Source organism: Phocaeicola dorei (assembly GCF_013009555.1).
Taxonomy (GTDB): domain Bacteria; phylum Bacteroidota; class Bacteroidia; order Bacteroidales; family Bacteroidaceae; genus Phocaeicola; species Phocaeicola dorei.
In genome coordinates this window covers 3,063,738-3,986,483 of record NZ_CP046176.1, presented here as the reverse complement: position 1 = coordinate 3,986,483, position 922,746 = coordinate 3,063,738, and the positions used below count along the sequence as shown (strand labels likewise).

Below are 922,746 nucleotides of genomic sequence, written 5' to 3'. Positions count from 1 at the left end.
AGGAAAGTGCAGTATGTGCAGAATAAGAATGTAATTACGTTTACGCTGGACAAACCTCAGTATCTGTCTGTGGAGTTTAATGGCGACCGCCTGCATAATCTCCATCTTTTTGCCAATCCGATGGAAACGGAGACTTACTCGAAAGAAGAGAAAGGAGTGATGTATTTCGGGCCGGGAGTGCATCGTCCCAAAGATCTGCCGAACAATCAGATAAGAATACCAGGCAATACGACGGTTTATCTGGCACCGGGAGCTGTTGTGAAAGCGAAGTTGCTGCTGGATAAAGTGGAGAATGTACGGATCATTGGGCGTGGCATTTTGGACCATCCTGTTCGTGGTATCGAAATCACTGATTCTAAAAATATAGTGATAGATGGCATAACAGTGGTCAATCCTGATCATTATACCGTATTTGGCGGAGGTGCTGAGGGGGTGACAATCAAGAACCTGAAATCATTCAGTTGTAAAGGTTGGAGCGATGGCATCGACATGATGTGCTGTCACGATGTATTGATAGACAATGTGTTTATGCGTAATAGTGATGACTGCATTGCTTTATATAATCATCGTTGGAACTGGTGGGGCGGTTCGGACAATATCACTGTACAGAATTCCATTCTTTGGGCGGATATTGCTCATCCTATCAATGTAGGTGGTCATGGTGATCCGAATTCTCCGACAGGAGAGATTATTGAGAATCTGGTTTTCCGCAATATTGATATTTTGGAACATGATGAAGATGATGTGCCTTATCAGGGATGTATGGCTATAGATGCAGGCGACAGGAACAGGGTGAAAAATATATTGTTTGAGGATATTCGTGTGGAAAGTATTCAAGAGGGGAGGCTGTTTCATATCAATGTCCGTTTTAACGGGAAGTATGACAAACAACCCGGACAAAGCATTGATGGAGTGATTTTCCGTAATATTACTTATAACGGGGTGGGAGAGAACCCGTCACTGATAAAAGGATTGGACAAAGACCGGATGGTACGGGATGTGACTTTTGAGAACGTTGTGGTTAATGGGAAGAAAATGAAAGATTTAAGTGGTTTTATAACCAATGAATATATTGAAAGAATTGAAGTCAAATAGTATCTTTTATGTAAATCATAGGAATATGAGGATTCTGGCATTTATTTGTTTATTAGTATTATCCGGTTTGACCGGATTATATTCACAAGATACCGGCGATGTACAGGTGAAGAGTGGTTATGTGAAGGTTCCGGAAGGTTCTTTGTATTATGAAGAAGCAGGTACGGGAGAGCCGCTTATTTTTATTCACGGACACTCTTTGGACCGTAGAATGTGGAATGAACAGTTCTTTAAGTTTGCAAAGCATTATCGAGCTATACGATATGATTTGTGCGGATATGGCATTTCATCCAAACAAACGGAAGATTTCCAATTTACCCATGCAGAAGATCTGGTTGCTTTGATGGATGCTTTGCATATACGGAAAGCGCATATTGTAGGTTTGTCTTTGGGGGGATTCGTTGGTGCGGATATGCTGGGATGTTTTCCGGACCGTATGTTGTCCGCTTTCTTGGCCAGCGGAAATATCCGCAAATCAAAAGGACCCAGTGAGCCGATGACAAAAGAGGAAGCGGCAAAACGGGATGAAGAAATCGCAGCACTGGAAAAGAAAGGAGTGGATGTGATGAAGAAGGAATGGTTTTCCAGCACTTTTGGGATGTCGTTCTCCCGGTAAAGAGTCTTGCCGCCCAACGGAGGGATATATCCGTCGGCAAGCCTGTCTGCCATTTTCAGAGTACAGGCGGGTGGGCGAACTGTACAGCTTCCCATCGAAGTGATTAGCTAGCTGACTGACGATCAGGGACGAACTGGAGTTTGCCGACAACCGTTTCGTAGTTGCAGGCAATTACAGGTACAACTACAACGACGGGCATCAGGCGATGGCGGACACGCACGCCGCTACCACGAACTTCCTGAACGCGCTGGAGAAGATTCCGGTCATCATTGACCAGTACCGGAAGAAAAATGAGGTGCTGGGACAGGAAATTCCTCAACTGGAAGCGATAGCCGGCAAGGAGTGGAAGAAGGAAAACGAGCTGAAAAGACTGAAATCCGAGCTTGCCGCACTGGACCGCAAGATACTATAGCTGGAGCTGTCCCGCTGATACCGGAGAAGACTGAGGAGAATATTCCTAATGCCGTACAACCGATGCAGACACGGAAAAGTCCGCATGAGGATTTTGTACACGGCCATCTGATTGTCAGAAGACTGGGACTGACGGAACCGAAGGGTATGAAACTATAGAGGCCTGCATTGTTCGGATACAATTCGTGGACGGCTGTTTTGTAACCAAAAGCAAAGCAGCCGTTCGTTTTCATTTAAGACAACAGGTCATTCCAAGTATAATTTTTGTACATGATAGCTAATCATATTGCAAAATCACATAATTTATTGTTATTAAGTTGTTATTAAGTCAGAAATCTCGTAAAATGGCAGGCAATTTTCATACATTTGCAAAAATAATTAGCTAATATGACTATATCAATAGATAATATAATACTTCAACTCCAGCAAGATAATGAGTACGCATTTAAACAACTCTATGAACAATATTATTCAAGAGTTGTAGTTTTTATTGTTGGAATGATAAAAAAAGAAGATATAGCCAATGATTTGGCACAGGATGTGTTTGTTGATTTATGGCTTGGCAGAAAGAGGTTAAATTTATCCCAAAATCTCCAGAATTATATTTTCGTTGCATCCCGTAATGCAGCCATTAACTATTTGAAGAAAGAATTGGCTCATGTGCATGAACAAATTGAAACTGTGCAGGAAAAAATATACGCAGACTCAAATGTTGAAGATTCAATATTTGCCAGAGAAATTAATTTGTTAATTGAAATGGTTGTTTCAGAAATGCCAAAACAACGGCAGCTTATTTATCGGATGAGCCGAGAAGAAGGTCTAAGCAATAATGAAATTGCCAATATGCTGGGAATATCAAAAAGAAGTGTTGAAAATCAATTAAGTTTAGCTTTGAAGGAAATCAAGCAATCTATATTGACTTATATTATTTTTCTGCTTTATACGTTATAATAAGTTAAAAACGTATCTTGTAGATGTGAGTATATCCATTGATTCTTGTACATTAAAAAAAGAGAATTATGGACTACATTCATGAAATCATAAAACGTTATTTAAAAAACAGGTATCCACAAAATCTGGAAACAAAAATCCAACAATGGCTTTGTGAGGACAAATTTTCAGAAGATAAGAATAAAGCCTTGTTTCAGTGTTGGAATGAAATAAAGTCGGATTCTGAAAGCTATTGTTCACAAAATTCGTGGGAGAATATTTCTATCCGTTTAGGTTTTAAGACATCTACTGTTTCTTGGAAAAAGTACGGATATGTTGCTGCTTCCTTCCTGTTGTGTGCTTTTATGGCTACAGTATGGTTCTTGCACAACTATGACACTACAAAAACACTGATTGTAAGAACAAGTGAGGGGGGATATAAAACAATAATCTTATCCGATAGTTCTACTATATGTCTGGGACCATCTTCCGAAATAATTTGCGCAGAAAATTTAACTGATACAATTAGATTAGTCCAGCTGAAGGGTGATGCTTGGTTTGAGGTTACTCATATATCAGATAAACCTTTTATTGTAAAAAGCACGAATCTGGTAACAAAAGTTATAGGAACCAAATTCAATGTGAGAGACTATCAAGAAGATACTTGTGCTATTGCGTACCTACTCACAGGATCAATTGAAGTTCTTACGCCAGAAAAAACGTCAAGCTGTATATTAAAACCCGGTGAGTTTTTTTCTTACAATAAGTTGACACACCAGATACATATCTCTACCCGAGAACAAGTCGGTTTGTCATTCAAAAATGCAACATTGGAAGACATAAAGAATACTTTAGAACAGAGGTTTAAGATCTCAATAAAGTTAAGCGGCTATTCAAGTGAAAGGTATACTTTTGATTTTGAAACGACTACATCAATTCAGGAAGTCATGGAAACATTGTGTTTATTGGATGACAACTTATCATGGGAAAAGGGGAATGCAGGACAGATAATTATTTATGTAAAATCAGAATCACGATGAAGACAAGAGTACTTGCTTTGATGTTTTTGTTAGGATTTGTTATTGAATATCCTATAAATTCTCAAGAATGTAATGGTAGAACCTATACGATAAAAGGGGCTTATAATTTAGTCGAATTTATAGAAATGCTAAAAGAAAAGACCGATTGTAAAATTGCCTACAAGGAATCGGATGTAAAAAAGAGAAAAAGATTAGTGTTGATTACAAAAATGCCCTCTTGGGGGTTATTCTTAAAAACGTATTGAAAAAATACGGATTAACCTTTATACAACAAGGGGATAGGATTATAATTAAAAAGGAATATATACATTCAGAAGGAGGTATAAGAGGGTCAGTTAAAAACAAGTTGTCTTTAACACCTTTAGAATATGCCAATGTCATATTGTTGGATGCTAACAATAATCAAATAGATGGCACTTCTACTGACAGCTGTGGAATTTTTAAGTTCCCTAATCTCAAAGTAGGACGTTATCTTATAAAAACAAGTATGCTTGGATATACTTCTGTATTATCAGATTATAGTATAGTTTCGTCAGCGAAAACAAGCAATTTGGAGTTGTTTTTAGAGGAAAGTTCAGAGAATCTTGATGAAGTGACCATCATTGCATCAACTCCAAGAAATTATCCTCAGAATGTAATGTCACTTACTGGAGGGAGGGTTTTGAGTATTGAAGAAACAAACAGATTTGCAGGTAACTTTGATGACCCTACAAGGTTGGCGTCTTCATTTACCGGCATTGCATCTGGTAGCGTAAACTCAAATGCTATGGAGATAAGAGGAAATTCTCCACAATTTGCCCAATGGAGAATGGAAGGTATTGAAACACCTAATTTGTCGCATTATGCGGATATGTCAGGTTTAGGTGGAGGTATATTGACCGGATTAAGTTTACAGACAATGGCAAATTCGGATTTCTATTACGGTGCTTATCCAGCAGAATATTCTAATTCGCTATCCGGAATTTTTGATATGAAAATGCGAAATGGCAATACTACAGACTTTGCACATTCCGTTCAATTAGGTATTTGGGGACTTGATTTGTCATCAGAAGGGCCAATAAGCAAGAAAAACGGAAGTTCGTATCTCTTCAATTACCGTTATTCATATTCTGGTTTGGCAGATAAGATTAGTGGTTCGGACGAGGGGCTTAATTATCAGGATTTGGCTTTTAAGATAAATTTGCCAACAAAAAAGATGGGAACTTTCACATTCTGGGGTATCGGACTCTTGGATAAAATAATTCAAAGACCGGAAGATGATCCTAAACAATGGGAAACATCCATAGAAAGACAAGAACAGAAAGCAAACTTCCAAAAGGGTGTAATCGGAATGGCACATATTCTATCTTGGAATGACAATACATATCTGAGAAGCAATGTAGGTATAACCTTATTCAGGAATCAAAGCTGAGAATCATATTTATGATAATGGATTAAACAGAATACCTGTCGCATTTGCTACAAAGCATGAAACCAATCTTCAAATCAATACATTTGTCAATAAACGTTTCAACGCTTTCCATACGAATCGAACTGGAATAAGTTATACAGGAATATTCTATAATTTGAATTTTAATACAAGCCCCAATGTCGGATTATTCTATCCAATGGAACGCTATGCTTATGGGAAAGGACAGAATAATGTATTATACATATATTCAAATTCCCTTTTTCAGTTAACAAATAAACTGAAAATGAATGTAGGTGTAGGTACTCAGTATTTTGATTTAAATAAAACATGGACTATTGAACCGCGTCTAAGTTTTAAATGGAACTTTCATCCAAAACAATATCTGTCATTCGGATATGGACTTTCTAGCAGAAGAGAGAGGATTGAGTGTTATTATACTCATGTTCCCAATCAAAAAGATATAGACAATACTCGGTTAGGTATGGGTAAAACGCACCAACTAAATCTGACATATGACTGGATGATAACAAACAATCTGAATTTAAGAATTGAGCCTTATTTTCAATATTTATATAATATTCCAGTAGAAGAGAACTCTTCTTTTTCCATTATTAATTTTAATGCTTTTATTCTTGACAAGCAATTAGTTAGTACAGGAAAAGGAAAAAACTATGGTATTGATATATCATTGGAACATTACCTGAAAAACGGTTGGTATTGGATGATAAATGGCTCCTTATTCAAATCAAAGTATATGGGAGGAGATAATATTTGGAGAAACAGCCGTATGGACAGAGATTTTGTTATTAAAGCTCTTGCCGGGAAAGAGTGGACTTTAGGCAAAAAAGGAAACAAGATATTAGGTGTTAATGTGAAATTGACCTATCAAGGAGGAGAGCGATACTCGCCTATTGATTATGTTGAATCCGAAAAGAATCATCTTATCAAGGTTGATGAGACAAAGGCATATTCTCTTCAACAGATTCCTTCTTTTATTTCAGATTTATCGATAATTTATAGAATAAACAAGAAAAAAGTGTCACATGAGTTCTCTGTTCAGTTACTAAATTTGAATGGTTTTAAGAATACATATTATCAATATAATATATTAACAAATCAGGTGGAAAAGAAACATAGTGCATCACTTGTTCCCAATCTACGATATAAGCTGTATTTTTAACAAATAAATAAAACGTATGATAGTAAGAACATTCCAAAATAAAAGAACAACGGATTTACCTTATGACATGAAGGTAATTCACTGCTATTGTCCGTTTAAAATGCATTTTTTCGAAAAAATTATAGTATTCATTGTTCTTTCTTTTATTGCGGACATCCTCTGTGCACAAGATATATGGACAAAGGAAGATTCAGTTAAACTGTCTAAAATATTGAATAGTGAAACCCCTATTAGCATAAACAGTGATTTTAAAAGGGAATTGGAAAAAAGCTCTATCGGTGAGCCAATAAGGGAGAGTTATGGTTCTTGGAATGATTTTATACTGGATGTCAAGACTTACGATTTTGATATATCGAAATATCAATCCATAAATATGGGCCATATCTTCAACAAACCTACTTCAGTAAAATTTTTCAATTTAAACAATGAATATCTCAAACATAACAAGTTTACAATTGACGGTCGAATAGATGTGGATAATCCTTTAATATATTTACAACGAAATACGAAACTTACTTTTCCATTGGACAGGAAATTACATTTCAATATATCTGGCAGCTATGCCTTGGATAAATCTCATAGTCCTATACTTCCGATAAATCCTACCCCCTATTCTTGGGGAGCAGGATTTTCCTATGACATAGGAAAAGATATTGCGATTGGTTCCCAAGCAAACTATCAGTATAATATTATACAAAAAAAATGGGAGTGGTTTTGGGTATTGAAAATATCAATAATATTCTAAGAACTGTATTGAAAGATGTAGAAAGATTTATCAATGAATAAACACGTTTATTTATAGAATATAAAAGAATTATAATAGGTTTCTTGATTTGTACAGGGTTTTCAACATTTGCTTTCAGTCAGACAACAGGAAAAATAGTAGATGCCAACCGGTAGCTGGTAGAAGGTGCGACCATCATCATGTAGCTTCCGGATTCAACCTATTTGGGTGCAGCCATATCTGCAGTCGACGGAACTTTCATGCTTGAACCGGAGCAGGAGAGTTATCAGTTCATCGTACAACATTTGCTTTATCAGACCAGGCAGGTAAAGGACCAGGCGCGTGATGCCGGTATCATCACACTGGAGCCGAAAGACTATAATCTGGAAGAAGTGGTAATAAAGGGAGAAAGATCATTGGTTAAAGTAGAAGACGGGCGGCTTGGTTATAACCTTTCAGCACTTTCGGAGAAACAGGCTGTAAACAATATATACGAGGCTATAACCAACTACCAGGTGTGCAGGAGAGTAATAGCGCACTTTCTCTTGCTGGAGCAAGTTCACTTACAATGTAGTGAACGGTAAGCCTACAACTATGACAGCATGATGAATATGGAGCAACCGGAAGCATTTAATGAAGCATTGGAAGAATTTTTAAATGACTTGGAATAAAAGTGGTTGGACTGCTGAAAAAGGAAGAGGTATTTTGAGTGCTCTCTTCCTTTTTTTCGTATTATAAAATAGAGATTCCAATAATCGGATAGTAAATGAAAAAATACAATGATATGAAGAGGAAAGTATTTATAGCGGTTATGTCGCTAGTTGTTTCAGGTGGTTTGTCTGGCCAATCAGTTTATCCCGGCCAGCATTCCGGAAAATTGAAAAAAGAAACCATAGCTCCGATGCAAGTCAGGAGCTTTGATTTGAAGGATGTCCGTTTGCTGCCGAGTCGTTTTCGTGAAAATATGATGCGTGATTCTATGTGGATGGCTTCTATAGAGGTGGACAGGCTGTTACATAGTTTCCGTACTAATGCGGGTGTGTTTGCCGGTCGGGAAGGTGGTTACATGACAGTAAAGAAATTAGGCGGATGGGAATCCTTGGACTGTGAATTGCGTGGACACACCACAGGGCACTTGCTTTCTGCCTACGGCCTGATGTATGCGGCGACAGGCAGTGAACTGTTCAAACACAAAGGAGACAGTTTGGTAAGTGGTCTGGCTGAAGTGCAAAACGCATTGGGTAATGGTTATTTGAGTGCTTATCCTGAAGAATTGATTAATCGTAACATCCGTGGCACCAGTGTATGGGCGCCGTGGTACACTCTTCATAAGCTTTTTTCTGGGTTGATAGATCAGTATCTTTACAGTGACAATCAGAAAGCTTTAGAGATTGTTACCCGCATGGCCGATTGGGCCTATCATAAACTCAAACCGCTGGATGAGGTTACACGCCGAAAAATGATACGGAATGAATTCGGAGGAATTAATGAGTCTTTCTATAATTTGTATGCGATAACCGGAGATGAGCGTTACCGGTGGCTGGCACGATTTTTTTATCATAATGAGGTGATTGATCCGTTAAAGGAGCTGCGTGATGATTTAGGGACTAAACATACCAACACGTTCATCCCGAAAGTGTTGGCTGAAGCTCGTAATTATGAACTGACGGAAGATGAGGACAGCAGAAAGTTGTCCGGTTTCTTTTGGCATACTATGATAGACCGTCACACATTTGCTCCCGGATGCAGTAGTGACAAGGAACATTATTTTGATCCGGACCACTTCTCCAAGCATATATCAGGCTATACCGGGGAAACCTGTTGTACTTATAATATGCTGAAACTTTCCCGTCATCTGTTCTGTTGGACAGCCGATGCTGCCGTTGCGGATTATTATGAACGGGCTCTTTATAACCATATTTTGGGACAACAAGATCCTCATACAGGCATGGTGACTTACTTTTTACCGTTGCTTTCAGGTTCACATAAAGTGTACAGTACCAAGGAAAATTCTTTCTGGTGTTGTGTGGGAAGCGGTTTTGAGAACCATGCTAAGTATGGAGAAGCTATTTATTATCACAATGACAAAGGCATTTATGTGAATCTTTTTATCCCCTCGGTGGTTAATTGGCGCGAGAAAGGATTGACTCTCCGGCAGGAAACGGATTTTCCGGCAGAGGAGACCACTGTTCTGACCATAGGAGCCCAAAATCCTGTAGAGACTACGGTTTATCTTCGTTATCCTTCATGGAGCAAGGGAGTGAAAGTATTTGTGAATGGCAAAAAGATAGCGGTGAAACAGAAGCCCGGTTCATATATCGCCATTACTCGTCTATGGAAGGACGGTGACCGTATTACGGCTGATTATCCTATGTGTCTCCGTGTGGAAACGACCCCGGATAATCCTCAAAAGGGAGCTTTGATTTATGGACCGCTTGTTTTGGCCGGTGAACGGGGAACGGATGGAATGCAGGCACCTGCTCCCGATTCCAATCCTGCTTTATACAATGATTATTATACGTATGATTATCATATTCCTGCGGGACTTCGCACCACGTTAAAACTCGATGTCGAACATCCTGAACGCAGTGTACAGCGTGTCGGCACGGAATTAAAGTTTACGACTTCGCAAGGAGATGTGATAGAACCGTTGTACAATATTCACCGGCAGCGTTACGTGGTGTATTGGGATCTGGAGAAAGAATAAATTTTATTGTAATATGAGTAAACGAATCCTTTGGTTCGTATTTATATATGGTTTGACTAATCAGATGATATAGAAATATGAATAAAGGATTCGTTTTTATTTTTATGTTGGTTGTAGGTTTGATGGTGACTTCTTGCTTGCGGCAAAGTAAACAGGGTGCAACTTATGACTTTACACCTTTGGATTCGATAATCAGCAGTTGGATGGACAAAGGATATTATCCGGGTGGAGCAATATGTGTAGTAAAGAATGATTCTGTACTGTTTGAAAAGGCGTATGGCTCTTTCACCGGAGATACAAAAGTGTATGTCGCTTCTGCCGGCAAGTGGGTGGCTGCTGCCGTAATTGGCGCGGTAGTGGACCGGACAGATTTGAGCTGGGATGATCCTGTAGAGAAGTGGTTACCGCAATTCAGGGGCGATGCGAAAGGCGGTATCCTTTTGCGTCAACTCCTCTCTCATACTTCCGGTGTACGTCCTTACCTGCCTGCTCCCCGGGTGGACAATTATAACCATCTGGATTCGGCTGTCACAGAAATATTGTCTTTGGATACTGTTTTCACACCGGGAACCCGGTTTGAATATGGAGGACTGGCCATGCAGATAGCCGGACGTATGGCAGAAGTAGCCATGGGAAAGGAGTTTGAACCTTTATTTCAGGAACTGATCGCTGCTCCTTTGGGGATGACTCATTCTCATTTTGCTCCGGTTAATACTGACGGGGGGCATGCTCCTATGTTGGGAGGCGGATTGTGCACTACGCTGAACGATTATATCCGTTTTTTGAAAATGATTTATCATAACGGACGTTCCGGGAACAGGGAGATACTGAAACCGGAAACAGTTCAAACTATGCAGGCAGATCAGGTGCGGAATGCTGTTGTTGCTCCCGGTGAGTATGTTGAGAAAGCGTTAGGGCAACATCACACAAGCATCTACGGACTGGGTGAATGGCGTGAATTGGTTGATGAGGCTACAGGGGAAGCTTATCAGATCAGTTCTCCCGGATGGGCCGGTGCTTACCCGTGGATAAACAAACGTGATGGCGTGTATGGTTTCTTTATAGCCCACGTACAAGGAGAAGCCAATAAAAAAGACGGCTTTTCTTCTTTCTATGGCAGTCCTGTCCTGTCTGAAACGGTAACCAAGATAGTAAATCAATAAATGAGTATGAAAAATATTTTAGTAATCTTTATTTTTTGGATGGGATGTATGTTGGCTGTTCAGGCGCAGCAACACCCTTGTGTCTATGTTTCTCCCTCGGATAAAGTGACGGTCCGGCAAAAAGTGAAAAATGAGCCTTGGGCTGGGGAAGCCTTTGCGGCTATACGCTCTAAGGTGGAAAAATATGTGGATCGTCATCAGACCGATCCCGAGTGGATCATTTCCCGTCTGGCCATGTATTGGAAAGAGGGGGAGCGTTATACCCAATGTTATCTGAAAAAACAGAATTGGGACCGTGGTGAGGGTAATGCTCCTGTCCCCACAGTACGGATGCCGGGTATGCGTACCTGGAATAAATATGCTAATGTACCGTTGGAACAGCGTATTCCCTATAATGAGACCGGAGATATGCTTGGCATTAACAAATTGAATCCTTCGGAACCTCCTGTGAAAGTGCCCTATAAGGAAAGCGGGCATATGGTACGGGGGAATAATGTCGAGATCCTGACATTGGCGGAAAATGCCGCTTTTGTTTATTGGGTGACAGGAGAAGAGAAGTTTGCTCGTTTTGCCACAGATATATTCAATGTATGGCTGGTGGGAACTTATTATATGAATCCTATTCTGGACCCCGGAAAATCATGTGGCAGTAGCGGTGGTTGGGAGCCGGGAGGCATTTGCGGGTATTATGATTATGAACAGATACATGACGATTTGGCGATGCACGCGGCAATGGTGTATGATTTTGCTTTTGATTATTTGAGCCGGCATCCTCATGCACACCTGAAGGAGATTGGGAAAGATACGAAGAGTGTAGCAGTTGAAGTATTCAAGCGTTTTATCAATATAGGACTGGTGCGTGGCGGAAAATCGGGTAACTGGAATGTGAACGGATGGAATATGATGTTGCGTCCCGTACTGGTACTCGATAGTAATGAGGCTTATCCTGACGGCAAAGGAAAAGAATATTATTTGAATCTGCTGGTCAACGAATCCACTCCTTACCATGATGCTATTCCCGATATGTTGAAAACTTATGACCCGGTGACAGGCTTGTGGCCCGAATCTCCAGGATACTCTTTCGGTACGATACAGATGTTGCTTGATTGGGCGGCTCCCTTAAAACGTGCCGGAATAGATATTATAGCCGGCAATCCCATTTTACAGAAAGCGGCAATGGCGGTATTTCCTTGGATGGATGATGCTGCCAACATGGTGGTTTTCGGTGATTCACGTGGAGGAAGCGCTAATTTCCAGACTTTTGAGAATTTGTTGGCTTACTATGCCGGGATTACTGATAAAGCGGGTATGGAAAAAGTAGCGAGTGCCTTGAACAAGGGGATTTCTCAAAAAAAATATACTAGAAATAATGCCGGTTGGACAGGGCTGTGTACCTATACAGCTACTATTCCATCTGTGTGTACAGAGAACAATGAGCGTGCCTCTTATTCTCCTCATCATCGTTTCATCACGATGAAGAACTGGGAGGGGGATTATAAAATGATGTTCAATCTGTATGGTGGTAAAAAAGGATATCATCTCACTCCGAATGGGCTGGCTTTACAATTCTATGCGTATGGTTATGCGCTGGCTCCGGATGCAGCGGCTTATGAGTCCTATTGGAGTAAAGATCACGTGTATCATCAATCTCCTGTAGGTTCTAATACAGTGTTACCCGGATATACGGAAGGGGATATCACTGTTCATGCCATGGAACCTATGGTAAAGGAAAGCGAATTCGTAAATGATAGGGAATTAACTCCTTATATCAACTTTGCCGATGTGTCTGCCGGTGAGAAAAGGAGAATGGTCGCTATGGTCCGTACTTCGGGGAATCGTGGTTATTATGTGGATATTTTCCGGTCGAATCTGATGGATAATAATTATTTGTTCCATCATGTAGGTACTTCTCTGACAGTTACCGATGCGGAGGGGAACAAGCTTCCTGATAAAGCTTTGGAGAAGTTTGACAAGACGTGGCATGAAGGATATCATTGGTTTTCCAATCTGCGTAAATCCGATTATAACCAGAATTTTATCGCTTCATGGAGTATGCCCGAAGATATTACGGCACGTTTATGGATGACAGGAGGTGAGGGGCGTGAAGTTTATCGGGTGGATGCTCCCCCGACTACGATGAATAAAGGGTTGACTCCCGGCGATATCTGTATGCCTCCTATGCCGACTCCTGCTTTGATTGTCCGTCAGGAGGGTAATAATGCTCAGACTCATCCTTTTGTATCTGTTTATGAAGCGTATAAAAAGAGTAGTCCGAATGTACTCGGTGTAGAAGCCTTGCAGGGAGATGATGATTGTACCGGGCTGAAAGTGAATACAGCGGACGGGTATGCGGATTATCTGTTCAGTGCGACAGATATGCAGGCTCATCATCCTTCCGGACATGTGTCATTCTGTGGCAGTTTAGGAGTAATAAGGGAAAAAGAAGGCAAGCTTCAACTGATGTATCTTGGCTGTGGCCGTTCACTAAAGAAAGGTAACTTTGTTTTAGAGTCGGATCGTGACGTATATGCTGCAATTTATATGCGGCATGGTGTGTGGTACTATTCAGCTACCGGTCCTGTACGGGTGAAAATGGGAAAAGAAACCAAAGATCTGGATGAAGGTTACAATCAAAAATTATAATTTTTTTGTGCTTCCTTATTCACCGCAGGGATATTCAGCATGAGTCTCTGCGGTGAATTGTTTTTTTACTGGTATATTTTATTTTTCCTTTCATTGAGTGAGTTTTCCGGTTCATCCGTACTACCAATATAAAAAGTAGTCATTATCATTATGAAAAAAATAGTATTCATAGCATGTGCGTTGACCTGTACGGTTTCACTTTATGCAGGTCATTCTAAAGAATTGAAATTGATGTCCCCGGAGGGAGTTCATGAAGTCATGTTCAGGCAGGAGAGAATTTCTTCTTCGGTAAATGAGATGGTATATCAGGTAAAATATAGAGGCAGAGAGGTTGTCGGAAACTCCCGTGCCGGTCTTCAGCTGGATAACCGTACTTGGGAACTGGCGCTTGCCCGTAAAATTAATCAGGCAAATTGTTGGATGGACAATCTGGAAGTGGACAGTGTTATTTATCAACCTGCCGTTGACAAGACATGGCATCCTTTGTATGGAGAGCGCAGCACGATACATGACGCTTATAATGCAGCTACCATGTACCTTTCTAAAAAGGATGGTTCTAATTATCGTTTGAACATAGAAGTACGTGCGTATGATGAAGGCATCGCTTTCCGTTATTTTTTTCCTGAACATCCACAGGCCATTTTTCATAAAGTGGTGGGGGATCTGACTGAATATACGTTTTCCCCCGGTGCGGTGGCGTGGACGGAGCAATGGGCGCAAGCTCCTTTTGAGCGCCTTGCCATTAATGACATCAAATTGCCGGTAGAACGTGCCTTGACCGTAGAACTTCCCAATGGGCTGTGGGTAGCTTTGACTGATGCCGATGTAGATGACTGGTGTCTGACTAAGTTTGTAGCTTCTCCAACTAAACAGAATACACTGACTTCGGTCATGTATAGCCCTGTGGATATTGTTACTTATTATGCTACTCCATGGAAAATTATCATGGCGGCTGATAAGCCGGGGGAATTGCTGGAACACAACGACATCATCCAGAACCTGAATCCTCCTTGTGAGATAACCGATACGGATTGGATAAAGCCGGGTAAGATTATGCGTGAGACCACCATTACTACTGAAGGAGCCATAGCCACGATTGATTTCTGTGCCGCCCATCATATCCCCTATATGCTGTTTGATTGGCAATGGTATATGCCCTGTACCTCTCATGACGGAGATGCCACGAAGGTCGTTTCCAAATTGGACATGCCTCGTGTCATAGCATACGGGAAAGAAAAAGGGGTAGGTGTATGGGTGTATGTCAATCAGCATGCCCTGATGAAACAGATGCATGAGCTTTTTCCATTGCTGCATAAGTGGGGAGTCGTAGGTGTGAAATCCGGTTTCGTACAGTATGCCAGTCATCGATGGGCTACTTGGTTACATGATATGGTTCGTCTGGCTGCCGAGAATAAATTGCTGATTAATATTCATGATGAGTTCCGTCCTTCAGGCTTTAGTCGTACTTATCCCAATTTACTTACTCAGGAGGGGATACGTGGAAACGAGGAATTTCCAGACGCAACGCATAATACCATTCTTCCTTTCACTCGTATGATTAATGGGGCGGCAGATTATACCATCTGTTATTTCGACAAACGCCTGAAGAACACCCATGCTCATCAGTTGGCGGCTTCATTGATTTTTTATAGTCCTTTACAAACTATCTTCTGGTATGACCGCCCTTCATTCTATCAAGGGGAGCCCGAAATAGAATGGTTCGAGAATCTGCAAACCGTATTTGATGATACAAAAGTATTAGAAGGTGCTCCGGGTAAGTGTATAACTATGGCGCGTCGCAAAGGTAATGACTGGTTTGTAGGAGCTTTGACTAATAATGAAGGTTCTGCTCAATCGGTAAATCTTTCATTTTTAGATAAGGGAAAGACCTATCTGGCCCGTATTTATACAGATGGGGGAGATAAAATGAAGACTCGTACTCAGGTGAAATGTACCCGTTTGTTGGTGGATTCTTCTCAAATCATGCAGTTCGCATTAAAGCCTGGAGGTGGTGTGGCCATGCAACTCGTGCCAGCGACGGATCAGGAAATAGAAGAATATAAAAAGTATAGAGGACAAGTATTATAAAAATAACCACTTTCGTTGAGTGTATTGGTTTTCTTGTCCGTATTATAGATAGATTAGGTTAACAAAAATGAAGGTTAGGTGATTTTTTAGTTTAATAGAGTACGTTTTTTAAGGTAAGAATGATTGTTTCAGGGCATTTTTATAATAGGTAAGAATGAAAAAGATAGTGATTATAGCGGCTTTAGTATGTGGTGCATGGCAACAGGCAGATGCTCAGTATGTATCCAAGGTATGGGTGCCCGATCAGAAAGACGGTACGTATATTAATCCGATTATTCATGCGGATTACTCTGATCCGGATGTTTGTGCCGCAGGTGATGATTTTTACATGACCGCTTCCAGTTTTGGCTGCGCTCCGGGATTGCCCATTCTTCATTCAAAGGATTTGGTCAACTGGCGTTTGGCAAACTATGCCTTGAAGGAGATAGAGCCGACCGGCTTCTTTAACGCTCCTCAACATGGAAAAGGGGTATGGGCTCCTTCTATCCGTTACCACAACGGTGAGTTTTTTATCTATTGGGGAGATCCCGATTGGGGTATTTTCATGGTAAAGACTAAAGATCCGTTGGGTGAATGGGAAAAGCCGGTCTTGGTAAAGGCCGGGAAAGGAATGATAGATCCTACTCCGTTGTGGGATGAGGATGGAAAAGTGTATTTGGTACATGCGTGGGCGGGCAGTCGTGCCGCATTCAATAGTGTGATTACGGTTTGTGAGATGAATGCGGGAGGTACAAAAGTCATTAGTGAACCTGTATTGGTTTTTGATGGTAATGATGGGGTGAATCACACCATCGAGGGGCCTAAGTTTTACAAACGTAATGGATATTACTACATTTTGGCTCCTGCAGGAGGGGTGGTGACAGGTTGGCAGTTGGCACTTCGTTCTCGTAATGTGTATGGCCCATACGAATCGAAAATTGTTATGGCTCAGGGAGATACAGATATAAATGGTCCTCATCAGGGAGGATGGGTGGAAACTTGTACAGGCGAGTCTTGGTTTATCAATTTTCAAGATAAAGCTATGTATGGTAGAGTTTTGCACTTGAATCCTATGAAGTGGGAAAATGATTGGCCCGTGATTGGGGAGGACAAGGATGGAGATGGGTGTGGTGAACCTGTAAAACGATATAAAAAGCCGGATGTAGGCAGGACTTATCCTATAGAGACACCGATTGAGAGTGATGAATTCAACACAAGGCAATTGGGCTTGCAATGGGAATGGCATGCCAATTACCAGGATACGTTTGGCTTTACCTCTGATTTGGGTTACATTCGTATATATGGACATATTTTGTCCAAGGATTTTGTGAATTTTTGGGAGGTGCCGAATCTCTTGTTACAAAAATTCCCTGCCGAAGAATTTACAGTGACTGCCAAACTGAAAGTTTCGGCGAAAGCAGACGGACAGCAGTCCGGACTGATAGTGATGGGGTGGGATTATGGCTATCTGGGTGTAGTAAAAGAAGGTGATAAATTTATATTGAATCAAGTGGTCTGCAAGGATGCGGAGCAATGGTCTCCTGAAACAGTGACCCGTCTTGCGGAATTACCTGTAAGCCGCCGGTTCGGAGCCGGGCTCTATCCCAATTATGAGCGTGATATTTATTTGCAGGTGAAAGTAACTGGGGGAGGTATCTGTTATTTCAGCTACAGTCTGGACGGCAGGAAATATACATCGGCCGGAGTGCCTTTTACCGCTCGTCAGGGTAAGTGGATAGGAGCGAAAGTAGGATTATTCAGTACAGCTCCTTATGGTAAGGAAAGAGGTTGGGTAGATGCCGATTGGTTCCGTATCAATAAGTAAAAAAGAAAGGATAATTATGAATACAAAAAATCTATTAGTAGGTATAGGGTTATGTCTGCTTTCAGCCTGTACTGAAGTAGACAACAAACTGGAGGTGGACAGAGCTTTGGAATATTGTGATCGCCAGGTACATCGTACTTTGGAGGTTATGCATGGAAAAGGGCGGGAGGTAGATTACACTATGATGCCTCGTAACATAATGGATGGCCAGTCTGACTGGAACTATCGTAAAGTGAGTAAGGAAGAATGGTGCGGAGGTTTCTGGCCGGGCATCTTGTGGTATGATTATGAATATACACAAGATCCGAAAATAAAGGAAGAGGCCGAAAAGTTTACTGCTTCTTTGAAATTTCTCTCGGAGATTCCTGCATACGATCATGATTTTGGTTTTTTGGTTTTTTGTAGCTATGGTAACGGTTATCGTCTGACCGGTAATCCGGAATATAAGCAAGTTATAATCAATACGGCTGATTCGTTATCAGCATTGTTCAATCCCCGTGTAGGTACTATGCTTTCATGGCCTCGCAATGTGAAAATGTTTGGCGGTCATAATACCATCATGGACAATATGATCAATCTGGAAATGCTTTTCTGGGCAGCCAAGAATGGAGGTAATCCTTATTTGTTTGACATTGCCGTGGCTCATGCGGATAAGACGATGAAATATCATTTTCGTCCGGATTATACCTCTTATCATGTAGCAGTGTATGATACTCTGACAGGTGAATTTATCAAGGGAGTGACCCATCAAGGTTATTCGGATGACAGTATGTGGGCTCGTGGTCAGGCATGGGCTATCTATGGTTATACAGTCGTTTATCGGGAAACAAAAGATGTCCGTTACCTCGATTTTGTACAAAAAGTAACGGATGTATATCTGAAAAATCTGCCCGAAGACTATATTCCTTATTGGGATTTTAATGATCCGTCCATTCCCGATGCTCCCCGGGATGCTTCTGCCGCTTGTGTGGTAGCTTCTGCTTTATTAGAATTGTCCGGTTATCTGCCCGCTGAAAAAGCATTGGAATATAAACAGGCGGCTGTAAAAATGCTAACCAGTCTGAGTTCTGACAAATACCAGTGTGGTGAAAGTAAACCTGCTTTCCTGCTTCATTCCACAGGACACTTGCCTGCCGAATCAGAGATTGATGCATCCATCATTTATGCTGATTATTATTATATGGAGGCACTTCTCCGCCTGAAAAGGCTGACGGAGAATAAACCGGTCATTGACGAATAATAGATTGTTCAGGGAAGTATAAAGTATATAGAGATCTGTAGTTTCCTTATAGGTGGATTATTTATGATAAGTATATCCCGTTTTCACCTACTGATGAAAACGGGATATACTGTTTTACAGCAGGTAACTAAAGCTTTTAGTTTACTTTAACTATGAAAATTAGTTTTATAACTAAAAGTTTTAGTTCTTTGTGATAATCAAAAGAAAGATTATGAAAATGTTGACAGCAAAGGAAGAAGAGATTATGGGTTATTTTTGGGAAAAAGGCCCGTTGTTTGTAAAACAGTTACTTGATTTTTATGATGAACCGCGTCCACATTTCAATACTCTGTCTACCATTGTGAGAGGATTGGAGGAAAAGGGGTTTCTCAGTCATGAGGTATTTGGAAATACCTATCAGTATTATGCGGTGGTAAGCTGTGATGATTTTAAGAAGAAGACGTTGAAAGGGGTTATCAGTAAATATTTCAATAACTCTTATTTAGGAGCGGTTTCTTCACTGGTGAAGGAGGAGGAGATTTCTCTGGATGAATTGAAGCAGCTTATCCGGGATGTGGAAAAGGCGCATGAATAATCCGGATAAAGAGAATAATTAAAGATACATACTATGGGAGCATTTTTTGTATATATTGTAAAGTCGGCAGTCTGTCTGGCGGTATTCTATTTATTTTACCGCCTGTTGCTGAGCCGTGAAACATTCCATCGTTTTAACCGTATTGCTTTGTTGGGAATACTGATATTGTCCTGTGCCATTCCCTTTGTGGAAGTGACCATGAAAGAACCGATGGAAGTCAGCCAACAATTGCTGACTTGGGAAGAACTGCTGCTTATGGCTAGTCTTAATCGGACTGCTACTATAGAAACTGCTCCCGAATCTGCTATTATGTGGCGTGAAGCGCTGCTGATGGTTTATTTGTTGGGTATTGTATTCTTCTTTTTACGTAATGTATGGTCGCTGACCCGTATGTTGAGGCTGATAAAGGGTAGCACCCTTGTCCGTCAGGAAAATGGTATTACGCTGATAACCCACCAAAAAGAAATCGCTCCGTTCAGTTGGATGAAGTTTGTAGTGATCTCTGAGAAAGACCTGAAGGAAAACGGTGAGGAAATACTGACGCATGAATACGCTCATATACGGAAGAGACATTCCATAGATTTACTTATAGCGGATATCTGCATCTTTTTCCAATGGTTCAATCCTGCTTCCTGGTTATTGAAACAGGAACTACAGAACATACACGAGTTCGAAGCGGACGAAAGCGTGATTGCACAAGGTATTGATGCAAAGAAATATCAGTTGTTATTAATAAAAAAAGCTGTTGGCACAAGGCTCTACTCTATGGCCAACAGCTTCAATCACAGTTCACTTAAAAAACGTATTACTATGATGTTAAAAAAGAAATCCAATCCGTGGGCACGACTCAAGTACCTGTATGTGCTTCCATTGGCAGTCATTGCCGTGGCAGCCTTTGCCCGCCCCGAAATCTCTAGTGAGTTAGATGAGATTTCAGCCGTCAAAGTTAATGATTTAACGGCAATTATGAAAACCGAAGAGGTTAAAAGTCCCGAAAAACATCCTGCAAAGGAAATAAAAGTGCAAGGGCAGGTATTAGAAAAAAGTACAAACACTCCGGTTGTAGGTGCTAATGTGATTATCAAAGGTACCACTTCAGGTACGATCACTGATTTAGATGGAAATTTTGTTATTTCAATGCCTGTTGGGGCTACTTTGAGTGTTTCATATATAAATATGAAAACAAAGGAATTGACTATTACAGAGAAACTTATTGGAAAAATTAAATCTTTAAAAGTGTATTTGGAGGGAGAAATCACAACTAAGACACAGGAAGTGGTTGTAGTAGGTTATGGAGGTGGTGAAGAAGCTTCTGATGAAGTTCCGGTTTTTCAGGTTGTTGAAGAGATGCCTGAGTTTCCGGGTGGTATGGGAGAATGTTTGAAATTCTTGGGGAAGAATATCAAATATCCAGTGGAGGCTCAGAAAGCTGGAGTACAGGGAAAGGTTATTGTACAATTTGTAGTTGAGAAAGATGGTAATATAGCCAATCCCAAAGTTGTCAGGAGCATTGATCCGGATTTGGACGGTGAGGCCATCCGAGTCATTTCCATTATGCCGAAATGGAAACCGGGTATGCAGAAAGGCCAGCCTGTGCGTGTGAAATATACGGTTCCCGTCACTTTCAGACTAGACGGTAAAGATACAAAATCAAATGAAACACGTCATTTGGAGTTGAGGACAGACTCTGTTTTTCAAGAAAATCCATTGCGGATAGGTAAGGAAACTTTTTCGTTGAAAGATTGGAAGGAAAAACCATTGCTTATAGTTGATGGGATAGAAAAGCCTTATAGTCAAATGGAAAAAATGAATGCTTCGGATATTGAATCTATTTCGGTGTTGAAGGATGCGGCAGGTACTGCCATTTATGGAGCCAAGGCCAAGAATGGCGTGATATTGATTACTACAAAGAAACAATAAGAATAAAGATATGAAGAAATTTGTAACACTGCTACTATGTATGCTCCCCATTTCGTTGTTTGCCCAGGTGAATGATGGGATTCGTCAGGCAATGGATAATTATGATTATGAGACAGTAGTTATGCTGATTGAATCCGATTGTCAGGATTCTTTATTGCTTATTACCAAAGCTCAGGCGCTGAAAGCGATGAACCGTTATCCGGAAGCCATAGGGGTATTGAACTCTCTTATCTTGAAAGACAGCACAAACACAAAAGTTTTGATCGACCTTGCCGAGTGTTACAAATTGACGGGTAACTCCCGTCGGGCGGCCAACTGTTATCAGAAGGCAATGAATTTGCAACCGGAAAATAAATTTTTCCGGTTGCAGTTCATACGCTCTTTATTAGCCTCCGAAGATTATGAAGAAGCACGTACGGCTTGTCATGGCTGGTTGGAGCGCGATTCCTTGTCGGCCACCGGATACAAATATCTGGGACAGGCATACGAGGGATTGCAGGATGCCGCCAGTGCCTTTCTTAGTTATAACATAGCCTATCGGCGTGATTCGTTGGATGCCCAGACAGTGGCACGCATTGCCGGTATTTTTAATAACAATCAGCAGTTTAAAGATGCTGTTGATGTGACGGAAGTTTATCGTTTGTCCGATACCACCAATATAGATGTGAACCGCCAGAATGCGAAAGCTTATTGTATGCTGAAAGAGTACGGAACAGCGGTAAAACGCTATGAGTCATTAAAAGAACTGGGTGATCGTAGTTTTCTCACTCTTTACTATTTAGGTGTATCCCATTATGGGGATAACTGGTTTTATGGTGCATACGATAATCTGAAAGAAGCCTATCAAAAAAATCCGATGGATGTGAATGTGCTCTATTATCTGGCAAAAGCTTCGGCACGCACTTCCTGGAAAAAGGAGGGTGTGGAATATATGGAAGAAGCCTTCCGCATAGCGGTTCCTTCTGATAGTATGATGGTACGTCTTTATGACGGGTTGGTAGAATGTTACGATTATGCGGGGGATACAAAGAAAGAGGTGGAAGCCTTGGAGAAGTTATATATTTATACAAAGAAAAACTCCATTCTTTATAAAATAGCCTGTCTCTATGATTGGAAAGAAGATGAGAAGAATGCCATTCGCTATTATAAGAAATACATGGCTACTGTTCCCGAAGATCAGCGTTATGCTTTGGACGAAGACGGGAATCCGGTGGAAGACCGCATAACACTTTACCAGCAGGCATGGAAACGTATCAAAAAAATAAAGGAGGAAGGTTTCTTTAGAGGTGATATTCCGACAAAGTCATTTCCTGTAGAGAAAAAAGATACGTTGGCACTTCGTCATGCAAAATAACGGAAGTCATTTATATAAAAGTAAGAATATATGAAGAAAATTTTGGCTTTGGCACTCTTTGCAGTGGCTCTAGTATCATGCCGGCAAACTATGCAGACCGATGGCTTTAAACTATCCGGTCATTTGGAAGGGCTTCAGGTCGGAGATACTCTTTTTCTTAAAACTTTTTTATTGCCCGATTGGAAAGAAGACGGGACAGATACCATATTGGTGGAAAAGGAGGGAACTTTCTCGGCTTTTATTCCTATGGAACATACTACTTTTTATTTATTGATGCATCAGCCTAAAATGGGTGAACCGTTACGGAGTTGTATTCGCGGAGCTGAGATTATAGCTCGTGTAGGTGATGATATAAAACTGAAAGGGTCTTTGGATTACTTGGGTGCGGTTCGTCATTCGGGTGGTTTTTATGACAATTCGTTGGTGGCTAGGTACGATAGCCTGACTGCGTCTTCCAATACTGAAATGATTGATATCTTCAGTCAGATACTGAAATATCAGGATACAAAGCAAAATGATAGTGTGGCAAAATACGGGCAAATGTATAATGAATATCATCGTCCGCTAATACTGAAGACTGTTCGTGATAGTCTGGCATTGAAAGTGAACGATATGGAATATGCCGCTTTTATGTATGCATCCGCTTTTGTTTTTGATGCTACTTATAAGGATGTGAAAGAGCGTTTGGCACAATTTACTCCAGAGGTTCAAAATTCATATTTTGGACAAATACTTGACAAGCAATTGCTTGTATTGAAGAATATTGAAGTAGGCTTTGCGCCAGCGGAGTTTACAGTGACAGATAAAGATGACCGGAAGGTGTCTTTGTCTGATTATAAAGGCAAATATGTGTTGATTTATCATTGGGGATTATGTCCTGGTACTTTTTGGGTAAATCCTAAAATAATGGATCTCTATCAAAAATATCATGAAAAAGGTTTGGAGGTATTGGGATTTACCCGTGATGATTTATTGAAATCGTTGCAGGGAAGTTCTGAAGAGTTTAAGAAAGATGAACGGGTACAGGGATTGCTAAGCCATCCGTGGACTACAGTTTACACAGAGGAGGAGGGTAACGGCTTTATAGTGAAAGACCTTTATTTTTCAGGAGTTCCCATTCTTATGTTAATCTCTCCGGATGGTATTACTTTGGTCCGTGGATATACAAAGGCATACGAAGAAGTAAAGAATATTTTGGATAGGAACTTGGGAAATAAGTAAGTATGTTAAAAAAAAATACAATGAAAAACTTTGGTATTCTATTGCTTGCTATGGTGAGTTGCTGCCTTTTGCAGGCAAAAAACCGGGTGGTTAAACAGCCGCCTTTCATCGCTCGTAGTTCTTCTACTATTGAGATAGACAGAGTGGTGGTTTCGGATACGGCAACCGTATTGGATATAAAAGCCTTTTTCCGTCCTCATAATTGGATTCAGATAAGTAATGAAAGTTATTTGTTGGCTGATAATGGAGAGAAGTATCCGATTCGTTCCGGTAATGGAATCACTTTGGGTGAAAAATTTTGGATGCCCGATAGCGGCGAAGCTTCTTTTAGTCTTATTTTTCCGTTATTGCCCCCCACAGTGAAAGTGATTGATTTCATTGAAAGCGATTGTGAAGATTGTTTCAAGGTATGGGGAATCCATTTGGATGGAAAATTACCGGAATTAGATTTATCGGATGATGTGAAGAAACAGAAATTGAATTACGATGAACCGTTGCCTAAGGCTGAATTGAAAGATGGCAAATCAGTGATAACCGGTCGTTTGTTAGGCTATGAGAAGCACTATGCACTTCCGTTTTCTTGTAGGACTTGTGATTTGTTGACGGCTAAATTTGAGGATACTGAAATTAAGGTGAATGAAGACGGAACATTTCGGACAGAGATTGAACTTTGTACTCCGACTACGGTCAGTTTTTCTGTGGGACGTGATATTTATTTTGATGTATTTTTAGTTCCCGGTGGTGAATTGGATATGGCTGTCAACTTGCGTGAGTTGAGTCGTTCTGAAAGCAAATTGTTGAAAGGGAAGCGTGCTGGTGGAAAGAAAGTCTATTTTTCAGGTACTATGGCGGCTTTGAATGATGAAATGATAACCGATGATGAACATTTGATGGATGTATGGGGAATGGTTCATTGGAATATGAATGATTTATATAATATGACTGCCGGTCAGTATAAAGCTTATTGGTTGAAAAAATATGAAGAAACCAAATCTGCTATCTGTTCCGATAAGAAAAGAAGTCAGGCATACCGGAATCTTTTATTGGCTCAGAATGATTTGCTTTGTACTTTGACATTGACCCGTGTAAGCTCTAATTTAGCCTATGCTTATGTGCAGTGCAGTGGATTACCGGCTCGTGAAGCTTATCAAAAGTTTAAACAACCGGAATTGAGTGATGATTTCTATGACTATATCCGGCAGCTGAATATACTGAACTCGCCTGTCATGCTTTATACCAATGGTTATGCTGATTTGGTGAGAGGAATGGGCTATATGAGGGTGAAGATGGATGATAAGTTGAGTGATATATTTGCGTTTATTCTCTCTTCCGATAAAGTTTCTGTTGAAGATGCTGAGATAATACGTGAGTTCAAGGCTAATACAGATGCCGGAAAAATATCTGTCTATCGGGAAAAAATGGGAGAATTGCGAATAAAATACGATGATTTGTTTAAAGAATTCAGTTCTATGCAGCAAGACTATATCTTGAAAAAGATTATAGCCGGATATTTGGGTACAGAGCAAGGACTTTTTTTCGATCTGCAGAAAATGATGAAATATGCTCAGAAAATCAGTGACTTCACTCCATTGACTATACATGATTTTGAGGAGATACGGAAGATGAGTGATCCTTATTATCTCAGCAGACTGACAAGGATGAACAACCGTCTTTTGGAAACGATTGAAGCTAATAAGAAAAAGAAAGGTTATACTGTTAATGAATCCGGAGAAGTAAAAGATGAAGATTTATTTTATTCTATCACTTCTAAATTTAAGGGTAAGGTGATTTTGGTCGATTTTTGGGCGACTTGGTGCGGTCCTTGCAAAATGGCTATGAAACAGATGAAACCGATGAAGAAAGATCTTGAAGGTAAAGATATTGTATATGTTTTTATTGCCGGAGAGAACTCGCCCAAAGAAACGTGGGATAACATGATTCCGGATATTCATGGAGAGCATTACCGAGTAACGGCGGCTCAGTGGAATTACCTGAGCAAGCAGTTCAGCATACAGGGGGTTCCGACTTATATTATTGTCGATAAAGAAGGGGGTATTATTCAAAAATACACCGGTTTCCCAGGAGTGGATACCGTAAAAAAAGAATTAATAAAAGCATTAGAGAAATAAAGAACGTGTTCGTCTTGCAAGAATAAAGTGGAAAAGGATCTGTAAGCTGCTGTAAGCATTTACAGATTCTTTTTTTGGATTTATATTACTATCTTTGGCAAGACAAAACTAATATTGAATAATGAAAAACTGGGTCGTTAAGTTATTGGTATTACTTTTCATTCCTTCTTTAGCAGGAATCTTGTTCACTGTTGCTCTTGGTTTTAATCCGGGGGGCTGGTTACAAATTACGACGTATGCTTTCCCTCCGTTACTCACTCTCGCCGGAGGGGCTTTTATCATTGCTTCAAGATGGAAAATTCCTTTTCTTATATTGATGGCGGCTGCCAGTATGGCCTTTAATATTCCTTTACAGAACTGGCTTTTTCATTCGGCAGATGAAGTGGTGCGTTATCATGCTGTTACCGATTTATATAATGGGGGGAATAATGCTCTGTATTTTACTTTCGATACTCTGGAGGTGGATTATGCCCGAAGGAGCAGTGTGACTGTCACTCGTGAGGTGACACGAAGTATGGGCAGACACCGCTATCGTAAGGAACAGAAGCAATATCATTTCTCTGTAGCTCCTGCATTTACCGATTCATTGCCCCGTCATAAGTATGAGGAGCGGGAAGTTAAGGCATGGGTTATTCCGGTGAGGCATGAGAAAGGACAAGCCGTTGTATGTTATGAGCGTTGTATTTTTGATTTAGATGATTATCAAAGGGCCATTGATCGGTCCCGCTGTAAACTCCACCATCCTCAAGCTCCGATTATACGACCTTTGTATTCACAGTTCATTACCCGGCAGGAATGGAAAGGAATCTTTCTGAATGTTGCATGGATTGTACTTTCTGTACTGATGGTACTGGGGGTAATTTTGAATTATCAAGCAGACAGAAAGAAAGCATAATATCGGAACAGACTGTATGAAGGGTACTTTATGAATATTATGATTTTCATGCATGTGACCTGTCAATGTTATTAGTAAATTCTAGAATGATGTTTTCTTTATATAAAACTTTCCCCGGACATTTCATGACAGAAACATCCGGGGAGAGGCATTTCGCTTTTTATTTATTGCAGAGTTTTATTTTGCCTTTACATTCAGATTGGATAATTCTGTGTCCTTATGGATGGATGGCAGATTATTCTGTTTTACAACAACAGTATGAACTTTCCCTTTTGCCACTTGCGGCAAAGTGAATTTCTGTTTGTAGATAACCTGTTCCGCTGATGGGCGCAGCAGATAGCCTGTTTCTTTTTCAAAGCGGTTGTATATTCTTACCACAATTTGGTTACTGCCTTTTTGAAGTGGTAGCAGCACCTTTTCCTCACGGAACTTGCAGCGGTAAGGGTTGAGGTGTTTCATTACAGACTTGCCGTTCAGATAGATTTCGATACCGTTTCCAGCACCTACATCTACTAGAATATCTTGTGCTTTGGGCGATTCTACCTGCTGCATTAGGAAGTAACTTTCCAGAATATTGCTGGGGAACATGGCTTTTTCCTCATTCACTTCTTTCCATTGTCCTTTTCTTACCGGTGCTTTTTCCGGATCAGTATGGATGGTGGCAGGAGCATCGAACAATCCGCTGCCCGGCCCGCAGAAGTAACGCTGACCCCATACGGCCTTGGAAGATAGGTTTAGTGCCTGTGCCTTGCTTGCGTCAAGGGTTACTGTGTAAGGTGTTCCATCTACTTCAACCAGTAATTCCTTACCGTTCTCCTGCGGAGTATAGGTAAATTCCAATGCGTTGAGGTTGGATTTGTTGATGCTCCATTGATAGCTCACCGTACTGCGGTAGTTGCTGTAATAATCGAAACAGGAATAACTATAATTAGGAGTGCGCTGTGCAGCTATAGGTTGTGGTTTCACCGGTTGGTCGAACGTGGCGCAAATCACTTGGATATCTTTTCCATATGCGTCGGCGGGCAGTGTGAAGATCATCTCCTGTCCTTTCTGAATCGCTTTAATGTCTGCTTTTTGCAGTTTGCATCCCGGTATGTTCAAAGTGATTTTATCATCGGCAGGACGGTTGCCCGATAAGATGAGGTAGAGGTTATTGCCTTTGCGGGTAATGGTTCCCCATTCGAATTGCTCGCGGAAAGGAGAGGCTTCTGTACCATAAATGGCTTCACCGTTTTTCTTCAACCAGATACCGATTTCTTTCAGCACTTCTCTTTCAAAGGGTACTACGGAACCGTCGCCTTTGGGACCGATGTTCAGCAGGAAGTTTCCACCATGGGAAACTACATTGATCAGGCTGCGCAGTTTTTCCATCGCTTTGGTGTGAACGTCCCCCCTTTTTTGCCAGGAACGGTAGCTCCAGGTTTCATCGAACATGGAAGCTGCTGTTTGCCATGCGGTCTGCAAAGAGCCTTCGGGATATGTGTTGTCTGCCATGACACTGAAGTCATACTGATCGTTGCCCAACCGGCCGCTTACCATACAGTCTGGTTGCAATCTGTGCACTAGTTGATACAGTTCTTTGCTTTGTTCAGGAGTGTTGGAACCCATGTCAAACCAAAGTTCAGAAATGGGACCGTAGTTGGTCAACAGTTCGGTAACTTGTGCTTTGGTGAATTCATGGTGTTGTGGGGTGATGAAATCACAGTTATGGCTGGAGATGGGATAGGCTTGTGGAAAATGCCAGTCTATCAGTGAGAAATAGATGCCGAAGTTGATTCCGCCACGTTTGCAAGCTTCCGCCATCTCTTTTATAAAGTCGCGTTTGCCAGGGGTGGCATCGTATGAATTATAGTCGGTGGTGGCTGTACGGAACATACAGAAACCGTCGTGATGCTTGGTGGTAATGATGATGGAGCGCATACCGGCTTCTTTGGCCAGTGACACAATAGCGTCTGCATTGAACAGGGTGGGATTGAAACGCAGAGCGGTATCTCCATACCAATCACTGAAGATTCCCGCAAACGACTGGATTTGTTCACTGTATCCTCGGGTGACGGGGCTGCCTTCCCATACGCCTCCCAGTTCGGAATAAAGACCGAAGTGGATGAACATGGAATACTTGTTTTGATGCCATTTCTCAAATGCTTCTTTCGAGATTTGGGCGGTTACACCCAGGCTGATGACGCAAGCCATGATGAAGGTTAGTAATTTTTTCATGATTGTAATTAGTGGTTAACTGAATGAATATATTGCATAATTTCTGTTTGCTGGTCGGGATGGAACCAAACGATGTCTTTGTCTCGTTTGAACCAGGTCATCTGTTTACGAGAGTAGATACGGGAATTTTGTTTGATTTTCCCGATAGCGAATTCCAATGTCCATTCTCCATCCAGATACTTGAATATTTCTTTGTATCCTACGGTATTGAGCGAGTTCAGATGCCGGAAAGGATATACCTGCCGGGCTTCTTCCAACAAGCCGTCCTGCATCATGATGTCCACGCGGCGGTTGATGCGGTCATACAATTCTTCGCGGTCGCGAGTTAGTCCTATCTTGATGATGCGGAAAGGGCGTTCCTTGTGAGTGCGGGTACGAAAGGAAGTATAAGTTTTTCCAGTCATGTAGCATATTTCCAATGCATGTATTACTCGTTTGGGATTTTTCAGATCCACTATTTTGTAATACTCGGGGTCCAGCAGCTTTAGTTCGGCGCAAAGAGTGTCCAGTCCTTTTTGTTCGTAACGGTGTAGCATCAGCTGGCGTGTTTCGTTGTCTACAGTGGGGATATCATCTATGCCTTTGCAGATGGCATCTATATACATCATGGAACCTCCGGTCAGTATTACAGTGTCATGGTTTTGGTACAGGATTTCCAGTTGTGCTAACACATCTGCTTCGTATTGTGCGGCGCTGTAATAATCTGTTAGTTGTAATGTTCCGACAAAGTAATGAGGAACACGCGCCAGTTGCTTGGGAGTAGGGGCGGCAGTTCCTATCTTCAGGTTTGCATATAATTGGCGTGAATCTGCCGAGACAATGGAAGTCCGGAAGTGTTCGGCAATGGAAAGGCTTAGTTCGGTCTTTCCTACACCGGTAGGGCCGATAAGGACGATAAGGGTGTCAGGCATGGTGTTTATAAAAAGAGAGGGGCAGACGTTTAACGTCCGCCCCCGTTAAGATTAATAGTTTTCTTGCTCATAAGGGTCCGGTGAGGAGGCACCGCCCATATCAAATCCTTCGGGATCAAAGTCTTCCATATCGAAGTCTTGATCACCATAAAAATTCTCGTCTATATCCAGATTTCCGCTATTGCTTTTTGCCATCATTTCGTCAAAGTCGACGGTTTGTTTAGGGGCTTCTCCAGCTTTGCGCGAACATACTGCTTTGTCAAGGTCTTTGCCGGTGATGATTTCCGATAGTTCAATGAAAAACACTCGTTCTGCCAGCGGGTCGAATACATACAGCAATTTTTGCTTTTCGTCTTCCACCAAATCACTCAAGCGGGTTTCTCTCATGATGTAGCTGTCTTCTTCCGAACTACTTCCCATATCTTCCAGTGTGATTTCTTGATCTTTCTCCCAGTCGTCATCACAAATGAAGAAAGAGGTCATCTGGTCATCTTTATATCCTGCCGCTTTCAATATCGCTTCGTGCAAATCAAAGAAAGTTGCTTCCGAGTCTATCTTTATTTCTCTTATAAAATCATCGACTTCGTCAGAGATTATTGTAAATCTGTAAATCATATATTTTACTGTATATACTATATAACTTTTTTTTCGTGCAGTAAAGTTATAAAAAACTTTGTTATCTGATGATACCTCTTTGAGAATTTTCTATGAAAGAAATAATATATTCTATTTCTTTGCTCATAGGTATTTCTTTGCGTACTTGTTCCAAGGCATCGGTAACGTTCATACCATTTTGATAAATAATGCGATAGGTGTTGTGTATATTCTCTATTAGTTCATTAGAGAATCCGCGGCGGCGGAGTCCTACGATATTGATTCCTGCGTAGGCGATGGGTTCGCGCCCCGCTATAATATAAGGAGGAATGTCCTTGCTGAAACGTGAACCGCCCTGTACCATTACATAACCGCCTACCCGGCAGAATTGGTGCATCAATACGGCACCGCTGATAATGGCGTTATCATCAATGATAATTTCACCTGCCATCTTGGTGGCATTGCCTATGATGCAACCGCTGCCTATGATGGCATCATGTGCTACGTGTACCCCTTCCATCAACAGGTTGTTACTGCCCACTATGGTTTTGCCTTTAGCCGCTGTACCACGATTGATGGTTACATTCTCGCGAATGGTGTTGTTATCACCTATTTCGGCAGTCGTTTCTTCACCGCGGAATTTCAAATCCTGGGGAATAGCGCCTATAACAGCTCCCGGAAAAATGGTGTTGCCGTTCCCTATGCGTGAGCCATACAGTATATTGGCGTTAGGCATGATTGTGTTGTTATCGCCGATAACTACATTCTTGTCGATAAACACAAAAGGACCGATTTCTACATTCTCACCAATTCTTGCCTCGGGATGTATATATGCTAATGGACTAATCATGTTGTTTTTTTAGTGGTTATTTATTTTTTACTATTTGTGCCATAAACTCGGCTTCGCAGACTACTTTCTCGCCTACAAACACATATCCTTTCATTGTGGAGATGCCCCGGCGGATAGGAGCCAACAATTCAACACGGAACAATAAAGTGTCTCCCGGCACTACTTTCTGACGGAACTTCACTCCGTCTATCTTCATGAAGTAGGTGGAGTACCTTTCGGGTTCATCCACTGAGTTCAAAACAAGCAGACCGCCGCATTGTGCCATGGCCTCTACTTGAAGTACACCAGGCATGACAGGTTCCTGCGGAAAATGTCCCTGGAAGAAAGGTTCGTTGGCTGTTACATTTTTCACACCGACAATGTGGTTCGCGCCGATGGCAACGACTTTGTCCACCAACTGGAACGGATAACGGTGCGGGAGCAGCTCGCGAATGCGGTTTACGTCCATGATGGGGGATTCATTGCAGTTATAGGATGGGGCCTGTATTTCGTGAAGTTTGATTTCTTTGCGTATTTGGCGGGCAAACTTGTTATTAATGGTGTGCCCAGGACGGGTGGCGATGATACGGCCTTTGATGGGCTTGCCTATCAGTGCCAAGTCACCGATGATATCCAGTAGCTTGTGACGTGCCGGTTCGTTGTCCCATACCAGAGGGATATGATTGATATAGCCCAGTTTGGTGGCGTCCATGTGGGGAACACCCATGACATCGGCCAGCTTGTCATAATTTTCTTGGCTCATCTCTTTTTCGTAAATTACGATGGCGTTGTCCAGATCGCCTCCCTTGATCAGTCCGGCACCCAGCAATGGTTCTATTTCGCGGACGAATACAAAGGTACGCGCGGAAGCTACCTCGGTGGGGAATTTAGCCATGTCTTCCAGTGTGGCGAACTGATTGGACAGTATTTTAGACTGATAAGAGATCAGTGCGTTCACACTGAAATTTTCGTCCGGAAGAACAATGATGGAAGATCCGGTTTCCTCGTCCCTAAATTCGATTTTTGATTTTATAATATAGTAATCCTTGACAGCATTCTGTTCTTCGATTCCTACACGCTGTATATTTTCTACATACGCTTTAGCACTGCCGTCCAGAATAGGGAATTCGGGACCGCTTACCTGAATCAGGCAGTTGTCTATACCAGCTGCATAAAGAGCTGCCAAAGCATGTTCTACTGTACTTACTTTTATTCCGTTTTTCATCAGCACAGTGCCGCGGGTGGTATCACCTACATTTTCTGCTACGGCATCAATTATTGGTTGTCCTTCAAGATCAATTCGTTGGATTTTATACCCGTGGTTGTCCGGTGCAGGATTGAATGTCACCGTCAAGTTTACTCCGGTGTGAAGGCCTTTTCCATTTAAAGAAAAACTGCCTCTTAATGTCTTCTGTTTCAACATGGGGTTTATTTATTTAGTTGTTTTTTTAATTCTTCTATCTCTTTCTGCATGGCGTTCAGTGTGGCGTACATTTCGGGTAGTTTTTTGTATACGGCCGATGATTTCATGAAATTCTTGGCGTCGATGGCCGGAGTGCCTAGAATTTGCTCGTTGGATTTCACGTTGCCGGGAACGCCTGCTTGTGCGCCGATACCTACCTTGTCACCTATCTTAATATGTCCGGCTAGTCCTACTTGTCCGCCAAACATACACCATTCACCTACTTTGGTAGAACCTGCAATACCCACCTGTGATGCCATGACAGTGTGGCTTCCTACTTCCACATTGTGTGCTATCTGGATCAGGTTGTCCAGTTTCACCCCTTTATGTACAATGGTGGCACCCATGGTGGCACGATCTACGCAAGTATTAGCACCAATCTCCACATTATCTTCTATGATGGCAATGCCTATTTGTGGAATTTTTTCGTACCCTTCGGGAGAAGGTGCGAATCCGAATCCATCAGCACCGATTACGCAGCCTGCATGCAGGGTACAGTTGTTTCCTACCAAGCAGTCGTGATAGATAGTGGCATGTGGATAAAGTGTACAATTATTACCTACTTTGGCATGACTTCCTACAGTAGCGTGCGGATGGAGGGAAGTGTTGTCCCCAATCTCAGCACCATCGCCTACGCAGGCAAACGGAGCGATATATACATCCTTCCCCAACTTCGCAGTGGGGGCAACGTATGCCAGCGGATCTATACCGGTCTTTTTAGGTTTGCTCATTTCATAGAGCGTCAGTAATTTAGCCAGGCTTTCGTAGGCGTTGTCTACCTTGATTAAGGTAGCTTTTACTTCTTGCTCGGGAACGAAATCTTTGTTTACCAACACAATGGTAGACTGAGTATCGTAAATGTAATGAGTATACTTAGGATTTGAAAGAAAAGAAATCGCTCCCGGCACGCCTTCCTCTATTTTAGCAAAAGTATGCACAGTTGCGTTTTCATCGCCAACAATAATTCCCTGGATGTATTCCGCAATTTGTTTAGCTGAGAACTCCATAATACTGTCTAATTCTTTATGTTCTAAATGTTTCAGTTTTGTTACTTGCGTGTTACATGTTAGTGTAAACACATCATTAATTATGCGAATTACGCATTTTTTTTTTATATATCCGTACAATTCGCTAATTATTTAATGTCCGTCGTTTTCGGAACGCAGGTAACATATATAATATTTCTTGACTTTTCGGGAGAGGAGAGAGATGTTGAGCATATCTGAAGCCTTGGCTATATCACAGGTGCTGCCATCTTTATAGATGATTTCAATACTGTCATCCTCCTTTTTATACATATTGTTTTCTATACTGGATATAGATAGGAAGTATTTTGCTTCTTTTTTGTTGATATTCAGTTGTTTACTTATCCTAGAAAGAATTTCTTCTTTTCGCGTTTTTGTGATAGAAGAGGAGGTCACCTCTACTTTGAATAGTCTCCTGTTAATCATTCCACGGCTCAGAGTGGACAATACCACATCGCTGTGATTGCTCCAAACTTTCAGTGCGGTCCATATATCATTATCATCTAATTGAATAAAATTTTCAAGACAATCCGGGCTGTTATAAAATTCTTTTTTATCAATAGAGTGGTATAAAAAGAATCTTAAAGCGGGTGAGGCGAACAGCTCCACGCCACGTAAAGCTAATTCCTTTGCTCGTGTCAGAGTGTTGATCAGCATTTTTTCACTGGCAACGGATGTCTTGTGCAGATATACCTGCCAGTACATCAGGCGGCGGGACATCAGGAAATTTTCGATGGAGTAAATACCTTTAGACTCTACTACCAGGTGATCGTCTTTTACATCAAGCATTTTGATGATGCGGGCGGACCCGATATTGCCTTCGGATACACCGGTATAGAAACTGTCACGCCGCAAATAGTCCAAACGATCCATATCCAATTGGCCACTGACCAGTTGGTGCAGGAATTTCTTGGGATATTCATCTTTGAATATCTGTATGGCAAGATTGAGTTGACCTTTCATGTCCTTGTTTATTCGTTCCATCAGCATCAAGGAGATTTCTTCATGTGAAACACCTCCTACCAATGTGTTTTCCAGCACATGGGAGAAGGGACCGTGTCCGATGTCGTGTAACAGGATGGCAGCTTGTACGGCTTCCGCTTCGCTGTCAAAGATGAAGTTACCTTTGGCGGTAAGGTGTTTGATAGTTTCACTCATTAAGTGGAAAGCACCTAATGAGTGTTGGAAACGGGTATGTTGTGCTCCCGGATATACAGCAGAGGACAGGCCCAGTTGCTTGATGCGGGTAAGACGTTGCAGCAATGGGTGACATACAATGTCATATAGTAACCCCTTCGGGATGTTGATAAACCCGAAGACGGGGTCATTTATAATTTTTCGGTCACTCATGGGGAATGATTATTCAGTGTGCTGATATGCTAATAAACCAATGTACTACGCTATGTATCTACCTGGTAATTTGCATATTAGCACATTGTTTTATTGGCACATTATTTTCTCCATCTGTGCCTGGACTTTCTGAGCTTCTTGTCCTGCTACAGTCGCAAAATTCTCAGTTTTATCCGCATAGATAATGGCACGGCTTGAATTAACAATAAGTCCACAGGTACTATTCATGCCATATTTGCAGACTTCCTCTAGAGAACCTCCTTGTGCACCGATTCCAGGTACAAGCAGGAAGTGGTTGGGGACAATTTTACGGATGTCTTCGAAAGCACGTCCTTGTGTGGCGCCTACTACATACATCATGTTTTCATCGTTGGCCCATTCTTGTGATTTGCGCAATACTTTTTCGAAAAGGCGTTCGCCGTTGGTGTCTTCGGTCAGCTGGAAGTCGTGGGAACCCTTGTTGCTGGTAAGTGCTAGCAGGATTACCCATTTGCCTTCGTAACTCAGGAAGGGAGTCACGCTGTCTTCACCCATGTAAGGAGCTACGGTGACTGAGTCAATGTCCAGCTCTTCAAAGAATGTGCGGGCATACATAGCCGAAGTGTTTCCAATATCGCCACGTTTTGCATCGGCAATGATGAATTGGTCGGGATAGTTTTCCTTGATGTAGGATACAGTCTTTTCGAAAGCGATCCATCCTTTTACGCCCATGCTTTCATAAAAGGCCAGATTGGGTTTATAGGCGATGCAATAAGGGGCAGTAGCGTCAATGATAGCTTTATTGAAGGCGAAAATCGGGTCTTCTTCTTTTAACAGATGTTCGGGAATTTTCTTTATGTCGGTATCTAGCCCTACACAGAGGAATGATTTTTTCTTTTGGATATTTTCAAATAATTGTTGCTTGTTCATTATTATATTTACAGTTTATGGTTTACGATATTTTAATTATAATTCGCTCTCTTTCAAACGTTCTGCATTCTCGGCTACAGTCAAATGGTCGATACAGTCTTGAATGTCTCCATCCATAAAGGCGGCCAAATTGTAAATGGTATAGTTGATGCGGTGGTCGGTGATACGTCCTTGTGGATAATTGTAGGTACGTATTTTTGCCGATCTGTCTCCGGTAGATACCATCGTTTTGCGTTTGCTGGCAATGTCGTCAATGTACTTTTGGTGTTCTTTATCATATATAAAGGTACGCAGGCGAGAAAGGGCTCGTTCTTTATTCTTCGGCTGGTCACGGGTTTCGGTACATTCTATCAGGATTTCCTCTACTATCCCGGTGTTGGGATTCTTCCAGTTGTAGCGCAGGCGTACTCCGGATTCCACCTTATTTACGTTCTGTCCGCCGGCACCACCGCTTCGGAAAGTGTCCCACTTGATTTCCCCTTCGTTGATTTCCACATCAAAAGGCTCTGCTTCGGGTAAAACGGCGACTGATGCGGCTGAAGTATGTACACGTCCTTGGGTTTCGGTGGCTGGTACACGTTGTACACGATGTACGCCCGATTCATATTTCAAAGTGCCATATACTTTATCTCCGGTTACGGAGCAGATAATTTCCTTAAAACCTCCTGCTGCTCCTTCATTGGCGCTGGATACTTCCAGTTTCCAACCTTTTGTCTCGCAGTATTTGGAGTACATACGGAACAGGTCACCTGCAAAAATGGCGGCTTCATCACCTCCCGTACCACCGCGTATTTCCAGAATAGCATTTCGGTCATCTTGCGGATCCGCAGGAACGAGTAGTAGTTTGATTTCCTCTTCCAGTTCTGGAATGCGGACTTCGCAGAGATTTGCCTCTTCGCGTGCCATTTCTTTCATCTCCGGGTCGGATTCGTTAGTCATGATTTGTTTGGCCTCTTCCAGTCCATTCAGGCATTGTATATATTCTCTACGGGCTTTCATGATGTCATTCAAGTCCTTGTATTCCTTGGTGAGCTTGACATAACGTTTTTGGTCAGCTATGACATTAGGGTCTGTAATGAGGGTGGAAACTTCCTCAAAGCGAGCCACTAACCCGTCTAATTTCTCAAGTAATGTATTATTGTTTTCTGCCATTCTTTTCTAAACATTTATTTGCGACATACCAAGTGAGTAATATCCACCCAAGTATGGCAAGTACTTTTCTTACTATATATAGTATGTCATGCCAAGTTGCTTCATGACCCCATGCGGTAGAGATGAAATACAACTCGCGTGTTGTATCAATTGTAACTAATGAGCATATTATTGCTCCCATGCCATAAAAAAATCTTTTTTTTAATGTAGCATGCTTGGAAGCGTTATTATAATATTGCTTGTCAGTATTTGAATTCTCCAAACTCACTTTTGATAATTAGTTCCTTCTTGTCACTTTCTTCTATACGTCCCACAATCTTCGCGTCAATATTGAATGACTTGCTGATGGCGATCACCTCTTCGGCATGTTCGGGTGAGAGGTAAACTTCCAGTCGGTGGCCCATATTAAATACTTTGTACATTTCTTCCCAATCGGTGCCGCTTTGTTCCTTGATGGTTTTGAACAGAGGGGGGACAGGGAACAGGTTGTCCTTTACTACACGGCAATTGTTTCCTATAAAGTGCAGGACTTTGGTTTGAGCACCGCCTGAGCAGTGAACCATTCCGTGAATTTCAGGTCGGAGCGCATCCAGTAATTTCTTCACTACCGGAGCATAGGTACGGGTAGGTGAGAGTACCAGCTTTCCTGCATCCAGAGGACTTCCTTCTACAGTATCGGTCAGCTTCAAATTGCCACTGTATACTAGTTCTTCAGGTACTGCCTTGTCATAGCTTTCGGGATATTTCTCAGCCAAGTATTTTGCGAACACGTCGTGGCGGGCGCTGGTGAGTCCATTGCTGCCCATGCCTCCGTTGTATTCTTTTTCATAAGTAGCCTGTCCGTAAGATGCCAGACCTATGATGACGTCACCCGGGCGAATATTGGCATTGTTAATGACATCGGTACGTTTCATGCGGCATGTTACGGTAGAATCTACGATGATGGTACGAACCAAGTCACCTACATCAGCAGTCTCGCCTCCGGTAGCGTATACGCCTACACCCATTTCGCGAAGTTCGGCCAACAGTTCATCCGTTCCGTTGATGATAGCGGAAATTACTTCACCCGGAACGAGTAGCTTATTACGGCCGATAGTTGATGAAACCAGAATATTATCTACTGCACCTACACACAACAAGTCATCGATGTTCATAATCAGTGCATCTTGTGCAATGCCTTTCCATACGCTTAAATCGCCGGTTTCTTTCCAATACAAATAAGCCAGTGATGATTTGGTGCCTGCACCGTCAGCGTGCATAATGTTGCAATATTCAGGATCTCCGCCTAGAATATCGGGGATGATTTTACAAAAAGCTTGTGGAAAAATACCTTTGTCAATGTTCTTAATGGCGTTGTGCACATCTTCCTTGGATGCTGACACACCGCGCTGCATGTATCGTTGATTGCTCATGAGTTATATATTTTATTCAATTGAATGTGCAAAAATAGTTATTATTTTGCTTATAGCCTTGAGTTTTATGAAAATAAAAGAGGAGAAGAGATTTATTCTGTTTCCATATTATTGCCGTTCCTGTTTTAGATTTATTGCTATACTCTTATTTTTTAGACGAGTAAATTTAATATTTATATCGAACTGACATTGATATCATACATTATTTATATGTTACAATGCCTTATCAATATAACGCCATAAAGAAAGACGCATAGTACAACCACCTCTATTAATATCAAATATCTTAAAAACTATAAAAGAAAACACAGCCTAATTTAACGTGAAATATAAAATTTCCCCGTCACTTCATCGTCTTCATTACCAGTATGTTCCGGTGTGAAAATATCTATAAAGGCCCCGAAACGGTAGGTAATCGCGGTCAATGTACAACATTGCGATCATCGCACCCATAACGGCAAAATTCCAACAGATGTACTTTTGCCGGCAGTATGTTACCATGAAAACAGCTTTATGGCTTTATTGCTTCACCTGTGTGAAGCGGCGGTTTCACACAGGTGACAACGGCTCTTCACCCGAATGACAGGGCCTGTTCACCTGAGTGATGGTACAGATGGTGCACTCTTCTTGCACGGATACTGCCGTAAATATATCAAGATTATGTATCCAATATGACAACCGGCATCTGACGAGCTGGCTTCCGCAAGGAAAAACGAAAAAAACACTTTGTGGGGATACAGAAAATTACGTCACCATATATCGCTGTATATCAGCATAATGCGGTGACGGGACAAAAAACATTGCAGTGCGGAAACGAAAAATAACAGTATGTAAAGTTTTATCAGATTATAACTTAACAACAAAGATGGAGATTCCCGGCAGACAAACTTTTTGAGAGCCGGGCATCTGCAACGACATAATGTGTCATACCAAAAAAACAGTTTGCATTTTTTATTTTACGATTGTTCCGACAAAGGTTTGTGCTCCTGCATTATTCAAGATATATACTGTATAGAATCCGCCAGGTAATGAGGCTATGGACATTTGGGGTGCATAAACAAAATATTTTATTTCTTCACCGGTAGCAGTAAATATTTTCACTGTTTTTGCTTCTTTTATTTCAGGCAGGGTGAGAATATCTCCGTCATTTAGTAAAGGCATGTCCGTTTCTGAAATTGCATTCAGTTCCAAGGGAGCGCTTTCGTTTCCGAAACGGTCGGCAGCAGTTACGGCAAAATAACGTTTTTGTCGCCAAGGTGAAATAGGGGTATATTCGTATTCCGTATGGGTGAGATAGGTTTCCAGTAAGTTTCCGGCATCTGTGATATCTACTGGATAGGTATCTGAGGCATAAAGATGATAGGTGACAAGACCTCCGTTGTTATCTGTGGAAATCTGCCAGCTCATGTGCATTTTTCCGTCCGGCAACAGTTGCAGGGAAGGCATGGCCGGAGTGGATGGGGGGATGCTGTCCATCCAGGTCATTGGGGGAATCAATGCCGGAGTGGTATAGAAATTCTCTTGGAGTTCGTCCCAAATGCCTTTGGTGTTGTTTAATAGAAAACGATTGCGGAAATAGGCTTGTCCGTTTAGTTTTATCTGACGGGTGAAATAAAGTTGGCGGACTATTTCGTCCAACGGCCAATTTTGTTCGTTGGGAGAGAGGAAATAAATACCCAAACCAGGTATTATCCAGCGGTTACCACAATTCTCTTTCCAATCCAATGCAAAAGGATAGAAATTATTTCCCTGAAAATACATCATCGGGAACAATGCATCATGAATACCTTCTTTTAGCCATTTCTGAGCATCTTGGTAAACTACATGATAAGCGTTCCATCCACGGGAGGGGTATCGGTTGGTATCTCGGTATTTGCCAATAGGGGAACTGCTGACTTTCACCCAGGGTTTGATAGTCTTGATGTCGGTATAGAGCCTATGCACAATATCTGTGATATTATCACGCCGCCATTGTTTCAACTCCTTACCTTTACCGTATTTCCGGTAGGTGTCCTTGTCAGGAAAGTTATCGGCTTGCTCGGGGTAGCGGATGTAATCGAAATGAATGCCGTCTATATCATAACGGGAAGTTATTTCTTTTACTATGCATGACAGATATTCTTTGGTTCCCGGATTTCCCGGGTCCAAGTACCAGTTACCTTTATAAAGTTTGCAAATTGTCCGGTTTTTCCGTACTACGGAGCTACGTCCTTGCAATTGTACTTGACGGGTATTTCCGGCAGGAATCGTAACAATCCATGCATGTAGTTCCATGCCTCGTTTGTGGCATTCTCCGATGGCGAAAGCCAAAGGGTCATATCCGGGATTCCCTCCTGTGCTACCTGTCAGTGATTCGGCGAAAGTTTCTATGGCGGAAGGATAAATCATATCTCCGCGCAGACGGGTTTGCAACAATACCGTATTGAAATTGGCGGCTTTCAGACGATCCAGTATATCACATAATTCTTTTTGCTGACGCCGGATGCCTGATGCGTTTATTGCCTTGTTACGAGGCCAGTCCATTCCTCCAAGCGTAGTGAGCCAGGTGGCACGGATTTCATATTTAGGTTGTGAGAAAACTGATAAGAAACTCACTATGACTAGTAATAAAGTTATAAAGAATGTTCGCATTTACTTTAATTTTAGGGCAAAGATACGAAGTAATCAATTAATTCGTTACTTTTGCCCCAACAAAACAAAAAATAGAATATGATAACCTTTATTATTGCATTATTGGTTCTTGTAGGCGGATACTTTTTGTATGGAAGTTATGTGGAACGTGTGTTCGGTCCTGACAAGATTAGGAAGACACCTGCCCTGACCATGGCGGATGGTGTTGACTTTATTCCACTTCCTACTTGGAAGATTTTTATGATTCAATTTTTGAATATAGCCGGCTTAGGACCTATTTTCGGTGCTATAATGGGAGCGAAGTTTGGTACGGCGTCTTATTTGTGGATTGTTTTAGGTACCATTTTTGCCGGGGCGGTACACGATTATTTGTCCGGAATGCTTTCCATTCGGCATGAGGGCGAGAGTTTGCCGGAAATTATCGGTCGTTATTTAGGGCTTCCCACAAAGCAGTTAATGCGTGGTTTTACGGTTGTGCTGATGATATTAGTCGGAGCGGTTTTTGTGGCAGGACCAGCCGGATTGCTTGCCAAACTTACTCCGGAGTATATGGATGTTACTTTTTGGATTATTGTTGTGTTTTTCTATTATATGTTGGCTACATTGTTGCCGGTAGATAAGATTATAGGAAAAATATATCCATTGTTTGCCATTGCTTTATTGTTTATGGCAGTGGGGATTTTGGTGATGTTGTTATGGAATCATCCGGCATTGCCCGAAATTACGGATGGTCTACATAATACCCATCCTGCCGGATTACCAATTTTTCCTATAATGTTTGTTTCTATTGCTTGTGGGGCAATCAGTGGCTTTCATGCCACACAATCTCCACTGATGGCACGTTGTATGAAGAATGAGAAGTATGGTCGTCCTATTTTTTATGGAGCGATGGTGACCGAAGGGATAGTGGCATTGATTTGGGCTGCTGCCGCTACTTATTTTTTTCATCAAAATGGTATGGAGGAGAGTAATGCTTCGATTATTGTGGACAGCATAACCAAGGAATGGTTGGGTACGATAGGAGGTTTATTGGCTGTACTGGGGGTAATTGCCGCTCCTATTACCAGTGGAGATACCGCTTTGCGTTCAGCTCGTTTGATTGTTGCCGATTTTATGCATTTGGAACAAAAAAGTATAGCGAAACGTTTATTGATTTGTATTCCTATTTTTGCGGTAACTATCGGTATATTATTGTACAGTCAGCGTGATGCGGCGGGATTTGATATGATATGGCGTTATTTTGCCTGGTGTAATCAGGCTTTGTCTGTGTTTACTTTGTGGGCGGTCACTGTTTTTCTAGTACGTGCGAAAAAGAATTATTATATCACCTTGTTTCCTGCCCTGTTTATGACGGCTGTATGTTCTACTTATATTTGCATAGCCCCCGAAGGATTAGCGTTTTCGGATTATGTATCTTATATAGTTGGTAGTCTTTGTACGTTGGTAGCCGCTATAGGGTTTGCAAGTTGGTATAGGAAACAAAACAGCATAGTTTATGAAAAAATATAGAAAATCGATTTGGTTGCCTGTAGCTTTATTGGTCTATACTACAGCGATGGCCGTTTATTTTATTCCGCGCAATACGGAAATAAGTGATACGGAAAAGTATCTCACAGTAGGTTTATCCTATATGATTATAGCGTTGTTATGGATTGTCCTTCGTAAGAAAGAAAAGGCGGAGGAAAGACGTGAACGTGATTTGGAAAACAAAAAATAACTATTAAACGACAACATTATGAAGAAAATTTTAGTCAGCTTGATGCTGTTGGTAATGACTGAACTGAGTGCACATGCTCAATTTGAGAAGGATGTATGGTATGTGAATGCTTCATTGACAGGGCTTGACCTATCTCATAGCAAGAATGAAGGAACAAATTTTGGTTTTGCTTTAACCGGCGGCGCATTTGTAGCCGATAATGTGGCTGTGTTGCTGAATTTTAAAGGCAATTATGTAGAACATGGAATGGATGAAACCAGTATTGGTGCACAGGGACGTTATTATTTTTCCAGTTGCGGTATTTATGGAGGACTAGGAATGGCGTATAAACACCTTTCTTGTGTAGGATTTAAAAAGAATCTGGTTTGTTTGACACCGGAAGTCGGATATGCTTTTTTCTTGGGTAGAAATGTGACTATTGAACCGTCTGTATATTATGACTTGAGTTTTAGTGATACTTCAGAATTTAGTAAATTAGGATTCAAGATAGGATTCGGGGTTTATTTCTGATTGATTTAATTCCACCACAGATTACGCAGATTATTGAATGGGAGAATTCATTGAAATTCAATCTATGTAAATCTGTATAATCTGTGGTGAAAAACTTTTTATGTAAGATTAATGCGCATAGAGATGCGTGAACGGAATTTCTTTACCATCACTCCCTGTTACTTTTAATTTCAGTTGTCCTCCGTTCTGGTCGAAATAACGTAATTCCATTGGATGATATCCTTTTGCCAATGCTTTTTGCCCCACTATTTCTTTAGGCCCGTGAGGTCCGTCATTGTCTACTATCTGTTCACTGTCTATAGTTAATGTACTACCATCATCGGATAGGAGTGCAAAAGTGTAGATATCGTCTTGAGGAGCATTGAAATATCCTTTGATAATCAGTCCGATATTTCCTTTTACTTTTTTAGGAATCATAACATCTTCCACTGGATAAGTACCATTGACCGGAGCTTTTTCTATTTCACTGCATTTATTTCCTTTAAATTCGTGCCATGTAGCTTTCAAACCCGGATTGGAAGGAGCGGCAGTTACAGAGGGAGTATATTCACTTTTGATGAAACGGGTCTTGACTATGTCACCTTTCTTTCCATTAGGGCGGAAGGTGCAGAAAGTAAAGTCTGTGGTTTCAGTCACTTTGATGGGACCTTCATATATGGGAGATTGTAAAGTAGGAGTACTGCCATCAGTGGTATAGTGAATTTCCGCAGTGGGGTCAAGGCAAGTTACATTGATGGCTCCTTCACCGATAAAGGCGTTGACGGCATTAAAGCCTTCCAAATCGGGTATACGGTAATTGATACCCATGATATTGAGACGTTCAAACTGATCAGACAGGCGTTGTTGGAAGGCACTCCAATCTTTTTGCTCCGGTTTGCTCCAACCTAGTTCGGCAATAGCCAGCAAACGTGGAATGGCCATATATTGCATACGTGCGTTGGAAGGAATCCATTCGCACCAAATATTTCCCTGCACTCCTAAAATCAGCGACTGTTGCTCGGAGGTCAGGTTGTCTGTCGTATCCAGATTATAAATACTTGCCATAGAGTTCTTATCTTCTGCATAATCCAAATAAAATTGTCCGTTAGGAGTGAAAATGACAGGGTTGCCTTGTGCTGTTGTCTTGGTTGCTGCATCTTTTACCCAGCTGCGCCACCACATTACGGTAGCTGTTTTAGACAATCCGCCTTCAATGATTTCATCCCAGCCTATCATTTCTTTGCCTTTCTCGTTAAAGAATCTCTCCATGTCATGAATGAACCATGATTGCAGTTCTTCTTCAGTTTTCAGATTATTGTCATGCATACGTTTCTGACAGTCCGGACATTTTTTCCAATTAGTTTTTTCTACTTCGTCACCTCCTATATGTACATACTTATAGGGGAAAAGGGCTATCAGTTCTGTATAAACATTCTTGCAGAATTCCAATGCGGAGTCTTTCCCCGGACAAACAGGTGAGGAGAAGACACTTCCCCAACCGGTTTCGTTAAAACAGGAAACACCTTCATAGTTACTTACAGCTGCCAGCATGTGTCCCGGCATATCAATTTCGGGAATAATATCTATGCCTCGTATTTTGGCGTATGCTATGACATCCTTGATATCTTCCTGAGTGTAGTAGCCTCCATATAAGGTGTCACCTTCTACGATGCGTATCTTGTCTTCAGGAATTGCCATATCCGGGTTGTTATTAGTCTTTGACTGACGTATGCATTCGCGATCATGAGAATTGAATTTGCGCCATGCTCCTTTTTCCGTCAGTAAAGGATATTTCTTGATTTCAATACGCCATCCTTGGTCGTCGGTAAGATGCCAGTGGAATTTATTCATCTTGTAAAGGGCCATGACATCCAGTAATTCTTTCACCTCACCTATTGTGTAGAAATGGCGGGATACGTCCAGCATAATGCCTCTCCATTCAAAGCGGGGGGCATCTTGAATGTTAACGGCCGGTATGGCCCAGTCTGTACCTTTAACAATTTCCTTAGATTCTATTTGCGGGGGAAACAGCTGTCTGAGTGATTCGATACCTGCAATGACACCTCCGTAAGAGTTACCTGTAATGTTGACCTTATCGCTCTCGGATGTCAGGGTATAAGCTCCTTCTTTTCCTTGAACATCACCCAAGGCAAGGGTGATGGTTCCTTCGCCTTCTTTGACTTTAAGGTCGTAGCCTGTGGCTCTGGAAAGCATATCGGCCAAATACTCGGCTGCGGGAATTAGTTCGGCGTCAATAACACCGATGGAGGTATTACTTTTCAATACAAAAGCACCGTTTGTTTCCTCCAGATGGTTGGTTATGGGTACAATGGATACCTCTTTTGTTACAGGGGGAGTACCGGTACATGCTCCCAACATCAATGTGCCTGCTAACATACAGGCGGTCATTAACTGTTTATGTGTACATTTGGTCATAGGATAATAAATTAGGTTATTGGACAAAGATAACAGAAATATTGGGAAAAACGATATTATTTGGCGGGATATTGGAAAGTAACCAGTACTCCTTTATGGTCTGTAGGCCATACGCCCAATGGTTCTATAAACTTGTCTTTAGATGTTTCCTGAACACGCTGTGCACGGACTATAGAATTTTTCGGACCGAAAATGGCGGCGTCTTTCACTTTCAACCCCTTTTCGGGATAATACCAAATGTAATCTATACGGTCGCGTTCATCTGCTTTGGGAGCCCAGGTTATTTTGTCGGCGGGCTTTGCCGGATTATCCGAAGGATAAGTGAAGCCGGGATAGTTTAATACATCTGGATAGAATTCTCGATAGGCGTCTTTCAATCCGGCTTCGTCTAACAGGACAGGAACTGTCCAGGGGATTACAAAGCCATGATGGTCATACAGGTCTTTGGTCTCTTCAGTCCAATCTTGATGTGAAGGTTCATTAAAATCTCCTCCTAAAATGATGGTGTAGCCGGCTGCACGATCTTTTTTTGCCTGTTTAATGAATAGTCTGATGGCGTCATCGCGTTGTGAGGCTACATTTCTCTTTAATACTTCTTCTACGGTAGTGGGGATAGGGATTTCTTCCCAAGTAGAACCATCATATCCGCGTACATTATAATAGGCGTCATCCAAATAATCAAGATGAGCGGTGTAGACTGCTATTTTCTGTCCGTTCATATCGGCTGTAAGGCGATAGATACTGCCGTGGTCATTCTTTTCGGGGAAAACGGTTAATGAATCAGTGATGGGGTATCGGCTTAACAGACCTGTATCATAGGTATAGAAGGAATAATAGGTTTCTCCTTTTTCCTTTAATGATTGCACTAGGCGGGCAGTGAAATTGGTGTTTTCGTAATTACGTACTTCGCTCAATGTGACGAAGTCCGGACGAAGACGGGCTATTTCATTCACAATAGCGTCGTAACCACCGGGAATTACAGTTCCTTCTTGCCAAATGTTCCATTGAAGAACGGTGAATTCTTTCTCTTTTTGTGAACATCCCAATAGGAAAGGGAACAGCAAGAGTAGTAAAAAAAGTTTTTTCATATTCTGTTGATTTATAAGGTTATTAATTCAATTCTAAATTTACTCATATTTTCGTTTAGATTTAGATTGACAATGCGGAAAACATTAAAACAGATTTTTAGTAAAATGATTCTGCAATCATACCACAAAATGCTAAATTTACAGAACGGAATAAATCACTTTTAAATTCCCATTTATCATCTAGTGGTATATTGCGTATAATCATATTTAATAATTTGTGTCAGTTTGGACAATCAGCGGTGAATAAAAAATCAATCAGGAGAATCCATCGCCAGTTTTTCCTTCAAAAACTGTCCCGTATAAGATGCCGCACATGCTGCAACCTCTTCCGGAGTGCCCGCAACTACCAGATTTCCTCCCATATTTCCTCCTTCGGGCCCTAGGTCAATCACATGGTCGGCACATTTTATCACATCCATATTATGCTCGATAATGATAATGGTATGTCCGCGGCTGATTAAGGCTTCAAATGCTTCCAGCAGTTTCTTGATATCATGAAAATGCAGACCTGTGGTTGGTTCATCGAATACAAAAATAGTGGGTTGTGCTTTCTCTATGCTCAGAAAATAGGCTAGTTTTACGCGTTGATTCTCGCCACCGGAAAGAGTGGAGGAGGCTTGTCCCAACTTTATATATCCCAATCCCACTTCTTGTAATGGGGTTAGTTTTTTCACTATCTTTTTTTGATTGTATTCGGTGAAGAATTCGATAGCTTGATTCACTGTCATTTCCAGAATATCATAGATGTTCTTATCTTGAAATTTTACTTCCAGTGTGTCGCTCTTGAAACGTTTTCCATGACAAGATTCACATTCTAATACCAAATCTGCCATAAATTGCATTTCAACGGTTACCGTACCGTCACCTTTACATTCCTCACAACGACCGCCTTCGGTATTGAATGAGAAATATCCGGCAGTATATCCCATTTGTTTGGCAAGAGGCTGTTCGGCAAAGAGTTTGCGTATTTCGTCGTATGCTTTTACATAGGTCACCGGATTGCTGCGTGATGATTTTCCGATAGGATTCTGGTCTACAAATTCAATATCTTTCACTAGCTGTACATCCCCTTCCAAAGAGATGAACTCACCCGGCCGTTCGCTAGCTTCACTATATTCGCGTTTCAATGCCTTGTAAAAGACATCACGTACCAACGTACTCTTTCCCGAACCGCTGACCCCCGTAACTACCGTCATTACATTCAGTGGAAATTTTACGTCAATGCCTTTAAGGTTGTTTTCACGTGCACCTTTTATTTCTATATAATTGTTCCACGGACGATGGCATCGGGGGATCTCTATGTTTTCTTCTCCCAACAAATAGCGTACCGTATAACTATTACTGTTTCTTTGAAGATCGTTCATGCTGCCTTGATATACTATCTGTCCTCCTAAACGTCCTGCTTGAGGACCGATATCAATGATATAATCGGCAGCACGGATTATTTCTTCATCATGTTCTACCACTACTACGGTGTTTCCCAGTTCCTGTAACTGACGAAGTACTTTTATCAGCCGGTCAGTGTCACGGCTGTGTAATCCGATACTGGGTTCGTCTAGAATATAGAGTGAGCCTACCAAGCTGCTGCCTAATGAGGTGGCCAGATTGATGCGCTGACTTTCGCCGCCGGAGAGTGAGTTGCTGAGACGGTTCAGTGTAAGATATCCCAAACCTACATCCATGAGGAAGTTGATGCGGTTGGTAATTTCCGTTAAGATCCGTTTGGCGATGGCTGTATCATGTGCATCTAGTTCTAGAGTGCGGAAGAATTCTTTTAAGTCATGAATAGGTAAGTCAACCAGTTGAGAAATGGATTTTCCACCTACTTTTACATAACCGGCTTCTTTTTTCAAGCGTGTTCCATGGCAGACAGGACAAATAGTTTTTCCCCGGTATCGTGCCAGCATCACACGATATTGTATTTTATATTGATTTTCTTCCAGCATTCTGAAGAAAGAATCTATACAGGCCTTATTTCTAGGTCCATGCCATAAATAATCTTTTTGTTCCTGTGTCAGTTCATAATAAGGGGCAAAGATGGGAAAATCGTGGGCGGGAGCTTCATGAATGAATTCTTGTAACCATTCCCCCATCTTTTCTCCGCGCCAGCAGAGGACAGCTCCGTCATATACACTTAGAGCACGGTTTGGAATCACCAGATGTTCATCTATACCTATCACTTTACCGAAGCCTTCGCATTCGGGACAAGCTCCGAGAGGGGAATTGAATGAAAACATTTGGTCATTCGGTTCTTCGAATTTAATTCCGTCGGCTTCGAATTTAGTGCTGAAAGAGAATAGCTGCGTACTTCCGTCAGCAGAGTAGAAGCGGAGGAGGCAATTTCCGTCTCCCTCGTACATGGCTGTTTCGGCAGAATCGGTGAGGCGACTGATACTGTCTTTGCTATCATCGGCTGTCATGCGATCTACCAGCAGATAGATGTTTTGTCTTTTATCTTCGGCAGCTGTTTGTTGCAGAAAATCTTCTATACGAACTATTTCACGGTTAACCTCTACACGGGTGAATCCTTGTTTAAAGTCCATTTCTAGCTGTTGACGCAGTGTACGGCCTTCACGGGGCATCATAGGAGTGAGAACCGTGTATTTCGTTCCTTTAGGAAAGGAGAGCATACAGCTTACAATATCTTCAATACTATGCTTTTTCACCAGTTGCCCGCTAATGGGAGAATAAGTCTTCCCCACGCGTGCATAGAGTAGTCGCAGATACTCATATATTTCGGTGGAAGTCCCCACGGTGGAACGTGGATTGCGGCTGTTCACTTTTTGCTCTATGGCGATAGCGGGTGGTATACCTTTAATGAAATCACACTCAGGTTTGCTCATACGGCCCAGAAATTGGCGGGCGTATGATGATAGGCTTTCTACATAGCGTCGCTGACCTTCAGCGTATAATGTATCAAAAGCCAATGATGATTTTCCGGAACCGGATAGGCCCGTGATAACGACCAGCTTATTGCGTGGTATGTTGACATCGATGTTTTTGAGGTTGTTTACCTTTGCTCCTTTTATGGATATATAGTTACTTTCTGACATTCTTTATTGAATTTGGTTTAATATGCAAAGATAATTATAAGTTTTCTTATCTTTGCAAGCGTATTAAACAAGAATAACAAAATGAGAGCAAAAACTATTCTTCTTTTATTGATAGCACTACTTTTTACTTCTGTTGTCAGTGCTCAGACACGTTATCCTAAACGTGAGTTCCGCGGTGCATGGATTCAGTGTGTGAATGGACAGTTCCAAGGGATGCCGGCAGAGAAGATGCAGCAGCTATTAATAAATCAACTAAACAGTCTGCAAGGCGCAGGCATTAATGCGATAATTTTTCAGGTACGTGCAGAAGCCGATGCCTTGTATAAATCTTCTTATGAGCCGTGGAGCCGCTTTCTTACGGGAGTGCAGGGTAGAGTGCCTTCACCTTATTGGGACCCGATGCAGTTCATGATTGATGAATGCCATAAGCGTGGAATGGAGTTCCATGCCTGGATTAACCCTTACCGTGCCAAGACAAAGGGAACTACTGCCTTATCACCCATTCATCCGTATAATAAGAATCCGGAACGTTTCGTGAATTATGCTGGTCAGCTTTATTTTGATCCGGCTTTGCCCGAAAACCGAAAATATATTTGTAAGATTGTGCGCGATATTGTTACTCGTTATGATGTGGATGCCATTCATATGGATGATTATTTTTATCCTTATCCCAACCCGGGCGAGGATTTTCCTGATCATGTCAGTTTTGCGCAATATGGTCGCGGATACAGTAATAAAGCCGATTGGCGCCGTGACAACGTGAATGTGCTGATAAAGGAAATCCATGAGACAGTGCGCGAGTGTAAGCCGTGGGTGAAGTTCGGTGTTTCTCCTTTTGGTATCTATCGTAACAAGAAAAATGATCCGAATGGAAGTGATACACGTGGTCTTCAGAATTATGATGATTTATATGCAGATGTGCTGATGTGGATTAATAATGGTTGGGTAGATTATAATATCCCTCAGATTTATTGGGAAATAGGTCATCCTGCTGCCGATTATGACAACTTGATACATTGGTGGGCAAAACATGCCGCTTCGCGTCCGTTATTTATCGGTCAGGATGTGATGCGTACGGTGAACAAGGCGGATGCCCGTAATCCATTACAAAACCAGATGCCTGCCAAAATGAAGTTGCAACGGTCGCTTCCTACCGTGCAGGGAAGTTGTCAATGGTATGCTGCAGCAGTGGTGGATAACGCCGGTAATTACCGCACTATGTTGGAGAAGGAGTATCATCGTTATCCGGCTTTGATTCCTGAATCTCCTTTTATGGACGATAAGGCTCCAGGTAAAGTAAAGAAGGTAAAGATGGTATGGACGTATGAAGGTCCAGTACTCTTCTGGACAGCTCCGAAGGCAAAGGACGAGATGGACAAAGCTGTACAGTATGTGGTTTATCGCTTTGATAAAAAAGAAAAAGTCAATTTGGATGATGCTTCCCATATTGTAGCCATTACCCGTGATCATTTTTATCCATTACCTTATAACGATGGAAAAACGAAGTACCAGTATGTGGTGACAGCGTTGGATCGTTTGCACAATGAGTCGAAAGGTACTAAAAAGAAAGTGAAACTGTAAGAAGCGGGAGTGTTTCTTTTAGATTTTATTTCTACTGCCACTGCCTGGGTATTTATTCATGTAATATCGATGAATAAAGAATTCTAGGGTAGTGGCAGTTGATTTGTATGCTGCCATATCTTCCGAGTACGATATTGTTTATGTTGAGATCAATGAAAAAAGGTTATAACATCTGCATCCATCTTATGGCTTTCTCTAATCAGTGATAAAAAGTATCTGCAATAAATATATCAAGTAGTGATATAAATTCTATTGATCTCTTGAATTTATTTCCGTCATATATAAAGTCCCGTTGGCAAAATTGATTTTTTTCAGATTGTGTTATGAAACTTAAGAAGCTTTACCAACGGGGAATGTATTTATAATTTCACATTGACTTGTTTCCCTTTATAGGAAATAGATTGGTCAAAGGTGGGGCTATCCTCATCTCCACATCCTTTCCCCGGTTCAACAAGTATGATGTTGAATTTGCGGTTTTTCAGCATACCTTTGTAGTTGCCTTTTCGCTCGTTAATAGTCAGTGTGCGCTCTTTGTCATCCCATTTCATCAGGATGGTTGTGTAAGCACCTTTTTCATAATTATAATTATCAAATTCATCTTCATAAAGGGTAAATTCCGCATCAGCACCCGGATAGATGCGAATCGTCAGATTATCCCACTTCTTTTCTGTAGAGTATTGCACTGCTGGTCCCCAAGGAAGGATAGATCCCGCACGTACATAAATAGGCATAATATCAATGGGTACTTCCCGTTGGATCGTTTGCCCGCCTTCCAAAGTTTGCCCGGTCCAAAAGTCTGTCCAGTTTGCTCCTTTAGGTAAATATACCTCTGTATTTCCAATCTTTTTTAAATCTTTTAAGTAACCGTTCTGATTTTTGTCTTGCCATGTATAAAGCGAGTCTGTAACGGGACGTACTAGGAAATTATGTCCGAACATATATTCGGTATCCATATCAAGTACTTTGGGATCTTTCGGGAAATCCATCATTAATGGGCGGATAAAGCTGCCTGCTTTGCTGGTTACCTCCCAGGAAGTGCTATAAAGATAAGGTAGCAGGCGATAACGCAGGTGAGTATATTTTTCTAACGCATCATAGGCCCAGTCGCCTTTTTGGCCGAATTGGTATATTTCGATTGCTACCGGACTAGAATTGTGTGAGCGCATAATGGGTTGAAACACTCCCCATTGATACCAGCGGACATGTAACTCGTGATAAGCTATGTTGTTTACATTATTATTGTATTTCCAGGCAAAGAATCCTCCCAAATCTGTATTCCAATAGGGAATGCCGCATAATGAGTAATTCAATCCGGCTGCTAATTGTTTGCGCATGACTTCCCAGGTAGAAACTACATCTCCGCTCCACGAATGAGAAGCATAGCGTTGCTGTCCTAGGAAAGAAGAACGAGTGAGTAGGAATACTCGTTTGTCCGAAGTAGTAGCTCGTTGATGTTCATATACTCCTTTATTGGACATTAACGGGAAAGCATTATGTACTCTGCGGAAAGTTCCCAAATAGGTGAGAGTATTAAAATCCTGGTCCTTCAGATTCATGTGATCGGGTTCAGTAGAGTCTAGCCACCAACCGTCCATGCCCAGATCGAATATGTTCTTTTTCATCTCTGACCAATAGAGATCACGTGCAACAGGATTATAAGGGTCGTATGGCCTGACTCCGGCATTGTTGGGCCAAGTATCAAATTGAAGAAGTGCTTTCAGACTGTCCATTTTTTGATACATTTCAGTCCAAGGGCCGAAAGAAGCCCATACGGAGATCATGATATGTGCATTTTGTTTGTGCACATAGTCAATCATTTCTTTGGGAGTTTTGATTCTTGGAGTACCGTAACGTGCGCTTTTATCTTCTCCGTTTGGAAGATATTTCATATATTCTTTATCGCCCATTTTGTTGATGTAACGGGGATTTTGGAACTTCATGGCATTCCAGTTAGAGTCGCATCCCCAATATTGCCAATCCTGTATAATGCCATCCAGAGGGACTTTCAGTTTACGGTACTTATCTACAACTTCGCATAATTCATCCGGGCTTTTATAACGTTCGCGACATTGCCAGAATCCTAGTGCCCAAAGCGGATAGAGAGGAGCCTGTCCAGTCAGTTCGCGTACATTGGCTATTACTTTATCTGCATTGCCGCCGTAAATGAAATAATAATCTGCACAATCACCTACTTCCGAGTCAAAAGACATTTCTTGTGGATTGTCTACAAAAGTGGTGGGGGAGTAATTGTCCCAATAAAGGGCATATCCTTTTATTGAATGAATAAACGGAATGCAAATGCTCATGTTTTGGTTACGGAGAAATAGTTTCTGATTCCGTTGGTTCACTTTTCCTGTTTGTTGCTGTCCTAGTCCGTAAATCACTTCATCTTTGTCCAGTAAGAAAGCTTGACGAACATTATATGATGGAACGCCGGCGTCATCGAAGGGGGTGAATTGGGTACCATAATCTTTATCAGTCAGTAATAATTTTCCTTCTTTGTCGGAAAAACGGATACCTCCGGTTTCAGGATTTACTTCTACTTGTATAACATTGCTGCTGAGTGTTACATTTTTCCCTTTCTCACCGAAAGTTACAGAGGTGGTTTCCGGTGTTTTGATAATGACCAGACTTTCTTTTTTATAAGGTTTCTTAATGGGGGTTTTATAAATACGGACAATGGTGGGAGAGTAAAATTCTACTTTGACATCTATTTCTTGTGTAGTATACGTTATTCCTTGTGTGGTGTGTTGTACACTCTGTGCGATGCCATTTGTTGCAATGATAGTTGCTCCAATTAGGGTTAGAGTCATTTTTTTAATAAAATTCATATTCATAGTATTTTAGTGTTTTGTACTGTTACAAAGGTAAGGCGAAAAGCTTTAAATAGGCAACAATGAGGTTGAATCCAATAATAATCAGGTTGATTTCTTTATTTTTCTGGCGTATTCGGAGGGGCGGCATCCATACATTTCTTGGAAGCACTTACTTAGATAGCTGGAACTGCTGAAGCCTGTGCGTTCTGCTATTTCTGCAATACTGAGTTCGTTTTCAGTAAGTAGTTGCGCAGCTCGTTGTAAACGGATGTTACGGATGAAAAGGCTGGGAGACTGATCTAATAAATTTACTAGTTTGCGATAAAGTCCTGTTCTTTCCATGCAAAGGTCTCGACTTAGCTGTTCTACTGAATAACCGATGACATGCATATTCTTTTCTACCTGTTCTATAGCCCGTGCTAAAAAAGCGGATTCGGTATTGGTTGTTTTAGGATGATCCGGTTGCTTGTCGTTTTCAAAGCAAGTGGAGGTTGCTGTGCCATTCTTTTCCAGACGTGCTTTTTGTTCGGCTTCGTAATTGTTGCATTGCTCTATCAGGTTGCGGATGCGGAGTAGTAGAATTTCCTCTTTATGCCGACGCTCTATTTTTTTTCGGGTCCAACATATGTAAAGACGGATACTTCCTACTGTAATAAATAGTAAAATGAGCAGGTAAATAGTATAAGCGGTGGTTGTTTTCCACCAAGGGGCATGGATGGTGAGTTTTATAACGGTTATTTTTTCATTCCACTGGAGAGGGGTATCGGATGCCATAACTTTGAATGTGTATTCTCCGGGAGGTAAATTAGTATAGGACGCTTGAAGCATACCATTACCTGCTGTGGTATTGCCTGGTTTGCTGGTGAAAACATTCATCCAGTTTTTATCAATACCTTCTAATTGATAACGATAATAGGTGCGTTCACTATTGATATAGTTCAAAGCAGAGAATTCGAAAGTGAGGAAATTCTGATTGTAGCCCAGTTCTATTTCTTTTGTATAAGGGCTGGCTTGGGGAAGTTTTATCTTTTTGCCGTATAGCCGCAAACAAGTGAACACTGGGGAATAGGGGAGTTCCGGAGTGATTGATTCATTATCAGGATTGAAGATATTGAATCCGTCTATGCCACCGAAGTAAAGTGTACCGTCCGATGCTTTGAAAACAGCCTTTGTTAGATATTCCCCTTCTAATGCGCCATCCTGTTGATTGAAATTGGTGAAGTATGGTTCTTTATTTTTCTGATTGATGTGGATACGTGAGATTCCATTGCTTGTAGTTACCCAGATATCATTGTGATCATCTTCAATAATGCCTTGTACAAAGTTATTACTTAATCCATTTTCACGATAAAAAATGCGTGGGGTTTGCTCGTCCGGTATAAAAAGTTCCAGACCATCTGCTGTCCCTGCCCAAGTCCAGCCTCGTGTGTCAGTACATAGGGCCGTATATGTTTTTCCCTTGAAAAAGGCAGTTTCTGTTCCTCTGTTGAATTTCTTTTTTACTTCGGCAGGGATAGATGAATTATGTTCGGAGATAAGGGTGCGTGTTCCATCTTTTTCAGTGGACAAGCGGTAAATATGAGTATGTTCTTTCAGATAGATCATTCCTTTATTGTCTTCGGCAAAACTTTCTACTGCAATATCTTTTTCAGGAGCAACTGGAAAATTGTTACGGTTTATTTGGGTAAGTTTATGCATGGACGGATGGTAATATAGTAATCCTCGGTTGAGAGTTCCAATCCATAATCCTCCTTGTCGGTCTTGGAATATAGTGCTGATTTCTGTTGAGAGTCGTTGTCCGTTTTTAGTTTCCAAAATAGGAATATATTGCAGTTTTTCCTTAGTAAGATCCAGTATCCAAAAACCATGTACACAGGTTATATACGCTTTTTGATTGTCGGGGGTGATGATTAAAGTATTAAGTGCATAGTTTTCTTCAAGTATCTTTTTCCATGTCCGTTGGCATGTGTTGAAACAGAACAAACCACCTTTATATCCGTTGCGTAATTGGTAAAAGCTGTTTGGAGCTTTGACAACCAAGGAGGTTCGGGCAAAGTATTGTTGCTCGGTTTCCGCATAGGCAGCAGCACTGTATAGTCGTTTTCTGCTTGTCATGTCATAACAATCTACTTCTCCCGTATTATAGAACAGGTAAAGTGAATCATTCTCCGTATTTAGATCTTGTAGTTGGCGGGTATCATTGGGGGATAAAGTTATATGGATTCCGGTTTGTAATTCTTGTAATTTATGGTCTGTCAGTATCCAAATGTGTCCTGCACAGTCGGCAAAAAGATTTTCTATCGGTTCCGGTATATTTTTATTTTGGAAATAAGATTCTAAATCTCGGATATATTCCTCTTTGTAGAGATTGATTCCCATTAGTTTGTGATAGTCTTTCACCCAAAGTAGGGAGTCTCCACTTTGATAAATGCGGTAGAACCCGTCATATTGTTTTAAAGGATATACATTTTTATCCGTCCGATGCAGATAACTGAAATGTATACCATCATATAAATTGATGTTGCCATTAGTAGTAAACACCATTCTTCCGTCAGGTAGTTGTAGGATATATCTTATCTGGTTGTCGCTTAATCCGTGTGAAGTATTGATGGAAGTAAACAGGAAATCATTGGCATATAGTGGCAATATTATACTGATATATAAACAGATCAGTAGGCTTATTTGTTTTTTTTGATGATTTCCCATAATCTTCCTATTTTTAGTAAAGCAGGAATCCTGCCACTCCGCAAAGTATAATCATTAATATAGGATTAATTTTGTATTTCCGTGTACCTATAAAGGTTACTAGAAAAATAATTATACTGATGATAAATTGATACAAATCTATTTGATAGCTACTGAAGTTTTCAGCATTCATCAAGACGAGTGCAGCCGCTGCCAGCAGACCTACCACTGCCGGACGCAACCCTTTGAATACGGCTTCTACAACCGGATGCTTTTGGTATTTCAAGAAGAACCGGCTGATGATTACCATTAATATGAATGATGGAAAAACTACAGCAAAAGTAGCTATACAAGAACCGAATATGGCCCAGTTTTCATTGTAGCCTGCATTCAATACTGCAGTATATCCCACATAAGTAGCAGAGTTGATACCAATGGGGCCTGGTGTCATCTGGCTGATAGCGATGATATCTGTAAATTCGCTGGCACTGACCCAATTATATCTTGTTACTACTTCTCCTTGTATCATGGACAACATGGCATAGCCTCCTCCGAAACCGAAGAGACCTATTTTACAGAATGTATAGAATAAATATAGAAAAATCATTTGGATGAATATTTATGTTTGTACTTGCCATATATAAAACCCCCCACGCCCGCTATTATGATAATGTAGACAGGGGATACGTCCAATACCCAGATAAGTAATGCGGATACTATTGGTATCCAGATAGTGTAACGGTTTATCTTGGCCGATTTTGCCATGGAGAAAGTTGGAGCTGCAATAAGGGCTACTACTGCCGGACGGATTCCCTTGAATATATTCTCTACAATTTGGTATTGTTTGAACTGTTGAAAGAATAAGGCAATTGCCAACATAATAAAGAAAGAGGGGAGTATTGTGCCTAAAGCCATTGCCAATGCTCCACGGAAATTACGCAATTTATATCCGATAAATATGGCAATATTTACAGCAAATATTCCAGGTACAGACTGAGCGAGGGCTAATAAATCAATAAAATCCTCTTTGTCAATCCATTTTCGTTTGTCCACTATTTCATCTTGAATTAGGGGAACCATGGCATATCCTCCGCCAATGGTAAATAGTCCTATCTTTAAGAAGATAAGAAATGATTGTAAATAGAAATTCATTTTTTTAATTTTGTTTCATATAAGTGCTTGGTGGAACTCTGTAGTATTTCTTAAATGTATCCGTAAAATATTTGGGATCACTGAATCCCATCATATCCGAAACTTCGGATACAGTATAACGTTTGCTTTTTAATAAAATGCTAGCCTCGTTCATACGTACTTTACGTATAAAATCACTGGGCGAATCATTGGTTAAAGCCTTTATTTTATTGTATAAACTACTCCGGCTCATATTCATTGCATCACATAGGTTTTCTACGTTCATTTCTTTGTTTATACTACTTTTTATGATGTTGGTGGCTTTTAAAAGAAATTCTTGTTCCAAACTGATCGTCGGATCATCTGAAACCTCGTCTGCATTGAATTTGAATTGTGAGAAACGCTTTTTCATGATTTCCCTGTTCGCCAGAACATTGGCTATATTTGCTTTCAGTACTTCCATGTCAAATGGTTTGACTATATATTTATCGGCTTTGGTCTGTAAACCCTTGATGATACTTTCTTTATCGTTCAATGCGGTCAGCAATATGATAGGTATATGACTGGTTTCAATATTATTTTTCAATATATTGCACATTTTGTCTCCATTCATGATAGGCATCATTACATCCGACAATATCAGATCCGGTTGTCGTTCCTTGATAAAATCCAGTGCTTCTTGCCCATTTCCTACATCAGAAACATTATAGTCTTCCGATAGCGTATGCAACAGGAAAGTACGCAATTCCATATTATCTTCCACTATCAGAATGGAAGCGGCATGTGTTTTGGCTGGCTTGTTTTTGATCTCTTTCACCAGTTCTTCCGGATTGCCTTCGATAACAGGCAGAGGATCAATTACATCAGCTTTTTTGAATATACGGTAGTTGTATTTCCGGCTTTTGATAGGGAATGCCAGTTTGAAGGTAGTTCCTACATTTTCTATACTGCTCATTGATATTTTGCCGGCATGGCTTTTGATCAGTTTGTAGGTAAGCAGCATACCGATGCCGCTTCCTGTGATTTGCAGATTGATGGCATTATTTCCTCTGAAGAGGCTTTTGAACATTTTCTTTTGTTCATTGGCAGGGATTCCGATTCCTGTATCTGTAATAGTGATGAACCAATGACTTTTATTTTTCTGAGTTTGTACAGTGACATTGCCCCCTTGACAGGTATATTTCAAGGCATTTGTCATCAGGTTACGGATGATGGAATCCATCTTATTTCTGTCCAGCCATACTTCCTGGCTTTCAAAATTAGTTTCAAATATTATATTTATCTGTCTTTTGCGAGCATATAAATTGAACTGTTCCAAATAGTTTTTGATATAATTGTTCAATTCGTATCGGGATACATATACAGTGGAGGTATATAGTTCCTCTTTTTCAAAATTAATCAGATTACTGGCTAACTCAGACAGGTTGTCCGTATTTTGTATAGCTAGGTTGATATTGATTCTTCCCTGTTCGGATAGGTTTTCGTTTTTAAGGATCTCTCCCAAAGGAGCTTTTATCAAAGTCAGCGGTGTACGTATATCATGTGCCGTGTTGATAAAGAACCGGATTTTTTCTTTTGAATTGTTTCTGTCTTTCCTAAGCCACAAATAACGCAAAACAATTACTCCGACCAGTATAAAAATGATCAGATAAAGAATTCCTGCCCAAAAAGTAGCCCACCAAGGTGGGGTTATGGTAATGAAAAGTGAACGTTCTTCTAACAAATGGTGGTCATCCATCAGGATGGCTCTCACTCTTAATTTATATTTACCGGGACTGATGTTAGTGTAACGTATGCGGTTATCATTCGTGAGTGAAGTCCATTCATCATAAAATCCTTCCAGTTTCCAAGAATAGACTATGTTGGAGGGATTATCATAATTAATGGAAGACACATCCAGTGAAAAAATATTCTGGTCGTAATTCAGTATGATGTGCCGGGTATCATCAATTTCTTCTTTTAAGGGGGAACCTTTTTCACCAGGCATTACTTTCTGGTAGAGCAGTCGGAAATTGTCAAATACCATTTTGGATTTAAATTGATGAGGCAGCGTGACAGTATCTGCCAGTTCAATGGCTCCGTCTCCACATCCGAAGATAAATTTTTTATCGCGTGTATGTACTCCGGCAGCTTGGTTAAAGCTGGTAGACATCAAGCCTTGTTCTTTTGTCCAGTTAGAGAATATTTTTTCTTTTGTTTTGAAACGGGTCAACCCTTTTTCTGTACTAATGATTAAATCGTCTTCCAGAGCAGGCAGTATGCAATGAATATTATTAGATATCAGAGCTGAATTATTGATATGGTAATTAGTTACTTTTTCTGTATAATTATTGTAAATCCACATACCGGAACCATGTGTACCAATAAAAGTGATGTTCTTTTTACTTTGATAAATAGTATTTATACAGCCTAGCTCGGAGTCTAGATTCACCGCTTTGAGCTCTTGATTGACCTTATTGAACTGATACAATCCATTGATAGTTCCTATCCATAAATTATGGGCGTCCTTATTGGTGATATAGGTGATAGGGAAGTCCATATTGTAACAATGCATTTCCTTTGTATCCAGATCGTAACTTTTCAAGTTGTAATATCCTCCGGCCCAAATCAGATTATCCCAATCCTTATAAATACAACGAATATATTTATCCGGTTTTACGGTGTCATCATTCAATGTTTGGGGAATAAAATATTGTGTGGTCATGTTTTTCTTATCTATTTTGTACATTCCCGACATATATCCACCTACTAAAATAACTCCCGGTCGGGATTCACATATAGAGATAAATACATGATTCTGATTAGGCGTGTCATGCTGATAAGTTGATAATAAATTCGTCCATTGTTTGGTAGAAGGACTGTAGCAACATACGCCATTATTGGTTGCATACCAAATGTCTCCTTCAGAATCTTCCAATATATAATTCACTTGATTATCTATCAGTGAGTTAGGGTTGTCATAAGAGTGCTGTATCCATTGATATCCGGGATATTTCTCGGAATATACAGTGATGCCTATAGGATAGACTGCCATCCATAATTTTTGATCATCATCAATATAGATATCATTAATGATATTACCGTTCATTTTGTTGGAATGGTTGTGGTCGGCATTTAGAAAATTTGTCAATTCGTAAGTGCCCAAGTTTAATTTATATACGCCTGCGCCGTTAGTTGCTATTAACACCTCGTTTTCATTTTCTTTACTTGCTATGATAGAGTTGACATTAATGTCTTGTAGTCCGTTGTGTACATCAATCAGTTGGCGGCTATGGATATTGTATAGATAAATACCATCCAATAAGGTACCTATTACTAACATTTGGGTTTCCGGATGAAAATAGATGTAGTTTACTATATGGAAATTATCCAGTTCCGGATGCTTGATTACTTCTAATCGCCCATGATTCAGTCTTGCACAGTAAATCTTGTGGCTGGAGGCTAGAAAATATTGATTGTTCGTAGATTTCGCAATATATGTGATTTCTTCCTTGATAGGACTTTCCAGTTGAATAAGTTCATGGGTATCTATGTCGAAAAGATATTGTTTGTTTTTGGTGCAAAGCAATATATTATTGTCTTTGGAGTCAAGAAATGAAGCGGTGAGTGGCAGCCCGCTGTTGCTTTTGTCCTTACTGGCAAAATCGCAAACTAGTTCAAATTTGTCTTGTAGAGAATTGTATTTGAATAGATGACCGGTTTTTCCTATCTCCCAAACCACTCCTGCCGTATCTATCTGCAAAGTGTTCAAGTTGGGAAAAAAGTTCAGTAGTTTTCCATTGGCTGTTAAGCTATAGTGTCTGTATTGTTTTCCGTTATACCTGTCTATTCCTTCGTGAGTGAGAAACCACATATAGCCTTTTTTATCTTTTCGTATAGATAGAACTCTACGGCTGCTCAAACCATTCTGAGTATCCAGATACTGGTATAGTTGAGCAACGGCAGGTGTTACCAAAATAACAAAAAGGCATATAAGTAAAAGAATTCTTCTCATATTATTAGGAGGCAAAATCCTTACAAAGTTCGTAATTTCCCTTAACATATCAAAATCTGTTATATACAAAAAAAGCGGTAATCAGTCCGACTCACCGCTTTTTTAGTAAATATAACAAATCGTTTTTATTTTTTGTTCATTTCAACCCATTTTCTAGCATTGACAAATGCTTCCATCCATGGAGTAATCTGATCGTTCTTTATTCTATCAGCCGGATAATAAGCATTTTGCCATGGGAAACAAGAGCGTTCCAAATGAGGCATCATGGCCAAATGGCGGCCGTCAGGACTGGCCAGACCGGCTACGCTGTAATCCGAACCGTTTGGATTGCCAGGATACTCATCGTATGAGTATTTCAATACAACATTGTATTGATCTTCATCATATGGCAATGAGAATTTACCTTCTCCATGGGCTACCCAGATACCAAGCTTACTTCCGCTTAACGAACCGAACATGACGCTTCTATTCATAGGAACGGTAACACCTACAAACTTGGATTCGAATTTATGTGAATCATTGTGCAGCATTTTCGCTTTTTGGGTGAAGTCGGGGTTAATCAGGTTTAATTCTATCATCAGCTGGCAGCCGTTACATACGCCCAATGACAATGTATCTTTGCGTGCATAGAAGTTATCCAATGCAGCTTTGGCTTTGGGATTGAACAAGAAAGCTCCGGCCCATCCTTTAGCAGAGCCTAAAACGTCCGAATTAGAGAACCCACCGCAAAATACGATGAAATTGATGTCCTCCAATGTTTCACGTCCGCTAACCAAATCAGTCATTGTTACATCTTTCACATCAAATCCTGCCAAATAGAGCATATAGGCCATTTCGCGTTCGCCATTGGTTCCTTTTTCACGGATAATAGCCGCTTTGATACCTGTCGGAGTACGACGGTCGGGGTTAAGGCCGAATTGTGAAAGTTTGCCGGTGAATGATTTGTCGAATACAAATTCCAAAGGTTGTTTCTTGTAGTTCTCGAAACGTTTTTTGGCACAGTCGTTCATGCTCTGCTTGCAGTCTAGCAAGTAAGAGGTAGAATACCATATATCGCGCAGATAGTCTATGCCGAACTGGTAAGTTGCATCTCCCTTTTCTACCAGGATATGCCGTTCTTCAGTCGGTTTACCTAATTTTACGTAGCCTATGCCTGCGTCTTCCAAGATCTTTTTTACTTCTTCTTTGTGCTTATTTTTTACCTGGATAACAATACCCGGATTTTCGGCGAACAATATCTTGATGATGTCATCCTCCTTAATCTTGTTCAGGCTGATTTCCATACCACCTTCCATATTCGAGAAGCACATTTCAAGCAGTGTGGTAATAAGACCACCGGCAGAAATATCGTGACCGGCCATAATCAGACCTTTATTTACTAATTCTTGTACTGCCAGGAATGCGTCACGAAAATATTCAGGATTTTGTACAGTCGGTACATCGTCACCTATTTTATTCAATGATTGTGCAAAAGCAGAACCTCCCAGACGTAACTTGTCAAAACTGAAATCAATATGGTAGATAGTGCTCTTTTCATCATTTACCAATACAGGAGAAACCACTTTCTTCACATCCGAGACTTCGCCACCGGCTGAAACGATGACAGTTCCCGGACTAATGATCTTCTCACCGTTAGGATATTTCTGGGTCATAGATAAAGAATCTTTTCCGGTCGGTACATTGATTTGCAATGAGCAGCAGAAATCGGAAAGGGCTTTTACGGCAGTGTACAGGCGGGCGTCTTCACCTTCCTGTGCGCGACATGGCCACATCCAGTTGGCAGATAAGGAAACGCTGTCCAATCCTTCTGCCATCGGGGCCCATACGATATTAGTCAGTGCTTCGGCTACCGACAAAACAGAGCCTGCGGCCGGATTGGCTAAGGCGGCTTGGGGAGCATGGCCTAGAGAAGTTGCTATACCTTTTTCGCCACGATAGTCGAGGGCTACTACACCACAATCGCTCAGAGGCAGCTGGATTTCACCTTGACATTGCTGGCGGGCGATTTTACCGGTTACGGAACGGTCTACTTTATTGGTTAACCAATCTTTGCAAGCAACAGCTTCCAGCTGAAGTACGCGGCGGATATATTCATTTAATTTGGAAGTTTCGTATGAAACATTTTCATAATGGCGTTCTACAGTCTTGTCAACCATGTAGGTCTTCGGAGAAGAACCGAACATTTGATCTACTGCCAGATCGAACGGACGTACCCCATCGGCCTGTTCGAAAGCAAAGCGGGCGTCTCCGGTTGTTTCACCTACGGTATACATCGGCGCACGTTCGCGATCAGCAATTTTTTGTACATGTTCAATAGCCGATTCGTCAATCAGCAATCCCATACGTTCCTGAGATTCGTTGGCGATAATTTCTTTGGCAGACAAAGTCTGGTCACCGATAGGTAATTTGTCCATATGAATTAATCCACCGTTTTCTTCTACCAATTCGGATAAACAATTCACGTGGCCGGCCGAACCGTGGTCGTGAATGGAAACAATCGGGTTGTTATCTTCTTCACACAATGCGCGGACTACATTATAGGCACGTTTTTGCATTTCCGCATTGGCACGCTGGACAGCGTTTAGTTCGATTCCCGATGAGTACCGGCCTGTTTCAACAGAAGAAACTGAACCTCCACCCAAGCCGATGCGATAGTTATCACCACCCATTACAACGACTTTGTTTCCTTTTTCGGGATGTCCTTTCAGACAGTCGCGCTGAGTACCGTAACCTACCCCTCCTGCCAGCATAATCACTTTGTCGTATGCATACTTCTCGCCGTTTTCCTGGTGCTCGAATGTTAGTACAGAACCACAAATCAGCGGTTGACCGAATTTGTTACCGAAATCGGAAGCACCGTTGGAAGCCTTGATTAAGATCTGTTCCGGAGTCTGGTATAACCATTGGCGGACAGGAAGGATATCTTCCCACTCGCGTCCCTCATCAGTACGGGGGTAAGAAGTCATATAAACGGCAGTACCAGCAATGGGCCATGAGCCTTTACCACCGCCCATGCGGTCACGGATCTCACCACCAGTACCGGTGGATGCACCGTTGAATGGTTCTACGGTTGTCGGGAAGTTATGTGTCTCGGCTTTCAGTGAGATAACAGTCTTGATATCTTTGATAATGAAATAATCGGAAGTGGAATGATCGGCCGGAGAGAATTGCTCTACTATCGGTCCTTCGGCAAATGCTACATTATCTTTATAAGCAGAAATAATCTTGTTGGGATTTTCAGCAGTAGTTTTCTTGATCATCTGGAACAAGGAAGACTCCATTTCCTGACCATCAATAATGAATGTTCCGCCGAATATCTTATGGCGGCAATGCTCGGAATTGATTTGCGCGAAGCCGAATACTTCGGAATCGGTTAATTTACGTCCCAAATCTTTTTCAACCTTCAGCAAATAGTCCATCTCCTCACGAGAAAGTGCCAGACCTTCTTTTTCATTGTATTCTTCGAGGTTCTCGATGTGAACAATCGGCTGGGGTTTGATGTTGACTGTGAAAATCTCCTGGTTCAATCCCTTATACATACGTTGCAGCATAGGATCGTACTCGGCGTTTTCGTCTTTTACAGGGAAATATTCCTCAATGCGTAAAACACCTGTAAGACCCATGTTCTGAGTGATTTCTACAGCATTTGTACTCCAGGGAGTGATCATTTCCCGACGCGGTCCGATGAAGCAACCTTTCAGGTTCTCTTCGTTCTCTACAGTGGCTTCACCATAAAGCCAGCTTAATTTCTGAATATCCTCAGAAGGCAGTTCCTGGCTGACTTCTGTTGCTATTACACTTTTAGTGGGTGTTCTGAAAAATAGAATCATAGCACTTTTATAGTTGTTTTGTTAATTGAAAACTAGTTCTAATATCAAGGGTCTATTAATAAGGTGCAAAGTTATATAAAAGAGACGGGGTATGAAAGAATTTTGAGTGTAAATATAGGTACTTTCGTAAAAAAGTAGCATCTTTGCAGCATGAATTGGATAGAACAAGTAACCATACTCGATTTATTGGTGAAAGGGCTTATCGTCGGCGTAGTGGTTTCTGCGCCGCTAGGTCCTGTTGGGGTACTTTGTATACAGCGCACACTGAACAAGGGACGATGGTATGGATTTGTTACTGGTCTGGGAGCTGCCCTTAGTGATATAGGCTATGCCTTGATTACAGGTTATGGCATGAGTTTTATGGATGATTTCTTGGCAAAGAACCAAGTATTGTTACAAATTATCGGCAGTATCATGCTGTTCTTTTTCGGTATTTATACTTTTCGTAGTAATCCTGTCCAGTCTATCCGTCCTGTATCCTCTACCCCGGGCAGTTATCTTCATAATTTTGTTACTGCTTTTTTTGTGACTCTCTCCAATCCCCTCATTATATTCCTGTTTATAGGTTTGTTTGCCCGTTTTTCTTTTGTGATGCCGGGCAGTCCCATAGGCTTTCAACTGGTGGGGTATTTGGCTATTGTATTGGGGGCGCTTCTCTGGTGGTTCGGAATTACGTATTTTGTCAATAAAGTACGCACCCGTTTTAATTTACGCGGCATTTGGATTTTGAACCGTGTGATTGGTATTGTAGTGATGCTGATTTCAGTCGCAGGTTTCATTTATACTATTTTAGGAAAAACGATGTACTGACAAAGAAACATATCTTGATGTATCATACGTTGGTTTTTTGATTTTTAATTATTAATTTTAATTTAAAAAGTATGTTCGTTTCCAAGCAGTTGAAAGAAAAGAATATAGCCGAGTATCTTATATATATGTGGCAGATAGAGGATTTAATCCGTGCCAACGGCTGTGATATAGAAAAGATAAAAAGCACCATCATAGCTCCTTATCCGTTAACGGAAGAGCAGAAAGCGGAACTCACTCAATGGTATATGGATTTGATTGAGATGATGCGTCATGAAGGGATTATGGAAAAAGGCCATTTGCAGATTAATAAAAACATTATAACTTGGCTTACCGACCTTCATTTGCAGTTATTGCGTTCCCCTAAGTTTCCTTATTATAATTCTGCTTATTATAAAGTATTGCCCTATATTGTGGAGTTACGCGCTAAAGGTGCGGATAAAGAGGAGCCTGAGCTGGAAACTTGTTTTGAGGCGCTTTATGGTATCTTATTGTTGAAATTGCAAAAGAAAGAAATCAGTGAGGAAACAAGAAAGGCACAAGAAGCAATCTCGACATTGCTGGCTATGTTGTCAAACTACTATATAGAGGATAAAAAAGGAGAATTGGAATTCTAATAAATGAAATAGAAATGAAGAATATATTGGTGACTGGTGCCAACGGTCAATTAGGAAATGAAATGCGTGTGCTATCGGCTGAATACAAGGAATATACTTGTTTTTTTACGGATGTAGCCGAATTGGACATTTGTGATGAGCAGGCGGTGATGACTTTCGTGAAAGAGAATAATATTCATGTCATAGTGAACTGTGCGGCCTATACGGCAGTAGATAAGGCAGAGGATGATATAGAGTTATGTACCAAGCTGAACAAGAACGCTGTGAGCTATCTGGCGAAGGCGGCTGAAGCCAACTGGGGTGAGTTTATTCAGATATCAACGGATTATGTGTTCGATGGCACGAAATATCTTCCTTATAATGAGGGAGATGTTCCTTGTCCCAATTCCGTTTACGGCAAGACCAAACTGGCCGGTGAAACGAATGCATTGGAGTATTGCAAAAAAACAATGATTATCCGTACCGCATGGCTTTATTCTACTTTTGGGAATAATTTTGTAAAAACGATGATCCGTCTGGGAAAGGAAAAGGAAACTTTGGGTGTAGTCTTTGATCAGATTGGTACACCGACATATGCTCGTGATTTGGCACGTGTCATCTTTACAGCCATTTATAAGGGAGTGGTTCCGGGAGTTTATCATTTCAGTGATGAAGGGGTATGCTCCTGGTATGATTTTGCCAAGGCTATCCATCGTATTGCCGGTATCACGACCTGTAAGGTTAGTCCCTTGCATACAAATGAATATCCGGCAAAGGCTCCCCGTCCCCATTATTCCGTATTGGACAAGACCAAGGTTAAAACTACTTATAACATTGAGATTCCTCATTGGGAAGAGAGTCTGGAAGCATGTATCAAAGAATTAAATGCATAATAAAATATGAATAGTGAAATAGAAAGAAGACGGACGTTTGCGATTATAGCACATCCGGATGCCGGTAAGACCTCTCTAACTGAAAAATTGTTACTTTTTGGCGGACAGATACAGGTGGCCGGAGCCGTAAAGAGCAATAAGATAAAGAAGACCGCCACATCCGACTGGATGGACATTGAAAAGCAGCGTGGTATTTCTGTGACCACTTCTGTGATGGAGTTTGATTACAATGATTATAAAATCAATATTTTGGATACTCCGGGCCATCAGGACTTTGCCGAGGATACTTATCGTACTTTGACAGCCGTAGATAGTGTCATTATTGTGGTGGATGGTGCGAAAGGTGTGGAAACGCAGACACGTAAGTTGATGGAGGTATGCCGTATGCGTAATACTCCGGTAATCATATTTGTCAACAAGATGGACCGTGAGGCGAAAGATCCGTTTGATTTGTTGGACGAACTGGAGGAGGAACTTATTATCAATGTACGTCCTCTGACGTGGCCTATTGAAAGCGGTCCCCGTTTCAAAGGTGTGTATAACCTTTATGAACATAAACTGAATCTTTTCCAACCTTCCAAACAGGTGGTAACAGAAAAAGTGGAGGTTGATATCAATACGGAAGAACTAGACAACCAGATCGGTGCTCCTTTGGCTGAAAAATTGCGCGGAGAACTGGAACTGGTTGACGGTGTTTATCCTGAATTCAATGTGGAGGAGTACCTGAAAGGCGAGATGGCTCCTGTATTTTTCGGGTCGGCATTGAATAACTTCGGTGTACAGGAACTGCTGGATACATTTGTGGAAATTGCTCCGAGCCCCCGTCCTACCAAGACAGAAGAACGTGAGGTGGAACCCGATGAACCGAAATTTACCGGATTTGTCTTTAAGATCACAGCTAATATTGATCCTAATCATCGTTCATGTATTGCATTTTGTAAAATTTGTTCGGGAAAATTTTCCCGTAATACTCCCTATTATCATGTACGTCATGACAAGACGATGCGTTTCTCTTCTCCCACTCAGTTTATGGCACAGCGTAAAACAACAGTAGACGAGGCTTGGGCGGGAGATATCATTGGTTTGCCGGATAACGGAACGTTCAAGATCGGTGATACATTGACTGAAGGTGAGAAACTTCATTTCCGTGGAATTCCCAGTTTTTCGCCCGAGATGTTTAAATACATTGAGAATGCTGACCCTATGAAACAGAAACAATTGGCTAAAGGTATTGACCAGTTGATGGATGAGGGTGTGGCACAGTTATTTATCAATCAGTTTAATGGACGTAAGATTATCGGTACGGTAGGGCAGTTGCAGTTTGAAGTGATCCAGTATCGTCTGGAAAATGAATATAATGCAAAATGCCGATGGGAGCCTGTCAGCCTATACAAGGCATGTTGGGTGGAAAGTGATGATCCGGAAGAGCTGGAAGCTTTCAAAAAACGTAAATATCAGTATATGGCCAAGGATCGTGAAGGAAGGGATGTATTCTTGGCTGATAGCAATTATGTACTTCAAATGGCACAAATGGACTTCAAGCATATTAAGTTCCATTTTACCAGTGAGTTTTAATTTTTTGTTGGAGGTGTGTCAAAAATCCCTAAGGGGATGGACACACCTCCTTCTTATTTTCACGAAATATTCTTTTTTACTTTATTCCTCTGGCTTTATAAATTCGTTCTTTAGCGTTATTAATTTGTTGAAACTTCTCTTCTGCCGCTTTTTTCACATCTTCACCCAATGTAGCAACACGGTCAGGGTGATGTTTTAATGCCAGGCGGCGATAGGCTGTACGTACTTCCTCATTGGTGGCAGACGGGTCAATTTCAAGTACTTTGTAAGCTTCTTCCAATGAGTTTCCGCTAAGGTTTAGCATGGATTCCACTTCTTTGGGTGACAGTTCCATGCATTGTGCCACTTCTTTTAATGCTGCTATTTCCTCAGAGCATACGCTTCCGTCACTTTTGGCTATGTTTACCAGAAAGTCCAACAATTGCAACCGTTGTTCGTAAGGCAGGTTCGCGGCAATCTGTGCACCACATTCATGGATGGTATTTTTAAATGCCATCGGATTTTGACGCTCCATCTGTTTGCGCTGTTCAAAAAGATTCAGCAAAATCTGTTCTCCTTGGATGACTGCCTCTTCGCCGAAATTCATTCTTAAGAATTGGCGTACATATTCCATTTCGCTGTGCATGATGCGTCCGTCTGCACGGATGATGTAAGACGCCATAACCAACATGGAGAATAAAAAACTATTCCGCTGGCCTTCATCATAGTTTCCAGCTTCCACCTGTCCTTTTTCGTATGTATTGCCAAAAAGTCCGTTGTTTCCATCCAGCAATGAGCCTAAGGCAAATCCGGCCAAAGCTCCCAGTGGTCCCATAGTCATGAATCCTAGAATACCACCAATCCATTTTCCTGCTCCCATTATTCTTTTAATTTTTTCGTTTTGGATGCAAAAATAAACAATCTTGGATGAAAAAAGTCTCTTTGCCGCATTTTTTACTATCTTTACCAATCAAATTAAAAATACTATGTTTCAGAAACTTGTAGCAATAGAACCTGTCAGTTTGGTTCTGTCAGCAGAAAAAACGTTATATTCTTTTGCAGATGAGGTTGTTATGTACTCTGATATTCCAGCGGGAGATAATGAGATTATTGCTCGGATCGGAGATGCGGATGCTGTATTGTTAAGTTATACATCACAAATAAACCGGTATATTTTAGAGAGATGTCCGAATGTCCGGTATATCGGTATGTGTTGTTCACTATATTCTCCCGAAAGTGCGAATGTGGATATCCGTTATGCTAATGAACGCGGTATTACGGTGACGGGTATTCGTGACTATGGTGACGAAGGGGTAATAGAATATGTAGTCAGCGAACTGGTGCGTTGTCTTCATGGATTTGGTCAGAAGCCGTGGGAAGGGATTCCCCGGGAGATTACCGGCTTGAAAGTGGGTATTGTAGGCTTAGGAAAATCTGGTGGTATGATAGCGGATGCAATGAAGTTTTTTGGTGCGGATATAGCTTATTATGCCCGTAGTGAAAAAAAAGAAGCCGGTGCGAAGGGTTATCGTTTTATGCCTTTGAATGAACTTTTGACATGGAGTGAAGTGGTATGCTGTTGCTTGAATAAGAATACGGTTTTGTTGCATGAGGAGGAGTTCAAGGCACTTGGAAATAGAAAGATACTATTTAACACAGGATTGTCACCTGCGTGGGACGAATCTTCGTTTACCCGATGGTTGGAGGAAGATAATCTTTGTTTTTGTGATACATTAGGAGCATTGGGGAGTACGGCATTGCTTACCCATCCGCATGTGCGTTGTATGCAAGTATCAACCGGCCGTACTCGTCAGGCGTTTGACCGCCTGAGCGAGAAGGTGCTGGCCAATTTGTCAGAATACAATGGGTGAAGTGATATTGAGCAGGGTGTTTACTACAGACCATCCTGCAATCTCTGATGTAGCACTGTACACTTCTACTACTGCGTGTACTTGTTCATTTTTGATTTCCACTTTTTGAGTATCACTTGTAAATCCAGGGGTGGACTGTATGGATACCTGCATATTGTCCGGTCCTACGGAAGCCAATGAGGCTGCGACAGATACATTTACTTTGGTTGGAAAAACATTTATAGCCTCTGTTGCATTGCCGGAAAAGACAATGCATCTTTCCTGTTGCAGCTCTTCCTTGTAAACCGATGTGCCTTTCAAAGCATCAGGTCCTTTTTCATTGAAAAAACGAGCTGTAGCGTTTCCCATCAAAGAGGTGGTTCTTAATACATCAAATCCTCCGATGGCTCCGGATACCAAGTAAACCCGTGTATCGTTTGCCTTGGCTGTTTCTTTGACTTTCTCATAAAAAGAGGTGTCTGCCAAAGCTCCTATGGATAGGGTGATAATGGAAGTTCCGTTTTCCAAGGTAGGTAAGGCCAGTTCTTTCATTGCGGCAGGCGAGGCTGATTCCACTAGATAATCAGGTTTTAACTCCAACAGTTCTTTTAAAGTGTGACAGGCTGCACACATTTTTCCGTGTTGCCTCATTTTATTCGCAATGCGTTCGGCCTTTGATGCTGTACGCGAATATACGCCTACTAACTCATAGTCGGGCAACATTCCTTTGACAACTGCGTTTGTTATAATTTCAGCAAGTCGTCCACATCCTACTATAACTAATTTATTCATAGAACAAAGATAGGTATTTTCATCATATAAACCTATTTTGTGAAAAATGGAATTTATTGTGATATGTTTCTTACTCTATAGGTATGTCTGTCCGAGCTGTTTTTAGTGTGCTTCTTAATCCCCTGTCTGATACATTAAAAAATTATACTTGTAATTTAAAAATAGTATGAGGAAGATTCGTCCTGATCAAGAATATTTTTTAAGGAATAATATTTACGTTTTATATAACAGACAGCATTATTACCTGACAGAATAAATGAAAAGTGATGGTTCAGAGTCGAATGGAAAAATTTCTTGTAAAACCAATATGATTGCATACTTATTCCTTAATACATGTTTTTTAGCATATTTTTGATGAATATTGCCCATTAAATTTGATAAATTTCGCCTTATGCGAGAATGCGGAAAAGTTTATACTTGTATTGAGAAAAAATGAATGATATACTATTAATAAAATGTTGTATTGTCTATGAGGAAATTATTTATTTTAATTCAATATTAGTATGAAAAAAACTTACTTAGATGCTTTAATGAGTATTTTTACACCTATTCCTTTGAATAATGGTTTTTATTTTGTGGATAACAACGGGACGATTGATTGGATTCTGTCGAATATATTCCTTTTAGGGTACGTGCTACCTGTAGAGGGGGTGATGATAGGTATCTTTTTCTATCTTTTATTATCTCATGCCATAGAACATAAAACTCAACTGATGTTCCGTGAAAAGTTCAAACTTGTTATTAATTTGTTCCATTATACACATACGCCTTTGGTGGTGTTACGGAATCAATTGGAAGAAATTGTGGTTGGTAATCTTCCTGAATCTGCTGTTACAAAGTTACAGCAGGCTCTGAAAAATGCCAATCAGGTTATTGATTGCAGCCAGAGTGCTATTTCACTTGGTAAAGCGGATTGGAAAACGATTCCTCGTGCTTCTGTGGTAGAGTTTGAGCTTTATGCCTATATCATGTCTGTTGTCGGTCTATGCCATCTTTATGCCGATTCGCGTCATATTCAGTTAAAAGTTACTGCCTGTTCTGATTATATCAGTTGCAGGATCAATGAAACCGTGATGACGGTAGCTCTTCAGCACCTTTTGAACAAAATGATAGATAACACACCTCCTGACGGTTGTATAAATATTATCCTTTCACATTCGGCAAGTTCTTGGGAGTTGCGTATCAGCAATTGTGAAAAGATAAGAAATGGAATTTTAAAGATGATTCCGGCCATGCCTGCCTTCTCTTCCATATATAATTATGGTGACTTATGGACGGTAAAGAAAATAATCCGTTTGCATGGCGGTAAAATAATCGGTTATGGATACGGAAAAGTGGTTACTTACCAGGTTATTATGCCGAAATATTTTCAATCCCAATCCGAGGCAGATACCGGTATGGCGCTATCTGTAAAGAAGCAAAAGGTTTACTTGGAAGAAACCGTATCTACAGCAGAAGGAAAGAGCCGGACTGATAAAAAAGAGAGTAAATCTTGTATTTTGTTGGTTATGGCAGACAAAAAGTATAGTGATTATTTAAGGATGACTCTTTCGGAGTATTTCAGGTGTATTGTTCTGGACGCTCCCGATAGAATAATAAGTGCCTCTGTTCAAAATAACCCTGATGTGATTGTTGTTGACGAAACTGTGAATGGAGTCTATGGAGAGGAACTTTGTTCTAAAGTTAAAGCAGACAAGGCCATAGCGAATATTCCGGTTATTCTTTTAATTAAGTCGGCAGATAATGAAAGCTATTTGTCGCATGTGGGGAGTAAAGCCGACCGGCTGGAATTGCGGAGTGCGAATATTTGGAAATTCCGGACGGACATTACTATGCTTATAGATAATAATTTGGTCAGACAGGAACGGATGAGGCGATTTATAGCCGATACGGTTGCTCCTACACTTCCCGAGAAGATAAGAAAGGACGATGCTTGTCTGAAGTTTATAAATAAAGTCCGGCAGTTGTTGGAACAGAATTTGGCGGAAGAGTCATATACCGTTGATGCGCTTAGTGAAGATATGGGAATGTCCCGCACTGCTTTCTATAATAAGATGAAGAAAATGACAGGACAGGCGCCGGCCGATTATATGTTGACATTCAAAATGGAAAGAGCAAAGAGATTATTGGCCTCTCAAGATTACTCTATCGGAGAAATTGCAACGATGTTGGGCTTTTGTGACAGTCGGTATTTTGCAAAAAGGTTTAAGGAAGCGTGTGGTATATGTCCGTCAAAGTATATCGAAACCATAATAGGCTGATGTGATATGATGCGGATTCTCCATACCTTATTTTATGATAGGCTGTTTTGACATGTTTTCATTGTAGAGGTGGCAAAGTCCCTGAATTTCGATGAAATGGGAAGAAATGAAAATCTACTCGTGAAAAAGAGATGTCTATGACGAATCTAAAATGAAGATTTAAGGTAAATCTAAGGTTGTTTCTTCTTGTTTTTATGAATAGTTTGTTTACTTTGTGCCAGATAAGTAAATATAGAAATCAAATGAAAAACAAACAACTATTATGCGTTTTATTCCCTTTGTTGGTGGCGTGTACCGGGCAACGCCACCAACAGCAGGTATCCAGTGAGTCAATCATAGAAGAAGCGGTGCGGAAGGGAGAAGTTCTGAAAGGGGAGATTGTTCCCATTGATACGGCTCTGTTCCGGTATGCCTATCGTATGCGTGTACAGGGTGACAAGGCGGTGATATTGGATTTGCACAATGCCGATTACTATTATCATGTATTTACTTATCCCGATTTTCAATATCAGTCTTCTTTTGGAAAGCGTGGGGAAGGTCCGGGTGAGTCCATTTATGCGGCGAATATCCGTTTTGCAGGGCAGGACACGGTGTGGGTGCTTGATGACGGCAAGGGCAGGATGTATCAATATAGCGGTATAGCCGGGGGGAAAACTCCCAAACAGGAAAAGGATATTTTGTTGGATAAGCGCTTGTTCCGTTCCCTTGATTTTGATTTGAAGGATGCCTCTACTGTTGTTATCCCCGATTATTCCGGTGAGAACCGTTTTGGTTGGGCTGATATCCATTCCGGTGAATTACTCCGTAAATCAGAACATATCCCCGTATCCGATCAGAAATTATTGAAAGAGAGTGCACCTGCCGTTGCGCAAGGCTGGAATAGTTTTATAGCATTCAGTCCGGATAAAAAGATATTGGTTTCTGTCACTCAGTTTGGGGATAGGCTTGATATTTATGATATGCAGTCACAAAAGCATATAGGAAAATTGGGTGAGGATGGAGAGCCCCAATTTAAAGTGAGTTCTGAAGGCTACGGACTTCCGGCGGGGAGAATCTGTTATTATGATGTGCAGGTGACTGACCAATACATTTATACCATTTATGACGGTCGTAAATTTAAGGATATTATGAAGTTGGCCGATGCCTATCAGCAGGGTGGTAAAATATTACGTATATCCACCCACGAGGGCGATGTGGTGAAAACCTATGTATTGGATCGTCCTATTGCCGGTATTTATGTAGATGAGGCTGCCGGTATGTTATTCGGTTTGGATGTCAATGCTGACGAGCAGATAGTGAAATTTCCCCTTGAATTGGAATAGAGGAAGTTTTGAAAAGAAATCACCGTGTTATCCTATAATGGCGGATAATTTATTGTAGTGTATGGTTGGAAAAACATAAGTTCGTTTTCCGAAAAGAACCGGATCTTTTTTGAAAAGAACAGGGCCTTTTTTAAAAAGGTTCTAGTGTTTTATGAGCTGGACTGTCTGCTTATACCAATTTAGAATTCATGCGTTTTTTCTTTCAAATCCTTCATCCTTATGTAAGATGTTAGTTCTTAGCTGATTATAATGACGGATTTGTACCCGGAAAGCTTCAGCCAAAAAAAATCCTTCAGGGTGAAGGAATATGGATGATTTTCAAGTTTGCTTTCATAGAGTTTAAAAGTGAGAATTATCTGTCACACTGTCACAGTACTAATTATTTTGCTGAAAAACAGGTTGTTAAGATGTGACAGATAGCGTGACGGAGAGTGTGACAGATAAAAGTCTGTCACAGTGTTATTGTCCTGCACTGCATTGTCCTGTGGCCTATAATGAATGAATCAGAATATAGTAACGAGAATCTCTTTGTTTCCCGTGTATTACAGTGTGTTCCACTGTTTGGTACAATTAATTTTATATGGTGGAACAAATAGTTTTATATGGTGGAATATTTAGTTTTACCTTGATGAAATAAATTATTCCACCTTAATGAAACAACTCGTTCCGCTGTGAGAAATGCTTTGTTCCTGCTGCGGTGGGTTGGTGATTTTAAGTAAGATTGTATACCTTATGTATGCTTATTATTGGAAATAGGAGCTATTCATTCGTTTGAGGAGATAACCAGTCGGTATCCTCCTTTTTCTGTCACTATCTGATATTCGGGAAAGTCCTTGAGTGAGGATTTAAGGGTGGAGATATGACTATATATTTTATTTTCGGGATTGTTATCTTTCGGCCAGAAAGCATTTTTAATATCTTCTTTAGTCAAAAGATGCTTGGGCGTTTTGATAAACAGTTCCAGCAGATTGAAATCTGCCGGTGCTATGTGGCAAAGCCGGTTGCCAATATATAGTTTCTTGCTTTCCAACTTTAAAGTCATTTTCCCCAATTGTATGTAGTCCGGATTGTCAGGAATTTCTTCACATGGTATGCAGTCCGGATTGGCGGGAGTTTCTTTTTTCTGTGGTTTTTTCAGAAATGACAGAGACACCCATATCAAGACAATGAAATAAGCAATGATACTCCATAACACTTTTGGAGTGGTATGTTTTACTATTTCTGTCCAATGAATCATAGCCCATGCCTGTACGCCGGCGGTTCTTTTAGCGTCTATTGCTTGTACAGGGGTGACAAGAGCTTTCTGGAAAGAGATTGAATCATTGTCACTGAATACCTTTTTCTTGTTGTAGCGGTAAATGATTCCCGTCTTAGCGGCGGAAACTCCATTCTTTTCCCATTCTTCTTGGAAGATCTTATTGAAATTGTCTGGATTGACGGGGATAATCCTTGTCATCACATACTGGTTGGCCAGTTGGGTAGCCAGTGACTCATGGGTGCTGTCTTCAAAATAAATGATTTCTAGACTATCACCGTATTCTATTTGGACACCTTTTACCTTTCTGCCTAAAGGGCGATAATGAATAAGAATCTTGTTTAAGCGTTCTTGATAATCAATATTGATTGCTTCACGTAGGCTGTCCTTCATTGTTATCAGAACATTTGTTTTTTCATCTTTAAAAGCAACATAACATAGCAGGATGAATACAATCCATCCCAATGCAATAAAGCTAAACTTGAATAAGTTTGTCGGTATTTTCATGTTTCTTGTTCATGTTAGAGATTGCAAAGATACGCATATTTATAAAAAAGGAACTTATAAGTTAAAAAAAGAATATGATTTAATTGGATGAACCTTATGATTTGGAGATCAGGGCATTAAAATAATCCTTCCGATGAAATGGGGATTTTTTGAATCTTAAGAAAACTTTAAGGTCACCTTAAGATCAATTTAAGGGAAAAAATTTGCGTGCCCGATAGATGTTCTCTACCTTCACACAAAAAATGATAAACCAATGAAAAAAGTATTTGTGTTATTTACCGTTGTTATGCTAATGGCGGTAATGGCTTGGGAAAAGCAATCCGGAAAGCCGGTAGAGAGTGAGTTTCTTTTAGATAATGTGGAAGCATTGGCTGCAGGAGAATCCGGGTATGATACATGTCTGGGTAGTGGGAATGTGACTTGCAGTACCGGAGAAAAAGTAGAGTGCGTAATTAGACCTTTTGGCTTGGATTAATCAATGAGATACCTTTGTCTATTACTATGTGTTTTTGCTCTTTTTCCCTCCTGCAAGGAATCAGAAAAAGATAAAATCGCTCGTTTGGTTGAGGAATGGGAAGGGAAAGAAATTCTCTTTCCTACCCATTCCATCTTTACTATTCAAGGGAAGGATACAGTGGACTTTTCTTTAGCGGATGCGGATTATAAGGTAGTGACTTATATCGATTCTGTAGGCTGTACCAGTTGTAAGTTACAATTGCCTCGCTGGAAGCTGTTTATGCAGGAAGTTGATTCAACGTTGAACCGTCCGGTTCCCTTTGTCTTCTATTTCCACCCGAAAGATATGAAAGAACTACGTTATATCACCCGTCGTGATGCATTTATCTATCCTGTTTGTTTCGATGAAAAGGACGATTTTAACCGATTGAATCACTTTCCGGATGAAATGACTTTCCAGACATTTCTATTGGATAAAGACAACAAGGTGGCGGCTATAGGCAATCCTGTTCACAATCCAAAGGTGAAGGAACTTTATTTGAAAGTATTGACAGGTGGTGAAGTTGTAAAAGCGGAAACACCGATAACGAAAGTCAGTCTGGACGTAACAAGCATAGACTTCGGTTCATTTCCTCAGTCGGAGAAGCAGGAACGCAAGTTCACACTGACCAATACGGGACAGCATGTACTGGTGATATATGATGTCATCACTTCCTGTGGATGTACCAAGGTAAACTATAATAAGGAGGGTGTTCGTCCGGGAGAAAAAGCGGAACTGACCGTGATTTATGAAGCCGAAAAGGCTGAGCATTTCAGTAAGACGGTTACCATTTATTGCAATGCAGATAATTCTCCACTTCGTTTGAAGGTAACGGGGAATGCTGAATAAAGGATGAAGTATGAATCAATGGGAGTAAAAAGCGGATGGAAAGAAATTCATTTTCTTTGCCGAAAGTCGATTCTTTCCACCCTGTGGCTCTCTCCTAAAAGAAAAGGAGGTTAAGTCCGATGTAAAAGTAGTGTAAATAATCAGAATAAGCAAGCGGTATTTTTGTTTTTTCTGCGGTGGAGTTCTTTCCGAGAATAAGATGAAAATATGAATAATAATAATTTTTTTTACTAGAAATAAGATGAAGAAGAATATTTTGAAGGCAACTTTGGTTGTTGCGTTTGCTTTGATAGCAGGAATGAATGTGTATAATGCTCAGCAATCGGATATAATGTCTGATTTGGTACTGGCTAATGTAGAAGCGTTGGCTAGAAATGAAATTTCCAATTGTGATAATGGCTGTTGGGATAATGGAAGTGGGTGTTTGTGTGGAGTTTGGTATCCTGGATGGAAAGAAGCACAATGATTGATTGAGAGCATGTTCAATATTTAGTATGAAATCGTCTTAAACTGATTTCAATAGGTTTTTCTGTCTTTATATTATGGATGTTATTATTCATTATATTCGGATTTTAGTTTAAGACGATTTTATTAATGAATTATTATATAGACTTATTGTTGAATTATGAGAAATATATTGTGTGTGACATTAATCGCTTTATTGGGAGGTTGCACTTCTACTTCCGTAACGGAAAAATATCAAGATAAGCGTAATGATATTATTAATGTAAAAGATAAGGTAATAGAGTTCGAGACTGGAAATGTTTTAATAGGTTCTGTTTCGCGTTTGTATATGTCGAATAAGTGTTTGTTAATAGCTGATCATAAGTCTGTTGATAAACAGATACATATATTCAATAAAAATGATTTTAGTTATCTTACCAGCATTGGAAATTTCGGGGAGGGGCCTGAAGAAATAACAGTGATGGGATGCTTAGCCATAGATGAGGCTCATCATCAATTATATGTTTCAGATCATGCCAAACAAAAGATATTTAGTTATGATATGGATAGTGTAATGGTGGATTCTTTGTATAAGCCTCAAGTAAAGACTGCGATGAACGAAACTTTATTTCCTTCTGAATATCAGTATATAAATGATACTTTATCAATTGCTGTATTAATAAAGCCAACCAGTACTTCTACTTTTAATCAGTTTTTAGGTAGATGGAATATGAACACAGGCGAAATGATTCCTATGAAATACACTCATCCGGATATTCAGAAGAAACGAATAACTTTTGCTGCTTCGGAGAAAGCGGGAATATATGTAGAATGTTATACCCGACATGATTTGATGACCATTTGTTCTTTAGATGGAGAATTGCTATATAATATATATGGTCCTGACTGGGATGGTGGAAATGGCAATAAACTTCAATCCTTTGGTACGGTGATGATAGGAAATGACAAAATATTTGTTTCTTATTGTGGAGAAGATTATGCCAGAGATTCTTTTCCGACAAAGATTCTGGTCTTTGATTTGGAAGGGAATTATCTTAAAACCTTAGAGACTGGATATAAAATATCAGACTGTTGCTATGACTCATTCAATAATAGAATTATTTTGTCTTTGAACGATGTTGTTCAATTTGCCTATTTAGATATTGACGGAATAATATGATGTATTTAATGTAAAATTTGGTAATAATGAAAAGTAAAAAAATGTTTTTGAGTCTTGTGGCTATTATTTTTAGTATATTTATTGGTTATAATATATATAGCGTGGAAAATAGTCAACAGACATTTGATGTTTCTTTTTTGAATATTGAAGCATTGGCGAGTGGCGAAAGTTCCGGTAATTGCCCAGAGTATGGATCTGGTTGTTTAGATGGTGTATGGTGGCCTTCAAAGCGGGAAAAATGGTAACTTACTATTTTTCTTGAAAAAGTATATTAAAAAGTTTTTATACTGCTTTGGATATATTTTGAAGCTAGTATATTTACTTATAGATGCTATAGTTTTGGATTTTGTTGAAGAAGGAATGATATTTTGTTTTTCTGATTATAACGAAATTTTATATGGTAGCTTTTGTAAGGACTATGATTACAAAGAGTGTTAATAAATTAATCTTATTCCTTTTTGTAATTTGTGTTATTGGAATAGTATGGATAACTAATCCAAGTGATTACTTTAGCTTCATTTAAAATATCTTCTGACTCTATAAATCGATCCTATTACTAGTGGACAATATTTTAGTAAATAAATGAGTAAAGGGAGGACGACTCTTTAATATTGGGGAAACTTCGGCAAAAAATGATGTGACTTAAAAATTACCGGACGATTTTTGGTAGCCATAAAGCATTGATAGAAGATGAAATAAATGTTTCCCCTTTATTTAAAAATAAAAAGGTGATAGACGTTCCCTATGAATATTTGCCGACAGCCGTAATTAATTTGTTTGAATCTGGAAGTGTGGGAAAATCGACTGTGGAGTAAATATTATAGTTTTGAAGATTTTTGTGAGTATATCTTCGCTTATATGATAGAAAATGAGCCATTGGAATCCTAAAGAAGAACGTGCTTTTTATATGAAACAAGGTAAACAGGTATTTCTATAAAATGAAAAACAGGACAGAACATTGGGTTAGTATAAAAAAAGGACTTGATAAATTATTATCAGTAGCTTTTTTCTTTTGCATAATTGTAATCGTATGGTTATTATTTCAGGTGATTGGTTTTGTTTCGTTTAAAATTCCTTCTGACTCCATGGAGCCTGCCCTGTTTGCCGGAGATAATATATTGGTGAACAAGTGGGTGATGGGAGGACGCCTATTTGACATTTGGGATGCTTCCGAGAAAAAGAATGTAGAAATATCCCGTTTGCCCGGCTTCGGGAAGGTAAAGCACAATGATGTATTGGTTTTTAATTTCCCTTATCCCGGCCGATGGGACAGCCTGGGACTGAATTTAAAGACTTATTATGTAAAGCGCTGTGTGGCTGTGCCGGGTGATACCTTTGAAATTAGAAATGCACACTATAAGGTGCGTGGATATACGGAAACTCTAGGATGCGTAGCTTCACAGGACAGGTTGCAACAGCTTCAGTTGGCCGGAGAGGAACGAAATTGGGGCATAGTGATGAGGGCTTATCCCAATGATAGTTTGGTGAATTGGACGATAAAGGAGTTCGGCCCTTTTTATATTCCGGCTAAAGGTACGAGTGTGAAAATGAATACTGTTAACCGGATATTGTATAAGAATGCGATAGAGTGGGAGCAGAAAAAGAAATTGGTGCAACAGGGAGATTCATTTCTGTTGAACGATAGTATCATACAGGAATATCAGTTTAAGGAAGATTACTATTTTGTAACAGGCGACAAAGTAATGAATTCCAAAGATTCCCGTTATTGGGGATTGTTACCCAAAAAGTTTATTGTGGGAAAAGCGACATTGATATGGAAGTCCGTTGATTTGGATACGGATGAGATTCGTTGGAACAGGGTATTTAAAAGAATAGAATAATAGTAAGAAGCCAGATGAAATATTGTATAGTCAGCATCATGATAATTTGCTCTTCCTTCCTTTCGGTAAGTTGTACGGATAAGGCATTGGAAGACTCTTTGAAGTTGAGTGGTGAAAATCGCGCAGAATTAGAGCGTGTACTTTTACACTACAAAGACAATCCTAAAAAGAAGAAAGCTGCTGAATTCTTGATACGGAACATGAAATGGTGTCATGCCGAGGATTCTCCGTTTATGGATATATATTACAAGCAAGTAGATCGTTTACAGGCGAATGACAGCATATATGCAGAAGAGATGATTGCTTTCTATGATTCGATTTATAAACCGGAGTGGTTTCAAAATATGACTGTAACTTTCGATTTATGTACCATGAAGGCGGATTATTTAATAGATCACATAGACAGGGCTTTTCAGGCATGGCAGTCGCCTTGGGCAAAAGCATTGTCATTGGATGAATTTTGCGAATATATTCTTCCGCATCGTTTAGGGAATGAACCATTGGAGCCGTGGATGGCCATGTATCAGAAAACGTTTAAGTCTGTAGCGGATACAATGTATAATAGGAAGGTGGACGAGTTGTATGAAGTAATCAGCTGGATGGTTGTGGGGCACAGATATTATACACCTTCGTATGTGCCCGATCTAAGGCCTTCATCTTTGTTAGGGATAAAAGTGGGGGCATGTCCGGCCTATACGGCATTGGGAAGGTACATTTATAGAAGTATCGGTGTTCCCGTTGTTTCTGACTTTACTCCGAACTGGGCAAATCATGCCATGGGGCATGAATGGATTTCTATTATGGCAGATGGTAAATGTTATCCTATAATGCCGGGGAGTCCCTGCCGTTTTGGAAATCATATAAAAGGCGGAAGCTATCGCATGTCTAAGGCTTACCGCAATACTTACGGTGATCAGGGAGGACTTATAAAGGATGAAGAGGACATACCGCCCTTCTTTAAAAATCGCAGGATAATAGATGTGACGAATCAGTATATAGAGACAACGGACGTAGAGCTTGCTGATTGTTTTGATACAGAAACCAATACGCATTATGCTTATCTGTCTGTTTTTGACTTACGTGACTGGAAAGTGGTGGCGTATGGTGCGAAAAAGGGGGCGGGATATGTGTTCAAAGATATGGCTCGTAATGCAGTATATTTACCGGTTTTTTATTCCAAAGGGAATTATACTCCTGCTTATTATCCTGTAAAGGTGGATGAAAAAGGAAGAGTTTCATATCTGAATCCGGATGTAAAGCATAAGCGGAGAGTTGTTTTGACAAGGAAGTTTATGGATATGAATCCTAAGAAATGGATAAAGGCGATAATAGGAGGGTATTTTGTATTAAGCAGGGAAGCAGCTTTTGCGAATGCTGATACTATCCATATTGATTTATTGAAAGAGTGCAATTATCAGACGGTGACATTGAACAAAGCATATAGGTACATGAAGTACGTGCCACCGGTAAAGACAGAAGGAAACATGGCAGAAATAGAACTATATGATGAAAAAGGGCAGAAGCTGGCCGGTAAGGTTATTGGTAATTATAGACCGGAAAGAATGGATGCTATGGAAACGATGAAAAGGGCTTTTGATGGCAATGTGTTAAGTTCTCCCAAAACGGTGAAAACACAAACTGATGCTTGGGTGGGGCTTGATTTAGGACGTGTCGTTTCTGTTTCGAAATTGGTTTATCTACCCCGCAATGATGATAACTTCATTAAGGAAGGTGAGCTATATGAACTTTTTTACTGGGATAGAGAGTGGAAAAGTTTAGGAAGGCAGGTCGGTAGCAGGCAATTACAGTACCTGGAATATGATAATGTTCCTGATAATGCTTTATTGCTTTTGCGCAATCTGACAAAAGGGAAAGAAGAGCGGATTTTTACATACGAGGACGGGAAACAAGTTTGGTGGTAGAGATGGAAAATAAATGGTCGAAATATGGAATGGCATTGGTAGCAGGCATACCGGTTGCCCTGTGCCTCAGCGTGGTGTGTTGTGGTACGTCTTCACTGCCTGCCGATATATTGGAAGATGACTGGCGGTGGATGTATGGCTGTGGTGTACTCTCCTTGGCAGGCCTTGCACTGCTTGTACTCCTGTTCCCGAAAAGGGTAAAGGAATGTCTGTCGGCTGTCGTTTCATGGGTGTTTATTCTATACGGAGGTATAGAAGCCGTTTGGGGCATCCGCCAGGTATACGGATTTACCTATTCCAACCATTCCCTCTATGCCTTGACCGGCTCGTTCTATAATCCCGGTCCTTACTCAGGCTATCTTGCCATGATATTCCCTGTTTGTCTGCACGAATGGTTAGAGCGGAAAGAGCATAAGAAAACCGTACCTTATTATATTGCAATAGCCGGAATGCTATTGATTCTTTGTGTGTTGCCTGCCGGAATGAGCCGCTCGGCATGGATAGCCGCGGCGGTCTCTTTCATTTATGTTTGTGGTATGCACTATAAGATGGAAATTCAGCATTATATCAGGCATCATCGTAAGCAGGCAGTGTCTTTTGCCATAGTAACCTTTATTTTGGGCGGTATAGCATTGGGTGGCATTTATCAAATGAAAAAGGATTCGGCAGACGGCCGTCTGTTTATGTGGAAAATTGCTGCCCAAGCTGTCAGTGAGCACCCATGGACAGGATGCGGATGGAACAGTGTTCCGGCTGCTTACGGACAAGCGCAGGAGAATTATTTTGCAGCCGGAAATTATACGGCAACGGAGGAACTTGTGGCAGGTGCTCCCGAATATGTTTTCAATGAATATCTGCAAGTAGCCATTGCCTGGGGAATACCTGTGCTTTGCATCGGGTTGTTGATACTAGGTGGGAGCATGTACATAGGTCATAAACAAGGCATCTATGGACTATGCGGCGCATTGCTATCTTTAGCGGTATTTGCGTTTTCTTCTTATCCACTACAATTTCCGGCGTTTGTTTCGGCTTTGATTATATCGGTGCTGGCTTGCAGTATTCGTGTTCTTCCTTTAGAGAAAGTCTGGTTTCGCCTTTTGTTTACTATCTTATTGTTAATCGGAAGCTATGGCTGTTTCTGTAAATATCAGCAGAAATCCAAGACTGTAGAAGCTTGTAAGCAATGGACCAAAAGCCGTATGTTTTACCATTCGGGAGCTTATCAGCAAGCAGTAGAAAGTTATGCTGAAATTCAGAAAGAAATGAAAGGGAATGCTCGCTTTATGTTTGAGTATGGCCATGCTTTGCATAAACTTCATAAGCCTGAAATATCAAATAAAGTACTGAAAGAGGCCTTGAAAGTGAGTGGTGACCCCATGATACTGAACATTATCGGGAAAAACGAACAGGAAATGAAGCACTATGATAGTGCGGAATATTGGTTTATGCGTGCTGTCCATCGGTTACCCGGACGAATTTATCCTTATTATCTATTGGCTCATTTATATGCGGAACCGGCTTTTTATCAGTGTGACAAATTGGAGCAGATGGTACAGACTGTATTGGAGAAAGAACCGAAAGTTCAGTCTACCGCTATCAAGCAGATGAGACGGAAAGCACGGGAATTATTAAAAAAAGTACCCGAAAATTAGTTTTTTCAAAATAAAAAGTTTTTATTTGTTATAGATATCACAAAATATGACCATGAAATTACACATATTTGCATCAGGCTTATTATTAGCCGTTTCTTTCACTGCCTGCTCGGGAGAAAAAAAGGAAACAACGGAAAAAGAAGGGGTGGAAACAGTTCTTCCTTCTTTACCCAATGAGGTGACGGTGATGCCGCTGAAAAAGCAGGTTTTCAATCATGAATTGATCAGTAACGGGAAAGTGACGGCACAGGATTATGCCGACCTGTATTTTCGTACCTCGGAAGTGGTGGCGAATATCTGGGTAAAGAACGGGGATATAGTGCGGAAAGGTCAAAAAATAGCCCAATTGGATTTGTTTAAGTTGAACAATACGTTGGTACAGAATAAAAATAGTTTGGCACAGGCTACCCTGGAGATGCAGGATGTGTTGATAGGACAAGGATATGCTCCCGATAATCTGAAGGTGATACCTGCTGATGTGCTGGAACTGGCAAAAGTAAAAAGCGGGTATGAGCAGAGCAAAGCTCAATATGAATCTGCTCAATATGATATGGAACAAGCTACGTTGACTGCTCCTTTCGATGGAGTGATTGCCAACCTTTTTGAAAAGAGATATAATATGCCCAAAACTTCCGAGCCTTTCTGCCGGGTAATCAATACCGGAAATATGGAGGTGGATTTCACCGTACTTGAAAATGAACTGCCGTTACTGAAAGTGGGGGATAAGGTGGAGATTACTCCGTATGCCTCGGCAGCAGGTGTACGACAGGGAAGCATCAGCGAGATTAATCCGCTGGTGGACGAGAATGGGATGGTACGTGTAAAGGCGCGGGTGAACGGTAGTAATAAGTTGTTTGACGGCATGAATGTAAGGGTAAGCGTGAAGCGTTCTGTGGGCGAACAACTGGTTATCCCAAAAACGGCAGTTGTACTACGTTCCGGCAAACAAGTGGTATTTACACTGAAGGAGGGTAAAGCTATGTGGAACTATGTGCATACGGGATTGGAGAATATGGAGGAATATACTGTCACAGACGGACTGGAAGAAGGTATGGAGGTGATAACTACCGGAAATGTGAATCTGGCTCATGAAGCACCGGTGAGGGTGATTAAAAATTAAAAGTATGGTTAAGTTTTTATTACAACGTCCTATTGCGGTGCTGATGGCCTTTACCGCCTGCTTTATTGTTGGGTTGGTGACTTACTTCTCGCTGCCTGTATCTTTGCTGCCCGATATTGCCATACCGCAGATTACCATACAGGTGACGGGTGAGAATTCATCGGCACGGGAATTGGAGAATACGGTGGTTACCCCTGTGCGCAGGCAGTTGCTGCAAGTGGCCGGACTGAGAGAAATAAAAAGTGAAACTCGTGACGGGGCGGGCGTTATCCGTCTGGAATTTGATTTTGGTGTGAATACCGATCTGGCATTTATAGAGGTGAATGAGAAGATAGATGCCGCTATGAACAGTCTTCCCAAGGAAGTGACGCGTCCCAAGGCTATCAAAGCGAGTGCAACGGATATTCCTGTACTTTATGTCAATATGACTTTGAAAAACGACGGTGCTTATCAGGAAACCGACGAGCAACAATTTCTGGAGTTGTGCGAATTGGCGGAGAATGTGGTGAAACGCCGCATCGAACAGTTACCCGAAGTGGCTATGGCGGATATAACCGGAGTGCCCGGAAGGCTTTTGCAAATTGTTCCTGATAAAGATAAACTGGCCATGACGGGTATCAGTGTGGAGGATATAGAGAATACACTTTCCGCCAATAATGTAGAGCCGGGAAGCATGTTGGTGAGGGATGGTTATTATGAATATAATATTCGCATAGCTACCCTGCTTCGTACCCCGGAGGATGTGAAGAATATCTATATCCGCAAGGGGGAACGTATTATGCAGTTGAAAGAGCTCTGCAAAGTAGATATTGTTTCGCAAAAAGAGATGGGACGTTCCGTAGCCGGAGGAAAAAGGGCGGTAACGCTGGCCATTATCAAGCAGAGCGATGAAAATATGGATGTCATGAAAGAGAAGCTGAAAGAAACAACCGATTATTTTGCATCCCTGTATCCGGATATTGAGTTCAGCGTGAGCCGTAACCAGACGGAATTGCTGGACTACACCATTTCAAATTTACAGCAGAATCTTTCTTTGGGCTTTCTATTTATCTTTATTGTAGCTGTGCTGTTTCTGGGGGATGTCCGTTCACCGTTGATTATCGGCATCAGCATGGTTACTTCTATTGTAATCACATTCTTTTTCTTTTATTTCTGTCATGTGTCGCTGAATGTGATATCACTTTCGGGCTTGATTCTGGCAGTAGGTATGATGATAGACAGCGCCATTATTGTAACGGAAAATATTTCGCAGTATCGTGAACGGGGGTATTCTCTGAAACGTTCGTGTGCCGTGGGCACGACGGAAATGATTACACCGATGCTCAGTTCGTCCCTTACAACCATTGCGGTATTTGTGCCTTTGATATTTATGAGTGGCATAGCCGGAGCTATTTTTATGGATCAGGCTTTTTCTATCACGGTGGGATTGATGATATCTTATATTACGGGTATTATGTTGCTGCCCGTATTGTATCTGTTGTTTTATAAGGTCGGTATCCGCAGTAAGGGATTTCTTTCCAGACGTTTTGACAATCTGCTGAAAAATGAGTGGCTGGAAAGCTTTTATGATAAAGGGATTGACTGGGTGTTCTCACATAAAAAGCTTTGTGTGGCCGGCACGCTGGCAACCCTTCCACTGTGTGTGTTTCTTTTTTATGTAATGGAAAAAGAGCGTATGCCGCAGATTGACCAGAATGAACTGGTGGCAAGGATAGAGTGGAATGAGAATATCCATGTGGACGAGAACAACCGCCGGGTGGATGATTTAATGAAACAGGTGGACGACCGGGTAACGGAGCATGCTGCTTATGTGGGTATGCAGGATTATATATTGAACGGGGGCAGTGAACTTTCGTCTACCGAAGCGGAACTTTATTTCAAGACGGAAAAGCCATCCGGAATCTATTCATTGCAGGAATTATTAGAGAAGGAGATAAGAGAGAAATATCCGTTGGCTGTGGTTACTTTCTCACCTCCCGAAACAATCTTTGAAAAATTGTTTGTGACAGGAGAAGCGGATGTGGTAGCGGAACTCCATACGGCGAATAAGTCGCAGGCACCGGATGCGGAGCATTTGCAGCGGTTGGAAAAGGAAATTACGCGGGTGGCGGGTAATGTTCCGACGGGCATCGCTTTCCGGAATCAGATGAATCTGATAATCAATAAAGAAAAACTGTTGTTGTATAACGTATCATATGATGAATTGACGCGGGTGCTCCGCACGGCTTTCAAAGAAAACAAGGTTTCCGTTTTACGCTCTTATCAGCAATATCTGCCTATCAGTATTGCCGGAGAGGAAAAGAGTGTAAATAGTGTATTAAGTGAAACTTTGGTGCGGACGATGGCGGATGGTAACGGAGAGGTGAATCATATTCCTTTGAATAATCTGGTGACGGTAGTGCCCGCCGAAGATTTGAAGAGTATTACGGCGGGAAAGAACGGAGAATATATTCCTTTAAGTTTTTATGATGTGAAGGATGCACCGGAACTGATGCGGAATGTAAAAGAGGTGGTTAGTGAGGAAAAGGAATGGGAAGTGGATTTCTCGGGTAGTTTCTTTTCGAATGAAAAAATGATGGGGGAATTGACTGTGATTCTTTTTGTTTCTTTGTTGCTGATGTATTTTATCCTTTGCGCGCAATTCGAGAGTTTCCTGCAACCGCTGATTGTCTTGATGGAAATTCCTATTGATACGGCTTTTGCTTTGCTGGCATTATGGGTTTTCGGTCACACGTTGAATTTGATGTCTGCCATAGGCATTATCGTGACTTGTGGTATTGTGGTGAATGACTCTATTTTAAAAATGGATGCCATCAATGAATTACGGAAAGCGGGGATGCCTTTGGTGGAAGCCATTCATACAGCGGGCAGGCGCAGGTTGAGAGCGATTATCATGACTTCGCTGACAACTGTCTTTGCAATGGTTCCGTTGCTGTTTACCTCGGATATGGGGTCGGAGATGCAGAAGCCTTTGTCTATTGCCATGATTGGCTCTATGGTGGTGGGAACTTTGGTCAGCTTGTTTATCATTCCTTTAATATATTGGTTTATTTATAGAAAACATGACAAAAATGAAGTACATTAGCATATGGATGGTGGGGTGTATGCTGTTGTCTCTCGGAGCAAAGGCGCAGCAGGTGGTGAAGCTGGATTTGCAACGCACGATAGAGATTGCGAATGATAGTTCCTTGTCCGCTTTCAGATATCAGAATCTTTATTTGTCGGGATATTGGGAATATCGTACTTACAAGGCGAACCGTTTGCCGAGTCTTACGCTGGATCTGACTCCGGCTAAATATTATCGCTATATCACCCAGCGTTATGATTCGAATGAGGATATGGATGTATATCGTGAACAACAGATGTTCAGCGCATCGGGTGGATTGAGTATCAAACAGAATCTGGACTGGACGGGCGGTACTTTCTATATTGATTCGGAACTGGACTTTATGCGTAATTTCGGTGACTCAAAGTCTACACAGTATTCCAGTATCCCTGTGCGTGTGGGATATCAACAGAGCCTGTTGGGATATAATGCTTTTCGTTGGGACCGGAAAATAGAGCCGTTGAAGTATGAAAAGGTGAAGAAGCAATTCATTTATAACACGGAAATGGTTTCAGAAGAAGCGGTGACTTATTTCTTTGCGTTGGCTATGGCACAGGCGGATTACCGCTTGGCGGAGGAGAATGTGGCGTCCAGTGATACCCTTTATAGCATCGGACTCCAGCGTCATAAGATAGCAGCCATATCACGTGCCGATTTGCTGACATTGCAGCTGGACAAAGTGAATGCGCATAATACGTTGCAGAATGCGCAGATTGCTTTGAAACGCGCTATGTTTTCATTGGCTTCCTTTCTGAACCTGGATAAGAATACTGTGATTGAATTGGATATACCGGGACGTCCCACAGGAAAGATGATTCCCGTAGATGATGCGTTGATGCGGGCCAAAGAGAATAATCCTACTTTCCTGGAACAACGGCAGAATGTGCTGGAAGCGGAACAGAATGTGGACAAGACAAAGAAAGAATCCCGTTTCAATGCCAGCTTTAATGCCAGTGTGGGCTTTAACCAGGTGGCGGATAAACTGGGAGATGCTTACAGGCATCCTTTGCAACAGGACTTGGTTTCTGTCAGTGTTTCTATTCCTTTGATTGACTGGGGGGTGAGAAAGGGTAAATATAATATGGCGAGAAATAATCTGAATGTGGTGAGGATTGCCGCCCGTCAGGAAGAACTGAGTGTGGAGGAAGAGGTGATTATGACGGTGAATGATTTTAACATTCAGCAGAGTTTGATTGCGAGTGCGGAGGAGGCTTTGGATCTTGCCGTAATGGCATACGAGCAGACACGCCAACGTTTTATCATCGGAAAGGCGGATGTGAATAGTCTTACTCTTTCGTTGAACCGCCAGCAGGAGGCGCAGAAAAATTATATTTCGGCTTTGCAGAATTATTGGTTGAATTATTATAAGATACGTAAACTGACGCTGCACGATTTTGAGTCCGGTTTTTCCCTTGCGGACAAGTTTGATTTTAATACAGGAATTTATCGATGAGTAATCCGCGTAACCTCTCCTCGTTTACCTTGATAGTGACATTTGTCTGCCTGTCACTGATAGGGGTGGTATTAGTACCGCTGTTGCCGGTTAAGCTGGCGCCGTCGCGTACCTTGCCCGGTCTGACTGTTTCTTTCAGTATGCCCGGCAATTCGTCACGGGTTATTGAGGCGGAGGTTACCAGTAAACTGGAGGCGATGATGGCCAGAGTAAAGGGAATCAGGAAGGTGAACTCTACTTCGGATAACGGCAGCGGCTCAATTTCTTTGGAACTGGACAAGCATGCGGATATTGACGTTACCCGCTTTGAAGTGTCTACCATCATCAGACAGACCTGGCCTCAGCTGCCCGAGGGGGTGAGTTATCCTCAAATCAGTACGCGACGTTCGGATGATAAGGCATCCAGACCTTTTATTACTTATACACTGAATGCGCCTGCCAATCCTATTTTGATTCAGCAGTATGCGGAAGAGAATATCAAGCCGGTATTGGGACAGTTGAAGGGGATTTATAAAGTGGAACTGAATGGAGCTACACCTATGGAGTGGCAGTTGGAGTATGACAGTGACCAGCTTTCGCGTTTGGGAATCACACTGCAGGCTGTGCAACGGGCCATTAACCGCCATTATGAAAAAGAGTTTCTGGGGATCTGTTCTATTGAAAAAGGTGCGGAGGGCAGAGAGTGGATCAGACTGGTACGTACATCTACTGAAAAAGAAATGGAATTTGAACCGGGAGCCATTCAACTGCAAGCCGAAGATGGAACGATGGTTACGCTGGATAAACTGATAAAGGTAAGGCATGTGGAAGAACGACCGCAAAGTTATTACCGGATAAACGGGCTGAATTCTGTCTACCTGTATATCACGGCCGAGGAAACTGCCAATCAATTAAATTTAAGTGGGGAAGTGAAGCACCTTATGGGTGAGTTGCAACAGAAGATGCCTCCGGGCTATGAGGTACATATCAGTTATGACGCTACGGAATATATTCAGAAAGAATTGGATAAGATTTATTTCCGTACCGGACTGACCGTATTGATTTTATTGCTGTTTGTAGCGTTGATAACACGAAATCTGCGTTATCTGTTCCTGATTGTGACCAGTCTGGCGGTTAATATATCTGTTGCCGTCATTCTTTATTATGCATTTGGTCTGGAAATGCAGCTTTATTCATTGGCGGGTATTACCATCTCATTGAATTTGGTGATAGATAATACGATAGTGATGACAGACCATATTCTGCATCGCCGCAATCTGAAGGCGTTTGTTTCTGTACTGGCGGCCACGCTGACTACTATCGGGGCATTGGTTATTATTTTCTTTCTGGATGAGAAGATACGTCTGAACTTGCAGGATTTTGCAGCGGTGGTCATTATCAATCTGGCAGTATCTTTGTTTGTTGCATTATTCTTTGTTCCGTCCATGATTGATAAAATAGGTTTGGAGAAGAAAAAGAGAAGAAAAAGAAGACGTTTTCTGCTCAGACCCACTTTTATGAAACGGTTGACTGTCTATTTTACCCGTTTCTATCAAGGGGTGATTTATTATTTATGCCGTTTCAGGGTGATAGCTTGCCTATTATTGCTGCTGGGGTTCGGTCTGCCTGTATTTATGCTGCCCGAGAAGATGGAAGGAGAAGGTAAATGGGTGGAATATTATAATAAGGTATTTGATAATCCTACCTTCAAGGATAAGGTAAAGCCGGTAATCAACAAGGCTTTAGGTGGCAGCCTCCGTCTTTTTGCGGAAAAAGTATACGAGGGAAGTTATTTCAATCGTGATGAAGGTGAAGTGGTGCTTTCCGTTTATGCTACGTTGCCTAATGGCAGTACATTGGAGCAGATGAATGTGCTGATTAAGAGGATGGAAACTTATCTGAGCGATTTCAAGGAAATCAGGCAGTTTCAGACGTATATCTATAATGCGCGTCAGGCTAATATTCAGATTTATTTTACAAAAGAAAATCAGCGGAGCGGATTCCCGTATACTTTGAAAGCTAATATAATCAGTAAGGCACTGACTTTGGGAGGTGGTAGCTGGAGCGTATATGGTTTGCAAGATCAGGGATTCAGTAACGATGTGCGTGAGAGTGCCGGCAGTTTCCGTGTGAAACTGTATGGGTATAATTACGACGAACTTTCTTATTGGACGGAACGGCTGAAGGAGAAGTTGTTATTACACCGCCGTATCAAGGAAGTGACGGTAAATTCGGAGTTTTCTTGGTGGAAAGATGATTATAGTGAGTTTTATCTGGATTTGGACAAGCTGAGGATGGCGAAAGAGAATGTTACAGCCACGCAGCTGTTTACCGCTTTGCGCCCTGTATTCGGACGGGATATTTATTGTGGTAACGTGTTGTTTGATAATCAGACGGAACAACTGAAGCTTTCATCGCTCCAAGGGCAGCAATATGATGTATGGGGCTTGGTTAATATACCGTTTTTCATCAATGGCCGTTCTTATAAACTGGCCGATTTCGCTACTGTTCAGAAAGGACAGTCACCCCAGAAAGTTGCAAAAGAAAACCAACAATATCGTCTTTGCCTGCAATATGAATATATCGGTTCATCCGAACAAGGAAAAAAACTGTTGAAGAAGGACTTGGAGGAATTTAATAAGGTATTACCTATGGGATATACAGCCGAAAATGATCAGGATTATTGGTCATGGAATAAAAAAGATAACAAGCAATATGCATTGTTGTTGATTGTAATCGCCATTATTTTCTTTACGACGGCTATTTTGTTTAATTCTTTGAAACAGCCTTTGGCTATCATTTTTGTCATTCCGATATCCTACATTGGCGTATTCCTTACGTTTTATCTTTTCGGACTGAATTTTGATCAGGGTGGATTTGCTTCTTTTGTATTACTTTGCGGTATTACAGTGAATGCCAGTATTTATATTCTAAATGAATATAATGCGATAAGAAAAAGATATCCTCTGTTATTACCGGCACGTGCTTTTACCAAAGCGTGGAATTCGAAAATTATGCCTATTTTTCTGACGGTTGTTTCTACTATTCTGGGGTTTATTCCTTTTATGGTGGGGGATGGAAAAGAGGCTTTCTGGTTTCCTTTGGCGGCGGGTACTATAGGCGGGTTAGTTATGTCTATACTTGGAATATTTTTGTTTTTGCCTATATTCTCATTGAAGAAACAAAAAAGATAATGAAGAATTTACTTTTCTTTCTCGATAGAAGTGTTTACTTTTGTTGTTACAAAAAGCATTAAATAAATATTATCTAATACTCGCTAATCATGTTAACTCAAATTATTAACGGCAAGATTTTTACTCCGCAAGGTTGGTTGGACGAAGGCTCTGTACTGATACGGGATAATAAAATACTGGAAGTGACTAACTGTGACCTGGCACTGATCGGTGCGAAACTGATTGATGCTAAAGGGATGTATATTGTACCCGGATATGTGTGTATGCATGCTCATGGCGGTGGTGGCCACGATTTTAATGAATGTACGGAAGAGGCGTTCCGTGCAGCGATAAGAGCTCATCAGAAGCATGGGGCGACCAGTATTTTCCCAACGTTGTCTTCTTCTCCTTTTTCAGAAATCCGTAAGGCGGTAGCTGTATGCGAAACTTTGATGAACGAGAAGGATAGTCCTGTCTTGGGGTTGCATGTAGAAGGCCCTTACCTGAATCCGAAAAGAGCAGGTGAGCAGTTTGCCGGGAAATTGAAGAATCCTGATAAAGAGGAATATACTTCTTTATTGGAAAGTACTGACTGCATCAAGCGTTGGGATGCTTCACCTGAACTTCCGGGTGCGTTGGAATTTGCCCGCTATTTGAAGTCAAAAGGAGTATTAGTGGCTGTGTCACATACAGAATCAGAATACGGGGGGATAAAAGCTGCGTTTGAAGCCGGCTTTACTCATACTGCCCATTTCTATAACGGCATGCCGGGATTCCATAAATGTCGTGAATATAAATACGAAGGGACAGTGGAAAGTGTTTATCTGACAGACGGAATGACTATCGAATTGATTGCTGACGGTATCCATTTACCTGCTACTATTCTTAGGCTGGCTTATAAATTGAAGGGAGTGGAAAAAACTTGTTTGGTTACAGATGCTTTGGCATATGCCGCTGCTGATGGAATGGAAATAACAGATCCTAATGTAATTATTGAGGATGGTGTGTGCAAAATGGCTGATCATTCTTCATTGGCAGGTAGTATAGCAACCATGGATATATTAGTACGAACAATGGTAAAAGCTGGTATTCCGCTGGCTGACGCCGTACGGATGGCTTCTGAAACTCCGGCACGAATTATGGGAGTGGATGACCGGAAGGGGGCATTGCAGAAAGATATGGATGCCGATGTGTTGATTTTGGATAGAGAACTGAATATCCGGGCGGCTTGGGCTATGGGCAGGCTGGTGGAGGATACGAATACTTTGTTTTAAAATAGAAGATAACGGGAGAATAAAAGTATCCTTATTGTTTGGACAAGATGCCTTGATTGTTTTCCGAAACAGTCAAGGCATCTTTTTTTCAAGTTTAACTCGTCATTATCAAGAGGATTTGCTACATTTGCAACTTGTTGAAATGAGAACCAAATAATAAAAAACGATATGAACGAAGATTTTAGAGAGGATTTGAAGAAAGCCTGTGAAGTGATGCAGAAGGGAGGAGTGATTCTTTATCCTACTGATACTATTTGGGGAATAGGTTGTGATGCAACTAATCCGAAGGCGGTAAAACGAGTTTATGATATAAAGAAGCGTGCTGATAGTAAAGCGATGCTTGTATTGGTGGACAGTACGGTAAAAGTAAATTTTTATGTTAGTGATGTACCTGCGGTAGCTTGGAATTTGATTGAGTTTGCCACAAAACCATTGACTATTATTTATGATGGGGCACGTAATCTGGCAGAGAATTTGCTGGCTGAGGATGGCAGTGTTGGTATTCGTGTTACGGCTGAGGAATTCTCCAAACAACTTTGTTTCCGATTTCGTAAAGCTATTGTGTCGACTTCTGCCAATATCAGCGGTCAGCCTTCACCTGCCAACTTCAGTGAAATCAGTGAAGAAGTAAAACAAGCTGTAGACTATATTGTGGAGTATAGACAAGATGAAGTGGGGCATCCCAAACCATCCAGCATTATCAAACTGGGTAAAGGGGGAGAAGTGAAGATTATTAGAGAGTAAAAAAAGGAATGGACGCAATTATAGATGAAAATAAGAAAAGTTGGTTACAGCGCTTTATCTTATGGCGCGAAAAGAAGATAAGAGAGAAACACTTTATTCTTATATTAAGTTTTCTTGCTGGTATTTTTACGGCATTGGCCGCGTGGTTTTTGAAGTTTCTAGTAGAATGGATCAAGGAATTTCTGACTGAAAATTTTGATTCTACAGGAGTCAACTGGTTGTATTTGGTGTATCCGGTTTTTGGAATCTTTCTTACCGGATTGTTCATTCGTTACATTGTGAAAGATGACATCAGTCATGGGGTGACGAAAATATTATATGCCATATCCCGTCGTCAAAGCCGCATCAAGCGGCATAATACATGGTCGTCTGTGATAGCTAGTGCCATTACTATCGGTTTTGGTGGTTCCGTAGGTGCAGAGGCTCCGATTGTGTTGACCGGATCGGCTATCGGTTCTAATTTGGGAAGTGTATTCAAGATGGAGCATAAAACTCTGATGCTGTTGGTGGGGTGTGGTGCGGCAGGTGCTGTGGCCGGTATTTTTAAGGCTCCTATTGCAGGCTTGGTTTTTACTTTGGAAGTCTTGATGATTGATTTGACGATGGCATCATTGTTGCCTCTTCTTGTTTCCTGTGTCACGGCAGCTACTGTTTCTTATATTCTTACCGGTCCTGATGCCATGTTCAAGTTCCATATGGATGAACCGTTTTTGATGGAGCGCATTCCTTCGGCAATTCTGTTAGGCATTGCGTGCGGATTGGTTTCTTTGTATTTTACGCGGGCTATGAATTCTGTGGAGAATATATTTCGTCGATATAATAATCCGTATATCAAGCTGGCTATAGGCGGTGCAATGCTGAGCATATTGATTTTCTTATTTCCTCCATTATATGGTGAAGGGTATGATACTATTAATTTATTGCTGAATGGCGTAACCAATCATGACTGGAATACAGTAATGAATAACTCTATCTTTTATGGGTTCGATAATTTGTTACTAGTCTATTTGGCCATGATTGTACTTTTCAAAGTCTTTGCTTCCAGTGCAACGAATGGCGGTGGTGGTTGTGGGGGTATTTTTGCTCCCAGTTTGTTCTTGGGGTGTATCACCGGGTTCATCTTCGCTCATTTTTGTAATGAACTGCATATAGGTCCTTATATTCCGGAGAAAAATTTTGCTTTGTTGGGAATGGCGGGATTGATGTCGGGAGTAATGCATGCTCCGCTGACAGGTATTTTTCTGATTGCAGAATTGACTGGTGGGTATGATTTGTTCCTTCCGCTGATGATGGTATCTGTCAGTTCTTATCTTACCATTATGATATTCGAGCCACATAGTATTTATTCTATGCGTTTGGCTAAGAAAGGTGAATTGATAACACATCATAAAGACAAGGCCGTATTGACTTTGATGAATATTGACAGTGTGGTTGAAACTGATTTTGAGAAAGTGCGTCCTGATATGGATTTAGGTGAAATGGTTAAAGTCATTTCGCAGGCTAAACGCAATTTGTTTCCGGTAGTGGATGTCAATGGAGAACTTTTGGGCATTGTGGTATTGGATGATATCCGTAATATTATGTTCCGTCAGGAATTATACCATCGTTTCAAGGTAGAAAAATTTATGATTTCTCCTCCGGCACGGATCAATGTTACTGATTCAATGGAAGAAGTGATGAAGAAGTTTGATGATACAAAGGCCTGGAACCTGCCTGTGATTGATGAAGAGGGAAAATACAAAGGGTTTGTTTCCAAGTCGAAAATATTTAATTCGTACCGGCAGGTATTGGTTGATTTCTCTGAAGATTAAATAATGTAAGTATATGGAAAAGAAAGATTTGCGGATCGTATATATGGGTACTCCCGATTTTGCGGTGGAGAGCCTGAAAAGATTGGTTGAAGGAGGCTACAATGTAGTAGGTGTGATAACTATGCCCGACAAACCGATGGGACGACATGGCAGTGTGCTACAACCTAGTCCGGTGAAAGAATATGCTGTTTCTCAAGGTCTGAGGGTACTTCAGCCGGAGAAATTGAAGGATGAGGCTTTTGTAGAGGAACTCCGGTCTTTACAAGCCGATTTACAAATTGTAGTTGCTTTCCGTATGCTTCCCGAAATAGTATGGAATATGCCGCGTTTGGGCACATTTAACTTGCATGCATCTTTATTACCTCAATATAGAGGAGCTGCTCCTATTAATTGGGCGGTGATAAACGGAGATACGGAAACTGGTATTACGACTTTCTTCTTGAAACATGAGATAGATACCGGTGAGATTATCCAGCAGGTGCGTGTTCCTATTGCTGATACGGATAATGTGGAAATAGTACATGATAAGCTGATGTATTTGGGGGGAGATTTGGTTTTGGAAACCGTGGATGCTATTTTGGATGGAAGTGTGAAACCTGTTCCTCAGGAAAATTTGATCCGGCAGGAAACGGAATTGCGCCCGGCGCCGAAAATATTTAAAGAGACCTGCCGTATAGACTGGAATAAAGGTGTGAAGCAGATTTATGACTTTATTCGTGGGCTATCTCCTTATCCGGCTGCATGGACCGAGCTTTGTGTGGCTGATGGAACACGTCAGGTTTTGAAAATATATGAAACGGAGAAAGTTTTTGTTTCCCATGAGATGAATATAGGCGATATCCGTACGGATATGAAGACTTATTTTCAGGTGGCTGTAAAAGATGGTTTTATTAATGTGCTTATTTTGCAGCTGGCAGGAAAGAAACGTATGAATGTGGCTGATTTTTTGAGAGGCTACAGAACTTCGGATAATAATAAGGTGGAATAAATGATACGTTAGTATGTGTGTTGCTGATGTATTAACGGTATAATCTTAGTACACTATAAGTCGGTATAAATGATAAAGGCTGTATCGAAAGATTTTCGGATACAGCCTTTTCGTTACAATAAGACAGACAAGGAGTTGTTAAGAATCATTTAATTTTTGTGTTGGATATATCTTTCTGTATGAACGGAAAGTTTGTAGATTTACTTTTATTATAACTTACTGTAACGGTTTCTTCGCCATTGTTAATGGTATTCATTTTTATTTTAAATCCTTGTAGCTTACCCTCTTTATATCCGGGAACATCCAATAAAGGGAAGGATACATAACCAGGACTCGGATATTCCTGTCTGTCACCTTCGGCATTGTGGCGTAATTCTACGGCCATATATCCGTTTGCGTCAGGAACGGTTCCTTCTGTGGCTACAAGGCTGATCCGATGTTTGATATTAGAGTTGAAACCTAATATTTGGAACATAAGGGTCAGGTGTGTCTTACCCATAATGGGAGTGATGAGGTTGATTCCATCATGTCCGTAAATATCTTCATCGTTTTCTTTTAGTGTATCCATTGGTTTGGTTAAGATCTTCTGCAAGTAATCTATAGAAATAAAAGGTCCTTTCTTACTTGCATCTCCGGTCGGATTGGCTGCATTTATATAGGTATAAAAAATACGTTGTCCCGGATTATTTGTTTCAAAACGTGTTAATTTATCGGGATTCACTACGTATGCGATTCCATCATTATCGCTTTCTATCACTGCTTCACCGGGTACTTCACTGGGAGTTACTACGGTTGCTAAAGCGGCGTTAAAAGGCATTTCTGCTTGTATGTCGTAGATGTCATCATCATAGTCATTCAGGCAAGACTGAGTAAATGGAATCAGCATTACCATAATTATTACAAGAACTGTCGCTTTATATTTTCTCATATTTTCTGTTTCTAGAATTGTTTCTATCGCTTAAATGCGAAGATAGTAAGTTTACTGCTTGTAAAAATGTTAAATCTGCTTAAGCAAAAATTTTATTCTTCCGGATGCAGTATTTTTGCAGTCTTATCATTTATTCAATAAAGAAGTGTCACAAACAATGAATGAAACAGAATTGGTGGAACGTTGCGGCAAGGGCGATAACCTTGCACGCAAGCAATTGTATGAGCGTTATGCCGGGCAATTGATGGCCATTTGTGTTCGTTATACAGGTGATAGGGAAGTGGCACAGGATGTCTTACATGATGGATTTTTGAATATATTTCGTTCATTCAGTCAATTTACTTATAAAGGAGAGGGGTCATTGAAAGCATGGCTGGCACGTATTATGGTAAATGAAGCACTGGGCTATCTTCGCAAGAAAGCTTCTACCAATCAGGAAGTGATAGTCGAAGAGTTACCCGATGTGATAGATGGAGATGAGGATGATTTTGAGCAAATACCCCAATCTGTTTTAATGCAATTCATTAAAGAACTTCCGGATGGATATAGAACGGTCTTTAATTTATATGTATTAGAAGAAAAGGGACATAAGGAGATTGCTGAAATGCTAGGAATTACAGAACATACTTCATCGTCTCAATTATATAGAGCCAAAACCTTATTAATGAAAAAAATAAATGATTATAGAAAGAGGATATAGGAATGAAAGAAAAAGATAAATGGATAAAAAATTTCCGCACTCGGATGGAAGGCTATTCGGAACCGGCTCCTGCTGATCTTTGGGAACAGTTGGAAAAGGAGCTGGATACGGTTCCGAAAGTAATTCCGATGTGGCGCCGCTGGCAGGCTGCAGCAGCTGTTGCTTTGTTAGTGGTTGTGTCTTCATTGACTGTATGGTTTTGGCAGTCACCTTCAGCAAACTATTTGGAGCAACAATCGGCAGGGTTGAATGTAATGCACGAACCCGATGAGTTGGTGCCGGGATCAATCACTCCTGAGCAACCTATGGCCTTGGTAGTTCCTGCTGCCCGTTCTGAGGAAAAGAAACATGTAAAAGTTGTTCGGTCTGTTACGGCAAAGGCGTTAGCCGCCGAACAGGAGGTTTTGCTAAATAAAGAGGTAGAAGAGATACAGATAGAGGAAAATTATATTGAAGAGCAAAAAGAGGAATCTGTTATAGTGGAACAAAAACAACAGAAACAGGCCGGCAGATCTTCCTATTCGGCTGCCAAAACGAATTACGCTTATGTGGCTCCTCATAGAAAGAAGGACAGAAACTGGTCGATAGGACTTTCTACCGGTAATGGAACCTTTTCATCCTCGACTAGTATGGATGGATATTTGCCTTTGCCTAATGGTGCAAGGAACGCAACAATGAATAGTGCTTATGGAGTGGAAACAAGGGCTGAAATTGATAAGCTGGTTCAGTTCAATAACTTGTCGGAAGGACAGAATGCGCAGTCTGATATAAAATATCGTATGCCTGTTACTTTTGGAGCTTCCCTTCGTTTTGATTTAAGTGATGATTGGGCTGTAGAAACTGGGGTGACTTATACCCAGCTTTCATCCGAAACACGTTCGGGAACTCAAAAAAACAATTATGGCTGGGAAGAGAAACTGCATTATGTGGGTATTCCTTTGAAAGTGAACCGGAATATATGGAGTAACAAGCGGTTTGAAGTGTATGCTTCGGCAGGTGGAGCGGTAGAAAAATGTGTATCTGGAAAGCGAAGCATTATCGGCAGTGTTTCTACATCAAATGCAGGAAAAGATGAACAATTTTCGGGAGGGGAAGAAGATGTCAAAGTGAAACCTTTGCAATGGTCTTTGTCCGCAGCGGCAGGTGCGCAGTTTAAGATTACAGAGAAATTGGGTATTTATGCGGAGCCGGGAGTTGTTTATTACTTTGATGACGGCAGTAATGTAAATACGATTCGCAAAGAACATCCTTTTAATTTTAATATACAGTTGGGTGTGCGGTTTACTTTGCCGAAATAAAATGAATTTTTTCACTGTTCTTATATAAAATATGGTTATCTTTGTTCTGTATAAAAAGAATAAGAACAGTGAACCATGAATAGACCTCTGATATCCCCTTCTTTATTGTCTGCCAATTTTGCTAATCTACAGGCAGACATAGAACAAATAAATCGTAGTGATGCCGACTGGTTGCATATTGATATAATGGATGGTGTGTTTGTACCGAATATTTCTTTTGGTTTTCCTGTATTGAAATATGTAGCCGAGTTGTGTGAAAAACCTTTGGATGTACATTTGATGATTGTTAATCCCGAGAAATTCATTAAAGAAGTGAAAGATTTGGGAACAATGATGATGAATGTGCATTATGAAGCTTGTGTACATTTGCATAGAGTGGTGCAACAAATAAAGGATGCCGGAATGAAAGCGGCTGTCACATTGAATCCGTCTACTCCTGTGGCTATGTTGGTCGATATTATCCGTGACGTGGATATGGTATTGCTGATGAGTGTGAATCCCGGTTTTGGTGGTCAGAAATTTATTGTACATACCCTGGATAAGGTGAGGGAATTACGTGAGTTGATAACGAATACAGGTTCGCAGGCATTGATAGAGGTTGACGGGGGAGTGAACCTGGAAACCGGCAGACAGCTTGTAGAGGTTGGAGCGGACGTGCTGGTGGCAGGAAATGCTGTGTTCAAAGCTCCTGATATGTCAGACATGATACATCGGTTGAAATCTCTTTGAACTTAAAACCAAAGTGCGAAATATAGCGGCTGTAAAGCCTTGTTCCATGTTCCGGTTGACTATACCTCTAGTCGCCGGAATTTTTGTATCCGATCATTTTTTTCAAGGCGCCTTGCCTGTGCTTGTTTCTGGCACGGGAATATTGGGGTGCTTGATTGGCTTGATTGTATTGGTGAAATGGCAAGGCTACCTTTCCCGATGGTTATTTGGAGGCATGGTTTTTATGTTTCTATTTTGTGTAGGGGCATTGTTGCTACAGCAAAAATGGCAACGGGTGGACTATGAATGGTCATCAGGGAAGAATATGTATCAAGGGGTGATAGTGGATGTTCCACAAGAAAAGGCAAAAACATATCTCTGTAAATTGCGGATAGATAAAGAAATGTCTGAGAGGGGGATAGTTCCTGTTAATCGTATGATACTAGTCTATATTATGAAAGATAGTCTTTCTGTAAATTTACGATGTGGAGACCATTTGAACTTTTATACACGTATCTCGACTCCTGAAAGAGAGGTGATTCCGGGAGAATTTGATTATGCGGCTTATCTTTTCAGACAGCAAATTAGCGGAACGGCCGTAATCTTTCCGGGGTATTGGCAATGGACAGGCAAGAAATCGGCATTGACATGGAAACAGCGGACAGGTGTATGGAGAGAGAAAATACTGAACAGTTATCGGAAATGGGGGTTCTCGGGAGATGAATTTGCCGTATTGTCCGCTTTGACTGTTGGCTATAAGGAGGAACTGAGTGAGGATTTACGTGAAACTTATCAAGTGGCGGGAGTGAGCCATATCTTGGCTTTGTCAGGAATGCATATAGCTGTTTTGTGGGGATTATTGTGTTGGATATTGCGTCCGCTGGATAGAAGTTGTTTGCTGCGATGGGTAAAGTGTGGCATTATTGTGTTGTTGTTATGGACATTTGCTTTTTTAGTGGGGTTGCCCCCCTCGGTTATACGGGCGGTGGTAATGTGTATGTTAATGACAGTGGCACGTGCGGCAGGAGAACGGACTTTGTCATTGAATACTTTGGCTATAGCGGCATTCTTTATGCTGCTTTATAATCCTTTTTATCTTTTTGATACCGGGTTCCAGCTATCATTTCTGGCTGTATTTTCAATTTTGTTTATTTATCCTGTCATTTTTCGGTGCTGGCGGGTGCATCACCCTGTACCTCGTTATATTTGGGGGATAGTGGCGGTTTCGCTGGCGGCACAGTTAGGGACAGCTCCTGTGGTTATTTATAAATTCGCTTATTTTCCTGTTTGTTTTTTACCGGCCAATTTGATAGTGGCACCTTTAGTATTTGTTATAATTTATGGATCGGTAGCAAGTTTTGTGTTGTCTCCTTTTACGGTATTGCATATATGGGTGGTAAAAGGATTGAACGGGGTGTTGTGGTTGCTGAATAACAGTATGCAATGGGTGGGGGATTTGCCTATATCACATTCCGGCGATATACATTTGTCTTTGTTTCAGGTTGGTATTCTTTATGTATTATTATTTGTGTTATTATCTTATCTGTTATCTCCTTCACGGAAATTGTTGATTACTGTTTTGTGTGGAATCAATTTTTTTATAGGATTTTCAGGTTGTCTATATTATATGAAAGAGGAGTCTTTTCAGTTAATCCTGGCCCATTCGCAAGTAAAAGTTTCCCCTCAAAAAGATGTTTGGCAACAGGATAGCATTTATCATTATAAAGGTCTGAATATATGTGTTTTGGTTGATAACCGCTGGCGGAGCAGATCGGTTGATTGTTTGTTGGATATTGATTATATGTACTTGTGTAAAGGTTTTAAAGGAAAAATTGCCCCATTACAAAAAATATTTAAAATTAGGAAGGTCATACTGGATGCTTCGCTCGGTGGGTATAGATTGAATTTGTTAAAGGACGAGTGTAGAGGTTTGGGATTGGATTATATTGATATATCTCCGAAAGGTTCTTACCGTATTCTTCTGTGAATAAAGAATTAATTTGTAAATTTGCCATTTCAAAAGAAAAAGATTGAATATGTTATCAAAAGTAATTGCACAGGCTAATATAGACCATGCCGAAAAATGGTTTGAAAGAGCTGATAAAATAGTTATTGTTACCCATGTGTCACCGGATGGTGATGCCATTGGCTCCTCATTAGGATTATGGCATTTTTTAGAATCACAGGAAAAAACGGTGAATGTCATTGTTCCCAATGCTTTTCCGGATTTTTTGAGATGGATGCCGGGAGCCAAGGATATAATCCGGTACGATAAATATACTGAATTTGCCAATAAACTGCTGAATGAGGCAGATGTGATCTGTTGTCTGGATTTCAATGCTTTGTCTCGTATTGATGCGATGGCGGATGCTGTGGCTCAGTCGCCGGCACGTAAAATGATGATTGACCATCATCTTAATCCGGAAGCCTTTTGTAAAATCATTATTTCTCATTCTGAAATATCTTCTACATCGGAATTGGTTTTCCGGTTGATATGCCGTCTGGGGTATTTTGAGGATATCACCAAAGAAGGTGCTGAATGTATTTATACGGGGATGATGACCGATACAGGTGGCTTTACTTATAATTCTAATGACCGTGAAATTTATTTCATTATTAGTGAACTGCTTTCAAAAGGCATTGATAAGGATGAGATTTATCGTAAAGTTTATAATACATATTCTGAGGGACGTTTACGCCTGATGGGATATGTGCTGTACGACAAGATGCAAGTATTCCCTCAGTTCAATTCGGCATTGATTTGGCTGACAAAAGAGGAACAAAGTAAATTCCAGTATGTAAAAGGAGATACGGAAGGGTTTGTGAATATTCCGCTTTCCATAAAGAATATTATTTTCTCCGTATTCTTGCGTGAGGATACGGAAAAGAATATGATAAAGGTATCTCTGCGTTCTGTAGGTACTTTCCCTTGTAATAAAGTGGCTGCCGAATTTTTTAATGGAGGTGGTCATTTGAATGCATCCGGTGGTGAGTTTTATGGTACAATGGATGAAGCTATCGATCTGTTTAAACAGGCTTTGGTGAAATACGAGGAACTGCTTCTGGCAAAAAAATAGTTATTTTAGTATAATTGCATACAAACAATATAAAAGTTAGGGGCTTATTTATTAATTTTGCCCGAAAATAACAGAACTTAGAATGAAGAAATTAGGTATATTGTTCGCATCTGTGTTTCTTTTAGGGCTGGTCTTCCAGTCTTGCAATAATGGAAAGACCTATGCTGAAATGAAAGAAGAAGAGAGAGAAGCTATCAAACGATTTATTGAACGGGAAGATATCAATGTGATCAGCTTTGAACAGTTTCAGGAACAGGATTCTACAACCAATGTGGATGAAAACCAGTTTGTCCTTTTCTCGGAAACAGGTGTTTATATGCAGATTGTGGCAGAAGGAAATGGTGAGCGTTTGAAAGACGGTCGCTATGAGATTTTGGCCCGGTATGTGGAGGAACAGATTACTTCGGATGGAATAGATTCTTTGTCTTGGAATACAGACTATGGGAATTCTCAAATGGTTTATCCGGATGCTATGATGCTGACAAAAAGTGGAAAATCTTTTTCAGCTACATTCACCTCCGGTATAATGTATACAGTTTGGGGGACACCTTACGTACCTTCAGGATGGTTGATTCCATTCAATTACATAAAGGTCGGCAGAGAGATTTCCGGTCGTTCTAAGGTCAGACTGATTGTACCTCACAGTGAAGGACAATCTGACGCTTCTGCTTCTGTCTATCCTTGTTACTATGAAATAACTTATCAATTAGCACGATGACATTAATTAAATCAATATCCGGAATTCGTGGAACCATTGGAGGACACGTGGGGGAAGGTTTGAACCCGCTGGATATAGTGAAATTTACATCAGCTTATGCAACGCTGATACGTAAAACAACTACAGTAAAGAGCAATAAAATTGTAGTAGGACGTGACGCACGTATCTCCGGCGAAATGGTGAAGAACGTGGTATGCGGTACTTTAATGGGAATGGGATTTGATGTGGTGAATATCGGACTGGCATCTACACCGACTACAGAATTGGCTGTAACCATGGAAGGAGCGTGTGGTGGTATTATTTTGACTGCCAGCCACAATCCCAGACAATGGAACGCTTTAAAGTTGCTGAATGAGCATGGAGAATTTCTGAATAAAGAAGAAGGAAATGAAGTGCTGCGTATAGCAGAAGCGGAAGCGTTTGAATTTGCCGATATCGACCACATCGGAAGTTATCGCGAAGACAATACCTACAATCAGAAACATATAGATAGTGTTTTGGCTTTGAAATTGGTAGACGTGGATGCTATCCGTAAGGCCAATTTCCGTGTAGCTATAGATTGCGTTAATTCAGTTGGCGGTATTATTCTTCCTGAATTGTTGGAACGATTGGGAGTGAAGCATGTAGAAAAGCTCTATTGTGAAGCGACCGGTGATTTTCAGCATAATCCGGAACCCTTGGAAAAGAACCTGGGGGATATTATGGGGTTGATGGCCAAAGGCGGTTGTGACATGGCTTTTGTTGTAGACCCGGATGTTGACCGTCTGGCTATGATCTGTGAGGATGGAAAAATGTATGGCGAAGAATATACATTGGTGACCGTGGCAGACTATGTATTGAAACATACTCCCGGAAATACCGTTTCTAACTTGAGTTCTACCCGTGCTTTGCGCGATGTAACCCGTAAATATGGTTGCGAATACAATGCTTCGGCTGTAGGGGAAGTGAATGTGGTTACCAAGATGAAAGCGACTCATGCAGTGATTGGAGGTGAAGGAAATGGTGGAGTAATCTATCCTGAAAGCCATTACGGACGTGATGCATTGGTGGGAATTGCTTTATTCCTGAGCCATTTGGCACACGAAGGGAAGAAAGTCAGTGAACTGCGTGCTACTTATCCTCCTTATTTCATTGCCAAGAATCGCATTGATCTGACTCCGGAAACGGATGTGGACGCTATTTTGGCCAAAATAAAGGAACTGTATAAGGATGAAGAGATAAACGACATAGACGGTGTGAAAATCGATTTCCCAGACAAGTGGGTACATTTGCGTAAGAGTAATACTGAACCTATTATCCGTGTTTATTCTGAGGCTGCAACCATGGAAGCGGCAGATGAAATAGGCCAGAAGATAATGGATGTGGTTTATAGCTTGGCGAAATAAATACATTATTAATAGATAAATTAGCCGTATTGAATGAGATTATATTTCGTTTGATACGGCATTGTTTTTTTATCAGATAGAAATAAATACTATGAGAAAAAGCCTTTTATTTGTTTGGGCCTGTATGGGGCTGGTTTGTTTGGTGAGTGCTTGTAAGACATCGGTTAAAAGTAAAGAATGGAAGCTGGTATGGGTGGAGAATTTTGATCAAAAAAACAGTTTTGACGAATCGGTATGGACTAAGATACCTCGCGGAACATCCGATTGGAACAACTATATGTCTTATTATGATTCATGTTATGCTATGCAGGATGGAAATCTGATACTTCGTGGAATAGCCAATCATACTCAAAAAAATGATACGGCTCCTTATCTGACGGGAGGTGTCTATACCAAAGGAAAGAAATTGTTTACAGGGGGAAGAGTGGAGATACGTGCTAAATTGCAAGCCGCTAAGGGGGCATGGCCGGCTATATGGATGCTTCCCGAAAAAGCGGAGTGGCCCAAAGGAGGTGAGATTGATATTATGGAACGGTTGAATCATGATCGTATTGCTTATCAGACTACCCATTCTTACTATACACATGTCTTAGGTATAAAGGATAATCCGCCTCACGGAGGTATTAATAAGATAAATCCTGAGGAATACAATATCTATTCGGTAGATATTTATCCGGATAGCCTGGTGTTTGCTGTCAATCATCGTCATACCTATACTTATCCGCGCATTGATACGGACAAGGAAGGGCAGTTCCCTTTCTATCAACCTTACTATTTATTGATAGATATGCAGTTGGGCGGTTCATGGGTTGGCGCTGTGGACCCGAAAGAATTACCTGTGGAAATGTGGGTGGACTGGGTGAAGTATTACGAGAAACGCTGAATGCTGTTTGTCGGGAAACGGGGGGCTGTTCAATGTTGAACAGCCCCCCGTTATGTTTAATTATAAGGTAAATAGGCCTGGATGTAACATCATCAAAGAAAAATGTTACAGGCGGAGCACGTCTGTTCTGCCTGTAAAGATGCGTGTATCATTGTGATTACAGGAATCATAAAGCTTTGTGTACTTTTGTTTCGTCTGGAATAAGATTCTAAAGATTGGAGCAGGGACAACATTTTGTTTAGCTCATTTTTGTTTTCAATAGGCATAAAGTAATTCCAGCCAATGGATGGAATTACTTTTTATGGAAGATATTTTAATGTAATAACCATGAATACACAAAGTCAAAAAGTTTCGATGGCCGAGAAAATCGGTTACAGCCTGGGGGATTGCTCGGCTAATCTGGTCTTCCAGATGATGATGATTTATCAGACAAAGTTTTATACGGACATATTCGGTCTGGAAGGTGCCATTGCCGGTACGGTGATGTTGGTGGCGCGTATCACGGATGCCTTTGTCGATCCTACAGTGGGGTTATTGAGTGACCGCACCAAGACACGTTTCGGGAAATATCGTCCGTGGGTGCTTTGGACTGCGTTGCCTTTCATGGTTTTCTATGTGTTGGCTTTCTATAATCCGGGCATTGAAGATAAAGGGCTGGTAGCATTGTATGCTACGCTGTCTTATACCTTGCTGATGAGCCTTTATTCTTTTAACAATACGCCGTATGCTTCTTTGGGCGGAGTGATGTCCGGTGATATAAAGGAACGTACCAGTATCACTTCCATTCGTTTTGTGGCGGCTACCATTGCCCAGTTTGTGGTGCAGGGACTTACGCTCCCTTTGGTAAGCAAGTTTTCGGATGGTGGAGACAAAGCGCATGGCTGGTTATGTACCATCTCTTTGTTCGCTTGTATCGGGTTCGTTTTTCTGGTCATTACTTTCTTTTCAACTCGTGAGCGCATAGAGCCGCCTGCCAGTCAAAAGACAGATACGCGTCAGGATATAAAGGATGTGTTTGGAAGCGTTCCTTGGCGGGCTATGTTCATACTTACGCTTTTCATTTTTATTACGCTTGCCATGTGGGGTAGTGCCATGAACTATTATTTTGAGAATTATGTGGATGCCGGAGCATTGTATGCCTTTCTTGACCGTCTGGGACTGGTGGCAATGGAAACGGATGGCAGCGCGGGGTATGCTGTGTTGAATGCTTTCGGGCTGGTAGTCAATTCTTCCGATAAGGCATACGAGGTAGGATTTGGAGTGTTTAATATGTTGGGAGCACTTGTCCAGTTCTTTGGGGTGATTCTCTTGTCCGGCTTTTTGGCAAATCGTTATGGTAAGAAACGCGTTTTTATCGTTTGCCTCTCACTTACGGCCATTTTTACAGCTTTGTTCTATTTCCCGGGAAAAGCGGATGTGGAAACGATGTTTGTACTGAATTTCCTGAAGAGTTTGGCATACGCGCCGACTGTACCTTTGTTGTGGGCGATGATTGCGGATGTAGCCGACTATTCAGAATATAAAAATTACCGTCGCGCCACAGGCTTTGTGTTTGCTGGTGTAGTTTTTGCCTTGAAGGCCGGGCTGGGTATCGGTGGGGCCATCCTGGGGTTTCTGCTTTCAGGATTTGGGTATGTGTCCGGTATCGGGGCAGAGCAAAGCGGTACGGCTATAAGGGGGATTGTACTTTCCTCCAGTCTGATTCCGGCTATGATATTTGGAATGGGAGTAGCTGCCTTATGCTTCTATCCTATTACAAAAAAATACAACGAACAGATGCAGGCGGAACTTGCTGACCGTCGCAGTAAGGCCGGTTATTGTATAAAAAGAACAAGTTATTTACCTTAAAAACTTTGTAATATGAAAATAAGATATGTAACATTATTGGCTGCCATTGCCGGATTAATGGCCGCTTGCGGCAATGACCGGAAGGCCGGTATGCAGCCGGATCCTTCGCTGAAGGAAGCAGCTTCGGGCAAGTTTCTGATGGGGGTAGCGTTGAATGTACGTCAGGCAGCAGGTCAGGATACTTGCGCCTCGAAAGTGGTAAAACGTCATTTTAATTCTATTGTGGCCGAGAATTGCATGAAATGCGAAGTGATTCATCCGGAGGAAGACCATTTTGATTTTACGGAAGCGGACCGGTTGGTTCGTTTTGGCGAGGAGAACGATATGGCTGTTATAGGGCATTGCCTTATCTGGCATTCACAGCTGGCACCTTGGTTCTGTGTGGACGAACAAGGAAAAACAGTAAGTGCCGACATCTTGAAGGAGCGTATAAAAAAACATATCCAGACTATTGTGACGCACTATAAAGGGCGTATAAAGGGCTGGGATGTGTTGAATGAAGCCATTGAATCGGACGGCTCCTGGCGTAAATCTCCTTTTTACGAGATATTAGGCGAAGAGTACATCCCGCTTATTTTTCAGTATGCTCATGAGGCAGATCCGGAAGCCGAACTTTACTATAATGATTATGGCATGGACGGGAAGGCTAAGCGTGACAAAGTAGTCGAATTGGTAAAGATGCTGAAAGACCGTGGACTGCGCATCGACGCGGTAGGTATGCAGGGACACATGGGAATGGATTATCCGTCAGTGTCCGAATTTGAAGCCAGTATACTGGCATTTGCAGCTGCCGGAGTAAAGGTGATGGTAACCGAATGGGATATGAGTGCATTGCCCACGGCACGGATGGGAGCCAATATTTCGGACACGGTGTCTTATAAACAATCCCTGAATCCCTATCCCGACGGTTTGCCCGACTCTGTGTCTGTGGCATGGAATAACCGGATGAAGGAATTTTTCGGTCTTTTCCTGAAACATTCGAATATCATTACCCGTGTGACGGCGTGGGGGGTGACGGACGGTGACTCATGGAAGAATAATTTCCCTGTGCCCGGACGTGTGGATTATCCTTTATTGTTCGACCGTGATTGCCGGCCGAAACCTTTTGTGGAAGAACTGATTGGAAAACAGAACATTTAATAACGTAACGATATGGAAAAGAAATTCAGATACTTGGTGCCTGGAGACTATATGGCAGATCCTGCCGTACATGTTTTTGACGGAAAGCTTTACATTTATCCTTCTCATGACCGTGAGAGCGGAGTGGAGGAGAATGACAATGGTGATCATTTTGACATGTGTGACTATCATGTCTTTTCTACAGAAGATGTGATGAACGGAACAGTGACCGATCACGGAGTCGTACTGAAAGTTTCGGATATCCCTTGGGCCGGGCGTCAGTTGTGGGATTGTGATGTGGCTCGTAAAAACGGGAACTATTATATGTATTTTCCATTGAAAGACCGGAACGACATCTTCCGTATCGGCGTGGCGGTGAGCGATTGCCCCGAAGGGCCGTTCATTCCCCAGCCCGATCCCATGCGTGGAAGCTACAGTATAGATCCGGCGGTATTTGATGATGGTAATGGGAACTATTATATGTATTTCGGCGGTTTATGGGGCGGGCAGCTTCAGCGTTATCGCAACAACAAGGCATTGGAGTGTGCGGCTTTTCCGGCTGATGGTGAACCGGCTTTGCCTTCACGTGTGGTGAAACTTTCGGACGATATGCTTCAGTTTGCCGAAGAGCCGCGGCCTTTGGTTATTCTGGATGAACACGGACATCCGTTGACTGCCGGTGACAATGCGCGCCGCTTTTTCGAGGCTTCATGGATGCACAAGTATAACGGGAAATATTATTTTTCTTATTCTACGGGAGACACTCATCTGCTTTGCTATGCCACAGGAGATAATCCGTATGGTCCGTTCACTTATCAAGGGGTTATTTTGCAGCCTGTGGTAGGTTGGACTACTCATCATGCCATTGTAGAATACAAAGGAAAATGGTATCTGTTTCACCACGATTGTGTCCCTTCGGGGGGAACCACTTGGTTGCGCAGCCTGAAGGTGTGCGAATTGGAGTACGATGCGGAAGGGAAAATAAAGACCATAGAATCTGTCTAAAAATAAATCAGTGATACATCATCCGGACAGATTGGACCGGTTGCTTTGCCGGGTATTGTCCAAACAGACCGTTTGCAGAGATTCCGTTCGTCGTCCGGGACTTACAAACGGTCTTTTTATATCCGTGTTCTTCAATTACAGTATCTGGTGGCGTAATTATAATTTGTTGTAATATAGTATGTTATGTATGTATTGTAACGCAAATAAAGATTCATGTAACACGTTTGAAGCAAGATGTAACTCTACGAAAGATGCGTGTATCATGCAGAGAATTTATATTCGGCGACACTTTCTATATTTGCGTCTGAAATCCGTAAAGGAATTGGTCAATTATAATACTAGAAAGACAATGAAACAAAAACAAAAGCTGAAAAGATGGTCGGGCGTGCTGATCGCTTTAGGGGTGTTGGGCTCCTCCTTTACCTCATGTAGTTCGATCAAGAAAGGAAATGATTTGCCAGTTGTAGGAAAGTCTGTCGCTCTTTTCGATTACTTTAATTATAAAGGTGAGGATGATGTCTATATTTCCAATCCGCTTCCGGGAGATGATTATTTTTATAATCCCATTCTGCCGGGATGGTATTCCGATCCCAGCATTTGCACCAATGGCGAAGGCGATTATTTTCTGGCTGTTTCCACCTTTACTTATTATCCGGGTGTGCCTCTTTTCCACAGCAAAGACTTGGTGAACTGGAAGCAGGTAGGACATATCTTGAATCGTCCTTCTCAATTAGTCAACATGGAGGGGCAACACGTAAGCGGAGGAATTTTTGCTCCGGCCATATCCTACAACCCGCATAACAAGACTTATTATATGGTTACTACCAATGTAGGGGCCGGAAACTTCTTTGTGAAGACACAAGATCCTTTTGGCGAATGGTCTGATCCTATTATGTTGCCCGAAGTGACAGGCATTGATCCCTCTTTCTTTTTCGATGAAGATGGGAAGGCCTACCTTGTCAATAATGATGACGCGCCGGACAACAAGCCCGAATACAGTGGACATCGTACCATCCGTGTGCAGGAATTTGATGTGAATGCGGACAAGACGGTGGGACCGCGCAAGATTCTGGTGAACAAGGGAGCTCGTCCGGAGGACAAGCCCATCTGGATTGAAGGTCCGCACCTTTATAAAATAAACGGGAACTACTTCCTGATGTCTGCCGAGGGTGGAACAGCCGGATGGCATTCGGAAGTAATTTTCCGTGGTGATTCTCCGACGGGCAAATTCATACCGTGGAAGAATAACCCTATTCTGACCCAGCGTCAGCTGGATGCGGAGCGTCCCAATCCGGTGACGTGCGCCGGACATGCCGACTTGGTTCAAACCCGGGAAGGGGATTGGTGGGCAGTCTTTCTGGCTTGCCGTCCCATAAACAACACGTTCGAGAATTTAGGACGTGAGACTTTTATGATGCCCGTCAAGTGGAGTGAGGATGGTTTCCCCTATATGACGCAGGGGGATGATCTGGTGCCAGTCATTGTCCGCCGCGAAGGAGTGAAGCGTGACGAATCTGCCACCTTCGGAAACTTTGAAATGAATGACGGTTTCGACGGACAAACATTGGGTATGGAATGGATGACTTTGCGTGCTCCTGCTACCGGACTTTACTCGCTTTCCCAGACTCCGGGTTATCTCACTTTGAAATGTGATTCAGTCAGTGCTTCCGAAAAGAAGGTGCCGGCTTTTATATGCCGCCGGTTGCAGCATCATAAGTTCGAATGCAGCACGCGTATGTTGTTCTGTCCGCAGAGCAAGGCGGAGCAAGCGGGCATATTGTTGTTCAAGGACGAAAAGCATCAATATTTCCTGGCTGTAGGCAGGGATGACCAAGGTGAATGTATTTCCCTCAGGCAGATAGGCGATGGGGAAAGTAAGATGCTGGCTTCCGTTCGCTTGGACGACAGAGGAGTGCTTACCGACCTGAAGGTGGTTTCGCGCGGAACACATTATGATTTCTACTATGCTCGCCAGGAAGGTGTGTGGAACGTGTTGTGCAGGAACGTGGACGCCGGGTATCTGTCAACGGCCACTGCCGGAGGCTTTACCGGAACAACGATAGGCATGTATGCCACCTTAAAATAAATGACTATTTGATTTTTTGTATAACTTAAATTAATGTATTAATGAAAAATGCTATGAATTTTAGGCCGGTGGGGCTGATGCTTCTGTTCTGTCTCATTCCTCTGTGGGCATTTGCACAGAGCGTGATGGTAAAAGGTGTAGTAAAGGACACAAGTGGTGAAGCTATCATCGGAGCCAGTGTCTTGGAAAAAGGCACTACCAACGGTACGATTACCGATTTTGATGGTAACTTTGCATTGAATGTATCGAAAAACGCCGTGTTGGTGGTGAGTTTTGTCGGTTACAAGAACGAGGAAATCCCGGTAGCGGGAAAGAGTTCTTTAAAGATTACATTGAAGGAAGATTCCAAAGCTTTGGAAGAAGTGGTGGTGATTGGTTACGGTAGCGCCCGCAAGAGTGACGTGACCGGATCTATTGCATCGGTAGGCGGAGAGAAGCTGCGTGAGATGCCTGCCACCAATATTACATACGCTTTGCAGAACCGCGTGGCAGGTGTGGATATGGCTCAGACTTCTTCCGCACCGGGCGCTTCCATGCAGATTCGTATTCGTGGTACCCGTTCGTTGAACGCCAGTAACGACCCGTTGGTAGTATTAGACGGAATCCCCTTTATGGGTAATTTGTCCGATATCAATCCCGGAGATATCAAGAGCATGGATATCTTGAAGGATGCATCTTCTACTGCTATCTACGGTTCGCGCGGTGCCAATGGTGTTATCCTGATCACTACACACAAAGGTGCACAGGGTAGTCCCGCCCGGTTTACTTACAATGGGTATGCAGGTATGAAGAAAGTATTCTCCAAATATCCCATGATGAACGGCAGCAAGTTTGCCGAAATGCGTAAACTGGCAGGCAAGTTCGAGAATTCGGTGGACGAGTCGGACGATGTGGATACTGACTGGCAGGACTTGATGTTCCGAGACGGTTATGTAAACAGCCACGATGTCAGCGTGTCCGGTGGTACCAACGGTGGAGGCTACAGCTTTGGCGCGGCTTACTATAAGGATCAGGGTGTCATTCCTACTCAGAACTATACCCGTTACTCTCTGCGTGGTTCTTTCGATCAGGGTGTGGGAAAATATTTCCGCTTCGGACTGGTGAACAATACCAACTATAACGTCACCAAAGGTTCCAATATCGGACTGTATGGTGTGCTTGCCATGTCTCCTATCGCTAACCCCTATAATGCGGACGGCACATTGAAACGTACCGTGAAATACAACAGTCAGGATGAGTCATTTGTATTGACCAGAGGCGTTGTGGAAGAATTGGAAGACAGTTGGCTGAGCAAGACCGAAGGCTTCGGTACGTACAACAACCTGTTTGCCGAAGTGAAATGCCCGTGGGTGGAAGGTTTGAAATACCGTGTCAACCTGGGTTTGAACTATCGTTCTACTAAAGGTGGATCGTTCACCGGCGAAGGCATCAACAGCACTACGGCCGACACTCCGTCTACCGCTTCGCTGAACCACTCGGAAACAACCAACTGGACTGTGGAGAACCTGCTGACTTACGACCGTACTTTCGGAAAACACCAGCTGAACGTTGTCGGTATGTACTCTGCCGAACAGACTGTCTATACACGTTCGGACGTTGCCGGACGGGATATTCCTGCCGAATATTTCCAATTCTACAACATCGGGCGTGCGGAAGGCACCATTACGGTGAACCCCGACAACTGGAACTATCAGAAGAGCGGTCTGATGTCTTGGATGGGCCGTGTGATGTACACTTACGACAATCGCTATATGTTGATGGCGACTGTACGTGCCGACGCTTCTTCACGTTTGGCAAAGGGACACCAATGGCACACTTATCCCGCCGTATCGGCAGGATGGAACATTCGTCAGGAAGAGTTTATGGACGAGGTGGACTGGATAGATATCCTGAAACTGCGTGTAGGTTACGGACAGACCTCCAACCAGGCTGTTGATCCTTACAAGACCTGGGGACGCTTGGCAACCCGTCCTTATAACTTCGGTCCTACCGGCTATGTCACCGGTTACTATGTATCCGAACTGCCTAATGCCGAATTGGGGTGGGAATATTCTTCTACATGGAACTTCGGTCTGGACTTCACCTTGCTGAGAGGACGCCTGTCCGGTACATTTGAGTATTACATTCAGAAAACCACCGACTTGCTGCAAAGCGTAAGCCTTCCTTCCACTTCGGGAGTAAGCAGCTATATGGCTAATGTGGGAAAGACGGAAAACAAAGGTTTTGAATTTACCTTGAACGGAACGATTCTGGACAACCATAACGGATGGACATGGGAGGCAAGCCTCAACCTGTCTGCCAACCGTAACAAACTGACCGAACTGGCTTCGGGCTCCAAAGATGATAAAGCGAACAACTGGTTTGTAGGACATCCCATCGACTGTATCTACGACTATGAAAAAGTAGGCTTATGGAACAGTGATGATCCCGATTTCCAATACTTGGACATTCTGGAGCCAGGTGGCAATGAAGGTATGATCAAAGTGAAATATACCGGTGATCGTGATGCCAGCGGCAAGCCGACTCGCGCCATTGGTCCTGAAGACCGTCAGATTATCAGCTTGGAACCTAAATTCCAAGGAGGTTTCAGCACTCGCGTGGCCTATAAAGGCTTCGACTTGAACGTTATCACCGCCTTCCGTTGCGGAGGCAAGCTGATCAGTACGCTGCACCACAGCAACGGTTACCTGAATATGCTGACCGGTCGTCGCGGACAAGTGGATGTAGACTACTGGACACCGGAGAACAAGGGTGCCAAGTACCCGAAACCGGGTGGTATCCAGAGTGGTGACAATCCGAAATACGGAAGCACATTGGGTTATTTTGACTCTTCTTACTGGAAAGTGCGCAACATCACATTGGGCTACAACTTCGAGAAGCAGGCTTGGCTGACCCGCATGGGCGTACAGAGCCTGCGTGCTTACCTGTCCGTACAGAATCCGTTCATCATCTGTTCTCCTTTCCATAAAGAAACCGGACTGGATCCCGAAACCAACTCTTACGGTAACGAGAATGTAGCTGTGACAGAAGGTATTCAGAAACGATTCCTGACAGTAGGTACTAACTCACCGTCCACCCGTAACTATTTATTCGGTATTAACTTAACATTCTAAATGAAAGCATGACTATGAAACCTATATTTTCAAAAATAAGAGTTTTGGGAACAGCCGCACTGGCTTTGTTCCTGACAGCATCCTGTTCAGACATTCTGGACGAGCAGCCGCGCAGCAGTTATGATCCTACTTTCTTTAAGACAGAAAAGGGGGTGGAAGGCGGTGTGACCTCCATGTATGCACACTTGCGCTATATTTACGGACAAGCTTATTATTATAATTCCTGTCTGACGGGAACCGATGAGGCAACCTGGGGATGGAGTGCCGATGGTAACTTCAAGGATGCCGACCTGTCCGGAGTAGGCAACCTGACTGCCACGACTTGCCGTTCCGACGCCTTGTGGGGAACCGCTTTCTCGAACATCAACACCGCTAACGGAGTGATAGAGAACGGTGCCGAAGTAGGAGTCAATGAATCATTGGTTTCCGAAGCCCGCTTCTTCCGTGCGTTCGATTATTTCCTGTTGGTGCAGACCTTCGGCGGAGTGCCTCTGGACCTAGGTTCCGGCGAACTGAAGTTCAATATCACTCCTTCACGTACCTCCGTGCGCAATACCGTGCCCGAAGTGTACACCAAGGCCATCTTCCCCGACTTGCTGACCGCTATCGAGAACTTGCCCGCTAATCCTCGTGTGACGGGCGGAGTGACCAAGACCGTTGCCCGCCTGTACTTGGCAAAGGCTTATCTGACTTATGCCTGGTGGCTGAAGAATCCGAATAACATTCCTACTTATCCCGAGTGCCAGCGTACGGACCCCGACGGACACGATGCGGCATGGTACTTCCAGCAGGCATACGATGTGGCGGTTACTGCTATCGAGAACCCCGGTCCTTTCGGCTTGCAGGAAAGCTTCTGGATGGTGAATGCCGGACCCAATGACCGTAACATGGAAATCCTGCTCTATGCAGACCATACGCAGGAAGACGAGTATTATAATGGTGGCAGCCTGAGCTACGGTGGCGGTGGTGCTCCCGATAACTTTGCCGGATGGATGATGAACTGGAACTATACCGACGCGCGTTCGGCTGATAATCAGGCTGTCATCAACCGTATTGCCGAGCAGTGTTATGGCCGCCCTTGGACCCGTATGGCTCCTCCGTTGGGTGTGTTTACCAAGACGTTTGCCGACAAGGTGAACGACTCCCGTTACGACGGTACTTTTACTACTGTTTATCGCGGCAACTGGTCTACAGCCGGACAGAACTGGGAATCGGTGACCAATGCCAACGGAATGAAAGTGAAAGAACGTGAACCTATATTCTCTTTCGTATTCCAGGATATGGATAAGATAGACTATGCAGGAGAAGGTTCTAAAAGCAATCTGGGAGCAGGTACGTTGCCCGGTCGTGCCGACTGGGTATTGGGACTGGATGCGGTAGGCCGCTATGTATATCCCGGTCTTTGGAAACTCGGCCCGTATCGTACAGACAACGGCTCCGGAGCAGGACAGCCCAATGCGGGAAGTACCCGTCCGTATAACATCGCCAAGTTCTCCGAACTTTATCTGGTTGCTGCCGAAGCTGCCGTAGAAGGAGCTGCCACACAAGCCGGCAAGTCTGCCCGTGACCTGGTGAACGTGCTTCGTGCCCGTGCCGGTCGCTGGACTTACAGCAATGCCGAGTACAAGGAAGTGGATCGTGATTTCAGTGCTGAAATGACAGCCGCCACTCCGGCAACCATTGACATCAACTATATTCTGGATGAACGCAGCCGCGAGTTCTATGGCGAAGGTTATCGTTGGTTCGACTTGGTTCGTACTCAGAAATGGAACGAATATGCTGACAGTTACGTGATTTGTGGAGGCAAGGGTGATCACAATCCGCAGACTTACAGCCGTACCATCGAAGCGTTCCATTATCTCCGTCCTATCCCACAAGGACAGTTGGATGGCATGGAAATGACAGAGGAGGAAAAAGACGCTTATCAGAATCCGGGATACAGAGATTGATTTTTTGTTTTTTAAGAGTACCCGCCGTTTCTTTCTGTTTCTGATGGAAGAAGCGGCGGTCTTTTTATGGTATGGACTGCTGGGTAGGTTATCATCTTCCCATAGAATATATGTTTTCAGTTTGATGAGTATGTGGCTTCCTTCTGATAAATTTACTGTTTCACTTAGGTGGGTAAGTTTTATCACTTAAGTGATGAGGATTCTTTACTAAGGTGATGCAATTTCATCACCTTAGTGAAACGATAAATTTATCAAGAGGAATTAGGGTATTCATCAGGCTGGTAAAGGATACTTGTACAGCTTGTTGCTGCTTGTAGTTTGCGATTGGTGGATATGGGGTCTGTCTGTTCCTGTCGGATATGTTTTGAAGTAAGGAAAGAGCTTGGGAAATATTTTTCCATCGGCTGAAAGGACTGATAGCAGACTGAAAGGACTACTGTCAGCCTTATGCATTGTGTAATAGTGAGTTATGCCGGCTGAATGGACTGAAGAAAGGTTCGTGAAATAGGTATATGTAAGAGTGTTTTGTAGGAAAAGTGTATTTGTTCATACCATTGTATCCGCAAAGTTTGCATTCGGCGGAAACTGGGTCTGTACTTGGTGGAAAAGAGAACCGGAAATTATTTTCAGTTCTCTTCCTTATTCTTATCCTGTTTCAAATGTTGTTCCATGTATATGCTGGGAGGCATTCCGTACAGATCCTTGAAAGCGGTCGAGAAATTGTTGGGATTGGTGAATCCGGTCAAGTCCGCCACTTCGGCTATGGTGTACCGTTTCTTCGACAACAGTTCTGCCGCTTGTTTCAGTCGGATGTTCCGGATAAAATCCCGTGTGGTCTGGTTGGTCAGTTCTTTCAGTTTACGGTGCAAGTGCACGCGGCTGATGCCTACCTCGGTGGTAATCATCTCCACGGTGAGGTTCGGGTTGCTCAGGTTTTCGTTGATGACCCGCATGATTCGTTCCATCAGTTTGTCATCGGGGGACTGTACTTCTATTGGTTGTACCTTATCTCCTTGGGTCTGTTGTCCGGTATAGGTATTGCGTAGCCGTTCACGACTGCGGATCAGGTTGGCGGCCGTTTTCCTCAATATCTCCATATGGAAAGGTTTGGTCATGTAGGCGTCGGCTCCTGTTTCCAGACCTTCCAGATTGTCTTCCTCCCGTGTCTTGGCGGTGAGCAGTATTACCGGGATGTGGTTCAGGTTCACATTTTGCTTTATTTTGTGGCATAAGGTAAGTCCGTCCATTTCGGGCATCATGACATCACTTATTACCAGGTCCGGGGTTTTATTGAAGATGCTTTCCAGTGCCTCCTTGCCGTTGCAGCTTTCCAGGGTATGGTAATCGCTTGCCAGTTCACGGCAGATATAGCGGCGTATATCTTCATCGTCTTCTACCACCAGTACTTTGTATTTCGTTTTGGTTCGTGTTTTTCCGTTTTCTTCTTCCTCGGTTTCATAAGGAACAGGAAGGACCGGAGCCGGAGTGTGGAAGAGAGGAGCTTTGTCGGCTTCCATTTCTTCTTTGCGCAGATGGGCGCATCCCAGAGGCATACGGATGATAAAGCTGCATCCCGGTTGTCCGTCCGGATTATTTTCTACACGGATGTCTCCGTGATGAAGTTCCACCAGTGAGCGGGTGAGGTGCAGCCCGATACCGGTACCTATGTTTGAGTTGTTTTGGCTATTCCGTATCTGGTAAAAGCGTTCGAATATGTGTTCTGTTTCTTTGGGGGCGATTCCTATTCCGCTGTCGGTCACGGTAATTTCGGCATACTGTTGTAATGGTTTCGGCAGGGTGGAGTCCTTACCGGTGCGTAGCCGTATGTCCACACTGCCTCCTTCGGGGGTGAATTTGAAGGCATTGGACAGGATGTTCAGGATAATTTTGTCGAAGTTCACCGGGTCCACCCACAACTTTAAGTGGTCGGCGCCCTCGTGGTGGAACTGCAAAGTAATTTGTTTTTTGTTCGCTTGTTCTGTAAAGGTTTCACACAAATCATTAATGAATCCGGTCATTTCGGTTTCACGGAAAACGAGTGACATCTGCCCTTTGTCTATCTTGCGTATATCCATCAATTGGTTTACAAGCCGAAGGATTCTTTCGGAATTGCGCCAGATGATGCGGTAGTTCTTTTGCCGTTCGTGGTCTGTATCGTTTGTCATCAGTTTTTGCAAAGGACTGATGATGAGCGACATCGGAGTACGTATCTCGTGGGAGATGTTGATGAAAAACTGTAGCTTGGCTTCGTTTATCTGTTCAGCATGGATATGTTGCATCATTTCCTGCCTTATGCGGTAACGGTGTCTCACTTGCAGGATGATGCCATAGACGGCTGCTACTGCCAATAAGGCATAGATCAGCATGGCCCAGCCCGATGCCCACCATGCCGGTGCGATGTGAATGGTGATTTCATCGGTGTCGGATTCCAGCAGATAATCTTCGGCTTTGATCCGGAAATGATAATCGCCGGGGGGAAGGTCGCTGAATGACACTCGGTTGACTCCTTTGGGAAGCTTGACCCAGGGGGTGTTGTTTATGGTATATAGATACGTGATACGTTCGGAATTATTTAGTTCGCGGGTAGAGAACTCGATGCTGAAAGCGTTGTCGTTATGTGACAAGTGGAAATCCCGGGCCTCAAAGACGGAGGTGTTTATGATTTCTTTTCCGCCCGACAACATTCCTTTCCTTATGGGCTGGTCGTGCAGATAGAAGTCGATGATGCGTACGTTCCATTTTTTTGCGGGATTTGTAATCTCTTGAGGATTGAAATAGGTAATTCCATTTGTACCTCCAAACCAGAGTATGCCGTTGTGGTCGGCAAAAGAGGCGTTTTTGCTGAATTCATTTCCTTGCAGGCCGTCGTCTGCATAGAAATTGCTGAACGTGTGGGTATTCAGATTAAAACGTGACATTCCGGCATTGGTGCTTATCCATAAGTTGTCCTGCCCGTCTCCTTTGATGGCATATACGGCGTTACTGGATAGTCCGTGGGCGGTGGTGTAGGTCTTTAGTTGCCGGGTTTGGGGATTCCATTCCGCCAGTCCGTCGGAACTGCCTATCCAGATGTTGCCTTGGGGGTCTTCATAAAGGGAGTGGATGATGTGTCTGGACAGGATTTCCTCAGTCTTGAAGTCGTCGGTGCTCAGGTCTATACATCTTATTCCGTCATACGTTCCTACATAAAGGTGGTTGTCACCGGCATACAGAAGACAGCTTATCCATTTATATTTTTCGGTGGCAGCATTGAATTTAGGATCATATACAGACTGTCCTGTCTTCAAGTCATAATAGAAAAGTCCGGCTCCCATGGTGGCTATCCAGAGTCGTTTGTCCTGGTCTTCAACCAGATCATACACGCGTTGGATACGGTTTCCATGCTTGTCTGTCAGATTCTGCAGATAGCTGCACTGTCCTGTTTTCTTATCCAGTCTGCCTAGTCCGTTGGTATAGGATCCGAACCACAGATTACGTTCAGAGTCTTCATACAGGCCGAAAACGGTGGAAGGAACCGAAGAAGGGCTGTCATGTGGGGCATAATGGACTCTTTGCTTCAGTTCTGTGGTGATACCGTATATGCCGTCGTTGTCAGTACCTATCCATAATATGCCTTCGTGGTCGCGGCAGAGTGAGGTGATACAGTTGGAGCCGATGATATTCTTGTTTATTGATTTGTAGCCTATGTACTTGAAACTGTTGGGCTGTGCGGGAATCATCATAACCCCTTTCTGGTAAATGGCTATCCATAGGTTTCCTGCATTGTCTTTCAGGACGGAGTGTACTTTGGAGGTACCGGAGTCGAGGTAATTATTATCAAAAGGGTAATCCGTGATGAGCTGTTTGGGGATGTTGAAAATCTTGGCGCCTTTCCCGTCCGTGCCCAGACAAAGCTCGTTCTGGCTTATCTGGCAGATGGATTTGATAGGCAGGTTTTGTTTTCCTTTATAAAGGATAGGAATGAACTCTTCTGCCGGTTGGTTATATTTCAGCAATCCTTTGCCTATGGTTGCCAGGTAGATGTCTCCGTAGTTGTCTTCATAGAGGTCCACAATGGTCATTCCCTTCTCTTGTTTCAGAAAGTGCTTGCTTTTATTGTCCGCAGAGAGGCGGTAGATACCATTCTCACCCTGTGTTACCCAAAGATTGTGTTGTCTGTCCTCTATCATGTAGTCTGTCATTTGGGTGGGGATAGGTAAATCCAGTTTGTGTGCAGTCAGTTTCCCCTGTGTGATGGTTATGGTACACAAGTTGTTTCCCGATACCCATATTTCTCCGTTCCTACACTCCAGAATGGACATGATATTGCTGTCAAAAGTCTTTCCGTCTTCCCATTGCGCCTGTGTGCTGAAGCTGTCGGTGGCGGGATCGTATAACTGTATTCCATTATAGGTTCCTACGAACAATCGTCCCTTGCTGTCTTCATACAGGGCGCGTACGTAGTTGTGGCAGAGAGAGTGCTCGTTTTCCGGATCATGCTTGTAGATGACGAATTTGGCTCCGTCGTAGCGGTTCAGTCCGTCTTCGGTGGCGATCCAGATCATACCGTTCCGGTCCTGATATATCTTGTTGATCAGACTGCTGGACAGTTCCCTGTCTGTTGTGAAGAATTTATATGATTGTCCGTGACATAATAAAGACAGGAACATAAATAGTGTAAGAAGTGTATGTTTCATCATAATATAATATCTCAGATTGATTCAGGCGCACAAAAATAATTCAAAAAAATATATATAGCCTAATAAAAAAGAGGTAATTTCTATACTTCCCGCCATAATAGGGTGAGTTTGTAACATGGGAAAAGGACTATGTAACATAGTTCCGCCCGAAAATAAAGCGGATGTCTTTATCTTTGCTCTTGTTGAGCCGTGAAGAACGGAAAATAAAAACAACCTTGTGAATTTAATACCATGAATATGAAACTTGAATGTGATTTATCCGGTATCCGGAAATGTATGATGAGTGGCTTGTCCCTGTTGCTTGCCGGAGTGTTGCAGGCGCAGAATCCGATTGTGAAACTGGCTATAGTTAAAAAATAGAAAGTAGAAAAAGAAATGAAGAAGATCATCATTATTATTACCTGCTTCATTGGTTTGTCGGGGGCGTTTGCACAACAACGGGGAATGTTCCATAATCCGGTGATTGAGGCGGATGTACCTGACCCTTCCATGATAAGGGTGGGAAACTACTACTATCTGGTAAGCACCACTATGCACCTGATGCCGGGTTGTCCGGTGATGCGTTCAAAAGACTTGGTGCATTGGGAAACGATCAGTTATGTGTTTCAACGGCTTACTGACTTGCCCCGTTATGATTTGAAAGAAGGCACGGTATATGGTCGCGGACAATGGGCTTCCAGCCTCCGCTATCATGACGGACGGTTCTATGTATGGTTCTCACCCAATGATGAACCCCATCGTGGTTATATCTATACCGCCGAAGATCCGGCGGGCGAATGGACATTACTTTCCCGTCCGCCTCATCATCATGATGCTTCTTTGTTTTTTGATGACGACGGCAAAGTTTATCTGTTTTATGGCACCGGGCAACTTCGTCAGCTCAAGAGCGACCTGAGCGATGTGGAACCGGGAGGTATAGACCAAAAGATATTCGAGCGGGACGCCGACGAGCAGGGACTTCTGGAAGGAAGTCAGGCATTCAAGCATAACGGCAGATATTATGTGATGATGATTTCCATGGACTGGAGCATTCCCGGACGGTTGCGTCGTGAGGTGTGCTACCGTGCCGACCAGATAACCGGTCCGTATGAGAAAAAGGTGATTTTAGAAACTGAATTTCAAGGATATGGTGGCGTGGGACAAGGCTGTATAGTCGATACTCCTGACGGAAACTGGTATGGCTTTATTTTTCAGGATAGAGGCGGTATAGGGCGTGTACCCACATTGATGCCCTGCCGCTGGGAAGACGGTTGGCCGATACTGGGTGATGCGGACGGACGTGTGCCCGAATGTATGGAGATGCCTGTTTACGGAGAGGAATGTAAAGGAAGTATCATGGGAAGTGATGGTTTCGACACCGATCAGTTGAGTTTGAACTGGCAGTGGAACCACAATCCGTTGGACGATTGCTGGTCACTGACGGAGCGTCCGGGTTTCCTGCGGTTGAGGACCGGAAAGGTGGTGGACAATCTGTTTCTGGCTCCCAATACCTTGACTCAGCGTATGAGCGGACCGAAGTGCAGCGGTGTGGTAGCTATGGATATCTCGAAGATGAAAGAAGGAGATGTTGCGGGCTTCTGCGCTTTCAATGGGTTGTCCGGGGTACTGGCTGTGGTCATGGAGAACGGGAAAAAGCAGTGGGTGATGTCACATCAGTCTGTCAGTCTTTCGGACCGGGAAAAAAGGGTGACTGCTGTGGAAGTACTGGAGAAGGAACGCATGGATTGTGAGAAAGAGGTGGTCTATCTTCGTATGGAGGGCGATTTTGCAGATAAAAAAGATGAAGCCACTTTTTATTACAGTTATGACAAGAAAACGTGGAAACGAATAGGAGAACCTTGTAAAATGGTTTTTGATTATACCAAATTCTTTATGGGAAGCAAGTTTGCTATTTTTAATTATGCTACTAAAGATTTGGGAGGATATGTGGATATAGATTATTTTGAATACGGTAACTAAAAAGTGAATAGAATGAAACTGAAAAAATGTGTGGGGATATTCTTGTTCTCCACCTTGTGCCTGAATGTAGGAGCTATAGATCATAAAGGGATTACTTTTGACCAGCTGGCTCCCGACCGTTTCACTCTGATGGAAAACGGAGTGGCCAATGAAATATTGGTGGACGAGCAGGAGGATGCTGGTGTGATGATAGCAGTAAGGAATCTTCAGAATGACTTTAAACGGGTAAGTGGCCGGGCTGCCGGGTTATGCTATACTCCCGGCGTAAAGCGCATGATTATGGTAGGTACGTTGAAAAGCCGCTATATCAGAGAATTGGTAAAAGCGAAAAAGATAGATGCTTCGTTGCTGGAGGGCAAGAATGAGAAATACCTGATGACCGTGGTGTCTGCTCCCTTGAACGGAGTGGATGAGGCGCTCGTCATTGTGGGAAGTGACAAACGCGGAACGATTTATGGGATTTATGAGCTTTCGGAGCAGATTGGTGTTTCGCCGTGGTACGACTGGGCGGATGTGCCGGTGATGTTCCGGCAGAATCTTTCGATGACGCGTGGAAGTTATACGGCGGGAGAACCGGCGGTGAAGTATCGGGGTATCTTTTTGAATGACGAGGCTCCTTGCCTGACCGGATGGGTGAAGCACACTTATGGCACGAATTATGGTGATCATCGTTTTTATGCTCGTGTGTTCGAACTGATTTTGCGTCTGCGTGGTAACTTTATGTGGCCTGCCATGTGGGGTTGGAGTTTTTATGCGGATGATCCGGAGAACAGCAAGACCGCTCATGAGATGGGGATTATAATGGGAACCTCACACCATGAACCTATGGCACGCAATCATCAGGAATGGGTGAGAAAGCGCAGCGAATATGGGGCATGGGACTATGCTTCCAACCAGCAAGTGATTGACCGTTTTTTCCGTGAAGGTATGGAGCGTGCCGCCGGTACGGAAGATTTGATTACCATTGGTATGAGAGGTGACGGTGATACTCCGATGGGTGGAAAGGAGGGGGAAGATGACAAATATGTGCCGCGTGATGAGGAAAACATGCGCCTGATGGAGAAGATATTCCGGAACCAGCGTCGTATTATTAAGGAAGTGACGGGAAAAGTGCCGGAGAAACGTCCGCAGGTATGGGCTATTTATAAAGAGGTGCAACGCTTTTATGATATGGGACTCCGTGTGCCTGATGATGTGATTATGTTGCTGAGTGATGACAATTGGGGGGATGTGCGCCGATTGCCGGATGCAAAAGAACGGAAACGTGCCGGTGGCTGGGGGATGTATTACCATGTGGACTATGTGGGGGCCCCCCGTAATTCCAAATGGTTGAATGTAACTCCCGTACAAAATATGTGGGAGCAGCTTCAGTTGACTTACAGTTATGGGGTGGATAAGCTTTGGATATTGAATGTGGGGGATTTGAAGCCGATGGAGTATCCTATCACTCTTTTTATGAATATGGCTTGGAATCCGGAACGCTATGCGGCAGGGGATCTGTTGGAGCATACACGAGTGTTCTGTGCGCAGCAGTTCGGTGAGGAACAGGCGGATGAGGCCATGCGTATTTTGAACCTGTATTGCAAGTACAATGGACGCGTGACTCCCGAGATGCTGGATAAGGATACTTATCACTTGGCTTCGGGGGAATGGAGGCAGGTGGCTGATGAATATGTGAAGCTGGAGGCGGAAGCCTTGCGGCAGTATTTGAAACTGGATACCGCTTACAGAGATGCCTACCGACAACTGATTCTTTTTCCTGTGCAGGCGATGGCCAATCTGTATGAAATGTATTATGCACAAGCCATGAATCACAAATTATACAAGGAGAATAATCCGCAGGCGAATGAGTGGGCCGACAAAGTGGAGCAGGCATTCCGGCGTGATGCGGAATTGTGCAGGGAATACAACGAAGAAATGTCGGGAGGCAAGTGGAATGGGATGATGACGCAGAAACATATAGGCTATACTTCGTGGAATGATGATTTCCCGGCCGACCGTTTACCGGAAGTCTACCGGATAGAACAACCGGAAGGGGCTGTAGGAGGATATTTGTTTACCGGTGACAAAGGGGTGGTTTCTATGGAGGCGGAGCATTACTTTACATCATCCGTTGCACCGAAGACCGCCTGGACAGTCATACCGCACATGGGACGTACGCTGAGCGGAGTGGCTTTGATGCCTTATACACAGTCTGCGGAGGGGGCTTCGCTCTCTTATAAAATGAAAATACCGCAAAAAGTAGATACAGTAAATGTGTATGTCATTGTGAAATCCACACTGCCCTTCCTCAGACGGGAAGGTCATCGCTACACGGTAGGTTTTGAAGGAGCGGAGGAGCAGACTGTCTGTTTCAATGCGGAGTTGAACGAACATCCGGATAATGTATATCGTGTACTGTATCCCACAGTGGCCCGTCGGGTAGTGAAGACCCGGGTGAAGTTGAGCCTGCCCGACTGTGCGGACGGAACCTATACATTGGTTCTAAAACCGGTGGAGCCTGCCATCGTATTTGAAAAGATAGTGGTGGATTATGGCGGTTATGAGGATAGTTATCTGTTTATGAACGAATCTCCTTGCCGGAGAAATAAGCTGAATGAACAATGAAAAATATGAGATTGACAGTTTGTATAGGAATAATGTGCGGATGGTTGGCAGCAGGAATGTTGCATGCAGGTACACGGCCGGACCATGTTCGCCCGGTGGAAGAAGATGGTAGCCACTTGTGGCTACCGGTGATACGTCCGGTGGAAGGCGCGGAGGTGGAAATTACTTATAAAGGAAAAGTGTCACCCACCATAGCCATTGCCATTGCTGAATTGAAAAACGCTTGGAAGGGAGATCCTGTACTTTTAGAGAAAAAGAAAACAGGGCGTGGGGATGGGTTTGCCATCACTTCTTCAGAACATCAGGTTCGTATTCTTTCATCCACCGAAACTGGATTGCTTTATGGCGTTTATAGTCTGCTGCGTATGCAGGCGGCGGGGCAGCTCACTGTACCTCTGTCGGTTACTGAACAGCCTGCGTATGACTTGCGTATTCTGAACCATTGGGATAATCCGGATGGTACGGTGGAGCGTGGTTACGCTGGTCGTTCTTTGTGGAATTGGGAGGAACTTCCCGGAACTTTGTCGCCACGTTATGAGGCATACGCCCGTGCCAATGCTTCTGTGGGTATTAATGGAACGGTACTAAATAATGTCAATGCCTCACCTCAAGTGCTGACAACTGGTAGTTTGGAGAAAGTGAAAGCATTGGCTGATGTCTTCCGGCCTTATGGCATAAAGGTCTATTTATCGGTTAATTTTGCATCTCCTATCCGGTTGGGCAAGTTGGATACGGCAGATCCGTTGGACAAGGAAGTCATTGGATGGTGGAAACAAAAAGTAAAAGAGATCTATGCGATGATCCCCGACTTTGGCGGTTTTTTGGTGAAGGCCAATTCGGAGGGGCAACCGGGACCATGTGATTTTGGACGTACTCATGCCGAGGGAGCGAATATGCTGGCGGATGCGTTGAAACCCTACGGAGGAATCGTGATGTGGAGGGCGTTTGTTTATAGTCCTACCGACAGTGACCGTGCCAAGCAGGCTTATTTGGAGTTTATGCCTTTGGATGGACAGTTTCGCGAGAATGTAATTGTACAGATAAAGAACGGACCGATTGATTTCCAGCCTCGTGAACCTTATAGTCCTTTGTTCACGGCTATGAAGCAGACTCCCATGATGGTGGAGTTTCAAATTACTCAGGAGTATTTAGGCTTTTCCAATCATCTGGCCTATTTGGCTCCTTTATGGGAGGAGTTCTTTGGCGAGGTACGTCCGGACAGGTTAAAAGCTGCGGCGGGTGTGGCAAACATCGGTACGGATGCGAATTGGTGCGGACACCATTTTGCGCAGGCCAACTGGTATGCTTTCGGGCGTTTGGCATGGAATCCGTTGTTGACTTCAGACAGGATTGCCGATGAGTGGTTGCAGCAGACATTTACTTCCCAGTCGGCATTTGTCTGCCCGGTCAAGGCGATGATGTTGCAGAGCCGGGAGGCGGTGGTAGACTATATGATGCCATTAGGACTGCATCATCAGTTTGCATGGGGCCACCACTATGGTCCCGAACCGTGGTGCAGTGTACCCGGTGCCCGTCCGGATTGGCTACCCTCTTATTATCATAGGGCGGACAAAGAGGGAATCGGTTTCGACCGTAGCAGCAAAGGGAGTAATGCCGTTTCTCAGTATCCTGATTCACTTCGTCTGATTTACAATGACAAGACAACTTGCCCTGAAGTTTATTTGCTTTGGTTCCATCATGTGCCCTGGCAGTATCGGATGAAAAGCGGACGTACGCTTTGGGGGGAGTTGTGCCGTGCATACGATAGAGGTGTACGACAGGTACGTGGTTTTCAGGAAATATGGGACAGTGTGGAACCTTTTGTAGATGCACGCCGGTTCAGGGAAGTGCAGTCGAAATTGAAAATCCAGATGCGTGACGCCGTGTGGTGGAAAGATGCCTGTCTGCTTTATTTCCAGACTTTCTCAGGGATGCCTATTCCGGCTGGCATAGAACGTCCGGTACACGAGTTGGAGGACATGAAACGCTTCCGGTTGGAAATCTCGAACTATGAATGTCCTGAGAGTGGGTTTAATAAATAAAATACGGTACTTAGCTTTAGAAGAAACATGAAATATAAGTTAGCTTTAGTGATGTCAGCTTTTTGTGCGTTTTCCGTATGGACCGAAGCAAAGGTGAAATTGCCTGCCATCCTATCGGACGGTATGGTGTTGCAACGTGAGCGGTCCGTTAAAATATGGGGAAATGCCGATAAAGGAGAGAGTGTGACCGTTGTTTTTAAAAAGAAGAAATTCAGTACGGTAGCCGGGGAAGATGGAAAGTGGCTGGTGGAACTGCCTCCCATGAAGGCAGGTGGCCCTTTTGAAATGATCGTGAATGATATTCGGTTGAAAAATATTCTAGTGGGTGATGTCTGGCTTTGTTCCGGACAGTCCAACATGGAATTGACCGTCGGACGGGTGACTGATAAATTTGCCGAGGAAATAGCAAGGGATGAGAATCCGATGATACGGTATGTGAAGATTCCTTTAGGCAATGATTTGCATGGACCTAAAGACGATTTGCCGGGAACGGACTGGATGTCGCTGACTGAAGAAACCGCTCCTTCCTTTTCTGCTTTGGCTTATTTTTTTGCCAAGGAGATGTATAGGGAAACCCAAGTACCTGTGGGCATTGTTAACTCTAGTTGGGGGGGAAGCTCCGTTGAGGCTTGGATGAGTGAGGAGGCCTTGCAGAAGTTTCCGCGTCAGTTGCACGAGCGTGATTTGTTTAATTCGGACGAGTATCGTGAGTTGTGCAACCGTTCGGGACAGATGATGAACCGTTTTTGGGATGCTGCTTTGTACAAAGGAGACCAAGGACTTCATGACGGGATATGCTGGAATCGTCCGGAACTGGATGATACGGACTGGCAGACGGTAGATACGTTTTCCAAAGAATGGGGCAGGAAGAATGGATATCCGGTGAGTGGCTCTCATTGGTTCCGTCAGAAAGTGAATGTATCAGCGGAACAAGCCGGAAAAGATGCTGTCCTGCGTTTGGGATGCATGGTGGATGCCGATTCGGTATTTGTAAACGGTACCTTCGTAGGTAACACTTTCTATCAGTATCCGCCACGTATTTATCGGGTGCCGGCTTCTTTATTGAAACCCGGTGAGAATCTGGTGACTGTCCGGCTGATTAATTACGGAGGCGCCGCCAGCTTTGTGCCCGATAAGCCCTATTGTCTGGTATGGGGGACAGATACAGTCCATTTGTCTAGCCGATGGAAATATCAATTAGGTTGTGAGATGCCTGCACGCACTAACAGTGTCTCTTTTCAGAATATTCCTACCGGTATGTATAACTCCATGATTTCTCCTCTGCGTAATCTGGTCTTTACCGGTGCGTTGTGGTATCAGGGAGAAACGAATACGGGCCGTCCTAATGAATATGAGGAATTGCTGACTGCCATGATTGCCGATTGGCGTGAGAAACTGGCCGATAAAGAACTGCCTTTCTTCATTGTACAGTTGGCCAATTTCATGCAGACACATCCACACCCGGTAGAAAGTAATTGGGCGGCTTTGCGTGAAGCGCAACGGCGAGTGGCGTTGAAAGTCCCGAATGCAGCTTTGGCGGTGGCGATTGATTTGGGCGAGTGGAACGACATTCATCCATTAAACAAAAAAGAACTGGCAAGACGTATCTCCCTGTTGGTGAAAAGAAGGGTGTATGGTGATAAAAAGAGTGTGCACAGTGGGCCTATGTGTACGGGTATGACTGTCAATCATGAAGGAAAGGCTGTTCTTTCTTTCGAAGCCGGGACTGATAAATTATGGGCGGTAGATGAATTGAAGGGATTTGCGATAGCCGGTGCCGATGGGCATTTTCAGTGGGCGGAAGCAGTTGTCGTTAATGGGAATCAGGTGGCGGTATGGCATAAAGATATCCCTCATCCTGTAACGGTACGTTATGGTTGGGATGATAATCCGGTTCATGCGAATTTGAAAAATAGAACCGGACTACCGGCTTCTCCTTTTCAGATTTCATTGGAAGATAAATAATTTAACAGAGATCCGAAAGTGGCAAAGCTTTCTAATAATCTTCGATGGATTTTAAAGGAATGCTTGTTTCTGTCGGATTTTCTATGGCAAAAATACCTATTCCTCCTTTGATGTTATTGGGAAAGATGACAGGTGTTTCCAACAGGTTGCTACTGTCATGGTCGGCATATGCATTGGCGGCTCGTAAATATTGATATTCAGCCGGGGATATGGCATAATATTGTATGATAGCTTTTCCAGTTATCTTTTTAATTTTATATAGTTTATTGTCTAATAGGAAACTATACCAACTGTCTAAAGTCATGGTATATTGGTTGTTGGTAAAGTAAGCATCATTGAATACATTATAATAGTTGTTTATAGTGGGGATGAAATTAATGATAGGATCAGAGTTGTTGGGAGTGCCAGGTTTTCCGTCCATTAATGCAGTGTCATAATATCCGCTACATTCCCATTGGGTGGAGATAGCAGTGGAGTCTTGTAAAGTTTTGCGGTTAGTAAGGTGGTAAGTATATGTTTGTTTTATGTTGACCCGGTAATATTGGGAATGGTTTGTGGTGGGAGTTTGTAATTTTATTTTCCACTTTGTTGCTTGATATATCCAAAGGCTTTCCGAAGTCTCTGATAGAGAATGATTAGATTCAATGGTGTCCGCTTTGATAATTTCAATGGGCTCATATACTGTTGCTTCTGCATTCGCTTTATATTTTCCGTCTTTGGTTTCTACTTCGATACGTACTTGATCACCGGTTTTAAAACGGCTGCTTATCTGGTAAAAATAATTTTGATAGTCTAACGGTGAATCATTGTTAGGACGATAGGTACATTCCGAAATTGTTTCCGATAATACATTATTGATATAAAGGTGAATAATTCCATTTTTTACTACTTGGGGTTCGTGATAGCCGGATAAAGCTAAAAAGATAGCATTGTTCGTTTTGTTTGCGTTTATCAGAGCGTTGACGATGAGCTTTTGAGATTCATCATTAGGCAATATTTCTATATCATTGGTACAGGCGGCCAATAAATGAACAAATGAAAGGAGTAAAAGTGCTTTTTTCATTATTGCTTAAAATTTATAAGTATATGAGAATGAAGGTAAGAAGGGAAGGAGAGTGACTTTTTGTATCACAGGAATCTTTTTTCCTTCCGATTGCTCATCCGTGTAATAATCTATAAATACATGATTGGGATTCAAAGAGTTATAGGCATTCATAATACTGACGTTCCAAATCCGTTCTCCATGTTTTGTCTTTTTGTGAAAGTTGAATCCTAGATTCAACTGATGACTGGCGGGCAGACGGTAGTTATTTCGAGAAGAGCTATATTCAATGGGAAAAACAACCCCGTTGCCTGTATTTCCCATATGTCCCCATCCATAGCTTCCTTCGGGGAGAATGATGGTTGCTTTCTCTTTGGGCAGGGTGGCAGTATTTCCTGAAGCGTAAATCCAAGAAGCGCTCATGTATACTTTTTTGTTGAGGCGCCTGTTTATCGTGATGTTCACGGAGTGGCGTCTGTCGTATTTATAGGGAAAACGTTTCCCTCCATTTACATTTCCTTTACTGAATATACGGTCGGCTTTAGCCAAAGTATAATTTATCCATCCGGTAGTACGTCCGGTTTTCTTTTCCAGCATGAATTCTATGCCGAAATTGCGTCCTTTGCCCATTTCTACTTTCTCTTCCCAATGAATGGAATTACCGACTAGAGTATTACCATCTTTGTATTCCAATACGTTTTTCGTTATTTTGCTATAGCCTTCTACAGAAAACTCCCATCCTTGAATACCTGTATAGTAACCCCCGATAGAAAATTGGCATGCTCGCATCGGGCGGATCTTCTGTGTGACCGGTACCCATAGATCAGTGGGGAGAGAGAGATTGGATGAAGAAAGTAAATGTACATATTGTGTCATGTGGGTATAGGCCGCCTTGAAAGTAAGGTTGGGACTGGTTTTGAAACTAACGGTAATGCGAGGTTCCAAGGAGGCATAAGTGTGCTTTTGTACTTGGAAGAGTGAGAAATGTGCGCCTATATTTGTTTTCCATTGTTCGTTCCATTTGAAATCATCTTCTACATAAAGGGAAATTTCGTGTGAGTGTGTCGCTTCATTTCCTCCGATGGTGTATGTTTTATCAGGTTGTTCTTGTTCATTCGGAGAGTGCACAAATGTATGTTGGGTTTCGGGGCGGAACGTATGGTAGAGATAGTTTCCTCCGAATTTGATGAAATGGGAGGGGGATGGATGAAAGTCGAAGTCAGATGTTAATCCCCAATCTTCTATACCGGAATAATATTGGCTGTCAAGGTGTTTGTTGGCGGACGTGAAATTGTTTTTTATATTGAATCGGAAACGGTTATAGGATAGGGTGATGTTATGGAACAGACGATTACTGACTATGTGGTTCCAACGTAATGCCCCTAATGTACTTCCCCAAGCCATGACTTGTCTCTCTCTTGTGTCTGTCTCCTTTTCTTCTTCAAAGTAATAAGAAGAAGTATTTGTAAAGCTGGCATGATCTTTGCCATGATAAAAGGAGAAAAACAGGCGGTCACGGTCACTGAATCGATGATTTAGTTTTGTGTTGATATCATATAAGTAGTAACCTCCTTTCGTATCTTTATCCATGAAAGGCTTGATAATTAAATCGGCATAACTGCGTCTGGCAGAAATAATAAATGATGTCCGGTCTTTCCATAGAGGACCCTCAAAGTGCATTCGGGAAGTCAGCAGCCCGATGGTCAGACTGCCGTGATAATTCCTCATATCTCCATCGTTAGTGCGTACATCAATGACGGAGGACAGTCTTCCTCCGTAACGGGCAGGAAAACTGCTTTTATACAAATCGACTTTCTTGACCGATTCTGGGGTAAAGATGGAGAGAATACCTAGTGTATGGTCCACATTATATAAGGGTACACCGTCTAGCAGATAAAGATTCTGATCGGGACTTCCTCCACGTACATACAGGCCACTGGTACCGGTTATACCTCCTTGTATACCGGGCAGAAGCTGGATTGATTTTAATACATCTGCCTCACTCAGTAAAGCAGGGGTATTTTTAATATGTGTCAAAGGTATATTGTTTGCTCCCATACGGCTACTTTGAAAGCCTGTTTCCATTTTATCAGAAAGGACAACGATTTCTTCCAATGTATTATCGTTTTTAAGTTGGACAGTCAGCAGCGTATCTTTACATAAATACAATGCTATTTGTTTTGAACCGTAACCTATATAGGAAAAATTCAGTTCAGTGTTTCCTTCGGGCAGTGTGATACTGAAGAATCCGAATGGATTTGTGATTGTTCCTTGTTTATTTTGCTGGTCATAGATATTGGCACCTATCAGTGTTTCTTTCGATATTTCGTCCAATACATAACCGTTTAGTGTAAAATGTTGTTTTATAGGAAGTGACGTTGTTTTTTTCAATATGATATGGTGTTTGGTAATCTCGAAACTGATGTCTTGTTTAATGAAAGCTGTTTGTAGAATAGTTGTTAATGGGGTTTCTTTCAGATCGAGAGTTATGGGATGTTTGAGTACAACTTCTTCGCCATAAATAAAAGAATACTCTGACAGTTGTTCTATTTTAGCTGTAAACTCCTTTAAACTAGCCTGTTTCAGATAAATATTAAAAGGCATATCCGGAGTTTGTGCTGATATGAATGAATGGGAAAAGACTAGTAACAGCATTAAGTAAAAAAAAGTGATACTGTGTTTCTTATAAAGTGAAGAAATCATTTGTTTTTTAGTTTTCTTGCTTTAGTTCAATAAGATTGGATTGGGGCATGTGATAAGTAAAACCTACGATGGGAGCCAACATTTCTAGAATTTCTTCCAACGTTTCGTTTTGCTTGAAACGTGCATTTAATTTATAATTACGTAACTGTTCGCTTTTTATCTGTATGGTGACATTAAAATGATGGGATAGTTGACGAGCGATTTCTCCCATAGATATGTCATTAAAAGAAAGAACACCTTCACGCCAACTTATTTCGTTCTGTGCATTTGCATTAATGTGCATAGACAATATTCCAGTCGATTTACGATAAATGGCTGTTTCATTGGGCTTTAATATCATTTGTTTACCGTTGGCATTGTTACTGACGGATACACTACCTTCCAGCAGGGTTGTTTCTACTAAAGAATCGGAGGCATAGGCATTGACATTAAAATGCGTGCCTAATACCCTGATGGTAACTCCGTTTGCTTTGACACGAAATGGTTTTTTAGGATTTTTACTGACTTCAAAATAAGCTTCTCCATTCAGCTTTACGATTCGTTCCTTGTTGAAAGTTTCCGGATAGCTCAATTGGGAATGTCGGTTTAGGGTTACTTTAGAGCCATCCGGTAATTGGATGCATTGAGTTTGTATATTGGTGGAAACAATCAGTGTACGTACCGGACGTTGGTAAAAATAAAACATCCAACCGAAACCTATAAGCAGGACGAAACCGGCAGCCACAGCAACTGTATACCGAATGGAAAGTATTTTGTGCTTGCGGTATGCCGGTTGAAGACGTTGTTGCAATATATTATAACTTTTCTCCGCCGAGAATTTTCCCTGCGGTGAATGAGTGGAAGAAGATAATAATTCCAACCATTCGTCCAGTTCTTTGTCTGATTTCGGTGAATTCATGTTATTTTATTTGCTGGACAAAGATACTACTTCTTTTGCAGACGGATAGAAATTTCAGAAATTTTTGCGTCTTTTCCGTCAGGAGTACAGATCAACCGTATGATACGTTGTACGCTTTTTATTTGTTTAGGATAAAGAATGATATCTATTTTTACTGATTTCTTTCCTTTCAAGATGACCGGATGGGCATTTTGAATGTGGAAGCTATTGTTACTTGTAGAACTGCTAATGGTCAGTTTACGGTCTGTGTCTTGTTTTTCGGCAGCTATTATTTTTAAAGTAAGGGTTTCTTCCTCGTTCTTTGTATCATAGGTGTGTGATATGAATTGTTTTTCAAAGCCTATATACTCTTTGGGATAGTTGTCGTTGTTACTACATGCACTTATAAGCAGGGCATAAAAAAATGGTAATACTAAACGTGTATTTGTTCTCATGTCTTTTTAGTTTATTAGTTTCTATTGATAAAGACAGGAGAATCTGGAAAACTCCCTATCGTCTATTTCTAAAATAATTGTTAATTTTTTCTTTGAGTCGGGTTACAGCTTTTTGTAACTGGGCATCTACTGTTTTAGGGCTTATATTAAGTTCTTCGGCAACGGAAGCATAACTTTGTTTTTCTTCGCGGACTTTAATAAAGATTGTTCGGCAACGTTCAGGTAATTCATTCAGTGAGTTCTCATAAATGTTAAATAACTCTTCATTCATCATTTGTTCTTCAGGAGAAAGGTTGGAAGAAGATATTTCCGGCATATTTTCCAGAGGCGAGGCTTCCCTCCTTTGTTCTTTTTCCAAATAGTTCAGAGCGGCATTTCTTATTAATATATAGCTGTACTTATTAAAATCATCGGGAATAAGCTGACTTTTTCGATGATTCCAAAGCGTGGTAAAAACATCTAAAATTACTTCTTGAGCCCATTCATCCCGTTGAAGGTAATAAAAGGCGATACGAAAGAAACGGTCATAATACATATCGTATAAAGACCGGAAAGCCTGTTGGGAATCATGCTTCTGTATTTCTTTGAGTAGTTCAGTTGCCTCCATTGCCGTGTTGGGCATGTTTGTTAATGTTATAATCGGATGCAAAGCTACTAAAATGTAAATAGATGTGCTATTCATTTTAGAACTTTTAGTTTTGATTTATTGTATGAGAGGAACTGAAGCCTTCTTCTTAGTATCTGTCTTGGCAATTTTCTTCTTTCAATTTATATTCTACTTGGTTGGCAATACTGAATATACCTATTCCTCCTTTTATATTATTGGGAATAAGGGGAACTGCATAAATAAAATTTTCGGCATCAAAATCTAATGCAGAGGACATGGCATACAAATATCTATGTTCACTTTCTGAAATACTGTAAAACCGGATACTGATATATCGCTCTGCTTTCTGAGAATCTATATGTATATAGTTGATGTCTTCTTTTAAATCTATCGTCATGTTATATTCCCTGTTTTTAAAATAACAGCTTTTAAAAAGGCCAAAATAATTGTTCCATTTCTGAATAAGCTCGAATCCTTCATCTATAGCATGTCCGGGTTTGCCGTCTGTCAAGGCGGTGTCATAAATATAATTATAGTTATAAGTCGTGTCAATACTGAGAGTGTCCCTGCCGTCATGCCATTTATGAGAATAAAAAATCTGTTTTATTTCAAGACGATAGTATGTATTCTCTGCCTCTATATCGGGTTGTTTTAATTGAATGTTAAGCCGAAGATAATTGTCATATACAGGCTTGCCTCCTACCCAGCTGTTATAATCTCTTAAACTTATATAGGTTGTATCTACATTTATAATCTGTAAGGGTGCACTGATGCGTGTTTCCGCTTTTGCTTTATATTTACCATTTTCTGAAGAAGCCTCTATTTTCACTTTATCTCCTGTTCGGAATATGCTTTTTACTGGGTAGTAATCATCTTCCGCAGTGATTGTTTCTGACAGTTTTCCGTTGATATACAGGTGTATGATACCATCGGTGACAGGAGTGGTAGCTGTCCATCCTGTGTAATGCAGATAAATCCGGTTATCGTTATTTTCAGTTTGCATCATGGCATTTACGATCAGTTTTTTAGGTTCATCATCGGGTAAATAACCAATGGTATTGGTACATGCGCTTAAAATAACAAATACACAAAGAAATAAAAAGTATTTTTTCATTGGATTTTAAAATTTATAAGTGTATGAAAATGAAGGAATACATGGCAAGATTGTCATTTTTTTCAATATAGGCTTTCCTGTTTGTGCTTCCCTGCTGATATAGACAAAGTTGGGGTTCATGGCATTGTAGGCATTTAGGATACTGATATTCCATATCCGTTCTCCGTGCCGGGTCTGTTTATGGAAGTTGAATCCTATATTCAATTGGTGGCTTGCAGGCAATCTGTAGTTATTTCGTGAACTAGAATGATCCATATCTCCTTTGTTCAAATTATCCATAATCCAGGAAGGTGGTACATTGGTAGGTGGTAGTTCTGTATGTGTCTTCTCTGTAGGAAGTGTTGCCATGCAACCTGATGCATAAGTCCATGACATATTGAAGTCGATCCGTCGTGTCAATTGATAATTTAGAGTGAGATTCAAGGTATGTCGGCGGTCATATTGGTAAGGGAAACGTTTACCATTATTGATCCCGTCCGTACTGAATTGCCGGTCGGATTTGGATAGGGTGTAATTAATCCATCCAGTAAGGAGCCCTGCAGTTTTTTGTGCCATAAACTCCACTCCGAATGAACGTCCTTTGCCCATTTCTACTTTGTCTTCCCAGTTATGGGAAGAACCTAGAAAACTTTCTCCGTCTTTATATTCTAATACATTATACATATCTTTATAGTATCCTTCTATGGAAAATTCCCAATTCTTGATACCGGTATAGTATACTCCTACAGCATATTGAAAAGATTTCATGGGGCGGATGTGGCGTGTGACGGGCACCCAAAGGTCGGAAGGCATGGCCAGTGATGCAGTAGATAATAATTGGGTACACTGGCTCATCTGTGAAAAAGAACTTTTTAAGATGATATTTGAGGTCGCTTGGAAACTTATGGAAAGACGGGGTTGCAAAGAAAGATAAGTCTGTTTTTGTACATTAAAAAATGAAAAGTGCAATCCGGCATTTATTTTCCAATGTTCGTTCAGAATAAGATCATCTTCGGCATACAAGGAAAAGTCATGAGCATGGATATGAGAATTGTTCAAACTATAATTGTCGTTAGTTTGTGGATATCCATTGTCGGAATTGTGTTGATTTACGGTCTGCACTTCCGGAGCGAACTGATGATATATGTATTTCGCTCCAAATTTGATGTTGTGTGCCGGTAACGGATGATAATCAAAATCCGTACTAATGCTAAGATCACTGATGCCGGAGTGAAACAGATTGTTGGAACCATTGATGATTGTGGAACCATCAGGTTGTTGTATGCTGGAAGTTTCCTCTTGTCTGATATCAAAAACATAACGATTGTATGCCAGCGTAGTATTACTGAATAGTTGGGGTGTGAAAACATGATTCCAGCGTGTGTTCAGTAATATGTTTCCCCAATTGTGAGTTTGCTTGAACTTATCTTCATCTTTGTATTTATAGTAGACGTGGTCTTTTCCTTTATAGAAAGAGATGAAAAGGCGATCTTGTTCACTAAAGCGATGATTTAGCTTGGCGTTGATGTCATACAAACTATAACCGCCCCGTTCGTCCTTTGGCATAACTAGTGGGAGGAAACAGTCAATATAACTGCGTCGTGCTGAGATAATGAAGGAAGTATGATCTTTCCATATAGGTCCTTCAAATTGCAGATGTGAAGTGAGAAGACCGATAGTCAAGCTTCCATGATAGAGCTGCATGTTTCCGTCATTGGTACGGACATCGACAATAGATGAAAGACGTCCGCCGAATCGTGCCGGAAAGCTACTTTTGTATAAATCGACTTTTTTCACGGCTTCCGGAGTGAAGACCGATAACAGGCCCAGTGTATGATCTACATTATATAAAGGTACACCGTCTAATAAATAAAGATTTTGGTCCGGACCTCCTCCGCGTACATATAACCCACTGGTTCCGTTCATTCCGTTTTGTACACCGGGCAGTAGTTGGATGGATTTTAGTACGTCTGCCTCACTCATCAATGCCGGTGTGTTTTTTATGTGGGGAATAGGAATACTGCTTGCTCCCATACGACTGCTTTGAATACCCGTTTCGGGTTTGTCGGACAAGATAATGACCTCATTCAGTTGGTTGTCATTGTGGAGTTGGATGGTCAGCATAGTATCTTTCCATAGGTGCAAAGACACTTGTTTTACTGCATAGCCTATATATGAAAAGTTTAGTTTAGTGCCTCCCTCAGGCAATGTGATGCTAAAGTATCCGAAAGGATTGGTAGTAGTACCCACTCCGTTTTTCTGATCATAAATATTGGCACCTATCAATGTTTCTTTCGATATACTGTCCAATACATACCCGTTCAGGGTAAAAGATTTCTTGCTGGATTGTAGAGCGTATTTTTTTAATATAATGTGATTTTTGTTTATTTTGAAACTGATATTCTGTCCAGCAAAAGCTTTCTGTAAAATCAGGCTTAATGGAGCTTTTCTTAGACTGAGGGTTATAGGATGTTTAAGGATGATTTCCTCTCCATAAATAAAAGAGTAGCCGGAGGCTTTTTCTATTTCAAATATGAATTCTTTCAGATTCGCTTTTTTTAAGTGAATGCTGAAAGAAAGATCTGCTTTTTGGGCCTGTATGAATGTAGTGGAAATCATTAGTAACAGTATCAAGAAAATTCCCCTGATACTGTATTGATTGCAAGTTGAAGAAATCATTTAGTTTTTAGTTTTCTTTTATTATTCAATAATTTATATGCCTTTATTCAGAGTCTGTTATCCTCTTTGTAATATTTGGAGAAAGAGTTTCCAAAATTTGATTTGTGTTATGGTTGCATTCGGAACTCTTTTGTTCCGTTTTCCTGTGTTCTTCAGAATCGTTTTCGCTATTGTAAGCATAAGCTTCCATTAATGCGTAGAAGAATGGAAGAACTATGCGCGTACTTGTTTTCATATCTTTTTAGTTTATTGGTTTATATAAGTAAAGACAGGGAAACTTGAAAATCTCCCTATCGTATTTTATAAAATTATTCATTTATTTTTGGGGGATGCTTTTAAAATAGCATATGTGAATATTCGCTGAAGTATTAGTTACTCCACCCAAAGCATGTCGCTCATGATCCCGTCTGATATAAAAACGCCTTTACGGGTCAGTTTCAGCGTATCGTTTTTTATTTCCAGTGTTCCTTGTTGTAAATGTGGAGTGGCCATACGTAGGCAGTATTTGTACAGTTCTTCTCCGTATTGTTTCCCGAGTTTGGGCAGTGGCATTCCCCATTGTGTACGTATGTGGGTAATGACAAAATCATTGTAACGGGTATATAGGTCAAGTTCTTCTACTTCGAATGTGGGATTTCCGCTTGAGATCCCCTCTATATATTTATCTAGTGAAGCTACATTCCATTGGCGTGAAATGCCATTATAGGAATGTGCGGAAGGACCGCAACCTAAATATTGCTTTTCTGTCCAGTAACTGGAATTGTGCCGGGAATGAAGACCTGGCAAACAGAAATTGGATATTTCATAATGCTCGTATCCGGCAGTAGTGAGCTCGTCGATTAGTGTACCGAACAGGGAAACGCTTAAGTCCTCGTCTGCTTCTTCTACTTTATGTTGTTCGCGGAGTTTCCACAGGGGAGTTCCTTCCTCATAAATAAGATGATAAGCGGAAATATGTTCCGGGTGTAAGGAAAGGGCTTGTTTTAAATCTTTTTTCCATGAGGTGAGCGTTTCGCCGGGCAGCCCATACATCAGGTCAATACTGATATTTTGGAAACCTGCCGTGCGGCAGCCTTGGAAGGCACGAATGGCTTGGTCGGCGGTATGTCGTCGTTGGAGTTGTTTTAAAGTCGTTTCCTGGAAAGTTTGAATTCCCATACTTATCCGGTTGAAAGGAAAGGTGCGTAGCATAGAGATATACTCCGATGTTAAGTCATCGGGATTAGCTTCTAAAGTAATTTCGGCATTGGGGGTTACTTTATACACCTTATAAATATGGGAGAAAATAGCTTCGAAATCCTCTTTAGCCAATTGTGAGGGAGTACCGCCACCTAGATAAATCGTTTCTATGGGTTCTCCTTTCAGATAGTCTTTCCGGTTAGTTAGTTCGTGGCACAATGCACGGATGTATGCTGTTTTCTGTTCTTTACGAGTAGTAGAGAAAAAATCACAGTAAATGCAACGCTTTTTGCAGAAGGGTATATGTAGGTAGATGCCTGCCATGATAACTTATTTTGTGGCAAAGTTACAAAAAAATAATGCTAATATAGAATATCTGTCGTAAAACATAGTTTAGTAACACTATCCTTTAAGTTGTTTTTTTTCTCTTTATTTTCTAATTTGCGCTCCACATTTTTAGGAGATATGAAACACATATCCGTTTGTTAATAATTAAACCTTAGATATCATGAAAGTATATCAGACTAACGAAATTAAAAACATTGCACTTCTTGGCAATGATGGCTCAGGTAAAACCACCCTCACAGAGTCTTTGCTCTTTGAGAGTGGTATTATAAAACGTCGTGGCAGAATTACTGCCAAAAACACGGTTAGTGATTATTTTCCGGTAGAGCAAGAATATGGTTATTCAGTGTTCTCTACCGTTTATCATGTAGAGTGGAATGGAAAAAAACTAAATATAATTGACTGTCCGGGCAGTGATGACTTCGTAGGGGCTGCCATAACCGCGCTTAATGTAACCGATACTGCTATTTTGCTACTGAATGGACAATACGGTCCCGAAGTAGGCACTCAGAACCACTTCCGTTATACAGAAAAACTAGGCAAACCAGTTATCTTTTTGGTTAATCAGCTTGATAACGAGAAATGTGACTATGACAATGTACTCGAACAGTTGCGTAGTATTTATGGCTCTAAGGTAGTTCCCGTGCAATATCCTCTTGAAACGGGACCTAATTTTCATGAACTCATTGACGTGCTGTTGATGAAGAAATATTCATGGGGACCAGAAGGAGGTGCTCCTACAATTGAAGAAATTCCTGATTCTGAGAGAGAAAAGGCATTGGAGATGCATAAAGCTTTGGTAGAGGCTGCTGCTGAAAATGATGAGACATTGATGGAAAAATTCTTTGAATCGGAATCATTGACTGAAGATGAAATGCGTGAAGGCATCCGTAAGGGATTGGCTGCACGTGGTATGTTCCCTGTTTTCTGTGTATGTGCAGGTAAAGATATGGGTGTCCGTCGTCTGATGGAATTTTTAGGTAATGTTGTTCCATTCGTATCAGATATGCCTGTAGTTCATAATACTCGTGGTGTGCCTGTGCCTCCCGATGCTAATGGACCTACTTCTCTTTATTTCTTCAAGACTGCCGTTGAACCCCATATCGGTGGTGTGCAGTATTTTAAAGTGATGAGTGGAAAGGTACACGAAGGTGATGATTTAACTAATGCTGATCGTGGCTCTAAAGAGCGTATGGCACAGCTTTTTGTTTGTGCCGGAGCTAATCGTATTCCGGTGCCGGAGCTGGTAGCCGGAGATATTGGTTGTACTGTGAAATTGAAAGATGTAAAGACTGGAAATACCTTGAACGGCAAAGACTGTGAAAACCGGTTTAATTTCATTAAATATCCTAATGCTAAATACTCGCGCGCCATCAAGCCTGTAAATGAGGCTGATGTAGAGAAGATGATGGTTATATTGAACCGTATGCGTGAGGAAGATCCTACTTGGGAGGTAGAGCAATCCAAAGAATTGAAACAGACTATTGTGCATGGACAAGGTGAGTTCCATCTCCGTACCTTGAAGTGGCGTTTGGAGAATAACGAAAAATTGCAGATTAAGTTTGAGGAGCCTAAGATTCCTTATCGTGAAACAATCACTAAAGCAGCTCGTGCCGATTATCGTCACAAGAAACAATCAGGTGGTGCAGGGCAATTTGGTGAGGTTCATCTCATTGTTGAACCTTATTATGAAGGAATGCCTGTACCCGAAACGTATAAGTTTAACGGTCAGGAATTCAAGATAAATGTGAAGGGGACTGAGGAAATACCTTTGGAATGGGGTGGTAAATTAGTCTTTATTAACAGTATTGTGGGGGGATCTATTGATGCTCGTTTTATGCCTGCTATCTTGAAAGGGATTATGAGCCGGATGGAGCAGGGTCCGTTGACTGGTTCATATGCGCGTGATGTACGAGTGATTGTTTATGATGGTAAGATGCATCCGGTAGACTCAAATGAAATCTCCTTTATGCTTGCAGGACGTAATGCATTCAGTGAGGCATTTAAGAATGCTGGGCCTAAGATTCTAGAGCCAATTTATGATGTGGAAGTTTTCGTTCCTAGCGACAAAATGGGTGATGTAATGAGTGATTTGCAAGGTCGTCGTGGTATGATTATGGGTATGAGCAGTGAAAGTGGATATGAAAAACTGGTTGCGAAAGTACCTCTGAAAGAAATGTCTTCTTATTCCACTTCTTTGAGTTCCTTGACAGGTGGGCGCGCTTCGTTTATTATGAAGTTTGCCAGCTATGAATTGGTTCCGACGGATGTACAAGAAAAATTAATGAAGGAATTTGAAGCTAAAGAAAATAAAGATGATTGATAAAGTGTAAGATTTCATACTTAGAGGAGACGTATTTCGTTAAAAATACGTCTCTTTTTATTTAAGATAACTTAAACTTTTAGGTTTGTTATTTGGTTTTGAACTTAATTTTTTATTATTTTTGCAAACCAACTGGCGTAAATTTTGTTATAATAGTCAGAATCTTAGCTTAAATGACTTTTTCGGTTAATTATAGAGAATAGCCGTTTAAATTTGGTTAATCTATTATGTAATGAGATTTAGCGCTTTTAATTTTGCTGACATGAAAAAGTCTACTATTTGGGTATTAGGTATTGTAATGGGACTATCATTTCTTAGTTTATTGTATTTGCAGGTAAGCTATATTGAAGAAATGGTGAAAATGCGCAAAGGACAATTTGATGAGTCTGTTCAGCGCAGTTTAGTCCAAGCGTGTCGAAATATTGAGTTGGTGGAAACTAAAAAGTACCTTGAGGATGATGCGATTGCTACAGAAAAAGCAGCACAGTTATCCAGGGAGCAGTCCGAAGAAAAAAAGGGGGAGGGAAGTGGTAATGTGGTAGCGCATACACATGAGTACTCCATAACTTCCGATGGATTGAACGGTTACTCTACTTTTGAATTGAAGATGAGGTTCAGTGCGAATCGTCCTTCTAATATTCCTAAAGCGATTATTTCGACTGGTAAGAATATTCCTCAGACTTCAAGAGCCTTGCAGGAAATAATTAAAGACAGATATGTGTACCAACGTGCATTGTTGGACGAAGTGGTCTATAACATTTTGTATACAGCTAGTGACAAACCCTTGAACAAAAGAATCAACTTTAAACAGTTGGACTTGTTTTTAAAGACAGAATTGCTGAATAATGGCATTGATATTCCTTACCATTTTACGGTGACAGACCGTGACGGGACGGAAGTTTACCATTGCCCTGATTATACCAAAGAGGGTAGTGAGAATACATATCCGCAGGTTTTATTTAAAAATGATCCTCCGGCTCGTATGGCAACAGTAAATATTCACTTCCCTACATTGAACAGTTACATATTCAGTTCTGTTAAATTTATGATCCCGTCACTGATCTTCACATTTGTATTGCTTGTGACGTTCATTTTTACTATCTATATCATCTTCCGTCAGAAGAAGTTGACCGAGATAAAGAATGATTTCATAAATAATATGACACATGAATTCAAGACACCTATCTCTACCATATCGTTGGCAGCTCAGATGTTGAAAGATCCGGCAGTGGGAAAATCTCCTGCTATGTTCCAGCATATATCCGGAGTGATAAATGATGAAACCAAGCGTTTGCGTTTTCAAGTGGAAAAGGTGTTGCAGATGTCTATGTTCGAAAAGCAAAAAGCGACGCTGAAGATGAAAGAGGTGAATGCAAATGATTTGATAGCCGGTGTTGTCAATACTTTCACGTTGAAGGTAGAGAAATACAATGGTAAAATCACTTCGAATTTGGATGCGGTAAATCCGGATATATTTGTAGACGAGATGCATTTTACAAATGTTATTTTTAATTTGCTGGACAATGCAGTGAAATATAAAAAACAGGAAGGCGAATTGTTGTTGAATATACGTACTTGGAATGAATCGGGTAAGCTTTATATCTCTATCCAGGATAATGGAATAGGTATTAAGAAAGAAAACCTGAAGAAGATATTCGATAAATTCTATCGTGTGCATACTGGTAACCTGCACGATGTGAAAGGCTTTGGTTTGGGACTGGCTTATGTGAAAAAAATAATTCAAGATCACAAAGGGACTATACGTGCCGAGAGTGAATTGAATGTAGGAACTAAATTTATAATTGTATTACCTTTATTAAAAAATGAATAATATGGACGAGAAATTGCGTATCTTGTTATGCGAAGATGATGAGAATCTTGGCATGCTATTGAGAGAATATTTGCAGGCAAAAGGCTACTCGGCCGAACTTTGCCCGGATGGTGAGGCTGGCTACAAGGCTTTCCTTAAGAACAAATACGACTTATGTGTATTGGATGTGATGATGCCGAAGAAAGACGGGTTTACTTTAGCACAGGAAATTCGCCAGGCTAATGCTGAAATTCCTATTATCTTCTTGACTGCTAAAACTTTGAAAGAGGATATATTGGAAGGCTTCAAGATTGGTGCGGATGATTATATTACTAAACCGTTCAGTATGGAAGAGTTGACTTTCCGTATCGAGGCTATTTTGCGTCGTGTACGTGGTAAGAGAAACAAGGAAAGCAATATCTACAAGATTGGTCGTTTTACTTTTGATACTCAGAAACAAATTCTGGCTATCGATGGAAAACAGACTAAACTGACTACGAAAGAATCCGAATTATTGGGCTTGCTTTGTGCTCATGCTAATGAGATTCTGCAGCGTGATTTCGCATTGAAAACTATTTGGATTGATGATAATTATTTCAATGCACGAAGCATGGATGTGTATATTACTAAGTTGCGTAAACATTTGAAAGAAGATGATTCTATCGAGATTATCAATATCCACGGGAAGGGGTATAAACTGATTACTCCCGAAGTAGAATAAGAGGATATCTGATATTTAGTAGTAACATTTAGTTGCAAGTAGATGAAAAAATCAGCTCGTTCTTGAGAACGAGCTGATTTTTTGTGTAGAAATTATTGTTTAAAGTAGGTTGTAAAATTCATGTTATATTTCCGTCAAAAGCTTCATGTCTTTATAAATAGCTTATTATCAGATGATTAAGGTGAAGAATTCGTAGCTGGAAAGCTTCAGCTGTAAAAAATCCGTAAGCAAGACAGGGGAGTATGATCCGTAGTCAGAAAGAGTTAGTATTATGACTGTTTATGTTTGTGTCGGTTGAAAGATTACTAATGTTACAGTTGAAAGATATATAATCTAACAGGCATTACATATATAAAGATTAGAAGAAAAGGACTTTTCTTTTCGGCAATCTGGAATAAAGTGAGTAAAGTCGATAAAATAAAAAAGTCCGGAGTTCTACCCGGACTTTTTTATTTTTGTTCTCTTATACTTTAATCAACAATGCGTTTGTTTAATACAATATAAACGATTAAACCTATAACGATAAGGGCGGCACTTCCACCTAAAACACCGTTGTCGTTAATTGCTGCACTTCCGGTGAAGAAAACACCGACTAAAATAGCGGCGCCGATGATCATCAGTATCAGACCTAAATTCTTAAGTAAGCTTTTCATGTGTGTATTTTATTAATAGATTATATTTATTCTTGTGTACAAATTAAAGCATAATTCTCTTATCATGGAAATTATTTTAGGAAAAAAAGATGAAAACCTTGAAAAACTTTAGTCTTTGATGTTGGTGAATACCTTTCTTAATACATCTTGGCTGACTTTCAGTTCTTCCAATGTTAATCCTTGTAGTGCTTCTTTCAATGTCTTGTTTGCGATGAAACGTGCTTTACCTTCTAATTCTCTGCCGGTTTTGGTCAAATGAATTAAATTGGTGCGTCGATCTCTTTTGTCGGCGATGCGTACCACCAGATGCTGGCGTTCCATATTGTCTATTAAGCGGGTCATGCTGGGTTTGTCTTTAAAAGTGGCATTACATAGTTCTTGCTGTGTGACACCATCTTTTTCCCATAGAAAAAGAAGGACTGTCCACTGTTCAGGGGTAATTTCTACACCATTTTGGCGAAAATTCCGGCTTAGTTTCCGGTTGATGGCTGCAGATACTTTGCCATTTAATATGGCAAATATTAATTGGATATCAAAACTAAATTGTTCTATCATGGAATTATTGTTTAAACAACTTTGCAAATATACAATTCTTGGCGGATATAACTTATCTTTTACAGATAAAAAATATAAAAAGGAAGATTAATTGTAAAATGAAACTATATTTTTTGAAGAAAATTGCGATAACTCTTTGTAGATTAAGATAAAATATCTACTTTTGCACTCGCATTTGAAATTTAATTTAATAATTTAATAAACGTAGTATGAATCAATACGAAACCGTTTTCATTTTAACTCCCGTTTTATCTGACGTTCAGATGAAGGAAGCGGTAGAGAAATTCAAAGGTATTCTGACTGCAGAAGGTGCAGAGATTATCAATGAGGAAAACTGGGGCTTGAAAAAGCTGGCTTACCCCATCCAAAAAAAGTCAACTGGTTTCTATCAGTTGATAGAGTTCAAAGCAGAACCGCAGGTTATTAAAAAATTGGAAATTAACTTCCGTCGTGACGAACGTGTTATCCGTTTCTTAACTTTTAAGATGGATAAATACGCTGCTGAATATGCTGCTAAGAGAAGAAATGTTAAATCAACTAAAAAGGAGGATTAATCATGGCACAGCAACAATCAGAAATCAGATATTTAACTCCGCCCTCAGTAGACGTTAAGAAGAAAAAATACTGCCGTTTCAAAAAGAGTGGTATTAAGTACATTGATTACAAAGATCCTGAATTCTTGAAGAAATTCTTGAACGAACAGGGTAAGATCCTTCCTCGCCGTATTACAGGTACTTCTCTGAAGTTCCAACGTCGTATCGCGCAGGCTGTTAAAAGAGCACGTCACTTGGCGTTACTTCCATTTGTAACTGACATGATGAAATAATAAGGAGGAATAAGTATGGAAATAATTTTGAAAGAAGACGTAGTGAACTTAGGCTACAAAAATGATATTGTAACTGTGAAGTCTGGTTACGGTCGTAACTATCTTATTCCGACTGGTAAGGCAGTGATTGCTTCACCTTCAGCTAAGAAAATGTTGGCAGAAGAGCTGAAACAACGCGCTCACAAATTGGAAAAGATTAAGAAAGATGCTGAAGCTATGGCAGAACAGTTGAAGGATGTAACCTTGACTATTGCTACTAAAGTGAGTGCCACAGGTACTATCTTCGGCTCTGTTAGCAACATTCAAATTGCTGAAGAATTGGAAAAATTGGGTCATAAGGTTGACAGAAAGATTATCGTTGTGAAAGATGCAGTGAAAGAGATTGGTTCTTACAAAGCTATCGTTAAACTTCACAAGGAAGTTTCTGTAGAAATCCCGTTCGAAGTAGTTGCTGAATAAAATCTGTAAATACTTTAAAGTATAATGATGCTGAAAAAGCCCGGTTCGTAAGAGCCGGGCTTTTTCTTTTTAATATGTTTGATTTGTTAATTCAATCGTTTCTTTTATAATTTTTTGAGGAGTGGTAAAAGGATTTTCGTCAAAAGTGTTTGGCATAGTGAGGATCAGTTGTTTGATATCATATTCTTGTATCCTAGCTACCCATACTTTATAAATATTGTTATAATTTTTATGAATATTATAAATGGTTAGGTGAGAGAAGTAGCTGGTTATATAATCTTGTTTGTATTTATAATAGTCTTTGTTGTCCTCAGTTATTTTTCTACATCCTTTTATAGGTTTGTAAAAGTTTTGAAATGAACTCTTTGTCAGGTATCTGTTGCATCAATGCTGAACTTTTCAGTACTTCTAGCACATCTTCCGAATACTCATAATCTTTTACGCAAAAGGAGAATTGGCATTGTTTTTTAAAATAGAAGCTTTAGTTGTTTGAAGTGAATCCTGTTTTACGTTAGCAATCGGAAGAAACTGATTTCATTTAAATACGCGACTTTGGCCTGATTGATACTTTTCAAATTTTCTTCTAATTCCATTTTTATCATTTGCATACTTTCTTTTATCTGCTTTTCTTGTGAGGAATTGCTTATGAAATCAGTTCGGCAAGAGTGATAAATACTCCAGTGATAACAATAGATAATTCACGGAAATAGTTTCCCAACTTCCAGTTTTGAAGTGTTTCTTTTAGATTTGTCTTTTTCATATCCTGTTTTTGTTTGTGGTTTGAGAAACAAAAGTAGATAATTTGTATTGCAAAACGATGGAATATTGGCAGAAAAGGGAGGAGTAAAGACATAAAAAAAGTCTGTTGCGCTTTCGCACGGCAGACTTTCAATTCTCTTTAGAGTTCGTACTGAATTATTCAGCTTTAGTAGAGTCACAGCAAGCAGCTGTAGAGTCACAAGCAGCTGAATCTGCTACAACTTCTTCTACAACAGCAGCTTCTTCTACTACTGCAACTGAATCAGTTGCTTCTGTGTTGTTGTTAGCAGCTTTGTTTCCGCAAGATGCGAAAGATACAGCTGCGAAGGCTACGAACAAAAATACTAATTTTTTCATTTTCTTTGCTTTTTAAATCTGTAATACTAATGTTGCTTTCTTAAAACGATGCAAAGGTATACACTTTTTCAATACGTTGTACCAAAAAGAACAACTTTTTTTCTAGTTTTTTATGTTATACAACCTATTTTGCTGATTAGTAGCATGTTTTATAACATATTTATTCTTCAGTAATGCTGTTATATAAGAATCGTTTGATGCTTTTTTTGGGAGTTTTTTCGAACTCTGTAGGATAAAGTTGTATTTTACTCACTTGTTCATAATTTCCTACCAGTTTATTCAGATTCTTCAAGTTTTCATCCATTACTGTTTTTAGGTTTTCGGGGGTATTGAGTCCCAGACTGTCCAGACTTTCATAATCAGGATATACTAAAGCTACCAGTTTCTTGTTGCGCTCTATGATTAAACTTTCTAGAACGAATGGCATATTATTTAGTTTGGATTCTATCTCTTCAGGAAAAATATTCTGTCCATTAGAACTCAGAAGCATGGTTTTACTACGGCCTCTTATATAAATGAATCCGTTAGCATCTATTGTACCTAAATCGCCTGTTTTCAACCAACCATCTTCGGTAAATACCTCACGGGTAGCTTCTTCATTCTTATAATAACCTTTCATTACGTTTTCACCACATACCTGTATTTCTCCAGTAATGTTATAGGGATCATCCGAGTCGATACGGACTTTCATGATATCCAGTATCTTTCCGGCAGAACCAGGTATAAATTCATTCCATGGAGCATAACTGATCAGTGGGGCACATTCGGTCATTCCGTAACCGATGGTGAACGGAAATTTTATTTTGTAGAAAAAATCGGTGACTTCCGGGTTCATGGCAGCTCCACCGATAATGACTTCTTTAAAACGTCCGCCTAATGCGTCAATCAGTTTTTTGCGAATTTGTGCATAAATCTGGTTGTCTAGTAAAGGTATGTTAAGCGCCCATTTCATGCTGCGTTTGTTAATGAGCGGCTGAATTACATTCTTATAAATTTTTTCTATAACCAATGGTACTGTAATAATAAGGTTGGGTCTTACCTCCTCAAAAGCTTTCATCAATATTTTGGGAGAAGGTGTCTTTCCTAATAAGGTGACATGTGTACCGACAGCAGTAGCGGTTAGAAAATCAAAAGCACATCCGTATGCATGGGCCAAGGGAAGGAAGGAAAGTACTTTTTCTCCTTTCTTTAAAAGTTCTGTACGGATACCAAAGGTAACGTTTCCTGCCAGATTATTGCCCGTAATCATTACTCCTTTACTGAATCCGGTAGTTCCTGAAGTATAATTCAGTAACATGACCTTCTCGTTGGAGAGTTCTGTGTAATTGATATTTTCCTTATAGAAGCCTTTGGGGAAGTTCTTTCTCATAGCTGCATCAATATTCTTCATGAATTTTTGGACGGTTTCACCGTCACGTTGATGCAGGCATCTGAAATCCGTTAGAGAAAATACAGCGCGTAATCCACTTAATGCCTCTTCTTCCAAATTTTCCCAAATATTATCGCTGGTAAACAGAAATGTGGATTCAGAATGATTTACAATATGATGGACATCATTTGGCTTGAAGTCTTGTAAAATAGGAACTACAATAGCTCCGTATGTAACAGTTGCCAAATAAGCGATACACCAACGGGAGGTATTCTTACCTATAATAGATATTTTATCGCCACGGCGCAGGCTGCAATATTGGAATAATAAGTGTATCTTAGCTATTTCTTCCGCTACTTGTCCGTATGTAAACGTGGTATCTTCACCATAATCTGTGTAACAGGGCAGATCCCAGTTTTCTTTGAAGCTATTCTCATATAGCTTGATAAAGTTTTCTTTTATCATTGCACAATTTTTGATGTAATGTGCAAAAATAAGCATAATTATTGGTATTCTAAAGAATTTAAGCAGAATAATATGTACCTTTGCTCGCTAATTAGATAAAAAGGTATGATTGATACGATAATTTTCCAGGATAAAACGGCTGTTTATTATACATTAGGCTGCAAATTAAACTTTTCAGAAACTTCAACCATCGGTAAAACACTGAAAGAAGCAGGTATACGTACAGCACGTAAGGGTGAGAAAGCTGATATTTGTGTTATTAATACTTGCTCTGTGACCGAGGTTGCGGATAAGAAATGCCGTCAAGCCATTCATCGTTTGGTTAAACAGCATCCGGGTGCCTATGTAGTAGTGACGGGATGCTATGCCCAGTTAAAACCTGACCAGGTGGCTAATATAGAAGGTGTGGATGTTGTTTTGGGAGCTGAACAAAAAGGAGAGTTGATGAATTATCTCGGAAATTTGGAAAAGCATCCTCAAGGTGAGGCGATTACGACAGCTGCAAAAGACATACGTAGTTTTTCACCTTCGTGTTCTAGAGGTGACCGTACTCGTTATTTTCTGAAAGTGCAGGATGGTTGCGATTATTTCTGCTCTTATTGTACAATTCCGTTTGCTCGTGGGCGTAGCCGTAACGGACGTATTGAAGAGATTGTGGAACAGGCACGGCAGGCTGCTGCTGAGGGAGGAAAAGAAATTGTTATTACTGGGGTGAATATTGGAGACTTCGGAAAGACAACCGGTGAAAGTTTCTTTGATCTGGTAAAGGCTTTAGATCAGGTGGCAGGGATTGAACGTTATCGTATCTCGTCTATTGAACCCAACTTGTTAACGGATGAAATAATAGAATATGTGTCACGTTCACGTGCATTCATGCCGCATTTTCATATTCCTTTGCAGTCGGGCAGCGATGATGTGCTGAAATTGATGAGACGTCGATATGATACCGCATTGTTTGCTTCCAAGATACGCAAAATTAGGGAGATCATGCCGAATGCGTTTATTGGCGTGGATGTAATTGTGGGAACACGTGGTGAAACAGAGGAATATTTTGAAGATGCTTATCATTTTATTGAAGGGCTTGATGTGACGCAGTTACATGTTTTCACTTATTCGGAGCGTCCCGGTACGCAGGCCTTGAAAATAGAGTATGTAGTGAGTCCTGAGGAGAAACATCGCCGTAGTCAGAGATTGTTGGTTTTATCTGATGAGAAGACAAAGGCGTTCTATACCTCTCATATAGGAAAAGAAGCTTGGGTATTAATGGAAAAATCTAAGGTTGGCACTCCTATGCATGGATTTACTGATAATTATATCCGGGTGGAGATGGACCACGATGATCAATTGGATAATCAGTTGATTCGTGTAAGAATGGGAGGCTTTAATGAAGAGGGTACAGCGTTGAAGGGTGTTTTAGTCTGAAAAGAAATGAAAAGGGTGTCTGTTGTCATATTGAATTGGAATGGGGTAGATATGCTCCGTAAGTTTATGCCTTCTGTTATAGATAATTCAGTAGGAGAGGGGATTGAAATTTGTGTGGCTGATAATGCGTCCTCTGATGGGTCGCTTGAAATGCTTCGTACTGAATTTCCTGTAGTCCGTTTGATTGAGTTGGATCGAAATTATGGCTTTGCCGAAGGATATAACCGGGCTTTGGCGCAAGTTGATGCAGAATATGTAGTTTTACTGAATAGCGATGTGGAGGTTACTTCGCATTGGTTGGAACCTTTGTTGGATTATATGGATACCCATTCCGGAACAGTTGCCTGTCAACCTAAACTGTTAAGTTGGCATAATAAGGAATATTTCGAATATGCCGGAGCGTCGGGGGGATTTATTGATCGATATGGATATCCTTTTTGCAGAGGGCGTATTTTTGATGTTGTTGAAAAGGACTGCGGACAGTATGATACGGTAACGGAGGTGATGTGGGTAACGGGGGCCGCTCTTTTTATCCGGTTGGCTGATTATCGTGAAGTTGGAGGGTTGGATGATCATTTTTTTGCTCACATGGAAGAAATTGACTTGTGTTGGCGTTTGCGCAGCCGGGGAAAAAAGCTTGTCTGTATTCCGCAAAGTGTGGTATATCACGTAGGAGGGGCTACGTTGAAAAAAGAAAATCCGAGAAAGACTTTTCTGAATTTCAGAAATAATCTGTTGATGCTTTATAAGAATTTGCCGGATAAGGAGTTAGAACATGTACTTTTTATACGTGGTATACTGGATAGAGTAGCTGCCCTTGTTTTTTATCTGAAAAAGGATAGAGCGAATGCGCGTGCTGTAATGCAGGCGAGGAGAGAATTTGAGGATATAAGATATTCTTTTGCTGCTTCTCGTATAGAAAATATAATGAAGTCTACAGATGAAATGATCCCGGAACGGACTCATTTTAGTATTCTTATGAAATATTATTTGTTGGGTAAAAAACATTTCTCTCAGTTGAAACTTTTTTAAATTGCTTCTCTTTATATTTCTTTTTATAGCATTATTCCCGTATCTTTGTTTGGTGAAATTGGATCAAAAAAGAAAAGGAGCTGTAAATGAATGTTCATGAGGTGAAATCTATTGAAACAAAGTCTATTCTGTCACGTTTGAAAAGTAAAGATAATTATTGGGGTATTGCTTATAACATGAATTTGTATAGAGGGTGCCAACATGGTTGCATTTATTGTGATACACGTAGTTGTTGCTATGGTATTGGTGATATTTCTCATATTTCTGTAAAGAAGAATGCTTTGGAATTACTGGATCATGAACTGGGAACGAAACGTGGAAAAGCGACCATTGGTACAGGCTCAATGAACGATCCTTATATGCCGTTGGAAAAACAGATGAAGCTGACTGGAGGTGCGTTGGAACTTATTGCCAAACATCGTTTTCCTGTTCATGTGATAACAAAGAGTAGTCTTGTGACTCGTGATGCCGATTTATTGCAGGATATAGGGCGCACTTATGCTGCCGTTAGTTTTACTATCACTACAGCGGATGACGAGATGGCGCGAAAACTGGAGCCTAACGCACCGACCTCTTCCGAGCGTTTTAAGGCGATGAAGATATTGTCCGATCGGGGTATATATACAGGAGTGGCATTGATGCCTGTTTTGCCTTTTATAAATGATTCTATAGAAGATATTGAGGAAATAGTGGAGAAGGCTGCCGAAGCGGGAGCGTCCTATGTGCTTCCTTTGTTTGGGGTAACTTTAAGACGGGGCTCCCGTGATTATTTTTATGATAAGGTAGAGCAGATTTTTCCAAAGATGGCCAAGCGATATCAAACTTATTTTGAAGACCGTTCTGAATGCACTTCTCCTAATGCACCCTATTTGAATGAGGTCTTTTATCGCAGAATAGAAACATTAGGAATCAGTGCTACCATGAAATTCTATCATTCTGAAGGAAGAAAACAACTTTCTTTATTTTAGTAAGTAGAGCCATGAACATTGTCTGCATATTCATTATTATTGGTTTGTGTTGTTATTTGCATGATAGTATATTTGCCTTTTAAGAGGTAGGCATACAATAGGGTAAATTTTTAATTAAATGACTGGATGTTTGTCAGATAATTTTTTTCATCGTGTATAATGTACTTCTACTCCAACATTTCTGCAATCACTTCCCATAGGCGGATTTTCTTTTGATAACCGGATGATTATTTCCTGAATAGTTGGAAATTCACTAAATAGTCTTTGCCCTATGCGTTCACAGACATGTTCTAAAAGTTTGGATGAAGCTTTCATTTCTTTTTTGACAACTGCATATATATCAGCATAACTTACGGTACCTTTCAGTTCGTCTGTTTGTGCTGCATGGGTGAAATCAGTTCTTAGTTTTAAATCAATTATAAAATTAGCTCCTACTATTGTTTCTTGTGGATCGACTCCGTGGTGAGCGAAAAACTTGGCACCTTCCAAATAAATATACATAGATGTTGCTTTCATATTTTTTCAGTTTGAAAAACAAAAGTAGAACTTTCACTTCATATCTCAAAATTAAAAATTATTGTTCTTGTTTTCTTTTTTATCTGTTTTATTGGTCTATTTTATAGTATTAACACGAAATAGAGTCGATGGCATGGGTGTTTTCATTAATTTCGCATAATATGGAAAGAAGGATTCGTAAATTAATAAGGGTAAGTGCCATTACAGTGGGAGCCTTGCTGTTTACTGCGTTTGTGGTAGTGGCTTTTGTGATTAACTATGTATTTACATCAGATAAATTAACTCCAGTAGTGTTGAATGTTGCTAATCGTTTACTGGATGCTGATTTGAAGATAGAAAGAGTCGAATTGACTTTCTTTTCTACTTTTCCTCAATTTGGGTTAAAAGTTGATGAAGGTTTTTTGGTTTCTAAGGTCTTGAACGATAGTCTTCCACAAAAAACTGATTCTTTATTGGCATTTAAAGAATGTGTGTTGACAGTAAATCCTTTGGATTATTTTTTGAAAAATAAGATTAGTGTCCATAATCTATCTTTGAAGAATGTTGCTGTTTATGCTTATCGAAATAAAACAGGTAAGGCAAATTGGGAGATTGTGAAAACTTCTTCGGATACATTGGCTGTGGAAAAAGATACTATTCCACAAAATAAATTTGATAGCGAGATAGATATCCGTCAGGTTGAATTAGAACATGTCAATTTGATTTTTGACGATCGTAATACAGAGGTTTATTCACGTATAGATGATGCTGATTTGCGCCTAAAACTGGCGTTGACAAAAGGAGCTTCTTCATTGGGAGTAGAATTTGAAAATAAAAATATTCTTTTTTGGCAGCAAGGTGAATTATTGATTAATAAAGTAGCCGTTTTCTTGCAGACTGATATTGAGGTAGACAGGTCTACGGCATTGTGGACATTGAAAAATACAGGGTTGACTATAAATGGTATCCGGATGGATGTAAACGGTGAATTAAGACGTGATACAGTTACAAAAACGGTGGGTATGAACTTGAAATATGGATTACATGCACCTTCCATGGAAACCGTTATGAATATGATTCCCGAGGCTTATGTGAAACGTGGACAAATTTCGGCAAAAGGTGAGGTTAAAGTTAATGGAACATTGGAAGGTAATTATGGAAACAAGCAGCTTCCGGCGATATCATTGAATATAAAGATAAATGATGCATCCGCCCGATATGAAGGACTTCCTTATGGTATTGATAATTTTACGGCTGATTTTGAATCGTATATTGATTTGATGCGTCGCAACCCTTCTTTTTTGAACTTGAAAATTCTTCATTTTGAGGGAGTACATACTAAGATTCTAGCAGATGCGAAAGTGGAGGATTTATTGATAGATCCATTTATAACGCTTCATACTGAATCTACTGTTGACCTGGATGCTTTAGCTAAAACCTTTCCTTTGCAGGAAAGTGTAACTATCCGCGGTAAATTAGATGCGGGTTTAAACTTAAAATGCCGTCTCTCTTCTTTGAAAAAACAGGATATTGGGCGTATCAGGTTAGGTGGAAGATTGGCTTTAAAGGATTTTGAATTAAAAGATACTGCAAAGAATTTTAATTTTTTAGGTAATGCCGATTTAAAATTCAGTGATAGTGAAACTTTGCAAGCTGAATTGGAAATCAGAGAAATACTATTGAATAGTAGGAAATTATCTTCAGAGATAGATCGGATGAAAGCGAAGGTTGTTTCAACCAATCCTCAAGATACCACAAAGATTGTTACTTTACAATGTGAATTGGAAATGAATAAATTGCGTGCGAATATAGGAGATTTGCTCAAAATATATAGTGGCAAGACTACTGGAACTGGCGAACTTGCTCCGAAGGAACAAAATCCGGCGATGCCGATGATTAATTTTTCCATGCGTACGGATTCTCTTTTCTTTAATGCTAACGAAACGAAATTAGCATTAGGCGTGGCAGGCATAAAAGTGAAATTAGAAAAGAAAAATGATTCGTTATGGACACCTCGGGGGATTATCGGTTTTGATAGGTTGTTGGTACGTGCTCCTGAATTTGGTTTACCTCTGCGAGTACGTAAGACAGCTGTAACAATAGATGGTCCGAGAATAACATTAAGAAATGCTTCTTTGAAAATAGGGCATTCAGATATGGTTGCTACCGGGGAGGTAATAGGATTATATCGTGCGATGGCTAAAAATGAAATTTTAAAAGCGCGTTTAGCAATATCTTCTGAGATGATTGATTGTAACCAATTGATTAATTCATTCTCTTTATCTGAAGATTCAGCATCTGTGGCGGTGACAGATACAGTGCCTCCAACAGAAATGAAGCTGTTTGTGTTGCCGGGTAATTTGGATTTTGAATTACAGACAGATTTGAAAAAAGTAGTGTTTGAACAGGTGGAATTTGAAGATGTGTGTGGAAAGGTGGATTTGAAAAATCGTACATTACATTTAAGGAATTTGGGAATGCGTGCATTAGACGCTGATATGAAGGCCGTTATGGTATACCGTGCGGATTCAGTCAGAGGAGGATATACAGGCTTTGACTTTAAAATTAGGGATATAAATATAGCTAAGCTGGTAGATTTTATACCTTCAATGGATACCATTGTACCTATGTTGAGATCTTTTAAAGGAAGGGTTCAGTTTGATGTGGCTGCAGAGGCACGTCTGGATTCAAATATGAATATTCGTATACCTACTTTACGTTCGGCCATGCATATAAAAGGGGACAGCTTAGTATTGATGGATGGTGAAACCTTTGCCGAAATATCAAAGATGTTGATGTTCAAAAATAAAAAGAAGAATGTATTTGATAGTATTTCGGTTAATATAGTTGTCAATGACGGTAGTGTTCTTGTTTATCCATTTCAAGTGTCTATAGATCGTTATAAAGCTGCTATAGGGGGAGAGCAAGGGTTGGATATGAATTTTAAATATCATATATCCATTTTGAAGTCACCCTTGCCCTTTAAGGTCGGAGTGAATATTTCCGGTAATCTGGATAAGATGAAAATACGCGTAGGTAAAGCTAAATATAAAGATGATGTGACTCCTGCTGCCATTCATAAAGTAGATAGTACGCGTATGGATTTGGGAAGGCGTATTGTGGAACGGTTTCACCGTATTGTAGGGGTGAGATAGAAAAAGAATTTACTTGGTTTATATAAAAAGCTCCTTCATGACTTTCGTGAAGGAGCTTTTCTTTTGTGTTGTTACATTATATAATAAACCATTATCCACATCTTGATGTGCCACAAGTCTTGCAGATCAAGCATCCTTCTTGATATACGAGAGTTTCGTTGCCGCAATTGGGACATTTTTGTCCTTCAGCACTAGTACCATCTGTTACATATTTTTTCAGTGCTCGTTCTACACCGTTTTTCCATGTGTTAATGTTTTCACTGTCAAGTTGCAGAGAATCTACCAGTTTGATAACACGATCAATAGGCATCCTCCAACGAAGTACACCCGAAATTAATTTTGCATAGTTCCAATATTCCTTGTTGAACTTTTCGGACAAACCTTCAATGGTTGTTTTATATCCACGTTTGTTTTCGAACTGGAAATCATATCGTTTGTTGCCTTCTTCATCAATGTTTTTGATGATGCGTCCGGTAGTGACTGATTTGGGCAATGAAATACCTTCTTCATCATCTTGCAGACCGGTAAAGATCTCGTATGGATGTCCATCCAACAAGCCTACAAATGCGACCCATTTTTCTTTGTTGTTTTGGAAGCGTACTACTTCCGCTTCCAGTACTTTGGGGCGCACTTCTACTACCGTAGGTGGTTTGCAAGGAGGAAGTTCTTCTTTTTTGTCTTTCTTGTCCTTTTTGGTAGAAAGTAAAACTCCAGAGCGAGAGCCATCACGATAAACGGTACATCCTTTACATCCTGAACGCCATGCCTCTACATACAAGCGGTTTACCAATGCTTCATCTACGTCATTGGGCAAATTGATAGTTACACTGATTGAATGGTCAACCCATTTTTGGATGCGTCCTTGCATTTTTACTTTCATCAGCCAGTCTACATCATTTGATGTGGCTTTATAATAAGGTGACTTTTCTACCAATTCATCAATCTCTTCTTGCGTATAACGCTTGGTGGGATCGTAACCGTTTACTGTCATCCATTCCACAAATTTATGGTGGAATATAATATATTCCTCAAATGCATCTCCTGTTTCATCTACAAAATCTACATGAGTCTGAGGATCATTCGGATTGACTTTTCTTCTACGTTTGTATACCGGCATAAATACCGGCTCTATGCCAGAAGTTGTTTGGGTCATTAGGCTGGTAGTTCCAGTGGGGGCTATGGTCAAGCAGGCAATATTACGTCGTCCGTATTTTTTCATCTCCTCATATAAATTAGGATCAGCTTCTTTTAAACGGTTGATAAACGGATTATTTTTTTCTCGTTCACTGTCATAGATAGCGAATGCTCCACGTTCTTTCGCCATGTTAACAGATGAACGATAGGCTTCCAGAGCGATTGTTTTATGTACTTGTTCAGAAAACTCTGTTGCGTCTTCTGTTCCGTAGCGTAACCCCATAGCGGCAAGCATATCCCCTTCAGCTGTGATACCGACACCTGTACGTCTGCCCTGTCCGCTCTTTTTATAAATCTTTTCCCATAAATGTTTCTCTGCTTCTTTTACTTCCTCACTTTCAGGATCGGAATCGATTTTAGCTATGATCTTCTCGATTTTTTCTAGTTCCAAGTCAATAATGTCATCCATAATGCGCTGGGCCAATGCTACATGCTTTTTGAACAAGTCGAAATCAAAGTAAGCATCCCTTGTATAAGGGTTTACTACATATGAGTATAAGTTGATAGCTAATAAACGACAAGAATCGTAGGGACACAGAGGAATTTCACCACAAGGATTGGTAGAAACTGTACGATACCCTAAGTCGGCATAACAGTCTGGCACGGATTCACGTATAATGGTGTCCCAGAATAATACACCGGGTTCAGCAGACTTCCATGCATTATGGACAATCTTTTTCCATAAAGCAGATGCGTCAATTTCTTTCGTGAAAACAGGTTGATCGGAATCTACCGGATATTGCTGTTTGTAAGGAGTGCCATTTACAGCTGCCTGCATAAATGCATCATCTAGTTTCACGGATACATTAGCACCGGTTACTTTGCCTTCGGTCATTTTGGCGTCAATAAATGCCTCCGAGTCTGGATGTTTGATGGATACGCTTAACATTAAAGCACCACGACGCCCGTCTTGTGCTACTTCACGTGTTGAATTGGAATAGCGTTCCATGAAAGGCACCAGTCCGGTTGAGGTCAGTGCTGAATTTTTAACTGGGGAACCTTTAGGTCGTATATGAGATAAATCATGTCCTACGCCACCACGACGTTTCATTAATTGTACTTGTTCTTCATCAATGCGGATTATAGCTCCGTATGAGTCGGCTGCTCCATCAATTCCAATGACAAAGCAGTTCGATAAGGAAGCCACTTGAAAATCGTTCCCGATACCTGTCATGGGACTACCTTGCGGAACAATGTACTTAAAGTGATCCAATAACTCGTAAAGCTGCTGTGCGTTTAATCCGTTCTTATATTTTGCTTCAATGCGGGCTACTTCATTTGCAATGCGCCAATGCATGTCTTCGGGAGACTTTTCGAAAATGTTCCCGAAAGAATCTTTTACTGCATATTTGTTTACCCAAACCCTTGCAGCAAGTTCATCACCTTTGAAGTATTGTAAAGATGCTTCAAAAGCTTCGTCATAGGTGTACGTTTGTTTTTCCACTTTTATTTTTAGATTTACTATAATATCAATAAGTTGTTTTAGTGTAGAAGCCGCAACTCATTATAACAAAAGTTTCGGCAAAGCTATATATGTTTTTTCAATTAACAAAATAAAAAGTAGATAAGTTTTCAACAAATTGAAAGTTATCCAAAAATATTTGTTAATTTATTGATTATCAAAAGATATATGTGTTGGTTTATTTACGGAAGTTTTCTATTTTGAAAATTTCAATGAAGGAAATAAGTGATTGACTAGTTGAAAAGACCAAATTCTTAGCATATATTATTTTGCAAAAAATGAATTATTACTCTTTTCTTTTTTTATCTTTGCAAGAAAAATATATATGGAATCGATAAATAATAGACGGACGATCCGTAAATATAAGCAGGAAGATATTTCTGCTTCTTTGTTAAATGATTTGCTTGAAAAGGCATTCCGTGCTTCTACAATGGGCAATATGCAATTATATAGTGTGATTGTGACCCGTGACAAGCAGATGAAAGAGAGATTGGCACCTGCTCATTTTAATCAACCGATGGTAACAGGTGCTCCGGTTGTACTGACTTTTTGTGCGGATTTTAACCGTTTTAGCAAATGGTGCAGAGGGCGTAAGGCGGTACCGGGTTATGACAATCCCATTTCTTTTCTGAATGCTGCTACGGATGCATTACTTGTGACTCAGAACTTTTGTACATTGGCGGAGGAAAATGGATTAGGTATTTGTTATTTGGGAACAACGATTTATAATCCTGATCAAATTATTGATATTCTTCGGTTGCCGGAATTGGTTATGCCAGTGGCTACTATTACAGTAGGATATCCGGACGAATGTCCTTCACAAGTCGATCGTCTTCCTATAGAGGGTATTTTGCATGAAGAAGTATATCATGATTATACCAAAGAAGATATTGATCGTATCTATAGATATAAAGAGTCACTTCCGGAAAATCATCAGTTTATTAAAGAAAATCATAAAGAAACATTGGCTCAGGTATTTACTGAGGTCAGATACAAGAAGTCGGATAATGAATGCATGTCTGTAACTTTGAAAGAAACCTTGAAGAAACAGGGCTTTGAAAAATGAGTTACCGGAAACTATTAACCTTAAAACTACAGAAGTGCGCAGAGGGAAATAAAGAAAATACCCTTTGCGCACCTCTGTAGTTTTATTTCTATTTTCTTTTGAGAGAAGCTTCAATTTCCTCAATATCCGCTTTAAATGTTTTATCAACCTCCACTTGGTCTTTTACTATTTTACAAGCGTGCAATACGGTTGCATGATCTTTATTACCTATTAATTGACCAATTTTGGAAGAAGAGGAGTCTGTATGTTTTTTGGCCAGATACATAGCTACCTGACGTACTTGTACCACTTCTCTTTTTCTAGTTTTGGTATGGATGGCAGATTCCTCTATCTCGTAATGGTTGCATACTTTCTGTATGATATCTTCCACTGTGACAGGCTTGCTTTCACAACAGCGTACAGCTTTTCGTACAATTCTTTCAGCCAAATCCAAATCGACATCACGCTTGAAGATAATGGATTGTGCCAGAAGTGAATTAATGATGCCCTCTAGTTCACGTACACTTTCATTTACGTTTTCAGCAATATAATTAATTACTGTTTCCGGTATATTCAAACCGTCACGACGTATTTTATTGCGTAAGATATTCTTTCTCAATTCTACATCCGGTTTTTCCAATTCGGCCACTAAGCCCCATTTAAAGCGGGTCAGGAGACGTTCTTCCATACCTTGTAGCATTACCGGTGCGCGGTCAGAAGTCAAAATAAGTTGCTTACCGTTCTGGTGCAGATGGTTAAAGATGTGGAAGAACGTGTTCTGAGTTTTGGTTACTCCTGCGAATTCTTGAATATCATCAATAATCAAAACATCTATGGTTTGATAAAAACTGATGAAATCATTGAAATGATTAGTACGCACAGAGTCGGTATATTGCACCTGAAACAGATGTGCTGATACGTACAATACTCTTTTTTCAGGATATAATTCCTTGATACGAGTACCAATAGCATTAGTCAAGTGAGTTTTACCCACGCCGGACGGTCCATACAAAAACAAAGGATTGAATGTTTTTGCCGGATTTTTAGCTACAGTTTCCCCTACCGTACGTGAGAACTCATTACTATTTCCTTTTATGAAATTCTCAAAGTTGTAATTTGGATTCAAATGTGGGTCTAAATCCTGCGGAGCTGGTGCCTGCATTGGATTAGGTGCCTTGTTACCATCTCGTATAACTGTTTGTGTGGGTAGTGCTGAAGAGCGTTTGCTTCCCTCCATGTTTACAGTTATATGGTTGGTTTTATCGGTCAAGATACAATACATAAGCTGCGTTCCCTCCCCAATTTCTTTATATAGGGCAGCGCGCAGCAAGTCCACAAACTTTTCTTCTAAAAATTCATAGAAGAATGGGCTGGGGACGCCAATTGTCAGTGCCTTGTCCTCATATTTAAGCGGTACGATAGGCTCAAACCACGTTTTAAAGGTCGTTTCAGGTACGTTGTCTCTGATAATGTTCAGACAACGACCCCATAAAACGACGTGATCGTTTTCAATCATATGAAACATTTATTATAAAAAGCGAAACTTCTACAATGCAAATTTCGAAATGAATTTCTGAAAAAACAAATCGCTTTTTTCTTGCTTTTTATTTTTAAAGAGTAATCTATTTAGTTTCAGTAACTTATAAAAAACTCTATCTAAAGGCTTCTGAAATATTTTTGTTATTTGATAATTGGCTGATTTATAGCTGACTATCTGTCAAAATAGGCTTTTATTTATTTTAAATGAAATAAGTCTACATGGTATTTCTGCCCTATTTGCAGTCATTTACTGAAAAAAGGTAGAAAAATGGTTAAGTAGACTTATTTAGAATCTTTTTAAATTAACAAATCTGTTACTTATCTTTCTTCCCAAACAAAGAGAAATGTACATAACGTTTAGGATGCGCTTTCAAATCCTCCAATAAGGTTGCAGCATTTGCTGTTGTCGCACTCAGATTTTGGTAGAAGGTAGGATCATTGAATAGTAAGCCGATACTGTTGTCCTTGCGATTGAGTTTTTCTGTCAGCATTTGTACATTATATAAAGTGGAATCTATTTTATTGAATGTTGATGCATAATCAATACCTTTCAAGTTGTCGCTGATAGTAATGAAATTATCAGCAATCGTGTTTAGTTTTCCAGTAAGTTGCGGAAGATCCCTTTGCATTAATATGTTTAATTGACGTGTTGTCACATCCAGATTGGCTGTCAGTTTTTCTGCGTTGTGTAAGGTTGCACCCAATGCAGGATCAGCTAATATTTTATTTAATGAATGTAGGATAGAATCCATTTTGGGCAGCATCTGCTCTATTTGAGGAACTAGCTTTTCTTCAGCGGCTCCCATGAGTCCCGCATTCGTTTTGCCAGGCAGTGTATCCCCCGGTTGATAGTATTCTGTAGAATTAAAGTTAAGGAGTAAGTTCATCTTTACTGTTCCCAGCATTTCTGTAACCAATTCTCCTGCACTTCCTTTAGGGATACGCATTTCCTTGTCTACTTCCACTTCTACTGTGACATGTCCCGGTTTAGCATAGTTGTAATTGATATTTCTTACTGTACCTACTTTGTAACCATTGGCAAAGACGGGGCTTGATCCGGCTAATCCGTTTATATTGGTATATTCTACATAATAGTAGTTGGCAGATTGGAACATATTTATTCCTTTCAGGTAGTTGATACCAAAGATCAGCATAGCCAATGCAGCGATGCCTATTAATCCTATTTTTACCTCTTTCGTCATTTCAATTGTACCTTTTATATTATCTATTCTTTTTAAATTCTTTGATGGCTTCGTTCACGTTCATTTTCTCTCCGTTTTTGAAAGCGATAATGAAAGCGTCCTTAAATTTAGGAGTAATATTACGTTTCATGCGTAGTATTTTATTATAATCCGTACTTTCTCCGTAAGTATATTTATAAAGTCCTTTTTCACGGTAATAGCTAACGGGTGATACACCTTTCAGTTGTTTGCTTCCTTTGGGTAATATTTTGTTTGATACCAATATTTGTATTTTAAATACAGGCTTGGCAGATGTTCGGGCTTGGTCGCCTGTGATCTTTTTTTGTGTGGCAGGCACAGGCTTTTTGGTAACTTTGTCAGGTTCCGTTGCAGTGTCTGGTTCCGCAGTTTGTATTTCTATTCTTGATTCTTTCGGTTTGTTTTCTGGTTCCGGCAATTCTTGTCCTTGTACTCTGCTGCGACCGGTGGGGGCATCATGTTCGCGCTTGTAATTGAGGAATGCTTTATAAATGCTGTTAGATAATGCCGTAGTGCCTGCATCGGATAAAAGATATTGTTCTTCATCCGGTGTTGAGATATAACCTAATTCAACCAAAACACTAGGCATGGAAGTGGCGCGTAGAACTAGAAATCCGGCTTGATGTACTCCTTTGTCTATCCGTTTGGCTGTATTCTTGAATTGTTTTTGGATAAGAGTGGCTAATTTTACACTCTTCTCCATATTTTTGTCTTGTACAAATTCAAAAATAATATAGCTTTCGGAAGAATTTGGATTGAATCCGGCATAACGTTGTTCATAATTATCCTCTATCAAAATAACCGAGTTCTCCTTTTTAGCAACTTCCAAATTTTCTTCAGTACGGTGAAGTCCTAACGTATAAGTTTCTGCTCCCCGTACAGTTCTGCTACGGGCTACAGAATTGGTATGTATAGAGATGAATAAGTCGGCCTTAGCATTATTAGCTATTTGTGCACGACGGTCTAAAGGGATAAAGACATCTGTCTTTCGGGTGTATATTACCTTTACGTCATTACAGTTATTTTGGATCAGTTGTCCTACTTTTAAAGCTACGTTCAGATTGATATTTTTTTCTTTTCCACGTCTGCCGATGGCGCCAGGATCATGTCCGCCATGACCGGGATCAATGACGACTATAAAATCCTTTCCCTTTGCCGCCAGGCAGAAACAGGGGAGGACCAGCCACAGGCTACACAACAGGAATATTATTTTAAGTCTATCGGTTTTCATATCAATCAAGTTGCAAATGTAGCGATTTTTAGTGAAAACTCGGCTTTTGTCTTTAAGTTTTGCGTTTTTTATTCGAAACTTGCCACAAAACCCGAAAAATAGACGAGTATTTGGACTAAATTCTTTTATTTTGTATCCCAAAATAAGTATTGAAAGATGGATTTGCTTAAGTTTATGAAGAATTGGACGTTACCTTTAGCTATGCTTGCAGGGGTTATCGGCTATTTTGTTTTTGCCAACTTCACTTTTCTGGAGCCGACAAAGCCATTTATGAATGGGTTGATTTCTTTTCTAACTCCTTCCTTGATTTTTGCCCAATTGTTGCTTACATTCTGTAAAATTGAACCAAAAGAGTTGGTCCCTAGAGTATGGCATGGCTGGTTGTTGGCTATTCAAGCTATTTCTTGTGGTATCATTGCGTTGTTGTTGATATTTTGTCCGATGGACGAATCTTATAAGGAGATATTCGAGGCGGCTATGGTTTGTCTTATTTGTCCTACTGCTACGGCAGCGGCAGTAATTACGGGGAAATTAGGTGGAAGTGCTTCCAGTTTGACTACTTATACATTACTTTCAAATATTTTGGCTGCAATAGCAGTTCCTTTGGTATTTCCATTGGTTGAGCCACATACGGATGTTACTTTTGGTATTGCTTTTCTTAAGATTTTAAGTAAGGTTTTCCCATTGTTGCTTGCGCCGTTTTTTATCGCTTTATTATTCCGTTATTATATCCCTCGATTCCATAAGTTTTTACTGGAATATCATACTTCAGCTTTTTATTTATGGGCGATAGCATTGACCATTGTAATGGGGCAGACTACTCGTTCTTTGGTTAACAGTACAGCTGATGTAACGGTAGAGATGTTGATTGCTTTTGCTGGTTTAGTAACTTGTTGTTTACAATTTTATTTTGGTAAAAGAATTGGTAGTGCATACAATGACCGTATAAGTGCAGGACAGGCATTGGGGCAAAAAAATACTGTACTAGCTATTTGGATGGCGGTTACGTATCTTAATCCTTTATCATCTGTCGGTCCAGGTAGTTATGTGGTGTGGCAAAACATTATCAATAGTTGGCAATTATGGAAAAAGAGAAAGAATGAGATAAAAACTTAAATATAAGATATTGATATTTAGTGATTTGTATTTTATTATTGTAATTTCCTTTATTTTCCATGTTTTCTCGTTTAGTCTAATAAATGCCTTTATTTTGTTACTATTTTGTTACCCATATTCGTTGGAACAACAAAATAAATCGCTATATTTGCATTGGTAACAAAATAAGAACATAATTATGGCGAAGAAGAAACAAGAAGTTAAATTGAAAGAGCCTGTAAGGATTAGATTCAAGCAGCTTGCCAATGGTAACCAGTCCATCTACTTGGATTATTATACAGGTGATGTCATTAGAAAGGAAAATTATGTTGGCGGTAAACGGCAATATGAATTTTTGAAGTTATACCTTATACCCGAAAAAACGAGAGAGGATAAGGCGAAGAACGAAACTACATTAGCTCTTGCAAAAGCTATTCAAAGCAAGCGGATAGTAGAGTTACAGAATGATGCACACGGCTTTCAGAACACAAATAAATCAAAGGCGAATGTGATTGATTATTTAATGAACATGAGAAGCCAATCCAAAGAGCGTGGCAGTCTGAACTATGAAAAAACAGTCGGTAATACTATCCGTGAGTTAAAGTTGTTCAGAGGGGACTATATCGCTTTTCGTGATATAGATAAGGACTTCTTAAATAGCTTTGTGGATTTCTTGAAACAAGCGAAGAAAGCAAGCAAGTTTGGTTTGTTAAAGGCTGGGGGCGTATTAAGTAATAATTCCGTTATTGCTTACTATGGAGTGCTGCGTACCGCTATAAATAGAGCCTATAAAGAGGGGATTATTACGGTTAACCCAACGAAAGAGTTTGATTTTGCCAGTAAGGTAAAAGCGGAAGTCAGCCGCAGGGAGTATTTGACAATAGAGGAATTGAGGCAGCTTATCGGAACAGAATGCAAGTATGAGATAATGAAACAAGCCTTTCTTTTCAGTTGTTTGTGTGGATTGCGTGTAAGCGATATAAGAAAATTGAAGTGGAACGATTTACAGAAAAGCGGTGAAAGAATAAGAATTGAAATCAAGATGCAGAAAACCAAAGAACCGCTTTATCTTCCTATATCCGATGAAGCGTTAAAGTGGCTACCGCAACAAAATGAAGCAAAGGGCGATGATTTGATTTTTCCTTTGACGCATGAGGGAACTATAAATAAAATACTTCAAAAATGGGCGAAAGATGCAGGAGTTACTAAGCATATCTCGTTTCATCTTGGAAGACATTCAAGTTTTCTTTTCTAATTGAAATACAGACAATTGGAAAATATCTATACTATAATAGGTAACGATTTAGAAACGAGCGAACTACGTATATTTGTCATGTTTTGCATTAAGTCTAAAGAACACTTTTATTACACTGCAAAGATAGTATTTTTTTGTTTATCTGCAATTTCCCTGATTGTAATTTTAACTGGCAATAGCAGGTGCTACAGCAGGTTCAACAGGCAATTTTGATAAACCTTATTTCATATTTTCCTAATTAATGTAGCAAATCCCATTCAGGGCTGTTCATCAACTCCACGCTGACGCAACTCGGGTGCAATATTTTATGGAAGATGTTTCGCAACGGAATGCTGGAACATTACGGGCTGTTTCTGAATCTGGAGACGATGAAGGTGAATCCAATATCTGTGTAGGTTTACCTTATAGAAATGAAAGGTATTAAATGATAACCAAGCAGAGATGCAATCACATAATCTCTTATGATGACGGTGAAGATAACCTGCTCAAATTCGATTAGAGCAAGGCTAAGATTTCTGAAGAGATTCTATCTTTATCATGTTCTTGACAAAGTAGCACATTCCCGTCCAGCATTGTAATGTGTTTGATTGCTTAGTTCTTATCTAAACTTTGAAAATTTCATTGATAATCAACTGGCTATATTCGCCTATTTTGCTATAATGTCCTTTAGTTTTAATCTTTCAAAACGACATTTTTTTGTACTTCAGCATTGAATAGATGTCTGTTATTTAAATGAAGTTTTGACATTATCATTTCTCCTTGGCACTAGCAGTTTGTATACGTTTCATAAAGAAATAGTATCCAATTATTATTATTTATTCGGTAAACACTAATTATATTCTGATGGCAGACATCCATATTCTTCCTTAAAGTACTTGGCAAACTGCTTGGGGGACAGCCCCACCTGATAAGCTATTTGAGAGATACTGAGTTGACTCTTCTCCAATAATTGTTTTCCGCGTTTAAGACGTAAGATTCTCATAAACTCCAAAGGAGACTTCCCCGTAATAGACATCAACTTCTTATATAGACCACTCCGGCTAATACCTATCTGCGCGCTGAGCTCCTCAACGGAAAACTCTGAGTTATCCATATTTTCTTCCACAATGCGAATAGCCTTCTCTATTAATTGTTCATCCAGACTGCTAATCGTTATTTCGGATGGAGATACCTCCATCTTGCCGAACTTTTCATGGTTGCTCTGTGTCCATTGCAGCAACTTCTGAATCCGCAACAATAGGATGTCGAGGTTGAAAGGCTTGGTGATGTAGTCGTCGGCTCCTTCGCGCAATCCGCCCAACACATGTTCTTCGGCGGTGCGGGCGGTCAGCAGGATGACGGGGATGTGCGAGAACCGGATGTCCGTCTTGACGGCATGGCATAATTCCAGCCCGTCCATGACAGGCATCATCACGTCGCTGATTACCATTTGTACAGACTGCTGCGACAGGATCTCAAGTGCTTCCTTGCCGTTGGAAGCCTCGAACACCTGATAGTGTTCTTTCAGGCATCCCACTAGGAAACGGCGGAAATCGTCGTTGTCCTCCACCACAAGAACCGATATGCCTTCCTCTTGGGAGCCGTGGCAAAGCTGCCTTTCCTCATTCGTCCCGCCCACGACAGGCAAGGTAATGACAAAGATGCTTCCTTGCGGCCGATTATCGGTTATCCGGATGGTACCTTGGTGCAAGGTCACGTATTCTTTAACGATATGCAATCCGATGCCGCTGCCTACATACGTTGTGGCGGCGTGCTGTTCCTGAAAGAAACGGTCGAACACTTTTTCCTTGTTCTCGTCCTTGATGCCAATGCCTGTATCGGCCACTTGTATGCGTACATGTTCTTTTTCCGACACACGTATTTTATCGACCGTAACCACCACGCTTCCATCTTCCCGATTGTACTTGGCGGCATTGGACAGAAGGTTGAGCAAAATGCGTTGCATCTTGTTTCGGTCAAAGGACATGCTGATATCGGCATCCATCAGGTTTAACTCCAACTGTATGCCGTTTTTAAGAGACAGTTCCTTGAAGGAATCGCAAGTCTCTTTGACAAAATCCGACAGGTTACCGTATGAAAGAGAGAGTTGGGCTTTCTGCTTATCCAGTTTTCGGAAGTCAAGCAACTGATTGACCTCGTCCAGTAAAGCCACCGCATTGCGATGAATCAGCTCCAAGTCTGCTTTCAGGTTTCGGGCCGACTCCGAAGCCAGCAACTTTTCGAGCGGAGTGATAATCAAAGCCAGCGGAGTACGAAGGTCGTGACTGACATTGGTGAAGAAACGCATCTTCGCCTCATCCATTTCATGCTGTTGCGTTATCTCCATCTCATGCTTTTGTTGTTCCATCAAGCGTTTGTGCTTTCTTTGGGTATTCCTTAATATGAGAAGGAAAAGAAAAATGACCATCAGCGCATAACACCCATACGCCGGCAACGAAAGCCAAAACGGAGGACGGACGTGAATAAGTAAAGAAGATACAGGATTGTCGTATCCGTTAGGCTCATACACTTTTACTTGCAATCGGAAGGTCCCGTAAGACAAACGGTTGAAATGAATGCGGTTTCCCTCCAGCTTCACCCATTCCTCCTGTTCTCCCAAGCGATAGGCAAATTGCTGCTTGTGCCGATTCTGATAATCCATGGACGATACCTCCAGCGCAAAATTACTATCGGAATAGTCCATGGTTATCTCCTCTAATAGCTGAATGTTTTTGGGGAGCAGGATGCGTCCGTTGGAAGTACGGGAACCGACTTCCATTTTCTGATTCGCCAACAGCAAGTCGGTAAATACAACAGGATTCCCGGAACGATTGTAGAAGTCGGTTGGCCGGGGAGTTATTTTCAAATATCCGCCAATGCCTCCCATCAGGATTTCCCCTTGCCCGGTGCAGGTAATGGAATGTGAGTTAAAAGTCATATCGCCAATACCGTCTTCTTCAAAATAGGGGTAACACAAGTAGGATGAAGACTTTCCCGTCGGAGAGGCCGCCACCCAAATATTTGTTATTCCATGATCGGTCGCCACCCAAATGTTCTTATACTTGTCTTCCGTCACGGCACGAATGCACTGGTGCGACAGCCCGTCTTCTATAGAAAGGTGTATCATTCCATCCTTTTTCTCGTCAAAAACAGTCATTCCGGTACGAGTACCAATCCACAACAATCCACGACTGTCATAAAACAGACAGGTGATATAAGAATCGGGCAAGGACTGAGTCCCAGCTTTATTCCCTGTTAGGGGAACCATCTTTCGCGTATAGATATCCATGGAATAAAGTCCGCTGCTGGTTCCGACATACAGGTTACGTCCTCCCGAATAAGCCAGATCCATGATACTGTTCGTTTGGAGGATGGAAGAATCCATCGTATAGGCGGTAAAGTTCCCATCGGCATCCATGGCATACAATCCTTGCATAAACGTACCGAACCAAATGGTTCCGTTCGCATCTTCCGCTATGCGTCGGATGTATTTCAATGAAGCGGGAGCGGCATTACGCAAGGGAATGAACGTTCCTCCTTGTTCATAAAAAGCTCCTCCTCCATAAGTTCCGAACCAAAGCCTGCTCTTGGCATCCAGACACGAACAAATAATCAAATCGGAAGGGATGGAGTGTTTTTTCATTTTAAAGCGCGTATAAGAGGCCTTGCCCGCATCCTGTCGGATTAGCCCCTCTCCATCGAACCCCATCCACAGGTTTCCTTCCTTGTCTTCCTGCAAGCATTTCACGTCTTCCTGTTCCGGCAAGAAACAAGTGTTGAAGGCTATTTTATCCAAAGCGGCAAAAGATACTCCCTGTTTGCCCGTTCCTACCCACATGGTGTTCTGATTGTCTTTGAAAAAACAATTGATATGATTGTCGGCCAATGAAAAAGGATTCTCTGATTTCTTGTTTATCCGCACCAATTGCTTGTCTTGATTGTAACTGATATAAACTCCTTTGTCATCCGTTCCAATCCATAAATTGCCGTCCCCGTCATCCATTACGGCAGTTATCAACGCATCTGTCACTTCCTGCCTACCCACGTAATCTATCCATTGTTTTTGATTGGTATCATAACATTGCAAGCCCGAAGCATGCGAAGCGTAAAACCAAAGCCTGTCCACCGTATCTATATAAAGGTTATATTGCAAACCGGAAGAGAGGGTTCTTCGTGTTTCCGGACGGATATGTTGAAAGTTTGAATCGATGCGGGCTATTTCTCCATTCGAGAAGAGCAGATAGGCACACGAACGCCGACAAACAACCTGTTGCATTTTTTCCTTTCCAGGCAGTTGAAAGGTATGCAACTTACTCTTTGCAAAATCATAATGGAACAACGTATCCATCACGGTACACCACAGGTTGTAATCCTTATCGACAGTAAGATAGCTCACCTCTCCCGTTATTCCATATTTATTTAAGACAGGCTGTATCTTGTTCTCCAATTTATCTTGTTCCCGATCGTAGATATAATAACTGACGGGACCTTTTATCCAAATATTGCCTGCCGCATCTTCTGCGATAGATTCAATGTCATTGTTGTAAGCCCCTAATTGGGTCGTTGTGTATTTCTTGAACTGATAACCATCGTATCTGTTCAGACCGTTGAGCGTGGCAAACCACATGAAGCCATACTGGTCGCGCAGAACAGACCGTACATAATTATCCGAAATCCCGGACTTCACATCAAGATTTCTAAAGTTTAATCCGTCGTGCGCATATACAAGCCCACAGACAAAACACATCAAAATCAGGAGCAAGTTCTTTTTCATCATATCAGTATTAGGTTTAACGCTGCAAAGTTATAAAAATCAAATGGGATAATAGAGGCAAACACTATCCCAAATGAGTAAAAACACTTCCCAAATTGATAAATACACAATACGGATAGTCTGATAATCAATTGAAGAAGCCGATCTATATCTTTCCTCATACATTTGCCAGCACAAAAAGAACCGAATTTAAATTTAATGAATAACATGAAGAACACCCTTGTAACCCTATGTCTTTCCGCAGTACTCTGCGGTGCGTGTTGTACAGAAACGCAACAGCAGGCATCTCCCTTTGTACAAGTTGAAAAGGGAATGTTTGTCCGTGATGGCAAACCTTATAAATATATCGGTGCCAACTTTTGGTATGGAGGCATTCTTGCTTCCGAAGGTGAAGGAGGAAATCGTGAACGCTTGGTTCAGGAACTGGATTCCTTAAAGAGTATAGGTATAGACAATTTAAGAATACTGGTAGGCAGCGACGGTGCCCGTGGAATTACCTCGAAAGTAGAGCCTACGCTCCAGACAGCACCGGGTGTTTACAACGATACCATTCTTGCCGGGCTGGACTTTCTTCTTTCTGAAATGAAAAAAAGAGACATGCTGGCAGTTCTCTACCTGAACAATTCCTGGGAATGGAGCGGCGGGTATAGCCAATATCTGGAATGGGCCGGAAAAGGAAAAGCCCCTGTCCCAAGCATAGACGGATGGCCGGCATTCATGGATTATGTTAAGGAATTTCCAAACAACAAGAAAGCAAAATCACTTTTTGCCGACTATGTAAAGGATATCATTACCCGAATCAATAGGTATACAAACATAAGTTATGTGGAAGACCCCACAATCATGTCATGGCAGATAGGCAACGAACCTCGTGCGTTCTCGGGAGAAAACAAAGAGGCTTTCGCTATCTGGATGGCTGAGGTTAGTCGTTTCATCAAGTCGCTCGACCGGAATCATCTGGTCTCAACAGGTAGCGAGGGCAAACATGGCTGTGAGGAAGACCTCGCCCTGTTCGAGCGAATCCATGCCGACAAGCACATTGACTATATGAACATTCATATCTGGCCCTACAACTGGGGATGGGCGCCGGCAGACAGTTTGTCAGAAAAGGCAGAGGCAGCGCAGTTGCAATCGAAACAATACATAGACGAGCATCTGGAAATAGCACAAAAATATGGCAAACCGTTGGTTTTGGAAGAATTCGGTTATCCAAGGGACGGGTTCCGGTTTGACAAATCAGCTACAACACAGGCACGAGATACCTACTATCAATACATATTCAGCCTGATAACCGATAGGACCGCGCAATCAGCCGGACTGACTGGATGCAACTTCTGGGCATGGGGCGGACTGGCTGCCCCCAAGCACTTATATTGGCAAAGAGGAGATGACTATACGGGCGATCCGGCGCAAGAGCAGCAAGGCCTGAATTCGGTATTTATGTCCGACAGTACCACTATAGCCATTATCCGTACTGCCAACCAACAACTGAAACAACATTCATTTTAACTATTTATACCATGAACAGAAACAGAAAAATTTGGATTGCCGGCTTCATGCTGTACCTGTGTACCGCATCCATGTTTGCACAAATCCGCGGAAATGAAATCCGCGTGGTGGTCTCGCCCGATCATTCGGACTGGACATACCGACTGAAAGAGAAATGTACTTTCACCATTCAGGTGTACAAAGCGCAGAATGTATTGCCCGATGTGAAAGTGGACTATGAACTAGGCCCTGAGTGGTATCCCACAGAAAAGAAAGATGGAGTATCACTGAAGGATGGAAAGCTGACTGTCAGCAGCAGCATGAACACTCCCGGTTTTCTTCGTTGCAAAGTGAAGGCGTACGTTGGCAACAAGACATACGACGGCATGGCAACCGCCGCATACGCTCCGGAATCCATCCGGGCACATGCCGTAAACCCAAGCGACTTTGACAACTTTTGGGAAGGCACTTTGAAAGAAGCCCGCCAGGTACCTTTGTCTTCCACCATGGAACTGCTACCGTCACGCTGCACCGAAACGGTCAATGTCTATCAGGTCAGTTTCCAAAACATCCGTCAAGGCTCGCGTACTTTCGGTATTCTCTGCATGCCTAAAGCTTCCGGCAATTATCCGGCACTGCTCCGTGTACCCGGTGCGGGAGTGCGTCCCTACTACGGCGATGTGGAAACAGCTGCCAAAGGTGCCATTACTTTGGAAATCGGTATTCATGGCATTCCGGTAACCATGCAGCAGTCTGTCTATGACGAACTGGCATACGGGGCACTTTACAATTATCAGTATCAAAATGATGACAATCGTAACTACAGTTATTACAAGCGTGTATTTGTGGGTGCCCTGCGGGCGGTCGATTTCATAACCTCTCTTCCCCAATACAACGGCAAGGCCTTGGGTGTAACCGGTTCCAGCCAGGGCGGTGCGTTGTCTATGGTTACAGCCGCATTAGACAAACGGGTTACGTTCTATGCCGCCATTCATCCTGCCATGTGCGACCATCGGGCACACTTGCAGAAGGTAGCCGGAGGCTGGCCGCATTATTTTTACTATTTCCCGACTCCTACCCCGCAACGAATCCAAACGGCAGATTACTATGACATGGTCAACTTTGCCCGCCGGATTATGGTGCCCGGCTGGTTCAGTTGGGGATACAACGACGATGTGTGCCCACCTACTTCCACATACGCCGCTTACAACAGTATCACCGCTCCCAAGGAACTTCACCCCTATCTGGAAACCGGACACTACTGGTATCAGGAACAATACGAGCAATGGAGCCAATGGCTGTGGGCGCAAATGGGATTATAAACAAGAAACATTTAATTTTATAGAAAGACACAATATGAAAAGAAATCTTCAAAAAGGCATATTAGTCACCAGTGCTTGTGCCGCATTTTTATTGGGCAATGTACAGCAGGCTTACGCCGTTGCAGCAGATGCCATCGAGATTGTACAACAAAACAAGAAGATTGCCGGTATCGTGGTTGACCAAAACGGTGAAGCGGTAATCGGTGCCAATGTAATACAGAAAGGAACAACCAACGGAACCATCACCGACATTGACGGTAAGTTCACCTTGGAAGTGCCTGCAAAAGCCGTACTGACCGTCAGCTTTATCGGATATCAATCGCAAGATGTAGCTTTAAAAGGAAATGAAACTCAACTTACGGTTACGCTCAAAGATGATACAGAGGTATTGGATGAAGTGGTAGTGGTGGGATATGGTACGATGAAGAAGAGAGATTTATCCGGTGCGGTATCTCAGATCAAGAGCGATGACCTGATGAAAGGAAATCCGACTGACTTAAGCCAAGGCTTGGCCGGTAAGGTAGCTGGTGTACAGATCAATGCCGCCGATGGTGCTCCCGGTGGTGGGGTAAGCATTCAGGTACGCGGAACCAACTCGTTCTCTACCAGTTCGCAGCCTTTGTTTATTGTGGACGGAGTTCCTTTTGACGCCGGTTCCACTCCGGCCAGCGATGCCAATCAGAACAGCAATAATACTTCAAACCCTTTGTCGTTCATCAATCCACACGACATTCAAAGCATTGAAGTGTTAAAGGATGCTTCCGCCACAGCCATCTATGGTTCACGTGGAGCCAATGGTGTGGTGATTATCACAACCAAACGGGGCGAAGCCGGTTATGAGCAAGTGGAATTTTCAAGTAATTTTTCTTTTTCACGCATAGCCAACAAAGTGAAGGTGCTTGATGCTGCGACTTACGCCAGCTATATAAACGAACAAGACCTGAACAGCTACCAATACGATGGCAAGCCTTATGCCCAACTGTCTTATCCCGGAATGTGGAGCTATCCTTCATTGCCCAACGGAACACTGGATTATGAAAACGGCAAATACCTGCCTTCTCCTAAAGATTACCGTAATCCGGGTTATTATACCGATGAATACGGCAACCAGACTTGGGTGGGAGGAGCCGACTGGCAAGACCTGATTTATCAGAACGGCTTTTCGCAAGAATACAACTTGAGTGTAAGCGGCGGTTCGGAAAAAGGATGGCATGCCTTCTCCGGTAACTTCCTGAATCAGGATGGTATTATCAAAGAGTCCGGTTTTACCCGTTATGCACTGCGTGCCAACATCGGTCGCAAAATGTACAAATGGCTGGAAATGGGAATGAACATGAACTTTACCCACACTGAAACCGATTTCAGCAAAACAAACTCCAATGACTATGGTGTGATTCGTTCGTCATTGATTTTCCCGCCCAATTACGACCCGACACACATGGACCAGACAACCAATGACGAATTGAGCTGGCTGGCATCCAATCCATACGCTTACATCAATGATACAAAGGATCACCTGAAGGCCATCAATGTATTCACGTCATCGTATGCAGAAGTCAAGTTGTTCCCTTTCTTGAAATTCCGTCAGAATTTAGGTATCAGTTATACCAACCACAATCGCGGTACTTACTTCGGTCAGCAAACCCAAGAAGGATCGGGACAGAACGGCATCAACGGTAAAGCAGGACAATCGGACAATTGGTACATGGGAATCACGACCGAATCTTTGTTCACTTTTGACAAGACTTTCGGAGTGCATGGCATCAATGCCGTAGTAGGTTTCACGGCAGAAAAGACCAATTGGGGCAGCAAGTCAATGAGCGCCACCGGATTTCCCAATGACTTGACACAAGACTATGACATGAGCCTCGGTACCAAGCCCGGCAAGCTGCAAAGCGACCGTGGCGATGCGGCATTGGCTTCTTTCCTCGGCCGTATCAATTACACCTTGCTGGACAAGTATATCTTTACCGCCTCCTACCGTACCGACGGTTCCAGTAAGTTTACTGATGCCAACAAATGGGCCGGTTTCCTTTCGGGTGCCTTTGCATGGCGCATGAGTGAGGAGAAGTTTATCAAGGACTTGAACATCTTCAGCAATTTAAAGTTCCGTGCCAGCTATGGTGAAACGGGTAATCAAGGTATCGGCAGCTATCGTACCCTGCCTATGCTGAGTGTTGCTAATTATCCGTTTGCCGGTGGCATCAACAGCGGTTTTGCCCAAGTAGACTGGCGTGGACCGGTAGCCGATGACTTGCGTTGGGAAACGACTGCACAATACAATGTAGGCCTCGATATGGGTTTCCTGAATGGACGCATCAATCTGACGGTGGATTATTACCACAAGAAAACCCGCGACCTGTTGCAAGAAGTGAAGATCCCTTTGAGTACAGGTTTTGCCAACATGATGGTAAACAGTGGCTATGTAACCAATGAAGGTCTGGAAATCTCAGGTAAATTCTACCTGTTGCAAAACACACCGTTGAAGTGGAACATTGATGCCAACATCTCTTTCAACAAGAACCAGATCGGCGGTCTGGAAGCCGACCAGTTCGCTACCCGCTTGTGGTATAAGGCCGACGAGGTGTTCTTGCAACGCAACGGTTGCCCCATCGGTACCATATTTGGCTATGTAGAAGATGGCTTTTATGACAATCTGGCTGAAGTGATGGCCGACCCCGATCCCGCCGTTCGCGCCAAAGGACAGAAAATGATAGGCGAAATAAAGTATCGCAATTTCGATGATAATCCTGCCATCACCAATGCCGACCGTGTTATCATCGGCGACACGAATCCGGACTTTGTATATGGCATCACCAATAACTTTTCTTGGAAGAACTTCACATTGAGTTTCTTCTTCCAGGGCAGCCAGGGCAACGACATTTTCAACGGTAACTTGATGGATGTGAAAATGGGTAATGTAGCCAACATTCCGCAAGCCGCTTACGACACCCGTTGGACTCCTGAAACAACCGCAATCGCCCAATGGCCGAAAGCCGTATCAAGCTACGAACGTAATATGCTTATCAGCGACCGGTATGTGGAAGACGGCTCTTACCTGAAGTTGAAGAACTTGAACATTGGCTATAACTGGGCCAATCCTTTCAAGGGTATCAAGAACTTGAACTTTTATGCCAGTGCCACCAACCTGTTTACCATTACGGACTATAGCTGGTTCGACCCCGAAGTAAACGCCTTCGGTTCCGATGCTTCCCGTCGTGGAGTGGATATCTATTCTTATCCGAGCAGCCGGACTTATTCCATCGGAATGAAGGTCACTTTTTGATTGTGAGATATCAATAGCAAACAATAACTTAAAAGAAAAAGAACAATGAAATTCAACCATATATTTCTCAGTGTCGCTCTTTCTGCTGCCTTAATGGGTAGCTTTACATCTTGCGATGATTTTTTGGCCGAAGATCCGTACGCTTTCGTAGGTCCCGACCAAGTAGGTAATGACAATGTTGCCGTGAATCTTTGGGTGACAGGCGTATATAGTAAATGGGCCAATGACATGTTCCGTTGGCAGAACTTCCCCCGTGTCCTCGAAATGGACTGTGATTATACAAGCGGTCCCGATTGGGCATTCAGTAATCTGGGAGCCGGCAACTTTCAAGGAGACGAAGTGGCCGATGCCGTTTGGAAAGGTTGCTACAGCTTAATCAACCGGGCCAATGTAGCTTTAAACTATGTGAACCAAATTACGGGAGCGGATGAAAAGGTCAAAGCCAACGCCATCGGGGAACTGAAGTTCAACAAGGCTTTTGCCTACTTCATGCTCACCAAGGCATACGGCGATATTCCGATGTTCAATGTGGCTATCAGCGAAGGTGCTTCTTATGAACAGCCCCGCCGCCCTATTGCAGAGGTATATGCCGAAATCATCCGCTTGCTTGAAGAAGCCATTCCTGTGATGTACAAGAATACAGATGTCGATTTCCAGGAAGGGCATGTAGCACAGGGTGCCGCAGCCGGTCTCTTGGCCAAAGTGTATGTCACGATGGCTTCCGGTTCCATGACTGCCGGCGAAGAAATGATAGTAAAGACCGGTGCCAGCTATGAGTTCAATAACGGTGAGAAAGTGCTGGTTCTCCCCACGAGCAAGACTTTCAGAAAGACGCAAGTCGCCGGATATGAAAGTTTCGACACCAAAGACTGTTACACCAAAGCCGCACAATATGCCAAGGACGTGATGGGTGGAAAGTACGGCAGCTATGACTTGCTTCCTTATGATGAACTGTGGAAACGCAGCAACTATAACAAGGCAGAGCACATGTTCATGCTGCAAACCTTGAACAACGACGAAGAGTATGGCAATACCATTCACCGTTGGTTTAGTGGAACGGAAAATGCCCAAGGTCTGATTCAGCAAGGCCAATGGATTGGCAACCGTTATCATTGGTACACGCTGTTCGACAGCAAGGATTATCGTATCACCAAAGGTGTGAAACACCGTTTTCGCTATTCTTATCAAACCAGCGACAATTACGGTTTCTATTATCCCAATACGCCTGAATACAAACTCATGGCAACCGGTTATGATGAAAACGGAAACAAGGTGGCAGATCCTGTGGCTCCCTACAACGACGGTGTGCAATACACCTTCAATGTAAGCAGCTCCACATTGGCCTACAGCACCAAGTATTCCGATGTAACCGACCCCACCGTAGAGCGTTCGGATGCCTACTGGCCGTTCCTGCGCTATGCCGATATTGTGCTGATTTATGCTGAGGCTATGTGTGAGTTGGGCAGCGGTGTTGATAGCGAAGCCATCAAAGCCCTGAATGCCATCCGCACCCGTTCAAATGCCAATCCGGCTGTCACTTCGGGCAATGGTGCCATTGATTCGAAAGTCGCTTTACGTTCGGCTATCTTTGAAGAACGTGCCAAGGAACTGGCATTGGAAGGCGACCGTCGCTGGGACTTGATTCGCTGGGGACTGTATCTGGATGTCATGAACTCCATTGGCGGAACCAACGAAGACGGTACGAAAACCAACTACGATGAAGCATCGGTGAACAAACACCGTGAAGCCAAGCACTTGCTTTTCCCCATCCCGTCGGCCGAGATTTCGACCAACGATGCCATTGACAGCAACAACCCGGGCTGGAGCTAAACACATAGAAAAAGAATTGTCGTACAATCAAAAAATAAACAGAATATGAAAAAGCTGAATATAGCTGTCTGCGGGCTGATGTTTGCCGCTGCCACAGCAACGCTGGTTTCCTGCCAGGATATAGTGACTTATAATGATGGATATGATGACGGAATGACTTCAAACGGTGCTCCATCCATCTCCGCCATTTATCGTGCCGACGATACGGAAATGACTGCTCCACTCACCGGAGCAGCCTTTGAAGACATGATCAAGCTGACCGGCGAGAATCTGAGCCACGCAAGAAAGGTGATGCTGAATGATGTAGAGATAGCACTGAGCGAAGTCTATGCCACCGCTCATGCCGTCTATTTTCCGATACCCCGCACCATCCCCGGTGAAGTGAACAACAAGCTTTACTATGAAACGGAATTGGGAAACACCTCGGTAGACTTTACGGTCCAGATTCCCGAAGTCAGTATCTCGGGATTGTATAATGAGTTTGCCCTGCCGGGAAGCTCCATCAAAGTAAACGGTGCTTATTTCGACCTCTATGGATTCGGGGGCGGCACGGAATCCTCCACCATCACGATGAACGGAGTGGCCTTGGAAGTAGATTCATTGACCGAACAATATATGTCCATTGTCATACCCGAAAATACTTCGGATAACTCTACGATCGTTTTCTCTTGGGAAAGTGCAAGCGGAACAAAGACAGTCAGTGTTCCTTATCGCAATACAACCGGTATTCTTTGGAATCTGGACACTCCTGACGCCTACGGCTTTTGGGCGGGAACCGAACTGATTACTACCGGAAACGGATCCAACGAGCCCGCTCCTTTGAACGGTTCTTATTTCCGCGTCAAAGGATCGTATGCCGCATGGAGTTGGAACAGCCTGTTGTGCGGAGGATGTGACATCCCGGCCGAAGCCGCTGCCAATCCTTCGGACTATTGGTTCAAGTTCGAAGTAAACTCCGCCAACGGCAATCCGTTCTACGATTCCGCTTCTGTCGGTTATCTCATTCAGCTGAACGGAGGGCAATATGCTTGGAATCCCTCTGCTAACGGAAGTTTTAATACTTATGGCAACTGGTGTACCGTTCGGCTGGAGCTGTCGGAAGTGGCTACCAATGGAATCAATGCCGGATGGAACAATCTCTTCTGGATTATGCAGCCCAACTCGGACTGGAACACAGATCATAGTTTTGCCAATATCCGAATCGAGAAAAAACAATAAGCCATGATGAAAGATATAAGAATGATGATAACAATCGTGGTGCTGGCAGGCGGAATGCTTGCCTGCACCAGCCCAAACACGTCCTCGGGGCGTACTCCCGAAGCGGAGCAGATGCTTACGGAACTGAAAGAAGTCTCTCGGCAGAACCATTTCCTGTTTGGTCATCACGACGACCCTGTATATGGCATCGGGTGGGATGGAGACGAGAACCGCAGCGATGTGAAAAGCGTATGCGGAGATTACCCCGCCATGATGTCCTTCGACTTGGGACGCATTGAACTGGGCGGCGACAAGAACCTGGACAATGTTCCCATAGAACGCCTTCGCCGCGAAATCATCGCACAGTATGAACGCGGCGGCATGGTGTCGCTCAGTTGGCATACGGACAATCCTGTTACAGGGAAAGACGCTTGGGATGTAAGCGACTCTACCGTTGTGGCCTCGGTGCTGCCGGGAGGAGCGCAACATGATAAGTTCATGGGCTGGATGGGCACAATAGCCGATTTTATGAACTCGCTCACCACAAGCGACGGACGGAAAGTGCCCGTTCTGTTCCGCCCGTGGCACGAACATACGGGAAGCTGGTTCTGGTGGGGACAGGCCCTGTGCAGCGCCACCGAATACAAAGCCTTGTGGCGCATGACTTATGAATTCATGCAGCAGAAAGGTGTGAAGCATTTGCTTTATGCCTATTCGCCGGGAACGGAACCGAACAATACCGCCGAATATCTGGAACGCTATCCCGGAGACGACATCATCGACCTGATAGGCTTCGACACGTACCAGTTCGACCGCCGGGAATATCTGAACAATATGGAAAAGGCGCTGACCATACTGACGGAAGTAGGACAATCGCACGATAAGCCGACCGCCGTTACCGAAACGGGATACGAAGCCGTGCCCGACTCTACCTGGTGGACGGAAACGCTGATGCCGGTCATTAGCAAGTATCCCATAAGCTACGTATTGGTGTGGCGCAACGCACGCGAACGCCCCAACCATTACTATGCCCCTTACCCCGGACAAGCTTCGGCCAATGACTTCGTGAAGTTCCATGCCGACCCGCGCACGCTGTTCGTCCGTGATATGAAAACAAAGAAATAACACCCCTTTAAATAAACGAGAAGATATGAATTTCGAAGATAAAGTAAAACAATTGTTCGATGAGCATGAAGTGTTGCTCTCACGTCGTAATGAACCGCAGGAAAAAGAAAACGGCATTATCACCCGTTATAAGCATCCGATACTGACCGCCGCACACACGCCCGTGTTTTGGCGTTATGATTTGGACGAGAAGACCAACCCCTACCTGATGGAACGCATCGGAATGAATGCTACCCTGAATTCGGGAGCCATCAAGTGGAACGGAAAGTATGTATTGGTGGTGCGCGTGGAGGGAGCCGACCGCAAGTCTTTCTTTGCCGTGGCCGAAAGCCCCAACGGCATTGACAACTTCCGCTTCTGGGACTATCCCGTCACGATGCCCGAAGATGTGATTCCCGCCACCAACATTTACGACATGCGTCTCACGGCGCACGAAGACGGCTGGATATACGGCATTTTCTGTGCCGAACGCCACGACCCCTCCGCTCCGGCAGGCGATTTGTCATCGGCTACCGCCACCGCCGCCATCGCCCGTACCAAGGACTTGAAGAATTGGGAGCGCCTGCCCGACCTGAAGACGCGCAGCCAACAGCGCAACGTGGTGCTGCATCCCGAATTCGTAAACGGCAAGTACGCCCTATACACCCGTCCGCAAGACGGATTCATCGATGCGGGAAGCGGAGGCGGAATCGGCTGGGCGTTGGTGGATGACATGACGCAAGCGGAAGTAACCGAGGAAACCATCATCGACCAACGCCATTACCACACCATCAAGGAGGTGAAGAACGGCGAAGGACCTCATCCCATCAAGACTCCCCAAGGCTGGCTGCATCTGGCACACGGCGTGCGCGGTTGCGCCGCAGGTTTGCGCTATGTGTTGTATATGTACATGACCGCCTTGGATGATCCTACCCGCGTGATAGCCTCGCCCGCAGGCGCTTTCATGGTACCCGAAGGCGAGGAACGCGTGGGCGATGTATCCAACGTGCTGTTCACCAACGGATGGATTGCGGACGAGGATGGAAAAGTGTTCATCTATTATGCTTCCAGCGATACCCGTATGCATGTGGCGACTTCTACCGTGGAGCGGCTGGTGGACTATTGCATGAACACGCCCCGAGACGGATTCTGTTCATCGGCTTCGGTAGAGACCTTGAAAAAACAGATAGAAAAGAACCTTCGGCTGATGCGGGAATGAAAAACGCCCGACAAGCACCGCCGACAATCGTCGATAGTGCTTTTTCTTCGGAAAAAGCACCGTTGACTGCAATCGACAGCACTTTTTCTTCGGAAGAAGCACTATCGACTCCGATAATCATCCATAAAAATCGAATTACCATGATAATGCTCAAAGAAAAGATAGGTTACGGACTGGGAGACATGGCCTCGTCCATGTTCTGGAAGCTCTTCGGTTCCTATCTCATGATATTTTATACCGACGTGTTCGGTATGCCTGCCGCCGCGGTAGGCACCATGTTCCTGGTCACCCGGGTATGGGATTCCGCCTTCGACCCCGTAGTCGGCATCTTGGCAGACCGCACCCATTCGCGCCGGGGCAAGTTCCGTCCCTACCTGCTGTTTCTTGCCGTGCCGTTCGCGCTCATCGGCATCCTTACGTTCACCACTCCGCAGTGGAGCCTGACCGCCAAAATCATCTATGCCTATGCCACTTACTCGCTGATGATGATGGTCTATTCTGCCATCAATGTGCCCTACGCCTCCCTGCTGGGAGTCATCAGCGCCGATCCGCACGACCGCAACCTGCTGGCCGTCTATCGCATGCTGTTCGCCTACCTGGGCAGCTTCATCGCCCTGTTGCTCTTCATGCCCATGGTGAATGTGTTCAGCCGGGGGCATAGCGAACAATACGGCTGGATGATGGCGGTGGTGGTGATAGCCGTGGCGTGCGCCGCTTTGTTTTATGGCTGTTTCGCCCTGACCCGCGAACGGGTGAAACCGATAAAGGAGGTGCAAAACCCGTTAAAAGAAGACTTGAAGGACTTGTTTCACAACCGCCCTTGGTGGATATTGCTGGGCGCGGGCATTGCCGCCCTGGTGTTCAACTCCATCCGCGACGGTGCCACGGTGTACTATTTCAAATACTTCATCGTCGAAGAGAACCATGAAACGGTTTCCCTGTTCGGACTGTCCTTTGTGCTGAGCGGACTTTATCTGGCCGTCGGGCAAGCCGCCAATATCATCGGCGTGATGCTTGCCGCCCCGGTGAGCAACCGCATCGGAAAGAAAAAGACCTACATGTGGTCCATGATATGCGCCACGCTGCTCAGCATCGTGTTCTACTGGCTCGACCGCGACGACATCGCACTGATATTCACCTTCCAGGTGCTGATCAGCATTTGTGCGGGCAGCATTTTCCCGTTGCTTTGGAGCATGTATGCCGATTGTGCGGACTACTCGGAACTGAAGACAGGCAACCGCGCCACGGGGCTTATCTTTTCGTCCTCGTCCATGAGCCAGAAGTTCGGTTGGGCCATCGGAAGCGCCGTTACGGGCTGGCTGCTTGCCTATTTCGGTTTCCGGGCCAATGCCGTGCAAAACGAGCAGGCCATTCAAGGCATTAAAATGTTTCTGAGTTTCCTGCCTGCCGTGGGAACCATGCTGAGTGTCGCGTTCATCAGTCTCTATCCGCTGTCCGAGAAGAAAATGAAGGAAATCACGGAAGAGCTGGAAGAACGAAGAAGAAATTAATATTTGATTATGAAAAAGAGAATGGAAACAACGATATTTCAACTCAAGAAAGAGGTGGAGGAAATACTTACCACCAACATCCTTCCCTATTGGATGGATAAAATGATAGACGTACAACATGGCGGATTCTATGGCCGCATCAACGGACAAGAGGTATTAATGCCCGAAGCTGAGAAAGGAGCCATCTTGAACGCACGTATTCTTTGGACTTTCTCTTCGGCTTACCGCCTATTGCATAAGCCTGAATATTTGGAAACTGCCACCCGTGCCAAGCGTGAAATCATCGACAGATTCTACGACAAGGAATTTGGAGGAATTTATTGGAGTATCAGTGCCGAAGACCGCCCGCTAGACACCAAGAAGCAGATCTATGCCATTGGGTTTGCCATCTACGGACTCAGTGAATACCATCGTGCTACGGGAGACAACGAAGCGTTGGAATACGCCATCCGTTTGTTTCACGACATTGAGGCGCACAGCTTTGACCGAAAGAAAAACGGATATTTCGAAGCACTGACCCGAGAATGGGAAGAATTGGATGATATGCGTCTCAGCAACAAGGATGCCAACGAACGCAAGACCATGAATACCCATTTGCACATTCTTGAGCCGTACACCAACCTGTTCAGGGTATGGAAAGACGATTACCTGAAACATCAGCTGTACAACCTCGTTCGCTTGTTCATCGATCGCATACTGGATACAGACACATCGCATCTACAGCTCTTCTTCAATGACGATTGGGAAAGCCAATACCATATCATCTCCTACGGACACGACATTGAAGCGTCCTGGCTCCTTCACGAAGCTGCCATGGTGCTAGATGACAAAACACTATTGGACGAAGTGGAGCCTCGTATCATTGACATTGCCGAAGCTGGCACCGAAGGTTTTCTAACCACTGCGGGTATGCTATATGAACAAAATGTGGACACGGCTTCAATAGATGCCGACCGCCATTGGTGGGTTCAGGCAGAGACCATTGTGGGCTATATCAATTTGTATCAGCATTTTGATGACAAACTGTCTTTATCCCGTGCCTTACAGTGTTGGGAATTCGTCAAACGGAATTTGATAGACCGCGAGAATGGAGAATGGTACTGGAGTCTCCGAGCCGACGGCAGTGTGAATCGAAATGAAGACAAAGCGGGATTTTGGAAATGTCCTTATCACAATGGACGCATGTGTATGGAAATTATGGAAAGATTTGTTTAAAAACTGTCATTCATTATTTTTGAGAACGATTTTAAACATTGAAAAGGTATGAAAAGAATAATCATAGCGCTTTGTATGCTGTACCTCTTCGGAGGAAATTTATCAGCCAAAGTAGTTTTACCCCAAATTCTGAGCGACCATGCGGTATTACAGCAACAGACAGAAGTGAAGCTATGGGGTAAGGCAGTACCGAACACTACGGTCAACGTAACTCCTTCATGGAATAATCAGACGATAACCGCTCAATCCGATAATGAAGGAAGATGGCAGGTAAGCATACAGACTCCTGCCGCCGATTTCACTCCATACAGTATTGAGTTTTCAGATGGAGAAATAACTCGCATCCAAAACATACTAATTGGTGAAGTTTGGTTCTGCTCTGGACAATCGAATATGGAAATGCCGCTGAACGGTTTCTGGAATTGTCCGATAGAGCATGCTAACGAAACGATAGCCACCTCTGGCGAATGGAACGCTATTCGTATGGCTACCATTCCCAAGACCGGTGCATTGACTCCCCAAGAACATGTAGCGGGTAGTTGGAAAGAAAGCAATCCTTTCAACGCACCTTATTTCAGTGCAACCGCTTTCAACTTTGCCAGGATGTTGCACCGGGTGCTTCGTGTACCAGTAGGCATTATCTCGTGCGCTTGGGGTGGCTCGCGTGTAGAAGGCTGGCTGCCTCGTGAGGTAGTGGAAGGTTTTCGGGATGTTGACTTAAAAAAGGAAATCAAGAAGCCAGAAAAAGGGAAAGAATGGGATTACTATACACCGACAGTTATGTATAACGGCATGCTAAAGCCCCTTCAACGCTATACCATTCGTGGATTTCTTTGGTATCAAGGAGAATCGAACGTAGGTAAAGAGAAAACATATGTCGAACGTCTGCGAATCATGGCTGAGCTTTGGCGCAAAGAGTGGGGAAAGAGAGAACTTCCTTTTTATTTGGTAGAAATTGCTCCATATGATTATGGTGAAGGAATCAGCGGAGCATTATTACGCGAAGCACAGTTCCAAGCATCTTCTCTCATTCCCAATAGCGGTATGGTATGTACTAACGATTTGGTTTATGCCTACGAAAAGTCGCAAATTCATCCCTGCCAAAAAGAAGAAGTGGGCAAACGATTGGCTTATCTTGCACTGAACAAGACCTATCAGTATGGAAGCATAGCCTGCGAATATCCTTCTTATTGGAACATGAGTATACAAAGTGACACAGTAGAACTGACTTTTCACCATGCAGATGAAGGACTGAGTCCGTGGAAAGATATAAAAGGTTTCGAGATAGCCGGAGCAGATAAAGTGTTTTATCCGGCCGTAGCCGTTCTCGTCCCTGAAAAGAAAACCATCCGGGTACATTCGGATAAAGTGAAACATCCGGTGGCTGTGCGTTATTGCTTTCATAACTTCCAACCCGGCAATTTAAAGAATCATCGCGGTATGCCCGTCATTCCATTCAGAACAGATCATTGGTAAACAAATAAATTAAACCAGCATGAAAAATATATTAGTAGCAACAGTATTATCTCTCAGTATGGCAACAAACGTATGTGCCCAAGTGCAACCGGCCATTCCTTCGGATGCCCGGATAGAAAAGAAAGTGGAATCTCTTCTGAAAAAGATGACCCTGGAAGAGAAAGTAGGACAGATGTGTGAAATTACCATCGATGTAATAACCGATTTCAGCAGCCCGAATGACTTTAAGTTGAGCGAAGCCTTGCTCGATACCGTCATCGGGAAATACAAAATAGGTTCCATCCTGAATGTTCCCCTCAGTGTGGCACAGACCAAAGAAAAGTGGGCGGAAACTATTCGCCAAATCCAAGAAAAGTCATTACAAGAGATTGGCATCCCTTGTATCTATGGTGTAGACCAAATTCATGGTACAACCTATACCCTTGACGGTACCCTCTTTCCACAAGGAATTAACATGGCGGCCACCTTCAACCGCGAACTGGTACGCCGTTCGTGCGAAATATCTGCCTACGAGACAAAAGCCTGTTGTATCCCTTGGACATATGCTCCTGTTATGGACCTGGGACGCGATCCGCGCTGGCCGCGTATGTGGGAAAGCTATGGTGAGGACAGTTACGTCAATGCCCAAATGGCCGTCGAAGCAGTAAAAGGATTCCAAGGAGAAAATCCGAATCGAATAGACAAGTACCATGTGGCAACCAGTTTGAAACATTTTATGGGGTATGGCGTACCTGTTTCGGGCAAAGACCGTACTCCCTCTTCCATTTCGGAAATTGATTTGCGCGAAAAACATTTCGCTCCTTTTTTGGAGTGTATCCGCAACGGTGCGCTAACTCTCATGGTCAATTCGGGTGTGAACAACGGAATGCCTTTTCACGCCAATAAGGAACTGCTCACTGGATGGTTAAAAGAGGATTTGAACTGGGATGGCATGATTGTAACAGACTGGGCCGATATTAACAATCTTTGTACCCGCGATCACATTGCCGCCACCAAGAAAGAAGCCATCAAGATTGCCATCAACGCGGGCATTGATATGTCCATGGTTCCTTATGAGGTGAGTTTCTGTACGTGGCTGAAAGAACTAGTGGAAGAAGGTGAGGTATCGATGAGTCGTATTGATGATGCTGTGCGCCGTGTGCTCCGCTTAAAGTACCGTTTGGGGTTGTTTGAAAATCCTTATTGGAATATTGAAGAATACAATAAATTTGGCAGCAGTGAATTTGCCCAAGTAGCACAAAAGGCAGCCGAAGAGTCATTGGTACTATTGAAGAATGAAGAAAATGTACTTCCCTTAGCTCAAGGAAAAACAATTTTACTAACCGGACCCAATGCCCATTCCATGCGTTCACTAAATGGAGGATGGTCATATTCCTGGCAAGGTGACAAGGCCGATGAATGTGCAGAAGCTTATCATACCATTTACGAAGCCTTATGCAATAAATATGGCAGAAATCATATTATTTATGAACCAGGCGTTACCTATGTCACCGGGAAAGGCTCTCTGTGGTGGCAGGAGAACCAACCGGAAATAGAGAAGGCAGTACAAGCAGCTAGTAAAGCGGACATTATCATCGCCTGCATCGGAGAGAACTCTTATTGTGAGACACCGGGTAATCTGACTGACTTAAATCTTTCAGGTAACCAAAAAAAATTGATAAAAGCTTTGGCTAAAACAGGGAAACCGATTGTCATGGTGCTGAACGAAGGTCGTCCGCGTATTATCAATGAAATTGTTCCGCTAGCAAAAGCTGTGGTACATATCATGTTGCCTGGCAACTATGGGGCTGACGCACTTGCAAACCTACTGGCAGGTGATGCGAATTTCAGCGGTAAATTGCCGTTCACTTATCCTCGTTTGATTAACTCACTAGCTACTTATGACTACAAGCCTTGTGAAAACATAGGCCAAATGGACGGAATTTACAACTACGATGCTGTAATGGATGTACAATGGCCATTCGGTGCCGGACTGAGCTATACTACTTACCGTTACAGCAACTTCCGTGTGAACCGTTCTTCTTTCACCGCTGATGATGAACTTGTTTTCAGTATTGATGTGACCAACACAGGCAAGATGGCAGGAAAAGAAAGCGTGCTTCTCTGCTCCAGTGACTTGGTGGCCAGTCTTACACCTGACAACATCCGTTTGCGCGGATTCGAAAAAGTCTCGTTGCAACCGGGCGAGACCCGGACAGTCAGTCTGAAGTTGAAAGGCAGCGACCTCGCCTTTGTAGGTTACGACGGAAAATGGATACTCGAAAAAGGAGAATTCAGAATGACTTGCGGCAGTGAGCAAATCATAATTCAATGCAGCGATACGAAGAAATGGGAAACTCCTAATAAATAATTTTTAGCGACAATATCATAAGCCCCCAATTACCAGACACAGTACGATGCAGGATGGGCATGTGCTATTTTGCCAAGAACGTGATGGGGTCTTTAAAGAGACTTTATTTTACTCTAACCGAACTTCGTCATCATAAGAGGCTATATCTGTTAGCCTCTATGTGTGGCGAAATATTTATTCAGCCGACACTAAATAAAAATCTATGACACCACTATGTTAATTATTAGTGGGATAGATGTGCAAGAAGTATGGTTTGCATTGGTTGTTCTACAGCTTTTTCGATGGATAGAAGATAACCAAACTGATAAAAAGTATCTGTAAAGGAGTATGTTCCTTCAAGGACGAAGTGAACAATGTCGAAAAAGAGATAGACGAAATCAATGACTCCGAACAAAAGAAGTAAGTATATGGCAACTGATAAGAGCATACAATCCCTCAGGAAACATTTGGAGGTTCTGTGGATGACAGTCATGAAGATCGTCGCCGTAACCGTCGTGTTCGTTATTACGGCATTCTTCTTCAAGGAGCAGCTGTTTGATGTTATACTTGCTCCGAAAAACGGTAAATTCATCACTTATCGGTTACTCAACCGAATAATTTTATGGACAGGAAACAGCATACCTCCATTCTCAATCAGGTTTATCAACACGGAGTTTGCTCAGCAGTTCATCATTCACATGAAGACGGCATTGTGTGCCGGTATGTTGTGTACCTCTCCTTACATACTTTACCAACTGTTCCGATTTGTATCTCCTGCGCTTTATGATAATGAACGGCGATATGTAATCCGAATGGTCGGAGGTGGCTATGCGATGTTCTCTCTGGGGGTACTCGTCAGCTACTTTTTAATCTTTCCGCTGACATTCCGTTTCTTGGGAACTTATCAGGTGAACGGTGATGTGGATAATCTCATCACGTTTGATTCGTATATCTCAACACTCGTTATGATGTGCCTTGCGATGGGTGTTATCTTCGAGATATCTATCCTCTCGTGGCTGTTTGCCAAACTGGGTTTCCTTTCAGCTGATTTCATGCGCAAGTACCGCAAACACGCCATTGTGATAATCCTTGTGGTTGCTGCGATTATTACGCCGACATCGAACGTGTTCACGCTTTCGCTGGTCGCCCTGCCGATGTGGGTACTTTATGAAATGAGTATATGGATTGTAAAAAACTCAAAGATGAATGAAGATACTGTTGCAACATAAGATATTCATTGGATATTTCCTTTTGATGGCGATCATCGGCAGCATGGTCGCTATTGTTCTCCATGAGCGTAACCGGGTACAGAAGATAGAAAACGAATCAATCGCCATTTTCCAGACCCAATATGACATCAACACCGCCCACCGCTATGTTACCGCATTGGTGACTTATGGCGAATCCGTCTTGGTGTGGAACAATGAGGATTCCCTGGCTTACCGGAAACGTTGTGTGCAGACCGATTCCATGCTGCAAATCTTACGAGTGCAATGCGAGGATTTCATACGACTCGCTCAGATTGATTCGCTCCGCACATTGTTAGCCGCCAAAGAAGAGCATCTGTTCCAAATCATGGAAGCCTCACGGAAACAAAAAAGAACAGACACTCTCTTGTTCAATCTGAAGCCAACCGTGACGAAACAAACAACTACCCGGACAGTTACCCGTAAAAAGAAAGGCATCGCCGGATTCTTCGGAGGCAAGGAAACCGTACAGATACCCGTTGTCACAACCCGGCAAACCTCGTTGGATAAAAACTTGATTTCCTTGATGAATGAACAGCAACGGGACATAGATGCCTATACAGACAGCCTGCGGTTATGTAACAAAGAACTCAACCGTAAACTGCGAATGCTGATTACAAGTCTGGATGAACAGACATGGACTGCTTTCCGAAACAAGGAGGCGCGTCTGAAAGCATCCTACGAACATTCGACTTTGGTCATTACCGGCTTGATTATATTCTCAATCATCCTGTTGTTCATTTCATATCTTGTCATACAACGGGATATTAAGGTCAAGGCAAAAAACAAGAAACACCTGGAGGAAACGATAGAGCAGAACATCGCGCTGTTAGAGATGCGGAAGAATATCATCCTGACAATCTCCCATGACATCCGTGCCCCTCTGAACGTAATCAGCGGTAGCGCGGAACTTGCCGTGGATACTAGGGAAAAGAAACGAAGAAACACGCACCTGAACAACATCAGGATCGTGTGCCGACATATTGTACATCTGCTTAACAACCTGCTGGACGTGTACCGCCTGAACGAGGCAAAAGAAACCCGCAACGATGTGCCGTTCAACCTGAACGCCCTGTTGGAACGCATTGCCTTTGGCTTCTCCCATGTGGTCAACAACAAAGGCATCCTGTTCAGCCACGACTTTACCGATACCGATGTCAAACTTTGCGGTGACGTGGACCGTATCGAGCAGATTCTGGACAACTTGCTCAGCAATGCCGTCAAATTCACGGAAACCGGCACGATCAGTTTGAATGCCCGTTATAACGAAGGAAAGTTGCTGTTGGAAGTCAAGGATACCGGCATAGGCATGAGTAAAGATGCGCTTTCTCGTATATTCCGTCCGTTTGAACGATTGGGTTCCGTCAGGAACGCGGAGGGTTTCGGATTAGGCCTGCCAATAACAAAAGGTCTTGTCAACCTGCTTGGCGGGACAATAGACGTTACGAGTGATATTGACCGTGGCAGCACGTTCCGCGTGACGCTCCCATTGAAAACCACGGATGAAACAATAGAGAGCGAGAGCCTGACAATACCACACCCTGCACATCTGCCTCAGAATGTGCTTGTCATTGATGACGATGCGATGCTATTGGACGTGATAAAGGAAATGCTGGAGCGCAACGGCATGAATTGTACGGCCTGCACAACCACCAAAGATATAGTCAAGGCGATGCGGGGCAAGGATTATGACCTGTTGCTTTCCGACATTCAGATGCCGGGAACCAACGGCTTCGACTTGCTGACCCTGTTGCGTCGTTCGAATATCGGGAACTCCCGCACGATCCCCATTATCGCCATGACCGCGCGTGGTGACAGGGACAAGGAGGCTTTTCTCCATGCCGGATTTACGGACTACATTTATAAGCCGTTTTCTTCCTCGGAACTGCTCGGACTGTTTTCGAGGATAAAGACAGACAGGCGGGAGGAAAAGCCGGAGGTTGATTTCAACATGGTACTTTCCGAGGTCAGTGACAAGTACAAGGCACTGCTTTCCTTCATATCCCAGTCGGAAAAGGATAGGGAGGAACTTGATGCCGCCATAAAAAACAGCGACCGGCATAAGTTGCGTGAAATCACCCACAGGATGCAACCGATGTGGGAGTTACTGCGGATGGAAGAGCCCCTGCTGGCTTACCGTACTTTTCTGAAGGACAGAGAAACAAGCGACAAAGAGTTAAATGAATATACCCAGCAGATAATAGACAGCACCGCCACGCTAATCAGGGCGGCGGAAGCCGAGATAAAAAGACTGACGAATGAAACGGAAAATACTGATAGTTGAAGACAATGTGGGGCTGTCACAAATACAGAAAGACTGGCTTTCCCAAGCCGGTTATGAAGCGGTGACAGCCATGAACGAGCCGATAGCCCGCTCGCTGATACGCAAAACGCTGTTCGACCTTATATTGTCGGACGTGCGGTTGCCGGAAGGCGACGGCATTTCCCTGTTGGAATGGCTGCGCAAGGAGAAGAAGGACATCCCGTTCATCATAACGACCGAATACGTTTCCGTCCCGGACGTTGTGCGCACCATCAAACTGGGAGCCAGGGACTACCTGCCTAAACCGGTACACAGGGATTACCTGTTGGAACTGGCGGAAGATATATTCCATCCCGTAGCCACCGTGAGAAAGCAGGAGAGGCAGTTGTTTCACCGCACAAGCCCCATGATCCTGAAAGTGGAAAAGTTTGCCAGACTGGTCGCCCCTTCCGAGATGTCCGTGATGATACTCGGAGCCAACGGGACCGGTAAGGAATCGGTGGCACAGACCATCCATGACAACAGCGAACGATATGGCAAGCCTTTTGTCGCCGTAAACTGTGGCGCATTGCCCCGTGAGTTGGCCGCCTCGTTGTTTTTCGGGCACGAGAAAGGCGCGTTCACCGGTGCGGATACGGCAAAGAGCGGATATTTCGACCTGGCGAAAGGCGGCACGCTGTTCCTTGACGAGATAGGCACCATGCCGCATGAAATCCAATCCATGCTTCTTCGGGTATTGCAGGAGAATGTATATACCCCGATCGGTAGCGGCAGGGAACGGATTTCGGATGTCAGGGTCATTTCCGCGACAAACGAGAATATGGAACTGGCTATCAAGGAGGGGCGGTTCAGGGAAGACCTTTACCATCGTCTGAACGAGTTTGATATCCGGCAGCCTTCTCTGGAGGAATGCCCGGAAGACATCCTCCCGTTGGCAGAGTTTTTCCGTGAACGCTTCTCGAAAGAACTGAAAAGGGAGACACGGGGATTTACGGAGGATGCCAAACGCAGGATGCTTGCCTACCGGTGGCCGGGCAACGTGCGCGAACTGCAAAACCGTGTCAAGCGTGCCGTGCTGGTTTCGGAAAATCCTTTATTGGAACTTCCTGAGTTAAATACAGGAGGTCAAATGGAGCACACGAATGGGGAGATCGCCTCTATCATGTTACCATTGAAAGACGAGAAAATAGAAAAAGAATCCATCATAAAAGCCCTGCAAATATGCAACGGACATCGTGAACAAGCGGCGCGGTTACTGAAAATAAATCCCGCGACATTGTATCGGAAGATGAAAAAATACGGACTGCGGTAGGTTGAAAACACGAATAAAGTTCATTCTCTTTTCAGTAGCGGCCATTTTTTGAGAGGCCGACTGTATATATTATTACGGTCATTTTTCAAGTTTTTGTTCCTGATTTTCCGTCTTCAGGCGCAACGACTTCGGAGTGAAGCCCGTCCCGAGCCTTCAGGCGAGTGGCAAGTTGTTTTGGGGTGCCGGAAATAATTTCGGGTGCCCCAAAACACAACTTGCCATGTTCGCTTGAACATGAATTTTTCTTCCGAAAAATCAAAATGTGGCATTCTATCCGCTTTCCGCCAATAAACCCCTTCTACCGCCATCTTTATCATTCCTTGAATACCCAAAACTGGAGCCATCGAGACACTTGGGCGGTGTAACAGGATGACACACGGTGTCACAGACCGTCAGCAGACCGCCATGATAGTGGCAATCCGGAAATTTTATCGTTATTTTGCCGCATGTCAGAACGCGTCCGGTCGCACAATTATCCATGTGTTCGTCAAGTACGGGGTGTATTATTGCATCCGCCCATTGGGTAACGGGTGAACGGAAACATATAAGAACATAATAATGCGTCCACTCCCCCATGTATGAATGCGTGACCGTCTTAATGCCGGACGGAACACATGAGGGATTGGGTACGTGACCGACTTATTTGGTGGATGTACATACCCGTTCAGCGATACTCACATGCGGGAATGGTCATATGGTCGCATTCACGACATGAGGGAAATGCAAGATTGCCGGAAAAGAATTGTCCAACTATCTAAAATATATAATTATGGCAAAGAGAAAAGAGGTTAAAATCAACGAGGAGCAGATACGCGACATGATGATTGGGGACATTCCTGCCGTCTTCATGGAAAAAAATCATGGAAACAACGCTGCCGACTCCCCCAAAGAAGGTGGCAAGGAACCAAAAACGGAAAATCAATCCGGGATTCCTGCCGTACCAAACAAAGTGGAAGATTCCGGCATATCTACCGGTGAAGAAGTACCGACCCCGGTCCTCCGAGAGAAAACACGCCAGAAAAGGAACGGCTTGCAGGATTATCCCGAACATCTGTTTGATAACAACGTTGTAAGGGAGCGCCGACAGACCTATGTCAGCAGTGACAACTACGAACGGGTGCGCATCCTGCTTTCCGTGATAGCACCGACCGTCAGCATCTCGTGCTATATAGACAATATCCTCTCGGCCCACCTGGAACAGTACCGTGACGAGCTGAATGCCCTATACAGCAGCCGTATCAACCTGAAACCGTTATGATTCTACATGTGGCCGCATGAGAAAAGGGACACCCGGCTGTCGGAATCTCTTCCTTCAGCCGGATGCCCCCCGTTTCTCTTTAACGGTCCCGTGTTCATCTCGTACCGGTGGCTCTCCTTCCTTTCGGTATCGGATTGTCAAGGATTATCCTGTAACAGAACTTTCCGTCCACCTTCACCGGCTCCCTTGCCACCATAAATCCGGCACATTTCTCCACCTTCGCGGCATCGAGTATCATTCCGGCTATGAAGCTGTTGGAGAAACGGGCGCAACGTGGGTCATTCCATATCATGAAGCCGTTTTCGTCATCCGATACGAACATGTACCAGTCTTTCGGCCTGTCATCGTCCCTGGCGATTCCCAGCCGGTTTCCGGCGTGCAGTTTAAGTTCCCTGCTCAATATCTTACTCAGGTACATGCTGCCGTCACGGCATACCGTGATGATCCGTTTTCCCTTGTAGGTCAGTGCCGGATGTGAATTGCTCTTGTCATAAACTGTCAGTTTCATAATCAATCATGTTTTTAGTGATACATTTATTTTCTGTCATGCCGCCTCGCCGGCCATAATCAGTCTTCTTTGGGCAATGAATCTCCGGTTCGCCCGGACGGATTCCATCATGGTCTGTGCCCTACGTGCCACCACCGATGTTTTCTCGCCCATGTGTCTGGCGATGGTACGGAACGAGCTGCCGGTCTCGTAAAACCGCAGCATGAATATCCTGTAATCCTCGTAGGAGAAGTGCCGCCTGAGGAATTTCTGTATGTCCCTTACCAGCCTGTCGCACCTGGTAAGCATCTCTTCCCGCTCATCGGTCTCTTCCGTGCAGTCCGCCTCACCCAGTCTTGAGAAATACTCGTCCCCGGGGTTGTCGTAACGGCTGTCTTCCCTTGTTCCCGATTGCAGGATTTTCCGATAACACCCGAAGAAGTAGGATTCCAAGTCCTCTATTCCGTTGTTTGAGAACATCACCTGCTTCCTGACTGCCAGATACGCGTCATGGAACGCGTCCTCGTTGATCTTTCCATAAAGGGACACGCTCTCTTTCAGTCTCGCGTATGAACGGTTGAACCATCCGTTGAATTCTTTCACGTCTTTTGTTGCCATATCCTTTGATTTTTATCTGTTAGACATCCGGCCTGCGGTGCAGGCACTCTTGTTTCTTTGTATGCTTTACAGCCGTTCTCCCGCCGGAAAGGTGTCAAGGCTCGGCAGGAAAAAATACCGGAGCGCGGAGCGTGAGGATGATTTTTTCCCAGCCGACCCGCAGGGCCCAGCCTTGCGCCCCGGTGGGGAACGGCTACCTTTGCTTCAAAGAAATAAGGGTGTCCTTTGAGGTTTCCACCTTTGATTTTTTCACCTGACGGTGAAAAAGAATGTCTGTTGGAGACACGTGCCGTCCGGTTTGTAGGCGATTCCCGTTTTTTTATTTTCTTCGCTTCCGAAACGGTTTACGGGCACATGAATCCCTTTCAGATACCATCTGTCTGCCATTCCGTTTTTACAATAAAAAATCAATGTTAAACTTAAAATTACAGGAATATGGAAGTAGTGGTCATAGACAAGGCGACTTTCGAGAGGATGCTCTCGGAGTTCGAGAATTTCGCGGGAAAGGTGGAACGTCTCTACCGGGAACATGAGGATCTGGGAGAGAGGGAATGGCTTGACAGCGATGACGTGTGCAGGCTGCTCGGTATCAGTCCGAGAACCCTACAGACGATGCGGGAGAATGGGACGCTGGCTTACACCAAGATAAGCCACAAGGTGTATTACAGGCCGGAGGATGTGAAGACTGTCTTTCCCGTGGTGGAGATGAAACGGTGTATTGTAGCCAATAAAGGAAGAAATTGTAATACTGATACAGTTAATCATAAATATCGTGCTTATGAATGACAATGGCAACATCCGGCTGCTGACACCGGAAAACGACATGCGTGTGAGAGCCTTTTTCTCGTCGCTGGAAGACCTTTCAAAAAGGGTGGAGAAAATATGCGACAGCAACAAGCCGTCACTGGACGGGGAACTCTATTACAACGACAAAGAGCTGGCGGTGAAACTGAAGGTCAGCCGCAGGAGCCTACAGGATTACCGCAACAATGGCATACTGCCATATGTCCGGGTAGGCGGAAAGATTCTGTACAGGGCTTCTGACATAGAGCGTGTCTTGATGGACGGGTACAAGGAAGCGTACTGATGAGAGTGACTGAATCATCTTGTTAGACTCTACATCATTTCGCAGGTAAACGATGTAGAGTCTAACCATTTGGATATACAACCTCCTATCATATCGACAAATCTCGAATTTCCTTATTCTGCTAATAGGTTACAAAAAATATTTGAGAAAAGAACTATGATCTTCCTATATATAAGAAAAACAAAGAAGGACATCCATTGCCAATATAGTAAAATTGAGTACTTTTGCAATGGAAATTAACTTATTTTCTGAAGATATAAATATGCTTGATCAGTCCTTTTCTGCACATAATTTTGAAACTATTTATTGCCTTGAAAGTCGCAAAGGCAATATAAATGTACAGACTATGCCAGAACAGTATCGTGAAGTCTTGGTAAATTTAGAGGAGATTAAAAGAAATTTGTCAATACTCAAGCATAAGAAGAATAAGACACAAGATGAAATGTTAGAACTTGATGCAAAAAAAACTGAATTTAAAAATCTTGTGGAGCAGAAAAAAGATGTATTACGCAATTATTTGGAAACTCTTGATAAACAGATAAATGCTTATGGCTTCAAGTTCTCATTGAACAAATTTGTTGCTGATAATGACAAAGAAGTATATACGCTGGATATAGCATCTCACACACATCTATTTGCAATCAAGCAACTTCAGTATAATATTCGGCACACGTTCAAGGTAAAGCAGTCTAACAGACATAGTATCTTAGCAAATGTTAAGACTTTCTTGAATTCTAATATTCCTGTTTATGTCATCCGAACAGATATATCGAGTTTTTATGAATCTATACCTCATAATCGACTAATGCCAATGATATTTGGTAACACTTTACTATCCAATAAATCTAAGGCATTCATTAAAGGTATATTAGGAGAATACGAGAATATAAAGGATCATGCTTTAGTGTCTCCATTTCAAGGGATACCTCGCGGTATTGGAATCAGTTCATACTTAAGTGAGTTGTATATGAGGGATATTGACACTAATATAGCTTGTCGAAAGGAAGTGATGTACTATGCGAGGTATGTTGACGATATCTTTATTATTCTTACCTCATTACCTGTTGGAACTTCTATAGACCAGTATTATGCTGATATGACGAGATTTTTCCAAACTTATGGTTTATCACTGAAACAGCCTGGAGATGAGTCTGGCAAGTGCCGTATCATAGATTTTACTAAAGATAATTGTGTTGAAGCTCCCATGAACTATCTAGGATATTGTTTGTATATGAACAGAAACACCAAGAAACTATCAGTTGTATACGGTCTTTCAGACACAAAAAAAGCCCGATATCGTAAAAAAATTGATAATGCGATAAATCATTTCGAGACTCTCTGCAAGTGTAATATTAAGCAAGCATATTGTGATCTATTTGACTCATTGAATATGATTACCGGTAATTTCAAACTATTCAAATCCAAAAGTAGTGTGAAGGTTGGCTTGTTCTATAATAATGATTTACTTGATCGAAAGGAAGATCTTGATGAACTTACGATATATCTGAAAGAACATCCCATTGAACCTTATGCAGGATTAAAAGATTGTACTAATGTGAAGGCAAAGCTCGTCAAGCGTATATCAAGCATAGACTTCAAGCAAAGGTGGCAAGAACGTAAAATGTTTTCCTTTAGTCTTCAACGTATTCAAGAAATAGAAGAATGGTTATAAAGAGAAAGAAAATCAGACTTCGCTACAAGAAAGAGCGTGTAGTATTCTCGGATGTTCTGCCATACGAACTTCCATTGATTTTTAGCAATCGTTACTTTTATCGATTCTTGGTGCGTAATGGCATCTGGATAGAGATAAGTAGGGAAGGGCAAGACACGTTACATTGGAATAAAACAGAAGACAAAGGTATATTGGGATTGTTGGCAATAATATTTTGTCGTAAGATTTCTGAGTTTGAGGGTAAAGACTCTTTGTTACTTAATGTACACGACCTTAAACGTATTCCGTTCGTGTATAGCATACAGCATAAACCTCTGAAACATAGGTTCCTTTCATTGATACACCCTGCCAATCAAATTAAAGTAGTTGATTTATACAACAGATATAAGGATGCTATCATATATCTTTGTTCTAAAAGTAACTTTTCTATACGATATCCCAGCAAAGTGGCTTGTTATTTCTATTATAAGGATAGGCTTCATCATGTGCTTATGGGAAAGAAGACGGATAAAATGGAGATGTACTTCAACGAATATGAGAACTTGAAAACATTTTTCAGCTATAAACGCTATACCAATATCTATAAGTTTTATGAAGATTATAGATATCAACGTGCGGAAAAGAAGTTTTCTCGTTTGCTAAAAATGGATGTACAGAATTGTTTTGACAGTATATATACACATTCAATAGCTTGGGCTATTAATGGTGGTGTGGATATATATAAAGACACATTCGAGGGTAAGTGTGATGGCTCCGTTGGAGTGTTATGGGATAAGATGATGCAAGAAATGAACTATAATGAAACAAATGGCATAGTCATTGGCCCAGAGTGCTCACGTATATTCGCAGAGGTTATTATGCAATATGTTGACCAGATGGTAGAGCAGCAGTTGCTAATAAAAGGCTACCGAAACAAGGTAGATTATGAGTGCTATCGCTATGTGGATGATTATTTCTTTTTCTATAACAGCGAAGCTGTCAAGGTTGATGCAGAACAGTTATTTCAAATGTATCTCAAAGAGTTTAAGCTAAGTCTTAGTCAAGAAAAAAATAAAACTTTTGAACGTCCTTTTGTCACAGAGATAACAAAAGCAAAAATCGCGATAGATGATTTGCTCAACAATACTGTCAAACTGTATACCAATGAACCTGAATCTGAACTATCTCTTGAAGAAGAGATGGAGCAAACAGAACAGGATATGTCGCAAGAAGCAGAGGAGCCACTTCTAAAGGTTGACCGCCCAAAAGTAACAGACTGTTTAGCTACCGATGTCTATTTTTGCTTGAACGCAACTGATTTCAATAAGCGGTTCAAGGTACTTGTATCAGCTAATAGTGTTGAACCCAAAGATGTTCTGAACTATACAATAGCTCGATTGGCTATTAGATTGGAGAGAGCCTTGAAGAAGTTTGACCGATATTATAAAACTTTATGTTTGGCAATTGTTGAACCGGAATTGGTGGACTTATATTCCCAAGTGGAGAAGAAAAGAAAGCAACTAGAAAAGGATTTATCAAAATATCTATTCAATATTCTTGATTCAGTTTTCTTTCTCTATGCAAATAGCAAGCGTATCAATACCACCCTTAAAGTAATGCAAATTCTAAATATTATTTGGATTTATCTGGATAATGATTATAGCTTGGAGGTGGGTAAGAAGAAGTCGATGGTTCGCCGTTTTACTGAATATGCTCGTGAGATTGTGTTCAAGAAGATACGCGATGAGATAAGCGTAGTACTGCAAACAGCCCCTATGGACGAACATGTCCAGTTGGAAACATTATATTTCTTGTTGATACTACGCAGTATGAATGGCAAATACCATTTGTCCCGACCTGAGATGGAAAAATACTTAAAAATTGGCTATAATGAAGATGGAACAGTAAAAACACTCCCGAAGTTGAATATGCTGGCTGTTACAATACTAATATATTACTTTGGTAATGCGAAACAGTTTGTGGACCTGAAGGATATTATTGTTAACCATACTCTGAAAAGAATAAATGAAATACCAGCTAACAGAAGACGTATATCCGCAGAATATATTATATTTGCTTTGGATATGGCTGCCTGTCCTTATATTAAACCAAGCATGAGAGTAAAGTACCTTCAATCAGTAGGTGCTTCAAGAACAGAAGGAGCACAAGTTCTCAAATATATGAAGCAACAAAAGTACATGTTTACAAAATGGACAGGTGTTGATATTACAAAAGAACTAAATGCAAAAATTAGTCAAGAGGTGTATTCTTGATAGATGTATGAAATCCAATAAGCATAGGGTATAGAACTCAAAGAATATTCACACACATAACCCTATGTAGAGACTTATGAAGTCTCACAATAAGAGCCTAGAGTTCGGGCTCTTATTTGTTTTTTACTAAATTCACACATAATACATAAAATAAACTAGTTAATTAAAATTTTCAAGCGATTGATTTTCAATTGGAATGTTGGCGAATCTGCAAAAGAATTAATCGTAGTGAAACATTTCCCATTTCTTTATTTGTGTTGGCTCCAGCCACACTATTGTATATCAAAGTTTACCAATATTCTCGTCAAGCAGATTTTGAAGAAATATAGGTTGAGGAAAACATATCTTGCGAGGGTAACTATATATTGCCTTATTGTATGAATTTTTGTTAAGCAATAGTGCATCTTGAAATTATAAGTTTCACTCTAAGTATTATATAGTCAAATAGAAATATATTGCAAATTATATCTCTCACAACTATCTGTATTTCAGATTTAAGTTGAAGCGGCTTTTCGCAAATCAATTATGTTTGACCATAATTGTTCATAGGAGGATTTACTGTAAAAGATTGCACCCGGTTACTAAAGAATGCCAGGATATTAATTGGAAATTTGAAGTGTATTTTCACAATCATATTTGTAATCATAGAACAATGCGAAAGGGGAAACTTTGTAATGATAATAAAGGCCATAAGAGCAGAGACATGGACACCATAAAAAGCAAGCACATTCTCGCCAGAACATTCCAAAGTTTCGGAATAGCAATGCTTTGCGTACTACTGGCAGCAAAGTAAAATTGATTTTTCTGGAGGGAGCGCAGTTTACCGCCTGCCTTTTTCCTGGTGTTTCAAAAAACATCCCTCCTGTAGAATATCGGAACAGCATACAGACCGGTAGTATCCTACTGTCAGTATGCTGTTTCCCTTTTGGTTGTTTTTATATCGACTTTTCCGTCAGTCGCTTGTTTCCGCTGCCGTCAGCGTCCATTGTACAGACGTGAAAGGGGAAAGGTTTTCGGGCTGAATACCCTTTGCCCGCAAAGGAAGATTCTGCCCGAAACGGCACAGCCGCCTGACCTTTCCCCTTTCAGAAAAGTCTGTACTAACTTCCATGGACGGCGAGGAGACAGGCGGCTGCGAAACTGTCATTGGTTGTCATGGCCGGAATGTGTGCGGTGTTTGCTTCTTTTTTCCATCAGTTTGTCCATTTCCTTTGAGATTTTGTCCTCCGTTATCCTGGCATATCCCTGGGTGGTGGTGATATTCGAGTGCCCCATCATCTTGGCTATGCTTTCGATTGATACGCTCTCTGAAATGAGGAGAACCCCGAACCCATGACGGGCCTGGTGGTAGGACAAGTCATCGTTCCTGCCCAGAATCACGCCGATTTCCCGTATCTCGTGCCAGATGGAATCCCGGCTTGGCAACGGGAACACGAGATTGTGCATGTCGGTGGTGTTGTATAATGCCAATATCTGTTCGGCTATCGGGTGTAAGGGGATAACCGCCTCCACTTCGGTTTTCTTGCGGCAAATACGGATGAACCGCCTACCATCCGCTGTCGTCTCGATATGGCGCGGATGGAGCTGTTTGATGTCGGCATAGGCAAGTCCCGTCAGGCATGAAAAAATGAACGCCCGTCTGCCCAGTTCCGCCCGTCCGTCATTCAAGGGCATGGCCATGATCCTTTTCATTTCCTCACGGGTGACGTACTTGTGCTTGGGTGCGGGCTTCTTTTCATATTCGACATCCTCCACCGGATTGGTACGCAGTATCTCGTTGTCCACGGCAAGATAAAGCAGCCTGTTCAGCCAGCAGAGGCAACGGTTGGTCTGTGTGGAACTGAAATTCTTGTTCCGTACAAGAAATGCCTTGTAACCTTTGCCGAAGTCTTCCGTTATCTCCTCAAAGGCAATCTCCTTCCTGCCCAAAGAGGTAAGGTAGTCCGTCAGGTATTTCTGGAAGTATTGGGAGTTCCGATAGGTAGAGATGGAATTTATCTCTTTGCTACGTATTCTGAGACGTTCACGCTCTATCTCGCCCATCTGCAATAAACGGGTGGGAACCACGAACTGTCTTGTCACCCGGGTCTTGATGATTTCCGCGCTGACGACACCCTGTGTCCTCAGAATATCCTCGTAAGTCTGTTCAATATACTTCCGGTACTCTTGCAGTCTGGCGTTTTCCCTTATCGTGCGTATTGTTCCGGTTTTGGCGTTCCAGTCTTCCGGTCTGCAATATATATCGGTAGTGATGGCGGTACTCTTGCCGTCAATGGTGATGCGGCACATGACAGCCGTGGTTCCGTCAGCCTTTATCTTGCCGCGGTTGATGTAGAATAATATGGAAAATGTACTTCTCATGATGTCCGTTATTTGGTGGTTATAAAACAAGTTTGAAATCTTTGGTAGCCTCGATAAGCCTGTCCATGTCCTCGAAGAGCTTTTTAGGTGTCACGCGGGCATACACCTGGGTTGTCTGTATATTACTATGCCCCAACATCTTGCTGATGGTCTCAATCGGGACACCCGCTTCAAGGGTGACGAGCGAGGCAAACGAGTGGCGCCCGACATGGTAGCACAGGTTCTCCTTTATCCCTGCCAGTACGGCCAGTGCCTTCATGTGGTTTCTCAGGCTTGGGTAGTGGATCATCGGAAACAGGGTGTTCCTTTCATCGTCATGATATTTTTCTATCAGGTCAACGGCTTCCGGCAGCAGTTTTACGCTTGCACGGAGTTCGTTCTTTTTCCGGCGGTATTTCAGCCACAATTTACCGTCTTCATCTGTATGCAGGTTTTCTTTGGTGATTGTCACGGCATCACTGTAGGCTACCCCGGTATAGCAGGCAAAGAGAAACAGATCCCTTGCCAGGCGGTGGGTCGTGCGGTGTGGGGCTATCTCGACATCCCGTATTTTCTCGAAACTTTCCCGGCTCAATGCCTTTGGCGTCTTGACGGTCTGTTTCGGGAGGACATAATGCTGGAACATGAACCGCTCGGAATGACCTTCCTTATAGGCTTTCCTGCAAGACTTCTTGACAATTGCCAGGTAATGACGTGCGGTATCAACGGCATGTCCTTTCTCGTCAAGGATGAAATTCTCATAATCGTGGATGAATTGCTCGGTGAGCTGCCCGAAAGCCAGATCCTTTGTCTTGAACTTGGCTTCAATGAATTCACGCATGGTACGGCAGGTATAGTCGTATGCTGGATATGTCCCTTTGGCCCGGTCTATCCCGATACGGCTCTTCACTTCATCCCTGACGGCATCCAGCATTTTCATCAGGGTCATTTGGACGCTCATGCTGCCCTGAAAGGCATCCTTGACGGAAGCGGCATCAAAATCAGTCTTTCGTTCCAGAAGGGAGTCGAATGCGGCATTGATGTCAAGCAGCAGCCTGTCGATTTTGGCATTGGTTTCAACGGCCTCCCTGCTTTTGCCGTTCAACCGGCTTTCGCGGGGATTCCACAGTCCGGGAGTACAGGAGAGCTTGCAGCTGAACTGCGCCATCGTCCTGTTCACGGTGATACGTCCCATTATCGGGGCTTTGCCCGACTTGTCCAGTCCGCTCTTTTTGAGGTAGAGCAGAACCTTGAATTTTTCTACTTTCATACGCTTATAATTTTAGTGGCAAATTTACCTGTTTTACAAGCGTCCTTTGGTATGCAAAACTATGACAACCAGTGTAATATATCGTCGTTTCAAATTATCTGATCCGCTTCGCGTTACCTTGATTCCTTCCGGTAACTGTCCGGCTAACGGTTTGGTAACTGAACATCTGCAATAATCCCCACTTTTTTTGCTTTTTTCTTGTGTGGAAGAATATAGAGAAATAGTTAATTACCAGCAGATTCCGTTTTGTTCTCTTCTCGTTTCCATTGCTTGTATCGCTTCTCTATTTCCATGTTGCCCGGCATACCCATGCTACTATGATGCTTACATTGGGGGCTGATTTGTACACGGTTAGCAAACTGTTAGGACATAAAAATATCGCCACAACCCAAATTTATGCGAAGATTGTTGATAAGAAAAAAGAAGAAGCTATAAGTTTGATACCGAATTTGACGGACTGATTCAAAAAGAAAGTACGGAACTCTGATATAGCCGTACTTTCTTTCTTTTTTTGCCTTTGTTTAGTCGGAAAAATATATCTTTGTTTCTACTAACTGAAACATAGAATATTATGACAGAAGAAGAACTGAAAATAAAATTCGACCATATACAAGGTATATTTAACCGTTGCATTAATCATGCCAGCCAAGTTTTGACAGACAGCATTGCCGCTAAATCTGTATATCTTAATGAAGAACAGGCTGATAAGCTGGAACAGCAGGAATATATTCGTACCGCTGATGAGTTAGTACACTTATATATACGCTATTCTGTATTGAATGATATTCAAAGTTTTTATTCTACATCCGATTTTTTTTGGGAAAGTGGCTTTTATGAATCCTTGAAACCCGATGAGAAAAGAAAATACATGGCATTTAATCCTCTTTCATTTGATTATGCCCGGTATGAGCAAGATAATACGGCTTATGATGAAGAACTGCCTTATTTCTCCGTAGTAGTCAAAGTTGTTGTGTTAGAAAGATATTCGGCATACTTGCGAAAAAAGAAAGAAAATAAGGTGCAAGCGGAAATGCAACCACAACAGGAACGGGAAGAACCGCAACCAATTCAAGATAAATACCAAGAGCCTAAAATTATACCCCATATTGCTAAAACTGAAAATCCTTTTAAGTCTGTTTTAAACGATAGGCAAATAGAGTTATTGGTAGAGTGTATCAATGAAGTAGAGATTTTCAATGCCCCTATGACTTTTGAGGATTTGAAAGCGATACTTTCCTGCAAACCTAAAGTTATATTCAGGTCTAATAATAATAGGCTGGTGGCTTTTCTTTTTTCAGAATTAAGTAGTCGTGGCTTGATAACAGCTAACTGGCAATCGGTTATAGCAAATAATAAGTTGTTTGTTACAAGGAATACGAAGAAAGATAAATACCTAAATCAAGGTGATTTAGCTACTGCCGCCAATTATGTAAAAGGGTTGGAGCATGAAAAAGATTATGCAACCATTAGTAATTACATCAAGCAACTGAAAAAACTTTAAGAATAGGTTAAGACCTCAAACATAGCTTAATCCGCTATCAAGCTATTCCTCAATACTTTTGCCCCCGTAATCGATTACAAGTAACCGGAGGGCATGCACTCCATATTGTCTAACGCAAATACTTTTGTTATATGGAAACAAGTATTGAGAAGCGAGTTGCAGAACTCGAAAATTTAGTGTTCCTTTCAAAGAATGTGCTTAGCTTCGATGAAGCGAGCAAGTTTTTGAACCTTTCAAAAAGTTACCTGTACAAGTTGACTTCGGGTAACTTGATACCCCATTACAAGCCGCAGGGTAAGATGCTTTATTTTGAGAAAACGGAACTGGAAGCGTGGTTGCGTCAGAACCCGGTCAAGACACAGGCGCAGATAGAACAGGAAGCGCAGAAGTATATCCTTAACCGTCCTCTAAAGAAATAACGGCTATGGAAAATAAGAAGAAAGAGGAGACCAAACAGGACGCTCCCATGACGAAAGAGGATTTTGCAGCCCTTTGGAAAAGCATCCACCTGAAAGTCACGGACACTTACGAAGTGCCGCCCGAAATCCTTTGGGTGAACGGCTCCACTATCGGCACGTTGGGCAATTTCAGCGCATCCACAGGCAAAGCCAAGAGCAAAAAGACGTTCAACATTTCCGCTATCGTTGCGGCAGCGTTGAAGAATGACGAGGTACTGCAATACTCGGCATACCTGCCACCGAACAAACGGAAAATACTCTATGTAGATACCGAGCAGAGCAAATACCATTGCCACAAGGTCATGGAGCGTATTTTGCGCCTTGCCGGACTGCCTACCGACAAGGACAGGGACGATTTCGTCTTTGTCGTGCTAAGGGAGCAGACACCCGACAGGCGGAAACAGATTATCGGCTATATGCTGGAGAATATGCCTGATGTGGGGTTGCTCATCATTGACGGAATCCGTGACTTGATGTACGACATCAACAGCCCCAGCGAATCGACCGACCTAATCAACCTCCTAATGCGCTGGTCAAGCGGCTATAACCTGCATATCCATACCGTATTGCATTTGAACAAGGGGGACGACAACACAAGGGGGCATATCGGTACGGAACTGAACAACAAGGCTGAAACCGTCCTGCAAGTCACCAAGAGCACACAGGACGGCAACATAAGCGAGGTAAAGGCGATGCACATACGTGACCGGGAGTTTGACCCGTTCGCATTCCGCATCAATGACAACGCCTTGCCCGAAGTCGTGGGCGGTTATGTATTCCAGCAGCCCAAGCAGGACAGGAACTTTCCGCTGACGGAACTGACGGAACAGCAGCACCGGGAAGCGTTGGAAAACGGTTTCGGCAAGCAGGCGGTACAGGGTTACTCCAATGTCATAGCGGCATTGAAACGGGGCTATGCGAGTATCGGCTACGAGCGTGGGCGCAATGTCCTTGTGTTGCTGAACAAGTTCCTTGTGAAAAAGCGCATGATTGTGAAAGAGGGTAAGGGCTACCGCTACAATCCCGATTTCCATTATTAAAATCCGGTTTGGTTTAGTCCGGGCGTATATATAAGCGGAACAGACTTGCTATTTTCCAGCATTGGCAACAGGCAGGTTTAGTATGGTACGGGCATATATATAACGGACTAAACAGGACTGTTTTCAATTATTCTTCCAACCGTTAAAAGACAATGTTATGAACATCGAAGATGCAAAGAAAATATCCATTGCGGACTATCTGCACAGTTTAGGCTACTCTCCTGTCAAACGGCAGGGCAACGGCTTGTGGTACAAATCACCGTTGAGGGAGGAACACGAAGCGTCTTTCAAGGTGAACACCGACCGCAACCTATGGTATGACTATGGCGCAGGCAAGGGTGGCAACATCATTACACTGGCAAAGGAACTTTACTGTTCCGACCATGTGCCATACCTGTTAGACCGGATAGCGGAGCAGACACCGCACGTCCGTCCGGTCAGTTTCTCTTTTCCCCAACGTAGGACAGAGCCGAGTTTCCAGCATTTGGAGATACACGACCTTGCCCATCCGGCATTGCTCCACTACCTGCAAGGACGGGGTATCAATATCGAACTGGCGAAAAGAGAATGTAAGGAACTCCATTTCACCCACAACGGCAAGCCTTATTTCGCTATCGGCTTCCCGAACATGGCAGGCGGCTACGAGGTGCGCAACTCCTTTTTCAAAGGCTGCATCGCCCCGAAAGACATCACCCACATACGGCAGCAGGGAGAGCCGAGAGAGAAATGTCTGGTGTTTGAGGGATTTATGGACTACCTCTCTTTCCTCACGCTCCGGGTGAAGAACTGCCCGAACATGCCTTGCTTGGAAGGTCAGGATTACGTCATTCTCAACTCCACCGCCAACGTGTCGAAAGCCATTGACGCATTGTCCCCGTATGAACGCATCCACTGTATGCTCGACAACGATGCGGCAGGGTATCGGACGACACAGGCTATCGCATTGGAATATTCCTACCGTGTGCGTGACTTCTCAGACAATTACAGGGGTTATTCGGACTTGAACGATTACCTGTGCGGCAGGAAGCAGGAACAGAAGAACAGCACCAGCCAAGCGCAGGAAGTAAAGCAGGAAACCGGACAACGCACAGCCCCAAGACAGAAAAGGGGCAGGGGCATTTAGTCCGGCGGCATTGCCAACGGCAGGCGGTTTAATGGGGAGAGCAAGGTTATGTTTCGGTAAACCGAAACTACCTTGCTTTGCTCACCGCAAAGAAAATTTCTCCCGTTGGTCGCAATTTTTAGGACACCATTTAAACGTAAAAGACTATGACGAATATAAAGGATAAGCCGGGGGGACGTCCGGCAAAGAAACGGATAGAGAAACAGCAACGGGTAGTCAGCACGAAACTGACCGAGTTGCAGTATTATGCCATCAGGAAGCGAGCCGGAGAAGCCGGGTTGCGTGTCAGTGAGTATGTACGGCAGGCGGTTGTTTCGGCAGAGGTCATACCTCGACTGAACAGGCAGGATGCGGACACCATCCGCAAGCTGGCAGGGGAAGCCAACAACATCAACCAGTTGGCGCACCGGGCAAATGCCGGAGGTTTCGCACTGGTGGCGGTGGAACTGGTGAAACTCAAAAACAGGATTGTCGAAATTATAAACCAGCTATCGGATGATTGGAAAAATAAAAAAAGGAAGCGGGTTTAAGGGTTGCGTGAACTATGTGCTTGGCAAGGAACAGGCGGCTTTGCTCCATGCGGACGGGGTACTGACAGAAAGCCGGGGAGATATAATTCGCAGCTTCTGCATGCAGACCGGGATGAATCCCGACTTGAAAAAGCCAGTCGGACACATTGCATTAAGCTATTCGGCAGTGGATGCGCCCAAATTGACAGACGAGAAGATGATACAGCTTGCGCAGGAATATATGCGTGAAATGAAAATCACCGATACGCAGTACATCATCGTGCGCCATCAAGACCGGGAACACCCACATGTGCATATCGTATTCAACCGTATAGACAACAACGGCAAGACCATTTCGGACAGGAACGACATGTACCGCAACGAGCAGGTATGCAAGAAGCTGAAAGCCAAGCACGGTCTTTACTTCGCTGGTGGTAAGGAACGGGTAAAGCAACACCGCCTGAAAGAGCCGGACAAGTCGAAATATGAGATTTACACGGCTGTAAAGGATGAAATCGGCAAATCCCGGAACTGGCAGCAGTTACAGGGGAGGTTAGCGGAAAAGGGTATTACAATCCGGTTCAAGTGCAAGGGGCAGACAAACGAAGTGCAGGGCATATCCTTTTCCAAAGGTGAATACACGTTCAAGGGTTCGGAGATAGACCGCAGTTTCAGTTTTTCCAAACTGGATAAATGTTTCGGGGATGCAGGTCTGAATACAGCAGGAAGCCGGCAGCAGACAGCTTTCGCGTCCGTTCGGGAACAAGCACCGACACCGGGCAAGGCTGACAGCCCGTTGATAAGCGGCTCACTGGGGCTGTTTTCCGCATCTTCGCCCCCAGTGGATGAAGAACCAAACTTGAATTTGAGAAAGAAGAAGAAAAAGAAAAAACAACTTAAACTGTAATTGAATGGAGGAAAATTTGATTTTGGAGGGGCTTCTCTCAATGGTTACGGAACTGAAAGAGAAGCAGGAAGCGCAGGTAACGCCAGCCAGCCGGGAGGAAACCATCGGACGGTTGGACGCAATCGGACAGGCATTGTCGGAACTGCACCGTAACTCGGCAATCCCTGAAAAGGACTTGCAAGTTGTCCGGCAACAGCTTGACGACATTAGGAACGGGATGCAAGGTCAGCAGAAGCACATCGAGGACACCAAGAAAATAACATTGGAAACCTACCGTTGTTTCAAGGCAATGATTGATACTTTTGGCTCTTGCAAGCCGGATAAAGAGGAAGCCACGCCCTTACCGTTTTATCAACGGATTTACAACAAGGTCGTTTCGTGGGTACGTCCGGGAGTGTTCCTTTTCTCGGCAGTGCTGGTTGTCTGTTCCGCTTCCCTGTTTTTGAATGTCCGTTTGGCTGGGCGTATGCAGCAGTTACAGGACAACGATATGAAGTACCGCTATTTGCTGATGCAAGGACAGGCAGACGGGGAAACTTTCGATATGCTGGAAACCAAATTCAAGTGGCAACGGGACAACGCCTTTGTCCGAAGCCTGACCAATACGGTGACAGATTTCGAGTACCGCAGCCAAAAGCAGGCAGAAGCGTTGGAGCGTGCAAGGCTGTTGAACGAGCAAGCCGAACAACTGAAAAAAGAGGCTGATAAGTTGGGTAAGCGATAAACAGTGAAAGCCGGAACGGATGAAACATAGTCACCGTTTCGGCTTTTAAATTCACGTCTTTTTCTTCGTGCAGTGTTCTTTCTCGAATTTGCGCAATGTAGCTATAAGTGAAGTTTTAAAAACTGCTTTTTAGATATTATCAAGGTGCTTTATTATTCGGCAAGGATTACCTACTGCTACACAATTTTCGGGAATTGAGCGAGTTACTACACTACCAGCACCAATCACACTATTTTTTCCAATAGTAACACCTGGTAGTAAAATAGCGCCACCACCAATCCAGACATTATCTTCTATTGTGATTGGTTTTGAATAAGTGCGGCAGAAACAACCGGATAATCTTTTATTTTCAGGAGTATTAGTACGTCCGGCTACATCAGTCGTGTGTGTAGCGGTGTACATCTTAACATCTGAAGCAATGAGTACATTGTTGCCAATGTTGATGCGATTGTTGTCTACGAATGTACAATTCATATTGATGATGACATCATTGCCACAGTGTATGTTAATACCATATTCGCAATGAAAATCGATGTCAACGTGTACATTATCTCCTATCGAGCCGAACAGTTCACCCATAATTTTTTTACGTTCACTTGTATTTTCCATATCAGTATCGTTAAGACTTCGGACAAGCCGTTTGCAGTGGTACATGATTTGTGACATTTCCGCATCGGCAGTGAAAAATTCACCATCCATACATTTTTGATATTCCGTTTTCATACTACAATAAATTTATAATTAACACTATTTAACTGTATTCTGTTTAAAAACCAGCGTAACGTGAGAATTGAAGCCTATGCGGTTTTTAATGCCTATTTCTCAATATCATTTATAATTAATCCTAATTGCGCATAAATCCGCATGATTAGTTTTGAATTCTCTATAAAATACTGGTTCTTTGTTTGAAAATAAGTATATTTGCGGAAATACGCAATATTAGTTATGCAGAATTATGCTGAAAGAAGAAAGACATCGGTACATTATAGACCGGATAAACAGAGATAGCCGAATATATGTTACAGGATTGAGTGAAGAACTAAAAGTATCTGATGATACGTTAAGGCGAGACCTTGTAGAATTAGAAAATTTGGGTTTACTTACTAAAGTACATGGTGGGGCTGTTGCCAAGTCTAATATATCCATAAAGTTTTTAGAGAGGTTGAATACTTCTACTCTCATAAAACAAGAAATGGCTGCAAAATTAGTTCCTTTGTTCAACGAAGGAGATGTGATATTGATAGACGGAGGAACCTCGAACCTTGAAGTAATGCGGCAGTTACCGAAAGACAAGCATTTTACAATATATACCAACTGTTTGCCTATAGCCAGCGAACTGTCCGGTTATCCTAAAGTAGATTTAGTGCTTTTAGGAGGAACGGTATTTCCTTCTTCCCAAACAACGGTAGGCGTATCGGTATTTCAAATGGTACAATCTATTTATCCGGATTGGGTTATCGTAGGTGTAAGCGACCTTCATCCTCAAAAGGGTTTGACTACATCGGACAGAGAAGAAGCCATCATTAAGCGTTGTATGATTAAACAAGGAGGAAAACGGGTCGTACTTGCAACTGGCGAGAAACTGAATACCGCAAGAAATTATCATGTCGCTTCTTTGGCTGAAATAGATTATATCGTTACAGAGAATAGCAAAGTAGATTATATTAAGCAACACTGGACTCCTTACACGTATCAAATTTTATAAGTTTAGTCCATTCCTTTGTCTATATATTCAAACCAACTTAAACCTATTCTTATTACCAACAATATATAGAGGTATTGGCGAAAAAAGAAAAAGCAAACTTTTATTCTCTTTTCGCCAGTATTGTGTTTATGGTTAAAGGGCTTTTGTTACCTTTGCACATGAAGCCTACCACAAAACGATTTCTTCGTTTTTTTTTGTTACTATTTTGTTACCCGCTATTAGTAATTGGTAGGCTTTTCTTTTGATAATCAGTATTATATAATGCTTTGTGTATAATATGTGGCAAAACATCATCAATAGTTATCAGTTGTGGAAGAAAAGAAAAAATGAGATGAAAAATTAAGTCGCAGCTATTTACTTTGTTATACGTAATGCTTGGTATAGTAAAGTATATAGCTGCGTTCCATTAAAAATGAATTTGCCGTATATATCTCTTAAAGATTTCTTACGAAACCTGCAAAACGCTTCAATCCTTCTGCCAGTGTAGTACGTGGGCAGGCGATGTTCCAGCGCATGAATCCTTTTCCTTCAGTCCCGTACATTGCTCCTGCATTGAGCCATAATCCAGCTTCGTTAACCAATCGCTGTTCGAGTTCCTGCGAGTGTATGCCGAGTCTGTGACAGTCCATCCAAACGAGATAGGTTCCCTCCAATGCCGTGATAGGAAACTCGGGCAGATGCTCCCGACAGAACTCCTGCATATAGAGAAAATTGGCCTGTAAATATTTGATGAGTTGGTTCAGCCACTCTTCCTCTTCGTTGTAAGCTACTTGAGTAGCAATTACACCAAAAGGATTGACATCACATACTTCGTTATCGTTAATGGCCCGATCGATTTTCGCCCGACGGTCAGCATCAGCACATATAATGTTCGCAATCTGTAATCCGGCAATATTGAACGCTTTACTGGGAGATATACAGACGAATGGTGACGGAAATTTTCTGAGATGGAAGCAAACGGTGTGTAACGGTACTCTGGAAAAACCAGTTCGCAATGAATCTCATCCGAAACGACCGTAACATCGTGGCGAATACAAATTTCACCAATACGTACCAATTCTTCACGTTTCCATACTCTTCCGGCAGGATTGTGAGGATTGCACAGCAGCATCACCTTCACTTTCGGATCAGCAGTCTTACACTCTAAATCTTCATAATCGATGGTGAAAGTATTACTTGCAAAGATCAACGGTGATGATACCATTTCACACCCATTGTTACAGATTGAAGAAAAGAAACAATTATAAACCGGAGTCTGCACCAACACCTTATCTCCCGGAACGGTCAAAGCCTTGATGACTGCCGAGATGGCCGGGACTACGCCTGATGTGTAAATTATCCATGTGCAGTCAATCGTCCAACTGTGACGGCGTGCGAACCAATCTGTAACAGCCTCGTAATAACTGTTGGGCACACGGGTATAACCGAAGATACCGTGTTCCACCCGTCGGCGTAAAGCATTGACGATAGCGGGGGCTGTACGGAAATCCATGTCAGCCACCCACATCGGCAATACATTTTCGCTTTCTGAGCTATCCCATTCTTTTTCTTGAAGTCTTCTATTTTAAGTATTCTTTGAAAAATTCCTCCAGCTTATCGAATGGAATAATGTCTGTCCGGTCATATAAATCCGTATGTACGGCACCGGGAATAATCATCAGTTCTTTATTGTCGCCTTTCAGCTTCTTGAAAGTATCCTCACTAAAATAGCGGGAGTGAGCTTTTTCTCCATGAATGAGCAACACGGCACTGCGGATTTCATCGGCATACGCAAGGATAGGTGCGTTGAGAAATGCAAGATTGGAGGTTTTGTTCCAGCCCAAACCGGAGTTGATGGAACGGGGATAATAACCTCGTTCGGTCTTGTAATAATCGTAATAATCCTTTATGAACTGTGGTGCATCACCGGTAGGCTCCGGGTTCATCACGGTGCGGGGATAAGTGTCGGTACGGTAGTCTTCCGTGCGCTGGGTGTTAAACTCCTGACGTATTTTGTAGCGTGCATCCGCATTGTCTGCGGCATCGAAATAACCGTTTGCTGTACAGCGACTGATGTCGTACATAGTGGAAGCTACCGTTGCCTTGATACGTGTGTCGTTGGCAGCCGCATTGATAGCAAAACCACCCCAACCACAAATGCCAATGATGCCGATTCGTTCGGCATCCACATCCGGACGTGTCGCAAGGTAATCCACCGCCGCCGAGAAGTCTTCGGTGTTGATGTCCGGTGAAGCCACGCTGCGAGGCTGTCCACCGCTTTCACCAGTAAACGAAGGATCGAAAGCAACCGTCAGGAATCCTCGTTCGGCAAGTGTCTGGGCATACAGTCCCGACGACTGTTCCTTTACAGCTCCAAACGGACCGCTGACAGCAATGGCCGGCAGTTTACCTCCGAAAATCGTTTTCGGTGCATACAGGTCGGCGGCGAGCGTGATGCCGTAACGATTTATGAAAGTCACTTTGCTATGGTTCACCTTGTCGCTCTTCGGGAACGTCTTGTCCCATTCCTGTGTCAGATTTAACTGTTCCATATTTTTGTGAGTGTTTTGTGCCGGGCTTTCCGTCAGGCCGAAGAGGCAGAGGAAAGCAGCCATTAAAATAGTTGTACGTTTCATAACCGATGTAATTTAAATTTTTATTGTTTTCTTTATCATAGTGCAAAATTACAGCGGATTACAGGAAAAGCCGGTAGATGGATTACTGATTGTATAACCTCAATTACAGACATTTTTTTACATGTGTCTCATCCAACGTTCTCGCTTCAAGCGGACCAGGAAAATCAGCCCCCTGAAACACAGCTTGATGCACATGGCAACCCATACACTTTTCAGACCTAATGACGGGGCGAGCAAGGCGGCTAATGACAGACGCACCGCCCGGATATTGAAGAAATTCATCAAGCACGGGACAAGCGTATCCGCTGCTCCGACAAAGACACCGTAAGTGATAATCGAGGCTGCAAACATCGGCTCAGCGAACGCTTCGATGCGCAGTGCCATTATGCCCAATTCCCGAATCTCCCCGACGGGGGCATCTAACCGATAATTTGGGGGGCGAACAGATACATGAGTACACCTATAACCCCATAACGGTCATACCATATAAATATGGTAATGCGGGCGAAACTTCGGACCAGTTTCCGGCGATCGGCACCGATACTCTGCCCAACCAGTGTCGTGCAGCATCGGCAATCCCATACTGGGCATATGCAGAGGCTTTCGGCTGTAATGGCAAATGAATTGGCTGCGATGGCGAAGACGCCCAACGGAGTCACGATAACTGTTGTCATGATTTGCGTACCACAAATGACGATATGCTCTAAACCGGATCGGATTGTGTTATGGCAGTTGTTCCTATAACAAATAAACTTGCAATCATGATGACTGATATACGTTTCATTATCACTTGATTTTATTAAGTTTTGAATTTCAGAATCTTGATGCAAAGATAAATACATGACTGAAAATACAGTGTAGATAAATTACAGATATTATAACCCTAATGACATGATTTCCGGAAAGAATAGTATAAATCTGTAGCCAAGGTTGATACAATGTCTCAACCTGTTATTCTAGAAAATGATAAGTATAGAGTTTGAAATCTTAAATTGATGTTAAACAGGAAATTAGGCAAGGATTACAGCTACGTAATACCCCGGAATCGAGCGAGTGACTACACTATCAGCATCAGTTATGTTATTTTTACCAATAGTAACCGGAGCGTATTTGCAACAGGTGAGAAACTGAATACTGCAAGAAATTATCATGTTGCCTCTTTGGTTGAAATAGTGCTATGAAATAGAGATTTTAACCCATCGAAAATGGCAGGAAGAGCAATAGTGCCATGCACCTCGTCGGGAAATTTTTTATAAATGACATGCAAATGCTTGTTTTTCATTTCAGGGATGATCTTATTTTTTAAGCTGTCGGCCAATGAAAACTGAATAAGTTTGATTGCAGGACGTTGGCGGGTGGCGAAAGCAACATACAAATGTTTGCCGGAGAAGTCTTTTTGATAAACATTCTTTGCAGCTTGTTGTAGAAAAACTCCTCGGTCCCACCATAAGCTTGGATCTATTGCTATATACGAGTCAAAAGACTCGGGGTGATTTGACAGTGTCTGTAGGGTAAATAAACCTGCGTATGAATGTCCGACAAGAAAGTTTGTACCGTTGGCAGGAACTTTATTTTCCACTTCCAGACGTAGTTCCTCTATCAGAAAGCGATAGAACTGTTCAGCTCCACCACCTGCCGGCTTATCATAGGGACAAATAGTACCATCCCGGCGGGCGGCTGAGCAGGTAGGAGTGAAATCTCTGGTCCGGTCTGTGTTTAAGACAGCAACAACGATGCAAGGAGGTAAATTTGAGGTTTTAGAAGAAGAGAAGAAACGCGTAAAGCCAACCACGGAATGAAAGAAGGAATCTCCATCCAATAGATAAAGAACCGGATAAGCCTTTCCTTTTTCACCTGCTTTGGTCTCAGGTACATAAATCCAATATTTTCTTTCTTCATTCAGTATTTCAGAAAACAATGTATGACGCGTTCCGATATAAATGGAATCTTGTTTTTGTGCGGAGAGCGGGAATATCCATCCTATTTGTATAAACAGTATTATATAAAGTTTCTTCATTTATTCGTTTTTTGGGGTTGCAAAGTTCGATGAAAATGTGGAAATGGACAATCCCTATTTTTAGGTATTTCAGAATATCTCCGATGGAAATTCCCTCTATGTTTTATGATTTGGTGGAGGTGGCACCGGATGCATCGGAAGGAATTGATTGAACCGGATTTTTAAGTAACTTCTTAGGGGAATTCATTAAAATATCCTATCACTTCTAACATTTCCCGATTAATTTTGTATTTTTACAGACATACAAAGATTAACTGTAACAAGATATGATTATTTCTGTCGTCTTAGTATCTATGATGGTGGTTTTCGTAACAGTTTATCATTTTGTTACAAAGCCGAAAAAGCAGCAAGAAAAGATTTATTCGGCGATGACCACCGATGAGCTTATCAGGTTCGTGCAGTCCATGCACTGTGAACTAGTGAAGAGAATTGATGCTGATGCCATTATCATCGGTTTTCAAGGAGGTTATTTTCATTTATTAAGAGAAAAAACAGGTCAGAATATTCAGTTATATTATAAAGATTTCTATGCATGTAGCTATGAACAGTCTAAAAAAATAGTTTTTGACATTAACAACATTAACTGCCGATACACAGCTTGGACTTGCTATTTGCGTAAAAGTCATGAGGACGGAGAAAGTGAGACACCTTTTACGGCTTGTCTGTCTGCCTGTCTGTTCTTGTCGGGCAGTGAAACTCAGTTAAAACAACATTTGCGGGTATTGCTTGAGTCATCTTTTATGATAGCCCGTAGTTTTAAAGAGTTGGCAGAACAATCTGCTTCAATACAAGACGTGTTGGTGAAAAAAGAATTCGAAAATCGTTTAGCTTTGTTAAGACGAAAATTGGAGATTGGACATGGTAAGCTGTTGGAACCTGTCGATGTTTCCCGGCAAGATATGGATCAGATAGAGGATATTCTTTCTCTTTTTGGTACAGTGAAACAGGAAGATATAAAGGGAATGACACTGGTTTGCAATGGGCGGATAGAGAGGCGTACCGAATTATTGTCTATTCTTTCTTTTCGGTTGAAAGATGCTGTGATGGATGAAAAAGGACAGGCGGGAAAAGATGCTCTGATCTGTATCACACTTGCTGAAGGGCAGTTGGTGATTGCGTTGGAGAAAGCTGAAGGCAGTAATGAACGATCTCTTTATTATAAGTTGTCGGCTATGCGGACGGACAGAGTGGATGCTTTTTTCGATGAAACCCAAAAAGGCAGAGTATTCAGTAGTATGATTGAGGTTAGATTGACAACGGATCATGATGATTATTGGGAGTTGAAATATATGTTGGACGATGCTAAAGAAAAAGCGGAAAACAAACAGTTTGACGAACTGACGGAGGAACAACAGGCGTTGCTGGCTTATACCGAGCCTACCTTGCAGACTACTATTTATTGGGGGAAGAAATTTTTCAGGCAGCAATGTTATCTTCAGGCGTTGGGGTGTTATCTTTCTATTTTTCGGTATTATCAAGTCCACTGGACGGAATTGCCGGAGCGTGGCAAGGAAGAATATTATGTGATTTGTTATCATATCGGTTTTGTTTATCTCACATTAGGGCATTTTGAAAAGGCTTATTATTATTTGACTAATGCTAAAAGAAATTCATCCATTCATGCGATTCGTGATTTTACCAACTGTCTCGTCGAAATGAAGGATACAGGAGCTCTTGAGTATATTTATTCTATGGTGAGTTTGGTTGGCAGTCAGATAAAGATGTATGGTGATGAAAAGAATACCTTGTTTCCACTTTATCATTTTCTTCGGCGCAGGGCAGCACAAGTATTAGTAAACTTGAAATATTATTCGCAAGCTAGGGAACTGCTCTATCAAATGCTGGGAGAGGAGGAGAATCGTGAGTTTGCGGAACGGGAATTGCAGTATCTTGAGAGTATGGGTGCAAGTGATGATGCGAAGCGGAACGAGTGAGAAGAATGTGAGGAGGTTGAATGAAAGTTTCATGGAATTTCATAATGGGATGTTGCTAGGAGTAAAGCAGAAATGTGGAAAATGTTCTGTAACATGGGCTGCTCTTCATTGAACTCTGTGAAGTTACATTTTGTTTGTATTGATGATAAAGTGTAATCCCTATACCGTCCTTCTGAGCTTTTGATCTGATGGTATCTTGTCAAGTATCCTTGGATGAGTAAAGGTTGTTTATCTTTCTCATCTCTGAAAGAAAAGGTATAGGAGTAGAGTTGTCCGATGCAGCATATTATGCTAATTGATTGTCATTAGTTTACATCAAAAGATAGAAGCCTCTAAAATTTACTTGTTTTTCGCAACAAATTGATGATTTAACGATTTTTTTCATCCTCTTTCTCCAAACAGAGAGAAAAAAGGCAAAACCGTCTTTTCGGCTCCCGACTTTTTGTTGGATCTTCGATCAGAGGGTGAGTACAAGGGTCGGCCAGTCAGCCAGTTGTTTCCGGTTTCTCCTTCGGGACATCCTTGGGTTTCCAGGCTACGATGAAGCTAACAGTTGTGGATTTGATCTAATAACTTTTTGCAAACCAATCGGTGAGTATCTTTTGCATTCGCATCGAGAGCTTGGTTACGGGAAGGTCTGTCTTTTCGGTAAAGAGCTTAAAGCTGCGGTCTTGCATAGAAACACCGCTCTGCAGTGCCAACACCTCGTATTTGATTCTCTTGAAGGACCCTAGGCGGTCGCCCCTATGAAGAGAGTTTTATACTTGATTTTTTTTAACCCGATACTCTTGTATGCCGTTGATGTGATTAGTGTTTCCTCTATAGCTCTGCCGTATAAAATAAGCATTCCCTATAGAATTAGGTAAAGTCGCTCTATAATTGAAGAGAGCGACTTTACTTACGATTTAATACTAACCTTCCTGATATATCCAGTAATCATTATCCTTTCTATTATCTTTGAAATATTGAATACGGTCAACGATGTCAATGCCTTCTTTGTTTTGTGGAATGATAAATCTGGCACGCTCTTTATTGTCCTTCAAAGAGTATGATACAAAAGCATTGTTTTCACATCTCAACAGCCCTTTTCTGTAAGAGAGCGCACGGATATCATATCGTTCTACAGAATTTGCTACTGCTTGTCCTTCAATGAGTGCTTGAAGCATACATTGGTAGGCATTAGATGATTCACGCTTTTCAGAGTGCAATGCCACAAGAGCGTATGGTTGTTCATCATACATAGTATATTTGCCATAACGCTCGGGGCGGAAGCATGGATACGCGATATAATAATATCGCCAATCGTATTGACTTTTAGTCTTGCATTCTGTTAGATACGCATCAATTTTTTCTTGTAAGTAAATGTCGTCTATTTCTATATCAATCTCAAGCAGAGAACGTAATGATTTTTTTGTCTTATTAAAATCTGGATTTTTGCCTGTCGGATGAAATAATGCATACCAAGCCTTATTGCCAATTTCATCCTGATTCCCAGAACCAAGTTGAATGCACCAATTATTTATCCTTTGGCTATAATCATACGTTGCTAACATTGCACAGTCAATAATATCGCGAGAGCATCTATCAAAGACATGGATGAATCGCTGATAAAGATGAGTATTCTCATACCCAACAACATCTGTACGACCCTGAAGCAGATAGTGATCCTCCAACTGAAAAAGACCAGCAGAATGCTCGGGATGTTCTTTGGTAAACTGGAGCTTTTGACGCTCCTCTTCCATCTGAATTACATTGAAATTCAGTCTCACGTCATTATCAATCATTATACTATCTGCAATTTCCCCAGAAAGAATAATATTTTCTACCTGACGAAGATTTGCGGGCATACGGTTTCCTGCATCACCATTAGGGGTATCGACAACTTCGTTTCTGGAATTTTTGAGCAGATTCACTACCACACGCAAGCGTCGACGGAAATCCATTTCTTTTATCTTATCATAGTTCATTAAATAGATAAGAAAGGAGTAGAGCATTATTAACCAATAGGTAGTATTTTTACGCAACGCGGCTCCGGTCAATACCCCTTTGAAAATATTGAGATCTGTAATTTGTTGAGATACGACAACTTTTTCGTGTTCATGATAATCTTTTGACAGGTAAGAGTTGAAAAAAATATCAATTGGGTTAAGTATTAATGAATTAGAACGTTGCGCTTTGTTTTGAATATTGACCATGCAATCAAAGGCTTGTTCAAAAAACACTACATTTTTTGGTTGATTCTTATAAAGCCTTTCCAGTAAACTGAAATCATCTTCTAAATCAAATTCTGATGAAGAGCGATCTGACTTATAGACAAGAATAAGGGAAATCATATGGAAAAAGTTTAGAAAACCGCTATCGACGAGATTATACTCATCCCTATAAATCCAAAGTAAATCGGTCCATTCGCGGTCTATCTTAAGGCCAATGCGTTTAGCAGTAGCTTCATCGTCATTTTCAGAACGCATAACCTTTAAGAGTTCTGCCTTAAAATGTTCAAAGTCAGTGAGTGGTTTTCCACGGGAGTTCATCTTGATGTAAATGTCATCGGTTAACTTCATCTCCTCAATATCGCGGAAATAGAAATTAATTTTATCCAATTTGTTCCATAAGTCATTAATATCGGCAAAACGCTTTTGGATTTCATCAAGCATTGTGAGCATTCCTCTAACCGTAGGATCGTTGCTCCATTCCATTGGAAACCATCCCTCATTTTTAATTTCATCACTAAGATGTGTTTTCCATGTAGGTTCGTAGTTAACGAGCTTTATAAGAAAATCTCTCGCGCTATAACGTGTGTTGTATGAAAACCTCGCAAGTCGCTTATCGTTGATGCCCTCTTTTTTATCTGCATACCAATGAAGTAGCCAAAGAGTAGTTAGTCGTTGCTGTCCATCAAGAGGAATCAGCTGACCATTCTGAATATTACCATAAATGAAATCGAGGGTTAAACCATTGTTTATTAATCCAGCATGTATTGCTGATAGAAAACGTTCACGAGTCTTTACTGCATGTGCATCAGATCGGCCTTGTGCATAAGCACGTTGAATCCGTGGTATAGTGATTCCACTTATTCCGTAAGGATTGTTTTCAGAAATCAGATTCTTCAGTGTCGTAGTTTCCATTTGTCAAGTTGGGTATAGTGGTATCGTTATTATCCTGTTTATAGTAAGGTGAAATTTTCTCATTAAGGGCCTCGGCATAATCTCTTCGGTCTGTCTCTCCCCAAAAGAAAAGCGATGGACCCTCTTGAGTATAGTACTTGAAGAATACGTGTTTTGTACAAATTGGAATGTATCTTCCTTCTTTATCATAATTAATGACACGGTGTCTTTTAACATCAAAAACGGAGTTGCTAAGAGCCGCGTTTTGAGATACATCTAGCAGTGCCATATTTGCTAATCCATGCGAGTAGCTATTCTCCTTAACGACATCTTCCTTAGACGTGAATATGATAATTACTTCCTTCTGAATCTCATTAAAGCGTTTACGCACATTCCCTGGATCCTTATCGCTATGAAGTTGTTCAATCAATATCTCCATTTTCTCTATAAGTTCATTATTTACCTCAAAAATAGAACTTTCAGAAGATTTCAAAAGTGCAATATGACTTTCTAGCCATGTAAGAATATCTTTATTCTTTTTAAGGCTTTCGGCATTTTGAGCGTGGATATGCTCCAAACTCCATATAGAATCTTTATGTTTGTCAAATGGGAACCTTCGTTTACCATCGTCCATCAGACGTTCTGTTTCCACATTAAACAAAGTCAATACCTTTTGTAGTTTGTCTTTCCTTGTATCGTATGATAAGTTAAGTAACTCTTCTTTATCTTTAATGCTTATTGATTCTGAAATCATTTTGTCGAGCTCGCTAAGAAATATATCCTTAGCAAGAGGAGTGTTGCCATCATTTTGCCATACGGTATAAATTTTCCTTAGTGGAACTCCTATAGTAATCAGATAACCAATTTTATGGTAAAAGTCATGGTTCGTATACCATTCGCGGAGTGTAAGAAACACATGATAGATGCGACTCCATATCTCAAGAAGCGGATTTTCTGTGGTGGTTTCCGATAGAGACTTTATTTGTCGATCAAAGTAAAAGAATGTACGATACTTTTCACGATCATTCCCTGATTTGTCTACCATCAGATCAAGGATAAGATCTATACGAGTTGGCATTTGATCTCCATCAATATTGGACAAAAAGCCCCAAAATGATGGATTTTGTAGTTCTTGCTCAATCATGTCCCACTGGAGTGAGATTTCCTCCTGTCGTCCTGACATCTTGTCTCGCACACTGTCTTTAAGAAACAAGGCTTTGACAAGTTCCGAGCTTGTCAGTGGAATTTTTCCAATGTTTAGACGCTCAAATAGCTCAATACCATTCTCAGCAGAATCCACTTCGTACCAAATGACGTTTACTGATGATATGAAATATTCATTGAGTTTGGTCAGGTAAGCTGCCATTTCTCGACGCTCACCCTGTGTCTTTTCTGTAAAATATTGCTCTATATATTCGTATGCAGATGCGATAAAATAATAATCTATATTCAGCTCTCTAAGCGAAAGATCAATATTACCAAGAAAGTTTGCTGATTCTTTACGAGTTTCATACTCTAACTTAAAGCTAGGTTCATATAGATCTCCCAGTTTTGCTTCCATATACTTGCAGATGAGGTATATGGTTGTAAGACGTTGCTGCCCGTCAATGAGCTCGAACCTCTCATTGCTTTTCTTTACAACAATTGGTTGTAAGCAATATGGCTTTCCCGCACTTTCATAAATGTCATCGAGAAGGAGTTTTATTTCCTCCGAGGTCCATCTATAACCCCGTTGATAATCGGGGAGGTAGAAAAGGCCCTTGATCTTCCCTACATTTTTTGTATCAAGAATAATGTTTGACATATTGTAGTATCTTAATATAATTTTTTATACAATGTAATATCGTATGCTGACTGATTTTCGCTAGTTTGTATTTAAAAGGTGGAAACTTTACGAAGTTACTTGTTTTTTCGCTAAGAACCGATGTTTTAATGTTTTTTATCGTTTCTCTTCGAACAGAGGGAGAAAGGGTAAAAACTGCCTTCTAGGGCTTCGATAGATCTTGTTCACAAAGATAGGGTATGTTGGAGTTCGTTTTGCCCAAAAGGGTAGTAAAATCGAGGATAGATTCACAGGTATTTTCTGGTTCCCATGCGAGTGTTATGTGTTCTATTCGGAGTTGTATTTTGTTCGATCTTTACACTCGGTTACTCTACGTTTTGCAGCCAAAAGAAAAATGATTGAAGTTATTTCATCATAGTGCAGCCATCTCTTCTCCCTTATTTTGACTTTACTTTATTGAACGTATATAGGAATACGGGGATAAAGTAAAGTTGGTTTTCATTTGAATAGCAAACTAATCTTGAATATATGTTGTAAGGTAATTTTTGTAGAATAGACATTTAATTCGCTTGGAAAAATGTCGTGTAATGGGGATGATTCGTTTGAAAAAGTGTAGAGCCTTTATACTGCTGTGTCTTCTAGTCTTGCGATTTTGTCTGCAATATATCATTAAATAGATAAAAAGTAATATTTTTGCATATTATATGATAAGTTGATTATGACAAAGAATACAATGGGGATTAAGTTGCCTCGAAAATTGGGGCAGAAGATGTCGGTTGTGGGAGAGCAGATAAAACTGGCTCGATAGCGGAGGAATTTGAGTGTGGCTCAGATGGCGGAACGGGCACTTGTTCCCCGTTGACTGTGTTCCGAATAGAGAAAGGCGCACCGACGGTAGCAATCGGAATATACTTGCGAGTGCTGTATGCTCTGCAGCTTGGTGATGATATTCTGTGGCTGGTCAAAGAAGATAAATTGGGAAAAGCTTTGCAGAATTTGAGTTTGAAGACAAGGGAACGTGCTTCGAAGAAAGAGTAAGCGATGAAGACGCTATATGTATATGCCGATTTTGATTGGATCGAAGAAACAGAACTCGTTGGTGAGTTAGGCTATGAATCTCTTCGTAGCTCGGATTGCTATTGTTTTACTCTCAATGATGGATGTTTTGAAAAAAACACGGAGATTTGTTTCTGAGCGATGATCTGAATAATTATCAGGGACAGCAATATACGCAATCGGAGAAAGATATATTTGGATGTTTCTCGGATGCTTTGCCGGATCATTGGGGGGCGAACGTTGTTGCTGCGACGTGAGCAGATTGTAGCGATGGAGGAGAAGCGACCGGTACGAAGACTGTTTCCTTTCGACTATTTGATAGGTATCGATGACTTTTCCCGAATGGGGGCTTTCTATTGTAGAAATGATTTTCCGTTCGGTACGAAGCTCGGCTAAATCAAGGAATGCGGTTTTTCTTCCATAAGAGAGCCTTTGGGAACTATTTCGTAGGAATAGGCTTTCTCAAAGGCTTGGTGTCCGGCATCTGTTATAAGTCCTCGGTCTTCAAGATTGATACAACGTTCTTTGTTTAACTCAGTCCAATGACTTCCTTTGCGATGAGGTGAAAGCCGCTGTGCAAGGCATCCGTCTGGCAATTTCTTTAGAGTTGAATCAATCCACCCGAAGCACAATGCTTCTTCAACAACTTCAATGTATGGAATACATTCGTATGTGGGCTGTTTAGAGCGTGAAGTTACAACCCAACACGATTTCACCCGATTATGGTTGACCTTCAGCCATTCTCTCAACTCGATGCGGTCTGTGAAGTCTAGTAGATTGATAATTTCCATATTTGCCTCCAACTGATATGTTATTAATCCAACTGTTTTCTATAAACTGAGTCCAATGTATTTCCTTCTTTATCTTTCCATACCAACCAGCCGTTGTTGCTGCTACCAATACAGAAATCTGCGGCAGTACTGGGACTTGAAAAAGTTTTATCTGATGTCAATACCAATATTCCGTTCTCAGTAGAAGTGTAATCTTGAAGCATCTTTTCTCGTTTTTCTTTCCAGTTGAAAGACGGAACCATTGTTTTGGCAACAGTACTTCCTTTTAGGACTGTGAATCCATCGGAACTGTAGAAACCTTTTGCATTGCATCCTCTACCTTTGGTGTAGAATAGATGTTCTTCTTTGGGTTGTGATACTTCAAAAATATTGCAACCGATAAATGATGCCAAAAACTTCACATCTTCGAAAAATTCATTCATTGAGTCCTGTTGATGCTCCGGTAGGTTAGGGGCTTTAGGAATTTGTTTATTATCGCTTAAAACAAAAGCGTTTGCTTTCTTGGCTTCGGCTATAGCTTTATGTTCTAGGTATTGCACATCAACTTTAGTCATATCGGCGTCTTTCGATACAAATATGAGTGCTTTTTGCCAAAACGATTTTTTGCTATCGTGGTCTTTTACACGTTCTTTAAAGTTCTCCGTTTCACCTATATACGCCTGCGGCTTGGTTGATTCATCTTCCCCCAGCAATATATAGAATGCAGGTTTTTGTAACTTCTCTTGTGTATTCAAATAAGAGAGATTAGAACGTGGTACGACAAACATTTGGCAAATTTTGTTGCTAATGAATGCGTATTGAGTTCCTTTTGGGTCTCCATCAATGAGATATGTTGTTACTGTCTTTCCCATAAATATGTCTAAATTCAATTACTTTGAGGTATAACTCATTTAAGAACTGACTTTTCTTAATGCAAATATACACTATTATCGAATATAATTCCCTATATTTGTCTAATAAAATCATATCAAGTAATGAAACTGAATAGAATAAAGACTGTTTTATCCGAAAAAGGTATTTCTCAAACGTGGTTAGCTAAACAGCTAGATAAGAGTTTCAGTATGGTCAATGCCTATGCCTGTAATCGGATTCAGCCTAATTTGGAAACCTTGCAACGGATTGCGGAGATATTACAAGTTGATTTGAAGGATTTGATAACCGATAAAAAAGAAAGGTTACAATAAATTATTTAATACGGTTAGGAGGTTCTGGTTCCTTTTGTAACCTGTTGCAGATGTGCCTATGAACTTCTGATAATATATATTATTAAGAACATGACTCCTGAAGAAAAAGCAAGAATAAAGATAGACCAGTGGTTTGCCGATGCTGGTTGGAAAGTAGTCAACAGGGAGGATTATGAACCTACTTGTACGGCTGTAGCCATAAGAGAAGGTTTATTGAAAGGAAATCTTGAGGCAGATTATTTCCTTTTCATTAATGGAAAAGCAGTAGGGGTACTTGAAGCTAAGCGTGAAGAAACGGATGCTTTTGCTTCAGAGGTATGCGAGCAAGCAGCCTTATATGCAAGAAGTGTTCCGAATATCTATCAGGCATATCAAAAGCCATTGCCTTTTATCTTCACTTCGAATGGTAAGGAACTATATTGCTGTGATTTTCGTGAACAAGATTCTTGTTTCAGGCAGGTCATGAATATCCCTACACCACATGAATTGGTAAAGAGGCTGGGAATTGAAGATGCATTTGCCGGACTCCCTACATTGAAAAAGAAAGGGCTGCGTGATTGCCAATATGAGGCAGTGACAGAACTTGAAAAGAGTTTCCGTGCCGGGCAAAATCGGGCGTTGATGGTTCTTGCCACCGGTGTGGGTAAAACATATACTGCTTGTCTTGCTGCCTACCGGATGCTTTCTTATACACCAATGCGTAGAGTGTTGTTTCTTGTAGACCGAAATAATCTTGGAAAACAAGCAGAAGGAGAATTTGGGACCTTCCGTCTGACAGAGAACGGGGAGGCTTTCAATACTATCTTTACGGTCAATCGCCTTCGCTCGTCTTCTATTCCTTCTGATAGCAATGTCGTTATTTCTACAATACAACGTCTATTCTCATTCTTGAAAGGAGAAACTATTGAGGATAATGATGATGACGAGAATGAACCTATAGAGGAAGTAACCTTGCCTCCTAATCCCAACTTACCGCACGACTACTTTGATATGATTATCATAGACGAGTGCCATCGCTCCATTTATGGGAACTGGCGCAAGGTGCTGGAGTATTTCGATACGGCAAGATTGGTTGGTCTGACCGCAACTCCTATCCCTGAAACAATGGCATTCTTCAATAATAACTGCATTGTTAACTACACATTGGAAAAGAGTATTGTTGATGGCGTGAATGTGGATTGTCGGGTATATAGAATAAAAACGCAAGTCACAGAAACGGGTGGGGCTATATTAGAGGGTGAGAAATTTAAAGAAGAAACAAGATATACAGGTGAGGTTAAGATTGTAAGTAGTAAGGAAACCAAAATCTATACAAATAAAGAACTTAATCGGAGTATTATCAATCCGGCACAGATAAAGTTAGTCCTTTCGACCTATCGGGATGTGGTTTATACGGAATTGTTTAATGACCCGCAACGTGAACCAAATATGGACTTTTTGCCCAAAACATTGATTTTTGCTCTCAATGAAGCTCATGCTACAAATATCGTACAAATAGCTAAAGAGGTGTTTGGACGAACTGATGACCGCTTTGTTCAGAAAATTACCTATTCGGCAGGCGACAGTAACGAACTGATACGCCAATTCCGTAACGACAAGGATTTCCGTATTGCTGTCACCTGTACGTTGGTTGCCACCGGAACAGATGTAAAGCCGCTGGAAGTGGTGATGTTCATGCGTGATGTGGAGTCATTGCCTTTGTATATTCAGATGAAAGGGCGTGGAGTACGTACTATTGGTGATGAGCAACTTCGCAATGTTACCCCGAACGCATTCAGCAAGGATTGTTTTTATTTGGTTGATGCGGTAGGCGTGACGGAACATGCGCAAACAGTGGCACCTATAGATGATGCTCCTACAACAAAGACGATTACTCTAAAGGAGCTATTAGAACGTATTAGTCATGGCTATATTCCTGACGAGTATCTCAAACGGCTTGCTGCAACGCTTGCCCGAATATACAACAAGGCGGATGATCCGCAACGGAAAGAGTTTGTCCGTTTGTCTCATGATGACATGAAGGAACTTTCTGCCAGAATATACGATGCACTGGAGAAAGGCATTCTTCCACCGTTTGTAATCACTGATGAGCCTAACAATGAACGTAAGGGGCTAGTCGCTCCGCTTGCCAATCATGCAGATGCTCGGAAATACCTTCTTATACTTGCAGCCGGATTCGTCAATACATTGATGCCGGGTGAAGATACGCTTATCTCCAAAGGGTTCTCCATTGAGGAAGCAAAAAATACGACAGAGGCTTTTGAAGATTTTTGTAAAAAGTACTATGACGAAATAGAGGCACTGCGCATCATTTACAACAATGAGGGAGAGCCTATAACCTATTCGATGCTAAAGGATTTGGAGAACAGACTTAAAATGGCAAACAATCATTTTACATCCAAACAACTCTGGAACTCTTATGCCATAGTTAACCCTAAAGTGGTAAGGCGTTCCATTACCAAAGAAGAAAGCGATGCATTGACCAATATCATACAACTTGTGCGCTTTGCTTTCCACCAAATCGAACGATTGGATAGCGTAGTTACTACCTCTAAACAGTTTTTCAATCTTTGGTTAGGGCAAAACCAGCGTGAAATAACTGACAAACAGCGAGAGGTTATCAGTCGTATTGTGGATTACATCGCTTCTAACGGAGCTTGTACTATCAGAGATATTCGTGAAGATGATGCTACCCATGCAGCCCAAATGATTAGAGCGTTTGGCAATATGCAGAAGGCGGACGAGGCACTTCATTCACTTTACACATTTGTAGTTTTAAGAAAAGCAGCATAAAGAAATGGCAACAAATAATACAACAGAGCAATCGCTCACCAAAAAAGTATGGAATCTGGCAACCACTCTTGCCGGACAAGGAATTGGATTTACTGATTATATTACCCAACTGACCTATCTTTTATTCTTGAAGATGGATGCCGAAAATGTAGAAATGTTTGGAGAAGAGTCGGCTATTCCAACTGGTTATCAGTGGGCAGATTTGATAGTACTTGATGGCTTGGATTTGGTAAAACAATATGAAGAGACCCTTAAATTGCTTAGTGAGCAGGATAATCTGATAGGTACGATTTATACGAAGGCGCAAAACAAGATAGACAAGCCTGTTTATCTGAAAAAGGTCATCACCATGATTGATGAGGAGCAATGGCTCATTATGGACGGTGATGTGAAAGGAGCTATCTACGAAAGCATTCTTGAAAAGAATGGACAAGACAAGAAAAGCGGGGCAGGACAGTATTTTACTCCTCGTCCACTTATTCAGGCAATGGTAGATTGTATCAATCCGCAAATGGGGGAAACGGTTTGTGACCCGGCTTGTGGAACGGGTGGATTCTTGCTTACAGCTTACGATTATATGAAAGGTCAGTCAGCAAGTAAAGAAAAACGTGATTTCTTGCGTGACAAAGCTTTGCATGGTGTGGATAATACGCCTTTAGTGGTGACGCTTGCTTCCATGAATCTTTATTTGCATGGTATTGGTACAGACCGTAGTCCGATTGTTTGTGAGGATTCTTTGGAAAAAGAACCGTCAACTCTTGTAGATGTGATTCTTGCCAATCCTCCTTTTGGAACTCGTCCGGCTGGATCGGTGGATATTAACCGCCCGGATTTTTATGTAGAGACCAAGAATAACCAGTTAAATTTCCTCCAGCACATGATGCTTATGCTCAAAACGGGAGGACGTGCAGCAGTTGTACTTCCTGATAATGTTCTCTTTGAGGCTGGAGCAGGTGAGACTATTCGTAAACGCTTATTGCAGGATTTTAATTTGCATACTATCTTGCGTTTACCTACAGGTATTTTCTATGCCCAAGGCGTAAAAGCCAACGTGTTGTTTTTCAGCAAAGGACAACCGACCAAGGAAATATGGTTTTACGACTACCGTACAGATATAAAGCATACGCTTGCCACCAATAAACTGGAACGGCATCATTTGGATGATTTTGTTTCTTGCTATAATAATCGAGTAGAGACATACGATGCAGAAAATAATCCGCAAGGTCGTTGGCGTAAATACCCTGTAGATGAAATTCTTGCCAGAGACAAAACAAGTCTTGACATTACTTGGATAAAGCAAGGTGGTGAGGTGGACAACCGTTCATTGGCAGAGCTGATGGCTGATATAAAGGATAAAAGCCAAACGATAAGTGCTGCTGTGGTTGAACTTGAAAAGCTACTTGCGAATATTGAAGAAAATTGAGTTATGGGAAAAGAGATTTTCACAAATGATAAATATATAAACGACCTGTTCTTGAAGGTTGTTAACCTTGTCACGCAGGCAAGGGAACGTGTGGCAACAGCCGTCAATATAGCTGAGGTTTATACTAAGTTCCATATCGGACAATATATAGTAGAATATGAGCAAAAGGGGGAAACAAGAGCCGAATATGGAAAGGCGGTGCTGAAAGAACTCTCCAAACGTCTGACTGATAGGTTGGGAGATGGATGGTCATATTCAACGCTTAAGAATATACGGCAGTTTTATATTGTTTTTTCTAAAGGGCTAACCAGTGGTTGTCCAAAGCCGAGTCAAAAGGCTAACCAGTGGTTAGCCGATTATCCGAAGTCAGAGGAATGTATCTCTGAGCCGACATTCGCTCTCTCATGGTCTCATTATCTTATACTGATGAGGGTGGAAAATCCGGATGCCCGCAGTTTCTATGAAATAGAATGTACTCAACAACAATGGTCTAAAAGACAACTCAGCCGTCAAGTAGGAAGCTGTCTTTATGAGAGATTGGCTTTGAGCCGTAACAAAGATGAAGTAATGCGGTTGGCTAAGGAAGGACAATCTATTGAGAAACCATCAGACATTATCAAGAATCCCATCACATTAGAGTTTCTTGGTCTAAAACCCGATGCAGTTTATTCAGAGTCTAAATTAGAGAATGCCATTATCAACAAGATGCAGCAATTCCTATTAGAACTTGCAAAGGATTTCTATTTGAAGCAAGGCAGAAAAGGTTCACATTTGATGAGCAGCATTTCTTTGTTGACTTGGTGTTTTACAATCGTTTGCTACAATGCTATGTGCTTATAGATTTGAAGATAGACAAACTAACTCACCAAGACCTTGGGCAGATGCAGATGTATGTCAACTATTACGACCGCTATGTCAAACAAGACTTTGAAAAGCCGACAATTGGTATTCTACTGTGTAAGGAGAAGAACGATGCACTAGTGGAACTTACCTTGCCTAAGGATGCTAACATCTATGCTTCTGCTTATCAACTCTATCTCCCCAACAAGGCTTTATTGCAAGCTAAGGTGAAGGAATGGATTGAAGAGTTTGAAGAAAATGAGGAATTAAAGAGACTGGAAGAACATGAATAGTAATTGTGCAGCCAAAACTGCACAATTACAAACAGAAATATAACGATGGATACAAAAGCGTTACGTCAAAAGATACTCGACCTTGCGATACATGGAAAACTTGTACCCCAAGATCCCAACGATGAACCAGCATCAGTTCTGCTCGAACGAATCAAGGCTGAAAAAGAACGACTGATAAAAGAAGGCAAAATCAAACGGAGTAAGAAGTCTGCAAAGTCTTCCGATACGCCCCATTATCCCTATTTGTTACCAAATGGGTGGGAATGGTGCAATTTAGAAGATATTGTGTGCGAATTGAAATACGGAACTTCAGAGAAGTCTTTAAGTGTGGGAAAAATAGCTGTCTTGCGAATGGGGAATATTACTAATGTCGGTACAATCGATTATTCTAATTTAGTGTATTCGTCAAATAATGAAGATATTAAGCTGTACTCACTTGAAAAAGACGATTTACTGTTCAATCGCACAAACAGTAGTGAATGGGTAGGGAAAACGGCAATCTATAAGAAAGAACAACCAGCCATATATGCTGGCTATCTTATTCGCATTAGACCGATATTGATTTTTTCAGACTACCTTAATACTGTAATGAATAGCAGCTATTATCGTAATTGGTGCTATAATGTAAAAACGGATGCTGTTAATCAGTCTAATATCAATGCTCAAAAGCTTTCGCAATTAATGATACCTATCCCACCCTTAAAGGAACAAGAAAGAATTGTTGTAGAGGTGGCCAAGTGGATTTCTTTAATTGATACTATCAAGAATAGCAAGGAAGATTTACAAACAACTATCAAGCAGGCAAAAAGTAAAATCCTCAATCTTGCTATTCACGGCAAACTCGTGCCGCAAGATCCGAATGACGAGCCAGCCATTGAACTGTTGAAGCGCATAAATCCCGACTTCACACCTTGTGATAACGGGCATTATCCCGTTGGATGGATAGAAACTATTCTAGGAGAACTTTTTAGCCACAATACAGGCAAAGCACTCAATTCGTCAAACAAAGAAGGTATATTCAAGGATTATTTAACCACATCCAATGTGTACTGGAATAAGTTTGATTTTACAGCAATAAAACAAATGCCATTCAAAGAAAGCGAATTGAATAAATGCACTGTTACGAAGGGTGATTTACTTGTATGCGAAGGTGGAGATATTGGACGCTCTGCAATATGGAATTATGATTACGATATTTGCATTCAAAATCATATTCATAGACTTCGTCCAAAGATAGATTTATGTGTGCCATTTTATTACTACACATTTGCATATTTAAAGGAAAACAATCTGATAGGAGGGAAAGGTATTGGATTACTTGGACTATCTTCCAATGCTTTACATAAAATTGAAATGCCACTTCCTCCACTTGCCGAACAACAACGCATTGTTCAAAAGATAGAAGAACTATTCTCTGTTCTTGATAACATTCAAAATGCCTTAGAAGTGTAAATGAATACACTTCTAAAGGCTGATGCGACTTTACCAGTTAACCACTTTATCCACAATCTTCTGCTGTTCGCTGGCAGTGCGACGTAGATAGATGCGTGTAGTTTCTATGCTTTCATGCCCCATTAGGTCGGCTAGTAGAGCAAGGTCATTAAAGCGGTCAAGGAAGTTTTTGGCAAAACGGTGACGGAACGAATGAGGATAAACTACCTCCTTGTTCATTCCGTATTTTTCTGCAAAATGCTTGAGTTGGGAAGCGATTCCGCGAGTAGTAATACGCTGTCCGAAACGATTCAGGAAGATGTAACCGGATGTCAAGCCTTGGTTTTTCAACCATTTTTCAGATTCTGTCCGTAGATTCTTGGGGATGTATAGTCGTCGAATCTTTCCGCCTTTACTATATAAATCAAGATAGCCCACTTTAATGTGTTCCGCTTTGATGTGGAGTAATTCACTAACACGTGCTCCGGTAGCCGCCATAAACCACACAATAAAATACCACTCCTCATAACCATCTACTTTAAGTTGGGCTTTAAGAAATTTATAATCAGCATCGCTGATTACATTTTCCAAGAAGTTCTTTTGCTGTACTTTTACGAACTTCACTTTTAGTTTTTCTTGTTTCGTAAACTCCAGATACTTGTTAATTCCTTGCAATCGCAGGTTAACCGTCTGTGGTTTGAAGTTCTCCACCAAATACCCCTTGTATGCCAAAAGGTTCTTCTTGTTTACTTCTCCATAATGATTGAGGAAATACTGTACCGTCCACACATACGATGTAACGGTGTTCTTGGCGAGATTAGTCTTTGCCAAATGATTTTTGAATTTTGTTACCATACTACATTGATTTATAATGAATACAGTAACAATATAAGAGAATATATCGAACATGATAAGAAGTTGCCTGAAGGATGGGCTATGTGCAGGCTTGAATAAGTTGTAGATTATGAACAACCTACTGCTTATATTATAAATTCAACGGCTTATGATGATTCCTACTCAATACCAGTCTTAACCGCAGGTAAGTCTTTTATAATTGGTTATACCAATGAAACGACAGGGATATGCTCAAATCTTCCTTGTATAATCTTTGATGATTTTACAACAGATTCAAAACTAGTTGTTTTTCCTTTCAAGGTAAAATCATCAGTAATGAAGATTCTAAAAATACACAGTGATATTGAGATTGATTATGTGGCAATGTTTATGAGTGTAACCAGATTGATAGGTGACACTCATAAACGATATTGGATTTCTGAATACTCAAAATAAGAGATACCTATACCACCGAAGGCAGAACAAAAACGGATTGTTTATACAGCCCGTAATATTTCATTCATCGTATCAAGCACCATATCTATTTTAGCCACAATTCGTTCTTGCTCTTTATATGGCGGTATGGGTATTAAAACATTACCAATAGATGTTTTTGTTAAACTGGGCATAGCCGTACTTTTATCTAATTTGCTAAAATCAAATGATAAGCAGAAATAATACAGATATTTATCAAGTATAGCATCATTAGCCTTCAAGCCAAAAGCTGTATCAACGTTCCAAAAATGTTCCTCTACGAATATAGGATTATTAATTGTACCTTTTCTTCCAATTATTGTAGAACCTGCGATGCAAAGATACTGATTAGCTCTACCTATAACACCGCCACTACCATAAATTGGATATATACCGTTAAGTGTTTCAACATTTTTTTGAGACTTCCCATTCGTTATACTTGTAATCTGTTTCATTTTACAAATAGCCCATCCTTCAGGCAACTGTGTATAATGCCCGTTATCACAAGGTGTGAAGTCGGGATTTATGCGCTTCAATAGTTCAATGGCTGGCTCGTCATTTAGGTCTTGCGGCACGAGTTTGCCGTGAATAGCGAGGCCAAGAATTTTACTCTTAGCTTGTTTAATTGTAGTTTGTAAGTCGACTTTTCCTTGTTCGACTTGGTCAATCAAAGCAAACCAACGCTTTGTCTCAACAATTATACGTTTTTGCTCTGCGATAGGAGCTAAAGGAATCGGTAAGCATCTGAACTTATCAAAATCAATACTATCTACTGTCGTTCCATCTTTATGATATTCTTTTAAGATAAAGTGTTCGTTAGCTTTAATAACAACATACAGATATTCAGAAAGCTCCTGTATATGGGGTGAAATAGTTTTTAAATCTTGGTTAACTGTAGCTGGCTTTTCTAATATAGAAAGAGGAAGAGTATGTCTTAATATGCCACTACGTGTTACTACAAGTAACGTACCTTTCTCATATATTGTCATTACTTCCAAGGCCTTATCTGTGATTTTCATCAGGGAGTTTGTAATATAGCTATACTTCATATCTTTAGAAGTTACCCATAGATGATTCCCATTATCCCAATATTCTTTATTATCCATTGACGGAGTTTTACCTCCACCAAAAGAAACAATATCTTCTAAATTGCACCATTCCCACCCATTTGGTAACAAATAGGGATAATGGGGCGTATCGGAAGGAAAAAAGGAGAGGAAAAATCCTCTCCTTAATCTAAACCATGTATTAGACATTTAAGTTTTTCATCGGCAATCCATAATTGTTTTGGTTGAAAATTTATATGCAGCATATTCACATTCATACTAATCAGCCTTCTTCATTCTAATGGTACAAGTTACATTTGATAAATAGAATAAGAAACAAAGCACTTATTCTTCATTTATCCGATAAATAACCATCGGAAACAATGCTGTCATTGCAGCAGGTTTGATCGTGACAAGAGAGGTTCCGGCAAATACAGTTGTGGGCGGTGTTCCTGTCAGACATATCCGTAATATCAAGGAATAAAGAAAGGAGAAAACAATAGAAAGTTATAAGCAAATATGCCCTCATGCTCTCATTATGCATATAATCAATTGATAATGAGTGTTGAATGAATGATGGTAGCATATTTTTGAAGAAACAATTTGCCCTCATGCTCTCACTGTTTAATTATACTGATTACTATATAATGTGTTTATATTCAATGTGATATAGCTGAATTCGTTTCAAAATCACTCAGGTGAGAAAAGAGTCTATTTTGCCGTTTTAGGTGAAGAAAAGTGGCATAATGCCTACAAGATCTCTTTTATATACACGAATCTTATCATATTTTGCTAGGAGAAACAACGGTAACTACTACATTTTAGGGAGTTCTTGATAGTTTATATAGAGATCATTATATGATAATCGGGCATTCATATTGCAGTTCTTTACTATTATAAATTGCTTAATCACAGTTGTGATTAGAGTTAATCACTATCGTGATTAATTTTAGTCACAAAGGTGATTAAACTTAGTCACAGTCGTGGTTAAGTAATTTCAAATAATAGAAAAAACAAATAGGAAAGTACGTTGAGTAGAACTTATCAGCATGAAAATGTAATCGGATGCTTATAAAATAGGGTACACTGTGATGAAAAAGCTTAAAATGCAATGAATGATAAACTTTTGAATTAAGACTTTGTATGTGTTTATGTTGTTGATTATAAGATAGATATACTCTTTTTGTTTGTTCTGTAGAATGAGGGCATGAGGGCAAAGATACTTTTTGAAATATGCTATTATTATTCGTTTTGTATTAATTATCAATATGTTAACTTCTTAGTGAGAGCATGAGGGCATAATTGCTTATAACTTTCTATTAATATTGGTGTTATGTTGAGTCGATTTATTGTGAAATACAGAAGTGTTTTTAATGCTTGTTGTAGCAATTATTAAAAATAATCGCTAAGAAACGTTTTTCCTATTTAAGAAATTATTATATTTGTACCGACTATTCTACTATGGCGTAGTAGAACGTTATATATTTTAAGAAGCGTTATTGAAATTATCTTCTATCATCAAACTTCGCAACTTTGATAAAGGTCTGAAGATGATAACAACAACGCTCACGTCTGTGTTATATACCTGCCATTACTGTGGCATCTATATACCTAATGGCGTGGGTGGCTGTTGTTTATCTAGACCAAGGCAATGCGAAGGCCCGATGATAAGATAAACAAGATACAGCCCTCACGCTTTTTTTATTAACCGCCGAACAGAGGAGGGGGAGTTAGGCAAAGTCTTTTGACAAGATAGACTGATCTAACATTTACAGACGTATGAAAACAACACTGCAAGCGGGAATGCGTATCCTTATTTCCCGTTATCTGTCAAGTCGAGGTTGCGGAGACAAAGTGTATGTCACCGGACCGCCAGGAATCTTCTGCCCACAGACGGCAATTATAGCATCTTTCTATAAAAAATATTCTATGGTATATAATTGGGGCGTATAATGTCTGAACAGAATCATTGAAAAATTATAATCTAAATTTATTGTACGGAAATTATGGAAACAAACAATATGGAAATGTATGAGGCTCCTAAAGTGGAGATTATCGAAGTAGAAGTGGAAAAAGGATTTGCAGTAAGTGGTGGAACAGAAGACTATGACCAACATCCTTGGTAATTGAAATAAATAATTTAAAAACATACACGTATGAAAAAGATATTGTTCACATCTTTGGCTGTTCTTGGATTAGGAATAACCGGTTGTTCCAATGAAGATTTGGGCGTGGCGAAAAGTGGCGTTGATGAAGTATGTGCCACTATGGGAGATGCTGAATCGCGTACTGCTATGAATGGCAATTCTGTCGTTTGGAGTACAGGTGACGAGATTGGCATTTTTGTAACGAATGGAAGTTCTTCTACATATACTAACACTAATTATTCATTATCCAGTGGAGCCGGGACCAAGAACGCAGGGTTCTCAGGAGTACTGGAAGGTGAGAATCCTGTAAAGAAAGCTGCTTTTTATCCTTATGGCAGCGATGCTTCTTATGATGGAAGTAAAATATCATTAACGTTGAAGGATACCTATAATTATAAGGAAGGAGAAAACAGCAGTGCTCTTATGGCTTGCCAAATAAATGAGAGCGCACAGGATGTCTTGGCATTTAAAAATGCAGGTGCTTTGATGAGCGTAACTGTCAATAATATCCCGAAGGACTATATTTGGGCGAAATTGACTTCTATGACCGCTCGAGAAAGAACTACTGCTCCAGCCATTGCAGGAAATGCACAAATAGCATTCGCCGAAGGTATCCCTACATTGACAACCACAGGAACATTAAATTCCTCTTCCATAACTATAAACTTTACTGCTGGCAATGACGTGACCAGTAAAACATTCTATTTCCCGTTGCCTGTAGCCGAGTATCCTGCCTTGGAACTTTCCATTGGTAATGGCTCTACAAGCCAGGTTTTAAAGACAAAAGCTTTAGATGCTAAACGTAACGAACGTTATACCACAACTATAACGTTGGACGAAGTATCCGGAAGTGTACCGACAACAGTTGAAAGTGTATCAGCGGTAGCCGATGCTTTAGCAACAACTAATTCGGTTTCTGTGACTGATGTGGCTCCAACTGAAGCCAGTCCTACAGTTTCAATACCGAAAAAAAATACACCGGCAGAAAATGTCAGCATATCCTTTGAAAATATTTCTACTACTGCTACTGTTGCTATAAAAGAAGCGAGCACTGGCGCTAGTGGTAATTCAGCACCTGAAAACGTGTTGGTATCTGTACCGCAATTAGATACTGCGCCTAAATTTGAGATAGAGCTGCCTTCTTCTACCGTAACTTTGGCTGCCAATGGCGAAACAGCTACTTATGATGAAGTAACGGCAACTACTGCTGCAAATACATTGGTTCTTGATAAAGGGATTACGGTTAATACATTGAAGGTAAAAGCCGGTAATGTAAGAGTGAAGAGTGGTGCCAAAGTAACAGCCATTATTCGTGAAAGCGGTAACACTTCAACTGTCATTATTTATAAAGAAGAGGGGGCTGAATTACCCAATCTGTCCGGTAATGACGCATTTGAAGTAGTTGATGCTGCCGTAGCCGACTTGCAAAATGTCGCAAAAAATGGTGGAACTTATACTCTTGCCACAGACTTGACGGGAGATTTTACTATTTCCGCAACAAAGGAAGTTATCATCAATTTGAACGGTCATAAAATTACCAACAAATCTGGTGATACATTTACCGTAAATAAGGATAGTAAACTGACAATCAACGGAAATGGTACAGTGGATAATGTAAGTCATGGGAAGACTTGTATCTATAATAACGGTACAGTAATTCTTAATGACGGAACCTATATTAGAAGTAAGGAAAACGGTCAGAATTCAGAAAGTTCAGGTGGTAACAGCTATTATAATATTCTGAATCATGGCGAGATGACGATTAATCCAAATGTGGAGATATCGCAAAACGGGCATTATTCTTCGATGATAGCCAATGGGTATTATGATTATACCAATACGAATCCGCGAAATGGATATGTAAGTGGTACCAATCATCAGAATCCTTCACTTATCATAAACGGTGGTACATTTGCCGGAGGTCTTAATACCATTAAAAATGATGATGGAGCCCAGCTTGTCATCAACGACGGTACGTTCACCAATATGTCTCAGGCAACCGTACAGAATCATCATGTGGCTGAAATCAAAGGAGGTACATTCAATACGACTGGTTCCGCTCAGTATGTGGTGGATAATGAAGGTCATAATGGTGCAGCCAATGACTTGGGACAGATGACTATCAGTGGTGGTACACTGAATGGCAAGATTTATGTGGTTGGTGCAGGTGCATCGCTGGCTGTTACCGGTGGTACTTTTTCCGATCCGTCCGCACTTTTATACTTAAGCGGTAATGCTAACGTGAAGATACGTTTGAATGGAGACGCTACTTGTAATGGCTTTAAAACGCAAAGTGGACAATCTGTAGAATTGGACTTGAACAACCATGTGCTTACACTTGCTAAACCGACCGTTGGCTCGGCTGGCACAGAAACGAACAGTTGTCAATTGTTGAAAGGTTCTACCGTTACTATGAAAAACGGAACACTGGCAAGTGATAATGATAAAATTATGATTCAGAACTACTGTAATTTGACGTTGGATGCTATGACAGTGAAGGGGCTAAATGCCTTATATGTATTGAGTAACAATTGTGGTAATATTTTGATTAGCAATACTACGATTAATGCCGGAACTGGTGCATATGCATTTGATGTTTGCGGCTATTCAACCTACACTGACGGAGTTAAAGTAACTGTTAAAGGTACTAGTATTATTAATGGTAACGTGGAATTATCAAAAAGTACCGGAAACACCGAACCTATGGAATTGAATATTGAGGGTGGTACTTTTAACGGCAATTTGGTTGTTGATTCATCGATAACAAATGCTTCCTCTATCATTAACGTGACTGGTACTCCTTCTTTTAAAGGAACCGGTTGGGATAGTTATAAAAAATAAGAGAATTATTTGCTATCATGTTATTAGTCATGGCAGAAAGTGATTTGTAATAAAAGAAGGTCGTCCTGTCTCGAAAGGTCGGGCGGCTTTCTTTTTTTAAGATTAGAAGATTATGAAACTTAATCCCCATTTCAAACTCCGCTCCATAGCCGGAGAAATAATAATTGTGAACCAAGGTGTTCCCGATACTGATTTGACCCGTATTATTTCCTTTAATTTTTCCGCTTGCTTACTTTGGAAACGACTTTCGGGAAAGGATTTCACTTTACAAGAGGCAGCCTTGGTGTTGGTGGAATCTTATCATATTCCTCAAGAGCAGGCCGAAAGAGATGTGGTGATTTGGGCAGATGCACTAAAAAAATGTTCAGCCTTACTTGATTGATATAACAATGGATATAATACTCGATAAACCGGAGCAAATGCTATTTGCCTTGCTCCGATCCGCGTTGAACAGCACAAAGCCGGTTAGTGAAATCCTTTTTACCGATATATCTCCTGCCCTTTGGCAGGCGTGTTACAAACTAGCTTGCACTCAGGGAGTGATGGCCTTGGCATGGGACGGAATACAGACCCTGCCGGCCTGTTTGCAACCCCCGAAGGCTTTGAAATTAAACTGGGCGATGGCGGTAGAGAACTATGAAAAACGCTACCGGCGGTACTGCCATACTATAGCCGAACTTTCAGCTTTTTATAAAACGCATGGCATTACCACGGTCCAGTTGAAAGGAGTGGGCCTCTCCACCTATTATCCCATTCCTTCGCACAGGGAAGGGGGAGATATAGACATCTTCACTTATTCGGCAGACCATTCCCGGAAAAGTGATGCCGAGGCCAACCGGCTGGCAGACCGGTTAATGGAAGAAAAAGGAATAGAGGTAGACCTTGAACACTCCGAAAAGCATAGTATGTTTTACTATAAAGGTATTCCGATAGAAAATCATAAAACCTTCATTAATTCGGAAACATACCATATAGCGGTGAAGATGGATAAGCTCCTTCAAGAACTGCTACGACCCGTATCGGCGGAATTGGACGGAAAATACCCCATTTTCATTCCATCTTCCACTTTTAATACTGTATTTCTCGCTTTTCATGCCGCCCAGCATTACGCACGCGGCCTGGCGCTTCATCATCTTTGCGACTGGGCTTGCCTGCTGAATAGATACGGCCTGCATATTCCTGAGGAAGTGACGGATATTCGTTTTAGAAATATGATGCTGGCAATGACTCACCTTTGTAATGATTATTTAGGAACTTCCGTTCCTGTATATGGAGGAGAAGGGTTGGCGGAGGAAATCTTGCGGGAAATCATCCGGCCACCCTATACTAAGTTTGTTCCGGCGAAGAATAAATGGAGTATTCTGGTTTATAAAACCAAACGTATGCTGCATACTCATCGTGCGTGTAACAGCGTGTTGCGCATTTCACTGTGCAAATGGGTTGGAATTTCTATTCTGTTGCATCTGCGCTCTCCCCATACCATCTTCCAAACGGAACGAAAATAGGCGGTTTATGTTGAAAAGAATCTGCCGTTTGTTGTTGCCTGATGAAAGGAAAATGGGGATAAGGGTGGTTTGTGCCGTATTTCTTTGCGCATTACTTGACTTTGCCGGACTCGCTGCCCTGTTGCCTGTCTTGTTTTTTCTGTTGGATGACGGGAGGGATAAAGATGCCGCCCTGTTATTTTGTCTGGTGGCAATAGTCTTTATTTTGGTGAAAAACGCTTTGGTAGCGGGGCTTTCACGTTTTCAAAACCATTTTCTGATGTCTCTTTACCGTCGGCTCAGCTTTTCTCTCTTTACTTCTTACTATCAACGGGGATTATTGTTTATACGCAGCAGGGGGAGTATCCGGCTGGGATATGAGGTAAATTATATTTGTTATGCTTTTTCTTTAAATCTTCTTTCCCCCTTGCTTCGCATGACAGGAGAACTGCTGCTTATTTTATGGGTGACGGCAGCTTTGTTGGTTTACGCTCCGTTGACGGTACTGATGCTGTATATTGCCTTTCTGCCTTTTATGTTGATTTACGGATGGGGGATCAGGAAACCGATGCGCCGTTATGGTGAGCAGGAGCAGCAGGCTCGTCGTGAGCAGTCCCGGCTGGTCACGGAAACGATGAAAGGGTATGCCGAATTGGAACTGAATGCGGCGTTTCCTTTTTTTCAGCAGGCATTCGCCGAGAGGATAAGGAAAATCAGTGAGAGCCGTTTGAAACTGGAAATGATACAGCACCTTCCTTTTTGCCTTTCCGAAATGGCAGTTATATCGGGACTGACCTTGCTCACCGTTTTCGGAACAGGGGATATCAAAGCGCTGGTAGGTGTCTTTGCTGTGGCGGCTTTCCGGCTGTTACCCGCTTTGCGCGGCATCTTAGGTGGTTGGACACAAGTACAGAATGCGGTCTATTCTCTGCGGATTATAGAGGAAGGGTTGGGGGATAAGGGGATAGAAGCAGTTTCTCCATCATGGGGGCAGGAAGCGTTTTCTTTTCAAAAAGAGATACGGATAGAACACCTCACCTATGCTTATCCTGAAAGTAAAGAGGTTCTAAAGGATTTTTGTTGTACTATTCGTAAAGGGGAATATGTAGGTATCTGTGGTGAGAGTGGCGTGGGTAAGTCTACCTTGTTTTATCTGCTTTTGGGATTTGTCACTCCGGATAAAGGCGCTATTCGGATAGATGGCAGGCCGCTTGTCGATGTGCCGAGGCAGGAATGGCATCGCAAGGTGGGATATGTGCAACAGGAAGTGTTTGTGCTGGATGGGACCTTGGCGGAAAATATTGCTTTGGGATGCCGGTTTATAGATAAGGAATGGGTAGCGGAGATAGTGAGGCAGGTGAGATTGGATGCTTGGGTGGATGAATTGCCGCAAGGAATGGATACTCCTTTGGGTGAAGGGGGAGGAAGGCTTTCGGGAGGTCAGAAACAACGGGTAGGCATCGCCCGTGCTTTGTATAAGAAAGCGGAGGTGCTTCTACTGGATGAGGCTACTTCTGCATTGGATAATGAGACTGAACGGGCTGTCAATGAAATGCTTCTCAGTCTGATGAAGGAGTGTAGGGGGCTGACTATTCTTACGATAGCCCATCGGGAAAGCTCATTGGCATATTGTCATCGTGTAATCAGATTAAATGGAAAAGACAATGGATCAAATTTATAAAATAGGTGGCCACTGCTTCGCATTGCCGGACGAAAGGTTGATGGAGGTGGTGGATGGTATCAGCGGTTTCAAGCCTTTTATTTGGCAACCGGATCTGGTTTTGGTAAAAGATGTATACGAGGGTGCTTGGTTGCCGGATTTTACTGTTTGGGAGGGAAACGGTTGGGATTTTCCGGCTTTTCAGAGAAAGTCCTATGGGTTCGGATATGAAGATGTAACCGGTACTTTCGGTGTGAGTGGGGATAGTTTTTTGTTGGAACTGGCTCCGCAGGGAGAACCGTCGCTTTATCTCCGGACGATGGGTGAAACTGGGAAAGGTATCTGTTTATATGGTCATTATTCTCCCCGTCTTTTAAGATTTGCCTTATGGATGGGGTATGGTCTGATGACGGTACGGAAAGATACGGTTGCCTTGCATGGCAGTTGTATTGTTTATAAGGGGAAAGCGGTTCTTTTTTTAGGTGAAAGCGGAACCGGCAAAAGTACCCATACTCGTTTGTGGAGGGAAAATATAGCAGGAAGTAAGTTGCTGAATGATGACAGTCCCATTGTGCGTTATGAAGAGGGGGGCGTGTGGGTATATGGCAGCCCGTGGAGTGGGAAGACTCCTTGTTATAAGGCGGAATGTTATCCGTTGGCCGGATGTGTACGTTTGTCACAAGCACCGTATAATAAGATACGGAGATTGAACACTTTGCAGGCTTATGCAGCTTTGCATCCGTCTGCTCCTCCTGCATTTGCATACGAGGAGGAATTATACAGTGGGGTTTGTAGTCTGTTGGAAAAGATGGTTTCATCCATTCCTGTTTATCATCTGGAGTGTTTGCCCGATGCGGAGGCGGTGAAATTAGTATGTCGTACTTTATATGGAGATGGGTATGAAGCGGATAGCGAATGAATGTTTCTTTGCGTGGGTGGAGTCGGAAATCAAAAGTGGCAGGAGTGTGAAGTTCCGGGTGAAAGGCAATTCCATGATGCCTTTACTGAGAAATGGGAAGGATGAAGTGGTGGTGGGGCCGTATGATAAGGAGGAGTTGAAACTTTTTGATGTCATTCTGTTCCGGCAGACAGACCGGTATGTATTGCATCGGATTATTCAAAAAAGAGGCAGTCGTTATTTGATGCAGGGAGATGGCGTTTGTCGTTTTTATGAGGAATGTGAGGACACGGATATCATCGGGGTGGTGAGAAGGGTATGCAGACCTTCCGGAAAGAAGATTGAAACAGATTCCGCCTGTTGGCGGTTGGAAAGCCGTTTGTGGTTGGGACTTGGTGGATGCAGAGGAATGGTGTTGCGTGTCCTGAATAGATTGGGTTGTTGGCTCCTTTTTTGACGAAAGCCGTCAGCTTGGAAGGAAATATTATTCATAAAGCAGGTATTTCTCTCTCATCTTTTTGTAGGCTTCCAGTTCATTCTGCCATCCTGCACGGATTTCTTCTTCACTGGCTCCTTTCGTGATTTGTTCCCTTACGGTACGGTTCCCTATCAACAGGTCGAACCATTGTGGGCGGGTAAAGAACTTGTCCGCTTTTCCAAGGTCTTGATAAGCTTGATAATAGGTGATGATGTATTTTAAAGAGAATCCTTTCGGGGCGGTGATATGGCGGAGATTATTGCCATAGCAGTATTGGTTTTTATACATCGGATTCTTATCAAAGCCTTCCAAGGCTTCCGGTCTGAAAGAAAAGGAGGAGATGCGGATATCCGGTGAACCGATTACTTGAAAAGGATAAAGAGTACCTCTGCCCACACTGATGGCTGTACCTTCAAACGGGCAGAGTGAAGGATATAAGGCAATTGCTTGGTCGTTGGGCAGGTTGGGAGAGGGCTTTACCGGAAGCGAATAGGGTTGTCCGTGTTTCCAACCTTCTACGGGGATAACGGTCAACGCGCATTTTTTGCCATTGGATAACCAGCCTTCACCATTGATCATTTGAGCCAACTCGCCTACAGTGCAACCGTGTAAAATAGGTATGGGATGCATGCCCACGAAACTTTTCTGATTTTTCTGTCGCACAGGACCGTCCACATAATCGCAAGGATTGGGACGGTCTGTGATGACCAGTTGTTTCCGGTTCTCGGCACAAGCTTCCATTATATACTGCATGGTGCTGATATAGGTATAGAAACGGGCGCCTACATCCTGAATGTCAAACACAATCAGGTCTATATCCTGTAGCTGTGCCGCAGCCGGCTTTTTATTTTTACCGTAAAGGGACAGGATGGGTACTCCTGTACGGGTATCTTTTCCGTTCTTGATGGTTTCTCCGGCATCGGCGTCACCCCGGAAGCCGTGTTCGGGAGCGAATACCTTTTTTATTTGTATATGCGCTGCCAGCAGGGTGTCCAACAGATGAGTTTCTCCTACCCTGGAGGTTTGGTTTACAACCAATGCTACACGCTTCCCTTTTAATATAGGTAAGAGGTGGTCCATCTGTTCGGCTCCGGTAATAACTTTTTGCGCGGTCACGGCGTTGAAAGTAAACAAGAGGCAGCATAGGAAAATGTATTTTGTTTTCATGATATGTGGTGATTATTTTGTAATATTGCACAAAAATAAGAATTTAATTGAGAATGGACGCACTTGCTATCATTAATAAATATTATCCTGAAGATAATGAACTGAAACATATCCTGCTGACGCATAGCCGTTCGGTGGCCGATAAAGCGTTATGGATTGCCGGCAAGCATCCGGAATTGAATCTGGACAAGCAATTTTTGGAAGAAGCGGCAATGCTGCACGATATCGGTATTTTTATGACAGATGCTGATGGTATTTGTTGTTTCGGATCTTATTCTTATATTTGTCATGGATATTTGGGGGCTGATCTGATGCGGAAAGAAGGATTCCCGCGCCATGCGTTGGTCTGTGAGAGACATACGGGGGCAGGTATATCTTTGCAAAGTATTATTGACCAGCAATTGCCCGTTCCTCATCGGGATATGGTTCCGGTATCACTGGAGGAACAGGTTATCTGCTTTGCCGACAAGTTTTTTTCAAAGACACATCTGGACAAGGAAAAAAGCGTGGAGAAGGCGTTAAAGAGTATTTCACGTTATGGGGAAGATGGGATAATCCGTTTTAACCATTGGTGCGAATGTTTCTTGTAAGCCTTAAAAATAAATTAAATATCCGCTAAATAGTTCATTATTGGCGGATAATGCTTAATTTTGCCCCTCAAAAGCGTAAATGATTTGTGAATGACGCCACTAAAACGACATAGATTTATAACATTCCTACTACTATTTGCATGCCTGTTGCTTTCTTTAAGTACGGGTGCTCAACGCAGAAAGCGGAATTCTGCATCCGGCAATGATTCCCTGAAAGTAGATAGTACTTTGGTAGATACGTTGTCTATTGATACGGTTGCACCTAAAAAGAAGCAGCCGTTGGATGCGCCTGTTATTTATGAAGCAAATGACTCTATCGTATTCACTGAGGGCGGATATGCCCATCTGTATGGTGACGGTAAGGTGAACTATGAGAAAATTGAATTGACCTCTGCTGTGATTACAATGAACATGGATAGCAGTACGGTGTATGCCCGTGGTGTTCCCGATTCGGTTGGCGTGGAAAAAGGTACTCCTATCTTTAAAGATGGCGAGACTCCGTACGAGTCAAAAATCATGCGTTATAACTTCAAGTCGAAGAAAGGTTTCATCAATAATATTGTAACTCAGCAAGGTGAAGGGTATGTAACCAGTGAAGAATCAAAGAAAGGTTCCAATGATGAGCTTTATCTGCGTCACGGACGATACACTACGTGTGATAATCACGAACATCCTCACTTTTATCTGAAGCTTTCTATGGCGAAAGTACGTCCCAAGAAGAATGTAGTATTTGGTCCTGCCCAGTTGGTGGTAGAGGATGTGCCGTTGCCTCTTGCTATTCCTTTTGGTTTTTTCCCGTTCAATAGCAGTTATTCGTCAGGATTCATTATGCCTACATACGGTGATGAAATGAATCGTGGTTTCTATTTACGTGATGGTGGATATTATTTTGCTATCAGTGATCGTATGGATTTGAAAGTGCTGGGTGAGATTTTTACAAAGGGCTCATGGGGACTTTCCACGCAGTCCAATTATAATAAAAGGTACAGATATAGTGGTAATTTCAATGCCAGTTATTTGGTAACGAAGACAGGTGAGAAGAATATGCCGGACTATATGGTTACAAAAGACTTCAGAATTGCATGGAGCCACAGACAGGATGCCAAGGCCAGTCCCAACAGTTCTTTTTCGGCTAATGTGAACTTTGCAACCAGTAGTTATGACCAGCGTAACCTGAGTAGTTTGTATAATCCGCAGCAATATTCAAATAATACCAAGACGTCTAGTGTGAGTTATTCGCGTAACTTTCCCGAGATAGGATTGAATTTGTCCAGTACATTCAATATTTCTCAGAATACACGGGACTCTTCTATCAGCGTGACGTTGCCGGACTTGAATATTTCATTGAACCGTATTTATCCGTTCAAGCGTAAGAAGGCGGTAGGTGATGAACGTTGGTACGAAAAAATCTCACTTCAGTATACCGGTCAGGTGACGAACTCTATTAATACCAAGGATAATCTGATTCTGAAGCAAGGATTGAATAAATGGACCAATGGTATGCAGCACAAAATTCCTATCAGTGCTACATTTACTTTATTCAAATATATCAATATCGTGCCTTCTTTTAACTATACCGAGCGTTGGTATATGCGCAAGGTAGAGCAGAGTTATGATCCGTCGGCACCTAATAATGTGCGGAGAGATACAATCAACGGTTTCAACCGTGTGTATAACTATGATTTGAGTTTGCAGGTGAATACCAAGATGTATGGTTTCTACAAACCGTGGAAGAAATTGTTTGGTGACAAGATTGAAATGATCCGTCACGTCTTTACTCCTTCGGTTAGCATGAGTTATGCGCCGGATTTCAGTACGTCTAGGTATGGATATGTGGGAACGTATACTTATACTGATACGGATGGAGAGGTACGTACTCAGACTTATAATCCATATGAAGGTTTGCCTTACTCCTTCTCACCCAGTGGTAAATCCGAGAATTTTACTTTCTCTATAGACAATAATGTGGAAATGAAAGTGAAATCCGATGCGGATACTACCGGAGTGAAGAAAATCAGCTTGATTGACCAGTTGGGGGCCAGCATTTCTTATAATGCAGCAGCTAAAGAGAAGCCGTGGGGAAACTTGAGTATGAATCTGCGTTTGAAACTGACCAAGAGCTATACTTTTAATATGAACGCCCTGTTTGCTACTTATGCTTATGAGTTTGATAAAGATGGTAAGGTAGTGGAAGGTAATCGTACAGAATGGTCATACGGACGTTTCGGTCGTTTTCAGGGGTATAGCGGTTCTTTCTCGTATACATTGAATAATGATTCGTGGAAAAAATGGTTTGGCCCGAAAGATGAAAAGGACAGTAAAGGGGATAAAGACAAGAAGAATGAAAATCTGGATGAGTACAGTGATGATGACAATGAAAACAAGGAGGAAGAAGATAATTCCGGCTTGAGAAAGACAGAGAAGGCGGCTATAGATCCGGATGGCTATATGGCTTTCAAGATGCCATGGTCATTGAGTTTGAGTTATAGTTATAGTATTCGTGAGGACAGAAGTAAGCAGATTAATATTAAGACGATGCGTTATCCTTATTCAATAACCCATTCATTGAATGTTTCCGGTAATGTGAAATTGGGTAGCCGCTGGAATGTGAATTATTCTTCAGGATATGACTTTAATACGAAAGAGATGTCAATGACAACGGTCAATATCAGCCGTGACCTGCACTGTTTCAATATGAGTTGTGGCTTGGTATTTGGTCCCTTTACTTCCTATAACTTCAGTATTCGTGCTAACTCCAGTATGCTGACCGATGCTTTGAAATGGGACCAGCGAAGCAATACGGGTAGTGCAGTGAATTGGTACTAGGAGAAACTGAGAATAAAAAATAAGAAATGGTTGCATGTTGTTATCGGCAACCATTTCTCATTTTTTTATTCTGGTCTTTAATTTATGTCTACCACTCAATCGGTGTTTGCCCGTGTGCTTGCAAGTATTCGTTGGTGCGGCTGAAGTGCTTGTTGCCAAAGAAACCATTATAGGCTGACAGGGGTGACGGATGTGCGGAAGCCAGTACCAGGTGTTTGTTGCGGTCTATGAAGGCTCCTTTTTTCTGTGCATAAGATCCCCATAAGATGAATACAATATTTTCACGTTGTTCTGCCAGTATACGGATGGCGGCATCTGTAAATTCCTCCCAGCCCCGTCGTTGATGAGAGCCTGCTTGATGGGCACGGACTGTCAGTGTGGCATTGAGTAATAATACTCCTTGATTCGCCCAGCGGGTCAGATTGCCTGAAGTGGGGATGGGAGCACCCAAATCGCTTTGTATTTCTTTGAAAATATTTTGTAGGGAAGGGGGAAAAGGTACTCCGTCATTAACGGAAAAGCAGAGTCCGTGCGCCTGGCCGGGACCATGGTAGGGGTCTTGGCCGATAATGACGACTTTCACTTTATTAAACGGGCACAGATTGAAGGCGTTGAATATAAATCTACCCGGTGGGTAAATAGTGGTAGTCTGGTATTCGCTTCTTACAAACTCTGTGAGTTTGATAAAGTAATCTTTTTCAAATTCGGGTGCCAGATGTTGTTTCCAGCTTTCTTCTATTTGTACGTTCATAGGCTTTCTTTTTATTAAAAATGTGCGTTAAAGATAGGGGTTATTTGTAAAAATGACAAATAAAAAGAGGATGACTTTTGTATCACCCTCTTCTTCGATTGCTGATAGATTATAATCAAATAAGTTGCATACCCAATTGAGCGCATTCTTTTCTCATATCTTCGGGCCATATACTGGCTTGGATTTCACCTATATGGGCTTTCTGTAAATAAAGCATACAGAGTCGTGATTGTCCTATACCACCGCCGATACATAAAGGCAGAGTTTCATCCAACAAGCGTTTGTGGAAGTACAATTCTTTACGCTTTTCCTGTCCGCTGAGTGTCAGTTGGCGGAGTAACGCTTCTTTGTCTACACGGATACCCATAGAGGAAAGCTCAACAGAACGGTCTAATATTTTATCCCAAACCAACAAGTCACCATTCAGACCGGGGAGTCCGGTTTCCGGATTAATTGTGGTGTAGTCATCATAGTCAGGTGCACGCAGATCATGTTCTTTACCGTCACTCAGTTTACATCCTATACCTATAATAAATACAGCACCATATTTTTGCGCAATAGCATGTTCGCGTTCTTTCGGAGTTTTGTCGGGATACATTTGGCAAAGCTCTTCTGAGTGGATGAAATGAATGTCATGTGGCAGGAAGGGTTTGATCTGCGGATACATTTCGCATACCATATATTCTGTGCGGCGCATGGCTGCATAAATACGGGTTACTATTTGTTTCAGGAAATCAACTGTGCGTTGTTCTTTGGTAATTACACGCTCCCAGTCCCACTGGTCTACATATAGTGAGTGGAGATTACCTAATTCCTCATCAGCCCGGATGGCGTTCATGTCGGTATAGATGCCATAACCCGGTTCTATATTGTAATCGGCCAAAGTCAGCCTTTTCCATTTTGCCAATGAATGGACAACTTCGGCCTGTGCGTCTCCCAAGTCTTTAATAGGGAAAGATACCGGCCGTTCGGTTCCGCTCAAGTCATCATTGATACCCATTCCCTTCAATACAAATAGCGGGGCGGTGACACGGCGCAGACGTAATTCTGACGACAAGTTCTGTTGAAAGAACTCTTTTATTTGCTTAATGCCTAACTCTGTTTGTTTTAAATCAAGCAAGGCTTTATAGTTAGCTGGTTTAATTAGGTAACTCATTGTAAAATAGATCTAATTGTTTTAATTGCTTGCAAATATAGAAATTATTTGTGATATTGTTATATATTTGGGTAAAAATATAATCAAATTGATTGTTTTGTTCTTAAATTAATGTGCAAAATATTATTTTGATAGATAAATATCTCAAATTATTAGGAGAAAGACAATATATTTTGTACTTTTGCACGTCCAAGTTTCAGACGCACCCGTAGTTCAATGGATAGAATACCGGATTCCGGTTCCGACGATATGAGTTCGATTCTCATCGGGTGTACAATTCAGTAACCTCTTTGCAAAGAATTGCAAGGAGGTTTTTCTTGTTATATCTTCTCCGTATGAACTTTTTTTTCTTTTTTGAGTTATTCCCTTATGTAACTTTTTAAAATATGCCTTAATATTTAGTTTATTCTAAAAAACAAACACTAATAAAGGATATAGTTCCTTTTATTCCTTGTATATACTAAATATGCGTGCATATATTCGCTGTTGATTTTAAAATTATTTTCTTTTTGAGGTGTTTTAAAACTAACGCTTAATTAAACTTTTTTATTTAAACATTAATTTATCAACCAAATCTGAGATTCATGAAGAAAGCTCTCTTTTTTATCGTATGCCTCTGTTTTGCAATAAACATGATGGCGCAAACAAAAACGATAACGGGGGTAGTGGTAGATGCCACTGGTGAACCTGTTATCGGAGCGAGTGTCCTGGAGGTGGGGACAACAAATGGTACAATAACTGATGTAGACGGTAACTTCACTATCCAAGTACCTGTGGGGGCGAAACTGGATGTAAGTTATATAGGCTACAAAACACAACAAATTGTTGTGGGAGTGCCAAACATCTACAAGGTTGTTTTAAAAGAAGATGCAGAAATGCTGGATGAGGTCGTGGTGACTGGTTATGGAATGAGTCAGAAACGTTCGTTGATGACGAACTCTATTTCGAAGTTGGACGATAAAGTGTTGCAGAATGCGGCTATGAGTAATGCGGCTCAATCCTTGCAGGGGACTGTCAGTGGGCTGCGTGTGACAAATACTTCGGGTAAACCGGGTAGTTCGCCCAATATCGTATTGCGTGGTGGTGCTTCCATAAACAAGAATCTGGAAGGTCCGTTGGTCGTGGTGGATGGCCTTGTGCGTTCTATGGATGATATCAATCCTTCGGATATTGAATCCATACAGGTGTTGAAAGATGCGGCTTCCACAGCTATTTATGGTGCCCGTGCCAATAATGGTGTGATTCTGGTGACAACCAAGAAAGGGGTGGAAGGCAGAACACAGATTACTTACAAGTTCAAAGGCGGTGTGAACTTTGCGCGTGAAGGATATAAATATCTGGATGCCGGTGACTATTTGTATTATCAACGTTTGGGATGGCAGCGTACCAATGGCGGTACAAGTATGGAGAACCAGAAAGGTTTTGGAGTTAACTCCGGAGTGGATCTGGCTTTCATGACAGAGGCCAACAAGCATTTATTGAATGAAGGATGGCAATTTATGGCGGACCCTACAGATCCTGATAAAACTTTGATTTTTAGAAATCATGCCGGTGAACTGCATGACCTGACTTTCCGTAATGCCGCGTTTACCCAAGATCATTATTTGAATCTGTCGGGAGGTAATGACAAAGGAACATTTTCTTCATCTTTGGGATACTATTCAGAAGATGGTCAGATTATTTCCACCAATTATCAGCGTGTGAACGGGACTATCAACGGTTCATACAAGTTGTTGCCCGTTTTGACAGTGAATGCCGGTGGTAGTTTTTCATGGTCTAAGATGCCCGATTTATGGACTTACGATCTGAAAAGCCCTTGGAATGGAGAAACGGGAGAGTATGAGTTGTTCTATCGTACTATGAGTATGTTTCCCACTTGGAACCCGTGGAATGAGGATGGAAGTCCTGCTGCCGGATGGAGTAATCAGGATGGTAATCCTTATTATTGGAAAGATAAGCTGACTCGTTCTACGACGAACCGTAAGACTTCGTTTAATATTGGTTTTGCTTTAGAAATTATTCCGCAGCAATTGTTTCTGAACGGAAACAGCTCTATGTATTATACCGATTATCAGTTTGAATTGTTCGAAAAGAAGTATCAGCAGATAGGTCAGGCTCCTAACACCAATCGTAATGCTTCGCAAACAAATACAAAAGTATTTCAACAACAACATGCATTGACTTTGGAATATAAAAAAGGTTTTAGCGGACATAATATCAATGCTATGCTAGGTGGCGAGTATTTTGATTATCAGTATCAGAACTTGGAGGCGCGTGTCTCCGGTGCTCCTACAGATGATATACCTACTTTGAATGCGGGTACTAATCGTACTTATACTACTTCCATCAAGACCGGTTATCGTATTCTTTCCGGTTTTGCCCGTGTTAATTATGATTATAATTATCGTTATATGGTGTCGGTGGTAGCCCGTTATGACGGTATCTCTAAACTATCTGACAATCGTTGGGGATTCTTTCCGGGTATATCCGCCGGTTGGAATGTGCATGAGGAAGCTTTCTTTAAAGATTCAAAGTTTGCGGAAGTAGTATCCTTGATTAAACCGCGTATCAGCTATGGGTTGAACGGGAATGTAAATGGTATTGGTAACTTTGATGTATATGGTAAATACGGTTCGGTGGGTGCTTATAATGGTAATCTGGGTTATTTGAATACCGGAGTGGTTAATAGTAAATTGCGTTGGGAAAAGAGTCATACGTTTGAACTGGGTCTTGATCTGGGCTTTTTCAATAATCGGGTTCACATGATTATGGACTATTATAACCGTACGACTTCCGATTTGCTGACTGATGTGAATTTGCCGGAATATACGGGATTCCCTTCGTTCAAAACGAATCTAGGTACTATCAGTAACCGTGGTTTCGAACTGGAAGCCAAGGTGAATCTGCTGACAAAGAAGGACTGGTCATGGGATGTCACCGCTAATACTTCGTTTGTGAAGAATATGGTGAAGAAGCTGCCTTTTAATGGGAATGTGAACAACCGTCAGGGGGGTGAGCAGATATGGGATCCAAAATCCAACTCATTGGTTTGGGTAGGCGGTATTCAGGAAGGAAAAAGCTTGGGTGATATCATTGCTTATAAACAAGTGCGTATCTTGCGTGACTGGGATGATGTGAGAAACCATGCCGGTGATTTTGTGGATGAAGTTGCCAACCTGTATGGGCCGAATAAAGCTGCCGAATATGCAGGAAAGCCGGGATGGAAGCCTATTGAGCCTGGAGATGTATTGTGGGATGACAAAAATGGTGATAACATTATAAACTCATACGACCGTCAGGTGGTGGGTAATATCTATCCGAAATGGACAGGTGGTTTCTCTACCACGCTGAATTATAAAAACTGGTCTTTGTATGGTCGTTTTGACTATGCGGTAGGTCATACCATTTACAATGATTTGAAAGCAAGAATCTTGGGGCAGTATAACGGGTCGTTCAATTTGATTACGGATGTCAGAAATTCGTGGTCTGAAAACAATACGGAAACTAGTATTCCTAAATTTTATTGGGCTGACCAGAATGCGAAAAAGAACATTACCCGTTCCAATAATGGTACAACGAATCTGAACAATAATAACTCTACTTTCTATGAAAAGGGGGATTATTTGTGTCTGCGTGAGGTAACCTTGAGTTATAAATTCCCGAAGAATCTTATAAATAAGGTGTTCTTGACCGATGCGTCCGTGTATGTTACGGGACAGAATTTATTCTATATTACCGGATATGATGGAACTTCTCCGGAACCGGTTATGGATATTCAGGCAAATGGTCGTGGTGGTATAGACAATGGACGTTATCCTACACCAAGAACCGTTTTGTTTGGTTTACAATTGTCATTTTAATATGTAAAAAAGAGAAAGTATGAACATAAAAAAGGTAATGTTGGCTTTTGCCGCATCGGCTATGTTGGCCGGTGGATGTACTTCGTTGGATATGGACCCGGTGAGCGATATCACTGACTTGAATTACTGGAAAACTCCGGAACAGTTTGATTCATTTGTTTTTGGACTGCATAGTCGCTTCAGAAGCCATTCGTGGAATATGTTTTTATTGGGTGAGGCAAGAAGTGATGTCTTTGGGGGAACTCCTTTTGGTGGAGAAGCCACCCAGGGGATGGAACGTTTTCCTTATAATACATTGAATGCGGAGAATCCCGGAATCAGCGGATTTGGTGATTTGTATCAGAATATTAACCAGATGAATTTGTTTATCAGCAGGACCCTCCATACGGATGTTCTGACTGAAAGTGCTAAGAACTATTATTTAGGACAGGTATATGGATTGCGTGCCTACTATATGTATCAGTTATACCGTTCATGGGGAGATGCCGTGTTTACGGAAGAGCCCAGCTTGGGTTTTGAAGTGGGTAAATTGGCAAAGGCGGCGACTCCGGCTGCCGAAATTTTTGAGCAGGTAAAAAAAGATATAGAATCTTCATTAAGTTATTTTGGGCCTGATTATACCATAAAGGAAAAAAAATCGCTGTGGTCAAAGGCTGCCACATTGATGCTGAAAGCGGATGTATATTTGTGGAGTGCCCATCGTGACGGGGGAGAAGGAGATGCCCGGACAGCAAAGAATGCGTTGGTTGACATACAGAATAATATCAGCCGTAGCAATCTGGACTTGATGGATACTTACCAGGGAGTGTTTGCTTATGATAATAAAGGTAATAAAGAGATTATCTTTACCATTCATAATGAGTTGTTTGAATATAACCTGTGGAATGGAAATAATGATTTGTTTCCGCAGGCGGATTATTTAGGGAAATTCTATAATGCGGATGGTACTTTGATAAATACGTCTGTCGAGAATAATTTCGGTATCATGCGCCTGATGGTGAAATTGGAAAACTTCAAGAAATTTCTGCCGGGAGACACTCGTCGTGACGTTACATTGAAAGATGTATATAATAAGGTGGAAAATGGCGAGTTGGAATTGGTGGGGCTGTATCCGCATAAGTATTGGGGAGTTATGAATGGAAGTACACGGGTGAGATGTGATGATTATCCTATTTATAGATATTCGGATTTGCTATTGATGCTGGCTGAGGCGAAAGTGCTTTTGGGTGAGGATCCGGCTACAGAGATAAACCGGGTGCGTCAGCGTGCGTTTGGTGATGCGTATGATGCTTCAACAGTGGGATTCCCCAATCAGGAAATTGATAAGTATCCGGCGGATGCTGTTCTGCAGGAACGTTTGTTTGAATTTATGCTGGAAGGAAAACGATGGTATGACTTGCGGCGTTTTGGCGATTCGTACGTACTTGACTATACTCCGGCGGAGTCTGCCCGTCTGCTTTGGCCTATCAACCAAGGAGCTCTTACTAATAATCCATTGTTGAAACAGACGGTTGGTTATTAAATTTTTGTCTGATAAGTATCCTTAATTGCATAAAAAGACGGTATTCTTTATGAAATTAATAAAGAAACCGTCTTTTTATTTTCTAATTTCAATAAAAACTTTTATTTTTACACCCGTAAAATTATAAATATTATGAGAAACCCTAGCTTATTACTGCTAATTGTTGTTTTTATATTAGCACCCTTCAAGTTAAGTGCGGCGGCAGATACGGTTGCTGTCCGCGAAACCCGGATTCCTGTGTTGATTGAAAGGCAGGATAATGAGTTGTTTCATTTACGTATAGAGGCTGCTCAAAGTCAGATGCTGAATGAAGTGAAGTTGGACTTCGGCAAAGACGTGAATTTAAATGAAATTGAATCTGTGAAACTTTATTATGGTGGAACTGAAAGCGTGGAGAGGAGAGGAAAGACTTATTTTGCTCCGGTAGATTATATATCTAATAATACTCCGGGAAAAACATTGGCTGCCAATACTTCTTATTCCGTTTTGAAGTCGGAAGTAAAGGCCCCGAAGCGCGAGGTTATATTGAAAGCTGACCAAAAATTGTTTCCGGGAGTGAATTATTTTTGGATTAGCCTGCAAATGAAGCCTATTGCTTCTATCTTGTCTAAAGTGTCGGCAAAAGTGGTGGAAGCTAAGATTGACGGACAGATTGCTCCTTTGAAGATAGTTCGTAAGGCGGATACCCATTATATGGGGGTAGGCGTGCGCCATGCCGGTGATGACGGGGCTGCTGCTTATCGTATTCCCGGGTTGGTCACTTCAAATAAAGGAACCTTGTTGGGGGTATATGATGTACGCTATAATAATAGTGCGGATTTACAGGAGTATGTGGAAATAGGTCTGAGCAGAAGTACGGACGGAGGGCAGACTTGGGAGAAAATGCGCATTCCGATGGCATTTGGTGAATATGATGGTCTGCCTAAAGCACAGAATGGAGTAGGTGATCCTGCCATTTTAGTTGATAAAAAGACAGGAACTATCTGGATTGTTGCTGCCTGGACACATGGTATGGGGAATGGTCGTGCGTGGTGGAATTCACAAACAGGTATGGACCGTAATCATACAGCGCAATTAATGATGGTGAAAAGTGATGATGATGGTAAAACCTGGTCGGAGCCTATGAATATAACAGAACAGGTGAAAGATCCGTCATGGTATTTCTTGCTGCAAGGTCCCGGTAGAGGTATCTCTATGGAAGATGGAACATTGGTTTTTGCCAGCCAGTATATTGGCAGTGATCGTATTCCTAATGCCGGTGTTATATACAGTAAGGATCATGGAAAGACATGGAATATCAGCACATTGGCACGCACTAATACTACTGAATCTCAGGTAGTGGAAGTGGAACCGGGAGTGCTGATGCTGAATATGCGTGATAATCGTGGCGGCAGTCGTGCCGTTTCTACAACTACAGATTTAGGTAAAACGTGGAAAGAACATGAATCTTCACGTACAGCCTTACAGGAACCGGTTTGTATGGCCAGTTTGATTAGTGTTAAAGCTAAAGAGAATGTATTAGGTAAAGACATTCTTTTGTTCTCTAATCCGAATGATACCAAGAACCGTCATAGCATTACAATCAAAGCAAGTCTGGATGGCGGGGTGACTTGGTTGCCCGAGAATCAATTGTTGTTGGATGCCGGTTGGGGTTGGGGATATAGCTGCTTAACTATGATTGACAAGGAAACAGTAGGGATTTTATATGAAAGCAGTGTGGCCCACATGACTTTCCAAGCGATAAAATTGAAAGATATTGTAAAGACCAAATAAATAATGAAACGCTGGTTTTCTAGTTTTATTGGTATGATACTGGTTTGTGCTATAACCATAGCACAAACCAGTATCTCATTACTTCCTAAACCTCAGTTGTGTAAGGATACGGGGAAGAACTTTACTATGGGAAAGGTGAAACTTTCTACTCCGGTATTGAGGCCGGAGTGGGAAGTTTTTATCATGAATGCGGGTGGTGAGATTGTTGAACACTCATCATCGGTGATTGAAGTGGAACTGGTTCCGTCTATTGATGAAGCTAGGTTAAACCGGGATGAAGCCTATCGTCTTTCTGTTTCAAACAAGCGAATAAAGATAGAGGCTGTAACAGAACAGGGTGTGTATTGGGCTATGCAGACACTTCGGCAATTGGAGCAGAAAAAAGGGAAAAGAAGCTCTGTTGCCGGATGTGAGATTGTAGACTGGCCGGCATTCAGGATACGCGGATTTATGCAGGATGTGGGACGCAGTTATATTTCAATGGAAGAATTGAAAAGAGAGATAGAGATTTTATCCCGGTTTAAGATTAATGTATTTCATTGGCATCTTACGGAAAACCAGGCATGGAGATTGGAAAGTAAAATTTTTCCTATGCTGAATGATAGTGTGAATACTATCCGTATGCCGGGTAAATATTATACGCTGGAAGAGGCACGCGATTTGGTGGATTTTTGTAAGAAACATCAGGTGTTGTTGATTCCTGAGATAGATATGCCAGGGCATAGTGCTGCCTTTGTGCGTGCTTTCCGCCATGATATGCAAAGTCCGGAAGGGATGAAAATATTGAAACTGTTACTGGATGAGGTGTGTGAGACATTTGATGTGCCTTATTTACATATAGGTACAGATGAGGTGGAGTTTACCAATCCGCATTTTGTACCCGAAATGGTGGCGTATGTACGCTCAAAAGGGAAAAAAGTAATATCCTGGAATCCGGGCTGGCACTATAAACCGGGGGAAATAGACATGACACATTTGTGGAGTTACCGTGGAAAGGCGCAACCGGGTATTCCTGCTATCGATTCCAAATTTCATTATCTGAATCATTTTGATGTTTTCGGTGATATTGTAGCTTTGTATAACAGCCGTATTTATGATCAGGCAGAAGGCAGTGAGGACGTTGCGGGAACTATATTGGCTTTGTGGCACGATCGTTTGATTGACAATGAGTGGAATCTGGTTATTGAAAATGGCTTGTACCCCAATATGCTTGCTATTGCCGAGCGTGCCTGGAGAGGGGGAGGTACGGAATATTTTGACGGACTGGGTACGATACTTCCCTCCGAAGACACGGAAGCATTTAAAGAATTCGCTGATTTTGAAAAGCGTATGTTGTGGCATAAGGAGCATACGTTTAAAGGATATCCTTTCGCCTATGTAAAACAGACTAATGTAAAATGGAATATTACGGATGCTTTTCCTAATGGGGGCGATATGGATAAGGTGTTCCCGCCTGAACAGGAATTAAAGGATATCTATCATTATAACGGGAATACGTATGGTGTACGTCAGGCAATGGGGGCAGGTATTTATTTGCGTCATGTCTGGGGGGATATGGTTCCTGCTTTTTATGCTGATCCTAAGGAAAACCACACGGCTTATGCATATACTTGGGTGTATTCGCCCAAGGATCAGGAGGTGGGGCTGTGGGCGGAATTCCAGAATTACAGTCGTTCGGAAATGGATCTGGCGCCATTGCCTGGCAAATGGGATTATAAGGGAAGCCGCATCTGGATTAATGGTTGCGAAATATTACCTCCTGTATGGACTGCTACGCATAAGGTGAAAAGTTATGAAGTACCTTTGGGAAATGAGAATTGCGTAGGAAGATCTCCATTGGCGGTGCATTTAAATAAAGGTTGGAACAAAGTTTTCTTAAAGTTACCTATCGGTAAGTTTAAGATGGCTGAGACGCGTCTTGTGAAATGGATGTTTACCACTGTCTTTGTGACTCCTGACGGAGAAAGGGCGGTAGAAGGATTGATTTATTCACCAGATAAACAAAAATAAAATGAAACGTATTGTCTTATTGTTATTGGGATTATTATTAGCGTTACCCCAGTTTGCTCAGGAACGCAAGTATTCTACTTTTTATGAGCAGAGAGCGACTTTGTTTGAAGAACTTCCGGTTACTTCAAAAGATATTATTTTTTTAGGGAACAGTATTACCAACGGTTGCGAGTGGGCTGAGTTGTTCCAAAATAAGAATGTGAAGAACAGGGGTATCAGTGGAGATATCTGTATGGGGGTATATGACCGTTTGGATCCGATTGTAAAGGGAAAACCGGCAAAGATTTTTTTATTGATCGGTATCAATGATGTTTCTCGGGGAACGTCTGCGGATAAAATTATTTCAGAAATAAGTATGATTGTTCGGAAAATAAAGCAAGAATCTCCAAAAACAAAATTATATTTGCAAAGTGTATTGCCGGTGAATGATTGTTACGGTATGTTTAACGGGCATACATCACGCTGGCAGATGGTAAAACAAATTAATGATTTGTTGGAACCATTGGCGGTAAAGGAAGGAGCTGCCTATATTGATTTGTATAGTCATTTTGTGGAGAAAGAGACAGGCAAGATGAATCCAGTATATACTAATGACGGATTACATTTATTAGGAAAGGGATACTTGCTGTGGCGTGATATTGTAAAACCTTATGTTGACCAAAAATGAAGAAGACATTAATACTGATTTTATGTTTGTTTCTTTGTACCGTTTCATTTGCACGGAAGCGGGTGAAGGTTGCTTGTGTAGGTAATAGCATTACCTATGGCATAGGTGTATCCGATCCTGATAAGGAGTCCTATCCTGCCCGGTTACAGCAAATGCTGGGTGAAGGGTATACGGTGGAGCGTTTTGGAAAGCCGGGAGCTACGTTGCTGAACAAGGGACACCGGCCTTTTATGCAACAGAAAGAGTTTAAGGATGCATTGGCTTTTGCTGGTGATGTAGTGGTTATTCATTTAGGAGTGAATGATACAGATCCGCGTGATTGGCCCAATTACCGTGATTTTTTTATAGCGGATTATCGTGCACTGATTGATTCGTTCAGAGTGGCGAATCCTGAATGTCGTATTTTGATTGCCCGTCTGACTCCGATTGCCGACCGCCATCCGCGGTTTGAGTCCGGCACACGCGACTGGCATGATGAGATTCAGCTGGCTATAGAAACGATAGCGAAATACGCACAAGTACAGTTGATAGATTTTCATGCACCTTTATATCCATATCCTTTTATGTTGCCCGATGCTGTCCATCCCGATAAGGAAGGTGCGGCTGTCTTGGCAAAAACGGTGTATGAAGGCATAACCGGTGATTTTGGCGGTTTGCAAATGCCGGAAATTTATACGGACAATATGGTATTGCAGCATGGACGTCTGCTGACTATTCAGGGAAAAGCGGATGCCGGTGAGAAAGTAACTGTTTCCATAGACAGGCAGCAACTTCAGGCTGTGACGGGAGCAGATGGAAAGTGGGCGGTGGATGTCCGGCCATTGAAGGCGGGCGGTCCATATACACTGACTGTTTCTACAGAAAAACGGAAACTGGTCTATGAAAATGTGTTGGCGGGAGAAGTGTGGCTCTGTTCCGGACAATCGAATATGGAGTTTTATCTGAATTGGAGTGCGACTGCCGCACAAGATGTTCCTCAAGCTGCAAATAGCAATATCCGTTTTTATGATATGAAAGCCCGTTGGCGTACGGATGCGGTGGAGTGGGATGCTTCGGTACTCGATTCATTGAATCATCTGCAATATTATAAGGATACACGGTGGACAGTTTGTTCGCCTGAAACAGCCGGTAATTTTTCGGCGGTGGCTTACTATTTCGGAAAGAAATTGCAGGATAGTTTGCAAGTCCCTGTAGGACTGATTTGCAATGCCATTGGCGGATCTCCTACTGAAGCATGGATAGACCGTAGTACATTGGAATATCGTTTTCCGGCTATTTTACGTAATTGGATGCAGAATGATTTTATCCAAGACTGGGTGCGTGGGCGTGCTGCCTTGAATGTAAAGAAGTCTTTCAATAAATTGCAACGCCATCCTTATGAGCCTTGTTATTTGTATGAATCGGGTATCCGTCCTTTGGAACAGTTTCCGGTCAAAGGCTTTATTTGGTATCAGGGTGAGTCTAATGCCCATAATCGGGAGACTCATGAAAAGTTGTTCAGATTGTTGGTGGAAAGTTGGCGCAAGAATTGGGGGGATGCGGAACTTCCATTCTATTTTGTCCAATTGTCCAGTATAGACCGTCCGTCATGGACTTGGTTCCGTGATAGCCAGCGTCGTTTGATGGCGGAGATTCCTCATATCGGTATGGCTGTCAGTTCAGATAGGGGAGACTCATTGGACGTACACCCCAAACAGAAAAGAGAAGTCGGTGAACGGTTAGCTGCATGGGCTTTGAATAAAACATACGGATATAAAAATGTCATTCCTTCGGGACCGCTTTATAAATCAGTCGTATTTAGTGGAGGTGCGGCTTATATTTCTTTTGATTATGCGGAGAAGTTGTCCACTTCGGATGGGAAACCGGTTCGTACATTCGAAGTGGCAGGTGATGATGGATTATTTTATCCGGCACAGGCTGTTGTTGAAAACGGTAAAATAAAAGTATGGAGTGATAAGGTGAAAGAGCCGGAAACGGTTCGTTACGGATGGCAGCCATTTACCCGTGCCAATCTGGTAAATGGCGCCGGTTTGCCTGCTTCCACATTCCGGGCTGAATAGTATATAAATTAATAAAGATAGGTAAGATGAAGAAAACATTAAAAGTTTTGATGATGTTAGGATGCTTTCCGATGATGCTCAGTGCAAAGGAGTATAAGAAGTCAGAGAGTCTGAGTCTTGATAAGGGATGGGAGTTCGCCCAGGTCGGCCGGAATGAATGGTTGCCGGCTACGGTGCCCGGAACGGTACATCAGGATTTGATTTCTCATAATAAACTGCCCAATCCATTTTATGGGATGAATGAGCAAAAAGTGCAGTGGGTGGAGAATGAGGACTGGGTCTATAAAACTACTTTTAATGTGACAGATGAGCAACTCTCGCGGGATGCTGCCTTGTTGATTTTGGAAGGATTGGATACGTATGCAGATATTTACCTGAACGGCTCTTTGTTGGAACGTACGGACAATATGTTTGTCGGCTATACTCTTCCGGTAAAAGAGGTGTTGCGGAAGGGAGAAAACCATTTGCAGATTCTGTTTCATTCACCTGTCAAGCAAACGTTGCCCCAATGGGAAACCAATGGCTTTGATTATCCTGCTGATAATGACCATAGTGATAAGCGGGTCAGTATCTATAGCCGTAAAGCGCCTTACAGTTATGGCTGGGATTGGGGAATCCGCTTGGTAACCAGTGGTATCTGGCGGCCTGTGACACTGACTTTTTATGATGTGGCACGCATTGATGATTACTATGTACGTCAGGCTTCGGTAACAAAAGATCTGGCGAAAGTTGAAAACCTCCTGACTGTAAACAGTGTTTCTGCAACTCCTCAGAAAGCGGAAGTAACCGTTGCTTATTCTTATAAGGAGGGTGAAAAGGTAACCGAACAGAAAGAGGTGACATTGCAGCCAGGAACAAACCATATTCTTCTTCCCATAGAGATACGGCAGCCTCATTTATGGATGCCTAATGGTTGGGGGGAACCTGCATTGTATGACTTTGAAGCCGTAATAAAGGTGGATGGTAAAGTGATAGCTTCTCAAAAAGAGCGTATCGGACTCCGTACAATAAAGGTGGTGAAAGAAAAAGACGATCAGGGAGAATCCTTCTATTTTGTAGTCAATGGTGAACCGATGTTTGCCAAAGGCGCGAATTTTATTCCGGATGATGCTTTGCTGCCTAACATTACTGAAGAACGTTACCGCCAGTTGTTCAAGGATGTGAAAGATGCCAATATGAATATGATTCGTGTATGGGGTGGAGGGATTTATGAGGATGATGCTTTTTACCAGGCGGCGGATGAGAATGGAATTTTAGTTTGGCAGGATTTTATTTTTGCCTGCACTACTTATCCGTCCGATCCTGCTTTTATGAAACGGGTAGAGGCCGAGGCGGAATATAATATCAAGCGTTTACGGAACCATGCCAGTCTGGCTATGTGGTGTGGAAATAATGAAATTTATGAAGGTATGCGTTACTGGGGATGGGATAAGAAATACACTGATCCCGGTATTATGGAAGGAATGAAGCAGGGTTATGACAAACTTTTCCGTGAGTTGTTGCCTCGTAAAGTAGCTGAACTTGATCCGGACCGTTTCTATATGCATGGTTCTCCGTACGAGGCCAATTGGGGACGTCCCGAAAGCTGGAAGATTGCCGACAGCCATAATTGGGGTATCTGGTATGGTCAGAAACCGTTTGAAAGTCTGGATACGGAAATTCCGCGTTTTATGAGTGAGTTTGGTTTTCAGGCATTTCCTGAAATGAAGACGATTGCTACTTTTGCCTCACCGGAAGATTATGCATTGGAATCGGAGGTGATGAATGCTCATCAAAAAGCCACTATCGGTAATTTCCTCATCAAGAAGACTATGGGACTGTATTATAAAGTACCTGAAGATTTCGATCAGTTGGTTTATATGGGTTTGGTTTTGCAGGGGGTAGGAGTGCGCCAGGGTTTGGAAGCCCATCGTCGTAACCGTCCCTATTGTATGGGGACTTTATATTGGCAGCTGAATGACAGCTGGCCGGTCGTTTCCTGGTCGAGCATTGATTATTATGGCAATTGGAAAGCGTTGCATTATCAGGCAAAAAGAGCTTTTGCTCCGGTATTGGTAGATGCTGTCAAGGAAGGGGAGGATTTGAATATTTATGTTATGTCGGACAAGCTGGAAGCGGATAAAGAGGTGACTTTATTGTTGCGTGTGATGGATTTTAATGGAAAAGTTCTGACTAAAAAGAGTATCAAGGGCGAGGTTCCGGCCAATGCTTCCACCTTATATTATAAGGAACCTTATGCGGGTATAACAACAAGTCCTCAAAATACTTTTCTTCTAATGACATTAAAAAACAAGAAAGGTGAGGTTTTATCCGAAGAAATTTATTACTTTAACCACGCAAAAGATCAGGAGCTACCGAAGACCGAGATCCGCTATAAAGTGAAGCCGATGGATGGAAAATATGAAGTGACTCTGTCTGCCAGACAGCTGGCCAGGGATGTGTTCATAGAGATTCCTGTTCAAGGTGCGAAATTTACTGATAACTTCTTTGACTTGTTGCCGGGACAGACAAAGAAAGTGATTATTACTTCAGATAAACTGAAGAAGAATGAAAAGGTTGATATAACTATCAAGCAATTAAGTGATACTAACTAATCAATTAATATCTATTATGAAAACTTTAATGGGCCTTGCAGGGCTGACAATGGCAGGTTTTATGCTTTTATCCTGTAACACAGAAGTAAAAGAAGCAAATTATCAGATAATTCCGTTACCGCAGGAAATTTCGGTAATGGATCAGGCTGCTCCGTTCATTTTGTCAAATGGAACTAAGATAATGTATCCGGAAGGCAATGAAAAGATGCAAAGGAATGCTGAATTTCTGGCAAGTTATATCAAAGATCTTACCGGAAAGTCATTGGCTGTACAAGCTGGCACAGATGGCAAGGGGATAATCCTGCAATTGGGTGGAAATGCTAAAAATCCTGAAGGATACCAGTTGAAGGTAACCAGCGACCAAGTGGTTATTTCCGGACCTACGGAAGCCGGAGTATTTTATGGCATCCAGACTTTGCGTAAATCTATTCCGGTGGCACAAGGAGTGGATATCGCTTTACCGGCGGTTGAAATCAATGACTATCCTCGTTTCTCTTACCGTGGTGCTCATTTGGATGTTTCCCGTCATTTCTTCCCGGTTGATTCGGTAAAGCGTTTTATAGATATGTTGGCTTTACATAATATGAATCGTTTTCATTGGCATCTTACAGATGATCAAGGTTGGAGAATTGAAATCAAAGGTCTTCCTGAATTGACGGAAGTGGGTTCTAAGAGAACGGAAACCGTTATCGGTCATAACTCGGGAAAATATGATGGAAAGCCTTATGGTGGCTTCTTCACACAGGAAGAAGCAAAAGAAATTGTAGCTTATGCTGCCGAACGTCATATCACGGTTATTCCTGAAATAGATTTGCCGGGGCACATGCAAGCGGCATTGACTGCATATCCTAACTTAGGCTGTACAGGTGGTCCGTACGAAGTATGGAAAATCTGGGGAGTATCGGAAGATGTGCTTTGTGCAGGAAATGATGAAACCTTGAAATTCATAGATGATGTATTGGGAGAAATTATTCAGATTTTCCCGTCAGAATATATTCATGTGGGTGGTGATGAATGTCCTAAAGTGCGTTGGACAAAATGTCCAAAGTGCCAGGATCGTATCAAAGCTTTAGGTATTAAGGCTGACAAGAACCACACGGCAGAGGAAAAATTACAGAGCTTCATTATCAATCATGCGGAAAAATTCTTGAATGACCACGGACGTCAGATTATTGGCTGGGATGAAATTCTGGAAGGCGGGTTGGCTCCTAATGCTACTGTCATGTCATGGCGTGGTGAAGGTGGCGGTATTGAGGCTGCCAAGCAGAAGCATGATGTTATTATGTCACCGAATACTTATTTGTATTTTGACTATTATCAGAGCAAGGATGTGGAACAGGAACCGGAAGCCATTGGCGGTTACTTACCTTTAGAACGTGTGTATAGTTATGAACCTATGCCGGCATCACTGACACCGGAGGAACAGAAATATATTAAAGGTGTACAGGCTAATTTGTGGACTGAGTATATTCCTACATTTAGTCAGGTGGAATATATGGAATTACCACGTATGGCCGCTTTGGCAGATATTCAATGGACAAATCCTGAACATAAGGATTATCAGGATTTCTTGCAGCGTTTGGTACGTATGGTGAAGATATATGATGTATATCAGTATAATTATGCCAAGCACGTGTTTGATGTGACTGCCCGGTTTGAGCCTAATGCGGAAACTGGTACGGTGGATGTTACTTTGTCTACTGTAGACAACTGTCCGGTATATTATACATTGGATGGCACAGATCCCACTACCGCTTCACAGCTTTATACAGAACCGGTGAAGATCAATACAAATTGTACGTTTAAGGCTATGGCTGTCCGTCCTACAGGCAATAGTCGTATTGTGAAAGAAGACATTGCGTTCAGCAAATCGACTTCAAAGAAAATAACAGCTCTACAACCTGTGAACAAGCAATATGAATTTGCCGGTATCTCTACCTTGGTGGATGGTTTGAAAGGAAATAGAAATTATAAGACAGGACGTTGGATTGCTTTTTATAAGAATGATATGGAAGCCGTGATTGATTTCGGGCAGTCGGCTGATTTCAGCAAAGTGACACTTACTACAAATGTGGAGAAGGGTGACTGGATATTTGACGCGCGTTCCATCAGTGTCGCTGTTTCAGAAGACGGTGAGAATTTCAAGCAAGTAGCTTCAGAAGAATATCCTGCAATGACTTTGGATAATCCAAACCAATTATATGAACATGTATTGAGCTTTGAACCTGTGAAAGCACGTTATCTGAAAGTATTGGCAAAGCCGGAATACAATATTCCTTCTTGGCATGGAGGCAAAGGAAATCCTGCATTTCTGTTTGTAGATGAAATTACTGTAGATTAATTGTAAAATCAGTGCTGGTGTTGCGTAGCGTTTGTCCTAAAAGATAGCTGCGCAACACTGCTTGTAAAGAATTTGTAAACTTCACCATGAAAACATGATCAGGAAAATAATATATGGCATTTATGCGATAATAGGCATGATGGTAGTGACTGCTTGTAGCAGCCGGCCGGATGTTTATGAAATATCTCTTGAGAAAATGCAGGGATTTCCTACGGAGGATGCTGGTTTTCTTAAGGGAGTTTCTGCATTATATGCGGGAGTGATTGATGGAAATTTATTAATAGCCGGAGGTTGTAATTTTCCCGATACACCGGCGGCCGATGGCGGGAAAAAAGTCTTTTACCCAGATGTATATATAACCTCTTTGTCAAATGATACGGCTTTTGAGTGGAAAAAAATAGGCCAACTGCCTCAGGCAGCAGCTTATGGAGTCACTATTTCTACTGAAAAAGGGTTAATTTGTGTTGGAGGAGCTACAGCAACCCATAGCCTGTCTGATGTTTTTCTTTTATCTTTGCAAAAAGACGTTTTGAAAAAGGATACGTTACCATCCTTACCTGCAACTATAGATAATATGGCAGGTGCATTAGTAGGACATTCACTATATATTGTCGGGGGAAATGTAAATGGCATTCCGTCCTCGGCCATGTACATGCTTGATCTGTTGGATTTGTCTGGAGGATGGAAAAAAGAAACAGATATTCCGGGTGAACCCAGAGTACAACCTGTTTGCGTGGCGCAAGACGGAAAACTTTATATATGGGGTGGCTTTGCCCCGGCTATTGAAGGGCACCAGGCTTCTTTATCGGTAGATGGATATATGTATTCTCCGGAAACGAAAGAATGGTCATCGGTTGCCACTCCGTGTGATGCAGAAGGTAATGAGATCTCTTTAGGTGGTGGAATGGGAACCTCTTTTGGCGAGGGGATGATATTGTGTGCCGGAGGAGTTGATAAGGATATATTCTTAAAGGCTCTCCAAGGTATTTATGCGGGAAAAGAATATTTGTCACATCCTGTAGAGTGGTATCGGTTTAACAGAAATCTGCTGCTCTATCATCCACAGACGAATAAATGGACTACATTAGGTGAATATGAGCAAGGTGCGCGTGCCGGAGCTGTAATAGTTTCTCAGGACGGATTCCATTACATTATTAATGGAGAACTGAAACCGGGCATTCGTACCAATGAAATTAATAGAATTAAAGAAAATAGAAGATGAGAAAATTGATTATATTGGCAGGAGCTGCATTGGGCTTGTTGTTTGCAAGTTGCACAAAGGAAGAGCAACGCACACTTTCTGTTATTCCTGCACCATTGAAGGTGGAATTGCAACAGGGAGTGTTTCCTCTGAATCCGGAAACAGGATTGTATATAGATGCGTCCGAAGGAGATAAAAAGATTTTGAAGGATTATTTGGCGGCTTCTTTCATGAAGCTGAAACCGGTAGCGGCAGAAGAGGGACATACTATTGTCTTGAAGCAAGTGGCTCAATTGCCGGAGGTAAACTCTTCCGAGGGGTATGTTCTGACGGTAACTCCTGATCAGGTACTTATTCGTGCGACTTCCGGAGCAGGACTATTCTATGGAGTTCAGACTATGCTGCAAATGGCTGATGAAAAAGGATTGCCGGTAGGAGTCATTACAGACGAGCCCCGTTTTGCTTATCGTGGCTTTATGATGGATGTTTCCCGTCATTTTTTCAACAAGGAATTTATAAAAAAGCAGATGGATGCTTTGGCATATTATAAATTGAACCGTTTGCATCTGCATCTTACTGACGCTGCGGGCTGGCGTATTGAAATAAAAAAATATCCCCGTCTGACAGAATTTGCGGCATGGCGTGAGTTTCCTACATGGAAAGAATGGTGGAATAACGGACGACGGTATGAAGAAGAAGGTAGTAAAGATGCTCACGGAGGTTATTATACTCAAGATGATATCCGTGAACTGGTGGCATACGCTCAGGAACGTTTTATTACTGTTATTCCTGAGATAGAGATGCCTGCACATTCGGAAGAAGTACTGACTGCTTATCCCGAGTTGTCTTGTACACACGAACCTTACAAACAAGCCGATTTCTGTGTCGGTAATGAAAAGACTTTTGAGTTTCTGGAAAATGTGTTGACAGAGGTGATGGAACTTTTCCCGTCCGAATATATTCATATAGGAGGGGATGAGGCCGGTAAAGCCTCATGGCCCACTTGCAAACTGTGTCAGGCACGTATGAAAAAAGAGGGCTTGAAAGATGTGAACGAGTTACAGAGTTATCTGATTCATCGTATCGAGGTCTTTTTGAATGCCCACGGACGTAAATTATTGGGTTGGGATGAAATATTGGAAGGTGGTTTGGCGCCTAATGCTACTGTCATGTCATGGCGTGGCACGGAAGGGGGAATGAAAGCGGTTGATTCCGGCCACATGGCTATTATGAGTCCGGGTGAGTTCTGCTATTTTGATTCTTATCAGGATGCTCCTGATTCCCAGCCGGAAGCAATAGGAGGGTATCTGCCTTTGGCCAAAGTTTATTCATTTAATCCTGTACCCGATACTTTGAGTGCGGATAAAGTCCAGTTAGTGTATGGAGTACAAGCTAATTTATTCACAGAATATATTCCGACTCCGGAACATGCGGAAATGATGATTTATCCTCGTATTCTTGCGTTGGCGGAAGTTGCTTGGAGTGATCCTTCTGTGAAGAACTATGATGATTTTCATGCTCGCGCATTGAAAGAGGTAGAGGCATTGAAAGCTGAAGGATACCATCCTTTCGATTTGAAAAATGAGATAGGAAATCGTCCGGGAGCGGATCAGCCCATACAACACTTGGCAGTAGGTAAGAAAGTGACTTACGGACCGGATGCCGCTTATTATCCCGGCTATTCGGCCGGTGGTGATAGTGCCTTGGTAGATGGGGTGATTGGAGGCTGGACTTATGGTGACAAGCGCTGGCAAGGTTTCATAGACAAAAAAAGAATGGATGTGACCATTGATATGGAAAAAGAAACAGAAATTCATTCTGTTGGAGCAGACTTTATGCAGGTGTGTGGACCTGAAGTCTTTATGCCTTCAGAAGTAATCATTTCCGTTTCTAATGATGGTAAGGAGTTTACGGAACTGAAGCGCATGGAACACAAAGTAGTGAAGGATGACAAGGTGACTTTCACCAACTTTGGTTGGGAAGGAAATGCCAAAGCACGTTACATACGTTATCAGGCATCTTCGGGTGAATTCGGAGGTTTCTTGTTTACAGATGAAATTGTAGTGAAATAATAGAACCTATATAAACAACAAATAGCATGAAGAAACAAATTTTGTTATCGGCTGTTCTGATTTGTATCTCAGTTTTTTCTGCGGCAGCACAGAAAGAGCCGGTAGATTATGTAAACCCTTTTGTGGGTACTACTAATTACGGTACGACAAATCCCGGAGCATTAACTCCTCATGGAATGATGTCGGTGACTCCTTTCAATGTGATGGGAGTTCCCGAAGGGGATAAGGATAAAGATAAGCAATGGTGGTCCACTCCATACGAATTCAATAATAAATATCTTACCGGTTTTGCGCACGTTAACCTTAGCGGGGTAGGCTGTCCGGAATTGGGGTCATTGTTATTGATGCCTACCACCGGCAAACTGGATGTGGATTATCATAATTATGGAAGTTTCTATCAAGGTGAAACTGCAAATCCGGGTTATTATACCAATATACTGGATAAATACAATGTGAAATGTGAACTGACTGCCACCCCACGTACCAGTATGGCACGCTTTACTTTTCCTGCCGGACAAAGCAATATCTTGTTGAATCTGGGAGAGGGATTGACCAATGAGAGTGGTGCTACCGTTCGTTTTGTAAACGACCGTGAGATTGAAGGTACCAAGTTGTTGGGAACTTTCTGTTACAATCCTCAGGCAGTATTTCCCATCTATTTTGTAATGCGTATCAACAAAGTACCGGCAAAACGCGGTTATTGGAAAATGATGCGTCCGATGGGTGTGGAGGCGCAATGGGACGATACAGCCGGTAAATACAAACTCTATACTGCTTATACAAAAGAAATAAGCGGAGATGATATAGGAGTGTGGTTTACTTACGATACTACGGCGGAAGAAGTGATTGAGGTCAGTATGGGCGTATCTTTTGTCAGCATTGAGAATGCTCGTCTGAATTTGGAAAAAGAACAGCCTTTCGGCACAACATTCGACAAACTGCGTGCGGAGGCCCGTAAGAGATGGAACGATGATCTTTCCCGTATCAAGGTAGAAGGTGGTACGGAAGAACAAAAGGGAGTATTCTATACCGCTATGTATCATACCATGATTCATCCTAATATTTTGCAGGACGTAAGCGGACAATATCCACAAATGGAGGGAGACAAGATTCTGACCACCAACCGTAACCGTTATACGGTATTCTCATTGTGGGATACTTATCGTAACTACCATCAGTTGATGACTTTGGTCTATCCGGAACGTCAGATGGATATGATACATACTATGATGGGTATGTATAAGGAACACGGATGGTTCCCGAAATGGGAATTATATGGTCGTGAAACATTGACTATGGAAGGTGACCCCTCTATTCCTGTTCTGGTAGACAGTTGGATGAAGGGATTGCAAGACTTTGACATTGACGAAGCTTATAAGGGAATGTATAAGTCGGCCACTACTCCGGGCAAGGATAATCTGATGCGTCCGGATAATGACGATTATATGTCCAAAGGGTATGTGCCGATGGAAAGCCAGTATGACAACTCGGTTTCTCATGCTTTGGAATATTATGTTGCCGACTATGCGCTGTCCACTTTGGCAGAGGCTCTAGGTAAAAAGGAAGATGCGAAACTGTTCCGCAAACGTTCTATGGGGTATAAGAATTATTATAGCAAGGATTTCGGAACTTTGCGTCCTATCACCAAGGAAGGTAAGTTCTATGAACCGTTTGACCCGAAAGAAGGAGCGAATTTTGCACCTAGTCCCGGTTTCCACGAAGGTAACGCATGGAATTACACTTTCTTTGTTCCTCATGATATCAATGGACTGGTGAAACTGATGGGAGGTGATAAGAAATTTGTCGATAAGCTGCAAAGCGTGTTCGATGAAGGAAATTATGATCCGGCTAATGAACCCGATATAGCTTATCCTTACCTGTTCAGTCGTTTCAAGGGTGAAGAATGGCGTACACAGAAATTGGTGAAGGAATTGCTGGCTAAGTATTTCACAACTAAGCCGGATGGAATTCCTGGCAATGATGATACGGGTACGATGTCTGCATGGGCTATATTCAGTATGATGGGATTCTATCCGGATTGTCCGGGTGTGCCCGAATATACATTGACTACTCCTACTTTTGATAAAGTGACCGTTCAGCTTGATCCTAACTATTGGGGCAAGAAAGAATTGGTTATCAAGAAAGAAGGACAAGGGGATTATATAAAGGAAATCAGACTGGGCAATAAGAAACTTAATAAATATTTGATTTCGCATGATGATTTGATCAAGGCAGGTGAAATTACTTTTATAGTAACAGAAAATCCTAATAAGAAATAACTATGAATACGAAACGATTTTTGTGTGCTGCGTTAGGAGCTGTTTGTTGTTTTGCTTTTATGCAAGCGCAGGTACGTACAGAGCAGACTTTCGAAAAAGGGTGGAAATTTACGCGTGAAGATAATGCGGAATTTGCCAATCCCGGTTATAATGACAGTAAATGGCAGAACGTCACCGTTCCTCATGATTGGGCGATTTATGGTCCGTTCAGTATCAATAACGACAAGCAGGAAATGGCTATCACTCAGGATGGACAAACAGAGGCTCTGGAACATGCCGGCCGTACCGGAGGTCTTCCATTTGTAGGAACCGGATGGTATCGCCTGAACTTTGATGCTCCCGGTTTTGAAAAAGGCAAGAAGGCTACTTTGATATTTGACGGAGCAATGAGCCATGCCCGTGTCTATGTGAACGGGCAGGAGGCAGGCTATTGGCCATACGGTTATAATTCCTTTTATGTGGATGCGACCCCTTATCTGAAACCGGGTGAGAAGAACGAGCTGGCAGTCCGTTTGGAAAACGAGCCTGAATCATCACGTTGGTATCCGGGGGCCGGTTTGTACCGCAATGTTCATCTGGTAATCAATGAAGATGCGCATATCCCGACATGGGGGACGTATGCTACCACTCCCGTGGTGACAGACAAATATGCAAAAGTGTCTTTGAAAACTTCTTTGGTTAGTCCCGAAGGAGCCAATAAGGATAATTACCGTATTGTGACGCAGATTAAGGATAAAAACGGCAAAGTGGTTGCTACCGGGGAAAACAAGTTAAGTGTTTTTGACAATACTTTGTTTGAACAGGAGTTTGCAGTAGCCAATCCTGAGTTGTGGAGTCCTGAAACTCCGGTTCTTTATACGGCTGAATCCAAAGTATATGAAGGGAATACCTTGAAAGACGAATATACCACTCGTTTTGGTATCCGTACCTTGGAGATTATCCCCGACAAGGGTTTCTTTCTGAATGGAAAATTGACCAAATTCAAAGGAGTATGTAACCATCATGACTTGGGCCCGTTGGGAGGTGCTGTAAATGATGCCGCTATCCGTCGTCAGATTCGTATTCTGAAAGATATGGGCTGTAATGCAATCCGTACTTCTCATAATATGCCGGCTCCCGAACTGGTGGAGGCTTGTGACGAGATGGGTATGATGGTGATGGCGGAATCCTTTGACGAATGGAAATCGGCAAAGATGGCCAATGGATATCATAAAGTATTTGATGAATGGGTGGATAAGGATTTGACGAATCTGATTCGTCACTATCGTAATAACCCAAGTATTGTGATGTGGTGTACAGGTAATGAAGTACCTGATCAGTGGAGCGGCAGTAACGGTCCGAAACTCTCGCGTATGTTGCAGGATATTTGCCATCGTGAAGACCCCACCCGCCCTGTAACACAAGGTATGGATGCGCCCGATGCCGTGGTAAACAATAATATGGCTGCCGTTATGGATGTGGCCGGTTTCAATTATCGTCCCCATAAATATCCTGAAAACTATAAGAAGTTGCCTCAGCAGATTATTTTAGGTAGTGAAACAGCTTCTACAGTAAGTTCGCGTGGTGTCTATAAATTCCCCGTTGTCCGTCAGGCTATGAAGAAATATGACGATCATCAGTCTTCTTCTTACGATGTGGAACATTGTGGTTGGTCCAATTTGCCGGAAGACGACTGGATTTGGCACGAGGATAACGCATGGGGGATCGGAGAGTTCGTATGGACGGGCTTCGATTATCTGGGCGAACCGACTCCTTATTATACTGACTGGCCCAGCCATTCTTCTTTGTTCGGTATAATCGACTTGGCCGGATTGCCCAAAGACCGTTACTATTTGTACCGCAGCCATTGGAACAAAGATGAAGAGACACTGCACATCCTTCCTCATTGGACATGGCCGGGACGTGAAGGAGAAGTGACCCCGATCTTTGTCTATACCAATTATCCGTCTGCAGAAGTGTTTATCAATGGCAAGAGCCAGGGTAAGCGTACCAAGGATTTGACTGTAACGGCTGAAAATAGTGCGGATTCTGCTTCCATAGCAGATTTCAAGCGCCAGAAACGCTACCGTTTGATGTGGATGGATACAAAGTATGAGCCGGGAACCGTGAAAGTGGTTGCATACAATGAGAAAGGGGATGCTGTAGCCGAAAAGGAAATCCATACGGCAGGTAAGCCCGACCATATAGAATTGGTTGCAGATCGCAATGAAATAAAGGCTGATGGCAAGGACTTGTCATTTGTCACGGTGAGAGTGGTGGATAAAGAAGGTAACCTTTGTCCCGATGCGCAACATCTCATCAAGTATGCTGTAAAAGGTGCGGGAACCTATCGTGCCGGTGCAAACGGAGACCCCACTTCATTGGAACTTTTCCATGTTCCGCAAATGAAAGTGTTTAACGGAATGATGACTGCTGTTGTGCAAAGCACCGATAAACCGGGAGAAATTACACTGACCGCAACAGGTAAAGGACTTAAATCAGGTAGGCTAGTTTTAATAAGTAAGTAAAAAGATTTGTTTCAATTTCCACTATCTGTGCCCCGCTTGATTTTATTAAGCGGGGCTTATTTATTAAAAAAGTTAGAAAATAATTGGGGAAATCTGTTTCAGAAAGTGAAAAAGTTGCTATTTTTGTTGGCGAATTTAATATGCCAATTAAAAATCCTAACTTATCATAGTATCATGTTGACCCAAATCATTAACGCAAAGATTCTTACCCCACAGGGCTGGTTGAAGGACGGGTCTGTCCTTATGCGCGACAATAAGATTTTAGAAGTTACCAATTGTGATTTAGCTGTTATCGGAGCCGAGCTGATTGACGCTAAAGGTATGTATGTTGTTCCCGGTGGTGTGGAAATCCATTGTCATGGTGGTGGTGGCGGTGATTTTATGGAAGGTACGGAAGAGGCTTTCCGTACAGCCATTAATGCTCACATGAAACATGGTACTACCAGTATTTTTCCAACATTGTCTTCTTCTACCGTACCGATGATTGAGGCGGCTGCCGAAACTTGTACCAAGTTGATGGCGGAACCGGACAGTCCGGTATTGGGATTGCACCTGGAAGGTCATTATCTGAACATCAAGATGGCTGGTGGACAAATGCCTGAGAATATTAAAGATCCGGACCCTAATGAGTATATTCCTATTGTAGAGAAATGGAATTGTATCAAGCGTTGGGATGCAGCTCCCGAATTGCCGGGGGCTATGCAGTTCGGAAAATACATTACGGGAAAAGGGATTGTGGCATCTGTGGCCCATACTCAGGCTGAATATGAAGACATTCGTTCTGCATGGGATTCAGGTTATACGCTGGCCACGCATTTCTATAATGCAATGCCCGGTTTTCACAAGCGTCGTGAGTATAAATATGAAGGAACAGTAGAGAGTATTTATCTGATAGACGATATGAATGTGGAAGTGGTGGCCGATGGCATTCATGTACCACCTACCATTTTACGGTTGGTTTATAAGATAAAGGGTGTAGAACGTGCTTGTGTCATTACAGATGCTTTGGCATGTGCGGCCAGTGACAGTAACGTGGCTTTCGATCCTCGTGTCATCATAGAGGATGGTGTGTGCAAACTGGCAGACCGTTCAGCATTGGCAGGCAGTGTGGCCACCATGGACCGTTTGATCCGTACCTTGGTGCAGAAGGCGGAAATTCCTTTGGAGGATGCTGTCCGTATGGCTTCCGAAACTCCTTCGAAATTTATGGGAGTATATGACCGTAAAGGTTCCTTGCAGAAAGGAAAAGATGCCGATATCTTGATTCTTGACCAGGATTTGAATATCCGTGCCGTATGGGCGATGGGCAAGCTGGTCGAAGGAACTTATACATTATAAAAAAGAGTGCTTTCGGCAATTTGATACTCTTTATAGTTTGCCTTTCTGAATGAAATGAAGAATGACGAACTATAAAGAGTTTTCTTATCCTTTTTCTATGTGTAACACATATCCTTTCTTCATCAGTGATTCTATCTTCACACTGGAGTCATTGCGCAACGCTTTTCGTAAATAGGTTATTTGTACATTCAATGCCAGCGAATTGGCATAGGATGAAGCTCCCCATACATGTTTCAACAGTATTTCCCGGTCTACGGGAACATGGAGGTTTTTAGCTAATATTCGGAGTATCTCAGCCTGTCGGGAAGTAATCAGTACCTTGTTATTTCCTGTCCTTATTTCATTGGTGGTATAGTTGAATGTACTTTTCCCGAATGTATAGATTTCTGTTTCAATTCTGTTGTCTACACATTGAAACCGTTCACGGATACGTGCCAACAGCTCTTCGGGATAAAAAGGCTTTGCTAGATAATCATTGGCCTGCAGATCAAAACCTTTCAGACGGTCGGCTTTATCGCTACGGTCTGAAAGAAAGAAAATAAGTACCTGATGATTTTGTTTCCGTATTTTTGCCGCTACCTCAAAGCCGTTCAGTTCGGGCATATTGATATCAAGCAATACCAAATCGGGCTTTATTAAGGGAAATTGCTGTAAAGCAATGTTTCCGTTCCCTGCGTAAGTAACTTCATAGCCTTCTGTTTCCAAAAAACGTTTTAAGAGCATGGAGTATTTTAAATCATCATCTGCGAAAAGTATTTTGATTGTTTTCATCTTACATGAATTGTTGAAATGATTATTGAGGTAATACAATACTGAAAGTCGTTCCTTTACCCGGCTGGCTGGTCAAGGATACGTATCCGTGGTGTGCTTCGGTGAGAAGTTTTACGTAACTTAGCCCTAGTCCGATACCCGGTATATTTCGGTCTGGTATATGGCTGCCGCGATAAAACTTATCAAAAACCTTGCTTTGCTCTGCTGGCGGAATTCCAATTCCGTTATCTGTTATTTGTATAGTAAGGGTGTGCCCTTTCTGTATACAGGATAAATCAATCCGGACTTCTTTACCGGAGTACTTGATGGCGTTCTCTATCAGGTTGCTGATGATGTTGGCAATATGTACCGGGTCGGCGATGACCAAAGTGGATTCCATTTTATAGTACGGATGAACCGTAACCTGTTTATCGGCAGGTATATTGGTAAGCCGGATTAATTTATTTACGGTTTCCCGTAAATCAAAAGTACGGATGTGGAGAGGCGTGTGTTCATAGTCAGCCCGTGTCATATCCCTTACTTTGGCTAGGTAGGCAGAAAGATTGTCCAGTTCAAACATGGAATCCTTTACTACTTCATCCATTGCTCTTTCGTCTGTACGCATGGACTTGTTGTTGAGAAAGGCAATACACATTTTCAAGGTTTGTACGGGGCGTTTCAGTTCATGTATCATGGTATTTACAAAGCTTTTTCTCATTTCGTCTATTTTCCGTTGTTTCAAAATGGTCTTGATCTGGTAGATAAGGCAGAATACCAAGAGCAGAACTAATATCAGGCTACCCAACAGCTGCCATGCCATTTGTTGGAGAAGGGAGGGGAAAGGTATCTGTATGGATGCCGTCAATGCCTGTTTAAGTAAAGGATTATAAGGATAAACAATATACATTTCAGGTTTGAACAATCGGGTGGAAGAGGTATAGCTTCCATGCCACAGGATAGAATCAGTCTGCATCAGTCTGATATTTGTCAGTTTTATCTGGTTGGCTTGTAATAGTGAATCAAAATTTTCAGCTCGAAAGGGGTGGGTCATCTCGGCTCTATAACGTGTGGCTGCATCAAATAGAATTTCATTGGAAATGTTCTCTACCCGAAAACTGTCGCGGACTATAACACTTTCCTCATTCAACAATGCATTCTGTTTTATCAATGAATCCAGATTATTAATTTCACTTTTTTGTCTATAAAAACTAATGACACAGGTTGTTTTGCCGTTTTGGTTCACCGAATCCGGCATTTCTATTTTGTAGCTCAGTGTATATTTGTGGTTGTTAGTCCGTTTGTCATAGCGTGTATTCATTTCTTCTTTTTCCAGTTGCAGTATTTGTTTATGCAGTTCCTGCATGAACGTTCTCGTTGAATAGCAATATTGGTGGTGAAGCCAATAGCCTTGACCGCCTATTATCAGTATAGCTGTAATGATAGTCAGTATCCATACTGTTTTTATTCTTTTTTCCATCTTTTCTTTTTTTCGTTAAAGCAAAGGTACGGGCTATCCTTAGATATGCAATGTACACGAGGGTTGTTTTTTCATCGGCGTAATATTTCAGTAATAATTTTGTGGTATCGGGAAGGAGAGAAGGACCTAGCTTTGCAGTATAAAATTCATCACTTAAAAACAATTCGGATTATGAAAAAGAAACTGGCAAACCTGTTATTTTGGGCAATCATGGCATTGCCGGCTACGGCGCAGATAACCATTCTCGCTATGGATGATGTGAAGAAAAGCGAACCCATAGATGAATTGGTTTTCCGTGCCCAGTATGAGTTGAAGATGGTAGAGGACACAACTAAGGCCGACCGTCAGCCCAATTCGGAAACGATGATGCTGGAAGTGGGAAAGAAATGTTCGCAATTTTATAGTTACACTACTTATCTTCGGGATTCTACTTTGATCGCTGACTATGCTAATAAAGTGTCCCAAGATGTCTTGCAGCAACATGCCAAGGCTTATGGAAACGGGCGTATTACATATCGGATTTATAAGAACTATCCTACGGGAAAGGTGACAACGCTTGACCGGTTGGCTACCAGTAATTTCCGTTGCGAGGAAAAGAATGAAAAACCGGTATGGACCTTATTACCCGATACGGCTACTATTCTGACTTATCATTGCCGGAAAGCAACTGGTCACTTCCGGGGAAGAAGTTATACGGCATGGTTCACGATGGAAATTCCTGTAAGTGAAGGGCCTTGGAAACTTTGTGGATTGCCAGGTCTCATCATAAAGGCTGAGGATGACCGCCGACATTATTCATTTGAATGTACAGGTATCGAGCAATTCCGTGGACCGAAACCACTTCTTTTCAATGGAAAAGGTTTTGAATCCATCAGTCGTAGAGATTTGAATAAGGTATATGAGCGTTATGCCAAGGACCCGATAGGCTTTATCACTTCTACAGCCCCCAATGTAAAATTGACGGTAAAAGATGAACAAGGTAATACGTTGAAAAACTTTGAGTTACCTTATAATCCGATAGAATTATCTGAAAAATAACAAGATGAAAACAGCAATCATTCTCTCTTTGTTGAGCTTTTTGCTTCATATTCACACAAACGCACAAAACACGATAAAGGGACGGGTAACGGACAAAGTTACCCGTCAGCCTTTGGAATCCGCTACCGTCACTTTGCAACAGAGAGGGGATGGCAATATCATCAACTATACTTTGACAGATGCTGACGGACGTTTTCAACTTTCCTCTTCATCCTTGAAAGACAGGACAATAACGGTATTTTATATGGGTTACAGGAAAAAGACCATATCGGTACTTATCAGTCGTCCGTTAACTATCGAACTGGAGCAGGAAGCTGTCTTGCTGAAAGAAGTACAGATTCGTCCGGGGCGCGTATGGGGACGGCAGGATACCTTGAAATATGACCTCACCCGTTTTACATCTTCCAAAGATCGGAATGTAAGTGATGTGTTGAAAAAACTTCCCGGCATCAATGTGGAAGAGAATGGAACTATAAAATATAATGGAAAAGTGATCAGTAATCTCTATGTGGAAGGTATGGATGTGAGTGGCGGTCGTTATAATCAAATTAATAATAATCTGAAAGCGGATGCCGTACAGGCAGCGGAGGTCATTGAAGGACACCAACCCATTAAGTCCTTGCGTGGCAAGACCTTTACGGATGACGTTGCCTTGAATTTGAAATTGAAACCCGAAGTCCGTTCCCAATGGATTTATACCGTTATGGCAGGGGGAGGTTATGGAGAGAAGGCACTTTACGACGCTTCGTTCAATGTACTGCAATTGAGTCGTAACCGACAGACTGTCTATACTTACAAGGCAAATAATATAGGCCGGAATCTGTTTTCCGACCAACAGAAACTGGCATCCGGCAATAGCTTTGACCGGGTGACGGACAGCAATCCTCCCATTTTTCTTCCTTTACCCGAACCGGCCATGCCCTTGTCGCAAAAAAGGCTGTTATTCAATGAAACGCATACAGCCTCTGCCAACCGCCTGTACCGATTGGATGAAGAAAAGCAATTACGATTTCAGTTAGGGTATATCCATGACCGCACAACCCGGCAATATGGAAGTGAGGAAATCTATTATTTTGCACAAGATACGGTGCATACGGCTACCAACCGGCATGACCGTTTAAAAACCGATTGTCTGAATGGTGAAGTAAATTATGAAGATAATGCTGCAAGTCGGTACACTCGTGAGAATTTTTCGTTTGCAGGAACATGGAAATCAGGAGTTTCGGATATAACGGGTGATAATGTTATTTTCCAAAAGATAAAGAATTCACAATGGGAATTGAAGAATTATTTCAACCAACTTTACACCAAAGAAAAATACACCTGGGGAATCCGGTCGTATATCCGTTACACCCATCTTCCTGCTTTACTGACAGTGATTCACCGCAACCTGCCCGTGTCATCTGCCGATAACAGACTGATTGCCACCTGCATCCACCGTAGGGACGAATTGAATTTGCCTGATAACATCAACGAAAACACATATCGAACTGTCACCGGACAGACATATGAATCTATCCCTATGGAATATGAAGAAATGAACATCGACAATGCCTACACGGATAATGCCCTTTATGGGATGCGGAAAAAGAATGGAGTGAATTACCAGCTTACAGGTGGTTTTCGTGGCGAACTTTCTTCGGTGAGACAGGAGAATAGTTACTCTGTTCCTCGTTATTCCTTCTATACTATTCCCCGTATAGAATGGGAGAGGACTGATTTTTTACTCACCGCTGCTGCCACTGTCTGGTGGAATCGTCTTCCAAAGCAATCTTATTCCCGTTTTTATGCCGCTCCCTCCCTTTATTTTCGCTATAAGTTTAGTCCCCGTTGGAAAATGTCCTTATCAGGCAGCCTGGACGAGAGTGAAGGAGGAATACAGGATATCTATCCTTTCCATTATCGTGAAGATTATCGTACTGTGGTGAAACACACGGGAAAAGTAGCTGTAACCGTCCGGCAACTTTATACCTGCTATCTGGAATACAAAAATACTGTCAAGGAATTTTTCTGGACTTTATCAGCTTCCTATTCCCACAATCGTTATAATCTGATGGCAGAACGTAATTATAAGGACGGTAATTTTTATCTTTCGTCTGTGGAAAGAAATCATTCCTCTTATAGTTACGCCTTGAATACCATAGGGTCGAAAGGGGTATATGACTGGAATTTGAAGACTTCTCTGGAACTGACTTTAGCACGCAATGAAGGTAAACAGTTGAATGAAAATATCGTTCAGAATTACAGGTATGACTATCTGCGCGTCGAACCTAAAATTGTGTGGGCCCCTTCTGCACTTTTTGAGGTTGAATACAAAGCGACGGTCAGTTGTGGGGGTTCCGGAATAGGAAAGGATACCCGTTTAGACCCTTTATGGGATGTAGCTCAACGGCTGACTCTCAGTTTGGGATTTCATGATACGGACTTCCGGTTATCCGGAGAGCATTTTTATAATGATTTAAGCAAGGACCAGCATCTGAATACTTGGCTTGCAGATGTTTCATTGATACATAAATCCGGAAAATGGAGGTTTACCGCTTCTGCTATGAATCTGTTTAATAAGGAACAATATCGTTATACTCTTTATTCTGCTGTGCAGAATTATACTTCTTGGGTAAAACTTCGTCCCCGCGAATTTATGGTATCTGTGCAATATCAGTGGTGAAAAAGAATTGGGATGGAGTTAAACTTGTAGCTTTCATGTAAGGACAGTGCTGTGTGTTTTACTGAAAGTATGAGGTGGACTGTATCTTTTTAGTGTTGCATAATATATCCTCTTCTATCTCTTCTGTTGTTTCTTCATGGTATTCTTTGTAGATAACCCCTTCATTCAGATAGTGGATAATATCACATATTTCCCTTAACGAGGCAATGAGATGTGATGAAATTATCACCGTCTTTTCTTTTGCTTTCAGTTGCCGGATGAGTCTTTTCATCAGGATACACCCCTTCAAGTCCACCCCATTGAACGGCTCGTCAAGAATAAATACGTCATTTTCTTGCAATAATAATGCCATAAATCCCAGTTTCTTTTTCATTCCGGTAGAATATTCGGCAGCATACCTGTCAAGGGGCAGTTGGAAAATTTCATTTAAATGTTGAATGGTGAGTGTACTGACCGGCAGACCTTTGGCCTTCATACAGAATTCCAAGTATTCAAGACCCGTGATTTGGGAATAAAAGAAGTTGGATGCAGACAGATAACCTGCTTTTAAAGTTTTGCTTTTGGTTATGCTTCCAGTATAATCATAGATTCCCGTCATGCAGTTGAATAAAGTAGTCTTTCCGGCACCATTCTCACCCACCAAACCATATATTTTTCCAGGGTGATATTCTAAATGAATCCCGTTTAATACTTTGACTTTACCGAATTTTTTATGTAAATCATTCACTTCTATCATAGTAATCTTTTTAAATGTTTGCGTGTCTGGCAGCTCAACAATGTGGTAAGAGCCATGCCGGGTATTAAAAGAAACGGAACAAAAAGAGAACCTAAATAAAAAGGCATCAATATACTTAATTGCACAATAAACAGCAATAGGGGGGATGGGATGATATGGCGCAACATACTGATGCCAATGGCATAAATCAAGGTGGCGATATAATAAGATAAGAAAAAGAGGATTTCATCTTGGTCATAGGTAGATGCTATAAGTGCTAAGCCGAAAGGAATGGAGGTGATGAAAACATTCCATGCGATACTTTTCGATTGGAAACGGCATAAAGTCTTGAAATTTTTGAAATGAAGAAGATATCCGGTGTCCATTGGTTGCAGATAGCCTGACGCCTGTATCAATCCCCATAGAACGACACACACTTTGTCTATTTTTATATTTCCGTGTACGGTTCCTGCTATGGAAAAAAGCAAGAGTAGGGCATATATCCAGAAAGATTGGCGGAACATCCGTATATATTCATAACTTCCTTTGTAGAGAAAAGGTAAGCGGATAGGTTTGTGTTCCAGCTTAATTTCTTTCAGGAAAGGCAATAACGTGGCGAACAGCCATAAACCGATAGCTTCTGTAAATCGCCCTTTTATCATTTCCATTCCCGCAAATGGCAATGTGATTAAAGTATACTCTTTGATCAGGAAGACTGGAAGATGGGACGTTAAAGTGTGTAGAAACTCTTTATCTTTTCTATAATTATGATAGCTGGCCAATAAGAGAACGCATACCACAGGAATGACGAAACGGTTTTCTGCCAAGAACAATATCATGATGGCAGCCACCGTTAAGATGGTAAGGAAGACTATTCTGAAGATGCCCAGTTCTATGACTATCCTTCCAAAATTTTTTAAACGAAGCAGCAGATACAGCTGAAACATAAAGTGCTTTTTTATTCTAGTTGAGGGTACAAAGGAATAAAATATCCGGTTAAGTACCCTCATAATGGAGTGAAAAATTATTCTTTATGCTCCTCTTTCAGTTCTGCCAACTCTTTGTTCACCCGTGTCAGCTCTTTAATTCTGTCAGATACATAATGGAAGAGGAAATAGTCAGTCAGAATAGCCATCAGCATCAAGATAGATATGGTCAATACCATCCACCATTGATGGTAATTATAAAAAAATACACCGAGGAATATGGTAACAATTGGGTATCCTGTAATATAGCCCCAATGAAATAACTTTTTGTATTGGAGTACATTCTTTATTTTTTTCCAGTTTTATAATTCCGATAAAGTTTAGAGCCAAAACATAAAGCAAGATTCCAAAGGTTAGTCGGCAGAAAGGGGAGAAAGTTACACCTTTGTGCTATAAAAATCTTTGTATTGAAAGTAGGTATTACAGGTCTGTTCTTTCAAATGTAATGATTTAGTAATTTTCTTAATGTAGCAGGCAGGATTACTTTTTGCGGACGTTAAAGCATTTGTCGAAAAAGTCTTTTTTGTTTTTCCCGTAAACATTAGTGTCAAGTCCTTTCCATGTCTCAGGAAATATCTTTTTAGCGAGTTCCACCTCTTCTTTAAGAACCGCAATATTATCAGTCATCAATGCCATGTTCAGTGCGCGGTTAATGCGGAAACTGGCATACTTGAGGCTGTCTGTAGCATATTCTTTTATGAGGATGGCATAGGCGGAATCGGCAGACCGATAATTTTTTTGGGCGGTAAGGCTGTCTCCGAAATAATCTTCAAACATCGCTTTCATTGACCATAAGTCGGCACTGAGGGTGGATTGTTTTTCGGCTTGCCGGAGTACAGATAGAATCTCACGGTACTTTTTGCACGCTGATAAATAACTAATTCTTCCCACATACACTTTTATATTGGTAGGGTCAATGGCTAACGCGCTGTCCAGTTTGGCCCATATTTCCTTGTCGTTTATAGAGATATGTTCACTGTCATTATTAAAGAAGAAAGTGCTGTCCAAAGAAGGAGACCATAGGTTTCCCGCTTCTGCTACCAGACGGTTGGCTTCTTGGGTGTGGAAGTTTTCTTCTGTAGTTACGGGGTTGGAATGGTGTTTGCATGAAGCTGTAAGAGTTAATAATAAGCCAAGTAAAATGGTGGTTTTCATCAGTCTGTGTATTATGGGTATTAGTTTGTTGCCAACACAAAAATACGATAAAAAAGTGATATGTGGCAAAAAGGCAGTAAGAGTTTTGTTGCAAGTGTCGATTTTGCGCATAGGACTTCTTTTTCTAACTCATATATATCAAATATATTTTCAGATGATTGGTTATAACGGTTCTGTTTATATCAGACAATGTTTTCATTGCTTTCCGTGTACATCAAATCACTTCGTATCCTTTTGTTTATTCATTCTATTTTTTACGAAGGGGCCAACTACCTGATTATTTTTCTCCTTAATCCATCTTTTCCGTTATATTAAGCCTTTTTCCCCTAAAGATTAAGTACTTTTGTCCAGATGTGTTCTATCTCCATAGGTTGCGGAGTTGACTCCATAAGCTTTGGAGATAACTCCATAGCCTTTGGAGTTAAGTCCAAAGCTTATGGAGATAGAATACAAAAGGAAGAGAACCCTTAACCATAGAGCAGAAAGGGCTTACGGATACAGATCAAATCTTTTAATGATGGATATAAAATATGATTTCAAGGCCAACCCTTTCAAGGAAAAGGACGGCAAGCCGGTGCTTTATCCGGCGGTAGTGGTGAAGGAAACGATTACTACCGATCACATTGTGAAGGAGTTGTCCAAGCACAGCGCATATTCGGTGGGCTGTGTGGTGGGAGTGCTACAGGAGGTGGCCGATATGGTTGTATCCCATTTGCGGCAAGGGAAAAATGTGCGGCTGGACGGACTGGGTACGTTCTCTCTTGCCTTGTCTTCGCGTGAGGTGACAGACCGGAAAGAGATACGTGCGGCATCCGTGAGGATAAAGAAAGTGAACTTCCGTCCGGTACCGGAGTTAGTCAAGAGGGTACGTCAGGATACGGATATCCTTCGTGCCGAGTTCGGCTTCCTGCCTACGGGGAAGAAGTATACTAAAGAGGAGCGTTGGAAATTGCTGGAAGCTTATTTGAAGGAACACGGTTCCATTACACGTCTGGTTTATTCGGAATGCTTGGGGATGGCGCGCACCACGGCTGCTTATGAGCTGAAGGGTTGGTACGAAGAGAAGAGATTGGACAAAGAGGGAAAGCACTCTCATGCGGTGTATGTGCTGCGCAAGCAGGAAGGTGTTCCCGAAGTTTAGTTTTTTTATCCGTTTGGGAATAAAAAGAGAAGGAAGGTGGTTATACAAGAAAGGGTGGTAGCACTTTTTAAAACTCGGGGTTCTTCTTCATTTTGGGGGCAACACTTCACTACCAAAGTTCGACCAATAAAGACATTCGAATGAATATTCGAAAATAGAGAATAATATATCCCCGAATACAATCTAATAGCCGATGAATAAAGGGATATGAATAAATCACTTGCCCCCAAAATGAAGAAGAACCAAAAACTCAGGGTAGAGACTTTTACAGTTTGTCATGTAAAGTCCCGGCTGCTTTCAGATAAGCCACATAGTTCAGGTAAAGTTGGAAACGGGCATCCACTTGGGTTTCGTATGCCTGTTGCCATAGTGCTTGGGCTTCCAGATGGTCTGAAAGAGTTTCCAGTCCTACTTCGTACTGGCTTTTGCTGACGCGTCGGTTCTCTTCCGCCTGCCACAGGGAACGGTCGGCAAGTTCGCTTTCCAGTTTCGCTTCGTCCAAATTGTTGGCGGCCTGGGTCAGTTCCAGTAGCATTTGCTCGTTCAGATTTTGCTGTTGCAGACGGGTCTGTTCCAGCCTGGCTTTGGCTGCACGTACCTTGTTGCTGCGTTCGCCGAAATGGAAAAGGGGAATACTTACGTTCAACAGGACAGAGAAACTGGCATTATCCAGAAAATTCTTTTCGTTCAGTTCCAAACCGTGTACATAGTCGTATGAACCTTTGATGCCTACTTTGGGAAGCAGTTCGCTGTGGTTTAACTTGACTTGTTGGCGGGCGATGGCCACTTGTTTGTCCAGTATACCGTATTCCGGACGACGGGTGATATCCAGTACCTGTAATTCCATTTCCTGTTCTATTTCCGGGAAATCTCCGGAAATGAGGATCTCCGTGGTCAGCGGTTTTCCTATCAGGTGGCAGAGGTTCATGGTAGCCAGGCGGAGAGCATTCTCGGCTTTGCGTATGCCCAGTTCACTTTCATTCAGTTTCACTTGCACTTTCAGCACATCGTTCTGAGGTTTCAATCCGTGCTTGTAGGCACTCTCCACGTTCTTTTGCAATTCGGCCAATACGGCATGGTATGTGTCGGCCACTGTTTTCATCTCTTTCGCTTTCACTACCAGAGCGTATGCCTGGTCTGTTTTCAGAATGACTTCTGTGGCGGTCAGGGTTTCGTTCATCTGTGCCATTTCTTTACCTAACAGGGACATTTTGTAGGCGGCGCGGATTTTACCGCCCATATAGAGGGGTTGTTCTAATTGTATGCCACCCATGTAGACCCATCCTATCTTGTAATCCAGGTTGATACCGGGAAAATAGGCGAAACCTGAGGGTTGTCCCGGATTAAACTGTCCGGTGGCGTCGGGCAGAAAGACGGGCAGGTTGCCTCCGGCTATGCCATAACTGCCGTCGGCATTGCTGTAAAGTCCGGTTCCACTAGCTGTCAGATTGGGGAAGAAGTTCCCCTTGTAACTCTTGGCTGTGTAGTGGGCGCTTTCTGTTTGTTTTACAGAAGCCGCCATCTCCTTATTGTATTTCAATGCCATTTCACGGCATTCTTTCAGACTCAGTGTTTCCTGTGCCTGTGCCGGGGCGACAAGATGCCATAACAGAAAACAGAAGGGGATTATCATTGTTTTTTTCATTTGTTCTTGGTTTTGTATGTCAGTGAAATAAATCAATCGTTTCTTATTTTGAAGAACAAGGCGTATAATATAGGGATAAAGAGCAGTGTAATCAGCGTGCTGCACAGCAATCCGCCCATGATAGCTGCCGCCAGCGAGCCGAACATGGCATCGGACAGCAAGGGAATCATACCCAGAATGGTGGTCAGCGAAGCCATCATAACAGGACGAAGACGGCTTTGGGAACTGTCTATCAATGCGGTAACAGGTTCTATCCCTTTACTGATTTGAAGGGTGATTTCATCCATCAGTACAATTCCGTTCTTTATCAACATGCCGATAAGACCCAAGGTTCCTACGATGGCCACGAAGTTGAATACCTTCCCCGTGAGCAGCATCACTGCTACCACTCCTACAAAAATCATCGGGATACAGCAGAAGATGATGATAGGCTTGCGGTAGTCCTTGAATAGCATTATCAGGATGGCAATCATCAGAATGATGGCCAACGGGAAGTTCTGGAACAGGTATTTCATGGACTGGTCGCTGGCTATCTTCTCACCTTGCCACACCAGTGAATATCCTTCGGGTAGTTGTATCTTCTCTATACGTTCTGCAATGGCAAGACGTGCTTTTTCCGTTTCTATGCCCGGTGCGGGCGAACACTGTACACGCTGGCTTCTCTGACCGTTGTAACGGGGAACTACCGGGTCTTCCCATCGGATATCAATTCCTTTGCTGATTTGCTTCAGCGGAGTACTTCCCATGATACTTTCCACCAAATCTTCTTTCGAAAGCGTGCCGGCTTTCAGTTTCACCATGGTTTCTTCGTTCAGCAGTCCGTTCAACGAGGGCAGTGACGAGAAGACTTGTGCATTGCCTAAATCTTCTATGGGTTCTCCTTTTTCGTCAAGGCATTTCAGATAGATATTGTTTTTGTGGATGCCTTCGTAGAAAGAGCCGATGGGAATTCCTCCGGTAGCTGTGAGCAGGGAAAGGCTGACATCATTGCGGCTCAGGCCGAGGGCACGGGCGGACGGCTGGTCATATTCGATGGTCAGTACAGGAATCTGAGGTTCCCAGTCGGTGGTGATAAGGCAGACTTCCGGTGTATTTTCCATGATGGTACGGGCGCTGTCTGCCAGTTGGTGCAGAACGGCAGGGTCGGGGCCCAGGAATTGCGCTTCTATGGGATATTTCTTGAACATCAGATTGTATCTTTTCAATTTGATGTATGCGTCCGGATAGGCTTGGGAGAGGTAAGCTTGGATTTCATCTATATGTTCTACCAAGGTTTCCGGTGAGGTGAAATCGATAATCAGTTCGCCATACGAAAGCGATGGGTTGGCAACGCTCCGCACCAGGTTATAGCGTCCGGGCGTACCGCCTATGGAGGTGGTGACGTGGGTTATTTCCTTGCGTCCTTTCAGATAGGTTTCTATTTCTTTCAAATCTTGTGCCACACGAGTGTGGTTGTTTCCTTCCGGCAGTTTGTATTCCATGTAAAGCTGGTCGTAAACCATGTCGGGGAAAAAGCCCTGACGCATGTATGGATAGCCGAAAGCGGAAAGTAGCAACAGGCCAATCATGGTGAATACAAAACTCCACCGGTGGGCCAGACCGAACCGCAGTGCCGAACGGAGACCGGCATAGATTTTACCTTTGTACACACGCTTTCCGGTACTGTCGGTATCTATGGCAGGATGTAGTCTGCGGTCGGCCATCAGCGGTACGTGAATCAGTGCCAATACCCAGCTCAACAGCAGGGAAACGGCAAGTACGATGAAAAGGTCGCGCGTGTAGACTCCTGCGGTGTCGGGGGACATGTAGATAGGTAGAAAGGCGATAATGGCTATCAAGGTGGCTCCTAAAAGAGGCATAGCTGTCTGTCGCCCGATAGCAGTCATGGCTTCCATTCGTTTTTTTCCGGCTTTCAAGTCTACCAGTATGCCGTCTATGATGACGATAGCATTGTCTACCAACATGCCCATTGCCAGTACAAAAGCAGCCAATGATACGCGTTGCATCGTTCCACCTGCCGAATAAAGGAACAGGAAAGAACCGAATACGGTGATGATCAGGCTGATACCTATGATAAGGCCGCTCTTGAATCCCATTGCTATCATCAGTATCAGTACTACGATGATGACGGATTCTATCAGGTTGATGACAAAGGTTCCCAAAGAGCTGCCTACCCGTTCGGGCTGATAGAAGATTTTGTGGCATTCCACTCCGGCGGGCAGACGTCCGGTTTTGAGTTCGACCAACTTGCTTTCTACGGCATGGCCTACTTTTATAATGTCCGAGCCACTGGAGGCGGCGATGAGTATACCGAGAGCACGTTCATGGTCATAAAACATTTCATTGCGTGTGGGATCCTCGTAGTCTTTTTCTATACGGGCGATGTCGCTCAGGCGAAGCTGGTCGTCATCATGTCCCTGGACCAGCATTTTTCCAATATCTTCTACGGTTTTGAATTTATCGTTTACTGTGACTCGGATACGGTTGTCACCATTTTCATAATATCCTGTATAGGTGGTTTTGTTCTGTCCGTTCAAGGTTGCCAGTACTTCTGCAGGTTTAACACCGAGGTTCGCCATACGGTCTTGCAGCAGGGAGATGTTGATACATTCGGAACGCTTGCCGTAGAGTTCCACACGGTCCACGCCTTCCAGTTCGTTCACTTCCCGTTTCACCAGTTCGGCATAGTCGGACAGTTCACGGTCGGACAGTCCGTCGCCTGTCAGGGCATAGAACATACCATATACGTTTCCGAAATCATCCTTGACTATCGGGGTGGTGGCTCCTTCGGGCAACAGGGCGTGGGCGTCGCTTACTTTGCGGCGCAGCATGTCCCAGCATTGTTCCACTTCGTCGTCCGGCACGGTGCTCAGCAGTTCTATCTGTATCAGGGATAAGTCGTTGTATGAATAACTTTCTATATTGTCTATGTTGCCCATGGTGCGGATGTTCTTTTCGAGCACGTCCGTTACTTCCAGTTCTACCTGGTGGGCGGAAGCACCCGGATAGGTGGTGACTACCATGGCAAGCTTTACTTTTATTTCGGGGTCTTCCAGCTTGCTCATCTGATAGCAGGAGTAGGCTCCGCCGAGCAGCAGAACCGCTATCAGGAAATAAATCAGATTCCTGTTACGGAATGCCCATTTGCTGATATCCATTATAATAATCCTCCTATATTTGTGTTAGTGACAAGTGGTAAAGGTTTTACAGTTTCTCCATCCTCGATGTGATGTACTCCCGAGGATACAATCAGCTCTCCCGGTTTCAGCTGTCCGGCAGTGATGAGGCTGTGTCCGTTGTTCAGTAAACGTAGCATGGATATTTCCTGTTTGTGCACTGTGTTGTCCGATGGGTTGAAGACGAATACATACGCTTTGCCTTCTTTTTGCAGGATGGCGCCGGTAGGGACAGAGAGAGTGTTCGTCTGTTCTGTGCGGTAAGAGATGGTGACCATGGTGTTCATTCCGGGAGAGGGAACAGCCGGCGTTCCGGGTACTACTTGCAGGCGCATGGTGTATAATTGGTTTGCATTGGCTTTCGGGGTGACGCTGATTAGTTTCAGCGGATAGGTTTCGCCCGGATAGATGTCAAACGTACAGTGATAATTGTCGAACTGGTCCCGGCGGATGTATTCGGCCGCAGGAAGGTTTATTTCTACTTCGGGAGTCCCGCTGCTGATCATGGATAGGACGGGCATTCCGGCTCCGATGGTTTCGTGAGCTTCAAACAGGCGTTTTTGTACGTACCCGTTGAAGGGGGCGTAGAGCCGTGTATAAGCCAGTTGGTCTTTGTGATGTTTGTACTTGGCAGTGATTTGTTTGAGTCCGTATACAGCTTTGTCATTGGCGTTGGGGGTGGTTCCGTTGTCTTTGTAAAGGGCCATGACTCTTTCCGCTTCCGCTTTTATTTGCTGGTATTCTGCTTCAGTAGCATCCAGTTGTACTTGATAGTCGGTGGGGTCCAGTTCGGCCAGTAATTGTCCCTCCTGCACACGGGTACCGTCTTTTACATGTATTTTGCTGATGGTTCCGCTTACCCGGAAGGCAAGGCTGATATCTTGTGCGGCTTTTACCTTTCCCGGGAATTGCAGGAAAGTTTGCTTGTCGGCAGAAACGATCGTGTCTATTTTTACTGTCTGATAGCCTTTGGCTTCCTGGGTACGCTGTGTGCAGGAACTCAGTAGAATCAAGGAAATACCTGTTAGAATAAGATAAATTTGTTTCATATATCATGCTATTGGTTTTCTGATGCAAAGTTATCCCGAAGCAAGAGGATAGAAAAGGTTGATATGAATGATAAATTGTCCGATTTGTATATTTTCTAGTAGATATATAGCTGAAAAGTTTGCGATTTGTATTTATTTTGCAGTGAATGAATAAAAGAGATAGATGGATGGTCGGACAACAGATGCCTTTTCAGTTTACAGTGCTTTCGAGCAGTGATCCGCATACTTTTAAAGACGGACAGATTATTTCGACATTTAATAAATGTGGCCTTTTCTTTTGCCGGAAAGGAAATGTGGAGGTTTCACTGGAAGATAAGCATTTTCAGATAAATCCCGGTGATGTGTATATTTACATGGCTTCTACCTTGGTGCATCTGCTTCATAAGAGTGGGGATGCGGAAGGAATTATGGTTGAAGTGGATTTAGATTATATCATTCCTATCGTCAATAGGGTGATAAATGTGGAAAACCAGCTTTTTATGCGGAAGCATCCTTGTATATCACTTTCGGATAAGCAACGTATCCATTTGGAGTATCTGTTGGATAATTTGCAGGAAAGGATAGGGGCGGAGGACGTACTGGAAGTGAATTTGCAACAACAACGCCTGACTTTAGAGTTGATTAAGTCAATGGGACAGACTTTTTGCTATGAAATATTGAATATGTATTTCGCTAACCAACCCATGCAGCCTTTGCCACAGAATAAGAAGGATGTGATCTTCCAGAATTTCATGCTGGCTCTTTTCCGTTTGTATAGGAAAGAGCGTGATGTTGCCTATTATGCGAAGATGCAGCACATTACTCCACGTTATTTTTCTACGATCATTAAGGAGAAGTCGGGGAATAGCGCTTTGCAATGGATTGTGCAAATGGTGATTACCGAGGCGAAACAATTGCTTGAAGGATCGGATTTGAGTATCAAGGAGATTGCGAACCAGCTGAACTTTCCTACTCAGTCTTTCTTCGGAAAGTATTTTAAGCAATATGTAGGGATTTCACCTAAAGAATATAGAAAGGACAAGTTAAGGATCAGGAATGGAATTTGATTTCTGAAGACACAATCCACCTTTATGTACAAATTATAAACGTTTTATCTATGACTCAAGAGAAAGAACAAGAGCAATTTATATCTTATATTACAGAACGGCAAACCCATGAGGGCCAGATGGCTGTTGCTGATTTTTTGCGGAAATATGCTTCCCGGTATCATAACTCTGATTTCATTTCTTCTGATCCGGTGCAGTTTCCGCATCGTTATCATTCTAAGGCGGATATTGAAATCAGTGCTTTTTTGACTGCTTTTCTTAGTTTCGGAGCCCGCCCTCAGATACTGAAGGCAGCAGAACGACTGGATTCTATAATGAATCGGCAACCTTTGCAGTATGTGTTGTCTGGAAACTGGAAAATAGATTTCTGTGGTGAGGAGTCGTTCTATCGGACGGTTTCAAAAAATAAGATGGCACAATTGTTTTATTGGCTGCATACTATATATAATAGGTATGAGAGTATGGAGGATGCTCTTCTTTGCGAAACGGATGGAACTCCGATGCAACGTCTTTGCCGTTTGTTTGGAGTGTCGGATAAGGCGCCGCAAAAGAAATTGAATATGTTCCTGCGCTGGATGATCCGTCGCGATTCGGAAGTGGATTTTGGAATCTGGAGGAATTTCTCTCCATGTGAGTTGATTATCCCTTTGGATACGCATGTCAGTGAGATGGCTTTCAGATTGGAGCTGACCCGAAGTAAATCTTATACGCTGAATAATGCGAGAACTATTACTGCGGCTTTGGCTGAGGTTTTTCCCGAAGACCCTTGTCTGGGGGATTTTGCTTTGTTTGGCTATGGGATTAATGAATTATGAAATGTAGTTGGGGGTGTGTTTCTCGAAACAGGTAGCTGTGGTGAGGATGATTATCGGATATCGTTTGAGATAAGTGGAAATCTAAAAATAATCCCCGAGGGATATCACATCCATCGGGGATTTTCGGTTTTTTGGTTAAAGGTTAGTATAAAATTAGGTTAGGTTGTTTCTTAAATTATAGGGGTACGTATTCTACAAAGGCCTCCATTGCTTCATAACATGCCAAACCAAGTTGGTCATACAAAGCGGCTGTACCCCGATTGCGGTCTTCACTTCTTTGCCAGAACAGACGTTCGTCATTGCCCAGGAACGGTGCGCTTTCCATCTGAGACTGATGCTTTAAGATGGAGTTACGTTTAGCACGCAGTTCTTCAGGACTGAACGGTACGGCCATTTCAATGTTTTCAATTTCCCATTCCGCCCATGCGCCACGATACATCCAGATGCGACAGTCTTTCAACCATTCGGCACCGGCTTCTTTCTCGATGTCAATAGCGGCAAGCACTGCGTCTGTGCAGACACGATGGGTTCCGTGCGGGTCGGCCAAGTCACCGGCTACATAAATCTGATGGGGCTTTACTTCACGTAATAACTGCAAAACAATTTCTACATCGGCTTCACTGATGGGATTCTTTTCAATCTTGCCGGTTTCATAGAAAGGCAGATCGAGGAAATGAACACGGTTCAGTGGAATTTGATTGTAAGTGCTTGCGGTACGGGCTTCTCCACGGCGAATCAATCCTTTGATGGTCAGAATATCACGGCTGTCCATATCGCCTTCTTTCTTAGCGGCAAGGAATTTCTTGATTTCAGCATATTTGTTTTTGATGGTTTCGTTGGAGTTTTCATCAAAAAGCTGGTTGAAACCGTTGATGAAGTGCATGAAACGTACTACTTCTTCATCGCCTACGGCAATGTTTCCGGAAGTTTCGTATGCTACGTGTACCTCATGACCTTGCTGAACCAGACGGCGTAAAGTTCCACCCATTGAGATTACATCGTCATCCGGATGCGGAGAGAAAGCAACCACACGTTTTGGAAATGGTTTCGCACGTTCGGGGCGATAGGTGTCGTCCGCATTCGGCTTGCCGCCGGGCCATCCGGTGATGGTGTGCTGCAGATCATTGAATATTTTGATATTTACGTTGTAAGCAGAACCGTAAAGTGCCAACAGTTCGCTCAATCCGTTTTCATTATAATCTTTATTGGTGAGCTTCAGAATCGGCTTTTTAACACGCATACATAACCATACGATGGCACTGCGGATTAGTTTGTCGTTCCATTCACAGTTGGTAACCAGCCACGGACGTTGGATACGGGTAAGGTGAGAAGCTGCAGCCAAATCTATGCAAACATTTGCATTGTTGTGCATTTGGAGATAAGAAGCGGGTAAGGTGTCACTTACTTTGTCTTCCACCGCTTTCTTGATGATATCGGCTTTGTCATCTCCCCATGCCAGCAAATAGATTTTCCGGGCAGTCATAATAGTTGCCACTCCCATGGTGATGGAGCAGGGAGGAAGATTGTCTACTCCTAAGTTGTGTGCAGCTTCAGCACGCGAGGTTGAGTCAATCAAAATCAGTCGGGTAGGAGAGCTCAAGCTTGATCCCGGTTCGTTCATGGCAATATTGCCTTCACGACCAATGCCCATTAATACGATATCTATACCGCCAAAAGTTTGGATACGTTGTTCGTACAGGCGGCAGTATTCGATAACAGCTTCCTGCGGAATCGTTCCGTCGATGGTGAATACATTTTGTTTGTCAATATCGATTTGGCTGAGGAATAAATCGTTCAGTTGTGAGAAACTGCTTCCCGCCCCTTCGGAAGCCAAGGGGTAATATTCATATAAATTGAAAATTACTACGTTACGGAAACTTAGTCCTTCATCTTTATGTTTACGGACCAGTTCGGCATAAAGCGGACGTAATGAAGCACCGGTTCCGGCACCAATCACGCAGAACTTTCCTTCGCGCTGACGTTCCTGAATTTTTGCCGTAATTTCATTGGCTATTTGTTGTACGCCTTCTTCCATCGTTTCATAGATGTCGGTAGGCACTTTTTCGCAGCGGGTTAAGACAGAACGTTCCACCGCATTTTCGGGTTTATAATATTTCGGAGATACTCTGTTCAGAGAAATCTGCGAACTTAGGTTTGTTCTCATAAATTACAAATTAGCTTTTTCGATGTCTTTGAAATATTTGTAAGTACCGACTTTCAGTTCGTCTGTAGCGGCTTCGTCACAAACAATGATGCCATGTTGGTGCATCTGTAATGCGCTGATAGTCCACATTTGTGTGATACCACCTTCAACGGCATGTTGCAAAGCGCGTGCTTTGTTGTGTCCGTTGCAGATAATCAGAACTTCTTTAGCTGAAAGGACAGTCCCTACACCTACTGTTAACGCAGTTTTAGGTACTTTGTTCACGTCATTGTCAAAAAAACGTGAGTTGGCAATGATTGTATCTGTAGTCAATGTTTTGATACGTGTGCGTGAAGACAAAGATGAACCCGGTTCGTTGAATGCGATATGTCCGTCGGGACCGATACCTCCCATAAACAGGTCGATGCCTCCGATTTCGGCTATTTGCTTTTCGTAGTTGGCGCATTCTGCTTCCAGGTCTTCGGCATTTCCGTTTAGTATATGTACATTTTCTTTCTTTATATCAATGTGGTTAAAAAAGTTTTTCCACATAAATGTATGGTAGCTTTCAGGATGATCTTCAGGTAAGCCTACATATTCGTCCATATTGAAAGTAACGACATTCTGGAAAGATACTTTTCCCTGCTTGTTCAGTTCTATCAGTGCCTTGTACATGCCCAGCGGTGAAGATCCTGTAGGACAACCTAAAACAAAAGGCTTTTCAGAAGTCGGATTTGCCGCATTGATTTTACTAGCTACATAGTTTGCCGCCCATTGTGACAGCGCTTGGTAATCAGGTTCGATAATTACTCTCATGGTTCTTTCTTTTTTTAAGTTTTAAGTGTTAAGTTAACTATACGGGTTATTCCATATTATCCGTTTTAGGACGGAGGAATGTCAACTGTACGACCAATGCTATTGCAACAATGATGGCCAACATGGCAAATCCCAGTCCCAACTTACCTCCGTCTGTCCACTTTCCCAAGACTTCGGTAATGGCTGCTCCCGCAAACACGCCTGTCATATTCATGATACCATAGGCGGTAGCACGGTGTTTGGATGATACGAACTGGCATAGAATCGGCATATTGTTGGCATCGAAGATACCATAACCGATACCGAATAATAATCCAGCTCCCACAACGGCTACGAAACTATGGCCGAACCCTAGTAAAAGCAGGGATGGAATAGTAAGTCCCAAGCCGATGGCACCCGTGTACACACGTCCTTTTATATTTCTTTGCACCCACTTATCGGATAAGGTTCCACCAATAATTACACCAATGAACGAGGATAGTGCGATGGTGATAGTCGACATGGGGCCGGCTTGTGACATCGGTATATTCAGGTTCTCGGCGAACAAGGTAGGTAACCAGTTTTTGGTTGCCCATCCCGGTAAACTGGGGGCTGCGAAATATAGCAGAATCACCCAGAATGCAATATTACTGAAAAGTAATGATAATCCCTTCAATAAATTGCTTTTTTCTTTACCGGAAGGTGAATTTATTTGTTCAATTTGTATTCTATCCTTCTTTTCATGTAGAAAAAGCATCAAAATTACGGCGTATGCAATGCCGGCGATGCCGAACCAATGAAAGGTTGTATGCCAGGAAAAAGCGGCGGCTACTGTAGCGCCGAAACCTCCGATGGCCTGCCCGGTGTAGAGCCCGGTCATGTGAATACCGATAGCTAATGAACGTGACTTATCGGAGTGATAGTCGGCGATCAGTGATAATCCGGCAGGAATATAGAGCGCTTCGCTGATTCCCATCAAGGCGCGAAGGAAAAAGACTTCATTATAAGTGTCGGCTATTCCCATCAGATAAGTGACGGCCGACCATACAAACAAACTGCCAACAATAAGCCATTTGCGGTTCATGCGGTCGCCCACCATTCCGGCTATAGGGCTCATACAGCCATATATCCAAAGAAAAACTCCCATCAGTCGCCCAAAATTGGCAGCTGATTGAAGCTCGGTGATATCCACCGCCATGGCATCTCTCATTGTGGATAGCATTTGCCGGTCCATGTAATTCAACAGGGCGACACCCCATAATAATCCTACTACAACCCAAGGATAAATTTTACTGTTTTTCATGCTAATAGATAAAGGGCTTTATAAATGTGATTTTTTGTTGTCGAGTATTTCCTTGCACAATGTATAGCCCTTGATCATCATTCTTGGAATGTGGAACGGGCCTTTGAATAGGTTACCCTTGGCCATTTGTGCAGGCGTGCCGTCACGATGGAGATATCCAAACCATTCTCCACACTCTTTATCAGGAAAATGGGCGTATGTCCAATCGCTGATTTGTTTGTGCATGTCAAGGTATTTTTCATTTCCGGTTGCTAAATATGCATACAAAGTAGCGATGACAGCCTCTGTCTGAGGCCACCAGAATTTCATGTCTTGGGAATAATCCTGTGGCGGAAGGTTCTTGCAGTCTTTGAAGTTGATGATACCTCCGAATTCTTTGTCCCATCCCCACTCCCAGGACCAATCAAAGATAGTGAGGGCCAGTTCCGTAATGTCTTTGTCCCAGTTACGGTATTTGGCTTCTTCCAGCAGAAACCAGGCTGTCTCAATACAATGTCCCGGATTGATGGTGCGGCCCATGTTGCTGTCAATAAATTCTCCGTTGGGACCTACTGTTTCAAGCAAAGCCTTGAATTCAGGATGCATGAAGTCTTTACGTAGCTGGTCGATGGAGGCGTCAATCTGTCCATTGAAGCTTTCGTCCTGAATAGCCTGACGGATACGTGATGCCACATTAATCAGAATCATGGTAATGGAATGTCCTTTCATCGGGAGGGTATCCAGATATTTGGGAGCCAGTATGCCTGGTGTTTCCATAAAATACTGCATCCGTTTGAACAAGTCTAATGCTTTTACAGCATACGTCTGGTCACCGGATGCGATGGCATATTCCGACATGGCGATGGCTGCGAATGACTCCGAAAAAATATAACGGCGTTTGCGCAAAGGAATGCCTTCGGCAGTCACTTCGAAATACATACGTCCGTCAGAGTCAAAACAATGCGCTTCTATAAAGTCTATTGTACTTTTGGCTGCCGCCAGCCATGCTTCGTTCTTTTCTATATTATTATATGCATAGGAACAGATAAAAGCAAATCTTCCTTGGAACCACACTGATTTGGTGGTGTCCATCAAGCTGCCGTCTCGGTCAACGCAGGTATAAATACCTCCATTGACCTTGTCCAGCCCGTATTTCAGCCAAAACGGCATGATATTGGTGGTCAGATCTGTTTTGTATGATTCCGACCATTCTTTTATATAGTCTATTGAAAACATCGTGGTTCAGGTTTATTTGTTACATCTTTCGAAGAAATTGATTGCTTCCAGTTCGGCTTTCATGGCAGCTTCTTCCTCATCTGTCATGTTCTGGAACGGAGTCCGGTTCTTTCCTAAATCCAGCCCGATCAGTTTCATGATGCGTTTACCGCCAACGATGTTTCCACGATAGTGACAGATGACATTGATAACTTCCTGTGCGAAATTCTGGCGTTCGCGTGCCAGTTCCAGATCACCGGCTTTCCATGCTTCGATAATACCTGTGAGTTCTTTGCCGTTATAGTTGGTTGTTCCACCGATACCGCCCTGTGCACCGCCCATAGCCAGACAAGGAAGGATCGTTTCATCCTGGCCGTGCAACATGTCAAATTTGCCATTTTTATATAAACGGCATTGGTTGTATTCATACAGGCTTTCGAAAGTATATTTGATACCGGTGAAATTAGGAATGCGACCGTCTACGGCTTCCAAGAATGCTACCATTGAGAGGAATGCTCCGTTGAAAGCTGGGATGTGATAAAAATAGAAAGGAAGTGCAGGAGCGCCGCATGCTATTTCTTCGCAGTATTTCACCAATTCTTCAATGCGTCCTACTTTGGGGAAAGGAGGTGCCATTGCTCCGATACCCCATGCTCCGATTTTCTGAGCGTGTTCTGCCAGACGTTTGCTTGATTTTACACAAGTGCTTCCTACATGGACAATGACTTTGAATCCTTCGGGTGCTACTTCCATCCAGCGTTCAGCCAGTTTCATGCGTTCGTCTTCTGTCAGCATATAGCCTTCTCCGGAAGAACCATTGATAAATACGCCTTGAAGTCCGTTTCTAACCAATAGTTGGCAATAGGCTTCAATAGGTTCATAATTTACTTCTCCGTTCTCATAAAATGGAGTAAAAGGTGCATCAATTAATCCGTGAATCTTTTCCATAGCCTTTAATTTATTTGAAATGAATATTTTATATTACTTAATCATGTTGCGTGCAAATATATAAATGATTTATGAAAACAACAAGTAAAAACTAAATTTATTTATTAATAATCACTCTTTTAATAAATAGAAAGATGAATAAACGACTAGGAAATATTATTTAAATGTATCTGGAAAGTGGGATTGTTACAAAAAATGATAATTTGCTTACATCTTCTAAAATATTTTTTGAAAATTCTCTTTAAATGTGATTTGATTTCATAAAAAAATAACTATATTTGTGGACATTAACGGAATATTTTATTATGGGTGAGAATTTGTTGAAAGAAATTGAAAAGGGCTCAAAGATGGCTGTGATGAAGAAGAAAATCATTACCCATTATATTTATAATGGAAGCTCTACGATTACTGATTTAGCAAGAGAGATGGATTTAAGTGTGCCTACAGTTACAAAATTCATCGATGAAATGTGTGAGGAAGGTTACATTAACGACTATGGAAAGCTGGAAACCAGTGGGGGAAGACATCCCAGTTTGTATGGTTTGAATGCAGATTCCGGGTATTTTGTAGGTGTTGAAGTGCGTCAGTTTTCCATTAACTTAGGGTTGATAAATTTTAAAGGAGATGTAGTTCAGCTAAAAATGAATGTTCCTTTTAAAGCGAAGAATACCCCTGAGAGTTTAGACGAATTGTGTAAGTTGATTAAACATTTTCTTCAAAAAGTCAGTGTTGAGAAAGATAAGATATTAAATATTAATGTAAATCTTTCCGGGCGTGTGAATCCGGATTTGGGATATAGTTACAGTATATTCAATTTTGATGAGCGCCCGTTGACGGATGTCATATCAGAAAAGGTGGGTGGTTATCGTGTTTCTATTGACAACGACACCCGTGCTATGATTTACGGTGAGTATATGCAAGGTGTTGTGAAAGGTGAGAAGAATATCATCTTTATCAATGTCAGTTGGGGATTGGGTATGGGAATTATCATTGATGGAAAGATTTATAAAGGAAAATCCGGTTTCTCTGGCGAATTCGGGCATAATTTTGGATATGAGAATGAGATTATCTGCCATTGTGGGAAAAAAGGATGCATAGAAACGGAAGTTTCGGGGGCTGCTTTGCATCGTATTCTGTTGGAACATATTAATAATGGTGAGAACTCTATTATCTCCAATACCAAGAAAAATTTGGAAGATTTGACCTTGGATGATATCATTGATGCGGTAAATAAGGAAGATTTGCTGTGTATTGAACTGGTGGAAGAAATTGGAGTGAAATTAGGCCGCCATGTAGCGGGACTTATTAATATATTCAATCCGGAGCTAGTCATTATTGGTGGTGCATTGTCACGTACAGGTGATTATTTGACACAACCCATCACTACAGCTATTCGAAAATATACACTGAACTTGATGAACCGTGATTCTGTTATTGTAGAATCTAAATTGAAAGAAAGAGCCGGGATTATCGGTGCCTGTATGTTGTCGCGCAGTAAACTGTTTGAATAATATGTAGGTATTATAAAGTAAGGGATGAGTCCATTACATGATTCATCTCTTATATTGCCTTCTTGTTAAGTTTAACTCTGAGCAAGCTCAATAAGTTTTTAAGGAGCTAGTATTATGGTTGATAGAACACATGATGAAACTAAACTTTGGGAATCTTTCATTAAAGGAGAAACGGCGGCATTTGAAGAAGTTTATCGACGCTATTATTCGTTATTGTATTCCTATGGAATTCGTATGGTAGGTGACAGAGAGCTGGTTGCCGATACCATACAGAATCTGTTCGTCAAGTTGATTTTAAATTGTAGGAATTTGCATTATACTGATAATGTAAAGGCGTATTTGCTTTGTTCTTTTAGAAATAAATTGCTGGATGCGTTTCAGTCTTTACGTCCAATGGAAGTGATTGAAGAATGCCATGAGTTTTTTCCGATGGGTGAAGAAATAATAAATTCTTTATTTAAGAAAGATGATGTGGATGTGAAGAATGAAAGGAGGCTGGCTAAGGCAATTTCATGTCTTTCTGGTCGTCAGCGTGAAATTCTGTATTTATATTATGTAAAGGAATTGAGCCATCAGGAAATATCCGCTATCTTAGGTATGAATCCTCAATCAAGCAAGAATCTTTTGTCGCGTACATTGGCACGTTTGCGTGAATTCTTTTTCTCTGTTTCAACCATTTGGATTTTCAGTATCTTGGTGCATTGTGTTCATGTGCCTGTGCGTAGTGTTTGGGCTTTTCACTTCTCTTGATTTAGCGAGTAGTTAATTGTTGTTGTTTTATCATTTGGGCATGTTTTCATGAAGTGATATTTGTGTGATGAATAAGTTTTTTTATTTGTCATATAAGGTTTATCTATTGGTCTTACGAAGACTCATGCAAAGAAAAGTGTGATTTCTTTTCTTTTTTATGAGTACCTTTTTTATCGGGTGCCGTTTTCTTAATAAAAAGGTATTTCGATGAAAAATAAAAAAACAATATATAATTCAGATGAATTTCGTAAAACAGTTCGATGCCTGACTGAGAAGATTCGGGAAGCAGATGAATTGGAATTTGTTGATGTGGAAAAATCTTTTCAGGACGTGATGAAACGAGTAGAAAGGGAAAAGAGGGTTTCCTACAGACGTCATATTTATAGGTGGTCTTTGTCGATAGCGGCAGCGATTGGTTTGATTTTAGCTATGAACTGGTGGAGTACCAATGCTGATGAGGGTACGGAGCTTGATATAGCATTGCTGAATGACACGACTTCCATTTGCGGTGATGAGGTGATTCTGATAACAGATAACCAAGCTATGAATCTGAAAAATGATGCTTCTTTAAAATATGATACTTTAGGAAGTTCGAATATTCAGCAGTATGCATTAAATACTAAAATATCCCAGGCTTCATCTGTAAAGAATGAAATGCACCAGATAATGGTTCCTAATGGGAAAAGAGCTGATATTACTTTTTCTGATGGTACTAGAATTTATATAAATTCAGGTAGTAAAGTGATATATCCGGATATTTTTGAAGAACAGAAACGTGAAATCCTGGTAGAGGGGGAGGTTTATCTGGATGTAGCCAAAAGGAAGGATTGCCCATTTGTTGTCAAAACAAGAGAGTTTGATATACGCGTACTGGGTACTTCGTTTAATGTCTGTGCCTATAGGGAAGATGAGGCTTCATCTGTTGTTTTAGTACATGGAAGCGTGGAAGTAACTACTGAGAATAAGAGCAAAGTAAGATTAGCACCTAATCAATTGGTGGATATTAAAGGTAATAAAACGCAGGTACGTAAGGTTGATGTGTCCGAATACATCAGTTGGAAGGATAATTTATTGCTGCTTCATCAAAGACCCGTAGGAGATGTTTTGAAGAAACTTGAGCGGTATTATGGGTGTAAAATACGGTATGATGCGGAGATTACTACCTTGTCATTGTCAGGAAAACTGGATCTTCAAACAGACATTACCGATGTTATGGATAATTTATGTCTTTCATTATCATTGCATTATACAATAAATGATAAAGATGAAATCTATGTGAGCCTTAAATGAGAATTGTTGAACCTTAAAACACTTTAGCCTATGGAATAAAAGAAGAATGTAAAAAAAAGAAAACCAGACAGTATTTGCCGTACTATCTGGTCACTGAATCGTTGTTTAATTATTTACCTTGAAATAAATAGAAAAAACAATCAAATATATGAAAAAATACACGAATAGAATAAAACTCATGCCTAAATTCACAAAATGTATGAGTTTAGCCATGATTTTAACATTTACAAGTTATGAAGAGGCTTTTGCGGAAATGAGTTATGCGGAACAAACTAGCTTTACCGTTTCTATGGAGAACCAGACTTTGAAGAGTGTGATTAATTGGGTAGAAAAGAATAGTCAATTTATTTTTATATATCGTACAGATATTGATTTGTCTCGTCGTGTCAATGTGGATGTACGGAATAAGACAATAGAGGAGGTACTGAAACAAATGTTTGCCGGTACTGATTTGGAATATCATATCCGTGACAGACAAGTAATAATTCGTAAGGCCATTTCTAGAGAAGAAACGCCTCCCATTGTTATGCAACAAGAGAAAGTGACTGTCAAAGGTATAGTGACCGATGCCAAAGGAGAAGCAATTATTGGGGCTAATATTATAGAGAAAGGTACTACCAATGGTACCATAACTGATATAGACGGCCAGTTTACGTTAATGGTAAGTGAAAAAGCGTCTTTGGTCTTTTCTTATATCGGTTATCTGACTCAAGAAATGGTTGTAGGGAAAAAGCCGTTTTTGAATGTTCAACTGCAGGAAGACAATAAGACTTTGGATGAAGTGGTGATAACAGGTTATGGGGGCACACAACTTCGTTCCAAGATGACTAATTCTATTGCTAAAGTTGATAATTCTACTTTAAGTACGGGTGCCCATACTAATCCGGCGCAAGCACTGTCTGGTGCAGTGGCAGGATTAAGGGTGCAGCAAACTAGTGGTAATCCGAATTCCACTCCTACTTTGGTACTTCGTGGTGGTACCAATCTGGATGGTAGCGGTTCACCTTTGGTTATTATCGATGGTGCTGTACGCGAGTCGTTGAGTGATGTGAATCCGGAGGATATCGAGTCTTTGGAGGTCATGAAAGATGCTGGTGCTACAGCTATTTACGGTGCGCGTGCTTCCAATGGTGTAATTCTTGTTACTACTAAAAGAGGTTCGGAAGGACATACGGAAATAAATTTGAGTGCGAAAGTCGGTTTCAATTTTTTCCATAGCCAGTATGAGTTTTTGAATGCTCATGATTATTTGTATTATATGCGTTCAGCATTTTATCGGTCTTCGCATATATGGCAGGATAAATCGGGCGCTTGGCATGGATTTGCCAGTGATGCGACTTTATCCGGAACACAGCCTTACGGAACAGGAAACAGATATTTTGATGAAAAAGGGAATGTACTTAATGGCAATAAAGACAATACAGCCGTATGGGGTGTTATGAATTATACAGATGATCTGGCTTTCCTGTTAAAACAAGGTTGGCAGACAATGGATGACCCGGTGAATCCGGGACAAAAATTGATTTATTGTGATAATCAGCTGAAAGATTATAATATCAAATCTCCGGCTATTACTCAGGATTATAACTTGAGCGTATCCGGCGGCAATGATAAGGGACATTATTATGCAAGCCTAGGCTATAATCGCAGCGAAGGAAATGCGATGAACAACTGGTATCACCGTTTGAATTTCACGATCAATGCAGATTATAAAATTAAGCCTTGGCTTACTTCTAATTCTTCTTTGACATTTACCGATGCAAAATGGGACGATGGTGGTGCAGGATATGCCGGTGAAGGTGATTTTTTCAGTACTACCTTGTCCGTTCCTCCTACATTCCGTGTGAAAAGTCCGGATGGCGATTGGTTGGCAGGCCCTGCCGTGGCTTCTTATGCCCGTGGCTGGACCACAGTGAAAGTGTATGAGGATGCATTGAACTATGATAATAATACAGACAAGTTTAATTTGAGTCAGTCTTTTACCTTTAATATAATGAAAGGGTTGACATTCAAGACCACAGGAACTTGGTTTTATTTTGATGACAGCAGAGAGTTCTTCAAAGGGGACTATATTGTAGCTACAGGACCGGTGTATGACACTAATCATAGTACTTCCAACAAGCATGAACGACTTTTGGACCAGACTTACAATGGAATCTTGAATTATCAGACTACATTCCGGCAAGATCATTCTATAGATGCGATGGCAGGCGTAGAATATTATGACTCATACAAGAAAGGTTTTTCGGCGTCCGGTTATGGATCTCCATTATCTGATTTTCAGGATTTGAATTATACTTCGACTGCTGCCGGAGTGCGGCAAATAGATTCCTGGCATTACAGACAACGCATTCTTTCATTCTTTGGTAGAGTGAATTATGATTATAAGTCCAAGTATTTGCTGAGCCTTGTTTTACGTCGCGATGGATACTCCAAGCTGCCAAAAGATAACCGTTGGGGAACCTTTCCCGGTATATCAGCCGGTTGGGTATTGAGTAGAGAGAATTTTATGGAGTCTTGTAGCAATGTACTTTCTTATGCTAAAATTCGTGCTAGTTACGGTGCCAATGGAAATGTGTCTGGTGTACTGGATGCTAATGGTAATGTAGTGACAGGACTTGATTATTATACGGTTCAAGGCTCTTATGGTATTATGAAAGATAAAGATGGTAAAATAGTACCCAACTATAATGGCAAAGTTCCTTTGATGATAAACGATTTGCCTAATCCCACCATGAGATGGGAAAAATCGTACACATTTGAGACAGGTTTCGATATTGGTTTTCTGAATAACAAATATATCTTGAACTTCACCTATTATAATAGACGTACACAGGATAAATTTGCAGAAATCACCCTGCCTTCCCATAGCGGAGTTTCTTCTTTCCTTTCTAACAATGGAGAAGTACAAAACCAAGGTATGGAGTTAGAACTGACTGCCAATGTTTTACGTACCAAAGATTGGAAATTTACAGTTAGTATGAATACCGCTTATAATAAGAATAAGATTATCTCATTACCGTACAATGGATTGCCGAATAATATGCAGGATGCCTATCAGGTTTATACGGGACGCAAGCTGGCAGATGGTACCTATGAAAGACAATGGGTGGGTGGTTATCAGGAAGGACAGGAATATGGTGTGATTTACGCCTTTAAATCTCTTGGTATTTATAAGAGTGAGAGTGAGATTCCAGGTAATCTGATAGACAGATCCACTTATACGGAAAATGGAGCAGATGCCAAAGTGCTCTATGGACCTGAAGCTTGGGCTAAATTGTCGGATGCCGAAAAGGAGAAAGGACTGCCTATACAGGCTGGTGATGTGAAATGGCAGGATGTGAATGGGGATGGTGTAATTGATGATTATGACCGGGTGAAATTGGGTAATACGATACCTCATTGGACCGGAGGCTTTAACATTAATACTTCATGGAAAGGATTAACTTTGAACTGCCGTCTGGATTATGCTTTAGGCTATTGGGTGCATGATTGGAAAACTCCTTGGATTATGGGTAATATGCAGGGAACATTTAATACCATATCTTTGGTTAAAGATTCCTGGTCGGAAAGTAATCCGAATGGAAAATATCCGGTGTATGGATGGGCTGACTTTTTAGGCAAACGTAATTATGACAGAATATCAGACATTAATTGTTATCGTGGCGATTATTTGGCTTTTCGTGAAATAAGCCTGTCGTATTCCTTGCCTCAGAGTTGGATTCATAAATCCGGTTTGAGCAAGGTGGATGTTTCTGTAACAGCACAGAATTTGGGATATATTACAGCAGCCAAAAATATGGCGACCCCCGAATATGGTGTCAGTCAGAATGGAGGATATCCCCTCCCTAGAACAGTTGTTTTGGGTTTAAATGTTACATTCTAATAAATAGGAAGGATTATGAAGAAAATATTTTATAGCATATTGTTGAGTGGGATGATGGTATTGTCTGCTTGTGATGCGTTGGACCTGTCTCCTGAAGATTATTATGGCTCTAATGATTTTTGGAATCAGAAATCTCAGGTAGAAATGTTTATGACTGGTATTCATGCCGATTTAAGAGATAAATATCAGATGCCTGTCACATTGGGAGAGTTCAGAAGTGAGATTCTGATAAGTGATGTTACTTCTATGGGTGAGGGGGTATATGGTCCGCCTATGACTAATAATCTGCTTACGAAAGATAATACCGGTGTCGATGATTGGTATGAGGTGTACCCAAATATCATGCATATAAATTTGTTTATCAGAAATGTAGATAAAGAAATTGATTATATGACTGGAATGGAGAAATCATTTTATTTGGGACAGGCTTATGGCTTGCGTGCATATTACTATTTCTATCTTTATCGAACATTTGGTGGTGTGCCGTTAGAGACGGAACCGAAAGTTACCGAGGGTAGCATTGATATTACGCAATTATATAAGGCTCGTTCTACTCCGGAGGAAACGTTAGAGTTTATCAAAGAAGATATTAATAAATCCGAAGCTTTCTTCAATGAGTCGGATAAGAAGATGTCCGACCAATATGAATGGTCTTATTATGCAACGGAACTTTTGAAGGCCAAGATATATATGTGGTCTGCCAAAGTCACTACAGGATTACCCGATGATGATATTGCAGGGGATCATATAGCTACTCTGACTGCCGTAGATCCTAATAACAGTGACTTGTTGACAGCAAAGAAGGCTTTATTGAATTTGGTGAACCAACAATTCGAACTGCTTCCAAACTTTGCGGATTTATGGACTCCGGAAGGGAAGAAGAATAAAGAGATTATTTTCGCTCTGTGTTTTAATAAGAATGAATTGACCAATTGGGGGGCGAACTGGTTCTATAATGTAGCCTTGTTTACCAATGCTACGGACTTGGATGGAAATAAATATGGTCCGGATCCGTTGAAGCTATTGACAGCCGGACCATTACGTTATGAGTATAAAGTGCCGTTTATCGAGATTTATGATAAGGAAGATACTCGTTTGGATGCTACTTTCTTTCAATATATGTTCGAAGGAAAGACTCGTGGCGCTTGTTGGAAAAAACTGATGGGACATACGGATGGAGGAACTCATTATTATGATTCAGATGTACCGGTATATAGATATGCTGATGTTTTGTTGATGCTGGCCGAGTGTGAAAACGGGTTGGGAGCTCCGGATAAATGTGCTGCATATATAAATGAGGTACGTAAGCGTGCTTATGGTGATAAATTTGAACAACATAAATATATCGCAGGAGATTATGCGGATAATGAGTGGGCTATTTTGCAGGAACGTGATAAAGAGTTTGTAGGTGAGGGAAGCCGCTGGTTTGATTTATTGCGTTTACGTGATTCCAACGGAAAACCTTTTGTCTTTTCTGTTAAAGCGCATTATGGAAGTTCATTGCCTATATTAACAGAGGATAAGGCGTATATGATGTTGTGGCCTGTTAATGTGGAAGTTTTGAATGGAGATCCGGAAATCAAGCAGACTCCGGGGTATGAATAATAGTGAGATAATATGATGATAATGAAAAGATTGCTCTTTTTAGTATCTGTATGCAGCTTATGTATGGTTGGTAATTCTCAGAATTACCAACCTGAGAAGCATGCAGTTGTGAAATCAGATCGTGGGGATGGACGGTTACTAAGTACTTATGCCATTGTGCATGAGATGTTGAAAGATACACATCCCCAATATGCTTACCGTTCCGGTATGTCCGCACAGGATTTTACGCAATGGCAGGATGGAGTGCGTGCTGCAATGGTGGAGATCATGAAGTTTCCCGAGATAAAGGGACAACCGTCTCCTGTCTGTGTGAAAACGGAAAAAAAAGAGGGATATATTTTAGAGAAATGGGAGTTCTATCCTTTTCCAAAGTCAGTTTCCACTTTTCTGGTTTTGAAACCGGAACATTTGAAGGGTGCAGTACCCGGAGTCTTGTGCATTCCGGGTTCCGGAAGGACCAAAGAAGGATTGGCCGGTGAGCCCGGCATCTGTGATAAGTTAACTGAGGATTATAATAATCCCAAAGTAAGTATGGCTTTGAATATGGTTAAAGAAGGTTATGTGGCGGTAGCGGTGGATAATGCCGCTGCCGGAGAAGCCTCCGATTTGGAATGTTATGATAAAGGATGGAATTATGACTATGATGTTGTTTCCCGTTTTTTGCTTGAACTGGGATGGAGTTGGCTAGGGTATACTTCTTATCTGGATATGCAAGTGCTGAATTGGATGAAAGACCAGTCTTATATCCGAAAGGACAGGATTGTGATTAGCGGATTCTCATTAGGTACAGAACCGATGATGGTCTTGGGGGTGTTGGATAAGGACATTTATGCTTTTGTGTACAATGATTTTCTATGCCAGACTCAAGAACGTGCCGTTGTGATGACTAAACCTGACAAGGAAAACAGGCGTCCTTTTCCAAATTCTATCCGTCATCTGATACCTGGTTATTGGAGGTATTTTAATTTTCCAGATGTTGTTGCGTCATTAGCTCCTCGTCCTATCATTTTTACAGAGGGAGGGTTGGACCGTGATTTCCGTTTGGTGCAATCTGCTTATGCTGCTAGTGGAAAACCGGAAAATGCGGAGTTTCATCATTATCCGAAGTTTGCTGATAAGGCAGTTAGAAAAGATGTGGAGCACCTTGATGAAGGACTGGATTCAAAGACCTATTTCGAAACGGTCAATGTAGATCCTCCTTCTCATTATTTTAAAAACGAACTGGTTATTCCTTGGTTACGCAAAGTTTTAAAGTAGGTTCAGGTATTTTGATAGGCTGTGATTTTTTATATAATATGGGCTCCTTGTTTTTCATCTAGGTGAAAGCAAGGAGCTCTTTTTTATTGATTGTGAAGAATTCTTGCAAAATTTAATCTTGTTTTAATGCAGATTGTAGTGTTTCCCAATTTTTATTGAAGTCGGGCATGGAATGAAAAAGTAAATTCGCTCCTTCATTCAGTAATACATTGTCGTGCAATGGTCCTGTATTCACGGCGATAGTAAAAATACCGGCGGCAACTCCCGCCTGTACACCTAGTGGTGCATTTTCTATTACTAACGCTTCATTGGGTTTGAAGCCGCCTTTCTTTAGGGCTATCAGATACGGTTCCGGATTTGGTTTCCCATATTTCACATCAAAGGCGGTAACCATTAAGTCTGCTTGGAAGATGCCCGGAAAATTATGATTTAACCGGTCTAATAACGAAGTTTGTCCCGAACCGGTCACTACCATCGGAGTCAGTCCTTCGCTCTTTATTTTAGTCAATACTTCCAGTGCGCCGGGCATTCGTTCTGCTTTGGGGCATTTGTTGAATTCTTCAGTTTTGGCTTGGTAGATGGCTTTTATTTCTTCTTCTGTAGCATCATGCCCACGCTCCCGGCGACTTACTATATTGATCGTAGATGCACCGGTACGCCCTTCGTGCATATAAGCTTCTTCTCGGCTGAGGCCGAAACCGAAGCGTTTCATTATTTTATGCCATGCTTCAGCATGGTTGGGCATGGAGTCGAACAGCACTCCGTCCATATCGAATAATACGGCTTTCAGGTCGATGGATTCGTATCCATGAGCATGAAGATAGTTATTTATCGCTTCTTTAAACATAGAATAAATGTATAATTATTACTTCCAACGGTTGTGACCGTTGGATTGGAACAAAGTGAAGAATCTGCAAGCACTTGGTGGATGCTTTCAGATTCTTCACTGTCATTCAGAATGACATTGATAAATGGCATTCTTTATAGGTTCTTGACGATTATAATCTAGCTTGGATGGCTTTAGACTCTTCTTCGTATCCCGGTTTGTTCAACAAAGCAAACATATTTTTCTTGTATGCTTCCACGCCCGGTTGGTTGAACGGATTTACTCCCAGCAAATAACCGCTGATACCACAAGCTTTTTCAAAGAAATAGATGATTTCTCCCAGATAATATTCATTCAGCTCGGGCACAATCAGTCGCATATTGGGTACACCACCGTCAACGTGTGCCAGCTGAGTTCCCAGTTCTGCCATCTTGTTCACTTCGTCCACACGCTTTCCTGCCAGGAAATTCAAGCCATCCAAATTTTCGCTGTCCGAAGGAACTTGAAGTGTATGTTCCGGCTTTTCGATAGAGATAACTGTTTCGAAGATAGTACGTTCACCTTCCTGAATCCACTGTCCCATAGAATGGAGGTCGGTAGAGAAGTCGACGGCAGACGGATAAATACCTTTACCGTCCTTGCCTTCGGATTCACCGTACAATTGTTTCCACCATTCGTTCATATAGTGCAGTTTGGGATTGAAGTTTACCAAAATCTCAATCTTCTTGCCGTTTTTATACAATTCATTGCGGGTAGCGGCATAAACGGCAGCAGGGTTTTCGGCAAACGGAGTAGCCGGCCCACATACTGTTTCCATTGTGCGTGCGCCTTCCACTAATTTTTCGATGTCGAAACCTGCCACTGCGATAGGCAACAAACCTACCGGAGTCAAGACAGAGAAACGGCCACCTACATTATCGGGGATAATGAAAGTCTGATATCCTTCTTTATCTGCTGTAACACGTGCAGCACCTTTCTTGGCATCTGTAACGGCAACAATCACTTTCTTCGCCATTTCCTTTCCAAGCTGGTCTTCACACTGTTTTTTCAGCAAACGGAAAGCCAAAGCGGTTTCCGTAGTAGTACCAGATTTGGAAATATTAATTACACCGAACTTTTTACCTTTCAGGTATTCAGTTAATTCGAACAAATAATCTTCGCCGATATTGTGGCCTGCAAATACGATGACGGGTCCGTCTTGTTTTGCTTTCAACCATTGGAAACTATTGGATAAAGCTTCGATTACGGCCCGTGCTCCCAGATAGCTTCCACCGATACCTGCTACTACTACTACTTCACAGTTGTCGCGCAGAACCTGGGCAGTAGCTTTCAAGTCAGCCAAATGTTCGGCTGTTATAGACGATGGCAAGTGCAACCAACCCAAGAAGTCATTACCTTTACCTGTACCGTTTTCCAATGTTTCCATGCAGGCTTTCACCTGAGGTTCGTAAGCAGCGATTGTTTCCTTAGAAGCAAAACCGGCTACTTTGTCGATGTTTAAACTAATATTCTTCATTGTATCTGATATTTTATCTGAATGAATCAGTTAATAATTTAATCTCAATCATGGGCGAGATGCGCTCATATAAAATATTATATACGGCATCTACGATAGGCATGTTCACGTGCAAGTGCTTGTTTAACTCCTTGATACATTTCGTTCCGTAGTATCCTTCGGCAATCATTTCCATTTCTATCTGTGCGCTTTTTACGGAATAACCTTTACCAATCATGGTCCCGAATACGCGGTTCCGGCTGAAATTGGAATAAGACGTTACCAATAGGTCACCCAGATAGGCGGAATCGTCAATAGAACGTTCTACGGGATGTACGGTATTCAGGAAGCGGTTCATTTCCTGAATGGCATTCGATATTAATACGGCCTGGAAGTTGTCTCCATATTTCAGACCGCTGCAAATTCCGGCGGCGATGGCATAAATATTCTTCAACACAGAAGCATATTCTATACCTGCCACATCCGGGCTTACAGAAGTTTTTATATAATGTCCGGCCAGTTGGCGGGCAAATATTTTCGCCTTGTCAATGTCTTTACATCCGATAGTAAGGTAAGAAAGACGCTCCAAGGCTACTTCCTCTGCATGGCACGGACCGGCGATGACGGCTATATTCTCTTCGGGAACACCGTATACCTGGTGAAAATAATCGGAAACAATCAGGTTCTCGTCAGGGACAATACCTTTGATAGCAGTGACAATGAACTTGTCCTTTATTTTGGTTTTCAGCTTTTTCAGGTGGCTTTTCAGATAAGGAGAGGGGGTAACAAATATCAGAGTATCCGATTCCTTTACCACCTTGTTAATATCTGATGAAAAGTTGATGTTCTTTATTTCAAAGCGCACACTTGTCAGATAAGCCGGATTATGTCCCAAACGCTTGAATTCTTCGATTCTGTCGTCGCGGCGCATATACCAGTTGATTGATTCAGCCTGAGCCAAGACTATTTTTGCAATAGCCGTGGCCCAGCTGCCACCACCCATTATCGCTATTTTACCGGGCAATTTCATGCTTATTATTTATGATGGATAATTGACAATTGGAATAATTCTCAATCTTTAAATTCTCAATTCTCAATTTTCGCAATCCATCCGGCAACTTCGTCCACCGTAGGATTGGTCAGTTCCAATTTATATTTTTTGTTGATTCCGCAAATGTCCATATGCAACTTCTGCGGATTCACTTCTTTCATATCGCTCACCAGGTTATAGCCTGCTTTCTGAATGACAGGAACCCAGTCTTCTGAAATTCCCAATTCCATAAATTTGGCAGGAGTGTCTTTCGGAGTAACCTTTTCGGGACGCATCTGGGGGAAGAACAATACTTCCTGAATGGTAGACTGCCCGGTCATCAGCATCGTCAGACGGTCCATACCGATACCCATCCCCGAAGTGGGGGGCATACCATATTCCAACGCACGGACAAAGTCCTTGTCAATAATCATCGCTTCGTCATCTCCCTTTTCGCTCAGTCTCATTTGTTCTTCGAAGCGTTCCAACTGATCAATCGGGTCATTCAGTTCAGAGTATGCGTTACACAGTTCCTTGCCGTTTACCATCAGTTCGAAGCGCTCTGTCAAATCCGGATTGCTGCGGTGTATTTTTGTCAGCGGAGACATTTCTTTCGGATAGTCGGTGATGAAAGTAGGCTGGATGTAAGTACCTTCACAGAATTCTCCGAAGATTTCATCAATCAGCTTGCCTTTACCCATTGTATCGTCAATTTCCATGTTCAGTTTCTGACAAACTTCGCGTATCTGTTCTTCGTTCATGCCTGTCAGGTCATAGCCGGTGTGTTCCTTGATGGAATCCAGCATAGTGACACGCTTGTACGGGGCTTTGAAATCAATAATGTTGTCGCCTACCTTTACCTGAGTGGTTCCATTTACATCCAGACAGATTTTTTCAATCATCTTTTCTGTAAACTCCATCATCCAGTTATAGTCTTTGTAGGCAACATATATTTCCATGCAGGTAAATTCAGGATTGTGTGTGCGGTCCATTCCTTCGTTACGGAAGTTCTTGCCTATTTCATACACACCTTCGAAACCACCTACGATAAGTCTTTTCAGGTACAATTCGCTGGCGATGCGCATATACAGCGGCATGTCCAGTGCGTTGTGATGAGTAATGAACGGACGTGCGGCTGCTCCGCCGGCAATGGATTGCAGAATCGGAGTTTCCACTTCCATATAACCTTTTGAGTTGAAATATTCACGCATAGAGCTGAATACCTTGCTGCGTTTGATGAAGATGTCTTTTATCTCCTCGTTTACGGCTAAATCCACATAACGCTGGCGGTAACGCAGTTCGGGATCTTCAAACTTATCGTAAGCGACCCCATCCTTATATTTTACAATAGGAAGTGGTTTGATAGACTTGGACAGTACGGTCAGTTTTTTAGCGTGGATACTGATTTCACCCATCTGGGTTCTGAATACGAATCCTTCTATACCGACGAAGTCACCAAGGTCCAGCAGACGTTTGAACACTGTGTTGTACAATTCTTTATTTTCATCCGGACAGATGTCGTCACGAGTGATATATACCTGGATACGGCCTTTTGAGTCTTGTAATTCGATGAATGAAGCTTTACCCATCACACGGCGGCTCATCATACGTCCGGCTACCGATACTTTGCGAGGTTCCTCATCATCTTTGAACTCAGCTTTTATATCTGTAGAAAATGCATTGGTTACATACTCAGCTGCGGGGTATGGCTCGATGCCCATAGCGCGCAATTCATTCAGACTGTTTCGTCTGATAATCTCCTGTTCACTTAGTTCTAATACGTTCATCCTGTTAAAACATTAACTCAATTTGTTGGCAAAAATACGAAAGATTTTGCAAAGTACCTCATTAAGACGTGTTTTTATTTCGATAAAGCCTGTTCTTGAGCCAGTTCGCATACCATAGATATCATGAACAGTACACCGATTGCACCGCAAGCAATAATTAAGGCGAGATTAATCATACGGGCACGGAAAAGGGTAGAAGTATGCAGATGGGAAGCTGTGTATTCTTTAAAGAACAGATAAAGTCCTGGTACAGCCGAACTTGCCAGCAGAAAATCTTCGGGAATATGGAAAAAGTAAGTTTTGGTGAAACCGATCAGCGCCCAGTGGCAGAGAAACATGACGAGAAAGATATTGACTCGTTTGGAAAATGCCAGCAGCAGTCCGATGGTGAAAACCGCTACCGAACAAGGCATTACAGGTGAGGTCATCATGGGAAAGCTCATCCCCCTTATAATGGAGAAGAGTGGATAGGCCAGTGGCAACATACAAAGCAGGACGGCTAGTGCGGTATGTTTGTGAGTCTGATCAAAAGGGGTGTAGTTTACTTTCAGGTCATAAATCCAGAAGATGGCCATGATCCCCCAAAATCCTGCCAAAGCACTGTTATAACTTCTTGGTTCACAATAAATCATGTAATACACGGCAGCTATCCATACATTCAAGAATATAAGGTATAACTTCATTGCTACCTTTATTTTTTTTGTAGGTTTTTTGAATAGAGAACAGGTTAAAATAATGCCGGTAAGGGTAATAATAACTTGATAAATCCACGTACCCGCATTATAATGAGTGATTGTATCCCAAAAAATATTCATCTTCTTGATAAGTTGGTAGTTATTTTGGGTGGCAAAATTACGAAAAATCTCTGGAAAAGACGAATAAAAAGGGACAAATGTCTTCGTAATGCCTGTCAATAAGGCGTTTGCGAAGACAAATGAGGACAGGCGAAAAATCGAGGTAACGTAAAGGAAAGCGGATTTATGAAGAAGAACGGTCTCCAAATCATTACCCGCCGAATGGTGATTTTTAACACACCGTGTTGTATTTGGCAGCTTGTGGCACAGGTTGGCATATCAAGGTCTAACTCGTTGAGTAATAACTTTGCAAACAAAAAACGAGTATGGCAAGAAGCACATTCAAGGTTCTGTTCTACGTGAACGGCAGCAAGGAGAAAAACGGTATTGTCCCCATCATGGGACGAGTGACAATCAACGGGACTGTGGCGCAGTTCAGTTGTAAGCAGAACATCCCGAAAACGCTTTGGGACGTGAAAGGAAACAAGGCGAAAGGCAAGAGCCGCGAGGCACGAGACATCAACCTTGCCCTTGACAACATCAAGGCGCAAATCATCAAACATTACCAGCGCATTTCAGACCGCGAGGCATTTGTTACGGCTGAGATGGTGCGCAACGCCTATCAGGGAATCGGCAGCGAGTATGAGACGCTGCTAAAAGCATTCGACCGTGAGAACGAAGTGTTCAAGAAACGGGTAGGCAAAGACAGGGTAATGGCTACCTATCGGGCACGTGTACGGGCAAGAAACCATGTAGCCGCCTTTATCAAGTCGTTTTACAGACGCAGCGATATGTCCATGTTGGAACTTACTCCCGATTTCATCAAGGAGTTCGCCGCATACCTCTCGACTGAAGCCGGATTGCGGAACGGTTCGATATGGGCAAACTGTATGTGGCTGAAAGGCGTGGTCATGAAAGCGCATTATAACGGGTTGATACCGCGCAATCCTTTCATCCAGTTTCATATCAGCCCCAATGTGAAAGAACGGGAATATCTGACGGAGGATGAACTGAAAGCGGTCATGACACATGAGTTTGCAGACAGCAAGCTCGCATACATCCGTGACATTTTCATCTTTGCCAGTTTCACCGCCTTGTCATTCGTGGACATTCAGGAACTGACGAATGACAACATCGTGGAGGTGAACGGCGAGAAGTGGATATTGTCCAAACGCCACAAGACAAAAGTCGCCTTCCAAGTGAAGCTGCTGGATATACCCTTGCAGATAGTCGAACGCTACCGACCGATGCAGAAAGACAATCGTATATTCCCCGGCTTGAACTATTGGTCTATCTGCAAACCGTTGAAACGGATGATAAGGGAATGTGGCATAACCAAGTCAATATCATTTCATTGCAGTCGTCATGGCTTCGCAACATTAGCTTTGAGCAAGGGGATGCCCATTGAAAGCGTAAGCCGTGTGTTGGGACATACGAATATAGTCACGACCCAACTCTACGCAAAGATAACCACGCAGAAGCTCGACAACGACCTGACCATGTTCGGCGACAAACTGAGTAAGACGTTTAACGGAATAACGATGTCATGAGTATGAGAAGAAACAGCATAACAGTGAATGAATCCGGCAATATCATCATGCTGGAGAATGTCTCAAACATTTGGATGAGCGAGCCGGAATTGGTGGAACTGTTCGGAGTAATTGCTCCGACACTTCGTTCTGCCATCAGAAACATCTATAACAGTGGAGCATTAAAAGAATACGAGGTACAGAAGTATGTTCGGCAGGAGAACGGGTATCATGCCGATGTGTTCAGCTTTCCGATGATAGTCGCACTTGCTTTCCGCATTGACAGCTTCGGTGCGGAACAGGTGCGCAATGCCATATTTAAAAGGCTGTACTTGCGAAAAGAGAAAACAAATATCTTCTTTTCGCTGGGTATAAATGGTTGGGATATGTCTAATTATCAGGCATAAGTTCTAATGATATGACGACATGAAGTAGTGAGACCTATGCGTATTCCCATTGCCAACAATGTATTTATACGAGTATGTGAATAGGTGTATTGCCATTCATACGTACGATTACGACAAACCCGAAGAAAAATCCATTAGAATGGCATTTCTTCGGGCTTTTGTTGTATGTCATAAAGCCAAATCCAAGAAAATCTTACGTGAGGTATGCGTGAGTTGTTAATCCGTTCTGCGCTAATTGCCGAGTTTTGCACTGATTAAACAAAAAAATGAAGTGCTAATGAAACAAGGCAACTTTGAAAATGAGGAGTTTATCCGTGTGGGTACTACCCTCTACAAGTTAGTGAACCAGCCCCGTCTGAACGGAGGCTATGTGAAGAAGCGCATCGTGTGGAACAACGAAACACTGCGGCAGGACTACGGCAAGGACTATCTCGCCACCGTGCCGAAGTACGACGGCTTCTGCACCGTCCCCGACCATGTGGACTACCGTCCCGTGGTGGACAAGTTCCTGAACCTCTACGAGCCGATAGGACACCGTCCGCAACAAGGCGAGTTTCCCTGTATCCGGTCATTGGTGCGCCATATCTTCGGTGAACAGTATGAATTGGGCATGGACTATCTTCAATTGCTCTACCTGCAACCCGTGCAGAAACTGCCTATCCTGCTGTTGGTATCAGAAGAACGCAACACGGGCAAGAGTACATTCCTGAACTTCCTGAAAGCTGTGTTTCAAAACAATGTCACTTTCAATACCAACGAGGACTTCCGCAGCCAGTTCAATTCCGACTGGGCAGGAAAACTGCTCATCGTGGTGGACGAGGTATTGCTCAACCGCAGGGAGGACAGCGAGCGGTTGAAGAACCTCAGCACCACACTTTCCTACAAGGTGGAAGCCAAAGGCAAAGACCGTGACGAGATAGCGTTCTTTGCCAAGTTCGTGCTATGCTCCAACAACGAGTATCTGCCTGTTATCATTGATGCAGGTGAAACACGCTATTGGGTGCGCAAGATAGACCGTCTGCAATCCGATGACACAGACTTCCTGCAAAAGCTGAAAGCTGAGATACCTGCCTTTCTGTATTACCTGCAATACAGACAACTTTCCACCGAAAAGGAAAGCCGTATGTGGTTTGCGCCCTCTTTGCTGCATACCGAAGCCTTGCAGAAGATTATCCGCAGCAACCGCAACCGATTGGAGATAGAGATGTGCGAACTTATCCTTGACATTATGGAAAGTGTCGGCACGGACACATTCTCGTTCTGCCACAACGACATTCTTCTTTTGCTGGTACATTCGCAGGTAAAGGTGGAGAAGCACCAAGTCAGAAAGGTATTGCAGGAATGTTGGAAACTTACTCCTGCCTCTAACGGGCTTACATATACCACTTACCAATTCAATTACAATCGGGAGTGCCGATATGAGCCGATAAAAAGAGTCGGTCGTTTCTACACCGTCACAAGGGAACAACTTGAATCCCTGTAATACTATTCTTTTTTTGTTGAATTGATGAATAATGATATAACCATACTGATAATAAACAGCATACACTCTCAACAAATTCTCAACAATCGAAAAGAAAAGTTGAGAGGGAAACAGCATCAGTTTGTTGGATTCTCTATTTGTGAGTGGTTTGTTGAGAAGATGTTGAGAATATAAAGCATTAACGTATAGGACAATACATATCTCATTCATCAAATCAACGTTTTTACAGTCATCATCAAATCCATAGAAATTATATCATGAACATCCAAGAAGCAAAACAAATCAAAATTGCGGACTATCTGCAAAGTTTGGGTTATTCGCCCGTAAAGCAACAGGGAAACTGCCTGTGGTATAAATCCCCGTTCCGTCAGGAAACGGAAGCCTCGTTCAAGGTGAACACCGACCGCAACCTGTGGTTCGATTATGATGCGCCCATATAGGCTACACAATAAATATCTCTATGGCAAGAGATTAGGTTAGAGTTCAACAGACCTATCCTCAACGACTTAGCTGGAGGAGAAATCCAAAGGTGACAAAAGCATGTCGGTAAAGTCATTAGTCAGCTAAATACCAAGCTGCGACTGCATGGCGAGAGGAAAAGACAGACACAAGGATGAAGCCTGATTGGTTGAACGATAGTTCTGCTGCACACGTACCAGCCCCGACGAAAGGTATTTGATTCACGTCGGGCTGAAGCACCCCATGTAAACCGAAATTACAATGGAGCAGGAGCTGGCTTCAGAGCAACCACAATAAGTGGAATAGGAACGTAAGTCGCATCCGACAGTCTGCCGAGCCAAACAGTTATTGTGAAAGCAAATGGGGATTCCCTAAATCAGAATGCCGTAAGGCTATGGGCATAGGACCCTGAATATCTGACATGGGAACGGAGCTTCCGTAGTAGTCCGAGCAAGGGAAAGCCTTGTACATGGCGAAGGGAAGCAGTTAGATAACTTAATACAAATAATGGAAAATGTGTGAGACATTATGAGAAGTCCTGAGCAAGTATTAAAAGCTTTAAACAAGCATGGTAAAGTTTCGGATTACAAGTTCGAAAGGCTGTACCGTATCTTATTCAATGAGGAGATGTTTCATGTTGCTTACCAGCGTATTTACGCCAAACCAGGCAATATGACACCCGGTACGGATGGGAAAACCATCAATCGGATGAGTCTTCAAAGAATAAACAAAGTCATTGCATCTTTGAGAGATGAGTCTTACAAGCCTAATCCGGCAAAAAGGATATACATACCCAAGAAAAACGGTAAGAAAAGACCGCTTGGAATTCCTTCCTTTGAGGACAAACTTGTACAGGAGGTGGTGCGCATGATTCTTGAAGCCGTCTATGAAGAGGTGTTTGCAAACACCTCACATGGATTCAGACCAAACAGAAGCTGCCATACCGCATTGACCCATATCCAAAAGACATTTACAGGTACAAAATGGTTTGTGGAAGGAGACATTAAAGGATTCTTCGACAACATAGACCACAATGTATTGATTGCAACTTTGCGGAAACGGATTGCCGATGATAGATTTCTAAGGCTTATCCGCAAGTTGTTGAATGCGGGATATATTGAAGACTGGAAGTTTCATAATACAAACAAGGGAACTCCACAAGGCGGTAATATCAGTCCTATACTGGCAAACATTTATCTTGATAATTTTGACAAGTATATGGAAGAATACGCCCTACGCTTCAATAAGGGAAAAGAAAGACACATCACCAAAGAATACAAGCAACTTAGCGATAAGATGCAACGCATCCTTAAAAGCATCAAGAACATACAGGATGCAGATGTCAGATTACAGCTTAGGGATGAGTATGAGAAACTGAGACGTGAAAGGCAAAAGATTGAGAGCAGAGACAGTATGGATGAAACATACAGAAGGCTTCGATACGTAAGATACGCAGATGATTTCCTCATTGGTGTTATCGGAAGCAAGGCAGAGTGCGTTAAAATCAAGTCGGACATTACCAAGTATATGGAAGAAAACCTCAAGCTGGAACTGTCACAGGAAAAGACATTGATAACAAACGCACAAAAGCCCGCGAAATTTCTTGGCTTCGATGTTTCAGTCCGTAAGTCTGATGCTATCAAGCGGGACAAGAACAATGTGCCAGCCCGTTATTACAACGGTAAGATAGTCCTAAAGGTCGCCATAGAAACGGTGCGGAACAAACTGGAAGAATACAGCGCCATCAGATACAAGGTAGAAAATGGCCGACAAGTTTGGTTTGCAAAGTTCAGAGGCAATCTTATGAAGAAGAAAATCGAGGACATAGTGGCGGCATATAACTCTGAAATCAGAGGGTTCTACAACTACTACTGCATTGCCAACAACGTGGCATACGCGCTCTCAAAGTTTGGATACATCATGGAGTACAGTATGTACCATACCATTGCAGGAAAAACCAATAGCACTGTAAGCAAAGTCATTGACAAATATAAGGTTGGGAATGACATTATAGTGCCATATCAGGATGCAAAAGGTAAATTACGGTACAGGAAATTCTATAATGAGGGATTCAAACGTAAACCACCAATGTACTATACGGAGGTAAACGACTTATCCTACACAATCGCAATTCCACAGCCGACACTTACTGAGCGATTGGATGCGAGAACATGTGAATTATGTGGAAAAGTCGGACCTGTAGTCATGCGTCATGTCAGAAAGCTAAATCAGCTTAAAGGAAAAACTGAATGTGACAGGCTGATGCTTGAAAAGCATAGGAAGACATTGGTTGTCTGTGAAAAGTGTTATGCCAAAATACACAGCCATGCTAAATAAAGTCATGTTATCAACGGAGAGCCGTATGCGTGGAGACATGCAAGTACGGTTTGGGGGCAGGTACGGGAAAACCTACTGCCGAAAGGCAGTAAGGCGTTCTGTACCGAGCCTACGACTGGGAAGAGGTGGTAACATCATCGCACTTGCAGGGGTACTGTACGCATCCGACCATGTGCCTTATCTGCTTGGCAAGATAGCGGAACAGGCACCACACATCCGTCCCATATCTTTCTCTTTTCGCCAGCAGGCATCCGAACCGAGTTTCCAACATTTGGAGGTGGGCGAACTCACCCATCCGGCATTGCTCCGATACTTGCAGGAACGGGGCATAAACATCGCTTTGGCAAAGGCGCAATGTAAAGAGCTCCACTTCACCCATAACGGCAAGCCCTATTTCGCCATCGGTTTTCCGAATGTGGCGGGAGGATTTGAAGTGCGTAACCGTTTTTTCAAAGGCTGTGTCGCACCCAAAGACATCAGCCATATTCGGCAACAGGGAGAAGCGAGAGAGAAATGCCTTGTATTCGAGGGCATGATGGACTATCTTTCATTCCTCACGTTGCGGAAGAGGAACTGCTCGAACTTGCCCGACCTTGACAGGCAGGATTACGTCATCCTCAATTCGACCGCCAATGTTTCCAAAGCTATAGATGTGCTGCACGGGTATGGACGTATCCACTGCATGCTCGACAATGACGAGGCGGGAAGAAAGGCGTATCGGGAATTGGAAAGGAAGTTCGCCGGACGCATCCGCGACTTCTCCGACAACTACAAAGGGCATAAAGACCTGAACGATTACCTGCGTGGAATCCGGCAGAAATTAGCCGTTAGTCCACCGCCAAGAACTATCGTAAAACCCAAGAAGAAAGGGTTGGGATTATGACATCCCGAATGAGAAAAACGGGAGATGCCCGAAACTCATTCCTTAAGGATTGGGAGGTAGCAAGTTTGTGTTTCGGGTGTACCGAAACCGCTTGCCACCCACCATCCAAATTGCAGGAGGTGGCATCCCGTCGGTCTATACAGTTGAATCAGTAACCGAATTAAAAGGAATAAAATATGGAACAGACAAAGGAACACAAGGAACGCAACAAGGGAGGTCGCCCCAAGAAGGAAGCAACCGAGAAACTGAAATACCGTATCGCAGTGAAAATGACGGCAGCCGACTACTTCCGCCTGCTGACACGATCGCATGAGGCGGGCGTATCACCAAGCGAGTACATGAGGGAATGTTTCCGTAACGGTCATGTGAAAGAACGGCTGTCGGAGGAACATGCCGGATACATCCGCCAACTCTGCGGCATGGCTAACAATCTCAACCAGCTTGCGCGTAAGGCAAACGCCGGAGGCTTCCACGATGAACGGTGGGACTGCAAGGTGGCAGTGGCAAGGATTCATGAACTTATAACCAAGATAGGGATATGATGGCGAAAATCGTAAAAGGAAGCGACTTCAAGGGTGCGGTGGATTACATCATCGACAAGAAGAAGGATACGCAGATAGTAGCAAGCGAAGGCTTGTTTATGGAAAATCTGGAAACTATCGCCATGAGTTTCAATGCCCAGTCACGGATGAACGATAAGGTGACAAAACCTGTCGGACATATCGCGTTGAGTTTTTCCAAAGAGGATGAGTTACGGCTGACGAACCGTATCATGGCAGGCATCGCGCTTGAATATATGGAACGGATGGGAATCAAGAATACGCAGTTCTTCATCGCCCAGCATTTCGACAAGGAGCATCCGCACGTGCATATTGCTTTCAACCGCATAGACAACAACGGCAATACCATATCGGACAGGCACGAGCGTCTGCGCAGTACCCGCATCTGCAAGGAATTGACCTTGAAATACGGCTTGCATATGGCTGGCGGAAAGGACAATGTCAAACGCAACCGCCTGAAAGAGCCAGACAGGACGAAATATGCGCTTTACGACATCATCAAAATGGAAGTCGGCAGATGCGGCAACTGGAACGTGCTTATCGCCAACCTGAAACGGCAGGGAGTGGAAGTACATTTCAAGCATAAGGGGCAGACCAGCGAGGTGCAGGGTGTTGTATTCTCCATGAATGGCTACCATTTCAACGGCTCCAAAGTGGACAGGCGTTTCAGTTATTCCAAGATTGACGCGGCTTTGCAGCACAACAGATGCAGGGAACGTATGGGAATAACAGCCGGAATATATGAAACGGCTACACCAAGCGCACCGTCCGGCACGGCACAAAGCGAGTTGTTCAACGGCTCTTGGGGATTGCTAAAAAGCAGTGGCTCATCTTATAACGCTGCTGATGCGGAAGCCAATCAGGAAATGGTGGATATACTTCGCAGAAGGAAGAAAGTTAAGCGCAAGAGAGGTGTTGGGTTCTAATATTCTGTACTAATCCAATTCTCACGACACTTGCGCTCTATATTCATTCGGAGTGTAACCTACCTCTTTCTTGAACAGTCGGGTAAAATGTTGCGGGTACTGAAAACCGAGATTATAGGCGATTTCATTAACGGTGTCGTCTGTAGATGCAAGTTCCGTCTTGGCTATTTCAATAGACTTGTCATGAATGAAATGCAGGGCGGTTGAACCTGTTTCTTTTTTCAATAAATCACTGAAATAGTTGGGCGAGAGGCAGAGCTTGTCTGCACAATACTGTACAGTGGGCAAGCCTATCCGTTTAGCAGCCCCATCATGGAAGTATTCGTCAAGCAACCGCTCAAATCTTGCGAGGATGTCTCGGTTTTGGTTGTCGCGTGTGATGAACTGGCGGTCATAGAAACGTGTGCAGTAATCAAGGAACGTCTTGATGCTGTCTGTGATGAGGTTCTTGCTGTGACGGTGTATCGGATGGTTCAATTCATATTGAATCTTGTGGAAGCAATCCATGATGATTTGCCGTTCTTCCACACTAAGGTGCAATGCCTCGTTTGTCTCGTAGGAAAAGAACGAATATTCACGCATTATCCGCCCGAGAGGTGTATTCCGCAGCAGGTCGGGATGGAACATAAGCAGGTAGCCATCTGGTTGGAACTGCATGCCGTCATCTTCCGCACCGAACACCTGTCCGGGCGCGATAAATATCAGTGTGCATAATTATTCCTAAGTCTGTGAAACCGGAACGCATGAAGCAGAATCTCGACATATTAGACTTCACCCTGTCGGCCGACGACATGGCACGGATAAAGACGCTGGATACCGACAAGCCTTTCTTACTCGGCTCGCACGAAGATCCAGAAATCGTAAAATGGTTCATGCAGTACAAAAACGCCTGAACATCAACAACCATATTTCGATAGCCGCTATCGACTATATTAAGAAGTTATTCGTATATGCCTTTATTGTAATCCGTCATGTACTGAGTAAATGTTTTGCCTGTTTGCTGTTTGAAGAAGCGCATGAGATGGCTCGGATCAGAGAAATTGAAATCATCCGCCATTTCACTGACAGTGCGGTTGGAGAATAGCAATTCGTTCTTCAGTTCCTCAAGCAGACGTTGTTTTATCAAATGGGTAGCTGATACTCCGAATTGGGCTTTTACTGAGTTATTGAGTGTGATGCGACTGACATGAAGCATGTCTGCATATTCCTGCACCCGCTGGTGGGTGCGGATATTCTGTTCCAACAAGTCCTTGAACCGAAAAGCGAAATTGTTTTTAGCAATTTCAGCGGGCAAGCAATAGGCGGCAGCGTATGTACGATTGATAATCAGCAAAAGATAATATAGTAAGGAAACAATGATATTGTACGTATCGGACACTGGATTCATCAGCTCATACTTAATCTTTCCGAGCAGCCGCATATATTCCTTCATTTCGTCATGTGTGGCATTGATGTAAGGCGGCGTATCTGTCTGGTAACAATACAAAAGGCGAAAAACGAAGAACTTGTCGGCGATAAAAGTACGCATGAAATCTTCGCGGAATATAAGGAACGTGTAATCCAACGCCGTCTCATCTACATGCCACTCTTGTTGCTGATGGGGTGAAAGCAGGAGAACCATGCCGTCGCGCAGTTCAATCTTGCGGAAGTTCAGTAGCAAATATCCGTTTGCCTTACGGAAAAAGTAGAAGCTGAAGAAGTCTGTCTTAAACCGCTTGTTTTCTGTCAGCACAAGTCCGATGTCCTTGTTTATGGCAGTATTGATGTAAAAATCCACGCCGCAGCGTGTCTTGTTGAACGGTACGCTGACCAGTCGATCAGGGTTGATTATCTCGTCCATATCCTTGTCGTTTTTGCAAAGATAATAATTTCATTTATCAAAATGGCATAATTACCGTTTTTTCAGGCATAGATGTTTCGCCGGATTCTTCCGAACTTTGCACCCGTAATCAATAACAAGACATATAGTCATGAAAAAGACATCCACAGTACAATTGGTGCGCAATGCCACCTTGAAAATCAGGTATGCGGGACACACCATGCTAATTGACCCCGTTTTAGCCGACAAAGGCACTTTGATATCGGCCCTCGGTGTGAATAAAACACCGAGGGTACACCTCACCATTCCTATTCAGGATATTATCGGAGGCGTGGACATGGTGCTCCTGACCCACAATCACATCGACCATTACGAGCCGAGTGTCCCCACACATTTGCCCAAAGAAATTCCTTTCTACGTTCAGCCCCAGGACGCGGACGCCATCAGAAACGACGGATTTACAAATGTGATACCCATCGAAGAAATAAAAACAATAGACGGCATATCCATTTACCGCACGACCGGACATCATGGTTTCGGGCAGATCGGGCAGATGATGGGACCTGTATCAGGTTATGTGCTAAAAGCCGAGGGCTTCCCGACCGTTTATATAATGGGTGACTGCCGATGGGAAGCATGTATCCGAGACACCGTGGAACGGTTCAATCCTGACTATATCGTGGTAAACTCCGGAGGTGCAATCTTTCCCGAATTTTCCAAAACGGACGGTCCTATCATCCCCGACGAGAACGAAGTGATGCAGATACTTGACGAATTGCCTTCGCATATCAAGCTGATAGCCGTACACATGGATGCCATCGACCATTGCCAGACCACCCGTGCAATTCTGCGCAATGAGGCAACGCATCACGAAGCCGACATGAGCCGGCTGATTATCCCGGAGGATGGAGAAACAGTTGTGTTATGAGTGTCTGCATTAAATCCCTGATAAAAAACATGAACATAGTGGTAGGGTGCACTATAGGATGCCCTTACTGCTATGCCCGTAACAACTGCCGCCGTTTCCACATTACCGACGACTTTTCCGTGCCTGAATACATGGAACGAAAACTGCGCATCATCGATACGTCCCGTCCTCATGTGTGGCTCATGACAGGAATGAGCGATTTCTCCGATTGGAAGCCTGAATGGAACGCAGAAATTTTCGAGCGGATCAGCAGCAATCCCCAGTACGCCTATATCTTTCTGACGAAGCGCCCTGACAAAATCAGTTTCTCCTCTGACGACGAGAACGTATGGATGGGCGTGACCGTCACGCGCAGTTCCGAGAAAAGGAGGATTGATGATTTGAAAAAGAATATCAAAGCACGACACTACCATGTCACGTTTGAACCTCTCTTCGATGATATCGGCGAGATTGATTTCGAGGGAATTGACTGGATTGTCATAGGCACAGAGACCGGAAACCGAAAAGGAAAGTCATATTCGCGCCCCGAATGGGTGCTTAGCATTGCAGAACAGGCAAAGGCTCATGGCATACCGGTGTTCATGAAAGAGGATTTGCTGCCGATTATGGGCGACGAAAGAATGATTCAGGAATTGCCGGAACAATTTACCAGACGAATACAATGAATATGGATACAATAAAGGAAATAGATGTAAAGAGTGTAATGACCAAATCCTCTCTGCCGGTGGGAGGATATTCGGTCAACCCTTATGTAGGGTGTCCCCACGCCTGCAGGTATTGCTACGCATCGTTCATGAAACGGTTCACCGGGCACACCGAGCCGTGGGGTACGTTTTTAGATGTAAAAAACTGGAAGCCGATAACGAATCCTCATAAATACGACGGTGAACGTGTTGTAATAGGGTCTGTGACGGACGGTTACAATCCGTATGAAGAAGAATTCCACCGTACCCGAAGGCTGCTCGAAGAGCTGCGAGGAAGCGATGCCGAGATTATGATATGCACAAAGTCCGATCTTGTCCTTCGCGATCTCGACCTGTTGAAGAGTTTTCCCAAAGTGACTGTGTCATGGTCTGTCAATACGCTCGACGAGCAGTTCTGCGCAGATATGGACAACGCCGTAAGCATTGAACGCCGTCTGAAAGCGATGCGTCAGACATACGAGGCAGGTATCCGCACCGTATGCTTCGTCTCGCCCATATTCCCCAGAATAACAGACGTGAAGGCAATAATAGAGGAGGTAAAAGATTATGCTGATTTAATCTGGCTTGAAAACCTGAATTTACGCGGGCAGTTCAAAGGCGGGATAATGACGTATATCCGTGAGAAGTATCCTGACCTCATACCGCTTTACGAGGAAATTTACAATAAAAAAAGGCTTGAATACTGGCAGGCATTGGAGCAGGACATTTCAAATTACGCCAAGGAGCAGGGCTTCCCGTATCGTATAAACGATCTGCCATACGGACGCTCGGAAAAAGGCAAACCTGTCATCGTAAACTACTTCTACCACGAAAAAATACGATTGACAAAATGAGGCTATGCCGGACTGATGCAGAAAAGTTGTAGCGCGGATAAAAGCACCATGTATGTGGATAATATCCGGCAATCTTCCGAGCGTATGCGGGAGATGCTCAACACGCTGCTGGATTTCTTCCGTCTGGACAACGGCAAGGAGCAACCCAACCTTTCCCCTTGCAGGATTTCCGCAATCACGCATATTCTTGAAACGGAGTTCATGCCCATTGCCATGAACAAGGGGCTGACTTTGATAGTGGAGAGCCACACCGATGCGGTGGTTTTGACCGACAAGGAACGTATCCTGCAAATCGGCAACAACTTGTTGTCAAACGCCATCAAGTTCACGGATAACGGTAGTGTATCATTGGCAGCGGATTATGATAACGGTTTGCTGAAACTTATCGTTGAAGATACCGGTACGGGCATGACCGAAGATGAGCAACAACGAGTATTCGGTGCATTTGAACGTCTTTCAAATGCCGCCGCAAAAGACGGCTTCGGATTAGGATTGTCCATCGTGCAGCGTATTGTGGCGATGCTCGGTGGAACTATACGCTTGGAAAGCGAGAAAGGCAAAGGGAGCCGCTTCACGGTGGAAATTCCCATGCAGACAGCCGAGGAACTGCCGGAACAGACAATTCAAGCGCAAATGCGCCATAATCATATCTGCCATGATGTGATTGCCATCGACAATGACGAGGTACTTCTCCTTATGTTGAAAGAAATGTATGCCCATGAAGGGATGCACTGCGATACCTGTACCAATGTTTCGGTACTGATGGAGCTGATACGAAAAAAGGAATACAGCCTGCTTCTGACGGATCTGAATATGCCTGAGATAAGCGGTTTTGAACTGCTGGAACTGTTGCGCTCATCCAATGTAGGCAACTCGAAGAGTATTCCCATAGTCGTGACAACCGCTTCGGGCAGTTGCAGCAAGGAGGAACTTATAGGGCGTGGATTTGCCGGATGCCTGTTCAAGCCGTTCTCCATATCCGAACTGATGGAGATTACGGATAAATGCGCATTAAGCAGCATATTGGATGAAAAGCCGGATTTTTCCACTCTGCTATCTTATGGCAATGAATCCGTCATGCTGGACAAACTGATAGCGGAAACCGAAAAGGAAATGCAGGCGGTCAAGAATGCAGAACAGCGTAAAGACCTCCAAGAACTGGACACACTTACACACCATCTGCGAAGTTCATGGCAGATTCTCCGTGCCGACCAGCCATTGAGGGAACTTTACGCCCAACTTCATGGAAGTGCCACTCCAGATGACGAAGCGATATGCAAAGCGGTGACCGGCTGTGCTGGATAAAGGTGCTGAAATTATCCGGCAGGCAAAAGAATAAAGGAAAAATACGAAAATGGATAAAACAAGAATCATCGTGGTGGAGGACAATATCGTGTATTGCGAGTTTGTCTGCAACCTGCTGGCACGGGAAGGATTCCGTACCGTGCAGGCTTACCACCTCTCGACCGCGAAGAAACTTCTGCAACAAGCCTCAGACGGGGACATCGTGGTTTCTGACCTACGACTACCCGACGGTGACGGCATCGACCTATTACGATGGATGCGCAAGGAAGGCATGACACAACCGTTAATCATCATGACCAACTATGCCGAAGTGCATACGGCAGTCGAAAGTATGGAACTCGGCTCGCTGGACTATATCCCCAAGCAGCTTGTGGAGGATAAACTTATGCCTCTGCTTCATACCATCCTGAAAGAACGGAGTATCGGACGAAATCGTATGCCCGTTTTTGCCCGTGACAGTTCCGCCTTTCAGAAAATCATGCAACAGATAAGATTAGTTGCCCCTACTGATATGAGCGTGCTGATATTCGGAGAGAACGGCACGGGCAAGGAGCATATCGCCCACCATCTGCATGATAAGAGCAAAAGGGCAGGGAAACCGTTTGTGCCTGTGGACTGCGGTTCACTCTCCAAAGACCTTGCGCCCTCGGCATTCTTCGGACATGTCAAAGGCGCGTTTACGGGTGCGGACAGCACAAAGAAAGGATACTTCAATGAGGCAGAGGGTGGCACATTGTTCTTGGATGAGGTAGGCAATCTCGCATTGGAAACCCAGCAGATGTTACTCCGTGCCATACAGGAACGGAGATACCGCCCTATAGGTGACAAGACGGACAAGAGCTTCAATGTCCGCATCATCGCCGCCACCAACGAGGATCTGGAGAAAGCGGTCATTGAAAAACGTTTCCGACAGGATTTGCTGTACCGTTTGCACGACTTCGAGATAACTGTTCCGCCCTTGCGTGACTGTCAGGAGGACATCATGCCGTTGGCGGAGTTCTTCCGTGAGATTGCCAACAATGAATTCGAATGTAGCGTGACTGGGTTCGATGCGGAAGCCCGTAAGACATTGCTGACCCATCCGTGGCCGGGTAATGTCCGTGAGCTTCGGCAGAAGATAATGGGCGCGGTGTTGCAGGCACAGACGGGAGTTGTCATGAAAGAGCATCTGGAACTTGCCGTAACGAAACCGACCTCACCTGTCAGCTTCGCCTTGCGAAACGATGCGGAGGACAAGGAACGCATCTTACGCGCGTTGAAGCAGGCAAACGGAAACCGCAAGGTTGCCGCCGAATTGCTCGGAATCGGACGTACAACGCTGTATAGCAAGTTGGAAGAGTATGGATTAAAGTATAAATTTCAGCAATCATAGCCCGCAACTTGCCGAAAATAGAAGTAACGGTTAAACCGGATTATTCAGCGAAGATAAAAAACGTCCTGTGATAAAAATCATGGGACATTTTGATGTGTATCCGATTTTTATTGCTACTTTTGTACCAAGACGAGAGACATTGACAGCAACTCACAGCAGAACGTAGAAATAGACAGGGTTGCCAAATCATTACCTCATTTTTACCTTATCCTCAGAACTGCTTGCTAATAAAGTGGTTATAAAAATCTTCCAGAATTACATAAAAATGATGGAATAGCCTATCTTTGTAGCGAATATATAAAAATAGAGAATAACGATGAAGAAGTTTATGAGTCTGATGTTGCTGGTTTGCGCATGTTTGCTGAGCCAGCCGGTGAAGGCACAACAGGTTACTCCTGATAATGCTGGTTATATAGTAAAGGTAGGGGATATGGCTCCCGATTTTGAAATGGAGCTGACAGACGGACAGAAAGTAAAACTCTCTGATTTGCGTGGCAAGGTAGTGATGCTTCAGTTCACTGCCAGTTGGTGTGGAGTTTGCCGAAAGGAGATGCCTTTTATTGAAAAAGATATCTGGTTGAAACATAAGGATAATAAAGCGTTTGCTCTCTTTGGAGTGGATCGGGACGAACCTTTGGAAACTGTAGTGGCTTTTGCCAAACGTACCGGCGTGACCTATCCGTTGGCCCTTGATCCGGGGGCTGATATTTTTGCCAGATATGCGGATCGTAAGGCGGGTATCACCCGTAATGTGTTGATTGACAAAGCGGGCAAGATTGTCATGCTGACCCGTTTGTACAATGAAGAGGAATTTTCTTCTTTGTGCAAGAAGATAGATGAAATGTTGGGAGAAAAATAACAGGCAATGAGGGTATCGGTACTATTTGTTACATTTTTATTTTTTGTTCTATCACCGCTTCTGGCAAAGAAAAAGCCTCGTACCGGCAAGGAGTCTTTATTTGGAAAGGAGTATGCCACCTATCAGATTACATCTAATGAATTAAGCGGAGCTTGTTTTTATTTGGTGAGTGGGCACGGAGGTCCTGATCCTGGGGCCATCGGTATCTATCAGGGGCGTCAGTTGCATGAGGATGAGTATGCATACGATATTATTCTGCGGTTGGCACGTGAGTTGTTGTCACGCGGTGCGAAGGTACATATTATCATTCAAGATAAGAAGGATGGTATTCGTGACGGTCATGTCCTGGCAAACAGTAAGCGTGAAACTTGCATGGGAGACCCTATTCCCTTGAATCAGGTGGCTCGTTTGAAGCAACGTTGTGACTGGGTGAATAAACTATATCGGAAGGATAAGAGCAATTACAAACGAGCTGTATTTATTCATGTGGACAGTCGCAGCCAGGGACAGCAGACGGATGTGTTTTTTTATAACGCTCCTAAGAGTATAAAGGGCAAGCGGTTGGCCAACAACTTGCACCGTACCTTTGATAAGAAATATGACAAGCATCAGCCCAACCGTGGTTTTCGCGGGACGGTGAGTGAACGTAATTTGTATGTATTGCGTAATACTACTCCTGTAGCGGTGTTTCTGGAATTGGGAAATATCCGGAACAAGCGTGACCAACAGCGGCTGGTTCTGAAGAATAACCGTCAGGCATTGGCAAATTGGATTGCGGAGGGAATAGTGAAAGACTATAAGCAAGGCAAATAAAGTAGAGGCAGCAGATGGTCTGTTGTTTTGCCAGTTTTGTTGATGGTTGGGCAAGTTATAATCGGCAGAATGTGACAAGTTGTTCGAGTTTGTGGAATTTCGAAATCAAGCCTTGAATACCAAAGTAGTGAAATAAAGAAAGGGAGTGACTCACGATCACTCCCTTTTCTTTTACTTGATTTCAATTTCCTCTTTCATGTCTATCTCCTCACCGTGAACATCGGTGAACCGATATTGCAGGAAGGCCAGACTTTGGTCGGGGATAATCTTTATTCCGAATCCGTACTTCATTTGCCATTTGCGCTTCAGGGAAACCAGTCCCTGGTTCACGTATGCTGCGATGTACGGATGGATGTACAGCGTAAATCTCTTTATCTTCAATTTGTTGACTAGGTAATCAATCTTACTCTCCAAAGTATCCGTGAAAAGGATGGATGGCTTTATGCTACCTTTCCCGAAGCAGGTGGGGCAGGTTTCATTGGTGTTGACATCCATGGCAGGACGCACGCGTTGGCGGGTAATTTGCATCAATCCAAATTTACTGAGGGGCAGAATGTTATGTTTTGCTCTGTCTTTCTGCATGTTTTGGCACATACGTTCGTACAGTTTCTGCCGGTTCTCTGCTAGATTCATGTCAATGAAGTCAACCACGATAATGCCACCCATATCACGCAATCTTAACTGGCGTGCCAGTTCGTCGGCGGCACCCAGGTTTACATCCAATGCGTTAGCCTCCTGCCCGTTGGCAGATTTGGAGCGGTTTCCGCTATTGACATCCACTACATGAAGCGCTTCTGTGTGTTCAATAATCAGGTAAGCTCCACTCTTATACGAAATGGTTTTTCCGAAAGAGGATTTGATTTGTTTGGTAATACCGAAGTTGTCGAATATGGGAAGCTGACCTTTGTACAGTTTTACGATTTCGGCCCGTTCAGGGGCGATAAGTGATACATAATCCTTAATCTCATGGAACACCGTTTCATCGTTCACATAGATGTTCTCATAAGACGGATTGAAAAGATCGCGCAACATGGCTACCGTGCGGCTGGTCTCTTCGTATACTAATGCCGGCAGTTTGGGAGCCTTCTGTACTTTAGTGATTGTTTCTTCCCAATGTTTCAGCAAGACTTTAAGCTCTGCATCAAGCTCGGCCACCCTTTTGCCTTCCGCTACGGTGCGTACAATCACTCCGAAGTTTTTCGGTTTGATGCTTTGCAATAACTGTTTCAGACGGGCGCGTTCTTCGCTCGATTTAATTTTTTGTGATACCGAAACCTTGTCGTTGAAAGGGATTAATACCAAATAACGTCCGGCGAATGACAATTCGCAGGTTAGTCTGGGCCCCTTGGTCGAGATAGGTTCCTTTACAATCTGCACAATAACTTCCTGACCTTGCTGGAGGGTGGTTGAAACCGTCCCTTCCTTTTCGATATCAGGCAGCATAGTAGCTTTTGTGATGGGAAAAAGTTTTTTACGGTCGCTTAAAACTTGCTTCAGATACTTCTGATAAGAATGAAATTGAGGACCTAGGTCTAGATAATGAAGAAAAGCATCTTTTTCAAAGCCGACATCCACGAAACAGGCATTAAGGCCGGGCATCAGTTTCTTTACCCGTCCCAAATACATATTTCCCACATTGAAGGAAGCACTTCTCCCTTCTTTCTGAAATTCCACCAACGCTTTATCTTCAAGGAGTGCGATGGAAATCTCTTTGGGTTGTACGTCTACTACTAGTTCGCTTGTCACTTTTGTATTCTTAAATTGTTCACTTTCCTCATTAAACAAAGAACAAACCCGAAAGACTTTTGTTGCTTTGCAAGGTTTGTTCTTTATTTGTCGTCACAGACAGACTACAAATTATTTTTTGCTTTTATGTCTGTTCTTTCTTAGTCTTTTTTTACGCTTGTGAGTAGACATTTTGTGTCTTTTCTTCTTCTTTCCGCTTGGCATAGCTTCAAATTTTATGGGTTAATACTCTTGTTTATTATTTCTTTACTGATAATGTAAATGTCTTAGCTGGTTTAAATGCCGGAATATTGTGCTCCGGAATAATGATTGTAGTGTTCTTTGAAATATTGCGAGCAGTCTTCTGAGCTCTTTTCTTTACTACAAAACTTCCAAAACCACGCAGGTACACATTTTCCTCTTTAGACAATGAATCCTTTACTGTATCCATGAAAGCCTCAAGTGTGGTTAACACTGTCACCTTGTCAATACCGGTATTTTTCGTAATTTCGTTTACGATATCTGCTTTAGTCATTTCGCTAAATAATTATTGTTATACTTATATCTTAATTTTTTGGACTGCAAATATATAGCTTTTCTCCCTCTTTAAGAAATATATTCAGAATAAATTTCCTAAAAAAAGCATCTTCTTCCATTTTCTTGGTTTACTTTTGCGGAAATATTGCATAGAATGTACTTTTATATAATACTGATATGGAGAATTTTAGCAGAAAATTGATAGATTGGTACAGGGAAAACGGACGTGATTTGCCGTGGAGAAGGACAAAAAATCCTTATTTGATATGGATTTCGGAGATTATTCTACAACAAACCCGTGTGGCTCAGGGATATGATTACTATCAACGTTTCGTGACTCGTTTTCCTGATGTGTTCGCACTGGCTGCAGCCGATGAGGATGAGGTGATGAAATATTGGCAGGGGCTGGGGTACTATTCTCGTGCGAGAAATTTGCATGCTGCGGCCAGAAGGATGGCAGAGGCAGGAGGGTTTCCTGTAACATACGCCGGGGTGCGTGCTTTGAAAGGAGTGGGGGAATATACGGCGGCGGCTATTTGTTCATTTGCTTACGATATGCCATACGCTGTGGTGGATGGTAATGTGTACCGGGTACTGTCCCGCTGGTTGGGCATTGATACTCCCATTGATTCGACGGAAGGAAAGAAACTGTTTGTCCGGATTGCCGATGAGTTGCTGGACTGTGAGTGTCCCGGTCTCTATAACCAGGCTATCATGGATTTTGGAGCTTTGCAGTGTACTCCGGTGGCGCCCGACTGCCTGTTTTGTCCGCTAAGCGATTCTTGTGTGGCGCGCCTGAAGGGGATTGCCAGCTTTTTGCCTGTGAAGCAACATAAAATCAAGGTGACCAATCGTTATTTTAATTATATATATGTACGCATGGGCGCGTATACCTTTATACATAAGCGCAGCGGAAATGATATATGGAAAAATTTGTATGAACCGCCTTTGGTAGAAACAGATCGTGAATGGACGGAAGAGGAACTGTATGCATCGCCACAGTTTCGCGGGATGCTGTCCGGGGGAGAGGAGCCCATAGTGCGGCTGGTGCGGAAAGGGGTGAAGCACGTGTTGTCCCACCGGGTGATTTACGCAAATTTTTATGAAGTGATTCTCCCTGAGAATTCGGCTTCTTTTGCGAAGTATCAGAGAATAAGCGTGGAAGATTTGCATAAATTTGCCGTATCGCGTTTGGTGAATCAGTTTTTTTCGCTAATTTTGGAGCCTAATAATTAAAAAGGAATAATAGAATGTCAGTAAATAAAGTCATTTTGATTGGAAATGTAGGAAAGGACCCTGATGTGAGATATTTGGATACCGGCATTGCCGTTGCCACTTTCTCGTTGGCTACCACCGATCGTGCCTATACGTTGCAGAATGGAACACAGGTTCCCGAACGTACGGAATGGCATAATATCGTGTTATGGAGAGGGCTGGCTCAAACTGCGGAAAAATATGTCCGTAAGGGCGACAAACTCTATATAGAAGGAAAAATCCGTAGCCGTTCATACGATGATCAGAATGGTATAAAACGCACCATTGTCGAGATTTTTGCTGATAATATGGAGATGTTGACCCCGCGTAACGCCTCACAGCAACCGGGTACGGGATATGTGCAGGCACAAGCGGTATCCCGGCAGCAGATGTCTGCACAAGTAGCTCCGCAACAACAGCAAACTTCGGATAATAGCCTGACAGACGATTTACCTTTTTAAGTAAGAGAACTTGATGTTTAACTAAAACCAGATTCCTTGGACCCTGACTCGTATTTATGCCGCTTGGCGGATTTATTTGACGGTGTAACCGTAACGGCTCCTACCATAGGAGCCATCATAGCTATCTTATTAGCTGTTTTATTGTTGTATGCCTCAGGCTTTGTGTCTGCTTCGGAAATAGCTTTCTTTTCCCTTTCACCTGTTGATTTAAGTGAGATAGAGGAAGGAAAACATACTTCGGACAGGCGTATCAGCGCCCTGCTGAATGATTCCGAACGCTTGTTAGCGACTATTCTTATCTCTAATAATTTTGTCAATGTAACCATTATCATGCTGTGCAATTATTTTTTTGCCAGCACCATACACTTTGGAAATTCCGTGATTCTGGAATTCCTGCTAATAACGGTTGTCCTTACTTTTCTGCTATTGCTTTTCGGTGAAATCATGCCTAAAATTTATTCGGCACAGAACACGTTGAAGTTTTGCCGTAAGGCAGCTCCTGCCATTTCTTTTTTAAAGAAATTCTTTTCACCTTTGTCGGCATTGCTGGTCCGTTCTTCCTTTTTGGTGAACAGATGTGTGGCAAAAAGGAATTATAATATTTCTGTCGACGAGCTTTCACAGGCTTTGGAATTGACGGACAAGAGTGAGATTTCAGAGGAAAGCAATATTCTAGAAGGTATTATCCGTTTTGGTGAGGAAACGGCCAAGGAAGTGATGACTTCCCGGCTGGATATGGTGGACTTGGAAATCAATACCCCTTATTCCGAAGTGTTGAAATGCATCGTGGAAAATGCCTATTCCCGTATTCCGGTATATGCCGAATCGCGGGATAATATAAAGGGGATTCTTTACATAAAGGATTTGCTTCCTCATTTGGGCAAAGGCGACAACTTTCGTTGGCAAACATTGGTCCGTCCCGCTTACTTTGTGCCTGAAACAAAGATGATTGATGACCTTTTGCGTGATTTTCAGGCAAACAAGATCCATATTGCCATCGTTGTCGATGAGTTTGGAGGTACTTCGGGTATTGTTACAATGGAGGATATCATCGAGGAGATTGTGGGAGAGATTAATGATGAATACGATGATGAAGAGCGTACGTATGTGAAACTGAATGACCGTACCTATATATTCGAGGCAAAAACCTTACTGTCCGATTTTTATAAAATTATGAAAGCTGATCCCGCTCTTTTCGAGAAAGTGGAAGGAGATGCGGACACTTTGGCCGGGTTGTTGCTGGAAATAAAAGGGGAGTTTCCTGTATTGCACGAGCGGTTGGATTACGGGAATTATCATTTTGAGGTACTTGAAATGAATACGCGCCGCATTTTGAAAGTAAAAGTTATCATTGACCCTTCCCACTCCATGGAAATGGAAGAAGGAAAGAAATAGATTTTATCATGCCTTTATACCGTACTTATAGCGAAGGGGAATTTCTGCTTGGAATATGGAAGTCTGATGAAACAACGGAACAACTGCTGGCATCATTGGAGCATAAAGACTGGTATAGGGAGAAACTGGCTGTTTTTTCCGAAAAACGGAAGCATGAATGGTTGTCGGTACGTGTGCTGCTGAAGGCTTTGTGTGGAGAAGAAAAGGAGATAGCTTATTACTCTTCGGGAAGGCCTTATCTAAAGGATGGAAGCCGGTATATCAGCATCTCGCATACTCGCGGTTATGTAGCGGTGGCGCTTCATTCTTCCTGTGAGGTGGGAATGGATATAGAGCAGTATGGAACCAGAGTGCGGAAAGTAGCTTCCCGTTTTATTCGTTCCGATGAAGAGTCCACAATGATGGAAGGAGATGAAGTTTATGCTTTGTTGCTCCATTGGTCGGCCAAGGAGGCACTGTTCAAACTGATGGGAGTAGAGGAGGTGGATTTCATTCGTCATCTTCGTATTTTTCCTTTCAGCCTGTCGGAAGAGGGGGAGTTCGAGGCATGCGAATATCGTACAGGCCGGCAGGGACGTTACCGGGTCCGTTATGTCACTCATCCCGATTTTGTATTGACTTGGATTATAAAATAATGCTCAGGCGAATCACTTCGGCTGAGCATTCCAAATAAACTTGGCAGAGTTTACTTTAAAATAAATGTTCTTTTTACCTGATACTCTTTTCCGGACAGTGAAACGGAGAAAATAGCGGATGTGATTAAAGGCATCCCTTACGTTCAGTGTTCCAAGCTCTTTCCTCGAAAGCTTCAGATTTGATAAATGCACAGGCAGGTCTTCTGACTCGTTTCCGCTATAAGCACCTTCCCGGAAATTATCCCAGTGGTTATTGGCATTTTGCTTATGCGTTTAGTGAAACATACAGCAGCGGGACTGTTCAGGATTCTCACCTTGATTCCCTTTTAATCATTCACCTCGGAGGGGAGATAAATGAACCGATGCACCGCAAAGATACAGTTTATATTTAAGAAAACAATTATCTTTCTTTATTTTTTAGAGCCTGTTTAAATTTTGAAGAAAATTTAGAAACAGGTGCTTGTCATCTTCTCATTCTTTACTCAGTGTAAATATGAATTCCAGACCTCCACCGGGGGTGTTCTTGGCGAAAATGGTTCCTCCATGCAGAATGACAGCGTTTTTCACAATGGCCAGTCCCAGGCCTGTGCCGCCCAGTTTGCGTGAACGTCCTTTGTCCACCCGGTAGAAACGCTCGAACAAACGGCTTAGATGTTCGGGATCTACTCCTACGCCTGTGTCCGAGAAACTGAAATAGTAAAAACGTTCGTCTTCACGGAAACAGCGGATGGTTACGGAAATATGACTTCCTGCGTATGCAATGGCGTTGTCCGTCAGATTCCGGAAGATGGAATATAGCAGGGAAGAATTGCCTTGTACGGTCAGTCTTTCAGGCAGCATATTGTGGGCAGTGATCTGCTTTTCTTCCAGTTCCAAAGTTACTTCGTTCAGGATATTCCGCATCATGGTGGTGAGGTTTACCGGTTCTGTCTCGATCATGTTCGGAGCTTCTTCCATGCGGGTAAGTACGGAGATATCCCGTAACAGATGTGCCAGCCGGTTACTTTGTGCATAGCTTCTCTCCAAAAAAGCATTGATTTTCTCACGGGGCAGGGTAGGGTTGTTTACTATGGTTTCCAGATATCCCTGTATGCTGCTTACAGGGGTTTTCAATTCGTGGGCAATGTTCTGTGTCAGTTGTTTTTTCAGAAGTGCTTGCTCCTTTTCCTGAGTGATGTCATTGATGGAGATTTCAAAGCTGTCATCTTGAAAGATAATGCACTCCACGGCAAAGATACGTCCGTTTTTGTCTATGTTTAATGACATCCGTTTCTCTCCTTTGCCGATACTGCGTTCCTTGTTTTTTGTGATGAAACGGGTGATGGGCTGCAATTCGGGGATGGAGAAGATTTCTTCCGTAGAACTCAGATTTTTGTCTGAGATAAGGTTGGCATATTGTGTGAACAGGTTATTTACCAGAATCTCTTCTTTGCGGTGGTTGAATACGCCTAAACCTTCGTGCGAGATTTGGAGATGGGTGATCAGTTTCTCGCGTTCGATATATAAATCTTCTTTTGCCTGATGCAGACGTTTGTAAATTTGGATGATATGTTGGGATATCTCGCCCAGTTCGTTTTTGGGAAAGGTATCCTGCATATCAGTGTCTATCGGTTCATTGCGGTCGGCTTTCATGGCGAATTGTTGCAATTTGGTGATAGACATTCCCAATTTATGTGTGAACCGGTAGAATATAATTATTAATATCAGGCTGATTATCAGTGTAAACCATACATAATGGGAGTCTGCTTTCAAGTGTCTCATCAGACTGACATTATAGGGAAGGGCCGAACGAATGATATAGTCCAGGTTAGGATAATACTTGGCCGAATAGAAAAATTCACCGCCCAGGCTTTCCGATTGTCTGTTAATGGAATAGCCGCTGCCATAAGTGATGGCTTCTTTTATTTCCTGACGGTTATGGTGGTTCTCGAAGTGGCTGGGATCTTTTTCCAGATTATCATAAATTACAGTACCATTCTTGTTGATCAGTGTCACACGTAGATCTTCAAAGGTGTGTTCGCATACATAGTCGTCCAATTGTTGAATATTCAGCGTATCCCTGCCACGGAGAAAATCATTCAGGCGGTCGTTGTAATTCTGGAGTTGTGTGTTCAGCAGCTCTATTTTGTATTCCTTCTCCCTGCGATATTGGAATGCCATGAAACAGATGGCGAATGCTATGAATAAGGAGATTACCGACAAGAATAGTTTCTTGTTGAATGACAGGACGTGGCTGGATAATTCAATAGTCATGGAAAGGTACAGGTTAGGTTATTCGCATTCAAAACAGTATCCGTATCCTAGGCGGGTGACGATGCATTTTCCGTATTCGCCTATTTTCTTACGCAGGCGAGTAATGTTGACGTCAATGGTACGGTCCAGCACATAGACTTCCTCTTGCCATACTTTAGCCAGAATATCTTCGCGTGAGAATACGCGGCCTTTGTTTTGTAACAACAGCAACAGGATTTCGAATTCTTTTTTTGTCAGGGAAATTTCTATACCGTCTATGCTGACTTTCTTCTTGGTGATGTCGACTAAAAGCCCTTTGTATTGCAATTGTTCCTGCACTTCTTTTCCCTGTGTGGGACTGGTACGTCGAAGGACAGCCTTGACGCGTGCTATAACTTCGCGCAGTGAAAATGGCTTCGAGATATAGTCGTCGGCTCCCAGGTTGAATCCTGTCACAGTATCGTTTTCAGTATCTTTAGCAGTGATGAATATAATGGGAATAGAAGCGGTAGCTTTATTCTTTTTCAGCATGTTCGCCATTTTGAATCCTGAAATTTCTCCCATCATCACATCCAGCAACAGCAAGTCGTATTGGGTCAGTTCCATCTTCAGGGCTTCTTCGGCGGAGTTTGCTGTATCCACAAAATACCCTTCGTTTTCTAAATTGAATTTAAGAATCTCGCATAGATCTTCTTCATCGTCAACTACTAAAATGCGGTAATCGTTCATATATCCATCTTTTTAATACTACAAAACTAATCTTTTCTGATCAGCATTGCAAAGATGGAGCATTTTTATTACTATTTGATGAAACAAATATTACAAAAAGATTACATGTTATAAAATCGTTAAGTTTTCATCGCAGATTACACCATTTTAATGATTCTGTAATCATCCCGCCGGATAATAATTGGAACGCAATAAATTATGATTTCGTAAACTCTCCGGCTACTGGAATACTCATTTGGTAACGTATTTCTCTTTCACTTTTTCCGTGTCCCAAAAGGAACATCAGTTTGGTTAGAACGGATTCCACCGTACTGTCGTAGCCGCTGATGACCCCTGCGTCCAGCAGATGGAGTCCGGTTTCATATCTTCCCATTTCCACTGTTCCGGTAGAGCATTGGGAGATGTTGACAATGATGATTCCCCGTGAAGTGGCATCCCTTAGAAGTTCGATGAACCATGGCTTTTGCGGAGCGTTGCCCGAACCGTAGGTTTTTAATACCACTGCGCGTAATCCCGGTGTATGCAGGATATTGCTGATCATGTTTTCCTGGATGCCCGGGAAAAGGGTCAGTATAATTACATTGGTATCATAAAGATAGTGTGGTTTTAATGGCAGATTGGGATCGGCTTTGTGAATACGGTCATATTCATATTTTATGTGGATGCCTGCTGTCGCCAGCGAAGGGAAATTGTATGAACGGAACGCATTGAAATTCTCCGCATTTATTTTTGTGGTACGGTTTCCGCGCAACAGATGGTTTTCGAAGAAGATGCATACTTCGGGTACAATAGCAGTGCCGTTCGGATGTTTGGCAGCGGCTATTTCTATGGAAGTGATCAGATTTTCCTTTCCATCGGTGCGCAACATGCCGATGGGCAGCTGGCTGCCAGTCAGGATAACCGGCTTGCTCAGGTTTTCCAGCATGAAGCTGAGCGCTGAAGCGGTGTATGCCATGGTGTCTGTACCGTGCAGAATGACGAACCCGTCAAAATTATCATAATTGTATTTGATGATCTTGACTAACTTGGCCCACAAGGCAGGTTCCATATCCGAAGAGTCAATGGGGGGATTGAATTGGTAAGAGGAGATGCGATAGTTGAACCGCTTCAATTCGGGAACATTGTCTTGTAACTGGTCGAAATTAAAGGCTTCTAGTGCACCTGTCTCAGGATTTTCAATCATGCCGATCGTACCGCCTGTGTATATTAGCAAAACGGAAGGATATTCACTCTGTATCATGCGCTTCTCTTGTTTAATTTTGGCACAAAGATAGTAATTATGTATAAGTATGACAAAAATAAGAGGGAAAAATAACAAAATGTTTTCTCTATGGACCGAGGCTGGTTTTCCCGGATAGGGTGGGTGGAAGATATGGAAAGATTACGTGTAAGATTATATATCTTATGCTTGTAAGATATATAATCTTATGCCTGCAAGGTACTGTATCTTTCACCTTCATCGTACTGGCCTTTCAGGTGAGCTTTGAAGAGGAGGGCATTATGAGTGAATGCCGTAAACGCAGATGCAGACGCAGCAGACGCAGGCCCTTTTTTCTCACACACGTGCGCGTATAATACAAGGTGGGGAAATAGAATAAACTACCGTAAGGTGGAAGACCCTATTTTAGAGAAAATGAACTTTGAATCTGAAACTTGTACTTTCAACCGACAATAAAAGAGTCGTATTCACTCTACATTTGAATAAGGATACAACTTTTTTATGTTGTTCAGTTACAATCTGTATCTTTTTCAGAGCGTTCATCTTCGTTTTGACCTCCCTCTCTGATGACAGTTAAAACAGGTTATTAAAAATAGATACACATTTACATATACAATGTACGCGCACGTGTGTGAGAAAAAAGGGCCTGCGTCTGCTGCGTCTGCGTCTGCGTTTACGGGTTGTGGAAGATCAGTTTTTCAAAGCTTCCAGCAGCTTGTCTGCCGCTTTTTCCGCATTCCCGTTTTCCTCGTCCAATAAGGTCACGAATTTACTGCCGATGATGGCTCCTGCGGCATGAGCGGATGCGGTTTCGAAGGTTTGTTTATTGGAAATTCCGAAACCTATCATGCGGGGATTGCGTAAATTCATGTCGGCGATGCGTTGGAAATAGGCTTGTTTCTGTGCGTTGAAATCTTTTTGAGCACCGGTGATAGCGGCGGAAGATACCATATAGATAAAACCGTCGGTGTGTTCATCAATCAGGCGGATACGTTCTTCGCTGGTTTCCGGAGTGATGAGCATGATGATTCTCACATCCTGTTCCTCGGCTATGGAACGATATTCCTCCATATAATCTTTGAAAGGCAAGTCGGGGATAATCACCCCGTCGATTCCCGTCTCCCGGCAAGTGCGGCAGAAATCCTTGAATCCATATTGCATGATGGGATTGAGATATCCCATCAACACCAGCGGAATCTGTACTTCTTTACGGATATCTTTCAGTTGGTCGAAAAGAAGTTTCAGTGTCATGCCGTTTTTCAAGGCGCGGGTGGCGGCGTGCTGGATAACGGGACCGTCAGCCATCGGGTCACTGAAAGGAATGCCGATTTCAATCATGTTAATCCCTTTTTTTTCCAGGACTTTGATGGTGCTTGCCGTACCTTCTAAAGTAGGAAAGCCTGCGCAAAAATAAATAGAGAGGATGTCTTTTTGCTTGATACTGAATAACTGGTTGATTCTGTTCATTGTATTTTTTGTTTTAATTGGTTTATAAATGTGTGGACGGCGGCGGCGTCTTTCAGAGCCGGAGCAGTCTCGAATCCGCTGTTCAGGTCGATGCCTGCCCACTGTTCATGTTTGAACTGCAACAGAGAGGAAAGGCTGCCGGGACGGAGGCCGCCACTCAGCAGGAAAGGCGTTTTTCCCCGATAGGCTTGCAGGATATTCCAGTTGAAAGTTTTGCCGGAACCGCCATATCCGGAACAGGCAGTGTCGAAAAGAAAGTAATCGCAAATGCCCTCATAACAGCCGACGGGTCGCAGGTCAATTTCCCGTGCAATGGAAAACACCTTAATGATTCCTAATCCGGCGGCTTTTAATTTGCGGCATTGTTCCGGTGTTTCCCTGCCATGCAACTGGATATGGTGCAGACCGAATTCCTGTGCTTTCAGCAGGATGTTTTCGCTGCTTTCGTTGACGAAGACTCCGATCCGGCGGCATTGTTCCGGCAGGTATTCCGGACGATGTGATACGTGGCGGACAGACTGGGGGAAGAAGATGAATCCCATCCAGTCTGCTCCGGCTTGCTCTATGGCGCGTATGTTTTCGGGCTCGCGCATACCGCATACCTTGATAATCATTGTTGTTGCATCCTAACATTTCTCTAGTTTGGTTATAAATTCTTTTAAGGCTTCTCCAGGTGCGGGTGTTTTCATAAAGTTTTCCCCTATCAGGAAGCCTCGGAAGCCGGCAGCTCGGAGTTGTTTAACTGTTTCGGGGCTGGAGATGCCGCTTTCAGAGATCCGGAGCATTTCTTCGGGTAGTTTTTCCGCCAGGCGGAAAGAGTTTTCCACCTCTGTGTGGAAGCTTCCCAGATTACGGTTGTTGACTCCTACCATGTCAATGTTCTCGTCTATATATTCCAGTTCTTGCTCGTTGTGGATTTCCAGCAGGACTTCCAGTTCCAGTTCATGGGCTTTGAGGGCCAGGGCTTTGCATTGCTCTTTCTTCAAAGCGGCGGCTATAAGAAGGATAGCGTCCGCTCCTACGATGCGTGCCTGATAAAGTTGGTATTCATCTATAATGAAATCTTTCCTTAGAATGGGAAGTTGCACGTGGGGGCGTGCCGAACGGATATCTTTCAGAGTGCCGCCGAAGTATTTTTCATCGGTGAGGATGGAAAGTGCGGAGGCTCCGGCCGCCTCGTAAGCGGGAGGAATAGTATCTGCCTGTGCGTCTTCTTTTATCCATCCTTTGGAGGGGGAGCGACGCTTGAACTCGGAGATGATGCCGTAAGGAGAAGAGGCAAGACTGGCACGCATACTGATACGTGGCATGGGTTCGTTACAATTGTTTATCAGCATTTCTTTGCTGATGGCAGCCTTTTGCAGTTCGATCTCGATCTGCTTGCAGGCGATGATTTCTGTTAATATATCTGTCATTGTATGAGGCGTTTGGTAGTGGAATACTGGGTGTGTAATCAACTGTTCAGTTCCACAAATTTTTTCAATGTATTCAATGCTTTTCCGCTTTCCAATGATTCACGGGCGATGGCCACGCATTCTTCTATCGGTTTGGCCGGTTCCATGGCTTGTATGGCAAAAGAAGCATTAATCAGCACACAGTCTGTCTGGGCTTTGGTGGCTTTGTTCTCCAGTACGTTATTGAAGATTTTTGACGCTTCTTCGGGAGTGTTCCCACCATAGAGCTCTTCTTGTCTGGCAAGGGAGAAACCCAGTTCGGATGGCTTGTAGATGGTTTCGTAGCGATTGGTCATCACTTTGAATTCATCGGTCAGTGAGATTTCGTCGTAACCGTCCAGGTTGTTTACTACGGCAAAGCCAATGCCTAGTTTCTGGAATACGTTGGTGTAAAGGCGCATTTGCGGCAGATCGGCGACCCCTAGAAGTTGGTAAGCCGGAAGACATGGATTAACCAGCGGACCTAGCAGGTTGAATATGGTACGTACTTGCAGTGCTTTGCGGACAGGGCCTACACTTTTCATGGCAGGATTGAACAACTGGGCATGCATATAGACCATTCCACATTCTTCCATAGAACGGGTCAGCTTATCCGGATTATTAGTGAATTTTACGCCGTGTTGTTCGATGACATTGCTGGCTCCGCTGACGGAAGTCGCGCCATAGTTGCCATGTTTGGCAACATGATATCCGGCTCCCGCTACAATGAAGCAGGCGCAAGTAGAGATGTTGAAGGTATTTTTTCCATCACCGCCTGTACCTACAATATCAATAGGGGTGTAAGCGGAAAAGTCTATAGGTATGCGGGTGGTGAGCAATGCTTCACGGAAACCTATCAATTCTTCTACTTTGATGCCGCGCATTTGGAAAACGGTCAGCAGAGCGGCTATCTGTGCGTCGTTATACATTCCCCGGGTTATGTTGAGCAGCAAATTCTTTGCTTCTTTTCGGGTCAGTTCCTCGTGATTGAAGAGGCGGGATAATATAGCTTTCATATTTATTATGTACGGTTTGGTTTATGCGTTTAGAAAGTTGGCTATCATGGTTTTACCATCGGGGGTTAGTACGGATTCGGGATGAAACTGGATGCCGTGGATATCGTATTCTTTATGTTTCAATGCCATAACGAGACCTTCCCGGCTTACTGCGGTTATTTCAAGGCACTCAGGGAAACCGTCCGTATCTACCACCCATGAGTGATAACGTCCTACCGGCACTTCATCCGGCAGTCCGTTGAAAATGTAATCGGTTTTCTCTCCTTTGTCTTTTAATTGATTCTTTTTAATTGAGATGGGGGTCTGTACGCCATGAAATACTTCGCTCAGATTGGTCAGTTTGCCGCCAAAAGCTTCTCCTATGGCCTGTTCTCCCAAGCATACACCCAGAATCGGTTTCTTGCCGGCATATCTTTTAATTACTTCGAGCAGCAGGCCTGCTTCTGATGGAATACCGGGACCGGGTGAAAGAATGATTTTATCGAATTTTTCCAATTCTTCCAGTTGGAAAGCATCGTTACGTAATACGGTAACTTCGGCTCCCAGTTCTTTTACCAAATGACTCAAGTTGTAGGTAAATGAGTCATAGTTGTCTATAATTACTGTTTTCATAATGATTCGTTTTTACATTTGTTCTGCCAGGATGATTGCTTTTTTAAGTGCTCCCAGTTTGTTGTTTACTTCTTGTAACTCGTACTCTTCATTGCTCTTAGCTACGATGCCGCCACCGGCTTGAAACCATAGTTCGTTGTTGCGGCTGACGAATGTACGAATGGTAATAGCTTGGTTCAATGTGCCGTTCAGCCCGATAAATCCGATGCAACCTCCATAGGCTCCACGGCTGTGAGGTTCGTATTCGCTGATCAGTTGCATGGCTTTTACCTTCGGAGCGCCACTCAGAGTTCCGGCCGGGAAAGTATCAATAAATGCTTTGATGGGATTGGCTTTGGGGTTCAGTTCGCCACTGACCCGGCTTACCAGATGAATGACGTGGCTGTAATATTGAGCTTCTTTGTAAAATTCTACTTGTACATCGTGACAATTGCGGCTCAAGTCATTGCGTGCCAGATCTACCAGCATTACGTGTTCTGCATTTTCTTTGGGATCAGCCAATAGGTTGGCGGTGAGTTCAGCATCTATTTTCTTGTCTCCGTTGCGGCGGGTGGTTCCGGCGATAGGGTCGATGGTGGCACGTCCGTTTTCTATTTTACAGTGGGTCTCGGGAGAGGAACCGAAAATACGGAAGCCCCCGAAATCGAAGTAAAATAAGTAGGGGGACGGGTTGATGCTGCGTAAAGCACGGTAAAGTTTGAAATCATCTCCTTCGTAACGTTGGATAAAACGGCGTGAAAGGACGATTTGGAAAACATCACCGCGCATACAGTGGGCAATGCCTTTGCGGATGTTCGCCTTATGCTCTTCATCGGTCAGGGTGCTGGTAGTTTCGCCCACGGCACGGAAGTCGTAAGTGGTATAGTTACGGTTGTGGATTGCTTTTTCCACATAATCCAGATGGCTGTCCTCACCGTCCTGCAACATTTCCAGTAATAACATTTCATTGCGGAAGTCATTGAAGACGATCAGGTATTTATATAAGATATACAACATATCCGGAGCATCGTTCTTAGGGTCACGGCTGTCTTTTACATTGATATGTTCGAAGTAGCGTACGGCATTGAACGTGGTATAACCATACAGTCCGCAGTAGTTGTTGTATTCTCCGCTTACCTTGAAACGATTCAGAAAATCGGAGATCGCATGGTCTGCCCGGAAATGTTCGGTGATGGGATGTTCTTCCATGCTGCCGTCAGGGTAGGTGGCAGTGGCTATGCCATGGTTGATTCCGATGCTGGCTACAGGATTCAGTCCGATGAAAGAACGGTTGTTCTCACTTCCATGATAGTCGGAACTTTCCATCAGCGCACTCTGTGGGAAAATGTCGCGTACTTTCAGATAAGTACTGACCGGTGTATGTAGGTCACCCAGTATGGTTTTGTATCGGGTGGTATAGGTAAAAGTTTTCATTGTTTCTTTTCTGTTTATAGTTGTCCGTATAAGATTTTTACTCTCGTGGGTTTCTATGTGTTATTGCAGGGAGGCCCTTGTGCTGGATTCTTTCAAGTAGGTTTCAATATCCTTATCTCCGCGTCCTGATACGGTGAGAACCACTATATCCGTTGGCTTGAATCTCATTTTGTCCAGTGCTCCCAATGCATGAGCCGATTCCAATGCAGGAATAATACCTTCCAGCCGGGTCAGTTCAAATGCGGCACGGATGGCTTCATCATCGTTTATGGCGAGTACCAAAGCGCGTTGCTGTTTGGCTAGATTGGCATGCATGGGGCCTATGCCCGGATAATCCAGACCGGCAGAGATGGAGTAAGGTTCCTCTATTTGTCCGTCCTCGTTTTGGATAACCAAGGTCTTTGCTCCGTGGATAATTCCCATTTTCCCCAGTTGGATGGTAGCGGCCGAGAAACCGGTGTCTATGCCTTTGCCTCCTGCTTCGGCCAGGACAATCTGCACACGTTCATCATCTATATAGTGATAAATGGTTCCTGCCGCATTGCTTCCTCCTCCTACACAAGCCATCAAGTAATCGGGATATTCCCTTCCTTCCTGTTCTTTCAGCTGCTTTTTGATTTCTTCGCTGATAACGGATTGCAGACGTGCCACCATATCAGGGTAGGGATGAGGGCCTACGGTAGAGCCGATGACATAGTAAGTATCTGCAGGGTGGCAACACCAATCGCGGATGGCTTCGTTTGTAGCATCTTTCAGTGTCATGTTGCCGGAAGTGACCGGGCGGACTTCGGCTCCCAGCATTTTCATCTTTTCTACATTGATATGCTGGCGTTCTACATCGGTCTTGCCCATGTAAACAATGCATTGCATGTTCATCAAAGCGCATACCGTGGCGGTGGCCACACCATGCTGTCCAGCTCCGGTTTCTGCAATGATACGTTTTTTCCCCATACGTTTTGCCAGTAACACCTGGCCGATGGCATTGTTGATTTTGTGTGCTCCGGTGTGGTTCAAATCTTCACGTTTCAGGTAGATTTTACAGCCGTATTGTTCGCTTAGCCGGTTTGCCAGGTATAGAGGTGAAGGGCGTCCCACATAGTCGTGTAGTAACTGGTGGAATTCTTTTTTGAATCCTTCACTTTCCAATACTTTGGAATAGGCATTTTTTAACTCTTCCACACAGCGATGAAGGATTTCGGGAATATAGGCCCCGCCAAATTCGCCATAATAACCTTCTTTGTTTACCTGATAAGTTTTCATTGTCGTTCTATATTAAATTTTGATTGTTAATTGCACTAACGAAAAAAGGCCTGTCGTAAGTACGACAGGCCTTCAGTTTGAATATCCTTATTAGAATGTCAGGTATATATACATGGTCTGGTTCCCTTACGACTTGTTTAGTTGTAAGAAACGCCACCAATATGTATTTACCATGATTCTATTCATAAAATCTGTTTTTATTTTGGGGCAAATGTAAGCGTTTTGTTTTAAACTCCAAAGAAAAACTTACTTTTTTTTTATTTATTTGCAGCCTCGTGTATTTTCCCTTTCACTTCTTCCACTTTCTCACCTACTTTTCCGGCTACTTCACTGCTTACTTGTTCTGCTTTATGTTTTGCATGATGAGCCAGGTCTTTTGCATCTTCTTGTAAGTCCTGAATGGCATCATACACGTCTCTTCTCAATTTGCGGCCTCTGTTGCTGTGCGCAAAACAACTTAATGCACTGCCGACCAGCGCTCCTAGTGCCAGTCCGGCAAAGAATTTTCCATTATTCATAATCTTATTACTTTAAATTGGTTTTATGAATGAACATTTCGGGTGGCGGAATGGTTTTAATACATCAGTTAATAAATCATTAAAATGAAGTGTATGAAACGTAAACTTTGGATAAGGATAGGTGCCGTGTTGTTGGCAGGATTGCTGTTATGGTGGCTCTTTTGGGCTATTTTGATCGATGAGGACGAGAATGAACAAAGTCTGCCTGAAACAGAACAGATAGAGTGATTTGCCATATGATAAAAGGATGATCTTCAGGCATGGGTACGAAAGAACATATTGGAATAGTCGGTAGAATATTCTGTTTGCTAAAGTCTATAGAACAATAGAATGTAGTTCTAAGCTTATGACAGGAAAATCTGTTCCGGCTTTCTTCTTTTGTTCTTCTGTCTGAAAAATTAATATCCATTTTGCATCTGTCTTCTCAGAAATAATCAGTATATTCGCTTCATTAACCAATTAGACATGATTGAATATGAAAACAATGAATTATTCTATAATCAGATGTATCTGTGCATTGGTCATCGGTGTGTTGCTGGTGGCATGGCCTGAAGCTGCCATTCTTTATCTGGTTATTACAATCGGTGTCCTGTTTCTAGTACCGGGACTCTTTTCTGTATTTGGGTATTTGATTCGTGGCAAGCAGGATGGCAGCAGTTTCCCTATTGCCGGGCTTGGTAGCCTTTTGTTCGGATTATGGTTGATGATTATGCCGGCATTTTTTGTCGGTATTCTGATGTATGTGCTGGGTGCTGTTTTGGTACTGGCGGGAATCAGTCAGATTGTGAATTTGTCTGCTGCGCGTAGTTGGACGGTGGTACCGGGAGGTTTCTTTGTGATACCTGTGTTGGTGCTGATTGCAGGTATTGTGGTATTATTTAATCCATTTACGGCGGCGGCTGTTCCATTCATCATTCTGGGAGTGAGCAGCATTGTATACGGACTGTCCGATTTGATAAACATCATCCGCTTCCGTCAGAAGAAAGAACCGGGTATGCCTGAAATAGAGGATATTACTCCTATAGAAGAGATAAAAGACTAATCCGATTGATATGAAAATACGAGGGGGCTATATTTTATATCTTTTGATTTTATGTGCGGTTGTAGGTTGTAAGGGAACTTCTTCACCTTCCACCGCATCCGAAACGGATAAGTATGCTGGGACATGTGAGGGGGAAAAAGCGAAAGCTATTTTGTGGGTGGATTATAAAAGAGGACGTAAGATAGCGGACGGGACTCCGATAAGAACGGTAAAAGTCTATGCGGATGTTCATGCCGATGGAAGTTTGAAAGTGCTTTCTTGGTGTAAAAAGCAGCCGATGAAGGTAGAAAATTACTTATTGAAAAGGGTGGCAGTTTACCGGATCAGGAAAGAAATGTTCGAAGGGGGGTATCTGAAACCGGGAGAACAGTATTTGCAGTTGCGCTATCTGCCGGGAGAGGTGAAATAATATGTTGTAGGAAGCATTGAAATTCGTAGAAAAAGGTTTTTGTTTCTTTTATATTTCGTATCTTTGTGTAACACAAATTGTTAGAAATATGAAGAAACAAATCTTATTGTCTTGTGCATTTGCCTGGGCTGTGATGGCAGGTGCTGAAACGATTGACATTACTACTTTCCGTTATGCCGGCCCCTACGTTGTACAGGCCCCTTTTCAGGTGGACAGCGTGGATGTGAATTCAAAGACTTTTGTATCCGGACGTTTGTTAGATACTCATCTTTCTGTGGACGTACTGCAGCAGGGAACTTTATTTACAGGCGGAGTTTTGCCGGGAAGTGACTCGGGATATGCCTTGCACATGGTGGGCTTTGTGTTGGAGAATACTCGTTATGCTACGGCCAAGTTGAAGATTGACGGTCTGAAAAAATACCAACTTTATGTAGATGGGAAAAAGCAGGAAGGGACTGAACTCGCTTTGGAGCCGGCCACCCATTCTGTAGTTGTTAAATATCTTTCTGAAACAGGGAAAACAGATTCCTTGAAAGTGAGTGTGGATACGGATCAAGAGGGAAGTATTTCACTTAAGCAAGATAACAAAAAGCTATATACTTTGGCGGATGTGTTGCATGGAACTCGTTTTGCCGGAGTCGGACTTTCTCCTGATGGCAGATATCTGATTACTAATTATCGTACGACTTGTGTAGGTGGCCGGTCGGCCGGCAGTACGCGTATTACTGAACTTGCCAGCGGTAAGGTTTTGGCGGAGCGTACTGAGAATATGCAATGGATGCCTCGTTCTAACCGTTATTATTATACCCGTACAGGAGTGGATGGCAGGCAGCTGATAGTTGTGGATCCACTTACCGGAGTGGAGGCCGTGCTGGTGAATAAATTACCTGACGGGTATTTCCAGTTCGCACCTACGGAAGACTACCTGCTTTTCACCATGACCCAGGAAGGACCGAAAGAACGTAAAGAAATTTATGAGGTACTGGAGCCGGATGACCGCCAGCCGGGATGGCGTAACCGTTCTTATCTGGCTAAATATGATTTGAAGACCGGTTTGTTGCAGCCACTGACTTTCGGTTATCACAATGTCTGGGCTGCCGATATTTCCAATGACGGCCGGTATCTTTTGATGATGACCAGTCAGAGCCGTCTGACCAAGCGTCCTACTACTTTATTCTCACTATATCGGTTGGATATGCAGACTTTACAGGCGGAACTGCTGATAGATAAAGATGGTTTTATCAGTGGAGCCCGTTTTTCACCTGACGGAACGCAGGTATTGGTATCCGGCTCGCCTGAATCGCTGGGTGGAATAGGGAAAAATGTAAAGGAGGGGCAGACTCCGAGTATGACGGACGGTCAGCTTTATTTGCTGAATATAGCTGATAAGAGGGTCACTCCGCTGACGAAAGATTTTAATCCCAGCGTACAGCGTGCCGTGTGGAATAAGGCCGACGGGCAAATATATTTCACGGCCGAGAACCGTGACTGTTACAGTTTGTACCGGATGAATCCCGCTGATGGGAAAATTCTGCAACTGGAGGTTGCAGAAGATTTGGTCAATTCATTCTCATTGGCGCAAAATGCTCCGGTTATGGCCTATTATGGACAAAGCGCCTCAAATTCCGACCGTTTGTACACCATGAATACCAAAAAGATGAAATCATCTTTGTTGGAAGACTTAAGTAAGGACATCTTGAAAGATGTGGAGCTGGGCGAATGCAAGGCTTGGAGTTTTACCAATTCGCGTGGTGATACCATTTACGGCCGTTATTACCTGCCGCCTCATTTTGACGCTAACCGGAAATATCCTATGATTGTGAATTATTATGGTGGGTGCAGTCCGGTCAGCCGTAATTTTGAAAGCCGTTATCCGCATCATGCATACGCGGCATTGGGCTATGTGGTGTATGTGATAGAACCTAGCGGTGCTACCGGTTTCGGACAGGAATTCTCTGCCCGCCACGTCAATACAGCCGGGGAAGGGGTGGCACAGGATATTATAGAAGGTACAAAGCTGTTTTGTAAAGAACATGCTTTTGTCAATGACAAGAAAATAGGCTGTATAGGTGCGTCCTATGGCGGCTTTATGACACAATACCTGCAAACACAGACCGATATTTTTGCAGCGGCCATCTCTCATGCCGGTATCAGTGACCATACCAGTTATTGGGGGGAAGGATATTGGGGATATTCGTATAGTGAAGTTTCCATGGCGGATAGTTATCCGTGGAGCAATCCTGATCTTTTTGTAAAACAAAGCCCGTTGTTCAATGCGGACAAGATACATACGCCTTTGCTGTTCCTGCATGGTGATGCGGATGTGAATGTACCGGTGGGAGAGAGTATTCAGATGTTTACAGCACTGAAATTGCTGGGACGCGAAACAGCTTTTGTGGCGGTAACGGGGCAAGATCATCATATTGTAGACTATGGCAAGAGGATCCAGTGGCAGAATACAATCTTTGCCTGGTTTGCCAAATGGTTGCAGGACGATGCGACTTGGTGGAACGCTATTTATAAGCCGAAAAACTTATAACTTTTATGGTGTAAGAGACTTTGGACATGTGTTTTTACATTGTTAGTATGTATAAGCTTATACGTTAGTATATGTAGGCTTATACGTACTGACGTATGACCTTACACGTACTAACGTGGGCTGAGTCTGTTTTCACTATCCGTTTTCCCTATACTGTTTCGGTGACATTCCTGTATATCTTTTAAAATATTTCCCAAAGAATGAGATATCTGGGAAATTAAGTGAATAGGCTATCTCCTGAATAGTAAGATCGGTGGATTTTAGTTTGGCTTCCGCATCTGTTATCACTAGTTTGGCGATGATATCTGTAACAGTTTTTCCCGTAATCTTATTGACAGTAGTGCTGAGGTGCTGAGGGGATATATGAAGCAGATCGGCATAAAAAGCTACACTCCGTTCTTTCGTATAATGTTTGATGATATATTGGACCAGACGTTTTACAATTTCTTCTCCACGATTGAAAGTACGTGTGGTTACATTGGTGTTCTGATGAATGCTGCCTACACCATGCAATATAGTGAGCAGCATGGTGCTGATTAAGTCTTTATTGGGCTTGGCTCCCATACGTTTCATTTTTATCAGCAACATAAAATAGTCTTGAAACAACTCGGTTATTTCGGGACGCAGAGGAATAATGGGCGTGTCAATCAGGGCTGAAAGATAGTTCATGGTGGAATTGAAGAGGTTTATTCCATTCAGCAACTCTTTGTTGAACCCTATCAGGTACAGACGGCAGTCGGGACTTTGCCGGTGGACATGTACAAAGGTTTCTGGCAAAATAGTGACAATGTCGTTCTTTTGTATCTTGTGTTCAGACAGATGGATCGTTATGTCACATTCACCTCGCAGGCACAGAAGGAACAAGCATCCTTCCATTCGTTGCGGGTAGTGGTAAATACGGCCTAATGATCCTGTCATGTCAATTTCTGCAACGAAATCCTTATTTGATTTAAATAGGTTAATGTCATCTATATACTTCATAAAAATAAAGAAGATTTTGATTATGCACCACAAATATAGGACAGTTAAAGCAGATAACAAAGAAAATGCTTAAAAATAGACTAATATATCTTACTGTTAGCACTTGTACGCCTTTAATAATTATGAGAACTTTGCAGCGGAAACTAATAGTGAAGATTAACAGTATGAAAGGTAAAAATTTGTCTATCATGGCAATGATTGCAGCAGTGTTCTGTTCTTGCGGACAGCAACCTGCACAAGAACGCGGTCCCCGTCCCGTGAAATTGGCGGAAGTGACCTCGTTAAGCAGGATCGAAAAATCGTATTCAGGTGTTGTGTCGCCTGATCAGTTCAGTGACTTGGCCTTTAAAATGTCCGGTCCGCTGGTAGCAATGAATGTACTCGAAGGACAGCGGGTAAAGAAAGGACAGGTAGTGGCCGAAATTGATCCGACAGATTACAAATTGGATTATGACGCTAAGAGGGCTTCATTTCAAAAGGCGGCATCACAGATGCAACGCGCGGAGAAACTATTGGCTAAGAACGCCATTTCCATGCAAGAATTTGAAACGACCCAAGCTTCGTATACCAATGCCAAATCGGCATTTGAAGATGCGCAAAACACATTGAATGACACAAAGCTACGCGCTCCATTTGATGGTTTCATCCAAAAAAAATACGTTGAAAACTATCAGCGTGTACAACCAGGACAAGGAGTAGTGTGTTTGATTAATCCGGCTAAATTGCAAGTGGAGTTCACTATCCCCGAAACGAATATTTCTTATGTAACTTCTCCTTCTACTATTTACGTAGAGTTTGATGCCTATAAAGGAAAATTATTTCAAGCAAAAGTAAAGGAGTATGTAGAGGCTTCTCCCGATGGGGCAGGAGTTCCTGTATTCCTTTACATTGATGATCCGGAATTTGATTTGAAAAAATACAAGGTATCGGTGGGGTTCTCATGTCGTGTTATTGTCAATATTGAGAATGATGTGGTAAAAGAAGGGATTACAGTACCTTTGTCGGCTGTAGTGTTTGACAATACATTGAATAGTAAAAAAGTATTTGTTTATAATCCATCCACACAGAAAGTGGAACAACGCAAAGTCAACGATAAGGGTACTATTGTTGGACGTAATGACTTGATTGTTACCGGAGATGTGAAAGCGGGTGAACAGGTCGTTTCTGCCGGAGCCTCTTATCTTGTGGATGGCCAGCAAGTAAAAATATTAACAGAATAAAAAAGGAGAAAGCATATCATGAATATTCCAAAATATTCTTTGGAGAACCGGAAGGTTATCTATTTCTTTTTGGCTATTTTGCTGATAGGTGGAGTAATCTCCTTCTTCAAGCTGCCTAAGAAAGAAGATGCGCCTTTTGTGATAAAGACTGCGGTATTGGTTACCCAGTATCCGGGAGCGAACCCACATGAAGTGGAGAAACTGATTACGGAACCGATTGAACGTGAAATTCAGTCCATGACAGATGTATATCAGATTAAATCGGAATCTTATTTCGGACTGTCCAAGATTTCTATTGAACTTCAGCCTACGATTGATCCGGATTATATGCCTGTGAAATGGGATGAATTACGTCGTAAAGTGGCGAATATACAACCCAAATTGCCCAGTGGGGCGTCTACCATTACAGTGAATGATGACTTTGGTGATGTGTATGGCATTTATTATGCTTTGACCGCTGATGAGGGATTCTCGTATACTGATTTGCGTGACTGGGCCCAGCGTATCCGTACCCAGTTGACTCCGATTGAGGGAGTGCAGAAAGTGATGTTGTATGGGGAACAGACAGAAGTGATCAATGTCAAGATATCCACCTCCAAACTTTCGGCACTGGGCATTGATCCCACTTCAATTATGGGCATCTTGCAGAAGCAGAATATACAGGTGAATACGGGAGATATAGCGACTGAAATTTATCAGTTGCGCTTGCGTACGGAAGGAACTTATACCAGTCTGGAAGATATAGAAAATCAGTTGATTATCAGTAAGGACGGACGGGAAGTCCGTTTGGGGGATATTGCAACAGTGGAGCGTGGATACTATGATCCGCCTTCAACCTTGATGCGGGTCAATGGTAAACGTGCTATTGGTATAGGTGTGGCCAGTGGAGCAAAGGATAATGTGGTAGCTGTGGGTAAAGCAGTGGACGAAAGGTTGGCGGAAATAGAGCAATTGTTGCCTATCGGTATTGAACTTGCCTCCCTTTATCCTGAGGATAAGATTGCCGATGAGGCGAATAATGGCTTTATCCTGAATTTGATAGAATCATTGGTTATTGTTATCCTGATTATCTTTGTGGTGATGGGATCGCGTGCCGGTATGCTGATAGGTAGTTCGTTACTTTTCTCAGTAGGTGGTACTTTGCTTATTATGTTGATGTGGGGAGTAGGATTGAACCGTACTTCTTTGGCGGCATTTATTATCGCCATGGGTATGCTGGTGGATAATGCCATTGTGGTGACAGATAATGCGCAAATAGGTATCAAGCGCGGAAAATCACGTTATCAGTCATTGATAGAGGGGGCCATCAAGCCGCAGTGGGCATTGCTGGGCGCTACTTTTATTGCTATCTGCTCTTTCTTGCCTTTGTATCTGGCACCGGCATCCGTGGCTGAGATTGTGAAACCGCTATTTGTTGTATTGGCTGTGTCACTGGGATTGAGTTGGATTCTGGCTTTGTGCCAGACTACGACTTTTGGTAATTTTATTTTGAAAGAAGCTGTTCCCGGCGGTGCAATGAAAGATCCGTATGATACTAAACTCTATCATAAATTCGAGAAGTTTCTGACCTTGCTGATTAAACGCCGTTTTGTGACATTGACCACCGTCTTTGTGACTTTGGTGCTTTCTTTGGTTATTATGGCTGTTATGCCTCAGAGTTTTTTTCCGAAAATGAATAAGCCTTATTTTCGTGCTGATCTGGTATTCCCTGAGGGATTCAGTATTCATGCGGTAGATCAGGATGTGATGAAGGTGGAGGGTTATTTGAAGAATCATGAGAAAGTTAAATCATATTCGGTGACATTGGGTGGTACTCCGTTGCGTTACTATTTGGCAAGTTCTTCTTTTGGACCGAAGTCTAACTATGCTAATGTGATGGTGGAAACTAAAGACCCCGAAGATGCAGCCGAAGTAGAACAGCAGTTTTATGAGCACATGACCCAGAACTTTCCCAATATCATTACCCGTTCGGCACTTTTTGCTTTGTCTCCGGTGCCTGAAGCTGCTATTGAGATCGGTTTTATCGGTGAGAATCCCGATACATTGACCGCATTGGTTGAAAGGGCGAAGAAAATAGCCCGCCAGTGTGATATGGTGACGGATATCCGTTCCAATTGGGGAGATAAGGTGCCTGTGTGGAAACCGATGTTCTCTCAACAGAAAGGTTTACGCTTGGGAATTACCCGTCAGCAGGTTGCTAATTCATTCCGTACGGCTACCAATGGTTTGCCTTTGGGAGAATATCGTGAGGGGGATGTTTCCTTGCCTATTCTGTTGAAAGATGAGGATGTGGAAAAAATGAACTTGAATGATGTGAAAAGTGTGCCTGTATTCAGTACGAAAGGAAATTCCGTGAAAGTGGAACAGGTGATCGATAATTTTGCTTTGGGTTATGATTATAATGTAGTCCGCCGCTTTAACCGCGAGCGTTGTATGATGATGCAATGTGAACCTAAACGTGGAGCCAATACGATGGCTGCGTTTAAACAGGTGCTCACTGCCGTACAAGAGCAGATGCGGTTGCCCGAAGGGTATAAAATGAAATATTTCGGCGAGCAGGAAACACAGGATGTGAGTAACGCTGCATTGGCGAAGAATATTCCGCTGACCTTCCTGTTGATTTATGTGGTTCTGCTGTTTCTTTTCCCCAGCAACTACCGCAAGCCGGTATTGATTATGCTTATGTTGCCGCTGGTGTTTATTGGTGTGGTATGGGGATTGCTTTTGTTTGGTAAGTCATTGGACTTCTTTGCCATCCTCGGTCTGTTGGGATTGATTGGTATGAATATCAAGAACGCCATTGTGCTGGTCGATGAAATCGGACTTCAGTTGAAGGATGGAAAGGGTGCTGTGCCTGCCGTGGTCGAGGCTACCAAGACGCGTATCGTTCCGGTGACCATGGCTTCCGGAACTACTATTCTGGGTATGCTTCCATTGTTGGGCGATGCCATGTTTGCAGGTATGGCGGCTACCATTATGGGTGGTTTGTTCGTATCAACGGTACTGACCATTTTTGTTCTTCCGGTAACTTATTGTATTTTCTTTAAAATCAGAGCAGACAGATAATGAAAACTAAGATGATCTATATTATAAGTATGGCTTGTATGACCGGTACACTTTCGGCTCAGACTGTCGTGGATTATTCTACTTTTGAACAAAAGGTACTGGATTATAGCCAAACCTTAAAACAGAGTGTGGCGCAACGTACAGCTATGCAGAAGGCTATGAAAGCGGCAAAAACCGCTTTCTTTCCGGCTGTTGATGCAACGGGAAGCTATCAGTATCGTATTAACAAATACGAGATGGATTTTGGCGGAATGGCTGTTCCTATGGAGCACGATTCATACAGTGCCGAAGTAGGGGTATCACAACCTATTTATGCCGGTGGCAGTATCTATCACAATTATAAGGCTTCCCAAATACAAACTCAGATGGCGGATAAGTCGGTGGATTTGACAACGGATAATATTATCTATGCCGCTGAAGCCAGTTATTGGGGAACAGCCGCACAAAAAGAAATGTATGAAACGATGTGCCAGTATGTACAGATTATTGAGCAGTTGACCAAAGTGCTGCAAGATAAGTACGATGATGGCTATATCAGCAAGACGGATCTCATTCAGATGCAGACTCGTTTGAAAGAGGCTGAATTGCAACGTTCCAGCAGCTATCAGTCTTATCAGGTCGCCTTGCAGAATATGAATGTACTGATGGGATTGGAACCGCTGGCTGAAATGGATTTGACGGATTCTATTTCTACCATATTGCCTATGCCTGCCTTTGTTGGAGCGGAAACAGCCTTGAATGTGCGTCCCGATTATGCTATCTCCCAATTGGATGTGGATTATCAGAAAAGACAGGTAAGTCTGGCTGCCGCCAAGTACAACCCTTCTCTTTCTATCGGTTTTAAAGAGACATGGGGAACACAGATGTTGAACATTTCGGGCGAAACTATGTTTAATAGTAATGTGTATGCCTCTATTAAATTGCCGATTTTCCATTGGGGAGCCCGCTTTAAATCGACGGCTGCACAGAAGGCTATTTTATTGGGCAAGCAGTATGCATTGCAAGATAAGCAAGACCAAATAAGCAAAGAAGTGGCGAAGGCGTGGACTAGTCTGACAGAGAATACCCGTCAGATAAGTATTGCCGAGGAGAACTGCAAACTGGCAGAAGAGAATTTGGATTTGAACACTTTTAGTTATACTGAAGGTAAGTTGACTATTTTGGATGTGCTTTCTGCACAGCTGACATGGATACAGGCATATACAAACCTTATCCAATCTTATTATGAGCAGAAGATTGCGTTGGCTGATTACAGAAAAGCGACCGGTATAAGGTATTTAGGACAGAAATAGGTAAATTCAGACCAGATTCTTATTATAAAAAAAGTCACAATAAAGCAGGTTTGGCTATCTTTGTATCCCAATCTGCTTTATTTGTTTTTATCAGTTTATGTTTACTGTAAAGCTTGTTTTAACAGTGGAAAAAATAACAGGTTACAATGAAGAAAATATCATTTTTGATCGTAATCTTTATATGTATGGCAGATGTGGCTTTGGCAGTCACGCAAGAGGGCGGTCTGTTTTATTTGCCTGAAGATACGACAATGCAACACAAAGACAGCACAGTACAGAAAAGGACTTTTTTCAAAAGATTTCTGAACTATTTTAATGATGCTAATAAAGATAAGAATCATAAGAAATTTGATTTTAGTATTATTGGCGGACCACATTACAGTACGGATACCAAACTGGGGCTTGGACTGGTGGCAGCGGGGCTTTATCGTGCTGATAGAAGTGACATGCTTCTTCCCCCGTCCAATGTATCTTTATTTGGAGATGTTTCCACTGTTGGCTTCTATATGTTGGGGATACGCGGAACTCATATCTTTCCGCAGGACAAATACCGGCTGGATTATACTCTTTATTTTTATTCCTTTCCTTCCAAGTTTTGGGGAATAGGGTACGATATGGGTAATGTAGATGCCAATGAATCTGATTTAGATCGCTGGCAAGCACAAATTAAAGCTAGTTTTTTGTTTCGGATAGCGGATAATTTATATATAGGTCCTATGGCATCTTATGATTATGTGCATGGTAAGAATATGGAACGCCCCGGATTACTGGAGGGAATGAACCTTACTGCTGCTAATTATGGAGTGGGCCTTTCTTTGGCATATGATTCGCGCGATGTGTTGACTAATCCCCATAAGGGATATTATTTGAATATTACCCAATGTTTCCGTCCTAAGTTTTTGGGAAACGATTATGCATTCAGTACTACGGATTTGCGTACCAGTTATTATCATCCTGTATGGGAAGGAGGATTGTTGGCAGGAGAATTACGCGGTACTTTTAATTTCGGTAATCCGTCGTGGGCTATGATGGCGCTGTTGGGAAATTCGTATTCCATGCGTGGTTATTACGAAGGGCGCTATCGTGACAAGCATAAAATAGAGGGGCAGGTGGAATTGCGTCAGCATGTATGGAAACGTAATGGTGTTGTAGTTTGGATAGGGGCCGGAACTGTATTCAATAAGTTCAGTGCTTTGCGCATGGACAGAGTGTTGCCTAATTATGGAATAGGTTATCGTTGGGAGTTTAAAAAGAATGTAAATGTTCGTCTGGACTATGGATTTGGAAAAAATGGACAGTCTGGTTTTATTTTTAATATAAATGAAGCATTTTAGAGAATTTATTCAGTGGTGTTGTGAGCCACAACGATTGTTCGTTCTGTTCATCGTTGTCTTGGCCATTCCCAATGTGGCATTGTTTTTTACAGAACAACAAATGACACTTTTGGCACGTATTTGTAATGTCATTCTGCCGGTATCGGTTTATTGGTTGATTATGACATTGGGGCGTAAACCTGGAAAGACTATTTGGATCTTATTTCCGTTTGTTTTCTTTGCGGCATTCCAATTGGTATTGCTATACCTGTTCGGGCGTTCTATCATTGCAGTAGATATGTTCCTGAATCTGACAACTACTAATTCCGGGGAGGTGATGGAACTGTTGGATAATTTACTGCCGGCTGTAATTGGTGTTTTTGTTGTTTACATTCCTGCTTTGGTCTTGGGAGGTTTCTCATGGGCCCGAGGTAATCAGTTGGAATATTCTTTTATTCGTTCTCAGCGTAAGTATGCCTTGGCAGGCATTGTTGCAGGAGTGTTATTGACTGTTATCTGCTATGCGACGCAACGTGATTATCAAGTAAAGATTGAAATGTATCCGGCTAATGTATGTTATAATTTAGTATTGGCTGCAGAACGTGCGGGCGAAACTGCCGGATATGCGGAAACTTCAAGGGATTTTACTTTTAATGCCAGTGCCGCACATGATAAAGACAGCCGGGAAGTTTATGTCTTGGTGATAGGGGAAACGGCCCGTGCCTGTAATTTCGGACTTTATGGTTATGAAAGGAATACCACTCCATTACTTGATAAAATGGAGGGGTTGGTAACTTTCACGGATGTGCTTACCCAGTCTAATACTACTCATAAAAGTGTGCCTATGTTGCTTTCGGCAGCTTCGGCTGAGGATTATGACTGTCTTTATAGACAGAAAGGAATCATTACCGCTTTCAAGGAGGCAGGATTTCATACAGCCTTTTTTTCGAACCAGCTTCCTAACCATTCTTTTATTGATTTTTTGGGGATGGAGGCAGATGATTGGAAGTTTATCAAGAAAGACACTCCGAAAGGAGCCAATATTTCGGATGACGAACTATTGTTTCTAGTAGAAGAGGAGCTAAAGGCAGGTCATCAAAAATTATTTATCGTGCTGCATGCCTATGGATCACATTTTAATTATAAAGAACGTTATCCCGAATCCATGTCTGTCTTTAAACCGGATAATCTGACAGACGCCAAATATGAGAATAAGGAGTATTTGATGAATGCATACGATAACACTATCCGTTATACAGATGGTTTTCTGGCTTCTTTGATCACTTTATTGCAGAAAATGAACTCTTTTTCGGCTATGCTTTATACTTCGGATCATGGAGAGGATATTTTTGATGATAATCGAAAATTATTTTTACATGCATCCCCGGTCCCGTCTTATTATCAACTGCATGTACCATTTTTAATTTGGTTGTCCAAAGCATATAGAGAAGAGAATGTGGAAGTACATGAAGCTATATTGCAGAACCGTGAAAAACCGGTAGCAGGAAATGCTTCTGTGTTTCATACCATGCTGAATTTGGCAGGGATACAGACACCTTATAGGGCAGATAGCCTATCGGTAGCAAATAGACAATATCTCATTCGTCCGCGTTATTATCTTAATGATCATAATCTTCCTAAGTCATTGGATAAGATAGGATTAAAAAAGGAAGACATAGAACAGTTCAGACGAAATAATCTTGTTTATCCTTGATGTGAAAAAGATTTAAAATGGTTGGAGAATTATAATAGAATTACGTATTAATGATTAATTTCGCACAGCTTTGTTATTGTATTTATTACGAAAACTATTATAATTCTTTTATTATGAAAAACAAGAAAAACAATTTCTATCTGATGGGAGTGGTGTTTATAGCCATTCTCGGCGGTTTACTTTTCGGTTATGATACAGCTGTTATTTCGGGAGCGGAGCAGGCTCTGCAAAAACATTTGGGATTAGATGCTTTCTGGCATGGCGTGACTGCTTCCAGTGCATTGATAGGTTGTGTCATTGGTAGTGCTTTTTCCGGTTATTTTGCTTCGGGGTTAGGACGTCGTAATTCGTTGCGTCTGGCTGCTTTATTGTTCTTTCTGTCTGCTTTAGGCTCTTATTATCCCGAATTTTTATTTTTCTCTAAAGGAGATACTTCGTTTGCATTGATCCTTGCTTTTAACTTTTATCGTATCATCGGGGGGATCGGTGTAGGACTTGCCTCTGCTGTTTGTCCGATGTACATTGCCGAAATTGCTCCTTCCGAAATTCGTGGTAAATTGGTTTCTTGTAATCAGTTTGCTATTATTTTTGGCATGTTGGTAGTCTATTTTGTGAATTATATGATTAAAGATGGTATGCCGGATGAAGTGCTTGTTTCCGATGGTTGGAGATATATGTTTGGTTCAGAAGCGGTTCCGGCTGCATTATTTGGCATTTTATTGTTTTTGGTTCCTGAAACTCCGCGCTATTTGGCTATGACCCATCAGGATGATAAAGCGTTTTCTGTACTTGAAAAAGTAAATGGAACAGATAAGGCTAAAACTATTTTGTCTGAAATAAAGGCTGTGACTTCCGAGAAAACAGAGAAACTGCTTACATACGGGTTGACAGTTATTGTAGTCGGTATCTTGCTTTCTGTATTTCAGCAAGCTATCGGTATTAATGCTGTGCTTTATTATGCACCGCGTATTTTTGAGAAAATCGGTGGCGGTGGTGATGGTATGATGCAGACTGTGGTAATGGGGGTAGTTAATATTCTCTTTACATTGGTTGCTATCTTTACCGTAGAGAAGATGGGACGTAAACCCTTGTTGATTGTTGGTTCTATTGGTATGGCTGTAGGTGCATTCTGTGTTGCATTTTGTGATGAGTTTCAGGTGGGAGGTATTCTTCCTGTTCTTTCCATCATTGTTTATGCTGCATTTTTTATGATGTCATGGGGACCTATCTGCTGGGTGTTGATTGCAGAGATATTTCCGAATACTATCCGCGGCAAGGCAGTGGCTATCGCTGTAGCTTTCCAGTGGATATTCAATTATCTGGTCTCTTCCACTTTTCCTGCCATGTATGAATTCAGTCCGGTGTTTGCCTATGGGCTTTATGGCGTGATTTGTGTGCTTGCAGCTCTGTTTGTATGGAAGATGGTTCCTGAAACAAAAGGAAAGACTTTGGAAGATATGACTCGTCTTTGGAAAAAAGGAGCGAAGGAGGCTTGAGAATCTTTCTTCTGATCAAGAACTATTTCATATTGTTTCCTTTTGATAATATCGTCCGACGGATATAAAGCGTATGTCTTATATTCATCGGATGATCGCTTTATAAAGGTTGGATGAGCCATCTTTGTCTTGGACGGATGTGAATAGAGCAAGAAAAAAGACAGGCATGCGAAAATATTTTCGCATCTGTCTTTTTTCTTTTTTATCAGGATGGGATTGTTTTATTTCTTTTCCCCTATTGTTTTCAGCATTTCTTGTACGGCTGCTTCCAACTGCTGGTCTTCACCTGCCAATGCCTTTTCTGGAGTATTATAAACTTCAATGTCTGGAGAAAGTTGGTGATTTTCTGCATATTGTCCACGCATATCCATGCAACCCACCTGAGGAATACCGAACACAATGCTCGGATCGATTTGGTTTTCCCACCATACGGCAGTCATTGTGCCCGGAACCGGTGCGCCAATCAGTTTGCCTATCTTTAATTCCTTGTAAACCCATGGGAAGCCATGTGCGTTACTGTAATTGTCCTCGCATACCAATACGCAGGATGGCTTGAGCCATTTATTGAATGGGTCGCTGCCTATGTATTGTCCGCGTGGAACGAAACGCTGATATTCCTTGCCGCTTAATAAAGTGGCCAAGTCATCATGTAGCCAGCCGCCTCCATTGTGGCGTGTGTCTACAATAATAGCTTCTTTGTTGCGGCAGCGTCCCAATACTTCACTATATACTTCGCGGAAACTTTGACTGTCCATACCTTTTACGTGTACATAGCCTATGCGGCCTTCGGATAATTTATCGACTATATTGCGGCAACGTTCTACCCAACGTTTATACAGCAAGTTACTTTGTTCGCCCGTGCTGATAGCTTTGATGGTGATATCAAAACGTTTGCCGGTAGCCGGATTATATATGGCCAGTAACACTTTTCTTCCGGCTTTGCCTTCCAGTAGCGGGAAGTAGTCTTGTCCTTTTACGATAGGTTTGCCGTCAATTTTCTCGATGATGCAACCAGGAGTAACATCCGTTTTTTTCACGGCAAATGGACCTTTTGCTAATATTTCTTTAATTTTTAGCCCGTCACCATCATAAGTTTCGTCATAGAATGCTCCTAGGGTCGCTGTGGATAGTGTAGGACCGTTTGAGTAGTAACGTGCTCCGGTGTGTGAACCGTTTAACTCACCCAGCATTTCACTTAGCATTTCCTGAAAATCATAATTGTTATTGATGTATGGAAGAAAGCGTGCGTATGCTTCGTGATAGCCTTTCCAATCTACTCCGTGCAGATCTTTTACGTAGAATTTATCTTCTACTTGTTGCCATACATGATCGAAAATATATTCGCGTTCACCATAGGGTTGGTAGTCGAAGAAAGCTTCGAATTCTACAGGTTTGGTTTCACCACTGCTGACAGTAACTTTCTTGATACCACCTTGGCTGCAAAGGAACAGATTCTCGCCTTTCTTATCAGGAAGCAGGGCTCCGCCACCGACTTTTTTCATGACGATTTTAGTCTTGTTTTCTTTAAGATCGTGTTCCCATAAATCATATCCGCTTTCGAAGGCTGCTTGATAATATAGTTTGTCACCCTTCGGAGTTAATACAGCATCTCCCAATCGTGAAGAATTTACAGTTAGACGAATTACACGGTCACGGCTGTTTTCAAGGTCGAAAACCAGTGGTTTTACTTCCTTCTTGTCATCTTCTTTCTTGGAGTCTTTCTTTTTATCTTTTTTATTATCAGCCTTCTTTTTCTCTTCACTCTTCTCTTTGTCTTTCTTTTCTGATTCCTCCAGCAAAGCAAGTTCTTCCTTGCTCATTCTGAAACGGTCGTATGCGTCCAAGTCGAAGAACATGATGTAGATATCCGCTTCAGCGCCCCAGCTTCCGTGGCTGCGGAATCCTGCGCGGTCACTTTCCCAAATCATGGCTTTTCCATCCAATACCCATTTGGCATTGCCGTCACTGTATCCACTTTCGGTCAGATTATGAATTTCTCCGTTGCCAGATGCGTTGACCAGTGCAACATCCTTGTTATTCCATCCGCCAATACCTATGTAGTTGGTAAGAATCCATTTGCTGTCCGGACTCCATTGATACCATTGGTCACCGTCGCTGTATGAATATTCATAGTTGCCATCCATGACGGTTCGTACAGCTTTTGATTTCAGATTCAGAACACGGATGGTAGTACGGTTTTCAAGAAAGGCTACTTCTTTGCCGTCAGGACTGTATTGAGGTTGGAATGAAGTGATATCCGAATTGGTCAGTCTTTCCTCTTTGATATCGGTTGCGTAAGCGAACTGTTTTTCTTCCTTTTTAGCTAGACTGGTTTGATAAATCTGCCATAATCCGTTTCTTTCGGAAGCGTAAACAATACTTCTTCCGTCCGGAGAAAAGTGAATATCGCGTTCCTGTTGCGGAGTATTGGTGATTTGTTTGGTGGTGCTGTATTCTGTTGATGTGACATATACATCTCCGCGTAGTACAAAAGCAATTTCTTTTGCATCGGGTGAAAGGGATATTTCTGTTGCTCCGCTACGCTTAATCTGGCGGATGAGATCTTTGTCGTTCTTGTCGGTGACAATGGAAATCTGAACTTTTTGCGGAATGGCACCTTCTTTTACCGTGTAGATTTCGCCATCATATCCATAGCATAATGTTCCATTGGAGGCGGCACTCAGGAAGCGTACCGGATGTTTGGTATGGTTGGTGATTTGTTTGGATGTATTACCGTCAATATCACGTTTGAAAATATTAAATGAGCCTTTTTCCTCACTTAAATAATAGAATGATTTATCATCTGAAGCCCAAACGGGAGTGCGGTCCTCACCATTGAAAGTAGTTTGTTTGCGAAAGGTACGGTTTCCATTCAGAGAACACAGCCAAATATCGCGGGTAATGGATGAAGTGTGATGTTTACGCCAAGGATCTTCATATCCTTTTTTGTCATGGTAGAGCAAAGTATTACCTGTGTGATTGATACTGATATCTTCCATCGGCATGGAAGAGAAGAGGGCAGGGCGTCCTCCTTCGGTATTAACTTCATATACTTGTTGGAATTGTCCGGAGGGGAATTGTGCGTCTTCTACAGTTGGCATTATATTGGCTAGAAACAGAATGTGTCCGGCGTCTTTATAAGCCACCGGTGTTTCATTACCCGAATGGGTGGTTAATCTTTTGGGGATACCCCCTTCCTTGTTTACCTCAAAAATATCCATACTTCCCATGCGGTCTGATGCGAAAGCAATTTTTTTTCCGTCAGGACTCCAGATAGGTTTGGTGTCGTGGGCAGGGTTGGTTGTAATCTGACTGGCCCTGCCGCCTGTAGAGGGTACTGTGTAGATGTCACCTTTATAGGTGAATGCGATGGTGGTTCCATCCGGAGAAATGGCACAATAACGCATCCATAATGGATTGTCCTGTGCATACGTGGAAATTGACAACAAAATTGCTGCCACACCTAGTAGCTGTCTTTTCATGTGGATAAAATGTTGTGGTTAATACTAAGTTATTTCTTCTTTTTCAGGAAATATCCTCTGATTCTTTGCATGATCTTGATACCGGTCCGTACTCCGTCATAAACGGCGATTCCTGTATTGATATGTTGCATAATGCCTTCTACGCCTCCTTTTTGTTCTACAGGCGCAAAAAGTTCATGTATGGTTTGTACCATTTCTTTTTTAGCTTGCTGTACTTCTTCCAACTTCTCAGCTTTTCGTTGTGCTATCACTTCCAAAGTGATGATGGGCGTTTTATTAGGAGTATTCTCTTTCATAATCAGTTGTCATTTAAAAGCAGGTTGGCAAGGAAATTTACCATAGGCTGGACAATCAGCCGTTTGCGGAATAAAACGATTAACAGAATCAGCAGAATAATGCATCCGGTAATGATTCCATAGCTAGCCATAAGCCCGCCTACATGAGGTTCGAGTACATAGGCCAATGTAAATGACAAGTAGAAAAGTGCGATAATACCTAATATCAATAATATAAAGACAAGGATGAGGGTTGATATCAGTATAGTAAGTTTTTCTACTAAATGTAATTTTACATAATCCTTTTGTAACTCTGCGTACTTTTTAAGCTCTGCCAGAAGTTGTTGCAGATTATCTATATTTTTATCGTTTGCAAACATGCGTGGAGTTTTGATTTAAAAATTATTGTCATTCCGGATCCAAGTCCGGAATGACAATACACTTTTGTGGGCGTTGCTTATTCTTTTACCTCGGCTGCAATTTCATCGACCAGATTTTCCATATCTGTGCGACTTAATTTGATACCTCTTTTACGTAAAGCATCAGCAATTTTGCTACGAGTGTCTTCTCCGCTTTCAGGAGCAAATAAAATACCTGCTGCTGCACCAACTACGGCTCCGCCTAGGAATGCAGCTAAAATACTTAATCCTTTCATAGTTTTTTTGTTTTTTGTACCTTACAAATCTAACAAATAAAACTGAATGTTGTTGTTTATTTTGTCTATTTTTGAATAGAAATTGGAGATTCTTCTCTGATTAACTAAATTTAACTCCATTCTTGATGTGAAAGCTGTTGATATATTGCTACTTTTGCACCAATATAATGGAATTAAACTAGAGTATTAATTTATAAAAGATTGAGTAATCATGAAAAAATTAGTTGTGTTGGGTATGGGATTGTGCGTAGCCTTGGCATTTTCCTCATGTAAATCTAGCGAAAGTGCTTACAAGAAGGCTTATGAAAAAGCAAAACAACAGGAATTGGCTGAAGCTCCTGCTGATCAGGTAGAAGCAACTCCGGTTGAAGCTGCTCCGGTAGTATCTGCCCCTGTGACAACTGCTCCTGTTGCCGGTCCGGTTCGCGAAGAGAAAGTAGAATTGGTTTCAGGTGACGGCTTAAAAGCATATAGCGTAGTATGTGGTAGCTTTGGTGTGAAAGCGAATGCAGAAGGTTTGAAACAATATTTGGATGGTCAAGGTTATAATGCCAAAGTGGTTTATAATGCTGAAAGAAATATGTATCGCGTTATAGCATCTTCATATGATGACCGTGCGCAGGCTACTCAGGCAAAGGAGGAGTTTAAGGCAAAATATCCTAACCGTGACGATTTCCAGAAGGCATGGTTACTATATAGAGTATATTAATGACTTCTTTTTGGTAAATTAAGAAGAAAATATAGTCTATTTTTCTTTATTAAAAGTGGCAACTGTGAAGTTGCCGCTTTTTTTTATAGCTTTGTCGGTTCTAAACAACAATAAAAACTAAGGGTATGAAATATTATGGCAGATTATCGGTCATTGCTCTTTTGGCTATAGCACCGCTGTATGGCTTTGCCCAGGAAAAGGTGGTGCCTATAAAATACGGAGATATGGATCAGTGGATAATCCGTAAGGTTCATGAGTCCGGTGTTATAGGCGGCAATACCAAACTTCTTTATGAGATAGGTCCTACAAAGGAAATAGATGGTAACAAACCTTATAAAAATATGGGAGGGTCTCCTTGGGGAACCTCTAATGTGATGGCTAAGGTAGTGGGCATTGTTAAAACAAATAATTCTGTTTATAGAGACAAACGGGACAATGGATATTGTGCTCGCCTGGAAACGCATATAGAGAGCGTCAAAGTATTGGGGATGGTGAATATTACTGTATTGGCAGCCGGATCCATTTATTTAGGTGATATGCTGGAGCCTATAACAGGAACTAAGAATGCTGAGAAGAACATGAACTGGGGAGTTCCTTTTACTCAACGTCCCAAAGCTGTCCGTTATGATTATAAGGTAAAGATGTCTGGTGAGAAAGATCGTATCCGGTTGACAGGTTTCAGCAAGAAAGGTCAGGTGGCAGGGCAGGATTGTGCGATAACTGTTTTCTTTTTGCAAAAACGTATGGAGGACGCTGAAGGAAATATTACGGCGAAGAGGGTAGGAACTATGGTGATGAAATATGATAAGGATTCGGATGGTTGGGTAAATGGTGCTACTTATGAAGTGCTGTATGGTGATATAACCAAGCATCCGTCTTATAATCATGAAACAATGGGGTTGAGAGAGAGGGATTATACTAGAAATAGTAAGGGAGAAAGTGTCTTGATTAAAGAAATAGGATGGGCGGAGGCCAATGAAAATCCTACGCACATGATACTGCAATTTTCGTCCAGTCATGGGGGGGCTTTTATCGGTTCTCCTGGAAATACACTTTGGGTTGACAATGTGAAGCTGGTCTATTGAGGATAGTAAATGCTTTTGTTTGTATAATGTTGCTTATATATTAGTCTGTGTCACTATACGATAGAATATTTTAAAATCGTCTTGAGCTTTTTTAAAAACAACAGGATGTATTTAAAAAAGCTCTTGTTCTTTTCTAAATACGTCCTGTTGTTTTTATGTATCAGTTTTTTGCTTGTATAGCCCGATATCTTGTTACAAGATTCGGTAAATACTACCTCAAGTTTCCAGAATTGTATAGCCAAGATCTGTAGATTCTTGTTATATGATTTATTTGCTGTTGCTGCTTATGTGATCAAAAAAGCAGTTGAAGAAAAAGAGGGAGCATCGTTTGTTACGATACTCCCTTCTTTAATCTATCAGAGTTTTATCAGGTATCAATGATTATTTTACTTCCAAGATAACTACGCGGTTCAAATAGTTCTTACCAAACATGTTATCTGTTCCACCCATAGCAACTTTTTCAAGCTGGCTTTCTTTTACGCCTTCTGCAACCAATGCATCGTAAACAGCCTGAGCACGTTTTTCAGACAAAGTCTGGTTGAATGAAGCAGATCCTGTAGCTTTATCAGCGAAACCTGCAATTTTGTACTTAGCGTTAGGATTAGCTTTGATTGCTTTAGCCATTAACTGTACATTAACCATACCTTCCGGACTGATCTTTGCTTTACCGATTTTGAAGAAGATAGCAACTTCTGCAGCGCTAGGAACTTCTTTAATCACTTCCTTAACTACTTCTTTCGGAACTTCGCGGATCACTTCCTTGATCACTTCTTTTTCTACTACACGGTCTTCAACTTTAGCAAACTTCTTGCCACCAAAGATGTAGCTGACACCAGCTGTCAACATACCTGTTCCTTCAGCTTTACGGTGGCTACTGATATTACCAAAGATAGAAGGAGCGATGGCGCCGCGAGCTTCAACATCGATAGCCCAATATTTGTTAATGTTGAACTTCAAGCCTACACCGGCGGATGCACCAATACGTGCTCTTGCTTTGCTTTCACCTTCGGGAACCATTGTTCCATCATTCTTGATTGTTACGTTCTGTGACTTAGCTACGGAAAGCATAGGACCAGCAAAACCATATACTTCAAAAAAACGGCTAGGATTAGCACCTGCAAACAGAGTTGACAAGTTTACCATAGCGTCAATGTTAGCTCCTACGTAGTTCTTGTTGTGTTCGTAGTAACTGTTATCCAAACACAAGTGTTGTGTGATACCATTTACCTGACCACGTATCCCCCATGTGGGAGTAATTAACTTACCCAAAGAGATGCTGAAGTGAGGAGCCAGCTTATTGAAACCATCGTTTTCAATAGCGTGGATACCTCCACCTACACTGACGAAGATGTTATCGCTCCATTTCGGAGTATAATAGTTGGTGTCTTGTGCTTTAAGAGTAGTAGCACAAGCACCTGCCATCAGAAGCGACAGAGTTAATACTTTATATTTCATTTTACTATAATTTTTTGGTGAATTATTATTCTACGTGTTGGTTTAAACTGATTGATTATTTACCAGCTGCACCACCACCTGCATTGCCATTGTCTCCGTGACCGTGACCGTGTGATAATACTTCCAAACCTGCGTCAGTAGTACCTGCTTCTTTTACTTTTACATTAGGAATAGTATAGATTACATTGTCAACAGTAGCGCTGATAGACATAACGTATTCAGTCATAGGTGTTACAGGTTTGAATACAAATGTTACTCCTTCTGTCATTGTTACTTCTGTCTTGATTGTCTTAGTTGCCATGTTATCATAAGTATCTACTAATGCTTTCAATACAGCAATAACATTGTCGTTGCTCATAGCTCTTGAGTTTACAAGAGTTTCAATGTATGAATAGAGTTCTGTTTTGTTAAGAATTTTAGTACCTACCAATGCATCGTATTCAACTTCTTGCGGCTTGCCTGTACCTGTATATTCTTTTGAAGTCTTGTTGGATTCAGATTTAACTTGTTCAATTGAATCTTCATCTTTAGAAGTACTTACATTCTGTGCTGCAGATGCTATTTTCTGTGCGTAGAAAGTTACAGGAATAAGAATCATCTGACCTTTTGCTACTTCTGGAACTTCAACATCGATAGAAGCTACGGGCAAATACTCGGCACTTGAGAAAGGACAAATAACAGTAACTTTTTGTTTAGCGATAGCTCCATTTTCGCCAGCTGCAATAGTTGTTGTTGCTGTACCTAGATTTTCGCCTGTTGTCTGATCATACACAGTAGCAAAGATTGTGGCACTAGCGGGTGCTTGTTCGATTGGTTCTACATTAAATTCTTCCTTTTCGCAGCTTGTGAACACTACAGTTGTTAAAGCTACTGCGGCCAATGCCAATTTAGCACCAATACCGCTCAAAAAACTTTTCTTTTTCATCTCAATAAAATTAAAAATTTAATAATTCTGATTTAATAAAATATGGATTAAAACTATTTTGTTGCATTATATTTTCACTTGCATTACTATATGGCATTTTATAATAATATTTTTCATTTCCTGCATTATATGTTATACCCGTACCCAATGAAGTAGAAACCCTTGGTATATATTTATGTCTTTTATATTTATAAGGTGGTAATGCAACGATGAATTTAAACCCTCCATTACTATTGGCATGTTCAGCTTTTACAGCGTAAAAACCTATACTGGCATAGCGGAAGTGTCTGATCATTTCAAATCTTACCCCTTTTTCTTTTAATAAATATTGTTCAGCTCTCAATTTAAACTGTGTATTAAACCTTGGCCAGTAAAAGTTTCCCCCTACAGACCAATAAGTAGTGTACTTATCATTATAGCGAAATTTAAAACCTCTCCAATATCCAAATCCGACATAACCGAATCTTCCTTCTATAGAAAATCGCTCATCCTTGAATGGATAAAACAGATTTAAATCTGCACCATATGTATCATAATCAAAGAAACCTATTGTTGCTGTTCCCAGTATATTATAAGGCAGACGAAATTGTTGTGCCAAGGTTAGATATCCAGGACGAACTTTTCCTGCAAGTTCTCCATATCCGTCATTATACACAGGCAGAATAATCTGTCCAGTAAATTTCATTCCTGGCCAAAGCGACACCTCTACCGCCGGGCTAAACTCTAATAAAGCCTGATATATCTGTGTAATGATATAGTTCTTAAAGTATAGCTGCGGATATACCAATATATCTACTTTAAACAGCGAACTGTTCTTTTTCTTTTCTTTCTTCACCTTGTCCCAACTGTCACCTATATCATAACTGACTTTCCAATCTTCACCACTTACCACTGTTGTGTCACCGGCAAGAGGCTGATAGGTCAGTGAGACCTGAGGTATATTATAGTTGGTAACAATCAACTTACAAGATTTATCCTTGGGTAATCCCATTGACTGTATGATATCTACAGCCTTTCTAATACCCAACGCTTGAATTTTGTAAGCACTGTTTTCAACCACATAAACTCTTTCTTCAGGAGTATCTGTCCATCTTACATTTTCAAATCCCATTTTTACAAGACTATCTGTTGTTAATTCTCCTGTTGATTGACTGAAACTTTTTAATGGAATCATAACAAGCAACAATATAGCTATACAATACAACAAACATCTATATAAAACTCCTTTTGAAGAGCTCTTATTTTTCATTTTATAACAAATACTTGTTTCAATTTAACATTATGCGACCCTTACGTTAAGCCACATATTCGGTGCAAAAATAAGTACTATTTTTTAAATAGCAAATAAAATTAAACGAAATGAATCGTTTCTTTTGAAAAAACAGTTGAAAAAGCATATTTTAATCTTTATATATAAAATAGGTATGGAATAAATTTGTATTTTTGCAAACTATATGAGTAGAATATTAGCGATAGATTACGGTAAAAAGCGCACAGGTGTGGCTGTGACGGATGTTTTGCAAATTATTGCAAACGGGTTAACGACTGTCCCTACACACCAACTACTGGACTTTATTCTGAAATATGTGGAAAAAGAGCCTGTGGAACGCATCATTGTAGGGCATCCCAAGCAAATGAATAATCAAGAGTCGGAAAATATGCGTAATATTGTCCCTTTTGTCAATCAACTAAGGAAAAAATTACCGGATATACCGATAGAGTTTGTTGACGAGCGATTTACGTCCGTATTGGCCCACCAAGCCATGTTGGATGGAGGTTTGAAGAAAAAAGATAGGCAGAATAAAGCTTTAGTTGATGAAATCAGTGCTACGATAATCTTACAGTCCTATTTGGAGTCGAAGAAATATATTTAATAAATAAAAACAGATTAAGAAAAATGATATTACCTATTTATGTGTATGGACAACCGGTGTTGCGTAAAGAAGCAGAGGATATTACCCCGGATTACCCTAATTTGAAAGAGTTGATAGCAAATATGTTTGAAACCATGAATCGTGCAGATGGTGTGGGTCTGGCTGCTCCGCAAATTGGTTTGCCTATTCGTGTCGTAACTATTGATCTGGATGTGATGTCTGATGAATTGCCCGAATTTAAGGATTTCCGTCGGGCTTATATAAATCCTCATATTTTAGAAGTGGGTGGAGAAGAAGTCAGCATGGAAGAAGGTTGTTTGAGTTTGCCAGGTATCCATGAAACGGTGAAACGTCCGGACCGTATTCATGTGACTTATTTGGATGAGGAGCTGAAAGAACATGACGAGTGGGTGGAAGGCTATTTGGCAAGGGTCATGCAGCATGAATTTGATCATTTGGACGGAAAAATGTTCATTGATCATTTGTCTGCATTACGCAAACAGATGATTAAAGGAAAGCTGGGGGCCATGTTGAAGGGCAAGGCGCGTTGTTCCTATAAGGTCAAGACTATAAAATGATAACTCCGCGATTTTGATTTATGCGCCACAGGTGGCGCATTTGTGGGGAAAACCGTATTTTTATAAATACAAAATGATAAAACGGATACTCTATACATTATTAATAATGTTCCCTGTACTAGCTTCGGCACAGATAAATACGGACAGGGTGATGGCGATAGGGCGTAATGCGCTTTATTTTGAGGATTATGTCCTTTCGATTCAATATTTTAATCAGGTGATTAATGCAAAGCCTTATTTGTCTGATCCTTATTTCTATAGAGGTCTGGCGAAGATAAATTTGGATGATTTTCAGGGGGCGGAGAGTGACTGTTCAGAAGCTATTGAGCGGAATCCGTTTGTGGTAAGTGCTTATCAGGTACGTGGATTGGCACGGATCCAGCAGAATAATTTTGCGGGAGCTATAGAAGATTATACCAAGGCATTGGAGTTTGATCCTGAGAATATAGGGGTATGGCATAATATGGCCCTTTGCCGTATCAGGCAGGAAGATTATAAGGGGGCGAAGAATGATCTGGATAAGCTGATCGCTATTTCCCCCCGATATACAAAGGCCTATTTGATGCGTGGTGAGGTGGATTTGAAGCAGAAGGATACTTTGGCTGCCGAAAAAGACTTTGGTAAGGCGATTGAAATAGACCGTTATGATGCAGATACATGGGCCAGCCGTGCTATCCTTCGTCTGCAGCAACAGAGATATAAAGATGCGGAAGCTGATTTTGATCATGCCATCCGTCTGTCCACCCGGAATTCAGGTGTCTATATCAATCGTGCTTTGGCCCGTTACCATCAGAATAACCTGAGAGGAGCGATGAGTGACTATGATATTGCATTGGATATTGATCCCAATAATTTCATCGGCCATTATAACCGGGGCTTATTACGTGCACAAGTAGGCGATGACAACCGGGCTATTCAAGACTTTAATTTTGTTATCGAAATGGAGCCCGACAATATGATGGCTATTTTCAACCGTGGTCTGTTATTGGATCAGACAGGAGATTATAAAGGGGCAATTAAAGATTATTCTACGGTGATAAATGAATATCCCAATTTTTTGCTGGGCTATCAATACAGAGCGCAGGCACGTAGGAAAATAGGGGATGTAAAAGGTGCTGATGCAGATGAATTCAAAGTGTTGAAAGCACAACTGGATAAACAGAACGGAGTAGATCCTAATAAGCAGACTGCCGATAATACAGAGAATAATAAAACCCGTAAGAAGTCCGACAAAAACATGAACAACTATCGTAAGATTGTGGTTGCCGACAACGAAGAGGGAGAAGAAAAATATAAGAGTGACTATCGTGGACGCGTGCAGGATAAGAATGTGAATATTGTTCCCCAGCCTATGTTCGTGCTTACCTATTATGAAAAGCACGATGATGTGAAACGACAGGTCAACTATTATAAGTTCATTGAAACATTGAATAATCAGAAAGTACTTCCCGGTCGTCTGATTATAACTAATGAGGAAGCTCCTCTGACGGAAGAACAAGCTACAAAACATTTTGCGTCCATTGACGAACAGACTGCTGCTATTGTGGCTGATCCGAATAATGTGAACAAACGTTTTGCACGTTCATTGGACTTTTATCTGGTGCAGGATTTTGCAAGTGCCATTGAAGATTTGAATCAGGCTATTATTATTGAGGGTAATTTCTTTCCGGTTTATTTCAATCGTGCTTTAATCCGTTATAAGCAGCTGGAATACCAGAAGATGGAAAAAGAGTATGATTTGAAAGCCAATCCGGGAGAGAAGAGTGCTGTGAAAGCTGCGGACTATGAAATGGTAAAGCGCGATTTGGACAAGGTGATTGAGCTGGCTCCGGATTTTGTCTATGCTTATTATAATAGAGGTAATGTGCTTTCTATCTTGAAAGACTATCGTGCGGCAATTGTTGATTATGACAGAGCCATCCAGTTGGATCCTAAATTTGCGGATGCTTATTTCAATCGCGGCTTGACACATATTTTCTTGGGTAACAACAGGCAAGGTATACAGGACCTGAGTAAAGCAGGTGAGTTGGGACTTTTCTCTGCTTACAATATAATCAAACGCTTTACGGAACGAAAAGAATAACATTTTTTTGCTAAAAAGAGGATAAGTCAAAAAGATTTCGTTATTTTTGCATCCTCAAGAAAGAAAATAAATAGAAGATTATGATAAAGATAACATTCCCCGACGGCTCTGTTCGCGAATATAACGAAGGAGTTACTGGTCTGCAGATTGCAGAAAGTATCAGTTCACGGCTGGCGCAAGATGTTTTAGCTTGTGGCGTGAACGGTGAAACGATTGATTTATCTCGCCCTATCAATGAAGATGCAAACTTCGTTCTTTATAAATGGGAAGACGAACAGGGCAAACATGCTTTCTGGCACACTAGTGCCCACTTGCTGGCCGAAGCATTGCAAGAACTTTATCCAGGCATTCAGTTTGGTATCGGTCCGGCCATTGAAAACGGTTTTTACTATGATGTAGACCCGGGTGAAGCAATCATTAAGGAGGCAGATTTGCCAGCTATTGAGGCCAAGATGGCCGAGTTGGCTGCAAAGAAAGAAATATTGGTGCGTCAGAGCATTGCTAAAGAGGATGCGTTGAAGAAATTCGGTGAAAGAGGTGAGACTTATAAATGTGAATTGATCTCCGAACTGGAGGATGGACACATCACCACTTATACACAAGGTGCGTTTACCGACCTTTGCCGTGGTCCCCACTTGACCTCTACTGCTCCTATCAAAGCTATCAAGCTGCTTTCTGTGGCCGGTGCTTATTGGAGAGGGCAGGAAGACCGTAAGCAGATGACACGTATTTATGGTATAACTTTCCCGAAGAAGAAAATGCTGGACGAATATCTGGTAATGCTGGAAGAAGCCAAGAAACGCGACCATCGTAAGATAGGTAAGGAAATGGATTTGTTCATGTTTACCGATATGGTGGGCAAGGGACTTCCCATGTGGTTACCGAAAGGTACTGCCTTGCGTATCCGTTTGCAAGATTTCTTGCGCCGTATCCAGGCCCGTTATGATTATCAGGAAGTAATGTGTCCGCCTATTGGCAACAAGAACCTGTATATCACTTCCGGACACTACGCCAAGTATGGTAAGGACTCGTTCCAGCCTATTCATACACCCGAAGAAGGGGAAGAATATTTCCTGAAACCGATGAACTGTCCTCATCACTGTATGATTTATAAGAATTCTCCACGTTCTTATAAAGACCTGCCGTTGCGTATCGCGGAATTCGGAACCGTATGCCGCTACGAACAGAGTGGTGAATTGCACGGACTGACCCGTGTGCGCAGTTTTACGCAAGATGATGCTCACTTGTTCTGTCGTCCCGACCAAGTGAAGGAAGAATTCCTTCGCGTGATGGATATCATTAACATTGTGTTCAAGTCTATGAATTTTGAGAATGTGGAAGCTCAGATTTCTCTTCGTGACAAGGTGAACCGTGAAAAGTACATTGGTAGTGATGAGAATTGGGAAAAAGCCGAACAAGCCATTATTGAAGCTTGCGAAGAAAAAGGCCTGACTGCGAAAGTGGAATATGGTGAAGCTGCATTCTATGGACCTAAATTGGACTTTATGGTGAAAGACGCTATCGGCCGTCGCTGGCAATTGGGAACAATTCAGGTAGACTACAACTTGCCCGAACGATTCCAGTTGGAATATATGGGTTCAGATAACCAAAAGCATCGTCCGGTAATGATTCACCGTGCACCTTTTGGATCAATGGAACGTTTTGTTGCCGTATTGATTGAGCACACTGCCGGTAAATTCCCGCTGTGGCTGACTCCTGATCAGGTAGCTATTCTGCCTATTTCTGAGAAATTCAATGAGTATGCGGAAAAAGTGAAAGCAGAACTGAGAAAATTCGATGTTCGTGCTATTGTGGATGACCGTAATGAAAAAATCGGCCGTAAGATTCGTGACAACGAAATGAAGCGTATTCCTTATATGTTGATTGTAGGTGAGAAAGAAGCTGAAAACGGTGAAGTTGCAGTCCGCAAGCAGGGCGAAGGCGACAAAGGAACTATGAAAATAGAAGAATTCGGAAAAAATATTGCCGAAGAAGTTTCTAATATGATAAATAAATGGTAACTTTGCAGCCGTTTGCAAAAGAGCACATTGTTAAACCTTTATGTATTCTTTTGCGTTAAGATAAAGAAATACTAATTAAAATAAGAAGAAACAAACAGGAACTAAAAGTTTTTTAATGAAGAATGACAGTTTAAAAGGGCAACACAGAATCAATGAACAGATTCGTGCCAAAGAAGTCCGCATAGTGGGCGACGATGTAGAACCGGCAGTTTATCCGATAGCTCAAGCTTTAAAAATGGCTGAGGATCATGAGGCTGACCTAGTTGAAATTTCACCCAATGCTGTTCCTCCAGTTTGTAGAATTATTGATTATTCTAAATTTCTTTATCAATTAAAGAAACGTCAAAAGGAACAAAAGGCTAAACAGGTAAAAGTAAACGTAAAAGAAATCCGTTTCGGACCTCAAACAGATGATCATGACTACAACTTCAAGTTGAAACATGCCATCGGATTCTTGCAGGACGGAGACAAGGTGAAAGCATATGTGTTCTTTAAAGGTCGTTCCATTCTTTTCAAAGAACAAGGCGAAGTATTATTGCTTCGTTTTGCGAATGACTTGGAAGAATATGCAAAAGTAGAGCAGATGCCCTTGTTGGAAGGTAAGAGAATGACTATTTCTTTGGCTCCGAAGAAAGCGGGCTCTCCGAAGAAGGCAGAAATGGATACTGCTAAAAAGGAAAATCCGAAAAAGGCAGTAGAAGCAAAAGAATAAAAAAAGAGTGCGTAACGCGCCGGTATAGTGCGTTACCACCATTTGAATAATAATTTAAAATTAAAAACAAGATGCCAAAGATCAAGACTAACTCCGGTTCTAAAAAAAGATTCGTTCTTACCGGAACAGGTAAAATCAAAAGAAAGCACGCTTTTCACAGTCATATTTTGACTAAGAAGACTAAAAAGCAGAAAAGAAACCTTGTACACTCAGGTCTAGTAGCTAATGCTAACTTGGATCAAGTTAAGGAATTGCTTTGCATGAAGTAATCTAAAAACAACGAAAGCGTAAACGTATTATTTAAAGTATTAACCGAATGTCTTTAGCTTGAAGTTCACCGTGTGAAACAGTGGCGCTAACATTCAAAAAGAATTAAAACTATGCCAAGATCAGTAAATCATGTTGCTTCTAGAGCAAGAAGAAAGAAAATTTTAGGTCTTACCAAAGGTTATTTTGGTGCAAGAAAGAATGTATGGACAGTAGCAAAAAACACTTGGGAAAAAGGTTTGACCTACGCATACCGTGACCGTAAGAACAAGAAACGTAACTTCCGCGCTTTGTGGATTCAGCGTATCAACGCTGCGGCTCGTCTGGAAGGAATGTCTTATTCTAAATTGATGGGTGCATTACACAAAGCTGGTATCGAAATCAACCGTAAGGTGTTAGCTGATTTAGCTATGAACCATCCGGAAGCATTCAAAGCAATTGTTGCTAAAGCAAAAGTAGCTTAATTCTTCTGTAAACGGTGATATAAAGATTTATTAAAAGAGCAATCTCTATGAGGTTGCTCTTTTTTATTGCGGATGCTTTGTGATGTTTCATTAAGAATTTGAAATAACAATAAGCAGAATTACAGAGAGTTATTTTCTTGCTTATTATTTTTAACAAACAAATCCTGCTATACTCTTGTTTATATCATAAAAAGGGCGTATATTTGTCATACGGAAAGAGATGAAAAGCGAGCCGCATTAGTTGGATTGGGAAACTCATCAAACTAATCTGAAAACCGAGACATAGCTTCATCTTCCAATGGCGGGCCACGCCTTCGGGTAGCATTTATGCCGGTGGATTACAAAGGAGGAGAGCACTCAAAACCTGTCATTCGGAGTTTCATCGCATCACTGGTGCGGCTTCATTATAAGGCGATGTTAATTCAAGAGATTAGCATCGCTTCTTTTTTATAAAAATAATACGGATATGATATTTTATTTTTCAGGTACAGGTAATTCAGCTTGGGTGGCAAGGCAGCTGGCGGAAGGACAGAATGAGGAATTGCTCTCCATAGCTGTGGAAATAGATAAGAATAAGGAGTATAAACTAAGAGAAGGAGAAAAAGTAGGTTTTGTCTTCCCTGTGTATGCATGGGGACCTCCGGAGATTGTACTTCGTTTTATCCGTCGGTTGAAGATGACTAAGCCGGAATATCTTTTCTTTGTCTGTACTTGTGGAGATGATACGGGTCGGACTGCACAACTCTTTTCTTCTGCTGTTGCCCGGAAGGGATGGCGGTGTGCTGCCGGTTACTCGGTCACCATGCCGAATACTTATGTTTCTTTGCCAGGTTTTGATGTAGACGATGAAGATGTGGAAACCCGGAAAGTGCATAATGCTGTTGCCCGTGTACGCTTTATTAACGAGGAGATAGCATCAAGGGTTCAAACGAAACATTATAATTGCCATGAAGGTGCGCTTCCATTTACCAAATCCTATTTTTTGCGTCCGTTTTTCAATACTTTCCTGATGTCTCCTAAACCTTTTCATGCTACAGAGGCTTGTATTGCTTGTAAAAAATGTGAGAAAGCTTGTCCTGTGAATAATATAAAAGTGACGGATCGTCCTGTTTGGGGAGATAACTGTACCCAATGCCTTGCTTGTTATCATATTTGTCCGGTTCATGCTGTGGAATATGGAAAAGTTACTGCGAAGAAAGGACAATACAAAGGACGGCTGCTGAAAGACTTATAAGTGCGAGAAATGTCTGTATTGGTTTTATATTCTAAAGAAGAAGATTCTATACATAGACATTAAGTTATCTATCCATTTGGAAGGTGTGTCGAAACCCTTATGAACTAAAAATCACCCTCGTTACAGAAGTTGAACTGCACCCTAAAAGTTGGACACAAAACTTTAGGAGTGCAGTTCATACAGTTGTAACGAGGGTGATTTCAATAAAAGGGAAGTATTCCCTTTTATTTTATCTTCCGCCGGTTTAACGCTTGTTGATAACGTCTTGCATTCGCTTGATGCTGGGCTGCTGTGACAGCGAAATTATGAGTGCCTGAGAAATCTTCTTTGGCACACATATAAATATAATTATGCTGTGTATAGTTCAGTACGCTTTCCAATCCTTGGATAGATGGGATTCGGATAGGTCCCGGAGGCAAACCTGCATACTTGTAGGTATTATAAGGAGAGTCCACTTCCAGATGTTTGAAAAGAATGCGTTTCAGTCCGAATTCCTGCAAACCAAATTTTACCGTCGGGTCTGCTTGCAACAACATCCCTTTATTCAATCTGTTGATGTAAAGTCCTGCGACCATGGGCTTTTCAGGACCATTGGCCGTTTCTTCCTCCACGATAGAGGCCAGAGTAGATACTTCTTCAGGAGTAAGTCCGATACGTTGAGCCTTTTTCAACCTTTCATCATTCCAAAAGGCGGCATGTTCTTTTTGCATCCGTTTCATAAAAGCGTCAGCACTCATATTCCAATACACCTCGTAAGTGTTAGGAATAAAAAGGGAAGGGAGTGTCTCTTGGGTATATCCCATTTGTGCACAGTAAGCACTGTCGGAAATTAATTTGACAATATCTAGAGAATCAATCATGAGCTGGCGTGAAACGGCCCGCACTAATCTGTCCACGGTGCGTACACTGGGTACAGTCAGATTAATGGGAGTCTGATATCCCATAGAAAGACGCCGGAAGAGATAGCGCATATTGTCCGATGGATTGAGAGCGTAACGCCCTGTCCGTATATTGTCGCCATACTTCTCTTTTTCTGCCAGATATTGAAAACCGAACATACTTTTAGGATGTCCGTTCCGGATTATTTTATGGTACACAGAATCCAGGTTATCATCTCTGTCTATATAAATATAGGTAGTCTTTGTAAGTTGGAGCTGCTTGGCAAAGAAATAGTAATATATACTTCCTGCGCCACCTGCTCCCGCTAGGATAATTATAAGAATAACTATCCATACAATAGTACGTTTCTTTTTATTCATTTTAGTCTATCGGGCTTTTTTGTATGCAAATATAGGCAAATATCCCTTTCTTTTCTACTTTTGACGATTTTGTACCCCTAAAAATACAATTTTGTCCACTATCCGGTTGATGTAAAATGTGTAAATTTGACCAAACAAAAAACGAGAACGCAAAATAGTATATTAATTATTTTATTTTTAATCATGAAAAATGCACTTATGGGCTTGGCATTGTTCGCTGCAATGCCGGTATTTGCTCAACAAAAAGCGACTATCAATGTACATCCCGAGCAAGGGAAAGAAATCATCAGTAAACATATTTATGGACAATTTGCAGAGCATCTGGGAACTTGTATCTATGGAGGTTTGTGGGTAGGTGAAGATTCTAAAATTCCCAATACCCAAGGCTATCGTAATGATGTGCTTCAGGCTTTGAAGGACTTGAAAGTGCCGGTGCTTCGTTGGCCGGGGGGGTGTTTTGCCGATGAATATCATTGGATGGATGGTATCGGTCCGAAAGAGAATCGTCCCCGGATGGTCAATAATAACTGGGGAGGTACAGTAGAAGATAATAGTTTCGGAACACATGAATTTCTGAACTTGTGTGAGCTGATAGGTTGTGAGCCTTATATCAGTGGTAATGTAGGAAGTGGGAGTGTGGAAGAAATGGCGAAATGGGTGGAATACATGACTTCCGAACAAGGTAGCCCGATGGCGAAACTGCGTAAGGAGAACGGTCGTGAAAAACCATGGAAAGTGAAATTCTTTGGGGTAGGTAATGAAAGCTGGGGATGCGGAGGCAGTATGCGTCCTGAATATTATGCAGACTTGTATCGCCGTTATTCTACCTATTGTCGTAATTATGATGGCAATCATTTATTCAAAATAGCCAGTGGTGCCAGTGATTATGACTATAATTGGACCGAAGTGCTGATGAAAAATGTGGGCCATCGCATGGCAGGTCTTTCTCTTCATTATTATACAGTGACCGGATGGAGTGGAAGCAAAGGTTCGGCTACCGAGTTCACTAATGATGATTATTATTGGACTATGGGCAAATGCCTGGAAATAGAACCGGTATTGAAGAAGCATATCGCTATTATGGATAAATACGATCCGAAAAAACAAATCGGCCTGATGGTGGACGAGTGGGGAACCTGGTGGGATGAAGAACCGGGAACGGTCCGCGGACATTTGTATCAGCAAAATACGTTGCGTGATGCTTTCGTGGCTTCTTTAACTTTGGATGTTTTCCATAAATATACGGATCGTATCAAGATGACGAACATTGCCCAGATTGCCAATGTGCTTCAATCTATGATTCTGACCAAGGAAGACAAGATGGTTTTGACACCGACCTATCATGTCTTTGAAATGTATAAAGTGCATCAAGATGCTACTTATCTTCCTTTGGAACTGAACTGTGAACGCAAGGTGGTACGTGACGACCGCATTGTTCCGATGGTAAGTGCTACCGCTTCACGGGATGCAAACGGTTTTATTCATATTTCCTTGTCTAATGTGGATTTGCAGGAATCGCAGGAAATAGAGTTGAATCTGGGTGAGGTGAAAGCTAAGAGTGTTACCGGCCGTATTTTGACCGCTAACAATATAGGTGATTACAATAGTTTCGAGAAACCGAGTGTGGTTGCCCCGAAAGAATTTACCGGAGCCAAGGTTAATAAGGGAAGCTTGAAAGTGACTCTTCCTGCCAAGTCTATCGTGGTGTTGGAAGTGAAATAAATCACGTACGTACGTGTAGCCCTTCACATACGTCAGTGTAGGGCTATGCATACGTATATATTGCGCCACACGTACGTATGTGATGGATTACGGTAATTCTTGTATCCACTTCGCTTCAATTTTGTTTTCTATCTCATCCGGCAGGGCAGCGAAGAAATCTATATTCGTTCTTTTCTCTACGCTGTCTACTGTTACTATATATTTCTTCAGCGGCTTATGTCCGGCGCTGTTGGGGAAGATAAATCCTATGGCTTGCGGATTTTTCTTATCATTTATCAATATGACTTTATAGAAAGCATGGGGGACTGCCACTTTGTTGTTGCCGATTCGTTTCGGGCGTTTAGTATCATATATGGGGCCGCAGGCAATGTACACTGCTCCATATTTTTTTGCCCATTGGCGTGACTTTTCCTCCAGGTCATTCCAGTCACCGCGGTTCAGATTAGGGTTTTGCGGACAAATGTTGCTCATATAAAAAGATTCTTTCATGGCTTGTTTGCTCCATTTCATATCGGCGGCAGGGGCCATGTGTCCCCGGTCGTATCCTGATTTTGTATAATCTCCCGTATATGCTTTGGCTCCACGTACGTCCGGGTCGGGCAAGAATTTGTCTGTTCGCCCTTCTTTTCCTTTTGTTTCTTTTTTAGTAAGCTCCCATGCTACCCATTGTGGAGTTTTGTAATCGGCATTATAAGACAGGGTATATCCTTTACGTTTCAATATCTGTCCGCCTGTGCCCGATTGCATCGTCGGGATTTCCAATGCACCGCCATGCTGAGTCGGAATACGTATTTCGGGCTTTTCTTCATTGTTTTCGATAGTGGGGATATTTTCAAGCAGCTTCCCGTCAAACAACTGATATTTATAGGCCAAAAGTCCCAGCAATATTAAAATAATGACGATTCTTAGGGGACTGTTCGCTTGTTTCTTTTTCTTTGCGCTCATATTTGTTCTGTTTTAGGGGTGCAAAGATAGAATAAAATATAAAAATACATTATCTTTGCCTATGATATAGCTGTAAATTTAAATAATACCGACATGCTATCCTAACTAATCAAACCTATTATATATGAAAAAGAACCGATTATCGTTAGCGTTCCTGGCTTTGCTGATTGCAGCTTCCCCTTTACGGGCACAGGATACGCCGCAGACTGAAACAGCCGAGCAAAAGGACAAAAGAATGGAATGGTTTTCACAAGCCAAGTTGGGTATTTTTATCCATTGGGGGATTTATTCTGTTAGAGGAGTGTCCGAAAGCTGGTCCTTCTTTAACAACTACCTGCCCTACGATGAATACATGGAGCAGGAAAAAGGTTTCACAGCCTCCAAGTATGATCCGAAAAACTGGGTGGATCTGATCAAAGAGAGTGGGGCCAAATACACAGTGATAACCACCAAGCACCATGACGGAGTTGCGTTATGGGATACCAAAGTAGGAGATATCAGCGTCGTGAAAAGCACTCCGGCAAAACGTGACCTTATCGCTCCCTTTGTAAAGGAAGTGAGAAAACAAGGATTGAAGCTTGGTTTCTATTATTCTTTATTGGACTGGTCGCATCCTGATTATCCTAACAAAACCCGTACGGAAGTACGTTATAAAAATGATCCTGAACGTTGGGCCCGATTCAACAAGTTCAATTTCGGACAATTGGCGGAGCTGAACAAGACTTGGAAACCGGATCTGTATTGGTTTGACGGAGATTGGGAGCAAAGTTCGGAAGCATGGAATTCCAAAGGAATTGTAGATTTGCTTCGTTCGGATAATAAAAATGTGATTATCAACTCGCGTATACAGGGGTATGGTGACTATGCCACTCCCGAACAAGGAGTGCCGGTGGTGCGTCCTGAAGATAAATATTGGGAACTTTGTATGACCATGAATGATTCATGGGGATATCAGCATACAGACAGCAACTATAAATCACCCTATATCCTGCTTCGTACATTTGTAGACTGCCTGAGCATGGGTGGTAATCTTTTATTGGATATCGGTCCCAAAGAGGACGGTTCCATTCCTGAAGAACAGATCGCTGTGTTGAAGGAGTTCGGCCGATGGACCAAGAAGCATAAAGAAGCTATTTATGAAACTCGCGCAGGTATTCCTACCGAGCATTTCCAGGGATATACCACACTGAATAAGGCGGGGGATATTCTGTATTTATACCTTCCTTACAAACCTAACGGTCCGGTGGAAGTAAAAGGGCTGATGAACAAAGTGAACCGTATATGGGTGGTTGGTAACGGAGCTATGTTGAATTACAAGGTCTACAATAAAAATTATTGGAATTCAGTGCCGGGTAATCTCTACATTGATGTACCCCAACAGGTGCAGGATGAGCAGATTACCGTGCTGGCCGTGTTGCTGGATGGACCGATCAAACTATATCGCGGAGTGGGACAAGTGCAAGATAATAACTAACTTGAATCTGAAAAATACATGAAGAAACTTATTTATACCCTGTTACTTCTGCTGGTTACTTTTCCGGCAATGGCACAAAGCCTTTTTGAACAATATGAGCGTTTTCTGACCGAACCGCGTACTTATGTATGTTATCGTCCGGATGGAAAGTTGAAAATAGATGGTAAACTGAATGAAAGTTCCTGGAATAAGGCGGCGTCTACTGCCCCGTTTGTAGATATAAGCGGAGAAGGATTCCCGACTCCCAAATATGAAACTACCGCCAAGATGCTGTGGGATGATGAATTTTTATATGTAGGAGCTGTTCTTCAAGAAGAGGATATCAAGGCGCGTCTTACCCAGCGTGATACCATCATCTATTATGACAATGACTTTGAAGTGTTTATTGATCCGGATAGCGACGGACACAATTATTTTGAAATAGAAACCAATGCGCGTGGCGTGATTTTCGATCTGATGCTGGACAAACCTTATCGTTCGGGTGGAAATTTCATGGTGCAATGGGACTGCCCCGGATTGAAGACTGCCATCCATTGTGAAGGTACACTGAATAAATCAAAAGATAAAGATAAGTATTGGAGTGTGGAAATGGCCATTCCTCATCAGGCGCTGACCATGAACTTTAACAATCCGTTGAAGGCTGGCAATACCTGGCGCATCAACTTTTCGCGTGTACAGTGGCTGAAGGAGAAAGGACCCGAGGAAAATTGGGTATGGACTCCTACCGGAAGAATCGATATGCACATGCCCGACCGTTGGGGATATCTTTATTTCGTAGACAAGAAAGTGGGAACCTCGCAAGATGAGTTGGTTTACCCGTACAATCAGGCCATTTATAAATTGCTGTGGGCCATGTTCTACGCACAACAGGATAATTATAGTAAACAACATAATTATCTGCGTGCCACAGAACAATTCTTTTTGACTGATAAAGAGTTGAAAGATCTTCCGGCTGATGCCCGGATTGCGGTGGAGGCGACTCAGAACACGTATCAGATAGCTATAACCAATCCTGTTGAAGGAGTCCGTTATGTGATCAATAATGAAGGACGTTTCCGGACAGAAAAGATACCTGCCCGTGAAGTTAAAAATTGGTTGTGGATGCGTCTGAATAACCGTTCGGATGCCGAATGGCAAAAGTGGTTTGCGTTGTTGAAAGAATGTGGTATTTCGGGTGTCATGTTCGAGGGATACAATGAGAATATTTACCGCCTCTGCAAAGAAGCCGGATTGGAGGCGCATTATTGGAAATGGACGATGAACCGCAGGGAACTGCTGAACAAGCATCCCGACTGGTATGCCGTGAACCGTAAAGGCGAGTCTTGTCACGACAAACCGGCCTACGTGGATTATTATCGTTTCTTGTGCCCTAATCACCAAGGTGTGGCAGAGTATCTGGCAGAAGACTATGTAAAGGAAGCCCATAAGCCTTATGTGGATGGTGTTCATCTGGATTATGTCCGTATGCCGGATGTAATCTTGCCTGTCAGCTTATGGAAAAACTATGGTATAGAGCAGAAAGAAGAGTTGCCGGAATATGACTATTGTTATTGTGATGTCTGCCGTGAATTGTTTAAAGCTAAAACAGGACAGGATCCGTTGGAATTAAAGTATCCGATGGAAAACCAGAGTTGGATCAATTTCCGTCTGGATGCCATCACTCGTGTGGTGGATGCCATTACCAAAGCGGTGAAAGCCGATCATAAAGCTATTTCTGCCGCAGTGTTCCCGGGACCGTCCATGGCTCGCAAGATGGTGCGCCAAGATTGGGGAGAATGGACGCTGGATGCTTATTATCCGATGATTTATAATAAATTCTATTATGAAGGTCCTGAATGGATCGGGCGTTCGGTAAAGGAAAGCGTTGAAACGGTGAATGGGCGTGCCAAGATATATGCCGGACTGATGTTTGGTGATATTAAGGACAATTTTGAAGAGGCGCTGGATGAAGCGTACAATAACGGGGCATCCGGTGTATCCTTCTTTGATGGTCCGGATGAAGAATATTTGCATAAATTCAAAGCTTATTTGGATAAGAGAGGATTTGTGGTGAAGTAACTCCGTACTGTTAGATCCTTATATTAGAGAAATAAATCTCTTTTTAGCGGTCACTTTCGATTTTTATCGTAAGTGGCCGCTTTTGCGTTTTATCATTTGTTCTTTTAATGAGTGCGGAAAAGGAATTTATGTGTTCCTTTTTGGTCTTTCTTGGATCTATCTTGAAAATGAATCTGTTAGAATAAAAAAAATGGAGTTCTCTTAGTAAGAGAACCCCATTCCGTTGCAAATGTAGCTATAATAATTCAAATACGGAAATCTTTTATTCAGGAATCAGTCTCTGATAAGGATTCTTATGATATTTGTTTGCAAATTATCCATCTCTGATTATTCGTAAATATCTTATTGTCAGCAGTATATGTCTTTTTGGGGTTCTCTTACTAAGAGAACCCCAAAAAGACATATATAAAAAGTAATGTTTTGATGGTAACAGAAAATAGTATGGAGCTTGAAAATCAAGCGTTCCTTTCAAATCAAGACATAACGGGCGAAGCGCCTAAGTTACTGCTCTGCAGTTCAATCGCTTCCGGCTCAGACCTGGGGTCAAATGAAGGAATCACGCCAATGGCGGGAATAGGAAAAGAATACCCTGAACTCGGCTGGTATTATCTGTATCTTTCCAACAAAGAACTGAAACGCTATATCAGTGTTTTCAGTGGCAGGAAAGCTGTTCGGCTTCGTACACCATCAGGTACCGTAGAAGAGAGATTTTTTTGCTTCAAGGTGTTTTCTTACACTGCCACCGATCATAGGAAACGTTTCGAGCAATGTGCTTATACCAAAGAGGAATATACCGCTCGCCGTGACTCTGCCCGGGTGGTGAAAGAGGCTTTTGCTACCGGCTCCACTCAGAAACTGAATACGTTGACGAACGAGAAAGGGATTGAAGGCAACGGTTGGCTGTTTGTATGTGCCCCTTTGGGGCAGTTGGAATGTATTCTGTCTGCCATGCTTCCCCGCCAGTATCTGGTGACGGACTATAACACACACCGTGCGGCGGTAATTCCTCAACGTCAGATGGAAGAATTTATCTATCTGTATGAATCCATGCCTTACAATATCGAGCTGATGAACCGGCCTTTGGAGGACTATCTTCAGAAAAAGCAACGAATCCGTATTACCGGTGGTGTCTTTCGGGGGAAAGAGGGATGTATCATGCGTTTGCACCGCAATACAAGGCTGGTATTCGCTTTTGGCAATATGACGGTGGCAGTGAGCTATCTTCATGCGTTTCCGTTTGAAAAAATTGATTAGTTTAATTAAAGCCATCCATACATCCCTTGCAGGACGATGGATGGCAGATAAGACTACAGACGCAACTAAGGTTGCAAGTCTATATATTCAGCTGTGACATGGAAACATGGACAGGCTTTTTGCGGATTCAAGTCATGATGGCCTACAATCAGTGCCTTGGGATAACGTTGATGCAGTTGTTCAATCAGTTTTCTCAGCGTAGCCTTTTGTGCTTCCGTCCGAGTGTCTTTCGGCGTTGTTCCGCCGTCATCCAGTCCGCCTAAACAGATAAAGGCTAAGTCAGCTAAAATAATTGACAATTCAGATTATTGCGATTGAATGTTATCAGTCCTCTTTGTGTTGGCTTTTAGATATTAAGAAGTTAGTAAATACATGATACTTTATAAATAAGTTATGCAAGCAATTATATTAGCAGCCGGAATGGGCAAGCGTTTGGGAAACCTGACCAAAGATAATACAAAATGTATGGTTAAAGTGAATGGCATTCCATTGATAGATCGTGTTTTGGGACAATTATCTCATTTTCCATTGTCAAAAGTCATATTAGTAATCGGTTATAAAGGCGAAAAATTAAAAGAATATTTAGGTTTTGATTATCAGGGATTACCTATTCAATATATCGAAAATTCCATTTATGACAAGACAAACAATATCTATTCACTTTCTTTGGCGAAAAAGGAACTTCAAGAGGATGATACATTGCTGATTGAATCTGACTTGATTTTTGATGATACTTTGTTCCCGATGATATTGAATGATCCTTATCCCAACTTGGCTTTGGTCGCCAAGTATGAAACTTGGATGGACGGTACCATGGTTCGTTTGGACGATGAAAACAACATTGTAAATTTCATTCCTAAGAAAGCTTTCAAGTACAGTGATGTGGATTGTTATTACAAGACGGTCAATATCTATAAGTTCAGCAAGGAGTTTTCACGTACCCATTACGTTCCATTTTTGGAAGCCTATACGAAAGCGTTGGGTAACAATGAATATTATGAACAGGTCCTTCGGGTAATTACCTTGCTGGATAAGTGCGAGTTGAAGGCTTTGCCGTTGGACGGGCAGAAATGGTATGAGATAGACGATGTTCAGGACTTGGACATTGCGGAGACCCTTTTTGCGAATTCGGTCATCAAATTGTCCCGTTACCAGAAACGCTATGGAGGATATTGGCGTTTTCCTGCTTTGCTGGATTATTGCTATTTGGTTAACCCCTTTTTCCCTACCCAACGTATGCGTGACGAAATCAAGGCGAACTTTGATGTCCTGCTGACGGAATATCCCTCAGGAATGTCCGTCAACAGCCTTTTGATAGGGAAATATTTTGGGGTGAACCCAGATTATGTTTGTGTGGGCAATGGTGCTGCAGAACTAATAAAGAGCCTGATGGAATATTTGCCGGGTACCATAGGTGTGATATATCCCACATTCGAAGAGTATCCTAACAGATGTAACAAGCAGGAGGTGGTTGTCTATATTCCTTCCAATCCTGATTTCTCCTATAGGGCTTCGGATGTCATGTCTTATTATTCGGACAAGAAGATAGATTCCTTGTTGATAGTCAATCCTGATAATCCATCCGGCAATTTCATTCCATATACCGAGCTTCTTTCCTTGTGCGAATGGGCAGGTTTCCGCTCCATCCGTCTGATAGTGGACGAATCTTTTGTTGATTTTGCGGAGGATGGCCTGAACAGTTCCTTGCTGTATAATGAAATTCTAGAACAATATCCTCACTTGGTGGTGATGAAGAGTATTTCCAAGTCCTATGGCGTTCCCGGACTGCGTTTGGGGGTATTGGCAAGTTCCGATAAGTCGTTGGTCGCTTTCCTCAAAAAAGATGTTTCCATTTGGAACATAAATTCATTTGCAGAGTTTTATATGCAGATATTCGGTAAATATGAATCGGACTACAAGAAAGCGTGCGGCAAGTTCTTGCAGGAACGTAACCGTTTTTTTCTTTCTTTGCAGGATATATCATTTTTGCGTGTGATTCCTTCTCAGGCGAACTATTTCTTATGTGAGATTACCGGTAAATATACTTCTGCCGAGTTGAGTAGGTTGCTTTTGGATCGGAATATCCTGATAAAGGATTGCGGGACGAAGAAAGCTTTTGGAGGAAAGAATTATATCCGTATAGCGGTGAAGAATAGGGATGAAAATAATCGTTTGATTAGCATTTTAGCCAGTTTTGATCTCTAGTGAAAGACTGCATCTTTAATTTTTTCTAATAGATAAGAGTCTTCTTTACTGTATAAACAGATGATTGCTTAGCTTATGTCAATAAAGAAAAATTTTCTATATAATATACTCTTAAATATCTCAAACATAGCTTTCCCAATAATTACAATTCCATATGTAAGTCGGATTTTAGGCGTTGATCAGATTGGAGAATTCAGTTTTGTAACAACCTTGGTTGAATATTTTGTGTTATTTGCGGCTTTAGGCAAGACGCTTTTTGGAAGTAGAGAAATAGCTAAATTAAAAGACAATAAACGATCTTGTAATCGATTATTTAATCGGTTGTTTACAATAAATATTATTTCATCGATATTTGTGTCATTTATTTTTTTATTATCTCTGTTTGGCATTCAACAATTGACCGAAATAAGGTGTTTGCTGTTCATAGCAGGAATTCCTCTTTATTTTTCAGCATTAGACATAAATTGGTTTTATAGTGGATTGGAGAAATTTAAATTGATTTCCCTCCGTTCCGTATTTGTAAAATTAGTTTTATTGATAGGATTGTTATGTTTAGTGAAAAACAAAAGTGATTTAATTATTTACGTACTACTTAACTCTCTGACTTTTTTAATTAATTATATAATAAACATCTACTTTTTTATAAAAGAAGGGTTCTCTATTCGATTGGATTTAAGCGACTGTAAAGTAAATTTAAAAGGACTCGTTTTATTTTTCTTCTCTTCCCTTGCTATGCAGATTTATTTGATGATAGATACAGTAATGTTAGGATTTATGTCTTCATTCTATGAACTGGGCATATATTCATCAGCAATAAAATCTGTTAGAATACTAATGCCTATTATGACATCTTTGGGAATGGTTATGCTACCTCGTTTGTCTTATTGCAACAATATAGGCAATGTCGTTGAATATAGAAAAATGTTGGATTGTGCTTTTGACGTTATTAATTTTTGCTCTTGGCCATTAATGGCTTATTTCCTTTGTATTGCTGATTTGTTTATTCTATTCTTCTTTGGTCAGTCTTTTGGGGAAGCTACATTGCCCCTAAGAATATGTTCAGTATTATTTGTAGTCAGTAACTTTTCTTATTTTTTAGGGATACAGGTAATGACAACAGCTTCTTTTGAATCAAGATATTTGATTGCAACAGTCTGTGGCGTCATCTTTAATCTTTTATTTAATGTTATATTAATACCTTCCATGGGAGCTCGTGGTGCTGCGTGGGCTTCTGTAATAGGTGAAATAATGGTTTCTGCTACATGTGTTTATTATGTATATAAATTGAAATTATATTCAATAAGTTGGCGGTGCTTAAAAAAATCGTGTTGTGCTTCATTTATTTTTCCTTTGGTCTATGTCTGTATGTTTTTGGGGAGTATGGAAAAGAATTTTTTATGGTTCATTCTTTATTCTTTTATAGCATGGGTAGGGTATATATTGATCCAATGCAAATTAAAGAATTCTGTATGCATGTATATATTTTCAACAATAACAAAATATGTTTAGGTTTTTATTGAATTTTATAGGTTTTCTGTTATCTTTCGTTTTTACAGAGAAAATTATGCATGAAGTATGGCATCTGAGAAATGTAATATATTCTTCTATTGTAAGATGTCATTTCAAATCAATAGGAAAAGGTGGGCGTTTTTGTTATCCATTAATTTTAAATGGTGGAAAGAATATTTTAATAGGTGACAAATTTAGTTTGCGTGAACGGGGGCGGATAGAAGCGATAGATTTATATCAAGGCGTAAATTATACTCCTTCAATAATTATTGGTGATAATGTAGCAATGGGGAATGATGTTCATATAGGCGTAATAGGACAACTTAAAATTGGTAATAATGTACTGTTGGGAAGTCATATTTTTATTTCTGACCATTCTCATGGCAAATTAAATAAAACAGATATAAAAAAGGTAGCAATTGAGCGCAGATTATATTCTAAGGGTAATATTATAATAGAGGATAATGTTTGGATAGGAGAAGGGTGTGTTATTTTACCTAATGTAAAGATTGGACAAAACAGTGTAATTGGTGCAAATACAGTTGTTACAAAAGATGTACCTCGAAATTCAATTGTTGTAGGAAATCCAGGTCGAGTGATTCGCCAAATTGAATAAGAATAATTTCTTATGAATTTAACTCTACTTTTTTTTCTATTGTTATTGGGCGTATCCTGTTCATTTTATACTCCCCATAGGTGGTATAATAAAATATATTGGATAATAGCTGCCATGCTATCTGTTGTTATAGGATTACGTGATTTTTCTGTTCAAGATACTGAAAACTATGCAGCTTTATATTCGGGAATTACCGCTTTTGATTTGTCTTCTATCTCGCTATTTTCATTTGAACCGGGTTTTCAATATTATACGCATTTTTTAAAAAAGATTGCAGGAGGAAATCTTAATGGCTATTTCTTTCTCTTAGCATTGACTAATTATGTATTCATTTATTTCGCATTAAATAATTGGGGAAAATGGCATACTCCAGATAATAAAAAGCTAAATTCAGTTTTATTCTTGGTTCTCTATAGTTCATTTTTTGGAATGTTTTACAATGCCATAGTTGTCAGAGCTGGGCTTGCATTATCGATTTTACTATTAGCAACCTCTCTTTTATCTAAGTCACAGCTTAATTATAAAGATTTGTTTTTTGCAGGATGTTTTTTTGTTGTTGCATTGTCTTTCCATTATTCTTCTTTTTTAGGTATTGTTGCCTGTGTTATATATAGGATAGGGGGACGAAAATCTTCTAAAATATATATTATTATTTGGAATCTATTGTTTTTGATATTTATTTTACGTTTAAGTCCTTATGTCGTTTCTATATTGTTGGGGGGCATTATATCTGTATTTGGGATGTTTGATGGTACAGATTTAGCTAAATATTCCTATTATCTAGACGAACTATATAAACTAACGTATGCAATTCCGTATAGAGGTGTTTTTTATTTTGTGATCGGATGGTTTTTTATCCATTATAAGACAAATAATATTTTATATTATAAAGCTTTAAATGTTTATTTAGTAGGTTTGTTAGGAACTGCCTTGTTTTATTCTATAGAGCAAATTTCACGTATCACCGATTATTTCCTAATTTATTCTATCTTCCTTTTATACATTTTGTTTGAAAGATATTTAGATAGAAAATCAGGTGCTTTATTATACTTATGTACTGTAACCATTCAGTTTGTTTTTTTTATTAGAATTATATATGATGCATAAGAGAGTTTCTGTTATTATTGTAACCTATAATTCAGAGAAACACATTTATGATTGTTTATCTTCAATTTATCGTTATAATGATATTGGAGATTTATTAGAAGTTATAATTGTAGATAATAATAGTTGCAATAAAGATTTGATGTTTGAGTCTATTAATCGATTATATCCTCAAACTAAATTGATAGATAATCCTAAAAATGGTGGTTATGGTCAAGGTAATAACATGGGAGTAAAGAATAGTTTGGGAGATATTATTCTGATAATGAATCCAGATGTAAGAATGGTAGAGCCTTTGTTTAAAAAAGCGGTAAACTATTTTGATTCTAATAAGGAAGTAGCTTTATTGGGAATGAAACAGTGGTATAACAAAGGAAAAGAAGGTTTATCGTTTGATGTTGACCCTTCATATTCATTTTTGCATCCTTTTTTATGCGCTATAAAATCTCGTATATATAATAAATTATCTAAGTTTGATAACCGCGATATGTATATAAATGGTTCGTGTTTTTTTATTTGCAAGCAGCCATTTGTAAAAATAGGCATGTTTGATGAAAAGATTTTTATGTATTGTGAAGAGAAAGACTTGAATCGAAGGTTGAGAAACAGTGGATATGAAATAACTTTTGACAAGAATATGAATTATTTCCATTTAGCAGGAGAAAGATCTTTTTCTTATGATGAGTTTAGAATGACGTTAGATTCAGAGTTGTATTATTATCGTAAAAATAATTTGGATGAGATAGAATGTCTCGAAAAGAGGATTTCATTGTTTGAGTTTGTGTATTTCTTTAATAGAATAAGATTGAAGAATCAGATTAATTTAAATTTTTATAAAGCTGTTCATGAATGTAAACGTCGTATTGATGAAATAAAAAAGCGGTAAGTTATGTATAACATTCCTATTCTATTTATTATTTTCAAACGCAAAGATGTTGCGCTTAAAAGTTTTGAATCTATTCGTAAGATACAACCTAAAAAACTCTATGTTGCTGGTGATGGTCCCCGTTCTTATATACAAGGTGAAGCCAAGAAAGTGGAAGATACTCGGCAGGCTATTTTGAAAGCGGTAGATTGGGATTGTGAGATTCATACTCTATTTCAAAAAGAGAATCTTGGTTGTTGTGTGGGAGTTTATTCTGCCATAAATTGGTTGTTTGATAATGAGGATAAAGGTATTATAATAGAAGATGATTGTGTGCTCCGAGATTCTTTTTATCCTTTTGCGGAAGAATTGTTGGTGCGTTATAAGGATGATTACCGTATTGGAATGATTGACGCAGCTAATTATCGACAAAATATATCCATTCCACATTCTTATGGATTTAGCAGATATAAATCCACTAACGGATGGGCTACTTGGAAACGCGCATGGAAATTGATGGATTTGAATATGAATTGGCGAGAGAGTGCTTATGAAGATTCGATCATAAGGAATATGGGATATAAGGCAAAGGATGTACGCTATTGGAAATATCGTATGAAGGCTATCGATTGCAATGATGTGAGTGCATGGGACTGGCAATGGTATTTTACCATGGCAGCTCATAATATGCTTGGCATTTATCCTCAATATAGCCTGATAACGAATATAGGTTTTGGGGCTGAAGCAACACATACTTCTCAAGGAAACATTCCTTCTTGTTATATTTCTCATAAGGATATAGAATTCCCTTTGAACCACCCGCAATATGTGGTTCCTTATATACCATTTGAAAAGGCTTTTTATCATAGTAACAATACATTGTTTAATAGGATCAAGCAACTGTTCCCGTTTGTGTGGAAGAATGCTGTTAAGAAAATTATTAGGAGGTAAATTATGCCTAGTGTTATGACTTCTCATGGGGCTATTCGTTATAAGACCATTCCTCTTTTTCCAGGTGTAAAGCGTATTGATAAGGAAATCGCATTTGAAAACTTATGTCTTCTTAAATCTATATTGGATGCTAACGGGATTAAATTTCAGCTAGCTTTCGGAACTCTGTTGGGAGTTGTTCGTGAACATGATTTTATAGACCATGACGAGGATATTGATCTTGCTTTTCTCGATGAAGACCGTAATGCTCTTTGGAATATATTGCCTGACTTGATGAAAATGGGATTTCGAGTTTGTCGTTATGATAGACGAGATCTTCTTTCTGTTATGAGAAAAGGCGAATATATTGATTTCTATTTTTATCGTCCTTGGCAGGAAGGATATAGGATTTGTTCAGGTTGGGTAAATGTAGAAAAGCATCTTATAAATACAGCTCAAATAGAATTTAAGGGAATATCTTTTCCTGTTCCGTTAGATTATGAAGAGTATTTGGTGGGGGAGTACGGCGCAGATTGGCGCATTCCGTTACAATGGAATAATTATCAAATGCCCAAATGGAAAATTGCAATGTTTAATGTAAAAGAGCATTTAAAAGATGTTTTGCCCGATTGGCTTTTTTCTTTAATTGCAAAAAGATCAGAAAGAGCATTATATACTAAATGCTGCATGAGATTGAATAAAAACTTAGGACAATTATTACCACAAATAGAAGAATGACAATCTCTCTCATTACCGTCACTTACAACAGCGGCAACACACTTTTTTCCACCCTTCAATCTGTCCTTTCTCAAACTCACCTTGATATAGAATACATCATTGTAGATGGTGTTTCCAAAGACCACACAATCGATGTCCTCAAGGAATACGAACCGAAGTTTAACGGGCGTTTAAGATGGATCTCCGAACCGGATAAAGGACTTTATGATGCCATGAACAAAGGAATCAGGATGGCTACCGGTGATGTGGTGGGCATTCTTAATTCGGATGATTTCTTTACCGGAAAAGATGTGCTGGCACAGGTGGTACGGGCTTTTGAAACGGATGACCGCTTGGCAGCCGTTTATGGTGATGTTCATTTTGTACATCCGGATAAGTTGGATAAATGCGTCCGCTATTATTCTTCGAAGGTGTTTAAAAGGAAACTGATGCGTTTTGGTTTTATGCCTGCTCATCCTTCCTTTTATTTGCGAAGGAAATATTTTGGAAAGTTCGGTTGTTATAAGACGGATTATCGGATTGCAGCAGATTTTGAGTTTCTACTTCGAGTGATTTATAAAGGCAATATCAGCATAAAATACTTGCCGATAGATATGGTGACGATGCGAATGGGCGGAGTCAGTACTTCGGGAGTAGTTTCACACAAATGGATTATGAAAGAGCATCTACGTGCGTTCCGTGAAAATGGCATTTATACCAATGTGTTTCTTTTGGGAATTAGGTATATATATAAGGTGGGGGAACTTTTGCTGCATAAATCAGTAAGCCGTTAGGAAAATCTGCATTTTATTGGGAAAACAGGAAGCTATTTCTTTTCCTTGCAAGAAACATCAGTTATAAGAAAATGAAGAGTACAATAGAAATTATATCTATTCTAAAAAGATTGAAAAAGGATTCCGCTTATAAATATGGAATTAAACCTTTTGGGATTTTTGGCTCATTTGCTTGGAATCAACAGGATGAGGCAAGTGATTTGGATGTATTTGTCACTCTTCAGAAATCTGATTTTTTACTTTGGAAAAGATAAAAGAGGAGTTGGAGAAACTTATGCATTTCAAAATTGATATAATAAATTTTAGGGATTCGTTTAAACAATATATATTGATACTTCGGGTGTATTCCGCAAGTCAATTATTCAAATAACTTTTATTACTTTGTCTTGTAAAGATCTATTTATGAAGGTTTTATAAGCTTTATGTGCTTCCATAGGCAGCATTCATTTTATTCTAGACTTAAAAAACAAGCTGATTTATTATGTTGAATATTGTAGTAGTATTCTGCGGTTTTCTGATAGCCGTAGTCCTTGCCCGTATCATTATTCCCCGTATTTTAATCATTTCTCTTCGTAAACGTCTGTTTGATACTCCGGACGCACGGAAGGTGCACAAAAGACCGGTATCTCGGCTGGGTGGAATTTCTTTTTTCCCCGTTATCCTGTTTACTGGCACTTTTCTGATAGGGATCTGTTATATGACAAGATGGGTCTCCTTGGTGGACATAGCGCGGCATTGGGTACAAATTCTGTTTATGTGCACGGGGTTGACCTTGCTGTTCATTGTGGGTATTGCGGATGATTTGATAGGGGTTCGCTATCGTCAGAAGTTTCTGGTACAGTTGATTGCCGCTTCTATGTTCCCGTTGGCAGGATTGTACATCAATGATTTTTATGGGCTATTCGGTATTCATGCGGTTTCTCCTTTCATCGGTGTTCCTCTTACCTTGGTGCTCGTGATTTTTATCACCAATGCAATCAACCTAATAGACGGCATTGACGGTCTGGCATCGGGACTGAGTATGGTAGCATTGTCCGTCTTTGGCACACTGGCTGTCATTGATGACAGATGGATGAGTGCATTGCTGGCTTTTACTACCGTGGGAGTGTTGCTTCCGTTCTTTTTTTATAATGTATTTGGAAATGCGGACAGGGGACGGAAAATCTTTATGGGAGATACTGGAAGTCTTACCTTGGGCTATATATTAAGTTTCCTGGCAGTGCAATACACTATGAATACGTATGAGGCGGGTTTTAATTATGAAGGTGCCATATTGATATCTTTCAGTGTATTGTTAGTTCCCTGCCTGGATGTGGTAAGGGTGGTTCTAGGCCGTGTACGTCGTGGCAAAGACCCCTTTATGCCGGATAAGACACATATTCATCACAAGTTTCTTGCCATGGGATTCACACCGCGTAAAGCGATGATTTCCATTCTATGCATTTCGTTTTTGTTTTGTGCCTCCAATGTGTTTCTGGTAAGCTATCTGAACAATACGGTGCTGTTCCTCTGTGATGTGGCCGTATGGACACTGATGAATCTTTATATCAGTAAGTTGATTTCACGACGCAATATTTCCCAAATATGATTGTTCCTTCTTTCCGCCTTTATCATTTTGCAGTAAAACTGATATGGAAACGTATGCTGGCCCTTACCCTGCTGTTTTGGCTGGGGGTGGCAGGAGTATACTATGCGGTAAACGAGATGCCTGTCTGGCAGGAATATGGTTGGTGGCTGCCATTGATGGTGGGTAGCACTTACTTTCTTTTTATGGACGTAAAATTGATGTTGATGATGATGAAACATGAAGAGAAAAAGAAGTGGAAGCGGTATCGGTTAAAAAATAAGTTCGAAGAATGAGGAATATGAAAATAGGAAGATGTTGTCTTGCCGGTTTGTTTTTGTGGATAGTACAGGGGGCAACGGCTCAAATAAATTATGGCACGACGGGATTGATGAATCTTCCTACTGCCGACATGCAGCGTGACAAGACTTTTATGGTAGGTGGTAACTGGCTGAATCATCATGCTACAGTACCCCGTTGGTGGTATGATACATGGAACTATTATATCAATATAACTATTTTTCCTTGGCTGGAAGCCGGATATCTGTGTACTGGTCATAAGGCAGTTCCTACGGATTATGGCAATAACTCCGGCTATTGGGTGCCATCTACGTATAGCAAGTTCACCAATCAGGACCGTTCTTTTCATTTTCGCTTACGGGTGTGGAAGGAAGATTGGTGGAAACCATGGACGCCTCAAGTGGTGATAGGTGCCAATGATGCGATAGGTGATTCGGCGAATGGTGGTTCCCTATCCAATCAGCAGAATCAAGACTATGGTAATGGCTTTTGGAATCGTTATTATCTGGCAATAACCAAACATGTCAATTTTGATAATATAGGTACGTTAGGTGCGCACATATCGTGGATATACAGCAACCGTTTCGACAATAAACTGAATAATCCTGCTATGGGCGTGAACTTTTGTTTCCATTTGAAAGAGAATGATTCATGGATAAGAAAAGCTGTTAATGGTGTCAATTTAATGGCTGAGGTTGTTCCTGGTTATACAGATGTGAAAGAGGACTTGACATTCAATCCCAATGGACCGAAATATCAAATGAATGTAGGTATGGAATACAGCTTTTGGAAAGACTACATCAACGCTGTAATAGAATTGAACCGTTGCAAATACTTCTCCGGCGGCATTTATTTCAAGATTCATCTGAAATGATAAAATAAATTATTCTATTAGGTAAGCAGTCAAAAATTGGCTCATAATTGAAACCTCTATCTTCGCTGCGAACAAAAATTTTAGAATTTATGTATAGCAGTGAAGATCTTGAAAGATTTTACTTTCAATACCAGACCGAGGCTTTGCCTCATGGAGAATCTCTCCAATCGTTTTGTGTTAAGAACAAAGTTCCTTATAACATCTTTCAGAAATGGTACAGGGATACCCGGAAAAAAGTAGTTGAAGTCCAGGTTGATGGTGCTCCTGTAATCGGTCATGAGGAAAAATCCAGTGCCATTGATCAACCTCAACCGGTATCACCAGGCAGAACTGATCACCCTGTTCGTATTTGGGTTGAGATTCGTATCAGCAATGGCTTGCATTTGTCCCAAAAGAATTTAAGCTACCCGGATTTGGTTCGTATGGTAGAGAAACTGGAGGGGTTATGTTGAGTGTTACCGGTCTGAATCATTTTTATTATGTCCGTGATTTTACCGATATGCGTTGTAAACACAGCCGTGTGCTGTCTGTCATTCGTGAACGGCTTCACCGTGAGCCCAATGATGGAGACGTCTTTATAGTCATGTCTCGCAATCGCAGAATAGTCCGTATGTTTTCATTTGATAATCGTTCATATAGTCTGTTCGAAAAGAAGTTTGTGGCAGGCTATCAGTTCATGAAGGTGGAGCGGAACGGGGCAGATACTGTTTATCGGATTGCCTGGAAGGACGTGGTTTTGATTCTTGAGAATCCTATAGTTAAAACATTACAAATCAGATAATCAATCTATTTATCCACTTGCGGTTTTGCGATTATTTTATTACCTTTAATGTTGTAAATCAAATGTTTAAGTATGATCGATCTGCAAGATATAATTACAACAAAACGAGAGTTGTTGAGTAGGGAAACCTACTCACGCAACCCTATAAATTATAGTGCAGGTATGGCAGAGGATCAGAAAGAGCGGTACATACAATACCTTGCCGAACAGAATCAGGATTTAAGGTTGACAAGTGATGCCATGAAGCTTGTTTTGGAGGATTTTATGGCTCAGATGAAAGATCTGAAGGCTCAGGTGTCCTCTATGGAATCGAAACATGCTGACCTTGAGAATCGGTTATCGGAAGAGCATAAACTTCGCAAATCGGCTGAACGTAAGATTAAATCACTTCAGGAAAGACTTGATTATGCCCATCAGGAACGTTTTGGTGATAGACGTCAAAAGATACAATCTAAAGCTAAAACAAGTGATTCAGACCGCTGGAAGGAGAAAGATGATTATGATGGAACCGATGATACGCTTCGTACGGATTCGGTTGGTCATGCTCCATCTCAAGAGGTAAAAGAGTCTTCCAAGAAAGAGCGTGATTTATCCAATCGCCCTGACGGTTATAAAAGGATGGGAGTAGTTGGAGAGGCGATAGAGCATCCTTCCGATTTGACAAAGTTTCCCGGTCGCATCATTGAAAGAAGAATGGTACGGGTATTCAGTTTTCGTACTTTCTTGATGGAAGAATGCTTCGAGATGGTTCATTATGCAGAGCCTGGTAAAAAGCCCAAGTGGGGTTATTTCCCTTCCGAGGGTCATCCTGAGGTAGTAACCAGTTTTGAAGGTACTAAGGCTGCTCCTGAATTTCTGCAGGCTATTGCCTATGAAGTTTATGTAAAGAATGTGACTTTTGGTCTTCTTCACCAATGGCTGACAGATATGGGCATGACCATTTCTAAAAACACGTTGCGCAACTGGCTTAAGAAAGGTAAGACATACCTGGACGAACTGGTTTGTGTATTGAAGTCTATAGCTTTGGAAAAAGATTCGATAGTGAACTGCGATGAGACCTGGTGTAAAGTGCGCAAATACGATCACTATAAGAAGTGCTACATTTGGGTTCTGGTCAACAAGGCTCAGAAAACAGCCATTTTCTTCTATGAGAATGGCTCGCGTGGTCGTGATGTACTAACAGACTTTTTGGGCGATGCAGAATTGAAGAGTATTATGTCCGACGGATACAATGCTTATGTATTTATCGGCAATGAGCTGAAATCAGGCCGGTTTAAAGATACTGTACACCAAGTTTGTATGTCACATGCCAAGAACAAGTTTGTCAAGGCTTCCAATCAGGGTAGTGAACCGAATGCAGAACGCTTTTCCGAAATTTTAAAGGAGTTCTTTATGAGGGATCGTAAATACGATGATGCCGGATTAACTCCAAAAGAAAGGTTTCAAGAAAGGCAAAGCCTGGCAACGAAGGAACTTCTGATAGAGTTGCGCAGCTTGTTAGATAGTGAACTGACAAAGGATTCAGAATTTAGAAGTCAGTATTATAAGAAGCTCTCAATTATCTGAACCGGTTCTGGAAAGAGATCTTTGCTTACTTGGATGATGGTGAATTACCAATAGACAACAACCTGGCTGAGCGAACCATTCGAAAGCTGACTACTCAACGCAACAATTCACTTCATTATGGTAGTGATGCTGGTGCTGAGATGGCGGCAACCTATCACAGTGTGATTGGAACGGTAAAGCTTCATGGCAGTTCTATCTGGAACTTCATCGGAACTTTTTTCAAAAATATCTTTAACGGGTGCAGGGATTATGTTAACATGGTTCCTGACAAAATCACTTTGGCTACAAGCCAATGTTAAATTCACAAGACTAATTAATTAACAAAACTCAGTTTAGGGCACTGAAAAGTGCCCTTTCGAAGGGGTATGCCCTAAATTGAGTGCTTACATAAAAAAACTAAAATATAATTGCTTCATTATTGGATAAGCGGAATATAATTTGTTTCTTTGTCATACAATATATTAAGCTAATACCATTATGCAAAAAAATGAGATTATCCATTCCATTCGTGAAACGGCTCGTCAGGTGATGCCTTCAGGGAGTCGTGTCATTTTATTCGGTTCTCAGGCTCGTGGGGATGCACATCATGAGTCCGATTGGGATATTCTTATTTTATTGGACAAATCTCGCATATATAATGAAGATTTTGACCGTGTAGCTTATCCACTGGTTGAATTAGGTTGGAAAATCGGTGCGGATATCAATCCATTGATATATACTTATACAGATTGGCAAAGACGGAGTTTCACTCTTTTTTATAAGAATGTAGAACAGGAGGGAATTGAATTATGCCACTAAGTATAGAAGAAAAGAAATCTATTATTGCTTACCGTGTTCAAAAGGCTGATAGCGTTTTTATTGAAGCTTCGGACAATGCTACCATGAATCATTGGAATTTGGTTGCAAATCGTTTGTATTATGCTGTCTTCCACATGGCTTCCGCATTATTGATAGATAAAGGTTTTACATCTAAGACCCATAGCGGTGTAATTTGTTTGTTGGGGCAGGAATTTGCAACTAAAGGGGTTGGACAAAGATGAGATGCGTTTGGTCTCTCGTTTACAGAATATGCGTCATGCCGGTGATTATGATGACATGTTCGATTGGGCTGAAGAAGATGTAAAACCTCTTTTTAACCGAACTGAACTTTTAATCAAAAAGATGAAAAGTTTATTATCGTTGGTGGAATAGTATGTTTCATTTTGTTAATCTTACCCTTCTTCATAATATCGGATTGGCATGGGCCAATCGTTGAGAAATCGCTTAAATTATTAGCTCAAATGTTTTTTAGGCACTTTTCAGTGGCTAAAATCAAATATTTACAATTCAATCTTACGATACATCCCAAACCCCAGTGAATACAGGAGATAAGGACTATTGCCATAGGGGTTGGATACTTATAATATGACGGTTACCGTTCGTTACCTTTATTCTTTTCCGTTTTGCGGACTTCCCGTAGTGAAGGTGGGGATAAACTTTGACTCGGAAAGTCACACTTTGAGTGATTGGATTATAGAGGGATAGACAATAATAGGTCCTGTCTGAATTCGGTGGAGGAACAGTTCATAACCGCTGATAAAATAAATTTATAAAGATAGAATATTTACTATAGGCTGTATGCGATAACGTATGCGGCCTTCCTTGTTTTTGTTGTCGGTAGCGACTGGCATCCGTATAATGTATTGCAAGAGCAAGAACGATTGTCTTCGTGACTACCAGCAGGAGATGAAGCTCAGGCTCTTTGAAGAGTGGGAGCTTCACCGGAGTGTGATGGTACAGATGCCTACAGGCACGGGAAAGACACACCTGCTGTCTGCCATAGTAAGGGAGTTCTTGTGTGGTTCTGGTACCCGGGTATGGATTGTGGCGCATCGTCGGGAACTGGTGGAGCAGATAGAGGAGACGGTTTCCCGTTATGGAATGTGGAGGGAGGACGGAAGTGTGAGGGTGATGTCTATCCAGTGGTTGTCACGAAACCGGAAGATTATGGACGGACAGCCGGATTTGATCGTCATTGACGAGGCGCATCATGCCCTGGCGGAAACCTACCGGGAGCTTTGGAAGAGATATCCGGAGGCGAGGAAACTGGGCATGACTGCTACTCCCTGCCGGCTGAACCGCAAGGGATTCACGGATTTGTTTGATACCCTGATTACCTCATGGAGTATTGCGGAATTCATCGGAAAGGGCTGGTTGTCGTCCTTTGACTATGTGTCCATCCGTGCGAACAGCAGGGAACAGCGGCTGGTTGACTCGTTGAAGAAGCGGGGTGCGGACGGGGATTATCAGGTGAAGGAAATGAATGCGGTGCTGAACCGGGAGACCGGTATCCGCCAATTGTATGAGAGCGTCCGTCGATATGCCGCCGGGAAGAAAGGGATAGTCTATGCCGTGAGCATCGCACACGCCCGACAGATTGCGGCTTATTACAGCCTGCATGGCGTGGAGTCTGTTGCTATCGACAGCAGGACCCCCGCTCTGGAACGCAAGGAACTGGTAGAGGATTTCAGGCGGGGAAAGATCAGCGTGTTGGTCAATGTGGATATTTTTTCCGAAGGTTTTGACTGTCCCGATGTGGAGTTCGTGCAGCTGGCACGTCCCACGCTTTCGTTGGCGAAATACCTGCAACAGGTGGGCCGGGGGCTGCGGAAGTCGGATAATAAGGAATCATGTGTGCTGATAGATAATGTGGGATTGCACCGGATATTCGGTCTGCCTGTCCGTGACCGTGACTGGGAGGCGATGTTCGAAGGACGGATGGCAGGAAATGTTCAGCCCCGGACACGGATGGAGAACAACGGGCTGTCTGTGTCTTGTTCGCTATCGGAAGATAGCAAACGGAATGAAGGACTGGAAATTGTGATGACACACAACTGTCTGCTGGATGCTGTCCGGAACGGGGACTTGGTTCGTCTGGGAGAGGACGGTCCGGCCGGTGGGGAGCAACGGACGGCCTTGAAAGCCTGTCATGACCGGCAGAGTGGTTTGTGGGGCTTGAGGTGCGGGAACAAAATCACAGTGATTCCTCAATACCGGGAAGTATTTGATATTTGTGCAAACCGGGCTGCTGTCCGTTTTAAAGATGGCCGGACAGGGGTGGTGGATAAGTCCGGAGTCCTCATGGTGGTGACAGGCTGTTGCCGGAGATTGAGATTCCTGAAGGGAGAACTTCTTTCTGTCACCAAAGAGGATGGGAGTGACTGTTATACCGATTTGAAGACAAACAGAACTTATCAGGAGAGGCCGGTGGTTTTTTCATACGGCGGCATAGAGTTGCTGCGGGTGGGGGAGACTTTCCATAGCCGCACGCGGAAGGCGTATACCTCTATGCATGGTTTGCACAAAGACAGTCTTTGTTTTTATGGTTTCTACTTGAAGATACCGGATTACCGTGTTCCGAAGTCTTGCCGGCTAGTTGATCCTGTGTGGTCTGCTATATTTGATGTCTTCGCCTGCGTGCTGGAAGGGGATGATGAAGAGGTGTACTGGTGTTGTGGTTGTTTGGCGGATCGGAGCATTGTGGTGATGGACGGGGAAGGAAGCTATTATCATGTGGAGAAAGGAAAGGGGAAGCGGTATATAGCTTGTAATGCTCCTAAGGCGGGCGAAGCGGATTTTGCCTCCGTGGTGGAAGGTCTGAGGAAGGAAGCCGGGCGGCGTGCGGAGAGCGTACAGCGGGAACGGCAACAGAATGAGGAAGAGAAAAGGCGGAAGAGGCTGGAGGAAATAAAAGATGTCCTTCCTTTCCGGATGGGGATGAAGTGGGGGCTGAAATGGGGAGATCGTATCGTAGTGCCTCCTTGTTACCGGAATATCTGTATTCCTGTAGGCGGTTATTGTGCTTTTGAAGGGAATGCCTGCCAGTGGGGGGTGATGGCGCTGGATGGAAAAGTGGTGGTGGAGGCCAGATATCAGAAGGTGGAGATAGAAAAGGATGGAACGGTGCATCTGACCATCATTCCGGGTAAGGTAAAGACCATCAAACTTTGACGGATATTGAATTGTTTGGGTATGGAGTGGGTAAATTTCAGTATATCACGGGTATTTGATGAGGAGAGCAATTAGTGTAAAATAGTTTTTACGCCTTGATGTTATAATCTTTACATAAAAGAAAACAATTCTACCGTTGAAGCTCTTACGTGGGATACCGCTTTCAAGAACATAAACGAACCAAGCGGATGGGCCATGAAAGGGATACATGAAGAAGCCTACCAATAAATCCGGCATCAATTGACATAACAAAATCGGATAACTGAAAAATTATCCGCTTTTAGTTTCTTTATTTCGAAAGAAAGATATATATTTGCAACGCTTTTTCAGAAAAGCACCCGATATTGCAGAAAAAACAGTTGCCGAAATGGCTCAGTTGGTAGAGCAATTCATTCGTAATGAATAGGTCCCGGGTTCGAGTCCCGGTTTCGGCTCAAGAAGCGGTAGAATACCGCTTCTTTTTATTTTATATAGTTCTCTTTTTCCATATAATAAAGCCCTTCTCCACGGTCACCATTCTCTAAATCAGTTAACTCTACTTTAAATATTCGGTAGGAGAGAATATTTTTCTGGTGTCTGGGCATATCCACGGTCAGCAGATAGGCATTGCCGTATTCGGTAGCATCGAAGTACTCTTTTATCTCTTGTTTCATCAGAACAGGTACTTCTTCTCCATCTATCCAAACGATAGCTTTTAGTTTGTCAGCCGATGGTGCCAGCAAAACGCCTTTGGCTTGTTTGCTTAAACCTGTTTGCTCAATCTTGCTAAGATCCTGTGCATGTACAAGTGAGGATTTTTCTTCTTTTTGCCATTGCAGGGTACGGGTCAGACTCATGGGGCGAACATATATCTGATAGGTGGGCATGCCTCCAGGGATGTGGAAAATACGTAGTCCATAGACTTCCATACGATGATAGCGAATGTTGAGAGTGGTATCACGATCGGCAATGAAATTCCATGCCCAAAATTCGAGACGTTGGTCTTTTTCCGCTAGTCCGGGTTTTACGGTATGTGGGTAGGTAGACATATTGATAGCTCCCATACTTTGATACTTTCCTTTAGGAATACGGGTGGTGTAGTATCCGTTTTTGTCAGTGATGGCTTGTTTAATGTCATCAAAAGAGGGGCTTTGCCAAAAGATGGAACAACTGTCAATGGGTTGTCCGTTATAATCTGTTACTTGTCCGCGTATGGTTACTGAATCCCGTTGTTGTGCATATCCAGCAGAATAAAGAAAAAATAGGATAAAAAGGAGAATCAATTTAGGAATAAAAGGTGTTTTCATTATTTTATCTGTTAATTGTGTTTTTAATGTGTATCTTTTTCACTTCTCACCACTTCCCATCCTTTGAACTGTATCAGGACTTTATGTAACGTGGTTCCTTGAGCCAGATACAGCACTTTTCTTCAAAATTATCATAATAATAAGAAGCGTAATCCTTTATGAACAGGTAGAGGACAACATTGCAATAAGTCTCAAAACATTTTTCCAGTCTTTCCAATGAAACCCCTGCCTTTGAGAAATCAAAATAAATCACCTGGAAACGGTTGCGCTGGTCGGTGGAATTCTTACCAATCCATAGTCCGCTGAATAACTTTCGAAACGGTCTTTTTGCAAGATGTCATAGTAGGCTTTCATCATGCTTAAGAAAAGGCTTTTTCCGAAACGGCGCGGACGTATCATAAAGATATAGCTGGCTGTATCTTCAATCAGGGGCAAATACATGGTCTTGTCCACATAATAATAATTTTCAGTCCGCATCCGCACAAAGTCCGAGATGCCGTAAGGGATTTGAGTCGCTTTCTTTGTTTCCATCTTTCTTCTTCTCTTTTTTATAGCTATACAAAGTTACACCATTTTTTTCTGATACCCAGCATGGAAAGGGCTGTTTTTTCCACTCTATTTCGAAAACGTTGACAAAAGCACCGCGCAGCCTTCCTCTTTTCGGAGGCAAGGCTGCGCAAAAGTTCGGGGTGCAAAGCATCTCTTCATTTAATGAATGCTGTAAGAGAAGCGTTAAAGATATGCATGAATTTGTCGGAATCGAATTCACGTTGCCATATTATGAATCGTATGCTTCTTCGTGCACTCCCTTCACGGCCCGTCCGCTTGGTTCGTTCATGTTCTTGAAGGCGGCGTCCCATGCAAGGGCCTCGGCGGTAGAACATGCCACACTGGGTACGCTTGGCACGCTGCGGGCTGCGCTTTCACTGGGAAAGTGCTCCTGGAAGATGCTGCGATAGTAATATTCTTCCTTGTTTTGCGGTGTATTGATAGGAAACCGTTCGGCTGCGTGCGCCATTTGCTCGTCACTGATGGCTTCGGCGGTAAGGGCTTTCAGTGTATCAATCCAACTATAGCCCACGCCGTCGCTGAACTGCTCTTTCTGTCGCCATGCTACACTGTCGGGCAACATGTCTGCAAAGGCTTTGCGAACGACTTTCTTTTCAATGGTGTTTCCGGGGCACATCTTTGCTTCGGGATTGAGGCGCATGGCTATGTCCAAAAATTCTTTGTCCAGGAAAGGCACTCGGCCTTCCACTCCCCACGCTGCGAGGGATTTATTGGCACGGAGGCAGTCATAGAGGTGGAGCTTGCCTAGTTTACGCACGGTCTCTTCATGAAAGGCTTGGACTGTAGGAGCTTTGTGGAAATAGAGATAGCCGCCGAACACTTCATCAGCCCCTTCGCCACTCAGCACCATTTTGATTCCCATGCTTTTAATGACGCGTGCCAGCAAATACATCGGGGTAGAGGCGCGAACGGTGGTGACATCGTAAGTCTCGATGTAGTAAATGACGTCGCGGATAGCGTCCAATCCTTCTTGGATGGTATAGTGGATTTCATGATGCACGGTTCCGATAAAGCGGGCCACTTCGCGGGCTTTTATTAGGTCGGGCGCACCTTCCAGACCGATAGCAAAGGAATGGAGCTGAGGCCACCAGGCATCTTTTTTATTGTCGGTTTCTACCCGTTTGCCTGCATATTTCTTGGCAATGGCAGAGATGACGGAACTGTCCAGACCGCCGGAAAGAAGTACGCCGTAGGGCACATCACTCATCAGTTGGCGTTTAACGGCCTCTTCCAGTCCGTCGTGTATGTCCTGGGAATAGGCATTGTTGTTTTTCACGGCTTCGTATTCAAACCAGTCGCGGACGTACCAGCGGGTCATCTTGCCTTCTTTTCCCCAATAGTAATGGCCGGGAAGGAAGGGTTCGTATTCATCACAGAACCCTTCGAGGGCTTTCAACTCGCTGGCGCAGTATATTTTGCCGTCCTTATCCTTACCTATATATAAAGGTATGACTCCGATGGGGTCGCGGGCAATGAGGAAATCGTCTTTCTCCTCATCATAAAGGGCGAAGGCAAAGATGCCGTTCAGGTCTTCGAGGAAGTGAATACCTTTGTCACGGTAAAGGGCAAGGATGACTTCGCAGTCGCTTCCGGTTTGGAAATCATATTTTCCGGCGTACTTTGCACGAACATCCCGATGGTTGTAGATTTCTCCGTTCACGGCGAGGATTTGTTTCCGGTCGGGACTATATAGGGGTTGCCCTCCGCTTTGAGGGTCTACGATGGAGAGGCGTTCATGGGCCAGGATGGCAGAGTCGCCTACGTAGATGCCGCTCCAGTCCGGCCCGCGGTGGCGGAGCTTTTGTGACATTTTCAATGCTTTCTGACGCAGTTCTTGCGTTTGTTGCTTTATCTTGAATATTCCTACGATTCCACACATAATTGTATTTGTTGCTTTATTTATTGAGATAACTGTCTATGTCCGTTGCCGCTTTCCGTCCGCTGGCAATGGCGCGTACCACCAGGCTGGCTCCGCTTGCTGCATCGCCGGCTACGAATACGTTTTCGGCGAATTGGGGATGTTCGGGCTTTAGGAATCCCATTGCCAGAAGAACCAGGTCGGCTTCAATCACTTCCACCTTTCCGGTGGGCTTCATGACAGGGCGGCCGCCGTCGGGACCGGGAGTCCATTCCACCGGTTCCACTTCCACACCGCACACTTTACCGTTTTTGCCTAAAAACTTACGGGTGGCGAGAGACCATAGGCGGCTGCACCCTTCTTCGTGAGAAGAGGTGGTTTTCAGTACGACGGGGAATTGGGGCCATGGAGTGGCAGGATTCTGTCCTACGGGCGGCTGGGGCATGATTTCTATTTGGGTGACGCTTAGGGCACCTTGCCGGTTGCTGGTCCCTATGCAGTCGCTGCCGGTATCTCCTCCGCCGATGACCAGTACTTTTTTCCCTTTGGCAGTAACCAGTTGTTCTTTCGGGAACGTCATGCCGGCAAGGATACGGTTTTGTTGCGCCAGCATGTCCAGTGCCGGGTGGATGCCTTTCAGTTCGCGTCCGGTGACAGGGAGGTCACGGGCGGTCGGAGCTCCGGTGCAGATGCAGTAGGCGTCAAAACCTTCGGGGAGTTGCCGCACATCCACATCGTTGTTCATTTTGAAGTGGATGCCTTCTTCTTCCATCACCCGGATACGGCGGTCGATGATGGGCTTGTGCAGCTTGAAGTTGGGGATGCCGTAACGTAGCAGGCCGCCGGGAGCCTCATTCTTGTCGAAGACGGTCACTGTGTACCCTTTTCCGTTGAGCTGGTTGGCGGCGGCCAGTCCGGCGGGCCCGGCGCCGATAATGGCTACTTTCCGTCCGTTGCGTTCAATGTTCCGGGGCTTGATGTAACCTTCGCGGAAGGCTGCTTCGGCAATGGCCGCTTCGTTCTCGCGGATGGTGACGGGAGAGTCCATGCTCAGTTTCAGCACGCAACTCTTTTCGCAGAGGGCGGGGCAGATGCGGCCGGTGAACTCAGGAAAATCGTTGGTTTCGTTCAATATCTTGTAGGCTTCCTCCCATTTGCCTTTGTAAAGGGCATCTTGGAATTCGGGCTGCTTGTTGCCCAGCGGACAAGCCCAGTGGCAGAAGGGAACGCCGCAGTCCATGCAGCGTGAGGCTTGAAGTTTCCGGTCACGGCTGTTCAGAGTCTGTTCTACCTCGCTATAATCTGATATCCGGTCGTGGATGGGACGGTAGCCCGCTTCCTGACGCGGTATAGTTAAAAATGCTTTTGGATTTCCCATATCTTTGTTGTATTTCTTTGTTGATAATTTGTGTGATGTATTAATAATCTCTTTGTACATCAGCTATTTTTTGCTGTAGCTTGCGCATTTGTTCTTCTTGCAATACTCGTTTATATTCGATAGGTACTACCTGGATAAATTCATCCACATAGTGATTCCAGTTATCTAATATTGTTCGTGCCAGTTTGGAACCGGTATAGAGGTAATGCTGACGGATCAGTTCATGCAGTTCCTTCCGGTAAGATGCCTCCTCGATAAGCGAGAGCTCCACCATTTCCATGTTGCAGAAATAATCGAAGTTGTGGTTTTTGTCCCATACATAAGCCACACCGCCACTCATCCCAGCAGCGAAATTCCGTCCGGTTTCTCCCAGTACCACAACTCGTCCTCCAGTCATATATTCGCAACAGTGGTCGCCTACACCTTCTACCACGGCTGTCACTCCGGAATTGCGGACTGCGAAGCGTTCACCCACTCGTCCGTTGATATACACCTCACCATCGGTAGCGCCATACAGCAGGGTATTTCCGGCGATGGTATTCTTTTCCGCATCGAAATTGCTACGCACGGGAGGCAGTACTGCAATGCGTCCGCCACTCAGCCCTTTGCCTAGGTAGTCATTTGCTTCACCTTCCAGCTTGAAACTGATGCCGTGGGTCAGGAACGCACCGAAACTTTGGCCTGCCGAACCCTTGAATTTAATGTGGATGGTCTGTTCGGGAAGTCCTGCCTGCCCGTATTTCTTAGCAACCGCCCCTGCCAGCATGGCGCCTACCGAGCGGTCCGTATTGGCGATGGTGTATTCCAGGGAAATCTCTTTTCCGTTTTCTATGGCATCCCGGGCGGCGGCCAGTATGGTTACATCCTTTACATGGGCGATGTCGTGCTTCTGTTCCATGACATGGTGTATGGCAGCCCCGTTGTCCACCCGGTGCAACAGTCTGTTGAAATCCAGCAGTGAGGATTTCTTCTCACTTGGCGCTTGTTGTATTTCAATCAGGTCTGTCCGTCCAATGATATCCTCCAACCGGGTGAATCCCATTTCGGCCAAATATTCGCGTACTTCCTGTGCCAGGAAAGTGAAATAATTCACTACATATTCATAGTGTCCGCGGAAATGTTTGCGGAGTTCAGGGTCTTGGGTGGCCACGCCTACGGGACAGGTGTTGGTGTGGCATTTGCGCATCATGACGCATCCTAGTACAATCAATGCGGTGGTACCGAAACCGAATTCTTCCGCACCTAGCAAAGCCATATTGATAATGTCCCGTCCGGTTTTCAACTGTCCGTCCACTTGCAGTTTAACTTGTCCGCGGAGTCCGTTCAGTACCAACGTCTGTTGCGTTTCACTCAGCCCTATTTCGGGCGAGATACCTGCATACCGCATACTTGAGGCAGGTGACGCTCCGGTTCCTCCTTCAGCTCCCGAGATGACAATCAGATCGGCTTTCGCTTTGGCCACGCCGGCGGCGATGGTTCCCACCCCGCTTTCGGCTACCAGTTTCACACTGATTCGTGCCTGTGGGTTTACGTTTTTCAGGTCGAATATCAACTGGGCCAAATCTTCGATGGAATAAATGTCATGGTGGGGCGGAGGGGAAATGAGTGAGATGCCCGGAATGGAGTGGCGGGTTTTGGCAATTACCTCATCTACCTTGAATCCCGGTAGTTGTCCTCCCTCTCCCGGCTTGGCGCCTTGGGCTACCTTTATCTGGATCTCTTCGGCATGGACCAGGTATTCGGTGGTGACTCCGAAACGTCCCGACGCTATTTGCTTGGTCTTGCTGCATAGTGAGATACCTTCGTAAGTGCCTGTAATGCGTTCGCTGTCCTCACCACCTTCACCTGTATTGCTGCGTGCACTCAGTTTGTTCATGGCCAGTGCCAGCGCCTCATGTGCTTCCTTGCTGATAGCACCGAAGGACATGGCTCCTGTCACGAAATGTTTCACGATGTTTTCTATCGGCTCCACCTTTTCAATATCAATAGGGTTTCGTTTGTGCCCGAAGAAGTTGCGCAGGAAGAGGGGGGAATCTTTTTCATCTACCATAGAGGTGAATTCCTTAAACTTTTTGTAGCTGCCCAGTCGGGTGGCCAGTTGCAGGGTGGAGATGGTTTCCGGATTCCAAGCATGCCGTTCTCCGTCTTTGCGGAAGGAGAACAGTCCGTTATGCGGTAAAATGTCGCTCACTTCTTTCGGAGAGAATCCGGCATCGTGCAGGGCGATGGCATCTTTGGCGACTTCTTCCAGACGAATACCTCCGATGCTGGATGTCTGTGTGCCGAAATAGCTTCTCAATAATTCCTCACTGACCCCTACGGCTTCAAAAATCTTCGCGCCCCGATAGGAACGGATCGTAGAGATACCCATCTTGCTCATGATTTTAAACAAGCCCTTGCAGATGGCTTTGATATAATTCTTTTCGGCCGTTTCGTAATTCATCTGCACATCGCCTTTTCTCACCAGTTCATCCAGTACGGCAAAGGCCATGTACGGATTGATGGCACTGGCACCATATCCCAGTAACAGGGCGGCGTGCATCACTTCGCGAATCTCGCCGCTTTCTACAATCAATGCGGTTTGTACGCGTTTCTGAACCGAGATGAGGTGATGATGAACAGCGCTTACCGCCAGCAGTGACGGGATGGCGGCATGAGCCGCATCAACAGAACGGTCGCTTAGAATGATATAGTTTACTCCGTCGGTCACGGATTGCTCGGCCTGTTTGCACAAATTACTCAGCGCTTCCTGTAGTCCGGCTTTTCCTTTGCTCACCTCGAATAGGATGGGGAGTTTCACGGTATTGAATCCTTTATATCGGATATTGCAGAGAATGTCCAGTTGGGTGTTATTTAGTACGGGATGGGGCAGACGTACCATTTTGCAATGGCTTTCGCTGGGTACTAAAATGTTCATTCCTACGGCGCCGATGTATTCGGTGAGCGACATGACTAATTCTTCACGGATAGGGTCGATAGCCGGATTGGTAACCTGTGCGAATTGTTGGCGGAAGTAGTTGAACAGTAACTGCGGTTTGTCCGAGAGAACTGCCAGCGGCGTGTCGTTACCCATAGAGGCGACAGGTTCGGCCCCTGTGTTACACATTGGTATGAGGGTACGTTCTATATCTTCACGCGAGAAGCCGAAGGTGCGTAACATACGGTCATAACCGGCTATCCGGTTGTCTATCTTGCGCCCGCTTTTCAAGGTATCGAGTTCGATGCGGTTGGTAGACAGCCAGGTGCGATAAGGACGGGCTGATGCCAATTGTTCTTTCAGTTCTCCGTCATAATATATTTTACCCTGTTCAGTGTCAATCATCAGTATTTTTCCCGGTTGCAGACGTCCTTTTTCTTTAATCTCTCCCGGTTCGAAATCCATCACGCCTACTTCGCTGGCCACTACCATCATGTCATTGTTGGTGATGAGGTAACGGGCAGGGCGGAGGCCGTTGCGGTCCAACATTCCTCCGGCAAAGCGTCCGTCACTGAACAGCAACGCGGCAGGTCCGTCCCAAGGTTCCATTAGGATGGAGTGATATTCGTAAAACGCTTTCAACTCTTCACTGATAGGGTTTTTATCATTGAATGATTCGGGAACCAGCATCGCCATGGCATGGGGCAGACTCAATCCCGACATCACAAAAAATTCAAGCACATTGTCCAGTGAGGCACTGTCGCTCATACCTGGCTGAATAATGGGGCGGATGGCTTTGATATTCCCCAATGCCGGAGAGGAGAGGACACTTTCGCGTGCTTCCATCCATCCTCGGTTGCCGCGGATGGTATTGATTTCACCATTATGCGCCAACAGACGGAAAGGCTGTGCCAGACTCCATGTAGGAAATGTGTTGGTGCTGAAGCGGGAGTGTACCAATGCCAGTCCACTGGTAAAGTAAGGTTGTGTTAAGTCCGGGAAGTACTCGCGTACCTGCATGGACGAAAGCATCCCTTTATATATAATGTTTTTGCCCGATAGTGAAACGATATAGAAATCTTTATGCCGGACACGTTTTTCAATCTTTTTACGGATAACATAAAGGGTACGTTCCAAGTTTTCCACATCAGTCACTCCGGTGATGAACACCTGTTTGATATCCGGTTCGGTGGCTCGTGCGTCTTTGCCCAAGCAATTGGGATTAGTGGGCACATTGCGCAGATGCATCAGTGTCAGTCCTTCCCGTTCTATTTCCTCAATCATAATACTTAGGATACCGGCTTGTTCTTTTTCATCTTTTGGCAGAAATATTAGTCCGGTTCCGTATTTTCCCTTCTCGGGTACGGGGATACCTTGCAAGAGGATGAATTCGTGGGGGATTTGTAGCATAATTCCCGCGCCGTCGCCGGTCTTGTTGTCAGCTCCTTCCGCACCTCGATGGCGCATGTTCTCCAGTACCTTTAATGCGGAGTCTACCAGTTCATGTGATTTATTGCCATGAATGTTGACTACCATACCTACACCACAAGCATCATGTTCGTTGGTTACATTATAAAGACCATTTTGTTCTCTTTTTACCATTATGACTGTCTTTAGTTTGTAATAATGTTGATTTGTATTTCAGTTTGTTTTGCAAAGGTAAATAATTTATTTCTTTTTGCTATAAAATAAATGAGCTGTGTTAGTAAAAAGATGCTCTTCTGCTTTTGATGCTTACATATTGTTTATTCTGCCTGTCTATTACTTTTAAATCGTAACATGATTTGGCGAAATTGCTTTGATAATGTAAGTTTTCATATTTATTTTAAAAACGGATAAAACATTTCTTTTCGATTTATATTCTTACTTTTTTATCGCTTTCGTCAATTATTTATGGTCTTTTATTGCATTTATGTTAATTGATATTTGTATCTTTGCAGTCAAATCAGAACATATACTTATATAAATTATGTGTGGAATAGTAGGCTACATTGGAAAACGAGATGCTTACCCTGTCCTCATAAAAGGCCTGAAGCGGTTGGAATACCGGGGCTATGATAGCGCAGGAGTCGCATTGATTGATAAAAAAAGGAGGTTGAACGTCTATAAGACGAAAGGAAAGGTCTCAGACCTAGAAGCTTTTGTTTCCCAAAAAGACGTTTCCGGTACAATTGGTATTGCCCACACCCGATGGGCTACTCACGGAGAGCCTTGCCAGGCTAACGCCCATCCTCATTTTTCTTCTTCCGAGAATCTTGCTCTTATCCACAATGGTATTATTGAAAACTACGCTACCCTGAAAGAAAAACTACAAAAAAAAGGGTTCATCTTTAAAAGTAGTACAGATACCGAAGTTCTTGTCCAGCTAATTGAATTTTTCCAGCTTTCCAACCATTTAGATTTACTTACTGCCGTTCAGTTGGCTCTGCATGAGGTGATTGGTGCATACGCCATAGCGGTGCTTGACAAGAATAATCCCGATGAGATTATTACAGCCCGTAAAAGCAGTCCGCTGGTGGTAGGGATAGGGAAGGATGAATTTTTTTTGGCCTCGGATGCTACTCCGATTGTAGAGTATACGGATAAAGTGGTGTATCTGCAAGATGGGGAGATAGCGGTGATTCGCAGAGACAAGGCGCTGGAAGTCGTCAATTTGGATAACCTGCTTCAAAATCCCGAAGTACGTACGGTGGAAATGAATCTGGGACAGCTGGAGAAAGGAGGATACCCGCATTTCATGTTGAAGGAGATATTCGAACAACCCGATTGTATTAACGACTGTATGCGTGGACGCATCAATGCGGACGGTGATAAAGTAGTACTGTCGGCGGTTATTGATCATAAGGAACGTCTGCTCAAGGCTCGTCGCTTTGTAATTGTGGCTTGCGGAACTTCGTGGCATGCCGGATTGATAGGGAAACAACTGATAGAAAGTTTCTGCCGTATTCCGGTAGAAGTGGAATATGCCTCCGAGTTCCGCTATCGTGATCCGGTGATTCATGAAGATGATGTGGTAATAGCTATCTCGCAATCGGGCGAGACGGCCGATACATTGGCTGCCATAGAACTGGCGAAAGAGAAAGGAGCTTTTATTTATGGTATATGCAATGCGGTAGGTTCATCCATTCCGCGCATTACAGATACCGGTTCTTATATTCATGTAGGACCGGAAATAGGAGTGGCGTCTACTAAGGCATTTACCGGACAGGTAACTGTGCTGACCATGCTGGCGCTGACCCTGGCAAAAGAGAAAGGGAGCATGACGGATGAGAAATACCTGGAAGTGATTCGGGAATTGACTGTGATTCCGGCTAAAATAAAAAAGATTCTGATCAGTAATCCCAAGATAGCGGAACTGTCGCGTATCTTCACCTATGCACATAATTTCCTCTATTTGGGACGAGGTTACAGTTTTCCGGTAGCTTTGGAAGGTGCGTTAAAGTTGAAGGAGATATCTTATATTCACGCTGAAGGTTATCCTGCAGCTGAGATGAAACATGGACCTATCGCATTGATTGATGCCGAAATGCCTGTTGTTGTGGTAGCTACGCATAATGCGATGTATGAAAAGATAATGAGTAACATACAGGAAATTAAAGCGCGGAAGGGAAAAGTAATCGCTTTGGTCACAGAAGGAGATACGGTAATCAGCAAGTTGGCTGATGATTGCATTGAGTTGCCCGAAACATTAGAGTGCCTCGAACCGTTGATAGCTACGATCCCCTTACAGTTATTGGCCTACCATGTAGCCATTTGCAAAGGGAAAAATGTGGATCAGCCACGAAATCTGGCGAAGTCGGTAACAGTAGAATAGAAGGCAATGCTGCCGGAGATTATGCAGGAAGTTCCCGGAAGTTTCCGGCATAATTCTTGAAAGATGTGCCGTAAGTTTGGAAAAACGACAGAAGGTCTTGTCATACCTTTGGGATGTTTTTATAAGAATCTGAAAATGATATATTAATTTAAGGAGTAAAGAGAGAGCATGGAACCGTTAAAGCATGAATGTGGGGTCGCTATGATACGACTGCTGAAACCGCTGGAATATTATCAGGAAAAGTATGGAACCTGGATGTATGGCTTGAACAAGCTGTATCTGCTGATGGAAAAACAACATAACCGCGGACAGGAAGGCGCCGGGCTGGCCTGTGTCAAACTGGAGGCCAATCCCGGTGAAGAATATATGTTCCGTGAAAGAGCTTTAGGTTCAGGGGCGATAACAGAGATATTCGGTACGGTGCAAAATCATTTCAAGGATTTGGCGCCCGAACAATTGCATGATGCCGGATACGCCAAGAAATGCCTTCCCTTTGCCGGAGAGGTGTACATGGGTCATTTGCGTTATTCTACTACCGGAAAAAGCGGTATCTCCTACGTGCATCCGTTCTTGCGTCGTAACAATTGGCGTGCCAAGAATCTGGCACTGTGCGGCAATTTCAACATGACCAATGTGGATGAGATTTTCGCACGTATCACTGCTGACGGCCAGCATCCGCGTAAATATGCCGACACATATATTATGTTGGAACAAGTGGGACACCGTTTGGATCGTGAGGTGGAGCGCCTCTATGTGGAATGTGAGAAGGAAGGTCTGAAGGGTATGAATATCACTCACGCCATAGAAGACCGCATTGACTTGGGCAATGTCCTCAAGACTTCGAGCAAGGAGTGGGATGGAGGCTATGTGATCTGCGGTATGACCGGTAGCGGTGAATCTTTTGCGGTACGCGATCCGTGGGGCATCCGTCCGGCTTTCTGGTACATGGACGATGAAATCATGGTATTGGCGTCCGAACGTCCCGTCATTCAGACTGCCTTGAATGTACCTGCCGGAAGCATCAATGAATTGCAACCGGGACAGGCCATCCTTATGAGCAAGACCGGAAAGATGCATCTGGCACAGATCAACCGGGCGAAAGAGAAGAAAGCTTGTTCTTTCGAGCGAATCTATTTCAGCCGGGGAAGCGACATGGATATTTATAAAGAAAGAAAGCTGCTGGGTGAAAAACTGGTGAATCCTATCTTGAAAGCGGTAGACTATGATGTGGAGCATACTGTATTCTCTTTTATACCCAATACGGCGGAAGTGGCTTTCTATGGACTGCTGGAAGGATTCGACAATTATCTGAATGAACTGAAAGTAAAGAAGATAGAGGCTTTGGGACATCATCCCAATCACGAGGAACTGGAAAAAATCCTGTCCTGGCGTATCCGTAGCGAGAAAGTGGCCATCAAGGATATCAAGCTGCGTACCTTTATCGCCGAAGGCAACAGCCGGAATGACCTGGCCGCCCATGTGTACGATATCACTTACGGTAGTTTGATACCTTATGTCGATAATCTGGTTATTATTGATGACAGCATCGTCCGGGGAACTACATTGAAACAAAGCATTATCGGTATTCTTGATCGTCTGCATCCGAAGAAAATCGTCATTGTTTCTTCTTCTCCACAGGTGCGTTATCCGGACTATTATGGTATTGATATGGCCAGCATGGATCAGTTTATCGCTTTCAAGGCTGCTATCGATTTATTGAAAGAACGAGATATGAAAGATGTAATAGCCCGTGCTTACAACAAATCGAAAGACCAGGTGGGGTTACCCAAAGAGCAGATGGTGAATTATGTGAAAGAGATTTACGCTCCTTTCACTAATGAGGAGATTGCGGCAAAAATGGTGGAACTTCTCACTCCGAAAGGTACGCAAGCTAAAGTGGAGATTGTTTATCAGACATTGGAAGGATTGCATGAAGCATGTCCCAACCATACGGGCGACTGGTATTTCAGTGGGGATTATCCTACTCCGGGTGGAGTGAAGCTGGTGAACCAGGCGTTTATAGATTATATAGAAAAAGTATATCAATTCTAAAGAATAACATTCAAGATAGATTAGATGAGAAATGTAACATTGATCCTCGACGACGGGAGCCGTTTCCCGGGCAAGTCGTTCGGTTATGAGAAACCGGTAGCCGGTGAAGTGGTGTTTAATACCGCTATGACCGGTTATCCTGAGAGCTTGACAGACCCTTCATATGCGGGGCAGTTGATGACCTTGACTTACCCGTTGGTCGGTAATTACGGGGTGCCTCCCTTTACTGTCGAACCCAACGGCTTGGCCACTTTTATGGAGAGTGAACGTATCCATGCCGAAGCGATTATTGTAAGTGATTACAGTGAAGAATTCAGTCACTGGAATGCGAAAGAAAGTCTGGCCGACTGGCTGAAGCGTGAGCAAGTGCCGGGCATTACAGGCATCGATACCCGTGAACTGACAAAAGTCCTTCGCGAACATGGGGTGATGATGGGGAAGATCGTATTTGATGATGAGCCCGATAAAGTGCCCGAAGCAACGTATGCAGGTATCAACTATGTGGATAAAGTATCATGCAAGGAGGTGATTCGTTACAACGAAGGCGCCGGCAAGAAGAAAGTGGTGTTGGTGGATTGTGGTGTAAAGACAAATATCATCCGCTGTCTGCTGAAACGGGATGTGGAAGTGATCCGCGTTCCTTGGAACCATGATTTTACAGGGATGGAGTATGACGGATTGTTTATCTCGAACGGCCCGGGTGATCCGGATACATGTGATGAGGCGGTACAGCATATCCGCAAGGCGATGAGCCTGAGCGACAAGCCTATCTTTGGCATTTGTATGGGGAATCAGTTGCTTTCAAAGGCGGGAGGTGCTACTATCTATAAATTGAAATACGGTCATCGCAGTCATAACCAGCCGGTGCGCATGGTGGGAACGGAACGTTGTTTCATTACCAGCCAGAACCATGGTTATGCAGTAGATAATAATACATTGGGAACCGATTGGGAACCGCTGTTCATCAATATGAATGATGGTTCCAACGAGGGCATCAGGCATAAAACCAAACCTTGGTTCTCGGCACAGTTCCATCCGGAAGCGGCGTCGGGACCTACGGATACCGAGTTCCTGTTTGATGAATTTGTGAAGTTGCTATAAACCGTGTATTAAAAAGAACAAGTATGAAAGACGAAATAAAGAAAGTATTATTATTAGGTTCCGGCGCCTTGAAGATTGGCGAGGCCGGAGAGTTTGACTATTCAGGCTCGCAAGCGCTGAAAGCCTTGAAGGAGGAAGGGATTGAAACGGTTCTGATCAACCCAAACATTGCTACTGTGCAGACCAGCGAAGGGGTGGCGGACCAGATTTATTTCCTGCCCGTTACTCCTTATTTTGTGGAAAAGGTGATAGAAAAGGAACGTCCGGATGGTGTGCTCCTGTCTTTCGGCGGACAAACTGCCTTGAACTGTGGGGTGGCACTGTACAAAGCAGGTATTTTCGAAAAATACAATGTCCGTGTGTTGGGTACTCCCGTGCAGGCCATCATGGATACGGAGGACCGTGAGTTGTTTGTAGAAAAACTGAATGAAATCAATGTAAAGACCATCAAGAGTGAAGCGGTGGAAAACTTGGAAGATGCCCGTCGCGCTGCTAAAGAATTAGGTTATCCGGTTATTATCCGTGCCGCCTACGCATTGGGTGGACTAGGCTCTGGTTTCTGTGACAATGAAGAGGAACTGAATGTTTTGGCTGAAAAGGCCTTCTCTTTCTCGCCGCAGGTATTGGTGGAAAAGAGTTTGAAAGGCTGGAAGGAGGTGGAATATGAAGTGGTCCGCGACCGTTATGATAACTGCATCACTGTATGTAACATGGAGAACTTTGACCCGCTGGGTATCCATACCGGCGAGTCTATCGTGATTGCCCCTTCGCAGACACTGACCAATGCGGAGTATCATAAACTTCGTGAACTGGCTATCCGTATCATCCGCCATATCGGCATTGTGGGCGAATGTAATGTACAGTATGCCTTCGATCCCGAATCGGAAGATTACCGTGTCATTGAGGTCAACGCCCGTCTTTCGCGTTCGTCTGCATTGGCTTCCAAAGCGACCGGATATCCGTTGGCTTTCGTTGCCGCCAAATTAGGCTTGGGATACGGGTTGTTCGACTTGAAAAACTCGGTGACAAAGACCACCAGCGCATTCTTCGAGCCTGCACTGGACTATGTGGTGTGCAAGATTCCCCGTTGGGATTTGGGCAAGTTCCATGGTGTGGACCGTGAGTTGGGCTCGTCCATGAAATCGGTGGGCGAGGTGATGGCTATCGGACGCACTTTCGAGGAAGCCATTCAGAAAGGTTTGCGCATGATTGGCCAGGGAATGCATGGTTTCGTGGAGAATAAGGAACTGGTTATAGAAGATGTGGACAAAGCCCTCCGTGAACCGACGGATAAACGTATCTTCGTGATCAGCAAAGCCATGCGTGCAGGTTACACGGTAGACCAGATTCATGAGCTGACCAAGATTGACAAATGGTTCTTGCAGAAATTGCAGCACATCATGAACACTTCTAAAGAGATGCACGAGTGGGGCAATAACCACAAGCAGATTACCGATATGCCGGACGAGCTGCTCCGCAAGGCGAAAGTGCAGGGATTCTCCGATTTCCAGATAGCCCGTGCCATTGGCTACGAGGGAGATATGGAAGACGGCATCCTGTATGTGCGCAATCATCGCAAGCAGGTGGGAATCCTTCCGGTGGTGAAACAAATCGACACGTTGGCTGCCGAATACCCTGCACAGACCAACTATCTGTACTTGACTTATAGCGGCGTGGCCAATGATGTGAAGTACTTAGGCGACCATAAATCCATTGTGGTACTGGGTTCGGGCGCTTACCGCATCGGTTCGTCGGTGGAATTTGACTGGTGTGGGGTACAGGCCTTACAGACCATCCGTAAGGAGGGTTACCGCAGTGTCATGATCAACTATAACCCCGAAACGGTTTCTACCGACTATGATATGTGCGATCGTCTTTACTTTGACGAACTTACTTTTGAGCGTGTGATGGATATCCTCGAACTGGAGAACCCTCACGGAGTCATTGTATCTACCGGCGGTCAGATTCCCAATAACCTGGCTCTCCGTCTGGATGCGCAAAATGTAAATATCCTCGGTACCAGTGCCAAGAGCATTGATAATGCTGAGGACCGTGATAAATTCTCGGCCATGCTGGACCGCATTGGGGTGGATCAGCCTGAATGGAGCGCATTGACTTCTATGGAGGATATCCATGCTTTTATTGATAAAGTAGGCTTCCCTGTTTTGGTACGTCCCTCGTATGTGCTGAGTGGTGCGGCCATGAACGTCTGCTCCAATCAAGAGGAATTGGAACGCTTCCTGAAACTGGCTGCAAACGTATCGAAAAAGCATCCGGTAGTGGTGAGCCAGTTCATTGAGCACGCTAAGGAAGTGGAAATGGACGCTGTGGCACAGAATGGTGAGATTGTGGCATACGCTATCAGTGAGCACATTGAATATGCCGGCGTGCACTCGGGGGATGCCACCATTCAGTTCCCTCCTCAGAAACTGTATGTGGAAACGGTACGCCGCATCAAGCGCATCTCCCGTCAGATAGCCAAGGAATTGAATATCTCCGGTCCGTTCAATATACAATATCTGGCAAAGGATAACGATATCAAGGTGATTGAATGTAACCTTCGTGCTTCACGCAGCTTCCCCTTTGTCAGCAAGGTGTTGAAAATCAATTTTATCGAACTGGCTACGAAGGTGATGCTCGGATTGCCGGTAGAGAAACCGAACAAGAATCTTTTCGAGTTGGATTATGTGGGTATTAAGGCCAGCCAGTTCTCTTTCAACCGTTTGCAGAAAGCCGATCCGGTATTGGGCGTAGATATGGCCTCTACCGGTGAAGTAGGCTGCATCGGTACGGATACTTCGTGTGCCGTATTGAAGGCGATGTTGTCTGTGGGCTATCGTATTCCGGAAAAGAGTGTGTTGCTTTCAACTGGTAACGCCAAGCAGAAAGCGGATACTTTGGAAGCTGCCCGTATGTTACAGAAGAAAGGTTATAAACTTTATGCCACCGGAGGCTCATCGCACTTCCTGACCGAAAACGGGGTGGAAAATACCCGTGTTTACTGGCCCAGCGAGGAAGGGCAACCTCAGGCATTGGATATGTTGCATCGGAAAAAGATAGATATGGTAGTCAATATACCGAAGAACCTGACAGCCGGGGAGTTGGATAACGGGTACAAGATCCGTCGTGCCGCCATCGACCTGAATGTGCCCTTGATTACCAATGCCCGTCTGGCAAGCGCGTTTATCAATGCCTTCTGTACCATGACGGTGGATGATATCGCTATCAAGAGCTGGGCGGAATATAAATGATTTGAATGTTTAGTGATGTGTGGTTAATGGGGTGCGGCATAACAGTGCACTCCATTAACTATTAATCAGTGACTTCTCTTTCATTAGAAAATTATTCACTATTCTTTCTTTGTTCACAAAAAGTTTCCTAATTTTGTCCGATTAGGAATCCTAAAGATATTCAATACAAATGGATTGTGAACACAAGCTTAAAGCATTAGAGCAGGAAATTGAATCGTTGAAAGAGGAGAACAGGCTGCTGAAAGAAAAATTATCTTCTTCTGAAAAAAACTTTGATAGCGTTAGTTTCAAGGAGAAATATGCGGTAAGAATATTAGATTCTTTGCCGGATATGCTCACCGTATTCAATCATGAGGAAACGGGTATAGAAGTGGTGTCTAATGAAGAAACCAATCATGTGGGTGTATCCAACAATGATTTTAAAGGGATGCGTATGCAGGATATGGTTCCTAAAGAAGCTTATCACAATATACATAATAATCTTCAGAAGGCTATTGCGACAGGTAGAGGTTCTACCGCCCATCATGAATTGGATGTGGACGGGACACTTCATTATTATGAAAATCGTATTTTCCCCTTAGATGAAGAATATGTACTGATAATGTGTCGTGATATTAGTGAAAGAGTTGCCACACAGCAGAACTTGGAAATATTTAAACGGGTACTGGATAAGGTCAGTGATAGTATTCTGGCTGTATCGGTTGACGGAACCTTAGTTTATGCCAACCGGCAGTTTATTGAGGAATATGGAGTGAAAGAGGAGTTGGGCACACAAAAAGTTTATGATTTACCTGTTTCTCTGAATACCAAAGAAATATTTGATAAACGTGTTCAAGAGATTCGTGATAATGGAGGTAATTTTGCTTATCGTGCTAAATATACCCGTGTGGGAGAAACAAAACTTCGTGTTCATCAGGTTTCGGCTTTTATGATTCAAAATCAGGGTGAGGAAATGATTTGGTTCTTTACGCAGGATATAACGGATGTTATCAAGAACCGTGACGAATTGCGTGAACTGAATTATCTGATGGATGCCATACTGAATAATATTCCTGTTTATTTGTTTGTGAAAGACCCTGAGGATGATTTCCGATACCTTTATTGGAACAAAGCATTTGCCAGTCACTCTAAAATTCCTGCTTCCAAGGCATTGGGTCATATTGATTTTGAAGTGTTTCCTGAGCATGAGAATGCGGAGAAGTTTCATCGGGATGATTTGGAATTGATCCGTACCCGAGAGCGCATGGAAATGCAGGAAACGTATGTGACGGCTACAGGCGAGACCCGCATCGTGCAGACTTTAAAAACATTAGTTCCTCTGGAAGGGCGTGCACCGCTTATTATTGGCATTTCGTGGGATATTACTAATATGCAGAACATAGAGCAAGAGCTGGTTCAGGCCCGTATCAAGGCTGAGCAGTCCGACAGGCTGAAAACAGCCTTTCTAGCCAATATGAGCCATGAAATCCGTACTCCTTTGAATGCAATAGTAGGTTTTTCCCGTTTGATGACTATGGCGGATAATGTGGCGGATGAAAAACTTTATTCGGATATTATCAACCAGAATTCGGAAATATTGTTGCAATTAATCAATGATATTCTTGATTTGGCAAAAATAGAGGCCGGTACATTGGAATACGTCAGATATCCAATGGACTTGGGAGAATTGTGCCGTAATGTGTATGAGATGCACAAGGATCGGGTGCAGACTGGGGTTGTTTTGATATTAGACAATAAAGACACCAGCTTGATAATCAATGAAGATCAGAACCGAATTATGCAAGTCGTTACAAATTTGATAACCAATGCTATAAAATTTACTTTCAAAGGGGAAATCCGTTTTGGTTTTGAAGTGAGGAAGGAGTATATTGATTTTTATGTAAAAGACACAGGGATGGGGATCTCCGAGGAGAAGATTAAAATGATTTTTGAGCGTTTCGTGAAACTGAATACTTTTGTTCAGGGAACAGGCTTGGGGCTTGCGATTTGTAGGGTGATTGTAGAAAAAATAGGTGGAGAGATTACTGCGGAATCCAAACTGAATGAAGGTTCTACTTTTCGTTTTACGATTCCTTATAAGGCGGGTAAAAAATGTCCGGAATCCGGAAGGGGTACGAAGTGTCCGGAATCAGGGAGTACGGGACTGAGAAAAGTATTGCAAAGAAGAACAGTACTGGTGGCGGAAGATGTGGACAGCAACTTTTTGCTGTTAAAGACATTGTTAGGAAAAAGATGTAATCTGCTATGGGCTAAGGATGGAGAGGATGCGGTGAATCAATTTAAAGAACATCAGCCTGACTTGATTTTGATGGATATCAAGATGCCCCATATGGATGGGCTGGAGGCTACGCGCCTGATTCGTTCTTATTCAAAAGAAGTGCCTATTGTCGCTTTGACTGCCTTTGCTTTTGAGTCCGACAAAGACAGAGCTATAGAAGCCGGATGCGATGATTTTCTGACTAAGCCGGTTTCACAAAATGCCTTGGAAAAAGTGTTGGATAAATATGTTAAGTAGACATTAGCGAGGTATAGTGCGTAAAGACAGCCGACAATATGGACCAGAATAGGGAAGGGAGGATGCAATGCGAAGATTATAGATCTTACCCCCGGAAGATTATAGATCTTGCAGGTGAAAGATTTATATCTTTGGGTTGTAAGTTACGATGAACCTATAGTAAATAGAAACGGACTTTTATAAAAACAAAAGAGGAACTGCCCTTTCATAGGCAATCCCTCTTTTCTGAATTTGAGAGCATGTTATTTAACTTCGATAACCTTAGCTGCTTTTTCTTTGTCTTCCGGCGTACGCTTCGGCAGCTCGATAGTTAATACACCATCGTTTACTTTTGCATCAATTTTATCTTTATCTACATCATCAGGCAGGATCAATGTCTGTTGAAATTTAGAATAAGAGAATTCGCGACGCAAGTAACGGCTTTCTTTCTTGCCTTCTTTATCACCTTCAGTACTTTCTGTTTTCTTTTCCATAGAGATAACCAAGTCGTTGTCTTCGTTGATATGAATCTTGAAGTCTTCTTTGGTCATTCCCGGAGCGGCGACTTCTACTTTGTAGTCTTTGTCACTTTCAATAACATTGATGGCGGGAGCTGTTGCATTGGCTTTTACCATCCAGTCGTTATCAAAGAAATCATTAAAAATACTTGGTAACCATGTTTGGTTTGATCTTCTTACTGGCATCATAATCTTAATCTCCTATAGGTTTTGGTTAAACATTTTGTTTATTTCTGAATTCCTTCACCTTTCGGTTTTGTCATTCACTATCCATAATGCAAACCGCATACCATTAGTTCGATGATATGCGGTTTATATTGCACTCTTTTAAACCTATAAAGGTTTTCTTAAAGATTAAAACCTTTGCATTAAAAGTTGGTAAGCCTCTTTAAACATTTGATTGTCAAGACTACTGCCAATTTGTAATTTTAGGGGGGACAGATTGACAGTCGTTCTATATCAGCTTGAACCGCATACGGAAGATTCCGTCTTTATAGTCGTAGCTTATAATTTTAAATGTACCTATTTCGGACGTATTTTTCACGTGTTGACCTATACAGAGGCATTCGTCGTAATCGCCGACTTTTACAATCCGTACGGTTTCGGAAGCTTTTTCCGGTAAGCGTTTCATGTCAAAACGTCCTATAGCTTCCTCTTGAGAGATAAATTCCATTGTAACGGGCAAATTTCTTCGCAATACTTCGTTTACGGTGTTTTCTATTCTTGTAATATCCGTTTCTTCCGGACATGTTTGCAGCGCAAAATCCAGCTTGCTTTTTTTGCGTTCTATATGGGCGGATATTGCTCGTCCGCATCCGAAAAGATTGACCATTGTCCTGTTTATGACATGCTCTGTGGTATGCATGGGAGGGTACTCCTGTTTATTATGGTCGTTGAGTGATGGTTGTTCCATAGTTATTTTATTTTTGTTCTGATTTTGATGGGATATTAAAATCCGTTCAAAGATAAATTATTCTTTTGTAATGAGGAAGCAGAGAGGAAATGATTGCTTTTGTATTATTATAAAACAACGAATTTTAAAAGATACTTAATGCCAAAGGGGGAGCACATTCGTAAAAATGTATGACGTTCACGAGGCTCTCAACCGATTTTCATGAGGCATGAACGTCATACTGATTTTACTATTTTACATCACAGGGGTTTGAAATAAAAAGACGAATGAGTCGCTGTCTTTTAAATCTTTTACGGCATCCCCTGCATAAATCTTTCCGTTGGTGAGAGGCAGTTTCTTGATTCCGGCTTTGGGACTAAAGTCTATTTTTTTCAAATCCAACCAAAACAGATTAGGAGTCATGACCGATTCAAAATAATATATTTTATTCTTCTGATCGGATACAGAGCGCCAGCGGGTGGAAGATATATGAGGTTTGTCCGGTGTGGTAATTCCGAAGGGGACGGATACATTACGCATCACACTGAGTACACTGGGTACAGCTATTTTAGCGTCCGGAGTCTGAGGGATTGCATGTATATAAAAAGAGGCACGCACAAAGCGGTCGCTGGAACGGTTTGTACCCGGCAGCATTTGCAATCCTCCTATTTCTTTCCAGTAATCATTGATAGCTAACTGATAATCATATCGTGGAGAATTGGTCATCACTTGGAATTCTTTTCCTTCGTGTATGCTTAAATTCCCGTCCAGATATTCCAGAACCGCTGTATTTCCTGTTTCATCTGTAATAGCCAGGTGAAGAGTGGAAGCTGAACCGTTGGGCATGTGGGGAGCATCAATGCGGAATGATTCTTTTTTCAGTTCCTCGACAGCTTCATGTACGGTGGCAAAATTGTCCAGTACATATTGTGTCCATATACTGATTCCCATGACAGGACGTGTATCTCCCTGACGGTCAAAGACGGATTCTGGCAAAAATAACAGACTGGCAACCAATCCTTTTTCATTCATTCCGTCACACGTACCTATATCATATCCTGTTGCAATGACGCTGCCGTATTTTGAAGTCCATTTCACGGTATTTTCTTTATTATATCCTGCACGTTGTATTCCTCTGGGGAAAACATAGATATTACTCATAATATCTTCTTTCCAATCCATTGTACGTCCGGTTACTACCATATTGTCCGGTCCGATATAGACGGCACGCGTGCATGCATCCGCTTTTTGTACGCTCATATAGAACATACCTGCCAATGTTAGTAATGCAATACTTCCTTTTTTTAATTTCATGATTCTATCATTTATAAAGATTGTCTTTGCTATTTAGAACAAACCGGATAAGGAACAGGTTTATAGAAATGCAGTGATTTGTGATACATTTGTTGATAAATGCTAATTCATCGGTTCGATTGGAATATAAATGACATCCGTGTTCCCTTCATAAATTTCTACCTGATTATCCTATCGGAGGGATTTTGTTGAGAACTGATTTAAGATAGATCGAGGTTTGTGGATTAAAAGAAATACTTGTTTTATCATAAAAATAAGGGGGATAAAATAAAAAAGGAGCAACGCCTTGCTCCAACCTTTGTTAACCTTAAATCTAATACTATGAAAAACACATTGCAAAGATACGGACTTTTTGGAAAATAGCAAATAATCAGACTTAAAAAGTATGCTATATAACATTGTTTAATATTTGTATTTCTCGAAAACCTGTTTTTTAAGACTTCTTTTGCGTATCTTTGCAGCCGTTAAAAAATAGCTGACGATAGTAAAAAGAGAAAATATATGGCATTTGAAGCGACAAAGAGAGAGTGGGGCGAGCTTTACGCCTTTTTCCGCTTGTTAGCGGACGGATATGTGTATGCAGGTACGCCTGATGTGAAAAGGAATGAAGTGCAAAAGTTTCCTGTGGCGATGGTACAGCGTGAGGAACATGACGGGACACGCCGTTATATTCTGGAGGATGAGGCGACCGTACGTATTTGTGGGGAAAAGATAGATAAGCAGATACCTCGTGAGGATTTTGCGGCTGTGGCAGAGTTGGTTTTTGCTGCTGTCAAGGAGAGTCGCGAGAATGATGTGATGTCTCCCGACGGTGTGGAAGAATTTTTGGATGAAGTCGCCATTTATGACTTGGAAGCAAAGACGGATGACCGTACTGATTTTTATGTTGCTTTTTACGGTATAGAGGCCCCGTTGGTAGGTTTTTGCGTTCGTTCCCGTTTGGGGACTATGTTCCCGTTGTTGGATGGAGGGCGTGCCGCCAATTTGAAGTTCGAGCAGACAGGTGTTAAATTCGCTACTCCTACCGTAAACAAAATTAATGCTTTTGGTGAAGAAGACGATGTGACAGGGCGTATGTTGATGATAGAACGTTTGGGAGGAATCTTGAAATATAATGATGTGGCCGATAAAGTATTCCGCAGTAATCTTTGCATGATAGATCTTCATTTTCCCCGTATGTTGGGCGAGATGTTGCGTGTCATGCATTTGGATGGCATATCCAAAGTTAGTGACCTGATAGAAGCAATCAAACAAATCAATCCGTTGAAAATAAAGGATGAATTGATTCATAAGCATAGTTATTATGAATATAAGATGAAGCAGTTTCTTATGGCTTTGGCTTTGGGAATGCGTCCTGCCAAGATCTTTAATGGGATAGATTCTGCTATATCCGGTTTTCTGTTTGTAGATGGTAATGGAGAGATACTTTGTTATCAGAAGGCTGACCGTCAGGTCTTTGCCGATTTCCTGTTTGTTAATTCCCGGTTTGAGAAAAGTTCCACTGAAAAAGATAAATATGGATATCTGGAACGTGAGAACGGAGTCTATTATTTTAAACTGAACTTGAAAATTGGTCTGTTGAAGAGATAGGACAATGAAAGAATTTGTATTTTCCTAGAATTAAAATATTTTTTCACTACAGATTACACAGATTGAAATACGATTTATTGATTATTTCAATCTGTATCTGTGTTAATCTGAGTAATCTGTAGTGGGAAACTATAGCTTGAATTTCAGAATTTTTCCATTCATTCCATCTAGTAATACGGGAGTTGTTTTGTCCGGCATAAGAGTGAGCTTCTCTGTGTTTCCGGTCAGCAATTCGGTTGCCTCATATTCTCCATAACGATGGATGCCTAAATAATCAAACGCATGTTGCGGAATATTGACGGCTGAACGTGCCGGTATGGAGTCAAAGTTGACCATAATTAATATCAGTTCATCATCCTGTTTTCGTAAAAAGGCGTATTGCTTATGTTCGTTGAACACCCATCCGGCCAGATTGGCATAGGTTAAGTCAAAGAACACACCTTCCCGTATGGCTTTTTCACTGTTGCATATATTCAGCAGGCGGGTATAGAATTGTTTCAATTGCTTTTCATCCTCATTCAGGAATTTATTGTCAAACTTGCCTCCGTTGCGCCAGCGGCGTATGCTGTCCACACTCCAGTAATCAAAGATAGTAGTTCTTCCGTCACGCCCGCTGAAACCTTCCGTATCCATGCCATGTTCTCCCAATTCCTGCCCGAAGTAAATCATGACTGGGTTGGTATTCATGCAAGCCGATACAATCATTGCGGGGATGGCTTTCGAGCCGTTTCCGGCAAAATAATCGGAAGCTATGCGCTGCTCGTCATGATTCTCCAGGAAATTGAGCATTCGTTTTTCGATACCTCCCAAGCTTTGCCAGCGTTGTGGAATAGCAGTTGCCGATTCCCATCCGCAGGTAATGGCGCGTAGCGTATCATACAGACCTACTTTGTCATATAAATAGTCGAATTTACCATTGAACAGATAATTCCTGTATTCTCCCGGATTATAGATCTCGGCGATAAATATCAGTTCCGGATGTTCGGCTTTGATTTGCGGAATCACCCATCCCCAGAATTCTACAGGAACCATTTCTGCCATATCACAGCGGAATCCGTCAATGCCTTTGGCAGACCAGAACAGTAGGATGTCACGCATCTTTACCCATGTGTCCGGAATCGGTTCGAAGTGGCGGCTATGACCGTTCATGTAGTCTATACCATAATTCAGTTTCACAGTTTCATACCAGTCATTGGAGTTGGGCCATGCGTCAAAACGGTCATTACCGGTTGCTTTTGCCGGAAATTCTATGTAAGGTTCCGCTGCGCCACGGTGCAGGTCGATATTACCTTCCAGTTTTGTATCTGGAATATAATAGAAATTATTGTTGGGGCTGAATGCTTTTGTCATATCATCTTTTTCACCCAAATCGGTTACTCCTTCAGGCTTGGCGTCTGAACCATATTGGCGGGCTACATGGTTGGGGACAAAATCAATGATGACTTTCAATCCGGCTTTGTGGCTTCGTTTTACCAGATTCTCGAACTCTTTCATACGGTCCGGGATACTGGTTGCCAAGTCAGGGTCTACATCATAATAATCCTTGATGGCATACGGTGATCCGGCCTTTCCTTTTACTACTGCAGGATGATCGGGTTTGATACCATAGCGGGTATAATTGGTTTGGGTAGCATGTTCAATGATACCTGTATACCAAATATGTGTAGCACCCAGTGTTTTGATCTCGCTTAAAGCCTTTGTCGTGAAATCGGCCATTTTTCCGCAACCGTTTTCCTCCAAAGAACCATTAGGCTTACAACGCAGGCTGTTGTTCCCGAATAAACGGGTGAATACCTGATAGATAATAATTTTTTCTTGTGTATCCATTTTATTCTTTTTTTTGTTTATCTCCAAATCGTTCCATTCTCCAGGAGTAATCTGTCCAGGAGTTCCGTTGCCGTATTGTATCCTTTTTCGAATATCTCTTCGGCTCTTTCCAGCTCCCTGTTGCTGTATTCTTCCAGTCCGTATGATTCGATCAGCAAATCTGCAATCCCTTTTTGAGGCAGTGTATTGGCTTGGAAAATAAAATGATAGGCTCTGAGTGCGATGCTTACCACATTCTTGCTATATTCATCTGCTACCAGCGGGTCTACATTGAGTGCTATCACTTTCTCGCATTCTTTGCGGATGGGGCTTACCGGCAGGTTCATCAAGATTCCTCCATCTACATAATATGTATTGTTGATGCGTATGGGGGCAAACAAGATAGGCATACAGCAGGAAGCAGCCAGCCTTTCGGCTATTTTCCCTTTTTTAAAAGAAACGATGCGTCCGTGATCCAAATCGGTGGCGGTAATAATAGTGGGGATTTTTAGTTCTTCTATCATTTTCGACTCTAGGTTGCTGTTTAAGAAATCAATGAAACTGTCCAGTTTCAGCAGACCTTGTTTGTTGATAGAAAAAGTGGTCAGTTCTTTGAATGAATGGTGCTCAAAAAGTTCAACAATATGAAAAGGTTCTTTGCCGTCGGCATAGAAGACGGCGGCAAGAGCACCTGCACTTACTCCGGAAAGTATTTCCGGCTTGATGCCATGTTCATGCAAAGCCTGCATAATCCCCAAATGGGCAAATCCTTTTATAAATCCTCCGCTCAGGGCATAACCAATGTTATATTTAAATTCATTCATAGTCTGATCTCGTTTAGATACCGACAAACTTACGAATATTTTTGTGAAATGCCATAAAAAAATACGGATTACTCAGCATATTCCGGTAATCCGTATAAAATTTATAATAACTGAAATTTATTTATCAAGCAATACCGTGTGCGTTGACCGATCCATCAATTTTCTTGATCAGTCCTTGCAGTACAGCACCCGGTCCGCATTCAGTAAAGTCATCGGCACCATCGGCAACCATATTCTTCACAGTCTGGGTCCAGCGTACGGAAGCGGTGAGCTGAGCCACCAGATTTGCCTTGATTTCAGCGGGATTTGTGTGAGGTAAAGCGTCCACATTCTGATATACTGGGCATTTCGGAGTATGAATTTCAGTAGCGTTGATAGCAGCTTCCAGTTCCACTTTGGCGGGGTTCATCAGCGGAGAGTGGAAGGCGCCTCCCACTTTCAACGGCAGGGCGCGTTTAGCACCGGCAGCTTTCATTTGCTCGCAAGCCTTGTTGATCCCTTCGATAGAACCTGAGATGACAATTTGTCCCGGGCAGTTATAATTGGCAGCCACTACCACTTCTCCTTCTTTAGAAATCGCTTCACAGATTTCTTCTACTTTTTCGTCAGGCAACGCAATGATGGCAGCCATCGTAGAGGGTTGTGCCTCACAAGCTTTCTGCATAGCCATAGCACGTGCATAAACCAGTTTCAGACCATCTTCGAAAGACAATGCTCCGGCTGCAACCAATGCGGAAAATTCGCCTAGCGAGTGTCCGGCAGTCATTTCAGGTTTGAAATCATCACCCATGCAAAGAGCGGAAATTACCGAGTGCAGAAAAACGGCAGGCTGAGTTACCTTAGTCTGGCGCAAGTCTTCGTCAGTACCTTCAAACATGATGTCTGTGATACGGTATCCTAAAATGTCGTTTGCTTTTTCAAAAAGTTCTTTGGCTAAAGCCGAGTTTTCGTACAGGTCTTTACCCATACCTACAAACTGTGCTCCCTGTCCGGGGAATACAAATGCTTTCATATTTTTCCTATTTTGGTTTAAAAACGTTGCAAAGTTAATTATTTCTTTCGGAACTACGGAATAATAATGAGGCAATTTGCTAATATGCTGCGTTATGTACCGCATGGTAATTAGCGCATAGACAAATTATTTCATTATTTTCATCGGGACAGGTGCGTAAAAGTGATTCAGCGGACCGTGTCCTTCGCCTATATGCACGTCTTTCCCGGCGTGGATGCCTTTGGTGACATATGCTTTTGCATGTTCTACGGCCTGCGGCATATCATATCCCAGTGCCAGAAAAGTAGCAATGGCGGAAGAAAGAGTACATCCTGTTCCGTGTGTGTTTTTGCTTTCTATCTTGTCTGAAATAAAGAGATGAGGCTTGTCTTCTCCAACTATTTGTAATACATCGCACATCTTGTCGCCCTCCAAATGTCCTCCTTTCAGTAAAACGGATCCGCAACCGAACTTTAATAATTCCGATGCGGCAGCTTTCATTTCGTCCACATAGCCTATGCGGTGTTCCGTCAATACTTCCGCTTCACTCAGATTGGGTGTAATCAGGCTGGCCAGAGGCATCAGTTCCCGGGTCAGTGCACTGATGGCGTCCTCTTCTATCAGCCGGTGTCCGCTGGTCGATACCATGACCGGATCGAACACAACGAAGCGGGGCCGGTATGTACGAAGGCAGGAGGCTATGGTCTTGACTATTTCCACATCATTAATCATACCTATTTTAACAGCATCCGGACGGATATCTTCCATTACGGCTTCTATCTGGCCACGCACATATACCGGTGGTACGGGATGTATGGCACGTACTCCCAAAGTGTTTTGTACGGTGATTGCAGTAATGGCTGTCGCAGCATAACCACCCAAGGCGGAGATTGTCTTCAGGTCAGCCTGTATACCGGCTCCTCCGCTGCAATCGGAGCCTGCTATACTTAATACACAAGGATATTTCTTCATATAAATCTCATTTTGACAAAGTATTTGCAAAGATAACGAATAATCTTGTTTTAAATGTTTGCACAAGTGAAGGGAATCAATTATTTTTGCTAAACATAAAATAAAGTAAAAATAAGGGGAATGAAAAGAATCCTAGTAACGGGAGGCGCAGGATTTATAGGGTCACATCTATGCACTCGTCTGATAGAGGAAGGTAATATTGTTATATGTTTAGACAACTTTTTCACGGGGAGTAAAGAGAATATAAGTTACCTGACCGGGCATCCGCGCTTTGAACTGATAGAACACGATATAATTAATCCGTTTTGGACGGATGTGGACGAGATATACAATCTGGCATGTCCCGCCTCTCCTATACATTATCAGCATGATGCTATCAAAACGGCGAAGACGGCTGTCTTCGGCACGTTTAATATGTTGGGACTGGCGAAGCGTAACAAAGCAAAAATACTTCAGGCTTCTACCAGTGAGGTGTATGGTGATCCGTTGTCGCATCCCCAGAGGGAGGGAGATTGGGGGAATGTGAATCCCATAGGCTACCGGTCTTGTTATGATGAAGGAAAACGTTGTGCCGAAACTTTGTGCATGGATTATTACCGTCAACATGGTGTTTTGGTAAAAATAATCCGCATATTCAATACGTATGGCCCTAATATGCTGACCGATGACGGACGTGTAATTTCCAATTTTGTGGTACAGGCATTGCAAGATAAAGATATAACCATTTATGGAGACGGAAAACAGACGCGTAGTTTTCAGTATATAGATGATCTGGTGGAAGGAATGATGCGTATGATGGCTACGGAAGATCATTTCACAGGACCGGTGAATATCGGTAACCCTTGCGAATTTTCCATATTCGAACTGGCTCAGAAGATACTGGAACTGACCCGTTCTCATTCTAGCATTATTTTCGAACCTTTACCTCATGATGACCCTCGTCAGCGCAGGCCGGATATTACTCTGGCAAGAGAAAAGCTGGATTGGGAGCCTCACATTCATCTGGAAGAGGGGCTGACGAAAGTGATTGATTATTTTAAAAGTGTTCTGGCTAAATAATATATACCTATGACATCGGATGTAAATGTTGTAATAAGTCATTCTGAGTACACTGTTTTAGTTGTGGATGATGTGGTTTCTAATGTCTTGTTGTTAAAAGTGTTGTTAACAAACGAGAAGTTTAAGGTGATAACTGCCGGTAATGGAAAGGAGGCATTATCTCAGGCGGTCAATGCCCGCCCCGATTTGATTTTGTTGGATGTCATGATGCCCGAGATGAATGGTTTTGAAGTTGCCGAACGATTGAAAGCCGATCCGGAAACACAACATATTCCTATTATATTTCTGACAGCTTTGAATACCACCGCCGATATAGTGAAGGGTTTCAAGGTAGGTGCGAATGATTTTATATCCAAACCTTTTAATAAGGAAGAGCTTGTGATCCGTGTTACTCATCAGATATCCCTGGTTGCCGCCAAACGGATCATCATGGAGCAGACGGAAGAACTGCGTAAGATTATTATGGGGCGCGACAAGTTATATTCTGTTATCGCGCATGACCTGCGTTCACCCATGGGATCCATTAAGATGGTGCTCAATATGTTGATACTCAGTCTTCCGTCCGAACAGATCGGTAAGGAAATGTTTGATATGCTGAGCATGGCCAATCAAAGTACGGAGGATGTTTTCTCTTTGCTGGATAATTTGCTGAAATGGACTAAAAGCCAGATAGGCAAGCTGAATGTCGTTTATCAGGACTTTGATATTGTGGGGAATATTGCTTCGGTTATCGAAATTTTCAATCTGGTAGCCGGTATGAAGAATATAAAGGTGAACTTCCCGGTGCACGGAAAGATTGAGGTACATGCCGATATGGATATGATGAAGACTATCTTGCGTAATCTTCTCAGCAATGCGATCAAGTTCAGCTATAATGATTCCGAAATTCTGGTTAATGCAGGAATAGAGGGTGATAAAGTCATAGTCAGTGTAAAAGATACTGGAAAAGGCATGGGTGAGGAAGATCAAAAGAAATTGTTGAACACGGAAACTCATTTCAGCAAATACGGAACGAATAATGAGGAAGGTTCCGGATTAGGCTTGTTGTTATGTCAGGATTTCGCTGTTAAGAATGGTGGGCATTTATGGTTTGAGTCTGAAGAGGGGAAAGGTTCCACTTTCTTTTTCTCGGTAGCTTTGAAGAAGTGATTTATCAAAGTCCCACCTCCAGATATACCGGGTTATGGTCACTCATATCATAAGGAATCACCTTATATTTTATACCTTCCAATAAGGTGGAATGGAACAAGTAGTCTATCCGTAGTAAATGGTGAAACCCCCGGTAAGTGGCTCCGTACCCTTCTCCTGCGGTTTGAAATCCGTCTTTCAAGCCGCTTTTCAGCGTTTCATAAGTAAAAGTTCCCGGAGGGTCATTGAAGTCACCGCATACAATCAAGGGATATTCCGTGGCATTGATTAGCGAACTGATTTGTTCAGCCTGTCCGGCACGTCTGACAGTATTTTCCCGGAAGTTGTCAGAATAGTCCAGATAAATGGCTCTTTCCTGTTCCTCATCTTGTGCTCCCCGAGCCTGTGCTGCTTTGGAACGCATTCTGTCAAAGTTGGTAGTCTGCATGTGCACGTTGATGATGCGTATCGTCATACCTTTTACATCCAGGTCGGCCCAGATGGCTCCGTTATTGGTATTCGGAAATTCTATTGTTTGTGACTGTTTGATGGGGTAGCGGCTGTAAATGGCCTGACTCAATCCTTCGGGGATAAACGAGTAAGGGAATGTTTTAGCATACGTATTCTGTAAATCCTGTTCCGTAAAGTCGCCATTACCTCTATATTCCTGAAAACAAAGTACGTCCGTTTCCTCCTTGTTCATCATCTCGGCAAACTCTTTGGCGGAGAATCCCGTGATTTCATTTCCAAATGAGTGGACATTGTAAGTCACTATTTTCAGTCTGTTTTCGTTAGCATACTTGGTAGGGTTATAAATTTGGTACATGGAAGTGATGTATTCGTAGTTTACCATCAGCCCCGTCAATGGAATCCATAACCAATACCGGAGTCTGATGAGCCAGTAAGTAAATAATATCGTATTGACAACCACCAGTATAGGTTTGCTTAAAGCAACGTACGCGGCGAACATATTCTCTACCGGATTTATTTTACCTGAGAAATAAGCGAAGATGGAAAGTCCCAGAATGAAGATTGTGAACAGGATAGATAAAAAATAGGCAAATTTGTATACGGCTAATCTTCCCATAAATTACTTTTGTTTTAGATACTTGTTTATAGTCATTTTCAATAAGTCGGCAGATACCGGTTTGGTTAAAAAATCATTGCATCCGCTTTCTATGGCAGCTATTTTGTCTTTTTCATATGCGTATGCGCTTACAGCGATGACAGGTACGTCGGCAGACATTTCCCGGATGGCTCTGGTGGCGTCCAGACCATTGATGTTAGGCATTTTTATATCCATCAAAATCAAGTCGGGTTTGTATTGTTCATAGAATATGATAGCCTCCATGCCGTCATGAGCATGCACCAGTTTGTATATTTTTCCGATCATAGCCTCTATTAAGTCATAATTGCTTTGATAGTCTTCCGCCACTAGGATGGTCATCTCCTGATGGGAAGTTCTGCTGTTGTCTTTAACGGAAGCTGGTGGAAGTTTTTCCTCCCATTTCATATCTCCGTTTGCTGAAATGTAAGGCAATGTAAAAGTGAATGTGGTTCCGGTTTCCATTTTTGATTGTACAGCTATTTTTCCTCCTAACTTTTCTACAATGATTTTGCTGATGGAAAGACCCAGTCCTGTACCTTGCACCTGGTTGTTGGCCATGATGAAACGGTCGAATATCTTGTCTATCTTGTCATCGGAAATACCGCTTCCGGTATCGGCTATATGAAAAACAATTTCTTTTTCCGTCAATTTATATCCGAAGCTGATAGAACCTTTGGCTGTGAATTTTGTAGCATTACCTATCAGGTTGGAGAAAACCTGGAACAAGCGGTTCCTGTCTGTCGAGATAACCAGTGACGGATCGGACTCTTCGAAAACAAGCTCCACCCCAGGCTGACACCTGAAACTATACGTGTTTTTTACATCCTCACATAAAGTATAAAGGGATACAGGCGCATAGTTGAACTCCATCATGCCCGATTCAATCTTCGACAGGTCCAAAATCTCGTTGATAAGTTCCTGCAGGCGCATGTTGTTTTTTTCTACAATATCGTAATACTGCAATCTTTCCTCGGCGTTTTCCGTTTCAGCTATAATGCGTGAGAATCCTAGAATGGCATTCAACGGTGTACGGATTTCATGGCTCATATTGGCAAGGAAGGCAGATTTCAGCTGGTTGGAGCGTTCTGCTTTCCAAACAATCTCGGATGTGTTCTGTATATATCCTTCCAATACGGTCCTTTGCATATATACCTCTTTATGATATGTTTTTATTCTCATGTTGACGGTCTTTCCGTCAATAAGGAGTTTGTAGTTTATGGTATTGGAAGCATCCTTCTCCTTCAGATTTTCTTCCAGCCATTGACTGAAACGGGCCTTGTCATCAAGGTGCATATAGTTCATGTATTCATCTATGGAAATCTGTTTCTGTTCCTCATCGTTACAGAATATCCGGGTGTATCCCGAATAAGTGAAGAACCGTGTGGACGAATCGTATGCCCATAATCCTATTCTTGCGGCTTTTTCTATTTCGCACAAATCTTTTTGCTTTTTTTCCAGTTTCAGCCTGACGACACTCCGGCCTGTGATATCCCTGTATTGAAAAAGAAAATGCTCCTCATCATACTTGCTGATAATACATTTGTAGTATTTTACGTCATCTTCCAATATTAATTTGTAATTCCGTGCGGAAAGTTTGTCTCCTGCCCGTACTTTGGTGAATTCCGCATACATCTCCCGTGCCGTTTCCACAGGGAAATAAGAGAATATATTTCTCCCTATAATATCTTGTTCTTTTATAAAGAAGTCCGTCGTATTAGCCTTGAAGTCTAAACAGGTGCCGTCTTTATATACGAAAAACATAGTATCAGCCGTAATTTCCAGAATTTTGTCTGCATACTGCTTATCGTGCAATATATTACTCGGAATTTTCATATTAATAGTATGATTCTCAATATACTGTTTCTCTTAGCGAATTTAGATGCGTGATATTTGTTACTGACAGCAAATATACAAAAAAAATATTGTTTATATCATTTTATATCGTAATTTTGCAAGGTAATCAATGAAAAGAAGAAATGAAAAAGATTTTGGTAGCTGAAGATACGGAAAGTAATTACCTCTTATTATCTATAATTTTAAGAAAGGAGTATGAAGTTTACCGTGCCCACGATGGGCAGGAGGCTATTGAGAAATTTGAGGGTTGCCGGCCCGATATGATTTTGATGGATATAAAGATGCCTGTTATGGACGGTTTGGAAGCTACCAGAAGAATTCGTCTGAAAGGGGGGACACTTCCCATCATAGCTCTTACCGCCAATGCGTATGACAGTGACCGTGACAAGGCTTTTGAAGCCGGATGTGACGATTATATGGCCAAGCCGATTATGGCTCCCGCTTTGCGTGAGATGATAGAAAAATATTTTGGTGAGTAAATATTATGCCCTGCGGGATTTTTCCCATGTTCCGCCGGCATGTCTTTTCAAATAGAAGAAACCTTTTATCACATTGATGTTCATGAACAGGAAATAGTAGGGAATATAAAGTAATTTGTTCTTTACGGACTTGGCAGACAGGAAGCTGCCATAAACTCCCCCGAGGTAGAATGCGGATTGCAGCAGAAGAAAAAGAAAGTAAACCGGATGGCTCTCACTACAGACAACCAGCAGGATATTCAGGGGAAAGAGCAGAAACAAGGCAACCGGGGTTACCGACCATCTCAGTACGCGGTGGGAGACATATTGAAAACTGAGGATTCCATAACGTAGCGGATTCAGCAGTTCTTTCAAACGATAGACGGACTGCAATCCTCCTGCCGAGATACGTATTTTTCTTTTCTCCTCTTCTTTCATATCGGCCGATCCGCTTTCCAAGGCATATGCCGTATCACAATATGCTATCGTATACTGCTTCATGGCGATACGCAGGGACAGCATAAAATCATCCAGTAGGGTATCTTCAGGCATTTCCTCATATAACGGGGTGCGGATGGCAAATAATTCTCCGGCAGCACCTATGGCGGAATAGAGCTGATAATCCATTTTTTTCAGCCATGATTCATATTTCCAGTACAATCCTTCTCCTCCGGAAACAGCTCCTCCGGTACTGTACATGTCTACCCGTTTTTCTCCTGCCACGCATCCCACCTGCGGATGGTTAAAATATTTTACTATCTCGCGAACGGCCTGCGGATTAATAAATGTATTGGCGTCTGTGAATATGACCAAAGGCGTGGTGACAAATCCCATTCCCCGGTTCATAGCGGCTGTTTTTCCTTTTCTTTCGGGGACGAACAATAGGGTGACATCGGGATATGCTTTTAATTTTTCATTGGTTCGGTCATTGCTGCCGTCCGTTACCCATACGATATGCAGTTTCTCTTTGGGATAATCCAGTTCGTGGCAGTTTTTCATCTTTCCGTTTACTACCTGTTCCTCATTATAGGCGGTGATGAACAGGGTGATTTCGGGTAGGGCGGTGTTGTTGCTGTTCCGGCAGGTTTCTTGCTCCGGTTCGTCCGTATCGTAGAAGAAAAGAAAACTTTGTTTTATTTTTACCAATATCCACAACAGGATTCCGTATCCCACATAGGTGTAGAATACAATGAACAGGAGGACGAAGAAGAGGATTTCAAGGGTGTTCATGCTAGTATTTCTTTATATATTTTCAATATTTCTCTGGCTGTGTTCTCCCATGAGAACCGACGGACTCTTTCTAATCCATATGCAGTTTGTGACTCATAGAATTCCGCATTTTCTTCTAAATGAAGGAGGGCGGAAGCAATTTCCTCCGGGTCGAACGGATTGACTAGAATACCCTCCGGTCCTGTGATTTCGGGCATGGCGGAAGTGGTTGAGGTGATGACGGGAGTTCCGCAGGCCATCGCCTCCAGAATGGGGATGCCGAAACTTTCGCGTAAAGACGTGTATATAAAGACGGATGCTCCACTATAAACAGCGGGTAGTTCTGTGTTTGGAATGTATCCGGGATGATACAGCATTTTTTTTATTTCTTGTAATCCTTGCCGGTTCAGATATTCGTCTATGATCTCTTCTTTCAGGTCGGCGATAAGCAAGGGAAGGGGCTGACGGGATTTTTTTAAATAAATACCGTATGCCTGCAATACCCTTGCCGTATTCTTCTTGGGATCGGTATTTCCTAAAAAGAACAGGTAAGGATGTTTCTTTATGTATCGGGCAGTGGTGGCTTGTGCGTTCCGTATGGGTATGAAATGTTGTGAATAGCCGTTGTGTACGGCGACAAGCAGTTGTCTGTCAATGTGCAGGAAATGACTGATGCGGTTGCATTCAAAATGAGAAACGGTAATGATTCTTTTGCATCTAGTAAGAATTTGGGGAACAATGATTCTTCGGTAGAAACGTCCCAGTCTTTGGTACATGGACTGGTTCTTGCCTTGTTTTTTTTCTAGAAAGATAATGTCGTGCAGTGTAAGCACCAGTGGAATGTTTCCATACACAGGGGCAGTGTTACTTGTGCAGTGCAGCAGGTCGGGTTTGATTTTTCTCAAAGCCAACGGCAGTCCTATCTGTTCCCAAAGCGGATAGGACGGCCAGTTGACGGTCACGATATGCACGTTGGCGGATTCCTGCAAACAAATATCATCTCCCGGGCTGACCAGTATGAAGTATTCGTTTTGTTTGTCTATCTTTTGCAGTTCCCGGATGGTTTCCAGAGCTACATAGTCCATGCCATGCTTTTCTTTTCTGAAGATGCGTTGGGCTTCTATTGCTATTTTCATCTGTCGTTACTTTATCAGGTTAGAATCTTCGTCCTCGTAATTGTTTTTGCTATAGAAAAGAGCCGTGAAGCTTCTTAAACCTTTTATGGCTCGTTTTTTGAAACTGCTAAACAGGGATCCGTCGGCCGAGACAGTACCATAGCCGGTAAGGACACGGGCTTTGCGGGCGGTGACGAATTTTAATTTTCCGTATTTTTTCAATGCCAGTGCCAGGGAGCCGTCTTCTCCGCGGAGTATGTCTGTCCGGAATCCTTCTTTCCGGGCTGTTTCCGTGTGGAAGGCAAAAGCCATTCCACGTACATTGAGTTCCGGTCTGTTCAGATTTTGTATTTTCAAATAGAGGTCACGCAGTGTTTCATAGAAGAAAAGTCCTAAATGATGTTCATTAGGAAGAAAACTCCACAGGGCGTATGCACCTGCCACTTCTTTGTCCTGTAAGACCTTTATCATGGTACTGATGTACTGGGGCGGATAAAGGGTGTCGGCATCTATGCAGAGATGATACTTCCCCCGGGCATGGTTCAGTCCGCATTGCCGGGCAAAACCGGGACCTTTCCGGTATTCATTGAAGTAGGTGACTCCTAATTCTTTTAGTACCTCTTCGGTGTGGTCGGTAGAATGATTATTGATGACTAGTATTTCTACAGGATAGTTATGTTGGTTTTCACATAAAGACCACAGGCAGCTCAATATCCTCTTTTCTTCATTATGGGCGATGGCGACCACCGAAACCAGCGGAGCATGAGTTGCAAGCTGCCGGATCTTGTCTTTCACTTGGTTGATAACCGCTTGTGGGGCTTGGGTGAAAGGCTTGTCATAGATGGATAAATAGTCAGCGTACCACTTCATGCGTTTTTATATATTCGGACAGTGTGACCGGATTCCGGTGATTACTGAATCGTGATTTGAATTTGTTTTTGAGGATATAGAACAGGGCTTGAATCATCTTTTTCATTTCCGTCAGGGCGGAACGGCGGGGATATAGTTTCTCCACCATTTCCCGGTTCCATTTGTTGAGGAAGAAAGAGGAGTAGTATTCATCTTCGGGATTGACTAGTATCTCCACTTCCTCTTTCCACTCATAGCGGTTCAAGGTTATATCTCCTTCCGTCAGCCACAGCAGTTTGTAGGGGAGGGATTGGAAAGGCAGATAATTCAGGAATAATTCTCCATAGTCGTTTTCATAGTTTCCCGGCATCTTGTTTTTTTCATAGAAGACCAGTTTGTTGTCTATATCCAATATAACCCATTTATGTGATTTTTTTGGAAACAAGTATTCGCCCAGCAGACTGGGAGTTTCTATGTATCCCCGTCGGGCTACCCTGCATAATTCTTTGACAAAAGCTTCGGGATGTTCCACGTGTTCCAATACCTGATTGCATATTACGTAGTCAAACTCCTTGTCTTTGAAGGGCAGGTTTTCTCCATCGGCATGTACAAAGGTCTGATGAGGGTATATTTTCACGTCACCGCAACGGTGGTAATTGGTGTCAATAAATTTTTCGGCTATCACGTTGGAGCGATACGTCGGATTATGGCCCGGACCTATTTCTAGCACTTTGTCGTTTTTATTTATATGGATGTCTCCTCTGTCGTAGGGGGAATCTGTTTTCATTGTTCTGTTCCGTTTAATAAGTTGTTGAATAGCTGAATCCATTGTTGCATTATTACATCTTCAGCAAAACGTTGTACATTGATACGGGCTTTTTTCCCCATTTCTTTTCTTATTTGTTTGTTTTCAATCAGATAATTTATTTTTTCGGCCAGTTCTTCTGTTTTTCCATTTTCGACCAATAGTCCGTCTTCCCCGTCCCGGATGATATCTTTAGGTCCGCATGGACAGGCGAATGACACGGCAGGTACTCCGCATGTCATTGCTTCCGCTATGACCATTCCGAATCCTTCAAATCTGGAACTTGATACAAAGATAGAACTTTCACGGTATTTACAGAACATATCCGGGGTTGCATTTTCAAGAAAAAGGTTCTTTAATTTCAATTTTCCGGCCAGTACTTGATATGCAGTCTTATCCCCTTTGCCATATATATGTAATTCCCAGTCCGGATGCTGGTCACAGACTTTGCTCCATGCTTCCAGTAACAAATCGAATCCTTTTTGATAAGTATATCTTCCGGCTGCGGTTATCCGTTTATTGTTCAAGTCGCTGAATGTTCCGGATTGAAAGGGTAGAGGGTTGCTGATAACTTTTACATTTTGCAGTTCGGACCAGTTCACTCTGTCTTCTTCACTCAGCACAACGAACTTATCCAACTTTTTTAAATGCCTCACCAGACTTTTCATCCATAATTTGGCAAAAAGTTCCTTGACGAAGTTGCTTTCGTCCTTTTCAAAATTACGATAGTTTTTTCGGTTCACGTGTAGCTCCCCTATCTTTTTACTTCCATCTTTGAGGGAAGTGATAAAGTTTATTTCCCGTCGTAACAAAGAAACTGTGATGTCCGGTTTGAGGTGAGACAAAGCGGCAGAGAGCTTGCGTCGGTATATTCTTTGTTTTTTCAGATAAACCGGCACTTTTTTCCAAAGAGGAAGTTCCCATAATTCTTCAAAGTCTATATTCAGTTGGATGATTTTTACTTTGGGCGATAAAGTATAGCAGGGAGGCTTGCCTTTTCCGTCAGTCAGCAAAATATATATGTCATAATTACCATTCTCCGCCAGATAATTGGCTTTGGTGGTCAGTACCCTTTCCACTCCTCCGGGGATATGGAGAGAGGGGGTACAATAGGCGATTCGGATCATAGGCGGGAGTATTACAGGTTGTTTATTACTTTCATCATTTGTTCTTTCCATGACAGGTTTTTAATGGAATCCCTTATTCTGCAAGGAGACAGATCCAGTTCCATATAGAACCGGATAAGCCGGCGGATATCTATGGGACTTTCATCGGCTGGAACTTTCAGTATATAAGGCATCTTGTCAAAGTCTCCATCTGTTTCTGAATATGCAAAAGGTATTCCCCGTGCTGCATATTCTCTGTTTTTTAATGTTTTGATTTTGTCGATGCCGCTGCGGTGGCGTGCCAGACTGCCGATGGCAAAGTCTGCTTCGTTGAATAATTCGTCTAGTTCCTCGTTCATTTTTTGTCCGTGGAAGATGACATATTTTTCTATATGATATTTGTTGATAAGTTCATAAAATCCGGGAGCGTGTTGTGAATCATGCATTTCGGATTTCCATATACCTCCTGCGATGTGGAAAAATACGGTTGTGTTTGCCGGGTTTTGGTAATATTTGCCCAAACCCTCTATCAGACGGTCGTAACCGTGCCAATAATGTACTTCGGCCACTCCTAGTAGATGAATGACGGAGGTATTTTTAGAAACCGTCTTTTTCAGCGGAATGGAATCAAAGTCAACTCCATTGGATATCTGAATGGTACGTTGGCCGAATATACGGTGATAGTCTGAGAAAGTGACGATGGCGTTCACGTGTTTTGCCAGTGTCTTTCGGAATACTTTATCCACTTGTATCCCCAGGCGTGTGGTCAGTGGAAAACCGGTGTATTCGCTGTCGTAAGGATAGGTGGGTATTTCCATCGCTATTTTAATTCCGGCTTTCCTTAGTTTGCTGAACAGCCGGATGGTGAACGGATTTGCATTATGGAAAGAGCGTACGTAGATTAATTCCACTTGATGTGTTACAGCATAGCGGTATATGCATTGGTAGGAAACTCTCCTTTTCGCCGCAGCTGGTTTGCCTGTTCCGTAGTCGTCTATTATTTCATCGTTTATCATCCTTACCCGGTGGCCGTTGTCCGCTATGCTGTATGTGCATAAACTGACCCGGTGTCCACATGTTTCAAAGCCTTTAACCTGATACAGGATCTTTTTGCTGATGCCGCTGTAAGGGGATAGTCCGTGGAAAAGGAGATAGATGATATTCATAGTCGGGTAGTTGTTAAAGTGTTGAATAGTTCATCCCACAGTTTCATCACTTCTTCGCGTAAATAACGTTGGATATTCTTTTGGGCCTGCTTTCCCATCCGTATGCGTTTGTCCGTATCCTCTATCAGCCGGCATATCGCGTCAGCCAGTTCGTCTGTGTTTCCGTTCTTCACCAGTATTCCGTCTTCTTCCGGAGTGATAATCTCGGCAGGTCCGTATGGACAGTCGAATGAAATGCAGGGAACACCACATGCCATCGCTTCCAGAAGTGCCATCGGTAATCCTTCAAATCGTGAACTCATGACGTATATGGAACTTTCCAGATATTTTTCTTGAATGTTTTTTGTCGGAGGGCATAGTGAAAAACTGTTTTCTATATGATGCTTTTCAATAAGCTCTTGCAGACTGTTCCTATCCTGTCCTTCTCCGTAAATGCGGATATGCCAGTCGGGATGCTTCTGATTGACTTTGATCCAAGCTTCAATCAGGCGGTCATACCCCTTCTGTTCGCTGTATCTTCCTATGCTGATGATTCTTTTTTCCAGGCAGGAACTCCCTTTTTGGGGTGAGAAAGGTAAGAAGTTTGGTATGACACAAGCCTTCTTCACTTCTTTCCAATTATCCGCATCATGTTGTGTCAGAACAACCAGCGCGTCCAGTTTTTTTACAGCTTCCTCCTGTTTCTTTCTCCAATGCCGTGCGATTTGCTTGTATGGGAATCCCCGTTGTTCCATCAGATGCAGGTTACGAGTGTACGGTTTAGCTATATGGGATTCTCCTATTTTTACGCTTCCATCGTCCAGTTGTGTCAGAAAATCCAATTCTCGGCCCAATGTGCTGATGACGATATCCGGCTTCAAGGTTTTCAGCCAATACTCCAGCTTCTTTCTGTACAGGTACATCAGGGTAAAATAATAATACCCTCTTACTAACAGGTTGTGATGATACTGTCTGTCAAAATCAATCGCTATGTCAATGTGCCTGATTCTGGGAGATATCGGGAAAACGGGCGGTCGTTCTTTTTGTGAATCTGTGATAATAAATACATCCTGATGCATTTCGTCAGCCAGATAGTTCGCTTTTTGGATGATGCTCCGGTCTGCGCCTCCCACGGTGCATAGTGCTGTGTATAGATAAACGATGGTCATTTTTCAGTCAGTTTATGAAACAACATTTCCCATTGCGGCATGATGTTTCGGAGTGAGTAGCGTTTTATATTTTGTTTAGCTCTTTTGCCAAAAGCTTTTCTTTCTGCTTCATGTTCTATCAAGTGGCAAAGAGCGTTGGCAAATCCTTGTATGTCTCCGTTTTTAACGAGGAGTCCGTCTTCCTGGTTTCTGATGATTTCCGATGGACCGAAAGGACAGTCGAAAGAAACACAAGGAACACCCAGACTCATGGCTTCGATCAAGACCAGTCCAAAACCTTCGTAATTGGAGCTTAGGGCCAGAATGGAACTGTTCAGGTATTCTTGCGTTATGTTTTGTGTAAAAGGATGAATTGTGATGGAGTGTTCCAGCTTTCTGTCTTTAATCTGCCGGGCTAAGCTATCCTTATAAAATCCTTCACCAAATATATCCAGTATCCAGTCGGGATGGCGTTTCTGCACGATATTCCATGCGTCGATCAGTCTGTCGAATCCTTTTTGCCAGGTCAGTCTGCCTGCCGCTATTACACGGGGAGCTTCACAAGAGCTGATTGTTTGTATATCAATAGAGGTGGTGTTCGGAATGATATGTATATTCGGATGTTGTCCCCACATGGCGGCATCTCCTTGTGTCAGTGTTACTATAGCATCGCTGTATCGTTTTACATCACGGAAACATTGGTAGCTGACGTATCTGTCTTTTATATCTTTAAAAAAACTCTTTTTGCGGTTTGCAGGTATCCGGGTGTATATTTTGGCGCAATGCGATTCAATGATTTTCTTTGCCTTGCAGTTTAATTTACAGATCAAATCCGCTTTGAAACTGGTATTTCCTGATATGATATCGGGATTGATGAACTTGATCTCTTTTTTTAATTTTTGTTCGAATTTATGGTTCAAAGTCCATCCCACTTTCAATTGTTCGAGAAGCGGATGCTGGTATTGCAAATGAAACTTTGTATCCAGATCGATATGTTCCACTTTGTCGGATAAAGGGAAAGAAAGAGGATGATTGCCTTGGGAAGAAGTGATAAGATAGACCTTGTGCCCATAAATTTCGGCCAAGTAATTCATCTTATCCGTTAAAATCCGCTCCATGCCTCCTATACGGGCTATAGAGTCGTATACATATACTATTTTCATTCCCCTGATTTGTTTTTCCGTAAAAATAGTGTATTCTTTTTATATATCCAATAAGAAGTTGTTGAAATTCCTGTCCATATCCGTTTTTTTATGGAATGTCGGCTGTATTCGGAGTAAAGAGTGGGTTTCAAGGGATGAAGATGGGTATATTTAGTAATTAAAGTCTTTGGAATGTTGTGAGTATCATTTGTTTTTGCGAATATTGCATTTTATAATGATTAGCAGATAATGATGAAAGAGATAACGGTGGTGATGCCGGTTTACAAGGTGGAAAAATACGTATCAGAATGTCTTGATTCCATAATCAACCAAACTTTTGATTGTTTTGAGTGTATCATCATTGATGATTGCTCTCCGGATAACAGTATGTGCCTGATAGAGGAAAAGCTGGCCGGATATAAAGGGAACATCAGTTTTAGAATCGTGAGAAATGAGAGGAATGAAGGAGTCTCTGCGGCAAGGAACAAGGGAATAGAACTATCCCGGGGTGGTTATCTTTTTTTTATAGATTCGGATGATATGCTTTATGAGAATTGTCTGGAGAAATTATGGGAGGAAACGAAAAGATATCCGGGGGTTGACTTGGTGCAGGGGGATTCTTATTCAGAAGGGATGGAAAACAAAAACAGTGATTTGCAAAGATATACGGAAGGACGGATACGTATCAACAAGCTGTTTCTGGATTCGAAAATAACATCCACTCCGGTCAACAGATTGATCAGAAAGGAGGTGCTGACAGAGAATGCCATTTATTTCAGGACGGGCATTTTGTTTGAGGACTTTTTGTGGTGCTATTTTCTGTATAAAAAGGTGGAAATGTTTGCTTCCGTCAATTCTTTTACTTATTTCTACAGGCGTTCAAATCCTTTCTCAACCATGAATAGGGCGAAAACGGACTTTGACAAGCCGGCAAAGGATTTTATTTTTATCTTGACCGTTTTTAATGAGCACATGGAACAGGAACTGTATGCCGAAAATATCTGTTTCATTTTGAACAAGCTGATGCCGGTGGTGTATAATGCTGCTGCAATAGGGGTTACAAGGGAAAGTAATGATGCGATAGATAAGTTTAAAAGAAATTTGATAAGGAAGCATTGCAGAGAGTTCCGGCCTATGGAGGTTTTGTACGAATTGAATTTGTTCTATCCTTTTTCTCTGCTTTTGAATTGGGGGATTTACAGACATCACATATTGTATAAATACGCTAATCTGATCAAATTGTATTATAAGATATGGGGAAGGTGGTATCTCTGAATCTTCTTGTGTAATGAATATTATTCCTTTAGGTTGGTAGTTTTCTTGTTACATTGGTTGTCGGTTTCTTTTGTAGCCGGTTCATTCATATGTGATAGGATAGCGGAAAAAGCATAATATAATTCTTTGAATGCTTGCAGGCGGAAGAAAAACAGGTATTCAAAAAAGTATTTGGCGGGGAGCCATTCTTTTGTTTTTGCCGAAGGGATACACCACGGAAGTGGTGACAGGTAATAGTGGATTTTTTCTTGTCGCAACAGTCTGTTGCATTTCATGCTTGCGTTGAACCGTATGATTAAACTCTCGCGGTCTTGTTTGGACATAGCAAGGGACTGGTCGGATTCGGTACAATAATAAATGATTCTTCTGTCTGTGGTTACTTTGGGGGCATATATACCGACAAGGCATGAAAAATACACATCGTTGGCTATTCTTGTTTCATCGAATTGAATGTGGAATGTTGACAGGAAGCTGCGCCTTATCATTTTGCCCCAAGGAACTTGAGATTGGTATCGCAGTTTGTTTTCCGGGTTTACATCATTGAAGAAGTTGGTATAGTAAGTTCCGCGTCGGCTTTCTTGGGACGGATCATCGGACATGACAAAACGTACATTGAAATAGATGACTTTATGGGGGCTGTCCATGTATTCGTTTAAGATAGTAAAACAATCGGCTGTAAAGAAATCATCTGCATCCGCAAAGATAATCCATTTGCCACGGGCGTGGGAGAGTCCTATGTTCCGTGCGTATCCTGCTCCTTTTCCCTCCTTAGTGAACAGGACTTCCGTATTTTTTCTGCCGTTTCCCGGAAAATGAGAAAAATCGACAGATTCGGAATTGCTGTTATCATCAATGATAATGATTTGAATTTCATCCCAAGTGGGAATTGAGCACAGACAGCGTTCCAGAAGACGGGGAGTATTCTTGTGCGGAATAATGATGCTGTAATGATAACTTGTGTTCTTTGTCATTCTTCTTCTTTTTGCAAAGATATTGATTTATATTCAGCATCATGCATTATCTTGTCAATATCTCGATGAGTATGAGAATCTTTCACTGAAAATTCTGGGTGATAATGCCCTCATGCCCTCACTGTGTGCACAACTGGTTGTTTATGAACTATTTGTATAGTGATGGTAAAAATTGTAACTCTCACTTATGCTCTCATGCCCTCACTGTTTTTGAGAACAGAATTTCACATAATCTATTTGTTATCAGTTATATATCCTTTTTTTATAAGTTGTTCCGGTTTAATATGAAGTAGGTCGTTCTCAGGCTTTTTCTTTGCAAAAAGTGCGTCTGAAGGGATCATACCTCTACGGAATATGGCGAATTTCCGGCAGCAGTAAAAAGATCAGGAGGTTTTAAAAAAAGCTCGCCATCTTTTTAAAAAAGAACAAGGTCTTTTTTTTATTTGACCTGTTGTTTTTGGGTGTGCAGGATTTCACATACGTACGTGTCGCTCTATGCGTATGTACGTGCCGCATATACCTGCTTTGTATTATATGATATTCTTTCCTCATTCCGCATTTATTTTCGTTTCTTTATCGTATCTTTGCGAAGAAAGAGTGTAATCTAAATTCCATGAGAATATTATTTTATTGTGATACTGTCTTCAGTTTCGGCGGAGTACAGCGTGTGTTGGCTGAAATAGCCAAGGCTTTGTCCGGAAAACATGAAGTCACGATACTGACTACGGATACTTGTACGGACTTGTCGATGTACGGATATGCCGAAAGTACCGTGCAGTTTGATTCTTTCTCTTATTCCGCCTCCTCTTTCATCGAGCGTTTGTTATGTAAAAGCTATAGTTTTTTATATAAACATGGGTTGCCTCATACCCGGCTGACTTCGAAATGGTATGCTGCCAGTTTTTTCCCTTCTTCTTATAAACGGACATTGGCAAGGAAAATAAATGCCCGGCAATGTGATGTAGTCATCGGGGTACATGCTTTTATGGCTCTGCACCTCTCTGCTGTAAAGAACCGGATTCAAACAAAGACTGTTGGGTGGCTGCATAATTCTTATGGAGCATTCTTTGAGAAAGAAACTCCCTATTTGCCGGGATTGGATTATTTTTTTCAAGTCCAGATGAGGAAATTGGACGAGAGGGTGGTTTTAAGTCATGCAGATGCCGGTTGTTTCTTTCGGAAAATGAACCTGTGCTGCGAGGTGATATACAATCCTCTGACTGTACTGCCTAAAGGTCGGGGAAAGAAGGAATATAGAAGGATTTTGGCGGTCGGTCGTTTTTCATTCGGACATAAAGGATTTGATATTTTAATAAAAGCTTTTTCTGTTTTTGTGAAAACTCATCCGGACTGGACACTGGAAATTGTGGGGGAGGGTCCTGAGGAAGCGCTTTACCGTTCATTGATCAATGAATATGAACTGGAAAAGAACATGGCGCTGCATCCTTTTACGAAAGAGGTGCAGGAATATTATGCACATTCCAGTATGTATGTGCTGAGTTCCCGTTGGGAGGGATTCGGCCTGGTGATGATAGAGGCTATGGCGCACGGGTTACCTGTTATCGCATCTGATTTACCGATAACGCGCGAGTTGTTGAAAGACAAAGATATGGCCGTTCTTTTTGAGACAGGGAATATAGCTCAGCTGGCCGGTTGTATGTCGTATATGGCTGATCGGACGGATTGGGAATGGATGGAAAATAAGGCGGTGGAATATGCTGATACATTTCATATAGAGAAGGTCTGTGACAGTTGGAATAATTTACTAAAAAAAGTAGTGTATGGTACAAGATGAACAGGAAAAATGGGATATTGTGATCAAGCCTCGGTCCGGTTTGTTCCGGTTGGATCTGGAGGAGGTATGGCGGTATAGGGATTTGCTGGTAATGTATATCAGACGGGATATCGTCACTTTTTATAAACAGACTGTTTTAGGACCGTTGTGGTTTGTTATCCAGCCACTGCTTACTACCGTCATGTTCATGTTTGTTTTTGGCGGTATTGCCGGTATTCCTACCGACGGGCTTCCTCAACCGCTCTTTTATATGGCGGGCTTACTCTGCTGGAATTATTTCTCGGAATGTTTAAGCCGCTGTTCGGATACGTTCAACGCCAATCAGAATGTATTTGGAAAAGTATATTTCCCTCGTCTGGTGGTACCCTTGTCCATCGTTATATCTTGTATGATAAAGATGGGCATTCAGTTTGGACTGTTTGTTTTAATTTATATTTATTATTTGTGCAACGGATATTCGTTGATGGTCAACGGATATGCTTGGTTGGCTCCCTTGCTGCTGCTCATGTTGGCAGGTCTTGGTTTGGGGTTCGGATTATTGATATCCTCCTTGACGACCAAATACCGCGACTTGCGTTTCTTGATTACTTTCGGGGTGCAGTTGTGGATGTATGCCACTCCGGTTATTTACCCTTTGTCCGTGATGAGGCAGAGCCATGAGCAGTATATGTGGATCATTGTGGCAAATCCGCTGACTTCCATTATCGAAACATTTAAATTCGGATTTTTGGGAGTGGGGACTTTCAGTTGGTTTCACTTAGGCTACACGTTGGTGTTTACAGTGGTGATAATGCTTTGGGGGATGGTGACTTTTAATAGAGTGCAACGTAGTTTCATGGATGTGATTTAAAAGGAGGGACAGAATGGGAAAAATAGCGATAGAGTTTCAGAATATCAGCAAGCAATATGCATTGGGAAGTATCGGAGCCGGAACGCTGAGCCGTGATTTGAATCGTTGGTGGGCGCGGATTCGTGGGAAGGAGGACCCGTATCTCAGAATCGGGGAAGAGAATGACCGTTCCAAGCAAGCGATGGGGGATTTTGTATGGGCGTTGAAAGATATTAATTTCCATGTGGAGGAAGGGGAAGTGCTGGGTATTATAGGTAAGAACGGTGCGGGAAAGTCCACTTTGTTGAAAATCCTTTCGCGGGTGACTTCTCCTACTGTCGGTTGTATCCGTGCACGGGGGCGTATTGCCTCTTTGCTGGAAGTGGGTACAGGCTTTCATCCCGAAATGACAGGACGGGAGAATATTTATATGAATGGTTCCATCATGGGGATGACCAAGGCGGAGATTACCCGTAAGTTGGATGAGATTGTGGCTTTCGCCGGTGTGGAGAAATATATCGATACTCCAGTGAAACGTTATTCTTCGGGTATGACCGTGCGGTTGGGTTTTGCTATCGCTGCCCATCTGGAGCCGGAAATTCTGGTAGTGGACGAGGTGTTGGCAGTGGGAGATGCGGAATTCCAAAAGAAGGCCATTGGCAAGATGCAGGACGTGGCGAAAGGAGAGGGACGGACAGTTTTGTTTGTCAGTCATAACATGGCGGCGGTAAGAAGTTTGTGTACAAAAGGAATATGCTTGGAAAATGGTACCGTAGTTTATCAGGGGACGGTTCATTCTGCCATTGATTATTACTTGAAAGAGAAAGGGACGGTCCGGAAAAGTAAAATTATAGATTATGTGGGTTGGACGAAAAATACGCTTCATATAGATTGCATTGAGATAAACGGAACGGAATGTGCCTCTTCCACTATTCATGGAGGTCAGAATTTTCTGACTGTGAAAATACAGGGATATTCTGAAGAGGATATGATGTATGATGTAATGCTGGTTTTGAAGAGCAGGACGGAAGTGCCTTATGCTAGTTATGCTCCGGGACATTATTACGGAAGTATCAGTCATTTACCTAAAGGGGATTTTTGCATCGAGAGGCGTATAGGGCTTCCGTCTGTGCTGAGTAAAGGTGTCCTGCAGGCAGATTTGTTTATACATCATCCTATGGTGGAATATTATTTGAAAGCAGTTCGTTGCTGTTTGCTGGAATGTGAGGGATTTCAAAGTGGATTCGGACATGCGCTGACACAAACGTCCAACGGCTTTATCGGATTGGAGGATATAAAAGTTTGATCATTATGTTCTACTATGGAGATGAAGAAAAAAAGAATTGTATATAGTTTGACTGGAAGAGGGTTGTTCTCAGAGTTGTCTAATCTTGCATTGGCATTGGTCTATGCGGACTATAATCAGGAAGAGCTGACTGTCAATACAAGAAACTGGAATGCAAGGGTGGAGAAAGGCTGGAGTGATTATTTCGAGTCGGTCTTGCCAGACTGTAACGGAATGATGTGCTCGCAATATATTGTTTATAAGAAGGGGAAGCCTTGGTGGGGAAATATCTATTATAATCCGTCCGCTTTTTTCCGGTATTATATTTTCTATATAATGAATAGGATATATCTGTTATTTCATCCGGAAACGGAACTAGGGAATGAGGTATTTCTAAAAATGAGATCGGAGGAGTTTCTGGAGAAGCTGGAAGATATCAGAAATGATTATGGCTCTGCCTTGCGGAAAATATTAAAATTTAATGAGAAGACAACCGGTTATATAGAAGAAAGGAAAAGTGAGATGAATTTGCCGGTAGATTACATAGCGGTACATATAAGGCGGGGAGATAAGATAGTTTCCCGTGAGATGAAGGAACTCGGTTTGTCTCTTTATATTGATGCTGTTAAAGGGAAGAAGCATATCAGCCGTAATGTGTTTATAGCTACGGATGATAGTTCTGTGAAGGATGAGTTGAAATCCATACTAGTTGCCGAAGGATTTAATGTTTACTGTAACACAGCTGTGACACAAACAGGATTTGATGAGTCTTTGTTTAATACAAAGGATAAAAAAAGTAGATATATAGATACGTTGAATATGCTGTTGGATATGGATATTCTGATCCATTCTTCATTTTTTATCGGTACTTATACTTCGAATGTCAGCCGGATTGTGCCTCTGTATGTCGGATTCGGAAAATCGCTCAGTCTGGATGACGAATGGAAACTTTAGATTGTAAAAAGCGAAATATATGTCACAAAGAAAATTTTCGATTATAACCATTAATTATAATAATAAAGAAGGGTTGAGGAAAACCATAGAAAGTGTGGTCGGCCAGTCTTTTAGGGATTTTGAGTATATTATTATTGACGGAGGGTCCACGGATGGAAGCATTGAAGTGATAAAAGAGTATGCCGGTAAAGTGGACTATTGGGTATCGGAGCCGGACAAGGGTATTTATCATGCCATGAATAAAGGAGTTTTACAGGCGCATGGAGAGTATTTGAACTTTATGAATTCCGGTGATGAATTTTATAACAATGGTGTGTTGCAGGAGGTGGCACCTTCATTGGACAGCGATATTGTTGTTGGAAAAATAGTGCATGGCACAGAGGTGTGGGGCTTTCATAAGGAGGATATAACGCTGATGGATTTGATTCGGGGAACTGTATTGCATCAGGCTTCGTTCTTTCGTAAAGAACTTTTTGATGAAAACAGGTATGACGAGAATTATAAGATTGTATCCGATTGGAAATTTTATATTCAGACCTTGATATTCAACAATGTGACGTTCCGCAATATTCGTTCTATCGTTTGTAGGTTTGTGCCTGGAGGGGTCAGTGAAACGGATGCCGGGACAAGAGATCTGGAAAGAAGGCGGGTGTATAAGGAATTGTTTCCGGATAGAATGATAAAGGATTATATAAGACTGGAAAAGGTGGAATCCCCTTTATTGGAACTGATTCCCGAACTGAATAAAACTGCTGGCCTTCATCAGATGGCATACAAATTGGTCTGTGCCTTGTTGTGGGTGCATGGAAAGATAAAACGGGTGCGTGTTAAGTAAGCAGTAAATTGTTTTTTTCACTTGAGCCATGCCCGCAGGATAAGTCTGATGCCATATAGCGCATACTTTATTTTTAGAGAAAGTGGAAGATGTATATAATTGTTTTTTCTGATTCTTAGCATTCTGTCCCATAATTCATTGAAGGGGATTTCCCGTGAGTGTTGGGTATAGAACAAGAACGAACTTTTTATGTAATCGGCCGACAAAGCACGTAGAATATAGGTGGGGAATGTGGCCGAAAGTGAAGTCATCAGGTCGAATGCATCCATGAAAGTGCACAGTTTGGGGGTGTAGTTTTTTTGCGACAGGTTCATGGCGCTTGATTTTCTTGTGACATAGTGATAATAGGGGGAAGTGGTGTATGCGGCTGATTGGCAGTGGCTCAGGTATTGAAAAATAAAGAGTCTGTCTTCATTATAATAAATATGTTCATTGAATTTTAGGTGATGTTTGTCAATGATTTCTTTATGATATAATTTATCCCATAAGTTTCCTTTGTATTTGTAATGCCTGTCGTTAAACAGGGAGTGAATGGCCTCCCACTGGGTTAATTTGCCGGATTTCACTTCGTTGATGTGGTAAATCGGACGACCATCTTCATTTTCAATGATATATCCGCAAGTAGCCAGACCGGCTTCGTTTGTCCGGATAAGTTGATAAAGAGTGGCTATCATATCCGTTTCTATCCAGTCGTCGCTATCCATGAAAGCTATATATTCTCCTTTTGCGGTTTCCAGTCCTTGGTTTCGTGCATGGCTGACTCCTTGGTTCAGAGTGTGTATTACCTGTATTCGTTGGTCCTTGCAGGCGTATTCGTCACATATTTTCCCGCTTCCGTCCGTACTTCCGTCATTAACCAGCAGTACCTCAATGTCTGTCAGTGTCTGGTTTAAGACGCTGCTGATACACAAAGGCAGGAATTTTTCTGTATTGTATATAGGGATGATGACAGAAACCAACGGCATAACTTATAATTCTGTGAGTTTATAAATAAGATCATTCTTTAGCTGGCGAAGCGTATAAAGCAGGTTGCTCGGATTTTGAAACGTTTCTTCCAAGGGCATGATGACGGGAACATACTTTATCTTTAACCGGTGCCTTATGCAATAGACATTGATCAATCTTTCTGATAAATAGCCGAACAGACGTGCCTGATCCGGATAGGCGGACAGTTTTACCCGTTTTTCTAATTCAAACAATACGCGGAATAGCCACTGGGAGTATTCGTTAAAATGTTTCCGTCTGGTGATGAACATATTATATCCGGAATAGGCATTGCAGTGATACATGAATGTATGAAAAGCTTCAGCATATTCGGGTGTGAGGTGTTGAATGACTTCTTTCAGTAAATTGAGGTCATTGACTAGATGGGAAATGGCGTATTGTGTAGCGACGTTATAGGGATAATGACGCTTGGGAGAGAGGATGATGTCATAATCATTTAATAAAGTTTCTAAATCAGGAAATTGATAAGTTTCTTTTAGAAATGAATCTATGTTAATGAAACTCCTGTCTGGTGAAAAAGCTGGAAAAGGGCGATGAAAATCAAAGAAGCGCCTGTAATGATTGAGCCCTATAATGTCACACTTTAGATTTTTCCAAGCCCAATAATGGGCGGTTAGTTCACAAAAGTGAGGATTCCTGTCGGATATATTATCTCCTGTGTTATCTAGTACAGGGAAGAATCGGGCACTGGTTAGGGAGGCCCCCACCTGTATAGGGCAGAAGTACTCATGCTGCGGTAGCCGGCTGTCCTTATGGGCACATACTAATATTTTTATATTTTCTCCCATGTTTGTGATTGAGGGTTATAGCGTTTGATAATGCGTGCGGGATTTCCTACCGTGACACAATAGTCGGGTATGTTTTGGGTAACTACACACCCGGCACCGATAAAACAATGTTTGCCGATGGTGATTCCGGGCAGTACAATCACGTTGGCTCCTATGATGGTATGTTCTCCGATGTGGATAGGGGAAGTGGTGATACCTTGTTCGATGATGCCTTGAGTGATATTCTGATAATTGTGATCTAATCCTATCAGGGCTACGTTTTGTGAAATATTGACCCCGTTGTCTATCCGGATGGGACCGATGACCGTATTGCTGAGTCCTATCCGGCAATAGTCGCCGATTACGATGTCGCCTACGGCATTGTTCAAGCAGGAGAAATCTTCCACTACCGAATATTTTCCCATCTGGAACAGATGGAACGGTGGAAGGTCTTTCCGTACACTGGGATAAATGACTGAGCCCTGGCCTTTTTTTATGTAGAAAGGTTGCCATACGCGTATCCACCAATAGGGGCGTGTCTTTACCGGATGCATGATGAAACCGTGTATCCGTTTTTTCCATTGCGGGTGTTGTTGTAAGTACTCCTTTATATTCATAATTCTATCCATGCTGTGTATGGTTGAACTTCTGTGCCATTCCTTTCAAGTGAAACAAGTTGAGAAGCATAATGATTACAAAATAAGGTGTCTGCCTGAGGATTCTGCTCATGTATTTATATCTCATATTGGACGGAATGGCCAGGTATAACGCACCATTCAGCAAGATAAGCAAAATCCACCACTTTATGGAAGAAGTTGGAGAGAAAATGCAGAGAACACATGAAAAGAATCCGATGAGCGCCAACAGAATGCTGCGGGGAGCGATAAAGGCTTGGAGGGTTTTCAGCAGATAATCTCCGTTTCCGTTCAGTAAGGCTGTGGGGAGGTTACGTCCCATTTTTAATGCAAGGAAAAGCTGGGTGGCTATCCAGCGGCGGCGCTGGTTACGCAAGGCATCCGGTTGCCGGACTTTTTCGTCCAATGTTTCTAGGGTGTCTATATATTCAATGTGAATGCCTTGACGGAGCAGGAGTTCTTCCAGTTCTTTGTCTTCGCCCGTACTATGGGTATGGATGATGTTCCGGACAAACCATCGGAAATCGAAAGCCATTCCGGAGCCGGTAAGGGCAGATGAAAATCCCAGCCGGATGTGTCCCTTGCGGAAGATGGAATTGTTCATCTCTTCGATGGCGGCATCCAATAGGGCTATGTCTGTATTCATATTTTTGGCTTTGCGGTGTGTCTGTATGGCTTTTATACCCTGTGAAACTGCCTTATTCAGTTCTTGAAGATAACAGGGTGAGATCAGATTATCGGCATCCAGTATGAGGACATAATCGTATGGCTGGTCTGTGATGGTCTCTGCTGCAATGCGCAGGGCTTTTGCCTTGGAACTTTCCTTTTCATGCAGTTCTATCAAGCTGATGCGTTCTTTGCGCAGTGAGGCATTGGTTTCGGGACGCATGTGGTCGGATATGACTATCAGGTCGTAAAGCTCTGCCGGATAAGTTTGGCGCAGAACGGAAGTGACGCAGGCGTGAATGACCGCATCCTCTTTATAGGCGGGAACAAGGATGATAAAACGTTGCCGGACAGTAGTCGCGGGATATTTCTTTTGTTTGAAGAAATGAGAGGCGGCAGAAAACAGGACTATATACCCCACACTGACGGAAAGGTAGATATATAGCGTATATTCCATGATATGTATAATTTCCGATAGCATGGGGCTTTTATTTTTTCTTTCTTAAAAGCATATTGAATATCATGCCTGCCGCCAGAAAGGGGATAGCTTTCATGGCTTTGTTGAATTTGCTGTCCACCAAGTAGTTTGGAGTGGCTATTGCCATAGTCAATAAGAAAGTGAGTAATAATCCCCACCATTTTAGGCAGGCGCTCCAGTGGAAGTATACGGACAGGAAACTGAACAGGATGAGGATACCTAGCAGGATGGTGCGAGGGAAAATGAACCATTGCAAAATACGGTCGGCATAATCAAATTTTCCACTTAAAATGGCGCCGGGCAGATTACCGATATTGGTGAACAGGGAATAATATTGGGTTTTAATCCAAGTACCATGTTGGGTATAGAATTTTTTCTTTCCACTATTCTTCAAGGCATATACATGGGTATTATTTAAATATTCCACATATATCCGTTCGCGGAGCAGCAGGGATTCGATGACTTTTTCATCGTCATCGTCTTTTAAATGACGGATGTTTTCTTTGAACCAAGTGAAGTCTATTGCGGTTCCGGAGCCGTTCAGCGAAGCTGAAAGTCCCAAATTGACATGTCCCGCACGAAGAATGGAATTATTGATCTCGTCGGTGATGGCATTCAATATGCTGACATTATTGGGTCTTTCTTGATAGATGCGATGGGTTTGGATGGCATTGGAGCCGCTGGCATACGTATTGTTGACAACTTCAAGAAAATTGGTGTCCACTACATTGTCCGCATTCATGATTAAAACGATATCGTATTGTCCTTCTTGTAATTGTGACATAGCTGCTTTGACAGATTTCATTTTTGAACTTTTCTTGAACCTGGCTTGCAACAGGGTGATGGGATATTGTGCCAGCTGTCTGTTTGTTTCCGGCTTCAGGTGGTCTGAAATGACGATAATGTCATAGCAGTCTATAGGATATTCTTGTTGTAGAAATGATTTGACGGTATAGGGTATGTAGTCATCGTCCTGATAGGTCGGTATCAGAATGGCGAAACGGTGTTTTACTCTTGATTCGGAATATTTGTCGGTGCGGTTGCCCGTTGCCGCTATGGCGTATACCAGCAGGTAAAAAACAGTAAAGGCGCATATCGCGAAAAGTAATAGTTCTATGTATGCTAGAAATATCATGGCTGTTTGTCTTTGTTTCTAAGTTTGAAAAATGCTTTTGTTCCCTCCCAATGTGCTTTGGCTATGGCTTTCTTTCCTTTCCCCAAGGCGGTCAGTATGTTTTTGGGACATACAATCATTGTCTGGTATAAGATGGAAACCGGAAGTTTCCAGTCAAAGAGATTGCGGTAGGCATATAGTAATCTGTTTCTGCTCAGGTAATAGTATTTCAACGGACTTTCTTTTCCGGTGGAGTTGCTGTCCTTGTGCCATATTTCGCAAGCGGGATCGTACCATAGTTCGTAGCCTTCCCTATTGATATAGGTGCACCAGTCCAGTTCCTCATAATATAGAAAATATTCTTCGGGCATCAGGCTAAGCTTGTCTATTATTGTTTTTTTCAGTAACATGGCGGCACCATGCAGATAAGGCGTTTTTTGGGCGGGGTAGTGGCCTTTATTTATTTTCCCTTTGCCTATGGCTCTGTTTCTTAAGGTAATGGGCGAAAGTTGGGTGTATCCTGCAAATTGTATGGCGTGCGGTTCTGCATAATCCCGGATTAACGGGGAGACACCTGCTATCTTGTCGGAGGACAGAAGGCGTTTTATCAACAAGGGTATGGCATCTTTGACCATACAAACATCATTGTTCAGCAAGAACAGGTATTTTCCTTTTGCAAGGTTTATACCCAGATTGTTACCTCCGGCGAATCCTAAGTTCTGCTCACTGCGTACGGCTTGGATAAAAGGATATGTTTTTTGTAGCAAGGCGGCTTCATTGGCAGTGGAACCATTGTCAATGACTATCATTTCATAACTGACAGAGAATATAGTAGCTGTCCACGAGTCGATAAATTCGCAGGTGTCGTGAAAACCGTTATAGTTCACGGTGATGACGGATAGGTCAGGCTGCCGGTAGTCCATGTATTTCTGAGTATTGTTTATCTAAATAAGGTCCTAAAAAAACAAAGGTGAAACAGGAATAAATCAAGATTCCGTTAGGAAACTGGAAATAAACCATATTGGCGTAAGAAGCTACCAGTATGCCTGCACAACCGCATAACATACCTGTCAGCGGTCCTCGGATTTCCGGATTTCGGATTTTGAATAAAAGAATGTAGGAGCCCGATAGAAATAGAATGGCATGCATACCCAAAAACACACACAGTCCCACTATTCCCATCTGTTTCCATACATCTACCAGACTGGAGTCTGAAGGACAGATGGAAACGAAATAATATTTGTTATGGGGAGGAACTACCCCGTCTATGGCTCCCATGCCTATGCCGAAGGGCATTTCATCCATGTAGGCATTCAGTGCTTTCTGGTTCTCGAAACGCGCCATCATCGATTGGTCCTCTGTGTCGAAAGCGGAACGCATACGGCGGATCAATTTATTGCTCTCTCCGATCTTGGTGTATTTCAGCATTCCTACTCCTCCAACAAGCAGGATAAAGGAAATGATGCCTATTTTCCAACTTTTAGACAGGAACAGAAAGAGCCCCAGCCCTGCAATGGGTACTGCTATGGCCGATCGGGTTCCCGATATTAACAGACCATAAAATCCTGCCATACCCACTATTAAATAGAAGAGTCTGAGAAATAGGTTCTTTGTATAGAAAAAAGTAAGCGTGAAAACAGTGCAGGATAATCCCATGCTGGCACCGAAAAGACCCGCGTCAGTGAAAAATGAGAAATAGCGGATACCGGAATGGATAAAATGGGTACGTGCTCCGTAGGCCCACAACCAGCTTAGCTCGGTACTGTCAAAACCTTTGTTCTTTTGCCAATATCCTTTTGCGGCAGCCAGTAGGGTCATGATACCCCATAGTATTAAAAAGTAATGGATAAAAGTGTAGCGATTGCAGTGTATGGATAGAATAATACAGGTCAGAATAGGGTATAAGGCCCAGGGTCTTAAAATACGAAGCCATGCTTCCATGTAAAATTCACCGGTAATACCATTACCTATGTTGATGATACAATATAGCAGCCAGACCAATGTGATGCAGGTATAGACGTTCAGTATTCTTCTGAAATGATGATTGCTTTGTAACTGTTTCAGAAGAATAAGGGCCAACATGATGCCGTAGAGCAAGTCAAAGATATTGGTAATGGCAATAGGGATGGAATGATATCTGTTAATTCCCATTATCAGGTAATTCAGCATAAAGGTGATGGCCAGCAGAATGGCGGGTTTGTTTATGCATATAAAAATAAAAAGCGTGGCAAAAGGTATGAACCCTATTGCAACTCCTATGGCAGGTTTCATGTTGAGGGCTGTCCATAGGCATAAGCACAGCCCGATAATAAAGCTGGCTAGAATTTGACCTGTATGGGTTATATTTATTTCTTTTGCTATCATTATCTATTTTCCTTTGTATTCAATGGCGGTCAGTCCGAGTTGAAACAGCCTGTATTCCATATTCTTAAAGTTCGTGTAAGGAGGTAATTGTCCTGTAAAATCTTCCACTGTATTTCTGTCTGCTTGTGTCAGATAGAAAAGGAGGGGTACTTCTTTTTGTTTAACTTGTAACAAATGTTCATACAGTGCCTGATCCGTATTTTTCCAAGTACGGTTGGCACGGACAACCAGCAGATTGATGGATGCTTCATTTAACAAAGCCGGAGGCAGAGGATTGCTTTTCAGGACCGGGTGTTCGATTAGAAGAATTTCATCCTTTTCCAGATCGGGACATAGTTCTTTCAAATTGTTTGCCTGTACATATTGGCTGTCTTCGCTTAGAAAATCTTCATCGTATGTAATGCGGCGGACGTTTAAGCCGATGTTGCTCCAATATTCCTCTATCAGGCGGGCGACATGGGTCTTTCCGTCTTTCTCTTCTGTACTTAACAAATTGATAACTCGCTGTTCCTGTGTATTTAGATGAGGCAATAAAGCGGTGCTGAGTTGCTTGACGGCCATTTCGTTTATGGCTTTATTATAACGTCTGTATCTTAACTTGCTTTCTTTAGGATATGCGCCGATAACTGTTCCTCCGGTGATTCGTTCTGTACGTATTTTGTCTCTGAGGGTACGGTCCAGTATTTCGATAATCAGAAAATAACCAATGATGAAAAGTAAAGTACCCAGTATGGATGCAAGTATAATCATGCGTGCATTGGTGGGGGAGGAGGTCAATGGAAACAGGGGCGGGTTCATGATTTTTAATGAAGCCGAAGTCATTTCCAGATTCTTTTGTCGCAAGATGGCTGCATTTAAGGCCCCCATGGTAGACATATAGTTGCTTTCCACAAAGCCGATATGCCTTTCTTTCCGGCCCAGGGTGGCGCCGATGGGGGAGAAATAAAGGAAATCTTCATTTAAATTCTCTCTCATTATATCTCGTGCTTCCATTTGGGCTTTAGTCTTTTCGGCAAGGACTATTTGGTCAAGCCACTGGCTGATGAGTGTTTCATAAGATACATTGTTTGTACTTGCAGCTTCAGCACTTAGTTTCAGGGCGAGATTGTTGATGTTTTGTTCGGCGTTACTTAACATGTTTTTTTGTTCCTCCAGTTTCTTCCGGTTCTTTTCGTCCGGAGTGATTTCCATGGTTGAGATCTGAGTGTTCAATTGGGACATTTGATGAAGTTTGTCCATAAACTCATTGTTGGTACGGATCAATTTGGCCACATCACCTAATTTATATTCATAGAAATCGATCAACGCCTTACTGGTAGAGTAATTGACAAGTAAATCATTGTCCATCATCCGGTAAGCAGCGTCCATGCTTGCCACTTGTTTGGTTTGTTCTCCGTAGTTGATGATGCGGTTTTCTATATTGTACTCGATTAAAGAATCCTCGGCGGCAGTCAGCATTTTGTCTAATCTGGCCAGTTCTTCTTGAAAGAACTTGATAACATTGTCTGTTTCTCCATAGCGTAGTTCATGGTATTGTTTGACAAATTCTTCATTCAGTATCTCAAGTGTGTTATAAGCTATTCCCGGATCGTTGGCACTATAAGCAATCTCGATCATATCGCTGTTTCCCAACCTGGCTACTTTTATATGTTGTGAGAGTAGAGGTACGCTGAAATAAGGGTGGGTATAATTGAGTAGTTGGTAGATAAAATTATTGATGGACGGGCGTTCAAAAGCTACCAGATTATGATAGGTTTTCTCTTCGTTTTGCTTGTCTATCAATGCCTGTAACTCTCGTGGAATACCGGAAACTAGCTGCTGGTAATGTATGGCTGAAATATAACTGGTGTTTCTTTCGGCATCTCCATAAACCAAACAGCGGGCAAGCAGTTTCAGAGATACTATTTTCAGTGTGCGTTCCGTCGTAATGATATTCATTAAATTACTCATGTGCACAGTGGCATTTCTGGTATCGGTGGCATCTACGTTGTATCCGGAGATGATTCCTGTAAAGATGGTGGTTTTCACATCATACGTTTTTTCCAGACTTCTGGTAAGGAACCACGCTATGATACCGGCTATACATGGAAATATAACCATCCACCAACGGATACGATAGATAAACTTGACTATATATTTAAATAATTCCATGTTTCTTATTCCTTTTTGTCTTACTTTGCCTCTTGTTTTCTTCCTGTTCCTGTATCGTTGTTTCTTGAACGTCCTTTTCTCCTTGTATGGTCAAGATGGGGGTGTGGGAGATTATTTCAAGGGTCAGCAGTTGATCGTTAATAGTAGAGCGTAGTAAGGCAAAGTCTTGATTAGCGGCAAATTCCTGCTCTTTAGTCTTGGCCACATCATGAATAGAGGTACGTCTGTTTCTATATTCCTGTTCTGCAACAGCCGATGCACCTTTATATAAAGCTATATTTTCAGCTGATCTTTGCAATGTTTCTATATTAGATAAAATCTGAACATATAAATGAGCTATTTGTATTTTAAGAGTTTCGTATGCTTCCTGTTTTCTTAACTCGGCAATATCCACTTGGATTCGCTGGCGCTTGATTCCTCCCCGGAGGTCGAACAGCTTTTCAAAAGGAATACTGATGCCGCCTCCCACGTTCCACGAAGTTTGTTCTGTACCTACATACCTGTAAATAAGTGGGGTGTTGACATCCGTATTGCTGGCCACATTGTCTGCTATACCGTAAGAAGCACTTCCGCCGGCTTGGATAAACCCCAGCCAGTTCCTTTTCTCTTTCGATAGTAACTTTTTCTGTAACAGTTTCTCTTTCTCTAAAATCTGTAAGCTTGGAGTGCTGCGTGCATTCTCATAAAGGACACTTAACGGAGGCAGCTTTATCTTCGCATAATCCACATTCATATTCCCCAATATATCATCTTGTGTCACAAGAGGTTGCTGTACCGGTTGTGTTTGTTGTTCTTCCTGTTGTGCGCTTAAGTGATGGATAGAACAATACATACAGATGACAAAAAGACATACTTTATCCATATAATAAATCCCCTTTTTATTCCTAAAACAAATTATTTAAACATCTCCTTTTTGGACAAAAGCTGTCAAAGTCTTGAACAGGATTTTCATATCCAGAAAAAAGGAGAATTCTTTACCGTATTTCAAATCTAATTCTTTGCGTTCTTTAGCGGATAATTTTCCGGCATCCCCCCGCTTTTCTACCTGCCACAAACCGGTCAGCCCGGCAGGCGCCATGAAGCGTTCGATACTTTCATCGTTTGTCAGACGTTCGGCTTCATAGAGTGGAAGAGGACGGTTACCCACCACAGACATATCGCCTTTCAATATGTTGACCAGTTGAGGTAGCTCATCCAGGCTGTATTTTCGTAAAACGCGTCCTACTTTGGTGACTCGCGGGTCTTTTTCTATTTTTATGAAAGGACTTTCATCCAGTGCGTTTTGTTTGGAAATGAACTCTTCTTCCGGAATGATGAAGTCATCGGAAACCAGCATTCCGCCATTATCTATAACACCGTCATCTCCAAATATCAGCCCTTCTAATTCTTCCATCGAGAAATCTTCGGTAATCTCCGGAATACCTTCCGGCAGGTATTGGTTCTGACCGGAAAGGTCTTTCAGTTTTTTATCGGCGTCCGTATACATGGAACGGAACTTCAGGAAATTAAAAATGGTATAATTCGTTCCTACCCTTTTGGATTTGTAAATAACAGGTCCTTTGCTCTCCAGACGTATGGCTATGGCAGTCAGCAGAAAGACTGGTGACAGAAAAACTAATGCTGTACCGGAGAAAAGAATATCGAAGCAGCGCTTCCATTGGGGAAGGATAAAATGCCTGACGTCTTTTTTCTTCCGGTTATGTGCATATAGCAGTTCCTGCCGTTTATTGATGATGTCTATTTTCTGCCTTAACTGGGCGGTGGTGATGTGCAAACTGACGGTATCGTTTATTCCTCTGTTCAGATAGACTTTGCTGGCTTCGGGACTCAGCCTGTCCGTAATGAGTACGACATATGCCTGATAGAACTTTTTTCTAAAAGCACCTATCTGTTCAATATCTCCGTTCATCTCCCCTTGTTCGTGAAGGACAATGATGTTCTCACGTACTTTCAGCCTGACACAAATTGTAATGGCATCCTGGTAGTTTTGGGCATAAATCATCTGGACATTTTCGAGCTTGCTGAATTTGCGCAAAAAATCCTTGTTCTTTCCTATATAAAGCAGAAAGGTCATGCTGATTTACTCAATAATTTTCTTAATTCTTACTTTTAACTCCATGGGATTGAAAGGTTTGACAATATAGTCTTCCGCGCCTTCTTGTAACAGGCGGATGCGCTCTGTGGTACTGTCTTCGCTGCTTAGCATAATCACCGGAATGTGTTTGAATAGCTGATTGGATTTTATCCATTCCAGAAACTCGTCTCCACGCATTTCGGGCATACGGATATCTGATATAATCAAATCTGGTATGTTACCTTCCTGAAGCCATTTTACTCCTTCGATGCCATTCGGTAACCAAATACAATCATAATCACTGGCCAGATAGATTGAAAGGACTTTTGCAATTGCTATTTTGTCGTCCAAGACCAAAATTTTCTTTCTCATAGAGTAATCTTTAGATTTTAATGGGCAAAAGTAAAGAAAATTATTGTGAATAAACAACTTTATTCTATTAATTTTTTGGCGTAAAGATTGCTTTTTTTTAACCAAACGTCTGAAATAGGAGATTGAATGGAATAAAAGTCCTTTGGAAAAAGGAAAAAAAGAAGACGAGACAATTCCTGTATATTATATATTGTAGTGTATATGATAAGGTTAAGATATCATATTGTATAATAGATGATATTTATTATATTGAAAAATAGTGTTTTAGAACATAATAAAAATAAATATATTGTTTTGTATAATTCAAAAAATAGTATTTATCTTTGCTGCCGGAAATGATAAAAGCCATATTACTATGTCGGAAATAAACCAGACGATTAATTTACATGTATCTGTGGACTGTGTGCTGATTGGTTTTGATGGAGAGCAGTTCCGTGTCCTGTTGGTAAGGCAGGTGGGGAAACAGTCCGAAGACGGATATAATAACATGAAATTGCCGGGTAGCCTTATCTATGACGATGAGGATCTGGATGAGGCGGCCAAACGAGTGTTGAATGAGCTGACGGGACTGAAGAATGTGAAGCTGACACAGTTTAAGGCGTATGGATCGAAAAACCGTACCCGTAACCCTAAGGATGTGTTGTGGCTGGAACGTTTTCATCGTTTGGACGAGAAGAAAATAGACCGCATTGTGACTATCGCTTATCTGACATTGGTGAAGATTGACAGACGGTTCGAACAGCTGTCTGATAAATACGATGCTTGCTGGACGCCTGTGACGGAGGTGAAAAGCCTGGCGTTCGATCATTTCCAGATTTTGCAGGATGCATTGGTACATATACGCCATTATGTGGAATATGCCCCTTCCGTAATGTTCGACTTGCTTCCCCGGAAGTTTACGGCAGCCCAGCTGCGGACTGTCTATCAGTTGATTTATGATAAGGTGTTTGATGTAAGGAACTTCCATAAGAAGATAGCGTTGATGCCATATGTAGTACCTTTGGAGGAAAAACAGGTAGGCGTATGCCACAGGGCGGCACGCTTCTATAAGTTCGATCGTTCAATATATAATAAGTCGGGAACGAAGTGATAACAGACAGATAACTTTAGCCTTGTTGTGATTGCTGTGAGAATACTCCGCCTGGTCGTTTCGGGGAATCGGTACATGCTTTGGGATTCTTCACCGGCCTTTCCTTGGAAGGATAATGCTGATAAGCATCGGGACAGAGACTATTATTTTTAAATTCTTAAATTTTCAATTTAAATGTACCTATTAGGTTATGATATTGGCAGTTCGTCGGTAAAGGCGAGTTTGGTAAATGCAGAAACCGGAAAGTGTGTCTCTTCTGCATTCTTCCCTAAAACAGAGGCTGCTATTATGGCTGCCCGCCCCGGATGGGCTGAGCAGGATCCGCAAAATTGGTGGGAAAATCTGAAATTGTCAACTCAGGCTGTCATGGCCGGGAGTGGGATCGGTCCGGATGGAATTGCCGCTATCGGTATCTCTTATCAGATGCACGGACTGGTTTGTGTGGATAAAGGGCAAAATGTATTACGTCCGGCTATTATATGGTGTGATTCACGGGCGGTTCCATACGGGCAGAAAGCGTTTGAGGCATTGGGGGAAACGCAATGTCTTTCTCATCTGCTGAACTCTCCGGGAAATTTTACCGCTTCCAAACTGGCATGGATTAAAGAGAATGAGCCTGCTGTGTACGAACGTATTTATAAAATAATGCTGCCCGGCGATTATATCGCTATGAAACTGACAGGGGATATTTGTACCACGGTGTCCGGTTTGTCCGAAGGGATGTTCTGGGATTTTCAGGCAAATGATGTCGCGGGCTTCCTGATGGATTATTATGGATTCGACCGTTCGCTGATAGCTGATATCAAACCGACTTTTGGCGAGCAGGGGCGTGTAAATGCATGGGCTGCCAAAGAATTGGGCCTGAAAGAGGGAATTCCTGTAACCTATCGCGCCGGAGACCAGCCTAATAATGCTTTGTCGCTCAATGTGTTCAATCCGGGAGAGATTGCTTCTACGGCAGGAACATCGGGAGTGGTATATGGCGTGAACGGTGAGGTAAATTATGATCCGAAATCCCGGGTGAATACTTTTGCCCATGTAAATCATACCGCTGAGCAGACCCGTCTGGGAGTGTTGTTGTGTATCAATGGTACCGGTATATTGAATTCGTGGGTGAAACGTAATGTGGCTCCCGAAGGTATTTCTTACAGTGATATGAACAGGCTGGCGGCACAGGCTCCTGTCGGCAGTGCCGGAGTAAGTATTCTTCCTTTTGGTAACGGGGCGGAGCGTATGCTGGAAAATAAAGAGACAGGATGCTCTATATGTGGAGTTAATTTTAACTTGCATGGAAAGCAGCATATTGTTCGTGCCGCACAGGAAGGGATCGTGTTCTCGTTTAAATACGGTATTGATATCATGGAGCAGATGGGTATCCCTGTACAGAAGATTCATGCCGGACATGCCAATATGTTTCTCAGTCCTATTTTCCGCGAAACATTGGCGGGAGTGACAGGGGCTGTAATCGAACTGTATGACACGGATGGATCGGTGGGCGCCGCCAAGGGGGCCGGCATAGGCGCGGGTGTTTATAAAGATAACAACGAGGCATTTGCCACATTGGAAAAATTGGAGGTGATAGAGCCTGATGTGGCACAGCGCACTGCTTATGATGATGCGTATGCCCGCTGGAAATCTAATCTGGAGAGAGCGATGGCTGCCTTTTAAGGACCTTCGGATAAAGAAATGGCTATCCGCTTGCGTGTTGAAAAAAGATAGTAGATAAATTAGAACAAGTTATTAAAATAAGTAAAGAATTATGGCTACAAAAGAGTATTTTCCCGGTATAGGAAAGATTAAATTTGAAGGTAAGGAAAGTAAGAACCCGATGGCGTTCCGTTATTATGATGCTGAAAAGGTAATAAACGGCAAGAAGATGAAAGACTGGTTGAAGTTTGCTATGGCATGGTGGCATACTTTGTGTGCCGAGGGCGGTGACCAGTTTGGCGGCGGAACAAAGAAATTCCCTTGGAACGGCGATGCCGATAAGGTGCAGGCTGCCAAGAATAAGATGGATGCCGGCTTTGAATTCATGCAGAAAATGGGAATCGAATATTATTGTTTCCATGATGTGGACTTGTGTGAGGAAGCCGATACAATCGAGGAATATGAAGCGAATCTGAAAGAGATAGTTGCTTATGCCAAACAGAAACAGGCTGAAACCGGAATCAAATTGTTATGGGGCACGGCAAATGTTTTTGGTCATGCACGCTATATGAACGGTGCTGCTACAAACCCCGAATTTGATGTGGTTGCCCGCGCTGCTGTCCAGATAAAGAACGCTATTGACGCTACCATCGAACTGGGTGGCTCCAATTACGTGTTCTGGGGTGGACGTGAAGGGTATATGTCTTTATTGAATACAGATCAGAAGCGTGAGAAAGAACATCTGGCTCAGATGTTGACCATCGCTCGCGATTATGCCCGGAGCAAAGGATTTACAGGTACTTTCCTGATTGAGCCCAAACCGATGGAGCCGACTAAGCATCAATATGATGTGGATACCGAAACTGTGGTAGGGTTCTTGAAAACTCACGGACTGGACAAGGATTTCAAGGTGAACATTGAAGTGAATCATGCTACGTTGGCTGGTCATACATTTGAACATGAACTGGCTGTTGCGGTAGATAACGGAATGTTGGGATCTATTGACGCTAACCGTGGCGATTATCAGAACGGATGGGATACAGACCAGTTCCCTATCGACAATTACGAACTGACCCAGGCCATGATGCAGATTATCCGCAACGGCGGTTTGGGTAATGGCGGTACCAACTTCGATGCCAAGACACGTCGTAACTCTACTGATCTGGAAGATATTTTTATCGCCCATATTGCAGGTATGGATGCTATGGCGCGTGCATTGGAAAGTGCTGCTGCTTTGCTTAATGAATCTCCTTACTGCAAGATGTTGTCAGACCGTTATGCTTCATTCGACAGTGGCAAAGGTAAAGAATTTGAAGAAGGCAAGCTGACACTGGAAGATGTAGTGGCTTATGCTAAGCAGAATGGTGAGCCCAAGCAAGTAAGCGGTAAACAGGAATTGTACGAAGCCATCGTCAATATGTATTGCTGATCCGGTCGGGCGGTATTGCACAAGTTTTACCCTTGCAGACCTTTTTTAAATAAGGAGGGCTGTGCAATGAAGTCTGAATGAATTCTGCTAACGGATGATTAAAGAATAAACGGCTGTACACCGTCAGGTGGCAGCCGTTTTTATATTTGTTAGAGGGATATTTTATGAAATAATACTCGCCTATATCGAAAATAATATCTACCTTTGCGGCTGCTAAATTACTAAGTTTATTGAATTTATATGATAAAAAAACTATTATCCGTACTGGTCTTAGTTTTTGCCCTCTCGGGTTCTGTGCTTGCACAGCAATCTATGAGTGACCAACAGGTGTTGGAATATGTGAAGACGGGCATGCAACAAGGAAAAGACCAACGTCAGATTGCTACAGAGTTAGCCCGTAGAGGAGTGACACAAGAACAGGCTAAGCGTGTAAAGAAACTTTATGAACAGCAAAATGGGTCTGCTGATAAAGATGCAAATGCAACGATGCAAAATCGGAACCGTTTGCGTGAAAAGACAAAGACTCAGGAAGATATCTACGTAACAGAGAATTTTACTTTCGACCAACGTTCAGCTGCGGACAGAGTGGTAGGGAAGAACTCGTTGGACAGTGTTTCTGCCAATCGTTATTACGAGGGGATGGGCATGGGCGATATGGAAGATATGCAGAAGGATAAGGTGTATGGACGGGACATTTTTGAAACCAGAAACCTTACATTCGAGCCGAGTGTGAATCTGGCTACTCCTCCTAATTATCGTCTGGGGCCGGGTGATGAGGTAATCATTGATATCTGGGGTACAAACCAGGCTACCATCCGCGATAATGTATCTCCGGACGGATCTATCACGATCCCCGATTTGGGATTAATTTATCTGAACGGTATGACTATTGCCGAAGCCAACCAATATTTGCGTAAAGAACTGAATAAGATTTATGCAGGGCTTGATAATGAACAGAACCCGTCCTCACAAATCAAGGTTACTTTGGGAAACAGCCGGACTATCCAGGTGAATGTGATGGGAGAAGTGTTCCAACCGGGAACTTATGCATTGTCTTCTTTCTCTACCGTGTTTCATGCACTGTACCGTGCCGGTGGTGTGAGCGATATCGGTAGTTTGCGTAATATACAAGTAGTGCGCGGAGGACAGAAGATCGCTACCGTAGATGTGTACGATTTTATTATGAAAGGTAAAATCAATGATGATATCCGTCTGCAGGAAGGCGATGTGATCATTGTTCCTCCATACGAGGCGTTGGTTAGCATAGAGGGTAATGTGAAACGCCCCATGAAATACGAGATGAAAAACAACGAAAGTGTTGCCACATTGTTGAAGTATGCCGGTGGATTCTCGGGGGATGCCTATACCCGTTCTCTCCGCATGATTCGTCAAAATGGAAAGGAGTATCAGATTTATACGATTGATGATATTGATTATTCCGTATTTCAGGTAAAAGATGGTGATGCGCTGACTGCTGAAGCTATTCTGGATCGTTTTGAGAATAAACTTGAAATCAAGGGTGCTGTCTATCGTCCGGGCATTTATCAGTTCGGAGGAACTTTGAATACAGTCCGCCAACTGGTGGAAAAGGCTGAAGGTCTTATGGGTGATGCCTTTACAGGACGTGCAGTGTTGCATCGCGAGCGTGAGAATTTGAAGAAAGAGGTTATTCAAGTAGATATAAAAGGTATCATGGCCGGTACTGCACCCGATGTACCTTTACAGCGTAATGATGTGCTTTATATTCCCAGTATTCATGACTTGGAGGATGTGGGAACTATCATGGTGTATGGTGAGGTTGCCCGTCCGGGTGAGTTCGCTTTTGCCGACAATACGACTTTGGAGGATATTATAATCCAGGCTGGCGGGTTGAAAGAATCGGCTTCTACCGTTCGTGTGGATGTTTCCCGCCGTATCAAGGATAGCAAAGGTACGGAAGCGGTTTCCACCATAGGACAAATGTACTCGTTTTCTCTGAAAGACGGTTTTGTGATAGACGGAGAACCGGGTTTTGTGTTGCAACCGTACGATCAAGTATATGTGCGTAAGAGTCCTGCTTATCAGGAACAGGTGAATGTACAAGTGACCGGTGAGGTTTTATATGAAGGTGATTATGCGCTGACAGAGAAGAGTGAACGTCTTTCCGATTTGATCAAGAAGGCAGGTGGAGTGACTCCGTTTGCTTATATCAAAGGGGCCCGTTTAAGCCGTCGTATCAATGACGATGAACGCAAACGTATGGAAACGGTTCTGGATATGGCCAAGACAGGAAAGGACTCCATTGATGTCAACCGGCTGGACTTGGGAGATATCTATTATGTGGGTATCGATCTGGAAAGAGCGATGCTTAAACCCGGCTCCAGTGCGGATATCGTATTGCGTGAGGGGGATGTGATTGAAATTCCTGAATACAACAATACGGTACGTATCAGTGGGGCTGTGATGTATCCCAATACCGTTTCATTTGAAGATGGCAAGACGTTGAAATATTATATCGAGCAGGCCGGAGGTTACGGTTTCCGTGCGAAGAAGAGCAAGGCGTATATTGTATATATGAACGGTCAGGTGAAGAGAGCGAAGAAAGGTAGCCGTGAGCTGATCCAGCCGGGATGTGAGGTGATTGTTCCGGTGAAGGAAAAGAGCAACTGGTCTTTGCAGAACACCTTGTCCATAGCAACCACCAGTGCGTCATTGGCGACTATGATTGCATCTATTGCTAATATCTTAAAATAGAAACAGTATGGCGGAAGATAAGAATTATACGAATAATAAGGAAAGGCCACGGGAAGACGAGGAGTTGGAAATTGATTTGATGGAGTATGTCCGTAAGTTGTGGGCTGCCCGAAAGGTGCTGTTGAAGGCTGCCGGAATAGGTGCTATTGTAGGGGTGATTATTGCTCTGAGTATTCCCAAACAATATACGGTGGAAGTGACATTGTCTCCCGAATCCGGCAAAAGCGGCGGGGGGAGCCTGTCGGGAATGGCTGCCATGCTGGGGATCGGCGGCATGAGTCTGGGCAGTGAGACGGATGCGTTGAACGTATCTCTTTTCCCGGATATAGTAGCGTCTACTCCTTTCATTCTGGAACTGTTTAATGCACATGTCACCACGTTGGACGGTGAGGTGGATACTACTTTTGTAGCTTATCTTGATGAGCAGAAAGCTCCGTGGTGGGGTGCTGTGATGGGATTGCCCGGGGCGGCTATAGGTGGGGTGAAATCTCTCTTCTCCGATAAGGAAGAGGAAGAAGGGAATAAGCTGGATCCTTTCCATCTGACAGAAGATCAGGCGAAGAAAGTGGAAGCCATGCGTAAGGCTATTACTGCTGATGTGGATAAGAAAACCGGCATCACCACAGTGACGGTGACTTTGCAGGACCCGATGGTTACGGCCGCCATTACAGATACGGTAGTGGTGAAACTTCAAGAGTATATCACAGCGTACAGGGTCTCTAAAGCCCAGCAGGATTGTGCTTATCTGGAACAATTGTATAAGGAACGCCAGCAGGAGTATTATGTAGCCCAGCAGAATTATGCCAATTACATGGATGCTAACAAGGGGGTTGTTCTTCAAAGTGCTTTGACGGAGAGAGAACGATTGCAGAATGATATGAATCTGGCATATCAGGTGTATAGCCAGGTGGCTACCCAATTGCAGGTGGCACGGGCTAAAGTACAGGAGGCCAAACCTGTATTTGCCGTTGTGGAACCTGCCAGTGTGCCGTTGCTGCCTTCGGGAACCAGCAAGAAGGTGATTCTTGTCGGATTTATTTTCCTGGCAGTGGCGGGCGCTTCTGCATGGATCTTGTTCGGACGTGAATTCTTTGAAAATCTGAAGGCAGGACTTAATGCTCCTCAGGAGGGGATGGAGAAGAAGTGATATAAAGATATTGACCTATAAAAACAGGGTGTATCTCTCATAGGAGATACACCCTGTTTTTATAGGTCAATCTTCGAAAATGTTGTCCTGAACGTTACGATAGTCCTGTGTGCAGTTTTCGGTTTTTTTAATTTCACTGGCAAAAACCAAACAAACGCAGAATCAAAACTGCCTTTAATATAAACTTTGATTAAAGTCGAAATCCGTTTGATAGTCTTTCAATCTCGGATGTTTCTTGTCCTTGTCGGACAAAATAACCTTGTCGGCCGGAAGTCGCCAGTCTATGCCTAGATCGGGGTCGTCCCATGCGATTCCTCCTTCGCTTTGCGGAGCATAATAATGGTCACATTTGTATTGGAACAACACTTCGTCACTTAGTACCGCAAAGCCGTGTGCGAATCCGCGGGGGATAAAAAACTGCCGGTGATTCTCTCCAGTCAATTCTACAGCTACATGCTTTCCAAAAGTGGGAGAACCTTTCCGGATATCTACAGCCACATCCAGTACTGCTCCCTTGATTACACGCACCAGTTTGCTTTGTGTGAAAGGAGGTTTCTGGAAATGCAGGCCGCGTAATACACCATAAGTGGAGAAACTCTCATTATCCTGTACAAATGTAGTCCTGCATACTTTTTCTTCAAATTCACGTTCCGAGAAGCTTTCAAAGAAATACCCTCTTGCATCATTAAAAATACGGGGTTCCAAAATGAAAACCCCGTCTATTGCTGTTTTTATAACTTCCATTATTCTAATCCCAGTTCTTTTATAACTTTCAGTAAATATTGTCCGTATTGGTTTTTAAGCATCGGCTGAGCCAGTTCCTGCATCTTTTCCGGGGTAATCCAGCCTTTTCTCAAAGCTATGCCCTCAAGGCACGCCACTTTCAGCCCCTGGCGTTTTTCAATGACTTCGATGTAGGTACTTGCCTCGGCCAGCGAGTCGTGAGTACCGGTATCCAGCCATGCGAAACCTCTGCCCAATGTTTGTACTTTCAATTCCTTGTCCTGAAGAAATTGCTGGTTTACGGTGGTGATTTCCAGTTCTCCCCGTGCCGAAGGCTTGATATTCTTGGCTACTTCCACTACCTTGTTGGGGTAGAAATAGAGTCCCACCACGGCATAGTTGGACTTAGGTTGGGCAGGTTTTTCTTCAATAGAGAGACAATTGCCATCCTTGTCGAATTCCGCTACGCCATATCTTTCGGGATCACTGACCCAATAGCCGAATACCGTTGCTTTCTTGTCCTCTTCGGCAGCACGTACGGATTCTCTCAACATGGCGGACAGACCGTTGCCGTGGAATATGTTATCACCCAGTACAAGGCAGACGGAATCATTTCCGATGAATTTCTCGCCGATGATGAAGGCCTGAGCCAGTCCGTCGGGCGAAGGCTGTTCCGCATATTCAAAGCGTACTCCGAAATCGCTTCCGTCTCCTAACAGTCTTTTGAAGCTCGGTAAGTCGTATGGGGTTGAGATAATGAGTATTTCCCGTATGCCGGCCAGCATAAGTACCGATATAGGATAATAAATCATGGGTTTGTCGAAGACAGGGAGCAACTGTTTGGATACTCCTTTGGTAATAGGATAGAGGCGCGTGCCCGAACCTCCGGCTAGTACAATACCTTTCATATCTTTTTATTTTTTATAATGTTCCTACGATTTGAATTAATAGGCGTTTTTCTCGCCCCGGAACATGTTGGTTACTGTTTTTATCATGATGCGGATGTCGAGCAGGAAAGTCCAGTTCTCAATATACCACAGGTCTCTTCTTACCCTGCCTTCCATTTGGGAAAGTTCTTTGGTTTCTCCCCGATAGCCGGTGACTTGCGCCCATCCGGTGATTCCGGGTTTGACAAGGTGGCGCATCATGTATTTGTTAATCAGTTGGGAATATTCCTCTGTATGTTTCAGCATATGGGGTCTGGGACCTACAATAGACATTTCTCCTTTGAAAACATTAATGAATTGCGGCAGTTCGTCCAGATTGCTCTTTCGCAGGAAGTTGCCGAACTTGGTCTTGCGGGGATCATTCTTGGTAGCCTGCAATGAATCGGACAATGCATTCACTTTCATGGAACGGAACTTATAGCATTTAAAAATTTTCCCGTTTTCCCCGTTTCTCTCCTGTTTGAAGAAAATGGGACCAGGTGATGAAATTTTAATAATAAGACCTACAAATAGGTATATAAATGGAAAAATTGTAAGTAAAAACAGAGAGGAAAATGTCAAATCAAATAACCGTTTTGCCAGTCTGTTTACCGGGTTCTGCAACGGTTCGGTACGGATGGACAATACAGGAACTTCACCCAATAATTCCAGTTGCAGCTGACGCTTTATGTAATTACGTACATGAGGTACGCTATAGAAGCGGATCAGATTGTTCTCGCAATAGTTCATGATGGCCAGAATATCATCCTTTCTGCTGGATGGCAGACCGCAGTACAGTTCGTGCACGGTGTTATGAGACAACCATTCAAATAATTGGTTTACAGGACCTTTAAAGGGAATCCCTTTGGGGTAATTAGAGTCCTTCTCATCATAGAAAATGCCTAAAACCCTGTATCCGTAAGTCAAATCGTTCAACGTATGGTATAGCTCCACCATATTGTCCCCGTCACCTATCAGTACAGTGGCGTGCAGGTTCCTGCCACTGCGGCGGAACATTTTCACAAAGAACCGCAATGTCAGCCGCCATCCTATAGCTAAAGGTATGAAAGACAGATAGAAAACAAGCAGATAGATGCGTGAGAAGTTATCTACTTTAATAATGGCCAGCACCGTGAGGAAGATGACTACATGCAAGCTGATTGTTCCTAACAGACGGCCTACAATCTGTTCCGGACGCACTATGCGGTTGTGCAGTATGACCCCAAAGATGGATATGCATGGAATATAGCACAGGTTGGAAGTCAGCAGGTAGGTTTTCAATGAAATATGGGCTATGGCCTGTGAATCTATTCCTTTCAGAATAAAAAACACAAGTATCATAGAAAGGTTCAACAAGGCAAAATCACCTAATATCGCTACTAGTTTAATTATATCAGAGTTTTCAGTTGTCGGTTGTTTCATGACAAAAAAAATGTTAGTCGTATGCAAATATAGAACATATAAATTAAAACGCAATACTTTTTTTAAAAAATAATACTTATCTTTGCGGTCATACAACGTAAAAAATGAATCATATGAACATCAAGAATAATCACCTCGTTATAATGGCCGGAGGTGTTGGAAGCCGTTTCTGGCCGATGAGTACTCCTGATTATCCTAAGCAATTTATTGATGTACTGGGTTGCGGCCGTACATTGATCCAACTTACGGCTGACCGTTTCCAGGGGATCTGTCCTCCGGAAAATATTTGGGTGGTGACATCAGAGAAGTATGCGGATACTGTAAAGGAGCAGTTGCCCGATATTGCTGATGATCATATCTTGCGTGAGCCTTGCCGTCGCAATACGGCTCCTTGTATAGCATACGTCAGTTGGAAAATAAAGGCACGTAATCCTAAGGCCAATATGGTGGTGACCCCCAGCGACCACATTGTGATGAATATTGCGGAGTTTCAGCGGGTGATTAATTCGGCGATGAATTTTACGGCCGATTCGGACGCTATCCTTACCCTGGGCATGAAACCTACTCGTCCTGAGACGGGCTACGGTTACATTGAAGCTGATCTCAGTGTACCTTCTACCGCCAATAAGGAAGTATTCCGGGTGTATTCTTTTAAAGAGAAACCTGATCTGGAAACAGCCCGGCGCTATATTCAAAAAAATAATTTCTTCTGGAATGCCGGTATTTTTGTGTGGAATGTAAATACGGTGGTGAATGCCCTGCGCGTATATCAGCCTGCCATTTCGAAGGTGTTCGAGCGTTTGCTTCCTTATTATTATACGGACAAGGAGCAGGAAATGATTAACCAGAATTTCCCTTTGTGCGAGAACATTTCGGTGGATTATGCCATTATGGAGAAGGCGGATGAGATTTTTGTCCTTCCTGCCAGCTTTGGATGGAGTGATTTGGGTACTTGGGGATCGTTGCACGAGAATTTGCCGAAAGATGCCCATAATAATACGCAGATAGGTGAGAATATAAAGTTGTATGAAACCCGTAACTGTGTGATTCACACTACACAGGAAAAGAGGGTGGTGGTACAGGGACTGGACGGATATATCGTTGCTGAGAAGAATAACACATTGTTGATCTGCCGGTTGAGCGAGGAACAGCGCATCAAAGAATTCTCGGCGGAGTAAGTATTCTTTCTTGTATATATTTTATTTCTGCATACATGGAGTGTATGCTGTCTGTTATCTGCCGTTCTGTTTGGTCATTTTGTCCTTTGTCATGCCGAAAGGCAGATAGCGGTAGATAGCTATGTGATATGAACTAACTTAGAAGGCCTGCATGAGGCCATTTACAATAAACGAAATGAAAAAAGTTGCTTTAATTTCAGGTATTACAGGTCAGGACGGTTCATTCCTGGCAGAGTTTTTGATTGAAAAGGGATATGAGGTTCACGGTATTCTGCGCCGTTCTTCTTCATTCAACACAGGTCGTATAGAACATCTCTATCTGGACGAGTGGGTTCGTGATATGCAAAAGACCCGTCTGGTGAACCTGCATTGGGGGGATATGACCGACAGTAGTTCGCTGATACGTATCATTCAGGCTGTACAGCCCGATGAAATCTATAATCTGGCTGCTCAGAGCCATGTGAAAGTAAGTTTCGATGTGCCCGAGTACACTGCGGAAGCGGATGCGGTAGGCACGCTGCGTATGTTGGAAGCTGTCCGGATCCTGGGTTTGGAAAAAAAGACCAAGATTTATCAGGCATCTACCTCCGAGTTGTTCGGACTGGTGCAGGAAGTCCCTCAGAAGGAAACGACTCCTTTCTATCCCCGTTCTCCGTATGGGGTGGCCAAGCAGTATGGTTTCTGGATTACCAAGAATTATCGTGAAAGTTACGGTATGTTTGCCGTGAACGGCATCCTGTTCAACCATGAGAGCGAACGTCGTGGTGAAAACTTTGTAACACGCAAGATTACTTTGGCTGCCGCACGTATAGCCCAGGGATATCAGGACAAACTGTATCTGGGAAATCTGGATTCTTTGCGTGACTGGGGCTATGCCAAAGATTATGTGGAGTGTATGTGGATGATTCTTCAGCACGATACTCCCGAAGATTTTGTTATTGCGACCGGCGAGTATCATACGGTGCGCGAGTTCTGTACCTTGGCCTTCAAGGAAGTGGGCATTGAGTTGCGCTGGGAAGGCAAAGGGGTGGATGAAAGAGGCATCGATGTGGCGACGGGCAAGGAACTGGTTGCCGTCGATCCTAAGTATTTCCGTCCTGCCGAAGTGGAGCAGTTGCTGGGTGATCCCACTAAAGCCAAAACCTTATTGGGCTGGAATCCCCGTAAGACTTCTTTCCCCGAACTGGTGAAAATCATGGTGAAGCATGATATGAAGTTCGTGAAGAAACTATATTTAAAGGCTCAAATAGCGGAATAATGGAAAAAACAGCCAAGATATATGTAGCAGGACACCACGGACTGGTGGGTTCTGCTATATGGAATAATTTGCAGCAAAAAGGATATACCAATCTGGTAGGCCGTTCTCACAAAGAACTGGATCTGCTGGACGGGCAGGCTGTGAAGGAGTTCTTTGATGAAGAGCAGCCCCGGTATGTCATTTTAGCGGCGGCACATGTGGGCGGTATCATGGCGAACAGTCTTTACCGTGCCGATTTTATTTATCAGAACTTGCAGATTCAGCAGAATGTGATAGGAGAGAGCTTCCGTCACAATGTAAAGAAACTCTTGTTTTTGGGAAGCACTTGCATTTACCCTCGTGATGCCGGACAACCCATGAAGGAAGAGGTGTTGCTGACTTCACCGTTGGAGTACACCAACGAACCATACGCTATTGCGAAGATTGCGGGATTGAAGATGTGCGAAAGCTTTAACCTGCAATATGGAACCAATTACATAGCCGTGATGCCCACGAACCTTTACGGTCCCAATGATAATTTCCATTTGGAGAACAGCCATGTGCTGCCTGCCATGATTCGTAAGATTCATTTGGGAAAATGCCTGAATGAAGGAGATTGGGATGCGGTGCGTAAAGATATGAATCTCCGCCCTGTGGAGGGAGTAAGCGGTTTGAATACGGATGAGGAAATTCTGGCTGTATTGAAAAAATACGGCATCTCCGGACAGGAAGTGACCTTATGGGGTACAGGCAAGCCGTTGCGTGAATTCTTATGGAGTGAGGAAATGGCCGATGCCAGTGTCTATATCATGGAGCATGTGGACTTTAAGGATACATACACACCCGGTTCCAAGGATATCCGTAACTGCCATATCAATATCGGTACGGGAAAAGAAATCACCATCGCTCAATTGGCGGATAAGATTGTCAAAGAAGTGGGCTATCAAGGCAAACTGACTTTTGACGCTACGAAGCCCGACGGCACTATGCGCAAGCTGACGGATGTAAGCAAATTGCATAGTCTGGGATGGCAGCATAAGATTGATATAGAAGAGGGAGTACACCGAATGTATCAATGGTATTTGTCTTAGAAGATGAAGATGCAAGATGATAGATCTTTCGGGTGTAAGATTATAGATCGTTTGTATGCAAGATGATAGATCTTTCCGGCATAACATATAAAAGTTTCGGGCATAACTTCTTGAAGTTATGCCCGAAACCACCAAAACCTATGCAGACAGATTGACAAAATCTTCTGCCGTTTTCTTTATTCCTTCGGGAGCTTTTTATTTTACTGCTTTTTATTTTACTGCTTTTAATGCAGCTTCATAATCCGGTTCCTGGGTTATTTCGGGAACAAGTTCGGTATAAACCACTTTTCCTTCCGGGTCAACCACTACTACCGAACGTGCCAATAATCCTGCCAAAGGACCGTCGGTCATCAGAACACCATATTTTTCAGCAAAATCGGAAGTATAGCGATAATCAGACAAAGGAATAACGTTACTGATCCCTTCGGTGGTGCAGAAGCGGCCCTGGGCGAATGGCAGGTCTTTAGAGATAGCCAACACTACCGTATTGGGCTGGTTTGCAGCCAACTGATTGAACTTGCGTACGGAAGTAGCGCATACACCTGTATCCAGACTGGGAAAAATGTTCAGAATCAGGTACTTGCCTTTACCATCCTTTAATGTATAATTGCTTAAGTCTCCTTTTACCAATGTAAATTCCGGAGCTGAAGTTCCTACTTTTACAAATTCTCCGGCCAATGTCACCGGTGCTCCTTTAAATGCTGTTTTTGCCATAATTTTATTATATTTTAGTTCGATACTGTAATGATAACAAATTTAAATGGAAAAAAGTTCATTCTTTTTTATTTTCTTCCTTTGTAAATCAAGAAACCTACCACTAAAACACCGATAGCAATGAAGCAATATCCTAACTCGTGACTGTATTCGGTTACGGTACTCAATAACTGCTCTTCGGGAACCACTGATTGCAGATAGTAACCGATAGCCGCCAGAATGGCATTCCAGATACCTGCTCCCAGCGTTGTGTACAGCAGGAAAGTGGATAATTTCATCTTGGCCAGACCGGCAGGAATGGAGATAAGCTGGCGGACGGCAGGAATAAGACGTCCGATAAAGGTGGAGAGTGCCCCGTGCTTGTCAAAGTAGTGTTCCGCGTTCTGAACCTTGGCTTCATCAATCAGACACATGTGCCCGAAGCGGCTGTTCGCGAATTTATAAACCAGCGGACGGCCTACGAAATAGGCTATGTAATAATTGATGAGAGCGCCGATATTGGCTCCGATTGTCGCAAATATAACTACCAGAAATACATTCAGGTCACTGTTGCCTCCGGCTGCCTTGTAAGCGGCAGGAGGCACTACCACTTCCGAGGGGAAGGGGATAAAAGAGCTTTCGATGGCCATTAATAACGTAATTGTCCAATAATTCAGGTGGTCCAGACACCATTGAATAAATGCAACTGATTCCATAAAATAATTATAAATAATTGTTTAAGTTTAGCTTGCCTTTGCTGATATCGTCCTTGATTACGCGTATCGCTTCGTTGAATAACTGGTCGGGAAACTGTGCGTTTTCATCAACTCCCAGAGCTGCATACGTATCAGGAAGTTCTTTATTGATTTTAGCCAGATAGTGTATGAACGGACCTGGTTGCTGTAAATAAAGATAGCCATAAATCAGAAAGAAATAAGTGCTATGGGCGTTGTGGGGGAATTCTTTGTTTATTTGCTCAAAATACCGGTTGGCATATTCAAAGAGATGTTCATCGAAGTATTTGGATCCGATTTTGAACAAAATATCCATCCGTTCCTCTTTCGGGGTGAATTCCAGGGCGAGGTTGAATTGTTCCTCCGCCTTGTCGATATTATTCTTTCTTTCCTCCTCGCTGATGTCCTTGCTGCCTGCCATTATCGTGAAAAACTGTCCGGCATAGATACGTGTTTCCGCATCGTTCCCGTTCTGCTTCAGCACTTGGTCCAGATACATATATCCCTCTTCAGGATGTCCCAGGGCTACATGACAGAGGGCTGCGATACTATATATATCGGTTAGCTCGAATGCAGTTATCTCCTGTTTCTGTTTTAGCAGCTTTTGTGTATACTTCATGGCGGTTTCGTAATCCTTCATCTCGAAGTGGAGACCAGCCAATGCCATATAAACGGGAGGTTTCTTCTCTGTCGCCTTTTCCAGACGGAGATAATAGTTGATAGATTCCTTGATATTTGCTGTCTGGCTGTAAAGGAATGCTTTCAAGGTCAATGTCTCTGTGTTGTTTTCATCAATGGCTAATGCGAAATCAAAAGCTTCGTGCGCCTTTTCGTATTGCTCTTGTTGCAGATAGCATTTACCCAGTTCGTTCCAATGCTGAACGGAATAGGGAAACTCGTTCAGAGTCATGTTCAGGTAAGGGATAGCCAAGTCCGGTTTGTTGAAAGTACTGTAATAATCGCACAGCACGTCGCGAAGACGTTGGTTGGTTTCCGGCAGGGTTTGCATGTCGAAATGGGCAAACAGGCAGTCGATCCACTTCTTGGCGTATTCTTTCTGGTTGACGTCAACGTAGTCCAGAATGATGTCTAGCAGCGTATCCAGTTCATACTCCTCCTCCATGGCTAGTTGTTGTAATATCTTATCGGCCTCTTCCATGTGTTCCTCCTCTATCAGTAGGTCGGCTTGCAGGAATCTGAATTCACGGTCGGCAGGGTTGTTGATGAGCTGCATCACCATTTGGGCTTCTTCTTTTTTTCCTAGCAGCATCAAGGAACGTGCCCGGAAAATCAGGGCGTCTATGTTATCAGGGTGCAATTGGATTGCAAGATTTATGGCCTTGTCAGCGTCTTTATGTCTTCCTTTTGAGGCGTAATATTCGGCGATATCGGTCAGTTCATCAGCTTCAAAATAAGCGGGGGTATGGTTTTCCACCATACCCTCGTATCTTGCTAATGCTTCTTTAAATTCCGGGTCTTCAAAGTAAGAAGACATGTCATAGTTCATAAGTTTGTTTTTATTTATTAATTTTGCTCCAGGTATCTTTTAAAGATACGGTGCGGTTGAACACCAGATTTTCTGGTGTAGAGTCTTTGTCCACATTGAAATAACCGATGCGTTGGAACTGTAAGTAATCCAGCGGTTTGGCATCGGCCAGATATTTCTCTACATAGCAGTTGGTTAATACATTCAACGAATCGGGGTTGATCATTTCTTTCATGGCTTCCAGTGCGTCGCAGTTCTTTGCTTCGCGGATAGCGGCCATCTCATCACGCGGGTTCTCCACTTTCCACAGGCGGTCATACAGGCGTACTTCGGCAGGCAGACAGTGTGCACAGCTTACCCAGTGGATCGTACCTTTGATTTTGCGGTTGCTGCCCGGCATGCCTGTTTTGCTGTCGGGATCGTATTCGCAATATACCTCCACCACGTTGCCGTTGTCGTCTTTCTTGCAGCCTGTACATTTCACGATGTATCCGCTTTTCAGACGCACTTCCTGTCCCGGAGTCATACGGAAATATTTCTTCGGGGCATCTTCCATGAAGTCGTCGCGTTCTATCCACAACTCGCGGCTGAATTCGATGGTGTGTGTGCCTGCCGACGGATCTTCCGGGTTGTTGACAGCTTCCATTTCCTCCACCTGTCCTTCGGGATAGTTGGTAATGATCAGCTTCACCGGATTGATGACTGCCGATACACGGGTGGCACGGCTGTTCAAGTCCTCGCGGACAGCGCTTTCCAGCAGGGCGAAGTCATTCAGGGCATCGTAAGTGGTATAACCTATCTTGTCTACAAATTTGCGGATGGACTCGGGCGAGTAGCCGCGACGGCGGAAACCGCAGAGAGTCGGCATACGGGGGTCGTCCCAACCGTTTACCAGATGTTCTTTTACCAGAATCAGCAGGTTACGCTTGCTCATCAAGGTGTAGTTCAAGTTCAGTTTGTTGAACTCATACTGATGAGGACGGTTGTCGTCCAGATCTTTACCTTCTTTTACCCAGTCCACGAACAGGTCGTACAACGGACGGTGGGGTACGAACTCCAGGGTACACAGTGAATGAGTTACTCCTTCAAAGTAGTCGCTCTGTCCGTGTGCGAAGTCATACATAGGGTATGCTTTCCAGGTTTCGCCTGTGCGGTGGTGCGGAGTCTTTACCACACGATAAATAATAGGGTCGCGGAAGTGCATGTTGGGGCTTGCCATGTCTATTTTGGCGCGGAGCACCATTTTGCCTTCTTCTATTTCACCGCTGTTCATTTTGTTGAACAGTTCCAGACTTTCCTCGATGGGACGGTTGCGGTAAGGGCTCTCGGTTCCGGGTTGGGTGGGAGTTCCCTTCTGTGCCGCGATTTGTTCGGAGTTCTGTTCGTCTATATAAGCCTTTCCTTCCTTTATCAGATTGACGGCGAAATCCCATAATTGCTGGAAGTAGTCGGATGCATAATATTCGTTTCCCCACTGGAATCCGAGCCATTGGATGTCCTCCTTGATGGCTTCCACGTATTCCATATCTTCTTTGGTCGGGTTGGTGTCGTCAAAACGCAGGTTACATACGCCACCATAGCGTGCAGCTATCCCGAAATCCAGACAGATGGCTTTGGCATGACCGATGTGCAGGTAGCCGTTCGGCTCGGGCGGAAAGCGGGTTTGTACTTTCCCTCCGTTTTTACCTTCTTTCAGGTCGTTCTCAACTGCCTGTTCAATGAAGTTCAGACTTTTCTTCTCTGTAGCTTCTGTAGCGTTCATTTCAGTCATTGTGATATCAATTTTACACTTTTGCTGCAAAAGTACGCATTCTTTTTGGGATATCCTTTATTTCACAGGAATATATCCACCGTTTTTTATAATATTTTGCCCCTCGGGTGACAGGATGTAGTCAATGAACGGGGTCACTTTTTCCTTATTGGCTACATTGTAATAGTAATAAAGAGGGCGTACTACGGGGTAAAGTTTCTTCTTTCCGTTTTCAAGGCTGGGCAGTACATAATGCTTGCCGTCATCGTAGGAAACGGCAATGGCTTTCACCCGGGGAGACAAGTAGGCCAGTCCCACATAGCCGATAGCGCCTTTGGTCTGGCTTACAGACTGGATCACGGCTCCGGTGGCGGGCATGGACAAGCTGCTGCTCATGTAGTTCTTGTTCTTCAGGGCGCTTTCTTTGAAAAATTCGTAAGTTCCCGAAGAGGTTTCGCGAGAATAGACAATGATTTTCATATCGGGTCCCCCCAGCTGTTTCCAATTGGTTATCTTGCCGCGGAATATGGCTTCCAGTTGCTGGCGTGTCAGTTGGCTGACAGGGTTGGACGGGTTTACAATGACGGCCAGGGCGTCATACGCTATAATTACCTCCTCCACTTCCTGTTTGGCGGCTTTCAGTTTCATCTTTTCGCTGAATTTGATGGGACGGGAAGCCATAGCGATATCTGTTGTGTTGTCCATCAGGGCGGAAATCCCCACTCCGGTTCCTCCGCCGGTGACGGTTACCCGTCGGTCGGGATCATCTTTCATGAAAATCTCGGCTGTTTCTTGTGATACGGGCAACACCGTGTCACTACCTTTTATGCGTTGCGCGGTAATATTCAGACTACAAGCCAATAGAATAAAAAGAAATAGAGCTTTTACTTGATTCATAAGTTCTTATATTAATTCGTGTGCAAAAGAAACGTTTTCTTGTGTCATTTGTTTTACTGGTGTGTTACGATTCTGTTACGGGTAATATTCACCGGCAAGGGTGGATTGAATCTGTTCCTGCGGGAAAATGGTAATAAGATCAGGTTTTTCTTTATCTGTAACAAGTTTGTAATATAATTGTAGCAAATACTTCAAGCTTCTTTCATATCACCTTAATATAAAGAGGCTTTTTTTGCATCAGTTATTAAAATAGAAGACTAAAACTGTATGAAACGAGTTTGGGAAAAGATTGTAGAAGGGATATTGACTTGCAGCGGCTTTATAACGAGCATTACTATTTTGCTGATTGTCGTATTCTTATTTGCGGAGGCTCTGGGACTTTTTAATAAAAAAGTCATAGAAGAGGGGTATGTACTGGCGGTGAATAAAGCCAATCCGGTACAGGAACTGAGTGCGGCACAAATAAAAGATGTTTTTGACGAAGAGATTACCAACTGGAAAGAGTTGGGAGGACCGGACGCGGAGGTTAAAGTTTTCCGGTTGGAGGATATCACCTCCTATTTCTCGGAGGAAGAGCTGGGAGCCGAATACGAGAAGGCTCCCCGGTGCATCGGCGAGATCGTTGCCGGTAATCCAGGCATCATCGCCTTTGTTCCCTCCAAGTTTATAGAAAAGGATTTTCCGGGGCATCTGCTGAAAGACGAGTCTATTTCTTTTGACGAGGTTTTTGCCGGAAAGGAATGGTTCCCTACGGCTACTCCCGCCCCTCAGTTCGGATTTCTTCCTTTGATTACGGGTACGCTTTGGGTGAGTTTCTTTGCCATCCTGTTCGCTTTGCCTTTCGGCTTGTCGGTGGCGGTGTATATGTCCGAGGTGGCCGACCATCGGACCCGTAGTTTTCTGAAGCCGGTTATTGAATTGCTCAGTGGCATTCCGTCCGTGGTCTACGGTTTCTTTGGATTGATTGTTATCGTACCGCTTATTCAGAAAGTCTTTAATCTGCCTGTGGGCGAGACCGGATTGGCCGGAAGTATTGTTTTGGCGATCATGGCACTCCCTACTATCATTACCGTAAGTGAGGATGCGATGCGGAATTGTCCCCGTGCCATGCGCGAGGCCAGTCTGGCATTGGGCGCCACTCGTTGGCAGACTATATATAAGGTGGTGATTCCGTTTTCCATTTCCGGAATCACTTCGGGCGTTGTCCTGGGCATCGGACGTGCCATAGGCGAGACGATGGCGGTGCTGATGGTTACAGGAAATGCGGCTGTGATACCTACCACTATTCTGGAACCGCTCCGTACCATTCCGGCGACTATTGCAGCGGAACTGGGAGAGGCACCCGCCGGCGGCGCGCACTATGAAGCTCTGTTCCTGCTGGGAGTGGTGTTGTTTTTCATCACGATGCTTATCAACTTTAGTGTAGAATATATTTCATCAAGAACAAATAAATAATGTACTAATTTGCCGGTGTGCTAATGATCATGCGGCACACAGCGCAGCCAATGGGTATATTGATAGATTGACAAATGATTAATTAAGTATTTAAAATATGAAGCAAGATGTTTTCCCTGCCCGGCAAGGGGCGCGTAAAAGACGTTCGCAATGGCTGGCATTCGGTATTTTCAAACTGCTGAGTTATAGCATTGTCCTCATTCTGTTCGCCATTCTCGGTTTTATTATATATAAAGGTATAGGAGTAATCAGCTGGGAGTTTCTGACCACGGCGCCCAGTGACGGCATGACGGGTGGCGGTATATGGCCGGCCATTGTAGGTACTTTTTATCTGATGGTGGGCAGTGCGCTGTTCGCATTTCCGGTGGGAGTGATGAGTGGCATTTATATGAACGAATATGCGCCGAAAGGCAAGATGGTCCGCTTTATCCGGATGATGACCAATAACTTGAGCGGTATTCCGTCCATTGTGTTCGGTTTGTTTGGTATGGCACTGTTTGTGAAATACATGGGGTTCGGCGACAGTATCCTGGCCGGTTCTTTGACGTTGGGATTGCTTTGTGTACCTTTGGTGATACGTACCACCGAAGAAGCCTTGAAGGCGATTCCCGACAGTTTCCGTGAAGGGAGTCTGGCTTTGGGCGCGACCAAGTTGCAAACCATCTGGCATGTAATTCTGCCCATGGGGATGCCCAACATCATTACCGGACTGATTCTGGCTTTGGGACGTGTGTCGGGTGAAACGGCGCCTATCCTTTTCACTTGTGCCGCTTACTTCCTGCCACAACTGCCACACAGCATTCTGGACCAATGCATGGCATTGCCTTATCACCTTTATGTGATTTCTACCAGTGGAACAGATATGGAATCACAGCTTCCTTTGGCATACGGTACGGCGTTGGTATTGATAATCATTATTTTAATTATAAACCTGTTGGCTAATGCACTTCGCAAATATTTCTCCAATAAAGTAAAAACGAATTAATAATTTGTCAATGTGCCGATTGGCTGCGCTGTGTACCGCACGGGTATTGGTACATTAGCACATTGACAAATCAGCAAATTATTAAAACATTAAGAATATGAATAAGATAGATGCAAAACATGTAAATTTTTTCTATGGTGATTTTCAGGCACTGAAAGATATAAGCATGACGATTGAAGAGAAAGAGGTGGTGGCTTTCATAGGTCCGTCCGGTTGTGGCAAGTCCACCTTCCTCCGCCTGTTCAACCGCATGAACGATCTCATTCCCGGCTCTCGTCTGGAAGGGGAGATTTTGATTGACGGGAGAAATATATACGACAAGTCTGTGCAGGTGGATGAGTTGCGCAAGAATGTGGGAATGGTATTCCAGCGTCCCAATCCGTTTCCGAAGAGCATTTTCGAGAATGTGGCCTACGGGCTTCGGGTAAATGGGGTGAAAGATAATGAGTTTATCCGCCACAGGGTGGAGGAAACCTTGAAAGGAGCCGCATTGTGGGATGAGGTGAAGAATAAGTTGAAAGAGTCTGCGTTTGCTCTGTCCGGCGGTCAGCAGCAACGGTTGTGTATAGCCCGTGCCATGGCCGTATCTCCTTCGGTGCTGCTTATGGACGAACCGGCTTCGGCATTGGACCCTATCTCTACAGCCAAAGTAGAAGAGTTGATTCATGAGCTGAAAAAAGAATATACCATCGTTATTGTCACTCACAACATGCAGCAGGCCGCGCGTGTCAGTGACAAAACAGCCTTCTTTTATATGGGCAATATGGTGGAATATGATGATACGAAGAAGATATTTACGAATCCGGGCAAAGAAGCGACCCAGAATTATATTACGGGACGTTTCGGATAAAGCATTCATCACAGCGTTGCACAATGGGAGATAAGATAAAAATGGAATTTATGTACCACAGCTCGATGCAGGCTTGTTTGCTTTTCAGATGTAATGGGTACGGATTTGCCTTTTTATTCTTCTGTCCGGAAAATTAAAATCAGTGTGAATCTGCGCAATCTGCGGTGAAAGAAATAATAATAAACAAAACAAGAATTAAGAATATGGTGAAATTTATAGAATCAGAACTTGTATCACTGAAGAAGGAAGTGAACGAGATGTGGACATTGGTTTACAATCAGCTGGACAGGGCAGGAGAAGCTGTGCTGACCTTTAACCGTGACCAGGCACAGCAAGTCATTGTCCGTGAGAAAAGGGTGAATGCGTTCGAGTTGAAAATTGACAGTGATGTAGAGGACACTATCGCTCTATACAATCCGGTAGCCATTGACCTGCGTTTTGTGCTGGCCATGTTCAAAATAAACAGTGATTTGGAGCGTTTGGGAGATTTTGCCGAAGGCATAGCCCGTTTTGTGGTAAGAAGCGAGGAAACAGTGCTGGATAGTGAACTGCTCCACAGTCTGCGTATAGAAGAGATGTTGAGACAAGTGCTCAGTATGCTCGAAATGACCAAGAACGCGTTGAATGAAGAAAATTTGGAATTAGCCCTCAATGTATTCAGTAAAGACAATTTCCTGGACGAAATCAATGCGGCTGCCCCTGCCGTCCTTACAAAATATCTGGAAACACATCCCGATAATTTCCTGACTTGCCTGGAACTCGGCACCGTTATCCGTAAACTGGAACGTGCCGGAGATCATATAACTAATATCGCTGAAGAGATTGTTTTCTTTATAGATGCAAAGGTACTGAAACACCGCGATAAAGTGGACGAACATTTCTTGGGAAAAGAAAAAGCTCATTAAAATGCTGTTTCAAATTAAAATTTTGCTATCTTTGTATATGTAATGAGGCCGATAAAGAGCATTTTGAATAATAATCTGCCAAAAAAGACAGAAATTTCTAAAAACATGTTGTATGGCATAGTTTTTTATTTGGCTGGTTTAAAAAAAGGCTCCATATTTGCATCGTTATCCTGAAAACAATCTTTTTACCTTAAAAAAAAACTAATACCTATTGAAAACTTAAAAAGGGGGCTTTGTGAAAAGACCCCTTTTTTATTTTCTATATAATGGCTCTGTCAGTGTTAAATTTCACCTATTTATTGGTCAATATGTAAGATTTCTGTAATTATTAGCTTATATTAGCAACTTTCTTTTAAGTTAATGCTTAACTTTGCTGGCTCATAAGAATAGCGGTAAAAAGAATGAAGACAAAATACATCAAGTCGTTTTTACTATTTTTGTTATTAGGATGCTGCATTTCGGTGTCAGCTCAAAATATACAAGGCGTTGTAACAGACTCATTGACGAATGATCCCATACCATACTTGTCAGTCTTTTATGAAGGAAAAGGCGTAGGAAGCATTACCGATAATGATGGACATTATAAGGTCGAAACCCGTAAAGGCTGGAACAAACTCACCTTTTCGGCAGTGGGGTATGTAACAAAAGTAGTGAATATAATCCCCGGTGTCACCAAGAACCTGAATGTGAGGATGAGGCCGGACGATATCATGCTGGACGAAGTGGTGGTGAAGCCCAAACGAGAGAAGTACTCCCGTAAGAATAACCCGGCTGTGGAACTGATGAAGAAAGTGATTGCTCATAAGAACAATAACAAGCTGAGTGAGAATGACTATTATCAGTACAACAAGTATCAGAAGATCACAATGTCACTGAATGATGTGACCCCCGAAATGCTGGAAAAAGGCATGTATAAAAAGATGCCTTTCCTGAAAGACCAGATCGAACTTTGTGAGGAAACCAATAAATTTATCCTTCCTATCTCGGTGGACGAGACCGCTTCGCAGAAAATTTACCGTAAACATCCCAAAAGTGAGAAGACCATTATCAAAGGGATGAGCTCTACGGGGGTGAACGAGCTGTTTGCCACAGGAGATATGCTGAGCACGGTTCTGAAGGATGTGTTTACGGATGTGAATATTTATGATAACGATATCCGTCTGTTGCAGTATCCTTTCATCAGTCCTATTTCGTCCAGTGATGCCATTTCGTTTTATAAGTTTTACATTATGGACACCACATTCGTGGACAAGGACAAGTGTTTCCATCTCACCTTTGTCCCCAATAACTCGCAGGATTTCGGTTTCACGGGACATCTGTATGTACTGGCCGATTCATCTTATACGGTGAAGAAATGTACGATGAATCTGCCCAAGAAATCGGGAGTGAACTTTGTGGACAATATGGATATTATTCAGGAGTTCGAGCAATTGCCCAATGGCGAGTGGGTGTTGAAGACCGATGACATGATTGTGGAGATGACCTTGATGAAGATCATGCAAGGATTCCAGATACGAAGGACTACCCGTTATTCCGATTATGCCTTCGATGAGCTTCCGCAGCAACTTTTCAAGCGTAAGGGGGCCGAGATCAAAGAGGCGGACGCCATGATGCGCGGAGACGATTTCTGGAATCAATACCGGCCGGTTCCGCTTACGCAGACCGAGAGTTCTATGGATATGCTGGTGAAGCGTCTGGAACAGATGCCGGGATTCAAATATGTGATTTTTGTATTGAAAGCGTTTATCGAGAACTTTGTGGAAACCGGAACCAAGGACAACCCCAGCAAGGTAGATATCGGTCCGGTAAACACCATGATCTCCAATAACTATATCGACGGATTGCGTTTGCGTATGAGCGCGCAGACCACGGCCAACCTGAATCCGCATCTGTTCTTCAAGGGATATTATGCTTACGGGTTCAAGGACCATCGTTCCAAGTATATGGGTGAGGTGGAATACTCTTTCAACAAGAAGGAATACCTGCCGCGCGAGTTCCCGAAGAACTCTATCACGTTCAGCTATCAGTATGATGTGATGTCGCCCACGGATAAGTTCCTGAAGACGGACAAGGATAATGTGTTCGTTTCTTTCAAGACTTCTACGGTGGACCAGATGTCCTACGTGCGGAATATCGCCTTGAAGTATGAGAACGAGACGCAGTTTGGTTTGAAGACCACGGTGGAAGTGAAACACAGCACGGACGAGCCTACCGGCGGTCTGGCCTATATAACCAATGATGACCAGAAAACGTTGGTTCCTGAGATTCAGACCATGGAAGCCTCCTTGGCCTTCCGTTACGCTCCGGGTGAGACATTTGTCAATACCAAGCAACGCCGTATACCGGTTTCTTTTGACGCTCCGGTATTCACGCTGTCACACACGACCGGTTTCAAGGGTGTGCTGGGCGGAGAGTATAACTTCAATCTGACGGAAGTAGGGCTGTACAAGCGTTTCTGGTTCTCGTCATGGGGTAAGATTGATATGTTCGTGAAAGGCGGTGCGCAGTGGAATAAAGTTCCGTTCCCGTTGCTGATTATGCCGGCGGCCAACTTGTCTTATATCCTGCAACGCGAGACTTTCAACTTGATTAATAATATGGAGTTCCTGAACGACCGTTACGCCTCTCTGGATGTATCGTGGGATTTGAACGGTAAGATTTTCAACCGTATTCCTTTGCTGAAGAAACTGAAGTGGCGTGAGGCGATCGGCTTCAAGATGCTGTATGGTCATTTGACAGATAAGAACAATCCGATGAAGCATCCGGGTGACAGCGAACTCTTCCTGTTCCCGACCCGTGACGGACGTCCTACCAGCTTTGTGATGGACCCGAAGACCCCGTACATGGAATGCTCTGTGGGTATTCACAATATTTTCAAGATATTGCACATAGACTATGTCCGCCGTCTGAATTATCTGGATCATCCCGATGCGAACAAATGGGGTGTGCGGTTTATGGTGATGATGACATTCTGATGCAAGGAGAGCTCTGATGGTGTGTGAAATGAAGAAACCGAGGTAAGAACTTGTATCGTTCAAATAAAAGGTTTATCTTTGTTCCAGTACCTAAAGTTGGTGAAAAGTATGTTATGCTTAAATGAATGTAAGGCAAAGTTAGTTAGTTTCAAACAATGTTTTGGGCATGAGTTTGGAATTAAATCAATTGGTATCTTCGGTTCGGTTGCACGTCAAGAGAACAGGGAAGATAGTGATTTGGATATTGTTGTAGATATTGATAATCCTACTTTATCCACTATGTACACTTTGAAGACTGTTTTGACGGAAATGTTTCATTGTGAAATTGATTTAGTGCGTTTCCGTTCCTCACTGTCTCCATTTTTGAAACAGAATATTGAAAAAGAAGCCATTTATGTATAAAGGAGGACGACTAACCATTTGCGACAGGTTAACCCAGATAAAAGAATCCATTTACTATATACAGCAATGGAGTAAAGAAATAAATTGTGCTGATGATTTTTTAGCCTCCATGGATAAAGTGATGGTGTTCAATGCATGTGTTATGCGCCTTCAAGTAATAGGTGAACAGGTAGGAAAGTTGTTGTTTTTACAACCATCACCGCTTTCTGAATATAAGGAAATTCCTTGGTTGGCTATTTATGATATGCGCAATCTTATTTCGCATGAATATAGTAATGTAGACGAGCAGATAGTATTTACTACTATAAAGAATGACCTTATAGAATTGGATAAGGTTATTACAGTCCTATTGAATAAATATTTGTAAAACTTGAATCTTTTATTGTGATTACGAAATATACCCATCTCTTATTTTCTTATCAAAAGTAAGTTTTCCTATTTTTTAAGCGCTTTTATTGTGTAATACACAATTATAGTGTATCTTTGTGCCCTCAAAAAGTTTCTAAATTCCTTTTATATAAAGGGTAAAGAACCTTTTTTGAGGGTATAAACATGTCTATAAAAAGCAGACAGAAAAGACGTCTTCGGACGAAAGAGACAACAAATAAAAGATTTCAGAAATACAAAATGAAATCTGTATAAAAAGCTATTTATCAGCCAGTTATAACTACTGTGTTGATATGGTCTTTCAGTATCGGTCAGTATGGATTTCTGACGATAAACCTCATGAAAAAGCTATTCCATCAGTTTGATAAACCGAAGCGTTCTGTGGCATCTCCCGAAGCGTTGGAAGCTTTGCGGAATAACAATGCCGTGCGTTGGTATGTGTTGTCGCTTCCCGATTGCCATCGGGGAGGAGTGCGCGGTTTGCAACGGGAACAGGACCGCCGCATACAGGCAGGCGAGCCCTCATTCGGCTTTTTTGCTCCTTCCTATCAGGAAGTGAGGCGTATAGACGGCAAATTCGTCAATACCCAGCGTCCCTTACTCTTCAACTATGTATTCGTCCGTGCCTCCGAGCGTGATGTTTTCCAGCTGATGCAACGTTTTCCTGTACTCAGTTTCCTGCCTCGGGTGAGGGAGCGGAAGCGGGAGTATTTCCCCTACCTTTCCGATGCCGCAATGGAGAATTTGCAGTGGGTGGCCCGTTCTTATTCCAATACACTTCCTGTTTATATACCCCAGCCGGATGGTTTGCGCAAGGGCGACCGGATACGCATTACCGAGGGACGGTTTAAGGGGGTGGAGGCGACTGTTGTCATTCAGCCGGGAGCCGGGCGAAAGGATGTGATGGTATGTGTGGAGAACTGGATGTGGGTTCCGCTGCTGCGTGTGATGCCGGGTGAGTATGAGGTAATTGCCCTGAATGATAAGGACAAGCATGTATATACCCGTCTGGACAATGACTGTATGTTGAATGGTTTGCACAATGCTCTTCAGCGTTATCACAGTGCGGAGGGGGTGAGTGAGGAAGATCGTTCCCTGGCTGCCAAGGCGTTGAAAGAATATGGCAATCTCCAGATGGATACGGATGTGATGCGTTGCAAGCTTTATGCCATTTTGCTGCCGGCTTATACTATATTGGATATGGAAGAAGAGGCGGCAAAGCTAGTTGGCGTTATGCAGACAATGCTTCCTCTCGTCAAGGCGGAGCAGTCGCGTGCACTTGCTGTGGTTACACTTTATGGTTGTACGGATAGCAGTATCTATTATCATTTGGCGCATGAGGCGATTGATCCGTGGAAGAAAGAGGAAAAGCCCAAAAAGAGTAAGCAGCAGCTGATCAGCCGGTTGGCTGATTATGACCGGTGGCTGAGGCATTGAAATGGCATTGTAGATGATATGAGGGGGAGTAAGAGCAGTGTTATTAAAAACAAGTTGAATCGCTAGGATAAGTGAAATATAATTTGTTCTTTTGTGGAATATAAAAGCTAAAGAATATGAAATCAGAACCTTTTAACCCAGTCCAGCTACACTTGTTAAAGATGTTTTCTTATGCTAAAGACGAGCGTGCCTTGGAAGAAATACGTAAATCTTTGACAGCCTACTTTGCTCAAAGAGTAGAGGAGGATATGGATAAGTTGTGGGATGAAGGTTTGTGGGATCAGGATAAGAATGAGGCTATATTGAAAGAACATTTGAGAGTGCCTTATAATGATTAATATAGTACTGGATACTAATTGTCTGATTTCATCTATTTCAAAAAGAGGGAATTACTTTAATGTGTGGAGAGGCTTGCACTCCGGTAAATATATTCTTTATGTTTCCAACGAAATATTGGAGGAGTATGAAGAAATAATAAGTCTGAAGACAAATGCTTTGATAGCATCCAATGTAATACAGGCATTGCTAAATTCTCCTTATGTGTCATTGATTGACCCTCATTATCATTTTCATTTAATATATGCAGACAAAGACGACAATAAGTTTGTAGATTGTGCTATTGCTGCCGGAGCTGATTATTTGGTTTCTAATGATGCGCATTTTAAGGTGTTGGGTACAATATCTTTTCCTAAACTTTCAGTGGATTGATCTAGCTACTTTTTCAGATTTGTTAGAAGGGCGTAAATTGTACAATACTAGCTCGTCAGATGATTTGATGGTAAATGAGGAAATGGTTGAATATTCTTCTGATAATAATGGGATGTAATGATGGCTGGATATTACAAGTCTTTTTCTAAGAAAATGATTCTCGTGGTCGTGAGGTCCTTACAGATTTTTTAGGTGATGCAGAATTAAAAAGCATCATGTTTGATGGGTATAATGCTTACGTCTTTATCGGCGATGAATTAAAATTAGCCCAGTTTACAGATACCGTTCGTCAGGTATGTATGTCTTATGCAAACAACAAGTTCGTTAAAGCTGCTGATCAAGGAGGTGAACCGGTAGCCATACGTTTTTCAAACCTTCTTAAGGGATTCTTTTCAAAAGAACATGTTTATGATGAAGCCGTACTTACTCCGGAAGAGAGGTTACGGGAAAGGCAAAGCTTGGAAACGAAGGAACTGCTGATAGAACTGCGCAGCATATTGGATAGTGAACTGTTAAAGGATTCAGAATTTAGAAGCTGGTATTATAGAGAAGCTCTCAATTATCTGAACCGGTTCCGGAAAGAGATCTTTGCTTACTTGGATGATGGTGAATTACCGATAGACAACAACCCGGCTGAGCGAACCATTCGAAGGCTGACCACTCAACGCAATAATTCACTTCATTATGGTAGTGATGCCGGTGCAGAGATGGCAGCAACTTATCACAGTGTGATAGGAACGGTAAAGCTTCATGGCAGTTCTATCTGGAACTTCATCGGAACTTTTTTCAAAAATATCTTTAACGGGTGCAGGGATTATGTTAACATGGTTCTTGACAAAATCACTTGGGCTGCCAGCCAATGTTAAATTCAAAACTAATTAATTAACAAAACTCGGTTTAGGGCACTGAAAAGTGCCCTTCCAAAGGAGGATGCCCTAAATTGAGTATCTTTTAATACTATAATATGCAGAAAATAATTATAATTGGAGCTGGAATTTCTGGCTTATCTATAGCTCGTATGCTAAACGATCGTTATGATATAACGGTTTTTGAACGTGAGTCACGTCCTGGTGGAATGGTGAAATGTGATATGGTAAGAGGTAACCTTTTTCACAAAACAGGCGGGCATGTCTTTAATACCAAGCGTCAAGATGTACTTGACTGGTTTTGGAAGCAATTTAATTGTGAAAAGGAATTCATAAAAGCATTGCGGAATGCTTCTGTAGCCATGGATAATGGTAAAATGATTCCATATCCCATAGAGGACCATGTTTATTTATTTGATGAGCAAATATTGAAATCCTTTATTGACGATTTAGTGGGTATAGCTCGTCTTTCAGAAAGGAACGAACCAAAAAATTTTGAAGAATTCTTGCGTAGCCGTTTTGGAGAAACTTTATACAAAATCTATTTCCAACCCTATAATTTTAAGGTATGGCGTAGGGACTTGACAAAAGTACCCTTGTCATGGCTTGCAGGAAAGTTGCCTATGCCTTCCATTCAAGAGATGATTTATAATAATATTAATCATGTTGAAGAACAAAATTTTGTTCATAGCTCATTTTATTATCCTCAAACAGGAGGTTCTCAGTTTATAGCTAACAGAATGGCTGAAGGTCTTGACATTCGGTATCATTCGTCCATAGAACAGATAAAACATGAAAAGGGTAAATGGATTGTTAATGGTGAAAAAGCTGATAAAGTTATCTTTTGTGGTAATATTAAACAACTTCCTTCTCTTTTATCCTTTTCTTCTATCAATATAGATTCTTATATTGAGTTTATAGATAAACTTGAGTTTCATGGAACAACATCTGTTTTTTGTGAAGTAGAAAAGAATCCATATAGTTGGATTTATATGCCAAGTCGTAATCATGACTCTCATCGTATTATTTGTACAGGTAATTTTGCAGAAAGCAACAATGCTGAGGGACAGATGACAGCAACAATTGAATTCACAGATTCGATGTCGAAAGAGGATATTCTTAGTAACCTGTCTAGGATTCCATATTCTCCTAAATATCTGACTCATCATTATGAAATGTATACGTACCCCATTCAGAGTACGACAACTCGTGAAATGATTGATGATTTGAAAAGACGAATAGAACCTAAAGGGCTCTATCTGCTAGGACGATTTGCTGAATGGGAATATTATAATATGGATGTGGCTATGGGTGCAGCCATAGATTTGAATAAGAGATTTTAATATAAAAATATGAAAGTAGTAATCCTAGCCGGAGGTTTTGGTACTCGTATTAGCGAGGAGAGCCAGTTCAAGCCCAAGCCGATGATTGAGATAGGTGGCAAACCTATCCTATGGCATATCATGAAATGGTATTCCAAGTTTGGTCATAATGAGTTTATTATCTGTTGCGGATACAAGCAGCAGGTTATCAAGAATTATTTTGCCAACTACTATATGTATAATAGTGATATGACATTCGACTTTTCCGCCAATGGGAAAGTAACTGTACATAGTGATCATACGGAAGACTGGAGAGTGACGGTGGTTGACACAGGTTTGAATACCATGACGGGCGGACGTCTTAAACGCGTTAAAGATTACATATCTGGTGAGCCGTTTCTTATGACTTACGGTGATGGTGTGTCAGATGTTGACATTAATGAATGTATCCGGTTTCATGAAGAGGCAGGGACTATGGTCACGTTGACAGGTGTGCTTCCCGAAGGCCGTTTCGGAGTAATGGACATTGACGGTTCTATGATAAGGTCTTTCCGTGAAAAGAGTCGGGATGATATGGGATGGATCAACGGAGGTTTCATGGTTGTGGAGCCGGGAGCATTGGAATATATAGAAAATGACACAACGACCTGGGAGCGTGAACCTCTTGAAACGCTTGCCTCCCGGGGGCAGCTTTCCTGCTATAAGCATCATGGCTTCTGGCAGTGCATGGACACGTTGCGTGACAAGGAAAAACTGGAGAGCCTTTTGGCTTCGGGCAAAGCACCTTGGAAATATTGGAAATGATAAAAATAAAAGGATAAATATGGCATTCAATAATGTATATAGAGGAAAGAAAGTATTGATAACCGGTAATACCGGTTTCAAGGGAAGCTGGCTGTCAGCATGGTTACTCATGCTGGGGGCGGAGGTATACGGCTATTCAAATAGTATACCTACCAAACCGTCCATGTTCGAGGTTGTTGGCCTGCCCGACAGAATCCATCACCATTATGGTGACATCCGTAATAAAGAGGAGATGAATGATTATGTTCAGACTGTAAAGCCTGACTTTATCTTTCATCTTGCTGCACAGGCCATTGTTTCTACTTCCTACAAGGAGCCTTTTGATACCATCACTACCAATGTGGTAGGTACGGCTTCCGTGCTGGAGGTCATCCGTAATATCACATGGAATTGTACCTGTGTTCTTATCACCAGTGACAAGGCTTACGATAACGTGGAGTGGATCTGGGGATATCGTGAGACAGATGCGGTAGGCGGAAAGGATGTCTATTCCGGTTCAAAGGGTGCAGCCGAACTTACTATCAAGTGTTATTGGAAATCCTTTATCCAGGCTATGCCCAATATCAAACTGGGAGTGGCCCGTGCCGGGAATGTTATCGGAGGTGGTGACTGGGCGAAAGACCGTATCATCGTGGATTGTGTCAAGGCATTTTCAAGGAATGAGGTGGTGGAGATACGTAGTCCCAAAGCTACCCGCCCCTGGCAACACGTATTGGAACCATTGAGCGGCTATCTCAATCTTGGACAATACCTTTATGAAGGAAAGGTGAAGAATGGAGAACCGTTTAACTTTGGCCCTCGTGCGGAGCAGACCAAGACTGTGTTTCAGTTGGTTCAGGATTTGGCCGAACTTTGGGGGCTGGACAGGAATACGGCAGCCCGGCTGACCGGCAATGTGCCTTTCGAAGAGGCTACTTTATTGAAACTTAATTGTGACAAGGCACTGGCTTATCTTGACTGGCATTCTACATTGCACTATGAGGAATGTGTACATTTTATTGCTGACTGGTACAAAGCTTTTTATACAGATGCCAATGTGGATATGTACAGCTTGACCACTGCCCAGATAGATTCCTATGTCAGGGCTGCCGGAGCACAACATTTAAAATGGGCGGAATAATGATGGAAGGAGTGACAGTTCATCCCCTGAAGCATATTGTCGTACCCAAAGGGGATATTTATCATGCTTTAAAATCTACTGATGAAGGTTATGTCGGATTTGGTGAGGCCTATTTCTCACAAATAGAACACGGTGCAGCCAAAGGCTGGAAACGCCATAACCGCATGACCTTGAATCTGGTTGTGCCCGTTGGTGCTGTCAAGTTCGTAATCTATGATGACCGTGAAGGCAGTCCCACCCGTGGGCAGTTTGAAGAAATAACCCTGTCACCTGAAAGTTGCTATCAGCGGCTTACTGTAGCTCCCGGACTATGGATGGCCTTTTATGGAGAGGGGGAGGGCATATCCATGCTGATGGATATCATACCTGAACCTCATGATCCTTCGGAAGCAAGCCGGATGGAGCTGGAGGCGATAGACTATAAATTTTAAACATTGTAGCTTTATGAAGATATTGATTACAGGAGCTACCGGATTTGTAGGTAGGACACTGATTCCTTATCTGTTCAGTCGTTCATTGACAGATATTTGTCTGTTGGTAAGGGACAGACAGAAAGCAGAAAGCATGTTTCCTGGTCTTTGCCTGGAAATAATTGCTACGACAGAGGGCGGATGGTGCAAGCAGGTTATCGGTTATTCTCCTGATGTTGTTATCCATATGGCAACTTTCTTTACTGCAAGAAGGGATGATATGTCCATAGAAAAACTGATTGGATCAAATATCCTGTTTACCACCCACTTGCTTGAGGCAGTTTCCCATACCTCCTGCAGCCACTTCATTAATATAGGTACATTTACTGAATTTTTGGACGGCGCGGGTGAATATTTGCCCAATAATCTTTATTCCGCTACCAAAACAGCGGTACGTCCCATTATAAGGTATTATCAGACACAGTCATGTTGGAGTTGGATTAATGTGGTAGTCTACTCTCCCTATGGGCGGTATAATTCAAGCAAGAAGGTGATTGATTATCTGGTCGATGCGGTAAAGGCGGAAAAGCCCGTGGATTTTTCTCCGGGTAACCAGGTACTTGACTTCATACATGTTGATGATATAGCAGATTTCTTTTATACATTAATCCTTTCCTTGGATAACTTGAAAGACAGCTATTACCAGTTTCATCTTGGAACAGGTGAGGGGCATTCGTTACGCGAAGTGGCGGATATGATAGGGTCAGTCTGGAACCGTCCCGTAACAGCAAATTGGGGCGGCCGCCCGTATTCACCTTCTGATGCCATGCATGCCGTGGCCCCTATAAATAGGAACATCACTTTGCTGGGATGGAAGGCATCCATCTCCTTGAAGGAGGGTATCAGGATATTGCATGAAGATATGAAGACATATGAAAATGAATAATCCCGTTCTAATCCTTGGTGCTGGAATATCCGGCCTTGGAGCTGCATACAAATTGTCTTGCAATGGTCAGCAGACTGTAGTTTTGGAAAAGGATACTACTTATGGAGGTCTTTGCGGTAACTTCACCATTGACGGTTTCCGTTTTGACCGTTTTGTTCATTTTTCCTTTGCTAAAGATGAACAAGTAAATAGAATCTTTATGGATGGAGCCGGAGAGATATTCAGACATGTTCCTAATGCATATAATCTTTATCAGGGAATATGGATAAAGCATCCGGCCCAAAATAATCTTTATCCGCTCACTCAGAAGATGAAGGATGCCGTAGTAAGAGATTTTTTATCCCGTCCGACAGATATCGACTCTTCTCAGATACAAAATTACGATCAATGGTTACGGCTTCAATTCGGTCATTTTTTTGCAGAACATTTTCCGATTCCTTATACTAAGAAATATTGGATGACTGAGGCAAAGGATTTGGAAACAAGATGGATGGGCAGTCGGGAAGGAAGCCGTTTATACCAACCTTCCGTTGAAGAAGTGATACAGGGGTGCAATACATCCGAAACTCCTGTAACCTATTATAGTAAGGAGATGCGTTATCCACGAAAAGGTGGATTTAAGCAGTTTTTGTCTGCTTTGGTAGAAAACCAGGATATTCGTTATAACCAACAGGTCATATCGATAGATGTAGAGAATCGTCTTCTTCGTACATCAAAAGGCGATGAATATCAATTTGACCGTTTGATTAGCAGTCTTCCGCTTCCTGAGGTAATTAAGATGCTGAAAAACGTTCCTGTTGATGTTTGCAATGCAGTTGCACGGTTACACTGTACCTGTGGTTATCAGATATCGGTCGGACTGAAGACGAAGAATATCCCTCCTTATCTTTGGTGGTACATTTATGATGAGGATATTCTTCCTGCTCGCGTCTACTCACCTTCCTTGAAGTCGCCCGATAATGTTCCCGAAGGTTGTTCCTCACTTCAAATGGAAGTGTATTGTAACCGTAATGAATACACACAAGAAGAACTGTTGGCACGTTCAGTGGGGAAACTTGTTTCTTTAAACATTTTAAAAGAAGAAGATATCCTTTTTACTGATATCCGTTTCGAGTCATATGCCAATGTCATTTTTGACCATAATATTTATGAAGCCCGTAAGATTGTCCGTGACTACCTTTCTTCAGTTGGCATTGAGACAATTGGAAGGTTTGGGGAATGGGGTTATCTGTGGAGTGACCAAAGTTTAATGAGTGGATTAAAGATAGGAATTAAATAAAATTTATAGTAAAGGTAAGAGTGAGATTTGAAATATTAGAAATATAATAATGATATTATAATGCAAGCAAAATCAAAAATAGCATTGAATACTATTGTACTTTATCTGAAATTATTAATTTCAATTGCTTGTTCGTTGATATCCACTAGATGGGTACTTGAAGCATTGGGTAGTGAAGATTTTGGTGTCTATAATTTGGTGGCAGGGATTATCGCTATGTTTTCTTTTCTTAATTCATCAATGTCTGCTGCTACTCAGAGGTTCTTATCTATAGCAGCAGGAAAGAGTAAACCAATAGAAGTTCATAAAATATTTGTTTGTAGTCTCTATCTTCATTTATTTATAGCTATACTTGTCTTATTGCTATTTGAATTGGGAGGTCTTTATTTAATAAATAATGTGATGGTTATTCCCAATAGCAAATATGATGACGCTTTGATTGTCTTGCATTTTATGTCTATAAGTTCTTTTTTTACTATAATATCTGCACCTTATCAAGCTGCTATTACAACTCATGAAGCTTTGCATATCTATGCATTTACAGGAGTATTGGAATCTATATGTAAATTGTTGGTTGCTTTCATTTTGTTGAATTATTTAGGGAATAGGCTTGTTTTATATACGGTTTGCATGATGATGGTTTCAATTAATAGTTTCTTTATTGTATGGCTCTATTGTAGCAAGGTTTATGCTGAATGTAAAATGGAATTTTTAAAGATAAAAGAGATCTCTTATTTTAAAAATATTTGTTCTTATGCAGGTTGGAATCTGATGGGAGCCTTGGCTATTATGACCAAAAGTCAAGGCGTTGCACTACTTTTGAACTCTTTCTTTGGAGTATTGATTAATGCAGCTTATGGTATTGTTAATCAAATTTCATCTCAGTTAAACTTTTTTACGACGACTATAGTTCGAGCTATTGAACCCCAGATAGTGAAAAGTGAAGGGGCGGGTGATAGGGCACGAATGCTTAGATTATGTCAGACGACGTGTAAATTTAATACATTGCTGTACCTTTTCTTTGCAGTTCCTTTTTTCTTTCAAACTAGTGTGATACTTAATTTATGGTTGAAGTCTATTCCTGATTATACAATTATTTTTTGTCAGATATCGGTCTTGATGGGACTCGTTTCTCAGTTAAGCTTTGGAATTGAGATATCGATTCATGCTGTAGGCAAAATCAAATGGTTTCAAATTATAAATTATAGTTTTCAATTACTCGTTTTGCCTATTGGCTACGTGTTCCTGAAGTTGGGATATGCTGCTGAAAATGTATTATATATCTCTTTATTTGTTAATATTATTTCTTGTTTCATTATTTCTTTTTTTAGTAAATTATATACAGGGTTAGGACTAACTCGCTATTATACAAAAGTGCTTTTACCTTTATTATTTGTCATTTTCTGTTCTTTTGGACTGGTATGGATTTTTAATATAAATAATGGTAAGTCCACACTAAGTACTCTTATTGGTATTTCTTTTGGAAATATTTTATTTGTTGCTGTGCTTTCTTATTTTGTGGTGTTTGATGTTATAGAGAAAAATGCATTAAAAAATCTAATTTTCAATATATACAAAAAAAAATTATGATAAGTATATTATGTAATTCTAGCAATGAGTATGCAATTCATTGCAAGGTGATGTTGACCTCTCTTTTTGAAAATAATAAGCAGAATGACAAGGAAGTATATGTCTTTTCAACTTCTATGAGTGATGAGAATATAAAAGGGTTGGAGCTTTTAGGACAAAGATACGGGACGAAGGTTCAGATTATTATTGTAGATTCACAAAAGCTTCAATTTTTGCCAATACATTTTGCATATCATAATATAGCGTGTTATTTGCGGTTGTTTGCAGCTGATTTATTGCCTGGTATAAACAAACTTTTATATCTTGACTGCGATATTATAGTCAATTCAGATCTCAAGGCATTATGGGACATAGATATAACAGATTATGCGTTCGCTGCAACACATGACTTGACTTATTGTGAGCCGAATTTTAAGAAAAATCTCCAATTGGAAGAAAATGACACTTATATAAATACTGGTGTTATGCTTATCAATTGTGATTATTGGAGGAACAATAATGTTGCTCAAAAAGTTCTAGACTATGCAATACATAATGGAGATAAAATGATTGCAGCAGATCAAGATGCTTTGAACGCAACAATGCAGGGATCCTTTAAATTATTCTCGGAAGAATGGAATGTTTATCCTGACTATTTTTACGAAAAGCCTAATTTATACACAAATGTATATCCCATTTTAGATGAAATAAGGAGAAATCCTAAAATTATTCATTTTTTATATGTAAAACCATGGTTTAATTATTGTAATCATCCATTGCGATATTTATATGGGAAATATTATGCAATAGCAGAAGGAAAGCCGTTTATTCTTAAAAGGAATAAAGAAAGTATTAAAAGAGATATTGCTAGATTAAAACATTGTTTATTAGATTTTATGGGAATAAAGTATTATTATCATGTGTATGATAAGAGGTTTGATAATTCATTTAGAAGATTTTGTTAATTATGGTTGCTTTTTGAAGTTTGTAATAGTTTATTGCAAGTAAATAATAGTAATTATGAATTCAAGTATTAAATTGATTTTGGAACAAAAAATTCGTTTGGTTGGTTTCTTTATTCACTTTATTTATAGTTATAGTCTATCCTTGTCTATAAAAAACTTTTTTGATATTATATATACGGGGTGGTTGCAACATAATTTCCGGTATATCGGAAAATTATCAGTAATAATGAGACCAATATTTATTTATGGTGGGAAAAATATCTATATATCTGAGAATGTGAATATTGGGAACAATTGTATATTAACAGTTGAAAGTGATGAAAATAATTGTGGAAATATTCGAATTGGTAAGAATACAATAATTGGAGCATATTCACATATAACATCATATAATCAAATATTAATAGGTGATAATGTACTGACAGGTCCTAGGTTATTGATTACTGATAATTCTCATGGTCAATTTTGTATGGAAGATCTTAAACGTTCTCCAACAGAAAGATCATTATATTCTTCTGGTAAGGTTGTTATTGGCGAGAATGTTTGGATTGGAGAAAATGTTAGTATTTTATCTGGAGTAACTATAGGAGAAGGTTGTGTGATTGGTGCTAATTCTGTCGTTACAAAAAATATCCCTCCTTATTCTTTGTGCGTAGGAGCTCCAGCACGTATTATTAAATCATTATGTTGATTTAATAAATCTAAGTTTGTCACTATAAGTTTTATTGTGTTTTGGATTTTCAAAATGATAATTTATTAATGAAAATATGGTAGTAGTTTATGTTGGTGCAGGTTTAGCTAATAGAATGTTTCAATATGCATTTGCTTTGAGTTTAAGAGAAAAAGGATTGGATGTATTTATTGATGAAGATTCTTTTATTCCTAGATTTGATTTTGAGAGAACTAAATTAGATAGTGTATTTGTTAATGTAAATATACAAAGATGTGATAAGAATTCTTTTCCTTTGGTCTTACGAGAAGATAGATTCTATAAATTGTTGAAACGTATCTCTGAATATATGTCTGATAATAGGTATATAGAGAGATGGAATTTGGATTATCTTCCTTATATACATAAAAAAGCGTCTACTAATTGTATTTTTATAGGCTTCTGGATTTCCTATAAATATTTTCAATCAAGTGAAGATGCTGTAAGAAAGGCTTTTACTTTTAAGCCGTTGGATTCTATTCGAAATGTAGAGTTAGCTACCAAATTAGTAACAGAGAATTCTGTAGCTGTCCATTTTAGAAAAAATATTGATTATTTGAAGAATTTGCCTAATACCTGTCCTCCTTCATACTATTATGAAGCAATAAATTATATTAAGAAATATGTTCCTAATCCTAAGTTTTATTTTTTTTCAGATAACTGGGATTGGGTTAGAGAAAATATAAGAGGAGTGGAATTTACTGCAGTAGATTGGAATCCATCCAGTGGAATACATAGTCATTGTGATATGCAACTTATGAGCTTATGTAAGCATAATATAATAGCAAATAGTACATATAGTTGGTGGAGTGCATATCTGAACGAAAATAATAATAAAATAGTTGTTTGTCCAAAGGATTGGTATGGGGGCATGGTGAAAAAATTGGATACTATAATACCTGAATCTTGGATTATTATTAATGGGTAATGAAAATTATTAAGAAAGAGATGAATTCTTGATTATAAATGCAAGTGTTTCTAATATCTTGTATCTTATTTATATTTTTGATATACCACACAATGAATGTTTTATGATATTTACAATTGTAGGCTTGGTTATTTGTTTATATAGTATAAAAAACTTTCATAAAGGCTTTTTATGCTTTTTGGTCTTTAGATTAATTCTTGGATTAAATATTACAGTCTTTGTTTTGCCTGGTTTCCCTGTTGTGAGGCTGGATATGCTTATGTGCCTCTTTTTTATTTTGTTATTTTTGAAAAATAAAGAGAGGCTGTCAACTACAAAATGTGCATTCCCTTATAAGAAACCTTTTGTCTTTTTGTTTATATCTTGGTGTATTTCTAGTGTTGTGGCTTATATCGGTTTTTGGGGAGCATTACCTCAATTGATAGGGAACGTCTCAAAAGATCTAATTTTAATTTGGATGATATGGAAGGTGGTGTCAATTAAGGATATTCGTTTTTTACTTAAATGGTTCTCTGTTGTTTTTTTATTTGCTGCTACTTATGCTTTTTTTGAAAAGTTAACAGCTCTAAATCCTATTAGAGACTATGAGGTTAGTTTGGCTGGTGCGGCAGGTGTTGATTGGGCTTATAGTGTTGATGATGTTCGTGGGTATAGAGTTCAATCCGTTTTTGAACACGCTATAGGTGCAGGAGTAAATTTTATTTTATATATTCTTTTTGTACTAATACTTCTTGTAAAAATAGGAATTAAAACCAAGTGGAGAAATATACTTTATATAATATGTATATTATCTGCTATGGCTGCTATATTTTCTAATAGTCGAACTCCTATTTTATTTTTTGCAATAAGTTGTTTCTCTTTTATAAAAATAAAGAGTTTGAAAACTTTTAGGTTACTGGGTTTTGTCGTTTTATTAGCTTTATTTATAGCCCCATATTTGTCAGAATATTTTGATATATTTAAAACTATAATAACTCCTAATTCGGAAGAATCCCAATATGGAAGTTCTCCTGATTTAAGATTTAGACAGCTTGAAGCTGCTATTGCTCTTTTATATTTTTCACCATTATTGGGCTTAGGCTTTAATTATTATTTAACGATGAACAATGAATTTTCTTCTGAGTTGTTAGGGCGTGAGAGTATGTGGTTTTCAATATTACCAGAGTTGGGGATTATAGGAATTATTGCGAATCTCTATTTAGCTTATTTTTCATTGATAAAAATACCAATACAATATAAATCTTGGCCCGTTTTTTTTATATGTTTAGCTTATTGGGTAGTAGGTTCTATGACATCTCTACCTGGTATGAAAATGCATTTGTATTATATAATCATCTTTTTAATAATAAAAAATAGTCCGTTTTATAGAATTAAATATGAACTATAATATGTTTGATGTCAGTATAATTATTGTATGTATGAATAATCTATCTAATTTGATTCCATGCTTGGATAGTATTAAAAAATATACCTCATTGTCATATGAAACAATAGTTGTTGCTTATATGTTTAGTCCCGAAAATTTATCGTACATAAAGCAAAATTATCCATGGATAAAAATAATTGAAAGTAAAGAAATTAGAGGCTTTTCTGAAAATAATAATTTAGCAATAAAAATAGCAAAAGGAAAATATTGTTTTATATTAAATGATGATACAGTCTTTCCTATGCCAGTAGTAGACTTATTATTTGATTCGATAGAAAAATTGCCAGAATCTGTTGTCTGTATAAGTCCGGCAACTTATTTTAAAAATGATGAGATTCAAAGTTGTGGAAGACCTAGACATTCTTTTTTAACTTATTCTTTATTTCTTATGGGGTTATGGAAAGAACAAAAAATTAAATCTAAATATACCTACCAAACAGGTGTTTTTCAGACATATGATATTGTTGGCGCAGCATTTCTTTTTCGAACGGAAGTGCTGAAGGAATTGGGAATGTTTGATGAACAATATTTTTTTTGTCCAGAAGATATTGCTTTGTCTACCAAAGCAAATCAAATGGGGTATTTATTCTTTGTAGACTCAAACGTAAAAATATATCATATAGAAAATGCTACAGCAACTTTAGTTAAAACGGCAACATCGCCAGCGGCAGTAAAAGGAGAACTGAACTATTATTCAAACTCAAATTTTTTTAAATATTTCCTTTTAAGTATTCTAGTTGTTTTAAGATCGTTTTTAAAGTTATGTATAAATATTTATTTTTATATTTTAACGCATAATCAAAAATTTTACATAGATATACGTGCACATAGAAATATTATATATAGTGTTTTTGCTAATAAAAGTCCTAAGGATATTTTTGTTAAATATTATAATCAAATAAAAAAATGAAAGTAATTGTGAGAATGTCAGCTGGTTTAGCTAATAGAATGTTCCAATACAGTTATTACTTGTATCTGAAGGAAAAAGGATATAATGTTTTTTTGGATAATCTGTATAAACCATCAAAATGGAAAATGGAAGATATAAGTTGGAATGCAATATTTCCTAATGCGAGAGTTGAACAAGCATCAGTTTTTGATATTTATGTTTTGGGAGGTGGTTATGATATTATTTCAAAAATTCGGAGACACTATTTCCCTTTTACAACCCATGTTGAAATGCCCGAAGTATTTGATTTGGTGGCAGAAAAAGAATTACAATCAAATGTATATATTGCTGGAGCTTTTCAAAATGCAAATATGGTAGATGATGTTAAAGATCAAATTTATAAAGTTTTTGGCTTCAGTAATTTTACTGATTTTAAGAATCAAAATTTAGCAGTTAAAATTCAATCAGAAAATTCTGTTGCAATTCATATAAGGAAAGGAGAAGACTATTTATTACGTCGAGATTATCAAGGAACTTGCTCTGCTTCTTATTATCAGAATGCTATTGCATATATAAAGTCAAAGATCAATGAGCCCAAGTTTTATATTTTTTCTGATAATTGGGATTGGGTTAATAAAAATATTAAGGGGGTATCATATATAGCGGTTGATTGGAATCCTTGTATAGGATGGGGAAATCATTTTGATATGCAACTTATGAGTTTGTTTAAACATAATATTATAGCTAATAGTACATATAGTTGGTGGGGGGCTTATTTAAATAGAAATGATAATAAAATAGTTGTTTGTCCTAAAAAATGGTTTAATGAAGAAATGCAAAAATATCGAAATATAAATTCTTTAATAATTCCTGAAAAATGGATATCCTTAGAATAAAATTAATATTTCTTCAATGTAAATTTATCTTAGTAGCTTTCCTTAATGTTTCATACCATTTTATCCCTAATCCTTTGCGAAGTTCTTATTTGCGGTTGTTTGGTATGAGAATAGGAAAACGAAGTTGTATCCATCGTTACTGTAAATTTTTTCATGTTGGTAAATTTGTAATGGGTAAAAATTCCGTAGTGAATTTTGGATGCTATTTGGATAATCGTCGAGGAATTACTATTGGCAATAATGTAGGAATAGCTCATAATGTGAAGATATATACACTGGGACATAATATTGATAGCCCACAATTTGAAACTAAAGGTTCTCCTGTTGTAATAGAAGATGGAGTGTTTATTTTTTCTAATGCCATGATAATGCCTGGAGTCACATTACACCATAATTGTGTTGTATTGCCAGGGAGTATAGTGACAAAAGATGTGGAAGAAAATGCCATAGTAGGTGGTAACCCTGCAAAAATATTGCGAAAGAGGAATGTGATAAACCCTCCTAGTCAGTCTTATAATTATTGGTTTGCTCTTTAAATAAGGTGTAAAAATGGGGATATTATTCGTGCTAAAGACATTTGAAGTAGGAGGAGTAGAGATAGTTACCGCTTGCCTTGCTAATCAATTTGTTAAAAAAGGGTTTCGCGTTTCTATCACAGCTTTTAGTGATGCTAGTCATTCTATTATTAATATGTTGGATGAAAAGGTAAAAACCTATACACTTCGAGGATTTAGGTGTAGTAAGGAGAATATATCCTTAATGCGTTGCGTAATGTTGGAAGAACGAGTGCAGATAGTGATTAATCAATGGGGCTTACCATTTTTTCCACTAAGAACGGCACTTAAAGCAGCTAATGGATTGGGGGTGAAATTTATTTCAGTATATCATAACACTCCTGATAGAAACGGACGACTTCAAAGTATAGATGATAAATTAGCTCAAACGAATAATCCGTTGAAATGTATGTTATTGAATGTGTTGCGTAGTGTATTCTATGAAATAACAGCACAAGGGATGCGTTGGAATTATTATCATAGTGATCGTTATGTGGTATTGTCTCCTAGTTTTGTAGAGACGTTTAAAGCATTTACAGGTATTAGAACGACTACAAAATTAATAATACAGACTAACCCTGTAACCATTGATTGTGGTAGGTTTGAATATGATATTGCTAAGAAACAGAAAGAGATTTTATTTGTGGGGCGTTTAGATTTTTGTCAGAAAAGAGTGTACCGTGTAGTAGACACATGGGCGCAGTTGGAAAGTAGTTTTCCGGATTGGCATATGACGATTATAGGAGATGGTTCAGAACGTGAAAATGTAGAAGTGCAAGCTAAAAAATTATCTTTACAGCGTATTTCATTTGAAGGATTTCAAAGTCCTTTAGAATATTATAAGCGTGCATCGTTGTTGATTCTTACCTCTGAATATGAAGGATTTCCACTTGTGTTGGCAGAAGCAATGAGTTTTGGAGTGATTCCTGTAGTATATGGAAGCTATTCTGCTGTTTATGATATCATTTCAGATGGAGTGGATGGTATGATTTTACCTTATAATAAAAAAGGGTATGATACAGAATTTGCAACAGAAAAAATGAAAGAATTAATGTTGGATGCTGATAAACGTAATAATTTGGCACAAGCAGCCATAATAACCAGTAAAAGATATTCGGTGGAATCAATTGTAGATTCATGGAATAAATTATTTGCTAAATTGTAAAGGTTAACTTCTAATGAAAAACTCAGTTCGTTTCCTAAATCTTGATATCTTTTCTCTCACCCAAAAAGAGCTATTGGAGCAAATGGCTGAAGGTGTACTTTACACCCCCAACCTCGACCACCTAATAAAACTCCAGCGTGACAGAGAATTTTACGACATCTACCAGCGAGCGGAATGGATAGTATGCGATAGCCAGATCCTTTATCTTGCGTCAAAATTATTAAAGCGATCCTTACCGATGGCTATTCCGGGAAGCAGTTTCTTTACGGCATTCTATAATTATCATGCCAATAATCCTAATTGTAAAATTTTTCTGTTAGGAGCAGCCGAAGGAGTTGCTAAAAAGGCGATGGAGAATATAAACAGGAGAGTAGGGAGGCAAATAGTGGTCGGCGCTCATTCACCCTCTTACGGTTTCGAGAAGAACGAACAGGAGTGTGAAGAACTGATACGAATAGTCAATGAAAGTGGCGCTACTGTGTTGTTGGTTGGAGCTGGTGCACCCAAGCAAGAAAAGTGGATAGCAAAATACCGTAGTCGGATGTCTGGTGTAAAATTATTTATGGCCCTTGGCGCTACCATCGACTTTGAAGCCGGTAATATAAAGCGTGCTCCCAAACTAGTCCAAATCTTGGCGATGGAATGGTTCTATCGCTTCCTGAAAGAACCCAGGCGACTGTTCAGACGCTATTTTATAGATGATATTCAATTCTTTTATTATTTTGCAAAACAATTATTGGGGCTTTACAAAGATCCTTTTGCATAGTTTCCATAAACTATGTAAGGAAACAATGGGTAGGAGCAGAATGAAAGATATCAACCAAATCATCCCATTCAATACTAATAACACTATTGCTTGCAAACGTTTCATGGAAGCAAAGATAGATTGAATTCTCATAATAATGGGTAGAAAAATACGATTAATTTTAATATGCCTTATTGCGATTAGCTCGTTACAGAGTCAGGCACAGGCACTATACGGCACAACGGGACTTCTTCATGCCCCCACTGCCGAGATGCAAAAAGACAAGACATTTATGGTGGGAGGGAATGTGTTACATCTTGTTCCGTTGCAGTATCTTACCACCAATGAGATAAAATACACATTCAATTATTATCTGAACATAACCATCTTTCCTTGGCTTGAAGTGGGATACACCTGCACCATCAATTATGCAAATCATGGCTCCACTTATTTTCCGGAGCAGTCTTGGGGAAAGTACACCAATCAGGACCGTGCCTTCAATGCTCGCCTGCGGTTGTGGAAAGAAGGCTGGTGGAAGTCTTGGACTCCGCAGATAGTCCTTGGTCTGGACGATCCCACCTCGCATGAAGCATACGGCGGTGGGGCTATCAAGTTCGATGAGGACGGTATGCAGAACAATCATTTTACACGATATTATCTGGCGGCAACCAAACATTTCAGTTTCACCGGGGTAGGGACGCTGGGTGTTCACGCCGCATACGTGGATTACCGTGCCTGCTGGTTCCCTCATTACAGAAGGCCTGCCGCGGGGGTGAATTTCAAATTCAACCTATTGCCGGAAGACAACCTGGCGGTGAAAGCTTTGAACGGACTGGATCTGATGGCCGAATATGACGCTCGCACAGTGAACATCGGGGCACACTACCAGCTTTGGAAAGACCACATCAACCTGATTGCCGAACTGAACAGCGGGAAATATTTCTCCGGTGGCATTTATTTTAAAATCCATCTGAAATGATAAAAAAGATTATCCGATTAGGATCTTCGGAATAGATTTTACTCTACAACACTTTGAACATCGGATGCAAGGGAGATATTGTTGCAAGATTTATCGAGTCATATTTCATAGGCGTTAATTAATGAGAAACATTTTGGATATTATCATTATAAATTCTATATTCGCATAGAATTTATAACCGATATAATTATGGAAACTACAGTATTCAACCCCATACAGAGGCATTTGTTGGAAATGTTTTCTTACGATAAATCTCAGGAAGGTCTGGAAGAATTGAAAGAGATGCTCTGTCAATATTATTCCAAACGGATGAATACAAAGTTGGATGAACTTTGGGATAAGGGAATTCTTGACCAGAAAAAGCTGGATAAAATAGCTGAAATGGATATCCATTCATTAAAATAACGTCAAGGGCTAAGTTGGTTCTTGATACGAATTGTCTTATTCAAAGCATTCCCCAAAAGAGTCGTTACCATGTCTTGTGGCAATCCTTTGTGGACGGAACGAACAAGCTCTGTGTATCCAATGAAATATTGGAGAAATATATAGAAATTCTGCAAAGACTTACCGACAATGAAACGGCGGAATATGTGGTGAAAACCATATTGAACAGTCCGTTTGTTGAATTGATAACTCCATTCTATCACTTTAATCTGATTACAGTCGATCCTGATGACAATAAATTTGTGGATTGTGCCATTTCGGCCAATGCTCACTACATTGTTACCAATGACCATCATTATGATGTGCTGAAAGATATCGATTTTCCCAAAGTGAATGTTGTAAATATTCAGCAATTCTGTATTTATCTGTCACAAGAAAAATAATTTTTGAGTAAAAAGGAGGATTTATAGTTGGAAATAAAATAACTATAACTCCATGCATCCTGGGTGCAAAAAACCGCCATAGAGGCAGTCTCCATGCAGAGGCGCTCTATGGCGGTTTCTCGTTTCTCCACGTTTACCGGGGAAAATTCCCGTTTCCGGGAAGCCGGGAGGTTACTCTTCCATCTTGAGCTTGCCCAGTTCTTTCAGGATGTGCTCCATGGCTTCTTTGTAAACTTCCGGTTTCTCCTTTTCCAGCCATTTCATCAGTTTGAAGTAAGAATTTGGAGTCACAATCTTGCCGTCTCGAATTTTGGTGGCGGTGGACCGGCCTATCGCACCTTTGTCGCCCAAGTTGTTGGGGTTTAAATCGTTTCTTCGCACGGCATTACCGATGCAGGTGCTGATGATCTCAAATTTTTTTCATGTTACTAAAAATTAAATTATTAAATAATGATTTGTAAACAGCATAAACATAGCTACTTACAAAATGTCTCGGCAAAGATAGGAAATGTTTATTAACAATTGCTTGTTTTTGTGAGCAACGCCCTATTTATATTTTGCGTTCCTTTGCGTTATATTTATACTAACACACAAAAGAAATGGATTATACAGAGCAGTTTATCCGGCTGAATTGCAGTTTGATGTCGGATTACAAAATGATGAAGCTGAATGCGGACATGAAATGCATGGGGCTGGGGTTGTATCTTGAAACGATATTGTTTCTGCGCAAACAGCAGGAATACAAACATGATTTTAATGAACTAGATTTGTTGGCCGATCAGTGGGGAGCTACCGTGGAAAATCTGCAACATCTTATTAAGGACTTCGATTTGTTTCTCATTACAGAGGACGGGTATTTCCGATGTCTGTATCTGGACGAGGTGATGGGATATCAGAGCAAACTTTCCGAGCAACGTGCTGCTGCCGGTAGTAAGGGAGGGAGAAGCAGTAAGAAAAGTACGGTGAAAGCATCTGCAAAAGCAACTGCGTCTACAGCGTCTGCAATAGGGAGGGGCAGAATCAACGAGGGGAAAAACGGTGATGCGTCCTGCATGGATAATAACAAGGAAGTCTACATGAAAAGCAGTGGTGCACCCAGTATGGATAGCAAGGAGAGAATTTATATGGAAAGCAGCAATGTAGATAGTAACAAGACTGTCTGCATGGAGAGCAGCAAGCCAATCCATTCGGATTATAATAAGGAAATCTACAAGGAAAACAGCACGGAAAGCAACGTGAAAAGTAGTGCGGAAAGTATGAAAAATACGACTGCAAAAAATACAAATGAAAATTCAGTCAAAAATGTGATTCAAAGTGTTGATAATGAGTGCTATGGAAAGAACTTGCAAGCAAGCTTTAAGCAAAGCTTTATAAGAGAAGAAAAGAATAGAGGAGAGAAGAAAAACAACAATAACAAAGAAAAAGAAATAATTGCTGTTGCTGCTGTTGATAAACTTCCCCGATTTTCCGAATTGTCCGAAACGATGCCCCGATGGGAACAATGCATCAATGAAGCTTTCATTACTCAGAGTTGGCTGGAGGCTGTGGGGATGATGTCAGGTTTGAAAGAACTCTTTTTGAACAATCTTTCTTTTATTCGTGATCTGTTCAAGAAACATGTCGTGGCACAAGGAAACACAGGAGGAATCACTTCCGTGTCCGAAGCCGAAGCTTATTTCGCCAACTACATCCGCCGAGAAAGGCCCACCCGTCTTTTTCTGGAAGAAAAGCTGAAAGAAAGGAGCAGGATGCAAAATGAATCGATATCACTTTCACCCTACGAAACGTACAATCCGCTGACCGGCGAACGTTCGTACTGCGGAGTGCTCCTTCCTGCCGGTGCACCACCGCGCCCCAACGGACGTGCCACCTGGGATAACCTGAAACAGAGCTGGATATGACGCGCGAAGAACATGCAGATTATGTGCGGTGGCTGAAAAGCCTGCCGCGCAGAAAGGACCATTTCCGTATGCCTTGTCCCGAATGTTCCGCAACGCGAAGCAATCCCAAAGATCCTTCGTTCAGTGTGCATATCACCCGTGAAGGAGGATGGGCGAAATGCTTTCATTGTGATTTCGCCATAGCGTGGAACGAGGACGAGATGTGGAAAAGAGAACAGAAACAACAAGACCGGGAACGGCAGAAACAGCAGAAGGATGCACCGCAGCACCGCAACACGTCGCAGCATCACGATGCAGCACCGCAGCACCGCAACACGTCGCAGCACCACGATGCAGCACCGCAGCACCATAACACGTCGCAGCACCACGATGCAGCACCGCAGCAACGCAACACGTCGCAGCACCACGATACAGCACCGCAGCAACGCAACACGTCGCAGCACCATGATACAGCACCGCAGCACCGTAACACGTCGCAGCATCACGATGCAGCATCGCAGCACCATAACACGTCGCAACGCAAGCCGCACATCCCCCTGCAACCGCCTGTACATTACGTATGCCCGGTAATCAATAAAAACAAACAAATTATGAATGGAGAAATGATGGAATACATGGTCGGCAGACGAGGTATTCCGATGGACGTCCTGACAAGGATGAAGATAGAGGAACGCTTGGAATTCCTGCCGCAGACCGGCAAGGAAGAAGCCTGCATCTGCTTCCCTTACCTGGAGGACGGAGTAATGAAAAACATGAAATTCCGGGATGCCGCAAAGCATTTCAAGATGGTGAAAGGAGCCGAGCTGATTCCTTGGAACATAGACGCCATAAAAGGGAAGGAAAAGTGCTACATCACCGAAGGCGAGATAGATGCCCTCAGCCTGATAGCCGCAGGACTGGAAGAGGTGGTGTCCGTACCCAACGGAGCCGGAGGCGCGAACCTTCAGTGGCTGGACCGCTTCGTGGAGTCGCACTTCGATGACAAGACGGAAATCATCCTGGCCATGGATACCGACAAGCGCGGAGTGGAGTTGCGCGACGAACTGGTGCGCCGCCTGGGCGTGGACCGCTGCAAGGTGGTGGCCTGGGGGGAAGGCTGCAAGGATGCCAACGAGTATCTGTTGAAGTACGATCTTCCGAGGCTCCGCCAGCAGGTGGAGCAGGCGGCGGAAATCCCGTTGGAAGGAGTCTTCTGCCCCATGGACGAATGGGATACGCTGATGGATATTTATTACAACGGAATGCCGGAGGGAGCCGATACGGGACTGGAGAATCTGGACCGGCTGATCAAGTTCGAGCGTGGTTTTGTGCTCACGGTCACAGGCGTTCCCGGCAGCGGAAAAAGCGAGTTTGTGGACGAAATTGCCATGCGCCTGCTCCTGCGCCACGATTGGAAGGTGGGCTATTTCAGCCCGGAGAATACCCCGCTGGCCTATCACTACCGCAAGCTGATACGCCGCGTGGTGGGCAAGCGTTTCGAACACAAGGGGATGCCGTTGCCGGAAGCCGGACAGGCCATCCGTTACCTGGCACAGAGTGTCTTCTCCATTATGCCGAAAGAGGACTTCTCGGTAGAGAGCGTGCTCCGCATTGCAGCCCAACTGGTGAGCCGGAAAGGAGTGAAGGTGCTGGTGGTGGACCCCTTCAACCGCTTCGAGCATCAGATTCCCGACTGGGAAACGGAAACGCAGTACATCAGCCGCATCTTCGACGAGTTCTCCAATTTTGCCGTGAAGCACAAGGTGTTGCTCATTCTGGTGGCGCACCCCACCAAGTTGCGCCGCGAACCGGGAAGCAAACGCTGGCCTGTGCCCACGCTGTATGATATCAACGGCTCGGCGGCCTTTTTCAACAAGACGGATTATGGAATGGTGGTAGACCGTAACGATGAACTGGGGCAGGTGCTGGTGCGTGTGGCCAAGGTACGTTTCGACCATCTGGGCGGACCGGGAGATGCTTTTTTCGCCTTCAGCACTTACAACGGACGCTACACCCCTACCGAGGAGAGGACCTTGGATCATAATCCGCCCGAACCGAAGTGGGAGCATACCAATTTCCTGACAGAGAAGCTGAAGCCCGAACAGCAGGGCCTGGGGTTTAATGAGGGGGAATGAAGTAGTTGAATGTTGCTGTTCCTGAATAACTTGGGGATAGGAGAAGGGAGATGTCAAAACAAAAAGGACAGCCCCGAAAAGTTACAGATAGTAATTATAACATGTAAAAGGATCGTATCAAGCTCTGTATGGAGTAATGATACGACCCTTTCTTTAGTCTTTTAGGATGCTCAAATTTCAGATTATAAGTTCATGTTTTCAAAAACTGAGTTTTGACACCCGCTTTTTAGGTCTTGTAGTTACAATCTGTAACTTTTCGGAGTAGTCATTTGATTTTGACATACCCCCTTTAAAAGTTGCTTACAAGTAGATCATGTTGCCGGCAGGTTTTACTGATTACTGACCATTCCTCAGTGATCACTGATCATTCCTCATTAATCACTAGCCATTAAAATCCTCTCCACCGTTCCCGTTTTATCTCCTCGCACTGCCGTCGCTGCCATGCGGGCATTATTTTCTCCAGCTCTTTCAGTTTCCATCCTTTCATAAAACGTATTTCGTCTTTCTCCTGCTCCGTGCACAGGCTGATGCGCAGCAGTTCGGGATAGAGCACCTGTATATGGAAAATCTTGGCTCTCCACAGCAGCATGGACATCTGCCAGGGGGTGAGGGCATGGATGCGGTTCAGGGTGAGTAGCATTTCCAGATAATGACGGTAGAAGGCTTTGTCCACGGTCATGAGTTGGTTTATCAGATAGTTCATTTTTATTATTGTTAAATGAAAAGATTAGTTGAATGGATAGTCAGGAAATCAAAGCGGAGGAAAGGAATGCTATCTTTGGAGAAATCATCCTTGGATACGGTATCTTTGGAGAAGCCTCTTTGAAAACAAACGGTTCTCATTGGGAACCCTATCTTTGGAGAAATCATCCTTGGATACAGTATCTTTGAAGAAGCCTCTTTGAAAACAAACAGTTCTCATTGGAAACCCTATCTTTGGAGAAAGCTTCCCTTAAAAGCGGTATTCCTTTACAGCATCAAAACAAGGGCACGGTTTCACGGGATTCAGGTCATGATGCCCCACTATCAACGCTTTGGGGAACAGGAGGCGCAGCTCGCGCAGCAGTGCCAGCATACTTCCCTTCTGCATCAGAGTACGCGTATCGGCAGGTGTGCAGTCCGCCGAGAGTCCGCCCTCATAGCAGATGCCGATAGAATGCCGGTTGTGGTTCTTGCAATGCGCTCCCACCTTTTCCAGAGGTCGTCCGCGGTGAATCTCTCCGTCGCGGGTGATATAGAAATGGTATCCTATGTCCGTGAAACCCCGGTGGCGGATGTGGTCCTGGCGGCAGGTCTCAAAATCCAGCCTCCGCCCCTCAGGGGTGGCGGAGCAGTGGATAATAATCAGGGTGATGGTTCTCCTGTTCATCAGATGCAGGCGTTCAGGCCGAGTGCGCCGGCAACGGCGGTGGCTACGGTGATAATTACTTTCAGAATCAGTGTCCAGGTGTTTTTCTTTGTTCTTGAACTCATTGGAATTTTGTTTTAGAGGTTGATAATAAGTGAATTGTAATGGAAGCCAAGGGCTGAATGTGCCCCAATGAAAAACGGCTTGTCATAGGGGCACATTCAGCCCTTTAGCGTCGTGTCTTGCCTCCGTCGTACAGGAGTTCCGTCAGGCCTGTCCTCCGTTTTCCGGCTCCTTCGCCTCTCCGGTAAGATCCACACTGGTCTTTCCGGCTTTCAGCGCCTTCACCACCAGTCGGGCCGCCTTGCGCGTGGCCACCAGATTGAACACAGCTTCCTCCTGCAAGTTCTGGAAACGTGTTCCGGCACTCCAGTTCACATTCAGCTTTCTGACATGGATGGCAGGATTGTAGTCGGCAGCGCTTTCCGCTCCTATACTGTTGATGCTGATGGAGAAATCCCCCAAGTCGCCCAGCTGTATCTTCTGTCCTCCCAGAAGCTGTTCCCTCATGCAGTCCACTGCCATGGTGAGGATAGCCACGATGTCCGCACGCTTGTACACACAGCCGTGGCTGGCAATGTGCTCGGCAAAGCGGTTGATGTCCATCACTTCCGAATACTGTGCACTGGCGTAGGCCTTCTTGGCGGCGTCCACGTCCATCGGATTGCTACGCATAACGATACTGTAATTTACCATAGTCTGTTAAAATTAAAAGTTGATAATTGAGAATTAAGAAACACTGTTGCCGGGGAATGAAGTAAGTCAGCCGTCAGTCACTGCCCATTAACCGTCTGCCACTGGTTGCCGACTGCTGAAAGAACCCTATCTTTCACATGTAAGATCCTATATCTTACAGCTGTAAGATTATAGATCTTTCGCCTTCATCGTCCCGACATTACAAAGATACGATGTGCGGATTCCGGAAAGTTGATTCCGGTGGATTGTGGTTGATAACAGTTGATTCTAGTTGATTATTGTTGGAAAAACATTCTTTCTTCTCGTCCGTTTTTCGTACTTTTATGGAAGTAAATAAAAAGTATGGAATGTATGGAGAATTTTGAGATACGCACGTACGGCCGCACCGAACTGGCCCTGTGTTATTTCCCGGATTTGAATCCGCAGGTGGCTTACCGTAAGTTGCAATATTGGATTGACTATTATCCTCACCTCAGGGAGGAGCTGGAGAAGATGGGCAGTGGTTTGAGTTGCCGTACCTATATGCCGGCTCAGGTACAGCTGATTGTGGGGGCGATAGGGGAGCCGTGAAAGGGGATTGTGATGGGTGTGCAGCCAAATAAAAAGAATAGCTTCTCCAATTACGTAATCGATATTGCAAGTGAACGACCGGTTCGTGTTGACAGTCGCATTGAAAGATTGGCAAGGTTGATATATGTGAATGAAAATGACACGAATGACGCCAATCAGAGATATAAACCCAATTTGCGCCATTCGTGTCATTCACATTCTGGATAAAGAACGGAATAGAACCTCTATTCCCGTATTTCCCCCTTATGCACCAGCATTTTCACCAGTGTCCGTTTGGAACTGTGCGTGTCCGAAACCCATAGCACAGAGTCGTTTTGCGCATAGATGCGGGCAGGCTGGGAAAAAGCATATCCTTTTACAGTTTTTATTTTCTTGCTCCATTCGTTGGACTGGCGTTCGTATATGTTGATGGCATCATTATCGCCGGTAGCATACCAGCGGTCGCCGCACAACGCCAGTGTCTTGGGCTTGAAGCCGGGCGACAGGGAAAGATCGTCCAGATCGATGGAAGCGTCGTTTGCCATATCATCGTTGACCAGTGCCGGATCGAGCACCCGTATTTTCTTTCCTTCATAATCCGTGAGCAGCAGATGCCCTTCCGCATCGGGCTGCATGGAATGGCTGGCAAAGCCGTTGTTGCCCGGACTGCCGTTGCCGGATGCCCGGCGGTAGCGGTTCACCTTCTGGTAATTTTCCGGGGTGGCATCCTCCTCTTTGTAAATGCTGACCATTCCGTTCTTGTCGCGTGCGAAAATCAGCCCGTCCTTTACCGTCATGGCCTGTGCCTGGAATACGGGGCCGCTCCATTGCCCGTTGCCTATGCAGGTGAGGTAGGACAGTTCCGGCAACCGGAATACATGGATGCGCGACTGGCGTTCGGCCACATACAGCCGGTTGCCCGACGGGACGATGGCCTCTATCTGACTTCCGAAACTCTTCTCCCCGCCGTCGTGCTGCCAGCTCTGCAAGGTTCCCAGCCGTTCACCTTTCTTTATACTGAACAGCAACAGGCTGCTGCCTGCCTTTCCGATGTTTGCGATGAAAAGGGTATCCCCCAGATGGGCGACGGTATAAGGGGTGAAATCCTCGGCCGTTTCCATGCCCAGGGTTTCCGCATCAATCAGTTGCGCCGCCTCATACGAGTAATACCAGTAACTGTTATAATCACCGTTTCCTTCTCCTTCCCCGTTTCCTCCGCCGGGAGCGGAGGGGTAGCCGCAGATTTCATCCAGGGTGACTTTGCTGCATTGTGCCGTCAGGACTCCGGACAGCACAATCAGGATATAAGCGTATATTTTCATGTTGTTCTTACTATATTATATAGGTATATATTTATTTCAGCTCACTCATGGGGATGGCGTAAACGCATGTCCCGTTTTTCACGCGGTCGGTGATGAACAGCGTGTGGCGGCGGATACAGAACTTCTCGGGTGCTTGCAGGGTGATGCCGCCGATGGTGGTATGGTCCTTTACGATCTCTCCTGTCCGGGGATTGACCTCACAGAACTTTTCTGTGCCGTTGGAACTTACAAACAGCCTTCCTTCGTAGAAATCCAAGTCGTAGGGTACATTTTTATAAGCCAGTTGCCCGGTACGTTTGGGGGAAACTCCTTCCCGTATCCCGTCGGGGGCGAACAGGTCTATGCGTTTGGCGGGATGGGTGGAGTAGAGCAGGCCGGTCTGTTCGTCCACTGCCATGCCGTAAGTGCCGTTTGTCTCGCCCAGATGTTCGGAACGTACATAAATCCGCGGAGTCACTCCGGACTGTATAGCCTGCTCTTCTACAAAGTTGACGTAGCGTTTGTCGTGTATCATGACCAGCCCTTTGTAGAGCAGCACATCGAAGGCATGTACGGTCTGCGTGGGCCCTGTTCCCCAGCTTCCATTGCCTATGCAGGTAAGGAACTGATGGCTCTTCGCATCAAAAATCTCGGTACGGCTTCCTTCGTGGGTGACATAAATCTTGTCGTGGGCACGGGTGACACCGTTCGGGCGGCCGCCGAATTTCCCGGTAACTTCTCCGTGCTTCCATTCCTTGATGCTTCCCAAGTGCTTCTTGCCGCTGCCGGCAAGGCCGAACACCTCTACGCTGTAATGGTTGTCCGCATCGTTCACGGCATACAGGGTATCTCCGTACACATATACATCCTTGGGGCGGAAGGTGGTTCCCGTAGCGCCGGGCAAGTCGGTATAATCCAGCTTGAACGCCACCGGCTCCCCGTCGTTTCCTCCCCGGTCGGTTTCTCCGCGCAGGGGAGACAGGCCACCGTCCAGCGCATCGAGTTCCGGATCTTCGATAATGTGTTTCGAAGCCACGTATATATCATCAAAATAACGGTTTCTGCTCCAGCGGGTGTGCAGGAAGCGGCGGGAATAGACGGGCAGCTCCTTGTCCAGCGACAGCGCCACATATACGTTGTTGCACAGGGTGATCCACCCCGGTCCCGTCTGTTCGTAGGTCATGTTTCCCGCATGGCCGTAGCCCACACAGTGGGCAAACTCGTGGAATATGGTTTCGGTGATGCTTTTGTCATCGGCATAGTGTTCCAGATAACACACTTCATGCATGCCGAAGGTGGTTCCTCCGCCCAGTCCCATCACGCCGGTGGTATAGCCGAAGGTCAGTCCGCGGTGGTTGAGCACGTTGGCCAGCAGGGCGGTCTTGTCTATTTCCGCCTTGTCATTGTTGCTGTGCAGCGGGCCGAACTCGTACAGGGCGGTCTTGAACCGTTCCGACGAGAACATATATCCCATGTTCAGCGCGATGGCCACCGCCTCACGCGTGTGCGAAGCCTTCATCTTGTACTTCCAGCTGTCCTGGGTGTCACTGTATCTGCCGAAGGCGATGTACCATTTGCAACGGATGGATTGCAGCCTTGCCCAGTACGGGTCGTCACACTCTACGGTGAAGGTCAGGTTTTCTTCCGTGAGGTAGGGGTTTGCCATGATCCGTATTTTCTTTCCGCTGCGGGTATAGGCGGTCAGGTCCTTGGTGGCGAACGGTATGTGTACCCGGAGTTGCTGGAAAGGCATGATCTTTTCCAGCGACATGAACTTGAATTCTTCCTCGTAACCGTCTATCCTGGCCCAGAAAGTCACGTTTTTCAAGGCTCTGGGACTATAGAAACGGAGTTGGAAACAGTGCTCGTCGTCCATTCCGAACTGAAGAGGCTGGCTGACGTAGAAGCTGCGCTGGCTGGAGTCGAAATAAACATCCTGGGATTCATTGTCATTCAGCAGGTAATACGTGTTGTCCGGGTTATAATCCGTTTCGGCCAGCCGGACGGGCAATTCATTGTTTGCCACGTTTCCTTCTCCGGAAACCGGAAGTTCGTCCTCTTTGCAGCCGCCCAGCAGTAAAAGCATACCTGCTAAAATCAACAGGCTGGTGGAAAAAAGTTTTTTCATCGTCTGTCTTTATTAGAATTACATTTAAATTTGAAATAATCACTCTTTTGAAAAAGGGTTGCAAAAATAATTGTTTTAGATCAGATGAACAAAGAACCCGTATTGCATTTTATATGAGCCCCTGTTTTTTATGTTCTTTTGTTTTTCTGCCTTAAAAAAATAAATCCTATATTGTTGCCCTGGGCTTTGTTCATCGGAAAATATGCTGTATTTTTGTTATCCGAAATAAAGATGAAGATATGGCACAACCTTTAGCAGAACGTTTGCGTCCGAAGACATTGGACGATTATATAGGTCAGAAACACCTGGTGGGGCCGGGGGCTGTCTTGCGCAAGATGATTGATGCGGGACGCATCTCCTCCTTTATCCTTTGGGGGCCTCCGGGGGTGGGAAAGACTACGCTGGCGCAGATCATAGCCAACAAGCTGGAAACTCCTTTTTATACACTGAGCGCGGTCACTTCCGGTGTGAAGGATGTGCGCGATGTGATAGAGAAGGCGAGAAGCAACCGTTTTTTCTCGCAGGCCAGCCCCATCCTGTTCATTGATGAAATCCACCGGTTCAGCAAGTCCCAGCAGGATTCCTTGTTGGGGGCGGTGGAGACGGGAGTGGTGACCCTGATAGGCGCCACCACCGAGAATCCCTCGTTCGAGGTGATCCGGCCCTTGCTCTCCCGTTGTCAGTTGTATGTGTTGAAATCATTGGAGAAGGAAGATTTGCTGGAACTGCTGCATAATGCCATCGCAAAGGATGTGATACTGAAAGAAAAGAAGATAGAGCTGAAGGAGACGGATGCCATGCTCCGCTTTTCGGGAGGCGATGCCCGCAAGTTGCTGAACATACTGGAATTGGTGGTGGAAGCGGATGCGGATGCCGGAACCATTGTGATTACGGATGAGAAGGTGACCGAGCGTCTGCAGCAGAATCCGTTGGCGTATGACAAGGATGGAGAGATGCATTATGATATCATTTCCGCCTTTATCAAGTCCATCCGCGGAAGTGATCCGGACGGGGCGCTCTACTGGCTGGCGCGTATGGTGGAGGCCGGAGAGGACCCGGCTTTCATAGCCCGCAGGCTAGTCATTTCGGCAGCCGAGGATATCGGTCTGGCCAATCCCAACGCATTGCTCCTGGCGAACGCTGCTTTTGATGCCGTGATGAAGATAGGATGGCCTGAGGGGCGTATCCCGCTGGCGGAAGCTACGGTGTATCTGGCCACCAGCCCTAAGAGCAACTCGGCATACGAGGGGATCAACAGCGCCCTGGAACTGGTGCGGCAGACGGGCAACCTGCCTGTTCCCTTGCATCTGCGCAACGCACCCACCAAGCTGATGAAACAGTTGGGCTATGGCAAGGATTATAAGTATGCACATGCCTATCAGGGCAATTTCGTGCAGCAGCAGTTCCTGCCGGACGAGGTGAAGGGCAGCCGCATCTGGCATCCGCAGAACAATGCGCAGGAAGCGAAGATAAAGGAACGGATGCAGAGCCTCTGGGGGGAACGGTTCAAGGAATGAAAATGAATAGCATTGATCCTGTGCTATAAAATTAAAAATTGGAACGCAAATGACATAAATCCAACCTTCCGGCCGGTTTATATCCATGCTGTGCAGCTGTTAATTTGCGTCATTCGCGTTCCAATCTAACCGAATAAATGAACAAAATATGAAATTTAATTTTTGAAAATATGAAAATAGTAGTTTTAGACGGTTACGGATTGAATCCCGGTGATTTGTCATGGGAGGAGATGCAGGCGTTGGGCGAGCTGACGGTATATGACCGCACGGCCCCTGCCGAGTTATTGGAGCGTTCTGCCGGAGCGGAAGTGCTGATTACAAATAAAACGGTGATTACGGCGGAGGATATGGCCGCTCTGCCCGCCTTGAAATACATCGGCGTGCTGGCTACAGGATATAATATTGTGGACATCCAGGCTGCGAAAGCGCGGGGCATCATTGTCACCAACATACCTGCCTACAGCACCGCTTCCGTTGCCCAGATGGTCTTTGCGCATATACTGAACATCACCCAGCGTGTAGGCCATTATGCCTATGCCAACCGTCACGGGCGTTGGGCAAATAATCCCGACTTCTGCTATTGGGATACCGACCTGGTGGAACTGGACGGGAAGAAGCTGGGAATCATCGGCTTGGGAAACACCGGACAGGCGACGGCGCGCATTGCTGCCGCTTTCGGAATGCAGGTATGCGCCTATACTTCCAAGCCGCAGTCACAACTTCCCGGAGGAATCCGGAAAATGGAGCTGGATGAGCTTTTCTGCGAATGTGACGTGGTGAGCCTGCACTGCCCCCTTACCCCCGATACCAAAGAACTGGTCAATGCCACCCGCCTGGCCCTTATGAAACCGACAGCTATTCTGATAAATACCGGCCGCGGTCCCTTGGTAAACGAGAAAGACCTGGCCGACGCACTGAACAAGGGCGTGATAGCGGCTGCCGGACTGGACGTGCTTTCTTCCGAGCCTCCCCAATATACCAACCCCTTGCTGACGGCGAAGAACTGCTTCATTACGCCGCATATCGCCTGGGCCACGAAAGAAGCCCGTGTCCGGCTGATGCAGATTGCGGTGGGGAACTTGAAAGGATTTATCAAGGGTGAGATTGTAAATAATGTGGCGGAATGAGAACAAAGGAAAAAGACGGGAAGAAAAGAAGGAGGTGAGAAGAATGGAGGAAGACAAGAATACGTTGGGTTTGCATCCGGAAGTTAGGGAAGAAGATAGAGTGGCAAAGGCTGTAGCTTTGTTCAGGGAAGGATATAACTGCTCCCAGTCCGTAGTGACGGCTTTTGCCGATCTGTATGGTTTCACCCGTGAACAGGCCCTGCACATGTCCGCCTCTTTCGGCGGCGGTATAGGGCGGATGCGTGAGACCTGCGGTGCTGCTTGCGGCATGTTCCTGCTGGCCGGGCTGGAGAAGTGCGCCGTCGAGGGGAAAGACCGTGAGAGCAAGGCGGCGAATTACGCTCTGGTGCAGGAACTGGCCGAAGAATTCAAGAAGCGGAACGGCGCCCTGCGGTGTGCCGATTTGCTGGGATTGTCCAGAAAAGAGCCGGTAGTATCCACGCCGGAAGCAAGGACGGAACAGTATTATGCCAAGCGTCCTTGTGCAAGAATGGTAGAGGAAGCGGCCAGGATTTGGAGCGAACACCTCGAAAAACAAAAAAAATAGGTTGAAAAATCGCTTTTTCTTATAGAAATACAAACTTTTTTGATGCAAAAGTGTTGAATAACATAATTTTGTGTATCTTTGCAAGCGATAAGAAACACAAACATTCACATAGGAATGTGTGGGTGCGGTTAACGTTTAACTAAAAGCAAATTGAAAATGTTGAAAGAAAAAGCAGGTGCTTTGGCCGGACAGATCTGGGAAGCATTGAATGGAACTGAAGGTTTGACACAAAAACAAATCAAGAAAGCAGCCAAACTGAAAGCTGACAAGGATTTCTTCCTGGGGCTGGGCTGGTTACTGAGAGAAGATAAGGTCGTTACTTCTGAAGTGGAAGGCGAGATCTTTGTAAAATTAGTGTAAGAAGAAGATTTTAAACTCATAAAAAAATGCGTTGGCACATCGTTTTGTATGTTGTCAACGCATTTTTTTGTATATTATAGTAAAATGATGAATCATTTCTTTGAATAGTATTCGTATTATTACTATATTTGCAGGGTAATTAAGTCCAAAACGTTATGAGTTACAAATCAGTGAAAGACGTTGTAACGATGTTGCTGGAAAACGGTTTTGTATTATGAAAACAGTGGAAGTGATTGTAGAACACGCAGGAAAGAACTTGAGTGCTTATATCGAAGGTGCTCCCGTTATTACTGTAGGCAATGACATAAAGGAGATTGAGGATAACATGAAGGAGGCAATTGAGTTGTATCTGGAAGATAATCCGAATCCTTGTGAAGTCTTGTCGGGAGAGTTTGAATTGAAATTTAAGATAGATGCCGCTACTTTTATCAACTATTATAGCAGCATCTTCACCAAGGCTGCTTTGAGCCGGATTACCGGAATCAATGAACGTCAGTTGTGGCATTATGCAGCCGGAGTGCATAAACCTCGCAGGCAGCAGTTGGAAAAGATCCAGAAAGGCATACAGTCTTTGAGTAGGGAATTGTCTGCTATAAATTTATTATAGTCTTTAAAATCTTGTTCTTTTTACGTATCTTTGCGCCCGGAAAGCAAGAAACTTGTTTTTTAAATAGATAGCTGTTAAAGATGAAGAATATCCGTAATTTTTGCATTATAGCACATATAGACCACGGGAAGTCCACCTTGGCCGACCGTTTGTTAGAGTTCACAAAAACCATTCAGGTAACCGAAGGACAGATGCTTGACGATATGGACCTGGAAAAGGAGAGAGGTATTACGATCAAAAGCCATGCCATCCAGATGGAATACGAGTATGGGGGAGAGAAGTATGTACTGAATCTGATTGACACTCCGGGACACGTGGACTTTTCATACGAGGTATCCCGTTCCATAGCCGCCTGTGAAGGGGCGCTGCTCATTGTGGACGCTTCGCAGGGAGTGCAGGCGCAGACTATCTCGAATCTGTACATGGCGTTGGAGCATGACCTGGAAATCATTCCCGTGCTGAACAAATGTGATATGGCGAGTGCCATGCCCGATGAGGTGGAAGATGAAATCATCGACCTGCTGGGCTGCAAACGTGAGGATATTATCCGTGCCTCCGGCAAAACCGGAATGGGTGTGGAGGAGATATTGAAAGCGGTGGTGGAACGTATCCCGCACCCGACGGGTGACGAGGAGGCGCCGCTACAGGCTTTGATTTTCGACTCGGTATTCAATTCTTTCCGTGGAATCATCGCTTATTTTAAAATAGAGAACGGCGTGATCCGCAAAGGGGACAAGGTGAAATTTTTCAATACCGGCAAGGAGTATGATGCAGATGAAATCGGTGTGCTGAAAATGGACATGATTCCCCGCACGGAGTTGCGTACAGGAGACGTAGGGTATATCATTTCGGGCATCAAGACTTCGCGCGAGGTGAAGGTGGGGGATACCATCACTCACATTGCCCGTCCGTGTGACAAGGCGATTGCCGGATTCGAGGAAGTGAAGCCGATGGTGTTTGCCGGGGTCTATCCTATCGAGGCGGAAGATTACGAGAACCTCCGCGCCTCGCTGGAGAAACTTCAGCTGAATGACGCCTCGCTGACTTTCCAGCCGGAGTCCTCACTGGCTCTGGGATTCGGATTCCGTTGCGGTTTCCTGGGATTACTTCACATGGAAATCGTTCAGGAACGTCTGGACCGCGAGTTTGATATGAATGTGATCACGACCGTGCCCAACGTGTCGTACATGGTATATGACAAGCAGGGACATGCCAATGAGGTACATAATCCCGGCGGTATGCCCGATCCGACGCTGATTGACCACATCGAGGAACCTTTCATTGACGCCACGATCATTACCGCCACCGATTACATCGGCCCTATCATGACGCTGTGTCTGGGCAAGCGTGGCGAATTGGTGCGGCAGAATTATGTGTCGGGCAACCGGGTGGAGATTCACTACAAGATGCCGCTGGGTGAAATCGTGATTGATTTTTATGACAAGCTGAAGAGTATTTCGAAAGGATATGCTTCCTTTGACTACCATCAGTCGGGTTTCCGCCCTTCCAAACTGGTGAAGCTGGATATCTTGTTGAACGGTGAGCCGGTGGATGCGCTTTCTACCCTGACCCATGTGGACAATGCCTATAACCTGGGCAAGCGTATGTGCGAGAAACTGAAAGAGCTGATTCCGCGCCAGCAGTTTGATATTGCTATCCAGGCAGCTATCGGGGCCAAGATTATCTCAAGGGAAACTATCAAGGCGGTGCGCAAGGATGTGACCGCGAAGTGTTATGGCGGTGACGTGAGCCGTAAGCGTAAATTGTTGGAAAAACAAAAAAGAGGTAAGAAACGAATGAAACAGATCGGTAATGTGGAAGTACCGCAAAAGGCGTTCCTGGCCGTTCTGAAGCTGGATTAATTCAAGAATAAAACAAGCTCTGAGGAGCAAACAATAAGCGGGCTCTTTCTGTTAGTTGAAATTAAAAAGTCAATAACAGAAAGGGCTTGTGTTTTGATGGCAATTTATCACAAACTCTTAAATTCAATTGATATGGAAAAACTGAAAATTCTGAACTTGAACTTTTCCTTCCAGCGAGCGGCGCACTATCATATTAATGGAGGGATGTTGCTGATGGGGGTAGTCTTGCTGGCTATGTTCCTGGCCAATTCTCCGTGGGGGGATATTTATGCCTCCTTTTGGAATTACGAAGTGCATCTTCAGATAGGAGAATTTAATTTCTTTAGTCATAACGGGCATCACATGACCTTGATGACTTTTATCAACGATGCTTTGATGGCTGTCTTTTTCTTCAGTGTGGGACTGGAGATAAAGCGTGAGATACTGGTGGGCGAATTGTCCAGTTTCCGGCAGGCGCTTTTGCCCATCGTGGCGGCGTGCGGCGGTATGCTGGTTCCGGTGCTGATCTATTATTTCATGACGGCGGGAACTCCGGCCCAAAGTGGCCTGGCCATACCGATGGCTACGGATATCGCTTTTTCGCTGGGAGTGCTCAGCCTGTTCGGCAAGCGGGTTCCGCTGAGCTTGAAAGTCTTTCTGACTGCTTTCGCTGTGGTCGATGATATCGGCGGCATTCTGGTCATCGCTCTTTTTTACACTTCTCATCTGGCGGTGAACTACCTGATTGCTTCGGCGGGTATCCTGCTGATACTTTGCGGCGGGAATTTCTTCCGGGTGCGCAACCGTTGGTTTTATATTTTCTGGGGAGTGATTATGTGGTATCTGTTTTTGCAGAGCGGCATCCACGCTACCATTGCGGGAGTTGTCGCAGCCTTCACGGTTCCCGCCACTCCTCATTACAAGATAGGTAAGTACATTAACCGCATCCGGGAGAACATTGCTGTCTTTCCTGCCAGTGACAAGGAAGGTGTTGTGTTAAGCAAGATGCAGATCAATGTGCTGAAAAGCATCGAGTCTTCCTCGGACCGTGTCATATCTCCCTTGCAGTCATTGGAAGACAGTCTGCATGGAATGGTGAATTATATTATTCTTCCCTTGTTCGCCTTTGCCAATGCGGGTGTCTCGCTCACGGCGGATCATGGTGGCTTGGAAGTGGGGATGGCTACTTGGGCGGTGCTGGCGGGATTGCTGGCGGGTAAGTTTGCCGGCATTTATTTCTTTACCTGGCTGGTGATAAAGATGGGGTTCGCCGGACTGCTGAAAGGCATGACCTGGGTGAACCTGACAGGTGTCTGTCTTTTGGGCGGTATCGGTTTTACGGTTTCTTTGTTTATAGCCAACCTGTCTTTCGGGGATTCACCGGTGTTGCTGACGCAGGCAAAGATGGGTGTCATACTGGGAACGGTGCTGGCGGGTGTGCTGGCGTATCTGGTCTTGCAGTTCGCCTTGCCTAAACAGCCTGCACAGGAATAAAATTACAGATAGGGCAGTACGGCGGTGAAACGGCTGCCCTTGTTCACCTCGGATTGCACATCGATGTGTCCGTTCATTTTTTCTACAATGACCTTGCTGATGGCGAGTCCCAGTCCTACACCCTGTACAAATTCATTCCGCTTGTAGAACCGTTCGAATATCATTTGTAATTCTTCTTTAGGGATTCCCGCACCGGTATCTTCTACGAAGAAATGGATTTCCTTTTTCTCTTTGTCGCAGAAATAACCCAGTTTGATGTGTCCTTGGGAGGTGAACTTCTTGGCGTTTCCCAAAAAGTTGGTGATGACTTGGGTGAGGCGCATACGGTCTATGTGTATGGTCACATCCTCGTCGGGAAATTCTTTGATGAATTCCACAGGAGGGAGAATAATTACCTGATGGGTCTGATAGACCGTTTCTGCAAAATGATGCGCGCTGCAATCCTCACAATGAAAGGACATATTGCCGGATTCTATACGGGATAGTTCCAGCACATCATTGACCAGTTTCAACAAGAGTCTGGTATTGTTGTCTATGATGGAGGCAAATTCTTTTTTCTCTTCTTCCGAGATGTTTTTCTCGGTAGTGAGCAGGTTGGAGAATCCCACGATGGCATTAAGCGGAGTACGGATTTCATGGCTCATGTTGGCCAGGAAGGATTGTTTCAGTTCCGCCTGTTCCGCCAGTTTGCGGGCACGTATCAGTTCTTCTTCCTTGTCTTTGATCTCCTGAATGTTTACCAGAAGTCCGGTGATGATAGGATTTTGTTCATAATGCTGCAACACGCTGTATCTGAATTCCCACCATTGGTAACCGGTGTCGTCGAATTTGCAACGGTATTGGGCTGTTCTTCGTGGCCGGTGTAATATGTTGGATACGTTTTTTCTGAACTGGGCTTGGTCGCCGGGGTGTACATAGTTGGCTATTTCCTTTATTTCCAACAGGTTTTGGGAACGGTTGGTCAGTTCGCAGAAAGCTTGGTCGAACACGGCTGTTTTTCCGTCGAAACACCAGGCGTAGGTTTTTCCTCCTTCCAGTGCAAGCGTTAATGCTTCGTGTTCGAACCTGAGGTTGCGCAAGGCTTCTTTTTTCCGTCCTTTTTCCAGTGTATAGATATAAATAAGGTAGGCTATCCCCACAAGGAGTGTGAAGACCAGGAGGCTTGCAAGAATCAGGATGGGGGTTGCGTATTTTTCCCTCCACGGCCTGTACATGATGGTATATTCCGGTGGAATGCTTTCAGGGGGGATCTGGTATCTCTTCATGGCCTGCCAGTTGACCAGATGCTGTTTGGCGATTTGTTTTACTGCCGGGACGGGTATCTTTCCTTGCAGTCTTTCTTTGATGCCGGCGGTCATGTCGCTTAGCTGTGTTTCGATGGGGGCGAAATAACCTCCCAGCATATATTCCTTTATCCCGAATCCTTCGTTGATGGTTTCGAAGCCGGGATTGTCGAACAGGCTGCCGATGCGCAGGGTGGTATAGTCCCGTTTGGTATACAGGAACAAGGAGTATTTGAAGATCCCGCTGGACAGCCACATCAGGTCGCGGGCAGCTACGGAATCACTGGACAGGCGGACTACGATGGTGGAGTCCAAGTGGTTATATTCGTTCAGTTTTTCGTGCAGGGATTCATATTCGGTATCATCTTTGTCACTGATGGGGATATTCAGCTTGCCGGGCAGGGCCTCTTGTCTTTTCCATTGGTGGAGGGTGATTTCCGATCCTTTGCATTGTTCGCTCAGGTCTTTCCAGATAAGGCGGTCAAGCACGGTCCGGCCGTTCAGGATGTGGATGCGGACTTTGCCCATAATGCGTTCTATCATCCGGCAGGTGGTGAGGTAATCGGGTTTGTCTATGTAGCCCGTAATGTTGGGATATTGTGCCAGCAAGTCTTGGTTGGGATAATTCACTCCGCTGAATACGACGGGAATCTGCCTGACATACGGGTTTCCGCAAGCCATGATAGAGTAGGTTGCCTGATCATCGAGCACGGCAATCAAATCCCCTTCCCATGAGCGGATGGAATCTGCAAACTCGGAAATCCGTTGCTCTTCTTCTACAGATTCATATTTCTCGCAATCCAGATAAAAAGTGCGCAGCTGGAAGTCTATTTGCTGGTCTTTCAGTCCTTTGACAAACAGTTTGTTTACAATGCCGGCACCGCTGTACCCTTCCTGGTAGGAATGGATAAGGGCTATTTTATATTTTTGTGCATAAAGCGGACTCCCTATAAGAAGGGCTGTCATAAAAATGAAAAAGGCTTTATGCTTCATGTCAAACGTGATTATTAAGTGAACCAAGGGACAAAGATAGGAATGTTTCTTTAATTCCGGCTATGATTTACAGGAAATTATTGGAAGAGAGAGGGAAAGTAACCATCCCGGTTTGTGGAAAACAGCAATTCCGGCTTCTTGAAAAACATGCTTCTTGCTTTTCAAGGAACCGGAATAGCCTGTGATAAAAAGGAATGGGCTAACCCGTTAGCGGGGGTTATTTGTGTTGCTCCGGGGTCGGGGTGCTTTGAGAGGCCGGTCCGGCGGCAGCGTTTGTAGAGGCGCTTGAAGCGGAACTTTTAGCCGCGCCGGAAACCGGAGCCGCTGTCTGTGCCGTTGTAGCCTGTACTTCCCAGTGGAACGGTTCGAACTGTGTGTTCTTGTCTACCCATGACGGTTTGCGCGATGCATAGATAATGAACGGAGCTGCGACTACCACGATGCAGCCGATAATCAAAACGGCAAACCATACGGTGTTGCTGCCTACCGCAATCTGGCTGGGGGGAATGAAGCTGAGCACGAATGCCAGTAGTGAACCACAGAAACCCAGACCGCCGATGAGCCACATCAGTCCGTTGCCTTTGCTGCCGATACGGAATGGGCGAGGAGCCTTTTTCATATTGTAACGCAGATAGATGGCGCCGCTGAACATCAGCAGATACATGATAAGGTAAAGCAATACGGTGAGCTGTGACAGGATTTGGTAGAAACTCTGTACGGAAGGCATCACAACGAACAGCAGGCTGAGCAAGGTTACGGCAAGGCCTTGGACCAGCAGAATGTTTTTCTGTACGCCGTTGGCGTTGGTCTTCTGGAAGAAGGGAGGCAGATAGCCTGCTTTACCCACTGCGAAGATACCTTTGGACGGACCGGCCACCCAGGTCAACACACCTGCCAGCACACCGAATGCCAAAGCCACGGCGATGATAGGTGACAACCACGAAGCATGGACATACTTGAAGTAATTATCAAAACCTACCAGCAGGCTCTGAGTCAGGTTGATATCCTTTTCGGGAATAATGATCCCCAGTGCGAAGGTGCCGAGCACGAAGATGATTACGGTAATAGCCGCACCGATGAATACAGCTTTCGGATAGTTCTTGGCAGGATTTTCTATGTCTTTTACGTGGATACCGCCCATTTCCATACCGGCATAGAACAGGAAGATGCTGGAAGCCAGCACCAGGTTGTCGAAGTTGCTGAAGTCGGGGAAGAAGTTGCCGTCGAAGTTCATCTGGCTCTGTCCGCCGGAGGCAAGGTAAATCACCGCCAGTACCATCAGCAGGCCGGCAGGAATAATCGTACCTACCATACCGCCTACTTTGGCCACTTTGCCTACCCAGCCCATGCCTTTCAGCGAAATGAAAGTGGCCAGCCAATAGATAATCAAGACCACCGCCAGTGAGTAATAGCGGTTGGATGCCAAGGCCATATCATGGGTGTCACTCATGCCGATAAAAGCCAGTGCCACAGCTCCGAAAGTCAATACGGTGGGATACCAGATGGTGCTTTCCACCCATTGCAGGAAGATGGCGAGGAAGCCGAATTTCTTTCCGTAGGCTTCACCCACCCATCGGAACACACCGCCTTGCTTGTCCTGGAACATGGCCGCCAGTTCCGCCGCTACCAATGAGGTAGGTATCAGGAAGACGATGGCCGCGAATAAATAATAAAATGCCGAACTCAGTCCGTATTCGGCTTCGGCAGGCAGCCCGCGCAGGGATACTACCGCAGTCACGTTCATAATAGCGAGGGTAAATACCCCTAGCTTGACTGATTTACTAATGTTTGCCATAAAGTTTAGGTTTTAAAAAATATATGTTTTTTGTTTACGGAGTTTATAACAACTCCTTGGAAATGATGTTTATCCGTTTAGGTTTATTAACCCGGAAGGTATGCGGAATTAAACAATCGTACCCGGAAGGGTGTTTCTAGAAAAAATAATATAATCAGTATAGTTTATGAAAACAGCTTTCTCCTCATTCATCTATTCCCGTAGGGGGATTTACGGGATCTTGCATATATTCATCCTGTTGATGTCCCTTTTTCTGGTTATCAGTATCTCGATAGATACTTTTCATAACATCCCTTTCCTGAATCAAGGTTCTTATCTGAAGATTCAGTTCTGGATATGCATGTTTTTCCTGTTCGATTTCCTGCTGGAGTTTTTCCTCTCGAAAGAAAAAGGAAGGTACTTCACCAGCCATTTTATTTTTCTGCTGGTATCTATACCTTATTTAAATATCATTGATTTCTATCACATCACTTTCTCGCCCGAAATCAGTTATTTCCTGCGCTTTATCCCTTTGCTGAGGGGAGGGTATGCACTAGCCATCGTGGTGGGCTGGCTGTCGGGCAGCAAAGCGTCCGGGTTGTTTACCTCGTACATCACCATGCTGATGGCCACCGTGTATTTTGCCAGTCTTATCTTCTTTGTGCTGGAACATAAGGTGAACCCTATGGTGACGGACTACTGGAGTGCGCTGTGGTGGGCTTTTATGGATGTTACCACCGTAGGGAGTAATATTTATGCCGTCACTCCTACGGGGAAAATACTGTCGGTGGTGCTGGCCGCCCTGGGAATGATGATGTTCCCTATCTTCACGGTATACGTCACCAGTCTGGTGCAGCAGGCCAACAAGCGGAAGGAGGAATATTATCAATCGCAACAATCGGAGCCGGCGGATACTAAATAATAGCTTGAACTTCGTCAAAAATAAGAAAAAAGTCTTATCTTCGTAGCCAATAACAAATTGCTAACCTAAATAAACAACAAGATGAAATTATTGGCTCTGTGTGCGGCGGGGATAGGCTTGATGCTGTGCGCCTCGTGTACAAACAACAAACATTTAATCAGTGATGAGGCTGAACGTGCCGCTGTTCAGCAGGATTTTGAGGCACGGCGTGATACGCTGACCCAAGGTAACCTCTTCCAGGTATTTGAACAACCCATGAGCGATGAACAGAAGGAGGCGATGACTTTCCTTTACGCCTATATGCCCTTGGCGGATATAGCGGACCATCCCGGTGAATTCTATCTGGAAAATGTGGACTACGCCTTCAAGGCGCGTGAGGAGATGCCATGGGGAAAAGTGGTTCCCGAACGAGAGTTCCGCCACTTTGTATTGCCCATCCGCGTAAACAACGAGAATCTGGACGACAGCCGTAAGGTATTCTACGAGGAGCTGAAGGACAGAGTGAAAAACCTTTCTTTATATGATGCCGTGCTGGAAGTGAACCACTGGTGTCATGAAAAGGTGATTTATACCCCCTCTGATGCCCGTACCAGTAGTCCGCTGGCTTCCGTAAAGACAGCCTACGGACGTTGTGGCGAGGAATCTACGTTCACGGTAGCTGCCTTGCGTTCGGTAGGTATTCCTGCCCGTCAGGTATATACGCCGCGTTGGGCACATACCGACGACAATCATGCCTGGGTGGAAGCTTGGGTAGATGGCAAATGGTACTTCCTGGGTGCTTGCGAGCCCGAACCGGTACTGAATCTGGGTTGGTTCAACGCTCCCGCTTCACGGGGTATGCTGATGCACACCAAGGTGTTCGGACGTTATAACGGACCGGAAGAAGTGATGTACCGCACTCCCCGTTATACGGAAATCAATGTGATTGACAACTATGCTCCCACGGCAAAAGCCGATGTGACCATCGTGGATGCGGACGGCAAACCGGTGGCTGACGCCAAAGTGGAATTCAAAGTGTATAACTATGCCGAATTTTATACCGTAGCTTCCAAACAGACGGATGCGGACGGTAAGACGTTCCTGACCGCCGGAAAAGGGGATATGCTGGTATGGGCTTCCAAAGATGGAAAATTCGGTTATTCCAAACTGTCTTTCGGACAGGACAATGCCTTGACCGTGAAGCTGGACAAAACGGCCGGCGAGGCTTATACACTGGATATGGATATCATTCCTCCGATGGAAGGCGCCAATATGCCCGAAGTGACTCCCGAACAACGTGCGGAGAACAATCGCCGCATGGCTTTGGAGGACTCTATCCGCAATGCTTACGTGGCTACATTCATGACGGATGAATCGGCTCGCAATTTCGCTAAAGAATACCAGCTGGATGAGGATGCCGTTGCCAAATTGCTGGTGGCATCACGTGGCAACTACGAAACCATCCGTGACTTTATGGCCCGTCTCCGTTCGGACAAGTCAAAGAAGGGCGGCATTGACCTGCTTCAGCAGATTTCTGCCAAAGACCTTCGTGATGTAAGCTCCGAAGTGTTGATAGACCACATGATGAATTCACACTTGTGCGCCAATGCTGATTATTTCCGCAGATTTGTGCGTAATCCGCGCGTGAGCAACGAAATGATTACTCCGTATAAAGGGTTCTTTGAGAAAGCAGTGCCCGAACAGGATCGTGAGGCTTACCTTGCCGATCCGATGAAGCTGGTTGCATGGGTTGCCGGGAATATCCGTGTGGACAAGGATTGCAACCTGGGCGGCTCGCCAATCACTCCGGAAGGGGTGTGGAAGGCCCGTACAGCCGATGCGCACAGCCGTGATATCTTCTTTGTATCCATGGCACGCAGCATGGGTATTCCTGCACGTATAGACGAAGTGACGGGAAAAGTGCAGTTGATAGGCGATGAAGGTGCTATTGATGTGAATTTCGAAGCAATGGAACAGGCCAGTGCACTTACCGGCAAGTTTATTGCCAGATATACGCCGATCAAGTCTTTGGCTGATCCGAAGTATTATTCTCATTTCTCTATTTCCAGACTGACTCCTGCCGGAACTTTGAAATTGCTGAATTATGATGAAGGCGATATTGATATGGGTGGCGGCGCTACTTGGGCTAATCTGTTGAAGAACGGAACGGCACTGGATGCCGGCAATTATGTGATGGTGACCGGTACTCGTCTGGCTAACGGCGGCGTATTGTCCCAGCTGACTTTCTTTACCATCAAGCCGGGAGAAACGACTACGGTGGACTTGGTGATGCGTGAAAGTAAGGATGATATTCAGGTGATCGGTAATTTCAATTCAGAATCTACTTATAAACCGATGGATAGCGATGAACTGAAGTCCATTCTTGCCACTACAGGACGTGGTTACTACATTGTAGCCGTACTGGGCGCCGGACAAGAACCTACCAACCATGCATTGCGCGATATTGCGGCATTGGGCAAGGACTTTGATGAATGGGGCAGAGGAATCGTGCTGTTGTTCCCCAATGAGGAGCAGTACAAGAAGTTCCGTCCGCAGGAATTCCCGGGATTACCGGCTACCATTACTTACGGTATTGATGTGGACGGTTCCATCCAGAAGCAGATTGCAGAAGGCATGAAGTTGTCTAACAAGACTATCTTGCCTATGTTTATCATTGGTGATACCTTTAACCGGGTGGTATTCGTGTCACAAGGATATACCATCGGGCTGGGTGAGCAGCTGATGAAGGTGATACATAAGTTGTAGAATCCGGTATAAACAAAAAGTAACGCGGATATTCAGCTTGAAACCCTGAATATCCGCGTTTAATATGATAATAACGTTTATGCTTGCTTATTACTTGTCATCATCCAAATCATCATCGTCATCGTCCCAGTCATCCTCTTTCTTTGATTTCTTGGGGTTGAGGCTTTTGTTTTTCTTTTCCAGTGCTTTGTCGTTTTCGTCTTTCAATGCCAGTTCGGACAAGGCGGCTTTTACTTTGTTGGGGTCAGTAACATCCTTCAGATACTCTTCTATCTTTACAGTACCTCCCATAGATACTTTTGAGTTACGATAAATCATGCCGCTGTCTACGCTGCTCCGTCCGGAGAAATGAAATTCCGAAGTTCCGGTTTCTTCGGCAATCTTACGGATATTACCGGCATTCACACCGCATCCCGGCATGATGATGATTCGTCCGTCGGCCAGTTCTACCAATTCTTTTAAAAGAGGGATACCCTTTTCGGCGGTCGCTTCTTGTCCGGAAGTAAGGACCCGGTCGATACCCAGGCCGATAATCTGTTCCAAGGCCTCCTTGGGATTGCTGCACATATCAAAAGCGCGGTGGAAGGTGACACTCATCTCGCCTACCGCATTCATCAGTTTCTGCATCAAGGGTACATCGACATTGCCTTCTGCGGTAAGACATCCGAACACCACACCGTCCGCACCCAACTGACGTGCCACTTTAATATCATGCAACATGATTTCTTGCTCGATGGGAGAATATAGGAAATCTCCGCCACGGGGACGGATAATGACATGCAATTTGGTTTGATTCAATAATTGGCGGGCCATACGGATTTCGCCAAAAGACGGGGTAGTTCCGCCTTCCGGAATACCTGCACATAATTCTACACGATAAGCACCGGCTTGTTGTGCCTTCACAGCACTTTCCACGGAGTTGGCGCAAATCTCGATTTTTGATTTGTTACTCATAAAGTTATTTAATAGTTAATTCAATCACATAACCAACGTCATCGGGCGCTTTGGGCTGTTTCAGCAATTTTCTTTCAATCTCTCCGCTAGGGGACCATAAATGGTTTCTCTGCATGAGTTCATCCATTGGCCCAGTTCTTTACGGATGACTTTGTTCTTCATAATATATGAATTTGTCTGTGCAAAGATAGGCATAATGTAAGAGTGTGAGAAATATTTAGCGGAAAAAATTTTTAGTTAAAAAGCCGGTACTTCTCTCGGGGTGAGAGAAATATCGGCTTTTCTGTCAGAATAGAATATATTATTGCACGTGGATGCGGTGCCCGTTGAATACGTTCATGCCCAGTTTGTTCATAATATATTTGATGGCAAGCTGCGCTTTTACGGAGTTGCCGGCATCGTCCAAAGGAGGCGCGAAGGCCGAAATACCCATTACACCCGGCATCACACCCATCACACCGCCTCCTACGCCGGTCTTGGCAGGGATTCCTGAGGTGTAAAGCCAGTCGCCTGTGTGCTGGTAGAAACCTACGGTAGCTATCATGGAGGTGATTTTCGGGGCGAGGGCCTTGTCGAACACTTGTTTGTTCGTATTCGGGTTCAATCCTTCGTTGGCGATGGTGGCTCCGCAGATGGACAATTGTTCCGCGGTGATGCCCATAGAGCACTGACGGGTGTAGAGGTCGAGCGACATATCAGGATCATCGTAGATACGGTTATAATTTTTCAATAACCAGGCGATGGAACGATTGTTGAAATTTGTTGCAGACTCCGATTTGTACAATTCGTCAATCAGTTGCGGGGCACTTCCGCATAGTTCGGTCATATTGTCTACGATGGCTTTCCATTTGCCGTCGCTGTTGCCTAGGGGTTGTACCATGCTGTCTGCCGAGATGGCCCCGGCGTTTACCAGTGGGGTGGAAGGGTGGTCGTTTTCCAACAGGATAGCCATGATGGAGTTGAACGGCAGTCCGGTAGCGTCGGCACCAATCATTTCGAGCACCTTGGGGGCGCCGTATTGGCGGAGTACCAGGATAGCGGTCAGCACCTTGGAAACGGACTCGATACCGAAACGGTACTGAGAGTCACCCAGTTGGATGATTTCTCCGTTCATCAGACAGATACTGATTCCGAACAGTTTGGGATCAATATTTGCCAGATAAGGAATGTAGTCGGCGTTCTTACCGTCTGTATTGTCTTTATACAGATTGTAGGCCTCTTGTGCAGCATCCTTTATTTGCTGGATAGTTATAGTTCTTTCCATAAATTAATTTGATTGAAGTAACCATCCACCTTAACGGCGGATGGTTGCATTATTGTTATTTATGCTTATTTTTTAGCGGCGTTGCTATGGGCATTGTGAGTAAACACAGTACCTTTTACAGCGATATTCTTGTCTTGGGCGATGCGGGTAGGAGTGGGATATTCCAGTTTCTCGAACTCGCTGATGGCATTCTTGATGTCGTTCAACAACATATCCGCCATGTCACGGCTGAATCCCTGACGTACCACAACACGCATAACCACATAATTTTGAATGTTTTCCGGCAGGGTGTAGGCAGGAACCATCCATCCGCTTTGTTGTAATTTAGCCTGTAAATCGTACAGAGTCCATTTGGCATTCTTTGCGTATTCGGGTTTCATGTACCAGATGAACAAAGGATTTACCACTTTGTCGCTGTAGTTTACGAACGGAGCCATCTTGGCTATTTCGCTGTGAATGTACTTGGTGATTTCCATGGAATTGTATTGGATGGCTTTGTATCCTTGGAATCCCAGACGGATAAACTGATAGTATTGGCCTAGAATCTGTGCGGCGGGGCGGCTGAAGTTCAAACCAACCTGTGTGATGTTCGCACCCAGATAATTGACACTGAATGACATGGCATCCGGAAGGTATTTCTTGTCTTTCCATACTACCCATCCCAGTCCCGGATAAACCAGTCCGAACTTGTGGCCGGAAGTGCTGATGGAAAGAACCCATTTCAAACGGAAGTCCCATTTCGTTTCGGGACTGAGGAACGGCAGGATGAAGCCACCGGTTGCGGCATCTACGTGGATAGGAATATCATAGCCGGTTTTGGCGTTGTAGGCATCCAGTGCTTTGTCTAATGCTTCTACGTCATCGTTCAGACCTGTCCATGTCACACCTTGGATAGGAACAATACAGATGGTGTTCTCGTCACACATCTTTAAGGCTTCTTCGGGGTCCAGGGTGGTCTTGTCCAGAGTAAGAGGTACTTGGCGCATCTCAATCTGCCAAAGTTGGGCGAATTTCTCCCATACAACCTGGAAACCACTTGAAATGACGAAGTTAGGTTTGTCGGTCGGTTTGCCCTGGGCTTTACGTCTGTCTCTCCAGCGCAACCAGGCAGCTACACCACCCAGCATACAAGCCTCGCTGGAGCCGATGGCCAACGCTCCTGATTTCCATTTTGCCTGTTCGGGGGAATTCCATAGGTTGGCCATGATGTTGATACATTTGGCATTCATCACGGCGATACGCGGGTACTCTGTTTCATCAATATAGTTGATGTTGATAGCTTCGTTCATCAATTTGGTAGCATAATCGTCCATATAGGTGGTAACGAAAGTAGCCAGATTAAGACGAGGCTGGGTTTGGGCGAATGTTTCGTCTTTAACCATTTGATAAGCAATCTGCGGAGTGGTAGGTTCCATGGGAATGGTGTCTACCGGAGCAGGTTGCAGCATTTCGTTTGAACCAAACACGGCTGTTTTGGCGTCACCGTCTCTCAAATCACAATTACAATCTTTCATTTTTTACTTAAAGTTTAGGTTAGTAATACAATGAAGAACGTGGGAGTTTCCCGCGTTTTTCTCCCTCAACATAGGGGTTGGTGAAAAGTTCCTTGATTTTATGTTTTTTAATGTAAGTAGGGGGAATACAAAAAAACGATGGGAATCATTGTACTATGAACGAAAAAGAGATACCTTTGTTTATACATAAAATCATTGGATGCCCGTATCCGATATTTTAGGGGTATGTAATTAAACAATAAGAAGGAAATATGAAGAAGCGTTATCCCATCGGCATTCAGAATTTTGATAAACTGCGTTTAGGAAATTAACATAGGCGTAAACTTTGACACTACCCGGCATAATATTTTGGAATGGAAAGTAAAGGAATAAACGATATGTCGCTTTGAACCAAACGTCTTTTGCCTTGTTGTGTATCTCATACAATAAATTACTACAAGTATGAAAGTACAGACAGGGCAGGGGACTATTCCCCTCATTACTTTAATAGGTATATTTTCCATTTCGGCATTAAATGCATTGCCGGGATTGGCGGTTTCTCCCATTTTGGGCGATTTGAATAAAATCTTTCCGTCTGCTACAGACTTGGAAATCCAGATGCTGTCCTCGTTGCCGTCACTTCTTATTATTCCTTTTATCTTGTTGTCGGGTAAGCTGACAGAGAAAGTGAACAACCTCTTGCTGCTGCAAATCGGCCTGACCATCTTTGGGGTGAGTGGTATCCTTTATCTGCTCTCCAATAAGATGTGGCAACTGATAGCCATCAGCGCCATGTTGGGGATAGGGTCCGGGTTGATTGTTCCGCTTTCCACCGGATTGATATCCCGTTATTTTGTGGGAGCTTACCGTACGAAACAGTTCGGTTACAGTTCTGCCATAACCAATATCACCTTGGTACTGGCCACCACATTGACTGGCTATCTGGCGGAAGTGAACTGGCATTTGCCGTTTTTGGTTTATCTGTTTCCTTTTATATCCATTTTTCTTACTCATTATCTGAAGAAAGACCTCTCCAGTTATCATCCGTCTGATGATATTCCGTCTGATACCGCCAAAGAAATGGGCAAGAGGGGAATGAATGTCAAGGCCTTAATCAAGCTGATGGCTTTTTACGGTCTGGCTACTTATCTGGTAATCATTATCAGTTTCAACCTTCCTTTTCTGATGGAAGAGTACGGGCTTTCCAGTGGCAGGGCAGGAATATTGATTTCCTTGTTTTTCCTTGCTATCATGGCGCCGGGCTTTGTGCTGAACAGGATAGTGCAAGTGTTGGGGCGTCGCATCTATATGGTTTGTTTGTTGATGATAGCTTGTGGGATGGGAATTATTTTGCTCAGCCGTTCTGAGATATTGATTGCTTTGGGGTGTGTCCTGAACGGTCTTTCATACGGTATCATCCAGCCGTTGATTTATGATAAGACCTCTGATGTGGCCGTACCTCATAAGGTGACATTGGCACTTGCCTTTGTGATGGCTATGAATTATGTGGCTATCCTGCTTTGTCCTTTTATTGTAGATGCAGTACAGAGCTTGTTTCATTCTGACTCGCAGACTTTTGCTTTCTGGCTCAATTTGATGGTGGCGCTGATGGCCATGTTTGTGGTGATGAAGCAAGAAAAGTTGAGTTTATAAGAAAAATACCCACGTAATAACAGCATGAAGTATGAATAAACAAGTTGAAGCAAACCTTAGCATGGTTGTCTCCAAAGCGTTGGGAGGCCTTAATATGAACGCATTGAAATATCTTTTACCTTTGTGGATAGCTCCTGTGACAGGGGTTACTTTCCGATTGGTATTTGGGGCCGCCGCTTTTTGGCTTATTGATATATTTTGCAAACCCGAAAACTCCACTATTCGTCAGAAATGGCAGCTTTTTATGTTAGGGGCTTTAGGTATTTACGGATATATGTTTTTTTATCTGCTGGGTATCAGTAAGACCACTCCGGTTTCCAGTTCCATTTTTGTCAGTTTGGAGCCTATATGGGTATTCGTTATTGCTGTATTGTTTTATAAGGAAAAAGTAACTTGGATGAAAGTGCTTGGTATTGGAATGGGGTTGGGAGGAGCTATTCTTTGCATTTCTACACAGCCTAGTGACGATCTTGCCTCTAATGCTCCGTTAGGTAATTTAATGTGTTTGGTCAGTTCGCTGGTTTATGCCGTCTATCTTGTTCTCAGCAATCGTCTGTTAAAAGGGGTGGGAAATATGACGATGTTGAAATATACCTTTTTAGGGGCGGCTGTCATGGCTGTTATTGTCAATACAATTTACGGCTTTGATGCTCCTATACTGAGAATGTCACTTTTCTCTACTCCTATGTTGGTCTTGCTTTTTGTTTTGGTATTCCCTACCACTATTAGTTATTTACTACTTCCCCTCGGATTGAAATATCTGAAAACTACATTGGTAGCTATTTATGGATATTTAATTTTGATTGTTGCCACGGTGATCTCTTTTATTTTGGGGCAGGATCGTTTCTCATGGACGCAGTTGGCGGCGATTGTTCTTATTTGTGCCAGTGTTTATCTGGTAGAGGTGGCCGAGAGTAAAAGTGAAAAACAGATTATATCGAAATCCAGATAAGACACCGGGAAAAAAGTATAAGACCCTAAGAAAAAAATTATCGCGGTGTGTAATGTAAAGAAACTTACCGGCAAATGAATGAGCGAAAAAAAAGAATGCAACTTTACATCGAAAGCGAGTGTAAGGAATCAATTTTATTTGTAGCTTTGCACCCAATTAAAAAACAAGAGTGTTATACCTATGCTACAATTAGATGCAATATACAAGGCGGCTCATGTCCTGAAAGAGGTTGTCCGTCGCACTGATTTGATTTATGCTCCTCAGATAAATCCTGAGAGTACAGTTTATCTGAAGCCCGAAAACCTGCAATTCACAGGATCGTTTAAAGTGCGTGGTGCTTATTACAAGATTTCCCAATTGTCTGATGAAGAAAAGGCGAGAGGTGTGATAGCCTGTTCTGCCGGTAATCATGCGCAAGGGGTGGCATTGGCTGCCACTAAGTGTGGCATCAAGTCGTTGATTTGTCTTCCAGAGGGAGCACCTATATCTAAAGTTGAGGCTACGAAGCATTATGGGGCGGAAGTTTGTTTGGTTCCGGGAGTCTATGATGATGCTTATCAGAAAGCTCTGCAATTACGTGATGAAAAGGGATATACTTTTGTTCATCCCTTTGATGACGAGAATGTGATAGCCGGACAAGGTACTATCGGTTTGGAGTTATTGGAGGAAATGCCGGATGTGGAGGTAGTCATTGTCCCCATTGGTGGGGGCGGACTGATTTCGGGAGTGGCTTATGCGTTGAAGGCTTTGAAACCGTCTGTCAAGGTATATGGTGTACAGGCGTTGGGTGCGGCCAGTATGGCAAATTCTATTCTTCATTCGCGTATTGAGCGTCTTCACTCTGTTTCCACTTTTGCCGATGGAATCGCGGTGAAAGAGCCGGGAACAAATACTTTTGACTTGGTTAATCAGTATGTGGACGGAATTGTAACTGTGACCGAGGATGAGATTGCCGCAGCTATTCTGGCATTGATAGAACGCCAGCGGATTGTTGCAGAGGGGGCGGGAGCTGTGTCCGTTGCTGCAGCCATGTTCAATAAGGTACCGGTAAAGGGTAAGAAAACTGTTTGCCTGGTGTCTGGAGGTAATATTGATGTGACGATATTGAGCCGTGTCATCAGTCGCGGTATGGCAAAGTCGGGACGTACCTATGCAGTAACTTTGGACTTGATAGACAAACCGGGGCAGCTGTTGGGAGTCAGCAAAATTATCGCAGAGCAGGGAGGAAATGTAATTTCTGTACATCATGAGCGAAATAGTGAGAGTGCAGATGTCACCGGATGTGCCCTTCGTGTCGTTATGGAAACCAGAAACGAGGAACATATAGCATCCATTCGTCAAAAACTGTTGGATGCAGGCTATGTGATAATGAAATAAATTATATACTTTACAAGTAGAAAGGGGGGAATTTAAAATTTTCCTCCCTTTCTTGTTTCTAATTTTAATTTCTCCACACAAAAAATCGATTTTTATAGTGAAAATATCATTTTATACTTCTTAGAATCCAATTAAAATCGTACATTTGCCGCAGTTTTGTAATGTAGAGTTTGCAAAAATGACCGATATAATCAAACATCGTGGTATTGTGGAAAACATTGAAGGTTCTCATGTGCGGGTGAGAATCGTACAAACTTCTGCCTGTTCGGCTTGTAGTGTGAAAGGGCATTGCAATGCATCTGAAAGTAAAGAGAAACTGATTGATGTTTTTGACATGAAGGCATCTTCTTACCGCATAGGTGAGGAGGTGATGATTTATGGTACCACTTCCATGGGGATGCAAGCCGTATTGCTGGCTTTTGGTATCCCTTTCTTGGTATTGCTGATTACTTTATTTATTTCCATGCGTTTTACGGGGGGGGATGAGTTAAGGTCGGCGCTTGTTGCTTTGTCAGCCTTGCTCCCGTATTACCTTATCATATATGTATGCAGGAATAAGTTGAGCAAGAAGTTTTCATTTACGCTTGAACCAATAAAAAATAATTAATAAATAACTAACTAAAATTTATGGATTTAATTCTGGTTGCAGTAATTTCGTTGGGAGCGATTGGCTTGATTGCCGCGGTAATCTTGTATGCCGCTTCTAAGAAGTTTGCTGTGTATGAAGATCCGCGGATTGCCAAGGTGAGCGAAGTGCTTCCTCAGGCGAATTGCGGTGGATGTGGTTATCCCGGTTGCTCTGGTTTTGCTGGTGCCTGCGTGAAGGCTGCCGATGCCGGTTCGCTGGAGGGTAAGTTATGTCCGGTTGGTGGTGCTCCGGTAATGGAGAAAGTAGCTGCCATTTTGGGATTGGAAGCCGTTGCTGCCGAACCGAAAGTTGCGGTGGTAAGATGTAACGGTAGTTGTGAAAATCGCCCTCGTACTGCTCTGTATGACGGAGCTAAATCGTGTGCCATCGCTCATGCCACTTCAGGTGGTGAGACGGGTTGTACATTCGGTTGTCTGGGTTGTGGTGATTGTGTGGAAGTGTGTCAGTTTGATGCTATTCACATGAATCCTGAAACCGGCCTTCCGGAAGTGGACGAAGAAAAATGTACAGCTTGTGGGGCTTGTAGCAAAGCTTGTCCGCGTAAGATCATTGAAATTCGTCCGAAAGGAAAGAACAATCGCCGCGTAGTGGTGATGTGTGTGAACAAGGATAAGGGAGCTGTTGCCAACAAGGCTTGCAAGGCTAGTTGTATTGGTTGTGGAAAGTGTGTGAAAGTGTGTCCGTTCGAAGCCATTACGTTAGAGAATAATTTGGCATACATTGATCCGGCTAAGTGTAAATCTTGCCGTAAATGTGAATCGGAATGTCCGAAAGGGGCTATCCAAGCTATTAATTTCCCGCCACGTAAACCGAAGGTAGAAGTGCCGGCTGGTGAGGCTGCTGCAAAACCTGCTGCAAAAGTAGAGGCTTCAAAGGTGGAAACTCCGGAAGCGGTGAAAGCTGAGGCTCCGAAAGCGGAAGCATAATCAAAATTCAAAGTAAGTAAAAATTAAAAAGATATAACAGTGAAGACATTTAGAATTGGTGGAGTACATCCAGCAGAAAATAAATTGTCAGCAGGCAAAGCCATTGAAACCCTTGCACTTCCTAAGCAAGCGGTATTTCCTTTGTCACAGCATATCGGTGCTCCTGCTACTGCCATCGTGAAAAAAGGCGATGTGGTGAAGGTAGGTACGAAGATTGCTGAGGCGGGTGGCTTTGTTTCAGCAGCCATCTTCTCGTCTGTATCCGGTAAAGTGAACAAGGTAGACGCCGTAATCGATGCAAGCGGTTACCGCAAGCCGGCTATCTTTATCGATGTGGATGGTGACGAATGGGAAGAATCAATAGACCGCAGTTCGACATTGGTGAAAGAGTGTGCTCTCACACCCGAAGAAATCGTTGCTAAAGTGAAAAATGCAGGTGTAGTAGGTATGGGCGGTGCTTGTTTCCCTACTCATGTGAAACTTTCTCCTCCTCCGGGCTGCAAGGCGGAATGTGTAATTATCAATGCTGTAGAGTGTGAGCCTTACCTCACTGCCGACCATCGTTTGATGTTGGAAAAGGCAGACGAAGTACTGGTGGGCGTAAGCATTCTGATGAAAGCTGCAAAAGTAACCAAGGGATATATCGGTATTGAAAATAATAAACCGGATGCTATTAAGTTGATGACTGAAAAGGCTGCTCAGTATCCCGGTATAGAGGTAGTTCCTTTGCAGGTGAAATATCCGCAAGGTGGTGAGAAACAGTTGATAGATGCTGTGATTGGTCGCCAGGTTCCTGCTCCTCCCGCTATTCCTATCAATGTGGGTGCGGTAGTTCAGAATGTAGGTACTGCATTTGCCGTTTATGAAGCCGTTCAGAAAAACAAACCTTTGTTTGAACGCATTGTAACCGTTACAGGTAAGTCTGTCAGAAATCCATCTAATTTTCTCACCCGTATGGGGACTCCGATGAGCCAGCTGATTGATGCGGCTGGCGGTTTGCCCGAAGATACGGGAAAAGTGATTGGTGGTGGTCCGATGATGGGTAAAGCACTGGTTAATACAGAAGTTCCTATTTGTAAAGGTAGTTCGGGTGTGCTGATTATGAATGATAAGGAAGCTGCCCGTGCGGAAGCTCAGCCCTGTATCCGCTGTGCCAAGTGTGTTAACGTGTGTCCCATGGGACTGGAGCCTTTCTTATTGGCAACACTTTCAGCTCATAAGGATTGGGAGAGAGTAGAGAAAGAAGATGTAATGTCGTGCATCGAGTGCGGTTCGTGTCAGTTTACATGTCCGTCTCATCGTTATTTGCTGGACTATATCCGTTTGGGTAAGGGCACAGTAGGCGGTATTATCCGTGCACGTAATGCTAAAAAATAATTCGACAAAATAGTATGGCTAATAAATTAATAGTATCATTATCGCCTCACGTTCATAGCGGTGACAGCATACAGAAGAATATGTATGGTGTACTCATTGCGTTGATACCTGCGTTGCTGGTGTCATTTTATATGTTCGGACTGGGCGCCGTGGTGGTGACCTTGACCTCGGTTGCCGCTTGTGTATTCTTCGAATGGGCGATTACCAAGTTTATTTTGAAGAGAGAACGCTCTACCATCTGTGATGGTTCGGCTATTATAACCGGTGTGTTGCTGGCATTCAATCTGCCTTCCAACTTGCCGCTTTGGATTATTATCATCGGTGCGTTGGTGGCAATCGGTGTGGGCAAGATGACTTTCGGCGGATTGGGTTGTAATCCTTTTAATCCTGCGTTGGTAGGTCGTATCTTCTTGCTGATTTCTTTTCCTGTGCAGATGACTTCATGGCCGTTGGTTCAACAATGGGGAAGTTATACCGATGCTGAAACCGGTGCTACTCCGCTGGCATTGATGAAAATGGCTGTAAAGGGTGATGTAAATGCTTTAGGTCAGTTGCCCGATACATTAAGTCTGTTTCTGGGTAATAACCCGGGTTCGCTAGGTGAGGTGAGTGCATTGGCTTTATTGCTTGGCCTGGGATATATGCTATGGAAAAAGATTATTTCCTGGCATATTCCTGTATCTATTCTGGTGACTGTATTTGTATTTGCCGGTCTGATGCATTTGGTTGATCCGGTGGCTTACGCATCTCCGTTGGCTCACTTGTTTACAGGTGGTTTGATGTTGGGTGCTATTTTCATGGCAACCGACTATGTTACTTCGCCTATGACTCATAAAGGTATGATTATATACGGTGTGGCTATCGGTTTCCTGACCGTGGTTATCCGTTTGTTCGGTGCATATCCCGAAGGTATGTCTTTCGCTATATTCATTATGAACGCATTCACTCCGTTAATCAATACTTATTGTAAACCTAAAAGATTCGGGGAGGTCGTGAAGAAATGAAAAAACTAGAATCATCTTTGAAAAACATGGTTATCGTGCTGACAGCGATTACTGTGATTGCAACCGGACTTTTGGCTTATGTCAACCAACTGACTGCCGGTCCTATTGCTGAGGCTAATGCAAAAGCTTTGAGTGACGCTATTGCAGTTGTAGTTCCGGGGTTTGATAACAATCCTGCGGAAGCTCCTGAAACTATAGAATTGGATGGTGCTACTTATAAAATATATAAGGCAACCAAGGGTGGCGAATTTATTGGTGCTGCCGTAGAATCTTCTGCCAATGGTTTTGGTGGCGCTTTGAGTGTGCTGGTAGGTTTTGACAAAGAGGGAAATATCATAGACTATTCTTTGTTGAGCCATGCTGAGACTCCGGGCTTGGGGTCAAAGGCGGCTGATTGGTTTAAGAAAGGTGCAAAAGGCGACATTACCGGTATGAATCCGGGACAGGGAGCATTGGTGGTAAATAAGGATGGTGGTCAGATAGATGCTATCACAGCTTCTACCATCACTACACGTGCTTTTCTAAAAGCTGTGAACAATGCTTATGCAGCATATAGTGGTCAGAATGTGGATGGCGCTAGTGGTGCAACTCAGCAAGTGTCTGAAACTGTTGCCGAAAATGCTACTGCCTGCGATGCTCAATGTGAAGGAAACGAGGCATGTAAGCAGGTTTGTGACTCTACAGCCTGCAAGACTGTTTGTAGCGATAAATGTGATCCTGCTAACTGCGATAAGGCAGACTGCAAAAAAGTAGAATGTCCCAAGCAAGATTGTAAAAATAAAAAATAAGGAAGGAGCAGACTATGAATAATTTTAAAGTATTGATGAACGGGATTGTAAAAGAGAATCCCACGTTTGTACTTCTTTTGGGTATGTGTCCTACATTAGGAACAACATCTTCTGCCATCAATGGTATGGGAATGGGATTGGCTACGGCTTTTGTATTAATCTGTTCTAATGTTGTAATTTCGGCCATTAAGAATTTGATACCTGATATGGTGCGCATTCCGGCCTTTGTTGTGGTTATTGCATCATTCGTAACCTTGTTGCAGATGATTATGCAGGCATATGTGCCGGCACTTTATGCTACTTTGGGCTTGTTTATCCCATTGATCGTAGTAAACTGTATTCTGCTGGGACGTGCCGAAGCTTTTGCAGCAAAGAACGGTCCCGTGCCTTCATTCTTCGATGGACTGGGTATGGGGCTCGGATTTACTCTTGCATTGACTATCCTTGGTGGTGTACGTGAGTTCCTAGGCACAGGCAAGTTGTTTGATATCACTATCATGCCTGAGCAATACGGAATGTTGATTTTCGTTCTCGCACCGGGAGCCTTCATTGCATTGGGATACCTTATTGCGATTGTGAATAAACTGAAGAAAGCATAACCCGTAAAAAGTAAGAATATGGAATATATATTGATATTTATCACCGCTATATTTGTGAACAACATTGTGTTGTCACAATTCTTGGGTATCTGCCCGTTCCTCGGTGTATCCAAAAAAGTTGAGACAGCTACGGGTATGGGTGCGGCTGTTGCATTCGTGCTTACCATCGCTACCATTGTTACCTATCTTATCCAGAAATTTGTACTCGATGCTTTCGGATTGGAATATTTGCAGACCATTGCGTTTATCCTTGTCATTGCAGCATTGGTACAGATGGTGGAAATCATATTGAAGAAAGTGTCTCCTGCCCTTTATCAGGCATTAGGAGTATTCCTTCCGTTGATAACCACTAACTGCTGTATTTTGGGTGTAGCTATCTTGGTCATTCAGAAAGATTTTGATTTGTTGACTGGCGTGGTTTACGCCTTCTCTACAGCTCTTGGTTTTGCTTTGGCTATGGTATTGTTTGCAGGTATCCGTGAACAATTAAGTTTGGTGAATATACCTAAAGGAATGCAGGGAATGGCTATCGCATTGGTTACTGCCGGTCTGCTGGCAATGGCATTCATGGGATTTTCAGGTGTAGACAAAGGTTTGGGTGTTCTGTTTGGAATAGAATAGTTCACTTCATCGTTAAAATAAACCGATTCAGAAGTCCGGAGCACAGCTTCGGACTTTTTTATTAGAAAGAAATCCATTGTTCTTGTCCGTAAATTCAATTTTTATGCTTATTTTTGCATTAGAATTAATAGAGAGATTAAATGGCTATGACCTTGATTGTACTCGCGGCCACTATGGGGAATAAATATGGTGGATTGAAACAGCTGGAGGGAATAGGTCCTAATGGCGAAACAATATTAGATTTTTCCATATATGATGCCGTAAGAGTCGGATTTGATAAGATCGTATTTGTCATAAGCAGACATTTTGAACAAGAATTCAAGAAACTGGTATCAGGCAAATATGAACATGTGGTAGAAGTGGAGTATGTTTATCAGGATGTGGAAACGATTCCTGAAGAAAAGCGTAATCCGAAACGCAAAGCACTGTACGGCTCGGTAAGAGCTGTTTTGATGGGAGAAGAGTTGATTGACTCTCCATTCGGTGTGATAAATGCCGTGAACTTTTACCAAAGAGAAAGTTTTGAATTGTTATATGATAATCTGGTGATGTTGGGAGAAGCTGACTACCATAGTTTCAATATTTGCTACAGGCTGAGAAATGTATTGGCGGAAAGCGGAGGGGTTACCCGTGGTATTTGTGAAGTGGATGAAAAGGGATATCTGTTGTCCGTTACAGACCGTGTAGGAGTAGAACGGATAAGTGGAAATCCGATGTATCCTAATGAATTACATAAATGGGTAGCTTTGGATGACAACAGCTTGGTTTCAATGAATATGTGGGGATTTACTCCGCAGGTATTTGGTGAGATGAAGAAGGCGTTCGATAAGTTTATAGATGAGAATGGAATGGATATGAAAGCTCATTATTCTATTCCGGCTTTTATGAATGAGCGTATTGCTGACGGAGTCAGGGTGAAAGTGATTGAGACACCTGCCAGATGGATGGGGTTGGTATCGCATGATGACAAGATACAAGTCCTGCTTCGTATCAATGATATGATACGAAAAGGGATTTACCCGTCGAAGTTGTTTTGAACCTATTAGAAAACGACAGAATATTAAGTATTATGAAAGAAAGAATTTTAGTAACAGGAGGAACCGGCTACATCGGTTCTCATACGGTAGTAGAGCTGCAAAATAGCGGTTACGACGTAGTGATTGTGGACAATTTGTCCAATTCAAGCGCCGATGTGGTAGATAATATAGAAAAGGTTTCAGGAATCCGTCCTGCATTTGAAAAGTTGGATTGCTTGGATTTTGAGGGAATGGACAAGCTGTTTACTAAATATCCGGGCATAAAAGGTATTATTCATTTTGCGGCTAGCAAGGCTGTGGGTGAATCGGTACAAAAACCGTTGTTGTATTATCGCAATAACTTGGTTTCATTGATTAACCTGTTGGAGTTAATGCCGAAACATGGAGTAGAAGGTATTATTTTTTCATCATCATGTACGGTGTATGGTCAGCCCGATGTTCTTCCTGTAACGGAAGAGGCTCCGATTAAGAAGGCTGAGTCTCCGTATGGTAATACAAAACAGATCAATGAAGAAATTATTCGTGATACAGTTGCTTCGGGATCGCCTATTAATGCTATTATGTTGCGTTACTTTAATCCTATTGGCGCACATCCCACTGCATTAATAGGTGAATTACCTAATGGTGTTCCACAAAACTTGTTACCCTACGTTACTCAGACAGCAATGGGTATTCGTGAAAAACTGAGTGTGTTTGGGGATGATTATGATACACCGGACGGTTCTTGCATCCGTGACTATATATATGTAGTGGATTTGGCGAAGGCTCACGTTATCGCAATGGATCGCATTTTGAATAACAAGCAGAAGGAGAAGGTGGAAGTCTTTAATATTGGAACGGGTAAAGGCGTTTCTGTATTGGAACTGATCAATACATTTGAAAAAGCTACCGGTGTGAAACTTAATTATCAGATCGTGGGTCGTCGTGCCGGAGATATTGAGAAGGTATGGGCTAATCCTGACTTCGCTAATAAGGAGTTGGGATGGAAGGCAGAAGCCAATTTGGAGGACACTCTACGTTCAGCTTGGAACTGGCAGTTGAAGCTAAGAGAAAGAGGAATTCAATAAGAATTAAGATATTTTTAGAAAGACCGATGAACAAAGGACGCTAGTGTGGCGTTTTATAGATGCAAATAACCTGAAACCCCTCTTGGATATGTGAATACCTGATTGGCGGTAGTTATGTTACTCAAAACATAGAGCAGGCTAAAAAATTGCATAGTAGTTTTGTCGTGTTTTATTTTGTGTTTGTGTTGTGGCTGTTCTCCGACGTGAGTCGGGGGACAGTTTTTTTTGACTATTTAGTTGTTTTTTAGTTATTTATGGGGTCAACGTAAAAACCTGAGGGATTCATAGATTAAGCATAAATTTTAGTCAGTCTGAATAGAAAGAAAGTCCTGTCCTTTACTCCTCTGAACTGTGTTCTGAAGTCCTTGATTTTGGCATTGAACGATTCGGAAGCTGCGTTGGTGGAACGCCTGTCGAAAAAGTTGACGATTTCCAGATAATGTGTCTGTATGGAACGTATTACCCTTCCGAACGCAAGAAAGCCGGACTTTTCAACTTCGTCATACCATCTGGCAAGTCTTGTCAGAGCGGTGTCCTTGTGCTTGCACTGGTGATATATCAACCCGAGCCTCATGGAAAGATAGTATGCCTTCTTCAGGTCGGGATATTCCCTGAAGAGGATACCGGCACGTATGCGTTGGGATTCAGTCCATAATGACTCTTTTTTATACAGCAGATAGATACTGCGGGCGAGCAATTGCTTGCGCGAATCCCCGTTCTCAAAGGTCGGGGCATGGTATATCTTCCCGCACGCCTTTGCGTATGCGATCTGTATTGATTCCTTGTCCAAAGCCTCCCAGCGTGCCTTCACGCGCATTTCCTGTAAAGCTTCAAAAGCCAGCTTCTGCACATGGAAACGGTCAGTAACACGGCGTGCCGCAGGAAAGCAGACACGGGCGATCTGTTCCATATTAGGAGCCATATCCATAGTGATTTCCCTTACCTGAAACCGTCTGCGCCGGGAGAGACGGAGCAATACGGAGGTGACACTCCTTACATCTGTACCTTTTACAATGGCGATGATGCTGCCTGAACGGCCTGTCTTTTCCTTGTTTATGAGGATAGTATAGAGCTCACCACGCGAAAGGCAGACTTCATCTATACCCACATAGGCCCCTATATTCTTCTCAAAGAGAAGCCAGTCCCCGGCATGAGGAAGAGACTCCCATTTCAGATAACCGCTCAAGTGGTTGCGGTATTGACGTTCAAGAAGCTCACCGTCCACACCGAACAGGGTTCCCAGCAGCTTACAACTGACAGGAAGCGTATCAATATAATTCTTTTAAAAAAGACGCAAACTCATGCGTCATACGGCTGCCTTCCGCTACCAGTTTCCAGTTACGGCTTACGTAACGCCCCTCGTCTTTCAAAATCCACCGGCGCCGGCGGATATTCAGGAAAAGATTCTTGCCACGGATGGGGAAGTCCCGGACTACTACAGGGTCGTAGAAGCCTTTGCTTTCCACTTTGACAGTCGAATATTCACCGGGAAGCTCATTTTTCTCTTCCAGGTAAATCACGATTTCACTACTGCTTTCCTTTACATCGGAAATGTTGAAATAATCCAAGGTACCTTCGGGAAGAAGGAGACGGTAACCGTTAGTTTCCATAATCGCTGATGATTCGTTTGTTTCACACAAAGATAGGATTTTATCGGATATACCCCTCAGGATTTTACGTTGACCCTATTTATGGCTATATTTGTCGAAAATAATCACGCACTACTTTATGAAAACAAAATTTTGGATCATCTGCTTATCAGTTTTCTTTGTGTCTTGCTTGCGTAATATGCATGATATATACACGGGGGGAGGGGAAGAAGGGGAGGAAAAAATCAATAAAGACGATTTTTTTGATTTTACTACTGTCCGTAATAGTCAACTTATTATTGATTATGGTATGAAAGTACAGACTGCTTTTTATCTGTATGATGAATATCCTATGGAATTAGTTGAAAATACTTGGGAGTTTAAAGATATAAATCCCATTTATGCTGCTTCGACTGATATGAATGGTAGATTTTTTTCAAAAGTATCTTTGCCGGCTTATTTGAAAAAGGTATGGCTGGTAACTGATAATGTGTTGGTCGTATCACCTGTTGAATTGGAATTACTATCTGACGGACTAACCTTTAATTATGTTGATTATAAGGCACAACTGTCTGCCGATGGGCGTTCTAGAGCAGTAATGGGAGGAGTGAGTTATCCTGACGGATATGATGTATTGGGTAATTGGAATGAAAATGGGGTTCCTGATTATTTGTTGCCTGAAAAGTTGGATATACCTGGTGCTTTTTTAGAGAGATGCAGTAATTTAAGCCGTTCTATAGTAGTAGATAATCGTAATTTGTTGGAAAGATTTCCGGAACTGCGTACTTCAGGGAGTAATGATATGGTAATAACTAAATCTACAGGTTTGGTAGCGACTTATTTTAATTTCTCGTCTACTACGTGGGAGGATATGGTTGCTTATTATACTTATAAAGAAGGAGAGTCCGTGGACATGGCTACCATAAAAAAGACCATCCTGATTCCTCGTTCCAGTAGGAATGCTCCTAAATCTTTAGTCGGTGAGCAAATAAAACTAAAATATTGGAATAAGGAACAAAGCAAGTATGAAGATGAATTCCCCCAAGGCACTCATATTGGATGGATTTTATTGGGAATGGGATTTGGAAAAGAAAAGGGTGTTTTTCCTCGTTATTCTAATCCTGCATATAACGATAATAAAGAGCAACGTTCAGTTTTGTTAAGTGATCCGGAACTGGACAATTGTTTCTTTATGGCTATGGAAGATAATGTGGACATGCGTTTTAATGATGTACAGTTTGCTATTATGGCATCTGCTTCTTCTTCTGTAGAACCTACTCCTAATATACCGGATGAAGTAAATAAGGGTGAAATTTCGTATGTAGTCAAAGGGTCTTTGGCTTATGAGGACAATTGGCCTGATAAGAATGATTATGATATGAATGATGTTGTGATATATTATTCCAGTACAGTTGTGAAAGATAAATCTTCTAACGCATTGGTGCGCACCACTACTACTTTTACTCCGATGAATGATGGTGCTACTTATACAAATGGGTTTGGTTTCCAGTTGGATTACGTAGGGAAGGAGCATATCGATTTGGTGCAGGTGAGTCAAGAAGGTAATGTGATCGGAAAAAACTTTGAGCCGGGAATAGAAAAGCCTGTATTAATACTTTTTTCTGATATAAAGCCTGTTCTCAAAAAGCCTGTGACTGTAGTGATCGGATTTAAAAAATATGATAAAGTAAGCGATATGGATGCTTATCCGCCTTACAATTCTTTCATTTTTGTGAATAAACGTTCTCATGAAGTACATTTGTCAGGCTATAAGCCGACAAGCGTAGCTGATGAGAGTTTACGTGGTACGGGTAGTGATTTGAGTCAAGATTCCAATGGTTCCCCAATGTATTATATAGCAGAAGATAATATGCCTTTCGCTATAAATATCAGTAACAGTGAATTTAGATGGCCTTCAGAGAAGGTGTCTATTACCACCTATTATCCCGAGTTTAAACAGTGGAGAGATTCTTTTGGTGCGGATTATAAAGATTGGTATTTACACCCCAAAGAATAATAAAGGGTGAAAAGTACTGTTGTTTTTGATAAATCAGATTAACAGGACTTTTTACTTGAAAAAATGTCACCTTTTGAAGCCAAGTGATTCAATCTTTTTGTACTTTTGCGGACAATATGATTTTATAAAGGAAAACTCACATGGATTCAGTCTTTATTACGACGCGTAAGCAACGGGTTATCAGAGAACTAAGGGATTATATGTTGATTGCTCTTGGTATGCTGATGTATGCTATCGGATGGACCGTCTTTTTGTTACCTAATGACCTTCCTTCAGGTGCGGTGCCAGGTATTGCTTCTATTGTTTATTGGGCTACCGGTTTGCCGGTTCAGTACACCTATTTGGGAATAAACGGAGTATTGTTGATACTTTCTTTGGTTATTTTGGGATGGAAGTTTAGTGTGAAAACCATCTATGCTGTATTTGTGCTGACTTCTATTCTGCCTATCATACAGGATTTGACAGGGGGAGAGTCTTTAATACATGATCAACCTTTCATGGCTTGTGTCTTGGGAGCCTTTTTCTGCGGAGGTGGTATTGGTGTCGCTTTTTCTGCCAATGGTAGCACAGGAGGTACGGATATTATAGCTGCTATTGTCAATAAGTATCGTGATATTACTTTGGGCCGGGTTATTTTGATGTGTGATTTGGTTATTATCTCTTCCAGTTATTTTGTATTGCATGATTGGGAGAAGGTGGTATATGGATATGTTGTCTTGTTTATATCCAGCTTTGTCTTGGATCAGGTGGTAAATAGTGCTCGTCAGTCAGTGCAATTCTTTATCATTTCGAAGAAGCATGAAGAAATAGGGCATCGCATAAATAAAGATCTTCATCGAGGGGTGACGTTCATTGACGGAGTAGGTTGTTATACCGGTGCGGGTGTGAAAATGATGTTTGTGCTGGCAAAAAAACGTGAGTCTACTACTATATTCCGTTTGATAAAAGATATCGATCCGAACGCATTTGTATCACAAAGTGCTGTCATTGGTGTATTTGGAGAAGGCTTTGATAGAATAAAGGTGAAATAAGAGTTCCGAAGTTAAAAAATAGAATAAGGGCGTTCTGAATGGACGCCTTTTTTTATGTCTGTTTTTTGAATGAACTTCAAAGGATATAAGACTTTGTTAACTGAGTAAACTTTCATAATGTAAGTTTGTTGTCTGTTTTGCAGCAATAAACATGTATAAAATAATATTTTAAAATTATATCAGATTATATTTTGATATCAAAATGTTAGTTTATACCTTTGCTATATAAAATAAGAAATGATAAACTAATAAATAACCTGATCATGGAAACAAAACTTACAGAAGAAACCCGAGTAGAAAGTGATTTAATTGGTGCCCGCGAAATTCCGGCCAGTGCATTGTATGGTGTGCAAACTCTAAGAGGCATAGAAAATTTCCCAATTAGTAAATTTCATCTAAATGAATATCCGTTGTTTATTAACGGTCTTGCCATTACGAAAATGGCAGCTGCAATGGCTAACTATGAGTTAGGTTTATTAACTAAAGAACAAAAAGATGCCATAGTATTGGCGTGTCAGGAAATCTTAAATGGTGAGCATCATGAGCAATTCCCGGTGGATATGATTCAGGGAGGTGCCGGTACTTCTACCAATATGAATGCTAATGAAGTCATTGCTAACCGTGCTTTGGAGATTATGGGACACAAACGTGGCGAGTATCAATATTGCTCTCCTAATGACCATGTGAACTGCTCACAATCAACGAATGATGCTTATCCCACTGCAATCCATATTGGTATGTATTATTCTCATCTTCGTTTTCTTCCTTATTTGGAATCGCTGATTGGTGCATTCCATAAGAAAGGAGAAGAGTTTGCACATATCATCAAAATGGGGCGTACTCAGTTGGAAGATGCCGTACCTATGACTTTAGGTCAGACATTCAATGGTTTTGCCAGTATATTGAGAGACGAAATTCGTCATTTGAATGAAGCGGCGGCAGACTTCCTGACAGTAAATATGGGTGCTACCGCTATTGGTACAGGCATTTGTGCGGAACCGGGATATGCAGAAAAATGTGTGGAAGCATTGTGTGAAATTACAGGTTTTGATTTCAAATTGTCGTCAGATTTGGTAGGAGCTACTTCAGATACTTCCTGCTTGGTAGGTTATGCTTCAGCTTTAAAAAGGGTAGCCGTAAAAGTAAATAAAATATGTAATGATTTACGTTTGCTGGCCAGTGGACCGCGTTGTGGTTTAGGAGAATTCAACCTTCCGGCTATGCAACCGGGATCTTCTATAATGCCAGGTAAGGTGAATCCGGTGATTCCTGAAGTGATGAATCAGATTTGTTATAAAGTAATAGGTAACGAACTATGCGTGACTATGGCTGGCGAAGCTGCTCAAATGGAACTGAATGCTATGGAACCGGTGATGGCACAGTGTTGTTTTGAATCTGTAGATTTAATGGTCAATGGTTTTGAAACCCTGCGTACACGTTGTGTAGAAGGTATTACTGCTAATGCGGAACGCTGCAAGATTGAAGTGCATAACAGTATTGGTGTAGTAACCGCATTGAATCCGATTATTGGTTATAAAAATTCTACAAAGATTGCAAAAGAAGCGTTGGAAACAGGTAGAAGTGTCTATGAACTGGTCTTGGAACATGGTATTTTAAATAAGGAAGAGTTGGATACAATTCTAAGTCCGGAGAACATGTTGAAACCGGTAAAATTGGATATTAAGCCTAGAAGATAAATTTATTTCACCACAGACTACAGGAAAGTAAAGAACTTGTTTTATGAAGCCGGCTTCAATATTTGTAAAGCCGGCTCCATGAGTGGTGGCACTAGTTTTATTCCTGCCGATAAATTAATTTCTAGAAATCCGGCATAGTGTTTTGTCACCGCTATAGCGTATAAATTGTTTTTTCATATTTTATCAGCAGATAGTTTGCGTAGTCTGTGGTATACTTTTTTAGAACTTTCTGAATGTGAGGCGTGCATAATCAGATTTCAGAATTAGTTTCTTGCCTGTTGCTTTTTCCACTTTAAGATGATTAATAGCTTGATTAAGTCCGAAAGGTTTCAATTCATTCAGTGTCGTTAGTTTTTCTTCATCTCCCCGGTGGCGGAATTCACTCATGGTTACCTCATCTCCTTTATAAGAGAAACGTCCGATATGAGTGCCTCCATTTCCACCTTTGGCACTGATTTCCACCAAATGTAACTGGATACTATAATAAATGCGGTTACATTCTTCTATTTTTCCATTAGTATATTCTATAGTCATTAATTGCCATCTGCCATCTAATTTGCCATTGATGGGAGCTTTGTCACAACTGCTGATTCCCAGCATAAAGAGTATGAATAATAATATTTGTTTCATATGTTGATTGGGTTGACAGTTAAAACTTTTATTTATTGCCTGATTTGATAATTCCTTGTTTGCGGATAACCAGCATTCCACCATAATTATTTCCAAGCATGCTGCCGCGATCCATAGCTCCGGATACAGTGAAACTCCATCCTTTCAGTTGTTGTGGAGCATAAGTTACTTCAAACAAAGAGTTGAATTGTTTCTTTATTTCATTCAGAGGATTATCATAAGTACCCCAATGACGGGAGTAGGAGAGTAGCATACGATAACTCAGCGATTGGCAGGGGGAACCGCAGAATCCTATGTGATGTGCCAGTACACGGTTGCTGATAAAAGTAATCTGTCCATTCTTGTTGTAAATAGGTCCGGGAAGTAGAGGATTGCCTATTCCCATTCCCCAATGCTGCCATCCTTGATAGAGGTAATGATTGTAATAATTATCTTTAGCACTGATTTGCTCTTCAAACTCCCCCCAAAAGGAGTCATACAGCATAGGTCCGGTTTGATCCTTTGTTCCTAATCCTTCGTATACAAAAGTATCAATGAAGCGGTTTTTTGGAAAAGTTATTTCCAGTCCGATGTGTCCGTCTTTCCAGCGTCCGTATTGGAAAAACATTTGGGAGTGATCGTCGAAATAATGTTCATAATAGATTTTTACCTTCCACTGGTTAAGATAAGCTGTTGCGGCAAAATTCCAACTACCGACATGGTTTCCGTAGATGTTTACTTGTTCGCCTTCGGGTGTGGTATCATCTCCAGCCATAGGAACCAATACGCGCATAAAGTCAACAAACCGGGTAGGCATATCTATTACAGGCTCTTTTTGTCCTGCAATATATTGGTCTCCGCCGAATTGAGCGGACATTTGTATTCCTCCTTCAAATTCTACCGGAAAATGTTCTTTGTTTCCTACTTTGGCGAAAAGCGATTTACTGTGGTAAAGTACATCAATGGCATATTTGTTACCTATGGAAGTGAAATGTTCCTGCCATTTGTCATCAGTAAAACGTCCATAGGCTATGTGTCCTTTCAAATAAAGCCATTTATGGGTACCTGGTATGGCTACATAATAGGGAACTTCCAAGCGTACTTGGGGAATGGGGCGGGCATTATTTGATTCTACCATGCCTCCACTGCTTAACTTGGAATTCTTTAATTCGGGCAAGCGTTCTTTACTGCCGATGCTCAGGTTCAACCATCGGTAGCTAAGGTCTGCATAGGCCTGTTGGATGATGAATGAGGAGGTGAAATTGTAGGCGGTTGCCAAATCCAGTCCTGCACTGAAGCCGAAATGTTGGTTTAATGGCATTGTGTGTGCAATTCCTGCCCGTAAATAACCATTTTCAGTATTGACAGAAGATAAACCTTGCCTATTGGCAGTAAGCCACATAGGTGCGTAAGTTCCTTTACCCGATGTTCCTCCCATCTCAACGGTATATTCTGTTTTGACAGGGAATTGGGCATTGATGTGCTGCGTAATGGATATTAACAGAAATAGTAATAAGAATAGTTGTATTTTCTTCATTTAGTTTATGTGTTTTGGTTTAGTGTAAAGTTTGCTAAAACGAAGCAGATTTATCAGTCTGCCATCCTGAACTTTTGTGGGTTTCTAATCACTTTATGTATATGAAAAGCTTCACTAATGCCCAGAATGGCAAACTATATAATCATATCAGCAAAAGTTTTGGCATATTTATTTTCCTCCGGCAGGCAGGTTTTTCAACCAGTAATCAGCCATTGTCTTTCGCAGATGCAAGCTGGTTCCCTCGCCTTCATAAATTCCATGGGAACGCATAGGGTAAGAAATCTGTGAGAAGATCTTTCCGTGCCGTACCAGTTCATTGACCAACATTTCACAATTCTGGTAATGGACATTATCATCTCCTGTACCGTGAATTAACAGCAAGTTGCCTTTCAATCCTGCTGCATACGAGATGGGAGACCCTTTGCGGTAACCCTCCGGATTATTTTGAGGGGTGTTCATGTAACGTTCTTGATAAATCGTGTCATACAGACGCTGGTCTGCCACAAAAGCAATGGCAATGCCTGTGTGGAAAACATCGGGATAACGGAACATACTATTCAGAGTCTGGCTGCCTCCACCACTCCAGCCGGTGATACCGATACGTGTGGTGTCAATGAAAGAGTATTGACGTGCCAAGTCTTGGATGCCTCTTGCCTGATCTTCACTGGCAAAGGTTCCGACTTCTCCATAAATACATTTGCGCCATTCGCGTCCACGGGGTGCATTGGCACCACGGTTCTCGATGCTGACTATGATATACCCCAGGTTTGCCAAGTATTGGTGCCATAAACTTCCTCCGCTCCATACATCCTGTACAGTGGCGTTGGCAGGTTCTCCATAGACATCAATTATGACCGGGTATTTTTTGCTGGGATCAAAGTTTACGGGTTTGATCATCCATGCATCCAGTTCCAATTCTCCTGAACGGGTTTTTACAAATTCTTTTGGTTGTAGCCCCAAGGCTTTGTATTGCTCCTTGGCTTTTGCATTGTCAGTAATCAGACGTACACTTTTATGGGCAGGGAAAGACACCATGTCGATTACAGGGGGAGTTTCCGAGTTACTGAATGTATGGACTGCCCATTTGCCGGACGGTGACATGATATAACGATGTTGCCCGCTTTGGTCAACAGGACTTAGCCGCTTTACCTCTCCATTGCCGAAAAGACGTGCCTGGTAGAGATAGCGCTGGGTGAAGTTGTCGGGAGAAGCGATAAAGTATACAAAACCTTTATCCATATCCGCACCTACTTCTTGAATATAATCAAAAGCTCCTTGGGTGATGGGCTTGATTTCTTTACCATCACGGCTTACACGATACAGGTGGCGCCATCCGTCACGTTCGCTTTCCCAAGTGAAATACTTGTTCCCTTTCAACCAACGCACATTGTCATTCGTTTCCAACCATGCGGCATCTTGATCGGTAAAGATATTGACGGGGGTATTTTCACCTATTTTCGCAATCCATACTTTATTGGTGTTTTGGGCACGGTTCATTTGCTGGATGAACAGTTCGTTGCAGCCCGGAATGAATTCCATACGGGGAATATAGTGGTTACGTGCATCACCGGGAAGAGCCAGCCAAGTGGTGTTTCCACCGTCGGCGGATACATAGCCTACTTTTACAGCGGAGTTTGCTGTTCCGGCTTTAGGGTAAGGAAAACGTTGGATTTTAGGATAAATGGAATCTACATTATTGATGATATCAAACCATCCCGTACCTTGGGTATCGCTTTGCCAATAGGCTATGTATTGTCCGTCGGGACTCCAGCGGAAACCGTCGCGGCAGTTGAATTCTTCTTCGTATACCCAGTCGAATGTTCCGTTTACAATTTCATTATTTCCGTCTTGAGTTAGTTGGTTGATTTTCCCGTCAACCAGACTCTCTACGTAAATGTTGTTTCTGGAGACATATGCTACCCGGCTGGCATCCGGCGAGAACTTGGCGAACATTAAGGTAGCTTCCGGCAAGCTTTTGCCCAATTGTTGCAGTTTGCCGTTTTTCAAATTAAGCACCCAGTAATCACCGCGGGTATCATAACGCCATACGCGACGAGTATTGGTGTAGATCAATACTTTGGAGTTATCTTCGCTGAATATGAAATTGCGGACAGAGATAGGTTTTCCTGTTTGCGGATTCAGAAGCATATTGGCAGGGATCAGCACTTCTTTGGAATTGTCCTTTGCTTTATAGGCAGTGACTTCGTATGCTCCCTCGGCATTTTTTTCTATTTTGGAATAACGTTCTCCATCTTTCATCCAACTCACGTTGCTTCCGCCTTCTGTCTTGATCAGTCCTCCGTATACAGCTTCCTCCAATGTGGGGATATGTTGCGCATGAGTTGTGGTTCCGAGACAGAATAAACATAAGACTAATGTAAATAAGTTCTTTTTCGTCATAGTTATTATGAATCTTTTACTAAAAAATAGATGTCCATTTGAAAACACAAGTATGTATTGGGAATCCAGATATCTGTTTTCAAAAAACGGGCGTCTATTTTAGAAAAACGGACGCCTGCTCTTTTCTTTTTTATTTAATTCCTAATTTCTGTTTGATTGCAGCCGGAATAGCATCTTTATGCACCATGAGGAAAATAGTCTTGGCACGTACATAGCTTTCGGACATATTCAGATAACCGCCAAATGTATTGCGTTCTGTACCCCAAGAATTTTTGGTGATATAGTATTTGGTCCCGTTCTGGTCTTTGGTAATACCGGTAAGATGCATCAGGTGGTCATCTGTAGTGACAAATGCTTCATAACCTTCCTGACGGACTTCCGGAGTGACATTTACTTCGGGACACGGTTTTTCAAATTTGTAGGCTTCCGCCAGCATCTCTTTTTGTTCTTTAGGGTCCATCTTTTCAAAACGTGCACGGTCGGAACCCGAGAGGTCTTCCACTTTTTTCACTACCGGATTGATGGCTACACCATTTTTGAATGAAAAACCTTTTTCACTGACATCACCGTCCCAACATACGGTATATCCGTGGGTCAAAGCATAGTCGGCAACTTCCATCATTTCGTCCAGCGGAAGATTGTACATTTGTTCATTTTCCCAATTGTCGGGTACTTCCGGAGAGAATTTCTGGTAATACGGTTTGTGAGTGAAACTAGTCAGTTCAATATAATCGTCCATGTTCAAACCCAGACTTTCGGCAAAAGATTTCGGAGTGTATTCTTTTCCTTTGTAAGTGAACTTTTCAGGAAGTTCTCCTAGATAAGTATCGAAAAGATTGTTGATCAGCTTGTAGTATTCCGCGCTGCGACGTTTCATTTTAACGGCTGTGTTTCCTAAAGCGTTGATGTATCTCACCATTTCACCATGGTTATGTTTCTCTGAGTTATAATTGATTCCGTGATATACTTCCTCGGGTACGATACCCACTTGATTGAAAGCGTTCTTCCATGTGTGTGAAAGGCTTCCTTGTCCTAAATTCCCGTTGCCTCCCCGGTAATAGTTGTCTTCCAATTGGTTTAAGTACTTTTGGCGTACAATGAACATTTCAGAAAGGTCATATTCTCCTTTGCCCATACGGAGCAGTTCGGATTCCATGAACGAAGTGGTGGCAAAGCACCAGCAAGTTCCGGTAGAGGCCTGATTTTTGACAGGAGTTGCTTTCTGTGATGCAACAGTCGTGAATTTGTAACCACTTTCTTGTGCATACATGGCTGATGCGCAGCATAGCAGTGCGGCTAGTGTGAATACTTTTGTCTTCATAAGTTTGTTTTTAATATGATAAGGTTAACAATTAAAAGCCGAAGCGTGACTCAATCCAATATTGGTTTGCCATTTCGTCCCAGCGAAGGATGGTGGCGCCTATAAAGTCTGCCGTATAGTCTGTGAGATAAGCACGGGCGGCTTCTTCTCCTTTGGATTGAAGGATACTTTGGTATTGTGCTTCCACAAATGGAAGTTCCCGTTGTCCTTTTTCCTCGAAATGACGAATATTTTTTTCCATTACTTTACGGGCAGCTCCCCATCTTACAGCAGCCAGTTTGTTGGCGCGGCGATAGTGCCATAAGGCGGCATCGTCGCGATAGCGGTGGTTACCGCAGATTTTATACATAGCAGGGAAATCAGTAATGCCACAGAATACCGGAACGCGCGGGCTTTGTCCGGGATTGTCCATAGAGAACCATACCACACCACCTACTGCATCGGGCAGCCAGTTGCGCAATTGGATAACTGTAGAATAAGCACATTGCGGAACTGCGATATTGCGTACTGATTTCACAACTCCTTTTTTAATACCGTTCAGCATATTCAGTTCATCGCCACGCATCCACGGATTGGCTTTCGGGCTGATAATGGTGTCTACTTTTCCGGTTTTTCTATCTTTTACCGTAACTTTCAGATTCTGTGTCATATCCAGCGGCGTTCCTTCGTATGTTTCCCGGAGCAATGCCATAACATCTGTTACAGATACTTGCTTGTCGGGTTTTACACTGATAGGCAGTTCTTCTGCTTCATAATCAAGCTTTAATGACGGTGCCAGTGCATTCAGGATAAAGTGCTCGCGGGTGCTGAAGGATTTCAGTTGGCCGGAGTAATTCTTTCCGCTATAGGCTTTCCAAAATTTAAAAGGTTCTTTTCCATCCCAATACCCTAATTTTTTAGCCACGTCAAATACATTTTCGGAAGCCATATAGTGGTCGGGATCTTTCAGATTGAGGGTGCTGATCCGTGAGATATTGGCAGATACGCCTACATGATCATCCGGAATACGGACTGCCGCCCATACTCCGCCAATTTTATCTTTTCCTTCTCCGAAAACTTCGAAATGCCATACTTCATTAGGATCGGCGATGGTCAGGCATTCACCGCTGTCGCCATAGCCATATTGTTTTACGAGATCTCCCATCAGGCGGATAGCCTCACGGGCTGTTGTACAGCGTTGTAACGCCACACGTTGCAATTCTTCAATCATAAACATACCCTTGGGATTTTCCAGATCCCTGCGTCCGCTTACGGTAGTTTCACCTATTCCCAGTTGCTTTTCGTTGATACAAGGGTAGGAGGTGTCCATGAAGGCATATGTTTTTCTCGCTTGTGGTATTTGCCCCTTGATTTTTACATTAGTCTGGTCGGCTACAAACTCGGTGTGCATACGGCCATCGTAAATATTCATTACAGTATCCCTTTCATAACTTTCTGCCGGAACCATGTTTACCCAGGTTCGGTACCAGCTGTCGCATGTATGACTGGTTATAACTGATCCATCGGTAGTTGCTTTCTTTCCTACCATAATGCTAGTGCAGCTTTCTGGATCCTTTGTGTAATTCGTTTGGGCTGTGACACTTTGTGCCATGACTAAACCCAGGATTGTTAAAGAGGCTAGTAGTTTCATAAAGGTCGTTTTATTACTATTGCGTTTCAAAAGTATATAAAAAAAACTATTATTCAGAACATTATCGGCTTAATTTTGTTATTTGTATCTATTTATTCGGCCTTTTTTTGTATTTTTGCAAAAAATACAAAAATTGGGAGCACATGACAACTAGTATAGACATAGCTAGAAGGATAGCAGAAGTTAACCATCCTCTCAGTAGAGAAAGTGTTCACGCATTAGCCGAAATTTTAGTTTGTAGAAAATATCGTAAAGGGGAGATTGTTTTGCAGGCCGGTGAGGTGTGTAAAGCAATGTTGTTTATAGAAAAAGGAATGCTCAGACAATTTTATTATAAGTATGATAAAGATCTGACTGAGCATATCGGTTATGAGAACGGAATGATTATTTGCATAGAGAGTTATTTTAAACAGGAGCCCACCCGCTTGATGGTGGAAACTTTGGAAGCATCCGTGGTATGGGAGTTACCCCGTGTGGAAGTGGAGAAATTGATAGATCAATATCACGATATCGAACGTCTTTATCGCAGCTTTATCGAACATTCTTTGATAGAGTCACAGGTAAAGGCGGACACACTTCGTTTTGAACCGGCTCATGAGCGTTATAACAAACTGTTGCAACTTCATCCCGAGATATTGAAGCGTGCGCCTCTTGTATACATCGCTTCCTTATTACAGATGACTCCCGAAACCTTGAGCCGTGTCCGTTCTTCATTGCTTTAGAATTGATAAATTAATCCTAATCGGGTTTCAAAGGTCTTATATCTTACGTCCTCATGGTAGGAATAATGTGTGTGGCGGTAGTAATAGGACACTTCCATATTGGCCTTGAAGTGGGAACTTAGATTTAGCTCGATAATCGGATTCACCACAGCGAGCATTACATTTCCTTTGTCTCCCTGCGCATTCAGATAGAGCGGATCTATTGTTTCCAAATCTTTATGTTCGTATCCTTTCCAGGTAAAAATCTGGTAAAGATGCATATTCAGTGCGAACATGCCGTAACGGCCGAAATCCAGAATGGTGTTGTTCTTGATGCTGTATCCGCTTCCCATATTGTAATTGCGGTCTATTACGTTGTAATAGTCGGTAAGGCTTCCACCCAGCAGGATGGCACTCAGGAATACACGTTGCTCCAAATTTACCAGACTGTTCATTTGAGGGAATTTATAAATCATACCCGGTCCCACACTGGCAGCTTCCGAAATCTTGTAAGGGATACGTCCCGATCCGTCAATCACTTCCTCGGAATCAAAATAGTTGAAGTGCTGGAAGATACCGAACATCATTTCCATGCCGGTAGTGGTTTTCAGGGGGACACCCCATAGTTTGCCCATCAGGTTGATCTGGCTGATAAGAGGCTGGTTCCCGGAAAGACCGAAGGTGGCCCGTGCGGTGAAATAATCGTATGGGCCGTCATTCACTTTATCGAAAGCATCTCCGTATTGTACCCGGAATTCAAGGTAGGGATTGTGCTCTCCACGGAACAGGTAATTGTCGTCGGCCAGATAACGGTCACCGGCACCTATGGAAAAGTGTACCGGAATGCGGTCGTAATCGTGGTATTTGTAATGAGAGCGTTTTACTTGCCACATCTCGCCGGTTATCATTCGGTTCAATCCCCGCATGGGGCAGATCAGGGTTCCCAAAAACTCGCGGGTGAAACGTGAGAAACCACGCTTGGAGTCGTCCAGTACCAAAGAAGACATACGGTGCGTTACTTCTCCCAGGGCGATGCCGCCTAGGGTGGTTGCCATCAGGTCATTGATGGCGGGCGGCTCCACTTCTGCGGCTATTTCCCACATCAAACTACCAGCAAAGGCGTATGGAGTTGATTCCCAAAAGGTAAGTCCGTTGCTGCGTGCTGCATTGAAATAGAGATTTCCGTGATAGGGGTGGGCGAACAGGTTGGTGGAGAATTGGTCGTTATCCCATACAAAACCATGCTTGATATTGCGCCGTATGCTGCCGATACTGATTTTGGCAAAGTCTTCGTTCATTACATAACGGTCGAATGCCCATACTCCGACATTCATTCCGAAAGTTTCGGCAGCGGCACGCCAAGGGTGTTTTTTTTGCAGGCGAGGGTCGGTGAATGTATAAATGGAATCGGAGCGGTGGAGTATCTGGGCTGTGACATTCCCAGCACTTAATGCCAGCAGGCAGACTAATGCGATATGCTGTAGTTTCATATTGTATGAATTAGTTTATACTAGTGTGACGGCTGCTTAAAATAAGATAACACCTGCTTCGAAAATAGGTTTTTTTCGTAGAACTTATTTTTATCATAGTAGCGCGTCATGCCGTAACCACCCGATGCAAAGAAACTGATTCTGGATTTGAATTTATATTCCAGATTGATACGGGCTTGTAATGAATACATGCGTTCCGGTGTTTCCGCATCTTCATTTTCAAAGTTTTCTATATGGAAATAACCTAAGTCGCCACTTAGTTCCAGTTTGGAGGCGATGGGATAGTAAAGACCGGTACGATAGAACACACAGCCCGAAAATTTGTCATTCAAATCCAGATAGTGTGTACCGATACCCAGCATGGTATAACTCCGGCGGTTTTTAAAACGCACGGCAGCATTCAGTTTGCTGGTGTTACCTGCAAACAGCATCATCTGGATACGGGTTTTAGGAGTGATATTCACCAAACCTAGTTTATGGGCGGTAGTATCCTTGCTATGGTTGATGATTCCTATTTGTATCCCTTTTACATTCCCGCCGCACAGGTTGAGTAAACCGATTTGCGCACCGCTTACTTCTCCGGCATAGTTGCCGGGAGCGAACTGCACACCGCGTAACTTGCCTTGGCAAACATTGGTCAGTCCTGAGAATTGCAGGGCATTTTCCGTTTTGACGGCGATATTTACCGCACCGCAAAGCTGCAAGCCTCTGATTTCTCCGGCAGCGATATTGCTGATGGCGGAGAATTGCATACCATTCACGTTTACACCTACATTACCAATGGCTGAGACTTGAGCGCCTTTGGCTTCTCCGCCACTGATATTGAGCAGGGTGGAAACTTGTGCTCCGTTCAGTTTCTCGGCAGATACGTTCATAAGTCCGCTGATAGCGACACCATTTTGTGATTTTCCGGCAATGTTGGCCAAGCCGGCTATCTGAACTCCTTGGGCTTTGTTGCCGGCCAGATTCATCAGACCGCCGATGGTAACTCCTCTTGATATGTTTCCGGCAATGTTGCCTAATCCGGAAAATTGAATACCGTTGGCTTTCCCTCCGGCAACATTCATCAGTCCGCTGAGCATAATGCCATTGGCATTGCCTCCGGCTACATTGGCAATACCTCCTAGTTGGAAACCGGAGGCGTGGCATCCGGTAATGCTGGCCAGACCGGAGATTTGGAAACCCGTCATATCGTTTTGTACAACACTGGACACAGCGTTGATGCCGATTCCTTTCAGTTGATAGATATTTGTAAGCAGACCGATATTCAGATAAGTGGTTTTGACACTGTCTTTCTTCGCGGAAATGTTCAAGGAGATGTTGGGACCCTTTTTAAGCTTGTCCTTTTTCTGGGCAAAAGCAGGAGTTGACATACCTGCACAATATCCTAAAAGGAGTATTGCTGCTATACGCATATTCATTTTCATACATTTTTAGTTTCTTGGGTGCAAATGTAATAAAAATGTAGATATAAGGGGGAATTATGGGGAGAATTGATCGGGGTGAAAAAGTAAAATTATGTTTTGTATTGTCTCCTTTCACGTATCATGATCCAGGTGCCCATATATGCGGATGTATAACCTGTAACATATATAATGTATAGCCTGCAACATCTATAATCTTCAGACTTATACATTATATATGTTGCAGGCAGGTTCTTTTTTCTGTCAGGTGTTATTTTACTTCCTGATATAAGAAACGTTTGATACTCTTTTTAGGAGTTTTCTCGAATTCTTCCGGATAGATTTTTACACGGGCTATTTGTGAATATGCAGGAAGTTCTGTATTCAAGTTGATACGGTTCTCTTCCATTGCCTGTGTTATTGCGTCATTATCCAGCCCATGAGCAAAGGCATCGTCGAAATCGGGATAAACCAAAGCCGCCAGTTTGCTGTCTGCCTGCTGTATGATAATACTTTCTGAAACGAACGGCATGTTATTCAATTTATCTTCAATCTCTTCCGGATAAATATTCTGTCCCGATGGACCTAACAGCATGTTTTTGCTGCGTCCCTTGATGGTAACATTGCCTTCCGCATCCATAACACCCAGGTCACCGGTATGCAACCAGCCGTCCTTGTCTATTACCTCGGCGGTAGCTTCGGGATTCTTGTAATAGCCTAACATTACATTAGGTCCTTTGCATACTATCTCACCTACTATATTCTCAGGGTCGGGGCTCAATATTTTGACTTCCATACGGGGAGCCGCCTTTCCGCAGGACCCTAGCTTGAAATATTTCCAATCTTCATAACAGATAATTGGAGCACATTCAGTCATGCCATATCCCACGGTATAGGGGAAATCTATACTTTTCAGGAACTGCTCTATTTCTTGATTGAAAGCGGCGCCTCCTACAATAATTTCGTAAAAATTACCTCCGAAGGCATTAATCATCTGTTCTCGGACTGTGGCTTTGATTTTATCATTGATGATAGGAACTTTCAGTAAAATCTTCATAGCCGGGGTTTCCAGTTTGGGCAGTACATTCTTCTTGATGATTTTTTCGATAATCAATGGAACGGCTACTACCAGATTGGGTTTCACTTCGGAAAAGGCTTGGAAGATGATTTTCGGACTGGGGGTACGGGTCAGGAAATAAATATGGCATCCCACACAGAATTCATAAAGGAACTCGAAAGCCAGTCCGTACATGTGTGCCATAGGGAGCATGGAAACCAGCTTGTCACCCGGATTCATTTTCAAGACATCAAAAGCGAACTGGGTATTCGACCACAATGCGCGGTAAGGAATCATCACTCCTTTGGAATAACTGGTCGTGCCGGAAGTATAGTTGATCACAGCCAGTTCTTCCGGTGTATCCCGGCGGTAGCTGACATGTTCCCGGCGGAAATTGCGCGGATATTTCTTTCCGAACAGTTCATTCAGATGATCGCGTGCATAGTCCAATTTGGAACTGCGAGACACTAGCAGGGTATAGTCATTCATCAAGATAACCCCTTCTAACAACGGCATGGCATTTTCATTCAGATTCTCCCATACCATATCGCCTACCATTAACAGGCGTGCTTCCGAGTGATTGACTATATTATGAATGTTGTCCGATTTGAATTCGTGAAGAATGGGAACAATGACTGCTCCGTATGTAACGGCAGCCAGGAAGGTAACTCCCCAATGAGAACTGTTGCGACCACAGACAGCTATCTTGTCTCCTTGCTTGATGCCGCTTAATTCGAAGATGATGTGTAGCTTTTCTATTTTGCGGGCTACATCTTTATATTGTAATGTGGCACCTTTATAATCTGTAAGGGCATCCAAATCCCAGTTTTTCTTTATGCTGTCTTCCAGGAAGGCAATAAAACTCTGCTCCATTGTATATACTCTTTTGTTTATATTTTGCACAAACTTTAATCAAATGTGCAAATATAAGACTTTCTTTGGAGCATACAAATTAAACAGAGGGAAAAAATAGTGGTTAGTGATTAGTAGTTAATGGGCTATGCTGTGATACCGCATGGATATGAACCACTAACCAACCAATTAATCACTAACCACTATTTTTCATTCTTTACTGCTGAAATACTTCATGAACTGTGTACGTTCAAACGGATTGCTGGCTCCAGTAGACAGCGCGTTCATCGAACTCTTGAATTCGCTGATATTCTTGTAGCCCTGCCGGTTCATCCATTGAGTTATTTCATTTGTCATATCTGCAATGACCTGATTGCCTCTTTGGTAGATGACACTGCATAATTCTACAGCCGAAGCGCCTGCCAGGATTGCTTTGACTATCGCTTTTCCATCGTGCACACCGCCTGAGATGGCATAGTCTGTCTGAGGAACTTGTGCCGAAGCGATAGCAGTCCAGCGCAGTCCGTTGGACAAGTCGGCAGGAGTACTGAATACATCGCCTGCAGAATATGTCATAGTGTCGATATTGATGTCCGGCTGGTAGAATCGGTTGAACAATACCACAGCATTGGCTCCGTTGGCATAAAGCTGGTTGATCAGTGCGATGGGGTTGGTCAGATTGCTGCCCAGTTTCACAATGACGGGGATGGAAATCTGTTTCTTGATACTGCTTACGATATCGATATGACGCTGTTCAAAAGAACCGCATTGATATTCTTTTTCGGTCTGCAAGGAAAGGATGTTGATTTCCAGTGCGTCGGCGCCTGCTGTTTCCACAGTACGGGCAAAGTCTGTCCATTCTGAGTTGCTGAAACAGTTGATGCTGGCAATGACAGGAATGGTGCAAAGCTTTTTAGTCTGTTCAATCAATGAAATATATTCGTTCAATGCATGAGAGCGTACATATGTGCTCAAGTAGTCATCTCCTTCGGGAGAACCATAAGTAGCCATGTGATGTGCTTCCATCATGATCTGCTCTTCGAAAACTGATTTCAAAACAATGGCTCCGGCGCCTGCCAGCTCCAGTTTCTTGTTCTTTTCAGCGCTGTTTGTAAGGCTGGAACTGCTGATAATAATAGGATTGCGCAGTGACAACCCGGCAAAAGTGGTTTTTAATTGAGTCATATAAATAGTAGTTTTAATAGTTTCGTTCTCCAAAGATTTTGCTTCCTACCCTGACTAGTGTACTTCCGGCTTCCACCGCCAGCGGATAATCGTGTGACATACCCATGGAAATTTCTTTGAAGTATTCTGAATCAGAAAAATAGCTCTGCTTGATTTCTTTGAAGAATGTATTTAAGGAACAAAATTCTCTTTTGATTTGTTCGTCGTCATCCACATTGGTCGCCATACCCATCACTCCTGATAAGCGGACATTTTTCAAATCCTTCCATCCGCCTGTATCCAGCATTTCCCTGCATTCGTCAAAAGAAAAACCGAATTTCGTTTCCTCTTGGGCGATATGTATCTGCAATAAACAAGGGATGACGCGATGGACTTTGGAAGCTTGTTTATTGACTTCAACCAATAATTTATACGAGTCTATGGCATGTATCATAGCTACATAAGGGGCCATGTATTTTACTTTGTTTGTTTGCAGGTGGCCGATGAAATGCCATTCAATGTCTTTGGGCAGGGTTTCATATTTCTGAGTCATTTCCTGCACGTGGCTCTCACCGAAAATACGCTGGCCGGCAGCATACGCTTCTTCCAATGCCTCGTTGGGATGGAATTTGGATACGGCTACCAGGCGGACCCCCGAAGGTAGTTCGGAAAGAACTTCTTTTAAATTTGCTTGAATGCTCATTATCTGTTATACTTTCTATTTTTTATCAGGCTTTATTCGGTTTTTCCGGCATCCGGAAATTCAGGTTTCACATCCGGTTCGGTTTCGTATGGGTAAACATCCATGATGGCGGTTTCGGCTACGGATGCAATCACGTAGTCTGCCATTGTACCTTTCATTCCTTCGTCCAGTTTCTTTACAGCGTCGCGCAGGTCGGAAGCTTGTACTAGTACGGTAGTGGAGGTCTTTTTTTCTGCTCCGCTTTTTTCGTCCAGCGTGATGAAGAACAGCTTGCACTTAAACCAGCGGTCGGCTGCATCTTCTTCAGAGGGGAACAGTTCGCTGTAGTTGGCTCGTTTGATGTCCGAAACAGTGAACTCACCGCTGATATACGGAGTGATTTCTTCAATAATACGGGCTTCTGCTTCAGTAAAGCTCAGCGCGTCAACCAAATAGGGTTCCGTTACTTTCTTGTTCATGCCGTTTTCCATGACTTTTTCGTAACGTATCTTACATTCAAACCAAGTATGCATCATAAAAGTTTATTGTTTTATTGAATATTAAATTGGATACAAAGATACAATTTATTTAATCTTCATCTCCTATTTTACTTAATTTCTTCATGCTTTCCTTATTCCACTAGTTTGCAGCTGTTCAATTGCATGAATTCGTGAATCACTTTTTCATGATCGCCCATTAATATGATGTGATGGTTACCTAAAGGATTACGCATAAAATAGTCTACCGATTTGTCCAGTTTGATTCTTGCTTGTGTGCGGCAGGCATTGATGTAGTTGGTATTTTCTATCAGTTGGCCTGTGGATACGAAATACTCGTCCAGGCATTCTCCCGCGCATTTTATCATCGTGATGCCTCCCGGATGCAAAATACCCTGTATGGCTATTCCGGTTTCTGTTTCAAAATGATTCCGGATGATAAACTGATCCACCATTTTGGTGGCAATCGTACAGTGAGCCATCACTATTTCGTTCAGGTCATCGTTGATGAATGCCGGATTCGCCATGAATCCTGCCTGGCCGGTCAGTGTCTTGGCGATGAGCAGAGTAAAGATGGATTGTAAGTCTCCTTCACATCCGGCCGGAATGCCTTCATCATTAAGCAGGGCAAGTGCCAGACATCCAGTTGTTCCTAATTTCTCAATCAGGGAGAAGCAGGAGAGGGTTACTGCATCCAGCTTTTTTTTCTCGCAAATAATTTTCACTGCCTGATAAAGACGCATGGCTTTCAGCAAATCTTCCGGAGTCCCTTCCCGGCAGGCAATGGCACGGTTGGCAAATACGGACGCCTCATATCCTATATCATCATCCTTTATCTGATAAAAAAGACAATACACTTCCTCCATGGGGATATCAATGAACTCTATTCCCCAGCGGCGTCTGGCAAGCAGGTAATCTACATTGCTGGCCACCAGCCACGGAGAAGAATATCCCACAACTCCGATTCGTTTTCCTCTTACCTCGCGCTGGGCGGCGAAAGCCTTGTGATGATCTATCAGTTGTCTCACCATATTGGGGATAGTGCCATGAATAATATGTACTTTCATTCCTTTGCTGCGTATCCATGTAGCTATTTCCAGGGAAGCAGCCAGTGAGTTCTGTTGTCCGTCGGTCAGCAGATGGATAGGATAGGGAAGTAGTTCGAAGTGTTGGGTGACCATTTTTTCTACCCCGCCCGAAGCGATGAAAGCCATCCGGTAGGCATCTGCCGGAATACTTGCAGCCTCTGTATAAGGTACCAGATGAAGCGTGAAAAACTTCTCGATTTCCACAAATAAATCTTTATGGCAATCATATACAGACTCAATTCTGTTCAAGGAGGACTGGAAGGTTATCAGGTATAGATTCATTTGATATTTTGCTTTGTTTTACTGGAACAAACTTACATGTTTTTTTTTAATAACCCTAAAAAATGCGCATTAAGATAACAAAGATTTAAATTCTTAATTAATTGTTTGCTCGGTTGGTTGCGAAAGTCTATCTTTGCACTTCGATTAAATAATTTTTATAACATTATGCCAATAATATCCATCAGAGGAAACGAGATGCCCGCATCGCCAATTCGCAAATTGGCACCGCTGGCCGATGCTGCAAAACAGAGAGGAGTTCATGTGTATCACCTGAATATCGGTCAGCCCGACCTGCCTACTCCGCGAGCGGCCCTTGATGCGATTCGTAATATTGACCGTACCGTTTTGGAATATAGTCCCAGCCAGGGATACCGCAGCTATCGCGAGAAGCTGGTGGGTTATTATAAGAAATATGACATCAACTTGTCTGCCGATGATATCATCATCACTACCGGAGGTTCGGAAGCGGTGCTGTTTGCTTTTCTGAGTTGCTTGAATCCGGGAGATGAGATCATTGTGCCGGAACCTGCCTATGCCAATTATATGGCGTTTGCCATTTCGGCGGGTGCCGTGATCCGCACGGTGACGACTACCATTGAGGAAGGGTTCTCCCTGCCGAAAGTGGAGAAGTTCGAGGAGTTGATAAACGAACGCACAAAAGCTATTCTGATCTGTAACCCGAATAATCCGACCGGCTATTTGTATACCCGCCGCGAGATGAACCAGATTCGTGACATGGTGAAGAAGTATGATCTTTACCTGTTCTCGGATGAAGTGTACCGCGAGTTTATTTATACCGGTTCTCCTTATATTTCTGCCTGTCACTTGGAAGGCATTGAAGAAAATGTGGTGCTGATTGACTCGGTGTCCAAGCGTTATTCCGAATGCGGCATCCGTATCGGTGCGTTGATTACCAAGAATAAGGAAGTGAGAAATGCCGTCATGAAATTCTGCCAGGCACGTCTGAGTCCTCCTTTGATCGGTCAGATTGCTGCCGAAGCTTCATTGGATGCCCCCGAAGAGTACACACGCGAGACGTATGACGAATACGTGGAGCGCCGTAAGTGCTTGATTGACGGGCTGAACCGTATTCCGGGTGTTTATTCACCTATACCGATGGGTGCATTCTATACGGTTGCCAAATTGCCGGTGGACGACAGTGAAAAGTTCTGTGCATGGTGTCTGTCGGAATTCAACTATGAAGGCGAGACGGTCATGATGGCTCCGGCTGCCGGATTCTATACTACTCCGGGTGCAGGCCGTAATGAGGTGCGTATTGCCTACGTGTTGAAGAAAGAGGATCTGGTCCGTGCGTTGTTCGTACTGCGTAAGGCATTGGAAGCATATCCCGGAAGAGTAGAAGACTGATATGGACTGGAAGCTCTTTATTGCCAGACGCATCTATCGCAGCAATGAGGGTGGAAAAGAGGTGTCCAAGCCTGCCGTCCGCATTGCTATGCTGGGCATAGCTATCGGGCTGGCCGTCATGATTGTGTCGGTAGCGGTGGTGATCGGTTTCAAACATGAGGTACGCGACAAGGTGGTAGGCTTGGGGGCCGATATCGTAATAACTAACTTCGACTCCCAGCAATCTTATCAGACGGTTCCCATTGTAGCCAACGACAGTTTGCTCCATCTGTTGAAAACACTGGAAGGAGTAAAGCACGTGCAGCGCTATTCCACCAAGCCGGGAATGATAATGACAAGCGACAGCTTTCAGGGAATGGTGCTGAAAGGTGTTTCTCATGAATACGACTGGAGGTTTTTAAAGAATCATTTGCAGGAAGGGGAGATTCCTGTTTTCTCGGATACTGCCTCTACTAATAAGGTATTGGTGTCCCGCACTATTGCCGACAGACTACATCTGAAACTGGGTGATAAAATCTATACCTATTATATAGAGGACAATGTGCGTGCACGTCGTCTTACTGTAGCTGGCATCTATCAGACCAATTTTTCCGCATACGATGATTTGTTTCTGATAACCGACTTATATACGGTGAACCGTTTGAATAGTTGGCAGAAAGGGCAGGTGAGTGGTATAGAACTGGAAGTGAATGAGTATAGCCGGTTGGAGTCGGTGAAAGAGGAAATCCGTGCACGGGTGGATACGCAGGTGGATGCATACGGAGGTACTTACTATACTCAGAGTGTGGAGGAAGTCAATCCTCAGATATTTGCATGGCTGGATTTGCTGGATATGAATGTGTGGGTTATCCTGTTTCTCATGACGGGGGTGGCAGGATTCACCATGATATCCGGTTTGCTGATTATCATTCTGGAACGTACCAATATGATCGGGGTGCTGAAAGCATTGGGTGCTGATAATTTTGCTATTCGTAAGATATTCCTCAGTTTTTCGGTATTCTTGATTGGCAGGGGGATGGTATGGGGAAATATCATCGGGGTGGCATTATGCTTTATTCAATCTCAATTTCATCTTTTCAAACTGGACCCTGCCACTTATTATGTAGATCGTGTTCCTATTGAATTCAATATTTGGATTTATTTGTTGCTGAATGTCTGTACCTTGCTGGTATCGGTGCTGATGCTTGTCGGGCCGTCATTTCTGGTGACGCGTATTCATCCGGCAAAATCTATTCGGTTTGAATGAGAAGATTCTCTTTCTGCTTTTTCCGTATATCCGGTATTAATCCTTTTTTTCTTATAATGCTAAGGTCTTTTTTTCTTATGATTAAGTCTTTTTATGCGGTAATGTACTACAGTTTCCTACAGTGAATCGTATAGTCCATTATAGTGGACTGTACGGTCTGATGTAATGGACTGTACAGTCTGTTGTGAAAGTCTGTAGTAGTTGATAGAAAGAAAAGGCTTAATTGTTAGGAAGAAATGCTTTAGTTGGGCGGATGTGTTAGAACCAACCCTGCTGCGAATTCGTGACAGGGCCGGTTCTTTATAGAGAGAATGTAAAGTTATGTATAGTATGTCACTTCCTTCAGCTTACAGTTTGCAAAAGAAAGAAACGAAGAAAGGCATGCTTATGTTTATCAGTATGCCGTGGACGATGGCCACGGGTACGGCTTCCGGTCCGGAGCAGCGTGCGATGGCTGCCAGGGAAATGTCGGAAGAACCGATGCCCGCCGCCGAGATAGGTGCCAGATAACCGAAATATTTGCGGAAAAGGGGAGCTCCTATCAAGGCGGTCATTTCCCGGAAGATATTGGATAGTAGCGCGATGGTCCCCAATTCGGTAGCAAGCTGCACACCGATGGAGGGGGATTTGATCTGCGTGATAAGGATGGAGGAAACGGAATAATAGGAGAATCCGCTTCCGACAGCCATGCAGTCGAAGATACTCCAGCGGCTCAAGAGAAAGCCTCCGATAGCGGAAAACAACAGAGTACCGCTTACGGTGGCAAAGGGTACGAGCAGTGTCCTGAAATTGAGGGATAAAACAAACTGCCTGAGGTTGCGGTTGCTTCCAAGATTAATGCCGAGTAACAGCATCAGTACATATAGTACATATACAGAGGTTTGGTGTACGTCGAAGTCCACCGCATAGCTGACTCCGGCTACGCAGCCAAACAAGAAAAAGGCTAGAGTTACAAGACTACTTTTCACCGTTTGCCCCCTTTCCTCTGAAAAAGATGCGGTATACTGCAAGGGAGGCCATCATGCTGCCCAATATGCTTAATGAGGAGATGACGGCTGCCTGGCCGCAGAAGTAACCAAGATTGTCAATAATCAGTCTGTTAAGACCAATAGAGAGACCTAGTAAGAAAAGTAGCAGACAGACCACGATATGGATGAGAGGAGTGATCTTGCGTATTTGGGATTTATGGCGTAAGGGATAGCCTATAAGGACTCCGACAGCCATTATAGAAATGAAAGTAAACATGAGATTCAACTGTTTTTCTGATTTTACAATACTACTTATAACACGCTTCTAGACAAACGCATTTACGGTATATTGGTAAAGTTGAAAGAACGGATGGACCAGATTATTTTCATACTTATGCTTTCAATTTGAAACTTTTTATTGTTTTTAAAACGGGTGCAAAAGTAGAGTAATTGTCTTTAATATGCAAATAATATATATATTAAATCTTATTGAAGCGAAATATGATATAAAACAAACAATATTGGTGATATTTCGTTGTAAAAAGAAGATTTTAAATTGTTACATTTATAGTTTGACCGAATAATATTGCATGTGCATGGGTGGGTGAAAACAATGAAAAGGGGCTGTTCGGGGTGTGTTAGAGAATATAAAGCGATAAAAGGTTTCAATTTGTTATGCTGGATAATGTGATACTCTTCTATTTTTTCAGGCAGTGATTACATTGGTGGAAAAGTGTTTCTTGCATAACCTTTCTTGGCGGATAAAAATAAATCAGGGCTTGTTTATACAAACCCTGATTTGTTTTTGTCGGATCAAGATGGATAACCGGATTAGAATTCAAATTTTTCTAATTTCATCTTGCCCAATTCTTGCAATTTAGGAACCAAGGTTATAAAATGTGCAGCCTTTTCGTGTGCATCCAGTGACTCAGCATCTTTCCATGTTTCGCAAATCATAAGTACATCTTTACGTGTCGCGCTCTCAAAAACATCATAAGCGATACAACCGTTGTCGTTTAAAGATTGTGCTACCAATTCCTTTGCTGTTTCTAAGACAGCATTGCGGTTACTCTCGTTTACTTGGATAAAAACATTTAATCTGATCATAATTCGTATTATTAAATTAAGAAATGTATAGTTGGTTTCATTCTCTTTTTATTTTCTCATAAACTCATTTTTCCGTCTGAATTTACGTTGTAATTTGAATACCCCATTCCATGCAGGTTGCAGAAAATCAAATAAGGGGAGTAGTGCACAGAACTTCCGTTCGCCAAAAACTTTGGCGGTTTTTCTGAAAACAATTAGTTGCATCGTGAAGCGTGCTAACCATAGCAAAACGGCAATGGCTGCAATAGTCCATTGGTGGAGAAGAATACTGATGGTTATAGTGGCGATGATGGCTGTATAGAACAAGAATCTGCTGCAAGTTTCAAATCCCATGAGATAACGGGCGGTTCCATGAAATAACCGGCTGGTAGCCGCATAGCTTATTTTCTCTTCACACCATATTCTTTTATATTTAGGCATGGCGATTCGCATCAGACTTTCAGGGCTGGCTTCAACTCGTGTATTGTGTGCACGGGCTGTTTCATTGATAAACAAATCATCTTCTCCACGTTGCAGATTCAGGTGGGAGGCAAATCCCTTCTGCTTGTAGTACAGCGTTTTCCGATAAGCCATATTCCTTCCTGTACCCATGTAGGGATGTCCGGAAACAGCCATACCCAAATAACGCATAGAATTCAGCAATGTGTCGAAAGTGATTTTCTTATTAAACCATCCCGGTACTTTTTCGTAGTTGCTGTAGCCTAAAACGATTTCGGTGGCAGATGTGAAATTACGTGCCATCTGTTTCAGCCATTGATTGCTTTGCGGACGGCAATCGGGTTCGGTAAATACCAGCCATTCATGACGGCTGGCTTTAATTCCCATTGTTATTCCCAGTTTTTTGTGGCTGATATAGCGTGCACTGTCGGGGATAAAGGTATGATAGAGATTGGGGTATTTGTCTTCCAGTAATTTCAACGTATTGTCACAATCATCCGCCGGGCGGTCGTAAATCACAATCACTTCGAATTCCGGATAGTCCTGCTCTAAAATAAATGGGAGGTTTTCTTGTAATTCGTGGGTGGCGTCTTTTGCCACAATAATGACAGACAGTGGAGGATTTTGAGTATTTATATCAGTGGCATATGCTGTTTCTCTGCTGTGAGTGTATAGTTTGTTATATAGCCCTAGATAGTAAACAGCCTGCGTGATAAACAAGGCTCCCGAAGCTATTGGTAAGATTGTATCTATGGTGAATAGTTCCATGTGTGATCTGTATTAAAAACGTGCAAAAATACAGCAAATAATTGAATTGTAGCAGAATGAATATTCTTTATTTATTCAAAAGCTCAGATTTAATTATAATTTAATGTTAAAAGTGTGTTTTCGTGAATATTTTTCAAGTATAATTGCTATATTTAAAAAAGTTAACTGAAACCTGTAACAAGTCCTGACCAACGGGCAATTATTATGAGAATACAATTTGAGATTAAAGAAAGTTTGATCAATATACTTGATCAGCTTATGCATTCCGATTTTTGGGCTACGGAAATCAAGGAAGATGAGTCGGGAAAGAAGATTATCAAGATTAAAGACTTGGCTTATAACTTAGAAGCCGTGGCCGAGGTGATGGGGAATGAAATTTTTATTAAAACAGCTTTGTCTAAGTACACTTATCGTATTTATGAGGTGAAAGGGGAGTGTTGGTGTGAGTATGTGGGGGCCTATCGTGGTTTTTTGGAACAGAAGCTCCTTCCAATAATTACTCCGAAGGAAAATCTGTTGGAATGTGAGGTGCTGGATAGTTCTATATTAGGAGGTAAGCAGAAAACTTTGCGTGAGTATGCGGAAGATAATTTAAAGCTAAAGAAATTCCGTGAACAGAATTTTGGTAATAATGGATTCTCAAAAGCGGATCATCCGCGGCGTGTGTATGATGAATTTATAAAAGAAGATTTCATTCCGGAAGATAAATAAGAAACAGCGCCGCTTTGTATCAAAGCGGCGCTGTTTCTTATTTATTCAGGCAGTTGGAGTTGGTTTATACTAACTCTTCTGAAGTATATCCTTTGGGCAATGCACGACAATTGTAAGCCGATGCCATAATTTCACCATATGCTCCTGCTGAACGGAGAGCGAAAAGGTCGCCACGGTGTGCTTTGTTCAAATCAATAGCTTTGCCGAATACATCGGATGATTCGCAGATGGGGCCTACCACATCGTAAGTTTCCATAGGTTCTTCCGAAGTGATATTTTCTATTTTGTGGTATGCCTGATAAAGGGCGGGACGAATCAAGTCAGTCATGCCGGCATCTAATATGGCGAACTGTTTGTTGGCTCCTTGCTTTACATAAATCACTTTGCTGATAAGGCTGCCGCACTGTCCTACTACGGCACGTCCCAGTTCAAAATGTAAAGTTTGCTGGGGGCGCAGTTTCAGATGCTTGTGATAAGTGGCAAAGTATTCCGTGAAGTTGGGGATGGCTTGACGGTTGGGGTGTGCATAATCAATTCCTAAACCGCCGCCTACATTGATATGTTCTACTATGATTTGGCGGGCATAGAGTTTTTCCTGTAGTTCGTTTACACGGTTGCACAAGGCTACAAAATCACCCATATCCAAAATCTGAGAACCGATGTGGAAATGTAAGCCTACAAATTTTACATGAGGCAATGTTCCGGCCATATCGATCACTTTGTCCATATCTTCCATGCTGATACCGAATTTGTTCTCTGCTAGTCCGGTGGTGATATTTGCATGGGTATGCGCACCTACATTCGGATTGATACGGAAAGCTACACGGGCTGTTTTGCCTTTGGCGGAAGCTAGTTCATTAATGATTTCCAGTTCGGGTACGGACTCTACATTGAAGCAGAAAATATCATAATCCAGACCCAGATTGATTTCCCAGTCTGTCTTACCTACACCTGCATAGACTATTTTGTTTGTCGGGAATCCGGCCTTAATGGCTGCGCGGATTTCTCCGCCACTTACACAGTCGGCTCCCAGACCGCTTTCGCGGATAATTGTCAGGACTTTGTGGTTAGCATTGGCCTTCACGGCGTAATGCACGCAGAAATTATTGTATTTGCCTGCTTCTTTATTGATGCATGACAAGGTTTCTCGCAGCACATTGACATCGTAATAGTAAAAGGGAGTTTCCAACTCTCTGAACTTGTTTACGGGGAATGTTCCTTTCATATTGTATTTTGTTTTTATGAGCAAGGGCGAATTAAATTCGCCCGAAAACACCAACTTTATAAAGTGAGATGTATTCGGGCGGATTGAATCCGCCCCTACAGTAGAAATTATTTATTGTTGAATAAATGATCGCTTAATGACTGCAATGCTTTCTTCTTGTCTTCTTCACGAATCAGGAAAGAAATATTGTAGTTGCTACCGCCGAATGAAATCATACGTACCGGTATGTCGCGCATGGCGTCCAACGCTTTGGCTTCAAAGCCTACATTTTCCCATTCCAGGTCACCGACTACACAGATGATACACATGTCCTGATCTACGGTTACTGTACCATATTTCTTCAAGTCGTCCAGAATTTCATTCAGATGTTTGGTGTTATCAATGGATACGGAAACGCCAACCTCTGAAGTGCAGATCATGTCGATAGAGGTCTGATAGCTTTCGAAGATTTCGAATACTTTGCGCAAGAAGCCGTGGGCCAGTAACATACGGCTTGATTTGATCTTGATGGCAGTGATATTGTCTTTGGCTGCAACTGCCTTGATTTTGCCTTTTTCCGTATCATTGGAAATCAAAGTTCCCGGGGCTGTAGGTTCCATTGTATTAAGCAGACGGACGGGAATATTGGCATATTTGGCAGGCTGTACGCAAGTAGGGTGCAGAATCTTCGCACCAAAGTAGGCCAATTCGGCAGCTTCTTCGAAGTGCAGGTGACGTACGGGAGAAGTCTTGTCTACGATGCGCGGATCATTATCGTGCATACCGTCAATATCTGTCCATATCTGGATTTCAGAGGCATTTACAGCGGCACCGATCAGTGATGCGGTATAGTCGCTTCCGCCACGTTGCAGATTATCTATCTCGCCGTAGGCGTTACGGCAGATAAAACCTTGTGTGATATAAATTTCAGCGTCCGGATGTATTTCTAGCTGTGCGGCCAGTTTTTCTTTGATATATACAGGGTCGGGCTCCGAGTTCTTGTCCGTGCGCATGAATTCCAATGCCGGAAGTAAGATGGCGTTGACCCCTTGTTCCTGCAAATAGTTGGTAACCATGTTGGTAGAGATCAACTCGCCTTGTGCCAGGATTACTTTTTCTTCGAACAGTGTGAAAATATCTTTTGTATACGAACGAATATAATCGAACTGTGCTTTTATAAATTCCTGTGTTTTCTGCTTATACTCGTCAGTAGAATAAAGTTCATTAACATGCTGTTTATATTTAGCCTCCAGTCTGTTAATGATTTCATTCGCACCTTCGGGATTTTTCTTATACAGATAATCCGAAATTTCAACCAACGTGTTTGTTGTTCCAGACATGGCTGAAAGTACAACAATCTTCTGTTCACCGTCGGTAATTAATTTGGCTACTTCTTTCATTCTTTGTGCAGAACCTACCGAAGTACCTCCAAACTTTAAAACTTTCATTTTTCGTTTCGTATTTTAATTGTTCCTATATTGATAATTAGCGTGCAAATATACAAATAAGACTGCAAAAATCAGCATTTTAGCGATGATATTTATCATTCATCTACTTATTCTGCCGTTTCTTGGGGTGCAACTGTCGTTTTTTCTCCTTTTTCGGTCTCATTTTGACTTCTTTCCATCCGGCTGTATTCGTGAGTCACTTCTTTGATATGATGATTCTCAAAACGGTAGACAACTCCCGGATATTCCGACAAGAGATGCAGATTATGGGTGGTCATCATGATGGCGGAGCCTGTAGCACAAATGGATTTCAGAAGTTCTACAATTTTGCGCCCTGTTTCCGTGTCCAGGTTACCCGTCGGCTCATCGGCCAGAATAATGTCCGGCCGGTTTAGGATGGCACGGGCGATAACAATGCGTTGTTGTTCGCCACCCGATAGTTCGTTGGGCATTTTGTATCCTTTACCGGTCATTCCCACTTGGTCCAGTACTTCTTCAATGCGTGCTTTGATGGTTGCTTTGTTTGTCCATCCGGTGGCGCGCAATACAAAACTGAGGTTAGCGTGTACGGTGCGGTCTGTCAGTAACTGAAAATCTTGAAAGACAATGCCTAAACGGCGGCGCAGTTCGGGAATATGCTTCCGCTTGATGTTAGTCATGTTGTAGCCTAGCACCTCGGCTTCTCCTGACTGTATATCCAGCTCACCGTAAATTGTTTTCAGTAATGAGGTCTTTCCGGAACCGACTTTCCCAATGAGGTAAACAAATTCACCCTTGTTCAGTTCCAGGTTTACATCTTCCAATACGCCTAATTCTTGTTGGTTGATATATACGTTTTTATATCGAATGAGAGCTTCGTCCATCATTTTAGTGTTTTTTCCACGTAGCGCTATGACGTTCTTTCAATTCACGGGCAAGGTCCTCGATGCGATAGCCTTTTGAGGTGAGCAGTACAATCATGTGGTATATCAGATCGGCTCCTTCGTAGATAAGGCGTTCGTCGGTTCCGTTACAAGCTTCGATAACCGTTTCCACGGCTTCTTCACCTACTTTCTGTGCCATTTTGTTGATACCGGATTCGAACAGGCTGGTGGTGTAAGAGCCTGCGGGCATTTCCTCATGACGTTTGTCAATGAAATCTTGTAATTCCTTTAGGAACATGATGTCTTCTTTGTTTTCTTCTCCCCAGCAAGTATCTGTTCCGGTGTGACATACAGGACCTGCCGGATTTACTTTGATCAGCAGGGTATCCTTGTCACAGTCTTCTTTTATAGAAACAACATTCAGGAAATTCCCGCTTTCTTCACCTTTTGTCCACAGGCGGTTCTTGGTACGGCTGAAGAAAGTTACTTTACCAGTTTCCATTGTTTTTCGGTATGCTTCTTCATTCATAAACCCTAACATCAGTACTTTGTTGGTGCTGTTGTCTTGTATGATGGCGGGGATCAACCCGTTCATTTTTTCAAAATTCAAATCCATTTTTCTATATTTTTATTGTTATATTATCGGTGTTGTATAGAACTTGTTTAAAATTTCATCAGCATCGTCATTCAGAGTGGAATGAGGACCTGAAGGTCGTTTGCCAGTCTTTCACCCTGTCTGGGATGGTAATGGAAACAGATTTAGATGCAATTAAAAACAGAGTTATAACCTCACATTAATTCCTTGCTCGCAAAGATACTGTTTTAATTCGGGAATTTTAATCTCTCCGAAATGAAAAACGCTGGCTGCTAATGCTGCATCTGCTTTCCCTTTTGCAAATGTATCGCGGAAATGTTCCATGCATCCGGCGCCTCCAGATGCGATGACGGGAATTGTCAGTAAATCGGCCAGGGTGGAGAGGGCTTCGTTGGCATATCCGTTTTTCACTCCGTCATGGTTCATGCTCGTGAAGAGAATTTCTCCTGCCCCGCGGTTGTTCACTTCTTTAGCCCAGTCAAACAGGTACTTGTCGGTTTCAATCCGGCCACCGTTCAGATAGCATTTCCAGCCAGTTTCGGTCTGCTTGGCGTCAATGGCTACCACACAAACTTGTGAACCGAAATGTTTGGCAATCTTGTCTACCAAATCCGGATTACGGATGGCTGATGAATTGATAGAAACTTTGTCAGCTCCCGCGTTCAATAGCCGGTCTACATCGTTCAGTTCGTTTATACCTCCTCCTACAGTAAAGGGGATATTGATATTAGCCGCCACCCGTTTTACCAAATCGGTAAAGGTTTTGCGTCCTTCATGGCTGGCAGTGATGTCAAGAAAGACCAGCTCGTCAGCTCCCTGTTCACTGTAGGTATGCCCCAGTTCTACCGGATCACCTGCTTGACGTAAGTTTACGAAATTGGTTCCTTTTACGGTCTGCCCGTCTTTGATGTCCAGGCAAGGTATGATTCTTTTTGCTAACATAATTTGTTCTTACATGAAACGGTTTAAGTCTTTCAATGTAATTTTTCCCTCGTATAACGCCTTGCCGAAAACAACAGCCGGGACTTTGGCTATTTCCAGGTCGATAATATCCTGTATACAGCTTACTCCTCCGCTGGCTATCAGATGCATATCCGGGAACTCCTTCAGGATTTGCTGGTATAGTTCCACGGAAGGCCCTTGCAACATTCCGTCACGGCTGATGTCGGTACACAACACCTTGAAAACTCCTTCTTTAGTATAATCTTTCAAAAAAGGGATCAACTGCTGCTGACTTTCCTCTTTCCAGCCATTGACAGAAATTTTATTCTTCTTTACATCAGCTCCTAGAATGATTTTCTCGTTTCCGTATTGTTCCAGCCATTTTTTGAAAAGTCCGGGATTTTTCACGGCTACGCTGCCCAGAGTTACCATTTGTGCGCCATTATCGAAAGCGATGACTAGATCCTCGTCTGTCTTTATCCCTCCTCCAAAATCAATGACCAGAGAAGTACGGCTGGCGATTTGGTCCAGTACACGGTAATTCACAACATGGCGTGAGGCTGCTCCATCCAAATCGACAATGTGCAGACGATGAATCCCATGAGCTTCAAATTCTTTGGCAACCTCAACCGGGTTTTCGTTATATACTTTCTGTGTGCTATAATCTCCTTGAGAAAGACGGACGCATTTGCCATCAATAATGTCGATGGCAGGAATTAACTCTATCATATCTATTTCTTCTTATACATTATTATATATAATGTAATGGTTCACAATTCTAAAAAGTTCCTCAGGATTCGTTCGCCCACGGCTCCACTCTTTTCGGGATGAAACTGTGTTGCATAAAAATTATCTTTGTGCAAGGCCGAACTGTAGGGGAGGATATAATCTGTTTGTGCTGCCGTAAACTCGTTCAGGGGCACATAGAAGCTATGTACGAAGTACACAAATTCTTCTTTGGTGAATCCTTTGAACAGGTCGCTGCGTACATGGGTCAGGGTGTTCCATCCCATATGGGGTACTTTGTCTTCATGCCGGGTGGGGCTGAACAACTTTACATCAGTATCAAAGATGCCCAAGCAATCGGCATTTCCTTCTTCGGAGTGCCGGCACATCAGCTGCATTCCCAGGCAGATACCTAGTACAGGTTGTTTTAAGTTTTTGATAACTTCATCCAGCCGGTTTTTCCGGAGATGGCTCATGGTTGTTTCGGCTTCGCCCACACCGGGGAAGATAACTTTGTCGGCACTCATCAATAGTTCCTTATCGGAAGTGATGGTTGCTTCTACTCCAAGGCGCTTCAATGCATAGTCTACGGAGTAGATGTTTCCTGCATTATATTTTACGACAGCAATTTTCATCAGCTAAAGATAACTGTTTTATTTTTATAAGCCAATACTTTTCGTTCAATATGTTTCTGAACAGCACGAGAAAGGACTATTTTTTCCAAGTCTTTACCTTTACTTACTAAATCCTGCACAGTGTCCTTGTGTGTGATGCGTACTACATCTTGCTCAATGATAGGACCGGCATCTAGTTCGGAGGTAACATAATGGCTGGTCGCACCAATGATTTTTACTCCTCGTTCAAACGCTGCATGATAAGGTTTTGCACCAACGAACGCAGGGAGGAAAGAGTGGTGTATGTTGATGATACGGTTGGGGTATGCTTCAATCATTTGTTCGGAAATCACTTGCATATAGCGTGCCAGTACAATGAAATTGATGTTATGTTGTTCCAACAGCTCCATTTCTGCTTTTTCCTGTTCCATTTTGTTCTCTTTGGTAATAGGGAAGAGATAGAATGGTATACCGAAGCGTTCTGCTACATGCTGCAGATCGGGATGGTTACTTATAATCAGCGGAATTTCCACATTCCATTCTCCGGCAGTGTAGCGTGCCAGCATATCGAACAGGCAATGGGACAGTTTGGAAACAAATATGGCCATTTTGGGTTTTACATCCGAGAAATAAAGACGGAATTTCATTTCATATTTTTGGGCATACAATGTTTCAAAATAATCTTCTATTTTATCTTTAGGAATAAAGAAATCCTTTATTTCCCATTCTATACGCATGAAAAATATATTTTCTACATGGTCCACATATTGGTCTAAGTAGACAATATTACCTCTGTTAATTGTAATAAAGTTTGTGACTTCTGCCAAAATGCCTGGTTGGTCTGGGCAGTGCAACAATAATTTTGCAGTTGTATTCATCTTTTTCCCTAATTTTCGATTTTAATCTATTGAGTGCACAAAAATAGCGAATTATTGCTAATGAGCTAAATTTTATAACAAGAAGTTTGTTGAAAAGATTAAAATAATAACAATATCGTAATTTTTAGGATGGGAAGGTAAAGGGAGTCGGAGAATATTTTTTTAATGGTTTTTGCCAAAATGCTTGCAGATTTAAAAATAATGCGTACCTTTGCACCCGCAATCGAGAGAGAAAGTATCGGAAGAAAGATTATTTGAATTATTGGTGCGTTAGTTCAGTTGGTTAGAATACATGCCTGTCACGCATGGGGTCACGGGTTCGAGTCCCGTACGCACCGCAAAAGTCTTTTTTCGATTTATTAAAATTATTGGTGCGTTAGTTCAGTTGGTTAGAATACATGCCTGTCACGCATGGGGTCACGGGTTCGAGTCCCGTACGCACCGCAAAAGTCTTTTTTCGATTTATCAAAATTATTGGTGCGTTAGTTCAGTTGGTTAGAATACATGCCTGTCACGCATGGGGTCACGGGTTCGAGTCCCGTACGCACCGCTTTCTTATGAAGCAAAATAAAAGAAAAGTCCTAAAGTATAATACTTTAGGACTTTTCTTTTTGCCCAACACCACACCTAAAAGCAGCGGAATAACGCAGTTGGCACTGGCTTATCCGTTGGATTTTTCGGGGAAGAAAAAAGTCCAACGATTTAGTTTTGTTTTCGCTGATTCTCAATATTTTGCATAGTCTGATTTGGAACAATACGATTTAACTTTGTACCACTAAAAATACAAGAAGTATGGGAGTTGAAAAAAGACGTAGTACACTGAGTGTGTTGTTTTACATCAAGCGACAGACGCTGCTGAAAAACGGGGAGGCTCCCGTCTGTATGCGTATCACCGTTGACAAGCGGAAAGCGGAGATTGTGAATTACATACGGTCCTATTGCAGAATCGAGGATTCGGGTATAAATATCCGTAAATCGTATACAAGCCGGCTTATTCAATCGTGGTAAATTTGCAATCAGAAAATGAACAATGAAAAAATAGAAGATTATGGATCGCAGAAATTTCTTAAGGACGGCATCGAGTTTTGCACTACTCGCAGCCGGAGCTACGACTGGTGTTTCCCGTGTGTTTGCCAAAACTCCTTCGTTCTCTTTGACGGGAAATCAGTCTGATGAAAATACACCGAATATGGGCGACACAATGGAGTATCGTAAACTCGGAGGATTGGATGTATCGGCCATCGGTCTGGGCTGCCTGCCGATGGTGGGTTATTACGGCGGGAAGTACGACAAAAAGGATATGATCGCTCTGATTCGCCGGGCATACGACAAAGGCGTCACTTTCTTCGATACGGCGGAGGTCTATGGCCCTTACACCAGCGAAGAGTGGGTCGGCGAGGCACTCGCACCGTTTCGCGACAAAGTGAAAATCGGGACGAAATTCGGCTTCGGCGTCGAGGAGAAGCAACCGACCGCCATCAACAGTCGTCCCGACCATATCCGCCGGGCAGTGGAAGGTTCGCTGAAACGCCTGCGCACCGACCATATTGACCTGCTGTATCAGCACCGTGTCGATCCGAAAGTGCCGATGGAGGATGTGGCCGGGACAGTTAAGGATTTGATGCAGGAGGGGAAAGTGCTGCATTGGGGACTATCGGAAGCGAGTGCGCGTTCCATCCGCCGGGCGCACACCGTCTGCCCGCTTTCGGCTGTACAGAGCGAGTATGCCATCTGGTGGCGGGAGCCGGAAACCAAAATCTTCCCGATGTTGGAAGAGTTCGGTATCGGCTTCGTGCCTTATTGTCCGCTGGGACGTGCGTTCCTCACGGGTGTAATCGACGAGAACAGCCGTTTCTACGAGGGCGACCGCCGCTGGAACTTGCCGCAGTTCACGCCCGAAGCCCTGAAGCACAATATGCCGCTCGTGGCTTTGGTGCGAAAATGGGCGGAACGGAAAAGGGTTACTCCGGCGCAGTTCGCCCTCGTGTGGATGTTGTCGCGCAAATCGTGGATCGCTCCTATACCCGGAACAACCACCCCGGCACATTTGGATGATTTGCTCGGTGCGGGAACTGTACGTCTCTCGGCTTGGGAAATGGAGGAGTTCGACCGCGAGTATACGAAAATAGACCTGATGGGGCATCGTGCCGACCCGTTCACCGAAAGTCAAATAGATAAATAAGGAAATCAATTATGGTAAAAACGATTTTGGGTGTTCTGTCGCTGCTTGTCATGTCGTCGTGCAGTACGGTCGTGAAGGAGAACACCGCTCAACCCGATATTATGGAAACGAACAAGAAAAATCTCGGAAACCTGTTGGCACTCTATCCCAAGCCGATGACGGTAGTCGGGGCAGAGGTCGAAGGGAAAGTAAACTGGCTCGTGGTGGGACACACGGGCGTTATCGACCATGACCGGATACTGGTCAGCATGAGCAAAAGCCACTACACCAACCAAGGTATCAAGCAATCGAAACGGCTTTCCGTCAATCTCGTGAGCCGTGAGATGTTGCCGAAGGCCGATTATGTAGGAAGCGTAAGCGGTGCGATGGTCGATAAGTCGGAAGTCTTCGCCTACCACACTGGCGAATACGGTACGCCCGTCATCGACGCATCGCCGCTCACGATGGAGTGCGAGGTGGTGGATATTTATGAAACCGAGGGTTTCGACAACTTCATTTGCGCGATAGTCAATACATACGCCGCTTCCGACGTGCTCGACAGCGACAGCAAACTCGACTATACGAAACTGAAACCCGTCTTGTTCGAGTTCCCTACCTACTCCTATCTTGCGACAGGAGAGATCATTGGCAAATGTCTGAATCTGGATAAGCAGCCGGGTATGTGCGCTAAAGAGCCGATGAGCGCTGATGGCATCGTGCGGTTGTCGAAAATAGAGGTTTACCCGCAGTATCTTGACGAGTATATGAAATACGCAACTGAAGTGGGCGAAATCTCCCTGCGCACCGAACCGGGTGTGCTGACGATGTATGCGGTCGGCGAAAAGGAGAACCCCTGCAAGGTAACGATTCTCGAAACCTATGCAAGCCGCGAGGCTTACGAGAAGCATATCGCTTCGGAACATTTTCAGAAGTACAAGCAAGGGACACTGCATATGGTCAAGTCGTTGGTATTGTCCGACCAGAAGCCGCTCAATCCGGCCAACAAACTCAATAACTTCATGCAATAGATAATGTTTCTTATTCAGGTTATTGGAATGGATTCGGAGTGTATCTACAATCATGATTGAATATTTTGAAAAACTGATTATAAGGATATTAGGATATGGATTTCAAAGAATTGAATAACAGAGTAAAGATGCCGGTACAAGGCTTTGGTGTCTTTCAGATACCCGATGCCACCGAGTGCGAAAAAGTTGTTACCGATGCGCTTGCCGTAGGCTACCGACTCATCGACACCGCTTCGGTCTATGGCAACGAACGGGCGGTCGGTACGGCTATTCGGAAAAGCGGCATTCCGCGTGAAGAACTGTTCATCACGACCAAAGCATGGATTTCGGAAATGGGTTACGAACAGACATTGCAGGCATTCGAGGCTTCGCTCACCCGTTTGGGGCTGGATTACCTCGATCTCTATCTCATCCACATGCCTTTCGGTGATTATTACGGCGCATGGCGGGCTATGGAAGAACTCTATGCTCAAGGACGTGTACGGGCTATCGGAGTGTGCAATTTCGAACCGGACAGATTGTTGGATTTATGCCATAATACCAGAGTTATTCCGGCGGTAAATCAAATAGAGGCGCATCCTTATACTCCGCAAACCGAAGCGATACGAATTATGCAGGAACTCGGTGTACAAGCGGAGGCATGGGGACCTTTGGCCGAAGGACGGAACGGATTGTTCACGGACGATATTCTGATCGGCATCGGTCGCAAATACAATAAATCGGCAGCACAGGTCGTACTACGCTGGCACTTGCAGCACGGAATTGTCGCCATTCCCAAATCGGTACATCGCCAGCGGATGGAAGAGAATTTCAACATCGAGGATTTCATGCTGACACCGGAGGATATGACCGCAATCGCTTCCATGAATACGGGATACAATACGATTCTCGACCTACACGCTCCGGAAGAGGTGCAACGGCTCTATGATATCGAGTGCCCGGCATGACAGATATACTTAAAATCTCTTTTATACTCCCGTAATTCAAACGATTATGGGAGTTTTCATTTGTCGGGGATAATTCTACCTGCTAAAAAAGCATAATCCGTAATTTGGGTATAAATACCGAGGATTTATCTACCAAGCGTGTGGCGGAGACCGTCTATTTTTGCATCGGATAAAAAACAAATAAAAACAAAAGACTATGCCACACATTGCAGTAACGATGTTACCCGGCAGAGATCGGGAAACAAAACAAAAATTAGCCGAAAATTTGTGCAACACATTGATTGAAACCCTCGGAGTCGATGCCAAATTCGTATCTGTATCCGTCGAAGATGTGGAGATGAAAGAGTGGGAAAATTCAATGCGACGCATTCCGGCAGAAACAATCATTGTAAATCCCAATAAAAAATGAATATGAAAAAGTTATTATTGATTCCTTTGTTACTGCTGACCGTCCTGTCGATGGCGGCCTGTGGCGGAGGTGATGACGAACCGTTTAGACCCGGACAACCGGAAACTCCCGAACAACCGGGAGAAAAAGAGGATGGAGAACCAGAAACTCCCGATGTATCTTCTTTGAACGTAAATATTACTGTCGGCGACCGTACCGTTACCGCTACGATGGAAGACAATGCCGCCGCACGGGATTTCCTCTCTCGCCTGCCTCTTGAAATAACACTGAACGATTATAACAACATGACGGAGAAGATTTTCTATCCTGATCCGGCTCTGACAACCGAAGGCGTCACACGAGGCTGTGCCCCCACACCCGGAAATATAACAATCTATGCACCGTGGGGCAATGTAGCTATTTTCTGTAAGAGTTGGTCTCATAGTAACGACCTGATTAAAATCGGTCGTATCGACGGGAACGGTATCGAAGCATTAAGTATAGCCGGAGACATACCCGTGAAGATTGAAAGGAGATAAGACGCATGACAACAGATGCATTCAAAGAATATGTCAAGACTTGTAGGGCACTCGATACAGAGGAGATACACCGCTTTATGGACGATATGAGCAACGAAGCCCGGCGCATTACTTTCCGGCTGAATACAGCATATCACACACAGGACGAAGTACGTGGATTACTTTCCGAGCTATTCGGTTACGAGGTACCGGAATCGCTCCGGGTATTTCCACCGTTCTATGCCGATTTCGGTAAAAATATCACCGTCGGCGAAGGGGTGTTCATCAATGCCTGCTGTCATTTTCAGGATCATGGCGGAGTGATAATTGGTGACGGATGCCAGATAGGACATAACGTGGTCTTTGCCACACTCAATCACGGTTTGGCTCCGGAAGAACGTCATACGACCTATCCTGCACCCATTGTGTTGGGTAAGAACGTATGGATAGGTTCCAATGCAACGATTCTGCAAGGCGTAACCATCGGCGACAATGTCGTCATCGGGGCCGGAGCGGTTGTAACAAGAGATTTGGAAGCAAATACGGTAGCAGCTGGTGTTCCCGCCCAATTCATTAAATCTATAGTACTATAACATAAACCATCCTCTGTTAGATGAACTTTATAACAAAGCAAATTGAGCCTTGAAGCAAAGTGGTCATAAAGGGCGCTTCGTACTTTTGCGCTGTTATAAGTCGAATATGAATAATAATTAAAAATAAGGAAAGTATGAAAGTAATATCAAATGCAGAATTCGGAGGTGAAAGACCTTTGTTCGAATCACATGACTTACGTTTGGAAAATGTAATCATCCGTGCCGGAGAGTCGGCCATCAAGGAGTGCAGCAACATCGAAGCCGTTGATTGCCGGTTCGAGGGGAATTATCCTTTCTGGCATGTGCATGGTTTCGTTATCGACCGTTGTTTCTTCGATGTCGGAGGACGTTCGGCGCTATGGTACTCCGACCATCTGAAAATGACGAATACACGCATTGATGCGCCCAAGATGTTCCGCGAGATGCACGACATCGAAATCGAGAACGTGGAGATAAACGATGCCGATGAAGTGTTTTGGCGTTGCCGGAATCTGAATATCAAAAATCTGAAACTGCATGGCGGCACTTATCCCTTCATGTTCAGCAGCAATATCCGCATCGACGGATTGGAAAGTGACAGTAAATACGTTTTCCAGTACGTGAAAGATGTGGAGATTCATAATGCCAAAATCACCACGAAAGATGCTTTCTGGGAGGTGGAGAACGTGACGATCTACGATTCGGAACTCAACGGCGAATACTTGGGCTGGCATTCGCACAATCTCCGGTTGGTGAACTGTCACATTACCGGCGAACAGCCGCTCTGCTATGCCCACGACCTCGTGTTGGAGACTTGCACGTTCGGCCCCGACTGTGACCGGGCTTTCGAGTACAGTTCGGTGCAGGCCACCATCAAAGGTGCGATAGGCGGAGTAAAGAATCCGCGAACAGGTTGTATCACCGCCGAGAGCTACGGAGAGATTATCCTTGACGAGAATATCAAGGCTCCCGCCGATTGCAAGCTGAGACTCTGGGATGAGAAAACTTGTTTTACCGATTGACGTACTTGCGAATAATTTAATGGGAATAGGAAAGGGAAAGACTGATTATCTGTTATCGCTTATCCGCGAAGGGAAACAAATGACGCTGGGGCAGCAGTTACGCCTGACTGCATACCTCAGCGTCCCGGCCATTATGGCTCAGATATCTTCTATCGCCATGCAGTACATCGATGCCTCGATGGTGGGCAGCCTCGGTGCGAATGCCGCTGCTTCCATCGGATTGGTCTCGACCACAACTTGGCTGTTCTGGGGGGGGTGTGCAGCCGCTGCGATGGGATTTTCCGTGCAGGTGGCACATCGTATCGGAGCCGGGGATTTCGTGGAAGCCAAAAAGATACTCCGTCAGGCAGTTACTGCCACGCTTGTTTTCAGTTCGCTGTTGGCTGTTGGCGGTATTTGTATCAGCGGTATGCTTCCTCTCTGGTTGGGTGGAGACGAGGCGATATGGAACGATTCGTCCCTCTACTTCAGAATATTCGCACTATTCCTGCCTGCCTTGCAGTTGAACTTTCTTGCAGGAGGCATGTTGCGTTGCAGTGGGAATATGCGCGTGCCCGCCATGCTGAATATAATGATGTGCTTGCTGGATGTCGTGTTCAACTTCTTCCTGATCTTTCCGACGAGGCATGTGGAGTGGTTCGGAGTAGTATTTACCGCTCCCGGTGCAGGTCTGGGTGTGAAAGGTGCTATATTGGGAACGGTATTGGCCGAACTCGTTACCACCGGAGGAATGATGTGGTATCTATGCCGCCGCTCGCCCATGCTGAAGTTCGTCGGAGAACGGGGAAGTTTTCTACCCAAACGGGAGACATTGCGTAAGTCTTTCCGTATTTCGTTACCGATGGGATTCGAACACATGGCCATTTGTGGAGCGCAGATCGCAACGACGGTGGTTGTCGCACCGCTCGGCATCGTTGCCATTGCTGCCAACTCGTTCGCCATTATTGCCGAAAGCCTTTGCTATATGCCCGGCTACGGCATCTCGGAGGCTGCCACGACGTTGGTCGGTCAGAGCCTTGGAGCGAACCGTATCCGGTTGCTCCGTCGTTTTGCCAATATTACCGTCTGGTCGGGAATGCTGATTATGGGTGTTATGGGAGCGTTGATATATGTGGCGGCTCCGCAAATCATCGGAGTGATGACTCCCGTGGAGGAAATCCGCACGTTGGGAATCGAGATTCTGCGGATAGAAGCCTTTGCAGAGCCGATGTTTGCGGCATCTATCGTTGCCTACGGTGTATTCGTAGGTGTGGGTAATACATTCGTACCCAGTCTGATGAACTTCGGCAGCATTTGGGGCGTGCGACTGACACTGGCGGCATGGCTTGCTCCCACGATGGGACTACGCGGCGTGTGGCTTGCCATGTGCATCGAGCTTTGTTTCCGGGGAGTAATCTTCCTCGCGAGACTTTGGGGCAGTAACTGGATTTATAAATTACGAATAAATAGATAAGTTATGAAATACGATTTCGATACGATTATCCCGCGTCGCGGGACGAACTCTTACAAATGGGACACTCCTGAGGAGGAAAATGTGCTGCCCATGTGGGTGGCGGATATGGATTTCCGTACTGCACCGACCATTGTAGAAGCCTTGCAAAGGCGGGTTGCACACGGCATTTTCGGTTATACCAAAGTACCCGAAACCTATTACGATGCAGTCGTCCGGTGGTTCGAGAACCGTCATCGTTGGCGGATAGATCCCCGGTGGATTATCTATACAAGCGGTGTCGTACCGGCTCTGTCGGCCATTATCAAAGCCCTGACCGTACCGGGCGACAAGGTAATCGTCCAGACTCCGGCATACAACTGCTTCTATTCGTCGATTCGCAACGACGGATGCGAACTGTCGGCCAATAACCTCATTTACCGAGATGGTCGCTACTCAATCGACTTCGACGACCTCGAAGCAAAGGTGGCTGATCCGAAGGCGAAAATCCTATTACTATGTAATCCTCACAATCCGGTCGGACGGGTCTGGACGCCGGAAGAGCTGCGGCATATCGGAGACATCTGTTTGCGCAACGGAGTGTTTGTTGTGGCAGATGAAATTCATTGCGAACTGACCTATGAGGGGTATGACTATACTCCTTTTGCTTCCCTGTCTAAACGCTTCCAACAAAATTCCGTGACTTGCGTTTCACCGAGTAAGGCATTCAATCTTGCCGGACTGCAAATTGCCAATATCATTGCGGCCGATGATGATGTACGTCGTCGTATTGACCGCGCCATCAACATCAATGAAGTGTGCGATGTCAACCCGTTCGGCGTAATCGCTACAATCTCCTCTTATAACGAGGGTGGAGAGTGGCTCGATGCTTTGCGCAAATACTTGCGTAGGAATTACGAATATCTCTGCCACTTTTTTGAGCAGCGGTTACCGCAATATCCCGTGTTACCACTCGAAGGAACTTACTTAGTATGGATAGACTGCCGAGCACTCGGTATCGGTTCGGATGCTACGACCTTGCGCCTGCAAGAGGAACAAAAACTGATGATCAATTCAGGTACGATGTACGGACCCGGCGGCGAGGGATTTATCCGTCTGAATATTGCTTGCCCCCGAACACTGCTTGTTGAAGGGTTGGAGCGGATGGCCCGTGTGCTGGAACAAAATGAAGAATAAACCGGCAATGAGATAAAAAATCACGTTATCAAAGAATAAAGAAAAAGTAAATATGAAGAAAGAAGTAATGATATTGACCGGTGCCGGTCAGATAGGAATGGCGATAGCCCGCCGTATGGGATATGGGAAAAAGATCGTTGTCGGAGACCTGAACCCGGAGAGTACCGAGGCTGTTTGCCGTATATTGAATGAGGCGGGATTTGATGCAGTACCCGTCGAAATGAATCTCTCTTCAAGGGAGTCCATTTTGAACTTGATTGCGGTTGCACGGAAACATGGTGAAATTTCAATGCTCGTCAATACGGCGGGCGTATCACCGAGTCAGGCTTCCATCGAAACGATTCTGAAAGTCGATCTGTACGGAACGGCTGTCCTGCTCGAAGAAGTTGGGAAGGTTATTAAAGAAAACGGTGTCGGGGTAACGATTTCCAGCCAGTCAGGGCATCGGATGCCCGCACTGACCATCGAGGAGGATATGCTACTGGCCACGACTCCTGCCGAAGAATTGCTCTCGCTCGACATGCTGCAACCGGATAGTATCAAGGATACGTTACACGCTTACCAGATGGCCAAGCGTTGTAACGTGAAACGTGTAATGGCCGAAGCTGTGAAATGGGGCGAGCGCGGGGCAAGAATCAACTCCATTTCACCTGGTATCATTGTAACTCCCTTGGCTATCGACGAGTTCAACGGGCAGCGAGGTGATTTTTACAAAAACATGTTCGCCAAATGTCCGGCAGGACGCCCCGGAACCGCGGACGAGGTTGCCAATGTTGCCGAACTACTTATGAGCGACAGAGGGGCATTTATCACGGGAGCGGACTTTCTGATCGACGGCGGTGCTACGGCATCGTACTTTTATGGCCCGTTGAAACCGTAATGTGTTGTACTGTAGTCTGTAAGGTAACAGCTGCTATACGAGGTCAAGCGTACAAAAATATTTTATCCGTTTTGCAAATTTGAGCCTTACAACAAAAACTTTATGGTTGGAATGCGTTATATTTGCGAAAATTAAAGACTGACAATATGGAACGATTAGATGTATTCGATTGCTCGAACGTGCTTATAGCGAGTTATTTCACCGATGACCGGGGATGCGCCCACGAAAACAGGGAGCATACGCTTATTTATTTGTGCTCCGGTGAGTTGGAGATAGAGGAACGTGGTAAGAAAACCGTGTTGCATCCGGGGGATTGTGCTTTCATGCGGCGCGATAACCGGATGTGGTTGCAGAAAAAGGTAGAGGACGGAAAGCCTTACCGTTCTGTCGTACTGAAGTTCTCAAGACCGTTTCTAAGAGAATTTTACCAGACGCTTAACCGGCAACAGATTCCGAACGACTCCGAACGTGAGAAGGTAAGCCTGCGCGTGTTGCCCAGTAACAGGCTTGATATCCGTTCGCTGTTCGAATCGGTCATACCCTATTTCGATGCAGGCGAAAAACCGTCCGAAGACGTACTGAAGCTGAAAATGGTAGAAGGGATATATGTACTGCTTAATACAGACCGGAATCTCTATGCGTCGCTGTTCGACTTCGTGGAGCCGTGGAAAATCGACATTCTCGACTATCTGAACGAGAACTACATGTGTGATCTCTCTCTGGAGGAAATCGCCAGTTACACGGGACGCAGCCTGGCTACCTTCAAGCGGGACTTTGCCAAAGTCAGCAACCTGACACCGCAAAAGTGGATTATCAAACGTCGTCTGGAAGCCGCGCACGGCCTGATAAAATCAGGCAAGAAGAAAGTGACGGAAGCCTGCTTCGATGTGGGTTTCAAGAACCTGTCGCATTTCTCCAAGATATACAAGGAGGCTTATGGTGTCGCTCCTTCATGGTAAGATGAACTTCAGGACAAAACAGTTTGAGCCTTGCAGCAAAGCTGTTGTGGAATAATGCCCGTACTTTTGTATCGGAAACAGGAAAGACCTGTCGGTTGTCTTGGAAATGTCGAACTAAAAATCATATCGTATGAAAACAAAAGTAGCATCATTAGCTTTATTATTGACTTTAATTTTTCCGATCATGGCAAAATCACAAGTAAAAATCCAACAGACTGCCGGACGCGATGCGCTCGGAGAATTTGCCCCCGAATTTGCACGTTTGAACGATGATATTCTTTTCGGGGAAGTGTGGAGCCGGAACAATCTGCTTTCGCTCCGCGACCGTTCCATCGTAACCGTGGTCGCCCTAATGTCGCAGGGGCTGACCGACTCGTCGTTCAAGTACCATCTCGAATCGGCGAAGAAGAACGGAGTGACCCGAACCGAGATAGCCGAAATACTCACCCATGCCGCATTCTACGCGGGCTGGCCGAAAGCGTGGGCGGCTTTCCGTATGGCAAAAGAAGTTTGGACCGACGGTAATGCAGACAGCGTAGCGGCAGGTTCGCTCGAAGCGTACGCGCAAACCATCATTTTCCCCGTGGGGAAACCCAACGATGCCTATGCCAAGTATTTCATCGGCCAGAGCTACACGGCTCCCGTGGTAACGGACGGAGTCCCCGTGGTAAATGTGACCTTCGAGCCGGGCTGCCGCAACAACTGGCATGTGCACAAGGCAACGAAAGGCGGCGGTCAGACACTCGTATGCGTGGGCGGTCGCGGCTACTATCAGGAGTGGGGCAAAGAGCCGGTGGAACTACATTCCGGGGATGCAATCAATATTCCGGCAGGCGTGAAACATTGGCACGGGGCTGCTCCCGACAGCTGGTTCTCGCATTTAGCCATCGAAGTGCCCGGTGAGAACAACAGTACCGAATGGCTGGAACCTGTCGGTGATGAAGAATATTCTAAATTAAAATGACATGAAACAGATAGTATTGATACTTATGAGCCTACTTACTTTCAGTAACCCGTCGAAAGCACAAAAACAAACAGCAGATACCGACAGGCCGTCCGACAAGAAAATCCTTGTAGCCTATTTCTCCTGTACGGGGACCACAGAGAAAGTGGCAACCGCTATCGCAAAAGAGACTGGCGGTAAACTTCACCGGATTACTCCGGCTACGGCCTACACTTCGGCAGATCTCGACTGGAACGACAAGGCGAGCCGCAGTTCGGTGGAGATGGCAGACGACAAATCACGTCCTGCGTTGGGCGGAGAAACGATTGAACTGAAAGATTACGACGTGGTGTTCCTCGGTTATCCGATATGGTGGGACTTGTGTCCGCGTCCGGTCAATACTTTTCTTGAGAAATATGATTTCGCGGGTAAAACCGTTATTCCTTTTGCCACTTCGGGTGGCAGTTCAATCACGGGTAGCGTGAAACAACTCAAGAGACTCTACCCCAAAATCGAATGGGAAGAAGGCCGGTTGTGTAATAGAAGTACGAAACAAGTTGGAGATTGGGTCAAACAAGCAATCGAATAAGCCAATGGAAGAGTTGCGAATCGACTGCCTGCACCAGACGGAAGAAGAACTAGGCGTGGTAAAAGAGCTGCGGCAAAATATCTTCCGGCTGAATCATACGATGCCGGATACGGAAGAATATCGTGAATTATTACACAAGGTTTTTCCGCATTTCGGAGAGAATTGTCGAATCGAATACGATCGTTGTAGGAAATCCAGCCAAGTTAATCAGGAGAATATAGATTATGGATTTTTCGGAAAAAGTCATTTTAACAAAGTGAACTTCATAACAAAATCTTTTGAGCCTCGCAGCAAAGTCGTTGCGGGGCTCTCTTTTTACCTTTGTTGGCAGAATATTAAAACAAAAGAATCATGAAAACAATGAATGAGAAAGTAACAATGGTAACGGGGGCAGCGGCAGGTATCGGGCTGGTCTCGGCAGAAGCATTTGCAAAAGCGGGTGCAACCGTAGTATTGGTGGACATCAATGAGCCGAAAGAACAAGCCGAGAAGTTGGTTTCAGAAGGGTATAAAGCCGTGGCATATCGCTGCGACGTGTCCGATACACGGGCTGTAAAGGAGATGATTGACTGGATCGTTGCGACTTACGGCAGGCTGGACGCTGCATTGAACAATACTGGGATACAGACCCCGCAACGGCCGATGGCCGAGATTACCGACGAGGAGTTCGACCGCACGGTAGCCGTCGATCTGAAAGGTGTATGGAACTGTATGCGTTACGAGATTATCCAGATGCTGAAACAAGGCGGTGGTGCCATTGTCAATACCTCGTCTCAAGGCGGTGTTACGGGGTTCCCCGGACAAGCGGCCTATATCGCCTGCAAGCATGCGGTAATCGGGCTTACACGTACAGCCGCCATTGATTACTCGGCAAAGGGGATTCGTATCAATGCCGTCTGTCCGGGTGTGATCCGAACACCTATGGCCGAAGAACTGATACGGCGTAACCCCGATCTGGAAAAGGAACTGGTCCGAGATATTCCTGCCGGACGTCTCGGTAAACCGGAAGAGATAGCCAACGCCGTATTGTGGCTTTGCTCACCGCAGGCAAGTTTCGTGGACGGGCACGCCCTTTTAGTGGACGGGGCATTTTCCATTCATTAAGTTATAATGCATAAAACATAAAATCATGGAAGAAAACAATAAAATGGATATCAGCCGTCGTGGATTTCTCAAAACGGCTGCATTGGCAGGAGCCGCAATGGCCATGCCTTCGGGATTGGGCAAAGTATTCGCTTCAGAAGCGAAACAAGCGGAAACATCCGATGTGGTGGATATCGATGCAGCCCGTATCAAGGGACATCGTGTATTGGGTACGGGCAAGGCGGCATTCGAGGTGTCGGCACTCGGCTTCGGTGTAATGGGCATGACTTACAACCGCAGCCAACACCCGGATAAGAAAGAGTGTATCCGATTGTTGCATGAAGCGGTAGAGCGTGGAGTGACGCTCTTCGACACGGCTATCATTTACGGGCCGTTGACCAATGAGAACCTGGCAGGAGAAGCGCTGTCCGAGTTCAAGGGACGGATTAACGTAACGACCAAATTCGGGCACGAAGTCATCGACGGCAAAGGAACTGGTCGTCAGGACAGCCGTCCGGCAACCATCCGCCGCTATTGCGAGGAGTCACTTCGCCGATTGAGACTCGATTCACTGCCGATGTTCTACCAGCACCGTGCCGACCCGAATACTCCGGCCGAGGAGGTAGCGGCTACCATTGCCGACTTGATCAAGGAAGGTAAAGTGCAACGCTGGGGTATGTGCGAGGTCAGTGCCGAAACAATCCGTAAGGCCCACGCCATTTGTCCGCTGACGGCTATCCAAAGCGAGTACCATCTGATGCACCGCCTGGTGGAAGAGAACGGTGTTCTCGATGTATGCCGGGAGTTGGGTATCGGCTTTGTACCATACAGCCCAATCAACCGTGGATTTTTGGGAGGCTGCATCAACGAATACACGGTCTTCGATGTAAACAACGACAACCGTCAGACCCTGCCGCGTTTCCAGCCGGAAGCGATGCGTGCGAATACCCACATTGTAAATGCGCTGCAAGCTTTCGGGCGCACACGGGGCATGACCTCGGCACAGGTGGCTCTTGGCTGGTTGCTTCAGAAAGCACCGTGGATCGTACCGATTCCGGGAACGACAAAACTGTCTCATCTGGAGGAAAACCTGCGCACACTCGACTTCAACATCAGCTCCGGGGATTGGAAAGAACTGGAGGATACCGTGGCTGCTATTCCCGTTGTGGGAGACCGGTACAATGCCGAACAGCAACGTCAAGTAGGCCGATAAGGAATCAGTAAATGGTAGTATAATCCGTAATTTGTCTACCGGCAGAGCGAAGAAGCTGCCTTACTTTTGCATTATAAATAAAAACCAAGAATATGAGACCATATATAATCAGTCACATGATGACTTCGGTCGATGGCCGCATCGACTGCCCGATGGTCGGGCAACTGAGTACGGATGAGTATTACATAGCCTTGGAAAAACTGGGGCCTTGCTCGAAACTGTCAGGACGGATAACTACCGCACTCGAATGTTCCGCCGTCAAAGAAGAAAGTACCCCGATGGAGGGAACTCCGATAGGTCATAAATCCGTATATGTCGCCAATAAATCGGACGAATATACGATCATTGTCGATACCTATGGGAAACTGCGTTGGCAGGAGGGTGAAGCTGACGGGCATCCTCTACTTTGTATTGTCAGTGAACAGGTGTCCGAGAAATATCTGGAAACGCTGCGCACATCGGGTATTTCGTGGATTGCCACCGGTGCGGAACGCATTGACTTGCCGCAAGCTATGGAGCTGCTTTGTGAACATTTCGGCGTTGAATGCTTGGCGATTGTCGGGGGCGGACATATCTGCGGCGGTTTCTTGGAGGCCGGACTGATTGACGAAGTAAGTATTATGGTAGCTCCGGGTATTGACGGGCGTAAGGGACAGACGGCGGTTTTCGATGGAATCTCCCGTGTGGAATGTAACCCGTACAAGCTGAAATTAGAGAGTGTGGAACAATGGGAAGCAGATATTGTCTGGCTCCGCTATAAAGTAAAATAATACGGCTATGAAGTTACAAACAATCGCCATATTGACGTTCCTGACCTTTGCGAATGTCATGGCACAAGAAACGACAACAACAAAATATATAAATTCAACCGGTATGGAACCATTGGAATTGACACAGGAATGGGATAAGACCTTTCCGCAGAGTGATAAGGTGGAACATAAGAAAATCACGTTTCACAACCGTTACGGCATCACGCTTGTCGCAGACCTTTACAAGCCGAAAAATACGCAAGGACATCTGGCAGCCATTGCAGTCAGTGGCCCTTACGGTGCGGTGAAAGAACAGGTGTCGGGCCGTTATGCCCAGACGCTTGCCGAACGAGGTTTTCTGACCATCGCTTTTGACCCCTCCTATTATGGTGAAAGCGGCGGTACGCCCCGTTACCTCACCTCACCCGAAATCAGCACGGAAGATTTCAGTGCGGCAGTCGATTATTTGACATCCCGTGCGGACGTCAATCCGGAACGTATCGGAATCTTAGGTATTTGCGGTTGGGGCGGGTTTGCACTTAATGCTGCGGCCAATGACCCTCGTATCAAAGCGACGGTAACATCTACTATGTATGATATGAGCCGGGTAAATGCCAACGGGTATTTCGACGCCATGAGTGCCGATGACCGCTATAAGTTGCGCGAGCAACTCAACGCACAGCGTACCGAGGATTATCGTGATGACAGCTATGCACGCGACGGTGGCGTACTCGACCCCGTGACGGATGATACTCCGCAATTCGTCAAGGAGTATCACGACTACTACAAGACGGAACGAGGCTATCATCGCCGTTCCCCGAACTCCAACGAGGGAATCACGAAAACCAGCGTATTGTCATTCATCAATATGCCGCTGCTCACCTATATTAGCGAAATCCGCAGTGCTGTGTTGATGATTCATGGAGAAAAAACTCATTCCCGCTATTTCAGTGAGGATGCCTACAAGCGGCTGACGGGGAGTAACAAGGAACTGTTGATTATTCCCGGAGCCAACCATGTCGATTTATACGACAAGATTGATGTGATACCGTTCGACAAGATAGACGGGTTCTTCAAGAATGCGTTGAAATAAAATATAAAAATAATGCCGAAAAAACTTGCCATCCTATTCGCTTATTTCCTGATTTATGTAGTTTGGGGGTCCACTTACTACTTTATCGGGGTGGCTTTACACGGCTTTCCGACTTTCCTTCTCAGTGCATTGCGCTTCTCTACGGCAGGATTGATACTGCTTGTGATATGTGCATGTCGTGGAGAACGGGCCTTTACCCCAAGGCTTGTAGGCAGGTCGGCTGTGAGCGGAATCATCCTGCTGTTCATCGATATGGCGGTAGTGATGCTGGCCCAGCGATATGTCAGCAGCAGCCTGGTGGCTGTGGTGGCCTCCTTTACCGCTATCTGGATTATGGCACTCGATGCTCCGATGTGGAAATATACCTTTCGGAGCAAATGTATCCTTGCCGGTATTTTGATGGGATTTGCAGGAGTAGGGTTATTGTATGCCGAGCAACTGGAAATGACGGTAACCGTACACGATCATAGTGAATATGGTATTTTACTACTTGTAGTCGGTTGTATTTCCTGGGCATTGGGAACACTTTATACAAAATACCGTTCATCAGACACAGAACCTGCAAACGCGTTTGCAGGTTCCGCCTGGCAAATGCTTTTTGCCGGCATGATGTTCTGGATATGTACATTGGGGAACGGGGAGTTCTCTCCTATGGAATTCAGTACGGTCCCTCTATACGCCTGGTTGTCATTGGCCTATCTGATACTGTTCGGCTCGCTGATGGCTTATTCCGCTTACGTATGGCTGCTGAAGATCCGCCCGGCAACGGATGTGGCCACCCATGCCTACGTGAATCCTGTAGTGGCTGTCGTTATCGGTGGCGGGCTGGGCGGGGAACAGATTACAGGCATACAGTTGCTCGGGCTTGTAATCATACTGGGAAGCGTCATGTTGGTTAACAAAAAAGAAAGAATCAATGAATAAGGAAATGGATATAAAAGACATGGTACCCGTGAAGACCTCGGAACGCCATGTCATCCTCGATGCTTTGAGAGGATTTGCATTGCTGGGAATCTGCCTTGCCAACTTTCCGGAATTTTCGCTTTATACCTTTCAAAAACCGAGAATAACAGAGGCCATGCCTACGGCAGAAATAGATCAGGTAGTCCGCTTCCTTCAATACCTTTTTGTAGACGGTAAGTTCTACACCATATTCTCGCTGCTGTTCGGTATCGGATTCTCAATCATAATCAGCAACGCGGCTAAAAAGGGAACGGACGGATTCCGTATCTTTTATCGGCGGATGATTGTTCTGGCCACCATCGGTTTTCTGCACCTGATGTTTATCTGGAGCGGGGACATCTTGCTGTTGTATGCCTTATTGGGCATGTTGCTCCCTCTTTTCCGGCATGTTTCGGACAGAGTGTTGCTGGGTACTTCCGCAGTCCTATTGCTACTTCCTATTCCGATTGATTGGCTGGCCGGTACATTCGGAGTGTCCCTGTCGGCTCCCGCAGTACGAATGCAACAGCACTATTGTAATTTATATGGTATAACGGAATATAACTTCGGAATCTGGCTGCGTAATGCGGAAAGCTACGGAGAGGTCTTTCAATTTCTGATACAGGGTGCATGGGTACGCTTGCAGGAGTTCATCGACGGCAACCGCTATTTTAAGGTATTGGGATTGTTCTTATTGGGCTGCTACATTGGGCGCAAGCAAATATACGCCAATCTTGAGGCAAATCGGATGCTACTGAAAAAGACGGTGACATACGGTTTTCTGCTGGGACTTCCCTTGTCCGTTCTCTATGCCTGGAGTGCGGTAAACGGGCATCCTTTCGGAACGGCTGCACACACCGCCATCTACACGGCAAGTGTCTATCCTTTAGGTTTTGCATATGTTTCCGCTATCTGTCTCCTGTACCTGCATGGTAGAGGGTGGCGCTTGTGGCGCTGTCTTGCCGCTCCGGGGAGAATGGCACTGACCAATTACGTGGGACAGTCGGTATGGGGTATGGTTCTCTTCTACGGTATCGGCTTCGGGCTGGGGGTCGGCATTGGATTGACAGGAACAGAATCCATAGCTTTCTACGTCTTTCTTGTCCAGATGGCATTCAGTGTCCTATGGCTCTCCTATTTCCGCTTCGGGCCTCTGGAATGGGGCTGGCGGATGCTGACTTATGGGAAATGGCTAAAAATAAGGAAATAAAGTAATTCAATAATAATCTTACTCTAAAACATAACAATATGGATAATAGAAAATTAGGACAGCTGGAAGTATCTCCGATAGGAATGGGATGTATGGGATTCAGCCACGGTTACGGACAAGTGCCGCCCAAAGCGTATGCCATAGAAGCCATCCGCAAGGCATACGACTATGGCTGCACGCATTTCGATACGGCGGAAGCCTATGGCAAGGAACAATTCTACGCCGGGCATAACGAGGAACTGGTAGGTAAGGCTATCGAGCCGTTCCGTAAGGAGGTGGTACTCGCCACCAAATTTCATATTGGCGAACTCTCGCAACCGGACGAGACGAGTCTCTACCGGGAGGTGCGCCGGCATCTTGAAGATTCCATGAGCAGACTTCGTACGGATTATATCGACCTGTATTACCTGCATCGCATCAATGAGACGGTCCGGCTTGAGGATGTGGCAATTGTCATGGGACGGCTTGTTAAGGAAGGACTGATACGTGGTTGGGGATTGTCGCAAGTATCGGCCGACCAGATACGAGCTGCGCATGAGATTACCCCTTTGTCTGCCGTCCAGAACATCTATTCGATGGTGGAACGCGATTGCGAAACGGAGATTTTCCCGGTGTGCCTTGAAAAAGGAATCGGAGTCGTACCGTTCTCGCCGATTGCAAGCGGGTTCCTTTCGGGTAAGGTAACGGCACAGGAGCAGTTCGGCTTCGATGACGTGCGGAAATTCGTTCCCCAACTGTCGAAAGAGAATATCGAGGCCAACCGGCCTATACTCGATTTGCTGCATCGGTTCGCCGTGGAGAAAAATGCGACCAACGCCCAGATATCGCTTGCGTGGATGCTCCATAAATATCCCAATGTCGTACCTATTCCCGGTTCCAAGAACCAGGAAAGGATTCTGGAGAATCTGGGGGCTTGGAACGTCACGCTTTCCGGTGATGAGTTCCGGCAGTTACAATCAGCATTGGATGAATGTAAGGTACACGGACATCGTGGGTGCGTGGAAACGGAACAGACGAGTTTTGGTAAACAATGGAGTGAAGAAACAGCTAAGTGAATTAAGCCACATTCAGTCCGGTACTGAATAATCAAGAAAAAAGGTAGTGAACTTCCTGACAAAACAAATTGAGCCTCGCAGCAAAGACGTTGCGGGGCTTTGCTTTTACCTTTACATCAAATGAATAACTTAAAAATAACAGATATGAAAACGAAACTTTTATTTCTCTTTGCATGGCTTATGTTAGCCATTACGGGCTGTTCCGCGGGCGAACCTCAAACGGAAGAATCGACAACACCTCCGGTTGAAAAAACGGAAGAGCCAGTCGAACCTTCCGGGGACAAAAAAGTGCTGATTGTCTATTTCTCCCATACGGGTAATACCCGGACGATTGCCGGATACATCCATGACACGGTAAAGAGCGACCTTGTGGAAATTCAAACGGCCGATACTTATACCGATGATTATGATACTTTGCTGGCACAAATCCGGGAAGAAGTGGCATCCGGATATTGCCCGCCTTTGACAACGAATATCGAAAACCTCTCTTCGTATGACGTGATATTCATCGGTTATCCTATCTGGGTGGAAACTGCCGCACCTCCCATCCGCACGTTCCTCACAACACATGACCTCGCGGGAAGAACTGTCGTTCCGTTCTGCACGAGCGGGACCAGCTCTGCCGAGGCAAGCTACCGGCTTGTCCGTTCCCTTTGCCCGCAATCGACTGTATTGGAGGGCATACAGATTCGTCGGGGAACGTATGACACGGCTTATGAACGGGTTATCGCGTGGTTGCAGGAAATAGGTATTGTCGAACTGAATAACGGAGGAAATGATGAAAAATAAACAAGATCTGTCACGCCGTGACTTTATCCGTAACTCCGTGATGGCGGGAGGAGCCGTGCTGCTTTCCGGTGTATTGCCATCACATGCGCAGACACCGATATTCTCTGCCGCTGAAAATTCGGATTCGCCCGAAGCCGATGAACTGCTGCGTGGTGTCAGTGACATCCATCTGCACGCAGCTCCGGATTCCAAAGCCCGTTTGGGAAATGAATTGGAGTTTACCCGCGCGGCACGTGATGCCGGCTACAAATCCATGCTGTTCAAGTCCAACGATTTCAGTTGTCATGACCGGGCTTATCTGATCCGTCAGGAGTTACAGGGGTTCGAGGTATTCGGAAGCCTGTGTATGAACCGGGTACACGGGGATAAGGTAAATGTATTCGCTGCGGAAAAAGCCGTGGGCACAACCGGCAATCTTTGTCGTTGTATCTGGATGCCGACGCAGGATGCCGTTTACCAGAATATCCGCTATCACGGCAGGAAAGAGGGTGTGCCCGTTGTGGACGATAACGGGCGTGTGCTGTCTGAAGTCGTGCGAGTCATGGAGATATGTGCCGAAGCGAATATCATTTTCGCAACGGGGCACTCTTCGTCCGAGGAGAGCATCACGCTGGCTCGGAAAGCCCGTGAGGTGGGTGTGAGAAAGTGTGTCGTGACTCATGCCAATTCCGGTATCTGGAAAATGACGCACGATCAGATTAAACGGTGTATTGATCTCGGCGCGTGGATGGAATACAGCTACATTACCAATTTGTGGGGACCGGGTACGGGACTGCCCGATTTCGAGCGGATGAGTGATAAAGAATTTGCAGACTTTGCACGTATTGCCCCGCAGCGGAGTATCATAACGACCGACCTCGGTCAGGTTGGGATGCCTCACCCAGTGGATGGGATGCGCCGCTGTATTCTTGCGTTGCTGGAAAACGGGCTTGCACAGAAGTAGGTCGATTTTATGGTACGTAGCAATCCCGCACAACTTGTCGGACTTTCTGTATCTGAATAAACTTTATATGGAAACAGAACAGCATATTTATTTTTTCGAGTCAATAGATACGGTATCTCAAGCCTGTCATCTTTTTTCCAATCATACGCTGGTATATCTATACAGCGGGCGGTTGTATTTGCGGAACCAGTGCGGCGAAACGCTGAATATCGAAAGGGGCGACAGTGCCTTCATCGGACGTGACAGCTATTCGCACATCTATGCCGAGCCGGAATTGCACGAGCCTTGTCGGGTTCTGTTCTTCTCTCTTCCGCGAGAGTTCTTGTGCGAGTTTTATCATACACTCTCTCCATCCGACCGCAAATCATCGACTACGGAACTCTCGGCCCTGCACCGTCTGTCATCCATATCCGAAACGGAGAGCCTTTTCCGGTCATGGATGCCTTACATGCGGGAGGGGCAGGAAATTCCTGAAACGGTGCTGCGATTGAAAATGACAGAAGCGGTCTATGTCCTGCTGAATACGGATAAGCGGTACATTCCCACACTGTTCGATTTCGCCGGAAAATGCCGGATGGACATGTTCGATTTGCTGAACAAACCGATGACGAAAGAGATTAGATGGCAGGAATTACAATTTGAGCCTGACAGCAAATTAAATTGACCTTTATAACAAAGCCCAAGATTTGCAGTTGCCGTAATTTTGCAATGTAGATCAATTAAATAGAATAAACGATATGTATAAGAAAAGTATTTTGTCACTTATGGTTATGCTACTGTTCGTGGCGACATCGTGCAACAGTGAAGAACCGGCGGCGATAGAGCCGGGAGGAACCATTTCAGGGGATGCGGGAAAGACCCTGATCGTCTATTTTTCATGGGGAGGCAATACCCGGACAGTCGCCAATCATATCCACGACCTTATAGGTGGCGACATCGTGGAAGTGGAAATGGTCGTTCCCTATCCAGATACTTATGAAGAGGTGACGTAGATCGCACCGGAAGAGCTGGAGAGCGATTACCGTCCCGAGTTGAAAACAAAGGTGGAGAATATGGACGAGTACGACACGCTGATTGTCGGGACGCCTATCTGGGGAGGACACCTTACACCGGCGATGAAAAGTTTCCTGGCCGGTTATGACCTGTCGGGCAAATACATCGCCCCGTTCTGCACGCATGGCGGTAGCGGCACGGCTCAAAGCGTCAGCGACATCCGTTCGGTATGCCCCAATTCGACAATACTCGGAAGTCTGGCCGTATATGGCAGCCAGGCGGAAAATTCACGCGGCGATGTGGAGAAATGGCTCGAACAAATAGGTATTCTTAAAAACAACTGACATTGAATCATTTAATTAAATTATAAGCGTTATGAAAAAGTATCTGTATTTTTTGTTTGCCGCTTTTGTAGCGGTGGGATTGAGCGCCTGCTCTCCCGATGAAGACGAACCGTACGCACCTGATACCGAGGTGCCGACACCGACTCCCGATCCTGACCCGACATCGGGAAAAACGCTCATTGTGTATTACAGCTTTACAAATAATGTGCATACCATCGTCAGCGATTTGCAGACGCAGATAGAAGCCGATGTGGTACGGGTCGAACCTGCCGAAGAGGGGCTCGACTATGCGGCCAATAACTACGCAATAGGTAGTGCGCTGATTCAGGCAATCCGGAATAATCCGAATGATGCGGCATCCTATCCGGAAATCAAACCCGTGGAGGTGAATATCGCCGATTACGACCGGATTATCGTAGGCGCACCTCTTTGGTGGAGTAATATGGCAGCTCCCTTACAAACATTCCTGTTCCAATATGGTAGTCTGATGGAGGGTAAGAGCATCGGACTGATCGTATCCAGTTCCAGCAGCGGTATCAGTGGTGTCGAGTCCGATGCCCGACGGCTCATTCCGGGTGGCGACTTCCTCGAACCGAGCCTGTGGATACGTTCAGGCCAAACGTCCAACTGCCACTCAATGATTGCCGACTGGCTGAGTCAAATCAATTAAAAAAGCAAGATTATGAAACGGTTATTTATATCTTTATTGCTGCTCGTTCCGGCAATGACTTTTGCCGGATGTGGCGCAGGGGATGACAGTTCAGAAATTGATATCCCCGAAGTTCCCAATGATCCGGGAAACGACGATGATGATAACGACAATCCGGGAACGGTTACCCCCGGAAACGGAAAGATTCTGATTGCCTGGTTCAGCCGTTGGGGGAATACGAACTATGCGGCGGATGTGGATGCCACGACCGGGGCAAGCATCCTTGTAGATAAGGGAACGCGTCGTGGTACGACCGAAATGGTCGCCCGCTATATCCAAACGGCTGTGGGCGGAGACCTGCATCTGATAGAGACTTCGGAACCCTATCCGACGGAGTTCGACGATGTGCGCGACCAGAACCATGCGGAGCAGGCTGCCGGAACACTTCCCGCACTTAAAAACCGCATTGAGAATATGGACCAATACGATATTGTCTTTATCGGCTACCCGAACTGGGCATTGGATGTTCCACAAGCAATACGTTCGTTCCTGTCCTCTTATGACCTCTCCGGCAAAACAGTCGTTCCGTTCTGTACGCATGACGGATACGGAGCCGGCCGCACCTATAATTCCGTCAAAGAGGAAGCTACTGGTGCGAATGTGCTGGAAGGCATTGCTATTGAGGCAACAGACGTACCTTCCGCCGAATCGCAAGTACAGGACTGGCTTGAACGAATCGGTATCGAACGGGAAGAGTCGCAGGGTGCGTCGGTTCGTATTACTGCCGGAGGGCATACGTTTACCGGGGAATGGCTCGACACCCCGTTAGCTGACGAAATCCGGGGTATGTTTCCTCTGACTGCGACTTTGGGACGCTATGGAGGCCGTGAATATTACGGTTCTATGCCCCGGCGGCCGACTAATACCGAAGAGGGGCAGCTTCGTTTCGAAAACGGTGACATCACTTATTGTCCTTCCAATAACACGATTGCCATCTTTTATGCCAAAGCAGATGACCCTGACATGGGGCAACTGACCATGCGGATTATTCCGATAGGGAAAGTTACTTCGGATTTGATGGTTTTCGATGAGATGGACAGCCGTCTGGAATTTACATTCGACAATATACAATAACAGGAGAAGATGATCCGGAATGAGCTAATTATGTCTGCCTTCCGGGTCATTTTTATTAAAAGTAAAATAAACAAATAAAAGCTATGATGGTAACACCACTATTTATCGGCGGTATCGGCATGCAGGAAGTACTGCTGATCGTATTGGTTGTATTGCTGTTCTTTGGCGGCAAGAAGATTCCTGAACTGATGAAAGGAATCGGCAAAGGCGTTCGCTCTTTCAAGGAAGGGATGAACAATGTAGAAAAAGAGATAGACGAAATAAAGGACATAGAACAAAAAGGATAACTGATGGCTACTGAAGCGAACACACAATCTTTTTGGGAACATCTGGACGTGTTGCGGGCGGCAATTATAAAAATTGTCGCCGTAGCCGTCGTGTTCGGTATCGTGGTTTTCTTCTTCAAAGAACAGTTATTTGGCGTTGTACTCGTACCGAAGGATGGCGGTTTTATTACCTATCAGCTGCTCAACCGGATGGCTGCATGGGCAGGAGGTGCAATGGAATCATTTTCCGTTCGACTTATTAATACAGGGTTAGCGCGGCAATTCATCATCCACATGAAGACGGCCCTATGTGTTGGCGTGCTGTGTGCTTCGCCATATATTCTTTATCAGTTATTCCGTTTTGTCTCTCCCACATTATACGATAACGAACGGCGATATATCACGCAGACAGTCGGAGTCAGCTCTGTGATGTTTGGATTTGGGGGGCAGCTACTTTCTGATCTTTCCACAGACTTTTCGCTTTTTGTAAACATATCAGGTAAGTGGTGAGGTGGATAATTTGATTGTGTGCGATTCGTATATCTTAACACTTTTAATGATGTGCCTTGCGATGAACATTGTCTTTGAGATCCCGATACTCTTATGATTGTTTGCGAAGTTAGTTTTTCTTTCGGTAGATTTTATGCGCCGTTATTGGAAACAGGCAGTCGTGATTATCTTTATGGTTGTTGCTATTATTACGCCGACAATGGATAATTTTATTAATAATCTCGAAAAAGAGATTGAAAAGAAATTGAAGACAATCGAATCTGCGGATTTGAATATCATGAAGAAATCTCTTGAAACCTCACAAATATTAGTTAATGCTTTTCAAAAGGTAAAAGAATTTATTGGTTCCTATACATTCAAGGATGAAGCGGAAGAAATAGATTTCTTTAAAGAAATAAAACCTCGTTTGTTCTACCGATTGCTTTCTTATTGTAAGATTTATAATATAGAAATGAATCGTCCGGTAGGAGTAGATTCACAGCGGGCTTATCTGATTGATGAAATCAAGGCTATCAACCGTTATAACGCAAAACGTTCGGATTTTGTACATTATTACCGTTCAGGCTTGACACACCTTGATTCAATTTATTATTTACGAGGACGTATTGACACGGCTCTTTATTTGGAATTGTTCTATTACGAACGTGAACCGATGTTTTCTACTAATTGCGATTTCAAGTTTGCTAGGCTGAAAGCTAACGAGATGTTGATGGTATATCTGAATAAGGAACTCGAAGCATTGGAAAATCGCCAGTTAGAGCAGTCTTTACCTCGTGTCCGTATCACATGGGTTGCGACAAAAACAGAACTTTACGAGCAAATCTACGCATGGGATAGCCGTAAAGTCTTTGGTGATATTCCTTTGGCAAAACTTTTTGACTATATCCAGACCGTTTTTAATATTGAATTGGACTCTAACCATTCACGCACATTCAGCGATATGCGTATCCGTAACAATAAGACATCTTTCTTGGATTCATTGAAAGAAGCATTAACCAAACGGATGCAAAGCTGGACACAAGGGCATAAAAAGAAATAATAACCTAAGACTTTAGATCGAGTAGGTCTGGGTATTTCAGTCCAAACCTCTCATATAACCATATGTGAAAATTTCTCTTTATACAACTACTCTCATCCAAACGGTTTTAATCGGTTGGGCTTAACACCCACCATGTTGTGAATAGTCATATACTGATTGAGACGATAGCAATCCTCTCGAATCTTGCCATATTTTCTTATCTCTTTTTCCTCAAATAACAATTTCCTCATTTTTATTACCTCGTCATGACTTCCCCTTGCATGGTTCAGGGTGCGAAGCTACAGTCGGGGCCTCTAAAAATCTGCCTCCTGAAACGAGCAAGGTGAAGCCACCGACAAAGCATAAAAAAGTCAATGTTATGAAAAAGAGAACAGAAATACAGCAAGATTTGAAACGAGGCTTCGGCTCCATTCCAATCGGCATAAAAATTTTGGTGAAGTGGTTACTGGTCGGTTTCGTTGCGTATGTGGCGGTGCGTTTCGTGTGTGCCTTCGTTGGTGGTATGGTGACGAGTTTAGGCGGTATTCTGCCCACGTTGGCGGTTTTGGCGGTAGTGGTTTTCCTCATCCGTTTAAGTATGGCGCATCTTTTCCACTGTCCTTACCCTTTTTCATTCTTCTCTTTTTCCTCATCCTTTTTTGCGTGATACTCTGAACCGAAATATTAATCATTAAAACAATTCATTATGAACAAAGTACATTTATTGGGAGCGAACAGAAGCTATGACAGAGACGAACAGACCGTTTCAGTCAATCAAGTGGTAATGCTGGAAGGTTACAGCTACGACAGCTATGTAGTGTATGAAGTAAGCTGCATTCAGTAGGGAATAACCTATCATCTTATCAATTTGCGGACGTACGAATTTCATACTTCCGATCTTATCCGACCTTTGTCGGAAAAATTCGGGATAGGCATGTATTATGACGATGCGAACCCCAAGTTTTTAGATCTGTTGGAAACGGCTGCCCTGCTTACCAAAGCGAGGGAGAAGAAAGCGGAGAAAGAACGGCAGAGGAACGAACACACCGCAAAAATCGGAGCGGAACGCTTGCGCCTCCTTATCCCTTCGAATGCAAAAGCCGTCATTTTGTCGGTGAACTACGGGTGAGCGAGTGTGACAGCTATACGGACTACCACGACTACCGTATAGAGAGAGCCGTGATTTTAGGCTTTTCCACCCATACACGAAATCTCTTTTCCGAAATGCGTAAATATGCCGCCAATTTTGAGGGAACGGCTTATTTGGCAGAGAATGACAAGGAATACGAACACCGTGAAAATTACAGCATGGGGGGCGGTATGTATTTAGAACGCAACAAGTATAGCGGTTGGACGATTTCAAAAAGAGCGGATTTACGACCTTGAAAAGTTTATAGAACGATACACCCACACTGCAGGGGACGAAGCCAACATTTATCTGAAAGCACCTCTAAAGGAAAGCGCAGCGAAACAGCCGACAACATTCGCAGATCTTTCAACGCTCAATCTTGAAACCGTGGAATACAGCGAAAAGGTGATAGGCGTATTCGGGGACACCAAGCTGATAAAAGATGTCTTGAAAGGCTTGAACGATCTGTTTTCTGTACGAACTTCATCTATAACGGTGAAAGGTGTGCGGGATGGATATACAGCAGGAAGCAGAAAGTACGTGAGACACTCGCAATGTATGCCAACGCATAGGGACGAAAAAGGCAGGGTGGTTTGTTCCACCCTACCTATCAAAATTAATTCAATCAATATCAACCCATTAAAATTTATAGTTATGAAAACGAACAAGAATGCACGGAAGAACAACAAAGTTCAGAAATTAGAGAAAGAAACGGCAGTGAAAGTAACCGCTTTGGCAATCATCCCCAAACCGATGATATTACTTTAACCGCAAAACGTACCCACAACTGCCGAAGCGGTGGGGCAAACCATGCCCAAGACACCGCTTGCAACGGCAACGGCTGAAATAGACCTTGATATCACAGCCGTACACCCAAGTGCGGATAATCACCGCAAGACGTTCAATGACACATCCTTGCAGGAACTTGCGGACAGCATTCGGGAAATGGGGTCTTACAAACCATTGCCGTACGTCCCGCACGGCAGGCGGTTACGAAATCATCTACGGCGAACGCCACTACCGTGCCTCACTGCTTGCAGGAGCAAAGACAATAAAGGCAACCATATACGACCATATAACAGACGATGAAGCGGAGGACATGTCACTAAGCGAGAACTTACAGCGTGAGCAGGTACGCCCCACCGAGGAAGCGAAAGCCTTCAAACGCCTGCTTGAAAAGGGCAGACACGATATGTACTCACTCGTCAGCCGCTTCGGACGGAGCGAGAAGTATATCTATACACGTTTGAAACTGAACGAATTGTATGAACCTATCGGTGAACTGCTGGATAACGGGACAATCACCGTCAGCGTTGGCTGAGGAAATAAGTACCTATGAAGCCAATATCCAAAAGGACGTGTACGAGAACCACCTGAAGCAGGGCAATAGGGACGATTGGAACGGTTACACGCTCAATCTGTTCAAGAAACATTCTGAGAAATACTACACAACCGACCTTGAACAATACAAGTTCGACAAGACGGAATGCAAGGCGTGTGCACACAACGCAGCCAACTACAACCTTTTTGCCGAACATAATGGGTGCAAACATTGTACCGTAAATGTCTGGGGGGCAAGAACGCAGCACATGTGGTAAAAGAAACGGAGAAACTATTGAAATCCGACCCGAAGCTGGTGATTGCCCGACCCTATTACGGAAGTCGAAACGACACGGCACTCCAAAAATTGGACAAGAAAGGGCATGAAATCAAGGAACTCGACTATAACGTATCGGCAAGGGAATTTCCCAAAGCACCCGAAGCACCGCAAAAGGAGCAGCTCTCCGAACCGACAGAATATGAACAAGCGGTACAGACCTTTGAATAGAAAAACGAGGAATACGCCCAAAAAGGTGGAAGAACTTAACCGTAGAAAGGAAGAGGGCAGGATAAAGACGTACGTCAGAGCCCAATGTATAAGTGAATTAGGATTGCTTATATAATGAAATTGCTCTACTATTTGCAATTGTGATAAACGGTTATGTAGTTCATTTATCTTTTTGAGGTAAAAGCTATTTCCCGTAACTAATCCATCTTTCCAGCCTGAATTTGCAAAAAGATCAATCATATGTGAGTTAACCAATTTATCCTTCAAATCTTTATAGTAGATATAGTCTTTTTTTGTATTCTGTATTGTTCATAATAGTTTGCCAAATCTTTAGGAAGAATATTTAATTGTTCAATCATTTTGTTGGCACTGCTCAGCAAACTTTTCTTTTGTCACCATTCACTATAAATATCACTTGTTTCTTTATATGTTGACTTTTTCTTATTCTGATTTCTTTGGGCCTCTTCTAACTCGTATTGGACCAATATTTTTAATCCTGATGAATCTTCTATAGCTTGCAAAAAAACAAACAATTCCTTTTGGATACTTTTTTTATTCGCGTTATAGTCTTTTAGTAAAAACACATATTGATAAGTATGGTATGTTTTTTCGCTTTCTTTTTTTCAATCAACATTTTATATAAATCACTAACTTGAAAGTATTTTTGTGTCAGTAAAGTAATTTCATGGTTATTTTTTCCATAATCTATTGCATTTTTTTCTATATCTTCTACAATTGACTTGTATTTATTCATGAACTCTTTTCCTTTTTCCTGCCCAAATAAGAAATCTGATAAACTGGAACTTTTTGTTGTGTCAAGTTCTTTGCCCCGTGAAAATGATTGAATTATTTTTGCATAATCTTTTGATGCTTTATCTTTATCGGTGAGGTCAAGAGGGAGTATTTTATTTTTATAGAGTACTTTGTGAAAATAAGAAATGCGTTACCATTCTTTAAAAACCAAATCTTTTTCCTCCATGTATTCAATAATATCATCTAATGGAATGATACATTCGTCATCTTGAAAATCGATGGCATAAAGAGGCTTCGACATGGGGCAAAATCATCTTGTTCAATAGTCAGCCCTGCTTGTACAATAAAAGGGTGTGTGGCTTTAGAAGTGCTTTCAAGATAGGCACTTACTGTAACAAATTGTCCGTTGGCTATTTCTATATTAACAAATGCATATCCATAATCTAAAGATTTGCCAGGCGACCGCAAAACGAGACCATCAGGTTCTCGTCTGTCTTTGACTGGTATGGTTGCGGAACGGAAAACGGAAGAACCAACAAATATAAGTTGCAGTAAATCGGCTATAATACTTTTGCCAGAATCACTATCACCAATAAAATCAGTACAATAGGGATGAAAAATGTAATCATTCTTTTGATGGTGTATGATACCAATGGTAGACAGACTGTAAATACGAGGATATTTCTTCATGTTTATTCTTCTTTAAGCCATTCGTCTATGTGATTAATATAATCTGCAAATTTACGAGTAATACGTTGAAATTCAGGGAAATTAGTAAAATCGTCTTCTTTCAAATTTATCCATCTCAGCTTATGGAAATTTTTGAATGCGTGTTGTACTTCTTGATCAATACGGATATCATTTGTTTTAGTAAAACGTTCTTTGGAGCCTTTTGTTTTGATCAGCAAATGTTGCACATGCTTTTAAGGTCGGGCATATCCATACGGATTAGAGCTACAAACTTTTTTACAGAAATTAGTTCCATGTTATGATCGATATAATAAGCTTTGTATAGTAATAAGGCAATAAGAATATCTTCTTTGAGTAAAGGTGACCGCTCGATGGAATAATTACTTCTTAATACAGGATGGTAGAGCGCGAAATAATAATGTTCGTTTTCACTACCAGCAGGAATAATAGTTATATTCTCATGTCGTTCGAAATAGACTGTTAGATTATCTACATATTTATTTAGATAAAGAAAAAGTGTTTTATCTCCTTCATATTGTATATGAGCACCTCTTTTCAGAGCCTCTACCAATTGTGAAAACAGCTATCTATAGAAGTAAAGAGGGGGGGGATGGGTCTGCCAATTGAATTGTTCCGTTATAGGGAATTGGAAACTGTATTTGTTTATCTGTAATCTGGCTTTTTTCGAGCAGGAAATACAAGAACTTCTCTACTTTTGTATTAAATATGTCACGGTTGAGAGAGGCAAAAAACTGTTTTATTTTAGGCTGTATTTTATCAATACGTGAGTCTACCATTGCTAAACGGAAATGAATGCCTTCAAAATATGAGATGGCTTCGCTTATGAGATCGTCTACTTCTTCACTGTCATCGCGTACTGGATGCGAAATAAGAATATCATTCATCAGGTCAGTTTCTCGGAAGGCTGCTCTTAATTCCCTATTTTGCTGACGTATGGCATCTATTTGCTTTTCTATTTCCTGTAAAGCCACGAGCAAAGTTTCTTTATGTCTTTTGACTTTTTCACTTAAGGCTGTTACAGAACGGTCAATCTGCTGATTAAGATAGTTGACTTGCTCCAGTAAAAGAGTTTGGGGCTTAAACAAGTTTACTACTGTAAGCCAATTTTTTATTTGCTCTTCTGTAGCAGCAACTTCAAGTTTTTCATGCAGTTCCGCACAAGTTATTTCTATAAAAGTAGGATTAAAATGCTGAGATATCAGATGGTATATCTTATCACATACCTGAAAACCAAAATCGGTAAACATATAGGTTTGGCTTTCATCATTATAGATAAAATAAAATTCCTATAACTCTAGAATGTATGCGGTATAAGTTACCCATTGTAATCTTACAGGTTCACCTTTGATAAGACTTACTGCTTCAAAAGCATGATGTATATCTTTCTCCTTAAAAATTCCATGCTTAAATTCTCCATTCTTCATCCGTTCATATAACCAGATAACAGCCAATCCTTTCTTTTTCTCTGGAAAAAGAAGTTCATAGACCTTTTCTATCTTTAATTGTTTGAATAAAGATTGCATTGTAGTAAATATTTAAAGTTATTTCCAAACTCAATTATTACAGACATACGCAAAATATTAGAATAACTTCATGTAAACAGGAAAATATTTAATGTTTATAAGTGATTCATTTGATATTTCATTAAAAAATAAATATCTTTAAACTGTCGGAATAAGGTAAATGCCTATTAAAAGAACATAGAAATTATGTAGGTACAAAACCGAGGGCTTTTTTCGGAGAAGCTTCATAACATGCTGAATATTACGAGTTATTTCAAAATTTGTTAGTTCCGTAAATACCGCAAAATGTTGATTATTAGTAGATTATAGAGTAAATACCCAATTTTACATCTCCTTATATGTAAGATTGGGTATTTTTGTTTTTAATAAGTAATTATATCATGAAAGTAAAAAATGCTTTTATTGTTGTCTTACTAAGTGTGTTTTGTATGACAAGTTGCAATGATGAAAAGTTTGAAATTACATCTTTTCATTTAGATAAAAAATCTTATGAGTGAGATAAATGTTTATTTGAAAAATAATGAAGCTAAGGAATGTTGCTTTTTTACATACAACTATTTAGAGCATAAAATAGATGAGAATCTTATAAGTAAGGGGTGTTATAAATTCTCAGTCGGGAAAAATAATAACTCCAACCTCTCATATGAAACAATTCCATTTTTGACATTAACCTATAAAACAGACGAAGATGGCAAACTAACTAATGAAAATATTACTGCATCAGGTTATAAATTAAATTTGATAGGTTCTTCTTCTGCAACATATAGTATTATAAGTAAGTATTTAGGTGTGGATTGGGACCAAATATTAAAGTTTATAAACACACGTTCAGATATTGCATTTGCTCCTACGATGTAAATGCAAGAAGAGGATACGGAATACTCAGTGAATGGAGATGTGGCTCTATTTCCTCAAATACCTGAAAATATTTTGAAATAAGGCATTTTAAATCTTTCTCAACGTGTTAATTTAAGTAGATAAAGCGTTTATTTTAAGTAGTACGGTTTGTGATATGAGCAATAAGCAGAGTTGCTGGTTGCCCGTTCTGTACAATTAGGATATATACATTGTCTATCTCCTGTTATAATTTCTAGTATAGTTGAACATGAAGAAAATAGCAGCGATATACTTGTACTTAAAAATACAATGATCATTTTCTTTTTCATGATATCTTGTTAAATTTATATTATTGTTCAGCCTCGCAAATGACTGCAAAAATAGAAATAAAAATGCAATTCATTGACTATCAGAATTGCATTTTTGTTTTTTGTTATTGAATATTATGTTCTTAATCCTCTTTTCGGTCTGTTTTTCCTCTTTTTGAATTCTTTGAATTTCATCTTGAACCATTCAGGTATAGGTATTCCATCAATGCATAACCGGAACTTTCTTTTCTCATGTGGGTTTCTCGTGCAATACTTTATTGCTTGTTTCCATTGTATTCAAATAATGGTTGATTTAGGTTGTTTTTTAGCGGATCAGTCATCGCTATGTCGTACTTACGTTCGATTTTATCGATTTGGTAAAATGTTAGTTTGAAATAAAAATAATCTCATGGATGGGGGTAAAATGAAACTTTGTTGTCATTCTGTAAAAAATAAGGTTATTATGATGAAAAAGATTATAGCGACACGATAGTATAAACTATAAAATTACTAACTTTAATTTATTTTTCAGTGAAAAAAGTATTATTATTTGCTGTTGTTTTTTCTTGTAGCATGTGGGCTAATGCTCAGTGTGTCACATGGGCAACCGAAGCTGGGTTATCTGCAATACAAAGAACTGGGTATGGAGAATGCTGGCGTCCATCCACTCGTTTAGGAATATCTGCAGATTATAATGTTAATAATGTGTTCTCTATGAAGTCGGGATTATATTATACTTTTAGAGGATACTCTGTAAATAATGGTGGAACATATAGTAATGGAGATGCTACATGGATAGAAAATGTTTCTCAGACAAGGCATTTTTTACAAGTTCCTATTTGGGTTAAAATCTCTATCCATAGCAACAATTCCACTAAATTTTTCTTTGAAATAGGACCATATATAGGATATTGTATCAAAAATCATATTGATAGTAATCCATATTATCTTACTATACCTTCTTCCGGTTTGGTTGAAGGATATCCTGGTGTGGGAGAAAGTACGGAGGGTGGTAGCAACCAGTTTCTATATCAACATGCGAGAAATTTCGACTGGGGAATGACGTCTGCTGTAGGTATTGAAAATCGGAGGTGGACAGTTAAGCTTCAATATGAAATATCACTTGGAAAAGAATCTAAAAATGATAATATAGGTGTAAACTATAATAGTTTAACCCTCTCTGTTGGTTATAAGCTAAATGTAAAATAATAAACTAATATTTCGTTGGACTTTGTATTTGTAATTATATCGGTATTTTTTAGCATGCTTTTATACAAAATATTCTAAGAAATGCTTGGAAAAATCTCTGAGGGGATATGTGTTGATTTATTATTCTAGTTATAATATATGCCGCTGTGAATATCAGAAGAAAAGTTATTCACGGCGGTTTTGACTTTTATCTTCTTTGTATTCAACTATTCTTCTGTGTTTTAGTTGGTCTCTCAAGTTTTTTATCTATTTTTGCTGTTGGAACATAAATCAAAGTATAATAATAAAAATACATATGAAAAACCTCAGAAGAACTTTTACTGTATTGTTTGCCGCAGCTTTCAGTATGCAGATGTTGGCACAAAGAGAAGATAAGCTTATCAATCAGGATTGGAGTTTCCGTTTTTCCCATCAAGTAAATGCTAATGCTGCACGTAGGGTAGACTTGCCTCATACTTGGAATGCACAGGACGCTTTGGGTGGTAAGCACGATTACAAGAGGGGAATAGGTAATTATACTAAAAAAATATTCATCCGTCCCGAGTGGCAAAGTAAGCGGCTTTTTTTACGTTTTGAGGGAGCGAATTGCGTGAGCAATGTCTTTGTAAATGGTAAACATATAGGTGAGCATCGGGGCGGTTATGGAGCTTTTGTCTTCGAGATAACCGATAAAGTGGAATATGGAAAAGAGAATACATTGCTGGTACGTGTCAATAATGGCGAGCAGTTGGATGTAATGCCATTGGTCGGTGATTTTAATTTTTATGGTGGCATTTATCGGGATGTACATCTGTTGCTGACTGATAACCTGTGTATCTCTCCGTTAGATTATGCATCGTCTGGGTTTTATCTCATACAGCAACAGATTACGGACAAACAGGCAGCTATTTGTGCACGCATCAATCTTTCTAATGGAACGGGAGAACTCCGAAAAGCAGTGCTCCGGTTGCAGGTTAATGATGGAAAAAAGACTGTGTATGAAACGGAGAAGGAAGTAAGTATGATTCCTCATACAGATGTACAGGTAGAGAATATAGAGTTCATACTGAAGAATCCGCGTCTTTGGAACGGGACGCAGGATCCATTCATGTATCAGACGGTGGTGACCTTGATTAAAGATGGAAAAGAGTTGGATAAAGTGGAACAGCCGTTAGGGGTACGTTATTACATCACGGATCCCGATAAAGGTTTTTTCTTGAATGGAAAACATTTGCCGCTGCATGGTGTATGCCGTCATCAGGAGAGGGCGGAAGTGGGTAATGCTCTTTATCCGGTGCATCACGAGGAAGATACTCGTATCATGCTTGATATGGGGGTGAATGCCGTTCGTCTGGCACATTATCCACAAGCTACCTATATGTATGATTTAATGGATAAATATGGCATTGTCACTTGGGCTGAGATTCCATTTGTGGGGCCGGGAGGATACGCTGATAAAGGTTTTGTTGATCAGCCTTCTTTCCGCGAAAATGGTAAGGAGCAGTTGAAAGAGATGATCCGCCAGCATTACAATCATCCTAGTATCTGTTTTTGGGGATTGTTCAATGAATTGAAAGAGCAGGGAGACAATCCTGTAGAGTATATAAAGGAGTTGAATGCTATGGCACATCGGGAGGATCCTACTCGTCCTACTACTTCTGCAAGTAATCAGGATGGCGCGTTGAATTTCATTACTGATCATATAGCTTGGAATCGCTATGATGGATGGTATGGGGCCACACCGGCTACGCTTGCTACATGGTTGGATGCTACTCATAAGAACCATCCCGAAATAAAAATTGCCATCAGCGAATATGGTGCTGGTGCTAGTATCTATCATCAGCAGGACTCATTGGTACAAACTGTTCCCGGAAGTTGGTGGCATCCAGAGAATTGGCAAACAGAATATCATATTCAGAATTGGAAAATAATAAATGAACGTCCGTATGTGTGGGCTAGTTTTGTGTGGAATATGTTTGATTTCGGTGCAGCTCATCGTATGGAGGGGGATCGTTCGGGCATCAATGACAAAGGACTGGTAACTCATGATCGTAAGATTAAAAAGGATGCTTATTATTTTTACCGGGCCAATTGGAATCCAGAACCTATGATTTATATCGCAGGGCGTCGTAATGTGAATCGGGTGAAGCCGCTCGTTGATGTACAGGTCTTTTCGAATGTAGAAGAAGTGATATTGATAGTGAATGACTGTCAGTGTAGAAGGATGAAGCCGGACAGTTTGAAAGTTTGTTTGTTCAAGGAGGTCCCTCTCAGAAAAGGAAGGAATGAAATAGAAGTACGTGCCAGTGATAGTAAAAAACAATTGATAGATCGATGCACTTGGATATTACAATAAAACAATTGCCGCAGGGAGTTATACATCTATTTCTGCGGCGATTGTTTTTTATTAGTTTGATTTAACCAGTTTGTTCATCGTCTTGTGTTGATTCTACACGATCAGAACTGTTGAACCGTCGTTATAGTAGTATTATTTTATCTCTATTCCATAAACATATGGGTGGTTTTAGCATCATAATGATCAAAAAAGAGGCTGTATCCCATGTCGAGTGTGGCGATGGTAGCCATATCTTCGTCTGTCAACTCAAAATTGGAAATGTCGGTGTTTTGTTGCATCCCTTCTATGTGAATCGATTTGGGGATGATGATGACGCCACGTTGGATTAACCAGCGCAGAGCGATCTGTACTATGCTTTTCCCATATTTGCTACCGATTTCGGCAAGTATTGAATTCGTGAAGAAACCGTTACGGCCCTCGGTGAGCGGTCTCCACGACATGATGCGTGTGCCGAACTCTTTTGCGGTTCAGTCTGTTGGTTGAATACGTGTGTTTCCACTTGATTCACAGCTGGAACAATCTCCATGTTGTTAGTGATATAGATAAAATGATCAGGGTAAAAATTTGAGACGCCTATGGCGCGAAGCTTTCCCTCCTTATATACTTTTTCCAGTGCGCGGTATGCACTGTATCAGTCACAGAACGGCTGATGCAGGAGCATTAGGTCAATGTGGTCGGTTTGTAAGCGGTCCAAACTTTTGTCGATAGAGGCTTTCACTTTTTTGTAACCGTAGTTGGAAATCCATATTTTTGATACGAGGAAAATCTCTTTGCAGTCGATATCACTTTTACGTATGGTATTACCTACACCTTCCTCATTGTGGTATGCTTGTGCTGTATCGATCATGCGATAACCGATCTATAAAGCACTGCTTATACAACGTTCGTATTCGTTCGGAGAAACTTGATAGACGCCATAACCTATCTGGGGCATTTCGACACCGTTATTCAATTTTATTGTATTCATATTCTTGTTATGATTGATTATTTTCTTCTACAAAATTACACTTTTTCTTTCAGGAAGTTGTTATATAAATTTCTGTTTCTATTGTTGTTTTTGCGGATAGAAGTAATTTTATATTCAAAAACTGAAAAAATGTAATTCAATCCGTATTTCTTGTAAAAATAACATAGGCAAGTCACGCTAATTTTGTACTGTGAAACTATTAAAAACAGATTAGAAATATAATATGGAGAAGAAGTTTATTGCAATGCTAGTGTGTGTGGCCTTGATGGGCTGCATCTTTGTTTCCGCACAGGATATTTGTAAAACTGTCGCTAATGTACCGATGGTACAATTCAATAATGGTGTGTTGATGCCGCAATTCGGTTTGGGAACTTTTATGCAATCATCCGGTTCTATATGTGAACAATCGTGCCTTACTGCTTTGAAGATCGGTTATTGACATATCGATACTGCTCATGCACAATGATGAAGCCGGAGTGGGACGAGCTGTAAAGGAGAGTGGTATTTCACGTGAGAAAATTTGGATTACCTCGAAACTTTGGCCGACCGAATATGGCGAAAGTAAGACATTAGAGGCTATAGATAAGATATTGGAACACATGCAATTGGATTTGTTCACCAGCCAGCCGGCGATTTTGTGGGTGCATGGCGTGATATGGGAAAAGTACGTGCATTGGGAATCAGTAATTTCGATGCAAATGACGAGGTGTTCGAGAAAATTATGATCGAATCGCGTGTAAAACCCGCAGTATTGCAGATCGAATGCCACTCTTACGCTCAACGGTTGGCCATACGCGACAAGGTAAAACCTTATGGTATTCACATTACTTGTTGGTTTCTGTTGGGTGGTGCGATGTCTAATGGTGCGTTGTTCAGTCTGTCATCCGATAAATAGCCAAGGTACATAGTAAATCTCCCGTCCAGATAATTCTTCGCTGGCATATTCAAGGAGATTTCTCTGTCATTCCCGGAGCATCGAACCTCGATTATATCAAGGAGAATATTGCTATTTTTCGATTTCGAACTGAATAACAAGAAAATGGAACAAATGTGTTCGCTCAATAAAGAAAAACGCTTTTTCAACGCTACGCAGGAAGAGGTGGAAAAGATGGTATGGAATACAGAACATTAGGACTGAGTGGATTGAGGATATCGCCCGTCGGTCTGGGCTGCATGGGTATGAGTCATGCCTACGGTGCGCCTGCCGATAAGTGTAAAATAACGGAACTATTGACCGATGCCGTAGATATGGGGTATACTTTTTTGACACGACCGAAATGTATGGTACACAGGACAGGTCGAATGGTAATGAAGAATTGTTGGGAAAAGCGTTGCAGTCGTTCCGCAACCAAATTGTGATAGCCTCAAAATTCGGCATATAGTTTGATGGTTTTGGCGTAGCCGGTACACATGTCGTGATTCCCGATTTGCAGCCTTCAGTTATCTACAGTTCGGTTGAAGGATCACTCCATCGTTTGCGTACTGATCGTATAGATCTGTATTATCAGCATCATATTGATCCGAAGGTTGAACCGGAGAAGTAGCAGGAGTGATGACCGATCTGATCCGTGATGGGAAAATCCTGCACTGGGGCATTTCAGAAGCTATTGAAGAGTATCTACGTCGCGCTCATGCAGTTTGTCCCGTTATTGCTGTGCAGAACCACTATTCGATGATGGCTCGCCAATACGAAAAATGTTCCCTCTCCTTGAAGAACTAGACATGGGCCTTGTGGCCTTCTCGCCACTTGCAAACGGGCTGCTTACGAAATGTTATACTGCTGAAACACGATTTGATGTTCGAATGGATTACCGTGTCGTTATGCCTCAATTCCAGATGAAGAGTTTTGAGCAGAATGAATCGTTGTTTTCTCTTATTGACCGTTTGGCGGAAAAATACCATGCCATCCCGTCGCAAATCGCGCTGTCATGGACGATGAACAAACGTCCATGGATTATACCTATTCTAGGAACGTGCCATCTGTGCCGGCTTAAAGAAAATGCTGGTGCTGCTGATGTGCACATGACTGATGAAAAAGTAAAGGAGATAGATATTGAACTTGAAATGATGGAGATGAGCGAAGTGTTTGGAGGATCGCCCATAAAAAATAACTATTCCATTATAGAATTGTTAAAAAATGTAAATGCAATGGCTTTATAGCAGCAGTCGCTTGAGATTCTGTATTTATGGTTATTTCTGTTTTTATTAAGCAAACGGTATAAAAGTATGGAAGAGTGTAAAGATATTATGGTAATCGATTGGGCTACCCGGATTCCGACCGATGCCGAAGAGGAGTATTTGTCACATTTGTTCTGTTTGGGAGGGGGATGTTGATATCGGTTCAACGGAATGGATTTTGAGTTGCATGCTGGCGATCTGTCGATTATCCGCAAGCGGAAAATGATTGAAAATATAGAAGTTTCAATGGATTTCTGTGCCAAGATTATCTATGTGAAGTCTGGATTTGTTGAACTATGTAACCTTAGAGCAATTATGGAATGAAAGGACAACTGGCCTTTTCCTCAACTCTGTCATGCACCTCTCGCTTGAACAGCAGATTGTCTGTCGTCGAGATCTTGAACTGCTTGAGTTGTGTATCAAGGATACTGAACATCGTTTCTACCGTGAAATGCTTATCAACGCCATGCAGACGGCTATCCTTGATTTTTTCGATTTTCATGCTCGTATCTATGATGAAAGCGACATTTCAACGCAGATGCCTCCATCATACATCGTTTCTTGAGAATGCTGGAGGATGGTACATACCGCGAACACAGGGAGGTATCTTATTATGTCGATTGTTTGTGCATTACGTCGAAATACTTGTCGGAAGTGTTAAAAAAGGTGAGCAGATATGCCGCCAACTATTGGATTAACCGTTATACAATATTTGATATTTCACGCCTGTTGAGTGATAAGTCATTGTCGTTCGTGCAGATTTCCGATATGTTCAGCTTCTCGTCACAAGCCTATCTCAGCCGTTATGTACAACAGAATCTCGGTTTCAATCCGACGGAGTACAGAACATAAATCTATTCAATCAGACGTTACTGATGATAGTTGGTAGCATTGCTGATATCTTATTATACAACGGAACAATGTTATAGCCGTGTCACGGGTACACAGGACAAGGAATTGACTTTTATTTCCGATGCAACACACATCAAAATCTACTACGTGCCGGAGTATGTGGGTACGGCAGTTAGGGGGGAATGGAGTTTTTCGACAAGGAGTTGTAACTTTTCGTTAACTTTTTCAAACACGACATATTGACTTATGTTGCGACAGATGAAGAATATGACAATCAATAGTTCAGCGTGATAGCATGTTTTCCCAATGATACTTCCGCACCAGAAACAGAACAGTTAACAATGCCCGAAAAGCTAGGAAGTGGAGAGAACTGGAGTGATTTCGATTATCCGGCTGAAAAAAGTAAGATGCTTGTGGCTTACTTCTCCGCGCAGGGACACACAAACTGTGGCCGAACGTATTGTGGAGCTTACCGGTGCAGATGTACTGCATTAAGGTTGCCGGACTGTATGCCGTCCATACAATGACAACAACTTGTTCCGGGGCTTATAACAATTTGTAATCAGGTATGTCTGATTTGCCCGATGTGGAAACGGTAGCGTAGTATTATATGATTTTTCGTTGATTCGTTTTGCTAGTGGTACCAACCTGTGTAGCCTATACATTTCTTGAGATATACGATTTGAAAGAGTGATTGGTGATGCTGTCGTTTCTTTTGGGAGGCTCTCGCTGACATTGTGCGAGGGGAAAACAGCATCCATCGTGGAAACCTCTGTAGACCGAATGACTTATCAGACTAGTAGATGCCTGTTTCTCCACCAGTACCATATAAATCGGGTACCGGTTGTAATTAGGGCTACTGACAATCCTGTATAAAATACAGCAATAAATGCTTCTGGTAGTACATGCAGGGTGCGTGTCAAGATACCTATGGTAATCATGAATCCCATGATAATCCACCCTTTTACATCGAAGAAAGAGAATGGACAATTCTTGGATTTCTTTTGAGATATGCGATGAGTATGTTTCTTGTAAAGTTTATGAAATATCAGACCAAAGAATAAAAGAAATACTATAGTGGCTTCACAGATTTTGAAGAACCAATAATGAGAATCGTTTATCCAGCAACTTATTCCAATACGCAAGATATTGATACCGGCTAAGAGCCAAACTATGCCTGCTGTAATAACTAATGTATTTTTTGTTACTCCGTATTTCATGTTAGCATTAAAAATAATGAGTAGCAAAGATACGTTTTTTTTAATGGATCATCTGATAGATGGATAGTTTTTTATTTGTAAACGGAGGAATAACACAGGTTTGTTTTTTTTTGTATAAAGAGAATTATAGAATTTACTTATTTATTGTTTTTGATTTCGTTCTTGCTTTAAATGGTGGTTTTGTTTTTTAGTGTGTTTGCAAGTTTGCCTTCCGTTTTTTTCTTTTTCCGTTTTTTCCGGCTTTTGTTTGCGTATTCGTTTTTTCCTTTTTCCGTTTTTGTTTACGCGCGTGCGAATATTATAATGTGTCTGTCTTTTTCCTCCCGTGTCCTCCGTTATAAAAACCTTCTTTGTAACACATCTGTGATTCAGCGTATTACAAAAAAGTTTCAGGGAATCCGGATAATTTGTCTTGTGAAAGTTTGCCTGTTAGCGTTAAAAGGTCTACTTTTGCACCCGCAATCGAGAGAGATGCGGCACTTCAGACAGTGTTACTGACTTGGTGAAACAAACGTGGGAGATTTCCTTGATAGTGATCTGCACCTGGTATCTTACCTTAGCGGGGCTAAGGGAGCGAGAACGGATAAGACCTCGGGAGGATGGATGGTCCGCCTTTTATGGAAGTTTCGAAAAAAACTTTCGAAAACATTTGGTGGTTACGATAAAATCTCTTACCTTTGCATCCGCTTTCGGAAACGATGGCAAACAGGAATAAGAGTTCTTTGAAAGATTTAAGATAAACAAACAAGTAGTACAAGCCGGTGCACCGTATATATGATATGGTGTACGGAAAAACAAGAACCGTCAATATTTTTATTGTATTGATAGATTTGGAGTCCTTGAGCGTAAAGTCAACTTAAGTGTTGAAAGAATATTTTTACAATGAAGAGTTTGATCCTGGCTCAGGATGAACGCTAGCTACAGGCTTAACACATGCAAGTCGAGGGGCAGCATGGTCTTAGCTTGCTAAGGCTGATGGCGACCGGCGCACGGGTGAGTAACACGTATCCAACCTGCCGTCTACTCTTGGCCAGCCTTCTGAAAGGAAGATTAATCCAGGATGGGATCATGAGTTCACATGTCCGCATGATTAAAGGTATTTTCCGGTAGACGATGGGGATGCGTTCCATTAGATAGTAGGCGGGGTAACGGCCCACCTAGTCAACGATGGATAGGGGTTCTGAGAGGAAGGTCCCCCACATTGGAACTGAGACACGGTCCAAACTCCTACGGGAGGCAGCAGTGAGGAATATTGGTCAATGGGCGATGGCCTGAACCAGCCAAGTAGCGTGAAGGATGACTGCCCTATGGGTTGTAAACTTCTTTTATAAAGGAATAAAGTCGGGTATGCATACCCGTTTGCATGTACTTTATGAATAAGGATCGGCTAACTCCGTGCCAGCAGCCGCGGTAATACGGAGGATCCGAGCGTTATCCGGATTTATTGGGTTTAAAGGGAGCGTAGATGGATGTTTAAGTCAGTTGTGAAAGTTTGCGGCTCAACCGTAAAATTGCAGTTGATACTGGATGTCTTGAGTGCAGTTGAGGCAGGCGGAATTCGTGGTGTAGCGGTGAAATGCTTAGATATCACGAAGAACTCCGATTGCGAAGGCAGCCTGCTAAGCTGCAACTGACATTGAGGCTCGAAAGTGTGGGTATCAAACAGGATTAGATACCCTGGTAGTCCACACGGTAAACGATGAATACTCGCTGTTTGCGATATACGGCAAGCGGCCAAGCGAAAGCGTTAAGTATTCCACCTGGGGAGTACGCCGGCAACGGTGAAACTCAAAGGAATTGACGGGGGCCCGCACAAGCGGAGGAACATGTGGTTTAATTCGATGATACGCGAGGAACCTTACCCGGGCTTAAATTGCACTCGAATGATCCGGAAACGGTTCAGCTAGCAATAGCGAGTGTGAAGGTGCTGCATGGTTGTCGTCAGCTCGTGCCGTGAGGTGTCGGCTTAAGTGCCATAACGAGCGCAACCCTTGTTGTCAGTTACTAACAGGTGATGCTGAGGACTCTGACAAGACTGCCATCGTAAGATGTGAGGAAGGTGGGGATGACGTCAAATCAGCACGGCCCTTACGTCCGGGGCTACACACGTGTTACAATGGGGGGTACAGAGGGCCGCTACCACGCGAGTGGATGCCAATCCCTAAAACCCCTCTCAGTTCGGACTGGAGTCTGCAACCCGACTCCACGAAGCTGGATTCGCTAGTAATCGCGCATCAGCCACGGCGCGGTGAATACGTTCCCGGGCCTTGTACACACCGCCCGTCAAGCCATGGGAGCCGGGGGTACCTGAAGTGCGTAACCGCGAGGATCGCCCTAGGGTAAAACTGGTGACTGGGGCTAAGTCGTAACAAGGTAGCCGTACCGGAAGGTGCGGCTGGAACACCTCCTTTCTGGAGAGGATCCAAAGTAAAGGTTTTTGTTTTTGTACTGCTGTTGTTGTTTATTCAAGATATGATTCCGTATTAAGACGGAAGAGAGAAAGTAAGAAGCCGGGTCTAATGAAACAGACTAGGTTGAACTTAGTCCTATAGCTCAGTTGGTTAGAGCGCTACACTGATAATGTAGAGGTCGGCAGTTCAACTCTGCCTGGGACTACGAATCTTGAGATTCGGGGGATTAGCTCAGCTGGCTAGAGCATCTGCCTTGCACGCAGAGGGTCAACGGTTCGAATCCGTTATTCTCCACTCCATCAGAGACGTAAGATACGAAGATGACCGATCTATGACATATTGTACAAGCAAACAGTAATTTTAGTAGTAAAGAGCTGAAAGTATATATCATCCCGCTGGCACGCAAGTGTGGGCGAATGAATAAGGAAAGTAAAGAAGGGCGCATGGCGGATGCCTTGGCTCTCGGAGGCGATGAAGGACGTGATAAGCTGCGATAAGCTCCGGGGAGGTGCAAATAACCTTTGATCCGGGGATTTCCGAATGGGACAACCCGGCGTGTTGAAGACACGCCACCTGATCATTTCAGGAGCTAACGCAGGGAACTGAAACATCTTAGTACCTGCAGGAAAAGAAAATAACAATGATTCCCCCAGTAGTGGCGAGCGAACGGGGAATAGCCCAAACCGTTCATGTTACGGCATGATCGGGGTTGTAGGACTACGTCGTTGCATGAAGACATCGGAGAAGAACTTTCTGGAAAGAAAGACCATAGAGCATGACAGTTGCGTATTCGTATGTTGTCGAAGCATAGTAGTATCCTGAGTAGCGCGGAGCACGAGGAATTCTGCGTGAATCTGCCGGGACCATCCGGTAAGGCTAAATACTCCCGAGAGACCGATAGCGAACCAGTACCGTGAGGGAAAGGTGAAAAGCACTTCGAACAGAAGAGTGAAATAGTTCCTGAAACCGTGCGCCTACAAGCGGTCGGAGCTGCTTAAAGCAGTGACGGCGTGCCTTTTGCATAATGAACCTACGAGTTGCCTTTGCCGGCAAGGTTAAGTGTGACGACACACGTATCCGAAGCGAAAGCGAGTCTGAAGAGGGCGTATAGTCGGCAGTGGCAGACGCGAAACCAAGTGATCTACCCTTGGCCAGGTTGAAGGCTGGGTAACACCAGCTGGAGGACCGCACCAATAAGCGTTGAAAAGCTTCTGGATGAGCTGAGGGTAGGGGTGAAAGGCTAATCAAACTTGGAGATAGCTCGTACTCCCCGAAATGCATTTAGGTGCAGCCTTGTGGGTTACTGATGTGAGGTAGAGCGACTGATAAGATGCGAGGGCTTCACCGCCTATCAAGTCTTGACAAACTCCGAATGCGCATCAGTTTTACCTCAGGAGTGAGGGCATGGGTGCTAAGGTCCGTGCCCGAGAGGAGAAGAATCCGGACCACCTGCTAAGGTCCCGAAATGACAGCTAAGTTAAACTAACGAAGTCTGACTGCTAAGACAGCTAGGATGTTGGCTTGGAAGCAGCCATTCATTTAAAGAGTGCGTAACAGCTCACTAGTCGAGGAGTCTGGCGTGGATAATAATCGGGTATTAAGTTGTCTACCGAAGCAGTGGGATCATTGAAATGATCGGTAGGGGAGCATTCCAGTCAGCGTCGAAGGCGTACCGCGAGGTATTCTGGAGCGTCTGGAAAAGCAAATGTAGGTATAAGTAACGATAAAGGGGGCGGGAAACCCCCTCGCCGAAAGACTAAGGTTTCCTGATCAACGCTAATCGGATCAGGGTAAGTCGGGTCCTAAGGCTCAGCCGAAGGGCGATGCCGATGGCAGAAACGGTTAATATTCCGTTACTACCTCCAGGAGTGATGTGGAGACGCAGTAGTGACAATGCCGCCATCTGACGGAATAGATGGTTGAAGGGTGTAGATGTTGATCTTGGCAGGCAAATCCACCATGAGAATCGAACCTGATAGTATGCCGCGTCCCTCGGGACAAGGCAATAGTGCATGTAATCATGCTGCCAAGAAAATCCGCTAAACTAAATCCTGTAGGTACCCGTACCGTAAACGGACACACGTAGTCGGGATGAATATTCTAAGGCGCTTGAGTGATTCACGGTTAAGGAACTAGGCAAACTGACCCTGTAACTTCGGGATAAAGGGTCCCTACCCGGTGACGGGAGGGCGCAGAGAATAGGTCCAGGCAACTGTTTAACAAAAACACAGGGCTGTGCTAAATCGAAAGATCCTGTATACAGCCTGACACCTGCCCGGTGCTGGAAGGTTAAGAGGAGACGTCATCGTTGAGAGAAGCGTTGAATTGAAGCCCCAGTAAACGGCGGCCGTAACTATAACGGTCCTAAGGTAGCGAAATTCCTTGTCGGGTAAGTTCCGACCTGCACGAATGGTGTAATGATCTGGACGCTGTCTCAACCGTGAGCTCAGTGAAATTGTAGTATCGGTGAAGATGCCGATTACCCGCGATGGGACGAAAAGACCCCGTGAACCTTTACTATAGCTTATCATTGAATCTGGGCACGTGATGTGTAGGATAGGTCGGAGGCTTTGAAGGGGGTACGCCAGTATCCTTGGAGCCGCTGTTGAAATACGACCCTTCATTTGTTTGGATTCTAACCCGTGTATATGGGGACACTGATTGGTGGGTAGTTTGACTGGGGTGGTCGCCTCCAAAAGCGTAACGGAGGCTTCTAAAGGTGCCCTCACGGCGATTGGTAACCGCCGTTAGAGTGTAATGGCATAAGGGCGCTTGACTGGGAGACTGACAAGTCGATCAGGTAGGAAACTAGAGCATAGTGATCCGGTGTTTCCGTATGGAAGGGACATCGCTCAAAGGATAAAAGGTACTCCGGGGATAACAGGCTGATCCCTCCCAAGAGCTCATATCGACGGAGTGGTTTGGCACCTCGATGTCGGCTCGTCACATCCTGGGGCTGGAGAAGGTCCCAAGGGTTGGGCTGTTCGCCCATTAAAGTGGCACGCGAGCTGGGTTCAGAACGTCGTGAGACAGTTCGGTCTCTATCTATCGTGGGCGTATGAAATTTGCGTGGCTCTGACACTAGTACGAGAGGACCGTGTTGGACAGACCTCTGGTTTACCGGTTGTGCCGCCAGGTGCATTGCCGGGTATCTAAGTCTGGATCGGATAAGTGCTGAAAGCATCTAAGTACGAAGCCGGCCACAAGATTAGATTTCTGAGGGTCGTTGTAGACTACGACGTTGATAGGATGCAGGTGTAAAGGTAGAGATACCAAAGCCGAGCATTACTAATTGCCCGTCCACTTTCCTTATATTTAGGATGGTGTATACGTTCGGTTATTACTACAGGATAAGATAACGCTGATGGCTTGTCGATATGTCGCCCTTATTCAGGTGGCTATAGCACAAGGGTTCCACCTCTTCCCATTCCGAACAGAGAAGTTAAGCCTTGTCACGCCGATGGTACTGCGTCACAGTGGGAGAGTAGGTAGCTGCCGTTTTTGATTGAAGCCTCCGGACTTGAAGAAGTTCCGGAGGCTTTTTTTTGCATATGCACGCATGTGGCGGAGTCTAGTAACGGAAATAATCCTATGTTCTGTAACATGAATATGGTATATTTTTCTCTTTTTGCAGTACTTTTAGTGTAAATTCTATCATTAAATTCTTTTTCTATCATTGATTTTTGTACTTTTGGGCTATTCTTTTTGAATTTATTGAAGAAAGAAAGTGTTAAACTCAAAAAAATAAGAAGTTTTGCTTGACACTCATGTTTTAGGGATATTTATTGAATCTCCCACTTTAGAAGATCAGTGAGAGATGCACTTTCTTCTTCGTTAAGTTGGAAAACCTTGGGTTCCGAATTATGCTGTTATACTTTTAGCATAACAATATAAAGGAGTTAAGAACAGTACTGTCTGTTCTCTTTCTTATTTATATGTATAAGCTAGTGCTGCTCCCAATGCCGTGCGATATTCTGCATATTCGGGTATCCAAATGGCATTGATACATTTTTTCCATAACTGGGAATATTTCTTTGCATTGTGGCATTTTGGTCAAATTACCTATCAGGACAAAATCTTTGATATGGCTATTCAGTGCTGCTAATATGACAGATTGTCCTATCGATTGTAATACCATATGAATGATTCCCGCTGCTACATCTTCCATAGAGGCATTTGAGCTTGCTTTGCCAAATGTGGAAGCGGTGGCATCCAAAGGAAGTCCCGGTAGAGGAGTGTTGCAAATATCCTTGATTTGCAAATCAATATTTTCTATTACACCTTTCTCTGCCATCTTCACCACTTGATGAATATTCTGTGTTTTTAACAACAGGCAGGATAATCCTTGAATGGTTCCTCCACCAATACCTATACCACCTATGTGAGATATATTTTCACCTCCTTCCACTTTTACAAAAGAGGTGCCGGTACCCATGCTTACTACAATAAGGTCTTGTAGTTGGGAGTCATAGTGAGCTCCAAGGCCGTTTGCTAGAAACTCATCCGTATGATCAGTAGAGAGTCCATATAATGGTTGGTTTACGTAAGCACTTCCCACTCCTGTCAACATGACTTTATCAATGTCGTTTAAGCTGATTCCATTATCATATATGTATTTGCCAAAAGCACCGAATAACGAAGTGATAGGATCTTCGGCTTTTACAATCATAGGATGTTTTATGCCTTCTTTATCCACACCTATTATTTTGGTGGTACTTCCGCCTACGTCTATACCTATTACCATTCCCATTGTTTTTCTTTGTTTATTCTAAAAGAGTGCAAATATACAGGAATTATCTAAGTGTTTATTCATATAGCTTGCGATAATTACCAATTATCTGTTCGGAATGGGGCTACTGGCAGACCTGATGCTCCGAATAAAGCACCGTCAGTATGGTTGGCCCAATTGTATCTCACGGCTACAGGATGAGGTACATCGGGTGATTGTACAATTATTTCTTTCTTTTTTACTGTTACTGTTGCCGGATAAAAAATCCTATCTGTACCTGCAATTATAAATCCGCGTACTGGATCGGGATGCAGGAATCCTTTTCCTAGATTTTCAAAATGGATACGAAGGGTATTTCCTTCGATGCTGTAGCTTTTGTAAACCGGATATTGAGGCATTTTTCTTTTTCCGTAGGTTTGTTTTAATGCTAGCTGTGATAGGCGAAGACCTGTTTCCAGAGTGCTTTGGAAGGTATTGCTTTTTCCTTTTCCAATATCGGTGGTTACTACCATGCCTGTATGATTCAAGTGTAAAGCCTGTGCTTGTGCTTCACGTATGGCCGCCCAGTCTGAATCATCTTGTATTTCTTCTTTTTTCCCATGATTGGACAGTTGTACAAAGTAGAAAGGCATTTGTGGTTTCTGCCACTTATCGCGCCAGTCGGCTATCAATGACATGAATAAGTCTGCATATTCATCGCTGCTTCCCAAATTACTTTTTCCTTGATGCCATACAATACCTTGAAGAGGGAAAAAAGTAAGCGGATGTATCATCGCATTGAATAATCCTGTGGGATACTTAGGGTTACTTTCTGGTGAAATGGGTATAGGGGGGATTCCACTTAATGAGAGACCAGACAGGTATTTCCATTCTCCTGCCAATGAGATAAGATTCTTGCCTTGTATACTTAGTTTCATGTCTTCTGGACGGCCATATATTCCTCCTTTGCTTTTGTAATTGGTCACACGTATGGTCAGTACAGCCTTTCCGCGTTTTACCAGCTTATAGGGAATTTTGTAACAGCAGGACACATCGGCTTTTGTGTTTCGTCCTATTTCAGTCCCGTTATAATATACAATGCTTTCATCGGCAATGTTCCCCAAATTTATTGTGATATTTTTTCTAGTCCAGTTACGTGGAATATCTATCGTTTTTCTGAACCATACTACTCCATCGAAGTCTTTCATTCCCTTATCTTCCCAGTATCCCGGAAGTTCCATTGTTTTCCAGTTTTCATCCGAATAATCAGGTTCCGCCCATACTTGATGGTCAACGCACCATCCCATATCGTGTTCGTAAAGAGCTTGATACCACTTTTCTCTTTTACGGGCATATTCTGCTTCTATTTTTTCAGGATTGAACTCCAAGGATTCAAGCATTTCTGTTTCTTTGTTGTAGCTTGGCAGGTCTTCTAACGCATCATAACTGGCCCATGCTTCTGCAGGAGTATCTTTCCAGGTACAACTTATTATACCCACGGGTACTTTCAGAGTCTTTTGTAACTGGCTGGCAAAAAAATATCCCACTGCAGGGAATCCGGTTATGTTTTTGGAGGTGCATTCTTTCCAACCTTCTTGTGTAGTGTGTAAATCTTTCTTGGGAACTAAGGAGATTTCTTTCTTTGTCTGGAACAGACGGATATAAGGTTGGGGGGCTATATCTATGGGAGTTTCTGTTTCACATTCTCCTGTATACAACCATATTTCACCAATTAAAATATTTTGCAGTATGTGTTTATCCCCGTCCGAAATGATGATTTCATAAGGACCTCCGGCAGATGGGGTAGGAATTTCTATTCTCCAATTTCCTTCTTTGTCAGGTGATGTCGTATAGGGATGCTTACTCCATCCTGTTGTTATTATCACTTCTTTTTTTGTGGATGAATGGCCATGGAAAATGACATTTGATTTTTGTTGTAATATCATATTGTCTGTGAATAATGCAGGCAGTGTTACTTTGGCTTCTGTCATACAAAACGCCATTAACATTCCTAATAAGATCATTTGTTTTTTCATGAGTGCTAAATTTGTTGTGTTATCAGGCTTATGGTATCTATTTATGCTGGATAAGTCCCCGGTCTTTGAATATGAGTTGTACCAGACGGAAAGCCAAATCTGTAAGCAATATTCCCAAGGCGGCACCAATGATGACATCAAACAGCCAGTGACGGTTATTCAGAATACGGGTAAACCCTGTTACTATAGCTGCTGCGTATGCTACTAATCCTATCCAATATCCTTTGAACCCATATTCCTTATACAATAAGGTAGCTGCCATAAATGCTGCTGCCGTATGTCCGGAAGGAAAAGAGAAATAATTTGTGGCATCCGGGCGAAGCACTCCGGTGGTGAGTTTTAATCCGTTTACTACCAGCTGTGTCAGTATGACTGACAGGACTATGAAAGTGAACAACCGTTTCCATCCGAAACGACCTCTTATTCCTCCCAATTTTAGTCCGAATAGAAGTATGAGTGGAAAAAGTTGCAGATAATTGTCATAAGTTTGATGGAAAGCCGGAACGTGTATATTACGCAAATTACGTATGTATAGATTTGCATTCTCGAAAAAATGGGAGAATGTTCCGCTTCCGTCTTGCAAATACACTGCAATAACAAGTAATACAGCTATGTAAAACGTGATGATTGCCATCGTTTTAATTTTTCCTATCATAAGTCAGTTTATTAAGTACTACGGATGAATGCCCCGAAAGTACTCATTTTCTCTTTTATCTATTAATGTGTTAATGATAAATTTTGTTCAAAATAAGTTTCTTTAGGACTCTTATGGTTTAGCCGGTTCTTCCTTCATTTCCCCTTTGCTATATCCGCTGGGACTTATTTTATAGTATTTTTTGAATACTTCGCGGAAATATTTTACATCATTAAACCCGGTCATATCTGATATCTCGGATATATTATACTGTCCTTCGGATAGTAATTGTGCTGCCCGTTTCAGTCGGATCAGGCGGATATAGTCTGCCGGAGCTTGATCTGTCAATGCTTTCAGTTTATTGTAGAAACTGGAACGGCTCATGTTTTGTGAAGCACAGAGTGACTCCACATTGAAACTTGAATTGTCTAGATTTTCAGTTATTGTTTCTTTCACTGCTTCTAGGAACTGTTGGTCCAATGTGTTGCTATAATTTATGGAAATACTGTCATTATGTAACTCCATATCTGCATATTTGCGGCGAAGGAGTGCACGGTTAGTCAGTATGTTGGCTATAGATGCTTTTAGTATTCCTATATTAAAAGGTTTTATTAGGTATTTGTCCGCACCTGTTTCTAATCCTTCAACGATATTCTTTTCATCATTTAATGCTGTTAGCAGAATTACAGGGATATGAGACGTCAGTATATTATTTTTGATAGCAGAACACAATTCGTCTCCTCGCATTTCGGGCATCATAATGTCTGATAATACTAAATCAGGTTTAAATTCAGGGATAATTTTTAAGGCTTCTTTGCCATTGGTACACGTTTCCACTTGATAAGCTTCGGATAAAGTATGAAACAGATATTCGCGTAGATCGTCATTGTCTTCCACAACCAGGATACGCTGTGTATTTTGAACATGCTGCCGATACAGATCTTTATAAGTATGGGGAGAGACTGCACTAGGAGATACTGGTGCCACGTTTTCTTGTTGTACCGTTTCTGTCGGGACCTGTTGGTTTCGGAATTGTTTTTGGGGGAAGATAACCTTTACACGGGTACCTTTATTCTCTACGCTTTCTATGCTGATCTTTCCTTTATGAATACGTACTAGTTTCCATACTAACATCAGTCCGATTCCACTGCCTGTAATTTTTGCATTGATGGCATTGCTGCCCCTGAAATGTAACTTGAATAACTTTTTTTGTTCTTTGGCAGGAATCCCGATGCCCGTGTCTGTAATCTCCAGGCTCCAGTTGTCCTTGTCATGGCAGATGATAATGTGTACCTCACCGTGGGCGGGAGTATATTTGATAGCATTTGAAATCAAGTTTTTTGTGATCGAGTCCATTTTTTCTTTGTCGAACCATACATTTTGATATTCAAAGTTGCTTTTGTAGTCGAGTTTGATCTGTTTGGCTTCTGCATAACTATAAAAGGCATGGCATATTCCTTCCATATAGGTATTAAGTTCATGTTCCGATATACGGAGGGAGGAGGAGTATACATTAGCTTTGCTGAAGTTTATCAGATTAGTGGTGAGGCGTAGCAAGGTGTCCACGTTCTTCATCGCTGTAAGCATATTGGCCTGACTTTCTTCACTTAAATTTTCTTTTTGTTGAATTTCTTCCAAAGGTGCCTTTATTAGTGTCAGCGGAGTACGGATATCATGCGCTGTATTGATAAAGAACCGAGTTCTTTCATCCGAGGCCTTCTTTTCTCTGCGCATGGAATGCAGGCGGAAAATGACGTATGTTACTGAAGTGATAGTCAGGACATAAATACAAATAGCCCAAAAACTGAGCCACACGGGATGTGCTACAGTAATTTTCAATATCCGCTCCTGCAACACGTGTTTATTATCCTCTTTAGAAACGGAACGTACACGCAGTGTATAGGTACCGGGAGCAACATTAGTGAATCGGATAGTCCCTTCGTCACTTGGAGTAGTCCAACCGTCGTAGAATCCTTCCAACTGCCAGGTATATAGTATGTCCGACGGATAATCGTAATTGATAGAGGATACTCGGATAGAAAATGTATTTTGCATATATTTCAGATTCAATTTCTCTATTTGGTCGATATCTTTAGTCAGAGGAGAGTTTGGATCATTAGGATATACAGTTTGGTAGAAAATATGGAAGTCGCTGAATATCATATGTGAATCTCCAGTTTGGGGCATTTCTATGTTTTGGGGGAATTCCAGTGCACCATCTGTACTTCCGAATACAGTGTTCCCATTGGCACGTAGTACACCAGAGCCGGCATTGAAACAGGTGGACATCAACCCTTGTCCGCGAGTCCAGTTGCGGAACTGGCGGTTAGTAGGCGAGAAAATACTGATACCATTTTCGGTACTCATCAAGATATTCCCGTCTTTTGTGGGTAGAATAACATAAATGCTGTTTGATACTAACGGGCTGTTTTCTGTGTGGTAATGGGCGCTGATTGATTCTTTTACCGGATCATAAGTAAATAGTCCGGAGCCACTGGTGCCAATGTAGAGTAAACCATTGTTTTCTTGGTGTAACGTATAAATGTAGGTTGCTCCACCGGGCAGATGTATTTCATTGTATTTACCCGAATTCCGGTCCAGTAGAAAAAGATTGGTGGAGGTACCTATCCACATAGATGTACTATCCTTTTCTTCAATGGCAGTGACGGACCCTAGTCCGGGATAAAGACGTCCTTGGCGTGTCTTTAGATTAAAGCATTTCAGATTATAATATCCTCCGGACCATATGCACCCGTATCTGTCCTTTTTAATGTCGCGTATGTATTTGTCGGCACGTACATTCAGATGGAAAGATTGGGCAGGGGTGAGGTATTCTATGTTTCCGTTTTTCTTGGTAATCTGGAAAATGCCCGATGCATATCCTCCGGCCCATATAATACCCGGAGAAACTTCGCATAAAGTGATAAAAATGCGGTTCTGATTTTTTAGTCCGTGATTGAAAGAGCTTAGAAAAGAACGCCATTGCTTTTGCTTTGAATCGTATAAGCTGATGCCGTTGCTTGTTCCAAACCACAGATCCCCGTCACTATCTTCTATAATAGAGTTTACTTGGTTGTTTACTAGTGACTGCCGGTTGCCAATAGAGTGCTTTATCCAGTTGTAGTTGGTATATTGGTTGTTGCGGACGGTAATTCCTGTAGGATAGCTAGACAGCCAGATACGCTGCTCGTTGTCTACATATACATCATTGATAATGTTCCCGTCCATTTCGTTGTAACTACCATAATTTGCAATGATATAAGGTTCGGTTTCATAGGTATCTATGTTTAATTTGTGCACTCCTGCTCCTTCAGTGGCTACTAATAATTCCTTTGTGTTCAAGGGACTGAGCCGTGTAATATTCACATCTGTTAGTTCTACTTCGGGACGTACAATTTTCTGGATATTTAAGTCATATATATAGACTCCCTTTTCAAAAGTGCCTATAAATAGTTTGTTGGCTGTACGGTGTAGATATAATTCGTGTACGTGCATATCCATCATTTCCAGTTTGCCGCAGGAGAGTTCTTTCAAATTCCCGTTTTCCAGTTTTACCAGATAGATTCTTTTGTCTGTACCTATAAAAAAATGTTCACTGTTTATCTGTTCTATGCAGGTGATATTTCCCAGCCGGTTAGAAATTCTTTGCTTTTGTCCGGATTCTATGTTAAAAAGGTGGATAGCCGATTTGCCGCACAACCATACGTTACTCTCCTGGTCTATATAACTATATCTCACGAAAGCATGGTAGTCCTTGTTCCAGTAATTGTACATACTGTATATCTGTACAAAACGATCGTGTCCTGAATCATAACGGAAAATTCTGCCTTGTTTTCCTGTGACCAGCAGTGTACCTGTTTTATCTAAATAAGTCCAGTTTATATTCAATAACGGGTCTAGCTCCCTGTCGCCTTCTTTTAATTTATAATGTTTTATTTCTTTTCCGTTATATCGGTCTATTCCCACATGGGTGAGGAACCACATGTATCCACGCGCGTCTTTTTGAATTCTGTATATTTTCTGATTACTTAGTCCTTCTTCTATACCAATATATTTATAAGTCTGCGATGAGACGGCTAATGACAATAGCAAAAAAATGAGACTTGCGATAGTAGCTTTCATAAAACTCTTTATTCTAAATCTTTTCCTTTTCAAAAAACAGTAACAAATTTAAGATAAAAAAATCATAGGACTAGTAATTTGATATGATCTAAATTTCGGTAAAATTATCCCTTTGTTCGCCTATAGCGTCACTTGTTTAGATGTAGAAAATGCAAATGGAAGAATGTTTGTAACATTACTGTCAGATGATTATGTTTTCTTAACAAAACTTCGTGCAGCATTATGGTATAGCCTGCATTTCTTTCAATAGAAAAGACTTATAAACTAGAATAATTAACTAATAAAGAAAAGCACAATGAAAAAGTTTTTTGGTTTTAATAAATTGCTTGCGTCTGTAGCGGTACTTGCTTCTGTGATGATCTTTCAATCCTGTTTGGATGATGATGATAATGATTATTACAGATACGCGTGGCCCAATGCATTGGTTACTGTGAAACCGGTGGCCGACAATTCATTTTTTATGCAGTTGGATGACAGTACGACACTGTTGCCTGTCAATATGAAAAATTCTCCTTATGGTGAGAAGGAAGTAAGGGCTCTTGTAAATTTCGATCCGGTGAATGAGTCAAGCGGAGAGTATGACAAGGCTGTACATATCAACTGGATAGACAGTATCTTGACAAAACCGATTGCCGGTGATTTAGGAGATAAGAATGATGAAGTGTATGGTACTGACCCTGTAGATATGATTAACGATTGGGTGACAATTGCCGAGGACGGTTATTTGACTTTGCGTTTCAGAACCATGTGGGGGGATCGCAGTCAAGCTCATTTTGTCAATTTGCTGATGAGTAAAGATGCTGAAAATCCTTATGAGGTAGAATTCCGCCATAATGCCTTTGGTGATGTATACGGTGAACCTGCCGACGGACTGGTGGCATTTAATTTGGATTCTTTGCCTGACACTGAAGGAAAAACAGTGAAGCTGAAATTAAAATGGAAATCATTTAACGGAGAGAAAACAGCGGAATTTGATTATTGTACCCGTAAGTCAACTCCTGCAAACAATGCAGCCATTACAACCGGACGAAGTGTCTTGAGATTAAAATAAGGTTTTATAACTGAGGTGCAATTTCAATCCCTCCTGTTCTATGTGGTATAGAGCCGGAGGGATATTTATTTTGCTCTATTCGCTCATCCATATCCCTAGCATTACTCCGAGGATACCCAATACCACACTGCTAATGATGTATGTGAAAAAAGAGGGGTAGAGTCCTGATTTCAGTAATTGCAAACTTTCGTTGCTAAAAGTGGAGAAAGTGGTGAAGCCACCGCAAAGTCCGATAGTGAGCATCAGTCTTATATCATTGTTGATATGAATGCGTGAGGTGAGGGTATAAAATACCCCGATAAGTATGCAACCCAAAATATTGACTGCGAAAGTACCCCACGGAAAATTCGTTGCTCCCTGGCGATAAATACTTATGGTAAGCAGGTAGCGAAGTACACTTCCTGTACCTCCTCCCAAGAAGATGAGTAATAGTGATTTCATAAATGCTACATTTTGATGCAAAAATAGCAATGATTATTCATTCAGAGCCAAACTTTTTTAGTAATTTTGCACCCTAAACGAAAAATACGCAAAAAGGAATGGGTGGTTTTTTTGGAACAGTCTCAAAGGCTGAATGCGTCACCGACTTATTTTACGGGACGGACTATAATTCACATTTAGGAACAAAAAGAGGTGGTTTGGCTACGTATGCTCAAGGAGAGGGCTTTATGCGCTCTATCCACAATTTGGAGAGCTCTTATTTCCGTACGAAGTTTGAATCTGAACTTCCAAAGTTCAAAGGGAGTTCGGGTATCGGCATTATCAGTGATACGGACCCGCAGCCTATCGTGATAAACTCGCATCTAGGCAAGTTCGCCATCGTCACAGTAGCTAAAATCAATAACATTACGGAATTGGAATGCGACTTGTTGGCGGCTAATATGCACTTTTCTGAAATGAGTCTTGGCAAGACGAACCAGACAGAACTGATAGCATTGCTTATTGTGCAAGGAAAAAATTTTGTAGATGGTATCGAGAATGTTTTTAATAAAATCAAAGGATCATGCTCCATGCTGATATTGACGGAAGATGGTATTATAGCAGCACGTGACAAATGGGGGCGTACTCCGATTGTAATAGGTAAAAAAGAGGGTGCGTATGCTGCGACAAGTGAATCAAGCAGTTTGCCGAATCTGGATTATGAAATAGAGAAATATGTAGGACCGGGCGAAATTATTCGCTTGCGTGCCGATGGAATGGAACAAATGCGCAAGCCGAACGAAGGAATGCAGATTTGTTCTTTTTTGTGGGTATATTATGGATTTCCGGTTTCATGTTATGAAGGAAAAAATGTAGAGGAAGTACGTTTTATGAGTGGTTATAAAATGGGGCAGAAGGACGATTCGGAAGTTGATTGTGCCTGCGGTATTCCTGATTCGGGGGTAGGTATGGCATTGGGGTATGCTGAAGGTAAAGGAATTCCTTATCATCGTGCTATTGCCAAGTACACACCTACCTGGCCTCGTAGTTTCACTCCTGCCAATCAGGAAATGCGTTCACTGGTAGCAAAAATGAAGCTGATACCTAATCGCGCAATGCTGGAAGGTAAGCGCGTGTTGTTTTGTGACGATTCTATAGTGCGTGGGACCCAGCTTCGTGATAATGTGAAAATTTTATTTGATTATGGTGCTAAAGAGGTTCATATGCGCATTGCTTGTCCGCCATTGATTTATGGATGTCCTTTCATTGGTTTCACTTCTTCAAAAAGTGATTTGGAACTGATTACCCGCCGGATGATTAAGGAGATTGAAGGCGATGAAAATAAGAATCTGGAAAAATATGCAACAACAGATTCGCCGGAATATAAGAAGATGGTACAAATGATTGCCGACCGCTTTGGTCTGAGTTCGTTGAAGTTCAATACTTTGGAAACTTTGGTAGAAGCGATAGGATTACCAAAATGTAAGGTATGTACCCATTGTTTTGATGGCTCCAGTTGCTTCTAATAACAAAATAATAAAATATTAATAAAAAAGAGCTGTGATTTGTTTGGCAATTCACGGCTCTTTTTCTATTTTTACAGGCAAGTATGAATATTAAAACAAAAAGAAAAATGACGGTAATAGAACGATTTTTAAAATATGTAAGCTTCGACACTCAGTCTGATGAGAATAGCGGAGTTACCCCTAGTACGCCGAAGCAGATGGTGTTTGCGCAATATTTAAAATCAGAATTGGAACAATTGGGTTTTCAGGAAATTTCTTTGGATGAGAATGGTTATCTGTTTGCTACATGGCCGGCCAATACGGATAAACCGGTTCCTGCCATCGGATTTATTGCACACATGGATACCAGTCCCGATATGACGGGTGCAGGAGTCACCCCACGCATTGTCTATGGTTATGATGGGACAGATATTGTATTGTGTGAAGAAGACAACGTTATACTTTCTCCCAAGCAATTTCCCGAATTGTTGGATCATAAAGGGGAGGATCTTATTGTAACTAACGGCAAGACATTGTTGGGAGCTGATGATAAGGCGGGCATTGCTGAAATTATCTCAGCTATGGTATATCTGAAAGAACATCCTGAAATCAAGCATGGAAAAATTCGTGTGGGATTTAATCCTGATGAAGAAATAGGCTTGGGTGCACATAAATTTGATGTGGAGAGATTCGGATGCGAGTGGGCATATACGATGGATGGTGGTGAAGTAGGGGAGTTGGAGTTTGAAAACTTTAATGCCGCTTCTGCAAAAGTGATTATTAAAGGACGTAACGTACATCCGGGATACGCTAAGGATAAAATGATCAACTCTTTGCGTGTAGCTAATGAGTTTGTGGCTTTACTGCCTACGGACGAAGTGCCTGAGTGTACTGATGGTTATCAGGGATTCTATCATTTGATTGGCATGACGGGTGAAGTAGAGCAGACTACTATCTCTTATATAATCCGTGATCATGACCGTGCCAAGTTTGAGGCATGCAAGGAAAATATGAAAAAATGGGCGGAAATCATCAATAAGAAATATGGAGAAGGTACCGTTACCTTGGAACTGAAAGATCAGTATTACAATATGCGTGAGAAAATTGAGCCGGTGATGCATATCATTGATGTCGCTTTCAAGGCTATGGAAGAGGCGGGCGTGACACCTAAGGTGAAGGCTATCCGCGGCGGAACGGATGGCGCACAACTTTCATTCAAAGGATTGCCTTGTCCCAATATTTTTGCCGGTGGCTTGAATTTTCATGGCAGATATGAGTTCGTGCCAATCCAGTCTATTGAGAAAGCTATGAAAGTAGTGGTGAAAATTGCTGAGTTGGTGGCAAGATAAGTAATTTATTAACCTTAAAATAGTAAAGTAATAACATGAAAACAACTCCGTTTACCGAAACACACATTGCCTTGGGGGCGAAAATGCACGAATTTGCAGGTTATAATATGCCTATTGAATATTCGGGAATTATTGATGAACACCTTACAGTATGTAATGCCGTAGGTGTTTTTGACGTATCCCATATGGGTGAATTTTGGGTAAAAGGTCTTAATGCGTTGGAGTTTTTGCAGCAAGTGACTTCAAACAATGTAGCAACTTTGCCTGTCGGTAAAGCGCAATATACTTGTTTCCCTAATGAGGAGGGAGGTATTGTTGATGACCTGTTGGTATATCACTATGAATCCGAAAAATACTTGTTGGTGGTAAATGCAGCCAATATTGAGAAAGACTGGAACTGGTGTGTCAGTCATAACACAGTGAGTGCGGAATTGGAAAATGCATCCGACCATATGGCACAGCTTGCTATTCAGGGACCGAAGGCTATGGAAGTTTTGCAAAAACTGACTCCGGTCGACTTGTCCGAAATTCCTTATTATGCTTTTACCACAGGTGAGTTCGCCGGTCAGAAAGATGTGATTATTTCGAATACCGGTTATACCGGTGCAGGTGGTTTCGAGCTTTATTTTTATCCCGAAGCCGGTCAGGCTATCTGGAAAGCAATTTTTGAAGCAGGTGCTCCTGAAGGGATTAAACCTATCGGACTAGGGGCTCGTGATACATTACGTTTGGAAATGGGCTTTTGCCTGTATGGTAATGATTTGAGTGATACCACTTCTCCGTTGGAAGCAGGATTGGGCTGGATTACTAAGTTTGTTGAAGGAAAGAATTTCATTTCACGCGCTTTACTTGAAAAGCAGAAAGCCGAAGGATTGAAACGCAAGCTGATTGCTTTTGAAATGGTAGACCGTGGTATTCCCCGTCATGGTTATGAACTGGTAAATGCTGATGGAGAGAAAATAGGTGAAGTAACTAGTGGTACCATGTCTCCAATGCGTAAGATTGGTATTGGTATGGGATATGTTCAGACCGCTTACACAGCATTAGGTACTGAAATATTTATTGATGTGCGCGGACGCAAACTGAAAGCTGTAATAGTAAAGGCCCCGTTCAGAAAATAAATCGAAAGCCGGAAAAGAGAACGCTGATAACAAATATAACGCGAATATTCAGATTTTTTGAATATTCGCGTTTTTCTTTATATGGCTGATATACATTTGTTGTTAGTTCCTTTCCATAAAAACAGCTTTTGATGCAAAATTAATAATAGGATGAAGAATATGATAAATAGATAATTCTTAATTTTGCAATCAAAAATTTATTAGCTATGTCTGAATTGGCTCCATTGATAAGTGATTTGGCTTTGATTCTGATCTGCGCCGGTGTCATGACGCTCGTCTTTAAACGGTTAAAGCAACCTCTTGTTCTCGGCTATATCGTAGCCGGCTTTTTGGCAAGTCCCCATGTTCCTCTTACTCCGTCGGTCATTGATGTGGCCAATATCCATACATGGTCGGAGATTGGTGTGATATTTTTGTTGTTCGCTCTGGGATTGGAATTTAGTTTCAAGAAATTGGTGAAAGTAGGAGGGACAGCGGTCATTGCGGCGTGTACCATTATATTTTGTATGATATTGGTTGGAATTTTTGTGGGGTGGTCTTTCGGGTGGCAACGCATGGACTGTCTGTATTTGGGAGGTATGTTGGCCATGTCCTCTACGACTATTATTTACAAAGCTTTTGATGATTTGGGGTTGAGGCAGCAACGGTTTGCCGGTTTGGTTCTTAGTATTTTGATATTGGAAGATATATTGGCTATTGTTTTGATGGTTATGTTGAGTACAATGGCAGTGAGTCAGAATTTCGAGGGTAGTGAAATGGTCTATAGCATTGCTAAATTATTATTCTTCCTTATATTATGGTTTGTGGTAGGTATTTATATCATTCCTACATTTTTGAAGCGTTCCCGCAAGTGGATGGCAAATGAAACATTGCTGATTGTTTCGCTGGCATTGTGTTTCGGTATGGTAGTTGTAGCGGCCAAGGTTGGATTTTCGGCTGCGTTTGGAGCTTTTATAATGGGGTCTATTTTGGCAGAAACGGTGGAGGCCGAAAATATAGAGAAGCTTGTGGCCCCTGTAAAAGATTTGTTTGGAGCCATTTTCTTTGTATCTGTGGGAATGATGGTAGACCCTGCCATGATTGTAGAATATATATGGCCCATTGTGATTATTACATTGGCCATTCTGCTTGGGCAGGTTATTTTTGGTACAGGTGGCGTGATTTTGTCGGGACAGCCGTTGAAAGTTGCCATGCAATGTGGTTTCAGTCTGACCCAGATTGGTGAATTTGCATTCATTATCGCTTCATTGGGGGTAAGTCTGAAAGTAACCAGTGATTTCTTGTATCCTATTGTGGTGGCTGTTTCGGTCATTACCACATTTCTGACCCCGTATATGATACGTTTGGCGATACCTGCTTATCATATAGTAGAGAAACGTCTGCCCGGCAAATGGAGAAAAATGCTTGAGCGTTATTCGTCGGGATCGCAAACGGTGAATCATGAAAACAATTGGAAGAAATTGTTGGTTGCCATAGCTAGGATTGTAGCTGTTTATTCCGTATTGTGTATAGCTATGATTACACTTTCATTCCATTTTATTATTCCATTGTTCCGGGCTAGTCTGCCTGTCTTTTGGGCAAATCTGGCAGGAGCTGTTTTTACTATCGTTTGCATCGCACCTTTCTTGCGTGCCATTATTATGAAGAAAAACCACTCTGTAGAGTTTCAGGCGTTATGGCAGGATAATCGTTTCAACCGGGCACCCTTGATTTCTACCATTTTACTCCGTATAATGATAGCTGTCATGTTTGTGATGTTTGTGATAGAGAAACTTTTTCAGGCTTCCACGACTTTGCTGATCGGTATAGCTGTTGTTTTGGTAGGTATGATGATGTTCTCGCGATGGCTAAAGAAACAATCTATATTCATGGAGCGTACTTTTATTCAGAATTTGCGTTTCAGAGATGTGCATGCTGAATTTACAGGCCAGAAACGTCCTGAGTATGAAGGACATTTGTTGTCCCGCGACTTACATCTTTCGGATTTTGAGATACCTGCGGATTCCTTATGGGCGGGACATACATTAAGAGAATTGAATTTAGGGCATAAATACGGAGTGCATGTGGCATCTATCATTCGTGGAATGCATCGTATTAATATTCCTGGGGCGAATGTACGTCTGTTTCCCGGTGACACCATACAGGTAATCGGTACGGATGAGCAGTTGGGCGAGTTTGCCCGTCAAGCAGAAAGAGTATCAGCCGCCGCCGAAGAGGAAGATTTGGAAAGGCGTGAAATGAGTCTGAAACAGTTCATTATAGATCGTAACTCATTTTTCTTGGGTAAGAATATCAGAGAAAGTGGTATCCGGGATGAGTACAAATGTCTGGTAGTAGGCGTCGAAAAAGAAGATAGTACGCTGATGACCCCTGATATCAATGTACCTTTTACGGAAGGAGATGTGGTATGGGTGGTAGGCGAACGGGATGATGTGTACCGTTTGTTGGGTAAGAAAGAAAAAGAGGAAGAATAATTAATTTTAATAAATAAGAAAACCATGAAAAGTGATCCTAAAGATTGTCTGTATTGTCAGAACAATGAGACATTGCACAATTTAATGATTGAAATAGCGCCACTGAGTGTTTCACGTGTATTCCTTTTTAAGGAACAAACCTATCGCGGACGTTGCCTTGTTGCTTATAAAGATCATGTAAACGACTTGTTTGAACTGAGTGATGAAGAACGTAACGCATTTATGGCAGATGTTACCCGTGTGACCCGTGCCATGGACAAGGCTTTCCATCCTGAAAAAATAAATTACGGAGCGTATAGTGACAAACTTTCTCACTTGCATTTTCATTTGGTCCCCAAGTATGTGGATGGACCTGATTATGGAGGTGTATTTCAGATGAATCCGGGAAAAGTTTATCTGGCTGATGCGGAATATCAAGAAATGATTGAAGCTATAAAGAAAAATCTGTAGTAGCGATTAGTGGTTAGTGATTAGTGCCTGCGGTGTATGCATCCGCTATTAACCACTAATCACTAACTATTAACTAATCACTCTTTTTCTTCGAAATCAAATTCAAAGTCGAAGTCATCGTCACCGAAATATTCAGGAGTAATGAACTCTTCCATACTGCGACGGTCCTTTTTAGTGGGACGTCCTGTTCCGCGGGCGCGATCAACAAAACCGCTGATTTTGCTCATTTCCAGCAATTCATATTGTTCCGGAGTCGTTACATTCTCCAGTATTTCAGGAACCAATTTGGCACCTATACGTTTTTCTATTGCCTGTAAAACTTTAAATGAGTACGTGACAGGTGGTTTCTTTACATGTATCACTTCTCCCGGTTTTATCATTCTCGATGGCTTCACCTGAGTGCCGTTGATAGAAACCCGTCCTTTCTTGCATGCTTCGGCAGCGATAGTGCGGGTCTTGAATATACGTGAGGCCCATAGCCATTTATCAATTCTTGCTTCAGCCATTACTTTTTATTGTATTGGTTCATTGTTATACTGATGCCTGCCAGGCAAAAACTCTTAATTATGTCGCAAGCCGTTGCTACACGTTCGTCCATGGTCTTCAAATCTTTATCAGTGAAGTGACCTAATACAAAATCTATTTGCCCGCCACGGGGAAAATCGTTGCCGATACCAAAGCGCAGACGGGCATAATCTTGTGTGCCCAGCGTAGCAGCTATATGTTTCAAACCATTGTGTCCGGCATCGCTGCCTTTTCCTTTCAGACGTAATGTACCGAAAGGAAGGGCGAGGTCGTCCACCACTACCAACACATTTTCCAACGGAATGTTTTCTTTTTGCATCCAGTAGCGCACTGCATTTCCACTCAAGTTCATGTAAGTAGACGGTTTCAGCAGGATAAGCTGGCGTCCTTTGAGCGAGAGGGTGGCAGTGGCTCCGTAACGTCCGTCAGTAAAAACAAGATTGGACGCCTTTGCAAGGGCGTCCAATACTGTGAATCCTATGTTGTGACGGGTATTTCGGTATTCTTCACCTATATTACCCAGTCCTGTAATCAAATATTTCATTGATAAGGATTAAAGGGTTACTGATTATTTACCGGCAGTTGCAGCAGCACCACGAGCGGCACGAGTTAATTTAACTGCGCAAACAACGGCTTCTTTAGCGTTAATCAATTCCAAACCTTCATAGCTTAATTCGCCCACTTTGATAGTCTTGCCCAGACCCAAAGAAGTTACATCAACAACCAGGCGTTCAGGAATTACATTGTATAAAGCTTTCACTTTCAGTTTACGCAACTGTAATGCCAATTTACCACCGGCACGTACACCTTCTGCCAAACCTTCCAACTGAACAGGAACTTCCATAACAATAGGTTTGGCTTCATCAATCTGATAGAAGTCAACGTGAAGGATTGCATCCGTTACAGGATGGAACTGGATATCTTTCAAAATAGCGTTTACTATTTTACCATCAATGTTCAAGTCTACAACATAGATGTGCGGTGTGTATACCAAGTTACGGAGTCCTTCGGTGGGAACGGAGAAGTGAGTAGCTACGGGCAAGCCGTTTTCGTCTTTCTGCACTCCATACAATACACAAGGAACACCATTGTTCTTACGCAATTCGTGAGTTGCTTTCTTTCCTACGTCTGTTCTGACAGTACCTTTAATTTCAATTGATTTCATTGTTTTTAAATTTTTTGTGTTACTCTAAATTAAGTTGATCTTATTGCTTAATTCGCCATCACACGATGTGGTATATCACACGATGAGCTTGAAAAAGCGGTGCAAAATTACTGCTTATTTCCGACTTGACAAAAAGAAAGCACAATTTTTTTATCATTGTGCTTTCTTTATCAGTTGGAATCAGAAATCGATATCTATTTTAATTTCATTCGGACTAAGCGGTTTGTGCGCATCTTCGGTTGTTTCCTGTTCTTCATTTTCAGTGTGATGAGGTTCAATAGGACCTTGCTCTTCGGCAATAAACTGTATAGCCTGTTGTAAACCGTTCATGAACTTCTCAAAATCTTCTTTATATAGAAAAATCTTATGTTTTTCGAAGCTTACTTGCGAGTCATCACCTTCTCCCGAAACAATTTTCTTGCTTTCAGTAATAGCCAAAAACATTTCATCTTTTCGATTTTTCTTCACATCTAAATAATAAATACGTTTGCCGGCTTTAATTGCTTTTGAAAAAACAATTTCTTTGTCACCATCCACTACACTTTTCTTTTTATAATCTTCCATAACTTAAGTATCTTTATAAATCGGCTTCAAAATTGGACATTTTTTTTAAATGGGCAAAAAATTTGCGGATAAACTTCGATGAAAAAAGCGATTTAGATAGCTCTATGTAAATTTTACATTAAAAAATGTAATTATGTTATGTAAAATCAATGAAAATACCTACTTTTGCAACTCCTTAATAATTTTATGTGAATTATGATAAATAGAGTTCTTATTCGTCTTAAGATAGTTCAGATAGTCTATGCTTATTATCAGAACGGAGGCAAAAACTTGGATACAGCGGAAAAAGAGTTATTTTTCAGCCTTTCTAAAGCGTATGACTTATACAACTATCTGCTGCTTTTAATGGTAGAGGTAACTAAACAGGCTAACAAACGACTGAATGCTGCGAAAAACAAACTGGTTCCTACTAAGGAAGAATTGTTTCCCAACACTAAATTTGTAGAAAACCGCTTTATTGCACAGTTGGAGGTAAACAAACAACTGCTGGAGTTTTCGAACAATCAGAAGAAAACTTGGGAGAATGAAGCTGATTTCGTAAAGACTTTATGTGATAAAATCTTAGAAAGCGATATATATAAGGAATATATGGCCAGTGAGACTTCTTCGTATGAGGAAGACCGTGAATTGTGGCGCAAGCTATATAAAAATATTATTTTTAATAATATCGAACTAGATCAGGTTTTGGAGGACCAAAGTTTGTATTGGAATGATGATAAGGAAATAGTGGATACCTTTGTGTTGAAGACCATCAAGCGTTTCGATGAGAAGAATGGTGCAAAACAGGAATTGTTGCCGGAATTTAAAGATGAGGAGGATCAAGACTTCGCACGCCGTTTGTTCCGTCGTACTATCTTGAATGCCGATTATTATCGTCATCTGATTAGCGAAAATACAAAGAACTGGGATTTAGACCGTGTGGCTTTCATGGATGTGGTTATTATGCAGATCGCTTTGGCTGAAATTCTGAGTTTTCCCAATATTCCGGTCAGCGTATCACTGAATGAGTACGTAGAAATAGCCAAACTGTACAGCACCCCGAAAAGCGGTGGCTTTATTAACGGAACTTTGGACGGAATCGTTAATTCATTGAAAAAAGAGAATAAGCTAACAAAAAATTAATATCTTTGTTTGTTATTGAAGAATAACAGCATTATAAACTAAAAAACATAGAAAGTATGAACTTATTATTTGTATTTCTGCAGGCAGGGGGTGGTGGAGATTACTCTTTCCTGATTATGATGGTAGCCATTTTCGCTATTATGTATTTCTTCATGATTCGTCCTCAGAATAAAAAACAGAAAGAGATTGCTAATTTCCGCAAGAATTTGGAAGTGGGTCAAGAAGTGATTACTGCAGGTGGTATATACGGAAAGATAAAAGAAATAGAAGATAATACAGTTGTTTTGGAAATTGCATCAGGCGTTAAGATTAAAATTGATAGAAATTCTATCTTCGCTAATGCTGCATCCAACCAACAACAGGCAAAGTAAATGACATGATAACATGTTCGACAAAAGGAACATACGTATTTACTATTTAAAGACTTTAGAGAGAATCAGAAGCTTCCTGCTTAGCCGTAATAGCAGGGAGTTCCTGATTTTCTTGTTTTTTGTATTTGTATCTTTCTGCTTTTGGTTGCTTCAGGTGTTAAATGATGACTATGAAACGGAATTTTCCATTCCGTTACGGTTGAAGAATGTACCTAGTGATGTGGTGTTGACCTCCGAACTTCCTGATGAACTGCGTATTGGCGTGAAAGACAGGGGGACTGTATTGGCTAACTATATGCTGGGGCAGACATTTTATCCCATTGTTGTGGACTTCAAGGACTATGAGGATAAAGGGAGCCGTGTCCGGATTCCGGTTTCAGCTTTAATGAAAAAGATTTCGGTCCAGTTGAATCAGACAACCAAATTGCTGACCATACGGCCGGATACTGTGGAGTTTATTTATACGAAAGGGAAGGCAAAGAAGGTGCCCGTGAAGTTACAAGGCAAGGTGGCTTTAGACCGCCAGTATTATATCTCGGATATCATTTACTCGCCGGATTCAGTGATGGTTTATGCTCCTCAGGAGATTTTGGATACCATCACGGCTGCTTATACACAGGCATTGAATTTTGAAGATGTGGCAGATACCATTCGTCGTAGGGTGAATCTGGCCGATGTACGCGGAGCGAAATTTATTCCCTCTTTTGATGATGTGACTTTATTGGTAGATATCTACGCTGAGAAAAGTGTGGAGGTGCCTATACGTGGCATCAATTTTCCGCCCGACAAGGTACTTCGTACTTTTCCTTCCAAGGTTCAGGTGACTTTTCAGGTAGGTCTGAGTCATTTCAAGTCCATCACTTCCGAGGATTTCTTTATCGGGGTGACTTATGAGTCTTTGTTGAACAATAAGGGGGAGAAGTGTCCGGTCAATCTCAAATCCATCCCCCGATATGTGAACCATGTTCGTTTGAATCCCAAAGAGGTGGATTATTTGATAGAACAACGAATTAAATTCAATGATTAAGATAGCGGTTACCGGTGGCATCGGCAGTGGAAAATCATACATTTCCCATTTGTTGGAGAATATGCATATCCCTGTGTATAATGCGGATAATGAAGCGAAACGTCTCACTGCTTCTGATGCCGGAATTCGTGGGGAACTGATCGCTTTGTTAGGTGAGGATGTTTATAAGGATGGTCTGTTAAACAAGCCGTTGTTGGCTTCCTATCTGTTTTCCGATCCGGCGCATGTGCTCCAAATCAATTCCATTATCCATCCCCGGGTACGGAAAGATTTTACCGTATGGGTGGAACGTCAGGAAAAGTGTGAGATAGTGGGTATGGAATCGGCTATTTTGTATGAGGCTGGTTTTCAGGATACGGTAGATGCGGTAATAATGGTCTATGCACCTGTAGAACTGCGTATACAGCGTGCCATGTATCGTGACGGAGCCAGCGAGGAACAAGTCCGGGCACGTATTGCTGCCCAGATGGATGATGAAGAAAAGCGTCGGCGGGCCGATTTCACGGTGGTGAATGACGGGGTGCAATTGCTCATACCCCAGTTGAACAGAATAGTAGAACAATTAAAAACCGAAAAATTCATACTATAAATTTGGGAGTTTCATTGGTGAATTGTACTTTTGTTTCCTCAAACCATAAATATAAAATAGAATAGTATGTTAAAGACCATTTTATCAATCGCGGGCAAACCGGGATTATATAAATTGATTTCTCAAGGAAAGAACATGTTGATTGTAGAAACAGTTGACGCAGCTAAGAAAAGAGTTCCTGCTTATGCTCATGACAAAGTTATCTCATTGGCGGATATTGCTATGTACACAGATGCGGAAGAAGTGCCTTTGAGCGAAGTGCTGGAAGCGGTAAAGAAGAAAGAGAATGGAGCGGTTGCTTCTATCAATTATAAAAAAGCATCAGCCGATGAGTTGCATGCTTATTTTGCAGAAATTTTGCCAAATTATGATCGTGACCGTGTTCATAACGGGGATATCAAGAAACTGATTTCATGGTACAATATTTTGGTAAACAATGGTATTACTGAATTTGTAGAAGCTCCGGCAGAATCTGTCGACAAAGTGGAAGAAGCTGCTGCTGAATAATTGAAATAAAGCGAAGGGGAAAAGCCCGTCAAGCAGTTTACAATCTGCTTGACGGGCTTTTTGTTCATCGGCATTATTGGTAAAAGAAGTAGGATATCTTACTTCTTTCAGTGGAATATGATCATAGATCGTGCTCTATAAAGGATACCCTGAAAAATCCTTCAAATCCTTCAGACTTCCCGCAAACGCCTTGTTCGTGGGCATTTCGGCTGAAGGATTGGGTTCGGGAATGCTTCAGTCGGGGATTGGAATCCTTCAGCCGAATCGGTGTTTCTCTGATTTTCAGGGAATCGTTTTTCTTGAAGGATATTTTTCGGCTGAAACATTTCGCGATGTATATCTTTCAGCCGGAATGTCGGCGGGCAGGGTGTTTGCGGAGTAGCTGAAAGATCTGAAGGAAAAATAAGGAGTTTCGGCATGTAGATGCCATTATGGAAAAAACAACAGGTCAAATTTTAAAAAGCTCTTGTTCTTTCAATGAAAACGTCTTGTTCTTTTTTTTAAAGACCTTGTTCTTTTCAGAAAAGAACAGGACGTTTGAGAGGTTAGTAATGTGCATGCCGGAAAGTTAGTAACGTGTGGGGTGACACGTTACTAATGCGTGGGCTGTAAGATTAGTAATGTTGCAGGTGGAAGATTGTATATCTTACAAGTGATGAGCCCCCCTTTACTCAGGAAAGATAAGATCTTATCTTTCCTGGCTGTTTGTAACATTCTAGTTGCGGAATTTTAATCCGTCACCAGCTGTTTCTACGATAATCGGTTTGCTTCGGTCTACTTCCTGTGACAATAGTTTTTTGGACAAATCATTCAGCAAATAGCGCTGGATGGCACGTTTCACAGGACGGGCGCCGAATTCGGGATCATAGCCTGTGCTGGCAATGAAACGGACGGCCTCATCGGTCATTTCCAAAGTAATGCCGTTGCCGGCCAGCATATTCTTGATACCGTTGATTTGTAACATCACAATCTGTTCTATCTCTTCTCTGTTCAAAGGCAAGAACATAATTGTTTCATCTATACGGTTCAGAAACTCCGGTCGTATCGTTTTTTTCAACATGGACATTACCTCTTTCTTCGTCTCTTCAATCACCACTTCGCGATTCTCGTCATTAATCTTTTCGAACTGGCTTTGAATGTATGCGCTGCCCAGGTTGGAAGTCATGATGATAATCGTATTCTTGAAGTTTACCGTACGTCCCTTGTTGTCAGTCAGACGTCCGTCGTCCAAAACTTGCAGCAGAATATTGAACACATCGGGATGTGCTTTTTCTATTTCATCAAATAATACCACAGAGTATGGTTTGCGTCGGACGGCTTCTGTTAACTGACCGCCTTCATCGTAACCTACGTATCCGGGAGGCGCTCCGATCAGGCGAGATACAGAGTGTTTCTCCTGGTATTCGCTCATGTCGATACGCGTCATCAGACTCTCGTCATCAAACAGGTAGTCGGCCAATGCTTTGGCAAGTTCTGTCTTACCTACACCGGTAGTACCCAGGAAGATGAATGAACCTATCGGACGTTTCGGATCCTGTAATCCGGCACGGCTACGGCGTACGGCATCGGATACGGCTGCTATGGCTTCATCCTGACCTACCACACGCAAATGTAATTCTTGCTCCAGATGAAGCAATTTGTCACGTTCGCTTTGCAGCATCTTGTTAACAGGTATCCCTGTCCACCGTGAAACAACATCGGCAATGTCCTCAGCGGTAACTTCTTCCTTTATCATGGCACTGTCACCCTGCTTGTGTTTCAGGTCTTCTTGGATATCCTTAATCTCGTTCTCTAAAGCCTGTAATTTTCCATAACGGATTTCGGCCACTTTACCGTAATCTCCCTCACGTTCCGCTTTCTCGGCTTCAAATTTCAATTGTTCTATTTCCTGCTTGTTTTGCTGAATCTTGTTGACCAGTTCCTTTTCACTCTGCCATTTGGCTTTGTAAGAGGTTTCCTGTTCTTTCAGTTCGGCAATCTCTTTATTCAGCTGTTGTAATTTGGACTCGTCTTTTTCACGTTTGATGGCCTCACGTTCAATTTCCAGTTGTTTCAGGTGACGTGAGATTTCATCTAGTTCTTCAGGCACAGAGTCACGTTCCATACGCAATTTGGCAGCAGCTTCATCCATCAGATCAATAGCCTTGTCCGGAAGGAAACGTTCGGTAATGTACCGGTTACTCAATTCTACAGCGGCAATGATGGCTTCATCTTTGATACGTACCTTGTGATGGTTTTCGTAACGTTCTTTCAATCCACGAAGAATAGAGATGGTGCTCAGCGTGTCCGGTTCGGCTACCATAACAGTTTGGAACCGGCGTTCCAATGCCTTGTCCTTTTCGAAGTATTTCTGATATTCGTCCAAAGTAGTGGCTCCGATGCTGCGGAGCTCACCACGGGCCAAGGCGGGTTTCAATATATTGGCGGCATCCATGGCACCTTCACCTTTACCGGCTCCGACCAAGGTATGGATTTCATCGATAAACAGGATGATGCTGCCTTCGGCTTTGACCACTTCATTGACAACAGATTTCAGACGTTCCTCAAATTCACCTTTGTATTTGGCTCCAGCAACCAGTGCGCCCATATCCAATGAGAAGATTTGTTTGTTCTTCAAATTGTCGGGTACATCACCTCGGATGATACGGTGTGCCAAACCTTCAACAATGGCGGTCTTACCAGTACCCGGCTCACCAATTAAAATCGGATTATTCTTGGTACGGCGGCTTAATATTTGTAATACTCTACGTATTTCTTCATCACGCCCGATAACCGGATCAAGTTTTCCGCTGCGGGCAGCCTCATTCAAATTAATGGCATATTTGCTTAAGGATTGATAAGTGTCTTCACTGGATTGTGAAGTTACTTTTTCACCTTTACGTAGTTCTGCTATGGCGGAGCGCAGCTCTTTGTCTGTCATTCCCGCGTCTTTCAATATGGTAGCGACAGTACTCTTTACATTCAATAAGGCCAGGATAATAGCTTCCAGTGAAACGAATTCGTCACCCATCTCTTTGGAATACTGTACGGCTCTTTGTAATATCTCGTTGCTTTCACGGCTAAGGTAAGGTTCTCCTCCCGAAACCTTAGGCAGCGAGTCAATTTGCTTGTCGATGACCAATGCGATCTGCTGGGCGTTCATTCCCAATTTCTGGAAAATGAAGTTGGTGACGTTTTCACCTACTTTCAGTACTCCGGCCAACAGATGCACAGGCTCGATAGCTTGCTGTCCGCGGGCTTGAGTTACGTTCACCGCTTGTTGCACTGCCTCCTGTGATTTAATTGTGAAGTTGTTAAAATTCATATTGTATCTCCTTTCTAAATATTATTCAAATACCTATTGAAAACGTAACTGTCACTGCTTTGTTCAGTGGCTTTTGCGATTTCATTTGATAATCGTCAAATAGTTTGCCAAAAAGAAAAAGAAAGCTAATGAAGTAAAATAAGAAGACAAAATGACAGGCTTTCCGGCTTTTAAATGAAAAAAAGTCCGAATTGTACACAAAAAGGCAGATAACTCTTTTTGCAGGCAGATGATAATTGCTATCTTAGCATCGAAATCATAAAATGAAAACGAGATGACAAATGAAATAAAGTTTGCAGATACTGTAATTCTGGTGGATGTAGCCTATGTAGATAGGGTGGCGGGTGATTTATCCAAACATTTTGGTGACGTGGTGGGGCGTAAGTTGCCGAAAGCGGATTTGCCGGTGTTGTTGGAATGTCTGTCACTGGATAGTGGAATACCCTTGGGGGAGAATGCAGTTCAGGTATTATTTATTTATGACGAGGAAAGTAAGAAAATGGATGCTTTTCAGCCGTCGGATTTGGAAAAGGAATTAAATAACGTGGCTTTCAAAAGCCAGTTGGGAGAGTTTGCACTTTATTCTTTCGAACCGTCGGATATGGCTAGTCGCGAAGAGTTGTTTCTAGAGTCTTTGAGAGTGGTGGTTGATGCAAAAGAGGTGAAACGGGTAATTATTGTCCCTGCCGAAGAAGAATATGGGGATAAAGTTCCTGCTATATTAAATAAGGTGGACGGAAAAGAAAAAATGACAGTATTCGGCATGAATCCTCCAGCCTGTGAAGTGGCTTATCAGTGGGAGATGTTTGGATTCGCAGTTTTACAGTCGTTAGGAATTAAAGCAGACGAACTATAATCATTAAAAAACATGTCTGATTTCAGGTTAAGAGTATTCAGTAGTGTTGCGAAAAATCTCAGCTTTACAAAGGCTTCGCAGGAGCTGTTTATCAGCCAGCCGGCTATAACCAAGCATATTCAGGAATTGGAAACGATGTACCAGACGCGCCTTTTTGAGCGAATGGGTAACAAGATCTTGCTGACTGATGCAGGCAGGTTGTTGTTGGAACATTGTGAGAAAATTTTGGAAGATTACGGACGCTTGGAGTACGAGATGAACTTATTACGTAATGAGCATACCGGTGAGTTACGCTTGGGAGCCAGTACTACAATTGCCCAATATGTGCTTCCTCCCTTGCTGGCTCGTTTCATCGAGAAGTTTCCGCAAGTGTCTTTATCACTTTTCAGCGGGAACTCCTCTGAGGTGGAAAAGGCATTGCAAGAACATCGCATAGATTTGGCATTGGTAGAGGGCAATACCCGGCAACCTAATTTGAAATATACTCCTTTTCTGCAAGATGAGCTGGTGGCTATCGTCCATACTCGTAGTAAGTGGATGGATTATGATGAGATAACTTTGGATGAATTGAAAGAAGTTCCTCTTGTGCTTCGTGAAAGAGGTTCGGGAACATTGGATGTATTGATTACCGCTTTGCATAAACACAACATAAAGTTATCGGACCTTACTATCCGTATGCACCTGGGGAGTACAGAAAGCATTAAATTATTTTTGGAAAATAGTGAGTGCATGGGGATTTTGTCTATCCGGTCTATTAATAAAGAACTGTATTCAGGAAAGTTTAAAGTATTGGATATAAAAGACCTGGTGATGTTTCGTGAATTTGATTTTGTCCAATTGCAAGGGCAGGATACAGGGCTTCCGACTCTGTTCATGCAGTTTGCCAATCATTATAAGGAAAAGTTATAACCTATAATTAAAAACGATTAGATTGTTATTGAAACATATACTACCTTTGCACCTCGAAATAGAGAAATAATGTTAAAAAGTAAAATATATGATTTCAGTAACAGCTTTACAGCAAAACAACAAAATTATTTATGTAGGCTTGCTTTCCACGTTAACGGTCTTTTTATTGATGGACTATATTCCGGTATTGGCTCCATTTTCCCGGTGGGTCACTCCACCCGTATCTTTATTTCTGGGGTTGATATTTGCATTAGTTTGCGGACAGGCCCATCCTAAATTCAATAAAAAGGTTTCTAAATATTTGTTGCAATATTCTGTAGTGGGATTGGGGTTCGGTATGAATCTTCAGGCTTCTTTGGCTTCCGGCAAGGAAGGAATGGAATTTACGATCATTTCTGTAATCGGTACAATGATTATAGGTATGTTTATAGGGCGTAAACTTTTGAAGGTAGACCGTGATACGGCTTACCTTATCAGTTCAGGTACTGCAATTTGTGGGGGGAGCGCTATTGCTGCTGTGGGGCCTGTATTGAAAGCTAAAGATAGTGAGATGTCTGTGGCTTTGGCTACTATCTTTGTATTGAATGCTATCGCTTTGTTCATTTTTCCGGTGTTAGGTCATACGTTTGGGTTAGATCAACAACAGTTTGGTACTTGGGCAGCTATTGCTATTCATGATACGAGTTCTGTGGTGGGTGCAGGTGCGGCATACGGTGAAGAAGCGTTGAAAGTGGCGACTACAATTAAACTGACCCGTGCCCTTTGGATTATTCCTTTGGCATTCGCTACATCTTTTATTTTCAAGGGGAGTGGTAAGAAAGTAAGCATTCCTTGGTTTATCCTTTATTTCGTTGTAGCTATCGTTCTGAATACTTATGTGTTGGATGGTGTACCTCAATTCGGGCAGGCCGTTTCTGGACTGGCACGTAAGGGATTGATTATTACCATGTTTTTTATTGGAGCTTCCTTGTCTATGGATGTACTGAAGCAAGTCGGTATGAAACCTCTGGTTCAAGGTGTTGCTCTTTGGGCAGTGATTAGTATTAGTTCATTGGCTTATATTCTACTCTTCTGATAGGGATTTAAATCCTGTTATCCGCATATGCTTTTTTATGAGAATATAATTTAGAAGTAATAGATGAGTAATAGTACAGCGTTTATCCCAATGACAGTGAGGAATCCTTTCCATACATAAGGCAGTATTTCTTTTCTGCGGGAGGAAAAAAATATGGCATAGAACATATTCACCACAATGTTGCTGATGATAGCTTGCATGATGCAGGCTCCTACGATAGTTGCTGGAATGCTTCCGCCTTGTAACAGGTTAAGTATGAAAGGGGTGATGTCACTTAATCCTGCTGCAATGGAGAGAATACTCAAACCTCCTGTTCCTGCATAAATTAATGTATAGTGAGTCAGAAATGTAAATACTACGAATAATAAAGCAAAGATCAGAGCGACTTTGAATTCCAGCGGATTACTTTCCGTTTCCGGCTCCTCAATAACTTCGCGCTCGCCTTTTATAGTATGCTTTTTATGGATGAATATACCGATGCCGGCGGCGGTTACAGACATGATGAGCAGATAGGGGTAGATATCCAGAAAGATGGAAGTGCTGAATATAAGGATCAAAATCATGAAACGCAAGAACATCATGCTGATAGCAAGCATCATGGCAGATACATATTCCGGTATTTCATGCGTTTGTATCCGTTTACATTTGCGGGCAAGGATGGAAATGGTAGCGGTGCTGCTATACAGACCACCGATAATACCCGAAACTAGAGTGCCTGATTCGCGGAAAACATATTGTTTCAGCAGGTAGGATAAATAGGAGATGCCCGATACGACTACAGTAGCCAGCCAAATGGTGTATGGAGTGAGATTGATACCCGGTATAAGAGGTTCCTTGGGTAACATGGGCAAAATGATACCGCTGATAGCCAAAAATTTTGCCAGTGTTATCATTTCATCATTTTGCATCCGTTGTACAAGTTCGGTAAAGGTGTGTTTCATTTCTGTGAAAAGAAGCACGGTGACTACCATCATGACATAAAACCAGGAAGGCTGTGTACTTATGATAGGAGCCATACAATAGGTGATAAGAGCGATGATGATTGTTGTCACTCCAAACACGTGAAACTGGGATTGCTTGACATAATAATTGATACCCAGTAACATGCCTAAAATTATCCCGCCTCCCATAAATAAATGCATTTCCTTAGGGTCAAGTATATAGAGGAGATATCCCAAAATACCGATAAAAGTAAAAGTCCGGTCTGTGCCGAAAAGCGTAGTTTCCCCTTCTCGTCTCAGACTGATTCTCCGTTGGGATAAACCGATGAGTAAAGAGAACAATGTTACTAGAATGAAAGTAACCAATTGCTGGGGAAGGTAATCGTACAACTTTTCCATAAATTTGTCAAGATTAGGTTGATGTAATTGGTTTTTCTGTTCAAACCACATGGACCCCTCTGATGGATTCAAATGGTTTTAAAACGCTTGCTTAAACTTGCTTTCTTCAAAAAGTCCTTTTAATTTATCATCACTTTTTATTTGGTTGATGATTGTGGACAGAACTCCTGCTTTGGGCAATTCTACTACAACGTCTGTTTTATATTTACCACCGTTCTGTCGGCTGTTTTCACAAATTACTTTTAAGTTAGCAGCCTCTTGCTGGGTAACCATTTGGATCAGATCTAAAAATTGTTCCCATTCTGCATTACCGAATTTATTTTGAGACTTGGCAGCCATTTCTGCTTTTGCCTTGATCTGGTTAGTTATTGCGGTACGGGCTGTAATGATCGCCTTCTTTTTGGAGGCAGTGGCGTCACCGCTCTGAGCTGATGCCGAGGCACGGAAGAAGTCTGCATTTGTACTATATGTATTTCCGGTACAAGGAGTGCTTTGTGCCTGTGCCCATGTTGATATTCCAAGGACGAAGGCTAAAAAATAGATGAATTTATAATATTTCATAGTTGGAATTTTATCAATTTATTGCGAAGATAGAGGAATATTTGATAATATAAACAAGAAAAGAGAAAAAAAAGATTGAGCTTGCTTTATGAAATGATTATATTTGCAGAAATTAAATGAAAGGTTAGTATTTATGGAATCAACAACAAAATTCTATTCGTTAAACTACACAAACGTAAATACTTATTTATTTGCGTTCGTGTTTATTGTAGGTAATGTGGTATTGCCGCAACTTTGTCATTTGGTGCATTGGGGTGGTCCTGCTATGTTACCCATTTATTTCTTTACATTAATAGGTGCTTATAAATATGGATTCAAAGTGGGGATGTTGACGGCTGTTCTTTCTCCGCTTGCCAATAGCATCTTGTTTGGAATGCCTTCTGTGGCTATACTGCCGGCTATATTGGTAAAGTCGGTATTGTTGGCGTTGGTGGCGGGATATATGGCAGACCGTTTCCGTAAGATTACAATTCCTGCATTGCTGGGGACTGTTATGGCATATCAGGTGGTGGGTACCTTGATAGAATGGGTTCTTGTCGGTGATTTCTATTTGGCGGCACAGGATTTCCGGATTGGGATTCCGGGCATGTTGCTCCAGATTTTTGGCGGCTATGCATTGCTGAAAGCTATTGCAAAAAGATGAGTTGTAAACACTTGATGTTAATGTTGCAAACTGTGAAACAACCTGAAAATGGTGGCGCTGGTTATGTCCTGGTAGTTGTCATGGATGGAGAGCACGATAAATAGATGACTTTGGTTTTTGATAAATCATTTAATAGTTAATAGATAAAATGACAGGCACATTATTATTTTTAGGATTAGGAATGCAGGAAGTGTTATTCATTGCATTGATTGTTCTTTTGTTCTTTGGTGGGAAGAAGATACCCGAACTGATGAAGGGGTTGGGCAAAGGGGTTAAGAGTTTTAAAGAAGGGATGAACGGGTTGGAGGATGATATAGATGGGAAAGATAAGAAAGGGGAAACGAAAAAGTGACAAATAATGGAACAGCAGCAGAAGATACTGACCTTTTGGGATCATCTGGAAGAACTACGCCATGTCTTGTTCCGCATTGCAGTGGCTGTGGTATTTCTAATGTTGGTAGCATTCTTGTTTAAGGATGAGCTCTTTGCTATTGTTCTAGCGCCTAAGAATGCTGATTTCATTATTTATCATTTTTTTTGCCGGATAGCTGATTCTATGGCTATGCCTTCATTATGTCCGGAAGTGTTTTATGTGAAAATGATCAATACCCAGTTGGCGGCTCAATTCATTACTCATATGAGTGTGTCTTTTTATGCGGGTTTTTTGTTGGCATCTCCTTATGTTATTTATCAGTTGTTCCGTTTTGTCTCGCCGGCTTTATACGAGAATGAAAAGAAATATTCTACCCGGGTTGTAGGATGGGGCTATTTTCTTTTTATGATGGGAGTTCTTTTGAATTATTTTTTGATTTTTCCTCTTACTTTCCGTTTTCTTGCTACCTATCAGGTCAGTATGGAAGTGGAGAACACGATTACTTTGTCCTCGTATATGGATACGTTGATGATGATGAGTCTGATGATGGGGATTGTTTTCGAGATCCCTGTCCTTTGTTGGCTTTTTGCCAAACTGGGATTTCTTACGGCTGATTTTATGAAGCGGTATCGTCGTCATGCTATTGTTATTATTCTGATAGTTGGAGCTGTTATCACTCCTACGTCAGATGTTTTTACATTGATGATGGTATCTGTGCCCATGTATTTGCTTTACGAAGTCAGCATTTGGATTGTAAGTCGGACAGGGAAAAAACAGCAGGAAGAATCCTTGGAGGAAGTGCTTGAAAAATCATGAGATGATAATCCTTATAAGTATTATATCGTAAAAAAGGAAGACCTTCGTGACGGCCTTCCTTTTTTCCATTAGGATCCATACTTTATTAAATCTTCCAGCCAAAGGCCTCTGCCACGGCCGGAAACACAATCTTTCCGTTGACAATATTCAAGCCGTTTTTTAGTCCAGGATCGTTTTCGCAAGCTTTTTTCCAACCAAGATCTGCCAATCTGATGGCGTATGGCAGTGTAGCATTGGTTAATGCCAAGGTTGAAGTACATGGTACAGCTCCCGGAATATTGGCCACACAGTAATGGATGATACCGTCTACTTCGTAAATAGGTTCGGCATGAGTTGTAGGATGGGACGTCTCAAAACATCCTCCTTGGTCAATGGCCACATCTACCAGTACGGTACCCTTTTTCATCAGTTTCAGCATGGGGCGTGTAATGAGGTGGGGGGCCTTTGCACCGGGGATAAGTACCGCACCGATTATCAAATCAGTTGTTGGCAGTTCTTTTTCTATATTGTGGCTGGACGAGAATAATGTTTTTACATTTTTAGACATGAACTCGCTTAACTGACGCAGGCGGGGTAATGAAATATCGCAGATTGTGACATCAGCCCCTAGCCCTGCAGCCATTAAAGCTGCATTGGTTCCTACAATGCCGCCGCCTAATACCAGCACTTTGGCTGGTTTGACACCGGGAACTCCACCTAGTAAGATACCACGTCCTCCTTGAGGCTTCTCCAAAAAACGTGCTCCTTCCTGAGTGGACATTCGTCCCGCCACTTCACTCATGGGAATCAGCAGAGGCAGTCCTCCTTGTTTGTCTGTTACAGTTTCGTAAGCTAGGCATACTGAACCACTACGCATCATTGCCTCTGTTAATTCTTTGTCACAGGCAAAATGGAAGTATGTAAATACCAGTTGGTCCTTACGTACCAGATTATATTCACATTTGATGGGTTCCTTGACTTTTATAATCATTTCAGCGATGGCGTACACATCTTTTATAGTAGGAAGGATACGCGCTCCGACTTTCTCATACTCTTCGTCGGAAAATCCGCTGTTTATACCTGCGGTGTGTTGTATATACACCGTGTGACCTCTCTGTACCAACTCGTGTGCTCCTGCAGGGGTTAATGATACACGATTCTCGTTGTTTTTGATTTCTTTAGGAATTCCTACTATCATAATTGTCACATTTAAGGGGTTTGACTGCCTCAAAGATAACAAAATGTCAGAAAAGTAGGTTTTGTCTGGATATGTTTTTTTCGTAATAAATGTATGTTTAGCAACATTATTTTAAGGGATATTCTGTTTTTTATTTGTAAGTTTGCGGAGAGATTCAAAATTTTTGTGATGAGTTCTCCATAAAATAAAGAAAATGACTTTACGAAATTATATAATCATAGTAGCTTTGGGCAGTATTTTCACTGTACGGGCACAGGAAGAACCGGCTGCTCCTGTATTCCGTCCTCCTTTTGATTTTCCGCTTACTCTGAGCGGTAATTTTGGTGAACTGCGTTCTAACCACTTTCATGGAGGAGTGGACTTTAAAACCCAGGGAGAGGTGGGAAAACCTATTCATTGCATTGCCGACGGATATGTGAGCCGTGTACTGGTTACTCCCGGCGGATATGGGCAGGCTATTTTTATTACTCATCCCAATGGATATACTTCAGTGTATGGGCATGTGTTGAAATTTGCTTCCGCAGTGGCAAAAGTAGTGGAGGAATATCAATATCGGCATGAAACTTTTGCTGTGGATTTGAAATTCGAACCTCATCAGGTCAGTTTCAAAGCTGGAGAAATCATTGCTTTAAGCGGTAATGAAGGATATTCTTTCGGACCGCATCTGCATATGGAGATACGCTGTACGGATACTGGTGAATTGATAGATCCCTTACAATTCTATACCGATAAAATCAAAGACACTACTCCGCCACGTGCGTCAATGATTATGCTTTATCCGCAGCGGGGCGCTGGGGTTGTGGAAGGCTCACAAAGAAAAAAATCCATACCTGTTGCTTCTTTGGGGCAACCGGTTTCTGCTTGGGGGAAAATAGCCGCTGGTATTAAGGCATACGACTATATGGATGGTACACATAATAATTATGGTGTGCGTTCCGTGGTACTCTATGTGGATACGACAGAAGTTTTTCGCAGTACAGTGGATGGCGTTTTGCCTGAAGAGAACCGGATGATTAATGCTTGGACAGACTATGAGGAGAATGTAAAGAGGCATAATTGGGTGATGCGCTCACAAATTCTTCCCGGAAATAGTTTGCGCATGTTACAAGCCAACGATGAAGGAGGGGTGATTACGATTGATGAAGAACGTGATTATCATTTTCGTTATGAATTAGCTGATTTATATGGTAATAAGTCGACTTATCGTTTCATTGTGCGTGGCCATAGGCAGCCGATAGAGGAATATCATCCGCAAGTAAAACATTATTTGGCATGGAATAAAGGTAATGTGGTTCAGGAACCGGGTATGGAACTGGTTATCCCCCGAGGGATGTTGTATGAGGATGTGGCACTGAACTGTCAGGTGGTTAAAGATACAGCCGCAATTTCTTACGAGTACCAATTGCACGATGAGCCAGTAGCTTTGCAAGCTGGATGCACGCTGATGATCGGGGTACGCCATCTTCCTGTAGAGGATACGTCGAAATATTATGTAGCCCGTAAGTGGGGAAAAAGGAAAGGTTCAGCAGGAGGAACTTATGAGAATGGTTGGATGAAGACTTCCATCCGTGAACTGGGAACTTATACCGTAGCTATAGATACCTTGTCTCCACGAGTAACTCCATTAAATAAAACGCAATGGAAGACAGGTAAGGTTCAGTTCAAAATAGGAGATGCGGAAACGGGTATCAAAGATTATAAGGTGAAGATAGACGGCGAATTTGCCTTGTTTGGTTTCAGTTCCAAAAATGCGAAATTGTGGATGAAGCATCCTGAACGGTTAAAAAAAGGAGTCGCCCATAAATTGGAATTGGTGGTGACAGATTATTGTGGAAATGAAACAAGAGAGGAATATGAATTTTGATGGTAAAATAAGTATTATACACAATTAAAAAGTTATATATTAATGAAGAATAAACTGATTTTAGGTGCTGCCTTTCTGTTGGCAGCGATAACGGAGAGTTTGGCGTGCACTAACCTGATTGTAGGTAAGGGAGCCTCGGTGGATGGTTCTGTTATCGTTTCTTATTCCGCTGATTCATACGGAATGTTTGGCGAGTTGTATCACTATCCTGCCGGTATGCATGAAAAAGGAACCATGCGTGATATCTATGATTGGGATTCGGGCAAATATTTAGGGCAAATAAAAGAAGCGCGTCAAACCTATAATGTGGTAGGTAATATGAATGAATTTCAGGTAACCATAGGTGAAACTACTTTTGGTGGACGGGAGGAATTGGTTGATTCTACCGGTATTATGGATTATGGAAGTTTGATTTATGTAGCTCTCCAGCGTTCTCGTACAGCCAAAGAAGCCATACAGGTAATGACGGATTTAGTAAAAGAATATGGTTATTATAGCAGTGGCGAATCATTCAGTATCGCTGATCCCAATGAAGTCTGGATTTTGGAGATGATCGGTAAGGGTCCCGGTGTGAAAGGTGCTGTATGGGTAGCAGTCCGTATACCGGATGATTGTATTGCCGCACATGCTAATCAGAGCCGGATTCATCAGTTCAATATGAATGACAAGGATAATTGTCTTTACTCTCCGGATGTGATTTCTTTCGCTCGTGAAAAAGGCTATTTTGACGGTATGAATAAAGATTTCAGTTTCTCGGCGGCATATAATCCTTTAGATTTTGGTGGTGTACGGTTCTGTGAAGCGCGTGTATGGAGTTTCTATAATATGTTCAATAAGTCGGTGGGAGATACCTATCTTCCTTATATCCAGGGGGACAGCAAAGAACCGATGCCTCTTTATATCAAGCCTTCCCGTAAACTTTCAGTACGTGATGTACAAGCAGCTATGCGCGATCACTATGAGGGTACTCCACTGGATATTACTAATGATCCCGGTGCAGGTCCGTTTAAAACTCCTTATCGTCTGTCGCCCTTGAGTTTTAAAGTAGGAGATCAGGAATATTTCAATGAACGTCCCATCTCGACTCAGCAAACGGCTTTCACTTTTGTTGCACAGATGCGTGCTAGCCTGCCCGATGCAATAGGGGGAGTATTATGGTTTGGGACAGATGATGCTAATATGACAGTGTTTGCTCCTGTATATTGTTGTTCGGATCGTATTCCTGATTGTTATAGCGGTAAAGAAGCCGACTGTGTAACTTTTTCATGGGATTCTGCATTCTGGATTTATAATTGGGTGGCCGATATGATTCGTCCACGTTATAGCCTGATGATTGATGATATGCGTGCCGTTCAAAATAATTTGGAAGATACTTATGCGAATGCACAGGCTGGCATTGAATCTTCTGCCATGAGTTTATATGAGAAAGATCCTGTAAAAGCAAAAGAATTCTTGACTAACTATAGTTGCATGACAGCCGAATCGGCAATAGACAGCTGGAAGAAGTTGGGTGAATTTTTGATTGTGAAGTATAATGATGGTGCTGTGAAAAAGATGGCAAAAGATGGAACTATACTTCGCCCTGAAACCGGTCATTGTGCTCCTTTGGTACGTCCGGGATATCCCAAAGAATTTTTGGAAGAACTGGTAAAGGCCACCGGTGGACGTTATAAGATGAAATAGGATATATTTTTGTATGTTCTGAAAGTCTGATTAATTAGTGGAGGGGGCAGATTATAATTCTGCCCCTGTTTGCATAATAAGATAGTTTTTTAGATTGTATTCAGGATGCCTAGGAGCTTTACTGATTGTTATATAATAGTGTTTTTTACCTTGTATGGTCTTCTATTTTTTTATGACAGATTATTTTTGGGGAATAATCCTTTATATCTCTAATTTTCTTCTTCCAAATTTCTAGGATTTTTAATTTAATTCTTTTACATTTGTCAAGACGTAAAAATCGGATATAATTATAAACCTTATAAATAACAAAAAATTATGGAAAATGAAGAATTGATAAAGCAAGTGACAGAGAAAGCAGAGAAATGGTTAACACCTGCTTATGATGCCGAAACACAGGCTGAAATTAAGAAAATGTTGGCGAATCCCGATAAGACTGATTTGATTGAAGCATTTTATAAAGATTTGGAGTTTGGAACAGGTGGTTTGCGTGGTATTATGGGCGTGGGTAGTAACCGTATGAATATTTATACGGTAGGTGCTGCTACTCAAGGCTTGTCTAATTATCTAAATAAAAATTTTAAAGATCTCGATCAGATTTCTGTAGTGGTAGGTCATGATTGCCGTAACAACAGCCGTTTGTTTGCGGAAATTTCTGCCAATATTTTTTCAGCGAATGGTATTAAAGTATATTTGTTTGAAGATATGCGTCCTACTCCTGAAATGTCATTTGCTATCCGTCATTTCGGTTGCCAGAGCGGTATCAATATTACTGCCTCTCATAATCCGAGAGAATACAATGGTTACAAGGCTTATTGGGATGATGGTGCACAAGTATTGGCTCCGCACGATAAAGGTATCATTGATGAGGTGAACAAGATTTCATCGGCTACCGACATTAAGTTTGAAGGTAACAAGGATCTGATTCAGATTGTGGGCGAAGAGGTAGACAGCGTCTATTTGAATAAAGTGAAAACAATTTCTATTGATCCTGAAGTGATCAAGCGTCAGAAGGATTTGAAAATTGTGTATACTCCGATTCATGGTACAGGTATGATGTTGATTCCGCGTGCATTGAAGCAATGGGGATTTGAAAATGTACATACCGTGCCTGAACAAATGGTGAAGAGTGGCGATTTTCCGACTGTTATTTCTCCGAATCCGGAAAATGCCGAGGCTTTGTCTATGGCTATTGATTTGGCTAAGAAAATTGACGCCGACATTGTAATGGCTAGTGATCCGGATGCTGACCGTGTAGGTATGGCTTGTAAAAATGACAAAGGAGAATGGGTGCTGATCAATGGTAACCAAACCTGTTTGCTGTTCTTGTATTATATAATAAAGAATCGTATTGCGATGGGTAAGATGAAGGATGATGATTTCATTGTGAAGACTATCGTTACTACGGAACTGATTAAATCTGTCGCAGATAAGAACCACATCGAAATGTTGGATTGCTATACCGGATTCAAGTGGATTGCACGTGAGATCCGTTTGCGTGAAGGAAAACAGCAGTACATCGGTGGTGGTGAGGAAAGTTACGGTTTCCTGGCTGAAGATTTTGTCCGTGATAAAGATGCTGTTTCTGCTTGTACATTGTTAGCAGAGATTTGTGCTTGGGCAAAAGATCAGGGCAAAACATTGTTCGAAGTTTTGCTTGATATTTATGTGGAGTATGGTTTCTCAAAAGAAACTACTGTGAATGTTGTGAAACCAGGAAAGAGCGGGGCAGAAGAGATTAAGGCAATGATGGAAAACTTCCGTTCTAATCCTCCGAGAGAAATAGGCGGTTCTAAGGTTGTTCTTGTCAAAGACTTTAAAACTTTGAAGGCTACTGATGGTAATGGGAATATAACAGAAATAGATATGCCGGAGGCTAGTAACGTATTGCAATATTTTACAGAAGATGGAACTAAAATTTCAGTTCGCCCGTCAGGAACAGAACCTAAAATCAAGTTCTATGTGGAAGTAAAAGGTGAAATGGGTTGCCACAAATGTTTCGATGCCGCTAATGCAGCTGCTGAGGAAAAGGTGGAAGCCGTAAGAAAATCACTGGGAATTTAATCGAGGGTAAGCGTTGGGCGAAAGTCTGGGAGAATATTCATTCATAAATAAAAAAAGGGGGGGAGAGATGTATTTCTCTATCCCCTTTTCTTTTATTTCCATGCCATTTATATCAAAATCTACACTTCTTTGTTTATTTTTTGTTGTAACTTTGCCTTCTGTTTTAAATAAGGTGAAAGATATGATGTGGTTACTTCTGGCATTTCTCTCGGCTGCACTGCTGGGATTTTATGATGTATTTAAGAAACAGTCGTTAAAGGACAATGCGGTTATTCCAGTATTATTTCTTAATACGTTGTTCTCTAGTTTGATATTTCTTCCTTTTATTGTATTGTCAGTGTGGAGGCCGGGAATATTGGAGAATTCTATTTTTTATGTGCCTGTTGCTGGGTGGGAGGTGCATCGTTATGTGGTGTTGAAATCTGTTATTGTCCTTTCGTCGTGGATGTTGGGATATTTTGGAATGAAGAATCTGCCTATCACGATTGTGGGACCTATAAACGCTACCCGTCCGGTGATGGTGTTGGTAGGAGCTTTAGTGGTCTTTGGTGAGCGTTTGAATTTTTACCAATGGATTGGTGTGCTGATGGCTGTCTTCTCTTTTTTTATGCTGAGCCGCAGCGGAAAGAAAGAGGGAATAGATTTTAAACATAATAAGTGGATTTATTATGTGGTAATGGCGGCTGTGTTGGGAGCTGTCAGCGGGCTTTATGACAAGTACCTCATGGCGCCTGCCGATCAAGGAGGTATCGGACTAGATAGAATGATTGTGCAGTCATGGTATAATATCTATCAATTGTTTATGATGGGAGGTATCTTAATATTGTTATGGTGGCCGAAGCGCAAATCTACCACTCCGTTTCATTGGCATTGGTGTATTATTCTGATATCTATTTTTCTGTCGGCAGCTGATTTTGTTTATTTCTATGCCTTAAGCTTGGACGGGGCAATGATTTCCATTGTATCTATGGTAAGGCGTGGCAGTGTGCTTGTCTCTTTTATATTTGGTGCGATGGTATTCCGTGAGAAGAATCTTAAAAGCAAGGCCGTGGATTTGGTGCTAGTACTTATTGGTATGATATTTCTGTATTTGGGAAGTCAATAAGAAAAAAGATGGGGTGTGACTCATCGTGCATACCCCGTTGTTCTTGATTACTCTATAATGATTTTATATTCTACATCAAACGTTTCTTTTGGTTCTAGTTTCTGTATCCATTCACGGTCTTTTAATTCGCCCGAATACCCTACAGAATCGCAACGTCCATACCATGGTTCAATGCAAACAAATGGGCAATCGGGATGTGTTTTGGTAGGAGACCACAAAGCTACTAACGGAGAATTAAATTCCAAACTGATATGAGGCTTTTTCTTTTTATCCAGTAAGGTTATTTTTTTCAGTTGTTTATTGTCAAAAATATAAGTGTCACAATCAAAAGTATGAATATCAATTGGCATCAGCCCTTCTTTATTTAATTTTAGTACATGACGTTCTGGTGATACGCAACCTTTTTCTATTGGCATGATATATTCTAAATCAGACTTTCGGTCAAAAACAAAGAAGCCACGATCCTTTGTAGCAGCATCGAACTTGGGGAAATAGAAAGCTGGATGTGCTCCGATCTGGAAATACATATCCATAGCTCCCAGATTTTCTACACGCCATTTTACGGTGATTTTATTTTCTTCTAATAAATATCCCACCAATAGGCGGAAGGGAAAAGGAAACTTGCCCAATGTATCAGGAGTGCTTTCCAACCAATATACAGCTCCTTTGTCTTCTTTATAGGTTAGTTTGAAATTCATATCACGTGCAAAACCGTGTTGCCCTATTTCATAAGTGTTTCCGGCATGACGGTATTTATTATTCCACACACGTCCTACTATGGGGAAAAGGACAGGTGAGCGCCGTCCCCAAAATTTAGCGTCTCCCTGCCAAAGATATTCTTTGCCATCCTTTTTGATACTTTGAAGCTCAGCGCCATGTTCGGCTATTTGTACAGTCAGGACAGAATTAGATAGTGTTTCCATGTTTCTTCATTTATAAATTCTTTTTTCAAAGGTAGGGATGTTTCATGACATGACAAAGTGAATCTTCATCTTTGTGTAAATTTTATCTAAAAGGCTTTTTGGGATCAAATAAATTTTAATAAAAGCTTATGCTTGTGTTTATTTTTGCTTATGTTTGTCAATAAAACTATGAAGGAGGATAAGATGGAGAACATACATTTGATATTTAAATTTTTATGGTATAGTATATTATTTTGTATATGGGGAGTATCTTGTACAAGTTCCGGAACTTATAAAAAGACTCAAATGGATATTTATATGCAGTATTATGATTTTATAATTGATTCACTGTCAAAAAATCCTAATTATGTATGTACCCGGACTGCCAGGCAAATGTCGTTTACCACAGATAGTGTGGCGTATTGCCATTATCTTGTTCTTTTGGCAAAAGCATATATGTTTAAGTCCGAGATGGATTCGGCTAAACTTAGCATGGATAGAGCGGAAGTATTTTGCGATGGAGCTGAACCGTCACCGTTAATTAATGATTTGTATGCTGAGATTTACAATATGCGGGGTAATGTATGTGTTCGTCAAGGGTTGACAGATTCTTCAGTGGTATGTTTTCAAAAAGCGTTCGATTATCGTTTGAAGGGTAGTAACAGAGATATGCTTCATGATATTTCTATTAATTTGGCTGATGCTTTTGTCCGTACCGGTCATTATGATAAAGGTGCGATGTGGTATCGTAAAGCTTTGTCTTACTGTGATTCATTGAAGATTCCTGAAGAAAAGCGTTTTCCTGTTTATTACGGATTGGCACAGGTTTATATGGAACTTCGTGATTTTACTTCTTGTGATTATTACTATGAACTGGCGGCTCGGCAATATGATAAGATGCTTCCATTTGAGAAACATATTTATTTGAATAATCGTGGTAATTCTTATTATTTTCGTGCTGATTATCCTAATGCTTTAGAATTTTTCAGAAAATCATTATTGTTAGCTCGTTCTTATCCAGATATGATTTTTGAGGAACATCTGACTGAAATGAATTTGGGAGAAACTTTTCTGTTGATGAATCAGGTTGATTCTGCCGCATACTATTTAAATCTTTGTAGTGATTTTTTTCGTTCTATCGAAAATCAGACAGCTCTCTATTATTTGGATACCCAGTTGATTGAACTTGCCTTGAAGCAGAATAATTTGCCTTTAGCACGTAAACGTATGTCTGAGGCTATCCAGCCTGATTATGTGGAACCGAATATGCAGCATATCCGTAACCGTTACCTACAACATTATTTTGAAGAGGTGGGAGATTTCAAACAAGCTTATTATTATCAAATGGAAAATCAGCGTATTGATGATTCTACACGTAATGAGCGTATTAAAATGCGTACAGCTGAAATTGATCTGAAATACAGTCAGGACACCACGCTGATGAAGCAGAAAATTTTCATTCAGCAAAAAGAGAATGAAGTTCTGGCGCTGAACCAGACGCTTTACCTGTGGATGTTTGCCTGCATCTGTATTCTGGGGCTCGCTGTATTTGTCTACACATACAACAAGAGACAGCGTTTCTTGCTGCAAATGAGAAGTCAGAATATGATTGCCACTTTGCGTATGGAGAATATCCGTAACCGGGTTTCTCCCCATTTCATTTTTAACATTCTGAACCGTGAGATGGGTAACTACACCGACGAGCAAGTCGGAAATATGCGTGGGCTGGTAAAACTGATGCGGCGCAACCTGGAACTGACCGAGCAACTGTGTGTTACCATGGCTGAGGAACTGGACTTTGTCAATACGTTTATCAACCTGGAACGTGAAGCATTGGGAGATAGCTTTATACTGTCCACATCCATAGATGCTGCCATCCATCTTGACCAAGAAATACTTCCTTCCATGATGATACAGATTCCGATAGAAAATGCCATCAAGCATGCCCTGAAGGACAAAGAGGGGATGAAAAGACTGTGGGTTGACATCAGAAAGACCGGGGAAGGAATCTGTGTCAAGGTGCGTGACAACGGGGGAGGTTACCGGGTAAACAGTGCCAACTACGGTACAGGCACCGGTATAAAAGTGATTCTTCAAACCATACAGTTGTTGAACGCTAACAATAAGAAGCATATCGATATATCCATAACCAATGTGCAGTTGGAAGACGGAGAAACCGGTTGCGAGTTTGCTGTCTTCCTGCCCCATGGTTATGATTATAATTTGAAAAAGATGGTTTAGTCATTATTTTTGCTAGAATAGTGTCCGAAACGGTCGCTATAGTTCCATAACCAGAGTGTCGGGTTTGTGCGTTAAAACATGTTTTAATACTTTTGTTCCGTTAATAACTAAAGCAGGATTGTTTACTATGGATAAACTATACAGGGTCGTAATAATTGATGATGATGAGTTCTCTGCGGACAATCTTTGTCTGGAACTGAAGAAATATAACAGGCTGTCTATAGATGGGATGGCGCGTAACGGTGTGAATGGCCGGAAACTGCTGGAAAAGGTTCATCCGGATTTGCTGTTCCTGGACGTGGAACTGCCGGACATGAAGGGCATGGAACTGCTGGAACAGATAAGGGGGGCAATCACTTGGAATATGCAGATTGTGTTCTATACGGCTTATGATAAATACATGATTTATGCCATCCGTGGGGCAGCTTTCGACTACTTGCTGAAGCCGATAGACAAGAAGGAGCTGGAAGGGATTATCGACCGCTTCATGAAAAAGGAGGAAGAGTCGGCAGCTGCATCTTTGGCTATTCCTGCGCGTGTGCATTCGGTCGGCGAGCATACCTTTATGATATCCACGCCTACCAATGATTTGCGTATTCTACGTTCCATTGACATTGGTTTTTTCCGTTATAACTCCGACCGGAAACTGTGGGAAGTGGTGCTGAACAACCAGCTGCCTCTGCTGCTGAAGAAAAATACTACGGCTGATCATATCAAGGGATATGACCCCTGCTTCGTCCAGATCCATCAGTCGTATATCATTAATATCAATTATCTGATGATGATTAAGGAGAACCGCTGTGTCATGTTTCCCCCGTTTGAGAATATTACGGAACTTCAGGTTTCCAAGAAATTCAGAAAAGAATTACAGGATAGGTTTTATTTGTTGTAGTGAATCTATTGATAACATTGAAAATACAAGTTTATAGAAAGTGATTTTAAATCACAATGGAAGAGCAGGAGTCGTGAGATTGCTGCTTTTTTGCTTTTAGTGCTTAATTTTTCCTTTGCGGTATATGGAAATGAGGTTATATAGTCATTAATTTAGATAGAATAGTATGCTTATTAGGCTGTTTGATACTTTCTCTTGGTTTTGTGAATTTGTAAAATGGCGTTAATTGTTTTTCTTTGAAGCCACATAAGGTTAAAAAAAAGACATGTATATGAATGAAGTAAAAAAAGTAATATTGTTTTTGTTATGCTGTGCTATACCTTTTAGTTTTTATGCACAGAAAGCACGCCAAAATGCTGCAACAAAGAAATGGGGATATGAGCAGACCGAAAATAAAGGATGGTGGGAAAATTCAAAATATAGAGGTAATTCTATGTTTGGTGAATGGGATGCGGCTTTAGTAAATCAGGATTATGAGATAAATTGGTTGATTTCTCCACAATATGAAGAGGTGACTAAGAGATTTACAGAAAAGTTGGCGGGAGTAGTTTTAGGAGGAAAAGTAGGTTTTATAGACATACACAACCGTTTTATAATTAAACCGCAGTTTGAAAATGTAGATGATGTTCATGGGTTTAATTTAGGACTGTCTGCGGTAAAGAAGAATGGCAAATTTGGCTTTATAAATAAAAAAGGAGAATTTGTCATTGAACCTCAATTTGATTACGCTGATAATTTTAGAGATAACATGTTGGCTACAATCAAGCAAGATGGTAAGTTCGGGGCTATTAATTTGAGGGGGGAAATCGTTGTTCCATGTAAATATATTCTAGAAGAAGCAATGATAAGCGTTCCTATATCCAATAAGGTATATCGTCAGAAACAAGAAGAAATGAAAAATGCGAAAGGGAACGGTGATTTTGATGATTTGCTTGATAAAATCGCTGAATGTAGCAGAGAGGTCAATGAAAAAATTAATAATCCTGGAACAGAAGTTATAACCGATTCTCTCAGAATAAGGGAAGATAATGGTAAAATGGGCCTTATAGTGGGAGAACAAATTGTAATTCCTACAGAATATGAGGAGCTTATAATAGCTGAAGATGGATTCGTTCTTGCTTGCAAGCGGGATAAATGGGGAGTTTTGGATATATATGGGCGTACTATATTGCCTTGTGTTTATCAATGGGTATATTATGATGTATCGGCAAAGGTCTGGATTGCCAAAAGTTTTGCAATGGGGTTATATAATAGTCAAGGTGCTTTATTACTACCGGGAAGGATTGATTATATAGGTAGTTTTGTGGATGGCAAAGCACCTGTTTGGCTGAATTCCGTACTTGGTTGGATAGATACGAAGGGACAACTCTCTGATGGCTTTGCAGAGGATGTGACAGAATCCTTTTTGAAAGAAGAAAAAAGGGGAGTGGCAGGTGCTTGGGGTATGTTTAATTTATTAACAGACTTGATTCCGGACTATGCCATGGCCCACTATTATATGGGAAAAGGACAAGTGGCAGATGGCATTTATTCTAAGGGAATGGAGCATCTGAAGATAGCGGCAGAATTGGATCCGGATAATGAAGAAGTAGCGTTGGCGCTGAAGCAAGCCAAAAAGGACAAGAAGAAAAGAACTTTGAATACGATTGGTTACATTGCAAGTGTGCATAATGATTTGGAATCTACGAACTCTAATTCTTTTAAGGATGAAAGCAGAAATCAAAATAAGCCTTCATCCGGAATTAGTCTGGGGGTTTCTATGGATGAGATAGATGCCCTTGGTGGATCTACAGCTACTGCTATAGCAGGAGGCAGTAATCATTGCGATTTTTTGAAATATGTGTTAGAAGATCTTGAAGAAAAGATTCAGGAGAATACAGGCAAATTGATGGGAGAGTATTATCGGAAAGTGAAGGATGAATATTTGCAGTTTGCCAGTAAAGAAGGGTGTGAACAATAATATATAATTAAAGATTAGAATTATGAAAGTAATGAATGTGAAATTTGTCGGTAGAATCATTATGACGATTCTTTTTGTATTCATCTGTATTGGAGCGTACGCAGGTGATGACCTTTTAAAGTATGAGATAGAGGGAGAAGGAGTAGGTGTACAGGGTACTTATTTAGTAAAAGTGACAGTAATCCAGAAGAAAAGTAAATTGGATATCGATGTGATCAAGAAGTGTGCGGTTCATGGGGTGCTTTTCAAAGGATTTTCCAGTCAGACTTCACGTACCCGGCAGAAACCTTTGGCAGGAAGTATGGTGGTAGAACAGCAGCATCAGGATTATTTTGATGTCTTCTTCCAAAAAGGAGGTTCTTATATAAATTTTGCCAATATGATAGGAGAGAATCTTTCAGTGGTGAAAATGGGAAAGCAGTATCGAATTTCAGCAGTGGTTTCCGTTGCGAAAGACGCCCTCTATCAAGAGCTGGTATCAGCCGGAGTTATTAAAGGACTAAATAATGGATTTTAGCTTATGTATAAGAGATTGATTGTTACTTTTCTGATACTGGCTGGCGCACTATTGCCTGCTTTTGCCCAGCAGGCTCATGAAGTGTTTTATCTGAATAATGGTACGTAGTGAAGGGAGTTATCTTGAAGCGTACGGATAGTGAAAATAAAGGCATCCAATGGTGAAATTTATCAGTATCCTTTGGTCGTTGTGGAAGTTTGTGGAGGAGAGCGTCATTTTGAGAATATTGTATTATTGAAATTAGGCTATGAATTTTAAAGAAGAAAAAATTATGAAATATCTATTTTATACGTGGAAATTGGGATGTCTGCTTTTACTTGTCTTTGCCGGATGCAGCAGCAAAAAGAGTGTTTCTTCCTATCATTCCTTTGAGAGTGAATGTTTGGGAGTAGAACTGGATGGTTCGGAGACACTTCGAGCTTGGGGCAGAGGGAAAAATCGTACTGATGCTATAGAGCAGGCAAAGAAAAATGCAGTAAGGGATGTTTTGTTCAAAGGTGTTGCTGCCGGTAGTCGTGAATGTAGTGTGCGCCCTTTGGTAACAGAAGTGAATGCACAGGAACGGTATGCATATTATTTTAACGACTTTTTTAGAGACGGAGGGGAATACCTGAAGTATGTAAGTATGGAAGATAAGAAAACAAATTCTAACATGAAGACTTCTAATAAGACTCAAATTTCTTATTCCACTACGGTGCGTGTGCTTCGTTCTCAATTACAGCAGAAACTGATAGAAGATAAAATTTTAAAACCATAAAGACAGAAAAACATGAAAAAATTATATGCTATTTTATTTATTGTAGCACTTGTACACACCGGAGTGTATGGACAGGCTAAAAAACCCACCATTATGGTTGTTCCTGCTAATGTGTGGTGTACCCATAATGGTTATACACAAAAATATAACAATCAAGGCATTATTACCGAACTTCCGGATTATAAAAAGGCGTTGGATAATGATCTGAACTTGGTGAATGTCATAACGAAAATAGGTGAGTTGATGGCTGAAAAAGATTTTCCGTTGAAAGATATGGCATCTTCTATTCGTTCCATAGAGCAGAGTTCGGCGGAACATGAGATGACTACCAGTTCTACTTCGGGAGCTTCACTGGCAGAGTCTCCTTTGGATCGGTTAATGAATAGAGCTAAAGCTGATATTCTGATTGAAGTAGTTTGGAATATTAATACAATGGGTCCCAAACGTTCTGTTACTTATACTTTGCGAGGCTTGGATGCTTACACTAATAAGCAGGTCGCAGCGACGCAAGGTACGGGAGAACCTTCTATGGCTGCTGAAGTGGCAGTATTGTTGGAAGAAGCGGTAGTAGACAAGATGGATGCTTTCGTAAGTCAGTTACAGAAACATTTTGATGATTTGATGGCTAATGGCCGTGAAGTAGCATTAGAAGTCCACGTGTTTGATAATGGGAGCGGTGTTAATTTGGAAAGTGAATTTGGGGGGGCTGAACTACAGGAAATCATAGAAGATTGGGTGGCGCAGAATACGGTGACTCATCGTTTTAGTTTAACTGATGCAACTGAGAATATGATGCTTTTTGAGCAGGTACGCATTCCGCTTTATCGTGAAAATGGAATGGCTAGAGATACAAGAAGCTTTGCAAATGATTTGCGCAAATATCTCAATCAGAAAGCCAATCTTACCTGCAAAGTAATGACGAAAGGGTTAGGTAAAGCTGAATTGGTTATCGGAGAAAAATAGAAAAGATATGAAAATAAGGAATATGATATTTACCGCTTGGTGTGCATGTTGTGCCATGTCTGCGGCAGCACAGGATTGTGAGATAAGCCTTACAATAGCTAAAGCTGCCCAGAAAGAGGAACTTCCATCTCAGGTACAAGAGATTTTAGGAAATCGTTTAGCTGCGGCAGTGGCCGCTCAGGGGGGTGTTGCCAATTCCAATTTTACACCATTCTTTATCACAGCTAAGGCCAATACTTTATATAAGGAAACATTGTCCGGTCCTCCTGTCAGTACAGCGCTTACTGTTCAATTGACTTTGTATATAGGAGATGCAGTAGGGCAGAAAGTATTTTCTACTCTCACTGTGGATGCAAAAGGAGTAGGTACTAATATTAACCGGGCATATATCAATGCTTTCCGTGCAATAAATGGCAAAAACGTGAAAATGCAAGAATTTATACGCGAAGGGAAAGAAAAAATTATCTCTTGGTATAATAGTAATTATAGGCAAATATTGATAAAAGCGCAAAAAAGTGCTTCTATGCATGAGTATGATGCTGCATTGTATTATGTTACCTCCATTCCTGAATGTTGTGTCGGCTATGAGGAAGCTAGTAAACTGATAGACACTTATTATACTCAATATGTGAATTATAATTGTCAATTGATTATGCAATACGCCAGATCCGAATGGGCAAAGTCACCCGATGCGGAAGGTGCTTCAAGGGCTTTTGACTGGTTGGTTTTCATTGAGCCGGGAAGTAGTTGTGAAGGTGAAGCTAAAGCTTTGTATAATGAAATAAAGCAAAAGGTGACCAGTGATTGGGATTTTGAGAATCGTGAGAAATATAAGGATGAAGCGGGGCTGAAAAAGCAGAGGATAGAAGCTGCCAGAGCTATAGGTGTAGCATTTGGTAATGGGCAGCAACCGGTTACTACTAATATTACTTGGCTCCATTAATTCAAGTTCAAATGATTTTAAATAAAAAGAATATGAGAAATAAAAAAGTTATCCTAATTCTATGTCTGCTGGTGCTGGTCAGTGGCTCTGTGCAAGCTCAGAGGTTGAAGGCCGTGCAGAATGAAAAGGGGCGTTATGGCTTTATGACGGAAGACGGGACAGTAGTGATAAAGTATAAATATGATGAAGCTACCCCTTTTAAAGACGGTATCGCTAAAATAGGAAAAGATGGAAAATACAGTCTGATTAATGAAGATGGTGAAATCATTACAAAACGGAAATATACATATATCGGTGAATTTTATAACGGGGTTTGCCCCGTCGCTGAAGGTGGAAATACTAAAAAAGGAGTAATGCTAACAACGGGTGGACTCATAGGCAATAAAGCTAGTAGTAATACAGGTGAAAAATGGGGGTTGATTGATAAGACAGGTAAGGAAATCCTGAAAACTGATTATGAGGCAATGGGAGATTTAAATAAAAAACTGATATATGTCTTGAAAGGCAAGAAGTTCGGGTTCATTGATTCAGCTGGCAATATCATAGTGAAGCCTACTTATAATTTTATAGGCAGTTTCAACGACCAAGGAATCTGTTGGGTTAATATCGGTGGCAAATACGATAAAAAGAACAACATGGTGTCTAAAGGTAAATTCGGGTTAATCAATGAAAATGGGCGGGAAATAATTCCTGCCAAATATGAAGATGTGGGCAACTTCCCTATTTTGCGAGATAAGAAAACTGGAGCTTTGCTTGATGAGGCTGCCTTTTATACTAAGGCAGACCAGTCCGCATTTCCTGCTACCAAGCAGGAGATACAGAGCTTGCTGCTTCCCAAGCCTCATGCTGCTGAGTCCCAGTTGCCTTCATCGAGGGTAGATTATTTTTATTTCATTAATAAGAAATCCCAAGGGTTGGTAGATGTCCATGGAAATACTATTATTCCTTTAACAGCCAATCAGGCTATTCTTCCTCCTTCAGACAATATGCTTAGGCTTGCTAAAGTGGAAAAGAAGCAAATAGCTAAAGCTTATTATGATTTGGATGCTGAAGTGATGGTCAGAATACCTTCTTCAGAAAAGGGAAAGTTTGGGGCTTTCAGCCATAATTTAGCTCCGGTTTCATTGGATGATGAATTGTATTTCATAGATAAAAAGGGGAACAAGGTGATTGGTGGCCTGTCAAAGGCTTTCCTGAGCAATGAAGGATACCGGGTGGTACAAAAGGGATCGGCTTTTGGTGCAATTGATTCTACAGGGGCAGTTGTTATTCCTATTGAATATACTAATTCGCTTACCAGTGTGAACAATGGGCGCTTGGGAGTACAAAAAAATGCTTCTTGGTTTTATGTAGATATGAAAGGACAAATCGTATCCGATAAGTATGACCGTATAGGCAATTTTCATCGGGGGTATGCATCCGTATGCCTGAACAAATTATGGGGGGCTATTGATTTGCAGAACCGGGTTGTCGTTCCTTTAGAGTGGCAAGGTGTAGCTCCTATAGTCAATCCGCAATTGATATGGGTGAAAAAGGATAACCTGTATTACCTTTATGATGGGGTGCAAAAGTCTGTTCGTCTGAAGCAGGGATTTGCCAATGCATCCAATTTTGATAATGAGATGGCTTATGTGATGTCCGATGGAAAGTGGGGGATTATTGATCCGGATGGCAAGATACTGGTGCCTTGCTTGTTCGAAAAAGAAGAGGATATGGTCTTGGCCAAACAATATATGTTAGCGGAAGACAAGAAGAGCTTGACCGAAGTAGAGGCTCTTCGAGTGATTGCACGTTTTGACCCGGATACAAATATGTTTAAGATAACCTTTGTCATTCCAGATAAACATTGGGATTATTAATTATTGAATGTTTGAAAAATGAAAAGATTCATTATAATACAGTTGTTGACGGTGGTATTCGCCGCTCAAATTCAAGCCCAAGGAGACGGCGAAATAAAATATCGTCGCAGTTCTCTTTATAGCATGATGATCAATCACGAAGGAAGAGAATTTGGTGATGAAATAAAGGATGTTTTTCTCAAAATTCCTGTTCCTGATAAATACAATAATCATGATTTAAGTGTAAAAGTAATCTATACTTCTGAAAAGAAATTGGATAAAAACCATGAGGAGATAGATGAATTTATCAGAAATAATGGTATTGCCAGTCGTATGGTAGGACGCTGGTTTAACCGTGATTACATGACAGGGGTCTGTGATGTAGAACTGGTGAAAGAACGAGGGCTGTACAATGCTTCCGAACTGGACAAGGCTTTGGCATCCAAGACTCAACGCGGAAACGCTCTGTTGGAAGATGCCGGTGAGGACTTGATTGGAAATACTTTTCTTATTGTGAATGATATTCGCTATATTGACCGTTCAAAAGGTTCAAGTGTGTGGGGAGGAATTGTCAAAGGGCTGGGTGCGGCAGCGGCCATTTACACCGGTGAGACATCCTATATGGATTTAGGTAATTCTACGGGAGATATAGTTGCATCCTATAAGGGGTTTAAAGTAAATATTGATACTTATCTCTATCAACTGGTTTGGGATGAAGAGACTGCAACAAAATTCTATACTCAATATTATACTGATAAGGATAATAAGGAGAAGGTGAATGCTTTCAATAATAACCGTAAGATGTTCAAGTTGAAGTATGTGGGCAGCCAGCATAGTGATGGAAGTAACACTTCCTTTTTGGGTATTAACTTGGACGAGCCCCAGCAAATGGTGCGAAAGGCATGCCAACGTGCCATTGATGAAAATATAGCGAGTCTGCAAAAGAATTTTGACCAGTTCAAAGTAAATACCCCCTTAATTAGTGTTTCTCCCCTTAAAGCTTATATTGGCTTGAAAGAGGGAGTCACTGAAAAGTCTAAATTTGAAGTACTGGAAGCCGAACTGAGCAAAGAAGGCAAAATGACTTATAAGCGTGTAGGAGTGATTCAGCCTAAGGAGAATCTGATTTGGGATAATCGTTATATGGCTTCCGAGGAACAGGCTTATGGTTCGGACTTTGGTTTTACCACTTTCCGAAAAGTGTCGGGTGGCGATTTTTATCCGGGAATGTTGATTCGTGAAATAAAATAAGTGTTTAAGTTAGCCGGCTTCGTCAACAGAAGTGAAAATTGGTTGCTTGCCAAAAAGATTTGTTGATATGGCTGAATAGTGAAATTCAAAACAAACAGGCGTTTATTCCTCGGAAATGAACGCCTGTTTGTTTTATGTTTTAAATGGTTCTATAGTTCTATACTGCCAGTCTGGAGAGGTGGTGAAAAGTATAACTGGGCTTTTGATGGTTCTTCCGATTCCATATCATATAGAGCTGGAATGTGAAGCCTAAATTTATATATTTTCAAGCTTGTCTTATTTGCATAATTTATTTATTGTATATATAGTCGTTAATTTTAGCTGCTTGGTATCTATTTTAGTGTGTTTAGTGTAAATCTTGACAAATGATAGTTTTTTGAATATAAAAGTTGCAATACATTTGCAAATGTAAACTTATAGAGTCAATTGTTACGAAGTATGGAAAAGACAATTATTGCAGCATTTTAATGCTAATTTCGTTAACATCGTATGCACAGGGTTTAATGTGGAATGCGAAGGCTGCTCAATATGAGCAGCATGTCTAGCGTAGAGGAATCTAAAATGCATCCAGGTTTCTATGCAGGAATAGGAGCTGAGTATGCTATTGATGAAAATTGGTCTGTCCGTCTTTCTTTATTGTTCACTATGAAAGGAGTAAAACAAGATTACAAATTTTAATAAAAATACTGCATTATGAAGAAACTGTTTTTTATCATGGCTATGTCCGTATGTGCATTTATGGCACAAGCACAAACTACTTCCGGTATTCGCGTGGGGTTAAATATGACCAGTGCTACAGGGAAGTATAATGATCTTATGGCAGATCAAGATTATAATAATAAAAGCTATATGGGTTACAGTGTCCATTATTTTATAGATGTTCCTGTGATTGGCAACTTTAGTATTCAGCCTGCTATTGGACTTTCTATGAAAGGTATCACTTATGAATATGATAAATTTACTACTAAAAAATCGCATCGGGTCGATTTGGATTCTTATAAGAAATATGATGTGACAGAATCTCGCGGCACTAGTGTCACTCAAAAACATAATCTGGGCTATTTGGACGTTCCTATTTTATTTGCTTATGCTTTACCTTTGTCAGAATCGTTTAGGGTTCAGTTGGGAGTGGGCCCTTACTTCTCTTATGGGCTGTTTGGTAAGTTTAAATATGAGTCGGATACATATTTGACAGTATCCCCCGACAAATATGGAGAAAATAAACATACCATAACCAAAGATGATTGTCCCTCCTTTGGCAAGAATGATGATGGGGACGATCCTAAAGGTAATATTAACCGTTTTGACTGGGGAATTGCCATACAGGGCAGCATCTATTGGAAGCGCTTGTTTTTGAATGTTGCTTATCAAAAAGGTCTGAAATCGGCTAATATTACTGACGAGAAGAATGAAGGGAAAGATAAATTGGCTCTTTCCAATTTGTCGTTAGGGTTAGGCTTTATATTTTAATTTGTGAACAGACTGCAGGAACTGTTGGAAAATAGAAAGATAGAGGGGCTTCAGAAATTTGATGAAACTCGTGCATCCTTTCTTGCTGAAATGAAGAATCTGTCGGGTGAAATGGAGGTTCACTTGGAAACTCATTTTCTTGTTTTTAGAGATAAAGCGGTGTGAATTTGATGTTCCATCGCTTTTCCTATGCTATTGGAATGAGCTCTGATTAGCTTGCCCGATAAGTTATGGAAAAGGGAATTTGGTTTCGGGGTCAGTCATTATAGCAAGCAGGTGGCAGGATATTTTTTTACACGTACATACGTATGTGTAGAAATCTGTTTCCGGTCACAGTCCCGTATCGTTCCGAAAGCCTTTATTCTTTTCGGAAAAAACAAGGATGTTTGCAAAAAAGATGAAGACGTCTGATAAAAAGAACAAGACGTTTCGTTTCAAAGATCTATATCTTCCGACCTTTAGTTTAAGTCTTTCCGGCTATCGGTTTATCCTTCTCCTCCGAAAGGGAAGGATGCTGGGTGTAACGGCAAAACTTGGTACAGGATTTCGTGGAACTTGCTGCAGGATCCGACAGAACTTGTATCAAGATTCTGAATACTTTGGCAAGGAAAGTCGTTGTTTCGAGGCTGCACAAGTTTACCGTGTTCACCGTACAAGCCTATCGTGTTCATTGCACAGGCTTGTCCTGTCTGGTGGACAAACAAAGTAGGTTTGTACCATGTAACAAGGTGGATAAAGTGGTGGCAGTAGGCATTTTTGTACATAAAATAATGTGCTGCCACCACCTCTCTAACTTCCTGTTTATAGGGGTTGCAGGGAATAGGTGACAACAGTGACAGCAGAATTATAAAACTCTGTTGTAGGAAAAAGTGGGACAATTGGAGACGATCCCTCTGTACAACGTACATTATCTTTTATTTTCTTTCCCCGGATAATTAGGTCCATAAAGCATGGTCTTTTCCTTGACCACCAATCGACCGTCCTTCACGAACTCTTCGCCACGTTCACTTAAATGACGGATCATTTCATTACGCATTTCCGTCAGCTGCTTCCTGTATTTTTTGTCATTGACGGCATTGTGCAATTCCTGAGGGTCTTGGGTTAAGTCGAATAACTCTTCGGTACCGGTGTGGATACGCCATATATATTTTATTTTGCCGTCAGTCAGTGCGCACCAATAGTTGTCATCACTGTAACAGGTGGCATGTTCTAGATCCAGATACTTGCGCCAGGTTGTTTCCATGCCTTTGGCAAGTGGCAACAAAGAACGGCCGTCCATGTCAGTGGGGATGGTCACATCGGCTGCATCAAGGAAAGTGGGAAGAATATCACGTAACTCTACAGGAGCGTCTGTTTTTCCCGGTGTAACGTGGTCGACGGAAGGCCATTTCACGATGTATGGCACATGAGTGGAGCCCTCGTATGGATAAGTCTTTCTCCAGTGATAATGGTCGCCCATCATATCGCCATGATCGGAAATGAAAACGATTAATGCGTCATTATACATGTCCTTTTCTTTCAATGTTTGGATAATTCTGCCTATCTGTTCGTCAATGAAAGTGATGTTGGCATAATAATGACGTCTGGAATTGCGTGCATATTCATTGCCAAAATTACCGTATGGAGCGTCTTGTGCCGTCTTTTCAGGATTTAGTTTTTTTGCGTATTTGCCACACCAGTCTCCGATAGCAGGATCGGGTATTAGGGCATCCTCATACATGTCCAGATATCTTTGTGGTGGATCATACGGACTGTGTGGACGGGCAAAAGAAACTTTCAGAAATAACGGTTTGTTGGTCGGATCGTAGTTGCTGATAAGTTCACAGGCCATTTCTCCTGTCCAATAGGTAGGATGGAGGTTTTCGGGCAATTTATATATACTTGCCGTATGGTCGTTCCAGCCTATACCGGTGGCGTCAGGATTCTTTCCGGGAGCTTTTGTTTGGAACCATTGGCGGTAATCACTGGTGAAGTTCTCGTCTTCCACGCGTCCGCTTTCATCTAGCAGAGTGCCTTCGAAACCATGTTTTACCCGTTGGGGATGCCAGTGCATTTTCCCGATTCCAAAAGTATAATAACCAGCGTCTTTTAGCATCTGTGGCATTTCGTATTTATATTCGGGAGATACTTTTCCATATCCCAACAAGCCATGATGCCAAGGAGAAAGTCCGGTCAGCAGACCAGCACGTGCCGGAGTGCTGCTTGGACAAGAAGAATAGCCATTCATAAATAATGTTCCCTCGGCAGCTAGTGCGTCTAGGTTAGGGGAGATAACAGCATCGTTTCCCATACAGCCTATGGCATCGGCTCGCTGTTGGTCTGTCATTATCAGTATGATATGAGGATGGTTTTGTGCGTATGCAAAAGAGGAGCACAGTCCGGCTGTGACAGCCAATGTGTATTTCAGGTTGGTTAGAGTATTCATGTTTATAGGTTTTTCATAATGTTATGTGGCAAAGGTAGGAAATTTTTGGTAACCTTAAGCCATAAATAGTGATGGTAAAAGTAGAAATATTTGAAATTGAGGTCTTATTTTGTGCATACGTATGCGTGGCCTCATATATACTAATGGTAGGAAAAGGTTATAAAAAAGGCTTGTTCTTCATGAACAAGCCTTTTTTATATGCATGTATTAGAAATTATTCACTCCAATTCATTGCTTCCATACGTTTGTAAGAAGCATAACGTTTCTTGGCCATTTCTTCGCAAGCAGCAAACAGATCAGCAGCTTCAGCAGGATACTGCTTCATTACAGAGGCAAAACGAACTTCGTTCTTCAAGAAATCCTGGAAACCTTCCCATTTCGGTTCTTTAGAGTCAAGCATGAATGGATTCTTGCCTTCTTCTTCCAAAGCAGGGTTGAAACGCCATAAGTGCCAGTAACCGCATTCTACAGCCTTAGCCTCTTCAGCCTGGCTCTTACCCATACCTGCCTTCAAACCGTGGTTGATACACGGAGCGTAAGCGATAACCAATGACGGACCGGGATAAGCTTCTGCTTCACGGATAGCTTTCAAAGTCTGAGCTTGGTCAGCACCCATAGCAATCTGGGCAACATATACATAACCGTAAGTAGTAGCGATCATACCAAGGTCTTTCTTACGTACACGCTTACCTGAAGCGGCAAACTTAGCGATAGCACCCAGCGGAGTAGCCTTAGATGACTGACCACCAGTATTAGAGTAAACTTCAGTATCCAATACCAAAATATTTACATCTTCGCCGGAAGCAATCACATGGTCCAAACCACCGTAACCGATATCGTAAGAAGCACCGTCACCACCGATAATCCATTGGCTCTTCTTAACCAAATAGTTCTTGAATTCTGCAATGGTAGCGCAGTTCTTACATTTATCTTTAGCAGCTTCCACCATTGGAATGATCTTTTCGGCAGCGGCTTTGCTCTTGTCTGCATCGTCCTTACCATCAATCCATTCCTGGAATGCTTCTTTGTATTCTGCTGGACAAGTATCACTGGCGATAGCATCCTTCATAGCAGCTTCGATACGTGCACGAAGTTTCTTGTCAGCCAAAGTCATACCCAAACCGAATTCGCAGAAATCTTCGAACAATGAGTTAGCCCAAGCAGGACCTTGACCCTTTTCGTTCTTAGTATAAGGAGTTGAAGGAACAGAACCAGAGTAGATAGAAGAACATCCGGTAGCGTTAGCAACCATTTCACGGTCTCCGAATAACTGGGAAATCAGTTTCACATATGGAGTTTCACCACAACCTGAACAAGCTCCAGAGAATTCGAACAACGGAGTAGCGAACTGAGAGTTCTTCACATTGGCTTTGATATCTACTAAATGTTGTTTGCTCTTCACGTTCTTAGCGCAGTATTCCCAATTGGCTGCTTGAGACAACTGGCTTTCCAAATGTTTCATTGTAAGAGCCTTGCCTCCCTTCTTCGGATTGCCCGGACAAACATCAGCACAGTTACCACAACCCAGACAGTCAAGCACGTCAACCTGGATACGGAATGTCATTCCGTCAAATTGTTTACCTACAGCTTTCAATGTCTCGAAGTTTGCACCCTTTTGTTCTTCAGCGTCAAGTACGAACGGACGGATAGAAGCATGAGGACAAACATATGCACACTTGTTACACTGGATACAGTTTTCAGCATTCCATTCAGGTACGAATGCAGCTACACCACGTTTTTCGTATTGAGCAGTACCTTGTTCCCAAGTACCGTCTTCGATGCCTTTGAATGCAGATACCGGCAACAAGTCACCATCCTGAGCGTTGATAGGACGAACTACTTCGTTGATGAATGCAGGGTCATTGTTAGCAGCAGGAGCTTCAACTTCCAGATTAGCCCAAGCCGGATCAACAGCCAATTGTTTGTATTCGCCACCACGGTCTACGGCAGCATAGTTCTTGTTCACCACGTCTTCGCCCTTCTTGCCATAAGACTTAACGATGAATTTCTTCATCTGTTCTACAGCCAAGTCAACAGGAATAACGCCTGTGATACGGAAGAATGCTGATTGCAGGATGGTATTGGTACGGTTGCCCAAACCGATTTCCTGAGCAATCTGAGTTGCATTGATATAGTAAACAGTAATGTTGTTTTGTGCGAAATATTTCTTAACCTTGTTCGGTAAGTTCTTGGCCAGTTCTTCACCTTCCCAAATAGTGTTCAACAAGAAAGAACCGTTCTTACGTAAACCACGAGTTACATCGTACATGTGCAAATAAGCTTGTACGTGGCAAGCTACGAAGTTCGGAGTATTTACTAAATAAGTAGAACGGATAGGAGTATCGCCGAAACGGAGGTGAGAGCAAGTGAAACCACCAGATTTCTTAGAGTCGTATGAGAAATAAGCCTGACAGTGCTTGTCGGTGTTGTCACCGATAATTTTCACTGAGTTCTTGTTAGCACCTACAGTACCGTCAGCACCTAATCCGTAGAATTTAGCTTCAAACATACCTTCACCGCCTAATGCGATTTCTTCTTCTTGAGGAAGAGAAGTGAAAGTTACATCGTCTACGATACCCACAGTGAAGTGGTTTTTCGGCATTGGCAGAGCCAAATTCTTGAATACAGCGATGATTTGAGCAGGAGTAGTGTCTTTAGAACCTAAACCGTAACGTCCACCTACGATAACCGGAGCGTTTTCTGTTCCATAGAAGCAGTCTTTAACATCCAGATACAAAGGTTCGCCGTTTGCTCCCGGTTCTTTAGTACGGTCAAGAACTGCGATAGTCTTGGCAGTCTTAGGTACAGCAGCCAAGAAATGTTTAGCAGAGAACGGACGGTATAAATGTACAGAAACCAAACCTACTTTTTCACCTTTGCTCATCAAGTAGTCGATAGCTTCGCGGGCAGCTTCTGTAACAGAACCCATTGCGATAATTACGCGTTCAGCGTCTTCAGCACCATAGTAATCGAACAAACCATGAGGACGGCCTGTGATTTTGCTGATTTCGTTCATGTATTCTTCTACGATAGCCGGAACTGCTTCATAGAAGTTATTGCAAGATTCTCTGTGCTGGAAGAAGTGGTCGGGGTTTTCAGCCATACCGCGTGCAACAGGGTTGTTAGGATTCAACGCGCGTTCACGGAATTCTGCCAAAGCCTGTTGATCAATCAGACCTGCCAGATCTTCATTCTCCAGCATTTCAATTTTTTGGATTTCGTGAGAAGTACGGAAACCATCGAAGAAGTTGACGAATGGCACGCGAGATTTGATAGTAGCAAGATGAGCTACAGCAGCCATATCCATAACTTCTTGTACAGAACCTTCGCACAACATGGCGAAACCTGTTTGGCGGCAAGACATGACGTCCTGATGGTCACCAAAGATACACAATGCGTGTGAAGCCAATGTACGAGCCGATACGTGGAATACGCAAGGCAGGAATTCACCGGCAATTTTGTACATGTTAGGGATCATCAGCAACAGACCCTGAGATGCAGTGTAAGTGGTAGTCAACGCACCTGCCTGAAGAGAACCATGAACAGCACCTGCTGCACCGCCTTCTGACTGCATTTCTTGTACCAAAACTGTTTCGCCGAAGATGTTTTTACGACCTGCGGCAGCCCATTCGTCTACGTATTCAGCCATAGTAGACGACGGAGTGATGGGATAGATAGCAGCTACTTCAGAGAACATATACGAGATATGTGCTGCTGCCTGGTTACCATCACAAGTGATGAATTTTTTTTGTTTAGTCATACAATTACTAATTATTAGGTAATAAAATCTATTCTCTATCTCTTAATATAAAAAGCCGAAAAGCCATAATGGGATCATATTTCCGTGTCCTAATTCCAATTTGTGTAGGGCATAATACACGTTTGGATTATTTTTGAACTTGCACCCTTCTGCGCAAATACGGAAATGCAGTCCGTTGTCTACCATAAATGAAGTGCCTTTATCGCCTTTATATAGTTTATGGTCCTTATACAGGGTATTCATGAAAAATGTATCCAGTACATCCTGTTCTTCGACCTTTACCGGATAAATGGAGTACATCAGGTTGGTGTTGTGCATCATCAGTTTGGAAGGTTTCTTGGGAAATTCCTCTCCCTTGGGATAAACCATATTGATAAGACGCGCATCTGCCAGATACTTAATGTAATTCATCACCGTGGCACGTGAAGTTTGAATCTCCGTGGCCAGCTGGCTGACGTTCGGAGCAACGGGTCCGTCCACAGCTAGCAAATATAGTAATTTTTTTATCTTTGAAAGATATTTCAGCTCAATTTGTTTGATAAGAAGTATATCTACTTCTATCATCATATTCATGGTTTTTAGCAGATTCTCCGAAAAGTTACGTTTTTCCAGGAAGAATGGGTAGAAACCGTGATGCAGATAGTCTTGAAAATAATCCAAGGGCTTCACGTTGCGCAGGATGGTTTTCGCTATCTGTTCGTGATTCTCCAAAATTTCTTGTAAGGTATAGGCACGGAAACAATTGCCGCTTTGCAAATTCAGATATTCGCGGAATGAGAAACCTCTCAGGTAGTATACCTTGACAATGCCGCTCAGTTCTGGATTTTCTTCTTTCAGTCGCATCACGGATGATCCGGTGAATATAATCTTCAGAGTAGGAAACATTTCATAGCAAGCACGCAGGTCGTGGCTCCATTCGGGATACTTAAACACTTGGTCTATCAACAAAACTTTTCCTCCTCGTTTTACGAATTCTGCGGCAAACTCCACTAATGTATATTTAGAGAAGTAAAAGTTATTCATGTTGATGAACAGACATGAGTGATCCGTTCCGAACTTTTCTTTTGCATATTGCAGGAGGAAAGTCGTTTTCCCTACGCCACGAGTACCCTTGATACCGATCAGTCTGTCATTCCAGTCTATCTCGTCCATCAAGTCCCGGCGAACAGGAGCATTTGTATGTTCCACCAGATAACTGTGTGTTCTGTAAAAGGTTTCCATGGTTGCTTTTTTATCGGCTGCAAATATAGCAATACTAATTCAAATTGCAAACTGGAGATAGCAAAATATTATTTTTTTTTCTACTAAAAGACGGACAAGAGAAATGGTTTGTACTCTAAAACATTTATCTTTGTGTCCGGAAATGGAAGCGCTTTATTTATTCAATCCGGAAAATGATATGGCATTAGCTTGTGGTGATCCTTATTATATGGCACCTGCCAGTGCACGACGAATGGCGGCCGAGCTATCCATGTTGCCTGCATGGTATGCAGAAGAGGGAGGAACTGTGTGGCTGGATTCTGCTCAGCGTATGAAAACAATGGAAAGACAATCTTTTTTGCCGCTTTCGGTCAATTGGGTTTTAGAATTCGTACCCATTTATAATAAGGTGATTCCTTGGGGATGGAATCCGTCTTTGGTGCGTCGTTTGCAGGAAGCTGGATTTCCTGATACAGCATATCCTTCAGTAGAGCGTATGAAGCGTATCCGTCAAATATCCGGACGTCAGACGGCTGTAAAAGTGTTACGCCGCCTTTGTAGACATATAGGTGGGAATATTCCCATATTGGGGGAGGCTTTTGTATTGTCGTCAACAGAGGAAGTGAAGGCTTTTGTGTTGTCTCATTCTCGTGCTTTGTTAAAAGCGCCATGGTCTGGTAGTGGAAGAGGGATACAATATGTTTCAGGTAGTTTTCCCATCCCTCTGGAAGGGTGGATTCGACACATACTTACCACTCAGCATGAGGTGATAGGAGAACCTTTTTATGATAAGCTTTTGGATTTTGCCATGGAGTTTTTTGCAGACGAGTGGGGACAGGTACATTTTATAGGGTATTCCTTATTTGAAACGGATAAGAGAGGTGTTTATAAAGAAAACTTGTTGGCGGCGGATCGGGTTATTGAAGCGAGGATATCCACTTATGTTTCTGCGGAAATCTTACATCAGGTTGGGAGGGCGTTACAGGTAGAGTTGGCAGAGGTGATAAAAGGGAGTTACGAAGGCTATCTGGGGGTGGATATGATGATATGCCGTACCCAAAATAGCGGGTATGCCATTCATCCGTGTGTGGAAATAAATCTTCGTATGAATATGGGAGTGGTAGCACGCTTGATATATGATAACTATGTGTGTGATGGCGTGCAGGGACGGTATGTTATAGAATATTATGCAAAGCCTGGTGAGGCATGGCATTCTCATCTTGCGCTTCAAGAAAAGTATCCTTTATATCTGGAGAATGGAAAAGTGAAGTCGGGTTATTTGTCACTTACACCGGTAGAGAACAATACGTCCTATCAGGCATATATCTTAATTTGATTTTCCGGATAAAGGAAGATACAGAAAAGAGGGGATGGTTACCATCCACCCCCTAATGCTTTATACAATTTTACTAATGTAATCTGTTTGTCTCTTATTGCATTGCTTAATCCTATTTGTGCGTCGAAATAGCTACGTTGTGCATCCAATACATCTAGATAGCCTATTACTCCATTGATGTATTGCAATTGGGCCAGTTCCATTGTTGCTTTAGAGGAACGTTCCAGTTGCAGGCGCGATTCGTAGATATCTTTTATCTTATTGAAGTCCACAATGGCATTGCGGGCCTCTTTGAATGCAGTCAGCACTGATTTTTCATAGCTGTAGCATTCCTGTTCGTATGCGGCCTTTTTGGCCTGTAGGGTTGCTCTGTATTTTCCCATGGCGAAGAGAGGAGTTAGAAGATTGCCACTGATATAATGAATGGGCGATTTGAAGAAATCAGAGAATTCTTCACTTTCTACGCCATATTGTGCTGTGAGGCTAAGTCGTGGGAACATATTGGTATAGGCAATACCTACACTGGCATTGGCTGCTATTAATTTCTGTTCTGCTTCACGTACATCGGGACGACGTTCCAGCAGAGTGGAGGGTAGACCTACTGGTAATGTTTCAGGTAGTTTTACTTCTTCGGGTAGAATGGAACGCTGTATGCGGTGCGGGTATTCGCCTGCTAAAAATGCAATATCATTTTCTTTCAATGAAATTTTCCTTTCTAGTTCAGGAACTAAAGTTGCGGTACGTGCATACTCCACTTGTGCCTGTTGATAAGAAGTTTCTGAAGTTAGTCCTCCTTCAAAACGAAGTTTTGCCAAGCGTACTCCTTCTTTACGGGCATAGAGTGTTTGACGAACAATGTTCAGCTCATTGTCTAATGCGACCAATTCAAAATAGGCTTGTGCCACTTCGGACACAATACTCATTTTCAAGGCACGTTGCGCCTCGATGCTTCCCAGGAATTGTGCTATGCTTTTGTCTTTTGCCCAACGCAGGTTACCCCATAGGTCTAATTCCCAAGTTACGGTAAGTTTACCACCCAGTTCGGGGTCATTTTTATAGTTGTTACCACCATAATTACTTCCTTCTTTTTGAGCATAAGCGCCTCCGTTCAGTTGGGGGAAAAGGTTGGCAAAGTCTATGCGCTTCATTGCGGCAAGTTCTTTTACACGTGCCGCAGCAATTTTCATGTCTTTGTTGTTATCCAACGTTTTTTCTATCAAGCTTTGCAAGGTTGTGTCCGTATAGATTTCCCACCACTGCATATCGGCAATAGATAATGTATCCTGTTGTCGTAGCGTATCTAATTGTTGGGGCAGATGCAAGTCGGGACGTGTGTAGTGCTTACCTAATTGGCAAGAAGTCAGCAAAGTCATTCCTGATACGGCTATATATAATAATGTATGTTTCATCATTTCTTTCGTCTTTTTATATCCTTATTTTTGTTTCATTTTCGCTTTCATCTTGTATATCAGTACAAAGAAGAAAGGTACTAACAAAATTCCCACAGTTACAGCAAAGATCATTCCGAAGAATACACCTGTACCAATAGCTTGACGGCTGGCTGAACCTGGCCCGCTGGCGATAACCATAGGTAACATACCTAAGATGAATGCCAATGAAGTCATCAAAATAGGTCGAAAGCGGAGTTGTGAAGCGTGGAGTGCAGCTTGTACCACATCTATTCCTCTGTCCACTTGTTCTTTGGCAAACTCTACAATAAGAATTGCATTTTTGGCGGCCAGTCCTACCAACATCACCAATCCGATCTGGAAATAGACATCATTCTCCAACCCACAGCCCCATACACCTAGATAGGCACCTAATGCGGCTACAGGTAAAGAGAGTAATACTGCAACCGGTACCATCCAGCTTTCGTATAAGGCAGCAAGGAACAAAAACACGAACATGAACACTAATGCCAGCACCATACCGGTCTGTCCACCTGCTTGTTTTTCCTGGAAAGATAGTCCGCTCCATTCTACACCGATATTTTCTGGTAGGTGTTCGCGAGCTATTTGTTCGATAATTTCCATGGCCTGTCCTGAACTGTAACCATCTGCGGCCTCACCGCGAATCACAGAACTGTTGAACATATTAAAACGTTTGATGCTGCCCGGACCTGTGGTATACGAAGTGGTACCCAACGAGGTGAGCGGTATCATGGCATTGTCTGTACCCCGTACAAAAAATAGGTTGATATTCTCCTTATGTTCCCGGTAGGGTGCTTCTGCTTGAATATATACACGGTAGATACGATTAAACATATTGAAATCGTTTACATATACCGAACCTGTATAAGCTTTCATGGTCGAGAATACATCTGCTAAAGGTACTCCTGCGAATTTTACTTTGTCACGGTCTACATCGAAATAAAGTTGGGGGATGTCCGCTTGTAAAGCCGAGGATAAACCTGATAATTCCTTACGTTTTGATGCATAATACATCAATGTATCCGTAGCTTGTACCAAATTTTCAAAAGTGGCATCTCCACGTGCTTCCAGTTGCATCTCGAAACCACCCGAACTGCCCAATCCCGGAATAACGGGAGGGGTGGAAAGATATACCTTGCATTCGGGGTATTGCGACATGTCTTTTTTTACCTGTGCCATAATATCGTCAATAGTTTGCGAGTCACGTTCCTCCCAAGGTTTTAAGATGATAGTCAGTTCACTTCGTGCCTGACTGGTCCCTACACGCGGACTGCTTCCTGCCACGCTTTGTACATATTCCACTGCCGGATTTTCCATCAGGTATTCCACAGCACGTTCCGTCACGATACGTGTACGTTCCAACGTTGCACCTTCGGGCAGTTCCAACTCTATTTTAAAATATCCTTGGTCTTCGATGGGGAGGAAGCTGGTGGGAATAATGCGATGGATTAACAGGATGGCGATCAATACCATGCCGAATGTGCTCAGTACCCGACGCGGGTGTTTCACAATGTGCTTGATGAGTCCTACATATTTATGATTGCCGATAGCCAGCCACTTATTGATACGGCGGAATATGATATTCTTTTTCTTGTTCGGATCTTCCGGTTTCAGAATAAGTGAACACATGACTGGACTCAGTGTCAAAGCTACTACCGTAGACAGTAATACAGATACTACGATGGTTACCGTAAACTGGCGATAAAGTTGTCCGGTAATTCCACCTAGAAAACTTACGGGAACAAATACTGCTGCCAGTACCAAAGAAGTGGCGATAATGGCTCCTGTAAGTCCTTCCATAGCTTTCTTGGTAGCTTGGTAGGGAGATAGTTTCTCCTCTTCCATGATACGCTCCACATTCTCTACTACCACGATAGCATCGTCCACCACAATACCGATGGCAAGTACCAATCCCAACAGGGTCAGGATATTAAGCGAGAATCCGAAAATCAACATAAATCCAAAAGTTCCAATCAGTGAGATAGGTACGGCAACTAGTGGGATAACTGTTGCACGCCAGCTTTGGAGTGAAAGGTATACTACGATGATAACCAGTATCAGGGCTTCAAACAGTGTTTTGTACACTTCATGAATGGATTCCGAAATATACGTAGTCATATCGAAAGGTATCTCGTAACTCATTCCTTCGGGAAAATTCTTGCTGATTTCCTCCATAGCTTCTTTCACGCTTTTTGCTACTTCCATAGCGTTGGCTCCTGGTAACATATAGATGGCCAATACCGCTGCATTTTCTTTGTTGATGGCACTCTCGGTATTGTATGATTGTGCTTCGAGTGAGATGCGGGCCACATCACGTAAACGGATGATGGAACCATCGGCATTAGCACGGACTACGATTTCCTCAAACTGGCTTACGGTAGATAGACGTCCCTGAGTAGTGATGGGAATGGTTACGTCTAATCCTTGTACGGGTTGTTGTCCCAGTACACCGGCTGCTGATTCTCGATTTTGGTCTTTTAGTGCATTCTGCAAGTCGGCTACAGTCAGACCGAAATTGGCCAGTTTGTCGGGTTGTACCCAGATTTGCATGGCATAATATCGGCTTCCGATGTTTGAAACACGTCCTACGCCAGGGATACGGCGGATTAGGTCCAGCACATTCAGAGTGGCAAAGTTGCTAAGGTATATTTCATCGAACTTCGGGTCGGTAGAGGTAAGGCATAGGGTCAGCAATTGACTGGCAGCCTGTTTCTCTACCGAAATACCATTTTGTATAACTTCTGCTGGGAGGCGTGATTCTGCTAACTTGATACGGTTCTGTATTTCCACTGCCGCTAGATCGGGATCTGCCGAGATATCAAAAGTGACGGTGGCTGAAAAACCTCCCGAATTGGAACTATTTGATTCCATGTAAAGCATTCCTGGGGTACCGTTCAATTCCTGCTCTATAGGAGTGGCTACAGCCTGTGATACTGTCAGGGCACTGGCACCCGGATAGGATGCGCTGATTTTCACTACCGGCGGAGTAATCTGCGGATATTGGTCAATGGGTAGCATCGTGAGACCGATGATACCGACAATGACTATTAATATGGAGATGACAGCTGAAAATACCGGTCTGTCTATAAAGAAACTAACTTTCATAATGTCTATTGTTTTTTTGAATGCGTAAATTTTCCTCCATAGGGGAATTCGTATTCGGGAGTGAAATTATCCGATCGTATCTTCTTCCTCCGTTTTTTTGTCCTCTACGGCAGGACTTACTTTCACTTTCATGCCTGGATTCAGCTTGTGGTATCCTTCTATGACAATGTCTTCTCCGGGGGCCAAGCCTCTTTCCACCACTACTTGATTTTGGAATTCAGGACCTAATTCAATGAAACGTCTCTCTACTGTAGAATCTTTGCGCATTACATAAATATAGGCGCCGCCTTTTTCTATGATAACGGACTTTAACGGGACTACCGTAGCACTCTCTCTGACATCCAATAATAGTTTTACTTTGGTGAACTGCCCAGGAAGTAATACCCGTTCTGGATTCGGCATTTCGGCACGTACGGAGAATGTACCTGTGCGTGGATCAACTTGCGGTTCGGCAAAGTCTACTAGTCCTTTGTATGGATAAATAGTATTATCTGCCAAAGTAATGGATACATTGGGTTGCCAGGAGCGGGTGGAGTCTTTTTGACCTAAGTTCACATTACGTTCTTTACTTTTCAGATAGTCTAGAGCAGTCATGCTGAAATCCACTAATACAGTATCACTTTTTACTACGGTAGCAAGCAATGATTTGCCACCCGGACCGACTAATGTTCCTAAATCTACGTGACGTTCACTGATATGCCCTGCTAATGGAGAACGAACTATAGTATAACCTAGTTCCAGTTCTGCTTGATCAAGATCGGCACTACTCATCGCTACCGACGCTTCTGCTGTTTCATATGCAGCAGTAGCATTGTCCAAGTCCAACTGGCTGGCAGCATTTTGTTCATATAGCGGACGGATACGTTCTAAGTCGCGTTTTGCTTTTTGTGCTTGTGCCTCATCCTTTTTCAATTGGGCGCGCGCTTTGTCAGCTTTGGCCCGATATTGATCTTGATTGATAACAAACAACACTTGATTTTTAGTGACATATGTACCTTCTGCGAAAAGCATTTGTTCTAAATATCCCTCTACTCGGGCACGTACTTCAACGAATTGCTGTGCACGTACGCGTCCTACATATTCACCATATATTTCCACATCGTCTTGCGTTGCTGGTGCTATGGCAACTACTGGAAGTTCCGGCATCTTTGCCGGTTGATGGGAAACAATCAGGTAAATCCCGATAACTAGTCCAATACCTATTACTACAAGCGCTGTTCTTTTCTTTTTTAGCGCAATTTCTTTGTGTGTAAAAAATAGTTTCATACTTTAGTTTTGTTATTGTTTAAGATGCCATCAGTAGAAATACAAGCAGCGTGCCAAACTATTGTAAATAGTCTTTCCTATTCATAATCAGTGCTTTATTTCTGTCTTTTGTTGATAGGGAAAGTGTGGAAAATAGGCAACAGCTGTAGAATAATTCCACAGTAGGCGTAATTAAATTTAGTAGAGGATTATCGATTTGGATGCAAAAATAGTAAAATAGTGGGTAATCTTAAAATATTTATTCACTATTCATTATAATGAGGAAGATGTTATAGTGTTAGCAGATATGTATGCAATTTAAATTTTGCTTGAGATCGTCGTATCTGCAACCTTATTGTTTTGAAAACACGCCCCCTTTCATTTTGAAAAGGGTTGTGTTTTTCTTTTTTTATGACTGAATATGGTATCTATTTGTTTATCAGGAGATTATAATCTGCTTTTTCATTTTGGCATAGTATTCGCTATATACTTGTCAAATATAAAAGGTATAAAAAGATGGGAGAATTTTATAATCCAGATAAATTATATAAAGGTGGAAGCCGAAATAATAGCTTGATAAATAAAAAAATGATATTCCGTGTATTGGGAGTATTACTTTTTATTGAATCTGCTATGTTTCTGCTTTGTGCGGCTATTTCCTTATGTTACGGCGAGCAAGATTATCAATATTTTCTATATACCATTCTTTTGAATACATTGGTCGGTGGAGTTTTGCTAATTTGTAGTAGAGGTGCTGAGAATCGACTAACACGACGAGATGGGTACTGTATTGTAACTTTTACTTGGTTTTTGTTTACGTTGTTTGGAATGCTACCTTTTTATTTTAGTGGAGGAATCCCTTCAGTGACAGATGCTTTTTTTGAAACCATGTCGGGTTTTACTACTACAGGAGCTACTATATTAGATGATATAGAATCTCTTTCACATGGCCTGTTATTTTGGCGTAGCCTGACACAATGGATAGGTGGCTTGGGTATTGTTTTTTTTACTATTGCTGTGCTTCCTATTTTCGGGGGAGGAACTATACAACTTTTTTCAGCTGAGGCTATCGGAGTGACGCACGACAAAACACATCCTCGGATTGATGTGATGGCTAAGTGGCTGTGGATGATATATGCTATCCTTACAGTTGTAGAAACTATGCTGCTGATGATAGGAGGAATGAGTTTTTTTGACGCGGTATGTCATTCATTCTCTACAACGGCTACAGGTGGTTATTCTACTAAACAAGCCAGTGTGGCTTATTGGAATTCTCCGTTTATAGAATATGTAATAGCGATATTTATGATTCTTTCGGGTATTAATTTCTCTCTCTATTTTATGTGCCTGAAAGGGAAGGGCAAGCGTCTATTTCAGGATGATGAATTCCGTTGGTTTATGAAATCAGTAAGTATTCTGACGCTTGTTATCACGCTTGCCTTAGTTTTTCAGAATCATTATGATTGGGAAAAGGCATTCCGCAGGGCTCTGTTCCAAGTGGCTACGGCACATACGTCATGCGGTTTTGCAACGGATGATTATAACTTGTGGCCATCTTTTACATGGATGCTTCTTATTTTTGCTATGTTGTCGGGTGGATGTACGGGGTCTACTAGTGGGGGAATCAAAAACATGCGCCTTATGATTCTGGCGCGTAATATCAAGAATGAATTCAAACGGATGCTGCATCCTAGGGCTGTATTGCCTGTTCGTGTGAACCGTCAGGTTATATCGCCTTCCATTATTGCTTCGGTGAATACATTCTTTGTATTTTATTTGTTTTGTGCTTTGGTCGGATGGACACTACTGATGTTTTTCGGGGTGGGGCTGACTGAGGCGATGAGTACGGTTATTTCTAGCTTAGGCAATGTAGGACCGGGGTTAGGGGCATTCGGTCCTGCTTTTTCGTGGGCGGCGTTGCCCGATGCTGCTAAATGGGTATTGTCGTTCCTTATGTTGATAGGGCGTTTGGAATTGTTTGCTGTGTTGTTGCTTTTCTATTCAGGATTTTGGGAAAGATGATAGTTCTCCGAGAAAAATTGATATGTATCATTTAATTAATGGGTATTCGTTGAAATGAAGTTCTAGAATATGTATTTTTACAAAGGATGGTATATATTTGTGCTCGAATTTACAATACATTCATGTTATGGCAACTTCGAGAGAGATGACTTCGGGACGTCCGTTCCCTTTGATATTGAATTTTGCTTTTCCTTTATTGCTGGGTAATTTACTTCAGCAGACTTATTCCTTGATGGATGCTGCTATTGTGGGTAAGTTTCTTGGAATTAATGCTTTGGCTTCTGTAGGAGCTAGCACTTCGGTGGTGTTTTTGATATTAGGCTTTTGCAATGGCTGTTGTGGTGGTTTCGGTATTCCTGTTGCACAGAAGTTTGGAGCAAGGGATTATGGTATGATGCGGCGTTTTGTGGCAGTTAGTTTACAATTGGCAGTGGTGATGTCTGTGGTAATTGCTATTGTGACTAGTATGTTTTGTTCGGATATTCTTCAGATGATGCAGACCCCGGAGAACATCCTTGAAGATGCTTATTTTTATTTGCTGATTACTTTCATCGGGGTGCCCTGTACCTTTTTCTATAATTTGCTTTCAAGTATTATTCGTGCATTGGGTGATAGCAAGACTCCGTTTTGGTTTTTGCTTTTTTCTACGATATTGAATATTTTGCTTGATCTTTTTTGTATTTTGGTACTTGATTGGGGAGTTGCGGGAGCGGCTTTAGCTACGGTATTCTCACAAGGTGTTTCGGCAGTGTTGTGTTATTTGTATATGATGCGTCACTTTGAGATTCTGAAGGGGACTTCGGCAGAACATAAATTTCGAGGAGCGTTGGCAAAGACTTTATTGTATATAGGTGTGCCGATGGGATTGCAGTTCTCTATTACTGCTATCGGCAGTATTATGTTGCAAAGTGCGAATAATGCGTTGGGTACTGCTTGTGTGGCTGCTTTTACGGCTGCTATGCGTATTAAGATGTTTTGTATGTGTCCACTTGAGAGTCTGGGTATAGCTATGGCTACTTATAGTGGACAGAATTACGGTGCAGGAAAGCCGAAGCGTATCTGGCAGGGAATCAAGGCGAGTGTATTGATGATGACTATTTATAGTGCTTTTATGTTTGGAGTCTTGATGTTGGGAGCGCGTACTTTTGCCTTGTTATTTGTTGACCCTGTGGAATGGGAGATTCTGAAGGATACGGAACTGTTTTTGCATATTTCCGTTTCTTTTTTTCCGGTTTTGGGTTTACTTTGTATCTTGCGTTATTCCATTCAGGGGGCGGGCTTTACCAATTTGGCTATGTTGTCGGGGGTATCCGAAATGATTGCCCGTATAATGGTTAGTCTTTATGCGGTACCAGCATTGGGCTATTTAGCTGTTTGTTTTGGTGACCCTACGGCATGGATATTTGCAGTAATTTTTTTGATTCCCGCATTTATATATGTGTATGGAAGAATAAAACGGATGCCACCTCAGGAATGGTAAAATACTAATTTAGTGTGTGAGGTGCTGAAAATATTTTTTTCGGCACCTACAGATAAATTTTCTGAGCAATAACTATCAGAAATTACTTTTCTTTTCTACAAAAATTATTTTTTTAGTTATAGGATGAACAAACTCTAAACTTTCAGCATGTAAATAAAGCCTGTCTGCTTTTCGTCCGTAAAGTTCATCTCCTCGTATAGGACAATGTAATCCTTCCGGATGGGCGGCATGTACTCTTAATTGATGTGTCCGTCCTGTTAATGGATAAAAGGCAATAAGTGTTCTTCCTTCTTGTTCGTTTAAAACCCGATACAGTGTGATAGCGGTTTTTCCATGTTCATGATCTACTATTTGTCTGGGCCTGTCAAGAGGATTCATACGGAGGGGGAGTGTTATAGTCCCTTCTTTAGAGGGAATCTTGCCATCCAATAAGGCAATATATCGCTTTTTTATCATTCTATTCTTGAATTGTGCTTGCAGATGCTGATGTACTTTTTTGTTTTTTGCTATCAATAACACACCGGAAGTCGCCATGTCCAATCGGTGGACTATCAGAGGACCTGTGGCATCTGGATAAAGTGTCTTTATATGTTGATAGACAGAGTCGATTTCTCCTTTTCCTGGAACCGAGAGCATTCCTGCTGGTTTGTTGACTACGACTAGGTAATTATCTTCATATACTATCTCTAATGGTATTTCATGATAATGTTTTTTCAACAAGGGGTTTTCTTCCACTTCCAGTCCTTGTAACATATGTTTCAAGATAGGTTCGCATTTCCCTTTACATGCTGGATAGTAGTATCCATGATGTCTTATTTCTGCTTTTGGAGAATCTCCCCACCAGAATTCTGCCATGGCAATAGGTTTTAATTGATGCTTATAGGCATACTGGAGTAATTTGGGAGCAGCACATTCACCGGCTCCGGCTGGAGGAAATTTTTGTATAGTTTGTGCAAAAATACGACATAAATCTTTTGTTTCTCCACGGGCGTTTAGTATCTGAAACTGCTCAAATAGTTTTCGTTGCAAAGTGGCAGAACGTTTTTTTCTTTCTATCTTCATTGTTTCTATTTTTGTGATGAAAGTATCGGCCTCTGCTTGTAGTGAAGCGATTTTTTCTTTCCACATTTTTTCCATGCGTTTTAATTCAGCTTTTTGAAACTGGCTTTCGCGTATCATTGCAGCTAATTCCTTTGCGTCGGGAACTCCCGTCTTACGCCGGATTTCTCTGTTTTTTTTAGCGGATTTGAAAAATTCTTTAGCTTCTGTCAATTCCTGCTGGGACTGCATTGTTTCTTTTTCAATTTGTCGGAGCAAATCTATGTAATGGGGATCGTTCTGTGTCTTTTTAATGCGTACATTGATGGCAGATATATGTTCTTCCTCTATTTTGAAGAATCCTTGTGGTTGTAACAAATCATAAATTGGTGGGACGAAGAAAGGATGATGGCTTTTACTAGCCAATGTTCCTGAAAATGCGGCCAAATAACCTATTTTATTCTCGGGTGTTTGTACAATTAGGACGCCAAACATTTTTCCTTGTTGCAATTCTTTTTGCCATTGGGATTGACTTGCCAGATAGGCTTGTACTTCTTTAGTCGCTATTATGCAAAGTGGATGAGGGGTATAGTGAAAAGGATAAGTGAACTTATCGGGTAACTTTATAGCGGCAATGGAATTCTTAAAAAAATGTATCATAATTCGTTTAATATAGTTGATAATGATTCGTTCTTCTTGTGAGGTTATTATGCGGGCAAGTCGGAATGGATAATAAAGTTTTTGTTTAATTCCTGTAATACTTCAGTTAACTGTTTTTCAGCCTGTAACGGGAATATAGATATACGATTTAAGATTAGGATGATATCACGTTGAAAATTGCGGAGTTCTATTATTTTTATAAGCGTTTCTTTCTCTCTTTTTACCATATAATTCCCTTCAATTTTGTTCGTGTCTACATTGCTTTCTATTTTGAAACCGCTAGTTGTTTTTATGACGGTTATTTGTGGCTCTTCTTTTCGAATTGTGATTTGTCTTTCAGGATTTTCGTCCGAAAATACCAAAGGATATCCTACCAGCTGCATAATAGGCTTGGCGCCACTGAAGCGCATACGGCTTTTTTCTTCCCAATCATTAGAAAGTTTTTTAATACATAAAGTTAATGCGTGATCTGTTTCATTCATCTCGGACATACCTTGCTGAAAAGTAGTGAGTGAAATGATACGTCCTTTACTCCATACAATGCCGTCCTTTGATTTTTGTAAGTATGGATTAATGTTGTAGTGTCGGTCTATACGGTAAATAATCCGGCTTTGTGATTCGGAACTTTCTTTTTTTTCTTTGTTTTTGGGTGAGAGTTCTTTGGATTTATCTAAGAGTAATGCAAGAACTCTTTCCCATTCATTCATTTTTTGAAAGGGAGGGAGTAAAGGGGGAAAGCCTATTTCTTGAATCAGACAGTCTGCTTTGCCAATGTAAGGAGAGAAATCTAGAGAGCATTCCAATTGTAATAACTTAAGATGATCGGCGTCAATGAACTGCTGTATTTCATCATTACTTATGTTTAGTTTTATTTTTTTCTGAAGTTGATAATGATGTGTTATAAGCATAATCAGAACTTTGACTAATGGTGAAAATTTGTCGTAATTATAGAGAATATGTTCTATGGCTGATTCCATTTTTTCATTTAAAGCATAAAGGGCAAGTAGTTGGGCAGGCATCATTTCTGATGGAAGATAATCTCTCATAAATAAGTTTCGCAATGTTTTTTTTGACTCGATGGTGGAGTCGTTTAGTAAGGCAATGGTATAGAAGAGATTGAGCAATGCGTTGTCAAAGGTTTTAGTATTCATTCCTTTCAATGATTGAGAATAGAGATCAAGAGCTTTGCTGAGATCGCCTCTATATTGGTGATAAATAGCATGGTAATACATACCTTCGGGCATATCAGTAGAAATTTTTTGGGGAATTTCGTTGATGTGTCCGGGTAGGATATATTGGTAAAATGCAAATTCCAATTTATATTTTTCTCGGATTGTCGGTTCTATTTTTTCATTTTCAAAGTATCCGTTTATCATACAGGTTATGTTGGGATGAAGCAACCCTGATGCCCATATATATTTGTATTCGTGAAAAAGAGTGTCGATGATGTATATGGGAATATTTTGAAAAAAAGGCATCCATTCGGGAAAGGTTGGCATATGCATTAATATGTAGCGTAACGGTTCGAAATCAGCGTAAGAAGGGAGTTGGCTTTTTAAATTTTTTCCTAGTACATAATCCTGAATGATGATAACCCACTCTTCTTTTCTCCAGTTATTTGAGGGAGAAAGCCGGGAAGAGATGAGGAAAGCTGGTTTTTGAGGACTTTTCTTCATATCTATAAGAAGTTGCAGCTGGATGTCAGCCTTCAACATATAGTGTATGTCTCGTGGCCCTTCTGCTGTTAAAGGGAATATTTTGTTTTCATCTTCTAGTTCTTTCAAAATACTTTCTATTTCTTCCGGAGAGAAATTGAATATTCGGCTTATTTCACGGATTTCATGGTAGAGGGCAAAAGGTTTGATTTTCCATGATAGATATTTCATTATTTGTTCTTTGTGATCAGATTTTGTAATATAATCTTTTTTTCTGTCTAATTTTATTTCCATAGCTACACTTTTATTTTGCGGTTTTATATTCTTGGGCAAAGATAGGTATTTTCTTGCCAATAATCTTTTTATGTTGTGCAAATTCACTATGGATGCTATACAACTGATTTTTTTTCTATTTTTGTCGATGATTTATAAGAAAAATTGGGTGTTGGTTTGTTATTTTGGATAAAAAAAGAAAGTAGGCATGAGAAAATTGTTGTGTCCGCAATGCAAAATTGCAGGGTTATACGTTAAAAATGAGAGGAAAGAAAGGTTGTTAGTTTATGTATCGGATGAAGGAGAAGTGGTACCGAGAAATTTGGAAGAGAATATGGAAGGGTTTGATTTAACTATTGTCTATTGTTTGGGGTGTTCGTGGAGTGGCTCTCCAAAAAGACTGGTGAGGAGGTAGGTATGGAAGGAAAACTTAAAATTTCATTTATTGGTGATAGTCACATTGCTTATTGGCCGTTTGAGTCTTATTTTCCCAAATGGGAATGTTACAATTATGGTGTTCCGGGGAAAGGGCTGGATTATGTGGAGATGTTTCATAAGGATGTTTCGGATAGTTATGTGGTTGTTCAATTGGGGACTAATGATATTTATAATCTGAATACAGAAAATATGGATGTTTATGTGGAGAGGTATGTGAAGGCGGTTGGTGCTATTTCTTCTCGTGGTACTTATTTATTCTGTATTTTTCCGCGTAATGATTTTATGGATGGCACAGCAGTGAACTGTTTTATAGCTTTGTTAAATGGAAAAATTAGAGAGAAGATAAAGGAAGAAACTAATGTTGTATATTTAGATGTGTTCGACAAATTGTTATTGAATGATAAATTGAATCCTGATTTGACCATTGATGATTTGCACCTGAATGGAGCTGGATATCGGATATTAGTTTATACCTTGAGAGATCTTTTTTTGACAGATAGATAAAGAGAGTATTTTTATGTTAGTAGGGATGAATGAAAATAATCATTGAATCTAAATATAGAAATAGCGATGAATATTTTATTAGTGAGTAATAATGACATGTGTCGTAGTCGTATGGCACAGAAGATATTATCTTCTTTTGGACATGGTATAAGGATATTTACATCTGGAGTTCTGCCGGGAAGAGTGATACCATCTTCAGTGGTAGGGGTGATGGAACAGAATGGATACGACTGTTCTCGTAAGAAAGCTAGTGATGTGGATATATATTGTCATCAGCCATGGGATTATGTGATTACTCTCTGTGAAGAAGCGAAGGAAGTGGAGGGTGATTTTAATAAGGAAGTGAAAAACTGGAAGCATTTTTCTTTCGATGACCCGTTTCAGCATGTTTATGGGGATGAAACCGAATTGGAATATCGTATTTCCGAACTTTATGAAACGATGTATTGTGAATTATATGAGTTTTATCGGGATGAACTGAGTGAGCAATTATTGCCACGTTGTACTTGTGGGGCTAATACCTATTGTCGATGTGAGTGAACCAGTAGTGTCCCATAGATGTTTGGGCATATTGACGCATCCATTGGGCTTGAAGGTGATCCCTTCTTTTTCCAATAATTCTTTTTGTTTCTGCCAGCCGGGAACTAGTCTTCCTTGGCTGTTTACTACCCGATGGCAAGGAAGATGTTGTTCTTCTGGTGCATGAGATAAAGCTTGTCCTACCATTCGTGAACATTGGGGCTTGCCTATAAGCTGTGCTATTTTTCCGTAAGTAGAAACATTGCCGTAGGGGATTTCTTTTATAATGCTATATACTTCTTTATAAAATTGTGCTCTGTCCATTCTGTTTATTTATGAATGAAATGCTTGATAGTTGTTATGGGATGAAAAAAAATCATTCGCGGACCAGCATATCGCATTACTTCTCGCATTCGTTTCTTCATTTCTGGTTTATAACAATGTATGGGACAGTTGCGGCAAGTCTTTTTTTGTTCACCGAATGTACAATGCTCTAATCTGTTATGTGCATAATGCAATAACTGCTGACAGGTTGGGCAAAGCTCTTTATTGCCTTCCTTGTACCGACAATAAATTCGGATCATTTGTTCTGCGGTACGTTGTTCTCTTTCAATAATTCTCATCTGTAATGAAGTTTTTGTGTGAATAAGGTGCAAATATAGGACTATTTTTTCTTATTTTTGTATTCAATTAGTGTATAACCTTTAAAACAAAGAAATAATGGATAAAGTTGTTGTTAATTCGTACGAGGATTTTGAGAAGCTGCTAGGACGGCAGATTGGTATTTCCGACTATGTGGAAGTGTCGCAAGACCGAATTAATCTTTTTGCAGATGCTACCTTGGATCATCAGTGGATTCATGTAGATACAGAACGTGCTAAAGTGGAAAGTCCTTATCATAGCACTATTGTACATGGTTACCTGACTCTTTCGTTGCTTCCACATATGTGGAACCAGATTATAGAAGTGAATAATCTGAAAATGATGATCAACTATGGTATGGACAAGATGAAATTTGGACAGGCTGTTCTAGCAGGTCAGAGTATTCGTATGGTAGCAAGTCTTCATTCTTTACAGAATCTGCGTGGCGTAGCCAAGGCTGAAATTAAATTTACAATTGAGATAAAAGACCAATCGAAGAAAGCACTTGAAGGCATCGCTATTTTCCTGTATTATTTCAATTGATTTTTTCAAATAATGTCTGAAGGAGAGTTAGGTGTATTTTTATCGTTCTTGGATAAATGTTTTTACCCAAGAACGATTGCTTTGTTTTGATTTTTTTTAGACGCGTATATATCCTTTTGGAGAAGTTAAGGATTAACAAAATTAATAATGAAGCAGAATAGGTGTTTAATGATCATCTATAAAATGAAAAACTTATTTTAGGTTGTTTTTCTCTAAATAATAACACAAATGATCATATATTTTGCCATCATAGCTCACTTCGGCTTGATGGAGAATACCTTCGTATGCAAACCCCATTTTCTCCAAAACACGTTGTGAACGTTTGTTTTGAGGATAACAATTTGCACTGATCAAAGTTAATCCTAGTTTGTTGAAGCCATAGTCCAAGACAGCAGAGGCGGCTTCAAATATATATCCTTTTTCCCATTGGGCTTCGTCTAGCCAATAACCTATCATTCCGGTATTTGAATTCTCTCTCTTAGGGTCTGGTAGAATTCCTATAGCTCCTATCAGAAGCTGGTCTTCCTTTCTAGTGATGGCCCATGTGTTTTTTTGTGGTATAAATATTGTTTGAAGAATTTTCAGAGATTCTTCCAGCGTGTCATGAGGCTTCCAACCAGCATTATTTCCTAGGTTGGGATTCTGGCAACAGTTAAAAACAGCTTCTGTATCATTCTCTGTAAAAGGACGTAAAATAAGTCGCTCAGTTTCTATTACATGATTTCTCACAGGAGGGTATTCCTGCTTTTTTTTGTAAACACACTCTATCCGGTTTCCATCTGGATCTAGTACCACACTTTCAAAATAGCCATCTCCTGAAATGCGAGGTTCACCTACGATATGGTATCCTTTAGTACGTAGCTGTTCCGTTAGTGATAAGATAGCTTCTTGGCTTTCAAAAGAAAAAGCTAGATGAGTCAATCCCAATCTGTTTTCTTCTATCGGAACATTTTGCACGTCAATCCTACTCATCAACTCTAATGTAGCACCACTTTCAAATGAAATGAAGTAAGATTCAAAACCTTTTTGGGAATTAATGTATTTTTCATTACTTGTTCCGTTAAAGTAACGAGTGTAAAATTCCCTTAATTTTTCCAGATGAAATGTCCAAATGGCGATATGATGTATTTTCATGAGTGATTATTTATTCATTATAGATATTTTCTTTAGTTCGTTTTTATTCCAAATAAATCATCTTTTTGGTCATTCCACCATCGATGATGATATTTTGTCCATTGATGAAGTCATTCTCTTCTTGACATAAAAATAAACACATACGTGCTATGTCTTCCGGTTTGCCTACTCGTCTTGATGGATGTTGGGCATGATCTTCTGGGCGTAGCCGTTCGTAATCATTGGTCTGAATCCATCCCGGCGAAATACAGTTTACGGTGATATGAAAGTCGGCAAGGGATAAAGCAAGTGCATGGGTCAGTGAATAGATTCCTCCTTTGGAAGCCGCATAGCTTTCGCTTCCCGGTTCGCTCATTAAATAACGGGTGGAACAGATATTGATAATTCTGCCATACGGGTGATTTTCTGCTTGGGATTTGCGATGTAAAGCTAATGTGCGTGAGGTGATAAATACAGGTCGCAGATTGATGGACAAAATTTTATCAAAATCTTCCACGCTGGTTTCTGTGATGGGAGAAAATTCGCTTATTCCGGCATTGTTGATAATGATGTCCATATCCCCCCACTTTTTAAAAAGTTCGTGCATACAGTTCTCAAGGGATTCTTTATCTCTTACATCGGTATGGTAGAAAATTGCTCCGGTCTCTTTGGCTGTCTGTATTCCTAAATCCTTATTTTTGTCACAAAAGGCGACTTGGTATTGTGAGTTGCAGAAAGCTTTCACAATGTTTTTCCCTATGCCATCGGCACCTCCTGTGATGAATGCTTTTCTAGGAAGTTTGATCGTATTGTCTGTCAGGTCCTTTGGTTGAAGCTTGACGGAAATCGTTTTCTTCTTTCCTTGTTTACGTTTTTTTTCCCATGCAGCCTTTCGGGCTTCATATTGTTCGTATTGTCTTTCTATATAATTGTCTGCCATAAGTTTTGAAATATATTTATCGGAATGTTATTCTATTGTTTACCATAAAATTAACTGCTCCATATATTATTATTCCAATAAATTGTGCTGTAAATTCTTTGATCCCTATTGCTTCTATCATCAGTATCACAAAAAGAAGTTGTATGCCATAGGCAATACCGAAAGCGGTACAAAAGAGCATTATTTGTTGCCAAAGACTGTTTTGGGGATTGCTGGAAGGAAAAATCCAATATTTGCTCCATATAAAATTATGGGTTTGAGCGATGAGATATGCCATAATATTTGCTACTATATATTTTCCTTTGAATGAGAAGTAACTCATCACAATCCATATCACTAACATGGTAATAAGATAATTTAAGGTTCCTATTGTAGCAAAACGAACTAAACGTACTGATGCTTTCATCCTCTTTTTATTGGTTTGTTTTATATGGTGAATTTGGGTGCAAAATTACTAAAAATATGTGATTTTAATGCTTGTATAATAAAAAAGAAGCCTACTTCTCTTAGTTTCTGTTTTAATGTTGTTCAGTATTTTTTCAAAGAAAATTTAAACTGGCTTTTTTCAGTTTTGTTCTGAATTTGAAGTTCAATTGTAATAGAGGTGGACTTTTTTAGGGAAAGATGGGAAGAAATGTTGAAAAGCATGGTGGAAATCCGGAGAAAGTGTTGATGCAAATATGTTGATTTTATGATAATCGGACAATATATAAGGCACACTTTTATATCATGCAAAATAATAGTATTTTATAGATGTACCTTATAAACTGTCCGATTGTAAATATTCAAAATCTGTGATTAATGAATTTCGATGATTCTGTTCACTTTGGCTTTTTCTTCAGGAGTGCGTTTAGGCAAATCAATGGTCAGAACACCGTTGCTGGCATTGGCGCTGATTTTTTCCTTAACCACATCTTCAGGAAGAATCAAAGCTTGTTCGAACTTAGAGTAAGAAAATTCACGACGTAAATATCTTCTGTTGTGATGGTCGTCCTCTTTTGTTTCATTCTTTTTCTCCATTGAGATCACTAGTTCGTTGCTTTCGCTGATGTGGATATTGAAATCTTCTTTAGTCATACCCGGAGCAGCAACCTCTACTTTATAATCTTTGTCACTTTCAATGACATTAATTGCAGGAGCGGTAGCGTTTGCTCTTGTCAACCATTCATTATCAAAGAAATCGTTGAAAATACTTGGTAACCAATTCTGATTGTTATACTTTCTAGTCGGCATCATAATTATAATCTCCTATATTTTAAATTGTTACTAGACTGTTTTTGAATCTTTTTATCTTGTCGTTTTTGGCAATACACTGATGTTCTTGCAAAGTATATGCCTGATGGCAAAATGTCAGCCGGAAATGAAATGAATTTAAATCTGTGAAGATAATTTTAATGAATATCGAGATGTGTTTAAACCTTTGTAAAATTTGTTTGCAGTTGAGAAGCAAGGCAAAGTGATAAAGAAAGCCATTTTGTCAGCAAATGGCAGCTATTATTTATGTCTGTATATTATCTTTGCATCGTTTTATAAAGATAACCATTAAAGAAGAAAAGGAAATCATGTTGGCATATACTTATATTAAACAGGGAAAATTTGAATTGATAGAGAAACCGAAGCCTGAGTTGAGAGACTCGCGTGATGCTATTGTGCGCGTCACTCTCGGGAGTATTTGTACCAGTGACTTACATATTAAACATGGTGGTGTGCCACGTGCTGTTCCCGGAATAACAGTGGGGCATGAAATGGTGGGTATTGTGGAGCAGACAGGACGTGATGTTGAATTAGTCAAACCGGGCGATCGAGTTACCGTCAATGTGGAAACCTTTTGTGGAGAATGTTTTTTCTGCCGGCATGGATATGTGAATAATTGTGCTGATCCTAATGGGGGATGGGCCTTGGGATGTCGGATTGATGGGGGGCAGACGGAGTATGTTCGCGTACCTTATGCTGATCAAGGCTTGAATCTCATTCCCGATTCCGTGAGTGATGAGCAAGCTTTGTTTGTAGGAGATATCCTTGCTACAGGATTTTGGGCTGCTCGCATTTCGGAGATTACCGAAGAAGACACGGTGCTTGTCATTGGTGCGGGATCTACGGGAATCTGTACTTTGCTTTGCGTGATGCTGAGAAAGCCGCAGCGCATTGTTGTTTGTGAACAATCTTCTGAAAGAATTCGGTTTGTTAGGGAACATTATCCGCAGGTAGAAGTTGTCACTCCAGAAGAATGTAAGGAATTTGTATTGCAAAGTGGTCCACACGGTGGTGCGGATGTAGTTTTTGAAGTGGCAGGAGGGGAGGATACATTTCGCTTGGCATGGGAATGTGCGCGCCCTAATGCTGTCGTTATTTTGGTGGCTCTTTATGACCGTCCTCAGATTCTTCCTTTGCCGGATATGTATGGAAAGAATCTGATCTTCAAAACTGGTGGCGTAGATGGTTGCGATTGTGCTGAGATACTCCGCTTGATAGAGATGGGAAAAATAGATACCACTCCACTAATTACACATCGTTTCCCGCTAGATCAGATAGAAACGGCTTACCAGATTTTTGAGAACCGACAGGATGGAGTGATAAAAGTAGCTGTGGCAATGGAGGCTGGAATGTAAATTAAAAGCAATGAAATAGTATAATATAAGAGTGTATGCCTATTATTGAAATATCATCATTGACACATCCCGGAGTGGATGTTTTCTGCATGTTGACGGAAGCTCAGTTACGCCAGCGTATAGAACTTGGGAAAGGGGTGTTTATAGCCGAAAGCCCCAATGTCATTAGTAGGGCTTTGGATGCAGGATATGAACCTCTTGCTCTTATGTGTGAGCGTAAGCATATCTCTGGCAGTGCTGCTCACATTATCAAGCGTTGTGGTGATGTGCCCGTTTATACGGGTGATAGAGAGTTGTTGGCTACGTTGACTGGCTATGTTCTGACACGTGGTGTATTATGTGCTATGCGTCGTCCGGTGTTGCCCTCTATGGAAGAGATCTGCCGGGATACCCGGCGGATTGTAGTCATTGACGGTGTGGTAGACACTACCAATATCGGGGCGATATTCCGTTCGGCAGCTGCTCTTGGGATAGATGCTGTTTTGTTGACACGCAATTCTTGCGATCCGTTGAATCGCCGTGCGGTAAGGGTGTCTATGGGTTCGGTGTTCTTGGTTCCATGGACATGGTTGGATGGTACGATTGGCGATTTGAACAAGTTGGGTTTCCGTACTGCTGCCATGGCGTTGACTGATGATTCTATCTCTATAGATCATCCCATATTGGCGGCTGAACCTCGGTTGGCTATTGTGATGGGAACAGAGGGGGAGGGGCTTTCTTACAAAACAATCGCTGAAGCTGATTATTGTAGTCCGTATCCCTATGGCGCATGGAGTGGATTCGCTCAATGTGGCTACTGCAGCTGCTGTAGCCTTTTGGCAACTTCGGATTACAGACTCTTGAAAAAGATTTAATGTATGATTAAGTTTGTTTTTTGTTTTATTGATTGAATATACAAATCAGAGACTCTGTAAACAACGGAAAATCCGTAAGTCAGGCATATCTGCCCGATATTTTAGAAACAATAAAGTAAACAAAAGTTATATAGGATATAATGGGATGCCTATTGTGGGAAATACATTTTGCTTGCGTTTCCCTATCTATAAAGAAAGAGGCAGTAAAACACCAGACCTACCCCCCCGATAGATACTGTATAAGCTGGTGGATGAAGAAAGTCCTGTAAGTAAGATTTGCTTTTGCAATATTATTGTACTTCGTCCTCATGCGATGCTTTCTAAGGGAAGCGTTGATGCTGCACATCATGCTGTACGTTTATTCAATACGTTCCCGAAGCAATTTTACATCAGTTGGAAAATGCATCAGGCTTTCATAACAGTTGGCATCTGTATAGATTGTCTTAAAATTCTTTATGTATGGGTTCCAGCTATTAGTGGGGGCGGTAATTTAGCTGCATCAAAGATTCGTAATCTGGAATGTCCCAGTTACGGTCTAAAAGATTATGGATGCGGTAAATTTATCAGAAAAATACATATTCCTTGATCTTCATTCATGGGAAATCAACATTGCGCGGACAGCCCGTCGTCTTGGTGTGTCCCGTAATACGGTACGACATCTCCAATCCCTAAGCTCCGAGGAAGTCCTTCAGCAAAAAGAACGGCATTACAAGCTCCATGCCTACGAGCAGGCCGTCGCATCCCTTCTTATCAGTCTCCCCTCCATTTCCAGCAGTCGTATTGGCGACTACTTGCGGGAACATTATCCGGACTTTCCGCACGTCTGCGAGAAGACCGTCCACAATTATGTCCAGTTCATCCGGAAGAAGCACCACATTCCTCCGGTCAGATAATTATCGGCACCACTCCCCCAAGGAGTGGGAGCCCAGTCCGTCATATACATAACCCTTAACAGCAAACATTATACATTAATTATATATGAATACCCAAAGCTTTACAAACGGAACAAGCCGCCTGTCACGGGCTGTACGGCGACTGGAATGCGGGACACATCTTTGCTATGAGCTCAGCACTTCCCAATTTTCTGACATGAAAGTCAGAAGACTCACCCGCCAATACGGTTTTTTCGGTTACAGCATCTATCAGTATCTCGTGAACGAGACACTCCACAACGGGAGTTACCTCCTGCTGTGGTGCGAGGAAACGGCACAGTACTGGAATGCCTCTTTGGAAGATGTCACAAGAATTGTCAACGGCTGCATACAGGTCGGCCTGTTCAATGACGAGCTTTTCAGGAAGCACTGGGGCCTGACTTCCGCCGACATACAGCGAACTATATGGACCATGTCAGGTCCTGTGGCATGCTCTCCCGGTATCCTGGTATCCCCAAGGAGTCCGAACTTTCGGCCAGCTGATGTATTATCCACTTTAAATATAAAGCTTATGCCAAAAACAACTAAAAAGGTTTTCACCTATTTTAGGTTCGAGACCGATCATTTCTATGATACGAAAGTAAAAAGACTAAAAAATAAATTTGGAATGGAAGACTGGGGGGTGTTCCATTTCATTGTAAACGAGATCTACCGTGTCGAGGGATGCTACAACTGTAATTTGCAAATTTTCTTGTGTCTTTTTTTAGAAAAGTTAAATATGCCACTGAATACACCAGTAACTAAGGCTTTACAAGTTCGTTTCTCGTTCCTGTTGTAGTCTTAAAATAGTCTGCCTGTTTTCTAACCGGTAGCTACTGTCGGTAAAACTTGATGACTTTACATCGATAAAGCAATCGGTCAAGCAGAGCATTGGCAAGGATTTCATCATTTAATGTTTCTACACATTCTGTAGGTGCCTTGTTGGTTGTAATGATGATGGATGTCTTCTCATGCAGTGTGTTTATAAGATTGAAAAAAGCTGTAGCTTCCTTTCTTTTCACAGGAAACAGCATGATATCATTTATTGCCAGCAGCTGTGCGCGCAGAATCTTGTTATAAGTCATCATGGCCGGAGTTGAGATATCTTTAAGCCTGAGACAATTTACGATATCCTCCATTGTCATCAGGTATGCCTTGTAACCGGTCTTGACCGCATCAAAGACAAGACCGGCTGCCAGAAATGTCTTTCCGGTTCCTGATGGTCCTATCAGGATCAAGTTATAAGTTTCACGGAACCATACCAGTTCACGAAGCTCCTTCATCTGCCGGCGGTCTATGCCCTCATAAAAATTGTAGTCATATTCGTCAAGATCATGTTTCCGGGGCAGACGTACCGCAACAAGTCGTCTCTCGTAGTCTTTCCTCTCTTTCATTTCAACTTCGGTACCTAATACCAGGGACAGGAATTCCGAGTAGGTCGGTTTTTCTTCCTGTGCATGATGCAGAATGCTGTCCATGCGGTTTGCAATGTTATAAAGCCGCAGACGTCTGGCGTGTTCTTTCAATTTTTCACTTTGTATCATTCAAAAAACTTGTTATATTGGTTTATATCTGTTTTTTCAGGATGACAGTCCGCTGTTTCCGGAATGGATGTCGGAGCTTGGATAGTCATCCCGTCCATATTGTCCTTGCTTCTGTGGATTGAGCCGGATATTTCCTGCACGGAAAGGCTGTTGTATATGTTCTTTTCCAGACAGGTCCGCAGGGCTGCTATCACTGTTTCTTTGCCGTATTCGGATATCACATGAAGCAGCAGTTTCATATTGTCCCTGTAATAGCGCGGCTTTTCCCTTTCCAGATTCCGGAGCCACAGAATAACGGTGGGGTCATCTTCCGTCCGCTTTCGGATCCGGACCTGCAAGTCATTCACACTCCATGTCTTGTCCTTATGATGTCTTTTGTCACATACATTTTTCCCTTTTCCGGGACACAACTCATGCCTGCATATGAGTTTGCCGCTCTCTTTGTCGTACAGTTCGATATATCCGTTATTCTCAAGAAGCCACACAACGGTGTTCCGGTTTCTATAGGTGCTGGAGGGTACACTGTAGTAGTTGGTCCGGTACCGTACCGTATTGTCCTTGCGGACATGATACTCTTTCGGCTCGTCTTTGGGGGGGCACCGATTCTCCATAGTATGGCAACAGATATTTCCGTTCAATCTCAAATTCCTCAGCCGGAACTAGGCGTGTGGTTCCATGTATCTTGCCGTTTCCTGTTTTTTCCAACCATTGCAGGACCTCGGTGTTAAGGACTTCCAGACTGTTAAATGTCCGTCCGGCAAGAAAGTTACGCTTGACATATTTGACCACATTTTCCACTTTTCCCTTGCTTTCCGGGTCAGCAGGACGGCAGAATACGGGCTGGAAATGCTGCTCGTTGACAAAGGCACGGAACGTTCTTGTCAATATGAGGTCACCCAGGTTTTCTCTGACCAGCAGGACTTTGTCCTGGTCATAGATTATCCTTCTCGGCTTCCCTCCGAAATATGCGAAAGCCAGTTCATGGGCATATACGGCTAGGGCTGATGTGAAAGGCGTACAGGAAAAATACACGAACTTCTGTTTGGAACGGCTCATCACCATGACAAAAAAATAAACTTTGACAAAGTCGTCCCTGTATGTGGGCATGCGGCTTTCTCCGAAATCCATCTGGGCATATTCCCCGTAAGGGGTATCCGGCATTTTCTCATAAACACGTTTGGAAAGGCCCTCCTTGTTCAGATTATACTTACGACGTACAGTTTCCACAAAATTGTATACGGTTTTCCCGAAGACAACAGGAAGATCAGGATACTGTTCCTTCATCCAGTCATGAATCTGGGAGGCGGACAGGAACCTGTACCGGGAAAGAACGTCACAGACATAACTTTCGTATTTGTCAAGTATGCGGGGATATCGCCTGCGATGCTGCAATTTTGCAGTCAATGTGTCCTCATCCATTTTCAAGTACCGGCGCACCGTACTTCTATGCAGACCAAGCTGGAACGCAATCTGACTTTTGTTAAATCCTTTTAAATATAATTCTCTTATTTTGTACCACATGATGACTCTGTTGTTTGATTGGTGTCTGTATGCGTCCTTAGTTCTGTTCATATCATTTATATTATTGAAACGCAAATATAGACATTTTTAGGAGGCATGATGGCATATTTCCTTTTTCTAAAAGGACATGGGGCAAAGATACGGATTACAACTCCATACCTGTCCGTATTAATATTTTAATTTTAAAATATCAAACAATTTTAAAATTAAAATATTCTGATATTAAAATGTTTTTAAATTGAACCGTCAGCATTCTTTTGAAAAAAAGAATATCCATTGATTTTCCACATAAGATCAAGTGTGGGTTACAGAATTAGGTGTCTGATATTTTTAATGATAATATAACATGTATGGGTAAATAAATATCATAAAACAACACCTGCATGACTTCATGTACAGGTATTTATGACTAAAGTTTTAATATTTCAACATTTTGATATTTTAATGTTTTAATATTAAAACACTTTAATGTATTGACATTAAGTATTGGATGGATATATTGAATGGCTATTTTTTTTAAAAGTGACACGGCAATTTAGAATGTATACCTATCGGATTCGTGGAAAAAGAGGACCATTCAAAATAATCCTGCCCGCTTCTTTTTGTTCCTTCTTGACGCTACCAGGCATGTCCGGTTCTCCGCCATCATTTTCAGATTACCAATATTTTTATTCGTTCATGGACAGGAATGTTCATGCGCATTTCTATCGGCAATCTGATCATTACTGGCGGTATCCGCTTAATGAAAGAATACTGTCAGGTATTGTTCATTTTCTTTTTTTCGGGAAGATTATGCAGAAACAGGTGTTGTACTTTTCTTGATTTTCAGAATCGGTTTGATAAAGTCTGCCGTATTGTCTTCCGGTTTGTCCACCGGCCACTTGCCGATAGCTTCCGAAGGAATCTCTTACAAAATGGCAATGCCAGTGCCTTTCCGGATTTCTCCGTGTCTTTCAAGACCTGAAATCCGGTGCACATCCGTATCTGCCATATAACCTTGCAGTTTGTTCCTGTATAGACATAATATATATCCGTTTTTCTGTCACATATTTTTTATATTCATTTCATTTCGCATGGTCTTTTCTCTTTTCTTGGGAAAGGGCTCTGCCCGAGAAATTCCATTTTTTTCCTTAAAAAATAATAAAGAAGAGCAAGCAGGGGTAAGCGTCTTCGCGATTCTATCTTGTCGCCCTTTTTTCATTCTTATATTTTTGCTATGTATAAAAATGAAGCATTATGGATTTAGCAGCAAATCGATTTGGAAAAACTTGGAAACATTTCCTTGAAGTATTGAAAGTAGACTACAATTGTTCTTTAGCCGATGTTTGCCGCGATCAGCATACCACTTTTGGTGGTATGAGTTCCTGGATGTCCAGACGGGGCTATAGCGTTAAACAAGCCAAGGCAGATGTAGTCCGTGATTATTATGGCGGCGTTGCCCCCTCCCAACCGACAACTTCCTTTCCTTCATTCACTCAAATAGCACCCGCCATGTTGTCGGAAGAAGAGTTTAGTCTTGCCGGGATCACAATCACCTTTAACAGTGGAACCACCATTTCGTTCAAACGGGCCACACCCAGTGGTGTTATTAAAATGTTGCGCGATTACGAAAGAAAGGAGGGAGATCCATGTATTCTCTAACATCAGCCAATCGCTACTATCTGTACCAGGGCTTTGTTCGTATGAACCTTGGCATTGACGGTTTATTCAAAATTATACGATCGGAAATGAAGGACTTGTCTCCCGTTTCCGGAGATATCTTTTTATTCTTTGGTAAAAACCGACAAAGTGTAAAAATACTGCGTTGGGATGGCGATGGCTTTCTTCTGTACTACAAGCGCCTCGAAGGTGGAAGTTTTGAGTTACCGACATTTAACCCCAACACAGGTAATTACGAGATTTCTTATCAGGTTTTGTCTTTTATCTTAAATGGAGTTCATTAAAGTCTGTACGGTTGAGAAAACGTTTTGCGATCTAATACAACATTCTGATTATTAGTTGTTTGTTCTAAAGATATCATCCGGTTTATTTGGCTAATTTGTTGATTTTTTATATCTTTATGCCATGAAAAAGGATGAGATCATAGAGTTATTGAAGGAACAAATCAAGGGATTACGAGATGACAACAACAGACTCTTGGACCAAATAGATGCTTTGATAAAGGAGGTTTCTTCCCTTAAAGAGGCACTCCTTCAAAAAGGCGAATCTCTTAGCAAGCAACAGCGCCTTACTAAGGGACTCGCCAAACTTGTATCCAACACATCCGAACAGCAACAGGCTCCCCAATCTGCCATATCCGAAGAAGAGCGGCAGAAGATAGAAGCGGAAAAAGCAGATAAGCGTAAAGCAAGAAAGAACAATGGGGCCAAACGTGATATGCATTATGAGATGGAGGAAGAAGAACATGTCGTTTATCCCGATGATCCCGATTTTGACATCAATAAGGCCCGGTTGTTTACCACTGTTCCCAGGATATGCGTCCGCTATGAATGTATACCCATGCGCTTCATCAAGCATGTCTACAAGATACACACCTATAGGCAAGAAGGTCGCCTGTTTGAGGGAAAAACACCGGCTTCGGCCTTCTTGAATTCCAGCTATGACGGTTCATTTATTGCCGGATTGATGGAATTACGTTATATACAATCGCTACCTGTTGAAAGAATCATCAACTACTTCGAGGGTTATGGTTTTACGCTGAAGAAACCTACGGCTCATAAGTTGATAGAAAAAGCCTCAAGCCTCTTCGAAAATCTTTATAAGTGCATCCGGCAGACAGCTTTGAGTGATCCTTATAAGGCAGCCGATGAAACCTATTACAAAATACTCGTCCCGGAAAAGAACAGTAAGGGAAAAGGAGTCCGCAAGGGATACCTCTGGGTGGTTGTGGGTATAAACACCGGGATGATATACTTGCTCTATGATGGCGGCTCCCGGTCTGAAAGAGTTATTCTTAACGAATTAGGCAGTTGCAAGGGCATCATAAAAGTGACGGCTACTCACCTTACCGGAAACTCGAAAGCGATGCTTATCCCCATATCACAGGCATCCCGTGCCTGCAACATATAAAACGGAAATTTATAGATAGCGGTGAGAACGACCCGGATGTAAAAAGAAGCGTGGAACTGCAATATATGTTTTGATATATATTCTGAAAACTCGAAAATGAAAACAAAAGCATAACAATTGCAAATATAATCGTTAATATACAGCGTTTTATGTGGTATCGGATTCGGGACAGACATCTTAATTTGTTTTAATCCGTTTCAAGTTTCTTCGGGATATATGGGAACATGTATGGGAATTATTGTACCTTTGCATCGTGAATCAAAAACGCATTGCCGATGAAAGTTTCCGTATATCTGAAAAAGAGCGATTCCCAGACCTCGAACATCTGCTTCCGGGTCAGGGAGAAGAACGTGGACATAAAGGTCGTTTCTCCCCTTGCCGTATATGACAAGTATTGGGATGCGGACACGCTCAGTTATAGACGCACGACGGCAGTACCTGCCACCGAACAGAAACGCTTACCCGAACAGATAGCCGCCATCATCGAGAGGGTAGAAAAGACCTTTTCGGATAAGGCGAACAGCAAGTGGCTGAAGCAGGCCATAGAGGACGTGCTGTACCCTGTCCGCGCCTTCGAGCGCAACCATCCGAACCTGCTCTGCCGTATTCATGAATATTTGGAGAAGTTTGACGGTGCGGAGAGAACCAAGGAGCACATCATACGCTTCGAGCGCAAGATGTCACGTTACCACGACTACCAACGGGAGATACTGGGCAACACAGATTTCACCCTCTTTGTGGAAACCGTCACACTGGAACAGATGAACGATTTCCGGGATTATGTCGCAGATGAATACCTGCTGCGTCAGGAACATCCCGAATTTTATGCCACTCGTATGCTCATCAACCATAAGCCCAAGCCGCTGTCCAACACGACCGTCATCAACATCATGAACCTCTTCTGTACGTTCCTGCACTGGTGCAAGAAAATGAAGTATTCCGACAACGAGGTCTATGCCCTCTATGGCTGCAAGGAACCGACATACGGCGATCCGTTCTTTCTTACGTCAGAGGAAAGGAATATCCTGTACGATGCGGATCTAGGTGACAACCCCAAACTGGCGGTCATCCGGGACATTTTCGTGTTTCACTGCTATATCGGCTGCCGTGTCAGTGACCTTTACAGGCTGACAAGGGAGAATATCAGAGACGGCTTTGTAGAATACATGCCGCAGAAGACAAAGAAGGGTCAGGCAAAGACCGTCAGAGTACCATTACATGAAAAGGCATTGAAGATACTGGAACGCTATGATGCAAATGCGGATAAATTACTTCCATTCAAGTCTATACACATCTATAACCTCGGCATAAGGGAGCTGCTGAAGCATTGCGGTATAGACCGTATGGTCACCATCCTTGACACGCACGGCTACAATACCGTGCAAAGACCCTTGTACGAGGTGGCTAGCAGCCATACGGCACGGAAGACCTTTGTAGGCAACCTGTACAAGCAGGTACCCGACCCGAACCTGATAGCCTCCATGTCGGGACACGTGGAGGGAAGCAAGGCGTTCAGACGTTACCGCACCATTGACGACGACATGAAGCGCAAGCTGGTTGAAATGATAAATTAGGAAACTTAAAAAGGATACATATATGAAAGTGACGGCATTCATCAGAAAGACATCGGCCAAGAACAACGTGACGGATCTGGCACGTGTCTATTTCCGTGTCCGGGATGTTGGCGGAGTGGACATCAAGGCTGCAAGCGAACTGTCCATCAATCCCAACCACTGGAGCGCGGAGAAGCAGGGGTACAAGCCCCGTGTGGCCCTGGTATCGGAAGAGAAGCGGATGAACTTCGACAGGGACATCCAGCAGATAACCCACCTTATCACCAAGGAATACCACCGTGGCGTGGACGGCAACTGGCTGAAAGGGCTGATAGAGGAATACCACCATCCCAACATCAACGCAAGGGGCGGAAACAAGGCAGAAGAATACCTGCTGTCATATCAGATACAAAAATATATCGACGAGACTCCGCTTGCGCACGACAGCATGAAGCACCATCTGGACAATCTCAACAAGGTGCTGCGCTACGAGCGTTTCCAGCACGAGGTCATGCACCAGCGCGGATTCCACCTCTGCATCGACTCCATCACGGCAGATGACATAAGGGACTTCAAGTTCTGGATACAGGAAGAATACAGGTATGTGGATATGTACCCGGCATTCTATCAGAACGAACTGCGCCGCAATGTCGAGCAGAAGCGTTCCGAAAACAGCATGTCGGGCAGTCTCTACCGCATCCGTACCGTCATCAAGTGGTGCATCAAGCGCGGACTGACAAGAAACAATCCGTTTGACCAGTACCAGATTACCCAGCCCATGTATGGTGACCCGTTCTATCTTACTCTTGAAGAGCGGGACAAAGTGTACTATGCCGATTTGAGCGGATTGGGTGCAACCTATCCGGTCTACCGTGACATATTCATGTTCCAGTGCCTTATCGGCTGCCGTGTCAGCGACCTGAACAGGCTGACCAAGGCGAACATCGTTGACGGCTGTGTGGAGTATATCCCGCAAAAGACCAAACTGGAACACGCCAACACGGTACGAGTTCCTTTGAATCAAAAGGCACTGGATATACTGGAACGGTACAAGGATCTGGAAGACGCGCTGCTTCCCCGGTTCTCGCACTTCGGCTACAACAGGAAGATAAAGGAAATCCTCAAGTATGTGGGCATCGACCGTATGGTCAGGGTGCTTGACCCGAAGACACGCAAGGATGTGGCAAAGCCTTTATATGAGGTGGCGACCACCCACACGGCACGGAAAACCTTTATAGGCAACCTTTACAAGCAGGTCAAGGACCCGAACCTGATTGCCTCCATGTCGGGGCATTCGGAAGGAAGCCGGGCTTTCGCCAGATACCGCAAGATTGATGACGAGATGAAGAAGGAGCTGGTAAACCTGTTGGATTGACCGTTTCCCTCATTTCTTATACCCTATTTATATTCAACCCGATAAAGCAGCATGAATATGGACGAGCATAAACTGACATACGAACAGTTTAAGGCAGATATTCTCCAATGGAAAAACACTCACAGGGAGGAATATTGCCGTTTCGCACGCCTGATGACAAACGGTGACGAAAGGCAGTACCTGGCCATCTGCCGGAGCATATTCAAGCAACTGCCTAAAATCAAAACGGAATGGGAGTTATGCTGGAACGATGACAGTAAGGATGATTTCAACGATATAGACCTGCTGTTCAAGGAGGAATCTGTGCCAAAACAGATTGTGGAGACGTTTCAGAAGCAAAGGGAAAACAATAATTCAAACGATTCGGTACTGGTTTCATTATGGGGCAGGGTAAAATCCTTTTTTAGCGGCAAATACCGACATATTACCCTTTCGGCACCGCTTGTACTGAGTTGGCTGTATTACGGCAAGAGTTTCGAGGCGATGGTCAGCATGATAGACAAGCAGATGAAGCACCCGAAAGTGGATAATGCCGACAGGCAAAGTTGCTCTTTTGTTGCCAAACAGATTATAGATGTATCCATTAAAAACGGTTTCCGCACCAAAGCTGACTGGGACAGATATTTTTCCATGAACGATGCCATTAGGAAAGGCAATATCGGTGAATGGGCGTTACAGTCCGTCACAGATGAAATGAAGGCTGGCAATGACAATAACGCCTGTACAACAAATTTAGAGGAAACCAATATTGATACAACAACAGCACAACGTACAGCCGGAAAGAAAAAGATACAGGAGCGACCACTTGCAGAATATCTTGATTGCGAGAACAAGGAGGCTGTAATACAATGCATCCGCAATTTTGTCACTGTCAATACAAATGCCGTCCATCAGGCACTGCCGTTCTATGTATTGAAGGAGTTGCGCCTGGTTGCCGGTATGCATACGGCCAAGGAATACAGCACAGGACTGGCCTTGCAATTCCCGGACTTGCTGACGCTGAAAAGCGAGAGTGCCATACGGCAGGCGGTCGGGTCTCTGAAAACGACAAGGCACGTCATCAAGGACGGCAAAGACCAGTCGGCGCTGCTTATCGAAAGTGACGAGAACCGGGAGTTGTTCCAGACATTAGTGGGGTCAATCAGAAATATTATCGGCACGGATAAAGAAACAGATATGGTAGAATAGAGTAAAATAAAGCCGTTTTATATGGTCATACAGATTTGAATTGTCATGACAATTTAAGACAATCCATTATATATCAATCTGTTTTAATTCATATATACTTTTGCACCGTCAATCCTTTTCCCGAGGATTTGGCGGTGCTTCTCTTTTATAAGCCATCGGAAGCGGAGCATCAGGGAACTTTTGAAGATGGCCGTCAAAAACTTCAAAAGCTGATATTTATGATTACGATTGAAAGTCTGGTCGAACAGGGTGCGAACGTGAAACTGGAAGTCACTCCCGCGGACCTTAAAATGTTTGCGGAGTCCATCGTGCAGCGCACCATCATGGCGCAACAGGAAGAGCGGAAAGCAGCCATGCAGCGTGAAGCGGAAGAAGGCTGGCTGAATACGAAACAAGTCCGTGGACTGTTGAACGTATGCGAGGGTACGCTCAACCTGTGGGCGAAGCGCGGTTATCTTGTCCCCGTCAAGGTCGGCAACAAGAACATGTATGCCAAGTCCGATGTGCGCCGTGTGCAGACGGGAGGCAAGTCTGATAGTGTGACATCCTATTACAAGAAGAGAAATGGCTGACATCAGGAACACCCGGCTTGAACTGTGCAACCGGATACGCATGGAAGCGGAGCATACCGAAGATACGGGATTCCCCCTGGATGTGTTTCCCCAGAGCGTGCAGTCAATCATACTTGACATGGCCAAATACGAGAACTACAAGATTGAGTTCATCGCAACATCAATGCTGTCGGCTGTGTCTGCGGCTTTGGGCGGCACATACCGCATCCGCATAAAAGGCGACTGGCAGAGTAACGGTGCATTGTATGTCATCCTGGTAGGCAGACCCGGACTGGGCAAGACACCACCGCTGGAGGCGGCATACCGCCCTATCCGAAAGCATGACTATGCCTTGTTCAAGGCGTATGAAGCAGAGATGGAAGCATGGAAAGCGGCAGGAGAAAACGGAAGGAAGCCTGTTCTGAAACGTACCATCATCTCCGACTTCACTCCCGAATCGCTCTTGCTGACACACAATAACAATCCCCGAAGCGTGGTCATCTTGGTGGATGAGATAATGGGCATGTTCAATTCTGCCAACCGCTACACAAACGGGCAGCTCATAGAACAGCTGCTTACCGCATGGAGTGGCGGGGCTTTGGACGTGACAAGGGTAAGTAATACTATTCCTGTTCATATAGAACATCCGTGTATCAACATCATTGGGGGTACACAGACCAAGCGTGTGCATGAACTTCTCAGGAAAGGGTTCGAGGAAAACGGACTGCTTGACCGCATCCTGTTCGTATTGCCCAAATCGTCCCGAATGTCAGAATGGGTAAACCGGGACGATGACGGGGAGAAGATGTCTGCAACTGCTACACGCTGGGAGAATATACTGGACAAAGTGCTTGCCTTGGACTATGACACCGAAGCGGAAGAGAGAATACCCCACGTGCTGTCTATGGACAGGGAGGCCAAGGAATACTTCTTTTCATGGTGGAACAGTAAGGTGGAACGCATCAATAAAATAGAGGACGATGCCGAGGTGGACAGCCGTGAGATGAAACATCCGGCTCATGTGGCACGGCTGGCTCTGCTCATGCAGGTGCTGCGGCACGCGTCCGGCGAGAGCCACCTGCAATTTGTGGATATGGTATCGGTGAAAGCCGCCATACGCCTGAATGACTATTTCGAGAATTCATATGTCCGCATCCGCTCTTTCGTGGCGAACGACACCTGTGAAGACCCGCCGAAGGTACTGCTGTCGATGTTGCCTGACACATTCGATACTAAGACAGCCATTGCCATAGGCAAGGAGCAGCAGGGTGTCAGTGAGCGCACGGTGATGAACTATCTCAAGGAATTATGCCACAGCCGGCTTCTGCGGAAAGCAAAGGCCGGGCATTACGAGAAAGTCATGTATGAATCCGGCAAGTCTTCCACACACGAATATGAATAATCAACCAAAGACTGCAAAGAAATACTTCCTGTTGCAGCTTGCAGTTTTTTCAGTCTTGCAGTTTCGGGGCATTGAAAACGGGAATTTCCTGCAAAACTGCAAGGACTGCAGACTGCAAATGACCTTTCGGTTTGCAGGAATCAAAAAGACAGAGCTATGAGTGAATACAGATTCCATCTCCAGAAATACAGACCGGGCAGCAAGACCGTCTGTCCCGAATGCGGCAGGAAAGCCTGTTTTACCCGATACATTGACGAGGAAGGACAGGTTTCGTTTCCTGACAATGTGGGCAAGTGCGACCACATCAACAGTTGCGGCTACCACTATTCACCCAAGGAGTATTTTAATGATAATCCTATTGTCAAGGAAACTTTGACCGGGAAAGACGAGTATGGCAAAGGCATATCAATGGTTGTAAAACCGACAGTAAAGCCATTGCCTAAGCCGCAGCCACAGATTTCTTTTCTTCCCTCTGATTGGGTGATGCAGTCCATGCAGAGGTTTGACATCAACCCATTATATCAATACCTTACCACCGTGGCAGGCAAAGAGAAAACGGATCGGCTGTTCAACATCTACAAGGTCGGTACTTCCAGGATGTGGAACGGTGCGACCGTATTCTGGCAGATAGACCGGAACGGAAATGTTCGGGCTGCCAAGATTATGGGCTATGATGCAACAACCGGGCACCGTATCAAGGAACCTTTCAATCAGGTCAGCTGGGTACATTCGGTGAGAAAGATGCAGGATTTCCACATGAAGCAATGCCTGTTCGGTGAGCATCTGCTGGCTGACGCTTCATCCTCGACAAGAACAGTCGGCATTGTAGAAAGCGAGAAGACGGCACTGGTTGCAGCACTGTTCATTCCCGATTTGGTATGGCTCGCCACCGGAGGGATGCACGGCAGTTTCAATAGCGAGGCCATACAGGTACTGCAAGGGCGTGAGGTGGTTCTCTTTCCTGACCTTAGGGCGACGGATGAATGGCGACGTAAAGTTCAGATGCTGCAATCCATTTGTAAATCTGCCACCTGTTCCGACCTGCTGGAAAAGATGGCGATCGATGAACAGCGTAGTCGGGGACTGGACATCGCCGACTTCCTGCTGATGGAGGATACGCCACAGATGATTCTCGCGAAGATGATACAACGCAATCCCGCATTGCAGCTACTCATCGACGAGTTGGATCTGGCATTGGTGGAGTAATCCGAAGTCTTGCTTCGGGAGTTTGTAAGAAAGTCCATAACACAATAAGGACTTTTTGCCTGACAGCAATAAAGTCTCTCCGGCATCCGGCAGAATCCGATTAAAAACGAGCAAGCTCAAACATTAATCATTTATCAAAAGAATACCCTATTATGAATACAGATATTAAACAGGCTATGCATGTCGAAGCCGGAAAGTCATTCGGCACGGCAGAAGCCAATGAGAATGAAAGACGTTGGAACGATGAAAAGATTGACAGGAAAAATCAGAATCCGACCAATCACTATGATAAGACCCGGATGAAACTGAATTTCGAGATTGGGCCCGATGGAAAAGTTCATCCGTTAGGCTATCAAGAGAAATCGCTTGGAGTCCGTTTGCAGGAACGGTTGAACGAGTTAAACTGGAAGCCGTTCAAGTCGGGCAGCAAAATCCAGCCGAACTGTTGCGCTAAGTTTGTCTTCGGAGGGAACCATGACCGGACGCTTGAAATGGCTTTCGGGAACCAGTCCGTCAATCTGAATAAAGGGTCGGACAACAGCCATCTGCACCGTTGCGAGGAAATTGAGAATTGGGCGAAAGATGTCTATGACTGGTGCGCTAACAGATATGGACAGGAAAACATTGTAGGGTTTCAAGTACACCTTGACGAGAGCAGTCCGCATATTCATGCCTTGATTGTTCCGGTAGGTGTCCGTCCCAAAAGCGGACGGGAGTGTGTGATGTGGTCGGCAAAGTTCGGGAAAGACCGTTATGAATACGGTAGGGTATTGAAAGAAATGCACACTTCCCTATATGAAGATGTCGGCAGCAAATACGGACTCGAACGAGGTGACAGCATTGACGGGCGTAACGTGCAGCATCTGCACAAACGCGATTACATTCGCAAACTGACCAAGGACGCCAGACAAGCTGAGAAAGCCGTCAAGGGGCTTCAATCCATGATGAGGCATCTGGAATCAAAGATTTTCAGTTATAGGATGCAACTTGAAGAGACGGAAAAGGAACTGGCTTCCGGCAGGATTACACTCGACAGATATGAAGCGCAGAAAGCGGATATACAGAAACTCATTGCCGAGTATCAAACCAAACTTGAAGACAAGGCCGACAAGCTTCACGCAAAGGAGCAGGAACTGGAACGGCTGACCGCAGATGCGACAAAAGCCCGTTCGGTTGTCCAGCCGTTCCGCAATCACAAGGTTGATTTCACACCACCTCAAATTACCGAGAAAGTACCCTTGTTCGGTACGGACAAATGGGTTGAGCGTCAGAACCAGCATATCGCCAAACAATTTACCGAAATTGTTCACAAGATAGAATCTCTGTATAGAAATGATGCGGTACGGCAGGTCGAAGCTGCCCAGCGTAATGTGCTGGCAGATTATGGAGAACTTTATCAGTTGAAACGAGAGAACAAATTCCTTTCTGACATAAACAAAAATTTGGAATTAGAGTTGAAGACACTGCTTGAACAGTTGGCTATACCATCCGTTCGTAATCTGATTTTTGCTGTTGCCGATGCACTTATCAGAGGGCAACCTATACCTGTATCTTCCGGGAGTGGAGGCTCTACCTCCGACCTGCCTTGGGATGGCCAAAGACCTGATGAGGAAGAAGAAGCCTATCGACGCAGATGTATGAAAACTGCTGTATCGGTGGCAATGAGAAGTAGGCAAAGTTATCGAAGAAAATAATTTATTATGGTGTGCTGTAGCACATGCTTGCAGTACACCATGTTTCTATTGCACTCAATGGTTACCAGATACAACTCTTTGTCACATTTATCTGCAGAATACATAGATGCATTGCTGTCAAGTTTTTACCGAACAGCAATGTTATTTCCCTATTATTAACACTTCTTTACGATTTTCATTATTATGGTTCAACGCAAAAGGATGATTTCCCAAATTGCAAACTATTATCTGCTCTTTGTATTGACCTATAATTTCACATAGCTCATCTATTGAAGGGAACCCAGCAGAAGTATATGATAATGCAATTATCGAGTGTTGGTGGTGACTTAATAAGTCGTTTAAATCTTTGATATAATGACTTCTCTGCTCAAATTCATGATTCTGACCAAACTTAATTTCGCGATTAACTTTTTCATTATTAATTTGATCAGGAATATCTTCGTAATGCATCAACCCTTCTAAAAAGTGATAACGATTGTGGTAGGTTATCGCAGTACTTTGCTTTTCTCTGAAATATGGTGTATCAATATATACAAGATCAGCTTCCCTATCACAATGTAAGGCCGACATATTGGAAACTTCAACTCGTGGTAAAACCGCAAATTGAAATTCATTGAGTTCTTGGGTAAACTTCACAAATAGACTCTCAAATGATTGTTCCCATGTAGTTTTGTTTCCAAAATTAGCTTTTGTAAATGAGGTCCTTAAATTAAGATTTCTCCTATGAAATATATTAAACGGGCGCTTTATCATACAACTCTGGAATAATATGTAGTAAGCACTCGCTCGTTCATCATCATTCAAAAAGGAAATATTCTGAATCACAGTATCAATCAAACGGTTTTCCTCTCTAGGATAATAAATATCTTCGAAATTATCTTCAATGATAGTTTGATAAACTCTACCTGGTACTCGTTGTAGCAAATTCAATGCACGAGTCTCGGTAAACACACCTTTGGGTGATTGAAGTAAGGCAGTTGCTATTTCACAGTTAAATGAAAGGATGTCATTATATAAAACTGCCTTTCCTTTTTTAGCCATGTAATAGGAAACAATACCTGTACCTCCAAACAAGTCCAGCATCGAGTCAAAATCGATATGGTTTTCTTGCAAGGCAGCCCATATTTTCTCTACGACTCTGCGTTTGGAACCATAATATCTTGTGGCAGGTAATTTCATTTCAGTAGCTGTTCCATTTTTGTTTTCAGTTTAGCATATTCTGGTTCTACTATACAGTGCAAGTCAATGCCGTTATATCGTGCTATTGGTATTTTGAAATCTTTTACCGAACTTCCTTCTGCATTTGTAAAATAAGAAAAGCCATCTTCTACCGTTTCATTATAATAGAGGGACACAAGCAAGTACTTCATTTGCACATTAGGATAACTATTTATCATTATCTGATGGAACTTAGCCACCTCATTCAATGTATCCTCTATATTATATCTATTTAACGTTGTTTTGGTTTCAATATAAACTAATGAACCATCTGTTTTCTTAACCATTTTATCTATCTCAATAAAACAGTTTTTAGGGTCGTCGCTTTTATATAATTCAAAATTGGAAAGTGATGTGATACCGCTTTCTGTCAGCATATCCTCAAACATATCTTCAAAATAATCTTTGCAGAAGTAATAGCTATAATAAGGTTTCAAAGCATAAACAGTTTTTATTTCTACCTTTTCTTCCCCATTACTTGTAGTTAACTTCTGACTATTGTCGGTTTCGACATTAATCCATGCTCTGAGATTAAATTCAGTATTGTCCTTCACTGTTTTATATAGCCCAAACATGGTTTGTTTGTTTCCCACTTGTTCAGCTACATGACTTCCTGTAAATAATACGTGATTTATTTCCTTTTTAAATCGCTCTATGTTATATACCTCTTCAAAAAATTCTTTAAATTCTTCATGCTTTTCCATATCATCTTTTGAAAGGTATAGATTGTATCGTAGTTTAGTCATCAAATTGGCAAATTCAGTTTCTCTAAGAGCATTTGCAAATCTTGAGCATTTATCTCGGTATTTGCTGATTCTATTATTTCTATGTGCATATACATCATTCAGCATAATCCAAAAATATTCCGTCGAATATTCCGACTTAACTATATGGTCTACATATTCAGTTGGTAATACCCAATCGCCCATAGCTATGCCAAAACTATCACTGTTAGGAAAAGAGACTTCACTGTATTGGGAAGTTTCTTCTAATCCTATTTTAGTTTTCCAATTATCACAAAGCCATATTGCTTCTTCATCTATAGGTAGTTCTTCGTATTTTTCTATGATTTTTTTGGGGACAAAAGAGCCTTTTAAATCTAATTCTATTATTCTAATAGAATTGCCAAAATATTGGTCATTCATCAATTTAGCAAGAGGTTCTCTTATATTATTGATTTCTAAATTACTAATAAGCTCGAAAAAATTATCAATTATTCCTGATTTTTTAATCCAATTTATCAATAATGGCTGCATTTTTGTTTTAGCCTGAGCGATAAAAAATCGTTTTGTCCGATATAACAATAATACCCCAATATTCTCTAAAAGGTTAGATTGTTCATAGAGATAATCTTCTAAATAGCCGGAAAGTAGTACTAAAAAAGATTCCTCTGAAACATCGTCTGCGACCTGAGTTCGTCCTGTAACTTTCGCAATATCGAATACTTCGCCACCCCATTCGTGGAATTGTAGATTCGGGTAGCGCTCTCTGATTAAATCTAAAATAAGATGATAAACGGGGGATAGCAAATTTTCTATATCTATCGTATATTTATAGATCCCTAATGTATTTTTACACGCCCACTTCATAATCACTCAAATACATATTCTGTAACAATGCCAATTAAACGGAAGATTTCCTTCTGCTTATCAAAATTCCTTCGATATATATTCATTAATACAAATAGTTGCGTAGGATCATAGTCTATAATTTTCACTTCCACTCCAGCAAAATCAAACATAGAATGAGTGACGGTCAGTTCCTTGGGCACAAATACAACAAACCTATTAATTCCTTTCTCGTTAATGAACTCCTGTATTCTACCTTTTATCTTCGAGTCATCATTGAACAAAAAGAAGAATGCCTTTTTTGAAACAATATCAATGAATGCTTGATAATCCCTTCTAAAAAGATTTTCATCTATATTTTTATATTCCAATGTCTCTAAGTAATACTCTAAGGGATCAAAAAAAGCACGGGTTAGATTTTTCAATCCACCATCATCCTTAGCATTAGTATATGCATTATTATAAAGGGTCTTTATTTGCTCATCTTTTGCGAGCTCTTCTTCAAAACTTATTGAATGATTTCCTTTCAGTGCTTCACCTATAGCCCGTATAACAAATCGATTACTATCTAACCGTTTTCTGCTGATAGTAGATACGATGTCGCTAACCTTTCCTTCTCTGATTTCAACATTAAGTAATTCTGCCATTAATTGTACAAGTTCTGCTAAATCAGATTCTTCTGTAATCTTTTTAATATACACTACATCGTTTTCAATTCTTCCCCAAAAAGGTTGACTGAGCGATGCAATATCAACAGCATTCGTTATCGTTGTTATCAGATAGTGACCTTGTATTTTGTTGAATAAATCCACTAACTCACGATATGAGTTAAAAAAATATGCCATTCTACGGGTTGATTTGTCATATATTTTCTCAAGCTCATCTACTGCAAATATTATTCGATAATCACATTGTGCAAGAATATTCAAGAATAGCACAAAAATTTCTCTTCTATTAAAGTTTGTAAGTTGTGAAAGACCGTGTTTGCTGAATGCGCCTTTGGAATACAGCCTTCCTGTTCCCAAATAAATAATATTGGTTATAGTTTCATCATCTAGTCCTTGTTCAAACAACTTTATAGTATAATCTCGAATATGGGAAAAATCATCATTAAAGTTGTTTGCTAATATTGCAGGATTAAATCTATCTGTGTTACGCAATGATTTTACCCCTTCCACAAGTTCTTTCATACAATTGTCTTGCAACTGCTGAAGTAAATATATACAAAAGTCAGTTTGTTCAACATCTGCACGGCTATAAAGCAAAAGAATGCGCAAATCTTTATGATTGACAAAATATAAACTCAAGTATTTAAGTACATTGGTTTTTCCATCACCATATTGAGCCTTAATGATGGTAGTTACCATCCTTTGTCCAGCAATATTGGATAGTTTTTCGCTAATATGCTCTTTTAATTTCTCTTGATCAATAATAACAAATGGAAGATCTGGAACTTTACCTTCTATCCAGTCCTTCCTAATTGTATCCATTTTTTCTCCATCGACAGTTAGTCTGTCCCACAACCCATTATATTCCATAATTCTTAGTTATTTTAATTTTCATTACAGGAGCATTCCCTATATAAAAGCGTTTCCTTTGCTCAATCGTTGATACTATATTGATAAAAAATATATTGTTAACCAGTCTCTCTTCCTGATAAAAATGCATTAGAAAGATTTGAAATTTCTCGTAACTCATCTTCATCTCTTTACAGATATCATATAGGTTCACAAAATTACTTTTATCTTCACTTTTTGCTATCTGTTTCCAATAAATAGCAAAAAACGCTTTCTTTTGTTTGATAAAATTACTTCTTTTCCTTAACTCAAGAATGTATTCTTTAACCTTACTTTTAATATCGCAGAATACTTTTTCAAGACTGCTATCACTTGCAATAGTACTTGTTAAAACCCTACTCAGACTACCTTTCTCATTAATAACCTGAAGCAATTCAATCCACCGTTTTCTTACCACATAATAGTTGCTGTGGCTTTGTTTTGTATAATCAAAGTTCGCCATTGGATAATAACGTTGCATGAACTTGAATATTTCCGACTCCATTTTCAGCTCATATCTTTCTATTGGCTTATACAATAAACACATAGATAAGAAGAAGTGTCCGTCATTTTGTAAAATGTGCCATATATAGATTTTCCTGTCAGTCGGAGATATACCACTCTTAAGAACCGCTTTAGTTAATTGATTTGGTTTCCAATTTTGCGAATTATTACTGTTATCTGAGAAATGTAGCTTGTCATCGGCTAAATTTAGATAATAACTACATGCTTTATATGTACTATATATTTTAGTTTCAATTCCTCTCTCTCTACTCTTTGATAGAACCTCACGCAGTCTATTCTCCCTATTGTTAATATCAATAGCGAGAAAATAATTCCATACTTCATCCACTGATTCTTTAGATGGAATCCCATCATTGTCTTGAGGATAGTTAGTATGTAGCCACCCTAACATTGTAAAGTAAAAATCAATAGTTTTTTCTTTGGTTAAGATGTATTCATTAGGATTCTTACTTCTTAAAAGTGTAAAATAGCAGACCCATTTCACAATCCAAATAGGCCTGTGAAATGGACGATGCAAACTGTCTAACACCTTATATTCTACAATCATGATAATTATCTTATATATAATAAATTCATTTGCTAAGTTACCTCTTTTATTAAGTTCTCGCAATTAAGTCCATCAAATTCCTTTCGAACTTTTCTTTGGTATCAATTGTGACGATTTGTTCATATAACATTTCAAGTTGCTGCTTGAATGTATCAAAAGACAACTTGCCAATGCTTACTTGAAGGTATGCTTTATTCAATGACTTTGCTATTGTAAGTTCGAACATAATATTTTAGCAAATTTTATATTTTAAAGAAACAATGAATTTATTCATCCTGCTCCTCTATCCACTCTCTCAATTTTGCTTGTAGCAACTGCTTATCTGGAAGGTAAAGGGCATATTGTTGTGCATAGATATTAGAATCTTTCGGCAGAGTAAGTTCTACCAACGCATCTTTCTTTTCTTTACAAAGTAGAATGCCGATTGTCGGTTTTTCAAAATCCTGTTTGACATAACGGTCATAGTAGTTGACATACATCTGCATTTGTCCCAAATCTTGATGAGCCAGTTTATCTACTTTCAGGTCAATCAGCACATAGCATTGTAAAAGTCGGTTATAGAAAACCAAGTCGACATAAAAATTTTCTTCATCGAAAGTAAATCGCTTCTGACGTGCCTCAAACAAGAAACCTTTCCCTAATTCTAATAAGAAATGCTGCATCTTTCCTATTATAGCATTTTCCAACTTGGTCTCAGAATATGATACATCAGATTTAAGTCCCAAAAATTCTAATGTTAACGGATTCTTGATGATGTCATCAGGATTATTAATAGTTTGTCCCTCTTGTGCCAAACGCATGACTGCCTCTTTGTCTCTGCTAAGAGCCAATCGTTCATACAGGCTTGAATTATATTGCCTTTGCAGTTGTCGAACACTCCAATTCTGCTTTTGGCATTCGATTTCATAGAAACTCCGTTCTGCTTCGGATTCGATACGCATTAACACCAAATAATGAGACCAAGAAAGCGTAAACGGGTATGTTTCAGTCAATTTTGTTGAGCTTTTTACCGTTTTTTGAATTTGGTCAACAGTGTTGACCAAATTATCATCCGACGATTCGGTCAACACTGTTGTGCCGATCTGTTTTACCGAATATATCGTGAAAAACTTACGGCATCTTTTCAAGGTTTCTACCGACCATCCATCGCCAAGTCTTTCTGTCAATACCTCTGATACACCTTTCAATAACTGTTTACCGTATGTTGCACGTTCTTCACCTTCTTGTACGACATTTACAATAATGCGCCCTATTTCATATTTGGTGATGACTTCGGTAATATTAACTACTCGTGCAACATTTGCTCGTGCATTCGTAATCAATCGCTCGATGCGTTCCGCAATATCTGCGATGATGTGGCTATCTATATTTTGTATCTTACTCATGGTCTTTAGAGGTAGCTTTACTTATCAAATCTTGAACTTTGACACCTAAACATTCTGCTATTTGGAATAGCGTTTCAAGGCTCGGTTGACTGGTATTAGTACACCATTTAGAAACCGTAGCTTGATCCTTTCCCAATTGTTCTGCCAACCATCTATTCGTGCGTTTTGTCTCCGCCAGCACCACTTTTAGACGATTCATATCTTTATTCATGCGTCATAAATTTATCGTGACTACAAAGATACGCATAATTCAAATATTTAAAGATATAAAGATGAAAATATCTCCTATAAGATAATTATTTTGCGTTTTTAGGAAATCATATATTGATGATTACCATTTACATTAAAGCAATACGAGATCTATTACATCCCAAAATACATTATGCGGATATATCGAAATGGAGAGTTTTTCGCCATATATTTGAGGAATAATAGATTGAATAAAAGTAGATGGCGTTTTTTCAACGACTTTTGAACAAACTGTATTCAACCGTTTCCGGCCTTGAATTGCTTTCTATACTTGGACGGCGGCATTCCCATTGTACTTGTAAAGACCCGCACGAAATGCGGCAGGTCGTTGAAGCCTACAAGATAACATATCTCCGACACTCCTTTTTGCGAATGTTTTAGCAAATCGCAAGCCGTGTTCAAACGGTATTGTGTGACGAACTGTGAAAAGGTCATCCCTTTGCACCGCTTAAAATAGGAACAGAACGCCGAACGGTTCATGCCCACTTCTGCCGCAATATCATCCAGCGCAATGGAATGAACGTAATGCTTCATCACGTATGCGCAAATCTGCTGCATACGCCGAACGTTCTTCTCGATGCGCATCGGTTTCCCTGCAAATATATGGTCGGACGAAGTGAAAATGACAGGTAGCAGACGGAACATTGCACTTAAACGTCCCAGTTCGTCCATACCGTTCATTTCGGACAATGTCTTACGGATAACCCGCACACTTTCCGGTCCGAACTTCAACGCATCGGTCGGAAACATCACGTCCGCCAGTCTGTTCCGCAATTCGGGAAAGACCTCCATACTCCGTTCCACCAACGAATGCTTGAACGCTACCATCAGGTAACGGACACAACCGTCCTCGTCCGCACTGTCGGCTGCGTATTCCCAGCGATGAAGCATCGACGGCGGTATCAACGCCACATCGCCCGCTTCAAAGTGCTGTAATGTATCGCCTGCCATTCGGTTGCCCTGTCCATGAACGACATAATACAACTCCCATGCATCGTGACGGTGCAGCTTGGCTTCGAGGCTCGGCTCCGTTCGCTGGTCGATGAAGAAAAACGAATGGTTCTCCGCTTCGGGCAGTTCGTATGGTATGGCTGTATCTTCCATAAATAATTGCTTTAATTTATGCGATTGCAAATCTACAACAATTATATGAAACGATAAAACAAATTCAGAACAATAAAGCGACGTAACTTTGCAACCGGAAACAAGAAATGTAACTTAAAAATGTATTGTTATGGAATTATACGAAGTATTGGAGAAACGCCGCACATACCGCGACTATTCCGACCGTGAAGTGAGTGATGAAATCCTCAAAAGAGTAATCGGTGCGGCATTCAAAGCCCCGACAAACGATCACCTGCGCCAGCTTGAATTCATCGTGGTGCGCGGACGCGAAAACATCGCTAAAGTAATCGCCCCGCTCGCCAAAAATATGGCTGCCTTCAAGAATCTGGTACATGAAGTGGATGAATCGGGCGACAAGGATAAGATGGATATGTTTGCCGATGCCCTGCCCAAGCAACAGCGTATGCTGATGCAGAGCGGTCTGCTGATTATCCCGTTCTTCCGCCAACAGACGTGGCCATTGCTCAAACCTACGGAACAAAGTTCGCTCAACTACTTTGCTTCGGCATGGTGCGCACTGGAAAATATGCTGCTCGCCGCCACTGCCGAAGGCTTGGGAACCGTGTTCCACATTCCCGTTGCCGACGAAGTGGAAAAAATTAAGAAGATTGTCGGTGCTCCGGAAGACTACGAATTTACCTGTCTGCTTACGATGGGTTATCCCGCAGAAAATGCCTTTCTGCCCAAACAAAAAGAAATCGACATCGAGAAGCGGATACATACGAATCTCTGGTAACACAGCAACATGAAAGGACATATTCTGATATTGTCGGCAAATATCCTGTTCGGTGTCAGTATGCCGGTATTCAAATACCTGCTGACTTCAGATGTACCACCGGAAGCAATTACCATCATGCGGGCGATTTTCGCCTGCATGATGTTTTGGTTCGTGTCCCTCTTCATGCCGAAAGAAAAAGTTCTGCCGAAAGATTTGAGAACACTTTTCATCTGCGCCTTGTGCGGCGTGGGCATCAACCAATGGCTGTTTGTCGTAGGGTTGAAAAGTTCTTCGCCTGTCAATGCCTCCATTATCGCTACCGCAGTGCCTATTTTCGTATTATTGCTGGCTGCCGTCGTCCTCAAAGAGCCTGTTACGGCAAAAAAGTCATTCGGCGTATTTCTTGGCGTAAGTGGAGGAGTGTTGCTCGTGTTTAACTCCGCACATACTTCCGACGGAACTGCCAGCCTTTGGGGAGATACACTGATGCTGCTGAATCAGTTGATGTATTCCGTCTATCTGGTCTTGTCCAAACCTTTGTCCCGATACTATTCGTCCGTGACAATGATGAAATGGATGTTTCTGTTCTCCACATTGACACTCGCTCCGTTTTGTCTCCCGCACGTGCAGCACGTCCCCATATTCCATCGGGAAACTTTCGACATAACGCAAATGTGCGCACTCCTTTATCTGCTGTTTGGAGCCACGTTCGTCGCATTCATGCTTATCCCGATGGCATTGAAACACATCCGTCCCACTACGGTCAGCATGTACAATTATGTGCAGCCCATTGTTGCCTCCGTAATAGCCATTGCTGTCGGGCAGGACACTCTCTCGATACAAAAACTGTTGTCGGCGGCTTTGGTATTTGCCGGTGTTTACTTGGTGACGAAGAGTAAGAAAAAAGAAGAGATGAAAAATTTAATATTACACAAGACATGATTATAAATACAGGAGGACGGACCGATACCGTCAATTATTACAGCGATTGGCTGTTGAACCGATTCGAGGAAGGCTTTGTCTATTCACGTAACCCACTGTTCCCGAATCATATTACAAAATATACGCTCGACCCGTCAGTAGTGGATTGCGTGGTGTTCTGCTCTAAAAACTACCGCCCGATTCTGTCGGAACTTCATCGGATTACCGACCGTTTCAATGTATTCTGTCACTACACTATCACGGCATACGGCAAAGACGTGGAACCGAACGTACCGGATATCGACCAGAGTATCGACACGCTTGTCGAACTCTCTGCAAAAGTCGGAAGCAAATGCGTTGCATGGCGTTACGACCCTGTACTGCTGACCTTGAAATACACAGTGGATTACCATCTGAGAATGTTCGATTACATGGCTTCACGCCTTGCACCGTATGTGAACTTCTGTGTATTCAGTTTCGTGGAAATGTACAAGAGGCTCGAATACAATATGCCGGAACTGATTCCGCTGACCGATAGGGATAAGGAAAAGCTGGCAGAGGGAATGGGCGCAATTGCCCGGAAATACGGGCTGCACCTGCAAACCTGCGGGACATCGGAGAATTACAGCCGATACGGAATATCCGTTTCTGGTTGTATGACTACCGCCAATCTGGGAAACGCGTTGGGTTGTCGATTCAAGAATATGGCACACAAGGGAACCCGCATCGGATGCAATTGTATGCCTACACGCGACATCGGAGCATACAACACGTGCTTGAACGGTTGCAGATATTGTTATGCCAACAAGAAGCCGGAGTTGGCAGTGGAGAACTACAAACTCCACGATCCGGCATCTCCGCTCTTGATAGGACACGTGAAACCTACCGATATTATCAAAGAAGGAAACCAAAAGAGCTTCATCATCTGAAACTATGTAATGGAAAAAATAATTGTAGCGGAAAAAACAGTCGAAAGCTATCTGACCAAATCCAAAATCGGTCAGTTTGCCATCAATCCCTATGTAGGCTGTCCCCATGCCTGCAAATATTGCTATGCGTCATTTATGAAACGCTTCTCGGGACATTCAGAATTGTGGGGCGATTTCATCGACATCAAACAGGCAAGACATAAAATAAACGGCTCTCAAATAACTGGGAAAAATGTCTTTATGGGAACCGTGACGGATTGTTACAATCCGTATGAGGTAAAATACGGTATCACTCGCTCCATCTTGGAGCAATTGGTCGGTGTGGATTGCCATCTGCAAATCGCTACCAAAAACAAATTGATACTCCGTGATTTGGATTTACTCAAAAAGATGAAGCGTTTGAGTGTGGCATTGTCCGTCAATACGCTGGATGAGAATTTCCGCCGGAACATGGATAGGGCGAGTACGGTGAGGGAGCGATTGAAAACACTTCGGACACTTCACGAGAACGGAATCTATACCATACTGTTCATGTCACCGATTTTCATAGAGGTCACGGACTGGAAAGCGATTATAGAAACCAGCCGTAGTTTTGTCAGTGAATATTGGTTCGAAGACCTGAATCTGCGTGGAGGCTATAAAAACGTTATCATGCAATACGTTAAGGGACATTATCCTGATTCCTATCCACTATACGAGCGGATATATATACAAGGCGACAAAACGCCGCTGACGGAAATGGAAAATGAAATTATCGCCTACTGTCATGATAACGACATTTTATTTAGCAATTATTTTCATCACGAAGAGGTAATCCGAAATCCTAAGAATAAGATTTTAGGGAAAAACCGACGTTGAAAACATATCAAGAAAAATTGCAAATAATGATTTACGACGCATTGCATTCTATTGATTAGAAATTAATATACTCATAAGCAAATAATTCAATATGAAAGAACAAATCAAGAAGTCTTCTCTTTTTTTGAAGGGAAACAACACCTGACCCACTTCGCTACTGAACAGGATGTAGCGGAAGAACTATTCGAGCTACTCTCCGAAGCGAGAGAACTTTATCTCCAAAATGTGATTGTGGATGGCAAACGGTACAGCCGCTATGTGGATGATTTCATCAACAGTCATCGGTACATCAATTGCGATAATGCGGTTTGTCAGAACTGCCACGAAATGAACATCCACATCGTCAAGGGACTGCTGACAGAATGCGCCCACCTTATTCAATCTCTCTTTTCCGAATCAGACTCTTCTTTTGAAGAGTGCATGGATCTACGAAGACACTATGACAGATCAGAACCGTTGCCGATATCTGTAACCCATCGTACCGATAAAATAACAGATGCCTCGCCGCTTTCTTTCGGTTGTAACATCACTCAAGAACAGATGACAGGTATTGTGTCTTGTGCCAATACTTATCATCTGTTTTGTGTTTCAGAGGTTTGCGTCGAAGATATGGAAGCTCTCTTTTCCTGCAAAAAGGGCTTTCATATTCGAGTAAACAATCTCCGTCATGTGGTTATTCTTTTCGATGCGCTACTCGAAAACTCATTCATCCAATCCCGTTGGCAGTCGGTTCTTGACAAAGGCAAGTTTCTACAATCCAGGGACGGTTCACGGTTTGTTTCTGCCTCAAGTCTTTCATCTGCACTCTCTGCAATTAGAGGTAATATGACATCAGTTGCCTATGGCATTAGGCGAACTATTGGACAATTGAAAGAATGATATGAAATCGCTATTGTCCCAATTTTAATGGGATAATAGCGAGTGATAATATTTCGATGATAGACTTATGCGTGTTTCAGTTATGTCCAGTTTTACTATTTACCAATTGGATGAAATCTGCGGTTCGTTGATTATAATTGATCCAGTCTGTAGACAAATCGTAAAATGCACATAGTTCAGTATATAATTCATCTAATTTAGACTTGTCTGTTATGTCTGCACCCTGTTTAACAACATTAAGAAATCCCATGTCGTTGAAGGAGAGATAGGGAAACTTGAAAGGAAGAATGCGCTTTCCGTCCATTGCCCATGCAGCACCCATCTCATTGGTACACACCTCACTTCTTTTATAATTCTCAGAAATCATACATAAAATAAAGTCGCAACCTTTCATGTTTTTGACAATCTCATTTCTAAAATCGTCACCAGTACGAATCGCAGAATGATCTAACGTACAAAAAATATCTGTTCTCTCAAATTTACATCCCAACATCAGAATTTCCTTGACAAATCCGTTTACAATATCTTTATCTTCAGAGGAATGACTTATGAATATCTTTTTAGGGTGGTTGTAAAGGCTTGCTAAAATCCGATAACACGTTCTGATATCTCCGAAAGAATATGCTGATATGAATCCATTAAAGTTGATGGAAGAAAGGGCATTATTTAAAATATCTGCGATTTCCGGTTGCTCTTTTTGCAGGTTTGGTATTAATTGCCTAGAGATATTTATTAGTTGCATCGTATTAGGCCCTATTGTGGAATTATAATTAATCCTCATTTGTTGTAATACTTTTATTCCTTGATTTACCAATCCTCTTATAGTATTCATAATTATTCGCATTTTTTAATTTTCAACTTATTCAAAAATCCTCTTATTTCATAGTGGAAGATATACCTATATAGACATATTTATCATCATTTTGTCCTGGCAATAAACTCATATATGTCGGCCAAGGGTCTAAAATAAACAATCTGACCTCTTGCTCATGTTCCCAAGCCTTTGCTTTCGTGGACAACTGATAATGGAAAAAATCTTTTGCATCCCTGAAATAATCAGGCTTCTCTACAATATCCTTGTATTGCACTTCCACAGCGGAACAACCAATCATGATTTTTCCATGTATTCTCGAAAGATACTTTTGGGCTTTCTCCATATCCAAGCCAATACAGATACCTTTATGCTTGCTATAATAGCTCCACATCAAGATTGAATCATGTATTTTGGAGAGGCTACATATCCACACCTCTTCTCTGGTTCTACGAAATGGATCTCTTCTCAATTCTTCAATTATTTCCGGAGTCCATCCTCCACAGGCTTCTTTCGGAACATTGGAGAAATCAATTAACGATGGATGGCAATCAAACGGGTCGTTCAACTGCGTGGCATTGGTAAATTGAAGGTTACTATAATGTAGCATCATCAATCCACCGTTAAAATCAAGATACTTATATAATTTGACTGCTCCCATAAAAAATTTATTATTCCGTTCTCAACAAGTCATCCACAGTTACCCCCAAAACTTTGGATATTTGAATCAGCACCTCCACATTGGGTTGTGTTGTATTGGTAACCCATTTAGAAATTATGGCAGGATCTTTATCCAATTGTTCTGAGAGCCATTTATTACTTTTGTTTTTCTCTGCGAGAACGACTTTGATTCGGTTCAGTAATTTACGTTCCATATTTATATGCCTATCCAATATGGCTACAAAGGTACAAATTATATGGGAATATATTTGATTTATCAGGTTATATATTGCAGAAGAGCACAAAAAAATGACTAAAACATCAATTTTAGCTATGACATTTACTCTTCAGTGGGATGATAAGCTACATTTTTAATTTAATTATGTAGGAGCGATTGTTTTTGAATATTATATCTATTGTGGGAACTTTATGGTATCAAATTGATACACAAATAATACCAGATAGTTATATATCAGACTGATACAAATTGAGTTTCGATTCAAGCGTGGAACTGATAAACAAACTTTATCAAAACGAGCATAAGCATAAAGTCGGGGTGGACGGATGGACGGCGGAACAGCATCTTGCACACCGCAAAAAGTATGCTCTGGACATACTCGGGGAAATAAAAGATGTGCTTGATGAAATAGAAGAACGGGGGGACTTGTTACCCAAGAGCGAACTAAGGGAGCCATTACCTATCTTCGCAATGAGTGGAATGCCGTAGTGGACATCTTCAACTATGGTGACACTTTCCTGGACAACAATATAGTTGAACGGATGAACCGGTACATATTCCTGTCAAGAAAAAACTCATTGTTCTTCGGCAGCCATAAGGGTGCCGAACGGGGCGCCATACTCTACACGATAGCACTCACTTGCAGGATGCATAAAGTAAATCTGTTTAAGTATCTCACGGATGTGATAAACAGAACCGCAGAATGGCAACCGAACACGCCACTGGAAAAATATAGGGAACTCCTGCCTGACAAATGAGAAAAGGAGAATAGCTAAACAAGGCTTATTAAACTTTTTATTCTACCACACTATATAGAACCGCGGAGACGCTTACATAGTGATTGACAAGGTATGGGATTACATCAACCAGCCTGCCAGCAATTCGCTTCTGCATTACAATGACGGCTCTTATATATTCGATATACCATCTTTCAACAAGGGGGCAATCAGAGAGGCGATATTGAATGCTTGTTGCCACCGCTCAATGTTGATTCAGAGCGATGTTGTCATCAAGCAATATCCCGATAGTATAACCATTACCAATGCTGGTGGTTTTCCGTCCGGAGTGGATATGAACAACATTTTGACAGTGAACAGCGTTCCGCGCAGTAAACTGATGAGCGAGATATTGCAGAAGACAGGATTGGTGGAGCGTTCCGGTCAGGGAGTGGATAAAATGTTCTACAACTGTATTACTGTGACGTGCTAAGTTGTGTATGTGATTGTTTTACTGACTATTACAAAAAAAAGTAATAATCTGATTGAACCTGCTGTTTCGTCAGCAGTAGCCTACGGCAGGTGCATAACCAGTAATGGTCTTGTACTAAGCTGCTCGGACAATGAAGCCCTTCCGAAAGGAGAAGTTTGAACCGTGAGGGGAAAGCAACTGCTATTAGTGTCATATAGTAGGGGAGCTAGGCTGGATGGTATGAATAACAAATGTGAACTGTTGCTTAAACATCGTGATTGTAGAAAAGCCAAAGACTACTGACAGGCTTTACCAAAAGGTATGCAGTCGGTTAATCCTTTGCCGAGCAACTGAATGTCTTTGAATTGCTGGCTTTGTACAAAATGGCAATGAGGGATTGCGAGGGGCTTGATGAAAAGATTTTATGAAAATTGTCGGAAGAAAACCTTATCGGTTACGAAAACAGCTCTCATCGCTTGTCCGAGGAGTATCGGAATGAGTCTGCTGAAAGATTGAAAGGAATGAATATGAATTACCTCAAGTTGGTTTCAGGCTGTTTTCATAAAAATGGTTATATAAATCGTTCTTTTCTCAAAAAGGTATTTCAAGACATGTTGTCCGAAAAACAAATTAGAGGCTTGATTTCAAAGATGAAAAATGCAGGGATTATACAGAAAGATGGTGCAGGCAAATATACCCGTTATGTAAAAGCACCGGATTTTCCATTGTTTGTCTAGGGCCGCAAGAATCAATTTTAGGGCCGTAAGATTTCAACTGTCTGTTTATCAGCTTATTTGATTAGGGAAACAAGGGGCTTGATAAGGCAAAGATTCAGCAAATGATAATACAATATTTGCAGAATGCAGGTTCCTCAGGAGCAAAGCGTGATGCCATTTTTGAATATTTGAAAGAGGCATTACCCCAGAATAAGACCCAAGAGCAACAAGAGCGTATGATTGGCAATATTCTTTCTGAGATGAAAGAGATTGGATTGATTCATCCCGAAGGTCGGACATGGTTTTTGGGGTCGTAATTCATCAATTATAGCTGAAATATGACTATTTATAACTGTCAAATGAGATTATAACTTAAAAGTAGTCAAATCCTTGGCTTAATCAAGAAATTGGCTACTTTTATATCAGAGTTGTTTGACAAAGCATAATGCAGAAGATTAGTGCAACACCGCTGTCGCCAAATCGTTACTAACAACTTTCTACCATAGTATTTGCTATTTGTGTATCAATCAGATACGGAATAATTGATTATCCGTTGCAATGATAAACAATTTTTGCGAACGAGAGATTATAAGTCATAAGATAATGTTTGTATAGCCCACTTATATACAACTCTACCGTTTTGATGCAGTTTGTTATTGGAAATAACTTCTTCATCATTGATAGAATTTTTTTGACTGGTTAGATAGAGGTCTTTTCCAAATTCTCCATTCGTTTCTGTTATTGTTTCCAATAATCTTGCTGTCCACTAAAAATGTGGATAATATTGAAAAGTTCCACAATAAAATAAAGTTGGTTCAGAACCAGCAAGTCCATGACAATATTGTAGGTACCAACCAGTAGGAATTCTAAGATTAATATTTCAATAGAATGTTATTTGTATTTACATCAGAATATCATCTGTAGTAATTCTTATTCCGAATATATCAATGTATATAACTGTTTATCAATGCTATACAATTCAAATATATTTGAGACTGAGAAATAAAAAACATTATTCAGACATCAAATATCTGCTATTTTGACAGATTTTATAGAGAAAAGCCTCAAAATTACATCAAGGGACAAAATTTTGTCCCTTGATGCCACGCTGAAGGACAAACGAGGGACAAAAGTTGAAAAAATCAGAGATATTACATTTTCTGACTTAGTATTTGCTTCTATTATGTATATATCTATCAGTTGGTTATATAGATAATTGATAATCAGTAGGTTAAGCTATTTTCCTATGCAACATCGAAGCATGTTTAATTATCAGCGTTTTAGCATTTTAATCGGTACAAATAGATTTTTGACAAAGAATTCATTTTCTATGTACAAGTGTAAACCTTTGTTTTTCAGTCTTTTGTTGATTTTATTTGTACCGCCTTTCTTCATTCAAATTTTGTATATCAAAAATCAAGTATAAAACTTTGATTCTTTGATAGTTTTATCCCATGCGCTACATGATGATGGTACAACAAAGATAGGTCTTTTTTGTGAATTTCTCAATGTATTAATGTGGAAAATAATAATATATTTAAGTAATACTTGTGGTGTAATCCGGAGATTATTTATGTTTTTGATTATGTAACAAAATCAAAAAAAAAGTAAGACGATATTATATCATTATCATTTGGAACTTAATTTTTTTTCTATGTTGTTTCCAGTTTAGGATCTTTGTCGTATGTTTGTTTTCCATGTGGTAAAACGTATAATATGACAGATAGCATAGAAAATATAGGTTTGATGATTCGGAATGAACGTCTTCGCAAGGGACTTACTCAAGAAGAACTAGGTAAACGTATAGGAGTTGGAAAAGCTCAGATTTCAAAAATTGAGAGTGGAAAAGGACTTACAATAAAGACAATAACAAAAGTTCTTGATGCTCTTGGTATGTCTGCTTCTGTTATCTTACAGAATACGCAGGCGATTGATAAAAATGTGATTGTATATATCGTTGCCGTTATCAATGAATTTGCCAAGACTTATCATATTTCTGTTCGTGAAGCAAATAATTATTTAATACGTTTTAATGGTATTGACTTCCTTACGGAACATTATGAAGCAGAACATCTGCTTTCATTGGATGATGCCATTCAGGATCTTACTCAAGTTTGTTTAAATAATGGAGGTGGCATTCAATGAAATTATATCATGGTTCTGATGTTGGATGTAGCAAGCGGTAGGATATTGAAAATAGATAAAGTACTGGTATTTTAATGTGTGACTTTTCATTTTTATATATAAGAATTTATTGATTCTCAATAATATTCGTAACTTTGCAATATAATTTATATATAACTACGATGCAACATAATAGAATGAACATACCTGCAAATATATTATATCGAAGCACAAAATGCTTTGAGCGTGTGTCGTATGTTCATGCATCAAGCATTGAATCATTGAATAAATACAAATACACTTTCCAACGATCTTTATGTATATTATTGAGGGTACAATGATGCTGATAACCCTCTGATAATGATAACAGAAAGCCGTCGGAAAGTCCTGATTAAAACTTTTCAACGGCTTTTTCTTTATGCCTTTTGGTGACATCCGCTTGATGCGTCCTTCTCCGTCAATTCCGTCCATGGGCAAAATACAATGTATTATTAACCGCGCAGTGATGCGCATAAATGAACAAAATTATGAATTATGCGAATCAGTAGTTGAAATACCTACTTGATTCAGTTAGTTAAAATGTTATTATTCAATTAATTATCTCGTTTATTTATTTCTCAATCTCCTTGAAAATCAGTATATTAGAAGAATAAAACCACTCATTATTCTAATTATGATTCCCAAGGAGAAAGAGCTAAAACTTATAAAAATATATATGTACATCTGCGATATTTACCAGTCTTCACTGAAGTTTTACTGCCAGAGATTCAGTAATAATGCAACTCCTATCTTTACAGACCAGGAACTGCTTACCGTATATCTGTTTTGCGGAGCCTATCAGCGATACTTCCAAATCAAAGAGATACATACATTCACTGAAGAATATTTGCTCTCATGGTTCCCCAACCTACCTTCTTATCAGACATTCAACTATCGGTTAAACCTGATGAGTGAGGCCATTAGTGAACTTGTAAAGCATCTCATTACATTCTTTAAACCAGAGGATTGCGATTCTATGACATCACTTATTGACTCTATGCCTATTATTACCTGTGCAGGAAAGAATAAAACAGGAAAGGTAGCTACTGAAATTGCAACCAAAGGATACTGTTCTACAAAGAACATGTATTACTTCGGTCTCAAACTCCATGCTTTAGCCTTCCGCAGGGAAGGAACTATTCCATTCCCGGAAATGATTCTCTTATCATCGGCAGAAGAGAATGACCTGACAGTTCTTAAAAGAGAAGCCGCTGATAGCCTTATAAACAGAAACATCTTTGCCGATAAGATATACTCGGATTTTTCTTACTGGGGCAATAAGCAACAAGAACAAGGAACTACTATGCTAACTCCCGTGAAAGCAATAAAAGGAGAGGAACCAGTTATTACTCAAAGAGAGAAAGCTGGAAGAGAACTGTTCTCTACTGCTGTTTCAAAGGTCAGACAGCCTATAGAAGCGTTTTTCAACTGGCTGAATGAGAAAACAAATATTCAAAGAGCGATGAAAGTCAGATCAACATCTGGACTTTTAGTACATACGATGGGAAAAATTGCCATCGCACTCATTTATCTAATTTTTTAAAACAAGAATCAGAAATCAACTACTGATTCGCATGAATTATAAATTTGATGGAAGCAGGGTGTTCTTTACATCTGACACGCACTTTAACCATACCAATATCATCCGGTTCTGCAACAGGCCCTTCAAAGATGTAGCCCACATGAATGAAACGATAATAGCCAACTGGAACAGCGTGGTTGGCCCTGATGATATAATATTTCATTTGGGAGACTTTTGTTTGGGAGGTTCTGCCGAATGGATAAATGTACTAAATAGGTTGAATGGGAAAATATATCTTATAGCCGGCAATCACGATATAAAGAATCTCAGGCAGAATTATACGAAGTACTTTGAACAGATAACGATGCAGATGCATATTGAAGTTGATAAACAGAAAATTTATCTGAATCATTGTCCCTTCCTTTGTTATGGAGGAGCTTACAGTGATACATGGCAGCTTTTCGGGCATGTACATACCAGCAGGCATAACACCGGCAAGGATGTTCCGCGGTTGAAAATGCTTTTCCCGACTCAGTATGATGTAGGTGTAGATAACAATAATTTCACACCGGTATCATTTGCACAGGTAAAGATGATAATAGAAAAACAGATAGAACAATCAAAGGAAGGAGAATGATAAAATGAGAATACAATATATGAGTGATTTGCATCTCGAATTTCAGGAGAATAGCAGATATCTGAGATATAATGAATTGTCTGTAACAGGTGATGTACTGGTGCTGGCAGGAGATATTTTCTACCTCAAGGATAAGACTGCTCCAGTTATGAATTTCTGGAAGTGGGCATCCAAAAATTACCGTCAGGTATTGATTATTCCTGGTAATCATGAATACTATAACTATTCGGATGTGATGGAACGCGGTTTTCAATGGAAGTGGATGTTGCGGGAGAATGTGGGTTACTATCAGAATCAGGTTGTCCGCATCGATGATACAGACTTTGTACTGAGTACACTCTGGTCGCATATCAATCCGAATGATGAGTATTTTGTATGGAAAGGTATGAACGACTTCCGACAGATTAAGTTTGGAGGGAAGCTGCTGCAGGTGGAGGAGTTCAACCGGATGCACGAGATCAGTATTGACTTTATTCGGAAAAACATCGAAGAGAGCACAGCAAACCATATTGTGGTGGTCACACATCATTTGCCTACACTCCAAGTAGTAGCAGCGCACCATAGAGGATCTGTTCTGAACAGTGCATTTGCAAGTGAGTATGATAATTTAATCGCCAATAGTAGGATTGATGCATGGATATATGGACATTCGCATACCAATATTGATACGGAAATAGGAGGGACCAGGGTAATCTCTAACCAAATGGGATATATTTTTGCAAATGAGCATCTGATGAATGGATTTGAATCGGGCAAGTTTATTGAAATTAAATGAGTACAGCGATGAATGAAAGAGAAATCATAGATAGAAAATACCTTTGCGATTTAGCTAAGGAAGTTGGTCTGACTACATTAGATCTGGAAGCTTTAGGCGAAAATCATCATTGGGAAATTGTTGTTGAAGGAAATTTACTGGAAAGGATGATTGAGACTCAGCGTCAGTTTGAGCGTCTTGCCGTGATTGGTGATGAAGAGTGTCGTGGGTTTTATATAGAGGTGCCTCGGCCAACATCAGAAGATTGGGGTAATGCAGAGGAACTGATTGCTTCGGGAGAATACAGTAGTATGGATGCATATCTGTCGGACTGGCTTGCGTTTAATCCGATGGAAACGCGGTGGTTCTATGTAACTTCAAGAAAACACGGGAATAACCGGTCGATTCATGTTACCGACCGGAAATTTACCCACTTTGTTATTTCTAACCGCTCCTCGTATAATGAAAAGGAGTTCGATGATGTTTGTTGCAAGGAGAACCTTACACGTTTTTTCGACTTTTTGAATCTTATGATTGGTGTTATTGTAGCAGATTCAGACGGGTTTAATGAGTATGTAGCAAACAATCTGCCATACCAACAACGTACAGGTAGGATTTCCAGAAAGAACCTGGTTCGCATAGTTCCGAGTCTTAGGATTGATGTAGAGGACCGTGAAATGACAGTTAAGGCTTTAGAGGACTCAATACAAGGGTGTTCTTTATCTCCTATAGAGATTATGACCATACGAAAGTATTGTAAATTTTATCGTATTGCTAACGAAGCTTATAAGGTTTATCATAAGAAACGGGGTATCGGTGGACGTATCAATAAGGATTCAAAAAGAGATCTCCAAAAAATCTCGGATGTGGCTTACTACAAGTATATGAAGTATGTGGATGTGGAGAACCTTTATAACGTCGACAGCCAGGAGGATTTTATACGGTTTGCAACGGATCATTACGGTGAACTTGGGCTTTCACGTTTGAATATCTTAGCTTCAAATGTTCAACATCAGGGATGGAAGATTGTTGTTTCCAACAGTTATTCATCCAATGTCGGATTGGCTATGGAGGTGGCTGTCTCCCTGTATAAGGCTGATGCTCCATTACATATTTACGATGCGGAGAAACTTCTGAGTATTCTGAAGGAAGAGGATTTTGTCCGACTGGTTCCTGATTCATACCATAACTATATGGGATATCAGGAAGAAGGTACCGTCTATGAACTTCCTTGGGAGTATGAATGTTCTGATGAGAAGAATTCTTTTCTTACTCTGGAGCAATATCATGATATTATTTCTCATACCGAATGGGAGCATGAGAAACGTGTAGAGCCTATTTCTTAATGGAACGTCGTAATTAAAAGTTGGCTTATCTCCATGTTTATGCGTGGTTGGTAAGCCTTTTTTTTGCAATCAAAACTTCAAGAGGGGAATAGCGAAATTGGATATATAACAAATACAAAATATAGGATTTACAATCAATCACTATGATTTGACGATAAATTTTCTAAGAAAAATTAGTTTTATTCTCAGAAATTACATAGTTTTGTATTTATAATCTTCATAATAGTGAAGATTAATGCTTAAAAATATATGTAACTATCATTATAATGATATATAAATACGGCTTATATGGTAGATTTTTATGAATACTCCACGCCTGAGCTTGTAAGGCTATTAGGTAATAGATTTAAAGAATATAGAATTCGTTGCAATCTCACTCAGAAAGATGTTTCTGAGCAATCCGGTATTGGACTTACAACCATCCACAAATTCGAGAATGGTACAGCTGGCAATATTTCATTGTCAACATTTATTGTGTTGTTGAAAGTGGTCGGACAGATTAATACTATAGACAATCTTCTTCCGGAGTTGCCTGAATCTCCTTACCTGATGCGTAAGGATGATAAAAAAGTACAGCGTGTCAGACACTCTAAATAGCATAAATTATGGTACAGTCGTTAAAAGTAAAACTTTGGGGTGAGGAAATAGGTAGATTGGCATGGGATGCCAGACGCAGGTTATCCTATTTTATGTATAATCCGGCCTTCTTGAAGAAAGGTCTTAACATTTCTCCATTAGCGGCACCGGTTGATGGAGCAAGAGGACTTACACCTGTATGGGGAGAAGAGGCCAAGATTTATCAAAAATTACCGGCATTTTTAGCAGATTCATTGCCTGACTCATGGGGTAATCAACTTTTTGAATTATGGCGCCAACAGAATCACTTGTCAAACGCAGATATTACTCCTCTTGACAAACTCTCATTTATAGGAAAGCGTGGAATGGGAGCTTTGGAATTCTTGCCTGAGGTTTCAAGAGAGCGTAAGGCTGAAAAAATAGATATCAAATCATTGGCAAATTTAGCAGAGCGTATATTCTCAGAAAGAGAAAATGCCAGAATCCTACCCGAAGAGTCGGTAACAATGCAGTCATTACTTACGGTTGGTACTTCAGCCGGTGGTCGTCAACCTAAGGCCATTGTTGCCATTAATCGAAAGAATGGTGAGGTTCGTAGCGGGCAGATTTCCGGATTAGAGGAATTTGATTACTATCTGGTCAAATTTGGTAATTCGCAATATAGTTCGGCAGAATTGGAGATGTCCTACTATGAACTTGCTACAATGGCAGGGATAAATATGATGCCTTCAAAACTCTATCAGGTGGACGGGAATAATCATTTCATGACAAAACGTTTTGACCGTAATAATGGAAAAAAGATTCATACACAAACTTTGGCCGCAATTAGCCCCGATGCGGACAGTTACGAACAATTGATTACAGTATGCCGGAAGCTACATCTGCCGGAAACAGACTGTTATGAGGTATTCCGCAGGATGGTCTTTAATGTATTAGCAAACAATACAGATGATCACAATAAGAATTTTTCATTCGTTATGAGTGAGGATGGTACTTGGCGTTTGTCTCCTGCATACGATGTAACTTATATATTTGACAATGGAGGATTCTTGCCAAATGAAGATCATTGCATGTATATTAGGGCAAAACTTAGAGATATAACACGGGAAGATGTTATTCAATTTGCTAAAGATAATGGAATACGTAGGCCTGATGCAATCATACGTGATATAGTTAGTGCCATAAAACAATTTCGTACGGTTGCCACTAAATATGGTGTTGCTGAACAGTGGGTAGGACGTGTCGAAAACACTATAGTTGACCGTCTGAAATCATGGGGAGAGTTAGAGGAAATGGCTCCCGAAATATGCGAATTGGTTATAAGCGGACATATTATAAAGAATATCCGTATGGAGCAGGCGTATAAGGGAAATTTCCATTTGCTTGCTGAAATAGATGGTCATGAACGTAAGTTTATTATTGGTAAGAATAAAGAAGAATTTTCACTTATTGAATCAATAGGCATAGCAAACCTGTCATCGGATCAGCTCAAGGATATGGTTGAAAAGTATTTTATTCACTAGAAAGTGTAATCGCCGACTTCGATAGACAGTTTTTTTTCATCATGGGATTCAAACAATTAATAGTTTTAATGAGGCGGCTGGTCAATCGGTATTTCATGTGCATATACATTTGATTCCTCGCTATAAGGGAGATGTGGAGAATCCAAAAGGTGGAGTGAGGGGGAATTCCAAGCAAGCAGAAATATTGATATTGTTTTATAGATAGTCTGTCAAATAATTAGCATCTTTGCGAATAAATTGTAGTTATGGAACTTATATATGTAAAAGAAGTAGATAAAAGTTTGTTGTATCAAGGCTTTACTATAAGAACGGCTTTATTGAATTCTTTTCTTGGTATATTTGGAAAGTTGGACATTGGTGAAATGCGTCAGATTTCTATTCTGCTGAATGGAAAGATATATTCGGGGATTAAGGTAGTTAATCAAAACTTCGATAGAAATAAATATCCTAATCATCCAGAAATGTATCAAGTCCGTTATGATAATATGAATGATTTCCTCCAGGCATTACGTTCTGAATTTTCGGATTTATATAAATTCATAGATGAGCAGATGAAAATTAAAAAGATTATGAAAGAGCGAGGAGAGAATATGTCTAATATAAAAATTCCTCAAGAGCTGAAATCTTCATTATCTTTTTATACTACTGATAATCCTAATGTTTGGGAGGCTGTTCCTATAACTTCCTCTGATTACCAAGAGACTAAAAAGCAATTATCAGAATTAGCTATTACTGAAAAAAGCTTTGAGGATATGCTATTGACTGATAATAATGCAACTATAGTTCAAGAAAATCATTTTGTGAAGATTCGTAAGCTGGACCGTAATGTGTGTCTGAATTTAAAAAAACTCTATAATTTCAGATGTCAAATTTGTGGACAACTCATTTCTGCACCATATGGCAACAAGCCTGTTGTAGATGCCCACCATATTGAATTCTTTACACAATCGTTAAATAATAATTATAATAATGTGATGATACTTTGTCCTAACCATCATAGGATAGTGCATACATATCGGCCATTATTTAAAAGGCAAACAAAAATTTTTGAATATCCTAATGGGTATAAAGAGAAGGTGTTGCTGAATTTACATTTATAGATTTAATAAAAGGTTGTGACGCTGTCCAAAATCTTGTGTATCTGGAAATACGAAACTCAAATTTGAATCCCGTATTTCCATTTACACAAAATATTTTATAGTGCCACAGATTTTAAATGTAATATAAATCTGATATCTTCAATATCTATCTTCTAATAGCAGATATAAGACGACTAAAATTATCATAAATGGCATTTTCTCCCAAACCTATATTTGTCAGAGTATTACTAATTGAGCAAATCTTATTAAAAGGGGCATCTGTTTCTGTTAGAATAAGATTATGGGGTATGCGCTTAATTATTTCTATTCCGCTATTAGTCTTTGTCATTTTTTCGTTGATAGAAAAATAATATCCATGTTCTACAATCTTAGGAATTAGAGAGAGAGGACCTGAATACCAATGGAATATTACATTCTTAATGCCATAGGTAACCAACATTTCGAACAAGACTTTTTCTGCTCGTCTGGAATGGACACTTACTATTTTATTTTTTTTACTTAATAGCTGCAATACTTTCTCTAAAACGAAAACTTGATCATCTTTAGTTTTTAGTCCTTCGTTACTAAAATCTAGACCGATCTCACCGATATAGCTAGTTTTATCTAAACACTGGTTGAATAGCCGTAATTCACTTTTATTTTCGCTTGCATATAATGGATGAAATCCTAAAGCCAAACGTGAGAACTTATATTGTCTTACGTGCTCATAGCCCAATAAAAAATGACTTGGCAGATTTGTCATTCCTATCGAGATATTCTTTTTTACCTCTTGTTGTTTGAGATACTGTTCAGGATTTGGCATCATGTCAAAATGACAATGGGTGTCTATAATCATATTCCTGCTCTTATTTGTATTTCATTTGTAGCTTTTTTCTTAAGCCAATTTATAACTTGTCTGTATGAGTGTAAGGCTAATGATGTATATTCATCTAACTCTTGCTTTTCTATAATTCCATTAAAGAATAGTTCTTGGCGAATTGTACGTTCATTCATTCTGTTTTTTAGGAAATACAGAAGAGCGTTAAAATCCCTATTCCTTTTTTGATGTTTATTGTCAAGATTAAATTTAATGCCATGAAGTACATCAGTGCCAAGCAATGCCTCATTATCTAGACCTATTGTATCTAGTGCGACTCTTCTATATAAGCATGGCAAACACATACCACAATGCTTGATTTTGGCATTGCGTATTTCTATTCCGCTTTTGTCCCAAAAAACATTGTGACCACGTTTTGCACAAGAGCATGATAAGTCAACTAATGATTTTAAAATTGCCTTTTTCGAAGTATCTTGACAGCACTCAAGAACCATGTCTGCTTTTGATTTTAATCGATATGGGTTGTATATTGAGTTTGATATACCTATAGCATATAAGGCCTCCTGTATGCGTTTGATAAAAGTAGGATGCGTAGTTCGAGTACTGCATGAACTCCTTCTTCCACTATCAAGAGGTATATTTATTGATATAGTTCCATTCTCTGGAACTATCAATTGACATTGTGGGGATATTTTGTTTACAATATATATTCCTGCTGCAAAAAATAATAAGGAACGTGAGCGGAATGTACTCTCTGTTGGAGTTTTAATATTCCAAGAATGAGGTTTAAGCCCTGCGTTCAGCAACACTTGTTCGTATTTATTCGAAAAGATATTGTTTTCCCTGCAATATTTTAAAATGCTTTTTTGATCACTATGCTCTTTGCCCAATTCCATATGTGAAACAAGTAGTATCTTTTTATCAACAGAGAGAGTGCTGGCCTCATCTATAAATCCAATCAATGAATCTAAACCTCCTGAAAACAATGCAACCTTTTCAAAAAACTGAGGATTATATTCTTTTACTTTTTTAGTTGGATTATACGAGTATGAATCTGCCTGTATAAAGTGAATATCCCAATTGTCGCCCGTAAGAAAATTGATTGCTTTATTAAAAGCTTCACGACCTTTATTCATATCCTCAAGATTTATTACAGGAACATTCAATAATATCAAGTTTCGTTTCCATCCATCATCTGAATTAGACAAACGAAGTACAGCTCTGTCCACATTATATACAATCATGGATAAAACTAATAAATCAAAAGCAACAGATGATGTATCTCGTGAAAACTCCCATAACTGTTTGGGATTAAACTTTGTGTCGACAGAATGAACTTTTCCGTCACTTCCTTGAAATGAAAGAGTAAAAAGGCCAAAAACTTCGCTTGTTTTTGACGGAGTATAATTAATGTTTATTCTTGTTTCCATATATCCAATATTTCTGATGTTAAAGAATCCAGGTATTCTTTTCCTTCTCGGCTATTGAAGTCGATTTGAGTTAGTTCTTTGCTTAACTTCTCATCTAGTTCGTTTTGAAGCCAACCTCTCATGTCCTTCTTTATTTCTTCGGGATTACTCCCTTTGTCAAATATGTGGCTTTGAAATAATTCAGCAGAATATTCTAGTATGTATTCAATTTCAAATGTTATAATCCATTCATGAAGATCGTCATCTGTTGCATTCTGAAGTTTATCTTCAATTTCTTGTCCGTCTTTACAATCTGACAAAATATCATTCAGCACTTTATCCATTGCATAAGTTGCTGCTGCATCATCCATTGTAGAATCATTGTCTCCAATAATCTCGTGCAAAAGCAATTCCTTGAAATCATGTGGCGTTTTCGGCTTTTGTGTATCAGGCAGTCTATCAATGCCTAAACTTGATACAAGTCCATATTGTTTAATATTGTTTAAAACAGTAGCCAACCCTCTGACTGCATGTCCACCAGCACGTCCAAACGAACTGCCGCCTCTCTTGCCTCCATGCCCTCCAATTCTGCCACCTCTATACAAACCATTGCCGAGCGCTATTCCTAAATTACCAAAAAACTTTGCATTTGAGTCAGGCTTATTGTCTGTTCCATTTGCTAGACTCGTCATGGCTCGTTTTGCTGCAGACCAATTAGGCGAAGATTTCAAATTATGTGATTGTGATGTACCCATATTTATTATTTTTGTATTTTTCGTTCAATAGCTTTTGTTAAAGGGTTCGCTTTTGGCAAACTATTTATATAGTTATGTATCTCATTACTTAATGGAAGCATTCTAACAAAAAATATATCCGCTTTTGTATCTATATCTTCGGTCTTTATATTACTGAATAATAATTTTAATCTGTCTATTTTGTCACCAAATAATAAATTATTCTCATCGCAATTAAGTATTCTCCAACAATTTTCTGACTTTGGATCTTTTCTTAGGTTATCATTAATCAAGTGAATAATCATGTCTTTTTCTGAATCATCGCAAGCATTAATAATTCCAGGCAAATCTCGCTTCATCATACTGTTTGTTTGCAAGGTACATAATCTTCGGAATAACAGCATGACTTTGTTTGTAACCAACGAAGCTATTGGTTTTTCATTTTTCAAAGCATCTCGTGCTATCCAGAAGTAGTTTTGTAAATTTATATCTTTTAATGACGGATCTGAGCTTAACCATTGCCTCAAATAATCTGACGACCAGTTGTCTTTCCATTGTGGATTTTGAATACCATTTTCAGTTTTTGCTTCTTGCTCAACATCATCCAATGGTAAAACACCTCTATTTGCATTTTGAAGTTTATAAAGTTCTTCAAAACGAGAATTGTACAGTGTGTTGTACTCTAATACCATTAGTTTGGTTAATACTTCAGGGCGTATATCTGTAAAACCTGCTACCTCAGCTAACTCTTGACGTACATATAAGGTATTTAGAAAACGTTTTAGTTGTCGTGGATTACCATTTAAAAAACGCTTAATTAGAGGTACAGTTGGTAAACGATATTCTACTGCATGAAAATCAATTTTTTTATCTTTGGGAATATTTGCTTTGATGTCATCTATATTATATTTGGAATGCTTGTCTGTTTTTCTGAACTCCAAATATTTCTGATGTATTTCATTAAAGTAGATATGATTTAAATGATTTTTGCATAGAAGAAGTGTGATATAAGTCTCTTGCTCGTTGTCAGACAAACGTGGCAGTTTGTATGGTAGTTGAATGAGTTTTTCCAAATAGTCTGAAAATGGACTGGATATATCTTCTTTCTTCATTTGAATAGGATAATGCTGACTAATAGCATATTCAATAATACGTTCATCTGCACCAATGATAAATGCGGTTTTCCTTACATTTACAAACAACTTGACGGCCTCCAGGCAACCAATAATTCTTTTGGGTTCACATCTATCCAAATCATCAATATAGACAACAACAGCCTTATATCCCATATCGTCAACCAATTCTTCAAAGAGTTCTCTGAATGTTGCGATAAATTTTGACGTATTACCTTTTGTTACATCTTCAAGTAGATTGTTGTACTTATCCTTGTTTGTTATCTTATCAAGGTCTTTATTTTTCGGTAACCATTTCTTTAGCCAATCAGGAGTGAGATTTTCATAGGCTTTCTTCAAGATAAATACGCCTACTTTTAAAAAGTTAATTCGCTCGAGAAAATCATCTACCCGTTCAAATACATCTTTTCGCTTATTAATATCTTTGTCAAGTGCTTCTAATATACTTTCTATCATTGTCAGTTTTGTTGAGTCATAGCTCTCAAACTGCCAACTATTAAAATATACTTGAAGTATAATCTTATGTTTCTCGTTCTGTTGTGATTTTTCCCATTCATGTAAGGACTGCTGAAGCAATAGCATCAAACTACTTTTCCCAGATCCCCAATTCCCAAATACCCCTATGGAAATTGGTAACATATCATCATTCAAAATTATCTTCTTGAGTAAATCTGCATGGACTTGATAGCCAAGCAAATCTTGCGTTGTTTCATTATCTGACCACATTTTATATTCTTAAATTAAATTGTTTATATCAAATGCGAGATATAAATATTCTTATACTTATTTTCCATACAAAGGACAAAGATCTCTGAACCCCAGCAATTGCAGTTCTAATTTCCTGGAGTTCCTGACCACTCACACCAAACAAGTCCTTGATAACCTTATCATCAATAGTTTGTTGGATCATGTGCACTCGCATAGAAGTCAAAATCATTAATTTGAAGCTATTAATATTCTGAGTGGCAAGGATTATATTTAGTTTAGGCCTTTATTCGTTCTATTGCTGGTGATTGTCAAAGTCAAGCATATAATGAGCTCTATCAATAATAGAGAAATGACGGATCTATACGACTTCGTCATTTACACGATTGTAAAAATTAACTTTTCCATATCTGTATATATTTAGTTTAAAAATAAGTAAATATACATTTTTCTCTTAAGAAGAAAAAATATGTTACTATTAATTTTCTATTTGCACAAAGTTTTTATAGTGCTGTTTTCTTTGTTTTTATAATCTTCCGTTGTCATTCCATTCTCCGTAGAGAAGTCCTTTTCGAGTATTTTCTATGAATTTGCTCAGGCGACTTTCAAAAAGTTCGGGCTGATTCTTTTTAATTTGGATAGTATCAATTCTGATTCGCTTATATAAGTCAGGAAATTGGCAGAAGTTGTTCCACACTACCGGGTCAGATTGTAGTCTGTGTAATATATCCTTGTCTATGATAAAACCATTAGGTGACATATCAGGTAGAACGGCTCTTCCTGCATCTGTCATCAGTCCTAATCGTTCCATTCTGCGGCATCTTTCTTTATTGAGCTCGGACCAATTGCTTTTTGGCTTTCGTGGACAAAGTTTCTGGACTGTTACATCATCTGCTATTCTTTTAGTAGTACTATCTATCCAACCGAAGCATAAGGCTTCTTCTACAGCATCAATATACCAGAAAGTATTGTTATCCGTAGGTCTGCCACGTTTTACCACTACCCAACATTCTTTCTCCGTTTTATGGTTATGTATTAGCCATTTACGTAGCTCGGTTCTTGATTTGACATCTAACAAATTATGAATTTCCATTGTCGGCCATTTTGATTTGCATTTTGTAATTTTGTCCTTTCAGTAGGAGGTTATTGTCCTAAATATTTTACTTTTTCATAATGAATGCAAGACATAAAGAATGCTATGTCTATTCTTAATAATATGAATTTATATTACAACTTTTCGTGCGCAAATTCTCCATTAATCCAAAATGTAGCCTCTTTTCCTATAAAATGTAAAAGTACAAAATTAGGATCTGTATGGCCATACGGAAAGTGATTGATAAGCCAGTCTTGCCACATTTCTTTTCGTATGTTATCATCAGTTATAATCTCAATGATTCCTCTCAGGCCGACACTGTCACCATAGTTTGAATAACAAAGTCCGGCTTTGTTGTTCAGTTTGAAATCTGTAACCTTCACTGAATTTGCAGCGGTTGCCAACCATACCTCATTACATCCTTTTGAACTGATTTTGGACATTGGAACCGGACGTGGAAATCCTTCGTCATCAATTGAGGCAATCGTAATGTCCTTACATTGTGCTAACAAGTCAGTTGCTTTTTCTGTAAGTGTTCTTTCATCTTTTTCTTTCCATCGTTTAAGAGTAGGGAAGAATTGTCTCATATTTTCCTTAGCCTGTTCCGGAGTAAGATTCCATCCTGTTTCCTTATTTATCTGATCCGTAAATTGAGCACAAAATTCTATCATCTGGCTCATGTTAAAATCTTGTGTGAATTGTCCTTTCTGATAACAATAAGAGCAGTATTCATTGTTCAAACTTCCATCAGAGTTTGTTCCTTTGTTTGTATCAGTGAGAGGCATACCGCAACTTTGACAAAATTCTTGTCCCATAATACATTCTGTTAATGATTAAATTATGATTTCAAAAATACGGAAATATCTTTAATGTTCATCGGATGACTTAAAAAGATATTCTAATAATTTCTCAATATAGTTGAGTAATTTGCTAGGATTATATCTTTCTAAATCCTCATTGTCAGAATTTTCCCATACAACAAGCGGCAGGTAAGCATACCATATTCATCATCATTGCATTATATCAGAAGCTGTATTTCCAATATACACGATTCATAGAGGAGAAAGATAGTAAACATTCATATGGAACTGCCATTTATTATCGAAAGATCAGTTTGTGATTAAAGGCTATTATTGGTACAACCTATCATATAATAAACAGATCTCATATTTTAGCTTTATTATATGATAGGTTAGATGCATTAAAATATAGTTTGTATCAGCAACCACTTCCGTCTATATTACATGACATTCCTTCTGTAATTGGTCTTGAAGTAAGTCCGGCTTCTTCTGGTATGAGTGTAACAGAACCATCCTCTAGAACAAAGCATGGAATACCTGCAGCTTCAACTTTTTTCGCTTCATTAAAAACAGGGCTGTTATCACGGATCCTTAGAAATTCCTTTAAATGTTTTACATGCGAACCTATGTCTATAATCTCATATCTGTCGTCTCCCTGTATCTGTTCTTCAACATAAATACAGTCCGGACAAGTATTCATACTATAAATTTTAATCATGATGTATATTGTTATAAATTATTACTATTGTGCTGGGCATTAATAGTGAAAAACAAAAGATGTATCTCAAAAGTATGAAATGTCGTTTAAATATAAAAGTGCTTATTGCTTTTTTATACAATTCTACGTTATGTGATACAATTGTTTTTTTGATGAATTGATGAAATGATGAGGTTATTGTTTGGATTTTGATTATGTCAATTTAGAATAAAAGTATGGTTTTAATGCATCTTAAAAAAAGTTTTTTGTTAGATACTATTATCCTTTCCATACTATACTTACATTTGGGGCGATCAAGTTTATTTGTTTGCTACTTTAAGCCCTGTTTTCTTGTACATTGTTATTTTGTTCTAATCATATTTTTGATAGGTATAGTGTACAACAAAAAATCTATTTCTTGAGGTTATCCTGTTGTATAATTTTGTTGGACACCCCCATATAAATTGTTTCAGTCGTATATGATATATTGGGGACTTTTAATTAAAAAAGATCCAAGTTTGTATTGGTTTTCTATTGCTCTTAATATGATAAAACGACTGTAGCTGCTGGAGAATAACTTTTGAATTTAGCTAGTTTTAAGCCTTTCTTACGATTGTTTTTGTGTATTGCTAATATTGGTACAGCTGATAATTTTTTGATCCAAATTATGGCAAAAATTCGATTCTCTGTTCTGTAAATTACATAACAAAATTATCCAGTTTGCTGCCATTTTAAACTGTCTTTTTCTAACGCCCTTTTTAGGAAGGGGGAATTAGGCTTCCCTCTTTTAAAAAAGTGAATAGGGCAAGCCCTTTTATAAACGCGTTTTTCTATGATAGTTTAGGGAAAAAGTGTATATCAAAATATCTGTTGAGAGAGCTGCTTTAATTGTCATTTTATCTATGATTAATTATTTGATTTCTATGGAATTAACTTCTTCCCTATAATTTCTTATAATCTTAAGCAAGCGGAACATGTTTTGCTCATTTTTCTGCAATATTACAAATGGATTTTTATCTATTCTCTTGAATAGAAGTTTATTGTTGAATATTTTGTTGTATATTCGAGAATATTGATGTCAATGATATAAAAGACTTTTTGTTATGTGTTTCTATACAATGAATGAATAACAATTTGTTGATCACTTTCTTCATTAATTTGTTGGTCATACTTTAAGTTGATAAGCAATAATTATATTTACTTTATAATTGAATTTTGATAGACATTTTAACCTAGTAAAGCATACAAAAAATGCAGTTTTTATTTTTAATAAACTTCTTCTTAATAGGTAATATAAAAGTAGAGAATGGGGGTGAGTGAGTGTAGTAAGTAATGTAAAAATATGAGATATTTTATATTTATCAATTTATAATTATTAACTTTATGCTCATTAAATAGGTAATTATAGAATAATTGATAATTTTAAGAAGCATCATTAACCGTATTGAGTTATCGTATTTTAAGAATAGATAAAGATTCAAGAGGAGTAGACGGAAATTTTTAACGATAGATACTAAGATGCAGCACACGAAAGCTGTTCTGCAGAAGTTGCTGACTGAGATAACGACATAGAATGCAAAGGCTTTGGTAACAAGGCTATTAGGAGTTGTTGAAGCTGGCAAACCCAAAAGAAGGAGTCGGTTATGTGGCTATAGCAGTCATTTTTGTTTTAATATTGGTTATTTTAGGATTGATTTATAGTCGTATAATAATGAAATAATAGTACGATTGGTTAAAAAGTGATTATTAATAGATTGTTTTAAAATCATAAAATTAAGTTTGATATTATGATACAAGCATACTTTAATCAAATACGGAAGAAAATAATAGAAGAAATTAATAACTCAAATAAAGATATAATAATCGCAGTGGCATGGTTCACTCAACATGATTTATTTGATGCAATCATTAATGCTTTGGAACGAGGAGTAAATATCTCTCTTATTCTCATAAAAGATATAATAAATTGTGGTGATTATGGACTTGATTTTTCATTATATCTGCAAAAGGGAGGAAAATTATGTTTCGTGAATAAACGCAATATTCTAATGCATAATAAATTTTGCATTTTTGATGGGAGTATTCTTATAACAGGTTCGTATAATTGGACTTACTCTGCAGAAAATAGAAATGCAGAAAATATCATAATCACCGACGAAGGAAATGTATGTGAAGACTATACTAAATATTTTACTGATTTATGGAATCAATTGACAGAAGTAAAAGAGTATAGTCAGATGAACATATCAGACATAGAAGCTGATATTCTTATAAAAGAATATGATAATATAGTAGAAGAATATATGTGTATGAAAGAAAACAATATAATTAATTCTGATGCAATTAATATTATCAATGAATCGAGGAAGAATATTGCTGTAAATAAATTAGCTACTGTGGTTACACAAGTAAAGAGACATAATCCAACTTTAAAAATGAATATTGGGAAGAGTTGTCGCATAAATGGTATTTGTAATAAAATGCTAAATGTCATAAAACAAGGACAAGAACTCCCTTTTACAAATACTGTAAATACGTGTACAGCTTATCACAATCAGAGTAGAGCACTATGTGAAGTATTGTTTGGTAACTCTGAAAATGCGCACAATAATAAATCATTAGTAAAGATAGGATTAGATAATTTACCTCAAATGAAAGCGGGTGAGGTAAAGTTTAAGACAAAAATAACAATAGATACTAATGGTTATATGCACGTAGAATATGTATGCGTAAATACAGGAATATCAAAGGAAGCTTTTTATGACTGTAGTGAATTGATTAATTATTAGATAATTAGAATTATAATATTGATACAACTAAGAATACATATAGATTTGTCAATAATTTATGAAAGATATAGAAGACAATATATACGGAAACCAGTGTGGAAGCGACAATGCTTTCACCAGGAAAGCAAGACTGCTCCAGTCCATGTACAGGGTGGAGATAGGCGAAGAGGAAGGAGTGGGGCCAACAAGAGCCTCCAAGCGAAAATACGGGAACATGATCAGTGGTGGTGAAGTGTCCGGAAAGAACTTCTTGATGAAGGAGACTTTCGAGTATGCCAAGGAAAGAGTGGGCAACAAAAGGGAAAATGAGACGATAGACGGGTTCAGACTGTTCAACAACCTGCTTTCGAGCTAGCCGATGGCATTCAACCTGTTCCATCCCCTGATGTTACTGTTGAAGCAGGATCCGGCAATGGTTACGCTTGCCGTGAGGTCAGTCTTCAGGAACTACCCGGTATTTGAGGTGACAGAAATCGGTTTGGAGTTTATTCCTACACCGATTGAGAACTACACGAACGACAAGTCTGCAATGGATGCGTATATCCGATTCGTGGATAACAAGGGTGGCAAGCATATCATCGCCATCGAGACGAAATATACGGATGTGCTCGGAGTGAACGAGGCCAGCCGTTGTGAGGAGCAGAAGCAGATGCTTATTGATACCGGTCTGTTCAGTGCGGACTTTGAGGAGCTGCTGATGGGAGGTAAAGTAAAACTTACGCAGATTTACAGAAACCTTTTGCTTACAGAGCGGTACAGGATGGTTGAAGGACTGAAGGATTCGTATTCAGTAGTGCTTTCGCCAAAGGAGCATCCGTCAACAGAAGAGGAAATCAGCTCGGTTACAGAGTACCTGAAGCCGGAATATGCTTATAAGTTGAGTGCTGTTACTTTGGAGGACTTTGTGGATGCGATGATACAGTACCTGCCGGAGTATTATGCTCAGGTTTATGAGAGGTTCAGGGGGAGATACCTGGAGTTTGGGAAGGTGGAATAAAGGATATAAAAATAAAAAATAGGCGAAATAGCTCAATAGTCATGAAATTAGCCTATAAATCATTATCTTTGTGCGTCAAGCTAATGTTATAGATAAATGGAAGAATTGAATCAACTTAAAATAGTGTTGGTAAAGAAAAAAAGAACCAGCAAGTGGCTCGCAGAACAGTTGGAGGTCAATCCTACAACAGTGTCTAAATGGTGTACAAACAAGACACAGCCCAATTTGCAGACACTAAAGAGAATATCGGAATTGCTTGAAGTTAAATTAGAAGAACTGATAGTACTGAACTGAAATATGGAATTTTACAATTGCAGACTATCGGTGCAGTATTATCAGTGGGTTAATATCAACAAAGCAATGAAAAGAGAACTGATGTTTATAAAGGATTTCAGGCCTGTTTATGGTTATGATAAACAGATTGACAATTTGGAGGATGATGATTTGACTGATTTACCGTCAAAACCAGGAGTCTATATAATAGTTTCATTTAAGACAAAGTTTATATATCCTATAGGACAATCTAAAGTAATCTATATAGGAAAAACGGACAATATACAGAGAAGGCTTAAAGAGCATCAAAGGAATCTGATAAATGCCATAAATGACAGATTTAATGAATGCTGGCATTTGGACAGATATAATTATATGCGTTATCATGGAGCAAAGGTTTACTACTATACATGTCGAGGGTATCAGGAATCAAAAGACTTAGAATCAAGTATAATAGAATCATTCTATGACAGATATGGTTCCATACCTGTAGCCAATGGAGCCAGGTCTTTCAGATGTGTCAAAGATTAAGAAAGAATTATGAAACAGTTTTCGGAAGCAACAAGGGTACAGATGCCGGCTATGGTACATCTTACCCGATTAGGATATACGTATTTTGGGAAGATATATGAAGATATGAGTGGCACCGTATATGATGGTGACACAAATATCCTTTTGCCTGTGTTTGAAGAGCAGTTCAAGAAACTTAATCCTTCACATGAAGGAGAGTTTCTGCAGGTACTCAAAGATATAAGAAAAGAATTGAATGACGACGATCTGGGTAGAGGGTTCTATCAAAGATTAAAGAATGTATCACCTGTAAAACTCATAGATTTTGAGGATATAGGAAACAATACTTTTCATTTTACTGCCGAGTTTACTTGCAAAAACGGTCAGGATGAATTCAGACCGGATATAACTTTGTTCATTAACGGACTCCCTCTTTGCTTCATAGAGGTAAAGAAGCCAAACAACCATGGCGGAATGGTAGCGGAAAGCAACAGAATGAACAAGGAACGATTCCCAAACAAGAAATTCCGTAGATTCATAAATATAACCCAGCTGATGATATTCAGCAACAATATGGAATATGATGCTATGGGTGGTATAGTACCTATACAAGGAGCATTCTATTGTACTGGTGCCCGTTCTTATTCCCCCTTCAACTGTTTCAGGGAAGAAAATATAGGGTCACAGAAGATAGCACCTTACCATAGAGATTATCCATATAAGGAAATTGATAAAGAGGAAGAGAAGCGTATTCTCTCTGACTATAACTGTCAGGTAATCCATACAAGTCCTGAATATCAGACAAATCTTGATATAAATACACCGACAAACAGGATATTGACTTCAATGTGTTCACCGGAGCGATTGCTTTACATCATTAGATACGGTATTGCATACGTGAAGATGGAAAGGGAAGTGGATGGTAAAATAGAATCTACAGACCAGAAGCATATTATGCGTTATCAGCAGCTGTTTGCATCACTGGCGATTAAAAAGAAGCTGTCGGAAGGGATGCGCTCAGGTGTGGTATGGCATACCCAGGGCAGTGGAAAAACAGCTTTGTCATTTTATCTCACCTATATTCTCAATGACTACTTTGCAAAGCAACACAAGGTGGCCAAGCTGTATTTTATAGTTGATAGACTTGATTTATTGGAACAGGCAAGCCAGGAGTTTGAGGCAAGAGCTCTTGTAGTAAGTACAGCCAACTCGAGGGCTGAACTGATGGAACATTTCAGGAGCAACCAGGCACAGCATGGAGCAAGCGGACAGGCTGAAATAACAGTAGTAAATATCCAGAGATTTTCAGAAGACAAAGAAAAGGTCAAGTTTAATGATTATGCTACAAACCTGCAGCGAATATTCATACTGGATGAAGCACATAGAGGATATAAGCCGGGAGGATGTTTCCTGGCCAACTTGTTTGAAGCAGACCCGGATGCTATAAAAATAGCATTGACCGGTACACCTTTGCTAAAGGAAGAAAGGGCGTCATGCAGAGTCTTCGGAAATGGTGAGTACTTTCACACCTACTATTACGATAAGTCAATAGCAGACGGATATACGCTAAAGATAATAAGGGAAGATATTGAAACATCCTATAAGGAAAGATTGTCTGATGTTTATGACAAACTTGACACATTGGTTCAAAAAAAAGATATAAAGAAAGCGGATATCATAGAGCATCCTAATTATGTTAAGGAGTTGGCCAATTACATTATGGATGACTTGAAGAGATTCAGGAAAATTCAAGGAGATGATACTTTAGGAGGAATGGTCATCTGTGAAACGAGTGAACAAGCAAAACGTCTGTATGAGGTATTTCAGGAGGAGTGGGAAAAGCATCATCCTAAAGCTCAGATGTTTAGAATGCCTGATGGAACACTGTTGGCTGCAGAACCAGTCTTGACATATCATAGCAAATATAGACCACTTAAAGCAGGTCTCATCCTTCATGATACAGACGATAAGGAGACGAGGAAGCAGATAGTCAAGGAGTTTAAGAAGAACATGAGCATAGATGTATTAATTGTGTTCAATATGTTGCTGACGGGATTTGATGCGCCCAGATTGAAGCGCTTGTATTTTGGCAGAAAACTTAAGGATCATAATCTGTTGCAGGCCATAACACGAGTGAACCGTCCTTATAAAGACATGAGATATGGCTATGTAATTGATTTTGCCGATATAAAGAAGAACTTTGAGGAAACAAATGAAGCCTATCTTAAAGAACTTAACCGCTTTAACGATGTAGAAGAAATAGGGGAAGGCAATGCCACTGATACATTTACTCAGGTAATTGAGGATAAGGAAGAGATTATCAACCAAATGAAACAGGTAAAACAAACACTTTTCAATTATTCTTATGACAATGCAGAAGAGTTCTCGAATGAGATATCAACAGAAGAAGACAAGTCTGTTCTTCTTGAACTAAAACAGGCACTGGTAGCAGCCAAGAATATGGCAAACCTTGTCCGTACATTCGGTGACGAAGATATGAAGGAGAAGTTTGCTAAGATTGAGATAACCAAGTTGCCACAACTGTTAAGTGAGGTTCAGCACAGAATTGACATCATAAACCAGAAAGAAGCCTTTAGCAATGAGGACGAGACAAAGAGGATGATAAATGAGGCTATGATGAACATTGAGTTCAATTTTTCAAAGATAGGACAGGAGGAAATGAAAGTCATAGGTGGAGGGGCAGAGCTTAAAGAGAAGTGGAATAAGACTATCAGCAACTTCACCCAGAACATAGACCAGGATGACCCTGAATACATTACTCTGAGGGAGGCTTTTATGGAAAGATTCAAAGAACACGGCTTTGTAGTTGAGACTATAGCAAAGTTCAATGAAGAAACAAAAGCTCTTGATGAAATTATTAAGCGTCTGCAGGATCTCCAGAAGCGCAATGCAGTGCTGATGAAGAAATATAAGGGAGATGAAAAGTTTGCCAGAGTACACAAAAGAATAAGAGAGGAAAATAAGGAAAGGGAAAAGAAGGGATTGAAACCAATCTTTTCTCAACAGGATGAAGAACTTGTGTCGATACTCAGTACTATAAAAAACGATATCGATGCAAAAGTATACGATAGAAATGATATACTTAAGAAGGATGCCTACTTTAACAGAACAGTAATGGCTCTTATAAATGGCTGCCTTTATCAGTATCCGGAGATAAAGCCTGAGATGGAGGATTATAAATTCATCCAATCCAGAATTTCACAACAATATATTAATCAATATAATGCCACTTATGGCAGAGTTTAAAAAGAACATATATGCTAGCAATAAAAGAAAAGACACTTCAGTTAATTGATGCCCTAAAGGCAACATGTCAATCATACGGTATGGGTAATGATGGGAACGAGTATAAGATAATAACACAGGTATTCTTATATAAGTTCCTGAATGACAAGTTCGATGCAGCATATTAGATTAGTTGATTACCAGTAATTTATGGCTTAAAAGATAGAAGGCTCGAAAATTTACTTGTTTTTTCGCCGAAAATTGAAGATTTAACGTTTTTAACCTTAGTTTGTCTTCAAACGGAGGAAAAAAGAGGGAAATCGCCCTTTTAGCCCTTGCAATCCCCGGTCCACAAAGATAAGGCATATCGGTGATTATTTCGCCGATTATGGCTGTAAAATCGTAGATGGGTTCACGGATATTTTAGCTTGTTATTGCAGCCAAAAGAGAAAGTCTGCAAGTATAGTTCGGCTTTGCCGGAGCCATTTCTTTTCTTCCCTTTTTTAGCTTTACTTTAATGTGCGTATATACGAATACGGGGATAAAGTAAAGTTGTTTTTCTTTGGTATAATGAGTGAATAAGGATTTATATGTATCTTTGCAATGAACAATATTTTAGTTGTTATGACAATATGAATAATATATTAGCGTTTAATATTGATAATCCAAATGAGGTAGCTTTACAGATAGCATCAAGGGTTAAAGCAAGGCGACTTAAACTTGATTTGACACAAGAGGGTTTGGCTACAAGAGCCGGGGTCAAGTTTGCCACATATCGCAGATTTGAGCAGACTGGAGAAGTTTCATTGAGAGGATTACTTCAGATAGCATTTGCTTTGAATGCACTCTCTGACTTTGATGCTCTTTTTGCGCAAAGACAATATCAATCATTGGATGATGTACTGAAAGAACAAGGCGTTACCCGTAAAAGAGGAAAGAAAAATGAATAGCATAAAACAGATAGAAGTTATTTATGGTAATTGTTTGGTCGGTTGTCTGTCGTTGACCAAAGAGGAATTATGCGCATTTGAGTATTCAACAGAATGGCTCAATATGGGCTTCTATATATCTTCGTTTGATTTGTGAATGCAAAGTATTAGTGGGTCATGTATAGCCTATTCGACATCCTTTTCGGAATATATAAATACGGTTTTGTTTGTAGACGGTATGGAGATGAAATTAAATTCTATGATGTCGTGAACAACAACTTTTGGGCACAGACATGGAAAGCAAAAACATTAAGAGAACTTTACGGCATATAAAAATGGTTATAACAGAAAAAGATAAGCGAGAATTGCTTTGGACAGAAAAACGTATTGCCTATAACAATATGTGGCCCAAAGCAGGACAGTGGTATAGTGATGTGCAGCAGATGTTAGACGAGTGGCTTCATGAGCAAGGGATAACACAAATCTTTGAACCTGTGAAGCTATCAGAAGGGGCAAAAGATATCCTGTTTCCCAATGCGAAACTGAACAAGGTGTTTTCGGGTATCGTTGATATCTATGACGAATTACCTTACAGACCAGATGAAGGATTCAATATCGCATGGCGTTCGCTGGAGATATTTATGAATCATCATAGGAGCATAGCATGGCCGAAAGATAACGATAAGGCAACTCATCTAATGCTGAGAACAGTAAAAGAGTTGATCATGCCTCTTGTTAATAAAGATCTGCGGGTAAAAGAAATGTGGGAGAGATTTTTAAGTGAAATACCCATTTCTGTATTAAGATTTGCAATTATGCGCTGCTTTACCCAACATGATTTAGCTATTACAGACAAGGCAGAAAAAGTTTCGGAAAGGGCGAAAGACATCTTAACGAAAGAGTTGTATGCTGATATCAAAGCCAAGTATAAACTTGAGGAAACGGTGAAGCCTGACGCAGACGTGTTGAGACGGTCTTCGCTTTTGCTCCAGAAGATATTGAGAGGAGAAAAAGTGACGGTGAACAACAATGAATATATGGTTGACCTAGAGAAACGGCTATTATTTATGTTGAGTTGTGTACTTTATACGTATAGGTGTGAACGTTTTCATGGGGACTATTTTTCTCCTTTTAAGAGCGATATGGCGACGTTAAATACCTATGCTTTTTCATACTATTTGTTGACATTTAGCTATGTCTACTTGTGGACGTTGATTCATCAGTTTTGTGAGTGGCAAAAGTTAGGGGAGATTTGCTCGCTGGCAAACATCTTGGCGGCTGCTGAAACTATGCAAGAAAGAATGAAACTGATGATTAAAAACGGTAAATGAAAGGGAATCTATGGTACAGCGCATATATGTAAAATGCCCCAGTTGCGGGAAAATATATCAGTTGAAGTTTCAGTTAGACCAGAACATAAAAATTTATGAATGGCCCATCAGTTTTGAGTGCGTGGATTGTGGAGATAATCTTACTTATAAATATGGGAGGCGAGGCCTTTTCCCAAAGGAATTTATGTACATGCCTTCACCACAAGACCCGCCAATAACAACTATTGGTTATTCTTCGTCCTTGCCAATTATTGACGACTTGTATATGAAAGACTTAGACTTTACACAGTCCATGGCACTTTCATCGTTGTTTTTGAGTTTATCGTTTAAAAGTTCTTTTTTTTCATTAGAAGAGGTTCATAACTATGATGTGTTCTTAACAAAGATGCAGTATAGGTTTTTACCCTATAGAGGAATGCTGAACGCATTATTGCCTATCTTGAAGAAGGGGAATGTGGAAGCGTTTAGTAAGAAGATGGCTATATTGTTCGATGAGAAGAAATACAAGCCCCTTGGCAGTGCTCTGGAAATGTATGATTCCTACTTTGAACTGCTGAAAGGCGTATATCTAAACATTGCTCCACAACGCTATCTGGATGACTGTCATGCAAGGTTTATTAAACCGCTGGAAGACCTTATCAATAAATTAACTGTAGATGAGGTGCAGGATATCAAGGTTAAACTGGATGCTAGCGGATTGATTTCAAAATGGTATAAAGATGAGGCATTGCCTTTTGTAGCTAAGTCTATTGACGACATACAAAAAATTTTACCTGCCATGATATATGCAAGTGCAGGCATTAAAGATGTGGCCGGGAATGGTGATTTGAAGATTGTCACTATAGGTTGTGATGATGCTATGGGTATGTACAAAGAAGGTTATGAGGTATTTGCTCATGGCTTAAAGATACTTGTAGGATTGAACAATCTTCGAGAAAACAGAAATATAGATGTATTTACCAATTCTGGGCTAAGCGATGTCGATACTATTACAAAGTTTGCCGGAAAAGCAGCAGGAAAAATGATAGAAGTTCTTGAAGGGAATGGTGCTTTTATGGGTTATATGGACGGTTCAATGAACAATAAAATCAGGAATGCAGCTAGCCATAGTGGAGGCGTTGATTACGATCCTATAACACAACACATAGATTGCCATTACGATGCTACAAATGACAGCAAGATATATGAAACGACTTTGATGTCGATATGTAGACTTTGTCATGTACTAATATTACATCTAATAGAAACGACGTTACTTGCAAGAAAGATAGTAGAGAAAGCAAAATGACAGAGACAAAAGTTATATACAAGGAGGCTTCAAAAGAGACTATAGAGAACCTGATAGGCAATTCCTCAAAGACCATCGAGGATTTGTACAAGAAGGTATTAGAAGATCTCTCGCTCTTGAAGGAACTAAATGCAGATGTACCGCAATTGCTAAGACTGGCTGTAGAACTGCGGATGAACATGAGGTTTATATTGATAGACCTGATGACTAGTTTAAGGGGCAGTTTGAATGGGGCATACACATTTGAGAAATGTTATCATATCAAGAACCTTGAAGGTATTAGGGTGGAGGGATACCGTTTGCTATTAGGCTATGGTGAAGAAAGAGAGCGATCTGTGTGGACGGAGCTTGGATGTGAACTTAGACAAGTATACCAAAGATTCGAAAGGAGTAAGTATGCTCAGGTATATGAAGGGGTAGTAGCTCTTTATGATAAGGTGTCAACGCAATTGAGAACAGTGATGACAACCTATGAAGAACGTAAAGGTCGGAATATTACTTACCATTATGATGATGACCTCTATAAAGTGTATAAACAACTTATAAAGGTAAAAAATAAAGGCGAAGATGAAGCAATGAAGTGCGTAATTCCGTGGATGGATGCACTGCTTTCGATACAGGTATTATGTGATACTATTGAATACGTGGAGGCCTTACAGGGAAATGTATCTTCTAAAGCGACAGGTTTTCATTATTTTCAAATCAATGTCATCAAACTAGATTTCTACAAACGAATAGTTTATGAATTTTCAAAAAATGATCAATTTAAGGAAATACTCGATAAGATACTTAAAGACATTGATAGCGTTGATTGGACCGCTAAAGAAAAGGATAAACTAGGACGGCTGGAAGACTGGTTGGGCAAGAACGCATCCAACCAAGACAAGCCAAAGACAATAAAGGACATGAAAGACCTAATGAATGTTTATCTCCTTATAGAAATGTCTTTTGCTGATATGTCTTGTGTCATAAGGGCTTTTATGAATGCGGGAAGTGATATAGAATACCCCTTGACCTTTCGTCGATTACTTGTATCAAAGGTTTCAACGCTTGGCCATCTTGTCGGATATAATGATACAGAAAAGGACAATGCGCTTTGGACATTCATACAGAATGCTGTTCCTGCGGATGCTGAAAAGTTGAAAACTGAAGCATCAGAAATCCGAATGGAATTAGAACGTCTCTTAAAGCAGGAGGATGTGAAACGGAGGGCATTGTACGTGCACTATTTGGACAGAGATACCAACGACAGTAATATATTTCGCATATTAGAAAGTATTGAAGGAATTGATTTGCTGATAGAAATAAATGCTTATCCAGCGTTTATAAAGATTATGGGTAGAATCCGAAAGTTCTTAAGAACCCTAATGGGTGAGTTCGCAATAAAAGTGGATAAGACCACGAAAGCGAGCAATATCATGATGAAAGCCCAGATTAAAAGATTAAGACAACTTCTGAAAAATCCCAAATGTCCAGCTGAACTGAGGATATCGTTCAATAAGACGCTTGACCAGATGGAGGAAATTTTTAAACAGTATTATGCTTAACCCTATTGGGGAAAATTATTTAGGGATGTACATGTTTCTGATTTTATGGATTCGCTATATTTGCCTGTAATGTATCATTAAATAAATATAAAGTGTTATTTTGGCATATTATATGATGTGTTGAATATGGCAAAGAATACGATGGGGACTAAATTACCCCGAAAATTGGAGCAGAAGATGTCGGTTGTGGGAGAACAGATTAAGTTGGCTCGCTTACGCAGAGATTTGAGTGTGGCTCAAGTGGCTGAACGTGCCACCTGTTCTCCGTTGACCGTATCCCGAATAGAGAAAGGCGCACCGACTGTGGCAATCGGTATTTACTTGCGTGTTCTGTATGCTTTACAGCTTGACGATGATATTCTGTGGTTAGCCAAAGAAGATAAATTGGGGAAAGCGTTACAAGATTTGAGTTTGAAGACAAGGAAACGAGCTTCAAAAAAGGGATAAAGTTTATATTCTCCTTATAAGTAAGTTAAAAATGTTTTTATGAGGAAAAAAAACAAAACTTGAAATTTTGTATTATGCTTTAAAATCATTATGTTTGCAATGCATAATAAGTATAGCGTATGAAATTCGTTGATAGAATAGATGAAGCGGCACGTTTGAAGGATGCTCTTGCGAGAGAGAAGTCCTCGTTAGTCGTCATGTATGGTCGTAGACGATTAGGTAAGTCAACACTTATCAAAAGAGTGTTGTCGGACAATGATGTTTATTTTCTCGCTGATCGTTCTGAAGGCCAACATCAGAGAACATTGCTCGCAAAAGTGATAGCACAAGTGTTTCCAGATTTCGATAAGTTGACATATCCAGACTGGGAATCTATGTTTCGTGCGGTCAATTATCGAACAGACAAGCGTTTTACTCTATGTTTGGATGAATTTCCATATCTTGTGGAACAATCTCCGGAACTGTCGTCTGTTTTGCAGAAACTGGTTGACGAGAAACAACTGAAGTATAATCTTGTGCTTTGTGGCTCGTCACAAAACATGATGTATGGGTTGTTTCTTGATTCTACTGCACCTCTCTATGGTCGTGCTGATGAGATAATGAGGCTATCACCGATACGTTTGCCGTATATTCAGGAGGCTTTGAGTCTTGATGCGATGAATGCCATTGAAGAGTATTCCGTATGGGGAGGTGTGCCGCGTTATTGGGAACTAAGGGAAAACAGAAATTCGCTTGATGACGCATTGTGGCATAATATCCTGTCAGTAAATGGCACTCTTTACGAAGAACCTATAAAGCTGTTTCAAGATGATGTTAAGGATATTGTCAAGACCTCGACAATAATGTCTTATATCGGTACAGGTGCAAATCGTCTTTCTGAGATTGCTGGACGATGCAATGAACCGGCAACCAATCTGTCACGACCATTAAAGAAACTTATCGATCTCGGATTCTTGGAAAAAGATGTTCCATTCGGGATTGATGAAAAGAATGCGAAAAAGAGTCTTTATAAGATAGCCGATCCTTTTATGGCATTCTACTATCAGTTTGTTGTTCCGAATCGCTCGTTCATTGAACTTGGTCGTAGCTTACCCATTGAACAGGCTTTGAATGCCCATTTCTCTGAGTATGTGAGTATGCAATGGGAAAAACTGTGCAGAGATGCTGTTACAGGTAATCTTGTCAATGGTGTAGTTTATGGTAAGGCAAAACGCTGGTGGGGTTCTGTCCTCAATGAGGATAAGAAACCTGAACAAGTCGAATTTGATGTAATGGCCGAATCGCTTGATAAAAAGTATCTGCTGGTTGGTGAATGTAAATGGACAACAGGGGAGAATGGTAAACAACTAACAGCCGAACTTCTCCGCAAAGCTAATCTGCTACCGTTTGCCAAGAACTATACCATCGTTCCAATGCTGTTTCTTAAGAATGCTCCGAAAGATGATATTGGGGGTGTTATATTGTTACCAGAAGATATTATTAATCTGACTAAATAGCAATTAAATAATTGAGGTTAAATGAGCTGATATTGGATTTTTTTGTAAAATTAAATAATTTATAACTATGGTGGATATCGATAACAAGGAAGTTGCAGTGGAAGAAGAGAATCTTGATGGTGATAATTCTTCGGAAGCAATAACCAAACCGTTTAATCCGAACGAAATTGATGTGGATATATCCACGGTTAATTTGGGTTCACTAATAGAACAATTGGAAAATGATGAGATAGATTTGCAGCCTGATTTTCAGCGTGCAGCAGATGTGTGGAATAACATAAAAAAGAGTAGGCTGATAGAATCTATTTTGCTGGGACTTCCTTTGCCATCTTTTTATTTTAGCGAAGATCCTGTAAGTCAAAAGCTTTCTATTATAGATGGATTGCAGCGGATTTGTGCAATAAGGGATTTTGTATTAAAGAAGGATGAACCACTGAAATTGGAAGGGCTACAGTTCCTGAAAAATTTTGAAGGGGTAACTTTCTCTCAATTGGCACGTCCTGAAGTTAAGCGTATTAAATCGCTTAAAATTACCATGAATACATTGCGTAAAGGAACTCCATTAGATGTAAAATATATAATATTCCAACGTGTAAATACTGCTGGAGAACCTTTAACACCACAAGAGATGCGCCATGCTTTGAACCAGGGGCCTGCTGCGATATTTCTAAAAGAGTTGGCAGACATGGAGTCTTTTAAAAAAGCTACTAATTATTCTGTAAAGACAAAGCGAATGCAAGATCGAGATTTTGTAAACCGATTTGTGGCGTTTTTTATTGGTTATCAGGATTATATTGGTGATTTAGATATGTTTCTAAATGATAAAATGGGAGAACTGAATAAAATGACTCGTGCGCAAAGGGATGACATACGCATTGCTTTTGATAAATCAATGAAATGTTGCTATCAGATATTTCAAGATGATACATTTCGAAAAAGATACAGTGTTTCCGAAAGAAGAAAGCCTATATCTAAATCAGTATATGATACCTTGAGTGTCAACATAGCTTGGTTGAGTGATGAAGAACAAAGTCTGTTATTGAAAAATGCAGGAGCATTTAAAAACGGAATGATTCGTTTGTTTAATGATGACAAATTTAATTTCTCCATATCAACCGGAACAGGGCAGAAATATAATGTGGAACAACGTTTTACGATGGTGAAATCGTTAATAAAAGAAATAATAAATTTATGATTACTCATTTAAGCATAAATAATTTAAAGCTTCATAATCATACAAATTTGAAGCTAAATGGACTGACAATTCTTACTGGTATGAACGGTATGGGAAAATCTACTGTCATACAGTCATTGATATTATTACGACAGTCTTTTATGATGAACGATCTAGATTCTGGCCTAAATCTAAAAGGCGATTTATGTGATGCCGGAATGTCTGGAGAATTAGCCTGTCAGACTTCAATGGAACATTCGTTGAACATTAATATGAAGTTTATTGAACAAGATGATTTGAATTTTTCATTTGAATATCCTGATAATATCATGGATACGATGCTTCCAGGAGCTAAAAGTAATGAGACGTCAAAAGCTGTATTGTCGAAATATTCATTGTTTAATGAGAATTTTCAGTATTTGAGTGCATTTCGTTTTGGTCCGCAAAAAAGCTACAACCGTGATACTTCTTTGGTTGTTACTAAAAAACAAATATCTAAAATCATGGGACAATGTGAATATGCAGTACATTTTCTTGAGCAGTATAAAAATACAAACATCCCTATAAAAGAACTTGCGATTATCGAAGATGATGATATAACTCCGGACTATAGACTTACTGTGCAGGTAGAACGTTGGCTACGTCTTGTTTCGCCTAATATAAAAATCAATATAGAGCCTGTGGGAGAGGATTTTAAGTTGAAATATAAATTTAGTAGAGAAGAAAATACTATTACGGAAGATATTACAGCCTTGAATACTGGTTTTGGAATCACTTATGTATTACCCATATTAATAGCCGTATTAAGTGCAGGTAAAGATGCCATTGTGCTTATTGAGAATCCGGAAGCGCATTTGCATCCGAAAGGACAGGCTGTATTGATGGAACTGGTTTCAAAAGCTGTAGCTTGTGGAGTACAGATTGTGATGGAATCGCATAGTGACCATATTATAAATGGTAGTTTGGTGGCAGTAAACAAAAAGTGGATTAATCCTGATTTACTATCCATATACTATTTTGAAAGGGAAGAACATGAGCATGTAGCTTTGTCACATCAATTACTGATTTCAGAAACAGGACGTATCACTCGTCCTCCTAAGGGATTTTTTGATCAGATAGATATTGATTTGAAGACCTTAACCGGATTTTGATATAGAGCACAGCGAACTTTTTTTATTGCTGCCAAAATATGAGGAAGCTGTAGGGCAACCAGATTATATTAAGTCTAAAAGTATCATGACTGAGGATGAAATTTTGAAAGTTGTAAAAAATATAGACGAAATATGCTGCTTTATAGCGAATGAAAATTATGAAGGCTATTATGATGCAGATAATGTATATGCATTTCTGTATCCTGTAAGAATTGCAGAAGATTGCTATCCCAATATCATGACCCGTATGCGTATAGTGTTGAATAAATGGGGAGAAAATTGGCGAATGCAAAAAGTACAAAAGGATACAGAAGACTATATGTATTATTGTTTACCGATAAAAGACGATACTTTGTGTGAAATGACGGAACGGAAATATGTTTCTGTAGATGCAAGTACATTTCTATTGGTTAATTTTAATGCTTTTGCTTGTTCTACAGAGATTATACGTACAAAACGTAATCAAAATGAAATAGAACTTGATGTAAGAAGCTTCGATTTAAAATTACTTTCAAAATGGTATGAGGTAAACCGTAAACCACAAAGAATATTTAATCTTAATCCTAAGCATGGAGAAAATGGCAAAGGTGCACATCCAAGTAATAATGGTCAAAAAGTATCAATATTGATGTGCTGTAAAGAAGAAGCTACGCGGTTGTTATATAAAGCAATAGGTGAGGATCCGAAAACGCTGTATTATTTTGACAAGCAGTGTAGTCAATACATAGAATTTAAGCGTGAAAGTGAAAATATATATCATGGATTTCATTTGGATGCAGAAGATGAAAGAAGAGTGCCAAGACATATAAAAACAATTATAGATAAATTATGCTAACCACATGATATTAGCTTTTTAATTAAAATTATGCAATCAGAAAATATGAATCAACAACCTGAAGGTTGTGCCATCTCAATTATTTATAGTACCTTTGCCTACAAAATAAGGCAAAGGTATTTTTTGATGCATACAATGGCTGAAGAAAAGATAGACAACGCATTGGAAGTAAAAGAGGAAAGAGTGGAATGCAAAGGCGAAAATTGGGTTTGCCATTCGCAGGCTATAGCAGCAATCATGTCAAACCGAATGGGAGAACTTGGCATGACACAACGAGTGCTGGCTGAGAAAATGAACTGCACCCAGCAGTATGTTTCTAAAGTGTTGAAAGGCCGAGAGAATTTGTCATTGGAAACTTTGTGCAAAATAGAAAATGCATTAGGCATCAAAATATTACAAGCTGGAATAAATAGGTAATAACACTATAGCAGGGCAAGAATATGTCAACACAAAGCGAAGCGGCATTGGAAGCCGGATTGATAGCCACACTTCGACAAATGGACTACGAGTATGTCCAAATTGTCGAAGAGGATAATCTTTATGCTAATTTCAAACGTCAGTTGGAGATTCATAACAAGAAACAACTGGCAGAAGTTGGTCGCACTTCGTTTACGGATGAAGAGTTTGAGAAGATAGTGATACATCTTGAAGGTGGCACACGCTTTGAAAAGGCGAAGAAACTCCGTGAACCATATCCGCTTGATTTGTCAGATGGTCAGCGTGTCTGGGTGGAATTTCTCAATCGTACCCAGTGGTGTCAGAACGAGTTTCAGGTTTCAAACCAGATTACTGTTGAAGGACGGAAAAAATGCCGCTATGATGTGACTATACTTATCAATGGTTTGCCATTGGTTCAGATAGAATTAAAGCGCAGGGGAGTAGAACTCAAACAGGCTTACAATCAGATACAACGTTATCATAAGACCTCGTTTCATGGATTGTTTGACTATATTCAGTTGTTTGTTATCTCAAATGGTGTAAACACCCGTTATTTTGCCAATAATCCCAATAGCGGTTATAAGTTTACATTTAATTGGACGGATGCTGCCAATCATCCGTTCAATGAATTGGATAAGTTTGCCGTATTCTTCTTGGAAAAATGTACGCTTGGCAAAATCATAGGGAAATATATCGTGTTGCATGAGGGTGACAAGTGCTTGATGGTGCTTCGTCCTTATCAGTTCTATGCCGTAGAGAAGATTCTGGATCGTGTACAGAACTCTAACGATAACGGCTATATATGGCATACAACAGGAGCCGGAAAAACATTGACTTCGTTCAAGGCAGCACAACTTGTATCGGAATTGGACGATGTGGATAAGGTTATGTTTGTTGTTGACCGACATGACCTTGATACTCAGACGCAATCGGAATATGAAGCGTTTGAGCCTGGTGCTGTGGATAGTACTGACAATACAGACGAGCTTGTGAAGCGGCTTCAAAGCAATTCCAAGATTATCATCACTACTATTCAGAAGCTCAATGCCGCAGTCAGCAAGACGTGGTACAGTAGCAAGATTGAAACCATTCGTCATTCACGTATCGTTATGATATTTGATGAGTGCCACCGTAGTCATTTTGGGGATAGTCACAAGAAGATTATGAAGTTCTTTGACAATGCTCAAATATTCGGTTTTACGGGAACGCCAATCTTTACCGAAAATGCGGTGGATGGACATACTACTAAAGAGATATTCGGCAACTGTCTTCATAAATATCTTATTAAGGATGCCATAGCTGATGAGAATGTGCTTGGTTTCCTCGTAGAGTATTATCATGGTAACGAAGTTGTTGACAATGACAATCAAACTCGTATGGAGGAAATTGCCAAATTTGTCCTAAACAATTTCAACAAATCTACATTTGACGGAGAGTTTGACGCCTTGTTTGCCGTGCAATCCGTGCCGATGCTTATACGCTATTACAAGATATTCAAATCGTTGAATCCGAAAATCCGTATTGGTGCTGTGTTTACTTACGCTGCCAATAACAGTCAAGACGATGAACAGACCGGCATGGGTACAGGGCAGTATGCAAAAGAGAGCGTGGGTGAGGCGGATGAACTGCAAGCCATTATGGACGATTATAACAATATGTTCGGCACTGCCTTCACTACAGAGAATTTCCGAGCCTACTATGATGACATCAATCTGCGCATGAAAAAGAAGAAAGCGGATATGAAACCGCTTGATCTTTGTCTTGTTGTGGGGATGTTCCTTACCGGTTTTGATAGTAAAAAACTGAATACGCTCTATGTCGACAAGAACATGGAATATCATGGCTTGTTGCAGGCGTTCAGTCGTACCAACCGAGTTTTGAACGAGAAGAAACGTTTCGGTAAAATTATTTGCTTCCGTGATTTGAAAAACAACGTTGATACATCGATCAAATTATTCAGCAACTCTGACAATCCCGAAGATATAGTACGCCCACCGTTTGAGGATGTAAAAAAGGAATATAAATGCTTGGCAACAGAATTCCTGAAAAAATATTCTACTCCCGGAAGTATAGATCTTCTTCAAAGCGAAAATGACAAGAAAAATTTTGTGCTTGCATTTCGTGATATTATCCGTAAACATGCGGAAATCCAGATATACGAAGATTATAGTGAGGAGGCGGAAGACCTCGGTATGACTGAACAGCAATTCAACGACTATAAGAGTAAGTATCTTGACATTACGGTCGGGTTTATTGAACCACCTATAACCCCATCAGTCGTTGCGGAAGATCCTGTCCCATATGGGAACAATCAAGGATTGGAAGATATAGATTTCTGCCTTGAGCTTTTGCATAGCGACATTATCAATGTGGCATATATTCTTGAACTCATTGCGGAACTTGATCCATATAGTGCTGATTATGCGCAGCGCCGTCAGCATATCATTGACACAATGATTAAAGATGCTGAAATGCGTAGCAAAGCCAAACTTATTGATGGTTTCATTCAAAAGAATGTGGATGACGATAAGGAGAACTTCATGATGCAGCGAGGTAAAGTCGATGGGTCAAGCGATTTGGAAGAACGGTTGAACCGCTATATTGCCGTTGAGAGAGAAAATGCAGTTAATTCATTGGCTGAGGAAGAGAAGATATCGCCATCAGTACTGAATCACTTCCTTAAAGAATACGATTACCTGCAAAAAGAGCAGCCGGAAATCATACAAAAGGCATTGAAAGAAAAGCATCTCGGATTGATTAAGACGAGAAAAGCACTGATGAGAATAATGGAAAGACTGCGTAATATAATAAGAACGTTTAATTGGGAATAAAGATGTCAACATATAAAATATATACTGATCAACTGACGCTTATTAAGGAGAAGCCATTTAAGCTGGAGAAAGAAATTCAAAACATAGTTGAAAAGAATCTTCAGACGTTGCTTGGGCTTGATTTTATCAAGACGGAATTTTCTATTGGCACTTTCCGTATAGACTCTTTAGCTTTTGACTCGGATAAAAAGTCTTTTGTAATAATAGAATATAAAAGAGATAAAAATTTTAGTGTAATTGATCAAGGTTATGCTTATCTATCCCTGATGCTAAATAACAAGGCAGAGTTCATTTTAGAGTACAATGAGTCTAAGTCAGGTACTCTAAAACGGAATGATGTGGATTGGTCTCAATCAAAGGTGTTGTTTGTTTCTCCTAATTTTACAACTTATCAAAAAGAGGCTATTAATTTCAAGGATTTGCCTATAGAATTATGGGAAATCAAGCGCTTTACAAATGATACGCTTTCTTTTGAGCAGATAGTAAATCGTTCAAGCAAGGAAAGTATTAAAACAGTCTCTAATAGTGAGACAATAACTACGGTAAGTAAAGAGATTAAAGTATATAGCGAACAGGATCATTTAGAGAATATAGAAGATGATTTCTTGAATATATATGCGGAAATCAAAGAGTTTTTACTGTCATTTGGAGAAGATATTACAATATATCCCAAGAAGAAAACTATAGGTTTCAAAATTGGAAGTAAGGTGTTTTGTGATATAGTTATGCAAAATAAGGGTATAAGACTGTTTCTCAATGCGAAGAAAGGAACACTCAAAGACCCTGAATGTATTACTCGTGATGTGTCAGAAGTCGGGCATTGGGGAAATGGAGCTTATGAGGTTCGTTTCCCATTGAAAAGCGATACGGAAATGGATTATGTTTTTAATCTATTGCGTCAAACAATAAATAAAAATAAGGAATAGGATATTATGAGCGAAGAACTGCAACAGAAACTCCGAGACCAGCTTTGGGAGGTCGCAAACCGTTTGCGTGGCAATATGTCGGCAAGCGATTTTATGTATTTTACATTAGGTTTCATTTTCTATAAATACTTGTCGGAGAAAATAGAGAAGTATGCCAACAATGCCTTGGTGGATGATGAAATAACCTTTAAGGAATTGTGGGAAATGGATGATACCGATGCGGTTGAGTTACAAGAGGAAGCAAAGAATCAATGCTTGGAAAATATAGGTTACTTCATTGAACCGAAATTTTTGTTTTCGTCCGTAATAGAGGCCATCAAGCGGAAAGAGAACATTTTACCTATACTTGAACGTTCATTGAAGCGTATTGAAGACAGCACTCTTGGACAGGACAGCGAAGAAGATTTTGGAGGATTGTTTTCGGATATTGATTTGGCTTCGCCGAAACTGGGTAAAACTGCCGATGATAAAAATACCCTTGTCAGCAATGTGCTTCTTGCATTGGATGATATAGACTTTGGTGTAGAGGCATCGCAGGAGATTGATATTCTGGGCGATGCTTACGAATATATGATTTCGCAGTTTGCGGCAGGAGCCGGAAAGAAAGCCGGAGAATTCTATACTCCGCAGGAAGTCAGCCGTATCTTGGCAGAAATTGTTTCCATCGGACACCAGCGTTTACGCAATGTCTATGACCCGACTTGTGGCTCAGGCTCTCTACTACTCCGTGCAGCACACATCGGTAACGCTGTAGAAATTTACGGTCAGGAAAAGAATCCGACCACCTATAACTTGGCTCGCATGAATATGTTGCTTCATGACATCAGATTCAGCAACTTCAAAATTGAAAACGGTGATACTCTTGAATGGGATGCCTTTGGCGATACCCAGTTTGATGCGGTAGTTGCAAATCCTCCTTTCTCTGCCGAATGGAGTGCGGCTGACAAATTCAATACTGATGACCGTTTCAGCAAAGCCGGGCGTTTAGCCCCACGCAAGACAGCCGATTACGCCTTCATTCTTCACATGATATACCACCTTTCCGATGGTGGAACGATGGCTTGTGTAGCTCCTCACGGTGTATTATTCCGTGGCAATGCCGAAGGTGTCATCCGCCGCTTCCTTATTGAGAAGAAAAATTATGTGGACGCAATCATTGGTCTGCCTGCTAACATCTTCTATGGAACATCTATACCAACCTGTGTTTTGGTACTCAAAAAGTGCCGTAAGGAAGATGACAACATCCTCTTTATTGATGCCAGCAAAGAGTTTGAAAAAGTAAAAACTCAAAACAAACTTCGACCCGAACACATCAAAAAGATAGTTGACACCTATCGTGACCGTAAGGAAATCGAGAAGTACAGCCACCTTGCCACACTGCAAGAGATAGCTGACAATGACTATAATCTGAATATCCCTCGTTATGTCGATACCTTTGAGGAAGAAGAACCTATCGACATCAAGGCGGTAATGGCGGAGATTAAAGAACTCGAAGCCAAACGAGCCGATCTTGATAAAGAAATCGAAGGCTATCTGAAAGAATTAGGGTTAGTTGACTAAAATTAGAGGCAATGGCAAAGCGATTTGAAATACGGAATAGTACGGCTGAGTTCCTTATCTTCGCTATTGAAGGTAAAGAAGAGGGCATACAAGTGATGTATCAGAATGAGACCATTTGGTGTACTCAAAAAGCAATGGCCGCTCTGTTTGACTGCTCGACTGACAATATTGGATTACATCTTAAAAACATCTATGCCAGTGGTGAGCTACAAAAGGAATCAACTACCGAGTTTTTCTCGGTAGTTCAAACAGAAGGCAAACGGCAGGTGAATCGTAAAACTTTGTTTTACAATCTTGATGTCATTATTTCTGTTGGGTATCGGGTTAATAGCATCCGCGCTACCCAATTTCGCCAGTGGTGTACCTCCATCATCCGCCAGTTCTCTATCCGTGGCTATGTGATAGACAAGAAGCGTATGGAAAATGGTTCATTCATTGGTGTGGACTATTTCGAGCATTTGCTGGCAGAGATTCGTGAGATTCGTCTGAGTGAACGCCGTTTCTACCAGAAACTTACCGATATTTATGCTACTGCCATTGATTACAACCGCGATGCACCTACTACCCGGTTGTTCTTCAAGAAAGTTCAAAACAAAATGCACTATGCCGTACACGGTCAGACTGCGGCAGAGCTAATCGTTAGCAGAGCCGATGCCGAAAAAGAACATATGGGATTGACCAAATGGGAGAAAGCCCCCAACGGAAAAATCGTCAAGACCGATGTCAGTATTGCAAAAGACTATCTGAAAGGTGTCGAATTGGAAGATATGGGACGTTTGGTCAACTCCGTACTGGATATGGCAGAGCGTATGGCAAAGCGACATATTCCGATGACAATGGAAGATTGGGCAAAGCGCATTGATATTATCCTTGAAGCAGGTGGTGATGAAATTCTTACCGATGCTGGAAAGGTTACGGCAGAGTTTGCTAAGGAATTTGCCGAAAGCGAATTTGAGAAGTATCGAATCATTCAGGATCGCTTGTTTAGCTCTGATTTTGACCGATTCAATAATGGCGACAACTTATTGCCATTTGATATTAACCCTGATAAAGAATAATGATTATGCCAAATAATAACGAAAATAAAGTCCTCAATGTTCCAAATTTGAGATTCCCGGAGTTTAGTGGGGAGTGGGAGAAATGTACCATTGGTGAGCTAACTATAAAAGTAGGTAGTGGCGTAACCCCAAGAGGTGGTGAGGCTGTGTATAAGACAGAGGGACATCCTTTTGTACGTAGTCAAAACGTAGGATTGGGACAACTTTTATTAGATGATATAGCCTACATAGATGAAGATACCCACCAACGTCAGAAGAATACAGAGTTACAATTGGATGATGTACTGCTTAATATCACAGGAGCTTCTATTGGGCGTAGTGCAATCGCGACTAAAGAAATCGCAGGGGGCAATGTAAATCAGCATGTTTGTATTATTCGTACACAAGATAATCTTATATCCTCTTTTCTCTGTAATTTTTTACTTTCGAGCTATGGACAAAAGCAAATAGACAGTTTTCAAGCTGGTGGAAATAGACAAGGCTTAAACTTTGAGCAAATCAAATCTATCAAAATTGCTATTCCGACTGTGAATGAACAATATAAAATAGCTCAATTACTACAACTGGTAGAAGGCCGCATCGCAACTCAAAACAAAATCATTGAGGATTTGAAAAAACTAAAGTCCGTAATAACAGATTTACTCTTTAACTCAATAATAGATGCTCATACCATACGTTTAGGCAATATTGCACATATTACGAATGGTGTTGGTGATGTGCAAGATGCTAATATAGAACATATAGAAAATTGGTATCCTTTCTTTGACCGTTCAGAAGAATTAAAATGGTTTCCAACTTATTCGTTTGACAAGGAAGCTGTTATTTATGCTGGTGAGGGACAAAGTTTTTACCCTCGATATTATAAAGGAAAATTTGCCTTACACCAAAGGTGCTATGCCATAACGGATTTCGCTTCATGTATTCTACCAAAGTATTGTTACTATTTTATGAGTACATTAAATTCTTATTTTGTTAGGAATTCCGTTGGTTCTACAGTATCATCTTTGAGAATGGATATATTTCAAAAGGCAGAAATCAAACTACCTCCTATACCAAAGCAACAACATATATGCAAAATTATTGATGCTTTTTGTACTAAACTTGAAGTCGAACAAAGTATTATTTCTACCCTACAAGAGTTGAAACAATTCTTGCTCTCGCAGATGTTCATATAAACAACTGCGAGAGTAAATATTGCTTTTGCTTTATATAATTTGAATGAAGGTCTATTGAACACTTAATAAGCACATCAACCTTTGAAAGTAAAGCACATGAGTATTCAACATCGTCAACTAAAGGTATAGTAAAATTTTTAACATCATCTCCATTAATAGAGGTGAATGTGCTTCCTTGCTCAATCTGCTTCCATTTGTAACTGAAATAATCTAAAGCATAATAGATATACATTGTAGGCATTGCAGATTTATTTCTCAGCGCACATACTCCTCGTCCAATACAGACTTTCATTTTGTTCTCTGCAACAATTCCAACAGGTGCTCTAACAGTTAGAATTAAGTCCTTTGGCAAGGATATTTTAGTTGGTTCATTTGTGTATATACGCGAAATCGTTATCCCATCAAGTATATCCAAATTACCTTGAATCAGAGGAAGTCCATCATTATTACTGTTGTAACTTGAGGATGACGGAGATTGCCCCATGATAACCTCGCAAAGATTTTGAATCTTTACTAAGGTTGAGTTACGAAAAATGATTTGACTAATCTACGGACCTTTATGAATAACAATCCTTAATTTATCGATAAACAGACGGTTTGTTCCTCAAATCATCGCATTGTTTATGACATTATGCTATGTCCATCACACCAGAAACAGAATATTGCTCATTATATTATTCTTAAAGTGTGTAGAAGAGCCAAACCTTAAGTTATATATTCTACTATTTTGCATAGTAGGCTGTATAATATCTAATTAAAGATGAAATTTTCCGAATAACACAAATGTATTTTAGTCTAAAAGACTATCTTTGCATTAAATTTATGCGTTATGAGTACAACAGAATATATACAAATCATTATCGGCATCGGTCAAATTATTGCTGTTGCTATTATTCCAATTATTGTTTGGATATTAGGAATAAAATACCAAGATAGAAAAGCCAAAAAAGATGCTCAATTAAGAGTTTTCCTTACATTAATGGCAGATCGAAAATCAGCCCCAATAACAAAAGAATGGGTTGATGCATTAAATACAATAGATGTCGTATTTCAAGAAAATAAAAAAGTCCGACATGCATGGAGAGAATATTTAGATAGTTTAAACGAAAAATCACCTCATTTTGATAGTAGTAATTCTTTTAGACTTGACTTACTTTCAGAAATGGCCGTTTCTCTCGGGTATAAAAATTTGAAGCAAACTGAGATTGATAGATTTTATTCACCTAAATATTTTGGTTCTCAAATGAGCCGACAGGAAATATTATTTCAAGAGAATCTACGAATTTTAACTCGCTCCAAAAGTTGTGCCGAAAGTTTTACAGATGAAGAATATGAACAGCACTATAAGGAGTTGATGGAACAGCAAGGTGATTAAAGAATATGGATGTTCTCCTTCTGTAAAATTGTTGATTTTTTATCCTTAATTAAAGGGCTTATAGATGATATTATAACTTCGCAGTGTGTGTGATTTGTAGCATTTGAAACACTATATAGTAAGGCTGGTGAGGGTGGTACACCTACTACATCAAATATCGAATTTTATAAAAATGGCAATATACCTTTTATAAAAATAGACGATTTGAGTAATAAGTATTTAGTGGCTAACAAAGATTATATTACAGAGTTAGGACTCAAAAAATCTTCAGCATGGCTAATCCCTGCAAACTCCATTATCTATTCTAATGGAGCAACAATTGGAGCTATTTCTATAAACAAATATCCAATCTGTACCAAGCAAGGAATTTTAGGAATTATCCCTAATTCTAACATTGATGTTGAGTATCTTTATTACTTTATGCGTTCCTCCTATTTTCAAAAAGAAGTTGAACGAGTTGTAACAGAAGGTACTATGAAAACAGCCTATCTAAAGGATATAAATCACATAAAATGCCCTATACCTGATTTAGATAAGCAAAAGGACATTAGCCATGCTCTTTCATCGTTATCGCTTAAAGAAGATATTGAAAAGCAATTATTACAGAAATATCAAATACAGAAACAATATCTATTGAGGCAGATGTTCATATAAACATCTGTTCCAACAAATACTGTTTTTGTATGTCAAATGATGCAAGAAGTTTTTTCTCAACAAAAAGTTTGCTCTCCAATTTGCCAAGTACATTTGCCACACGCTTTTGTTCAGCAAGTAAAGGACAATATATTTTCGCTTTACCATAGTCTTTGAAGTAGATATGTGGTATCGCCATTCCTGTTTTGTATGGTTGGAAGTTGAACGCTGATAGCGCAAAGTACAGATACCGCAAATCATGGTTGCCCTTGGATGTAAGATAGTTGAGCGTACCTATTACGGAAAACTCTCCCTGTACATATGAGGTTGTACCAACACTCGAACCATCTTTGATTATCAATATTGCATCACCATTCATTTGAGCAGTATTGGTATAACCAACCAAACCATTTGCACCAAACACCTTATAGAATCCATTAGGCAAAATCTCGCTTTCTTGAAGTGTGGAACTATGGCACTCCAAACATTGAGAAATTGCAGTATTTGGCTTTTCTTTAGTCGTTAGTGTAACCACAAGCCCTTTAATTAAGGAGGCTGTATCAGTAATGTACTCAATTACTTAATATGAATCCTTAATCAGCGGACTAAATGATTTTCTTCATCTGCAAGTTGGTGGTTCATCAACTTCATTTGAGGAGCTGGGAACTTCATACTCAGGATTATCAGGCAAGAGCGGAGATGATTTTGGCAAGGGTAAACCATATATTACATATCTCAATATTTACAGCAATAGTATCGTCAATGAGGAACAGGTGGATTACGTTGTAATAGGCGATAATGAGAAACAGAATACTCTTCTTTATGGCGATTTGCTGTTTACTCTATCGTCCGAAACTCCTGATGAGGTAGGTATAGGTGCTGTTTACCTTGGTGAAAGTGATAAATATTATCTTAACAGCTTTTGTTTTGGACTGCATATGACAGCCACCAATAAAGTATATTCACCATATTTAGCTTACCTCGTATCAAATAGCGTTTTCAGAAAATTCATATATCCGTTGGCACAAGGAAGTACACGATTTAATCTTCAAAAAAATGACTTCATGAAGAAGAAATTTTCACTGCCAACTTTTGAGAACCAAAAAGAAATCGCTCGAACTCTCAATGCTTTATCAAGCAAATTGGAGACAGAGCGAAAACTATTATTGAATTATCAAGAGCAAAAGCAATATCTATTAGGGTCAATGTTTATATGAACATACTTCGCAATAGATATGTCTTCTGTTGTTCGAGCAAAACTAACGACAACCTCTCTATGTTGAGTTTGATTTGTACATTACGCAATAACGCTGCTATTGGTCTAATACCTACTTCTTCTTTAGGATATGGTACCATATTATTGAGAAAAGTCTGGTTGCTTATGTTGATAGTGTTTTTTGCCCCTTTCTGAATAAGCGGACTAAGGTAGTTTGTTGTTACAATTGAAGATAGAAAGTAATAATGCAAAAAGCATCCAGCTTCATTAGAATAAGGCTCATAAACTCCATATAGAGGAGAAACAGCAACTGGGTGTTTTTGAAAGCTTTGCTTGATGATTCCATAAGGAAAATTGCCAGTAGGAGATTTTGTGTAAACAATATCTCCATATCTGACAACATTATATTTAGAAGTATCACTTGCTGCAAAAGAACGTCCGAGATATTCAATTTGGTTTATAACACCCTCAGAAACAGACACAGAGTTTACTTCATATCCATTGCTATTTTTCTCCTTACGTTCAGTAAGCAATTTGGAAAGATATATCATCTTCCATGTATTATCATTCAGTCCTTTTTGAATAGCATTCTGTATAATTCCGCTGATTAAGGATTGTAGCTTGTCAATGATTTTGTTTTGAGTAGCGATGCGTTCATCTATACATTGCAAAAGTTTACCTACTTTCTCTTGCTCATCTATATTTGGAACATCAATAACGACCTTACTAAGCCCATCTTGACTAATATTGAAATGCTGAGCACCGGCTCCTTTAACGATTATTCTTTTTCTGGCTGTTGGCGAGGCTAAAAGATAACGAAGAAATAACGGATTATAGTTTCCTTTACTTTTTCCACGGATAACGAAACCACCAAATATCGCAGGTTTGCAGTCAAGATAAACATTCGCTTGACCAACATCTTCTAATGTTTCAGAACTACGTTGAAATACAATATCTCCATAGTTTACGCCATAAGTATCTAAATCACCTTCTTGAAGTTCTACCGATGCACGAATATTATCATAGCAGATATATTGATTGTTAAGAATATCCATTACGGAAATAAACTTAGTGCCACTTCCAAATCGTTTAGCATCAGGGTTCATCCCATTTTTGAAACTCATAAAATCGGTCAGAGGATACTTCTCCCACTCCCCCGTAAACTCCGGGAATCTCAAATTTGGAACATTGAGGACTATATTTCTCTAATTATAAACACCTAATAAAAAGTGATTATGACCAAAAAGACAATTAGAGAAATTGCGGATGCTTGGCGAGAAGACAAGCGACCGTATGTGAAACAATCAACTTTTGCAGCTTATATGCTAATTTTGGAGAATCACATTTTGCCATATTTTGGCAATGACGATACTCTTAGTGAGAAATCCGTACAAACATTTGTGCTACAAAATCTCAATGCAGGTATGAGTGCTAAATCCGTAAAGGATATTCTTATCGTGCTTAAAATGGTGATGAAGTTCGGAGTAAAAAACGAATGGATGAGCTATTGCGAATGGGAAATCAAATACCCGTCTACTGAAACAAACAAGGAGTTGGAAGTACTCACTGTAGCGAACCACAAGAAAATTTTGGATTATATCCGGCAAAACTTTACGTTCCGAAACTTGGGCATTTATATAAGCCTAAGTACAGGGCTGCGCATCGGAGAAGTCTGTGCGCTTCGATGGAGCGACATAGACATAGAAGCCGGAACCATCAGTGTACAGCGAACCATTGAACGCATTTATGTGATTGAGGGTGACAAAAAGCACACCAAGCTTGTCATCAATACTCCAAAAACCAAAAACTCTTGCCGAGAGATTCCAATGAGCAAAGAACTTATTTCAATGGTCAAACCACTGAAAAAGATTGTTAATACTGATTACTATGTGCTGACCAACGAGCCTTCTCCCACTGAACCAAGAACCTACCGAAACTACTACAAACGCTTGATGGAGCAACTTGGCATTCCCAAGTTGAAATATCACGGTCTGCGCCACAGCTTTGCCACTCGTTGCATAGAAAGCAACTGCGATTACAAAACAGTAAGTGTACTATTGGGGCATTCCAACATCAGTACCACCCTAAATCTCTATGTGCATCCCAATATGGAACAGAAAAAGCGTTGCATCGCCAAGATGTTCAAATCGCTTGGCAAATAAAATATTACTGTTGAGTGTAGCTTTGAGCGATTAACGATGATACTTCAAGTATAGTCTCAACCGATGATAGCTTATTCGGTTGAGACTCTTTCATTTTTACTTATCTAGGATTTTCGGCACGGCTATCGCCATGACAATTCCTATAACAGCAATAAGGGTACAGCAGGCAATAGCTTTCCAAATCAGACATTGAATGTAATATTTCGACATTTGCTACAATTATGCTGACGAAAAAAGAAGATAGTGCTACCAATATGATGATCAAGATATAGAATGCAGTGTATGATATTGAAATATATCTGTTTGCTTTGCTGATTTTCCGTTCTGTTTCATTACATTTGTCTTGAATCTGTTGAAGGAACTTAACAAGGACGGTCTGCCCAAATTTTTCGGCTTGTTCCTGCGTATCTTTGGCTATAGCCAATCTATATTCTTGTAGAAATTTGAGTGAATTTACCAGATTCGGGTCCTTCGTCGTCAAAGACATTCCGCCTCGCCGGTTCTACTTCGCCCGCTTAGGAGAGTATACCGCTTCAAACGGTTCAAAACAAATCGTCTTTGTGCCGCCTCGGACGAAATAACCCCAACAGCACATGAACGCTCGGTATAGCGGTCGGGGACAAAATATGGCTTAATCCTCAACCCTGTAGGTTCGATAGCATATAATCGGGTACTCCTTGAAAACGCTGTACCGGCACTACTTTCATCTGCGATATTCCGCCGGCGTCATTCCCGTCTGTCGTTTGAACAGGCGGGTAAAGTATTGGGGATACTCGAATCCCAGCTCGTATGCAATCTGGCTTATCGGGCGTTCATCCAGTGCCAGTTTGTCTTTCGCCGTCTCAATCATTCGATTCTGGATATGTTTTCGGGTATTCATACCCGTTTCGCGTTGAAGCACGGCGGTTAGATAGTCGGACGATAGATTCAGTCGGTCGGCAAAATATTTCACGGTCGGCAACCCGTTTTTCGAGAGGGAATCGGAATGGAAATAATCGCGGAGCAGTTTCTCGAACCGGCTTACGATATCCATGTTGTCCCGATGCCTCATCTTGAACTGCCGGTCGTAGAATCTGCGGCAATAGCTCAGCAGCAAGCCGATGGAGGCACATGCTATTTCAGGTGTATGTTCGTCGATGCGTTGTCGAAGCTCCCGTTCGATGTGACGAAAAATACCCAACACATGTCCGATTTCCTCTTCCGACAGGTGCAACGCCTCGTGGAGTTCATACGAAAAGAATACATAATTTCCGATGTCGTGCCCCAGTGCCGTACCCCGGATGAAATCGGGATGCACCATGACGGCCCAATTGTCCTCTGCCGGCCGGAACGGTTCTCCGTACTCCTGAAAAACTACCGTCTGTCCCGGGCTGGTAAAGACCAGCGTACCGTCCGAGTAATCGTACATGTTACGACCGTATTTCACACCGCACGATGAGTTTCCTCGGGCAGAGTGCTATGACATAATAGTCCTGCTTCCAGCCTTGCGGATGGCTGTATTCGGCGATTTGCGAGAAGTCGACAACAGAAATCAACGGATGATAGGTCTTGACTCCGATGATGCGGTTGAACTCCTGCGGTGTTTTGCAATGTATGATTCCGTTTTTGTCCTTCATTCGGCAAAAGTAATGTAAAATGCGGATTATCGCATCATTATCACGGATTCATATCACACAAACACGGATTTGTTTATCCTGTATGTTTGGCATAACCGCTACATTTGTCGAAAAATAAATGAAAATCCGCATGAAACGAATCGAACATCAAAAAACGGCGTCGCCGACGACCGTATTGCTTTTTTCGGGAGCCATCGTGCTGCAAATTGTCGGCATGTCCCTCTTTCCGCTGACGACCGGCTATACGAAGTTCTGGCCCACACTGGCCTCCATTCTGACCTTATTGCTCGGCTCGTTGCTTTTTTGCCGGATGCTTTACAAAGGTGTCGCGCTCAGTTTTCTGATACCGTTAGGTTCAGCAGTCATGCCGCTTGTCGTGAGCATGCTGGGAATATTCGTGTACGGGGAAAGTGTATCGGTATTGAAAATCATGCTGCTTGTCGTGGCCTGCGCCCTGATAGGCATAGCAGGTAAAATGAAATAAGCAGACATCATGGACAGCCTATCTACAACCACAATCGGACTATTTTTGATTGCAACGATGTTCTCTCTGGGGGCAACGGCAATCTGGCCGCGGACACAGGGATTTACCCGACCGATACCGACGGCTCTGTCTATACTGATGCAGGTGATATGCCTCGTATTGATGAACCGCATTATCGATTCGGGAGTCGAGTTGAGCTTTCTCATACCGCTCAACGGGGCATTTTCACCGCTCGTGATGATTTTCGTCGGCGTTTTTCTCTACAAGGAAAAGGCGTCAGTTTGGAAAATCGCTGTCTTGCTGACAGCGTGTGTGCTGATTGGTTTTGCAAACTTTTTATAAACAGGAAATAATGAATAGCGAACAACATACTACAGCCAAAGTCTGGCTGATTACGGGAGCATCTCGCGGCATGGGACATGCCATTATGGAGGCGGCGCTCGCCGCCGGGCATTGCGTGGCGGCGGTCTCGCGCAGCGGAGAAATAACGACGCATATCGAAGACGGGGTAGTGCGGCTGCTTCCGTATGCGTTGGATGTGACGAATCCCGAACAGGCGGCGTTCGACCGGATGGCCGAAGCGGTCGTGAAGCGCTTCGGACGCATCGACGTATTGGTAAACAACGCCGGTCACGGACAATTCACCTACTTCGAGGAGTCGGACGAGCGGCAGATTCGTGACGTATTCGAGACCAATCTGTTCGGACTGATGCGCGTTACCCGTGCCGTTTTACCGGTCATGCGCAGACAACATGCCGGACACATCTTCAATGTTTCGTCCGCTGCGGGATATTCGGGTGTCGGACCATCCATTTACCACACGAGCAAATTCGCCGTTACGGGGTTCTCCGAGGCACTTGCGTTCGAGACGGAACAATTCGGCATCCGGGTTACGATCGTCGCTCCCGGCCTGTTCCGCACGGATTTCATGAATTTCAATTCCGCCTATCATCTTCCCGCACGACCCATTGCGGACTACGACGCATTCCGGGAGCGGATGAGCGGTTTCGTGAAATACATGAACGGTCGAGAGCCGGGCAATCCCGAAGTGTTGGGAAGACTGGTCGTGAAAGCGGCCGACAGTGAAAATCCGCCCCTGCATCTGCCCGTAGGTGCGGATGCCATCGAGACGCTCGAAACGCACCACGAGGCACAGCGAAAGGATGTCGAGGCATGGCGTGAGGTGTCCTGCGCCACCGCGTTCCCTCCCGAAGAGTCTGAAGTCGATACGCAGGCGTTTTTTCAATGAATCGAAGCATGAAGGGTGGAAAATCCGAAGGCATGAAAAGCAGGATACCCGATTTGCAAAACACAAACCGGAGTTGTCTGAAATTTAGTTGTCGAATCGGTTAATTATGAATAAGAAATCCCTTATCCGCACCATCTCGCAGGAACTCGACCTGCCCGTGTCGCAGGACAGAATCGCCAGGATTCTCGACAAAGGGCGGTTCCTGAAATCCAAAGACGGGACACGGTTCATTTCCGCTTCCAGTCTTTCATCGGCACTCTCCGCTGTCAGAAACAACAAAACAGCGGTCATTTGCGGAATAAAAAGAATCATCAAGGAACTGAAAATATAGAAGCGAGAAGATTATCCAATTTAGAACAATATTGGTGCATGAAATATCCGAACTATAAAAAAGCCGCTTGAACAGCAGATTCAAGCGGCTTTTTCTGTGTTTCAGGAAGCTGTCATCCTATTCCTGAACTCTTTCGGTGTACACCCTTCCTGACGTTTGAAGAAGCGGACAAAATGCTGCGGATGCTGGAATCCCAGCGATTCAGCAATCTGCTTGATTGTTCCTGCCGGGTCGAGCATCCGCTCTTTGGCAACGGCAATCATTTTCAGTTGGATATACTCCTGTGCTGTTTTCCCTGTTTCCGACTTTACCAAATCTCCGAAATAGTTGGGCGAAAGGCAAATCTTGTCGGCGAAATATTTCACGGTCGGGATTCCTTCCCTCGCCGCCGTATCCGAATAGAGGTAATCGTCCAGCAACCGCTCGAAACGCGCCAACGCATCGTGATTCATATCCTCGCGGGTGATGAACTGACGTTCGTAAAAGCGCATACAGTAGTTGAGCAGCACCTCGATGTTGGAAATAATCAGCGATTTGGAGAACTTGTCGATGGGATGCTGCAACTCACGGACAACCTTTTCCATATAATCTTGCAAGATGATACGCTCCTCTGTCGAAAGGTGCAAAGCCTCGTTGGAAGCATACGAGAAAAACGAATACTGCTTCATCTTCTGCCCCAGTGAAGTGCGATGCAGGAAATCGGGATGGAACAGCAATCCGATGGCTTCCGGTGCAGGGCCGTCTTCCAGCCGATGGATACCTACCGTCTGACCCGGAGCGAAACTCACGACCGTTTCGTCGTCGAAATCGTAGACCGTTTTTCCATAGTTGATAATGCAACCTGTCGCCTTTTTAAGGAACAACGCATAAAATCCCAGCGTCATCCGGTGCGTCGGTTGCGGCACGGAGCCGTCGAAATGCACGATGCCGACCAACGGGTGGCGTGTCTCGAACCCGAAAAAACGGTTATACTGCTCGATGGTGTCCGCTTTGATTATATCTTCCGTATTCATAATTCTATAAATGCTTTTCTATCATATCCTTATTTTCAGTACAAAGGAAATACATTTTCCCCGATAATAAAAGCGTCATAGAGCAAAACACGTAATTCGGGTACTTTTACCCGTAAGCCGGGTACTTTATTGATTATCATAACGAAACGTTTCTAACAAAACCCGTAATTGGGGTACTTCTGTCCGTAAGAAAGGTACCGGCGAGCTCGATACGAGCTCCTATTTTTGCATCGTATAAAATAACAGTTCAAAATCAAGCAAATATGAAACGGATAGTAATTACAACCATGACGGTGTTTGCCTTCTTCGCTTCGGCCGTCGCACAAAACCAGAACGAGCGTGTTCCAGCAAAGGGATTCGCCATGTTCTCCGCGGAGGACACCTTCCATCCTTACGAGTTTACCCGCCATGCTATCGGCGACAACGACATTCAGATTAAAATCCTGTACGCCGGTATCTGCCACAGCGACCTGCACGCCGCATGGGACGAACAGCAGGAACAGGGATTATACGCTTCTTATCCCATGATTCCGGGACATGAAATCGCCGGACGAGTGGCGAAAGTCGGCAAGAATGTCACGAAATTCAAGGTCGGCGATTTGGCAGGTGTCGGCTGCATGGTCAATGCCTGCGGTCACTGTTCCTCTTGCGAAATGCACAAGGAGCAGTTCTGCGAAAAAGGTACGACCTTTACCTACAATTCCAAAGACATCTACCACGACGGCGAAATGGCGATGGGCGGTTACTCGGACAATATTGTGGTAAGCGAGAACTTTGCTATCAAAATACCTGCAAACGCCGACCTGAAACGGGTCGCCCCGCTTCTGTGCGCAGGTGTGACCACGTGGTCACCCATCCATTTCAGCAACGTCAAGAAAGGCGACAAGGTGGCGGTTGCCGGTTACGGCGGACTGGGACACATGGCTGTTCAGTATCTGGTGGACTTGGGAGCCGATGTAACCGTGTTCGACCGCACGGAAGAGAAACGTGCCGATGCTGCCCGGATGGGTGCAACACGCTATGTGAATGTGAACAATCCTGAAGAGATGAAAGGACTTCGCAACACGTTCGATTTCATCATCAGCACCATCCCTGCCAACTACGAGCCGATACAATATGTCGCCATGCTGAAAATGGGCGGCGAAATGGCTATCGTTGGGCTTCCCGACAAATCGACGCTGAATATCGCAAACATGGCTTTCCTTTCCCGGCGCAAAGTGTACGGTTCGCTTATCGGCGGCATTAAGGAGACGCAGGAGATGCTCGACTATTCGGTAGCGCACGACATCTATCCCGAAGTGGAAATCATCGAGGCGAATGCATCCGAAATAGATAAGGCTTGGCGCAATGTAGCCGACGGAAAAGTGAAGTTCCGCTATGTAATAGACATGAGTACGATAAAATAAGGGGACGTAACGATGAACGAGATAATAGAAAGAATGCGGCGCAGCGAGCGGATTACGGAAACGGATGCCGACTTTCCCCGTTTGTGCGGGGAGATCGAGAACACGCGACGTCTCGTCGGAGAACTCAACACGGGCTACCATTCGCACGACGAGGTGCGGGCGCTGCTCGAACGCATCTGGGGGCAGCCGCTGGATGCCTCCGTGCGTATGTTCCCGCCGTTCTATACGGCTTTCGGCAAAACGACCCATGTGGGCAAAGAGGTGTTCATCAACTTCGGTTGCACCTTCCTCGACCAAGGCGGTATCACGATTGAAGACGGCGTATTTATCGGGCCGGGAGCCAAAATCCTCACAGAAGGTCATCCCGAAGAACCCGAACTCCGTCATACGTTGCATACCGAACCGGTCGTTATTCGCCGCAAGGCGTGGATTGGCGCGGGAGCGATGATACTTCCGGGCGTTACAGTCGGCGAGAACGCCATCGTCGCCGCCGGAGCTGTCGTGACGAAAGACGTACCCGACAACGCTATTGTCGCCGGCGTACCGGCCAAAGTATTGAGAAACATAAAAACCGATTATCATGAATAAGAGTTTTACTGCGCTCCTTGCTATTGTGCTTCTGGCGGGAGCGGCCTGTCAAAGAACAAATAACGAAAAGGATATGAAAGAATTGAATTTAACCGCCGAGTGGGACAAGACATTCCCCAAAAGCGACAAAGTGAACCACAGCAAAGCAACATTCACCAACCGTTACGGCATCACGCTGGCGGCCGATATGTATGTGCCGAAAAATGTTGCCGGCAAGCTGCCCGCCATCGCCGTCTGCGGTCCTTTCGGGGCGGTCAAGGAACAGACCGCCGGACTTTATGCCCAGACGATGGCCGAACGCGGATTTCTGACCGTCGCTTTCGACCCCTCCTACACCGGCGAGAGCAGCGGCGAACCCCGCTATGTGGTGTCGCCCGACATCAATACCGAAGATTTCTCGGCTGCCGTCGATTTCCTTGCGACCAACGATAAGGTCGATTCCGAGCGGATCGGCATCATCGGTATCTGTGGCTGGGGAGGACTGGCTATCAATGCCGCAGCAGCCGACCCGCGCATCAAAGCAACCGTAGCTTCCACAATGTACGACATGAGCCGCGTGAATGCCAACGGCTATTTCGATGCCGATGACAGTGCCGAAGCACGCAATGCACTCCGCAAAAAACTCGCGGCACAACGCACGGAGGATTTCCGCAACGGATTTCCGAAGCCGGGCGGCGGCGTTCCCGACACCTTGCCTGCCGATGCCCCGCAGTTCTTCAAGGACTACCACGCCTACTACAAGACCCCGCGCGGCTATCACCCCCGCTCGCTCAACTCCAATCAGGGACGCAACGCGACGGAAGCCATCCCGTTCATCAATTTCCCATTGATGAGCCGTGCGGACGAAATCGAAAATGCCGTGCTGATCGTTCATGGCGAGAAGGCGCACTCGCACTATTTCGGTGAAGATGCGTTCAAGAGACTGAAAGGTGATAACAAGGAATTGATGATTATTCCCGGCGCAAGCCATACGGACCTTTACGATAATTTAGCCGTCATTCCGTTCGACAAAATGGAGGCATTCTTTCAAACCAATCTCAAATAATAGGACAATGAAAATGTGGTTATTATCTATGATATTACCGTGTATGCTATTGACAACAAATGCTTGCAGTCCGTCAGATGAACCGATAAAGACTGAAGAACCGACGCCCGTTCCTGACCCAGAACTGGAACCGAATCCAGCCCCAACTCCGTCGGATGTCCGTGCTTTGGTGGTCTATTTCTCCTGCACGAACACGACAAAGGGCATTGCCGACCGGATTGTCGAGGCGATCGGTGCAGCGACCTGGCGCATCGAGCCCGAAACGGCTTACACGTCCGAGGATTTGAACTACAATAATTCGTCCTCCCGTGCCAACCGCGAGCAGAACGACCCGTCGGCACGCCCCGTCATCAAGGGCAAATGCGAGAATCTTGCCGATTACGATGTAGTATTTCTCGGTTATCCAATCTGGTGGGGCAAGGCTCCGAAAGTCATTTTCACCTTCCTCGAAAGCCACGACCTTACAGGCGAGACTGTCATTCCGTTTTGCACCTCGCACTCCAGCGGCATCGGGGCGAGCGACACCGATCTGCATCGTCTGGCTGCCGGAACAGAATGGAAACAGGGGCGGCGGTTCAGTGGAAACGAATCGAAAGAAACAATCGAAAAATGGATTAAAAGTATGGATTTGAATTTCAACGACAATACGAATACGGGCATATTCGACCTCTCGAAAGGTACAAACGGCAATGCCCCGACAATAAAGTTAAGTAGCGGCTACGACATGCCGATAGTCGGACTGGGAACTTATAGCCTGCACGGGGCAACCTGTATCAATTCTGTGAAATCAGCGATAGCCTCAGGATTCCGCAAATTCGATACGGCATCCGTTTATGGCAACGAAGAGGAGGTGGGACAAGGCATCCGAGAATCGGGTATGCCGCGCGAAGAGATTTTCGTGGCGACCAAGCTCTATCCCAACCAATATTCCAATCCCGAAGCGGCTATCGAGGAATGTTTGCGAAAACTCGACATCGGGTATATCGACCTCATGCTGCTGCATCATCCCGGCACGGACGACGTGAAAGCATACAAAGCGATGGAAAAACAGGTGGCAGCAGGCAAAATCCGCTCAATCGGTGTGTCATGTTACTATGTCAAAGAGATTGACGAATTTCTGCCTAAAGTGAACATCAGGCCGGTATTGGTTCAAAATGAGGTTCACCCGTATTATCAGGACACGGAGGTAGTAGAACACCTCCATGACCTCGGCATCGTCGTCGAAGCATGGTATCCCCTCGGCGGGCGCGGACATCAAAAGGAGCTGTTGAGCGACCCGGTGCTGTCCGAAATCGCAGCCAGACACAACAAGTCGGTAGCGCAGGTCATCCTCCGATGGGACTTGCAGCGGGGCGTGGTCGTCATTCCCGGTTCGAGCAATCCCGACCATATCAAGGAGAATATCTCGATTTTCGACTTTTCGCTGACCGATGATGAAATGGCACAAATAGCCGCGCTCAATAGAAACGAGAAGCACGACTGGTATTAAAATAAAATCCCATGAAGAAAGTAAAGATAACCGTATTGCGCTCCACTTTCAACGAAGATTTTGCCCGCGACTATGGAATGCCGGGACTCCAACCATGCTCCATAATGAAAGAAGGACAGGTGTTCTATGCCGGATTGGGCAAGCCCGAAGGGTTCTGCGACGGTGCGTGGCGCACCATTCATCCATACGTGTTTGCTCTTGCCAATGGTGCGAAGCATTTCTATTTCAATGATTGGGTACGTCTGCCGGGTGTTGCAATTACATGCTGCAACGACGGTCTGCGTCCCGTCTTTTTCAAATTGGAAGCAACCGACGAGGAGGTTGAATCCCCCTTTATATCAAAATAAACGAAAAAGTATAAGACAATGAAAACAAATCTCAGTTATGACCAGTACATTCCTACCCGTATCCTTTTCGGGTCAGGACAGTTGAATAACCTTCACGCTCAGCCTATGCCGGGCAAACGGGCGTTGATCGTCATCTCCAACGGCAAGTCCACCCGCGACAACGGCTATCTCGCCCGTACCGAAGAACAACTGCATCGGGCAGGCGTGGAAACCGAAGTATTCGACGGCATCATGCCCAATCCGACGGTCGCCAACTCCGTAGCGGGAGCGAATGCCGCACGTGCGTACAATGCCGATTTTCTCGTGGCATTGGGCGGCGGCAGCGTTATGGACTGCTCGAAAGCCATTGCGTTGCTGGCAACCAACGAGGGCGATTTATGGGATTATGTAGCTATAGGCTCCGGCAAGGGACAACCGATACAAAACCGCCTGTTGCCCATCATCGCCATTACGACCACCGCCGGCACGGGATCGGAAACGGACGGCTGCGGCGTCATTACCAAAGAGGAAACCAATGAAAAGGCATTTATCATGCACCCGTCGCTTTTTCCCGCCCTCGCCATCGTCGATCCGGAGTTGATGCTTTCCGTGCCGCCTCGATTTACGGCCTTTCAGGGTTTCGATGCCCTGTTCCACAGCGTGGAGGGATTCATCGCAGCCAGTGCCAATCTCGCCAGCGATATGAACGCACACGAGGCAATCCGCAACCTCGCCCAATACCTGCCGCGTGCCGTGAAGGACGGTTCCGATTTGGAAGCCCGTACCCGTGTTGCATTCGCCAACACCCTGTCTGGAGCCGTAATGACGCTCACGCTGTTGACCAGCGAACACGGGCTGGAACACGCGCTTTCCGCCTATCATCCCAATCTGCCGCACGGAGCCGGATTGATTATGATCAGCAAGGCATATTTCAGCTATTTCGTCCGCAATCACGGCTGCGACGAGCGTTTCGTCGAATTGGCTCAGTTACTCGGTATGCCCGATGCAACACAGCCCGAAGATTTCATTACGGCACTCGTCCGCTTGCAGGAAGCCTGCGGGGTGGCGGACCTGAAAATGTCCGACTATGGTATCACGCCCGATGAGTTCGAGACTTTTATGCGTAATACGCGCGATGTAATGGGCATCATGTTCACGGGTGACAGGGTGCAGATGTCGGACGAAGACATAGTACGGATATTCGCTGAATCCTATAAATAACCGGCAATGAGTGATGAAAAGAGTATGATCCGCCGTGAAGCACTCAAAAAGATGGGTGTAGTAGCGGCAGGGATAGGACTGGGCATCGGCGGCGTAAATGCCGCCGATGTGCTGGAACTATCCGAAAAAGAAGAAAAGCATAGAAAGATGAAAGTGTTGGCAATCAATGGCAGTTCACGCAAGGACGGCAATACGGCGGATATGCTGAATCTTGTATTGGGCGAGCTGGAAAAAGAGGGATACGAAACGGAACACATACAGTTGGCAGGCAACACCATCAATCCATGCAAAGCCTGTTTCGCCTGTGCAGGAAAGAAGAATTGCGTGTTCGGTGATGATATTTTTCAGGAACTCTACCGGAAAATGACCGAGGCCGATGCCATTATCCTCGGTTCTTCAACCTACTCGGCTGATGTTTCATCCACGCTGAAAGCGGTTATCGAGCGTGCCAGCGTAGTGAGCGACACCAATCCGGGAATGTTCCGGCACAAAGTAGGCGGTGCGGTTGCCGTTGCCAGGCGTGCCGGAGCCATGAACACCATCGACACGATCAACCATTTCTTTCTCAACAAGGAGATGTTCGTCGCGGGTTCAACCTATTGGAACATCGCCTATAGGCGTCTGCCTGGCGAAGCCATGAAAGACGAGGAAGGCGTCGCCAATATGAAGAACCTCGGACAGAATATCGCGTGGATTCTAAACAAAATAAAATAGATGCATCTGCCAAAAATATAAACAAGTAAAATGACATGAAAGAACAAAGTAAAAAGTCTTCTCTTTTTTTGAAGAGAAGCAACACCGAACCCACTTCACTACCGAGCAGGATGTAGCAGAGGAATTGTTTGAATTACTTTCCGAAGCGAGAGAACTCTATCTTCAGGATGTGATTGTGGATGGCAAGCGGTATAGTCGCTATGTGGATGACTTCATAAACAGTCACCGGTACATCAACTGCAACAGTGCAATTTGCCGGAACTGCCACGAGATGAACATCCACATCGTCAAGGGACTGCTGACCGAATGCACCCACCTTGTCCAGCCTCTTTTTGCAGCATCCGACTTCTCCTTTGAGAAATGTATGGAGTTGCAAAGGAGGTATGACCGCTCGGAACCGTTGCCGGTATCTACCAAGCATCATACCGATGGCTTTATAAAAGCTCCGCTGCTTTCTTTCGACTGCAACTTCACCCAAGAACAGATGACAGGTATTGTGTCTTGTGCCAATACTTATCATCTGTTTTGCGTTTCAGAAGTTTGCACCGAGGATATGGAAGCTCTCTTTTCCTGCAAGAAGGGCTTTCATATCCGGGTGAATAATCTTCGTCATGTAGTTATCCTTTTTGATGCGCTACTCGAAAACTCCTTCATTCAATCCCGTTGGCAGTCTGTCCTCGACAAAGGGCGGTTCCTGCAATCCAAAGATGGCGCACGATTCATTACTGCTTCCAATCTTTCATCGGCACTTTCTGCCGTCAGAAACAACAAAACATCGGTCATCTGCGGAATAAAAAGAATCATCAAGGAATTGGTATTATAAAGCGATAATCTCCCGCAAAATGGAAAAAGCACTGTGTTTGGTCAAACCATACATAGTGCTTTTCCATGCCTTATGAAACTAATTAGATTGGAATATTTGGCTGTGAAAAAGCAAGAAAGAGGAAAGGACGGTTTGAATATCCGTTTCAAGAATTGAAAAGGTCGTCCATCTTGACTTCGCTATGAACGATACTCTTATGCTTGCCATTCACCATGCCGTATGTCGTAACGAATGTAATTACAAGTGCTTTCTTATTCTTTGTCGCCAAGCATAACAGTCCGGTACGTTCTCTGAGTTTCGACTCATAACTGTCGGTGATGCCGTACAGGTCAGTACTGAATTTCATTTCGCACAAGTGGATTATGCGGTCGGCACGTTCGATAATCAAGTCGATTTGAAACCCCGGAATCCCGTTTTCGGAATCGGTCTTGCTTCTCCATGTGGAAACAGATGTTCCTACTCCTGCAATTCTCAATGCGATTTTAATCTGTTTGTGGTGACTCAAACAGACCAGCTCAAAACTAAGTCCCATCCACGATAGAACACTGCGTGAGTCGATATTATTGCTCCACCATCTTTCGTCTTTCGTATTGTTGGGTTCTATGAACTTGTAATAAAATAGTGTGAAAAAGTCTGTCAATCTGAACAAACAGTTACGGGTCTTGTTGCCATACTGCGATTGCCGCGTAATAAAATCGCAGCGTTAGAGATTTTTCAAGATTTACACTCATTTCATGTACATTGTCGTTCAGGCTGGCAAGTTCTTTTATATTCAAACTGAGTAGCCGATTTTCTTCCTCTATATATTCATTCTTGGGATTGGATTTTATGGATTCCGCTTCATTCATTTCTGCGGAAGAATCAAATTCCTTTTTCATGCGCTTATCGTTTTAATCCGTTTTTCAGTTTCTTTCCCAATAAGCGACTGGCAGCACGGGCGCATCTGCGAGCCCATTGCAAATCGTCTTCGTCTTTATCTCTCCACGGTAAATCGCTTTGGGGACCTCCACCACCGCCTCCGGTTGCAACATTTGGCGTTTCAAGTAGTCCGACAAAAATAGCTACTGCCATATCGGTAAGTTCCTGACTGTTGGCGACAATTCTGTAATCAAATTCGTCATTGAAACAGTCAAGCACTCTTTCTGGAATATAGAAATGATGTTCCTGATTTTCATGATTAAGCGTATAAGAAACCATTCCCGGACGGTAAGTATTATATTGGGTATAATTAGCATACACCGATGGTTTAGGTGTTTGCTCTGTTTTAGTTTCCTTAGGCTTATTGCTAAAAGTGTCAACTCTTGACTGATAATGCAATTTCGCCCATGTTTTAGGAAGTTTCGAAATCATCAGGTTACGGGCTACTCCCAATTCAGAAGCCTTGTATTTGGTGTTCCCATTCACAAGTGCATAACCTCGGAGAATACCGTTTCCGTCTTTTCTTTCATGTACCGTATAACCTTTCTGTATAAGGGAATCTTTATACTCTTCCCATGACCATGATTGCATTGATTTCAGTGCATTCATGCAGTCACGATTCACTTGGTGAATATTGGAATTTCTGACTTGTGCTGCCGTTGTCCAACCTCGTTTTTTTGCCACTCGCTCGGCTGCACGTTGCGCACGAAGATGAATGTTATGATCGTTGTTGATATTGCCGTCTTCATCTATACGGCAAACCGCAGCATGAAGATGTGGAACACCGCCTTCGGATTCTGTATGTAGCCAAACCGTATATTTGCTGTTAGCCAAATGGGTCAGACAAGAGCGGACTTTTCCATCCTTGCCGATAATCACTTGTTTGTCAAACTCCGCAACGAAATCCTGCCAGAGTTGTTGCCAGTCTTCTGTGTCAAAGAACCGGGTATGTTCAGCGGATGGACTTAGCTCAATTCTGATGACTGAGTTCTTTATCGGCCGGAAGCGTGATAAGGTCAGTTGCATGGAGTTCCATATACCCATAGCGTCCGGTTGCGATGGCAGCAGATTGTCCAATATCCGATGGATTTTTTCCGGGTGCTTTTTGTGCTGTGATTCGCCGGTAATGTAACGGATGGCGTTTATGCCGTGCGATATTGCTTTCGCTTTTGCAATCATATTTCTTCTGATTTATCGTTGGACGGAATCTTATTCTGTTCTTTTACGGTATTCAGAAATTGGCAGACGCTTTCGGCTACATTGCCAAGTTCTTTGAGCCAACCGACCATGAACGGAATCTGATTGAACATTGCCATGCGTTGCTTTGTGGACATTCCGTGAAGTGCAGAGGTGTATTTTACAAGGTCAGACCGGCAATCGTCCAGATTCTGCAACAGTGCCGCTTCCTCTTTCGTAAGCCTTGCTTTGGGGTGATAATTGTATGCACGGGCAAGCAAGTAATCGCTTACCGTCATACCGCATTGCACAGCCTGTGATTTTATATACTCCTTTTGACTAGGAGTGACTTTCGCTCCGATAAAGACGCTTCTTGTCTCACTGGTGGTTGTCGATGAATTTTCAATATTTTCTTTCATGCGAATTATTTTTATAATAGTGAATAGGTGCGAGCTTGCGAGTACCGCACCGGCGAAGTATCAGAGCAGGCAAGAGCGCCAATGTACAACCGCAACGCAGTGAGGTTATACCTTGGCATATCTTGCAACAGATACCTGTTGATGCTGCTTGACAAGCCATGTCGGGTGTACACACGGAATCGGCAGACGGATCGGAAACAGCAATTGATATTTTCCTCTAAAAGAGGGGAGAGAATGAATACCTCATGCTGCACTCCTGACTACTTTGCTTTATTCCTATATGTACGCCCCGACAATAAAGTAAAGCCAATCTCAATAATGATAGTCCGGGTTGAAACGATACTCCTTACCGTCCTTTATCACCATCCGTTTGTTGCCTAGAAAGGTGGCGACTTTGACCGCCTTGTTGTGACCGAGTTTTACGCCCTGCAATCCATATCCTTTTTTCAGCCGCTCCAGATATCCGTCATAACTGCTGATATTACCATCGGTAAAAACGGCATCCAACGCAGCCCGATGTACACTCTCCGAAATCTCCTTGTACGGATCGAACGGTTCTTTGGCTGGTCGGCCGACAACCTTTGCTTTGGGCAGGTAGGATTCCACCAGTTCGGGCAAGGCATCTTCGTTGATGCGGAAAGCGAACGGTTCAAATTCCCGGTCACGGATATGTACAGCTTCAACCACGCTTATGGTCTTATCATCTTTGTCCACTTCCACCTGCATGATGGTTTCCGCCTTGTTGTTGAGTTCCGTGCCGATGTGTCCACGTGCGTTTTCATCATTCTTGTTCTGGTGGAGGATGGTATGGATATGAATCTGCCTGTCATCCGTCCACTGCATGAGTCTTGAAATAATATCGGTGGATTCTCCGGGAGAATTGATATCATAAAGGAAATCCCGAATGCCATCTATGATCACCAATCCCAAATCGGGAATTGTGCCGATGGCGTGTTCGACTATTGCCAAGCGCATTTTAGGGGAATACTTACGCAGAGCCAGCATAACCAGATTGTCCGGCTCTTTGTCTTCCGGCAAGTTCGCCAAACGTAAAATGCGCTTTAACACGTTCTGACAATGATACCGCCCTTGTTCCGTGTCAATGTATAACACCTTTCGTTTGTCCTCGGGGAATATAGACCGATAATGAAGAATGGTGCTGTTGGTCAATGCCGATGCGACAATGGCCGAGACATTGAACGTTTTCTTGCTTTTAGCCTTTCCGATGGAAGCACTGAAGTTGCCCAATATTCCGATTGTTGCATCATCTACCATCAGCACCACAGGGGAGTGCCCGTATGCACTTGTTACGCTCACGGCAGACTCCTCCATGCATATTGCCAGTTCCTCGATGGAAAGAATTGGATTGTCTGTCTTTTCCATAGCCTACCAGTTTTTAGGGTTCGGTTTACGGCGATGGGAAGCGAGCATGGCTTCATTCTCGTCCTCGAAACTTTGCGGAGCCGGAGTCTTTCGTGAAGATTCAAGCCATTTGTCCAATTCATCCCGATAGATGTATAGATGCTTGTCTTGCTTTATAACCGGAATATCGTCCTTTTTTACCTTGTAGTAAAAGGTCGATAACGGCATTTTCAGATAAGCGCAAGCCTCCTGCACGGTCATCGGAACGTGCGTATTCTCTTTGACTTCGTTCTGCCGGGAAAGTTTCTCCGTCAGAAGATTTTCCATACTTGCGATTCGGTTGCACAGTTCTCCTACCACAGTCGGCAGGTCATTGAAAGTCAGTTGGTCTTTTTCCATATTAAAACTCTTTTAATCGTTCAACATGCTGCGAACCAACTCAATGAAATCTTGCAGAACAATACAGACCAGATTAATTATTCCGTCTGCATACGTTTTTTATTGTGAGTCGTTATTGTCTGTGTCCAGATGGAAGCGAAAATCTCCCTTGTCAGGTACGTCAATGGGAATTTGGCTTGTAACAGTGTCCCGTAAATTAAGTCTGAGGTATTCATGAGTGGCATTTACGAGTTCATGTGGAAACGAAGCCTTTATGAATTCCGCTCTTTTTACCAAAGGCACATTCAAGCGTTCTCCGACATTCCATGCCAGATGGCGGAGCCCCGGCGACCTCAGCGGATTGTCTATATTGGAGCGAATCGGCTTATATAAATCGGGGTGGTCACAAGCCATATATTCAATATTGGCAATCAGTGTGGCAATAGCTTCCTTAGAGAGATAAGGGGCAGTTTTGATTGTCACATATTCACGAATGGCATCCATGATTTTCACTTGTCTTTCGGCCTCTTTCTTTTTGAGGTTCTCCAACATCGCATCGTAATTGTCTAAAATAGATGGCTGTTCAATAACTTGAATTTCAGTTGTACAATCGGCTTTTATCTCGGTGTCGGATTCAAGAACGATTGGAGATTGCCGGGCAAAAGGCAAATTGATTGAATACTTCGTTATCCATTTATAGAAAGATCGTTGTAACAGACCGCATAATAAAATTGTTGTCACAAGTTCGAGTATTACTGGAGTCATTATCTTCATGACATCGATGTCGTGATAAGCGGAAAGATAAGTGTCTGTCGCTGTATAGGTGATTACCGACAACGCAAGAACGAAACTTATCCTTTTAGTACGAATTTGAGTTTTATTTGTCATATACTGTAAATGTTTGGAATGATTATGCGGCAAAGTTATGTGCCGTATTCCAGACACTTACAATTGGTGATGATAAATCATTCAATTTTGATGAAAAATAACGGATATAGTATGATTTAGGACTAAAAATCATACTATATCCGTATAAATGGGGAGAAAAACCGTTGTCAGTCTTTCCTTATCAAAGTGATTTTATTGCTGGCTTCACGCTTGTTACTGTCCACGACTTTCATGTAACGCATAGTCGTGGTAATGCTTTTGTGTGCCATTATGCTTTGTATGGTACGGACGTCTGTACCGGCAGCCCCCTGAAGGGTTGTGAATGTTCTCCGATATGAATGGAATGTTATGTTTTTGGTTATTCCGGCAGAACGAATCCACTCTTTCATGGGTGCTTGTGTCCAACTGCGCATAAGCCCCTTGAACACCAGACCTTTCTTCTCGGAACTGTATCCTATCAGCCCTAACGCCTCCTCGCTGATGGGAATGATGTCTTCCGTTTTGTTCTTCTGCGTAATGATATGTACGCATTTCCCTCCGGCAGAATAATCTACGATGTCTTCCCAACATAGGGCGAGAATATCACTGATGCGCAAGCTGGTCATACAGGAAAACAGCGATGCGATTTTCACGATAGGCTTTTTACACGGCGTTTCTGCTAACTGGTATAACTCTTCGACGGACAAGGCCTCTTTCATGGTGTCTTCTGTCTCAATCTTTTCCAAGAAATCATTGACATTGGTCTTTATCATCCCATTGCGATAGAGTATTTTCAAGAATCCTCTGAAAGTGGACCAATATCCCGATGCGGAGTTTCGTGTGATACGTCCGTTGCGCCTTAGTTTCTTGGCACTCAACAGGTATTCCCGAAACTTGTTACATAGGTCGATGTCAATCTCCTCAAAAGTACATTTGCCATGTACGAAGTTGCTGAAATGGAGATAGACGAACTCCCATTTCTGGTCGTGTTTGCGGAGTTGCTTGCGGTAGTATTCCAAGAAATCCGCTTTGAGTTTGTACTTGTCGAAGAAATCATACCGTTCATTAACGACAGATTCAAAGCGGCGGCAACGAATAGCCTCGGCTTTCTCGGTCATCGCTTCGTTGAAACTCTGTTCACGCTTGTTTTTCGGATTGGCGTAGATATAAATGCCAAGCGATTCATGACGGATAACTTTCATCGTTTCCTTGTCTCGATACCCCGGATAATAATCCAGATAAAAAGACAACATCCTGCCTTTTAGCGGACGTGTCCTTAATGTTACTGTTTTGCATTCATGCATAGTGGTATATTTTTGATTATTACTAATTCGCTGGCAAAACTCTATCATGTAGTCATGCAGATGATTTTCAGCAGATATTAATTTTAGAATAATTTGCGGATAGCCATAAAATAGCTGCCAATAGGGTTATTTACGGACACCCATCACCCGGTCAAACTCTACTTTCAAGAACCTGACGAACCGTCCGTTCTTCTCCCGGTTGATTTGGTGGAATTGCAGAATGCCGTAAACCGAGTCTCGGGACAGCTTGAATTTTTCCATCGCCTCCTTGACGGTGTAGTATTCAGCCTTACTTTCTTGTTCCGATGTCTTCGACAGGTCGAAATGCAGTTTGGAGTAGTATATCTGACCGTGCTCTTTCTTGGATGGAATATTATTCCGGTACACTTGTGAACGGATGGCGACACGTGTCATGCCGTACTTTTCTTGAATCTCTTCGGGAGTGTACCATTCGGTCAGGTCGGAATCCACCTCGTATTTGGCAAAGGCGGCATCGATATGCTTCTTGCTGTAATAATTGAACTGGCGTATTCTCACCTTTGGCACTTTGTGCTGCCGTGTGTAAGTCCATACCCATTTGGCATTGACCTTGTATTTCTCTGCAATCTCTTCGGCAGTATAATATTCGGAGATGTCGAAATCGTTTTTAGCTACTAACCTCTCGTATGGTTTACTTTTGAGCATTAGTTCAATATCGGCACGCCTTACCAATGACATCCTTCCGCTAATTCGGGATGCCCTAAGTTTGTCCTCTTTAACTAACTTATAAATGTATTGACGGCTTACTCCCATCAATCGGGCTGCCTGAGAGAAAGTGAAATACTCCTGTTTCTCCAAACTGGAGCGCAACTCCTGCATTTCCTGCATGTGGCGCAATTCCATTTTGCGCTCTTTGATACGATGTTTGTAACCTCGCTTCGAGCATTGAGGGCTACAATAGCAAGTCGTTGTTTTCTGTGCGATGAACGGTTTTCCGCACCATTGACAAATTCTTTTTACTTCCATATTTTCGAGTCATTTTCTACGTTTTTTAATTTCCCTTTTTGTCAACACATGTAAACCACTGTCAACACACGTCAACTAATGCGTCACTGTGACATTCGGGCTAACCGTGAATTTCCGTTGCGGTAGAAATATGATAGAAAAATATGGATAAAATCCGTTACCTCCAAATACGGACTGGAAAGTGTTAAAATAGAAAAGTCGCTGAAATACAGCGACTTTATTCTAAATGGTTATGGTTACTTATGGCTGTTTCCAAGCCATCACTTGCCGATGCAAAAGTTTTGAAATATATTTTGCAATGTTTCTTCCGAGGTTATACCTCCTTCTGCAACAATCTCACTTAGTTCGTGGATACATTGTCTTAAATCCTCACTTACCAAATCTCCTGATAATCCCAATTGCAATCCTTCCTGTACTCTATGAATAGAATCCAATGCTCGTGTTAATGCTTCGTAATGGCGTACATTTGTAATGATAATATCGTTTTGGTTGATTTCTGGTAAGGCGGCTGCCTGTACTAACTTTTTTTCCAGGATCGTTATATTTTCCCTTTTCTTTGCTGAGATAAATAGTTTTTCCACTTTCATGTCAGCAAATATAGCTGACAACTCTTCTTTTTGTATTGCTAGTAACAGATCTGACTTATTAAATAAAATAATCATCTTTTTCCCTTCGCAGTGTGGAAGAATTTCGGCTTTTAATTCTTCGAACCGTCTTTGGGCATCTGTAGAGTCTATCATCCATAAAATGACATATGCTTGGTCCATCTTTTGGAAAGTACGTTCTATCCCTAGATTTTCTATTGTATCGTTCGTTTGGCGGATTCCAGCTGTATCAATAAATCGGAATGTGACACCTTGTAAATTGATCGTATCCTCTATTACGTCACGGGTCGTTCCATGGATATCACTGACAATGGCTTTTTCCTCATTCAGCAACGCATTCAGTAAGGTGGATTTTCCAGCATTCGTCTCTCCGATAATTGCTACAGGAATGCCATTCTTGATTGCGTTTCCTACACTGAAAGAATGAGCTAGCTGGGCAATAACTTGTTCGATATGGGTAGCTAGACTGCTCAGTTCGTCACGATTGGCGAATTCTAGTTCTTCATGATCACTGAAATCCAGTTCTAATTCCATTAACGAAGTGAAATGAAGCAATTGGTTACGCAGGTTAGAAAGTTCTTTACTGAATCCTCCACGCATTTGGCTCATGGCTAGGCGATGGGTGGCGGCAGACGATGAGGCTATCAGATCGGCCACAGCTTCGGCTTGGCTCAAGTCCATTTTTCCGTTTAGAAAAGCACGTTGGGTGTATTCACCTGGTAGAGCGGCACGACATCCATTATAGATCAGGAGTTGTATAACTTGCTGCAGGATATAGGATGAACCATGACACATGATTTCCGTACTGTCTTCACCGGTATAAGAATGAGGGGCACGGAACAAAGAAATTAAAACTTCGTCTATTACTTCTTCTGCAGAAGGTATAATTGATTCTTTTTTTTGTAACGTTTCACTTTTTTCTTGCGGAATTTCACTCGTTTTTTGGAAAAGTGTATTATTAATTTTTCGCTTTGGGGAACAAATCTTTCCGAAAGTAAGAGTATATGGTGCTCGTTCTGTCAGTGGCTTGCCTGTGGCGGGTGTAAATATGCGTGACGTTATTTCAATCGCTTTTGGGCCAGATACACGAATTATTCCGATGGCTCCTCCCTGGGCGGTGGCAATGGCGCAGATTGTATCTTGGTTTATCATTTTCATTTGGTTAATAATATAATGTTTTAGCTACGATGGCTGTTACTTCTTCTAAATAACGGCGGTCTGTTTCATCAAAAGAGTTTAATAGATTACTGTCAATATCCAATACTCCCTTTACTTGTCCATTAGCAAGAATAGGAACAACAATTTCGGAGCGGGAAAGAGAACTGCAGGCTATATGTCCGGGGAATTGTTCTACATTGGGCACTATCAAGGTTCGAGCTTCTGACCATGAGGTTCCACATACTCCCTTTCCTTTATGGATGCGATAACAGGCGGTGCTTCCCTGAAAAGGTCCTAAAATAAGTTGGCCGTCTTTAACCAGATAGAAACCTACCCAAAAAAAGCCGAAGGCTTCCCGAAGAGCAGCGGCAGTATTGGCCAAAACACTTATTTCTTCTTTTTCATCTGATATTAAAAGTTCAAACTGAGGGAGGAAAAGACGGTAACGTTCTACTTTATTACTAGTTGTTTGTTTGAAACTGGTTTCCATATTTTTATTTGTTTTATGAGGGGACATCTTGTTGTTTTTTTACAAAAAATGGTCTTCTATGAAGCGATGTCCCCTGTTAGGTAAAAAGAGTTGGCTTATTCTGTAAAAAATCTGTTTATGCCAATCTTCTTCTCGATGATAATAAGAATAAGTATTGATAGATGATCCGGTGAATTTTATCCATATTATATAGACAACTAAATTGGGAATTATATTCTTTCCAAGACTTTTTCTATCAAACCATCAATAGAGTTTTTATAGCCGGTATTGGCTTCCTTTATTAGTCGGTTGGCAATTACCATACATACAGTCATGGCTTTGTGTCCCATCAGGCGTGCTAATCCGGCAAGGGCGGAACTTTCCATTTCAAAGTTAGTGATGCGATAGTCATTGTATTCAAATTTCTCAATCTTTTCATTCTGTTCAGGATCGGCCAGTGGAATACGGAGTTCTCGTCCTTGCGGGCCAAAGAAACCTCCTGCGGCGATAGTTATGCCACGGACCATATCATTTTGCGCGATGCGGTCTATTAATTCCCGGTCGGCATCAATGACGTATGGGTGGGCGATGCATACATTACCTTCCCAACCCATGTAATTTATAAAAGCTTGTTCGAATTTCAGATCGCAAACCTCATTGCGTCCGGCGTAGAAATTGAGTAGTCCATCAAAACCGATAGACTTTTCAGAACAAATATAGGTGCCAACGGGAGTATAAGGCTGTAATCCGCCACATGTACCGATACGTACTAATTCCAATTGGCGTAAGTGGTCTTTTTCATAACGGGTATTGAAATTAATATTGGCCAAAGCATCTAATTCATTCATCACAATGTCTATATTGTCACAACCTATACCGGTGGAAACTACGGTGAGACGTTTCCCTTTATAAGTACCGGTAATGGTCTTGAATTCACGGCTTTCTATTTCACATTCTTTAGTTTCGAAATGAGAAGCTACTAATGCTACACGCCCAGGGTCACCTACTAGAATTATTTTATTTGCCAGCTGTTCCGGTTTGATATGAAGGTGAAAAATAGAGCCGTCGGGATTGATAATCAACTCAGATTCTGCATAATATTTTTTCATAATCTTTTTTTTGTGGTTAATGGTCTGTATAATTGATGTTATATTTCTTGTCTTTTTAATGGGTATACAAACAGATTATTTCTTAGATGTAGATGCCACGGATTTATAAACTTTCATTGATATTAGCATGATAAAGAGAAAAACAGTTTCATTCGCATCCAAGAAAAATACATTAATCGTTGAATACTAGTTTTATTTGCTTAATGGTTCATTACCGAAAGTTGTTTCGGGTTTTGCAATATTTTCACGCATGGAGGTATCTGCTTGTATATTCTTCATGCGGTAATAGTCCATAATGCCTAGGTTGCCACTACGAAATGCTTCCGCCATGGCCTTGGGCACTTCGGCCTCTGCCTGAATTACATTCGCACGGGCCTCTTCTGCTTTGGCTTTCATTTCCTGTTCCAAAGCGACGGCCATCGCACGGCGTTCTTCTGCTTTGGCTTGTGCAATATTCTTGTCGGCATTGGCCTGGTCTATTTGTAAAGCAGCTCCAATATTTCTGCCTATATCAATATCAGCTATATCAATAGACAGGATTTCGAAGGCCGTACCGGCATCTAAGCCCTTGCGGAGTACTAATTTAGAGATAGAATCAGGATTTTCCAATACGGATTTGTGATTTTCGGACGATCCGATAGAGGACACGATACCTTCACCAACACGTGCTAGAATCGTGTCTTCTCCGGCACCTCCTACTAATTGGCGGATATTGGCGCGTACAGTGACACGAGCTTTAGCTATAAGCTGTATGCCGTCTTTGGCTACAGCAGTAACGGGAGGAGTGTCAATAACCTTAGGGTTTACTGACATTTGCACGGCTTCGAATACGTCACGGCCGGCTAGGTCAATACCAGTTGCCATTTGGAAAGACAGTTCGATGTTGGCTTTGGATGCGGATACTAGTGCGTGTACTACTTTTTCTACATGCCCGCCTGCCATATAATGAGCTTCCAATTCATCTCGGGTTATGTTACTTAAGCCAGCTTTATGTGCTTCAATCATTGCTGGGACAATGACATAAGGAGGAACATTACGGATGCGCATTAAGAATAATTGCACCAATGAAATGCGTACTCCCGAAACTTTGGCAGACAGCCAGAGGAAAAATGGTACATAATGAAAGAATAGTACCACGAAAATAATTCCACCTCCTATAAGGATGAAAGGAAGATAGTTGGGTTCGATCATAATAATCAATTGTTTAAAAGTAAATATTTATATTTGAACAGCTCCACATCGAATCTCTGCTGTTTTCACTATTGTCTAAAATATACTTGAATGAGAATGTCAATCAAGAAATTTGATAAAATCGTATTTGTAAGTCATTTTTCTATCATAGGTTGAATTTGCGTACAATCACCGTTCCTTCAACCATTCTTTCTACATAAATGGGGGTATTCTCATCAATCAAGCCATCGGCAGAGCGCACTTCGATGATGTGTCCATTAAAGTTTGCATTGCCTATCAGTGCAAGGCGGGTTATTGCTATGCCTTTGTCTCCGATGCGGATATGGGTTCCTTTTAGGGGATCGATTTTATAATCCAGTGTTTTCTTCAAAGAAAGCTTGTCCATGGTTTTTGAGTGCATAAACCAGATGATAATGGCTATGCAACTTAGGACGGATGCTATCAAAGTAATGAATCCTGCTATCGGTCCTAATGTGTCGAAAGCGTAATAGTTGGCATATAGCAGGCAGATGGCCGATGCTATTCCGGCTATACTGATGCCGGGAATAAGGAAAACCTCTACAATAAAGAGAAGTACTCCTGCCAAGATGAGCGCTATGATAATAAATACTTCCATAAATATCTTTTTGTATTAGTGTTTCAACTTCTTTATTTCTTCGTTGCGGACGCTGATATCCAGTTGGGCCATTTCTTTCAGAAGTTGTTCAGTACGTTTTTCCAATTCCAAAATGGCGGGTGTCAAATTCTTCTTTCGTGCACTGTTCCCTTGGGCATATTGTTCGCGTTTGTCATCCAGATTTTTCTTCAGGTTGTCATAATCCTTCTGCTTTTGTATTCTTTGCTGATAAAGTTTACGTGCTTCGGCAGAGCGGAAGTCGTTCAATGTATGGTAAACAGCAGAGTCATCTATTATCAAGGTGAAGTCTTTTTGTTGTTCTCCGGATTCTTTGGCATACATTATTGCCGCTAGGCGTTGCTTGCCGGTTCGTACTTTCTCTTCATCTTTCCAGGTGGTACGGATAGAATGTAGGCTGGCTGCATTTATAATGATCTGTTCGTCTGTACTTTCGTAATTGTATACTTCTTTTGAAGAGTTCGGTACAAACACATAGATACAGACTTTGTTATCAGGCTGATAGCGGTCTGAAGCAAACCAGCCAATATTGTTGAATTCATCAATGGCATACATATAGTCATTGGCGGGAGAGTTAAATGGCATTCCTATATTATCGGGACGAAGATAATTGCCATTTTCCGAATCATAGCGAGTTACAAAAATATCGTACCCCCCCAAAGAGCCTTCTCCATCCGATGCATAATATAAAGTAATGCCATCTGACATTAAGAAGGGATAGTTTACATTTCCCTGTTCATTAAGGGACATGAGGGGTTCGGGCTCGCTCCAGCCGTCCAACAGACGGATACGGGAGTAGAGTTGCATTTTGCCGTCTGTGCTTTTGTTCCCGTAAAGTACTTTATTGCCCATTTCGGTTTGATAGACAGTCCCAGATATGGTAGGATCGTGATAGAGTGCTCCCGATTCTCTACTGATTTTATATGCTTTCAGAAAATCATTTTTATCGACTACAAAACTATCTATTACAGTAATGTTTTCCACTCCTTTTATCATACGGGCTGCTTGCTTTATTTGTTCCAGCTCTGCTTCAGCCATTTCGGTAGGGCGTTTTTTCTTTTCCAACCATTCTATGTGTTGTTCGTAGTTATCTACGGCATCGTCAAACCGATAGATATCATAATATAGTTTCCCTAAATAGCGGTATGCGTCAATGACTTTGCGGGCGGCGCTTTTTTCAAGGTAGGGCTGTGCTTCTTTTTTTTCTCCTGTTTCATAACAACATGCGCCATACCAATAATTATAATTGGCATTAGAAGGGGCTTGCTTTACCAGCTTTTGGAAAGCTGGTTTGGCTTGTTCAAATTCTCCGTTCAGGAAAAGTTGTTTGGCTTGTGCCAAGCTTTGTGCCGCAGTGTTGCCTGCGCAGCATAAAGTAAATAAACCAATGATATATTTTTTGTACATAGTTAGTTTATAATCCGTATTATTTAGATTCAAAAATACAAAGATTAATTGGAATTCTCATGCTTTAATAATTCTATTTTGTTAAATCTTCCATAAATCATTCTTTTCATGTACTTTTGTGCCCTATTTTTAAAGAAGATGTATGGCACAATTTACGGAAGACGAGAAAATAATGCGAAGGTTGGAGCAACGCTTTAACAAGGGGGTGGTAAAGTATCGCTTGATTGAGGATGGTGATAAAATTTTGATAGCTCTTTCTGGTGGAAAGGATTCTTTGGCTCTATTGGAGTTATTGGCAAGGCGTTCACGTATTTTGAAACCGAAATTTGCAGTGATAGCTGTGCATGTAGGCATGACAAATATTCCTTATCAATCTGATTTGGAATATCTGAAAGGCTACTCAGAGGATTTAGGGGTGCCGTTTGTGCATTATGAAACTTTTTTTGATCTGAGTACCGATACTCGGAAGTCTCCCTGTTTCCTTTGTTCTTGGAATCGGAGAAAAGCTTTGTTCACGGTGGCAAAGGAGCAGGGGTGCAATAAGATTGCTTTAGGACATCATATGGATGATATCTTGGAAACTTTGTTGATGAATATTACTTTTCAGGGAGCGTTCAGTACGATGCCTCCTAAATTAGTGATGCGTAAATTTGAGATGACAATTATTCGTCCTATGTGCTTGGTACATGAAGCGGATTTAATTGAAATGGCACGTATCCTCGGTTTTCGTAAACAGATCAAAAATTGTCCTTATGAAAGTTTGTCGAATCGTTCAAATATGAAAGATGTTTTATATTCTCTAGAAAAAATGAATCCTGAAGCACGGTATAGTTTGTGGAGAAGCATGACAAATATTCAGGAAGAACTGTTGCCTGGGATGAATGAACACGATTTATAGTTGATATGGCTGTTTTGTTGTTGGGGGATTATAACGAGACTGCTTATAGTTAGTTGTTTGTACTTGTGTGCAGCTAACCAACTATCAATATTATCAATGTATTTAGATGGGGAAGAATGTTACAAAGGTATCCTTCCTGTTGTTTGTTGTGCCGGATACAAGGTGATGCACATGTCTGATTTGTTGGGGAAAGTGTAGAAATATTCTACAATGAAAATGTGGACCTTTTTCTTTGAAAATAGTTTGTTCTTAATGTATTTGATTGATAATCAATACTAGTCTGGTTTTGGCATAGGAATTGTTTTCTCTTTATCATAAGAATAACCATTTAAATATATTAGGATATGAGAAAGTTTTTTATTGTGTTAGTATGGGGAATGGGATTAGGACTTGCAGCGTTGTTTACAAAAGATATAGTACGTGGGGTGAGGAATGTGATTGCGATAAATCATTTCACCCCTACTGAGGTGAATAACGCTCCAATAGGATGGCATCAAGACTTGTGTTGTTATCTTAATTAATTTGTCGTCATAGAGATTTTGTTCATAATTGAAATTGGAAACAACTGTTTTTTATGGCAGCTGTTTCCAATTTATTTGTATTCAGTTGTCCTTATACTCTTTTCGTCAAGTGATTTTCGTATACAAGTCTAGGACAAATGTAAAATAATAAAGGGGATTGGATGAATGGTTATTAATGAATGTTTTTAATGTCATCCTGCACTATTTGATCCATTTCTTTCATCAGTTTTTGGGGATTCTTTTTGGGGGAGAATCCTTTATCTTTTTCTTCATGCAAAAGATCTGTTTCAGTTATGTCTTCACCCCAGTCTTCGAACATATTCGTTGCCGGTTGTCCTGACAATGTTACATTCTCTTCTGCGATAGGGACATTTCTCTCAATAATTTTTTCCATAATCTAATCTATTTATTGTTTACTAAATGACAAATATGGGTAGAAATGGTTTAATGATTTAATAAAGTTTGAAGTTTATGATAAATAGAAAGTTCTTGAGCAAGCTAGAAAAACCTGATTTGCGAGCAACTCTTTATCTTTCTTTTTAAACAACTTTGCCTTGTAAAGAGTGCTCCTCTGTCCTTTCAATTGAAAAATAAGTTTTTTAAAAAGCAATTCTTTCGGTCTGTTTGAGGTTTATTTGCAAAATTGTGGGGAGGATTTTGGTTCTTAAAGGATCGTTTTGTTCTCTGATAACTTCCGGAAATGTTCTTGACGTACTTATTAGGAAGTTCGGGTGTTTATGTCCTCATGCCATCACTGCATGTATAACAGGCTAATTATAAACAACTTATATGCAGATGGTAAAAATATTTGTTCTCACTTATGCTCTCATGCTCTCATAACGTTCTGAAACATATTTTCGTGTAACATGCTTGTCCTCAGTTATATCTATTTTTTATAGGCTATTCCAGGCTTGATAGGAAGTAGGGTGTTTTCAGGCTTTTTTCTCGCAAGAAGTGTGCATAAGGGGTTTGTACTTCCATAGAATAATGGCTTACAAAGTCTTGGTAACGGTAAAAAAGATCAAGACGTTTCGGTAAAAGCTCCTTTTCTTTTTTTAAAAGGCGGTTATCTTTTTTGAAAAGCTCTTGATCTTTTTAAAAAACGTCCTTATCTTTGATGTGGAATTTTATTCTGGACATATAAGATTTCATATACGTCCGCATGAGTTTGTACGTACGTATAACTATATGGGGCGTACGTGTAAAAAACATGTTTTCTGATGTGGGAAAAACATTGTCCTGTTATACTCCCCCTATTTTTACAAGTGATTCTTCTTTGTTTCTGCCTTTTTCATTTTGTTGCATTTTTAGCTGTAACACTATTTGGGGGACTAGGCAAGGAGAAAATAAAAAAGGCTATCTTCCCAGACAGCCAATCTTTTGTTAACCTTAAATCTAATACTATGAAAAACACAATGCAAAGGTACGTATTCTTGAGATAGTTCCAAATTTTAGAAATAAAAAAACGCTTGTTATAACATGGTTTAGCAAACAAACTTTTTTCTTAACAAATAGCAGATTGAAAGAGTGGAGTTGGTTGCTTTTTTGTTCATTGGAAATAAAACATGTTTGTTACGGCAATAACTCATTGTATTATTCTTAATTCGATTATTTCCATTATCTTTGCACTCCAAAAATGCTTGTTGATATGCAATTGTTAAAAGCGTAATGGATATTATAGGCAGATTGTTTCCGGATAAAAAATAGATTAAAATATATGTTGTCTCATGGTATTTATTCAGTAATATTGCTGATTTTTTCAAATGTCTTTATGACGTTTGCTTGGTATGGTCATTTAAAAATGCGACAAGAGTTTAGTTGGTTTGCAGCCCTTCCGTTGATTGGTGTGATTGCATTTAGTTGGGCAATTGCTTTTTTTGAATATTGTCTTCAGGTTCCTGCCAATCGTCTTGGGTTTAAAGATAGTGGAGGACCGTTTGATATTATGCAACTCAAGGTGATTCAAGAAGTTATCACATTGGCTGTATTTACATTATTTTCTGTTTGGGCATTTAAAACAGAACTGAAGTGGAATCATTTAGCGGCTTTTCTTTGTCTGGTCCTTGCCGTTTATTTTGTCTTTAAGAAGTAATGAGTTTTGGTTAATAATTGCTGAATCCTTTTTGATAAGCAAAGTGTCTTGTTTGGGCAATGAATCTTGTTCAGATACTTTGCTGATTCTAGGAAACAAGATAGAATCCTGTCGGGTTGGTACGTAACTTTGATAGATTTTCCAACCTTTGGCACGATTACGATTACGTCGGATGGCACGTCCTCGTTTGGTTAAAGATTCATACAGAAAATTGTCGGCATCCAGTCCTCCTATTAATGGGTTATTACTGGGAGTTACCGTTTGATCCATGCCGGCAGGTAATATTACATAGCCGTTTCGCAAACCGGGAATCAGTTTGATATTTAGTTTCCATGACATTGTCAGAGAGTCTTTTCTTTTCAAGAAAATGGGATCATTAACCGGATCTTCATGCCATGTGGTGTAAGGAGTGTAGGGAGTAAGACGCACAAAGTTAGGGCGTACCCATTTGGTTGTGTCGCCGAAGTTTTTAGGCAAGTCTTTCAGAAACTTCATCCACGGTTTGTCTTCGGACATGAATGGAGTACCTTTTATATTGTCTTTGTCCGATTTAAAGTCGAAATGGATAGACTTTACGGCTTCTGTGTTAATTTTTAGTTCTCCATCTCCATTCAATAGCTCCTGTAAACGAATCGAGTCCTGTTTGTTCCATTGTGCTTGTGCTGTCAGTATACTGATAGTGCAGAATAATATGCTAAAATTTACCCTCTGGGTCATTCGTTTTTTCTTTATGATTATAATTGGTAACAAAAGTAATCTGGAGTGAGTTTAATGCTGGTTAAATTTGAGTTATTAATTGTTTATAATGTGAATACTTTAAATTTTATTTGGTTAATAAAAGGATTCGTTTACACCTCTTTTGTTGTTATGGAGCACACTTCATATAGACATTTAGATAGTTACCTCAATATTTGGTAATAAAGTTTTGTATTTTATCTCCAGATATAGTGACAGAGTTCATATTCATGGTATGTATTTCAATTGATGTCAGTACATTGGTCAGATAGGCGATATAGGTCTATATGGGTTATTGGTTCCATTCTGTCCGTGTGATTTATTTCGGTATAGAATAAAAATAGCCCGTATTTTTAATAACGGGCTAAATTAGTGAAAATGATAATATTATTTGGAGGAGAGTTGTGCATGCATGGAAGCAGCTGCTTTACGTCCGTCACCCATTGCAAGGATAACTGTAGCTCCACCACGCACAATATCACCACCGGCATAAATAGTCGGGATTGACGATTGCATATTTTCATTTACGGCAATTGTTCCTTTGCGTCCCAATTCCAATCTCGGGATGGAACTGGGGACAATCGGGTTAGGGGAGACGCCTACGCTGACTATTGCCATATCGATGTCAATGGTTTCTGTTGCTCCTGGAATAGCTATCGGACTGCGACGGCCGGAGGCATCTGGTTCGCCTAATTCCATTTTCTGTAAAACTACTTGTTTTACACGCCCCTTTTCATCGGCAATATATTCTATGGGGTTATGCAGGGTCAGAAATTCCACACCTTCTTCTTTAGCATGTTTCACTTCCTCCAGACGGGCAGGCATTTCTTCTTCCGAACGGCGATAAATAATCATTGCGCGTTCTGCTCCTAAGCGGCGTGCTGTGCGGACAGAGTCCATAGCTGTGTTACCACCGCCGATTACTGCTACGCGTTTGCCGAATGTTACAGGAGTATCCGAATCCTCGCTGGCTGCATCCATTAGATTTACACGGGTCAGATATTCGTTGGAAGACATGATATTGATAGAATTTTCACCCGGGATATTCATGAAGTTGGGGAGCCCGGCACCTGATGCTACAAATATACCTTTGAAATCTTCTGCTTCCAAGTCTTCCACACTGATTGTCTTTCCTACGATGCAGTCCTTCATGAATTTGACACCCATCTTGGATAAATTGTCAATTTCTACATCTACAATCTTATTTGGTAGGCGGAATTCGGGGATACCATATTTTAATACGCCCCCTATTTCATGTAAAGCTTCGAATACAGTGACATCGTATCCCTGTTTAGCCATATCTCCGGCAAATGAGAGTCCGGCAGGACCTGAACCGATAACAGCTACTTTTATATTGTTCTTTTCCGCTACTTCCGGTACGGATATTTGACCGCTTTCACGTTCGTAATCAGCAGCAAAACGTTCCAAATAGCCTATGGCAACGGCTTCGTGTCCGGCTTTCAGATGAGTGCATTGTGATTCACACTGTTTTTCTTGAGGACATACACGCCCGCAGACAGCAGGTAATGCACTGGTTGCTTTTAAGGTTTTGGCAGCTTCAAGGAATTCACCGCGTTCTATATTTTTGATGAATTTCGGGATATTGATTCCTACGGGGCATCCGTTCATACAAGTAGGGTTGGGGCAGTCCAAACAACGTTTTGCTTCCGTTATAGCTTGCTCTTCATTCAAACCTAGATTGACTTCTTCCTTACGGCTATGTGAACGGTATTCTGCATCCAGTTCGTTCATTTTTACACGGGGAATAGCCATTCGTTCTTTAGGCTTCATGGCTTTACGTAAGCTTGCACGCCATTCGGCATCCCGGCCGTCCAGTTCTTTAGTCGCTTCACAAGTCATCGGCTTTTCGGTGTCTAGTTTGTGAATTTCTTCTTTTTCAATATCTTTGAAAGCTCCCATGCGTTTCAGCATTTCGTCAAAATCTACTTGATGGCCGTCGAATTCCGGACCGTCAACACAAACAAAACGTGTTTTGCCTCCTACAGTGATACGGCAGGCACCACACATGCCGGTTCCATCCACCATAATGGTGTTCAGAGAAACGTCTGTGGGAATTTCATATTTTTTAGTCAGCAGGCAAACGAATTTCATCATGATGGCAGGACCGATGGCGAAACATTTGTTTACTGTTTCACGTTTGATTACTTCCTCCACACCTTCAGTCACTAATCCTTTATGCCCGTATGAGCCGTCGTCTGTCATAATGATTACTTCATCAGAACTTTCACGCATTTCTTTCTCAAGGATAATTAATTCTTTGGTACGTCCGGCCAATACGGTAATTACACGGTTGCCGGCAGCTTTCAAAGCCTGTACGATAGGAAGCATCGGAGCAACGCCTACTCCTCCTCCGGCACAGACTACAGTTCCGAAATTTTCAATGTGGGTGGCTTTACCCAGCGGACCAACAACATCTGTAATATAATCTCCTTCGTTCAATTCACAAAGTCGTGTAGAAGAAAGACCAACTTCCTGTACTACTAGTGTGATGGTACCTTTTACGGGATCGGCACCGGCGATAGTAAGTGGCATACGTTCTCCTTTTTCACCGACACGAACAATTACGAAATGTCCGGCCTTACGCGACTTAGCAATCAGAGGTGCTTCTATAACCAATTTAAAGACCTTTTCCGAGAAATGTTCTTTTGAAATAATCTTATTCATTTTGCTATACTGTAAGTTAGTTATTTTTCTGAGTTGATTGTCAAATTGATAATTTATGCAAAGGTAGGATTATATTTTTTAAAGACAAAAGAAAAGCCGCCCTTTTGTGAGGGGCGGCTGGAGCCTATCATGATAAATCTGTTTTTGATTTTGCCGGCAGTTCGTTTTTAATGTGAAAAAAGGATTATTTCTTTGTTCTGATTTTATATCCTATCATTCCATAATATAGAATGAAAAGGAAACAGGGAACACAGATCCAATAGGAGGTCTGGAAACTAGTTGCATCTTGAACTATACCGCGCACCCATGGCATAACCGCTCCACCGGCAATGGCCATGGTTAGCAATGAAGAGCCGGCTTTGGTGAATTTGCCGAGATCCGCCATTGCGAGAGGCCATAATGCGGGCCACATTAATGAGCATCCTAATGCCATAAAGAATATGCAGTAGACTGAAATTTCAGCCGGCATGGTCGCTACTAGTGCAGAACCAATGATGGCTATGATGGCACATATTTTCATTGCGGTAGCCTGGCTCAGATATTTAGGGATTAAGGTTGCGCCGCAAATGTATCCTACTACCATACCGATGGAAGGGATAAATCCGTAATTGTCACCCGGCAGCTCCAATGCTTTGGCATATCCGGTTGCAGTTGCCAAGGCTATGGTTTCCACACCTACATAAAGGAAAAGAGCAATTACTCCTAATAGCAAGTGAGGAAATTGCATGATAGAAGTTTTACCTTCTGCATAAGGACAGGCAACCGCTTCTTCCGCATCTGTGGTGGCATCCTCTCCGGCAGCTTTTACTTCAGGCAACGGAGCCATTAAGGCGATAATGCCTAATACAACGAAAATACCGATAATGATACCAAATGGCTGGAACAAATCCTCCATTTTAATTTGGTCTATGGTTTTGCCGATTACTAAGGTAATAAAAAGAGTAGTAGCAGGCCAAGCCAGTTTGTTGCAAATACCCATGATGGAAATACGTTTTGCGGCAGACTCTATAGGTCCAAGAATAGTTACATATGGATTTACTGAAGCTTGGAGTACTGCATTGGCGGCACCACAGATGAATGAGGCGAAAAGAAACCATACAATAGATTCTGTAGCAGCTGCTTGGATGAATAGTCCAAAAGCGATAGCGAAAATGATGAATGAAAGAGCCATTGTTTTTTTGTAACCGATGGCTTCAATACATTTGGTGGCCGGTATGCCAAAAATTAGGAATGGAACAAACGTGGCGGCAAGCAGAAGATTGGATTCTGAAGCCGACATTTCCATTGACCGTTCTAATACCGGCATCAGGAAAGAGTTAATGCCCAATGCAAAACCAATTGCAAAAAACATCATGCCTACAAAGGCAAGAGGTACCATGAAATTTTTCTGTGAAGTATTCATAATAATAGGTTAAATGGTTAGTAATCAGGTTGAAATAATAAAAAAGAATGTCATTCTGCATACAAGACAGAATCTGTCGGGAAAGATCGGATTCTGAACAATACTCAGAATGACATTCAATATATGTAATTAGCTGTTATTAGTCAATCATCTCGAATCCGCAATAAGGAACTAATGCTTTAGGGATGCGGATACCTTCCGGAGTCTGGTTATTTTCTAATAAGGCTGCAACAATACGCGGCAAAGCTAGTGCGGAACCGTTCAAAGTATGGCATAATTCTGTTTTCTTTTCGGCAGAACGGTAACGGCATTTCAGGCGATTAGCCTGATACGTATCGAAATTGGATACAGAACTTACTTCCAGCCAACGTTGTTGTGCTTCCGAGTAAACCTCAAAGTCAAAGCAAAGTGCAGCTGTAAAACTCATATCACCACCACAAAGGCGGAGAATGCGATAGGGGAGCTCTAATTTCTTCAATAGACCTTCTACATGGTCCAACATTTCCTGATGTGACTGTTTGGAATGTTCGGGTTTGTCAATGCGTACCAGTTCTACTTTTGAGAATTCGTGCAAACGGTTCAAGCCACGTACGTCTTTGCCGTAAGATCCGGCTTCACGACGGAAACATTGAGTGTATGCACAATTCTTGATAGGCAATTGTTTTTCGTCCAAAATCACGTCACGATAAATATTGGTTACAGGAACTTCTGCAGTTGGAATTAAGTACAAATCATCTACTTCGCAATGATACATTTGTCCTTCTTTGTCGGGAAGTTGTCCTGTTCCGTAACCTGATGCAGTGTTTACTACCGTCGGTGGCATGATTTCTTCGTAACCGGAAGCGCGGGCTTCATCCAGGAAGAAATTGATTAATGCGCGTTGAAGACGTGCTCCTTTACCTTTATATACAGGAAAACCTGCCCCTGTGATTTTCACGCCTAGGTCAAAATCTATCAAGTCGTATTTTTTGGCAAGTTCCCAATGAGGAAGTGCATTCTTGGGGAGTTCGGTTTCCATACCGCCCATTTTTTCCACCACATTGTCTTCAGCGCTTACACCTTCGGGCACACTGTCGTAAGGAACATTAGGAATGGTGTAAAGCAGGTTGGTCATGTCTTCCTGTGCTTTGTCCATTTCTGCTTGTAAAGCTTTGCTGGTTTCTTTGATTTCGGCTACACGTGTTTTAGCGGTTTCAGCATCTTCTTTCTTTCCTTCTTTCATCAGTTGCCCGATAGATTTGGAGAGCGAGTTCACTTCTGCCAGGTTTTTATCTAATTGATTCTGTGTGCTACGTCGTTTGTCATTGAATGCAAGCACTTGTTCTATCGTTGCTTTTGCATCTTTAAAGTGCTTCTTTTCCAGTCCGCGGATTACCTCTTCCGTGTTGTCTGTAATTTGTTTAATGGTAAGCATATCTTTTCAGTCTTTTTGATATTTCTTGAATTAATGGACAAAGATAGATAAAAAAATGGTAAGGTGTATGAGTTATTCGTTACTTTTGTATCCAGATTAGAAAATGAAAAGTAAGAAGGATGAATTATCTTGAGATAGCGGGCACTTTAATCGGTCTGCTTTATTTATGGTTTGAATATAAGGCGAGCATTTGGTTGTGGCCGGTCAGTGTTATTATGCCTGCCATTTATATAGTTATTTATTATCAAGTAGGTCTGTATGCCGATTCTGCTATCAGCATCTATTATTTGTTGGCTGGAATTTATGGTTGGGGGATGTGGTTGCGCCATACGCCGGATAAAGGGGAGAAGCCTGTATCTGGCACACCGTCTAAGTTGCTGCTGCCTATGTTTGTTGTGCTGCTTGTGGTGTTTGTGCTGATAGGGATTCTTCTCAAAACTTATACGGATAGCACAGTGCCCTGGTGGGATAGTTTAACAACTTCACTTAGTATTATTGCCATGTGGATGCTTGCACATAAATATGTGGAACAATGGTTGGTATGGCTGGTTGTTGATATTGTTTCTTGTGGTATCTATATTTACAAAGATTTATATTTCACTTCTTTTTTATATGGACTTTATACGGTAATCGCTTTTTTCGGTTATTTGAAGTGGAAACAATTAATGAATTTATCTTATGAAAGAGTATAAATTGCCGATAGGATGTGATGTGCCGGAAACAATTATTCTGGCTGATGGTGATTTTCCTTCCCATCCGTTGGCGTTGGAATGGTTGAGGCAGTGTCCTTATGTAGTTTGTTGTGACGGGGCAGCAAATACTTATATTCGTTCAGGTAGAATGCCGGAAGCCATTGTTGGCGATGGTGATTCTTTATTGCCGGGTATTAAAGAGCGATATGCTTCGTTGATTCATAGTGAGACAGAGCAGGAAACAAATGATTTGAGTAAGGCATTCCGCTTCTGCTTATCACAGGAGAGGAAGCGTATTACTATCATGGGGGCTACAGGGAAAAGAGAAGATCATACAATAGGGAATGTCAGTTTGTTGGCAGATTATATGGAGAAGGCGGAGGTTAATATGATGACAGATTACGGTATCTTTGTTCCCATAAAGGAGGACAGTATGTTCGAATCTTATATCGGTCAGCAGATTTCTATTTTTAATATGAATAGTACGGTTTTATTTGCCGAAGGGTTGGCTTATCCTTTATCTGTGTTTACCAATTGGTGGCAAGGGACTTTGAATGAGGCATTGGCCAAGCATTTTATAATCCGGACCGAAGGTAAGGTTTTAGTGTTCAGGACGTTCTAAAAGAAAAGACTCTTCAAAGAATGAAGAGTCTTTCAATTTTTTTTATTTTCTAACTGATTATGCTTCTACAGCAGGAACAACAGAAACAGATCTTCTGTCATCGCGACCTACTTTGAAACATACTGTACCATCTACTAAAGCGAAAAGAGTATGGTCACGTCCCATACCGATGTTTTCACCCGGATGGAATTCTGTACCTCTCTGACGAACAATGATGTTACCTGCTTTACAAGCCTGTCCACCAAATATCTTAACGCCTAATCTCTTACTTGCTGATTCACGGCCGTTCTTAGAACTACCTACACCTTTTTTATGTGCCATTTCTTCTTAAATTTTAAATGATTAAGCAATAACTTGTTTAATAGTTAACTCTGTAAACTGCTGGCGGTGACCATTCAGTTTTCTATAACCTTTTCTTCTCTTCTTGTGAAATACAAGTACTTTATCGCCTTTTACTAGCGGAGATACTACTTCACAAACTACCTTGGCACCTTCTACAGTAGGAGCACCTACAGTTACTGTTCCATTGTTGTCTACCAACAATACTTTTTCAAATTCAACAGTTGCGCCGTTTTCTGCGTTCTGAATGTGGTGTACAAACAGTTTTTTACCTTCTTCAGCTTTGAACTGCTGACCGTTAATTTCTACAATTACGTACATCTTTTTATAATATTAAACGGTTTTCTCCGTAAGGTGGAATGCATCACTGCCTTCGCTTTTTCTACCTCATCGGACTAAATCGGGCACAAAATTACTATATTTATTTATATCTGCAAAGAAAAATCATCTTCTTTTTTCTTGTACTCAATGTTTTTATTCATATTGCATTTTGTGGATGTGCGATTGTATAAATAAGGTTTGTGTGATTGTACTTTTATTTACCCCATTGTATAATATAGGCTATCAATACGATGATGCCTATAATGATAGAACAGACTAGCAACAGTCCCAAAAAGCAATACCAAAACATGATTATTGTACGGCAGAAACTTTTCCACCAGGAAAGTCCAAACAGTTGGCGGTAATCCCAGACAAATAATATAAAGATTGCTTTGTAACTTAAATCAAAAATATTATTCAAGTGTGCTGTCCCGGTAAATGGCAGGATCAGTAAAGAAATCCATAAGATTTGGCAAGCGATATAAACTTGTGCAAAAAAGTTTTCTGTCAGGTTTAGTCGACGTCCGATAGAGGTCCGGCAGAAGCTTAATCGGGTGCTTATTGTGAAAAGGGGGAGCAAAGCAAGGATGCTGAAGGCTTTGTTGCCATGTATCCAACTTTTCATCAGATTACCGACTGCAGAGAGAAAACTATTTTCTGTAAAATAATTGTTTGTCATTTCGTTGAAAACATTTTTTATTTCACTTCCGGCTTCGCTCAAATCATTCCAGATATCTTGATCTTCATAGGGATTATCTTGTTGGGCCATGTTTGCCAATATGTTTTTTCTTATTTCCGATATGGTTGAGTCTTGTTTGTTGGCTTCTCTTCCTAAAGTGGCTATCCGCAAGCTATCTTGTTTTGCCAAAGTCGTACCAATTTCTTTCATCAGGCCTCTCCAGTCATCAATCTCTCCATTTTTTGCTTTTATTTTTTGTTTAAGCTCCTTTTTTATTTGTTTGCTTATTTCTTTTTTTAGCTCATCTTGGTCTTGATTGCTGAATTTTGCATCGATTTGTGCTTGTATTGATTCTGATAAACTGTGGGTTTGAGCCCACCGTGCACTGTCTGCATAAGTAATACTTTGTCCTAAATAATATTTGGTACAACTGTCTGATGTCTGTTCCTGTTGATATTTGATGTCATCCATCAGGCTGGCGATAGTAGGCTCTTCTTCCATTTCCTTTTCCGATAGTTTTATCGCTGTCGGGTCAATGAGCTGTACACCCATGATATATAGAGCAGCTAGAACGAACAAGGTTTGAAATGGTTTATAGTAATGTACACGTTTCCCCCTCAGATAATCCCGTATCATGTATCCTGGTCGGTAGAGTAGTTCTATCAGGTTACGGCTGAAACCATTGTCTATGTTAAAGAATCCGCTCAAAATATTCTGAAAGGCATTTCGTATGGTAAAACGTGGTGTGTGGTGGTTTTGTCCGCAATGGGGACAATAATTCCCTTGAAATGTGTTTCCGCAGTTCTTACAGACGCAACATGTCGGATTCTCTTTTATTTCATGTTTTCCTCTTATTTGTTTTTGATGGAACAGTTTGTAGAAGGCTACTATCTTTTGAGGAAAATAGGAAGAATAAAAGAACTTTTCCGGAAAATGTTTGTCTGGTTCGTAAGGGGTGAATTTATGAATTAATGGAAGTAACGAAAGATTGTCTAATATCTGCCGATGTGGGTATACAATCAGTTCTTCACGGGTTGTCATGCCATTGAGTACACCTACAAAGTCTACTTTGGCTGCTTGGGCGGTTTCAGCGTCCACTGTGCTGTCACCGATGTAGAGTGTTTCGTTTTTCTGGCGATGCAGTCGGCGTAGTGCTTTTTTTATACCTTGAGGATCTGGCTTGGCTTGCTTTACATCCTCTCCTCCGATAATAATGTCAAAAAAATCTTTCGGAAAATGTTGGTCTACCATTTCGCGGATACGAAAACGGAATTTAGTGGAAATGATACCTATTTGGGCGCCTTGACTTTTCAGTGTTTTCAGTACGGTAACCGTTTCAGGAAAAAAGAAAGTGTTGACAGTCATGTATGTATCTGCTTCCTTTACATATTCTTTTTTATATTCGGCTAATGTTTCGGGAGCAGTGATTCCGCTCAAAAGACTGAATGAATCTTCCAGTGTTTTTCCAATGGTGCGTTTTATGGCTTCATTACTGATGCCCGTATGCCCATGGCGTTCCAGTACATTACGAAAACAGATAACGATGCCGCGTGAAGAATCGGCTAGTGTGTAATCAAAATCAAAAAGGTATGTTGTGTATTTCATTCTTTCAAATTAAACTCATTTTAATGTAATGAATATATTGCCCGGAAGGATCTTGTCAAGGACGGCCTCCACTTAACCAGTGTTTACGATAATAATCTTCATTCAGGCTGCTGATTATGACTCCCCGGCTGGTACTGGCATGGATAAACTTATTATCTTTCAAATAAATACCTACATGACTGGCAATCCGTTTTTTTCTACCGTTATGGAAGAATACCAAATCTCCTTCGCGCAAGTTTCTCTTACTTACTTTATGGCAATCTTGGGTACGTTGGTCATCTGAGTTACGTTTCAGCTTTTTGTGGTATACCTTTTTATATAAATGTGAAGTCAGTCCGGAACAGTCCACTCCCCGTTTGCTGTTACCACCGCCACGGTAGGGGACTCCCAGCCATGCTGCTGATTCTACGTACAGTTGGTGATTGTCTTTCATGTCAATATCCATATTCAGACGGATGGAGGCACGCGCCAGTTCCTTGTAGTTATAACGTGGGGCAGAGGTACCGCATGAAGCCAACAACATGGCCAGTGTACCTAATACCAGCAAATGGGATAGTAGTTTTTTCATTCTGTTACATTAAAATAGTCCTCTAATTCCTTTTCGGCGGAATTCCCTTTATTGTCAATATCTCGGATAATCTTTCCGTTTTCCAACAGAGCGATGCGTGGGCATATATCTACTGTGTGGTTCAGATTATGGCTGGATACCAGTATGGTGGCTCCGGTTTCTTCATTATAAGCTTTCAGTAAATGCTTGATAATGGACTGCGAACTAGGGTCCAGAAAGTTGAACGGTTCATCTAGAATCAGTACCTGCGGTTGGTGCAGCATAGCCGAAATGATACCTATTTTCTGTTTGTTGCCTGCCGAATAGTTACGAATCAGTTTTTTTTGTCCGATGACTTCGCCATTCATAAAACGTTCAAACCTAGCGACACGTTTATCTACTTCTTCTTTTGTTAGCCCGTACATTTTTCCTACAAAGTAGAAATATTCTTCGGGGGTAAGATAATCTATCAGGAAACCTTCGTCAATGAAAGCTCCCGTTATATTTTTCCATTCCTCACTCCGGCTCACATCGATGTTTTCGATATGTACACTGCCTCCGTCGGCTTTCAGCAAGTCCAGCATCAGGCGGAACAGGGTCGTTTTTCCTGCTCCGTTATTGCCCACCAGTCCCAACATGTCACCGCTTTGAATGGAATAATTTTCTATGTCTACAGCCACTTTCGGGCCAAAGTTCTTTTGTAATTGGTTTATTATGATATTCATACGCAATTCGTTTTAACGTGAGTCACGGAAGCCTTCCATATTCTCATAACGGCGCTTCATGAAACGGTTATAGATATTTTTTATCCAAATATTGTGGGTTGCAATCAGTAACAACCCTATAATCATCATGATGATGCAGGCTGTATCCTGTTCAAAGAAAGCCGTCAGAGCTTTGTTGATAATCAAGGGCAGGAAAAAAGCACATGAGATGATAATGGTCTGGAATAAGGAACTTCCCCGATTGCTTCGCATGACATTGGCGTTTAACGGGAGTGTCTTTTTATTGTACACAGCCAGTTGCAGCATCATAGCGAATACGAATCCTGCTGTAAACAGCATATAAGATAGAGCCATGAGGAAGGGTATCTTGCCTTTAGCTACAGGGATCATCATAATCAGGAAAGGGATGAACACGATGATGCAGTTCAGGTAATACTTGGCACGAAGCAAGTTATAGATAGATTCCTTACGGCTCATAAGACCGTCTAGATAGTTGCCCTCAAAAGACATCACTTGCCCCAGGGTCATGATACTTAAAATGGCAAAATTGTATATGCAGATAAAATTTATCATTCCTGTTCCGTCATACACATCCGTGAAGGCAATCAGTGCCGAAAAAGCAAGCATGATGATAAATCCCATGCGGAATTGTGTCTTTACGGTTTTGTTACGGAAACACAGTTTTAGTTCCAGACGTAGATATTCACCTACGTCACCATAGCGGTCCAGGAATTTATATTCGGATACATGCTTCATCTTGGTGTCTTCCACTTTAGCTATTTCATTATAGATGAAGTGTAGCTGTAGCTTGCGATTTACTAGCAGAAGCAACAAAATGGCTGCTATGACACCTAGAAAGGCGAGTATGTTTCCTTCTATAAATCCTTCTCCTAGATTCATCATGAACGTGGAAACCGGATTTCCTTCGGGAATAAATTCAGTTCCCGCTAATAATCCGTATACTCCGATCGGGAGAAGTATATAAAGCAATTTCTCATTCAGTAAAGTTTTGCATATCAAATACCAATAACTGTTCATAGCCATCAGAAGCCAAATGCCGCACAGATAGCATAGGATGCCCGTGAATCCATAGAAACGGATAATCGTAAGCAGGGCAAAAGGTACGATCAGGAAAAACCAGAAGAAGTTGTAACTGCTGATTCCGGATTGTAGTAACAGGGTATCCACCAGCTTATTCTTTTTTATTGGCATAAGCAGATAGGGCTTGATTTCTTGCGACATGGCCGGTTGCAGCATGAAGCGTAGCAAAAAATCAAGTATCAGAAGATAAATCAATCCTTGGTTCATGATATGGTAAGGTTCCATGCTGGGAAAGATATCTTCAAAAGCGAAGGACAGCATGACCCCGATAAAGATGAGGTATGCTGCCCAAAATGCGACCATAAAGTAAATTAAAAACTTGGCAAAGCGGTTCCTGTCGAATGCAGGATTCCGCTTGGCTGCAAGTTTTTGATTCTGTCTTATAATAGATAGAAGCATAGGCTTGGATGGGATTATTTTGTTTCTTCCGAAGTCATGCTTACTTCTATACGGTTATTCTGCTCCAACAAGGCTTTGGTAAATTCTTGCAGATCTTTAGCGGTAATGCTGTTTACTATGTCTGCGTAGCCGGTGTTCATATCTGTTCCTTCCCAGAAATATTCATCCAGCATATTTACCCAATAACTGTTTTCTTTGGCATTTTCCTTGTATTTCTTCAGCATGAATTCTTTTACCTTGTTCAAGTTTTCGGTGGACGGACCCTCGTTGGCAAATTGGTTCAGTTCATTCAAAATGATATCCGTCATTTTGGCGCGTTTGGCAGGATCTGTATCGAAATAGATTTGCAGAACTGCTTTCTCTTTTGGATATTTGGTCAGACTGCCGAATGCACTTACACCGTATGTCCCACCTTCTTTTTCGCGTACGCTTTCAGTATACATGATATTCAGTATCTGTGAAAGCATACTCATCATGATTTGGTTTTTCAATGTGTATGCGCATTGCCCGTTGTTGATTACCAATACGGTGGCTTTAGGAGTTTCCAATTTCTTGTTGAAAATGTTCTTATAGTCACCTTGGCGCATATCAATGTGGTTGTCACGGAAGGTTTCTTTGCGATTGACGGAAGGCAGAGCGCCTAAATAAGTCGCAATCAGTGGTTCCATTTTTTCTGGTTTGATATTTCCTACAAAGATGAAAGTAAAGTCGCTGGCATCTTTGAAACGGTCTTTGTACATCTCCATAATTCTGGCATAGTCAATCTTGTCCACCATGTCGGCTTTCATACGGATAGTACGCGGATGTCCCATATAGAGGGCTTTTTGTAATGTATCCTGTAAGGCAGTCATTGGGTTGGCCTCTTGATTTGCCAAAGATGCTTGTAGACGGTTCTTGAATGAAGTAAATGCATCGTTATCCATTCGTGGAGCCGTGAATGACAAATAGACTAATTGCATCAAGGTCTCAAAATCTTTGGGTGAGCAGCTTCCGCTCAGCCCTTCTGTATTACCACTGACGGAAGCACTTACACTAGCTTTTTTACCTGCCAATACTTTCTCTAGATCAACATTGCTGAAGTTACCCAAGCCGCCGATACTTGCCACATCATTCATGACATTGATATTGATAATTTCATCATTCGGGAACAAGGAACTGCCACCCGGACTGAAAGCTCTCATTCTGATTTCATCCGCTTTGAAGTCGGTTTGCTTTAAGATAACGCGTACTCCATTGGACAGAGTCAAGATTGTAGAACCAAACGGACCATTTTCCTGTTTTGTAATCTTTCCGCCTTGGGGCTTTTCAGGAATCAAAGGTTCATCAGAAACTTTGTCTTCATAAGCAGTCAGTGTTTCAGCTTTTACCTTATTGATAGCAGCCAAAACTTCTTTCTTGGATGGAACTTTCAATCCTTCCTTTTCAGGGAAGAATACGTTTACTACCAGATTGCTGTCGGTAACCAAGGCTGGAATCAGACTGTTTACCATTTCCACAGACAGGTTGGGGACGATCTGATTCATAATGGCGTATTCATTTTCAATACCTGGAATTGGTTCGTTGTCAATGAAGTGGCGTACATATTCATCCACGTATGCACCGTTTTTCACTTTATTGCGTTCGTTGTATGCAGATTCCAGCATACGCAGATAGTCCGCTTTGGCGCGGGCATATTCGGACGCGGTGAAACCAAATTTGTGGGCCCGTTCAATTTCACGTACAATGGCGGTTATTGCACTGTCAATTCCGTCTTCCTTGCTTGCTACTATTCCTGTAAAGGCATCTTTTGTTTTGGAAATCAGAAATTCTTGGTCGCTGACTTGAGCGAAGATGAAAGGAGGATTGGCTGTTTGGGTCAGTTCGTTCAGACGGGCGTTCAACATATTTTCTATCATGGATTTCATGTAGTTCACTACCAGATAATCCATGTTTCCCTTTTGTTCATTAGGAATTGCTTCATGTTTGTAGCATAAATAAGCTACTGGGTTTGCCTGTTCTTTATCCGTTTCTATTGCTACAATAGTTTCCTTATTGTCGGGAACTTGGAAGTATTCTCGTTCTGCTGGGCTTTCTGGCATTTTAATAGGAGAGAATATCTTCTTTATCTTTGCCTCAATCTTGTCTACATCTATATCGCCTACTACGACAATACCCTGTTGGTCCGGACGATACCATTTTTCATAATAATCGCGTAATGCCTGATAAGGGAAATTGTCTACTACTTCCATTATGCCGATAGGAAGCCTATAGGCATATTTACTTCCCGGATAAAGGGTAGGGAGGGCTTTTTCGTACATACGCATCATAGCGTTTGTGCTAGTACGCCATTCTTCATGAATCACACCGCGTTCGCTGTCTATTTCCTTAGGGTCCAGTGTCAGGTCATCGGCCCAGTCATGCAAAATTAGCAAACAAGAATCTACAACGCCGTCACGTATCACGGGAACATTGGAAATATTGTATACTGTTTCATCTATGCTAGTGTAAGCATTCAGGTTTTCACCGAATTTCACCCCTATGCTTTCCAGATATTGGATGAGGGTTTTGTCCGGGAAATTTTTAGTTCCGTTAAAGCACATGTGTTCTAAGAAGTGTGCCAAGCCTCGCTGGTTGTCTTCTTCCAAAATGGAACCTACTTTTTGAGCGATGTAGAAATCGGCTCTATTTTCGGGGAGTTCGTTGTGACGGATGTAATAAGTTAATCCGTTGTCCAATTTACCGATGCGGACGTTAGGGTCCGTAGGGATGGGAGGCGTTTGCTGTTGTGCAAAGCCCACCGACACGCTGCCTAGAATGATCCAGGCAGCTGCCATCTTCCTTAGAAAATGTGTCATAGTGTTTGTTGTGGGGTTAGTTTATTTTATTATAATAAGTCATTGGCAGATAGGTATCTTTCTGCTTCTATGGCAGCTTTGCAGCCACTTCCAGCAGCAGTGATAGCCTGTCGATAATGCGGGTCGGCCACATCGCCGGCAGCGAACACACCGGGGACTTTCGTACGCGGAGTACCTGCTTCTGTAATAATGTAGCCTACTTCGTCTGTGTCTAAATAATCCTTGAAAATGTCTGAATTGGGCTTATGGCCGATAGCCAGAAAGAATCCGTCGATGGGCAAGTCATAACGTTCTTCGTTGCATTCACCCTGACGCTTTACCAAATGAACGCCTTCTACGCCATTCTCTCCGTATAAGCCGACAGCGTTGTGTTCGAACAGTACCTTGATGTTAGGATGGTTCATAACACGTGCTTGCATAATCTTGGATGCGCGTAAGAACGGTTTACGTACAATTAGGTAAACCTGTTTGGCCAGTCCTGCCAGATAGACAGCCTCCTCACAAGCAGTGTCACCGCCACCTACTACAGCTACAGTTTTCTTGCGATAGAAGAAACCGTCGCAGGTGGCGCAGGCACTTACACCCATTCCGGCATATTTTTGTTCGTCTTCCAGACCTAGATATTTGGCGGTGGCACCTGTGGATATAATTACAGTTTCTGCCTCAATCACTTTTTCGTCATCAATGGTGATGCGGTAAGGACGTTTGCTCAGGTCGGCGGAAGTTGCAATACCATTGCGGATATCCGCGCCAAAGCGTTCTGCTTGTTTGCGCAAATCCTCCATTAGCTGGGTACCGCTGATACCTTCGGGATATCCGGGGAAATTCTCCACCTCGGTAGTGATGGTCAACTGGCCTCCGGGCTGTAAGCCTTCATATAAGACCGGAGCGATGTTAGCGCGTCCTGTATAAATGGCTGCGGTATAGCCGGCAGGACCTGAGCCGATGATAAGGCATTTAACTTTTTCTGTACTCATAATACTTATTTCTTTACTTAATTTAATTTGATGAATATTATATTATCTCTCTATCTTGAACTCTGTTTGCTATCGTAAGTCTATCACTTCAGCGTTTGGGAATTTCTTTTTATCAAACTTGAATGTCGCATTGTCCAGCGGCTGGTTGGTTTGGTAAGAAGTGACGATAATCTCGTTTGCCGATTTATTATTTTGTTCTACCTTTATATATAAAGGCTGATATGTTTGGGAAACGAACAAGGTGATGGATGTGATATCTTGTTTATTCTCCGGGGTCAGTATCACTTCGAACCCTTGTTTGCCGTTACGGCTTTTTGTCCCCGCATACTTATAATTATATCCGTTTTTGTAAATGGATAACAGTGCGTATGGATTAATGGTTTGCAATTCTTCCGGGGTAGGATTGCTCACATTCACTTCTTCGCTGCTTTCCAGATAACTCCATTGCGTTTTTCCGTCAAACCAGCTTTGTATTCCGCCACTGTTCAGATAGAACTGGTTGCCTTTTAGCAATAAGGTTCCATTGCCTGTCCCCCCAAAGGTGGCACGGATGCCTCCGGCCTGTTGCAGGGCATTGGCGGTTTTGTCCAATATCTCCCGTGCCTGTTTGTCCTTTTGTGCGGACAGGCTGACCGAAAGGAAAAGGATTAATACCAGTAAGTATGTTCTTTTCATTTTTATCATAACATTATTAAACAACTTATTGTTGTAGATTGTTCAATTTCATTTCTAGGTCTGTTTCATCCATGCAGAGTACGTCACGCGCCTTGCTTCCTTGAGTGGGGCCAACAATTCCTGCTTTTTCCAGTTGGTCCATGATACGTCCCGCACGGTTGTAACCGATAGAGAACTTGCGCTGGATTAGCGAAGTAGAGCCTTGCTGATGAATCACTACCAGTCTGGCTGCGTCTTCAAACATAGGGTCCAATCGGTTCATGTCCACTTCCCCTACACTGCTTTCACTCTCTTCGCCTACGTATTCGGGCAACATGAATGCGGTGGTGTATCCTTGTTGTTTACTGATGTAATTGGCTATTTTCTCCACTTCAGGAGTATCCACGAATGCACATTGCACACGTACCGGATCATTACCTTGCAAGTAAAGCATATCTCCCTTACCAATCAGTTGTTGTGCTCCCGAACGGTCCAGAATAGTACGTGAGTCCATCATGGCAGCTACACGGAAGGCAACACGTGCCGGGAAGTTAGCTTTGATAGTACCGGTAATAATGTTCGTTGTCGGACGCTGGGTCGCGATAATGGCATGTATGCCTACTGCACGTGCCAACTGGGCGATACGGCAAATAGGTAATTCCACTTCCTTACCCGCAGTCATAATCAGGTCACCGAACTCATCAATGATAATCACTATATAAGGCATGAAGCGATGGCCTTTTTCCGGATTCAACTGTCGGTTGATGAATTTCGCGTTATATTCCTTAATATTACGGCAACCGGCTTTACGCAGCAAATCATATCGGCTGTCCATCTCTATACATAATGAGTTCAAGGTTTGTACCACTTTGGTAACATCGGTGATAATTGCGTCTTCTCCATCCGGCAGTTTAGCCAGAAAATGCTTCTCAATCGGAGCATAGATAGCGAACTCCACCTTCTTGGGGTCTACAATTACAAACTTAAGTTCTGCCGGATGCTTCTTATATAATAAAGAGGTCACGATGGCATTCAATCCCACGGACTTACCTTGTCCGGTAGCACCGGCTACCAACATGTGGGGAGCCTTTGCCAAGTCCACCATAAAGACTTCGTTGGTAATAGTCTTACCTAATGCCACAGGCAGTTCGTAGGTGGTCTCCTGGAACTTTTTACTATTCAGGATAGACTTCATCGGTACGATACGTGGGTTGGCATTCGGAACTTCAATACCGATAGTACCTTTACCCGGTATCGGGGCGATGATACGGATCCCTAGTGCCGACAAACTTAATGCGATATCATCCTCCAAATTTCTGATTTTCGAGATACGAACTCCTTCTGCCGGAGTGATTTCGTATAATGTGATGGTAGGACCTACACTTGCCTTGATAGAGCTGATTTCGATTCCGAAACTGCGTAAAACTTTGATGATGCGGTCTTTGTTGGCATTTTGCTCTTCCATGTCAATATTGGGACCATCATCTTCGTATTCATTTAGCAAATCCAAACTAGGGAATTTATAGTTTTCCAAATCCAGACGGGGGTTGTATGGTGAAAGTACGGGACCTTTGTATGCCTCGTCTTCCTCATTTGTTTCTTCACTGATTGAAAAATCAGGTTCATCTATATCTTCTACTTCCTCTTCTTCAGTCACATAGGCAGGCTCCTGTTCCATTTCCGGTCCAGCAACCTGATTGTTCTCAAAAGGGAAAGGGACCTGGTCTTCCACTTCTTCCTTTATCTTTTCCGGCTGTTCCAGTTCGAAATCTACAATGGCAGGTCCGGGATTGGAGAATTCCTTCTTGTTCTCTTCCTTTCGGGGAGTTTCTTTGACCGGACTTTCTTCAGCTGCAGAAGAAGCTTGCTCTCCTTTTTTCTTCCGTTTGAAATTAGGGTGCAAAGCCTTGCGTATAATCTGTATGGTCTCATTGCTTAAATACACAAAGAACAACAGTGCTGTGATGAACAATAACAATCCCAAGCCAGGTATACCTACTTGTGAAATCAGCCAGTTGCTTACATTGTATCCGTGCAGTCCGCCCGGATAGATGAAACTGTTTCCGAAAGTGCCGTCAAAAATAAAACCCAGTGTGATGGAGAACCAGATGAGCAGGATGGAACAGGACATGAACCATTTCCAGATGCGGAACTGATAGGCTTTCATTAATTTCATACCCACTACTGCCAGGAACAAAATGATAAAGTAAGCTGCCAGTCCGAAACATTCATTTATAAGGAATTCGGCAAGCTGTGCGCCGCGTGCTCCGGCATAGTTCTTTACATGGTTGGTGGTCTGCATCAGTTCACCCGGCTGTTGGTTGTCCAAAATACTTTGGTCCGCTGCTCCCGTAAAGAAGAAAGAGGTAAATGCCAGCAACAGATAAACAGCAAAAATAACACTAATCAATCCGATTACAAAATGCGTCGTTTCATTCTTAAAAAAAGCGGAGAATCGTTTGGTTGATACCTTTTTAGGCTCTGTCTCCTTATCTGATTTTTTCTTTGCCATACGTCTTCATTCTATTTATTATTTCGCAAATGTACATGAAAAACATTAATTATTGCCTTATTTAATCTCTTTTTTCTTAACTTTGCGATTCAATTTTAATGTTTATGGAAAAGTACAGTCAGGTGATATTTGACAAAAATACAGTAGAATTTGTGACGGTGGCCGCCGAATATTGTGGTTTTCTGGAACGTGCCCGTGATATGAAACGCTATGATTTTGTAGATACTGCCTTAAAAATACTTCCGTTGCTTTATTTGAAAGCGACTTTGTTGCCTCCATGTGAACCGATAGGAGAGGATGAGCCTGAAATCTTCGTTACTGAAGAAGATTATGAACTGATACGTAGGACTGTGGCCGGTGTGTTGGGGGCAAAGGACGATTATCTGGAAGTGTTCTTGCCGGATATGGCATACAGTGACACGCCCATCAAGAAATGTATTTCAGAAGATTTGGCGGATATTTATCAGGATTTGAAAGACTTTATCAGCGTATTCCAACTGGGACTGAACGAAACGATGAATGATTCGTTAGTAGTCTGTAAGGAACATTTCAGGGAATTCTGGGGGCAGCGTTTGGTAAACACCATGCGTGCCTTACACGATGTAAAGTATACTCCTGCCGATGATGACGAGGAGGAAGAAATGGAAGATGAGAATTCATTATTATGAAACAAATAAAAAAAACGATTACTAAAGCCGAGATAGCAGCAATGCCCAAGGTGCTTTTTCCCGGACGTATCTTTGTAATTTATACTGAGAGCGAGGCCGAGAAAGCAGTAGCCTACCTGAAAGATCAGCGCATAGTGGGGGTGGATACGGAAACACGTCCGTCTTTCAAGCGAGGTACTACCCATAAAGTGGCTTTGTTGCAAATATCTACGCAAGATACTTGTTTCTTGTTCCGTCTGAACCGGATAGGTATGCCTAATTCTCTGCAAGAGTTTTTGATGAGCGATACCTTGAAGATAGGTTTGTCGCTGAAAGACGATTTTAATTCGTTGAGGAAACGTGAGAATGTGCATCCCGACCGGGGTAACTGGATAGAGTTGCAGGACTATGTAGGACGATTCGGCATAGCTGACCGGAGTCTGCAAAAAATTTTCGCCAATCTGTTTGATCAGAAGATTTCAAAAAGCCAGCGTCTTTCCAATTGGGAGGCGGATGTGCTTAGCGAGGGACAAAAACTATATGCAGCCACAGATGCGTGGGCTTGTGTGGAAATTTACAATTGCCTGACGGAATTGGAACGTACGGGTGATTATGAGATAAAAGAGGAAGAACCAATAGAAACAACAGTAAATACAAATGGCTTATAAAAAAGTATACCTGAAACCGGGTAAGGAAGAGTCGTTAAAGCGTTTCCATCCGTGGGTATTCTCCGGAGCTATCCAGCGCATCGAGGGAGAACCCGAAGAAGGCGAGATAGTGGATGTGTACACTTCAAAGAAAGAATTTATAGCTTGCGGGCATTTCCAGATAGGAAGTATTGCCGTGCGCGTGCTCTCTTTTAAGGAAGGTGAGATTGATCATGAATTCTGGAAGCATAAACTGGAAGTGGCCTATGATTTGCGTCGCAGTTTGGGTTTGGCTGGTAATCCTGCAAATAACACTTACCGTCTGGTTCATGGCGAAGGGGATAACTTGCCGGGTTTGATTATTGATGTATACGATCATACAGCCGTGATGCAGGCACATTCGGCCGGAATGCACGTTTACCGTATGGAGATAGCCGATGCCTTGTCTGAAGTGATGGGGGATGTAGTCCGGAACATTTATTATAAATCAGAAACTACGTTGCCTTTCAAGGCAGACTTGGGACCGGAGAACGGTTTCATCAAAGGAGGAAGTCCCGAAAACATAGCGATGGAATACGGATTGAAATTCCATGTAGATTGGCTGAAAGGACAGAAAACGGGTTTCTTTGTGGATCAGCGTGAGAACCGTCATTTGTTGGAACGTTATGCCAAAGGGCGTAATGTATTGAATATGTTCTGTTATACAGGAGGATTCTCTTTTTATGCCATGCGTGGAGGCGCGAATCTGGTGCATTCGGTAGACAGTTCGGCAAAAGCTATTGATCTTACCAATATGAACGTGGAATTAAATTTTCCGGGTGATACCCGTCATAAGGCGTATGCTGAGGATGCTTTTAAATACCTGGATCGTATGGGAGATCAATATGATTTGATAATTCTTGACCCTCCTGCATTTGCCAAACACAAGGATGCTCTCCGCAATGCATTGCGTGGCTATACGAAACTAAACGCTAAAGCATTTGAGAAAATCAAACCGGGAGGTATTCTGTTTACTTTCTCTTGCTCGCAGGTGGTAGATAAGATGAATTTCCGCAATGCGGTATTTACAGCTGCGGCACAAAGCGGACGTAGTGTACGTATTCTGCATCAATTGACTCAGCCGGGAGATCATCCCGTAAATATTTACCATCCTGAAGGAGAGTATTTGAAAGGGCTGGTGCTGTATGTGGAATAATTCGATTTATTTATATATTATATAGTACAATGGTGTTTTTACAGGATTTGAATCTGCAAAAGCGCCATTAAAGTTTAAATGATGTTAATCAGAAGCGAATAGTTGTAGTATTATTATGTTTGATAACATAAAACTCCTTATCTTTGCACTGTGTTTTTCATGGTATTAGATTTAAGGTTAATGAAGATTGGGTGTCTGGGATAGATACCCTTCTTTTTTTATATATGATATAGACCGTTTTTTAAAGCTTCTTCCTGAAAGAAAGATTTGCTCTGTTTTTTTCTTCCACTCCTTACATTTTCTCTTTTGGGGTGACAGGCCTATGCTTGTTTTTCCGTTTATATCCATTGTGGGATTTTTTTTGATAGGATTCGTTCTTCTTCAATCCAGGCAGCATAAAGTTCGCTCTGCTTGGTCCTAAAGCTTTATACACGCTTTCCTAAGCCTTTTCGGGCTGATGATTAAGGAGATTTTTACGGTTATGTAGTACAGACTCCGACAGTGGACTATACAGTCGCTTCGAATGGACTATACAGTCTATTATAAGCGTCTGTATAGTCCACTGTCGGAGTCTGTATTAGGTGGCTGGAAGAAAGAACTTAATGTAATGGAAGAAAAAGCTTAGATAACGGGTAATGAGCAGGAATGCTTCAAGATGTCAATAATAGAAAGGTTGCAGGCTTTTTAATGAAGTTGTAATACTACCATCTCACTCTCGGTTCCTATTCTGAAAGGAGGTCCCCATAAAGATAATCCGCTGGAAACATATATATGGCTGTTTTCCCATTGGCGATAGCCGTGACTTTGTTCATAAAGATGGTCTGTTACCCAATTCATGGGCCAAACCTGTCCATGGTGAGTGTGTCCGCTGAACTGTAAGTCGATACCGGCTGCCTGACTCTCTGCCAGTTGGTAAGGCTGATGGTCCAACAGAATAACCGGTTTGCTTTTATCTATACGGGCCATTAACTTTTGTAATGGAAGTCGTCTGGCATTGCTACGGTCGTCACGTCCTATCAGTTGTATGCCGCAGGGAAGTGTGACAACCGAGTCGCGCAGTAGTTGTATAGGAGTATTTTGTATAAATTGGATACTTTTGTCTATCCCGCTGATATATTCATGGTTTCCGGGGACCATGTAGATTCCCAGTGGTGCTTTTAATTCCGTTAGTTCTTCAGCCATGTTTTCAGCATAAAGAGGTATTACGCTGTTATCAATTAAATCGCCTCCAATTAGGATTAAGTCCGGATTCTGTCCGTTAATCATTTTCACATATTGCTTCAAAGACGTTTTTCCTGTGCCGTTGCCCAAATGTATATCGCTCACTGCAACTATTTTTATAGGACGCCGATTATCGGTTAGCGGTTTGGTGAGCGTGATGTTGACAGTATTTATCTTGGGATGGCGATAATTATAGTATCCATATCCCAACAAGACGAATGTGGCCAGTAAAGAAGTCATGAAACTCTGGTTGAAAGAAATAGAGCACAGTTTCAATAAATCAAAGAAAAGTAAAAACAAGACCATATATAAAGTGAATATCAGCCAGCCTGTCCCGACCTCATACATTGTGTGGGATAAGTAAAACGGTATCTTCACATTGCGACTTAGCATCGTTCCGAAAAAGGACAGTGCAGCTAGCCAGAATAAAATAGTCAATAAAATCTTGATTCCGTATGGAAAGCCGGATAATGTTTGCAAACCTCTGTAAAATATGTAGGCATTTCCTCCAAGGTATGTAAAGATAAGGATGATGAAAAATGTCGGCATAAAGTCAATACATTAAATTTGGATTACAAAGGTAGTCCAATTCTTGATAAAAGAGAAACAAACTATTGATATAAACATGAAAATAGTATAAATTGGTTGCCTTAAGGATGAAGATCACGGTGGCGTGTTATATAGAAACAGGAGGTGCTGAAGTAATTTCTGATGTGTTTTAACTGTGCCAGTACAGGATATAATTTTCGTGGCCGCAGATGGAACTTCTGTTGGTAGTGTGGGTTGATGAACCATAATTGTCTGTCGATTATTTCGTATCCATACTTTTCAGCAAGTTGTTCAAAGGCGTCTATGGTCATGCGGCAGCGTTTGATGTCTGATAATTCTTCGATACATGATGGTGTTTCATGGAAACATCTGAGCAGAAACCGATAGAATATACCGGGACATAAATGGATGAAAGGAAGAGAGGAGACGAACCGGTTGTGACAAATTTGCTGATGTCCGCCAAATGGCATTTGCCAAGACGGGAATCCCCAGAATATGATGCCTCCCTTAGCTAGAAGAGGAGAGAGGCAACGGAAGAATTCTTCTTTGTTACTGATGTGTTCAATGACATCGTGTATCAGGATGAGCTGGTAACGGGAAACTGAAGAGAAGTTGAAGAAATCCATCGTCCTGAATTCTCCTTTGTAGCCGGAGGCGGCGAAGAAGGATTGTGCCTGGTATATGCGGCTGGCTGCACGGTCTATGCCTGTTACCTTGCAGCCTAGTTCGGCAAAGGGGAGCAGGTTACCTCCTTCTCCGCAACCTATTTCCAGTATGTGGGTAGAAGAGCTGAGGGAGATAAATTGCTTTACATAGTTTATATAGAAACTGCGTGATGTGTTCGCTAGTTCGTTAAAATAACATTGTCTGTCTTGATGTCTTTTTTGCATGGCTGTCTTTTTATCCTATAGATACAAGGATGGACAAAAGACTGCATGAAGTTTCCTTAATAATTCCAGCGCACTCCCAATTGTAGGTTGAAATGGAACGGGTACTCGTCACGTATTGTGTTTTTAAAGCTGCCGTCCTTGAAATAAAAAGCTGCTCCGGGTTCTATGAAAGCCCCTAGGGTAGGATTTATATTATATTGTATTCCCAATGCGGCGTGTATGGAGAATTGGAGCGGTTTTATTTTCAGACTCTCTGTACTGGAATAGATTTTTTCTTTCTGAACGATGAAATCTTGTTCCAGTTTACCCGATACGGATTTGTCTATCGTGCCTCCTCCTGTGGTATAAAAGGAAAAGGTACGGGTGGTATAAAGCCGGCGGTCTAGTTTCACAGACAAGCCTATGTAGTGGAACTTTTGTCGTTTAACCCACTTGGAATCTTCTCCTATGGAACTTTCGGACGACAGATAGGTATATTGCAGACCTGCACTGACTCCCCAATGCCTGCTTATGGATTTACGGAACGAAAGCGCAAAACTGACGGGGAGATTATAATGGGTATATTCTGTCATGGGGCGTCCTGTGTTGTCATTTGCTATTTGTAGCAGAGCTCCGTAAGCTTGTGCATCGGGAAAGTCCGAGGGATATTCCTGCAAATAGTTTTTGAAGTCATTCCAATACATAATTTCATCCTTATGAGAACTTCCTATGTCTCCCCGGGAAAAAGTTTTGTTTATGAAGCCGGTGCTTGTTCCGTTATTGCCGGCAGATATGGCAAGTGCCAAAGTATATTCGGAACGTTTATGCGGTAATGCAAAGTGGTTATGTCCGGAGGGGCTCTTGTGTACAGATTCTGTGTTCCGGATTGTATCTTGTGCCGGGAGAGTGCATTCTATTCCTATATTATTTGCCGTATCGGTATTGATACTTGTTTGGATTGGTGGTTTTGTCAAGGAAGTTGTCTTTGATTGGGGCCTGTCCGGTAATAGTTTGTTTTCAGGCATAATGGAAGGATTGCCTGTAATGCTTCTTGGCTGGTGTACCGGTAAGGATACGACGGGCGAGGCTACTTTGTGCTTTTCTGTCTGTAAAAAATAAAAAGTGGTGGCAAAAGGTATAAACAGCAAGAGGAGAACGGCTGCTATACGCATCGTTCTTATCCTTTTTTTCTTATGTAAATAGGGGGTGAAATATTTCGTTTGAAAATGATTCCAATCATTTTCGGGGAGGGGCTTTTCGTATTCGTTAACCCGTTGTTTCAAGTGGTCTATCCACGGTTCTTCTTCCTGTTTCATAATGATTGTCGAGTTAAGTATTCTTTAATTTTTTGAGCAAGTACACATTTGGCGCGGTGCAGTTGTGAGGAGGATGAATGTTCGTTAATGCCTAATGTCTTCGCAATCTCCTTATGAGGCATTCCTTCGAATACGGCCAAGTTCAGTATGGTGCGATAGCCTGCCGGTAATTCAGTTATGAATTTCATCAAGGTTTCAATAGGAATCGAAATCATATCTTCTTCGTCCACAGGCTGCATGTCTTCTTCCAGATCATCTACAGAAAGGAAAAAGCAGGTTTTCTGTTTACGGAGATGATGCAAGGAGGTAGTTACCATGATACGGGTGACCCAGGATTTGAATCCATGCAGGTCGGTGGCATGTAGTTGGTCGATGGCGGAAAATACTTTGATGAATCCATCGTGCATGACGTCCAAGGCCGATTCTTCGCCTACATAGCGACAGCACACTCCATACATTTGGCGGGAGAAGAGTCTGTATATGGTTTCCAAAGCTTCCCTCTTTCCGGCTTTACATCCTTCTATTAGTTCTGCGTCATTCATTTTTCTTTTGTCATGTTATTATATAAAGATACAGGGGAGAATAAAAGACTGCATAAGAACAGGAGTTTTTCTATAAAATAGATGTGAAATAGAAGATTATTGCCTACATTTGTTAGGTTAAAACAAAATAGATGAGAAACATGAGAAAACAACTTTATGCAACATTGGCTTGCTTTCTTCTCACTTCGGTCACAACTTACGGGCAGGGCTGGAAACTTTATGAGGAAGCTGCGAAAGGAGAATCGTATGCCAAGTTTGACTGTGTGGCGTTGCTGGACAGTACATCGGTGTCAGTGCAACCGACAGGGCAGGGATCATTTGCCGTATGTAAGGTTATCAAGGTGCAGACTCCTAAAGGAGCAGTAGCTAACCGGGTGATTAAATATGATTATGATCCGTTGACGGCCCATGCCGAGTTTAAACGTGTGACGATATATCATGCTGACGGGCAGATTGAAGAGGTGGATGTGAAGAAGACCTGTGACTATGCGGCTCCGGCCCGTGCTATTTATTGGGGAGCACGACAGATTATGATAGAAGTGGGGGCTTTGAACCCCGGTGATGTCATAGATTATGAAATAGCGAAAAAGGGATTTACATACGCTTTGCTGGGAGCTGTTCCTGAGGATGATTCCCGGTTTATACCTCCCATGCGTGGCCAGTTCTATGACATTGTTCCATTTTGGAGCAGTGAGCCTACCGTGCGTAAAGTGTACAAGGTCAGTATTCCTATGGAAAAAGAGATGCAATTTCAATTTTATCAAGGAGAATGTACATCGTCCATGCGTTATGAAGACGGACGAAAGGCTTATACTTTTGCTATGGAGGACATGATGCCTTTCCGGCGGGAGCCGAATATGGTAGATTTGTTTGATGCAGCTCCTAAACTGATGATGTCTTCTACTCCTCATTGGAAAGACAAGTCTTTGTGGTTCAATAAGGTCAATGAGGATTATGGAAGCTTTGCTCCACTGCCCGAAGCGCAGAAGAAAGTGGACGAACTGATAAAAGGAAAGAAAACCGAAATGGAGAAAATAGCTGTACTGACCCATTGGGTAGCGGATAATATCCGTTATGCAGGTATCTCTATGGGAAAAGGAGAGGGCTATACGTTACATGATACTAAAATGAATTATACGGATCGTTGCGGCGTGTGTAAAGATATAGCAGGAACTTTGGTTTCTTTTCTGCGCATGGCGGGGTTCGAGGCCTATCCGGCCATGACGATGGCGGGCAGTCGTGTCGAAAGTATTCCTGCGGATCATTTCAATCATTGTGTAGCTGTGGTGAAACTTGCTGATGGAACTTATATGCCGTTAGACCCCACATGGGTTCCTTTCTGCCGTGAGTTGTGGAGTAGTGCCGAGCAACAGCAGAATTATCTGCCCGGTGTACCTGAAGGTTCCGATCTCTGTCTGACTCCTGTTTCTGCTCCGGAAAATCACTATGTACGCATCAAGGCAGACAACCGCTTGGACGCTAATGGTACTTTGCGTGGTACATTTACCATTCAAGCCGAGGGACAGAGTGACAGCAATATACGCAGCATCTTTACAAGAGGTTTTCAGAGCCAGTGGCGTGCGACTATGGAAAGACAATTGCTGGCTGTTTCTCCTAAAGCCAGATTGCTGAGTGTAGATTATGGCAGGAATCCTAAAGATTATCAAGCTGCTCCTATCCAAATCATTTTCCGCTACGAGATTCCGGATTATGCCATGCAAGGGGAGAAGGAAATGTTGTTCAAGCCTTTGGTAATGAATAATCTTTATAATCAGGTACGCTCTTATCTACGGATTGATACAGAAATGAAGGAACGGAAGTATGGTTTTAAAGACGCCTGCTCCCGTTTGGTGGAATTGGATGAAACCATTCAATTGCCATCAGGCTATAGGCTGATAAATGGGCCAAAGGAGGATACCATGCAGGGAACGGGAGCCGATTTTGAAGGCTCGCTTCTACAAAAAGGAAACCGGGTGGTCCTGCATAATCGTCTGGCTTTGAAAAAGCGTGTATATGAAGCGTCGGATTGGGATAGCTTCCGTAAAGCGGTGGAAGCTCATAAAGCATACGGTGATTATTTGGTGATTAAAAAGTAAAGCGACATGAAAAAGATTTATTATATATATGTATGCTTGGGAGTGTTGTTATTGACAGCTCTTCCGGCAAAAGCGGCTTCTGAAGCAGAATTTGGGAAGTTAGCCAAGACTTATACATTACATAAGGACGGTAGTCAGGAAATGCGGGTATATAAGGAGTTGACTTTATTTACACATGCAGCGATGAATGGTTTGTATGGTGAAAGCTTCATTGTTTACAATCCGGCATATCAGGAATTGAAGATACATGAATCTTATACTCGCCAGAAAGACGGGAAGATAGTAAAGACTCCCGAAAATGCATTTGTAGAGGTTCTTCCTGCTGCGGCGGCTGATGCTCCTGCCTATAACGGACTGAAAGAGATGGTGGTGGTACATACGGGACTGGAGTTGGGAGCGACTATTTGTTTGGATTACTCGGTTATCACACGTCCCGGTTATTTGCCCGGGCTGGATGTATATGTGCCGGTAGAGGAGTTATCGCCCGTCAAAGAATATATCTGTAGTGTGTCGGTTCCTGAGGACAAGCCTTTGAATTATGCATTGATAAACGGAAAAGCTGCGCCGGTAGTGAAAAATGAGAATGGAAGTAAAGTTGTTACTTGGATACTGAAAAATATTCCTGCTTATTATCCTATGGAAAGTACTCCTGCTTTATCAGGAAATATACCGGTTATTTTAGCAAATACGTATCCGTCGATGGCCGATGCTTTGAAAGTGCTGAAATCTCAATTTACGGCAGCTCATGAAAAAGAGGTCATGGCTTTGGCACAAAAATTATTGCAAGGAAAAAATGCGGATGAAAAGGAAGCTGTCCTGATGAACTATGTACATGGATTGGGCACGTCCCGGTTGTCTTTGTCCGAAACAGGATACCGGATCCGTCCGGCAACTGAAGTAATCCGTACTGCCTATGGCACGGAAGCGGAAAAGATAAATCTGCTTGCAGGATTGTTGCAGGCGGCAGGATTACAAGGTGAGGTTAAGGTTGCTTTTGGCGTAAAAGCACCGGATAATTGTTTGGGATTGGGCGCTATCAGCCAGTTGTTTCTGGACTCTCCTGTCATAGCGGGCATACAGGAATATCAGCCTGTCAATACGTTGGATGGTAAGAAAGCGGTTTTGGAAGTGAAGAATAAACCGGTTTATGAAACGGATACGATAACAGTCACTTCTGAAACAGGTAAAACGTTGGCAGGGGGCTATCGTCTGATAACATTGCCTCGCGCTAAAACCGGAATAGCCATGAATGGTTATGGCTTTGGAAATACAGAACGTACTACGAACCTGTTGCTTCCTGGTATGACGGATGAAACCTATATTTGCATAGTAAATGTTCCGTCGGATATGCAGGTATGTACTCCGCAAAAGGCAAAAGAAATAGTCAATGCGGTAGGGAAATTGAAAATAACCGTACAGACTACAGAGGATAAGACGGAAGTAACCCGTTCGTTGCGACTGAACAAACAATGGATAACTCCCACCGATTATGCAGATTTTCATCGGTTGATGTCCGAATGGGAGGATAGTCATCATACTACTCTATTGCTGAAAGAGAAGAAGTAATCGGGTAAAAATTGGTTGAAATAGTTGAAAAGTTGGTCATCCCTTGAAAAAGGAAAGGCCGGCTTTTCTTATTTTCCATCGGAGGATTTACATTTGTGGCATTTAAAACCTATAAAATGAATGATATGAGTGGAAAACATGGTATAGTTTGTATGGGCTTGTTGATGCTGCTTTCTTCTTGTCACGACGACAAGCAGGTCACTGCTTCAGGATTACAACGTAAGGATTTTCAGACAGAAGTGAATGGGCAGTATACCGATTTATTTACTTTGAGTAACAAAAAAGGGATGGAGGTCTGTATCACGAACTATGGGGCGCGAGTAGTTTCTATCCTTGTACCCGACAAAAATGGAAAAAGGGAAGATGTAGTGTGTGGATTTTCCACGATTGGTGAGTATATGGAACAACGGCAGAATTTTGGTTCTACGGTAGGACGCTATATAGGACGTATTCTGAATGCGCGTTTCACACTGGACGGGGTAGAGCATAAGCTGGTCCCTAACAATGGGAAGTCCGGACATATATCACATGGGGGGAATCCCGGTTTTGCCGATAGAATATGGAAAGTGGAACAGGCAGATACATATACGGTTCGTCTGTCTTATCTCTCCCCTGATGGAGAAAATGGTTTCCCCGGAAACCTGAAAGTGACGTTAGTCTATAGTCTTGGTGAGGATGAGAATGCACTGGATTTGACATACGAGGCAACTACGGATGCACCCACGGTACTTAATCTTTCTCATCATTCTTTTTTTAATATCTCGGGAGACTTTACAAAAAGCGTGGAAGACCAGCAACTTTGGGTAGATGCAGATCGCTTTACTCCATACGATGATAAGAAATGTGTCACAGGAGAATATCTCCCGGTGGCCGGTACTCCCCTTGATTTCCGTATGCCGCATACTATTGGAGAACGTATAGATGCGGATTATCCGCAATTGAAGGTAGTAAACGGATACGATCATACTTGGGAATTGAATACGAAAGGAGATGATACAAGGCCGGCTGCTTGGGTGTATGATCCAACAAGCGGGCGTAAGATGGAGATCTTCACCACCGAACCGGGAATACAAATCTATACCGGTAATGGACTGAAAGGAAAAATGACTGGTAAAAGGGGGATAGCTTATCCTTTCCGTTCGGCGGTATGTTTCGAAACGATGCATTTTCAAGATAGCCCCAATCAGCCTGAATTCCCCAGTACTGTACTCCGGCCGGGAGAGGTTTTTCATAGTCATACGGTTTATAAGTTTGAATAATTTGCTAATCTGTCAATTTGCTGATGTGCTAATTAGGGGTACTATATATGCCCACACGGTTATTGGTATATTAGCAAATTGACATGTCGGCAAATTATTTTTCATTTTGATGTAACGTTTCCCTACCTCTATGTGTCATACTAGTGAACATGGAACAAAATAGATTTGAAATAGAGGCAAAACGAATGCGGCCGGCTTTGTTAAGAATGGCTATCCGTTATCTGGAAGACTCCGATGAGGCAGAAGATGCAGTACAAGATGTACTGTTGAAACTTTGGTTTCTTCGCGACCGTCTGGACCAATATCGTAGCGTGGATGCACTGGCTATTGTTATAACCAAGCATTTGTGTATTAATCGTTTGCGAGGTATTCGAATAGAGAAAGTCGATTTGGAGCAAGGCATCAGCATTGGTGGAGGTGAAAACCCTGAAATGAAACTGGTAGAGGAAGAGAATATGCAGGAGATACTGGAAGTAATAGGTACTTTACCTGATTTGCAACAGTCTATTCTCCGCATGAAGCACTTGGAAGGTTTCGAAGTAGAGGAGATAGCCCGTCTCACAGGAAGTACGCCGGTGGCGGTACGAACCAATTTGTCGAGAGCTAGAAAAAGAGTAAAAGAACAATTTATGATACACAGTAAGGTATGGAATTAGATAAGAGGAATATAGAAGAATACATTAACCGTTTCTTGGAAGGGGAAACTACGAATGCCGAGGAGCAGGCTATTTATCGTTTCTTCCATACAGGGGATGTACCTTCTCATCTGATGGGATATGCTCCGATGTTTGCCTGGTATGAGGGAGGTATGCAGGGAGAACCGGGTATGTTGCAGCCAGACGGACAGAAGGAGGTTGCTGGAGGAAAGAAATCAGAAAAGGTACCGGTGGTTGGAAAAGAAAGCTTTTATCAGCGTATTCCAATAGCTGTCTGGAGTGCCGGTATAGCGGCAATGATGGTCATTGCGCTGGGGTTAGGTTTTATTTTCTATTCGGAAAACCAAGCAGACGGAAGTGGTGAGTGGTCGTGCTACGAAGGTAGTTATGTGGAAGTGGGAGGCAAGCGCATTTCGGATGTGAAACAGATTATGCCTTGTATTATTGAAACATTGGAAAAGGCGGAACGGGTGGAGAAACTGGCCCAGGAACGTGTGGAAGAAATTCATCGTTCCGAGAAAGAGATAGAAGAAAAGGAATTATTGGTAAGCGAATAAAAAACATAAAAAATAAGATATGAAAACAAGGTTTATTTTAGGAAGTGCATTGGCGGCTGTTTTGCTGCTGTGTGGTGGAACAGGCAAGGTTATGGCCCAGAAGAATATTGATAAAATGGCGGCAGAATTGGAAAAGCGGGATGATGTGGCTATCAACTCTGTAACGAAACGTGACTCTAAAACCCGCAAAGTGGTAAAGGTGGTGAAAAGTTTTTCGTTAAAGGATGAGAAAATAGGCGCAAGGTTGATTGAGGCTTTCGAGAAGGATGAGGAATATGCAGAAACTGCCATTAAGGATATGCCGAAGGGAAGGGGCAAGGCGCAGAAAGCGAATTTTACATTCATTTATAAGATGGATAATGAGAAACGTACTTACACCCTTAATGTCAATGAAAACGGAAATGTAAGCATGACCGTTATTATCAGTCCGATGAAGGATGGGAAAGAAGTGTATTCTGCTGTCCTTGATTCGGAATATTGGGATTCGTTCAATGAGCAGATGGCTGAATTGGGGAATAATCTAAGAGATTCCGGTATAGAGGTGCGCCAAATGAGCCGGGAAGAGATGGAGAAGATGCAGAAAACTATCCGCCAGTCATTGAAAGGACTGGATGCTTATGCCATAGCTGAATAGATAATGGCATTATTTTTCACGAACACCAGATAATAAAACACTCTCTTTTAGTTAGATTACAAAAACTTTTTAATTGTCTTGCCTTTCCGGAAGTTGTGAAACCACCGGAGAGGCTTTGTTTTTTAAGATGAATCTCCATGAAAAATCGAATTGTTTTATATCTTTGCAAGTAATATAAAAAACACACATTAAAGAAGAAAGATGAAAAACGAAATTACCGGAATGAAACTCAGACTGATAGTCATGAACTTCTTACAATTTGCCGTATGGGGGGCTTATCTTACTTCCATGGGGACATATTTGTTTAATATTGGCTTGGGTGCTAGGATAGGCCTGTTTTACGCCATGCAGGGGATTGTTTCCTTGTTTATGCCTGCTGTAATGGGAATTATTGCCGACAGATGGGTGCCTGCTCAAAAATTATATGGCTTCTGTCATTTTATGGCTGCCGTGTTTATGGTGGCTGCCGGGTGGTATGGCTACGTGGATGGTGAAGCGGTTAATTTCAGTACTTTATTTACATTTTATTCTTTTAGTGTAGCTTTTTATATGCCAACATTGGCATTGACAAATTCGGTAGCCTATACCGCACTGGATAAAGTAAAACTGGATCCTGTCATCGCTTTTCCTCCTATCCGTATTTTTGGAACGATTGGTTTCATCTGTTCTATGTTGCTGACGGATATCTTGGGATTCCAAAATAATTATATGCAGTTCTTTTCTTGTGCTTGCTTTGGAGTGATACTGGCCATTTATGCGCTTACTTTGCCCGAGTGTCCTGTAAGTCGTGGTGGAGAACAGAAATCGCTGGTAGATGCTATGGGATTGCGGGCGTTTACACTGTTCAAACAGAAAAAGATGGCTGTTTTCTTTATATTTTCTATGTTGTTGGGGGTTTCTTTACAGATAACCAACGGTTTTGCCAATCCGTTTCTCAGCAGTTTCAGGGGAGTTCCAGAGTATGCTGATACGTTTGGAGTGAATCATGCTAACGCATTGATATCTTTGTCTCAGGTGTCGGAAACGTTGTGTATTTTATTAATACCTTTTGTATTAAAGCATTTCGGAATCAAGCGCGTTATGCTGATAGCCATGTTGGCATGGGTACTTCGTTTCGGATTGTTCGGACTGGGGAATCCAGGGCCGGGTGTCTGGATGTTTGTACTGTCCATGATTGTGTATGGTGTGGCTTTCGACTTCTTCAACATTTCAGGTTCGTTGTTTGTTAACAATGAGACTGATTTATCCATTCGTTCCAGTGCTCAGGGATTGTTCGTGATTATGACAAATGGTATTGGCGCTACAGTGGGAACGTTGGGAGCTCAAGCTGTGGTAAATCGTTTTGTTGATATGAACAGCACTGCTCCGCAGATGGAGGGATGGAGTATGACATGGTTTGTTTTTGCAGGATATGCCTTGGTGGTTGCGGTATTGTTTGCTGTCATATTCAAGTATAAGCATAATCCCAGGCAAGTTTAATAAATTATTTTTGACCATATCCGATGTAAACAGGAGTGGTAGAAGGGAAGTTAAAATTATGGATGAAATAGAATTGAAGGTACATGATATGTCCTCTACATTGCAGCCGGCGGATGCATATGCGCTGGTGTTGGAAGAAGTGAATGGTAACCGTAAGCTGCCTATTATTATCGGTTCGTTGGAGGCGCAGGCTATTAAGGTGGTAATGATGGAATATAAGATGCCCAGACCATTGACGCACGATCTTTTTCTGACAGTGACCAAAGAGTTGGGGGCTGCTTTAAAGAAAGTGTTGATATATAAGGTAAAGGATGGAGTCTATTATTCCTATCTGTTTTTGGAAAAGGAGGGTGAGGTATTTAAAATAGACTCACGTACTTCCGATGCGATTGCGTTGGCTATGCGTTGCGGATGTCCTGTTTATACTACTAATGAGATCATGGAAAGTGAACAGTTGCATGAAGTTGGGAATACGGCATTTTCTGTCAATGTAAATACAGTTGATGTGGTGATGCTGAAAGAAGCATTGTCAAAGGCTATAGAAGAAGAGAATTATGAGCAGGCATCCCGTTTGCGTGATGAGATAAAACGACGGGAACAAGAGGAGGAGAATACGATAGTTTGATATATAAATTGAAAAACAAGAAGAACTATGCATGTTTTTTATACCCCTGATATAGCGAGTAATCTTGAACTTCCAGAAGAGGAAGCAGGACATTGTTTACGGGTTTTGCGTCTTTCCATAGGCGATGAGATAATGTTGACTGATGGAAAAGGTTGTTTTTACAAGGCTGTAATCAGTGCTGCAAGCGGTAAACGTTGCCAAGTGAAGGTAACGGAAACGATTCCGCAGGAAAAAGGGTGGAACGGGTGGTTGCATATTGCCATGGCTCCCACTAAAAATATGGATCGTACTGAATGGTTTACAGAGAAAGCGACTGAAATAGGCTTTGATGAACTGTCTTTCTTGAACTGCCGTTATTCCGAGCGGAAAGTAATCAAGAAAGAACGTATTGAAAAAATTCTGGTATCGGCAGTGAAACAATCGTTAAAGGCGACTATGCCGGTACTGAATGAAATGACGGACTTTAATAAGTTTGTTTCACGGGATTTTAAAGGGCAGAAGTTCATCGCCCATTGCTATGAAGGGGAAAAACTTTTGTTGAAAGATATATTGCGTTCCGGAGAAGATGCTTTGGTGATGATAGGTCCGGAAGGGGATTTTAGCGAGGAAGAAGTGGCTAAGGCTATAGCGGCAGGTTTTCAGCCTGTTAGTTTGGGAAAGTCCCGTCTTCGCACGGAAACAGCCGCATTGGTAGCCTGTCATACACTGAATTTATTAAACCAAAAATAAGAATATGAGAAAAGGTATTTGGGGATTTGCATTGGTGGCGATCATGCTGCTTATGGCTTCCTGTTCGTCTAAAAGTGAATATGCCAATGCTATTCCTAAGGATGCGGCAATGGTCATGTCATTCGATTTCAAAACAATGGCAGAGAAGAGTGGCATAAACGGTAAAGGGGGAGAAAAGGTGGTAGCCAAACTGACGGACGCATTAAAAAGCGGTCTGGAAGGAGAGGCCTATAAAACTGCCGAGAAGATTATTAAAAGCCCGTCTGAATCCGGCTTGTCTTTTACTGATAAAGTATATATGTTCATTACTCCTCATTCTAATGCTTTTGCTTTATTGGCAAAAGTAGATGATGAAGGTAAAGTGGAAGATTTGCTGGAGGCGTTGAAGGAGGAGCAGATATGTACGGAATTGAAAAGCGAAAGCGGATGTACATGGACACAGATGGGTACGGCGCTGTGCGCTTTTAATAAGGGCACTTTCCTGTTGATGGGAAGTAATAAAGGAGATGCTCTCAGCTTGAAAGGAAGTTTGCTTTCATTGATGCGCCAGGATGCTGAAAACAGCTATGTAAAGACCACAGACTTTGGTAAGTTGGCCTCGTCGAAGGGTGAAATTGTCACTGTGATGAATATGTCATTTATTCCTAATGATATTACCATGCAGATGCGAATGGGAATGCCTGCCTATTTGAAATTGGAAGATATCAAATATCTGGTTTCCGCTACTTTCGAAAAAGGTAAAATTGTAGTGAAGATGGAAACATTGATTGAAAATAAGGATTTGATTGCTATGTATGAAAAGCAGTCGGCTGTTTCCGCACTCATCAAAGGAGCTTATTTGGAGTATTTCCCTGCTAATACGTTAGTTTGGGCAGGTGGTAATATCGATGGAAAAGGAATTTATGATTTACTTTGCGAAAATCCTACCATCAAGCAAGCGTTGGATAATCCGATGTTGCCAATAGATATTGAAGGTATATTCTCTTCTATTCATGGGGATGTTGCTGTTGGCTATAGTTCCTTGTCAAATAATGACTTGCTGATTTATGCTGATGTAACGAATAAAGATTTTTTGCAGTCCTTCGAAGACCTGAGACCTTTGTTGGCTATGACCGGTGGGCAGATGCAATTGAACTCTACGGGCAAAGACCAATATGAGTTCCGTATGTATCGCCAGAGCATTTGGTTTGGTGTGAAGGATAATCTGCTTTATATCTCGAACAATGAAAGACTGGCAGATGAGGCAGGCCGCCGTTACGGAGTTTCTTTGCAGAATACTTCTTGGGCCGGAGAGGTGGTGAAAAACCGTTTCTTTATGGCGTTCAATGCGGCGCAGTTGGTGAAGGACGTTCAGGAGAATCCTCGGTTAACCCGTATGCTGGGCAGTGATGCCGCCGTGTTTAATGCTATTTTGGGATCTTGCGACTATGTGGATGTGATGGCTCCCGATTGGAGAAGCGGTCAAATAAATATTGTTATGAAAGATAAAGAAGTCAACGTGCTACAGTTGATCGTACATGGATTAGAGAACTTATGAATACTATAGAATTACAACGGGCCCTTCCTGCTGTTTTTGCAGGGAGGGATTCTATTATATCCGATGTCTGGCATCAGTTGTTGACCCTGCAACGTGGGGAAGCCTATTTGGTGGAAGCAGCATCCGGCACTGGGAAATCATCGCTTTGCAGCTACATATACGGATATCGTAACGACTATCAAGGTATCATTTGTTTTGGCGAGAAAAACATCCGTAGTCTTTCGGTGCATGACTGGGTGGAGATTCGGAAACGTTCCATCAGCATGTTGTTTCAGGAATTGCGTTTGTTCACGGAGCTGACAGCGTGGGAGAATGTGCAGTTGAAGAATTCGTTGACCGGATTTAAATCTAAAAAAGAAATCAAGGCTTGGTTTGAACAGTTCGGTATTGCCGATAAATGGGATACACCGGTAGCTAAAATGTCTTTCGGGCAACAGCAGCGTGTGGCGTTGGTCCGCGCACTTTGTCAACCTTTCGATTTTATCTTTCTAGATGAACCTATCAGCCATTTGGATGAAGAAAACGGACGGATTATGTCCCGGATATTGGTGGAGGAAGCGGATAGACAGGGGGCAGGTATCATTGTGACCTCTATCGGCAAGCATTTGGAATTGAACTACACAAAAACGTTGAAACTATGAGGTTGGTTTGGAAATTATTACGTCAGCATATCAGTTTCCCACAATTGGCGGGTTTTTTCTTTGCCAATCTGTGCGGCATGGTCATTGTGTTGCTGAGTGCCCAGTTTTATAAAGATGTGTTGCCTGTTTTTACGGAAGGTGACAGTTTCATGAAGAAAGACTATGTGATAGTAAGCAAAAAGGTAAGTACATTGGGCTCCTTTGTCGGAAAAAGCAAGACTTTTTCCGAACAAGACATTGCTGAAATCAGCGAACAGCCGTTTACCAAAGGAGTAGGGGCTTTTATGCCTTCCCAATTTAAAGTGTCGGCAGGCATGGGGATGGAGAACGTGGGGTTGCACATGTCTACAGCCATGTTCTTTGAGTCTGTACCCGATGAGTATGTGGATGTGAACTTGGATAAATGGGAGTTTGATGAAAATGAACGGGTTGTTCCTATCATTATTCCCCGTAATTATCTGAATCTGTATAACTTTGGTTTTGCACAAAGCCGGAGCCTGCCGCAATTGTCGGAAGGGGTGATGGGTATGGTTAATTTGGATATACGTATTACTGGTGCAGGGCATACGGAAAACTTTAAAGGAAAAATAGCAGGTTTCTCCAATCGCCTGAATACGATTCTTGTTCCGGAAACATTTATGGCGTGGGCTAACAATGAGTTTGCTCCGGGGCAGAAAAGCGAACCGTCACGACTGATTGTAGAAGTGAACAATCCTACGGACGACCGTATTGCCAAGTTCTTTAAAGACAAGGGATATGATACAGAAGATGACAAGTTGGATGCGGGAAAGACTACCTGGTTCTTGAAAGTGATTGTAGGAATTGTGCTTTCTGTAGGTTTGCTTATCAGTGTACTCTCTTTCTATATTTTGATGCTCAGTATTTACTTGTTACTGCAGAAGAATACGTCTAAGTTGGAGAATCTGTTATTGATAGGTTACAGTCCGGCTAAGGTGGCGCTTCCCTATCAAATGCTGACATTGGGCCTCAATGCAGTAGTGTTGTTTTTATCGGTGGGAATTGTGATCTATGTGCGGAATAGCTATATGGATATGATAGAAAAGTTATTTCCACAGTTGGAAGAAGGAAATCTGGGACCAGCCATGGTTATAGGTATTTTGCTTTTTGTGGGTGTATCTTTGTTTAATATAATAGCAGTACGTCGTAAAGTGGCATCTATATGGATGCATAAAGGTTGATAATAGTTATGGTATCTCAGACAGAATTTACGCTTCGTCCCCGTACTAGGGGATTTCACCTGATTACTGATGAAGTGGTGCGCAATTTGCCTCCACTTCCCCAAATAGGTTTGCTTTATTTGTTCATCAAACATACCAGTGCGGCATTAAGTATCAATGAAAATGCTGATCCGGATGTTCGTACGGATATGGAATCTATTTTTAATCACTTGATAAAGGAACGCGAACCCTATTACGAACATACTTTGGAAGGTTGGGATGATATGCCTGCCCATGCAAAGTCAACCATTATAGGAGCTAGTCTTACTATTCCTATTACAGATGGTCGACTGAATATGGGTATTTGGCAGGGAATTTACCTTTGTGAGTTCCGCAACCATGGAGGCGGTCGCAAGATTGTGGCTACTGTAATGGGGGAATAACTCTTTCAGATATTCATCCGGGTTATTATTTATTTAAAAAAATAGATTAATTTCACTTTAATCAGAACTCTTTTTTTAACTTTGTACCAATTCTTGAAAACAGATGAATATTCATTTGAAAACAAGAAGGGACATATATAATTAAGAGCGTTTAAAATATTACCTTGTCTTAGAAAATCCCCAATTTTCAAAGCTGCACAAGTGTAATACAACAAGCGCTCACGTCTTGTGTTTATACTCCTTTACAGGATTAGTATATTCATAAAGACGTGGGACACTGTTGTTATTATTTGTGCAGCTGGTATGGGGATACCTCTAAGGCAGATAAAATATTAAGCAGGTCCCACGTCTCTTTTTATGTTTGTACCATAAAAATGAACGGATAAAACTAGCCTGAGTGATGAAAATTATTGTTTGGAATTCGCAGGATAAATGTGTGGCTGATTATCATAGGTTGATAAGAGGTTGCGATGTATTGTGCCTGTTGGATTGCGGGCAGTGGACGGTTCCGATGTATGCGCTTCAGATACAGAAGGGTCTGTTTCATTGGAAAGTTGAGCATGAAGGTCTTTCCTATGATATATTTTATTGCTTGGAGAAGGTGGCGTTTGTATGTCGGGATGGTTTGTATAGTGGAGAGTCTGTTCTATATAGCATTCATTCTAATATAGGATCTTTGATAGGTATTCGTTTGCAGGATGATTTTTGGTTATTTGCACACCATGAGCCTAATCTGGTTAATGCCTATCATATAGGTGAGTTTTATTTACGTGAAATCTCGGACCGTTTCAGAAAAGCGGCGTTTATAGCCGATTTTAAAAAAAAGTCTTATTCTTGGGTGCAGGAAACGGTAGGTAAGTTATATTGCATCGCTCTACCCGAAGGATATTATCCACATACTGTTAATTATTTATTCACTATCCATGTGGCCTGTACAGATTTATATCTGTTGGAAGGCTATAGCGAGACCTCCAATCAGCCTACTTTCTTTGAATTGGATATTTAATGTCCAGATTAGAACCTGTCTTACTGAAAGAAATTAATTAAAGTTCGGTGAAACTGATGACAATGCTGATGAAAATTAAACGAGTTCTTATAATTTCTTGTTTTTTCCTTTGATAATAAAAGAATTAGTGTATATTTGCATGTGAACAATTACATTTTCTAAGGAAATCATCTTATGGGCAGAGAACTTATATTTGACCGGTTTTCACAGCAAGCTCTCCAGACCTTGCACCGGTATCGTGCCGTTATGTTCAGTCCTACGATGCTCATGTCTTTAGTTGTTACCTATGATTTTTTTTAATCCTTAATTCTTACACATTAACATGAGTTTACTATGGACAACAGACCGACTATCGCCGAAGTACAAGAATGGGTACTGAAGCTTTATAACACGTGTGAACAAACCATCACTAGTGAGGAACGTAAAGAACAGCATAAATATGCCGTTATGGTACAACGGCCACAGGACAAAAAGTTCTTGGTGAAGATGCTGGACGAATCTTCTCAAATTCGTGATCGTAAGAAATTGGCAGAACGTATCAAGAAGCTGATAGACCGTTATGGTGTACCTGAGTTCTTGAATAAGCGTGATGCTTTCCTTTTTAAGATGTACCAGGCTTTTGGTCATCATTTTGATTTCATAGCCATACCAATCATAAAGAAGCGTCTTCGTATGGATACTTCTAAAGTAATTCTGAACGAAGCGCGTCCTAAATTGACAGATCATCTGGCTACCCGTTTCAAACAAAAGATTGGTCAGAACGTGAATTTGTTAGGCGAGGTCGTTTTAGGAAACGGAGAAGCGGATCATCGTTATTTCCACTATCTGGAAGCCTTGGAAGCTCCTGATATCAATTATATTTCTGTGAAAATATCGGGTATCTACGCGCAGACTCATGCGCTGAATTATGAAGAAAGCTTTCCGGAGCTGGTGAAACGTATGTGTGCACTGTATCAGAAAGCAATTGACTTTCCTTACGTGGATGAGAACGGTGTAAAACGCTCCAAGTTTGTCAATCTGGATATGGAGGAGTATAAGGACGCTCACTTTACATTACGCTTGTTTAAAGAAGTGTTGAGCAGACCGGAGTTTAAAAACTATTCGGCAGGCATCGTTGTGCAGGCTTATCTTCCCGATGCATACGAATTTCAGACTGAATTATTAGAATTTGCCAAAGCGCGTGTAGCTGATGGGGGTGCACCATTAAAGATGCGACTGGTGAAAGGCTGTAATTTGGAAATGGAAACGGTTATTTCTTCCCTTCGTGGCTGGCCTAATCCTGTAAGGACATCGAAAACTGAAGTGGATGCCAATTATTTGCATATTCTGGAACGTGCTTTATTACCCGAAAACGCAAAGGCGTTGCATGTGGGGGTTGCTTCTCATAATTTGTTCACTATTGCATACGCCTATCTGTTGAGTCAGAAGCTGGGAAGCGCGGAGTACATGACTTTTGAGATGCTGGAAGGTATGGCTGACCATGTATGGCGCGCTCAATCCCAATTGGGAAATCATGTGATTCTATATGCGCCGGTGGTAAAAGATGAGCATTTCCTGAATGCAGTATCTTACTTGGTCCGTCGTATGGATGAAAATACGGCTCCGGACAACTTCCTGACCCATTCGTTCAATTTGAAACCGGGTACGGATACTTGGCGTTTCTTACAGAACCAGTTTGAGGAAGCTTATAAGATGAAAGATGTTATTACACATACTCCTGCCCGTACACAAAACCGCTTGCATCGTTATACTCCCGTTCCACCAGCTGATGTAATGAAGAATGAACCTGATACTGATTTTGATTTGGCTCAGAACCAGGAATGGGTTCGGAACATTTTTGCGAAGTGGAAGAAGTCGCCGACGGATTCACCTGAAATTATTCCTTTGCAGATAGGAGCTGAAACGGTGGTTTGTGAGAAACGCCATAAATATATGGACCGTTGCCAGGATGATGAAGTTTGTGTATGCGAAATGTCACAAGCTGATGCCGGACAGGTGATGAAAATTTTGGATATAGCCGAAAAAGATCCTGCCGGATGGAGAAAGACTACATTGCAGGAACGGCATAAAATAATGTATGAAGCTGCCAACAGACTGGGTGAGATGCGTGGTGATTTGATAGGTTGTATGTGTGCCGTGACAGGGAAGACAGTAGTGGAAGGGGATGTGGAGGTGTCGGAGGGTATCGATTATGCTCGTTTTTATAGCACTAGCATGAAGCAGTTTGCAGAACTACCGGATGTGGACATTGCTCCTAAAGGGACTATTTTGGTTATTTCTCCGTGGAACTTCCCGTGTGCTATACCTATTGGTGGTATTGTGGCAGGACTAGTAGGAGGAAATACTGTAATTTTGAAACCGGCGACTGTTGCTGCCCCTGTGGCATGGTTGTTTGCCAAGGCATTTTGGGATGCAGGTGTGCCTAAAGAGGCTTTGCAGGTTATCATTACAGACCGTGAGGCATTAAAGGTATTAACTACGGCTCCGGCTGTCAAACATATTATTCTGACAGGAGGGACAGATACTGCTCAAAATATTGCACGCAGTAATCCGGCTACTCCATTGTCGGCAGAAACCGGTGGTAAGAATGCAATTATCTTGACGGCTTCCGGTGACCGTGACCATGCTATTATGAATATTGTGGCTTCTGCTTTTGGCAATGCCGGCCAAAAATGTTCCGCATGTTCTTTATTGCTGGTAGAACGCTCAGTTTATGAGGACAAGAACTTTCAGGATAAGTTAAAAGATGCCGCAACTAGTATGAAGGTGGGTAGTGTATGGAATCTAGGGAATGTGGTAGGTCCGATGATTACCAATAAGAATGATAAATTATTGAAAGCTTTGGAATTGGAAAAAGGGGAGTCCTGGCTGGTTCCACCTCGTTTTCTTGATAAGCATAAATATGTATTGGCTCCTACAGTGAAGTGGGGGGTACGTCCCGGTAACTATTCATTCAGAACCGAATTATTCGGTCCGATGCTGAGTGTGGTTTGTATTGAAAATTTGCAGCAAGGCATCAATTGGGTAAACAGTTTGGATTATGGTTTGACTTCAGGCTTACAGAGTCTGGATGAAGGTGAACAGAAATTATGGAAAGATTCAATTATGGCAGGTAATCTTTACATCAATCGTGGTATAACGGGGGCCATTGTAAATCGTCAGCCGTTCGGTGGAATGAAATTGTCAGCTTTTGGTGGCGGTGTGAAAGCGGGTGGTCCTAACTATTGTGCTTGTTTTGTAAAGATTACAGATAAACTAGGCAGTACCACTGACTATACACAAAGTTATGTGAAGGCATACGAGCAGGAATTTGCGCATGCGCGTGATGTCAATAATCTGTATGGCGAACAAAATGCATTCCGCTATCTGCCTTTAAAGAATATGGTTTTGCGTCTTTTCCCGGGAGATAACAATGAAGATGCAAAGATGATTGCTTTGGCTGCCAGAATTTGTCATACTCCATTGAGCATTAGTTTTGAGCCCGGTGATGATCGTACAGCTGCATTGGCTTCCTTGGGATGTCCTTTAAAAGAAGAAGCGTTGGCCGGATTCCTGAAATCAATGAAGAACTATGAGCGTATCCGTACTTGTGGGGCGGATATTCCGATGGAAATGTATGAGGAAGCTGCACGTATTGATAAGTATATTGCTACAGCTAAACCGGTGAAAGATGGACGTGTGGAATTGATTCATTACATCAAAGAGCAAAGTATTTCATTTGAATATCATCGTTATGGTAGTATCTTGGAGGTGCCGTCGGTAGAATGATGAAATACTTTTATTAGTATGTCTTTTGTATAACTTTATTAGGAGTCTCGATTTGTATGGGACTCCTAATTATGTTTTAGAAATTATTATTAGAATTATTTGGTGGAGAAGAATGAATGTGTATATGTTCAGACGTGTTTTATCAATAGAGGCAATAAAAAGGGTAAATAATCTTTTAATTCAATACGTAATTGTTTTAGTGCCTGTTGAATGCGGTAGTCTATGGTTTTAGGTGATACTCCTAAAATTTCTGCTATTTCTTTATAACTCATATTTTTAAAGCGATGCATTACGAAAGCTTCTTTATAGGATTCAGGAAGTGTTTCTACTGCTTCTTGGATACGTATAGTCAGTTCTTCTATAAGATAAAAATTAGTGTCATCTATTAGGGATTGCATCTCTTCATAAAAATAGTTTTCGACCCGGCTTTTTACTTCTTGCTGTTTGATACGGTTTATAGCACGATGATGTACAATAGAAAATAAATAATTACTTAATGAAGACTGAATGACTAGCATATCTTTATTTTCCCAAAGCCACAGCATGGCATCTTGTACACATTCTTCTGCATCTTCTAATTCTACGAATTTGTTTCCGTATGCACATAACATGGGATAGTATTTCCTAAAAAGTGTATCAAATGCTTTCTCATTGCCATTTTTGATGGCTAATAATAGGGATTGGTCTTCATAGTTATACTCCGTTTTCATTATTTAAAGGTTGATTTGTGTGCAAATATAATCTTTTAAAACTAAAAAAATATATTGTATTTCAGTAATTCTATTCTATGGAATACTATTTTAGAGGAAGTCTTGATTAAAGTCGTTTGTAGTGTGCCCTTGGGTATTATGTATGCCCAAAGGGCACATAGGAAATATATTTAATTATTTTTTACTTTGAAGCATAATACTATCGGTTCGTTTTTGAGGTTACGGGGTAAGAACACCTTTGTCTTTGGTATATTTTATATTTTTATTGCCTTGTAGTGGAATCATTTTACCGTTAGGAATATTGCCGGCCCATTTATTGTTTCTGGAAGTTCCTCTCCTTCTGATAAAGCGTAAATAGCATATAAAGTTTTTCCGTTTTTGTCTGCAGTGAACCATATATTCTCATTGTTATATATAGGAGTTGTACGAGTGGCATAAATGGCTTTTCTGTTTCATGTAAACGTTTTATTACTTCGTCTTTGATGGCGTCAGACCTACTCCTAATAATAAACAACCTCCTTTGGCAATGATTCCTATTAAAATATTAATAATTTTTTGTGGTGATTTAAAGGGAGCATTAGGTGTCCATCCCCAATCATTGCTTAGTGGTGGACAACTTTCCCAAGGATAGTTAAGCTGTGTTTCGGAGATACCGCGTTCTGGTGTCTGGTAATTTTCGTTTTTACCACGTATGCTGCGGTCTACTGAAATGAGTCCTGGGTGTTTCTTGCGTGCTTTTGACAATCTTCTGTCCAAGTGAAAATCTTCACCTGTAATCCATCCTCCGTTTAACCATAAAATATCAAAACTTCCATACTCGGACATTTTATAACGGCTAATGATTCGTATGTGACACCGGTTCCTTTCAAACATTTGCAGAAGTAGGGAGTGCTGACTTTAAAAGAAGATATCACCGAAAGCTAGACAGATATCCGCATTCAGAAAAGTGATTTGTTTGAAATTCCTCTATCATTGAATACTCTTCAGATAGACAATAAACTTATTATATATAACAAGATGGAAAAAGAAACTGACTTCTTTTTATTGAAGGATTGCAAAAGGGGAGCTTTCATGACAAAAGCGTCAGATCATTCTTCAAAAACTCCTTTATATAAATTATCTGATCATGTCTATAAGGTATTTTTCCGGGATTTAGCTTTACAAGATACATTGGCAGACCGGATTGCCGATTTGATGAATAGGATCGGCTTAAGTCAGATTTCTTTTGATAGATTGGAGGGATGTTCCTATACCGGGCATGACGAATACGCTATTTCCCGCTTTGCGCCCCGTTATTATACTCAGTTTAATTATAATTAATAAATGACGCCAGTCGTTTGAATCATAATTTATGGCGTATTCACACAAGAATGAATTGAGGTGAGCCTTGGGGAGAAGTTATGCGTACGGAACAAATGGCTAATAAAATTAAGAACCAAAATTTTTTTCAAAGGAATCTTTTTCCACGTATGTTTGGATGGTTTCTTATTCGATTGGTCGACCGGGAATTTGAATGTTCTACTTTGGAGGATGTGGAGGGGCTTTGTCCGAGGCGGCAGGTTTTGATGCCGGTTATGATTAATACCACTATCTTAAATCGGTATGGGCAAATAGACCGATTGCTACAAGCTATCAAACATTAGGATATACTACATGAGGCTTAAGTCTTCACCGAAAAACAAAAACAGCGTTTGAAAGATCTGCAGTTCGAATGGCATTTGCAAAAGGTGGATGAGAAGAACTATCAGCTCTATCTTTTGTTTGTGTCTAAACTTATTATTGTAATTTAACAGAACTTCAGCCAGGTCAGCCGGAAGGAGCTGACTGGATATGAGAAAATAAATATCCGGGGCGATGTAAAATTCAAGTAAAACTGGAAGGAGAAGCGACTGTTTCCAATCTGTCGTTTACTACTTCGGCTGGTATTGTTAAATTTCCGTGTGAGTTGGAGGGTGGACAATATCTGTTATATGATTTCGATGGAAATGCTGCTATAACTGATAAAAAATATAATGTAATAGAGGTGATCGGTGTAGAGGGTGCATTTTATCTTTCCGAAACTTCTTCTCTGGTATCTTTTTCTTGTGAACTAGAAGTGGGAGAGGCTCCTGAAGTAGTTGTACGGTATGTAACTCGTGAAAATCCTGAAAAAGTTTCTCTATGAAAATATATTTTTGAAAATAAATGCATATTTGTTTAGGAATGTGTTTTTCTCGCTTGCCATATAAGTAGAAGGACTTAAAAACATACGTATGGAGTATAATGAAACGAATATAGAATTGTTACTTCCCCGTTATTGTGAGGGTATTGCAACGGTAGAAGAGCAGCGACTGGTAAAAGATTGGATGAAGGAGTCTGAAGAAAATCGCCGGATAGTAAAGCAGATGGAAATACTTTATTTAGCGGCTGATACCGTTCATGTAATTAATAATGTAAATACAGAAAAGGCTTTAGTTAAGGTAAAAGGTAAAAAGACTGAAAGAAGGAAGGTGGCTTGGTGGAAGTGGGCACAGCGTGTTGCTGCCGTGTTATTTCTCCCACTGCTTGCTACTTTTTTGGTAGAACATTATGGTGGAAAGGATGCAGATGTACAAATGTTGGAAGCTAGGACAAACCCGGGAATGACTACTTCAGTAGTGTTACCCGATAGTACGGTGGTTTTTTTGAATTCAGAATCCTCTTTGCGATATCCTTCTTCTTTTAAGAATAGCAAGGAGAGAAAAGTTGAGTTGAAGGGGGAAGGGTATTTTGAAGTAACTAAAGATGTGGAGAAACATTTTATTGTGTCTACGGTTCACCGTTCACAGGTAGAGGTGTTAGGAACCAGTTTTAATATAGAGGCTTACGAAGAGTCTCCTGAGGTATCTACTACTTTAATCAAAGGTAAAATCAACTTCAGTTTCCAAGAAGGTGTCCGCAAAAAACAGATTGTGTTAAACCCCGGTCAGAAAGTTGTGTATGATTCAAAAAAAGGTACAGCACGTTTACTTGAGACTTCCGGTGAAACGGAAACTTCATGGAAGGACGGCAAGATTATTTTTGATAATACTTCTTTGAAGGATGCTTTACGGATTTTAGAAAAGCGATATAATGTGGTGTTCATTCAGAAAAATCCTGCACGTAAGGCTGCTTTTACCGGGACTTTTACCAGTCAGCGTTTGGAGCGTATTCTGGAATACTTTAAATTATCTTCCAATATACACTGGAAATATGTAGACGGTAAGGATGCGTCGCAAAAAAAGACCCATATAGAGATTTATTAATCAAATAACCTTAAATTGAATATAATATGAAAGAACTATCACCTTAAAGTAACAAAAAACATACGGGAAAATATTGGCGTATCTTCCCGTATGGAAAATCGGTTTTCAAATTAAAGCTTGTTTGGCGACAAGCTTAATCAACTAATTTTAAAACTTAAGTCATTACAAAAGTATGAAAAATAATTGTAGTATCCAATTTTCGAGGATACCAAATCGTCTATGGCTCTCCTCGAAGAAAATCCCAAGAACTATGAAACTATTTACTCTTTTCTTTGCTTGTTCCCTAGGACTGGCTCATGCATCCGAATCGTATGCGCAGAAGGCTATAGTCAATGTGGAGGTACAGAATAAGACTGTAGGGGAAATTTTGAAAGAAATTGAGAAACAATCAGAATTTGATTTCTTCTTTGATAATACGCTTATTGATTTAAATCGTCGTGTATCAGTCACTTCCCGTAACGGTGATATCTTTAAGGTGCTGGAGAAGGTATTTAAAGGTACAAATGTGAAATATTCCATTTTGGATAAGAAGATTGTCTTGACTACTAATGCTGACAATACACAGACTGTGCAGCAGATTACTTTTAAAGTAATCGGAAAAGTAGTGGACAATATGGGAGAAAGCGTGATCGGGGCTACTGTGTTGGAACAAGGGACTACAAACGGTACTGTGACTGATATGGATGGAAACTTTGAATTGGTGGTTTCTAATAAGGAAGTTACTTTAGAGATTTCATATATAGGTTATAGTAAGTCTGTTGTGAAATCAAAAGTAGGTGTCCCTGTCACTGTGACTTTAAAAGAAGATACAGAAGTGTTGGATGAAGTGGTAGTAGTAGGGTATGGAACACAGAAAAAAGTGAATTTGACAGGTGCTGTCAGTCAAGTAGGGGAAAAGGCTTTAGAATCTCGTCCTGTACAAAATGTATCTCAGGCTTTACAGGGATTAGTACCGGGAATGACCTTTGGGGTTGACGCTAAAGGTGGACAGTTGAATAATACTCCTTCCGTATCTATTCGTGGTGCAGGGACAATCGGTAAAGGCTCCACTGGTTCTCCATTGATTTTGATAGATGGTGTAGAGGGTAATATGAACTTGCTTAATCCGTTGGATATTGAAAGCATTTCTGTATTGAAAGATGCATCGGCTTCTTCTATTTATGGTTCTCGCGCTCCGTTTGGGGTTATTTTGATTACAACTAAGCAAGGAAAGACTGGTAAACCGGTAGTAAGCTATAATACTAATATTCGTTTTAATAGTCCTCTTACTGATTATGATATGATGGATTCCTATCGCTTCATGCATTATTATAATGATGCACGTACTAATGGTGGACAGGCAGCTTATTTTAGTGATGAGCAAATAGCTAATGTTTTGGCTTATCAGCGTGGAGAAGTAGGAAAAATTATTCCGGTTACAACTTCAAATACATATACACACAACTGGGCAAATGCTAATACCGATTGGTATGATGTATTTTTCAAAGACCATGCCATGTCTCAGGAACACAGCTTGAGCTTGAGTGGTGGTACGGAACGTTTTTCTTATTATCTGTCCGGCAATTTTATGGATCAGGAAGGCTTGTTGAATTATGCTGACGAAAGCTATTATCGTTATTCTGTAAATGGGAAAATCAATGCGAAAATAAACAAAAACATAAGTCTCTCTTATAATACCAAATGGTTTCGTACTAATTATGAAGCTCCTTCTTATTTGAATCAATTATTTTTCCACCAAATAATGCGTAAATGGCCTAATGCGTTTGTTACTGACCCACAAGGATATTGGGCGGATAACAGTGAGATTATACCATTAAAAGAAGGAGGACGAATGAAGGAAGATTTGGATCAGAACTTCCAACAATTGCAGTTGGATGTCACTCCATTGCCAGGATGGAATATTCACTTACAGGGCAATATGCGTATTACAACTAATTTTACTCATACTGACAGACAAGCTGTTTATGCCCATGACGCCAATGGAGAACCTTATGCTATAGCTATCACTAATGCGACGCAGCCAGGTCAGTCCAGAGTAATTGAAAAAGGAACAAAGAATGAATTTTATACAGTCAATCTTTTCTCGGATTACTCTCGCCAGTTGGGTGACCATTATTTCAAAGTAATGGGTGGATTTAATGCCGAGCATCAAAATGTGAGGACTTTAAGTACTCAGCGTGATGGCATTATTGTACCAGATTTACCTACAATTGATACTTCTACTGAGCAGGACGTAGCGGGGGGCGGTTATAACCATTGGGCTACTGCCGGTTTCTTTGGGCGCTTGAATTATAATTATAAGGAGAAATATTTGCTGGAAGTAAATGGACGTTATGATGGAACTTCCCGTTTTATGAAAGATCAGCGTTGGAACTTTTTCCCCTCATTTTCTTTAGGTTGGAATGTGGCCAGAGAAAATTTTTGGAAACCGCTGGAATCAGTTGTCAATCAATTTAAACTGAGAGGCTCTTGGGGTGAATTGGGAAATCAAAATACATCGAATTTGTACCCATTCTATGAAATCTTACCCGTGAAAAGCAATTCCGGTAATTGGCTGGTGAATGGAGGAAAAACAAATACGGCAGATATTCCTTCATTGGTTAGTACATTATTGACATGGGAACGTGTGCGTTCTTTTAATGTAGGTTTTGATTTTGGTGCTTTCTCTAATAGATTGACAGGTTCTTTTGACTATTTTGTACGCAAGGCTGTCGATATGGTAGGTCCTGCTCCACAATTACCCTTAGTTTTGGGTATTGCTCCTGCTATAGTAAATAATGCTGATATGAAGTCTTATGGTTTTGAAATAGAACTTTCATGGCGCGATAGAATAGGAGAAGTAGATTATGGAGTGAAGTTTAATTTGGCTGATGCCCAGCAAAAAGTGGTGAAATATCCCAATACTACAAATGCTTTCAGTGACTGGTATGCAGGAAAAATGAGTGGAGAAATTTGGGGGTATACTTCATTAGGTATTGCAAAAACAGATGAAGAAATGAAAGAGCATTTGGCATCTTTACCTAATGGTGGCCAAAATCAATTAGGAAACAAATGGGGTGCCGGTGATATTATGTATGCTGATATAAATGGTGACGGCAAAATAGATGGTGGTAAAGGTACATTAGCTGATCCGGGCGATCAAAGGATTATTGGTAATTCTACTCCCCGTTATAATTTTGGATTGGTTTTGGATGCTTCTTATAAAGGATTTGATGTTTCTATCTTCTTTCAGGGAGTAGGTAAAAGAGATTATGCTCCGATTGTAGGAACTAATGGTGCTGTTTTTTGGGGAGCTGTAAATAATATCTGGCAATCAATGGCGATGGAAGAACATTTTGATTATTTCCGTCCTGAGGGCCATCCTATGGGAGCTAATCTGAACGGGTATTATCCGAGACCGGACTTTACCAGCAACAAGAATCATCAGGTACAAACTCGTTATCTGCAAGATGCGTCTTATATCCGTTTGAAGAATTTACAGATTGGTTATACATTACCTAAACAATGGATTAATAAATTGCACATTAATAGATGCCGTGTATATGTGTCTGGTGATAATTTGTGGACTGGAACCAGCCTGGCCAGTATGTTTGATCCTGAAACACTAGCTGCCGGAGATTGGGGATCAGGAAAGACTTATCCATTATCTAAAGTGATATCTTTTGGCTTGAATGTTAATTTTTAAATAGAAATACAATATGTCTTACATAAAAAATACAGTAGCTTCTGTAGCCATGTTATTTACCTCAGTGGTATTGACATCCTGCAATGATTTTCTAGATTGTGAACCGTTGGATAAAATAACCCCAGATGCTTATTTTAATTCAGAAAGTGATTTGGCTGCCTATTCTATTCAACAATATAAATTTCCATCCTATCTTAATTTTGATATCTCTTTAGTAAAAACTGATAACAATTCGGATGACCAGGCCGCAACGGATGCTTCTACTGCGTTGTGGGTACCGGGAGAAAAACGTACTCCTGCTGATAAAGGAGCATGGGATTTTACAGAAATCCGTAAAGCGAATTATTTCTTCCAACAAGTATTACCCAAGTATGAGGCCGGAAGTATAAAAGGCGATGGAGTAATGATAAAACATTACATTGGAGAAATGTATTTTTTGCGTGCCTACCAGTATTTCAATAAATTGGTAAGTCTCGGTGATTTTCCTATTGTAACGGAAGTATTACCTGATGAAACAGAAGTGTTGAAGGAGGAAAGTAAAAGACAGCCTCGTAATAAAGTGGCTCGTTTTATTATAGAGGATTTAGATAGAGCTATTGAATTGATGTCATTGACTACCGATAATGGTAAGAATAGATTGACAAAAAATGTGGCATTGTTGTTTAAGTCTCGTGTAGCTTTGTTTGAGGCTACCTGGTTGAAATACCATAAAGGTACAGACCGTGTGCCGGGTGGTCCGGGATGGCCGGGAGCACAGCAAGAATATAATGCTGGCTTTTCTATTGATATAGACAAGGAAGTAGATTGGTTTTTGGAACAGGCAATGGATGCTTCTGCTCAAGTAGCCGATCGTATTTCATTGACAAAAAATACCGGTATATATAATCCGGACTCGAATCCTTATAACTGGAATCCTTATTTTGAAATGTTTTCGGCTGTTGATATGGAACCGATAGATGAAGTCTTGTTTTGGAGAGCATACAGTTCTGTGCAGGGTGTTACTCATAGTGTAAGTTCTTATCTTTGCAAAGGAGGAGGGGATTTAGGATATACTCGTAGTTTAGTAGATGCATGTTTAATGAAGAATGGATTGCCTATTTATGCGCCAAATTCTGGCTATGCTGGTGACGTGACGATTGAAAATGTTAAAAAAGACAGAGATGACCGTTTACAGTTATTTATGGGTGCTCCTAGTGATTGTTCAAGGCTTGATCCATATGAGACATATAAATATCCTAAGATATTGGAGCAGACCAATGATAGATGCCCGACAGGTTATACGGTTCGTAAATTCTTGACTTATGATCCAGCTCAAGTTGTAATCGGTTCTGGTGCAGTCAATACGTATGGATGTCTTCTTTTCAGATCTGTTGAAGCTAACTTGAATTATATTGAAGCTTGCTATGAAAAAAATGGAAGCTTGGATCCAAAAGCGATAAAGTATTGGAAGGAGATTCGTAGTCGTGCAGGTGTGTCTGATAATATCGATATGACAATTGCTGCTACCGATTTGTCTAAAGAAAATGATTGGGCTAAGTATTCTGCCGGTCAGTTAGTAGACCCCACCTTATATAATATTCGTCGTGAAAGACGCATAGAACTAATGAGTGAAGGTACCCGTATGCGTGATTTAAAACGTTGGCGTGCTTTGGACCAAGTAGAAAATTATCAAGTTGAAGGATTTAATTTATGGGGTGGCGAACTGGAAAAATTGTATGTTGATGAAGCTGGTAATAGTTTGTTGATTCCAGAAGGTGCTTCAGATAAGCAACCTAATGTATCCAACAAAGAAAACAGCAGTTATTTGCGTGTTAATCAGATTGTAAAAAAGAATAACTTGTTATACGATGGTTATACCTGGATACCAGCCAATTACTTAGAGCCTATTTCTGCTATCAACTTTACACTTACCTCTTCAAATCCTGATGACTTGGAAAGTTCAACGATTTATCAAAATCCGGGTTGGAGTAAAATAGCTAATGAACCAGCTATAGGATATTAATATAAAAAAGAGAATCATTTTTAAGGAAAAGATATAAAAGAGAGTGTGTAAGGAACCCTTCTCTTTTATGTCTTTTCTGTTTGTTTGTGTATGTAACATCTTTTATTTTAGATAAGCACAGTTGTATTCTGTAAATACCATGAATATGAAAAAACTGATTATGTTGTATTTCTTTCTTGCCGGAGGAATAGCGGCAAATGCGAAAAATATAGATTATACTTATTTGAAAATGCAGTCTGCTCCTTTTGAGGTAGATGACGATTACCTCTCCAAACATGATATCGTTTATTTTTCACCTACGCAACTGGAGGCGGAAGGCTTTCCGATGGGTAATGGTGATATAGGCGGCATGGTGTGGAATCATGACAATGGCATCGAATTGCAAATCAATAAAAATGATTTGTGGACAAAGGCACAACCAGAAGAATACGGAATGTCATTGTTGAAGCATGCGGCTCGTCTGAAGATCGATTTTGGTGCACCGGTATTCAGTTGGATGCATTTGGAAGAGTTTGAGGGGCGGTTATCGCTGGCAAATGCCGAGAATACATATCGTGCGGTTACGGGTTATTCTGCTACAACTATTCGTACTTGGTTGGCGCAAGATCGTAATGTATGGATAGTGGAATGTGAAAATATACCTGATCCTGAAATGTTGGGAAATCATTCGGTAGCTACGGTTTCGTTGGAAAGACTGGGGAGCCGTTCCTTTACCGGATGGTATGGAGGTTGGTTTGCGAAGAACCCTTCAGTGGGGCTTGGTAAGATGCGTGCAATGGCTGATGCTCGCGAAATGATATTGGAAGAAACGGATGGTGGACTGCACTTTGCTGTAGCTTGCAGGGTGGTAGAGTCGTCCGAGGAACCGGAAACGGTGAATATGCGTCGTGCCGAATGGCGGACAAATAAATGTAAGTTCACAATTATGGTCAGTGTAGTAACTGATCGCGAAGATAAGGATCCGGTAAATGCAGCAAAGAAATTACTTGATGAGGCAGAAGCGAAGGGGGTAGATGAGTTGCGTCGCGAGAAAGATGAGTGGTATCGCAATTTCTGGTCCAATTCGTTTGTGAAGTTGGGTGATGATTATTTGGAGAATATCTATTACTTGCATCGCTATCTGATGTCTGCTGGTTCGCGAGGTGAGTTTCCGTTGGCTTTTAATGGGGGACTTTGGCGTTGGAACCGTGATGTACTTAATTGGGGGACACCGCATCATTGGAACCAGCAGCAGGAATATTGGGGATTGTGTGCGCAAAACGATTGGCGGCTGATGAAACCTTATCTCGACACTTACTTCAAGATGATACCGTTTGCTGAGAAACTGGCAAAGGAGTATGGAGCGGAGCATGATGCATTGCTCATTACCGAAGCGCATAATTTCAACGGTGTACAATGGGGAAAGGACAAACGCTATCTGAGGAACAATTTTACTCCTGCTTCACAGATAGCTTCTCTCTTTTGGGATTATTACGAATTTACGGGAGACGAGGAATTCTTGAAAGAAAGGGCATATACGTTTATGAAGAAAGCTTCTCATTTTTATTTAGACAGGTTGGAATGGGATGAAGAAAAAAATGAATATTTTTTGAAAGCTTCTTTGTATGAGTCGGCCCCTATCGCTTATGTGAAGAATCCTATCAGTGACCGCAATTGCATCGAAAGGCTTTTCAAGGATTGTATCCGTGCGGCGGAAATATTGAACGTAGACAAAGATGAGGTGAAACAGTGGCGTCACGTACTCAATCATTTATGGGAAGGAGGCTATCAGCAGTTTGGTGAATGTGGCGAAGTAATCTCTCCTGCCGAGGAGTATTATACGGAAAAGCGTTATTCTCCATGGATTTGGGGTAACGGTGGTGCCGTAGCTTTTCCGGCAGGGCTGATTGGTATTGATGATAAAGACACTCGCTTGGGAAAAGCTGTTGTGAATCTGTTGAAACACGATGACGAGTGTAACGCGCATTATCCTTATCCGCAGATAGCCGCTCGAATGGGAGAAGGAGATGTGGCCTTGAAGTATATATGGAACGGGGTGAATGTACATCAGATGTATCCACAAGGATTGATGCACAATGTGACCGGTTATCCTGACAATATTTACGATCTTGCCTCTGTGCACAATCTGTTGAAAGACACGTATATGATACGCTCACATGATTTCTTTCAGTGCGGTATGGAACCCATGAGCAATTATTGCACGGGCATAAATGAAATGATGCTCCAAAGCAACGAGGAGAAAATCAGAGTGTTCCCTGCTGTGCCTGCTGCATGGGATTCTATTCCTATGGCATTTATTTTGTTGGCAAGAGGGGCATTTCTCGTTTCTGCAAGTAGGAATAATTCGGCTGAGGTTACACAAGTAGGTGTGAAGAGTTTAAAAGGGAATCTTTGTCGATTACAGAATCCTTGGGGTGACAAGAAATGTGAAGTGTTGAGATGCAGGGATGGCAGGAAAGTTTCCGTAAAGACAGGAGGGGATGGTGTATTGGCTTTCTCTACCCAAACAGGTGAAGAGTATGTTGTTCGGCTCATTGGTACGGAAACTTTGGTTAAAGAAGTGTATTTTGGCAAGCCTAATATGAAGGTGAAACAATTGGGAAAAAGAAGATTGGGAAAGGTTAGTGGCTGGAATGATTTTCAATGTGGAGGTGAAAAATGAATCTTTACAGTGAAAGTGAAGGCTGAATATGATTATGCACAGAAAAATAAAGCTAATTATTTGTTGAATATTGCTCTTCGCGGAGATGGGTCTATTCATCCTGCTGACCAATCCACTTTGCAAGGTTTTGCTGATCTAAAAGATTGATAGTATACGTGACTGGTTTTGAACAGATAGATTCTTCTTTCTTCCTTTCATCTACTTTTGAAAACGCCCTGCTGACAGGCGTTCCGGTAGTGACAGGACTTCCCGTCATCCCCTTTCAGTTTCCTCCACTCTGTATCTTCACTCCTTCCTGTGAAGGGAGGAGAATCTACAGATGAAACGGGAATGAGGGGAGATCTTACAGTTTTTAACCAATTGATAACTAGTGTGTTTTAAATGAAATGACAGAATGAAAGGAGAAAAGTGAACACCTGCATAGTGAGAGGATAGTGTAATGAACCGACTTGGCTGGTTTGCCGGACATGATAGGCTTGTCCGTCGGACCAGCTAAGCTGGTTCATGAAACATGCCGGCCTTTTCATCAAGACATGCTGACCTTTTAAGTAAAGGTACTGGCATTTACCAAAAACATAAGGACATTTAAAAAAAACGACCGGTTCTTTTGAAGTAAACGACCAAAGCAACATATCCGGTAACATTAGTAACATGTGACCTGTCACGTTACTGACGTATGAGTCTACACGTATGTATGTGTCGGGCTGCACATACGGTAGCGTATGCCTGTATATACGTATGTACTGTGTATCAAGTTCTACCGCAACTTGTACTAAGATGCACTGTATCCTGTACCAAGATTCACCATAACTTGTGCCAAGTTCCACTACTTTTGCTGAAAATGGTAAAGGCAACTTGCAGGATAACAAGAATAGTTTTTCAGGAGAAATCCCGGCAAAAAAGTGGAATCAGTCCTTTCGACAGCTTCAGCCAGAAAAGCAAAGGAGAATTCTGCTCACTTGAAAGACGTGCAGAAGAAGGCTAAGCCGCATTCCTTGATGCAGGAAGTGACCACCTTTCTCACCTTCCACTACCACTTCTGTTTCAATGTACTGACCGAGGTAACCGAAGTGGCATGTCTGGAAAACGATGTGCCCGACCCCCATCTGCACTATGCTAAAGTTCTACAAACACGTACACGAAGAGGAGTATTCCGCCTCTGCTTCCGCTTCGCTATGGTAGAGGATGATCTGCAGAAGGTACTGACCTTTTCCGTCACCCAGTTGTTCGGGCGTATGAAATCCATTCATCCTTCGGTCATAAGGAGCATGACCGCTTACAGTCTGAGCCGCATTCTGCCTCTGTTGGGCGGGTGCATACTGTCAAAGGGAATGTATATAGGGTAGTGGAATGCTAGATACCCTTAATTACCACATGGGATAGGAGAATTAGAAGTCCTTTCTTGAAAGTTCGTGAAAAAGCGAACTTTATTCGTTAAATTATGCGGAAAGTTCACAATAAAGAGATTTCTTGATTTAGGAATATCCCCCGCACAATTGCCATTAAATAAAAGACCTTTTGTTTTGCTGTTATTGAAAGCAAAGTGGATATGGACTATAATCTCTATTCTGTTTCCGGTCTGAAAGCAACGTGCGCAAGGTGAGGGATAAGGCATGAGGTTATGCTGTCATCGGTGTGTATAAATCGGATGAATGGAGATAAAAAGCAAGACTTATTCTAAAAATAAATCAATATGAAAAAACTGTTATTATTATTTTTATTCTTGTGCTCGTTGGAAGTAGCACAGGCACAACCGGGTATCTCAACTGCAATACCTTCTGAAAAACCTTCAAAATACCAGAAAGATCAGATCAAGCGCAAGTATGGTATGTTCATTCATTTTGGTATCAATACATTCCATGATGTGGAATGGTCAGACGGATCTTTTCCGGTGGAAACTTATGCCCCTGCGGAGATTGACGCCTGTCAATGGGTGAAGACAGCGAAAGATGCCGGTATGAAGTATATCATCTTGGTGGCAAAACATCATGAGGGCTTTTGTCTTTGGGACAGTAAATATACTGATTATGACGTGGCAAGTTCGGGAAATAAAACGAATGTGATTGAAGCCGTAGCTAGGGAATGTAAGAGACAAGGCATGAAGCTGGGACTGTATTACTCGTTGTGGGACAGGAAAGTCAATGTGGAGTCGGACAGGAAGTACAATACATACATGTTGAAGCAATTGGACGAACTGATGGACATCACGGAAAAATATACTAAAATAGTGGAGTTCTGGTTTGATGGAAGTTGGGTGAAACCCGGTTATCGCTGGCCGGTAGAAGGCATATACAGAACCATCAAAAGCCGTGAGCCGCAATGCCAGATCGGAATTAACTGGACGATAGGCGAGGATGCGGATCCCCATAATCCGAATGCGCCGGAGAAATCATATAAAATTATTCCGGAGGAACAGAAGGAAGGTGATCCTATCCGTTATTTTCCCAGTGACTTCCGCTTGGGCGATCCGCTTCTGCCCGCAAGTCTGATAAGAGAGCTTGACTTCAAGAAAAACCGGATGGAGCTGGTGGCCCTGCACGCTACAGGTTTCGGAAGGCCCAGCCAGGCGGCATGGACGGAAATCTTTGCGGATGGCCAGTCTCTGCGAATAGCCCGTTGGCCGAATCTCTACGGTTATGATTGGAAAAATACAGGAATCGGGGATGGCTAAGGAAGGGGAAGAGGCTCCTTTCCCTGTATTCGGATATCAGGAAGAGCGCCCTTCGAGTTGGAAATCGGTAGAGAATATGTGGATAAGCGGATACTTTGCGCACGGTTATGCCGATGACATGATTTGTGTGGAAAGCATCGACACGATACATAAAATGATTCATACAGGGCAGCATACGGTATATGGATTTATGACAGGTGCGCCTTGGCGTCAATGGTTTGCCTTGAACCTGCTGGAGGAGGAGGAGACAGAGCCTCATTGACCTCTGCCGGAAACTATGTGGAGAATTGCCGGATACATGATTATAACCGGATTGAGAAATCCTATCGTCCCGGAATATGGATGGATGGTGTGGGTAACCGCATCTCTAAATGTGACATCTATGATGCGCCCAGCATGGCTATCCTGTTTCATGGAAATAACCATGTGATAGAACTGTGTGACATAACGAATGTGTGTTCTGAAGTCGATGATCAGGGAGCTGTTTATTATGGTCGTGATCCTTCGGAGCAGGGAAATGTTATCCGTTATTGTTATTTTCATGAATTGAGTCCGCGCCATCGTGTAACGGCTACTTATCATGATGACGGAGCTTGCGGAGCGGAAGTTTATGGTAATATTTATCACAAAGCAGGGTCTTTGCCGGTACTAATCGGTGGGGGACATAATAATCATTACCGGCATAATATATTTATAGATTCTCCTGTTGCCATTCATATAGATGCGCGTATGCAGGGCTGGGGCAAATTCATGATAGAGAAAGGTGCGATAATTGACCAGCGTTTGCAAACAGTCAATTATAAAAATCCTCCTTACAGTACGGCCTATCCTTTGCTCGCTGCATATTGGGACAATGACACTTCTTATCCAAAAGGCAATGTGATAGAAGGAAACTTGTTTTATAAGATAGGAAATGTGGTGCGCGGACAGAGCGAATGGCTGGAATTGTATAACAATTGGGCTACCGGTTCGGATCCAGGGTTTGTGGATGCTGCTGATCCGTTGAAGGGATTTAAGGATGATGCGCTCATTTATCAACGGATCAATGGATTCCCCCGGCTTCCATTTGAAAAGATCGGATGTGATTTATCCAAATGAAAGAGTGTGATGATAAGCTTTCAAACTTTATAAAAAAATATCTTATTTCTTTAGGAACGTTCCTTTCCCGATTGCCATATAAATAGAGAGTACCTTTGTTTGGCGACAAAGGATCAACTTATTTTTAAACTTTAAGTCATTACCATTAATGGAACATCAAAACAAATTGATTTATGGCGGACTATTGGCGATATCCGCTCTGACCGGCTGTACGGAGCCGGTAACAGAAAAACCTTTGAATATTGTCTATATTATGACGGACGATCATACAGCTCAGATGATGAGTTGCTATGACAAACGTTATATGGATACACCCAATTTGGATCGGATAGCCAATGAGGGGGTACGTTTTACAAACAGTTTTGTCGCAAACTCTCTGAGTGGCCCTAGTCGTGCTTGTATGCTTACGGGCAAACATAGTTGTGAGAATAAATTTTATGATAACTCTACCTGCGTATTTGATTCATCGCAGCAAACTTTTCCGAAACTATTGCAGAAAGCGGGTTATCAGACTGCATTAATTGGGAAATGGCATTTGGAAAGTTTGCCGACAGGCTTTACTTATTGGGAAATAGTTCCCGGACAAGGTGATTATTATAATCCGGATTTCATCACACAAACCAATGATACCATTCAGAGACATGGGTATATCACTAATCTGATTACCGATGATGCCATAGACTGGATGGAAAATAAGCGCGATAAAGAAAAACCTTTCTGTCTGCTTATTCATCATAAGGCTATTCATCGTAATTGGATGGCGGATACCTGTAATCTGGCCTTATACGAAGATAAAGAATTTACTTTACCCGATAATTTCTTTGACGATTATGAGGGCCGTTCCGCAGCTGCGGCTCAGGAGATGAGTATTGTGAAAGATATGGATATGATATATGATCTGAAAATGCTCCGCCCTGACAAGGAATCCCGTTTGAAATCATTGTATGAAAGCTTTATCGGACGTATGGACGAAAGACAGCGTGCCGCGTGGGATGCATTCTACGGTCCTGTGATCGATGATTTTTATCAGAAGAATCCGCAAGGAAAGGATTTGGCTAATTGGAAATTCCAACGTTATATGCGCGACTATATGAAAACAGTCAAATCACTGGATGATAATGTAGGACGTGTGCTCAATTATCTGGAAGAAAACGGGTTGCTGGATAATACATTAGTCGTCTATACATCAGACCAAGGATTTTATATGGGAGAGCACGGATGGTTTGACAAGCGTTTCATGTATGAGGAATCCATGCGTACTCCGTTGATAATGCGTTTGCCGAAAGGATTTGACAGGAAAGGTGATATAACTGAAATGGTACAGAATATAGACTATGCACCTACTTTCCTGGAACTGGCAGGTGTAAAAGTACCCGAAGATATTCAAGGCGAGTCTTTGTTACCTTTATTGAAAGGAAAGAAGCCTGCGGGCTGGCGTAAATCATTATATTATCATTTTTATGAATATCCTGCCGAACACATGGTGAAACGTCACTATGGAGTACGTACAGACCCTTATAAATTGATTCACTTCTACAATGACATTGATGCATGGGAACTTTATGACTTGGAAAAAGACCCTGCCGAGATGCACAATGTAATCAATGATCCTGCTTATAGTGAAGTATTGGCTGATATGCAGGCGGAGTTGAAGAAATTGCAAATCCAATATAACGATACAGACTTTGTAAAATAAAGACAATGAATAAGACATTCTTATTAAGTGTAATACTGGGAGTTTTATGCTTTCCGGTAAAGGCACAGACCTTGCCTGTACCTACACCGGTACAATTGCAATGGCAGCAGATGGAAACAACGGCATTTGTTCATTTTAGCGTGAATACTTATACGGATATGGAGTGGGGATATGGCAACGAGTCCCCTGCCATCTTTAATCCGACTAAGTTAGACTGTCGTCAATGGATACGGACTTGTAAAGAAGCGGGACTGAAAGGAGTGATCCTTACTGCCAAGCATCATGACGGGTTTTGTTTGTGGCCGTCGGCTTATACGGAATACAGTGTGAAGAATTCTCCATGGAAGAACGGAAAAGGCGATTTGGTACGCGAATTTGTGGATGCTTGCCATGAGTATGGGATGAAAGTGGGATTATACCTTTCTCCTTGGGATTGTAACCATCCTGATTATGGAAAACCGGAATACATCACTTACTTCCGCAATCAGTTGCGCGAATTGCTGACTAATTATGGGAAATTGTATGAGTTTTGGTTTGACGGCGCCAACGGGGGACGTGGTTATTATAGTACGGATTCCTTACATACCCGAAAGATTACCGCAGATTACTATCCATGGGAATCTTTGACAGAAATGGTATATGAATTGCAACCCAACTGTGTGGTGCATGGTGGAAGTGCACAGAACATCCGCTGGGTAGGCAATGAGGAAGGGTACGCTTTGGAAGAGCATTGGAGTACAGTGAGAAAGCCGGAATTCTATGATAAGGGGATACCAAATGGTAAACAGTGGATGCGCGGACATGCGGATGGTACGTTATGGATTCCTTCAGAAACTGATGTATCCATCCGTCCCGGTTGGTATTATCATGCTTCGGAAGACCATAAACTGAAATCATTGTCCCAATTGACTGACATTTATTATGAGAGTGTGGGACGTAACAGTTTGTTATTGCTTAATCTGACCCCCAATCAAGAAGGATTGATTCCTGAGCAGGATTCCTTGCGTTTGGTAGAATGGTATCGGCGATATACCTCTGAACTAAAGAAGAATCTCGTTAATCAGAAAATGAAAGTAACGGGCAAGAACCGTAAGAAGTTGAAATATACTTTGGATGGTAATCGAGGTACATATTGGGAAGCTGATACAAAAACGCCTGTACTGGAAGTGGATTTTGGAAAAGAATTAACTTTCAACCGTTTGTTATTGCAAGAGTTTATTGAGAAAGGGCAAAGAGTAAAGCAGTTTGTTGTAGAATATTTTGATAATGGGAATTGGCAGAAATTGGATGAACAGACTACTATCGGTTATAAACGGATTCTGCGTTTTCCCGAAGTCACTGCTTCACGTCTGCGAATACGGATAACAGATGCATGGGAGGCACCTTGTCTGGCAGAAATACAGGTCTTTAAAGCGGAAACTCCGCTGGATGCTCCTGTGATTACCAGAAATAAGAATGGAGAGGTGAAGTTGGTATGCAGCAATAAGGATGCTTCTATCTATTATACTACAGATGGTAAAGAGCCACAACCTGGTGTAAGCCCTCGTTACCAGTCGCCTGTTCCGGCAGACGGTGATCGGATTATTAAAGCGATAGCAGTGGACGGAAAGAAAAAGTCAACAACTGCTACGCGTACTTTTACCGGCAGTAAGGCTCATTGGAGTACCTTGCCTGATAAAGCCGGTACGCTTGTTTTTGATGAAAACCAGCATACAACTTGGGTTGGAAAAGATGTGCTTGAGGTTGACTTGCAATCAGCAAAGGAAATGACCGGTATAAGCTATCTGCCTGATCAGGCACGATGGGCTAGTGGAATTGTTGTAAAATATATGATTGAGATCTCTTTGGATGGAATCCGATGGGAAGAGGCAGCCCGTGGAGAGTTTGCCAATATTCAGAACAATCCTGTAGAACAGCAGGTAATTTTCTGGCAGACGCATAAAGGACGCTACATCCGTTTCCATGCCTTGTCAACAGTGGATGGTCAAAAGAGCATGGGGGTAGCGGAATTAGACATTTTATTTTCTAAAAACTGATAAGTAATGAAAAAGTATAACTATGTAGGATGGTGTATGGCCGGTAGCCTTGGTTTGTCCGCTATGTCCGGACAGGCTGCACAACCGGAAAAAAAGCAACCGCATATCATCTTGATAATGACTGACCAACAACGTTGGGATGCATTGGGATGTGCGGGAAATGAAGCTGTGATTTCTCCAAATGTGGATCGCTTGGCAGCCGATGGGCATTTGTTTTGTAATGCCTATACGGCTGCTCCAAGCAGTACTCCGGCACGTGCGGGTATGCTGACGGGTATGTCTCCCTGGCATCATGGCTTGTTAGGATATGGACAGGTGGCAGAGCATTATCCATATGAAATGCCGCAGATGTTGAAAGACTTGGGCTATCACACATTGGGAATAGGAAAGATGCATTGGCATCCGCAGAATGTGTTGCATGGATTCGAAGTGACTATTCTGGATGAAAGCGGACGTGTGGAGTCTCCTTATTTTATGAGTGATTATCGTAAATGGTTCAATACGCAGGCTTTCGGCCTGAATCCCGACAGTACAGGGGTGGAGTGGAATGCCCACGGAGCGAAAGCGTATGCTTTGCCCGAGCGCTTGCATCCTACCGTATGGACAGGAGACAGGGCGGTGGAGGCGATAAAAGGTTATTCTTCTGAACGGCCTTTGTTTTTGAAAGTGTCTTTTGCCCGTCCGCATAGTCCGTATGATCCTCCCCGGCGAATAGTGGATAAGTATGAGGGCAGAAAAATACCCGCTCCCGTTGTAGGTGACTGGTGTAAAGATCTGGCAATAGATACTCATCCCGAAAAAAATCCTGAAGCGGCTGTAGGAAACTATGGAGTGGAATATGCCCGGAATTCCCGTAAGTATTATTACGCTTCGGTTACTTTTATTGATGAGCAGGTAGGGCGCATTGTGGATGAACTAAAAAAGAAAGGAATGTATGACAATGCGCTGATATGCTTTGTTGCCGATCATGGCGATATGTTGGGAGATCATCATTTGTGGCGTAAAACGTATGCTTATGAAGGTTCGGCAGCTATTCCTTTTATTATAAAGTTACCCGAAAACATGAAAAGTAGCCTGAAACCCGGTGAAAAAATAGAGGCTCCGGTGGAGTTACGCGACTTGCTTCCTACTTTTCTGGCATTGAACGGCTGCCGGATTCCGGAAGAAATAGACGGTCTGTCTTTACTTCCTTTATTGGAAAAAGGGAAAGCTCCCTGGCGTGAATATATTGATATAGAACATTCCACCGCTTATTGGGCGGATAATTATTGGTGTGCTTTGACGGATGGGAAAATAAAGTATATCTGGTTTTTCCGTACAGGTGAGGAACAATTGTTCGATTTGTCAAAAGACCCATACGAATTGCATGATTTGTCAAAAGCCAAGGCTTCCGGAAAGACATTGGAAAAGATGCGGAAAGCGATGGCCGGACATTTGCAGGAAAGAGGGGAAGAGTGGGTGAAAGACGGCAAGTTGGTCATCCGCAATAAAAATCTTTTATATAGTCCGAATTATCCAACAAATAAAAAATAAACCATGAAGAAATTAATTCTAACCTTTTCATTTTTAGTGTTGTTATTCGGCACTTTGCAGGCATCGGTTTCCATTATCCCGATGCCGCAAAAGTGCATCGAAAAAAGAGGCAATTTTACGGTAAATGACAAAACTGTAATTACGTTGTCAGTAGATAACGAGGAGATGCGCAATGCCGTATCTTTCTGGAATGATTTGTTTGATACGGCTGCCGGGTTCTCATTGGAGGTCTCTTCCACTCCCCGTTCTTCCAATGTGATTCGTTGCCGGCTTAACACAGCTCTTCCCAATGAGGAATCATACAAGCTGACAGTCTCTTCATCTTCTATCCATATAGATGCCAAAACCCCTAAAGGCATTTTCTATGCTTTTCAAACTTTGCGCCAATTATTACCTTCTGCCATTGAAAGTGACAAGCAGGTGGCGGAAAAAATAAAATGGAACATCCCTTGTGTGGTGATAGAAGATTCGCCTGCATTCTCTTATCGCGGAGTGATGCTTGATGTTTCCCGCCACTTCATTCCTAAGGAAAATGTAAAGCGTCACATCGACTTGCTTGCTTTTCATAAATTGAACATCCTTCATTGGCATCTGACTGATGACCAGGGATGGCGTATCGAAATCAAGAAATATCCCAAACTGACTACCGTCGGAGGTTACCGTAAGAAAACGATTGTGGGATATATGTGGGACAATCCTACTGAATGGAATACCAAACGCTATGGTGGATTTTATACACAGGAAGATATCAAAGAAGTGGTGGCGTATGCCAAGAAGCGTTTTGTGGAAATTATTCCTGAGATAGAAATGCCGGGACATAGCGTGGCGGCACTGACTGCTTATCCTGAATATTCCTGTACCGGAGGACCTTTTGAGGTGGAAGGCCGTTGGGGTGTTTTCAATGACATTTATTGTACTAAGGAATCTACTTTTACCTTTATGCAGGATATTCTGGATGAGGTGGTGGAACTTTTCCCCTCCAGCTATATCCATTTAGGTGGGGATGAGGCCCCTCGTATCCGTTGGAAAAATTGTGTACACTGTCAGGAACGGATGAAGCAGGAACATTTGACAAAAGAGGCTGAATTACAGACTTATTTCATCAATCGAATTGAGAACTATCTGAATACCAAAGGAAAGAAAATTATCGGTTGGGATGAAATCTTGGAAGGAGGTATTCTGCAACGTGCTACCGTGATGTCATGGCGGGGAGAGAAAGGGGGAATTCATGCCGCGAAAGCCGGATATGATGTCATTATGTCTCCTAATATTTATATGTATTTCAATTGTCTTCAGTCTAAAGTCAATGAAAAGAAAATTGGAAATCCCAATCGGGTGATTACTTTGGAAAAAGTTTATAATTATCATCCGGTTCCCGAAGTCCTGAGTGCGGATGAGGCCAAACATATTAAAGGAGTACAGGCCAATTTGTGGACGGAGTATATGTCTGCGCTCGATGAGATGGAGTATATGCTTTATCCGCGTGTGGCAGCTTTGTCCGAGGTGGCGTGGAGCAAAAAGGAAAATAAGGATTATGGAAGATTCTGTACCCGTTTGGAGAGCATCCGACGGCATTATGATGTGTTAGGAGTAAATTATTGTAAGAAAATCAGTAATGAATGATCTGTTTGTGATGAATATGAAAAGAAAAATACTATTTGTTTGTCTCTCCTTCCTTGCTTTGTTGCAAGGGTGGGCGCAACATACCTGGCAGGCCGGTCCGGTCAATTTAGAACTTATTCAACGGGGCAATTCGGAGTTCCCTTCCGGTTTCTCCGCTTTCTCATTGAAAAATCGTTTTATTTGGTGTGGTTCGGCTATTCAGGCAGAGGAAGATGGAAAGTATTATTTATTTTATTCCGCTATGAAATCAGGACCGAAGTACCCTAGATTTATAGATGCTTGGTTGCTAGGTTCGATGATTGGAGTAGCTGTATCATACTCTCCTTATGGGGGATATAAGGATATAGGTATTGTCTATAACAAAGATGGATATCGTCCGGACAGCTGTTCATGGGATGCACAATCGGTTCACAATCCGCATATCAAAAGATATAACGGAAAATACTATTTGTATTATTGTGCTACGGTGGATCCGGGTGGAAATGCTCATGTAAAGGGAAAACTAAGCAGAAGAGACAGACTCCAGCAAAATCAAAAGTTGGGGGTATTGTGCTTTAATTCCATAAAAGAATTACTGGAAGGTAAATTTTCATGTAATGAGCAACCTTTACTTGCTCCACGTACACGGGTGAAGCCTGATAATGTACTGGAACCCTCACCTGAAGGAACCGTAACCAAGCCTGATAATCTCATTTTAGTCAATCCGGCAGTGGTATATCATCCTTTGAAAAAGAAATATTATCTTTACTTTAAAGGGAATGTCTATGATCCTACTTGGCGTGGTGTGCATGGAGTGGCCATAGCCGATGCCCCCGAAGGCCCTTTTATTGTGCAGGATGACTATGTATTTGAGTTTGAAACAGGGGATAACCAGAAATTGAATGCGGAAGACCCGTTTGTATGGTATCACCGGAAAGACAATTGTTTCTATGCTGTTTTTAAAGATTTCACGGGAGGATTTACAAAAGGTGAGCCGGGATTGGCCATCATGTATGCTGAAGATGGTATACATTGGAAACTTCCTGAACATTCTTTGTTTATGAATAAAGAAATAATTCTAAAGAATGGAGAGCGGCTAGAGGTAGATCGGTTGGAACGTCCTCAGCTGTTATTGGATGAAAATGATGAACCGATTGTGCTTTATTCAGCTTGTTCCATTACTCCATTGAATATGAAACAGGATGGGAGCTCGTTTAATATCCAGATTCCAATTCTTCGAAATAAGTAAGAAGGATATGGTATAAAAGCAGTCCGGCATATGGATGAATATCTGTGCCGGACTGCTTTTTTATATTGTAACGGAAGAAATGGAACTTTTGATAAACCTTTCGGACACACGCTTGTTTATGATAAGTTCATGTTTTTGACATGAGTAACATAAATCTATTGCAAAGACTAATGAAAGAAAATAGACCTCCTTTTTTGCCATTTTCGCAATCTTGCTTTAACTATTTTAAAGTAAGGGGCTTTATTGGATTTTCGGAACTGTGTATCAGAACATTTCATCCTGATTCACAAAGATATATATGTCCCTATTTGTCCGATGCGCATATTTTGGAGTTCCGGCTTCCGGCGGCGACTATAGAGTGTGTTATCAATAAACAAGGTATATGCATTGAGGCTATCATGTTTACCGATTAGTAAGTGGTTTTGGTTTAATCTTCCTTTTTCATTTCTTAATAATTAAGCCAAAGTTTGAATGAAGAAAGTTTTTCTTCACTGATGGTGATTTGGACTTTGTAAGGAGGAAGGACACTGATTACTATCTTGCCATTAAAATAAGGTTCGGCACGGTCTATGGAAGCAATGCTGATAATAATCTAACGGTTGGCGCGAAAGAACTGTTCGGAGGCTAACTGCTCCATTTGTTTATTCAGAGACAGGTTGATTATGTGTTCTTGTCCTTTTTGGGTGACGGCAAAGGTTATTTTGTTTTCAGAATAGAAATAGGCAATGTCCGTTACTTGAAGAGACCAGAAAAGGCCAGCTCCATAAAAAATCATCTTCTATAATGATTGCGTTTAGTTTATTCATATGCTAAAGGTACTTTTATGGTAAACAAATTGTTTGCTTTGGTGACTTATCATTGCTTTCGGCAGCACAGGAAGAAAGTAGTGCGGCAAGGCTTAATAATGGCATGGAATGTACGTTAATCTTCATGTTTTGTCTTTTAAGTTTGCGACAAA

The 922,746-nt window shown here is 42.1% G+C and carries 754 protein-coding genes, 7 tRNA genes, 3 rRNA genes, 35 pseudogenes and 1 riboswitch (1 of these 800 cut by a window edge); of the genes and pseudogenes, 509 read left to right on the top strand and 290 right to left on the bottom strand.

Features of this window, described 5'->3' with window-relative positions; translation table 11 throughout:
• The 22 genes and pseudogenes from GKD17_RS16795 to GKD17_RS16690 form a co-directional block, all read left to right on the top strand.
• Positions 1-1,095, top strand: the 3' portion of a protein-coding gene (locus GKD17_RS16795; protein ID WP_007831650.1) for a glycosyl hydrolase family 28 protein. 300 nt of this gene lie to the left of the window's left edge; the window shows 1,095 of its 1,395 coding nt (coding positions 301-1,395); the start codon falls outside the window, past its left edge; its stop codon occupies positions 1,093-1,095.
• Positions 1,096-1,222: 127 nt separating this feature from the next.
• A pseudogene (locus tag GKD17_RS16790) lies at positions 1,223-1,678 on the top strand (alpha/beta fold hydrolase); the annotation flags it as partial.
• A gap of 154 nt (positions 1,679-1,832) precedes the next feature.
• A pseudogene (locus GKD17_RS23420) lies at positions 1,833-2,281 on the top strand (hypothetical protein); the annotation flags it as partial.
• Positions 2,282-2,509: 228 nt separating this feature from the next.
• Positions 2,510-3,073, top strand: a complete 564-nt coding sequence (locus tag GKD17_RS16780; RefSeq protein WP_007831655.1) for an RNA polymerase sigma-70 factor — start codon at positions 2,510-2,512, stop codon at positions 3,071-3,073.
• A gap of 68 nt (positions 3,074-3,141) precedes the next feature.
• Positions 3,142-4,092, top strand: a complete 951-nt coding sequence (locus GKD17_RS16775; RefSeq protein WP_007831657.1) for a FecR family protein — start codon at positions 3,142-3,144, stop codon at positions 4,090-4,092.
• Entirely contained in the window at positions 4,089-4,337 is a 249-nt protein-coding gene (locus GKD17_RS16770; protein ID WP_170272836.1) for a hypothetical protein, read from the top strand. Before GKD17_RS16775 ends, GKD17_RS16770 begins: the two co-directional genes overlap by 4 nt.
• Positions 4,334-5,503, top strand: a complete 1,170-nt coding sequence (locus tag GKD17_RS23415) for a TonB-dependent receptor (protein WP_257229897.1) — start codon at positions 4,334-4,336, stop codon at positions 5,501-5,503. Before GKD17_RS16770 ends, GKD17_RS23415 begins: the two co-directional genes overlap by 4 nt.
• A gap of 283 nt (positions 5,504-5,786) precedes the next feature.
• A complete protein-coding gene (locus tag GKD17_RS23410) occupies positions 5,787-6,683 on the top strand; it encodes a TonB-dependent receptor (protein WP_235778210.1) in 897 nt (298 codons plus the stop codon).
• A gap of 16 nt (positions 6,684-6,699) precedes the next feature.
• Positions 6,700-7,428 (top strand): DUF4858 domain-containing protein, encoded by a 729-nt coding sequence (locus tag GKD17_RS16755; protein WP_007831663.1) that lies wholly within the window; start codon positions 6,700-6,702, stop codon positions 7,426-7,428.
• Positions 7,429-7,667: 239 nt separating this feature from the next.
• Complete coding sequence (locus tag GKD17_RS23405; protein ID WP_257229896.1) at positions 7,668-7,991, top strand: hypothetical protein; 324 nt, start codon at positions 7,668-7,670, stop codon at positions 7,989-7,991.
• Positions 7,992-8,173: 182 nt separating this feature from the next.
• A complete protein-coding gene (locus tag GKD17_RS16745; protein WP_007831666.1) occupies positions 8,174-10,114 on the top strand; it encodes a glycoside hydrolase family 127 protein in 1,941 nt (646 codons plus the stop codon).
• A 77-nt stretch (positions 10,115-10,191) separates the two neighbouring features.
• Positions 10,192-11,277 (top strand): serine hydrolase domain-containing protein, encoded by a 1,086-nt coding sequence (locus GKD17_RS16740; RefSeq protein ID WP_007831668.1) that lies wholly within the window; start codon positions 10,192-10,194, stop codon positions 11,275-11,277.
• A gap of 6 nt (positions 11,278-11,283) precedes the next feature.
• Positions 11,284-13,920: a hypothetical protein gene (locus GKD17_RS16735; protein WP_032935589.1), complete on the top strand. Its 2,637-nt coding sequence runs from the start codon at positions 11,284-11,286 to the stop codon at positions 13,918-13,920.
• A gap of 150 nt (positions 13,921-14,070) precedes the next feature.
• Positions 14,071-16,008, top strand: coding sequence for a glycoside hydrolase family 97 protein (locus tag GKD17_RS16730; RefSeq protein ID WP_007831671.1), 1,938 nt, complete (start codon positions 14,071-14,073; stop codon positions 16,006-16,008).
• Positions 16,009-16,162: 154 nt separating this feature from the next.
• The gene (locus GKD17_RS16725) at positions 16,163-17,812 is read left to right on the top strand and encodes a glycoside hydrolase family 43 protein (RefSeq protein WP_007831673.1); all 1,650 of its coding nucleotides are present in this window, start codon (positions 16,163-16,165) and stop codon (positions 17,810-17,812) included.
• A gap of 16 nt (positions 17,813-17,828) precedes the next feature.
• A complete protein-coding gene (locus GKD17_RS16720) occupies positions 17,829-19,052 on the top strand; it encodes a glycoside hydrolase family 88 protein (protein ID WP_032935459.1) in 1,224 nt (407 codons plus the stop codon).
• Between the two features lie 211 nt (positions 19,053-19,263).
• On the top strand, positions 19,264-19,626 hold the full coding sequence (locus GKD17_RS16715; RefSeq protein ID WP_007831675.1) for a BlaI/MecI/CopY family transcriptional regulator: 363 nt from the start codon (positions 19,264-19,266) through the stop codon (positions 19,624-19,626).
• A gap of 33 nt (positions 19,627-19,659) precedes the next feature.
• Positions 19,660-21,546: a M56 family metallopeptidase gene (locus tag GKD17_RS16710; RefSeq protein ID WP_007831676.1), complete on the top strand. Its 1,887-nt coding sequence runs from the start codon at positions 19,660-19,662 to the stop codon at positions 21,544-21,546.
• Positions 21,547-21,556: 10 nt separating this feature from the next.
• On the top strand, positions 21,557-22,900 hold the full coding sequence (locus GKD17_RS16705) for a tetratricopeptide repeat protein (RefSeq protein WP_007831677.1): 1,344 nt from the start codon (positions 21,557-21,559) through the stop codon (positions 22,898-22,900).
• 30 nt (positions 22,901-22,930) lie between these two features.
• Entirely contained in the window at positions 22,931-24,121 is a 1,191-nt protein-coding gene (locus tag GKD17_RS16700) for a peroxiredoxin family protein (RefSeq protein ID WP_007831679.1), read from the top strand.
• A 20-nt stretch (positions 24,122-24,141) separates the two neighbouring features.
• On the top strand, positions 24,142-26,250 hold the full coding sequence (locus tag GKD17_RS16695) for a TlpA family protein disulfide reductase (protein WP_032935592.1): 2,109 nt from the start codon (positions 24,142-24,144) through the stop codon (positions 26,248-26,250).
• Positions 26,251-26,371: 121 nt separating this feature from the next.
• On the top strand, positions 26,372-27,145 hold the full coding sequence (locus tag GKD17_RS16690; protein ID WP_007831682.1) for a hypothetical protein: 774 nt from the start codon (positions 26,372-26,374) through the stop codon (positions 27,143-27,145).
• Between the two features lie 177 nt (positions 27,146-27,322).
• Here GKD17_RS16690 and GKD17_RS16685 read toward each other — a convergent pair whose 3' ends face one another.
• The 11 genes from GKD17_RS16685 to GKD17_RS16635 all read right to left on the bottom strand — a co-directional run bounded on the left by GKD17_RS16685 (position 27,323) and on the right by GKD17_RS16635 (position 41,637).
• A complete protein-coding gene (locus GKD17_RS16685; RefSeq protein ID WP_007831684.1) occupies positions 27,323-29,362 on the bottom strand; it encodes an alpha-L-fucosidase in 2,040 nt (679 codons plus the stop codon).
• A gap of 8 nt (positions 29,363-29,370) precedes the next feature.
• Positions 29,371-30,273, bottom strand: coding sequence for a tRNA (adenosine(37)-N6)-dimethylallyltransferase MiaA (gene miaA / locus GKD17_RS16680; protein ID WP_007831686.1), 903 nt, complete (start codon positions 30,271-30,273; stop codon positions 29,371-29,373).
• A 51-nt stretch (positions 30,274-30,324) separates the two neighbouring features.
• Positions 30,325-30,888: an IS1096 element passenger TnpR family protein gene (locus GKD17_RS16675; protein ID WP_007831688.1), complete on the bottom strand. Its 564-nt coding sequence runs from the start codon at positions 30,886-30,888 to the stop codon at positions 30,325-30,327.
• A 61-nt stretch (positions 30,889-30,949) separates the two neighbouring features.
• Positions 30,950-31,717 carry an acyl-ACP--UDP-N-acetylglucosamine O-acyltransferase gene (gene lpxA / locus GKD17_RS16670; protein WP_007831694.1) on the bottom strand — a complete coding sequence of 256 codons (768 nt, stop codon included), beginning with the start codon at positions 31,715-31,717 and terminating at the stop codon, positions 30,950-30,952.
• A gap of 16 nt (positions 31,718-31,733) precedes the next feature.
• Positions 31,734-33,119 carry a bifunctional UDP-3-O-[3-hydroxymyristoyl] N-acetylglucosamine deacetylase/3-hydroxyacyl-ACP dehydratase gene (locus tag GKD17_RS16665; protein ID WP_007831696.1) on the bottom strand — a complete coding sequence of 462 codons (1,386 nt, stop codon included), beginning with the start codon at positions 33,117-33,119 and terminating at the stop codon, positions 31,734-31,736.
• Between the two features lie 5 nt (positions 33,120-33,124).
• Positions 33,125-34,165 carry a UDP-3-O-(3-hydroxymyristoyl)glucosamine N-acyltransferase gene (lpxD, locus tag GKD17_RS16660; RefSeq protein WP_007839790.1) on the bottom strand — a complete coding sequence of 347 codons (1,041 nt, stop codon included), beginning with the start codon at positions 34,163-34,165 and terminating at the stop codon, positions 33,125-33,127.
• A 132-nt stretch (positions 34,166-34,297) separates the two neighbouring features.
• The gene (locus tag GKD17_RS16655) at positions 34,298-35,533 is read right to left on the bottom strand and encodes an HD domain-containing protein (protein WP_007831698.1); all 1,236 of its coding nucleotides are present in this window, start codon (positions 35,531-35,533) and stop codon (positions 34,298-34,300) included.
• 90 nt (positions 35,534-35,623) lie between these two features.
• Entirely contained in the window at positions 35,624-36,442 is an 819-nt protein-coding gene (gene pyrF / locus GKD17_RS16650) for an orotidine-5'-phosphate decarboxylase (protein ID WP_005843024.1), read from the bottom strand.
• Positions 36,443-36,478: 36 nt separating this feature from the next.
• Positions 36,479-37,594 carry a peptide chain release factor 1 gene (gene prfA, locus GKD17_RS16645; RefSeq protein WP_007831699.1) on the bottom strand — a complete coding sequence of 372 codons (1,116 nt, stop codon included), beginning with the start codon at positions 37,592-37,594 and terminating at the stop codon, positions 36,479-36,481.
• 242 nt (positions 37,595-37,836) lie between these two features.
• Positions 37,837-39,006: an AIR synthase-related protein gene (locus GKD17_RS16640; protein ID WP_007839792.1), complete on the bottom strand. Its 1,170-nt coding sequence runs from the start codon at positions 39,004-39,006 to the stop codon at positions 37,837-37,839.
• Between the two features lie 951 nt (positions 39,007-39,957).
• Positions 39,958-41,637, bottom strand: coding sequence for a glycoside hydrolase family 10 protein (locus GKD17_RS16635; RefSeq protein WP_007831704.1), 1,680 nt, complete (start codon positions 41,635-41,637; stop codon positions 39,958-39,960).
• 78 nt (positions 41,638-41,715) lie between these two features.
• Between GKD17_RS16635 and GKD17_RS16630 the strand changes: the two genes are divergently transcribed.
• The 3 genes from GKD17_RS16630 to GKD17_RS16620 are packed head-to-tail and all read left to right on the top strand — an operon-like array spanning position 41,716 to position 43,864.
• The gene (locus GKD17_RS16630) at positions 41,716-43,146 is read left to right on the top strand and encodes a carbon starvation CstA family protein (protein ID WP_007831707.1); all 1,431 of its coding nucleotides are present in this window, start codon (positions 41,716-41,718) and stop codon (positions 43,144-43,146) included.
• Positions 43,133-43,354: a hypothetical protein gene (locus tag GKD17_RS16625; RefSeq protein WP_005851069.1), complete on the top strand. Its 222-nt coding sequence runs from the start codon at positions 43,133-43,135 to the stop codon at positions 43,352-43,354. The genes GKD17_RS16630 and GKD17_RS16625 overlap by 14 nt, the downstream gene beginning before the upstream one ends.
• Positions 43,355-43,372: 18 nt before the next feature.
• Positions 43,373-43,864, top strand: coding sequence for a hypothetical protein (locus GKD17_RS16620; protein WP_007831711.1), 492 nt, complete (start codon positions 43,373-43,375; stop codon positions 43,862-43,864).
• 108 nt (positions 43,865-43,972) lie between these two features.
• Here GKD17_RS16620 and GKD17_RS16615 read toward each other — a convergent pair whose 3' ends face one another.
• The 3 genes from GKD17_RS16615 to uvrA all read right to left on the bottom strand — a co-directional run bounded on the left by GKD17_RS16615 (position 43,973) and on the right by uvrA (position 50,420).
• Positions 43,973-46,279, bottom strand: a complete 2,307-nt coding sequence (locus GKD17_RS16615; RefSeq protein ID WP_007831713.1) for a family 20 glycosylhydrolase — start codon at positions 46,277-46,279, stop codon at positions 43,973-43,975.
• Between the two features lie 56 nt (positions 46,280-46,335).
• Positions 46,336-47,367 (bottom strand): endonuclease/exonuclease/phosphatase family protein, encoded by a 1,032-nt coding sequence (locus tag GKD17_RS16610; RefSeq protein ID WP_007831715.1) that lies wholly within the window; start codon positions 47,365-47,367, stop codon positions 46,336-46,338.
• Between the two features lie 251 nt (positions 47,368-47,618).
• On the bottom strand, positions 47,619-50,420 hold the full coding sequence (uvrA, locus tag GKD17_RS16605; protein WP_007831717.1) for an excinuclease ABC subunit UvrA: 2,802 nt from the start codon (positions 50,418-50,420) through the stop codon (positions 47,619-47,621).
• A gap of 81 nt (positions 50,421-50,501) precedes the next feature.
• Between uvrA and GKD17_RS16600 the strand changes: the two genes are divergently transcribed.
• Positions 50,502-52,001, top strand: coding sequence for a glycoside hydrolase family 10 protein (locus GKD17_RS16600; protein WP_007831719.1), 1,500 nt, complete (start codon positions 50,502-50,504; stop codon positions 51,999-52,001).
• A gap of 359 nt (positions 52,002-52,360) precedes the next feature.
• On the opposite strand, the gene GKD17_RS16595 is transcribed toward GKD17_RS16600, so the two are convergent.
• The 6 genes from GKD17_RS16595 to purL all read right to left on the bottom strand — a co-directional run bounded on the left by GKD17_RS16595 (position 52,361) and on the right by purL (position 66,457).
• Positions 52,361-54,832 (bottom strand): glycoside hydrolase family 31 protein, encoded by a 2,472-nt coding sequence (locus tag GKD17_RS16595; RefSeq protein ID WP_032935595.1) that lies wholly within the window; start codon positions 54,830-54,832, stop codon positions 52,361-52,363.
• 87 nt (positions 54,833-54,919) lie between these two features.
• The gene (locus tag GKD17_RS16590) at positions 54,920-57,523 is read right to left on the bottom strand and encodes a helix-turn-helix domain-containing protein (RefSeq protein WP_007831724.1); all 2,604 of its coding nucleotides are present in this window, start codon (positions 57,521-57,523) and stop codon (positions 54,920-54,922) included.
• Positions 57,524-57,536: 13 nt separating this feature from the next.
• Positions 57,537-58,109 (bottom strand): chromate transporter, encoded by a 573-nt coding sequence (locus GKD17_RS16585; protein ID WP_007831726.1) that lies wholly within the window; start codon positions 58,107-58,109, stop codon positions 57,537-57,539.
• Positions 58,106-58,654 carry a chromate transporter gene (locus GKD17_RS16580; RefSeq protein ID WP_007831728.1) on the bottom strand — a complete coding sequence of 183 codons (549 nt, stop codon included), beginning with the start codon at positions 58,652-58,654 and terminating at the stop codon, positions 58,106-58,108. The genes GKD17_RS16585 and GKD17_RS16580 overlap by 4 nt, the downstream gene beginning before the upstream one ends.
• Before the next feature lie 4 nt (positions 58,655-58,658).
• Positions 58,659-62,675, bottom strand: a complete 4,017-nt coding sequence (locus GKD17_RS16575) for a hybrid sensor histidine kinase/response regulator transcription factor (protein WP_007831729.1) — start codon at positions 62,673-62,675, stop codon at positions 58,659-58,661.
• 77 nt (positions 62,676-62,752) lie between these two features.
• Positions 62,753-66,457, bottom strand: coding sequence for a phosphoribosylformylglycinamidine synthase (purL, locus tag GKD17_RS16570; RefSeq protein ID WP_007831731.1), 3,705 nt, complete (start codon positions 66,455-66,457; stop codon positions 62,753-62,755).
• 150 nt (positions 66,458-66,607) lie between these two features.
• Between purL and GKD17_RS16565 the strand changes: the two genes are divergently transcribed.
• The 4 genes from GKD17_RS16565 to GKD17_RS16550 all read left to right on the top strand — a co-directional run bounded on the left by GKD17_RS16565 (position 66,608) and on the right by GKD17_RS16550 (position 70,328).
• Complete coding sequence (locus GKD17_RS16565; protein WP_005842995.1) at positions 66,608-67,267, top strand: LysE family translocator; 660 nt, start codon at positions 66,608-66,610, stop codon at positions 67,265-67,267.
• A 71-nt stretch (positions 67,268-67,338) separates the two neighbouring features.
• Complete coding sequence (locus GKD17_RS16560; RefSeq protein WP_007831734.1) at positions 67,339-67,881, top strand: DUF4924 family protein; 543 nt, start codon at positions 67,339-67,341, stop codon at positions 67,879-67,881.
• 14 nt (positions 67,882-67,895) lie between these two features.
• Complete coding sequence (gene rfbD / locus GKD17_RS16555) at positions 67,896-68,753, top strand: dTDP-4-dehydrorhamnose reductase (protein ID WP_007831735.1); 858 nt, start codon at positions 67,896-67,898, stop codon at positions 68,751-68,753.
• 6 nt (positions 68,754-68,759) lie between these two features.
• A complete protein-coding gene (locus tag GKD17_RS16550; RefSeq protein WP_007831741.1) occupies positions 68,760-70,328 on the top strand; it encodes a peptide chain release factor 3 in 1,569 nt (522 codons plus the stop codon).
• A 76-nt stretch (positions 70,329-70,404) separates the two neighbouring features.
• Here GKD17_RS16550 and GKD17_RS16545 read toward each other — a convergent pair whose 3' ends face one another.
• On the bottom strand, positions 70,405-71,187 hold the full coding sequence (locus tag GKD17_RS16545) for a TerB family tellurite resistance protein (protein ID WP_007831742.1): 783 nt from the start codon (positions 71,185-71,187) through the stop codon (positions 70,405-70,407).
• Between the two features lie 106 nt (positions 71,188-71,293).
• Between GKD17_RS16545 and GKD17_RS16540 the strand changes: the two genes are divergently transcribed.
• Entirely contained in the window at positions 71,294-72,178 is an 885-nt protein-coding gene (locus GKD17_RS16540; protein ID WP_007839807.1) for a D-isomer specific 2-hydroxyacid dehydrogenase family protein, read from the top strand.
• Here the strand turns inward: GKD17_RS16540 and GKD17_RS16535 are convergent.
• On the bottom strand, positions 72,161-72,949 hold the full coding sequence (locus tag GKD17_RS16535; protein ID WP_007831744.1) for an aspartate dehydrogenase domain-containing protein: 789 nt from the start codon (positions 72,947-72,949) through the stop codon (positions 72,161-72,163). The genes GKD17_RS16540 and GKD17_RS16535 overlap by 18 nt on opposite strands.
• Positions 72,950-73,452: 503 nt before the next feature.
• On the opposite strand from GKD17_RS16535, the gene GKD17_RS16530 reads away from it, so the two are divergent.
• Together GKD17_RS16530 and GKD17_RS16525 are read left to right on the top strand one after the other, a co-directional pair.
• Entirely contained in the window at positions 73,453-75,210 is a 1,758-nt protein-coding gene (locus GKD17_RS16530) for a helix-turn-helix domain-containing protein (RefSeq protein ID WP_007831751.1), read from the top strand.
• 242 nt (positions 75,211-75,452) lie between these two features.
• The gene (locus GKD17_RS16525; RefSeq protein ID WP_007839809.1) at positions 75,453-76,532 is read left to right on the top strand and encodes a BF3164 family lipoprotein; all 1,080 of its coding nucleotides are present in this window, start codon (positions 75,453-75,455) and stop codon (positions 76,530-76,532) included.
• Positions 76,533-77,295: 763 nt separating this feature from the next.
• On the opposite strand, the gene GKD17_RS16520 is transcribed toward GKD17_RS16525, so the two are convergent.
• Entirely contained in the window at positions 77,296-78,294 is a 999-nt protein-coding gene (locus GKD17_RS16520) for a winged helix-turn-helix domain-containing protein (protein WP_007831754.1), read from the bottom strand.
• Positions 78,295-78,547: 253 nt separating this feature from the next.
• On the opposite strand from GKD17_RS16520, the gene GKD17_RS16515 reads away from it, so the two are divergent.
• The 16 genes from GKD17_RS16515 (at position 78,548) to fmt (ending at position 100,326) form a co-directional block, all read left to right on the top strand.
• Positions 78,548-78,769 (top strand): NVEALA domain-containing protein, encoded by a 222-nt coding sequence (locus tag GKD17_RS16515; protein ID WP_007831755.1) that lies wholly within the window; start codon positions 78,548-78,550, stop codon positions 78,767-78,769.
• 3 nt (positions 78,770-78,772) lie between these two features.
• Positions 78,773-79,639 (top strand): DUF1573 domain-containing protein, encoded by an 867-nt coding sequence (locus GKD17_RS16510; RefSeq protein WP_007831756.1) that lies wholly within the window; start codon positions 78,773-78,775, stop codon positions 79,637-79,639.
• Positions 79,640-79,880: 241 nt separating this feature from the next.
• Positions 79,881-80,105 (top strand): NVEALA domain-containing protein, encoded by a 225-nt coding sequence (locus GKD17_RS16505; protein ID WP_007839812.1) that lies wholly within the window; start codon positions 79,881-79,883, stop codon positions 80,103-80,105.
• A gap of 159 nt (positions 80,106-80,264) precedes the next feature.
• Positions 80,265-81,263: a 6-bladed beta-propeller gene (locus GKD17_RS16500; protein ID WP_007831765.1), complete on the top strand. Its 999-nt coding sequence runs from the start codon at positions 80,265-80,267 to the stop codon at positions 81,261-81,263.
• Between the two features lie 26 nt (positions 81,264-81,289).
• The gene (locus GKD17_RS16495; RefSeq protein ID WP_005842970.1) at positions 81,290-81,508 is read left to right on the top strand and encodes an NVEALA domain-containing protein; all 219 of its coding nucleotides are present in this window, start codon (positions 81,290-81,292) and stop codon (positions 81,506-81,508) included.
• 693 nt (positions 81,509-82,201) lie between these two features.
• A complete protein-coding gene (gene lepB / locus GKD17_RS16490) occupies positions 82,202-83,104 on the top strand; it encodes a signal peptidase I (RefSeq protein WP_005842969.1) in 903 nt (300 codons plus the stop codon).
• Positions 83,105-83,118: 14 nt separating this feature from the next.
• The gene (locus GKD17_RS16485) at positions 83,119-85,026 is read left to right on the top strand and encodes a discoidin domain-containing protein (protein ID WP_007839816.1); all 1,908 of its coding nucleotides are present in this window, start codon (positions 83,119-83,121) and stop codon (positions 85,024-85,026) included.
• Between the two features lie 2 nt (positions 85,027-85,028).
• A complete protein-coding gene (locus GKD17_RS16480; RefSeq protein ID WP_005842967.1) occupies positions 85,029-86,678 on the top strand; it encodes an O-antigen ligase family protein in 1,650 nt (549 codons plus the stop codon).
• Positions 86,679-86,730: 52 nt separating this feature from the next.
• Positions 86,731-87,798, top strand: coding sequence for an efflux RND transporter periplasmic adaptor subunit (locus GKD17_RS16475; RefSeq protein WP_007839819.1), 1,068 nt, complete (start codon positions 86,731-86,733; stop codon positions 87,796-87,798).
• 4 nt (positions 87,799-87,802) lie between these two features.
• Positions 87,803-90,883, top strand: a complete 3,081-nt coding sequence (locus GKD17_RS16470; RefSeq protein WP_005842965.1) for an efflux RND transporter permease subunit — start codon at positions 87,803-87,805, stop codon at positions 90,881-90,883.
• Positions 90,870-92,357 (top strand): TolC family protein, encoded by a 1,488-nt coding sequence (locus GKD17_RS16465; protein WP_007839821.1) that lies wholly within the window; start codon positions 90,870-90,872, stop codon positions 92,355-92,357. The genes GKD17_RS16470 and GKD17_RS16465 overlap by 14 nt, the downstream gene beginning before the upstream one ends.
• Positions 92,354-95,530: an efflux RND transporter permease subunit gene (locus GKD17_RS16460; RefSeq protein ID WP_007839823.1), complete on the top strand. Its 3,177-nt coding sequence runs from the start codon at positions 92,354-92,356 to the stop codon at positions 95,528-95,530. Before GKD17_RS16465 ends, GKD17_RS16460 begins: the two co-directional genes overlap by 4 nt.
• An 89-nt stretch (positions 95,531-95,619) precedes the next feature.
• The gene (nagA, locus tag GKD17_RS16455; RefSeq protein ID WP_007831775.1) at positions 95,620-96,783 is read left to right on the top strand and encodes an N-acetylglucosamine-6-phosphate deacetylase; all 1,164 of its coding nucleotides are present in this window, start codon (positions 95,620-95,622) and stop codon (positions 96,781-96,783) included.
• 168 nt (positions 96,784-96,951) lie between these two features.
• Positions 96,952-97,527: an L-threonylcarbamoyladenylate synthase gene (locus GKD17_RS16450; RefSeq protein ID WP_007831777.1), complete on the top strand. Its 576-nt coding sequence runs from the start codon at positions 96,952-96,954 to the stop codon at positions 97,525-97,527.
• 8 nt (positions 97,528-97,535) lie between these two features.
• A complete protein-coding gene (locus GKD17_RS16445) occupies positions 97,536-99,338 on the top strand; it encodes a chloride channel protein (protein ID WP_007831779.1) in 1,803 nt (600 codons plus the stop codon).
• Positions 99,339-99,351: 13 nt separating this feature from the next.
• Positions 99,352-100,326, top strand: a complete 975-nt coding sequence (fmt, locus tag GKD17_RS16440; protein ID WP_007831781.1) for a methionyl-tRNA formyltransferase — start codon at positions 99,352-99,354, stop codon at positions 100,324-100,326.
• Between the two features lie 145 nt (positions 100,327-100,471).
• On the opposite strand, the gene GKD17_RS16435 is transcribed toward fmt, so the two are convergent.
• On the bottom strand, positions 100,472-101,254 hold the full coding sequence (locus tag GKD17_RS16435; protein WP_007831784.1) for a NigD1/NigD2 family lipoprotein: 783 nt from the start codon (positions 101,252-101,254) through the stop codon (positions 100,472-100,474).
• A 157-nt stretch (positions 101,255-101,411) separates the two neighbouring features.
• On the opposite strand from GKD17_RS16435, the gene GKD17_RS16430 reads away from it, so the two are divergent.
• The 14 genes from GKD17_RS16430 (at position 101,412) to GKD17_RS16365 (ending at position 121,143) form a co-directional block, all read left to right on the top strand.
• On the top strand, positions 101,412-101,954 hold the full coding sequence (locus tag GKD17_RS16430; protein ID WP_007831787.1) for an RNA polymerase sigma factor: 543 nt from the start codon (positions 101,412-101,414) through the stop codon (positions 101,952-101,954).
• A gap of 2 nt (positions 101,955-101,956) precedes the next feature.
• Positions 101,957-103,252: an outer membrane beta-barrel protein gene (locus GKD17_RS16425; RefSeq protein WP_007831788.1), complete on the top strand. Its 1,296-nt coding sequence runs from the start codon at positions 101,957-101,959 to the stop codon at positions 103,250-103,252.
• Between the two features lie 75 nt (positions 103,253-103,327).
• A complete protein-coding gene (rpe, locus tag GKD17_RS16420) occupies positions 103,328-103,981 on the top strand; it encodes a ribulose-phosphate 3-epimerase (RefSeq protein ID WP_007831790.1) in 654 nt (217 codons plus the stop codon).
• Positions 103,982-104,027: 46 nt separating this feature from the next.
• Positions 104,028-105,947: a ComEC/Rec2 family competence protein gene (locus GKD17_RS16415; protein WP_007831792.1), complete on the top strand. Its 1,920-nt coding sequence runs from the start codon at positions 104,028-104,030 to the stop codon at positions 105,945-105,947.
• 49 nt (positions 105,948-105,996) lie between these two features.
• Positions 105,997-107,037, top strand: coding sequence for a DHH family phosphoesterase (locus tag GKD17_RS16410; RefSeq protein ID WP_007831793.1), 1,041 nt, complete (start codon positions 105,997-105,999; stop codon positions 107,035-107,037).
• 82 nt (positions 107,038-107,119) lie between these two features.
• Positions 107,120-107,755 (top strand): DUF4827 domain-containing protein, encoded by a 636-nt coding sequence (locus tag GKD17_RS16405; protein WP_007831794.1) that lies wholly within the window; start codon positions 107,120-107,122, stop codon positions 107,753-107,755.
• On the top strand, positions 107,752-109,140 hold the full coding sequence (glmM, locus tag GKD17_RS16400) for a phosphoglucosamine mutase (RefSeq protein WP_007831795.1): 1,389 nt from the start codon (positions 107,752-107,754) through the stop codon (positions 109,138-109,140). Before GKD17_RS16405 ends, glmM begins: the two co-directional genes overlap by 4 nt.
• A 91-nt stretch (positions 109,141-109,231) precedes the next feature.
• Entirely contained in the window at positions 109,232-110,023 is a 792-nt protein-coding gene (locus tag GKD17_RS16395) for a glycoside hydrolase family 16 protein (RefSeq protein WP_007831796.1), read from the top strand.
• A 327-nt stretch (positions 110,024-110,350) separates the two neighbouring features.
• Positions 110,351-111,871: an MFS transporter gene (locus GKD17_RS16390; RefSeq protein ID WP_032935598.1), complete on the top strand. Its 1,521-nt coding sequence runs from the start codon at positions 110,351-110,353 to the stop codon at positions 111,869-111,871.
• A 12-nt stretch (positions 111,872-111,883) separates the two neighbouring features.
• Positions 111,884-113,011 carry an endo-1,4-beta-xylanase gene (locus GKD17_RS16385; protein ID WP_007831798.1) on the top strand — a complete coding sequence of 376 codons (1,128 nt, stop codon included), beginning with the start codon at positions 111,884-111,886 and terminating at the stop codon, positions 113,009-113,011.
• 12 nt (positions 113,012-113,023) lie between these two features.
• Positions 113,024-113,995, top strand: a complete 972-nt coding sequence (locus tag GKD17_RS16380; protein WP_007831799.1) for a glycoside hydrolase family 43 protein — start codon at positions 113,024-113,026, stop codon at positions 113,993-113,995.
• A gap of 349 nt (positions 113,996-114,344) precedes the next feature.
• A complete protein-coding gene (locus GKD17_RS16375; RefSeq protein ID WP_008653769.1) occupies positions 114,345-116,081 on the top strand; it encodes a glycoside hydrolase family 43 protein in 1,737 nt (578 codons plus the stop codon).
• A 41-nt stretch (positions 116,082-116,122) separates the two neighbouring features.
• The gene (locus tag GKD17_RS16370) at positions 116,123-119,194 is read left to right on the top strand and encodes a SusC/RagA family TonB-linked outer membrane protein (RefSeq protein ID WP_007831803.1); all 3,072 of its coding nucleotides are present in this window, start codon (positions 116,123-116,125) and stop codon (positions 119,192-119,194) included.
• A gap of 14 nt (positions 119,195-119,208) precedes the next feature.
• The gene (locus GKD17_RS16365; protein ID WP_007839858.1) at positions 119,209-121,143 is read left to right on the top strand and encodes a RagB/SusD family nutrient uptake outer membrane protein; all 1,935 of its coding nucleotides are present in this window, start codon (positions 119,209-119,211) and stop codon (positions 121,141-121,143) included.
• Positions 121,144-121,769: 626 nt separating this feature from the next.
• Here the strand turns inward: GKD17_RS16365 and GKD17_RS16360 are convergent.
• On the bottom strand, positions 121,770-125,822 hold the full coding sequence (locus GKD17_RS16360) for a hybrid sensor histidine kinase/response regulator transcription factor (RefSeq protein ID WP_007831807.1): 4,053 nt from the start codon (positions 125,820-125,822) through the stop codon (positions 121,770-121,772).
• A 237-nt stretch (positions 125,823-126,059) separates the two neighbouring features.
• Here GKD17_RS16360 and GKD17_RS23400 point away from each other — a divergent pair, with 237 nt between their 5' ends.
• The 5 genes from GKD17_RS23400 to GKD17_RS16340 are packed head-to-tail and all read left to right on the top strand — an operon-like array spanning position 126,060 to position 134,395.
• Positions 126,060-126,182, top strand: a complete 123-nt coding sequence (locus tag GKD17_RS23400) for a hypothetical protein (RefSeq protein WP_007839861.1) — start codon at positions 126,060-126,062, stop codon at positions 126,180-126,182.
• A 15-nt stretch (positions 126,183-126,197) separates the two neighbouring features.
• Positions 126,198-127,781: a glycoside hydrolase family 43 protein gene (locus GKD17_RS16355; RefSeq protein WP_007831810.1), complete on the top strand. Its 1,584-nt coding sequence runs from the start codon at positions 126,198-126,200 to the stop codon at positions 127,779-127,781.
• 12 nt (positions 127,782-127,793) lie between these two features.
• The gene (locus GKD17_RS16350; protein WP_007831811.1) at positions 127,794-130,388 is read left to right on the top strand and encodes a glycosyl hydrolase 115 family protein; all 2,595 of its coding nucleotides are present in this window, start codon (positions 127,794-127,796) and stop codon (positions 130,386-130,388) included.
• Entirely contained in the window at positions 130,385-132,430 is a 2,046-nt protein-coding gene (locus GKD17_RS16345; RefSeq protein WP_007831812.1) for an alpha-glucuronidase, read from the top strand. Before GKD17_RS16350 ends, GKD17_RS16345 begins: the two co-directional genes overlap by 4 nt.
• Positions 132,431-132,457: 27 nt before the next feature.
• Positions 132,458-134,395, top strand: coding sequence for a sialate O-acetylesterase (locus GKD17_RS16340; RefSeq protein ID WP_007831817.1), 1,938 nt, complete (start codon positions 132,458-132,460; stop codon positions 134,393-134,395).
• 31 nt (positions 134,396-134,426) lie between these two features.
• Here the strand turns inward: GKD17_RS16340 and GKD17_RS16335 are convergent, their stop codons facing one another.
• From GKD17_RS16335 to hemW, 9 genes are all read right to left on the bottom strand, one after another.
• The gene (locus GKD17_RS16335) at positions 134,427-135,458 is read right to left on the bottom strand and encodes a DUF4249 domain-containing protein (RefSeq protein ID WP_007831819.1); all 1,032 of its coding nucleotides are present in this window, start codon (positions 135,456-135,458) and stop codon (positions 134,427-134,429) included.
• Positions 135,459-135,464: 6 nt separating this feature from the next.
• Positions 135,465-138,140, bottom strand: a complete 2,676-nt coding sequence (locus GKD17_RS16330) for a TonB-dependent receptor (protein ID WP_007846163.1) — start codon at positions 138,138-138,140, stop codon at positions 135,465-135,467.
• A gap of 7 nt (positions 138,141-138,147) precedes the next feature.
• Positions 138,148-139,038 (bottom strand): FecR family protein, encoded by an 891-nt coding sequence (locus GKD17_RS16325; RefSeq protein ID WP_007831823.1) that lies wholly within the window; start codon positions 139,036-139,038, stop codon positions 138,148-138,150.
• 26 nt (positions 139,039-139,064) lie between these two features.
• Positions 139,065-139,472: a hypothetical protein gene (locus GKD17_RS16320; protein WP_005844653.1), complete on the bottom strand. Its 408-nt coding sequence runs from the start codon at positions 139,470-139,472 to the stop codon at positions 139,065-139,067.
• 55 nt (positions 139,473-139,527) lie between these two features.
• Positions 139,528-140,094, bottom strand: coding sequence for an RNA polymerase sigma-70 factor (locus GKD17_RS16315; protein WP_005844655.1), 567 nt, complete (start codon positions 140,092-140,094; stop codon positions 139,528-139,530).
• A 112-nt stretch (positions 140,095-140,206) separates the two neighbouring features.
• A complete protein-coding gene (locus GKD17_RS16310; protein ID WP_007831827.1) occupies positions 140,207-141,193 on the bottom strand; it encodes a DUF4249 domain-containing protein in 987 nt (328 codons plus the stop codon).
• Positions 141,194-141,199: 6 nt separating this feature from the next.
• The gene (locus GKD17_RS16305; RefSeq protein ID WP_032935473.1) at positions 141,200-143,851 is read right to left on the bottom strand and encodes a TonB-dependent receptor; all 2,652 of its coding nucleotides are present in this window, start codon (positions 143,849-143,851) and stop codon (positions 141,200-141,202) included.
• Between the two features lie 43 nt (positions 143,852-143,894).
• Positions 143,895-144,086 (bottom strand): hypothetical protein, encoded by a 192-nt coding sequence (locus GKD17_RS16300; protein ID WP_007839873.1) that lies wholly within the window; start codon positions 144,084-144,086, stop codon positions 143,895-143,897.
• Between the two features lie 137 nt (positions 144,087-144,223).
• On the bottom strand, positions 144,224-145,354 hold the full coding sequence (hemW, locus tag GKD17_RS16295; RefSeq protein WP_007831837.1) for a radical SAM family heme chaperone HemW: 1,131 nt from the start codon (positions 145,352-145,354) through the stop codon (positions 144,224-144,226).
• A 184-nt stretch (positions 145,355-145,538) separates the two neighbouring features.
• Between hemW and GKD17_RS16290 the strand changes: the two genes are divergently transcribed.
• The 3 genes from GKD17_RS16290 to rprY all read left to right on the top strand — a co-directional run bounded on the left by GKD17_RS16290 (position 145,539) and on the right by rprY (position 150,229).
• Positions 145,539-147,698, top strand: a complete 2,160-nt coding sequence (locus GKD17_RS16290) for an elongation factor G (RefSeq protein ID WP_007831839.1) — start codon at positions 145,539-145,541, stop codon at positions 147,696-147,698.
• Between the two features lie 1,198 nt (positions 147,699-148,896).
• Positions 148,897-149,529: a sensor histidine kinase gene (locus GKD17_RS23835; protein WP_404932260.1), complete on the top strand. Its 633-nt coding sequence runs from the start codon at positions 148,897-148,899 to the stop codon at positions 149,527-149,529.
• Between the two features lies 1 nt (position 149,530).
• The gene (gene rprY / locus GKD17_RS16280; protein ID WP_005841169.1) at positions 149,531-150,229 is read left to right on the top strand and encodes a response regulator transcription factor RprY; all 699 of its coding nucleotides are present in this window, start codon (positions 149,531-149,533) and stop codon (positions 150,227-150,229) included.
• 470 nt (positions 150,230-150,699) lie between these two features.
• On the opposite strand, the gene GKD17_RS16275 is transcribed toward rprY, so the two are convergent.
• Both GKD17_RS16275 and GKD17_RS16270 read right to left on the bottom strand, forming a co-directional pair.
• Positions 150,700-150,882 carry a hypothetical protein gene (locus GKD17_RS16275; RefSeq protein ID WP_005851190.1) on the bottom strand — a complete coding sequence of 61 codons (183 nt, stop codon included), beginning with the start codon at positions 150,880-150,882 and terminating at the stop codon, positions 150,700-150,702.
• A 108-nt stretch (positions 150,883-150,990) separates the two neighbouring features.
• Entirely contained in the window at positions 150,991-151,437 is a 447-nt protein-coding gene (locus GKD17_RS16270; protein WP_005841174.1) for a MarR family winged helix-turn-helix transcriptional regulator, read from the bottom strand.
• Positions 151,438-151,646: 209 nt separating this feature from the next.
• Between GKD17_RS16270 and rpsF the strand changes: the two genes are divergently transcribed.
• The 3 genes from rpsF to rplI are packed head-to-tail and all read left to right on the top strand — an operon-like array spanning position 151,647 to position 152,722.
• Positions 151,647-151,991, top strand: coding sequence for a 30S ribosomal protein S6 (gene rpsF / locus GKD17_RS16265; RefSeq protein WP_007831842.1), 345 nt, complete (start codon positions 151,647-151,649; stop codon positions 151,989-151,991).
• A gap of 2 nt (positions 151,992-151,993) precedes the next feature.
• On the top strand, positions 151,994-152,263 hold the full coding sequence (rpsR, locus tag GKD17_RS16260; protein ID WP_005841178.1) for a 30S ribosomal protein S18: 270 nt from the start codon (positions 151,994-151,996) through the stop codon (positions 152,261-152,263).
• A 15-nt stretch (positions 152,264-152,278) separates the two neighbouring features.
• Positions 152,279-152,722, top strand: a complete 444-nt coding sequence (rplI, locus tag GKD17_RS16255; RefSeq protein WP_007831845.1) for a 50S ribosomal protein L9 — start codon at positions 152,279-152,281, stop codon at positions 152,720-152,722.
• A 915-nt stretch (positions 152,723-153,637) separates the two neighbouring features.
• Here the strand turns inward: rplI and GKD17_RS16250 are convergent.
• Entirely contained in the window at positions 153,638-153,838 is a 201-nt protein-coding gene (locus GKD17_RS16250; RefSeq protein ID WP_007831847.1) for a PG1828 family lipoprotein, read from the bottom strand.
• 160 nt (positions 153,839-153,998) lie between these two features.
• Entirely contained in the window at positions 153,999-155,672 is a 1,674-nt protein-coding gene (locus GKD17_RS16245; protein ID WP_007839880.1) for a long-chain fatty acid--CoA ligase, read from the bottom strand.
• Positions 155,673-155,777: 105 nt separating this feature from the next.
• On the opposite strand from GKD17_RS16245, the gene mtaB reads away from it, so the two are divergent.
• The 3 genes from mtaB to GKD17_RS16230 all read left to right on the top strand — a co-directional run bounded on the left by mtaB (position 155,778) and on the right by GKD17_RS16230 (position 159,094).
• Positions 155,778-157,094: a tRNA (N(6)-L-threonylcarbamoyladenosine(37)-C(2))-methylthiotransferase MtaB gene (mtaB, locus tag GKD17_RS16240; protein WP_007831849.1), complete on the top strand. Its 1,317-nt coding sequence runs from the start codon at positions 155,778-155,780 to the stop codon at positions 157,092-157,094.
• A 6-nt stretch (positions 157,095-157,100) separates the two neighbouring features.
• Positions 157,101-158,126 (top strand): glycosyltransferase family 2 protein, encoded by a 1,026-nt coding sequence (locus GKD17_RS16235; RefSeq protein ID WP_007831850.1) that lies wholly within the window; start codon positions 157,101-157,103, stop codon positions 158,124-158,126.
• Between the two features lie 86 nt (positions 158,127-158,212).
• Positions 158,213-159,094 (top strand): SPL family radical SAM protein, encoded by an 882-nt coding sequence (locus tag GKD17_RS16230; RefSeq protein WP_007831852.1) that lies wholly within the window; start codon positions 158,213-158,215, stop codon positions 159,092-159,094.
• 147 nt (positions 159,095-159,241) lie between these two features.
• Here the strand turns inward: GKD17_RS16230 and folB are convergent, their stop codons facing one another.
• Positions 159,242-159,610 carry a dihydroneopterin aldolase gene (gene folB / locus GKD17_RS16225; RefSeq protein WP_007831854.1) on the bottom strand — a complete coding sequence of 123 codons (369 nt, stop codon included), beginning with the start codon at positions 159,608-159,610 and terminating at the stop codon, positions 159,242-159,244.
• Between the two features lie 161 nt (positions 159,611-159,771).
• On the opposite strand from folB, the gene GKD17_RS16220 reads away from it, so the two are divergent.
• Positions 159,772-162,744, top strand: coding sequence for an AsmA family protein (locus tag GKD17_RS16220; RefSeq protein WP_032935478.1), 2,973 nt, complete (start codon positions 159,772-159,774; stop codon positions 162,742-162,744).
• Positions 162,745-162,835: 91 nt separating this feature from the next.
• On the opposite strand, the gene GKD17_RS16215 is transcribed toward GKD17_RS16220, so the two are convergent.
• Complete coding sequence (locus GKD17_RS16215) at positions 162,836-165,382, bottom strand: adenosylcobalamin-dependent ribonucleoside-diphosphate reductase (protein WP_007831860.1); 2,547 nt, start codon at positions 165,380-165,382, stop codon at positions 162,836-162,838.
• A gap of 343 nt (positions 165,383-165,725) precedes the next feature.
• On the opposite strand from GKD17_RS16215, the gene GKD17_RS16210 reads away from it, so the two are divergent.
• Complete coding sequence (locus tag GKD17_RS16210) at positions 165,726-166,466, top strand: NADPH-dependent oxidoreductase (protein WP_007831862.1); 741 nt, start codon at positions 165,726-165,728, stop codon at positions 166,464-166,466.
• An 88-nt stretch (positions 166,467-166,554) separates the two neighbouring features.
• On the opposite strand, the gene dnaA is transcribed toward GKD17_RS16210, so the two are convergent.
• From dnaA to GKD17_RS16195, 3 genes are all read right to left on the bottom strand, one after another.
• Complete coding sequence (gene dnaA / locus GKD17_RS16205) at positions 166,555-167,961, bottom strand: chromosomal replication initiator protein DnaA (protein ID WP_007839898.1); 1,407 nt, start codon at positions 167,959-167,961, stop codon at positions 166,555-166,557.
• 337 nt (positions 167,962-168,298) lie between these two features.
• Positions 168,299-169,186, bottom strand: coding sequence for an MlaD family protein (locus GKD17_RS16200; RefSeq protein ID WP_007831867.1), 888 nt, complete (start codon positions 169,184-169,186; stop codon positions 168,299-168,301).
• Positions 169,187-169,205: 19 nt separating this feature from the next.
• On the bottom strand, positions 169,206-170,435 hold the full coding sequence (locus GKD17_RS16195; RefSeq protein ID WP_007846174.1) for an N-acetylmuramoyl-L-alanine amidase family protein: 1,230 nt from the start codon (positions 170,433-170,435) through the stop codon (positions 169,206-169,208).
• A 156-nt stretch (positions 170,436-170,591) separates the two neighbouring features.
• Here GKD17_RS16195 and GKD17_RS16190 point away from each other — a divergent pair, with 156 nt between their 5' ends.
• From GKD17_RS16190 to GKD17_RS23865, 3 genes and pseudogenes are all read left to right on the top strand, one after another.
• Positions 170,592-171,551, top strand: coding sequence for a transporter (locus GKD17_RS16190; protein WP_007831869.1), 960 nt, complete (start codon positions 170,592-170,594; stop codon positions 171,549-171,551).
• Positions 171,552-171,729: 178 nt separating this feature from the next.
• A complete protein-coding gene (locus GKD17_RS16185; RefSeq protein WP_007831870.1) occupies positions 171,730-172,785 on the top strand; it encodes a site-specific integrase in 1,056 nt (351 codons plus the stop codon).
• A 263-nt stretch (positions 172,786-173,048) separates the two neighbouring features.
• Positions 173,049-173,180 (top strand): annotated as a pseudogene (locus tag GKD17_RS23865) (PRTRC system ThiF family protein); the annotation flags it as partial.
• A 434-nt stretch (positions 173,181-173,614) separates the two neighbouring features.
• Here GKD17_RS23865 and GKD17_RS16180 read toward each other — a convergent pair.
• Complete coding sequence (locus GKD17_RS16180; protein ID WP_032935600.1) at positions 173,615-177,538, bottom strand: hybrid sensor histidine kinase/response regulator transcription factor; 3,924 nt, start codon at positions 177,536-177,538, stop codon at positions 173,615-173,617.
• A gap of 207 nt (positions 177,539-177,745) precedes the next feature.
• Between GKD17_RS16180 and GKD17_RS16175 the strand changes: the two genes are divergently transcribed.
• The 16 genes from GKD17_RS16175 (at position 177,746) to GKD17_RS16100 (ending at position 201,595) form a co-directional block, all read left to right on the top strand.
• A complete protein-coding gene (locus GKD17_RS16175) occupies positions 177,746-179,047 on the top strand; it encodes a glycoside hydrolase 5 family protein (protein ID WP_007831873.1) in 1,302 nt (433 codons plus the stop codon).
• 11 nt (positions 179,048-179,058) lie between these two features.
• A complete protein-coding gene (locus GKD17_RS16170) occupies positions 179,059-180,348 on the top strand; it encodes an acetylxylan esterase (RefSeq protein WP_007831874.1) in 1,290 nt (429 codons plus the stop codon).
• Between the two features lie 34 nt (positions 180,349-180,382).
• A complete protein-coding gene (locus GKD17_RS16165) occupies positions 180,383-183,634 on the top strand; it encodes a SusC/RagA family TonB-linked outer membrane protein (protein ID WP_007831881.1) in 3,252 nt (1,083 codons plus the stop codon).
• Positions 183,635-183,679: 45 nt separating this feature from the next.
• Positions 183,680-185,464: a RagB/SusD family nutrient uptake outer membrane protein gene (locus tag GKD17_RS16160; protein ID WP_007831882.1), complete on the top strand. Its 1,785-nt coding sequence runs from the start codon at positions 183,680-183,682 to the stop codon at positions 185,462-185,464.
• A gap of 45 nt (positions 185,465-185,509) precedes the next feature.
• Complete coding sequence (locus GKD17_RS16155) at positions 185,510-186,682, top strand: glycan-binding surface protein (protein WP_007831884.1); 1,173 nt, start codon at positions 185,510-185,512, stop codon at positions 186,680-186,682.
• A 3-nt stretch (positions 186,683-186,685) separates the two neighbouring features.
• Positions 186,686-187,786 carry a glycoside hydrolase family 26 protein gene (locus GKD17_RS16150; RefSeq protein ID WP_007831886.1) on the top strand — a complete coding sequence of 367 codons (1,101 nt, stop codon included), beginning with the start codon at positions 186,686-186,688 and terminating at the stop codon, positions 187,784-187,786.
• Between the two features lie 25 nt (positions 187,787-187,811).
• Positions 187,812-188,984, top strand: a complete 1,173-nt coding sequence (locus GKD17_RS16145) for a glycoside hydrolase family 130 protein (protein WP_007831887.1) — start codon at positions 187,812-187,814, stop codon at positions 188,982-188,984.
• A 140-nt stretch (positions 188,985-189,124) separates the two neighbouring features.
• Positions 189,125-190,495: an MFS transporter gene (locus GKD17_RS16140; protein WP_032935602.1), complete on the top strand. Its 1,371-nt coding sequence runs from the start codon at positions 189,125-189,127 to the stop codon at positions 190,493-190,495.
• Positions 190,496-190,516: 21 nt separating this feature from the next.
• Positions 190,517-191,710, top strand: a complete 1,194-nt coding sequence (locus GKD17_RS16135) for an AGE family epimerase/isomerase (RefSeq protein WP_050764857.1) — start codon at positions 190,517-190,519, stop codon at positions 191,708-191,710.
• Positions 191,711-191,758: 48 nt separating this feature from the next.
• A complete protein-coding gene (locus GKD17_RS16130) occupies positions 191,759-193,186 on the top strand; it encodes a sialate O-acetylesterase (RefSeq protein WP_007831895.1) in 1,428 nt (475 codons plus the stop codon).
• A gap of 19 nt (positions 193,187-193,205) precedes the next feature.
• Complete coding sequence (locus GKD17_RS16125; RefSeq protein ID WP_007831896.1) at positions 193,206-195,536, top strand: glycoside hydrolase family 3 N-terminal domain-containing protein; 2,331 nt, start codon at positions 193,206-193,208, stop codon at positions 195,534-195,536.
• 407 nt (positions 195,537-195,943) lie between these two features.
• Positions 195,944-196,744, top strand: coding sequence for a twin-arginine translocase subunit TatC (gene tatC / locus GKD17_RS16120; protein ID WP_032935604.1), 801 nt, complete (start codon positions 195,944-195,946; stop codon positions 196,742-196,744).
• Positions 196,722-199,046, top strand: coding sequence for a hybrid sensor histidine kinase/response regulator (locus GKD17_RS16115; protein ID WP_007831898.1), 2,325 nt, complete (start codon positions 196,722-196,724; stop codon positions 199,044-199,046). Before tatC (GKD17_RS16120) ends, GKD17_RS16115 begins: the two co-directional genes overlap by 23 nt.
• Positions 199,021-200,337: a sigma-54-dependent transcriptional regulator gene (locus tag GKD17_RS16110; RefSeq protein ID WP_007831899.1), complete on the top strand. Its 1,317-nt coding sequence runs from the start codon at positions 199,021-199,023 to the stop codon at positions 200,335-200,337. The genes GKD17_RS16115 and GKD17_RS16110 overlap by 26 nt, the downstream gene beginning before the upstream one ends.
• Before the next feature lie 369 nt (positions 200,338-200,706).
• Positions 200,707-200,871: a hypothetical protein gene (locus GKD17_RS16105; RefSeq protein ID WP_165861703.1), complete on the top strand. Its 165-nt coding sequence runs from the start codon at positions 200,707-200,709 to the stop codon at positions 200,869-200,871.
• Positions 200,872-201,106: 235 nt separating this feature from the next.
• Positions 201,107-201,595, top strand: coding sequence for a DUF3408 domain-containing protein (locus GKD17_RS16100; protein ID WP_007831905.1), 489 nt, complete (start codon positions 201,107-201,109; stop codon positions 201,593-201,595).
• A 94-nt stretch (positions 201,596-201,689) separates the two neighbouring features.
• Here the strand turns inward: GKD17_RS16100 and GKD17_RS16095 are convergent, their stop codons facing one another.
• The 3 genes from GKD17_RS16095 to GKD17_RS16085 form a co-directional block, all read right to left on the bottom strand.
• On the bottom strand, positions 201,690-202,103 hold the full coding sequence (locus GKD17_RS16095) for a hypothetical protein (protein WP_007831907.1): 414 nt from the start codon (positions 202,101-202,103) through the stop codon (positions 201,690-201,692).
• Positions 202,104-202,139: 36 nt separating this feature from the next.
• Entirely contained in the window at positions 202,140-202,700 is a 561-nt protein-coding gene (locus tag GKD17_RS16090) for a hypothetical protein (RefSeq protein ID WP_007831908.1), read from the bottom strand.
• 249 nt (positions 202,701-202,949) lie between these two features.
• The gene (locus GKD17_RS16085) at positions 202,950-203,087 is read right to left on the bottom strand and encodes a hypothetical protein (RefSeq protein WP_157442400.1); all 138 of its coding nucleotides are present in this window, start codon (positions 203,085-203,087) and stop codon (positions 202,950-202,952) included.
• Positions 203,088-203,135: 48 nt separating this feature from the next.
• Between GKD17_RS16085 and GKD17_RS16080 the strand changes: the two genes are divergently transcribed.
• The 4 genes from GKD17_RS16080 (at position 203,136) to drt3b (ending at position 207,711) form a co-directional block, all read left to right on the top strand.
• Positions 203,136-203,486, top strand: coding sequence for a helix-turn-helix domain-containing protein (locus GKD17_RS16080; RefSeq protein WP_007831911.1), 351 nt, complete (start codon positions 203,136-203,138; stop codon positions 203,484-203,486).
• The gene (locus tag GKD17_RS16075) at positions 203,479-203,787 is read left to right on the top strand and encodes a helix-turn-helix domain-containing protein (RefSeq protein WP_007831912.1); all 309 of its coding nucleotides are present in this window, start codon (positions 203,479-203,481) and stop codon (positions 203,785-203,787) included. Before GKD17_RS16080 ends, GKD17_RS16075 begins: the two co-directional genes overlap by 8 nt.
• A 229-nt stretch (positions 203,788-204,016) precedes the next feature.
• Positions 204,017-205,459 carry an antiviral reverse transcriptase Drt3a gene (drt3a, locus tag GKD17_RS16070; protein WP_007831913.1) on the top strand — a complete coding sequence of 481 codons (1,443 nt, stop codon included), beginning with the start codon at positions 204,017-204,019 and terminating at the stop codon, positions 205,457-205,459.
• On the top strand, positions 205,450-207,711 hold the full coding sequence (gene drt3b, locus GKD17_RS16065) for an antiviral reverse transcriptase Drt3b (protein WP_007831916.1): 2,262 nt from the start codon (positions 205,450-205,452) through the stop codon (positions 207,709-207,711). Before drt3a ends, drt3b begins: the two co-directional genes overlap by 10 nt.
• Positions 207,712-208,854: 1,143 nt before the next feature.
• Here drt3b and GKD17_RS16060 read toward each other — a convergent pair.
• Entirely contained in the window at positions 208,855-210,072 is a 1,218-nt protein-coding gene (locus GKD17_RS16060; RefSeq protein WP_032935487.1) for a site-specific integrase, read from the bottom strand.
• A 19-nt stretch (positions 210,073-210,091) separates the two neighbouring features.
• On the bottom strand, positions 210,092-211,321 hold the full coding sequence (locus tag GKD17_RS16055) for a site-specific integrase (RefSeq protein ID WP_007831920.1): 1,230 nt from the start codon (positions 211,319-211,321) through the stop codon (positions 210,092-210,094).
• A 287-nt stretch (positions 211,322-211,608) separates the two neighbouring features.
• Here GKD17_RS16055 and GKD17_RS16050 point away from each other — a divergent pair.
• The 8 genes and pseudogenes from GKD17_RS16050 to GKD17_RS16015 form a co-directional block, all read left to right on the top strand.
• Positions 211,609-211,782 (top strand): annotated as a pseudogene (locus GKD17_RS16050) (tyrosine-type recombinase/integrase); the annotation flags it as partial.
• Positions 211,783-211,892: 110 nt separating this feature from the next.
• The gene (locus GKD17_RS16045) at positions 211,893-212,822 is read left to right on the top strand and encodes a hypothetical protein (protein WP_007831922.1); all 930 of its coding nucleotides are present in this window, start codon (positions 211,893-211,895) and stop codon (positions 212,820-212,822) included.
• 131 nt (positions 212,823-212,953) lie between these two features.
• Complete coding sequence (locus tag GKD17_RS16040) at positions 212,954-213,241, top strand: helix-turn-helix domain-containing protein (protein WP_007831924.1); 288 nt, start codon at positions 212,954-212,956, stop codon at positions 213,239-213,241.
• Positions 213,242-213,246: 5 nt separating this feature from the next.
• Positions 213,247-214,320, top strand: coding sequence for an AAA family ATPase (locus GKD17_RS16035; protein WP_007831932.1), 1,074 nt, complete (start codon positions 213,247-213,249; stop codon positions 214,318-214,320).
• Positions 214,321-214,477: 157 nt separating this feature from the next.
• The gene (locus tag GKD17_RS16030; protein ID WP_007831934.1) at positions 214,478-215,443 is read left to right on the top strand and encodes a toprim domain-containing protein; all 966 of its coding nucleotides are present in this window, start codon (positions 214,478-214,480) and stop codon (positions 215,441-215,443) included.
• A 146-nt stretch (positions 215,444-215,589) separates the two neighbouring features.
• Positions 215,590-215,973: a MobC family plasmid mobilization relaxosome protein gene (locus tag GKD17_RS16025; RefSeq protein ID WP_007831935.1), complete on the top strand. Its 384-nt coding sequence runs from the start codon at positions 215,590-215,592 to the stop codon at positions 215,971-215,973.
• Positions 215,939-216,859 carry a relaxase/mobilization nuclease domain-containing protein gene (locus GKD17_RS16020; RefSeq protein ID WP_007831936.1) on the top strand — a complete coding sequence of 307 codons (921 nt, stop codon included), beginning with the start codon at positions 215,939-215,941 and terminating at the stop codon, positions 216,857-216,859. The genes GKD17_RS16025 and GKD17_RS16020 overlap by 35 nt, the downstream gene beginning before the upstream one ends.
• Positions 216,860-216,863: 4 nt before the next feature.
• On the top strand, positions 216,864-217,583 hold the full coding sequence (locus tag GKD17_RS16015) for a hypothetical protein (RefSeq protein ID WP_007831937.1): 720 nt from the start codon (positions 216,864-216,866) through the stop codon (positions 217,581-217,583).
• A gap of 129 nt (positions 217,584-217,712) precedes the next feature.
• Here GKD17_RS16015 and GKD17_RS16010 read toward each other — a convergent pair whose 3' ends face one another.
• Positions 217,713-218,306 carry a sugar O-acetyltransferase gene (locus GKD17_RS16010; protein ID WP_007831938.1) on the bottom strand — a complete coding sequence of 198 codons (594 nt, stop codon included), beginning with the start codon at positions 218,304-218,306 and terminating at the stop codon, positions 217,713-217,715.
• 232 nt (positions 218,307-218,538) lie between these two features.
• On the opposite strand from GKD17_RS16010, the pseudogene GKD17_RS23395 reads away from it, so the two are divergent.
• A pseudogene (locus tag GKD17_RS23395) lies at positions 218,539-218,655 on the top strand (DeoR family transcriptional regulator); the annotation flags it as partial.
• A gap of 120 nt (positions 218,656-218,775) precedes the next feature.
• A complete protein-coding gene (locus tag GKD17_RS16005; RefSeq protein WP_235778216.1) occupies positions 218,776-219,288 on the top strand; it encodes a DeoR/GlpR family DNA-binding transcription regulator in 513 nt (170 codons plus the stop codon).
• A 434-nt stretch (positions 219,289-219,722) separates the two neighbouring features.
• Here the strand turns inward: GKD17_RS16005 and GKD17_RS16000 are convergent.
• Positions 219,723-220,831 (bottom strand): annotated as a pseudogene (locus tag GKD17_RS16000) (MalY/PatB family protein); the annotation flags it as partial.
• A 16-nt stretch (positions 220,832-220,847) separates the two neighbouring features.
• Positions 220,848-221,903 (bottom strand): alpha/beta hydrolase, encoded by a 1,056-nt coding sequence (locus GKD17_RS15995; RefSeq protein WP_007831946.1) that lies wholly within the window; start codon positions 221,901-221,903, stop codon positions 220,848-220,850.
• A gap of 193 nt (positions 221,904-222,096) precedes the next feature.
• Here GKD17_RS15995 and GKD17_RS23805 point away from each other — a divergent pair, with 193 nt between their 5' ends.
• Positions 222,097-222,231 (top strand): hypothetical protein, encoded by a 135-nt coding sequence (locus GKD17_RS23805; protein ID WP_371741503.1) that lies wholly within the window; start codon positions 222,097-222,099, stop codon positions 222,229-222,231.
• A 91-nt stretch (positions 222,232-222,322) separates the two neighbouring features.
• Here the strand turns inward: GKD17_RS23805 and GKD17_RS23800 are convergent, their stop codons facing one another.
• Positions 222,323-222,577, bottom strand: a complete 255-nt coding sequence (locus GKD17_RS23800) for an MATE family efflux transporter (protein ID WP_369985867.1) — start codon at positions 222,575-222,577, stop codon at positions 222,323-222,325.
• Positions 222,578-223,050: 473 nt separating this feature from the next.
• Positions 223,051-223,920: an alpha/beta hydrolase gene (locus tag GKD17_RS15985; RefSeq protein ID WP_007831950.1), complete on the bottom strand. Its 870-nt coding sequence runs from the start codon at positions 223,918-223,920 to the stop codon at positions 223,051-223,053.
• 266 nt (positions 223,921-224,186) lie between these two features.
• Between GKD17_RS15985 and GKD17_RS15980 the strand changes: the two genes are divergently transcribed.
• Complete coding sequence (locus GKD17_RS15980; RefSeq protein WP_007853715.1) at positions 224,187-225,854, top strand: hypothetical protein; 1,668 nt, start codon at positions 224,187-224,189, stop codon at positions 225,852-225,854.
• 911 nt (positions 225,855-226,765) lie between these two features.
• Here the strand turns inward: GKD17_RS15980 and GKD17_RS15975 are convergent.
• Together GKD17_RS15975 and GKD17_RS15970 are read right to left on the bottom strand one after the other, a co-directional pair.
• Complete coding sequence (locus tag GKD17_RS15975) at positions 226,766-228,979, bottom strand: DUF262 domain-containing protein (RefSeq protein ID WP_007831959.1); 2,214 nt, start codon at positions 228,977-228,979, stop codon at positions 226,766-226,768.
• Positions 228,945-230,762, bottom strand: coding sequence for a DUF262 domain-containing protein (locus tag GKD17_RS15970; RefSeq protein WP_007831961.1), 1,818 nt, complete (start codon positions 230,760-230,762; stop codon positions 228,945-228,947). The genes GKD17_RS15975 and GKD17_RS15970 overlap by 35 nt, the downstream gene beginning before the upstream one ends.
• Positions 230,763-231,459: 697 nt before the next feature.
• Between GKD17_RS15970 and GKD17_RS23385 the strand changes: the two are divergent.
• Positions 231,460-231,779: pseudogene (locus GKD17_RS23385) on the top strand (helix-turn-helix domain-containing protein).
• A 3-nt stretch (positions 231,780-231,782) separates the two neighbouring features.
• Positions 231,783-232,151, top strand: a pseudogene (locus tag GKD17_RS23380) (type II toxin-antitoxin system HipA family toxin); the annotation flags it as partial.
• Between the two features lie 38 nt (positions 232,152-232,189).
• Here GKD17_RS23380 and GKD17_RS15960 read toward each other — a convergent pair.
• On the bottom strand, positions 232,190-232,588 hold the full coding sequence (locus GKD17_RS15960; protein WP_007831970.1) for a YdeI/OmpD-associated family protein: 399 nt from the start codon (positions 232,586-232,588) through the stop codon (positions 232,190-232,192).
• Between the two features lie 23 nt (positions 232,589-232,611).
• Entirely contained in the window at positions 232,612-233,439 is an 828-nt protein-coding gene (locus GKD17_RS15955; RefSeq protein ID WP_007831972.1) for a GIY-YIG nuclease family protein, read from the bottom strand.
• Between the two features lie 123 nt (positions 233,440-233,562).
• Between GKD17_RS15955 and GKD17_RS15950 the strand changes: the two genes are divergently transcribed.
• The 5 genes and pseudogenes from GKD17_RS15950 to GKD17_RS15930 all read left to right on the top strand — a co-directional run bounded on the left by GKD17_RS15950 (position 233,563) and on the right by GKD17_RS15930 (position 240,573).
• Positions 233,563-233,772, top strand: coding sequence for a helix-turn-helix domain-containing protein (locus GKD17_RS15950; RefSeq protein ID WP_007831974.1), 210 nt, complete (start codon positions 233,563-233,565; stop codon positions 233,770-233,772).
• A 90-nt stretch (positions 233,773-233,862) separates the two neighbouring features.
• On the top strand, positions 233,863-236,565 hold the full coding sequence (locus GKD17_RS15945) for a type I restriction endonuclease subunit R (RefSeq protein ID WP_007831975.1): 2,703 nt from the start codon (positions 233,863-233,865) through the stop codon (positions 236,563-236,565).
• A gap of 4 nt (positions 236,566-236,569) precedes the next feature.
• Positions 236,570-237,988, top strand: a complete 1,419-nt coding sequence (locus GKD17_RS15940; RefSeq protein WP_007831976.1) for a type I restriction-modification system subunit M — start codon at positions 236,570-236,572, stop codon at positions 237,986-237,988.
• A gap of 3 nt (positions 237,989-237,991) precedes the next feature.
• Positions 237,992-239,121: pseudogene (locus GKD17_RS15935) on the top strand (PDDEXK nuclease domain-containing protein).
• A 45-nt stretch (positions 239,122-239,166) separates the two neighbouring features.
• Positions 239,167-240,573, top strand: a complete 1,407-nt coding sequence (locus tag GKD17_RS15930) for a restriction endonuclease subunit S (protein ID WP_120173279.1) — start codon at positions 239,167-239,169, stop codon at positions 240,571-240,573.
• A 30-nt stretch (positions 240,574-240,603) separates the two neighbouring features.
• Here GKD17_RS15930 and GKD17_RS15925 read toward each other — a convergent pair whose 3' ends face one another.
• A complete protein-coding gene (locus GKD17_RS15925) occupies positions 240,604-241,407 on the bottom strand; it encodes a tyrosine-type recombinase/integrase (RefSeq protein ID WP_032571425.1) in 804 nt (267 codons plus the stop codon).
• A gap of 476 nt (positions 241,408-241,883) precedes the next feature.
• The gene (locus GKD17_RS15920) at positions 241,884-243,116 is read right to left on the bottom strand and encodes a restriction endonuclease subunit S (RefSeq protein WP_120173280.1); all 1,233 of its coding nucleotides are present in this window, start codon (positions 243,114-243,116) and stop codon (positions 241,884-241,886) included.
• Between the two features lie 157 nt (positions 243,117-243,273).
• On the opposite strand from GKD17_RS15920, the pseudogene GKD17_RS23795 reads away from it, so the two are divergent.
• The 7 genes and pseudogenes from GKD17_RS23795 to GKD17_RS15890 all read left to right on the top strand — a co-directional run.
• A pseudogene (locus tag GKD17_RS23795) lies at positions 243,274-243,390 on the top strand (sugar O-acetyltransferase); the annotation flags it as partial.
• 1,672 nt (positions 243,391-245,062) lie between these two features.
• Entirely contained in the window at positions 245,063-247,894 is a 2,832-nt protein-coding gene (locus GKD17_RS15915; protein ID WP_007831994.1) for a fimbrillin family protein, read from the top strand.
• Between the two features lie 112 nt (positions 247,895-248,006).
• Positions 248,007-248,276: a PqqD family protein gene (locus tag GKD17_RS15910; RefSeq protein ID WP_007831996.1), complete on the top strand. Its 270-nt coding sequence runs from the start codon at positions 248,007-248,009 to the stop codon at positions 248,274-248,276.
• Between the two features lie 7 nt (positions 248,277-248,283).
• Complete coding sequence (locus GKD17_RS15905) at positions 248,284-249,399, top strand: nucleotidyltransferase domain-containing protein (RefSeq protein WP_007831998.1); 1,116 nt, start codon at positions 248,284-248,286, stop codon at positions 249,397-249,399.
• 7 nt (positions 249,400-249,406) lie between these two features.
• Complete coding sequence (locus tag GKD17_RS15900) at positions 249,407-251,059, top strand: ABC transporter ATP-binding protein (protein ID WP_007831999.1); 1,653 nt, start codon at positions 249,407-249,409, stop codon at positions 251,057-251,059.
• Positions 251,043-251,957: a hypothetical protein gene (locus GKD17_RS15895; RefSeq protein WP_007846231.1), complete on the top strand. Its 915-nt coding sequence runs from the start codon at positions 251,043-251,045 to the stop codon at positions 251,955-251,957. Before GKD17_RS15900 ends, GKD17_RS15895 begins: the two co-directional genes overlap by 17 nt.
• A complete protein-coding gene (locus tag GKD17_RS15890; protein WP_007846233.1) occupies positions 251,926-252,393 on the top strand; it encodes a S26 family signal peptidase in 468 nt (155 codons plus the stop codon). Before GKD17_RS15895 ends, GKD17_RS15890 begins: the two co-directional genes overlap by 32 nt.
• Positions 252,394-252,420: 27 nt before the next feature.
• Here the strand turns inward: GKD17_RS15890 and GKD17_RS15885 are convergent, their stop codons facing one another.
• Positions 252,421-253,581: an exo-beta-N-acetylmuramidase NamZ family protein gene (locus GKD17_RS15885; protein WP_007832006.1), complete on the bottom strand. Its 1,161-nt coding sequence runs from the start codon at positions 253,579-253,581 to the stop codon at positions 252,421-252,423.
• Positions 253,582-253,634: 53 nt separating this feature from the next.
• Between GKD17_RS15885 and GKD17_RS15880 the strand changes: the two genes are divergently transcribed.
• Positions 253,635-254,171 carry an HD domain-containing protein gene (locus tag GKD17_RS15880; RefSeq protein ID WP_007832008.1) on the top strand — a complete coding sequence of 179 codons (537 nt, stop codon included), beginning with the start codon at positions 253,635-253,637 and terminating at the stop codon, positions 254,169-254,171.
• 90 nt (positions 254,172-254,261) lie between these two features.
• A complete protein-coding gene (locus GKD17_RS15875; protein ID WP_007832009.1) occupies positions 254,262-256,997 on the top strand; it encodes a putative LPS assembly protein LptD in 2,736 nt (911 codons plus the stop codon).
• 88 nt (positions 256,998-257,085) lie between these two features.
• Here GKD17_RS15875 and GKD17_RS15870 read toward each other — a convergent pair whose 3' ends face one another.
• Together GKD17_RS15870 and asnA are read right to left on the bottom strand one after the other, a co-directional pair.
• Positions 257,086-257,748 carry a uracil-DNA glycosylase gene (locus tag GKD17_RS15870; protein ID WP_007832010.1) on the bottom strand — a complete coding sequence of 221 codons (663 nt, stop codon included), beginning with the start codon at positions 257,746-257,748 and terminating at the stop codon, positions 257,086-257,088.
• Between the two features lie 115 nt (positions 257,749-257,863).
• Complete coding sequence (asnA, locus tag GKD17_RS15865) at positions 257,864-258,904, bottom strand: aspartate--ammonia ligase (protein ID WP_007832012.1); 1,041 nt, start codon at positions 258,902-258,904, stop codon at positions 257,864-257,866.
• Between the two features lie 202 nt (positions 258,905-259,106).
• On the opposite strand from asnA, the gene GKD17_RS15860 reads away from it, so the two are divergent.
• From GKD17_RS15860 to nagA (GKD17_RS15795), 14 genes are all read left to right on the top strand, one after another.
• A tRNA-Arg gene (locus GKD17_RS15860) sits at positions 259,107-259,178 on the top strand.
• 310 nt (positions 259,179-259,488) lie between these two features.
• Positions 259,489-262,764 (top strand): SusC/RagA family TonB-linked outer membrane protein, encoded by a 3,276-nt coding sequence (locus GKD17_RS15855; RefSeq protein ID WP_007832013.1) that lies wholly within the window; start codon positions 259,489-259,491, stop codon positions 262,762-262,764.
• 19 nt (positions 262,765-262,783) lie between these two features.
• On the top strand, positions 262,784-264,286 hold the full coding sequence (nanU, locus tag GKD17_RS15850) for a SusD family outer membrane lipoprotein NanU (RefSeq protein ID WP_007832014.1): 1,503 nt from the start codon (positions 262,784-262,786) through the stop codon (positions 264,284-264,286).
• A gap of 132 nt (positions 264,287-264,418) precedes the next feature.
• Positions 264,419-266,059, top strand: coding sequence for a sialidase family protein (locus GKD17_RS15845; protein WP_007832015.1), 1,641 nt, complete (start codon positions 264,419-264,421; stop codon positions 266,057-266,059).
• 3 nt (positions 266,060-266,062) lie between these two features.
• The gene (locus GKD17_RS15840; protein ID WP_007832016.1) at positions 266,063-268,069 is read left to right on the top strand and encodes a family 20 glycosylhydrolase; all 2,007 of its coding nucleotides are present in this window, start codon (positions 266,063-266,065) and stop codon (positions 268,067-268,069) included.
• A 1-nt stretch (position 268,070) separates the two neighbouring features.
• Positions 268,071-268,736, top strand: a complete 666-nt coding sequence (locus tag GKD17_RS15835; RefSeq protein WP_007832017.1) for a GDSL-type esterase/lipase family protein — start codon at positions 268,071-268,073, stop codon at positions 268,734-268,736.
• Complete coding sequence (locus GKD17_RS15830) at positions 268,733-270,796, top strand: GDSL-type esterase/lipase family protein (protein ID WP_007832018.1); 2,064 nt, start codon at positions 268,733-268,735, stop codon at positions 270,794-270,796. Before GKD17_RS15835 ends, GKD17_RS15830 begins: the two co-directional genes overlap by 4 nt.
• A 26-nt stretch (positions 270,797-270,822) precedes the next feature.
• Entirely contained in the window at positions 270,823-273,390 is a 2,568-nt protein-coding gene (locus tag GKD17_RS15825; RefSeq protein WP_007832019.1) for a beta-mannosidase, read from the top strand.
• Between the two features lie 16 nt (positions 273,391-273,406).
• Positions 273,407-275,731 (top strand): glycoside hydrolase family 20 protein, encoded by a 2,325-nt coding sequence (locus GKD17_RS15820; RefSeq protein WP_007839975.1) that lies wholly within the window; start codon positions 273,407-273,409, stop codon positions 275,729-275,731.
• Between the two features lie 94 nt (positions 275,732-275,825).
• Complete coding sequence (locus GKD17_RS15815; protein WP_007832021.1) at positions 275,826-276,953, top strand: cyclically-permuted mutarotase family protein; 1,128 nt, start codon at positions 275,826-275,828, stop codon at positions 276,951-276,953.
• Positions 276,950-279,004, top strand: coding sequence for a glycoside hydrolase family 20 protein (locus GKD17_RS15810; RefSeq protein WP_007832022.1), 2,055 nt, complete (start codon positions 276,950-276,952; stop codon positions 279,002-279,004). The genes GKD17_RS15815 and GKD17_RS15810 overlap by 4 nt, the downstream gene beginning before the upstream one ends.
• 26 nt (positions 279,005-279,030) lie before the next feature.
• Entirely contained in the window at positions 279,031-281,283 is a 2,253-nt protein-coding gene (locus tag GKD17_RS15805) for a GH92 family glycosyl hydrolase (protein WP_007832023.1), read from the top strand.
• Between the two features lie 2 nt (positions 281,284-281,285).
• A complete protein-coding gene (gene galB, locus GKD17_RS15800; RefSeq protein WP_007832024.1) occupies positions 281,286-283,790 on the top strand; it encodes a beta-galactosidase GalB in 2,505 nt (834 codons plus the stop codon).
• A 174-nt stretch (positions 283,791-283,964) separates the two neighbouring features.
• A complete protein-coding gene (nagA, locus tag GKD17_RS15795; RefSeq protein ID WP_022186034.1) occupies positions 283,965-285,128 on the top strand; it encodes an N-acetylglucosamine-6-phosphate deacetylase in 1,164 nt (387 codons plus the stop codon).
• An 84-nt stretch (positions 285,129-285,212) separates the two neighbouring features.
• Here nagA (GKD17_RS15795) and GKD17_RS15790 read toward each other — a convergent pair whose 3' ends face one another.
• Together GKD17_RS15790 and GKD17_RS15785 are read right to left on the bottom strand one after the other, a co-directional pair.
• A complete protein-coding gene (locus tag GKD17_RS15790; RefSeq protein ID WP_007832026.1) occupies positions 285,213-285,899 on the bottom strand; it encodes a response regulator transcription factor in 687 nt (228 codons plus the stop codon).
• Positions 285,900-285,921: 22 nt separating this feature from the next.
• Positions 285,922-287,355 carry a sensor histidine kinase gene (locus GKD17_RS15785; RefSeq protein WP_007832027.1) on the bottom strand — a complete coding sequence of 478 codons (1,434 nt, stop codon included), beginning with the start codon at positions 287,353-287,355 and terminating at the stop codon, positions 285,922-285,924.
• A 171-nt stretch (positions 287,356-287,526) separates the two neighbouring features.
• On the opposite strand from GKD17_RS15785, the gene GKD17_RS15780 reads away from it, so the two are divergent.
• The gene (locus GKD17_RS15780) at positions 287,527-288,393 is read left to right on the top strand and encodes a GLPGLI family protein (protein ID WP_032935497.1); all 867 of its coding nucleotides are present in this window, start codon (positions 287,527-287,529) and stop codon (positions 288,391-288,393) included.
• A 4-nt stretch (positions 288,394-288,397) separates the two neighbouring features.
• Complete coding sequence (locus GKD17_RS15775; protein ID WP_007832029.1) at positions 288,398-291,058, top strand: carboxypeptidase-like regulatory domain-containing protein; 2,661 nt, start codon at positions 288,398-288,400, stop codon at positions 291,056-291,058.
• Positions 291,059-291,116: 58 nt separating this feature from the next.
• On the opposite strand, the gene GKD17_RS15770 is transcribed toward GKD17_RS15775, so the two are convergent.
• The 4 genes from GKD17_RS15770 to GKD17_RS15755 form a co-directional block, all read right to left on the bottom strand.
• The gene (locus GKD17_RS15770) at positions 291,117-291,794 is read right to left on the bottom strand and encodes an ABC transporter ATP-binding protein (protein ID WP_007832030.1); all 678 of its coding nucleotides are present in this window, start codon (positions 291,792-291,794) and stop codon (positions 291,117-291,119) included.
• Positions 291,791-292,720 carry a hypothetical protein gene (locus GKD17_RS15765; protein WP_007832033.1) on the bottom strand — a complete coding sequence of 310 codons (930 nt, stop codon included), beginning with the start codon at positions 292,718-292,720 and terminating at the stop codon, positions 291,791-291,793. Before GKD17_RS15765 ends, GKD17_RS15770 begins: the two co-directional genes overlap by 4 nt.
• A 77-nt stretch (positions 292,721-292,797) precedes the next feature.
• Positions 292,798-292,938 carry a hypothetical protein gene (locus tag GKD17_RS23060; RefSeq protein ID WP_007832035.1) on the bottom strand — a complete coding sequence of 47 codons (141 nt, stop codon included), beginning with the start codon at positions 292,936-292,938 and terminating at the stop codon, positions 292,798-292,800.
• A 301-nt stretch (positions 292,939-293,239) separates the two neighbouring features.
• Positions 293,240-293,914 carry a hypothetical protein gene (locus tag GKD17_RS15755; protein ID WP_007832037.1) on the bottom strand — a complete coding sequence of 225 codons (675 nt, stop codon included), beginning with the start codon at positions 293,912-293,914 and terminating at the stop codon, positions 293,240-293,242.
• Positions 293,915-294,265: 351 nt separating this feature from the next.
• Here GKD17_RS15755 and GKD17_RS23790 point away from each other — a divergent pair, with 351 nt between their 5' ends.
• A complete protein-coding gene (locus GKD17_RS23790) occupies positions 294,266-294,385 on the top strand; it encodes a hypothetical protein (RefSeq protein WP_007832045.1) in 120 nt (39 codons plus the stop codon).
• A gap of 43 nt (positions 294,386-294,428) precedes the next feature.
• Positions 294,429-295,055, top strand: a complete 627-nt coding sequence (locus GKD17_RS15745) for an HU family DNA-binding protein (RefSeq protein WP_338047449.1) — start codon at positions 294,429-294,431, stop codon at positions 295,053-295,055.
• Positions 295,056-295,320: 265 nt separating this feature from the next.
• Here the strand turns inward: GKD17_RS15745 and GKD17_RS15740 are convergent, their stop codons facing one another.
• From GKD17_RS15740 to GKD17_RS15730, 3 genes are read right to left on the bottom strand one after another with little or no spacing between them, the layout of a single operon-like run.
• Positions 295,321-296,700 (bottom strand): TolC family protein, encoded by a 1,380-nt coding sequence (locus tag GKD17_RS15740; RefSeq protein ID WP_032935617.1) that lies wholly within the window; start codon positions 296,698-296,700, stop codon positions 295,321-295,323.
• 32 nt (positions 296,701-296,732) lie between these two features.
• Positions 296,733-299,858, bottom strand: a complete 3,126-nt coding sequence (locus tag GKD17_RS15735) for an efflux RND transporter permease subunit (RefSeq protein WP_007832052.1) — start codon at positions 299,856-299,858, stop codon at positions 296,733-296,735.
• Positions 299,858-300,925: an efflux RND transporter periplasmic adaptor subunit gene (locus GKD17_RS15730; protein WP_007832054.1), complete on the bottom strand. Its 1,068-nt coding sequence runs from the start codon at positions 300,923-300,925 to the stop codon at positions 299,858-299,860. Before GKD17_RS15730 ends, GKD17_RS15735 begins: the two co-directional genes overlap by 1 nt.
• A gap of 167 nt (positions 300,926-301,092) precedes the next feature.
• Between GKD17_RS15730 and GKD17_RS15725 the strand changes: the two genes are divergently transcribed.
• Positions 301,093-301,971, top strand: coding sequence for a helix-turn-helix domain-containing protein (locus tag GKD17_RS15725; protein ID WP_007853779.1), 879 nt, complete (start codon positions 301,093-301,095; stop codon positions 301,969-301,971).
• A 50-nt stretch (positions 301,972-302,021) separates the two neighbouring features.
• Positions 302,022-302,786 (top strand): TIGR02757 family protein, encoded by a 765-nt coding sequence (locus GKD17_RS15720; protein ID WP_007832059.1) that lies wholly within the window; start codon positions 302,022-302,024, stop codon positions 302,784-302,786.
• A gap of 175 nt (positions 302,787-302,961) precedes the next feature.
• Here GKD17_RS15720 and GKD17_RS15715 read toward each other — a convergent pair whose 3' ends face one another.
• From GKD17_RS15715 to GKD17_RS15695, 5 genes are read right to left on the bottom strand one after another with little or no spacing between them, the layout of a single operon-like run.
• On the bottom strand, positions 302,962-304,950 hold the full coding sequence (locus GKD17_RS15715; RefSeq protein ID WP_007832061.1) for a glucosamine-6-phosphate deaminase: 1,989 nt from the start codon (positions 304,948-304,950) through the stop codon (positions 302,962-302,964).
• A 3-nt stretch (positions 304,951-304,953) separates the two neighbouring features.
• Positions 304,954-305,745, bottom strand: a complete 792-nt coding sequence (gene nagB / locus GKD17_RS15710) for a glucosamine-6-phosphate deaminase (RefSeq protein ID WP_007832064.1) — start codon at positions 305,743-305,745, stop codon at positions 304,954-304,956.
• A gap of 46 nt (positions 305,746-305,791) precedes the next feature.
• Entirely contained in the window at positions 305,792-307,027 is a 1,236-nt protein-coding gene (locus GKD17_RS15705; RefSeq protein WP_007832066.1) for an MFS transporter, read from the bottom strand.
• 18 nt (positions 307,028-307,045) lie between these two features.
• On the bottom strand, positions 307,046-308,242 hold the full coding sequence (locus GKD17_RS15700) for an AGE family epimerase/isomerase (RefSeq protein WP_007832068.1): 1,197 nt from the start codon (positions 308,240-308,242) through the stop codon (positions 307,046-307,048).
• Between the two features lie 12 nt (positions 308,243-308,254).
• On the bottom strand, positions 308,255-309,169 hold the full coding sequence (locus GKD17_RS15695; RefSeq protein ID WP_007832070.1) for a dihydrodipicolinate synthase family protein: 915 nt from the start codon (positions 309,167-309,169) through the stop codon (positions 308,255-308,257).
• 305 nt (positions 309,170-309,474) lie between these two features.
• Between GKD17_RS15695 and GKD17_RS15690 the strand changes: the two genes are divergently transcribed.
• The 6 genes from GKD17_RS15690 to GKD17_RS15665 all read left to right on the top strand — a co-directional run bounded on the left by GKD17_RS15690 (position 309,475) and on the right by GKD17_RS15665 (position 319,468).
• The gene (locus GKD17_RS15690) at positions 309,475-310,680 is read left to right on the top strand and encodes an ROK family transcriptional regulator (protein ID WP_005851321.1); all 1,206 of its coding nucleotides are present in this window, start codon (positions 309,475-309,477) and stop codon (positions 310,678-310,680) included.
• A gap of 114 nt (positions 310,681-310,794) precedes the next feature.
• A complete protein-coding gene (locus GKD17_RS15685) occupies positions 310,795-311,430 on the top strand; it encodes an RNA polymerase sigma factor (protein WP_007832073.1) in 636 nt (211 codons plus the stop codon).
• Between the two features lie 207 nt (positions 311,431-311,637).
• Positions 311,638-312,720 carry a FecR family protein gene (locus tag GKD17_RS15680; protein ID WP_007832075.1) on the top strand — a complete coding sequence of 361 codons (1,083 nt, stop codon included), beginning with the start codon at positions 311,638-311,640 and terminating at the stop codon, positions 312,718-312,720.
• Positions 312,721-312,868: 148 nt separating this feature from the next.
• Positions 312,869-316,606 (top strand): TonB-dependent receptor, encoded by a 3,738-nt coding sequence (locus GKD17_RS15675; RefSeq protein ID WP_007832077.1) that lies wholly within the window; start codon positions 312,869-312,871, stop codon positions 316,604-316,606.
• A 15-nt stretch (positions 316,607-316,621) separates the two neighbouring features.
• A complete protein-coding gene (locus GKD17_RS15670; RefSeq protein WP_007832079.1) occupies positions 316,622-318,211 on the top strand; it encodes a RagB/SusD family nutrient uptake outer membrane protein in 1,590 nt (529 codons plus the stop codon).
• 12 nt (positions 318,212-318,223) lie between these two features.
• Positions 318,224-319,468, top strand: coding sequence for an alpha/beta hydrolase family protein (locus tag GKD17_RS15665; RefSeq protein WP_007840049.1), 1,245 nt, complete (start codon positions 318,224-318,226; stop codon positions 319,466-319,468).
• Positions 319,469-319,580: 112 nt separating this feature from the next.
• Here GKD17_RS15665 and GKD17_RS15660 read toward each other — a convergent pair whose 3' ends face one another.
• The 5 genes from GKD17_RS15660 to GKD17_RS15640 all read right to left on the bottom strand — a co-directional run bounded on the left by GKD17_RS15660 (position 319,581) and on the right by GKD17_RS15640 (position 325,421).
• Complete coding sequence (locus GKD17_RS15660; protein ID WP_007832083.1) at positions 319,581-320,315, bottom strand: HAD family hydrolase; 735 nt, start codon at positions 320,313-320,315, stop codon at positions 319,581-319,583.
• A 151-nt stretch (positions 320,316-320,466) separates the two neighbouring features.
• Positions 320,467-321,810 (bottom strand): glucose-6-phosphate isomerase, encoded by a 1,344-nt coding sequence (locus GKD17_RS15655; protein ID WP_007832087.1) that lies wholly within the window; start codon positions 321,808-321,810, stop codon positions 320,467-320,469.
• Between the two features lie 13 nt (positions 321,811-321,823).
• Positions 321,824-322,819 (bottom strand): NAD(P)H-dependent glycerol-3-phosphate dehydrogenase, encoded by a 996-nt coding sequence (locus GKD17_RS15650; protein WP_007832089.1) that lies wholly within the window; start codon positions 322,817-322,819, stop codon positions 321,824-321,826.
• Positions 322,820-322,875: 56 nt separating this feature from the next.
• On the bottom strand, positions 322,876-324,606 hold the full coding sequence (gene lysS, locus GKD17_RS15645) for a lysine--tRNA ligase (RefSeq protein ID WP_007832091.1): 1,731 nt from the start codon (positions 324,604-324,606) through the stop codon (positions 322,876-322,878).
• Positions 324,607-324,680: 74 nt separating this feature from the next.
• Positions 324,681-325,421, bottom strand: a complete 741-nt coding sequence (locus tag GKD17_RS15640; protein WP_032935620.1) for a DUF6064 family protein — start codon at positions 325,419-325,421, stop codon at positions 324,681-324,683.
• A gap of 305 nt (positions 325,422-325,726) precedes the next feature.
• On the opposite strand from GKD17_RS15640, the gene GKD17_RS15635 reads away from it, so the two are divergent.
• From GKD17_RS15635 to GKD17_RS15600, 8 genes and pseudogenes are all read left to right on the top strand, one after another.
• Positions 325,727-326,950 (top strand): site-specific integrase, encoded by a 1,224-nt coding sequence (locus tag GKD17_RS15635; RefSeq protein ID WP_005775881.1) that lies wholly within the window; start codon positions 325,727-325,729, stop codon positions 326,948-326,950.
• Positions 326,947-327,336 carry a hypothetical protein gene (locus GKD17_RS15630; RefSeq protein ID WP_007832095.1) on the top strand — a complete coding sequence of 130 codons (390 nt, stop codon included), beginning with the start codon at positions 326,947-326,949 and terminating at the stop codon, positions 327,334-327,336. The genes GKD17_RS15635 and GKD17_RS15630 overlap by 4 nt, the downstream gene beginning before the upstream one ends.
• Positions 327,337-327,613: 277 nt before the next feature.
• Positions 327,614-328,819, top strand: coding sequence for a primase-helicase family protein (locus GKD17_RS15625; protein ID WP_004328112.1), 1,206 nt, complete (start codon positions 327,614-327,616; stop codon positions 328,817-328,819).
• Between the two features lie 257 nt (positions 328,820-329,076).
• Positions 329,077-329,250, top strand: a pseudogene (locus GKD17_RS15620) (toprim domain-containing protein); the annotation flags it as partial.
• Between the two features lie 556 nt (positions 329,251-329,806).
• Positions 329,807-331,615 (top strand): reverse transcriptase/maturase family protein, encoded by a 1,809-nt coding sequence (locus GKD17_RS15615; protein ID WP_004308094.1) that lies wholly within the window; start codon positions 329,807-329,809, stop codon positions 331,613-331,615.
• Positions 331,605-332,498, top strand: coding sequence for a toprim domain-containing protein (locus GKD17_RS15610; RefSeq protein WP_004329307.1), 894 nt, complete (start codon positions 331,605-331,607; stop codon positions 332,496-332,498). The genes GKD17_RS15615 and GKD17_RS15610 overlap by 11 nt, the downstream gene beginning before the upstream one ends.
• A 176-nt stretch (positions 332,499-332,674) precedes the next feature.
• The gene (locus tag GKD17_RS15605) at positions 332,675-333,040 is read left to right on the top strand and encodes a MobC family plasmid mobilization relaxosome protein (protein ID WP_004329306.1); all 366 of its coding nucleotides are present in this window, start codon (positions 332,675-332,677) and stop codon (positions 333,038-333,040) included.
• Positions 333,037-333,984 (top strand): relaxase/mobilization nuclease domain-containing protein, encoded by a 948-nt coding sequence (locus GKD17_RS15600; RefSeq protein ID WP_004329305.1) that lies wholly within the window; start codon positions 333,037-333,039, stop codon positions 333,982-333,984. Before GKD17_RS15605 ends, GKD17_RS15600 begins: the two co-directional genes overlap by 4 nt.
• Positions 333,985-334,005: 21 nt before the next feature.
• Here the strand turns inward: GKD17_RS15600 and GKD17_RS15595 are convergent, their stop codons facing one another.
• Positions 334,006-334,641 carry a helix-turn-helix domain-containing protein gene (locus GKD17_RS15595; protein WP_224201639.1) on the bottom strand — a complete coding sequence of 212 codons (636 nt, stop codon included), beginning with the start codon at positions 334,639-334,641 and terminating at the stop codon, positions 334,006-334,008.
• A 47-nt stretch (positions 334,642-334,688) separates the two neighbouring features.
• Here GKD17_RS15595 and GKD17_RS15590 point away from each other — a divergent pair, with 47 nt between their 5' ends.
• The gene (locus GKD17_RS15590; RefSeq protein ID WP_005775886.1) at positions 334,689-334,877 is read left to right on the top strand and encodes a hypothetical protein; all 189 of its coding nucleotides are present in this window, start codon (positions 334,689-334,691) and stop codon (positions 334,875-334,877) included.
• A 47-nt stretch (positions 334,878-334,924) separates the two neighbouring features.
• On the opposite strand, the gene GKD17_RS15585 is transcribed toward GKD17_RS15590, so the two are convergent.
• Positions 334,925-335,824: a helix-turn-helix domain-containing protein gene (locus tag GKD17_RS15585; RefSeq protein ID WP_004329302.1), complete on the bottom strand. Its 900-nt coding sequence runs from the start codon at positions 335,822-335,824 to the stop codon at positions 334,925-334,927.
• Positions 335,825-335,954: 130 nt separating this feature from the next.
• Here GKD17_RS15585 and GKD17_RS15580 point away from each other — a divergent pair, with 130 nt between their 5' ends.
• From GKD17_RS15580 to GKD17_RS15550, 7 genes and pseudogenes are all read left to right on the top strand, one after another.
• Positions 335,955-336,731 (top strand): MBL fold metallo-hydrolase, encoded by a 777-nt coding sequence (locus tag GKD17_RS15580; RefSeq protein ID WP_004329300.1) that lies wholly within the window; start codon positions 335,955-335,957, stop codon positions 336,729-336,731.
• Positions 336,728-337,396: a radical SAM mobile pair protein A gene (locus GKD17_RS15575; RefSeq protein WP_032935510.1), complete on the top strand. Its 669-nt coding sequence runs from the start codon at positions 336,728-336,730 to the stop codon at positions 337,394-337,396. Before GKD17_RS15580 ends, GKD17_RS15575 begins: the two co-directional genes overlap by 4 nt.
• Entirely contained in the window at positions 337,393-338,268 is an 876-nt protein-coding gene (locus tag GKD17_RS15570) for a radical SAM mobile pair protein B (protein WP_004329298.1), read from the top strand. The genes GKD17_RS15575 and GKD17_RS15570 overlap by 4 nt, the downstream gene beginning before the upstream one ends.
• Positions 338,269-339,630, top strand: a pseudogene (locus GKD17_RS15565) (sensor histidine kinase); the annotation flags it as partial. It lies immediately after the preceding gene.
• On the top strand, positions 339,623-340,945 hold the full coding sequence (locus GKD17_RS15560; RefSeq protein WP_007832101.1) for a sigma-54-dependent transcriptional regulator: 1,323 nt from the start codon (positions 339,623-339,625) through the stop codon (positions 340,943-340,945). The pseudogene GKD17_RS15565 and the gene GKD17_RS15560, both read left to right, overlap by 8 nt.
• Before the next feature lie 316 nt (positions 340,946-341,261).
• Entirely contained in the window at positions 341,262-341,804 is a 543-nt protein-coding gene (locus tag GKD17_RS15555) for a TlpA family protein disulfide reductase (RefSeq protein ID WP_007832102.1), read from the top strand.
• A gap of 6 nt (positions 341,805-341,810) precedes the next feature.
• The gene (locus tag GKD17_RS15550) at positions 341,811-342,617 is read left to right on the top strand and encodes an N-acetylmuramoyl-L-alanine amidase family protein (protein WP_007832110.1); all 807 of its coding nucleotides are present in this window, start codon (positions 341,811-341,813) and stop codon (positions 342,615-342,617) included.
• 171 nt (positions 342,618-342,788) lie between these two features.
• Here the strand turns inward: GKD17_RS15550 and GKD17_RS15545 are convergent, their stop codons facing one another.
• Positions 342,789-344,363, bottom strand: coding sequence for an Rne/Rng family ribonuclease (locus GKD17_RS15545; protein ID WP_007840057.1), 1,575 nt, complete (start codon positions 344,361-344,363; stop codon positions 342,789-342,791).
• Positions 344,364-344,601: 238 nt separating this feature from the next.
• Positions 344,602-344,877 (bottom strand): HU family DNA-binding protein, encoded by a 276-nt coding sequence (locus tag GKD17_RS15540; RefSeq protein WP_005839749.1) that lies wholly within the window; start codon positions 344,875-344,877, stop codon positions 344,602-344,604.
• Between the two features lie 179 nt (positions 344,878-345,056).
• Here GKD17_RS15540 and mutY point away from each other — a divergent pair, with 179 nt between their 5' ends.
• The 4 genes from mutY to GKD17_RS15520 are packed head-to-tail and all read left to right on the top strand — an operon-like array spanning position 345,057 to position 348,624.
• Positions 345,057-346,115, top strand: a complete 1,059-nt coding sequence (mutY, locus tag GKD17_RS15535; RefSeq protein WP_007832112.1) for an A/G-specific adenine glycosylase — start codon at positions 345,057-345,059, stop codon at positions 346,113-346,115.
• A gap of 14 nt (positions 346,116-346,129) precedes the next feature.
• A complete protein-coding gene (locus GKD17_RS15530) occupies positions 346,130-346,594 on the top strand; it encodes a single-stranded DNA-binding protein (RefSeq protein WP_007832113.1) in 465 nt (154 codons plus the stop codon).
• 36 nt (positions 346,595-346,630) lie between these two features.
• A complete protein-coding gene (gene gldE, locus GKD17_RS15525; RefSeq protein WP_007840062.1) occupies positions 346,631-347,989 on the top strand; it encodes a gliding motility-associated protein GldE in 1,359 nt (452 codons plus the stop codon).
• Positions 347,990-347,997: 8 nt separating this feature from the next.
• A complete protein-coding gene (locus GKD17_RS15520; protein WP_007832116.1) occupies positions 347,998-348,624 on the top strand; it encodes a 4'-phosphopantetheinyl transferase family protein in 627 nt (208 codons plus the stop codon).
• Positions 348,625-348,800: 176 nt separating this feature from the next.
• Positions 348,801-349,003: riboswitch (cobalamin riboswitch) on the bottom strand.
• Positions 349,004-349,095: 92 nt separating this feature from the next.
• Here GKD17_RS15520 and GKD17_RS15515 read toward each other — a convergent pair.
• The 11 genes from GKD17_RS15515 to GKD17_RS15465 form a co-directional block, all read right to left on the bottom strand.
• Positions 349,096-350,877 (bottom strand): sensor histidine kinase, encoded by a 1,782-nt coding sequence (locus GKD17_RS15515; RefSeq protein WP_007846292.1) that lies wholly within the window; start codon positions 350,875-350,877, stop codon positions 349,096-349,098.
• Between the two features lie 18 nt (positions 350,878-350,895).
• Positions 350,896-351,585: a response regulator transcription factor gene (locus tag GKD17_RS15510; RefSeq protein ID WP_007832119.1), complete on the bottom strand. Its 690-nt coding sequence runs from the start codon at positions 351,583-351,585 to the stop codon at positions 350,896-350,898.
• A 196-nt stretch (positions 351,586-351,781) separates the two neighbouring features.
• Positions 351,782-352,825, bottom strand: a complete 1,044-nt coding sequence (locus tag GKD17_RS15505; protein WP_005839772.1) for an asparaginase — start codon at positions 352,823-352,825, stop codon at positions 351,782-351,784.
• 669 nt (positions 352,826-353,494) lie between these two features.
• Positions 353,495-354,271 (bottom strand): tryptophan synthase subunit alpha, encoded by a 777-nt coding sequence (gene trpA / locus GKD17_RS15500; protein WP_007832122.1) that lies wholly within the window; start codon positions 354,269-354,271, stop codon positions 353,495-353,497.
• Positions 354,268-354,885 carry a phosphoribosylanthranilate isomerase gene (locus GKD17_RS15495; RefSeq protein ID WP_007832125.1) on the bottom strand — a complete coding sequence of 206 codons (618 nt, stop codon included), beginning with the start codon at positions 354,883-354,885 and terminating at the stop codon, positions 354,268-354,270. Before GKD17_RS15495 ends, trpA begins: the two co-directional genes overlap by 4 nt.
• A gap of 12 nt (positions 354,886-354,897) precedes the next feature.
• Positions 354,898-355,686, bottom strand: a complete 789-nt coding sequence (gene trpC / locus GKD17_RS15490; protein ID WP_007832126.1) for an indole-3-glycerol phosphate synthase TrpC — start codon at positions 355,684-355,686, stop codon at positions 354,898-354,900.
• Between the two features lie 38 nt (positions 355,687-355,724).
• Positions 355,725-356,720: an anthranilate phosphoribosyltransferase gene (gene trpD / locus GKD17_RS15485; RefSeq protein ID WP_005839783.1), complete on the bottom strand. Its 996-nt coding sequence runs from the start codon at positions 356,718-356,720 to the stop codon at positions 355,725-355,727.
• Positions 356,721-356,741: 21 nt separating this feature from the next.
• Positions 356,742-357,332, bottom strand: coding sequence for an anthranilate synthase component II (locus GKD17_RS15480; protein ID WP_007832144.1), 591 nt, complete (start codon positions 357,330-357,332; stop codon positions 356,742-356,744).
• Positions 357,333-357,344: 12 nt separating this feature from the next.
• Positions 357,345-358,745, bottom strand: coding sequence for an anthranilate synthase component I family protein (locus GKD17_RS15475; protein WP_007832146.1), 1,401 nt, complete (start codon positions 358,743-358,745; stop codon positions 357,345-357,347).
• Between the two features lie 60 nt (positions 358,746-358,805).
• Positions 358,806-360,005, bottom strand: a complete 1,200-nt coding sequence (gene trpB / locus GKD17_RS15470) for a tryptophan synthase subunit beta (protein WP_007832148.1) — start codon at positions 360,003-360,005, stop codon at positions 358,806-358,808.
• Between the two features lie 257 nt (positions 360,006-360,262).
• Positions 360,263-360,523: a YtxH domain-containing protein gene (locus tag GKD17_RS15465; protein ID WP_007832151.1), complete on the bottom strand. Its 261-nt coding sequence runs from the start codon at positions 360,521-360,523 to the stop codon at positions 360,263-360,265.
• Between the two features lie 93 nt (positions 360,524-360,616).
• On the opposite strand from GKD17_RS15465, the gene GKD17_RS23375 reads away from it, so the two are divergent.
• The 4 genes from GKD17_RS23375 to GKD17_RS15450 all read left to right on the top strand — a co-directional run bounded on the left by GKD17_RS23375 (position 360,617) and on the right by GKD17_RS15450 (position 364,513).
• Positions 360,617-360,751 (top strand): hypothetical protein, encoded by a 135-nt coding sequence (locus tag GKD17_RS23375; RefSeq protein WP_255323745.1) that lies wholly within the window; start codon positions 360,617-360,619, stop codon positions 360,749-360,751.
• 247 nt (positions 360,752-360,998) lie between these two features.
• Positions 360,999-361,565: an HdeD family acid-resistance protein gene (locus tag GKD17_RS15460; RefSeq protein ID WP_007832154.1), complete on the top strand. Its 567-nt coding sequence runs from the start codon at positions 360,999-361,001 to the stop codon at positions 361,563-361,565.
• 10 nt (positions 361,566-361,575) lie between these two features.
• Entirely contained in the window at positions 361,576-361,974 is a 399-nt protein-coding gene (locus GKD17_RS15455; protein ID WP_007832155.1) for a DUF4891 domain-containing protein, read from the top strand.
• 88 nt (positions 361,975-362,062) lie between these two features.
• Positions 362,063-364,513, top strand: coding sequence for a S9 family peptidase (locus GKD17_RS15450; RefSeq protein ID WP_007832156.1), 2,451 nt, complete (start codon positions 362,063-362,065; stop codon positions 364,511-364,513).
• 135 nt (positions 364,514-364,648) lie between these two features.
• On the opposite strand, the gene GKD17_RS15445 is transcribed toward GKD17_RS15450, so the two are convergent.
• On the bottom strand, positions 364,649-365,494 hold the full coding sequence (locus GKD17_RS15445) for a helix-turn-helix domain-containing protein (RefSeq protein ID WP_007832158.1): 846 nt from the start codon (positions 365,492-365,494) through the stop codon (positions 364,649-364,651).
• Between the two features lie 164 nt (positions 365,495-365,658).
• Between GKD17_RS15445 and GKD17_RS15440 the strand changes: the two genes are divergently transcribed.
• The 6 genes from GKD17_RS15440 to xylE all read left to right on the top strand — a co-directional run bounded on the left by GKD17_RS15440 (position 365,659) and on the right by xylE (position 375,595).
• Positions 365,659-366,714, top strand: coding sequence for an efflux RND transporter periplasmic adaptor subunit (locus tag GKD17_RS15440; protein ID WP_008653642.1), 1,056 nt, complete (start codon positions 365,659-365,661; stop codon positions 366,712-366,714).
• Between the two features lie 18 nt (positions 366,715-366,732).
• Positions 366,733-369,780, top strand: a complete 3,048-nt coding sequence (locus GKD17_RS15435) for an efflux RND transporter permease subunit (protein ID WP_007832160.1) — start codon at positions 366,733-366,735, stop codon at positions 369,778-369,780.
• The gene (locus GKD17_RS15430; RefSeq protein ID WP_007832161.1) at positions 369,780-371,072 is read left to right on the top strand and encodes a TolC family protein; all 1,293 of its coding nucleotides are present in this window, start codon (positions 369,780-369,782) and stop codon (positions 371,070-371,072) included. The genes GKD17_RS15435 and GKD17_RS15430 overlap by 1 nt, the downstream gene beginning before the upstream one ends.
• A gap of 146 nt (positions 371,073-371,218) precedes the next feature.
• A complete protein-coding gene (locus GKD17_RS15425) occupies positions 371,219-372,406 on the top strand; it encodes a BamA/TamA family outer membrane protein (RefSeq protein ID WP_007832162.1) in 1,188 nt (395 codons plus the stop codon).
• A complete protein-coding gene (locus GKD17_RS15420) occupies positions 372,393-374,099 on the top strand; it encodes a phosphoethanolamine transferase (RefSeq protein WP_007832169.1) in 1,707 nt (568 codons plus the stop codon). Before GKD17_RS15425 ends, GKD17_RS15420 begins: the two co-directional genes overlap by 14 nt.
• A 50-nt stretch (positions 374,100-374,149) precedes the next feature.
• Positions 374,150-375,595, top strand: coding sequence for a D-xylose transporter XylE (xylE, locus tag GKD17_RS15415; protein WP_080549488.1), 1,446 nt, complete (start codon positions 374,150-374,152; stop codon positions 375,593-375,595).
• Between the two features lie 221 nt (positions 375,596-375,816).
• On the opposite strand, the gene GKD17_RS15410 is transcribed toward xylE, so the two are convergent.
• The 4 genes from GKD17_RS15410 to GKD17_RS15395 form a co-directional block, all read right to left on the bottom strand.
• On the bottom strand, positions 375,817-379,077 hold the full coding sequence (locus GKD17_RS15410; protein ID WP_007832172.1) for a S41 family peptidase: 3,261 nt from the start codon (positions 379,075-379,077) through the stop codon (positions 375,817-375,819).
• 29 nt (positions 379,078-379,106) lie between these two features.
• A complete protein-coding gene (locus tag GKD17_RS15405; protein WP_007832173.1) occupies positions 379,107-379,373 on the bottom strand; it encodes a hypothetical protein in 267 nt (88 codons plus the stop codon).
• A gap of 2 nt (positions 379,374-379,375) precedes the next feature.
• Positions 379,376-379,732, bottom strand: coding sequence for a phage holin family protein (locus GKD17_RS15400; protein ID WP_007832180.1), 357 nt, complete (start codon positions 379,730-379,732; stop codon positions 379,376-379,378).
• Positions 379,733-379,809: 77 nt separating this feature from the next.
• The gene (locus tag GKD17_RS15395; RefSeq protein ID WP_005847090.1) at positions 379,810-380,007 is read right to left on the bottom strand and encodes a YtxH domain-containing protein; all 198 of its coding nucleotides are present in this window, start codon (positions 380,005-380,007) and stop codon (positions 379,810-379,812) included.
• Between the two features lie 211 nt (positions 380,008-380,218).
• On the opposite strand from GKD17_RS15395, the gene GKD17_RS15390 reads away from it, so the two are divergent.
• Both GKD17_RS15390 and GKD17_RS15385 read left to right on the top strand, forming a co-directional pair.
• Positions 380,219-380,716 (top strand): SPOR domain-containing protein, encoded by a 498-nt coding sequence (locus GKD17_RS15390; RefSeq protein ID WP_007832186.1) that lies wholly within the window; start codon positions 380,219-380,221, stop codon positions 380,714-380,716.
• A gap of 125 nt (positions 380,717-380,841) precedes the next feature.
• A complete protein-coding gene (locus tag GKD17_RS15385) occupies positions 380,842-381,801 on the top strand; it encodes a PCMD domain-containing protein (protein WP_007832188.1) in 960 nt (319 codons plus the stop codon).
• A gap of 381 nt (positions 381,802-382,182) precedes the next feature.
• Here the strand turns inward: GKD17_RS15385 and GKD17_RS15380 are convergent, their stop codons facing one another.
• The 3 genes from GKD17_RS15380 to GKD17_RS15370 are packed head-to-tail and all read right to left on the bottom strand — an operon-like array spanning position 382,183 to position 385,430.
• Positions 382,183-383,256 carry an OmpA family protein gene (locus tag GKD17_RS15380; protein ID WP_007832194.1) on the bottom strand — a complete coding sequence of 358 codons (1,074 nt, stop codon included), beginning with the start codon at positions 383,254-383,256 and terminating at the stop codon, positions 382,183-382,185.
• 55 nt (positions 383,257-383,311) lie between these two features.
• On the bottom strand, positions 383,312-384,181 hold the full coding sequence (locus GKD17_RS15375) for a peptidase associated/transthyretin-like domain-containing protein (RefSeq protein ID WP_007832195.1): 870 nt from the start codon (positions 384,179-384,181) through the stop codon (positions 383,312-383,314).
• Positions 384,182-384,191: 10 nt separating this feature from the next.
• Positions 384,192-385,430, bottom strand: coding sequence for a hypothetical protein (locus tag GKD17_RS15370; protein ID WP_007840088.1), 1,239 nt, complete (start codon positions 385,428-385,430; stop codon positions 384,192-384,194).
• A gap of 205 nt (positions 385,431-385,635) precedes the next feature.
• Here GKD17_RS15370 and ruvX point away from each other — a divergent pair, with 205 nt between their 5' ends.
• The 8 genes from ruvX to GKD17_RS15330 all read left to right on the top strand — a co-directional run bounded on the left by ruvX (position 385,636) and on the right by GKD17_RS15330 (position 393,414).
• On the top strand, positions 385,636-386,055 hold the full coding sequence (gene ruvX, locus GKD17_RS15365; RefSeq protein WP_007832198.1) for a Holliday junction resolvase RuvX: 420 nt from the start codon (positions 385,636-385,638) through the stop codon (positions 386,053-386,055).
• A gap of 23 nt (positions 386,056-386,078) precedes the next feature.
• Positions 386,079-386,633, top strand: a complete 555-nt coding sequence (gene def / locus GKD17_RS15360; protein ID WP_007832201.1) for a peptide deformylase — start codon at positions 386,079-386,081, stop codon at positions 386,631-386,633.
• A 73-nt stretch (positions 386,634-386,706) separates the two neighbouring features.
• The gene (locus GKD17_RS15355) at positions 386,707-388,716 is read left to right on the top strand and encodes a tetratricopeptide repeat protein (RefSeq protein WP_007832204.1); all 2,010 of its coding nucleotides are present in this window, start codon (positions 386,707-386,709) and stop codon (positions 388,714-388,716) included.
• Positions 388,717-388,796: 80 nt separating this feature from the next.
• Complete coding sequence (gene thrS, locus GKD17_RS15350; protein ID WP_007832205.1) at positions 388,797-390,737, top strand: threonine--tRNA ligase; 1,941 nt, start codon at positions 388,797-388,799, stop codon at positions 390,735-390,737.
• Between the two features lie 115 nt (positions 390,738-390,852).
• Entirely contained in the window at positions 390,853-391,449 is a 597-nt protein-coding gene (gene infC, locus GKD17_RS15345; protein ID WP_007832207.1) for a translation initiation factor IF-3, read from the top strand.
• Between the two features lie 71 nt (positions 391,450-391,520).
• Positions 391,521-391,718, top strand: coding sequence for a 50S ribosomal protein L35 (rpmI, locus tag GKD17_RS15340; RefSeq protein WP_005851390.1), 198 nt, complete (start codon positions 391,521-391,523; stop codon positions 391,716-391,718).
• A gap of 111 nt (positions 391,719-391,829) precedes the next feature.
• Positions 391,830-392,180 carry a 50S ribosomal protein L20 gene (gene rplT / locus GKD17_RS15335; protein ID WP_007832208.1) on the top strand — a complete coding sequence of 117 codons (351 nt, stop codon included), beginning with the start codon at positions 391,830-391,832 and terminating at the stop codon, positions 392,178-392,180.
• Positions 392,181-392,646: 466 nt separating this feature from the next.
• Positions 392,647-393,414, top strand: a complete 768-nt coding sequence (locus GKD17_RS15330) for an EFR1 family ferrodoxin (RefSeq protein ID WP_007832228.1) — start codon at positions 392,647-392,649, stop codon at positions 393,412-393,414.
• Positions 393,415-393,638: 224 nt separating this feature from the next.
• Here the strand turns inward: GKD17_RS15330 and mltG are convergent, their stop codons facing one another.
• Positions 393,639-394,673, bottom strand: a complete 1,035-nt coding sequence (gene mltG, locus GKD17_RS15325; protein ID WP_007832231.1) for an endolytic transglycosylase MltG — start codon at positions 394,671-394,673, stop codon at positions 393,639-393,641.
• Positions 394,674-394,871: 198 nt separating this feature from the next.
• Here mltG and GKD17_RS15320 point away from each other — a divergent pair, with 198 nt between their 5' ends.
• Entirely contained in the window at positions 394,872-396,395 is a 1,524-nt protein-coding gene (locus tag GKD17_RS15320) for an alpha-N-arabinofuranosidase (protein WP_007840096.1), read from the top strand.
• A gap of 87 nt (positions 396,396-396,482) precedes the next feature.
• On the opposite strand, the gene GKD17_RS15315 is transcribed toward GKD17_RS15320, so the two are convergent.
• Positions 396,483-397,340 carry a DNA/RNA non-specific endonuclease gene (locus GKD17_RS15315; RefSeq protein WP_007832236.1) on the bottom strand — a complete coding sequence of 286 codons (858 nt, stop codon included), beginning with the start codon at positions 397,338-397,340 and terminating at the stop codon, positions 396,483-396,485.
• A gap of 124 nt (positions 397,341-397,464) precedes the next feature.
• Between GKD17_RS15315 and GKD17_RS15310 the strand changes: the two genes are divergently transcribed.
• From GKD17_RS15310 to GKD17_RS15300, 3 genes are all read left to right on the top strand, one after another.
• Complete coding sequence (locus GKD17_RS15310) at positions 397,465-398,814, top strand: alpha-L-fucosidase (protein WP_007832238.1); 1,350 nt, start codon at positions 397,465-397,467, stop codon at positions 398,812-398,814.
• An 18-nt stretch (positions 398,815-398,832) separates the two neighbouring features.
• A complete protein-coding gene (locus GKD17_RS15305) occupies positions 398,833-400,872 on the top strand; it encodes a sugar-binding protein (RefSeq protein ID WP_007832244.1) in 2,040 nt (679 codons plus the stop codon).
• 423 nt (positions 400,873-401,295) lie between these two features.
• Positions 401,296-402,126: a hypothetical protein gene (locus GKD17_RS15300; RefSeq protein ID WP_007832249.1), complete on the top strand. Its 831-nt coding sequence runs from the start codon at positions 401,296-401,298 to the stop codon at positions 402,124-402,126.
• 65 nt (positions 402,127-402,191) lie between these two features.
• On the opposite strand, the pseudogene GKD17_RS15295 reads toward GKD17_RS15300, so the two are convergent.
• A pseudogene (locus GKD17_RS15295) lies at positions 402,192-402,389 on the bottom strand (peptidoglycan recognition protein family protein); the annotation flags it as partial.
• 130 nt (positions 402,390-402,519) lie between these two features.
• Between GKD17_RS15295 and GKD17_RS15290 the strand changes: the two are divergent.
• The 20 genes and pseudogenes from GKD17_RS15290 to GKD17_RS15200 all read left to right on the top strand — a co-directional run bounded on the left by GKD17_RS15290 (position 402,520) and on the right by GKD17_RS15200 (position 420,375).
• Positions 402,520-404,331 carry an aminotransferase class I/II-fold pyridoxal phosphate-dependent enzyme gene (locus GKD17_RS15290; RefSeq protein WP_007832253.1) on the top strand — a complete coding sequence of 604 codons (1,812 nt, stop codon included), beginning with the start codon at positions 402,520-402,522 and terminating at the stop codon, positions 404,329-404,331.
• 75 nt (positions 404,332-404,406) lie between these two features.
• Complete coding sequence (locus GKD17_RS15285) at positions 404,407-405,840, top strand: flippase (RefSeq protein WP_007832255.1); 1,434 nt, start codon at positions 404,407-404,409, stop codon at positions 405,838-405,840.
• Positions 405,841-405,895: 55 nt separating this feature from the next.
• Entirely contained in the window at positions 405,896-406,456 is a 561-nt protein-coding gene (locus GKD17_RS15280) for an acyltransferase (RefSeq protein ID WP_032935622.1), read from the top strand.
• A 12-nt stretch (positions 406,457-406,468) separates the two neighbouring features.
• Positions 406,469-407,563 carry an EpsG family protein gene (locus GKD17_RS15275; protein WP_008671422.1) on the top strand — a complete coding sequence of 365 codons (1,095 nt, stop codon included), beginning with the start codon at positions 406,469-406,471 and terminating at the stop codon, positions 407,561-407,563.
• Positions 407,553-408,446: a glycosyltransferase family 2 protein gene (locus GKD17_RS15270; protein WP_007832260.1), complete on the top strand. Its 894-nt coding sequence runs from the start codon at positions 407,553-407,555 to the stop codon at positions 408,444-408,446. The genes GKD17_RS15275 and GKD17_RS15270 overlap by 11 nt, the downstream gene beginning before the upstream one ends.
• Positions 408,447-408,449: 3 nt before the next feature.
• Positions 408,450-409,376, top strand: coding sequence for a hypothetical protein (locus GKD17_RS15265; RefSeq protein ID WP_007832262.1), 927 nt, complete (start codon positions 408,450-408,452; stop codon positions 409,374-409,376).
• Positions 409,377-409,379: 3 nt separating this feature from the next.
• Complete coding sequence (locus GKD17_RS15260) at positions 409,380-410,093, top strand: LicD family protein (RefSeq protein WP_007832263.1); 714 nt, start codon at positions 409,380-409,382, stop codon at positions 410,091-410,093.
• Positions 410,090-410,866: a glycosyltransferase family 2 protein gene (locus GKD17_RS15255; RefSeq protein WP_007832264.1), complete on the top strand. Its 777-nt coding sequence runs from the start codon at positions 410,090-410,092 to the stop codon at positions 410,864-410,866. Before GKD17_RS15260 ends, GKD17_RS15255 begins: the two co-directional genes overlap by 4 nt.
• A gap of 71 nt (positions 410,867-410,937) precedes the next feature.
• Complete coding sequence (locus GKD17_RS15250) at positions 410,938-411,120, top strand: nucleotidyltransferase domain-containing protein (RefSeq protein ID WP_007832265.1); 183 nt, start codon at positions 410,938-410,940, stop codon at positions 411,118-411,120.
• Between the two features lie 227 nt (positions 411,121-411,347).
• A complete protein-coding gene (locus GKD17_RS15245) occupies positions 411,348-412,454 on the top strand; it encodes an MraY family glycosyltransferase (RefSeq protein WP_007832267.1) in 1,107 nt (368 codons plus the stop codon).
• Positions 412,451-412,726: a hypothetical protein gene (locus GKD17_RS15240; RefSeq protein WP_007832269.1), complete on the top strand. Its 276-nt coding sequence runs from the start codon at positions 412,451-412,453 to the stop codon at positions 412,724-412,726. The genes GKD17_RS15245 and GKD17_RS15240 overlap by 4 nt, the downstream gene beginning before the upstream one ends.
• Before the next feature lie 5 nt (positions 412,727-412,731).
• Entirely contained in the window at positions 412,732-413,604 is an 873-nt protein-coding gene (locus tag GKD17_RS15235) for a YjbH domain-containing protein (RefSeq protein WP_235778212.1), read from the top strand.
• 89 nt (positions 413,605-413,693) lie between these two features.
• Positions 413,694-414,056, top strand: a complete 363-nt coding sequence (locus GKD17_RS15230; protein WP_007832273.1) for a hypothetical protein — start codon at positions 413,694-413,696, stop codon at positions 414,054-414,056.
• A complete protein-coding gene (gene tnpB / locus GKD17_RS15225; protein WP_007832275.1) occupies positions 414,050-414,385 on the top strand; it encodes an IS66 family insertion sequence element accessory protein TnpB in 336 nt (111 codons plus the stop codon). Before GKD17_RS15230 ends, tnpB (GKD17_RS15225) begins: the two co-directional genes overlap by 7 nt.
• 72 nt (positions 414,386-414,457) lie before the next feature.
• Positions 414,458-416,250, top strand: a pseudogene (gene tnpC / locus GKD17_RS15220) (IS66 family transposase).
• 178 nt (positions 416,251-416,428) lie between these two features.
• On the top strand, positions 416,429-416,749 hold the full coding sequence (locus tag GKD17_RS15215; protein ID WP_005851414.1) for a nucleotidyltransferase domain-containing protein: 321 nt from the start codon (positions 416,429-416,431) through the stop codon (positions 416,747-416,749).
• Positions 416,740-417,142 (top strand): annotated as a pseudogene (locus GKD17_RS15210) (HEPN domain-containing protein). The gene GKD17_RS15215 and the pseudogene GKD17_RS15210 overlap by 10 nt, the downstream one beginning before the upstream one ends.
• Before the next feature lie 243 nt (positions 417,143-417,385).
• A pseudogene (locus GKD17_RS23860) lies at positions 417,386-417,475 on the top strand (PD-(D/E)XK nuclease domain-containing protein); the annotation flags it as partial.
• A gap of 105 nt (positions 417,476-417,580) precedes the next feature.
• A complete protein-coding gene (locus GKD17_RS15205; RefSeq protein ID WP_170272835.1) occupies positions 417,581-419,941 on the top strand; it encodes a DEAD/DEAH box helicase in 2,361 nt (786 codons plus the stop codon).
• Positions 419,942-420,302: 361 nt separating this feature from the next.
• Positions 420,303-420,375: transfer RNA gene (locus tag GKD17_RS15200), tRNA-Thr, on the top strand.
• Between the two features lie 27 nt (positions 420,376-420,402).
• On the opposite strand, the gene GKD17_RS15195 is transcribed toward GKD17_RS15200, so the two are convergent.
• The 6 genes from GKD17_RS15195 to gltB all read right to left on the bottom strand — a co-directional run bounded on the left by GKD17_RS15195 (position 420,403) and on the right by gltB (position 429,552).
• Positions 420,403-421,227, bottom strand: a complete 825-nt coding sequence (locus GKD17_RS15195; RefSeq protein WP_007832297.1) for a carboxypeptidase-like regulatory domain-containing protein — start codon at positions 421,225-421,227, stop codon at positions 420,403-420,405.
• Between the two features lie 73 nt (positions 421,228-421,300).
• On the bottom strand, positions 421,301-421,519 hold the full coding sequence (locus GKD17_RS15190) for a P-loop NTPase family protein (RefSeq protein ID WP_117682147.1): 219 nt from the start codon (positions 421,517-421,519) through the stop codon (positions 421,301-421,303).
• Positions 421,477-421,758 carry an AAA family ATPase gene (locus GKD17_RS15185; RefSeq protein ID WP_007832301.1) on the bottom strand — a complete coding sequence of 94 codons (282 nt, stop codon included), beginning with the start codon at positions 421,756-421,758 and terminating at the stop codon, positions 421,477-421,479. Before GKD17_RS15185 ends, GKD17_RS15190 begins: the two co-directional genes overlap by 43 nt.
• Before the next feature lie 247 nt (positions 421,759-422,005).
• Entirely contained in the window at positions 422,006-423,676 is a 1,671-nt protein-coding gene (gene asnB / locus GKD17_RS15180) for an asparagine synthase B (protein WP_007832309.1), read from the bottom strand.
• Between the two features lie 16 nt (positions 423,677-423,692).
• Positions 423,693-425,033, bottom strand: a complete 1,341-nt coding sequence (locus GKD17_RS15175; RefSeq protein ID WP_032935625.1) for a glutamate synthase subunit beta — start codon at positions 425,031-425,033, stop codon at positions 423,693-423,695.
• A gap of 40 nt (positions 425,034-425,073) precedes the next feature.
• Positions 425,074-429,552 (bottom strand): glutamate synthase large subunit, encoded by a 4,479-nt coding sequence (gltB, locus tag GKD17_RS15170; RefSeq protein WP_007832313.1) that lies wholly within the window; start codon positions 429,550-429,552, stop codon positions 425,074-425,076.
• Positions 429,553-429,919: 367 nt separating this feature from the next.
• Between gltB and glmS the strand changes: the two genes are divergently transcribed.
• The 5 genes from glmS to GKD17_RS15145 all read left to right on the top strand — a co-directional run bounded on the left by glmS (position 429,920) and on the right by GKD17_RS15145 (position 440,683).
• The gene (glmS, locus tag GKD17_RS15165) at positions 429,920-431,764 is read left to right on the top strand and encodes a glutamine--fructose-6-phosphate transaminase (isomerizing) (protein WP_007832314.1); all 1,845 of its coding nucleotides are present in this window, start codon (positions 429,920-429,922) and stop codon (positions 431,762-431,764) included.
• 168 nt (positions 431,765-431,932) lie between these two features.
• Positions 431,933-433,816: an amidophosphoribosyltransferase gene (locus GKD17_RS15160; protein ID WP_007832316.1), complete on the top strand. Its 1,884-nt coding sequence runs from the start codon at positions 431,933-431,935 to the stop codon at positions 433,814-433,816.
• Between the two features lie 24 nt (positions 433,817-433,840).
• Entirely contained in the window at positions 433,841-434,917 is a 1,077-nt protein-coding gene (carA, locus tag GKD17_RS15155; RefSeq protein ID WP_007832318.1) for a glutamine-hydrolyzing carbamoyl-phosphate synthase small subunit, read from the top strand.
• Between the two features lie 23 nt (positions 434,918-434,940).
• Positions 434,941-438,168, top strand: coding sequence for a carbamoyl-phosphate synthase (glutamine-hydrolyzing) large subunit (gene carB, locus GKD17_RS15150; RefSeq protein WP_007832321.1), 3,228 nt, complete (start codon positions 434,941-434,943; stop codon positions 438,166-438,168).
• A gap of 169 nt (positions 438,169-438,337) precedes the next feature.
• A complete protein-coding gene (locus tag GKD17_RS15145) occupies positions 438,338-440,683 on the top strand; it encodes a PAS domain-containing protein (protein WP_007832322.1) in 2,346 nt (781 codons plus the stop codon).
• A gap of 242 nt (positions 440,684-440,925) precedes the next feature.
• Here GKD17_RS15145 and GKD17_RS15140 read toward each other — a convergent pair whose 3' ends face one another.
• From GKD17_RS15140 to GKD17_RS15130, 3 genes are all read right to left on the bottom strand, one after another.
• The gene (locus GKD17_RS15140; protein ID WP_005839658.1) at positions 440,926-441,369 is read right to left on the bottom strand and encodes an Hsp20/alpha crystallin family protein; all 444 of its coding nucleotides are present in this window, start codon (positions 441,367-441,369) and stop codon (positions 440,926-440,928) included.
• A 265-nt stretch (positions 441,370-441,634) separates the two neighbouring features.
• Positions 441,635-442,093: an alanyl-tRNA editing protein gene (locus tag GKD17_RS15135; RefSeq protein ID WP_007832327.1), complete on the bottom strand. Its 459-nt coding sequence runs from the start codon at positions 442,091-442,093 to the stop codon at positions 441,635-441,637.
• A 234-nt stretch (positions 442,094-442,327) separates the two neighbouring features.
• Positions 442,328-443,386: a linear amide C-N hydrolase gene (locus GKD17_RS15130; protein ID WP_007832329.1), complete on the bottom strand. Its 1,059-nt coding sequence runs from the start codon at positions 443,384-443,386 to the stop codon at positions 442,328-442,330.
• Between the two features lie 501 nt (positions 443,387-443,887).
• Here GKD17_RS15130 and GKD17_RS15125 point away from each other — a divergent pair.
• Positions 443,888-444,976 (top strand): HpaII family restriction endonuclease, encoded by a 1,089-nt coding sequence (locus GKD17_RS15125; protein ID WP_007832333.1) that lies wholly within the window; start codon positions 443,888-443,890, stop codon positions 444,974-444,976.
• 129 nt (positions 444,977-445,105) lie between these two features.
• On the opposite strand, the gene GKD17_RS15120 is transcribed toward GKD17_RS15125, so the two are convergent.
• The 4 genes from GKD17_RS15120 to thiD all read right to left on the bottom strand — a co-directional run bounded on the left by GKD17_RS15120 (position 445,106) and on the right by thiD (position 449,569).
• On the bottom strand, positions 445,106-446,803 hold the full coding sequence (locus GKD17_RS15120) for an alpha-amylase family protein (protein ID WP_007840210.1): 1,698 nt from the start codon (positions 446,801-446,803) through the stop codon (positions 445,106-445,108).
• Positions 446,804-446,820: 17 nt separating this feature from the next.
• The gene (locus GKD17_RS15115) at positions 446,821-447,606 is read right to left on the bottom strand and encodes a patatin-like phospholipase family protein (protein WP_007832337.1); all 786 of its coding nucleotides are present in this window, start codon (positions 447,604-447,606) and stop codon (positions 446,821-446,823) included.
• A 124-nt stretch (positions 447,607-447,730) separates the two neighbouring features.
• The gene (gene fabD, locus GKD17_RS15110; protein WP_008653546.1) at positions 447,731-448,618 is read right to left on the bottom strand and encodes an ACP S-malonyltransferase; all 888 of its coding nucleotides are present in this window, start codon (positions 448,616-448,618) and stop codon (positions 447,731-447,733) included.
• Positions 448,619-448,744: 126 nt separating this feature from the next.
• On the bottom strand, positions 448,745-449,569 hold the full coding sequence (gene thiD, locus GKD17_RS15105) for a bifunctional hydroxymethylpyrimidine kinase/phosphomethylpyrimidine kinase (protein WP_007832342.1): 825 nt from the start codon (positions 449,567-449,569) through the stop codon (positions 448,745-448,747).
• Positions 449,570-449,689: 120 nt separating this feature from the next.
• Here thiD and GKD17_RS15100 point away from each other — a divergent pair, with 120 nt between their 5' ends.
• Positions 449,690-450,628: a UDP-glucuronic acid decarboxylase family protein gene (locus GKD17_RS15100; protein WP_007832344.1), complete on the top strand. Its 939-nt coding sequence runs from the start codon at positions 449,690-449,692 to the stop codon at positions 450,626-450,628.
• 9 nt (positions 450,629-450,637) lie between these two features.
• Positions 450,638-451,777: an ATP-binding response regulator gene (locus tag GKD17_RS15095; protein WP_007832345.1), complete on the top strand. Its 1,140-nt coding sequence runs from the start codon at positions 450,638-450,640 to the stop codon at positions 451,775-451,777.
• Positions 451,778-451,781: 4 nt separating this feature from the next.
• Here GKD17_RS15095 and GKD17_RS15090 read toward each other — a convergent pair whose 3' ends face one another.
• On the bottom strand, positions 451,782-452,843 hold the full coding sequence (locus GKD17_RS15090; protein ID WP_007832348.1) for an endonuclease/exonuclease/phosphatase family protein: 1,062 nt from the start codon (positions 452,841-452,843) through the stop codon (positions 451,782-451,784).
• 3 nt (positions 452,844-452,846) lie between these two features.
• Positions 452,847-454,697: a PAS domain-containing hybrid sensor histidine kinase/response regulator gene (locus tag GKD17_RS15085; protein WP_007832350.1), complete on the bottom strand. Its 1,851-nt coding sequence runs from the start codon at positions 454,695-454,697 to the stop codon at positions 452,847-452,849.
• 143 nt (positions 454,698-454,840) lie between these two features.
• Here GKD17_RS15085 and GKD17_RS15080 point away from each other — a divergent pair, with 143 nt between their 5' ends.
• Positions 454,841-455,197, top strand: a complete 357-nt coding sequence (locus GKD17_RS15080; RefSeq protein WP_007832352.1) for a response regulator — start codon at positions 454,841-454,843, stop codon at positions 455,195-455,197.
• 3 nt (positions 455,198-455,200) lie between these two features.
• On the opposite strand, the gene GKD17_RS15075 is transcribed toward GKD17_RS15080, so the two are convergent.
• Genes GKD17_RS15075 through GKD17_RS15040 form a run of 8 tightly spaced genes read right to left on the bottom strand, consistent with a single transcriptional unit; the run spans position 455,201 to position 463,716 of the window.
• Positions 455,201-456,406 (bottom strand): glycosyltransferase family 2 protein, encoded by a 1,206-nt coding sequence (locus GKD17_RS15075; RefSeq protein WP_007832353.1) that lies wholly within the window; start codon positions 456,404-456,406, stop codon positions 455,201-455,203.
• The gene (locus GKD17_RS15070) at positions 456,403-457,521 is read right to left on the bottom strand and encodes a glycosyltransferase family 4 protein (protein WP_007832354.1); all 1,119 of its coding nucleotides are present in this window, start codon (positions 457,519-457,521) and stop codon (positions 456,403-456,405) included. The genes GKD17_RS15075 and GKD17_RS15070 overlap by 4 nt, the downstream gene beginning before the upstream one ends.
• A gap of 6 nt (positions 457,522-457,527) precedes the next feature.
• The gene (locus tag GKD17_RS15065) at positions 457,528-458,370 is read right to left on the bottom strand and encodes a glycosyltransferase family 2 protein (protein ID WP_007832355.1); all 843 of its coding nucleotides are present in this window, start codon (positions 458,368-458,370) and stop codon (positions 457,528-457,530) included.
• A complete protein-coding gene (locus tag GKD17_RS15060) occupies positions 458,354-459,136 on the bottom strand; it encodes a class I SAM-dependent methyltransferase (protein ID WP_007832356.1) in 783 nt (260 codons plus the stop codon). The genes GKD17_RS15065 and GKD17_RS15060 overlap by 17 nt, the downstream gene beginning before the upstream one ends.
• On the bottom strand, positions 459,133-460,281 hold the full coding sequence (locus GKD17_RS15055; protein WP_185150383.1) for a glycosyltransferase family 4 protein: 1,149 nt from the start codon (positions 460,279-460,281) through the stop codon (positions 459,133-459,135). Before GKD17_RS15055 ends, GKD17_RS15060 begins: the two co-directional genes overlap by 4 nt.
• Before the next feature lie 11 nt (positions 460,282-460,292).
• The gene (locus tag GKD17_RS15050) at positions 460,293-461,426 is read right to left on the bottom strand and encodes a glycosyltransferase family protein (protein WP_007832358.1); all 1,134 of its coding nucleotides are present in this window, start codon (positions 461,424-461,426) and stop codon (positions 460,293-460,295) included.
• Positions 461,423-462,574, bottom strand: a complete 1,152-nt coding sequence (locus GKD17_RS15045) for a glycosyltransferase family 4 protein (RefSeq protein WP_007832359.1) — start codon at positions 462,572-462,574, stop codon at positions 461,423-461,425. Before GKD17_RS15045 ends, GKD17_RS15050 begins: the two co-directional genes overlap by 4 nt.
• Positions 462,571-463,716: a glycosyltransferase family 4 protein gene (locus GKD17_RS15040; protein WP_007832361.1), complete on the bottom strand. Its 1,146-nt coding sequence runs from the start codon at positions 463,714-463,716 to the stop codon at positions 462,571-462,573. The genes GKD17_RS15045 and GKD17_RS15040 overlap by 4 nt, the downstream gene beginning before the upstream one ends.
• A gap of 228 nt (positions 463,717-463,944) precedes the next feature.
• On the opposite strand from GKD17_RS15040, the gene GKD17_RS15035 reads away from it, so the two are divergent.
• Positions 463,945-464,970, top strand: coding sequence for a glycosyltransferase family 2 protein (locus GKD17_RS15035; RefSeq protein ID WP_007832364.1), 1,026 nt, complete (start codon positions 463,945-463,947; stop codon positions 464,968-464,970).
• A gap of 20 nt (positions 464,971-464,990) precedes the next feature.
• On the opposite strand, the gene GKD17_RS15030 is transcribed toward GKD17_RS15035, so the two are convergent.
• Positions 464,991-465,941 carry a glycosyltransferase family 2 protein gene (locus tag GKD17_RS15030; RefSeq protein WP_007832365.1) on the bottom strand — a complete coding sequence of 317 codons (951 nt, stop codon included), beginning with the start codon at positions 465,939-465,941 and terminating at the stop codon, positions 464,991-464,993.
• 613 nt (positions 465,942-466,554) lie between these two features.
• Between GKD17_RS15030 and GKD17_RS15025 the strand changes: the two genes are divergently transcribed.
• From GKD17_RS15025 to GKD17_RS15005, 5 genes are read left to right on the top strand one after another with little or no spacing between them, the layout of a single operon-like run.
• Positions 466,555-467,736, top strand: a complete 1,182-nt coding sequence (locus GKD17_RS15025) for a glycosyltransferase (protein WP_007832368.1) — start codon at positions 466,555-466,557, stop codon at positions 467,734-467,736.
• Positions 467,723-468,586 carry an ABC transporter permease gene (locus GKD17_RS15020; RefSeq protein ID WP_007832369.1) on the top strand — a complete coding sequence of 288 codons (864 nt, stop codon included), beginning with the start codon at positions 467,723-467,725 and terminating at the stop codon, positions 468,584-468,586. Before GKD17_RS15025 ends, GKD17_RS15020 begins: the two co-directional genes overlap by 14 nt.
• Before the next feature lie 13 nt (positions 468,587-468,599).
• Positions 468,600-469,871, top strand: a complete 1,272-nt coding sequence (locus GKD17_RS15015; protein WP_007832370.1) for an ABC transporter ATP-binding protein — start codon at positions 468,600-468,602, stop codon at positions 469,869-469,871.
• Positions 469,872-469,886: 15 nt separating this feature from the next.
• On the top strand, positions 469,887-470,804 hold the full coding sequence (locus GKD17_RS15010; RefSeq protein WP_007832371.1) for an O-fucosyltransferase family protein: 918 nt from the start codon (positions 469,887-469,889) through the stop codon (positions 470,802-470,804).
• A gap of 19 nt (positions 470,805-470,823) precedes the next feature.
• Positions 470,824-471,639, top strand: a complete 816-nt coding sequence (locus GKD17_RS15005) for a glycosyltransferase family 2 protein (protein ID WP_007832372.1) — start codon at positions 470,824-470,826, stop codon at positions 471,637-471,639.
• A gap of 17 nt (positions 471,640-471,656) precedes the next feature.
• Here the strand turns inward: GKD17_RS15005 and GKD17_RS15000 are convergent, their stop codons facing one another.
• From GKD17_RS15000 to GKD17_RS14950, 11 genes are read right to left on the bottom strand one after another with little or no spacing between them, the layout of a single operon-like run.
• On the bottom strand, positions 471,657-472,604 hold the full coding sequence (locus tag GKD17_RS15000; protein ID WP_007832373.1) for a glycosyltransferase family 2 protein: 948 nt from the start codon (positions 472,602-472,604) through the stop codon (positions 471,657-471,659).
• Between the two features lie 3 nt (positions 472,605-472,607).
• Positions 472,608-473,432, bottom strand: coding sequence for a DUF4422 domain-containing protein (locus GKD17_RS14995; RefSeq protein WP_007832374.1), 825 nt, complete (start codon positions 473,430-473,432; stop codon positions 472,608-472,610).
• A complete protein-coding gene (locus GKD17_RS14990) occupies positions 473,417-474,028 on the bottom strand; it encodes an acyltransferase (protein ID WP_007840247.1) in 612 nt (203 codons plus the stop codon). Before GKD17_RS14990 ends, GKD17_RS14995 begins: the two co-directional genes overlap by 16 nt.
• 4 nt (positions 474,029-474,032) lie before the next feature.
• Complete coding sequence (locus GKD17_RS14985; RefSeq protein ID WP_007832376.1) at positions 474,033-475,193, bottom strand: glycosyltransferase family 2 protein; 1,161 nt, start codon at positions 475,191-475,193, stop codon at positions 474,033-474,035.
• A 7-nt stretch (positions 475,194-475,200) separates the two neighbouring features.
• Positions 475,201-476,325 carry a glycosyltransferase family 2 protein gene (locus GKD17_RS14980; protein WP_007832377.1) on the bottom strand — a complete coding sequence of 375 codons (1,125 nt, stop codon included), beginning with the start codon at positions 476,323-476,325 and terminating at the stop codon, positions 475,201-475,203.
• Positions 476,322-477,227, bottom strand: a complete 906-nt coding sequence (locus tag GKD17_RS14975) for a glycosyltransferase family 2 protein (protein ID WP_007832378.1) — start codon at positions 477,225-477,227, stop codon at positions 476,322-476,324. Before GKD17_RS14975 ends, GKD17_RS14980 begins: the two co-directional genes overlap by 4 nt.
• Entirely contained in the window at positions 477,208-478,668 is a 1,461-nt protein-coding gene (locus GKD17_RS14970) for an O-antigen ligase family protein (protein ID WP_007832380.1), read from the bottom strand. Before GKD17_RS14970 ends, GKD17_RS14975 begins: the two co-directional genes overlap by 20 nt.
• 3 nt (positions 478,669-478,671) lie before the next feature.
• Positions 478,672-480,819 carry a GumC family protein gene (locus GKD17_RS14965; RefSeq protein ID WP_007832381.1) on the bottom strand — a complete coding sequence of 716 codons (2,148 nt, stop codon included), beginning with the start codon at positions 480,817-480,819 and terminating at the stop codon, positions 478,672-478,674.
• Positions 480,806-481,681 (bottom strand): TolC family protein, encoded by an 876-nt coding sequence (locus GKD17_RS14960; protein ID WP_007832382.1) that lies wholly within the window; start codon positions 481,679-481,681, stop codon positions 480,806-480,808. Before GKD17_RS14960 ends, GKD17_RS14965 begins: the two co-directional genes overlap by 14 nt.
• Before the next feature lie 36 nt (positions 481,682-481,717).
• Positions 481,718-482,893 (bottom strand): sugar transferase, encoded by a 1,176-nt coding sequence (locus tag GKD17_RS14955; RefSeq protein ID WP_007832384.1) that lies wholly within the window; start codon positions 482,891-482,893, stop codon positions 481,718-481,720.
• A 6-nt stretch (positions 482,894-482,899) separates the two neighbouring features.
• Positions 482,900-483,265: a response regulator transcription factor gene (locus GKD17_RS14950; protein ID WP_007832386.1), complete on the bottom strand. Its 366-nt coding sequence runs from the start codon at positions 483,263-483,265 to the stop codon at positions 482,900-482,902.
• 355 nt (positions 483,266-483,620) lie between these two features.
• Here GKD17_RS14950 and GKD17_RS14945 point away from each other — a divergent pair, with 355 nt between their 5' ends.
• The 5 genes from GKD17_RS14945 to GKD17_RS14925 all read left to right on the top strand — a co-directional run bounded on the left by GKD17_RS14945 (position 483,621) and on the right by GKD17_RS14925 (position 491,311).
• A complete protein-coding gene (locus tag GKD17_RS14945) occupies positions 483,621-484,355 on the top strand; it encodes an NUDIX hydrolase (protein ID WP_008653509.1) in 735 nt (244 codons plus the stop codon).
• Between the two features lie 174 nt (positions 484,356-484,529).
• The gene (locus GKD17_RS14940; RefSeq protein WP_005851484.1) at positions 484,530-486,023 is read left to right on the top strand and encodes a xylulokinase; all 1,494 of its coding nucleotides are present in this window, start codon (positions 484,530-484,532) and stop codon (positions 486,021-486,023) included.
• Between the two features lie 91 nt (positions 486,024-486,114).
• Complete coding sequence (xylA, locus tag GKD17_RS14935; protein WP_005851486.1) at positions 486,115-487,431, top strand: xylose isomerase; 1,317 nt, start codon at positions 486,115-486,117, stop codon at positions 487,429-487,431.
• Positions 487,432-487,671: 240 nt separating this feature from the next.
• Complete coding sequence (locus GKD17_RS14930; protein WP_007832392.1) at positions 487,672-490,164, top strand: SLBB domain-containing protein; 2,493 nt, start codon at positions 487,672-487,674, stop codon at positions 490,162-490,164.
• Positions 490,165-490,171: 7 nt separating this feature from the next.
• A complete protein-coding gene (locus GKD17_RS14925; RefSeq protein WP_007832393.1) occupies positions 490,172-491,311 on the top strand; it encodes a Wzz/FepE/Etk N-terminal domain-containing protein in 1,140 nt (379 codons plus the stop codon).
• 174 nt (positions 491,312-491,485) lie between these two features.
• On the opposite strand, the gene rfbC is transcribed toward GKD17_RS14925, so the two are convergent.
• From rfbC to GKD17_RS14910, 3 genes are read right to left on the bottom strand one after another with little or no spacing between them, the layout of a single operon-like run.
• Entirely contained in the window at positions 491,486-492,055 is a 570-nt protein-coding gene (rfbC, locus tag GKD17_RS14920; protein WP_007832396.1) for a dTDP-4-dehydrorhamnose 3,5-epimerase, read from the bottom strand.
• Positions 492,055-492,942, bottom strand: coding sequence for a glucose-1-phosphate thymidylyltransferase RfbA (gene rfbA / locus GKD17_RS14915; protein WP_005843154.1), 888 nt, complete (start codon positions 492,940-492,942; stop codon positions 492,055-492,057). The genes rfbC and rfbA overlap by 1 nt, the downstream gene beginning before the upstream one ends.
• A gap of 36 nt (positions 492,943-492,978) precedes the next feature.
• Complete coding sequence (locus GKD17_RS14910; protein WP_007832403.1) at positions 492,979-494,382, bottom strand: undecaprenyl-phosphate glucose phosphotransferase; 1,404 nt, start codon at positions 494,380-494,382, stop codon at positions 492,979-492,981.
• A gap of 113 nt (positions 494,383-494,495) precedes the next feature.
• Here GKD17_RS14910 and GKD17_RS14905 point away from each other — a divergent pair, with 113 nt between their 5' ends.
• From GKD17_RS14905 to GKD17_RS14895, 3 genes are all read left to right on the top strand, one after another.
• Entirely contained in the window at positions 494,496-495,560 is a 1,065-nt protein-coding gene (locus tag GKD17_RS14905) for a mannose-1-phosphate guanylyltransferase (protein ID WP_007840263.1), read from the top strand.
• 175 nt (positions 495,561-495,735) lie between these two features.
• Positions 495,736-496,818, top strand: a complete 1,083-nt coding sequence (gene gmd, locus GKD17_RS14900; RefSeq protein WP_005851498.1) for a GDP-mannose 4,6-dehydratase — start codon at positions 495,736-495,738, stop codon at positions 496,816-496,818.
• Positions 496,818-497,888, top strand: a complete 1,071-nt coding sequence (locus tag GKD17_RS14895; protein ID WP_007832407.1) for a GDP-L-fucose synthase family protein — start codon at positions 496,818-496,820, stop codon at positions 497,886-497,888. Before gmd ends, GKD17_RS14895 begins: the two co-directional genes overlap by 1 nt.
• A 210-nt stretch (positions 497,889-498,098) precedes the next feature.
• Here GKD17_RS14895 and tpx read toward each other — a convergent pair whose 3' ends face one another.
• The 5 genes from tpx to GKD17_RS14870 form a co-directional block, all read right to left on the bottom strand.
• Positions 498,099-498,602 carry a thiol peroxidase gene (gene tpx / locus GKD17_RS14890; protein WP_007832408.1) on the bottom strand — a complete coding sequence of 168 codons (504 nt, stop codon included), beginning with the start codon at positions 498,600-498,602 and terminating at the stop codon, positions 498,099-498,101.
• A gap of 68 nt (positions 498,603-498,670) precedes the next feature.
• The gene (locus tag GKD17_RS14885) at positions 498,671-499,297 is read right to left on the bottom strand and encodes a DedA family protein (RefSeq protein WP_007832410.1); all 627 of its coding nucleotides are present in this window, start codon (positions 499,295-499,297) and stop codon (positions 498,671-498,673) included.
• 7 nt (positions 499,298-499,304) lie between these two features.
• Positions 499,305-500,822, bottom strand: coding sequence for a tetratricopeptide repeat protein (locus GKD17_RS14880; RefSeq protein ID WP_007832412.1), 1,518 nt, complete (start codon positions 500,820-500,822; stop codon positions 499,305-499,307).
• A gap of 10 nt (positions 500,823-500,832) precedes the next feature.
• On the bottom strand, positions 500,833-502,572 hold the full coding sequence (locus GKD17_RS14875) for a glutamine--tRNA ligase/YqeY domain fusion protein (protein ID WP_007832413.1): 1,740 nt from the start codon (positions 502,570-502,572) through the stop codon (positions 500,833-500,835).
• A gap of 57 nt (positions 502,573-502,629) precedes the next feature.
• On the bottom strand, positions 502,630-503,448 hold the full coding sequence (locus tag GKD17_RS14870) for a PstS family phosphate ABC transporter substrate-binding protein (protein ID WP_007832414.1): 819 nt from the start codon (positions 503,446-503,448) through the stop codon (positions 502,630-502,632).
• 267 nt (positions 503,449-503,715) lie between these two features.
• Here GKD17_RS14870 and pstC point away from each other — a divergent pair, with 267 nt between their 5' ends.
• The 30 genes and pseudogenes from pstC (at position 503,716) to GKD17_RS14720 (ending at position 531,951) form a co-directional block, all read left to right on the top strand.
• Positions 503,716-504,903 (top strand): phosphate ABC transporter permease subunit PstC, encoded by a 1,188-nt coding sequence (pstC, locus tag GKD17_RS14865; RefSeq protein ID WP_007832418.1) that lies wholly within the window; start codon positions 503,716-503,718, stop codon positions 504,901-504,903.
• 97 nt (positions 504,904-505,000) lie between these two features.
• A complete protein-coding gene (gene pstA / locus GKD17_RS14860) occupies positions 505,001-505,888 on the top strand; it encodes a phosphate ABC transporter permease PstA (RefSeq protein ID WP_007832423.1) in 888 nt (295 codons plus the stop codon).
• 97 nt (positions 505,889-505,985) lie between these two features.
• Positions 505,986-506,738 carry a phosphate ABC transporter ATP-binding protein PstB gene (gene pstB / locus GKD17_RS14855; protein WP_007832424.1) on the top strand — a complete coding sequence of 251 codons (753 nt, stop codon included), beginning with the start codon at positions 505,986-505,988 and terminating at the stop codon, positions 506,736-506,738.
• A 203-nt stretch (positions 506,739-506,941) separates the two neighbouring features.
• Positions 506,942-507,643 carry a phosphate signaling complex protein PhoU gene (gene phoU / locus GKD17_RS14850; protein WP_032935535.1) on the top strand — a complete coding sequence of 234 codons (702 nt, stop codon included), beginning with the start codon at positions 506,942-506,944 and terminating at the stop codon, positions 507,641-507,643.
• A gap of 401 nt (positions 507,644-508,044) precedes the next feature.
• Positions 508,045-510,618, top strand: a complete 2,574-nt coding sequence (locus tag GKD17_RS14845; RefSeq protein WP_007832426.1) for a DUF5686 and carboxypeptidase-like regulatory domain-containing protein — start codon at positions 508,045-508,047, stop codon at positions 510,616-510,618.
• A gap of 108 nt (positions 510,619-510,726) precedes the next feature.
• Positions 510,727-511,020, top strand: a complete 294-nt coding sequence (locus tag GKD17_RS14840; protein WP_007832427.1) for a nucleotidyltransferase family protein — start codon at positions 510,727-510,729, stop codon at positions 511,018-511,020.
• Positions 511,013-511,387 (top strand): HepT-like ribonuclease domain-containing protein, encoded by a 375-nt coding sequence (locus GKD17_RS14835; protein ID WP_005843171.1) that lies wholly within the window; start codon positions 511,013-511,015, stop codon positions 511,385-511,387. The genes GKD17_RS14840 and GKD17_RS14835 overlap by 8 nt, the downstream gene beginning before the upstream one ends.
• Positions 511,388-511,746: 359 nt before the next feature.
• The gene (nusG, locus tag GKD17_RS14830) at positions 511,747-512,844 is read left to right on the top strand and encodes a transcription termination/antitermination protein NusG (protein ID WP_032935628.1); all 1,098 of its coding nucleotides are present in this window, start codon (positions 511,747-511,749) and stop codon (positions 512,842-512,844) included.
• Positions 512,845-512,960: 116 nt separating this feature from the next.
• Entirely contained in the window at positions 512,961-513,182 is a 222-nt protein-coding gene (locus tag GKD17_RS14825; RefSeq protein ID WP_005851526.1) for a hypothetical protein, read from the top strand.
• Positions 513,175-513,552, top strand: a complete 378-nt coding sequence (locus GKD17_RS14820) for a putative toxin-antitoxin system toxin component, PIN family (protein WP_007832429.1) — start codon at positions 513,175-513,177, stop codon at positions 513,550-513,552. Before GKD17_RS14825 ends, GKD17_RS14820 begins: the two co-directional genes overlap by 8 nt.
• Positions 513,553-513,701: 149 nt before the next feature.
• Positions 513,702-514,418 (top strand): annotated as a pseudogene (locus GKD17_RS14815) (IS66 family transposase); the annotation flags it as partial.
• A 98-nt stretch (positions 514,419-514,516) separates the two neighbouring features.
• Positions 514,517-515,761: a protoporphyrinogen/coproporphyrinogen oxidase gene (locus tag GKD17_RS14810; RefSeq protein ID WP_007832432.1), complete on the top strand. Its 1,245-nt coding sequence runs from the start codon at positions 514,517-514,519 to the stop codon at positions 515,759-515,761.
• A 9-nt stretch (positions 515,762-515,770) separates the two neighbouring features.
• Positions 515,771-516,544, top strand: coding sequence for a glucose-1-phosphate cytidylyltransferase (gene rfbF, locus GKD17_RS14805; RefSeq protein ID WP_007832434.1), 774 nt, complete (start codon positions 515,771-515,773; stop codon positions 516,542-516,544).
• A 19-nt stretch (positions 516,545-516,563) separates the two neighbouring features.
• On the top strand, positions 516,564-517,664 hold the full coding sequence (gene rfbG / locus GKD17_RS14800; RefSeq protein ID WP_007832436.1) for a CDP-glucose 4,6-dehydratase: 1,101 nt from the start codon (positions 516,564-516,566) through the stop codon (positions 517,662-517,664).
• A complete protein-coding gene (locus tag GKD17_RS14795) occupies positions 517,664-518,095 on the top strand; it encodes a hypothetical protein (protein WP_007853879.1) in 432 nt (143 codons plus the stop codon). The genes rfbG and GKD17_RS14795 overlap by 1 nt, the downstream gene beginning before the upstream one ends.
• Before the next feature lie 13 nt (positions 518,096-518,108).
• Positions 518,109-519,020 carry an NAD-dependent epimerase/dehydratase family protein gene (locus tag GKD17_RS14790; protein WP_007832438.1) on the top strand — a complete coding sequence of 304 codons (912 nt, stop codon included), beginning with the start codon at positions 518,109-518,111 and terminating at the stop codon, positions 519,018-519,020.
• Complete coding sequence (locus GKD17_RS14785) at positions 519,013-520,299, top strand: protoporphyrinogen/coproporphyrinogen oxidase (RefSeq protein ID WP_032935634.1); 1,287 nt, start codon at positions 519,013-519,015, stop codon at positions 520,297-520,299. The genes GKD17_RS14790 and GKD17_RS14785 overlap by 8 nt, the downstream gene beginning before the upstream one ends.
• Before the next feature lie 60 nt (positions 520,300-520,359).
• Positions 520,360-521,889, top strand: a complete 1,530-nt coding sequence (locus tag GKD17_RS14780; protein ID WP_007832449.1) for a lipopolysaccharide biosynthesis protein — start codon at positions 520,360-520,362, stop codon at positions 521,887-521,889.
• A complete protein-coding gene (locus GKD17_RS14775; protein ID WP_007832452.1) occupies positions 521,886-522,833 on the top strand; it encodes a glycosyltransferase family 8 protein in 948 nt (315 codons plus the stop codon). The genes GKD17_RS14780 and GKD17_RS14775 overlap by 4 nt, the downstream gene beginning before the upstream one ends.
• A 55-nt stretch (positions 522,834-522,888) precedes the next feature.
• A complete protein-coding gene (locus tag GKD17_RS14770) occupies positions 522,889-523,524 on the top strand; it encodes an acyltransferase (RefSeq protein WP_007832454.1) in 636 nt (211 codons plus the stop codon).
• 76 nt (positions 523,525-523,600) lie between these two features.
• Entirely contained in the window at positions 523,601-524,470 is an 870-nt protein-coding gene (locus GKD17_RS14765; protein WP_007832461.1) for an alpha-1,2-fucosyltransferase, read from the top strand.
• Positions 524,471-524,573: 103 nt separating this feature from the next.
• Positions 524,574-525,857 carry an O-antigen ligase family protein gene (locus tag GKD17_RS14760; RefSeq protein ID WP_007832462.1) on the top strand — a complete coding sequence of 428 codons (1,284 nt, stop codon included), beginning with the start codon at positions 524,574-524,576 and terminating at the stop codon, positions 525,855-525,857.
• A complete protein-coding gene (locus GKD17_RS14755) occupies positions 525,847-526,806 on the top strand; it encodes a glycosyltransferase (RefSeq protein WP_007832464.1) in 960 nt (319 codons plus the stop codon). The genes GKD17_RS14760 and GKD17_RS14755 overlap by 11 nt, the downstream gene beginning before the upstream one ends.
• Positions 526,803-527,681 (top strand): alpha-1,2-fucosyltransferase, encoded by an 879-nt coding sequence (locus GKD17_RS14750; protein WP_007832465.1) that lies wholly within the window; start codon positions 526,803-526,805, stop codon positions 527,679-527,681. Before GKD17_RS14755 ends, GKD17_RS14750 begins: the two co-directional genes overlap by 4 nt.
• Positions 527,682-527,785: 104 nt before the next feature.
• Positions 527,786-528,217, top strand: coding sequence for an acyltransferase (locus GKD17_RS14745; RefSeq protein WP_235778213.1), 432 nt, complete (start codon positions 527,786-527,788; stop codon positions 528,215-528,217).
• A 13-nt stretch (positions 528,218-528,230) separates the two neighbouring features.
• A complete protein-coding gene (locus tag GKD17_RS14740; protein WP_007832468.1) occupies positions 528,231-529,400 on the top strand; it encodes a glycosyltransferase in 1,170 nt (389 codons plus the stop codon).
• A 13-nt stretch (positions 529,401-529,413) separates the two neighbouring features.
• Positions 529,414-530,166, top strand: coding sequence for a WecB/TagA/CpsF family glycosyltransferase (locus GKD17_RS14735; protein ID WP_007832469.1), 753 nt, complete (start codon positions 529,414-529,416; stop codon positions 530,164-530,166).
• 136 nt (positions 530,167-530,302) lie between these two features.
• Positions 530,303-531,124 carry a YjbH domain-containing protein gene (locus GKD17_RS14730; protein WP_007832474.1) on the top strand — a complete coding sequence of 274 codons (822 nt, stop codon included), beginning with the start codon at positions 530,303-530,305 and terminating at the stop codon, positions 531,122-531,124.
• 189 nt (positions 531,125-531,313) lie between these two features.
• Positions 531,314-531,529: a hypothetical protein gene (locus GKD17_RS14725; RefSeq protein ID WP_032935542.1), complete on the top strand. Its 216-nt coding sequence runs from the start codon at positions 531,314-531,316 to the stop codon at positions 531,527-531,529.
• Positions 531,526-531,951, top strand: coding sequence for a putative toxin-antitoxin system toxin component, PIN family (locus GKD17_RS14720; protein ID WP_032935545.1), 426 nt, complete (start codon positions 531,526-531,528; stop codon positions 531,949-531,951). Before GKD17_RS14725 ends, GKD17_RS14720 begins: the two co-directional genes overlap by 4 nt.
• Before the next feature lie 171 nt (positions 531,952-532,122).
• Here the strand turns inward: GKD17_RS14720 and GKD17_RS14715 are convergent, their stop codons facing one another.
• Positions 532,123-532,332, bottom strand: coding sequence for a hypothetical protein (locus GKD17_RS14715; protein WP_032940510.1), 210 nt, complete (start codon positions 532,330-532,332; stop codon positions 532,123-532,125).
• A gap of 218 nt (positions 532,333-532,550) precedes the next feature.
• Here GKD17_RS14715 and GKD17_RS14710 point away from each other — a divergent pair, with 218 nt between their 5' ends.
• Together GKD17_RS14710 and GKD17_RS14700 are read left to right on the top strand one after the other, a co-directional pair.
• The gene (locus tag GKD17_RS14710) at positions 532,551-533,852 is read left to right on the top strand and encodes a DUF4373 domain-containing protein (protein ID WP_007832488.1); all 1,302 of its coding nucleotides are present in this window, start codon (positions 532,551-532,553) and stop codon (positions 533,850-533,852) included.
• Complete coding sequence (locus tag GKD17_RS14700; protein ID WP_007832491.1) at positions 533,849-535,966, top strand: DnaB-like helicase C-terminal domain-containing protein; 2,118 nt, start codon at positions 533,849-533,851, stop codon at positions 535,964-535,966. Before GKD17_RS14710 ends, GKD17_RS14700 begins: the two co-directional genes overlap by 4 nt.
• Before the next feature lie 388 nt (positions 535,967-536,354).
• Here GKD17_RS14700 and GKD17_RS14695 read toward each other — a convergent pair whose 3' ends face one another.
• Positions 536,355-536,669, bottom strand: coding sequence for a hypothetical protein (locus GKD17_RS14695; protein ID WP_007832493.1), 315 nt, complete (start codon positions 536,667-536,669; stop codon positions 536,355-536,357).
• Between the two features lie 32 nt (positions 536,670-536,701).
• Here GKD17_RS14695 and GKD17_RS14690 point away from each other — a divergent pair, with 32 nt between their 5' ends.
• The gene (locus GKD17_RS14690) at positions 536,702-536,857 is read left to right on the top strand and encodes a hypothetical protein (protein ID WP_007832496.1); all 156 of its coding nucleotides are present in this window, start codon (positions 536,702-536,704) and stop codon (positions 536,855-536,857) included.
• 61 nt (positions 536,858-536,918) lie between these two features.
• Here GKD17_RS14690 and GKD17_RS14685 read toward each other — a convergent pair whose 3' ends face one another.
• The 3 genes from GKD17_RS14685 to GKD17_RS14675 all read right to left on the bottom strand — a co-directional run bounded on the left by GKD17_RS14685 (position 536,919) and on the right by GKD17_RS14675 (position 538,070).
• Entirely contained in the window at positions 536,919-537,335 is a 417-nt protein-coding gene (locus GKD17_RS14685; RefSeq protein ID WP_007832498.1) for an N-acetylmuramoyl-L-alanine amidase, read from the bottom strand.
• Complete coding sequence (locus tag GKD17_RS14680) at positions 537,335-537,439, bottom strand: smalltalk protein (protein WP_005851569.1); 105 nt, start codon at positions 537,437-537,439, stop codon at positions 537,335-537,337. Before GKD17_RS14680 ends, GKD17_RS14685 begins: the two co-directional genes overlap by 1 nt.
• Before the next feature lie 142 nt (positions 537,440-537,581).
• Positions 537,582-538,070 carry an HU family DNA-binding protein gene (locus tag GKD17_RS14675; protein ID WP_007832503.1) on the bottom strand — a complete coding sequence of 163 codons (489 nt, stop codon included), beginning with the start codon at positions 538,068-538,070 and terminating at the stop codon, positions 537,582-537,584.
• A 351-nt stretch (positions 538,071-538,421) separates the two neighbouring features.
• Here GKD17_RS14675 and GKD17_RS14670 point away from each other — a divergent pair, with 351 nt between their 5' ends.
• The gene (locus GKD17_RS14670; protein ID WP_005841452.1) at positions 538,422-538,640 is read left to right on the top strand and encodes a DUF4248 domain-containing protein; all 219 of its coding nucleotides are present in this window, start codon (positions 538,422-538,424) and stop codon (positions 538,638-538,640) included.
• Between the two features lie 224 nt (positions 538,641-538,864).
• Here the strand turns inward: GKD17_RS14670 and GKD17_RS14665 are convergent, their stop codons facing one another.
• Together GKD17_RS14665 and GKD17_RS14660 are read right to left on the bottom strand one after the other, a co-directional pair.
• On the bottom strand, positions 538,865-539,941 hold the full coding sequence (locus GKD17_RS14665; protein WP_007832507.1) for a hypothetical protein: 1,077 nt from the start codon (positions 539,939-539,941) through the stop codon (positions 538,865-538,867).
• A gap of 31 nt (positions 539,942-539,972) precedes the next feature.
• Positions 539,973-542,048 (bottom strand): hypothetical protein, encoded by a 2,076-nt coding sequence (locus GKD17_RS14660; RefSeq protein WP_007832508.1) that lies wholly within the window; start codon positions 542,046-542,048, stop codon positions 539,973-539,975.
• Between the two features lie 239 nt (positions 542,049-542,287).
• On the opposite strand from GKD17_RS14660, the gene GKD17_RS14655 reads away from it, so the two are divergent.
• The 7 genes from GKD17_RS14655 to nhaA all read left to right on the top strand — a co-directional run bounded on the left by GKD17_RS14655 (position 542,288) and on the right by nhaA (position 549,541).
• Positions 542,288-543,565: a replication-associated recombination protein A gene (locus tag GKD17_RS14655; RefSeq protein WP_007832511.1), complete on the top strand. Its 1,278-nt coding sequence runs from the start codon at positions 542,288-542,290 to the stop codon at positions 543,563-543,565.
• A gap of 170 nt (positions 543,566-543,735) precedes the next feature.
• Entirely contained in the window at positions 543,736-544,692 is a 957-nt protein-coding gene (locus GKD17_RS14650) for a D-2-hydroxyacid dehydrogenase (protein WP_007832513.1), read from the top strand.
• A 43-nt stretch (positions 544,693-544,735) separates the two neighbouring features.
• Entirely contained in the window at positions 544,736-545,239 is a 504-nt protein-coding gene (locus GKD17_RS14645; protein ID WP_032933280.1) for a C-GCAxxG-C-C family protein, read from the top strand.
• 156 nt (positions 545,240-545,395) lie between these two features.
• Positions 545,396-545,599 (top strand): winged helix-turn-helix domain-containing protein, encoded by a 204-nt coding sequence (locus GKD17_RS14640; RefSeq protein ID WP_007832517.1) that lies wholly within the window; start codon positions 545,396-545,398, stop codon positions 545,597-545,599.
• A 214-nt stretch (positions 545,600-545,813) separates the two neighbouring features.
• Positions 545,814-546,206, top strand: a complete 393-nt coding sequence (locus tag GKD17_RS14635) for a type II toxin-antitoxin system HicB family antitoxin (RefSeq protein ID WP_007832518.1) — start codon at positions 545,814-545,816, stop codon at positions 546,204-546,206.
• A gap of 80 nt (positions 546,207-546,286) precedes the next feature.
• A complete protein-coding gene (gene lepA, locus GKD17_RS14630) occupies positions 546,287-548,068 on the top strand; it encodes a translation elongation factor 4 (protein ID WP_007832519.1) in 1,782 nt (593 codons plus the stop codon).
• 132 nt (positions 548,069-548,200) lie between these two features.
• On the top strand, positions 548,201-549,541 hold the full coding sequence (gene nhaA, locus GKD17_RS14625; protein WP_007854150.1) for a Na+/H+ antiporter NhaA: 1,341 nt from the start codon (positions 548,201-548,203) through the stop codon (positions 549,539-549,541).
• A 2-nt stretch (positions 549,542-549,543) separates the two neighbouring features.
• Here nhaA and GKD17_RS14620 read toward each other — a convergent pair whose 3' ends face one another.
• Positions 549,544-551,817, bottom strand: a complete 2,274-nt coding sequence (locus tag GKD17_RS14620; protein ID WP_007832522.1) for a sensor histidine kinase — start codon at positions 551,815-551,817, stop codon at positions 549,544-549,546.
• 217 nt (positions 551,818-552,034) lie between these two features.
• On the bottom strand, positions 552,035-553,612 hold the full coding sequence (gadC, locus tag GKD17_RS14615) for a putative glutamine/gamma-aminobutyrate antiporter GadC (RefSeq protein ID WP_007832523.1): 1,578 nt from the start codon (positions 553,610-553,612) through the stop codon (positions 552,035-552,037).
• Between the two features lie 166 nt (positions 553,613-553,778).
• On the opposite strand from gadC, the gene GKD17_RS14610 reads away from it, so the two are divergent.
• Together GKD17_RS14610 and GKD17_RS14605 are read left to right on the top strand one after the other, a co-directional pair.
• Positions 553,779-554,513, top strand: a complete 735-nt coding sequence (locus GKD17_RS14610) for a potassium channel family protein (protein ID WP_007840321.1) — start codon at positions 553,779-553,781, stop codon at positions 554,511-554,513.
• An 81-nt stretch (positions 554,514-554,594) separates the two neighbouring features.
• A complete protein-coding gene (locus GKD17_RS14605; RefSeq protein ID WP_007832526.1) occupies positions 554,595-557,258 on the top strand; it encodes a transglutaminase domain-containing protein in 2,664 nt (887 codons plus the stop codon).
• 90 nt (positions 557,259-557,348) lie between these two features.
• On the opposite strand, the gene GKD17_RS14600 is transcribed toward GKD17_RS14605, so the two are convergent.
• The 3 genes from GKD17_RS14600 to GKD17_RS14590 form a co-directional block, all read right to left on the bottom strand.
• Positions 557,349-558,212 carry a copper homeostasis protein CutC gene (locus GKD17_RS14600; protein ID WP_007832527.1) on the bottom strand — a complete coding sequence of 288 codons (864 nt, stop codon included), beginning with the start codon at positions 558,210-558,212 and terminating at the stop codon, positions 557,349-557,351.
• A gap of 301 nt (positions 558,213-558,513) precedes the next feature.
• Positions 558,514-559,476 carry a glutaminase A gene (glsA, locus tag GKD17_RS14595; RefSeq protein ID WP_007832529.1) on the bottom strand — a complete coding sequence of 321 codons (963 nt, stop codon included), beginning with the start codon at positions 559,474-559,476 and terminating at the stop codon, positions 558,514-558,516.
• Positions 559,477-559,541: 65 nt separating this feature from the next.
• The gene (locus GKD17_RS14590) at positions 559,542-560,990 is read right to left on the bottom strand and encodes a glutamate decarboxylase (protein WP_007832530.1); all 1,449 of its coding nucleotides are present in this window, start codon (positions 560,988-560,990) and stop codon (positions 559,542-559,544) included.
• Between the two features lie 441 nt (positions 560,991-561,431).
• On the opposite strand from GKD17_RS14590, the gene GKD17_RS14585 reads away from it, so the two are divergent.
• The 12 genes from GKD17_RS14585 to galE all read left to right on the top strand — a co-directional run bounded on the left by GKD17_RS14585 (position 561,432) and on the right by galE (position 573,019).
• Entirely contained in the window at positions 561,432-562,622 is a 1,191-nt protein-coding gene (locus GKD17_RS14585) for an MFS transporter (RefSeq protein WP_007832534.1), read from the top strand.
• Positions 562,623-562,653: 31 nt separating this feature from the next.
• Positions 562,654-563,574: a DMT family transporter gene (locus GKD17_RS14580; protein ID WP_007832544.1), complete on the top strand. Its 921-nt coding sequence runs from the start codon at positions 562,654-562,656 to the stop codon at positions 563,572-563,574.
• Positions 563,575-563,754: 180 nt separating this feature from the next.
• Positions 563,755-564,951, top strand: a complete 1,197-nt coding sequence (gene ilvA / locus GKD17_RS14575) for a threonine ammonia-lyase (RefSeq protein ID WP_007832546.1) — start codon at positions 563,755-563,757, stop codon at positions 564,949-564,951.
• 178 nt (positions 564,952-565,129) lie between these two features.
• Entirely contained in the window at positions 565,130-565,558 is a 429-nt protein-coding gene (locus GKD17_RS14570) for a SoxR reducing system RseC family protein (protein ID WP_007832548.1), read from the top strand.
• Between the two features lie 20 nt (positions 565,559-565,578).
• Positions 565,579-566,526, top strand: a complete 948-nt coding sequence (locus tag GKD17_RS14565) for a Fe-S cluster domain-containing protein (protein WP_007832550.1) — start codon at positions 565,579-565,581, stop codon at positions 566,524-566,526.
• 39 nt (positions 566,527-566,565) lie between these two features.
• The gene (gene rsxC / locus GKD17_RS14560) at positions 566,566-567,903 is read left to right on the top strand and encodes an electron transport complex subunit RsxC (RefSeq protein WP_007832552.1); all 1,338 of its coding nucleotides are present in this window, start codon (positions 566,566-566,568) and stop codon (positions 567,901-567,903) included.
• A gap of 14 nt (positions 567,904-567,917) precedes the next feature.
• Positions 567,918-568,907 carry an RnfABCDGE type electron transport complex subunit D gene (locus GKD17_RS14555; protein ID WP_007832554.1) on the top strand — a complete coding sequence of 330 codons (990 nt, stop codon included), beginning with the start codon at positions 567,918-567,920 and terminating at the stop codon, positions 568,905-568,907.
• A complete protein-coding gene (locus GKD17_RS14550) occupies positions 568,904-569,695 on the top strand; it encodes an RnfABCDGE type electron transport complex subunit G (protein ID WP_007832556.1) in 792 nt (263 codons plus the stop codon). Before GKD17_RS14555 ends, GKD17_RS14550 begins: the two co-directional genes overlap by 4 nt.
• Before the next feature lie 14 nt (positions 569,696-569,709).
• Positions 569,710-570,294, top strand: coding sequence for an electron transport complex subunit RsxE (gene rsxE, locus GKD17_RS14545; protein ID WP_007832558.1), 585 nt, complete (start codon positions 569,710-569,712; stop codon positions 570,292-570,294).
• A gap of 18 nt (positions 570,295-570,312) precedes the next feature.
• Complete coding sequence (gene rsxA, locus GKD17_RS14540; protein ID WP_005841506.1) at positions 570,313-570,915, top strand: electron transport complex subunit RsxA; 603 nt, start codon at positions 570,313-570,315, stop codon at positions 570,913-570,915.
• A 140-nt stretch (positions 570,916-571,055) separates the two neighbouring features.
• Positions 571,056-571,952, top strand: a complete 897-nt coding sequence (locus GKD17_RS14535) for a glycosyltransferase family protein (RefSeq protein WP_007832560.1) — start codon at positions 571,056-571,058, stop codon at positions 571,950-571,952.
• 32 nt (positions 571,953-571,984) lie between these two features.
• The gene (gene galE, locus GKD17_RS14530) at positions 571,985-573,019 is read left to right on the top strand and encodes a UDP-glucose 4-epimerase GalE (protein WP_007832562.1); all 1,035 of its coding nucleotides are present in this window, start codon (positions 571,985-571,987) and stop codon (positions 573,017-573,019) included.
• Positions 573,020-573,308: 289 nt separating this feature from the next.
• Here galE and GKD17_RS14525 read toward each other — a convergent pair whose 3' ends face one another.
• Together GKD17_RS14525 and GKD17_RS14520 are read right to left on the bottom strand one after the other, a co-directional pair.
• Complete coding sequence (locus tag GKD17_RS14525; RefSeq protein WP_229103367.1) at positions 573,309-574,262, bottom strand: ISAon1 family transposase; 954 nt, start codon at positions 574,260-574,262, stop codon at positions 573,309-573,311.
• 25 nt (positions 574,263-574,287) lie between these two features.
• Complete coding sequence (locus GKD17_RS14520) at positions 574,288-574,629, bottom strand: ISAon1 family transposase N-terminal region protein (protein WP_007843962.1); 342 nt, start codon at positions 574,627-574,629, stop codon at positions 574,288-574,290.
• 118 nt (positions 574,630-574,747) lie between these two features.
• Here GKD17_RS14520 and GKD17_RS14515 point away from each other — a divergent pair, with 118 nt between their 5' ends.
• The 3 genes from GKD17_RS14515 to GKD17_RS14505 all read left to right on the top strand — a co-directional run bounded on the left by GKD17_RS14515 (position 574,748) and on the right by GKD17_RS14505 (position 579,353).
• Positions 574,748-576,625, top strand: a complete 1,878-nt coding sequence (locus GKD17_RS14515; RefSeq protein WP_007854186.1) for an LruC domain-containing protein — start codon at positions 574,748-574,750, stop codon at positions 576,623-576,625.
• Between the two features lie 140 nt (positions 576,626-576,765).
• Entirely contained in the window at positions 576,766-577,656 is an 891-nt protein-coding gene (locus tag GKD17_RS14510) for a YitT family protein (protein ID WP_007832566.1), read from the top strand.
• A gap of 263 nt (positions 577,657-577,919) precedes the next feature.
• Positions 577,920-579,353, top strand: coding sequence for an aspartate ammonia-lyase (locus GKD17_RS14505; RefSeq protein WP_007832567.1), 1,434 nt, complete (start codon positions 577,920-577,922; stop codon positions 579,351-579,353).
• Between the two features lie 219 nt (positions 579,354-579,572).
• Here the strand turns inward: GKD17_RS14505 and GKD17_RS14500 are convergent, their stop codons facing one another.
• The 5 genes from GKD17_RS14500 to GKD17_RS14480 form a co-directional block, all read right to left on the bottom strand.
• Positions 579,573-579,953: a lipocalin-like domain-containing protein gene (locus GKD17_RS14500; protein WP_005851610.1), complete on the bottom strand. Its 381-nt coding sequence runs from the start codon at positions 579,951-579,953 to the stop codon at positions 579,573-579,575.
• A gap of 58 nt (positions 579,954-580,011) precedes the next feature.
• Entirely contained in the window at positions 580,012-581,499 is a 1,488-nt protein-coding gene (locus GKD17_RS14495) for a capsule assembly Wzi family protein (RefSeq protein WP_007832568.1), read from the bottom strand.
• A 168-nt stretch (positions 581,500-581,667) separates the two neighbouring features.
• A complete protein-coding gene (locus GKD17_RS14490) occupies positions 581,668-583,899 on the bottom strand; it encodes a S9 family peptidase (protein WP_007832569.1) in 2,232 nt (743 codons plus the stop codon).
• 130 nt (positions 583,900-584,029) lie between these two features.
• A complete protein-coding gene (locus GKD17_RS14485; RefSeq protein WP_007832572.1) occupies positions 584,030-585,220 on the bottom strand; it encodes a C1 family peptidase in 1,191 nt (396 codons plus the stop codon).
• A gap of 31 nt (positions 585,221-585,251) precedes the next feature.
• On the bottom strand, positions 585,252-586,850 hold the full coding sequence (locus GKD17_RS14480; protein ID WP_007832573.1) for a dipeptidase: 1,599 nt from the start codon (positions 586,848-586,850) through the stop codon (positions 585,252-585,254).
• A gap of 143 nt (positions 586,851-586,993) precedes the next feature.
• Between GKD17_RS14480 and GKD17_RS14475 the strand changes: the two genes are divergently transcribed.
• Positions 586,994-587,572: a Crp/Fnr family transcriptional regulator gene (locus tag GKD17_RS14475; protein WP_007832575.1), complete on the top strand. Its 579-nt coding sequence runs from the start codon at positions 586,994-586,996 to the stop codon at positions 587,570-587,572.
• Here GKD17_RS14475 and GKD17_RS14470 read toward each other — a convergent pair.
• The 7 genes and pseudogenes from GKD17_RS14470 to GKD17_RS14440 form a co-directional block, all read right to left on the bottom strand.
• Entirely contained in the window at positions 587,569-589,041 is a 1,473-nt protein-coding gene (locus GKD17_RS14470) for a DUF3943 domain-containing protein (protein ID WP_007832576.1), read from the bottom strand. The genes GKD17_RS14475 and GKD17_RS14470 overlap by 4 nt on opposite strands.
• A gap of 36 nt (positions 589,042-589,077) precedes the next feature.
• A pseudogene (locus GKD17_RS14465) lies at positions 589,078-590,462 on the bottom strand (hypothetical protein).
• A 253-nt stretch (positions 590,463-590,715) separates the two neighbouring features.
• Entirely contained in the window at positions 590,716-592,374 is a 1,659-nt protein-coding gene (locus tag GKD17_RS14460; RefSeq protein ID WP_007832578.1) for an AMP-binding protein, read from the bottom strand.
• A 189-nt stretch (positions 592,375-592,563) separates the two neighbouring features.
• Positions 592,564-593,538, bottom strand: coding sequence for a dihydroorotate dehydrogenase-like protein (locus GKD17_RS14455; protein ID WP_007840347.1), 975 nt, complete (start codon positions 593,536-593,538; stop codon positions 592,564-592,566).
• Positions 593,539-593,551: 13 nt separating this feature from the next.
• Entirely contained in the window at positions 593,552-594,220 is a 669-nt protein-coding gene (locus tag GKD17_RS14450) for a YggS family pyridoxal phosphate-dependent enzyme (RefSeq protein ID WP_007832580.1), read from the bottom strand.
• 32 nt (positions 594,221-594,252) lie between these two features.
• Complete coding sequence (locus GKD17_RS14445) at positions 594,253-594,735, bottom strand: DUF4494 domain-containing protein (protein WP_007832586.1); 483 nt, start codon at positions 594,733-594,735, stop codon at positions 594,253-594,255.
• 95 nt (positions 594,736-594,830) lie between these two features.
• Entirely contained in the window at positions 594,831-596,066 is a 1,236-nt protein-coding gene (locus tag GKD17_RS14440; protein WP_007832588.1) for a fucose isomerase, read from the bottom strand.
• Between the two features lie 165 nt (positions 596,067-596,231).
• On the opposite strand from GKD17_RS14440, the gene GKD17_RS14435 reads away from it, so the two are divergent.
• Together GKD17_RS14435 and GKD17_RS14430 are read left to right on the top strand one after the other, a co-directional pair.
• Positions 596,232-597,434: a pyridoxal phosphate-dependent aminotransferase gene (locus tag GKD17_RS14435; RefSeq protein ID WP_007832590.1), complete on the top strand. Its 1,203-nt coding sequence runs from the start codon at positions 596,232-596,234 to the stop codon at positions 597,432-597,434.
• A 1-nt stretch (position 597,435) separates the two neighbouring features.
• Entirely contained in the window at positions 597,436-598,680 is a 1,245-nt protein-coding gene (locus GKD17_RS14430) for an ABC transporter permease (RefSeq protein ID WP_007832592.1), read from the top strand.
• 347 nt (positions 598,681-599,027) lie between these two features.
• Here GKD17_RS14430 and GKD17_RS14425 read toward each other — a convergent pair whose 3' ends face one another.
• The 4 genes from GKD17_RS14425 to GKD17_RS14410 form a co-directional block, all read right to left on the bottom strand.
• Positions 599,028-599,648: a LysO family transporter gene (locus tag GKD17_RS14425; RefSeq protein ID WP_007832595.1), complete on the bottom strand. Its 621-nt coding sequence runs from the start codon at positions 599,646-599,648 to the stop codon at positions 599,028-599,030.
• Positions 599,638-599,925, bottom strand: a complete 288-nt coding sequence (locus GKD17_RS14420) for a LysO family transporter (RefSeq protein WP_007832598.1) — start codon at positions 599,923-599,925, stop codon at positions 599,638-599,640. Before GKD17_RS14420 ends, GKD17_RS14425 begins: the two co-directional genes overlap by 11 nt.
• Positions 599,926-600,479: 554 nt before the next feature.
• The gene (locus tag GKD17_RS14415) at positions 600,480-600,755 is read right to left on the bottom strand and encodes a putative quinol monooxygenase (RefSeq protein WP_007832603.1); all 276 of its coding nucleotides are present in this window, start codon (positions 600,753-600,755) and stop codon (positions 600,480-600,482) included.
• 48 nt (positions 600,756-600,803) lie between these two features.
• A complete protein-coding gene (locus tag GKD17_RS14410) occupies positions 600,804-601,961 on the bottom strand; it encodes a glycosyltransferase (RefSeq protein ID WP_007832606.1) in 1,158 nt (385 codons plus the stop codon).
• Positions 601,962-602,165: 204 nt separating this feature from the next.
• On the opposite strand from GKD17_RS14410, the gene GKD17_RS14405 reads away from it, so the two are divergent.
• Entirely contained in the window at positions 602,166-602,672 is a 507-nt protein-coding gene (locus tag GKD17_RS14405) for a hypothetical protein (RefSeq protein ID WP_007832608.1), read from the top strand.
• Positions 602,673-602,736: 64 nt separating this feature from the next.
• Here the strand turns inward: GKD17_RS14405 and lysA are convergent, their stop codons facing one another.
• The 8 genes from lysA to purU form a co-directional block, all read right to left on the bottom strand.
• Positions 602,737-603,897 (bottom strand): diaminopimelate decarboxylase, encoded by a 1,161-nt coding sequence (gene lysA / locus GKD17_RS14400; RefSeq protein WP_007832610.1) that lies wholly within the window; start codon positions 603,895-603,897, stop codon positions 602,737-602,739.
• Between the two features lie 107 nt (positions 603,898-604,004).
• Positions 604,005-605,324 carry an aspartate kinase gene (locus tag GKD17_RS14395; RefSeq protein WP_005841213.1) on the bottom strand — a complete coding sequence of 440 codons (1,320 nt, stop codon included), beginning with the start codon at positions 605,322-605,324 and terminating at the stop codon, positions 604,005-604,007.
• A gap of 107 nt (positions 605,325-605,431) precedes the next feature.
• Positions 605,432-606,190 carry a cell division ATP-binding protein FtsE gene (locus GKD17_RS14390; RefSeq protein WP_007832612.1) on the bottom strand — a complete coding sequence of 253 codons (759 nt, stop codon included), beginning with the start codon at positions 606,188-606,190 and terminating at the stop codon, positions 605,432-605,434.
• A 1-nt stretch (position 606,191) separates the two neighbouring features.
• Positions 606,192-606,803: a bifunctional phosphoribosyl-AMP cyclohydrolase/phosphoribosyl-ATP diphosphatase HisIE gene (hisIE, locus tag GKD17_RS14385; protein ID WP_007832614.1), complete on the bottom strand. Its 612-nt coding sequence runs from the start codon at positions 606,801-606,803 to the stop codon at positions 606,192-606,194.
• A 165-nt stretch (positions 606,804-606,968) separates the two neighbouring features.
• Positions 606,969-607,724 carry an imidazole glycerol phosphate synthase subunit HisF gene (gene hisF / locus GKD17_RS14380; RefSeq protein ID WP_007832615.1) on the bottom strand — a complete coding sequence of 252 codons (756 nt, stop codon included), beginning with the start codon at positions 607,722-607,724 and terminating at the stop codon, positions 606,969-606,971.
• Between the two features lie 9 nt (positions 607,725-607,733).
• Complete coding sequence (gene hisA / locus GKD17_RS14375) at positions 607,734-608,453, bottom strand: 1-(5-phosphoribosyl)-5-[(5-phosphoribosylamino)methylideneamino]imidazole-4-carboxamide isomerase (protein ID WP_007832618.1); 720 nt, start codon at positions 608,451-608,453, stop codon at positions 607,734-607,736.
• A 41-nt stretch (positions 608,454-608,494) separates the two neighbouring features.
• Complete coding sequence (gene hisH, locus GKD17_RS14370; protein ID WP_007832620.1) at positions 608,495-609,085, bottom strand: imidazole glycerol phosphate synthase subunit HisH; 591 nt, start codon at positions 609,083-609,085, stop codon at positions 608,495-608,497.
• Positions 609,085-609,942 (bottom strand): formyltetrahydrofolate deformylase, encoded by an 858-nt coding sequence (gene purU, locus GKD17_RS14365; RefSeq protein ID WP_007832621.1) that lies wholly within the window; start codon positions 609,940-609,942, stop codon positions 609,085-609,087. Before purU ends, hisH begins: the two co-directional genes overlap by 1 nt.
• 264 nt (positions 609,943-610,206) lie before the next feature.
• On the opposite strand from purU, the gene GKD17_RS14360 reads away from it, so the two are divergent.
• The 38 genes and pseudogenes from GKD17_RS14360 to GKD17_RS23615 form a co-directional block, all read left to right on the top strand.
• Positions 610,207-610,280 (top strand) — tRNA-Asp (locus GKD17_RS14360).
• A gap of 32 nt (positions 610,281-610,312) precedes the next feature.
• A tRNA-Asp gene (locus tag GKD17_RS14355) sits at positions 610,313-610,386 on the top strand.
• Between the two features lie 32 nt (positions 610,387-610,418).
• Positions 610,419-610,492 (top strand) — tRNA-Asp (locus GKD17_RS14350).
• Between the two features lie 242 nt (positions 610,493-610,734).
• Positions 610,735-610,950, top strand: a complete 216-nt coding sequence (locus tag GKD17_RS14345; RefSeq protein WP_007832624.1) for a hypothetical protein — start codon at positions 610,735-610,737, stop codon at positions 610,948-610,950.
• 40 nt (positions 610,951-610,990) lie between these two features.
• Entirely contained in the window at positions 610,991-612,124 is a 1,134-nt protein-coding gene (locus GKD17_RS14340) for an aldo/keto reductase (RefSeq protein WP_007832626.1), read from the top strand.
• A gap of 11 nt (positions 612,125-612,135) precedes the next feature.
• Positions 612,136-613,131: a flavin reductase gene (locus tag GKD17_RS14335; RefSeq protein WP_007832628.1), complete on the top strand. Its 996-nt coding sequence runs from the start codon at positions 612,136-612,138 to the stop codon at positions 613,129-613,131.
• A 95-nt stretch (positions 613,132-613,226) separates the two neighbouring features.
• Entirely contained in the window at positions 613,227-614,078 is an 852-nt protein-coding gene (locus GKD17_RS14330) for an aldo/keto reductase (RefSeq protein WP_007832631.1), read from the top strand.
• A gap of 196 nt (positions 614,079-614,274) precedes the next feature.
• Positions 614,275-614,487: a tautomerase family protein gene (locus tag GKD17_RS14325; protein ID WP_007832633.1), complete on the top strand. Its 213-nt coding sequence runs from the start codon at positions 614,275-614,277 to the stop codon at positions 614,485-614,487.
• 2 nt (positions 614,488-614,489) lie between these two features.
• The gene (locus GKD17_RS14320; RefSeq protein WP_170272834.1) at positions 614,490-615,005 is read left to right on the top strand and encodes a cyclophilin-like fold protein; all 516 of its coding nucleotides are present in this window, start codon (positions 614,490-614,492) and stop codon (positions 615,003-615,005) included.
• 5 nt (positions 615,006-615,010) lie between these two features.
• Complete coding sequence (locus tag GKD17_RS14315) at positions 615,011-615,577, top strand: sugar O-acetyltransferase (RefSeq protein ID WP_007832638.1); 567 nt, start codon at positions 615,011-615,013, stop codon at positions 615,575-615,577.
• A 134-nt stretch (positions 615,578-615,711) separates the two neighbouring features.
• On the top strand, positions 615,712-616,578 hold the full coding sequence (locus GKD17_RS14310) for a DUF3737 family protein (RefSeq protein WP_007832640.1): 867 nt from the start codon (positions 615,712-615,714) through the stop codon (positions 616,576-616,578).
• A 19-nt stretch (positions 616,579-616,597) separates the two neighbouring features.
• On the top strand, positions 616,598-618,031 hold the full coding sequence (locus GKD17_RS14305) for an MATE family efflux transporter (protein ID WP_032935557.1): 1,434 nt from the start codon (positions 616,598-616,600) through the stop codon (positions 618,029-618,031).
• Positions 618,032-618,034: 3 nt separating this feature from the next.
• On the top strand, positions 618,035-619,204 hold the full coding sequence (locus GKD17_RS14300; protein ID WP_007832644.1) for a MalY/PatB family protein: 1,170 nt from the start codon (positions 618,035-618,037) through the stop codon (positions 619,202-619,204).
• A 52-nt stretch (positions 619,205-619,256) separates the two neighbouring features.
• The gene (locus GKD17_RS14295; protein ID WP_007832647.1) at positions 619,257-620,084 is read left to right on the top strand and encodes an SDR family oxidoreductase; all 828 of its coding nucleotides are present in this window, start codon (positions 619,257-619,259) and stop codon (positions 620,082-620,084) included.
• Positions 620,085-620,230: 146 nt separating this feature from the next.
• Positions 620,231-621,043 (top strand): AraC family transcriptional regulator, encoded by an 813-nt coding sequence (locus GKD17_RS14290; protein WP_007832648.1) that lies wholly within the window; start codon positions 620,231-620,233, stop codon positions 621,041-621,043.
• A 130-nt stretch (positions 621,044-621,173) separates the two neighbouring features.
• Positions 621,174-622,007: a carboxymuconolactone decarboxylase family protein gene (locus GKD17_RS14285; protein ID WP_007846788.1), complete on the top strand. Its 834-nt coding sequence runs from the start codon at positions 621,174-621,176 to the stop codon at positions 622,005-622,007.
• Between the two features lies 1 nt (position 622,008).
• On the top strand, positions 622,009-622,575 hold the full coding sequence (locus GKD17_RS14280; protein WP_007832650.1) for a flavodoxin: 567 nt from the start codon (positions 622,009-622,011) through the stop codon (positions 622,573-622,575).
• A 4-nt stretch (positions 622,576-622,579) separates the two neighbouring features.
• The gene (locus GKD17_RS14275; RefSeq protein ID WP_007832651.1) at positions 622,580-622,930 is read left to right on the top strand and encodes a hypothetical protein; all 351 of its coding nucleotides are present in this window, start codon (positions 622,580-622,582) and stop codon (positions 622,928-622,930) included.
• Complete coding sequence (locus GKD17_RS14270; RefSeq protein WP_007832657.1) at positions 622,927-623,679, top strand: SDR family NAD(P)-dependent oxidoreductase; 753 nt, start codon at positions 622,927-622,929, stop codon at positions 623,677-623,679. Before GKD17_RS14275 ends, GKD17_RS14270 begins: the two co-directional genes overlap by 4 nt.
• Before the next feature lie 25 nt (positions 623,680-623,704).
• Positions 623,705-624,871: an aldo/keto reductase gene (locus GKD17_RS14265; RefSeq protein ID WP_007832658.1), complete on the top strand. Its 1,167-nt coding sequence runs from the start codon at positions 623,705-623,707 to the stop codon at positions 624,869-624,871.
• Positions 624,872-624,963: 92 nt separating this feature from the next.
• A complete protein-coding gene (locus GKD17_RS14260; protein WP_007840386.1) occupies positions 624,964-625,641 on the top strand; it encodes a dihydrofolate reductase family protein in 678 nt (225 codons plus the stop codon).
• A 7-nt stretch (positions 625,642-625,648) separates the two neighbouring features.
• Positions 625,649-626,713, top strand: a complete 1,065-nt coding sequence (locus GKD17_RS14255) for an alpha/beta hydrolase (RefSeq protein WP_007832660.1) — start codon at positions 625,649-625,651, stop codon at positions 626,711-626,713.
• 12 nt (positions 626,714-626,725) lie between these two features.
• On the top strand, positions 626,726-627,637 hold the full coding sequence (locus tag GKD17_RS14250; protein ID WP_007832661.1) for an EamA family transporter: 912 nt from the start codon (positions 626,726-626,728) through the stop codon (positions 627,635-627,637).
• Positions 627,630-628,865 (top strand): DUF418 domain-containing protein, encoded by a 1,236-nt coding sequence (locus tag GKD17_RS14245; protein ID WP_007832662.1) that lies wholly within the window; start codon positions 627,630-627,632, stop codon positions 628,863-628,865. The genes GKD17_RS14250 and GKD17_RS14245 overlap by 8 nt, the downstream gene beginning before the upstream one ends.
• Positions 628,866-628,903: 38 nt before the next feature.
• Complete coding sequence (locus GKD17_RS14240; protein ID WP_007832663.1) at positions 628,904-629,920, top strand: aldo/keto reductase; 1,017 nt, start codon at positions 628,904-628,906, stop codon at positions 629,918-629,920.
• A 144-nt stretch (positions 629,921-630,064) separates the two neighbouring features.
• On the top strand, positions 630,065-630,709 hold the full coding sequence (locus GKD17_RS14235; RefSeq protein WP_032935652.1) for a flavodoxin: 645 nt from the start codon (positions 630,065-630,067) through the stop codon (positions 630,707-630,709).
• On the top strand, positions 630,696-631,652 hold the full coding sequence (locus GKD17_RS14230) for a DUF6282 family protein (RefSeq protein ID WP_007832666.1): 957 nt from the start codon (positions 630,696-630,698) through the stop codon (positions 631,650-631,652). Before GKD17_RS14235 ends, GKD17_RS14230 begins: the two co-directional genes overlap by 14 nt.
• A gap of 67 nt (positions 631,653-631,719) precedes the next feature.
• On the top strand, positions 631,720-632,316 hold the full coding sequence (locus GKD17_RS14225; RefSeq protein ID WP_170272833.1) for an AraC family transcriptional regulator: 597 nt from the start codon (positions 631,720-631,722) through the stop codon (positions 632,314-632,316).
• Positions 632,317-632,416: 100 nt separating this feature from the next.
• Complete coding sequence (locus GKD17_RS23370; protein WP_206665352.1) at positions 632,417-632,644, top strand: flavodoxin family protein; 228 nt, start codon at positions 632,417-632,419, stop codon at positions 632,642-632,644.
• A gap of 60 nt (positions 632,645-632,704) precedes the next feature.
• Positions 632,705-632,989 (top strand): flavodoxin family protein, encoded by a 285-nt coding sequence (locus tag GKD17_RS23365; protein WP_007832670.1) that lies wholly within the window; start codon positions 632,705-632,707, stop codon positions 632,987-632,989.
• A 31-nt stretch (positions 632,990-633,020) separates the two neighbouring features.
• Positions 633,021-633,659, top strand: a complete 639-nt coding sequence (locus GKD17_RS14215; RefSeq protein ID WP_007832672.1) for a flavodoxin — start codon at positions 633,021-633,023, stop codon at positions 633,657-633,659.
• A 12-nt stretch (positions 633,660-633,671) separates the two neighbouring features.
• Positions 633,672-634,772, top strand: coding sequence for a flavodoxin (locus GKD17_RS14210; RefSeq protein ID WP_007832673.1), 1,101 nt, complete (start codon positions 633,672-633,674; stop codon positions 634,770-634,772).
• A gap of 86 nt (positions 634,773-634,858) precedes the next feature.
• The gene (locus GKD17_RS14205) at positions 634,859-635,059 is read left to right on the top strand and encodes a Sec-independent protein translocase subunit TatA/TatB (RefSeq protein WP_008671696.1); all 201 of its coding nucleotides are present in this window, start codon (positions 634,859-634,861) and stop codon (positions 635,057-635,059) included.
• Positions 635,060-635,062: 3 nt separating this feature from the next.
• Positions 635,063-635,548 carry a twin-arginine translocase subunit TatC gene (tatC, locus tag GKD17_RS14200; RefSeq protein ID WP_007832678.1) on the top strand — a complete coding sequence of 162 codons (486 nt, stop codon included), beginning with the start codon at positions 635,063-635,065 and terminating at the stop codon, positions 635,546-635,548.
• A gap of 133 nt (positions 635,549-635,681) precedes the next feature.
• Entirely contained in the window at positions 635,682-636,587 is a 906-nt protein-coding gene (locus GKD17_RS14195) for an RteC domain-containing protein (RefSeq protein WP_007832680.1), read from the top strand.
• Between the two features lie 358 nt (positions 636,588-636,945).
• On the top strand, positions 636,946-637,233 hold the full coding sequence (locus GKD17_RS14190) for a hypothetical protein (protein ID WP_007854535.1): 288 nt from the start codon (positions 636,946-636,948) through the stop codon (positions 637,231-637,233).
• A gap of 39 nt (positions 637,234-637,272) precedes the next feature.
• A pseudogene (locus tag GKD17_RS14185) lies at positions 637,273-638,267 on the top strand (fusion protein).
• Between the two features lie 82 nt (positions 638,268-638,349).
• Positions 638,350-639,602, top strand: a pseudogene (locus GKD17_RS23615) (ParB/RepB/Spo0J family partition protein); the annotation flags it as partial.
• Between the two features lie 492 nt (positions 639,603-640,094).
• Here GKD17_RS23615 and GKD17_RS14175 read toward each other — a convergent pair.
• The 6 genes from GKD17_RS14175 to GKD17_RS14155 all read right to left on the bottom strand — a co-directional run bounded on the left by GKD17_RS14175 (position 640,095) and on the right by GKD17_RS14155 (position 642,510).
• Positions 640,095-640,277: a hypothetical protein gene (locus GKD17_RS14175; RefSeq protein ID WP_007832701.1), complete on the bottom strand. Its 183-nt coding sequence runs from the start codon at positions 640,275-640,277 to the stop codon at positions 640,095-640,097.
• Positions 640,278-640,519: 242 nt separating this feature from the next.
• Positions 640,520-640,966 (bottom strand): hypothetical protein, encoded by a 447-nt coding sequence (locus GKD17_RS14170; protein WP_007832703.1) that lies wholly within the window; start codon positions 640,964-640,966, stop codon positions 640,520-640,522.
• A 2-nt stretch (positions 640,967-640,968) separates the two neighbouring features.
• Positions 640,969-641,193 (bottom strand): hypothetical protein, encoded by a 225-nt coding sequence (locus GKD17_RS14165; RefSeq protein WP_032935571.1) that lies wholly within the window; start codon positions 641,191-641,193, stop codon positions 640,969-640,971.
• On the bottom strand, positions 641,178-641,537 hold the full coding sequence (locus GKD17_RS23785) for a hypothetical protein (protein ID WP_007832705.1): 360 nt from the start codon (positions 641,535-641,537) through the stop codon (positions 641,178-641,180). Before GKD17_RS23785 ends, GKD17_RS14165 begins: the two co-directional genes overlap by 16 nt.
• Positions 641,538-641,553: 16 nt before the next feature.
• Positions 641,554-642,234, bottom strand: coding sequence for a hypothetical protein (locus GKD17_RS14160; RefSeq protein WP_007832707.1), 681 nt, complete (start codon positions 642,232-642,234; stop codon positions 641,554-641,556).
• A 39-nt stretch (positions 642,235-642,273) separates the two neighbouring features.
• Positions 642,274-642,510 (bottom strand): hypothetical protein, encoded by a 237-nt coding sequence (locus tag GKD17_RS14155; RefSeq protein WP_007832708.1) that lies wholly within the window; start codon positions 642,508-642,510, stop codon positions 642,274-642,276.
• Positions 642,511-642,999: 489 nt separating this feature from the next.
• Between GKD17_RS14155 and GKD17_RS14150 the strand changes: the two genes are divergently transcribed.
• From GKD17_RS14150 to lacZ4, 3 genes are all read left to right on the top strand, one after another.
• On the top strand, positions 643,000-643,368 hold the full coding sequence (locus GKD17_RS14150; RefSeq protein WP_007832709.1) for a hypothetical protein: 369 nt from the start codon (positions 643,000-643,002) through the stop codon (positions 643,366-643,368).
• An 818-nt stretch (positions 643,369-644,186) separates the two neighbouring features.
• Positions 644,187-644,864, top strand: coding sequence for a porin family protein (locus tag GKD17_RS14145; protein ID WP_007854568.1), 678 nt, complete (start codon positions 644,187-644,189; stop codon positions 644,862-644,864).
• Positions 644,865-645,159: 295 nt separating this feature from the next.
• Positions 645,160-647,199: a beta-glucuronidase LacZ4 gene (gene lacZ4 / locus GKD17_RS14140; RefSeq protein WP_007832711.1), complete on the top strand. Its 2,040-nt coding sequence runs from the start codon at positions 645,160-645,162 to the stop codon at positions 647,197-647,199.
• A gap of 143 nt (positions 647,200-647,342) precedes the next feature.
• On the opposite strand, the pseudogene GKD17_RS23345 reads toward lacZ4, so the two are convergent.
• Positions 647,343-648,166, bottom strand: a pseudogene (locus GKD17_RS23345) (aldo/keto reductase).
• A gap of 223 nt (positions 648,167-648,389) precedes the next feature.
• On the opposite strand from GKD17_RS23345, the gene GKD17_RS23340 reads away from it, so the two are divergent.
• The 6 genes and pseudogenes from GKD17_RS23340 to GKD17_RS14105 all read left to right on the top strand — a co-directional run bounded on the left by GKD17_RS23340 (position 648,390) and on the right by GKD17_RS14105 (position 650,326).
• Positions 648,390-648,605 (top strand): hypothetical protein, encoded by a 216-nt coding sequence (locus tag GKD17_RS23340; RefSeq protein ID WP_007832714.1) that lies wholly within the window; start codon positions 648,390-648,392, stop codon positions 648,603-648,605.
• Positions 648,606-648,821: 216 nt separating this feature from the next.
• Positions 648,822-649,061 carry an aldo/keto reductase gene (locus GKD17_RS23335; protein ID WP_250883822.1) on the top strand — a complete coding sequence of 80 codons (240 nt, stop codon included), beginning with the start codon at positions 648,822-648,824 and terminating at the stop codon, positions 649,059-649,061.
• Positions 649,058-649,198, top strand: a complete 141-nt coding sequence (locus GKD17_RS23610; RefSeq protein WP_257220559.1) for an aldo/keto reductase — start codon at positions 649,058-649,060, stop codon at positions 649,196-649,198. The genes GKD17_RS23335 and GKD17_RS23610 overlap by 4 nt, the downstream gene beginning before the upstream one ends.
• 81 nt (positions 649,199-649,279) lie before the next feature.
• The gene (locus GKD17_RS23780; RefSeq protein ID WP_157442401.1) at positions 649,280-649,525 is read left to right on the top strand and encodes a hypothetical protein; all 246 of its coding nucleotides are present in this window, start codon (positions 649,280-649,282) and stop codon (positions 649,523-649,525) included.
• Positions 649,444-649,710, top strand: a pseudogene (locus GKD17_RS23775) (aldo/keto reductase). The gene GKD17_RS23780 and the pseudogene GKD17_RS23775 overlap by 82 nt, the downstream one beginning before the upstream one ends.
• An 8-nt stretch (positions 649,711-649,718) precedes the next feature.
• Positions 649,719-650,326, top strand: a pseudogene (locus GKD17_RS14105) (aldo/keto reductase).
• Positions 650,327-650,657: 331 nt separating this feature from the next.
• Here the strand turns inward: GKD17_RS14105 and GKD17_RS14100 are convergent.
• The gene (locus GKD17_RS14100; RefSeq protein ID WP_007832727.1) at positions 650,658-650,846 is read right to left on the bottom strand and encodes a hypothetical protein; all 189 of its coding nucleotides are present in this window, start codon (positions 650,844-650,846) and stop codon (positions 650,658-650,660) included.
• 164 nt (positions 650,847-651,010) lie between these two features.
• Here GKD17_RS14100 and GKD17_RS14095 point away from each other — a divergent pair, with 164 nt between their 5' ends.
• A complete protein-coding gene (locus GKD17_RS14095) occupies positions 651,011-651,196 on the top strand; it encodes a helix-turn-helix domain-containing protein (protein ID WP_232284560.1) in 186 nt (61 codons plus the stop codon).
• Between the two features lie 360 nt (positions 651,197-651,556).
• Positions 651,557-651,691, top strand: coding sequence for a hypothetical protein (locus GKD17_RS23325; RefSeq protein WP_007832731.1), 135 nt, complete (start codon positions 651,557-651,559; stop codon positions 651,689-651,691).
• Between the two features lie 296 nt (positions 651,692-651,987).
• Here GKD17_RS23325 and GKD17_RS14090 read toward each other — a convergent pair whose 3' ends face one another.
• On the bottom strand, positions 651,988-652,416 hold the full coding sequence (locus GKD17_RS14090) for a hypothetical protein (RefSeq protein WP_007832733.1): 429 nt from the start codon (positions 652,414-652,416) through the stop codon (positions 651,988-651,990).
• A gap of 879 nt (positions 652,417-653,295) precedes the next feature.
• Between GKD17_RS14090 and GKD17_RS14085 the strand changes: the two genes are divergently transcribed.
• The 5 genes from GKD17_RS14085 (at position 653,296) to rrf (ending at position 658,328) form a co-directional block, all read left to right on the top strand.
• Positions 653,296-654,827 (top strand): 16S ribosomal RNA (locus tag GKD17_RS14085).
• 131 nt (positions 654,828-654,958) lie between these two features.
• Positions 654,959-655,032, top strand: a tRNA-Ile gene (locus tag GKD17_RS14080).
• Between the two features lie 15 nt (positions 655,033-655,047).
• Positions 655,048-655,121: transfer RNA gene (locus tag GKD17_RS14075), tRNA-Ala, on the top strand.
• Positions 655,122-655,250: 129 nt separating this feature from the next.
• A 23S ribosomal RNA gene (locus GKD17_RS14070) occupies positions 655,251-658,139 on the top strand.
• Positions 658,140-658,217: 78 nt separating this feature from the next.
• Positions 658,218-658,328: ribosomal RNA gene (rrf, locus tag GKD17_RS14065) — 5S ribosomal RNA — on the top strand.
• Together the 16S, 23S and 5S rRNA genes with 2 tRNA genes alongside form the textbook arrangement of a ribosomal RNA operon.
• 426 nt (positions 658,329-658,754) lie before the next feature.
• Here rrf and coaW read toward each other — a convergent pair.
• From coaW to GKD17_RS14045, 4 genes and pseudogenes are all read right to left on the bottom strand, one after another.
• Positions 658,755-659,577: pseudogene (coaW, locus tag GKD17_RS14060) on the bottom strand (type II pantothenate kinase).
• Positions 659,578-659,654: 77 nt separating this feature from the next.
• A complete protein-coding gene (locus tag GKD17_RS14055) occupies positions 659,655-661,571 on the bottom strand; it encodes a sialate O-acetylesterase (protein WP_007833178.1) in 1,917 nt (638 codons plus the stop codon).
• Between the two features lie 37 nt (positions 661,572-661,608).
• The gene (locus GKD17_RS14050) at positions 661,609-662,226 is read right to left on the bottom strand and encodes a phosphatase PAP2 family protein (RefSeq protein ID WP_007833184.1); all 618 of its coding nucleotides are present in this window, start codon (positions 662,224-662,226) and stop codon (positions 661,609-661,611) included.
• 111 nt (positions 662,227-662,337) lie between these two features.
• Positions 662,338-666,327 (bottom strand): response regulator, encoded by a 3,990-nt coding sequence (locus tag GKD17_RS14045; RefSeq protein ID WP_007833185.1) that lies wholly within the window; start codon positions 666,325-666,327, stop codon positions 662,338-662,340.
• Between the two features lie 295 nt (positions 666,328-666,622).
• Here GKD17_RS14045 and GKD17_RS14040 point away from each other — a divergent pair, with 295 nt between their 5' ends.
• Entirely contained in the window at positions 666,623-667,378 is a 756-nt protein-coding gene (locus GKD17_RS14040; RefSeq protein WP_007833186.1) for a NigD1/NigD2 family lipoprotein, read from the top strand.
• Between the two features lie 75 nt (positions 667,379-667,453).
• Here the strand turns inward: GKD17_RS14040 and crcB are convergent, their stop codons facing one another.
• Entirely contained in the window at positions 667,454-667,819 is a 366-nt protein-coding gene (crcB, locus tag GKD17_RS14035; RefSeq protein WP_007833187.1) for a fluoride efflux transporter CrcB, read from the bottom strand.
• A 98-nt stretch (positions 667,820-667,917) separates the two neighbouring features.
• Between crcB and GKD17_RS14030 the strand changes: the two genes are divergently transcribed.
• From GKD17_RS14030 to GKD17_RS14010, 5 genes are all read left to right on the top strand, one after another.
• Positions 667,918-669,324 carry an amidophosphoribosyltransferase gene (locus tag GKD17_RS14030; RefSeq protein ID WP_007833188.1) on the top strand — a complete coding sequence of 469 codons (1,407 nt, stop codon included), beginning with the start codon at positions 667,918-667,920 and terminating at the stop codon, positions 669,322-669,324.
• Between the two features lie 107 nt (positions 669,325-669,431).
• Positions 669,432-670,652 carry a peptidase T gene (gene pepT, locus GKD17_RS14025; RefSeq protein ID WP_007844294.1) on the top strand — a complete coding sequence of 407 codons (1,221 nt, stop codon included), beginning with the start codon at positions 669,432-669,434 and terminating at the stop codon, positions 670,650-670,652.
• A gap of 35 nt (positions 670,653-670,687) precedes the next feature.
• A complete protein-coding gene (gene gcvT / locus GKD17_RS14020; protein WP_007833190.1) occupies positions 670,688-671,773 on the top strand; it encodes a glycine cleavage system aminomethyltransferase GcvT in 1,086 nt (361 codons plus the stop codon).
• A gap of 206 nt (positions 671,774-671,979) precedes the next feature.
• On the top strand, positions 671,980-674,247 hold the full coding sequence (locus tag GKD17_RS14015; RefSeq protein ID WP_007833191.1) for a cation:proton antiporter domain-containing protein: 2,268 nt from the start codon (positions 671,980-671,982) through the stop codon (positions 674,245-674,247).
• Between the two features lie 24 nt (positions 674,248-674,271).
• Positions 674,272-674,697, top strand: coding sequence for an HIT family protein (locus GKD17_RS14010; protein WP_007833193.1), 426 nt, complete (start codon positions 674,272-674,274; stop codon positions 674,695-674,697).
• A gap of 77 nt (positions 674,698-674,774) precedes the next feature.
• Here the strand turns inward: GKD17_RS14010 and GKD17_RS14005 are convergent, their stop codons facing one another.
• The 4 genes from GKD17_RS14005 to GKD17_RS13990 form a co-directional block, all read right to left on the bottom strand.
• Positions 674,775-675,203 carry an RNA-binding S4 domain-containing protein gene (locus GKD17_RS14005; RefSeq protein ID WP_007833195.1) on the bottom strand — a complete coding sequence of 143 codons (429 nt, stop codon included), beginning with the start codon at positions 675,201-675,203 and terminating at the stop codon, positions 674,775-674,777.
• Positions 675,203-675,766 carry an aminoacyl-tRNA hydrolase gene (gene pth / locus GKD17_RS14000; protein WP_007833197.1) on the bottom strand — a complete coding sequence of 188 codons (564 nt, stop codon included), beginning with the start codon at positions 675,764-675,766 and terminating at the stop codon, positions 675,203-675,205. The genes GKD17_RS14005 and pth overlap by 1 nt, the downstream gene beginning before the upstream one ends.
• Positions 675,767-675,790: 24 nt before the next feature.
• On the bottom strand, positions 675,791-676,387 hold the full coding sequence (locus GKD17_RS13995; RefSeq protein ID WP_007833198.1) for a 50S ribosomal protein L25/general stress protein Ctc: 597 nt from the start codon (positions 676,385-676,387) through the stop codon (positions 675,791-675,793).
• A gap of 180 nt (positions 676,388-676,567) precedes the next feature.
• On the bottom strand, positions 676,568-676,951 hold the full coding sequence (locus GKD17_RS13990) for a PUR family DNA/RNA-binding protein (protein WP_005841624.1): 384 nt from the start codon (positions 676,949-676,951) through the stop codon (positions 676,568-676,570).
• Positions 676,952-677,146: 195 nt separating this feature from the next.
• Between GKD17_RS13990 and nusB the strand changes: the two genes are divergently transcribed.
• From nusB to GKD17_RS13965, 5 genes are all read left to right on the top strand, one after another.
• The gene (nusB, locus tag GKD17_RS13985) at positions 677,147-678,073 is read left to right on the top strand and encodes a transcription antitermination factor NusB (protein ID WP_005841621.1); all 927 of its coding nucleotides are present in this window, start codon (positions 677,147-677,149) and stop codon (positions 678,071-678,073) included.
• 56 nt (positions 678,074-678,129) lie between these two features.
• Positions 678,130-678,444, top strand: a complete 315-nt coding sequence (gene yajC, locus GKD17_RS13980) for a preprotein translocase subunit YajC (protein ID WP_005841619.1) — start codon at positions 678,130-678,132, stop codon at positions 678,442-678,444.
• 13 nt (positions 678,445-678,457) lie between these two features.
• On the top strand, positions 678,458-679,471 hold the full coding sequence (locus GKD17_RS13975; RefSeq protein ID WP_007833208.1) for a CdaR family protein: 1,014 nt from the start codon (positions 678,458-678,460) through the stop codon (positions 679,469-679,471).
• On the top strand, positions 679,464-680,060 hold the full coding sequence (gene coaE / locus GKD17_RS13970; RefSeq protein ID WP_007833210.1) for a dephospho-CoA kinase: 597 nt from the start codon (positions 679,464-679,466) through the stop codon (positions 680,058-680,060). Before GKD17_RS13975 ends, coaE begins: the two co-directional genes overlap by 8 nt.
• 66 nt (positions 680,061-680,126) lie before the next feature.
• Positions 680,127-680,567, top strand: coding sequence for a DUF5606 family protein (locus GKD17_RS13965; RefSeq protein WP_007833211.1), 441 nt, complete (start codon positions 680,127-680,129; stop codon positions 680,565-680,567).
• Positions 680,568-681,282: 715 nt separating this feature from the next.
• Here GKD17_RS13965 and clpB read toward each other — a convergent pair.
• Positions 681,283-683,871, bottom strand: a complete 2,589-nt coding sequence (gene clpB / locus GKD17_RS13960) for an ATP-dependent chaperone ClpB (RefSeq protein ID WP_007833214.1) — start codon at positions 683,869-683,871, stop codon at positions 681,283-681,285.
• Positions 683,872-684,145: 274 nt separating this feature from the next.
• Here clpB and GKD17_RS13955 point away from each other — a divergent pair, with 274 nt between their 5' ends.
• The 3 genes from GKD17_RS13955 (at position 684,146) to GKD17_RS13945 (ending at position 686,711) form a co-directional block, all read left to right on the top strand.
• Positions 684,146-684,727: a DUF6621 family protein gene (locus GKD17_RS13955; RefSeq protein WP_007833218.1), complete on the top strand. Its 582-nt coding sequence runs from the start codon at positions 684,146-684,148 to the stop codon at positions 684,725-684,727.
• A 12-nt stretch (positions 684,728-684,739) separates the two neighbouring features.
• Positions 684,740-685,636, top strand: coding sequence for a LysR substrate-binding domain-containing protein (locus tag GKD17_RS13950; protein ID WP_007833219.1), 897 nt, complete (start codon positions 684,740-684,742; stop codon positions 685,634-685,636).
• Between the two features lie 88 nt (positions 685,637-685,724).
• Positions 685,725-686,711 (top strand): YeiH family protein, encoded by a 987-nt coding sequence (locus tag GKD17_RS13945; protein WP_007833221.1) that lies wholly within the window; start codon positions 685,725-685,727, stop codon positions 686,709-686,711.
• A gap of 50 nt (positions 686,712-686,761) precedes the next feature.
• Here the strand turns inward: GKD17_RS13945 and GKD17_RS13940 are convergent, their stop codons facing one another.
• The gene (locus GKD17_RS13940) at positions 686,762-688,051 is read right to left on the bottom strand and encodes an MgtC/SapB family protein (RefSeq protein WP_007844303.1); all 1,290 of its coding nucleotides are present in this window, start codon (positions 688,049-688,051) and stop codon (positions 686,762-686,764) included.
• 78 nt (positions 688,052-688,129) lie between these two features.
• Positions 688,130-688,612: a hypothetical protein gene (locus tag GKD17_RS13935; protein WP_007833229.1), complete on the bottom strand. Its 483-nt coding sequence runs from the start codon at positions 688,610-688,612 to the stop codon at positions 688,130-688,132.
• Between the two features lie 133 nt (positions 688,613-688,745).
• Between GKD17_RS13935 and GKD17_RS13930 the strand changes: the two genes are divergently transcribed.
• The 3 genes from GKD17_RS13930 to tatC (GKD17_RS13920) all read left to right on the top strand — a co-directional run bounded on the left by GKD17_RS13930 (position 688,746) and on the right by tatC (GKD17_RS13920) (position 690,444).
• Positions 688,746-689,255, top strand: a complete 510-nt coding sequence (locus GKD17_RS13930) for a hypothetical protein (protein WP_007833231.1) — start codon at positions 688,746-688,748, stop codon at positions 689,253-689,255.
• A 148-nt stretch (positions 689,256-689,403) separates the two neighbouring features.
• Entirely contained in the window at positions 689,404-689,607 is a 204-nt protein-coding gene (locus GKD17_RS13925) for a Sec-independent protein translocase subunit TatA/TatB (RefSeq protein ID WP_007833233.1), read from the top strand.
• Positions 689,608-689,613: 6 nt separating this feature from the next.
• On the top strand, positions 689,614-690,444 hold the full coding sequence (tatC, locus tag GKD17_RS13920; protein WP_007833235.1) for a twin-arginine translocase subunit TatC: 831 nt from the start codon (positions 689,614-689,616) through the stop codon (positions 690,442-690,444).
• 85 nt (positions 690,445-690,529) lie between these two features.
• On the opposite strand, the gene ald is transcribed toward tatC (GKD17_RS13920), so the two are convergent.
• The gene (gene ald, locus GKD17_RS13915) at positions 690,530-691,621 is read right to left on the bottom strand and encodes an alanine dehydrogenase (RefSeq protein WP_007833237.1); all 1,092 of its coding nucleotides are present in this window, start codon (positions 691,619-691,621) and stop codon (positions 690,530-690,532) included.
• 193 nt (positions 691,622-691,814) lie between these two features.
• Between ald and GKD17_RS13910 the strand changes: the two genes are divergently transcribed.
• The 4 genes from GKD17_RS13910 (at position 691,815) to GKD17_RS13895 (ending at position 698,334) form a co-directional block, all read left to right on the top strand.
• Entirely contained in the window at positions 691,815-693,485 is a 1,671-nt protein-coding gene (locus GKD17_RS13910) for a M23 family metallopeptidase (RefSeq protein WP_007833245.1), read from the top strand.
• 42 nt (positions 693,486-693,527) lie between these two features.
• Positions 693,528-695,168, top strand: a complete 1,641-nt coding sequence (locus GKD17_RS13905; RefSeq protein ID WP_007833247.1) for a C69 family dipeptidase — start codon at positions 693,528-693,530, stop codon at positions 695,166-695,168.
• 315 nt (positions 695,169-695,483) lie between these two features.
• Complete coding sequence (locus GKD17_RS13900; RefSeq protein ID WP_007833248.1) at positions 695,484-697,229, top strand: phospho-sugar mutase; 1,746 nt, start codon at positions 695,484-695,486, stop codon at positions 697,227-697,229.
• 184 nt (positions 697,230-697,413) lie between these two features.
• Complete coding sequence (locus GKD17_RS13895; protein ID WP_008675498.1) at positions 697,414-698,334, top strand: DMT family transporter; 921 nt, start codon at positions 697,414-697,416, stop codon at positions 698,332-698,334.
• 47 nt (positions 698,335-698,381) lie between these two features.
• On the opposite strand, the gene GKD17_RS13890 is transcribed toward GKD17_RS13895, so the two are convergent.
• Positions 698,382-699,257 (bottom strand): aldose 1-epimerase family protein, encoded by an 876-nt coding sequence (locus tag GKD17_RS13890; RefSeq protein WP_007833252.1) that lies wholly within the window; start codon positions 699,255-699,257, stop codon positions 698,382-698,384.
• A 168-nt stretch (positions 699,258-699,425) separates the two neighbouring features.
• Between GKD17_RS13890 and GKD17_RS13885 the strand changes: the two genes are divergently transcribed.
• From GKD17_RS13885 to GKD17_RS13825, 13 genes are all read left to right on the top strand, one after another.
• Complete coding sequence (locus GKD17_RS13885; protein ID WP_007844314.1) at positions 699,426-701,477, top strand: tetratricopeptide repeat-containing sensor histidine kinase; 2,052 nt, start codon at positions 699,426-699,428, stop codon at positions 701,475-701,477.
• A gap of 127 nt (positions 701,478-701,604) precedes the next feature.
• A complete protein-coding gene (locus tag GKD17_RS13880) occupies positions 701,605-702,369 on the top strand; it encodes a LytR/AlgR family response regulator transcription factor (RefSeq protein ID WP_007833256.1) in 765 nt (254 codons plus the stop codon).
• Between the two features lie 265 nt (positions 702,370-702,634).
• Complete coding sequence (locus GKD17_RS13875; RefSeq protein WP_007855963.1) at positions 702,635-704,329, top strand: WG repeat-containing protein; 1,695 nt, start codon at positions 702,635-702,637, stop codon at positions 704,327-704,329.
• 22 nt (positions 704,330-704,351) lie between these two features.
• A complete protein-coding gene (locus GKD17_RS13870; RefSeq protein ID WP_007833259.1) occupies positions 704,352-704,846 on the top strand; it encodes a hypothetical protein in 495 nt (164 codons plus the stop codon).
• A 271-nt stretch (positions 704,847-705,117) separates the two neighbouring features.
• Positions 705,118-705,603, top strand: coding sequence for a hypothetical protein (locus tag GKD17_RS13865; RefSeq protein ID WP_007844320.1), 486 nt, complete (start codon positions 705,118-705,120; stop codon positions 705,601-705,603).
• A 12-nt stretch (positions 705,604-705,615) separates the two neighbouring features.
• Positions 705,616-706,566 carry a DUF6175 family protein gene (locus GKD17_RS13860; protein ID WP_007833265.1) on the top strand — a complete coding sequence of 317 codons (951 nt, stop codon included), beginning with the start codon at positions 705,616-705,618 and terminating at the stop codon, positions 706,564-706,566.
• A 7-nt stretch (positions 706,567-706,573) separates the two neighbouring features.
• Positions 706,574-707,509, top strand: coding sequence for a hypothetical protein (locus tag GKD17_RS13855; protein WP_007833267.1), 936 nt, complete (start codon positions 706,574-706,576; stop codon positions 707,507-707,509).
• An 11-nt stretch (positions 707,510-707,520) separates the two neighbouring features.
• Positions 707,521-709,368: a WG repeat-containing protein gene (locus tag GKD17_RS13850; protein WP_007833269.1), complete on the top strand. Its 1,848-nt coding sequence runs from the start codon at positions 707,521-707,523 to the stop codon at positions 709,366-709,368.
• A gap of 18 nt (positions 709,369-709,386) precedes the next feature.
• The gene (locus GKD17_RS13845; protein ID WP_007833270.1) at positions 709,387-710,598 is read left to right on the top strand and encodes a hypothetical protein; all 1,212 of its coding nucleotides are present in this window, start codon (positions 709,387-709,389) and stop codon (positions 710,596-710,598) included.
• A gap of 528 nt (positions 710,599-711,126) precedes the next feature.
• The gene (locus GKD17_RS23320; RefSeq protein WP_227191427.1) at positions 711,127-711,276 is read left to right on the top strand and encodes a hypothetical protein; all 150 of its coding nucleotides are present in this window, start codon (positions 711,127-711,129) and stop codon (positions 711,274-711,276) included.
• A 15-nt stretch (positions 711,277-711,291) separates the two neighbouring features.
• Positions 711,292-712,068, top strand: coding sequence for a porin family protein (locus GKD17_RS13835; protein ID WP_007833275.1), 777 nt, complete (start codon positions 711,292-711,294; stop codon positions 712,066-712,068).
• Positions 712,069-712,071: 3 nt separating this feature from the next.
• Positions 712,072-712,233 carry a hypothetical protein gene (locus tag GKD17_RS13830; protein ID WP_007833277.1) on the top strand — a complete coding sequence of 54 codons (162 nt, stop codon included), beginning with the start codon at positions 712,072-712,074 and terminating at the stop codon, positions 712,231-712,233.
• 368 nt (positions 712,234-712,601) lie between these two features.
• Entirely contained in the window at positions 712,602-712,895 is a 294-nt protein-coding gene (locus GKD17_RS13825; protein WP_170272832.1) for a hypothetical protein, read from the top strand.
• 80 nt (positions 712,896-712,975) lie between these two features.
• Here the strand turns inward: GKD17_RS13825 and GKD17_RS13820 are convergent, their stop codons facing one another.
• The 3 genes from GKD17_RS13820 to GKD17_RS13810 all read right to left on the bottom strand — a co-directional run bounded on the left by GKD17_RS13820 (position 712,976) and on the right by GKD17_RS13810 (position 719,474).
• Positions 712,976-714,493, bottom strand: a complete 1,518-nt coding sequence (locus GKD17_RS13820) for an arylsulfatase (protein WP_007833280.1) — start codon at positions 714,491-714,493, stop codon at positions 712,976-712,978.
• Positions 714,494-714,707: 214 nt separating this feature from the next.
• Positions 714,708-718,253 (bottom strand): pyruvate:ferredoxin (flavodoxin) oxidoreductase, encoded by a 3,546-nt coding sequence (gene nifJ, locus GKD17_RS13815; RefSeq protein WP_007833281.1) that lies wholly within the window; start codon positions 718,251-718,253, stop codon positions 714,708-714,710.
• 42 nt (positions 718,254-718,295) lie between these two features.
• On the bottom strand, positions 718,296-719,474 hold the full coding sequence (locus tag GKD17_RS13810; RefSeq protein WP_005852061.1) for an ATP-binding protein: 1,179 nt from the start codon (positions 719,472-719,474) through the stop codon (positions 718,296-718,298).
• 103 nt (positions 719,475-719,577) lie between these two features.
• Here GKD17_RS13810 and GKD17_RS13805 point away from each other — a divergent pair, with 103 nt between their 5' ends.
• Positions 719,578-720,789, top strand: coding sequence for a hypothetical protein (locus tag GKD17_RS13805; protein ID WP_007844328.1), 1,212 nt, complete (start codon positions 719,578-719,580; stop codon positions 720,787-720,789).
• 38 nt (positions 720,790-720,827) lie between these two features.
• On the opposite strand, the gene GKD17_RS13800 is transcribed toward GKD17_RS13805, so the two are convergent.
• The 3 genes from GKD17_RS13800 to GKD17_RS13790 form a co-directional block, all read right to left on the bottom strand.
• Positions 720,828-722,201, bottom strand: a complete 1,374-nt coding sequence (locus GKD17_RS13800) for an efflux transporter outer membrane subunit (RefSeq protein ID WP_007833294.1) — start codon at positions 722,199-722,201, stop codon at positions 720,828-720,830.
• A gap of 21 nt (positions 722,202-722,222) precedes the next feature.
• Positions 722,223-725,324 (bottom strand): efflux RND transporter permease subunit, encoded by a 3,102-nt coding sequence (locus GKD17_RS13795; RefSeq protein WP_007833295.1) that lies wholly within the window; start codon positions 725,322-725,324, stop codon positions 722,223-722,225.
• Positions 725,325-725,390: 66 nt separating this feature from the next.
• Positions 725,391-726,590, bottom strand: a complete 1,200-nt coding sequence (locus tag GKD17_RS13790; RefSeq protein ID WP_007833297.1) for an efflux RND transporter periplasmic adaptor subunit — start codon at positions 726,588-726,590, stop codon at positions 725,391-725,393.
• Positions 726,591-727,085: 495 nt separating this feature from the next.
• Between GKD17_RS13790 and GKD17_RS13785 the strand changes: the two genes are divergently transcribed.
• Together GKD17_RS13785 and GKD17_RS13780 are read left to right on the top strand one after the other, a co-directional pair.
• Positions 727,086-728,591, top strand: a complete 1,506-nt coding sequence (locus GKD17_RS13785) for a TrkH family potassium uptake protein (RefSeq protein ID WP_007833300.1) — start codon at positions 727,086-727,088, stop codon at positions 728,589-728,591.
• A 127-nt stretch (positions 728,592-728,718) separates the two neighbouring features.
• The gene (locus GKD17_RS13780; protein WP_007833301.1) at positions 728,719-730,071 is read left to right on the top strand and encodes an MATE family efflux transporter; all 1,353 of its coding nucleotides are present in this window, start codon (positions 728,719-728,721) and stop codon (positions 730,069-730,071) included.
• 75 nt (positions 730,072-730,146) lie between these two features.
• Here the strand turns inward: GKD17_RS13780 and GKD17_RS13775 are convergent, their stop codons facing one another.
• Positions 730,147-731,769 (bottom strand): RluA family pseudouridine synthase, encoded by a 1,623-nt coding sequence (locus tag GKD17_RS13775; protein WP_007833303.1) that lies wholly within the window; start codon positions 731,767-731,769, stop codon positions 730,147-730,149.
• Positions 731,770-731,816: 47 nt separating this feature from the next.
• On the bottom strand, positions 731,817-733,718 hold the full coding sequence (locus GKD17_RS13770) for a hypothetical protein (protein ID WP_032935849.1): 1,902 nt from the start codon (positions 733,716-733,718) through the stop codon (positions 731,817-731,819).
• A 187-nt stretch (positions 733,719-733,905) separates the two neighbouring features.
• Here GKD17_RS13770 and GKD17_RS13765 point away from each other — a divergent pair, with 187 nt between their 5' ends.
• The 3 genes from GKD17_RS13765 (at position 733,906) to GKD17_RS13755 (ending at position 735,179) form a co-directional block, all read left to right on the top strand.
• The gene (locus GKD17_RS13765) at positions 733,906-734,112 is read left to right on the top strand and encodes a hypothetical protein (RefSeq protein ID WP_007844333.1); all 207 of its coding nucleotides are present in this window, start codon (positions 733,906-733,908) and stop codon (positions 734,110-734,112) included.
• A 2-nt stretch (positions 734,113-734,114) separates the two neighbouring features.
• A complete protein-coding gene (locus GKD17_RS13760) occupies positions 734,115-734,639 on the top strand; it encodes an SGNH/GDSL hydrolase family protein (RefSeq protein ID WP_008656392.1) in 525 nt (174 codons plus the stop codon).
• A gap of 66 nt (positions 734,640-734,705) precedes the next feature.
• On the top strand, positions 734,706-735,179 hold the full coding sequence (locus tag GKD17_RS13755; protein ID WP_007844335.1) for an arsenate-mycothiol transferase ArsC: 474 nt from the start codon (positions 734,706-734,708) through the stop codon (positions 735,177-735,179).
• On the opposite strand, the gene GKD17_RS13750 is transcribed toward GKD17_RS13755, so the two are convergent.
• Positions 735,129-735,482, bottom strand: a complete 354-nt coding sequence (locus tag GKD17_RS13750; protein WP_007833311.1) for an MGMT family protein — start codon at positions 735,480-735,482, stop codon at positions 735,129-735,131. The two genes, GKD17_RS13755 and GKD17_RS13750, sit on opposite strands and share 51 nt — an antisense overlap.
• 5 nt (positions 735,483-735,487) lie before the next feature.
• On the bottom strand, positions 735,488-735,781 hold the full coding sequence (locus GKD17_RS13745; protein WP_007844336.1) for a nitrous oxide-stimulated promoter family protein: 294 nt from the start codon (positions 735,779-735,781) through the stop codon (positions 735,488-735,490).
• A 97-nt stretch (positions 735,782-735,878) separates the two neighbouring features.
• On the opposite strand from GKD17_RS13745, the gene GKD17_RS13740 reads away from it, so the two are divergent.
• On the top strand, positions 735,879-736,343 hold the full coding sequence (locus tag GKD17_RS13740; RefSeq protein ID WP_007833313.1) for a MaoC family dehydratase: 465 nt from the start codon (positions 735,879-735,881) through the stop codon (positions 736,341-736,343).
• Between the two features lie 192 nt (positions 736,344-736,535).
• On the opposite strand, the gene GKD17_RS13735 is transcribed toward GKD17_RS13740, so the two are convergent.
• From GKD17_RS13735 to GKD17_RS13720, 4 genes are all read right to left on the bottom strand, one after another.
• Entirely contained in the window at positions 736,536-737,477 is a 942-nt protein-coding gene (locus GKD17_RS13735) for a GNAT family N-acetyltransferase (RefSeq protein WP_007833314.1), read from the bottom strand.
• 43 nt (positions 737,478-737,520) lie between these two features.
• Positions 737,521-738,396: an SDR family NAD(P)-dependent oxidoreductase gene (locus tag GKD17_RS13730; protein WP_007833315.1), complete on the bottom strand. Its 876-nt coding sequence runs from the start codon at positions 738,394-738,396 to the stop codon at positions 737,521-737,523.
• 16 nt (positions 738,397-738,412) lie between these two features.
• The gene (locus GKD17_RS13725) at positions 738,413-738,802 is read right to left on the bottom strand and encodes a GtrA family protein (protein ID WP_005852036.1); all 390 of its coding nucleotides are present in this window, start codon (positions 738,800-738,802) and stop codon (positions 738,413-738,415) included.
• 392 nt (positions 738,803-739,194) lie between these two features.
• The gene (locus GKD17_RS13720) at positions 739,195-739,632 is read right to left on the bottom strand and encodes an Hsp20/alpha crystallin family protein (protein WP_007833317.1); all 438 of its coding nucleotides are present in this window, start codon (positions 739,630-739,632) and stop codon (positions 739,195-739,197) included.
• 326 nt (positions 739,633-739,958) lie between these two features.
• Here GKD17_RS13720 and GKD17_RS13715 point away from each other — a divergent pair, with 326 nt between their 5' ends.
• From GKD17_RS13715 to GKD17_RS23600, 5 genes and pseudogenes are all read left to right on the top strand, one after another.
• Positions 739,959-741,005 carry an alcohol dehydrogenase gene (locus tag GKD17_RS13715; protein ID WP_032935852.1) on the top strand — a complete coding sequence of 349 codons (1,047 nt, stop codon included), beginning with the start codon at positions 739,959-739,961 and terminating at the stop codon, positions 741,003-741,005.
• A 35-nt stretch (positions 741,006-741,040) separates the two neighbouring features.
• A pseudogene (locus GKD17_RS13710) lies at positions 741,041-741,848 on the top strand (TrmH family RNA methyltransferase).
• A gap of 258 nt (positions 741,849-742,106) precedes the next feature.
• The gene (locus GKD17_RS13705; RefSeq protein WP_227216228.1) at positions 742,107-742,445 is read left to right on the top strand and encodes a hypothetical protein; all 339 of its coding nucleotides are present in this window, start codon (positions 742,107-742,109) and stop codon (positions 742,443-742,445) included.
• 392 nt (positions 742,446-742,837) lie between these two features.
• Positions 742,838-743,125: pseudogene (locus tag GKD17_RS23605) on the top strand (DUF4373 domain-containing protein); the annotation flags it as partial.
• A 177-nt stretch (positions 743,126-743,302) separates the two neighbouring features.
• Positions 743,303-743,461: pseudogene (locus GKD17_RS23600) on the top strand (Lin1244/Lin1753 domain-containing protein); the annotation flags it as partial.
• Between the two features lie 78 nt (positions 743,462-743,539).
• Here the strand turns inward: GKD17_RS23600 and istB are convergent.
• The 3 genes and pseudogenes from istB to istA all read right to left on the bottom strand — a co-directional run bounded on the left by istB (position 743,540) and on the right by istA (position 745,886).
• A pseudogene (gene istB / locus GKD17_RS13695) lies at positions 743,540-744,314 on the bottom strand (IS21-like element helper ATPase IstB).
• Positions 744,311-744,925: a Mu transposase domain-containing protein gene (locus tag GKD17_RS23315; RefSeq protein ID WP_229103387.1), complete on the bottom strand. Its 615-nt coding sequence runs from the start codon at positions 744,923-744,925 to the stop codon at positions 744,311-744,313. Before GKD17_RS23315 ends, istB begins: the two are co-directional and overlap by 4 nt.
• The gene (istA, locus tag GKD17_RS13690; protein ID WP_257229895.1) at positions 744,816-745,886 is read right to left on the bottom strand and encodes an IS21 family transposase; all 1,071 of its coding nucleotides are present in this window, start codon (positions 745,884-745,886) and stop codon (positions 744,816-744,818) included. The genes GKD17_RS23315 and istA overlap by 110 nt, the downstream gene beginning before the upstream one ends.
• A gap of 1,185 nt (positions 745,887-747,071) precedes the next feature.
• Here istA and GKD17_RS13685 point away from each other — a divergent pair.
• From GKD17_RS13685 to mobV, 10 genes and pseudogenes are all read left to right on the top strand, one after another.
• Entirely contained in the window at positions 747,072-747,476 is a 405-nt protein-coding gene (locus tag GKD17_RS13685; RefSeq protein ID WP_007833331.1) for a hypothetical protein, read from the top strand.
• Positions 747,464-747,813: pseudogene (gene tnpB, locus GKD17_RS13680) on the top strand (IS66 family insertion sequence element accessory protein TnpB). The gene GKD17_RS13685 and the pseudogene tnpB (GKD17_RS13680) overlap by 13 nt, the downstream one beginning before the upstream one ends.
• Positions 747,814-747,899: 86 nt before the next feature.
• Positions 747,900-748,963, top strand: a pseudogene (locus GKD17_RS13675) (IS66 family transposase); the annotation flags it as partial.
• 216 nt (positions 748,964-749,179) lie between these two features.
• Positions 749,180-750,478, top strand: coding sequence for a site-specific integrase (locus GKD17_RS13670; RefSeq protein WP_007833334.1), 1,299 nt, complete (start codon positions 749,180-749,182; stop codon positions 750,476-750,478).
• Between the two features lie 22 nt (positions 750,479-750,500).
• Entirely contained in the window at positions 750,501-751,832 is a 1,332-nt protein-coding gene (locus GKD17_RS13665) for a site-specific integrase (protein ID WP_007833335.1), read from the top strand.
• A gap of 51 nt (positions 751,833-751,883) precedes the next feature.
• On the top strand, positions 751,884-753,020 hold the full coding sequence (locus GKD17_RS13660) for a DUF6043 family protein (protein WP_007833336.1): 1,137 nt from the start codon (positions 751,884-751,886) through the stop codon (positions 753,018-753,020).
• Positions 753,021-753,154: 134 nt separating this feature from the next.
• A complete protein-coding gene (locus GKD17_RS13655) occupies positions 753,155-753,592 on the top strand; it encodes a helix-turn-helix domain-containing protein (protein ID WP_007833337.1) in 438 nt (145 codons plus the stop codon).
• Complete coding sequence (locus GKD17_RS13650; protein ID WP_007833338.1) at positions 753,585-754,973, top strand: DUF3987 domain-containing protein; 1,389 nt, start codon at positions 753,585-753,587, stop codon at positions 754,971-754,973. Before GKD17_RS13655 ends, GKD17_RS13650 begins: the two co-directional genes overlap by 8 nt.
• A 156-nt stretch (positions 754,974-755,129) precedes the next feature.
• The gene (locus GKD17_RS13645; protein WP_007833343.1) at positions 755,130-756,179 is read left to right on the top strand and encodes a DUF6371 domain-containing protein; all 1,050 of its coding nucleotides are present in this window, start codon (positions 755,130-755,132) and stop codon (positions 756,177-756,179) included.
• Between the two features lie 152 nt (positions 756,180-756,331).
• Positions 756,332-757,873, top strand: coding sequence for a MobV family relaxase (gene mobV, locus GKD17_RS13640; protein ID WP_007833345.1), 1,542 nt, complete (start codon positions 756,332-756,334; stop codon positions 757,871-757,873).
• Positions 757,874-758,014: 141 nt separating this feature from the next.
• On the opposite strand, the gene GKD17_RS13635 is transcribed toward mobV, so the two are convergent.
• From GKD17_RS13635 to GKD17_RS13605, 8 genes are all read right to left on the bottom strand, one after another.
• On the bottom strand, positions 758,015-759,052 hold the full coding sequence (locus GKD17_RS13635) for a DNA adenine methylase (RefSeq protein WP_007833347.1): 1,038 nt from the start codon (positions 759,050-759,052) through the stop codon (positions 758,015-758,017).
• Positions 759,049-760,680, bottom strand: a complete 1,632-nt coding sequence (locus GKD17_RS13630; RefSeq protein ID WP_007833349.1) for a hypothetical protein — start codon at positions 760,678-760,680, stop codon at positions 759,049-759,051. The genes GKD17_RS13635 and GKD17_RS13630 overlap by 4 nt, the downstream gene beginning before the upstream one ends.
• Before the next feature lie 2 nt (positions 760,681-760,682).
• A complete protein-coding gene (locus GKD17_RS13625) occupies positions 760,683-762,197 on the bottom strand; it encodes a hypothetical protein (protein ID WP_007833355.1) in 1,515 nt (504 codons plus the stop codon).
• Positions 762,187-763,287 carry a hypothetical protein gene (locus tag GKD17_RS13620; protein ID WP_157442402.1) on the bottom strand — a complete coding sequence of 367 codons (1,101 nt, stop codon included), beginning with the start codon at positions 763,285-763,287 and terminating at the stop codon, positions 762,187-762,189. The genes GKD17_RS13625 and GKD17_RS13620 overlap by 11 nt, the downstream gene beginning before the upstream one ends.
• Before the next feature lie 49 nt (positions 763,288-763,336).
• Positions 763,337-763,513 (bottom strand): DUF7149 domain-containing protein, encoded by a 177-nt coding sequence (locus GKD17_RS23855; protein ID WP_007833357.1) that lies wholly within the window; start codon positions 763,511-763,513, stop codon positions 763,337-763,339.
• 40 nt (positions 763,514-763,553) lie between these two features.
• Positions 763,554-764,672 carry a PDDEXK nuclease domain-containing protein gene (locus GKD17_RS13615; RefSeq protein ID WP_007833358.1) on the bottom strand — a complete coding sequence of 373 codons (1,119 nt, stop codon included), beginning with the start codon at positions 764,670-764,672 and terminating at the stop codon, positions 763,554-763,556.
• Entirely contained in the window at positions 764,665-764,883 is a 219-nt protein-coding gene (locus GKD17_RS13610) for a helix-turn-helix transcriptional regulator (protein WP_007833359.1), read from the bottom strand. The genes GKD17_RS13615 and GKD17_RS13610 overlap by 8 nt, the downstream gene beginning before the upstream one ends.
• A 275-nt stretch (positions 764,884-765,158) precedes the next feature.
• Positions 765,159-766,025, bottom strand: a complete 867-nt coding sequence (locus GKD17_RS13605) for an AraC family transcriptional regulator (protein WP_007833361.1) — start codon at positions 766,023-766,025, stop codon at positions 765,159-765,161.
• A 130-nt stretch (positions 766,026-766,155) separates the two neighbouring features.
• On the opposite strand from GKD17_RS13605, the gene GKD17_RS13600 reads away from it, so the two are divergent.
• From GKD17_RS13600 to GKD17_RS13580, 5 genes are all read left to right on the top strand, one after another.
• Positions 766,156-766,782 carry a nitroreductase family protein gene (locus GKD17_RS13600; RefSeq protein ID WP_007833363.1) on the top strand — a complete coding sequence of 209 codons (627 nt, stop codon included), beginning with the start codon at positions 766,156-766,158 and terminating at the stop codon, positions 766,780-766,782.
• 9 nt (positions 766,783-766,791) lie between these two features.
• The gene (locus GKD17_RS13595; protein ID WP_007833365.1) at positions 766,792-767,706 is read left to right on the top strand and encodes a DMT family transporter; all 915 of its coding nucleotides are present in this window, start codon (positions 766,792-766,794) and stop codon (positions 767,704-767,706) included.
• Positions 767,703-768,614 carry a DUF1848 domain-containing protein gene (locus GKD17_RS13590; RefSeq protein ID WP_007833366.1) on the top strand — a complete coding sequence of 304 codons (912 nt, stop codon included), beginning with the start codon at positions 767,703-767,705 and terminating at the stop codon, positions 768,612-768,614. Before GKD17_RS13595 ends, GKD17_RS13590 begins: the two co-directional genes overlap by 4 nt.
• A gap of 9 nt (positions 768,615-768,623) precedes the next feature.
• Complete coding sequence (locus GKD17_RS13585; protein WP_007833369.1) at positions 768,624-769,472, top strand: radical SAM protein; 849 nt, start codon at positions 768,624-768,626, stop codon at positions 769,470-769,472.
• A gap of 141 nt (positions 769,473-769,613) precedes the next feature.
• Positions 769,614-770,351, top strand: coding sequence for a hypothetical protein (locus tag GKD17_RS13580; protein ID WP_032935813.1), 738 nt, complete (start codon positions 769,614-769,616; stop codon positions 770,349-770,351).
• A gap of 76 nt (positions 770,352-770,427) precedes the next feature.
• Here the strand turns inward: GKD17_RS13580 and GKD17_RS13575 are convergent, their stop codons facing one another.
• The 3 genes from GKD17_RS13575 to GKD17_RS13565 are packed head-to-tail and all read right to left on the bottom strand — an operon-like array spanning position 770,428 to position 772,037.
• Positions 770,428-771,183 carry a toll/interleukin-1 receptor domain-containing protein gene (locus GKD17_RS13575; RefSeq protein WP_050764873.1) on the bottom strand — a complete coding sequence of 252 codons (756 nt, stop codon included), beginning with the start codon at positions 771,181-771,183 and terminating at the stop codon, positions 770,428-770,430.
• 43 nt (positions 771,184-771,226) lie between these two features.
• Entirely contained in the window at positions 771,227-771,823 is a 597-nt protein-coding gene (locus GKD17_RS13570) for a DUF2971 domain-containing protein (RefSeq protein WP_007833383.1), read from the bottom strand.
• Between the two features lie 10 nt (positions 771,824-771,833).
• Positions 771,834-772,037 carry a helix-turn-helix transcriptional regulator gene (locus GKD17_RS13565; RefSeq protein WP_007833384.1) on the bottom strand — a complete coding sequence of 68 codons (204 nt, stop codon included), beginning with the start codon at positions 772,035-772,037 and terminating at the stop codon, positions 771,834-771,836.
• A 290-nt stretch (positions 772,038-772,327) separates the two neighbouring features.
• Between GKD17_RS13565 and GKD17_RS13560 the strand changes: the two are divergent.
• From GKD17_RS13560 to GKD17_RS13500, 13 genes and pseudogenes are all read left to right on the top strand, one after another.
• Positions 772,328-772,818, top strand: a pseudogene (locus GKD17_RS13560) (transposase); the annotation flags it as partial.
• A 79-nt stretch (positions 772,819-772,897) separates the two neighbouring features.
• A complete protein-coding gene (locus GKD17_RS13555) occupies positions 772,898-773,269 on the top strand; it encodes an ATP-binding protein (protein WP_007833387.1) in 372 nt (123 codons plus the stop codon).
• Positions 773,270-773,679: 410 nt separating this feature from the next.
• On the top strand, positions 773,680-773,985 hold the full coding sequence (locus GKD17_RS13550) for a Fic family protein (protein ID WP_007833389.1): 306 nt from the start codon (positions 773,680-773,682) through the stop codon (positions 773,983-773,985).
• A gap of 101 nt (positions 773,986-774,086) precedes the next feature.
• Positions 774,087-774,281: a hypothetical protein gene (locus GKD17_RS13545; RefSeq protein WP_007833390.1), complete on the top strand. Its 195-nt coding sequence runs from the start codon at positions 774,087-774,089 to the stop codon at positions 774,279-774,281.
• A gap of 1,399 nt (positions 774,282-775,680) precedes the next feature.
• On the top strand, positions 775,681-776,109 hold the full coding sequence (locus GKD17_RS13540; RefSeq protein ID WP_007833395.1) for a DUF3791 domain-containing protein: 429 nt from the start codon (positions 775,681-775,683) through the stop codon (positions 776,107-776,109).
• Positions 776,110-776,803: 694 nt separating this feature from the next.
• A complete protein-coding gene (locus GKD17_RS13535; protein WP_038612134.1) occupies positions 776,804-777,670 on the top strand; it encodes a transposase in 867 nt (288 codons plus the stop codon).
• Positions 777,671-777,701: 31 nt separating this feature from the next.
• A complete protein-coding gene (locus GKD17_RS13530; RefSeq protein ID WP_012055888.1) occupies positions 777,702-778,286 on the top strand; it encodes a metallophosphoesterase in 585 nt (194 codons plus the stop codon).
• A 4-nt stretch (positions 778,287-778,290) separates the two neighbouring features.
• Positions 778,291-779,061: a metallophosphoesterase gene (locus tag GKD17_RS13525; RefSeq protein WP_007833398.1), complete on the top strand. Its 771-nt coding sequence runs from the start codon at positions 778,291-778,293 to the stop codon at positions 779,059-779,061.
• A gap of 8 nt (positions 779,062-779,069) precedes the next feature.
• Positions 779,070-780,386 carry a hypothetical protein gene (locus GKD17_RS13520; RefSeq protein WP_032935859.1) on the top strand — a complete coding sequence of 439 codons (1,317 nt, stop codon included), beginning with the start codon at positions 779,070-779,072 and terminating at the stop codon, positions 780,384-780,386.
• Between the two features lie 288 nt (positions 780,387-780,674).
• The gene (locus tag GKD17_RS13515) at positions 780,675-780,983 is read left to right on the top strand and encodes a helix-turn-helix domain-containing protein (RefSeq protein ID WP_007833400.1); all 309 of its coding nucleotides are present in this window, start codon (positions 780,675-780,677) and stop codon (positions 780,981-780,983) included.
• 8 nt (positions 780,984-780,991) lie between these two features.
• On the top strand, positions 780,992-782,485 hold the full coding sequence (locus tag GKD17_RS13510) for a type II toxin-antitoxin system HipA family toxin (RefSeq protein ID WP_007833401.1): 1,494 nt from the start codon (positions 780,992-780,994) through the stop codon (positions 782,483-782,485).
• Positions 782,486-782,531: 46 nt separating this feature from the next.
• Positions 782,532-782,690 (top strand): HIT family protein, encoded by a 159-nt coding sequence (locus GKD17_RS23770; RefSeq protein ID WP_080549505.1) that lies wholly within the window; start codon positions 782,532-782,534, stop codon positions 782,688-782,690.
• Between the two features lie 40 nt (positions 782,691-782,730).
• The gene (locus tag GKD17_RS13500) at positions 782,731-783,585 is read left to right on the top strand and encodes an HNH endonuclease (protein WP_007833402.1); all 855 of its coding nucleotides are present in this window, start codon (positions 782,731-782,733) and stop codon (positions 783,583-783,585) included.
• Positions 783,586-783,730: 145 nt separating this feature from the next.
• Here GKD17_RS13500 and GKD17_RS13495 read toward each other — a convergent pair whose 3' ends face one another.
• From GKD17_RS13495 to GKD17_RS13465, 7 genes are all read right to left on the bottom strand, one after another.
• Positions 783,731-784,420, bottom strand: a complete 690-nt coding sequence (locus GKD17_RS13495) for a TatD family hydrolase (protein WP_007833405.1) — start codon at positions 784,418-784,420, stop codon at positions 783,731-783,733.
• A complete protein-coding gene (qatC, locus tag GKD17_RS13490; RefSeq protein ID WP_007833406.1) occupies positions 784,417-785,832 on the bottom strand; it encodes a Qat anti-phage system QueC-like protein QatC in 1,416 nt (471 codons plus the stop codon). Before qatC ends, GKD17_RS13495 begins: the two co-directional genes overlap by 4 nt.
• Positions 785,817-786,566, bottom strand: coding sequence for a hypothetical protein (locus tag GKD17_RS13485; RefSeq protein WP_007833407.1), 750 nt, complete (start codon positions 786,564-786,566; stop codon positions 785,817-785,819). The genes qatC and GKD17_RS13485 overlap by 16 nt, the downstream gene beginning before the upstream one ends.
• 5 nt (positions 786,567-786,571) lie before the next feature.
• Positions 786,572-788,404, bottom strand: coding sequence for a KAP family P-loop NTPase fold protein (locus GKD17_RS13480; RefSeq protein ID WP_007833408.1), 1,833 nt, complete (start codon positions 788,402-788,404; stop codon positions 786,572-786,574).
• Positions 788,405-788,909: 505 nt separating this feature from the next.
• The gene (locus GKD17_RS13475) at positions 788,910-789,476 is read right to left on the bottom strand and encodes a YdeI/OmpD-associated family protein (protein ID WP_007833410.1); all 567 of its coding nucleotides are present in this window, start codon (positions 789,474-789,476) and stop codon (positions 788,910-788,912) included.
• Between the two features lie 134 nt (positions 789,477-789,610).
• Positions 789,611-790,291, bottom strand: coding sequence for a zinc ribbon domain-containing protein (locus GKD17_RS13470; protein WP_007833411.1), 681 nt, complete (start codon positions 790,289-790,291; stop codon positions 789,611-789,613).
• Positions 790,292-790,694: 403 nt separating this feature from the next.
• Positions 790,695-790,994 carry a hypothetical protein gene (locus tag GKD17_RS13465; RefSeq protein ID WP_007833412.1) on the bottom strand — a complete coding sequence of 100 codons (300 nt, stop codon included), beginning with the start codon at positions 790,992-790,994 and terminating at the stop codon, positions 790,695-790,697.
• A gap of 1,766 nt (positions 790,995-792,760) precedes the next feature.
• Between GKD17_RS13465 and GKD17_RS13460 the strand changes: the two genes are divergently transcribed.
• The 21 genes and pseudogenes from GKD17_RS13460 (at position 792,761) to GKD17_RS13360 (ending at position 816,974) form a co-directional block, all read left to right on the top strand.
• On the top strand, positions 792,761-793,762 hold the full coding sequence (locus tag GKD17_RS13460; protein ID WP_007833414.1) for a phospholipase D-like domain-containing protein: 1,002 nt from the start codon (positions 792,761-792,763) through the stop codon (positions 793,760-793,762).
• 58 nt (positions 793,763-793,820) lie between these two features.
• Positions 793,821-794,759 (top strand): annotated as a pseudogene (locus GKD17_RS23765) (PGN_0703 family putative restriction endonuclease).
• Between the two features lie 96 nt (positions 794,760-794,855).
• Positions 794,856-795,053, top strand: coding sequence for a helix-turn-helix domain-containing protein (locus GKD17_RS13450; protein ID WP_007833417.1), 198 nt, complete (start codon positions 794,856-794,858; stop codon positions 795,051-795,053).
• A 66-nt stretch (positions 795,054-795,119) separates the two neighbouring features.
• Positions 795,120-795,563 (top strand): GIY-YIG nuclease family protein, encoded by a 444-nt coding sequence (locus tag GKD17_RS13445; protein ID WP_117885371.1) that lies wholly within the window; start codon positions 795,120-795,122, stop codon positions 795,561-795,563.
• Between the two features lie 9 nt (positions 795,564-795,572).
• Complete coding sequence (locus GKD17_RS13440; RefSeq protein WP_007833421.1) at positions 795,573-798,809, top strand: type I restriction endonuclease subunit R; 3,237 nt, start codon at positions 795,573-795,575, stop codon at positions 798,807-798,809.
• Between the two features lie 611 nt (positions 798,810-799,420).
• Positions 799,421-799,738 carry a helix-turn-helix domain-containing protein gene (locus tag GKD17_RS13435; protein WP_007833423.1) on the top strand — a complete coding sequence of 106 codons (318 nt, stop codon included), beginning with the start codon at positions 799,421-799,423 and terminating at the stop codon, positions 799,736-799,738.
• Complete coding sequence (locus GKD17_RS13430; RefSeq protein ID WP_007833424.1) at positions 799,731-799,874, top strand: hypothetical protein; 144 nt, start codon at positions 799,731-799,733, stop codon at positions 799,872-799,874. The genes GKD17_RS13435 and GKD17_RS13430 overlap by 8 nt, the downstream gene beginning before the upstream one ends.
• A gap of 178 nt (positions 799,875-800,052) precedes the next feature.
• Complete coding sequence (locus tag GKD17_RS13425; RefSeq protein WP_230590532.1) at positions 800,053-801,048, top strand: hypothetical protein; 996 nt, start codon at positions 800,053-800,055, stop codon at positions 801,046-801,048.
• A 265-nt stretch (positions 801,049-801,313) separates the two neighbouring features.
• A complete protein-coding gene (locus GKD17_RS13420) occupies positions 801,314-802,336 on the top strand; it encodes a hypothetical protein (RefSeq protein WP_230590533.1) in 1,023 nt (340 codons plus the stop codon).
• Positions 802,333-803,883, top strand: coding sequence for a hypothetical protein (locus tag GKD17_RS13415; protein ID WP_007833432.1), 1,551 nt, complete (start codon positions 802,333-802,335; stop codon positions 803,881-803,883). Before GKD17_RS13420 ends, GKD17_RS13415 begins: the two co-directional genes overlap by 4 nt.
• A gap of 126 nt (positions 803,884-804,009) precedes the next feature.
• Positions 804,010-804,330, top strand: coding sequence for a helix-turn-helix domain-containing protein (locus tag GKD17_RS13410; RefSeq protein ID WP_007833434.1), 321 nt, complete (start codon positions 804,010-804,012; stop codon positions 804,328-804,330).
• A gap of 119 nt (positions 804,331-804,449) precedes the next feature.
• Complete coding sequence (locus tag GKD17_RS13405; RefSeq protein WP_007833436.1) at positions 804,450-805,826, top strand: ATP-binding protein; 1,377 nt, start codon at positions 804,450-804,452, stop codon at positions 805,824-805,826.
• A 67-nt stretch (positions 805,827-805,893) separates the two neighbouring features.
• Positions 805,894-807,021 (top strand): DUF262 domain-containing protein, encoded by a 1,128-nt coding sequence (locus GKD17_RS13400; protein ID WP_007833438.1) that lies wholly within the window; start codon positions 805,894-805,896, stop codon positions 807,019-807,021.
• Positions 807,018-808,151, top strand: coding sequence for an AAA family ATPase (locus GKD17_RS13395; protein WP_007833439.1), 1,134 nt, complete (start codon positions 807,018-807,020; stop codon positions 808,149-808,151). The genes GKD17_RS13400 and GKD17_RS13395 overlap by 4 nt, the downstream gene beginning before the upstream one ends.
• An 85-nt stretch (positions 808,152-808,236) precedes the next feature.
• Entirely contained in the window at positions 808,237-808,986 is a 750-nt protein-coding gene (locus tag GKD17_RS13390; protein WP_235778221.1) for a hypothetical protein, read from the top strand.
• 135 nt (positions 808,987-809,121) lie between these two features.
• Positions 809,122-809,403 (top strand): helix-turn-helix domain-containing protein, encoded by a 282-nt coding sequence (locus GKD17_RS13385; protein ID WP_032595660.1) that lies wholly within the window; start codon positions 809,122-809,124, stop codon positions 809,401-809,403.
• Positions 809,404-809,426: 23 nt separating this feature from the next.
• On the top strand, positions 809,427-812,255 hold the full coding sequence (locus GKD17_RS13380) for a type I restriction endonuclease subunit R, EcoR124 family (RefSeq protein WP_007833444.1): 2,829 nt from the start codon (positions 809,427-809,429) through the stop codon (positions 812,253-812,255).
• A 2-nt stretch (positions 812,256-812,257) separates the two neighbouring features.
• The gene (locus GKD17_RS13375) at positions 812,258-813,181 is read left to right on the top strand and encodes a DUF5655 domain-containing protein (protein ID WP_007833445.1); all 924 of its coding nucleotides are present in this window, start codon (positions 812,258-812,260) and stop codon (positions 813,179-813,181) included.
• A 6-nt stretch (positions 813,182-813,187) separates the two neighbouring features.
• Positions 813,188-814,741, top strand: coding sequence for a type I restriction-modification system subunit M (locus GKD17_RS13370; protein WP_007833446.1), 1,554 nt, complete (start codon positions 813,188-813,190; stop codon positions 814,739-814,741).
• 11 nt (positions 814,742-814,752) lie between these two features.
• Positions 814,753-815,799 (top strand): virulence RhuM family protein, encoded by a 1,047-nt coding sequence (locus GKD17_RS13365; RefSeq protein ID WP_007833447.1) that lies wholly within the window; start codon positions 814,753-814,755, stop codon positions 815,797-815,799.
• A 5-nt stretch (positions 815,800-815,804) separates the two neighbouring features.
• Positions 815,805-816,974 carry a restriction endonuclease subunit S gene (locus tag GKD17_RS13360; RefSeq protein ID WP_032935862.1) on the top strand — a complete coding sequence of 390 codons (1,170 nt, stop codon included), beginning with the start codon at positions 815,805-815,807 and terminating at the stop codon, positions 816,972-816,974.
• On the opposite strand, the gene GKD17_RS13355 is transcribed toward GKD17_RS13360, so the two are convergent.
• Entirely contained in the window at positions 816,967-817,458 is a 492-nt protein-coding gene (locus tag GKD17_RS13355; RefSeq protein ID WP_007833449.1) for a restriction endonuclease subunit S, read from the bottom strand. The two genes, GKD17_RS13360 and GKD17_RS13355, sit on opposite strands and share 8 nt — an antisense overlap.
• Positions 817,459-817,803: 345 nt before the next feature.
• Here GKD17_RS13355 and GKD17_RS13350 point away from each other — a divergent pair, with 345 nt between their 5' ends.
• Both GKD17_RS13350 and GKD17_RS13345 read left to right on the top strand, forming a co-directional pair.
• On the top strand, positions 817,804-818,349 hold the full coding sequence (locus tag GKD17_RS13350) for a DUF6680 family protein (RefSeq protein WP_007833450.1): 546 nt from the start codon (positions 817,804-817,806) through the stop codon (positions 818,347-818,349).
• A gap of 156 nt (positions 818,350-818,505) precedes the next feature.
• Complete coding sequence (locus GKD17_RS13345; protein ID WP_080549506.1) at positions 818,506-819,003, top strand: restriction endonuclease subunit S; 498 nt, start codon at positions 818,506-818,508, stop codon at positions 819,001-819,003.
• Here GKD17_RS13345 and GKD17_RS13340 read toward each other — a convergent pair.
• The gene (locus GKD17_RS13340; protein WP_007833452.1) at positions 818,996-819,517 is read right to left on the bottom strand and encodes a restriction endonuclease subunit S; all 522 of its coding nucleotides are present in this window, start codon (positions 819,515-819,517) and stop codon (positions 818,996-818,998) included. The two genes, GKD17_RS13345 and GKD17_RS13340, sit on opposite strands and share 8 nt — an antisense overlap.
• Before the next feature lie 238 nt (positions 819,518-819,755).
• Here GKD17_RS13340 and GKD17_RS13335 point away from each other — a divergent pair, with 238 nt between their 5' ends.
• Complete coding sequence (locus GKD17_RS13335; RefSeq protein ID WP_007833453.1) at positions 819,756-820,199, top strand: restriction endonuclease subunit S; 444 nt, start codon at positions 819,756-819,758, stop codon at positions 820,197-820,199.
• On the opposite strand, the gene GKD17_RS13330 is transcribed toward GKD17_RS13335, so the two are convergent.
• Positions 820,192-821,304: a restriction endonuclease subunit S gene (locus tag GKD17_RS13330; protein WP_235778222.1), complete on the bottom strand. Its 1,113-nt coding sequence runs from the start codon at positions 821,302-821,304 to the stop codon at positions 820,192-820,194. The genes GKD17_RS13335 and GKD17_RS13330 overlap by 8 nt on opposite strands.
• 129 nt (positions 821,305-821,433) lie before the next feature.
• On the opposite strand from GKD17_RS13330, the gene GKD17_RS13325 reads away from it, so the two are divergent.
• A complete protein-coding gene (locus tag GKD17_RS13325) occupies positions 821,434-822,360 on the top strand; it encodes a tyrosine-type recombinase/integrase (protein WP_007833457.1) in 927 nt (308 codons plus the stop codon).
• A 703-nt stretch (positions 822,361-823,063) separates the two neighbouring features.
• Here the strand turns inward: GKD17_RS13325 and GKD17_RS13320 are convergent.
• Positions 823,064-823,768, bottom strand: a complete 705-nt coding sequence (locus tag GKD17_RS13320) for a helix-turn-helix domain-containing protein (RefSeq protein ID WP_007833461.1) — start codon at positions 823,766-823,768, stop codon at positions 823,064-823,066.
• 1 nt (position 823,769) lies between these two features.
• Positions 823,770-823,976, bottom strand: coding sequence for a hypothetical protein (locus tag GKD17_RS13315; RefSeq protein ID WP_157442404.1), 207 nt, complete (start codon positions 823,974-823,976; stop codon positions 823,770-823,772).
• 130 nt (positions 823,977-824,106) lie between these two features.
• Between GKD17_RS13315 and GKD17_RS13310 the strand changes: the two genes are divergently transcribed.
• From GKD17_RS13310 to GKD17_RS13295, 4 genes are all read left to right on the top strand, one after another.
• Positions 824,107-824,460, top strand: coding sequence for a hypothetical protein (locus GKD17_RS13310; protein ID WP_032935867.1), 354 nt, complete (start codon positions 824,107-824,109; stop codon positions 824,458-824,460).
• A gap of 9 nt (positions 824,461-824,469) precedes the next feature.
• Entirely contained in the window at positions 824,470-824,802 is a 333-nt protein-coding gene (locus GKD17_RS13305; RefSeq protein ID WP_007833467.1) for a hypothetical protein, read from the top strand.
• Between the two features lie 10 nt (positions 824,803-824,812).
• Entirely contained in the window at positions 824,813-825,709 is an 897-nt protein-coding gene (locus tag GKD17_RS13300; RefSeq protein ID WP_032935869.1) for an SDR family NAD(P)-dependent oxidoreductase, read from the top strand.
• 106 nt (positions 825,710-825,815) lie between these two features.
• Positions 825,816-826,040, top strand: a complete 225-nt coding sequence (locus tag GKD17_RS13295; protein ID WP_007833471.1) for a hypothetical protein — start codon at positions 825,816-825,818, stop codon at positions 826,038-826,040.
• Between the two features lie 101 nt (positions 826,041-826,141).
• Here GKD17_RS13295 and GKD17_RS13290 read toward each other — a convergent pair whose 3' ends face one another.
• Positions 826,142-827,053, bottom strand: coding sequence for a helix-turn-helix domain-containing protein (locus GKD17_RS13290; RefSeq protein ID WP_007833472.1), 912 nt, complete (start codon positions 827,051-827,053; stop codon positions 826,142-826,144).
• 263 nt (positions 827,054-827,316) lie between these two features.
• Between GKD17_RS13290 and GKD17_RS13285 the strand changes: the two genes are divergently transcribed.
• The 8 genes from GKD17_RS13285 to GKD17_RS13250 all read left to right on the top strand — a co-directional run bounded on the left by GKD17_RS13285 (position 827,317) and on the right by GKD17_RS13250 (position 834,665).
• On the top strand, positions 827,317-828,459 hold the full coding sequence (locus tag GKD17_RS13285; RefSeq protein WP_007833474.1) for an NAD(P)-dependent alcohol dehydrogenase: 1,143 nt from the start codon (positions 827,317-827,319) through the stop codon (positions 828,457-828,459).
• A gap of 12 nt (positions 828,460-828,471) precedes the next feature.
• Positions 828,472-829,047: a sugar O-acetyltransferase gene (locus GKD17_RS13280; RefSeq protein ID WP_007833476.1), complete on the top strand. Its 576-nt coding sequence runs from the start codon at positions 828,472-828,474 to the stop codon at positions 829,045-829,047.
• Positions 829,040-830,092 (top strand): alpha/beta hydrolase, encoded by a 1,053-nt coding sequence (locus GKD17_RS13275; RefSeq protein WP_007833478.1) that lies wholly within the window; start codon positions 829,040-829,042, stop codon positions 830,090-830,092. Before GKD17_RS13280 ends, GKD17_RS13275 begins: the two co-directional genes overlap by 8 nt.
• 7 nt (positions 830,093-830,099) lie before the next feature.
• Positions 830,100-831,581: an aldo/keto reductase gene (locus tag GKD17_RS13270; RefSeq protein ID WP_007833479.1), complete on the top strand. Its 1,482-nt coding sequence runs from the start codon at positions 830,100-830,102 to the stop codon at positions 831,579-831,581.
• A gap of 11 nt (positions 831,582-831,592) precedes the next feature.
• On the top strand, positions 831,593-831,928 hold the full coding sequence (locus tag GKD17_RS13265) for a TIGR04076 family protein (protein WP_007833480.1): 336 nt from the start codon (positions 831,593-831,595) through the stop codon (positions 831,926-831,928).
• Positions 831,929-831,946: 18 nt separating this feature from the next.
• Positions 831,947-833,128 (top strand): iron-containing alcohol dehydrogenase, encoded by a 1,182-nt coding sequence (locus GKD17_RS13260; RefSeq protein WP_007833481.1) that lies wholly within the window; start codon positions 831,947-831,949, stop codon positions 833,126-833,128.
• A 6-nt stretch (positions 833,129-833,134) separates the two neighbouring features.
• On the top strand, positions 833,135-833,842 hold the full coding sequence (locus tag GKD17_RS13255) for a flavodoxin family protein (protein ID WP_007833482.1): 708 nt from the start codon (positions 833,135-833,137) through the stop codon (positions 833,840-833,842).
• Positions 833,843-833,966: 124 nt separating this feature from the next.
• Positions 833,967-834,665, top strand: coding sequence for a hypothetical protein (locus GKD17_RS13250; RefSeq protein ID WP_032935833.1), 699 nt, complete (start codon positions 833,967-833,969; stop codon positions 834,663-834,665).
• Between the two features lie 145 nt (positions 834,666-834,810).
• Here the strand turns inward: GKD17_RS13250 and GKD17_RS13245 are convergent, their stop codons facing one another.
• From GKD17_RS13245 to GKD17_RS13175, 15 genes are all read right to left on the bottom strand, one after another.
• Complete coding sequence (locus GKD17_RS13245) at positions 834,811-835,314, bottom strand: hypothetical protein (RefSeq protein WP_235778223.1); 504 nt, start codon at positions 835,312-835,314, stop codon at positions 834,811-834,813.
• A gap of 4 nt (positions 835,315-835,318) precedes the next feature.
• The gene (locus GKD17_RS13240; RefSeq protein ID WP_007833487.1) at positions 835,319-835,543 is read right to left on the bottom strand and encodes a hypothetical protein; all 225 of its coding nucleotides are present in this window, start codon (positions 835,541-835,543) and stop codon (positions 835,319-835,321) included.
• A gap of 4 nt (positions 835,544-835,547) precedes the next feature.
• Entirely contained in the window at positions 835,548-836,762 is a 1,215-nt protein-coding gene (locus GKD17_RS13235) for a relaxase family protein (RefSeq protein ID WP_007833488.1), read from the bottom strand.
• Positions 836,759-837,178, bottom strand: a complete 420-nt coding sequence (locus GKD17_RS13230) for a plasmid mobilization protein (RefSeq protein WP_007833489.1) — start codon at positions 837,176-837,178, stop codon at positions 836,759-836,761. The genes GKD17_RS13235 and GKD17_RS13230 overlap by 4 nt, the downstream gene beginning before the upstream one ends.
• A 312-nt stretch (positions 837,179-837,490) precedes the next feature.
• A complete protein-coding gene (locus GKD17_RS13225) occupies positions 837,491-838,561 on the bottom strand; it encodes an AAA family ATPase (RefSeq protein ID WP_007833490.1) in 1,071 nt (356 codons plus the stop codon).
• Between the two features lie 3 nt (positions 838,562-838,564).
• A complete protein-coding gene (locus GKD17_RS13220) occupies positions 838,565-838,939 on the bottom strand; it encodes a helix-turn-helix domain-containing protein (RefSeq protein ID WP_007833491.1) in 375 nt (124 codons plus the stop codon).
• A 99-nt stretch (positions 838,940-839,038) separates the two neighbouring features.
• The gene (locus tag GKD17_RS13215) at positions 839,039-839,806 is read right to left on the bottom strand and encodes a hypothetical protein (protein ID WP_007833496.1); all 768 of its coding nucleotides are present in this window, start codon (positions 839,804-839,806) and stop codon (positions 839,039-839,041) included.
• A gap of 167 nt (positions 839,807-839,973) precedes the next feature.
• Positions 839,974-841,089 (bottom strand): tyrosine-type recombinase/integrase, encoded by a 1,116-nt coding sequence (locus GKD17_RS13210; protein WP_032935836.1) that lies wholly within the window; start codon positions 841,087-841,089, stop codon positions 839,974-839,976.
• A 126-nt stretch (positions 841,090-841,215) separates the two neighbouring features.
• A complete protein-coding gene (locus GKD17_RS13205) occupies positions 841,216-842,094 on the bottom strand; it encodes a helix-turn-helix domain-containing protein (protein WP_032935839.1) in 879 nt (292 codons plus the stop codon).
• Between the two features lie 260 nt (positions 842,095-842,354).
• On the bottom strand, positions 842,355-843,848 hold the full coding sequence (gene mnmE, locus GKD17_RS13200; RefSeq protein WP_032934246.1) for a tRNA uridine-5-carboxymethylaminomethyl(34) synthesis GTPase MnmE: 1,494 nt from the start codon (positions 843,846-843,848) through the stop codon (positions 842,355-842,357).
• Positions 843,849-843,861: 13 nt separating this feature from the next.
• Positions 843,862-844,347 (bottom strand): GAF domain-containing protein, encoded by a 486-nt coding sequence (locus GKD17_RS13195; protein WP_007844402.1) that lies wholly within the window; start codon positions 844,345-844,347, stop codon positions 843,862-843,864.
• Between the two features lie 209 nt (positions 844,348-844,556).
• Positions 844,557-845,435, bottom strand: coding sequence for a nucleoside phosphorylase (locus GKD17_RS13190; RefSeq protein ID WP_007833504.1), 879 nt, complete (start codon positions 845,433-845,435; stop codon positions 844,557-844,559).
• Between the two features lie 192 nt (positions 845,436-845,627).
• The gene (gene floA / locus GKD17_RS13185; RefSeq protein ID WP_005839405.1) at positions 845,628-846,626 is read right to left on the bottom strand and encodes a flotillin-like protein FloA; all 999 of its coding nucleotides are present in this window, start codon (positions 846,624-846,626) and stop codon (positions 845,628-845,630) included.
• 145 nt (positions 846,627-846,771) lie between these two features.
• Complete coding sequence (locus GKD17_RS13180) at positions 846,772-847,242, bottom strand: NfeD family protein (protein ID WP_007833506.1); 471 nt, start codon at positions 847,240-847,242, stop codon at positions 846,772-846,774.
• Positions 847,243-847,257: 15 nt separating this feature from the next.
• Positions 847,258-848,667: a tetratricopeptide repeat protein gene (locus tag GKD17_RS13175; protein ID WP_007833507.1), complete on the bottom strand. Its 1,410-nt coding sequence runs from the start codon at positions 848,665-848,667 to the stop codon at positions 847,258-847,260.
• Positions 848,668-848,809: 142 nt separating this feature from the next.
• On the opposite strand from GKD17_RS13175, the gene GKD17_RS13170 reads away from it, so the two are divergent.
• Positions 848,810-849,565 (top strand): ATP-binding protein, encoded by a 756-nt coding sequence (locus tag GKD17_RS13170; RefSeq protein WP_007833508.1) that lies wholly within the window; start codon positions 848,810-848,812, stop codon positions 849,563-849,565.
• A 344-nt stretch (positions 849,566-849,909) separates the two neighbouring features.
• Complete coding sequence (locus GKD17_RS13165; protein ID WP_007833511.1) at positions 849,910-850,086, top strand: hypothetical protein; 177 nt, start codon at positions 849,910-849,912, stop codon at positions 850,084-850,086.
• A 172-nt stretch (positions 850,087-850,258) separates the two neighbouring features.
• Here GKD17_RS13165 and GKD17_RS13160 read toward each other — a convergent pair whose 3' ends face one another.
• On the bottom strand, positions 850,259-850,480 hold the full coding sequence (locus GKD17_RS13160; protein WP_007833513.1) for a hypothetical protein: 222 nt from the start codon (positions 850,478-850,480) through the stop codon (positions 850,259-850,261).
• A gap of 1,323 nt (positions 850,481-851,803) precedes the next feature.
• On the opposite strand from GKD17_RS13160, the gene GKD17_RS13155 reads away from it, so the two are divergent.
• A complete protein-coding gene (locus GKD17_RS13155; protein ID WP_005851774.1) occupies positions 851,804-852,178 on the top strand; it encodes a DMT family protein in 375 nt (124 codons plus the stop codon).
• On the opposite strand, the gene GKD17_RS13150 is transcribed toward GKD17_RS13155, so the two are convergent.
• From GKD17_RS13150 to serS, 4 genes are all read right to left on the bottom strand, one after another.
• Positions 852,125-852,895, bottom strand: a complete 771-nt coding sequence (locus GKD17_RS13150; RefSeq protein ID WP_007833518.1) for a DUF4858 domain-containing protein — start codon at positions 852,893-852,895, stop codon at positions 852,125-852,127. The two genes, GKD17_RS13155 and GKD17_RS13150, sit on opposite strands and share 54 nt — an antisense overlap.
• A gap of 405 nt (positions 852,896-853,300) precedes the next feature.
• Positions 853,301-855,598, bottom strand: a complete 2,298-nt coding sequence (locus GKD17_RS13145; protein WP_007833519.1) for a bifunctional dihydroorotate dehydrogenase B NAD binding subunit/NADPH-dependent glutamate synthase — start codon at positions 855,596-855,598, stop codon at positions 853,301-853,303.
• Between the two features lie 184 nt (positions 855,599-855,782).
• Complete coding sequence (locus GKD17_RS13140) at positions 855,783-857,000, bottom strand: MFS transporter (protein ID WP_007833521.1); 1,218 nt, start codon at positions 856,998-857,000, stop codon at positions 855,783-855,785.
• Between the two features lie 139 nt (positions 857,001-857,139).
• Positions 857,140-858,414 carry a serine--tRNA ligase gene (gene serS / locus GKD17_RS13135; protein WP_007833522.1) on the bottom strand — a complete coding sequence of 425 codons (1,275 nt, stop codon included), beginning with the start codon at positions 858,412-858,414 and terminating at the stop codon, positions 857,140-857,142.
• A gap of 119 nt (positions 858,415-858,533) precedes the next feature.
• Here serS and pnuC point away from each other — a divergent pair, with 119 nt between their 5' ends.
• Both pnuC and GKD17_RS13125 read left to right on the top strand, forming a co-directional pair.
• Entirely contained in the window at positions 858,534-859,106 is a 573-nt protein-coding gene (gene pnuC / locus GKD17_RS13130; protein WP_007833533.1) for a nicotinamide riboside transporter PnuC, read from the top strand.
• Positions 859,093-859,728 (top strand): thiamine diphosphokinase, encoded by a 636-nt coding sequence (locus tag GKD17_RS13125; protein WP_007833534.1) that lies wholly within the window; start codon positions 859,093-859,095, stop codon positions 859,726-859,728. The genes pnuC and GKD17_RS13125 overlap by 14 nt, the downstream gene beginning before the upstream one ends.
• A 57-nt stretch (positions 859,729-859,785) precedes the next feature.
• On the opposite strand, the gene rpmA is transcribed toward GKD17_RS13125, so the two are convergent.
• The 10 genes from rpmA to GKD17_RS13075 form a co-directional block, all read right to left on the bottom strand.
• Positions 859,786-860,049 carry a 50S ribosomal protein L27 gene (gene rpmA, locus GKD17_RS13120; protein ID WP_007833535.1) on the bottom strand — a complete coding sequence of 88 codons (264 nt, stop codon included), beginning with the start codon at positions 860,047-860,049 and terminating at the stop codon, positions 859,786-859,788.
• Between the two features lie 21 nt (positions 860,050-860,070).
• Positions 860,071-860,388 carry a 50S ribosomal protein L21 gene (gene rplU / locus GKD17_RS13115; RefSeq protein ID WP_005839375.1) on the bottom strand — a complete coding sequence of 106 codons (318 nt, stop codon included), beginning with the start codon at positions 860,386-860,388 and terminating at the stop codon, positions 860,071-860,073.
• A 214-nt stretch (positions 860,389-860,602) separates the two neighbouring features.
• Positions 860,603-862,672 (bottom strand): HAD-IA family hydrolase, encoded by a 2,070-nt coding sequence (locus tag GKD17_RS13110; protein WP_007833536.1) that lies wholly within the window; start codon positions 862,670-862,672, stop codon positions 860,603-860,605.
• Positions 862,673-862,727: 55 nt separating this feature from the next.
• Positions 862,728-863,240 carry a C40 family peptidase gene (locus tag GKD17_RS13105; RefSeq protein WP_007833537.1) on the bottom strand — a complete coding sequence of 171 codons (513 nt, stop codon included), beginning with the start codon at positions 863,238-863,240 and terminating at the stop codon, positions 862,728-862,730.
• Positions 863,237-863,944: an ABC transporter ATP-binding protein gene (locus GKD17_RS13100; RefSeq protein WP_007833538.1), complete on the bottom strand. Its 708-nt coding sequence runs from the start codon at positions 863,942-863,944 to the stop codon at positions 863,237-863,239. Before GKD17_RS13100 ends, GKD17_RS13105 begins: the two co-directional genes overlap by 4 nt.
• A 12-nt stretch (positions 863,945-863,956) precedes the next feature.
• Positions 863,957-865,444 carry a DUF5687 family protein gene (locus tag GKD17_RS13095; protein WP_007833539.1) on the bottom strand — a complete coding sequence of 496 codons (1,488 nt, stop codon included), beginning with the start codon at positions 865,442-865,444 and terminating at the stop codon, positions 863,957-863,959.
• Between the two features lie 14 nt (positions 865,445-865,458).
• Positions 865,459-868,278 (bottom strand): M16 family metallopeptidase, encoded by a 2,820-nt coding sequence (locus GKD17_RS13090; protein WP_007833540.1) that lies wholly within the window; start codon positions 868,276-868,278, stop codon positions 865,459-865,461.
• Between the two features lie 29 nt (positions 868,279-868,307).
• A complete protein-coding gene (trxB, locus tag GKD17_RS13085; protein ID WP_005839361.1) occupies positions 868,308-869,255 on the bottom strand; it encodes a thioredoxin-disulfide reductase in 948 nt (315 codons plus the stop codon).
• Between the two features lie 69 nt (positions 869,256-869,324).
• The gene (locus GKD17_RS13080; protein WP_007833541.1) at positions 869,325-869,939 is read right to left on the bottom strand and encodes a LolA-like putative outer membrane lipoprotein chaperone; all 615 of its coding nucleotides are present in this window, start codon (positions 869,937-869,939) and stop codon (positions 869,325-869,327) included.
• Between the two features lie 16 nt (positions 869,940-869,955).
• Positions 869,956-872,421, bottom strand: coding sequence for an FtsK/SpoIIIE family DNA translocase (locus tag GKD17_RS13075; RefSeq protein WP_007833542.1), 2,466 nt, complete (start codon positions 872,419-872,421; stop codon positions 869,956-869,958).
• A 104-nt stretch (positions 872,422-872,525) separates the two neighbouring features.
• Here GKD17_RS13075 and GKD17_RS13070 point away from each other — a divergent pair, with 104 nt between their 5' ends.
• The 3 genes from GKD17_RS13070 to GKD17_RS13060 are packed head-to-tail and all read left to right on the top strand — an operon-like array spanning position 872,526 to position 874,910.
• A complete protein-coding gene (locus GKD17_RS13070; protein ID WP_007844427.1) occupies positions 872,526-873,089 on the top strand; it encodes a DUF5063 domain-containing protein in 564 nt (187 codons plus the stop codon).
• Positions 873,086-873,736: a 3'-5' exonuclease gene (locus GKD17_RS13065; protein ID WP_007833545.1), complete on the top strand. Its 651-nt coding sequence runs from the start codon at positions 873,086-873,088 to the stop codon at positions 873,734-873,736. Before GKD17_RS13070 ends, GKD17_RS13065 begins: the two co-directional genes overlap by 4 nt.
• Positions 873,726-874,910 carry a class I SAM-dependent rRNA methyltransferase gene (locus GKD17_RS13060; protein WP_007833547.1) on the top strand — a complete coding sequence of 395 codons (1,185 nt, stop codon included), beginning with the start codon at positions 873,726-873,728 and terminating at the stop codon, positions 874,908-874,910. The genes GKD17_RS13065 and GKD17_RS13060 overlap by 11 nt, the downstream gene beginning before the upstream one ends.
• A gap of 684 nt (positions 874,911-875,594) precedes the next feature.
• Here the strand turns inward: GKD17_RS13060 and GKD17_RS13055 are convergent.
• From GKD17_RS13055 to GKD17_RS13040, 4 genes are all read right to left on the bottom strand, one after another.
• On the bottom strand, positions 875,595-876,680 hold the full coding sequence (locus GKD17_RS13055; protein WP_007833549.1) for a metallophosphoesterase: 1,086 nt from the start codon (positions 876,678-876,680) through the stop codon (positions 875,595-875,597).
• A 101-nt stretch (positions 876,681-876,781) separates the two neighbouring features.
• Positions 876,782-877,570 (bottom strand): class I SAM-dependent methyltransferase, encoded by a 789-nt coding sequence (locus tag GKD17_RS13050; RefSeq protein WP_007833550.1) that lies wholly within the window; start codon positions 877,568-877,570, stop codon positions 876,782-876,784.
• A gap of 56 nt (positions 877,571-877,626) precedes the next feature.
• Entirely contained in the window at positions 877,627-878,865 is a 1,239-nt protein-coding gene (locus tag GKD17_RS13045) for a hypothetical protein (protein WP_007833551.1), read from the bottom strand.
• Positions 878,862-879,407, bottom strand: coding sequence for an RNA polymerase sigma factor (locus tag GKD17_RS13040; protein WP_007833552.1), 546 nt, complete (start codon positions 879,405-879,407; stop codon positions 878,862-878,864). The genes GKD17_RS13045 and GKD17_RS13040 overlap by 4 nt, the downstream gene beginning before the upstream one ends.
• A 140-nt stretch (positions 879,408-879,547) precedes the next feature.
• Here GKD17_RS13040 and GKD17_RS13035 point away from each other — a divergent pair, with 140 nt between their 5' ends.
• The 15 genes from GKD17_RS13035 to GKD17_RS12965 all read left to right on the top strand — a co-directional run bounded on the left by GKD17_RS13035 (position 879,548) and on the right by GKD17_RS12965 (position 897,581).
• Complete coding sequence (locus tag GKD17_RS13035; protein ID WP_007844435.1) at positions 879,548-881,503, top strand: DUF3857 domain-containing transglutaminase family protein; 1,956 nt, start codon at positions 879,548-879,550, stop codon at positions 881,501-881,503.
• 6 nt (positions 881,504-881,509) lie between these two features.
• Complete coding sequence (locus tag GKD17_RS13030; protein WP_007833554.1) at positions 881,510-883,069, top strand: DUF3857 domain-containing protein; 1,560 nt, start codon at positions 881,510-881,512, stop codon at positions 883,067-883,069.
• Positions 883,070-883,194: 125 nt separating this feature from the next.
• Positions 883,195-884,328, top strand: coding sequence for an aldose epimerase family protein (locus GKD17_RS13025; protein ID WP_007850332.1), 1,134 nt, complete (start codon positions 883,195-883,197; stop codon positions 884,326-884,328).
• A 185-nt stretch (positions 884,329-884,513) separates the two neighbouring features.
• Positions 884,514-884,984 (top strand): RNA polymerase sigma factor, encoded by a 471-nt coding sequence (locus GKD17_RS13020; protein WP_007844440.1) that lies wholly within the window; start codon positions 884,514-884,516, stop codon positions 884,982-884,984.
• Positions 884,975-885,541, top strand: a complete 567-nt coding sequence (locus GKD17_RS13015) for a hypothetical protein (protein ID WP_007833557.1) — start codon at positions 884,975-884,977, stop codon at positions 885,539-885,541. The genes GKD17_RS13020 and GKD17_RS13015 overlap by 10 nt, the downstream gene beginning before the upstream one ends.
• Positions 885,542-885,560: 19 nt before the next feature.
• Positions 885,561-886,175 (top strand): DUF5024 domain-containing protein, encoded by a 615-nt coding sequence (locus GKD17_RS13010; protein ID WP_007833558.1) that lies wholly within the window; start codon positions 885,561-885,563, stop codon positions 886,173-886,175.
• A 201-nt stretch (positions 886,176-886,376) separates the two neighbouring features.
• Positions 886,377-887,654 carry an MFS transporter gene (locus GKD17_RS13005; protein ID WP_007833560.1) on the top strand — a complete coding sequence of 426 codons (1,278 nt, stop codon included), beginning with the start codon at positions 886,377-886,379 and terminating at the stop codon, positions 887,652-887,654.
• A gap of 58 nt (positions 887,655-887,712) precedes the next feature.
• The gene (locus GKD17_RS13000) at positions 887,713-888,279 is read left to right on the top strand and encodes a bifunctional nuclease family protein (protein ID WP_007833561.1); all 567 of its coding nucleotides are present in this window, start codon (positions 887,713-887,715) and stop codon (positions 888,277-888,279) included.
• 27 nt (positions 888,280-888,306) lie between these two features.
• Entirely contained in the window at positions 888,307-889,008 is a 702-nt protein-coding gene (locus GKD17_RS12995) for a 16S rRNA (uracil(1498)-N(3))-methyltransferase (protein ID WP_007833562.1), read from the top strand.
• A gap of 4 nt (positions 889,009-889,012) precedes the next feature.
• On the top strand, positions 889,013-890,545 hold the full coding sequence (locus GKD17_RS12990) for a DUF4836 family protein (protein ID WP_007833563.1): 1,533 nt from the start codon (positions 889,013-889,015) through the stop codon (positions 890,543-890,545).
• The gene (locus tag GKD17_RS12985; RefSeq protein WP_007833565.1) at positions 890,542-891,186 is read left to right on the top strand and encodes an ATP-binding cassette domain-containing protein; all 645 of its coding nucleotides are present in this window, start codon (positions 890,542-890,544) and stop codon (positions 891,184-891,186) included. Before GKD17_RS12990 ends, GKD17_RS12985 begins: the two co-directional genes overlap by 4 nt.
• Positions 891,183-892,385: a hypothetical protein gene (locus GKD17_RS12980; protein WP_007833566.1), complete on the top strand. Its 1,203-nt coding sequence runs from the start codon at positions 891,183-891,185 to the stop codon at positions 892,383-892,385. Before GKD17_RS12985 ends, GKD17_RS12980 begins: the two co-directional genes overlap by 4 nt.
• An 8-nt stretch (positions 892,386-892,393) precedes the next feature.
• Positions 892,394-892,807 (top strand): secondary thiamine-phosphate synthase enzyme YjbQ, encoded by a 414-nt coding sequence (locus tag GKD17_RS12975; RefSeq protein WP_007833567.1) that lies wholly within the window; start codon positions 892,394-892,396, stop codon positions 892,805-892,807.
• Positions 892,808-893,207: 400 nt separating this feature from the next.
• Positions 893,208-893,813, top strand: coding sequence for a hypothetical protein (locus tag GKD17_RS12970; RefSeq protein WP_007833569.1), 606 nt, complete (start codon positions 893,208-893,210; stop codon positions 893,811-893,813).
• 333 nt (positions 893,814-894,146) lie between these two features.
• Positions 894,147-897,581: a bifunctional proline dehydrogenase/L-glutamate gamma-semialdehyde dehydrogenase gene (locus GKD17_RS12965; RefSeq protein WP_007833570.1), complete on the top strand. Its 3,435-nt coding sequence runs from the start codon at positions 894,147-894,149 to the stop codon at positions 897,579-897,581.
• A 128-nt stretch (positions 897,582-897,709) separates the two neighbouring features.
• Here GKD17_RS12965 and GKD17_RS12960 read toward each other — a convergent pair whose 3' ends face one another.
• Together GKD17_RS12960 and GKD17_RS23595 are read right to left on the bottom strand one after the other, a co-directional pair.
• Complete coding sequence (locus GKD17_RS12960) at positions 897,710-898,291, bottom strand: RNA polymerase sigma-70 factor (RefSeq protein WP_007833572.1); 582 nt, start codon at positions 898,289-898,291, stop codon at positions 897,710-897,712.
• 170 nt (positions 898,292-898,461) lie between these two features.
• Positions 898,462-899,116 (bottom strand): annotated as a pseudogene (locus GKD17_RS23595) (alpha-L-fucosidase); the annotation flags it as partial.
• 192 nt (positions 899,117-899,308) lie between these two features.
• Here GKD17_RS23595 and GKD17_RS12950 point away from each other — a divergent pair.
• The 16 genes and pseudogenes from GKD17_RS12950 to GKD17_RS12875 all read left to right on the top strand — a co-directional run bounded on the left by GKD17_RS12950 (position 899,309) and on the right by GKD17_RS12875 (position 921,788).
• Positions 899,309-899,611: a hypothetical protein gene (locus GKD17_RS12950; RefSeq protein WP_032935875.1), complete on the top strand. Its 303-nt coding sequence runs from the start codon at positions 899,309-899,311 to the stop codon at positions 899,609-899,611.
• A 625-nt stretch (positions 899,612-900,236) separates the two neighbouring features.
• Entirely contained in the window at positions 900,237-900,455 is a 219-nt protein-coding gene (locus GKD17_RS12945) for a hypothetical protein (RefSeq protein ID WP_007833579.1), read from the top strand.
• An 88-nt stretch (positions 900,456-900,543) separates the two neighbouring features.
• Complete coding sequence (locus GKD17_RS12940) at positions 900,544-901,554, top strand: FecR family protein (protein WP_007833580.1); 1,011 nt, start codon at positions 900,544-900,546, stop codon at positions 901,552-901,554.
• Between the two features lie 172 nt (positions 901,555-901,726).
• Positions 901,727-905,239 (top strand): TonB-dependent receptor, encoded by a 3,513-nt coding sequence (locus GKD17_RS12935; protein ID WP_032935843.1) that lies wholly within the window; start codon positions 901,727-901,729, stop codon positions 905,237-905,239.
• A gap of 13 nt (positions 905,240-905,252) precedes the next feature.
• Positions 905,253-907,241 (top strand): RagB/SusD family nutrient uptake outer membrane protein, encoded by a 1,989-nt coding sequence (locus tag GKD17_RS12930; protein ID WP_007833582.1) that lies wholly within the window; start codon positions 905,253-905,255, stop codon positions 907,239-907,241.
• A gap of 145 nt (positions 907,242-907,386) precedes the next feature.
• On the top strand, positions 907,387-909,903 hold the full coding sequence (locus GKD17_RS12925) for a glycosyl hydrolase family 95 catalytic domain-containing protein (RefSeq protein ID WP_371741502.1): 2,517 nt from the start codon (positions 907,387-907,389) through the stop codon (positions 909,901-909,903).
• 143 nt (positions 909,904-910,046) lie between these two features.
• Positions 910,047-910,226 carry a hypothetical protein gene (locus GKD17_RS12920; protein WP_080549511.1) on the top strand — a complete coding sequence of 60 codons (180 nt, stop codon included), beginning with the start codon at positions 910,047-910,049 and terminating at the stop codon, positions 910,224-910,226.
• Positions 910,227-911,025: 799 nt separating this feature from the next.
• Positions 911,026-911,260 (top strand): annotated as a pseudogene (locus GKD17_RS23760) (DUF3874 domain-containing protein); the annotation flags it as partial.
• Between the two features lie 336 nt (positions 911,261-911,596).
• Positions 911,597-912,574, top strand: coding sequence for an alpha-L-fucosidase (locus GKD17_RS12910; protein ID WP_007833595.1), 978 nt, complete (start codon positions 911,597-911,599; stop codon positions 912,572-912,574).
• The gene (locus GKD17_RS12905) at positions 912,540-912,836 is read left to right on the top strand and encodes a hypothetical protein (RefSeq protein WP_234258992.1); all 297 of its coding nucleotides are present in this window, start codon (positions 912,540-912,542) and stop codon (positions 912,834-912,836) included. The genes GKD17_RS12910 and GKD17_RS12905 overlap by 35 nt, the downstream gene beginning before the upstream one ends.
• A complete protein-coding gene (locus tag GKD17_RS12900; protein WP_032935845.1) occupies positions 912,788-913,672 on the top strand; it encodes a right-handed parallel beta-helix repeat-containing protein in 885 nt (294 codons plus the stop codon). Before GKD17_RS12905 ends, GKD17_RS12900 begins: the two co-directional genes overlap by 49 nt.
• Positions 913,673-913,820: 148 nt before the next feature.
• The gene (locus GKD17_RS12895) at positions 913,821-915,368 is read left to right on the top strand and encodes a sulfatase family protein (protein WP_007833602.1); all 1,548 of its coding nucleotides are present in this window, start codon (positions 913,821-913,823) and stop codon (positions 915,366-915,368) included.
• Between the two features lie 5 nt (positions 915,369-915,373).
• On the top strand, positions 915,374-917,404 hold the full coding sequence (locus GKD17_RS12890; protein WP_007833604.1) for an alpha-L-fucosidase: 2,031 nt from the start codon (positions 915,374-915,376) through the stop codon (positions 917,402-917,404).
• A gap of 6 nt (positions 917,405-917,410) precedes the next feature.
• On the top strand, positions 917,411-918,937 hold the full coding sequence (locus GKD17_RS12885) for an arylsulfatase (RefSeq protein ID WP_007833606.1): 1,527 nt from the start codon (positions 917,411-917,413) through the stop codon (positions 918,935-918,937).
• 3 nt (positions 918,938-918,940) lie between these two features.
• Positions 918,941-920,560, top strand: coding sequence for a beta-N-acetylhexosaminidase (locus GKD17_RS12880; protein ID WP_007833608.1), 1,620 nt, complete (start codon positions 918,941-918,943; stop codon positions 920,558-920,560).
• Positions 920,553-921,788 carry a glycoside hydrolase family protein gene (locus GKD17_RS12875; RefSeq protein WP_007833610.1) on the top strand — a complete coding sequence of 412 codons (1,236 nt, stop codon included), beginning with the start codon at positions 920,553-920,555 and terminating at the stop codon, positions 921,786-921,788. The genes GKD17_RS12880 and GKD17_RS12875 overlap by 8 nt, the downstream gene beginning before the upstream one ends.
• 448 nt (positions 921,789-922,236) lie before the next feature.
• Here GKD17_RS12875 and GKD17_RS23295 read toward each other — a convergent pair.
• A pseudogene (locus tag GKD17_RS23295) lies at positions 922,237-922,545 on the bottom strand (LytTR family transcriptional regulator DNA-binding domain-containing protein); the annotation flags it as partial.
• Between the last annotated feature and the right edge of the window lie 201 nt (positions 922,546-922,746).

Excerpts from the sequence above, each read along its gene's own strand:
- GKD17_RS15085 (WP_007832350.1), bottom strand. The coding sequence starts at position 454,697 with ATGAAAATTCCGAGTAATATATTGCACGATAAGCAGTATGCAGACAAA.
- GKD17_RS15065 (WP_007832355.1), bottom strand. The coding sequence starts at position 458,370 with ATGAAGTGGTACGCTGACTATTTATCCATCTATGACAAGCCTTTCACC.
- GKD17_RS15135 (WP_007832327.1), bottom strand. The coding sequence starts at position 442,093 with ATGGAACAACCATCACTCAACGACCATAATAAACAGGAGTACCCTCCC.
- GKD17_RS13285 (WP_007833474.1), top strand. The coding sequence starts at position 827,317 with ATGAAACGGATAGTAATTACAACCATGACGGTGTTTGCCTTCTTCGCT.
- GKD17_RS13750 (WP_007833311.1), bottom strand. The coding sequence starts at position 735,482 with ATGGACAGAGCACAATTTTATAAAGAAGTATATAGCATTATAAAAGAA.
- GKD17_RS23800 (WP_369985867.1), bottom strand. The coding sequence starts at position 222,577 with ATGACAACAGTTATCGTGACTCCGTTGGGCGTCTTCGCCATCGCAGCC.
- GKD17_RS14415 (WP_007832603.1), bottom strand. The coding sequence starts at position 600,755 with ATGATCAGATTAAATGTTTTTATCCAAGTAAACGAGAGTAACCGCAAT.
- rpmI (WP_005851390.1), top strand. The coding sequence starts at position 391,521 with ATGCCAAAGATCAAGACTAACTCCGGTTCTAAAAAAAGATTCGTTCTT.
- GKD17_RS14650 (WP_007832513.1), top strand. The coding sequence starts at position 543,736 with ATGAAAATAGTAGTTTTAGACGGTTACGGATTGAATCCCGGTGATTTG.
- asnA (WP_007832012.1), bottom strand. The coding sequence starts at position 258,904 with ATGAGTTACCTAATTAAACCAGCTAACTATAAAGCCTTGCTTGATTTA.
- GKD17_RS15390 (WP_007832186.1), top strand. The coding sequence starts at position 380,219 with ATGAAAAAATTAGTTGTGTTGGGTATGGGATTGTGCGTAGCCTTGGCA.
- GKD17_RS16075 (WP_007831912.1), top strand. The coding sequence starts at position 203,479 with ATGAATGACAATGGCAACATCCGGCTGCTGACACCGGAAAACGACATG.
- GKD17_RS16720 (WP_032935459.1), top strand. The coding sequence starts at position 17,829 with ATGAATACAAAAAATCTATTAGTAGGTATAGGGTTATGTCTGCTTTCA.
- nhaA (WP_007854150.1), top strand. The coding sequence starts at position 548,201 with ATGGAAAAACTGAAAATTCTGAACTTGAACTTTTCCTTCCAGCGAGCG.
- GKD17_RS23410 (WP_235778210.1), top strand. The coding sequence starts at position 5,787 with ATGAATGTAGGTGTAGGTACTCAGTATTTTGATTTAAATAAAACATGG.
- GKD17_RS13475 (WP_007833410.1), bottom strand. The coding sequence starts at position 789,476 with ATGGAAATTCATAATTTGTTAGATGTCAAATCAAGAACCGAGCTACGT.
- GKD17_RS13180 (WP_007833506.1), bottom strand. The coding sequence starts at position 847,242 with ATGGAAGTATTTATTATCATAGCGCTCATCTTGGCAGGAGTACTTCTC.
- lysA (WP_007832610.1), bottom strand. The coding sequence starts at position 603,897 with ATGAAAGGAACATTCCCCGTAAACAAGTTCAGAGAGTTGGAAACTCCC.
- GKD17_RS14405 (WP_007832608.1), top strand. The coding sequence starts at position 602,166 with ATGAGAATACAATTTGAGATTAAAGAAAGTTTGATCAATATACTTGAT.
- mltG (WP_007832231.1), bottom strand. The coding sequence starts at position 394,673 with ATGAATAAAAAGAAACGTACTATTGTATGGATAGTTATTCTTATAATT.
- ruvX (WP_007832198.1), top strand. The coding sequence starts at position 385,636 with ATGAGTAGAATATTAGCGATAGATTACGGTAAAAAGCGCACAGGTGTG.
- GKD17_RS16700 (WP_007831679.1), top strand. The coding sequence starts at position 22,931 with ATGAAGAAAATTTTGGCTTTGGCACTCTTTGCAGTGGCTCTAGTATCA.
- GKD17_RS16170 (WP_007831874.1), top strand. The coding sequence starts at position 179,059 with ATGAACAGAAACAGAAAAATTTGGATTGCCGGCTTCATGCTGTACCTG.
- GKD17_RS13950 (WP_007833219.1), top strand. The coding sequence starts at position 684,740 with ATGTCTGATTTCAGGTTAAGAGTATTCAGTAGTGTTGCGAAAAATCTC.
- GKD17_RS14335 (WP_007832628.1), top strand. The coding sequence starts at position 612,136 with ATGGTAAAAACGATTTTGGGTGTTCTGTCGCTGCTTGTCATGTCGTCG.
- GKD17_RS14770 (WP_007832454.1), top strand. The coding sequence starts at position 522,889 with ATGAATTCAAGTATTAAATTGATTTTGGAACAAAAAATTCGTTTGGTT.
- GKD17_RS15975 (WP_007831959.1), bottom strand. The coding sequence starts at position 228,979 with ATGGAAACTACGACACTGAAGAATCTGATTTCTGAAAACAATCCTTAC.
- GKD17_RS15725 (WP_007853779.1), top strand. The coding sequence starts at position 301,093 with ATGGTCGGACAACAGATGCCTTTTCAGTTTACAGTGCTTTCGAGCAGT.
- GKD17_RS16375 (WP_008653769.1), top strand. The coding sequence starts at position 114,345 with ATGAAACAAAAACAAAAGCTGAAAAGATGGTCGGGCGTGCTGATCGCT.
- GKD17_RS15395 (WP_005847090.1), bottom strand. The coding sequence starts at position 380,007 with ATGAAAGGATTAAGTATTTTAGCTGCATTCCTAGGCGGAGCCGTAGTT.
- tatC (WP_032935604.1), top strand. The coding sequence starts at position 195,944 with ATGGCAACTGATAAGAGCATACAATCCCTCAGGAAACATTTGGAGGTT.
- carB (WP_007832321.1), top strand. The coding sequence starts at position 434,941 with ATGAAAGACGAAATAAAGAAAGTATTATTATTAGGTTCCGGCGCCTTG.
- GKD17_RS15930 (WP_120173279.1), top strand. The coding sequence starts at position 239,167 with ATGGATACAAAAGCGTTACGTCAAAAGATACTCGACCTTGCGATACAT.
- GKD17_RS16425 (WP_007831788.1), top strand. The coding sequence starts at position 101,957 with ATGAAAGAAAAAGATAAATGGATAAAAAATTTCCGCACTCGGATGGAA.
- GKD17_RS16655 (WP_007831698.1), bottom strand. The coding sequence starts at position 35,533 with ATGAGTGACCGAAAAATTATAAATGACCCCGTCTTCGGGTTTATCAAC.
- GKD17_RS14310 (WP_007832640.1), top strand. The coding sequence starts at position 615,712 with ATGAAAGTAATATCAAATGCAGAATTCGGAGGTGAAAGACCTTTGTTC.
- GKD17_RS16330 (WP_007846163.1), bottom strand. The coding sequence starts at position 138,140 with ATGATTTCTTCACTTTATAAGAAACACAGTATCACTTTTTTTTACTTA.
- GKD17_RS15700 (WP_007832068.1), bottom strand. The coding sequence starts at position 308,242 with ATGTTTTCAATAGACTATATAAAAGAATGGTCGGAATCATACAAAACA.
- GKD17_RS14315 (WP_007832638.1), top strand. The coding sequence starts at position 615,011 with ATGACAACAGATGCATTCAAAGAATATGTCAAGACTTGTAGGGCACTC.
- fmt (WP_007831781.1), top strand. The coding sequence starts at position 99,352 with ATGGAAAAGAAAGATTTGCGGATCGTATATATGGGTACTCCCGATTTT.
- GKD17_RS14340 (WP_007832626.1), top strand. The coding sequence starts at position 610,991 with ATGGATCGCAGAAATTTCTTAAGGACGGCATCGAGTTTTGCACTACTC.
- GKD17_RS14210 (WP_007832673.1), top strand. The coding sequence starts at position 633,672 with ATGAAACGGTTATTTATATCTTTATTGCTGCTCGTTCCGGCAATGACT.
- GKD17_RS14965 (WP_007832381.1), bottom strand. The coding sequence starts at position 480,819 with ATGGAATTATTTAAATATATAGTCAAGTTTATCTATCGTATCCGTTGG.
- rsxA (WP_005841506.1), top strand. The coding sequence starts at position 570,313 with ATGGAATATATATTGATATTTATCACCGCTATATTTGTGAACAACATT.
- GKD17_RS16230 (WP_007831852.1), top strand. The coding sequence starts at position 158,213 with ATGAATGTTCATGAGGTGAAATCTATTGAAACAAAGTCTATTCTGTCA.
- GKD17_RS14655 (WP_007832511.1), top strand. The coding sequence starts at position 542,288 with ATGGCACAACCTTTAGCAGAACGTTTGCGTCCGAAGACATTGGACGAT.
- GKD17_RS13060 (WP_007833547.1), top strand. The coding sequence starts at position 873,726 with ATGGCTTATAAAAAAGTATACCTGAAACCGGGTAAGGAAGAGTCGTTA.
- GKD17_RS15730 (WP_007832054.1), bottom strand. The coding sequence starts at position 300,925 with ATGAAACAAATTTATCTTATTCTAACAGGTATTTCCTTGATTCTACTG.
- GKD17_RS15880 (WP_007832008.1), top strand. The coding sequence starts at position 253,635 with ATGGACGCACTTGCTATCATTAATAAATATTATCCTGAAGATAATGAA.
- GKD17_RS13100 (WP_007833538.1), bottom strand. The coding sequence starts at position 863,944 with ATGAATATCATAATAAACCAATTACAAAAGAACTTTGGCCCGAAAGTG.
- rfbD (WP_007831735.1), top strand. The coding sequence starts at position 67,896 with ATGAAGAATATATTGGTGACTGGTGCCAACGGTCAATTAGGAAATGAA.
- GKD17_RS15675 (WP_007832077.1), top strand. The coding sequence starts at position 312,869 with ATGAAAAAATACACGAATAGAATAAAACTCATGCCTAAATTCACAAAA.
- GKD17_RS12925 (WP_371741502.1), top strand. The coding sequence starts at position 907,387 with ATGAAAAAACTGATTATGTTGTATTTCTTTCTTGCCGGAGGAATAGCG.
- hisF (WP_007832615.1), bottom strand. The coding sequence starts at position 607,724 with ATGTTAGCAAAAAGAATCATACCTTGCCTGGACATCAAAGACGGGCAG.
- GKD17_RS13435 (WP_007833423.1), top strand. The coding sequence starts at position 799,421 with ATGAATAATATATTAGCGTTTAATATTGATAATCCAAATGAGGTAGCT.
- GKD17_RS13020 (WP_007844440.1), top strand. The coding sequence starts at position 884,514 with ATGCGGCCGGCTTTGTTAAGAATGGCTATCCGTTATCTGGAAGACTCC.
- GKD17_RS16540 (WP_007839807.1), top strand. The coding sequence starts at position 71,294 with ATGTTTCAGAAACTTGTAGCAATAGAACCTGTCAGTTTGGTTCTGTCA.
- GKD17_RS14295 (WP_007832647.1), top strand. The coding sequence starts at position 619,257 with ATGAAGAAAGAAGTAATGATATTGACCGGTGCCGGTCAGATAGGAATG.
- GKD17_RS13360 (WP_032935862.1), top strand. The coding sequence starts at position 815,805 with ATGCCAAATAATAACGAAAATAAAGTCCTCAATGTTCCAAATTTGAGA.
- GKD17_RS15475 (WP_007832146.1), bottom strand. The coding sequence starts at position 358,745 with ATGAAAACTTTTACCTATACCACCCGATACAAAACCATACTGGGTGAC.
- GKD17_RS14910 (WP_007832403.1), bottom strand. The coding sequence starts at position 494,382 with ATGAAACAACCGACAACTGAAAACTCTGATATAATTAAACTAGTAGCG.
- GKD17_RS15080 (WP_007832352.1), top strand. The coding sequence starts at position 454,841 with ATGAAAAAGATTTTGGTAGCTGAAGATACGGAAAGTAATTACCTCTTA.
- GKD17_RS15040 (WP_007832361.1), bottom strand. The coding sequence starts at position 463,716 with ATGAAAATAGTATATGTATACGACTCTATAGCCCGTATAGGAGGCATG.
- GKD17_RS14485 (WP_007832572.1), bottom strand. The coding sequence starts at position 585,220 with ATGAAGACAAAAGTATTCACACTAGCCGCACTGCTATGCTGCGCATCA.
- GKD17_RS16135 (WP_050764857.1), top strand. The coding sequence starts at position 190,517 with ATGGAAACAACGATATTTCAACTCAAGAAAGAGGTGGAGGAAATACTT.
- GKD17_RS13170 (WP_007833508.1), top strand. The coding sequence starts at position 848,810 with ATGGCACAATTTACGGAAGACGAGAAAATAATGCGAAGGTTGGAGCAA.
- GKD17_RS13205 (WP_032935839.1), bottom strand. The coding sequence starts at position 842,094 with ATGGAAGTAAAAAGAATTTGTCAATGGTGCGGAAAACCGTTCATCGCA.
- GKD17_RS13650 (WP_007833338.1), top strand. The coding sequence starts at position 753,585 with ATGGCTGACATCAGGAACACCCGGCTTGAACTGTGCAACCGGATACGC.
- GKD17_RS13575 (WP_050764873.1), bottom strand. The coding sequence starts at position 771,183 with ATGAATACTATAAGAGGATTGGTAAATCAAGGAATAAAAGTATTACAA.
- GKD17_RS16565 (WP_005842995.1), top strand. The coding sequence starts at position 66,608 with ATGAATTGGATAGAACAAGTAACCATACTCGATTTATTGGTGAAAGGG.
- GKD17_RS15140 (WP_005839658.1), bottom strand. The coding sequence starts at position 441,369 with ATGATGCCAGTAAGAAGATCAAACCAAACATGGTTACCAAGTATTTTT.
- GKD17_RS14440 (WP_007832588.1), bottom strand. The coding sequence starts at position 596,066 with ATGAATCTATACCTGATAACCTTCCAGTCCTCCTTGAACAGAATTGAG.
- GKD17_RS16390 (WP_032935598.1), top strand. The coding sequence starts at position 110,351 with ATGAATACACAAAGTCAAAAAGTTTCGATGGCCGAGAAAATCGGTTAC.
- folB (WP_007831854.1), bottom strand. The coding sequence starts at position 159,610 with ATGAAAGCAACATCTATGTATATTTATTTGGAAGGTGCCAAGTTTTTC.
- GKD17_RS16035 (WP_007831932.1), top strand. The coding sequence starts at position 213,247 with ATGGAAAATAAGAAGAAAGAGGAGACCAAACAGGACGCTCCCATGACG.
- GKD17_RS13195 (WP_007844402.1), bottom strand. The coding sequence starts at position 844,347 with ATGGAAACCAGTTTCAAACAAACAACTAGTAATAAAGTAGAACGTTAC.
- GKD17_RS13845 (WP_007833270.1), top strand. The coding sequence starts at position 709,387 with ATGAAAAGATTCATTATAATACAGTTGTTGACGGTGGTATTCGCCGCT.
- GKD17_RS13295 (WP_007833471.1), top strand. The coding sequence starts at position 825,816 with ATGAATAAGAAATCCCTTATCCGCACCATCTCGCAGGAACTCGACCTG.
- rfbC (WP_007832396.1), bottom strand. The coding sequence starts at position 492,055 with ATGGAAGTTATAAAAACAGCAATAGACGGGGTTTTCATTTTGGAACCC.
- GKD17_RS16745 (WP_007831666.1), top strand. The coding sequence starts at position 8,174 with ATGAAAAAATACAATGATATGAAGAGGAAAGTATTTATAGCGGTTATG.
- GKD17_RS16630 (WP_007831707.1), top strand. The coding sequence starts at position 41,716 with ATGATAACCTTTATTATTGCATTATTGGTTCTTGTAGGCGGATACTTT.
- GKD17_RS16030 (WP_007831934.1), top strand. The coding sequence starts at position 214,478 with ATGAACATCGAAGATGCAAAGAAAATATCCATTGCGGACTATCTGCAC.
- GKD17_RS14870 (WP_007832414.1), bottom strand. The coding sequence starts at position 503,448 with ATGAATCAAGTAAAAGCTCTATTTCTTTTTATTCTATTGGCTTGTAGT.
- GKD17_RS14330 (WP_007832631.1), top strand. The coding sequence starts at position 613,227 with ATGGATTTCAAAGAATTGAATAACAGAGTAAAGATGCCGGTACAAGGC.
- GKD17_RS15120 (WP_007840210.1), bottom strand. The coding sequence starts at position 446,803 with ATGGATACACAAGAAAAAATTATTATCTATCAGGTATTCACCCGTTTA.
- GKD17_RS15130 (WP_007832329.1), bottom strand. The coding sequence starts at position 443,386 with ATGAAATTAAAAAAAGGAAGTATTGCATTACTAACATTGGCAGGTATG.
- lepB (WP_005842969.1), top strand. The coding sequence starts at position 82,202 with ATGAAAAACAGGACAGAACATTGGGTTAGTATAAAAAAAGGACTTGAT.
- GKD17_RS14810 (WP_007832432.1), top strand. The coding sequence starts at position 514,517 with ATGCAGAAAATAATTATAATTGGAGCTGGAATTTCTGGCTTATCTATA.
- GKD17_RS16435 (WP_007831784.1), bottom strand. The coding sequence starts at position 101,254 with ATGAGAAAATATAAAGCGACAGTTCTTGTAATAATTATGGTAATGCTG.
- asnB (WP_007832309.1), bottom strand. The coding sequence starts at position 423,676 with ATGTGTGGAATCGTAGGAATATTCAAGATAAAGCAACAAACGCAAGAA.
- GKD17_RS12895 (WP_007833602.1), top strand. The coding sequence starts at position 913,821 with ATGGAACATCAAAACAAATTGATTTATGGCGGACTATTGGCGATATCC.
- crcB (WP_007833187.1), bottom strand. The coding sequence starts at position 667,819 with ATGAAATCACTATTACTCATCTTCTTGGGAGGAGGTACAGGAAGTGTA.
- GKD17_RS15420 (WP_007832169.1), top strand. The coding sequence starts at position 372,393 with ATGAAGCATTTTAGAGAATTTATTCAGTGGTGTTGTGAGCCACAACGA.
- GKD17_RS15560 (WP_007832101.1), top strand. The coding sequence starts at position 339,623 with ATGGATAAAACAAGAATCATCGTGGTGGAGGACAATATCGTGTATTGC.
- GKD17_RS13270 (WP_007833479.1), top strand. The coding sequence starts at position 830,100 with ATGAAAATGTGGTTATTATCTATGATATTACCGTGTATGCTATTGACA.
- GKD17_RS16085 (WP_157442400.1), bottom strand. The coding sequence starts at position 203,087 with ATGGCAGACAGATGGTATCTGAAAGGGATTCATGTGCCCGTAAACCGT.
- GKD17_RS13230 (WP_007833489.1), bottom strand. The coding sequence starts at position 837,178 with ATGAAAGAAAATATTGAAAATTCATCGACAACCACCAGTGAGACAAGA.
- GKD17_RS15740 (WP_032935617.1), bottom strand. The coding sequence starts at position 296,700 with ATGAAAAAAACAATGATAATCCCCTTCTGTTTTCTGTTATGGCATCTT.
- GKD17_RS13670 (WP_007833334.1), top strand. The coding sequence starts at position 749,180 with ATGAAAGTTTCCGTATATCTGAAAAAGAGCGATTCCCAGACCTCGAAC.
- GKD17_RS13495 (WP_007833405.1), bottom strand. The coding sequence starts at position 784,420 with ATGATTATAGACACCCATTGTCATTTTGACATGATGCCAAATCCTGAA.
- GKD17_RS14955 (WP_007832384.1), bottom strand. The coding sequence starts at position 482,893 with ATGACCTTTCTGCTTTATATAGGAAAGAACAAGGATTTTTTGCGCAAA.
- nusB (WP_005841621.1), top strand. The coding sequence starts at position 677,147 with ATGATAAATAGAGTTCTTATTCGTCTTAAGATAGTTCAGATAGTCTAT.
- GKD17_RS15980 (WP_007853715.1), top strand. The coding sequence starts at position 224,187 with ATGATTATTTCTGTCGTCTTAGTATCTATGATGGTGGTTTTCGTAACA.
- GKD17_RS13665 (WP_007833335.1), top strand. The coding sequence starts at position 750,501 with ATGAAAGTGACGGCATTCATCAGAAAGACATCGGCCAAGAACAACGTG.
- GKD17_RS23405 (WP_257229896.1), top strand. The coding sequence starts at position 7,668 with ATGCTTGAACCGGAGCAGGAGAGTTATCAGTTCATCGTACAACATTTG.
- nifJ (WP_007833281.1), bottom strand. The coding sequence starts at position 718,253 with ATGACTAAACAAAAAAAATTCATCACTTGTGATGGTAACCAGGCAGCA.
- GKD17_RS13030 (WP_007833554.1), top strand. The coding sequence starts at position 881,510 with ATGAAAAAGATTTATTATATATATGTATGCTTGGGAGTGTTGTTATTG.
- GKD17_RS14980 (WP_007832377.1), bottom strand. The coding sequence starts at position 476,325 with ATGATATTTCTAGCATACATAGAACTATTACTTTTCGCGATATGCGCC.
- GKD17_RS15540 (WP_005839749.1), bottom strand. The coding sequence starts at position 344,877 with ATGACTAAAGCAGATATCGTAAACGAAATTACGAAAAATACCGGTATT.
- ald (WP_007833237.1), bottom strand. The coding sequence starts at position 691,621 with ATGATAGTAGGAATTCCTAAAGAAATCAAAAACAACGAGAATCGTGTA.
- GKD17_RS15875 (WP_007832009.1), top strand. The coding sequence starts at position 254,262 with ATGACGCCACTAAAACGACATAGATTTATAACATTCCTACTACTATTT.
- GKD17_RS15570 (WP_004329298.1), top strand. The coding sequence starts at position 337,393 with ATGAATATGGATACAATAAAGGAAATAGATGTAAAGAGTGTAATGACC.
- GKD17_RS15580 (WP_004329300.1), top strand. The coding sequence starts at position 335,955 with ATGAAAAAGACATCCACAGTACAATTGGTGCGCAATGCCACCTTGAAA.
- GKD17_RS14235 (WP_032935652.1), top strand. The coding sequence starts at position 630,065 with ATGAAAACGAAACTTTTATTTCTCTTTGCATGGCTTATGTTAGCCATT.
- GKD17_RS13565 (WP_007833384.1), bottom strand. The coding sequence starts at position 772,037 with ATGGAACGTAAATTACTGAACCGAATCAAAGTCGTTCTCGCAGAGAAA.
- GKD17_RS15245 (WP_007832267.1), top strand. The coding sequence starts at position 411,348 with ATGTTGAATATTGTAGTAGTATTCTGCGGTTTTCTGATAGCCGTAGTC.
- GKD17_RS15595 (WP_224201639.1), bottom strand. The coding sequence starts at position 334,641 with ATGCAGTTCCAACCAGATGGCTACCTGCTTATGTTCCATCCCGACCTG.
- GKD17_RS15275 (WP_008671422.1), top strand. The coding sequence starts at position 406,469 with ATGAATTTAACTCTACTTTTTTTTCTATTGTTATTGGGCGTATCCTGT.
- GKD17_RS16270 (WP_005841174.1), bottom strand. The coding sequence starts at position 151,437 with ATGATAGAACAATTTAGTTTTGATATCCAATTAATATTTGCCATATTA.
- GKD17_RS16585 (WP_007831726.1), bottom strand. The coding sequence starts at position 58,109 with ATGATTTTTCTATATTTATTCTATACATTCTGTAAAATAGGTCTCTTC.
- rfbG (WP_007832436.1), top strand. The coding sequence starts at position 516,564 with ATGGCATTCAATAATGTATATAGAGGAAAGAAAGTATTGATAACCGGT.
- GKD17_RS13350 (WP_007833450.1), top strand. The coding sequence starts at position 817,804 with ATGAGTACAACAGAATATATACAAATCATTATCGGCATCGGTCAAATT.
- GKD17_RS14875 (WP_007832413.1), bottom strand. The coding sequence starts at position 502,572 with ATGACTGAAATGAACGCTACAGAAGCTACAGAGAAGAAAAGTCTGAAC.
- GKD17_RS13810 (WP_005852061.1), bottom strand. The coding sequence starts at position 719,474 with ATGGAAACCTTTTACAGAACACACAGTTATCTGGTGGAACATACAAAT.
- GKD17_RS16515 (WP_007831755.1), top strand. The coding sequence starts at position 78,548 with ATGAAAAAAGTATTTGTGTTATTTACCGTTGTTATGCTAATGGCGGTA.
- fabD (WP_008653546.1), bottom strand. The coding sequence starts at position 448,618 with ATGAAAGCATTTGTATTCCCCGGACAGGGAGCACAGTTTGTAGGTATG.
- GKD17_RS16445 (WP_007831779.1), top strand. The coding sequence starts at position 97,536 with ATGGACGCAATTATAGATGAAAATAAGAAAAGTTGGTTACAGCGCTTT.
- GKD17_RS14050 (WP_007833184.1), bottom strand. The coding sequence starts at position 662,226 with ATGATAGGAAAAATTAAAACGATGGCAATCATCACGTTTTACATAGCT.
- GKD17_RS16615 (WP_007831713.1), bottom strand. The coding sequence starts at position 46,279 with ATGACCAAATGTACACATAAACAGTTAATGACCGCCTGTATGTTAGCA.
- trxB (WP_005839361.1), bottom strand. The coding sequence starts at position 869,255 with ATGAGTACAGAAAAAGTTAAATGCCTTATCATCGGCTCAGGTCCTGCC.
- GKD17_RS15100 (WP_007832344.1), top strand. The coding sequence starts at position 449,690 with ATGAAAAGAATCCTAGTAACGGGAGGCGCAGGATTTATAGGGTCACAT.
- GKD17_RS15020 (WP_007832369.1), top strand. The coding sequence starts at position 467,723 with ATGGTACAAGATGAACAGGAAAAATGGGATATTGTGATCAAGCCTCGG.
- GKD17_RS16095 (WP_007831907.1), bottom strand. The coding sequence starts at position 202,103 with ATGAAACTGACAGTTTATGACAAGAGCAATTCACATCCGGCACTGACC.
- GKD17_RS16475 (WP_007839819.1), top strand. The coding sequence starts at position 86,731 with ATGAAATTACACATATTTGCATCAGGCTTATTATTAGCCGTTTCTTTC.
- GKD17_RS14410 (WP_007832606.1), bottom strand. The coding sequence starts at position 601,961 with ATGGAACTATTCACCATAGATACAATCTTACCAATAGCTTCGGGAGCC.
- GKD17_RS15720 (WP_007832059.1), top strand. The coding sequence starts at position 302,022 with ATGACTCAAGAGAAAGAACAAGAGCAATTTATATCTTATATTACAGAA.
- GKD17_RS15025 (WP_007832368.1), top strand. The coding sequence starts at position 466,555 with ATGAGAATATTATTTTATTGTGATACTGTCTTCAGTTTCGGCGGAGTA.
- GKD17_RS16575 (WP_007831729.1), bottom strand. The coding sequence starts at position 62,675 with ATGTTAAGGGAAATTACGAACTTTGTAAGGATTTTGCCTCCTAATAAT.
- GKD17_RS16640 (WP_007839792.1), bottom strand. The coding sequence starts at position 39,006 with ATGAGCAATCAACGATACATGCAGCGCGGTGTGTCAGCATCCAAGGAA.
- GKD17_RS14730 (WP_007832474.1), top strand. The coding sequence starts at position 530,303 with ATGGGTAGAAAAATACGATTAATTTTAATATGCCTTATTGCGATTAGC.
- GKD17_RS13025 (WP_007850332.1), top strand. The coding sequence starts at position 883,195 with ATGAGTGGAAAACATGGTATAGTTTGTATGGGCTTGTTGATGCTGCTT.
- GKD17_RS16690 (WP_007831682.1), top strand. The coding sequence starts at position 26,372 with ATGAAAAACTGGGTCGTTAAGTTATTGGTATTACTTTTCATTCCTTCT.
- GKD17_RS15780 (WP_032935497.1), top strand. The coding sequence starts at position 287,527 with ATGAAAAAGAAACTGGCAAACCTGTTATTTTGGGCAATCATGGCATTG.
- GKD17_RS16545 (WP_007831742.1), bottom strand. The coding sequence starts at position 71,187 with ATGGGAGCAGGAAAATGGATTGGTGGTATTCTAGGATTCATGACTATG.
- GKD17_RS13535 (WP_038612134.1), top strand. The coding sequence starts at position 776,804 with ATGTACATCTGCGATATTTACCAGTCTTCACTGAAGTTTTACTGCCAG.
- lysS (WP_007832091.1), bottom strand. The coding sequence starts at position 324,606 with ATGAACGTATTAGAACTAAGTGAACAGGAGATTATCAGACGAAACAGT.
- GKD17_RS14695 (WP_007832493.1), bottom strand. The coding sequence starts at position 536,669 with ATGAACTATCTGATAAACCAACTCATGACCGTGGACAAAGCCTTCTAC.
- GKD17_RS13780 (WP_007833301.1), top strand. The coding sequence starts at position 728,719 with ATGGCAACTTCGAGAGAGATGACTTCGGGACGTCCGTTCCCTTTGATA.
- GKD17_RS13330 (WP_235778222.1), bottom strand. The coding sequence starts at position 821,304 with ATGAACCCTGATGCTAAACGATTTGGAAGTGGCACTAAGTTTATTTCC.
- GKD17_RS14780 (WP_007832449.1), top strand. The coding sequence starts at position 520,360 with ATGCAAGCAAAATCAAAAATAGCATTGAATACTATTGTACTTTATCTG.
- GKD17_RS13965 (WP_007833211.1), top strand. The coding sequence starts at position 680,127 with ATGTTAAAGACCATTTTATCAATCGCGGGCAAACCGGGATTATATAAA.
- GKD17_RS13955 (WP_007833218.1), top strand. The coding sequence starts at position 684,146 with ATGACAAATGAAATAAAGTTTGCAGATACTGTAATTCTGGTGGATGTA.
- phoU (WP_032935535.1), top strand. The coding sequence starts at position 506,942 with ATGGTGAAATTTATAGAATCAGAACTTGTATCACTGAAGAAGGAAGTG.
- mutY (WP_007832112.1), top strand. The coding sequence starts at position 345,057 with ATGGAGAATTTTAGCAGAAAATTGATAGATTGGTACAGGGAAAACGGA.
- tatC (WP_007832678.1), top strand. The coding sequence starts at position 635,063 with ATGGCTACTGAAGCGAACACACAATCTTTTTGGGAACATCTGGACGTG.
- GKD17_RS16450 (WP_007831777.1), top strand. The coding sequence starts at position 96,952 with ATGAACGAAGATTTTAGAGAGGATTTGAAGAAAGCCTGTGAAGTGATG.
- GKD17_RS14690 (WP_007832496.1), top strand. The coding sequence starts at position 536,702 with ATGGATAGTCAGGAAATCAAAGCGGAGGAAAGGAATGCTATCTTTGGA.
- GKD17_RS15280 (WP_032935622.1), top strand. The coding sequence starts at position 405,896 with ATGCATGAAGTATGGCATCTGAGAAATGTAATATATTCTTCTATTGTA.
- GKD17_RS13930 (WP_007833231.1), top strand. The coding sequence starts at position 688,746 with ATGGAATCAACAACAAAATTCTATTCGTTAAACTACACAAACGTAAAT.
- GKD17_RS16685 (WP_007831684.1), bottom strand. The coding sequence starts at position 29,362 with ATGAAAAAATTACTAACCTTCATCATGGCTTGCGTCATCAGCCTGGGT.
- GKD17_RS13160 (WP_007833513.1), bottom strand. The coding sequence starts at position 850,480 with ATGGAAAAAATTATTGAGAGAAATGTCCCTATCGCAGAAGAGAATGTA.
- GKD17_RS16055 (WP_007831920.1), bottom strand. The coding sequence starts at position 211,321 with ATGAAAGTAGAAAAATTCAAGGTTCTGCTCTACCTCAAAAAGAGCGGA.
- GKD17_RS13460 (WP_007833414.1), top strand. The coding sequence starts at position 792,761 with ATGATACAAGCATACTTTAATCAAATACGGAAGAAAATAATAGAAGAA.
- GKD17_RS13600 (WP_007833363.1), top strand. The coding sequence starts at position 766,156 with ATGGAATTATACGAAGTATTGGAGAAACGCCGCACATACCGCGACTAT.
- GKD17_RS13045 (WP_007833551.1), bottom strand. The coding sequence starts at position 878,865 with ATGAAACAGGAAGAAGAACCGTGGATAGACCACTTGAAACAACGGGTT.
- GKD17_RS13380 (WP_007833444.1), top strand. The coding sequence starts at position 809,427 with ATGTCAACACAAAGCGAAGCGGCATTGGAAGCCGGATTGATAGCCACA.
- serS (WP_007833522.1), bottom strand. The coding sequence starts at position 858,414 with ATGCTTACCATTAAACAAATTACAGACAACACGGAAGAGGTAATCCGC.
- GKD17_RS14610 (WP_007840321.1), top strand. The coding sequence starts at position 553,779 with ATGAAAACAGCTTTCTCCTCATTCATCTATTCCCGTAGGGGGATTTAC.
- GKD17_RS15840 (WP_007832016.1), top strand. The coding sequence starts at position 266,063 with ATGAAACGCTGGTTTTCTAGTTTTATTGGTATGATACTGGTTTGTGCT.
- GKD17_RS14825 (WP_005851526.1), top strand. The coding sequence starts at position 512,961 with ATGAAATCAGAACCTTTTAACCCAGTCCAGCTACACTTGTTAAAGATG.
- glmS (WP_007832314.1), top strand. The coding sequence starts at position 429,920 with ATGTGTGGAATAGTAGGCTACATTGGAAAACGAGATGCTTACCCTGTC.
- GKD17_RS16045 (WP_007831922.1), top strand. The coding sequence starts at position 211,893 with ATGACAGAAGAAGAACTGAAAATAAAATTCGACCATATACAAGGTATA.
- GKD17_RS13595 (WP_007833365.1), top strand. The coding sequence starts at position 766,792 with ATGAAAGGACATATTCTGATATTGTCGGCAAATATCCTGTTCGGTGTC.
- istA (WP_257229895.1), bottom strand. The coding sequence starts at position 745,886 with ATGAACAGAACTAAGGACGCATACAGACACCAATCAAACAACAGAGTC.
- GKD17_RS15640 (WP_032935620.1), bottom strand. The coding sequence starts at position 325,421 with ATGAATATTTTTTGGGATACAATCACTCATTATAATGCGGGTACGTGG.
- GKD17_RS16090 (WP_007831908.1), bottom strand. The coding sequence starts at position 202,700 with ATGGCAACAAAAGACGTGAAAGAATTCAACGGATGGTTCAACCGTTCA.
- GKD17_RS16500 (WP_007831765.1), top strand. The coding sequence starts at position 80,265 with ATGAGAAATATATTGTGTGTGACATTAATCGCTTTATTGGGAGGTTGC.
- GKD17_RS16345 (WP_007831812.1), top strand. The coding sequence starts at position 130,385 with ATGAAAAATATGAGATTGACAGTTTGTATAGGAATAATGTGCGGATGG.
- GKD17_RS15260 (WP_007832263.1), top strand. The coding sequence starts at position 409,380 with ATGCCTAGTGTTATGACTTCTCATGGGGCTATTCGTTATAAGACCATT.
- GKD17_RS16250 (WP_007831847.1), bottom strand. The coding sequence starts at position 153,838 with ATGAAAAAATTAGTATTTTTGTTCGTAGCCTTCGCAGCTGTATCTTTC.
- GKD17_RS13625 (WP_007833355.1), bottom strand. The coding sequence starts at position 762,197 with ATGGAATATAATGGGTTGTGGGACAGACTAACTGTCGATGGAGAAAAA.
- GKD17_RS15630 (WP_007832095.1), top strand. The coding sequence starts at position 326,947 with ATGAGTATGAGAAGAAACAGCATAACAGTGAATGAATCCGGCAATATC.
- GKD17_RS15310 (WP_007832238.1), top strand. The coding sequence starts at position 397,465 with ATGAAAAAGAACCGATTATCGTTAGCGTTCCTGGCTTTGCTGATTGCA.
- GKD17_RS14505 (WP_007832567.1), top strand. The coding sequence starts at position 577,920 with ATGGAAACAAAACTTACAGAAGAAACCCGAGTAGAAAGTGATTTAATT.
- GKD17_RS13070 (WP_007844427.1), top strand. The coding sequence starts at position 872,526 with ATGGAAAAGTACAGTCAGGTGATATTTGACAAAAATACAGTAGAATTT.
- GKD17_RS16235 (WP_007831850.1), top strand. The coding sequence starts at position 157,101 with ATGAAAAGGGTGTCTGTTGTCATATTGAATTGGAATGGGGTAGATATG.
- gcvT (WP_007833190.1), top strand. The coding sequence starts at position 670,688 with ATGAAAACAACTCCGTTTACCGAAACACACATTGCCTTGGGGGCGAAA.
- lacZ4 (WP_007832711.1), top strand. The coding sequence starts at position 645,160 with ATGAAAAACCTCAGAAGAACTTTTACTGTATTGTTTGCCGCAGCTTTC.
- GKD17_RS13485 (WP_007833407.1), bottom strand. The coding sequence starts at position 786,566 with ATGGGTACATCACAATCACATAATTTGAAATCTTCGCCTAATTGGTCT.
- GKD17_RS13055 (WP_007833549.1), bottom strand. The coding sequence starts at position 876,680 with ATGCCGACATTTTTCATCATCCTTATCTTTACATACCTTGGAGGAAAT.
- GKD17_RS14740 (WP_007832468.1), top strand. The coding sequence starts at position 528,231 with ATGGGGATATTATTCGTGCTAAAGACATTTGAAGTAGGAGGAGTAGAG.
- GKD17_RS14760 (WP_007832462.1), top strand. The coding sequence starts at position 524,574 with ATGATATTTACAATTGTAGGCTTGGTTATTTGTTTATATAGTATAAAA.
- GKD17_RS14930 (WP_007832392.1), top strand. The coding sequence starts at position 487,672 with ATGATAAAAAAACTATTATCCGTACTGGTCTTAGTTTTTGCCCTCTCG.
- GKD17_RS16550 (WP_007831741.1), top strand. The coding sequence starts at position 68,760 with ATGAATAGTGAAATAGAAAGAAGACGGACGTTTGCGATTATAGCACAT.
- GKD17_RS15920 (WP_120173280.1), bottom strand. The coding sequence starts at position 243,116 with ATGTCTAATACATGGTTTAGATTAAGGAGAGGATTTTTCCTCTCCTTT.
- GKD17_RS14880 (WP_007832412.1), bottom strand. The coding sequence starts at position 500,822 with ATGAACTATGACATGTCTTCTTACTTTGAAGACCCGGAATTTAAAGAA.
- GKD17_RS15430 (WP_007832161.1), top strand. The coding sequence starts at position 369,780 with ATGAAAACTAAGATGATCTATATTATAAGTATGGCTTGTATGACCGGT.
- GKD17_RS15715 (WP_007832061.1), bottom strand. The coding sequence starts at position 304,950 with ATGAGAACAAACCTAAGTTCGCAGATTTCTCTGAACAGAGTATCTCCG.
- GKD17_RS13730 (WP_007833315.1), bottom strand. The coding sequence starts at position 738,396 with ATGGCAGACAATTATATAGAAAGACAATACGAACAATATGAAGCCCGA.
- GKD17_RS13150 (WP_007833518.1), bottom strand. The coding sequence starts at position 852,895 with ATGACCCAGAGGGTAAATTTTAGCATATTATTCTGCACTATCAGTATA.
- GKD17_RS14225 (WP_170272833.1), top strand. The coding sequence starts at position 631,720 with ATGGAAACAGAACAGCATATTTATTTTTTCGAGTCAATAGATACGGTA.
- GKD17_RS13145 (WP_007833519.1), bottom strand. The coding sequence starts at position 855,598 with ATGAATAAGATTATTTCAAAAGAACATTTCTCGGAAAAGGTCTTTAAA.
- GKD17_RS12900 (WP_032935845.1), top strand. The coding sequence starts at position 912,788 with ATGGTTTGCCTTGAACCTGCTGGAGGAGGAGGAGACAGAGCCTCATTG.
- GKD17_RS12880 (WP_007833608.1), top strand. The coding sequence starts at position 918,941 with ATGAAGAAATTAATTCTAACCTTTTCATTTTTAGTGTTGTTATTCGGC.
- GKD17_RS14270 (WP_007832657.1), top strand. The coding sequence starts at position 622,927 with ATGAAAACAATGAATGAGAAAGTAACAATGGTAACGGGGGCAGCGGCA.
- GKD17_RS16160 (WP_007831882.1), top strand. The coding sequence starts at position 183,680 with ATGAAATTCAACCATATATTTCTCAGTGTCGCTCTTTCTGCTGCCTTA.
- GKD17_RS14155 (WP_007832708.1), bottom strand. The coding sequence starts at position 642,510 with ATGCAATCTTTATTCAAACAATTAAAGATAGAAAAGGTCTATGAACTT.
- GKD17_RS13585 (WP_007833369.1), top strand. The coding sequence starts at position 768,624 with ATGGAAAAAATAATTGTAGCGGAAAAAACAGTCGAAAGCTATCTGACC.
- GKD17_RS16740 (WP_007831668.1), top strand. The coding sequence starts at position 10,192 with ATGAATAAAGGATTCGTTTTTATTTTTATGTTGGTTGTAGGTTTGATG.
- nagA (WP_007831775.1), top strand. The coding sequence starts at position 95,620 with ATGTTAACTCAAATTATTAACGGCAAGATTTTTACTCCGCAAGGTTGG.
- GKD17_RS14550 (WP_007832556.1), top strand. The coding sequence starts at position 568,904 with ATGAAAAAACTAGAATCATCTTTGAAAAACATGGTTATCGTGCTGACA.
- GKD17_RS15035 (WP_007832364.1), top strand. The coding sequence starts at position 463,945 with ATGATGAAAGAGATAACGGTGGTGATGCCGGTTTACAAGGTGGAAAAA.
- GKD17_RS16015 (WP_007831937.1), top strand. The coding sequence starts at position 216,864 with ATGGAGGAAAATTTGATTTTGGAGGGGCTTCTCTCAATGGTTACGGAA.
- GKD17_RS14030 (WP_007833188.1), top strand. The coding sequence starts at position 667,918 with ATGGGTGGTTTTTTTGGAACAGTCTCAAAGGCTGAATGCGTCACCGAC.
- GKD17_RS13385 (WP_032595660.1), top strand. The coding sequence starts at position 809,122 with ATGGCTGAAGAAAAGATAGACAACGCATTGGAAGTAAAAGAGGAAAGA.
- GKD17_RS13865 (WP_007844320.1), top strand. The coding sequence starts at position 705,118 with ATGAAATATCTATTTTATACGTGGAAATTGGGATGTCTGCTTTTACTT.
- GKD17_RS15685 (WP_007832073.1), top strand. The coding sequence starts at position 310,795 with ATGGTTGATAGAACACATGATGAAACTAAACTTTGGGAATCTTTCATT.
- GKD17_RS15910 (WP_007831996.1), top strand. The coding sequence starts at position 248,007 with ATGAAACTTAATCCCCATTTCAAACTCCGCTCCATAGCCGGAGAAATA.
- GKD17_RS13715 (WP_032935852.1), top strand. The coding sequence starts at position 739,959 with ATGTTGGCATATACTTATATTAAACAGGGAAAATTTGAATTGATAGAG.
- GKD17_RS12960 (WP_007833572.1), bottom strand. The coding sequence starts at position 898,291 with ATGAAAACGGAGTATAACTATGAAGACCAATCCCTATTATTAGCCATC.
- GKD17_RS15070 (WP_007832354.1), bottom strand. The coding sequence starts at position 457,521 with ATGAAAATAGCAATAGAAGCCCAACGCATCTTCAGAAAAGAAAAGCAT.
- GKD17_RS15265 (WP_007832262.1), top strand. The coding sequence starts at position 408,450 with ATGTATAACATTCCTATTCTATTTATTATTTTCAAACGCAAAGATGTT.
- GKD17_RS12980 (WP_007833566.1), top strand. The coding sequence starts at position 891,183 with ATGAGGTTGGTTTGGAAATTATTACGTCAGCATATCAGTTTCCCACAA.
- GKD17_RS13015 (WP_007833557.1), top strand. The coding sequence starts at position 884,975 with ATGGAATTAGATAAGAGGAATATAGAAGAATACATTAACCGTTTCTTG.
- GKD17_RS14680 (WP_005851569.1), bottom strand. The coding sequence starts at position 537,439 with ATGAGTTCAAGAACAAAGAAAAACACCTGGACACTGATTCTGAAAGTA.
- dnaA (WP_007839898.1), bottom strand. The coding sequence starts at position 167,961 with ATGATTGAAAACGATCACGTCGTTTTATGGGGTCGTTGTCTGAACATT.
- GKD17_RS13415 (WP_007833432.1), top strand. The coding sequence starts at position 802,333 with ATGACAGAGACAAAAGTTATATACAAGGAGGCTTCAAAAGAGACTATA.
- GKD17_RS15745 (WP_338047449.1), top strand. The coding sequence starts at position 294,429 with ATGATGGATATAAAATATGATTTCAAGGCCAACCCTTTCAAGGAAAAG.
- GKD17_RS14620 (WP_007832522.1), bottom strand. The coding sequence starts at position 551,817 with ATGAAGCATAAAGCCTTTTTCATTTTTATGACAGCCCTTCTTATAGGG.
- GKD17_RS13820 (WP_007833280.1), bottom strand. The coding sequence starts at position 714,493 with ATGAATACTCTAACCAACCTGAAATACACATTGGCTGTCACAGCCGGA.
- GKD17_RS15270 (WP_007832260.1), top strand. The coding sequence starts at position 407,553 with ATGATGCATAAGAGAGTTTCTGTTATTATTGTAACCTATAATTCAGAG.
- mobV (WP_007833345.1), top strand. The coding sequence starts at position 756,332 with ATGAATACAGATATTAAACAGGCTATGCATGTCGAAGCCGGAAAGTCA.
- GKD17_RS16385 (WP_007831798.1), top strand. The coding sequence starts at position 111,884 with ATGAAAATAAGATATGTAACATTATTGGCTGCCATTGCCGGATTAATG.
- GKD17_RS13420 (WP_230590533.1), top strand. The coding sequence starts at position 801,314 with ATGAAAGACTTAGACTTTACACAGTCCATGGCACTTTCATCGTTGTTT.
- GKD17_RS14565 (WP_007832550.1), top strand. The coding sequence starts at position 565,579 with ATGGATTTAATTCTGGTTGCAGTAATTTCGTTGGGAGCGATTGGCTTG.
- GKD17_RS15635 (WP_005775881.1), top strand. The coding sequence starts at position 325,727 with ATGGCAAGAAGCACATTCAAGGTTCTGTTCTACGTGAACGGCAGCAAG.
- GKD17_RS14710 (WP_007832488.1), top strand. The coding sequence starts at position 532,551 with ATGGATTATACAGAGCAGTTTATCCGGCTGAATTGCAGTTTGATGTCG.
- GKD17_RS13005 (WP_007833560.1), top strand. The coding sequence starts at position 886,377 with ATGAAAAACGAAATTACCGGAATGAAACTCAGACTGATAGTCATGAAC.
- trpB (WP_007832148.1), bottom strand. The coding sequence starts at position 360,005 with ATGAAAACTTATCAGGTAAACAAAGAAGGTTATTATGGCGAATTTGGC.
- GKD17_RS12975 (WP_007833567.1), top strand. The coding sequence starts at position 892,394 with ATGGTATCTCAGACAGAATTTACGCTTCGTCCCCGTACTAGGGGATTT.
- GKD17_RS15900 (WP_007831999.1), top strand. The coding sequence starts at position 249,407 with ATGTTGAAAAGAATCTGCCGTTTGTTGTTGCCTGATGAAAGGAAAATG.
- GKD17_RS14500 (WP_005851610.1), bottom strand. The coding sequence starts at position 579,953 with ATGCTGGGAATCAGCAGTTGTGACAAAGCTCCCATCAATGGCAAATTA.
- GKD17_RS13395 (WP_007833439.1), top strand. The coding sequence starts at position 807,018 with ATGATTACTCATTTAAGCATAAATAATTTAAAGCTTCATAATCATACA.
- GKD17_RS12970 (WP_007833569.1), top strand. The coding sequence starts at position 893,208 with ATGAAAATTATTGTTTGGAATTCGCAGGATAAATGTGTGGCTGATTAT.
- GKD17_RS16185 (WP_007831870.1), top strand. The coding sequence starts at position 171,730 with ATGGCGAAGAAGAAACAAGAAGTTAAATTGAAAGAGCCTGTAAGGATT.
- GKD17_RS13530 (WP_012055888.1), top strand. The coding sequence starts at position 777,702 with ATGAATTATAAATTTGATGGAAGCAGGGTGTTCTTTACATCTGACACG.
- GKD17_RS13010 (WP_007833558.1), top strand. The coding sequence starts at position 885,561 with ATGAAAACAAGGTTTATTTTAGGAAGTGCATTGGCGGCTGTTTTGCTG.
- GKD17_RS13685 (WP_007833331.1), top strand. The coding sequence starts at position 747,072 with ATGGATTTAGCAGCAAATCGATTTGGAAAAACTTGGAAACATTTCCTT.
- GKD17_RS16620 (WP_007831711.1), top strand. The coding sequence starts at position 43,373 with ATGAAGAAAATTTTAGTCAGCTTGATGCTGTTGGTAATGACTGAACTG.
- GKD17_RS15695 (WP_007832070.1), bottom strand. The coding sequence starts at position 309,169 with ATGGAAAAGATTCACGGATTAATTGATGCACCTTTTACTCCATTTTAT.
- GKD17_RS13040 (WP_007833552.1), bottom strand. The coding sequence starts at position 879,407 with ATGAATGACGCAGAACTAATAGAAGGATGTAAAGCCGGAAAGAGGGAA.
- GKD17_RS16505 (WP_007839812.1), top strand. The coding sequence starts at position 79,881 with ATGAAGAAGAATATTTTGAAGGCAACTTTGGTTGTTGCGTTTGCTTTG.
- GKD17_RS15095 (WP_007832345.1), top strand. The coding sequence starts at position 450,638 with ATGACATCGGATGTAAATGTTGTAATAAGTCATTCTGAGTACACTGTT.
- GKD17_RS14010 (WP_007833193.1), top strand. The coding sequence starts at position 674,272 with ATGAAAAGTGATCCTAAAGATTGTCTGTATTGTCAGAACAATGAGACA.
- GKD17_RS15770 (WP_007832030.1), bottom strand. The coding sequence starts at position 291,794 with ATGATAGAAGTGAATGATTTACATAAAAAATTCGGTAAAGTCAAAGTA.
- GKD17_RS13215 (WP_007833496.1), bottom strand. The coding sequence starts at position 839,806 with ATGACAAATAAAACTCAAATTCGTACTAAAAGGATAAGTTTCGTTCTT.
- GKD17_RS16535 (WP_007831744.1), bottom strand. The coding sequence starts at position 72,949 with ATGAATAAATTAGTTATAGTAGGATGTGGACGACTTGCTGAAATTATA.
- GKD17_RS16100 (WP_007831905.1), top strand. The coding sequence starts at position 201,107 with ATGGCAAAGAGAAAAGAGGTTAAAATCAACGAGGAGCAGATACGCGAC.
- GKD17_RS14325 (WP_007832633.1), top strand. The coding sequence starts at position 614,275 with ATGCCACACATTGCAGTAACGATGTTACCCGGCAGAGATCGGGAAACA.
- GKD17_RS23400 (WP_007839861.1), top strand. The coding sequence starts at position 126,060 with ATGAAACTTGAATGTGATTTATCCGGTATCCGGAAATGTATGATGAGT.
- GKD17_RS14940 (WP_005851484.1), top strand. The coding sequence starts at position 484,530 with ATGTACCTATTAGGTTATGATATTGGCAGTTCGTCGGTAAAGGCGAGT.
- GKD17_RS13945 (WP_007833221.1), top strand. The coding sequence starts at position 685,725 with ATGATTTCAGTAACAGCTTTACAGCAAAACAACAAAATTATTTATGTA.
- GKD17_RS14670 (WP_005841452.1), top strand. The coding sequence starts at position 538,422 with ATGGAGAATTTTGAGATACGCACGTACGGCCGCACCGAACTGGCCCTG.
- tpx (WP_007832408.1), bottom strand. The coding sequence starts at position 498,602 with ATGGCAAAAACAGCATTTAAAGGAGCACCGGTGACATTGGCCGGAGAA.
- GKD17_RS13310 (WP_032935867.1), top strand. The coding sequence starts at position 824,107 with ATGAAACGAATCGAACATCAAAAAACGGCGTCGCCGACGACCGTATTG.
- GKD17_RS12890 (WP_007833604.1), top strand. The coding sequence starts at position 915,374 with ATGAATAAGACATTCTTATTAAGTGTAATACTGGGAGTTTTATGCTTT.
- GKD17_RS13630 (WP_007833349.1), bottom strand. The coding sequence starts at position 760,680 with ATGAAGTGGGCGTGTAAAAATACATTAGGGATCTATAAATATACGATA.
- GKD17_RS15305 (WP_007832244.1), top strand. The coding sequence starts at position 398,833 with ATGAAGAAACTTATTTATACCCTGTTACTTCTGCTGGTTACTTTTCCG.
- GKD17_RS14585 (WP_007832534.1), top strand. The coding sequence starts at position 561,432 with ATGAAAGTACAGACAGGGCAGGGGACTATTCCCCTCATTACTTTAATA.
- GKD17_RS15230 (WP_007832273.1), top strand. The coding sequence starts at position 413,694 with ATGTATAGCAGTGAAGATCTTGAAAGATTTTACTTTCAATACCAGACC.
- GKD17_RS16460 (WP_007839823.1), top strand. The coding sequence starts at position 92,354 with ATGAGTAATCCGCGTAACCTCTCCTCGTTTACCTTGATAGTGACATTT.
- drt3b (WP_007831916.1), top strand. The coding sequence starts at position 205,450 with ATGGTTATAAAGAGAAAGAAAATCAGACTTCGCTACAAGAAAGAGCGT.
- GKD17_RS14150 (WP_007832709.1), top strand. The coding sequence starts at position 643,000 with ATGAGTGAGATAAATGTTTATTTGAAAAATAATGAAGCTAAGGAATGT.
- hisH (WP_007832620.1), bottom strand. The coding sequence starts at position 609,085 with ATGAAAATTGCTGTCGTAAAATATAATGCAGGAAACATCTACTCCGTA.
- GKD17_RS14045 (WP_007833185.1), bottom strand. The coding sequence starts at position 666,327 with ATGAAAGCTACTATCGCAAGTCTCATTTTTTTGCTATTGTCATTAGCC.
- GKD17_RS14765 (WP_007832461.1), top strand. The coding sequence starts at position 523,601 with ATGGTAGTAGTTTATGTTGGTGCAGGTTTAGCTAATAGAATGTTTCAA.
- GKD17_RS15440 (WP_008653642.1), top strand. The coding sequence starts at position 365,659 with ATGAAAGGTAAAAATTTGTCTATCATGGCAATGATTGCAGCAGTGTTC.
- GKD17_RS13090 (WP_007833540.1), bottom strand. The coding sequence starts at position 868,278 with ATGACACATTTTCTAAGGAAGATGGCAGCTGCCTGGATCATTCTAGGC.
- GKD17_RS14665 (WP_007832507.1), bottom strand. The coding sequence starts at position 539,941 with ATGAAAATATACGCTTATATCCTGATTGTGCTGTCCGGAGTCCTGACG.
- GKD17_RS13370 (WP_007833446.1), top strand. The coding sequence starts at position 813,188 with ATGAGCGAAGAACTGCAACAGAAACTCCGAGACCAGCTTTGGGAGGTC.
- GKD17_RS15060 (WP_007832356.1), bottom strand. The coding sequence starts at position 459,136 with ATGAAAACAGATTCCCCCTACGACAGAGGAGACATCCATATAAATAAA.
- GKD17_RS15815 (WP_007832021.1), top strand. The coding sequence starts at position 275,826 with ATGATCAGGAAAATAATATATGGCATTTATGCGATAATAGGCATGATG.
- GKD17_RS14645 (WP_032933280.1), top strand. The coding sequence starts at position 544,736 with ATGGAGGAAGACAAGAATACGTTGGGTTTGCATCCGGAAGTTAGGGAA.
- GKD17_RS14885 (WP_007832410.1), bottom strand. The coding sequence starts at position 499,297 with ATGGAATCAGTTGCATTTATTCAATGGTGTCTGGACCACCTGAATTAT.
- GKD17_RS23780 (WP_157442401.1), top strand. The coding sequence starts at position 649,280 with ATGGAATACAGAACATTAGGACTGAGTGGATTGAGGATATCGCCCGTC.
- GKD17_RS16130 (WP_007831895.1), top strand. The coding sequence starts at position 191,759 with ATGAAAAGAATAATCATAGCGCTTTGTATGCTGTACCTCTTCGGAGGA.
- GKD17_RS14445 (WP_007832586.1), bottom strand. The coding sequence starts at position 594,735 with ATGATGCATACTTGGTTTGAATGTAAGATACGTTACGAAAAAGTCATG.
- GKD17_RS14895 (WP_007832407.1), top strand. The coding sequence starts at position 496,818 with ATGGAAAAAACAGCCAAGATATATGTAGCAGGACACCACGGACTGGTG.
- pyrF (WP_005843024.1), bottom strand. The coding sequence starts at position 36,442 with ATGAACAAGCAACAATTATTTGAAAATATCCAAAAGAAAAAATCATTC.
- GKD17_RS13365 (WP_007833447.1), top strand. The coding sequence starts at position 814,753 with ATGGCAAAGCGATTTGAAATACGGAATAGTACGGCTGAGTTCCTTATC.
- GKD17_RS13760 (WP_008656392.1), top strand. The coding sequence starts at position 734,115 with ATGGAAGGAAAACTTAAAATTTCATTTATTGGTGATAGTCACATTGCT.
- GKD17_RS15285 (WP_007832255.1), top strand. The coding sequence starts at position 404,407 with ATGTCAATAAAGAAAAATTTTCTATATAATATACTCTTAAATATCTCA.
- GKD17_RS13105 (WP_007833537.1), bottom strand. The coding sequence starts at position 863,240 with ATGAAAAAACTACTATCCCATTTGCTGGTATTAGGTACACTGGCCATG.
- GKD17_RS23365 (WP_007832670.1), top strand. The coding sequence starts at position 632,705 with ATGGACGAGTACGACACGCTGATTGTCGGGACGCCTATCTGGGGAGGA.
- GKD17_RS14040 (WP_007833186.1), top strand. The coding sequence starts at position 666,623 with ATGAAAAAGTTTTTTGGTTTTAATAAATTGCTTGCGTCTGTAGCGGTA.
- GKD17_RS14580 (WP_007832544.1), top strand. The coding sequence starts at position 562,654 with ATGAATAAACAAGTTGAAGCAAACCTTAGCATGGTTGTCTCCAAAGCG.
- GKD17_RS13260 (WP_007833481.1), top strand. The coding sequence starts at position 831,947 with ATGAAAACAAATCTCAGTTATGACCAGTACATTCCTACCCGTATCCTT.
- rpsF (WP_007831842.1), top strand. The coding sequence starts at position 151,647 with ATGAATCAATACGAAACCGTTTTCATTTTAACTCCCGTTTTATCTGAC.
- GKD17_RS16320 (WP_005844653.1), bottom strand. The coding sequence starts at position 139,472 with ATGAGAACAAATACACGTTTAGTATTACCATTTTTTTATGCCCTGCTT.
- ilvA (WP_007832546.1), top strand. The coding sequence starts at position 563,755 with ATGCTACAATTAGATGCAATATACAAGGCGGCTCATGTCCTGAAAGAG.
- GKD17_RS16365 (WP_007839858.1), top strand. The coding sequence starts at position 119,209 with ATGAAACCTATATTTTCAAAAATAAGAGTTTTGGGAACAGCCGCACTG.
- GKD17_RS14755 (WP_007832464.1), top strand. The coding sequence starts at position 525,847 with ATGAACTATAATATGTTTGATGTCAGTATAATTATTGTATGTATGAAT.
- GKD17_RS23805 (WP_371741503.1), top strand. The coding sequence starts at position 222,097 with ATGGCAACCCATACACTTTTCAGACCTAATGACGGGGCGAGCAAGGCG.
- trpA (WP_007832122.1), bottom strand. The coding sequence starts at position 354,271 with ATGAACAGAATCAACCAGTTATTCAGTATCAAGCAAAAAGACATCCTC.
- GKD17_RS15315 (WP_007832236.1), bottom strand. The coding sequence starts at position 397,340 with ATGAGCGCAAAGAAAAAGAAACAAGCGAACAGTCCCCTAAGAATCGTC.
- GKD17_RS15375 (WP_007832195.1), bottom strand. The coding sequence starts at position 384,181 with ATGAAAAAGAAAAGTTTTTTGAGCGGTATTGGTGCTAAATTGGCATTG.
- GKD17_RS15175 (WP_032935625.1), bottom strand. The coding sequence starts at position 425,033 with ATGGGAAATCCAAAAGCATTTTTAACTATACCGCGTCAGGAAGCGGGC.
- GKD17_RS15550 (WP_007832110.1), top strand. The coding sequence starts at position 341,811 with ATGAGGGTATCGGTACTATTTGTTACATTTTTATTTTTTGTTCTATCA.
- GKD17_RS12940 (WP_007833580.1), top strand. The coding sequence starts at position 900,544 with ATGGAGTATAATGAAACGAATATAGAATTGTTACTTCCCCGTTATTGT.
- GKD17_RS14570 (WP_007832548.1), top strand. The coding sequence starts at position 565,130 with ATGACCGATATAATCAAACATCGTGGTATTGTGGAAAACATTGAAGGT.
- GKD17_RS15055 (WP_185150383.1), bottom strand. The coding sequence starts at position 460,281 with ATGATCCGAATCGCCTATTGTACCCCCTCTCTCCATATCCCCGGAGGA.
- GKD17_RS13805 (WP_007844328.1), top strand. The coding sequence starts at position 719,578 with ATGGTTTGTACTCTAAAACATTTATCTTTGTGTCCGGAAATGGAAGCG.
- GKD17_RS15185 (WP_007832301.1), bottom strand. The coding sequence starts at position 421,758 with ATGGAAACAAAGAAAGCGACTCAAATCCCTTACGGCATCTCGGACTTT.
- GKD17_RS13740 (WP_007833313.1), top strand. The coding sequence starts at position 735,879 with ATGGATAAAGTTGTTGTTAATTCGTACGAGGATTTTGAGAAGCTGCTA.
- GKD17_RS13470 (WP_007833411.1), bottom strand. The coding sequence starts at position 790,291 with ATGGGACAAGAATTTTGTCAAAGTTGCGGTATGCCTCTCACTGATACA.
- GKD17_RS15425 (WP_007832162.1), top strand. The coding sequence starts at position 371,219 with ATGAAGAAAATATCATTTTTGATCGTAATCTTTATATGTATGGCAGAT.
- GKD17_RS13525 (WP_007833398.1), top strand. The coding sequence starts at position 778,291 with ATGAGAATACAATATATGAGTGATTTGCATCTCGAATTTCAGGAGAAT.
- GKD17_RS15045 (WP_007832359.1), bottom strand. The coding sequence starts at position 462,574 with ATGACCATCGTTTATCTATACACAGCACTATGCACCGTGGGAGGCGCA.
- GKD17_RS13615 (WP_007833358.1), bottom strand. The coding sequence starts at position 764,672 with ATGAGTAAGATACAAAATATAGATAGCCACATCATCGCAGATATTGCG.
- GKD17_RS13325 (WP_007833457.1), top strand. The coding sequence starts at position 821,434 with ATGACCAAAAAGACAATTAGAGAAATTGCGGATGCTTGGCGAGAAGAC.
- GKD17_RS15805 (WP_007832023.1), top strand. The coding sequence starts at position 279,031 with ATGAAGAAACAAATTTTGTTATCGGCTGTTCTGATTTGTATCTCAGTT.
- GKD17_RS14460 (WP_007832578.1), bottom strand. The coding sequence starts at position 592,374 with ATGGAGCAGAGTTTTATTGCCTTCCTGGAAGACAGCATAAAGAAAAAC.
- GKD17_RS13355 (WP_007833449.1), bottom strand. The coding sequence starts at position 817,458 with ATGGGGCAATCTCCGTCATCCTCAAGTTACAACAGTAATAATGATGGA.
- GKD17_RS13925 (WP_007833233.1), top strand. The coding sequence starts at position 689,404 with ATGACAGGCACATTATTATTTTTAGGATTAGGAATGCAGGAAGTGTTA.
- GKD17_RS14005 (WP_007833195.1), bottom strand. The coding sequence starts at position 675,203 with ATGGCTGAAGCAAGAATTGATAAATGGCTATGGGCCTCACGTATATTC.
- GKD17_RS16635 (WP_007831704.1), bottom strand. The coding sequence starts at position 41,637 with ATGCGAACATTCTTTATAACTTTATTACTAGTCATAGTGAGTTTCTTA.
- GKD17_RS15995 (WP_007831946.1), bottom strand. The coding sequence starts at position 221,903 with ATGAAACGTACAACTATTTTAATGGCTGCTTTCCTCTGCCTCTTCGGC.
- GKD17_RS15785 (WP_007832027.1), bottom strand. The coding sequence starts at position 287,355 with ATGGAAAAAAGAATAAAAACAGTATGGATACTGACTATCATTACAGCT.
- GKD17_RS13975 (WP_007833208.1), top strand. The coding sequence starts at position 678,458 with ATGTTCGACAAAAGGAACATACGTATTTACTATTTAAAGACTTTAGAG.
- GKD17_RS15925 (WP_032571425.1), bottom strand. The coding sequence starts at position 241,407 with ATGGTAACAAAATTCAAAAATCATTTGGCAAAGACTAATCTCGCCAAG.
- GKD17_RS14555 (WP_007832554.1), top strand. The coding sequence starts at position 567,918 with ATGGCTAATAAATTAATAGTATCATTATCGCCTCACGTTCATAGCGGT.
- GKD17_RS16335 (WP_007831819.1), bottom strand. The coding sequence starts at position 135,458 with ATGAAAAAAGCACTTTTACTCCTTTCATTTGTTCATTTATTGGCCGCC.
- GKD17_RS13940 (WP_007844303.1), bottom strand. The coding sequence starts at position 688,051 with ATGGAAAAGTTGTACGATTACCTTCCCCAGCAATTGGTTACTTTCATT.
- GKD17_RS14015 (WP_007833191.1), top strand. The coding sequence starts at position 671,980 with ATGTCTGAATTGGCTCCATTGATAAGTGATTTGGCTTTGATTCTGATC.
- GKD17_RS15765 (WP_007832033.1), bottom strand. The coding sequence starts at position 292,720 with ATGTTTCAGCTGTATCTGCTGCTTCGTTTAAAAAATTTTGGAAGGATA.
- GKD17_RS16580 (WP_007831728.1), bottom strand. The coding sequence starts at position 58,654 with ATGAATTTCTATTTACAATCATTTCTTATCTTCTTAAAGATAGGACTA.
- GKD17_RS12985 (WP_007833565.1), top strand. The coding sequence starts at position 890,542 with ATGAATACTATAGAATTACAACGGGCCCTTCCTGCTGTTTTTGCAGGG.
- GKD17_RS13770 (WP_032935849.1), bottom strand. The coding sequence starts at position 733,718 with ATGGAAATAAAATTAGACAGAAAAAAAGATTATATTACAAAATCTGAT.
- rplU (WP_005839375.1), bottom strand. The coding sequence starts at position 860,388 with ATGTACGTAATTGTAGAAATTAACGGTCAGCAGTTCAAAGCTGAAGAA.
- prfA (WP_007831699.1), bottom strand. The coding sequence starts at position 37,594 with ATGGCAGAAAACAATAATACATTACTTGAGAAATTAGACGGGTTAGTG.
- GKD17_RS14750 (WP_007832465.1), top strand. The coding sequence starts at position 526,803 with ATGAAAGTAATTGTGAGAATGTCAGCTGGTTTAGCTAATAGAATGTTC.
- lepA (WP_007832519.1), top strand. The coding sequence starts at position 546,287 with ATGAAGAATATCCGTAATTTTTGCATTATAGCACATATAGACCACGGG.
- GKD17_RS13885 (WP_007844314.1), top strand. The coding sequence starts at position 699,426 with ATGAAGGAGGATAAGATGGAGAACATACATTTGATATTTAAATTTTTA.
- GKD17_RS15255 (WP_007832264.1), top strand. The coding sequence starts at position 410,090 with ATGACAATCTCTCTCATTACCGTCACTTACAACAGCGGCAACACACTT.
- GKD17_RS23790 (WP_007832045.1), top strand. The coding sequence starts at position 294,266 with ATGTGTTCTATCTCCATAGGTTGCGGAGTTGACTCCATAAGCTTTGGA.
- GKD17_RS15320 (WP_007840096.1), top strand. The coding sequence starts at position 394,872 with ATGGGCTTGGCATTGTTCGCTGCAATGCCGGTATTTGCTCAACAAAAA.
- GKD17_RS14510 (WP_007832566.1), top strand. The coding sequence starts at position 576,766 with ATGGATTCAGTCTTTATTACGACGCGTAAGCAACGGGTTATCAGAGAA.
- nusG (WP_032935628.1), top strand. The coding sequence starts at position 511,747 with ATGAAAAAGCTATTCCATCAGTTTGATAAACCGAAGCGTTCTGTGGCA.
- GKD17_RS14390 (WP_007832612.1), bottom strand. The coding sequence starts at position 606,190 with ATGATGGACGAAGCTCTCATTCGATATAAAAACGTATATATCAACCAA.
- GKD17_RS15790 (WP_007832026.1), bottom strand. The coding sequence starts at position 285,899 with ATGAAAACAATCAAAATACTTTTCGCAGATGATGATTTAAAATACTCC.
- GKD17_RS14775 (WP_007832452.1), top strand. The coding sequence starts at position 521,886 with ATGATAAGTATATTATGTAATTCTAGCAATGAGTATGCAATTCATTGC.
- GKD17_RS16350 (WP_007831811.1), top strand. The coding sequence starts at position 127,794 with ATGAAACTGAAAAAATGTGTGGGGATATTCTTGTTCTCCACCTTGTGC.
- rprY (WP_005841169.1), top strand. The coding sequence starts at position 149,531 with ATGGACGAGAAATTGCGTATCTTGTTATGCGAAGATGATGAGAATCTT.
- GKD17_RS14320 (WP_170272834.1), top strand. The coding sequence starts at position 614,490 with ATGAAAAAGTTATTATTGATTCCTTTGTTACTGCTGACCGTCCTGTCG.
- GKD17_RS13210 (WP_032935836.1), bottom strand. The coding sequence starts at position 841,089 with ATGCATGAATGCAAAACAGTAACATTAAGGACACGTCCGCTAAAAGGC.
- GKD17_RS15460 (WP_007832154.1), top strand. The coding sequence starts at position 360,999 with ATGAAAACAATGAATTATTCTATAATCAGATGTATCTGTGCATTGGTC.
- GKD17_RS13235 (WP_007833488.1), bottom strand. The coding sequence starts at position 836,762 with ATGATTGCAAAAGCGAAAGCAATATCGCACGGCATAAACGCCATCCGT.
- GKD17_RS14175 (WP_007832701.1), bottom strand. The coding sequence starts at position 640,277 with ATGAATAAATACAAGTCAATTGTAGAAGATATAGAAAAAAATGCAATA.
- GKD17_RS15355 (WP_007832204.1), top strand. The coding sequence starts at position 386,707 with ATGATAAAACGGATACTCTATACATTATTAATAATGTTCCCTGTACTA.
- GKD17_RS13425 (WP_230590532.1), top strand. The coding sequence starts at position 800,053 with ATGGTTATAACAGAAAAAGATAAGCGAGAATTGCTTTGGACAGAAAAA.
- GKD17_RS15300 (WP_007832249.1), top strand. The coding sequence starts at position 401,296 with ATGGTAACAGAAAATAGTATGGAGCTTGAAAATCAAGCGTTCCTTTCA.
- GKD17_RS14195 (WP_007832680.1), top strand. The coding sequence starts at position 635,682 with ATGCGCCGTTATTGGAAACAGGCAGTCGTGATTATCTTTATGGTTGTT.
- GKD17_RS13510 (WP_007833401.1), top strand. The coding sequence starts at position 780,992 with ATGGTACAGTCGTTAAAAGTAAAACTTTGGGGTGAGGAAATAGGTAGA.
- GKD17_RS14685 (WP_007832498.1), bottom strand. The coding sequence starts at position 537,335 with ATGAACAGGAGAACCATCACCCTGATTATTATCCACTGCTCCGCCACC.
- GKD17_RS13765 (WP_007844333.1), top strand. The coding sequence starts at position 733,906 with ATGAGAAAATTGTTGTGTCCGCAATGCAAAATTGCAGGGTTATACGTT.
- GKD17_RS14515 (WP_007854186.1), top strand. The coding sequence starts at position 574,748 with ATGAAAACAAAATTTTGGATCATCTGCTTATCAGTTTTCTTTGTGTCT.
- GKD17_RS13900 (WP_007833248.1), top strand. The coding sequence starts at position 695,484 with ATGGAAAATGAAGAATTGATAAAGCAAGTGACAGAGAAAGCAGAGAAA.
- GKD17_RS14520 (WP_007843962.1), bottom strand. The coding sequence starts at position 574,629 with ATGGAAACTAACGGTTACCGTCTCCTTCTTCCCGAAGGTACCTTGGAT.
- GKD17_RS14590 (WP_007832530.1), bottom strand. The coding sequence starts at position 560,990 with ATGAAAGATTGTAATTGTGATTTGAGAGACGGTGACGCCAAAACAGCC.
- GKD17_RS14985 (WP_007832376.1), bottom strand. The coding sequence starts at position 475,193 with ATGCTATCGGAAATTATACATATCATGGAATATACGCTATATATCTAC.
- pstA (WP_007832423.1), top strand. The coding sequence starts at position 505,001 with ATGAAGCAAGATGTTTTCCCTGCCCGGCAAGGGGCGCGTAAAAGACGT.
- GKD17_RS14170 (WP_007832703.1), bottom strand. The coding sequence starts at position 640,966 with ATGAAGAAATATCCTCGTATTTACAGTCTGTCTACCATTGGTATCATA.
- GKD17_RS16610 (WP_007831715.1), bottom strand. The coding sequence starts at position 47,367 with ATGAAAAAACTTTTTTTACTACTCTTGCTGTTCCCTTTCCTATTGGGA.
- GKD17_RS13175 (WP_007833507.1), bottom strand. The coding sequence starts at position 848,667 with ATGTACAAAAAATATATCATTGGTTTATTTACTTTATGCTGCGCAGGC.
- GKD17_RS15160 (WP_007832316.1), top strand. The coding sequence starts at position 431,933 with ATGGAACCGTTAAAGCATGAATGTGGGGTCGCTATGATACGACTGCTG.
- GKD17_RS13515 (WP_007833400.1), top strand. The coding sequence starts at position 780,675 with ATGGTAGATTTTTATGAATACTCCACGCCTGAGCTTGTAAGGCTATTA.
- GKD17_RS16360 (WP_007831807.1), bottom strand. The coding sequence starts at position 125,822 with ATGATGAAACATACACTTCTTACACTATTTATGTTCCTGTCTTTATTA.
- GKD17_RS13605 (WP_007833361.1), bottom strand. The coding sequence starts at position 766,025 with ATGGAAGATACAGCCATACCATACGAACTGCCCGAAGCGGAGAACCAT.
- GKD17_RS14160 (WP_007832707.1), bottom strand. The coding sequence starts at position 642,234 with ATGTTTACCGATTTTGGTTTTCAGGTATGTGATAAGATATACCATCTG.
- GKD17_RS13855 (WP_007833267.1), top strand. The coding sequence starts at position 706,574 with ATGAAAATAAGGAATATGATATTTACCGCTTGGTGTGCATGTTGTGCC.
- GKD17_RS16020 (WP_007831936.1), top strand. The coding sequence starts at position 215,939 with ATGATTGGAAAAATAAAAAAAGGAAGCGGGTTTAAGGGTTGCGTGAAC.
- GKD17_RS13000 (WP_007833561.1), top strand. The coding sequence starts at position 887,713 with ATGGATGAAATAGAATTGAAGGTACATGATATGTCCTCTACATTGCAG.
- GKD17_RS13400 (WP_007833438.1), top strand. The coding sequence starts at position 805,894 with ATGGTGGATATCGATAACAAGGAAGTTGCAGTGGAAGAAGAGAATCTT.
- GKD17_RS16200 (WP_007831867.1), bottom strand. The coding sequence starts at position 169,186 with ATGACGAAAGAGGTAAAAATAGGATTAATAGGCATCGCTGCATTGGCT.
- qatC (WP_007833406.1), bottom strand. The coding sequence starts at position 785,832 with ATGGAAACAAGAATAAACATTAATTATACTCCGTCAAAAACAAGCGAA.
- GKD17_RS16770 (WP_170272836.1), top strand. The coding sequence starts at position 4,089 with ATGAAGACAAGAGTACTTGCTTTGATGTTTTTGTTAGGATTTGTTATT.
- GKD17_RS12875 (WP_007833610.1), top strand. The coding sequence starts at position 920,553 with ATGAATGATCTGTTTGTGATGAATATGAAAAGAAAAATACTATTTGTT.
- GKD17_RS15075 (WP_007832353.1), bottom strand. The coding sequence starts at position 456,406 with ATGAACACCCTTGAAATCCTCTTCTTCGTCCTCCTGTTCATTGTATTC.
- GKD17_RS13225 (WP_007833490.1), bottom strand. The coding sequence starts at position 838,561 with ATGGAAAAGACAGACAATCCAATTCTTTCCATCGAGGAACTGGCAATA.
- GKD17_RS15950 (WP_007831974.1), top strand. The coding sequence starts at position 233,563 with ATGAAACTGAATAGAATAAAGACTGTTTTATCCGAAAAAGGTATTTCT.
- GKD17_RS12950 (WP_032935875.1), top strand. The coding sequence starts at position 899,309 with ATGGAAAAAGAAACTGACTTCTTTTTATTGAAGGATTGCAAAAGGGGA.
- rpmA (WP_007833535.1), bottom strand. The coding sequence starts at position 860,049 with ATGGCACATAAAAAAGGTGTAGGTAGTTCTAAGAACGGCCGTGAATCA.
- GKD17_RS15705 (WP_007832066.1), bottom strand. The coding sequence starts at position 307,027 with ATGAAAAACAGTAAAATTTATCCTTGGGTTGTAGTAGGATTATTATGG.
- GKD17_RS14835 (WP_005843171.1), top strand. The coding sequence starts at position 511,013 with ATGTATAAAGGAGGACGACTAACCATTTGCGACAGGTTAACCCAGATA.
- purL (WP_007831731.1), bottom strand. The coding sequence starts at position 66,457 with ATGATTCTATTTTTCAGAACACCCACTAAAAGTGTAATAGCAACAGAA.
- GKD17_RS15955 (WP_007831972.1), bottom strand. The coding sequence starts at position 233,439 with ATGGGAAAGACAGTAACAACATATCTCATTGATGGAGACCCAAAAGGA.
- GKD17_RS13190 (WP_007833504.1), bottom strand. The coding sequence starts at position 845,435 with ATGAAAAAATATTATGCAGAATCTGAGTTGATTATCAATCCCGACGGC.
- rfbF (WP_007832434.1), top strand. The coding sequence starts at position 515,771 with ATGAAAGTAGTAATCCTAGCCGGAGGTTTTGGTACTCGTATTAGCGAG.
- GKD17_RS15480 (WP_007832144.1), bottom strand. The coding sequence starts at position 357,332 with ATGAAAACAGTAATTATAGACAACTATGACTCATTTACCTACAACTTG.
- GKD17_RS13240 (WP_007833487.1), bottom strand. The coding sequence starts at position 835,543 with ATGAAAAAGGAATTTGATTCTTCCGCAGAAATGAATGAAGCGGAATCC.
- gadC (WP_007832523.1), bottom strand. The coding sequence starts at position 553,612 with ATGGCAAACATTAGTAAATCAGTCAAGCTAGGGGTATTTACCCTCGCT.
- GKD17_RS14345 (WP_007832624.1), top strand. The coding sequence starts at position 610,735 with ATGGGAGTTGAAAAAAGACGTAGTACACTGAGTGTGTTGTTTTACATC.
- GKD17_RS15895 (WP_007846231.1), top strand. The coding sequence starts at position 251,043 with ATGGATCAAATTTATAAAATAGGTGGCCACTGCTTCGCATTGCCGGAC.
- GKD17_RS12885 (WP_007833606.1), top strand. The coding sequence starts at position 917,411 with ATGAAAAAGTATAACTATGTAGGATGGTGTATGGCCGGTAGCCTTGGT.
- GKD17_RS15755 (WP_007832037.1), bottom strand. The coding sequence starts at position 293,914 with ATGAAAACCACCATTTTACTTGGCTTATTATTAACTCTTACAGCTTCA.
- GKD17_RS14970 (WP_007832380.1), bottom strand. The coding sequence starts at position 478,668 with ATGATAGCAAAAGAAATAAATATAACCCATACAGGTCAAATTCTAGCC.
- GKD17_RS16140 (WP_032935602.1), top strand. The coding sequence starts at position 189,125 with ATGATAATGCTCAAAGAAAAGATAGGTTACGGACTGGGAGACATGGCC.
- GKD17_RS14790 (WP_007832438.1), top strand. The coding sequence starts at position 518,109 with ATGAAGATATTGATTACAGGAGCTACCGGATTTGTAGGTAGGACACTG.
- GKD17_RS16735 (WP_032935589.1), top strand. The coding sequence starts at position 11,284 with ATGAAAAATATTTTAGTAATCTTTATTTTTTGGATGGGATGTATGTTG.
- tnpB (WP_007832275.1), top strand. The coding sequence starts at position 414,050 with ATGTTGAGTGTTACCGGTCTGAATCATTTTTATTATGTCCGTGATTTT.
- GKD17_RS15870 (WP_007832010.1), bottom strand. The coding sequence starts at position 257,748 with ATGAACGTACAAATAGAAGAAAGCTGGAAACAACATCTGGCACCCGAA.
- GKD17_RS16510 (WP_007831756.1), top strand. The coding sequence starts at position 78,773 with ATGAGATACCTTTGTCTATTACTATGTGTTTTTGCTCTTTTTCCCTCC.
- GKD17_RS16430 (WP_007831787.1), top strand. The coding sequence starts at position 101,412 with ATGAATGAAACAGAATTGGTGGAACGTTGCGGCAAGGGCGATAACCTT.
- GKD17_RS16415 (WP_007831792.1), top strand. The coding sequence starts at position 104,028 with ATGTTCCGGTTGACTATACCTCTAGTCGCCGGAATTTTTGTATCCGAT.
- GKD17_RS16165 (WP_007831881.1), top strand. The coding sequence starts at position 180,383 with ATGAAAAGAAATCTTCAAAAAGGCATATTAGTCACCAGTGCTTGTGCC.
- GKD17_RS16300 (WP_007839873.1), bottom strand. The coding sequence starts at position 144,086 with ATGAAAACAAGTACGCGCATAGTTCTTCCATTCTTCTACGCATTAATG.
- GKD17_RS14285 (WP_007846788.1), top strand. The coding sequence starts at position 621,174 with ATGAAAACAAAAGTAGCATCATTAGCTTTATTATTGACTTTAATTTTT.
- GKD17_RS14745 (WP_235778213.1), top strand. The coding sequence starts at position 527,786 with ATGAGAATAGGAAAACGAAGTTGTATCCATCGTTACTGTAAATTTTTT.
- GKD17_RS15010 (WP_007832371.1), top strand. The coding sequence starts at position 469,887 with ATGGAGATGAAGAAAAAAAGAATTGTATATAGTTTGACTGGAAGAGGG.
- GKD17_RS16730 (WP_007831671.1), top strand. The coding sequence starts at position 14,071 with ATGAAAAAAATAGTATTCATAGCATGTGCGTTGACCTGTACGGTTTCA.
- GKD17_RS14205 (WP_008671696.1), top strand. The coding sequence starts at position 634,859 with ATGGTAACACCACTATTTATCGGCGGTATCGGCATGCAGGAAGTACTG.
- GKD17_RS13430 (WP_007833424.1), top strand. The coding sequence starts at position 799,731 with ATGAATAGCATAAAACAGATAGAAGTTATTTATGGTAATTGTTTGGTC.
- GKD17_RS16725 (WP_007831673.1), top strand. The coding sequence starts at position 16,163 with ATGAAAAAGATAGTGATTATAGCGGCTTTAGTATGTGGTGCATGGCAA.
- GKD17_RS15125 (WP_007832333.1), top strand. The coding sequence starts at position 443,888 with ATGGCATTTGAAGCGACAAAGAGAGAGTGGGGCGAGCTTTACGCCTTT.
- mtaB (WP_007831849.1), top strand. The coding sequence starts at position 155,778 with ATGATTGATACGATAATTTTCCAGGATAAAACGGCTGTTTATTATACA.
- GKD17_RS15825 (WP_007832019.1), top strand. The coding sequence starts at position 270,823 with ATGAAGAAAACATTAAAAGTTTTGATGATGTTAGGATGCTTTCCGATG.
- GKD17_RS16355 (WP_007831810.1), top strand. The coding sequence starts at position 126,198 with ATGAAGAAGATCATCATTATTATTACCTGCTTCATTGGTTTGTCGGGG.
- GKD17_RS14950 (WP_007832386.1), bottom strand. The coding sequence starts at position 483,265 with ATGAGAAAGAAAATTTTGGTCTTGGACGACAAAATAGCAATTGCAAAA.
- GKD17_RS14785 (WP_032935634.1), top strand. The coding sequence starts at position 519,013 with ATGAATAATCCCGTTCTAATCCTTGGTGCTGGAATATCCGGCCTTGGA.
- GKD17_RS15450 (WP_007832156.1), top strand. The coding sequence starts at position 362,063 with ATGAAGAAACAAATCTTATTGTCTTGTGCATTTGCCTGGGCTGTGATG.
- GKD17_RS15030 (WP_007832365.1), bottom strand. The coding sequence starts at position 465,941 with ATGACAAAGAACACAAGTTATCATTACAGCATCATTATTCCGCACAAG.
- GKD17_RS15680 (WP_007832075.1), top strand. The coding sequence starts at position 311,638 with ATGAAAAATAAAAAAACAATATATAATTCAGATGAATTTCGTAAAACA.
- GKD17_RS15115 (WP_007832337.1), bottom strand. The coding sequence starts at position 447,606 with ATGAATGAATTTAAATATAACATTGGTTATGCCCTGAGCGGAGGATTT.
- miaA (WP_007831686.1), bottom strand. The coding sequence starts at position 30,273 with ATGCCTGACACCCTTATCGTCCTTATCGGCCCTACCGGTGTAGGAAAG.
- floA (WP_005839405.1), bottom strand. The coding sequence starts at position 846,626 with ATGATCGAACCCAACTATCTTCCTTTCATCCTTATAGGAGGTGGAATT.
- GKD17_RS15555 (WP_007832102.1), top strand. The coding sequence starts at position 341,262 with ATGAAGAAGTTTATGAGTCTGATGTTGCTGGTTTGCGCATGTTTGCTG.
- GKD17_RS14725 (WP_032935542.1), top strand. The coding sequence starts at position 531,314 with ATGGAAACTACAGTATTCAACCCCATACAGAGGCATTTGTTGGAAATG.
- GKD17_RS13890 (WP_007833252.1), bottom strand. The coding sequence starts at position 699,257 with ATGGAAACACTATCTAATTCTGTCCTGACTGTACAAATAGCCGAACAT.
- GKD17_RS16665 (WP_007831696.1), bottom strand. The coding sequence starts at position 33,119 with ATGTTGAAACAGAAGACATTAAGAGGCAGTTTTTCTTTAAATGGAAAA.
- GKD17_RS15775 (WP_007832029.1), top strand. The coding sequence starts at position 288,398 with ATGAAAACAGCAATCATTCTCTCTTTGTTGAGCTTTTTGCTTCATATT.
- GKD17_RS16600 (WP_007831719.1), top strand. The coding sequence starts at position 50,502 with ATGAGAGCAAAAACTATTCTTCTTTTATTGATAGCACTACTTTTTACT.
- GKD17_RS23375 (WP_255323745.1), top strand. The coding sequence starts at position 360,617 with ATGAAACGTAAACTTTGGATAAGGATAGGTGCCGTGTTGTTGGCAGGA.
- GKD17_RS13390 (WP_235778221.1), top strand. The coding sequence starts at position 808,237 with ATGACTGAGGATGAAATTTTGAAAGTTGTAAAAAATATAGACGAAATA.
- GKD17_RS13095 (WP_007833539.1), bottom strand. The coding sequence starts at position 865,444 with ATGCTTCTATCTATTATAAGACAGAATCAAAAACTTGCAGCCAAGCGG.
- GKD17_RS16755 (WP_007831663.1), top strand. The coding sequence starts at position 6,700 with ATGATAGTAAGAACATTCCAAAATAAAAGAACAACGGATTTACCTTAT.
- GKD17_RS15385 (WP_007832188.1), top strand. The coding sequence starts at position 380,842 with ATGAAATATTATGGCAGATTATCGGTCATTGCTCTTTTGGCTATAGCA.
- GKD17_RS14600 (WP_007832527.1), bottom strand. The coding sequence starts at position 558,212 with ATGAGTAACAAATCAAAAATCGAGATTTGCGCCAACTCCGTGGAAAGT.
- GKD17_RS13790 (WP_007833297.1), bottom strand. The coding sequence starts at position 726,590 with ATGAAACTATTTTTTACACACAAAGAAATTGCGCTAAAAAAGAAAAGA.
- GKD17_RS15655 (WP_007832087.1), bottom strand. The coding sequence starts at position 321,810 with ATGAAGAATATTAGTTTAAACATCGACAAAGTAGCCGGTTTTGCTTCT.
- GKD17_RS14190 (WP_007854535.1), top strand. The coding sequence starts at position 636,946 with ATGAAAAAGAGAACAGAAATACAGCAAGATTTGAAACGAGGCTTCGGC.
- GKD17_RS16275 (WP_005851190.1), bottom strand. The coding sequence starts at position 150,882 with ATGAAAAGCTTACTTAAGAATTTAGGTCTGATACTGATGATCATCGGC.
- GKD17_RS15690 (WP_005851321.1), top strand. The coding sequence starts at position 309,475 with ATGGGTGAGAATTTGTTGAAAGAAATTGAAAAGGGCTCAAAGATGGCT.
- GKD17_RS16520 (WP_007831754.1), bottom strand. The coding sequence starts at position 78,294 with ATGAAAATACCGACAAACTTATTCAAGTTTAGCTTTATTGCATTGGGA.
- GKD17_RS15810 (WP_007832022.1), top strand. The coding sequence starts at position 276,950 with ATGAGAAAATTGATTATATTGGCAGGAGCTGCATTGGGCTTGTTGTTT.
- GKD17_RS12990 (WP_007833563.1), top strand. The coding sequence starts at position 889,013 with ATGAGAAAAGGTATTTGGGGATTTGCATTGGTGGCGATCATGCTGCTT.
- GKD17_RS13375 (WP_007833445.1), top strand. The coding sequence starts at position 812,258 with ATGTCAACATATAAAATATATACTGATCAACTGACGCTTATTAAGGAG.
- GKD17_RS13080 (WP_007833541.1), bottom strand. The coding sequence starts at position 869,939 with ATGATAAAAATGAAAAGAACATACTTACTGGTATTAATCCTTTTCCTT.
- GKD17_RS16155 (WP_007831884.1), top strand. The coding sequence starts at position 185,510 with ATGAAAAAGCTGAATATAGCTGTCTGCGGGCTGATGTTTGCCGCTGCC.
- GKD17_RS15665 (WP_007840049.1), top strand. The coding sequence starts at position 318,224 with ATGATGATAATGAAAAGATTGCTCTTTTTAGTATCTGTATGCAGCTTA.
- GKD17_RS16290 (WP_007831839.1), top strand. The coding sequence starts at position 145,539 with ATGAAAGTATATCAGACTAACGAAATTAAAAACATTGCACTTCTTGGC.
- GKD17_RS15400 (WP_007832180.1), bottom strand. The coding sequence starts at position 379,732 with ATGTTTGCAAACGATAAAAATATAGATAATCTGCAACAACTTCTGGCA.
- GKD17_RS15465 (WP_007832151.1), bottom strand. The coding sequence starts at position 360,523 with ATGAATAATGGAAAATTCTTTGCCGGACTGGCACTAGGAGCGCTGGTC.
- pstB (WP_007832424.1), top strand. The coding sequence starts at position 505,986 with ATGAATAAGATAGATGCAAAACATGTAAATTTTTTCTATGGTGATTTT.
- infC (WP_007832207.1), top strand. The coding sequence starts at position 390,853 with ATGAAGAATGACAGTTTAAAAGGGCAACACAGAATCAATGAACAGATT.
- GKD17_RS16180 (WP_032935600.1), bottom strand. The coding sequence starts at position 177,538 with ATGAAAAAGAACTTGCTCCTGATTTTGATGTGTTTTGTCTGTGGGCTT.
- GKD17_RS16380 (WP_007831799.1), top strand. The coding sequence starts at position 113,024 with ATGGAAAAGAAATTCAGATACTTGGTGCCTGGAGACTATATGGCAGAT.
- pth (WP_007833197.1), bottom strand. The coding sequence starts at position 675,766 with ATGAAATATTTGATTACAGGACTGGGTAATATAGGTGAAGAATACCGA.
- GKD17_RS13785 (WP_007833300.1), top strand. The coding sequence starts at position 727,086 with ATGGGAGAATTTTATAATCCAGATAAATTATATAAAGGTGGAAGCCGA.
- GKD17_RS13305 (WP_007833467.1), top strand. The coding sequence starts at position 824,470 with ATGGACAGCCTATCTACAACCACAATCGGACTATTTTTGATTGCAACG.
- xylE (WP_080549488.1), top strand. The coding sequence starts at position 374,150 with ATGATTAATTTCGCACAGCTTTGTTATTGTATTTATTACGAAAACTAT.
- GKD17_RS14700 (WP_007832491.1), top strand. The coding sequence starts at position 533,849 with ATGACGCGCGAAGAACATGCAGATTATGTGCGGTGGCTGAAAAGCCTG.
- GKD17_RS16175 (WP_007831873.1), top strand. The coding sequence starts at position 177,746 with ATGAAGAACACCCTTGTAACCCTATGTCTTTCCGCAGTACTCTGCGGT.
- GKD17_RS13450 (WP_007833417.1), top strand. The coding sequence starts at position 794,856 with ATGGAAGAATTGAATCAACTTAAAATAGTGTTGGTAAAGAAAAAAAGA.
- GKD17_RS14090 (WP_007832733.1), bottom strand. The coding sequence starts at position 652,416 with ATGAAATACGGAGTAACAAAAAATACATTAGTTATTACAGCAGGCATA.
- GKD17_RS14300 (WP_007832644.1), top strand. The coding sequence starts at position 618,035 with ATGAAATACGATTTCGATACGATTATCCCGCGTCGCGGGACGAACTCT.
- GKD17_RS14250 (WP_007832661.1), top strand. The coding sequence starts at position 626,726 with ATGCCGAAAAAACTTGCCATCCTATTCGCTTATTTCCTGATTTATGTA.
- GKD17_RS14995 (WP_007832374.1), bottom strand. The coding sequence starts at position 473,432 with ATGGGAGAAAATATAAAAATATTAGTATGTGCCCATAAGGACAGCCGG.
- GKD17_RS13905 (WP_007833247.1), top strand. The coding sequence starts at position 693,528 with ATGAAGAATAAACTGATTTTAGGTGCTGCCTTTCTGTTGGCAGCGATA.
- GKD17_RS15240 (WP_007832269.1), top strand. The coding sequence starts at position 412,451 with ATGATTGTTCCTTCTTTCCGCCTTTATCATTTTGCAGTAAAACTGATA.
- GKD17_RS15970 (WP_007831961.1), bottom strand. The coding sequence starts at position 230,762 with ATGTCAAACATTATTCTTGATACAAAAAATGTAGGGAAGATCAAGGGC.
- GKD17_RS16395 (WP_007831796.1), top strand. The coding sequence starts at position 109,232 with ATGAGAAAAAGCCTTTTATTTGTTTGGGCCTGTATGGGGCTGGTTTGT.
- GKD17_RS14255 (WP_007832660.1), top strand. The coding sequence starts at position 625,649 with ATGAAGTTACAAACAATCGCCATATTGACGTTCCTGACCTTTGCGAAT.
- GKD17_RS16220 (WP_032935478.1), top strand. The coding sequence starts at position 159,772 with ATGGAAAGAAGGATTCGTAAATTAATAAGGGTAAGTGCCATTACAGTG.
- GKD17_RS15670 (WP_007832079.1), top strand. The coding sequence starts at position 316,622 with ATGAAGAAAATATTTTATAGCATATTGTTGAGTGGGATGATGGTATTG.
- GKD17_RS13405 (WP_007833436.1), top strand. The coding sequence starts at position 804,450 with ATGAAATTCGTTGATAGAATAGATGAAGCGGCACGTTTGAAGGATGCT.
- GKD17_RS16410 (WP_007831793.1), top strand. The coding sequence starts at position 105,997 with ATGTTATCAAAAGTAATTGCACAGGCTAATATAGACCATGCCGAAAAA.
- GKD17_RS16210 (WP_007831862.1), top strand. The coding sequence starts at position 165,726 with ATGGAATCGATAAATAATAGACGGACGATCCGTAAATATAAGCAGGAA.
- GKD17_RS13540 (WP_007833395.1), top strand. The coding sequence starts at position 775,681 with ATGACAGATAGCATAGAAAATATAGGTTTGATGATTCGGAATGAACGT.
- GKD17_RS13125 (WP_007833534.1), top strand. The coding sequence starts at position 859,093 with ATGAAAGAGTATAAATTGCCGATAGGATGTGATGTGCCGGAAACAATT.
- gmd (WP_005851498.1), top strand. The coding sequence starts at position 495,736 with ATGAAAAAAGTTGCTTTAATTTCAGGTATTACAGGTCAGGACGGTTCA.
- GKD17_RS13440 (WP_007833421.1), top strand. The coding sequence starts at position 795,573 with ATGAAACAGTTTTCGGAAGCAACAAGGGTACAGATGCCGGCTATGGTA.
- GKD17_RS15845 (WP_007832015.1), top strand. The coding sequence starts at position 264,419 with ATGAGAAACCCTAGCTTATTACTGCTAATTGTTGTTTTTATATTAGCA.
- GKD17_RS16470 (WP_005842965.1), top strand. The coding sequence starts at position 87,803 with ATGGTTAAGTTTTTATTACAACGTCCTATTGCGGTGCTGATGGCCTTT.
- GKD17_RS15960 (WP_007831970.1), bottom strand. The coding sequence starts at position 232,588 with ATGGAAATTATCAATCTACTAGACTTCACAGACCGCATCGAGTTGAGA.
- rpsR (WP_005841178.1), top strand. The coding sequence starts at position 151,994 with ATGGCACAGCAACAATCAGAAATCAGATATTTAACTCCGCCCTCAGTA.
- GKD17_RS15615 (WP_004308094.1), top strand. The coding sequence starts at position 329,807 with ATGAGAAGTCCTGAGCAAGTATTAAAAGCTTTAAACAAGCATGGTAAA.
- trpD (WP_005839783.1), bottom strand. The coding sequence starts at position 356,720 with ATGAAAGCTATATTATCCCGCCTCTTCAATCACGAGGAACTGACCCGA.
- carA (WP_007832318.1), top strand. The coding sequence starts at position 433,841 with ATGAGAAATGTAACATTGATCCTCGACGACGGGAGCCGTTTCCCGGGC.
- rfbA (WP_005843154.1), bottom strand. The coding sequence starts at position 492,942 with ATGAAAGGTATTGTACTAGCCGGAGGTTCGGGCACGCGCCTCTATCCT.
- GKD17_RS16675 (WP_007831688.1), bottom strand. The coding sequence starts at position 30,888 with ATGATTTACAGATTTACAATAATCTCTGACGAAGTCGATGATTTTATA.
- GKD17_RS14605 (WP_007832526.1), top strand. The coding sequence starts at position 554,595 with ATGAAATTATTGGCTCTGTGTGCGGCGGGGATAGGCTTGATGCTGTGC.
- GKD17_RS15585 (WP_004329302.1), bottom strand. The coding sequence starts at position 335,824 with ATGGACGAGATAATCAACCCTGATCGACTGGTCAGCGTACCGTTCAAC.
- GKD17_RS13065 (WP_007833545.1), top strand. The coding sequence starts at position 873,086 with ATGAAACAAATAAAAAAAACGATTACTAAAGCCGAGATAGCAGCAATG.
- def (WP_007832201.1), top strand. The coding sequence starts at position 386,079 with ATGATATTACCTATTTATGTGTATGGACAACCGGTGTTGCGTAAAGAA.
- GKD17_RS15000 (WP_007832373.1), bottom strand. The coding sequence starts at position 472,604 with ATGCCGTTGGTTTCTGTCATCATCCCTATATACAATACAGAAAAATTC.
- GKD17_RS13910 (WP_007833245.1), top strand. The coding sequence starts at position 691,815 with ATGACTTTACGAAATTATATAATCATAGTAGCTTTGGGCAGTATTTTC.
- GKD17_RS16110 (WP_007831899.1), top strand. The coding sequence starts at position 199,021 with ATGAAACGGAAAATACTGATAGTTGAAGACAATGTGGGGCTGTCACAA.
- GKD17_RS13110 (WP_007833536.1), bottom strand. The coding sequence starts at position 862,672 with ATGAAATACACAACATACCTTTTTGATTTTGATTACACACTAGCCGAT.
- GKD17_RS16595 (WP_032935595.1), bottom strand. The coding sequence starts at position 54,832 with ATGAATTTTATTAAAAAAATGACTCTAACCCTAATTGGAGCAACTATC.
- GKD17_RS15405 (WP_007832173.1), bottom strand. The coding sequence starts at position 379,373 with ATGAAAGAGAATACTCCTAATAAAACGCCCATCATCACTTTGGAAGTG.
- GKD17_RS15855 (WP_007832013.1), top strand. The coding sequence starts at position 259,489 with ATGAAGAAAGCTCTCTTTTTTATCGTATGCCTCTGTTTTGCAATAAAC.
- GKD17_RS15015 (WP_007832370.1), top strand. The coding sequence starts at position 468,600 with ATGGGAAAAATAGCGATAGAGTTTCAGAATATCAGCAAGCAATATGCA.
- GKD17_RS15005 (WP_007832372.1), top strand. The coding sequence starts at position 470,824 with ATGTCACAAAGAAAATTTTCGATTATAACCATTAATTATAATAATAAA.
- GKD17_RS15610 (WP_004329307.1), top strand. The coding sequence starts at position 331,605 with ATGCTAAATAAAGTCATGTTATCAACGGAGAGCCGTATGCGTGGAGAC.
- GKD17_RS16370 (WP_007831803.1), top strand. The coding sequence starts at position 116,123 with ATGAAAAATGCTATGAATTTTAGGCCGGTGGGGCTGATGCTTCTGTTC.
- GKD17_RS13860 (WP_007833265.1), top strand. The coding sequence starts at position 705,616 with ATGAAAAAATTATATGCTATTTTATTTATTGTAGCACTTGTACACACC.
- GKD17_RS15945 (WP_007831975.1), top strand. The coding sequence starts at position 233,863 with ATGACTCCTGAAGAAAAAGCAAGAATAAAGATAGACCAGTGGTTTGCC.
- rplT (WP_007832208.1), top strand. The coding sequence starts at position 391,830 with ATGCCAAGATCAGTAAATCATGTTGCTTCTAGAGCAAGAAGAAAGAAA.
- GKD17_RS13610 (WP_007833359.1), bottom strand. The coding sequence starts at position 764,883 with ATGAATAAAGATATGAATCGTCTAAAAGTGGTGCTGGCGGAGACAAAA.
- GKD17_RS14660 (WP_007832508.1), bottom strand. The coding sequence starts at position 542,048 with ATGAAAAAACTTTTTTCCACCAGCCTGTTGATTTTAGCAGGTATGCTT.
- GKD17_RS23335 (WP_250883822.1), top strand. The coding sequence starts at position 648,822 with ATGGGAAAAGTACGTGCATTGGGAATCAGTAATTTCGATGCAAATGAC.
- GKD17_RS12995 (WP_007833562.1), top strand. The coding sequence starts at position 888,307 with ATGCATGTTTTTTATACCCCTGATATAGCGAGTAATCTTGAACTTCCA.
- GKD17_RS13320 (WP_007833461.1), bottom strand. The coding sequence starts at position 823,768 with ATGTACGATTACTCGGACGGTACGCTGGTCTTTACCAGCCCGGGACAG.
- GKD17_RS15510 (WP_007832119.1), bottom strand. The coding sequence starts at position 351,585 with ATGAACGATTACCGCATTTTAGTAGTTGACGATGAAGAAGATCTATGC.
- GKD17_RS15215 (WP_005851414.1), top strand. The coding sequence starts at position 416,429 with ATGCAAAAAAATGAGATTATCCATTCCATTCGTGAAACGGCTCGTCAG.
- GKD17_RS15835 (WP_007832017.1), top strand. The coding sequence starts at position 268,071 with ATGAAACGTATTGTCTTATTGTTATTGGGATTATTATTAGCGTTACCC.
- purU (WP_007832621.1), bottom strand. The coding sequence starts at position 609,942 with ATGAATACAACTGCAAAATTATTGTTGCACTGCCCAGACCAACCAGGC.
- GKD17_RS16530 (WP_007831751.1), top strand. The coding sequence starts at position 73,453 with ATGAAAAAAACTTACTTAGATGCTTTAATGAGTATTTTTACACCTATT.
- GKD17_RS14925 (WP_007832393.1), top strand. The coding sequence starts at position 490,172 with ATGGCGGAAGATAAGAATTATACGAATAATAAGGAAAGGCCACGGGAA.
- GKD17_RS14975 (WP_007832378.1), bottom strand. The coding sequence starts at position 477,227 with ATGGACTACCGGCAGCCTGACCTATCCGTCATCACCGTGAACTATAAC.
- GKD17_RS15820 (WP_007839975.1), top strand. The coding sequence starts at position 273,407 with ATGAAAACTTTAATGGGCCTTGCAGGGCTGACAATGGCAGGTTTTATG.
- GKD17_RS14260 (WP_007840386.1), top strand. The coding sequence starts at position 624,964 with ATGAGACCATATATAATCAGTCACATGATGACTTCGGTCGATGGCCGC.
- hemW (WP_007831837.1), bottom strand. The coding sequence starts at position 145,354 with ATGGCAGGCATCTACCTACATATACCCTTCTGCAAAAAGCGTTGCATT.
- GKD17_RS15650 (WP_007832089.1), bottom strand. The coding sequence starts at position 322,819 with ATGAAATTGCCCGGTAAAATAGCGATAATGGGTGGTGGCAGCTGGGCC.
- GKD17_RS14275 (WP_007832651.1), top strand. The coding sequence starts at position 622,580 with ATGGAAGAGTTGCGAATCGACTGCCTGCACCAGACGGAAGAAGAACTA.
- trpC (WP_007832126.1), bottom strand. The coding sequence starts at position 355,686 with ATGACAGATATATTAACAGAAATCATCGCCTGCAAGCAGATCGAGATC.
- clpB (WP_007833214.1), bottom strand. The coding sequence starts at position 683,871 with ATGAATTTTAACAACTTCACAATTAAATCACAGGAGGCAGTGCAACAA.
- GKD17_RS14215 (WP_007832672.1), top strand. The coding sequence starts at position 633,021 with ATGAAAAAGTATCTGTATTTTTTGTTTGCCGCTTTTGTAGCGGTGGGA.
- GKD17_RS16780 (WP_007831655.1), top strand. The coding sequence starts at position 2,510 with ATGACTATATCAATAGATAATATAATACTTCAACTCCAGCAAGATAAT.
- GKD17_RS16710 (WP_007831676.1), top strand. The coding sequence starts at position 19,660 with ATGGGAGCATTTTTTGTATATATTGTAAAGTCGGCAGTCTGTCTGGCG.
- GKD17_RS14240 (WP_007832663.1), top strand. The coding sequence starts at position 628,904 with ATGGATAATAGAAAATTAGGACAGCTGGAAGTATCTCCGATAGGAATG.
- GKD17_RS13795 (WP_007833295.1), bottom strand. The coding sequence starts at position 725,324 with ATGAAAGTTAGTTTCTTTATAGACAGACCGGTATTTTCAGCTGTCATC.
- GKD17_RS13990 (WP_005841624.1), bottom strand. The coding sequence starts at position 676,951 with ATGGAAGATTATAAAAAGAAAAGTGTAGTGGATGGTGACAAAGAAATT.
- GKD17_RS23315 (WP_229103387.1), bottom strand. The coding sequence starts at position 744,925 with ATGGAGAATCGGTGCCCCCCCAAAGACGAGCCGAAAGAGTATCATGTC.
- GKD17_RS13880 (WP_007833256.1), top strand. The coding sequence starts at position 701,605 with ATGGATAAACTATACAGGGTCGTAATAATTGATGATGATGAGTTCTCT.
- GKD17_RS15515 (WP_007846292.1), bottom strand. The coding sequence starts at position 350,877 with ATGACTATTGAATTATCCAGCCACGTCCTGTCATTCAACAAGAAACTA.
- GKD17_RS23060 (WP_007832035.1), bottom strand. The coding sequence starts at position 292,938 with ATGGTATTGACCATATCTATCTTGATGCTGATGGCTATTCTGACTGAC.
- GKD17_RS16340 (WP_007831817.1), top strand. The coding sequence starts at position 132,458 with ATGAAATATAAGTTAGCTTTAGTGATGTCAGCTTTTTGTGCGTTTTCC.
- GKD17_RS14470 (WP_007832576.1), bottom strand. The coding sequence starts at position 589,041 with ATGAAACTACAGCATATCGCATTAGTCTGCCTGCTGGCATTAAGTGCT.
- GKD17_RS13140 (WP_007833521.1), bottom strand. The coding sequence starts at position 857,000 with ATGAATACTTCACAGAAAAATTTCATGGTACCTCTTGCCTTTGTAGGC.
- GKD17_RS13895 (WP_008675498.1), top strand. The coding sequence starts at position 697,414 with ATGTGGTTACTTCTGGCATTTCTCTCGGCTGCACTGCTGGGATTTTAT.
- GKD17_RS13725 (WP_005852036.1), bottom strand. The coding sequence starts at position 738,802 with ATGAAAGCATCAGTACGTTTAGTTCGTTTTGCTACAATAGGAACCTTA.
- GKD17_RS15530 (WP_007832113.1), top strand. The coding sequence starts at position 346,130 with ATGTCAGTAAATAAAGTCATTTTGATTGGAAATGTAGGAAAGGACCCT.
- pnuC (WP_007833533.1), top strand. The coding sequence starts at position 858,534 with ATGAATTATCTTGAGATAGCGGGCACTTTAATCGGTCTGCTTTATTTA.
- GKD17_RS16310 (WP_007831827.1), bottom strand. The coding sequence starts at position 141,193 with ATGAAAAAATACTTTTTATTTCTTTGTGTATTTGTTATTTTAAGCGCA.
- GKD17_RS13075 (WP_007833542.1), bottom strand. The coding sequence starts at position 872,421 with ATGGCAAAGAAAAAATCAGATAAGGAGACAGAGCCTAAAAAGGTATCA.
- GKD17_RS15205 (WP_170272835.1), top strand. The coding sequence starts at position 417,581 with ATGCGGCCTTCCTTGTTTTTGTTGTCGGTAGCGACTGGCATCCGTATA.
- GKD17_RS15885 (WP_007832006.1), bottom strand. The coding sequence starts at position 253,581 with ATGAAAACAAAATACATTTTCCTATGCTGCCTCTTGTTTACTTTCAAC.
- yajC (WP_005841619.1), top strand. The coding sequence starts at position 678,130 with ATGAACTTATTATTTGTATTTCTGCAGGCAGGGGGTGGTGGAGATTAC.
- GKD17_RS12930 (WP_007833582.1), top strand. The coding sequence starts at position 905,253 with ATGTCTTACATAAAAAATACAGTAGCTTCTGTAGCCATGTTATTTACC.
- GKD17_RS14305 (WP_032935557.1), top strand. The coding sequence starts at position 616,598 with ATGGGAATAGGAAAGGGAAAGACTGATTATCTGTTATCGCTTATCCGC.
- galE (WP_007832562.1), top strand. The coding sequence starts at position 571,985 with ATGAAAGAAAGAATTTTAGTAACAGGAGGAACCGGCTACATCGGTTCT.
- GKD17_RS23855 (WP_007833357.1), bottom strand. The coding sequence starts at position 763,513 with ATGTTCGAACTTACAATAGCAAAGTCATTGAATAAAGCATACCTTCAA.
- GKD17_RS14990 (WP_007840247.1), bottom strand. The coding sequence starts at position 474,028 with ATGAATATAAAGGAGTACTTACAACAACACCCGCAATGGAAAAAACGG.
- GKD17_RS15575 (WP_032935510.1), top strand. The coding sequence starts at position 336,728 with ATGAGTGTCTGCATTAAATCCCTGATAAAAAACATGAACATAGTGGTA.
- GKD17_RS15050 (WP_007832358.1), bottom strand. The coding sequence starts at position 461,426 with ATGAATATCATCTATCTCCTTTTCCACGGACTATCCCCTTACAGCGGC.
- GKD17_RS13835 (WP_007833275.1), top strand. The coding sequence starts at position 711,292 with ATGAAGAAACTGTTTTTTATCATGGCTATGTCCGTATGTGCATTTATG.
- GKD17_RS13155 (WP_005851774.1), top strand. The coding sequence starts at position 851,804 with ATGTTGTCTCATGGTATTTATTCAGTAATATTGCTGATTTTTTCAAAT.
- GKD17_RS15660 (WP_007832083.1), bottom strand. The coding sequence starts at position 320,315 with ATGTTTAAAGAAGCGATAAATAACTATCTTCATGCTCATGGATACGAA.
- GKD17_RS15410 (WP_007832172.1), bottom strand. The coding sequence starts at position 379,077 with ATGAAAAGACAGCTACTAGGTGTGGCAGCAATTTTGTTGTCAATTTCC.
- GKD17_RS15505 (WP_005839772.1), bottom strand. The coding sequence starts at position 352,825 with ATGATACAGAGTGAATATCCTTCCGTTTTGCTAATATACACAGGCGGT.
- GKD17_RS16125 (WP_007831896.1), top strand. The coding sequence starts at position 193,206 with ATGAAAAATATATTAGTAGCAACAGTATTATCTCTCAGTATGGCAACA.
- GKD17_RS13735 (WP_007833314.1), bottom strand. The coding sequence starts at position 737,477 with ATGAAAATACATCATATCGCCATTTGGACATTTCATCTGGAAAAATTA.
- GKD17_RS13035 (WP_007844435.1), top strand. The coding sequence starts at position 879,548 with ATGAGAAAACAACTTTATGCAACATTGGCTTGCTTTCTTCTCACTTCG.
- GKD17_RS12935 (WP_032935843.1), top strand. The coding sequence starts at position 901,727 with ATGAAAAATAATTGTAGTATCCAATTTTCGAGGATACCAAATCGTCTA.
- GKD17_RS13870 (WP_007833259.1), top strand. The coding sequence starts at position 704,352 with ATGAAAGTAATGAATGTGAAATTTGTCGGTAGAATCATTATGACGATT.
- GKD17_RS13775 (WP_007833303.1), bottom strand. The coding sequence starts at position 731,769 with ATGATACATTTTTTTAAGAATTCCATTGCCGCTATAAAGTTACCCGAT.
- GKD17_RS15370 (WP_007840088.1), bottom strand. The coding sequence starts at position 385,430 with ATGAAAAATAAGAGCTCTTCAAAAGGAGTTTTATATAGATGTTTGTTG.
- GKD17_RS13995 (WP_007833198.1), bottom strand. The coding sequence starts at position 676,387 with ATGAAATCAATTGAAATTAAAGGTACTGTCAGAACAGACGTAGGAAAG.
- GKD17_RS14265 (WP_007832658.1), top strand. The coding sequence starts at position 623,705 with ATGGAAGAAAACAATAAAATGGATATCAGCCGTCGTGGATTTCTCAAA.
- GKD17_RS13935 (WP_007833229.1), bottom strand. The coding sequence starts at position 688,612 with ATGAAATATTATAAATTCATCTATTTTTTAGCCTTCGTCCTTGGAATA.
- GKD17_RS15445 (WP_007832158.1), bottom strand. The coding sequence starts at position 365,494 with ATGAAGTATATAGATGACATTAACCTATTTAAATCAAATAAGGATTTC.
- GKD17_RS16190 (WP_007831869.1), top strand. The coding sequence starts at position 170,592 with ATGGATTTGCTTAAGTTTATGAAGAATTGGACGTTACCTTTAGCTATG.
- GKD17_RS16485 (WP_007839816.1), top strand. The coding sequence starts at position 83,119 with ATGAAATATTGTATAGTCAGCATCATGATAATTTGCTCTTCCTTCCTT.
- xylA (WP_005851486.1), top strand. The coding sequence starts at position 486,115 with ATGGCTACAAAAGAGTATTTTCCCGGTATAGGAAAGATTAAATTTGAA.
- lpxA (WP_007831694.1), bottom strand. The coding sequence starts at position 31,717 with ATGATTAGTCCATTAGCATATATACATCCCGAGGCAAGAATTGGTGAG.
- GKD17_RS23340 (WP_007832714.1), top strand. The coding sequence starts at position 648,390 with ATGGAGAAGAAGTTTATTGCAATGCTAGTGTGTGTGGCCTTGATGGGC.
- GKD17_RS15250 (WP_007832265.1), top strand. The coding sequence starts at position 410,938 with ATGAAGAGTACAATAGAAATTATATCTATTCTAAAAAGATTGAAAAAG.
- GKD17_RS13635 (WP_007833347.1), bottom strand. The coding sequence starts at position 759,052 with ATGAAATTACCTGCCACAAGATATTATGGTTCCAAACGCAGAGTCGTA.
- lpxD (WP_007839790.1), bottom strand. The coding sequence starts at position 34,165 with ATGGAGTTCTCAGCTAAACAAATTGCGGAATACATCCAGGGAATTATT.
- GKD17_RS14290 (WP_007832648.1), top strand. The coding sequence starts at position 620,231 with ATGGAACGATTAGATGTATTCGATTGCTCGAACGTGCTTATAGCGAGT.
- GKD17_RS14230 (WP_007832666.1), top strand. The coding sequence starts at position 630,696 with ATGATGAAAAATAAACAAGATCTGTCACGCCGTGACTTTATCCGTAAC.
- galB (WP_007832024.1), top strand. The coding sequence starts at position 281,286 with ATGAATACGAAACGATTTTTGTGTGCTGCGTTAGGAGCTGTTTGTTGT.
- GKD17_RS16480 (WP_005842967.1), top strand. The coding sequence starts at position 85,029 with ATGGAAAATAAATGGTCGAAATATGGAATGGCATTGGTAGCAGGCATA.
- thrS (WP_007832205.1), top strand. The coding sequence starts at position 388,797 with ATGATAAAGATAACATTCCCCGACGGCTCTGTTCGCGAATATAACGAA.
- GKD17_RS16715 (WP_007831675.1), top strand. The coding sequence starts at position 19,264 with ATGAAAATGTTGACAGCAAAGGAAGAAGAGATTATGGGTTATTTTTGG.
- GKD17_RS15520 (WP_007832116.1), top strand. The coding sequence starts at position 347,998 with ATGCCTTTATACCGTACTTATAGCGAAGGGGAATTTCTGCTTGGAATA.
- GKD17_RS16560 (WP_007831734.1), top strand. The coding sequence starts at position 67,339 with ATGTTCGTTTCCAAGCAGTTGAAAGAAAAGAATATAGCCGAGTATCTT.
- coaE (WP_007833210.1), top strand. The coding sequence starts at position 679,464 with ATGATTAAGATAGCGGTTACCGGTGGCATCGGCAGTGGAAAATCATAC.
- GKD17_RS13445 (WP_117885371.1), top strand. The coding sequence starts at position 795,120 with ATGAAAAGAGAACTGATGTTTATAAAGGATTTCAGGCCTGTTTATGGT.
- GKD17_RS16195 (WP_007846174.1), bottom strand. The coding sequence starts at position 170,435 with ATGAAAACCGATAGACTTAAAATAATATTCCTGTTGTGTAGCCTGTGG.
- GKD17_RS15495 (WP_007832125.1), bottom strand. The coding sequence starts at position 354,885 with ATGATTATCAAGGTATGCGGTATGCGCGAGCCCGAAAACATACGCGCC.
- GKD17_RS14490 (WP_007832569.1), bottom strand. The coding sequence starts at position 583,899 with ATGACGAAAAAGAACTTATTTACATTAGTCTTATGTTTATTCTGTCTC.
- GKD17_RS14450 (WP_007832580.1), bottom strand. The coding sequence starts at position 594,220 with ATGAGCATTCAAGCAAATTTAAAAGAAGTTCTTTCCGAACTACCTTCG.
- GKD17_RS13645 (WP_007833343.1), top strand. The coding sequence starts at position 755,130 with ATGAGTGAATACAGATTCCATCTCCAGAAATACAGACCGGGCAGCAAG.
- GKD17_RS15830 (WP_007832018.1), top strand. The coding sequence starts at position 268,733 with ATGAAGAAGACATTAATACTGATTTTATGTTTGTTTCTTTGTACCGTT.
- GKD17_RS13850 (WP_007833269.1), top strand. The coding sequence starts at position 707,521 with ATGATTTTAAATAAAAAGAATATGAGAAATAAAAAAGTTATCCTAATT.
- GKD17_RS16775 (WP_007831657.1), top strand. The coding sequence starts at position 3,142 with ATGGACTACATTCATGAAATCATAAAACGTTATTTAAAAAACAGGTAT.
- GKD17_RS14475 (WP_007832575.1), top strand. The coding sequence starts at position 586,994 with ATGACAACTAGTATAGACATAGCTAGAAGGATAGCAGAAGTTAACCAT.
- GKD17_RS14055 (WP_007833178.1), bottom strand. The coding sequence starts at position 661,571 with ATGAAAAAACAAATGATCTTATTAGGAATGTTAATGGCGTTTTGTATG.
- GKD17_RS14455 (WP_007840347.1), bottom strand. The coding sequence starts at position 593,538 with ATGACTCAATTAAAAACCACTTTTGCCGGGTTGTCACTGCGCAATCCT.
- nanU (WP_007832014.1), top strand. The coding sequence starts at position 262,784 with ATGAACATAAAAAAGGTAATGTTGGCTTTTGCCGCATCGGCTATGTTG.
- nagB (WP_007832064.1), bottom strand. The coding sequence starts at position 305,745 with ATGAGAGTAATTATCGAACCTGATTACCAAGCGCTGTCACAATGGGCG.
- GKD17_RS13480 (WP_007833408.1), bottom strand. The coding sequence starts at position 788,404 with ATGTGGTCAGATAATGAAACAACGCAAGATTTGCTTGGCTATCAAGTC.
- GKD17_RS15600 (WP_004329305.1), top strand. The coding sequence starts at position 333,037 with ATGATGGCGAAAATCGTAAAAGGAAGCGACTTCAAGGGTGCGGTGGAT.
- GKD17_RS14245 (WP_007832662.1), top strand. The coding sequence starts at position 627,630 with ATGAATAAGGAAATGGATATAAAAGACATGGTACCCGTGAAGACCTCG.
- GKD17_RS13255 (WP_007833482.1), top strand. The coding sequence starts at position 833,135 with ATGAGTGATGAAAAGAGTATGATCCGCCGTGAAGCACTCAAAAAGATG.
- pstC (WP_007832418.1), top strand. The coding sequence starts at position 503,716 with ATGAAACGAGTTTGGGAAAAGATTGTAGAAGGGATATTGACTTGCAGC.
- GKD17_RS14820 (WP_007832429.1), top strand. The coding sequence starts at position 513,175 with ATGATTAATATAGTACTGGATACTAATTGTCTGATTTCATCTATTTCA.
- GKD17_RS15235 (WP_235778212.1), top strand. The coding sequence starts at position 412,732 with ATGAAAATAGGAAGATGTTGTCTTGCCGGTTTGTTTTTGTGGATAGTA.
- GKD17_RS16150 (WP_007831886.1), top strand. The coding sequence starts at position 186,686 with ATGATGAAAGATATAAGAATGATGATAACAATCGTGGTGCTGGCAGGC.
- GKD17_RS14905 (WP_007840263.1), top strand. The coding sequence starts at position 494,496 with ATGAACATCAAGAATAATCACCTCGTTATAATGGCCGGAGGTGTTGGA.
- GKD17_RS13165 (WP_007833511.1), top strand. The coding sequence starts at position 849,910 with ATGAGAAAGTTTTTTATTGTGTTAGTATGGGGAATGGGATTAGGACTT.
- GKD17_RS14280 (WP_007832650.1), top strand. The coding sequence starts at position 622,009 with ATGAAACAGATAGTATTGATACTTATGAGCCTACTTACTTTCAGTAAC.
- GKD17_RS16625 (WP_005851069.1), top strand. The coding sequence starts at position 43,133 with ATGAAAAAATATAGAAAATCGATTTGGTTGCCTGTAGCTTTATTGGTC.
- glmM (WP_007831795.1), top strand. The coding sequence starts at position 107,752 with ATGACATTAATTAAATCAATATCCGGAATTCGTGGAACCATTGGAGGA.
- GKD17_RS14795 (WP_007853879.1), top strand. The coding sequence starts at position 517,664 with ATGATGGAAGGAGTGACAGTTCATCCCCTGAAGCATATTGTCGTACCC.
- GKD17_RS13315 (WP_157442404.1), bottom strand. The coding sequence starts at position 823,976 with ATGAAGGACAAAAACGGAATCATACATTGCAAAACACCGCAGGAGTTC.
- GKD17_RS15605 (WP_004329306.1), top strand. The coding sequence starts at position 332,675 with ATGGAACAGACAAAGGAACACAAGGAACGCAACAAGGGAGGTCGCCCC.
- GKD17_RS14495 (WP_007832568.1), bottom strand. The coding sequence starts at position 581,499 with ATGAAGAAAATACAACTATTCTTATTACTATTTCTGTTAATATCCATT.
- GKD17_RS13050 (WP_007833550.1), bottom strand. The coding sequence starts at position 877,570 with ATGCAAAAAAGACATCAAGACAGACAATGTTATTTTAACGAACTAGCG.
- glsA (WP_007832529.1), bottom strand. The coding sequence starts at position 559,476 with ATGGAAAGAACTATAACTATCCAGCAAATAAAGGATGCTGCACAAGAG.
- tatC (WP_007833235.1), top strand. The coding sequence starts at position 689,614 with ATGGAACAGCAGCAGAAGATACTGACCTTTTGGGATCATCTGGAAGAA.
- GKD17_RS23370 (WP_206665352.1), top strand. The coding sequence starts at position 632,417 with ATGGTTATGCTACTGTTCGTGGCGACATCGTGCAACAGTGAAGAACCG.
- GKD17_RS14640 (WP_007832517.1), top strand. The coding sequence starts at position 545,396 with ATGTTGAAAGAAAAAGCAGGTGCTTTGGCCGGACAGATCTGGGAAGCA.
- GKD17_RS12905 (WP_234258992.1), top strand. The coding sequence starts at position 912,540 with ATGATTGGAAAAATACAGGAATCGGGGATGGCTAAGGAAGGGGAAGAG.
- GKD17_RS15290 (WP_007832253.1), top strand. The coding sequence starts at position 402,520 with ATGCAAGCAATTATATTAGCAGCCGGAATGGGCAAGCGTTTGGGAAAC.
- hisIE (WP_007832614.1), bottom strand. The coding sequence starts at position 606,803 with ATGGATTTGAATTTTGAAAAAATGAACGGGTTGATCCCCGCCATCATA.
- GKD17_RS16325 (WP_007831823.1), bottom strand. The coding sequence starts at position 139,038 with ATGAATTCACCGAAATCAGACAAAGAACTGGACGAATGGTTGGAATTA.
- GKD17_RS16115 (WP_007831898.1), top strand. The coding sequence starts at position 196,722 with ATGAAGATACTGTTGCAACATAAGATATTCATTGGATATTTCCTTTTG.
- GKD17_RS13300 (WP_032935869.1), top strand. The coding sequence starts at position 824,813 with ATGAATAGCGAACAACATACTACAGCCAAAGTCTGGCTGATTACGGGA.
- GKD17_RS15985 (WP_007831950.1), bottom strand. The coding sequence starts at position 223,920 with ATGAAGAAACTTTATATAATACTGTTTATACAAATAGGATGGATATTC.
- GKD17_RS14395 (WP_005841213.1), bottom strand. The coding sequence starts at position 605,324 with ATGAAAGTTTTAAAGTTTGGAGGTACTTCGGTAGGTTCTGCACAAAGA.
- GKD17_RS15625 (WP_004328112.1), top strand. The coding sequence starts at position 327,614 with ATGAAACAAGGCAACTTTGAAAATGAGGAGTTTATCCGTGTGGGTACT.
- GKD17_RS14945 (WP_008653509.1), top strand. The coding sequence starts at position 483,621 with ATGTCGGAAATAAACCAGACGATTAATTTACATGTATCTGTGGACTGT.
- GKD17_RS13280 (WP_007833476.1), top strand. The coding sequence starts at position 828,472 with ATGAACGAGATAATAGAAAGAATGCGGCGCAGCGAGCGGATTACGGAA.
- GKD17_RS14840 (WP_007832427.1), top strand. The coding sequence starts at position 510,727 with ATGTTATGCTTAAATGAATGTAAGGCAAAGTTAGTTAGTTTCAAACAA.
- GKD17_RS13800 (WP_007833294.1), bottom strand. The coding sequence starts at position 722,201 with ATGATGAAACATACATTATTATATATAGCCGTATCAGGAATGACTTTG.
- GKD17_RS13465 (WP_007833412.1), bottom strand. The coding sequence starts at position 790,994 with ATGATTAAAATTTATAGTATGAATACTTGTCCGGACTGTATTTATGTT.
- gltB (WP_007832313.1), bottom strand. The coding sequence starts at position 429,552 with ATGGTAAAAAGAGAACAAAATGGTCTTTATAATGTAACCAACGAACAT.
- GKD17_RS16525 (WP_007839809.1), top strand. The coding sequence starts at position 75,453 with ATGAAAAACAAACAACTATTATGCGTTTTATTCCCTTTGTTGGTGGCG.
- thiD (WP_007832342.1), bottom strand. The coding sequence starts at position 449,569 with ATGAAGAAATATCCTTGTGTATTAAGTATAGCAGGCTCCGATTGCAGC.
- GKD17_RS16315 (WP_005844655.1), bottom strand. The coding sequence starts at position 140,094 with ATGCCCAACACGGCAATGGAGGCAACTGAACTACTCAAAGAAATACAG.
- GKD17_RS15090 (WP_007832348.1), bottom strand. The coding sequence starts at position 452,843 with ATGGGAAGATTAGCCGTATACAAATTTGCCTATTTTTTATCTATCCTG.
- GKD17_RS13590 (WP_007833366.1), top strand. The coding sequence starts at position 767,703 with ATGATTATAAATACAGGAGGACGGACCGATACCGTCAATTATTACAGC.
- nagA (WP_022186034.1), top strand. The coding sequence starts at position 283,965 with ATGTTGACCCAAATCATTAACGCAAAGATTCTTACCCCACAGGGCTGG.
- GKD17_RS16705 (WP_007831677.1), top strand. The coding sequence starts at position 21,557 with ATGAAGAAATTTGTAACACTGCTACTATGTATGCTCCCCATTTCGTTG.
- GKD17_RS16495 (WP_005842970.1), top strand. The coding sequence starts at position 81,290 with ATGAAAAGTAAAAAAATGTTTTTGAGTCTTGTGGCTATTATTTTTAGT.
- GKD17_RS16245 (WP_007839880.1), bottom strand. The coding sequence starts at position 155,672 with ATGATAAAAGAAAACTTTATCAAGCTATATGAGAATAGCTTCAAAGAA.
- GKD17_RS16105 (WP_165861703.1), top strand. The coding sequence starts at position 200,707 with ATGACACACGGTGTCACAGACCGTCAGCAGACCGCCATGATAGTGGCA.
- uvrA (WP_007831717.1), bottom strand. The coding sequence starts at position 50,420 with ATGTCAGAAAGTAACTATATATCCATAAAAGGAGCAAAGGTAAACAAC.
- GKD17_RS13745 (WP_007844336.1), bottom strand. The coding sequence starts at position 735,781 with ATGAGAATTATTGAAAGAGAACAACGTACCGCAGAACAAATGATCCGA.
- GKD17_RS15940 (WP_007831976.1), top strand. The coding sequence starts at position 236,570 with ATGGCAACAAATAATACAACAGAGCAATCGCTCACCAAAAAAGTATGG.
- GKD17_RS16060 (WP_032935487.1), bottom strand. The coding sequence starts at position 210,072 with ATGAGAAGTACATTTTCCATATTATTCTACATCAACCGCGGCAAGATA.
- hisA (WP_007832618.1), bottom strand. The coding sequence starts at position 608,453 with ATGATAGAGTTAATTCCTGCCATCGACATTATTGATGGCAAATGCGTC.
- GKD17_RS14480 (WP_007832573.1), bottom strand. The coding sequence starts at position 586,850 with ATGAAACTACTAGCCTCTTTAACAATCCTGGGTTTAGTCATGGCACAA.
- GKD17_RS13755 (WP_007844335.1), top strand. The coding sequence starts at position 734,706 with ATGAATATTTTATTAGTGAGTAATAATGACATGTGTCGTAGTCGTATG.
- GKD17_RS16080 (WP_007831911.1), top strand. The coding sequence starts at position 203,136 with ATGGAAGTAGTGGTCATAGACAAGGCGACTTTCGAGAGGATGCTCTCG.
- GKD17_RS14960 (WP_007832382.1), bottom strand. The coding sequence starts at position 481,681 with ATGGATAAAGTATGTCTTTTTGTCATCTGTATGTATTGTTCTATCCAT.
- GKD17_RS15455 (WP_007832155.1), top strand. The coding sequence starts at position 361,576 with ATGAAAATACGAGGGGGCTATATTTTATATCTTTTGATTTTATGTGCG.
- GKD17_RS14435 (WP_007832590.1), top strand. The coding sequence starts at position 596,232 with ATGCCAATAATATCCATCAGAGGAAACGAGATGCCCGCATCGCCAATT.
- GKD17_RS14420 (WP_007832598.1), bottom strand. The coding sequence starts at position 599,925 with ATGTTTACTTTCATTTCTATAATGGCTGTCGGAGTCCTTATAGGCTAT.
- GKD17_RS14535 (WP_007832560.1), top strand. The coding sequence starts at position 571,056 with ATGGCTATGACCTTGATTGTACTCGCGGCCACTATGGGGAATAAATAT.
- GKD17_RS12965 (WP_007833570.1), top strand. The coding sequence starts at position 894,147 with ATGGACAACAGACCGACTATCGCCGAAGTACAAGAATGGGTACTGAAG.
- GKD17_RS13275 (WP_007833478.1), top strand. The coding sequence starts at position 829,040 with ATGAATAAGAGTTTTACTGCGCTCCTTGCTATTGTGCTTCTGGCGGGA.
- GKD17_RS16145 (WP_007831887.1), top strand. The coding sequence starts at position 187,812 with ATGAATTTCGAAGATAAAGTAAAACAATTGTTCGATGAGCATGAAGTG.
- GKD17_RS13545 (WP_007833390.1), top strand. The coding sequence starts at position 774,087 with ATGATAATACAATATTTGCAGAATGCAGGTTCCTCAGGAGCAAAGCGT.
- GKD17_RS14430 (WP_007832592.1), top strand. The coding sequence starts at position 597,436 with ATGGACTGGAAGCTCTTTATTGCCAGACGCATCTATCGCAGCAATGAG.
- GKD17_RS15735 (WP_007832052.1), bottom strand. The coding sequence starts at position 299,858 with ATGGATATCAGCAAATGGGCATTCCGTAACAGGAATCTGATTTATTTC.
- GKD17_RS15330 (WP_007832228.1), top strand. The coding sequence starts at position 392,647 with ATGATATTTTATTTTTCAGGTACAGGTAATTCAGCTTGGGTGGCAAGG.
- GKD17_RS15890 (WP_007846233.1), top strand. The coding sequence starts at position 251,926 with ATGGAGATGGGTATGAAGCGGATAGCGAATGAATGTTTCTTTGCGTGG.
- GKD17_RS16405 (WP_007831794.1), top strand. The coding sequence starts at position 107,120 with ATGAAGAAATTAGGTATATTGTTCGCATCTGTGTTTCTTTTAGGGCTG.
- GKD17_RS14735 (WP_007832469.1), top strand. The coding sequence starts at position 529,414 with ATGAAAAACTCAGTTCGTTTCCTAAATCTTGATATCTTTTCTCTCACC.
- GKD17_RS15195 (WP_007832297.1), bottom strand. The coding sequence starts at position 421,227 with ATGAAAACACCTTTTATTCCTAAATTGATTCTCCTTTTTATCCTATTT.
- GKD17_RS15380 (WP_007832194.1), bottom strand. The coding sequence starts at position 383,256 with ATGAAATATAAAGTATTAACTCTGTCGCTTCTGATGGCAGGTGCTTGT.
- GKD17_RS13570 (WP_007833383.1), bottom strand. The coding sequence starts at position 771,823 with ATGGGAGCAGTCAAATTATATAAGTATCTTGATTTTAACGGTGGATTG.
- GKD17_RS13720 (WP_007833317.1), bottom strand. The coding sequence starts at position 739,632 with ATGATGCCGACTAGAAAGTATAACAATCAGAATTGGTTACCAAGTATT.
- GKD17_RS16465 (WP_007839821.1), top strand. The coding sequence starts at position 90,870 with ATGAAGTACATTAGCATATGGATGGTGGGGTGTATGCTGTTGTCTCTC.
- GKD17_RS13520 (WP_032935859.1), top strand. The coding sequence starts at position 779,070 with ATGAATGAAAGAGAAATCATAGATAGAAAATACCTTTGCGATTTAGCT.
- rsxE (WP_007832558.1), top strand. The coding sequence starts at position 569,710 with ATGAATAATTTTAAAGTATTGATGAACGGGATTGTAAAAGAGAATCCC.
- GKD17_RS16695 (WP_032935592.1), top strand. The coding sequence starts at position 24,142 with ATGAAAAACTTTGGTATTCTATTGCTTGCTATGGTGAGTTGCTGCCTT.
- GKD17_RS13660 (WP_007833336.1), top strand. The coding sequence starts at position 751,884 with ATGAATATGGACGAGCATAAACTGACATACGAACAGTTTAAGGCAGAT.
- pepT (WP_007844294.1), top strand. The coding sequence starts at position 669,432 with ATGACGGTAATAGAACGATTTTTAAAATATGTAAGCTTCGACACTCAG.
- GKD17_RS15435 (WP_007832160.1), top strand. The coding sequence starts at position 366,733 with ATGAATATTCCAAAATATTCTTTGGAGAACCGGAAGGTTATCTATTTC.
- GKD17_RS16040 (WP_007831924.1), top strand. The coding sequence starts at position 212,954 with ATGGAAACAAGTATTGAGAAGCGAGTTGCAGAACTCGAAAATTTAGTG.
- GKD17_RS16005 (WP_235778216.1), top strand. The coding sequence starts at position 218,776 with ATGGCTGCAAAATTAGTTCCTTTGTTCAACGAAGGAGATGTGATATTG.
- GKD17_RS13220 (WP_007833491.1), bottom strand. The coding sequence starts at position 838,939 with ATGGAAAAAGACCAACTGACTTTCAATGACCTGCCGACTGTGGTAGGA.
- GKD17_RS23320 (WP_227191427.1), top strand. The coding sequence starts at position 711,127 with ATGAGCAGCATGTCTAGCGTAGAGGAATCTAAAATGCATCCAGGTTTC.
- GKD17_RS13500 (WP_007833402.1), top strand. The coding sequence starts at position 782,731 with ATGGAACTTATATATGTAAAAGAAGTAGATAAAAGTTTGTTGTATCAA.
- GKD17_RS14675 (WP_007832503.1), bottom strand. The coding sequence starts at position 538,070 with ATGGTAAATTACAGTATCGTTATGCGTAGCAATCCGATGGACGTGGAC.
- GKD17_RS16305 (WP_032935473.1), bottom strand. The coding sequence starts at position 143,851 with ATGATTTCTTCAACTTGCAATCAATACAGTATCAGGGGAATTTTCTTG.
- GKD17_RS16590 (WP_007831724.1), bottom strand. The coding sequence starts at position 57,523 with ATGGGAAATCATCAAAAAAAACAAATAAGCCTACTGATCTGTTTATAT.
- GKD17_RS13620 (WP_157442402.1), bottom strand. The coding sequence starts at position 763,287 with ATGATTGTAGAATATAAGGTGTTAGACAGTTTGCATCGTCCATTTCAC.
- GKD17_RS14635 (WP_007832518.1), top strand. The coding sequence starts at position 545,814 with ATGAAAACAGTGGAAGTGATTGTAGAACACGCAGGAAAGAACTTGAGT.
- GKD17_RS13410 (WP_007833434.1), top strand. The coding sequence starts at position 804,010 with ATGGCAAAGAATACGATGGGGACTAAATTACCCCGAAAATTGGAGCAG.
- GKD17_RS12910 (WP_007833595.1), top strand. The coding sequence starts at position 911,597 with ATGAAAAAACTGTTATTATTATTTTTATTCTTGTGCTCGTTGGAAGTA.
- GKD17_RS15915 (WP_007831994.1), top strand. The coding sequence starts at position 245,063 with ATGAAAAAGATATTGTTCACATCTTTGGCTGTTCTTGGATTAGGAATA.
- drt3a (WP_007831913.1), top strand. The coding sequence starts at position 204,017 with ATGGAAATTAACTTATTTTCTGAAGATATAAATATGCTTGATCAGTCC.
- GKD17_RS16025 (WP_007831935.1), top strand. The coding sequence starts at position 215,590 with ATGACGAATATAAAGGATAAGCCGGGGGGACGTCCGGCAAAGAAACGG.
- GKD17_RS13875 (WP_007855963.1), top strand. The coding sequence starts at position 702,635 with ATGTATATGAATGAAGTAAAAAAAGTAATATTGTTTTTGTTATGCTGT.
- GKD17_RS14845 (WP_007832426.1), top strand. The coding sequence starts at position 508,045 with ATGAAGACAAAATACATCAAGTCGTTTTTACTATTTTTGTTATTAGGA.
- GKD17_RS13265 (WP_007833480.1), top strand. The coding sequence starts at position 831,593 with ATGAAGAAAGTAAAGATAACCGTATTGCGCTCCACTTTCAACGAAGAT.
- GKD17_RS13290 (WP_007833472.1), bottom strand. The coding sequence starts at position 827,053 with ATGAATACGGAAGATATAATCAAAGCGGACACCATCGAGCAGTATAAC.
- rpe (WP_007831790.1), top strand. The coding sequence starts at position 103,328 with ATGAATAGACCTCTGATATCCCCTTCTTTATTGTCTGCCAATTTTGCT.
- rplI (WP_007831845.1), top strand. The coding sequence starts at position 152,279 with ATGGAAATAATTTTGAAAGAAGACGTAGTGAACTTAGGCTACAAAAAT.
- GKD17_RS14100 (WP_007832727.1), bottom strand. The coding sequence starts at position 650,846 with ATGAAAATCGAAAAAATCAAGGATAGCCGTCTGCATGGCGTTGATAAG.
- GKD17_RS15145 (WP_007832322.1), top strand. The coding sequence starts at position 438,338 with ATGGATTGTGAACACAAGCTTAAAGCATTAGAGCAGGAAATTGAATCG.
- GKD17_RS15905 (WP_007831998.1), top strand. The coding sequence starts at position 248,284 with ATGGATATAATACTCGATAAACCGGAGCAAATGCTATTTGCCTTGCTC.
- GKD17_RS16010 (WP_007831938.1), bottom strand. The coding sequence starts at position 218,306 with ATGAAAACGGAATATCAAAAATGTATGGATGGTGAATTTTTCACTGCC.